A 907454-nucleotide genomic window follows, 5' to 3' on the forward strand; every position below is an offset into this window, starting at 1 on the left:
GGGCGCACGCCGCGGTGCCGCTTGTCACGCCTGTCGCATTACAGTGGCACGGACAACCCTGAAGGAGAGCCGTCCATGACCATCCAGTTGCAGCGCATCGAGGGCACCCCCATGGCCCAGCGCCTCACCATCCGCAGCCACGAATGGGCGGTGGACGGCACGGCCGCCGAAGGCGGCGACGACACCGGCCCCAACCCGCACGACCTGTACGACGCCGCGCTGGGCGGCTGCAAGGCGCTCACGCTGCTGTGGTACGCGCGGCGCAAGGGCTGGGACGTGCAGGACGTGCGCACCGTGGTGGAGCGTGATGCCTCACAGGAGCGCAGCGGTACCTATCGCCTGGCCACACGGCTGCAAGTGCAGGGCGACTTGAGCGATGCGCAGATCGCCGAGCTGCAGGCCGCGATCGGCAAATGCCCCGTGCACAAGCTCATGACCCAGGTGACCACCGAGATCACCACCGTGGTGGAGCGCGCATGAGCGCCGACGCCATTCCTGCGCAGGGCCCTCTGCGCCTGAGCGGGCACTTCAAGGACCTGGGCGGCGGCTTCACTGTGCGCCGCCTGCTGCCGGCGCTGCAGCGCCGGTCGGTGGGGCCCTTCGTGTTCTTCGACCACTTCGGCCCCGCGACGGTGGCGCCTGCATCCGCCTATGACGTACGGCCCCACCCGCACATCGGGCTGGCCACGGTCACCTACCTGTTCGAGGGCGCGATCCTGCACCGCGACAGTTTGGGTTCGCTGCAGCAGATCGAGCCCGGCGCCATCAACTGGATGACGGCGGGGCGCGGCATCGTGCATTCCGAGCGGCGCCCGCCCGCGCTGGCGCACAGCACTTATGTGAACCACGGCATCCAGCTCTGGGCGGCGCTGCCGCAGGCGCATGAGGAAGCGGCGGCGCATTTCGCCCATACCCCTGCGGACCAGATCCCGGCCTACCAGCATGGCGGCGCAGCGGTGCGGGTGCTGATTGGCGCGGCCTTCGGCTGCCAGTCGCCCGTGGCCACGTTTGCGCCCACGCTGCTGCTGGATGTGCGGCTGGAGCCGGGTTCTGCGCTGGACCTGCCCGCGCTCGCCGACGAGATGGCGCTCTACACCGTGAGCGAGGGGCTGTGGCTGGACGCCGAGGCGTTGCCCGCGCAGACGCTGGCGCTGCTGGAGCCCGGCCGCTCCACCAGCGTGCGCGCGGGTAAGGCGGGGGCGCGGTGCGTGGTGATCGGCGGCGCCGCCCTGGACGGCCCGCGCCACATCTGGTGGAACTTCGTTTCCAGCCGCAAGGAGCGCATCGTGCAGGCCGCCGATGACTGGGAGCGCGACGCCATGGGCCACATCCCGGGCGAGAGCGAACGCATTCCCCTGCCGCCGCGGAGGTTCCAGGTGTAAGTTGTTGAGAGAAAAATTGGCTGTAGCGCTTGTTGGGTAAGCGCTAGCAGCTATTTTTTCAGGAGCGATTTGCGCCCGGTCCTTCGGGGGATGGCGTGAGCATCGTGGACTCCACCTTGTTCGCCAACTGGGCCACGGCCAGCGCGGCCGGGCAGCCGGGCATCTGCAGCATCAGCAACTGGCGGCGCATCACGGCGTCGCGCACCGAGGTGTCGGCGGGAATGTCCCCTACGTGGATCAGCCGCATGGGGCGGCCGGTGTCGGTGGTCACGAAGCGGTCCAGCACCTGCTGCAATTGCCCGGTGATGGCGCGTCCGTCCCCCGGACGTGCGGCCTGGTTCACCACCATGCGCACGTGCTGGCGCTTTTGCTGGGTGGCCAGCACCTTGATGGCGGCGTAGGCGTCGGTGAGCGACGTGGGCTCGGGCGTCGCGACGATGAGTACCTCGTGCGCCAGCGAGACGGAAAACAGCACCACGTCGGAGATGCCCGCGCCGGTGTCCAGCAGCACCACGTCAAAGCGGGGTGCCAGCGTGTGGATGACGTTGAGGAATTCGTTGCGCACCTCGGGCGTGAGGCGCGAGTACTCGACCATGCCGGAGCCGGCCAGCAGGACCGAAAAGCCGCCGGGCGCCTTGATCACGGCGTCTTCCAATTGGGCCTTGCCGGTAAAGACGTCGTGGAGCGTGACCTTGGGGTGCAGGTTCAGCACCACGTCCAGGTTGGCCAGGCCCAGGTCGGCGTCCAGCACCAGCACGCGGTGCCCGCGGCGGGTGAGGGCGGCCGCCAGGTTGGCGGACACGAAGGTCTTGCCCACGCCGCCCTTGCCGCTGGTGATGGCGATGATGCGTGCGTTGGCAGGTGTGGTGGAGGGCACGGAAGCAGAAGCCGGCGCAGCGGCGCCGGCCGGTGGAGTCGTCGGGTTGGGGGACAGCGCGTCGTTCATCACTACTGGGCTTTCAATAGGCGCTGCCTGTGGATGGATCCAAAGGCGGGGGCAGCTCGCCCCATCCCGACGGAGTGTATAGCGGGCCGAACAGCAGACTCTTTTCTTCCGCAGTGACCGTGCTGTCGGGTTGTTCTTCGATGCTGATGCAGTTGCGGCCGCCGAGCTTGGCCTTGTACAGCTCGGCATCGGCCCGGTCGGCCCACAGGGCGGTGGTGCTGCGGATCCATTGCAGCGCGAAGGCGCCGCCGATGCTCACGGTGACGTTCAACGTGAGCGATGGCGAGATGCGCACGGGCGTGGCTTCGACCGCGCGGCGCACGCGTTCGGCGATCACCCGGCCAAAGCCGAACTGGCAGGCGGGCAGCACGATGGCGAATTCCTCGCCGCCGTAGCGGGCCACGGTGTCCATGGGGCGTACGCAGCTCTCCAGCGTACGCGCGACGGACTGCAGCACGATGTCGCCGGCCAGGTGGCCATGGCGGTCGTTGACCTGCTTGAAATGGTCGATGTCCAGCATCAGCAGCAGCGCGGCTTCGCCCGAGCGCGCGACCCGGTCGATCTCGCGCTCCAGCACCGCACGCACGTGGCGACGGTTGGCCAGCCCGGTGAGCGGGTCCTTCAGCGAGAGTTCGCACAGGCCGTCAATGAGGTTCTGCAGGTACAGCAGCGGCGTCTGGCCCTGCAGGGACACTTCGGAACCCAAGGACTGCGCCACCAGGGCATGGGCCGTGGCCAGACGCAGGTCGCGCAGAGAGACGGAAGCGGGGGACGCGGTGTTTGTCACAAACAGAAACAAATATCTATCGGCAGTGTAGCAGCTATAGCTTCGGTAGCGGCTGAGCTGGGCCACTTGTGGCGGACTGCGGGGCCGAGGCAGGGTTCCCGGCGTCGGGGGGCGCCAGCCTCTGCAGTGCCGCGATGGCCTCGGCGTCGGTGCGGTACAGCGCGAAGTTGGGTCCCGGCGCCAGCGCGCCTGCATTGTCCAGCGTGTGCTGTACCGGTAGCTTGATGCCGGTCACATGCAGCGTGCCGCCGTGGCTTTGCAGCAGCGTGCGCAGGCGGATGAAGGCCTCCACCCCCGTCACGTCGATGCGGTTGATGGGCAGCGCGAACAGGCACAGGTGGCGGATGGACGGGCGCTGGGCCAGCTCGTCGGTCACGCGGCGCTCCAGCGCATTGGCGGAGGCGAAGTCCAGCTCGGCATCCATGCGCAGGGCCAGCAGCTCTGGCGCCAGCGGGGGCAGCTGCCACAGGTGGCGGTCGCGCAGGCTGCCGTCGGGGTGCAGGCCCACCTCGATGATGCGCGGGTGCAGCCGCTGGTAGAGAAAGTGGCTCAGGTTCATCAGCAGGCCCACCAGCACGCCCCAGTACATGCGCGGTGCCGTGGCCAGCGTGAGGCCGAAGGTAACGAGGCCGATGGCCGTCTCCACGCGCGAGACGCGCCACAGGCGGAACATGCCGGCGGGCTTGATGAGGCTGGTGACCGCTGTCACCACCACGGCGGCCAGCACCGGCTGTGGTACGTGGTACAGGGCCGGCGTGAGCCACAGCAGCGTTGCCAGCACCAGCACCAGCGCGAACAGCGTCGCCCAGCCGCTCTTGGCGCCCGCATACAGGTTGATGGCGGAGCGCGAGAACGACGCGCTGGTGGCAAAGCTGCCGCACAGGCCCGAACTGATCTTGGCCATGCCATGGGCGATCAGGTCCTGGTTCTCGTTCCAGCGGGTGCCGCCCTGGTGGTGCTCCACCTTGGCGCTGGAGGCGGTCTCCAGGAAGCTGACCAGCGTGACGACCATCACCGGCATCACCAGCGCGCCCATCTCTTCCCACGAGAGCCATCCCGGCCAGTACAGCGTCGGCAGGCCGGAGGGCAAGTGGCCGATCACGGCGCCGTCGGCATCGGCATAGCCCATGGCCCAGCTGATGAGCGCCGCCAGCGCGATCACCACGATGGCGGCCGGGAAGCTGGAGCGCCAGCGCCGCGCCAGCACCAGGCAGCCCAGGCTGCCCAGGCCGAACGCCAGCGCGCGCAGATCGAAGTGGTGCAGCGACGGGCTGACCGCCAGTGCGCTCCAGCTGGTGCGAAGGCCCAACAGGTCGGGCAGTTGCGAGGCCAGGATCAGCAACGCCGCAGCCTGCGTGAAGCCGCCCAGCACCGGCGAGGTCACCAGGTTGAGCAGCCAGCCGAAACGCACCACGCCCAGCAGCAGCTGCAGCAGGCCCGACAGCAGGGCCATCCACACCGCCAGTGTGACCCAATGGGCACTGCCGGGCTCGGCCAGCCCGGTGATCGACGCGCCGATGAGCAGGCTGGTGAGCGCCGTGGGCCCGACGCCGAGGCGGGTGGATGAGCTCCACAGCACGGCCACCAGTGCCGGCACCAGCGATGCGTAGATCCCCGTCACCAGCGGCATGCCGGCCAGCGCGGCGTACGCCACGCCCTGCGGCACCAGCATCAGCCCGACGGTCATGCCGGCCCAGAACTCGCCCTGCAGCAGCGCGGATGTCGGGCGGGGCCAGGAGAGAAAGGGAAACCAGCGATGCAGCAAGGATGAGGACATCGGCCGATTGTCCAGGCTTGCGTCGGCACGTGCCTGAAAGCCGCTGTTGTCCTACTGCGGTTTCGGCCCTGTCCGACCGGCTCGGCAGCCAGTGCTTTCTACAGTGGACCCCGTACCCACTGGAAGGAGATATGCCATGACAACCCCTCTTTTTCGAGCGTCGCGCTGGACCACTTTCGCCGCTGCCGCTGCCCTGGCCGCCGGGCTGAGTGCTTGCAACAAGGCCGAGGAACCCACGGCCGGTCAACGCCTGGATTCCGCCATCAACAAGACCGAACAGGCGGCCCAGGATGCCAAGCAAAAAATGGAATCCGCGGCGCAGGAAGCCGGGCAGGCTTCACGCAACGCCACGGCCGACGCAGCCGCCCTAATGGACGATGCCGGCATCACCGCCAAGGTGAACGCGGGCCTGGCGCAAGACCCGGACCTCAGCGCCATCAAGATCGACGTGGACACCCGCGCGGGCGTCGTCACGCTCAATGGCCCCGTGAAAAGCGAGCAGGCCCGTGACCGTGCCAGCCAGATCGCGCAGGCCGTACCGGGCGTGACCTCGGTGGTCAACAACCTCACCATCTCCAGCGGCGGCTGAGCCTGGGCGGGGGACAGGCTCTACCATCGGCGCATGAAGCAGCCCTCCACACCCGACCTGTCCACCCGCCTCATTCACCACGAGTACACACCGCCGCAGGGTTTCCATGCCCCGCAGCCAGCGGTGCACAAGGCGTCCACCGTCATCTTCCCCAACGTCGCCGCGATGCGCGCGCGCGAGTGGAAGGACAAGAGCAGCTACACCTACGGGCTGCACGGCACGCCTACCACCTACCAGCTGGAAGAGCGCCTGGCCACGCTGGAAGGCGGGCTGCAGTGTCTGCTGGTGCCCAGCGGCCTGGCGGCCATTTCCACCGTATCGCTGGCGCTGCTGCGCCAGGGCGACGAGGTGCTGATCCCGGACAACGCCTATGGTCCCAACAAGGCACTGGCCGAGGTGGAGCTGCGCCACTACGGCATCCGCCACCGTATCTATGACCCCTTGGACCCGGCGGACCTCGCATCCAAGATCACCGACGCCACGCGGCTGGTGTGGCTGGAGGCGCCGGGCTCCGTCACGCTGGAGTTTCCCGACCTGGTGGAGCAGGTGCGCATCTGCCGCGCACGCGGCGTGGCCACGGTGCTGGACAACACCTGGGGCGCGGGCCTGGCTTTCGCACCCTTCGACCTGCTGGGCCGTGGCGCGGGTGCCGAGGGCGCGCTGGGCGTGGACGTATCCGTGCATGCGCTCACCAAATACCCCAGCGGCGGGGGCGATGTGCTGATGGGCAGCATCACCACCCGCGACGAGGGGCTGCACCTGCGCATCAAGCTCACGCATATGCGGCTCGGGCTGGGGGTGGGGGCGAACGACGTGGAAGCGGTCTTGCGGGCGCTGCCCAGCATGGCGCTGCGCTACCACGCGCACGATGCGGCCGCGCGCGACCTGGCGCAGTGGATGGGCTTGCAGCCCGCGGTGGCCCAGGTGCTGCACCCGGCGCTGCCCGGATCGCCCGGCCATGCGCAGTGGAAGGCGCTGTGCGGCGCAGCCAATGGCGGGCAGGGCGCTGCCGCGGGCCTGTTCAGCGTGGTCATTGACGCACGCCACAGCCAGGCGCAGGTGGATGCCTTTTGCGACGGCCTGCGCCTGTTCAAGCTGGGCTACAGCTGGGGCGGGCCGATGAGCCTGGTGGTGCCCTACGACCTGCCCAGCATGCGCACGGGCGCCACCGCGCATCTGCGGCCCGGCACCGTGGTGCGCTTCTCCGTGGGGCTGGAGGCCGTGGACGACCTGCGTGCCGACCTGGCGCAGGCGATGCACCAGGCCTTTGGAGCTGCCTGATGCGTTGGCGGCTGGCGCGGCGAGGGTGGTAGTTTCCTTGATGGTGGTCAGGCAGTCAGGTGGTTAAGGTGGCAGCAACGCCACTGCCGCAGCGATGCCGACCGCCATGTCTGATTCTTCCGCGCCAGTCACCTCCGCGCCGGTGTCCGCACCGGTGACTCTCAACCCCTTGCGCTGGCCGGACCCGCTGCATTGGCTCGTGCTGGGGGCGCGTGACATGATGGCCGCGCCCGGCGTGGCGCTGTTCTACGGTACGTGGTTCTGGGGCATGGCACTCCTGCTGGGCTGGGTGTTTCAGGCGCGGCCGGAATACACCATGTCGTTTGCCAGCGGCTGCCTGCTGGTGGGCCCCTTCCTGGCCATGGGGCTGTACGACACCAGCCGCCGGCGCGAACAGGGATTGGCGCCCGACCTGGGCGAATCGCTGACCTGTTGGGACCGCCACCTGGGCAGCATGGGCATGCTGGTACTCGTACTTGTGGTGCTGGAACTGCTGTGGGGCCGCGCGTCGCTCGTGGTGTTTGCCGTGTTCTTCAACACCGGCATGCCGTCCACCACGGGGGTGGTGCAGGCGGTGTTCAACCCGGGCAACTGGCAGTTCGTCGCCGTGTACCTGCTGGTGGGCAGTGTGTTCGCGGCCCTGGTGTTCTCCAGCATGGTGGTGTCCATTCCGATGATTCTGGACCGCGACACCGATGCGCTCACGGCCGGCATTGCGAGCATGCGGGTGGTGGTGGAAAACCCCGGCGTGATGCTGGTGTGGGGCCTGCTCATCACGGCGCTGGTGGCGTTGTCGCTGTTCGCCTGGGGCGCGGGCTTGCTGGTGGTGGGGCCGGTGCTGGGGCATGCCAGTTGGCATGCCTACCGCGCGGCGGTGGCGGCGCCCACTGCGCCCCTTGCGCCCGCGCAGGCGCCGCAGAGCGCCGGCTGATTCTCTGACGATGGTTTACAGCAACGCGCGCAGCGCGGGCCACACGTTGTCCAGCATGCGCGGGTGCGCCTGGGCCGTGGGGTGGATGCGGTCGGGCTGGAACAGCGCCGTGGGATCGGGCCCATCGGCCACGCCCTTGAGCAAGAAGGGCACGAGCGCCGCCTTGCGCTCCTGGGCCACGTTCTCGAAGACCTCGGCGAACTGCCGGGTGTAGTTGGCGCCGTAGTTGGGCGGCACCTGCACACCCACCAGCAGCACGCGCGCGCCCGCGGCCTGGGCCTGTTCGGTCATCCACGCCAGGTTGCCCTGGGTGCTGGCCAGCGGCAGGCCGCGCAAGGCGTCGTTGCCGCCGAGTTCGATCACCACATGCGTGGGCCGGTGCTGCTGGAGCAGTGCGGCCAGCCGCGCACGGCCGCCGGCGGTGGTGTCGCCACTCACGCTGGCGTTGACCACCGTGGCGGGGATCTTCTCCTGCGCTAGCCGCTTGTCCAGCAGCGCCACCCAGCCGGTGCCGCGCGGAAGGCCGTATTCGGCGCTGAGCGAGTCGCCCACCACCAGGATCACGGGGGCGCGGGTGGGTTTCTTGCCACCGGACTGCGCAAGGGCGGGCGCCGCGCCCCACAGGGCCAGTGCGCCCGCCACGATAAAGTCACGCCGAACCATATGCTTCACTGCCGAGAACCTTTCATGTCCGAAACCTCCGCCGCGGCCCCTGCCGCCTCCAACGAACGCATGCCGCCCGAATCCATCATCGCGGTGGAGCATGTGTCCAAGTCCGTCACGGACTCCACGGGTACGCTGGAGATTTTGCGGGATATCGATTTCCGCCTGGCGCCGCGGGAGACTGCGGCCATCGTGGGCGCCTCGGGATCGGGCAAGAGCACGCTGCTGTCCATCATCGCCGGGCTGGACACGCCCACGCGCGGCACGGTGCGCCTGGGCGGGCAGGACCTGTTCGCACTGGACGAGGACGACCGCGCCGCACTGCGCGCGCGGCAGGTGGGCTTCGTGTTCCAGAGCTTTCAGCTCATGGGTAACCTCACGGCGCTGGAGAACGTGATGCTGCCGCTCGAGTTGGCGGGCATTCGCGATGCACGCCGCCGCGCGACCGACATGCTGGAGCGCGTCGGCCTGGGCCAGCGCCTGACGCACTATCCCAAGGTGCTGTCGGGCGGCGAGCAGCAGCGCGTGGCGCTGGCACGCGCCTTCGTGGTGGAGCCCGCCGTGCTACTGGCCGACGAGCCCACGGGCAGCCTGGACTTCGCCACGGGAGAGACCATCATGGAACTGATGCTGGCCCTCAACCGCGAGCAGGGCACCACGCTGGTGCTGGTCACGCACGACCGCGGCATTGCCGCGCGCTGCGACCGGCGCATCACCATTGAGGCCGGACGGCTGGTCGATAACTCCTGAAAGAATAGCTGCCAGCGCTTGATGCTAGATGGTTTTCAATGAATTTCATCTTGAAATCCATGCGCAGCAAGCGCTGTCAGCTCTCGTATCGATAGCAAGCTGGTGGTGAATCAGACCTGCGCCTTGCGCTCCTGTGCCAGGCAGGCGGCGGCGGTGAAGATCACGTCGGTGGAGGAATTCAGCGCCGTCTCGGCCGAATCCTGCAGGATGCCAATGATGAAGCCGATGGCCACTACCTGCATCGCCACGTCGTTGCCGATACCGAACAGGCTGCACGCCAGCGGAATCAGGAGCAGCGAGCCGCCGGCCACGCCCGATGCGCCGCAGGCACACAGCGACGCAACCACGCACAGCAGCAGCGCGGTCGGCAGGTCTACCTGGATGCCCAGGGTGTTGGCCGCGGCGAGCGACAGCACGCTGATGGTGATGGCCGCGCCGGCCATGTTGATGGTGGCGCCCAGCGGAATGGCGATGCTGTAGGTGTCCTCGTTCAGGCGCAGGCGCTTGGCCAGGGCCAGGTTGATCGGGATGTTGGCGGCAGAGCTGCGCGTGAAGAACGCCGTCACGCCGCTCTCGCGCAGGCACATCAGCACCAGGGGATAGGGGTTGCGGCGGATCGCCACGTACACGATCAGTGGGTTGACCACCAGCGCCACGAACAGCATGCAGCCCAGCAGCACGGCCAGCAGTTGGGCATAACCCCACAGCGCCTGCGCGCCGGCTTCCGCAAAGGTGCTGGCCACCAGGCCCAGGATACCCAGAGGCGCTAGACGGATCACCAGCTGGATCACCTGCGTCACGGCCGCGGCGCCGTCCTGCAGCATGGCGCGCGTGCCCGCGCTGGCGTGGCGCAGCGCCAGGCCCAGCGCAATCGCCCAGGCCAGGATGCCGATGTAGTTGGCCTCCAGCAGCGCCTTGACCGGGTTTTCGACCACGCTCTTGAGCACGTTCATCAGCACCTCGGACACCGACCCCGGCCCCGCGGCGGCCTGTGCGGGCGCCTGCAGCGTGAGCGTGCTGGGAAACCACATGCTGGCCACCACACCCACGGTGGCCGCGGCCAGCGTGCCCACCGCGTACAGCACCAGCACTGGGCGGATGTGCGTCGTCTCGCCCGGTGTGTGGTTGCTGATGGCGGCCATCACCAGCACGAACACCAGCACCGGCGCCACCGCCTTCAAGGCCGAGATGAACAACGAGCCAAGTATGGCCAAATGGGGCGTTGCGGCCGGCCATACAGCCGCCAGCACAATGCCGATGACCACGGCGATGGCGATCTGGGTGACCAGGCTCGTGCGCTGCACCCAGCGCAACAGGGGAGAGAGAATCATGATCTGAACAGAAGGAGGGCCTGAGCCGCTGCGCAGGCCGCGCAGCGCGGCGCCTTGTGGCAGGCGCGGCCGCCACAGGGACGGCCATGAAGGCGGTCAGGCAAGCGGCGCCGCTTGTGGCAGCGGCCCGTTTGTCAAGGGAAGAAACGCGGATTTTAGCGGCTGCCCGGCGGTGGCCTGCGCCGCGCCACGGTGCCAGTGGGGTCGCTGGCGGGATAATCGCCACCCATGTCCTCCCCCAAAGTCCTCTTCGGCTTTCACGCCGTGGGCGTGCGCCTGAAGACCGCGCCGCAAAGCATCATCGAGATCTATTACGAGCCCACGCGCCGCGACGCGCGCATGCGCCAGTTCCTGGAGCGCGCACGCGAGGCGGGGGCGCGCCTGATCGAAGCCGACGGCCTGCGCCTGGCCAAGCTGGCCGGCAGCCATGGCCACCAGGGCGTGGCGGCGCGGGTCGAGGCCGTGGCGCAGGTGCGCACGCTGGACGAGCTGCTGGACGAGCTGGAGGCCCGTGGCGTGAAAAATCCGCTGCTGCTGGTGCTGGACGGCGTGACCGACCCGCACAACCTGGGCGCCTGCCTGCGCGTGGCCGATGGCGCGGGCGCGCATGCGGTGATCGCTCCCAAGGACCATGCGGTGGGCATCAACGCCACCGTGGCCAAGGTGGCCAGCGGCGCGGCCGAGACGGTGCCGTATTTCATGGTCACGAACCTGGCGCGCACGCTGAACGAGCTCAAGGAGCGCAACATCTGGGTCATCGGCACCAGTGGCGATGCCGACAAGACGCTGTACCAGGTGGACCTGAAAGGCCCGGTCGCCTTGGTGCTGGGCGCCGAGGGCCCGGGCATGCGCCAACTGACGCGCAAGACCTGCGACGAACTGGTGGGCATCCCCATGCAGGGCGCTGTCGAGAGCCTGAACGTGTCGGTGGCCAGCGCAGTGTGCCTGTACGAGGCGCTGCGCCAGCGCGCCTGAACGCGGAAGGCGCCCGGCCCCTAGCCGCGGCGCGCCGCCTCGATGGCGGCAATGTCGATCTTGCGCATCTGCATCATCGCGTCGAACGCGCGCTTGGCGGCGGCGCGGTCGGGGTCGGTCACCGCGCGGGTCAAGGCCACGGGCGTGATCTGCCAGGACAGGCCCCATCGGTCCTTGCACCAGCCGCAGTCGCTTTCCTGGCCGCCGTTGTTCACGATGGCATTCCAGTAGCGGTCGGTTTCTGCCTGGTCGGCGGTCGCCACCTGGAACGAGAAAGCCTCGCTGTGCTTGAAGGCCGGGCCGCCATTGAGCCCCAGGCAGGGGATGCCCAGCACCGTGAACTCGACCATCAGCACATCGCCCTCGTGGCCTGACGGAAAGTCCCCCGGCGCGCGGTGCAGCGCGCTCACGGATGAGTCGGGAAAGGTTTTCGCGTAGAACCGCGCGGCTTCCTCGGCAGTGCCGTCGAACCACAGGCAGACGGTGTTTTTGGCGGGTTGCGTCATGGAGTGCTCCTGCTGAGTCGGGACTGCTGGGCCTTTAACCCGGGATGTCGGGCTCCACCAGCGCGGCCAGCTGGGTGAGAGATTCCTGCCAGCCCAGGTAGCACATTTCCAGCGGAATGGCCTGCGGAATGCCGGCCTGGGTGATGCTCAGCTCGGTGCCGCAGCTCACGGGCGTGAGCCGGACGGTGACCTCCAGCGTGCCGGGCAGGTTCGGGTCGTCGAACCGGTCGGTGTAGCGGATGAGCTCCCCCGGCACCAGCTCCAGGTATTCGCCGCCGAAGGCGTGCGACTGGCCCGAGCCGAAGTTGTGGAACGACATGCGGAAGGTACCTCCCACGCGGGCGTCGAGTTCTTGCACCCTGCAGGTAAAGCCGTGGGGCGGCAGCCATTTGGCCATGGCGTCGCCCTCCAGGAAGGCGCGATACAGCTTGTGCGGCGTGGTGCGCAGCACCCGGTGCAAACGAACGGTGCGGTCGGACATATGGCCTCCTTGGGTGTGGGGCATCAGGCCTGTGCCGTCACGTTGACCATCCACGGCGTGCCGAAGCGGTCGCGCGCCATGCCGAAGCCTGGCGACCAGAAGGTCGCGGCAAATGGCATGACGGTCTCGCCGCCGGCGCTGAGCGCATCGAACAGGCGGCGCCCCTCGGCCGCGTCGGCGGCCTGGATCGACACCCACAGACCCTGCGGCAGTTGGTAGCCGCCACCACAGGCATTGGGGTCCTGCCCAGGAATGGCCGGCATGGCGTCCGATCCCATCAACGACTGGTCCTTGATCTGCAGCTGCACATGCATGATGCGGCTCTTGGCTGCCTCGGGCAGCGGGGGCATGTTTTCGGAGGGAGGTATCTCCCCAAAGGTGCTCTGGTGGACGATGGTGCCGCCGAACAGCTTGGCGTAGAAGGCAAATGCCTCGGCACAGTTGCCGTCGAAGTTGAGGTAGGGCGTGAACTGCATGGTGTCTCCTTGCGGGTGGTTTGAGTGGAGTAGAAGAGGGGAAGAGGTGCGCGCCGTTTACGCGTGTACCAGCACGCGAAAACCGCCGTAAATCACACGCTGGCCGTCGAAAGGCATGTCCTTGGGGCAGAGCGGGTCGTCCATGACGGCCTGCATGCCGGCATCGCGCACCGCGCGCGAGGGCCACACGACCCAGGAAAAGACCACGGTCTCGTCGTCCTTGCGCTGCACGGCCAGGGGCATGGAGGTGAGCTTGCCCTCGGGCACGTCGTCGCCCCAGCATTCCACGATCTCCAGGGCGCCGTGCTTCTTGAAGATCTGCGCGGCCTCGCTGGCGTGCTGGCGAAAGGTCTCCTTGTTGGCAGTGGGGACGGCAAGCACGAAGCCGTCGATGTAGCTGTCGGGTTCCATGGCGCACTCCTTTGTGGACAATGTACACTTGCAGTGTATCCGGGCCTTGCGGATAAATGTGGACGGTGTATCTGTAAAAACTCGTAAATGCCGAATGAAGACCTGAGCCCCGCGCGTGCCACGTACCGCCATGGGGATTTGAAGCGCGCGCTGCTGGACGCCGGTGTGGCGCTGGCGCGCGAAGGCGGCCCTGCCGCGGTAGTGCTGCGCGAAGCCACGCGCCGTGCCGGTGTCGTGCCCAATGCGGCGTACCGGCACTTTCAGAACCACCAGGCGCTGCTGGAAGCCGTGCGCGCGGTGGCGCTGTCGGAACTGGCGCGCGCGATCGAGGCCGAGATCCATGCCACGCGCTGGCTGCGCGATCCGCGCCAGCGTGCACGCGCCGCGTTCCGCGGCGTGGGCTTGGGCTATCTGCGCTTTGCGCGGCACGAGCCGGGCCTGTTCCGCACCGCTTTCGTGGCGCGGCCCTTTGATGTGGACGAGCGCGCGCCGGACGATGATGCGGCGCGCGGGGCCAGCGGCATGGATCCGTTCGAACTGCTGGGGCACACACTCGACGGCATGGTGCAGGCCGGTCTGCTGCCACCCGCACGCCGCCCGGGCGCCGAGTTCATGGCCTGGTCCGCCGTGCATGGCATGGCGATGCTGATGCTGGACGGCCCCTTGCGCGGCCTGGACGAGGCCGGCTGCCAGGCGCTGGCCGAGCGGCTGGTCGCCATGGTCGAGCAGGGCCTGTTGGCCGGGGCCGCGGCATGACGGACGATGCCGGAACCTCCGGCCCCTGCACCCCGCTGGACGAGGTGCGGGCGTGGGTGCGCGATGCGCGCCGCATCGCGGTGCTGACAGGCGCAGGCATCAGCGCCGAGTCGGGCGTCCCCACGTTCCGGGATGCGCAGACGGGCTATTGGGCGCAGTTCAACCCCATGGAGATGGCCAGCGAGACCGGCTTCAGGGCCCAGCCCGCGCGGGTGTGGGACTGGTACGCCCACCGCCGCGGCTTGCTCGCGGGCGTGCAGCCCAACGCGGGCCACCGGGCGCTGGCGGCGTTTGCGCAGCACGGGCGCGGGCGGCTGACGCTCATCACCCAGAACGTGGACGGCCTGCACCAGCGCGCCGGCAGCCCGGATGTGCTGTGCCTGCATGGTGACCTGACGGCCGACCGCTGGCTCGACCGTCCGCGTGCCTGCTGCGATCTGGCCCACGCCGCGCCCGGCCACCCGCCGCGCTGTCCCACCTGCGGCAACCTGGTGCGCCCTGGCGTGGTCTGGTTCGGCGAGGCCTTGCCGCTGCCGGTGCTGGCCGCGGCGCAACAGGCGGCGCAGTCCTGCGAGCTGATGCTGGTGGTGGGCACCGCGGGCGCCGTGTACCCGGCCGCAGGGCTGGCGCACCAGGCGCGCCATGCCGGTGCGCGCTTGGTGGTGGTCAACACCGCGGCCAGCGAACTGGACGGTATCGCCCACGCCGTGCTGCGCGGCCCGGCGGCGCGGCTGTTGCCATTGCTGCTGGACGGGCCGCCGATGGTTGGGGCGCCATAATCGGCAGGTCTTCAGGGCGGGGTGGAATTCCCCACCGGCGGTAGGCGGCGCATGGAGGTTTTCTTGCACCGCGAGCCCGCGAGCGCCCCGGTTGCCATCAGTGCAACCGGGGGTCAGCAGACCCGGTGCGGGGCGGCGCAGGCCACTCCCAGTCCGGGGCCGACGGTCATAGTCCGGATGAAAGAAGACGTGCCGCGACCGGGGCCCAGCGCCCTGGGCGCGGCCGTGTGCTTCGCGCGTGCCGGGCCCCGGGCCCATGGCGCGCGTGGGTGCTTCTTGCATGCCTTGAGGCGTTTCTTCATTTCAACCGAGGAGCGTTTCATGTCTTTTCCCGCCACTTTCTTGTCCGCCCCTGGCGATCTCCCACAGGAGGTCACGCTCGCGCCCCTGCCCGCGGTGATCGCCGCGATCGCGGCCGGCCGCCCGGTGCTGGTGCTCGATGACGCCGACCGCGAAAACGAGGCCGACCTGGTCTGCGCTGCCGCCAACATGACCGAGGCCACCATGGCACTCATGATCCGTGAGGGCAGCGGCATCGTTTGCCTGTGCCTGACGCCCGCGCATGCCAAGGCGCTGGGGCTGCGGCCCATGGTGGAGGTGAACCGCTCGGCGTTCTCCACCGCGTTCACCCAGTCCATCGAGGCCGCGCATGGCGTGAGTACCGGCGTGTCGGCGGCCGACCGCCTGCAGACCGTGCGATGCGCCCTGCGCATTCCGGCGCCGGGGTGCGCGCCCGAGGTCGTAAGCCCGGGCCACGTGTTCCCACTGGTGGCACGCGCGGGCGGGGTGCTGGAGCGTGACGGCCATACCGAGTCGGCCGTGGACCTGGCCGTGCTGGCCGGCCTGCCGCCTGCGGGCGTGCTGTGCGAGCTCATGAACCCCGACGGCAGCATGGCGCGCGGCGCACAGGTGGCCCGCTTTGCCCGTGCGCATGGCTTGCTGTGCACCACGGTGCGGGCGCTGGCGGACTACCGTCGCGCGCGCCAGCCCTGACACCGCGCTAGACCCAGCCGAACGCGCCCAACAACGCCCCCGCGCCCAGCAGCCATAGCAGGTGGATGCGCGTGCGCCACACCAGCAGGGTGGTGGCCGCGCTCAGCAGCCACAGTGGCCAGTCTTGCGCGGGCTCGCCATGGGCGCTGCCCAGCACCCAGGCCGTGGCCAGCAGCAGGCCGATCACCAGTGGTGCCATGCCTTGCTTGAAGGCGCGCACCGAGCGGCGCTCGCGGTTGCGGTGTGCCCAGCGCGTGGCGGCCCAGGTCAGCAGGCTGCTGGGCAGCAGCACCCCCAGCATGCAGACCGCCACGCCCAGCGCGCCGAAGGCCCAGGCCGCATGCGTGCCGGTGCCGGCCGCGTTCAGGCCCACGTTCCAGCCCAGCAGGGCGATGAACAGTACGTTGGGCCCGGGAGCCGACTGTGCGATGACGATGGAGGTGTTGAACTGCACCTCGGTCAGCCAACCCTGGCGCTCCACCAGGAAGCGGTGCATGTCCGGTGCGGTGGCGATGGCGCCGCCCACGGCCAGCAGCGACAGCGACAGGTAGTACAGGAACAGGTTCAGCCAGTCCAGCGGCTGCAGGTGCAAGGTCAGCGGTGCGGCCATGGCTGCGTCAGTGCCCCGCGGGAGCGAGCTTGCGCCAGGTGAGGGCGCAGGCCGCGCCGCCCACGACGGGCAGCACCCAGGCCAGCGGCAGGCGCAGCACGCTCATGGCGACGAAGGTGGCGGCCGCGATCGCGCCGCAGGCCCAGGGCCCCAGCGGGTGCTTGCGCAGCGATGCGGCCAGGCGGCAGCCCACGCCCGCCACCAGGCCTGCGGCCACGGCGCCCATGCCGCGCAGAGCGCCGGCCACCATGGGCTGGTCGGCAAAGCCGGCGTAGACCACGGCCAGCACCACCACCAGCAGCATGGGCAGCAACAGCATGCCCGCCACGGCCACCAGCGCGCCGCGCAGGCCGAAGTAGCGGTCGCCCACCATGATGGACAGGTTCACCACATTCGGGCCCGGCAGGATCTGCGCGGCGGCCCAGTCCTCGACGAACTGCTCGTTGCTCATCCAGCGGCGGCGTTCCACCAGCTCGCGCTGCACCACGGCCAGCACGCCGCCAAAGCCCTGCAGCGCCAGCCAGGTGAAGGCCCAGAACAGCTCACGCAGGCTGTGCGGGCGTGGGTGGTCGTCCTCGGCGGTTCTGGCGGGTGATTCGGGGATGTGGGGGTGCATGGCGGGGCGGCGAAGCTGCGCATCGTACGCGTGCCGCGCGGCGGCCGTGCCGGCCTCGCCATCGCCAAACGCGATGCGGCCATCAGTCGATGCGATGGATGAACGGGATGATGTGCATAAGATCGTCCCGATCAAACCCACGGAGACACCCATGAAACTCGTCCGCCACGGACACCCCGGCACGGAGCGCGCCGGCCTGATCGACGCCCAGGGCGTGCTGCGCGACCTGTCCATGCTGCTGCCGGACATCGGCCCCACGCAGCTGGCGCCGCGCACGTTGGCCGCGCTGGCCGCCATCGACGCCGCGCGCCTGCCCGCGGTGGAACCCGGCACACGCCTGGGCTGCCCCGTGGGCGGTGTCGGCAAGATCGTCTGCGTGGGCCTGAACTACGCCGACCATGCGGCCGAGGCCGGCCTTCCCGCGCCCGCCGAACCCGTGCTGTTCATGAAGGCGACCAGCGCGCTCAGCGGCCCCACGGACGCCGTGCGCATCCCGCCCGGCGCGCTCAAGACCGACTGGGAGGTGGAGCTGGGCATCGTCATCGGCACGCGCATGCAGCAGGTGGCCGAGGCCGATGCGCTGGCCCATGTGGCCGGCTACGTGCTGGCCAACGACGTGTCCGAGCGCAGCTACCAGATGGAGCGTGGCGGGCAGTGGGACAAGGGCAAAGGCTGCGACACCTTCGCGCCCGTGGGCCCCTGGCTGGTGACCACCGACGAGATTCCCGACCCGCACGCCATCGGGCTGTGGCTGGAGGTGAACGGCCAGCGCATGCAGGACGGCCACACGCGCAATTTCATCTTCGGCGTGCCCCGGGTGCTGGCCTACATCAGCCAGTTCATGACGCTGGAGCCGGGCGATCTGGTGCTCACCGGCACGCCCGCCGGCGTGGGCCTGGGACAGAAGCCCACGCCGCGTTTCTTGCGCGCGGGCGACGTGATGCGGCTGGGCGCGACGGGGCTGGGCGAGCAGCGGCTGGTCTGCACGGGCGGGTAGGGTGTAGCGTGGGAATTTCAAGCCAAATATGCCTGGAGCGCTTTCCCATCAAGCGCGAGCAGCTATCATTTTGATAAATCTCGCACGCACCGCACTTTCTTACCCATGCATCCGTACCTTCTGCTCGGCATCTCCATCGTGGCGGAGGTGGTGGCCACCTCGGCGCTCAAGTCCTCGCAGGGGCTCACGCGGCTGGGGCCCAGCGCGCTTGCGGTGCTGGGCTACTGCGTGGCGTTCTACCTCGTCTCCAAGGTGATGAACCACATGGCCACGGGCGTGGTGTACGCCGTGTGGTCGGGGCTGGGCATCGTGCTGATCTCGCTGGTCGGCTGGCTGCTCTATGGGCAGAAGCTGGACCTGCCGGCCGTCGTCGGCATGGCCATGATCGTGGGCGGCGTGCTGGTGATCCAGCTGCTCTCCAAGGCCACGGGGCATTGACCCGTGCGGCCTGTCAAGCTATCGAAGCCATAGCGCAAATGCGCGGCGGGGCAGGGTGCCGGTTCCTACAATGGCTCACACCTTGACGCTGGAGAACCCCATGACCGCCACGCCCGAACGCCCCGCCCTGGATGAAGCCACCCTGGCCTTTGCCGAGAAGGTGTTCGACGCCGCGCGCCAGGGCGACGCCGCGCGTCTGGCGCTGTGGCTGGACAACGGCCTGCCGCCCGACCTGCGCAATGCCCAGGGCGACAGCCTGCTGATGCTGGCCAGCTACCACGGCCATGCCGAGGCCGCGCGGCTGTTGCTGGCGCGCGGAGCCGACGCGGGGCTGGTGAACGGCCGCGGGCAGACGCCGTTGGCCGGCGCCGCCTTCAAGGGCGACGTGGACATGGTGCGCCTGCTGCTGGACGGTGGTGCGGCCGTGGACGGGCCTTCGCCGGATGGCCGTACGCCGCTGATGTTCGCCGCCCTGTTCAACCATCCGGCCGTGGTCGAACTGCTGCTGTCACGCGGCGCCAACCCGCGCGCGGCCGACCAGCAAGGCAACACCGCCCTGGGCTGCGCCCGCGCGATGAAAGCCGACGCGGCAGCCGCCCTGCTGCGCTCGGCAGGTGCCGAAAGTTTTGGGTGAAAAGACGAGCTGGCGCCGGTTGGATAAGCGGTTGAAGCTACTTTATTGATAGCAAAATAGTTGGCATATGCCCGGCAGCGGATGCCACCGCTGGGGCAATGCGCTTTGGCGCCCAAGCCGTTAACCACCCCACAACTGCAACACCACCTGCGTATACAGCGGGATGCCCAGCAGGATGTTGAGCGGAAACGTCACACCCAGCGACAGGCTGACGTACAGCGAAGGATCTGCCTCGGGTATCGCATAGCGCACCACGGCGGGCACGGCGATATACGACGCACTGGCGGCCAGCACCATCAGCAGCACGGCGTCGCCCGCGGGCACCTGGGCAAGCCACGCCAGGCCGACCGCCACGCTGGCATGCACCAGCGGACCCCACACTGCGTAGGCCAACAGCCAGGGCGACTGTTTGCGCACGGCGGGCAGATTGCGCGCGGCAGACAGGCCCATGTCCAACAGGAACAGGCAGAGCATGCCCTTGAACAGGTCACCCGAAAACGGCTGCATGGCGGCCTTGCCTGCCTCGCCCGTGACGAGGCCGATGAGCATGGCGCCCAGCAACAGCAGTTGGGTGCCATCGGTGAACGATTCGCGCAGGATCGTCCCCACCGACAAGGCCGGACCGGCCTTGCCCGCTGGGGCGGGGCCCGCGGCACCCACCCCGCCGGGGCAGGCCAGGGCGGCGCCTGAAGGAGAAACGGCCATCACGGGCGCAGCATGGGCTGCGGGCACCGCCTGGCGCTGGCGCAGCGCATTGGCCAGCATCACGGCCAGGAGGATGGCGGGCGACTCCATCAGCGCCATGGCCGCGGCCATGTAGCCGCCGTAGGAGATGGATTGCGATTCCAGGTACTGCGTGGCGGTCACGAATGTCACTGCGCTGACCGATCCGTACGTGGCCGCCACGGCCGCCGCGTTGAAGCCCGACAGCACCCGTCGCAGCAGCGCGTAACCCACCAGGGGCACCACCACGGCCAGCAGCACCGCCAGTCCTAGGCTGCTGGCCACGCTGGCCGTGAAGCCCGAGGCCGCCAGCGCAAAGCCGCCCTTCAGGCCCAGCGCCGTGAGCAGGTAAATCGACAAGAACTTCGAGATGGCCGCAGGCATCTCCAGGTTGGACCGCACCAGGCCCGCAAAAGCGCCCAGCGCAAAAAAAAAGACCGCAGGGTCCAGCAAACTTTGCATTCTTCAACTCCACATGGGTGATGGGAGGCGATGCTAGAGAGGGCAGGGGGCAAAGTAAAATCGATTCGAATGCGGTTATCTATAGATAAAAATCTATGAATATCACTTTTCGCCAACTGCGCCTGTTTCTTGCGCTGGCCGAGACCGGCAGCGTGAGCGCCGCCGCCAAGCTCATGCACGTGACCCAGCCCACGGCTTCGATGCAGTTGCGCGAGGTAGCGCAAGCGGTGGGCGTGCCGCTGTACGAGGTGGTGTCGCGCCGCGTGTACCTGACCGAGGCGGGCCAGGCCCTTGCCCGCACCGCCCGCGCCATCGCCAGCGAGTGGGATGCGTTTGAGCAGGGCATTTCGGGCGCCAAGGGCCTGACCAGCGGCCGGCTCAAGGTGGCGGTGGTGAGCACCGCCAAGTACTTCGTTCCCCGCCTGCTGGGCAGCTTTTGCAAGCTGCACCCACAGATCGACATTTCGCTGGAAGTGCTCAACCGCGACCATGTCATCACCCGTCTGCGTGCCAACCAGGACGACCTTTACGTGATGTCCATGCCGCCGGACGATTTGCCGCTGGAGGACCATGTGCTCATGCCCAACCCGCTGGTGGTCATCGCTCCCGCGGGGCACCGGCTGGCTGCCAAGAAACGGGTGGCCTTGCCGCAGCTGCAGAGCGAGCGGTTCATCCTGCGCGAGAAAGGCTCAGGCACACGAATGGCGACGGACGCCCATCTGCGCCAGTTGGGCTTTGCGCCCGCTGCGGTACTGGAGCTGGGCAGCAATGAGGCCATCAAGGAGTCGGTGCAAGGGCAACTGGGCGTTTCCATCGTTTCGCGGCACGCGCTGGGTCCGCACCTCGATGGCCTGGCCATTCTGAACGTGCAGGGTTTTCCCATCCAATCGCAGTGGCACCTGGTCTGGCCCAAGGGCAAGCGGCTGTCGCCCATTGCCGAAGTGTTTCGCGGGCATTTGATGGATGAGGCTGCTGGATGGATGCAGAGCCGCTGAGGGCTGCGGCGGCGCGCGGCTTATCCCTTGGCCAATGAAGGCGCGGTCGCCGCCGCCTCATGGCTGTGACTGACGATGGTGGCCAGACTCGGGGCAGGCACCGGTTTGCACGTCCATCTAGGCAGCACCCTGTGGCAAAGGCTGTCGGGCACCGAGCTGCTGCGGGGCGTGGCCCCACAGGCTTTTCACCGACGGGGGCGGCTGCCGCACCCGGCTGGACCGGGCCCGACTGTTATGGGTGCGTGAGTGCGACGCCACCCGCCAGCCGCGCCTGCACGGTGCGCTGCAGCGTGGAGGGGGCGTCAGCCAGCAGTGCGGGCCAGTCGGCCTGCGCGCGGCGTACCAGGTCCCGCAGCAGTGCCAGGTGGCGCGGTATGCGCAACAGGCCGGCGGTCTTGATGAGGGCCTGCAGTGCGTCCCAGTCCAGCGCGCGCATGCTGCGGTCGATGGCGCGATTCACCGCGTACTGGTGCTCGGTCGCTCCCTCGAAGAACGCAGCCACGCACACCGGGTCGTACAGCGGCGCCAGGCGCGGCGTGTGCCCGTCGGGGTAGACCAGTGCCCAGTTCTTCAGGTGAGCGTCGGTGTTGCCCATGAGGATGAACGCCACCATGCGCGCCAGGAACTCGCGGGTGTCTTGCACCGGCTGGTCGCTCAGGCGATCGACCACGCGCAGCATGGTGGCCCAGTCCTGCAACAGGCCCTTGCCGTACTTCTGGCGCGGCGCGTAGCCCAGGGCCTGGTTGAACTCCTCCATGTGCACGCGGGTGCCGTCGGCCAGATGGTCGAAGCGTTGCACGGCCAGGATGTCGTCTAACGGCACGGCCTCGGGCAGCTCGGCCTCGGCGCGGGTGATGATGCGCGCCTGGGCGCAATGCAGGCCCAGGCTACCGGCCAGCTGGTAGCAGGTGAACTCGTTGGCCACCAAGTCCGGGTGGGCGGTGGTGGGCAGCTTGAGGATCACGCTGCCGGCGGCGCCGCGGCGCTTGACGAGGTAGCGGCGCCCGTCCTGCACGGCACTGAACTTGGTGACTACACCGGGCAGCGAGGCGGCGTCTTCCACCGGGTATTCGACAAACCCGGGCTCCAGCACGTCCAGGCCCTGCGTGGTGTGCCAGTAGCGCACCACGTCGGGCACGCCCTCTTGGGCGGGCACGGGTTCGACCTCCAGCGCGCCCATCAGGTCGTGGCCGGCGGCGGCCAGCAGCTCGAATTCGTCGTCGGGCGCGCAGCCGCGTTCGCGCGCCAGGCGGTCGCGGTTGTGGCCCTCGGGCAGCAGGTTCTGGAAGTACGCCGGCCAACGCCCGTCGGTGCGCACCAAGCGGGCGTCACGCGCCGAGCGCAGGATCCGCTGCGTGTCCGCCTCGTTCGCGCTGCGGTAGCTCAGCGACAGGGTGGGGCGCTGCGGGTCGGCGATGTAGTCCTCATCGAAGGACACGCGCAGGATGTCGCCGTACTGGGACAGGTAGCCGATGCCGCGCCGCCCGCCCCCCTGCGCTGCAGGGCGGTGCAGGTACAGGCGCAGGTAGCGGATGGCGGTGCTCATCGTGCGTCTTGATCAGCGACCCAGGCTCTCCACCACCGAGGGGGGCGCATCCGCCCCCGAGGGCTGGCCCAGGAACTTGCCTCCCGACTGGATGAAGGCCTGCAGCGCGGGGCTCAACTCGGCCGGCACCGCGATCAGCTCCATGCCGAGCACGCGGGCCATCTCGGCCAGGGTGGAAAAGCGCGGGTCCACGTCCCCCGTCTCGGTGCGCTGCACGGCCATGCGCGACAGGCCGGCTTGCGCGGCCAGGTCGGCTTGTGTGATGCGCCGGGCTTTGCGCACTTCTGCCAATGTGGTGATCAACGAATGCGTCATGCCATCCTTTATACGCTTTTTTATTAAAAAGCGCTTTATAAGTTTCTTTTTTCAAGCGGGACACGGCAGCAGAGCCCCGCGCAACTCCGCAAAGCGCTGTGCCTGCAGCGCCAGCCATTCCTTGACCAGCAGCATCGGCGGGCTGGGATGCGCCGTGGTGACGAAAGAGTACGACGCCCGCGAGCGCACGCTGCACCCGAACAGCGGCACCAGCCGCCCGTGCTGTACGTCTTCCAGCACGAGGGCCGCGCGCCCCATGGCAATGCCTTGGCCCGCCAGGGCGGCGCTCAGCGCCAATTGCGACAGGTTGAACTGCTGCCCGGCGCCCCAGTCGGGCGGCGCTGTGTCCGTGCAGGCGCACCAGTGTTGCCATTCCTCGAATGGGTCGGCACCCTCCCAGGCACTGCTGTCGTGCAGCAGCCATTCACCGCGCAATTGCGAGGTTGACTGCAGGTCAGGATGGGCGGCCAGGAAGGCGGGGCTGGCCACGGGAATCAGCCACTCATCCAGGAACACGCTGGCGCGCAGGTCGGTGTAGCCGCCCAGGTCGAAGCGCACTGCCGCCTCGACCCCGTCGCGCACCATGCGGGTGCGGTCCAGCCGGTGGAACTCGCCAAACACGCGCAGGCCCACGTCCGGGTGCTCACGAAAGAACTCCCCCAGCCGCGGCGTGAGCCACTGCATGGCAAACGAGGGCGAGCAGCTCAGCGTGGCCACCGGCGTATCGCCGGTCACGCGCATCTGCGACAGGGCGTCCTCGATGGCGCCGAAGCTCTCGCGCAGCACCACGGCCAGCCACTTGCCCTCGGGCGTGGGCATGAGGGTGCGGGGCGTGCGCACGAAGAGGGGGCGCCCCAGCCAGGTTTCCAGCTGCTTGACCTGCTGGCTCACCGCGCCCTGGGTGATGCACAGCTCCGCCGCCGCGCGCGTGAAGCTGCCGTGGCGTGCGGCTGCTTCAAAGCAGCGCAGCCACGCGAGCAGGGAAGGAAAAAGCCGTGAATTCATTATTCAAACTAATGCACTCGTCAATATAAACGAGTTGTATCGGTGCCGGGGCATGCCAAGAATGCCGTCTATACCCACCTTCCACCGACCGTAGCCCATGCCCTCCGTTGTTTCCCCACAGGACCACTTGCAGGACGACGCCCCGGGCGCACAACTGCGCCGCGCCGAGCCCTGCCTATGGCTCAACCCGCACAGGCAGCCCATACCCGCCGCACGGCAGGCCGTGGCCGGTGATCACATTAGTCTGGATGATACGGAGAAGGCAGCGGCACGCTTCGCGCGCTTTGCGCCGCTGCTGGAGGGCGTGTTCCCCGAGTTGCAGGCGACGGGTGGCGTGATCGAGTCGTCCCTGTTACCCGCATCCAGCCTGCATGCCGCGGCGGGGCTCGTCGCGGGCCAGGGCGCGCTGTGGATCAAGGCGGACCACCGGTTGCCCGTGGCCGGGTCCATCAAGGCACGCGGAGGCATCCATGAAGTGCTGGAGCTGGCCGAGCGCCTGGCACTGCAGCACGGCCTGCTGACGCCGCGGTCCGGTGCCGACGACTACCGCGCCCTGGCAAACCCCGCTGCGCGCGCCGTGTTTGCGCGCTACACCGTGGCCGTCGGCTCCACGGGCAACCTGGGCCTGAGCATCGGCGTGGCGGCATCGGCGCTGGGCTTTCGTGCCGTGGTGCACATGTCGGTCGATGCCAAGGAATGGAAGAAGCAGCGTCTGCGCCAGCGCGGCGTGCAGGTGGTGGAGCACGCGGGTGACTACGAGGGCGCCGTGGCCGCGGGGCGTGCGCAGGCGGCGCAGGACCCGTTCAGCCATTTCGTGGACGACGAACGCTCGCTGTCGCTGCTGCTGGGTTACAGCGCCGCGGCGCTGCACCTGCGCCAGCAGTTGCAGGACGCGGGCATCGTCGTGGACGCGCAGCACCCCCTGTTCGTCTACCTGCCCTGCGGGGTGGGGGGGGCGCCGGCAGGCATCACCTTCGGCCTGCGGCAGGTGCTGGGGGCGCATGTGCACTGCTTCTTCGCGGAGCCCGTGCAGTCGCCGTGTTTCTTGGTGCAAATGATGGCCGGACAGGGCGCACACCCCTCGGTGTACGACTGGGGCCTTACCAACCGGACGGAAGCCGACGGCCTGGCCGTGCCACGCGCGTCCCTGCCCGCGGCCGAGCTGATGGAGCCGTTGCTGTCGGGCTGCTTCACCGTGCGCGACGACACCCTGTTTCGCCAACTGGTACAGGTGCTGGATGCCACGGGCGAGCGCATCGAGCCGTCCGCAGCGGCGGGCCTGAGCGGCCCCGGTTTCCTGACGGGCACCGAGACGGGCCGCACCTGGCTGCACGCGCAAGGGCTGTGGCCCCACCTGGCGCAGGCCACGCACCTGGTGTGGACCACCGGCGGGCTGTACGTGCCGCCCGAGGCCTACGCGCGCTTCGAGGAACGTGGCCGGGCCCTGGGTTGACGCGCCTTCGCCGAGTCCTGGCCCCGCGAAAGGATCTGTTTTTTGACTGGCTTGACTGGAGAGAACGCCATGAACCGCAAGACGATGTTGTCCATGCTGGCCTGCGCCCTGGGTGCCGCCGCTTTCGCCCCCGCGCATGCGCAGGAGGCGTTTCCCTCCCGGCCCATCACGCTGGTGATTCCGTTCCCCGCGGGTGGAGCCACCGACGTGCTGGGCCGCTTGATCGGCAAGAAGCTCGGCGACAAGCTGGGGCAAAGCGTGGTCATCGACAACCGCGCTGGCGCGGGCACGGTGATCGGCGCGAGCTACGTGGCCAAGGCCGCGCCGGACGGCTACACGCTGCTGCTGAGTTCGGGCACCACCTTTACGGTGAACCCGGCGGTGCGGCCCCGGCTGCCGTATGACCCCGTCAAGAGCTTCGAACCCATCGGCATCACCGGGCGCACGGGGCTGATCCTGCTGGCCAGCAAGAGCGTGCCGGTCAACGATGTGAAGCAATTCGTCAGCGCCGTGAAGGCCGCGCCCGACAAGTATTCCTACGGCTCCTTCGGCGCGGGCACGACCTCGCAGTTCGCGGGCGAGATGTTCTTTCATGCCGCGGGCCTGAAGATCCAGCACGTGCCCTACAAGGGTAGCGCGCCGGCCATGGTGGACCTGATCGGCGGGCAGATTCCGTTCACCGTGGACACGGTGTCGGCCGCGCTGCCCCAGCTCAAGGAGGGCAAGGTCAAGGCGATTGCCGTCACCACCGAGAAGCGCTCGACCCTGCTGCCCCAGGTACCCTCGCTGGCCGAGAGCGGTTACCCCGGCCTGAACATGGACACCTGGCTGGCCCTGGTGGCGCCCGCAGGCCTGCCTGCCGCGGTAAAGACGCGGCTGGAGAAGACGCTGGCCGAGGTCGTGGCCGACCCCGACACGCGCGAGCGCCTGCTCGCCCTGGGCTTTGAGCCCGCATTCGCCTCGTCGGCCGAGCTGGCTGCCCTGATCGAGCGGGAGCTGCCGCTGATGCGTGCCATCGCCCAGCGCGCGGGCATCACCGCCGACTGAGGCGCGGCTCATCCACAATGGCCCCTGGACCTTCTTCACGACCATGACTGCTGATCCCACGCTGGTGGAACTGTCCGCCAATGAACTGCGCCACCGCATCGGCACGGGCGAAATCTCGCCCGTCGAGCTGCTGCAAGCCTGCATCGACCGCATCGAGGCGGTGAACCCCTATGTGAACGCCGTCACCGCCACCTGCTACGACCGCGCCCGCGCCGAGGCGCATGCCGCCGAGCGGGCGGTGCGCGCCGGCGAGCCCCTCGGCCTGCTGCACGGGCTGCCCATGGGCGTGAAGGATCTGGAGGCCACCGCCGGCCTGCTGACCACCTACGGCTCGCCCATCTACCGCGAGAACATCCCTGCGCAGGACAACGTGCTGGTGGCGCGCCTGCGCGCGGCCGGCGCCATCGTCACGGGCAAGACCAATATTCCCGAGATGGGCGCGGGCGCCAATTCGCGCAACGTGGTCTGGGGCGCCACGGGTAACCCGTTCGATCCGCGCCTGAACGCGGGCGGCTCGTCCGGCGGGTCGGCCGCGGCGCTGGCCTGCGACATGTTGCCGGTGTGCACGGGCTCGGACACGGGCGGCTCGCTGCGCATCCCCGCGGCCAAGTGCGGCGTGGTGGGTTTTCGGCCGTCGCCCGGCGTGGTGCCCAGCTCGCGCAAGCTGTTGGGCTGGACGCCGATCTCCGTGGTCGGCCCCATGGGCCGCACGATGGCCGAGGCCTGCCTGCAGCTGGCCGCATCGGCCGGCCTGTCGGCGGGCGACCCGCTGACCTACCCCCTGGACCCCCACAGCTTCCTGCACCTGGAGCCGGCCGACCTGGGCGGCCTGCGCGTGGGCTACACCGAAGACTTCGGCGCCTGCGCGGTGGACGACGGCATCCGCGCGGTGTTCCGCGCCAAGATCGGCGCCATGCGCCACCTGTTCCGCTCTTGCGAGGAGATCCGGCTGGACCTGGGCGACGTGCACCGCTGCTTCGACGTGCTGCGGGCCGAGAGCTTCTTGGCCGGCATGCGCGAGGCCTACGAGCGCGACCCCGCCAGCCTGGGGCCCAACACGCGCGCCAACTACGAGATGGGTGCGGCCATGTCGCTGCTGGACAGCGCCTGGGCACAGGCCGAGCAGACGCGCATCCTGGCGCGCTTCCAGGAGGCGTTTGCCAACTTCGACGTGATCCTGGCACCCACCACGCCGGTCTCGCCCTTCCCGTGGACCGCGCTGTACGCGAGTCACATCAACGGTGAACCCCAGGCCAACTACTACCGCTGGCTGGCACTGACCTATGTGACCACGCTGACCACGCACCCCGCGTTCAGCGTGCCCTGCGGGCGCGACACGGCCGGCATGCCGTTCGGCCTGCAGGTGGTGGGGCGCTTTCGCGACGACCATCGCCTACTGTCCATCGGCCTGGGGCTGGAGCAAGCCTTTGCCCGCATCGATGGCCTGCAGCGCCCGCGGCCCGACCTGGCCCGGCTGGGGCCGGTGCAACCCGCGCTCACCTCCATCGTCACCCACGCGCCGGACCCCGATGACGCGCGCGGCGTGCCGCGGCTGGGCGCACGCGGTACCGAGGAGCAGGCGTCGGCGGTCTGACAGTGATTGGCGAGGGAACCCATGCAACCCTATGACTTTGTGATCATCGGCGCGGGCATTGCCGGCGCCTCCGCCGGTTGGGAACTGGCCGCGCACCGCCGCGTGCTGCTGCTGGAGCGCGAGGCCCAGCCCGGCTACCACACCACCGGCCGGTCGGCTGCGCTGTACTCGGCCACCTATGGCACGCCCAACATCTGCGCACTCACGCGGGCCAGCCGCGCGTTCTACGATGCGCCGCCGCCCGAATTCGGCAGCGCCCCCATCCTCACGCCGCGCGGCGTGGTGTACCTGGCGGGGCCCGACCAGCTCGACCTGCTGGAAGCCGCCTACGCCGAGGCGCTGCCGCGCAACCCGCAGGTGCGCCGCCTGACGCGCGAGGAGCTGCTGGAGCAGGCCCCGTGCCTGCGCCCCGAGGCCGTGGCCGCGGGCATGAGCGAGCCCGGCGCCGCCGACATCGACGTGCATGCGCTGCACCAGGGCTACCTGCGCGGCCTGCGCCAGCGTGGTGGCGAGATCCGCACCCATGCCGAGGTGACGGCCCTGCAGCGGGGCGAGGAGGGCTGGCACATCACCCTGGCCGATGGCGAGGTGCTGCACGCGCGCGCCGTGGTCAATGCCGCAGGCGCCTGGGCCGACGTGGTGGCAGCCCAGGCGGGCGTGCCGCCCATCGGGCTGGAGCCGCGGCGGCGCACGGCCTTCACCTTCCCCGTGCCGGCCGGCATGCAAGCGGCCCACTGGCCGGCTGTCATCGGCATTGCGGAGGACTACTATTTCAAGCCCGACGCGGGGCAGATGCTGGGCTCCCCCGCCAATGCCGACGCCGTGGCGCCGCACGACGTGGTGCCTGAGGAACTGGACGTGGCCATGGGCATCCACCGCATCGAGCAGGTGACGTGCTTTCAGATCCGCCGCCCCTCGCACACCTGGGCGGGGTTGCGCTCGTTCGTGGCCGATGGCGACCTGGTCATTGGCTGGGACAACCATGTGCCCGGCTTCTTCTGGCTGGCCGCGCAAGGCGGCTATGGCATCCAGAGCGCGGCGGGCGCGGCGCTGCTGACGCGGCAGTTGGCACTGGGCGAGCCGCTGGCCCCCGAGTTGGCGCGCGAGGGTGTGGACGTGGCGGGCCTGTCGCCTGCGCGGCTGCGCTGAGCAAGGCCAGGGCTGAAGCCGGCCTGAGCCGGCGAAAAAAAGCCAGCGCGCCGTGCGCGTCAGGCGTAGGTGTTGAGCTGCGTGCCCAGCGGGCCCTCGGTCGCCAGCGGCGGCTGGGGCAGGGCGGCGAGCAGGGTGGCGGCGGCCGTTTCCTGCGTGTCCAGGGCCTTCTTCAGCACGGTGACCTGGACGGCATCGGCCGTCTCGCGGCTGGCGAGGGCGCTGGCGGTGCTGACGATGGATTGGGTGAGGGCGACGTCCATGGCGATCTCCGGTGTACCTCTTGTTATCGGCCAGTTCACCGCGGATTCAAGGGTGCTTCTATAAACATAGCTGTTCGCGCTTGATGCGTAAGGATTTCAAGCTGTTTTGGTGCTGAAAATCCATCCTGGCAAGCGCAGCCAGCTATTGTTTTTGTATCAGTCCAGCGCGCTCGCGCCGTAGGCCTCGCAGGCGGCGAGGTCGGAATCGCTGGCCTTGGGCAGGCGCGAGGCCGCGTCGCGCAGCGCCGTGCGCAGGCCTTCCTCCAGCACCGGATGGTAGAAGGGCATGCGCAGCAGGTCGTGCACCGTCAGCCGCTGCTCGACGGCCAGCGCCAGCAGGTGGGCCATGTGTTCGCCCGCTGGCGCGCACAGCTCGGCGCCCAGCAGGCGGCCGCTGCCGTGTTCGGCGTACACGTTCAGGCGCCCGTGGTTGCACTGCGCCACGCGCGCGCGGCCCTGGCGCGCAAAGTCCACCGTGCCCCCCACCCATTGCCCCTCGGGCAGATCGGCATGGCGCTGCCCCACCACGGCGGCCTGAGGCTGGCTGAAGGTGATGGCCAGCGGCGTGCGCCGGGCGAAGCCGCGCGGCGTGGGCGCCAGGGCGTTCAACCCCGCAATGTGGCCCTCGTCCGCGGCCTCATGCAGCAGGGGGCGGTCGCCATCGGCATCGCCCGCGATGAAGACGGGCAGATCGCCCACCTGCAGGGTGCACGGATCGATGGGCGGGCGGCCCTTGTCGTCCAGCTCCACGCCCAGCGTGTCCAGCCCCAGGTGTTCCAGGTTGGGGCGCCGGCCCATGGCGGCCACCACCTGGTCCACCACCACGGTCGCGCTGCCGTTGGTGACCTGTATGCCGCCGGCCACCTCGCGCAACTCGGCCTTGTCGCCCACGTTGACGATGAATTCGTCCTTCAGCCGCGCCAGCAGCGCGTCGTTGATGGCGGGGTCGCTCAGGCCGGCCACGCTCTTGCCCGTCGCGAAGGCCATCACCTCCACCCCCAGCCGCGCGAGCGCCTGCGCGATTTCCACCCCCAGCGGCCCCAGCCCGATGACGGCCACGCGCGGGCCGAGCGTGGGCTGCTCGAACAGCGTGTCGGTGGTGAGGATGCGGTCGCCAAAAGCCAGCCAGTCCTCCGGCACGATGGGGCGCGAGCCCGTGGCGATGATGATGCGCCGCGCGGTGTGCACCTGGCCGTTCACTTCCACGCGCTGCGCGTCCAGCAGCCGGGCATGGCCGCTGATGGCGCGCTCGCCCGCGTCGGTGGCGGCCAGCGTGCCGGCCACGAAGTCATCGCGCAGCGCGCGCACGCGGCGCAGTACGGCGGGCAGGTCCACCCGCAGCGCATCCGCGCCCTCGATGCCGAAGGTGTGCAGAGCGCGCCGCGCATGGTAGGCGTTGGCGGCCTCGATGAGCATCTTGGACGGCATGCACCCCACGCGCGCGCAGGTGGTGCCCCAGGGGCCGTCGTTCACGATGCGCCAGTGGTCGGTGCGCTTGCGCACCTCGCGCAGCGCCGCCAGTCCGGCGGACCCGGCGCCCAGGATGATCACGTCCAGCGGCTGGCTCATGGAGGGGGCTCCTTGTCAATGCGGGCCGCCAGTGTCGCCGCGCGCGCCGGCGCGGCATGTAGGCGCGCAGGCATTGTTGGGCTTGCGTGGGCGCGGCCCGCCCCCGGTCTTCAGTCCGTGGATTCGCCCCAGGCCACGCGGCCCTGGCCTGCTTCGTTCACATGGTGGACGAAGGCCTCGGCCTCGGCCTCGGGCAGGCGCAGTTGCAGCGTGACCAGCGTCGCATGCTGCACCTGCAGCAGTTGCGCGCCAGCACCGTCGATCATGCGGCGCAGCAGTCCTTCCAGGGCGTAGGGCACGCTGCATTCCAGGGTGCGCATGCGCTGCAGCGGCACCTTGTCTGCCTGCAGCAGCGCCTGGGCCACGGTATCGGTATAGGCGCGCACCAGGCCACCCGCGCCCAGCTTCACCCCGCCGAAATAGCGCACCACGGTGGCCAGCACGCCCTCCAGGTCCTGGTGGCGCAGCACATCCAGCATGGGCCGCCCGGCGGTGCCGCTGGGCTCGCCGTTGTCTACCGCGGCGGACTGGCCGCCCGCCAGCAGCGCCCAGCACACATGGGCCGCGCCCGGGTGTTCGCGCCACAGCGCATCCACCACGGCCTGCGCGCTCGCGCGGTCGGCCATGGGCTGCACGCAGCCGATGAAGCGGCTTTTCTTGATGATGAGTTCGCTGTGAACGGGGGCGCTGAGGGTGTAGGGCATGGGGCGGCCGAGCTTACCCCATGGGCCGACGGCGACAAGGGCCATGCGGGGGCGGTTAGGCGCAAAGGGGGCATGGCTTCTAAAATGCCCGGCCCCCACCTGCAGGCCCGCCCATGAACGCCCCGATCGATGTCTCCTTCTTCCCGCGCAACGCCAAGCCGTTGACCAGCTACCGCCCGTATTGGGCCAAGCGCTTTGGCGTGGCGCCGTACCTGCCCATGAGCCGTGCCGAGATGGAGCAGCTGGGCTGGGACAGCTGCGACGTGGTGCTGGTGACGGGCGATGCCTACGTGGACCACCCGAGCTTCGGCATGGCGGTGATCGGGCGGGTGCTGGAGGCGCAGGGCTTTCGCGTGGGGATCATCGCGCAGCCGGACTGGCAGAGCGCCGACGCGTTCAAGGTGCTGGGCAAGCCCAACCTGTTCTGGGGCGTGACCGCGGGCAACATGGATTCGATGATCAACCGCTACACGGCGGACCGCAAGATCCGCAGCGACGACGCCTACACGCCCGGCGACGTGGGTGGCAAGCGGCCCGACCGCGCCGCCGTGGTCTACAGCCAGCGCTGCCGCGAGGCGTACAAGGACGTGCCCATCGTGCTGGGCGGCATCGAAGGCTCCCTGCGCCGCATTGCCCACTATGACTACTGGAGCGACAAGGTGCGCCGCTCCATCGTGGTGGACAGCAAGTGCGACATCCTGCTGTTCGGCAACGCCGAGCGTGCCCTGGTTGAAGTGGCCCACCGCATTGCGCGGCGCGACCCGGTGGAGACCATCACCGACGTGCGCGGCACGGCCTTCGTGCGGCGCGCGTCCGAGCCCGGATGGTTCGAGATCGACTCCACCGAGGTGGACGAGCCCGGCCGCGTGGATGAGCTGATCAACCCCTACATGACCACGAGCGAGCAGGCTGCGGCCCAGGGCCAGGCGTGTTCGCAGGAAGATGCTGCAAATTCAATAGCTGCCAGCGCTGACCCACAAAGCGCTGGAGGCCAAAAACCCTTGCAGACCGTGCAGATCGTGCCCAACCCGGCGCTGCCCTCCAAGGGGCGCAGCGGGCGGGCGCTGCCGCCGCGCGAGCGCACCGTGATCCGCCTGCCCAGCTACGAGCAGGTGAAGGCCGATCCGGTGCTCTACGCCCACGCCAACCGCGTGCTGCACCTGGAGACCAACCCCGGCAACGCCCGCGCGCTGGTGCAGGCGCATGGCGAGGGCGCGACGGCGCGCGACGTGTGGCTGAACCCGCCGCCCGTCCCGCTCACCACGGCCGAGATGGACTGGGTGTTCGGCCTGCCGTATGCGCGCAACCCGCACCCGCAGTACCTGGACGCGCAGGGCAGCTACGAGGGGCCGACCAAGATCCCGGCGTGGGAGATGATCCGCGCGTCGATCAACATCATGCGCGGCTGCTTTGGCGGCTGCACCTTCTGCTCCATCACCGAGCACGAGGGACGCATCATCCAGAGCCGCTCGGAGGATTCCATCATTGCCGAGGTGGAGGACATCCGGGACAAGGTCAAGGGCTTCACCGGCACCATCTCCGACCTGGGCGGCCCCACGGCCAACATGTACCGCCTGGGCTGCAAGAGCCCAGAGATCGAGGCCGCCTGCCGCAAGCCCAGCTGCGTGTTTCCCGGCATCTGCCAGAACCTGCACACGGACCATGCGCCGCTGGTCAACATCTACCGCCGTGCGCGCAAGCTGCCGGGCATCAAGAAGATCCTCATCGGCTCCGGCCTGCGCTACGACCTGGCGGTGAAGTCCCCCGAATACGTGAAGGAGCTGGTGCAGCACCACGTGGGCGGGTACCTCAAGATCGCGCCCGAGCACACCGAGGCGGGGCCGCTGTCCAAGATGATGAAGCCAGGCATCGGCAACTATGACCGCTTCAAGCAGATGTTCGAGCAGTACACCGAAGAGGCGGGCAAGAAACAGTTCCTGATCCCGTACTTCATCGCCGCCCACCCCGGCACCACCGACGAGGACATGCTGAACCTGGCCATCTGGCTCAAGAAGAACGGCTTTCGCGCCGACCAGGTGCAGGCCTTCTACCCCAGCCCCATGGCCAGCGCCACGGCCATGTACCACTCGGGCCGCAACCCGCTCACGCGCGTGCGACGGCAGATGCGCGACGTGGCCGAGGAACAGGTGGACGTGGTGCGTGGCGAAAAGCGCCGCCGCCTGCACAAGGCCTTCCTGCGCTACCACGACCCCAACAACTGGCCGCTGCTGCGCGAGGCGCTGAAAAGCATGGGCCGGGCCGACCTGATCGGCAACGGCAAGCACCACCTGATCCCCACCTTCCAGCCGCTGGTCGACGGCAGCTACCAGAGCGCCCGCAAGAAAAACAGCACCGGGCCCAAGGGTGGCGGGGCCGGCGTGGGCTACACCATCAACAAGGACGGCAAGGCCGTGGCGCTGCGCCGCCGCCCGCAGGAGCCGGAGGAGCCGCAGGGAGACGTGCGTTTTCGTAGCAGCGCGCCGCAGCCGGGCCGCATGCTCACGCAGAACACCGGCCTGCCGCCGCGTGCGGGCACCGGTACCCGCACTGGCAGCCGTGGCAATGCCGGTGGCAACGCTGCGGGCGCCGCGGGGCGCCGCCAGGGCGGGGCCGGCACCCCGGCGTCGGGCAAGGGTACGGGCCGGCGGCGCTGACGGGGCGGCACCCGGCCGTCAGCGCGCGGGACCGGCGGGGGCGGGCACCAGCTCCTCAATGACCAGGCGGCGGTAGTAGAACGCCGCCAGCGGGCCCAGCGGCTGCAGCAGGTCGCGCAGCGTCTCCGGAGCGTCGGAATCCGTGGCACGCAGCAACAGGCCGTGGGCGCCGTCGCTGGCCAGTTGCGCGATGCGGCGCACGATCACGCCCTCCGCACCGACCGAGGGCAGGGGTGCATCGGCATTGCCCAGCGTGCGCACCACATGTTCCAGGATCATCGGCGGCGTGGCGTGCGCCACGTCATCGCGACCCTGGGCCTGCAGCGCCCGGCCTGCGGAGCGCGCCGCCTCCTCGTTCGCAAACAGCGCGAACACATGGCCCGTGGGGTAGAAAGTCCCGGTCGCCGTGGTCATGCTCGGGTCGAGGGCGAAAGGCTTCATGGCGTCGTTCTCCAATGCGGCAAGAAACTGGACCCATTGGAGGTGCCGCAGCGTCGCCTGGCTGTCGGGCGATGGAAGGCCGCGCTGTCGGACGTGGCCGCAGGGCATGCCGCATATCCCGATAAAAACCGGCCCTGCCGCAATGCTGGTAAGCGCGAGCAGCTATAAAAAAGAAAGCGCTTCGCGCAGCGTCTGCGGCCGCAGCGTCCACACCGCCAGTGCGGCGCAGTTCACCGCCACCGTGCCCCAATACACCGCGCGGAAGTCCTGTTTGCGCGATTTGTGGCGCAGCCACTGCTGGGCCCACCATGCGGCAGGCCAGCCGCCCAGCAGGGCGAGCAGGTGCAGGTGGCTCTCCCGGGTGCGCCAGGCGCCGCGCTGGGCAGCGCTTTTGTCGAGGACATAGGCGAAAAAAGTCACCAGATTGAGTCCCGCTACGGCCACCAGCAGCCACAGTGGCAGGCGCTGTGCCCAGGCACCCCAGGCGAGCAGGGCCAGCCAGCCCAGCATCAGCAGCATGGCCAGGCGGGCGCCCGCAGGGGACGTGTTCTGCTGGCGCGCAGACCGGGGCCGCACCTGCGTGGTGCGCGGGTTTTTGTCGCCATCCCTGCGCCGCTCAGTGCCTTGCATGGCCAGTTCAGCGCAGGGTGTGCAGCGGAATGTCGCGCGACTGCGCCAGCGCGGTCAGTTCGTCACGGGTATGCCCCAGGAGGAAGCGGGCGATGGCTGCGTGGGTGGCCTGGTCGCGCATGTGCTCCATGTCGCCCCGGGCCGCGAGGCCTGCGGCCTCGCACAGGCGCGTGGCAAAGTGCGGCTCGAGAGCAGCCACGGCCACACGACCGTCGGCGCAAGGGTAGACGCGGTAGCCCGCGTGGGCACCGCCCACATCGCCCTGCGGTGTGGTCAGGCCCCAGTGCAGGGGCATCGCCAGCCACTGCGCGGCCTCGGCCAGTCCCACCTCGATGCAGACCCCCGTGCCCTGCTGCGCGCGTGCCAGCAGGGCCTGCAGAACGGCCTCGCTGGCCATGAGGGCACCAGCCATGTCGGCAAACAGCGTGGGGGGCACCTGCAGGCTGGCCAGCAGCCCGGCCTCGGCCTGGTAAGTGAGATCGTGGCCCGGTTCCTCGGCGCGCTCGCCCAGGGCGCCGACGATGCGCACCAGCGACAGGCGCGGGTAGCGCGCCTGCAGCGCCTCCCAGCCCAACCCGAGTTTGGTCAGCGCCGAGGGGCGAAAGGATGTGATCAGCACGTCGGTGTGCGCCAGTTCGGCATGCAGCGCGGCCTGGCCTTCGTCTGTCTTGAGGTGGGCATGCAGCACGCGCACGCCCTGGTGCAGTTCACCGTAGGCAGCCGGGCTGTAGATGCCCATGGGGTCGGCGCTGGGCTGGCCCGGGGCCGGGGGCGGTTCAAGCTTGGTGCACTGTGCACCCATTTGGGCGCAGCGCAACAGGGCCGCAGGGCCCGGCAGGTTGAGTGCCAGGCTGAGGACGCGGGTATGCGCAAGCGGTGCGTTCATGCTCAGAAGGACTCCCATTCATCGTCCTTGCCCGCGCTGGCGGGTGGCGCCTTGGGCGTGCTGGGCGGAAGTGCGGCCACCGCCTTGGCTTTGGCGGGGGCGGGCGCGCGTTTGGCTGCGGGTGCCGCCGTGCGCAGAGCGGGGCGGGGGGCTGGTGCGGGCATGGGCGCCGGGGCCTGTGCTGCGGGAGCCTGCGGGGCTGCCGGGCGCACGGGCGTGTTGCCGCCCTGCGCACCGAGCTTGAAGACGGCCACGGTGTTGACCAGATCGGCCGCCTGGCTGCGCAGGCTGCTGGCCGCGGCGGCCATTTCCTCGACCAGTGCTGCGTTCTGCTGCGTGACCTGATCCATCTGTGTCACGGCTTCGCCTACCTGCGTCACGCTGGCGCTCTGCTCGCTGCTGGCCGCGCTGATCTCGCCCACGATGTCGGTCACGCGGCGAATGGAGCCCACCACCTCCTGCATGGTGGTGCCCGCCTGATCCACCAGGGCGCTGCCGGCCTCGACACGGTTGACGCTGTCGGTGATGAGGCTCTTGATTTCCTTGGCCGCTTCGGCGCTGCGCCCGGCCAGGCTGCGCACCTCGCTGGCCACCACGGCAAAGCCCCGGCCCTGCTCGCCGGCCCGGGCGGCTTCCACGGCCGCATTGAGGGCCAGGATGTTGGTCTGGAAGGCGATGCCATCAATGACGCTGATGATGTCGGCAATCCGCTTGCTGCTGTCGTTGATGCCCTTCATGGTGTCCACCACCTGGGCCACGACCTGCCCACCCTGAACAGCCACGATGCTGGCACTTTGGGCCAACTGGTTGGCCGCACGCGCGTTGTCGGCGTTCTGGCGCACGGTGGAGCCCAGTTGCTCCATGCTGGCGGCGGTTTCTTCCAGTGCGCTGGCCTGGCTTTCGGTGCGGCCCGACAGGTCCTGATTGCCCTGGGCAATTTCGGCACTGGCCATCGCCACAGATTCGGAACCGCTGCGTACCCGCTGCACGACATGTGCCAGCGATTCCTGCATGGCAGCGAGCGAGCGCAAGAGCAGCGATATTTCGTCCTTGCCATGGACTGGGATGCTGCGGCTCAGGTCACCATGGGCAACGGCGTCGGCGGCTTCCACGGCTTCTTTCAGGGAGCGGGTGATGTTGCGCATCACGGCCAGCCCAAAAAGCACACCAAAGGCGATCCCGAGGACAATGGAGCCGATCGAGAGAGCGCGCAGCGTGTTGTAGCGGCTGGTGGCGGCATTGAACTCGGCTTTGGTTTCATTCAGCTGCAGATCGACCAGGGCCTGTATGCCTTCCCGCAGGGGGGCATAGCCCGGGCGCACCATGGTGTCGTTGAGGCTTTTGCCTTTGTCAAAATCACCCGCCTGCAACGCGGCGACTGCAGGTTTGAGGGCTTCATTCACAAATCTGGTGTGGTCGGCCTCGAACTTGTTGGCCAGCACCTTCTCGGCGGCAGTCATGCTGGTGGCAGCGTACGCTACCCAGATCTTGCTGGTTTCCGCCAGGCTTCGGTCGATTTCTGTAGCAGTGCGTGTGACTTCTTCGGGTGTGAAGTTGGCAAGGGCGCTGGTCAGCGCCAGACGGTTTTCCAGCAGGTTGGACTGGATTTGCGACAGCTGACCCAGGGGCACGGCACGGTCTTCGTACACGGTGCGCAGGCCTTCTTTGGTCTGGTCTGTGCCATAGAGGCCTATGCCTCCCACGATGAGCTGCAGGACGGACATCAGTCCGATGAGGAACACAAGGCGGGTCGAGATCTTGAAGTGATTCATGATGTGCAGTGGCGGGCGTCTATGGATTTGTTCAGATGCGCAGGGCGTCCGAATTATGCAAGGCTTTGTAACGAAGTGTGAGATCCGTGCGAGATGGCTTCGGATATGCCAAAAAAAAACCGCCCGGGAGGGCGGTTTTTTTGTGCACGTGATACTTACATCACCTTGGCAATGGCCTGGCAGACGTAGTCGATGTTCTTGCTGTTCAGCGCGGCCACGCACATGCGGCCGGTGTCGGTGCCGTACACGCCGAACTCATTGCGCAGGCGCACCATCTGGTCTTTGGACAGGCCGGAGTAGCTGAACATGCCGATCTGCGTGGTGATGAAGCCCATGTCCTGCTTCACACCGGCGGCCTTCAGGCCGTCCACCAGCTTCTGGCGCATTTCCTTGATGCGCACGCGCATTTCGCCCAGCTCCTTTTCCCACAGGGCGCGCAGCTCGGGGTTGTTCAGTACCGCCGCCACCACGGCGCCGCCGTGCGTGGGCGGGTTGCTGTAGTTGGTGCGGATCACGATCTTGAGCTGCGAGAGCACGCGCGCGGCCTCGTCCTTGTCGTTGGCCACCACGGACAGCGCGCCCACGCGCTCGCCGTACAGGCTGAAGCTCTTGGAGAACGAGGTGGACACGAAGATGTTCAGGCCGGCCGCGACGAACTTGCCGATCACGGCGCCGTCCTCGGCAATACCGTGGCCGAAGCCCTGGTAGGCCATGTCGAGGAAGGCCACCAGGCCCTTGGCCTTCACGGCGGCGATCACCTGCTCCCACTGCGCGGCGGTGATGTCGTAGCCCGTGGGGTTGTGGCAGCAGGCATGCAGCACCACGATGGTGCCGGGCGCGGCGGCGTTCAAGTCCGCCAGCATGCCGTCGAAGTCCACCTTGCGGTTGGCGGCGTCGTAGTAGCGGTAGCTGCCCACCTCGAAGCCGGCATTGGTGAAGATGGCGCGGTGGTTTTCCCAGCTCGGGTCGGAGATCAGCACCTTCGCGTTCGGGCTGATCTTCTTGAGGAAGTCTGCGCCGATCTTCAGGCCGCCCGTGCCGCCAATGGCCTGCACCGTGGCCACGCGGCCGGCCTTGACGACGTCGGACTCCGCGCCGAACACCAGGGCCTTGACCGCGTTGTCATAGGCGGCGATGCCGTCGATGGGCAGGTAGCCGCGCGCAGCGGGCTTGTCCATCATGGCCTTTTCGGCCGCCTGCACGCACTGCAGCAGGGGCAGCTTCCCGTTGTCGTCGAAGTACACGCCCACGCCCAGGTTGACCTTGGCTGGATTGGGGTCGGCGGCGTATTGTTCGTTGAGACCCAGGATCGGGTCGCGGGGAGCCATTTCGACGGCGGTGAACAGAGACATGAAAAGTCCTTGAGGGGATGGAAATCTGACGACGGGACCTCACCTACGGTAGGCTTTCGGTCCACTCTTGATTTTAACGGCCGCCCCCGCGCGCCGTTTACCTCCGCCATGCATGAAGTCACCTCTGAGCCGGCCGCTGGCGCGGCGGACGGGCAGTTCGTCCAGTTTCCAGGTTCGCCCTTTTCGTTGTACCAGCCATACCCGCCCGCCGGTGATCAGCCCGAGGCCATCGCCAAGCTGGTGGAGGGCGTGCAGGACGGCGAGGTGTTCCAGACCCTGCTGGGCGTGACGGGCTCGGGCAAGACCTTCACCATGGCGAACGTGATCGCCCGCCTGGGACGGCCGGCCATCATCTTTGCGCCCAACAAGACGCTGGCCGCACAGCTGTACAGCGAGTTCCGCGAGTTCTTCCCCAAGAACGCCGTGGAGTACTTCGTGAGCTACTACGACTACTACCAGCCCGAGGCCTACGTGCCTCAGCGCGACCTGTTCATCGAGAAGGACAGCGCCATCAACGAGCACATCGAGCAGATGCGCCTGTCGTGCACCAAAAGCTTGCTGGAGCGGCGCGATGTGGTCATCGTGGCCACGGTGTCGGCCATCTACGGCATTGGCGAGCCCGAGAGCTACCACCGCATGATCATGACGCTGCGCGTGGGTGACCAGCTGAGCCAGCGTGACGCGATCGCGCAGCTGATCCGCATGCAGTACCAGCGCAACGAGCAGGACTTCAGCCGGGGCAAGTTCCGCGTGCGTGGCGACACCATCGATGTGTTCCCTGCCGAGCATTCCGAGCTGGCGGTGCGCATCGAACTGTTCGACGACGAGGTGGAAAGCCTGCAGCTGTTCGACCCGCTCACGGGGCGTATCCAGCAAAAAATCCCGCGCTTCACGGTGTACCCCAGCAGCCATTACGTGACGCCGCGCGACAAGGTGCTGGCGGCCGTGGAGACCATCAAGCAGGAACTGGACGAGCGGCTCAAGTTCTTCGTGGCCGAGGGCAAGTTGGTGGAGGCGCAACGGCTGGAGCAGCGCACGCGCTTCGACCTGGAAATGCTCAGCGAAGTGGGGCACTGCAAGGGCATCGAGAACTACACGCGTCACCTGTCGGGTTCTGCGCCTGGCGAGCCGCCGAGCACGCTGACCGACTACCTCCCGTCCGATGCGCTGATGTTCCTGGATGAGAGCCACCAGATGATCGGGCAACTCAACGCCATGTACAACGGCGACCGCGCGCGCAAGACCACGCTGGTCGAGTACGGCTTTCGCCTGCCGTCGGCATTGGACAACCGGCCGCTCAAGTTCGAGGAATTCGAGAAGCGCATGCGGCAGGTGGTGTTTGTTTCGGCCACTCCGGCTGATTACGAGAAGGAGCACTCGGGCCAGGTGGTGGACCAGGTGGTGCGGCCCACCGGCTTGGTGGACCCGGAGGTGGAGGTGCGTCCCGCTACCCATCAGGTGGATGACGTGCTGCAGGAAATACGCATTTGCACGCAAAAGAATCAACGCGTACTCATTACGACGCTGACGAAGCGCATGGCGGAGCAACTGACCGATTACCTGAGCGACAACGGGGTCAAGGTGCGCTATCTGCACTCCGATATCGACACCGTGGAGCGCGTGGAAATCATTCGCGACCTGCGCCTGGGAGCCTTCGATGTCCTGGTGGGGATCAACCTGCTGCGTGAAGGGTTGGACATTCCTGAGGTCTCCCTGGTGGCCATCCTGGATGCCGACAAGGAGGGATTCCTGCGCGCCGAACGCAGCCTGATCCAGACCATTGGCCGGGCGGCGCGCAACCTGCACGGCAAGGCCATCCTGTATGCCGACCGAATCACCGACTCAATGCGCAAGGCGATCAGCGAAACGGAACGCCGCCGCGCCAAACAGATCGCATACAACGAGGCCCGGGGTATTACGCCGCGCAGCATCGTCAAGCAGGTGCGAGACCTGATTGACGGCGTTTATAGCGAGAAGGCCGGCCAGGAAGCCCAGCGACTCCGCGAAGATGCGGCGCGGCAGGCCGAATTGGAGGAGATGTCCGAAAAGGACATTGCCCGCGAAATCAAGCGGCTGGAAAAGCTCATGCTGGAACACGCCCGCAACCTGGAGTTTGAGCAGGCTGCTCGGGTGCGCGATCAATTGACCCGTCTCAAGGACCGGGTGTTTGGAGCGCATGGCGGCGATCAAATCCCTGCCGCATGACCAGGTTTTGCGACCCTGCAGGAGAAAACGCGACTGTTTAGTCTAGTTACCCGACAAAATTAATAGGGATTTGTGCTATACTTGTCTCAAACACTCAAGAAAGAGCCCCACAACAAACAAGGGCCTTGGAGGCTGCAGCCGTAGCGCTTCAGGGAAAGGGTGGAGACGGTGCCCGGTTGGCTATACGCATGCCGCGGCGTTTCTATAACGATCAAGCCTAGACAAGGAGCTTGCGATGCGTCTCACAACCAAAGGCCGTTTTGCGGTCACCGCCATGATCGATCTGGCCCTGCGCCAGAACAACGGGCCCGTCACCTTGGCGGCCATCAGCCAGCGCCAACAGATTTCGCTGTCCTATCTGGAGCAATTGTTCGGAAAGCTGCGCCGCCACGAACTGGTGGAATCCACGCGCGGCCCTGGCGGCGGTTATACGCTCGCCCGCAAGGCGGGCGATATTACCGTGGCAGACATCATTGTCTCCGTGGACGAGCCCATTGATGCCACGCAGTGCGGTGGCAAGGAAAACTGCCTGGGCGAGGCGGGCCGTTGCATGACGCACGAGCTGTGGGCCTCTCTGAACCAGCGCATGGTGGAATTCCTGGATTCCGTCACGTTGCAGAAACTGGTGGACGACCAGCTCGCCAAGGGCGTGCAAATCGAAGACAAGCCGGTCACGCGCCGCGCGATCTCCACCACGCCGGTGGTCAAACCGATCCGTGTGAACGCACCCAATTCGGTGTTTGCCCTCGGCAACGCGTTCGCCAAATCTTGAGCTGCAGGCTGACCTGCGCCGGCCACGGGCTGCGCGCGGGGCGGGTTCGCCACGTCGATCCTATTGCCTTTTGATGCCAGCCAGAACTTTTCACTGAGCCAGCCATGGACATGACTCCGCATTTCCCTATCTATCTTGACTACGGCGCCACGACCCCCGTGGACGGACGGGTCGTCGACGCGATGATTCCCTGGTTGCGCGAACACTTCGGCAACCCGGCGTCGCGCAGCCACGCCTGGGGCTGGGAGGCCGAAGAGGCCGTGGAGCAAGCCCGCGGCCATGTGGCCGATCTGATCGGCGCCGACCCGCGCGAGATCGTGTGGACCTCGGGCGCCACTGAATCCAATAACCTCGCCATCAAGGGCGCTGCCCATTTCTACCAAGGCAAGGGCAAGCATCTCATCACCGTGAAGACGGAGCACAAGGCCGTCCTTGACGTGATGCGTGAACTGGAGCGCCAAGGCTTCGAGGTGACCTACCTTGATGTGCAGGAGAACGGCCTGCTCGACATCGAGGAGTTCAAGGCCGCCATCCGCCCTGACACGATCCTGGCCAGTGTCATGTTCGTGAACAACGAAATCGGCGTGATCCAGGACATTCCCCAGCTGGGTGCGCTTTGCCGCGAGAAGGGCATCATTTTTCACGTGGATGCCGCGCAGGCCACCGGCAAGGTCGAAATCGACCTGACCCAATTGCCCGTGGATTTGATGAGCCTGGCTTCGCACAAGACTTACGGACCCAAGGGCATCGGAGCCCTCTACGTGCGCCGCAAGCCGCGCGTGCGCCTGGAAGCGCAGATGCATGGTGGCGGCCACGAGCGCGGCATGCGTTCGGGCACGTTGCCCACCCACCAGATTGTGGGCATGGGCGAGGCCTTCCGCCTGGCCAAGCTGGAAATGGCCCAGGATTTGGAAAAGGTCCAAGCGCTGCAAAAGCGTCTGCTGGACGGTCTGAAGGATGTGGAGCAGGTCTTTATCAACGGCGACCTGGAGCGGCGCGTACCCCACAACCTGAACATGAGCTTCAACTTCGTGGAAGGCGAATCCCTGATCATGGGCATCAAGGGACTGGCGGTGTCTTCCGGGTCGGCTTGCACTTCGGCGAGCCTGGAACCCAGCTATGTGCTGCGCGCCCTGGGCCGCAGCGATGAGCTGGCCCACAGCAGCCTGCGCATGACCATTGGCCGTTTCACGACGGAAGAAGAAATTGACTACGCGATCAGCACCATCCGGCACAACGTCGCCAAGCTGCGTGAGTTGAGCCCCCTCTGGGAGATGTACCAGGATGGGGTGGACCTGAGCACCATCCAATGGGCGGCTCACTGACCACACGCGGAACGACGGAATACAGGAGAAACACACCATGGCTTACTCGGACAAAGTGATTGACCATTACGAGAACCCCCGCAATGTGGGTTCCTTCGACAAGGGTGACGACTCGGTGGGCACCGGCATGGTCGGTGCGCCGGCTTGCGGCGACGTGATGAAGCTGCAGATCAAGGTGAACCCCGATACGGGCGTGATTGAGGATGCGCGCTTCAAGACCTACGGCTGCGGCTCCGCCATTGCGTCCTCGTCGCTGGTGACGGAATGGGTCAAGGGCAAGACGCTGGATGAGGCTGCCTCGCTCAAGAACAGCCAGATCGCCGAAGAGCTGGCGCTGCCGCCGGTGAAGATCCACTGCTCCATCCTGGCGGAAGACGCCATCAAGGCCGCCGTCAACGATTACAAGGCCAAGCACGGAGCGGCTGTCGAGGCCGCCTGAAGACCATGGCGATCACGCTGACCGAAGCTGCCGCGCGCCATGTGACGCGCTACCTCGCCCGGCGGGGAAAGGGCGTGGGCGTGCGCCTGGGTGTCAAGACCACCGGGTGCTCAGGCCTGGCTTACAAGCTTGAATATGTCGATGAGCAGGCACCCGAAGACGTTGTGTTTGAAAATCACGGCGTCAAGGTGCTGATCGATCCCAAGAGCCTTGCTTATATCGACGGGACCGAGTTGGATTTTGTGCGCGAGGGCCTCAATGAAGGCTTTCGCTTCAATAACCCGAATGAGCGCGACCGCTGTGGTTGTGGAGAGAGCTTCCGCGTGTGAGCACGCCGTAGGCCGCTTATTGCACAGGACCGCCATCGCCCGCCGCGCTGGCGGTTTTTTTTATTGCCATGAACCTCCAATCCGACGATTTCGAACTTTTTGGTGTGCCACGCCGCTTTGCGCAGGACCGCGACGCTCTGGACGCGCGGTGGAAGGACCTGCAGCGCGAAGCCCATCCCGACCGGTTTGCGGCGCAGGGCGCCGCCGCCCAGCGTGTGGCGATGCAATGGTCGGTGCGCATCAACGAGGCATACCAACGCCTGAAGGATCCTTTGAAGCGGGCGGCTTACCTTTGCGAACTGGGCGGCTCGCCCATCCGCGCCGAGGACAACACCGCCATGCCCGCGGCCTTCCTGATGCAGCAGATGGAGTGGCGCGAAGCCCTGGATGAGGCCCGCAGTGCTGCGGAGCTTGACGCGCTGGACGACACCACCCATATGGCGCGGCAAGTGGCGTTGGCCCGTTGTGCGGAACTGCTGGACCAGCAGCAGGACTATGCCGGCGCAGCCCGCGAGGTCAGAGCCCTCATGTTCATTGCGCGATTTGCGCACGACATCGATTTGCGCCGAGAGCAACTGGGACAATAGGCGCTTTATTCGGTCACTCCTGCCTGGGCGTGCGCTTGCGGGCCCCGGCTTTTCCACACTCATTTCATGGCGCTTCTGCAGATTTCTGAACCAGGGCAATCGCCCGATCCTCACCAGCGGCGCGTTGCCATCGGCATTGATCTGGGCACCACGCATTCGCTGGTGGCGGCGGTGCGCAACGGGGTCGCCGAGTGCTTGCCCGATGCGCAGGGCAGGGTGCTTTTGCCTTCCGTCGTTCGCTACCTGGGCGGGGGCGGGCGGCAGATCGGCTACGAGGCCGCTGCAGCGCAGATGCAGGACCCGGCCAACACGGTGTCATCCGTCAAGCGATTCATGGGCCGGGGCCTGGGCGACATCACGGGGCGCGAGAAGCTGCCTTACAACTTCATTGCAGCGACCGACAGTGGCGGAATGCTCTCGCTGTCCACCGCGGCAGGCGTGAAATCGCCGGTGGAAGTCAGTGCCGAGATCCTTGCCACGCTGCGCTACCGTGCCGAAGACAGTTTCGACAGTGACCTTTACGGCGCCGTGATCACGGTGCCCGCATATTTCGACGACGCGCAGCGCCAGGCGACCAAGGATGCCGCCCATCTCGCGGGCCTGAATCTGCTGCGCCTGATCAACGAGCCGACGGCCGCCGCGATTGCCTACGGGCTGGACAACGGAGCCGAAGGCGTCTATGCCGTGTACGACCTGGGCGGTGGCACGTTCGATATCTCCGTGTTGCGCCTGGCGCAAGGGGTGTTCGAAGTCATTGCCACCGGGGGGGACTCGGCCCTGGGCGGCGACGATTACGACGCGGCTCTGGCTGAGTGGGTGATGCAGCAGACAGGTGTTCGGGCGAGTACGCCCGAGGACAAGACGGCGGTGCGCTTGGCCGCGCGCGCCTGCAAGGAAGCGCTGACTGCTACTGATAATGTAGCTTTTACCGCAGATGTGGCGGGCGCTACAGTGCAATTTGATGTTAAGCGTGAAGATTTTGCTGCAGTGACAGCGGATCTCACCCAGCGCTCCCTGGCGGCGGTGCGCCGCACTCTGCGCGATGCGCAGATCGAGCGCGATGAGATCAAGGGCGTGGTGCTGGTCGGCGGCTCCACGCGCATGCCGGTCGTGCGCGCCGCAGTGGCCGAATTCTTCGGCCGTGAACCGCTGACCAACCTCAACCCGGACGAAGTGGTCGCCATCGGCGCGGCCATCCAGGCCAACCAACTGGCCGGCAACGATGCGGCCGGCGATCTGCTGCTGCTGGACGTGATTCCGCTGTCGCTGGGCATCGAAACCATGGGTGGGCTGGTCGAACGCATCATCGGCCGCAACGAGACCATTCCCACGGCCAAGGCGCAGGACTTCACCACCTACAAGGACGGCCAAACCGCTCTTGCCATTCACGTGGTGCAGGGCGAGCGCGACCTGGTGCAGGACTGCCGCAGCCTAGCGCGCTTTGAGCTGCGGGGCATTCCCCCCATGGCAGCGGGCGCGGCGCGCATCCGCGTCACGTTCACGGTCGATGCGGATGGTCTGCTCAGCGTGGCTGCGCGCGAGCAGGCCAGCGGTGTGGAGGCGCGTATTGACGTCAAGCCGTCCTACGGGCTCAGCGACGAGCAGATCGCGCGCATGCTGCAAGAGGGCTTTGCGACCGCGCAGCAGGACATGCAGACGCGCGCATTGGTTGAAGCCCGTGTGGATGCCGACCGCCTGCTGATCGCCACGCAGAGCGCACTGGACGTGGACGGCGATGTACTAGCGGCTGCGGAGCGCACGGCGATCGACGACCTGATGCATGCACTGCGCGCCACGCTGGAGACCAGCACCGACGCGGCGGCTGTCGAGGCCGCGGCGCAGGCCCTGGCCAAGGGCACCGAGGCGTTTGCTGCGCAGCGCATGAACCGCGGTATCCGCCAAGCCCTGGCAGGCAAGAACGTCAGCGCCCTCTGAGCGCACAAACCTCATCCATTGATTTAAACACCCATGCCCGTCATCAAGATCCTGCCTCATCACGAATACTGTCCCGAGGGCGCGGAAATCACCGCGCCGGCCGGCACCTCAATTTGTGAGGCATTGCTGGACAACGGCATCAAGATCGAGCACGCCTGCGATATGAGCTGCGCCTGCACGACCTGCCATGTGGTCGTGCGCAAAGGATTCGAATCGCTCAATGATGCGGAAGAGGAGGAGGAAGACCTGCTGGACCGCGCGTGGGGCCTGGAGCCGCAATCGCGCCTGTCGTGCCAGGCCATCCTGGCGCAGAGCGATGTGACGGTGGAGATTCCTAAGTACTCGATCAACCACGCCAAGGAGAACCACTGATGTCCCGGCAGATTGTTCTGGACACGGAGACCACCGGCCTGTCGGCGGAAGGGGGCGACCGCATCATCGAGCTGGGCTGCGTGGAACTCGTCAACCGCAAGCTCACCGGCAACAATCTGCATCTGTACCTGAACCCCGAGCGCGACAGCCATGAGGACGCGCTGAAGGTGCACGGCATCAGCAATGAATTCCTGCGCGACAAGCCCAAGTTTGCCGAGCGGGTGCAAGACATCCTGCAATACCTGCAGGGCGCGGAACTCATCATCCACAACGCGAGCTTCGACGTGGGCTTCCTGGACAAGGAGCTGGAACTGGTCGGCCTGGCGCCGCTGTCCGCGCATGTCGGGGGCGTGATCGACACCCTGGCCATGGCCAAGGAGATGTTCCCGGGCAAGCGCAACTCGCTGGACTCGCTGTGCGACCGGCTGGGCGTTGACAATTCCAGTCGTACGCTGCACGGCGCCTTGCTGGACGCGGAGTTGCTGGCGGATGTCTACATCAACATGACCCGCGGGCAGGATGCCCTGCTGATCATGGATGAGGCCACCGCCGGGGCAGGAGGCACCACCGTGGCCGCGGTAGATCTGAGCCGCATTGCACTGACGGTGCTGACCGCCAGTGCGCAGGAGCTTGCCGAGCATGAGGAAGTACTCGTGCAGATCGACAAGTCCAGCAGCGGTAAAACAATTTGGCGGACTTTGTCTGAGGCGTAAGAAAGCTATGCCATAATCGCGGGCTGTCGCAGCAACGACACGGGTGATTAGCTCAGCGGTAGAGCACTGCCTTCACACGGCAGGGGTCACATGTTCGATCCATGTATCACCCACCAGTTTTGTCAGGGCCTGTACTCGCAAAAATACAGTCCCTTTGGGTGATTAGCTCAGCGGTAGAGCACTGCCTTCACACGGCAGGGGTCACATGTTCGATCCATGTATCACCCACCAATCCGAACCCCTTGCAGCCCGTATGGCCGCAAGGGGTTTTTTCTTGGCGCTGAGGTCGTGAGGGACTGCCGGCGTCGATGACAATCCGGCAGTCGCGATTGATTTGGCCGCCGTCGATGATCACCTTCCATAACCCGCTGCAGCACACCCACGCTCCCGAGCACGAATTTTTCCGCGGCGAGCGTGTACCCTGTTTCGAGAACCCGACGCGCGCGGCCTATGTGGAAGCCGCTTTGACTGCGCGGGGTCATGTACTGCACCCCCCGGATGTGGATTGCACGGAGGTACTGGCAAAGATCCATGCGCCGCGCTACCTGGCTTTTCTGGCTTCGGCGTGGCAGCAGTGGCTGTCGCTGGGTGAAGAGCAGAACCGTGTGCAGCCGTTTCCGTCGGTATGGCCGGTACGCACATTGCGCTCGGATATAGAGCCCGACAATTTCATTGCCAAGCTGGGGCTGTACTCCATGGACAACGGCTCGCCGCTTGCAGCGGGCACCTGGACGGCAGCCAAGGCAGGCGCCGACGCGGCGGCCAGTGCCGCGGCGCGCCTGGCGGCTGGCGAGCGCGCCGCGTTCTGCAGCACACGCCCGCCGGGGCACCATGCAGGTCCCGATTTCATGGGCGGGTACTGCTTCTTGAACAACGCGGCCGTGGCGGCCCAATGGCTGCGCGACCACGGCGCGGCCCGTGTGGCCGTGTTGGACGTGGATTACCACCACGGCAATGGCACGCAGAGCATCTTCTATGACCGTGCGGACGTGCTCTTCGTCAGCATCCATGGCGATCCCCGCACCGAATACCCGTTTTATCTGGGACATGCCGATGAAACCGGCGCGGGCCTCGGTGCGGGCTGCAACCTGAACCTGCCTCTGCCGGCCGGCACCGATGCTGCCACTTGGTTTGCGGCCTTGGAGCAGGCCTGCGCGCGCATCGCCGCTTTTGGAGCGGATGCCCTGGTGGTCTCGCTGGGACTGGATACCCATGAGGGCGATCCGATCTCGCGCTTTCGGCTGGCGACGACGGATTTTCTGCGGCTGGGTGCGCGGCTGCGTGGTGTGGGACTGCCCACTGTGTTGGTGCTGGAAGGCGGCTACGCAGCGGCGGAGCTGGGAACGAATGCGGTGAATGTGCTCGAGGGTTTCGAGCAGGCATGACAACGGAGGCATGAGCGATGAGTGAGACGGTCGATTGCGTCGTGGTGGGCGCGGGGGTGGTGGGGCTGGCGGTGGCGCGCGCATTGGCGCTGCAAGGGCGCGAGGTCTGGCTGCTGGAGGCGGCCAATGCCATTGGCACCGAGACGAGTTCGCGCAACAGCGAGGTGATCCACGCCGGCATCTATTACCCGCAGGGTTCGCTCAAGGCGCGCTTGTGCGTACAAGGCAAGGCGATGCTGTACGACTACTGCAGCGAGCGCGGCGTGCCCCATAGTCGCTGCGGCAAGCTCATCGTGGCCACGTCGACCGAACAGCAGAACGCGCTGACGGGCATCAGAGCGCGCGCGCAGGCCAATGGCGTGGATGATCTGCAATGGCTCTCGCGGGAGGAAGCACGTGCGCTGGAGCCCGAACTGGAATGTGTGGCAGCGCTGCTCTCGCCCAGTACCGGCATCGTGGACAGCCATGCCCTCATGCTGGCGTTGCTGGGCGACCTGGAGAACGCGGGTGGTGTTCTGGCATTGAATTCGCCTCTGGCCAAGGCCCGTTGCACGCCACAAGCTATCCATTTGGAAGCAATGGATGGCACGTGCATCAGTGCGCGCACCGTGGTCAACGCGGCCGGTTTGCATGCGCCAGTCCTCGCGCGCCAGTTCGAGGGGTTGTCCGCGGTGCATGTACCGCAGGCGGCCTATGCCAAAGGCAACTATTTCACGTTGTCCGGCCGGGCACCCTTCAGCCATCTCATCTATCCCGTACCGGAGGCGGCGGGGCTGGGCGTGCACCTGACGCTCGACCTGGGGGGGCAGGCCAAGTTCGGCCCCGACGTGCAATGGGTGGAAGGCCCCGAGGACCTGGTGGTGGATGCGAGCCGCTCCGAGGCCTTTTACGCCGAGGTGCGCAAGTACTGGCCTGGCCTGCGCGACGGTGCACTGGCGGCGGGCTACGCCGGCATACGCCCGAAGATCCACGGCCCCCATGAGCCCGCGGCGGACTTCCTGATCCAGGGGCCGCGCGATCACGGAGTCTCGGGGCTGGTCAACCTGTTTGGCATCGAATCACCTGGGCTGACCAGCGCGTTGGCAATCGGTGCGCACGTGGCCGGTCTGCTGCACCAAGACGCCGTGTCATGATGCAACGCGGTCATTTTGTGATAGCGGCCATGCCCTGCGGCGCGAGCACTGGGCTAAGATGAGATACCCGCCTACATGGTTTGCCATGCACGGCGTATTACCATTGTTTCCTGCTATGAAAGGCTCGCGTATGACCACCGTATCCGAAACCATTTCCTCCACCCAGGCAGAACTCGAAAAGCTGGTAGGCGACCTGCGCGGTCTGCTGGCCAGCAAGGATCTGGACGGTATTCCCGAGATCAAGCAACTGCGCCAGCGTCTGGATGACGGCATCCATTCGGTGCGCGATTCCGCCGTGCGTGCCGCTCAGGAGGCAGCCCTGCAGGCCAAAGATGCCGCGCGCGCCGCCGACCGTTATGCCCACGATGAGCCCTGGCGCGTTGCCGGCGCTGCGCTGGCCGTAGGGGCGCTGGTGGGCTTCATGCTGGCCCGCCGCTGACCGGTAGCGCAATGGCAGGGCGAATCGTCAACGCTGCGGCGCGCTCCAGCGCCTGGGAGGGGCTTGCATGAACTGGTTGTCCCTGCTCGGCCTGGAAGGCTGGGTTGCACGCTGGCGGGCCGCCATCATCGAAGGCGTGATCGCGGCGGAAGACCGTATCGAACTCGCACGGCTCGAATGGGCCGACCAGAAGCGCCGCATGGCCCAGCTGGTGGTGCTGCTGGTTCTCTTTGGGTGCGTGGCCGTGATCGCCCTGCTGCTGTTGTCACTGGCTGTGCTGGTCCAGTTCTGGGATTCACCGCAGCGCGTGCTGGTGGCATGGTTGCTGGCAGGCGGCTGGTTGCTGGCCTGGGTGGCAGTGGCGGTGGTCCTGGTGTCCATCGGCCGACAGGCGGGTAATGCCTTTGCCCTTACGCGGCGGGAGTTGCAGCAGGACTGGCGCACCATCAAGGAGCAGTTATGAGCCCCTCTTCCCTGAACTCTGGGCAGCCGACGCGCGTGCCCACCCCGCAGCAGCAGAAGGTGCTGGACCGCATTCTGGTGCAGCGTGAGCGGCTGCGTGCTCGGCGCGCGGCCCTGCGCCAGGCGCGCGCCGTGGCCGCAGGCGCGGAAGTTCGGGTGGAACCCGATGCGCCGCTGGCGGCCCGGCTGGTGGCGTTTGCGCGCCTGCATCCCGTTGCGGTGGCAGCGGTGGTGGGCGCTGCGGTGCTGGCGGGGCCTCAACGGCTGGTGCGCTGGGCCACCCTGGTGATGCCGCTGGTCATGCGCATGCGGCGCGGCTAAGGCCTTGTTCCACAGTCTCTATCAGGCCGCATCGCGGCCTTTTTTCTTGGCCCGTTTTTAACGCAGATCGCGGATCGCCTTGGCCGCACGGCCCACGAGGGCAGGGCCTTCATAGATCAGGCCGGTGTAGATCTGCACGACATCGGCGCCTGCGCGGATTTTGCTCACAGCATCTTCGGCGCTCAGAATGCCGCCCACACCGATGATCGGGAAAGCCGGGCCCAGCGCGGCACGCAACTGGCGGATCACGGCGTTGCTGGCTTCCAGCACGGGTGCACCGCTCAGGCCTCCAGTCTCGCCGGCATGGCGCAGGCCCTGCACGGCGTCCCGGCGGATGGTGGTGTTGGTGGCAACCACGCCATCCATGCCGTGGCGCTGAAGTGTGGTGGCAATCACGGCCACTTGGGCCTCGTCCAAATCCGGCGCAATTTTCACGAAGATGGGCACGCGGCGGCCCTGGGCGGCGGCGAGCTGTTCGCGGCGCTCGGCAATGGCGCCCAGCAGGCCGTCAAGAGCCGCATCGCTCTGCAGAGCGCGCAGGTTCTGCGTGTTGGGCGAACTGATATTCACCGTAACGTAGTCGGCATGCGGGTACACGCCCTCCAGGCAGGTGAGGTAGTCGCGCATGGCGTCTTCGATGGGCGTGGTGGCGTTCTTGCCGATGTTCAGACCCAGCAGCAGTTTGCTCTGGCCGCGGCCCTGTGTGCGGACCTGCGAGCGCTGCACGTTGGCCACGAAGGCATCCAGCCCTTCATTGTTGAAGCCCAGGCGATTGATGAGCGCACGCGCCTCGGGCAGGCGGAACATGCGCGGCTTGGGGTTGCCGGGCTGCGCACGGGGCGTGACGGTGCCAACCTCCACGAAGCCGAAGCCCATGGCGGCCAGCGCGTCGATACAGCGGGCGTTCTTGTCGAGCCCCGCCGCGAGGCCCACGCGGTTGGGGAAACGCAGGCCTGCCAGTTCGATGGGGTCGCTCACGGTTTCGTTGCACCAGGCCCATTGCAGCGGCGTGCGCTGGCCGCGCGCCAGCATGTCCATGGTGAGTTCGTGGGCGGCTTCGGCGTCCATGCCGAAGAGAAAGGAGCGGGCGAGGGCGTAGGGCAGCAGAGACATGGGGATAATTCAATGATCTTTCCGGATTTTCCCCCATGACTGCACCCACATCCCTTTCCCAAGACGAACTCAAGACCCTGGTCGGCCAAGCTGCACTGCAATATGTGGTGCCGGGCGAACTGCTGGGCGTGGGGACCGGCTCTACCGTCAACAAGTTCATTGACGCGCTGGCATCTATCAAGGACACCATCCGCGGCGCGGTTTCCAGCTCCGAAGCCAGCACGGCGCGGCTGAAGGCGCTGGGCATCCCCGTGCTGGACGCCAACGACGTGCGCTCGCTGTCGGTGTACATCGATGGCGCCGACGAGATCGACGGCAACGGCTACATGGTCAAGGGCGGAGGGGCGGCCCTCACGCGCGAGAAGATCGTCGCCGCGCTGGCACGGCGCTTTGTGTGCATAGCGGACGAGTCCAAGCTGGTGAACGTGCTGGGCGCGTTCCCGCTGCCGGTGGAGGTCATTCCGATGGCCGCCGCGTACATCGCGCGGCGCTTCGAGTCGCTGGGGGGGCAGGCGACGCTGCGTCTCAAGGATGGCCAACCGCTCGTGACCGACAACGGCCAACACATACTGGATGTGCGCGGCCTCACCATCAGCGATCCGCTGGCGTTCGAGACCGAGGTGAATCAATGGCCGGGGGTGGTGACGGTGGGCGTGTTTGCGCTGCAGAAGGCCAACGTCTGCCTGCTGGGCACGGCACAGGGCGTGCGTACGCTGTCCCTGTAAGACGGTGGACGGCAGTGGCGCGGCAATGCCGCGCCGAGCATCCCCTCGCTTTTAGAAAATGATGCCGGCCGGATTGGAGGGAGACGGCCCCGTGGGCGCTGCCGGTGGCGCTGAGGGGCGTCGTGCGGGAGCAGCGGACGCCTTGTCCGCAGCCGGTGCTGCAGGCTGCGCAGGCACCGCAACGAGCGGGGCTGCCGCAGGACGGCGGTAGTTCGGCGGCAATTGCGACTGCTTGGGGTAGCCGGCGGCGTCCAGGTACTGCGTCCACTCGGTGTCGGAAAATCCCCGCAGCTGCTGTGCGCCAATGGTGCCGAAGGGCAGGCTGGATTCACCGCTCATGCGCTTGAGCGCGTCGATGTCCTCGTTGGTGCTGACGGTGCGCTCGGTGAAAGGAATGCCACGGTTGATGAGCAGATTGCGCGCGCTGTTGCAGGGCACGCAGTCGCTGCTGGTGTACAGCGTCACGGGAAAGCGCGTGGCCACCTGGCGCAGAGCGTAGGGCAGGGCCTCGACGCCGCTGCCGCCGCTGCGTGGTCCGGCGCCGACCGCTGTGCCCTCGGCGTTTGCGGCGGGAGCGCGGTCGGAGAAGGTCACCTTGCCATCCGGCCCGACGATGCGGTACACCTGCTGGGCCAGCGCGGCCGTGGACAGCAGGGCGGCCGTGGCGCAGGTGGTGGCCAACATGGCAGCGTTGCGAATGATGGACATGGGTTCCTCTCCTCTTGGTTTCTTAAAAATAATAGCTGGTCGCGCTTGCTGCAAGCCATTTTGAAGTAGAAAGCAGGCGCAAACGCCCGGCAGACAAGCGCGAACCGCTCACTTTTATGCTGCCATGCCCTGGTGGCGCAGCAGCGCGTCCAGTGTGGGTTCGCGGCCGCGGAAGGCCTTGAAGGAGTCCATGGCGGGGCGGCTGCCGCCCGCTTCCAGGATGGCCTGGCGGTAGCGCCGGCCGGTCTCCGCGCTGGGTTCCCCGCCCGCGCCGGCAGTTTCCTCGAACGCGGCATACGCGTCGGCGCTGAGTACTTCGGCCCATTTGTAGCTGTAATACCCCGCCGCGTAGCCGCCCGCGAAGATATGGCTGAACGTGTGGGCCGAGCGGCTGAAGGCGGGAGGTTTGAGCACGGCCACTTCGTCGCGCACGCGGTCCAGCAGCGCCAGCACGTCGCCTTGGGGGTCGTGCTCGGTGTGCAGCAGCATGTCGAACAACGCGAACTCGATCTGGCGCAGCGTGGCCATTCCGGCCTGGAAGTTCTTGGCCGCGATCATCTTGTCGTACAGCGGGCGCGGCAGCGGCTCGCCCGTGTCCACATGGGCGGTCATGTGGCGCAGCACTTCCCATTCCCAGCAGAAGTTCTCCATGAACTGGCTGGGCAGTTCCACGGCGTCCCATTCCACGCCGCTGATGCCTGACACGTCGCGCTCGTTCACCTGGGTGAGCATGTGGTGCAGGCCATGGCCGAATTCATGGAACAGGGTGATCACGTCGTCGTGCGTGAGCAGGGGTGGGCGCCCGTCCACCCCATCGGCGAAGTTGCACACCAGATGCGCCACCGGTGTCTGCAGCAGGCCCGTGTCCGGGCGCAGCCAGCGGGCGCGCGCATCGTCCATCCAGGCCCCGCCGCGCTTGCCCTGGCGGGCAGGCTGGTCCAGGTAGAACTGACCCACCAGCTCGCCGCCGCGCTCGATGCGGTAGAACTCCACGGCGCTGTTCCATACGGGCGCAACGTCGCGGCGGATGGCCACCTCGAACAGCGTCTCGACGATCTTGAACAGCCCGGCCAGCACCTTGGGCGCCGTGAAGTACTGCTTAACCTCCTGCTCACTGAAGGCGTAGCGCGCTTCCTTGAGTTTCTCGGAGATGTAGGGCCAGTCCCAAGACTGGGGGTTGGCCAGGCCCAAATGCTCAGCGGCAAAGGCGCGCAGGTCGGCTACGTCCTTCTCCGCAAAGGGCCGGGCGCGATGCGCCAGGTCCCGCAGGAAGTGGATGACTTGCTCGGGCGACTGCGCCATCTTGGACACCAGTGACACCTGGCCGAAATTGCCATAGCCCAGCAACTGCGCCTCTTCCTTGCGCAGCGCGAGGATCTCGCCCATCACGGCGGTGTTGTCGAAACGCGCGGCGTCGCCGCTGGCCTGGTCCGATGCGCGTGTGACGTAGGCGTGGTAGAGCTTCTCGCGCAGGGCACTGCTGGTGGCGAACTGCATCACCGGCAGGTAGCACGGCATCTTCAGCGTGAGCTTGTAACCGTCCTTGCCCTCGGCCTGGGCCGCGGCGCGGGCGGCGTTCTGCACGTCGGCCGGCACGCCGTCCAGCTCCTCGGCCGTGGCGTAGTAGGCGTAGGCGTCGGTGGCGTCCAGCGCGTTCTCGCTGAACTTTTGTTGCAACTCGGCCTGGCGTTCCTGGATGGCGGCAAAGCGCTCCTTGGCTGCGCCCTGCAGCTCGGCGCCCGACAGCACGAAGTTGCGGATCGCATTGCTGTGCGCCTGTCGCTGTTCCGGGTTGAGCGTGGCGGGGTCGATCGCCTTGTATTTGGCGTACAGGCGCTCGTCGGCGCCCAGACGGGTCCAGAACTCGGTGACCTTGGGCAGCGCCTCGTTGTAGGCGGCGCGCAGCTCGGGCGTGTCCGCCACGCTGTTGAGGTGGCTGACGGCGCCCCATGCGCGGCCCAGTTCCTCGGTGGCGACATCCAGTACCTGCGCAATCGCATCCCAGCGGGCCGGGAAGTCCGGCTGGGTGACGGTTTCCAGTGCGGCGTCTGCGCGTTGCAGCAGCACATCCACCGCAGGGGCTACGTCGGCGGGGGTGATGCGGTCGAAGGGAATGTGGCCCGAGAAGTCGAGGAGGGGATTGCTCATGCTGGCTTAGATGGCGTTGCCGTGAGTGGGTTCAAGCCGTTGGCGCAAACGCGCGCCCACCGGCACTCGGGTCAGGGGTGCCTCGCGTCAGAGGCGCTCAGCCGCTTCCAGGGTGTTCACCAGGAGCATGGTAATTGTCATCGGGCCCACGCCGCCGGGCACTGGCGTGATGTAGCCCGCCACCTGCTTGACGCCCTCGAAGTCCACGTCGCCGCAGAGCTTGCCTTCGTCATTGCGGTTCATGCCCACGTCGATCACCACGGCGCCGGGTTTGACCATGTCGGCCGTGAGCACGTTGCGCTTGCCCACGGCAGCCACCACCACATCGGCCTGGCGCGTCATGGCGGCAAGATCCGCCGTGCCGCTATGGCAGACCGTGACGGTGGCGTTGGCTGCCAGCAGCATCATGGCCATGGGTTTTCCCACGATGTTGGAGCGACCGATGACCACGGCGTGCTTGCCGCGCAGATCCTTCATACCGATGGATTCGAGCATCTTCATGCAGCCGTAAGGCGTGCAGGCCTTGAAGCCCACCTGGCCCACCATCAGTGCCCCGGCGCTGGCGACGTGAAAGCCGTCCACATCCTTGAGGGGCGAGATCGCTTCGATGACCTTGTGGTCGTCGATGTGCTTGGGCAGCGGCAGTTGCACCAGGATGCCGTGGATGCTGGGGTCGTTGTTCAGCGCCTGCACGCGCGCCAGCAGCTGTTCTTCGGTCATGCTGGCGTCGTACTTTTCCAGCACCGAGTGAAAGCCCACGTCCTCGCAAGCCTTGACCTTGTTGCGCACGTACACCTGGCTGGCAGGGTTGTCGCCCACCAGCACCACTGCGAGGCCAGGGGTGATGCCGCGGTCTTTCAGCGCGGCCGTGCGCGCGGCGACTTCAGTGCGCAGTTGGCGGGAGAGGGCGTTGCCGTCGATCAGTTGGGCTGTCATTGATGAATCCACGATACAAATGAAAAAGCTGCCTGGCGCTTGTCTGGTATGCGCAGGCAGCTATCAAAAACGGAGCAATTAGGCCTTGGCGCTACCTGGCCCCAGGGCAATCTTGAGCAGGTCGGCCACGGTGTTGGCGTTGAGCTTTTCCATGATGTTGGCGCGGTGCGCCTCCACCGTCTTGATGCTGATGCCCAGGTCGTCGGCGATCTGCTTGTTCAGGCGGCCGGCAACGATGCGCTCCAGCACCTGCGCCTCGCGGCTGGTGAGTTTGGACAGCAGCGCGTCGCGGCTGGCGGCCTGCTGGTAGTCGGCAAAGGCTTCGCGTGCATGGTCCAGCATGCGCTCAACCAGGCCCAGCAACTCTTCTTCGTTGAAGGGTTTCTGGATGAAGTCCAGCGCGCCCTTCTTCATGGTGTTCACGGCCATGGGCACGTCGCCGTGGCCGGTGATGAAGACGATGGGCAGGGGCGACTTGCGTTCGACCAGGCGGTCCTGCAGCTCCAGGCCCGTCATGCCGCCCATGCGGATGTCCACGATCAGGCAGGCGACTTCGCGCGGGTCATAGCGTGCGAGGAACGATTCCGCCGAATCAAAGCAGCGTACACGGTAGTCCTTGCCCTCCAGCAGCCACTGGAGCGAGTCGCGGACGGCTTCGTCGTCGTCGACGACATAGACGGTGCCTTTTTTCGGAATCAAACTCATGCAATAGTCCTTGGGGTTGACGTTGCTGCGGAATTGATAGTGGCATCCGCAGCAGTGGCGAGCGGAAGCCAGAAGGAGAACCGGCAGCCGGTGACCTCCGATCCATTGTAGAGGTTCTCCGCGTGCATCCGGCCCTGGTGCGACTCGACGATGCTGCGGCACAGGTTCAGGCCCATACCCATGCCTTCGCTCTTGGTGGAGAAGAATGCCTCGAACAGGTGCGCCAGCACTTCCGGGGCCAGGCCCTTGCCCGTGTCCTGCACCGAAAACTCGATCACCCCGCGGCCATCCACATGGCGCGGCACCACGCGCAGCTCCACGCTGCGCCCGGATGGGGGGCGGTGGGCCTGGGCGATGGACTCGGCGCCGTTCTTCATCAGGTTGATGAGCACCTGCTCGATCAGGATCGTGTCGGCCATCACCTGGGGCAGGCGGGCGGCGACGTAGTGCGTCAGGTGCACGTTGTGGCGCCGCAACTCGATGTCGGCCAGTTCCACCGCTTCGCTCACCATCTCGTGCACGTCGGCCAGCGTGCGGTTGGGTTCGCTTTTTTTCACGAAGGCGCGGATGCGCTGGATGATCTGGCCGGCGCGCTGCGCCTGGTGGGCGGTCTTTTGCAGCGCCGTGAGCAGTGCCTCCTCGCTGATCTGGCCGCCCTGGATGCGCGAGACCATGCCGCTGCAATAGTTGCTGATGGCGGTGAGCGGCTGGTTGAGTTCGTGGGCCACGCTGGAGGCCATCTCGCCCATGGTGATGAGGCGGCTGACCGACTGGGCGCGTTCGGCCTGGCGCGCGGCCTGCTCCTCGGCCTGGCGGCGCGGCGTGATGTCGGTGGCAATGACCATTTGCGCCAACCGGCCGTCCACCCAGTTCAGGTAGCGCGAGCGCACCTCCAGCCACTTGCCCAGATCGGGCAGGTAGATCTCGGCGTTCTCCGAACGGGCGCTGGTCAGCGAGTCGGTGGGCAGGCCCATCAGACCATCTTCGTCGTCCATGCCGCCGGAACTGTAGGAGGTGGGCAGCACGCCCGCCTGCGCCACCAGCTGCAGGTGGCCGCTGGTCTGCGAGCCGAACCATTGGCGGTACAGGCGGTTGGCAAACAGCAGCTCCTCGCTCCCCAGCGGCGCCACGGAGACGGAGGCGTCCAGCGCCTCCAGCACGATGGTGAAGCGCTCATGCGAGGCGGTGAGTTGCTCGCGCACGCGGTTGGGCTCGGTGATATCGGTCATCGAGGTCATCCAGCCTGTCTGGTGACCGCGTGCGTCGATCAGCGGTGAGACGTACAGGCGCGCATCGAACAGCGTGCCGCTCTTGCGCCGCACGCGTACCTGGAATCCACCGGGCACGGTCTTGCCCGAGAGTTCGTCGCGCAGATTGGCGTGCAGCGACTCATATTCGCCCTCGGGCCAGTAGCTGTAGGGCGGGGTCTGCCCGACCAGCTCGGCCTCGGTCCAGCCTGTCATCTGGCAGAACGCGGCGTTCACATATGTGATGCGGCCCTCCAGGTCCAGCGCGCGCATGCCGGTGAGGATGGAGTTCTCCATCGCCCGGCGGAAGTTGGTTTCTGCCACCAGTGCTTCCTGGGCCTGCAGCCGCCTGCGCGTGTGCCGCCAGGTGGCGATGAGCATCCATGCCGTCATCACGCTGAGCGTGCCCACTAGCCAGAACAGCCCGCTGCCCACCACGCCCAGCGACGTACGGTACGCCTGCGCCCGCATCACGAGGCCGTTGCCCACCGGGGAGACCGGGATCTCGTACTGGTTGGCCTTGGTGGTCCAGGGCAGCAGCGCATTGGTGCGCGGGGGCAGGGGCGTGCCCGCCAAGGTGCGGCCATTGCCGTCCAGCAACGTGACGGCGTAGCGCGCCAGCACCTCGGTGGGAGTGCCGTAGCGCAGCAGGCTGTCGATGGAGTATTCCGCCAGCACCACGCCGCCGAACTTGCCCTGGGGCGACAGGGGCACCTGCAGTTGCAGCAGGGGCGCGCTCTCGCCCTCGGTGGCCGTGGGTTGCGAATACAGCGGCTGTTGCAGGTCGCGGACGGCGTTGAAGAGGTTGGTGGTCTCGCCGGGCTTGAGCACCTCCCCGCCCACGCGCAGCTGGCTGCTGGTCACGGCGGGCGCGGCGTGGCTGGCGCGGATGCGCCGGCGCTCGTCAATCCAGGTGATGGCCTGCAGCTCGGGGTATTGGCTGATGAGCGGCTCGGCGCGGCTGCCGAAGTCCGCGCGCTCCACATCCTGGTTGGATAGATCGCGCGCGATGCGCATGATCTGCTCTTGCCGCTCCAGCAAGCGCAAACGCACGCGCTGCTGGGCGTATTCCACGTCGCGCCTGAGGGCTTCCTTCTCGCGTTCCACCTCTTCCGTGCGCAAATACCAGAACGAGGCCACGATGGCAGCGAGGAACATCAGCACCGATGCCACGGGCGCCAGCGCCGCGAACCGGTCCTGGCGCGTGGGCGAGAGGCTGCGCCACCAGGCACGCCACCAGCGCGCCGGGGTTTTAACGGCAGACACGGTGGAAGATGGCGCGACAGGAGACTCCATGGGCGCGGAGTTTAAAGGCTTCGCGGGGGTGATTTCATCTGAAGAAATAATGTGCAATTGCAGCAATTTTTCATATTAAGAGATGAAAAAGCATCATTTGAAATGATGAAAATTTGTGCGAAACTCGCGCCCGTATTACCGTTATTGCCACTGAATCAAGGAGACAGGTATGTCTGATCCGACCAAAGTCCTGACCGCTACCGACATCGACCAACAGGAAACCCGCGAATGGCTGGACGCGCTGTCGGCAGTGATCGACAAGGAGGGGCCGGAGCGTGCCCACTTCCTGCTGGAGCAATTGCTGGAGCAGGCGCGCCAGAGCAGTATTGACCTGCCGTTCTCCGCCAATACGGGATACGTGAACACCATCGAGCCGGACCAGGAGGCCCGCTGCCCCGGCAATATCGCCATCGAGAAGCGCCTGCGCGCCTACATGCGCTGGAACGCCATGGCCATGGTGGTGCGCGCCAACCGCCTGCATCCGCATGACGGCGGCGACCTGGGCGGCCACATCGGCTCCTTCGCTTCGCTGGCCTCCATGTGGGGCGCGGGCTTCAACCACTTCTGGCATGCCGAGAGCGAAGGCCACGGCGGCGACTGCATCTACTTCCAGGGCCACAGCGCGCCCGGCATCTATGCCCGCGCCTACCTCGAAGGCCGCATCACCGAAGACCAGCTGGAAAACTTCCGCCAGGAGACCGGCGGCAAGGGCTTGTCGAGCTACCCGCACCCCAAGCTGATGCCGGGCTTCTGGCAGTTCCCCACGGTGTCCATGGGCCTGGGGCCGATGATGGCCATCTACCAGGCGCGCTTTCTCAAGTATCTGGATGCGCGTGGCATCGCCGACACCAAGAACCGCAAGGTCTGGGTATTCCTGGGCGACGGCGAGATGGATGAGCCCGAGAGCAAGGGCGCGATCAGCCTGGCCGCGCGTGAAAACCTGGACAACCTGATCTTCGTTATCAACTGCAACCTGCAGCGCCTGGACGGCCCGGTGCGCGGCAACGGCAAGATCATCCAGGAACTGGAGGGTGCCTTCCGCGGTGCGGGCTGGCATGTCATCAAGCTGCTGTGGGGCAAGGGCTGGGACGAGCTGCTGGCACGCGACAAGAGCGGCAAGCTCAAGCAGCTGATGATGGAGACGCTGGACGGCGACTACCAGACCTACCGCGCCATGGACGGCGCGTATATCCGCAAGCATTTCTTCGGCAGGTACCCCGAGACGGCCAAGCTCGTGGAGCACATGAGCGACGACGAGATCTGGGAACTGCGCCGCGGCGGCCACGAGCCCGAGAAGGTGTATGCCGCCTTCCATGCGGCCAATGAACACCAGGGTCAGCCCACGGTGTTGCTGGTCAAGACCGTCAAGGGCTATGGCATGGGCAAGGCCGGTGAGGGCAAGAACACCGTGCACCAGACCAAGAAGCTGTCGGACGAGGACATCAAGTACATCCGCGACCGCTTCAACATCCCGATCCCCGACAGCGAGCTGGACAAGCTGCCCTACTACAAGCCGGCCGACGACACGCCGGAAATGAAGTACCTGCACGAGCGTCGCAAGGCCCTGGGCGGCTACCTGCCGCAGCGTCGCACGCACGCCGACGAGAGTTTCACCGTGCCGGCGCTGGAGACGTTCAAGGCCGTGCTGGAGCCCACCGCCGAGGGCCGCGAGATCTCCACCACCCAGGCCTACGTGCGCTTTCTCACGCAGCTGCTGCGCGACAAGGCCCTGGGTCCGCGCGTGGTGCCCATCCTGGTGGATGAGGCGCGTACCTTCGGCATGGAGGGGTTGTTCCGCCAGATTGGCATCTACAACCCCAAGGGCCAGCTCTACACCCCGGTCGACCGCGACCAGGTGATGTACTACAAGGAAGACAAGGCCGGTCAGATTCTTCAGGAGGGCATCAACGAGGCGGGCGGCATGTGCTCGTGGATCGCTGCGGCGACGTCGTATTCGACGAACAACCGCATCATGATCCCGTTCTACGTGTACTACTCGATGTTCGGCTTCCAGCGCTTTGGCGACTTCGCCTGGGCCGCGGGCGACATGCAGGCGCGCGGCTTCTTGCTGGGTGGCACCAGCGGTCGCACCACGCTCAACGGCGAAGGCCTGCAGCACCAGGACGGCCACAGCCACATCCTGGCCAACACCATTCCCAACTGCGTGAGCTACGACCCGACCTTCGCGCACGAGGTGGCGGTCATCATGCAGGACGGCCTGAAGCGCATGGTGGAGAAGCAGGAAAACGTCTACTACTACATCACGCTGCTCAACGAGAACTACGCCATGCCGGGCCTGCAGCCGGGCACGGAAGAGCAGATCATCAAGGGCATGTACCTGTGCAAGGCCGGCGCGGACGGCGACAAGCGCGTGCAGCTGCTGGGTTCGGGCTCGATCCTGCGCGAGTCGATCGAGGCGCAGAAGCTGCTCGCCGCCGACTGGGGCGTGCAGGCCGACGTGTGGAGCTGCACCAGCTTCAACGAGCTGACCCGCGAGGGCCAGGACGTGGCGCGCTGGAACCTGCTGCACCCGCTGGAGGCGCAGCGCACGTCCTTCGTGGCGCAGCAGCTGGGCAAGAGCACCGGCCCCGTGGTCGCCTCGACCGACTACATGAAGAACTACGCCGAGCAGATCCGCGCCTTCATTCCCGATGGGCGCTCCTACACCGTGCTGGGCACCGACGGCTTTGGCCGCAGCGACTTCCGCTACCGCCTGCGCGAGCACTTCGAGGTCAACCGCCACTACATCACCGTGGCCGCGCTGAGCGCACTGGCCGACGAGGGCAAGCTGCCCAAGGCGAAGGTGGCCGAGGCGATTGCCAAGTACGGCATCCAGACCGAGAAGATCAACCCCTTGCACGCCTGATGGCCCGGGAGACAAGACAATGGCATTGGTAAACATCCAGGTTCCCGACATCGGCGACTTCGACGAAGTCGGCGTGATCGAGCTGCTGGTCAAGGTGGGCGACACGGTGAAGGCGGAGCAGTCGCTGATCACCGTGGAGTCCGACAAGGCCTCGATGGAAATCCCGTCGAGCCACGCGGGTGTGGTCAAGGAACTCAAGGTCCAGTTGGGCGACAAGGTTAAGCAGGGCAGCGTGATCGCCGTGCTGGAGGCTGCGGGCGAAGCCGCTGCTTCTGATGAAAAACCGGCTCCAGCGCCCGCCGCACAAGCGCCGGCAGCTATCGAAACGCAAGCGCCGGTCGCGCCTGCTGCACTCGCCGCCCCTGCTGCGGGTGGTGGCGCGGTTGAGGTGCGTGTGCCCGACATCGGTGACTTCAAGGACGTCGCCGTGATCGAATTGCTGGTCCAGCCCGGCGATGCGGTCAAGGTGGAGCAGTCGCTGTTCACCGTGGAGTCCGACAAGGCCTCGATGGAGATCCCTTCGCCCGCCGCCGGCGTTCTCAAGGAGCTCAAGGTCAAGATCGGCGACAAGATCAACGTGGGCGACCTCGTGGCGGTGCTTGAAGGTGCCGCCCCTGCACCGGCGGTCGCTCCGGCGCAGGCTTCTACACCAGCGGCCGCTTCCGCTTCCGCTCCGGCCGCTGCCGCGCCCGTGGCGGCTCAGGCCTCCGCGCCCGCACCGGCTGCGGCAACGGCAACGGCGCCCGTGCCGGCCCACCAGCCCTCGACGCCCACGCCGGGCTTGCCGCACGCCAGCCCCTCGGTGCGCAAGTTCGCCCGCGAACTGGGTGTGCCGCTGGCGGAGGTCAAGGGCACGGGCATCAAGGGCCGCATCACGCAGGATGACGTGGCGGCCTTCACGCGCCAGGTGATGAGCGGTGCGCTGCAGACCCAGGCGCAGGGCAGCAAGGCGCCCGCTGCGGGTGGCTCTGGGGTGGGCCTGGACCTGCTGCCGTGGCCCAAGGTGGACTTCGCCAAGTTCGGCCCCATCGAGCGCAAGGAGCTGTCGCGCATCAAGAAGATCAGCGGCGCCAACCTGTCGCGCAACTGGGTGATGATTCCCCACGTCACCAATAACGACGAGGCCGACATCACCGAGCTGGAAGCCTTCCGCGTCTCCACCAACAAGGAGAACGAGAAGAGCGGCGTCAAGGTCACCATGCTGGCCTTCGTCATCAAGGCCGTGGTCGCGGCGCTGAAGAAGTTCCCCGAGTTCAACGCCAGCCTGGACGGCGACGCGCTGGTCTACAAGCAGTACTTCCACATCGGCTTTGCGGCCGACACGCCCAACGGCCTGGTGGTGCCTGTGCTGAAAGATGCCGACAAGAAGGGCATCCTGCAGATCAGCGCCGAGATGGCCGAGCTGGCCAAGAAGGCCCGCGACGGCAAGCTGGGTGCGGCCGACATGCAGGGCGGCAGCATGTCGATCAGCTCGCTGGGCGGCATTGGCGGCACGCATTTCACCCCCATCATCAATGCGCCCGAGGTGGCCATCCTCGGCCTGTCCAAGAGCCAGATGAAGCCCGTGTGGGACGGCCAGCAGTTCGTGCCGCGCCTCATGCTGCCGCTGAGCCTGTCGTACGACCACCGCGTGATCGACGGCGCCTCTGCCGCGCGCTTCAACGCCTACCTGGGCCAGGTGTTGGCGGACTACCGCCGCATCCTGCTGTAAGGACGGAGCACAACATATGGCAATCATCGACATCAAGGTGCCCGACATCGGCGACTTCGCCGAGGTGGGCGTGATCGAAGTGCTGGTGCAGCCGGGCGACACCATCCGGGCCGAGCAGAGCCTGGTCACCGTGGAGTCCGACAAGGCCTCCATGGAGATTCCCAGCAGCCACGCCGGCGTGGTCAAGGAGCTCAAGGTCAAGCTGGGCGACAAGGTGGCCGAGGGCTCCGTGCTGCTGACGCTGGAAGTGGCGCAGGGAGCGGCGGCGCCGGCTGCGGCCCCTGCCGCGGCGAGCACGCCCAGCGCACCGCCATCTGAGTCAAAACCGGCTCCAGCGCACGCTGCTCAAGCGCCAGCAGCTCCTAAAACCGAAGCGGCCAGCTTCGGCGGCAGTGCCGACGTGGAGTGCGATGTGCTGGTGCTGGGCGGCGGCCCCGGCGGTTACAGCGCCGCCTTCCGCGCGGCCGACCTGGGCCTGAACGTGGTGCTGGTCGAGCGCTACGCCACCCTGGGCGGCGTGTGCCTGAACGTGGGCTGCATTCCCTCCAAGGCGCTGCTGCACGTGGCCGCGGTGATGGACGAAGTGAGCCACCTGAAGAGCGCCGGCATCGACTTCGGCGCGCCGCAGGTCAACATCGACACCCTGCGCGGCCACAAGGAAAAGGTCATCGGCAAGCTGACCGGCGGGCTGGCGCAGATGGCCAAGATGCGCAAGGTGACCGTGCTGCGCGGCTACGGCCACTTCGTCGGCGCCAACCACCTGGAGGTGGAGGAAACCACCGGCACCAGCCAGGACAAGACCGGCGCCAAGAAGGTGGTGGCGTTCAAGCGCGCCATCATCGCCGCCGGCAGCCAGGCCGTGCGCCTGCCGTTCATGCCCGACGATCCGCGCGTGGTGGATTCCACCGGTGCGCTGGCGCTCAAGGACGTGCCCAAACGCATGCTGATCCTGGGCGGCGGCATCATCGGCCTGGAAATGGGCACGGTGTACAGCACGCTGGGCGCGCGCCTGGACGTGGTGGAGATGCTGGACGGCCTGATGCAGGGCGCTGACCGCGACCTGGTCAAGGTATGGCAGAAGATGAACCAGCACCGTTTCGACAACGTGATGCTGAATACCAAGACCGTGGCCGCCGAGGCCACGCCCGAAGGTATCAAGGTAAGCTTCGCGCCCGCCAAGGACGGCGTCACGGTGCCCGAGCCCCAGGTGTACGACCTGGTGCTGCAGGCCGTGGGCCGCACCCCCAACGGCAAGAAGATCGCCGCTGACAAGGCCGGTGTTGCCGTGACGGACCGCGGCTTCATCAACGTCGACATCCAGATGCGCACCAACGTGCCACACATCTTCGCCATCGGCGACATCGTGGGCCAGCCCATGCTGGCGCACAAGGCGGTGCACGAGGCGCACGTGGCGGCCGAGGTCATCGCCGGTGAACTGCAGGGCAACAAGGAACTGGCAAGCGCCGCCTTCAACGCCCGCGTGATCCCGAGCGTGGCCTATACCGACCCCGAAGTGGCCTGGGTGGGCCTGACCGAGGACCAGGCCAAGGCGCAGGGCATCAAGGTCAAGAAGGGCCTGTTCCCCTGGGCGGCCAGCGGCCGCGCCATCGCCAATGGGCGCGACGAAGGCTTTACCAAGCTGCTGTTCGACGACAGCCCCGAGGCGCACGGCCACGGCCGCATCCTGGGCGGCGGCATCGTCGGCACGCACGCCGGCGACATGATCGGCGAGATCGCCCTGGCCATCGAGATGGGCGCCGACGCGGTGGACATCGGCAAGACCATCCACCCGCACCCCACGCTGGGCGAGAGCATCGGCATGGCGGCGGAGATTGCCCACGGCAGTTGCACGGACGTGCCGCCGCAGCGCAGGTAAAGGCCGCGGCCGTAGCAAAAAAGGCAGCCTCTGGCTGCCTTTTTTATGCTTTTGATAGCGCCTGGCGCTTGCTGTGCAAGAGCTGGAGGCGTTTTTGAGTATGAGGTGCTGGGTTGGCGAGTGTGCGTGGCAGTTCAGGCCTGCACCAGTGCCACGCGGTAGCCCTGGCCCGTCTCGATCACCTGCAGCAGCCGGTCGATGTTGGGATGGCTGCCGGGATGCTGGCGGGCATCGGCGGTGTGTTCGGCGAACAGTTCCAGGCCTTCCTGCGCCGCGGCGACGGTGATGCCGCCGTGCTTGGCGGCCAGCGCGGCGTACACGGTCAGCGAGCCCGTCTTGCCCGGCTGGTTGGGAATGGTGGCCACCACATGGCCGGCGTCGTCCAGCAGTTGCAGGGCGGCCAGGTGGGCGATGGAGGGCAATTGGCGCAGGTTGTCAGCGAAGGTCATGCAAAAGCCTTGAACGGAGCGGATGAAACCGTGACGATAACGTAAAAACCATAGCTGTTAGCGCTGGCACAATCTGCGTTAGAGGGCATTTTGATGCCTATTTTTCTTTGCGCCCGACCCCACTCATGCAAGCCCTGCTCGACGCCATCGCCACCCTCACTCCGCCCGTTGAGGCCTGCCGCATCTTCCATGGGCGTGGCGGGCGGTTTCCCGGCAGCGAGCAGTGGACGCTGGATGCCTATCCACCCGTGCTGGTGCTCACCAGCTTCGCCCCGGTGACGGACGACGCACTCGCCACCATCGACGGCGCCCTGCGCGCACGCTGGCAGCAGGTGGCGCCAGGGCAGCCGCTGAACTGGGTGTTCCAGCACCGCGGCGAGGCGCTGCGCATCGAGGGCCGCAGCGATACGCGACTGATGGCGGGCGAGGTGCCCCAGCCGCATGTGGTCACCGAGGATGGCGCACGCCTGCGCGTCCAGGTGCTGCGCGGGCAGAACCACGGGTTGTTCCTGGACATGGCCGAAGGGCGTCGCTGGGTGCGCACGCATGTGGCGAACCACCGCGCACGCACCGGGCGCGGCGCTCGGGTGCTCAACCTGTTCGCCTATACCTGTGCGTTTTCGGTTGCCGCGCTGCAGGCGGGCGCGGCGGACGTGGTGAATGTGGACATGAGCCGGGGTGCCATAGCCACCGGGCAGCAGAACCACCAGCTCAACGGGTTGGGCGCCGGTGCCCGCTTTCTGGCGCATGACATCTTCAGCTCGTGGGGCAAGATCACGCGCAGCGGGCCGTACGACCTGGTGATCGTGGATCCGCCGTCCTACCAGAAGGGCAGCTTCGTCGCGACCAAGGACTATGCGCGGCTCATGCGGCGCCTGCCGGAACTGCTGATGCCGGGCGGCCACGCCCTGCTGTGCCTGAACGCGCCGGAGCTGGGGATGGAGTTTCTGTGCGAGCAGATGCGATCCCAGGCGCCTTCGCTGGCGTTCGTGGAACGCGTTCCCAACCCGGCGGTGTTCGCCGATGTGGACGAGGAGCGGTCGCTGAAGGTACTGGTTTTCCGGAATACGGCGGCGGTGGGTTGAAGGGGCTCCGCGCGCCACAATGCGGTGGACACCGCTTCCCACCCACCGGTTGAAACGCAGCACATGAACACCCCTCGCATCGGACTGATCGGCGTAGGCCTGATGGGCCACGGCATTGCCATGAATATCGCCCGCAAGGGCTATGCGCTGACGGTGCTGGAGCACCCTGGCAACCAGCCCCTGGATGCATTGCGCGCCCAGGGCGTGGCCAGCGCCGCGTCGGTGCATGAACTGATGCGACAGGTGCAGCTGCTCATCCTGTGCGTGACGGGATCGCCCCAGGTAGAGGCGGTGCTGCTGGGCGAGGAGGGCGCCCTGGCCGCCCTGCAGCCCGGCACCGTGGTGATCGACTGCTCCACGGCCATTCCTTCGTCCACAGAATCCGTCGCCCGCGCCGTGGCGGCGGCCGGCGGGCGGTTCCTGGATGCGCCGATGACCCGCACCCCCAAGGAGGCCGCCGAGGGCCGGCTGAACCTGCTGGTGGGCGGCGAGGCCGCACTGCTCGACGAAGTGCGCCCGGTGCTGCAGTGCTTTGCCGAGAACATCACGCATACCGGTGCCGTGGGCAGCGGCCACCGCATGAAGCTGCTGCACAACTATGTGTCGCTGGGCAGCGTGGCGCTGATCGCGGAGGCTGCCGCGTGCGCGCTGGCGGCCGACGTGGCCCCGCAGGTGTTCCTGGATGTTCTCGCCAAGGGCGGCGGCGGCGGCGTGGCGCTGGAGCGCCTGCGGCCCTACCTGCTGCAGCAGGACCCCTCCGGGCTGCGCTTCTTCATGTCCAACGCGCTCAAGGACATGGGCTACTACACCGCCATGGCGCACGACGGCGGCGCGGCCGATGGCATTGCCCAGGCCGTGCACGACACCTTTGCCACCGCCGTTGCCGAGGGTGGGCCGCAGGCGCTGGTGCCGGAGTTGGTAGCGCTGCTGCGCGCCAAGGGGGCGGGTTGATGAAGGTTGGGTTTCTGGCGGGATTCCCTTTCCCGCCTCCAGTCCTCCCGCCTCCAGCCTGTTGATACGTGGCGGGGACACCCGCGCGGCCCGCTAGTCTGCCGCGAGCACCTGCGTGATGAAGGTCCACTCCTGCGGCTGCAGCGGCGTGATCGACAACCGGTTGCCTCGCTGCAGTACGCGCATCGACGCTAATTCGGGATGGGCGCGCAGTTCCGCCAGGCCAATGAGCCGTGTCTTGCGCACGGCTTGCACGTCCCGCAGCAGCCACCGGGGTTTCTCAAGGGGTGACTTGGGGTCGTAGTAAGGGGATTCAGGGTCGAACTGTGTGGGATCGGGACGTACGCCCGAGGCTATGCGTGCAATGCCGGCGATACCGGGTGCAGGGCAGCTTGAGTGGTAGAAGAGCACGCCATCCCCCACCTGCATCTCGTCGCGCATGAAGTTGCGCGCCTGGTAATTGCGCACGCCGGTCCAGGGCACGGTGGCGCCCGGAGCGCCCAATGCATCGTCAATGGAGCATTCGTCGGGCTCCGATTTCATGAGCCAAAAGCGCGTAGTGGGTGTGGTCATGGCTGGAAGGAGACTCAGGACACCTGTGTGGCTTGCACACCGTCACCCCATGTGCAGGCACTGAAAACGCTGGCCCGGTGCGTAGCTACTTACCGCAATTACTAGAGCAGTGCCGGACAGGGTGCCGGCCCCGGTCTCAGTTGGCGGCCGGAGAGCGCGCCGAAATGGCCATGGCGGCGGCGTCTTCGTCCGTGGTCACGCGCCGTGCACCGTTGAAGCGCCGCTGCCAGTAGGAAGCGCCCATGTCTTCCACGCGCACCTGCGCACCGGAGCGCGGGGCATGGATGAACTTGCCGTCACCCACGTAGATGCCTACGTGGCTGAACGCGCGGCGCATGGTGTTGAAGAACACCAGGTCGCCGGGCTGCAGGTCTTTTTTGTCGATGACTTCGGTGGCGGCGGCCTGCTCGTTGGCGCGGCGTGGAAGCACCATGCCCTTGGCCTGTTCATAGATGGCGCGCACGAAGCCGCTGCAATCAAAACCCGTCTCGGCACTGCTGCCACCCCGGCGGTATGGCACGCCGATGAAGCCCATGGCGGTGGAAATCAGGGAGGAGGTGCGGTCTGCCACGTTGTGCTGAACGTCCTGCAACTGGACGAGCAGGCTGCGGTCAATGCTGACTGCAGGGGTGGCGGCTGCCCGCTCCACCTCGGGGGAGGGAGCGGCGTAGGCATTCGAGCAAAGCAGCAGCAGCAGGCACAACCGACGAAACATGGGGCGCGAGGGTACCACGGCATGACGGGAAATCTGCCGACAAGTGATAGTAAATAGTTGATTTACATAGATTTTCATGAACGTGCCCGCGGCGATAGGCAACGTCTTGCTGGGTTTTGCCCGGTGATGGGGTGAAGTGCCTCCGCATACCTGCCACTCACCATCTCGGGAAAGTGCTTCTACTTTGATAGCGGTTCATGTTTGGTGAACAGGGCCCAACATCGTTTTGACGGATATGACCAGCGCATTAGTCCGCAAACGGGCCCCAATGGCACACTTTGGCCTTCTTTTCTGAGCCCGACATGGGCGATTTCATGACGCGTGGACCTGTTTCCCCCACTTCGCGCCAGCCGCTGCTGTGGGTGGTCGCGCTGGGCTTCTTCATGCAGACGCTGGACGCCACCATCGTCAACACGGCCTTGCCGGCCATGGCGCGCGACCTGGGCGAGAGCCCGCTGCAGATGCACTCGGTGATCGTGGCGTATTCGCTGGCCATGGCGGTGCTGATTCCGGCGTCGGGCTGGCTGGCGGACCGTTTCGGCACGCGGCGGGTGTTCATGTTGGCGATCGCGTTGTTCGTGCTCGGCTCAGTGTTGTGCGCGCTGTCGTCCACGCTGCCGCTGCTGGTGGGCGCGCGCGTGGTCCAGGGGCTGGGCGGTGCGCTGCTGCTGCCCGTGGGGCGGCTGGCGGTGCTCCGGGCGTTTCCGCGCGACGAGTTCATCCGCGCCATGAGCTTCGTGGCGATTCCCGGGTTGGTGGGGCCGCTGATCGGGCCGACCCTGGGCGGCTGGATGGTGGAGTACGCCTCCTGGCATTGGATCTTCTGGGTCAATGTGCCCGTGGGGCTGGTGGGCTTGATGGCCGCGCGGCGCTTCATGGCGGCGGGAGAGGTGCTGGCCGTGCGTGGATTCGACGCCGTGGGTTATGGTCTGCTGGCCTTTGGCATGGCGGCCGTGTCGCTGGCGGTGGAGGGCATGGCCGGCGGTGGTGCGCGCAGCGCGTCGTCGCTGGTGATGATGATCTTTGGCCTGGCCAGTCTGGCGGCCTACTGGCTGCATGCGCTGCGCAGCGATGCGCCGCTGTTTGTGCCGGGGTTGTTCGCGGTGCGCACGCTGCGTGTGGGGCTGCTGGGCAACCTGTTTTCGCGGCTGGGCAGCTCGTGCATGCCCTTCATGATCCCGCTGGTGCTGCAGGTCAGCCTGGGCTACGCACCCATGCAGGCGGGCATGATGATGCTGCCCACGGTGCTGGGCAGCATGGCCGTGAAACCTGCGGTCACCTTCATGGTGCGGCGCTGGGGCTATCGCGAGGTGCTGGTGGTCAATACCTGCGCGCTGGCGTTGCTCATCGCCAGCTTCTGCCTGATCACGCCCGGCCAGCCCCCGTGGCTGCTGATAGTGCAGCTGGCGGCGTTTGGTGGCGTGAACTCCATGCAGTTCTCGGCCATGAACACGGTCACGCTCAAGGACCTGGACACGGGTCATGCCAGCAGCGGCAACAGCCTGCTGTCCATGGTGCAGATGCTGGCCATGGGCATGGGGGTGGCGGCTGCCGGGGCGGTGCTGGCGAGCTTCCAGGGCTACTTTGGCGCCGCAGATGCGCAGGACACGCTCCACGCGTTCCGCGCCACGTTTGCCTGCATGGGTGTGCTGACGCTGGCGGCCACGGCGCTGTTCCTGCAGTTGCCGCCGCACGAGCCGCAGCGCCCCCATCCCCTGGGCCCCGAGGAGCAGAGCTGAACCGGGACTCGTCGGTCTCTTGTGCTATTGTTATAAGAGCTGTTGGCGCTTGCCAGTATTGCCTCGGAGGCCTATTTCTATCCCGATTGCCATGATCGTGCGCGGCCGATCCTGTATCGCTCAGGCCTCGTCCGGGTCCTGTCCCATGAAGCCGCCGCTCTGGTGCGTCCACAGCCGCGCATAGACACCCCCTTGCGCCAGCAGCTGTGCGTGCGTGCCTTCCTCGACGATGCGGCCGGCGTCCAGCACGATGAGCCGGTCCATGGCGGCGATGGTGGACAGGCGGTGCGCGATGGCGATCACCGTCTTGCCCCGCATCAGTCCGTCCAGGCTCTGCTGGATGGCCGCTTCCACCTCGGAGTCCAGCGCACTGGTAGCCTCGTCCAGCAGCAGGATCGGGGCGTCCTTGAGCATCACGCGTGCGATCGCCACGCGCTGGCGCTGCCCGCCCGAAAGCTTGACGCCGCGCTCGCCCACCTGGGCGTCGTAGCCGCGGCGGCCCTGCAGGTCGGTCAGCTCGTCGATGAATTGCGCGGCCTCGGCGCGTTCGGCAGCCAGGCGCATGTCTTCCTCGGAGGCATCGGGGCGGCCGTACAGGATGTTGTCGCGCATTGATCGGTGCAGCAGCGAAGTGTCCTGCGTGACCATGCCGATCGCCTGGCGCAGGCTGTCCTGCGTGACGTGGGCGATGTCCTGCCCGTCCACCAGAATGCGTCCGCCCTGCACGTCATGAAAGCGCAGCAGCAGGTTGACCAGCGTGGACTTGCCCGCGCCGGAGCGGCCGATCAGCCCGATGCGCTCGCCTGGGCGGATGGTGAGGTTCAGCCCGTCGATCACTGCCGCGCCGTCGCGGTAGCCGAAGCGCACGTTCTCAAACTGCACCTCGCCACGCGTGACCTGCAGCGGGCGGGCATCGGGCGCATCCACCACCGTGCGGGGGCGGGTGAGGGTGTTGATGCCGTCTTGGATGGTGCCCACGCTCTCGAACAGCGTGGTCATCTCCCACATCACCCAGTGGGCGTGGCCCGAAACGCGCAGTGCCATCGCGGTCACCGCGGCCACCGCGCCGGCGCCTACCTCGCCCCGTGACCACAGCCATAGCGCCGTGCCGCAGGCACCGAGGATCATGCCCACCACCAGGGCGTGGTTCACGATCTCGAAGCGGCTGACCAGCCGCATCTGTGCGTAGCCCGTGGTCTTGAACGCGTCCATCGCCGCGCGGGCAAACTCGGCCTCGCGCCGCGTGTGCGAGAACAGCTTCACCGTGGCGATGTTGGTGTAAGCGTCCGTCACGCGGCCGGTCATGACGGAGCGCGCGTCGGCCTGGGCCTTGCTCACCTGGCCCAGGCGTGGCACGAAGTACCAGCACGCGGCCGCGTAGCACAGCGCCCACGCAAGAAAGGGCAGCAGCAGCCGCCATTCAAAGCCGCCCGCCAGTGCCAGGATGGTGACCAGGTAGACGCCCATGCCGATCACCACGTCGCAGGTGGTAAAGATCATGTCGCGCACGGCCAGCGCGGTCTGCATGATCTTGGTGGTGATGCGGCCCGCGAACTCGTCCGCATAGAACGCCATGCTTTGGCCCAGCATCAGCCGGTGGAAGTTCCAGCGCAGGCGCAGCGGGAAGTTGATGGCCAGCACCTGGTGGCGCACGGTGGTCTGCAGCGCCACTATGCCAATGCTGGCGACCAGCACCGCAGCCACCCCGGCGAGCAGCGTGCCGCGCTCGGCCCAGAAGCGCTCGGGCGCAGTGGCGGCGATCCAGTCCACCACCCGTCCCAGCACGGCAAACAGCAGCGCCTCGTAGATGGCCACCACGGCAGACAGGGCGGCCATGGCCCCGACATAGCCGCGCAGGCCGCGCGTGCTGGCCCACACGAAGGCGAGGAACCCGGCGGGCGGCACGGTCGGCTCGGCCGCAGGGTACGGGGGGACACGATTTTCGAACAACCGAAACAACACGATGGCGGGCACTCCTGATGCGGCCATGGTACGGGCCGGCGGCTGGCGACGCCGGCGTGGGGAATTGCGCAGGCGCCGCGGCCGCTCGGTCGCAGCAGACGTTGGCGGTGCCTGTTGCCCCCGCATCGGTAAATGCCGCTATGCTCTGCGGCGCGGCGGCGGCCTATCAGCCGTTGTCCTCCCTGTCCATCTGCCCGCATGCCGACATCCCACGCACAGCGCTCGTTCCCCTGGCATGGGCTCCCCGGAGCGGCCGTGGCGTTGGCCGGTTGCGCGGCAAGCTACGCGCTGTACCACCAGCAGCAGTCCTCCATGCAGGCCATCGCGCGGGTACGTTTCGAGCAGGAGGCCCGGCTGTTCGCCGAGACGCTGCAGCGGCGCATGGAGTCCCACGCGGATTTGCTGCAGGGCATGCGTGGCCTGCTGACGGTGAATCCGCAGCTGCGGCGCGCCGACTTCGAGCGCGTGGCGCGTGAGCTGGATCTGCGGCATTACCACCCCGGCGTGAAGAACATCAACTTTACGCGGTACGTGCCCGGCCCCCGGCGGGCGGCCTTCGAAGAGCAGGCGCGCTCCGACCCGCATCTGGACGACGACCTGCCGCGGGATTTCGCCATCCATCCGCAGGCCGTATTGCCGGACTATTTCGTGGTGGACTACCTCTGGCCGCAGGGGGGGCAACAGCAGCGTGCAAGGGTTGGAGATCCATTCCCAGCCAGCCAACCTCGAAGCCATGCGCCGTGCGCGCGACACCGGCGGGCTGGTCGCCTCCGCGCCGTTCGAGCTGCACCAGGAAACCGAGCACCGCACGGGCGTCATCATCCGCATGCCGGTGTTTGCCGAGCCGGCGGCCGGACAGGCGGGGCCGGCGCGCTTTCTGGGGGTGGTGGGCGTGAGCCTGCGCATCTACGACATCGTGCATGCCGTGCGCACCGCGGGCAACATGCAGGGCTTGGCGCTGCGCATGGCGGACGTGGGCCCCTTCAACAGCGAGGTGCCTGCTCCGCCGCAATCCCTCTTTGAATCGGAGACGCACGTCGGCACCTCTGCCATGGAATATGAGCAAAGCGTGCGCGTGGGCGGAAGGCGCTGGAGCCTGCAGTTCCAGCCCGTCGTTCCGTTCCTCTCGCCGCAGGAGTCGCGCCTGCCCTGGCTGCTGGGCTCTGGCGGTCTGTTGGTGACCGCACTGTTCACCGCGCTGGTATCGATGCTGGTGCTGCGGCGGTCGCAGGCACTGGACCATGCCAAGGAGACCGATACGGCCTTGCGCGAAAGCGAGGCGCGCCTGCGCGCCGTGTTCAACCAGGCCGCGGTGGGCATCGCCCAGACCGACTCGCGCACCGGCCGCCTGGTGCGCATGAACCAGAAGTTCTGCGACCTGCTGGGCTACAGCGCGCAGGAACTGCAGCAGATGCGCTTTCAGGACTTCAGCGAGCCCAGCGACCTGGCCGCGGACCTGGAGCAATTGCAGCGGATGCTGGCCGGTGAGCTGAGCGAATACCGCATGGAAAAGCGCTACCGCCGCAAGGACGGCAGCGAGGTGTGGGTGGACCTCATGGTCTCGCCGCTGCGCCTGGAAGGCCAGCCCGAGCACCATCTTGCGGTGGTGCAGGACATCAGCAAGCGCAAGCACATGGAGCAGGTGCTGCGCCAGAGCGAGGAGCACCTGCGTAACATCCTGAACCACATGCCCGTGGGCGTGAACCAGGTGCAGGACGGCAAGATCGTGTTCCGCAACGACCGTCATGTCCAGATCTGCGGCTACGACATACGCGAGGCGCCCGACGTGGACACCTGGTGGCGCCTGGTAATGCCCGACGCACGCCAACGCGAGCATGCGCGCGAGGCATGGCTCGCTGCGTGCACGGCGGCGCTGAAGAACCCCGACGGTGCCATCCGTACCGTGGAATGCGTGATCACCGCCAAGTCGGGCGTGCGCCGCGCGGTCGAGCTGTCCGGCATGATCCTGGGCGACTCGCACATCGTCACCATGGTGGACCAGAGCCAGCGCAAGGCGGCCGAGGAAGAGGTGCGCTACCTGGCCTACAACGATCCGCTCACCGGCCTGCCCAACCGCCGCCTGCTGCTGGACCGCCTGGAGCAGGCGCTGGCCATGAGCGCCCGCCACCAGCTGTGCGGCGCGGTGATGATGCTGGATCTGGACAACTTCAAGACCATCAACGAGACGCAAGGCCCCGACATGGGTGATCGCCTGCTGCGCGAGGTGGCCCGGCGGCTGCGCGACTGCGTGCCCGAGGACGAAACCCTGGCGCGCCACGGCGGCGACGAGTTCGTCGTGGTGCTCAAGGACCTGGGCGCCGACCCGCAGGAGGCCGCCAACCGCGCCGAGGAAATGGGCCAGACGATCCTGGCGGCCATTCGCGCGCCCTTCGACATCGACGGTCAGCAGCACCACACGGCGCTCAGCGTGGGCATCGCCATCTTCCGCGGGGTGCGCGAATCGGCGGACGAACTGCTCAAGCGCAGCGACCTTGCCATGTACGAGGCCAAGGCTGCCGGGCGCGATACGCTGCGCTTTTTCGATCCACAGATGCAGGCTGCGGTGTCCAAACGCGCGGCGCTGGAGGCGGACCTGCGCGCCGGACTGGATGCGGGACAGTTAGAACTGTTCTACCAGCCCAAGGTGGACCAGGGCCGCATCACGGGCGCCGAGGCGCTGGTACGCTGGCGCCACCCGGACAGGGGCTTCATCTCGCCAGCGGAGTTCATTCCCTTGGCGGAAGAACGCGGACTGATCCTGCGCGTGGGCGATTGGGTGATGCGCAGCGCCTGCGCACAGCTGGCGCAGTGGAGCGCGCACCCCGTGCTGGGTGAGCTCACCGTCGCGGTGAACGTGAGCCCGCGCCAGTTCCACGAGGGTAGCTTCGTGCCCCAGGTGCTGGAGGCGCTGGCCGCCTCGGGCGCCGACGCGCGCCGCCTGCGGCTGGAACTGACCGAGGGTATGCTGCTGCAGGACGTGGAGGACACCATCGCCAAGATGGTGCAGTTGCGTGGCTACGGCGTGGGCTTCTCGCTGGACGACTTCGGCACGGGCTACTCGTCGCTGGCCTACCTCAAGCGCCTGCCCCTGCACGAGCTGAAGATCGACAAGAGCTTCGTGCGCGACGTGCTCACCGACCCCAACGATGCCGTGATCGCACGCACGATCGTCGCCCTGGGCACCAGCCTGGGCCTGCGGGTGGTGGCCGAGGGCGTTGAGACCGAGGCGCAGCGCGCCTTTCTGGAGCGCAACGGCTGCCACGCCTGGCAGGGCTATCTGCTCAGCCCACCGCTGCAGGCTGCGGCGTTCGAGGCCTTGGTGCTGAAGCGGGCCGGCGTCTGATCGCTGCGGCCTTCTTTTCCATCACGCATTCACGCATGCTGCCCTTCAAGACCCTGGCCCTGTTCCTGCTCACTGCCGTGGCGGAGATCGTCGGTTGCTATCTGCCCTGGTTGTGGTTGCGCCAGGGGCGCAGCGCCTGGCTGCTGGTGCCGGCGGCCGCCAGCCTGGCGCTGTTTGCCTGGCTGCTCACGCTGCATCCGGCGGCCACAGGGCGTGTGTACGCGGCCTACGGCGGCGTGTATGTGGCCGTGGCGCTGGTCTGGCTGTGGACGGTGGACGGCGTGCGCCCCGGCCCATGGGACTGGCTGGGCGTGGCCGTCACGCTGTGCGGCATGGCCATCATTGCCTTCGCCCCGCGTGGGGGCTGAGCTGCCGTAGGATGCTCTCGTAAGAATAGCTGCTGGCGCTTGCTGGGTAAGCGCTAGAGGCCATTTTTGCTTGCAATCGAAGGATGCCCGGCTGGGCATGGGGCCGACACGAGCGCCACGGTATGATTCCGGTCTTTCCTGCACCTGCGAACCGCCCTGTCCAACGCCTGACCCGTGCGTCTTAACTCGATCAAACTCGCCGGCTTCAAGTCGTTTGCCGAGCCCACCAACTTCATGCTGCCGGGGCAACTCGTGGGCGTGGTGGGCCCCAACGGTTGCGGCAAGTCCAACATCATGGACGCCGTGCGCTGGGTGCTGGGCGAGAGCAAGGCCAGCGAGCTGCGCGGCGAGAGCATGCAGGACGTGATCTTCAACGGCACCACCAGCCGCAAGCCGGCCAGCCGTTCCAGCGTGGAGCTGACGTTCGACAACAGCGACCACCGCGCCGGCGGGCAGTGGAACCAGTTCACCGAGATTGCCGTCAAGCGCGTACTCACGCGCGACGGCACCAGCAGCTACTTCATCAACAACCAGCCGGTGCGTCGCCGCGACGTGCAGGACGTGTTCCTGGGCACGGGCCTGGGCCCGCGCGCCTACGCCATCATCGGCCAGGGCACGATCAGCCGCATCATCGAAAGTCGCCCTGAGGAACTGCGCCTGTTCCTTGAAGAAGCTGCGGGCGTGTCCAAGTACAAGGAGCGCCGGCGCGAAACCGAGAATCGCCTGTCCGACACGCGGGAGAACCTCACGCGCGTGGAAGACATCTTGCGGGAGCTGAACGCCAACCTCGAAAAGCTGGAAAAGCAGGCCGAGGTGGCCGCGCGCTACAACGCGCTGCAGCAGGACGTGACCCTCAAGCAGCACCAGCTGTGGTTCCTGAAGCGCGCCGAGGCGGAAAGCGAACAGGCCCGCGTGCGCACCGAGGGCCTGGCCGCCGTGAACGACCTGGAGTCGCGCATGGCCGACCTGCGCCATGTGGAGGCCGACCTGGAGACCATCCGCCAGGCGCACTACGAGGCGGGCGACAAGGTCAACCAGGCACAGGGGCGCCTCTATGAGGCCACGGCCGAGGTCGGCAAGCTGGAAGCCGAGATCCGCTACGTGGTCGAGGGCCGCCAGCGCGTGGAGCAGCGCCTGGTGCAACTGGCAGAGCAGATCGCCCAGTGGTCCGCGCGCAAGGAAGAGGCTGAAGCCGAAGTCGAAGGCATCGAAGGCGCCGGCATGAATGCCGAGGAGCAGGCCGAGATCCTGGCCGCACAGGTCGAGGAGCAGGCGACACGCCTGCCCGAGCTGGAAGACGCCCTGCGCCAGAGCCAGCAGCGCAGCGACGAGCAGCGCGCCGCCGTGGCGCAGGTGCAGCAGCAGATCCAGGTGCTGGCGGCCGAGCAGCGCAGCCTGGACGAGCAAAGCCGCCAGTTGGAGGCGCGCCTGGAGCGCCTGCGCACCGACCGCAATGCCCTGGCTGCGCCCGACGAGGCGCGCCTGGCCAACCTGCGCCAGCAGTTGCAGCAGGCCGAGGAAGGCGCCGAGATGGCCGAGGCGCGCCTGGCCGAGCTGCAGGACAGCGTGCCCCAGCTCGACGAGGACCGCCGTGCGCGCCAGCAGGTCGTGAACCAGGAAACGGCCCGGCAGGCCGACCTGTCCGCGCGGCTGGAAGCGCTCAAGGCCTTGCAGGAGAAGGTCAAGGTGGACGGCAAGCTCCAGCCCTGGCTGGCCAAGCACGGGTTGGAAGGGCTGCAGGGACTGTGGAGCCGCATCCACATCGAACCCGGCTGGGAGAACGCGCTGGAGGCCGCGCTGCGCGAGCGCCTGGCCGCGCTGCCCGTGGGCCGGCTGGACATGGTGCGCGGCTTCCTGGGCGCGGGCGGGCAGGACGCGCCTCCGGCGCGGCTGGCTTTCTACAGCGCGCCGTCTGCGCCCGCGCCCGAAACCCCCGCTGGTTCATCGCGCTTGTCGGATCTGCTGCGCGTGCACGACGCCGGGCTGCACGCCGTGCTCGTGGACTGGCTGCAGGGCTGCTACACCGCGCAGACGCTGGACGATGCGCTGAACCGCCGTGCGCAGTTGCAGCCGGGCGAGGCCATCTATGTGGCAGCCGGCCATGCCGTGGGCGCGCACAGCGTGAGTTTTTATGCGCAGGACTCCGAGCAGTCCGGCCTGCTGGCCCGGGCGCAGGAGATCGAACACCTGGAGAAGGAGCTGCGTGCCCAGGCATTGATTGCCGAGGAGGCGCGCACGGCGCTGGTGCGTGCCGAGAGCCTGTACGCCGACGCGGCGCAGCGCCTGGTGGCCGCGCGCCGCGAGGCCAGCGAGGCCCAAGGCCGCGCGCACGAGCTGCAGGTCGAGACCCTGCGCCTGTCCCAACTGGCCGAGCAGACCCGGGCGCGTAGCGAGCAGATTGGCGCCGACCTGTCCGAGGTCGAGGCGCAGTTGGGCGACCTGCAGGAGCGCCGCGTCACCGCGGAGGCGCGTTTTGAAGAACTGGACATGCAACTGGCCGACAGCCAGGAGCGCCATGCGCAGCTGGGCGACCGTGTGATCGAGGCCGAGCGCCGCCTGGCCGAATGCCGTGAACAGCAGCGCGCGCTGGAGCGCCAGGCGCAGGAGGCCCAGTTCTCCCAGCGCAGCCTGCAGGCCCGGCGTGCCGAGCTGGCGCGCACCATCGACACCGCGGCCACCCAGGCACGCGCGTTGCACGATGAGCGCCAGCGCGCGCAGGACGAGCTTTCGCGCCTGTCCGATGCCGCCGCCCAGGGCGGCCTGCAACAGGCGCTGGACCTGAAGATCGAGCGCGAAAAAGACCTGGCCGCCCAGCGCAGCCAGTACGACGACCTGACGGCGCGGCTGCGCGCCAGCGACGAACTGCGCATGCAGAACGAGCGCACGCTGGAGCCCCTGCGCGCACGCATCACGGAGTTCCAGCTCAAGGAGCAGGCGGCGCGCCTGGGCCTGGAGCAGTACAGCACGCTGCTGGCGGACGCGCAGGCCGACCTGGCGGCGGTGGAGCGCTCCATCCAGGACGGTGGCGTGCGCATGGCGGGGTTGCAGGGCGAGATCGACCGCCTGCACCGCGAGATCACGGCGCTGGGCGCGGTGAACCTGGCCGCGCTGGAGGAGCTGCAGCTCGCGCGCGAGCGCAAGGGCTTCCTGGACGCGCAGACCGAAGACCTGACGCTGGCCATGACCACGCTGGAGGACGCCATCCGCAAGATCGACGGCGAGACGCGCACCCTGCTGTCGGGCACCTTTGAGACCGTCAACGGGCACTTCGGCCGCATGTTCCCCGAACTGTTCGGCGGCGGCCAGGCCAAGCTCATCATGACGGGTGACGAGATCCTCGACTCCGGCGTGCAGGTCATGGCCCAGCCGCCGGGCAAGAAGAACCAGACCATCCACCTGCTGTCGGGCGGCGAGAAAGCACTCACCGCGATCGCGCTGGTGTTCGCCATCTTCCAGCTCAACCCCGCTCCGTTCTGCCTGCTGGACGAAGTGGACGCACCGCTGGATGATGCCAACACCGAGCGGTATGCCAAGCTGGTGTCCAGCATGTCCAAGGGAACGCAGTTCCTCTTCATCAGCCACAACAAGATCGCCATGGAGATGGCCGAGCAACTGATCGGTGTCACCATGCAGGAGCAGGGCGTGTCGCGCATCGTGGCCGTGGACATGGAGTCCGCGCTGTCCATGGCCGAGGCCTGACCCCGTATTCACCATGAGCAACTTCCAACTTGGTCTCATCATCGCCGGCGCGCTCGTGCTGATCGTCGTCGTCGCCTACAACGCCTGGACAACCCACCGCAACGCGCCCAAGCGCCCGCGGCCGGCCGAGGCCGATCCCGCGCAGGAGCCGGCGGCGCGCCATGAGCCCGCCTTTGATGGCGCGGTGCTTACCGGCGCGGTGCTCACCGGCGCGGGGCTTGCCGGGAGCGGCGCCGAAGGCGAGGCCGAGCCTGGCTTTGACGGTCATGCCGTGGATCTGCGTGATGCGCTGGACCTGCCCGTGCCCACGGCCGAGCGCCGCGGCGGGCTGGATCCGCTGATCGACGCCATCGCGCCCATCGTGGCCGAGCAGCAGGTTTCGGGCGATGCGGCCCTGGCCGCGCTGCCGCCCACGCGCCGCGCGGGCAGCAAGCCGTTCGCGGTGGAGGGCTTCAACGACGCCGCGCAGCAGTGGGAAACCCCCCAGCCCGGCCAGCGCTACCTGCAGTTCCAGGCGGGCGTGCAACTGGCCAACCGCCTGGGTGCGCTCAACGAGATCGAGTTCTCCGAATTCGTCATGAAGGCCCAGGGCTTCGCCGACGCGATCAATGCCGCGCCCGACTTTCCCGACATGCTGCACGAGGTGGCCCGCGCGCGCGAGCTGGACCAGTTCGCCAGCGAGCACGATGCGCAGCTCACCTTCGTGCTGCGGGCGCGCCACGCGGCCTGGAGTCCCGGCTACGTGCAGCAGAACGCCGCACGCCTGGGTCTCGTCGCCGGCGCCATTCCGGGCCGGCTGGTGCTGCCGGCGCAGGGTCCGGGCCTGCCGCCCGTGCTCACGCTGACCTACGACGCGCAGGCCGCCATGTCCGACGACCCCGAGCAGTCCGCCGTGCGCGACATCGTGCTGAGCCTGGACGTGGCCCAGGTCCACCGCTCGCAGCAGCCCTTTGCGCGCCTGCGCGAGGTGGCGGCCGCGCTCGGTGAGGCCATGGACGGCGTGCTGTGCGACCAGAACGGCACGCCGCTGCCTGCCATGACCATGGAGCCCATCGCCGCCGATCTTGAGCAGCTGTACGACAAGCTGGACAGCCGCGAACTCTCGGCCGGCTCCGCACTGGCGCGGCGCCTGTTCAGCTAGGAACCGGCATGATCGACCTGCGCGCCCATGATGTCCGGTGTTTCCTCCCGGCCCAGGACTTCGCGCTGTCCAAGGCGTTCTACGCGGCCCTGGGCTGCACCCTGGAATGGTCGGACGAAGACTTGGCCCTGTTCCACCTGGGCGGGGCGCGGTTCTATCTGCAGCGCTACTACGTGAAGGAATGGGCGGACAACTGCATGCTGCACATTTCCGTGCAAGACGCGGCCCAGTGTTTTGCAGACGTTTCGCAGCTCATCGGCACGGGCCGCTTTCCTGGGGCCCGCGTGTCCGCGCCGAAGCAGGAACCGTACGGCGCGTGCGTGACCTACGTCTGGGACCCGTCGGGCGTGCTGCTGCACCTCGCCCAATGGGACCGGGCCTGACCCTTTCCGGCATGACTGAACAATCCAGCCTTTTTCCCGCTCCCGCGCCCAAGGGGTCTGCGCTGGTAGCTACAAAAATCAAAGCGCTTCGCGAGCAGTTGAACCGCTGGGCGCACGAGTACTACGTCCAGGACACGCCGAGCGTGCCCGATGCCGAGTATGACCGCGCGTTCCAGCAGCTGCAGGCGCTGGAGGGCGCTTACCCCGACCTGGTGACGCCCGACTCGCCCACGCAGCGCGTGCTGGGCGCGGTGCTGGACGGGCTGACACCGGTGCGCCACCGCGTGCCCATGCTCAGCATCCGCACCGAAACCGACACCGAGGCCAGCGGCGCCCAAGCCTTCGACGCGCGCGTGCGCCGTGAACTGAAGCTGCCGCCCGATGCGCCGCCGGTGGAATACGTGGCCGAACCCAAGTTCGACGGCCTGGCGATGAGCCTGCGTTACGAGGGCGGGCGCCTGGTGCAGGCCGCCACGCGCGGTGACGGCGAGGTGGGCGAGGACGTGACGCACAACGTGCGCACCATCCGCCAGATCCCCCTGAGCCTGCCCGCCGGCGTGCCGCCGGTGCTGGAGGTGCGCGGGGAGGTCTACATGCGCCGCGCGGACTTCGACGCACTCAACGAGCGCCAGCGCGAGAAGGGCGACAAAACCTTCGTCAACCCGCGCAACGCCGCCGCCGGCGCGGTGCGCCAGTTGGACTCAGGCATCACCGCGCAGCGGCCGCTGTCCTTCTTCGCCTACGGCCTGGGCGAGGTCACGCCGGCCGCTGAGGGCGGGCCCGACTTCGGCACGCACTTCGGCATGCTGCAGCAGCTCAAGGAATGGGGCTTTCCGGTTGCAGCCCAGGTGCAGATTGCGCAAGGCGCTTCTGAACTCATAGCGTTCCATCAGCGTGTGGGGGCCGAACGGGACGCGCTGCCCTACGACATCGACGGCGTGGTCTACAAGGTCAACAGCCTGGCACTGCAGCGCCAGCTGGGCTTTGTGACGCGCGAGCCGCGCTGGGCCGTGGCCCACAAGTACCCGGCCCAGGAGATGGTCACGCGCGTGGAGGGCATCGACGTGCAGGTGGGCCGCACGGGCAAGCTGACGCCCGTGGCGCGACTCGCGCCGGTGTTCGTGGGCGGCGTCACGGTGACCAATGCCACGCTGCACAACCTGTTCGAGCTGCGCCGCAAGAAAGTGCGCGTGGGCGACCAGGTGATCGTGCGCCGCGCGGGCGACGTGATTCCCGAGGTGGTGGGCGTGGTGCCGGCGGGCGCAGGCCTGGCAGTGCTGGCGGGCTCCGACGCGCTGGTGGACGCCGCCAGCAGCGCGGACGGCACCGCACCCGCGCAGCCGCTGGCGGGGCCGCGCCAACCCTACGTGCCTAACTTCCGCATGCCGCGCCAGTGCCCCATCTGCGGCAGCGCCGTGGTGCGCGAGCCGGGCGAGGTCAACCACCGCTGCTCCGGCGGGCTGTTCTGCCCCGCGCAGCGCAAACAGGCGGTGCTGCACTTCGCACAGCGCCGCGCCATGGACATCGAGGGCCTGGGCGAGAAGCTGGTGGACCAGCTCGTGGATGGCCACGTGATCCGCACGCTGCCCGACCTGTACCGGCTCGGGCTGTCCAGCCTTACGCAGCTCGACCGCATGGCCGAGAAGTCCGCGCAGAACGTGCTGGATGCGCTCGACAAATCCAAGCGCACCACGCTGGCGCGCTTTCTCTTCGGCCTGGGCATCCGCCATGTGGGCGAGGCCACGGCCAAGGACCTGGCACGCCACTTCGGCCGGCTCGACGCCATCATGGATGCGGGCGTGGAGCAGTTGCTGCAGGTGAACGACGTGGGGCCCGTGGTGGCCGAGGCCATCCACACCTTCTTCGCGCAACCGCACAACCGCGAGGTGGTGGAGCAGCTGCGCGCCTGCGGCGTCACCTGGGACGAGAGCGAGCCCGCTGCCGCCGCCACGCTGCCCCTGGCGGGCATGACCGTGGTGCTGACCGGCACGCTGCCCACCCTGGGCCGCGACGCGGCCAAGGACCTGCTGGAGTCCGCCGGTGCCAAGGTGGCGGGCTCGGTCAGCAAGAAGACGCACTACGTGGTGGCCGGCGCCGACGCGGGCAGCAAGCTCGCCAAGGCGCAGGAACTGGGCATCCCCGTGCTGGACGAGGACGGGTTGCATGCGTTGCTGCGGGGCACACCGCCCAACGCAGGTGGGGCCTAGATGGCACTGACCCGCCGCGCCCCACGGCTGGGCCTTGCGCTGGGCAGCGGCTCGGCGCGCGGCTGGGCGCACATCGGCGTGCTGCAGGCGCTGCGGGAGGAGGGCGTGCGGCTGGACGTGATCTGCGGCTCCTCCATCGGCGCGCTGGTGGGCGCGGCCTACGCGGGGGGCGAACTGGAGCGCTTTGCCGACTGGGTGCAGGGCCTGGGCCTGCGCGATGTGTTCGGCTTCATGGACTTCAATCTGTCGGGCGGCATGCTCAAGGGCGAAAAGCTCATCGCCTTCTGGCGCCGCAACTTCGCCGATTTCGACATCGACGCGTCGCCGCTGCCCTTCGGCGCGGTGGCGACCGACCTGCACTCGGGTGCCGAAGTCTGGCTGCGCCACGGCTCCATCGCCGACGCGGTGCGCGCTTCCATCGCGCTACCGGGCCTGTTCACCCCCGTGAACCACACCGACGGGCGGCTGCTGGTGGATGGCGGACTCGTCAACCCCGTGCCCGCATCGCTGGCCCGTGCCATGGGTGCGGACATCGTCATCGCCGTGGACCTGAATTCCGACATCCTGCACCGCCACATGCATCCGCTGGCGGTGGTGCGCGAGCCGGATGCCTCCGTGCCCACGGATGCGGCGCCGGTCCCTGGGCCGGAGCCGGTGCCCGAACCGCTGGTCAGCGCCGACTGGATGCGCCGCCTGAAGTTCTGGGCGCCCGCCAGCGGCGAGGCGCCTCCCCCCAAGCCATCGGCGCTGGACGTGATCATGACCAGCGTGAACATCATGCAGATGCGCATCACCCGCAGCCGCATGGCGGGTGACCCGCCCGAGGTGGTGATCGCCCCGCGCCTGGCGCATTTGGGCCTGCTGGACTTTCACCGTGCCAGCGAAGCCATTGCCGAGGGCCGGCGCGCCGCCCATGCCAGCCTGCCGCAGTTGCGCCAGTTCATGGGCTGAGGTGGTGGCGCGGGCCACCGGGCGGTCAGTGGCATCCGTACAGCGGCCCAGCCTTGCGCGGGATTGGCGGTATAAAGCAGGCCCGGCCCGTCGCCAGGCGCCGCGGCTGGTGCGGCGACCGGCGCGGCGGCGCGTGTTCTGCCTGCCGCGCATGGCCGGGCACCCCTGTCTACGCATTGCTTCTGAATTCATAGCTGCTAGCGCTTGCTGATAAAGCGCTACAGGCCATTTTTGCCCATAAATTACATGGATCTTTCCACGACCCTGCGAGCCCGCTGGGCCCGCCTGCGGCCCGCGCTGGCGCAACTGTTGCACCGGCCCGAGCGCTGGCTGTCCGCGCATGGCCTGGTGTGGCTGCTGGCGGCGCTGGCGCTGGCCGGCGTGCTGTATGTGCTGGTGCTGATCCCGTTCACGCCGGGGATCAGCGACATCCGCAAGGCCAAGAGCGACCAGCCTGCGCAGCTGGTGTCTGCCGACGGGCGGCTGCTCGCCGAGTACCGGTGGGTGAACCGCGAATGGGTGCCGCTGGAGACCATCGCCAAGCCCGTGGTCGATGCGCTCATCGCCACCGAGGACCACCGTTTCTACGACCACTTCGGCCTGGACTGGCGGCGCACGCTGTCGGCCGTCGTGCGCACCGTGGGCGGTGACAAGCAGGGCGGCTCCACCATCACCCAGCAGCTTGCGCGCAATCTCTACCCCGAGGACATCGGCCGCGCGCCCACGCTCACGCGCAAGATCAAGGAGGCGATCACCGCGCTGAAGATCGAGTGGCTGTACTCCAAGGACGAGATCCTGGAGACCTACCTGAACACGGTGCCCTTCCTCTACAACGCCTACGGCATCGAGATGGCGGCGCGCACGTACTTCGACAAGTCGGCCGACAAGCTCAACGTGCTGGAGAGCGCCACGCTGATCGGCATGCTCAAGGGCACGGCCTACTACAACCCGGTGCTCAACCCCGAGCGCGCGCAGGCCCGGCGCAACACCGTGCTGGCGCAAATGGCCAAGCGGGGCAAGCTCTCGCAGGCGGAATACGAGCGGCTGATCAAGCGCCCGCTGCGCATCCGCTTCGAGCGGCAGGCCGAGGTGGCGGGACTTGCACCGCACCTGGCGCAGCAGCTGCGCCGCCAGCTCATCGACTGGGCCGACCGCAACGGCTACAGCCTGTATTCCGATGGGTTGGTGATCCGCACCACCATCGACGGGCGGCTGCAGGAGATGGCCAACCGGGCCGTGCAGCAGCAGGGCCGGGCGCTGCAGGGCGTGGCTGACGGTGCGTGGGCGCCGCGCAGCGCCTGGGGCCCCAAGAGCGCGCTGGTGCAACAGCTGGTGCGCGAGTCGCCCCAGTACGAAAAGGCGGTGGCCGGGGGGGCCGCACCCGAGGAGGCGCTGCGCGAGCTGCTGGACGACGGTAGCTTCCTGCGCACGCTGCGCCAGTCCAAGACCCGCGTGCAGGCCGGCTTCATGGCCATGGACCCGCGCAGCGGTGCGGTGCTGGCCTGGGTGGGCAGCCGCGATTACGCGACCGATCCGTTCGACCACGTGCAGGCCGCACGCCGACAGCCGGGCTCCACCTTCAAGCCCTTCGTGTACGGCGCGGCCTTTGCGATGGGACTGCAGCCGACCGACACGCTGCTGGACACCGCGGTGGAGATCCCCCTGGGTGGCAAGCGGGTCTGGCGCCCCACGGACGGCCGCACGCCGCCCAGCGAGGAGCCCATGACGCTGCGCGACGGGCTGGCGTACTCCAAGAACACCATCACCGCACAGCTCATGCAGAAGGTGGGGCCGGCGCGCGTGGTGCAACTGGCCCGCGCCATGGGCGTGCGCGAGTCCGAACTGGAGGCCGTGCCCGCGCTGGCGCTGGGCACGAGCTCGGTCACGCTCAAGGAGATGGTCGCCGCCTACGGCACCATCGCCAACGGCGGGCGTTACCTGGCACCCCGGGTCATCACGCGCATCGAGGACAAGCACGGCAAGCTGCTGGAGGAATTCAAACCTGCATCGCCCGAGCGCGCGCTGGACGTCACCGCCGCGCAGCAGCTGCGCGACGCGCTGCGCGGCGTGGTGGACAAAGGCACGGGCGCGGCCATCCGCAGCCGCTACGGCATCACGGCGGACGTGGCGGGCAAGACCGGCACCACGCAGGACAACACCGACGGCTGGTTCATCCTGATGCATCCGCAGCTTGTCGCGGGGGCCTGGGCGGGCTTCAACGACGGGCGCATCACCCTGCGCAGCGACTACTGGGGGCAGGGCGCGCACAGCGCGCTGCCCATGGTGGGGGACGTGTTCCGCCAGGCCCTGCGCGGCAAGGTCATCGACGCGCGCGAGCGCTTCGTGGATGAGGAGGAAAGCTCCTGGATCGGCTCGGCCGCAGGCACGCTGCGCAACTGGGTCTATGACCTGTTTGGTCGTCCCACGGGTGAGCAGGCCGGCCCGGCGGGCGCTCCGGCGCCGCAGCCCGAACTGCCGCAGACGCCGGCGCCGGCCGCCAGCGCCCCGCCGCCGGAAGAGCGCCCCGAGATCACGGATGCGCCCCTTGTGCCGCTGCAGGAGGTCACGCCCCGCCCCGCGCCGGCCGAGCCGCCGGTGTGGGTGACCGAGCCGGATGCACCGTTGCCGGTTCCGCCAGCCGCTGCTCCGGCGGCGCCCCCGGCGCCACCCGGTGCCGGCCCCACCGTGCCGCAGGTCGTTCCTGGCGTGGTGGTCGATCCCGTGCAGCGTGGCGTGGTCGTACCCCGGCCGCAGGACAACGCGCCGTTCTTCGTCGAAACCCGCTGACCACGGCCCCCTTGGCATGCAGACGCCGCGCCAACCCTCGCCAGCGCGCGTCCCCGCCGCCGTATGGGCGCTGGGCCTGGTGAGCATGCTGATGGACATCTCGTCCGAGATGATCCACAGCCTGTTGCCGATGTTCATGGTGGGCGCGCTGGGCATGTCGGCCTTCGCGGTGGGCCTCATCGAAGGTCTGGCAGAAGCCACGGCGCTGATCGTCAAGGTGTTCTCGGGCACGCTCAGCGACTATCTTGGCAGGCGCAAGGGGCTGGCGTTGCTGGGCTATGGGCTGGGGGCGGTCACCAAGCCGCTCTTTGCGCTGGCTTCGGGCGCCGGCTTGATCGTGACAGCGCGCCTGATCGATCGGGTGGGCAAAGGCATCCGCGGCGCACCGCGCGATGCGCTGGTGGCCGATGTGACCCCGCCGGAGATTCGCGGTGCCGCGTTCGGCCTGCGCCAGTCACTGGACACGGTGGGCGCCTTCGTCGGGCCGCTGCTGGCCGTGGGCCTAATGCTGCTGTGGGCCAACGACTTTCGCGCCGTGTTCTGGGTGGCGGTGGTGCCGGGCGTGCTGTCGGTGGCCGTGCTGGCCTGGGGCGTGCGCGAGCCTGCGTCCCAAGGGGGCGTGCGCCGCACCAACCCCATCCGGCGCGAGAACATCCGCCACCTGGGGCCCGCCTATTGGTGGGTGGTGGCCGTGGGTGCGGTGTTCACGCTGGCACGTTTCAGCGAAGCCTTCCTGGTGCTGCGCGCCCAGAACATCGGCATACCCATGGCACTCGTGCCCCTGGTGATGGTGGCCATGAACCTGGTGTATGCGGCGGCGGCCTATCCATTTGGCAAGCTGTCGGACCGCGTGAGCCACACGCGGCTGCTGGCCTGGGGCCTGGTGGTGCTGATCCTGTCGGACGTGCTGCTCGCAACGGCCCAGCACTGGACCCTGGTGATTGCCGGCGTGGCCGTATGGGGCATTCACATGGGCATGACGCAGGGCCTGCTGTCGGCCATGGTGGCGGATGCAACTCCGGCCGACCTGCGCGGCACGGCCTATGGCGTGTTCCACCTGGCCAGTGGTTTGGCCATGCTGGTGGCCAGCGCGGTGGCTGGGTTGCTCTGGGATGCCGTGGGGCCGGCAGCCACGTTCTGGGCCGGCGGTGCGTTTACGGCGCTGTGCCTTGCGGGTCTCGGTTGGCGCAGCGCAGGGGCTGGCCGGTTGCTCAGGTGATGTCGATGCAGTGCATGCCGAAGTGCCCCGCGCGACGGTCGGCAAAGAATTGCTCCAGCGTGTGCTTGACGGTGCGAAACGCGATCTCGTCCCAGGGGATCTCGTCCTCGGTGAACAGGCGTGCCTCGATGGTCTCGTGGCCGGGGTCGAAGCGGTCGCTGAGCAGCGTGGCCAGGTAAAAAAGGTGCACCTGACCCGCCTGCGGCACGTTCAGCAGCGAAAACAGCGGGCCCATCTGGATTTGCGCGCCCGCTTCCTCGTCGGTCTCGCGCGCGGCGCCCTCGACGGTGGTCTCGTCCAGTTCCATGAAGCCGGCCGGCAAGGTCCACTTGCCGCGGCGCGGCTCGATGTTGCGCTTGCACAGCAGCACGTGGTCGCCCAGTACCGGCACCGTTCCCACCACCATCAGCGGGTTTTCGTAGTGGATTACGTTGCAACTGGGGCAGACGGCGCGCTCGCGCGTGTCACCGTCGTCGGGCACGCGGTAGGCCACGGCCGTTCCGCAGGCGCGGCAATGCTTGATGGGGCGGCGGAAATTCATCGTTGTATGAATAAAAAACGGCTGCAGCGCTTATGGAGAAAGCGCTAGCAGCTATTTTTATGATAGTGAATCAGGCCACGGCCACGCGCAGCGTGCCCAGGCCGTCGATGCCGCCTTCCAGCACGTCGCCGCGCACCACCGCGCCCACCCCCTCGGGGGTGCCGGTGAAGATCAGGTCGCCGGGCTGCAGCTCCCACGCGGCGGACAGATGTTCGATGGTCTCGGCGATGTTCCAGATCAGCTGGCCCACGCTGCTGCGCTGGCGGTCCGTGCCGTTGACCTGCAGCCAGATGGCTGCCTGCTGCACGTCGCCCGCCTGCGCCGCGGGCGTGATCGGGCCGATGGGCGCGCTGGCCTCGAAGCCCTTGCCGATGCACCAGGGGCGGCCCTGCTTCTTCATCTCGCCCTGCAGGTCGCGACGCGTCATGTCCAGGCCCACGGCGTAACCCCAGATGTGCGACAGCGCGTCGGCCGCGGCGATGTGCTTGCCGCCCTTGCCGATGGCCACCACCAGCTCGATCTCGTGGTGCAAGTCCTTGGTCAGCGTGGGGTAGGGCATCTGGCCGGTCTCGCCCGGGTTCACGGGCAGCACGGCGTCGGCGGGCTTCATGAAGAAGAACGGCGGCTCGCGGCCGGTGAAGCCCATTTCCTTGGCATGCTCGGCATAGTTGCGGCCCACGCAGTAGATGCGGTGCACGGGAAAGCGCTGGGTTGAGCCCACGACGGGCACGCTGGCCTGCGGTGCGGGAGGGATCACATAGCTCATGGTTCTCTCGGTGGTAGCGGCGGTGTGAAGGGATGAAGCAGTGTGCCACGGCGCGGCGCCGCGCATGGGCGGGGGCCCGCATTACGCCCGGCGCCGGCTTGGCTTATGCTGCGGCCGCATGAAGCTCTACAACTACTTCCGCTCCTCGGCATCGTTTCGCGTGCGCATCGCGCTGGAAGTCAAGGGCCTGCCCTATGACTACCTGCCGGTCCACCTGGTCAAGGCAGAGCATTTGGCGCCCGGCTATGCCGACCGCGTGGGTGACACGCTGGTGCCGGCGTTGCAGACCGATGACGGCCACCTGCTCACGCAGTCGATGGCGATCATCGAATATCTGGACGAGACCCACCGCGAGCCTGCGCTGCTGCCGGGCGACGCGCTGGCACGCGCGCGCGTGCGGGCGCTGGCGCAGATGGTGGCCTGCGAGATCCACCCCCTGAACAACCTGCGCGTGCTCAAGTACCTCAAGCACCAGCTGCAGGTGGAAGACGCCGCCAAGGACGCCTGGTACCGCCACTGGGTGCGCAAGGGCCTGGAGGCGTTCGAGCGGCAGCTGGGGCTGCTGGACGGTGAACGCCAGGCCGCCGGGCTGGCGGCCTCGCGCCTGTGCTGGGGCGATGCGCCCACGCTGGCCGACTGCTGCCTGGTGCCGCAGATTTTCAACGGCCGGCGCTTCCATGTGGACATGGACGGCCTGCCGCGCACGATGGCCGCGTTCGACGCATGCATGGCGCTGCCGGCCTTCCAGCGCGCGCAGCCGTCTGCCTGCCCGGACCACGAGGCCTGAAGCCCGTGGCACAGACCGCTCCCTCCGCAGTTCCGCACGACTGGCTGGTTCCGGACTGGCCCGTGCCCGCCCGGGTACGTGCGCTGTGCACCACGCGCAACGGCGGCGTGAGCGCGCCGCCCTGGGACAGCTTCAACCTGGGCCGCTTCGTGGGCGACGACCCCGCCGCCGTGCAGGCCAACTGGGCTGCGCTGCAGGATGCGCTGGGCGCTGGCGGCTCCGCGGTACGGGCGTCATACCTGCGCCAGGTGCATGGCACGGCGGTGCAACCGCTGGACGCGCACACGCCCGATGGGCTGGACGCCGATGGCTGCACCACGCAGGCCGCAGGCGTGGCCTGCATCGTGATGGCGGCGGATTGCCTGCCGGTACTGTTCACCAACCGCGCGGGTACGCGCGTGGCCGCGGCGCATGCGGGCTGGCGCGGTCTGGCCGCAGGAGTGTTGGAATCGACTTTGGAGTGTTTCAGGCCCGCAGCGCAGGCAGGTCAAGCGCAAGCAGCTATTGAAAACGGAGCGACGGCGGATGCGGATGACGTAATGGCCTGGCTGGGGCCCTGCATCGGCCCCGAGGCCTTCGAGGTGGGCGCGGAGGTGCGCGAGGCCTTCTGTGTGCAGGATCCGCGGGCGGCCGCGTACTTTCGCCCGCATGCCAGCGATGGCAAGTGGCTGGCGGACCTGGCCGGGCTGGCACGCCACCGCCTGCGCGCCTGCGGTGTTACGGCGCTGTACGGCAACGACAGCACCAGCGCCTGGTGCACGGTGGCCAATCCGTTACGGTTCTTTTCGCACCGGCGGGACACCTCCCGGCTTGGCAGCAGCGGGCGCATGGCCGCCTGCATCTGGCTGGCCGCCTGAGGCGGCTTCCACCTCGGCCTGCTGCCGGGCGCGCAGCGCGCGCTTTCGCCCGGGCGTGCCCAGGATGTAGAGCACGATGGACATGGGCAGCAGCCCGTACAGCACGAAGGTGACGCTGGCGCCCAGCGCCGTGCCGTTGGCGGACGTGGCCTCGGCCAAGGCCATCAACACGGTGACATACAGCCATGCGATAACCACCAGGTACATGATCGATTCCGAAAGGGCAAAGCGGCGATTGTGGCCGGCTTGCCACGGCGGCGGAAACCCAAAGCCCTGCGAATGCGCTGCAGTTTTCTGCGGCACCGCCTGCTGGGCAACAATGACACATGGGGCCCGCGCCTGGGCCGCGATGGAGGCTGCATGAGCACGAATTTCGACGCCAGCTGGGCCGACAGCGCCCGGCAGTTTCAGCAGATGGTGGGCGAGGGCTGGAGTCAGATGCTGCAGGTCCTGCAGCCCAAGGAAATGGGCGCCGCGCTGTCCATGCCACCTGCCGGCCCGGTGAGCTTCGCGCCCGACAAGCTGGCTGCGGTGCAGCAGCGGTACCTGCAAGAGGTGCAGGCGCTGTGGAGCCACGCGCTGCATCACGACGATGCACCCCTCAGCAACGACCGCCGGTTCGCGGGCGAGAATTGGGCGCACAACCCGTTGTCGGCGTTCTCGGTCGCGGCCTACCAGTTGCAGGCGCACGCGCTCATGGGACTGGTCGACGCGGTGCAGGCCGACGACAAGACCCGCGCACGCATCCGCTTCAGCGTGGAGCAATGGCTGGCCGCCATGGCGCCCAGCAACTTCCTGGTGTTCAACGCGGATGCGCAGCAAAAGGCCCTGGAAACGCACGGCGAGAGCATCGCCAAGGGCGTGGCCAACCTGCTGCACGACTTGGGCCAGGGGCATATCTCGATGACCGACGAGAGCCGCTTCGAAGTGGGTCGCAACGTGGCCACCACCGAGGGTGCCGTGGTGTTCGAGAACGAGCTGTTCCAGCTGCTGGAATACAAGCCGCTCACCCCCAAGGTGTACGAGCGGCCCCTGCTCATGGTGCCTCCGTGCATCAACAAGTACTACATCCTGGACCTGCAGCCCGACAACTCGCTGATCCGCCATGCCGTGGCCCAGGGCCACCGCACCTTCGTGGTGAGCTGGCGCAACCCCGATGCGTCGCTGGCGCACAAGACCTGGGACGACTACATCGACGAGGCCGTGCTCACGGCCATCGCCACCGTGCAGCAGATCGCTGGCGCCAAGCAGATCAACGCCCTGGGCTTTTGCGTGGGCGGCACCATGCTGGCCACGGCGCTCGCGGTGCTGGCGGCGCGTGGCGAGGAGCCCGTGGCCAGTTGCACTTTCCTGACCACGCTGATCGATTTTGCCGACACCGGCATCCTCGATGTGTTCATCGACGAAGGCTTCGTGCGCATGCGCGAACTGCAGATGGGGCAGGGCGGGCTCATGAAGGGCCAGGACCTGGCATCCACCTTCAGCTTTCTGCGCCCGAACGACCTGGTGTGGAACTACGTGGTGGGCAACTATCTCAAGGGCGAGACGCCGCCGCCCTTCGACCTGCTGTACTGGAACAGCGACAGCACCAACCTGCCTGGGCCGTACTACGCCTGGTACCTGCGCAACTTCTACCTGGAGAACAACCTTATCCGGCCGGGGCGGCTCACCGTGTGCGGCGAGCCACTCGACCTGACCCAGGTCCAACTGCCTGTGTACATCTACGGCTCGCGCGAGGATCACATCGTGCCGATCGGCGCGGCCTACGCTTCCACGCAAGTATTGCCGGGGGACAAGCGTTTCGTGATGGGCGCGTCGGGCCATATCGCTGGGGTCATCAACCCGCCCGCCAAGAAAAAGCGCAGCCACTGGCTGCGCGAGGATGGGCAACTGCCCGCCACGCTGGATGCATGGCTGGCTGGGGCCACCGAATTGCCCGGCAGTTGGTGGGACGACTGGTGCGCATGGCTGCACGGCCACGCCGGTCGGCAGATCGCCGCACCCAAGGCCTATGGAAAGGCGCCGAAGTTCAAGGCCATCGAACCCGCGCCAGGGCGCTACGTGCAGCAAAAGGCCTGAGTCTGGCGCCGCACGCTCCCGGGGCGGCGTTGCGGCGTTGCGGCGCGCTGCGGGGTGACTACGCAATAGTCCTGACACCGGGCCGACAGACAATGGCTACTGGCCTGCGGCCGTGCAGCCGGCAGGTGCCACTCCCGAAAGGACTCACCATGGAAGACATCGTCATCGTTTCCGCCGTGCGCACGCCCGTGGGCAAGTTTGGCGGCGCACTGGCCAAGACCCCCGCGACCGATCTGGGCGCCATCGTCATCCGTGAGGCGCTGGCACGCGCCCGCGTCGCTCCCGATCAGGTGGGCGAGGTCATCATGGGCCAGGTGCTTGCGGCCGGCTGCGGCCAGAACCCGGCCCGCCAGGCCATGATGAAGGCGGGGCTGGCCCAGGAGACGCCCGCGCTCACCATCAACGCCGTGTGCGGCTCGGGTCTCAAGGCCGTGATGCTGGCCGCCCAGGCCGTGGCGACGGGCGACAGCGAGATCGTCGTGGCCGGCGGCCAGGAGAACATGAGCCTGGCACCGCACGTGCTCAATGGCTCGCGCGAAGGCCAGCGCATGGGCGACTGGAAGCTGGTCGACACCATGATCGTCGACGGCCTGTGGGACGTGTACAACCAGTACCACATGGGCATCACGGCCGAGAACGTGGCCAGGCAGCACGGCATCACGCGCGAGATGCAGGATGCGCTGGCGCTGGCCAGCCAGCAAAAGGCCGCAGCCGCCCAGGACGCAGGGCGCTTCACGGACGAGATCGTGCCGGTGACACTTGCGCAGAAGAAGGGCGACCCCGTCATATTCGCGGCAGACGAATATCTCAACCGCAAAACCAGTGCCGAAGCTTTGGGTGGCCTGCGCCCCGCTTTCGACAAGGCCGGCTCGGTCACGGCGGGCAATGCCTCGGGCATCAATGACGGTGCGGCCGCCGTGGTGGTGATGAGTGCCACCAAGGCTGCGGCCCTGGGCCTGCAACCGCTGGCCCGCATTGCGGCCTACGGCACCAGCGGACTGGACCCCGCCACCATGGGCATGGGCCCGGTGCCGGCATCCCGCAAGACATTGCAGCGCGCGGGCTGGAGCGTGGGCGATGTGGACCTGTTCGAACTCAACGAGGCCTTCGCTGCCCAAGCGTGCGCGGTGAACAAAGAACTCGGCATCGATCCCGCCAAGGTCAACGTGAATGGCGGCGCCATCGCCATCGGTCACCCCATCGGTGCCTCGGGCTGCCGCGTGTTGGTGACCCTGCTGCACGAAATGCAGCGCCGCGATGCCAGGAAGGGCCTGGCCGCGCTGTGCATTGGTGGAGGCATGGGCGTGTCCATGGCGCTGGAGCGTTGAAGGCGCGGCACCCTTTGGGACGGGTGCCCTGCATGCAAAAAGGCCGCACGGGGAAGCCCGTACGGCCTTTTTTGTCGGCGCAGGCGGCAACGGCTGGCTACGGAGTGCAAAAACGCGATGATGCCCGGTTTTTTGCGCCGCAACAATAATGCCGGGGCGCAGTGTTTTCCTCCTCGGTATTGTCGTAATTCTTGGGTAGAGTGGTCACTGATCTGATTCACTTTTGACACATCCAAGGAGCACACATGAGCCAGAAAGTTGCGTACGTCACCGGGGGTATGGGGGGCATCGGCACGGCCATCTGTCAGCGTCTGCACCGGGACGGGTTCAAGGTCATCGCCGGGTGCGGCCCCACGCGCGACTACAACAAGTGGCTGGGCGAGCAAAAGGCGCTGGGCTATACGTTTTACGCGTCGGTCGGGAACGTGGGCAACTGGGAGTCCACGGTGGAGGCCTTCACCCAGGCCAAGGCCGAGCATGGCAGTGTGGATGTGTTGGTGAACAACGCCGGCATCACACGCGACCGCATGTTCCTCAAGATGTCGCGCGAGGACTGGGACGCTGTCATCGAAACCAACCTCAACAGCATGTTCAACGTGACCAAGCAGGTCGTTGCAGACATGGTGGACAAGGGCTGGGGCCGCATCATCAACATCAGCAGCGTGAACGGCGAGAAAGGCCAGGCCGGCCAGACCAACTACTCGGCGGCGAAGGCGGGCATGCACGGTTTTTCGATGGCGCTGGCGCAGGAGCTGGCCACCAAGGGCGTGACGGTGAATACCGTGAGCCCCGGCTATATCGGCACCGACATGGTCAAGGCGATCCGCCCAGATGTGCTGGAAAAGATCGTCGCCACTGTGCCCGTGAAGCGCTTGGGCGAACCCAGCGAGATCGCGTCCATCATTTCGTGGCTGGCCTCCGAAGAGGGCGGCTATGCCACCGGGGCGGATTTCTCGGTCAACGGCGGCCTGCACATGGGCTGACCTAGCGGCAGCTGGAAAAGGCTGCCCTGAAATGCAAAAGGAACGTGGCAGCACGTTCCTTTTTTGTCTCCACCCTGAAGTGGGCGGTGTGAATCGGGGCCGGTAGCTCCCGGCGGGCCCTGGCAGTGGCTTGGAATTGCGCAGTGCGGCGATTCCTCCAACGAACGGCCTTCAGAACAGGCCGAGTGGACGCTTACAGGCGGGCCGGGGCGCGCTTGCGGTCACGTTCGTCTTCGGGCCAGGCAGAGAGGATTGCAGTCATGGTCATAGGGAAAACTCCTTAGATGTACCCACAACGCGGCCCCCTGGGAGGGCGTTGACAGTGCGCTGCAAAAAAATGCAACACCGGGATATCCCCAGAATTTACTCCTGAAAAAGGAGCTGTCTGCGCTTTATGCGTAAGGCTTGGAGGCTGTTTTTATACATATACCAAAAATACCTGTAGCCCCTCAGCGCGCCAGTTCCTCCAGCGCTGAGGAAACATCCAGCCACTTTTCCTCAAGGGCTGTCACCTCTTCGGTGCAGTCCTTGAGCCTCCGTCCGCATTCCGCGATCTCCGCGGGGGGCAACGGCTGCATGAGCCGTTCTTCCAACTGCGCTTTTTCCCGGTTCAGGGCTTCCAGGCGCTGGTCGATTTTTTCCAGCTCTCGCTTGAGGGGGCGGGTTTTCTCGGCCAGTTGCTGGCGGGCCTGGGCTTCCTGGCGGCGCTGTTCGCGGGCGTCGCGCAGGGGAGGGGCGGCAGTGGCGGTTGGGGACGCGGCCTCGGCAACGACCACCTGCTCGGCTGCGCGGGCCAGTTCGCGCAGGCGTTTGGACTCCTCAAGCAGGTAGCGCTGGTAATCGTCCACATCGCCGTCGAAAGGCGCCACGGCACCCCGGCCCACCAGCCAGAACTCATCGCACACGGCGCGCAGCAGCGCCCGGTCGTGGCTGACCAGCATCACCGTGCCCTCGAACTCGTTGAGCGCCATGGACAACGCCTCACGCGTGGCCAGGTCCAGGTGGTTGGTGGGCTCGTCCAGCAGCAGCAGGTTGGGACGCTGCCAGACGATCATGGCCAGCACCAGGCGAGCCTTCTCCCCGCCGCTCATGGTGCCCACGGCCTGGTGCACCATGTCGCCGCTGAAGTTGAAGCTGCCCAGGAAGTTGCGCAGGTCCTGCTCGCGGCTGGGTTCCTGGGCCTGGGCACCCAGTTCGCGCGCCAGGCGCACCATGTGCTCCAGCGGGTTATCGCCGGGGCGCAGCACGTCCAGCTCCTGCTGCGCGAAGTAGCCGATCGACAGGCCCTTGCCCTCGGTCAGGGTGCCGGAGAGCGGCGCCATGGTGCGGGCGATGGTCTTGACCAGCGTGGACTTGCCCTGGCCGTTGGCGCCCAAAATGCCGATGCGCTGGCCGGCCAGCACCGAGCGGTTCACGTGGCGCAGGATGGTGGTCTCGCTGCCATCCTCGGCGCGATAACCGAAGGACGCGTCGGTGATGGCCAGCATCGGGTTGGGCAGGTTGGCCGGCTCCTTGAACTCGAAGGTGAAGTCGGCCGAGGCCAGCACGGGGGCGATCTTCTCCATGCGCTCCAGCGCCTTCACGCGGCTTTGTGCCTGTTTGGCCTTGGTGGCCTTGGCCTTGAACCGATCGATGAATTTCTGCAGGTGCGCGATCTTGTCCTGCTGGCGCTCGTAGGCCGACTGCTGCAGTTCCAGCTGCTGGGCGCGCAGCTCCTCGAACTTGCTGTAGTTGCCGCCGTAGCGGGTCAGGCGCGCGTTATCGATGTGCAGCGTGACCTGGGTCACGGCGTCGAGGAATTCGCGGTCGTGGCTGATGACGACCAAGGTACCATTGTAGCGCTGTAGCCACGCTTCCAGCCATACCAGCGCGTCCAGGTCCAAGTGGTTGGTGGGCTCGTCCAGCAGCAGCAGGTCGCTGGGGCACATCAGCGCGCGCGCCAGTTGCAGGCGCATGCGCCAGCCGCCGGAGAAGCTGTTGACCGGGCGCTCCAGTTCCGCCACCTGAAAGCCCAGACCCAGGATGAGCGCCTGCGCGCGCGCGGTGGCGTCGTGCGCACCGGCGTCTGCCAGGTCGGAATGCGCCTGGGCGATGGCCATGCCATCACCCGCCTGCTCGGCCGTGTGCAGCGCCTGGCGCAGCTCCGACAAACGGGTGTCGCCCTCCAGTACGAAGGCGGTGGCAGACTCGTCCGTCTCTGGCATGTTCTGCGCCACCTGGGCCATGCGCCAGGCCGCGGGCAGGAAGAAGTCACCGCCGTCTTCGTGCAGCGAACCATTGAGCAGCGCAAACAGCGTGGACTTGCCAGCGCCGTTACGCCCGACCAGGCCGACATGCTCCCCGGGGTTGATGGTGACGGAGACGCCGTCGAGCAATACCTTGGCGCTGCGGCGCAGCGTGACGTTCTTCAGGGTGATCATGGGTCAAAACCAATGGACGGGGCGGGGGCCGGACGGGCCGGCGCCGTCACTTTGCGGAAGCGAGTGGGAGCAGGGCCTGGCGCGTGAGCAGCAGCACCTGGTCGCTGCCGGCGCTGGTCTCCAGCCAGAACACGGGCAGGTCGGGAAAGGCGGCCTCGAAGTGTTCGCGTTCGTTGCCGATCTCCAGCACCAGCACGGCGTCTTCGCTCATGCGCGCCGGGGCGTCGGCCAACAGCTGGCGAATGAAGTCCATGCCGTCGCTGCCGCCGCGCATATTGCCGGACAGGGCCAGCTCGGGCTCGGCCCGGTATTCGGGCGGCAGCTGGGCCATGCTGGCGGCGTTGACGTAGGGCGGGTTGCACAGGATCAGGTCCCAGGGGCCGGGCAGGGCGGCCAGGCCGTCGGACTCGACCAGCGTGATGCGCTCCTGCAGCCCGTGCCGGTCCACGTTGATGCGGGCTACGGCCAACGCGTCGGGCGAGAGGTCGGCGCCCGTCACCTGCACGTCGGGATACGCCATGGCGGCCAGCACGGCCAGGCTGCCGTTGCCGGTGCACAGGTCGAGCACGTGGCGCGTCTGGTCGCTGAGCCAGTCGTCGATGCTGCCGTCGGCCAGCAGTTCGGCAATGAAGCTGCGCGGCACGATGGCGCGCTCATCCACGTAGAACGGCACGCCCTGCAACCAGGCCTCGCGCGTGAGGTAGGCAGCCGGTTTGCGCGTGGCGATGCGTTCTTCAAAAAGCGTAGCTACCAGCGCTTGATGGGCGGGCGTTACAGGCCGATTTACCACTGAACCTTCAGCACCCTCGTCGAGCACGCTGTCCAGCGGCAGCCCCAGGCGCCACAGCACCAGCCAGGCGGCCTCGTCCTGTGCGTTGGCGGTGCCGTGGCCGAAGGCCACGCCGGCCTGTGTGAGGCGCGCGGCGCCGCTGGCGACCAGCGCACCGACGGTGTCACCGTGCACTTTCGCGGTCATGCGCCCGCCAGTGCGTTGAGGTGCTCGAGCGTGCGGCGGTAGATGTTCTTGAGCGGCTCGATGTCGACCAAGCGCACGTTCTCGTCGATCTTGTGGATGCTGGCGTTGGGCGGGCCCAGCTCGATCACCTGGGGGCAAATCTGTGCAATGAAGCGCCCGTCGCTGGTGCCGCCGGTGGTGGACAGCTCGGTTTCCAGGCCGGTCTCCGCGCGGATGGCTTGCTGCACCGCCTGCACCAGTTCGCCCGGCGTGGTCAGGAAGGGCTGGCCGCCCAGCGTCCAGGTCAGGTCGTATTCCAGTCCGTGGCGGTCCAGTACCGCATGCACGCGCTGCTGCAGCCCTTCGGCGGTCGATTCGGTGCTGAAGCGGAAGTTGAAGTCGATCACCACCTGGCCGGGGATCACGTTGGTCGCGCCGGTGCCGCCATGGATGTTGCTCATCTGCCAGCTGGTCGGCGGAAAGAAGGCGTTGCCCTCATCCCACACGGTGGCGGCGAGCTCGGTGAGCGCGGGCACGGCCTGGTGGATGGGGTTGCGCGCCAGCTGCGGGTAGGCGATGTGGCCCTGCACCCCCCGCACGGTGAGCCGCCCGGACAGCGTGCCGCGGCGGCCGTTCTTGATCATGTCGCCGGTCTGCTCGACCGAGGTAGGCTCGCCCACGATGCACCAGTCCAGCCGCTCCCCGCGCGCGCGCAACTGCTCAATGACCACCTTGGTGCCGTCCACCGAGGGGCCTTCCTCGTCGCTGGTCAGCAGCAGCGCGATGTCCAGGCGCGGGTCGGGCGTAGCGGCCAGGAATTCCTCGACCGCGACGACGAATGCGGCGATCGAGGCCTTCATGTCACTCGCGCCGCGGCCGTACAGGCGGCCGTCCCGGTGTGTGGGGGTGAACGGCGGGCTGCTCCACTGCTCCACGGGGCCCGTGGGCACCACGTCGGTGTGGCCGGCGAATACTATTGTTTTGGTAGCTGTTTGCGCTTGTCCAGAGAGCGCTGCAGTGCGTTTTGACCACAAATTGCTGACGCGGAAGTTCTCGGGCCCGCTGTCCAGTCGCTCGCAGGCAAAGCCCAAGGGAGCGAGGCGCCGGGCCAGCAGGTCCAGGCAGCCCGCGTCGTCGGGCGTGACGGAGGGGCGGGCGATGAGCTGTTCGGTCAGTAGCAGGGTGGGGGACATGGGTACAGGCGGCGCACTGCCGTGCAGCGGCCGCGAAACGGGCTCAGGCGGGCTTGACGTCCAGCACGATCTCGGTGAACGAGGGGGCATCGTCCTCGGACTGTTGGCCGGCATCGTTGACGGCGCGCGCCGACTTCGCGGCAGCCGAGAAGTCGTTTTGCAGGCGCCACATGAGGTTGGTGGGGGAATCGGCGTAGGCCAGGCCTTCCTTGCGGTCGATCTTGCCCTCCAGGATCAGGTGGGCCAGCGCTTCCTCGAAGGTCTGCGAGCCTTCGGCCATGGATTTTTCCATGGCCTCGCGGATCCCCGAGAAGTCGCCCTTTTCCACCAGCTCGGCCACCAGCTTGGTGTTGAGCATGACCTCCGCCGCGGGTACGCGGTCGCCGGTCGTGGTGCGTACCAGGCGCTGCGAGATGATGGCCTTGAGGGCGGACGCCAGGTCGCCCAGCATCGTGGGGCGCACCTCCACGGGGTAGAACGACAGGATGCGGTTGAGGGCGTGGTAGCTGTTGTTGCCGTGCAGCGTGGCCAGACACAGGTGGCCCGACTGGGCGTAGGCGATGGCGGCGGACATGGTCTCGCGGTCGCGGATTTCGCCGATCAGGATCACGTCGGGCGCCTGTCGTAGCGCGTTCTTGAGCGCGGTCTGCAGCGACTGGGTGTCGCTGCCGATCTCCCGCTGGTTGACGATGGACTTCTTGTTCTTGAACTGGTATTCGACCGGGTCCTCCACCGTGAGGATGTGGCCGGTCATGGACTCGTTGCGCGCGTCCAGCATCGCCGCCAGCGTCGTGCTCTTGCCCGAGCCCGTGGCGCCCACGAGCAGGATCAGGCCGCGCTTTTCCATGATCAGCTCGCTGAGCACCGGCGGCAGGTGCAGCGTGGACAACTGCGGGATGTTCTGCGTGATGAAGCGGATCACCACCGCATAGGTGCCGCGCTGGCGCATCGCGCTGACGCGAAAGCGCCCCACGCCGGTGAGCGGCACACCCATGTTGAGCTCACCGGTCTCTTCCAGCTCTTCGATGCGGTCGGGGGGGACGATCTCGGACAGCAGGTTCTTGGGCGCGTCGGGCGGCAGGATCTGGCTGTTGATCGGCACGCATTCGCCGTTGATCTTGATCAGCGCCGGTGCGTTGGCCGACAGGTAGACATCGGATGCCTTCTTGTCGGCCATCAGGCGCAGAATCCGCTCCATCGTGCTCATGCTGGTTCCCTCTCAGTGCTGGTTATGTATGCGTGCAGTGCCGGTGCGGCGTAGCTTCAGTCGCGCAGCAGGTCGTTCAGGCTGGTGGTGGAGCGGGTCTTGGCGTCCACCTTCTTGACGATGATGGCCGCGTACATGCTGTAGCGGCCGCCGTCCTTGGGCAGGTTGCCGCTGACCACCACGGAGCCTGCGGGCACGCGGCCGTAGGTGGTCTCGCCCGTGGTGCGGTCGTAGATCGGCGTGCTCTGACCGATGTACACGCCCATGCTGATGACCGAGTTCTCTTCGACGATCACGCCCTCGACGACTTCGGAGCGCGCGCCGATGAAGCAGTTGTCCTCGATGATGGTCGGGTTGGCCTGCAGGGGCTCGAGCACGCCGCCCAGCCCCACGCCGCCGGACAGGTGCACGTTCTTTCCGACCTGCGCGCACGAGCCCACGGTGGCCCAGGTGTCCACCATGGTGCCTTCGTCCACATAGGCGCCGATGTTCACGTAGCTGGGCATCAGGATCGCGCCCTTGGCGATGAAGCTGCCGCGGCGCGCCACGGCCGGCGGCACCACGCGCACGCCGGTGGCGGCCATCTCGTCGGCGGACAGGTGGGCGAACTTGGTGGGCACCTTGTCGAAGAAGCCCAGGTCGCCGGCCTTCATGAGCTCGTTGTCCTTCAGGCGGAACGACAGCAGCACGGCCTTCTTGATCCACTGGTGCACGGTCCACTGGCCCACGCCCTCGCGCGTGGCCACGCGCAGCCTGCCGTTGTTGAGTTCGGCGATCACATGCTCGACGGCATCCACCACTTCCTTGGGCGCGGCGGAGGGCGAGAGGCTGGCGCGGTTGTCCCAGGCGTTGTCGATCAGGGTCTGCAATTGTTGGGTCATGGATGGAATCACGTACGGGATTGGATGAATTGCACGATGCGCGAGGCCGCTTCGGCGCATTCCGCGGTCTCGGCCACAAGGGCCATGCGCAAGCGCTGGGCGCCGGGATTGGCGCCACCGGAATCGCGGGCGAGATAGCTGCCCGGCAATACCGTGACATTGTATTGAGCCAGCAGGGCCTGGGCGAACTCCGCATCGCTCATGCCCAGGGCGTCGGGCACCTTGGCCCAGAGGTAGAAACCCGCGTCGGGCAGGCGCACGTCCATCACCTCGGCGAGCATGGGCGTGACCTGGGCGAACTTCTGGCGGTAAAGGGCACGGTTTTCTTCCACGTGCACCTCATCGTTCCAGGCAGCCACGCTGGCGGCCTGCACGGCGGGACCCATGGCACTGCCGTGGTAGGTGCGGTACAGCAAAAACGCCTTGATGAGTGCCGCGTCGCCCGCCACGAAGCCGCTGCGCAGGCCCGGCACGTTGCTGCGCTTGGACAGGCTGGTGAAGGCGATCAGGTTGCGGTAGTCGCTGCGTCCGAGCTTGGCTGCAGCCTCCATGCCGCCCAATGGTGGCTCGTCGCGGAAGTAGATTTCGCTGTAGCACTCATCCGAGGCGATCACGAAACCGTAACGGTCGCTCAGCGCGAAGAGCTTCTCCCACTCGGGCAGGGGCATCACGGCGCCCGTGGGGTTGCCGGGCGAGCACACGAAGAGCAGTTGCGTGCGCTGCCATACCTCCTCGGGCACGCTGTCCCAGTCCACGGCAAAGTTGCGCGCTGGATCGCTCGGGGCGTAGTACGGCGTGGCGCCGGCCAGCAGCGTGGCGCCTTCATAGATTTGGTAGAACGGGTTGGGGCACACCACGGTGGCGCCTGCGCGGGTGGGGTCCACCACGGTTTGCGCGAATGCGAACAACGCCTCGCGCGAACCGTTCACCGGCAGCACCTGCGTGGCGGGGTCGACGGGAATACGGTAGCGCCGCTGCATCCAGCCGGCACAGGCTTCGCGCAGGCTGGGGTCACCGGCGGTGGAGGGGTAGCTGGCCAGGCCTGCCAGGTTGGCGGCCAGGGCCTCCTGGATGAACGGCGGCGTTGCATGGCGTGGCTCGCCGATGCCCAGGCTGATGGCGCGGTGAGCGGCCGAGGGTGTCACCCCCGCAAAAAGCTGTCGCAGCCGCTCGAACGGATAGGGCTGCAGTAGGGAGAGCAGGGGATTCATAGGGGGGCGATTATCAGGGATGCGGCCGGGCGCCACAGGGCGCGGCCCCGCCACCCGTTCCCAAAAACAACTACAGGGTTTGATCGCTCTACACAGCCGTCAAATTTGGTTACAAACGGCATCAATTCATCAGTGCGACGCGCCAGGGCGCACATTTCAGCCATCGAGGGGGACAAAAGCGATGACGGTTTCATTCATTCTGCGACCTGGCGTAGGGCTCATGCGGCGCCTGCGTTTCTCGGCCAAGCTGGCCCTGTTGGGAGGCGTGGCCGTGTTGGCACTGCTGGCCGTCGCGGGGGCGCAGGGGTGGGGGCCGCGCGCCACGTGGGGCGTGTGTGGCGTGGCGGTGCTGGCCACCGCCTATCTGGCCACGGCTTTCCAGTCCAGTGTGGCGGGCGACGTGCGGCGGCTGAGCGGCGTAATGGAGCGCGCGGCGCAGGGCGACCTGTGCAGCCGGGCCGAAGTGCGCGGCCGCGATGAACTGGCGCACATGGGCGAGCAACTCAACCGCATGGTGTACACGCTCTCGTCGATGGTGGCCGACATCCGCAGCAACGCGGCGCTGGTGGCGCACGCGGGTCAAAGCCTGGCGGCGGACAACCGCGAACTGGCCGACCGGACCGAACAACAGGCCGCCAGCCTAGAGCAGACCGCGGCCAGCGTGGAGGAGCTGTCTTCCGCCGTGAACAACAACGCGCAGGCGGCTAGCGTGGCCGATCAGCGCGCCGGCGAGGTGCGCCAAGCCGCTGAGGCGGGCACCCAGGCGATGGAGCGGGCGGTGGAGGCGGTGCAGGGCATCCAGAACGATGCCCGTCGCATGGGCGAGATCATCCAGGTGATCGACGGCATCGCCTTCCAAACCAACATCCTGGCGCTGAATGCCGCCGTGGAAGCGGCACGCGCGGGCGAGCAGGGCCGGGGTTTTGCGGTGGTGGCAGCCGAGGTGCGCACGCTGGCGGGCCGCTCGGCCGAGGCGGCGCGCGAGATCCGCGACCTTATTGGCACGTCCGTGCGGCAGGTGGAGGGCAGCGCGGGGCTGATCCGCACCGCCGGTGAGGGCATTGCGGCCATGGCGCAAGGCATCCGTGGCGTGGCCGGGCATGTGAGCGAAATCTCCCACTCGGTCAATGAACAGGGCACGGGTCTGCGCGAGATCAGCACCGCGGTGCAGCAACTGGACCAGATCACGCAGCGCAATGCCCAGATGGTGAGCGATGCCCTGCGCGAGGCGCAGGCGCTGGAGAGCCGGGCGTCCACCCTGTCCCGGGCGGTGCTGGCGTTTCGTCTGCAGCAGGGTACGGCCGAGGAGGCCGTGGCCCTGGTGCAGCGCGCCGCGGCCGTGCAGCGCGGCCTGCCGCGCGACGCCTTTCTGCGCACGTTGACCGACCCCGCACAGCCCTACCACGACCGCGACATGTACGTGTTTGCGCTCGATGCGGGCGGCACCTACCTGGCCTTTGGCGGCAATCCCGCCAAGGTGGGAACGCGGGTGCAGGACATTCCCGGTATTGCCGGGGATGCGCTGGTCAGCGCCATCGTGGCCCAGGCCGAACGCGCGCCGGGCTGGGTGGAATACGACATCACCAATCCGGCCACGGGCGCGGTGCAAACCAAGATGTCCTACGTGCAGCGCGCGGGAGATGTCTATCTGGGCTGCGGCGTCTACAAGTCGCTCGCGGCCTGATGCGGCAGGCCTGTCGCCGGTTCGCTCCGTATTGCCATAGCCCGCTGCGGTCGTGAGCGGTAGGGCTGCCGGCGCAGCGGCGTCAGCCCCGGTCGGCGCGCTGCGCGCGGGCGCGCGCCAGTGCCGCGGCAATGGCTGCGCGCTTGGGATCGGGCGCGTTGTCCGGCGCCGGAGGAACGGGTTCGGGGGCGGTGGCCTGCGCCTCCTCGCGCTGCAGCCGCTCTTGCCGCGCCTGGTAGCGCACGCGCGCCTGCTCGGCCTGCGGGGCGGACCATGCGGCCCAGCCAGTGGCCTGGCCGCTGGCATTTTCCATGCGGATGCAATCCACCGGGCACGCGGGCAGGCACAGTTCGCAGCCCGTGCAGTGCGGCGCGATCACGGTGTGCATGCGCTTGTTGATGCCCAGGATGGCATCCGTGGGGCAGGCCTTGAGGCACAGCGTGCAGCCGATGCACCAGTTCTCGTCGATCACCGCCACGGCGCGCGGGACCTCCGTTCCATGGGCCGCGCTCAGCGGCAGCTCGGGCCGGCCAGTGATGGCGGCCAGGCGTGCAACGCCCTGGGCCCCGCCGGGCGGGCACTGGTTGATCTCGGCCTCGCCCCGTGCGATGGCAAGGGCATAGGACTGGCAGTCAGGGTAGCCGCAGCGCGTGCACTGGGTCTGGGGCAGGGCCGCGTCAATGCGCTCAACGAGCGCCTGCTGCGCTGCGGGGGAGGTCATGGCCGGCGTCAGGCGGCGCTGCGTGCGCGGCGGGGGCGTGACGTGGGCTGGGCGGACTGGTTGGCACGGATGAAGTCGCGCACCTGCGGGTAGACCAGCTCGCGCCAGCGGCGGCCGCTGAAAATGCCGTAGTGGCCGGCGCCCTTCACCTCGAGGTGGTTGCGCCGGTCCGCGGCGATGCCGGTGCACAGATCCTGCGCCGCCTCGGTCTGGCCGGAGCCGGAGATGTCGTCGAGCTCGCCTTCGATGGTCAGCAGCGCGGTCTGGGTGATGTCCTGGGGGCGCACGCGCTCCACCGCTCCGTCCGGCGAGCGCACGTCCCAGGTGCCGTTGACCAGGCTGTAGTCCTGGAAGACGGTCTTGATGGTCTCCAGGTAATAGTCGGCATCCATGTCGAGCACGGCGTTGTATTCGTCGTAGAACTTGCGGTGGGCCTCGGCGCTGGCGTCATCGCCCTTGATGAGGTTCTTGAAGTAATCGTAGTGGCTGCTGGCGTGCCGGTCCGGGTTCATGGCCACGAAGCCCGTGTGCTGCAGAAAGCCCGGGTACACGCGGCGGCCGGCGCCGGGGAAGTTGCTGGGTACGCGGTAGATGACGTTGTTCTCGAACCACTCGAAGCTGCGTTGGGTGGCCAGGTTGTTCACCGCTGTGGGTGAGCGGCGCGCATCGATGGGGCCGCCCATCATGGTCATGGACAGTGGCGTGGTTTCGCCGCGGCTGGCCATCAGCGAGACGGCGGCCAGTACCGGCACGGTGGGCTGGCAGACGCTCATCACATGGCAGTTGCCGTATTGGCCCTGCAGGTAGCGGATGAACTCCTGCACGTAGTTCACATAGTCGTCCAGGTGGAACTCGCCCTCCTGCAGCGGCACCATGCGCGCGTTCTTCCAGTCGGTGATGTAGACCTTGTGGCTCTCCAGCATGGAGCGCACGGTGTCGCGCAGCAGCGTGGCGTAGTGGCCCGACAACGGCGCCACGATCAGCACCACGGGCTGGCCCTTGAGCTTGAGCAAGGTGGCCGGGTCGTCCGAAAACCGCTTGAAGCGGCGCAGTTCGCAAAAAGGCTTGTCGACGTCCACGCGCTCATGGATGGCCACGCTCATGCCATCCACGTCCACGGTGCTGATGCCGAACTCGGGTTTCTCGTAGTCCTTGCCCAGGCGGTACAACAGTTCATAGCCCGCCGAGATGCGATGGGCCAGTTGCGTCTCGCTGAACGGCGACAGCGGGTTGCTGTAGAACTTGGCGGCGGCCTGCGCCAGGTCGGCGAAGGGCTCCATGAGGGAGCGCTGGGTCTCGTAGAGGGTGTACAGCATGGGGCAGGACCAAGTTATGTTGCAGTGCAATATATCAGCAGTTGCATTTGCTTGCGTGTCGTGCAACTACGCATTCAGTGTCCCGCGCGCGACATTGGCGGGCGGGCTTGATGCAATGCTTTTGATAGCTGTCAGCGCTTGATGGACAAGCGCTGGAGGTCGATTTGACTTATATCAGGGTGGGATTTTCCTGCAACCACGCTTCGAAGGCTTCGCGCGAGCTGTTGCGCAGCGCGCGGCGAAACGCCTGCCGGTCGCCCAGGTACAGGCAGTGGCGGATCACGGTGAAGGGGTTGAAGCTGCCCTCGGGGTTCTGCGCCTCGTAGAACTGCTTGTAGCGCTTGACGGTGGCAATCGTTTCACGCATCAGCGTGTTGAAGCGGGCACGCGTGATGCCCGGTGACCATGCGCGCATGTCGTCCACGAACAGGTCCACCTTCTGCGCGTCGAACTCCACGTCTTTGAAGAAATGGCGGGCAATCTTCAGGAACGTGAAGGCGTTGAGCTCGCTGCCGGGCGCCGGCGTTCGGCTGGCTTCGGTCTCGGCCTCGGTGGTCTCGTCGGGTGCGTAGAGCAGTTCGGCATCGGTGGCATCGCGGATCTGGCGGAACTCGCGGTCCGCCAGTTCGAACAGGGCGGACAGCACGTTGATGCGGCGCTTGAGTTCGGCCGGAATCGACTTCTTGTACTTGATCTTGTGGTCCAGCACGCTCCACGCGTCCTGGATGATGGTGCGCACCTGCAGCTCGAACGGCTGCGCCGCGTAGGCGGCGTTCTCGGGCAGGGCGGCCTGCACGGCGTTGAGCCGCAGGTCCAGGTGCAGGCCCTTGTAGCCGAAAGAGGCCTCGGTGCCCTCCAGGGCGCTGACCTTGTCGGTCACGTCGATCACGTCGAAGTGCGACTGGACGATCTGCGCCACCTTCTCCAGCTCGTCCTCGTACAGGCAGACCACGCGCACGCCGATCAGGTCGGTGATGTAGGGGCGGATTTCATAGGGTGCCCCGCTTTCCTCCAGCGCCGCGCGGTACTTGCGCGAGAACTTGCGCAGGCATTCATCGCGGTCCTTCACGCGCCCTTCGATCTTGGCGATGTCGATGTGGCGCGCCTGCGACAGCAGCGACTGCAGCAGCGCCATGTAAAACGCGCAGGCGTGGTCCAGCGCCGGGCGCTCCTGCGCATAGAACGCGTGGAACGCGGACTCCTCAGGGGTGAGATGGGTCGTGGGTGAGGGGAGGGGCACGGCAGACGCAGGGGTCAAGGGACAGCCACGGATGGTAGGGCAGGAAAGGGCCTGCGGTGGCCCTCGGCGGGGTAGGACAAGGCCGCGTCCCACAGACGGGCCGCGCGGTGCGCGGCAATCTGGCGCTTCCCTATTGTGTTGCGGCGGTCGCTATGCGACGCTTGGAAACGCATGAATAAAGAGGTGGCTGCCCCGAGGGGGTTCGCACAGCACTGGGCCCCATGGCATCCGGGCATGATTGCAGCAGTGGTGCTTTCACTGCTGCTGCTCGCCGTCACCTATCTGGTCTGGCAGGGTGTGGAGCGCGCACGGGACGAGCGCCGGCTGCAGGCTTTCTCCTTGTCCGTGGACCGCGTGGTTTCCAACCTGTCGGACCGCATCGCCGCCTACGAAATGGTGTTGCGTGGCGTCAAGGGCTACTACGAAGGCTCCGACAGCATCGACCAGCAGGAATTCCAGGCCTATGTGGAGGCCTTGCACCTGCCGCAGACGCGCCCGGGCCTGCAGGGCGTGGCGCTGCTGTCACGCGTGGCGGAATCCACCGGGGCGCGCACGGGGCAGGCGTTGATCACGCACATCGCACCCCAAACGCCGGAAAACCAGCAGGAATTGGGACAGGATGCCATGCTGCAGCCGGCGCGGCGCGAGGCGCTGCTGCGCGCGCGCGACTCCGGGACGCTGGCGCTGTCGGGCCCGCTGGGCAGCCGCGAAGGGAATGCCGGCAGCTCCCTGGTCATGTACCTGCCGCTGTATGCCAGACACGCTGCCGTGGACACTCTGGCCCAGCGCCGCCAGAACATTGCAGGCTGGGTGGCCGCGCCATTTCGCATGGACGACGTGATCCAGGGCCTGGCGCGCGAGCTGGACAGCGACCTTGCGCTGGCCATCCATGACGGCCCCTCGGTGGCAGGTGGGGTGCTCGTGTTTGCGTCGCGCACGGACTATGCACCCCACGCGGTCAATGGCGGGCTGGAGGCCGTGCGCAGCTACGACGTAGGCGGCAGGCGCTGGACGCTGGTGCTGTACCCGCTGCCCTCATTCGAGCAGCGCTTCGAAGGATCCACACACCATCTGGTTGCCCTGCTGGGCGCCGCCTTCAGCCTGCTGGCGGGATGGTTCGTGGGGCAGCAGGTGAACGCGCGACAGCGGGCCATGGCGCTGGCCCGCGAGATGACGCGCGAGTTGCGCCGCACGCGCGATGAGCTGGAAGCCACGCTCAATGCCGTGCCCGACCTGCTGTTCGAGGTGGACGCACAGGGAGGCATCCACCACTACCGGTCCGCCCGCGCGGACCTGATCGGCACGCGCGCCCAGGCGTTGGTGGGGCGCACGCTGGGGGATGTGTTGCCGCCCGCTGCCGCCGCCGAATACATGGCTGCGCTGGACGAGGCGGCCGAGTACGGTTATTCCGAAGGGCGGCAGTACAGCCTGGACATCGGGGGCAGCCAGCATTGGTTCGAGCTGTCCGTGGCCTGCAAGCAGGGCGGTGCGCCGCAGACCGGGGGCGGCCCGGGCCAGCGCCACTTCATCGCGCTGTCGCGCGACGTCACGCGGCGCCACGAAGCCGAGGCCGCCATGTACCGGCTCGCGTATTTCGACGCGCTCACCGGCCTGCCCAACCGCCGCCTGCTGCTGCAGCGCCTGCAGGATGCTCTGCTCACCGCCCAGCAGCAGGGGGGCATGGGCGCGCTGTTCTACATCGACCTGGACAACTTCAAGGAGATCAACGACGCGCGGGGCCACGGTGTGGGCGACGGGCTGCTGGTGCAGGTCGCCGCGCGCCTGCAGGACGCGGCCGGGCCGCAGGAGACCGTGGCACGGCTGGGGAGCGACGAATTCGTCATGCTGGTGCCGCGGCTGGGCGACACCCCCTCCGTTGCGCGTGAGCAGGCCTGCCGGCGCGCTCAGCAGCTGCGCGAATGCCTGGATGCGCCCTATGACCTGGGTGGGGTGCACTATGGCAGCACCGGCAGCATCGGCGTGACGCTGTTTCCCAAGAACGGTGAGGGCGTGGAAGACCTGCTGCGCGAGGCCGACACGGCCATGTTCTGTGCCAAGGACCGGGGGCGCAACCAGGTGTGCTTCTTTGAGCAGGACATGCACGCCGCAGCGCAGGAGCGCCTGGCGCTGCTGCAGGACCTCAAGAGCGCGGTCGACAACGACGCGCTGCTGACCTATGCGCAGCCGCAGGTGGATGCCGCCGGCCAGCTCATCGGCGCGGAGCTGCTGCTGCGCTGGCCGCATCCGCAGCGCGGCTTCGTGCCGCCGGCGCAGTTCATCCCGGTGGCGGAACAGGCGGGGTTGATTGTGCGCATGGGTGCGCGTGTCATCCAGCAGGCCTGCGCCACGCTGGCCGAACTGCACCAGCAGGGCCGGGCGCTGTCGATCTCGGTCAATGTCAGCCCCCGCCAGTTCCGTCAGGCGGACTTCGTGGAGCAGGTGCGCGCGGCGCTGCACAGCACGGGCGCGCCCGCGGCGCTGCTCACGCTGGAGGTCACGGAAAGCTTGCTGGTGGAGAACTGGCAGGACACCGCCCGGCGCATGCACGAGCTGGTGGCGCTGGGCGTGCGCTTTTCCATCGATGACTTCGGCACCGGCTACTCCAGCCTGGCGTATCTGAAGCGCCTGCCGCTGTACGAGCTCAAGATCGACCGCAGCTTCGTGCAGGACGCGCCCTCCGATGCGAACGACGCGGCGATCGTGCAGGCCATTCTTTCCGTCGCACGCCACTTGCGCCTGCGCGTGGTGGCCGAGGGGGTGGAGACGCGGCAGCAGGCGGATTTCCTCATCGCTCACCACTGCCATGGCCTGCAGGGCTATCTGTTCGGGCTGCCGCAGCCGCTGCGGGACTGGCTGGCGGGCCTCAAAGGCTGAGCGGCTCCGTTGGCAGGGCGACTGCTTGCACGGCGCTTGCGCGCAGTGCATCGGGCGCGGTGGCGCCCGGCTTGGTGCGCGCCAGGGCCATCACTTCGCGCGCGGGCAGGTGTTTCAAGCGGTGGTCGCTCCACACCTGGCGCCAGCGTCGCGCGCCGGGCAGTCCGTTGCGCAGGCCCAGCATGTGGCGCGCCACCGCATACCAGTGCGTGCCGTGCGCGGTGGCTTCGCGCTCCATGTAGGCCACCATGTCTTCCTCGACCTGCTCGCGCGTGAGCGCGGCGGGCGCGGCGCCAAAGAACTGCTCGTCCCAGCGCGCCAGCCACCAGGGGTTGTGGTAGGCCTCGCGGCCCACCATCACGCCATCCACCCGGGCCAGCTCCTCCAGCACCGCGGCGTCGGTCTGAAAGCCCCCGTTGATGGCGATGGTCAGTTGCGGGAAGTCGGCTTTCAGCCGGGCCGCGACGTCGTAGCGCAGCGGGGGAATCTCGCGGTTCTCTTTGGGCGACAGGCCCTTCAGCCACGCATTGCGCGCATGCACGATGAACACGCGGCAGCCCGCGTCGGCCACCACGCCCACGAAGTCGCGCACGAAACCGTAGTCTTCGTTCTGGTCGATCCCGATGCGGTGCTTGACGGTGACCGGGACCTGAACCACGTCCACCATGGCTTTCACGCAGTCGGCGACCAGTTGCGGCTCGTTCATCAGGCAGGCGCCGAAAGCGCCGCGCTGCACACGCTCGCTGGGGCAGCCGCAGTTGAGGTTGATCTCGTCATAGCCCCACTGCTCGCCCAGACGGGCGCAGTGCGCGAGGTCGGCCGGCTCGCTGCCGCCCAACTGCAGCGCCACGGGGTGCTCGGCCGCGTCAAAGCGCAGATGGCGCTGCACGTCGCCGTGCACCAGCGCACCGGTGGTCACCATCTCGGTGTACAGCAGCGTGTGGCGCGACAGCAGGCGGTGCAGGTAGCGGCAGTGCCTGTCGGTCCAGTCCATCATCGGCGCAATGGACATACGCCACGGGCTAAGTGATTGATTTATAAGGGTATTTTCCAACTGTAAAACCTGATTTTTACCCCGTGTGCAAGATAAAGTGCACACGGTGTGCACACGAAGTGCCTAAAAAGTGCAGAATCTGAGCATTAACCAATGCACACGACTGCACACACATGGCCTCATTTTCTCAGTTACCGTCCGGCAAGTGGCGTGCTCAAATCCGCAGGGGCGGCATGTACCGCGCTGCCACCTTCGCCACGAAGCGCGAAGCGAAGGATTGGGCAATCGCAATCGAGGCTCAGGCAAACCATATCGCCGCTGGTGGATATGCGCCTGTACCCAAGGGTTCGACCCTGGGCGACCTGATCGACAAGTACAACGAGAGCAGCACCAAGCTACCCGGCAAGACCAAGGAAGCCACCTTGAACATGCTCAAGCGGGAATTGGGCAAGGTGAAGCTGTCCAGCCTTAACGCTGTGGTGCTGCGCGACTTCATCGACCGCCGCCAGGATGACGGGGCAGGGGGCGTGACCATCGCCGCAGACCTGTCTTATCTGTCTGCCGTGCTCAAGTGGGGAAGGCACGCTCGACAGCTTGATCTTCCCGAGCGCCTTGCATTGGAGGCCCGCGCCAGCCTCATGCACCGTGGCCTCAACACCCGCAGCCAGGAGCGTGACCGGGAGCCTACAGACGACGAGCTAGGGCGCATCTATGGCCATTGGGCTACCTTGAAGCGCCAGCAAATCCCCATGCAGACCCTGTGCCAGTTCGCATTGGCAACCGGGATGCGGCAAGGCGAAATCACGCGGCTGGAAATCGAGGATATCAACACCGAGGCCAAGACCGTGGTGATCCGCGACCGCAAAGACCCGCGCAACAAGAAAGGCAACGACCAGACGGTGCCGCTATTGCCGGATGCCTGGGCCATCGTGGAACCCATCATTGCCGAGCGCAAGACCGGGTTCCTGTTCCCCTATGACGCCCGCAGCGTATCGGCATCCTTCACCCGCGCCTGCACTGCGCTGGGCATCGAGGACTTGCACTTTCACGACCTGCGCCACCGCGCCGCCGCTCAGTTTTTCCGCATGGGCCTGGGCATCCCGCAAGTAGCGCTACTGACGGGGCATAAGACCTGGGCCATGTTGCGCCGGTACACGGCCATCAAGCCCGAGGACGTTCACGCGGCAATCAATAAACCGGCAAGCCCTGCACCGGACAAAGCAGGGCAACAAGGCGACAGCCAGGGCGGTTCGAGCGCCGAGGCCGTCTGACCACAACGAAAGAAGGACTTTCACCATGGCTAACAAGACTGTAGCAAACCCAAAAAGCACAACGCGGGAGGGCGGGCGCTGGGTGTACCGGCGCGGTTTTACGATCGGCAAGAATGGCCATGAGGCATCGCCGTATGACGACATGGCCGCCATGATTCCGCAACTCAACGCCCTCAACGCTGTCATTGCGGACGATGAATGGAAGTGGAACGAGGAAATTCGACTGCAATTGATGCACTTGGCAAGCCGCCTTGCTGAAGAAATCCACGAGCGTTTTGAAGAAGATTTTGCTCTGATGGCAAATAAGCAAATCGCTTAACCCGATTCGCCAGCCCTAGGCTGATCCCCGAAAACCCGTTTCCCCTGACGGGCTGGGCTGGCACCTTTTCAGGGAGCGCGAGGGAACGCTATGGATAACGAAGAGTTCGATTATGAAAAGCACGTCTGCGAGTTGTGCCAATATATTGACAAATCCATTGAATCAGCCGAGGTTGACGCTGCAGAAATATACCGATCCATTGATCGTTTCATTTCCAAAGGGTTGGAAATTGATGATGAAGAAGAGCATATAAGAGATATTATGAGCTATAACTTTTACTTGACAGATCAAGTAATCCATGAGCGCATTAATGTATTTTCCCTTATATCTCTAATTGAGTTGCTTGATAAAAATGACAAGATCGCCAAAGCGTTAAAAGGTCATGCAAAAAATCATAAGGCCCGTGCTTTTGTTGAAAGCGAGTGGGCAAAACATAGAGGCGAATACGGCAACAACAAATCAGCTTTTGCTCGCGACTATGTGAAGCGTGTTTTCAATGAGTTAGATGTGTCGGTGACTGAGAAGCAAATGCGCGAGGTGTGGCTCAAAGATACCCCGTCTGCTGGCAAACCGGACGGGATGCCAGCAGACGGGTAATGACGGAGTGCAGTAAAGAAAACACCATTCACCCATCAATCACTTATGGCCTACGCCAGAAAGGTAATGGGAAATGGAAGCAACACTGCAACCCGCCGCAGAGAATCAACTCGACCGCCTGCGCACACTGGCGGACAAACTCGACTGCCTCACAGAATCAGACATCATGCTGCTGGGCAAGCTGTCCCAGAGCACCGTGGAGGCTTGGCGCAAGCGCGGCACCGGCCCTGCATATATCCTGCTGGGGAATCGCTACCTGTACCCGCGCCAGGCGGTGCAGAAATATTTGGAGGGCATTACCCGCGAGCGCAACAGCGTAGCCGCAAAGGAGGCGCTGTAATGGGGTTCGACCGCCGCAATCTCCCCGACGCGGTGGGTTACTACGAGTCCGAGGGCTTGAAGCTGACCGGGCGCGGCAAATGGCGCACAACCGAGTGCAAATTCCATGGCGGTTCCGACTCCATGCGGATCAACACCGACAGCGGTGCATTTGCTTGCATGGCGGGCTGTGGCGCCCGTGGTGGCGATGTGCTGGCGTACCACATGGCACAGCACGGCCTGGAGTTCGTAGAGGCCGCCAAGGCCCTGGGCGCATGGATTGATGACGGACGCCCCGCCACCCAGCACAAGCCTACCCCACTATCACCGCGCCAGGCGCTGGAGGTGCTGGCAGTGGAAGCCAACCTTGTGGCCATCGCCGCCGCCAACGTGGCGCACGGTGTGGTGCTGTCTCAAGTGGACTTGTCCCGCGTGCTGACTGCATCGGGCCGCATCACTCGACTGGTGGAGGTGTTCGCATGAAGCGCAGCATTGCAGAGCACAACGCCATGGCATCGGTGCTGGACGACCGCGAGCGCGGGCCAATCTTTCCCGAACTGCCAGATTCGCCGGACATATCGGGCCTGGGGCCGCGCGACAAGGTGATCCTGACATGCGGCACCGACCTGACGCCCGAGCCATACCGCTGGCTGTGGCAATACTGGCTGGCCATGGGGAAGCTGCATATCCTCGCTGGCGCACCTGGGCAGGGCAAAACCACCATCGCGCTGGCAATGGCGGCAACCATCACCATCGGCGGACGCTGGCCAGATGGTTCTCGCTGCGCACCTGGCAACGTGCTGATCTGGAGCGGTGAAGATGACCCCGCCGATACGCTGGTGCCGCGCCTCATGGCGGCTGGTGCGGATCGTGCCCGGTGTTATTTCATCGAGGGCGCACGCCGGGACGGCGAAGTGGTGCCATTCGACCCGGCCCGCGACCTGGGGCAACTGCTGGAGGCCATCGAGAAAATCGGCGGCATCAGTCTGCTGGTGATTGATCCTGTGGTGAGCGCCGTCACTGGCGACAGCCACAAGAACACCGAGGTTCGACGCGCATTGCAACCCCTGGTTGATCTGGCTGCAAAGTGCGACTGCGCGGTGCTGGGCATCACCCACTTTGCCAAAGGTGGCCAGGGAACCGACCCGGCGCAGCGCGTGGTGGGCAGCGTGGCATTTACTGCTGTGGCCCGCGTGGTAATGGTGGCAGCGAAGGTGAAGGGCGACGAAGAAGGCCAGGACACGCGCATCCTAGCCCGCAGCAAAAGCAACATCGGCCCGGACGATGGCGGGTTTCAGTACCACCTTGAACAGTCCGAACCTATACCCGGCATTCATGCGTCACACATCGCATGGGGTAAGGCGGTGGAAGGCACGGCACGCGAGCTGCTGACAGACCCGGACGATGGGCCGCAGGACGACGCCAGCGACGCGGTGGAACTGCTGCGCTCCGAGCTGGATAGCGTGCTCTGGACAAGCTGCGACGAAGCTGCAAAGCCACTCAAGGCGGCTGGATTTTCCAAGAAGCAAATATGGGCCGCATCCAAAAAGGTGGGCGTCGAGCGCAAGAAGGACGGCATGAAAGGCGGCTGGATGTGGCGGCTGCGCAATGCCACCGAAGTGGCTTTTAGGATGGTTTCGCCCGAAGATTCCGCCGAAGATTCCGAAGGTTCCAGTTTTGGAAACGTGGAATCTTTGGAATCTTCGGGAGCCTTGGAATCTTCGGTGACGGAGGTTCTATGACGCCCGAAGCCATCCTGGCCGATCTCATCCAGAGCGGCATTGAACCCAGCGTAACGCCTGACAAAACCGGCATCGTGGTGCCCGCCGGTAAGCTGACGGAAGCGCAGCGCGCCGCCGTCCTGGGCCACAAGCCCGCGCTGATCGCGTGCATCTTGGAATCGGCCCGCGTCACAGCGCAGCTACTGGAAGCCGCCATGCGACGGTGCGACCAGTTCAACGACAGCGACAAGGCCCGCCAGGACATGCGCGAGCAGGTGCTGGAGACACCGCCGCACCTACGGCAAGACCTGCTAGACCACTTCATGGGCAGGCCGCCCACTCTCCACTGAAACCCAAGCCCGCCAAGTGCGGGTTTTTTCTTGACACGACGATTGATAACGGCTATATATCACGCCTAATTGATAGTTAATAGCTATCACAACCCGCCCGGCGATTGCATGGGCACCTTTTCAAGAAAGCCCACAAATGCAACTGCACCAAATCCGCGAAGCCCGCGCCGCCAAAGTCTCCGAAGCCCGTTCCCTGCTGGCCAGCACCCCCCAGCTCAACGCCGAAGGCCAGGCGAAGTTCGACAAGCTGAAAAGCGAAATCACCGCCCTGGAAGCCGACGAACAGCGCGCGCAGTTCATCGAGGACGCCGAGCGCCGTTCGCTGGGTGCCCCGGTGGACAAGGCCCGCAACGAGCTGGAAGGCCAGGTCAACGTGCTGGACGCCATCGCCGCTCAGATTGAAAACCGCAGCGTCACCGGCGCACTGGCCGAGTTCCAAGCCGAAGCAAAGCGCCAGGGCCTGACCGCCCGCAATGGCGGCATCCTGGTGCCCACGTCCATCTTTGAAAAGCGCACCACCATGACCACGCCCGGCGCGGCTGCCGTGGTGCCCGACGACTACCGTGCGGATCAATTCATTGGCCTGCTGCGCAACAGCCTGATCGTGCGCAGCCTGGGTGCCCGCGTGCTGTCCGGCCTGCGTGGCGATACCGTCCTGCCCAAAGCGACCGGCGCAGCCACCGCCTACTGGGTGAGCGAGGGCGACAGCCTGACCGAGAGCAACACCACGTACAGCTCCATCAAGCTGGAACCCAAGACCGTGGGCGCGCTGACGGCCTTCTCCCGCAACCTGGCGTTGCAGTCCAACCCCTCGATTGAAGCCCTGCTGCGCGACGACATCAGCGCCGTGGTGGGCTTGGCAGTGGACAAAGCTTTGCTGCATGGAACCGCCGTGGCAAAGCAGCCGGTGGGCATCCTGAACGTGAGCGGCATTCAGACGGCAAACCTTGCCACTCTGAGCTGGGCCACCGTTGTGGCGATGCTGGAAAAACTGGGCCTGGAGAACATCACTCCGAATGCCGTGCTGACCCATGCCAAGGCCGCGACGAAGCTGCAAACCACCCTGAAGGACGCAAGCGCCGGTAGCGTGTACTTGATGGACGGTGGCCGCGTGGCTGGCCTGCCCGCCTACGTCACCAACCAACTGGACGCCAAGAGCGGCACACCAGATAAGGGCCGCGTGATCGCTGGCGACTTCTCGCAAATCGTGATTGGTGAGTGGGGCGTGACCGAGATTCTGGCCAACCCCTACGCCACGGGCTACTACGAAAAGGGCGACGTTCAACTGCGGATCATGCACACCATGGATGCCGTGGTGCGCCATCCCAAGGCGTTCGTGGTGGCCGAAGACATGACCATCTAACCGAGGGTTGCGGCATGTTGGAACTACGCGGACACGGCACGCTCAAGGCGACCGGCAAGACACTGCACGGCATCGCCGCCGTGTTCAATTCCGAGGCGAACCTGGGCACATTCTCCGAAGTGATCCGCCCTGGCGCTTTCGCCAAATCGCTGGCGACGGGTTCCAACATCCGCGCCCTGTACCACCACGATGGCAGTGCGTTGCTGGGCACGACCCGAGGCGGCACGCTGCAACTGAGGGAAACGCCGCAGGGCCTTGCGTTTGAGCTGGCCTTGCCCGACACCACCCATGGGCGTGATCTGGCCATCCTGGTGGATCGTGGGGACGTTGCGGGGTGTTCCTTCGGGTTCCGCGTGCCCGAAGGTGGCGACCGCTGGGAAGAACGAGGTTCGACCCTTGTGCGTGAGCTGCTGAATGTGGAGCTGGTGGAAATCACGCTCACGTCAGACCCGGCATATCAGGACACGACTGTGGCCCTGCGCAACATGCCTATCACCCAATCATTTTGGGACATGAACGCCGCATGGCTGCAAACCACATGAGCATCATCACCCGCATCAAATCCGCCATCGGCCTGGAGGCGCGCAGCACAATCGGCGTGAATGGCTGGCCTGTGCCCATCAGTGCATCGGCTGTCACGCCTGCCACCGCTCAGGGTGTATCGGCAGTCTATGCCTGTGTGCAGGCCATCAGCGAGACAACAGCAAGCCTGCCGCTGATCCTGTTCAAGCGCAACGGCGACGACCGCGAACGAGCTACAGACCACCCGCTGTACCGCGTGCTGCACGACATGGCCAACCCCGAGCAAACCGCCCTGGAGTTCCGCGAGTACATGCAAGCGTGTGTGCTCCTCCGAGGCAACGCCTTCGCTCGGATCGTGCGTGGCTTGGATGGCCAGGTGCGGGAACTGTGGCCGCTGAACCCCGATAACGTGACGGTACAGCGCACCAGCTCCGGCCTGGTGTACGACTACACGAAGGACGGGGTTCTAACCCGCCTGCTGGCCCATGAGGTGCTGCACCTTCGCCACCGCCTGGGTGACGATGGCGTTATGGGCGTGTCGCCTATCGCCGCCGCCCGTGGTGTGGTGGAACTGGCCCAAGCCGAGAACGAGCACGGACGAAACACCTTCACCAATGGCGCAAAGATGCTGGGCGTGCTCAAGTTCCCCGGACGCTTGAAGCCCGAGCAGCGCCAGGCCATCGCCACATCGTGGGCCAGCCAGCACGCAGGTGGAGGTAACGCAGGCCGCACCGCGATTCTCGAAGAAGGCGTGGACTTCCAAGCCCTATCCATGACGCTGGAGGATGCCGAGTGGATCGCCGCCCGCCAGTTCTCCGTTGAAGAAGTGGCCCGCCTGTTCCGCGTGCCGCCCACGGTCATCGGTGATCTGAGGAATGGCAACTACTCCAACAGCGTGGAGATGGCACGGCAGTTCGTCACGCAGACACTGCGCCGCCACCTGGTGGCATGGGAACAGGCCATTGCTGCCAAGTGCCTGACGGACGCAGGCCGCCGCATGTACTTTGCCGAGCATCAGGTGGAGGGTTTGTTGCGTGGCGACAGTGCCAACCGTGCCGCGTTCTACAGCTCCGGCATCAGCGACGGATGGATGCTCAAGAGCGAAGCCCGCAAGCTGGAGAACCTGCCCGCCATCGAGGGCCTGGACGACAAAGAGACTTCCGCACCTGACGTGCCGAAGGGTGCAACTTCAAATGCCACCCCTGCGCCGCTGCCGTACCCCAGCAAGCAACAGGAGGCCGCCGCATGAAGATGCTAGACCCCTGGAAGGCCCGAGGCTTGAAGATGCTGGACACGGCCAACCCCAAGGGCTTGACGATGGCCCATGAGCTGCAACGCAAGCCGCTGACCTTGGCAGACATTCGCACCAAGCGCTACACCACCGCCAAGAATGGGCGGCTGCTGCCGCTCAACTCCGACGCCTGGGCAAAGCTGCGCCGCATGGTACTGGCCGAGCAGCCGCTGTGCCCCGAGTGCGAAGCGCGTGGACTGATCGAACCGGCGACACAAGTCCATCACATCAACGACAACGCCATGGACAACAGCCGCTCCAACCTCGTCGGCTTGTGTGCTCCGTGCCATAGCCGACACACCGCCCACGACATGGGCAAGCGCGTGAACCATGGATGCGATGTGAGCGGCTGGCCTGCCAACCCCTCAAGCCATTGGAACAAATCGACTGTGGAGGCCGCTACGGGCCTTGCCGGGGATGCTGAGAGCGTCAACCAGAAATCACCAGCAACCGAGGACGCCGAACCGACCTGTTCCCCTTCTTTTAACGCTGACTGCTTAAAAAATAGGCAACTATGAAGCTGACACCCAAGCGCAAACGCTCCGACAGCACCGCCGCAGCCATCGCCGCCACCCAAGCCGCAGCCCTGCCGCCCTTGGAGCCACCCGCGCATGTGCTGGTGCCACCCGAGGCCCGCCCGTTCTGGGATGCCATCGTGCAGGCCAGGCCCCGCGATACATGGAACCCGGTGGACATGGCATCGGCGGCAAACCTTGCCCGCGTGCAATGCGCCCTGGAGGCCGCGCCCGTAGGCTCAGACGACCACATCAAGCTGACCCGCCTTGCCCTTGCCCTCACTCGCGCCATTGCCGTCAACACGGTGGCCACGGTGGGCCGCTCTGCGGACATTGCCAAGGGTGCCGAGCTGGAACGCAGCGCCCGCCAGGACGATGGGGATGATCTGATCCCCCGCCTGCGCATGGTGACGGGGTGATTTTGGGCGATGCTATGAAAATCGAAGCAGCCAAAAATAGCGAAAACCTATCAGGCACACTTATTGCGGGTTGCATAATCCGTGCCATGATGTTTTGATAGTTTTTGCCAATCATGACCCGCGCCGCCCGCATCATCGAGTTCATCGAGCGTTACTGTGTGACGCCCGAGGGCGCAAGCGTGGGCCAGCCGTTGGTGCTGGCAGAGTTTCAGAAACAGTTCATCCGTGACGTGTACGACAACCCGCACGGCACGCGCCGCGCCCTGTTGTCGGTGAGCCGGAAAAATGGCAAGAGCGGCTGCATTGCAGCGCTACTGCTGGCCCACCTGGTAGGCCCCGAGGCCAAGCAAAACAGCCAAATCGTGTCGGGTGCCATGAGCCGCGACCAAGCCGCCCTGGTGTTCAACCTGGCCGCGAAGATGGTGCAACAGTCCCCGAAGCTGTCTAGCCTGGTGAAGATCATCCCCAGCGGAAAGCGCCTGATCGGCCTGCCGCTCAACGTGGAGTACAAGGCCCTTGCAGCGGACGGCAAGACGGCGCACGGCCTTTCCCCGGTGCTGGCCATCCTGGACGAAATCGGCCAAGTTCGTGGCCCGCAGTCCGACTTCATCGACGCCATCACCACGAGCCAGGGGGCGCACGAAGCGCCGCTGCTGATCGCCATCAGTACCGCCGCAGCCAACGATGCTGATCTGCTTTCCACATGGATCGACGACGCCCGCGCCAGCCAAGACCCGCGCATCGTCTGCCATGTGTACGAAGCGCCCGCAGGCTGTGATCTGCTGGACGTTGAAGCCTGGAAGGCCGCAAACCCAGCTCTAGGCACGTTCCGCAGCCTGGACGATCTCCGGGAGCAACTGACGCAGGCGCAGCGTATGCCGAGCATGGAGAACAGCGCCCGCAACCTGCTACTGAATCAGCGGGTTTCGACTGTCTCCCCGTTCATCAGCCCGGACGTGTGGAAGTCCAACTGCGGAAATCCCCGCAGTTTCGACGGCCCGGTGTTCGCTGGCCTGGACTTGTCGGCCCGTACCGACCTCACGGCGCTGGTGATCGTGGGCCAGGTGGATGGCGTGTGGCATGTGCAACCCCACTTCTGGACACCATCGCAGGGCCTGGAGGAACGCGCCCGCCGCGACCGTGCCCCCTATGACGTGTGGCACCGCCAGGGCTTTTTGCGGACGACTCCCGGCGCGACCGTGGACTATGAGCACGTTGCATCCGACATGCTGGAAATCTTCGCTGATCTGGACGTGCAGGCCATCGCATACGACCGCTGGCGCATCGACCTCATGCGCAAAGAGCTAGACCGCCTGGGCGCAGACCTGCCGCTGGTGGAGTGGGGCCAGGGCTTTAAAGACATGGCTCCAGCATTGGACGCCCTGGAGGCCGAGCTACTGAATGGACGCATCGCCCACGGTGGGCACGCCGTCTTAACCATGTGCGCCGCCAATGCCGTGGTCACCAAAGACCCAACGGGAGCCAGGAAGCTGGACAAGGCGAAGGCTACAGGACGCATAGACGGATTGCAGGCCCTGGCGATGGCCATGGGCGTGGCATCGAGGGCCACCGAGGCGCAGAGCGTGAGCTTCGACGCCTTCACTTTTGTTTAACAGCCCGTGCCGGTGCGGGGGCGAAAGCCGCAGACCGGACGCGCCTTAGTCGGTGAGTGGCGCGGCGAGAACGAACCCCGACAGCCAGCGGCACGACATAAGGTGCGCGGCTGGCAACCCGCCCCCCTGCCTGAGTGATTCTTGCGGGGGGGCACCCCTACAACTGAGGAACCGACATGGCCGCACTATTGACCCTGGACGAAGCGAAGCTGCACTGCCGCATCGACCACAACGACGAAGATTCTCTGCTGGGCGCGCTGATCGCCACCGCCACCACCGCCGTGGCCGACTACCTGAACGTCACCACCGTGGCCGAGCCTGTGCCCGCTCCGGTGAAGTCTGCCGCGCTGCTGCTGGTGGGCACGCTGTACGAACAGCGGGAAAGCCAGGGCGACCGGCAGTTCTACAAAAACCCGACTTTTGAGAACCTGCTCAACCCCTACCGGGTGCATTCATGAAGGCGGGGCAACTTGACCAACGGGTGACGGTTGAACGTTTCTCCCGCACCGAGGACGAGCTGGGCCAGCCCATCGAGTCCTGGGCCCCCCTGTTCACCTGCTGGGCCGCTGTGGAGCCGCTGACGGGCCGGGAGTACCTAGCCGCTCAAGCTGCCGTGTCCGAAGTGACGGCCAGAATCAGGATGCGGTTTCGCCCATGGATGACTGCGCAGGATCGCGTGATCCATAACGGCACCATCTACGGCATCGAGAGCCTGATCGACGTGCGCTCAGACCACCGAGAGCTGGTGCTGATGTGCAAGGCGGTGGGGTAGGGCAGGCGTGTGCAAACGCCTTTTCTATCGGCACCAAAAACAGACTGCCGTTACAGCTAAATATCACAATGTGAAAAGCTGATGCACACGGATTGCACACGATCACCCCGCAAACCCGCATGAATGTTGGTTAATCGCAACTATCCATCATCGGCGCAACGGACATGCGCCAGGGACTGTGGGCGATGGAGGAGGGCGTAGCGTGCACGGTGAAGGACGGGGCGGTCTGACGAGATAAAGGAGCGGGGCGGGGGCCGATATTGTCCCAGGTCCGGTTTTGCGCCGCGGTGGCAAGGGGTTTTGGGTATTTTTGGCCTCCAGCGCTTGTCCATCAAGCGCTGGCAGCTATTAATTCATGAGTGCAAGCGCGCCGCATCCCCAGGCCCTACACTTGCCGCCCGGCGCCGCGCCGGCACCTCGACCCTCTGCCCACCTTGCTGTCCTCGATCCTCGTTCCCCTGGTTCCCGTCATTCTGTGCATCGGCATCGGCTACTTCACCGCCCGCGTGGGCTGGGTGCGCGCCACGGCGGTGCCAGATCTGTCCAACATCGTGTTCCTGGTGCTCACGCCCGCGCTGCTGTTTCGCACCATGGGCCATGTGCGGCTCCAAGAGCTGGACTTTCAGCCCGTGCTGCTGTACTTCAGCGCGGCGGCGCTGCTGTTCGGGCTGACGCTGGCGTTCAGCCGGTTCTCCACGGCCGCGGCGGCGCGGGCGCTGGCGCACACCTTCAGCAATCTGGTGATGATCGGCGCGCCGCTCATGGGCCTGGTGTATGGGCCGCAGGGCCTGGTGACGCTGTTCACGCTGGTGTCCCTGCATTCGCTGGTGCTGCTGACGGCGGCCACCATGGTGTTCGAGCTGGCCGAGGCGCGCGAGCAGCAGCGCACCGGCAGCGCCGCGCCGCGCCCCATGGCGCACACCGTGTGGCAGGCCGTGCGCAACAGCATCGTGCACCCGGTGCCGCTGCCCATCCTGGCGGGCCTGCTGTTCGCGCAGACGGGCTGGAAGCTGCCCGAGATGCTGGACCGCCCGCTGCAGGTGCTGGCGGCGGCGCTGGGGCCCATGGCGCTGCTGCTGGTGGGTATTGCGCTGGCGCACACACGCATTGGCAACCACTGGCGCGGCGCGTTGCGGGTGGCGATGATCAAGAACCTGGCGCTGCCCGCCACGCTGGGGACGCTGGCGTGGGCGCTGGGGCTGTCAGGCCCGGCGATCGCGGTGATGTTCACCGCCGCGGCCATGCCGGTGGGCGCGAATGTGCTGTTGTTCACGCAGCGCTATGGCGTGATGCAGGAGGAGGTGTCCTCGGCCATCGCGCTGTCCACCGCGCTGGCGCTGATCACGCTGCCGGTGGTGCTGGTGTTGGCGCAGTTCTTCATGCATTGAACATGCGTTGAAGACGCGCGTGGAGCAGGGCGTCTTCCGGGCGCTTACGGCGCCAGCCGCTCGCGCTCCCACGCGCCGTCCTCCAGGCGGTAGCGCAACCGGTCGTGCAGGCGGCTCTTGCGGCCCTGCCAGAACTCCCACTGATCCGGCCGCAGGCGAAAGCCCCCCCAGTGCGGCGGGCGGGGCGGCTTGAGCAGGAACTGCGCGCCGTACTTGGCCGCGTTGGCCACCAGCACGCCGCGGCTGGGGATGACCTGGCTTTGCGGGCTGGCCCAGGCGCCGATGCGCGAGTCCAGCGGGCGGCTGTGGAAATAGGTGTCGCTTTCCTCGTCGCTCACCTTTTCCACGACGCCCTCGATGCGCACCACGCGCTCCAGCTCCACCCAGTGGAATTGCAGCGCGGCATAGGGGTTGCCGGCCAGCTGGCGGCCCTTGCGGCTGTCGTAGTTGGTGTACCAGACGATGCCGCGTGCGTCATAGCCCTTGATGAGCACCACCCGGGTGCTGGGACGCAGGTCGCTGCCCACGGTGGCCACGGTCATGGCGTTGGGCTCGGGCACCTGGGCAGCGATGGCTTCGCGCAGCCATTGGTCGAACTGCTGCAAGGGATCGGCGTGGGAGGCGTCCTCGCTGAGCTCGGCGCGCTCGTAGCTCTTGCGCAGGTCGGCGATGGAGGAGGAAAGAGGGCTGTGGCTCATGCGGGGATTGTGCCCGCAGGGCGCCCAGCCCTGCACGATCAGCGACCGGCGATCACCGCGCACGCCAGGCGCGCGCCCGCGTTGCCGGTGGGTTGGGTGACGTAATCGTCGGGGTTGGCATGCACGATCAGGCCGCGACCCACGATGTCGGTGGCGCCGGAGCCCACGCGAATGCTGCGCGACTCGAAGTTGAAGGTGGCCACGCCGCTGCCGTCCGCGCGCAGGCTGGGCAGGTCGCCGGTGTGGTGCGGTCCCTTGCCGTGCTGGCCATGCGGTGTGCCCGTGGGATTGAAGTGGCCGCCCGCGCTGTTGCCGTCCCCGCTGGAGCAGTCGCCTTTCTCATGAATGTGAAACCCGTGCTCCGCCCCCGGCTTGAGCCCGCTGACCGTGCCGCTGACGCGCACCGCATCACCGTTTTGCACGAAGCGCACCGTGCCCTGGGTGCTGTTGCCGCGCGTAGGCTCCAGCCGGGCGGTGGCCGAGGGCGCGCTGGACATGGATGCGCAGCCGACGAGTGCGACGGCAGCCGCCAGGGCAGCGGCCGTGGGGAGGTAGCGAAGGGACATGCGATTTCTCCAGGAGGGTTGAAAACCGCCAAACTAACGCGGTTCGCGCGCCAACGCAATCAGACGCGAGAGCGCTCGGTCGTGGATGCCCATGCGTTGCAGCTCGGCGTGCGTGGCCTCGGCGTAGTCGCGCGTGGTGCCGTAGATGCCGCTGGCCTGCGCGAAGATGCGGCGGTATTCCTCGTCCGCCAACACACCCGTGTGGCTGGGGCTCTTGCGCGACAGCGTGAACGCCAGCGCGCGCACCGCACCTTGGGGCGTGCGGCAGTTGAGCCAGCGCGGGTCGTATACGCCCAGGACCATCTCGCGCTGCCACAGGTTGACCATGACCTGGCGCGCGTGGCTGTGGTCCACGCGGAACACCATGCCGCGGCAACTGCCGCCCGACAGCATGCCTAACACCAGTCCCGGGCATTCGGGCGTGCCGCGATTCACGCGGCTCCACATCTTCAAAGCCCGGTGCCAGCCGTGCACCGTGGCCGCGCGCCGCTCGGCGTAGGCAAAGTCGGGCCGCCAGATCAGCGAGCCATAGCCAAAGATCCACAGGTCGTCCCGCCCGCCCCATTCATGCAGCGCGCGGTCGAGCATGGGGGCGGGGTCACGCAGGGGAGCGGCAAGCGGCGGCATGGCGAGACTCTACAATCGATGGGTTTTGTCCAACGCACCGATTATTCACGGGAGTTCTCAACATGTCCTTCAACAGCTCCGACGACGACAGCCAGCAACGCTTCGCACTCGGGTTCCTCTTTGCGCTGATCGCGCTGGTGGTCTCCACCGTCGTGGGCGTGGTGGTCTACAAGCGTGGCATTGCCCACGCCCCCAAGGCGCCGGCCGCCGCTGTGGTCCCTGCGGCTGAGGCAGCCGCGCCCGGCGTGGTGATCATGATCACCGAGGACGCCGCCAGCGTGGTGGTGGAGGGCGGTGTGGTGAAGTTCTTCTTCGCCACCGGCAAGGCCGAGCTGGCCCCGGGCGCCAACGAAGCGCTGGGCGACGTGGTCAAGGGCGTGGTGGACGGCGGTAAGACCGCCGTGGTGTCGGGCTTCCATGACGCCACGGGCGACGCGGCCGTGAACGCCGAGCTGGCCAAGCAGCGCGCGCTGGCCGTGCGCGACGCCCTGAAGGCCCTGGGTGTGGCCGAAGAGAAGGTGGAGCTGAAGAAGCCCGAAGCCACGCAGGGCAGCGGCAGCAATGCCGAGGCGCGCCGCGTGGAGGTGATTCTGGCTCCCTGAGCCTGGATGCGCCAAGCCTGCGAAAGCCCGGTAATGCCGGGCTTTTTTGTGTCTGGCGTGCTACATATTCAATAGCTGGTCGCGCTTGTTTGAAGAAGGATTCAGGTACTTTTTTGCCTTGAGTGCTTGATTTGCAAGCGCGAAAAGCTACCAAAGCTGTAGCGCACTGCGCTGTATCCTTGTTCACGTACTCTCGCGCACGATCAGCTCGTAGTCCAGCTGCACGCACTGCGGCTGCGCCAGCGTGCCGCGCATCAGGCCCAGCAGCATGTCGGCGCCGGCGCGGCCGACTTCGCTGCGCGGTGTGCGGATGGTGGTCAGCGGCGGCACCATCTGCGCGCTGCCGGCCAAGTCGTTGAATCCCGCGACGGCGATGCGCCCCGGCACGTCGATGCGCATGCGGTTAGCCGCCAGCAGCCCGCCCTGGGCAATGTCGTCGTTGCAAAAGAAAATGGCGTCCACGTCGGGCATGCGTTGCACCAGGTCCTCGAACAGCCGGGCGCCCAGGGCGATGGAAGAGCGCTCGGGGCTTAGCAACTCCAGGCGCGGGTCGTACAGGCCCGCTTCGCGCAGGGTGCGCCGGTACCCTTCAGCACGCTGCAGCACGCGCGGGTCCAGTTGCGCGGCGCAAAAGGCGATGCGCTTACGCCCGCGTTCCAGCAGGTGGCGCGTGATGGTGGCGCCCGCGTCCTGCTGCGAAAAGCCCACGCAGGCCACACCAGGCGCGGCGCTGGTCTCCATGAGGTGCACGCAGGGCACGCCGCTGTGCACGATGAGCTGGCGTGCGGCCTCGCTGCGATCGAACCCCGTCACCAGCAGGCCGGCGGGGCGGTGGGGCAGGTAGGTGCGCAGCAGCAACTCTTCCTCGGCGCTGTCGTAGTGGGTCACGCCGATGAGCGGCTGAAAGCCCTCGGGGAACAGCGTGCGGTGCACCGCCTCCAGCAAATCCACGAACAGCGCGTTGGACAGCAGCGGCACCAGCACCAGCACCTGCGTGCTGCGCTGCGACGCCAGCGCGCGCGCGGCCGGGTCGGGTACGTAGCCCAGCCGATCGGCCGCCTCGCGTACGCGTTCGGCCAACGCAGGGTCCACGGTGCGTTCGCCGCGCAGGGCACGCGACACGGTGATGGGACTCACGCCGGCGGCGCCTGCCACGTCGTTCAGGGTGATGCGGCCGCTGGAGCGGCGCGGTCGTCGGTTGGCGGTCAAGGGTTATTCCTAGGAATTCTGGCCAAAATTGTCCCTTAAGATAGCGCTATCTTTCATGGGGTTTTCGCGGGTTTGTGGGGAGGGAGTAGCTTCTCCCCATGCGATGCAGCGAAATTTCTCCATGAGAAGCCGCGGCGTGAAGCCGTGAACTTCGGGTGAACGGCTTGTGTCCTGGGATGCAGCCGTTTTTTTGAATCTTTAGAGATAGCGCTATCTTGACCTGTGACATCGATGCCATCGTGGTGATGGGCGTTTCCGGCTGCGGCAAGTCCAGCGTGGGCGAGGCCTGCGCAAAAGCGCTGGGCTGGGTGCTGCATGAAGGCGATGCCCACCATGCTCCCGAGAGCATTGCCAAAATGCGCGCCGGCGTGCCCTTGACCGATGCCGACCGCGCGGGCTGGCTGGACCGGCTGGCCGCATTGCTGGCGGCGCCCGCGGGCACGGCGGGCGTAGTGCTGACCTGCTCGGCGCTGCGCCGCAAATACCGCGATCGCCTGCGTGCGGGCAACCCGCGCGTGGGATTCGTGTTTCTGGCGCTGGACTATGAGCAGGCATTGCAGCGCGTGCAGACGCGCGCGGGGCATTTCTTTTCGCCCGCTCTGGTGGCCGATCAGTTCGCCACGCTGGAGTCGCCCGAGGGCGAGCCGCGCGTGTTGACGCTGGATGCCACACGCCCCGTGGACGAGCTGGCCCGGTCCGTCGTCCAATGGCTGCGCGGCAACGCAGCTGCTTCCCTTTCGTCGTCTTCCGGAGACAGTGCATGAGCGCTTCTTCCCCTTCCCCGCAGGAACGGCCGCGCAAGCCCCTGGTGCAGCGCCTGGCCGAGCATTTCATGGTGCTCGCACTGGCCGGCATGGTCGTGGCCGTGTTCGTCAACGTGGTATTGCGCTACGTGTTCTCCACGAGCATCGTCTCGTACGAGGAGATCTCGCGCCTGCTGTTCGTGTGGCTGGTGGCGGTGGGCACCATCGTCGCGGCCTTTGAGGGCAAGCACCTGGGCTTCGACATGCTCACTTCGCGCCTGAAGGGCCGCTCGCGCAAGCTGCTGTTCTGGGCCAGCCAGGCTCTGGTGGCGGGCGGCATGCTGCTGCTGCTCAAGGGTTCGTGGGAGCAGGTGATCGCCGGCATGGACAGCTACAGCACCGTGCTGGGTTATCCGCTGGCGCTGGGCGCCGCGGCGACGCTGGTACTGGCCGTGGGCCTGCTGGTGGGCGTGGTGGTGGATCTGCGCCGCGGCGAGCCGTTGCCGCATGGCAGCGACGCGGAAACGTCGGTGGAGTAGGGCGCACCATGATCGTTACCGCCATCTTTCTTCTGGTGCTCATCGGCGGCATGGTGATCGGCATGCCCATCGCCCACGCCCTGGTGCTGACGGGTGTCGCCCTGATGTGGCACCTGGACTTCTTCGATTCGCAGCTGCTGGCGCAAAACCTGCAGGCCGGCTTTGACAACTTTCCGCTGCTGGCCGTGCCGTTCTTCATCCTGGCGGGCGAGCTGATGAACGCGGGCGGCCTGTCGCGGCGCATCATCGACCTGGCGCGCGCCTTCGTGGGGCATATCCGCGGCGGGCTGGGCTTCGTGGTGATTGGCGCGGCCGTGCTGTTGGCGTCCATGAGCGGCTCGGCCATTGCCGACACGGCGGCGCTGGCCACCATCCTGCTGCCGATGATGCGCGAGCAGAAATACCCGATGAGCTACAGCGCGGGCCTGCTGGCGTCCGGCGGCATCATCGCGCCGATCATCCCGCCGTCCATGCCGTTCGTGATCTACGGGGTGACGACGAATACCTCGATCAGCAAGCTGTTCCTCTCGGGCGTGGCACCGGGCCTGATGATGGGCATCTTCCTGATTGGCGCCTGGGCCTGGATTGCGCGCCGCCACGACCTGCCCTCGATGGAGCGTGTGGCGTGGGGCCCGCGCATGAAGGCGCTGGCGAAGAGCTTCTGGGCCATGATGATGCCGGTCATCATCTTGGGCGGCCTGCGCGGCGGCATTTTCACGCCCACCGAGGCTGCCGTGGTGGCCGCCGTCTATGCGCTGCTGGTGTCCATGTTCGTGTACCGCGAACTGAACTGGTCGCAGCTGTACGACGTGTTCCTGGCCGCGGGCAAGACCACGGCGGTGGTCATGTTCCTGTGCGGCGCCGCCACCGTCACGGCCTACATGATCACGCTGGCGGACCTGCCCAACATGCTGGCCGACAGCTTCGCCGGCGTGATGGGCAACCCCGTGCTGTTCATGGCGCTGATGATGACCTTCCTGTTGGTGGTGGGCACGGCCATGGATCTCACGCCCACCATCCTGATCTTCGGCCCCGTCTGCGCGCCGCTGGCCGCCAAGGCGGGCATCGACCCTGTGTACTTCGGCTTCATGTTCATCTATGTGGGCTGCATCGGCCTGATCACGCCGCCCGTGGGCACGGTGCAGAACGTGGTGGCGGGCGTGGGCCGGCTGCGCATGGAGACCGTGATCCGCGGCACCACGCCGTTCCTGGCCGTGTATGTGCTGCTGGCGGTCCTGTTCACGCTGTTCCCGGCCCTCATCACCGCGCCGCTGCGCTGGATGCACTGAGCTTTTCATCCCTTTTCACCCTGACTGTCCAAAGGAGACTTCCCATGCGTATACGCTTTGCTCTTGCCGGCCTCGTGGCCGCACTCGTTGCCACCGGCGCTGCACAGGCGCAGGACTTCAAGCCGCGCATCGTGCGTTTCGGCTATGGCCTGGTGGACAACTCCAACCAGGGCCGCGCGGCCCGCATGTTTGCGCAAGAAGTGGAAAAGGCCACCGGCGGCAAGATGAAGGTGCGCGCCATTGGCAACGCCTCGCTGGGTTCCGACACGCAGATGCAGCAGGCGCTGATCGGTGGCGCGCAGGAGATGATGGTGGGCTCCACCGCCACGCTGGTGGGCCTGGTGCCGGAGATGGCTGTGTGGGACACGCCGTTCCTCTTCAGCAACGCCAAGGAAGCCGATGTGGTGCTGGACGGCCCCGTGGGCGACAAGATCAAGGCCAAGCTGGAAGCCAAGGGCATGGTGGGCCTGGTGTACTGGGAGAACGGTTTCCGTAACCTCACCAACAGCAAGCGCCCCGTCGCCAAGCTGGAAGACCTGAACGACATCAAGCTGCGCGTGATGCAGAACAACGTGTTCCTCGACAGCTTCAAGGCCCTGGGCGCCAACGCCGTGCCGCTGCCGTTCTCCGAGCTGTTCACCGCGTTGGAAACGCGCGCCGTGGACGGCCAGGAGAACCCCTACAACACCATCGTCTCCAGCAAGTTCTACGAGGTGCAGAAGTACCTCACGGTGACCAACCACGTGTACAGCCCCTGGATCGTCACGGTGAGCAAGAAATGGTGGGACGGCCTGTCCGCCGCCGAGAAGAAGGTGCTGCAGGACGCCGCCATCAAGAGCCGCGATTTCGAGCGCAAGGACACGCGCGAAGAGGCCGCCAAGGCCCTGGCCGACCTGAAGGGCAAGGGCATGCAGGTCAACGAGTTGTCGGCCGCCGAGGCCAACCGCATGCGCGAGAAGCTGGTCAGCGTGAACGCAGGCATCGCCAAGTCGGTGGGCCAGCAGACCTGGGACGAGGTGAACGCCGCCGTCCAGCAGGCGCGCAACGCCAAGTAAGCGCAGGGCGGGGCAGGCGGCGGCGCCTGCCCTCGGTTCCCTGCCCATGTGCCCTCGGCCTACACCTGTGTCGCCCACTGGCGCGTAGGATTCCGGGGGCAATGCTTGCCCGCAGTCGTTTTCTGCAACCTTCCCACAGCCGCCCTCGCGCCACCCAGCATGCCCCTGCACGACACCGTCCACACCGTCACCGAGCGCATCCGCCAGCGCAGCGCCCCTACGCGCGGCGCCTATCTGCAACAGCTTGAGTTCCACGCGCGCCGCGACCGCGGTGCAGACCGCCTGGGTTGCGCCAATGTGGCCCACGCCTTCGCCGGCATGCCTGCCAACGACAAGCTGCGTGTGGTGGTCCAGAAGGCACCCAACATCGGCATCGTCACGGCGTACAACGACATGCTGTCGGCCCATGCGCCGCTGCAGCATTACCCGGACCTGATCAAGGACGAGGTGCGCAAGCGCGGGGCTACGGCCCAGGTGGCCGGCGGCGTACCCGCCATGTGCGATGGCGTGACGCAGGGCACACCCGGCATGGAGTTGAGCCTGTTCAGCCGCGACGTGATCGCCATGGCCACGGCCGTGGCGCTGAGCCACGACGTGTTCGATGGCGCGCTCATGCTCGGTGTGTGCGACAAGATCGTGCCTGGTCTGCTGGTGGGGGCGCTGCAGTTCGGCCATCTGCCCACGGTGTTCGTGCCGGCGGGGCCCATGACGTCGGGCCTGTCCAACAGCGCCAAGGCCAAGGTGCGCGAACAGGCCGCGCAAGGTCTGGTGGGCCGCGGTGAACTGCTGGAGGCCGAGATGGCCGCTTACCACTCGCCGGGCACCTGCACCTTCTACGGCACGGCCAACAGCAACCAGATGATGCTGGAGGCCATGGGCCTGCATGTGCCGGGCACGGCCTTCGTGAACCCCGGCCAGACGCTGCGCCAGGAACTCACGCGCGAGGCCGCACGCACCGTGCTGGGTGACAAGGGGACTCCGTGCCCGCCCATCGGGCGCGTGGTAGACGAGCGCGCCATCGTCAACGCCATGGTGACGCTGCTGGCCACGGGAGGATCCACCAACCACCTGATCCACTGGGTGGCCGTGGCGCGCGCGGCGGGCCTCGTGATCGACTGGGACGACTTTTCCGCCCTGTCCGCCGTCGTGCCGTTGCTGGCGCGCGTGTACCCCAACGGCAGCGCGGACGTGAACCAATTCCAGGCCGCCGGCGGCCCCGGCTATGTGATCCGCGAGTTGCTCGATGCCGGGCTGATGCATGAGGACGTGCTCACCGTTCGCCCTGGAGGTATCCGCGAATACACGCGCGAGCCGCAGGGAACCGCCGATCAGCGACTGCACTGGGCCGACATCGGCGCCTCGCGTGACGACAGCGTGCTGCGCCCTGCGGCCGACCCTTTCAGCGCCACGGGCGGCCTCAAGCTGCTGTCGGGCAACCTGGGGCGCAGCGTGATCAAGGTCTCCGCCGTGCCGCCCGACCGGCATGTGGTGCAGGCGCCCGCACGCGTGTTTGCCTCGCAGGGCGAACTGCAGCAGGCCTTCCAGGCCGGCGAACTGGACCGGGACGTGGTCTGCGTGGTGCGCTGGCAGGGTCCCCAGGCCAATGGCATGCCAGAACTGCACAAGCTCACCCCGCCGCTGGCCGTGCTGCAGGGCAAGGGCTACAAGGTGGCGCTGGTCACCGACGGCCGCATGAGCGGCGCCTCGGGCAAGGTGCCTGCGGCCATCCACGCATCGCCCGAGGCGCATGCCGGCGGCCCGCTGGCGCTGGTGCGCGACGGTGACGTCATCCGACTGGATGCCGTGGCGGGCACGCTCGATGTGCTGGTCGATGCGGCCGAATGGCAGGCGCGCACGCCTGCCACCGTGCCGCCTGGCTTGCTGCAGGACAACGCACGCGGTTGGGGGCGCGAACTGTTCGCCGGCATGCGGCGCAATGCGCTCAGCGCGGAAGAGGGAGCCTGCACATGGCTGTGACGCAACACACCCTCACGGCGCTCGATGTGATGCGCGATGCGCCCGTGATCCCGGTCATCGTTCTGCACGACGTGCGGCATGCCGTGCCGATGGCGCGCGCGCTGGTCGCCGGTGGTATCCGCATGCTGGAGGTGACGTTGCGCACGCCGCAAGCCCTCGAATGCATGCGGGCCATCGCCGCGGAAGTGCCCGATGCCGTGGTCGGCGCAGGCACCGTACGCACCAGTGCTGATGCGGCTGCTGCCGCGCGCGCCGGGGCGCGGTTTGCCGTCAGTCCGGGTTTTACGCCCGCCGTAGGCCGCGCCTGCCGCGATGCGGGCTTGCCGCTGCTGCCGGGCGTGGCCACGGGCAGCGAGATCATGACGGCGCAGGAAGAGGGCTTGTCTGCGCTCAAGTTCTTCCCTGCGGTGCAGGCGGGCGGTACGGCCATGCTGAAAGCGTGGCAGGGGCCGTTTGGCGACGTGGCGTTCTGTCCGACGGGTGGAATCCAGCCCGGCAATGCGGCGGAGTTTCTGGCGCTCAAGAACGTGGCCTGCGTGGGCGGGTCGTGGCTGGTGCCCGCGGATGCGCTGGAGCAGGGCGACTGGTCCCGCATCACCCGTCTAGCGCGCGAAGCCAGCGCGTTGCAGCGGGTTTGATGAATACAAGTAAAAATGGGCTGCAGCGCTTTGTGGATAAGCGCTAACAGCTATTAAAGAAAGAGCAAACTAGCGCAGACCGGTGCCTGCGCCGGCATCGCTCTTGCGCTCGATCAATTCAATCTTGTAACCGTCAGGGTCGGTCACAAAGGCGATCACCGTGGTGCCGCCCTTGACCGGCCCGGCCTCGCGCGTCACGGTGCCGCCGGCGGCCTTGATCTTCTCGCAGGCGGCGTAGGCGTCGGGCACGCCCAGGGCAATGTGGCCGTAGGCTGTGCCCATCTCATAGCTTTCCACCCCCCAGTTGTACGTCAGCTCGATCTCGGCCTGGCCGGGGTTGCCGCCCTCGAAGCCCAGGAAGGCCAGAGAGTATTTGTATTCAGGGTTTTCGGAGGTGCGCAGCAACTGCATGCCCAGCACCTGGGTGTAGAAATCGATGGAGCGCTGGAGATTGCCAACGCGCAGCATGGTGTGCAGAAGTCTCATGGCATGGATTGTGCCGTCAACCCAAAGACCCTGCGGCCTGTTGCGCAGAGTGATGGGCTGGGCTAGACCGGCACGGTGTAGTTGAGCGTCATGCGGCCGCCGTCCACGGTGACGATCTCGCCGGTCACATAACTGGCGGCGTCGCTGGCGAGCCATGCCACCACATCAGCGACCTCCGAAGGCTCACCCAGGCGCTTCATCGGCGTGCGGCTCAGGATCTTGAGCCGGGCCTCGTCGCTCGTCAGCACGGCCTTCGCGGCGAGTTCCGTGGCGATGGTGCCGGGCGCCACCGCGTTCACGCGGATGCCACGGTCCGCCAGCGCCAGCGCCATCACGCGGGTGAGCTGATTGATGCCACCCTTGCTCACGTTGTAGCTGGCGATGTTCGGAATGGCCAAAACGCCGTTGACGGAACTCATGTTCACGATGCTGCCGCCGCCCGAGCGCACCATTTCGCGTGCCACAGCCTGGCCCATGAGAAAGGCACCCTTGAGGTTCACGCGCAGTACCGCGTCGAAGTCTTCCTCGGTCACCTCCAGAAAATCCGCAGCGCGGAAGATGCCCGCGTTGTTGACCAATACATCGATGCGCCCGTGCAGCGCCATGGTTTGACCTACCAGGGCATCCACTTCGGACTTGTTGCCCACATCGCAATGAATGTAGGCGGCTTGCGGCACCGCATCGGCAAGAGCACGTCCGCGGGCATCATCCATGTCTGCGATCACCACCTTGGCACCGTCGCGCGCCAGCCTGCGCACGCAGACCTCGCCAATGCCATGGGCGCCGCCCGTGACAATACACACGCGACCTTGGTGGCCGAAGGAGATAGTTGACGTGGTGAGTGTTTGGGACATGCCAGCCATCGTAGTCAATTGACAAGGGCCGGTCACTGAACGTTTACGCGGAGGGTGGGATCGTTCCCTGAGCTGGGTGCGGATGTCGGTGTTGTGGCGACGGATACTCAGCTGCCAGTTTGGTAGATACGATGTATATTATGTTAAATAATTGAATTGACTAATCCTGCCGCTTACTCGATGGCGTACCGAAAAACCGTACCCAGCTGTTGGCACCCTGATTCTTCAGGGCGCGCATCCTCTGTACAAAACAGCGCATGCAGATTAAGCACCGCAAGCAGTTTCTGTGGTGGTTTGGTTGGGCGTACCCTTCAACCCCAGTTTGGCCAGCAATTGGGTGTCGGCCTCTACATCCGGGTTGCCCGTCACGAGCAGCTTGTCGCCATAGAAGATGGAATTGGCACCCGCCAAGAAGCACAAAGCCTGCACCGCGTCGCCAAGCTGCTGGCGGCCGGCGGACAGGCGTACGCGAGCCTTGGGCATGGTGATGCGGGCCACCGCGATCACGCGCACGAAGTCCAGCGGGTCCACCGGCTCGCTGTCGGCCAACGGTGTTCCGGGAACGCGCACCAGGCTGTTGATGGGCACCGACTCCGGATACGGGTTTAGGTTGGCCAACTGCGCGATGAGACCCGCGCGGTGCACCGGCGCTTCGCCCATGCCAACGATGCCGCCGCAGCACACGTTGATGCCTGCGTCGCGCACATGGCGCAGCGTATCCAGCCGGTCCTGGTACTGGCGCGTGCTGACCACGTCGCTGTAGTACTCGGGGGCCGTGTCCAGGTTGTGGTTGTAGTAGTCCAGTCCGGCATCCTTCAGCGCCTGGGCCTGGTGCGACTGCAACATGCCCAGCGTGGCGCAGGTCTGCAAGCCTAGGTCTTTCACGGCGGTGATCAGCTCGCTCATCTTTTCGATGTCGCGGTCCTTCGGAGCTCGCCAGGCGGCGCCCATGCAAAAGCGCGTCGCGCCGGCGTCCTTGGCGGCTTGCGCTGCCTGGGTTACCTCCTGGACGTTCATGAGTTTTTCGGCCTTCACGCCGGTATCGAACTCCGCCGACTGGGGGCAGTAGCCGCAGTTTTCCGGACAGCCGCCTGTTTTCACGGACAGCAGCGTGGCCAATTCGATGTCGCCCTGGGGCCAATGTGTGCGGTGCGTGGCCTGCGCGCGCCAGAGCAGTTCCATGAATGGAAGATCGAGGAGCTCCTGTACCGCTTGAATGCTCCAGCCCTCCCCTCGCTGCGTCGCAACACTCTCGGCAACGCGAGGATGAAACTGCAGTGTCTGGGTTGTATGCGGGGCTGTCGTGGCTGAGGTCATCAAATTTCTCCGGTTCTGCGGTCGCCACTGCTGGGCGCTGCTCCTGATTGTGTAAAGGCTTGAGTGGTCTGTGAAGTCTTAGCGTTCAAAAATCAGGATGAAAAGAGATGCGCCTAAAAGTGGCCTATTTGCGTTATTTTTAATGCATCTTGAGAGCATATAGATGAAAAATGGGGAATGAAGATGGAGGAAGCAAGTCGTGTTGTTCATCTGCCATCAAATACCCCGTAAATTCCCCTAATTACCAGAAACACCCTGCTGTTTTTGCTGAAGATGCGGCATGACCATAAAAAAAGCCCTGGTCGCATGGACCAGGGCTCTCTTGTTTTTCAGCAGTCAGGTGCTTCGTCGAAGCTTGTCCTTTTCAACCCAACGCCGCGATCACCTCGGGCGGCGCCTGCACCAGTTCGATCAGGACACCCTCCCCGGCGATCGGGAACTCGTCATTGCTCTTGGGATGCAGGAAGGTGATGTCGTAGCCCGCCGCGCCTTTGCGGATGCCCCCGGGCGCAAAGCGCACACCCTGTGCGGTCAGCCATTCCACCGCCTTGGGCAGGTCATCGATCCACAGGCCGATGTGGTTCAGCGGCGTGGCGTGCACGGCAGGCTTTTTCTCGATGTCCAGGGGCTGCATGATGTCCACCTCCACCTTGAAGGCGCCCTGCCCCATGGCAAGGATGTCCTCGTCCACGTTCTCTCGCTCGCTCTGGAAGGTACCCGTCTGCGTGAGGCCGAGCATGTCCACCCACAAGGTCTTCATGCGCTGCTTGTCGGTGCCGCCGATGGCCACCTGCTGGATGCCCAGCACTTTGAAGGGGCGTGTCATCCATTTACTCCTTTATTGATAGCTGCTAGCGCTTGCAGGGCAAGCGTTAGATGCTGTTTTCATTGAAATTCCAGGATGACCTGATCCACCGCCAGCGATTCGCCCTTGCCCGCGACGATCTTGCCCACCACGCCGTCCTGCGCCGCGAAGAGGATGTTCTCCATCTTCATGGCCTCAATCACGGCCAGCTTCTCGCCGGCCTGCACCTTCTGGCCCGGCTGCACCGCGATGTCCACCAGCAGGCCCGGCATGGGCGACAGCAGGAACTTGGACAGGTCCGGTGGCGCCTTGAAGGGCATGAGCTGGTGCAACCTTGCGCCCAGCGGCGACAGCACCAGCGCGTCGATCTGCGTACCGTTGTGGCTGATGCGCAGCGCCAGCGGGTTCTTGGCCGTACCGCGCTCCACCTGCGCCGTGAAGCCCTTGCCGTTGCACTGGCCCTGCACGCGGATGTCGCCCAGGCCGGCCGTACTGCTGATGCGGTAGGTGGTGCTGCCGATGGTCACGGCGCTGGAGCGGCTCTCTGGCTCGTAGTCGGTGACCGTCACTTCATGGTGGATGTTGTTGCCCTGTGCGCCCAGCACCACCACGGTGAACTGCGCGCCCACCTGCACCTCATGACCCGTGAGCTGGCCGCTGATGCCCGATGCACGCGCGCGGTAGCGGCGGTTCATGTACGCCGCCAGCGCCACCAGGAACAGCGGATCGTCGTGCGGCACGTCTTCGGCGGCGAAGCCCTTGCCGTAGTGCTCGGCAATGAAGCCGGTGTTGAACTGGCCGGCCACGAATTTCGGGTGCGCCAGCAGCGCCGCCTGGAAAGGGATGTTGCTGCTGATGCCGCGGATCACGAAGCCGTTGAGCGCAGCGCGCATCTTCTCGATGGCGTCGTTGCGGTCCTGGCCGTGCACGATCAGCTTGGCGATCATCGAGTCGTAGTACATCGGGATCTCACCGCCTTCGAACACACCCGTGTCCACGCGCACGCCATACTTCTTGGCCGTGTCGCCCTGGAACATGGACTCTTCCGGCGCCTGGAAACGCACCAGCCGTCCGGTGGAGGGCAGGAAGTTGCGGAACGGGTCCTCGGCGTTGATGCGGCACTCGATGGCCCAGCCGTCGCGCTTCACGTCTTCCTGGCGGATGGCGAGCTTTTCGCCGGCGGCCACGCGGATCATGAGTTCCACCAGATCCAGGCCGGTGATGCACTCGGTCACCGGGTGCTCCACCTGCAGGCGGGTGTTCATCTCCAGGAAGTAGAAGTCCTGGTCCTTGCCGACCACGAACTCCACCGTGCCGGCGCTTTGGTAGCCCACGGCCTTGGCCAGGGCAACGGCCTGCTCGCCCATGGCCTTGCGGGTGGCGTCGCTGATGAAGGGGGATGGCGCCTCCTCGATCACCTTCTGATGGCGGCGCTGGATGGAGCACTCGCGCTCGTTCAGGTAGATCACGTTGCCGTGGGCGTCGCCCAGCACCTGGATCTCGATGTGGCGCGGCTCCTGCACGAACTTCTCGATGAAGATGCGGTCGTCGCCAAAACTGTTGCGCGCTTCGTTCTGGCAACTGGCAAAGCCTTCAAAGGCTTCCTTGTCATTGAACGCCACGCGCAGGCCCTTGCCGCCGCCACCGGCCGAGGCCTTGATCATCACCGGGTAGCCGATGCCCTTGGCGATCTCCACCGCGGCCTCGGGCCCGGCGATGGGGTCGTTGTATCCGGGGATGGTGTTCACGCCCGCCTGGTTGGCCAGCTTCTTGGACGCGATCTTGTCGCCCATGGCGGCGATCGCCGCATGCTTGGGGCCAATGAAGACGATGCCCTCCTCCTCCACCCGCTTGGCGAAGGCTTCGTTCTCGGACAGGAAGCCGTAGCCCGGATGCACCGCCTGCGCGCCGGTCTGCTTGCAGGCAGCAATGATCTTGTCGGCCAGCAGATACGACTCGCGGCTGGGCGCAGCGCCGATGTGCACGGCCTCGTCGGCCAGCTTGACATGGCGCGCGTCCTTGTCGGCGTCGGAGTAGACGGCCACGGTGGCAATGCCCATCTTGCGGGCGGTTGCGATGACGCGGCAGGCGATTTCGCCACGGTTGGCGATCAGGATTTTGGTGAACATTCTCACAACCCGTTTTCTTGAATGATTTGCTTCAGTTGCTGAAGGGCTTCAGGACTGAATCGAAGACTTTGACTCTTTTCCCAGGGAGAGCGCGCCCGGCAGAACCGTATGTGTCTAGCTGCAAGCACTTCCCATCGTCTGTGATGACTACGGTGTAAGTGCATTCAACTGTCGAGTGCTTTGCGACCGACTGCAGTGGCTGCGCTTTGATATTTGCGATCAGCGCCATGCCAACTCTCCTTTACAGCGGAATGTTCCCGTGCTTGCGCCACGGGTTATCAAGCTGCTTGTTCTTGAGCATGGCCAGGCTGCGGCAGATGCGCTTGCGTGTCTCATGCGGCAGGATCACGTCGTCGATGAAGCCGCGTGCGCCGGCGACGAACGGGTTGGCAAAGCGCGCCTTGTACTCAGCCTCGCGGGCGGCCAGCTTGGCGGGGTCGTTCTTGTCCTCGCGGAAGATGATTTCCACCGCGCCCTTGGCACCCATCACCGCAATCTCGGCGTTGGGCCAAGCCAGGTTCACGTCGCCGCGCAAGTGCTTGGAGGCCATCACGTCATACGCGCCGCCATAAGCCTTGCGTGTGATGACGGTGATCTTCGGCACGGTGCACTCGGCGTATGCGTAGAGCAGCTTGGCGCCGTGCTTGATGATGCCGCCGTACTCTTGAGAAGTGCCTGGCATGAAGCCGGGCACGTCCACAAACGTGACCACGGGGATGTTGAACGCATCGCAAAAGCGCACAAAGCGCGCGGCCTTGATGCTGGACTTGATGTCCAGGCAACCGGCCAGCACCAGCGGCTGGTTGGCCACGATGCCTACGGTCTGGCCTTCCATGCGGGCAAAGCCAATGATGATGTTCTTGGCGTACTCGGGCTGCAGCTCAAAGAAGTCCCCGTCGTCCACCGTCTTGAGGATCAGCTCCTTCATGTCGTAGGGCTTGTTGGGGTTCTCGGGCACCAGCGTGTCCAGGCTCATGTCCATGCGGTCGGCCGGGTCGTTGCTGGGGCGCACCGGGGCTTTTTCGCGGTTGTTGAGCGGCAGGTAGTTGTACAGGCGGCGCAGCATCATCAGCGCCTCCACGTCGTTCTCAAACGCCATGTCGGCCACACCACTCTTCGTGGTATGGGTGATGGCGCCGCCGAGCTCTTCGGCCGTGACTTCTTCGTGCGTCACGGTCTTGACCACTTCGGGGCCGGTCACGAACATGTACGAGCTGTCCTTGACCATGAAGATGAAGTCGGTCATGGCCGGGCTGTATACCGCTCCGCCCGCGCAGGGGCCCATGATCATGCTGATCTGCGGGATCACGCCGGACGCCAGCACATTCTTCTGGAACACGTCGGCATAGCCACCCAGGGAAGCCACACCCTCCTGGATGCGCGCGCCGCCCGAGTCGTTCAGGCCGATCACCGGCGCACCGACCTTCATGGCCTGGTCCATGACCTTGCAGATCTTCTCGGCGTGGGTCTCGGAGAGCGCGCCGCCGAACACCGTGAAGTCCTGGCTGAACACGAACACCAGGCGGCCGTTGATCATGCCGTAGCCGGTGACCACGCCGTCGCCGGGGATCTTGGTGTTCTCCATGCCGAAGTCCGTGCAGCGGTGCTCCACGAACATGTCCCATTCCTCGAAGGTGCCGTCGTCCAGCAGCAGCTCGATGCGCTCGCGCGCGGTGAGCTTGCCCTTCTTGTGCTGGGCGTCGATGCGCTTCTGGCCACCGCCCAGGCGGGCGAGTTCGCGCTTTTTCTCCAGTTGATCCAGGATGTCTTGCATGGTCGCTCTTTCAGTGAAGTGCTATTTAAATAGTAGCGTGCAGCGCTTGTCCAGATTGCGCTGCAAGCAGATTTCGTGCTGCAGTGGAGGCCGCTACGCGTCCCGCGGCCACGTCCTGCTGCAGGCGGGGCAGCAACTCGCGCACCTGCGGGTGCTGGCGGAAGGCCTGCTTCAAGCCCGCGTCGATGCGCTCCCACATCCACGCCAGGGATTGCCGCTCGCGCCGCGCGGCCAGGCGGCCGTTGGCCGTCTGCAGGCGGCGGAACTCCTGCACCGCGGCCCAGAAGCGATCCACCCCCTCGCCTTTCAGCGCGCTGAGCGTGATGACCTTCGGCGTCCACAGGGATTCGTCGTGGTGCGCATGCTCGGGGTTGCCGTGCATGGACAGCAGGCGCAGGCTGGAAGTGATCTGCGCCTGCGCGCGTGTGGCGGCGTGCGGGTCGATGTCGGCCTTGTTGATGACCACCAGGTCTGCCAGCTCCATCACACCCTTCTTGATGGCCTGCAGGTCGTCGCCCGCGTTGGGCAACTGCAGCACGCAGAACATGTCGGTCATGCCCTGCACGGCGATCTCGCTCTGGCCCACGCCCACGGTCTCGATGATGACCACGTCATAGCCCGCAGCCTCGCACACCAGCATGGCCTCGCGCGTTTTCTCGGCCACGCCGCCCAGCGTGCCGCTGGACGGGCTGGGGCGGATGTAGGCATCGGGGTGGACCGACAGGTGCTCCATGCGCGTCTTGTCACCGAGGATGGAGCCGCCCGAGACGGTGGATGACGGGTCGATGGCCAGCACCGCCACCTTGAGGCCTTGTGCGATCAGGTGCAGGCCCAAGGCTTCGATGAAGGTGCTCTTGCCCACGCCAGGCACGCCGCTGATGCCGAGGCGAAACGCCCGGCCCGTGTGCGGCAGCAGCGCGGTGAGCAGTTCGTCGCCCTGCGTGCGATCGTCGGCCCGCGTGGATTCCAGCAGCGTGATGGCCTTGGCCATGGCGCGGCGCCGCACGGCGGGCGCGCCGTGCAGGATGCCTTCTTGCAGCTGCTGGGGGGTCACTGCGCCTGCGCCTTCTTGATTTGCTCCAGCACGTCCTTGGCGCTGGCCGGGATCGGCGTGCCGGGGCCATAGACGCCCTTGACGCCTGCACCGTAGAGGAAGTCGTAGTCCTGCGCGGGCACCACGCCGCCCACGAAGACGATGATGTCGTCGGCGCCCTGCTTTTTCAGTTCTTCGATGATGGCGGGCACCAGCGTCTTGTGGCCCGCGGCCAGGGTGGAGACGCCCACGGCGTGCACGTCGTTCTCGATGGCCTGGCGCGCGCACTCCTCGGGGGTCTGGAACAGCGGGCCCATGTCGACATCGAACCCCAGGTCGGCAAAGGCTGTGGCCACCACCTTGGCGCCGCGGTCGTGGCCGTCTTGGCCGAGCTTGGCGATCATCACGCGCGGGCGGCGACCGAGCTGTTCGGCGGCCTGATCGATTTCACCCTTGAGCTTTTCCCAGCCTTCGGCCGAGTCGTAGGCAGCAGCGTACACACCGGTCACCTTTTGCGTATCGGCGCGGTGGCGCCCGAAGATTTTTTCCAACGCGTCGGACACCTCGCCCACCGTGGCGCGTGCGCGAATCGCCTGGATCGACAGATCCAGCAGGTTGCCTTGGCCGCTTTCTGCTGCAGAAGTAAGAGCAGCCAGCGCTTGTTGGACCTGGGTTTGATCGCGTTTTGCCTTGATGGCGTTGAGGCGCGCGATCTGGTTCTCGCGCACCTTGACGTTGTCCACCTCCAGGATGTCCACCGGGTCTTCCTTGGCAAGCTTGTACTTGTTCACGCCGACGATGACTTCCTTGCCCGAATCGATGCGCGCCTGCTTTTCCGCAGCCGCGGCCTCGATCTTGAGCTTGGCCCAGCCGGAGTCCACGGCGGCGGTCATGCCGCCCATCGCCTCGACCTCTTCGATGATCTTCCAGGCGGCGTCGGCCATGTCCTGGGTGAGTTTTTCCATCATGTAGGAGCCGGCCCAGGGGTCGATCACGTTGGTGATGTGGGTCTCTTCCTGGATGATGAGCTGCGTGTTGCGCGCGATGCGTGCGCTGAATTCGGTGGGCAGCGCGATGGCTTCGTCCAGCGCGTTGGTGTGCAGGCTTTGCGTGCCGCCGAACACGGCCGCCATGGCCTCGATGGTGGTGCGCACCACGTTGTTGTAGGGGTCCTGCTCGGTCAGCGACCACCCCGACGTCTGGCAGTGCGTGCGCAGCATCAGGCTTTTGGGGTTTTTGGCGTTGAAACCCTTCATGATGCGGCACCACAGCAGGCGCGCGGCGCGCATCTTGGCGATCTCCAGGTAGAAGTTCATGCCGATCGCCCAGAAGAACGACAGGCGCCCGGCGAAATCGTCCACGTCCATGCCCTTGGCGATGGCCGTCTTCACGTATTCCTTGCCGTCGGCCAAGGTGAAGGCCAGTTCCAGCGCCTGGTTGGCGCCGGCTTCCTGCATGTGGTAGCCCGAGATCGAGATCGAGTTGAACTTGGGCATGTTCTTGCTCGTGTACTCGATGATGTCGCCGATGATGCGCATCGACGGCTTGGGAGGATAGATGTAGGTGTTGCGGACCATGAACTCCTTGAGGATGTCGTTCTGGATGGTCCCGGCCAGCTTGTCCTGGCTCACGCCCTGCTCCTCGGCTGCCACCACGTAGCCGGCCAGCACGGGCAGCACGGCGCCGTTCATGGTCATGGAAACAGACACCTTGTCCAGCGGAATGCCGTCGAACAGGATCTTCATGTCCTCCACGCTGTCGATGGCGACGCCCGCCTTGCCCACGTCGCCCGTCACGCGCGGGTGGTCGCTGTCGTAGCCGCGGTGCGTGGCCAGGTCAAAGGCCACCGACACACCCTGCCCGCCCGCGGCCAGCGCTTTGCGGTAGAAGGCGTTGGATTCTTCGGCCGTGGAAAAGCCCGCGTACTGGCGGATGGTCCAGGGGCGCACGGCGTACATGGTGGCTTGCGGGCCGCGCAGGTAGGGCTCGAAGCCCGGCAGCGTGTTGGCGTAGGGCAGGTCCTGCGTGTCTTGCGCCGTGTACAGGGGCTTCACGCTGATGCCGTCGGGCGTCACCCAGTTCAGGGCATTCACGTCGCCGCCGGGCGCGGACTTGGCCGCGGCCTTGGCCCAGGCGGCAAGGTCGGCGGACTGGAAGATGGGATCAGGATGGCTGCTCATGGCGGGGGCGCTTTCGCAAAGATGGCAAAGAGATGTGGTTATGCGTGCTGCGTTTTCGCAATTTTGCGGAGTTTACCTGATCTGTAATTATTAATTCTTAGTTTTTTTCAGGTACAGTCCGCCCATGTCAGCCGTCACCCTCACTCCCCGCGCACTCTATGAACAAGTGGCGGAGCAACTGCGCCAGCGCATCTTCCGGCGCGAGCTGGAGCCTGGCAGCTGGATCGACGAGCTGAAGATTGCCGAGGAGCTCGGCATCAGCCGCACGCCTTTGCGCGAAGCACTCAAAGTGCTGGCGGCGGAAGGCCTGGTCACCATGAAGGTGCGCCGCGGCGCCTACGTGACCGAGATGTCCGACAAGGACCTGCACGATGTCTACCACCTGCTCAGCCTGCTGGAGAGCGACGCCGCAGGCGTGGTGGCCGCCCGTGCCACGCCGGAGCAACTGCGCGAACTGGAGCAGCTGCATGCCGACCTGGCCGCCGCCGTGCAGGACCGCGACCGCTTCTTCACCATCAATGAGCGCATCCACATGCGCCTGCTGGAGATGGCCGACAACCGCTGGCGCAGCCAGATGGTGGCCGACCTGCGCAAGGTCATGAAGCTCAACCGCCACAACTCGCTGCTCAAGCAGGGACGCATCGAGGATTCGGTGGCCGAGCACGAAACCATCCTGGCCGCGCTGCGCGCGCGCGACCCGCAGGCCACCGTGGCCGCCATGTCCGCGCATTTCGCGCATGGGCTGGAGGCAGCGGGCTGACCGGGCCCGCCCCTCATCCGCCGTTCTTTTTTCCGTCGCGCGAGCGACAAGTTTGCGAACGATCGTGCGAAAACGCGCGTGCCCGGCCTATGATTCCGCTTTTTGCTCGGCGGCTTGGCTCCGCAATGGTGCCCAGCCCTGCCGGCACGCACTGCACGTATTGCACGCATGAATTCCCCCACCCCCGACCTGCGCGGCGTGCAGACGCTGCCCGAACTGCTGGCGTTCCGCGCCGCCCTCACTCCCCACAGCGAGGCGTACCGCGCCTGCGACCCCGGCACCGGCCAGTGGATCAGCCTGACCTGGGCACAGACCCAGGAGCGCGTGCAGCAGTGCAGCCGCGCCATTGCCGCATCGGGCCTGCCACAGGGGGCGCGCATCGCCATCCTGCTGCCCAACGGGCTGGATGCCATGAGCATCGACCAGGCTGTGATGGCCACGGGCTGTGTGCCCGTGCCTCTGCATGCCATCGACAATCCGGGCAGCATTGCCTACATCCTGGCGGATGCCGAGGTGTCGCTGCTCGTCGTGGAAGAGCCCGAGCAATGGCGGCGCATCCGCGACGTGGGCATGCCGCTGCCGCACCTGATGGGCGTGGTGACGACCAACGCCAGCACCGGCCTGCCCACCGCCGCCGAGCAGGACGTACCGGTCGCACCGCTGGCTGCCTGGCTGCAGCATGCCGCGGCAGATACGCCGCTGCCCTCGCCGCCCGGCCCTGAGGATCTGGCGGCGATCGTCTACACCAGCGGCACCACCGGCAAGCCCAAGGGGGTGATGCTCAGCCATGCCAACGTGGTGGCCGACGTGAAGGCGGTGCTGGAGCGCATCGCCCCCACGCCACAGGATGTGTTCCTGTCCTTCCTGCCGCTGTCGCACACCTTCGAGCGCACGGGCGGCTACTACCTGCCCATGGCCTCGGGCAGTTGCGTGGTCTATGCGCGCTCGGTGGCGCAACTGGCGGAGGATTTGAAGAATGTGCGCCCCACGGTGCTGGTGTCGGTGCCGCGCATTTATGAACGCGTGCATGCCAAGCTCATCGAGACGCTGTCGCCCTCGCCCTTGAAGATGCAGCTGTTCCAGGCCGCGCAGGCCGTGGGCTGGAAGCGGTTTTGTGCCGCGCAGCGCCTGCCAGCACCCCAGGACGACGGCGCGGGCGGCTGGATGCGCGCCCTGCCCTGGCCGCTGTTGCGTGCCCTGGTGGCCAAGCCGCTGCTGGCGCAGTTCGGTGGCCGCGTGCGCGTGGCCGTGAGCGGGGGCGCGCCGCTGTCGCCCACCATCGCGCACTGCTTCCTGGGCCTGGGCCTGCAACTGGTGCAGGGTTACGGCATGACCGAAACCTCGCCCGTGGTCAGCGTGAACACGCTGGAGGACAACGACCCGTCCACCGTCGGCCGCGCCTTGCCGGGCGTGGAGGTGCGCATCGGCGAGAACCGCGAACTGCAGGTGCGCGGCCCCATCGTCATGAAGGGCTACTGGAAGCGCCCCGAGGATACGGCCCGCACCGTCTCCGCCGACGGCTGGCTGGGCACGGGCGACCAGGCCGAGATCGTCGACGGCCGCATCCGCATCCTGGGACGCATCAAGGAAATCATCGTCACCTCCACGGGCGAGAAGGTGCCGCCGGCCGACCTGGAGCTGGCCATCACCGCCGATGCGCTGTTCGAGCAGGCCTTTGTGGTGGGCGAGCAGCGCCCCTTCATCGCCTGCGTGGCCGTGGTGCATGCCGAAGAGTGGCGCCAACTGGCCGGGCAACTGGGACTGGACGCCAACGACCCTGCCAGCCTTGCGCACCCCAGCGCCCAACGGGCGGCACTGGCGCGCATCGAGAAGCTGGCGGCCGGCTTCCCGCGCTATGCGGTGCCGCGCGCCGTGCATCTGGTGCGCGAGCCATGGACGATCGAGAACGCGTTCATGACACCCACGCTCAAGCTCAAGCGCACCCACCTCATGGCGCACTACGCGGCCGCCATCGAGGCCATGTACCAAAAGCGCTGATCAGGCCCCCACCGCTTGCAATGACCGCGCAAGCGGGGCCTGGGCCGACCCGGCGTCCCCCTCGCTTCCCGGCACGCGGTAGACGCGCCCGAACCGATTGGCCAGGAAGTCCTCCAGCGCGATCTGCTCTTGCCCGATGAAACCGGCCTGCGGAAGCTGGCCCGCGATGACCAGGTCCAGCGCCGCGCAGATGCCCGCGGCCGTGGTGCGTTGGATGGCGCTGAGCATCTGCCCGTGCACCGATGCGCCCAGGATGTGGGCGGCATAGCTTTCCTGCACCAACCGGCCGCCTCGCTGGCCGCGCGCGCTGGCGAGGATCACGATCACGTCTTGCTGCGTGGTCGGGACGGCGCCGTCCAGCAACTCCTTGAGCAGGTCGCGCCGGTCGCGCAGGCGCAGCTCGTGCAGCAGCAGCTGCAGGATGGCATGGTGGCCGGGGTAGCGCACCGACTTGTAGTCGAGCTGCCGCACGCGCCCCTCCCAGGTCTGGGGCAACGTGCCCAGGCCGCCCGAGGTATTGAAGGCCTCGTATTCCACGCCGTCGATCAGCAGCGTTTCCAACCCGTCGAGGGCAGGCACGCTGGTGCGCCGGCCCTGCACGATGGCGTCGCACGGGTTGCAGTATTCGTTGATCAGGCCCTCGGTGCTCCAGGTCATGGCGTAACGCAGGGCGCCCTGCGGGTAGCGCGGCAGCGCCCCCACGCGCAGTTGCAGCGCTTCCACGCGGTCCAGGCGCTGCGCCAGGGCGTTGCCCGCCACGCCGATGAAGCCGGGCGCCAGCCCGCACTGCGGCATGAACGCGCTGCGCGCGCCTTCGGCCAGCGCCTGGATGGCACGGGTGCTGGCCACGTCCTCCGTCAGGTCGAAGTAGTGCACGCCATGGCGTGCACACAGCGTGGACACCGGCACGGCTTGGCGAAACGGCAGTGCGTTGAGTACCGCATGGTGCCCGGCAATGGCAGCCTCCAGCATGGCGTCGTCCGTCACCTGCAAGGTGGCGGCGCTGCTGGCCTGCAGGCGCTTCAGTGCGGCGGCGTCGCGGTCGGCCACGGTGAGCGTGTAGCTGCCCGCGTCCTCCAATAGCAGCGCAATGGCACGGCCGATATGGCCCGCGCCCAGGATCAGTACGCGGTGCGGGTGGGAAGCATTGACGGGATGCAGGCGGGTCATGGCAGTCTCCTTGCGTTGTCGTTCGGTAGAGCCATGCTAGGCCGGATCGTTGTCAGTGTGTAGCATCACAACTGTCGATAAAAGCATCAACGATCGTCATATCGACGGCATTGCACGACGTATCGGCAGCATTGGAGATGCCCGTGGAACTGGACGCACTGGACCAACAACTGCTCAGCCTGCTGCAGGCCAACGCGCGCGAGGGCACGGCCGAGCTGGCGCGCCGCCTGGGCCTGGCGCGCACCACGGTGGTGGCGCGCATCGCGCGCTTGGAGCGTGAAGGGGTGGTTGCTGGCTACGGCGTGCGCCTGGGCCAGCGGCTGGCAGGCAGCGCCGTGCGCGCCTGGTGCGCACTGCGCGTGTTGCCCAAGGCCGGGCCGGCGGTGCTGCAAATGCTGCAGGCCCTGCCCCAGGTGGAAGAGGTTTCGGCGGTGAGCGGGCCGTTCGACTACCTGGTGTTCCTGCGCTGCACCAGCCACGAGCAGCTCGACGGCCTGCTGGACCGCATCGGCCAGCTGGACGGCGTGCAGAACACGCAGACCAGCATCGTGCTCAGCCGCAAGATCGACCGCCGCAGCGTGGGCGGTTGATGCTCTATTAATGAGAGCTGCTAGCGCTTGATGGATAAGCGCTGAGGCCGTTTTCCTTCTGTCATCAGCCCAGCAGCCAACCTGCTGCGCCGCACAACGGCACCACCAGCCACGGTGGCACGCGCGCCCATACCAGCGCGGCAAAGGCCGCCAATGCCAACGCCAGGTCGGCTGGCGCATGGATGGCGCTGGTCCACACCGGGTGGTAGAGCGCCGCCAGCAGCAGGCCCACCACGGCGGCATTCACGCCCGCCAAGGCCGCCCGGGCACGTGCGTTGTGCCGCAGCCGCTCCCAGAACGGTAGCGCGCCCGCCACCAGCAGGAATGCTGGCACGAAGATCGCCACCAGGCATACGGCCGCGCCCAGCCAGCCGCCCGCGCCGTGGCCTGCCGCAGCGCCCAGAAAGGCCGCAAAGGTGAACAGCGGCCCCGGCACCGCCTGCGCCAATCCATAGCCCGCCAGGAAATCGTCGGCCGCCACCCAGCCGGTGGCCACCACCTCGGCCTGCAGCAGCGGCAGCACGACGTGGCCGCCCCCGAACACCAGGGCGCCGGCGCGGTAGAACGCATCGGCCAGCACCAGCCATCCTTGAGGCCAGGCGCGCGCAGCCAGCGGCAGCAGCACCAGCAGCGCTGCAAATGCGGCCAGCAGCAGCGCTCCGGTATGCGGTCGCACCCCGGCCGCCAGCCCGCCCTGCGATGGTGGAGCCGGCATGGCGCCCGCGCGCCCCCACAGCCCCAGGCCGGCCAGCGCCGCCACCAGCATGGCGCCCACCTGCCCCACCACGCCCGGCCACAGCAGCGCAAGCGCACAGGCCAGCACCATCAGCAGCAGCCGCGCCGGCCCGCGGCACAGGCTGCGCGCCATGCCCCACACGGCTTGCGCCACCACGGCCACGGCCGCCACCTTCAGGCCGTGCAGCACGCCCGCGGGCATGAAGCCCTGCCCCGCCACCAGGCCCAGGCCCAGCAGCGCCATCACCAGCGCGGAGGGCAGCGTGAAACCCAGCCAGGCCGCCAGTGCGCCGCCCCACCCCGCTTGGCGCAGGCCCAGCGCCAGGCCCACCTGGCTGCTGGCGGGGCCGGGCAGGAACTGGCACAGCGCTACCAGGTCGGCGTAGGCGTCTTCCGTCAGCCAACGGCGGCGCGCGACGAATTCCTCGCGGAAGTAGCCCAGATGGGCCACTGGCCCGCCGAACGACGTCAGGCCCAGGCGCAAGAAGATGAGGAACACCCGCCGGGCGCTGGCGTGGTGGCGGGTGGCGGCGAAAGGAGAAATGGGTGGCATGCAGCGGGCGCGAAACCTCGAGTATCGCTATTGCGCGTGGCGCGCGGATGACTGGCGCCGCGTGCCAGCAGCGGGGCGCGGCGCGTGCGCGCGCAAGCAGACCTCCTGATCCTTGCGGCCGCAGCCGCTGTGGGCATCAGATGGCGCAGGGCCCCATCCACACCCCGCTGCGCAGGCCGGCCGGCGGCTGCTGCGCCCAGACCTGGGCACACACCTCCCAGGCGGGCTCCTGTACGTTCAGGCCCGCGAAAATGCCGTAGCCTTCGCCCGCACGGATGTCCTCACCCGCGCTCAGGCTCTCGCCGGCCTTGATGGCTCCCTGTGTGTGGATGCACTCGCCCGCCTTGATGCCCCACCCGGCCTCCAGGTGCGTCAGGCCGCTGATGGCTCCGCCGACCACGATGCCCTGCCCCGCGCGCAGGCTGCCTTCGCCGCTCACATGCCCGCCCACGCGCAGGCTTTTGCCGCAGTCGATGCCGCCGTGCACCAGCAGGTCCTGCCCCACGAAGGCGCTGGCGCCCACGCTGAGCGCGCCGTGGCAGACCACGTCCCACGCTGCGCGCAGGTCGCCGCCGCAGTGCAGCGATTCCTGCACCTGCACGCCCCAGTCGGTGCGCAGATCGCCGCCGCAGTGCAGCCGCCCATCGCTGTGGATGTGCGCGCCGGCGCGGATGTCCTCGCCCGCCACGATGGCCCTGCCGGCGCGGATGCCGCCCCCTGAATGGAGGGAGCGGCCGACGTGGATCACGCCGTCCACCTCGATGCCGCCGCGCACCTGCACGGTGCCCGCGAACACCAGGGCCTCGGCCTCCAGGCTGTCCAGGTGCAGCACTGCGTTCGAGGGGCCGAACTGGCCCAGCAGCCACAGCGCGTCGTCCACGCGCCCGGCGGCCACCAGCTGGTCCAGCGCCTGCTGGTAGCCCACACCGTCCTCGACATGGCGCACGAACCAGCGAAAGCCGTTGGCGCAGGGGCTCTTGGCCCGGAGAAACTGCTTGGTGAATTCCATGCGACGCTCCAATCCTTGCAAGGCGCCCGTGCGGTGCTGCTGCGGGGACCTGGGGTGACCCGGCGGACGAAGGGCCCGCGCGAGCGGGCGTGGGAAGGCGTTGTCCACCGTTGCGCAGGGCGGGTGCCCGGCGATGGTGGTTCTGCGCGTTGGAAAGAGGATGGGTGCTTTATCGCCGGGCGGAGGAATGTGCGACCGGCTGGTATGGCCAGAGCACACGCGCCACGACGCCCACGCGGTTGCGCGCAAGGGTGCGGCGGACGGGTGTGCTCGGGAACATGGGCGCGCATGCTAGCAGTGCGCAGTCCGCGGGACAACCTTGTCGCACGGCGGCGCGCGGTCTTTTGCGCACCGCCGTGCGTGCTGCGCGGCGGATGTGCATGCGCATCCGCCGCGGGCCGGGGATGGTGGTGTCAGAACGACACGTGCACGCCCACCGTCACGTTGCGCCCTGCCAGCGGGGCCGCGTCCTTGATGAACGAGGTGTGGGCGTAGGCCAGGCGGTCCGTGAGGTTGCGCGCCTTCAGGTACACCTGCCATGGCGTGCCACTGCCCGTGCGGCCGTTGTAGGCCAGGCCCAGGTTCAGCATGCCGTAGCCAGGCGTGGCGGTCTCGAACGCGGCCACGCGGTTTTGCCGCGCCACCTGCACCCATTCCACCGCGCCGTCCCAGTCGCGCCAGTTGGCATCCAGGCGCAGGCCCACGCGTGCGGGGGCGATGCGCGGCAGCCGCTCGCCACCGTCCAGGCGGGCACGCACGCTGTCCCCGAACAGGGTGACCCCCAGGCGCTGCGTGATGCGCTGGCGCACCCGGCCCTCCATGCCGGTAAAGGTGGCGCCCGCCTGGCTGTACTGCAGCAGCTGCAGGCCGTCCAGTTCGTCGAGCGTGCGGCCGTAGATGTAGTTGCGGATGCGGTTGTGGAACACGCTCACGTCAAACGTGGTGTCCCCGCTGGTCTTGCGCAGGCTCAGGTCGATGTTGCGCGAGGTTTCCGCACGCAGACTGGCGTCGCCACGCTCGTAGGTGGACGTGGCCATGTGCAGGCCGCGTGCGTACAGCTCCTCGGCGGTGGGCGCACGGTGGGCGCGGGTGATGCTCGCACCCGCTGCGTAGCCAGGCGCAAAGCGCCACACCGCGCCCAGCGATGCGGAGGTGCCGTGGTGGCGCCGCTCCACACCGCTGTCCTGCGCTTCGGCGCTTTGGCGGTCGTGGCGCAGCGCGGTCTCGATGCGCCAGTCGCCATGCCAGTCGCCCAGGCGGTATTCCTCCAGCAGAAACACGCCCCATTGGCGCGTGAGGGTGGGTTGCACGTAGGCCTCTTCTCCCGCGGCACTGAACTTGCGCTGCCCGGTCTGCAGGCCCAGCACGCCGCGCCAGCCGACCACGGGCTCGTGCTGCAGCTCCACGCGCAGGTCGTGGGCCTTGTTCTTGAAGGTGGTGGCAACGGTGCCCTCCTCCACCTCGTCGTGTACGTAGTCGGTCACGCCCGCGCGCAGGCGCAGGGCGGAGAAGCCGGTGAACGGGTCGCGCAGCTCGCCGCGGATGTCCACGCGCTCGCTGCGCAGGTCCACCACAGGAACGGCTTCGTGACCGTGGTCGTGGTCATGCCCGTCGTCCTCGTGGTCGTGCTCGTCATGGCTGCCGCAGTGCAGGTGGTTGCCATGGGTGTGGCAGCCTTCGAAACTGTGGCTGTGGCCCGGCAGGCCGTATTTGGCGTTCTGGCGTGTGAAGGCCAGGCCCAGGTAGCCGCGGCTGCCAACCCAGGACAGCCCCACGCTGCCGGTACCCGTGCGGTTGAAGCTGCCGGGCACGCGTCGCCCCTCGGCCCAGCCGCTGCCCACGCGGTAGTCGTCGGCGTCCCGACCGGCGGCCTCCACGTGCACGGCCAGGTTGCCCGCGCCACCGGTCAGCGCGACAGCGCCGGCCTTTTCGCGTGCTGCGCTGCCGGCGCGCAGCTCGGCGCTGCCTTCGTAGCCCTTGTCAGGCACGGCCGTGGGCACCTTGCCGTCCAGCACGTTGACCACGCCACCCACGGCGCCGCCGCCGTAGACCAGTGCCGACGGCCCGCGCAGCACTTCGACCTGCGTGGCCAGCAGTGGCTCGGCCGCCACGGCGTGGTCGGGGCTGACGGTGGAGGCGTCGTGCAGTTCGGACCCGTCAGAGAGCACGCGCACGCGCGGGCCGTCCATGCCGCGGATCACGGGGCGGCTGGCGCCCGCGCCGAAATGGCTGCCGGTGATGCCGGGCTCGCCGTCCAGGGTTTCGCCCAGCGTGGCCTCGCGCTGGCGCACGAGGGCGTCGCCCTCCAGCACAGACACGGGCTGCGTCATTTCGGACACGCCCAGCTGCAAACCGCTGGAGGACACGGTGACCTCGGGCAGGCGGGCATCCGCCTGCGCCCACGCGGGTGCTGCGCTGGTCAGGCACAGCAGCGCGGCCCAGGCCAGCGGGTGCATTGCGCCCGGCATGCGGGCGAAAGGGGTGAAGGAGTTCATACAACGATTTCCGTTAAAAGGCGGCAGGCGCGCGCGAACGCTCGGGCCGCACGCGGCCGCGCTTGAAAATTTGATCCAAAACTGCCTCTAGCGCTTATGTATCAAGCGCGAGCAGCTATAAAAAGAGGAGTTTTTGCGACGCCGGCACGCAAAGGCGGCGGCGCGAGGCGGGGAGCCTCAGGCGCTCAGGGGCGGAGCGCGGGCATGGAAAGGCGCCGCCCTGCCCGCGCGCGGCACCGGCGCGGGGGACCTGACAGGGGGCAGCTGCGGCTGTGCCTGTGCCACTGCCGGGGCCTGGCCCAGCGCGGCGCCCACCAGCGTCTGCTCGTCCAGCACCTGGCAGTCCGCGGCGCCGTGCCCTGCAAACAGCGCATGCAGGGTGTCCAGGGCCTGTTGCCCGGCGCTTGCCGCATCCCGTGCATGCCCGTCGCCGTGCAAGGCATGCGCCAGCCCCTGCCCCGCGGGCAGGTGCAACACCTGGTGCATGCGCCCGAGTGCGGGCGCGAGCACCAGCGCCAGCAGCAGCCAGGTCAGGGCCAGGCGGCGGCGCAGTTGCGGCAAGAGCGCGGGTGTCAGGGACATGCGGGCTGGGTGAAAGGTGCAGTCGTCAGTGGGCGTGCTTCATGCCGCAGTACTTGCCGATCGCCAGGTTCTTGCAGGCGGCCTGCAATTCCTTGCGGCAGGTTTCTTCGCCCTTGCCGGATTCCAGGCACTTGGCAGCGGCCTCGTGCGCTGCTGCCATGGCGCGGTGGCGCTCGATGTCGACCTTGGTCTGCTGCGCGGTGTGCTCCTGCGCGTGCGCGAAGGCGGCGCAGGCCAGCAGCAGGGTGGCGAGCCAGGGTTTCATGGGTTGCTTCCTCCAAAGTAACACCGCGCCGCTGTTGCGGCGCGGGCCCGGGAGGATAGCGCAGGAACCCGCGGGGATTCACAAAAGGCTGCGCGGATGCGCCGCTGTGGGAAGGCGGAGGACCGCCGGCGGCGACCTGGGCCTCGCAGCGGTCAGGCGCCGGGTTTGAGGTGCCGTGCGAAGGTCTTGCGGAACTTCTCCACCTTTGGCCCCACGACGAAGGCGCAATAGCCCTGGTTGGGGTGGTTGCGGTAGTAGTCCTGGTGGTAGTCCTCCGCGGGCCAGTAGTTCACCAGGGGTGCCACCTCGGTCACCACGGGCGCGCCAAAGAGCTTGTCCTGCCCCATCTGGCGCAACAGCTCTTCGGCCACGTCCTGGTGCGCGGGGTCGGTGAAGTAGATGGCGCTGCGGTACTGCGTGCCCACGTCGTTGCCCTGGCGGTTGAGGGTGGTGGGGTCGTGCGTGGCGAAGAAGATCTCCAGAATCTCGCGCACGCCGATCTGCGCGGGGTCGAAGGTCACGCGCACCACCTCGGCGTGGCCGGTCGTGCCGCTGCACACCTGCTCGTAGGTGGGCTCGGCTACGTCGCCATTGGCATAGCCGCTTTGCACGTCGGTCACGCCGCGCACGCGGTCGAACACGGCTTCGGTGCACCAGAAGCACCCGCCGCCGAGGGTGATGGATTGCAGATCGGACATGGGATTGCGCCTCGTGAAGGGGATGAAAGCCTCATCATAGAAATGAAGCGAAGGCGCCGTCCCGCGTCTGCCCTTGCGTTGACGGGGGGAAGGCGGGTTGCTATATTACTAACCAGTCAGTCAGTAATTTATGGCCACCCTCCCCCCAGTCCCCGAATCGTCCGAACCGCCGCGCCGTGGCCGCCGCAAGGAAGCCCGGCCCGGTGAATTGCTGGACGCTGCCTTGGACCTGTTCGTGGAAAAAGGGTTTGCCGCCACCCGGGTGGACGAGGTCGCCGCGCGCGCGGGCGTGTCCAAGGGCACGCTGTTCCTCTACTTCCCCAGCAAGGAAGACCTTTTCAAGGCCGTGGTCCGCAAGAACATTGCGGGCCGCTTCCCTGAATGGGACCTGGAGATGGAAACCTTCGAGGGCACGAGCAGCGAACTGGTGCAGTACTGCTTTCAGACGTGGTGGGAGCGCGTGGGCTCCACCAAGGCATCGGGCCTGGGCAAGCTCATGCTGAGCGAGGCCAACAACTTCCCGGAGATCGCTGAGTTCTACCGCCGGGAGGTCGTGGAACCCGGCCACCGCCTGATCCGCCGCATCCTGCAGCGCGGCATGGACCGTGGCGAGTTCCGCCCGCTGGATCTGGACCATGCCGTCTACCTGGTGCTGGCGCCCTTGATGTTCCTGATGTTCTCGCAGCCTTCGCTGTCGCTGTGCATCCCGAACCCTGACACGTTCTCCGCGCAGGAGTACATCCGCCTGCAGGCCGAGAACGTCTTGCAGGGGCTGTGCGTGCGGCCGACCTAGAATCAGGGGTTTGTCTGAACCACAGTGACCCGCCTCCGGAGTACCCCATGAACATGCCTCTGAACACGTCCGCTGACATTTGCGATCCTACCGAGCAGGCCCGCTACAACATGGTCGAGCAGCAGATCCGCCCGTGGAACGTGCTGGACGAGGCGGTGCTGGAGTTGCTGTTCACCGTGCGCCGCGAGGAGTTCGTGCCTCCGGCCTACCAGGGGGCCGCCTTCATCGACACGCAGATCCCGCTGAACCCCTCGGTGGAAGAAGCCGAGCGCCTGGGCCAGGTGATGCTGGCGCCGCGCGTGGATGCGCGCATGTTCCAGGATCTGCAGGTGCAATCCTCCGACCGCGTGCTGGAGATCGGCGCGGGCTCGGGCTACATGGCCGCGCTGCTGGCCGCGCGCGCCGAGCGCGTGGTGTCGCTGGAGATCGTCCCGGAGCTGGCCGAGTTCGCCCGCGAGAACCTGCGCAGTGCCGGCGTGGACAACGCCGAGGTGCGCCAGTCCGACGGCGCGCTGGACCCCATCCCCGATGGTCCGTTCGATGTGATCGTGCTCAGCGGCTCGGTGGCCGAGATTCCCCAGCGCCTGCTGGGCCTGCTGCGCGACGGCGGCCGCCTGGGCGCCTTCGTGGGCCACATGCCGATGATGCGCGCCACGTTCGTGCGCCGCCAAGGTGACCGGTACGAGACCACTCAACCCTGGGATGTGGTGGTGCCGCGCCTGCGCCACTTCCCGGAGCCGACCCGCTTCAAGTTCTGACACCCCTTCAGCGTCCTTCAGGAACCTTTGCATGATCGACCACGTGCGCCCTGCCCAACTGGCCGACTGGCTGACCGCTAACGCCGGCAGCCGCCCGCTGGTGCTGGACGTGCGTGAGCCATGGGAGCTGCAGACCGCCAGCGTGACGCCCCAGGGGTTTGAGCTCGTGGCCATCCCCATGGGGGAGCTGGCCGCACGGCTGGATGAACTGGACCCCGCCCGCCCTGTGGCCTGCTTGTGCCACCACGGCATGCGCAGCCTGCGGGTGGCGGGCTTCCTGGCGCACCAGGGCTTCGACCAGGTGGCCAATATCACGGGCGGCATCGAGGCCTGGTCGCATGAGCGCGACCCGGCGGTGCCCCGGTATTGAGCCACCACGGACGTCGCCCGGCGTGCTGCAGCCTTCCCATTGATCACCGCAGACCTTCCTGAAGAACGTCATGACATCACTGCAACGGTTGCTCTCCGTTTCCCTGGCCGTGGGCGCCTGCGCGCTGGGCGCCCTGCCCGCGCAGGCGCAGAGCCTGTCCACGCTGGTGGAATGGGCGCGCAGCTATGACGCCCCGTGGCAGGCCGCGCAGGCACAGTTGCAGGCCGCCGACAGCCGTGCCGAGCAGGCGCGCGCAGGACTGTTGCCCAGCGCCGCGCTGAATGGGGGCGTGACCTACGCCCGCACCGACCTGACCCGTGGCCCCCTGCCCCCGCTGGACCTGCACGCCCCTACCCAGACCGTGGGCGTGGTGGCCTCGCAGCCGCTGTACCGGCCGGCCAACCGCATCGGCTTCGAGCAGGGGCAGCGCGGGATCGACATTGCCCGCGCGCAGCGTGACGGGGCCGAGCAGGACCTGCTGGTGCGCGTGAGCCAGGCGTATTTCGATGTGCTGGCCGCCCAGGACACCCTGACCTTCATGCAGGCCCAAAAGGCTGCCGTGGCCGAACAACTGGCCGCGGCCAAGCGCAATTTCGAGGTCGGCACCGCCACGGTGACCGACGAGCGCGAGGCCCACGCGCGGCACGACCTGGTGTCGGCCCAGGAGATCGCGGCCGAGAACGACCTGCACGTCAAGCGCCTGGCACTGGAGCAGACCGTGGGCCGCTCGGGCCTGACCCCGCTGCCCCTGGCCCAGCCGGTGCAACTGCCCGCGGTGCAGCCGGCCGATGTGAACAGCTGGGTGCACGTCGCGGAAGATCAGCAACCCCAGGTGCGCCAGGCGGCCATTGCGCTGGACGTGGCGCGTCTGGAGACCGCCAAGGCCGAGACTGGCCACCTGCCCACGGTGGATCTGCAGGCGGGCTACAGCGTGCAGCGCACGCCCAATGGAACCGTCACCATGCCGGGCGTGCACTCCCGGGCCAACGTCGCCAGCGTGGGGGTGGCGCTCAACCTGCCGCTGTTCGCGGGCTTCGCGGTGCAAAACCGGGTGAAGGAAACCCTGTCGCTGGAAGACAAGGCGCGCGCCGACTTGGACCATGCACGCCGCAGCGTGGCCCAGGCCACGCGCGCTGCGTTCTTCGGCGTGCAGTCGGGCCAGAGCCAGGTGCGGGCGCTGCAGGCGGCCGAGGCGTCCACCCAGAGCGCGCTGGAAGCCAACCAGCTGGGCTACGAGGTGGGCGTGCGCATCAACATCGACGTGCTCAACGCCCAGAGCCAGCTCTACCAGACCAAGCGCGACCTGGCCGTGGCGCGCTACAACGTGCTCATGGGCACGCTGCGACTCAAGCAGGCCGCCGGCACCTTGTCCATGGACGACGTGGTGGCGGTGGACAGCCTGCTGAGTCGCTAACACTCTGCGATACCCACCGCTATTGCTATATAAACAATAGCTGCTTGCGCTTGGTGGATAAGCGCTAGAGGTCTAAAAGACCATCATTCCCGGTCAAGGCCCGCCGCGTCACCCGTCCGGTTCACGGCATAACGCAGCTCCACCATGCCCGTCCCCAGGGGCTGTGCGTCAAGCAGGCGCAACGCGGTGCTGGGCAGCCGGCGCGGAAACAGCGGCTTGCCCCGTCCCAGCGTGACCGAGCCCACCTGCAGGATCAGCTCGTCCAGCAAGCCAGCGTCGTAGAACTGGCCGGCAAGGTCCCCGCCGCCTACTATCCAGAGGTTCTTCGTCCCCGCCGCCAAGCGCATGGCCGCGTGCACCGGCCGCACGTCGCCCTGCACGAAGCGGATGTCCGCCCCGTCGATGCCCGGCAGGCGGCGCGAGGAGAAAACCCAGGCGGGCTGCGTGTAGGGCCAGGCGGAGCCCGTTTCGGCGCGCACGGCGTCCGCGTTGCGCAGCATCCATTCGTAGGTGGATGACCCCATGGCCAGGGCACCCACCTGCGCGATGAAGGCGGGATAGCTGGATTCCTCCAGGCTGCCCAGGGTGAAAAGCCAATCCAGCGAGTCGTCTTCCGTGGCGAGGAAGCCGTCCAGGCTGGTGGCGGTGAAATACTGGGTTTTCATGGACGGTTTATAGCGCGTGGGCCGTCCCGCAAAGCTCTGCAGGGTCAGGGCAGCAACTCGACGCCCAGCGGCCGCACGGCGAGCGCGAACAGGCCGAAGCAGACCACGGTGATGGCTGCGCTGGCCAGCAGGGTCAGGCCGAACCCGATGCGCGGCAGCAGCCAGGGGAACGCCAGGAACATGGGCAGCGTGGGGACCACGTACCAGAACGTGTACCAAGCGTGGTTGGCGATCTTTTCCTGCGGCTGCTTTTCCACGTACAGCCAGACCAGCGCGAGGAACGTCACCAGCGGCAGCGCCGCCAGCAATGCGCCCAGCTTGTCGCTGCGCTTGGCTGCTTCGGACACGGCGACCACCACCGCCGCGGTGATCAGGTATTTGGTGACGAGCCAGCCCATCGGCTTTTACAGTTGGTGCACCACCAGGCGGAATTCTGGGTCGTCCTCGAAGGTGCGCACCTCGAAGCCCAGGCGCCGCATCAGCTTGAGCATGGTCGGGTTGTTGGCCAGCACCAGGCCCTGGATCTCGGCCAGGCCGCGATCGCGCGCCACGTCCATGATGCTGAGCATCAGGCGCGAGCCCAACCCTTTGCCGGCGAAGTCGTCGGCCACCAGCAACGCGAACTCGCAGCTCGTCTGGTCGGGGTTGGTCACGTAGCGCGACACGCCCACGATGCGCTCCTTGTAGCTCACCTCGCCCTCCTCGTCCACCACGCGCTCGCGGTGCACGGCCACCAGGGCCATCTCGCGGTCGTAGTCGATGAGGGTGAAACGCGCCAGCATGGAAGGCGGCAGCTCGGCCAACTGCGACACGAAGCGGAAGTAGCGGCTCTCGGGCGACAGTTCCTTGACCAGGCGCTGCACCATCTGCGCATCGTCCGGACGGATCGGGCGCACCAGGTACTCACCCCCGCCGCGCAGCGGCCACACCGCCTCATAGCGCGCCGGATACGGCAGGATGGAGAGGTGGCCGTAGTGCCCGTAGCCGGCCACCTCGCCGCGCGAGCCGCCCTGGGCCGTTTCATGGATGACGATGCGCGCGTCCACGGCCACGGCGCCCTGCTCGTCCACGATCAGGGGGTTGATGTCCATCTCGCGCAGCTGGGGCAGCGCGCAGACCATCTCGGACACGCGCAGCAGCACCTGCTCCAGCCCTTCCAGGTCCACGGCGGTGGCGCCGCGCCATTCGCCCAGCGTCTCGGCCACGCGCGAGCGGTCGATGAGCCGCCGCGCCAGGAATTGGTTGAGCGGCGGCAACTCCATCGCGCGATCGTTGATGAGCTCGATCATCGTGCCGCCGGCGCCAAAGGTGATCACCGGGCCGAAGGGCTCGTCGCTGACCAGGCCGATGCAGGTCTCGCGCCCGCGGCGCCCGCGTGCCATCTTCTGCACCGTTACGCCGTTGATGCGCGCGCCGGGCTGTACCCGCGCCACACGCTGCACCATGTCGGTGTAGGCATCGCGCGCGGCCGATCCGTTGTGCACATTCAGCGCCACGCCGCCCACGTCGGACTTGTGCGCGATGTCGGGCGAATCGATCTTGAGCGCCACGGGGAAGCCGAGCTGCGTGGCGATCATCATCGCCTCGTGGCTGCTGCGCGCCAGCAGCGTCTTGGTCACCGGGATGTGGAAGGCCGCCAGCAGCGTCTTGGACTCCATCTCGGTCAGCACGTTGCGCCGCTCGGCCAGCACGCTCTCGATCACCAGGCGCGCGCCCTCGATGTCGGGCTTGGACAGCGTCGTGAGCGGCGGCGGTGTCTGCTGCAAAAGCTGCTGGTTCTGGTAGAACGAGGCGATGTTGCCGAAGGCGCCCACCGCGGCCTCGGGCGTTCGGAAGGTGGGAATCTGCGCGGCCCGCAGGATGCGGCGCGCCGGCACCACCGAGGCGTCGCCCATCCAGCACGACAGCAAGGGCTTGGAGGCCAGGCGCTTGGCATCGGCCAGCACGGTGGCCACGGCTTCGGCGTCGGCGCCGGCCTTGGGCGAGAAGATGGCCAGCAGGCCATCGATCTGCTTGTCACGGAACGCCGCCTCCAGCGCCAGGCGATAGTGCTCCGGCCCCGCTTCTTCCGACAGATCGATCAGGTCGGCCAGCGAGGCCAGCGGCGGCAGCTTGGGCGCCAACGCAGCGCAGGTCTCGGGCGAAAAGCGGCCCAGGTCCAGGCCGATCTCGTTCTCCCAGTCGGCCGCCAGCACGCCGGGGCCGCCGCCGTTGGTGATGATCGCCAGGCGCTTGCCCACGGGGCGGTAGCGCGAGGCCAGGCACTTCGCGGCCGAAAACAGCTCCACGAACGAGCGCACGCGCACGGCGCCCGCGCGGCGCAGCGCGGCGTCGAACACGTCGTCGCTGCCCACGATGGCGGCGCTGTGCGTCTGCGCCGCCTCGTTGCCTGCAGGCTTGCGCCCCGCCTTGAGCACCACCACCGGCTTGGCATAGGCCGCCGATCGCAGGGCGCTCATGAAGCGGCGCGCATTCTGGATGCCCTCCATGTAGACCACGATGCTCTGCGTGCGCGCATCGTTGGCCAGGAAGTCCAGCGCCTCGCTCAGCCCCACGTCGGTGTGCGGGCCCAGCGAAATCACGCTGGAAAAGCCCACCGCGTTGTTGCTGGCCCAATCCAGGATGGACGAGGTGAGCGCGCCCGACTGGCACACCAGGGCCAGCGACCCCTCGCGCGCCAGCGGCCCCGCGGCGCTGGCATTCAATTGCAGCGACGGCCGCTGCATGCCCAGCGAATTGGGCCCCAGCAGGTGGATGCCCTCGCGACGCGCGATCTTGCGCAGCTGCTCCGCCAGTTGCGCATCCACGCCGTTGGACAGCACCAGTGCCGAGCGGCAGTTGATGCGCCCCGCTACCTCCAGCGCGGCGGGAAGGTCCTGCAGCGGCTGGGCGATGATGGCCAGGTCCGCACGCGTCTGCGCCAGGTCGGCCAGCGTGCCGCTGGTATGGATGTCCAGGTAGGTGAGCGTGCCCGTGAAGCGCTGGGCGGCCAGCGCCTCGCGCAGCACCTTGGCCTGGGGCGTGTGCGTGTCGGGCGCATCGGCGTTGCCGGCCAGCACGACGATGGAGCTGGGCGTGAACAGGGGTGTGAGGTAGTGCTTGTCCATCATGATGGAGCGATTCTCTGCCATCCCGGCGTTGCTTGGCGAGACAGGCAACGCCGGCGGCTTGCGCTGTGTCAGCGCCCTCGCAGTCGTGGTTGCAGTCGTGACCGCAGGAAACGCGGGCGGGCCGCTCAGTCGGGACGGTCGTCCACGGCCTCGCGCAGGCGCTGCAGGACGGCCAGGGCCGTGTCCAGGGCCGCGCCGCGGTGCTCCTCGGTGAATGCCACGCAGCGCTCGGACAGCGCCCTCCGCCGCTGCGGGTCCTGCGCCAGGGCGGCCGCGGCGGCCACGCCCTCGGCCATGTCGGCCACGCGCAGCGCGGCGCCAGCGTCGATGGCCAGGCGCGCGGCCTCGGCAAAGTTGAAGGTGTGCGGGCCCATGACCACGGGGCAGCCGCCTGCCGCGGCCTCGATGAGGTTCTGCCCGCCCAGCGGCGCAAAGCTGCCTCCCAGCAGCGCCACGTGGGCCAGGCCGTAATACAGCGCCATCTCGCCCAGCGAGTCGCCCAGCCACACATCGGCGCTGTCCGGCTGCGCGGTCCACTGGCTGCGCCGCGACACGCGCAGGCCGGCGGCCTCGCACAGGCGTTGCACCTCGTCAAAACGCTGGGGGTGGCGCGGGACCACCAACCACTGCACGGACTGATTTACTCCTGAATCAATAGCTGCTGGCGCTTGACTGGCGGGTGCTAGAGGCGTTTTTTGCCTCAAAACCTCCAGCCACATGGCCTCTTCGCCCTCGCGGCTGCTGGCCAGCAGCACCACCGGTCGGGCGCTGGCGGCGCGCCACGCGCGGCCCTGCGCCTGCAGGGTGGGTGACGGCACCACGTCGAACTTCAGGTTGCCGAAGACCCCCGCCACGTGCGCGCCCACGTCGCGCAGGCGGGCGGCGTCGTCCTCGGTCTGCGCCCACACGGCCGACAGGCCGGCGTACGCCGGGCGCGACAGCCAGCCCAGCCGGCGCGCGCCGGCGCGCGACTTTTCGTTGAGCCGCGCGTTGGCCAGCACCAGCGGGATGCGCCGCCGGCGGCAGGCCGCGACGAGGTTGGGCCAGATCTCCGTCTCCATGAGGATGCCGATGGACGGGCGGAACTGCCGCAGAAAGCGCCGCACGGCCCAGGGCGTGTCCCAGGGCTGCCACACCTGCACGTCGCCGGGCAGCAGCAGCTTTTCGCCCTCGGCCCGGCCCGTGGCCGTGCCGTGGGTGAGCAGCAGGCGCATGCCGGGCAGCAGCGGGCGCAGTTCCTTCAGCAGGATGGCCGCCGCGCGTGTCTCCCCCAGGGAGACGGCGTGGATCCAGATGAACTGCTCGTCGGCCTCGGTCCCCGATGACGGCGAGAGGCTGTCCATGGGCGGCGGGTAGTGGCCGAAGCGCTCGGGCACGGCCACGGCGTAGCCGGGCTCGGTGAGCGCGCGGCGGCGCAGCTTGCGCAGCAGCAGCGGCGTGGCCAGCCACACGGCCAGGCTGTAGAGCCACAGGATGAGCTGGTGCATGCCGCCCGCGCTGCCCTCAGTGCGCGGCGCCGCCCACCTGGGCGCCGGGCTTCACGCGTTCCAGCAGCGCCAGCATGGCGGCTTCGATGCGCTGCAGCGCGGCGTCGGTGTGGCCCTCGAAGCGCAGCACCAGCACCGGCGTGGTGTTGCTGGCGCGGATCAGGCCAAAGCCATCGGGCCAGTCCACGCGCAGGCCGTCGATGGTGCTGATGCGGGCCGGCGCCCCAAACGCGTCGGCTGCCAGCGCCTGCAACTCGGCCGTCAGGCGATGGGGCTCGCCCTCCTCGCAATGCACGTTGAGTTCGGGCGTGGAATGGCTTGTGGGCAGGGCGTTCAGCACGGCGCTGGGGTCGGCATGGCGGCTCAGGATTTCCAGCAGGCGGCAGCCTGCATACGTGCCGTCGTCAAAACCGAACCAGCGTTCCTTGATGAAGATGTGGCCGCTCATCTCGCCGCCCAGGGGCGCGTCCAGCTCTTTCATGCGTGCCTTGATGAGCGAATGGCCGGTCTTGTACATCTGCGGCTGGCCGCCCGCGGCCTCGATGGCGGGCGCCAGGCGCTGCGTGCACTTCACGTCGAACAGGATGGGGGCGCCCGGTACGCGCGAGAGCACATCCTGGGCGAACAGCATCATCTGCCGGTCGGGGAAGATGTTCTGGCCGTCCTTGGTCACGATGCCCAGGCGGTCGCCGTCGCCGTCGAAGGCCAGGCCCAGTTCGGCGTCGCTGGCCTTCAAGGCCTCGATCACGTCGCGCAGGTTGTCGGGCTTGCTGGGGTCGGGGTGGTGGTTGGGGAAGTTGCCGTCCACCTCCGAAAACAGCTCGATCACCTCGCAGCCCAGTGCACGGAAGATGCCGGGCGCCGACGCGCCGGCGATGCCGTTGCCGCTGTCCACCACGATCTTCATGGGCCGCGCGAGCTTCACGTCGCCCACGATGCGTTGCACGTAGGCGGGCAGCACGTCCTCATGGCGCACGTGGCCCCCTTCGCGCAGCTGCCAGCTCTGCTGCTCCATGGTGCGGCGTAGCTGCTGGATTTCCTCTCCGTAGATCGCGCGGCCGGCCAGCACCATCTTGAAGCCGTTGTAGTCCTTGGGGTTGTGGCTGCCCGTGACCTGGATGCCGCTGGCGCACAGCGTGCTGGCCGCGAAGTACAGCAGGGGCGTGGTGCTCATGCCGATGTCGATGACCTCGACGCCCGCGTCCACCAGGCCCTGGATCAGCGCGGCCGAGAGCGCGGGGCCCGACAGGCGCCCGTCGCGTCCCACAGCCACCGTACGCTCGCCTTGCGCGAGTGCGGCGGTGCCAAAGGCCCGGCCGAGGGCGCGGGCCACGTCGTCGTTGAGCGTGCTGGGAACGATGCCGCGGATGTCGTAGGCCTTGAAGATCGCGGGAGAAAGCTGCACAGGGGATTCCTTGGAGATAAGGGGCGGGACCGGCAGGTCCGCCGTCCAGGCAAGGCCGGCAGGAAGGCCGGCAGGAAGGCCGGAATTGTAGGCCCGGTCCAGGCGCGCCCCTGTCAGCCGGGGGCCTAACTGAGGCCGGCCAGGCGCATGTCCGAAAACGGCCAGTGGAACGGCTGCGCGTGCCTATCATGGCCCCATGCCCGACGCCCTCCATTCCCCTGCTCCACCCGCCAGCACAGCCTCTGCGGCCGACGACGACGAGGCCCGCTACCTGGCCCTGCGGGCCCGGGATGCGCGGTTTGACGGACGGTTCTTCACCGGCGTGACCTCCACCGGCATCTATTGCCGTCCCGTCTGTGCCGTACGCACGCCCCGGCGCGAAAACTGCCGTTTTTTTACGCTGGCGGCGCAGGCCGAGAGTGCCGGCTTTCGCCCCTGCCTGCGCTGCCGGCCCGAGCTGGCGCCGCAGGCGCTGGCCTGGTCGGTGCAGGACGCATCGGGCATCCTCGTGCGCCAGGCGCTGCGGATGCTGGATGCGCCGCAGTCCTGGGGCGCGTGCGAAGGCGGCGCCGTGGTGGCGCAGCTGGCCGCGCGCCTGGGCGTGAGCGACCGGCACCTGCGCCGCATCTTCGAGGCCGCGCTGGGCATCTCGCCGTTGCAGTACCTGCAGACGCGCCGGCTGCTGGCGGCCAAGCAGTTGCTGACCGATACCGATCTGCCCGTCACCCAGGTGGCGCTGGCCAGCGGCTTTGCCAGCGTGCGCCGCTTCAACGCGGCCTTCAATACCCACTACGGACTCAATCCCACCCAGTTGCGCCGGCAAGGCGCCGCATCCGATGGGGTACAGGCAGGCGCCCGTGCGGTGCGTCTGGGCCTGCGCCCGCCCTACGACACGGCCGCGCTGATGGGCTTTCTGGCGGCGCGGCAGATCCACGGCATGGAGAGCATCCGCACCGGGCCGGGGGTGCAGGTTCTGCGCAGAACGGTGCGGCTGGCAAGCGCGGGCACCGTTTTCACCGGCTGGCTGGAAGCCGGCTTCGATGACGGGCGCCCCCAGCTGTGGCTGCGCGTCAGCGACGGCCTGCAGCCCGTGCTGCCGCAGCTCATCGCGCGGGTGCGCGCATTGTTCGACCTGGACGCGGACCCGCAGGCCATCAACGCGGTGCTGTACCCCTCCTTCCCGGAGGGCGACGGCCTGCGTGTGCCGGGCGCGTTCGACGGCTTCGAGCTGGCGGTGCGCGCCGTGCTGGGCCAGCAGATCACGGTGGCCGCCGCGCGCACGCTGGCGCAGCGGCTGGTGGAACGCTTTGGCGAGCCCATCGCCACGCCATGGCCGGACCTGCATCGGCTGTTTCCCACACCGGCCGCTCTGGCCGCGGCGCAAGGGGACGCACTGGGCAGCCTGGGCATCGTGCGCCAGCGGCAGGCCGCCATCGTGGCGCTTGCGCAGGCCATGGACGCGGGAACGCTGCTGCTGGATGCCAGCGCCGACGTACCCGCCACGCTGGACGCGCTGCGTGCCCTGCCCGGTATTGGCGACTGGACGGCGCAGTACATCGCCATGCGCGCCCTGCGCTGGCCCGACGCCTTTCCGGCCGGGGACGTGGCGCTGCACAAGGCGCTGGGCGTGCAGGGCCAGCCGCAACCCGCGCGCGCCGCCACCGAAGCAGCCCGCGCCTGGCGCCCCTGGCGCAGCTATGGCGTGCTGCGCGCGTGGAGTGGTTTGGCTCTGGTGCTATCAGACCAATAGCTGCCGGCGCTGGTTGCGCCTGCGCAAAAGGCAAATTTCGCGTTTAATGAAGGATTCACCATGCAATACCCCCGCGACACCGTGCAAAGCCGCATCGCAACGGCCCTGGGCGACGTGCGCCTGGCCGCCAGCGCGAAAGGCCTGGTCGGGCTCTGGTTCGACGGCCAGCGCCACCAGCCCGCGCAACTGGATGCCGCACCCGCGTGGCCCACAGACGATGCGCATCCCGTGCTGCGCGCGGCGGCCCAGCAACTGCAGCAGTTTCTGCGGGGCGAACGCACGCGGTTCGATCTGCCGCTGGACCTGTCGGGCGGCACACCCTTCCAGCAGGCCGTGTGGCAGGCGTTGCTGGCCGTTCCGCACGGCGCCACCACCAGCTATGGCGCGCTGGCACGCCAGATCGGCCGGCCTACCGCGGTGCGTGCCGTGGGCGCGGCCGTGGGGCGCAACCCCCTCAGCGTCGTCGTGCCCTGCCACCGCGCCGTCGGCAGTGCGGGCGCCCTCACCGGCTACGCGGGGGGGCTGCCGCGCAAGAAGGCACTGCTGGCGCTGGAGTCGGGCCCGCAAGCCCGCGCTATTCCCTTCACCCCTCTATTGAATTTCGCATGACAGCACCACACACGAGCGCTGAGGCCCTCTCCCCCCACGCGCCCGCCTGGGTGGGCGAGTTCGTGTTGCTGTCCAGCTTGTGGGGGGCGTCGTTCCTCTTCATGCGCCTGGGCGCGGCCGAGTTCGGCCCGCTGCCCATGGCCGGGCTGCGCGTGCTGATGGCCGCCCTGTTCCTCTGGCCCTTCCTGCTGCACCGGGGCGAATGGCCCGCGCTGCGGCGCCACTGGCGGCCCGTCCTGTTCGCCGGGCTCATCAACTCGGCGATCCCGTTCGCGCTGTTCGCCTGGGCGGTGATGCACATCGCCACCGGGCTGACATCGATTCTCAATGCCACGGTGCCGCTGTTCGGCGCGCTGGTGGCCTGGCTGTGGCTGGGCGACCGCATCAGCCGGCTGCGCTGGGCGGGGCTGGCGCTGGGCTTCGTCGGCGTGGCGCTGCTGGCCTGGCGCGCACCGGCTGGCGTGGGCGCCAGCGGCAGTCAGGCGGGCTGGGCCATTGCGGCGTGCCTGCTGGCCTCCACCTGCTATGCGGTGGCCGCCAGTTACGCACGGCGCTACCTGGTGGGCATTCCGCCACTGGCCACGGCCACGGGCAGCCAGGTGGGCGCGGCGCTCGGGCTGGCCCTGCCCATGTGGTGGGCCTGGCCCGCGCAGACGCCGAGCCTGCGCGCCTGGGCGGCCATCGCCGCCATTGCCGTGCTGTGCACGGGCATTGCGTACATCCTCTACTTTCGCCTGATTGCGAATGCCGGCCCCAGCCGGGCGCTGGCCGTGACTTTCCTGGCGCCCGTGTTCGCAGTGTTCTACGGCGCGGTGTTTCTGGGCGAAGCGGTGACGCCGTGGATGCTGGGCTGCGGCGTGGTCATTGCGTGCGGCACGGCGCTCTCCACGGGGTTGGTGGGCGGCGCGGTGCGGCCGGGTACAAAGGCGCCCTGACGCGCCGCGGCAGGGTTTCACCCGACGCCTGCGGGTCCGCTGCGCGACGCGCGGCACGCACATGGACCGCCGGGCCGCCGGGCGCAATACACTCTGAAACATGTCGCTTTGCGCCTTTGCCGTATTCCCTGCCGTTGCACGCATCCCCGGGCCGCGGCCCGCGGGCGCTGCGCCATTGCGCCAGGATGGCGGGGACCGCGGGGGCGACCAGCGCGCGGATGCACAGGAGGGATATGCCCACTGAGGTGTTCCTCTCCGGCATCGTGCACCTGCTGCTGATCGCCGGGGCGACCGCGCTGCCGCAATCCGTCCTGCTGCAACCCTCGCGCGGCGTGCGCATCGCGCTGGGCCTGGTGGCCGGGGCTGCGTCGACGCTGGTGGCCCTGCAGGGCATGCCGCTAGACGCGCCAGGGGTGGCGTACATCCACCCGCCCATCATCGTTTCCGCCGCGTTCCTGTTCGGGCCGTTGTGCGGTGGCGTGGCTGCAGTGGCTGCGCTGGCCAGCGGCTGGCTGGACGCGCCGGCCCACTGGGGCGCCATGATCAGCCTGTCCGCGGCCTGTTGGCTGATGGGCTGCCTGGCGTGGCAGCTGGGGCGCGCGACACGCTTGACGGCGATATCGCTGGTGGTCGCGCTCACCGTGCTGGTGCCGCCCGCGCTGCTGCCCTGGACCGAGACGGCCAGCGCCCTTGCCGCGCAGGGGGGATCGGCCCCGTGGCAGGGCATTCCCTGGCGCTACGCCTTCGGCGTGGTGGCGCTGTGCGGCGCCGTCGAGCTGCTGCGTGCGCGGGCCCGGTCGCTGCAGACGCTGGGACAGCACGAGGACGAGCTGCTGCGCGTGCTCAAGGCCTCGGGCGGCGGGCGCTGGGAATGGGATCTGCGCAACAGCCGCTTTACCTACCACGGGCGCTTTTACCGGGCTTTTGGCCTGGCCAACAGCCCCGACGACGAGGACTTCACACCGCTGCGCGCCTTCGATGTGCGCGAGTCATGGCAACGCTGGAACGCCCGGCGCCACCCCGACGACCGCGAGCGCCTGGGCGCGTACCTGCAGCGCGTGCAGGACGGACAGGAAGAGAGCTTCCATGCCGAGTCGCGCATGCGCGATGACGAGGGTCACTGGCGCTGGGTGGTCTCGCGCGGGCACGCGGTGGAGCGCGACTCCGCCGGACGCGTGCTGCGCATGGCCGGCATTGACCTGGACATCACCGAGCACCACGAGATGCGCGACGCGCTGCGCGTGTCCGAAGCCAAATACACCACCGTCTACCAGACGCTGCCCGACGCCGCGGGCATCACCCGCCTGTCCGACGGGTGCTACCTGGACGTGAACCCTGCGTTCGAGCGGTTGCTGGGCAAGCCGCGCGACCAGATTTTGGGGCGTTCGTCCATGGAACTGGGCGTGTGGGGCGACACGCAGGAGCGCGCCCGCCTCACCGAGGCGCTGCGCAACCAGGGCGAGGTCCGCGGCCTGCCAATGACGGCGCTGCGCGACGGCGCCGAAGTGCCGGGCCTCATGTCGGGACGGGTGTCGCGCATTGAGGGCGAGGACTGCCTGGTCTTCGTGTTCCACGACATGACGCAGGAGCGCCGTGTGCGCGATGAATTGCTCGCCGCCAACCGCCTGCTGCGCCAGGCGGGCTGGATGGCGCGGCTGGGCGTGTGGGAGGAAGAGCCGGGCAAGGGCATCACCTATTGGTCCGACGTGTGCTTCGACATCCACGGGCTGGACCCGGGCACGCCGCTGCCGCGCGACTATGTGCAGCAGTTCGTCGCACCCGTCTGGCGGGAAGCCATGCACGCAGCCCTGCGCGACTGCCTGCGCAAGCGCACTGTGTGGAGCCAGGAAATCGAGATCGTGCGCGCCGATGGGCGCCTGGTCTGGGTGCGCGTGCGCGGGGAGCCCATCATCGAGGGCGACCGCGTGGTGCGCGTGCGCGGCATCCTGCAGGACATCGACGAGCCGCGCCGCGCGGCGCAGCGGCTGCGTTCTTCCGAAGAACGGCTGGCGCGCATCTTCCAGCTGCTGCCCTACCCGCTGGGGTTCTCGCGCCGCGAGGACGGCACCTACCTCGACGTGAATCCGGCGTGGGAGCAGGCCCTGGGCTACACCCGCCAGGAAGCCGTGGGGCGCACGGTGGTGGAACTGGGCATCTACTCCGCCCCCACCCGCGCGGCGCTGCTGGAGGCGGCGACGGCCGAAGGGCAGCTTGTGGGCTACGAGCTGGAACTGACCACGCGCGGCGGCGACAAGCGCACCGTGCTGCAGTCCATGAGCCCCATCGAAGTGAACGGTGAGGCCTGCTGGCTGTTCGGCCTGCACGACATCACCGAGCGCAAGCAGACCGAACAGCGCGTACGCGAACGCGAGGAACTGCTGTCGCTCACCATCGAGGCGGCGGCGCTGGGCCTGTGGGACTGGAACCTGCCCAGCGGCGAAGTCACGGGCGACGCGCGCTGGCGCGCCATGTACGGACTGGCGCCGGTGGAGACCGGGGCCAGCGCTGCCGTGCACTGGGCGTCGGGTATCACGCCGGAAGACATCGACGTGGTCACCCAGGAGCTGCAGCGCCACCTGCAGGAGCCGCACAAGCCGTTCGACGTGACCTGCGAGGTGCTTGCTCCCCAGGGCGACGGCCGCTGGATCCGCAGCGTGGGCAAGGTGGTGGCGTACGACGCCGCCGGGCAGCCCGCGCGCATGGTGGGCATGTCCATCGACGTGAGCAGCCAACGCGCGCAGGAGCGGCAACTGGAGCGCATGGCCCATTACGACGCACTCACCGGCCTGCCCAACCGGGTGATGCTGGAGCGGCGGCTGCGCGCAGGCATGGAGCACAGCCGTGCGCGCGGCCAGCAATTGGGCGTGGCCTACCTGGACCTGGACGGCTTCAAGCCCGTCAACGACCGCCTGGGCCACGCGGCGGGCGACCGGCTGCTGGTGGTGGTGGCCGAGCGGCTCAAGCGCGCCCTGCGCCTGACCGACTCGGTAGCGCGGCTGGGCGGGGACGAGTTCGTGATCCTGCTGTCGGGCTTGGCCCATGCCGAGGAATGCGAGCGGCGCCTGCATACGGTGATGGAGAGCGTCGCGGCCCCGTACACGCTGGACGGCGAGCGCGTGCTGGTCACCGCCAGCATCGGCTACACCCTCTACCCCGACGATGAGGCCGACGCCGACACCCTGTTGCGCCACGCCGACCAGGCCATGTATGCGGCCAAGCAGGCGGGGCGCAACCGCTTCCATGGCTTTGACGCCGCCGAGGAGCGCGCCCGGCAACTGCGGCGCGAGCAGTGCGGCGAACTGCTGCGCGCGCTGCAGCGTGGCGAACTGACACTGTTCCTGCAGCCCAAAGTGGACATGCGGCTGGGCACCGTGGTGGGGGCCGAGGCCCTGGCCCGCTGGCAGCACCCCGAGCGCGGCCTGCTGTCGCCCGTGCATTTCCTGCACCTCATCGAAGGGCACACCGAGCTGCAGATGCGTTTTGGCGAATGGGTGGTGGACACCGCGCTGCAGCAGATCGCCCGCCTGATGGCACAGGGTCTGGAACTGCCCGTCAGCATCAACATCACGCCCGAGCACCTGCACCGCCGGGGCTTTGCGGACTGGATGGCGTTGCGCCTGGCGCAGCACCCCGCGGTGCCGGCGCGGCTGCTGGCCATCGAGCTCACCGAAAGCGCCGCGCTCTACGACATCGACCACGTGGCGCGGGAGCTGACCAGACTGCGCGCGCTGGGCATGCAGATCTCGTTCGACGACTTCGGCACGGGCTACTCGTCGCTGGCGTACCTGCGCCGCCTGCCCATGGACCACCTCAAGCTGGACCGCAGCTTCGTCGCCGGCATGCTGGCCGATGCGGGCGACCGGGCCATTGTGCAGGGCGTGATCGGCCTGGCGCATTCCTTTGGCTGCGGCATCGTGGCCGAAGGGGTGGAAACGGAGGAGCAAGGCCTGGCAGTGCTGCAGATGGGCTGCCACCACGCGCAGGGCTACTGCATCGCCATGCCCATGCCCGTGGAGCAGTTCATGGACTGGGCGAAGGCCTGGCAGGCTCCCGCACCATGGCGCGCCACCGGCCAGGCCGCCGCGCCCGTACCACCGGCGGCGGCGATAGCCGCTTGATGGCGTATCGAATCAAGCAATAAAAAAGCTTCCAGCGCCCGTCCATCAAGCGCTAGAAGCTATCAAATCAGGAGCAAATTGCCGCGCGTCAGCCCAGCAGTTCCTTGATCTGCTGCAGTGCCACGGGGTCTTCCATGGTGGTCAGGTCACCCGTGTCGCGGCGCTCGGCCACGGCCTGCAGGGCGCGGCGCAGCAGCTTGCCGCTGCGGGTCTTGGGCAGCATCGTCACGAACAGCACGCGCGCCGGGCGGGCCACGGCGCCCAGTTGGGTATCGACCTGCTTCATCACCTCGCCTTCCAGCTTCAGGCGCGCGGCCTCGTCGGTGAGGCCCGAGGCATCGCGCGGCACCGCGAAGGCCATCGCGACCTGGCCTTTCAGCGCGTCGGCCACGCCCACCACGGCCACCTCGGCCACATTGGGGTGGCCGGCGATGCATTCCTCGATCTCGCGCGTGCCCAGGCGGTGGCCGGCCACGTTGATCACGTCGTCGGTGCGGCCCAGGATGAAGTAGTAGCCGTCGGCATCGCGGATACCCCAGTCGAACGTGCTGTAGACCAGCCGGCCGGGAATGCTCTTCCAGTAGGTGTTGACGAAGCGATCATCGTTGCGCCACACGGTCTGCAGGCAGCCAGGGGGCAGCGGCCCCTCGATGGCCACCACTCCCTTCTGGTTGGGCTGGGTCAGCTCCTCGCCCGTGGCCTCGTCGATCAGCTGGACGTGGTAGCCGTACACGGCCTTGCCCGGGCTGCCGAAGCGCGAGGTTTGCTTCTGCACGCCGTTGCACAGCGTGAGGATGGGCCAGCCGGTCTCGGTCTGCCAGTAGTTGTCGATGATGGGCACCTGCAGCGCGTCGCTGATCCACTGCGCCGTGGGCTCGTCCAGGGGCTCGCCCGCCAGCCACAGCGCCTTCAGGCTGCGGATGTCGTATTTCTTCAGGTAGGCCGGGTCTTGCTTCTTCAGCACGCGCACCGCCGTGGGGGCCGAGAACATGTGCGTGACCCGGTATTTCTCGACGATGCTCCACCAGATGCCCGCGTCGGGCCGCACCGGCAGGCCTTCGTACAGGATGGTGGTCATGCCGGCAATCAGCGGGCCGTAGATGATGTAGCTGTGGCCCACCACCCAGCCGATGTCGCTGGTGCAGAAATAGGTGTCGCCCGGCTGTGCCTCGAAGATGTGGCGCATGCTGGACGCCAGCGCCACGGTGTAGCCGCCCGTGTCGCGCTGCACGCCCTTGGGCTTGCCGGTGGTGCCGCTGGTGTACAGGGTGTAGCTGGGCTGCGTGGCGTCCACCCAGATGCACGGCACCTGCGCATCCATGTGCCGCGCGCGCAGTGCCGCCCAGTCGTGGTCGCGGCCCGCGCGCATGGCGGCGGGCGCGAGGCCCCGGTCCACCAGCAGCACGGCCGCGGGCTTGTGGGCCGACAGTTCGATGGCCTCGTCCAGCAGCGGCTTGTAGGGCACCACCTTGCCGCCGCGCGAGCCCGCATCGGCGCTCACGATCACCGTGGGCTCGGCGTCCTCGATGCGCGAAGCCAGCGACGACGACGCGAACCCACCGAACACCACCGAATGGATGGCCCCGATGCGTGCGCACGCCAGCATGGCGAACGCCGCCTCGGCAATCATGGGCATGTAGATCAGCACGCGGTCGCCCTGGCGCACGCCCAGCGTCTGCAGGCTGGCGGCCATGCGCTGCACTTCCTGGTGCAGCTCGGCGTAGGTGTAGGCGCGCTCGGTATTGGTTTCGGTGGAGATGGCCACCAGCGCGTTTTGCAGCGGGCGCTCCGCCAGGTGGCGGTCCACCGCGTTGTGGCACAGGTTGGTGGTGCCGCCCACGAACCACTTGGCGAACGGCGGATTGCTCCAGTCGCAGATCTGCTGCGGCGGCTGCTGCCAGTCGATCAGGCGAGCCTGCTCGGCCCAGAAGGCGTCGCGCTCGTCGATGGAGCGGCGGTAGAAGTCGGCATAGTCGGCGGCCATGGTGCTGTCTCCTTGGAATCCTCCGCGCCGACGTGGCGCGGGTCGGTGGTTATCCAAAATTCATAATTATTCATGCCGCACTTGCGGGAAGCTGACGCGGTCGCCGACGCGGTCCCAGACACGGTCCTTGACGCGGCGCTCGCCGCACCCTCTACGCCCAGCCCACCTTTGTGCTTCACTATTCATAGCTGTTAGCGCTTGGTGGGTGTGCCCGAGAGGCCTATTTGACCAAGGCCAGCATCTCCTTGAATGCCGGGTGCTCGCAGCTGCGCAGCCACTCGAAGGCCACCATCTCGGTGGTTACCAGCTCGGCGCCGGCGCCGGCCAGTCGGTCGAAGGCGGCGTCGCGGTTGCGCTCCGTGCGCGAGCTGCAGGCGTCCGTCACCACCCACACCTCGAATTCATCCTCCAGCAGATCGAGCGCCGTCTGCAGCAGGCAGACATGGGCCTCGCAGCCGGCCACCACGATGCTGGCGCGCTCCGGGGCCTGGGGCTCGCGGCCCTTTTGCAGGTGCTTGGGCAGGCTGCGCGCATTGCCGCCCTGGGGCTTGGCGGGCGGGCGCAACCACTCGCCCAGGCCCTCCTCGGTGGCGCTGAAGTGCATCTTGGACAAGGTGCGCTGGCACAGCGCGCGCAACGCGGCGTCGTTGGGTCCCAGGCGCGAAGGATTCTGTTCCGTGCCCCACACCGGCACGTCCATCAGCCTGGCAATCTGCGCCAGCCTGCGCGCGTTGGCCAGAATGGCTTCTGCCTCGAAGATGGCGGGCATCAGGCGTTCCTGGTAATCCACGAGAACGAGTTGGGATTCGGAGGCGTCAAGCAGCATGGCGGTCATCGTTGTTCAGTCGGGCGGTCATTGTCGCAGGCGCTACGGGTAGCAGCGGGGCAACGGCGCGCGAGCTCCTCGTGCGCCGCATGTCCCGATTCGGGCACAGGGGATGCCCCCTCGCAGCCGGTCCCGCACCGCGGCTCGCCCTCGCGCTGGCGTGTTCAACGTTGCCTCAGGCGCAGCAACTGCCCGTCCGGGCTGTCGGTGAGCAAGTACAACCAACCGTCCGGCCCCTGGCGCACGTCGCGGATGCGCGCGCCCAGGCCGTCCAGCAGGTACTCGTCGCGCACCACCTGCGCGCCCTGCAGCTCCAGCCGGTGCAGCCGTGCGAACCTGAGAGAACCCACGAACAGGCTCCCCTTCCAGGCCGCGCCGTACCGGTCGCTGGTGAGAAAGGCCATCCCCGACGGCGCGATCGACGGCACCCAGTAATGCAGCGGCTGCTCCATGCCGGCCTTGGCCGTGCCCTCGCCGATCTTGCCGCCGCCATAGTTTTCGCCATAGGTGATCACCGGCCAGCCGTAGTTGCGGCCTGCTTCGGGGCGGTTGATCTCGTCGCCCCCTTGCGCGCCGTGCTCATGGATCCACAGCCGGCCGTCTGGCCCCCAGGCCGCTCCCTGGGGGTTGCGGTGGCCCCAGCTCCAGATCTCCGGCAGCGCGCCCGCGCGGCCCGCCAGCGGGTTGCCGGGCGCCGCGCCGCCCGTGGGCGCTATGCGCACGACCTTGCCCAGGTGGTTGTCCAGGCGCTGGGCGTCCTCCTTGCGGCCGTAGCGCTCGCCCAGCGTGAGAAACAGATGGCCGTCCGGCGCCTGCACGATGCGGCAGCCAAAGTGCAACTGGCTCGCCACCTTGGGACGCTGGCTGAAGAGCACTTTCACGTCCTGCAGCGCCGCCGCGTCCGGCGCCAGCGTGGCGCTGGCCAGGGCCGTGCTGTTGCCGTCGCCCTTCGGTGCGGGTTCGGAATAGCAAAAGAAGATGCGCCGGTTGCGCGCGAAGTCCGCATCGGTGATCACATCCAGCAGGCCGCCCTGCCCGCCCGCTGCCACTTGTGGCAACCCGGCCAGCGGCGGCCCCAGGCGCCCGTCGGCCTCTACCACGCGCAGGCGGCCGGGCCGCTCGGTGACGAGGAAGCGCCCGCCCGGCAAGAAGGCCAGGCCCCACGGATGGCTCAGGCCCGAAGCCACTACCTCCGCCGACGCCTCACCGCGCGCGGGCACGGGGTGTACGGGTGCGACCTCCTGGGAAAGCGCCTCGCCGCCCGCCAGCATGGCGGCGGCGGTCAATGCTATGTTAATAATAGCTGCTAGCGCTCTTCCGGTATGGCTTGCAGGCACTTTTGACACAGAGTTCATGGGAAGGATTCCTGGGATCAACCGTGGGTGCTGTCATGGTGCTGCGCCAGCGGGCTCTGTATGCGGCACGCGAGGCTACGCGGAGGGCCATGGGGCCGCGTTGACACCATGGCATGTGCATTGTGCGCGGCCGGGCCGCACAGGCAAACCCATCCTTCAGCGAACCTGCACGCGGGCGCCCCGCGCAGCCGGCATGGCAAAGCGCCGGCTACTGTCCAGGCAAGAGCGGGGCCTTGGCCTACAGCCCGCTCGGCATGCTGCCTGACCACACCATGCACCGCCTGCCTAGCTGCGGGCGCCTCCAGCGCCCGCACGATGAGGCCACGCGATGCCCGCGTTGCCAACGAAAGGAAAAACCATGTCGATTTCCCTCCTGCTGCTCATCATCCTGGTGCTGATCCTGATCGGCGTGCTGCCGACCTGGGGGTACAGCCGTTCCTGGGGCTACGGTCCGGGCGGTGGTGTCGGGCTGGTGGTGGTGATCGTGCTCATCCTGCTGCTGATGGGGCGCATATAAAAAAAGGGGGGGCCTGCGCCCCGCTGTGGCGAGGCGCAGCAGTGCGTGCAGCCGTGTGTCGTCACGAGGTCTGGCCGCCGCCCGCGGCGCCGCTGGCGGCCGATTGGCTGCGCCGGTCAGGCTCTGAAGGACTGGAGATGTCGCGGATCGCCGTGCCGGACTGGCGCTCGTCCACGTTGGTGGCCACGTCGCCCAGCGACACGATACCCACCACCCGCTGGTCACGGTCCACCACGGGCAGCCGCCGCACCTGCATGGCGCGCATGGACGCGATGGCTTCGTCCACGGGCTGGTCTTCGTAGCAGTAGTACACCTCGCGGGACATGACCTCGTTCAGGCGCGAGTGGGTGCGCTCTTCGGCCAGGCCGCGCAGCACCATGTCGCGGTCCGTCACCATGCCCACCAGGCGCTCGCCATTGCACACCGGCAAGGCTCCCACATTCAACTCGCGCATGGCCTGCGCGGCGGTGGTCAGGGTGTCGTCGGGTGCCATGGTGCGGATCCCGCGGGTCATCACATCAGAAACGTTCTGCATAGCTCACTCCATTCATGAAAGACAAGGGTCAGGCGCGATCGCGCAAGACTTGGACACCCGCGGCCTCGGCGCAATGGTTGCAGCAGAAGATGCGCTCTCCCGCCTGCACGCCGTGGCCGATGATGGGCACCTCGCAGTGCCCGCACCGCGGCGCCAGGCGCGAAATAGCGCACTCAAAGCTGTCGAAGGTGTGCGGCTTGCCGTCCAGAATCACATCGAACGTGCGGTCGTAGGTATTGCCGCAGGTTTCGCACTGCTTGGCCATGGGAAGTCCTTTCTTGCAACGGGTTGGCCTTTAGTGTGGGAAACGCGCAGGCGCCGGGCTGTAGGACCAGCCGCCGTACCGGGGAAGGCGCGCCTGCGCAATGCGTGGCTGGGCGGTACTGCCGACCTGGGCGGGATGCGGCGCCCAAGCGATGAGGGTCCCGGCCCATTTCTGCCCTTGTCCTACAGCCGGGCATTTTTCCCAGGCGCAGAGTGGATCGATGCGGACCCTTCGAGGACGGCGCTCTACCGGGCAGCCCTTGCTCCTGCTGAATACACCGCGGCGGCGCCGTCCACCGCGGAGTCCGCGTGCCGGGGCGGGCCGTCCGCGCCCGCCGTCACACACCATGATCCCTGGATGAGGAGCCCCGTATGAGCAGTCCTCCCATCTTCGAACAACTGCAAGCCAAAGCCTCGCAATGGTGCTCGGAATATGGGCGTTACAAGGAGGAATGCCGCGTGTTCGCGGAGCACATGCGCGTGGAGTACATCGAATACCTGGGTGCGCGGTCGGCGGACATTGAGTTCCACGTTCTGAATGAAAACCTGGAGCGCATGAAGGACGAGGGAACCACCCTCTCGCCCCGCTTGCAGCCGGGGGACGATGGCTTCATCTACTTCGGTCTCACGATTGTCTTCAAGATGAACCACGGATGTCTGGATGAGCATGTGCGCATCGGCGTGCAGCGCGTGCGCAACCAATGGCGTGTGCGCTGGAACCAGACGGAGATGGCGTATGGAGACCCGCCGCACCTTGCCTTCTTCCAGAAGGTGACCGCGCTCATCGAAGCCAAGTTCTCCACACCCTTTCACAAGCAGCGGGGTGCGCTGGGGTTCATTCCCGTGGTCAGCAACGACCACCTGGCGCTGCTGCCGCCCGCAGAGCTGCGCATTGCAGCGGAGGCCGACGCGCCCACCGCAGAAAGTGGCGGCCAGCCCGCCAAGGGGTAAGCGCCACCACGGCCCCAGCGCAACCGATTCCGACCTCTCCGTCGGATTCTTCTTATCTGTGCATGCAAATGCAGCGGCCTAGAGTGAATTGGCAGCGATTCACTGTCGCCGCTTGTTCATTTCCCCCATCACGCAGGAGCTTACGCATGCCCAGCCCTACCTCCCAACATCCCGCCAGCCGAGATCAGCGCGCCGGCACCCCGCCCCAGGCCAGCAGTCAGGGCGGGCGGGGATTTGCCTGCATGGACCCCGAGCGCCAGCGCGAGACGGCCTCGCAAGGCGGGCGCGCGGCCCATGCCTCGGGCAATGCACACGAATTCACCTCCGCCGAGGCACGCGCAGCAGGCGCCAAGAGCCATGGGGGCACCCACGCTTCCCGCGGCGCCGGCCAGAGCAGCCCTCGCCGCAGCAGCGACCGCTGACGCGCACTGGCCAGCAGGGCCGGGCCCGCCATGGCGCGTGCCCGGCCCTGTGGTTTTCAGCCCGTCATTTCAGCCACTTTTTATGCAGGAGCCAACGCCATGGAAACCGCCGCCCGTCATTGCCACATCGCGCCGCTTTGCCCCGATCCCGAACTTCCCCTCTGGAAATCCCTGGGCTGAGCAGCAGTCCTCTCGCTTTCTGAACCCCCCACGGAGCCTTCTCATGAATACACCGGCCAGCCAGACGCCCTCCTCGCCCACCGCCGACGAGACCCAGCAACAGCAGCGGGACATACAGCAGCAGCAAGACCAAAAAGACGCCGCCAAGTCCTCAGGCGACACCCAGCAATCGCAGAAGGCGGCACCCGGCCCGGGCCGCGAGGAGCCCGCTCCACCCATGCCGGACCAGCATCTGCAAAAGCCCGGGCATGAACATGCCATGGAGCTCCAGCCCCGTTTCGACGCGCCCCACTACAAGGGCAGCGGCAAACTGCAGGGCATGGCGGCCCTGATCACGGGAGGCGACTCCGGCATTGGCCGCGCGGTCGCGCTGCTGTTTGCCCGCGAGGGTGCCGACGTCGCCATCGTCTACCTGAGCGCCGACCAGGACGCTCAGGAGACCGCCCGCCTGGTGCAGGCGGAGGGCCGTCAATGCTTGGTCATTCGGGGTGACGTGAAAGACGCGGCTTTTTGCCGCGACGCGGTGAAGCAGGCCGTGGCCCAGCTCGGCAAGCTGAACATCCTGGTGAACAACGCCGCATTCCAGGAACACGCCGAATCGCTGACGGACATCACCGAGGAACGGCTGGACGAAACCTTCCGCACGAATATCTACGGCTACTTCCACATGGCCACGGCCGCGCTGCCGCACTTGTCACGCGGCGACGCGATCATCAACACCGGCTCCGTCACCGGCCTGCGGGGCAGCAAGAAGCTGCTGGACTATTCGGCCACCAAGGGGGCCATCCATGCCTTCACCAAAGCCCTGGCACACAACCTGGCGGAAAAGGGCATCCGCGTGAATGCGGTGGCCCCGGGGCCGGTATGGACGCCGCTGAACCCGGCGGACCAATCGTCCAAGGACATCGTTCACTTCGGCGAGAAGACGCACCTGGGCCGGCCGGCACAGCCCGAGGAGATTTCTCCGGCCTACGTGTTCCTGGCAGCGCCGTGCTGCTCCAGCTACATCACCGGGATCGTGCTGCCCATTACCGGCAACGCGGGGGACGGCGCCTGATGCGTCTGATGCGCATGCGCTGTGTTTCCAGTCATCGCAGGGCACCTACCCGCCGATAGGACCGGTCCTACCGACTCGCGTGCACCGCAACCGAAGAATGAATCACGCACATCAGGTTTTGTGCGCCCTTCACACCACCACTTCAGGAGAAATCGATGCCCAACAACAACCCGCAAGGCCACAACCAGTACACGGAGAACTTGAACCAGCGCAAGAGCCAGAGCCGCCAGGGTGGCGCCACGGCCAGCGGCCATAACTCCACGCGATCGCAAGGCGATTCGAATGCGAAAAGCGGTTCATCCAACCGCAGTTCAAAGCAGCGCTGAGCGTTTTCAGCCCCCTCTTCCACCCCCTTTTTTTCAGGAGTACGCAATGGCATACCGAGACAACGACGAACGCAATTACCGCCAAGACCGCAGCCGTGACGATCACGACAATCGCATGGGCCGCGGCGGGCGCGAATCCCAGCAAGGCGGCGACTACCGCGGCGGGGACGACCGGGAGCGCTATGCCTCCTATGGCCAGGAAGGCAGCGGCTCCCAGCGCTCCCAGCGCGAGTGGGCCGGCGACTACCAGGGCATGCAACAGCAGCGCCCTTATGAGGAAAACTACCGCGACCGCTACGAGGCGGGTTATGACAGCGACTTCCGCGCAGGGTCGCGATCAGGCCAGGGCTACCACTACCAGGGCGGTGCCGGCTATGGCGGCGACTTTGGCGCAGGCGGGCAGCAGCAGGGCATGTACGGCGGCAACAACCCGATGCAGGGCTCGTACGGCCGCGGCTACCGCGGCGCTCAAGGCTATGGCGCCCAGGGGGGTATGGGCCAGAGCGGCTACGGGGGGTACGGTTCGCAGGGGTACGGCTCCCAAGGCCAGGGTTATGAAGGCCATCGCGACGCGGACTTTGGTTCGCAGTACTCCGGCACCGGCGGAGAGCAGCGCGGACGCTTTCAGAACGACCCCGACTACCACCAGTGGCGCCAGGACCAATTGCGCCAATTGGATGACGACTACGACTCCTGGCGCAAGGAGCGCTATGAGAAGTTTGCCGATGACTTCAACACCTGGCGCACCTCGCGCGGCGGCACCGGGCAAAAGAGCAGCGGCAGCAACAGCGCTACCTCATCCAACCAGGGCACGTCGGGCAAGAACAAGGAGCAAGGTTGATCCTCGCTGATCCCCTGGTCCGCAAGGCCTCCGCATGCGGGGGCCTTTTTCTGTATGCCGCAGCGTACCCTAGCCTGCCGCTGGTTTACCTGGGGCCAGCGATGCTCCCTCGCGCTGGCCCACGTCTTTCAGGAAGGCCCACACTGCCTGCATGCGCGCCAAGTGCTTGGCCTCGGCCGGCATGCTCATCCAGAAGGTGCGTGTGAACTCGGCCTCGTGGGGCAGCACGCGCGCAAGTACAGGGTCACGGTCGGCCAGGAACGCGGGCAGCACGGCCAGGCCCGCGCCAGCGCGCACGGCCTCGTACTGCGCGGTGATGCTGGTGCTGCGCAGCGCAAAACGCTCGGGCGGGTAGAGCTGGTCGATGAACTGCAGCTCTTTTGTGAACAGCAGATCGTCCACGTAGCTGATGAAGGCGTGGTGGCGCAGGTCTTCACGCTTGGCCACCAGCGGTCTGCGCGCCAGGTACTCGCGCTGCCCGTAGAGACGCAGGGTGTAGTCGGCGAGTTTGGTGACGATCACCGAGCCGCGCTTGGGCCGCTCTAACGAAATCACGATGTCCGCCTCGCGCCGGCTCAGGTGCAGCATGCGCGGCAGGGCCAGCAGGTCGATGGACAAGTGCGGGTGCTTCTGCGTGAGCCGCGCCAGATGCGGCGCCAGCACCACCGTGCCAAAACCCTCGGTGGCACCCACGCGCACCAGTCCGGAGGGGCCCGCGCCCGGGGAGTTGGCGGGCGATGCGCGCTCCACCCCCAGCACGGCGGCCTCCATGGCCTCGACGGCGGGCAGCAGGTGGCGGCCGGTTTCCGTCAGCCGGTGTCCCGCTGCCTCGCGCGCGAACAGCGGCGCACCCATCTGCTTTTCCAGCGCCTGGATGCGCCGCGCCACTGTCGTGTGTTCCACGCCCGTGCGGCGCGCGGCCCCTGCCAGCGTGCCGGTGCGCGCCAGCTCCAGGAAGTAGCGCAAATTGTCCCAGTCCATACGGCTCCTCTGCGGTGATGTGCAAATTTGCAAAGCCAAGGTGCGTGATTGTCTATTGCCTACGCAATTTCGCACAACTACGATGCAGCCCATGCCAAGTCGGCACTTGCCGTGCCCGCTCCATTGCAGACCACCCCAGGACCCCAGGAGACAACCATGGACGCATCCACCTCCCAGGCCGTGAAGGCCCCCACCGTCAAGCTGCTGATCGGCGGCCAATTCGTCGAGTCCAAGACCACCCAGTGGCGCGACGTGGTGAACCCCGCCACGCAGCAAGTGCTGGCGCGCGTGCCCTTCGCCACGCCCGACGAGATCAACGCCGCCGTGGCCTCCGCCAAGGAAGCCTTCAAGACCTGGAAGAAGACCCCCATCGGCACGCGCGCACGCATCTTCCTCAAGCTGCAGCAGCTCATTCGCGAGAACATGAAGGAACTGGCCGCCCTGCTGACGGCCGAGCAAGGCAAGACCTTGCCCGACGCCGAAGGCGACGTGTTCCGCGGCCTCGAAGTGGTGGAGCACGCGGCCAACATCGGCACGCTGCAGCTGGGCGAGCTGGCCAACAACGTGGCCAACGGCGTAGACACCTACACCCTCATGCAGCCGCTGGGCGTGTGCGCCGGCATCACGCCGTTCAACTTCCCCGCGATGATCCCGCTGTGGATGTTCCCCATGGCCATTGCCACGGGCAACACCTTCGTGCTCAAGCCCTCCGAGCAAGACCCCATGGTCACCATGCGCCTGTGCGAACTGGCGCTGGAGGCCGGCATCCCCGCCGGCGTGCTGAACGTGGTGCATGGCGGCGAAGACGCCGTGAACGCCATCTGCGACCACCCGGACATCAAGGCCATCAGCTTCGTGGGCTCCACCAAGGTGGGCACCCATGTGTACAACCGCGCCAGCCTCAACGGCAAGCGCGTGCAATGCATGATGGGTGCGAAGAACCACGCCATCGTCATGCCTGACGCCAACAAGGAGCAGACGCTGAACGCCCTGGCCGGCGCCGCCTTCGGTGCGGCCGGCCAGCGCTGCATGGCCCTGTCGGTCGCCGTGCTGGTGGGCGAGGCGCGCAACTGGATCCCCGATCTGGTCGAGAAGGCCAAGACGCTGAAGGTGTCCGCCGGCACCGAGCCCGGCACCGATGTGGGCCCGCTGGTGAGCTGCGCCGCGCTGTCGCGCGTCGAGGGCCTGATCGAGCGCGGCATTGCCGACGGTGCCACGCTGGAACTGGACGGCCGCAAGCCCCAGGTGGCGGGCTACGACAAGGGCAACTTCGTCGGCCCCACGATCTTCAGCGGCGTGAAGCCCGGCATGAGCGTGTACGACCAGGAAATCTTCGGCCCCGTGCTGTGCCTGGCCGGCGCCGAGGACATCGACGAGGCCATCGAGTTCATCAACGCCAACCCCAACGGCAACGGCACGGCCATCTTCACGCAGTCCGGCGCGGCCGCGCGCAAGTTCCAGGAAGACATCGACGTGGGCCAGGTGGGTATCAACGTGCCGATCCCCGTGCCCGTGCCGCTGTTCTCCTTCACAGGCAGCCGCGCTTCCAAGCTGGGCGACCTGGGCCCCTACGGCAAGCAGGTGGTGCTGTTCTACACGCAGACCAAGACCGTCACGGCGCGCTGGTTCGACGACTCGACCACCAGCCACGGCGTGAACACCACCATCAGCCTGAAGTAAGCGGCGCCGCGCGGGGCGCGCATGGTGAAATCACAGGCATGACCCGATGCGTGAGAACCCATGCCGCCCGCCTGCGCGTCCTGGCCGCTGCGTGCGCCCTGTTGGCTGCCACCCAGGCACAGGCGCAGGCCGGCGCTGCCTGCCGCCCCGGCGGCACGGTGGATGAGACCAACGCCTGCGCCGTGCAGCGCTACCAGGAGGCGGACACCGCCACTCAGATTCTGTATGGCGATGTGATGCGTGCCCTGTCCGCCCACGAGCGCCCTGCCCTGCGCCAGGACCACGCCGCCTGGCAGCGCACGCGCGCCGCGCAGTGCAAGCAGGCGCAGCGCGCGGCGGAGTCCCGCCCCGAATGGCCGCGGCTGTACCACGACTGCCTGACGGTCCATACCCAGGCGCGGAGCGATGCCCTGATGCACTGGCTGCACCATGGCGAGGCGCCGCAGCCCACGACGAACAAGCCATAAGACACATAAGAGAAGGAGACACCGCCATGGACTTTGAACTCAGCGAAGACCAGCGCGCTTTTGCCGACACCGCGCGCCAGTTCGCCCAGGCGGAGCTGGCGCCCCACGCCGCCGAGTGGGATGCGCAGGGCATCTTCCCCCGCGAGGCTATTTGCCGTGCGGGCGAGCTGGGTTTTTGCGGCCTGTACGCGCCCGAGAGCGCCGGTGGCCTGGCCCTGCCGCGCCTGGACGCCACGCTGGTGTTCGAGGAACTGGCGGCCGTGGACCCCAGCACCACCGCCTTCATCACCATCCACAACATGGCCACCTGGATGCTGGGCACCTGGGCCACGGATGTCGTGCGCGCCGAATGGGGCGAGGCACTCACCAGCGGGCAAAAGCTCGCCAGCTACTGCCTGACCGAACCCGGCGCGGGGTCCGACGCCGCCTCCATCAAGACGCGCGCGGAGCTGGTCGGTAACGAGTACGTCATCAACGGCAGCAAGGCCTTCATCAGCGGTGCGGGCAGCACCGACGTGCTGGTGCTCATGGCACGCACCGGCGACGCGCAATCCGGCGCCGGCGGCATCAGCGCCTTTGCCGTACCCGCGAACCTGCCCGGCATCCACTACGGCAAGAAGGAAGAAAAGATGGGCTGGAACAGCCAGCCCACCCGCCAGATCAGCTTTGACAACGTGCGCATCCCCGCCAACCACCTGCTGGGCCAGGAGGGCGAAGGCTTCAAGATCGCCATGAAGGGGCTGGACGGCGGGCGCATCAACATCGCCACCTGCTCGGTCGGCGCCGCGCAAGGCGCACTGCAGCACGCCCAGCGCTACATGCAAGACCGCAAGCAGTTCGGCAAGCCGATCGCCAGCTTCCAGGCGCTGCAATTCAAGCTGGCCGACATGGCCACCGAGCTGGTGGCTGCGCGCCAGATGGTGCGGCTGGCCGCCAGCAAACTCGACGCCGGCGCGCGCGATGCCTCCACCTACTGCGCCATGGCCAAGCGCTTTGCCACCGACGTGGGCTTCAACGTGGTGAACGAGGCGCTGCAACTGCACGGCGGCTACGGCTACATCCGCGAATACCCGCTGGAGCGCCTGCTGCGCGACGCGCGCGTGCACCAGATCCTGGAAGGCACCAACGAGATCATGCGCGTCATCATCGGCCGGCGCATGCTGGACGGCGACGCGCCGGAGGTGATCCGTTGAAATTCAAAAACCATAGCTGCTCACGCCGGATGGATAAGCGCTAGAGGCCTATTTGACTCCAAAACCACCATGCCTGCTCGCCCCCTGTCCGACGAAGCGCTGCACCTGATCGCCGCCGTGCGCGACGCGCTGGGCGAGCGGCTGAACGCGCAGGTGGAGGTAGAGGAGCGCACGCTCTTTGGCTGCCACGCCTTCATGGTGGACGGCAAGCTCTGCCTGGGCGTGAAGGGCGAAGAGCTGTTGGTGCGCCTGCCGCCGCAGCAGCACGACGCAACCGCCGAAACCCCCGGCGTGCGCGAACTGGACCCGCGCGGCGGCATGGCCGGCTACTTCTGGCTGGAGCCCGCTGCCTACGCCACGCGCGCCCAGTGGGAGCACTGGATCGACACCGCCCTCGCCTTCAACCCGCTTGCCAAGGCCTCGCCCCGGCGGGCGAAGGCGGCCACAAGCCGCAGCAAGGGCACGCGATCATGATTGAAGGCATTTTTGCCCTGTAACGCTTACCCATAAAGCGCTAGCAGCTATCAAAACCATAGTTCCCATCACACACCACAGGAGACAACCACCATGCAAATCGCATTCATCGGGCTGGGCAACATGGGCGCGCCCATGGCCATCAACCTGCACAAGGCCGGCCACAGCGTGAAGGCCTTCGATCTGAGCCAGGACGCCCTGGCCAAGATCAAGGCCGAGGGCCTGCAGGTCGCCGCCAGCGCGCAAGACGCCGTGCAGGGCGCCGAGGCCGTCGTCACCATGCTGCCCGCCAGCCAACACGTGGAAGGCCTGTTCCTGGGCAGTGGCAACCTGCTGGCCAGCATTGCCAAGGGCACGCTGGTGATCGACAGCTCCACCATCGCCGCCGCCACCAGCCAGAAGGTCGCCAAGGCCGCTGAAGCCCTGGGCATCGACTTCATCGACGCACCCGTATCGGGTGGCACGGGCGGCGCCATCGCCGGCACCCTCACCTTCATGGTCGGCGGCACCGACGCGCAACTACAGCGCGCACGCCCCCTGCTGGAAAAAATGGGCGCCAACATCTTCCACGCCGGCGCCGTGGGCGCGGGCCAGACGGCCAAGATCTGCAACAACATGCTGCTGGGCATCCTGATGGTGGGCACCAGCGAAGCCATCGCGCTGGGCGTCGCCAACGGCCTGGACCCCAAGGTGCTGAGCGAAATCATGCGCCGCAGCTCCGGCGGCAACTGGGCACTGGAAAAGTACAACCCCTTCCCCGGCGTGCACGAGAACGCCCCCGCCAGCAAGGGCTACGCGGGCGGCTTTGGCACCGACCTGATGTTGAAAGACTTGGGCCTGGCCCAGGAAAACGCCATCGCCACCAAGGCCAGCACCCCGCTGGGCGGCATGGCGCGCGCAATCTACGCGGCGCACAGCATTGCGGGGCACGGGGGGGAGGATTTCTCCAGCGTGATCAAGATGGTGCAGAAGAAGGGCTGAGCAGGCTTTCCGGCATGCCTTCTGCAAAAAGGCGCTGTGACTTGCGTTGCAGCGCCTTTTTTTATTCTGAGCAGAGTGCCTTTGCTATGGCCTCTTTCGACCCAAAGTAGTCCCTCAGATCAACGCTTTACAGCCGTCATGCAGGATAGTGTGAGGCGCAAGATATAGTGTTTTCAGCGCGTTCGTCCATGGGGCAAATCTCGGGCACCTATTGAACACTAGGGGTGCAGTATTTGGCGGCTGAATTTAGAACTGTTTTCATATACAACACACGGTACGAAGCTAGGCTGCAAGCCCGCTCCGGGGAATTTTTAATCGCCAGTTTAGGCGCCGAGCGTCAGACATGGCCTGCGTCGCGGCCGATAAAGGCTTTTTGTCAGACCTTAGAATAATTCATGGCCACTTCAGATATTAATTACAAAAACAAGGTTCTCACGTTACACAAATCAATCACTACCCCTCACTTTAATGAGCGGACAGTATTGGTGACGAGCACTTGGGACTATGTCGATCTTTGGCTTAAGCGGAATAAGAAAAATGATGCCAGATTCTTCTGGAATCAAGCTCGCAGCTTTTACGAGGCCACGCTCAGTCTCCCAAAAACTTCTGCACCACTCACCGCGTATTACTGCTTCCTTAACGCAACCAAGGCCCTGTTGTTAACAAATGGAAGCCAGTTTAGTGATCAACATGGGGTATCCGGCTTTACCGCAGCAGGCCCCACGGCATTGTCTAATGAGCGAATAAAAATAAAAAATGGCGGCGTATTGCCTGCATTGTGCCAGACGTTCGGCGAGCCGATTAATCCTCTTGATTTATACACACTCAAGGACGTTCTGTACAACTTGCCTTATATCCACAGGGCATTCAGCCTTACCTTCACTGATACTGAGCTCTTCATTCCTATCAATAACGCAAAGATTGTTCGATCTACTCAAACTCACGAGGCTTGGTTGGTTGCCGAACTTGTAGGTAAGTACGCGAACGCAAACACGATAAACAAACTGCCAGCTAGCTTTGAACGTGATGCAGGAAACCCCGAAAAGCACATCATTCGTAGTATTCACAGATTTGATTGGCGTCCGAGGGAGAAGGTTGAAAGTCTGAATCGGTACAAAGCCTTCCATGCCCGCATGCGCAAGGAGATCGTTTATATCCACGCAGGGAGCAATAGATGGTACCTTCGGCGAGGTGGCGCTATCGCAGGAGCGATTAATAGGAACTGCCTCGTCCTCACTTTTGCCGCCATGCATAGACTCTCTGAATTGTCACGCTACGCACCCGATCGATTGGCCAAGCACTTCGATTGCCAACATAACTGGCTCTTATCAGAGTTTATAGTTTCAGCGCCCAATCAGTTTATTGATTCAATCTCTTCGGAAATTACCGGCCATGAATTTTTTGCGCCAGAAAGACTTTAACTGCCAGCCTAGCTGAGTTTTGCAGGTGGGCGGCTATTTTTCACATGGCCGTCGGTGAATTTTTGCGATAAATAAAAAATACAAGATGGATCATGAAAGAGAAACCCGAACGCATAAGTAGCGAACAGCATCAGGCCAATGAGCGCTACTCCTTGGACAGGCTAAACCGCTTCATGAGTTTGATCCAAAAGCAAGATGATCAAGCAATGGTCTTGTCTCTTGCTACATTCTTGGAAGATACTCTTGGGCGATTGCTGCTCGCCTACTTTCGCTCATGCAAAGCAACAAAAGAGCTGATTGAGGGCTTCAATGCGCCATTAGGCACATTTGGTAGCCGAATTAAAGCTGTTTATGCCTTCGGCTTGGTAACCGACGATCAATATAAAGACATGGAAATCTTGCGCAAGATAAGAAATCACTTTGCGCACAACTGGGAGGGAGTCTCCTTTGAACGAAACGACATTCAAGCACTTGTTGGGCAACTTAGTTGCTATACAGTAGATCACAGGACAATTGAGGGTGGCCCAAGGGAAAAGCTATTAGGCACTCTCTCAACCTGCTGTATGGAGCTCCAGGTCTTCCTGGGCCGGCTAGTTGACGGCATGGTGGAAAAAGCCCCCGATGTAAGCCATCGGCTTAGTATCGTGCCGCCAACCGAACGAGGCTATCGACGGTTTGTCAGATAGCATATAAGCATGACCGGCCATATTATTTGCACCATGTTCTACGATGCGCCCCGGCCTGATTTGTCGCTCAAGCGGACCCGCATTTTGTGGGCGGGTCCCCTCATTCGTTGAGTGACCGTTTATTCTGGCTTTTACTGACTGCTCCTGGCCGTCACCGGTCCTTGGCCAAATCAACCCTCTTCATGTACACAGCATCAAGACATCTCACAAATGCCCGGCGTATCGGGTTACTTAAAAGCACCATTCAGGGCAGATATTCATCCACCAATCTCTGAACCGCATTGGCCTAAATTTCATCACGCCGCCGCTTCAGCGCCTCTCTGTCGCGCTGCGCCTCTTCCCAAGCTTTGAAGGCGGCTACGGCGTCGATGTATTGGGGCAACGGCAGGGCTGATTTCCTGCATTTCGGTATTTTTCCTGTTTTTCTTTTTATGCCGAAACTCTTTATAAAACGATCGGTTAGATAGAAATTCAAGCCATCGCCATCCACTCTTGCACGCAATGGTGGGCCAGCGCCGTCACCCAGCAGGGCTCCCCCGGTACGAAGGCAATCCCGTACCGCGGGCTGACCAGAAACCCGGCGCGGTCGAATGCCCGGTCATCGCTCGATTGCACAAACGCGGCCAGGTCACGGAACGGCACGGCCACGGTGCCCAGGTGCAGCGCTTCCGCGCGGGCAGTCACCTCTTCCAGGCGGCCACTGTCCTGAAAGCGGTAGACCACGTCGCCATAGTCCAGCGCGGTCAGGCCGACGTTGTTGCGCGACTCGCTGCGTGGCTGGCCGTGGGCGCTGATGATGTCGCCGCGCGTGGCGGTAAGGGGTACGCCATTCACGCTTTCGTAGGGTTGCAGGTGCATGGGCGATTCTGTGGCGGCGCGGCGGCGCGCGGCAACCGGGGGCGTGTATCGAACCGTGAGGCGCAACACGCGCGTATATTGCCCCGTGTTGCCGTTGGCGGGCCGTAAGCGCCCCGCAATGGTTCAGCATGAAAATGCCGCCCAGCGCCCGTCTGAAAAGCGCGGGCAGCTATCAAAATCGAAGTTCTTTCAACCACCCTCCTCCTTTGACTGCGATGACAGCCTCCACCGACTTCGCCCCCATGCCCGATGCCGCCGGCTTCTTTGGCCCCTACGGCGGGCAGCTTGTGCCGCCGCACCTGAAAGCCGCCATGGACGACATCGCCGCGGCCTATGCCGAGATCACGCAGCGCAAGGACTTCCAGGACGAGCTGGCACAGCTGTTTGCCGATTACGTGGGCCGGCCCAGCCCGATCTTTCATGCCAAGCGGCTGTCGGGCCTGCTGGGCGGCGCGCAGATCCACCTCAAGCGCGAGGACCTGAACCACACCGGCGCGCACAAGATCAACCACTGTCTGGGCGAGGCGCTGCTGGCCAAGTTCATGGGCAAGAAGAAGGTGATCGCCGAGACGGGCGCTGGCCAGCACGGCGTGGCGTTGGCCACGGCCTGTGCGCTGGTGGGCATTCCGTGCGAGATCCACATGGGCCAGGTGGACATCGAGAAGGAGCACCCCAACGTCACCAAGATGCGCATCCTGGGCTGCAAGCTGGTGGCAGTGACGCGCGGCGCGGCCACGCTGAAGGAGGCGGTGGACAGCGCCTTCGAGGAGTACCTGACCAACCCCAGCGACTACCTGTACGCCATCGGCTCGGTGGTGGGGCCGCACCCGTTTCCGATGATGGTGCGCGACTTCCAGAGCATCATCGGCCGCGAGGCGCGCGAGCAGTTCCAGGCCAGGCACGGCCGCCTGCCCGACTACGTGACCGCCTGCGTGGGCGGCGGGAGCAATGCCATGGGCATGTTCACCGCCTTCCTGGGCGATACCGACGTGAAGCTGGTGGGCGTGGAGCCCTCGGGCGAAGGCACCGACAAGCCCGGCCGGCACGCGGCCACGCTGAGCATGGGCCAGCCCGGTGAGATCCACGGCATGAAGTGCTATGTGCTGGAGGATGCGCCGGGCGTGCCCGCCGCCGTGCACAGCATTGCCTCGGGCCTGGACTACCCCGGCGTGGGCCCGCAGCACAGCTATCTGAAGGACATTGGCCGCGTGCAGTACGAAGCCGTGACCGACAAGGAATGTCTGGACGCGTTCATGCAGCTGTCGCGCGTGGAAGGGATCATCCCCGCGCTGGAGAGCGCCCATGCCGTGGCCTGGGCCATCCGCGTGGCGCCCACGCTGCCTCAGGACCAGCACATCCTGGTCAACCTGTCGGGCCGCGGCGACAAGGATGCGGATTACGTCGCCAAGGTGCTGGGGCTTTGACGGGCGGGCGCGGCGCGTGTTCTGCCATCATGCCGCCCTTGATTCACTGAACTGAGAGAACCTGACCATGGCACTGCCACCCAACAAGCAACGCAGCCGCCGCCTTCGCAAGAAGATGCGCGTGGCCGAGTTTCAGGAATTCGGCTTCGAGTACGAGCTGAAGGTCAAGCAGGAGCTGACGCCCGAGCAAGAGGAGGCGCTGATGGACCGCTTCGTGCGGGACCTGCTGGTGCCCCGCAATCTGGCGGCCGCCGGCTGGGTGCGCGAAGGCTTCGTGACGGCCTTCGTGCGCGGCTCCGCCACCGAGGACGACCGCCAAGCCACGCAGGCCTGGCTGGCTGCACAGCCCGAGGTGGCCGAGGCCACCGTGAGCGAGCTGAAGGACGCCTGGTACGTGCAAGACTGAGCCGCGCACCACAGGGTAGCCGCGCAGCGCGGGGCTGGCGTCAGCCAGTAGGTTTCAAGCCTTTTTAGCCTCTAGCCTTTGACCAACAAGCGCCAGCAGCTATCAAAACAGAAGCGAAACAGCCGCCAACCCCCACGGAGGTGGCGGCTGTTGCCGTTGATGCGGTGCGTTCGTGCGAACGGGGCGGTTGGCTCAGCCTTCCGTGATCCCTGCGGCCCTGATGACCTGGGCCTCACGGGTCGGCCCCTGCCCTGTGGCGGGCGGCCGCCACGGGGACGTTTGCACTCAGACAGCGCCGCGCGCCTCCACGTAAAGCGCGTAGATCGAATGGCTGCTGGCCATGAACAGGCGGTTGTTCTTGGCACCCCCAAAACACAGGTTGGCACAACGCTCAGGCAGCCGGATGTGGCCGATGGCTTTGCCTTCGGGGTTGAAGACCATCACGCCATCCAGGTCCGCCGGGTTGGCGCCCACGGCGCCGTTGCTGCCCCACCCGCACCAGAGGTTGCCGAACTCGTCGCACTTGATGCCGTCCAGGGCACCCGGGCCGCCCGCGTCGATGTGCAGACGCTTGCCGGACAGCCGCCCGCCCGGGCCCACGTCGTAGGCCCACACCACGCGATGCGGCTGGTGGCGGCCCTCGACGATGTAGAGCACCTTCTCATCGGGCGAAAAGCACAGGCCATTGGCACCCGCCAGGTCGCCCAGCACCTGGCTGACCTTTGCGCCGCCCGGGTCGATGCGGTAGACGCCGTGCGGCAGCTCTGGCGCGGCCTTTTCGCCCTCCCAATGACCGGCGATGCCGAACGGCGGGTCGGTGAACCAGACCGCGCCGTCCTTGCTGCAAATGATGTCGTTGGGTGAGTTGAAGCGCTTGCCGTTGTAGCCATCGGCCAGCACGGTGATGCTTCCGTCGTACTCGGTGCGCGTGATACGGCGCGTCAGGTGCTCGCAGGTCAGCAGCCGGCCCTGGCGGTCGCGTGCGAGGCCGTTGGAAAAGTTGGAGGGCTGGCGGAATACGCCCCACGCACCGGTGGCCTCATCCCAGCGCATGATGCGGTTGTTCGGAATGTCGGATACCAGCAGGTAGCGCCCGTCTCCGAACCACACGGGCCCTTCGGCCCAACGCATGCCGGTGGCGATCTGCTCCACGCTGCTGCTGTAGATGCGGTACTTGGCGAACTGCGGGTCCAGCACCTGCACCGATGGGTCGGGGTAACGCTGCTGGGGCTTGAATTCAAAACTCTGCGCCGTGGCAGCACCCGCGGCCGTGGCGGCCACCGCGCCGGCCAGGAAATGGCGCCGCGTGGCAGCGCCGGGCGCCGCATTCTTCTCGTGAGGCATTTCGGGATCTCCGTTGTGGGTTTTGCCGGGGGTGGGTCGAATAAGCAGGTCAAGTCACCGGCGCTGGGTTGAACAGCACGAGCTGGTTGGCCAGCTTCCAGTGCTCGGCCCAGGTCTTTTTGCGGCCGCTGGCCACGTCGAGCATGAGGTGGAACAACTCCCAGCCCACGTCTTCGATGGTGGCCTGCCCGTCTGCGATGCGGCCGGCGTTCACATCCATCAGGTCGTGCCAACGCCGGGCCAAATCGCTGCGCGTGGCTACCTTGATCACCGGCACCTGCGCAAGCCCATAAGGCGTGCCGCGCCCCGTGGTGAACACGTGCAGGTTCATGCCCGCCGCCAGTTGCAGCGTGCCGCAGATGAAGTCGCTGGCGGGGGTGGCCGCGTAGAGCAAACCTTTTTGCACCGCCTTTTCGCCCGGAGCCACTACGCCGGCGATGGGCGCGCTACCGCTCTTGACGATGGAGCCCATGGCCTTCTCGACGATGTTCGACAGCCCCCCTTTCTTGTTGCCCGGTGTGGTATTGGCACTGCGGTCCACGCGGCCGCGTGCCAGGTAGGCGTCGTACCAGGCCATCTGGTCGATCAGGGCCTGCGCCACCTCGGGCGTGGCCGCACGTGCGGTGAGCTGGTCGATGCCGTCACGCACCTCGGTCACCTCGCTGAACATCACCGTGGCGCCGGCGCGCACCAGCAAATCGGTGCAAAAGCCCACGGCCGGGTTGGCGGTCACGCCGCTGAAGGCATCGCTGCCGCCGCACTGCACGCCCACCACCAGTTCGCTGGCAGGCACCGTCTCGCGCCGACGTGCGTTCAGGCGCTTCAGGTGCTCGTCGGCCTGGCGCAGGATGGAGTCGACCATGGACATAAAGCCCACATGGGCTTCGTCCTGCAGACACACCACGTCCAGCGGTGCCTCCTGCAGGGTACGCTGGTCCACCAGAGCAATGGCGCCAGGCGGCATGAGGCGCTCGGGCTGCAGCTTCTCGCAGCCCAGGCTGACCACCATCACCTCGCCGCCGAAGTTCGGGTTGAGGCTGATGTTGCGCAGCGTGCGGATGGGTACCGCCGCGTCCGGCGCGTCGATGGCGACACCGCAGCCGTAGCCATGCTCCAGCGCCACCACGTCGTCCACGTTCGGGTACTTGGGCAGCAACTCGGCCTTGATGCGCTGCACGGCAAAGTCCGTCACCCCGGCCACGCACTGCACCGTCTGGGTGATTGCAAGGATGTTGCGCGTGCCCACGGAGCCATCGGCGTTGCGGTAGCCCTCGAAGGTGTAGCCCGCCAGCGGCTCCATCGGCGTCGGCTTGGCGGTGGCGATGGGCAGGCCGTCCAGCGCACGCGCATCGGGCATCTGCAACAGGCGCTCGTGCACCCAGCTGCCAGCCGCTATGAACTTGAGGGCATAGCCGATGACCACGTTGTAGCGGCGCACGGCACCGCCCTCGGGGATGTCTTCCAGCGCCACCTTGTGCGCCTGCGGCACCTTGTCCACCAGCACCTGGCCGCCGGGTAGCCGGGTGCCAGCAGGCAGGCCGCCATCGTTGGCCACGATGGCGACGTTGTCGGCCGGGTGCATGGCGATGCAAAGCGGGGCTTGTGTACTCATACCAATGTCTTTTCCAGTTTCCATGGCGCTACGGCCGCCCGCGGGCGACGAAGCTGACGCCTGCAACCAGGTTGCCGTGCAAGGGCTACCCGGCAACGGGGCGGCATCTCCGTTAGCGAAAGGCGTGCGGCCGCTCAGGGGTCATTCCGCCTTTATGCCTGCGGCCTTGATCACCTGCGCCCACTTGGCCACCTCGGCTTTCTGGAATGTGGCCAGTTCGGCGGGCGTCATGGTGGATGGCACCATGCCGAAGGCTTTGAGGCGCGCCTGGACTTCCGGGGTGGCGACGATCTTCATGATCTCGGCGTGCAGTCGGTCCACGATGGGCTTGGGTGTGCCGGCGGGCGCGAACACGGCCTGCCAGGAGCCCATGTCGAAGCCTTTTTCTCCGGCTTCGGCAATGGTGGGCACGTCGGGCAGCGACTCCACGCGTTTGGAGCTGGTCACGGCGATGGGGCGCAGCTTGCCCGACTGGATGTGCGGGCCTACGACCAGGGCGGTGTCGAACATCATGTCCACCTGGCCACCGATCACGTCCTGCACCGCCGGGCCGCTGCCCTTGTATGGCACATGCGTGAACTTCACGCCCGTCTGATAGGCCAGCAGCTCCAGCGCCATGTGGTTGGAGGTGCCGCTGCCGGGCGACGCCGAGGACAGGCCGCCCGCCGCGGCCTTGGCCTTGCTGGCGGCGAGCACTTCCGCAAGCGTCTTGTACGGGCTGGCGGCGGGCACCACCAGCACCAGCGGACCAGAGCCCAGCATGGCAATCGGTGTGAAGGACTTGACGGGGTCGTAGTCCAGCTTGGGGTACAGGCTCACATTGATGGCGTGCGAGCTGATGGTGCCGCCAAGGATGGTGTAGCCGTCGGCAGGCGCGCGCGCGGCGATGGCCGATCCCACGCTGCCGCCCGCGCCGCCCTTGTTGTCGATGACCACGGGCGTGCCCAGGGCCTGGCCCAGAGGCTGGGCTACCACGCGAGCCAGCGTGTCGGTATTACCGCCGGGTGGAAAGGGCACCAGGTAGGTGATGGCCTTGCCCGCGGGCCAATTGCCCTGCGCTGCTGCAGGCAAGGGAGTCAATGCGCTGCCCAGCAGCAAGGCGCTGGCGGCGGCGAGGGAGCTTTTGATCAAGGTGCGGCGTTGCATGGGGGATGTCTCCTGGTTGGATGGAAAGGACTCAGAAACGTGGCTGGCGGCCGGTGAAGCCGGGGTCGTACTTGCGCATCTGCCCGAGGTCGTCGCGGTTACGGATGCCGCAGTGCAGGTAGTTGTCGTGCAGGCGGGCCAGCGCCTCGCGATCCAGCGTGACGCCCAGGCCCGCCGTCGTAGGCACGCGCAGGCTGCCCTGCTCGAATTGCAGGCGGCCGCCTTCGACGACCTCCTCGTCCTGCCACGGGTAGTGCGTGTCGCAGGCATAGGTGAGCTGCGGCACGCTGGCACACAGGTGCGTCATGGCGACGAGGCTGATGCCCAGGTGGGAGTTGCTGTGCATGGACAGACCCAGGTCGAAGGTCTTGCACAGCGTGGCCAGCCGTTGCGTGGCACGCAGACCGCCCCAGTAGTGGTGGTCGCTGAGCACGATCTTCACGGGGCAGCCCAGGTCGACGTTGCGGCGGAATTCGGCAAAGTCGGTGACCACCATGTTGGTGGCCAGCGGCACATCGCCTTCGCGTTCCATCGCGCGCGCCACGGCAGCCATGCCCTCTAGGCCAGGGGCCGGGTCTTCGTAATACTCCAGCACGCCGCGCAGTTGCTGCACCACCTTCAGGCTGGTCTGTACCGTCCAGTTGGCGTTGGGGTCGATGCGCAACGGCATACCCGGAAAGGCCTGGGCCAGCGCGAGGATGCCGGCCGCCTCCTGGTCGGGCGGCAAGGCGCCGCCCTTGAGCTTGATGCTCTGGAAGCCGTACTGGGCGATCATGCGCCGCGCCTGGGCGACGAGTTGCGCGGGCGTGAGTGCCTCGCCCCAGGCATCCGGCGCATAGGGCTGGTCGATGTGTTCGGCGTATTTGTAGAACAGGTAGGCCGAGAAGGGAACGCAGTCGCGCGCCGCGCCGCCCAGCAGATCCACGACCGGGGCCTGCGCCAACTGGCCTTGCAGGTCCATCATCGCCACTTCAAACGCGCTGATGACCTTGGCCACGGTCTTGGATACATGCGTGCCCGGTGCCAGCGACACCTGCTGCCCCAGGAATTCCGAGGCCGTTTGTGCGGGCGGTGCGACCAGGGCCGCCACGCGCTGCTCCATGGCGTTGAGCGCCCAGGGGGACAGACCTACCAGGGCGGGCGCCGCCTTGGCCAAAGCGTCCAGCATGGGCTGGTCGCCATAGCTCTCGTTGATGCCCACCAGACCCGAGGCGGTCTCGATCTCGATGATGGAGCGCAGGGCCCATGGCTCGTGGATGCCGGCCGCATTGAGCAGCGGCGGATCGCGGAAGGCAATGGGCGTGATGCGGATGTGGCGGATCGCGTGGGAGGTGCTCATCTTCGTGCGTTGAGAGGGGCATCCGTGCCGGCATTTCAGGTCCCGGCTCGAATGAGAGATATGTTGTCTGATAACGTGCGACGAATTATGATCACATCCATGAACACGCCCTCCACGGGATTACCCGAATCCATCGCGTCCGCGGCCCAGCACGCCTCTTCACTGCGCGGCAGAGCGGGCCGCAGCGCAGGGCGCAGCCTGGCAAAGGTGCTGTTCGACGAGTTTGAAAGCAAGATTCGCCAAGGCCTGCTGCGCGAAGGCGACAAGCTGCCCACGGAATCGGAGCTGGTGCAGGGCTACGATGTGAGTCGCACGGTTGTGCGCGAGGCACTGTCCAAGCTGCAGGCCGCCGGCATGGTGGAGACCCGACACGGCATCGGCACCTTCGTACTGCCACCCCGCAGCGGCGGCATGTTCTTCCTGGACCCCTCCGAGTTGGCCGAGTCTGTGGACGTGCTGGCCGTGCTGGAGCTGCGCATCAGCCTGGAGACCGAGTCGGCTGGGCTGGCCGCGCAACGCCGTACTGAGGGGCAATTGCAGGCCATGCGTGCCGCACTGGATGACTTTGCGCAGAGCACGCAACTGGGCGAAGACACGGTAGCCCACGACTTTCGCTTTCACCTGCAGATTGCCCAGGCCACCGGTAACCGATATTTTGCGGACATCATGAACCACCTGGGCACCACGCTGATTCCGCGCACCCGCGTGGGCACCGCGCGCAGCTCCCCGCCGAATGACGGCTACCTGCAGCGCGTGAACCGAGAGCACGAAGAGATCTACATGGCGATTGCGCGCAAGGATGCGGAATCCGCCCGCGCGGCCATGCGCGTGCACCTGACCAACAGCCGCGAACGGCTACGCCAGGCTCAGGAAGCGGCCTCCGCAGCGTCCGCCCTGCCCGCCTGAGCCCCTTACAAGCCATCCAATGAAAAATTTGCGCTGAAACGTTTGTTGTTCTTTCGATGATGTTGTACGATGACATATAACTAACGCTCACAACCTCAGGAGACATCGCATGACTTTCACCCGCCGCCTTGCCCTCGCCTGCGCTGCGCTGGCCTGCACCACGACCATGGTTCACGCCGCAGACAACTGGCCCAGCCGTCCGCTCAAGATCGTCGTGCCCTACCCGCCGGGCGGCAGTTCGGACATCATTGCCCGCTCGATCAGCCAGCAGTTGTCCGAGTCGCTCAAGCAGCCGGTGATCGTCGAGAACAAGCCCGGTGCAAACGGCAATCTTGGCGCCGATATCGTGGCCAAGTCGTCGCCTGACGGCTACACGCTGCTGTTGTGCGATCTGGGCGCGCTGGCCATCAGCCCGTCGATCTATACCAAGCTGCCCTTCAATCCGTCCAAGGATCTGCGCGGCGCTGCCATGCTGGCGTATTCGCCCCACCTGTTGGTGGTGCACCCCTCCGTCAAGGCCAACAACCTGAAGGAACTGGTGGAGCTGTCCAAAACCAGCGACCTGAACTTCGCCGTCACGGCCACCGGCAGCGCACCGCACCTGGCGGGTGTGGAGTTGGCCCGCGCCACGGGCGCCAAGTGGGTCTACGTGCCCTACAAGGGCGGCGTGCAGTCGGTGCAGGACACGGTGGCCGGCCAGACGCAGGTGCTGATGAACGGCATGCTGGCCACCTATCCCCATGTGCAAAGCGGCAAGCTCAAGCTGCTGGGTGTGTCCAAGCGCGAGCGCATGCCGCTCATCGGCAGCTCTCCCACCATCGCCGAGCAGGGCGTGGCGGGCTTCGAAACCGGCTCGTGGCAAGGCGTGATGCTGCCCGCAGGAACACCGCCGGCCATCACCAAGCGCATTGGCGAGGCCCTGGTGGCCGCCATCCGTACGCCCGATGTGCGCTCACGCCTCACGGGCCAGGGCGCCGAAGTGGTGACCATGTCCCCGTCGGAAGTGGACAGCTTCTTTGCCAGCGAACGCGCCCGTTGGGCCAAGGTCGTGCAGCAAGAGAAGCTGCAGCTGGACTGACCGCGCCCAGATTTCCCCTCTTAAACCCCACGTCGCCAACCTGCCGCGCAGCGGCTTTGAAAGAAAGACTGAGATGACTCCCCAAGACCTGAAGAACGTGATGAGTTCCGGCCTGCTGTCGTTCCCCATCACCGACTTCCATGACAACGGCGACTTCAATGCCAAGGGCTATGCCGAGCGCCTGGAGTGGCTCGCTCCGTTCGGCGCCAGCGCGTTGTTTGCTGCGGGCGGCACGGGCGAGTACTTCTCGCTCACGGCCAGCGAATATCCGCAGATCATCCAGACCGCGGTAAACACCTGCCGCGGCAAGGTGCCCATCATTGCCGGTGCGGGCGGCCCCACGCGCTTTGCCATCGAATGCGCGCAGGCCGCCGAGAAGGCCGGCGCGCACGGCATCCTGCTCATGCCCCACTACATGACAGAAGCCAGCCAGGAAGGCCTGGCAGCCCACGTGGAAGCCGTGTGCAAGAGCGTGGACTTCGGCGTGATCATCTACAACCGCGGCATCACCCGCTACACGCCGGAAACCGTTGCCCGCCTGTGCGAGCGCAACCCGAACCTGGTCGGCTTCAAGGATGGCGTGGGCGACATCGAGGGCATGGCCTCCATGTTCCTGGCCATGGGCGACCGCCTGGCCTACCTGGGCGGCCTGCCCACGGCCGAGGTCTATGCCGCCGCCTACAAGGCACTGGGCACGCCGGTGTATTCGTCCGCCGTGTTCAACTTCATCCCGAAAACAGCCATGCGTTTCTACGAAGCGGTGAAGAACGACGACCAGGCCACGCAGCACCAGTTGCTCAAGGACTTCTTCATGCCTTACCTGAAGATCCGCAACCGCAGCGCCGGCTACGCGGTGAGCATCATCAAGGCCGGCGCCAAGATCGTCGGCCACCCCGCCGGCCCCGTGCGTGCGCCGCTGGCCGACTTGCAGGCTGAAGAGATCGAGATGCTGGCCGAACTGATCCGCAAGGTCGAGCCTGTCTGATGCCTTTTGGCCCCGCCCAGCGTTGGCGGGGCTGCTCATCCCGGCACATAAAGATCCAAGGAGCACCCCATGAAAAAAGTCCTCGTGGCCCTCGCGGCCAGCGTGGCCCTGTCTGCCGTGGCCGCCTGGCCGGAAAAGAGCGTGAACATCGTCGTACCGTTCCCGCCCGGCGGCTCCACCGACACCATTGCCCGCGCCATGGCCCAGCACATGGGCGAGAAACTGGGCCAGGCATTCGTGGTGGACAACCGCCCGGGCGCCACCGGCACCATTGGCGCCACGGCGGTCAAGCGCGCCGCGCCCGACGGCTACACGCTGCTCGTGGCCTCGCTCGGCCCCTACGTGATCGCGCCGCATCTGGTGAAGAACGTGCCCTATGACGCAGTCAAGGACTTCGACTATCTGTCTCTGCCCGTGCAAGCGCCCAATGTGCTCGTCGCCTCGCCCGCGCAGAAGGCACGTACGCTGGCCGAGGTGGTGGCTGCGCTCAAGGCGCAACCTGGCAAGATCAGCTTTGCCAGCTCTGGCAATGGCTCGTCGGACCACCTCTCGGCCGAGCTGTTCTGGCAGCAAAGCGGCACCACGGGCGTGCACGTGCCCTACAAGGGTGGCGCACCGGCCATCAACGATCTGCTGGGCGGACAGGTGGATTTCTCGTTCCAGAACGTGAACGCGGTGCTGCCGCACATCCGTGCCGGTAAGTTGACGGCCATCGCCGTCACGGGCGACAAGCGCTCCCCCGTTCTGCCCGACGTGCCCACGCTGGCCGAGGCCGGTGTGAAAGGGGCCGAGATCTATTCCTGGCAAGGAATGGCCGCGCCCAAGGGCTTGCCCGCGGATGTGAAGAAGAAGCTGGCCGACGCCGCCATCCAGGCCATCAATGAGCCGACGCTGAAGAAGCGCCTAACGGACCAGGGCATGGAGATCGTTGCCAACACCCCCGAGGAGTTCACGGCCTTCCAGGCGCGCGAATATGCGCGCTGGAAGACGCTCATCGAAGCCCGCAAAATCAGCATCGACTGATTGCCACGCCCTCTCGACGTCCGCGCCGCAGTTGCCGGTGCGGGCGCCCTCTTGCCTCTGCCGCCCCCATGACACATCGCCCTCCCCGCATCCTCCAGTACGGCCGCATGCCATTGCCCGCACTGGACCACGAACTGGCCGCCCAGTTCGACGTGACCGTGCTCAGCGAGCAGCCAGACCGGGCCGGCTTCCTGGCCGCGCACGGCGCAGATTTTGAATGCGTGGTGACTTCCGCCGCCATGGGGCTGCCGGGCGACGTGGTGCGCGCCCTGCCCCGCCTGCGGTTCGTCAGCAGCTTTGGCGTGGGCTTTGACGCACTGGACCAGGCTGCGCTGCTGGAGTGCGGCGCACGCGTGGGCTATACGCCCGGTGTGCTGGACGACTGCGTGGCCGACATGGCCTTCGCCCTGCTGCTGGACGCGGCGCGCAGCCTGTCCGCGGCCGACCGCTTCGTGCGCCGCGGTGACTGGAGCCGCCAGCGCTTTGGCGTGCACACGCGCGCCAGCGGCAAGCGCCTGGGCATCTTCGGCATGGGACGCATCGGCGCTGCCGTGGCGCGCCGCGCCGCGGGCTTTGACATGCAGGTGGCCTACCACAACCGCCGGCCGGTGGAGGGCTCGCCCCATCAGTACCTGCCGTCGCTGATGGAGCTGGCGCGTTGGGCGGACTTCCTCGTCATCACCGCTGCGGGCGGAGACAGCACGCGCCACCTGGTGAATGCCGAGGTGCTGGACGCGCTGGGCCCGCAGGGGTTCCTGGTCAACGTAGCGCGCGGCAGCGTGGTGGACGAGGCCGCGCTGGCCGCCGCCCTGCAGCAGCGGCGGATTGCCGGCGCCGGTCTGGACGTGTTCGAGGATGAGCCCCACCCGCTGCCAGCACTGCTCGCATTGGACAACGTCGTCCTGGCCCCCCACATCGCCAGCGGCACCCAGGAGACCTGCCGTGCCATGGCCGACCTGGTGCTGCAAAACCTGCACAGCTGCCTTGCCACGGGCGTGCCGGTGCAGGAAGTGCCCTGGTCGGCGGCTGCGGCCCGGCAGGCGCACTCCGCCTGACATCCGGGCCGTTTTATTTCCGTTTTTCTGTTCCCTGAACCATGTCACAGACTCCCACCATCACCGAGATCGAAGTCATCCCCGTCGCCGGGCGCGACGGCATGTTGATGAACCTCAGCGGCGCGCACGCGCCCTTCTTCACACGCAACGTGGTGCTGATTCATGACAGCGCGGGTCGCACGGGCGTGGGGGAAGTCCCCGGTGGCGAAGGCATCCGCCGGGCGCTGGAGGACAGTCGCGGCGTGCTCATCGGCCGATCCATTGGTGAGCGCCTGCAGTTGCTGCAGCAGGTGCAAAAGACCCTGGAAGGGCGTGACCCTGGTGGGCGCGGTCTGCAAACCTTCGACCTGCGCGTTGGCGTGCACGCCGTGACGGCCATCGAATCCGCACTGCTGGACCTGCAGGGCCAGCACCTGGGCGTGCCCGTGGCGGCGCTCCTGGGCGAAGGCCAGCAGCGCGAGCGCGTGGAGATGCTGGGCTATCTGTTCTTCGTGGGGCCGTCGCACAAGACCGGTAAGCCCTACGTGCAGGCGGGAGAGGACCGTTCAGGCACCGACGACTGGCACCAGGTACGCCACATGGAGGCCATGACGCCGGACGCCATCGTGCGCCAGGCCGAAGCCGCGCACGCGCGCTACGGGTTCAACGACTTCAAGCTCAAGGGCGGCGTGCTGGCCGGCGAGCAGGAGGTCGAGGCCGTCACCGCCCTGGCCAAGCGCTTCCCGCAAGCCCGCGTCACCCTGGACCCCAACGGCGGCTGGCTGCTCAAGGACGCCATCCGCCTGATGCGCGACATGCGCGGTGTGCTGGCCTATGCCGAAGACCCCTGCGGCGCCGAAGGGGGTTTCTCGGGCCGCGAGGTCATGGCCGAATTCCGCCGTGCCACCGGCCTGCCCACGGCCACCAACATGGTCGCCACCGACTGGCGCCAGATGGTGCACGCCCTGTCGCTGCAGTCCGTGGACATCCCACTGGCCGACCCGCATTTCTGGACCATGGCCGGCTCCGTGCGCGTGGGCCAGACCTGCCGCGACCGGGGCCTGACCTGGGGGTCGCACTCCAACAACCACTTCGACATCTCGCTGGCCATGTTCACCCACGTGGCGGCCGCCGTTCCGGGCAAGGTCACGGCCATCGACACGCACTGGATCTGGCAGGACGGGCAGTTCCTCACCCAGAACCCACTGCAGATCCGCGGCGGCTTCGTCGACGTGCCCAAGACCCCGGGCCTGGGAGTGACGGTGGACCGCGCCGCACTGCAGCGCGCGCATGCGCTGTACCAGGAGCATGGCCTGGGCGCGCGCGACGACGCCATCGGCATGCAAAGCCTGATTCCGGGCTGGCAGTTCGACCCCAAGCGGCCCTGCATGGTGCGCTGAATGCCGTCATGCGCCCCTGCCTAGAATGGCCGGACGCACCGCGCTGGGTCGCGCGGTATTCCGCCACGACAGGACAGGAGCGCCATGATGGAAGCACAGCACCTGCACCGCGGCCGCCTCATCGACCATATCCAGCTGGTGGTGCGCGACCTGCCCGCCAGCCTGCGGTTCTATGAGGCGGTGCTGGGCGCGCTGCAAATCCCCCTGGGAGGCCAGACCGACAGCTACTTCTGGGCCGACGAGCTGTTCGTATCCACGGCCAGCAGCCCCGCCGCCAATGGCCACCTCACGGGGCGGCACCACCTCGCCTTCCAGGCGAAAGACCGCGAGATGGTGGATGCCTTCCACCGCGCGGCGCTGGCGCATGGCGGGCGCGACAACGGCGCCCCGGGCGAGCGGTCCTACCACCCGGGCTACTACGCCGCCTTTGCGCTGGACCCGGACGGCAACAACATCGAGGCGGTATTCCATGGCGCACACCAGCGCAGCGCGTCCTCCGTCCTGATCACGTTCTGAGCACGCGGGCGGGCGACAATCGCGCTCCACGCGCGCCCTTGATTGCCTGCATGACCACATCGCTTCCCTGGCTGGAACCCGACGATCCTTTTCCACCCACCGACGGTGCCTGGGGCACGGACTCTCCCGCGCCCGGCCTGTTGGCCGCGGGCGGCACGCTGGGGGTGCCCCGCCTGGTGCAGGCCTATGCCCAGGGTGTCTTTCCGTGGTTCAGCACCGGCCAGCCCATCCTGTGGTGGAGCCCGGACCCGCGCATGGTGCTGCATGTGCAGGAATTCCGTCTGCACCGCTCGCTGCGCCGCGTGCTGCAGCGCTTTCGCGCCACGCCCGGTTGCGAGGTGCGCATCGACAGCGACTTTTCCGCCGTGATCCACGCCTGCGCCAACAAGCCGCGGGCCGGGCAGTCCGGCACCTGGATCGTGCCCTCCATGGTTGCCGCGTATGAGGCGCTGCATGCTGCTGGCCATGCCCATAGCGTGGAAACCTGGGTGAACGGGCAACTGGTGGGGGGGCTTTATTGCGTGGCGCTAGGACGGGCCGTGTTTGGCGAATCGATGTTCGCGCACGCGACCGATGCTTCCAAGATCGCCCTGGCGGCGCTGGTATGCCTGTGCCGGCGCGAGGGGGTCCGGTTGATCGACTGCCAGCAGAACACGGGCCATCTGGCCTCGCTGGGCGCCCGGGAGATGGAACGTTCGCAGTTTCTGAATCACGTGGCGCGAGCGCGGCAAGACCCTGCCTGCACCTGGAAATTCGAGCCCGTATACTGGACCGAGCTTTTGCCCAACCCCTCAGCGGCGTGACCCAACTCAACGATCTTCCGCTGCAAAGCCTGCAGTTCTACGCCACGGCACCCTACCCGTGCAGCTACCTACCCGAGCGGCAGGCGCGCTCGCAGGTGGCGACGCCCAGTCACCTGATTCAGAACGATGTGTATTCGGGCCTCGTGGCGCGGGGCTTTCGGCGCAGCGGCATGTTCACCTATCGCCCCTACTGCGACGGCTGCCAGGCCTGCACCCCGCTGCGCGTGGTGGTTGATCCATTCAAGCCCGACCGCAGCCAGCGCCGTGCCTGGAAGCGCCACGCCGGCCTGCAGGCGCGGGTGCTGCGCCTGTGCTACCTGCCCGAGCATTACCAGCTATACCTGCGCTACCAGAACGCACGCCATGCCGGGGGCGGCATGGACCAGGACAGCATCGACCAGTACACGCAGTTCCTGCTGCAAAGCCGGGTCAATTCGCGGCTGGTGGAGTTCCGTGAGACCGGGGCCGACGGCCAGCCGGGGACACTGAAGATGGTGTCCATCCTGGACGTGCTGGAGGACGGCCTCTCCGCCGTCTACACCTTTTACGAGCCCGAGCCGGGCGCAAGCTACGGCACCTACAACGTGCTGTGGCAGGTACAGCAGGCGCGCACGCTGGGCCTGCCGTATGTCTACCTGGGTTACTGGATCGAGCAGAGCCCGAAGATGAACTACAAGGCGCGCTTCATGCCGCATGAGCTGCGCATCGACGGCCGTTGGCAGCGTTCCAAAAGTTGATGGGCCTTGCAGGTCATATCGACCTCCAAGGCCCATCCATCAAGCGCAAGCAGCTTCTTTTTCGATAGCAATCAGCGCCCGAACCGTGCGCCGTCCACGCTCCATGCCCCGGCACCGAAGGCGGCGAATGCCAGCAAGCCGCCCGTCACGGCAACGTTCTTGAAGAACAACAGCTGCTGCATCATCTGCTGGTCCGCTGGCAGAGCCCAGTAGGCGTGGAAGAAGAAACTGGCCGCCAGCGTGAACACGGCCAGCGCCATCGCAGCGATGCGTGTTCCGAATCCGAAGAGCAGTGCCAGGCCGCCCAGTAGTTCAATCAACAGACCGACGGCAACGGCCACGGTGGGCATGGGCATGCCCACGGACGTGGCGTAGCCCACGGTGCCGGCAAAGCCGCTGATCTTGCCGAACCCCGCAGGGATGAACAACAGGGCGATGAGGATGCGGCCCAACAGGGCCAGAGGGTTTTGCAGGGTAGCAAACATGGCGGAACTCCTAGGGTTGAAGTGGATGGGCAGACTTCACGCGGCGAGATCAAAAACCAGAACTTCGGCATCGCTTCCCCCGGACAGGGTCACGCTGCTTTCGTTATCCAGCAGGGCCGCGTCGCCCCCGCTCAGATGCTGTCCGTTGACCTGCAGCGTACCGCGGATCAGGTGAACGTAGGCTTTGCGCCCTGCGGCAATGGGCAGCTCCGCCGCCTCAGCACCGTCGAACAGGCCCGCGTACAGCGTGGCGTCGGCATGGATCGTGACCGAGCCTTGCGCGCCGTCGGGCGAGGCCACGCGACGCAACTGGCCGCGCTTGTCGGCATCGGGAAAGCGCTTTTGCTCATAGCTCGGCGCGATGCCGCGCACATTAGGCTCGATCCAGATCTGCAGAAAGTGCGTCTGCTGGCCCTCGGCGTGGTTGAACTCGCTGTGCATCACGCCCGTGCCGGCGCTCATGCGCTGCACGTCGCCGGGCGGAATGCCCTTGACGTTGCCCATGCTGTCCTGGTGCGCCAGTTCGCCGGACAGCACGTAGCTGATGATCTCCATGTCGCGGTGGCCATGGGTGCCGAAGCCCGTGCCCGGCGCGATGCGGTCCTCGTTGATGACGCGCAGGTTGCCCCAGCCCATGTGGCGCGGGTCGTAGTAGCCCGCGAACGAGAAGCTGTGGTACGAATGGAGCCAGCCGTGGTCTGCGTGGCCGCGATCTTGCGATTTGCGAAGGGTCAGCATGGGGTCGCTCCTGGAAATGCGTTGCGTTGGAGAGAACTGTAGGTGGCGCAGCGCCCTTGCAGGGACAGCGGGCTTGAAGGCATCATTCAAACTCATTGAACGAATAGGCCGTCGATCATGCAAAACACCCGCGATGCCCTGACCCCCGAAAACTTGGCCGTGCTGCAGAGCATTGCGGAGACGGGCAGCTTTGCCGCGGCGGCACGCCAGCTCGGCGTGGTGCCCAGCGCACTGACCTACCGTGTGCGCCAGATCGAGGATGCGCTGGACGTGCTGCTGTTCGACCGCAGCGCCCGCCACGCACGGCCCACCGATGCCGGCATGGAGCTGCTGCGCGAAGGCAAGCGCTTGCTGGAGGACGTGGACGCCATCGCCAACCGCGTGCGCCGCGTGGCCACGGGCTGGGAGCCGCAGCTCACGCTGTCGGTGGACGGCGTCATCTCGCCCACCACCATGCTGGAGCTGGTGGAGGCGTTCTACGCCCTCGGACCACCCACGCGCGTGAAGTGGCGCGACGGCATCCTCAGCGGCACGGCCGAAGCGCTGACGTCGGGCCAAGCAGACCTGGCCATCGGCGTGGCCGTGGGTGCCTCCAACGTCGCCGGGCTGCAATCCGCCCCGCTGGGCGAGGTGCGCTTCATCTTCGTCGTGGCGCCCCATCACCCACTGGCCAAGGTGCCCGAGCCCATCAGCGACACCATGCTGCGCGAACACCGCGTGATCGCCGTGGCCGACTCGGCACGGCGCAGCAACGTGACCATGGGCATCCTCGCGGGGCAGGACGTCCTCACCGTGGACAACATGCGCGCCAAGATCCATGCACAGTTGCGCGGCCTGGGCGGGGGCTTTCTGCCCGAGCCCATGGTGCGTCCGTACCTCGAAGCCGGCCATCTGGTCGAGCGGCAGGTGGCGCGCCCCGCGCGCAACGTGCGTCTGAGCTACCAATGGGGTGGCCCCGGGCACGCTGCGCCGGGCCGCGCGCTGCAGTGGTGGCTGTCGCAACTGCAAAGTGACGCCACACGCCGTGCGTTGCTGGAAAACCACCACCAGTTCTGAATGCGTGGGCCGCGCGGCGCGTGTAGAGTCAACACTAGCGCTGCGCTAATTACCAGCACTGCACCAGCCCATTTCCGACGTCATCGAAGGCCTGCCATGACCCGCTTTTCCTCCCGCTCCAGCGATCGACTGAAACAAGGCCAGCAGGTCGCGCCCCTGGGCGCCGCGCGGCGCTTTGCCGTGGTGGGTGCCGGCATGGCCGGCGTGGCCTGCGCCCGCACACTGGCCCAGGCGGGCCACATGGTCACCGTCTTCGAGAAGGCGCCGCAGCCCGGCGGGCGCACGGCGGCGCTGGCGTCGCCGTTTGGCAGTTTTGATTCGGGCGCGCAGTACTTCACGGTACGCGACGCACGCTTTCAGCGGGCGCTGGACACTGTTTCCGGCCTGTGCCGCGCCTGGAGCGCCACCACCATCCGCGTGCTGGACGCCGCCGGGCGCGTCGCCACCGCCGCGCCACCGCCCGGTGAAGCGCACTGGGTGGCGGCCCCCGCCATGGATGCGCTGGTCCAGGCCTGGGCCGCACCGCTGGCGCGCGAAGGCCACCTGCACACGCGCACGGCCGTCACGCGCATCGAGCGCGACGCCATGCGGCCCACGGCCTGGCAGCTGCGCACCGAGACGCTCGATGGGGGATCGCAGGTGTATGCGGGTTTCGATGGCGTGGTACTGGCCCAGCCCGCACCGCTGTCGCGGGCGCTGCTGCAGCAGTCCGGCGTTTCCACGCCGTGGGACGATGCCCTGGCCGGCGTGGACATCGCGCCCTGCTGGACCTTGATGCTGGCCTTTGCGCAGGCCGTGCGCCCCGGGCTGACCACGCTTGGCCCGCAGTGGAACGCCGCACGCACTACGCACCACCGCATTGCCTGGCTGGCCCGTGAGTCCAGCAAGCCCGGCCGGACACAGATCGAGCGCTGGACGGTGCAGGCCAGTCCCGCCTGGTCGCTGGAGCACCTGAACGACGAGGCCCCCCGCGTGCAGGCCAAGCTCATCAAGGCGTTTGCCGAAGTCACCGGCATACGCGCCACGCCCACGCATGCCGAGATGCGGCGCTGGCGCCACGCGCAGACGCAAAAGCCCTTGGGCCAGAGCTTCCTGTGGGACGCCTCCCTGGGCCTGGGCGTTTGCGGCGATTGGTGCCTGGGGCACCGGCTGGAAGACGCTTTCGTCTCGGGCCTGGAGCTCGCGCTCACCGCTGCATGACAGCGGCCGCGGGCTACGTCGGCCGCTTTGCCCCCTCCCCGACCGGCCCGCTGCACGCGGGCTCGCTCGTCGCCGCCTTGGCCAGCTGGCTGGACGCGCGCGCGGCCCTTGGAGGACGCGGCGGGCGCTGGCTGGTGCGCATCGAAGACGTGGACCCGCCGCGCTGCGTGCCCGGCGCCGACGAGCGCATTCTGGCGCAGCTGGCCCGCTGCGGCCTGTTGCCCGACGAGCAGCCGCTGTACCAATCCACCCGCGGCCCCCGCTACCAGCAAGCGCTGGATGGGCTGCTCCACGCCGGCCTGGCCTACCCATGCGCATGCACGCGCCGCGACATCGAAGCCGCCTTGCAGGCGCAGGGCCTGGTGCATGAACGCCATGTGGAACGCCCCTACCCTGGCACCTGCCGCGACGGCCTGGGTGGACGCACGCCGCGCGCCTGGCGCTTCCATACCCAGCGGTATCAATCAAAAATGCCTCCAGCGCCCATCCAGCAAGCGCAAACAGCTATTTATTCAATAGCAAGTTCCGGCGTCTCTTGGACTGATCGGCGCCTGGGCCCGCAGTTTCAGGATGTGGCGCGGCAAGTGGGCGACTTCGTTCTGCGGCGTGCAGATGGCCTGTGGGCCTACCAGCTTGCGGTCGTGGTCGACGACGCCGACCAGGGCGTCACCCATGTGGTACGCGGCGAAGACCTGGCCGACAACACGCCGCGCCAGATCCTGCTGCAGTCCGCATTGGGCGTGCCCACGCCGCAGTACCTGCATACGCCCCTGGTACGTGCGGCGGATGGCGAGAAGCTCTCCAAACAACATGGCGCTCCCCCCATCGACGACAGCCAGCCGCTGCAGGCTTTGACAAATGCAGCCCAGGTACTGGGATTGCCGTCACCTACAGGCATAGCAGGCATCCCCGATGCGCTCGCATTCTGGGTCAAGGCATGGCCTGGAACCTACAATTCGCCGCTGTGACTCAAACGCTTTCTTCGCAAGACCCGCAGGCCCCCGCGGCCCCCCCCATGCCCGGTGCCGCTGGCAGCGCCCCGGCAGACGTCGCCCATCCCAAGGGCATCAAAAGCTATGTGCGCCGCGCCGGCCGCACCACCACCGGCCAGGCCAAGGCGCTGGAAGAGCTGGGCCCGCGCTACGTGCTGGACTATGCGCCCGCCCTGCTGGACGCCACTGCGGCCTTCGGCCGCAGCGCGCCGCTGGTGCTGGAGATCGGCTTCGGCATGGGCGAGGCCACGGCACACATCGCGCGCGTGCGCCCGCAAGACAACTTTCTGTGCTGCGAGGTGCATGAACCCGGCGTGGGCGCGCTGCTCAAGCGCATCGGCGAGCAGGACATCCACAACATCCGCATCCTGCAGCACGACGCTGTCGAGGTGCTGGAGCACATGCTGGCGCCCGGAGCGCTCGACGGCGTGCATATCTTCTTTCCCGACCCCTGGCACAAGAAGCGCCACAACAAGCGCCGCCTGATCCAGCCGCCGCTGGTGGCGCAGCTGGCGGCACGCTTGAAGCCGGGGGGCTACATCCACTGTGCGACCGACTGGCAGCCGTATGCGGAGCAGATGCTGGAGGTGTTGTCGGCCGAACCCTTGCTGTCCAACACCGCCGAGGGCTATGCTCCGCAGCCGGACTATCGCCCCCTGACCAAGTTCGAGAACCGCGGCATGCGGCTCGGCCATGGCGTGTGGGACCTGGTGTTCACGCGCCGCTGAGCGTCTATTCCCGTTTCCCGATGAAGCCCATCCTCCAGAACCTGGCCGAAATGACCGCCCACCGGGACCACTTGCGCCTGGAGGTCTCGGTGCTGTCCACGCTGCTCAAGCTGGGCCATATCGTGCAGGTGCGGGCGCTGGAGCTGTTCACGCAGGACGAAGTCCTGATGCTGCGCCCGCGCAGCTGGAGCCACGAAGGGCAGTTAGTCTCCAGTGAGTACGACGCTGCTTCAGATCCCCAGCGCATTCCGCTGGCGCAAGAGCCTGAACTGGCCCACTGCATCGCCACCCAGGGCGAGAGCGCCGCGCGTGCCTCCGAGCAGCGCCACACGCTCTGGCTGCCCATGTGGCTGGGCGGGCGCCCCACGGCGTGCCTGGAAATCACCCAGTCCCGCCGCTTCACGCGGCACCAGCGCGACGTGATCATGGGCGTGTTTCTGGTCTACCAAAACTACCAGAGCCTGCTGGATTACAGCGAGCGGGACGCGCTCACCGGGCTGCTGAACCGCAAGACCTTCGAGGAGCAGTTCTCACGACAGACCGGCGCACCCGCCAGCCCAGGCGAGGGCGAAGACACTGTGCGCCAATGGCTGGCGGTGATCGACATCGACCATTTCAAGTCGGTCAATGACCGCTTTGGACACCTCTATGGCGATGAGGTGCTGATCCTGGTGGCCAACCGCCTGCGCACCCTGTTCCAGAGCCAGGACAGCATCTTCCGCTTCGGCGGAGAGGAGTTCGTGGTGCTGCTGCGTTCCCTCACGCTGGCGCAGGCGCGCCAGGCGCTGGAGCGGTTGCGCGCGGCCGTGCAGACGCATGTGTTCCCGCAGATCGGACACATCACCGTGAGCATCGGCTTCGCGGCCACGCAACAGGGCTCGCCGGTGGAGATCCTGGGGCGCGCGGACCAGGCGCTCTACTATGCCAAGGAACATGGACGCAACCAGGTCTGCTTCTATGAAGATCTGGTCAACAGTGGCGCCTTGCAGATCAAGGTGGCGCACGACGAAGTGGAGCTGTTCTAGCCCATTTGCCGGCAGACGGTGCTGCGCCTGCCGTCTTTTGCCTAGCCCCGTGGGTCAGGTGTAACCGCGGCGCAGGCCACCACCGCCCACGCGGGTGCAACATGTCCGCAATTGCGCCCGGCCCCCGTCTGGGGGCCCAGGCCGCCGTCAGATGCGCTCGCCCACCCAGCCCTGCACGGCTGCCAGCGCCTGCGGCAGCGCCGCCGCGTTGGTGCCGCCGGCCATGGCCATGTCGGGTTTTCCGCCCCCTTTGCCACCCACTTGGGCCGCCACGAAGTTCACCAGATCCCCGGCCTTGACACGGCCGATGCTGTCGGCCGTCACGCCAGCCGCCAGCTGCACCTTGTCGCCATCGACGGCCGCCAGCACGATGGCCGCCGTCTTGAGCTTGTCCTTGAGCTTGTCCATGGTCTCGCGCAGGGTCTTGGCGTCCGCGCCTTCCAGCCGGGCCGCCAGCACCTTGATGCCCTTGACGTCCACGGCCTGGCCGGCCAGCTCGTCGCCCTGGCTGGAAGCCAGCTTGCCCTTGAGTGCAGCCAGTTCCTTCTCGAGCGTCTTGATCTGATCGAGCGCACCGCCAATGCGGGCGGTCAGCTCCGCGGGGGGCGCCTTCAGGGCGGCTGCAGCCTGGTCCACCGTGGACTCCAGCGACTGCAGGTAGGCCAGCGCGTTCTCGCCGGTCACCGCCTCGATGCGGCGCACGCCCGCGGCCACGCCGCCCTCAGCCACCACCTTGAACAGGCCGATGTCGCCCGTGCGGCGCACGTGCGTGCCGCCGCACAGCTCGCGGCTGGTGCCGATGTCCAGCACACGCACGGTCTCGCCGTACTTCTCGCCGAACAGCATCATGGCGCCCGTTTTCTGCGCGCTTTCGATGTCCATCAGGCGCGCGTTGGTGTCGGTATTGGCCAGCACCTCGGCATTCACCAGGCGTTCGATCTCGCGAATCTGCGCGGCCGTCAGCGGCGCGTTGTGCGCGAAGTCAAAGCGCGTGCGCTCGGCGTTCACCAGGCTGCCCTTTTGCTGCACATGGTCGCCCAGCACCTCGCGCAGCGCCTTGTGCATGAGGTGGGTGACCGAGTGGTTGCGCATGGTGGCCGCGCGCAGTTGCAGGTCCACCTGCGCCTGCACCGTGTCGCCCACATTCAGCGTGCCGGCTTCCAGGATGCCGTGGTGGCCGTAGACGTCGGCCTTGATTTTCTGCGTGTCGGCCACGGTGAAGCACGCCGAGCCAGCGCCGATGGTGCCTTGGTCGCCCACCTGGCCGCCGCTTTCGGCATAGAACGGCGTGCGGTCCAGCACCACCACGCCGCTCTGGCCCGCGTGCAGGGCTGCGGTGCTGGTGCCGTCCACGTACAGCGCGACGATCTTGGCACTTTCGGCCAGTTGCTCGTAACCCGTGAACTGGTTGGCCGCGCCGGTGTATTCCAGCGCGCGGTCCATCTTGAACTTGCCTGCGGCGCGGGCAGTGCTCTTCTGGTGTTCCATGGCGGTGGCAAAGCCCGCTTCGTCCACGTTGACGCCCCGTTCGCGGCACACGTCATTCGTCAGGTCCAGCGGGAAGCCATAGGTGTCGTGCAGCTTGAACGCCACGTCGCCCGGCAGCGTCTTGGCGCCGCCAGCCAAAGCGCTGTCCAGAATCTCCATGCCGTGCGCCAGGGTCTCGAAGAAGCGTTCCTCTTCCACCCGCAGCACATCCGTGATGCGCGCCTGTTGCTCGCGGATCTTGGGGTAGGCATCGCCCATCTGCTGCACCAGGTCTTGCACCAGCTTGTGGAAGAACGGCGTCTTGCGACCCAGCTTGTAGCCGTGGCGAATGGCGCGGCGCACGATGCGGCGCTGCACGTAGCCGCGGCCCTCGTTGCTGGGGATGACACCGTCGGCGACCAGGAAGGCGGTGGCGCGGATGTGGTCGGCGATGACCTTGAGCGACGGGTTGGTCAGGTCGCTTGTGCCTGTTTCGCGCGCCGCGGCCTTGATCAGCGCGTCGAACAAGTCGATCTCGTAGTTGCTGTGCACGTGCTGCAGGATGGCGGCCAGGCGCTCCAGGCCCATGCCGGTGTCCACGCAGGGTGCGGGCAGCGGCTTGACGTTGCCTTGCTCGTCCATGTCGAACTGCATGAACACGTTGTTCCAGATTTCGATGAAGCGGTCGCCGTCCTCATCCGGGCTGCCCGGGGGGCCGCCGGCAATGTGCTCGCCGTGGTCGTAGAAGATCTCCGAGCACGGGCCGCAGGGGCCGGTGTCGGCCATCATCCAGAAGTTGTCGCTCTTGTAGCGGCCGCCCTTGTTGTCACCGATGCGGATCACCCGCTCGGGCGGCAGGCCGATTTCTTTGGTCCAGATGTCGTAGGCCTCGTCGTCCTCGGCGTAGACCGTGGCCAGCAAGCGCTCGGGAGGCAGCTTGTAGACCTCGGTCAGCAGCTCCCAGGCCCACTTGAGCGACTCGCGCTTGAAGTAGTCGCCAAAGCTCCAGTTGCCCAGCATCTCGAAGAACGTGTGGTGGCGCGCGGTGTAGCCCACGTTCTCCAGGTCGTTGTGCTTGCCGCCGGCGCGCAGGCAGGTCTGCACCGATGTGGCGCGCACATAGGGGCGCTTGTCCGTACCCAGGAACACATCCTTGAACTGCACCATGCCCGAGTTGGTGAACATCAGCGTGGGGTCGTTGCCCGGCACCAGCGGACTGGACGCCACCACGGTATGCCCCTTGGCGGCGAAGAAGTCCAGGAAGGTCTTGCGAATGTCTGCAACGGAGAAAGTCGGTGTGCTCATGGTGTGTATGGGGTTCGTGGGCGGGTATGGCAGCGCAAGGCATCCCGTCGTGACCAACCTGCCATTATAGATTTCACCCTTGCGCACGCACGGCGCTATCCTGCCCCTTTGCCTTGCCCGCCGCGGCCTTCCAGGAGCCACCCCATGGACATGAAGACATCACCCCTTTCCCTGCTCAAGGATCCGAGCCTGCTCAAGACCGACGCCCTGCTGGGAGGCCAGTGGTTCGCAGGCGGCGCACGCTTTGCCGTGCACGACCCGGCCACGGGCCTGAAGTTGGCCGATGTGGCCAACCTGGGGGCCAAGGAAGCCGAGCTGGCCATCGCCGCCGCCAACGAAGCATGGCCCGCATGGAAGGCCAAGACCGCCAAGGAGCGCAGCACCATCCTGCGCCAGTGGTTTGACCTGCTCATGCAGCACCAGGACGACCTGGGCCGGCTCATGACGGCAGAACAAGGCAAGCCACTGCCCGAGGCCAAGGGCGAGGTGGCCTATGGCGCAAGCTTCGTCGAGTGGTTTGCCGAGGAGGCCAAGCGCGTGAACGGCGAGACCCTGCCGCAGTTCGACAACAACCGCCGCCTTTTGGTGCTCAAGCAGCCCATCGGCGTGTGCGCGGCGATCACACCGTGGAACTTCCCCTTGGCGATGATCACGCGCAAGGTGGCGCCGGCGCTCGCGGCGGGCTGTCCGGTGGTCATCAAGCCGGCCGAGCTCACCCCCCTCACCGCCCTCGCCGCGGCCGAGCTGGCGTTGCGCGCGGGCATTCCCGCAGGCGTGCTGAGCGTGCTGACGGCCGATGCGGAGAACTCCATCGCCATCGGCAAGGTGCTGTGCGCAAGCGACGTCGTGCGCCACCTGTCGTTCACCGGCTCGACGGAGGTCGGGCGCATCCTCATGGCCCAGTGCGCGCCCACGGTGAAGAAGCTGAGCCTGGAGCTGGGCGGCAATGCGCCGTTCATCGTGTTCGACGATGCCGACCTCGACTCCGCCGTGGAAGGCGCCTTTGCCAGCAAATACCGCAATGCCGGGCAGACCTGCGTGTGCACCAACCGCTTCTACGTGCAGGCGGGGGTGTACGACGCCTTCGTCGCCAAGTTTGCCGCTCGCGTAAAAACCGCGAAGGTCGGCAATGGCTTCGAGGACGGCGTGAACCAGGGCCCGCTGATCGAACCCGCCGCGGTGGACAAGGTACAGCGCCACCTGGACGACGCCATCGCCAAGGGCGCCAGCGTCGTGACGGGCGGAAAGCACCTGGCGGAACTGGGCGCGGGCCAGTTCTTTGAGCCCACGGTGCTGGCCAACGCCACCGCTGGAATGCTGTGCGCGCGCGAGGAAACCTTCGGCCCGCTGGCGCCGGTCTTCAGGTTCGAGACCGAGCAGGAAGCCATCGCTGCCGCCAACGCCACCGAGTTCGGCCTGGCCAGCTACTTCTATAGCCGCGACGTGGGCCGCATCTTCCGAGTGGGCGAGGCGCTGGAATATGGCATGGTGGGTGTGAACGTCGGCATTCTCGCGACCGAGCATGTGCCCTTCGGCGGCGTCAAGCAGTCGGGCCTGGGGCGCGAGGGCTCCCACTACGGCATGGACGACTATGTGGAGATCAAATACCTCTGCGTGGGCGATATCCAGAAGTAGAGAGCACTTTACTTCTTTTTTTATAGCTGCCAGCGCTTGCTCCTATTGCCCGATGGCCAGAAATTCCCACGAACCCATGTGCTGGCAGGACAGGCTGGACGTCGGCCGGCGCAGAACGCACGGTTGCCCGGAAAGCACGCGGCAGTGCGCTAGAATCCACCGACTTTGCGGGCGTCGTTCAATGGTAGGACCTGAGCTTCCCAAGCTCAAGACGTGGGTTCGATTCCCATCGCCCGCTCCACTTCAGCTTTCCATGGTGTTCCAAGGACGTCCATGGAGTGTTGCAAGTCATTGTCACGGTTCGGCTTTTCCAGAAAAGCCGTTCCAGTGACGTCCAGCGAAATCCACTGACGGCCGGCCCAAACTGGTACAAAAAGTGGCCCAAACAATGCGCGAACTTCCCCTGCCGCATTGTTGCTGGAGGAGCCGAGGTCCGATGGGAAACATGGCACTCAACTCGCTTTCATGGAGTTGGGATCATGCTTTCAGACCTCATGGCCCGGCAGGCCAAGTCCACCGGCAAGCCATACGCACTGGCCGACTTCGACGGCCTCTATCTCTACGTTTCCGCCATCGGCACCAAGGCTTGGCACTTCCGCTATTCGTGGTTTGGCAAGCGTGAGCGCATCACCCTAGGCAACTATCCGGCGCTTTCCCTGAAGGACGCCCGTGCACTTCGCGATGAAGCCCGCTCGCTGCTCGCCAAGGGCGTCAATCCCCACAGCGAACGCAAGCGCAAGCGGCACGCGATCGTCCTGGCCGGCGAGCACACCTTCATGGCCGTCTACGAGCAATGGCTGGCCCATCGCCGGCTCTCGCTGGAGGAAGGACGGCAGACCAGCCTGGAACAGATCGGGCGCGTCTTCAAGAAAGATGTGTTCCCCTCGCTACGGCACCTGACCATCTACGAAATCACCCGCGCGCACCTGCTGGACATCATCGGCAAGGTGGAGAAGCGCGGCTCGCTGTCCGTGGCCGAGAAGCTGAGGACCTGGTTCACCCAGTTGTTCACCTACGCCACGGTGGCGATTCCCAACATGGGCGATAACCCGTCCAGGGACCTGGAAGTGGTCGCGCTGCCGTTGCCGCCTGTCGAACACAACCCGTTCCTGCGCATGCACGAGCTGCCGGTTATGCTGCAGACACTGCGCAAGTACCGCGGGCGCCTGAACACGCAGTTGGGCATCCGGCTGCTGATGCTCACTGGTGTGCGCACCGGCGAGCTTCGCTTCGCCACGCCCGATCAGTTCGACCTCGACCGGGGCCTGTGGGTCATCCCGGTGGCCAGGCTCAAGCAGCGCGCGCTGCTGACCAAGAAGAAGCGCAAGCGTCTCATCGACATCCCGCCCTACATCGTGCCGCTGTCGGTGCAGGCGCAGGAGATCGTTCGCCACCTGTTGGACCAATGCAAGCCTGCCCAGGTCCATCTCATCCCAGGCGACTGGTGCCTGAAGAACCCGATCAGCGAGAACACGCTCAACGCCGCGCTCAAGCGCATGGGCTACGAGGACCAGCTCACGGGGCATGGCATCCGGGCGACGATCTCGACGGCGCTGAACGAACTCGGCTACCCGAAGAAATGGGTGGATGCCCAGCTATCGCATGCCGATCCAGACAAGATCAGCGCGACCTACAACCATGCCGAATACGTCGAGCAACGCCGCGTCATGATGCAGGACTGGGCTGATCGCCTGGACCTGTTCGAGCAGAACCAGGTCGAGGTTGCCAGCCGGCATCTGACCATCACGCTCCAGGGCCTGCCGACCATCGCCGGCCAGGCGGCCGTGCAGCCGCCGGTGGTCGACCTCACCGCGCCGCAGCTGATCGTGACCGCGCCGACGTCCAACCAATCCGAAGCGCCGGCATCGGTACAGCGGCTGTCGGCCGTGCGCATGCCCGAGTACGCGCGGCCGCGCCTGTCGGAGGTGCAGCGCGGACGCCTGCAGGTGCTGGAGACCTTCGAGGCGCCGCACAACCTCTCGGTGGCGGACTACGCCAAGCTCGCGGGCAAGTCGCGCCGCTGGATCACCTACGAGATCCAGGCCGGCAACCTGCTGTCGATCCACATGGGGCACCGCGGGCAGCGCGTGCCAGACTGGCAGCTCGATCCGCTCAAGCGCAGGCTGGTCCAGTCTGTCCTGAAGCAACTGCCACGGGGCGTCGACACCTGGGACATCTACCACGCACTCCTGCGCTCGTACGAGGCTCTCGGGACACGGCCGGCCATCGAAGCCGTCAACCCAACGAACCTGCACCTTGCCGCGCGGCTGGTGGCCGCACAGTGCATGCAGGCGAGCGAGCCAGTCGTGACGACAGAGTTCCCTGAGCAGGTCCGGCAAAGCGTGCAGCGGCTGGTGCGCGAAGCCGTCGCTGCCGATGCCGCCGAAGTGGCGCCCGGAGACTGATCAAGCCAGGGGCGCGCCGAAGTTCGGTCAGGCGCTTGCCTGGAGCGCGTGGAAGAACGGCTCCAGGCGGGCGCTGCCCGTATCTCGACGGCTCAGGAAGTACGTGGTGAGCGTCAGCGCGCCCTCTTGCAAGGGACGCTGGACAACGCCAAGGGAACGATGGCCCTCAATGCGGGTGGCGGGTGCCAAGCAGACACCGTAGCCGGCGGCCACCAAGGTCATCATCAACCCGAACGATGTGGCCGTCGTGACGGCCGAGGGGACGACGCCGGCTGCCGTCAGCAGTGAGTCGATTTGCCCACAGTAGCCGACACAGTCGCGCCCATCCAGGGCGATCCAATGGTGGTCGGCCGCCTGCTCCAGGGACACTGACGCAAAGGCCAGCAAGGGGTGATGGGCCGACACGGCCAATGCCAGCGCATCGCGCCAGACGGGTCGGACATCGATGCCTTCAGGGGCTGCGGGCGATTGGCAGAGGCCTGCCTCGAAAGCCCCCGCGAGCAGTCCTCGATGCTGATCCTCCAAGCGCTCTTCGTGAAGACGAATCGGGTCGTCCGGATAGCGCCGACGGTGTACCGCCATCGGTACCGACAACCTGGGATAGGCCAGGCAGTCCGACAGGGCAATGTTCAAAGGATCGGAAGCGATCATCGTGTCACCCGCACAACGCCGACACTGGAAAAAACCGCGTGCCATCGGTCAATGAGATAAGTTTAACGTGGTTTAAATTCGCGTGAAACGTGACGCTTCTGTTGATGCAGAAGCGATCAGTGCAACGCGGGAGACCTGCGGGAACAAGAACCTATGAAAGCGAGCCAGCGCGCGCTTTCGGCGTTGCCGTGCGCGAGGCACGGTCCGCGAAGGCGCTGGCGCAGGAGGTGCTGGCGGAACAGGCGGGTATCGCGCGATCGCACATGGGCAAGATCGAGCGCGGCGAGCACATGCCCACGCTAGTGTTGATCCTGCGGATCGCGAAGGGGCTGGGTTGCTCGGCCGCGGCACTGATGGCTGCGACCGAGGCGCAACTGTCCGAAAAACAGGAAGACGCTGTCTAGGTCGGCGTTGCGTCTCTCGCCTACAACGAGGTAGTACGCAGGCGCCGCATTGCCGTCAGTGATTACCTATCGATAGACGGGATGGCGACGGCACAGATCCGCCACCTGCTGTCTTACTCGATCCCGCACGGCCATTAATCCAACACCACCGGTTTCCAATGCATCCAGCACGTCGCACAACCAGCCGGCCAGTTGCTCGCACTCGGCCACGCCGAAGCCGCGCGTGGTCACGGCGGGCGTGCCGATGCGCACGCCAGAGGTCACAAACGGCGAACGCGGGTCGCCCGGCACGCTGTTCTTGTTGGTGGTGATCCAGGCATCGGCCAGCGCCGCGTCCGCATCCTTACCGGTGTAGGGCCTGGCGGACAGGTCGATCAGCATCAGGTGATTGTCGGTACCGCCCGAAACGATTTTGTGGCCGCGCTGCTGGATCACCGCGGCCATGGCGCGAGCGTTCGCCACCACCTGGCGCTGGTAGGCCTTGAATGCAGGTTGCAGCGCCTCCTTGAACGCCACCGCCTTGGCGGCGATAACATGCATCAGCGGCCCGCCCTGGACGCCGGGGAATACGGCGGAGTCGAGCTTTCTGTAAAGGCCCTCGTCCTGCCCTTTCGAGAGAATGATACCGCCACGCGGGCCGCGCAGGGTCTTATGGGTGGTGCTGGTGACCACGTGAGCGTGGGGCAACGGGTCAGGATACTCGCCTGCCGCCACCAGGCCGGCGACATGGGCCATGTCCACCCAGAAGATGGCACCCGCCCTGTCGGCGATGGCGCGCATGCGTGCCCAGTCCTTGTGCCGCGAATAGGCGGAGAAGCCGCCGATCAGCAGTTTCGGCCGTGCCTGCATCGCGATGCGCTCCATCTCGTCGTAGTCAATCAGCCCGGTTTGGGGGTCGAGTCCATAAGGCACGATCTTGTAATGGCGGCCGGAGAAGTTGGATGGGTTACCGTGGGTCAGGTGGCCACCCTGAGCCAAGTTCATGCCCATCACGGTATCGCCGGGATTGGCCAGCGCCAGAAACACGGCTGCGTTGGCCTGGGCGCCGGCATGGGGCTGGACGTTGGCCCAATCACAGTCGAATAGCACCTTGAGCCGCTCGATGGCTAAGCGTTCGGCCACGTCCACATGCTCGCAGCCGCTGTAGTAGCGCTTGCCTGGGTAACCCTCGGCGTACTTGTTGGTGAACACCGAATTCTGGATGGCCATCACCAAAGGGCTCGCGTAGTTCTCGGAGGCGATCAGTTCGACATGATCCTCCTGACGGCGCGCTTCGTGGTGGACTGCCAGGGCAAGTTCCGGGTCGAAATCGGCGAGGGCAACAGAAGTGTCATACATGGTGTGCGTCCTGGTCGGGCGGATAGCGGTTGGGGTTGGACGTCATACGGTGATGTCCATCGGCTGAGCCGGAACAGACCAAACCTCGCAATCAACCAGGTCCGATGAAAGCAGGCGCGCTACACGCACCACGATGTCGTCAATCTGACGCTCGTCGCAAACGAATGGTGGCAATAGCCTGATCACGGTGTCTCGGGTCACGGTGATGAGCAGGCGCTGCTCAGCCAGCGCGCGCCCAACTAGTTCCTTGCAGGGCCGGTCCAGTTCGATACCCACCATCAGTCCCAGGCCGCGAATGGCGAGGACGTGCGGGTGACCTGCCAGCGCCTTGCGCAGGCCCACCAGCAAGCGAGCGCCCAGCACCATGGCGCGCTCGGGCATCCTGTCACGGGCCATGATGTCGAGGACGGTGCAGGCCACCCGGCAAGCCAGCGGATTGCCGCCGAAGGTCGAGCCGTGCTGGCCCGGCGAGAACAGGTCTGCCGCAATACCGCGCGCCAGGCACGCGCCGATGGGAAAGCCATTGCCCAGCGCTTTCGCCAGGGTCACCACATCCGGTGAGATGCCCGCGTGCGCGTATCCGAACCACGCGCCGGTGCGCCCCATGCCGGCCTGGATCTCGTCGAGCATCAGCAACCAGTCCCTCTGGTCGCACAAAGCGCGCAGTTCGCGCAAGTATTCGGCACTGGCCACCCGAATGCCACCCTCGCCCTGTACAGATTCGATCAACACCGCCACGATGTCCGGGGATTGTTCTGCCGCCTGGCGTACCGCGCTGATATCACCGTAGGGAGCACGCAGAAAGCCAGGCAGCAACGGCCCGAAACCCTGCTGGTTGGCCGCGTTGTCCGTGGCGGCGAGCGTGGCCAGCGTGCGGCCATGGAAGGCGTTGCCCATGACTAGGATCTGCGGTCGTGCCACCTGCCTGCGATGGGCATGCAGCCTGGCCAGCTTGAGGGCGGTTTCGTTGGCTTCCGCACCCGAGTTGCAGAAGAAGGCGCTTTCCATCCCGGTCAGCGCACACAGGCGTTCCCCCAACTGCTCCTGCCAGTCGATGCGGAACACGTTGGAAGTGTGCAGCAGCGCCCCGGCCTGTTCGGCGATGACGGCCGCGATTTCCGGGTGGGCATGACCCAGGCTGGTAACCGCGACACCGGCAATGGCATCTAGGTACTCCACGCCCTGCTCGTCCCAGAGCCGCGCGCCGTTACCGCGCACGAATGAGACAGGTTGGCGGGCGTAGGCGCGCATCAGGTGAGGGGCGGTCGTCTGCATGGGAGATTCCTCGAATTCGGCACGGTTGGCGTAACCGTCAGTCCGTGTGTTGAAAGCCTCGGTCATCACTTCACCCTCTCGTTTGCAGGCGTAGGCGTAATGACCGATGTACGTACCCGCAGCAGCACCCGCCCGTTGAGCACAGCATGCGCCGCCAGCCCTAGCACCAACCCCCAGAACGCCCCGCCAATGCCCAGCAAGGTGATGTTGGCGGCGGCCGCCAGAAACGTGATCAGTGAGGCTTCCCGGGTCTTGGCATCGGACATGGCGGTGGCTAGGCTGCCGCCGATCGTCCCCAGCAGGGCCAGGCCCGCCAGCGTGGTGATGAAGGTCGCCGGGAAGGCCATGAAGACCGCGGCCAGCGTCACCCCGAACACGCCGATCAGAACGTAGAACACCCCAGCGGCCATCCCCGCGATCCAACGCTTGGACGGGTCTTCGTGTGCCTCCCGGCCCGTGCAGATGGCGGCGGTGATCGCCGCGATGTTGAAGGCGTGCGAACCGAACGGCGCCATCAGCAGCGAACCCAGGCCCGTGATGGTCACGATGGGGTTGGCGCTGGTCTTGAAGCCGTCATTGCGCAATACCAGCATGCCCGGCATGTACTGCCCGGTCAGGGTAATGAGGAACAGCGGCAACGCCACGCTCAACAAGGCGTTGAGCGAGAACGCGGGCATGGTGAACACCGGCGCGGCCAGTTTCAGGCTCAGTCCCGACAGATCGACGCGGCCCTGCGCCAGCAGGAATACCAATCCCAGCACCAGGATGCCCACCACCGCATAGCGCGCGGAAAAGCGCTTGAACACCAGATAGGCGGCGATCAGCAGTCCCGCCAGCAGCGGATCGACGCTCAAGCCGCCGAAGGCGCCAGTGCCGAATTGCAGCAGGATGACGGCCAGCAGCCCGGCAGCCACGCCTGGCGGTATCAAACGGATAACGCGCTCGAACCAACCCGACAGGCCCAGCAGCACAAAGGCGGCAGCCGAGATCAGGTATGCCCCGACGGCCTCGGCATAAGGTGTGGTTGCCAGTGCTGTGACCAGAAACGCCGCTGCCGGCGTGGACCAGGCGGTGATGAGCGGTTCGCGGGATACCCAGCTCAAAATGATGCCTGTCACGCCCACGCCAATGGAAATCGACCACACCCACGAGGCCGTCAGCTCCGGGTTCAGGCCCGCGACCTTGGCTGCCTGGAACACCAGGATGAAAGTGCCGCCATAGTTGACGATGACCGAAATCAGTCCGGCCATGACGGGATGGGTGAGATCGTTCCAACGAACGGGCGAAGCTGAAGGGTCCGACGGCATCATCTGAAGTGGGTTCCTGGCATGGGGACGAAAAGACCATGAGACGATAGACTTTTAATGGCATGATGTTCCCCACCAATTTTCAGATGAAGTACCTGCCAATTGTTCAGACATGCCCAACTTGAATCCGTCAAAGCCTGGCTCGGCGACCCCGCGCACGGCGCCTTGCCCCTGCATGCACGGGTACAGCGGGCCATTCGCCAGTTGATCCTGGATGGCGCGCTCGATGCAGGCCGCCCCCTGCCCGCGTCGCGCGCGTTGGCGAAGTCGCTGGGGGTGTCCCGCGACACGGTGGAGTCGGCCTATGGCCAGTTGCACGCCGAAGGTTTCATTGAGCGGCGGGTCGGCAGTGGCAGCTTCGTGTCCGAGCAGGCCCGGTGGCTGCCCGGGCGCGGCAGACCACGGCGCACGAGCGTGGATCGCAAGGCACCCCTGCGCCTGAGCCGGCGCGGCGATGCCATGCTCCAGGGCGGCGGCGTGCGCGACTTCCTGATGTCGCGCCCCTTCGCGCCCGGCGTGCCGGAGACGCGCAGCTTTCCGCTGCCAACCTGGGAGCGCTTGCAGCGGCAGGTGTTGAAGGAGTACGGCACCCTGGCGCTGCTGCACAGCCCACCGCAGGGCATGGAGCCGTTGCGACGCGCCATTGCCGCCTACGTCAACCTCGAACGAGGCGCGCAGGCCACACCCGAGCGCGTGCTGGTGCTGACCAGTTCCCAACAGGCCATGACCCTGTGCGCCACCGTGCTGCTCGATGCTGGCGAGCGCATCTTCATCGAAGACCCCGTGTACCACGGGGCGCGCAAGGCATTTGACGCCGCCGGGTTGGATTGCGTGCCCGTGCCGATGGATGACCAAGGCATGCAGATAGCGCACCTGCTGGCAAAGGCGCAGACCCCTTGCAATACCGCCCGGGCGGTGTTCCTGACGCCCTCGCACCAGTTCCCAACCGGGGCTACGCTGGCGTTGGACCGGCGCCTGGCCGTCATCGAATGGGCCCGCCAGCACCAGGCTTGGATCATCGAGGACGACTACGACAGCGAATTCCACTACGAAGGCAAGCCCACCGCATGCGTACAGGGGCTCGACCCCCACGGCCGCACGATCTACATCGGCACCTTCACCAAGTCGCTGTTCCCCGGCCTGCGCATCGGCTACATGGTGCTGCCGGAGGCTCTGGTGTCGCCCATGACCGTGGCCCGCACCCTGCTGGATGGGCACAGCGCACCGATCCCGCAGCTCACCCTGGCTCGCTTCATCGAGGGTGGGCATTTCGGAGCCCATGTGCGAACCATGCGGGCCGTCTATGCGGAACGCCGCGATGTGCTGGCGCAGCTGGTGCGCCAGCACCTGGCCGACTTCGTGGAGCCCAGGGTGCCCGCTGGCGGGATGCAGATGCCTTGCGTGTTCATCCGCGACATTCCCGAGCGCGAGGCGGTGGAATCGGCACGGCGGGTCGGCATCGACCTGCTGGGGCTGACCGCGCTGCATGCATCGCGCCGCCATGCATCGGGCAGGGATGGGGCTGGTTTCCTCATGGGATTTGCTGCCCATGCACCCCATGAACTGGAGATCGCTGTCAAGAAGCTGGCAAGCGTGCTGCGTGCGCTGTGTCGCCGATCACCATGAGGCGCGCTGGCGCCTTTCGTGCTGCTAGCTCCGCGTCAGGGACAGGTAGGGGTTGTCCGGCGGGACTTCCGCGAACAATGCCGAAGGCGCCGCCAACAGATAGCCGTGCAACCGCCGCGACTTGCGCGGCCCGGTGACTTCGCAGGTCCAGATGTTCAGGCCGCTGTCTTGTTTGCGGTGCAGCCCCAGCTTCTCGAAGCGCTTCTGCACCCATTGCCAGTCGTGCAGATTGTCCTGCCGGGCCAGCACTTGGATCTCCGGATGCTCCTGCACGTAGCGCTGGAAAACGCCGGGGCTGACCAGGTACGCCGTGCCATCGACGGTATGCACCAGTGCTTTCGCATCGTTGATGATGAGCTTGCGCGACTCGATGCCTTGCTTGAGCCAAGCGATGAAGTCTTTCCCGGACGGCGTGGCCTTCGCGGGAGCCGACATGGTGGCAGGACTGGTCGGCGCCAAATGGGTCACTGCCGTAGGTGCGGCGGTGGATGGTGATGGGGGTTCCGCGCTGGCGGACGATGTACTGGTGGTAACTGCGTCGGACGCATCGAGCACCGACAGCAGATCGGAGACCGGGTCCGCGATCCCGGCTAGGGAATCCGCCACCCCAGGGGGCGGTGAGGTGGCCGGGATGCCGGCGGAGGCCGGCGGCGCTGCCTCATCGCCAGGGAGGGCCTCTTCCGTCGTGACCGTGCCGGCGAACGGTGCGGGACGCTCGCCCGACTCCCAAATCAAGGCCGGCGACAGGCGCAGGAAGGTAAAGCTGTGGGACCAGCCGGTGCCGCTCGTGACTGTCGCCCGCCAGATCGCCTTCCCATCCGGGGCGGGCTGCACGATGCCATGGTCCTGGAGCACCGTGAAGACGGCGGTGTTGTTCGATGGAATGCCTTCGATGCCCTGCGACAGGAGGTGTGCGCGCAGCTTGTCGCTGACTGTCTTGCTGACGAGCCAGAGTGCCTCCGGGGTCAGCCACCCATCCGACGGGCCGCCAGGCTGGTTTAGCTTGAATTCCTCGCGCAGCAGGTAGCGCAGACCATCCAGCAGCTTGCGCTGCAACGCATGCTTCGGCGCCGCCATCGCCCTGGCCGGATCACCGCCGAGCGCCAGGGCCACCGATGCCTGGTCAGCCTTGACGACCAGCTCTCCCAGCGTACCGGCATGCTCGTACTGGCCCGCCAGCACGTACAACAGCGCCGACCACAGGTCCTGGTAGTCGCTCAGCCAGTCGAGGATGCCGGCATCGAGCACACGGGTGTAGAGCAGTCCCGTGGCGGCGCCATGCAGCCGGTACTCGCGATCCGTCCGGTAACGAAAGCGGTACGGCTGCCGCAGCGGCCCGTGCCAGGGGTGCCAGACCAGGCCATCGGCCTGCTCGACGTGCAGGTCGACCGCGATCTTGCCAATGTCGTGCAGCAACGCGGCGTAGGCGGTCCCGGCGGTCCAGGCCTCGGCTTGCGCGGCCTGGGCCTCGGGCGAGGCGCCGGCCGGAAGCAAGTGGGACTGCCTCAGCTTGAGCGCGTAGGCCACGATCTCCAGGCCGTGGTCCAGCATGCCGCCCGGCCATGCATGGTGATACGCCTCCGAGGCCGGGAACTGCTGGACCAGCTCGGCGTAGCGCTCCAGCGGCGCGAGGTACAGCGAGCGGAACTGCCGACGCGACAGCGAGGTGCGCTGCCAGATGTGTTCCAGCAGCCGCTGCCGGCGCGGCTCCGCCAGCAGCGCTGCGGCCGACTGCGGTGGCGTCAGCCCTTTGGCAGGCTCGGCAGGAGGTGGCGCGGCGGCGGTGGCCAGCGGCACCCGTTTGCGCTGGAACAGCGAAAGCATGGCGACATCCTGGTGATGGGCTGGCCGGAGGAGCCTTTTGGCCTTTTCGGGTAGGGCCTTTCCCCTTGAGGCCATTCCCTTGCTCCATCCCCAGCCCTTTGGCCTTCGACAAGCCCTTTGATATAGGGGCAGTCGGCTTCGTGTGCCGCAATCAATGCGGAGCCGGTGCGCTCCAGGATCGAGCGGAACAGGCACTGTGTTTTCACCAGATCAGTCCGTTTCAACCGGCGCTGAAAGCGCAGCAGGCCCTGAAACCCCTGCGCCCGAAGGCATGCTTGTCGAGAATGAAGTAAGGAAGTAAGATTTCCTTTGAAACTTATGGAGGCCTCCCATGCTTGCCAAGCTCACATCGAAAAATCAGATCACGCTGCCCAAGGCGGCCGTGTCCGGCGTGGATGCGGCGGAGTACTTCGACGTCACCGTCGAGGGCGGTCGGATCGTCCTGACCCCCGTGCGCGTCCAGAAGGCACAGGCTGTGCGCGAGAAGCTGGAGCAACTCGGGATCACCGAGCAGGACGTTGAGGATGCCGTGGCCTGGGCACGGCAGTGATGCGCAGGGTCGTCCTCGACACCAACATCGTGCTGTCGGCGCTGATCTTCAGTGCCGGACGCCTGGCCTGGATACGCCACGCCTGGCAGCACCAGCAGTTGCAGCCGCTGGTCTGCCGGGAGACGGCCAGTGAACTCCTGCGCGTCCTGGCCTATCCCAAGTTCAAGCTGTCGACCTCGGAACAGCAGGAGTTGCTGGCGGACTTTCTGCCCTACGCCGATGTGGTGGAACTGCCTGCGCCATGGCCAGACCTGCCGGTCTGCCGCGACAAGAAGGACCAGGTGTTCCTGGTGCTCGCGCATGTCGGCAAGGCGGATGCGTTGATCACGGGGGATGCGGACATTCTCGCCATGCGAGAGGACTTTCCTGGCCTGATCATGACCGCCGAAGCATTCGCGGCGCGGCAGGCATGAAGGAAACCGGCATCACCTTGCCCAACGACCGTGGAACGACCATGAGGTAGCCAACCATGAAGCACACCGCACGCATGACCACCGCAGCGCGACTCGGCCGCTGGCTGGGCGGTGTATGGGGCGGTTGCCTGCGCGCGGAGCGTCGGACACATCGGTGGCTGATGGCGCAGGGTCTGCCGGCAGGCGGTGCAAGGGTGCTGATCTGGATGGTCAAGCTGGCGATCCTCGGGGTGTTGCTGTACGTCGCGGTCTGGGCGGCGCTGTTGCTGGTCGCTCTCGTTGTGGCAGCCAGGATGGCGGAGCAAGCGCCGCAAGGCGAAGATGATTTCCTCGGAAGCAAGGCCGAAGAGCTGGATCATCGCGAAAGCCTGTTCTACCACCCAGCGTCGTACAACGACGATCCTGACCCGCGGTTTGGAGACGACTGACTCGTGATGACCCCTACTTTTTCTTGGCTGCACTGATCAGCATGCCCGAGCCTTTACTGCCTGCCTGTCCCGCATCGCGAGTGCCCGTACCCAGTCCTTGCAGAACATTGCCGGCCCTGACCCCTGCCCAGACCAATGCCGTCATCCAGAACGCCGGCAAGATCAAGAACATCGTCGCCATCACGAAGTTCAGCAGCATGTCTCCGAAGGTGTTGTTGAGGCCCACCAGCGGATCGAAGTTCGTGTGCGGCCGGTTCCAGCCCCATCCCCAGCCGTAGAGCGCATCGAGGATCGTCGAGTCGATCCAGCGGGCGAGTTGGAACCAGAAGTCGGTGAAGAACAGCGCGAACTGCACCACGCTCACCGTGACCACGGTCTTGAGGTCATAGGTGCCGATCAGCAGCACCAGCGGGATGCAGATGACCAGCGCCATCTTGAGCAGGGACAGCACCATCGGCAGCGCCTGCCGCACCACGTCCATCGCCGGGAAATAGCCCAGTGACCCGACGGTCAGCCCGACGTCACTGGCGGCGCGCGTGACGATGTTGGGCAGCGTCATGTCGATCTGGCCACCGTAGTCCGTGTAGACCGCCCCCTGGTTGAGCTTCTGCTGGCGAGGGCTTGCGACGGCGCGGATCACCGAATCGTTGACCTCGGACTGGCTCAGGAAGCCCGCCCAGCCGACCAGTCGCGTCAGCAGGCTGGGATCGACCTTGGCCAGCAGTCGTGCCCGCAGGCCGTGGTCGCCGTCGGACCACCACTGCCGGCAGGTCGGGTAGCCGCCCCCGCCGGGCACCTGGGCCAGGCCGGCGTCGCGCGTGGCGTCGAACGGCCAGGCATCGCGCGGAGTCCTGGAGCGGTAGCTGTCGTAGAAGCCGGCGGTGCCGACGAAGTAGCTGGAGCCGATCCAGGTGACGTCGTGCATCTGCTCCTCGCTCAGGCTGGGCCGGGTCATGAACAGCTTGGCGCGGGCGGGGCCGTAGCAGTCGCGGGTGAAGTCGCTGATCTCCTGGGCCAGCACCGGGTCGTCGATGCGGGTCGCGTCAATGTCCATGCGGATCTGCCGCAGGTCGGTGCCGCAAGGAATGGCCGCGACCGAAGCGCCGGTGATCGCGCGCGAGATCGCGTGCATGGCGAACCACCACACCGGCACCTTGGCCGACTGGTTGTTGATCGTGCTAAACGATTGCGACCAGCCCGTATCGGTCGGCTCTGGGACATTTACTTGGCATTGGGTCGAACGCGAACGGTCGTACTTGATGGTGTTGAAATCGACGTAGATGAAGGGAATGCCCGCGAACATGATCACCACGATGGCGACGAAGACGCGGTTCTCGATGCGAGCCGAGGACAGCACGCCCTTGTTGCCTTCGTCCGCGCCTTCCGCGCGGCCCTTCAACCATTCCTGGATGACGATCGCCAGGAACGGGACGGCGAACACGCCGCTGGCGACCAGCACCGACCAGATGCCGTTGTGGACCACCCAGGACACCAGCGTCAGGTAGTACTCCAGGTAGTCGGTGGTGTACAGCGTCATGGCGAACCTCGCGCTACCGTGCCTGCATCAGCAGGCTGGCTTCCAGCACGATCACGGCGACGATGGCCGCAACCTCCGCGCGCAGCAGCCGTTGCCCGGCAGCGCGCTCCGGTTCCCGCGCGCGCAGGCGACGTCGCATCCAGAGCCAACCCCAGGCGGTGGCGGCGTAGAGCAACAACCGCCAGGCCAGGAAGGCCCCGGATTGCGCCGCCATCCAGCGCTGCCAGCCCTCGATGCCGCCCGCGATGCGGATGCCGACCACATTGACGGCGGTCGCGGCGATCAGCAGCGACACCGCCCACACCAGCACCAGGATGGCACGCCGGCTGGACAGCCAGCGCAGGCACCGCCCCACGGTATTCATGGATGGCTTCCGCCAGACGGCGGCCGCTGCAGTTCATCGACCCGATTGCGCACCGGGTCACCCTCGTAGATGCCACGCGCACCGGCGGCGCGGGTGCTGTGGCGCTGGATGATCGCCATCGGCGAATTGCTGGCCAGTTCGCGGCGCAGCTCCAGCTCTGCCTTCAGGTTGTGAATCTCGCGATCGAGGATGTCGCTTTCGTGGGTGACGGCCTTCTGGGCCAGTTCGTTGGCGGCCACGTTGGGCTCCTTGCGCCCGGTCAGCAGCGTGCGTTGCAGCAGCAGCGCCTTCTCCAGCACGCTGGCCAGCGCAACCTCCGAGGCCAGGCGCCGAGCCAGGATGTCCTGGTCCGTCTCGTCGCGCAGCGCCTCGATCACGCCACGGGTGATGGGCAGCGACGCGCTACTCGCAGCCTGCAGGTTCTGCGCCGTGGTCGGACGGCTGCCGGCGACCAGCTCCTGCAGGGCCTGCAGCTTGTCCTCGTATTCCTCCTGAATCAGCGGGGTCAGGCCAACGCCCGGCGTGGTGACGGTCTTGGTGCATGCATCGCAGGTGCGCTGTTCCTGCTCGCCCAGCACGCGAATGGCCCAGGCTGCGGCGGCATCGGGCGAACTCCAGGTCTGGCATGCCAGGTTGCCGCTGCAACTGGCTTGCGGAATCGAACTGGCATCGCCGACGCCACGGCCATTGAGCAGGTTGTAGCCGGCGCGGGTCACGTCGCCGACCACACGCACCGGACGTTGGCCCGCGCCGCCAGCGTTGTCTCCGCCGACCCACGGCACGCCATTGTTGCCACGGTTCGCCTCGGCGTCGTCGATCGCTGAGACCGCATCGGTGCTCGCGACGGCCTGCTTCAGCGCCATGCCTTCGGCGAGCTGGTCCCAGCCGAGCTGCCCACCCGCCATGTCGGCCATGCGGTTGGCGATGGCACGGCAGGTCAGCTTGCTGCGATCGAAATCCAGCCTGGCTTGCAGCACTCCATTGGTCAACAGGTTGTACAGCCCTGGATCGGCGCGCTGGATGATCAAGGCGGGCAGCGACGCCACGGCAGCGGTGGCGTTCTGGATCACCGAGGACATGATGGCCTGGAAGCCATTGGTGATGCCGTTCAACTGGTTCTGCAGCGTGGTGGTGATGCTCATGTCGCCACAGATCAGGTTGCTGTTCCAGCCGACGCCAACGCCGATGGAGTGCATGTTGGCCGCACCGCTCATGGACACCGCGCGGCCGCCCCCAATGCTGTAGAGCACGTCGTCGCCTATCACGCTGCCTTGATGCTGGACGCCGTACTCGTTGACGCTGGTCTGCGCCCCGGCGTTGGAGTAGCACAACGCTGCGACAACGGCCAATGCGACGTACAGAAATCGACGGGCGCTCGGAAATGAAGTCGTCATGGCATCGGGTCTCACAGGAAATCGACGCTGCCGAGGAACACCTGGCCGCGGCGCTGGCAGCAGCTATAAGGACGCCACAATGCCCAGGCGTAGTCGCCTTGCCGGGCCTGCACCTTGGCATTGCCGTGGGGGAATACCGCGCAACTGCTGGACAGCGTGGGGGTCAGCTCCTGCCACTTGCCCGTGGCGGCATCGGTTTCCATCAGGGCGCCGGCCGGCCAGTAGCCATCGCGCGAACTGGCGAGCAGCGGTTGGTAGACGTGGATCTGGTTGCGGCGCGTCACGATGTCACCCGCGCGCTGGGCGACCACGGCTGCGGCCTTGTGGTCATCCACCTGGTGCAGGAAGCCGCCACGCGGATAGACGTTGCCCCAGAGATTCATGGCCGTGCGCGTGCCGATCTCGCGCCGGCCGGGAATCAGTGCTTCCGGATACAGCGCCTCGGGGATGTTGTAGCGCCATGCCAGCGTGTCGAGCGTGCTCAGCAGATAGGGCATGAAGGCGGTGCCGGCGCCCTCGCAGGTGTAGCCGGACGCGCTGGCGAACTGGCTGAACACATGGCCACCGGGATGGCCGATGACGTCGGCGTTCTTGAACTTCGCCAGGTTGTTCTCGTGATCCTCGTTGGTGGTGCCGTCGCCGCCGGCCTTCGCGGTCGGGTTCGGCAGGCTCATCGCCCGCACCTCGACCCAAGGGTTCTCGCCGGTGTTCGAGTAGCTCGACACCACGGCATCCGGGATGTAGTGGCGCACCTTGACCGAGGTGCGCACGGTGCATCCCGTCCAGGTGCAATAGAGCCAGTAGCAGATGCCGGTGACGCGGTACTCCAGGCAATCCGGCGACAGGGTGGAGGCCACGATGGTGGCGGTGTTCAGTGCAAAGGACGATGCGGAACACCCCAGCAGCAGCGCTGCGATGGCCAACCGCTGGCGCCGGGATGGTGCGAACGGACGCCTCGTCATGGCTGCGTCCTCCGGTATTGGTCGATGCGGGAAACCGCACGGGCCACGTCCGTCTCGCCATAGACCACGTATCGGCGATCCACCACGATGGCCGGAACCTTGGCGACGCCAAGGCTCCAGGCATCGGCAACGCCCTGGTAGGCGGTGCCGATCCTTCGCTGCAGGTCTGTACCGCCCAGCTTCAGGCGTTGCTGGACGATGGCGCTGGCGCGCTCAGGATCGGTGGGCAGGTTGTCGGCCAGCTCCGCTTCGAGCACCGCGGCCGCGTCCAGGATGAGGTGTCGGTCAGCCTGGCCAAGGACCGAGTGGTGGGAGTCGGTAACGACCCATACTTCCGCAGCAGCCGCTCGGGTGGCCAACGCCAGGATAGCAATGCCCGCAGCGAGCCATGCTGAGCGAGCACGGGCGGCTTGAGGAGCAGCGCGAGGGTCCATGAGACAACACCGTAGGGAAGCCAATCCGGTGACAGTCGAACCGAAACCAGGCCTCGACGCGACAAACAAAGCGGAGACCACCTTGCCCCGTTTTCACCATCCCTGTCCGCCCCGACTCGCTGATCGGACCTGCGCGCTTGCCAAAAGCTGACTGTGTGCAGTGGATGGGTATGGGCCAATCCGGTCTCGTGGCCAAGCTGTTCACACCGGACGCCGACGTGGCTTGACTGCTGACCGAGATTGATCTCGGCGATGACAATGACCACGCATTTGGTCTTTGCGATCTGGGCCTGGGACGCCGGAAATCGGCTGGGTCAGTCTGGGCGAACTGGCGACGGTGCTCGGCCGGCTGGGCCTGCCGATCGAACGCGACCCGTGGTTCCGTGCCGAGGAGCGATTGAGCGCCTGTGCGCGCGATGAGCGGCTGGCCGGGCGGATCGTTGTTTGACGCGGCCATTGGATCGTCGCAAGGCGTTCCTGTCCACTACGTTGAATCAGTGCAACGCCTTTTCGCCCGGGCGCAGCGTCAAGACGCGCACACCGCTCGCAGTGACGGCCACGGTATGCTCGAACTGAGCCGACAATTGCCCGTCACGCGTGACGACCGTCCACCCATCGACCTCTGTTCGGACGGCGGACCGCCCCTTGTTTACCATCGGCTCGATGGTAAACACCATCCCTTCCCGAAGCGCCAGACCCGTTCGCGGTTTACCCCAGTGCAGCACTTGCGGCTCCTCGTGCATTTCACGGCCGATGCCGTGGCCACAGTATTCCCTGACGATCGAATAGCCATTCCTGCGGGCATGCCGCTCGATGGCGTGGCCCACGTCGCCGAGCGTGGCGCCTGGGCGGACGGCCTGGATGCCTTTCCACATCGCTTCATAAGCCACTTGCACGAGCCGCTTCGCCTGGTGTGACACCTCGCCGACCAGATAGGTCTTGCTGGAATCGGCGATGTAGCCGTTCTTCTCCAGCGTGATGTCGAAATTGACGATGTCCCCGTCCTGCAGAATGTCCTTGGCGGAAGGAACGCCGTGGCAGACCACATGGTTGCGGGAGGCGTTGAGCGCGTAGGCGTACCCGTATTGCCCTTTGCTGGCCGGGCGCGCTTTGAGTTCATAGACGATGAAGTCATCGACTAGATCGTTGACCTGCATCGTGGACATGCCGATCAGGTTCAGCCGATCAAGATGGCTGAACACCTGCGCCAAAAGCTGGCCTGACTCGGCCATCAGCGCGATTTCTTCTGGGCGCTTGGTCATGCCGACCCCATCTTGATGGGTTGCGCCACAACGCCTGCGGCCCGCAGCTCACGGGTGACGATGTCGTTGAAGCTCAGTGTCGGGTTCATTTCGCACAGCATGCCGATCCTGATCCAGAAGGCCGCCTGCGCATTGATTGACCGGCACGATACCGCGCTGGCCTTGCGCAGTTGGTCATGCAGATCGTCGTCGATGTTCACGATACCCATGTGCTTTGATCTATATGAAACATATATGAATCATATAGTCTGGCTAGCCAATGGTGCAAGTGAGCTGATGACGTGACTAAAGACGGGGGCATTGATGTCTGGGCCTCCCCGGCCAAGGAAGATGACCGGTCGCGCTGTCGTGCTTTGCATCGAACCCCCTTCGGGGCTTCGCCCCTGTCGGGCTTCCATCGTTCCCTCGCTTCGCTCGGCTAGCACCTTCGGCCCCGCTTCCTGTTTCTGCCCTACGCTCCGCTTGCGTGCGGTTTGGCAGACAGGGCGGCCGTTGCCATGTCCAGCAGTTTTCTCCGACCTATCACCTGTCGACGACAGTAGCCCGCGCCCGTGTCGTCGCGTGCTCATCGACAACGGTGCACGTGAGTACGCATGCTGCAGGGCCGCGTTCGGATCAGCATCCAGGGCAACCGCCGCAAGTTGGTCTCGCCTTCAGCAGCGATGAATCGCTTCGAGAACGAAGTCGGCCCGCTCGGCCACACTGGCGCGCGGAAGCAACCTGACTTCGTAGCCGAGTGCCCGGTAGGTTGCATCCAGGTGGGCGTATTCCGCCTCAGCCTCGGGAAAACCGTGCCGCCGCGCCTCGTCTGCGCAATAGATGTCCGGCCAGGGCGGTGCGAGGAACACGAGCCGCCCATAAGGGCGGGATTCGCCCAGACTTTGCGCCAACGGTACCCCGTAGAGTCGTTGAAGCGCTGCAGCGGCGTCGATCAACCCTCGGTCGAAGAAGACCGGACCAGCGTCCCGTGCCGCGCCTTCGAGATCCATGGCGGCGACGCGCAGCGCCTCCCGCAGAAAGGCCGCCATGTCGGTCCATGGCAAGGCGTTGCCGCCCTGTCGAATCTGCTCATCGATGATCCTCCGCCCGGGTTCGGCGACGGTCGCATGACCACGCCGCCGCAGCTCCCCGAGCAAGGTCGACTTGCCGCCGCCGGAGCACCCCGAAATGACCACCTGAGATGGCATCGGCGTCATGTCAGGGTTTGCTTCGACCAGCAGACGGTTTGTCAATTCACTTGTCATCATTGGTTTTGCCGAAGAGACAGGCCCCACGCAACGGTGGCGCTAAGCATGCCAAAGGCGCAGACACCGGCCCATCCATGCGCAGTGAAGGCCCACCCGCCTGCAGCAGCGCCGAAGGCCCCGCCAAGCAGCATCGCGCCCATGAACACGGTGTTCAGCCGGCTGCGCGCACCCGCGTCCAACGCATAGACCATGGTCTGGTTCGCCACCTGGGCTGACTGCACGGTCACGTCGAGCAAGAAGATGCCGAGGACGAGTGCAGGGATCGATGAGCCACCCAGGTACAGCACGGCAAATGCCGTTGCGGTTCCCACCGCGCCTGCACGGACGACTGCGCCGTGTCCGCGCCGGTCGGCAAAACGGCCAGCCGCCGGTGCAGCCAACGCGCCGCACACGCCGACCAGCGCGAACAGGCCGGCGGATACCGCGCCGAGCTGCAGTGGCGGCCGCTCCAGCCAGAGCGCGAACGTTGCCCAGAAGCCGATCATGCTGGCAAACAGCAGGAACTGGACTGCCACAGCCTGGCGCAAGGAAGCGTGCTTGCGCACCAAATGCCACATCGACAGCAGCAATCGTCCATAGCCGAGATCGGAGGACGGCGGCACCACCGGCAGCGTCCATGCCAGCCGAAAGCCCAGTACCAGCATCAGTGCCGCAGAAAAACCGAAGACGGACCGCCAGCCCCAAAGCTCGGTCATCCAGCCGCTCACCACACGGGCCAGCAGGATGCCGATCAGGATGCCGCCCGTCACCACGCCGAGCACCTGCCCCTTTCGGTTGGAGGGCGCCAGGTGGATGGCCAAGGGAACCAGTTGTTGCGCCACGGTGGCGCACAAACCCACGGCGAGGCTCGCCAGTGCCAATTGAACGAAGCCGGAGGACGCGGCTGCCAGCACCAGGGAGAGCACCAGCGTCGCCAGCGTTCGCAGGATGAGCGACTTGCGCTCCAGGCGGTCACCCAGTGGTGCCAGGAACAGCACGCCCAGGGCATTGCCCGCCTGGGTGAGCACGGGCAGCCAGGTCACGGTCCCCGCAGAGAGCGCGAACTCCCGGCTCAATTCGCCGAGAAGCGGCTGGTTGTAGTAGCTGTTGGCCACGGATGCGCCCGCCGCCAGGGCAATGGTCCACAGCAGATGGGAGGGCAAGGCTGACGTGGCAGGCATCGGTGCGGCACGCGATGCATCGCCGGGGTGACCTGGGATATTGCTCATTCAAGGGGTCCGGCCGTATCAACTCTCGGCTTGCGGACAAGCTCTCACCAGTTCGGGCGATCCGTTCCCGGCGGCACTGACGGTCGCGCATAGCCGGCCGGTGTTCGCGCCATTTGCGCGCTGGGGCGCACGGCGCGCAGCAGGCCGAAGCCGGAGACTTCGTCGGCGAGCCAGGGGCTGAGGTCCGGCCTGCCGGCCCGCAGACCCTCTTCGATGCGCCCCAGCCCGCGCAGCCAGTGCCCGGTCTGCGCCAGCGACACCTGCACGTGCCAGCTTCCCCCTTCGCGCGACTGTCGCCACAGCGCGGCGGCGGCGCCGAAAGCCATCAGGAAGCCGCTGGCCTGGTCGAGGATCTGCATCGGCAGCGCGCGCGGCTTGCCGTCGCCCGCCGCCTCGCCCTCGGCGTGGTTGAAGCCCATTGCCGTCTGCACCAGCGAATCGAAACCGCGCCGGTCGGCCCAGGGCCCTTGCGTGCCGTAGGCGGTCAGCGACACGGCGACGATGCCGGGCCGGCGCGCGGCCAGGGCCTCGGGCGAGAAGCCGAGCGCGGCCAGGCCGCCGGGCCGGTACCCCTGCGAGAACACGTGGGCGTCTTCCAGGAGCTGCCACAGCGCTTCGCGCCCGGCCTCGCTGCGCAGGTCGATGTGCGCCGAGCGCTTGCCGCGGCTGGTTTCGGCAATAGCGGCGATGTTGGGCAGGTTCGGTGAGTTGACCAGCATCACGTCCGCGCCGAACGACGCCATCGCCCGCCCACCGACGGGGCCGGCCAGGATGCGCGTGAGGTCGAGCACGCGCAGGCCGGCGAGCGGCCGCTCATCGGCCGCCAGGGGCGGCAGTGCACGCGGTGGCGCATCGGCGATTCGGGTGATGGTCATCAGGGGTTGCGAGGCCACCGCCTGACCCTGGGGCGTGGCATCCCACTCGGCGAAGCTGCGCAACGCCGTGGCCACCAGCGCGTGGTCGGCCGCGGCCTGCTCGAAGTCCAGCGCCTTCCAACCCCGCAGGGCCTGCTCTGCGTCGGCGCGTGTGGCAGTTGCGGGGTCCAGGCCCAGCAGGCGCAGCGCGCCATCGCGGTGGTGCGGGAAGTTGGTGTGGACACGCACGTGGCCATCGGCGCAGCGGTACAGGCCGGCGAACGGGTCCCACAGCTCGGGCTCCTGGCCGTCGAGCGTGAACCAGCCGGTGCATTCGGCGGCGGCGTGGGCCATGTCCACGGTGACACGCTGGCGCGGAGCACCCCGCTCATGGCACAGTTCGCAGGCGGCGAGCGCAGCCGCGGCAATGCTGGTCTGCGCGGCGGTGCCGACGGCGAAGGACGAGGGAAACACCGGGTCGCTGCCCGTCAGCGCGATCCCGGCCAGCGCCTGCGGCGGCAGCCCGCCCAGCGACCAGAGCGCGGTCAGTGCATCAAGTGGATTCATCGAATGGACTCCTCACAGAAAGTTCGCCAACTGAATCGACACAGCGCCTCGTTGGTCGAGCCGGATTGGCAGATCCAGGCGGGTGGCAGGGTCGGTGCCACGTTGTCCGCAAACGCAGCAGAGCGCGGAAAGCAGCATCGCCCGCCATTGGCGATGCCGGGGAGCGCCGTGCTGGCACAGGCATGGGCGTCGCACGCCCGCTGCAAGCGATCCATCATGCACCCGCCTTCAGCCCGAAGTACGCAGAGAGCGCCAGGCCGGTCGCCACGATCGTCCAACGCAGCGCCAGCGGCGGAATCCAGCGCGCCAACCGCGCGCCGGCATAGCCTCCCAAGATCGCGCCCAGCAGGACCGCACTGCCTTGCGCCCAGGCGATGGACCCGGTGGCGACGAAGAGCATCACCGCGGCACTGGTCACAACGGTAGCCATCGCATTCTTGACGGCGTTGGCCTCCTGGACATCGCGCACACCCAGCAAGGTCAGGATCGCCATCAGCATGATGCCCAGGCCGGCGCCGAAGTAGCCGCCATAGAGTGCGGTCAGAAACTCCGCCCCCGCAGCCGCCAGGTGCGGCACCTGACCGCGAGCATGCCGCTCGATGGCCTGGCGCAGCCAGGGTCCCAGGGCGAACAGCACTGTCGCGACGAGGATCAGCCACGGCACCAGACGGCTGAACTGTGCATCTCCGGTGAACACCAACAGTGTGGCGCCCACCAGCGAACCGGCACCGACCACGGGCAGGCTGCGCCGCAACGCGGCGCGGTGGCGCCCGAGTTCGCTGCGATAGCCGAGCAGGCTGCTCGCATGCCCCGGCCAGATCGACACCGCGCTGGTGGCGTTGGCCACCACGGGTGGTACGCCGGCAGCCAGCAGCGCGGGAAAGGTGAAGAATGTGCCGCCGCCGGCCACCGCATTGCAGATGCCGCCGATCATGCCGGCACCGGCCAGCAGCAGGAAGGTTCCGATGTCCATGCCGCTCGCACCTCAGCTCGTCGGCCTGGACAGGGCCAGACGCAGGCCAAACCCCATCAGCGCCAGGCCGGTGAGCGCATCGAGCGAGCGCATCACCGTGGGCCGGCGCAGCCAGCGTGCCAGGGGCCGCGCGGCCAGCACCAGTGCGGCGAACCAGAGCAGTCCCATCGCGGCGTGGATGCCGGCCAACAGCACGCTGAACGCGACCACCGGCACATCGGCGGGAACGAACTGTGGCAGGAGGCTCACGTAGAACACCCCGACCTTGGGATTGAGCAGATTCGTCAGCAGACCGCGCAGGAACCAGCGCTCGCCACGCACGAGCGGCGGATCGTCTGCGGGCAGCGTCGGCCGGCTCTTGAGCGCGCCAGAGATCAGCTTCCAGCCGAGCCAGAGCAGATAGGCCGCGCCCGCGATCTGCAGCAGGGTGTAGGCGAGTCGGGAGACCGCGAGCACCGCGCCGAGCCCGAGGGCCGCGATCAGCCCCCAGATCAGCACGCCGGTCACGATGCCGCCGCCCGCCCTCATCGCCTTGCGCCCCCCTTCCACAGCGGCCGTGCGAAGTACCAGCGCCGTGTCCAGGCCGGGGGTCAAGGTGAGCAGCAGCGCCGTCAGCGTGAAGCCCAGGATCGCAGTCGATGCATCCATTGGGGGATCTCCGTCAGAGCACAGACAAGTCCAGTGACTCGCTGTACGTCGTCGATTCGATGGTCTTGACGATGGCCTGGCCGCAGATCACTGCGCCACGCGCCGCGTCGTAGGTCAGGCTCGGCGCGCCATACAGCTCCCAGCCGCTGTTCAGGGCCGCGGTGACGCGGTGGCAGAACGCCGCGTCGTCGATGCCGGTCAGGTAGCGGTACGCGCGCATGCTCATGCTCCCCGTCGATTCGATGCCGGCATCTGGACGCGCAGCCCCGCTCCGAATGCCTGCAGCAGATGCCAGCCGGTGTCCCAGTCGCCCACGCCGCTGGCGGCATTGATATGCCCGAGGGCGCCGACTTCCAAGCATCCCGCTGCCCAACCCATGGCCATGCGCCGGGCGTGCTCCGGCGAGCCATAAGGGTCGTCGCTGCTGGCGACCACCAGTGCGGGAAACGGCAGGGGTTCGGTCGGTGGCGGGCCGAACTCGCTCGCCTCGCCTGGAAACGCCGGTGCGCCGGGGTCAGGGACGGCAACCAGGAAGGCGCCCCGGACCTGGGCGATCCGATGCTGGATGTCTTCTCCGATTCCCGGCCGCGATGCCCAGTGCGCGACGAGCAGGCACGAAAGGCTGTGTGCGACCAAGACGACGGGCGCACCGCACTCGTCGATAGCCGCATCGAGTGCCTGCAGCCAGTCGGCCAGGTCCGGCCTGTCCCAGTCGGCAGGCTGGAATCGCCGGCCATGCTCCTGGCGCGACGCCCAGCGCGTCTGCCAATGCTCCGGCCCGGAATTGCCGATACCGGGAAGCATCAAGAGGCGAACGGTCTGAAGGTGGCTCATGGTGGCGTGCGCGGATATCCGGGGTGAGGTTGTCTGGCTGGAAACCTTAAGACCGATGCGTCGAATTGCCGAGTGAGAAGGTCTCAGCAAGCGTCGAGAAAAGCTCAATGGTCAGCTGGAATGGCCTTGGCTATCGTCGAAGTGCACTTCCTTCACAACCGACGAAGAAGCCCCCCGAGTTCGCCATGTCCGATATCCCGCTCCTGATTTCCTACATCCTGGCGGCCTGGCTGTCCATCCTTACGCCCGGCCCGGCCATCCTGCTGGCGATGCGCAATGGCGCTCGCCAGGGCGTGGTCGCGAGCCTGTGGTCGACGCTGGGCAACATGTTGGGGTTGCTCGTGGTTTCCGCGGCGGCCGCGTGGGGCGTCGGCCTGTTCCTGCTTGCATCCGCCCACGCGATGACCGCACTGCGGCTGGCCGGCGCCGCCTACCTGGCGTACCTCGGTCTTCGCCTGCTTGTGCAGGGCAGACACACACGGCCGCCGGACGCCGGTGCCCATGACGCAGGGCCGGTGCAGGCCTTCGCGCTGGCGAAGGAAGGATTCCTGGTGGCGACATCCAATCCGAAGTCGATCCTCTTCTTCACCGCCTTCTTCCCCCAGTTCATCCGGGCCGACCAGGCGCTCATCCCTCAGTTCATGGGCCTGACCGCGATCTTCGTGATCCTCAGCGGCGCCACCTTGACCGGCTATGCCGCCATTGCAAGCCGGGTGCGGGGAGCATTGGGCACTTCCGTCTGGCGCCAGCGCTGCACGCGCTTGGCGGGCATCGGCTTCCTCGGATTCGCCGCATGGATTCTTTTGTGGAGACCGTCGAGCGGCGCCAAGGCCCTGGCCGCGTGATTCATTCCCGGCCACGCGCACGCAACCGAGCACAGGCGGTGCGACCGAACCTGGAGAAGCGATGAACAAATCCTTCCTGCAAGTCGATGTGTTCACGAGCCAGCCGCTCAGGGGCAACCCGGCTGCCGTCGTGTTCGATGCCGACGACCTCGATGCGCGGACCATGCAGCGGATCGCGCGCGAGATGAACCTGTCCGAGACGGTCTTCGTGCTGGCCCCGGAATCGCCCGACACCGACTATCGGGTGCGCATCTTCACGCCCTCCAGCGAGCTGCCGTTCGCGGGGCACCCCACCATCGCCACTGCGAGCGCGGTGCGTGCGCACCGTGGCGATCTGGTCGATGCAAGTCTGCTGCGGCAGGCCTGCGGCATCGGCATCGTGCCTGTCGAAGTCGTTCCGACCGAGGGCTCGCCGATCTACTGGATGACCCAGGCCAGCCCGCAGTTCCGCAACACGGCCATCGGTCCTGGGGAAATGTCGGCCCTGCTGGGCTGCGATGCGAACATGCTGGCCGCGATGCCGGTAGAAGTCGTCTCCACCGGCATCCCGTGGCTGATCGCCGAGCTGCGCAGCGTCGCCGCCCTGGCGTCGCTGCGTCCCAACCTGCCTCGCATCGCCGAACGCTGCCGCGCATCGGGTGCCGTCGGCGTGACCGTCTTTGCCGAGCACGAGGCCGACGCGCCGGTACGCTTGCGCCTGCGCACGTTTGCGCCAGGCGAAGGCGTGGCCGAGGACCCCGTCTGCGGGTCTAGAAACGGGTGTGTCGCGGCATTCCTGGCAAGGCACCGGCACGCATCGGCTCTCCAGGGTGGCTACCTTGCGGAGCAAGGCATCGAGATGGGACGCGATGGCCTGATCCACGTCGAATGGACCCGAAACGGCGACGAATTGACGGTGCGCGTCGGTGGCCAGGCCGTGACCGTCGCCAGCGGCACCCTGCATCTGTAGACGCGGCGGCACGTTCAGCCGCTCGGTCGCCCATGGCTTGCCATGGCACCTGCGCGGCGTCCCCGACGAAGGTCTGCGCTGCGAGGAACGCGGTTGCCCAGGGCTAGATCGGATCGACGGCGGGACTGTCGTCGCGCGAGAGCATGGCGCGTTCGATGAAGTGCTGCAGCGGTTCCGAGGGCTCACTGTCCGGCCGCAACAAGTAGGTGGTCATGCATGCCGACGGGTCCGACAGGGGCCGCGCAATGACCTCGGGATGACGGCAGACCGAAATCTGCGCCGCCGTGGCGAAACCCAGTCCGTAGCCCGCGGCCACCAGCGTCAGCATCAATTCCAGTGTCGCGACCCGCTCTGCGATCCGGGGCTGGATGGCGGCCGTCCGGAGCAGCCGTTTGATCTGCCGGTACGCACCCTCGCAGGTTTCCGGGTGGCACTTGATCAGGGGATAGCGCAGCAGTTCATCCAGAGGGACCTGCCTGAAGGCCAGCAAAGGATGGCGCGTCGGAATGGCCACCAGGATGGGATCGGACCAGACCGCCTCGCACAGGATGCCCTCTCCAGCCTCGTCAGACTGCGCAAACCCGGCATCGAAAGTGTCGTCGCGCAACCCGCGCACTTGCGATGCGAGCGGCGTCTCGAACAGGCGGATTTCCACATCGGGCTCCTCCTCCCGGCACAGGGCCAGGAGTGCCGCGAGGCGTGTCTGCGCGATACCGTCCGACAGCGCGAGGCGCAGCATGCCGCGATAGCCCGTGGCGGCGGCCCGGACGTTGGTTCGTGCCTGTTCCAGCACCGCGAACACGCGGCGGGCATCTTCCAGCAGGACCTGGCCCGCCCAGGTGAGCTGGGTGCCGCGCCGATTGCGCTCGAACAGCGTGGCGCCGAGGTCAGACTCCAGCTCCCGGATGGTGCGCGACAGCGGAGACTGCTCGATATGGAGCCGCACCGCCGCACGCGTGAAGTGCAGTTCCTCGGCCACTGCCACGAAACAGCGCAGGTGTCGCAGCTCCATCGCGCCACCTACGCGTACATGAGGCCGGGAGCTTGATTCACGCGAGCGGCTCCTCGGGCGCCGTGCCAGACAGCAGCGCCGTGATCGGCAAGGGTTGGAACAAGAGCTCGCGGCCGAGGACCTTCAGGCCGCCAGGACCGCTTTCGAGCAATCGGCGCTCTTCGCGCGCGACGAACAGTTCGGTGCGATAGCCATCGCATTCGGGAAGTCGCTGTAGCAGGTCGCGGATCGCGTCGCCCGCCCAGGGCGTTTCGCTGTCGAACTGACCCAGCAGCCGGCTATGCCGGGAAATCACGAGGCGGTAGGCATTCATGGCCGGACGCTCCCGGCCATAGCGTGGATGGCCATTTCCTCCCAGCCCAGGCGCCGGGTGCGGGTCAGTTGCTCGGCGGTTTCGCCGCAGGCGCGCTCGACGGCCTGAGGCATCTCTATGCCAAGCAGGCAATGGCCGGTCAGGCGCGCGGCGAAGTAGTCGCCGGCCCCTTTCACCACGCAGGGCACGCGGGGATGCTCGAAGAGGCGCGATACCCCCTCTCGCGTCTCCAGCAGCGTCTGGACGACGGCGCTTTTAGGATCATCCTGGACACTGGTCACCACCACCCATTGGGTGGGGCCGCGCAACAGCGCACGGGCAGCCTCGCGGCAATCCGCCAGACCCTGCAGCGTTCTGCCGGTGACCTGTTCCAGCTCGAACCGATTGGGGACGAGGCCGTGGGCTTCTGGAATCAGCAGCGTGCGCCAGGCCTCGGCCATGCCAGCCGCCGCATACACGCCTTGGTCGTAGTCGCCAATGACCGGATCCAGGTGCAGGCGCAGTTGCGGGTGGCGCTCGCGCATCGTCGACCACCAGGATGCGAGGATCCGTGCCTGCGACGGCGCGCCGAGGAAGCCGACCTGCACAACGCGAGCGCACGCGGGGATGCCGCGCGCCTCCAGGTCATCCAACCAGCCAGCGAACCACGCGTCGGGCACCGCACCGCCATGGACCGAGGGATAGTGCGGGGTGTTGCTGAGCAGCGCGGTCGGCACCGCGGTCGTAAGCAGCCCGCAGGCTTCCAACGCGGGAATCGCCGCGTTGTTGCCGACCCGCCCGTAGACCACCTGGGACTGGATGCTGATGACATCGATGGGCACAGGTTGGGTCACCGTCATTCAGGACGCCCCCCCGTGTCCTGCTGCCGGTCCAGCCACGCGCCGATCGTGCGGTGGGCCGCAGCCTTCAGCGTTGCCCCATGCCGCTCGGCATCCGCGCGCAGCGTGCGCGGATCGACGCCGGCCTGGCCCAGCTCGCAGCAATGGCCGACCAGCCAGCGTTCGATTCGGCTGGCATCGGCTTCCAGGTGGAACTGCAGACCCAGCACCCGGTTGCCGACCGCGTAGGCCTGCTGCACGCAGCTTTCGGTGCTCGCCAGCAGTTCACTGCCCTCAGGCAGCTCGAAGCGGTCGCCGTGCCAATGCAGCACCGGCACGCCGGCCAGCGGTGCCAGCACCGAGCGGCGGCCCGCATCCGTCAGCGTCAGCGCGCCGAAGCCGATCTCCTTGAAGCCCATGGGGGCGACGGCGGCGCCGAGCAGGCGCGCGATCAATTGCGCGCCCAAACAAATGCCGAGCAGCGGCCGGCCGCTGGCCAAGCGCCGTTCGAGCAGACGCAGTTCGTCGGCAAGAAAGGGATAGGCCCGCTCGTCGAAGGCGCCGATCGGCCCACCCAGTGCAATGAGAAGATCGCTTGCCGCGGCCTCCTCACCGGCCAGGTCGTCCGTCGTGGGGTCGAGGTAGCGCACGTCGAATCCACGCTCGCGCAGCAGCGGTTCGAGCGTGCCGAGGTCTTCGAAATGGATGTGGCGCAGGGCCAGGGCGGTCTTCATGCGGTCTGCTCCGATGCGGTCGATGTCGCAGCCCGGTCGTCGTCGGGCCAGTAATGGCTGTCTGGCGTCGCGCGAGCGCCAAAGATGGCCTGGCCGACGCGCACGACGGTGGCGCCTTCCTCGATGGCCAGCTCGAAGTCGCCGGACATCCCCATCGACAGTTCGTCCATGCCGATGCCCGCCGGCGCCTCCTGGCGCAGCCGATCACGCAGTTCGCGCAACAGCACGAAGCAGGGACGGACCCGCGCCGGATCGGCCGACAGCAGCGCCAGTGTCATCAGGCCTCGCACGCGCAGGGTGGAGAAGCCCGGCAGCGCCCGGACGAAGCCGGCCACCTCGGAAGGCGGCAAGCCGAACTTGCTGGCCTCGCCCGAGGTGTTGACCTGCACGAACACATCCAGTGCGCGCCCTTCGGCTTGCAGGCGACGGTCCAGCGCCTCCGCCACACGCAGGCTGTCCAGGGCCTGGAACTCGCTGGCGAAGCGTGCCACGACCTTGGCCTTGTTGGTCTGCAGGTGGCCGATGACCGACCAGCGCAGGTCGGCGAGATCCACCATCGCTTCGGCCTTGCGCTGCGCCTCCTGCACCTTGTTCTCACCCAGGTCGCGGCAGCCGGCGGCGTAGGCCAGACGGATGCGCTCCTCCGGCACGGTCTTGCTGACCGGCAGCAGGCGCACATCGGACGGATCGCGTCCCGCGCGGGAGCAGGCATCGGCGATGCGCCGATGCACCGCCGCCAGATTGCGCCGAAAGTCCTCGACGCTGTGTGCGGTGGGCCAGGGATGCGTCTGCGCGTTCATGGACAAGGGGTTCTCCGTGCTGCTAACATTGTCATAGGACAAAATATACATTGTCACGGGACAAACGGGAATGGCAGAAAAGACCGCATCGGACATCTTTGAGCGCATTCGCCGCGAGGCACATGCGGGCCAGCTTGCCGCGGGCCAGACACTGCCGTCCGTGCGCGAGATGGCCGATCAACTGGGCGTCAACCGCAACACGGTCGCCGCCGCGTACCGGAAGCTGGTGGCCGCAGGCATTGCCGAGACGCTGGGGCGCAACGGAACGGTGATCCGGCCAGCGGCGCGTCTCGGTGAGCAGGAGGGCCTGCAGCCCGGCTCGGCGCTGGCGGATCTGGCCAGCGGCAATCCGGACCCGGCCTGGCTGCCCGATCCATTGCAGGCGCTGGCAGCCAGCGGCTACCGGCCCGCGCTGTATGGCCAGCCTGTACTCGACCCAGCACTCGAACGGCTGGCGCGGCAGTGGTTCGGAGCGGATCTCCGGGAGGGTGACGGTCTGGTGCTGGCGCATGGTGCGGTCGATGCGATCGAGCGTCTGTTGGCTGCTTACCTCGTCGCCGGCGACAAGGTGGCGGTGGAGGACCCGTGCTTCCTCGGCAGCCTCAACATCCTGCACAGCACGGGCCTGGCAGCGGTGCCCGTGGCCATGGATGCGAACGGCATGCGCCCGCAGGCGCTGGAAGCGGCGCTGGCCAATGGCGCCCAGGCGGTGCTGTGCACACCAAGGGCGCAAAACCCCACCGGCTGCGGCCTGAGCGAGCAGCGCGCCCGCGAACTGCGCCGCGTGCTCGCCCGCCATCCGCACGTGCTGGTGATCGAGGACGACCACTTCGCCTTGCTGGCCGAGACGCCGTACTTCTCTATCGCGCCCGCGGCCACCACGCGGCGGGCGCTGGTGCGCTCCGTGTCCAAGGGCTTCGGCCCGGACCTGCGGCTGGCCTTCATCGCTACCGATGCGGGGACCGCCGCAAGGCTCGGCATGCGACTGGCTCCCGGCACGACCTGGGTCAGCCACCTGCTGCAGGCGGCCGTGCGCGGCCTGCTCGGATCCGACGCGGCCACGGCGCGCCTGCATGCGGCCAAGACCGCCTACGCCATGCGTCGCAAGGCCCTGATCGATGCACTCGGCGCCGTGGGCATCGCCGCCAGGCAGCCCTGCGACGGGTTCAATGTGTGGATTCCGTTGCCGGAAGACCGTGACGTTCACCGCACCGCGCAAAGCCTCGCACGCTGCGGCTGGGCCGTGCGAACCGGCGATGCCTTCGCGATCGCGCCCGCGGCCCCCGCGCTGCGAGTCACGGTCTCGACGCTCGAACCCGGGGACGCGGCGCGCTTTGCCGCGCAACTGCGCGACTGTCTGGGGCGTGTATGAAGCCAGTCTGCATGGCATCGTGCCTGTCCTCTCGCGGGTCCGTCTGCGTACCGGTCCATGGCGCGCTACGGCGCCTGCAAGGCGGAGGCGACGCGAGCGGGCCACGGGCGCCGTTCCAACAAGCCGGTCTCCCGTTCCCGCAGCGTCCGGCCGACCTGGCTCGCCTCGGTCACGGACGCGCGAAAGTCCCGGATCAGTTGTCGCGTCACCGGCCCCACGGGCCATTCGGTGGTCGCCGCATCCTCGACCAGCGCCACCACCGGCTGCAGTTCGACCGAGGTGCCGGCGGTGAATACCTCGGAGGCGGCGCGCAGTTCGTCCAGCGTCACGGTCCGCTCCTCGACCCGCAGCCCGCGCTGGCGCGCCAGTCCCATCACGTGCCGCTTGGTGATGCCGTCGAGAAAGCAGGTCGGCAATGGGGTCACCAGCACCCCGTCATGGACCATCAACAGGTTGGTTGCCGTGGTCTCGGCGACCCGGCCTTCGCTGTCGAGCAGCAGTGCGTCGTCGCAGCCCGCCGCTGCGGCGGCATGGCGCGCAAGGGTACCGATCATGTACAGCCCCGAGCACTTGGCCGCGGTGGGTGCGGTGTCAGGGCGGGGACGCCGCCAACTCGCCAGCTGCAGCCGGATGCCTTCCTCGGCGCGGCCCTGGGACGCCGCCGTGGGCCAGTCCCAGGCCGCGATCGCCACGTGGATGCGGGCGCGCGGCGAAGCGATGGAAACACTCTCCGCGCCGCGCCAGGCCACCGGGCGGATGTAGGCGTCGTCGAGCTGGTTGGCCCACAGCACCGCCTCGATGGCCTGTGTCAGTTCGCCTTGCGACCACGGCAGGTGGTAGTCCAGCAGCGCGGCGGACTGCTGGAAGCGTTCCAGGTGGGGCGCATTGAGGAAGACATGACCGCCATAGGCGCGCATGCCCTCGAAGACGGCCCCGCCCATATGCAGCGCATGCGTGAGCACGTGCAGGCGCGCCTCGCGCCAGGGCAGCAGCTCGCCATCGAGCCAGATCAGGCCATCGCGATCGTCAAGGGAATTGAGCATGGTGCGCACCGCTGTACAGGTTGTCGATGGCGTAAGTGTGCGGCCGGTTCGCCGTCGGCACGAGTGAGCAAATCTCAGACGATGCTGAGTTTTGGTCCTCGTGTCGGCGAGCGTGGAGACGACGATTTCCGGTTTAATGAGTCCATGAACGACCAATGACTTCCAGGAGGGTGAATCCCCCATGCGCATCCCTGTCCCGTTGAATGCCTTGCGCGCCTTCGAGGCTGCGGCGCGCCATCTCTCGATCAAGGACGCGGCCCTGGAACTGGCGGTCACCCCCTCGGCGGTCAGCCACCAGTTGCGCACGCTGGAGGACATGCTCGGCGTCGAACTGCTGCGCCGCATCGGTACGCGGCTGGAATTGACCAGCGCCGGCCGCCGGCTGGCACCTAGCCTCAACGAGGGTTTCGCCCTGATCGCCGAGGGCGTGAGCAGCTTGCGCGAGGAGCGGCGCGACGGGCCCCTGCGCGTGAACATGCTGCCGACCTTCGCGACCAACTGGCTGTCGCCCCGCCTGAGCCTGTATCCGTTCGAGCGGCGCGGCTTCTCGCTGGACATCTCCACCACGCAGGACGACGTGGATCTGGCCGCCGGCGTGGCCGATGCCGGCATCTGGTATGGCGACGGCCAGTGGGCCGGCCTGCAGGCCGACCTGTTGTTCGAGGCCACCATCGATCTGTACGCGCGCCCGGGCTTTGCCACCGGCTCGCGCCGGGAACGCCTCAAGCAGGTCGCGCGCGCCAACCTGTTCGTTTCGCGGCATTGCCTCACTTGGCAGCGCTGGATGGACAGCCTGCCCGGCGGGCCGTTCGAGCCGGCTGTCGTGACCCGCGTGGATTCGGGCGGCCTGACGATGCAGGCGGCCGCCGATGGGGCTGGCGTGTCGATCGCCGTCTGCGAACTGGCCGAGAGTGCCGTCCGGCTCGGACGCCTGGCCTCGGTCTTCGACCACCCCGTGAGCGCGGGTGTCGGCTTTTGGCTCGTCTATCCCGAGGCGCTATCCGAGGATCGACGGCTGGACAACCTGCGCGGCTGGCTGCGCGAGCAATGTCAGTCGGAAAGCGGAACTCGGAACCCAGAAGCGCGGACAGCATAGACACGTATGAATACCGCATATCCGAAAGACCAGAAAGCACCGCCGGATGACGATGTGACGCTTCGACGGCTCGTTGCCCATGAAGCCGTTGCGCTTGCCTCCCTGCTGGCCGCCTATGGCGACGAGATGCGCCACGGGCAAGGCGCCGGGGCGAATGCACTGGCTCATGCCAATGCCTTGATCGCCGATCCGATCGCGGAAGTGCTGGGTGGCTTTCTCGGCGACGAACTCGTAGCCTTCGCAGTGTTCTTCGATCTGCCCGAGGCGATCTCCGGAGGGCGGTCGGGCCAGCTCGACGACCTGTACGTCCTGCCCGCCGCGCGCGGAAAACGACTCGCTCAGCGGCTCATCGCGGCCATCACCGATACCGGTCGATCACGCGCCTGGATCCATCTGCGCTGGCTGGTCCCCGAGGACAACCCCGATGCCATCCGGGCCTACGCGCGCTTCGCCGAACCCGCCGGCTGGAAGAGCTACGTGCTTTGGCTGGCCGGTAGCGAGCGGTGGTGAAGCCATGAATAACCTGCAGCAGGTCGATTGGTCGCGTCTTCCGCAGCCGGAGGATGATGGCGGCGCCCGCCACCTCGCGGGCATGCGCCTGCCCACGCTTGAACTGGCATCGACGGATGGTGGCCGTGTCGACCCTTCGCGCCTGCGCGGACGCACGGTGCTTTATCTCTTCCCGATGACGGGCCGGCCGGATATCGCACTGCCTCCAGGCTGGGACGAGATTCCAGGAGCACGGGGCTGCACCCCGCAATCCTGTGCCTTCAGGGATCATTTCGCCGAACTGAAGTCCTTGGGCGTCGCCCAATTGTTCGGCGTGTCGACGCAGGACACCGCGTACCAATGCGAGGCGGTGGCGCGCCTCCACCTGCCTTTCCCGTTGCTGTCCGACAACCGCCTTTCATTCGCAACCGCGCTCGGTCTGCCGGTCTTCGAGGTGCAAGGCCTGGCACTGCTCAAGCGACTGACCCTGATTGCGCGCGATGGCGTGATCGAGCATGTGTTCTATCCTGTGTTCCCGCCGGACCGGAATGCCGACGATGTCGTCGCATGGTTGAGGCAACGGCCAGCCACTTGACCTTGGCCAGTCAGCGACACGATCAGCGCTCATGGTCGTGCGAAGTTCTCGTCAGGTCCCGCTCACCCGCAGAAGGACCACTGCTCCAACCACACCCACAGCAGTTCCATCGACAGCCAGGCGCGGAACACCAGCACGCCCGCAGCCAGCAGCACAGCCAGCGGTGCCCAGCGCCTGAACCATTCGCGGTCTTGCCTCATGAAGTCGCCAACCGTGGATCGGCGCGAACGATGGTCCTGTCGTCGATCGGCCAGTGCAGAACCGTCGCCAGCAGGCCCAGCGCAATCGCCAGCAGCCAGATGCTCAGGTACGACCCAGTTGCCTCGAACATGCGGCCACCAAGCCAGACACCGAAGAATGATCCCAACTGGTGGCCGAAGAAGACGAAACCGAACAATGTGGTGATGTAGCGCACGCCGAAGATCTGAGACACCAGGCCATTGGTCAGCGGAACCGTCCCGAGCCAGAGGAACCCCATCACTGCAGCGAACAGGTAAACGCCCCATGTGCTGAGCGGCAGCAGGACGAACAGGGCCATCGCCACCGTGCGCGCCAGGTACAGGCCTGCAAGCAGGTACTTCCTGCGCAGCGTGCCACCCCAAAGCCCCAGCAGGTAGGTGCCGGCCACATTGGTCAGCGCAATGATCGCCAGCGCGGCGACGGCATCGGTAGCGGCCAGGCCCCGGTCCAGCAGGTAGGCTGGGAGGTGCGTGGCGATGAAGGCGAGTTGGAAGCCACAGGCCAGGAAGCCCAGGTTCAGCAGCCAGAAGCCGCGGTGGCGGAAGGCTTCACCGATCGCCGCCTTCATCGACAGCTCCGGTCCGACCACCGCGTTCGAGATGCTTGCGTCGCGCATCGGGAACGCCAGCGGCAGCAGCAACGCCATGACCACTGACAGAATCAGCAGCGCACCCGTCCAGGCCCAACCGCCGATCAAGGCCTGCGCAACCGGGACCATGGCGAACTGCCCGAGGCCACCGATGGCGCCGGCCAGCCCCAGTGCCCAACTGCGGCGCTCAGCCTGCACGAGGCGGCTGAGCGCGCCGTAGATCGCACCGAATGCCGTGCCCGACAGCGCGATGCCGACGCACACGCCAGCGCCCAGAACAAAGGCCACGTGGCTGTGCGCCTGAACCATGAAGAAAAGCCCCAGCGCATAGAACACGAGCCCGCCCGCGATGACCTTGGCCGAACCGTAGCGGTCGGCAATCATCCCGGTGAAGGGTTGGGCGAGACCCCAGGTCAGGTTCTGCACCGCCATCGCGAAACCGAACATTTCGCGCGACCAACCGCGATCCATCGTCACCGGCAGCAGAAACAAGCCTTGCACGTGCCGCACACCGAGGGCCAAACCCATGATCAGTCCGCCGGCCAGGATCGGAATCCAGAGCGATCGGCGCTCGTTTGCCGATGCTGTCGAGGGGGCGAGGTTCGTGTTCATGTCGTGGCTCCCGCTGCTTGCGGATCGTCCGCAGGTCGATGCTTCAGTGCGCCGAGTGGGTGGGTTGGTGGCTCGCCGGTACGCAACCAGTCCAGCGCCAGGGGCCACAGCGCCTCGCGGAAGCGCTCGTGGAAGAAGGCGAAATGGCCGATTTCGGCCTGCTCGATGGCCGCGGGAGCCAAGCGCAGGTGATGGCGCTCGCTGCCGGTGTAGTAATCCAGCAGGCGGTCCAGCGCCGGTACCGTGCCGAATGGATCGTCCTCGATGCCCAGCGCCAGGATCGGTGCGCGCACCTGGCCGAAGCGCCGTGCCAGCATTTCGGCTTCGGGCTCACCTTCCAGTGTCTCCCGGCCTCGGCGCACCGTGCCCTCGAAGCGGGGACCCATGCGTGCCCAGTCCAGTGCCACGCCCTTGGGCGTGTCCTCCATCCATCCCAGGCGCTTGGCTGGCACGTAGCCAAGCACCCGCGCCAGCAGCGGCATGGCCACGTGCCAGCGCAGGAACATGGCGCGGCGTGCGGCGGGCGCATAGTCGCGCCAGTAGGCGTACTGCGCCCCCATGGTGAAGATGCGCCGCACGCGGTGTGCGGACGCGGCCAGCCCGATCACGAAGCCCCCAGCGGAGTGGCCGACCACGTCGATCGGCTGGCCGGGGAATCGCCAGGCGAGGTACTGCAGCACACCCTCGAAATCGTGCTGCCCCCAGTCGATCCAGTCGGCCTGCAGCCGACGCAGCCCACGGTGTCGCGATTCGCCGATGCCGCGGTAGTCGTAGGTCACCACGTCCCATCCGTGGCTGTGGAGCCAGTCGGCAAAGCGCCCGTAGTACCGGCAGCGCACCGAGGTGGCAGCGTTGATGACCGCGACCGGATGCGGGCGTCGTGGATCGCAGGGGCGGCGCCAGGCGAATCCACCCAGTGCATAGCCGTCGGCGGCGCGAATGTCGATGGGCTCAGTCATTCACAGCGAGACCCTGGACCAGCAGCACCACGGCCTGCGCGCCGGCCATGCGATCCTGGGCAATGCGTTGGTACTCGTCCGATTCCGCCCAGTCATGGAAGGCGGCTTCGTCGGGAAAGGACATGAGCACGAGCTTCTGGTGCGGCCAGGTGCCTTCGATGGTGCGAGGCTGCTCGTCCGCGGCCAGCAGACGTCCCCGGTGGTGGCGGAACACCTCCATGAAGCGCGCCTGGTAGCGGTCGTAGGCGGTCCGGTCGTGGATGGTGAGTTGGGCAATGGCGAAAACGGTCATGACGCAGGCTCCGAGTCGCGATGGCGATCCGGTTCGGCGGCCGAGGTCGATTCGATGCGGTCGCCCTGCGTGCTGGGGCTGGAGAACACCAGAAAATTCACGTCCTCGTCGCCACCATTGGCAGCGATGTGGCGAGTGCCGGCCGGGACATGCACGCCTTGACGGGCTGCCAGCAGCACGTCCTGGTCGGACGTGCTCAGGCGCAGGTGGCCACTGAGCACGTAGAAGAACTGGTGCGCCCTGGCGTGCCAGTGGGGTGCTTCGGCGCCGCCTGCGGGCATCCATTCCTGCCGCACCTGCATGTGTTGCAGTTCCAGCAGTCGCCAGCCCAGGCAGACCCCACCCCAGTCATAGCGGTTGCCGTCGTCGGTCCGGACGGCGCGCAGCAGTGCCGTCATGGCGTGTCCTCCTCGGCGGGGACGCCGTGCAGAGCCTCGCCATGGACCTGCCGCCCGTTCTCGAAGCGCATGATCTCGCACATGCGCGTGCGCCCGCCGGAGGCCTGCGCCACGTAATGGACGACGACGGTCTGCGCCTCGACATCGCAGATGGCCGAGATGAGTTCGAACCGCAGGTCCGGCCTGTCGGCGAGCGCGGCCAGCCAGTAGCGGCGCAGCGCGTCCTTGCCTTGTACCCGCGTGCCACCGGTATAGGGCTGGGCCAGCGCGCTCACGAACAGTGCATCGTCGGCGTAGGCGGCCAGCACCGCCGGCACGTCGCGCCGGTTCCAGTCGTCGATCCAGGCCAGCGCATGGGCCCGGAGTTGATCATGAGAGAGTGTCGTCATGGCATCACATCCAGAAGAGAAGAACGGTCAGGGCGGCCAGGGTCGCCATCGCACGATTGACCACGCGAGCGACGGCGCGGTCGCGCAGCCAGGGCCGCAGGCCGGCGCCGAAGGCGGCCCAGACCAGCATGCAGGGCAGTCCGATGGCGGCGAACACCAGGCTGACCACCAGCAGGCGCAGTGCGTAGCCTTCGCCCGGCGGCAGGAAGGTGGACACCACCGTCACCGAGATCAGCCAGGCCTTCGGATTGACGAACTGGAAGGCCAACGCCTGCATGAAGCCGATGGGCCGGCCGGCTTCGGTCTCCTCCAGTTCGGCCGCGCGCCACAGGCGCGCGGCCAGCCAGAGCAGGTAGAGGCTGCCCACGACCTTCAATGCGACCTGCAGGCGAGGTTCGAGGGCAAACACCGCACCGAGGCCGGCGCCGGTGATCCCGAGCTGCACCATCACGCCCGCGGGGATGCCCAGCAGGTGCGGCCAGGTTCGGCCCAGGCCGAAGAGCAGGCCCGAGGACATCAGCATCACGTTGTTGGGACCGGGCGTGATCGACATGACGAAGGCGTAGACGATCAGCGCCACGAGGGCGGTATGTTCCATGGGAGTTCGCTGGGACGGGGAGTACCGGGGCGTTGAGGGAAAGACGAGGCCCGTCCGCGAATTGATTCTGGGCCGGGCATGGCGTCGGCTCCAGCGAGAAATTTTCAGTCCCACCTGAGATATTCGCGCTTGGCCGCAAGCGTCATCGCGCAGCAGACTTCGCAGGTACTGCCCGGCGCTGCCGAATCGATGACGGCCCGGCACTTCGGGCGGTTCCTCGCAGGAGAACCCATGTCTTCCGATTTCATTCGATGCGCGTCGCACCCAGACGGCTATGCCGAGTTGGTCATCGACCGGCCGGCAGCCCGCAACGCCCTGTGCCGCTCATTGACCGACGCGATGGCCGCGCACCTCGACAGGCTGGCGGCCGACGCCGCCGTGCGGGTGGTCCTGCTGCGCGCCGAAGGCGAACACTTCGCGGCCGGTGCCGATCTCAAGGAGATGCTCGGCATCAGCGCGGAGCAGGCGCGCGCCACTGACTTCGCCGGTTGCTGCGCGCCGCTGGGCACGTTCCCCAAGCCCGTGGTGGCGCTGGTGCAGGGCTTCGCGCTCGGCGGCGGCTGCGAACTGGTCGAGATGTGCGACATCGTGCTGGCGGCCGAGAACGCCGTGTTCGGCCACCCGGAGGTTCGCGTCGGCACCATGCCCGGCGCAGGCGGCACCCAGCGCCTGCCGCGCCTGCTCGGCATGGCCAAGGCGCTGGACCTGCTGCTGACCGGGCGCCGCATGGACGCCCGGGAGGCCGAACGCAGCGGGCTGGTCTCGCGCATCGTGCCCCCCGACCATCTGCTCGAAGAGGGCCGCCGGCTCGCCGCCGACATGGCGTCGCTGTCGGGCGAGGTGCTGGTCCTGATCAAGCAGGCCGCGCGTGCCAGCGCCAGCCTGCCCATGGATGAAGGACTACGCCGCGAGCGGGCCGCCTTCCACCACACCCTTTCGCTGCCCGACCACGAGGAAGGCATGCGTGCATTCCTGGAGAAGCGGCCACCTCGATTCAACCCCCCTCTCCACTGCAAAGGAACCTTAGAACGATGACCCAAGCCGCCCCATCCTTGCCGCTCGATCCCCAGGTCGAGCGAATCGTCCGCGACAGCTTCGCCCGCCAGGGCCTGATGCGCCACCTGGGCGCCGAACTGCACGAGGTTGCGCGCGGACGGGTCAGCATCCGGTTGCCGTTCCGCGAAACCCTCACCCAGCAGCATGGCTACTTCCATGCCGGGGGCACCAGCGCCATCGCCGACTCGGCCGGCGGCTACGCGGGCTTCACGTTGTTTCCACCGGACAGCTCCGTGCTGACCGTCGAGTTCAAGATCAACCTGCTCGCCCCCGCGCAGGGCGACTACCTCGAAGCGGTCGGCACGGTGGTGCGCTCCGGACGCACCCTGACCATCTGCCAACTCGAAGTTTTCGGCGTCACCGAACAGGGACGGGCCCAGGTGGCGCTCGGCCAGCAGACGCTGATCTGCCTGCAGGGCAAGCAGGATCGATGACGTTTCCGGTGTCCGCGCAAGGATGCGCCCGGCGGCCAGTACCGCCATTCATGAAGGAGAACCCATGACCTCAACCTCGACCCAAACCCTCGGGACCCTCGACACAACCCGCTGGCTGCGCGAACAGTCCACCGCTACCAAGGTGCTGGCGGTACTGTTCGGCACCCTGGTGCTCACCGCGTCGTCCCACGTCAGCGTGCCCATGGTGCCGGTGCCGATGACCATGCAGACGCTGGCCGTCACGCTGGTCGGCGCACTGTACGGCTGGCGCCTGGGTGGCCTGACGATCCTCGTCTGGCTGGCCCAGGGCGCGCTCGGGTTGCCGGTGTTTGCCGGTGGCACGGGAGGCCTGGCGCGCTTCCTGGGACCGACGGGTGGCTACCTGCTGGCTTTTCCCGTGGCCGGCGCGCTGACCGGCTGGCTGGCCGAACGCGGCTGGCATGGCGGGCGCGTCGTGTTGGCCTTCGCGGCGATGCTGATCGGCAACGCCCTGTGCCTGCTGCTCGGCGGCGCCTGGCTGGCCGCGATGGTTGGCGTGCAGAAAGCGATCGCCGTGGGCGTGGCCCCCTTCGTCCTCGGCGGCGTGCTCAAGTCGGTGCTTGGTGCAGCGCTGCTCAAGGCCATCGACAGCGGTACCCGCAAGGCGGCGCACCGATGACGCGCGTTCCGGGTCGGCCCGGTACATCACGATGAACGCCCTCGATGCGGAGCAGGCGCGGCGCTTTGCGCTGGCGTGGCTGCCCGCCTGGACCGGCAACGATCCCCAGCGGCTGGCTGCCTTCTATTCCGAGGATGCCTTCTATCTCGACCCTGCCGTACCCCAAGGGCTGCGGGGAAAGCCCGCGTTGCTGGGCTATTTCGAGCGCCTTTTGGCGCGCAATCCGGCGTGGGTCTGGACGCAGGTCGAGGGCATCCCCATGGAGGATGGCTTCCTCAACAAATGGCGCGCGGACATCCCGGTCGGCGGCGAGGTGTTGACCGTGGTCGGCGTGTGCCTGGTGCAACTGGACGGTCAGGAAAAGATTCGCCGCAACGAGGTCTATTTCGACCGCTCCGAGCTACTGGCAAGAATTGCCGCAGCTATCGAGCCGCAGAACAGCGAATGAACCGGCAGGGCGGGAAGTGTTGCCGCCTTGACGATCATGCTATCTCGCTCGACGCTCGGTCAGAGTGGCACCGCTTTTCGGTGATTCGGATGCCTTGGGTCCAACAGTTTCTTCCGACGCGACCAAGTCCAGAGCCGACAGCAGCGCATCGCCCTCGATCGGACCGTGCAGCAGCAGCGATTTCCCGGTCAGGCCGTCGTCAAGCCGCACGGTGGGCGTGGCGTTGATGCCGCTGCGCACGGCCTCGTCGGCCTGCGCGCGAACGATGGCTGCGGGGCGATCGCTGTCCAGGCAGGCCTGCCTGGCGGTCGTCAGGCCTGGCCAGGTCAGGTCAGCCGGCAGCCCCTGGCCATCGCCGCCGGTATTTTGGTAGAGCCATGCGATGGCACCAAAGAAGGCCTCGTGGCCTTGTGCTTCGCCTGCGCACTCGGCCACGCGAGCCAGCCTACTCGCCTCGGGATCGTGCATCGCCAGTGGCAGGTGATGCCATCGCAGGCTGGTCTCGGGATGGGCATCGATCCAGGCCATCAGGGTCGGGTAGTAGGCCTTGCAGAACGGACACTCCAGGTCGGCGTACAGCGTCAGCGTGAAGCGCGCATCGGCTGGGCCGTGACGCCAGGGTGGGCCGGCCGGATGCGCCTGCGCGACCTCAGGCCCCGTGCGTGGTGCCGGCGCACCGGGCGTGCGGTACAGGAGCCAGCCCAGCAGGCCGGCCACAAGGATGCCGGCAACCACCCAGGGCAGCCGTGGCAGGCGCCCGGCGCGCTTGCGAATGGCCTGGGACCGGCTCGGCAAGGTGGTTCGCTTCGAGGACATGACGCGCTCCGGTCATTTCGGCAGGAACAGCGGCGGCGATGCGATGCCACGCGCCTGGTCGATCTTTTCGGCCACCTTGAAGGCGGCATCCAGTTCGCCGATGCCGTACTGGCGCATGAGCTGGTAGCGTTCGGCCTTCTCTTCCGGTTCGGTCTGCGCAAGGGCCAGATAGAGGCTGGGCGGCACGGCGCGGAACAGCACTTCCATCGACTTAGACAGGATGACGCCCTCGCTGAACTTGCCAGCCTCCTTGCGCGCGGACAGCATCAGCGCCTTCTGTGCGGGTGAAAGTTCGCGGAACCGGGCGATCTTCTCCACCTCGTCGGGCGGCATCGACAGGCAGATCCACCACTCGATCATGTTGAGCATGGGCTCGGCGGCCTTGGGCAGGTCGTCGATGTTCTGCGTCGCCAGCCAGTACCACGCACCGAGCTTGCGCCACATCTTGGTGATCTTGACCACGTAGGGCGCGAGCAGCGGGTTCTTGGTGATGATGTGGCCTTCGTCGGTGACGTTGATGATCGGCCGGCCCAGGAACTGGTCGCGCTCGGCGATGTTGTTCACCGTGTTGATCAGCGAGATGTAGGCAATGGAGAGCTGCGCGTTGTAGCCCTCGCGCGCGAAGGTGGCCAGATCCACGATGGTGATGTCCGCCTCGGGCCAGGGCGTGCCAGGACGGTCGAACATCTCGCCGTCTGCGCCCTGGCAGAGCATGTCCATCGCATCGGCCATCTCCAGCAGCCGCGCGCGCCGGGCATCCGGCAGGTTGGCGTCGCGGGCGCGTTCGCGCAGCGCGTCGCGCACGTCGCGGGTCAGCACCGTGCGCGCCTGTGCCACGCAGCGCTGAGCGGCGTCCAGGATGCACTGGCGAATCAGGCTGCGGTCGGCGCGCGTCATGCGCGCTTCCTCCTTGTCCTCGCCGCCGGTGATCATCAGCCGGGCGGTGATTTCGAGTTCGCCGAGCACGTCGCGCTGGTCATCCCCGTCGTCGGCCGGATGGGTGTCGCCGTCCTCGTCCAGAGCGTCGGCATCCAGCGTCTGCACCTGGCCCGGTGTATCGACCAGACGCCAGGCATCGGCGAATGGCGCCAGGCTCACGCCCGCGCCGGGTGCCAGCTTTACGCGATGCACGCTCAGGCCCAGCCGAGCGGCGAAGTCACCGAACAGGCCAAAGCTGTTGCCGGCCTCGACGATGAACAACCTGGGCCGGTAGATCGCCGTGACCTGGTTGAGGATGTTGTTCAGCGTGGCGCTCTTGCCGGAGCCGGTCGGGCCGAAGAGGAACAGGTGGGCATTCATCTGCCGGTCGAGCCGGTTCAGTGGATCGAAGGTGATCGTGCCGCCGCCCCGGTTGAAGAAGGTGATGCCCGGGTGGCCGGTGCCCTGGCTGCGCCCCCACACCGGCGCCAGGTTGGCCGCGTGCTGCGCGAACATCAGTTGCGTGTACCACTGCCGCTTGTCCGCCGCCGGGTCGAACAGGCAGGGCAGCCAGCGCAGGTAGGTGTTGAGCGGCGCCACCTCGTCCTCTTCGCGCACCGGCTGCAAGCCCGCATTGAGCATGACATTGACCAGTTGCAGGCCGCGGGCGTCGAGCTGCGCCATGTCGCGGCCGCGCAGGTAGAACGCCAGCGTGCCCCGGTACAGCTTGTGCGCGCTGCCGATGAGGCCGCGGGCCTGCTGCACGTCCTGGCGCGCCTGCTCGCTGGCGAGCGTCTCGCCGACCGCCTTGCGGGCCAGGTGGTTGAGGTGCGCCTCCAGCACATCCTGCGGCGTGGCGACCAGGGTCAGGCACATCACCGTGTCCTCGGGCATCTGGTCGAACAGCGCGTTCATCGCATCGCCGCCCTTGCGCGTCTCGCCGGTCACGTGTCCGGTCGCGGGCGGCGAGCGCAGGCGGTCCATGACGATGACCCGGTGCGGCATGCCGTCGAAGAACCACAGGCCGCTAGCGACATCCGAGCGCGGCTGGCTGAAGAACAGGCGTTGCGCGAAGTCGCCGCTGGCCAGCTCGATCTCGCCCTCTTCCCGTTCCTCCGGGTAGCGGGCGAGCGCGTAGAAGCGTTCCCGGTCTTCGGCCGTGCTGCCCAGCGCGCCGGGATTCGGGTTGAACCAGCGCAACAGCCAGTCGTGAATGTCCCCCGCGCCAAGGCGCCGGGCCTTGACGCCGGCATTCGCCAGGCCACCGACCAGGCGGTCGCAAATCGTCGCCAGGGCCTGCTCGGGCGATTGCCCCCGCCGGGCCGATGCTGCGTCCGGGGCGCGCTGATAAACCACCATGCGCACGCGCCGGGTCTGGCCGCGCCACGGCAGGCGTGTGACCGTGGTGTCCTCGAACAGGCCGCCCGGCTTCGCGATCGCGCGCAGGTGGTGCCCGAAGAAGCGCAGATAGAACTCGCTGAACGCGCTGCCCTGCGCGCGTGGATGCAGGTACGCCCTCAGCGTCCGCAGGTAGTGCTCCCAATCGGCTTCGTCCTGCGCGTAGAGCTGCACCACCCACGGGTTCTCGTCCAGTTCGTCGAAGGAGTCCTGCAGCGCATTCTCCAGGGCATCGCGGGCCTGCCACAGCCAGGCGGTCTCGCGCCCTTCGGTACCGATCGGCTGCAACTCGAAGAACGCCGCCACCGATTGGCCATCTTCGAGCAGCATGCTCTTCGTGGCCGGCAGGTACTCGACCCAGGGCAGCAGGTCGGCGAAGGACGGCGCCACGTCGTAGAGTGCCGCGTGGTCGGCCTGCGTCGCGGGTCGCCGATGCTGCTGCCCAGGGGCGGCGCCAGGTGCCTCGATGCCGTGCGCGGCAAGGCGGGCGACATGCTGCGTCCAGGCGTCCGGCTCGATGTGGGCCTGGACTGGCATGGGGGCCGGACGACGCGGCCACGGCAGTCGCCAGCCCATCAGTAGTCCTCCAGCCGTTCGCCCGGCATCGCGTACTGTACGCGCTGGTAGAGCGGGAAGACGGTGCTGTAGCCGGGCACCGGTACCGGGTCGGTGCCGGCCAGGTGCGGAAAGACATACATCACCAGATCGGGGTTTGGCAGTCGATGGAACTGTCGCTGGATCTCGTTCGCTGCCGTGCGGGTGTAGGCCGCGTTCCGGGCGGGCGCCGCGAGGGTGTCAGCGTCGGCCAGCGGGCGGCGCAGGTCCTGGCGTGCGTCGAGCAGCAGGCGGCCGGCCTGGCCGCCGCTATGGCCGCCAGTCTCGTGCCGCCAGATGTCCAGCATGGTGTGCTCGCCCCGGGGCAGCAGCTTTTCCGAGCTGGTGGCACAACCTGCGAGAACGGCGGCGGCGAGCAGGACAAGGGGGCGGTCAATCCAGGTCCGACGCATGTGCTTCTCCCATGAGGTGATTCACCCGGCGCCCCTTGGCGTCGTGGTCGATGGCGATCGGCTGCTCCAGGTGCACGGCCACCCTGGCGCCGGGCTGCACGTAGACCGCAGCGAAGGCCTGGCCGTAGAGCTTGTTGACCCAGTCGGCCATGTCGCGCACGCCACCGGCCAGGATGCGGCCCATGGCCTCGTTGCCCGAAATGCCGACCGTGCCCAGCGAACCGCTGTTGTTGGCGACCACGGCCACGCTGCCGTTGTCGGACTTGATGAGCGAGGCGGCGCCCGCGCCGGCCGCGGTGATCAACGCCTGCGATCCCAGGTACTGCTGGGCATTGCTGCGCCGCTCGCCCGAGACGCACGGGATGCCGTAGGGATCGCTGATCCAGCCCAGGCCATCCAGCAGGCTGGTGCTGTTCTGGCTTCGACTGCGCTTGCCGTCGTCCTCCGGCACCGTGCGGATGGTGCCGTCGCTGAACACGAAGGTGATGGAACGGACCTGCCCACGCACGCACGAGAGCGTCCAGTCGCCCGAGGCCGTGCCGCTGACCACCGCACCGGCCACGTCGGGAATCTCGATGCCGTTGGCCGCCAGGTTGTCGGCCCCGATCAGCACCTTGAAGGGAAACGGGTCGTTGACGGTGCCGTCGATGGGAATGCGACCGATCAGCGCGGTCATGGCGACCGAGCCCATCAGCGTGGCATTGGCGGGCACCGTATAGACCGCCTGGGCGGTGCCGCCAACGGCTTGCGCAGTCCTGTCGCTGACGGCCTCCGCCGCAGCCGACAGCTCCGGCGAGGCCGGGCCGAAGCTGGAGGGAAAGGCGGGCAAGCGCAGGCTGCTCGAACCGCCCTTCGGATCGGGCTGGGCGTCAGCCGGTTCGATCCAGCGCATGCCGCCATCCGTGAGCGGTCCGCCGTCATGCCCGTCCAGTCCAAGGCCGATCGGCAGGTCGGCGGCACCGCCCTTGCCGGACAACCCGTCCAGGCGGCGCTGCAATTCCTGCATCAGCCCTTGCGTCTGCTGCCGGTCGCTGGCGGCCTGGGTGCGCTCCTGTTCCAGGCGGCGGCGTTCGCTGTCGAGGGCGTTCTGGATGCGCTGGTCGATCGCGCCCTCGCGGGTACGCAGGCGCTCGTTCTCGGCCTTGTGCTGGCGGTTGTCGCTCAGCGCGGTCTGCAACTCTGTGCGGAGCTGCTTGACCTGCGCGACCAGGGTGGCGACGGTATCGCGCGGGGTGTCGCCCGCGATGCCGAGCGCCTTCATTTCCTCGGGAGTGAGCTGCCCGGGGACATCCGGCTGGCCAGGTGCGGCGCCGCTGCCTGAGAACAACCTGGCACCGACGAACACCAGCAACAATGCCATCGGAATCAGCAGCCACTTCAACAGGGGATTACTCCTCATCGGACGTCCTCCCCGCAGCGGCGGCCGGCGGCAGGTTCGTGCCGGCATCGATGGGGCTGAGCACCGGCATCAGCGACTCGGCCAGGCCACGGCCGCGCGTGACCAGGTAGACCACCGTGGTGTCGGTCGAAGCGCCCGCTGGCCCCAGGTCGGGATGCTGGAAGGTCGCGGCCACGAAGTCGCCTTGCAGCGCCCTTGGATCGAGATCGATCCGGTGAGGCGAGGTGTTGGTCAGGCGCACGGCGGTGACCCACTGGTCTTCGAGTCGCCAGGCCGCCAGCGCCCGCGCCTTGAGCGGCAGCGTCGGCAGCAGTGTGTCCAGCGCGAGCGGGCGCCGCAGCGGCACGCGTCCGATGCCGGCCACGGGCTCGACGGTGCGCAGCGGTGCGTAAAGGTTCTGCGCCGCGTAGCGCGTCAGGACAACGGTTATCGGCGTTTGCCGACGCTTCGCGGTATGCGCTGCCTGGGCTGAACCGGCGGCTGTGTCTTCGCTGGCTTCCTCGGCGGCGTCCTGCAGGACGATGCGTACAGGCTCCAGCGGCTGCTCGCCTTCCCGGGCGTCCGTGGCTGCGATGTCGACCAGCACGATGGCGCCGGATTCCACGTCCTGCAGTTGCAGCCGCGTCGGCGCGATGGCCTCGCTGGCGCGCAGGTAGATGGCTCCACCCGCGCTCTGCACGCGCAGCCGCTCGCCCAGGCTCGGGGGCAGGCCGACACGCACGTTGCGGTCGATGAAGACCACGCGCTCCTGGCCGACGACCAGCGGGACGGCCAGCGGGAGCCGCTGCCAGCGCAGGATCTCGATGGCATGGCTGTCCGGCACCAGGCCGAATCCAAGGGCCAGGCTCGCCACGATGGTGAAGACGTTGTGTTTCAAGGGTTGCCTCCCTGCGACAGGCCGCCGCCGGGCCTGCCGGACGGAGGCACTGCCGGCGACGGTGCCTCGATGCGCTGCGGCGCTCCGTCATAGCAGTCCAGCGCAAGGCCGAAGGGGTTGTGCTGGGGATCGACGTCCAGCCGCACCACTTTCAGCGGATAGCGCACCAGGGCCCGCTTGACCTGCTCGGCGCCGTAGTACTCGTCCGCGCTGACATCGAGCGTGACGATCCAGTCGCGGCTGGAAACCGTCTTTACCCGCATCGTGGGGTTGTCGCCAAAGCCGCGCCCCGGAATCTCGTAGATGCCGCGCACCCGCTGGCGCAGTTCGCCACTGCTGCGCCGGTACTCGTAGTCCTGTCGCAGGAAGGCCTGGCAGGCCGGTGTGAAATAGGCCGACAGCGCGTGGAGGTTGCGCGGGTAGTCCTGTTCGCCATCCGTCGGCCAGCGTTGTACCTGCTGCCAGACGTAGAAGGCGAACGCATAGACATTCTCGGGCGGCACATCCCACCAGGCGCGGGTGCTGCCCGAGCGCAGATCGGGGGGCACGTGGATCGTCAGTTGCCTCGGCGCACTCCACCAGCCGAAACCGAGCAGCAGCGCCACCACGAACAACGCACCGGCGCCCAGGCGCAGCGTGCGCACATGGGCCTGCAGGTGATGGACTTCGTTCCTGAAACGGCTCATGAGGCGGCTGCTCCGCGTGAGCGCCGGGTGGTCCAGTACCCCGACCGCGTGATGAGACGGTGCCCACCGAGCCAGGACGCTGCCAGCGGATGGCGCAGCGCCAGGCGCCACTGCAGTTGCCGGTACATCCAGGTGTCCGGGCGGCCGCGCTTCTGCCGGCGCAGGAAGCCGCCACCACCGAACACGCCAGCCGCCACGCCAGCCACGATCAGGGTCGGCACCATGGCGACGCTGTGCGTGGCCCAGGCCAGCGGCACGCCGGCGATGACCCCCGCCACCGCGGAGAGGCCGGCGCAGATCCAGAGCTCGTCGGCGGTCAGGCCCCTCACCACCACGGGCTGGCGGTTCAGCCTGTGCGGCAGGAAGGTCACCAACCCGTCACGCGCGATATCGTTCAAGGCAGCCATTGCCACTCAGAGCACGCCGGTGGCCTTGGTCAGCAGCCAGATGCCGACCACCAGCAGGATCGCACCCACGGCGACCGTCAGGCCGAACTGGCCCCAGGTGGCGCGGCCGGTATGGATTTCCGAGTAGCGCGTATAGGCGTGGTAGCACACGCCGACGAACATCGAGGCGACCACGAGGAGCGCGACCAGCAGCACGATGTCGTAGCCGTAGTTCTGCAGCGTCTGCATGATGCCGCTGCCCTGGCCGCGCGACGGGTCCTCGATGGTCGGCAGGCCCTGCGCCCGGGCCGCCAGCGGCAGGCCCGGCAGCATCAGTGGCGCGAGGATGGTGGTGGCAACGCGATGGGGAATCGGATGGGTCTTCATGGTGGTCAGGCCTTTCGTGGTGGTCAGGACAGGAGGAAATAGGTCAGCACCAGGTACATCGCGACGAAGCGCACGACGACACCCAGGAACTGGCGCTGGGACAGGCGCTGCTCGGCCCAGCCGGTGTAGGCGGTACGCATGGCCCACACGCCCCACAGGAGCAGGACGGCGAACACCAGACCGAGCACCACCGTGGCCACGGCGGCGGGGGCGAAGCCGCCATTGGCCTGGAAGGCGCTGACCTGGGCGGCGTTCATTGGGGTGCCTCCTGGTCGGAGGGCGGGCTGGACTGGCGGTAGTCGCCGGACAGCTCGACCGGATCACGCGGCTGGGCGCGCGGCGGCGTCAGGTAGTCCTGGATGCCCGCCCGAACGCGCTGGAGGTCCTCGCGCAGGCGGGCATGGTCGAAGTGGTAGCGGGCGCGTTCCTGCGGAGCGATATGGGCGGCGTGCTCGGTCAGGCGATCGATCAGGTCGAGCTGGCGAACCAAGGCCGCAAGTTGCTCGCGTTCGATGGCTGCAGTGGATGCAATGGCCGGCTGCAATGAAGAGGTTGCGAGCAGAAGCAGCACTATCCAGCAATGCTGTCGACAAGCGCGGGGGCTGGTTGGGGGCATCGTGCCTTCCTCGGTGAGGGAATGGCAGGATGCTGGGACACAGGGGTGCCCCGGGCAGCCAGGAATGGGATTTAGGTCGTCACCGGATTCCTACCGGGCAATGTCGATGCTGCTTGGAAGTCATGTCGCGGACTCTGCGGAATCACGAATTAAGACTGCGATCCGTTCGCTCGTGGCAATAGTTTTTGCTGTTGACGACAACTCGCATTCCCAGACGACGAAGACTCGCCAGCCCAAGGCACGAAGCTCATCCACGGCCCGGATGTCACGGGCAACATTGTGTTGGAACTTCTCCAGCCAGAATGGGGTATTGCTCTTGGGAACGGTGGCTATCTTGCATCCCGGATGACGGTGCCAGAAGCAGCCATGGACAAAGACCACGACCTTGTAGCGAGGAAGAACAATATCTGGCTTTCCTGGTAGCTTTTTTTCGTGCAGCCTGTAGCGGAAGCCCATCCGATGCAGGGCCTTGCGCAGTGCAAGCTCCGGCTGGGTGTCCCTTCCCCGGATCCGCGACATGCGCTCGGAGCGATCGGATGGGGAAAGGAAGTCGACCATGCTGGTTCAGCTCAAGGTTTCTTGTCCAATTCGTAGAAAGGCAACCCACGAATCACTTCCCCGGATGAGTCGAACGACTTGTAGAGGCAATGATGGTTTGGCAATGTCTTCACGCGTTCGGAAAGGTCTCCTAGGTCCGAGGTGAATCCCAGCGAGCCTAGCTCGGCTGGCGTGACATTGGGGACCTTGTGTATGAACCATGTCAGCAATGGCTCCTTGTAGTCGGTAGTACTTGCCTTGAAGTGCCGAAGGTATTGGGATGCCAGGATAACCCCGGCCCCGAATTCTCGGCCTTGCAGCAATAGTTTGCGCAATACGTCGAATTCGTAGCGCATGATGTTGTCGGCTTCATCGACCAATAGGTATGAGTCAATCACCCGAAGCTGTGGATCGCTTCCCTGGAAGGGACGCTTTGGTGTCTTGAGCATGTTCTCGTAGAACATGTTCAGCATGATGGCCACGAGCATGTTCTTGCTCCTGTCGTCTTGCCCCATTGCATCCAGGGAAATAACGACTATGCCATCGAGGAAAGCATCGAAGGTCTTTGTCTTGGCAGGGTCCTTCTCGAATACCTCCATGTCCACGAGGTCGTCGATGATCGCCATCGGCGAATCCGACTTGCCATTCAATAGCGCCCGGTACTCGGAATGAATGTCGTAAATCGTTGGCTGGCGACCCTCTATCGAACATGTCTCGTAGGCATTGCGGACAGCGCCCTTGAGCTTGTCTCGCTGCACGGGCCCAATGCCGGAATAGACCTTGTCGAGGACATCGGCGAAGAAGCGGAACCGATCCAGCCAAGGTGCCATGGATTCGCCGATGGAGGAGGTGTCGAATAGGTTGAGTGGCAAGCGTGATGGCTTTACGACACGGGCACCAGTTGCATTGACGAATTCCGGGCTGCTGTAGTCTCGCTTGTAGTCGAATATCAGGAACCGTGGCTTGATTCCTCGATTTTCTGCGCTTGAGGTTGCTATCTGGAATATCAGGGATTTCAGTAGCTGCGTCTTCCCTGTGCCGAGGTCTCCAACGACGCCGATGTTGAGCTGGTTGAGTCTCGTGTCCGATATGTTCAACGATAGTTGGCGAGGTTCGAAGCCATCGATGGTCCTGCCGACTGAAAGCAAGATGCCGCTGCCTTGTTCTTCAGACGGCGGCATCGATGTATCCGGGGAGGCGGACGCATCGACAGCCCTGTCGCCCTTGGTTTCCTCAGTGGAGGCACCTGCAGGGCTTGACGTTGTGATGGTGTCTGGCTCGGCAGGTGCACTGTCGTCACCATCGCTTGACCCCGGGTTCGTGGGGCCGGGCGAGACGCTCGTCGTGGAAGTGGTGATGGCAGTGTCCAGCGATGGCATCAGCCGCCAGTCACCAACCTTGGACCGAACTGCCTCGTAGAGCTCCTGGGGGTCGCCTCCAACGATTTTTCCTGCATCCTTGGGGGAAATTGAAATGCTTTCGCTGAAGCCATCTCCGTCGTGGTCGTGTGCATCGCTGAGTGGCGTCCCGTCGACGACCAGCAATCGTCCCGATTCATCTATCGTGATCGATGAATCAGGAGCGAGTATCTCTGCAGCAATGCGCTCGTGGTAGCCGGACCAGCGTTCCGTTTGGGTGGAAACAAGTTCATGCTGGCTATATACGCGCAGGCCGAACCCTATCATCGAAAGCAACAGGTGCTGGTAGGCAAGCTTCCAGGCTGTGGATTTCGCAGACTGGTCGACCATGGCCTTGAGCAACTTAGTCAAGGCACGTGCCTGGGCAAGTGCTTCCTTCGCTTCTCCTGGGGCAAATCCGCTACCTTGGTTCCTGAACTTCACTTCGATTGGCGTGAGGTGCAGGCGAACCCCGACTTCGGTTGCACGAATCCCGATGACAAGCAGGTCGGGGCGAGACAAGGATGTCTCCTTCTTATCCCGTCCCAGTGACCGGGACAGGTCTGCCAGGTAGCTCCGAAATGGGTCGACGGGAATGATCAAGGCCATGGATAAGTCATCCTGCGTACCCGACAGCACGGGCAGCAAGCTGTCCTTGTTTCCTTCGGTGCGGAACTGGTCTTGCAGGAGACGGACGGCCACGAACAATCCCAGGTCGCCAGTGGCGCCCGTGTCGTCGCCAGAAAGTCCTCGTACCGTTGGTATTCCTCGCCTGGCAACCTCGAGCAAGATCTGCTCTACCTGCGAATGGTCGAGTCCCTCGCACCCCGGCAATGGACACAGTACCCGTCCCAGTGCATCACGGTCAGCATCCCTGACCTGCGATAGGAGGTAGTAGCCACTGGTATCCCCAGCCCTGTGGGAATAGGAAGGCAGGTCATAGTCCCAAAGGTACGTACCCTTGATCCAGCCACCAAGGAAGCAGGCGGGGTCGATGGCGGAGGATGAAACGGCGACAAAGCTAGCGCATTGATCTTCCAGCATGCTGGAGACGGCATGTACATTTGGGGAAAACTGCAGTCCGATGGTCTTGTCTTGTCCTCCCTCTAGAAGGTTGATGCAACTAGCAATCTTGTTGCAGAACACGTCTCCGGTAGGTGGTATGGGCAGTGACTGCCTAGATTCACTCAGGAACGAGCCATGCAGTTGCCTCCTGATCCTGTGGCGCACGAGTCCGCCGAGTCCTAGCGGAGATCGCATGCCGACAGGCCGTGACTCTGGTTGTGCAGAATCAAGCTGGGCAATGATGCCGAGGTCTGGCCTTGTTCCAGGAGGTTGTCGCTCGAACCAGCGGACACGGTTCCCCGTGTCTTCCGACAGGTTCGCGATCATGGCCTGGTCCGGGCGCGAACTTTCCGGCCTGGTATCGAAGACCTCGATCATTCTGGGGCCTACGCCCCGTTGCAAGCCCTTCTCCTCGCCACGCCCGAATCGCCAGGAACACCATGTTGCAAGGCCCTCGTTGCAGGCGTCCGTCGCTCCGCCTCCGCTGGAGACGACAAGGCCGATGATAGGCTTGGCGGCGAGAAGGTCGGAGACATCCTCTAGCGAACGAGCAACCTGGGCAGGGCTGAATCCACTCGAAATACCGCCTACGATTAACCCTAGCGAATCGTCGAATGGAGCTTTCCTTGATTTGCCTGAAATCTGGTCCAGGCGCTTGCCATTCCATAGGACCGACCAATAGTCGGAGTTGCATTCGACGGAAAGGAATGCAACTCGGTCTATGCCGGTGGGCCCTCCCGGAGACTGTAGTGGCATTTCCAGGATGTCGGGTATGCAGTCTGGGTCCAGTATGCTGGCAGCAGGGCAAGGTCGGGGTTCGTCACCTTCCACCGCCTCGTACAGTATTTTCTGTGCGAGGCAATGCCATGCGAGTCGCAACGGGTGCAATGGGGAAAGAATGATTGCATCTGGAATCCTTGCCAGCGTGCGTCCATCTGCCTCCCTTGGGCATACGGCGATAAGGTCCACCCAGCAGGCAACATCGCGATCGGCCGTAATCCAGGCCATGTACGCATCTAGGTAGGCTTCGACTTGTTCCAGGAAACTAGGGTCGCGCAACAGCCATTTCCCAAGGGGGGATGACTCGACCAGTCCCATGCCGTCGTTTGTTTCCCTTATTCGCTTGGCAATTTCTTCACGAGCGTCGACGAATCCCTTTGGGGGAATAAACAATCCTGCCGGAGGCCGTGGGTCGTGCAGGAAGCGTGCTTGCGAAAGAATCGGGCCAACCTGGGAGTCCCAGTCTGGAGAGGCCCACTTGCTGGCATAGTCGTCGGATATGACTACGGGAATGAATGACTTGGCGACTGACATCTCGTCAAGCATCCATGACTGCATGGCAGATAGTCGAGCATGACGATCCAACTGCACTACTGCCTTCGTATCGAACTTCTCGACCGGGCGTCTATTGAGCTTGATGAGTCGCTCGAATTCGCTCCTGCAGCCTTCTTCCTTGGCTTCCTCGCAGGTGATGAACACCCTGCATATTTCATCCGTGTTGCTGCCATCCTTCTGGAAGGAAATCTCCAGCTGATACTTCTCTTCGGCGTCGATCTCGACTTGATATATCCCTTGCTTGGCCTCGTGAAGGGTGAGTTCTTCGGGAGCATCGGCCATCGATTCAGTTGCGTCGTCCGGAATTCCTTCGGCCTTTGTCACCTGGGCGCCAGGAGTGACGAAGATCAGGAGTTCATATCGGCCGGAGCCGGGCAAGGAGAGTGCGGATTCCCAGTCTGCCCCGGCATTCCCCTTGCGAGGTTTCTTGGGCGGGGTGAACTTGGTAGCCATCCGGGACACGACTAGGATGCCGGGTAGCCAGCTTGCCAGGGAAACTACCTTGGCTGTCGCAGGTTTCCTTCCGCTGGCTGCCACCTTGTAGCTGATAGGTGATCTTTGGCCGCTTGCGGGTGGTTTGTCGGAATGTTGGATAGCGCCATCGACTGGGATTTGGATGCCAGTCCTGCCATGGGAACCCCCGGTCAGGAAAACGTCGACTGGAGTGCCAGTGGCATCTTGTCCGGTCGATATCGATAGTTCCACGCCTGCTTGTACGATAGACGGTGTTCCACGCACTGCGTGGAAAATGGCATTGGAGCAATCGATGGAAAGGTCTCCGCTGGTTTCATCAGGCTCATCAGCAAGGAGTTCCGACCAACACTGGCATGTCAATGTGGTCCACCATGACTCGGGCTTTTCAAGTTCGAGGCCATCCGAAGGCAAGTAGAACGCAGGCATCGAGCGCTCGAATGCCGTAGACACCTGGCAAGTGTGTTCTACGTGGGAAAGGAAGCCAGAAAGGGCTTCCCTTGTCGCATCAGTAGCCTGGTCGGCGAGTCTCCTTACCCCTGTCCTGAAGCCATCCGCCATCTCGTCGGCAATCTTGTCCTGTATGCGCATTTGGAGTTTTGCGGATACGCTTCCATCTTGCATCGGTGGAAAGCCGCAAGCGAGTGCGAGGGCCGACCCAGGCGGTAGTTCCTTGGTGTCCTTGTTGATCGAGTAGATTCGGGATAGCAAGCGCCATGCAGCAATCCGTAGCCCCTCGCTGGGGTCCACTTCGTCGACAGCCATTGCCGCCCGCTTGACCATTGCCCTTGAATCATCGAGGGAATCGCTGCCTATCCCTGCATCACCGAGGCCCTTGTCGACCAGATCCTGGACAAAGCCGTCATCCCACCACTCCTCGAACGTCGCATGACCGGTATTGCTTGATGCGCTGATGCCGAATTCGTCGGTCGTGGATGCAACTGACCTACTGCTATGTTGCCCCGGTGGGAGCAAGGCGACGAAACTGGCCGAGTTTGGATCATTCCGGATATGCAGGAGATGGTTCTCGTCGCATTCCCCGGAGTCTCCTATCCCAGGGTTTGCCTGCACCGCCGGGAGAACCAGCAATACAGGTATTTTCTTGGCCGCGCCATGCGCGTCGATTTCGATCCGTATGCCACCATCGACGGCCAGTGCACCGAACACCTGTTCCAGGATTTCCAGTGGGGGGCCGTGGAAAATAAACCTGGATTCAAGCTTGTCGCCCGATTGTCCAGTCACGGCTCCCTGGACCTTTTCCTGGACAAGTTTCGCCAGGATTTCTACGAGTCTATTCATTCTTTCTTGTCCAAGGACTGGTTGCTTGAGGGGAACGGTGGTAGCAAGAGCATTCCGCTTTCTGCATCCGGGCTATCGAGTACGAGTCCGAGCATCCGGAGTTGCTGGCCTAGGTCATTCCTTGCGATGTCATGCCTATCAATGACGACACCATAGGCCGCTAGATGCTGTTCGAGGCGATGGATCGATCGAGGTCCTCCCATGCCTGCCAGTGAGCAATGGACCAAGGCAAGAATCGATACAGGGCCAAGCGCAACTATCCATGGGCTCGATGGGCTGCTTCCCCTTTTCTTGAGTACGTAGCCTTGGTCATACCCCCTAAGCAATTGGGATGCTGTCTGCCGCTGCCCCAATGCATGCCTGGAAAACTCCAGGATGTTCGCGCCGATTCCCTTCTTGCAGTTCAATGCACGTGCTTCCCTTTCGCGCAGGTCGGAGAACGTCATGCGCACGCCCATGGCATCGAGGGCACCACGGTTTTCCCGGACATGGGTGCATAGCTGGGCTATGCCAGCGCTAGAAGACAGGCTTCCATGGAAGGGAAGGCCTGCTTCCTCCAACGACCATAGGAGCGTATTAATGCCGAGACGCGCCGTCAGGTAGGCAGACGCCTTGTCCTTGAGGCCGTGGAGGGCCTTCCCGCCATACGTCATGTACTGTGGATTCTTGGGGAATACGAGATCACGTACATCTTCCGTTCCAGACGGGCCGTTGCCGTCGACAGCCTCTAGGAGGCAACGCCAGATGCGCGACTGGACATCGCATAACCATGTGACATGCGACACTGCAGAAAGCCTCAGGATGGCTTCGAGTAGGCTTGTCCATTGCCTGCGGGTCATCGAGGGCTTCGCCTTCATGATCGCACGTAGGTCACTGGCAAATTGCCGCGCAGGCATGAAAGGCACGCCTTCGAAATCGTCGATGGAGAAGTTCGCAACGTCTTGCGGATCCACCTTCGCCAGTTCCCATTTCGGGGAGGCGCCCCAGGAGGATGTTTCCTGCTCCAGCCAACGGGCGAAGACATCATCGTCTTCGCCGACTTCGAGTGCAGAGAAAAGCTCCTTCCAAAGGGAAAGTGCAGTGTCGTGGTCCCTGGATCCCAGCCATGCCATGCGCCGCACAAGGCTACCTGCAGGCCAGGAATTGCTGCTTAGTCGCGCCGAGCCGGAGAAAACCGACAATGAAGGAACGAGTGGCGTAACTTGGAGGAACCGCTTGGAGGATTGGTTCGGTAGCTTGGGGCTTTCCAGTACTCCGTGCAGGACGCCACTCCATGCGTCGGCGTCAAGTATGGCTCCATCAGGAATGGCTTGTTGCTTGTCATGGAGCTTGCGAAGCTTGCCTTCAAGGTCGCGCCCAGCCTTTGGTACGCCTCCTTCGCTAATGGAGTCGAATCCAATGGTGCGATAGAGGGAGGCCACCAGTACTTCCGAGCTGGCATATTCCGGTGCTGGACTGATGGCTAGTGCCGACTCCTTGTAGGTCTGGTGGGACTTCTGCCACGGGGATTGCTTGAATTCGGCTAGCGTCATGGCTGCTTCCCTCCAACGGTTGCCACGAAGCCATTCCACGACTGGCCGACTTCTATCCCATCGGATCCAATCCTGATGATTGACTCTTCCAGGACATCTGGATCCCGGACAATCGTCCCTGCCAGCCTCGCCCTAGTGGTATCCAGAAGGGCAACGACTGTCCTGGGCAAGGAAGCGATGGATATCCCCCGCTCCAGTTCCTTTACGGCCTTGAACAAGTCATACGTCAATGCGATCGGCTGGAGCGATTGCCCGCTTCCTACCTGAAGGAAGCAGATCGGAGACCGTGGGCGCCCTTCGGATGCAAGCTGCAGGGCCTTTACCGGCCTTGTCTGGACGAGTAGGGTTGCCTGGCGTTGCTGGGGAGGAAGTGGCTGCCCAAATGTCGTTGTGAGGGAAACCTCGAATCTCTGGTTACGGTTCAAGAGGTCCTTGACTTGCTTGGCTACCTCGAAGAGCTGTTTCCCCTGAACGTCTTCCACGACGTGCTGGAATGCTTCAAGGGTTTGTGCGTCGGCGACCACTGCTGTTCGCGTGCATAAGCTGCGCCGAACCAACCGACATGCAAAATCACGGACGATGTTCTGGATGCGACCAGCCGCTGCGGGATTCCGGCGGCGCGTGGCTGGCAAAGACAAGGTCTCGTCTAGTTTGGCCAGGCGTTGGAGCAGGTCGACCTCGATTTTCGAGAGCGCCTGATACTTGCGAACAAATTCGATTCCCCCGGCAACGGAACGACTGAATCTTGCATCGAGTTCTGCGAGGACGATATTGCTTCTCCCGCTGACGGCCACCTCGGTTTCCGGGCTTGCCATTGCAGGATCCAGCAAGTCAGACAAGCTCGACAGCAGGGAAGCAATGGTCGCTGGAAGATACGAGTCCTTGCGCCCAGCAAGGAAATACTGGAGGCCAAGCAAGGTCAGGATGGGTCCGCGGGTATCCGTTGTTGCCTTCTCCGGCCCTAGTCCTAGGTCCTTGATGCCTTGCCTGAGGACATTGGCGGCCAACGGATCCCAATGATGGAAAAGTGCATGTTGGTAGCCTGCGGTCGCTAGCTGGAAAATAGCGACAAGTTGCTGGCGACGAGGCTTCTTGGCCGATTGTCCCGATTGGTCTTGTTCCCAAAGGGATGCAGCCCAGCTGCAAGGGTCGCTTGGCTTTCCTTCGTCCACCGCAAGGTTGCCGGCCAGCAGGTAGGAAACAAGGGAGAACAAGTCCCGGAAGCTCCATCTCTTGCCGCTGGCAAGCTCGTACCATCGAAGCATCTTCAACAATGAGGTTCGTGCATCCTCCCGGGCTAGCAAGGCTTGGCTGCGACAAAAGGGGCAGCGGTCGCCTGCAATGCAGGTGCCTTGCGCGGGCCAATACCTCGAATCGACAGCATGCCGGAGGAGGACCTCGGCTGGTGCAGGAATATCGCTATCGGGCTTGGCAAGTAGCGATTCGGCATCCATCGGCCACACCGCGATATCTGGATATTCCGAAAGTGGCCAGCAGGAAGGCGCATCGGCGGAGAGGCTGACGGATCGAGTGATCCGCTCAAGCAATGCACGGGCATCGCCAAGGTCGTGATCGATGGCGTGGATCAGTGCATCATCGAGCACGCCTCGATTGACGCAACATAGGTAGTAGCATGCATTCTGGTCGGCCAATAGGGAACGCAGCTCATCAATCAACAGCTCAGGTGCGGAGCGTCCTTCATGGCCTGCCGTTGCCGAGGCATCTTGCACGATGGACAAGTCAAGCCTCCTTGGCACGGCGGCAAGGGCGCCAGCATCAACATGTATATCCCTTGGCACAGGTTGCCCAAGAGGTGGGTGGAACTGCTCCGAGAGCTTGCGTCGTAGGCTGCCATTGGCTGCCAGGCCTTTATCTAGGCAATCTATGGTGAACTCGATGGCTTCGGTCTTGCCATTGCCTGGCCCTCCGACCAAGAGCAATATCCTGGGCGTACCCTTGGCTCCCGACGCAACTAGGCTGGCCCAGGCCTCAAGCCGGGAAATCAAGCTGGTCCTCAGCAATTCCTTGCCAGGACGCCCGCTACTAGGATCGAACAGTCGCTTGACGCCGCCCGAATGATGCCCGGCCCATTCAAGCAGCCCTCCAGGGAACCGCCGGGGCTGCTCCGTTTCGTTTTCCATGATCGCCATCTCCCCCATAGACATCGATATTCCCTAGGTCACTGCCATCATGCTGGTGTGACGATTGGCATTTCCTGTAGGCTATTTTTGCGCAGTGCTATCTCATCGAGTTCGTCCAGTATGGATGCCGCAGTGAGGCCAAGTGCTTCGGCCAGCAGGGGTGGGACTGCATTGCCTACCTGGGTGTATCGAGGACACTCCTTGGTACGCATTTCCCCTCCTGTCGTGTACTTGCCGCGGAACTGGAACCAGTCCGGAAAGCTCTGAAGGCGGGCGCTCTCGCGTACGGTAAGTATCCTTGGCTCGCAATAGTGCAGGACATCATCCGGCAAAGTCGTGATCGTCGGTGCGGGATCGTTCGCCGACATTGGGTAGATGCGGTGTTTCTTCAGGCCGAATCGAGCCCTGCTTTCCTCGTTCATCCTGACCCCCTGGGTGCACTCCTTGATGATTAGCCGGAACCGGTCGCGCACGTCATCGCGGTGCCGGGCCAGTCTCATGCTATCCATGGAGTCCGTGCGGCAATGCTTGTGCATGGCTTTCTGGTACGAGGTGTGCGGACCGTAGTACGCGGTCTCCTCGAAACCTGGTCGCGAATATGGATCTAGGCATGGCTGCGTATAATTTTGGCTGACGAGAAGGTCCGAGATGGCATCTTCGGCAGTAATGAGCTTCTTCTTTGGGAGAGCATGCCGCTCGCGGACTTCGGCCCTCTTCGATTCGAGAACCTCGAAAGCGTGAATTACCCCTCCATCAAGTTGGGCGGCCAAGTCCTCCTTGATTCCGATGACGATAAGCCGGGAGCGCTTCTGGGGAACGCCAAAATCCGAAGCGTCCACGATCTTCCCATGGGCGACGTATCCAATTTCGGACAAGCGTTTCTTCAGTTTTTGGTAGAAGGATTCCTGCGATTGTGCGCGGGTTCCATCTTCGCTTGGAGGCCCCAGATGGGCGACCTTCATGCCGGGCACGTTCTCCAGCACCAGTATCGTCGGTCGTACGGCATCGACAACCGATACATACTTCTCGAACAACTGGTTGCGTGGATCTTCCTCGCGCCTACGCCCCGCAAAGCTAAATCCTTGGCAAGGAGGCCCCCCTGCGAGGACTTGTACAGTACCGCGCATCTCGACAAGGTTTGGCTGGTGCTTATCGAGAAGGTCATCGATACCCCAGGCTTTCTTTTCCAGCCAGGATGGCCAGGTAAATTTCTTTACGGGAACATCCCGTTCGCCAAGGAAATTTCCTGAGAACGTATCGAATGCCATCGGATCTTTCTCGACGGCGAACACTCCTTGCAACCCAGCCATGGACAAGCCCAGTGACAGGCCGCCGCATCCAGAGAAGAGGTCCACGAACTTATAAGCACTCATCCTGGGATGTTTTCCTGTATGCCAGCACTCCGTGGTGCTGTGCGAACGAATAATTGATGGCCAATGAATTTTCTCCCTGGGGCGGAGCAAGACTTTTGCTCGCATGCCGGCCACCCTGTCCTTCGAGGGGACAGCGCGTACATGTGCCAGCCTGGGGTGCCATGAAGCCTAACCATTGCCGACTTCCTCCCCGATTGCCCTGGCCAGCCATGAAGGAAAGCATGCTCGTGCTGCTACCAAGGCATCCCACTCTCCGCCTGGGAGTTTGCGGCGCAAGACCGGCAAAGCCTTGCGAGCCATGTCGGGACCAAGCCAATCCAAGGCGCGTATTGCATCGCCGGCCGGTCGGTTCCCCAATGCCAACACCCATCCGGGAGCATGCTTGACTAGGATTTCTAGCCGGCCGAGCCGAATTTCACGAGTTCGTCCCGATGTCACGTAGGCTTCCCGAACAGGCACCTGTCGCGAGAGTCCTAGGTTATTTGCAGCGATCGCTCCATGAGGAGCAACGAACTCGCCATTCTGGGAGGCTAGCGACTGGATTACCTTCGAGACAGCCGGTGGGCGTTCACCAAAAGAGCCAGTGACCGGGGCGACATAGGAGCCTCGGCCGATCCTGAGAAGCTTGCCTTCCCTGGCTAGGCGGGACAGTGCCTGGTCAATGGCAGATCGGCTTCCAAGGTGAAGGAAGACCTTGGGCGAGACAATTCCTCCCTCTGGCAAGGATCGAGCATGTAGCAGAATTTCCTCGGGAAGGGTTTTCATTGGCACTCATGATCTAGTCATGAAAGAATCATAGTCCTTTTTCTGACATCGGACCAGGAGTAACCCTGCCCTGGCCGACCTTCGGTGGAGAAGCCCGAAGCGTTGGATAAGTCACAGGTACTTCTTAAAGCTCGCCGCCACGATGTTCACCGCCAGTCCAAGCAGAAACGCTGCAGGCAGCAGAATCATCAAGGGATGCAAGGACACCGGCAACGCCAGGTAGGTCACCCACGGCAACACCGCCAGCGGCATCAAGGCCGCCTTTGCCCGGTGGTAGACGAAGCCCGATTCCCGCCCCGCGCCGAACTTGCGGATGTCGCGGCGAACCAGTCCATCGACCAGGCCGACGAAGGCCGCGAGCAGGAACAGCGGTAGCGTGAGCACCAAGACCAGCAGGCGGACGATGAACGTCAGGACGGTGAAGCCGGCGGCAATCAGATAGCGCTCGGTCCAGACATAGACCTGGGCGAGGTAATAGCGGAAGTCTCGGTGCGCGCCTCGGCTGGGTGCGCTGGCCTGCGCCGAGGCGTCGCGCGTCCAGTCCAGCAAGCCCGTCTTCACGAAGACCCACTCGTAGGTGCCCTCCACCAGCCAGCGCGCGGTGCGTCTCGGCTCCTGCACGATGGTGCTCCGGGTGAAATGGGTGGAGAGCTGGTTCAGTTCGTAGTCGAGCATGCGCTGCGCGTGGCGCCAGCCCTGGTCTGGCCAGAACAGGTGCATGCCGACGCATTCGATGACGATGGACAGCAGCAGCGAGGCGACCAGCACGCCGAACAGGCGCCATGGCAGCGTGACCACGCTGGCGACCAGGCCGCGTTGGCGTGCCTGCTGTCGCTCGGCGGACGCGGCGGGCTCTTTCACGATGGCGCCTCTTCATCCGGCGTGCCTTCTTGCACGTCCTCGGCCAGATCCGCTGGCAACGCGTCGTGGTCGTGCAGCCGGGGCAGCCTGTTGCGCTCCCACCATTCGCCCGCCTCGGCGTAGTGCTGGCGCATGTAGCTGGCCAGTTGCTGCAAGTCCCGGGGCATGGCTTCGTCCGGATCGGGCGCCGGCAACGGCATGCGGATCTTCCACAGGTTGCCGCCTTCGATGAGGGCGAAGCACTGCCCCTTGGGCAGGCCGACCACGTGCGCGGGCTCGATGAGCGGCACGCTCGACGTGCTGATGCGGTCCTGCGCGTTGCTGGTGAAGTCGGTCGGGCCGTGGATGTCGGAACTGTCGGTGGCGCCGCTGACAAGCGTGGTGGTGTAGACCTCCACCTTCGGCAGTTGCCGTGTCAGCAGTTCGGCGGTGGTGGTCTCGCGCACCCGCAGCATGAACAGGTTGTTGAAGTTGCCGATGACCTGGCCGGCCTTGGCGCGATTGCCGATGCGCGCCTCGATGTCCGAGAGCGTCTGCGTATAGGCTGTGACCTGCATGCCCGCACCGCCGCCCTTGTTGATGAGCGGGATGAACTCATCGCCCATCAGTTCGTTGAACTCGTCCGCATGAACATTGATGGCGACCTTGGCATTGGCCGATGCCCCCGGCAGGCCGTCGTCGATGCCGTGCTTGTAGATGTGCCCCGCCACCGACACTAGGTCGCTGAACATGCTGTTGCCGACGGCCGCCGCCACTTCGGCGTCTGACAGCGCATCCAGCCCCACATAGACCACGGCCCGCTTCCTGATGATCTGCATCCAGTCGAAGATCGGGCGCGGATCGGACAGGTCGGAATAGTTCGGCGCGAGCAGTTGCGCGATCTTGCCGGTGGTGAGCTTCTCCAGCAGCGGCAACAGCGAAGCGACGATCTTGTCGAAGTAGGTGCGGTCGTAGCGCACCGCAGAGCGCAGGCCGTCGAGCACCGCGTCGTAGGTTCGCGTCTGCGACAGGTACTGCTCCAGTGCCACCACCCGCTTCTCTCGCCCGACCATGTGGCGCGGGATGGTCTTGTCGTTGAGGCGTCCTTCGAGCTGGACGATCACCTCCCAGGCCTTGGGCTCGGTTCGGGCGAAGAAGTGCTGGGCGTACTCGATGAACAGCGCGTCGATGTTGACGACGTGCCGCTGGATCAGCAGGTAGTCTGGTCGCTGCCCCAGCTCCACCAGGGCACGCGCGATGATGTTGACGAAGCGCCAGGCGAACTCGCGGAACGCGGCGCTGTTGCCTTCGCCGGAAAGCTGCCCCGCAATGCGGGTGGCGACTTCCGAGATGCGCCCGAACCGGCCCACGGCGTTGTAGCGTGCCGAGATGTCGGGCCAGCCCAGGTGGAACACGTACATCTCGCCCTCGCGTCCGGCGCGCCTGGCCTCGACATACATGCGCTTGAGCAGGTCGGCATCGCCCTTGGGATCGAAGACGATCACCACCTCGTGCTCGCCATGGACCTTGCGGCGGATGTCCTGGGTGATGAACAGTTCGGCCAGGCGCGTCTTGCCCACGCGCGTGGTACCGAGCACCAGGGTGTGGCCCACACGCTCGCCCAGCGGCAGGGTGACGTCGGTCTCGTGCGGCTCGATGCCATGCAGGCGCGGCATGCCACCCACGGGCGGCAACGGCCGGACGGGGTTGAGCGGGCTGTCCCAGGCCAGTGCCCGCGCCAGCCTAGGCAGCGGCGGCGGTGCGAACTCCAGCCGCTCCTCCAGGCGGCGCGCCAGGCGGTAGAACGTCGTCGGTTCGGCGTAGCGCCGGAACTCGGGCTTGTAGGTCTGCGTCAGCCGATGGGTGTGTCGTTGCTCCCAGCGGAAGCCACGCCCAACGAACAGGCGGTACTGGCTCACTGGCACGTCGCGGCTCGTCATCACGTAGCGTGGCAGACGGCGAATATGACGGCGGTAGCGCAGGATGGCCCAGGCGTCGCGCAGGCGAATCGCACCGAAGGCCAGGAAGGCCAGCGCGCTGCCGAGGCCGAGTACCGGATTCAACGCGAGCGACCACGGTGCCACCACGCACACCACCGCGGCGCCTGCGCATACGGCAACGGTGTATAGCTCCACCGCTGGCCGCAGCAGGACTTCGACGGCGTGCGGCTGGGCCATCGGGCAGTTCTCACTGTTCGATGCCGGTGGCGGTTACCAGCACCGGGTAGTGGCGCAGCCCCAGGCGCCCGGCCAGTTCGTCCCCGGACGCCGGCGCCAGCATCAGCCCGGGCGCCAGGGCACGCAGTGCCGCAAGTGCCTGCGGTGACTCGACCTGGACCACCAACCCCACGGCCCCGAGCTCGCGCAGCGCCGGGGCACGCTGGCGCAGCCAGGCATGGGAGCGCTGGTCATCACCAACCAGGAACATCGGCGTGAGCCCCGGCGCCTGGATCGCCCGGGGAGCCACATCGCCAGGGGCCAAATGGGCCGAACGCACCGGCAGCATGGCCGCCTCGCCAGAAGGCCCTTCGGGCAGGCGTGGCATCTCGATCCTGGGTGATGGCCGGTTTCCGGTGCGCGGTTGCAGGTCCAAGGCCTGGTAGTAAGGCAGCGCGGAGGCACCGCCGCGATCCTCGACGACGATCAAGGGCGGCGATTGTGCGAAGGCGGCTGGCACGGACACGAGCGGCAGCAAGCCGATCAGCCACGGCACAGCCGGACGGAAGATTCGAGGCTTCATGGCAGGGTTCTCCGGTTATCCGAGCCCCGCGCTGGCTCGCCCAGTACGCGGGCCAGGTGGCGGCCAACACTCTGGCGGTAGCGCGCAGCGGGTGCGCCACCAGCGGGACGGTGGTAGCGGCCGATCGTGATCAGCCAGTCCTGGCCAGGCGCGTGCTGCTCGCGCAGGATCTGCGCGGCCAGCGCCAGGTTCCGATAGGGATCGAGCAGTTCGCAGGGGTGGTCGTAGCGGTGACGCTGGTAGCCCAGGTTGATCTGGCCCAGGCCGGCGTCGATGCGGGTGCGCGGCACGTCGCGCAATGCCAGGTGCAAACCGGCGCAGGCCTCGGTACGGGTGGCGAACCGATGCGATGCCCCGGCCACGTTGAGCGTCCAGGGCCAGGGCACGAGGCGGCCGTGGTACCGGGTGCCACTCTCCTGCAAGGCCACCGCGTACAACACCGCCGCCGGAATGCCCGCACGCTGTGCCGCGAACTGGTAGGCCGGCGGCGGAACCTCCCCGGCTTTCGCCTGGCCGAGTGCCCAGCAAGCCAGCAGCAGGAGCGCGAGACGCCCGAGGCCTACTGTCGCTGCCATTGGCCGCCGACCTGGCGCACGACGGCGGGCAGTTCGCCCTGCAGGCCGAGGGACAGCCAGCGGCCACCGTCGTGGTTGAGGGTGATGTGCCGGGCGCGTACCTTCGCCGGGTCGATACGGGCCCGGCGTGCCCATTCACGGATGCGCGCGTCGTCGGCGCGACTGCCGACGACATAGACATCGAACTCGACGCCCGACGCCTGCAGCCGCTGCACGGCCTGGTCGCAGGCGGTACAGCCGTCCTTCACGAAGATGGCGGTTCGGTCGGTGCCTGATGCGATGGCGGTGCCCGCGCCGGTCGGCTTGGCACCGGGCAGGTTGACCCTCGCCATGCCCGGCGCGATCCGTTGCCAGGCGGCGTCGTAGGCACGCTGGTAGGCCAGCGTCTTCTCGGCCCGCCGGGCTTCGGCCCGAACCTGCAATTCCGCGTAGCGGCGGCGCTCCTCGTCGGAACGTGCTTCTATGCCGAGGGCCGTGAGCGGGTCGAGGCTGGGCGAGTAGACGCCCAGCGGCCCTTGCATCAACTCGCGATAGCGCGTCCATTCGTCCGTGCGCAGCCCCCAGTCCTGCGCCCGCTGTTCGTCGCTGCGAGCGATGGCCGCAGGCGCTTCACGGCTCGGCGCCGTCCTGGCCGCGGTGGTTGCACCGGTGGGCTGGGCAAGTGCCACCTGCATGGCGGAGGCGGCCAGCAACACGGCCATCAATGGCGGGATCAAGTGGCGCGGGACCATCGGCGTGGACCTCTCTATCGGGGCGGGATGGGCAGCCGGCGGATCTCGTCTCCCTGCCGGAAGACGGCGCCGTCGCGCTCGATCCCGTCCAGTCGCCAGCCACCCTCCGACTCTCCGGCGTGCAGCAGGCGGACATCGGCCAGCCCGGTGCCACCGACAGGCATCACCGACACGAAATGCTCTCCCGCACGCAGTTCCACTCCGATCAGGCGGAATGACGGCTCAACAGGCTTGGGTTGGGCCGCCAAGGGTTGGGATGGCCGCGGTGCGGGCGGCTTGGGCTGGCGCGAGACCGGGCGGGTTTCCAGTCGCGTGACACGGGTTTCCAATGCGTGCAGCGCATCGGTGGCGGCGTGATGGGCCTGCGCCTGCTCGATTGCCGCCAGCCGTTGGTCCAATGCCGCGGTGTCCTGCTCGTAGCGCGCCTGCGGCAAGGCGGCGGGCTGAGTGTGGCGTTGTTCGATCCGATGCGAGAGGCCATCCACTCGGGTTTCGAGCAGGGACACCTGCGCGGTGGGCGCGAAGGCTTGGGTCTGTTCCGCCAGCCCGGACAAGGCCATGTGATCCACCAGCACCACAGCGCTGACGAGCAACAACCAGGTTGCGGCCGCGACCCGCAGCAGCGTCGTGCGCTGGCCCGTCGCTGAGTCCCGGATGGTCATGGCGAAACCTCCCGGATCAGCGGAGGGGTCTCCTGCGAACGGTTGCTTTCCGGTGGCTTGGGCTCGTGCGGCGTACGAGCCTCCCTGAGGCTGCGGATGAAGCACACCTTCCGCTCACCGTCATCGACCTGCAGATCCCAGGCGGGGCCGGCCAGGGTCAAGAGCGCATCGCGCAGCAGGACCGGGCCGAGCCGGTAGTGAGCCGCCGGCAGCGGCAAGGCCAGCAGGTCGGCGGACTGCTCGTCGCACAGCCGGTAGCCGGAGCGCAGGACCAGGTGCCGGAGCGCATCCCCGACGGTGGCGCCCAGCGTGCCGGGGATATCCACATCCACCACCTGCAGCAACAGGTCGTGCTGGGCCGCCGTCGGCGCGAGTTCGACCAGGGTATAGCGGCCATACCGCGTCACCGGCACGACCTCCGCCACGGCTTCGGACGCGATGTCGATGGCTTCGGATGCGGGCGTCGGTGGCACGGCGTTCGTCGTCGCGCAGCCGCTGGCCATGGCGGCCAGGAGCAAGCCGGGCAAACGGATCAGGTGGCTGCGTCCGGCGATACGGAAGGGCTGGCGGGATGGGCGCATGGATCGGTGTCCTGAAACAACGAGCCATCACCATCGCCACGCCAGCCCTTTGTCACAGCAAACAAAGCGAATCCGTCGGCTCCCGATTTGCCGAAAGCAATGCCGGCAACCACGCGGTTGCCAGGATGCATGTCGGGATCATGCCGCGGCGAATGGTCGTGCCGGGGCGATCTCGCCGCCTAACGCCGCGTCCGATCGTTGATCACGATATAGAAGACAGCCGGCTCGCCGCCTTCATTGCGGAACTCATGCACGCAATCCGAAGGAAAGAACAACGTATCTCCTGCGCTGCAACACGGTGTTCAAGCGCTTTAGAGACTGGCTCAAGGCCGACGTATTTCAACGCCTGTTCGATGCAGTGAGCGAGCAGCCAGACATGGAATATGCGATGGTGGATGCCACGATTGTGAAAGTGCACCGGCACGGCCAGGGGGCAAAAGGGGGACTTCGGGCCAAGCCATAGGCCATTCGCGCGCAGGCATGAGCACGAAGATCCTGGCGCTGACGGATGCGTTGGGCAATCTGGTGAAGTTCGTCTTGATGCCAGGGCAGCGCCATGACACCAAAGGGGTCAAAGAGCTGATCGCTGATGTGCGCTTTGAAGCCTTGCTCGCCGACAAGGCCTTCGATGTGAACTGGCTGATCCAGGAGTTGGACAAGCGCGGGGCGCAGGTGGTGATCTCACAGATGCCGCGAAGGAGAGCGCCACTGGAGATTGACCGGGAGATCTACAAATGGCGTCACTTGATCGAGAACTTCTTTGGCAAGCTCAAGGAGTTCAAGCGCATCGCCATGCGTAGCGACAAGACGGATACCAGCTTCGCAGCGATGATCTATCTCGCGGCTGGGGTTATCAACTCTCGGTGATTCTCAACAGCCCCTAGTCAAACGTATCCTCGAGCAGGAGCGGCTCGTGGCAGCCGAGCGCGACCCCCAAGGCTGCATCCTGATGAATATGCACAAGGCCAAGGGAAAGGAGTTCGATGGGGTCGTTCTCGTGGAAGGCGCTTTCAAGTCGAGCTTCTTCGATGAGAGGAATGAGCAGCCGCCGTTTGAACGTAGCCGCCGGCTGCTGCGGGTCGGCCTGACGCGGGCTAGGACGCTAGTGACGATCGTGCGACCGCAGAATGCCCGGCCGCTGGTCGATTGAGCGGATCGGTGGCCAGTCTGACGAACAAGGCGACCGATGACGCGACCGTCCTCGTCATCAAGCTGAACGGGAACAGCCGTGGGGATCCTGCTTGGCTGGTCAGGATTGCGGCGCACCACTATCAGATGCAGAGGGCTTCGCACCCAACGTCACCGCCTCAATGCGATACGGCAGAATGCCCACGCGCCGCGCTTCGATCTTGAAGGTCACCCGTTCGTTCTCGTCGGCGTCCTCCCATTCGTCGCGCACGGTGCGGCCCTCGACCAGCACCCGCATACCTTTCTGGTACAGCGTCTTCCAGTGCTCGGCGTCGCGGTGCCACAGCTCCACGGGCGCCCAGAAGCCGCCGCGATCTTCGTACTCGCCGTCCTTCTTCGGGATCGGGTTGTCGAAGTAGACGTTCAGGCGAAGCAGCCGGCGCGGCTCGTCGTTGCCGTTCGGAAATTCGCGGTAGTCCGGCGCAGAACCGATGTTGCCCTCGCCGACGAAGTGCGTGCTCATGGTGACTCCTTGGTGGTGGGTGGAACGGACGCGGTATGCCCGTGGACGCGCCGCAGGTAAGCCGCTTCGGCCTGCGCGGCCTTGTTGGCGCATTCCAGGGCTTGGCGAGCGATGCTGTGGGTCAGGCTGATCTGCATGTTCAGCACGATGCGCTGCAGTTCGATCGCGTACAGCTCGTCGATCAGCGAGGCCGGCGTCGCGGGGTTGGCCAGCAGGGCCTCCCACAACGCCACGCCCATGGAGGAACGGTCGAGGTTGCGCCAGCGCAGGAAGGTCGTCCCTGCACCAGTGGCCTGCTGGGCCAGTTGCACGTCGAGCAGGCTGAAGGGGTAGGCGCGCGCCTGGGGCAGCACGCGCCGCTGCGCCAGGCCAATCACGTCGTCGCGCAGCGCTGCGCACTGGTTGGCCCAGGTCTCCAGACTCCCCTTACCCTTAAAAGGCTGTAAAAGGCCTTTTAGGTAGCCTGCGTGTTCCAGCCGCTGGAAGTCCGCCTGTTCCAGCGCCACGAAGCGCGTGGAGTGGCTGATAGGGGGCGATGCTGTCATGCGCCAGCACCCTCATCGCCCGCAGCACCATCGGCTGCGCCACCCGTGGGAGCGTGCGCATCGGGCACGATGGCAGGCGCAGCAGGCGGCGTGCTGGGCTTGGTTGTCCGCCGCGCGATCGGTGGCGCAAAGCGCGAACGGCGCGTGCCTTCGAGCACATCCAGCGGCAGCTCGCCGAATTTCTCCAACGCCGCCCGCGCCGCCGCGTTCTTCGCCGCGAAGTCGTCGCGCGTCGTGCCCGAGTAGCGGTACTGCTGGGCCAGCGAGAACAGGCTGCGCAGCGCGTGCGCACCATCATTGAGCCAGCGCTCCAAGGTGCTGCGGTCGATCAGCGCCGTGTGGTGCGCCAGGATGAGTTTGCGTGCCAGGTCGTCGTAGTCGGCCAGCAGATACACCGCCATGAAGCCGAGCTGGGCGTTCACGAACAGCGGCAGCTTCACCGGCTGCACGTTCATGTTCTCGCCCAGCGACAGCGCCGCTGGCACGTCGGCCAAGGCCTGATCCACCTGTTCGCGCAGGGTCTGCAGACGGGTCTTGGTGTCGGCGAGCTTGTCCTCGATCCGCAACATCCACCAGTCCGAGTACGGGTCGTCCTGCTCGGCGCCGCGCTTCATTTTGTTCATGGCGCCGATGAAGCCGTTGAGACCGATTATGCCTGGGCGCCCCTCGGTCGGCGCGCGGCCGTGCCAGATGCGCGAAGCGTGGTGCGTGTGCAGCGTCAGCGACATCGCGCTGCGCAGCGATCCGAGATTCAGTTGCAGGGGTTCTGTGCGTTCGTTGGCCATGGGAGCGACTCGCGGTGAAGGGGCGAGTCGCCAGCATCGGCATCGGCCGGAAGGCCGTCAGTCAACAAACCGCAGCCCATGCGCGCCCGGTTTGTTCCGCACGGAAGGCTGTGTGTGCCGGCTATCCCCTGGGGATAGGTCTTGAGCCACCAATGCTTGATGTCGGGGCTTGAACCATGACAATGACCGGGGGCGCATCGCACCTGGGGTTGCTGCGCAGAAGAACGAGGGGAAAACATGCAGGATGGGAAAGCCGTTCAGTTGCTGTTGAACGAGGAAGAGCACGGGCACGGCCACGTGGTCGAGAAGCTGCTGAAGCGGGCGGAACGCCTGGAATGCCTGGTGGCCTTCGCGAAGACCTCGGCCCTCGGCGACTTGTTGAAGCCCTTGCGCAAGGCGCTGGAAAGCGGATTGAAGGCCAGGTTTGCGATAGGTCTGGACTTCTACCTGACCGAACCCGAAGCACTCCGACAGCTCTTTGCGCTCGCCGAGAAGCACGCGCTCGTCCTGTACCTCAGCAACGCCAGCGACACCTTCCACCCGAAGATCTACGCCTTCCAGAATGGCAAGCAATGCTCGGTGATCGTCGGCTCGGCCAACCTCACCCACGGAGGCTTCTACGGAAACTACGAGGCATCGGCCCTCATCGACGACGCGAGCGGCGCGCTGATGGCATCTGTCACGCGACACCTCGATGCGCTGGTCGCGGACAGGATTCTCGTGCCAGCGACCAAGCCACGGATTGATGCCTACGAGCGGGAATACACCATCCACGACACTTGCCGGAAGGTGGCCAAGAAGCGTGCGCAGAAGGCGAGCCGAACCGAGGGGCCGGACTTCACGATCCTGGCCGACCTCCTGGAGCTGATGAAAAGCGACGATTCAGCGCATGGATTCACTGCGCAGAAGAACGGCCGCAAAGGGAACCTGCGCCAGGCAAGGCGCAGGCTGGCAGAGCTGGCGGCCCTGAGCAGCAATGTCAGGCGGGACTTTCCGAGTAAGTACGACGCGCTGATCGGCCTGTTCCATTCCGGCGGGCTGCACCGCGGCAAGAGCCGGATCGCCAACCACCCAGGGCAGTTCATGGCCGCAGTGGCGGACATCCTTGACCGGCGCAACCTCTCGCCTGCCGAAGCGTTTACCGTTCTACATCGACATTTCGGCGCCATCACCGGAGCAGGCATCAACCTGCTGACTGAGATTCTGCACGCGCTGGACAACAAGCGGTTCGCCGTGATGAACCAGAACGCGGTGTCGGGACTGGCGCTCGCCGGTATCCGGGACTACCCACTGCATCCAACCAAGCAGAACGTCAGTGCGGAAAGCTACGCAAGGTACTGCGGGCATGCCGATACGGTCAGACGATCGTTGGGCCTGGACGACTTCACGGAGCTGGATGCACTGTTCAACTACGCCTATTGGCGGGAAACGGAAGAAGACGAAGCCGCGACCTGACCGGATCACCCCACGGAAGGCGACCTGTTCCGTCTATCCCCTGGGGATAGCTCAGGGATCGCGCAAGGCTGAACGCAGCCGTGCGAGGTAGGCGCGCGCCACCTCGGGGTCGGCTGGGCGGGAGGCCGAAGGCGACGACGATGACGCGGGCCCCGCAGCTCGCGGCGCGAGCGGCGCTGCTGCGTCGGTGCCCGCCCACGCCTTGAACTCTCCGCGGATCGCTTTCTGGATGATGCCGAACAGGTAGCCGGCCGGGTTGCGCACCGCGCTGTTGTGGCAGCGTGCCGCCCACTCGTCGAGAACGGCCTGCCGCTGCGCTTCGTCCACCTGCTGCAGCGCCACCAGCGCGCCGGCCTGCTGTTCGTCCTTCAAGCGCAGGAAACGCTCCGGCAGCCGCAGGTTCTGCAAGGCCCTCGCGCGCGGTACTGTACGTACTTCATTTATACGATCATTACGTACTGTACGGTCCTCCTTCGGAATCCGAAGAGAGCCGTCCGGCGCGGGTTTCGGCCCTGCTTCGGATTCCGAAGACGGGCGTGCGCCATTCCGAAGCAGGGCTTCCTGGCCTTCTTCGGATTCGTGGTCCGCACCCTCCTGTGGATAACCTGGCGTCGTCCAGCCATGCCGTGCCATGCGCTGCGCGAGCACCTGCAGGCGGGTCGGCAGCGTGCGCCCGCTGAGCAGCGGGTCTTCGGCGATCTCCCGCAGCGTGTTCATGCCCACGACCTGCACCGCCTTCGCCGCGTGCGTGAGCGCTTGGCTCACCAGGCCCAGATAGTCGGGGTCGAGCTGCATCGCCTCGAAGGGCGACAGCGGTTCGTCGTGCAGCACGTAGAGGTTCCCCTGGATGCGGCCGGTCTTGGGATCGCGCCGCCGCCGCACCAGGCTGAGCCAGCGCGTCAGCCGCAGCAGCGTCAAGGCGCGCGCCACGGTCTCGTGCGAGGCTTGCGCCGCACAGGGCATGGACGCCAGATATGGGCGGAGCTGGTCGTAGGTGGGAAAGGCGGTCACGCCGTCGTCGTTGAGCTGCAGGCGGAACACCTGCCAGGCGTTGCGTTCCAGCGGGGTCAGGCGCCGGTCGAGGAACAGTCGGCGCGGCACGCTCTCATGGCGGTTGCCGCTGTAGAGAAAGCCGTCCTGGCTCGGCGCCGTGCCCTGCGCCGGTTCCTTCGGCTCAAGGTGCCGCAGCGCCTCGTCGAACAACGCCGACAGCGCAACCGGGCCTTCGCGCCGTGGTGCGCCACCCGTGGTCATGGCCTACACCAGCCCCTGGTCGATCCAGTTGCGTATCGCCGCCCACACCACCGACATCGGCAGGCTCAGCGCCTCGGCCAGATCCATGGTCAGCGCCAGCATCGCCATGTCGTCGGACAGGGCGATATGGCGCTCGGTGACGCCGGCCTTCCAGCGCTCCCACAAGGCCACGTCCTGCGCCTCGTCGAGCACCGGATGCCGGCCCTTGCGCTTGGGCAGCCCAAGGATGTCGCGGCGCAGCGCCACTTCCTGATGCGTGAGGCCGTAGAACTTGCTGACCATCTCCGTGCTCGCTCCCAGGCGCAGCATGCGGTCCACCGTGGCGATCTCCCGCTCCACGTCGTGCATCTGGCTCAGCAGCCGCTTCAACACATCCCGGTTCACCGACACCGAACACCACGATACCGTGGCATTCACCAGCATGCTCACGAGTTCGGGGTGCTTCAGCGCATCCAGCTCTTCCTCGCCGAAGCCCATGGCCTTGCAGCGGCGCAACTGGCCGTTGCGCAAGTCATGCAGGGCCTGAGCGATCACGGCTTGGTTGAGTGGGTGCGGTGCCGACATGCGGAAGCCTCCTGCGCTCAGGAATCCTGGCTCGCTACGCCGGCTTCCAGATCCAGCAGCCGGCGCGCCAGGCGCAGCAGACGGAACAGCTTCACCAGCGCAGCATCGCTCAGGCGTGTAGCCGAGCCGCCATGGCCATGCAGCAGCGCAGCCAGCTCGTCGGCCAGCCGCGCGCGGTCCACTCCGTTCGCGGAGGGCGGCGCCGCACTCAGCACATGCAGCAGGGTCAGCACCGCCCGCGCGAACGCCGGCAGCGCCTTCGCCTGGCCCACAACCGGCGCCGCGCAGACGAAGCCGATGCCGCCGACGCTGGCCTCGATGTGGTCGGCGACCGCCGCTTCCTCGCCGATTTCGCGCGCGAACTGCGCGATGTGCACACGCAGGCGATCCGGCACGTCCAAGCTCGGCTCGATGTACCAGACGTCCGAGATGGGATAGAGCCCGCCCGCCTGCACGGGGATCGCACGCAGCGCATCGGCCTCGAAGTCGGGCAGCTTGTCGCCGAGCTGGTCGGCGACCATCCGCTGGATGGACTGCAGGCGCTCGGTGGTCGGTGCCGGTGTCACGATGTGCCCTTGCAGGCGCTCGTCGCGTTGTCCGTGCTGGTCCTGCGGCGCTTCGGGCGATGCAGGCGGTGGCGCTGCTGACGCCGCAGGCGAGACCGGCGTGGTGTCGCGCGGACCGGACGACACGGGTGGCTGCTGAGGCGCGGAGACCGGTGCGGAAGGAGCAGCAGGCACGACAGGCGCCGGTTCGCTGGTCAGCGCACGCTGGCGGCTTTCGCTGTCGTCGATCTCCAGCGCCAGCGTGTCGTAGTCCGCCTCCAGCAGCTCGGCCATCTGGCCCACCAGTTCGTCCTGCACCCGCTGTGGCGAGAAGTCGTCCGGTTGTGTGTCGAACTGCGTCAGCACGTCCTGAAACAAGGTGGCGAAGTCCACGGCCACGGTGCGGCCCAGCGCACGCCGCTCCCAGGTGCGCTCGCACGCCTTGCGCAGCACCGCGAGCCGGTCCACCTGATGCCGGCCCAGTCCGCCGTACAACAGCGTCGGGATCGCCGGCAGCAGGTAGCGCACCGCATCGTTCATGCGGCTGATGTGCGACTGCGGCACCGGATAACCGTCGGCAGTCAGCCGCCGCGCGAGTTCGCTCTGCGACAGTGCCTGGCCGCTTTCCTGCTCGTAGAACTCGCGCGCCTTCTCGATGCCCAACGCCCGCTCGATGAAGGTCAGCCCGCCACGCAGCTCGTTCTCGGCCAGATGCCCGGTCAGCGCCACGATTTCGCCGCGCGCCGGCCACGGGCGGAACAGGCACGCGATGCGGAAGAAGCGTTCTTCCTTGATTTCGCTCCACAATTCGCGCAGGATCGCCAGCCGCGTATTGCCACCGTTCCTGATGATGTAGTGCGCCTCGCCCGGCCGGCGGGTGATCGCGGGCGGTGCGTCCAGCCCGCGCTCGCGGATCGAGGCCTTGATTTCCTCGTAGGCCGGGTTGCGCGTCACGCGTGGGTCATGTTCATAGGGACGCAACTCGTCCAGCGTCACCACCATCGGCGTATCGGCGATGGGGTCGGTCAGGGCAGCGGCCGAAGGACCGCTGCGTTCGAAGCCGGTGGCCAGCAGCTTGGCGGCCATGTCCTGCGGCGTCGACTCAGCCATCGCTGCTCTCCCGAGATGCCACCGGTGCCTGTCGATCGGCGCGGCGAAGCTGCGCGCGAGCGTTGCGGCTGGCGCGGTGATCGCTCGCGGTCGAACTGGTGTAGATCGCGGCGCAGCCGGGCTTGGTGAACATCAGGTGCCCGCCGCGCGTGCGTTTCACGTGCCAACCTTCGCCCAGCGCGAACTCGATCAGCGCGCGCAGCCGCGCATGGCCGCGGGCCAGTTCATGCGCGTTCGCCATGACTGGCTCCCCCTGCGCGGCCTCTGCCGGTAACGCACGCGAAGCGCTCCCGCCATGCCGGGAACAGCTCGCCAGCTAGCGCACGCATCGTCTCCAACGCCGCAGGCGCAGTACGGCCCACTGGTTGCCGGTACTCGACGCGATGCACTGGCAGCCCCCGTGTTGCGGCACGTGGGTAGGCTTCGATGGCCGGGACGTCGGTGTTCAGGACCTGTATGCCAGCGTGCGCCTGGAACACCTGGCGCAGGGCCTGCTGGATCAGTCGGGCGTTCGACGAAACCGGATGCACACGGTTGATGAGCAAGCGCAGCGGTGGCGGCTCGATGCCGAGGTGCCGATACGGAGCTATGTCCTCGATCAGTTGCAGCGTGCCGCGCCTCAGCTCACGCGCCGCCAGGATTTCCGGTGTCACCGGCGACAGCGCCAGGCTGGAGGCCAGTACCGCCATCTCCAGCAGCACACTGCGCGCTCCCTGGGTATCGATCAGCAGCAGGTCGTAGTGCGGCGCCAGCGCGGGGAGCAGGTGACGCAGGCGCAGCCGGCCGTCGGGTGCGTGCAGCAGCAGTGTGTTCAGTTCGCCGCGGTGGTCGTTCGAGACCACCAGGTCGAGACCCGCCACAGCGGTCTGCGAAGCCAATTGCTCGATACGCTGCTCGTTGAAGGCCAGCATCTCGTAGATACCGGCAGGCGCATGCGTGCCGAGCGTGAAGTAGCTCGACAAGGTGGGCTGTACGTCCAGGTCCAGCAGCAGCACGCGCAGCCCTGCATCGGCGATGAAGCCGCCCAGGTTCGCCGCGGTGGTCGTCTTGCCGACGCCACCCTTGGTCGAAATGATGGATACCACCTGCATGGCGCGACTCCTCGTGGAAGGGATTCCGGGGGGCGCGCGGGCTCACGCCCGCTCCCTGAGTCGATCGGTGATCCACTGATCGATCTCCACCGAATCCCAGCCGATGGCGCGTACCCCGAGGCGCAGGGGCTTGGGAAACTTGCCCTCCTTGATCAGGTTGTAGATGTGGGCGCGCTTGAAGCCGGTCTTGGCCTCGACTTCCGCGCGGCGCAGGATGCGGTGTTCGTTCGGCGTCGCGGTGGCGATGGTCTGGGCAGTCACGAGGGACACTCCTTGGCGCTGTGTAGCGGCGGTGATGGACGTGCCCCGTATTCAATAGCGCGGTTCCCGCGCAGTCACCGCAAGTGCAGACACGCCGTCTGCACTTGCAGTCAGCGGTCCTGGGTGGCGAGATGACGCTTGGCTGCCGAAAACTTCGCCCACAGCGTTCGCTCGCTGATCCCGGATTTGTCGCCGTAATGGGCAACCAACGCACTGATGACCGATTCCAGCGTCTCGAAGGACGAATAGGGAACGCCATTGGGCGACTTGCCCAGCAGCAGGGTCAGAAGACCGCCAACGATGTTCAGGTAGGTGGACTCACTGCGGGCGCCCGGCACCCCGGAACGCTTCTCGCGCTCCGTGCGCGCCTGGTGCTCCTGGCTGAGCGTCTGGAACTGGGCATAGAGCGCATCCCAGGCTTGCACCCTGTCGGCAAGCTGGAGCTTCAATGCCTCGCGATCCATGACCAGTGCCTGCACAGCATCGACACTGACGGCCGGATGCAGGTGACGCTCGAAGGCATCGAACAGGAAGGCCGGTCGCTGGTCGGGATAGAAGCGGATCATCCAGGCCTTCAGATCGACATGTCGGATCGTGAGGCCGGGGTCATCGAGCAAGGCGGGGTCGTTGCTCGTGATGCCATCCTTGCCGTAGGGAAGGTCGAGATGCAACAGTGCGTCGTAGATCCGTTCCGCGTTCAGGCGAAGCTGTGGCCAGCGCGCCAGCGCAGCGTGCTCCGGCAGCCGGTTCATCCCTTCGGCAATATCAAGGATACGGCGCTCGAAGCGTGACAGTCCCGCCCACTGGATGGCCGCCTCGATCGGACGATAGAAGACCTTGGCTTGGGCGCCGGAAGAAGATGACTTTCTCATGGGCTACTCCCTGGTGAACGGGTTCAGGACATCGGCTTTTCTCGTGGTCTGGTCGACGCCATCCACACCTTCGCGGCGCGGAGCGGTGGCGACTTGGCTTGTGGAAAGGTTGTAGTGACGGCGAATGGCTGCAATGCTCACCCCAGCAACCAGTCGATGTGGCACCTTGTCCACCAACACCGAGCCTCTGCGTGGCGGTATGCTTCAAGATGTTTCTCGCCCGAGGCGGGGAGGCTTGGTGGTGAGGTTTTGCTACAGATGCCATCGCGGCGAAAGACGCATTCGGTCTACGTGCTTTCAAGTCTGGGCATCACCCGCATGTCAGACGCCGAGGGTCTTTCAGCAGACGCGGTTCGGGTGGCACCAGGCGTGGCGACGCCGTCTCGACGGGCAACGATGAGGCTTCGAGCCAGACGGCACGGGTCTTCGTTCAGATCAAGAAAGAATGACAGGCGAATGCCATCGATTTACCGACAAGTTTCAGAACATCAACAGTTCTATTGCGGGCAACCGAAATGACAGAAAAGCCGATCACGGTCTTCCAGCATCTTCACCTCAGGGGCAAGACAGCAACCGCAATGCGCAGTGGCATCCTCGCGCAGGTGGGTGGCTCTTGGCGTCACGACGCTGAGCGGGAAGAAGACCTCAAGCAACACATGGGCGACGACGATGTGATCGTGCTTGTACGATCTGCATTCGACGACGTCGATGAATCGGCTCTGGTGCTGTGGCAAGAGCCTGATGGCTACAAGGTTTCCAATATTGTGCCGCGAAACGTCGGTGAGCTTGGTATTGACAAGTACAACGCGATTCTTCGCGACTTCGTCGCCCAAGTCGCGGAACCGGCGTCCCGGGCCGGCGGTTTCGGCGTCGAACTGACCTCTCCCAACCAGACTCTTGATGATTGGCTGGATGCCGAACCGGCAGCAGCCCTGCGGCGCTTTTCGCGGCTCGCCAATAAGTCCACAGGTGCGGCCCATCCCATGGACAAGGAGCGCTGGTACGCGTTCCTGATTGCCGCGCACCGTGCATCGAAACGACTGGATAGTGACCAATTGGCACGGTGGCTTGTCGAGGTGGAGGCCTGGTCCGCAGGGCGGGCGCAGGACTTGGCCATCGACTATGAATTCGCACTCGGACTGCTTGAACAGTATGACCAGTCGCATACATGAGCCTGAATACTCCAGTCATTGACGACTTGGTTGCTTTAAACGCGCCAGTGTTGTGCGTGGATACATGCACCGTCCTTGACGTCATCCGTGACATCACGCGCGAAACAGCGGTAGCACACGATGCCAGCGCCGGGCTTGCCTTGCTTGCGGCAGCCGAGGCCGGCTCCGATCTGATTGTTCTGATGGCAGAACAGGTGACCATCGAGCTTGCTGCTCATGTCGCTGGCGTCGAGGTAGAGGCTCGAAACGCTTTGGCAAGGTTCCGGGCACAAGCTCAACGTATCCATGAAGTGGCCTTGGCCTACGGTGCCCAGGGAATGTTGCCGCTGGACCACCTTGAGGGACACGTCGCGCGGGCCAGGACAGTGCTGAACAGGTGGCGGGACGTTGCCAGCGTGGTGCCGCACAACGATGGGGTCGCCAGCCGTGCGTTCAAGCGAGTCAACGAACCTCGTGCTCCCGCCCGACTGGGTAAAGAATCAATGAAGGATTGCGTGATCGTCGAAGCCTATATCGAGGCGGCTGGCCAGCTTCGCTCCGCAGGGCTGGTGGCGCCGATCGTGTTCGCCTCGTCGAATACGAAGGAGTATTTCGCGCCGAACACCCGACGTCTTCAAGATGAAATCGCTGCCGATCTAGAGGACGTTGGTGTGGAGTACGCCCCAAACTTCGGCGCAGCGAAGCACAGTCTCGGCCTATAGGCGCATCTGGACATGAGCCTGGTGGCTGTGCATGGACGTTGCTGGGCGATGGCAGACGATCCCGGGTTGCCGGGCAGGTGGGGCTGGTACATAATCTGGCCTAATTCCGTAGCGCCAACGGAAGAAACTCGTTATCAATCAACGGGTTGAGTGCGGCGTGATGTTCCCATCGCCCGCTCCATTGCAACAATTCATGTTGCGTCATATCCAGCCAAAACCACCGGAAAATCAACAGGTTAGGCTGATTTAAGCCGTCACAAGCAGTCATAGGCAATCTTTACAGCGCACGGACTGCGGGGGAACAATCTGGGGGAACGAGGCAAATTCATTGCCTTTGCTCTGAATCTGTTCCCCCATGCTGACAGAAATCGCTTGTAAATCAACCACTTGCCCTCCTGATAAGCCGCGCGCCCGCTTTGCCGATGCTGGTGGCCTGTACCTGGAAGTCACCCCAACGGTTCCAAGCGCTGGTTTTGGAAGTACCGTTCCGTCGGCAAGGAAAAGCGCCTTGCGCTTGGCAACTATCCCGAAGTCACGCTGAAGCAGGCCCGCTTCGCACGCGATGACGCCCGCAAGCTGCTTTCCACAGGCGCAGACCCTGTGCAGCAACGCAAGGTGGCCAAGGCGACAGCCCGCGTCAGTAGCGCAAACACCTATGAAGCGATTGCCCGCGAGCTGCACGGCCTGAAGGAACGTGAGTGGAGCGCCGCCTATGCTGGCAAGTGGCTGCGCATGTCCGAAGCGAACCTGTTCCCCTACATCGGCCCCCTGCCCCTGGACAGCATCACGCCCCCGCTGATCTTGGACACCCTGCGCCGCGTGGAGAAGCAGGGAAAACGGGAAACCGCCCATTCGCTGCGCCAGTACGCGGGCCAGACATTCCGCTACGCCATCGCCACGGGCCGCGCCACCGCAGACCCTACCGCCCCTCTCAAAGACGCTCTGCAAGCCGTGCTGGTGCGCCACATGGCCGCAGTGCTGACGCCAAAACAGGCGGGCCAGCTACTGCGCGACATGGAGATTTACAACGGCAGTCCTGTCACCCGTGAAGCCCTCCTGCTTTCCGCCCTGACATTCCAGCGCCCCGGCGAAATCAGGCAAATGGAATGGGCCGAGCTGGACTTCGACAATGCCCTGTGGACGATCCCCGCCGTCAAGATGAAGCGCACCAAGCAAGCCAAGATGAGCGGACGCCCGCACTATGTGCCGCTGTCCCCGCAAGCCGTGAAAAGTCTTCAGCGCCTGAAACCACTCACTGGCCATCACAAGTATGTCTTCCCTTCCCTGCTGGGTGAAGGCCGGCGCATGAGCGAAAACACGGTAAACACCGCGCTCCGCAGAATGGGCTATGACAACGAAACGATGACCGCCCACGGCTTCCGTGCAATGGCGCGCACGCTGATCGTGGAGAACCTGAACGTGGCGCCCGATGTGATCGAGGCGCAATTGGCCCACGGCAAAAGCGGCCCCCTGGGCATGGCCTACGACCGCGCGGAGTTCATGACCCAACGCCGAAAGATGATGAACGAGTGGGCGGACTATCTCGACAAGCTGCGCCAGGGCGCGGACGTAGTTCCCCTGCGGGCCTGAGATACCGGCAAGCCCTGCGCCGGACTATGCAGGGCAAAAAGGCGGCGACCGGGAAGCCTGAGAACAACCTGGCCGCCTGACCATCATCAAAAGGATCTTTGAAAATGGCTACTGGGACTGTAAATCACATTGACCGCGAAATGGCTGTATCGGAAGCAGTGGCCTTGGGTGACTTGGTGGATTGGGTAACCAAAGCCAAGGACTTGATTGATGAAATCCTCATGTGCGCGCAGCCAGCAGCGTCTGCGCCGGCGTCTTCACCGGCACGAAGCGCATGTGCGGGCGGGTTGCCCATCGGCCGAACCGTTCTTGCGTCCCTTGCCGGCCATGCGGTAGGGCGTGACGAAGTGGCCTGCGATCAGCCGCGCATCCAGCCCATAGCCGCGCAGCTTGCGTGCCCAGTGATGCGCACCGCCGCAGGCCTCCAGGGCCACCAGGCAGCCGGGAGGCAGCTGCGCGCACCAGGCCGCAAACTTGTCAGCGGCCAGCGCCTTGGCAACCACCACGCGCGCATCCACCGCATGCACCTAGATAACCCGCTTAGCCAGATCCACCCCGACTCGCGCAATCTCGTTCATGGACTTCCCCTTCACATGGCTACAGATTGACGACTTGGGGAGCACCATCGCGGCGGCAGCCAACATTTGTTTCCTCGCTGCTTACGATTGATTCACATCGATCGGCCAGCAGATCGCTGGATGTTGGCTCTTGACTTTCTGCATGTTAGGTGCAACATCCAGCAAAGTCTTGCAAGAACTTCCTCGAGCGAGGCCGCGTGACGACGGAACTAGTGGGGGTGGTATGACAGCGCGCCAGCAGGCGATCTTCACACTCGACGAGTTGGCTGCCTACTTGAAAGTCGGCAAGCGGACGCTTTACCGGCTCGCCTCGCACGGGGAGATTCCGGCCTTCAAGGTCGGCGGGACGTGGCGGTTTCGTCAAAGTGAAATCGATCGATGGATCAATGATCAGATCCAAGCAGGCAGAAAGAAGGAGGTAGATGAACAGCCGAAGTCAGCGAAACATCCCGTGTCGTCTGGGCGCGCTGTCCGTCGCCGCGGGCAAACGGATTGAGTGAGTCTTCAATTGATTTCTGGAGGTATGACATGGATATTGATTTCAAGAAATTGGCTCCCTGGAACTGGTTCAAAAAGGAGCAGGAAGAACAACAGAGCACCGCCTCACTGCCGGTGCAGCGCAATGACCTGCCGGCGGCAGGCGGGCCGGTCAGCCCCATCCTGCAATTGCATCGCGAAATCGATCGCCTGTTCGATGATGCGTTCCGGGGCTTCGGTTTCCCGGCGCTGGCCTTGCCGCGCTGGCCGGCGGACTGGCCGGGCATGCTGAAGCCGGCGCTGGACATCCAGGAAACAGACAAGCAGTACAAGATTTCTTTGGAGGTTCCCGGCGTCGAGGAAAAGGACATTCAGATCACGCTCGATAACGATGTGTTGCTGGTGCGCGGTGAAAAGCGCCAGGAGCAGGAAACCAAAGACGGTGGTTTCCACCGGGTGGAGCGCTCCTACGGCAGCTTTCAGCGCGCTCTGAACCTGCCGGCCGATGCCAACCAGGACACGATCAAGGCCGCTTTCAAGAACGGCGTGCTCACGATCACGATGGAAAAGCGCGAGGCCAGTGCGCCCAAGCAGGGCCGCTCGATCCCGATCAACGGCTGACGCTGGTCGGCTCGCTTTTCTCAAAACCACAAAAGGATGAGGCGCCGTGATCGGCGGCGTCTCATCAAATCAATTTTTACAGGAGCATGAGCATGGCCAGAAAACAATGCCAGGTCTGCGGCCAGCCCGCCACGGTGCGGGTGGAAGCCAATCTCAATGGTCGTCACAGCACCATGCTGTTGTGTGACGATCACTATCGCCAACTGGTGCGCCAGCAAAAGCGCACCGTCTCGCCGCTGGAAGCCTTGTTTGGCTCGCGCAGCGGCTTGTTCGAAGACTTCCTCGGCAGCGACTTCTTCCGCATCGGTGACGATTCGCCGTCCATGGCGGCCGATACCGACGAGGTGGTCGATGCCTCGTTCGGCGAACCCGCCCCGGCTGCTACGGGTACAACGCGCCGGCGCGGCAGTGGGCTCGCCAGCCGTATCAGCGAACAGTCGGAAGCCCTGCTGCAGGAGGCCGCCAAACACGCTGCCGAATTTGGCCGCTCCGAGGTGGATACCGAACATCTGCTGCTGGCGCTATCCGACAGCGACGTGGTCAAGACCATCCTGGGGCAGTTCAAGATCAAGGTCGATGACCTCAAGCGGCAGATCGAATCCGAAGCCAAGCGTGGCGACAAGCCGTTCGAGGGCGAGATCGGCGTGTCGCCACGTGTCAAGGATGCGCTCAGCCGTGCCTTCGTGGCCTCCAACGAGTTGAGTCATTCCTATGTGGGGCCAGAGCACTTTCTGATCGGCCTGGCCGAAGAAGGCGAAGGCTTGGCAGCCAACCTGCTGCGCCGCTACGGGCTCACGCCGCAGGCGCTGCGCCAGCAGGTGAGCAAGGTGGTCGGCAAGGGGGCCGAGGACGGCCGTGCCGAGACGCCGACCAACACGCCGGAACTCGACAAGTATTCGCGCGACCTCACCAAGATGGCGCGCGAGGGCAAGCTCGATCCGGTCATCGGCCGCGCGCAGGAGATCGAGACGACCATCGAGGTGCTGGCCCGGCGCAAGAAGAACAACCCGGTGCTGATCGGCGAGCCCGGCGTCGGCAAGACCGCCATCGTCGAAGGGCTGGCGCAGCGCATGGTCGCCGGCGAAGTGCCCGAGACGCTGCGCGACAAGCGCCTGGTGGAACTCAACATCAATGCCATGGTGGCCGGCGCCAAGTACCGCGGCGAGTTCGAGGAGCGCGTGCAGAAGGTGCTCAAGGAAGTGACCGAGCACCAGGGTGAGCTGATTCTCTTCATCGACGAGGTGCACACCATCGTCGGTGCCGGCCAGGGTGGCGGCGAAGGCGGGCTGGACGTGGCCAACGTGTTCAAGCCGATGATGGCGCGCGGCGAACTGAACCTGATCGGCGCCACCACGCTCAACGAGTATCAGAAGTACATCGAGAAGGATGCCGCGCTGGAGCGTCGCTTCCAGCCGGTGATGGTGCCCGAGCCGACGGTAGCGCAGACCATGATGATCCTGCGCGGCCTGCGCGACACCTTCGAGGCGCACCACAAGGTCAGCATCACCGAGGATGCGATCATCGCCGCCGCCGAGTTGTCCGACCGTTACATCACCGCGCGCTTTTTGCCCGACAAGGCCATCGACCTGCTCGACCAGGCTGCCGCACGCGTGAAGCTGTCGGCCACGGCCCGCCCGGTGGCGGTGCAAGAGCTGGAGTCCGAACTGCACCAGCTGCGGCGTGAGCAGGACTATATGGCCTCGCGCAAGCAGTACGACAAGGCCGCCGAGCTGGGCAAGCACATCGAGGCCAAGGAGACTGAACTCAAGAAGCTTGTCGAGGAATGGGAACGCGAGCGCGCCTCGGGCAGCGCCGAAGTCAAGGCCGAGCATGTCGCGCAGATCGTCTCGCGCCTGACCGGCATTCCGGTCAACGAGCTGACGGTGGAAGAACGCGAGAAGCTGCTGCATCTGGAGCAGCGGCTGCACGAGCGCCTGGTGGGCCAGGACGAAGCGGTGCGCGCGGTGGCCGATGCCGTGCGGTTGTCGCGCGCGGGCCTGCGCGAAGGCAGCAAGCCGGTGGCGACTTTTCTGTTCCTCGGGCCGACCGGCGTGGGCAAGACCGAGCTCGCCAAGGCGCTGGCCGAGTCCATCTATGGCGATGAAGGTGCGCTGCTGCGCATCGACATGTCCGAGTACGGGGAACGCCATACCGTGGCACGCCTGGTGGGCGCGCCTCCGGGTTATGTGGGCTATGACGAGGGCGGCCAGCTCACCGAGAAGGTGCGTCGCAAGCCCTACAGCGTGTTGCTGCTGGACGAGATCGAGAAGGCTCACCCCGACGTCTACAACATCCTGCTGCAGGTGTTCGACGACGGGCGGCTCACCGACGGCAAGGGCCGGGTGGTGGATTTCACCAATACCATCATCATCGCCACCTCGAACTTGGGCTCGGACATCATCCAGCGTCGGCTGAAGGCCCGCAGCGCCGCCGGCGAGGAATACGAGAAGACCAAGGCCGAGGTGATGGACGTGCTGCGCGGACACTTCCGCCCCGAGTTCCTCAACCGCATCGACGAAATCATCGTCTTCCACGCGCTGGGCAAGGAAGAGATCCGCCATATCGTCGGCCTGCAGCTCGATCGTGTGGCCCGCAACGCCGCCAGCCAAGGCGTGACGCTGACCTTCGATCAGACCTTGATCGATCACTTCGCGGAGGAAGGCTACAAGCCCGAGTTCGGCGCGCGTGAGCTCAAGCGGCTGATCCGCAGCGAGCTGGAGACGGCACTGGCGCGCGAGATGCTGGGTGGCGGTATCGGCAAGGCCGATCACGCCAGCGCCCGCTGGGACGACAAGGCCGAACGGGTGGTCTTCGAGCGCCAGGAGCCACCCGCGAAGCCGGCCGAGCCTGAGAAGCCCGATGCCGCGAAAGCGGCCGAGACGCCGCCTAGCGACGAGAGCAAGCCTGCGCGCAAGAAGAAGTCAGCGGGCGGCGAATCTTGAGCGATGGGAGGCTGTCGTGTCCGACCCCAACGGGCTGACATGGGCAGCCACCCTCGTGTCGCTGGCGGTCGCTATCCCCACAGCGGGGCACGCGGTCATCTACAAGCGTGACCCTCGATCGGCCACGCTGTGGGTACTGCTGATCGCCTTGTTGCCGCTGGGCGGTTCGCTGCTTTATGGGCTGTTCGGCATCAACCGTTACCAGCGGCGGGCGCGGCGGCTCTTCACGGGGGCAGATCCTGCTGTTCGGCAGGACCTCTCGCCCACGATGCCCGAGGCTGTATCGCCGCCGCTTGCCGGTCTGGCCCACCTGGTGGGACGCGCCACCGGCCAGTCGCTGACCGGCGGCAACCGCATCGAGCCGCTTGTCGATGGCGAGCAGGCCTACCCGGCCATGCTCGCCGCCATCGAATCGGCGCGGTACAGCGTCGCCTTGGCCTCGTACATCTTCGACAGCCAAGGCATCGGGGCGCAGTTCGTCGATGCGCTGCGCCGGGCTCATGAGCGCGGCGTCCAAGTGCGGGTGCTGATCGACGACGTGTATGCCCGCTGGACGCCCCGCAGCGCCTACCGCGCCTTGCAGCGCGCCGGCGTTCCGGCGGCGACGTTCAACCCGACGTTGATTCCCGCGCGCCTGCATGCCGCGCATCTGCGCAATCACCGCAAGCTGCTGGTGATCGATGGCAAGACGGGTTTCACCGGCGGCATGAACATCTTCAGCCCGTATTGGCGGCCCGATGCGCCGGGCCGGGCCTGTCACGATTTGCACTTTCGTCTGCGCGGGCCGCTGATTGCGCATCTGATGCGGTGCTTCACCGATGATTGGTGCGATACCACGGGCGAGCGGCTCAACGAGGGTTTCTGGGGCGAACCGCCCGCGACGGCTGATGAGCAAGGAACCTCTTGGGCGCGCGGCATCGAGGCCGGTCCCGATGAGGCCCTGGACCGGATGCGCTGGACCTTCATGGGCGCTTTGAGCGCCGCGAAGCATTCGGTGCGCATCTGGACACCTTACTTCGTCCCCGATCAGCCGATGATCGCGGCGCTAAGCACGGCCGCGTTGCGCGGCGTGCGTGTCGACGTGCTGACGCCTGCGAACGGTGACCATCCCTCGGTGCAATGGGCTGCGCGCGCCCACTACTGGCAGGTGCTGGAGCACGGTGTACGCATCTTCGAACGGCCTGGCCCGTTCGACCACAGCAAGCTGATGTTGATAGACGGCCAGTGGTGCTGCCTGGGTTCGGCCAATTGGGATGCGCGCAGCCTGCGCCTCAACTTCGAGTTCAATGTGGAGGTGTACGACACCGCGCTGTCTACGCGGCTGGAATCCCTTTTTGATGCCGCCCGTGATGCATCGAACGAGATATCGGCCATGGAGTCGCGCGCCCGCCCGCTGGCCATCCGCTTGCGCGACGGGGTGGCCCGTCTGTTCACCCCCATTCTCTAGCGGCACGACTTGCGAGGAACATTGCCCATGGAAAAGAAAGATCAATGGAACATTGGCTACTGGATCGTCGCCGGCCTGTTGCTGCTGACGCTGCAGAACTACTGGCAGGCGGCCAAGACCGTCGAGCCCGTGCCCTACAGCGAATTCGAGAAGGCGCTGGCCGAGGGGCGCGTCGCCGAAGTGCTGGTGTCGGACCGCACGGTCACCGGGCGCATGAAATCGCCGGACAGCCGGGGCAAGACCACCATCGTGGCCACTCGCGTCGAACCCGACCTGGCCGAGCGGCTGTCCAAGTACGACGTGCCTTACGCGCGGGTGGTGGAAAGCACCTGGCTACGTGATGTGCTCTCCTGGATTCTGCCGGCGGTGGCCTTCTTCGGCGTCTGGTTCTTCCTGTTCCGCCGCTTCGCCGAGAAGCAGGGCATGGGTGGCTTCCTGAGCATCGGCAAGAGCCGTGCCAAGGTATTCATGGAGAAGAACACTGGCGTGACCTTTGCCGATGTCGCTGGCGTCGATGAAGCCAAGGCGGAGTTGGTTGAGATCGTCGATTTCCTCAAGAATCCGCAGGAGTATGGACGGCTCGGGGCGCGCATTCCCAAGGGCGTGTTGCTGGTCGGCCCACCGGGCACCGGCAAGACATTGCTGGCCAAGGCTGTTGCCGGCGAGGCGGCGGTGCCCTTCTTCTCCATCTCCGGATCAGAGTTTGTCGAGATGTTCGTCGGCGTGGGTGCGGCCCGTGTGCGCGACCTGTTCGAGCAGGCCCGCGGGCAGGCGCCGGCCATCATCTTCATCGACGAACTCGATGCACTGGGCCGCGCACGCGGTGTCGGAGGACCGATCGGTGGACACGACGAGCGTGAGCAGACGCTGAACCAGTTGCTCACCGAAATGGATGGCTTCGACAGCTCGGTCGGGCTGATCATCCTTGCAGCCACCAACCGGCCGGAGATCCTCGATCAGGCCTTGCTTCGCGCCGGTCGCTTCGACCGTCAGGTGCTGGTGGACCGTCCCGACAAGAAGGGACGGCTGGACATCCTGAAGGTGCACGTCAAGAAGGTTACCCTGGCCAGTGATGTCGATCTCGAACAAGTCGCGGCGTTGACGACCGGCTTTTCTGGTGCCGACCTAGCCAACCTGGTTAACGAAGCGGCGCTGGCTGCCACCCGGCGCAAAGCCCGTGCGGTCGAGCTGCGGGACTTCACTGCAGCGATCGAGCGCATCGTCGCCGGCTTGGAGAAGCGCAACCGTGTCCTCAACCCGAAGGAGCGCGAGACGGTGGCCTATCACGAGATGGGCCATGCCTTGGTGGCGCTGGCGCTACCAGGCACAGACCCGGTACACAAGATATCGATCATTCCGCGCGGCATCGGCGCACTGGGCTACACGCTGCAACGCCCCACCGAGGACCGGTTCCTGATGACGCGCGCCGATCTGGAGCACAAGATCGCCGTACTGTTGGGCGGGCGCGCCGCAGAGAAGTTGGTGTTTGGCGAACTGTCGACCGGTGCCGCAGACGATCTGGCGCGAGCCACCGACATCGCGCGCGACATGATCACCCGCTTTGGCATGGACGAGGGGCTCGGCTACATCGCGTTTGAGGCGCAGCGGCCGCGTTTTCTCGACGTCCCCGAGCTGGCCCACGGCGGCTGCCGGGTGGCCGAATCGACCCAGGCGCGCATCGATCAGGCCATCCGCGACATCGTGATGGGCGTGTTCGAGCGCGCCTACCGGATCCTCGACACCAACCGCGCGGTGCTGGAGCGTTGTGCGCGCGAACTGCTGGCGCGGGAAACACTCGACGAGAACGACATCCTTCAATTGACCCAAGGACTTGTTCTTGATGGAAACGAAAAGTAGTAGGCGCTATTCAGAGTGAGCCGGCGGCTCTGTTCGGTGCGTCATCCAATTCGCCGGCATTGTTCAAGGAGAACCGATATGTCTGCATTGACTCCGTGGGACCCCTTCCGGAACTGGATGAATTGCAAAACCGCCTGGCGACGATGTTGGGACGGACACCCCAGCGACAGGGCGCCCGTACCGGCAACGAAGCCATGACCACGGCGGACTGGGCACCAATGGTGGACATCAGCGAGGATGAGAACGCATTCCTCCTCAAGCTGGATCTGCCGGAGGTCCCCAAGGATGCCGTGCGCGTCAGCGCGGAAAACGGCGTGCTCACCATCAGCGGCGAGAGCAAACTGGAAAAAGAGGAGCAGGGCAAGAAGTTCCACCGCATCGAACGTGCGTATGGCCGCTTTGTGCGCAGCTTTGTCTTGCCTGACAAAGTTGATCCGACCAAAGTGACGGCTTCGCGCGCTGGAAGTGCGGCTTGTCAAGGCCGAGCAAGCCAAACCGAAACAGATTGAAATCTCAGTCAACTAACTTTAATTAGGAGCCCAAGATCATGAATATCAAACAGCCCCAATCAACCTTCTCCGCACTAGCCCTGGCGGTCGTCGTCGGACTGAGCGGACCGGCTCAGGCCCAATCGGCGGCAGGTTCTAGCCCAGGTGCTGCAGCACCCTCTGCCGCATCCAAGGCGGCGCAGCCACAGGTAGATGACAAGGCCGCCCGGGAAGCCGAAAAAAAGCGTGCTGAGCTCACTCAGGACGCCATCACGGCGCTCACCAAGACCCAGGAGGCTTTGACACTCCTTGATGCAAAGAAGACCAAGGAGGCGCTCGCTGCGCTGGAACTGGCCAGCGGAAAGCTGGAACTGGTATTGGCACGCGACGCCAAACTTGCTTTGGCGCCGGTCGATGTACGCGTCATCACCCACGATATCCACGCCAACGTGGAATCGGTGAAGAAGGCGGTCAAGTTGTCTCGGGAGTTGTTGGGTGATGGCGAGCTGCAAAAGGCCCGGCCCATCGTCGCCAATCTGGCCAGCGAAATCGTGATCGAAACCGACAACCTGCCGATGGCAACGTACCCGGCAGCGATCAAGTCGGCCGCACGGCTCATCGACAGCGGCAAGATCGACGACGCCAAGGCGGAACTCGCCCGAGCACTGAACACGCTGGTGGTGACCTCGGTCGCCTTTCCTCTGCCCGTGCTACGGGCTGAAGCCGCGATGGCAAAAGCTGAAAAGCTGGCCGAGACCGACAAGCGCGATGCCAAGCAGAACGAGGAGCTCAGCACCTTGCTGTCGTCCGTGCGCACGGAGATCGAGATGGCGCAGGTCCTGGGTTATGGCAAGAAGGCGGATTTCAAACCCATCTTCGATCAGGTGAAGTCCATTGAGCAAAAGTCGGCTGGTGGCAAAAGCGGCAAGGGATGGTTCGACGAGTTGAAGACGCGCCTCCAAAAGCTGTTTTGAGGTGATGAAGGGGCCGACTGTTCGGTCGGTCAGTCTCGCGATGTTCGCAGTCAGCCCCAATAGATTCGCCTATTTTCACTAACTCATACGAGGCATATCACCATGAATGAGCAAACATCGAATCCCAATGCGACGAACAAAGAAATAAACGAACAGGCCGCGGTAAGCAGCCTTCCTGTCAGTCCAGAGGCCAAGCCTGAAGTCGTCACGGAGGTACAGCCTGAGGTTCAGAAGGAAACGGACTCGCAGGCGGCAGACAAACGTAAACAAGTCCTCGATGAGGCCGTCTCGGCCTTGTCGCTGACCAAATCAGCGCTGGCCGCACTTGACGGCAAGGACGCTGCACGCGCATTGGCAACGCTGGCCGAAGTGACGGGAAAGCTGGAGCTGATCGTTGCGCGCGAACCCACGCTCGCCCTGGCCCCCGTTGATGTGCGCACCATCGTGCACGACTTGTTCGCCAACACGGAAACCATTGAGGCGATGACCGACGAGGCGCTGGATGCCCTCAAACATGGCGAGGTGCAACAGGCACGTCACGTGCTGGCTTTGCTGGCCAGTGAAATCGTGATCGCGGTCACCAACATCCCTCTGGCCTCCTATCCCGCAGCCGTGAAGTCAGTCGTGCCGCTGATCGATCAGGGCAAGATCGAAGAAGCCAAAGCCGCGCTGCAGGCAGCGCTCAGCACGCTGGTCGAGACGCGCAGCGTGCATCCGCTGCCCGCCCTGCGCGCCAGGCTGCTCCTGCAGCGCGCCGAGACCTTGGTAGAAGATGGTCAGCGGAGCGAAGCGTCCAATGAGCGCCTGGAGACATTATTGAACGAAGCGCGGCAGCAGTTGGAAATGGCAGAACTGCTGGGCTATGGAAAGAAGAAGGACTTTGAGCCCCTGTATGCTGAACTCAAGAAAGTCAAGCAAAAGACGGCTGGGGGAGGCGGCGGAAAAGGCTGGCTCGATGAAATCAAGGCAAAGCTGTCCAAGTTGTTCTGAAACCGCTGGATAGGGCGTAAGAGGGGCGCGTCGCGCCCCTCTCTTGGCTCAGGAATGTTTGCTTTTTCACCCCATTAGATCTTTAGGAGATATAGCATGAATATAGACACCATCACCGATTCCAGTGCGGATGAGCCCACCAAAACACTGTGTTCATTGACCGAAAATTGGTGGATTTTTGCGTTGCGCGGCGTCTTGGCATTGATTTTCGCAGCCCTTGCGTTCTGGATGCCACAATCGGCTCTGTTGGCCATGACCTTAGTGTTCGGCGCATTTTCCTTGGTCAATGGCGCTTTCAACTTGGTTGCAGCGGTGCGCCATATCCAGAAAAAAGAGCGCTGGGGCTGGCTGCTGTTCAGCGGCATTGTCGGCATACTTACCGGCGTCGTCGTCCTGGTTGCTCCTTGGGTCGCCACGATGGTCATGGCTTCTTTTTTATGGGCTAGCGTGGGGTTCTGGGCGATTTTCACCGGTGTGCTGGAGATATCCGCCGCCGTTCGGCTGCGTCAAGAAATCAAGGGTGAAATCTGGCTTGCCTTAAGTGGACTGCTCTCGATTGTCCTTGGCGCTATCGTCTTGTGGATATTTTTTTCCCGTCCGGTCGAGTCATTCCTGGCCGCAGGCTGGCTGTTGGGCTTCTATGCGGCAGTCTATGGTGTCACGCTTTTGCTCTTGAGTTGGCGTCTTCGCAAAACGCGCCAGGGATAAGAGCGGGTCAAACTAAATTCTATGGATATGAGCATTTTCGGTTCGTGCCTCCATAGAAATGACATCAAAGGAGTCATGCATGCAGATTCAATATAGCTATCGAGCTATCGACAAAGAGTTTCATGAACCATGGCAGAGAGCTTTGGGAAATGTGATCGAGCGCGACCTCAAGCCATTGCTCGACAAACACACTAAAGATTCAGTTCGACTTCAAATCGTCCTTGATCGCGACAAGACCAAGCGGCAATTTCTGGCCAGTGGCTATATGCACCTGCCCGGCAAAAAGATTGTCAGCGTTACTGCGTCACATGACGAGCTGACGCCCCTCGCGCAGACACTCGTACAGTCGATGTTCCGTCAGGCCAAGAAGCATTTTGACCGGCTGCATGCTCAGGACCAAATCAAGCGCAAAGCACGACGCGAGCGCTTGCGCGAGCTCAAGGTGCGAATTGCCGCAAAACCCGCGTCAGCCGCCCATGAGGCCAAAGTGACCCGAATGCCTCTACTGTCGAAACTTGAGGCTGTCGCAAGGCGTGAGCTGGCTTATCTGCGTGCCGTCGGCGATTTACCGCGCGATTATCCGACGCTGCGCGACGTGGTGGATGAAGCGATTGTCCAAGCTGAGGTGGAATGGCAATCCGTGCCGGAAGAAAAAGCGGCTTACTTCGGTCTTCTGAAGCATCTGTTCGCCGTCCTGGATCACGAAGTGGCAAACAGCCGGCAATTTGGCGAATTCGTTTCTCTGGACGCGCCGGTCGAAGCGGATGCCCAGGACGTCGCCGAGGCCATGGTGGAAGAGGAAGTCTTCGAATTTTATCAGCCCGATGACACACTCAGGCTGGCCGATATCATCGCTGACAGTCAGCATCCCGATGCCGCAACGATCGCGGAACAGGAGGAGCTAGTTGATCGGTCGAGCGAGTTCGCTTTTGCATTCGACCTGCTGAAGGACATGCCGCGTTTGTGGCGGCGCATTTTTCTGCTTATCCGTGTGGACGGGCTGGATGCCAGCAGCGTCTCTGAAATCCTGCTGATTCCTAGTAAGGAAGATACTGTCCAAAGGTGGCTCATGCAGGCCGAAGCGTTCATCGCTGCTCATTTGGAAGAGGCCGGAGTAAGCAAAGACGGGAACGATTGGCTCCAAGGCGTTGATTGGTCGGCATTGTCTGTGACCCGAAGCGCGGCAGCCTCACTGTGGTCCAAGGAGGCGAACCATGAAGAATGATCTTCACCTCGTCTGTCCGCATTGCCAGTCCATCAACCGCGTACCGACTGCGAAGCTATCGGAACATCCCAACTGCGGCCGCTGCCAGCAGCCCTTGTTCACGGGCGAACCCATCGAGTTGACCACGGCGACGTTCTCGCGCCACGTGGAGCGCAGCGACCTGCCACTGTTGGTCGATTTCTGGGCACCTTGGTGCGGGCCGTGCAAGATGATGGCCCCGCAGTTCCAGCAAGCGGCGCGCCAGCTCGAACCCAGGGTCAGGCTGGCCAAGGTCAATACCGAGGCAGAACCCCACCTGGCCGCGCAGTTCGGCATCCGCAGCATTCCGACGCTCGCCCTGTTCCAGGGTGGGCGGGAGATCGGGCGTCAGGCCGGCGCCTTGGGCGCGCAGGACATCGTGCGCTGGGCATCTGCACAGGTGGGGCGTTGACCGATGCAGGACTTGCTCGGCGCCACCCTGATCCTGCTGGCGGCATGCAGCCTCGCGGCGGTGGCGACGGCGGCGTTCAGGGTACCCGCCTTGCTGGGTTACCTCGCCGTCGGCGCCTTGCTGGGCCCGTCGGTCAGCGGTGTAGTCGCGCCGGGAGAAGCGCTTGATTTTCTGTCCGAGCTGGGCGTGGCCCTGCTGCTGTTCATGGTTGGGCTGGAGTTCTTCCTCGGGCACTTCTGGCTTTCCCGTAAAACCGTATTGGCGGCCGGCAGCTTGCAGATGATCGCTGTCGCCAAGCCACTGACCTGTTGATGTGGCTGGGACAGCCAGTTCAGAGCGCAGAGCGCTGCGTTGCTCAGCACTGCGGCGGCCATGTCGTCCACAGCGCTGGTCAGCCGACAGCTGGCCGACCAAGGCGAGCTCACCACCCGCCACGGCCGCAGCGCCATCGCCGTGCTGGTCTTTCAGGACCTGGCCAGCGTACCCCTGCTGGCCCTGCTGGCGATCTGGGCGCGCGGCGAGTCGCCGAAGATCGAGAGCGTGCTGCTCGAAGTGTTGGGCGTGCTGATGTTGTTCGCGGCAGCGGCCTTCGCCTCCCGTCGTCTGTTACATGGCCTGCTGGGCTGGGTGGCGCGGCAGGGCCACGAAGAATCCTTCGTGCTGGTTTCCTTGTGCGTGGTGGTGGTTGCCGCCGCTGCTGCACACGCGGTCGGCGTATCCGCGCCGCCCTGGGTGCGTTTTTGGCCGGCATGGTGCTGGGCGAGAGCGACGTCCGGCACCACATGGAAAACCACCTCAAACCGTTTCGCGATGTGTTGTCGGGGGTGTTCTTCGTGACTGTCGGCCTGCAGCTGGACGGAGCACAGATTCTTTCGGCACCGCTGGCGGTGCTGGCGTGGCTGGCAGTGCTGGTACCGGTCAAGATCGGGCTCAACACCCTGGCCTTGCGGGCGACGCGCCTGTCCGCCCTCGATGCCTGGCGCACGGGCATAGCGTTGGGGCATGGCGGCGAGTTCGCCCTGCTGTTGTTGGGCATGGTCTTGCAGCAGCATCTGATTCCCGCGACCGTCGTACAACCCATGCTGGTCGCGCTGGTGCTCAGCATGGCCTTGGCACCGCTGCTGATCCGCCATCACGATGTACTTGCCCGGTTCTTGAGCCGCACCGGCGGCGTCATTCAGCCACCCCAGGCTGAAGAAGTCGAGATCGCCGCGCAGACGGCGCGATATCGAGACCATGTCATCGTTTGCGGCGCGGGCGAGCTTGGCCTGACAGTCAGCGAGATTCTTCGCCACGCCGGCGTGGCGCATCTGCTGCTGGAGGCGGACGCGCAGAAGGTCGAGGCCGCGCGTGCCGCCGGCGTGCCGGTGTTCCATGGCGATGCGAGTCGGCCCGATACCCTGCTGGCTGCCGGGTTGGCGCAAGCGCGTCTGGTGGTGCTCACGTTCGCCCATGCCCAGCAAGTGCTGCGCATCGCCCAGGCGATTGCCGAGCGCCGTCCGGCGCTGACCTTGTGGGTGTCATGCAGAAGTACGACCGCGGCCGATGCATTTCGCGCCATGCCCAACGTGCGTGTGTACCAGCAATCCTTTGCCGCAGGCCTTGGGCTGGCGGAACAAGTGATGTCGTCGCTTGGCATGTCGGCCGAGCTCGTCGAACGAAACATCAGTGCGATGCACCGCCGTCTCGACAGCGGCAATGTCGCAGGGAGTCCATCTGCATGAAGTCAACAGGCCGCAATCCATTTCAGGTCTTCCGTGACCAATGGGCCATCATGAGTTTATACGAGCGCTTCGAGCAGGTCGTCGCCCTCGTTCTGTCGGCGGTAATTGCCGTCATCATCGTGGTGTCGCTGTTCCAGCTCATCGCCATCGTCTTCACGCTGCTGGTCCTCGATGCCTTCAATCCCCTGGATCACAAGGTATTCCAGAGTGTGTTCGGCATGATCATGACGCTCTTGATCGCGATGGAGTTCAAGCATTCCATCGTGCGCGTGGCGCTGCGTCGGGACAGCATCATCCAGGTCAAGACCGTGATCCTCATCGGCCTGATCGCGCTGGCGCGCAAGTTCGTGATCCTCGACCCCGAGGCGAGCCCCGCAAAGATAGCCGCGCTGGCAGGCGCCACGCTGGCTCTGGGTGCGACCTACTGGCTGCTGCGCAAGCGCGACGACCGCGCCGCCGAGACATCTGAGCATGATCCGTCATCATCCCAATGACCCGCGCGCGGCGTTGTTGCAACACCGCTGGCTCAACCGCCTGCAGACCGGGCTGTTGATCCTGACCCTGGTCGAGATCGCAGCCGCCGCAGGAAGCCTGCTGTTCGGGGAAAGCGGCCTGTGGCTCGCGCTGTTTGCCGTTGCAGGCACGCTGCTGCTGGAACCGGCAGCCGCATCCGCCTTGACCTTGCGCCTATATCGCGCCCGGGCGCTGCACCCGCACGAAGCCCCGGAAATTTGGCCCCTGTTGCACGAGCTGTCCGCCCGTGCCGGTTTGCCCGCAACGCCGGTGCCGCACTACGTGCCCAGTGCCGTCGTCAACGCCTTCGCCACCGGATCGAAGCAGGAGGCATCGATCGCCCTCACCGATGGCCTGCTGCGCCGCCTGAGCCCACGCGAGCTGGCGGGTGTGCTCGCGCACGAGATCGCGCACATCGCCAATGAGGATCTGCGCGTCATGGGGCTGGCGGATTCCGTCAGTCGCCTCACGAGCCTGCTGGCCCTTATGGGACAGATCGCGATCCTGCTGAGCCTGCCCGCGCTGCTGGTTGACGCGGCGGATGTCTATTGGCCTGGTTTATTGTTATTGGCCGCATCGCCCCAGCTGGCCCTGTTCGCACAGCTCGGCTTGTCTCGCGTGCGTGAGTTCGACGCTGACCGCCTCGCTGCGGAACTGACGGGCGACCCGCAGGGGCTGGCGTCCGCGCTGCCGAAAATCGAGCGGGTCAGCCGCTCATGGCGTGCCTGGTTGTGGCCGGGACGGGGCAATCCCGAACCCTCCTGGTTGCGCACGCATCCGGCAACGCAAGAGCGCATCTCACGTCTGCTGACGTTGGCGCCTGGGCCAGCATCAGCGTTGCCACCCCACGCGCCCCATTTCTTGCCGGAATCCGCTTTGACGCCGCGCCCACCGCGCTGGCGCCCGAGCGGACTGTGGCGCTGATTGCCTATCAACAGGAGACTTCTCATGGCCTACCCCGACCCGTACGCGCGCCCGCCACAGGACCACTTTATCCGTCGCTGTCTCTTCATCACCGCCTGCATTGCCGCGCTCATGCTGCTGTGGCAGTTATTGCCCGCCATCGAGGCCTGGTTCAGTCCGCGGGAGGCGGCAGAACGCACTGTGACGGCGCGCGGCGACCTGGCGGCGGATGAGAAAGCCACCATCGAATTGTTCGAGAAATCGCGCGCCTCGGTGGTCTACATTACCACCGCGCAATTGGTACGCGATGTCTGGACGCGCAACGTGTTCTCCGTGCCGCGCGGTACAGGCTCGGGTTTCATCTGGGACGACGCCGGCCACGTCGTCACCAACTTCCACGTCATCCAGGGAGCGTCCGAAGCCACAGTCAAACTGGCCGACGGCCGCGACTACCAGGCCGCACTGGTGGGGGCAAGCCCAGCGCACGACATCGCTGTACTCAAGATTGGCGTCGGTTTCAAGCGCCCGCCGGCCGTGCCGGTCGGCACCAGTGCCGACCTCAAGGTGGGTCAGAAGGTGTTCGCTATCGGCAACCCCTTCGGCCTGGACTGGACGCTCACCACTGGTGTCGTCTCCGCGCTCGACCGCTCGTTACCCGGAGAAGCGGGCGGCCCGGCCATCGATCACCTGATCCAGACCGACGCCGCCATCAACCCTGGCAACTCCGGTGGGCCGCTGCTCGATTCGGCAGGAAGGCTCATCGGCATCAACACGGCGATCTATAGCCCCTCCGGCGCCTCGGCCGGGATTGGTTTCGCCGTACCGGTGGACACCGTCATGCGCGTAGTGCCGCAACTCATCAAGACCGGTAAGTACATCCGTCCGGCGCTGGGCATTGAGGTGGACGAACAGCTCAATCAGCGCCTGCTGGCGCTGACTGGAAGCAAGGGCGTGTTCGTGCTGCGTGTTACCCCTGGTTCGGCAGCGCACAAGGCCGGCCTCGCGGGTGTCGAAGTCACGCCGCAAGGCATCGTGCCCGGCGACCGCATCATCGGTGTTGATGGCAAGGCGACGGACGATGTGGCTAAGCTGCTCGCGCAGCTAGACGACAGGAAGGTCGGCGATGTGGTGGTCTTATCAGTGGAACGGTCTGGCAAAACGCGCGAAGTGCGTGTGGAGCTGCAACCCGGGAATTGATTGAACTGAACCTGTGGATCAGGCGGTAGTGCAGCGTCGCGGCGATTGAGGTTCTCAGGTCTTCGGCCAGGTAGCGTTCCGCCTCAACCTCCGTAATTTTCGGATGCGATCTGCCTATCCGAATAGGCAAGCATGCAACGCCGGAACCTCTTGCCAATCATCGAAGGAGAAAGCGAGGCGCAATCCGCATGAGGTGGACGCAGGCCAGGAACGAGGCAAACAGGAGGCCGCATTGGAACTCAGACTACTGCGCTATTTCGTTGCGGTCGCGGAAGAACTGCATTTCGCGCGAGCGGCCGAGCGCCTTGGCGTAGAACAATCGCCTGTGTCGCGCGCAATGCGCAATCTCGAAGCCACGCTCGGCGTGCAGTTGTTCGACCGCAGCGCGCACCAGACGCGACTGACCTGGGCCGGTCAAGTGTTCCTCGGTGAGTGCCGGCGTGTGCTGGCCACCGTTGAGCAGGCGGTGAGTGCCGCAAAGGCGGCGGCGCAGGGCTATCAGGGTTATCTGCGCATCGCCGGCGCAGCCCCACATTGCCGCCTTGCTGGCGCGCAGCCGCGAGGAAGAGCCCGAACTGGAGATTCGCGTCTTCGAGCTGCCTTTCGCGCAGCAGCTCAAGGGCCTGCACAACGATCTGCTGGACATCGGCTTTGCGCTGTCGGACGCGGTGAGCGAAGGCCTTGTCGCCGAGCCCGTGTGGACCGATCCTCTGTCGGTGATCGTGCCCGTGCGCCACCCCTTGTTGGCGCACGCGGAAGTGCCATTGGATGAAGCCTTGAAGTTTCCGTTGGTACTGTGCCATCCGGACGCGGGATCGGGCTGCCACCACCAGATCCAGGCGGTGCTTCAAGGTGCGTCCAAGCCGCTCAAGCTGGTAGATCAGGTGACGAGCCTAGGCGTGATGCTGACTCTGTTCGGTGCCGGTTATGGCCTAGGTTTCGCCATTGCATCGCAGGTGCAGACCCTGAACCGCCCCGACATAACCGTTCGCCCCTTGGCCGGCACGCCGCCCATGCTGTCCACCTACCTGCTGCGCCGCAGCGCCGAACCCTCTGAGCCCATGAAGCGGTTTCTGCAGCGCGCCCGCGAGGAGTTCCTGCCAAAGGGAGATGAACCGGCCTCGTGACGCTGAGCGCTCGGGTACATTGGCTATTGCTGGCTGTCCATGGCTCGCACTGGACTTGCTCGGAACGCGCGTTGACCAAGCGTGGTTTTTCAGTCTATTATTATGTCCATCTCGGTTCGCCGAGTGCGGAAAACTCTTTATCAATCAACGAGTTAGGGGCACGATGATGTTCCCATCGCCCGCTCCAGCATTCCGGCAAGGCGTGCTGCAACGCGGCCTTCCGGCTGCTCTCCCCTCCCCCACTTTTCCACACACTAATCCGTCAGCGGGCGCAGTTTCAGCCGACTGTCAAACCGCCGCGCCTCTCCGCTGAGGGGATCGGTAAAGGCAAGCGTGCGCGCCAGCAGTTGCAGCGGGTTGGAATAGTCCCCTTCCGGCGGGTCGTTCACCTCCGGGTAGAACGCATCGCCGCGCAGCGGCAGGCCCAGCGCGGCCATGTGCACGCGCAACTGGTGGCGCTTTCCGGTGATGGGCTCCAGACGGTAGCGCGCCCAGGGTGACGCAACCTCCAACACGTCGATGTGCGTGCGCGCGTTGGGCGTGCCGGGCACCTCGTGCATGCGGAAAAAATGGCCGCTTTCCTCCAGCCGGCTTTCATGGATGCACGGCAGCGGCAGGTCGGAACGCCACGGTGCAACGGCCTCATAGACCTTGTGCACCCGTCTGTCGCGAAAGAGGGCCTGGTAGGTGCCGCGCGTTGCCCGCTGCACGGAAAACAGCACCAGGCCCGCCGTGTCGCGGTCGATGCGGTGCACGGGGGACAACTCGCTCAGGCCCAGCCGGCGCTTCAAGCGCACCAGCAGGGTTTGCTGAAGATAGCGGCCCGCGGGCACCACGGGCAGAAAGTGGGGTTTGTCGGCCACAAGGATGTGCGCATCCTGGTAGAGCACGGTTTCGTGGAACGGCAGCTCGTGCTCGGGCGGCAGTTCGCGGTAGTAGTAGTAGCGTACGCCCGGCGTGAACGGGCTGCACTCCGTGGCGGCCGTGCCGAACTCGTCCACCACTTCGTTCGCGCGCAGGCGGCGCAGCCAGTCCTCGCGCGACACGGCGGGCAGGCGCTGCGCGAGGAAGTCCACCAGAAGCCCCTGCCCCGCCGAGGGCAGAACCACACAACTGGGGTTGACGCCGTCGCGCATGGGCAGGACCCGGGGATCGTGGCTGTTGTGCATGGGGCCGCGATTGTAGGGGCCCCAGGCTCCCGCTCCATGCACCAATACTATTTTTTTGATAGCTACCAGCGCTTGATGGTAAAGCGCTAGATGCTATTTTGTCTTGGGTTACAAACCGAGATCACGAAGCGCGATCCACGCCGTCCAACGCCTCGTCGATGGCTTGCTTGATCCGTGCGAGTGTGTGCAGGTCTCCCTCCGATCCTTCCACGGGTGCCCAGCGTATGGCGTCCATATGGGCTATCGCGTGTTGCGAGATGGCCGCCACGCTGACCTGGACCGGCGTGCCGGCAGCGACGTGCGTGGCCTCAGGAATAGGAATGCGGATCAGGAAGCCGCGATAACCCTCTTCCAGGACCTGGGGCAGCGCAGGCGTTGCATCCATCGCGGGGGCTCCGGTGTCATGCGACCGCGGGCTTGCTCTCGCCCGATGCGATGGCCGCCAGGCCGCGCACCGCGGCATCGCGCGAGGTCCAGTGGTCATGCGGCAGGGGCAGCGTGCGTCCATCCACCTGGGCATGGGCGTAAAAGTAGCGGCGGCCATCCGGCGCCAGGCACAGCATGCCGGAATAGGTCACGCTGTCGGCCACGCCGAAGATCGTTTCCTGGGTGAGTGCGTCGGTCGTTTGCATGAGGAGCGCCTCGGTGTAAGTGAATGCAATGGCGCCATTCTTGAAGCAACAGCTGTGGTTCAACGTAGGCCAAAGGCGCATGCACGCCCCGGCGCCGTCCTATGGGTGGGCTGTAGGACAAGCCCGGCAATCGCCGTACGCACGGCCCAGCGCGAGGATGTTCGCACTAGCATGGCTTCAAACACCACTCCGCGCCCTGAGGCAAGGCACACCCGTTTGGCCAGCTTGCGGCGCCTTTGCCATGCCCCCTGAGAACACGCCCCCCGCCGCCTCCCTCCCCCCCCCGTTCCACGCGCCAGCGCGTACTGCGCTGGACGCTGGGCACGATAGGCGCAGTGGTGGCGGCGCTGGTCCTGTTCATCGTGGTGCTGGTGAACTGGGACTGGAACCGCGCCAAGCCCTGGGTGAACGACAAGGTGAGCGAGGCCACGGGGCGCACCTTCTCCATTGATGGCGATCTGTCGGCTGAGTGGCACTGGCCCCAACCACTGGAAGAAGGCTGGCGCCGTTGGGTACCCGGTGTGACCGTGCGTGCCCAGCAGCTCTCCCTGAGCAATCCGGAGGGCTTTGAGGTGCCGGAAGCACCGGGCAAAGGCACGGACCAACTGCCCGCCCTTCCCCCGCGCCCCGAGCCAGCCGCACCCGCAGGTGATGCCGACGCGCCCACGGCGGCAGCAGCGCCTGCGTCTGCGGGTTCGGCGGCGTCCGACGCCGCGCGCGCCGTCGCGCTGAAGGAGGGGGATACCCAAGCGAATGCTCCGGCACGCCCACCCACGGGCATGGGCACCATCGCCAGCGCCAGCGCCACATTGCGCCTGCTACCGCTGCTGTCCCGCACGCTGCTGCTGGACACGGTCGTGCTGACGTCACCCGACATCGTGCTTGCGCGCCGGCAGGACGGGCGCAACAACTGGACTTTCACGCGCTCCCGTGCCCCACAGAGTACGGCTGAGGACAATCCTTGGGATCTGCGCGTGAACCAGCTCGTCGTGCGTGGCGGCTGGCTGGGCTATGCCGACGGCCTGAAGGATTTGGCGCTGCGTGCCCGCATCGACACCCTGCCCACTGGTGCACCGCAGGCCGAAGGCAAGTACGGCATGAAGATCGCGCTGCAGGGCACCTACCGCAAGGCGCGCATCACCGGAGAAGGACTGGCAGGACCGGTGCTGTCGCTGCGCCAGGAGGCGGCGCGCTATCCGCTGCGCTTTTCCGCACGCTCGGGCAGCGTGCAGACACGGGTGGAAGGCGTGCTCAACAATCCCGCCGCGCTTTCGGGCATGGATCTGCAGGTGTTCGTGAAGGCGCCCAGCATGGCGGACCTGTATGAACTGACCGGCCTGGTGCTGCCCAACACGCCGCCGTTCCAGGTCGAGGGGCGCCTGCTCGGCAACCTGGCACCGGCCAAAGCGGTGTGGGAATACCGCGACTTCAACGGCACCGTGGGCAGCAGCGACCTGCACGGCAGCCTGACCTACACAGGCGGCGAGCCCCGTCCCAAGCTGCAGGGCCATATGACGTCCAAGCAACTGCGCCTGGCGGATCTGGGCCCGGTCCTGGGCGCGCCCAGCGGCGTGCGCGCACAGGAGAAAGGCACCTCGCGCCGCCCCGGCAAGGTGCTGCCCGATGCCCGCTTCGCCACCGACCGCTGGGGCGCCATGGATCTGGACCTGGCATTTGCCGGGCAGAAGGTGGTGCGCCCCGACAGCCTGCCGCTGGACAACCTGAGCGTGCGCGCGGTGCTGGAAGACCGCCAGCTGCGCCTGACACCGCTGCGCTTTGGCGTGGCCCACGGCCGCATCGACTCCAACGTGCTGCTGGACAGCCGCACCGATCCGCTGCAGGTGCAGTTGCAGGGCTCGGTCCAGGGCCTGCAGCTGTCGGCCCTCTTTCCCAAGGTGGAGCGCATGCAAAAGAGCCTGGGGCGGCTGGACGGCGCTCTAGCGCTGACCGGCCAGGGGCAGTCGGTGGCGCGCATGCTGGCCACCAGCGGGGGCGAAGTGCGGCTGTACATCCGCGACGGCACGCTGAGCAAGGAATTGCTGGATCTGGCGGCGCTCAACCTGGGCAGTGTCATCGTCTCCAAGCTGTTCGGCGACGACAAGGAGGTCAAGCTGCGCTGCGCCGTGGCCAACCTGGACGTACAAGGTGGCGTGGCCACCACGCGCACCGTCAAGCTCAACACCGAGGAGGCCATCGTCGAAGCCAAGGGCACGGTGGACCTCGGCGACGAACTGCTCAACCTGCGCATCACGCCCGATTCGCTGAAGTGGAAATTCTTCTCACTGCGCACGCCGTTGTATGTGCGCGGCACCTTCGCAGATCCGCAGGTGGGGGTAGAACCCGGGCCGCTGCTGCTGCGCGCGGGGGCGGCGGTGGCTGCCGCCCTCACGGCGCCCGCGGCGCTGGCGCTGCTGCCGATTACCGTACCCGCCGCCGAGGACGACGCGCAATGCGCTGCACTTTTGGCCAAGGCCGGCGCGGCACCGGCATCTGCGCCGGCCAAGCCCGCCTCGCGCGCTCAACGTTAAAGCAGCCCACAAGGCTCGCCAATACAGCGCCAACAGCTATTGTTTTAATAGTTTCTGGATGCGCGGCCTGGGGACACGCACTGGTCGTGCTCACTGCACGGCCGGAACCGTGAGTTGCACACACAGACCGCGGCCTTCCTGCGGCAACAGCTCCAGCCAGCCCGCAACCGCCGCCGCACGCGAGCGCATGCTGTCAATGCCGCGTCCCAGACTGTGGCACGCGGGCTCGCCGCTCGGCAGCCCTGCGCCGTTGTCCGCCACCTGCAACTGCCACGCCCTGCCCTGCAGCGTTTGCACGGAGTGCAGGCGGATCACGAGCGCCGTGGCGTCCGCATGCTGCAGCACATTGCTCACGGCTTCCTGGACGATGGCGGCTATCTCCCGCGCCACCTTGCCTTCTGGCAGGGCCAGTTCATCGTGTGGCGCAATCTCCCAGTGCAGAGCGATGCCGCGCCGGTCCAGCGCAGGCTGGATGCGGTGGCGCAGCCGCGCGAGCCGGTCCGCCAGGGAATCGTCCTCGCCGTCCATCGAATCCACCAACAGGCGCAGGTCGAGCAGGCACAACTCCAGCGACTGCATCAGCGTCCCGTGTTCGGGATCCCGCTCGTCCACCAGGGCGATGGCGTTGACAAGTTGGGATCCCACCTGGTCGTGCAGGTTGCGTGCAATGCGCTCGCGCTCGCGCTTCACATCAGGGCTGGGCCGGATGCTACGCCGTGGGCGCCACTGCAGTGCGCGCGGCAACTGCACGATCAGCAAGATGCCCAGCACTACCAGGGCCCCCAGGCCCAGCAGCTTCCAGCGCAACTGCGCCTGCAGACTCAGTTGCTCCGCAGAGACCAGCAGCAGGGTATCAACGGACATGGCAAGCAACCAGATAGCAACGCAGGCGATTGCAAAGGCCGGCGGACGGGTGCGAAACATGGAAATCTCCCTCATCCCTGCGGCAGGTGCGACGGACGTTTGTGCGCCCAGGCGGCTCTTCTTTCAGAACAGCCCGCGCAGTGACGCGAAGCGCACGGCCTGCGCCCGCGTGCGCACCTGCAGCTTGCGGTAGATGTTCTTGATGTGCGTGTTCACGGTCAGGCTGCTGATGAACAGCCGGTTGCCGATCTCGGCGCTGGTGTAACCGCTGGCCACCATGCGCAGCACTTCTTTCTCGCGCTGGGACAGGCGCTCGGTTTCCTGCTCCACGCGCCGCTGGGCGTGAGGGGCCGCGGCGCCGCTCGGGTCAAACCGCTGCAGCAGGCGACGCGCAAGGTTGGGGGTGATGGAAGCACCGCCGTTGGCCACCTGCAGTACCGCCTGGGGATAGCTGCCGAACCATGAGTTCTTGACGAGATAGCCCGTGGCACCCAGTTCAAAGGCGTGCAGCACCTGCTCATCGTTCTGCATGATGGAGATGACGATGGCCTCGGCCGTGGGGCGCACCGACTTCATGTAGTCGATCAGCATGAAGCCCTCGCCATCGCCGAGGTTCAGGTCCACGAGCATCACATCGAACTCATGCTGCTTGATGGCCTTGCGGCCCTCGCGCACGCTGGTGGCCTGCGCCACCAGCAGCGTACGCTGGTCGCTCATCAGCTCTTGCGCGATGACGCGCCGCATGTGCGCATCGTCATCCACCAGCAAAACGCGCACAGGCTTTTCTAGCTGCCCCGCCAGAAAGTCCGGCCAGATGGAGGGCGGATTCTGGTGCATGGCGAATTGGCCTGGGGTGACAGACGTCCCCCGCGGAGCGGCCATTGCACCAGGAGGATCGTTGACGGGCAGCATAAAGAAGTCTCCAGACGGGGGCGCCTGTTGGGGGCCCCTCAGCGTTTGCACACCGTAACCACGGAAAGATCATCCCAACGCCTTGGGTGCTTTCCTCACAGGAAAACAAATTACACCGAAACATCCGGAGATATTCGTAATTTCTTCGTGAGTTACCTGACTCACATTTTGAAACTAACGCAGATAAGGGATAAACCTCGCTCAAACACATTAATGGGAAATTTTCCCTGCCAAAGAATATGCAGGGCGTGCCAGCCGTTTTTTGCAGTCCCGCCCGGTCCGGCCTTCACTGGCAATAAACACATCCCATCCGCAGAGATTCGGTTGTTACCGAATGACACTACCTGAGAAACACCCCTGCGCCGGTCCTTTTCAGCGCCTCTCTTGGCCCTCTTTCCTCTCTGACGCATGCATTTGCAGTGCTGTCAGAGCGCCCCCTTCTTCGGCTACCCGCGATGGGAGATGGATGCCGGAGGCCCCCCTGCGGAAACTGGAGCCAGACAAAAAGACGGGCGGCCTCCGGCATTCCTCCTCGGGTCGGGCGCGGTCTTTCTTCTTGTCGATGCAGCCGTGACACCGGTCATAACCCAAGCCACCGGAGGGCGCGGTCTTTTTGACACGTTATAGGAGAGACAGTCATGAAAGTTCTTGCATTTTTTGCGTTGAGTGCCGTCGCGACTGCTGCCATGGCAGTGCAACCGCCCAGCACCATCACCCTGAATGGGCCGTCCGTGCAAATGACCAACTCGGTCGGCACCGCCATCTCCAATACGTCCGGCGCACACAACGAGGCATTGCAAAACATTGCCTCCAACGCCGGCCCCGTGCAGGTATTTGCTGGGGGCTCGTCTACACAGACCGCCAATTTGGGCCTGGGTGCCGTGACCAACGAAGCCAAGGGTGACGACGCCCTTGCCCGCCAGAACCTCGCCAGCAACAACGGCAAGGTGGAAATCCGCGCTGCTTCCAGCCAGACGGTGAACAGCCTGGGTGCCGTGCTGAGCAACCTGGCTGACGGCAGCGATGCACATGCCACCCAGAACGTCGCCTCCAACTACGGGCATGTGGTGGTAGCGGCAGCTTCCACCCAGACGGCCAATTTCATCGGTGGCAGCGCAGTCAACCAGGCCAAGGGCTCGCACTCGTTCGCGGTGCAGAACATCTCCTCCAATGACGCTTGCGCCGAGGATCCCTGCCCCGGCGGCAACTGCTATCGCCCCAACTGGTGAGTCCGCGAGCGCCGGGCCTACTGAAGGCCTGGCGCTTTTTGTGCAGGTTGCTTGAGGAGATTCGCCATGCTCAGTCGCGCAACACGCTTCCTGGCGCCCGCCACGGCAGCCCTGGCCCTCTGCGCCGCGGCACCCGCCTGGGCCGCGCCGGGAGAAGACCCGGTGGTGCTGGATAAGAAGGTCAATGTGCAGATGCAGCCGTTGCCTTCTGCGCCGCGCTCCGGCTACATCAACCACGACACCGGCCTGCCCGCCTGGCAGCAGGCGCGCCTGACTCGTTACGTGGCCAAGGCGTTCTCTGGCGATACCACGGGCATCGTGACCGAAAAGGACGTCGTCAACGCGGTGAACACGCAAGGCTCCAAGGTCGTGTGCTCGCAATCCGTGGGCAGCAACTTCGGCACCGCGGCCTCGGGTGGCACCGGCAAGCCCGGCGCCGACCAGGTGGTGGTGCTGCGAGGGGATCTGGTCAATATCTGCTGGTGACGGCCACCAGCGTGCGGGCGCGGCCGGGCATGCGCCGCGCGCCTGCTCGGCCGCGCCAGAGGGTTGGATAACGCGAAGACGAGAGGGCTTTGCCATGAACACCGCAACCACACTTCCCCGCGGTCCTGGCCGCAACGGCGCCCCACGCCGTGGCGCTGCCTGGCTGATGCTGGCGGGCGCTCTACTGCTCAGCGCCTGCACAACGCCGCTAGACCCCCGCAAGGACGCATCGCTGCAGCAGGCGGCTTATACGACGGACCGCCCCGTCGTGCGCCCGACGCGCTCGGTCTCCAGCTTCTCGGATTCGCTGATGTGCATGGACCACATGCTGCGCGCCGCGCAGGTGCCCACCACGCTCATCACCAGCAAGCAGGTCATCGACTATTCCAGCCGCGTGCCCGTTGCTGCCAAGGACATGATCATCACCTCTCTGTCGCAGATGTCGCGGCTGTCCAACGCCTTCCGCTACGTGGACTATGAGGTGGACATCGTGCGCCAGGATACGGTGCAGAACCTCACCACCATCTTGCTCAACAACAACCTCATGCAACTGCAGCGCCCCGCGCTGTACGTGTCGGGTGCCATTGCGTTCGTGGACCAGAACGTGGCCACCAACCGCTTCGACGCCGGCACCTCCGCCAGCCGCCTGGACACAGGCTACAGCCGCAACCGCTCGGCCACCGTGATCGGGCTGGAGATGCACCTGGGGGACTTTCGCACGCGCACGCTGATTCCCGGACTGGACTCAGCCAATGAGGTGGTCATCGGCAGCGGCAGCCAGGGCCTGGACGTGGCCGGGCGCATCGGCAGCTACGGCGTCAACTTCAACGTGGGGCGCGACTACGCGCTGGGCGCCGGCGGCGCCATGCGCACGCTGATTGACCTGGCCACCATCGAGCTGGTGGGCAAGTGGGCGCGCGTGCCCTACTGGCAGTGCCTGACGCTGGAACAAACGCATCCCGACTTTCAGCGCCAGATGCGCGACTGGTTCGACGAAAGCGGCGGCGTAGGCCAGGCCACGCTGGTGCAAAACTCGCTGATCGCCCAGGGCTACCTGCAGGCGGGCACCGACCTGCTCGCGCTGGACTCGCCCGCGCTGCGCACCGCGCTCACGCAGTTCCAGATCGACAGCCTGCTGGTGCCCACCGGCGTGCTGGACTTCTCCACCTACGAGCGCGCGATGCGCCACTTCGTGACGTTGGCACCCGATGGCTCCCTGCAACGGGTGGGCTGGGGCCCGTCGGGCCCCACCGGCAGCATGGCCGAGAACAAAGGGGATTCCACGCCCGTGCGCACCTCGGGCCTCGTGCTCACCTCCACCACGCCCCCGCCACGGCGCATCGACATGCAGATCGAGAATGCGCTGCCTCCGGGCATGGAACCCACTTTCGAAGTCGGCGAGCAGGTGTTCGTGTCGGCCACCGTGTCGCGCACCTCACACATGTACTGCTACTTTGCCGACCCCTCGGGCAACGTCATGCGACTCACGCCCAACCAGGTCACGCCGCATTCGCTGGTGGCGGCGAACCAGGCGCTGCGACTGCCCGACTGGCTGGTGCCCAACCCGGCCTTCATCATGGACGCGAGCCGCCCTGGCACCGAGCGCGTGGCCTGCTTTGCCGCCGAAACCGACGTGCTGCCCCGGCTGCCCGCGCCACTGCAAGGCGCAGGGCTGGTCAACATTCCCGGCTACCGCACCATCGAGGACATCGACAAGGCCTTCCAGCAGGGCGTGGGCACCAGTGGCTACGTGAAGTCCGAGGTGTACTGGAAGACCCAGCCCAAGAAAACCCAGCCCGCGGCGGCCGCACCTGCCGCCCCGCAGCCCGCGAAGCGCTGAGGGCGCGGCCCGCCCCACCTCGCCATGACGCCCCTGCTCCGCCCTTTCGCGCCCCGGGCCGGTGCCGCCCTGCCGCCCGGGGGCAGACGACTGGCCCTGCCGGCCGTGCTGCTCCTGGCATGCACGCTGCTGGCTCCGGCCCAAGCGCGCATCGAAGCGCTGCCGCAGCCCGCCATCCAGCCCAGCCAGGGCGGCGGCGACTTCACGCCGCCGGCGGTGCAGCCCGCGGCCCCGCTGATCGAGCCATCCGGCTCCTCCAGCGTGCCGCGCATCCAGCCCTCCGGCCAACCCCAGGCCGAACCGTTGCGCCTGCCCCAACCCGAGGACGAGGCCACCCTGGCGCAGTTGCGCCGGTTGCGCGCCACGGCCCTGGCGCCAGCGCGCAAGGGCAGCGCAGCGGAAAAGGCCGCCGCGCGCAGCGCCTGGGTCCTGGGCCTGCTGTACCTGCACGGCGAGCGCGTGCCCCTGGACCGCACGCAGGCGCGGTACTGGTTCGAGCGCGCCCGCGCGCTGGGTGAGCCCTACGCCAGCGCCGGCCTGGCCTGGTGCGAGATCGATGGCTGCGTGGGCCCGCCGCAACCTGCGGCCGCGCGCCCGTGGATCGCCCAGTTGCGTGCGGTGGACGCGCCGCTGGCGCTGCTGCTGGAATGGTGGGCGCAGGAGCGCCTGGCCCCGCTGCCGCCTCCCGCCGCCGCACCGCGCGCGCCGGATGCCCCCCCACAGGAGAACGGACACGCAGCCCTGCTGCAGCGCGCCGCCCAGGCCGGCAGTGCCCAGGCGCTCAACGAACTGGGCCTGCGCCAGATCGCCGCGGCGCGCTTGCCCGATGCGCTGGCACAGTTCCGTGCGGCGGCGCCGCGCTCGCCCGCGGCAGCCTCCAATGCCCGGCTGCTGGCCAGCCGCATGGAGCAGACCATCAGCGCACAGCCCGCCCCGCACACGGCCGACGAATGGCTGGCGCAGGCGCGCCGCTACCACCGCGGCGACGGCGTGCCGTCCAATTACACCGAAGCCATCCGCCTGTACCAGATCGCCGCCGCCAGCGGCAGCCGCCCCGCCAAGCGCATGCTGGAGCTGATCTACTCGCGCCCCGCGCCCGACGGCACGATCGATGTGGCCTGGATGCGCCAGCTCTCCACCATGGAGCTGTCGCCCGAGGGTTCGGTGCTCACCCTGCAGCCGCCGCCCACACCGCAGCTGTTCGTGCGCGACCCCACGCCGCTGTACGCGCTGATTCCACAGGAATGGCGCTCGGGCCGGCCCGTGGGGCCACGCTGACTATCGTTTTGATAGCTGTCAGCGCTTGTCACATAAGCGCCAGAGCCTTATTTCTCTTGAAACTCAATGGAAGTCGCGGCTGCCGTCCAGCGCCTGCGCCAGGCGGCCCAGCAGCGGCGTGAGGTCCTTGAACCGCTCGCCCACCAGGTGGCGCACGGCCGTGTCCGCGCCCGGTGCGCGGGCACACTGCCACACGCCCTCCACCGCCAGCAGGCGCGAGCGCAGCAGCGCGCTGCGCCAGCGCTCCAGCCGCGCGGGCCACACGATCACATTGACCGAGCCGGTCTCGTCCTCCAGCGTGACGAACATCGTGCCGTTGGCCGAGCCCGGCCGCTGGCGCACGGTGACGATGCCGCAGGCACGCACGCGCCGCCCATGGGGCGCCGATTGCAACTGCTGCGCCGTGGCCAGCCGCCAGCGCTGCAGCTTCTCGCGCAGCAGCGCCAGGGGGTGGCGCCGCAGCGTCAGGCCCGTGGCGGCGTAGTCCCACAAGATGTCTTCGCCCTCTGGTGCGGCGGGCAACTGCGGGGCGGCCTCATGCACGGGCGCGTCCTGTAGCAGCGGCGGAGCACGCAGCTGGGCCGCGGCGTCCCACATCTGCTGGCGCCGGTGGCCCGCCAGCGCGCGCAGCGCATCAGCCGCGGCCAGGGCCTGCAGATCCTGCCGGTCCAGCCGCGCGCGCAGGGCCAGGTCTTCGCTGTTGACAAAGGGGCCGCTGCCGCGCGCCTGCACCAGCCGCTCGGCGGCCGCCGCGCCCAGCCCCGCCACCAGCCGCAGGCCCAGGCGCACGGCCGGCTGCGCCAAGGACACGCCGGCAACGGGTGCCAGGGGCTCCTCCAGCGTGCAGTCCACGTCGCTCGTCGCCACGTCGATGGGCAGCACGCGCACGCCATGGCGGCGCGCGTCCTGCACCAGTTGCGCCGGTGTGTAAAAGCCCAGCGGCTGCGCATTGAGCAGCGCGGCCAGGAAGCACGCGGGCTCGTGCCGCTTGAGCCAGCTGCTGGCGTAGGCCAGCAGCGCAAAGCTGTAGGCATGGCTTTCGGGAAAGCCGTATTCGCCAAAGCCCAGAATCTGCTGGAACAGCCGGTCGGCAAATTCCGGCGGGTAGCCGTTCGCCAACAGACCGTCCTTGAAGGGCTTCTCGAAGCGGTGCACCTCGCCCTTGCGCCGCCAGGCGGCCATGGAGCGGCGCAGCTCGTCGGCCTGGCCCGCGCTGAAGCCCGCGCCGTCGATGGCGATCTGCATCACCTGTTCCTGGAAGATGGGCACGCCCAGCGTGCGCCGCAGGGCGTTGCCGAGCTCCGGGTATTCAATGGGGAACGGCTCCTCGCGCTTCGTGCGCTGCCTGCGCTGCCACTGGCGCCGGCGCTCGCGCGCCTGCAGGTAGGGGTGCACCATGCCGCCCTGGATGGGCCCGGGCCGCACGATCGCCACCTGCACCACCAGGTCGTAGAACTCGCGCGGCTGCAGGCGCGGCAGCATGCTCATCTGCGCGCGGCTCTCGATCTGGAACACGCCCACGGTGTCAGCGCGGCAGACCATGTCGTAGGTGGCCGGGTCCTCGGGCGGGATGTCGGCCAGGTCCCATGATTCGCCCCGCAGCGCGGCACGCATTTCCAGGCAGCGGCGCAGCGCGCTGAGCATGCCCAGCGCCAGCACGTCCACCTTCAAGAGGCCCATGGCGTCCAGATCGTCCTTGTCCCACTGGATGATGGAGCGCCCGTCCATGGCGGCCGGCTCCACGGGCACCAGGCGTGTGAGCTTGCCCTCGGTGAGCACGAAGCCGCCCACGTGCTGGCTCAGGTGGCGCGGAAAGCCGCGCAACTGGCGCGCCAGCTGCAGCCACAGCGCGGCCGTGTGCGCGCCCAGCGGCTCGCCCAGGCGCTCGGCCAGCGCCAGCAGGTGCTCCGTGGCCAGCACGTCGTCGAACCAGTGGTGTTCCTTGGCAAACGCATCCACCAGCGCCGGCGCCACACCCAGGGCCTTGCCCACGTCGCGCAGGGCGCTGCGCGTGCGGTAGCTGATGACCACCGCGGTGATCGCGGAGCGATCGCGCCCGTACTTGTCGTAGATGTACTGGATGACGGTCTCGCGCCGGTCGTGCTCGAAGTCCACGTCGATGTCGGGCGGCTCGCTGCGTTCGCGGCTGATGAAGCGCTCGAACAGCAGGCGCGTCTTCTGCGGGTCCACCGCCGTGATGCCCAGGCAATAACACACCGCCGAGTTGGCCGCCGAGCCCCGCCCCTGGCACAGGATGTCCTGGCTGCGCGCATAGCGCACGATGTCGTGCACCGTGAGGAAGTACATCTCGTACCCACACTCGGCGATCAGCGCCAACTCCTTTTCGACCTGCGTCGCCACCGCTTCTGGCACGCCATCGGGGTAACGGACACGCGCGCCCTCCCAGGTGAGACAGGCCAGCGTCTGGCTTGCCGTCATGCCCGGCTGCACGGTTTCCAGCGGATAGCGGTACTTGATCTCGTTCAGGCTGAAGGTGCAGCGCGCCGCCACCTGCAGCGTGGCCGCCAGCAGCGCGGGCGGGTACAGGCCCGCCAGCCGGCTGCGCGGGCGCAGGCGCTTTTCGGCATGCGGCTGCAGCGCGAAGCCGCACGCGGCCACGCTGCGGCCCAGGCGCACGGCGGTCAGTACGTCCTGCAGCGGCTTGGCCGCGCGCGAGTGCATGTGCACGTCACCCGCGGCCACCAACGGCAGGCCCAGCTGCGCGCCGGCCTGCGTGAGCGTGCGCAGCCACAGACCGTCGTCCGGCGCGGTGTGCAGCTCTACCGCCAGCCAGCAGTTAGAGCCAAATAGGCCTCTAACGCTTTCTAGACAAGCGCTGACAGCTATTAAATCAGAAGCATCCACAAACGCCTCACGACGGAGCGCCAGCAGCACCTCGCAGCCCTGCAGCAGCGCCCAGGGCGACTGGGCATCCACGCGGTAGCCGCCCTTGCCGGCACGCTGGCGCGCGGCGGTGATGAACTCGCACAGGTCGCCCCAACCCTGCACGTCGCGCGCCAGCGCCACGATGCGCACGTCGCCCCAGCAGAACTCGCTGCCCACGATGAGCGGCAGTCCCAGCGCCTGCGCCGCGCCATGGGCGCGCACCACGCCGGCGACGGAGCATTCGTCGGTCAGCGCCAGGGCGCTGTAGCCCAGTTTGTGCGCGCGCTGCACCAGTTCCTGCGGGTGCGAGGCGCCGCGCTGAAAACTGAAGTTGCTCAGCGCGTGCAGCTCTGCGTAGGCGGGCAGCATCATCCGTACACCCCCTGCAAGAACCAGCCGCCCGTCGCCCGGTCGCGGAAGATCCAGACGGTGCCCGCCGCCGGGTTGTGGGCAACGAAATAGTCGCGCCGCACCAGGGCCGAGCCACCGTCCTGCGCGCCATTGTGTGCATTGCCGTGCACATCGCTCTCGTCGTCGTTCAGGTCCGCTGCGGCCTCCCACCAGCCGGTTTCCACGCGCTGCGGCCCGTCCAGCAAGCGCAGCGGCTGGCCGTGCAGGCAAGGCCGGCTGCCGCGCAGGGCCAGCGGCCGCGCAGGCCGCACGAGCCAGGGCGGAAGCAAGGGCGCGAGGGTGCAGTCCTGTGCGGGCGCCGGCGGCGCGGCGCGGGCCGCCAAGGCCGGTTGCCACTGTTGCATGCATTCGGGACGGTGGTCTGCCTGGGACCGCGGCACCCGCAGGCTGTCCGCGCCCAGGCGGGCCGAGAGGCGCTCGACGAACTGGTGCCAGGGCTCGCCCTGCCCCGCCCCCGCGTCGCCTGGCTGGGGCGGCAGCAGGTCCGCGCTGGCCTGTGGCATGGGCGCGGTTTGCAGGCTGCGCAGCGCCAGCCGGCTCACGGGCGCGGCCAGGCGCTGGTGCGCCAGGCGCTCGGCCAGCAGGCGGCGCAGGTGCGCCATGCCCTGCAGCGGCTCGGCCGTGCGCAGCGTGAGGCTCTGCCAGGGGGGCAGGTCCACGCCGTCGATGCGGCGCAGGTCATGGCGCCAGGCCAGCTCCAGCGCCTGCACGCCCTGGTGGCGCGCGCGCAGCCAGCCCTGCAGCGCATCCAGCAGACGCTGGCCGGCCCACAGCAGCGCGGGGGCCGATTCGGCCAGCGCGGGCAGTTCCAGCTCCAGCGCGAACTGCTCGGGCAGCGTGATCCAGTCCAGGCCATGCGGTGCGTCGCCCCAGGCACGGTCCAGCGCCGCCAGGGGTTCGGCGCCGAAGCGCCGCGCCACCCCGGCGCGCGGCAGCGCACGCACGGCGCCCCAGGTGCGGCAGCCCAGCTGCTGCAGCGCCTGGGCATGCGGGCGCAGCGCCGAGAGGGTGGCAACCGGCAGATCGTGCGGCAGCCGCCGCGGCACGGGCCGGCCCTGGCGCTGCAGGCGCAGCAGGGCCAGGGCTTGCAGCGCCGTGGGCGCACTGGCCCAGAGAGGTCCGCCCTCCAGGGTTTCGGGCCCGGGGGGCGCGTGGTCACGCAGCAGGCTTTGCAGAGCGGCGCGCCCGCCCCACAGGCGTTCGGTACCGCTCACCTCCAGCAGCAGCGCTTCGTCCACAAGGGCCACGCGCGGCGTGAAGCGCAGCGCCCACCAGCCCTGCGCGGCAGGCGGCAGGCCCATAACGGGCCCGGTGGCGGGCCCGGTCGTGGCCTCAATGGGTGGCAAGTGCCAGGCAAGCCAATGCATCCTCCACCTCCTGCGGTGTGCGGCCCCCCATGCCCCAGGCGGCCGCCTGCACCTGGCGGCGCCATTGGGCCTGTGCCTGCAGCGCCGCGGCCAGTACCGGCGTGCGTGCGGGCAGCGCCACGGGCTGCGCCAGCGGCGGGCCGCGCCGCTTGACAACATGGACGTGCAGCTCCTCGCCCTGCGGTTGCAGCCACAGGCGCAGCGGCGCGGGCGATGCCTGCGCGCGCGAGCGCTCGGGGCGCATCACCCACAGCAGTTGGCGGTGCTGCGCGGCCGCCAGCTGCAGCCGCCGCAGCACGGCGGCAGGCACCTGCGGCAGCCAGGCCAGCACGGCGCGCACGTCGCGGCAACGCAGCGCCTGCTCGCAAGCCCATGCCGCGGCCATGTCCGCACGCGGGCTGGGCGGGTGAATGCAGCACAGCCGGTCGGCGGTAAGCCCCAGGGGTTGCAGCGCCGGCAGGAAGGGCTCCAGCGGCGGCGTGACCAGTACCGCGTGTCCTGGGCCTTGCGCCAGGTGCGCGGCCAGGGCCGGCATCACCAGGGTCCACTCGGGATGGGCCTGGGGAGGCAGCAGCAACTCGCTCATGCACCCCAACGGCCACCCCCCACCGGGCAGTTGCGCATCCAGCGGCGCATGGCCCGTGGCCACCGCCGGCTGCGGCGCTTGCGCCCAGGCATCGCCCTGCCAGACGCCGGGCAGTGCGTTCAGGGAAGAGGAAAGAAAAGCCGCCATGCAAACCGCCGATAAATACTGTTCAAATATAAGGGGTATCTATTTAGCTCCAGCAGCCCCATTGATACTGTGATTTCATCCAGCAATGGTATCCGATTGGCTCTCCCCGGTGTTCTTGCTCACGACATCCCCATACGTCACTGGCGGCGTAACCACCGCTTGCTGCAGCAAGCGGTAAAACAGCATCCCGCGTGAGCTGGATGTGCGCCGGTTGAAACGGAACACGAATTCATCGAGATAGGCGTCCAGGTGGTCTGGCTGTACAGAGCCATGATGTGTTCCCAGCACCCAGCGCTGTACCAGTGAGGCGACCCGGTGCACTCCCGCCATGGAGACATGGGCAGGTACGCCTGAGCCGAGCATGACGGTGCGCTGGTGGGTGTAACCCAGTTCTCCCAGAGCGCGGTATGCCGCCGAACCATCCGTGCGTACCTGGGCTCCAGGCTCGACCACCTCCTGCACAAAGGGGATTACGTGGGTGGCGGCGTCTCGGTCAATGCGGCGTAACCGGATGCGCCCAAACCCCTTGGGCTCCACGATCTCCACCGCCATGACCATCAACACTTTGGTGGTGCTGCTCTTGCGCCCTGCAGGGGTGGCGGGATTCTTGCGATCCGTGATGGACAGGTACGTTTCATCCACCTCCACAAGCCCCTTGAGCTTGTCCCGGCCCGGGCGGACCATGGCACGTCGAAACCGGTGCAGCATGGTCCAGGCGGTCTGGTAGCTCCCCAAACCCAATACGCGCTGCAGCCCCAGGGCGCTCACGCCTTGTTTCTGATTGGTCAGGTACCAAGCTGCAGCCAGCCAGACACGCAGCGGTGTGCGCGTCTTGTCAAAGATGGTTCCAGATGTCACTGTGCCTTGGTACTGGCATGAGCGGCACATCAGGCGGGTGCGGCTGGCGCGGTACACATCGCCAGCGTTGCCGCAACGCGGGCAGACGAAGCCTTGGGGCCACCGAAGCTTCTCCAGGAACGCCTGGCAAGCCTCTTCGGTGGCAAACCAGTCAAGAAATTCGTTCCAGGTGCGGGGGTAGTCCCCTCCAGGAGTTGGCGTTAGCATCTGGGTTTCCATCCAGCTATTCTCACGTCACTGGAGCTAAATAGATACCCCTTTCAAATATACAGTAATCATCGGCGATTGGCGGCTCCAACCCGGCCGGCGTCAGGGCCTAGCGTCTGATCCGGGCGGTGCGTCAGGGAGCGAATCTCAGCGCTGCGCCAAGCGCACCGCGCAGGCATCGCGCCACTGCACGACCGCACGGTCGCCCGCCTCCGTGCTGTGCTCCAGCGTGAGCCAGCGGCTGTGGGTGGCGTCCACGATGCCCTGCAGCTGCCACAGGGCTTCCCGCCCCAGCAGGGCCAGTTCGGCCAGGCCTTGTTCATCGCCCTGCAGGTACTGCAGGGCCTCGGCCTGCTGCTGGGGATGGGAGCCGGCCTCGAACAGGGTTTTTTGCAGCGCGGAAAGCCGCTGCGCCACGAAGGCGCAGGCCTCCGATTCCGCAGCCTCTGGCGACAGCCCGGCGCGGCGGGTGTCCCAGTCGCCGAAGGCCGTGGACAGCTGCTCAATGAGCCGCTCCACATCTGCCGGCGTGACCTGCACATCGGTCTGCACGGCGCGGATCTGCAGCACGGGCAGCAGACAGGCGATGAGCGCTGCGGGGAACTTGCGGTGGTTCAGGCGCAGCGTGAGCGACAGGCGCTGGGCCGCGGCCTCGTTGGCGTATTTCTCGAAGAAGGCGGCCACCACCTCGGCCACCATCAGGATCTGCCCCATGAGCGAGATCTGGTCCCCCTGCAGGCCGCGCGGATAACCGCTGCCATCCATGCATTCATGGTGTTCCAGCACGGCCCGCTCCACCACGCGCGGGAACATGTTCTGCCCCCGGATGATCAACATGGCCGTGATGGGGTGCGCCATGAGCTGCTGGCGCCCGACGGCCGTCATCTTGTTGGCCGGGTCGTGCCAGACGGGGTCCATGTGCAGCACGCCGATGTCGTGCAGCAGCGCCGCCGTCGCCAGAGGCACGCATTCGCGGTCGCTCCAGCCGCTCTTGATGCCCAGGTACACGGCCGCCAGCATCATGCGCACGCTGTGCTCGAACAGCACCGGATGCTGCTCGCGCATGACGGTGAGCTTGAAGGCCAGGGACGGCGGCAGCAGCATGGCGCGCACGGGCGCGAGCAGCTTCTCGGCGGTCATGCCCTCCAGCGTGTGCACCAGCAGATAGGCCAGCGTGTCGTGCTCGCACTGCGACGCGGCCAATTGCACGATGGACTGCACGTTGACCATGTCGTCCATGGCCAGATGCTCGTCGATGCTGCCGCGCAGCTTGTGCTTGACCAAGCGGTCGTAGAGCCGGCTGTCCACGCGCGCGCCCTTGTCCACCAGCTTGATGCCCCGATCGTTGTAGAGCGCTTCCTGCGTGACCACGGTGCGGCGATCGGCCATGTCGGTGATGGCACGCAGGTAATGGCTGTCTCCGTCGGCAAAAGCTGCGGGGCTGAGGTCGGGTGCGTTCATGCGCAGACGAAATGTTAAAAAATGTCACGCGCACTATACGGCGCTTTGCCTTGCGCAAAAAGACAAAAAAGCCGGGTGATCCCACCCGGCCCGTAGTTTTGGCCCCGCGCCCCCGCCGTGCATGCGCATGCGGCCTGGCGGGTGCCTGCCCTCAGCGCAGCAGCGGCACGCCGGTCTTGGACTGGATGTCCTCGAAGCTCACGCCCGGCGCCAGTTCCACCAGCTTCAGGCCTTCGGGGGTGACGTCCATCACGCCCAGGTCGGTGATGATGCGGTCCACCACGCCCACGCCCGTCAGCGGCAGCGTGCAGGCCGGCAGGATCTTCAGGTCGGTGGTGCCGTCCTTCTTGCGCGCCACATGCTCCATGAGCACGATCACGCGCTTGACACCGGCCACCAGGTCCATGGCGCCGCCCATGCCCTTGACCATCTTGCCGGGGATCATCCAGTTGGCCAGGTCGCCCTTTTCGCTGACCTGCATGGCGCCCAGGATGGACAGGTTGATCTTGCCGCCGCGGATCATCGCGAACGACTGGTCCGAACTGAAGATGGACGAACCGGGGATGGTGGTGACGGTCTGCTTGCCGGCGTTGATGAGGTCGGCATCCACCTTGTCCTCGGTGGGAAAGGCACCGATGCCCAGCATGCCGTTCTCCGACTGCAGCCACACCTCTTTGTCGCCGGTGAAATTGGCCACCAGCGTGGGAATGCCTATCCCTAAGTTGACGTAGAAGCCGTCTTCGAGTTCTTGCGCGGCGCGGGCCGCCATCTGGTCTTGGGTCCACGGCATGGTTCAGGCTCCTGCTTTCTCGGTGATGGTGCGCTTCTCGATGCGCTTCTCGGGGTTCGGGTTGTGCACGATGCGGTGCACGTAGATGCCGGGCAGGTGGATCTGGTCGGGGTCCAGCGCGCCGGTCTCCACCACCTCCTCCACCTCGACGATGCACAGCTTGCCGGCCATGGCGGCGGCCGGGTTGAAGTTGCGCGCCGTCAGGCGGAACTGCAGATTGCCCGACTTGTCGGCCCGTTGCGCCTTGACCAGCGAGACCTGCGGCACCAGCGAGCGCTCCATCACGTAGGTCTCGCCGTCGAACTCGCGCAGCTCCTTGCCCTCGGCCACGATGGTGCCCACGCCGGTTTTGGTGAAGAAGGCCGGGATGCCCGCGCCGCCGGCGCGCAGCTTCTCGGCCAGCGTGCCCTGCGGGGTGAACTCCAGCTCCAGCTCGCCCGCGAGGTACTGGCGCTCGAATTCCTTGTTCTCGCCCACGTAGGAGCTGATCATCTTCTTGATCTGGCGCGTCTCCAGCAGCTTGCCCAGGCCGAAGCCGTCAACGCCCGCGTTGTTGGAAATCACCGTGAGGTCCTTCACGCCGCTGGCCTGCAGCGCATCGATCAAGGCCTCTGGAATGCCGCACAGGCCGAAACCGCCAACGGCCATCAGCTGGCCATCGGCCACGACGCCCTTGAGCGCTTCGGCCGCCGAGGGGTAAAGCTTGTTCACTACAGTCTCCTGGTTTGCTGGGTGGATACGCTACGATACTACGTAGTTTTCTAAGTAGTTTTCCCTAAAGACTTGCACCACTATGAATGTTGCCGACTACCGCTTGGCCTTCGAGATGGCACCCGTGGGCCTGGTGATTTCGCGCAACCGCACCATGGTGGATTGCAACCGCCATGTGTGCGAGATGTTCGGCGCCTCGCGCGAACTGCTCATCGGCCAGTCGTTCCAGATCCTCTACCCCAGCCCGGACGAATATGAGCGGCTGGGCGCACGCATGGCGCCTATCCTGAACGCACGCGGCCACTATGCCGACAACCGCATCATGAAGCGCGCCAACGGCGAAACCTTCTGGTGCCACGTGTCCGGTCGCGCGCTGGATCGCAACGATCCGCACGCCTCGGGCATCTGGAGCTTCGAGGACCTGAGCGCGCAGCGCCCCGTGCGCGCCGAGCTGACGGCGCGCGAACGCGAGGTGGCCGCGCGGCTGCTGGACGGCATGACCTCCAAGGAGATCGGCCGCGCGCTGGACATCAGCCACCGCACGGTGGAGATCTACCGCGCGCGGCTCATGCGCAAGTACGGCGCGTCCACGGCCGCGGACCTGGTGCAGAAGCTGCTGGCGGGATAAGTCATCAAAAAAGTGAGCTGTTGGCGCTTGCTAATCAAGCAGTTCAAGGCGTTTATTGCCTGAAATCCAATCGCAGCAAGCGCTGCCAGCTATGGTTTTTGAAGCCGCCGTCGCGCCGGTCAGTGCAGTTTGAGCCGCCCCGACACGCGTTGCTGCAGCAGCCGCGCCAGCGCCAGCACCGCCGTCTTGCCCAGGCCCAGGATGGCGCGGTGGTGCATCAGGTGCAGCGACATGTACATCCACTTGGCGATCAGCCCTTCCACGAAGAAGTTGCGCCCCGCCAGGCCGCCCATCAGGTTGCCCACGCCCTTGTTCTCGCCCAGCGACACGAGTGAGCCGAAGTCGCGGTAGACGAAGGGCTGCGTCACCTCGCGCTCGCGCAGCAGCGCCAGCAGCACGCGCGCCAGGTAGTCGGCCTGCTGGTGCGCGGCCTGCGCGCGTGCCGGCACCATGCGCCCGCCCTCCCACACGCAGGCCGCGCAGTCGCCCAGGGCCAGCACGTCAGGGGCCGAGGTGCGCAGCCGCTCGTCCACCACGAACTGGTTGAGCCGGTTCACTTCCAGGCCCAGCGCGGCGTTGGCGTCCGCGGCCTTGATGCCCGCGGCCCAGACCATCATCTCGGCCGCGATCTCTCCGGCCGAGGTGACCAGCACGCCCGGGCGCAGCTCCAGCACACGTGTGCCCGTCATCACCCGCACCTGCTTGCGGCGCAGGGCCACGGCGGCCTGGGCAGAGATGCGCTCGGGCAGGCCGCCCAGAATGCGGTCGCCCGCCTCCACCAGCGTCACGTCCAGCCGAAAACGCTGGCTGCTGCCCAGGCTCTCCAGCAGTTCGGCATGGGCTTCCAGCAGCTCGGCAGACAGCTCCACCCCCGTGGCGCCCGCGCCCACGATGGCGATGGACAGGGCGCGCTTGTCCGTGAACGATGCCCGCGCGCAGGCGCTCAGCCAGTCGGCATGAAAGCGCTGCGCATCGCGCACGTTTTCCAGCAGATAGGCGTGTTCGATGCCCGGCGTGCCAAAGGCGTTGGAGCCGCTGCCCAGCGCCAGCACCAAACGCGTGAAGCTCAGCGTGCGCGCGGGCACCACCTCCTCGCCATGTGCATTGCGCTGAGGGGCCAGGGCGACGGTCTTGCGCGCGGCGTCCAGCCCGGCCAGTTCGCCCATGGTGAAGCTGAAATGGTTGCGCCGCGCGAGCACGGGGTACGACAGACCCTCCTGATGAGCGTCCAGCGTCCCGGCCGCGACTTCGTGCAGCGTGGGCTTCCAGATGTGGAACGCAAAGCGGTCCACCAGCAGCACCCGCTCACGCCCTTGGCGCGGCCCCAGCGCGCGGCCCAGGCGCGCAGCCAGTTCCAGGCCGCCGGCCCCACCCCCCACGATCACGATGTCGTAATGCATGTCAAACCTTCTTCCAGGTTACCGCTCTACAGTGTAGGCAAGCCTGCGTCTATTGCCGCGTTGCGGAAATTCAATGGGTTTGGGCTTGCCGTTTAAATAGATAGAAACAATAATTCTACAAAACAAATAGTTCACATCTATTTAATCCGCAGCAGTCCAGAAAGGAGCTCTCCCATGACCCATCGCCTCACTACCGCCGCCGGCGCACCCGTGGCCAATAACCAGGATTCGCTGACCGCGGGCCCGCGCGGCCCCATGCTCCTGCAAGACCTGTGGCACCTGGAAAAGCTCGCCCACTTCCACCGCGAGGTGATCCCCGAGCGGCGCATGCACGCCAAGGGCTCGGGCGCCTTCGGCACTTTCACGGTGACCGGCGACATCACCCGCTACACCCGCGCCAAGGTGTTCTCGGCGATCGGCAAGCAGACCGAGTTGTTCGCGCGCTTTTCCACCGTGGCCGGCGAGCGCGGCGCAGCCGACGCCGAGCGTGACATCCGCGGCTTCGCCGTGAAGATGTACACCGAGGAAGGCAACTGGGATCTGGTGGGCAACAACACGCCGGTCTTCTTCTTCCGCGACCCTCTCAAGTTCCCCGACCTGAACAAGGCCGTCAAGCGCGACCCTTACACCAACATGCGCAGCGCCGAGAGCAACTGGGACTTCTGGACCGGCCTGCCCGAGGCGCTGCACCAGATCACCATCGTGATGAGCGACCGCGGCATTCCGCGCGGCTACCGCCACATGCACGGCTTCGGCTCGCACACCTACAGCCTCATCAACCACGCGGGCGAGCGCCATTACGTGAAGTTCCACTGGGTCTGCCAACAGGGCATCGAGAACCTGTCCGACCAGGAGGCCGCCGCCGTGGTCGCCCATGACCGCGAAAGCAGCCAGCGCGACCTGCTGCAAGCCATCGACCGTGGCGACTTCCCGAAGTGGAAGCTGTGCGTGCAGATCATGACCGAGGAAGAGGCGCAGACCTACCGCTTCCACCCCTTCGACCTGACCAAGGTGTGGAGCAAGAAGGACTTCCCGCTGATCGAGGTCGGCGTGATGGAGCTCAACCGTAACCCCGACAACTACTACGCCGACGTGGAGCAGGCCTCGTTCGCGCCCAGCAACCTGGTGCCCGGCATCGGCCCTTCGCCCGACCGCATGCTGCAGTCGCGCCTGTTCTCGTATGCCGACGCCGCGCGCTACCGCCTGGGTGTGAACCACCACCAGATCCCGGTGAACGCCGCGCGCTGCCCGGTCAACATTTACCACCGCGACGGTGCCATGCGCGTGGACGGCAACGCCGGCCGCACCATTGCGTACGAACCCAACACCAAGGGTGCGTGGCAGGAGCAGCCCGAGTTCGCCGAACCGGTAGAAAAGCTCTACGGCGACGCCAGCCGCTGGAACTACCGCGAGGACGACGATGACTACTTCACCCAGCCCGGCGACCTGTTCCGCCTGATGACGCCGGAGAAGCAGCGCCTGCTGTGCGAGAACACCGCGCGCAACATCAACGGCGTGTCGCAGCACATCATTGACCGCCACATCGCGCACTGCACCCAGGCCGACCCGGCCTACGGCGCCGGCGTGAAGGCTGCCCTGGAAGCCGTGCGCGCCGGCACGCTGTAATAAGCACCGCCGCCGCCCTGCCCAGGCCCGCACCCGGGCCAAGCATCAAGATACCGCCCAGCCCTTACCTGACAAGCGCTGGGCGCTTCTGTTTTTGACAACCCCGATGCCCTCCTGCACCCACCTGCCCCGCCGGCCCGTATGCCCCCGCTGCCAGCGCCCCGCCGCAGCCTGCATCTGCGCCGCCGTGCGGCCCGTGGCGCACCAAGTGCAAGTACTGATCCTCATGCACCCGCTGGAGCAGCACCAAGCCAAGGGCACGGCACGGCTGCTGCACCTGTGCCTGACGGGCAGCCGCATCGTGGTGGGCGAAACGTTCGGCGACGCTGCCTTGGCGCAGGAAATCAACGCCCCCTGGGTTGATGGCGACCGGCAGGCACCGCGCCGCGCAGTGCTGTTGTACCCGCCCACGCCGCCCGACCCGCAGCACCCCATGCTGCCCGCACCGCCGCTGTCGACCGACTGGCTGGCAGCGCCCGAACGGCTGCGCCTGGTGGTGCTGGACGGTACCTGGCGCAAGAGCCGCAGGATGCTGTGGGCCAACCCTGCGTTGCAGGCCCTGCCGCGCCTGGCCCTGCAGCAGGTACCGCCCACGCGTTACGCCGTGCGCAAGGCGCACGCGCCCCACCAGCTCAGCACGCTGGAGGCCGCGCAGTGCGCACTGCAGCAACTGGAACCCGCCAACCCGCACATCGCCGCACTGGGTCAGGCCATGGACGCATTGATGGCGCTGCTGTGCTCGCGCGAAGGTGCAGCACGCTCGGCTATGCTCGGACCAGACCTTTCATAAAAAATCGGAGACACCCATGGCCGAGCGCTATCCCTTCCCCGACCTGAACACATTGCCCGAGGACATCCGCGCCCGCATCCTGGAGGTGCAGGAAAAGGCCGGGTTCATCCCCAACGTGTTCCTGGCGTTCGCCCGCCGCCCGGCCGAATGGCGCGCGTTCTTCGCCTACCACGATGCGCTGATGCTGAAGGAAGAAGGCAGCCTCACCAAGGGCGAGCGCGAGATGATCGTCACCACCACCAGCGCCGCCAACCAGTGCCTGTACTGCGTGGTGGCACACGGGGCCATCCTGCGCATCTACGAGAAGAAGCCGCTGGTGGCCGACCAGGTAGCGGTGAACCACCGCAAGGCCGACATTCCGCCGCGCCAGAAGGCCATGCTCGACTTCGCCATGAAGGTCTGCCAGCGCGCGCACGAGATCGAGGACGCCGACTTCGAGGCGCTGTACCCCCACGGCTTTGACGATGAGGACATCTGGGACATCGCCGCCATCACCGCGTTCTTCGGCCTGTCCAACCGCATGGCCAGCTTTGCCGGCATGCAGCCCAATCCCGAGTTCTACCTGATGGGCCGCCTGCCGCGCGAGAAGAAGGCCTGAGCGCCAAGACGCTCTTAAAACAATAGCTGCTCGCGCTTTATAGATAAGCGCTGGCTGCTGTTTTTATTTGGATGCCAATACGGCGCTCCGGCAGCCGCTGAAGGCATCCAGCGGGCGCTGGTAGGAAGGCGACTGCACGTCCAGCAGGCCCAGCACGGTGTGGTAGAGGTTGTCGTGCGTCAACGGCGCATCGCCGCTGGCGCGCAGGCAGTCGGCCGCCAACCCGTTACGGCGCAGGAAGGAGGTGTCCATCCACGCCACCATGGGCACGTGCTTTTGCATGTCGGGCGCCACGCCGTAGGGCATGCCGTGCAGGAACAACCCGTACTCGCCCAGCGACTCGCCATGGTCGCTCAGGTACAGCAGAGCCGTGTCGTACTTGGCGCTCTGGCCACGCAGCCAGTCGATGGTCTTGCCCAGGAAGGCGTCCGTTGCGGCGATGGAGTTGTCGTAGGCGTTCACCAGTTCGCCGTGGGTGCAGTCGGCCAGCACTTCCGTGCGGCATTCGGGCATGAAGCGCTTGCCTGCATCGGCCGAGCGCTTGTAGTAGGCCGGCCCATGGCTGCCCATCTGGTGCAGCACCAGCAGCACGCCGCGCTCGCGCTGCGCCGCAGGCAAGGCGGCCAGGCGCGCATCCAGGTTGTGCAGCATGGCCTCGTCGCGGCATTCGCCGCCATCGCACAACTGCTTGCGCGCCTCGGCATCCAGGCCTTCGGCGGCCGATGCGTGCGGCACGCGGTCGCACACGCCCTTGCAGCCGGACTGGTTGTCCAGCCACAGCACGCCCATACCCGCGGCCTGCGCCACGTCCAGCAGGTTCTCGTAGTCGTTGTCACGCGACTCGAATGCACTCTTGCCCAGTGGCGAGAACATGCAAGGCAGCGACGCCAGCGTGCTGGTGCCGCACGAGCGCACCTCGCGCCAGCTCATCACGTTGCGTTTGGTCAGTTCCGGCGTGGTGTCGCGGCCATAGCCGTTGATGCCGAAATGGTCCGCGCGCGCCGTCTCGCCCACCACCAGCACGAACAGCGTGGGCCGCGCCCCGGCCGCATGGCTGGCGCCCAGCGCGGCGCCCTGGGTCATCGGCACCAGCGTGCGGCTGCGCGCGAACACCGGCCGCAAGGCCGACACGGAGGTCGAGTAGAGGCTGGCCAAGGGGTTCATCAGGTAGCGCAGGTGCGGGTGGTTGCGCATCAGCGGCGCCAGGTCCCGCGACATGGCCGCCACCGTGCCGGCGGCCAGGCCCAGCGCCAGCACCAGCAGCGCCAGGTTGCGGCCCACCTGGCGCAGCGGCCGCATGGCGGGAATACGCACACGCAGCAACCACCAGGAGGGAAGCGCTGCGACGGCCAGCACCGCAACCAGCATGCGCAGGCTCAGCAATTCGGCCACCTCGCGTGCATCCGTCTGCAGCACGTTGGCGGCCATGCTGGGGTCCATGACCACGCTGTAGGTCAGCATGTAGTACTGCGACAGCGCGGCCACCATGACCACCAGCCACCACAGCAGCTTCATGCCGCGCGTCCAGGCGGTGAATGCCAGGATGGCCACCGTGCCGCACGCCGTCAGCACGGCCAAGGCAGCCGCTGAACGCAGGTACAGGCTGGGCGCGCCGCCAATGCGCGTGATTTGCAGCCACAGCGGCCAGTTGGCCGCCAGTACCAGGTACAGCGACAGGCGCACCACCACCTGCTGCGCCGACAGCGGGGTGGTCATCCAGCCATCCAGCCGGCGCAACGCACCACGCAAGAGGCCTTCGTCGGGGGGGCTGGCAGATGACACAAGCGGCACGGAGGCCGAGGAGGCAGAGGCAATGGAGGCGCGCGAAGACATGCCGCCATCGTGGAACCTGCCACTGAAGCCAAGCTGAAGACGCCGCTCAGGCTTCGTTCAGCTTTGTATCTGCCGCTACTCCCAGGCGCACGTGCAGCTGCGCCAGACTTTCCCACGCAAGGCCCACGGTCCAGCAGGTCCAGGCGGACCACAGAGTGTGGCTCATGAAATGCGCGCCGCGCATCTGCTGCGCCCAGCCCAGTGCCAGCCCGGCCATCAGAGCGCCTGGCAGCCAGAGGCGCGCCACGTTCGGCGCCGCGCGGCGCAGCACGAACCAGCCCGCTACAAAGCCAAACGCGGCCGAGGCATGCCCTGCAGGGAAGCAGTGCCCCGGCCCCAGGTCGCGCACGCCCCACACCCAGTGCGAGACGTACTGCGCCACCCCGCCGAACTCGGCCAGATCCCAGGGACAGCTGGTGGTGTTCAGGCGCTTGAACACCGAAACCGCCAGCATCCCCCCGATGACGGACAGCACCAGTTGCGCGCGCTGCGCCGGCGCCATGACGCGCAGGAATCCCCAGGGCCGCCACACCCCCACCGCCAGTGCGGCCAGCAGCGCACCGCTGGCATAGCGCGGACCCTCATGCGTCAGCAGGCCAAAGGTGTGGTGGTCACGCCAGGCAAAGCCCTGCGCCCCGCCAAACAGGCGGGCCAATGGCAAGTCCAGGCCCGAAGCGTCCCACAAGACGAGCAACAGGAAAAGCAACAACGTCACCGCATACAGGCGGCGCAAATTCCAGAAGGGCATGGCAAGGGAGGGCGGCACAACACCGCCATGGGCAGAAAACGGCACCCCGCCAGGCTACGCCCGCGGCCTGAATGCACCATGAATACCAGACCGCCCGCAGCGCCCTACACTTTCGGCCTCACCCACCTTAGAGAAATCTGCATGCGCGTGCTGCTGGTAGAAGACGACGAAGCCCTGTCCGAGGCCGTGTGCGGCTATCTGCGCGCCAAGGCCTTCGTGGTCGATGCCGTTCCCAGCCTGGCGCAGGCCGGCACCGCCCTGCGCGCGGCCCAGTACGCCGCGGTACTGCTGGACCTGCACCTGGCCGACGGGGATGGCCTGAGCCTGCTGCCGCAGATCCGTGCCCTCAAGGACCGGCCCATCGTCATCGTGCTGACGGCGCGCGACCAGGTCAGCGACCGCATCGCCGGCCTGGACGCGGGAGCGGACGACTACCTCGTCAAGCCCTACGACCCCGGTGAACTGCTGGCCCGCCTGCGCGCGGTGGAACGCCGCCGCAACGCCGCCTATGTACCGGTATTGGCGCTGGGCGACCTGCAGATCGACCTGTCGCGCGAGCAGGTGCGCCGCGCCGGGGTGCCGATCGCGCTCACGCAGAAGGAATGGGCGCTGCTGCGCGTGATGGCAACCCGCCCCGAGCGCATCCACACGCGCGAAAGCCTGCAGGACGCGCTGTATGGCTTTGACGACGAGGCCGACAGCAACACGCTGGAGGTGTTCATCAGCCGGCTGCGGCGCAAGCTGGGGCGCGAACACATCGAGACCTTGCGCGGGTTGGGCTACCGCCTCGTGCACCGTCCTGACGAAGGCGCAACGGCATGAGGGCGCACCTGCGCGGGCCATTGCGCACGCAGACCCTTGCGGGGCGACTGACGCGCAGCCTGATCCTCTGGGTGGGCGGCGTGTGGCTGCTGTGCGTGCTGGGCGTGGTGTGGTACACGGACCGCGAGATCAGTTACAACTTCGACAACGAATTGGTCGAGGTCTCACACCGTTTCTTCGATATTGCCCTGGACCACCTGGACCACCTGGACCACCTGGACGCGGCTGGCCCGCGCGACGCGGCCGAGGGGCCGCTGGTCCTGCCCTCTCCGGGATCGTTTGCCGATGCCGACCTGCTCTACCAGATCGTCGCGCCCGACACGCGCGTGCTGGCGCGGTCGGCCGAGGCCCAGCCCGAGCAGTTCGACGTACCGCTGGCGCCGGGCTTCGCGAACACGCACGGATGGCGTGTCTACACCCTGTCGCACCCCACTCGCCCCCTCTTCATGCAGGTGGCCGACCCGCTGCACGAGCGGCGCGAGGCGGTGAACCGCACCCTGGTCGGCCTGGGCATCGTCATGGTGGCCATGCTGCCCCTGCTGGCGCTGCTGCTGCGGCGCATCGCGCGGCGTGAATTGCAGGTGCTGGACGCTCTCACGCACGAGATCAGCCTGCGCGACGGGCAGCAGCTCACCCCGATCGCCCTGCCCGGCCTGCCGCGCGAACTGCGCAGCGTGGAAGACCATGTGAACCGGTTGCTGGACCGCCTGTCCCGCGCGTTGGACGTGGAGCGCGCCCTGGCCGCCAACGCCGCGCACGAACTGCGCACGCCGCTCACCGCGGCCCGCCTGCGGTTACAGACTGCGCTGGAACATGGCCTGCACCATGACGATGTGCAGGCCGCCATCGCCGCGCTGCAAACGCTGAGCCGCCGCACCGAGAAGCTGCTGCAGCTGTCGCGCGCCGAGTCCAGTGCTCCCTATACCCGGGAGCCCGTGGACCTGGCCCAACTGGCCACCACGGTGGCGCAGGAGTTTTGGCAGGATGATCGCGCCGCCGACCGGCTGGACCTGGTGACCGCCTACGAAGGGCCTGCGCCCGTGGCGCGGGGCGACTTCGACGCCCTGGCCATTGCCCTGCGCAACCTGCTGGAGAACGCACTGAGCTATGCCGGTGACAGCGCGGTGGAACTCATCGTGGGCCCCGGCTGCGCCATCGCCGTGCGCGACCACGGCCCGGGTGTGAGCAGCGACCGCCTGCAGACCCTGCAGCAGCGCCATGTGCGCCAGAGCGCGGACCGCACGGGGTATGGGCTGGGTCTGTCCATCGTCGCGACCATTGCGGCCAAGCACGATGCCCAGCTACAACTCACGTCACCCCTGGCTGGCGAGGCTGGCGGGTTCGAGGCGCGGCTGTTGCTGACGCCCAGGTAAGCCAGCCGTTGCCCATACGCCAGCGCCAGGCCCCGGGGGCCCGGCGGGGTGTGCGGTGGTATCCAGGATCAGGCCTGCGGTGCCGGCAACGCGACTGCCGAGGAATCAACGCGGAAGACCCCTACGGCCTGGGCCACTTGCGCCGCCTGGCCCTGCAGCGATTGCGTCGCAGCGGTGGCCTCTTCGACGAGCGCGGCGTTCTGCTGCGTCGCCTGGTCCATGTGCGCCACCGCGATATTCACCTGCTCGATGCCCGAGCTCTGTTCACGGCTTGCCGCGCTGATTTCGCCCACCAGCGCGCTCACCTGGTCAACGCTGCGAATGATGTCCTGGATGGATGTGCCGGCCTTCGCCACGAGTTGGTTACCCGCCTCGACGGTATCGACCGAACGTCCGATCAAGTCCTTGATCTCCTTCGCCGCTTCGGACGAGCGGCCGGCCAATGAGCGCACCTCGGAGGCCACCACGGCAAACCCCCGCCCCTGCTCGCCGGCCCGTGCCGCTTCGACCGCCGCGTTGAGCGCAAGGATGTTGGTCTGGAAGGCAATGGAGTCGATCACGCCAATGATGTCCACGATCTTGCGCGACGAAGCGTCGATGGCGCGCATGGTCTGCATCACATCGTCCATCACCTGGCCGCCCTGCTGGGCCTGCTCTGCCGCCGTGCGCGCCAGTTGGTTGGCTTGATGGGCGTTGTCGGCGTTCTGACGCACCGTCGACGTCAGCTCTTCCAGGGAAGCTGCCGTTTCCTCCAGCGAACTGGCTTGCTGTTCCGTGCGCCGGGACAGGTCCAGGTTGCCTGCGGCAATCTCTGCCGACGCGCCCGCGATACTGTCGGCGCCCTGGCGCACTTCGCCCACGATGGTACGCAAACGGTCGGTCATGGCTTGCAGCGCTTGCAACAGCTGGGCACCTTCGTCCCGGCCGCTGGAGTGCACGGCATGCGTGAGGTCTCCTGCGGCGACCACCTGCGTTGCTTGAACAGCGCGGGCCAACGGCGCAGTGATGCTGTGGGTAAGGATCCAGGCCACACCGATGCCCGCCACCAGGACCACCAGCCCGATGCCGCCCATCAGCCAGGAGCTTGCGGTAGCGCTGCTGTCGATGTCTTGCCCGGTGCGATCGATACTGGCCCGCTGGAAGTCGCGCAGCGCCGCCAGGCTTTCCAGATAGCCACGGGAGGCAGGAACGAACTGGCGCTCGAACAAGGTGGTCACCTGCTCTGCCTGCCCGCCCTTCTTGGCGGCGATGATGGCGTCACGGGCCTGGATGTATGCCTGACGGTGTCCGCTGAGAGTGTCAAAGAGGGCTTGCTCTTCGCTGCCGGAAATGAGCTTGACGAACTGGGCCTGCCGTTCGTTGGTTTCCTTGCTCGACGCGGCGTTCTCTGCGGCGAACAACTCCGTCAGCGAGTCGTCGCTGCTGCGCGCGACAGCAGTGGCACGTTGGATGCTGGCGCGAATCACTCCGTACCAGTCGGTCACCAGCCGTTCCTTCTGGAGCGGCACAGAAAGGATTTGCCGCGTGCTCCCGGCCACTCCCTGCAACTGCCACACCCCCACTGTGAGCATGAGCATCGCAAACAGGATGAGCAGGCCAAACCCAGCCGTCAGGCGGGTGCCGATACGAAAGTTTTCCATATATCCCTCGGAACGTGAACGGCTGACTTACCGTCCGTGAAGCAAGCACGAGAAGGAAAGGAAAAACCGCCAAATGTAAATAAGTGTGACTTCATTCGGAAATGGCTCGGAACAAGCATCTCCCGCAGAATGCCCCTGCTCGAGCTAAGAGTTTACCCTCATATCCCATCCAACTTCCGCCAGGTTTCCACACCACAGCGCTGGCCGTCGCGGTGCCAGACTCGGGTTTTGCCGTGGCCTTCACTTTCACATAACGAAAGCGCTGCCAAATTACGGAATGCGGGATTCGAAAAAGTGGGCATTGCTTGCCGTTTTTCAGTTCGCTCCCCCTTAAAGCGAAGGTACGCGAACGCCCCGTTTGCGCTTGTGCACTGCACAAAATGAAGTGTCTGGACGGCATCGCGAGAAGTGAACGACCGTGCGATTCCTGTGCGACGGCCTGAATACAATCGGTCACCACACAGGGCCATCGCTCCCCAGGCCGGCACCCTGCCTTTTTCCACTATCGAAGCAGAAGAGACACCCATGACGAACGACGAAATTCTGAGCACCTACGGTCCCCGGGAAGCCATGGAATATGACGTGGTGATCGTCGGCGGCGGCCCCGGCGGGCTTGCCACCGCCATCCGCCTGAAGCAACTGGCGGCCGAGAAGGGCCAGGACGTTTCTGTCGTCGTGCTCGAAAAAGGCTCCGAGCCGGGCGCGCACATCCTGTCCGGCGCCATCATGGACCCGAAGGCATTGACCGAACTGATCCCCGACTGGAAGGCCAAGGGCGCGCCGCTGAACCAGCCCGTGACCGACGACGCCATGGTGTTCCTGGGCGAGAAGTCCTCCCTGCGCACGCCCAATTTCCTGCTGCCTCAGTGCTTTCAGAACCACGGCAATTACATCGTCAGCCTGGGCAACGTGGTGCGCTGGCTGGCCGAACAGGCGGAAGGACTGGGCGTGGAGATTTTCCCCGGCTTTGCCGCCGCTGAAGTGCTCTACAACGAAGACGGCTCCGTCAAGGGCGTGGCCACCGGCAACATGGGGGTGGGCAAGGACGGCAAGCCCACGAGCGAATTCCAGCTGGGCATGGAATTGCATGCCAAGTACACCATCTTTGCCGAGGGTGCGCGTGGTCACCTGGGCAAGCAGATCATCGCCCGCTACAAGCTGGATGCGGAGAGCGACCCCCAGACCTACGGCATCGGCATCAAGGAGTTGTGGGAGATCGACCCCCAGCGCCACCAGCCCGGCTTCGTGCTGCACACCGCCGGCTGGCCCATGGACAACAGCACCTACGGTGGCGCCTTCCTCTACCACCTGGAGGACAACAAGGTCACGCTGGGCTTCATCACCGGCCTGGACTACAGCAACCCCTACCTGAGCCCGTTCGAGGAATTCCAGCGCTGGAAGACCCACCCCAACATCCGCTGGTACCTGGAGGGCGACGAGGCCAAGGGCATCAAGCCCGCCAAGCGCCTGGGCTACGGCGCACGCGCCATCACGGCCGGCGGCCTGATGAGCCTGCCCAAGTTCGTCTTCCCAGGCGGCGCGCTGGTGGGCTGCGAGGCGGGCTTCCTGAACGTGAGTCGCATCAAGGGCAGCCATGCCGCCATCAAGACCGGCATGCTGGCCGCCGAGGCGGCATATGACGCCATTCAAAGCGGCCGCCAGCACGATGAGCTCTCGGCCTATCCCAAGGCCTTCGAGGGCAGCTGGCTCTACACCGAACTGAACAAGGCACGTAACTTCAAGACCTGGTTCAAGAAGGGCCTGGTCACGGCCACGGTGATGAACGGCATCGAGCAGTTCGTGCTCAAGGGCCACATTCCATGGACGCTGCACCGCGACAAGCCCGACCACGCTTACCTGAAGCCCGCGGCCGAGTGCAAGCCCATCGTGTATCCCAAGCCGGACGGCAAGCTGACCTTCGACCGCCTGTCCAGCGTGTTCATCAGCAACACCAACCACGCCGAGGACCAGCCCGCGCATCTGACGCTCAAGGACGCCAGCGTGCCGGTGAATGTGAACCTGGCCAAGTACGCCGGCCCCGAGGCACGCTACTGCCCGGCCGGCGTGTATGAGTTCGTGCCGGACGAAGCCAAGGGCGGCAGCGCACAACGCCTGCAGATCAACGCCCAGAACTGCGTGCACTGCAAGACCTGCGACATCAAGGACCCGACGCAGAACATCGTCTGGGTCACGCCGGAAGGCGGCGGCGGTCCGAACTATTCGGGCATGTAACCAAGGGGCTGCTGCGCAATGCTATATTTTTAATAGCTGTTAGCGCTGGACCGAAAAGCCGTAGAGGCACTTTTGATCCCAAAGTGCCGCAGCGCCCGTTCCGTCCACGGACGGCAGGCAAACGGTAGACTCCCCACAAGGCCGCGCGTGGTTCCTGCGCCGGCCTGGTACTACAAACACAGGAAAACACCGCACGTTCAATTGGAGAGTGAACCGTTATGAAGAGTTTGTCTTGGGCGCCCCTGGGCGCTATCGCCCTGGCCGCAGCCGCCCTCGCGCCCGTGGCGCATGCGCAGCAAAAGTCCGTTGCCGTGACCGCCATCGTGGAGCACCCCGCCCTGGACTCGATCCGCGACGGCGTGAAGGCCCAGTTGCAGGCCGCCGGCTTTGAAGAGGGCAAGAACCTCAAGTGGCAATACCAGAGCGCCCAGGGCAACACGGGCACCGCCGCGCAGATCGCGCGCAAGTTCGTGGGTGACAAGCCTGACGCCATCGTCGCCATCGCCACGCCCTCTGCCCAGGCCGTAGTGGCTGCCACCAAGACCGTGCCTGTGGTGTTCTCTGCCGTGACGGATCCCGTGGCCGCCAAGCTGGTGAAGAACTGGGAGCCCTCCAAGACCAACGTGACCGGCGTATCCGACATGCTGGCGCTGGACAAGCAGATGGACCTGGTCAAGCAGGTCGTGCCCGGCGCCAAGCGCGTGGGCATGGTCTACAACCCGGGCGAGGCCAACTCCGTCGTCGTGGTCAACGAGCTCAAGCAACTGTTGCCCAAGATGGGCATGACGCTGGTGGAGGCTTCTGCCCCGCGCTCGGTGGACGTGAGCAGCGCCGCGCGCAGCCTGGTGGGCAAGGTGGACGTGATCTACACCAACACGGACAACAACGTCGTCTCGGCCTACGAGTCGCTGGTGAAGGTCGGCCAGGAGGCCAAGGTACCGCTGGTGGCATCCGACACCGACAGCGTCAAGCGCGGCGCCATCGCCGCCCTGGGCATCAACTACCGTGACCTGGGCGAACAGACCGGCCGCATGGTGGTGCGCCTGCTCAAGGGCGAAAAGCCCGGCGACATCAAGCCCGAAGTCAGCACGAAGATGGAACTGTTCGTGAACCCCGGCGCCGCCGAGAAGCAGGGCGTGAAGCTCTCCGACGCGCTGGTGAAATCCGCCACGCAAGTGGTCCAATAAACCTTCGCGCCAAGGCCGGGCCGCCGCGGCAGCCCGGGCCACTGGCACCCCACGCAGGAGCCATGGCGCCATGGCTCCTGCTTTGTTTTCTATCCGCCACTGTCCATGTCACTCTTTTCCCTGCTGGGTGCCGTCGAGATCGGCCTGATCTTCAGCCTGGTCGCGCTGGGCGTCTTCATCTCGTTCCGGCTGCTGCGCTTTCCCGACCTGACGGTGGACGGCAGCTTCCCGCTGGGCGGCGCGGTCTGCGCCATCCTCATTTCCACCGGCCATAACCCCTACGTGGCCACGGTGGCCGCCACCGCGGCAGGGGCTGTTGCCGGTCTGGTCACGGGCTGGCTGAACGTGCGCCTGAAGATCATGGACCTGCTGGCGTCCATTCTGATGATGATCGCGCTGTACTCCATCAACCTGCGCATCATGGGCGGCCCCAACGTACCGCTGATCAACGACGAGACGCTGTTCACCTTGCTCCAGCCGCCGGGCCTGGACGACTATTGGTCGCGCCCGATGATCCTGCTGGTGATCGTGATCGCGGCCAAGCTGTTCATGGACTGGTTCTTCGCCACCGAGCGCGGCCTGGCCATCCGAGCCACCGGCTCCAACGCGCGCATGGCCCGCGCACAAGGCATCAACACCGGCGCCATGGTGCTGCTGGGCATGGCCGTATCCAACGCGCTGGTGGCACTGGCGGGCGCGCTGTTCGCGCAGACGCAGGGCGGCTCGGACATTTCCATGGGCATCGGCACCATCGTCATCGGCCTGGCCGCCGTGATCGTGGGCGAGAGCATCCTGCCCTCGCGCCGCCTGGTGCTGGCCACGCTGGCCGTGATCATCGGCGCCATCGTGTACCGCTTCTTCATCGCGCTGGCGCTCAACAGCGACTTCATCGGCCTGAAGGCGCAGGACCTCAACCTGGTGACTGCCGTGCTGGTCACCATCGCCCTCGTGATTCCGCAGCTCAAGCGCAAGCTGGCCGCACGCGGCCGCTGAAAGGAAGGCTCTCTCCATGCTGAGCGCACAAGACCTCTTCATCACCTTCAACCCCGGCACGCCCATCGAAACGCGCGCGCTGCGCGGCATGTCGCTGGACATCCCGGCGGGTCAGTTCGTCACCGTTATCGGCTCCAACGGGGCAGGCAAATCCACCTTCCTGAATGCCATCTCGGGCGACCTGTCGGTGGACACCGGCCACATCGCCATCGACAACCAAGACGTGACGCGCCAGCCCGTGTGGGAGCGCGCCCGCCGCGTGGCGCGCGTGTTCCAGGACCCCATGGCCGGCACCTGCGAAGACCTCACCATCGAGGAGAACATGGCCCTGGCCCAGCAGCGCGGCACGCGTCGTGGCCTGCGCGGCGCCGTCAAGCAGTCTGAACGCGCCATGTTCCGCGAACGCCTGGCCACGCTGGGCCTGGGCCTGGAGAACCGCCTCACCGACCGCATCGGTTTGCTGTCGGGCGGCCAGCGCCAGGCCGTGAGCCTGCTCATGGCGGCATTGCAGCCCTCGCGCATCCTGCTGCTGGACGAGCACACCGCCGCGCTGGACCCACGCACGGCCGATTTCGTGCTGCAGCTCACGGCCCGCATCGTGGCCGAGAACCAGCTCACCACCATGATGGTCACGCACAGCATGCGCCAGGCGCTGGACGTAGGCCAGCGCACCGTCATGCTGCACCAGGGCCAGGTGGTGCTGGACGTCTCGGGCGACGAACGCGCGCGTATGGACGTGCCCGACCTGCTGCAGATGTTCGAGAAGGTGCGCGGCGAGAAGCTGGCCGACGACGCGCTGCTGCTCGGCTGAGCTCCATCACGCTCAGAAAAAGATAGCTGCTCGCGCCAATTTCATGGACGCGAGCAGTTTTTTTCTTTCATACACCCAAAGGCAGGTCTGCCTTCTTCAGCGTGCGCAGCACGAAGCTCGACTGGCTGTGGCGTATGCCCTTGATCTTGTAGAGCTTCTCGCGCAGCAGGCGCTCATAGTCGCGCGTGTCCTTGACCACCACGCGCAGCAGGTAGTCGTACTCGCCCGACACCAGATGCGCCTCCACCACCTCGGGAATGCTGGCCAGCACCTCGCCGAACTTCTCCAGCGTGTTGTCGGAATGGCTGTCCAGCGTGACCATGACCAGCACCGTGTCGCCCAGCCCTAGCGCCAGCGGGTTCAGGCGCACGGTATAGCCTTCGATCACGCCGGCCTCCTCCATCTTCTTGATGCGGCCCCAGCACGGCGAGGGGCTCAGGCCGACGGCGGCGCCAATCTCTTGCAGGCTGGCGCGTGCATTGCCTTGCAGGACGGAGAGAATTTTTCTGTCTAGGCGATCCATGTGCTGCATTATTCGTGAAACCTAGATACCACAGAAAATTTTTCTTCAATGTAGGTTTTTATAGAGAAATTCAGCAAATTCATCCACAACCCGCGGCGCATACTTCTTTTCCATCAAGGCGCTCTTACCGGGGCGCACGACATTGACGAGACCCCGCCCGGTTACCGCTGGGCGGGGACTTGGCAAGACGGGCCAAGGCGGCCTTCTCAAGTCCCCGCGCAAACCCCTATGACCTGCGTCATGTTGCATTGCCATAATTTTTCGGCAGCACCCGCAGATTCACAGGAGACAACATGCAGCTGACCAAACTTGCGCTGGGCCTGGGCTTGGCACTGGGCATGGCCGCAACGGCCTTGGCACAAACCACAATGCGCATCAGCATCTCGACGGCGCAGAACTCCCACCAGGGCGTCGCCATCGACACGTTTGCCAAGGAGGTCGAAAAGCGCACCGGCGGGCGCTACAAGGTGCAGACCTTCTACAACGGCGCGCTGGGCGGCGAGCGCGAATCCATCGAAGCGGTGCAGTTGGGCACGCAGGAGTTGGCCTTCAGCTCCACCGGTCCCGTGCCCAACTTCGTGCCCGAGACCAAGATCCTGGACGTGCCCTTCCTGTTCCGTGACAAGGCCCACGCCCGCGCCGTGCTCGACGGCCCGATCGGCCAGGACCTGCTGACCAAGTTCGATGCCAAGGGCTTCAAGGCGCTGGCCTGGGCGGAGAATGGCTTTCGCCACATGACCAACAGCAAGCGCGACGTGAAGACGCCCGAGGACTTGAAGGGCCTGAAGATGCGCACCATGGAGAACCCGGTGCACATCGCCGCGTACAAGGGTTTCGGCATCATCACCACGCCCATGGCCTTCCCCGAGGTGTTCACAGCCCTGCAGCAGGGCACGGTGGACGGCCAGGAAAACCCCCTGCCCGTCATCATCTCGGCCAAGTTCGACCAGGTACAAAAACACCTCTCGCTGACGGGTCACGTGTACTCGCCCTGCATCTTCGTGATGAACAAGGCGGTGTTCGACAAGCTCTCACCCGCGGACAAGCAGGCCTTCATCGACGCCGCCAAGGAGGGCACCAAGGCCAACCGCGCTCGCGTGGACGAGGACGACGCCAAGGGCGTGGCCGACCTGCGCGCCAAGGGCATGACGGTGATCGACGATCTGGACAAGTCCAAGTTTGTCGCCGCGCTCGCGCCCGTGAACGCGCAGTTCGAGAAAGAGTTCGGCAAGGCCAACCTCGACAAGATCCGCAACTACAAGTGACGCTCACTTTTCAGTAGCTGCTACCGCCCGTGGATCATGTGCCACGGGCGTTTTTATTCATATTTTCGTGAGTGCGCATGAAAACCTTCTTCCTCTCCTGCGAGCGCTGGAGCACCGCCGTCGCCATGTGGGGCGCCTGCGCCATGCTGGCGCTGGCCTCGGCGCTCGGCATGTTCCAGATCCTGATGCGTTTCGTTTTCGAAGAGCCGGCCGAGTGGACCGAGGTGCTGATCCGCTTCAGCCTGATCTGGATGGTGTTTCTGGCGATTCCCATGGCATTCCGGCAGGGCGCCATGGTCAGCGTCGACGTGCTCTACCGCTGGAGCCCGCGCCCGCTGCGCCGCGTGCTGGACTGGGTGGTGTGCCTGGCAGCGCTGGCGCTCATCGCCGTGATCATCTGGTGGGGGTGGGACTACGCGCGCCGCGGCGGCGTGCAGTCGATGGCAGGGCTGGAGTCGGTTTCGATGTTCTGGGCCTATCTGGCCATGCCCGTGGGTGGGCTGTTCAGCATCCTCGGCATCGTGGGCAATCTGATCGACCCGCAGCGCCATGAACTGGAGACTGCCCAATGAGCGCCGCGCAGAGCCGCCTCAAGCAAGCGAGCGGCCCCCTCGGGGGGCGGCGGGTACATGAAATGACGCGCGTTGGGGCCCTATGACCACGGTCATGATCTCCACCATGGTGCTGTGCTTCGCGCTCACCATCTCCGTGGCCGTCTCCATCGGGCTGGCCTCCATCCTGGGCATCCAGGTGGCGAACGCCAACATGCTGATCTCCGTGAAGGAGATGTTCGCCTCCATCAACAAGTTTCCGCTCGCAGCCATTCCGTTCTTCATCCTGGCGGGCAACCTCATGGAGACCGGCGGCATCTCGCGACGGCTCGTGGAGTTTGCCAAGAGCATCGTGGGCGGCGTGCAGGGCGGCCTGCCCATGACCTGCGTGCTCACCTGCATGATCTTCGCGGCCGTCTCAGGGTCATCGGTGGCGACCACGTTCGCCATCGGCGCCATCCTGATTCCTGCGCTCATCAAGCATGGCTACCCCACCAGCTACGCGGCCGCGCTGCAGGCCACCAGTGCCGAGCTGGGTGTGATCATCCCTCCATCCATCCCCATGATCCTGTACGGTGTGGCGGCCGAGGTGTCGATTGGTGAGCTGTTCATTGCCGGCTTCGGCCCCGGCATCCTCATCAGCGGTGCGCTGATGCTGTTCGTCTGGGTGTATTGCAAGTACAAGGGCTGGGGCAAGCATGACGGCGACGGGCGCATGCCCTTCGGCCGCGCGCTGCTGCAGGCGGGCTGGGCACTGCTGATGCCAGTCATCATCCTGGGCGGCATCTACGGCGGCGTGTTCACGCCCACCGAGGCCTCTGCCGTGGCCGTGTTCTACGCGCTGGTGGTGGGCATGCTGATCTACCGCGAGATCCGCGTCGCGGACCTGTTCGCCATCCTGCGCAAGTCGGCCATCTCGTCGGCGGTGATCATGTTCATCATTGCCAATGCGGGCCTGTTTGCCTTCCTCATCACGCGCGCTGGCGTGCCGGACGCCATCGGCCGCTGGCTGCAGGAGGTGCTGCAGTCGCCCGCGCTGTTCCTGCTGGGCGTGAATGCCGCGCTGTTCGTGATCGGCATGTTCATCGAGACCAGCGCCGCCATCATCGTGCTGGCGCCGATCCTGGCGCCGGTGGCCCAGCACTTCGGCGTGGACCCGGTGCACTTCGGGCTGATCATGGTGGTGAACCTGGCGCTCGGCATGATCACGCCGCCCTTTGGCGTGAACCTGTTCGCGGCATGCACGGTGGCGCGCATCTCCCTGGATCGCATCGTCGCCCACCTGTTGCCGTTCGTGGGCGTGGTCCTGCTGTGCCTCCTGGTCATCACCTACGTGCCATCGCTTTCACTGGCCCTGCGTGATCTCGTGTACGCAAAATAGATAGAATCCGTCCCGTCAGGAGAGAGTCCGCGCCCCCCAGGGCCGGGCCGCCGAAGGCGCAGGCAGCAGCCGAACGCTCAGGCAAAAGGACTGGCGACACGCCCGCAGGGATGCGGGTGTTTCCCTTGCTGGAGAGAGGCCGCAGCAGCATGCGGCCCACCGAAGGAGCAAGCCCCGCGACATGCCATGCAGGCGGGGTGAATCTCTCAGGTAAAGCGGACAGCGGGGCAAATCGGCGATCGAGAGATCGCTCCACCATTTGCCTTCGCCCATTGCCATGTCCGCCATGTCCGACCTGCTCACCACTCCCCTCAACGCCCTGCACATCGAACTGGGCGCCCGCATGGTGCCCTTCGCCGGCTACTCCATGCCCGTGCAATACCCCATGGGCCTGATGGCCGAGCACCACCACACGCGCACGGCGGCCGGCCTGTTTGACGTGTCGCACATGGGGCAGCTCAAGCTGGTCGGCCCTGACGCCGCAGCAGCATTCGAGACGCTGATGCCCGTGGACGTGGTCGACCTGCCCGTGGGCAAGCAGCGCTACGGCCTGCTCCTCAATGACGAGGGCGGCATCATCGACGACCTCATGTTCTTCCGCATGGCTCAGGGCGAACTCTTCGTGATCGTCAACGGCGCCTGCAAGGTGGGCGACATTGCCCACATCCAGGAGCGCATCGGCCAACGCTGCCAGGTGATTCCCATGCCCGACCAGGCCCTGCTCGCGCTGCAGGGCCCACAGGCGGCTGCGGTGCTCGCGCGTCTGGCACCAGGCGTGGACAAACTGGTGTTCATGACCGGCGGGCATTTCGACATCGCCGGGGCGCAGTGCTTCGTGACGCGCAGCGGCTACACCGGAGAGGACGGCTTCGAGATCTCGGTGCCCGCCACGCAGGCCGAGGCCCTGGCGCGCACGCTGCTGGCCCAGCCCGAGGTCAAGCCCATCGGCCTGGGCGCACGCAATTCGCTGCGCCTGGAAGCCGGCTTGTGCCTATATGGCAACGACATCGACACCACCACCACCCCACCCGAAGCCGGCCTGAACTGGGCCATCCAGAAGGTGCGCCGTACAGGCGGCGCGCGCGCTGGCGGTTTTCCCGGTGCCGACAAGATGCTGGCCCAGATCGACAGCCCGGCCACCCTCACGCGCAAGCGCGTGGGCCTGGTGGCGCTGGAGCGCGTGCCCGTGCGTGAGCACACCGAGTTGCAAAACGAGTCGGGCGAGCGCATCGGCGAAGTCACCAGCGGCCTGCTGGCCCCCACTGCCGACAAGCCCATCGCCCTGGCCTACGTAATGCCCGCCCATGCCGCCCCCGGCACCCGTGTGAACGCCATGGTGCGCGGCAAGGCCGTGCCCATGGAAGTGGCTGCCACGCCCTTTGTTCCCACACGCTACTACCGCGGCTGAATTCACCACGGCGAACTGCCACCGCGCCCAGGTCAGCCCGGCTACAGTGCGGGCTGACCACTCTCAAACCTTTTCCTTCCACCTCTTCTTCCCGGAGCCCCTCATGAGCATCCAGTTTTCCAAAGACCATGAATGGATCAACGCAGCCGACCCGGCCGCGGCCGTCGTCGGCATCACCGTCCACGCGCAGGATGCGTTGGGCGATGTGGTGTTCGTGGACCTGCCCGCGGTGGGCACCACCTTTGCCCAGGGCGACGTGGCCGGTGTGGTCGAGTCCGTCAAGGCCGCTGCCGATGTCTACATGCCCGTGTCCGGCGAAATCGTCGAGGTCAACGAGGCCTTGCGCGCCGACCCGTCCCTGGCCAACTCCGACCCGCTGGGCGCCGGCTGGTTCTTCAAGGTCAAGCTCAGCGACGCCGGCCAGCTCGCCGGCCTGATGGACGAAACGGCCTATACCGCCTTCGCCCAGAACGCCTGATGCACCCGCGGCGCCGTGCACACGGCGCCGCCGCACCGCCCCATCGCTCTTGAGACTGGTCCCTCGCCATGCAGATGCCCTCCCCCCTGCCCCTGGCGGCGCTTGAAAACGCCGCTGAATTCCTGCCCCGCCACATTGGCATCGACGCCGCCGACGAAGCACACATGCTGTCGGTGATCGGCGAGGCCTCGCGCCGAGCGCTCATTGATTCCATCGTGCCGCGCTCCATTGCGCGCCAGCGCCCCATGGACCTGCCCGCGCCGGCCACCGAGGCCGCAGCGCTGGCTGAACTCCAGGCCATTGCGTCGAAGAACCGCATCCTCAAGAGCTTCATCGGCCAGGGCTACTACGGCACGCACACGCCGGGCGTCATCCTGCGCAACGTACTGGAAAACCCTGCCTGGTACACGGCCTACACGCCCTACCAGGCCGAGATCTCCCAGGGCCGCATGGAGGCGCTGCTCAACTTCCAGACCATGGTGTGCGACCTCACGGCCATGCCCATCGCCAACGCCTCCATGCTCGACGAGGCCACCGCTGCCGCCGAGGCCATGACGCTGGCCAAGCGCTCGGTCAAGTCCAAGAGCGACGTCTTCATCGTGGCAGGCGATGCGCACCCGCAGACCATCGAAGTCATCCAGACCCGCGCCGCCCCCATCGGCATCACCGTGGTGGTGGCCAATTCCCAGGAGGAATGGCAGGCGGCCCTGGCCGGCGACTTCTTCGCCGCCCTCATCCAGTACCCTGCCAGCAGCGGCTGGGTGCAGGACTGGCAGGCCGACGTGGACGCCATCCACGCCAAGCAGGCCGCCGCCATCTTCGCTACCGACCTGCTGGCGCTCACGCTGCTCAAGGCCCCCGGCGAGTGGGACGCCGACATCGTGGTGGGCTCCACCCAGCGCTTTGGCATGCCCATGGGCGCCGGCGGACCGCACGCCGCCTTCATGGCCTGCCGCGACGAATTCAAGCGCAGTCTGCCCGGCCGCCTGGTGGGCGTGAGCGTGGACGTGCACGGCAAGCCTGCCTACCGCCTGGCGCTGCAAACGCGGGAGCAGCACATCCGCCGCGAAAAGGCCACGAGCAACATCTGCACGGCCCAGGTGCTGCCGGCCGTGATCGCCAGCATGTACGCCGTGTACCACGGCCCCGAGGGCCTCACGCGCATCGCCCGCCGCGTGGCGCGCTTCACCGCCATCCTGAGCCGCGGCCTGGCGCAGCTGGGGTTCACCAGCCGCCACCATGGCTCGGCCTTCGACACACTCAGCCTGCACACCAAGGATGCTACGGATTCAATAGCTGCTCGCGCAGTCCAGATGGGCGCAAACCTGCGAAAAGCCTGGAATGAATACCTGTGCATCTCGCTGGACGAGACCACCACCCGCGCCGATATCGAGCTGCTGTGGAAGATCTTTGCGCGGGACGGCCAGCAACTGCCCACTATCGAGGCGATGGACGCGGCCGGCGCACCGGCGCTGTTCCCGGATGCTCTGGCGCGCACCAGCCGCTTCATGGCGCACCCGGTGTTCAACACCCACCATTCCGAAACCGGCATGCTGCGCTACATCCGCCAGCTGTCCGACAAGGACCTGGCGCTGGACCGCACCATGATCCCGCTGGGCTCGTGCACCATGAAGCTCAACGCCACCAGCGAGATGATCCCCATCACCTGGCCCGAGTTCGCCCAAGTGCACCCGTTCGCCCCGGCCGACCAGCTCGAAGGCTACCGCCTGCTCGACGAGCAACTGCGCGCCTGGCTGTGCCAGGCCACGGGCTACGCCGGCATCAGCCTGCAGCCCAACGCAGGCAGCCAGGGCGAATACGCCGGCCTGCTGGCCATCAAGGCCTACCACGCGGCGCAGGGGCACGCCCACCGCAACATCTGCCTGATCCCCAGTAGCGCGCACGGCACCAACCCCGCCAGCGCCCAAATGGTGGGCATGCAGGTCGTGGTGACCAAGTGCGACGAGAACGGCAACGTGGACATGGCGGACCTGCAAGCCCAATGCGAGAAGCACAGTGCCAACCTCGCCTGCGTGATGATCACCTACCCCAGCACGCATGGCGTGTTCGAGACCCAGGTGAAGGCCTTGTGCGAGCTGGTGCACAGCCACGGCGGGCGCGTGTATGTGGACGGCGCCAACATGAACGCCCTGGTCGGCGTGGCCGCGCCGGGCGAGTTCGGCGGCGACGTGAGCCACCTGAACCTGCACAAGACCTTCTGCATCCCCCACGGCGGCGGCGGCCCCGGCGTGGGCCCGGTGTGCGTGGTGGAGGACCTCGTGCCCTACCTGCCCGGCCATGCCACGGGCGGCATTGCTTCCAAAACAGGAGCTGTCAGCGCAGCTCCCTTGGGCAATGCAGCCGTTTTACCCATCAGCTGGATGTACATCCGCATGATGGGCGCCGACGGTCTGCAGGCCGCGACCGAGACAGCGATCTTGAGCGCCAACTACATCAGCGCGCGCCTGAAGGACCACTATCCCACGCTGTACGCTTCCGCCAACGGCCATGTGGCGCACGAGTGCATCCTGGACCTGCGCCAGTTGAAGGACACCAGCGGCGTGATGGCCGAGGACGTGGCCAAACGCCTGATCGACTACGGCTTTCACGCACCCACGCTGTCGTTCCCTGTGCCCAACACGCTGATGGTGGAGCCCACCGAGAGCGAGACGCTGTTCGAGCTGGACCGCTTCATCGACGCGATGATCGCCATCCGGCGCGAGATCCGCCAGATCGAGGCCGGCACCTGGCCGCAGGACGACAACCCCCTCAAGAACGCGCCCCACACGGCCGAGTGCCTGCTGGTAGCCGACTGGCAGCACCCCTACCCGCGCGATGCGGCAGCCTATCCCGTTGCCGCCCTGCGCCAGAACAAGTACTGGAGCCCCGTGGGCCGTGTGGACAACGTCTACGGCGACCGCAACCTGTTCTGCAGCTGTGTTCCGGTGAGCGAACTGGGCTGACGGCCTGCTCCGCTCAGGCATTCACAACGGCCCTACCATCGGGCCTTTGTTGCTTCTGAACGTTTGACCCATGCGCCCCCCTCTCGCACTGCTTGCATCGCTTGCCCTCGCCTCCGCAGCCCAGGCGCAGGCCCCTGCCGTCACCACCGGCAGCGGCCTGGTCTATGAGTCGCTCAAGGACGGCAGCGGTGGATCACCCAAGGCCACCGACACCGTCAAGGTGCACTACCGCGGCACCTTCCCCGACGGCAAGGAGTTCGACAGCTCATACAAGCGCGGCGAGCCGACCGAGTTCCCGTTGAACCGCGTCATCCCCTGCTGGACCGAAGGCGTACAGCGCATGAAGCCGGGCGGTAAGGCCAAGCTCACCTGCCCGCCGGCGATTGCGTATGGCGCGCGCGGCGCGGGCGGCGTGATTCCGCCCAACGCCACGCTGAATTTCGAGATCGAGCTGCTGTCGGTGCGCCGCTGAACGAGGCAGCGGCACCGGCCTGTGGGGCACTAGGCAGACGCGTACACTGGCAGGCCTGCGGATTGCCCGATTCCCATGAGCCGCCCCGACCTGTCCCTGCTATTTCCCGCCGCGGAGCCTGCCTCGTCACCCCCTGAGCAGCCGGAGCGCCGCGGCCCTCAACGGGCCAGCGGCGACGTGGCCGAGCTGATTGCGCAGCTGCGCGCCTCACAGGCCGAGCTGGAGGCGCAAAACCAGGTGCTGCGCTACAGCCAGGCCGCGGCCGAAAGCGCTTCCGAGCGATTCGAGGCCCTGTTTTCCAGCGTGCCGCTGTCGCTCATGGTGGTGGACGAGCATGACATGGTGGTCCAGGCCAACTCCATGGCACAGCGCTCGTTCCAACCGCGCGAGACGGACCGCCCCCTGACGGCACTGATGCCCTTCGTGAGCGACAGCCACGCGCCGCGTGTACGCGAGGCTTTCGACCAGGCGCGGGCCATGGGCACGGCAGAGGCCACGGAGGTTGTGTTCCACATCAGCGAGGGCCGCCACATCACTGGCGACTTGCACATCGCGCGCATCGAGTCGCGCTCCGAGCAGGACGCGCCGCTCACGCAGTTTCTGTGCGCCGTGATCGACCAAGGGCCGCTGCTGGCCGAACGCCAGGCCCTACAGCGCAGCGCACAGGAGCTGCAGGAGCGCAACGTGCAACTGCACACCAGCGAGCGCCGGCTGGAAGCGGTGATCAACTCCGCGCTCGACGCGATCATCTGCGTGGACCAGCACGAGCGCATCACCGTGTTCAACCCTACTGCAGCGATGCTGTTCCAGTGCGCCACCAGCGACGCGCTGGGCAGCCCGTTGAGCCGTTTTCTGCCCGAGGCCCAGCAGGTGCTGGCGTTCGCGCAACTGACCACGCAGGCGGCGCTGGGGGAGATGACGGCGCTCACGGCATCGGGCCGCGAGCTGGCGGTGGAGATCAGCGTGTCGTTCGAGCGCCATGCGGAAGGCGAGACCACCACCGTGTTTGCCCGCGACCTTACGGCCCGCAAGCGCGAAGAAGCCCGCCGCAACGCGCTGGAGGGACAACTGCGCGAGTCGCACAAGATGCAGGCCGTCGGCACCATGGCCGGCGGCATCGCGCACGACTTCAACAACATCCTGCATGCGATCCTGGGCAACGTGGAGCTGGCCAAAGCCGATTGCCCGCCCGGCACGCCGATGTACGAAAGCCTGCTGGAAATCGACAAGGCCGGCCGGCGCGCCCGCGACCTGGTGCGCCAGATCCTCACCTTCAGCCGCAACGAGCCGCCCAAGCGTGCCGCCGTCACCCTGGCAGAGGTGGTGCACGACACCGAACGGCTGCTGAGGGTCACGCTGCCGCCCGAGATCGAGCTGACCGTGCATGTCCCCCCCGACCTGCCCCCCGTATTGGCGGATGCCACGCAGGTGGAGCAAGCGGTGCTGAACCTGTGCACCAACGCCGTGCACGCCATCGGCAGCCGCCGTGGCCGCATTCGCGTGGATGCTGCGCTGATCCAGCCCGACCAGCGCATGCGCGAGAGCCTGGGCCTGAGTGCGGGCGACTACGTGGCCGTGCGCGTGCATGACAACGGCCCGGGCATGGACGCCGCCACCCAGTCGCGCATCTTCGAACCCTTCTTCACCACCAAGCCCGTGGGCCAGGGCACCGGCCTGGGACTGGCGGTGGTGCACGGCGTGATGCGCACCCACGGTGGTGGCGTGGACGTGCACAGCGCACCCGGCGAGGGCAGCCGCTTCACGCTGTACTTTCCCGTGGCGTCGTACACCATGGTGGCCGCCCTGCCGGAGGTTCCCGCGCCGGTCGCGCCCGCCAGCCCGCCCGCGGTGGCGCCGGCAACAGACCGTCTGCTGCACGTGATGTACGTGGACGACGACGAGGCGCTGGTCTTTCTGGTGCAGCGCCTGCTGCGCCGCCGCGGCTACGAGGTCAGCGGTTTCACCGACCCGCACCAAGCCACAGACGCCCTGCAGGCCCACCCCGAGCGCTACGACCTGCTGGTGACGGACTACAACATGCCGGGCTACTCGGGCCTGGATCTCGTGCGCGCGGCCCGCACCATCCGCAGCGACCTGCCAGTGGCCCTGGCCTCCGGCTATGTGACGGCGGAAATCGAACAGGCCGCGCTGGCCGAAGGCGCACGCGCGCTGATCCACAAGCCCAATGACGTGGAAGAGCTGTGCGCGACCGTGGACCGGCTGGCCCATGGCGGTTGAGTTGACAGCACCGCAGGCCGTACAGACGGCGGGGGCGCATGCACCTTTGCAGGGTATGCCGGCCGGCCCATCAGAGGGCGTCCGCAGCGTGCACGTGGACGACACGCTGCTGGTGCTGGAGAAACCCTCGGGATTGCTGTGCGTGCCCGGACGGGGCCCCGACAAGCAGGATGCCTTGAGTACGCGTGCCCAGGCGCTGTGGCCCGACGCGCTCATCGTGCACCGGCTGGACCAGCCCACGTCGGGACTGGTGCTCATGGCGCGGGGCGCCGCGATGCAGCGGGCCCTCAGCCACAGCTTCGCCCAGCGGCTGGTGCACAAGCGCTACCGCGCCGTGGTGGCGGGCCGCATGCCGCCGCCCGACCCTGCGCACGCGGACGGCTGGGGCGAGATCGCGCTGCCCATCGCGGCGGACTGGGAACGCCGTCCGCTGCGCGTGGTGGATGCCACGCACGGCCAGCCCAGCCTCACGCGCTGGCGCGTGCTGGCGCACGACGCCGCCGGCGACACCACCTCCGTGGAGCTGGAACCCGTCACCGGTCGCACGCACCAGCTGCGCGTGCACCTGGCGGCACTGGGCCACCCCATCCTTGGCGACCAGCTCTATGCCGATGCGTCCGTACAAGCCCGCGCACCGCGCCTGTTGCTGCACGCCTGCGTGCTGGAGTTCGCGCACCCGCTGCAGGGTGGCTGGTGCGCGTTTGCCTCGGCACCGCCGTTTTGATCGCCGCGTGCGTGGCCGTTACCATGCCCGCATGACGCAACACCTCTACATCCTCACCGGCGGCTCGCGCGGCATGGGCCTGGCCATGGCACACCAGTTGCTGAAACCCGGCAACACGCTGATCAGCCTGGCGCGCAGCACCTCTGCGCCGTTGTCCACGGCCGTGCCGCAGGGCGCGACGCTGGAGCAATGGAGCGTGGACCTGGCCCAGCCTGCGCAGGCCGCTCAACGCCTGCGCGAATGGCTGGCCACGCAGCCTGCCAGCCGGTACGCGAGCGCCACGCTGATCAACAACGCCGGCGTGATCCCGCGCATCGCGCCGCTGTCGGCATGCACCAGCCCGCAGGACATGGCCGAGCTGTCCAACGCGCTGCGCGTGGGTCTGGAGGCGCCGATGCTGCTGACGGCCGCCTTCCTGGGCGCGACCGAAGGCTGGGCTGCACCGCCCCACTCCGTGGTGCGCAAGGTACTGAACATCTCTTCGGGGCTGGGGCGTCGCGCCATGGCGTCCCAGTCGGGCTACTGCGCGGCCAAGGCCGGCATGGACCATTTCACGCGGTGCCTGGCGCTGGACGAAGCCGCCAAGCCCCACGGCGCCAAGGTATGCTCGCTGGCTCCCGGTGTGATCGACACCGACATGCAGATCCAACTGCGCGGCGCCAACCCGGCCGACTTTCCGGATGTGCAGAACTTCGCCGCCCTCAAGACGGGCGGCATGCTCACCTCGCCAGACGCCGCGGCTGCCCGCGTGCTCGCCTGGCTGCAGCGTACAGACTTCGGCGCCAACCCCGTGGCCGACGTGCGCGAGGCCTGATGCCGTGCCCCGGCGCAGTGCAACCATTACTATGCATTTTGTAGCTGCTAGCGCTTATCCAATAAGCGCTAGAGCCTGATTTCATTTAAAACCATTACAGGAGAAAACCATGTCCCGTGACGTCGTCGTAGTCAGTGCCGTGCGCACCGCCATTGGCACCTTTGGCGGTAGCCTGAAGGACGTTCCGCCCACCGAGCTGGGCGCGCTTGTGGTGCGCGCGTCGCTGGCTCGCGCGCAAGTGGACGGCAAGGACGTCGGCCATGTGGTGTTTGGCCACGTGGTGAACACCGAGCCCAAGGACATGTACCTCTCGCGCGTGGCGGCCATCCAGGGCGGCTGCGCCGAGGGCACGCCCGCGTTCAACGTGAACCGCCTGTGCGGCTCGGGCTTGCAGGCCATCGTGTCGGCCGCACAGACCATCCAGCTGGGCGATGCCGACGTGGCCATCGGCGGCGGCGCGGAGGTGATGAGCCGCGCACCCTACGCGAGCCTTGCAAGCCGCTGGGGCGCGCGCATGGGCGACTTCAAGATGATCGACATGATGATCGGCGCCCTGCACGACCCCTTCCACAACATCCACATGGGCGTGACGGCCGAGAACATCGCCGCCAAGTGGGGCATCACGCGCGAAGACCAGGACCGCCTGGCCGTGGAGAGTCACAACCGTGCCGAGCGTGCCACGGCAGCGGGCTACTTCAAGGACCAGATCGTCCCGGTCACCCTCAAGAGCAAGAAGGGCGAGGTGCAATACGCCACCGACGAGCACTTCCGCGCCGGCGCAACGCTGGACGACATGGCCAAGCTCAAGCCCGTGTTTGCGAAAGACAACGGCACGGTGACGGCGGGCAATGCCTCGGGCATCAACGATGCGGCTGCCGCTGTGGTGCTGATGGATGCCAAGGCAGCGCAGGCCCGCGGCGCAAAGCCTTTGGCGCGCTTGGTGGCCTACGCCCATGCGGGCGTGGACCCGAAGTACATGGGCATCGGCCCTGTGCCCGCGACGCAGTTGGCGCTCAAGAAGGCAGGCCTCACGGTCAACGACCTGGACGTGATCGAGGCCAACGAGGCCTTTGCCGCGCAGGCCTGCGCCGTCACGCGCGACCTGGGCCTGGACCCGGCCAAGGTCAACCCCAACGGGTCGGGCATTTCGCTGGGCCATCCCATCGGCGCCACCGGTGCGCTGATCACCGTGAAGGCACTGCACGAACTGCAGCGCATCCAGGGCCGGTACGCGCTGGTGACCATGTGCATCGGCGGTGGGCAAGGCATCGCGGCCATTTTCGAGCGCCTCTGACACGCCCCGCCATCGCCGATGGCGATGGCATGCGCGCGCTTCGGCACGGTGCGGCCCACGATGGCTGGGCCATCATCCAGGCGGGCGCGCGCCAGATGCGCCATGTTCCATACCAGGTTCTCCAGGAGACTTTTTCCCCATGCTTCGTCGACATATCCTTTCTCTTGCCACCCTCGCCTGTGCCTTGGGCGCTATGCCTGCCCATGCCCAGACCAGTGCACCCGCTGCCGGCGCCTATCCCGCCAAGCCCATCCGTTTGATCGTGCCCTTCCCGCCCGGCGGCGGCACCGACATCCTGGCCCGCCTGGTCGCCGCCAAGCTGACGGAAGCCAACAAATGGACCGTGGTGGCCGACAACAAGCCGGGAGCTGGCGGCACCATCGGTATTACCGAGGCGGTGAAGGCCGCTCCCACAGGCTATGACATCGTCATGGGCCAGAAGGACAATCTGGTCATCGGCCCCTGGCTGTACAAGAACCTGCCGTGGGACCCCACCAAGGACCTGACGGCCGTGGCCCACGTGGCGTACACGCCCGTGGTCATCGCCACGAGTGTCAACTCCAAGTACAAATCTTTGGCCGACGTGGTGGCGGCCGCCAAGGCCGCGCCGGGCACCGTCACTTATGGCTCGCCCGGCAACGGCACCTCCATTCACCTGGCGGGCGACCTGTTCGAGAAAGCTGCCGGCATCAAGCTGAGCCACGTGCCCTACAAAGGCTCCAACCCGGCGCTCATGGATGCCTTGGCGGGCAATGTGGAACTGCTGGTTTCGTCGCTGCCTTCGGCGATGGGTCAGATCAAGGCGGGCAAGCTGCGCCCGTTGGCGGTCACCTCGGCCAAGCGCAGTTCGTCGCTGCCCGACGTGCCCACGGTGGCCGAGTCCGGCTTCAAGGGCTTTGACGTGAGCACCTGGTACGGCGTGCTGGCGCCGGCAGGCACGCCGCCAGCCGTGGTGAACACGCTCAACGCAGAAGTCAACAAACTGCTCGCCACCGCGGACATGAAGGCAGCCATCCAAGCGCAAGGTGCAGAGCCGCAGGCCATGTCGCCGGAACAGTTCTCAACCCTGCTCAAAAACGAATACGGGCAGTGGAAGGGTATCGTGGAAGCCTCGGGTGCACGGATTGAGTAACCCGTGCTCGCGGCGTCCCGTTCCGTGACCGGGGCGCGAAAAGACAACGGCTCGCGTTGCGAGCCGTTTTCATGTGTGGCGACGTACGCCCCGGGTCAATCCCGCACGACCAGCACCGGCACGTGGGCCACGCCCAGCACGCGCTGTGTGACGCTGCCCAACACCAATTTTTCCAGCCCGCGGCGACCGTGCGATCCCATCACGATGAGGTCCGCGCCCGTGCTCTCGACGGCGCGCTGGATGCCGTCGTGGATCGCATGCCCCTCGCCTACCATGGTGTTGACGCTGGCGACCCCTGCCTGGGTGACAGCGGCCTTGGCGGCGTCCAGGGCCGTGTTTGCCTCGGCCGTCGCGGCACTGAGGTATTGGGCCTGGCCGTAGGCGAAATCGGCGCCCACCCCCGTGAAGGGATAAGGGTCGATCACGTACAGCGCCGTCACGGCGCTGCCGAAGGTCTTGGCCAGCGCTGCCGCCTTGGCCACGGCCTTCATGGACGTGTCCGAGCCATCGACGGGAATCAGAATGTGCTTGAACATGGAACCTCCTTTTGGTTAGGGTGGCAGGCCTGGAAGGCCCGCAACAACAACGAGTGTGATGCGTACGCGGCCTCCAAGGCTTGATTCGCATCAATTATTGGGACGCATCCCCTTGAAAGCCACCGCCCCGGCAGGTAACCACCAGGGTATCGCGCCAGCCGCCATCTTCGGTAGGCTGGATGGGTGTGGTTTCATGGATCATGCGCGCATCGTCCAGCAGCATGACGGACCAGGGCTCGCTCAAGGTAAACCGCTGTCCATTCGGGCCCGTGGCTTCGAAGATGCGGGTCTCTCCACCCTTGATGCCCTGGCGGCTTACCAGGAACACCGCCACCAGGTCCACGCCGTCGCGGTGCGCGCCTTCGGGTGTCGGACGGCCGATGCCGCCCTCGGTGTCAATGCGGAACTGATGTGCTTCGATGTAGCAGGGTTGAGACGGTTGCCCGCACATCGCTTGCGAGAGGCCAGCAGCCGCCTGCATGAGTTGCCGCCACACCGGTCGAGCCACCATTTCGTCACGCATGGGCGCAAACCAGCGCTGCAGCCCTCCGTGCAGCGCGTTGTACTCCACCGGCTGCCAGTGCGCGCGGTGCGGTGCCTGGTTCACGGCGGGTCCCTCGACAATGAAGCAGGAGTGGCGCCGCCTGCGGTACCGGCCTCCGTCCTTGAGGTAGTCATCCGGGGGCAGATCCGACCAGTCGGCCGCCAGGGCCTGCAAATCGTTCAAGGCACATCCCACCCATGTCGCTGTGTCCCGGGGTTGCAGCACCGCATAACCCCGGTCACGCAACTGCGCGACGACCTGTGAGGGCGGTGTATAGGGAGGGGAGAACGTCACATGTGCCATAGGCACACAAGCTTAAGGCAACACCGCCGAGCACACGCAGTGTTGGCTCAAAACTTCGGGTGGGAAATGCCTCCCTCGAAAAGCCTGGACCCTCATCGTGCTGCGGTCATCAGATGCCAGGCTTCAGGCCTGCCTCAGCGATCACCGCGCCCGTGGCCTCGGCCGTTGCCGTTGCCTTTTCCATTCCCACGGCCGCGATGGTCATCATCCCGGTCGCGGCCGTTCCAGTGGCCTCGGCCATCGTCAAACGAACGGCCATCGAACCGGTCGCGGTCATCGCGGAATTTGCCGGGCCGGCGCGGGGGTTCCTTCACGAAATACACGGGTTGACCGCAAGCAGAGTAGCGCGCGCAGTGCTTGGACCAGTTCTTGGCATGGCCCGGCGGCACATACATATAGATGGGCGAACGGGGAACATACACCGCGGGAGGTGCGATCACCACCGGCTGCGGGTACAGCAGCGCAGGCGCGCTGTTGCCGATATCCACGCGGCCGTAGACGCCGGGAGCGATTTGCCCGCCCACCGTGGCGTTGATGTAGGTCTGGGCTGCCACGCCACCGGCGGAGGCTGCCACGGCCAAGGCCATAGCCAAACCGCGGGCCAGTTGGAGGGTTGAGGAGAGGGAGTGAGGCTCGCGGTTTTTCATGGTGATTGCTGATGCCGAAAACAAACTGGTGGAATGCACGGCCATTTGTAACTGCACAAATGGGAAAAAGGCGCAGATACTCTCTGAAAAATGTAAGCAATAGCGTATTCGCCACGGTAATGCGCCTGGTGCTTATCGGTGGAACTACGCTGCACAGGTTTTCTTATCAGCGACAATGATCCATTGAGACCGGCAATGCGCTCCGTTGGAACCATTGCAGAGAAACAAAGCTGCGCCACTGTGTGCGCAGTAAGTGGACAAGATGAACATCGTAATACTCGACGATTACCAGGACGCCGTGCGCAAGCTGCATTGCGCGGCACGGTTGGACCCCTACTCCGCAAAGGTCTACACGAACACCGTCAAGGGGTTGGGGCAGCTATCGGTGCGCTTGCGGGACGCAGATATCATCGTGCTGATCCGCGATCGCACGCAGATCACGCGCCAACTGGTGGACAAGCTGCCGCGCCTGAAGCTGATTGCCCAGACCGGCCGCGTGGGCGCGCACATTGACCTTGCTGCCTGCACCGAGCGGGGAATCGCCGTCGCTGAAGGCGTGAGTTCCCCCGTTGCGCCAGCGGAACTCACATGGGCTCTCATCATGGCCGCCATGCGCCGTCTTCCCCAGTACATCGCCAACCTCAAGCACGGCGCATGGCAACAGTCGGGCCTGCGTGCCGCATCCATGCCGCCTAACTTCGGGTTGGGCAATGTCCTGCGTGGCAAGACGCTGGGCATCTGGGGCTACGGCAGGATCGGGCAGATCGTGGCAGGTTATGGGCGCGCTTTTGGGATGAACGTGCGCGTGTGGGGGCGGGAAGCCTCACGGGTCCAGGCACTGAGCGACGGCCTGCAGGTAGCGGCCACACGGGCAGAGTTTTTCTCCCAATGCGATGTGGTTTCACTGCATGTGCGTTTGACCGAGGAAACGCAGGGCATGATCACGCTAGAGGACCTGTCGTGCATGCGGCCGACGTCCCTTCTCGTCAATACGTCACGTGCCGAGCTCATCGAGCCCGACGCCCTGATCGCCGCATTGAACAGAGGCCGCCCGGGCATGGCTGCTGTGGATGTATTTGAAAGCGAGCCCATTTTGCAAGGCCACGCACTGTTGCGGCTTGAGAACTGTATTTGTACACCGCACATCGGCTACGTCGAACAAGACAGTTACGAGCTCTATTTCGGAGCCGCCTTTGACAATGTGGTGAACTACATCAAAGGCACGCCCTCGAATATCGTCAACCCCGGCGCGCTGCAGGTCCGACGCTGAACGGTTGCTGATATCAAGAGAAAGGGCTCCCCAAGGAGCCCTTTTTTACGAGATCCGCACTCAAGGCGAGGCGGAACAGGTCGATCAGTTCAACGGCGTCTTCTTGCCTTCCTTGTAGGTGTACAGCGTAATGGCCGGGTTCTTCATTTCGCCATTGGGTTCAAACGCAATGTTCGCGGTCACGCCCTTGTAGTTGGACTTGAGCAACTCGGGGATATACACCTTCGGGTCCCAGGAGCCGGCGCGCTTCATAGCGTCCACCAGCAGCATGGTCGCGTCATAGGTGTACGGGCTGTAGACCTGGAACTGGTTGGGGTACTTGGCGTCGTATTTGGCCTTCCAGGCCGTGCCGCCAGGCATCTTGGCCAGGGATGCGCCACCCTCTGCGCAAATCACGTTAGCCAGCGTCTTGGCGCCTGCCGCCAGCTTGGCAATTTCCGTGGTGCATACGCCATCCCCACCGAAATACTTGGTGTTGGCCAAACCCAGTTGCTCCATCTGGCGCAACATGGGACCCGCCTGAGGATCCATGCCGCCGAAGAAGATCGCATCGGGGTTCTTGGCCTTGATGGCCGTCAAAATAGCCATGAAGTCCGTCGCCTTGTCCGTGGTGAACTGCTCGTCCACAACCTTCATGCCTTTCTCGGCTGCCACGCGCTTAAACACGTTGGCAACGCCCTGGCCATAAGCGGTGCGGTCATCCACGATGGCCACGGTCTTCAGCTTCAGGGTTTCCGCCGCGTAAGCTGCCAGTCCAGCACCCAGAGCGTTGTCGTTCGCAATGATGCGGAAGGTGGTTTTGTAGCCGGGGCGCGTCAGGTTGGGGTTGGTTGCGGCGCCAGTGACGTGGGGGATCCCGCAGTCGTTGTAGACCTTGGAAGCAGGAATCGTGGTGCCCGAGTTCAGGTGCCCGACCACCCCCGCGACCTTCGCATCGCACAACTTCTGTGCGGCCGCCGTGCCTTGCTTGGGATCAGCGGCATCGTCCTCCGCCACCAATTCCAGCTTCACCTTCTTGCCACCGATCGTGACGCCCTGGGCGTTCAGCTCTTCAATGGCCATGCGAGCGCCGTTTTCGTTGTCCTTGCCGTAGTGCGCCTGGGCGCCGGAGACCGGTGCCACGTGACCAATCTTCACCACCTCTTGAGCAGCGGCCACACCGGCAACCGCTGCGATCGCAGCAGCCACGGTCATTTTCAACTTCAGTTGCATATGGATCTCCAATTAAGAAAAGCGCTGGAAATATTGTTGTGAACCAACGCGGAGAAACATATCGCAATTTATGTTCCACATCACTAGGGAACACAAGAAGGTTCTGCGAAACGACACAGGGAAATACCCTGACGCAGCATCAATGGCCGCTGCGCTCGCCTGCCAGTTCCTCGGCCACGGCTTCATAGACGGCCTGCCGCACTACCGATTCCACTTCCTCTCGCAGACGAGGCACCATGGACCGTGTCTGCTCCTGTACCACCACTGCGATCGCCTCGCGCAAACGTTGGTCCAGCACGACGTCCACGCGCTGCATCACGCGATGCACCACGTACTCCTCAAACCCGTAGGGCAGCGCTGCAGGCAGCGGCGCAACCGGCGCGGGAGCTGCGAGGGGCGGTGTTGAATGCGGAGCCCCTGGCAAAGGCACAGAGAGCGACGCAGCGGTGGTCGCAGGTCGTGTCACCGGAGGCGACGGACGCGCCGAGCTCCCTTCGGCTTCGGGCATCTGCACCACGTCGGTGAGCGTGGGCACGAATCTGGGAGGTTTCTTGGTGGGTGTTGTCATCCCGCGCTTTCCTTGAGTACCAGATCGTGGCGAACGATGTCATACCCCAGCGCGGCATAGCCGCGCCAGCGCTCCCGCGCGCGCTTCCGATCATCCTCATCCACCTGGCTGACCACCTCCACGACCCGAGCGTACTGCGCAAATCCCTCGGGCAAGACATTTCCCAGGTTGACCAACACGTCCCGATTCGGACTGGTACGAGGGTCTTGCACCAACACGGTGGGAGAGGCACGCAGAATTTCCTCGTCGGCGTCTCCCAGGCAATGGCCGACGAAATCCGAAGGCGCCAACGCCCAGAGCTGGCGATCCAGCCGCAGCAAGGTGTCTGCATCACCCGTGACCGTCACCCGCGCATCCTGCCGGGTGGCTTTTCGCACCAGGCGACAGACATACGCCAGTTTGTCGGGTGCATTGAAGTGGAATGCCACCTGTGTCATGCGGGCACCTTCAACGACATGGCCCTCAAGCCACCGACTTGCGGCTGCGCGTCTTTTGCTTGGGTTTCACGGTACTCACTGTCGCCCGCTCCAGCAGATAGTGCACCAGCAGTCCCACAGGGCGGCCGGTGGCGCCCTTGGCGGCGCCGCCCTTCCAAGCCGTCCCTGCAATGTCCAGGTGCGCCCACGGCGTGTCCCCGACGAAGCGCTGCAGGAACTTCGCGGCGGTGATCGAACCACCGGCCCGGCCTGCCACATTGGCCATGTCGGCAAAATTGCTCTTGAGCCCTTCTGCGTACTCGTCATCCAAGGGCATACGCCAGCAGGGGTCGAGCGCGGCATCGCCTGCCGATAGGAGTTGTGCCGCCAACATGTCATCGGAGGCAAACAGTCCGCTGCGCAGGCCACCAAGCGCCACCACACAAGCGCCTGTCAATGTGGCAATGTCCACCACGGCGGCTGGCTTGAAGCGTGCCGCGTAGGTCAGCGCGTCGCACAGGACCAAACGCCCTTCTGCGTCTGTGTTGAGGATTTCGATGGTCTGGCCGCTCATGCTCGTCACGACATCGCCGGGCTTGACCGCTTTACCATCGGGCATGTTTTCGCACGCAGGAATGAGGCCCACCACGTTGATCGCCGGCCGGAGTTCCGCCAGCGCCCGGAACACGCCCAGGACGCTCGCCGCCCCGCCCATGTCGAACTTCATCTCGTCCATCTCCGCCGCGGGCTTCAGCGAGATCCCCCCGGTGTCGAACGTGATGCCCTTGCCCACCAGCACCACGGGAGCCTGCGTGCGGGCCGCGCCGTTGTAGCGCAATTCCACCAGGCGAAGCGGCTGGTCGGACCCTTGAGCCACCGCCAGAAACGCCCCCATGCCCAGCTTGGCCACCTCGGTAGGGCCCAGCACCTGGCACTGGACGCCGGGGTATTTCGCAAGCGTCTTGGCGGCATTGGCCACCAGCGTGGGGGTCGCATGGTTGGCAGGGCGATTGGCCCACTCGCGCGCAAACTCTACACCGGCCGCCACGGCCGTGGCCGTGGCGAACTCCGGCTGCACCGCACCCGCATCGGGCACGCCCAGGGTGACACGCAGCAAGGCACGCGGCTCAGCCTTGGTTTTGGTGGCCGTATAGACATAGCTCCCATCGGCCACCGCACGCACCGCAGCGCCGATGGCGCCCCGCTGGGCCGAGGTTCCAAACACCAGCGCCATGCGCTTGACCGACGGCAACTTGAACGAGGGGGATAAGGCTTGCATGGCCTGGCGCACCGCATGTGCATCGGCCGCACCGCACCCCAGCAGCACAACCCGGCGCGCCGCAACACCGGCGGGGGCGTAGCACTGCAGGAGCTTGCCCGGCTTCACCTCCAGATCGCCTTGCTTGAGCGCATGCTCAACCATGGTCGACAGCACGTCGCTGCCCGGCAGGAAGCCTTCAGGCACCAACACCACCAGCAGGTCGCATTTGTGCGCAGCAGCGGCAGCCAGCGAAAGCGTCTTCAGTTCGAAGTTCATAATCAGCGTTTTCCTTCGAGCCAATGTTATTCGATTCATCCATTCGCAAGGAGCTGGCCCGCACCTTCGGCGCGACCCTGGTGGTTCTGGTCACCGTCGTGATGACCATGATGCTGATCCGTACGCTGGGCCAGGCATCCCGGGGCAGCGTGAACCCTTCCGACGTGATGCTGGTCATGGGTTTCACGGTGCTGGGACAACTGCCCACCATCCTCAGCCTGAGCCTGTTCGTCACGGTGGTGGGGGCGCTGTCGCGCATGTACCGCGACAGCGAGATGGTCATCTGGTTTTCGGCAGGGCGCGGACTGATGAGCCTGCTGGCACCGCTGTTCCGGTTTTCTTGGCCCGTCATGCTGACCATCGCCGCGCTGTCGCTCGTGGTCTGGCCCTGGGCCAACCGGCAGATCCAGGAGCTCAAGACGCAATACGAGCAGCGCAGCGACGTGGACCGTATCGCGCCCGGGGAATTCCAGGAATCCTCCAATGGCTCACGCGTGTTCTTCATTGACAAGGACGCACCGGATGCCAACTCGGCCAGCAACGTTTTCATTGCCACCAACGAACCCAACCGCGAAACCGTCACCTCCGCGCAAAGCGCGCGCCTGGAGATCCGCAATGGCGAACGCATGGCGGTGTTGAGCAACGGGCAGCGGCTGGAGACGCTGCGGGACAAGCCGGGCCTGCGCGTCAGTGAATTTGCCGAGTACGGCACGCTTGTGGGTGGCGGATCGCAGAACGACCCCGAGGCGGCCTCCATCAAGACCCGCGACACCTGGGAGCTGGTCAGCGACCCGCAGCCGCGCCACCAGGCGGAACTGGGCTGGCGCATCGGCATGGCGCTGGCCGCGTTGAACTTCGTCGTCCTGGGCCTGGCGGTGGCCGTCGTCAACCCGCGGGCGGGGCGCAGCACCAGCCTGGTGTTCGCACTGTTCGCCTTTGTCGTGTACTACAACCTCATGACCGTTGGACAGACATGGATCGGCGTGGGCAGGCTGGGCTTGCTACCGTTCATGCTGATGCTGCACGGCGGTACCCTGGCCCTGGGCCTGCTGCTGCTGGCCGCGCGCCACAACCACTGGTCGCTGCGCAGCCTCCTGGGCCGGAGGACGGCATGAAAACCATCCGCCGCTTCATCTACCGCGAAGTCGTCGTGGGTGTGGCCTTCGTCACCCTCGCCTTCCTCGCGCTGTTCTTCTTCTTCGACATGGTGGACGAGCTACGCTGGGTGGGCCGCGCGGGCGCCAATGGCTACCAGCTCTCGCACGCGCTGCTGTTCGTGGCGCTGAGCCTGCCGCAGCACCTCTACGAACTGCTGCCCATCACCGTGCTGATCGGCACCATCTTCGTGATGGCACGGCTGGCGCAGAGTTCGGAGTTCACCATCATGCGCACCAGTGGGCTGGGTCCCTGGCGGGCGCTGAGCACGCTGCTGATGCTCGGCTGCGCGTTCGTCATGGTCACAGTCATCGTCGGGGACTACATTGCCCCGGCGAGCGAAAAAGCGGCCTCCCTCGTGAAAGCCCGCCGGCTGGGCCAGATCAGCACTGGCGCCACGGGCGCATGGCTGAAGGAGCGCCAGGGCGACCATTCGATCGCTGTGAATGTGCGCGCCGTGGACCCCAATGGCGCCATGCGCGGCGTGCGGGTGTTCGAGTTCGATGCGCGCGGACGCGTCGCCGCCACCATCCAGGCGGAACAGGCCACCTTCGACGACGCCCGCGATGCGTGGAATCTGCAGCAGGTCCAGCGCACCCTTTTCGAGGCCGAGGCCGATGGCGGCATGCGCGTGTCGCGCCTGCAAGAGCCCACCTTGCGTTGGCCCACGCGCATCAGCCCCGACATGGTGGCCGCGTCGCTGCTCAAGCCGGACAAGATGGCGACGATCGAACTGTTCCGCTTCGTACGCCACCTGGAGGCCAACGGCCAGTCGGCACAGCGCTACGAGATCGAGTTCTGGCGCAAGGTCTTCTACCCCTTGAGCTGCCTGGTGATGGTAGTGCTCTCCCTGCCCTTCGCCTACCTGCATTTCCGCTCGGGGGGCATTGCGGGCTATGTGTTCGGCGGGGTGATGGCGGGCATCAGCTTCTTCCTGCTGAACAATGTGTTCGGCTTCGCGGGCAATCTGCAGAACTGGTCGCCCTGGCTGACCGCGGCCGCGCCGGGCCTGATCTATTCCGTGCTTTCACTGGCAGCGTTTGGATGGCTGGTATTGAGGCGCTAGACCCACCGCAGTAGACCCATGACGAACCCTAGTACCAACGGCATCGTGCTGTTCGCACACGGCTCCCGCGACCCCCTGTGGCGCCTGCCCATGGAGGCGGTGCTCGCGCGCATGCGCGCCGAGCAGCCCGCGCTGGAAGTGCGCTGCGCCTACCTGGAGCTGTGCGCGCCCGACCTGCCTTCAACGGTTGCCGCGATGGCGGCGCAGGGCATCACCCAGGTGGGCATCGTGCCCATGTTTCTCGGCACCGGGCGGCATGCGCGCGAAGATCTCCCCCGCATGGTCGAGGAGCTGTCCCAGGCGTTTCCACAGATGCGCCTGCACCTCAGCCCTCCCATCGGCGAGGACGAACGCATGACGGCCCTGATGGCGCGCATTGCCGCCGAAGTATTGGTGCCGTAACGATATCTGCACCTTTCGCGCCCGCCGTTAGATTGATGCAGCATAATGATGCGACTTCTTAGCCGCATTTCAATATGAATCTGCACCAGTTTCGCTTCGTTCAAGAGGCGGCGCGCCGCAACCTCAACCTCACCGAGGCCGCCAAGGCACTGCACACCTCGCAGCCGGGGGTATCCAAGGCGATCATTGAGCTGGAGGACGAGTTGGGCGTGGACATCTTCGCGCGCCACGGCAAGCGGCTCAAGCGCGTGACCGAGCCCGGCCAGCACGTGCTCAAGAGCATCGAACTCATCATGCGCGAGGTGGGCAACCTCAAACGCATCGGCGAGCAGTACAGCGCCCAGGACAGCGGCACCCTCGCCATTGCCACCACCCACACCCAGGCGCGTTATGTGCTGCCCGTACCGGTGGCCAAGCTACGCGAGGCGTATCCCAAGGTCAACATCAGCCTGCACCAGGCCACGCCGCACGAGGTGGCGCGCATGGTGATCGACGAAGTGGCCGAGATCGGCATGGCCACGGAGTCGCTGGCGGAGTATCCCGACCTCGTCACCCTGCCCTGCTACGAGTGGCAGCACGTCCTGGTGCTGCCCCCCAGCCATCCGCTGGCGCAAAAGGAGCGCGTGGGGCTGGAGGACATCGCGCACGAGTCGCTCATCACCTACCACCCCTCATTCACCGGGCGCGGCAAGATCGACCAGGCCTTCGCCACCCGCAAGCTGCAGCCGCGCATCGTGCTGGAGGCCATCGACTCCGACGTGATCAAGACCTACGTGCGCCTGGGGCTGGGCATCGGCATCGTGGCGGAGATGGCCATGCGCGACGACCCGCTGGGCGACCTCGTCGTGCGCCCCGTCGGCCATCTGTTCGGTCAGAGCGTGGCGCGCGTGGCTTTCAAGCGCGGCGCCTACCTGCGCAACTTCGTCTACAAGTTCGCGGAGCTGCTGAGCGACCGCCTGAGCCGCGACCTGATTGCCCGCGCCATGACCGGGCACGTCAACGACTATGAGTTGTGATGCGCCCTGAGCCGCTTTGAGGCTTCCCGCATGGGGACGACGCCAGCGGCCTGGGCAAGCCCGCCCCAAGACCCGTGTTCGCAAGGCATGCGGCCGTCGGAACGCCACGCGTTGCGCCAGTTTTGAATGAGTGACACCCAATGACCACGCCCCACTTTCCCAGCCGCCTGCCCAACGTGGGCACCACCATCTTCACCGTGATGTCCGCGCTGGCGGCCGAACACCAGGCCGTGAACCTCGGCCAGGGCTTTCCTGACTTCCACTGCGACCCGCAACTGATCGACGCCGTCACGCGCGCCATGCAGGCCGGCCATAACCAGTACCCGCCCATGGCCGGCGTGCCCGCGCTGCGGCAGGCCGTTGCTTCAAAAATTGAAGCACTTCACAGTCGCCAGTATTGCCCCAACGCCGAAATCACCATCACGGCCGGGGCGACCCAAGCCATTCTCACCGCCATCCTCGCCTGCGTGCAGCCGGGCGACGAGGTGATCGTGCTGGAGCCCTGCTACGACAGCTACGTGCCCAACATCGCGCTGGCCGGCGGCGTCGTGGTCCGGGTGCCGCTCACGCCGGGCAGCTTCCGCCCTGACTTTGCCAAGATCGCGGCGGCCATCACGCCGCGCACGCGCCTCTTGATCATCAACACGCCACACAACCCCAGCGCCACCGTGTGGACGGCCGACGACATGCGCACGCTGGAGGAACTGCTGGCCCCCACGGACGTGCTCCTGATCAGCGACGAGGTGTACGAGCACATGGTCTTCGACGGCGCCGAGCACCAGAGCGCCGCGCGCTTCGCGGGCCTCGCGGAACGCGCCTTCATCGTCTCCAGCTTCGGCAAGACCTTCCACGTCACGGGTTGGAAGGTGGGCACGGTGGCTGCCCCCGCCGCCATGACGGCGGAGTTCCGCAAGGTGCACCAGTTCAATGTGTTCACCGTGAACACACCCATGCAGTACGGCCTCGCGGACTATTTGCAGAACCCCGCGCCTTACCTGCAGCTGCCGGCCTTCTACCAGGCCAAGCGCGACCTGTTCCGCCAGGGGCTGGAGGGCTCGCGACTCAAGCTGCTGCCCAGCACCGGCAGCTACTTCCAGTGCGTGGACATCTCGGCCGTGAGCGACCTGAACGAAGCGGACTTCTGCCAGTGGCTCACGCGCGAGATCGGCGTGGCCGCCATTCCCCTGTCGGCTTTCTATGGCGACGGCTTCGACCAGCGCGTGGTGCGCTTTTGCTTCGCCAAGAAGGACGAAACGCTGCGTGCGGCCATCGAACGCCTGCGCACGCTTTAAGCCAAAACAGGCCCCCGCGCTTATCCAGCAAGCGCTAGCAGCTCATCATTCAATAGCACCCAGGAGCGTTGCCTTTTGGCGGACGCAATCGACGGCGAGCGGCGTAGCGCATGGCGCGGGCCTGCACCTGTGACACTCCGTGCGGCACAGAGGTGCCGCGGAAAGTCGCGCCACTGCGCCGCGCAGCCGAGCAAGCCGTGGGGCAGTACGGCGGATGCCACCATTGCCCGCCCGCCACCGCCGGGAGACCTGAGGCGCACGAGAGGGACCCGCATTCACCTCGACCTTTCCGCCGTCGACCGGCACGGGCGATAGCCGCGGCGCACCCTGGTTCACGACGTTGGTATGTTTTTGATAGCTTTCAGCGCCCGTCCCACAAGCGCCAGAGGCCAATTCGATCTCAACTCACAACAGCACGATGTCGTACTGTTCTATTCTTGCAATTTAATTCATTTAATTTCAATAACTTGCGAAAGTTTTTACTCCAAAAAATCAGCACCCATAAGGAACGTCACCTTTGAACGAGACTCCTCAAATCTCAGCCCGACACTGTGGCCAGATTAACCAGAATGCCCATTTGGGCAGTTGGCATCTCGATCTTGGCTCGCAACTCCTCACTTGCTCCGATGAAGCCTGCCGCGTGCTCGGCCTGGATGTTGGTGCGCCAATAGCCTTCGAGCGATTCCTGCAGTGCATTCACCCTGAAGACCGCCCCCTCTTCGATAGGGCATGGGATGCTGCCATGTGCGGAAAGTCCCTTGATCTGCGGTATCGCATCGTCAGCGGAGGGCAGGTTCGCTGGATACACCTGCGGGCAACATTCAAGGGCGACGCCTCTGGTCGGCCCAGAGCGGCAGACGGGACGGTAGAGGACATCACCGATCTCAAGAGGGTCGAGCAGGCGCTGAACTCTATGCGCCGACAGCGAGAAGAGTTAGCCAGCCACGTTCCCGGTATGCTTTACCAATACCGTCTTCGTCCGGACGGCAGCTCGCACTTCCCTTATGCCAGCGCGAGGATACAGGAAATATACGGGGTTGCACCGGAGGATGTTGTTGAAGATGCCACTCCTGCGTTCGCTGCGCTCCATCCTGAAGACCGCGACCGTGTGCATGAAACCATACAGGCGTCGGGGCAGTCACTCGCGCTTTGGCATGACGAGTACCGAGTGCAGTTTCCAGACGGTCGGGTGATCTGGGTCGAAGGCGAGGCGTCGCCTGAAGCCATGCCTGATGGGAGCATCCTCTGGCACGGCTATATCCATGATGTCACCTCACGCAGAAGATCCGCGGAAGAGCTTCGCCTTGCGGCTAAAGTTTTTGAGCACGCAGGAGAGGGCATCCTCGTTACGGACGCTCAAGGCCACATTGTCAACGTCAATCGGGCGTTTTCCGTGATCACTGGTTATGCGCGGGAGGAAGTAATGGGTCAGACACCTCGTCTGCTCGAGTCCGATCGCTATGACGATGAGTTCTATCAGACCGTTTGGCAGGCTCTGCGTGAGCACGACTATTGGCACGGAGAGCTCTGGTGCCGACGCAAGAACGGCAGTCAGTTTGCCGCGCTGCTGACGATCAGTGCAGTCCCGGATATGCGGGGCAATATCGAGCATTACGCAGCCATGTTTTCTGACATCACGGCGCTGAAGGAGAACCAGCAACAGCTTGAACGCGTTGCTCATTACGACCTGCTCACCGGCTTGCCCAATCGACTATTGCTTGGAGACCGCCTTAAGCAGGCCATTCGTCAGACACGTCGGCGTGGCATGCACCTGGCGGTTGTCTTCATCGATCTGGATGGATTCAAGAAGGTCAACGACCAGCACGGCCACGCAGTCGGCGACAAATTGCTTTCCGTCCTGTCCAGGCGTATGACGCAGGTGTTGCGCGAAGGCGATACCTTGGCCCGTCTTGGTGGTGATGAGTTTGTCGCTATTCTGGTCGACCTGCCGGATATTTCCGTCAGCATACCGATTCTCGATCGCCTGATCGAGGTGGCTGCACAGCCCGTACCGATTGGTGACGCACTGTGCGAGGTGAGCGCGAGTATCGGTGTGAGCTACTACCCGCAAGGCGAAGATATCGACGCCGACCAACTGCTGCGGCAGGCAGATCAGGCTATGTATCGTGCCAAGCAAGCCGGCAAGAATCGATATCACGTTTTCGATACGGAGAAGGATCGTACGCTGCGCACCCGTCACGACGGATTTGACAGCATAGAGAATGCACTTGCCAATGGGCAGTTTCTGCTTTATTTCCAACCTAAGGTCAACATGCGCACCGGTGAGGTGCTGGGCGCCGAAGCCTTGATCCGCTGGCAACATCCGACGCGTGGCTTGTTATCTCCTGCCTCCTTCATACCCATCATTGAGAACCATCCGCTCGGGATTGACGTGGGGAAATGGACCATCGAGGCTGCGCTGACCCAGATCGAAGTTTGGCGCAAGGCCGACCTTCATGTCCCGATCAGCGTGAATATCGGTGCGCGGCACTTGCTGCAACCGGACTTCATCATGCATCTACGGGGTATGTTGTCACGACATCCCGGCGCCCAGCCGCAAGACCTTGAACTGGAAATCCTCGAAACCAGCGCCGTGGAGGACTTCGTTCAAGTGTCTCAGTTGATGGCGCTGTGCGAGAGGATGGGATTGCGTTTTGCCCTCGACGATTTCGGCAGCGGCTATTCATCGCTGACCTATCTGAAGCGCCTGCCCGCGCACCTGCTCAAGATCGACCAAGGTTTTATACGCGACATGCTCGAGGATCCGGACGATATCGCCATCCTGGATGCGCTACTGGCACTGGCAAGGTCGTTTGGCAGGAACTGCATCGCGGAGGGAGTCGAATCCATTCAGCATGGTGAAATGCTGCTGCGTATGGGATGCGAGTGGGGCCAGGGTTATGCCATCGGGCATCCGATGCCGGCGCATGAATTCGAGCAATGGCTACACACCTGGCAGGTACCCTTATCCTGGAAGGGATTCAAACCTGACAGTCGCTCCTCGCTGCCCGTGCCGTTCACATACGTCGACCACCGGGTCTGGATTTCCCAGATGATCGACTATCTGTCAGGTAAGACCCAAGTGCCGCCTCAACCCGAAGCACTCCAATACTGGCGGGATCAAAGTGGCCGCCCTACGTTCTTCGGCAAGGATCCTGATGATCAGGTCGATGTCCTGCATCAGAGCATCCAGCAGTTAGCGCACACCCTGAGTGAAATGAAAAATGCCGGCCGTGTCGAGGCATTGAGGGCTGGCATCGACAAGTTGCAACATTTGCAGGCGGATCTGCTGGGATTGCTGCCGCCAGACCAGAAGCCGGATTGATGCCATGCATGGGTCAAAGGGTTGACGTGCAAGAGGCTGATCCACCCATCGGCGGCGCCACGGGCGCGCAGGACATTATGCGCTGGGTGGCTTCGCAATTGCCTCGGCAATCCAGGTGTAATCGAGTCGTCTTCTCGGACTCCCCGTTCCATTTACGTTTCATTGAAAGAGAGAGCAACGCTTATGCATAAAGAATCTGGCCACACGGCCCTTGACGAGATGCGCTCCCAGTGGCGGTTGATGACGGTTTACGAGCGCTTCGAGCAGGTTGTTGCCATCACGCTGTCGGGCGTCATGTCGATGGTGATTGTGATTTCGCTGATTCAGTTGATTCGGCTCGTCTTCACGCTGCTCGTCATGGATGCACTGAATCCACTGGATCATAAGGTTTTTCAGCTGGTATTCGGTGCTACCATGACGCTGCTGATCGCGATGGAATTCAAGCATTCAATCGTCAAAGTGGCGCTGCGTAAGGAAAGCGTCATCCAGGTCAAGACCGTCATTCTGATCGCGATCCTGGCACTGGCCCGCAAGTTCATCATCCTTGACCCCGACGTTGATCCTGCCAAAGTGGCCGCCCTGGCGGGGACGATACTGGCCTTGGGTCTGACCTATTGGCTCATGCGTGAACGCGACGACCGGAAGAGCGAGTGATTGACCATGGCTCTTTATAGTCTAGACGGTCGACACGATGCCAGGTCGAGGCACCGCTGGCTCAATCGCTTTCAAACCGTGTTGCTGGTTTTGACCCTGGTGGGGGATCGCGGCTGCAGTTGGCAGTCTGCTGTTGGGCGAGCATGGCCTTTGGCTGGCACTGGCAACATGCGCATTGACCCTGCTGATCGAACCTGTCGTCGCCTCCGCGATGACCTTGCGCCTGCATGGCGTCCGTCCCTTGCGCAGCAATGAAGCCCCCGTAATCTGGTCGTTGCTGCGAGCGCTTACAATGCGCGCCGGGTTGCCGAACACGCCGGTTCCGTACTATGTGCCCAGCGGCATCGTCAATGTCAATGTCAATGCCTTTGCCACCGGCTCCAGGCGCCTTGCCTCCATTGCCCTCATGGATGGTCTGCCCGGCTGGGGAAATCCCGAGCCGTCTTGGTTGCGCACGCATACGGCGGCAGAGGATCGTATCGCGCGCCTGATGGAGTTGGCGCCTCAGCCATCGCAGACCCTGCCGTTCCAAACGGATTATCTCGTGCCAAGGTCGTTCGCCCCGATGTGCCCACCACGCCGGGGCCTGAGCGGCCTTTGGCGCTAAATCACTCGAAAGGAGCCTCCGTCATGTCTTCCCCCGGTCCTTACCCACAACGCCCAGCTCCGGATCATTTCGTCCGGCGGTGGCTCGTCATCACTGCGTGCGTTGCAGCACTCATGCTGTTCTGGCAGTTCCTGCCCGCCATCGAAGCCTGGTTCAGCCCGCGCCAAGCCGCTGAGCGCACCGTCACGCCGCGTGGCGATCTGGCCGCTGACGAACAGGCCACCATCGAGCTGTTCGAGAAATCCCGGGCATCGGTGGTCTACATCACGACGTCCCAACTGGTACGAGATGTCTGGACGCGCAACGTCTTTTCTGTGCCGCGCGGCACGGGTTCGGGTTTTATCTGGGATGACGCCGGTCATGTCGTTACCAACTTTCATGTAATTCAGGGGGCGTCGGAGGCCACTGTCAAACTGGCCGACGGCCGCGATTACCAAGCCGCGCTGGTCGGAGTGAGTCCGGCCCACGATATCGCGGTGCTCAAAATCGGCGTCGGTTTCCAGCGCCCGCCCGCCGTTCCGGTCGGCACCAGCGCAGACCTCAAGGTGGGACAAAAGGTATTCGCCATCGGCAACCCCTTCGGCCTGGATTGGACACTCACCACCGGCATCGTGTCCGCGCTCGATCGATCGCTGCCCGGGGAATCTGGCGGAGTGACCATCGAACACCTGATTCAAACCGATGCCGCCATCAACCCCGGCAACTCGGGTGGGCCGTTGCTCGATTCGGCCGGCCGCCTGATCGGCATCAACACAGCGATCTACAGCCCTTCCGGTGCATCGGCGGGGATCGGCTTCGCCGTGCCGGTGGACACGGTCATGCGTGTGGTGCCACAACTCATCAAGACCGGCAAATACATCCGTCCGGCGCTTGGGATCGAGGTAGACGAGCAGCTCAACCGCCGATTGCAGGCGCTGACCGGCACCCAAGGCGTGTTTGTGCTCCGCGTCGCCCCTGGCTCAGCGGCGCAAAAGGCGGGGCTGAGCGGTATCACCGTTGGCCCCGAAGGTATCGTGCCGGGAGACCGCATCACAGGCATAGACGGCGCTCCCGTCGACGATGTCGCCAAGCTGCTCGCACGGCTTGACGACCAAAAGGTGGGGGATGTGGTTGTCTTGTCAGTTGAGCGGGCCGGTAAGCCAAGGGAGGTGCGCGTGGAGTTGCAACCTGGCGCCTGATCTGAAGTTGAGAACTTCTGGGGATCGGTAAAAAATAACGATGGATGCATCAAGTATTCGAGCCGCAGAAACTTGATGCCCTACACTTTGGTTGCCAAGGCTTTTTGCTTTTGGGCTCGGACCTCTTCTTGCGCTAGTCCTTATATCGGCAGCAGCTAGCAGCTCAGTTCTCGACGCACAGCGGAAGTGAACGCATTGATCCGCCGAACCATGAAGCGCGGGATGCTCAGTGAGCATCAATCACAGGATCGGTTCACCCGCGCTCCAGAGCAGAAAACTGGCTACTCAGCCACGTGTGAAGCTGAGAAACCGCAGGGCTGATCTGCTTGCGATGCGGACACACCAGATTCAACGGTGACGCTTCGCCAGGATAATCCGGCAGCAGCACAAGCAGACGCTCTGCGGCGACATCTGCACTGACATCCAGCCAGGATTTGTAGGCGATACCTTCACCCTCCAATGACCAGCGCCGCACGACATCGGCGTCATCGCTGAACAACGGTCCCGAAACCTGCACGGTTTGCCCGCCCAGGTTCCACTTGTCGTAGACCCGGCCATTTTGCAGATAGAGCAGGCAGGCATGCTTGCTCAAGTCATCCGGTGTTTGGGGAGAACCGCAGCGTTGCACATACTCCGGCGAGGCAACCAGCACCCGCTGGTTCCAAGGTGCAAGCGGCAGTGCCACGTAGTTGGCGTCTTCATTCGGACCGTAGCGAATCGCCACGTCCACCGGGTCGCGAAACAGATTGGCCATCTGGTCCGACAGGAAAAAACGCAACGTCAATTCAGGATGCTGACGGCGGAACTGCGTCAGCCACGGCAGCAGTATGTTGCGCCCCAGATCGGACGGCGCTGTCACTTGCAGCACGCCCCGCAGCGTGGCGTTCTCACCCCGCAGGTTTTCCTTGCCTTGCTGCAGGGTCTCTAGCACTGAGTGGGCGGTGGGCAGATATTGCTCGCCCTCGGCAGTCAATCGCAGGCTGCGCGTCGTACGGGCGAATAGGCGCACGTCCAGTTCGCGCTCCAGACGTTTGATGGCGGCAGCGACCTGACCAGGCAGCAGATCAGCCTCAAGCGCCGCTGCGGTGAAACTGCCCAGCGCGGCGCTGCGGATGAATAAACCAAGATCATCGATGCGGATCATTTTCACTCCTGAAGTGAAAGTGTTGACGCATTCTGCTTGTTTTTCTTTGCCCATGGGAAGTCGAAAATTGCCGCAAGTGAATGCATCAACCCTTCGACAGCGAGTTTCCATGAAAGCCATCAGCTTTACCCAGCACGCGTTACCCATCGACAATCCACAAGCATTGATCGACATCAGTCTCCCGCGGCCCACGCCTGGCCCTCGGGATCTGCTGGTCGAAGTTCGCGCGGTATCAGTGAATCCGGTGGATACCAAGGTGCGTGCCGGAACTATCACAAAAGAACCGATAATCCTCGGCTGGGACGCCACAGGCATTGTCCGCGAGGTCGGCGCTGAAGTGACGCTGTTTCAGCCGGGCGATGAAGTGTTCTATGCCGGCTCGATTGCCCGCCCCGGCAGCTACAGCGAATTCCATTTGGTCGATGAGCGGATCGTTGGGCACAAGCCTCATTCATTGAGTGCCGCCGATGCGGCAGCATTGCCATTGACCTCGATCACGGCCTGGGAATTGTTGTTTGACCGGCTCGGTGTCGTCGAGGGTACGGGGGAGGGCAAGTGCCTGTTGATCACTGGAGCGGCTGGCGGCGTCGGTTCGATGCTGGTGCAACTGGCCCGAAAGTTGACCCGCCTTACCGTCATTGGTACCGCCTCACGCCAGGAAACCGCTGATTGGGTGCGGCAGTTGGGCGCGCATCACGTGATCGATCACAGCCAGCCACTGCTCGCACAGTTGCAAGCGCTCGGTGTGCCGGAGACCGACTATGTCGCCAGCCTAACCCACACCGAACAACACTTTGCACAACTGATCGACGTGCTCAAGCCACAGGGGCGTCTGGGTGTGATAGACGATCCCGAAACCCTCGATGTGATGCCGCTCAAGCGCAAGTCGCTGTCATTGCATTGGGAGCTGATGTTCACCCGCTCGCTGTACGAAACCCCGGACATGATTAATCAGCATCACCTGCTCAATCGGGTCAGCGCTCTGATTGACCAAGGTGTTCTGCAAACTACCGTGGGCGAGCACTTTGGTGCGATCAATGCGGCAAACATGCGTCGTGCCCATGCGCTGATCGAGAGCGGCAAGGCCCGGGGCAAGATCGTTCTCGAAGGTTTCTGATTTCACTCATCAGACGGGCTCGCCTGCGGGCCCGTTGAACCGCCTGCGGCATCACTTGCCGTTTTTTATGTGGGAGAGTTGACGATGAATACGTCCAGTAACGTGTTGGTATCAATTGCCGTACTCAAGGCCAAGGCAGGCAAAGAACAGGCATTGAAAGAAGAATTGCTGGCACTGATAGCGCCGACCCGCGCAGAGCCGGGCAATCTCGATTATGTGTTGTTCGAGCAGCGTGACGAGCAGGGCACTTTCTATATGCGCGAGGCTTTCAGGGATCAGGCGGCGCTGGATGCGCATTTTTCGATGCCTTACTTTCAGCGCTTTGCCGCCACGGCAGATGATCTGCTGCAAGAGCCGTTGCAACTGATATTCCTTGAACAGGTATCGGCCTGATCATTCAGCCTGTTTAGCCGCACCACCTCGGCCGGGTGTGGACGCGGCCGGCGGATCAATTTGCTCCAGGACGCTCCTTTACTCCGAATTGCGCAACGATGTGAGTGCCCAGCTCCTCAATGACGTCCGCCGCAGGGCGCTTACCGTACTTGAGATTGAGGATAACGTGGTCCACCCCGATTTCCTCAAGCGACTCCAGCAAAACCCGGAGGTGGTCGCGCCCGAGCCTGAACCCCAAATGAATCGGAGTGGGTGGCGTGGACGGGTTCTCACTGAGGTCGATGTAAAGCGACTGAGTGAAGGGCTTATAGACGGAACCACATTGCTTCATGACCTCCATCCGCCAATCTTCCACAATCAGTCGCTGTATATTCGGCGCGCGTGGATAGTTGATCCATCCGGCGCTTTCGCGCGCTATCCAATCCAGTGACTGGCGGCTATGTCCGGTCACGAGCATCGGAATCACTTGGGTTGTGGGTTTGGGAATGAGGTCTGCGCCGCGCAGCTCACCACCGCTCCAGCGGATGGGTTCGAAGCTGGTGCTGTAGGCTCGGCGAATCACCTCGTAGTGCTCTCGAAAGACTTCTCCGCGTCTTTCGGGATCGACGTCAAAGGCTGAAAACTCCACTGGGCGATCGCCGGAGGCTACGCCCAGAATCAAGCGACCTGCGCTCAACTGATCGACGCTGGCTGACGCCTTGGCTGTGTGCAGAGGATGGTGTAAAGGGATGGCAATGGATGCGCTGCCAAGCGCTATCTCTGACGTATGAGCCGCCATATAGCCCATGTATACCCAGGGATCGAAGGCTTGGCCGACATCGCCGAAATTAGGGTCCCGAAGAGGCACGTCGCGAAACCAGAGCGCGGAGAAGCCCAGCTCCTCTGCTCGTTTGGCCAATGCGACCTGGTTGAGCATGCTCGGAATGTCCCCACCGAAGGCCTCCAAAGGGAAGAACAATCCCAGGCTCAAATGACCCGGAGTGAAGGTTCGGCTGAACCCTCGATGCTGCTGATAAGGAATCGTGCTCGGCAGATACATTTTAATCTTCCTCAATGGGAGAAACCGATCAGACAGTAACTACGATCTTGCCGATCTGCTGATTGGCCTCAAGGAAACGGTGGGCTTCCTGGATGTCGCTAAGGGCAAATGTCTTGGCGATGATCGGGCGCAGTGCACCAGACTTCAGTCCTTGGAGAATAAAAGCCTTGGCACGCTCCAGGGCTTCTGGGTCGGCCACGATTTCTGCATAGATATAGCCCTTCAGGGTCAGGCTTTTGCCCAGCACGGTAAACAGCGGGAAAGGCGTTGGCTCTGGGCTGAGTGCACCGTACACCAACAAAATACCTCCACGGGCCATGCTTTGCGTTAGGGGCTCGAAGGAGGGGCCGCCAACTGGGTCGAATACAACACGAGCACCTTGCCCGGCAGTGATGGCCATCACTCGCTCTGCGATGTCCTCTTCGTCGCTCACGATTACATGCGCCGCACCGGCATCCAGCAGGGCCTGTTTTTTCGCACGCGTTCGTGTGATCGCAATCGAGGTGGCGCCGACCATGCGAGCCATTTGGAAGGCTGCCAGGCCGACACTGCTTGATGCTGCGGTGATAATCACAAAGTCACCTTGCTTCAACGCTGCCTGCTCGATTAGCGCCCCCCAGGCGGTGACGTACTGCATCCAGGACGCAGCAGCCTCTTCGAAGGACAGGCCCTCAGGGTTCTTTACCACCAGATGAGCCGGTACATTGGCCAGTTCGCCGTAGGTACCCCAGCGGGCGATATCCAATGGAGGGATTAGAGCGACGGCATCGCCAACCTTTGTCTCGGTTACGTCGCTACCGACTGCGACCACGATGCCAGCGGCCTCATAGCCCAAGCGGCTCGGGAACTCGGCCTCCTGTAGATACGCATGGTTGCGAAACATCACTTCGGCACGGTTCAAGCCAATAGCTTTGACGCCAATCTGCACCTCGTTTGCTGCCGGCGCCGGTACGTCCAGATCTTCCAGCTTCAGAACGCTGGCGTCACCGTATTCATGAATTCTGACAATGCGTGCCATTACGGATACCTCGCTTTTGAATGGGTTTTGATTTACGCGACCTGCAGTGTCGGATAGTCTGTATAGCCCTTGGCGCCACCTGCGTAGAACGTGTTGGAGTCAGGCGCGTTCAGCGGTGCCTTGGCCCTGATGCGTGCGGGCAGGTCCGGGTTAGCCAGGAAGGCGGTGCCAAAGGCCACAGCGTCAAGCTTACCTTCGGCAATAGCTGCCTCTGCCTCATCAGCGCTGTAACCCATATTGCCCACCAACACACCCTTGTACTTTTCACGCGCTACGGGCATGACATCGGCCTTCTGCACGCCGAAGAAATCGGCGCGCATCACGTGCAGGTAAGCCAGCTTGAAGGCATTGAGCCTATCGGCCAGGAAGCCGATGAGGGCCAGCGGGTCGCTGTCCTTCATGCTGTTGAAGCTGTTGAGTGGCGACAGGCGCAGACCCACACGTTCGGAACCGATGGCCTGGGTCACAGCGGTGAGTACCTCGAACAGCAAACGTGCACGGTTTTCCAGCGATCCGCCATAGGCATCGGTGCGCTGGTTGGGCGTGTCGCGCAGAAACTGGTCAATCAGGTAGCCGTTGGCGCCGTGTACTTCCACACCATCAAAGCCGGCGGCAATGGCGTTGCGTGCGCCTTGAGCAAACGCAGCCACGATGCCGGGAATCTCTTCGATGGTCAGGGGGTGGGGCACCGCGTGCGGCACCTTGCCTTGGGGCGTGTGAATCTCACCCTCAATAGCGGTGGCAACGCTGGAGACAATGGGGGCGCCATCGGCAGCGCCAGGGTAGGCTGCGCGGCCAGCGTGCCAGATCTGCATGAAGATGCGTCCGCCCTTGGCGTGCACCGCGTCGGTCACCTGCCTCCAGGCTGCAATCTGCGCGTCGTTGTAGATGCCAGGCTCATTGACGAAGGCCGATGTACCGGGCGCCACCATGGTGCATTCGGAAATCAGCAGGCCGGCGGTGGCTCGCTGGCTGTAGTACTCGGCCATCAGCGCGTTGGGCATGTGGCCAGCGTCGGCACGGGCGCGGGTCAGTGGTGCCAGAAAGATGCGGTTGGGCAGGGTGAGAGAACCTACTTGAAGTGGATTGAATAACATGTGGATGAAACCCCAGATTAGTGAACAGAAAACAGTGGTAAAGCTAACAGTATTCCCAATACTCTGACCTTTGAAAGGTCACTGAAGACTGCTTTGGCACGGCTGGTGCTTTTGCACCCAACGCACGATGTAGTAGACGCAAGTGGGTAAGCCTTTGCTTCCGACAGTTTCGCGGCTGTCTCCAGCCGTACATGCACCAAACGCCTTTGGTCATCCACCGCGTCGCAACTCCCTGACACCCCGGCCCAGCTTGCGGCGCAACAGGGCCCGCAGGGTCACCCCATCCGAGTACCCGACCTGTGCGGCGACCTGGTCGACGCTGGCGTTCCCGGTGCGCAAGAGATGGACGGCATGCTCCACGCGCAGGTCCTGGAAATACGACAGCGGTGTCTTTCCCAAAACGCTTTGCAGCCGCCGCGCCAAGGTGCGCTCGCTTGTGCCCGCGGCGCTGGCCGCCTCGGCCAGCGAGAACCCCTGCGCGAGCCGACGTCTAGCCCAGCACTCGAAGCGCTCCACCATCGGGTCGGCATGCGCAAGGTGGTCGGGAATCACGAACTCGGCTTGCGAACTGCGTGTCTCGACCAGCAGATAGCGTGCCACCAGGGCCGCCAGCGCCGGACTGCGCCCTCGGATGATGCGCAAGGCCAAGTCGACGTGGGCCAAAGCGGCACCCGCGGTGGTGAAGCGTGTCGAGTTCACGATCATGCGTGACTCGTCCAGCGTGACGTTCGGATAGCGCTGCCGAAACATCGGCCCCAGCCACCATGACGTCGTCGCACGATGCCCATCAAGCAGGCCACACTCTGCAAGCAAGAAACTACCGGAGCAAGCGGCACCAAGGTGCGCGCCAGCGGTGGACCACTGCTGTAGCGCCGCGACCGCGTCGGGCACATCGGGGCGTGTGAGTCGAGCCGAGAGCGTGTCAGGCATCTTGTCGCCAAACGCTGGCACGAGCACGACGTCTGGTTTCGGCACACCATGCGCAGTGACCACGGGGACCGTCAAGCCTTGCGCAGTTCGGATGCGACGCCGCACGCCCACCAGCGTGAGCTCTATGTGCGCGGGAGCCTGTGGCAGCGAGCCCGCCATCGCATTGGCTAAGCCCACTGTGTCAGTGAGTGCCGCAAGCCCCAGATCAAACACGCCATCACAAACAAGGAGGTGGAGTTTCATGGCAACAATGATATCAATGTCGTCATTATTGCCTATAGAGATGTCTGTCATGAAGACTTAGACTGCAGTCTCGTTGATCCCTTCACCCACTTTTCCATTTACCCAAAGGAATACAGCATGACCAAGCTCGCCCTGTTTGTTCGCCTCGAAGCCAAACCCGGCCAGGAGGCTGCGCTTGCCGACTTCCTGGCCAGCGCACTGCCGCTCGCCAACGCCGAGTCCGGCACCACGGCCTGGTTTGCATTGAAGTTTGGCCCTTCGACGTTTGGTGTGTTCGATGCCTTTGCCGATGAGGCAGGTCGCCAGGCACATCTGAACGGCCAGATCGCCGCGGCCTTGATGGCCAACGCCGCGACCTTGCTCAGTTCTCCGCCTAATATCGAGAAGGTCGAACTGCTTGCAGCCAAACTGCCTGCATGACAACTCGGCCTTGACCCAATCAGGTCACGCTGCAGGATGGGGGTCACACAGCCCTACGTGCGATCCCAACCTCCTTGCTGTCATTCTTGCAGTCTATGGATTTTCCGGCGAGAAAAGGGCAGATTCAAACCTGCCCACCCACACCCTTGAACTTCTCCACAAACGCAGCGATCTTGTGAAACACCGTCTGCTTCTTGGTGAGGTACTGCGGGTTCAGAGGGCTCATCTTGGGCAGCACAGCATTCAGTTCAGTGCCGCTGTCTGAGGCGAGCCGCTCGGTGGGCAGCGCGGCCGCCAGCGACAGGCGCGCGAACTCGTTGCCCCAGTTGCCGCCCAGGTCCAGCGCCATCATCAGCGCCCAGGCCACGCTGTCCTCGGGCGCCCAGGCCACGCCCTGCGCACCGCCGGGCCGCGCACCCAGCAGCAAAAACTCCGGCGGCAGCGCCTGGGTCCGCGCCGCGTGGAAGGACTGGATGCCCCGGCTGTAGGCCTGCAGCGCCTCGCGCGCGAACGCGGGCAGCGCGGCGTACTGGCGGCGCGCCGCACCCATGATGTCCAGCGTGCGCATGAGCTTGTCGGTGTCCAGCGTGGCGGGGCCGAGGATCTCGGACAGCTCGCCGTGCATCAGCCGGCGGTTGAACTCCAGTTGCCAGGTGCGCTCCTGCGCATGCACGTAGCCCATGGCAAACCACGCGTCCCAGGGGGTCTGCGCCTCGATGTGCGTCACGTCGGCTTCGTCGCGGCGCACCGCCACGGCGTGCTGCAGCCCGGCGGCGCGCAGCGCCCCGTCCAGTTGCGGGAAGCTGCGCAGCGCATACACCGCGGCCACGCTGCCGGCCAGCAGCAGCGCTGCCACCAGCGCCACCACGGCGCCCACGCCGATGCGTTGCAATCTGCCCATGCCGCCTCCCCGCCGTCGCGGCGTTTCAAGCCAGAACCTACCATCGCGCCCACCCTTCAAGCGCCGGCAGCTCTTAAATCAATAGCATATCAGTGGGCATGGCCCCAGTAGATGAGCGCGTCGCGCCCTTCGACCGACAGCGACACCTCCGTGCCTACGGGCAGCAGCACCTTGGTGGGCACATGGCCGAACGGCAGGTTGGTGAGCACGGGCGCCTTGATCTGCATGCGCAGCCAGTCCACCACGCTCTGCAGCTTGAAGCCCTTGTCGTGCGGCGTGAGCTTGTATTCATTGAACTGGCCCAGCACCACGGCCTTTTGCTGGGCCAGCACGCCGGCGTGCAGCAGCTGGGTGAGCAGGCGTTCGACGCGGTAAGGGTGCTCGCCCACGTCCTCCAGGAACAGCACGCCGCCCTTGACCTGCGGGAAATACGGCGTGCCCACCAGCGAGCACAGCACGGCCAGGTTGCCGCCCCACAGGGTGGCCTTCTTCACGTAGATGTCGCGCACGGCGGGCTGGCCGTCGGCGCGGGGTTTCTCGGCGTTCATGCGCCAGCCGCTGCCCTCGCCGTGGCCGGTGAGCAGATCGTCCAGGCAGGCCAGCATGATGTCGTCGGGCTCGTCCGGCACGCCCAGGTCTCCCACCAGCGCCGGGCCGGCCCAGGTGGTGGCGCCGGTCTTGGCCAGCAGCGCGGACTGGAAGGCCGTGAAGTCGCTCACGCCCACGAACTGGGTTCCGCGCTCCACCGCCTTGGCCACGGCCTTGTACTGGATGCCCGGCAGGATGCGCGTGAGGCCGTAGCCGCCGCGGCTGATCAGCGCCACGTCGGCGCCGCTGGCGGCCGCGCGGTGGATGGCGGCCAGGCGCGTGGCATCGTCGCCGGCAAACCGCGTGTGGGACGCGAGCGCGTCCGGGTCCACCTCCACCTCGTGGCCCATGGCCTGCAGGCGGGCAATGCCGCGCTTGAACGCGGCCTTGTCGCGCACCGCGCCGGAAGGGGAGTAGATGTAGATGTGCCGGGGGCCGTGAGGGTGATCGCAGTGATCGTGGCCGCAGTCGTGGGGGTGGTTAGGCATAGCGGGTGAAGTATTCCATAGCGCGCAGCGCCGAGGCGGCGCTGGCGTCCGGCACGGTGAGGAGCGGCGCGGCATCGGCATCGGCAAAACGGGCGAAGGCGCGCGGCCCGGCGCGATGGCCGGCATCGGGGAACGGCGCGGCATCGCAGGGCGCGCCCCCCCGCACATGCAGCACGCGCACCAGGGGCGCCGACGCCGCATCGGGCAGCAGCGGCGCACCGGGCTGCGCCACCTGCACCACGCCGCGCAGGGCCAGGCGCTGCACCAGCTCGGCCAGCACCTGTCGATGCCAGTCGAGGCGGTGGGCGGCTTCTTTCTTGGGTTTGTCGCTGCGGCCGAAGCCGATCAGGTCCGGCGCCACCACGCGGTGGCCGGCCTGCACGAAGGCCGCCAGCATGGGCTGCCAGCCATGGCTCCAGCCAGGGCTGGCATGCAGCAGCAGCCAGGTGCGGGCGGCGTCGCGCGGGCCTTCGTCCAGGTAGTGCAGGCGCAGGCCGGCCAACGCGGGCAGATCGCTCACGTAATGCGGCGCGGGGCCGTCCAGATGGGCGAACGCGGCGTCGGGCGTGCGCAGCGCGTCCTGGCGCAGCGGGTGGGCGGCCAGTTGCTGCGCCCGCTGGGCGCGGCGGCGGTCGCGGAAGAAGTCGCTCAGCAGTGCACCGCATTCATCGGCCAGAACGCCGCCTTGCACCGCGGTCTGGTGGTTGAGACGCGGCTCGGCGAACAGGTTGACCACCGAGCCCGCCGCGCCGGTCTTGGCATCCGCCGCGCCGTAGACCACGCGCGGCAGGCGCGCGTGCAGCATGGCGCCGCTGCACATGGCGCACGGCTCCAGCGTGACGTAGAGCGTGCAGCCGTCGAGCCGGTAGTTGGAGAGCTGCGCCGCGCCGGCGCGCAGCGCGGCCATCTCGGCATGCGCCGTGGGGTCGTGCCCGGCGATGGGGGCATTGCGCCCGGTGGCGATCACCTGCCCATCGCGCACCAGCACGGCGCCCACGGGCACCTCGCCCGCCTGCTGAGCGGCGCGCGCCTGGGCGATGGCCTCGCGCATCCAGTGGGCGTCGTCGGATTCGCTCATCTTTCAATAGCTGCTCGCGCTTGATGGGTAAGCGCTAGAGGCCATTTTGGCCATCAATCTTCGGGCAGGGTGCGTGGCTGCTGCATCAGTGCGTCCATCTGTTGCTTCACCTGCTGCTGCACCTGCTGGCTTTGCGCGCGCACCGTGGAGGCAGCGCCCTCCGCCGGCGCCGGCAGCCCCTGCACGGCGGGCGGCACGGCGACGCGCGTGGCGCCCATCTGCTTCTTGACCAGCACGGCCACGAGGGCCAAGGCCAGCAGCAGCCCGATCAGTCCGAATCCTGTACGCACCGCCTGCCCTCCGCGCCGTGGTGGGCGCTTAGCCGAACACGTTGATGAAGACCTGGATGGCCACGGCATTGACCAGGTCGATGAAGAACGCGCCCACCATGGGCACGATCAGGAAAGCCTTGTGCGACGCGCCGTACTGGTTGGTAATGGCCTGCATGTTGGCCACCGCCGTGGGCGTGGCGCCCATGCCGAAGCCGCAATGCCCCGCACAGAGCACGGCCGCATCGTAGTTGCTTCCCATCAGGCGGAAGGTGACGAAGCCCGCGTAGGCCGCCATGACCAGCGTCTGCGCGCCCAGGATGATGACCAGCGGACCCGCCAGCCCTGCCAGCTCCCACAGCTTGAGTGACAGCAGCGCGATCGCCAGGTAGACGGACAGCCCGGTGTTGCCGAACACGTCGATGGCGCGATCGAACACCTCGAAGTTGAAGACGTAGTCCAGCACGTTGCGGATCAGCACGCCCCCGCCCAGCGCCCACACGAAGGTGGGCAGTTGCAGCGCCGTGCCCTTCGTCAACTGGCTCATGAACTCGGCAAAGGCCAGGCAGCCGGCAAACAGGGCCATGGTTTCGATGGCCGCGTCCGCCGTGATCAGGCGTGTCTTGTGCGGGAACTCGAAGTTGGGCGTGCCCGCCTCCAGCGCGCCGGCATCGCCCGTGCTCTGCGGGTGCTTCAGCCCGTGGCGCTGGATCAGCCATTTGGCCAGCGGCCCGCCGATCAGCCCGCCGATGACCAGGCCGAAGGTGGCACAGGCAATGCCCAAGGTGATGGCGCCAGGGATGCCGTGGTCGTTTTCCAGCACCGAGCCCCAGGCCCCGGCCGTGCCGTGCCCGCCCACCAGAGTGATGGAGCCCGCGATCAGGCCGATCAGCGGGTCCAGCCCCAGCGCGGTGGCCAGCGCCACACCCACGCTGTTCTGCACGCCGATGAACACCACCACGACCAGCAGGAAGACGATCAGCCCCATGCCGCCCTCGCGCAGCTTGAGGAAGTTGGCGCTCAGCCCGATGGAGGAGAAGAACACCAGCATGAAGGCGGTCTGCAGGCCGGTGTCGAACGACGCACGCACATCGAACGCGGCGTTCAGCCCCCAGGAGATGAGCGCCGCCACCAGGCCGCCCGCCACGGGTTCCGGAATGTTGAATTCGCGCAGCCAGCGGATGCGCTGCACGAGGAACTTGCCCACCAGTAGCACGATGGCCGCGAAGATCAGGGTGTAGTAGGTGCTGAACTGTATATCCATGTGATCTCAAAGGAAGAACCACGCCGGCGGACGCAACCCAGCCGTGCCGCTGGCGGTGGAAGCGGCAGGCGCACAAACCACACGCGCGCTAAGCGCCCTGTCCATGAACCATCCGGGAAAACCCGCAATTTTGCCAGACGCGTACCTGCCGCCGGGTACCCCCGCCCCGGCACGGCCGGGCGCAGACCGGGATAATTCACGCCCTATGTCCCTCCTGCCCCACCAGCTCGAACTGCTCTCCCCCGCGCGCGACGCCGATATCGGCATCGAGGCCGTGAACCACGGCGCCGACGCCGTCTACATCGGCGGCCCCGCCTTTGGCGCGCGGGCCACGGCGGGCAACGACATCCGCGACCTGGAGCGGCTCATTCAGCACGCGCACCGTTTCAACAGCCGCATCTTCATCACGCTGAATACCATCCTGCGCGACGACGAGCTGGAGGGTGCCCGCCAGATGGCCTGGCAGGTGTACGAGGCCGGCGCCGACGCGCTCATCATCCAGGACATGGGCCTGCTGGAGCTGGACCTGCCGCCGATTCAGCTGCACGCCAGCACGCAGACCGATATCCGCACGCCCGAGAAGGCGCGCTTTCTGCAGGACGCAGGCCTGTCGCAGATCGTGATTGCGCGCGAGCTGGATCTGCAGCAGATCCAGGCCATTCGCGAAGCCACCGACCCCAGCCGCACCACCATTGAATTCTTCGTGCACGGCGCGCTGTGCGTGGCCTATTCGGGGCAGTGCTTCATCAGCCATGCCCACACCGGGCGCAGCGCCAACCGGGGCGACTGCAACCAGGCCTGCCGCCTGCCCTACGAGGTGCTGGACGGCGCCGGCCGCATCATCGCGCACGAGAAGCACGTGCTGTCGATGAAGGACAACAACCAGAGCGACAACCTGCGCGCGCTGATCGACGCTGGCGTGCGCAGCTTCAAGATCGAGGGCCGCTACAAGGACATGGGTTACGTGAAGAACATCACCGCCCACTACCGCAAGCTGCTGGACGAAATCATCGAGGAGCGCGAGTTCACGGGCGAGCCGCTGGCGCGCTCGTCCAGCGGCCGCACCACCTTCACGTTCGAGCCCGATCCCGACCAGAACTTCAACCGCGAGTTCACCGACTACTTCGTCAACGGCCGCAAGGAGGACATCGGCGCCTTCGACACCCCGAAGACGCCGGGCCGCGCCATCGCCTGGGTGACGCAGATCGGCGACAACTGGTTCGAGCTGGAGGTGAGCGACAAAGCCACCGCACTGCACAACGGCGACGGCCTGTGCTACTACGACCTGCAAAAGGAACTGGTGGGCGTGCACATCAACCGCGCCGAATGCGTGGCGCCCAAGAAGGGCATCTGGCGCGTGTTCCCCAAGAACGAGATCACCGAGTTCAAGGACCTGCGCAAGGGCTTGGAGATCAACCGCAACCGCGACATGGACTGGGTGCGCACGCTGGAGAAGAAATCAAGCGACCGTCGCATCGGCCTGTGGGCCCATCTGGCCGAGACCGCCGACGGCTTTGCGCTCACGCTCACCGACGAAGACGGCTTCGTGGGCAGTGCGTCGGTCATCCAGCCCCACCAGCCAGCCACCGATGCGGTCAAGGCCGAGGCCACGCTGCGCGATCAGCTCGGGCGCTTTGGCGCCACCCGCTTCGCCGTGCACGCCATTGCGCTGCAGCTCTCGCAGCCGTGGTTCGTGCCCGCATCGGCACTGAACCAGTTGCGCCGTGACGCCGTGGTCGCGCTGGAGGACGCGCGCACCGCCGGCTTCGTGCGCCTGCCGCGCGCCGTGCCGGTGCAGCCACCCGTGCCCTTCCCCGAAGACACGCTGACCTACCTGGCCAATGTGTTCAACCACAAGGCGCACGACTTCTACGTGAAGCATGGCGTGAAGGTGATCGACGCCGCGTACGAATCGAAAGAGGAAGAAGGTGAAGTCAGCCTGATGATCACCAAGCACTGCGTGCGCTTCTCCATGAGCCTGTGCCCCAAGCAGGCCAAGGGTGTGATCGGCGTGAAGGGCACCATCAAGGCCGAGCCGCTGCAGCTCATCAACGGCAAGGAAAAGCTCACCCTGCGCTTTGACTGCAAGCCCTGCGAGATGCACGTGGTGGGCAAGATGAAGAAGTCGGTGATGAACCAGCACCTCAAGGACATGCAGGCCCAGCCCCTGCAGTTCTACCGCACGCGACCGGCGCCCACCTCCGCCTGATCCTGGCCTGCTGCCCAAAACATGGGCATCGCGTGCCAGGCCATGACTGGCGCGGCTTCGCGCAGTTGCCCACGGGGTTTTCCACAGCACAGCCCACAGGCTGCGGGGATAACGCAACGCCCGCCCGGCGCCGCGCGGGCGCATATCGACATTGCCAATGCATCGTTGGCCTGTGGAGGGGGGGCCGCCATAATCGCGCGGCTATCTCCGCCCCAGGGCGCCCAGGGCTCGCACTAGGAAGCGCCCCAGGACGCCGGGCCCCGCCCTCCCCTTCACCCGCAAAGGAAGCACATGCGCATCGAGACATTGGCCGTCCACGCCGGCTATTCGCCCGACCCCACCACCAAGTCCGTGGCCGTGCCCATCTACCAGACGGTGGCCTACGCCTTCGACAACGCCCAGCACGGCGCGGACCTGTTCGACCTGAAGGTGCCCGGCAACATCTACACGCGCATCATGAACCCCACCACCGACGTGCTGGAAAAGCGCGTCGCGGCGCTGGAGGGCGGCATTGCCGCCGTGGCCGTGGCCTCGGGCATGGCGGCCATCACCTACGCCATCCAGGCCATCGCCGAGGCGGGCGACAACATCGTCAGCGCCAGCACGCTCTATGGCGGCACCTACAACCTGTTTGCCCACACCTTTCCCCAGCAGGGCATCGAGGTGCGTTTTGCCGACGCACGCGATCCCGCCAGCTTCGGCCAGCTGATCGACGCGCGCACCAAGGCCATCTTTGTCGAATCCATCGGCAACCCGCTGGGCAACGTGACCGACATCCGCGCCCTCGCCGACGTGGCCCACGCCCATGGTGTGCCGCTGATCGTGGACAACACCGTGCCCAGCCCCTACCTGCTGCGCCCCATCGAGCACGGCGCCGACATCGTGGTGCACGCCCTGACCAAATACCTGGCCGGCCACGGCAACAGCATGGGTGGCGCCATCGTGGACAGCGGCAAGTTCCCCTGGGCTGAGCACAAGGCACGCTTCAAGCGCCTGAACGAGCCCGACGTGAGCTACCACGGCGTGGTCTACACCGAGGCCCTGGGCCCGGCCGCCTATATCGGCCGCGTACGCGTGGTGCCGCTGCGCAACACGGGCGCTGCCATCTCGCCGCACAACGCCTTCCTGATCCTGCAGGGCATCGAGACGCTGGCGCTGCGCATGGACCGCATTTGCGAGAACACGCAGAAGATCGCCGAGGCGCTGCAGGGCCACCCCAAGGTGGAGTGGGTGCGCTACGCCGGTCTGCCGGACCACCCGGACCATGCCCTGGTGCAGCGCCAGATGAAGGGCCGCGCCTCGGGCATCCTGTCGTTCAGCCTGAAGGCCAGCGGCGACCCGCGCGCCGCCGGTGCGCGCTTCCTGGACGCGCTGCAGCTGTTCACTCGCCTGGTGAACATCGGCGACGCCAAGTCGCTGGCCACGCACCCGGCCTCCACCACGCACCGCCAGCTCAATCCCGAAGAACTGACCCAGGCGGGCGTGACCGAGGGCATGGTGCGCCTGTCCATCGGCATCGAGCATATCGACGACCTGCTGGCCGACCTGCACCAGGCGCTGGACGCGGTTTAAGCGATTTTCGGCTCTAGCGCTTTCCTGGCAAGCGCTAGTAGCTCCTGATTTAGGAGCATACCCACTGCTCAGCGGGCATCGCGTGCCAGCCGCAGGCCCGTGAACTGCCAGCGCGCCGTGGCGGGAAAGAAGTTGCGGTAGCTGGCACGCACATGGCCGGGCGGCGTGGCGCAGGAGCCGCCGCGCAGGACGTACTGGTTCACCATGAACTTGCCGTTGTACTCGCCCACGGCGCCGGGCGCGGGCGCGAAGCCGGGGTACGGGGCGTAGCTGGACTGCGTCCATTCCCAGACCTCGCCGCCCATCGGTGGGGGGGTGTCGCCGCCGCCCGCCGGCGCCGCGGGGCGGGGATGCAGCCGTCCGCCGTCGTCCAAGACATCGGCATCACCGGGATGGTCCACGCAGCCCGCGGGCCCGGCACAGGCCGCCGCGGCGGCCACCTCCCACTCGGCTTCCGTGGGCAGGCGCGCGCCGGCCCAGCGGGCAAAGGCATCGGCCTCGTAGTAGGACAGGTGCACCACCGGTTGCGCAGAATGCAGCGGGCGCTCGCCTGATAGCGTGAATTCGCTCCAGCCGCCTGGCCCGCCACCTTGGCCGCACTCCCCGTCACCGCACCAGTAGATGGGGTGCTCCAGCCCTTGCGCACGCCGCCAGTCCCAGCCCTCGGCCAACCAGTGGGCCGGCTCGCGGTAGCCGCCGGCCTGCACGAAAGCCAGGTACTGCGCGTTGGTCACCGGTCGGGTGGCGATCTCGAAGGGTTGCAGGAAGACGGTGTGGCGCGGCGTCTCGTTGTCGAAGGCGAAGCCCTCGCCATCGTGGCCGATCTGCGCCAGGCCGCCCTCCAGGCGCCGCCACGCGGTGTCTTGCGCCGCAATGGCGTCCGCCACCACGGCCGCGGCTGTGCCCTGGTAGGCCGGCCACAGCGGGTTGCACCAGAGCAGGTGCTTGACGTCGGTGAGGATCAGCTCCTGGTGCTGCTGCTCATGCTGCAGGCCCAGTTCCACCAGCGCCAGCACGTCACCCGGCACCTCGGGCTGCGACAGGAGCTGCTGCATGCGCGCATCCACGTCGGCGCGGTAGGCCCGCACGGTGGCCAGGTCGGGCCGCGTGATCAACCCACGCTGCGGGCGCGGGTGCTGCCGCCCCACGCCGTGGTAATACGAGTTGAACAGCACGCGGAACGCCGGATCGAATGCTCGGAAGCCGCTCTCGTGCGCCTCCAGGACGAAGGTCTCGAAGAACCAGCTCGTGTGCGCCAGGTGCCATTTGACGGGGCTGGCGTCGGGCATGGACTGGGCGCAGCAGTCCTCGGCCGAGAGGGGCCGCGCCAGCGCCTCGGTGGCCGCGCGCACCGCGGCGTAGCGCCGCGCCATCGCGGGTTGCGACTGCTGCGGCGACGACGGCAGCGTGAGAGTCGAGGGTGGCAAGCGCATGTGGTATCCCCTGGCGGCATCACGCCTGGGCATGCACCATGGCGAACCAGCCGCGATCGTCCGTCCAGGCCTGCGTGCGCGTGAAACCCGCTTCGTGCAGCAACGCGGTGAAATCCGGCAGCGGGTACTTGTAGCTGTTCTCGGTATGGATGCGCTCGCCCGCCGCAAAGTCGCGCCCGCCGCCCGGCCAGCGCACGCGCTGCGGCCCCGCGGCCTCCAGGTGCATCTCGATGCGCGAGGCATGGGGGTTGAAGAAGGCGCGGTGGCGCCACTGCGCGGGCACGAAGTCGCTGCCGACCAGGCGGTTCACGTGGGCCAGCGCGTTGCGGTTGAAGGCCGCGGTCACGCCGGCGGCGTCGTCGTACGCGGCCTCCAGCACGGCCACGTCCTTGGGCAGGTCGAACCCGATCAGCAGGCCGCCATCGTCCAGCGCCAGTTCGCGCATGTGCCGCAGCAGGGCCAGTGCCTGGGGCGGGTCGAAGTTGCCGATGGACGAGCCAGGGTAGAAGACGAGGCGGCGCGCACCGGGAACGTCCGGCGGCAGGTGCACACCCCGGGTGATGTCCGCGCCCACGGCGCGGGCATGCAGGCCCGGCAGTGCCACGCGCAGGCGCGCGATGGCATCCCGCAGGTAGTCGGCGGAGATGTCCACGCCCACGAAGTGCGTGGCCCGCACCAGCGCGCAGAGGTCGCGCGCCTTGTCGCAATTGCCCGCCCCGGGCTCGATCACCACACGCGCCGGGCCTACGGCCTGGGCAATGGCGTGCCCGTGGCGCCGCAGCAAGGCACGCTCGGTACGCGTGGGGTAGTACTCGGGCAGTCGGGTGATGGCCTCGAAGAGTTCCGAGCCCCGCTGGTCGTAGAAATACTTGGGTGAGAGCGCCGCCTGCGGCTGCAACAGGCCGGCCAGGATCTCGCCGCGTTCGTCGGCCGAGGCCACATCCGCGGGCGGCTGCGGCGGTGCCAGGCCGAGGTGGTGAAGGACGCCGTCAAGCCGAGCAAGGGGAGAAACTGCAGACATAGCGCTGCAGCGTAGGCCAGGGGCCAAATCGCCCGCGCAATCCAACGACACCTCTTCAGGTAGGACGTACGCGCGATCTGCAGGGCAATCCAGAGTGCACCTCTTGTGCCGGATTGCCCGCTGTGGTTGGCTTTTTCGCCGCCCTGCCAATAAAGGATCAAATCGGGCGGAAGCGCTTGCCCATCAAGCGCAAATAGCTCCTTCAATGAGAGCATCGATTTACCGTCCGCCGAGGATAAAAAAAAGGGCCGGCGCATACGCCGGCCCACCCCACCATGAAGAACGGAACTTGCGTGCTTAGAAGCGGTAGCCCACGCCCACGCCGAACAGCACCGGGTCGACCTTGAAAGTGCCCACGCCGCGCACGTCGGTGTCGATGTACACCTTCTTCACGTCCACGTTCAGGGACCAGTTCTTGTCCAGCGCATAGTCGAAGCCCACTTGCAGGGCACCGCCCCAGCTGTTGCGCTTCACGTCCAGGCCCGCGGGCAGCTTCACGCTGGAAAAGCGCGTGTAGTTGACACCAGCGCCGACGTACGGCTTGAACGCGCCGAAGTTCGTGAAGTGGTACTGCAGCAGCAGCGAGGGCGGCAGGTGCTTGAGCGAGCCGATCTTGTCGCCGTTCAGACGCACGTCGTGCTTTTGCGGGTAGGTCAGGACCAGTTCGGCAGCGAGGTTGGGCGTGAAGAAGTACGAGACGTCGACTTCAGGAATCCACTTGTCGTTGATGCTCACGCCCGCGTCGCCGGCAGCACCGTTGTTGGCGCTGTCCAGATGCACCGCGCGTGCACGCACCAGCCAGGAACCTTCCGCAACCTGCTGCGCGAAGGCAGCGCCGGAGGTCATCGCACACAGAACGGCCAGGGCCAGAAGATTCTTTTTCATGTTGACTCGATACGTTGGGTTGACCGGGGACGACCCCCGTGCACGTATTAAGCCCACGAGTAATATGGTCAATATTGCCGCAGATCAAACCCAGAATCTGTGTGTCTATTCGTATGTGTCTATTCCGTCACAAACGGCGGCATATGGCCTCACTCAATGCGTGCCATTGGCAGCCGCCTTGCCGCGCAGCCGTCCCACCAGCGTCCACCCCGCCAGCACCACGGCGCCCGCCACCAAGCCCACCACGGCATTGAGCAGGTTGGTCACCAGCACTGACCACAGTCCGCCCAGCGGCCAACCCTGCACCGCCGCGCCCACGCCCTCGACGGCATGGTGCAGCGCCGGCACGCCATGCACCAGGATGCCCCCGCCGACGAGGAACATGGCTGCTGTGCCGACCACCGACAGCGTCTTCATGAGCCAGGGTGCGGCCGCGACGATGCCGCGGCCCAGGGCCTGTGCCGCGTTGCTGGCCTGGCGGCTGAGCCACAGGCCCAGGTCATCCAGCTTCACGATGCCCGCCACGAGGCCATAGACCCCCACCGTCATCAGGACGGCAATGCCCGCCAGTACCGCCACTTGCTGCGCAAAAGGCGCGCCCGCGACGGCGCCCAGGGTGATGGCGATGATTTCAGCAGAGAGGATGAAGTCGGTACGCACGGCCGCCTTGATCTTGTCCTTCTCCACCCGCGCCAGGTCCACGTTGGGATTGGCGTTGGCCTGCGCATGGATCGCGTGTTGCACGGCGTCTTCCTCGGGCGTGTGCAAAAGCTTGTGCGCGAGCTTTTCGCAGCCTTCGAAGCACAGGAAGGCCCCGCCCACCATGAGCAGCGGCGTCACGGCCCACGGCGCGAACGCGCTGATGAGCAGCGCCGCCGGCACGAGGATGGCCTTGTTCACCAGGGATCCGCGGGCCACGCCCCACACGACGGGGATCTCGCGCTCTGCCCGCACGCCGGTGACCTGCTGGGCATTGAGCGCCAGGTCGTCGCCCAGCACCCCTGCGGTCTTTTGCGCCGCCACCTTGGTCATGACGGACACGTCGTCGGCCATGGCGGCGCTTTTCTTGGCAGCCACCTTGGTCATGAGGGCCACGTCGTCCAGGATGGTGGCGATGTCGTCAAGCAGGGTCAGAAGGCTGGCGCCGGCCATGGGTGAGTTCCTTTCAAGAAGCCGCCATTCTGAATGAAAACACCCCTAACGCATGTGGGACAAGCGCTGACAGCTATTGTTTTTGTAATAGGCGGGCAGGCGTACCATGGCGGCATGCCCTCTCGCACTGCGTCCTCGCGCCCCGTGCGCACCGCCGCCGCGCTGGCCGCGCTGGTGCTGTCCGCCTGCGCCGGCCCGTCGGCGCGCCTGGGCGTGGGTGTGCCGGTGGGGCCGTTCAGCGTGGGCGTCGGCGTGGGTTCGGGCGGCGTATCAGCCGGGGTGGGCACCGGCGTGGGGCCGATGGGCGTCGGAGTGGGAGTGCACCCAAGCGGCCAGGTGACTGGCGGCGTGGGCGTGGGTGCCTCGGTTCCCATGGGCGGCGCACACGTCGGAGCCGGCGTGGGCTCATCCACCGTGCTGCACGATCCGTACCGGCCGCCGCAGCCACCCGCGCCGGTGGAGCCGTCTTCCGGCGGCCCGACCCTGCAGTGGCGCGATGCGCACGGGCGCATCGTGCCCGAGTGCCAGGCGCGCGGCGGCTGCTAGCCGCGCGCCGCGGCGCCGATCACCCCACCCACTTGCGTGCGTTGCGCCACACGCGCATCCAGGGGCTGAACGCGTCCTTGCCCCCCGTGGCGGCCAGATCGGTCCAGCTCATCTGGATGTTGCGGAATACACGCTCGGGGTGCGGCATCATGGCCGTGAAGCGTCCGTCCGCCGTCGTCACGGCCGTGAGCCCGCCGGCGCTGCCATTGGGGTTGAACGGGTAGCGCTCGGTCGGCTGGCCATGGTTGTCCACGAAGCGCATGGCACGCACCACCTTGGCGGCATTGCCACGGTACTGGAAGTTGGCATACCCCTCGCCGTGCGCGACGGCGATCGGCAGGCGGCTGCCGGCCATGCCCTGAAGGAAGATGCTGGGCGATTCCAGCACTTCGACCATCGACAGGCGCGCCTCGAAGCGGTGGCTCTGGTTGGTGGTGAAGCGCGGCCAGTCCTGCGCGCCAGGGATGATGTCGGCCAGTTCGGCAAACATCTGGCAGCCGTTGCACACGCCCAGGGCGAAGGTATCGCCACGCGCGAAGAACTGCTGGAACTGGGCCGACAGGCGCTCGTTGAACGTGATGGAGCGCGCCCAGCCGATGCCCGCGCCCAGCGTGTCGCCGTAGCTGAAGCCGCCGCAGGCCACCACGCCAGCAAACTGCGCCAGGTCGGCACGGCCGGTCTGCAGGTCGGTCATGTGTACGTCGAACGCCTCGAAGCCCGCCTCGGTGAAGGTGTAGGCCATTTCCACGTGCGAGTTCACGCCCTGCTCGCGCAGCACCGCCACACGCGGGCGCGCGCCTGTGGCAATGTACGGCGCAGCCACGTTGTCCAATGGGTCGAACGTGAGCTGCACGTGCATGCCGGGGTCTGCGGGATCGCCGGCCGCGGCGTGCTCGCTGTCAGCGCAGGCGGGGTTGTCGCGCTGCTGGCAGATCTTCCAGCTCACCGCGTCCCACACCTGGTGCAGGTCCGGCAGGCTGGCGCTGAACACGACCTTGGCATCGCGCCACACCTGCAACTCGCCCTTGCCCGCATCGATGGGCGAGGACAGCGGGCGCGTCTTGCCCACGAAGTGGCTGCAAGTGGACAGGCCGTGCGCGCGCAGCGTCTGCATGACCTCGTTGCGCTCGCTGGTCCTCACCTGCAGCACCACGCCCAGTTCCTCGTTGAACAGCGCGCGCAGCGTGCGCTCCTCGCGCCGGCCGCTGATCTGGGCGCCCCAGTTCTTGCCCTCGCCGCTGTCCATGCGGCCGTCGGTGATGCCGTCGCCCTCGGTGATGAGCATGTCCACGTTCAGCGCCACGCCCACCTGACCGGCAAAGGCCATCTCGGCCACGGTAGCCAGCAGGCCGCCGTCGCCCCGGTCGTGGTAGGCCAGGATCGCTCCTTTAGCGCGCAGCGCGTTCACGGCGTCCACCAGGGCGATCAGGTCCTTGGCGTCGTCCAGGTCGGGCGTCTCGTCGCCGGTCTGGTTCAGCACCTGCCCGAGGATGGAGCCGCCCATGCGCATCTTGCCGCGGCCCAGGTCGATCAGCACGAGGGTCGTGTCCTCTTCCTTGGCGTCGAGCTGCGGCGTGAGCGTGCCGCGCACGTCGGCCAGCGTGGCGAACGCGGTGATGATGAGGCTGACGGGCGAGGTGACCTTCTTGGTCTCGCCGCCCTCGCTCCACTGGGTACGCATGGACAGGCTGTCCTTGCCCACGGGGATGGAGATGCCCAGCTGCGGGCACAGCTCCATGCCCACGGCCTTCACGGTCTCGTACAGCGCGGCGTCTTCTCCGGGCTCGCCGCAGGCCGCCATCCAGTTGGCCGACAGCTTCACGCGCGGCAGTTCGATGGGTGCCGCCAACAGGTTGGTGATGCTTTCCGCCACCGCCATGCGGCCCGACGCGGGCGCATTGAGCGCCGCCAGCGGCGTGCGTTCGCCCATGGCCATGGCCTCGCCGGCAAAGCCACGGAAGTCGGCCAGCGTCACGGCCGCGTCGGCCACGGGCACCTGCCAGGGGCCCACCATCTGGTCGCGGTGGGTCAGGCCGCCCACGGCGCGGTCACCGATGGTGATGAGAAAGCGCTTGGAGGCCACCGTGGGGTGGGCCAGCACCTCGATCACGGCCTTCTCCAGCGGCAGGCCGTCCACGTTCAGCGGCGCGAAGCTGCGCTGCACGCTGGTCACGTCGCGGTGCATCTTGGGCGGCTTGCCCAGCAGCACGTCCATGGGCATGTCCACAGGATATTTCTGGTCGCCGGACGTGACCGCCGTGTCTTCCAGCACCAGTTGGCGCTCCTCGGTGGCCGTGCCGATGACGGCAAACGGGCAGCGCTCGCGCTCGCAGAAGGCCGTGAACTGCGCCAGCGACTCGGGCGCGATGGCCAGCACATAGCGCTCCTGGCTCTCGTTGGACCAGATTTCCTTGGGCGCCAGGCCGGACTCCTCCAGCGGCACGGCGCGCAGGTCGAAGCGCGCGCCGCGGCCCGCGTCATTCGTCAGCTCGGGGAAGGCGTTCGACAGGCCGCCCGCGCCCACGTCATGGATGGCCAGGATGGGGTTGTCCGCCCCCTGCGCCCAGCAGTGGTTGATGACCTCCTGCGCGCGGCGCTCGATCTCGGGGTTGCCGCGCTGCACGGAGTCGAAGTCCAGCTCCGCCGCGTTGGTGCCCGTGGCCATGGAGCTGGCGGCGCCGCCGCCCATGCCGATGCGCATGCCGGGGCCGCCCAGCTGGATCAGCAGCGTGCCGGCGGGGAACAGGATTTTTTGGGTGAGCCGCGCGTCGATCGTGCCCAGGCCGCCCGCGATCATGATGGGCTTGTGGTAGCCGCGGATGATGGCGCCCTCGCCCGTTCCGACCACCTGCTCGTATTCGCGGAAGTAGCCCGTCAGGTTGGGCCGGCCGAACTCGTTGTTGAACGCGGCGCCGCCCAGCGGCCCCTCGGTCATGATCTGCAGTGGGCTGGCGATGTGCTCGGGCTTGCCCACCTCGCTGCCCCAGAGCTTGGACACGGTGAAGCCCGTGAGGCCCGCCTTGGGCTTGGAGCCGCGGCCGGTAGCGCCCTCGTCGCGGATCTCGCCCCCCGCACCGGTGGCGGCACCGGGGAACGGCGAGATGGCCGTGGGGTGGTTGTGCGTTTCCACCTTCATCAGCACATGGTGGGTTGCACTACGCTTTTGATAGCTTGGAGCGCTTGCCTGTTGGGCGAAAGACTCGAATTTGGCGATGAATTGCTCGACCTCGCTGCCTTCCATGATGGAGGCGTTGTCGGCATAGGCCACCACGGTATGCTGGGGCGACACGGCTTCGGTGTTGCGGATCATGCCGAACAGGCTCTTGTCCTGCGCCACGCCGTCGATGGTGAACTGCGCGTTGAAGATCTTGTGGCGGCAGTGCTCGCTGTTGGCCTGGGCGAACATCATCAGCTCCACGTCGGTGGGGTTGCGCGCCAGGCCTGTGAAGGCATTGACCAGATAGTCGATCTCGTCGTCGGCCAGGGCCAGGCCCCAGGCCTTGTTCGCAGCCTCCAGCGCCGCACGCCCGCCCTGCAGCACGTCCACGAAGGCCATGGGCTCGGCCTGCAGCTCGGTGAACAGGCGCTGCGCCTCGTCCAGCGTGGTGACCACCGATTCCGTCATGCGGTCGTGCAAGAGCGCCGCAACCTGCTGCAGCTGCTCGGTGCTCAACTCGGGCTTGCCACCCAGCAGGCCGCCCTTGAGGCTGATGCGGTATTCGGTGATGCGCTCGATGCGGCGCACCGCCAGGCCGCAGTTGTGGGCGATGTCCGTGGCCTTGGACGCCCAGGGCGACACCGTGCCCAGGCGCGGAGTGACATACAGCACCATGCCGTCCCGCGGGCCGGCGTATGGGTCGCCGTAGGTCAGCAGCGCGGCCAGGCGCTCGCGCGCGGCGGCATCGGGTGCGGCGTCGCCGGCCACCAGGTGCACGAAGCGCGCCGCAATGCCGTCGATCTTGGGATGAATGGCCGCCAGGGCGGGTTGCAGTTGCTGGGCGCGGAAGGTGCTGAGGGCATTGCCGCCCTCCAGCGGGGTGATGTGCAAGGTCACGGTAGCGGCCTGTGTGGTGGCAGAAAGAGGCGTTTCGCCCGCTGGTTGAGGCAGCCGCTGAATGGGGCCGCCGCGCCGGCAGCGCGTGTTGGTGGGAGCCCGCTATTTTAGCCCGCGGCACCCGCCCTTGCCCGCCCCTCGCCCACAGGGGGCAAAGGCCGATGGGATAATTTGCGCCATGAGCATCACCATCAAAGACGCGCAGGGCATCGCCGGCATGCGCGAGGCCTGCCGCCTGGCGTCCGAAGTGCTGGACTACATTGCCCCACACATCAAGCCCGGCATCACCACCGCAGAGATCGACCGCCTGGGCGCGGAATGCATGGCCGCCCAGGGCACCGTGTCCGCCACCATCGGCTACCAGCCTCCGGGCTACCCGCCCTACCCCGGCCACTTGTGCACCTCGGTCAACCATGTGGTCTGCCACGGCATTCCCAACGACAAGCCGCTCAAGAAGGGCGACATCGTCAATGTGGACGTCACCGTGATCACCAAGGACGGTTGGTATGGAGACAACAGCCGCATGTACCTCATCGGCGAATGCTCCATTGCCGCCAAGCGGCTGTCGCAGCTCACGTTCGAATCCATGTGGCTGGGCATCCAGCAGGTCAAGCCGGGCGCGCGCCTGGGCGACATCGGCCACGCCATCCAGAAGTTCGCCGAGGGCCACGGCCTGTCGGTGGTGCGCGAGTTTTGCGGCCACGGCATCGGCCAGAAATTCCATGAGGACCCGCAGGTGCTGCACTATGGCCGCCCCGGCACGGGCGAGGAGCTGGTGCCCGGCATGACCTTCACCATCGAGCCCATGCTCAACCTGGGCAAGCGCGACATCAAGGAGTTGGGCAAGGACGGCTGGACCATCATCACCAAAGACCACAGCCTGTCGGCGCAGTGGGAACACACCGTGCTCGTGACCGAGACCGGCTACGACGTGCTGACCCTCTCCGCCGGCTCCCCCGCGCTGCCGGCCTTCGTCACCGCCACCACGACCTGAGCCAGGCCGCCGCGCCCAGAGCGCCGCAAGGCATGCACGGTTCTTGCTAAACGTCCTCCATGCCTTCCATCCCCCCCTGCCCCCCCGCCACTGCACCGGATCTCGCGCAGCTGCATGCGCTGCGCGACGCCTACCGCCAGGACAAGGCCGCCCTGCTGGCGACCCTGCGCGCGCCCGGAGCGTCCACGCGCGGCGTGCGCAGCCTGCTGCATCGCCTCTCGTCGCTGACCGACGGCCTGCTGTGCCGGCTGTGGGACCGCGCGCAGTTGCCTGAAGGCATGGCGCTGGTCGCCGTGGGGGGCTACGGACGCGCACAGCTGTTCCCTTATTCCGACGTGGACGTGCTGCTGCTACTGCCGGACGGCATGAGCGTGGCCGCGGGCCATGCAGGTGCGGCGCCCTGCACGCCGATCGAGACCTTCATCGGCAGCTGCTGGGACGCGGGGCTGGAGGTTGGGTCCAGCGTGCGCAGCGTGGCCGAATGCCTGAGCGAGGCCGCCGCCGATGTGACGGTGCAGACATCGCTGCTGGAAGCGCGCCTGCTGTGCGGCAACGCCGCGCTGTTCGATGCGTTCCGCCAGCGCTACGACGCGCAGATGGACCCGCGCGCCTTTCTGGTCGCCAAGACGCTGGAGATGCGCCAGCGCCATACGAAGTACGAAAACACCCCCTACGCGCTGGAGCCCAACTGCAAGGAGTCGCCCGGCGGCCTGCGCGACCTGCAGCTCATCCAGTGGGTGGCGCGCGCCGCGGGCCTGGGGCGCAATTGGCGAGAACTGGCGGCCAGCGGCCTGGCCACACCGTTCGAGGTGCAGCAGATCGAGCGCAACGAGGCGCTGCTGTTCCTGATCCGCGCACGCCTGCATGCGCTGGCCGGCCGGCGCGAAGACCGCCTGGTGTTCGATCTGCAGACCGCCGTGGCCGAGACCTTCGGCTACCGCTCCACCGCACCGGACGGCCAGCGCCTGGCGATGCGTGCCAGCGAGACGCTGATGCGCCGCTACTACTGGGCCGCCAAGGCCGTGTCGCAGCTGTGCCAGATCCTGCTGCTGGGCATCGAGGAGCGACTGAACCCCTCCACGCATGAACTGCGTCCGATCAACCCGCGCTTCTTCGAGAAGGCCGGCATGATCGAAGTGGCCAGCGACGACCTGTACGAAAGAGAACCCCACGCCGTCCTGGAAACCTTCCTGCTCTACGAGACCACTGTAGGGCTCAAGGATTTGTCGGCACGCACGCTGCGAGCGCTCTACAACGCGCGTGGCGTGATGGACAGTGAATTCCGGCGCGACCCCGCGAACCGCGCGCTATTCATGCAGATCCTGCAGCAGCCCGCAGGCATCACGCACGCCATGCGGCTCATGAACCAGACCTCCGTGCTGGGCCGCTACCTGTGGCCCTTCCGGCGCATCGTGGGGCAGATGCAGCACGACCTGTTCCATGTCTACACGGTGGACCAGCACATCCTGATGGTGCTGCGCAACGTGCGGCGCTTTTTCATGGCCGAACACGCGCATGAATACCCGTCGTGTTCACAGCTCGCCGCAGGCTGGGACAAACCGTGGATTCTCTACATCGCTGCGCTGTTCCACGACATCGGCAAGGGGCGCGGCGGCGACCATTCACAGATCGGCGCGCAGGAAGTGCGGCGCTTTTGCCGCCAGCACGCGGCGCACGGCATCACGCGCGAGGACGCGCGGCTCATTGAATTCCTCGTGGCCGAACACCTCACCATGAGCCAGGTGGCGCAAAAGCAGGATCTGTCCGACCCCGACGTGATCGCCGCCTTTGCGCGCCGCGTGGGCAACGAGCGCTACCTCACCGCCCTGTACCTGCTCACCGTGGCCGACATCCGCGGCACCAGCCCCAAGGTGTGGAACGCCTGGAAGGGCAAGCTGCTGGAAGACCTGTACCACGCGACGCTGCGTACCCTGGGCGGGCGCGCACCCGACGCCGCCGCCGAGATCGAGGCGCGCAAACGCGAGGCGCTGGTGCTGCTGGCATTGGCCTCCCAGCCCCACGAGGCGCACAAGAAGCTGTGGGATACGCTGGACGTGAGCTATTTCATGCGCCACGAGGCGGCGGACACCGCCTGGCACACCCGCCACCTCTCGCGCCACGTGGGCGCCGGCAAGCCGGTGGTGCGCGCACGCCAGTCGCTGGCGGGCGAAGGCCTGCAGGTGCTGGTGTATGCGCCGGACCAAAGCGACCTGTTCATGCGCATCTGCGGCTACTTCGACCGTGCGGGCTTTTCCATCCTGGATGCGCGTGTGCACACTGCCAACAACGGCCATGCGCTGGACACCTTCCAGGTCGTTGCCTCCAGCCAGCCAGGCGCCTACCGCGAGCTCATTCACATGGTCGAGAACGACCTGCTGCGCGCCATCGAAGACCCGCGGCCGCTGCCCGAGCCTACGCGCAAGCGCGTGTCGCGTCGCGTCAAGAGCTTCCCCATCGCGCCGCGCGTCACGCTGCGCCCTGACGAAAAGGCCCAGCGCTGGCTCATCAGCATTTCCGCCAGCGACCGTGCCGGCCTGCTGTACCTGGTGGCGCGCGTGCTCTCGCGCCACGGCCTCAGCGTGCAGTTGGCCAAGGTGAGCACGCTGGGCGAACGGGTGGAGGACGTGTTCCTGGTGCAGGGCCCAGAGATGCAGAACAACGCGCGACAGATCCAGATCGAGACCGAGCTACTGCAGGCGCTGGCCGATCAATGACTATGATTTCGATAGCTGCTTGCGCTTGCCACAAGGGCGCTACAGCCTGATTGAGCGCTCAATCGTCTTCTACCGCACCAATCTCCGGAAACAACACCTCCGTGTAACCGAACTGCGTGAAATCGCGCACGCGCATTGGGTAGAGCTTGCCGATCAGGTGGTCGCACTCGTGCTGCACTACCCGCGCGTGGAAACCTTCCGCCACACGGTCGATGGGCGCGCCCAGCAGATCGACGCCGCGGTAGTGGATGCGCGCAAAGCGCGGCACCTTGCCGCGCAGGCCCGGCACGGACAGGCAGCCCTCCCAGTCGTCCTCCTCGTCGGCGCCCAGCGGCGTGATCACGGGATTGATGAGCACCGTGGGCGGCACGATGGGGCGGTCGGGGTAGCGCGGGTTGCGCTCGCCGGAGCCGAAGATCACCACCTGCCAATCCTCCCCGATCTGCGGTGCTGCCAGGCCCGCGCCGTTCACGGCCTGCATCGTCTCGCGCATGTCGTTCACCAGTTGGTGCAGCGCGGGCGTATCGAATGCGGTAACGGGTTGGGCCACCCGCAACAGTCGCGGGTCGCCCATCTTCAGGATGGTGCGGATGGTCATGGTGGGTCTGCGGGCTGCAGCCGCCAAGCGCAGGGCATGGCGAAAGGCATGGCGGCGTCCCTGCCTTGGAGCATAACGCCCGGCAACACCTGCACAATGGCAGGCATGTCCCCGCCGCCCGAGCCACTGCCGCCCGTCCCTGAGCAAGCGCCCCTGCCCGCGCTGGCGCGCTGGCTCTTGCTGGTGTTTGCCGCACTCTGCCTGGCGCTGGGGGTGATCGGCATCGTCGTGCCGGGCCTGCCCAGCACGGTGTTCATCCTCATGGCAGGCTGGGCGGCCGCGCGCAGTTCGCCGCGCCTGTACCGCTGGCTGTGGTTCCACCCGCTGTTCGGCTCCATGCTGCGCAACTGGGCCAACGGCGGGCGCGTGAGCCGCCATGCGAAGTGGAGCGCCACCTTCCTGATGGCCCTGTGCGCGCTGGTGCTGTGGGTGGTGCATATCCCACGCTGGGCGACCATCAGCGCGGTGGTCAGCATGTCCTGCGTACTGGTGTGGCTGTGGCTTCGCCCTGAGCCGCAGCGCTGACATCGCCCTTCGCATCCCTTGCACAGCACAGCGTCAAGGCGGCACTTTTTTATGTATATAATCTAAGTCTTGTTCCTCGATAGCTCAGTCGGTAGAGCGACGGACTGTTAATCCGCAGGTCCCTGGTTCGAGCCCAGGTCGAGGAGCCAAAATCCAAGCCTTGCAATTGCACAAGGCCTGCCAAAAACAAACACCGATCATTCCTCAATAGCTCAGTCGGTAGAGCGCCGGACTGTTAATCCGTAGGTCCCTGGTTCGAGCCCAGGTTGAGGAGCCATTCAAGGCCATTCCAGCATCTGTTGGGATGGCCTTTTTGCTGGGCGCTGACCTTGCGCTAGGGCAAAAAAACCCGCCGACCAGCGGCGGGCCCAGTCACGCACCCGTGGTTGGCGGGGCGCTTACATGTGGTCGATCATCACCTGCCCGAAGCCCGAGCAGCTCACCTGCGTGGCCCCGTCCATGAGGCGCGCAAAGTCATAGGTCACCTTCTTGCTCTGGATGGCCTTCTCCATGGAACTGATGATCAGGTCGGCCGCCTCGGTCCAGCCCATGTGGCGCAACATCATCTCGGCCGAGAGGATCTCGGAGCCCGGGTTGACATAGTCCTTTCCCGCGTACTTGGGGGCCGTGCCATGGGTGGCCTCGAACATCGCCACGCTGTCGGACAGGTTGGCACCCGGGGCGATGCCGATGCCGCCCACCTGCGCCGCCAATGCATCGGAGATGTAGTCGCCATTCAGGTTCAGCGTGGCGATCACGCTGTACTCGGCCGGGCGCAGCAGGATCTGCTGCAGGAAGGCGTCGGCAATGCTGTCTTTGATGGTGATGTCCTTGCCGGTGCGGGGATTCTTGATGCGCATCCACGGGCCGCCGTCGATCAGCTGCGCGCCAAATTCCTGGACTGCCAGTTCATAGCCCCAGTCACGAAAGCCCCCTTCGGTGAACTTCATGATGTTGCCCTTGTGCACCAGGGTCACGCTGGGCCGGTCATTGTCGATGGCGTACTGGATGGCTTTGCGCACCAGGCGCTGCGTGCCCTCGCGCGACACCGGCTTGACCCCGATGCCCGATGTCTCAGGAAAGCGGATCTTCTTGACGCCGAACTCCTCCTGCAAGAACTTGATGAGCTTCTTGGCCTTGTCCGACTCGGCCTCGAACTCGATGCCGGCATAGATGTCCTCGGAGTTCTCGCGGAAGATGACCATGTTGATCTTCTCGGGCTCACGCACCGGCGAAGGCACGCCCTTGAAGTAGCGCACCGGGCGCAGGCAGACGTACAGGTCCAGCTCCTGGCGCAGCGCCACGTTCAGCGAACGGATGCCGCCGCCCACGGGCGTGGTGAGCGGCCCCTTGATGGAAACCACGTAGTCGCGCACGGCATGCAGCGTCTCTTCGGGCAGCCACACGTCGGGGCCATAGACCTTGGTGGACTTCTCGCCGGCATACACCTCCATCCAGTGGATCTTGCGCTGCCCGCCATAAGACTTTGCCACAGCCGCATCCACTACCTTGAGCATCACGGGCGTGATGTCCATGCCAGTGCCATCGCCCTCGATGAACGGGATGATGGGCTGGTGGGGCACGTTCAGCGACATGTCGGCGTTGACGGTGATCTTCTGGCCCTGGGGCGGAATCTGGATGTGCTGGTAGCTGGTCATGAAGAAGGTCTCCTGTAGGTGCGTGCGCAAGGCGGCGGGCTGCTCGCGCAGGAACGGCGCCCAAAGATTCTAGGGCAAGGCTGCAGGGTGGCCCGCCCCGCAGCGCATGTCGGCCCGGCATGATGACCCGCGAAGGGTCGCTGTCAACGCGCGCTCCGGGAAGCCGTTGAGACAGGGCGTGCAACAGGCTCCGCGGCCGACGCACGCATCCGTGCCATGCGGCCTGGCCGCCTGGCGTATACCGGTATACCGACCCTTCCAAGGAATTGGCACATATGAAAAAACTCCTCGCTATCCTGGCCGGCGGTCTGCTCGCAACGGGGGCCTTCGCGCAAGCGACCCCTGCCACGCCAGCAGTTCCCGCCACCCCGGCCGTTGTGGCCGCCCCCGACACGGCCGCTCCTGCGGCCGCCGCACCGGCTCCGGCCGCCGCCACCAAACCCGCCAAGCTGCGCAACCACCACGCCAAGGCGCCCGCCAAGCACAAGAGCGCCAAGGTCGCCAAGAAGACCGCCAAGCGAAGCAAGACGGCCGCCTGATCGCCGCGGCCACTGCTGAACAGCCCGCTTCGGCGGGCTTTTTGTTGCCTGCTACGCTCAGGGTTCCGCATTGCCCCTGCCAACCCATGTCTTCCATGCCCATGTTTTCGCTCACCGCACCTGCCATGCCCATCGCGCGCTTGCTGCGCAGCTTTCTGTCTCCCCTGCTGGCATACGGCGTGGCCTTAGGCCTGTGCGCAGCCGCAGCGGCGCAGGGTGTTCCGCAAATGAACCTGCCGCGCGTGGAGTTGCAGGCCGGCATGCACCGCATCGACGCCCAGGTCGCCACCGCGCCGCAGGAGCGCCAAGTCGGCCTGATGCACCGCCGCGACATGCCCATGCACGAGGGCATGCTGTTCGTCTTCGAGCAGCCGGCCACGCAATGCTTCTGGATGCGCAATACGCCGCTGCCGCTCACCGCGGCCTTCGTGGCCGACGACGGCACCATCGTGAACCTGGTGGACATGCAGCCGCTGTCCGAAGAATCGCACTGCTCCAAGCGGCCGGTGCGCTTCGTGCTGGAGATGAACCAGGGCTGGTTCGCCAAGCGCGGGCTGAAGGCGGGCAGCAGGCTCAGCGGAAGACCGTTCACGCAGCGGTAGCGCGCTATTTATTCAGGAGCTGGCAGCGCTTTTCCCGCAAGGATTTCATGAGATATTTACCTTAAAACCATTGCGTATCAAGCGCGAAGAGCTTCATTTTTCATAGCATCCCTGTCCGCGATTGCGAGGGTCCACCCCACCCAAAGGCCGTGCAAAAAGAAACCGGCCTCCCCTTGCGGGAAGGCCGGTGACGGCCAGGATGACACCCGGCCGGTGCTCCGTCAGGCGAGCGCTGCGATGGCCGCGTTGAACGTGGCGCTGGGGCGCATCACGGCGTCCAGCTTGGACAGATCGGGCAGGTAGTAGCCACCGATGTCGGCGGGCTTGCCCTGCACCACGCGCAGTTCCTCGACGATCTTGGCCTCGTTATCGGCCAGGGTCTTGGCCAACGGAGCGAACTTGGCGGCCAGCGCGGCGTCCTCGGACTGCGCGGCCAGGGCCTGGGCCCAGTACAGCGACAAATAGAACTGGCTGCCGCGGTTGTCGATCTCGCCCACCTTGCGCGAGGGCGACTTGTTCTCGTCCAGCAGCTTGCCGGTAGCCTGGTCCAGCGTCTTGGCCAGCAGCTTGGCGCGGGGGTTGTTTTCCTTCAGGCCCAGGTCTTCCAGCGACACGGCCAGCGCCAGGAATTCCCCCAGCGAGTCCCAGCGCAGGTAGTTCTCTTCGAGCAGCTGCTGCACGTGCTTGGGAGCGGAGCCGCCCGCGCCCGTCTCGTACATGCCGCCGCCGGCCATCAGGGGCACGATGGACAGCATCTTGGCGGAAGTGCCCAGTTCCATGATCGGGAACAGGTCGGTCAGGTAGTCGCGCAGGATGTTGCCGGTCACCGAGATGGTGTCTAGGCCGCGCGCCACGCGCTCCAGCGTGAAGCGCATCGCTCGCACCTGGCTCATGATCTGGATGTTGAGGCCGGTAGTGTCGTGGTCCTTCAGGTACTTCTCGACCTTCTTGATCAGCTCGTTCTCGTGCGGGCGATAGGGGTCCAGCCAGAACACGGCGGGCATGCCGGAGTTGCGCGCGCGGGTCACGGCCAGCTTCACCCAGTCGCGGATCGCAGCGTCCTTGACCTGGCACATACGCCAGATGTCGCCGGTTTCCACGTTCTGCGACAGCAGCACTTCACCCGTGGCGATGTCCACGATGTTGGCCACGCCGTCTTCGGCGATCTCGAAGGTCTTGTCGTGGGAGCCGTATTCCTCGGCCTTCTGCGCCATCAGGCCCACGTTGGGCACGGTGCCCATGGTGCGCGGGTCGAAGTTGCCGTGCCACTTGCAGAAGTTGATCATCTCCTGGTAGATACGGGCGAAGGTCGACTCGGGCATCACGGCCTTGCAGTCGTAAGGCTTGCCGTCGGCGCCCCACATCTTGCCGCCCTGGCGGATCATGGCGGGCATGGAGGCGTCCACGATGATGTCGTTGGGCGAGTGGAAGTTGGTGATGCCCTTGGCGGAGTCCACCATGGCCAGCGCCGGACGGTGCTCCTGGCAGGCGTGCAGGTCGCGGATGATCTCTTCACGCTTGGAGGCCGGCAGCGTCTCGATCTTCTCGTACAACGTGGCCATGCCGTTGTTGACGTTGATGCCCAGCTCGTCAAACAGCGCGCCGTGCTTCTCGAAGGCTTCCTTGTAGTAGATCTTCACGCAGTGACCGAACACGATCGGGTGCGAGACCTTCATCATCGTGGCCTTCACGTGCAGCGAGAACAGGATGCCGGCTTCCTTGCAGTCGGCCAGTTCCTTCTCGTAGAAGGCGCACAGGGCCTTCTTGCTCATGAACATGGAGTCGATGATCTCGCCGTCCTTGAGCGCGACCTTTTCCTTCAGCACCACGGTCTTGCCGGACTTCGTCTCCAGCACCATCTTTACATCGCGGGCCTTGTCCAGGGTCAGGGACTTTTCGCCATGATAGAAGTCGCCCTCGTGCATGTGGGACACATGCGTCTGCGACCACTGCTTCCACTCGCCCATGGAGTGCGGGTGCTTCTTGGCGTAGTTCTTCACCGCGGCAGGCGCGCGGCGGTCGGAGTTGCCCTCGCGCAGCACCGGGTTCACGGACGAGCCCAGGCATTTGCCATAGCGGGCCTTGATGGCCTTTTCCTCGTCGGTGGTGGGGTTCTCGGGGTAGTCGGGCAGGTTGTAGCCCTTGCCTTGCAGTTCCTTGATGGCGGCGATCAACTGCGCCACGGACGCGCTGATGTTGGGCAGCTTGATGATGTTGACGTCGGGCTCGAGCGTCTTCTTGCCCAGTTCAGCCAGCGTATTGGGTACGCGCTGCTCGGGCGTCAGGAAGTCAGGGAACTCACCCAGGACGCGCGCCGCCAGGGAGATGTCGCTCTCGGCCACTTCGATACCGGCCACCGACGCGAAGCTGCGCACGATGGGCAGGAAGGAGGCCGTGGCCAGGCGGGGAGCCTCGTCGGTCAGGGTATAGATGATGGTGGGTTTCTGGGTGCTCATCTCGTCTCTCAGGTAAACAAAACAGAGGTCTTGCGCCGCCGGTCCGCGGCCTCGCGCGCAGTCATCCGATGTGACAGTCCGGATTGTGCGCGAGTCGTTGCGCGGAAATCGTGTAATTTGCAATCGAATATCGCATTGCAAAAAATTGACAGGGGAACTGGCACTTTTTTTTGCAAGTCTTCTACAAGACTGTCGTCCCGCTGCCAAATTACCCAGGGAGGCCGTACCCAATGAGGCCGCCGCCCGGGCCGTCAAGCCAGACGAAAAAACGGCCCGCAGATTCCTCTGCGGGCCGTTTGTCTTTGGGTCGCTCAACGCCGCAGGGCGCGGCGTGCGCTTTCGGCTCAGGCGAAGTTGGCTTCGGCGAACTTCCAGTTCACCAGCTTGTCCAGGAAGGTCTCGACGAACTTGGGACGCAGGTTGCGGTAGTCGATGTAATAGGCGTGTTCCCACACGTCCACCGTCAGCAGCGCCTTGTCGGCCGTGGTCAGCGGCGTGCCGGCGGCGCCGGTGTTCACGATGTCCACCGTACCGTCGGCCTTCTTGACCAGCCAGGTCCAGCCGGAGCCGAAGTTGCCCACGGCGCTCTTCACGAACGCTTCCTTGAACGCGGCGTAGCTGCCCCACTTGGCATGGATCGCCTGGGCCAGGGCGCCGCTGGGCTCGCCACCGCCGTTGGGGGCCATGCAGTTCCAGAAGAAGGTGTGGTTCCAGATCTGCGCGGCGTTGTTGTAGATACCGCCGGACGACTTCTTGACGATCTCCTCCAGCGTCATGTTCTCGAACTCGGTGCCCTTTTGCAGGTTGTTCAGATTCACCACGTAGGCGTTGTGGTGCTTGCCGTGGTGGTATTCCAGCGTTTCCTGGCTGTAGTGCGGGGCCAGGGCATCAATCGCGTAGGGCAGCGGAGGCAGGGTATGTTCCATGGTCAAGTCCTTCGTGGGTTGGGATGGGGGAGATCGCGGCCACCAGGGCGCGGCGAAGCAACGGGCATTGTAGGAAAGTAATAGCACTCGCCGCTGTAGGCGGGCGGCGACTCCTGCCCTCTGGTACGGGATTGACCGGCGCCGCGTTCACAGCAAGCGGCGCTGCGATACTGTCAGGTCCAGTTCGCCCTCGGCCAACTGGGCATGCACGGCGTCGCCCAGGCGCACCTGGGCGGGGCGCGTCACGGGTTGCCCCTGCGCATCGGTCAGCAAGGCATAGCCGCGCTGCAGCACCAGGCGCGGATCCAGCAGTTGCAGCCGCAGCGCCGCGCGCTCCAGGCGCTCTCTGCGCTGCACCAGGCTGCGCTGCACGATTTGAGGAAAATGACTCTGCAGCGCTTGCCCCGCATGCGCAAGCCGCTGCGTTTTCAATAGCAAACCGTGGCGCAGGCGCTGTTCGAGACCGCTCAGCCGCAGTTGCTGCCGCCCCACGAAACCCGAGGGCCGGCCCAGCCGCTGGGCCGCCTGGTCCAGCCGTTGGTGCCGCAGGTCCACCTGGCGCTGTACGCCGTCGGCCAGCCGTTGCGCCAGCAGGTCGAGTGCCCCCAGCCACACGGCGCGCGGCTGTGCCACCAACTCGGCGGCGGCCGTGGGCGTGGGCGCGCGCAGGTCGGCGCAGAAGTCGGCGATGGTGAAGTCGGTCTCATGCCCCACACCGCTGACCAGCGGCACCGGGCTCTGCACGATGGCGCGGGCCACGCGCTCGTCATTGAACGCCCACAGGTCTTCGATGGAGCCACCGCCGCGCACCAGCAGGATCACATCGATGGCTGGCGGCGCCCCGGCATTCATAGCCAAATCACCGCCCAGCGCCCGCCCCTCCTGCGCAAGCAGATACATTTTTGATAGCGCTTCGGCAATCGATGCGGGCGCCTGCGCCCCCTGCACGAGGGCCGGCACCAGCACCACGGGAATGTGCGGCACGCGCCGGCGCAGTGCCGTCACCACGTCATGCAGTGCCGCAGCGCCCGGCGACGTGACCACGCCAATGCCGCGCGGCATGGCCGGCAGCGCGCGCTTGCGCGCCGCGTCGAACAGGCCCTCGGCCTCCAGTTGCGCCTTGAGGCGCATGAACTGCTCGAACAGCGCCCCCTGCCCCGCGCGCTGCAGGCTGTCGACGATGAGCTGCAGGTCGCCGCGTGCCTCGTACACGCCCAGCCGGCCGCGCACTTCGACCAGTTCGCCGTCGCGCGGGGTGAAATCCAGCACGCCTGCCGCACGGCGGAACATGGCGCAGCGGATCTGACCATTTCCATCCTTCAGCGTGAAGTAGCAGTGCCCGCTGGACGCGCGCGAGAAGCCCGTGATCTCCCCGCGCACCGCGACAGGATTGAACCGCGCCTCCAGCGCATCAGCAATGGCGCGGCATAACGCGCCAACCTCCCAGATTCGCGGCGCCACGCCTGTATCTGCACGCTCAAACACAGGCCGCTCCACGCTTGTACGCGCACCGGGCCGGTGCACTAGTCCACAGATCCGGGCATCCGGCGCCACGGCGGAAGGCCATGCGCCAACCCGCCCCCATACCACAAGAGTACGTGCAACCCATTGATTTCAAAGGTTTTTTTGATGCGCAGTTTTTCATCAAACTAAGCAAACCACGTAACGGCGCCGCTTCGCGACGGGTATGCACGTGGTTTCCCACAAAGTTATCCACAGAAAATGTGAGTCTCCCGGGCGACTCTACGTGCCCCGGCCCTGTGCTCCGAACAGGGGTGGCGTAAAGCAGACGATGCGCCCAAAGGCCGGGTTGGAAGGTGCGCCATAATCCCCGCTGCTTTTTACGTGAGCGGAGTGAGAATTGCTGTCGATCATACAAGCCGCGGGCTGGCCGATCTGGCCCCTGATTGCCTGTTCCATCCTGGCGCTGGCGCTGGTTTTTGAGCGCTTCGTCGCACTGAAGACCGCCCGTGTGGCCCCCCCGAAGCTGCTGGACGAGGCCATCTCGGTCTCCTCCAAGTCCATTCCCTCGCCCGACGTGGTGAACCAGCTGGCGCAGAACTCGGCCCTGGGCGAAGTGCTGGCCAGCGGCCTGCGCACGCTCAACAGCAACCCCCAGAGCACCGAGGCCGACGTGCGCGCCGCCATGGAGGGTGCCGGCCGCGCCGTCGCCCACCGGCTGGAGAAGTACCTCAACGCCCTGGCCACCATCGCCTCGGCCGCACCGCTGCTGGGCCTGCTGGGCACGGTGATCGGCATGATCGAGATCTTCGGCTCCCAGGCCGGCACGGGCGCCGTGGGCGCGACGGGTGGCGGCAACCCTGCGCAACTGGCGCACGGCATCTCCATTGCGCTGTACAACACCGCCTTCGGCCTGATCGTGGCCATACCGGCGCTGATCTTCTGGCGCTACTTCCGCAGCCGCGTGGACGCCTACCTGTTGACGCTGGAACTGGCGTCCGAGCAATTCGTGCGGCACATCAACCGCCTGCGCAAGTGAGCGGCGCCAGCGCACAGAGGCACGTTTCGCCATGAACTTTCGCCCCCGCCAAAAGGAAGAACCGGAGATCAACCTGATCCCCTTCATCGACGTGCTGTTGGTGATCCTCATCTTCCTGATGCTGACCACCACCTACAGCAAGTTCACCGAGCTGCAGCTCACCCTGCCCGTAGCGGACGCTCAGCAGTTGCGCGACCACCCCAAGGAAGTCATCGTGGCCGTGGCCGCCGACGGACGCTACGCCATCAACAAGACCACGCTGGAGGGCCGGCAGGTCGACCAGGTGGCGCGGGCGCTGGCCGATGCCGCCACTGCGGGGCCGAACAGCGTGGTCATCATCAGCGCCGACGCATCGGCCCCCCACCAGTCCGTGGTCACGGTGATGGAGGCCGCGCGCCGCGTGGGCCTGTCGCAGATCACCTTTGCCACCCAGTCGTCGGCCACGGCCGGCAAGTAAGCCTGCGCCGATGGCCGCGCCCGGCCGCCCGTCCCCCCTGGCCGAGCGGCTGCGCGGCGCCTGGCAGCACCGTGGCGCGCTGGCCCTGGCGCTGTGGCCGCTGTCGCTGCTGTACGGCGTGCTCACGGCGCTGCGCCGCGCGCTCTATCGCACGGGTCTGCTGCGCAGCGAGCGACTGCCCGTGCCCGTCATCGTGGTCGGCAACGTGATCGCTGGCGGCGCCGGCAAAACGCCCGTGACCCTGGCCGTGGTGCGCCACCTGCAGGCCCGCGGCTGGCGGCCGGGCGTCATCTCGCGGGGATACGGCCGCGCCACCTCAGACTGCCACGAAGTGCTGCCCGCCAGCAGCGCGGCCGAGGTGGGCGACGAGCCGCTGCTCATCGCCCGCGCCAGCGGCGCCCCGGTCTTCGTGGCGCGCAGGCGTGCCCAGGCAGGGCGCGCGCTGCTGGCCGCCCACCCCGCCACCAACATCCTGGTTTGCGACGACGGCCTGCAGCACCTGGCCCTGGCGCGCGACCTGGAAGTCTGCGTCTTCAACGACGAAGGCGCCGGCAACGGCTGGCTGCTGCCCGCCGGCCCGCTGCGCGAGCCCTGGCCGCGCGCGGTGGACCTGGTGCTCCACGCCGGCTCCCCGCCCGGTGGGGTCGCGCCGCAATTCGCGCTGTCACGTGAACTCGCCGCCCATGCCGTGAATGCCAGCGGGCAGCACCTGCCGCTGGAGCAATTGCAGGGCGAACCGTTGCACGCACTCGCGGCGATCGCCCGGCCGCACGACTTTTTTGCGATGCTGCACGCCAGGGGCCTTCAGCCCGGGAGCAAGGAAGCACTGCCCGATCACTATGATTTTTCTAGCTGGCAGCGCCCGCCGGATAAGCGCTTACGGCTGATTTGTACCGAAAAAGACGCCGTCAAGCTCTGGCCCGCGCACCCGGACGCGCTGGCCGTGCCGCTGGCCCTGCGGATCCCGCCGGCCTTCTTCGACACGCTCGACGCCCGCCTGGCGTCGCTATCATCGTCCGGCCATTGAGGAACACCATGGATCCCAAACTGCTTGAACTGCTGGTCTGCCCCGTCACCAAGGGCCCGCTGACCTACGACCGCGAACGCCAGGAACTCATCTCGCGCAGCGCGCGGCTGGCCTATCCCGTGCGCGACGGCATTCCCGTGCTGCTGGAAAACGAGGCCCGCCCCTTGAGCGACGAGGAGCTGGAACAGTGAGTCGCGCCGCACCGTTCACGGTGCTGATACCGGCGCGCCTGGCCTCCACCCGCCTGCCCAACAAGCCCCTGGCCGATATCGCCGGGCTGCCCATGGTGGTGCATGTGGCCCGCCGCGCCAGCCAGAGCGGCGCCCTGCGCTGCGTGGTCGCGGCGGACGACGCGCGCATCGTCCAGGCCTGCCAGGCGCATGGGGTGCAGGCTCTGCTGACGCGCGCCGACCACGCCAGCGGCAGCGATCGCCTGGCCGAGGCCTGCGAGCTGCTGGGCCTGGCGGGCGAAGACATTGTGGTGAACGTACAGGGTGACGAGCCCCTCATCGACCCACGGCTGATCGACGCCGTGGCCGCACTGCTGCATGCGCGCGGCGATGCCAGCATGGGCACCGCCGCGCACGCCATCGACAGCGCGGAGGACTTTGCGAACCCCAACGTGGTGAAGGTGGTGCTGGACGCGCAGGGCCTCGCGCACTACTTCAGCCGCGCCCCCATCCCCCACGCACGCGACCACGCGCCGGGCAGCCTCTGGTGGCAGCCGGGCCAACCGGGGGTGCCCGTGGGTTTCGCACCGCTACGGCACATCGGCATCTACAGCTACCGGGCAGGCTTTCTGCGCCGGTTTCCACAGCTACCAGCGGCGCCGACCGAGCAACTGGAAGCGCTGGAGCAGCTGCGCGCCCTCTGGCACGGCCACCGCATCGCCGTGCACGTGACCGGCAGCGCACCCGGTGCGGGCGTGGACACGCCAGCCGACCTGGAGCGCGTGCGCACCCTCCTGGGCGGCTAGCGCGGTCGTCAGCTTGGCGCATGGCCCGCGTGCTATCCTTGTTCGCAACAAGAGCACCTGTCCCGCGCTGGCGCGCCGACGGCAAGCGTGCCCGCTGATTTCAAAACACTAGAGGACATCCATGAGACTGATTCTGCTCGGCGCTCCCGGCGCCGGAAAGGGTACGCAGGCCGCGTTCATCTGCCAGAAATTCGGCATCCCCCAGATCTCCACCGGCGACATGCTGCGCGCCGCCGTCAAGGCCGGCACGCCCCTGGGCCTGCAAGCCAAGGCCGTCATGGATGCGGGCCAGCTCGTCAGCGACGACCTGATCATCAACCTGGTGAAGGAGCGCATCGCCGAGCCCGACTGCGCCCAGGGTTTCCTGTTCGACGGATTCCCACGCACCATCCCCCAGGCAGACGCCATGAAGGCCGCGGGCGTGAAGCTCGACTATGTGCTGGAGATCGACGTGCCGTTCGACGCCATCATCGAGCGCATGAGCGGCCGCCGCTCCCACCCGGCTTCGGGCCGCACCTACCACGTGAAGTTCAACCCGCCCAAGGTCGAAGGCAAGGACGACGTGACGGGCGAGCCCCTGGTGCAGCGCGAGGACGACAAGGAAGAAACCGTCAAGAAGCGCCTGCAGGTCTACAGCGACCAGACCCGCCCGCTGGTGGACTATTACTCCAGCTGGGCCAAGTCCGATCCCGCCAACGCGCCTAAGTACCGAGCCATTCAAGGCACCGGCAGCGTGGAGGAAATCACCCAGCGCGCCCTGACGGCACTGTCAAGCTGACGAACCCGCCGCCGGCCCCCGCCAACGCCCCGCAATGCGGGGCGTTGTGCTGTGTGCCCAGGCAAGCGCCTCGGCCCATGACGGTGCTTATGAATTAGCGGACTGCATCAGCTCCAGCAGCAGGCTGACCCGTGCCTTCACAGGGCTCAGCCCATCCGCATCGCGCCAGGGCGTGCCCGTCAGGTCCATCATCCGCCCCTGCGGGCAGCGCGAAGCCACGCGCACCTGCACCCCGGCCGCCACGGCACGCGCGAGCGCGGCCTCCAGCGCATGGTGCAGCGTGCCATTGCCGGTGGCGGCCACCACGAGGCCGTGCACGCCCTTCTCCACCAGCCAGTCCACCAACGCGCCATCCGCGCCGGCGTGGCTGAGGACGATTTCCACGCGTGGCCAGGCGGCATCTGGCAGGATCGGCACCAGCGCGCCATGCGCGGGCTGTTCCACCTGCGGCGCAAGGCCGCGGGCCCAGCGCACGCGCCCCGCTTCCATCCAGCCCAGAGGCCCAGCATCGCCGGAGTCGAACGCGTCCAGCCGCAGCGGGTGCACCTTGCTCACCTCGCGTGCCCCGTGCACCACGCCAGCGGCCGCCATCAGAACCCCCCGCGCCGAGGGATCGGCCGCCAGTGTGACGGCATCCAGCAGGTTCTGCGGCCCGTCCGGCGCGAGCGCCGTGGCCGGACGCATGGCACAGGTCAGTACCACTGGCTTGGCGGTGGTATCGAGCAGGTTGTGCAGCAGCCAGGCGGTTTCCTCCAGCGTATCCGTGCCGTGGGTGATGACGACGCCGGCCACGGCCGGGTCGGCCAGGTGTGCGGCGCAACGACCGGCCAGCCGCGTCCACACGTCAAAGCCCATGTCCTTGCTGTCCAGCTGCACCACCTGTTCAGCCACCAGCGCGCCGCCCGCGGCCTGCACCAGCCCGGGCACCGCGGCCAGCAATTGCTCCACGCCGATCTGCCCGGCCGTGTAGCCCACGTTCGCGCCTTGCACCGCGGAAGAGCCCGCAATCGTGCCGCCGGTGCCCATAACGACGATTTTTCTTGCAGCTGCCACTTGCATCCCTCCAAAAACTGTTCAAAAATACAGATACTGGATTAAAAAACAGTAACCCACTCAACCACCGACCGCATTGGATCGCACCATGCTCGACAGTCCCAAGCTCACCGCCCGCCAGCAGCAGATCCTGGACCTGATCCAGACCGCCATCGCGCGCACCGGCGCCCCGCCCACCCGCGCCGAGATCGCGGCAGAGCTGGGTTTCAAGTCCGCCAACGCGGCCGAGGAGCACCTGCAGGCGCTGGCCCGCAAGGGCGTGATCGAACTGGTCAGCGGCACCTCGCGCGGCATCCGGCTGCGCGGCGAAACCGTGCGCAACATCAATGCGGCGCGCGGCGCCCAGTTCAACCTGCCGATACCCGGCCTGTCGCAGCTCACGCTGCCGCTGGTGGGCCGCGTGGCGGCAGGCTCGCCCATTCTCGCCCAGGAGCATGTGGACCAGACCTATACGGTGGAAGGCAGCCTGTTTGCGCACAAGCCCGACTACCTGCTCAAGGTGCGCGGCATGTCCATGCGCGACGCGGGCATCATGGACGGCGACCTGCTCGCCGTACAGGCAACGCGCGAGGCGCGCAACGGGCAAATCATCGTGGCGCGCCTGGGCGATGACGTCACGGTCAAGCGCCTGCGCCGCACAGGCAGCGCCATCGAGCTGCTGCCCGAGAACCCCGACTACCCGGTGATCCGCGTCGAGCCGGGCGAACCTTTCGAGATCGAAGGGCTGGCCGTGGGCCTGATACGCAACACCATGCTCATGTAGTCCGTTGAATGCAGCGCCGCCGCAGGTGGCGGGCGTCTGGCAGGCGGTAGCCCGGGCATGCCCCGTGGCTGCGGCATGCCAACCCTGCGGATGCGCGCTTGACGTCCTTGGCAATCCTGCCTGTGTTCCACCTTCATGCCCTGGCATGCCGGAGTCTTCACATGGGATTTGCCCTCTTTGCCTTTGCCTCCCTTTCCCGCCCCTTGCGCCGCCTGCGCCGATGGGGACTGGCCGCACGCCATATGTCGCGCGGCGCTGCACCCTCTGCCTGCACCACGCACGGACGCGCCGATGCACTCCAGCGAGCGACGCCCAACGCCGGCCCTCCCGATAGCCCCGCCGTGGCGGGCATGGCGCAAGAAAATCCGGCCCGCCACCGCGCCTTTGCCATGCCTGCCGCGGATGCGGCCATGCAGCACACAGGTCTGCGGCCTGCGATCTCCACCCGTTCGCTCCCCCTGCGCGTGATCCTGCGCCATGACACCGACGACGCGTGCAAGCTCGTGATTTCCGGCCGCATGGCCGATGTGTGCGCGGAACTGGAGCGCCTGGCCCTGCGCTGACCGCGGGGCACTGCTGCGACCACTTCTGACACTTTTCGAAGGCGTCACGGCCGCAGCGCGTTCATCGCAGGCCCGTTTCTACAATGCACGGCACTTGCAACTGCCCGCCCCCAAGCACGCCATGACCCACGAGTCCCGCCTGGACCGCTTGCTGCGGCAACTGCTGTGGGGCCGGCGCACGGCCGCGCTGGCAACGCTGCAAACCCTGCCCGGCGCGGAAACGGTTCCATTCACAACGCCGGCGGTGTCGTTCGTTCCGTATGCCATCGACTCCACGGCCCAGGTGCTGGTATTGCATGTCAGCGCCCTCGCCGCCCATACCCGTAACCTGCGGCAATCGCCCGCGGTTTCTCTCCTGATCACGGCGCCCGAGGACGCGGCCCAGCCCGTGCATGCGCTGGAGCGCGTTGCCATCCAAGGACAAGCCGTACTGCTTGCGCCCGAGGCAGCCGCCAGCGCGCGCGCCGCCTACCTGCGGCACTTCCCTGAGGCAGCGCCCATGACGGCGCTGGGCGACTTCCAGTTCGTGCAGATCATCCCTTCGGCGGGCCGCCACGTGGCAGGGTTTGGCGCGGCGCGGGATTTATCTGCCGAGGAGCTGAAGGCGCTGCTCATGTCTTGACGCTGGGGCGATCGGCGCCGCCAGCAGTTGGATGGCAAGGGCCGTTCCGCCCAGGCGAGCGCTGGCGGCCGCAAGCCCGGTGCCTGGGAAGGCCACACGGGTCGCTGCCAGGGCCGGTTTGGTGACGGGTTGGCGGACGCTCGCCGTGCGCGCCAAAGCATGAACGGCCCCGCCCACGGCGGCTGGTGGCAGCACATCTGCCCCGACGGCCTGTCCCCGCGCGAGAGCCGCTCTCAAGACACCAGTTGCGACCAGACCTTGTCCAGCCGCTTGCCGCTGACCGGATACGGCGTGCGCAACTCCTGCGCGAAGAAGCTCACGCGCAGTTCCTCCAGCATCCAGCGGTACTCCTGCATGCGGGCATCCACCTGGCCCTTGCGCTCGGCCACCATGCGCCAATAGCGCTGCTCCAGCGGCTGCAGTTCCTTGAGCTTGGCGGCATCGCGTGCCGGGTCGGCGCGGTACTTGTCCAGGCGCGTGGCGATGGCCTTGAGGTAGCGCGCGTAGTGCTGCAGCTGCGCCCAGGGCGCGGCGGCGATGAACTGCTTGGGCATCAGGCGCTGCAGCTGCTGTGACGCGTCGGCCGTGGCCTCGGGAGCGTTCTTGGTGTCCTTGATCTTGCGCTGCGTGGCGGCGTATTCGATGAGAATGGCCGCCGCCATGCGCGCCACCTCGTTGGCGATCAGCGTGAGGCGCCCGCGCCCGTCCTGCACGCGCTGCTTGAACTGTGCCTCGTTGCTGGGCAGCGGCTCTTGCAGGAAGGCGCGGTCGATGGCCACGTCGATGATTTGTGCGCGCAGCTCCTCCTGCGTGCCCAGCGGCATGAAGGCCACGGCCATCTTCTGCAGATCGGGGATGTTCTTTTCCAGGTACTTGAGCGCGTCCTTGATCTGCAGCGCAAACAGCCGGCGCAGGCCCACGCGGTGGCGCGCGGCGGCGACTTCGGGTTCGTCGAACACCTCGATGCCCACCGCATCGCCGTGGTCGATGAGCGCGGGGAAACCGATCAGCGTCTGGCTGCCCTTGGCGATTTCCATCAGCTCGGGCAGTTCGCCAAAGCTCCAATCCTCGTAGCGGGCATCGGCCTTGCGTGCCGCGGGCGCGCCGACGGGTGGTTCTTTTTTGATAGCTGCTGGCGCCCGGTTTTCCTTGGTTTCAGATGGTTTTCCACCGGAATCTGGCTTCTGGTGAGCGCCACCAGCTATCTTTAATGAAGCAAGCGCCTGGAACGCCCCACGAGCCTTGCTCCCCCACTCCGCCTTGAGCGCGCCCAGGTTGCGTCCCTGGCCGAGCTGGCGGCCGTGCTCATCCGTCACGCGAAAGTTCATGAACAGGTGCGGGCTGAGCATGTCCAGCTTGAAGTCCGCGCGCTTCACGTCGAGCGAGGTTTCATCGCGCACTTGCTTGAGCAGCGTGTCGATCAAGCTGCCCTGGGCCCAACGCTCTTCCTCGGTGAACAGCGACGCCAGCCGCGCAGCACTTTCCGGCAGCGGCACGAAACGGCTGCGCGGGCGCTGCGGCAGGCTCTTGAGCAGCGCCTGAATCTTGTCCTTGAGCATGCCGGGCACCAGCCATTCCGCACGCTCCTCGCTCACCTGGTTCAGCACGAACAGCGGCACCGTGACGGTGACCCCATCGCGCGCGTCACCGGGGCTGTGCAGGTAGCTGGCCGTGCAGTCCACGCCGCCCAGCTTCACCGTCTTGGGAAAGTTGTCGGTGGTGATGCCCGCGGCCTCATGGCGCATCAGCTCGTCGCGCTTGAGAAGCAGCAGGCCGGCGCTCTCCTTGCCGGCACTGCGGAACCACTTGTCGAACGTGGCGCCGCTGTACACGTCTTTGGGAATCTGCTGGTCGTAGAAGGCGAAGATCAGCTCGTCGTCCACCAGCACGTCCTGGCGGCGGCTCTTGTGCTCCAGCTCCTGCACCTTGCGCACCAGCTTGAGGTTGGCGCCCAGGAACGGCCAATGCGTCTCCCACTCGCCCTCGACCAGCGCCTGGCGAATGAACAGGTTGCGCGCCTCGTACGGATCCACGCGGCCATAGCTCACGCGGCGGCCGTTGTAGACCACCAGGCCGTAGAGCGTGGCGCGCTCGAGCGCGACCACGTCGGCCTGTTTCTTGGACCAATGCGGGTCCAGCAGCTGCTTCTTGAGCAGATGGCCGCCCACCTCTTCCAGCCATTGCGGTTCGATCGCCGCGATACCGCGGCCGTACAGGCGCGAGGTCTCGACCTGCTCGGCTGCGACGATCCAGCGGCCGGGCTTCTTGGACAGGTGCGCGCCCGGGTGCGGGTGGAACTTGATGCCGTGCGCGCCCAGGTAGGCCTCGCTCTCCTCGGCCTTGTAACCAATGTTGCCCAGCAGGCCCGACAGCATGGACAGGTGCACGGCCTCGTAGCCCGCGGGCTCGGTGTTCACCTGCCACTGGTGCTCCCGCACCACGGTGAGCAGCTGCGAATGGATGTCGCGCCACTCGCGCACGCGGCGGATGTTGATGTAGTTCTGGCGCAGCAACTGCTCCCACTGCCGGTTGCTGAGCTTGTGGGTGGCCTCCTCCGCATCGGCGGGGTGGAACTGCGCCAGGCGCTCCTCGCCTGCGGCCTCCGCTTGCGCGCCGCTGCTGCGCTGTGCGACGGGCAGGAAGGCCGTGTTGCGCGCTTGGGCCGCGGGGGCGGTCTGGGCCGCCATCTCCTTGCGCGTCTTGGCGACGATCTTGCCGCCGCGCGCATCCTGCAGCCACTTCCACAGGCGCAGGTAGCCGGTGAACTCGCTTTTCTCGTCGTCGAACTTGGCATGCTGCTGGTCGGCCTGCTGCTGCGCCTCCAGCGGCCGGTCGCGCACGTCCTGCACGCTGAGGGCCGAGGCAATGACCAGCACCTCGGCCACGGCGCCGCGGGTGCGGGCCTCCAGAATCATGCGGCCCACGCGCGGGTCCAAGGGCAGGCGCGACAGTTCGCGGCCCATGGGCAGCAAATTGCCGCGCTCGTCCACGGCGCCCAACTCCTGCAGCAGTTGATAGCCGTCGGCGATCGCACGGCCCGAGGGCGCCTCGAGGAAGGGGAAGTTCACCACGTCGCCCAGGCCCAGCGACTTCATGCGCAGGATGACGCCCGCCAGGGACGAGCGCAGGATTTCGGGGTCGGTGAAGCGGTCGCGCTGGTGGAAGTCCGCCTCGTCGTACAGGCGGATGCAGATGCCGTTGGCCAAGCGGCCGCAGCGCCCGGCGCGCTGGTTGGCCGCCGCCTGGCTGATGGGCTCCACCAGCAACTGCTCCACCTTGCTACGGAAGGAATAGCGCTTCACGCGCGCCGTACCTGCGTCAATGACGTAACGGATGCCCGGCACAGTGAGCGAAGTCTCGGCCACGTTGGTGGCCAGCACGATGCGCCGGCCGGTGTGGCCGTCGAAGATGCGGTCCTGCTCGGCCTGCGACAGGCGCGAGAACAGGGGGAGTACCTCGGCGTTCCTCAGCACCGGCGAGTGCTGCAGGTGCTTGCGCAGGTGGTCCGCCGCCTCGCGGATCTCGCGCTCGCCGGGCAGGAAGACGAGGATGTCTCCGCCCTTGCCGCCCGCCCACAACTCGTCCACGCCGTCGGCAATGGCATCGTTGAGGTCGAAGTCCTTCTTTTCTTCAAAGGGCTTGTAGCGCATCTCCACGGGATAGGTGCGCCCGGACACCATGATGACCGGCGCCGGACCGGCCTTGCCCTCGAAGTGCTTGGCGAAGCGCTCCGCGTCGATGGTGGCCGAGGTCACGACCACCTTCAAATCGGGCCGCTGCGGCAGGATCTGCTTGAGGTAGCCCAGCAGGAAGTCGATGTTCAGGCTGCGCTCGTGCGCCTCGTCGATGATGAGCATGTCGTAGGCCTTGAGCAGCGGATCGGTCTGCGTCTCGGCGAGCAGGATGCCGTCGGTCATCAGCTTGACCGAAGCGCCCTTTTGCAGCGTGTCCTGAAAGCGCACCTTGTAACCCACCACCTCGCCCAAGGGGGTGTTCAGCTCCTCGGCAATGCGCTTGGCCACGCTGCTGGCGGCAATGCGCCGCGGCTGGGTGTGGCCGATCAGGCGCCCGCGCGTGCCCTCGGGGGCGTTGCACTTGCCGCGTCCCAGGGCCAGCGCTATTTTTGGCAGCTGCGTGGTCTTGCCCGAGCCCGTCTCGCCGCAGACGATGATGACCTGGTGCTCGGCCATGGCCGCCATGATCTCGTCGCGGCGGCTGGAGACGGGGAGTTGCTCGGGAAAGGTGATCGTGAGGGGCATAGGGGCGGGAATTATCCCAGCCCCCAGGCACCCGTGCCGCACCAGGGTCAGGCGGGGAACATGGCCTCCATCTCTCGGCGCACCCGATAGGCGTGGGTGGTGGTGTCCATCTCGACATCGTCCCAGGACAATGCCTGGCCTTTTGCCACCGGGCGCACCACGCGCGCGCTGTGCGCCAGGCCCAGCGGCAGGCCCTTGATCTGCCGCGAGGTCGCAGCCGGCAGCAGCTTGCCCCAGACGGTGTAGCCGCCCTCGCCATCCAGCAGGTCGCCCGGGCGCAGGTCACGCTTGGCCGTGGCCACCACATCGGCGTTCCAGCCCTGGGGCACGCCGGTGGGCTCGCCGCGCAGCGCCACGCTGGCCACCGACATGCCCACCTCCAGCCCGATGAGGTGCCAGCGCTTGTACAGCGTGAAGTAGCGGCCCGTGGGGTCGGTGTGGGCGTTGTATTCCTCGAAACAGTGGCGGATGTAGTCAGTCTCGCCTTCCACCGTGACCCACACGCCCATGCGGATGTCGTAGGGGATCCGGCGGCCGTCCTTCTCCAGCGACGAGATCACTTCCACCATGCCTTTTTTCTCTAGCACTCCGCCCTCGCCCACCGGGCGCGTGACGTAGGGAATGTCCTCCACACTGGCGGGCGGGTACTGCAGGCCGTTGCTCGGCACGGCCAGGCCCGTGGCGTTGGAGACGGCCGTGCTCTCAATGCTGGGCTTGGACCCGTCCAGGAAGCTGTTGAACATCTTGGGGTTCAGGCCGCCACGCTGCGCCTGCTCGGGCGTCAGGCCGTAGTAGCCCCACACCGTCTCGGGCGTGGATTCGCAGAAATGCGGCAGCCACTTGTGCCCGCGCCCGGCCGCCACCACCGGAAAGCCGCAGGTGCGGGCCCAGTCCACCAGCTCGCAGATCATGGCGGGCTGGTCGCCATAGGCCAGCGAATAGACCACGCCCGCGGCCTGGGCCTTGCGCGCCAGCAGCGGGCCGCAGAAAGCGTCGGCCTCCACGGTCACGTTCACCACATGCTTGCCGTGGGCGAAGGCGTCGAGAATGTGGTCCACCGCCGCCAGCGGGTTGCCCGTGCATTCGACGATCAGCTCGATCTGCGGGTGGCGCACCAGGGCCTGCCAGTCCTCGGTGATCCAGGTCGTGCCCTGCTCCAGCGCCTGCTGGGCAGACGCGGCCTCCGACTGCTCGGGCGCCCATCCCACGCGCGCCAGGCTGGCGCGGGCGTTGGCCGGCGACAGATCGGCAATGCCCACCAGGTGCACGCCCGGCATGCGCGGCACCTGCGCCAGGTACATGGCGCCGAACTTGCCCGCGCCGATCAGCCCAATGCGGATGGGACGCCCTTGCCGGGCACGCTGCAGCAGTTTCTGGTGAAGGTTCATGGGTATGGCAAACGATAGAAGTGCGCCGCTGCGGCGCGAAACCCCGGCGCCTGCTGGCGCGCGGGCCGGTGGGAATCCCACAGCCACCGTAGCGCAGGGTACGCCCCACGTCTCTTGGGATACGCCCTAGGGCCGGGACACCGCCCAGTACCCCACCGCCTGCAAGGCATTGAAAAGGACCGTTATCCTGCGCACGTTCTCGGCCGGCGGGGCGCACCCTTTTGTCGCCGCGCCGCCCCCCACGCCGGCCCCATACGTCGGTGCCGCTTTCTTCTTTGCATCCCCGGCTTTCCATGGTGTCTCTTGCTGCGTTGGTGATTCCGCTGCTGGCGGTCTGGCTCTGGGGGCCCGTGCGCGGCATGTCGCGCCGGGCGCGCCTGGTGGCCATTGCGCTGACCGCCCTGCTGGGCGTGACACCGGCCCTGCTGCTCAAGCTCTTGCAGGCCGGCGCCATGGATTACGCCACGCTGGCCTATCTGCAGGTGCCCGGCGGCTGGGTGTTGGGCACGCTGGTGCTGATCATTGCTTTTCTTCTGGCGCGTGATGCCGCATGGCTCGCGGCGCGGGCCGCCGCGCTCATGGGCGGGGGCGACACATGGCACCTGCGACTGCGCAGCAGGCGGTTGACCGGCACCGCCGTGGCGCTGGCGCTGGGCGCGGCGGGCTTTGGCACGGCGCAGGGCCTGCAGCCGCCCACGGTGCGTGAACAGTTGGTACACCTGCCGCAATTGCCCGAGGCCCTGGATGGCCTGCGTGTGGCCGTGCTGGCGGATATTCACGCGAGCCCCATCAACCATACCGCCTACGTGCAGAGCGTGGTGGAGCGCACCCACGCGGCGCGGCCCGACCTGATCGTGCTGCCCGGTGACCTGGTGGATGGCGACGTAGGCAGCAGCGCCGCCTTCGTAGCTCCACTGGCGCAACTGCGCGCACCGCACGGCGTATGGGCCGCGCCCGGCAACCATGAGTACTACGGCGGCTACGACGCCTGGATGGCGGAATTTCGCCGCCTGGGCCTGGGCGTCTTGGCCAACCAGACCCAGGTGCTGCAGGTGAATGGCGCGCGTCTGGCACTGTCCGGCGTGGGCGACCCGGTCTACGGCCGCACCTCTCACCACAATGCCGACCCGCGCGTGCCCGAGGGCGTGCCCCCCGATGTACCCGCGGTGGCCCGGCAGGCGCGCGCGGCGCAGGCCGACTTCCACCTGCTGCTGGCGCACCAGCCCAAGCTCGCGCGCGACAACGCCGCGCACGGCGTGGACCTGCAGGTCTCGGGCCACACGCACGGCGGGCTGATCAGCGGCATGGACCGCTGGCTGGTCGCTCCGTTCAACAACGGTTTCGTGCGCGGGCAATACGACGTGGACGGCATGCGCCTGTTCGTGAGCGCGGGCGCGGGCCTGTGGGCCGGCTTCGCAGTGCGGCTGGGCGTGCAGCCCCATATCGACCTGTTGGTGCTGCGCCGTGGCACAGCGTCGTAAGACCGCGCGACGGCCCGGCGCCGTCAAATAAGTCGGCACGAGGGTACTGCCTGGGCTGCGAGGGGACGCACCTCGCACGCAAAGCCCCGCCATCACCATCGCGACCGTTATGCAACGCAGCAGGCCGCAGAAAAGGTGGGGCTCACGACACGCGAGGGAACGTGTTCCGCATTGCCTCAGCGCAGCACGGTGAAGTAGCGCTCCAGCGCCTCGCGCTCGGTGCGCGTGCGGTTGACGGGTGCGCCCGCGTCTTCCCAGCCCAGCGCCATGCCGCAGACGACCACCTCGCTGGCCGGCAGGCCCAGCGCGTCGCGCACGATCTGCGGGTAGCTCGCCAGCGCACCAATGGCACAGCTGGCCAGCCCCTGGGACTGCGCGGCCAGCATCAGTCCGTGCAGACACATGCCCAGGTCCATGAAGCCACCTGCGCCGAAACCGCGGTCGATGGTGACGATCAGCGCCACGGGTGCATCGAAGAAGCGGTAGTTGCGCTCGAACTGCGCGGCCCGACCCGCGCCGTCGCCGCGCGCCACACCCAGCGCCCCGTACAGCGCCTGCGCGGCTGCCACCTGGCGTTTGCGCAATGCCAGCGGCATGGGGCGGGGGAAATAGCCATAGTCCTCGGCCTCAGGCACCTGGTCGCGCCACGCCTGGCACAGCGCGGCACTCAGGCGTTCGCGCACCGCGCCCTCCACGGCCCAGAAGCGACCCGGCTGCAGATTGGCCCCGCTGGGCGCCAGCCGCGCCGCAGCCAGCAACCGCTCCAGCAGCGCGAGGGGCACGGGCCGCGGCAGGAAGGCGCGCACGGAATGGCGCGCCTGCGCCAGCGTCTCGAAGGCGTCCTGCGCCACAGGCATCGTCAGGGGTTCGGTCATTCTCACTCCGGCATTTCCACCCAGGTGGCCGCACCCAGGCCACCCGCACCCGCAATGCACGCCATGCCGCGCAGCGTGCGGTCGGTGCGGTCGGCACCCTGCCGCTGCGCCATCTGCGCCAGCACGCGCACTAGCGCAATGGCGCCCGATGCACCGATGGGGTGCCCGCGCGCCAGGCCGCCCCCGCCCCGGTTGATGGCACCGAGCGGCAAGCCCAGCGCATTGCAGAACGCCAGGCCCTGCGCCGCAAAGGCGTCGTGCAGTTCCAGCGCCTCCAGCGCCGCCCAATCCCAGCCACAGCGTTGCTGCGCGGCGCGTGCCACGTCGACGGCGCAGAGCATGGGCGACTCGGGCGCGCCACCCACGCTGGCGCTGCCGCGCCACTGCGCACGCGGCCGCACGCCCCAGCGCGCGCAAGCCGAGGGCGTGGCCAACAGCAGCAGGGCCGCGCCGTCCGCCTTGGGCGACACGGCGACGGTGCTGAGGCTGCAATCCTGGCCGTCCACCGATTGACCGCTGGCCACCGCAGGCATGCGCGCCACACGCGCGGCGCTCAACAGGCGCGGGTAGGCGTCGTGCGCCAACCCCCGCAACGGCACGATTTCATGGGCCATGGCAGCGCGCGCCGCCACGCTGCGCGCATGGCTGGCCATGGCGTACGCATCCTGCGCGTGGCGCGTGAGCCCGAGGCGCCGCGCGCCGTCCAGCGCGGCCAGCAGCATGTCGGGGTCGCGCGCGGGCCAGGGCGTGAAGGGTGGCCGGTCATAGGGCACCGGTGCCTCCTCCGCCTGCAGAGGCCGGTGCATGCGCAGGGGTGCGCGGCTCCACGCCTCGGCCCCGCCGGCAACCACGACATCGGCCTGGCCCAGCGCCAGCAGACCGCAGGCATGGGTGACGGCATCCAGCCCCGCGCAGCACTGGCTGTCCAGCGTCACGGCGGGAATGCCCTCGGGGAGGCCGGCCGCCAGCGCCAGCATGCGGGCGGGGTTGCCCCCGGCGCCCAGGGCGTTGCCCAGCACCACGGCATCGACGGCCTCGGGCGGCAACCCGGCATCCGCCAGCATGCGCGCCACCAGCGGCGCCGCCAGATCGTGCGGCTGGCAGGCCGCGAGCACCCCGCCGACCGGCGCCACCGGCGTGCGCGCCCAGGCCAATATGGGAATAGCGTTCACCGCCAGCGCTCCAGCGAGGGCGACGGCGCCTGCAGCGCGCGGGCGATGGCTGCGTGGTCGGTCTTGCCGCTGGGCGTCTGCGGCCAGTCGCCCACCCACACCCACCAGTGGCGCGGCGCCTTGTAAGGCTCCAACACCGCGCGGCACCAGGCCGCCAGCTCCAGCGCGCCGGGTGGCGGCGCGTCGCCCTGCCACTGCAGCACCGCCTGCACACGCAGGCCGCGCAGGCCGTCGGCCACACCCTGCAGGCTGGCCTGCGCCACCTGTGGGTGGGCCAGCAGGCGCGCCTCCACTTCCTCGGGGAACAGGTTCTTGCCTTGGGTGACGAGCATGCGGTTCTCGCGCCCGCACAGGTGCAGCAAACCGCTGTCGTCCACGTAACCCATGTCGCGCACCGAGAGCCAGTCGCCCTCGCGCAGGGCGGCGGTGCCGTCCGCGGCGTTCACGTAATCCATGAACAGCATGGGACTGCGCACCCAGATCAGCCCCGGCACGCCCTGCGGCAGCGCGCCGCTGCGGGGATCGGGGCCGATGTGCAGGTCCACGTTGCTGAACGGCCGGCCCACGGCCTGGGCCGGTGCGCCCGGCTCTGCATCCATCCAGGCGACGTAGCTGGCCTCGGATGCACCGTAGAACTCCACGATGCGTGCGCGCGGGAACAACCGGCGCAGCGCGGGTGTGCGCTCGCGCAGCCAGCGCGCGCCGCTGATCAGCACCAGCTCCACCCCTTCGATAGGTGCCAGCTGCCGCCGCTCGGCCCACTGCAGCATCAGCACAAGCTGGCTGGGCACCGCCACCAGCAAGGGCGCGCAGCCCGCGCGCAGGGTGTCCAGCGCGCGCGGCGCGGAAAAGCGCTCCTGCAGCACCGCGCCAGCGCCCGTCCACAGGCCCAGCAGCGCGCCGAACAGGAACAGCGAATGCGACATGCGGCCCGGCGCCAGCACGCGCGTGGCCGCCGCGACACCAAAGTCCTGCAGGCTGACGCGAAAGCTCTCCACCCAGGAGCGGTGGTGGCGCATGAAGCCCTTGGGCAGGCCCGTGCTGCCCGAGGTGAAGCCCACGTAGAACGGCGACTGCGGCGTGGCCGCTGCCGGGGCTCCGGAGCCCAGAGGCAGCCGCCCGGCAACCGCCCGGGCCACACCCGCCGGCCACTGGGGATCGCCCATCGCCGCGCAGCGCCCGCTGGCGATCACGCCCAGAAATTCCACCACCCCCTCCAGCGTGCCGGCATCACCGGGCAGCAGCACGGTGGCCGGCGCGCCTTGCGCATCCCAGTAGCGCGCCCGCGTCTGCACACGGTCGTGCAGCGTCGCGAAGTCCCACTGGGTGGTTTCATTGGCCAGCGCCAGGCAGTGCGGCTGGGTGCGGGCCCAGTGCGCCAGGGGGCCATGTACCCACTCGAACAGATCGGGCAGCGCATCGCCCGTCAGCAGTTGCGGCAGGGGCGCCAGCGCCTGCCGCTTGCAAGGGTGGGTGTTCAACGTTCGCGCCCACCAAACGGCCAGTCTGGCTGCGCCTTGGCCACGGTATGCACCACCACCGCGCAGAGCGCGCACTTGACCAGGTCACCGGGCACGAAGACCAGGTCCGCCAGAAAGGCCTTGTCCAGCGGCATCTGCGCCAGCAGCACGAGGCCGGCAATGCCCATGGCATGCAGGAAGACCAGCCCGCCAAGCACGGAAGCGATGAACGCGCTCGTGGCCGTGCGCAGCGGCGTGCCCTGCGGCAGTGTGCGCATCAGCGCGCCCGTCACTCCCGCCGCCAGCGCGTAGCCCACCAGATAGCCGGCCGACGGCGCCATGAACACCCCCAGGCCGCCCCGCCCGCCCGACAGCAGCGGCAGGCCGGCCGCCACGGCCGCCAGGAACAGCAGCATGGACTGAAAGCCCCGGCGCGCGCCCAGCAGGCAGCCGGCCAGCATCACGCCCAGCGACTGCAGCGTGATCGGCACGCCCAGCGGTAGGTCGATCTTGGGAATGAGCCCCATCACGGCCATGAGCGCGGCGAACAGCGCCACCAGCGCCATGGAGTGGGAGGCTTTGCGGGATATGGCAGCAGTCATACAACTCCTTGGGTCGACAAGAAAAAACAGGAATAGTCAGCCGCCCAAACGGGCGTAGAGGGCATCAGCCACACGCTGCGCCCCCTGCAGCATCTGCACGGTGAGCGGCGCGATCAGCCGCAGGCCGCCGGCGCGGCCGGTGCGCAGGCGGTGGGCTTCGTCCAGCTTCTTCCACTGCACGAAGAAATGTTCGGTGAACCGCAGCATCAGCGCCAGTTGCAGCGACACGCGCTCCGGCCGCAGGCCGAGGTGCGCCAGGGGCCGCAGCAGCGCATCCAGCACCTGCAGCAAGTCCGTGGGACGCGTGCTCACGGTGAGCGCCACCCCCAGTGTGGAGGCGCAGGCCAGGCGCAGCGCGCTCACCGCCGCCACCTCGGGCCGGCCCATCCACAGGTGAAAGCCCGCCACCAACGCCGCAGCGATAAGCACCGACACGATGAGCCGGCGCGCCACGCGCGTGGCCGGCCCCAGACTCCACCACAACAGTGCGCACGCCACGCCCGCCGCCGCCAACGCCCCCGGCGCCGACAGCACGAACAGCAACGTGCCCAGCACCGCCATGCCGGCCAGCTTGCACCCCGCGGGCCAGCGGTGCAGCCAGGTGAGGTGTTCGCTGTAGAGGCTACCCATGGCGGTGCATCCTTCGCTCAGGCCGCGGCGCGCATACGGGCATGTGGCATGCCCGCCGCGGCGCGGGCCCGCGCCACCTGTTGGGCAACGGCGGCTTCATACGCCGCGCACACATCGTGGCCGCGGCCGTCCGCCTGCACCCGGCCTTCATGCAGCCAGACCAAGCGCGGGTAGTCGCGCACATGCTCCAGCACATGGGTGGACACCACCACCTGCCGCCCGCAGGCGGCAATGTCATCGGCCAGCCGTGCCTGCCCCGGCAGGTCCAGGCTGGCGAAGGGTTCGTCCAGCAACAGCGTTCGCGGCCCGGCGAGCAGCAATGCAAGCCAACAAACGTGCTGGCGCTGGCCCTGGCTCAACGCCCCGACCGCGCGCGCGGCCCAGTCGGCAAGGCCCCGTTCGGCCAGGAAGGCGCGGGCGCGCGCCAGCGCATCACGCCGAGACAGGCCCTGCGGTTGCAGGCCCAGGGCGAGCTCCTCTTCCACCGTGGGAAAGATGATTTGATCGTCGGGGTTCTGGAACATCATGCCCACGCGCTGGGCCCGCAATTGCCCTTGCGGCAGTGCCTGCAAGTCCTGCCCGTGCGACAGCACCTGGCCTTCGTCGGGCACCTCCAGCGCGCACAACAGCCGCAGCAGGCTGGTCTTGCCTGCGCCGTTGTGGCCGATCAGTCCAATGCGCGGCTCGGCCAGCATGAGATCAAGCCCGTCAAAGACCTGCGTGACACCGCGGCGCAGGCGCACCTGCCGCACTTGCAGCACTGGAGCGTCAGGGGGGTGAGAGGAACAGGAGGGGAGCATGCCAAAAAAGCCAAGCAAATTCGCCGCGGATTCTACGCCCCTTAAAAATCCTTTTCTTTCAGCAAAAAGCATCTATTGCCAATCAATTTCCGCCAATAAGCAGGCAAATCACATCCGCAACCTTCAGCAAAAGAGCACAAAAATCCGGCCCTTTCAACGCAGTTATCTTCAACTGGGCTCATTTGCGACAACCCACCCTCTTCATGCCACCATCTGCATCCTTTATAGCGTCATCTACCGCGAAAAATGATGCATTGTCTATCCCGGAACCGTACATCCAGCGAAGACAATAGGTGTCCTGTTCGCCGCCTCCCGCCCATGAAGACCTCTTCCACCGCTCTTGAACGCCGCAATCTTGGCCTGCTGGTCGCCGCCCAGTCATTGGGTGGCGCCTCGCCCCCCATCATCATTTCGCTCGGGGGCTTGGTGGGCCAGATGCTGTCGAGCACGCCTACCGCCAGCACGCTGCCCGTGAGCCTGTACCAGCTGGGCCTGGCCCTCTCTACCCTGCCCGCGGCATGGCTCATGCACCGCACGGGCCGCCGCACGGCCTATCTGCTGGGCGCGGTGCTGGGCGTGCTGTCGGGCTTGATCGCGGCCTGGGGCATCAGCCAGTCGGACTTCCTGCTGTTCTGCCTGGGCACGACGCTGGCGGGCTTCTACGGCGCCTGCGTGCAGAGCTACCGCTTCGCCGCGATCGACGCGGTGGGCGACACCACCACGCGGCACGCCAGCGCCATATCGCGGGTCATGGTGGGCGGGCTGATCGCGGCCATCATTGGCCCGCAGGTGGTGATCTGGACGCGCGACAGCCTGCCCGCCACGCCGTTCGCCGGCAGTTTCTACAGCCAGGCCGCGCTTGCGCTGCTGGCGTTGCCCCTGCTGCTGGCCCTGCGCCTGCCGCCCGCGCCGCCGCGTGCCGAGTCGCATGGCGCGCGGCCGCTGTCGCAGATCGCGCGCACGCCGCAGTTCATCGTGGCGGCGATCGCGGGCGTGGTGAGCTATGGGCTGATGGCCTTTCTGATGACGGCCGCTCCCATGGCCATGGTGGGCTGCGGCCACAGCGTGGGCGAAGCCGCCCTGGGCATCCAGTGGCATGTGCTCGCCATGTTCGCACCCAGCTTCTTCACCGGCCGTCTGATCGCCCGTTGGGGCAAGCGCGCCGTAACGGACCTGGGGCTGGTGCTGATTGCCGCGTCGGGCCTGCTGGCGCTGATGGGACTGGCGCTCACCCATTTCTGGGGCGCTCTGGTGCTGCTGGGCGTGGGCTGGAACTTCGGCTTCATCGGCGCCACGGCCCTGCTGGCCGACTGCCACCGCCCGTCCGAGCGTGCCAAGGTGCAGACGCTGAACGACTTCCTGGTCTTCGGCACCGTGGCCGTGGCGTCCTTCGGCTCGGGCCAGTTGCTGCACAGCGTCGGCTGGGGCGGCATCAACGCCGGCATGCTGCCCATGGTGGCGGTGGTGCTGGCGCTGCTGGGCTGGCAGAGCCTGCGCCAGCGCCGCGGGGCCGCTACCCAAGGCTGATTACTCCTTTTTTTATAGCTGCCAGCGCTTTATCAGTAAGCGCTACAGCACAAAAAATGCCTTGACGCTACGCCCCGTGCGCTACAACGGCAGCCAGCGCCGCCACGCTGCCACGCGCCTGGGCGGCGGCACGTCGCGCGCACCCCGGCTGCGCAGCAGTGCGGCCAGCTCACCGCGGCCATGGCGCAGCGCAGCCTGCAGCGGCGTGAGCCCGTCGAACTCCGACAGCAGGTGCGGGTCCGCCCCGTGCTCCAGCAGGTAGCGCGCCACCGCATCGTGGCCCTGCACCAGGCTGGCGACGAGCGGCGTGCACAGCACCTCGGGGTGCTGGTAGTTGGGATCCACGCCCGCGCTGATGTGATAGCGCACCCGGGCCAGATCCCCCGTGGAGGCGGCGGCGTACAGGTCTTTCCAGTCTCCGGCGGACATGGGCGCTCCTTTCATCGGGTTCTCATACGGCACTGCCGCGCAATATAGACGCCGCAGTACGCGTGGCACACCGGGGGGCCCCCCATGGCAACCGCCCGCCATCGCGATGGACTGGTCCATACTCCCGGAGAGCGGTACCAGCCCGGCGCCGCCTTCTTCAGGAGCATGCGTGCAATCGGCGTGTGAGCAGTGGTTTGACGAGGCGTACTACCAGCGCTACTACTTCGACAAGAAAACCAGCGTGGTGGACCCCGGCCATGCGCAGCGGCTGGGCAGCTTCGTCTGCAGCTATCTGCACTACCTGCGCGTGCCCGTGGCACGGGTGCTGGACGTGGGCTGCGGCATCGGCCTGTGGCGGGACATGGTGCAGCACCACCTGCCCGGCGCGCTCTACCAGGGCGTGGAATACAGCCCCTACCTGTGCGAGCGTTTTGGGTGGGAGCGCGGCTCGGTGGTGGACTACACGGCGCGCGAGCCTTTCGACTTCGTCATCTGCCAGGGCGTGCTGCCTTACCTGGGCACGCAGGACCTGGCGCGGGCGCTGGACAACCTGGGGCGCCTGTGCCGCGGCGCGCTGTACCTGGAGGCCGTCACGCGCGAGGACTACGAGCGCGACATCATCGACGAAGACCTGACCGACCCGCGCCTGTACCGCCACCGCGCGTCGCTGTACCGCCGCGGCCTCGCGCGGCACTTCATCGACATGGGCGGCGGCCTGTGGCTCAGCCGCCAGGCGCAGGTGCCGCTGTTCGCCCTGGAGGCCCCGGGACAGTAGCGCTCATTGATTGATAGCTGCCCGCGCTTGACCGGTGGGCGTCAGACGCAAAAAAGGCCGTGAATCCTCACGGCCTTTTTTGTCACCTATTGCATGCGTTTAGTCCGCCGTAGCACCCGATGCCTTGACCGCAGCACCCCACTTCTGAATGTCGGCGGCGATCAGCTTGGCAAAGTCGGCCGTGCTCAGGCCATAGGCCTCGGCGCCCAGGTCGGAGATTTTCTGCTTCACATTCTCCTGGGCCAGGATCTCACGCACATATTTGTTCATGCGCTCGGCCAGGTCCTGGGGCAGGCCCTTGGAGCCGATCATGCCGTACCAGGGCTCGGCCTCGAAGCCGGGAAAGCCCTGCTCCGCCAGCGGCTTCACGCCCGGGAACTTGGGCGAGGCGGTCTTGCTGGTGATGGCCAGCGCCTTGATCTTGCCGGCCTCGATCTGCGGCTTGAGCGGCACGGGGTTGTCGATGGCGTACTGCACTTCGTTGGACATCACGGCCAGCACCAGCGGCGCGGAGCCCTTGTAGGGCACGTGCATGGTCTTGGCCTTGGCCTGCATGTGGAACATCTCCACGATCATGTGCTGGGGCGAGCCCGCGCCGGCCGAGCCGAAGTTGATCTTGTCGGCCTTGATGAGCTTGAGCAGCTCGTCCACCGAGTTGATGCCCGAGTTGGCGCCCGTGACCAGCAGGAACGGCGCCTTGGCCAGCGGGGTGATGGGCGTGAGGTCCTTCACCGGGTCGTAGGGCACGTTCTTGTACAGCGTGGGCGAAATCACCACCGGGCTGCTGGAGCCCACCAGGAAGGTGCCGCCGTCGGGCTTGGCGCGGCTCACGTAGGCGGTGGCGATGTTGCCGTTGGCACCGGCCTTGCTTTCCACGATCACGCTGGCAGTGATGCGCTTTTCCAGCTCGTTGGCGATGATGCGCGCCAGCATGTCGCTGGTGCCGCCGGGTGCGTAGGGCTGCACCAGCGTGATGGTCTTGACCGGCCAGGCATCCTTGGCCAGCGCCATCGTGGGTGCGCCTGCGGCCAGGGCCAGGACTGCGCCAGCGGCAAGAACGGTTCTGCGGAACATAAGCTCTCCTTCAGTGAGGGCCCTTGTGGGGCCGGTGTACGAGGCCCGCGAAGGGCCGCTTGCAGAAAAGAAAAAGCGTCCGCTGGGGCGAACGCATCATCAGGGTTAACCCTTTGATGGTAACCGGAAAGACAATTTCACCGTCTCCGCCATGGGCCCCGCGTGCCCGCGGTCACGCCACGGTTGCTTGCAGCGGAACTTCGCACCCGCACGAAAGTCATCACCCTGAATTGGTAGCGACATTTGGTAACCCGCCTCCTGTGGACGGCCCCTAGAATCCGACGGCCGGGCGCAGATCCGGCGCGGCACGCAGCGCGTGCCCACGACCGCAGGACCGCTTTCTCGGCCTGCCTTACCGACACAGGAGCGAAGGGTGCCGCGCCGTCCCGAGGGACGGCTGGCAGTGTCGACCACTCCCAGCCAGCGCAATGCGGCCAGGCACGGCCTGGGCAGCGCATTGGACTGGCGACAAGCCCATTCCGGGTCGGGATGTGATTGGTGATGAACACGGCGGGCGCCAGGCCTGCCCAGCAATGGAGGTGCCGCGTTTTGGCAGACAAAATGGACAACCCCCGGGTGAACCCCCTCAGCCATGACGGCCGCGCGCCGAGCCTGGCCTACAACAGCGCACTGGACGGACTGCGCGGCGTGGCGATCCTGCTGGTGATCCTGTCGCACGCCCATGCGCCACTGTTCGACGGCGCGTTCTACGGGGTGGACCTGTTCTTCGTGCTCAGCGGTTTCCTGATCACCTCGTTGCTGCTGCAGGAACTGCAAAGCAACGGCCGGCTGGACTACTGGCGTTTTTACCGCCGCCGCTTCTTCCGCCTGATGCCGGCGCTGGCGCTGTTCCTGGGGGCGTACTGCGTGTTCGCGCCGCTGCTGTGGCCGGACCTCACGGACGTGTATTCCGACGCGCTGGTGTCCCTGTTGTACCTGGCCGACTACGGCATCGCCTTCTTCGACAGCCCCGACACGCTGCTGCACATGTGGTCGCTGTCGGTGGAAGAGCACTTCTATCTGGTCTGGCCACCGCTCCTGGTGGTGTTGGCGCGTTTTACGCCGCGCGGCGCGCTGTGGCGCCCGGTGCTGGGACTGCTGGTGCTGGCGTGGGCCTGGCGCGTGCTGTGGGTGGCGCAGGGCCAGCAGTTCTACGAGATTTTCTTCCGCTTCGACACCCGCGCCACGGGCCTGCTGGCCGGCAGCCTGCTGGCTACGCTGCTGCACGAGCAACCCGCCTGGTTCCAGGCGCTGCGCCAGCGGCTGCACCATTTCATGTGGGTGGTGCTGGCCGTGCCGCTGCTGATGGCCCAGTCCTGGGACGACATGAACGCCATGCTCTGGGGCATGACGGTGGTGGAATGCGCCGCCCTGGTGGTACTACTGGCGGTGCAGCAGCACCGCGGCGCGCTGCACCAGATGCTGAGTGCACCGGCCCTGATGCTGGTGGGCAAGCTGTCGTACGGCATCTACCTGTGGCACTACCCCGTGGTGCGCTACCTGCGCGCCGACCTGCCGTGGCCGGCCGTGGTGGTGCTGGGCTTCCTGATCTCGGCGGCACTGGCGGCGCTGTCGTACTACACCGTGGAACGCTGGGCCATGCGCTGGCGCGATGCCCGCCCCGCCCAGCGCAAGCCGGCCCCCGTGCGGACGGCGCGGCCGGCTGCCGCACGTGGTTCGCTGGCGCTGTCGGCGCGCGGCGGACGCTGATGGCCGGGTTGGCAGCTATTATTTAAATAGCTGCCCACGCTTTCCCCACGGTGGATTTCAGAAGAAAACACTTCAGAAACCATCACAATCAAGCGCTGGCAGCTATTATTTAAGGAGCATTCCTCCTCCCTCCCCGCGCTGCCCGCGGCACGGCGCGCAGCCCGCTACACTGCGGCCTGCGCGTGCTGGCGCCCCTGCCCTGGTACAGGCGCACGGGAGCCGCGAGCGCTTTTCGTCTCCGCCCCTCTTTTCACCGCTCCACCGCCAACCCTTTGACGCACCGCCCATGTCCACGGTCTTCAACTTCACCTTCGTTCCCTGGTTCAGGTCCGTGGCGCCGTACATCCACAAGTTCCGGCACCAGACCTTCGTGGTGGGCCTGACGGGTGAGGCCATCGCCGCGGGCAAGCTGCAGAGCATCGTGCAGGACCTGGCGATGATCCAGGCCATGGGCGTGAAGATCGTGTTGGTGCATGGCTTTCGCCCGCAGGTCAACGAACAGCTGCACGCCAAGGGGCACGCCCCGCGCTACTCGCACGGCATGCGCGTGACCGATTCCGTGGCGCTGGACTGCGCCCAGGAGGCCGCGGGCCAGCTGCGCTATGAGATCGAGGCCGCCTTCAGCCAGGGCCTGCCCAACACGCCCATGGCGGGCTCGCGCGTGCGCGTGATCTCGGGCAACTTCCTGACGGCACGACCCGTGGGCATCGTCGATGGCGTAGATTTCCAGCACTCCGGCCTGGTGCGCAAGGTGGACGTCGAGGGCATTCGCCGCACGCTGGAGTCCGATGCCATGGTGCTCATCTCGCCCTTCGGCTTCTCGCCCACGGGCGAGGCTTTCAACCTGGCCATGGAGGAAGTCGCCACACGCGTGGCCACCGAGCTCAAGGCAGACAAGCTGCTGTTCCTGACCGAAGTGCCGGGCATCCGCATCCAGCCGCTGGAACCCGAAGCCGAGGACAACCCCATCGACACCGAACTTCCCCTGGCCGCAGCGCGCCAGCTGCTGGCCCAGTTGCCGCCCGCGCAGCAGCCGACCGACGTGGGCTTTTACCTGCAGCATTGCGTGACGGCCTGCGAGCACGGCGTGGAGCGCAGCCACATCCTGCCGTTCGCGGTGGACGGCGCGCTGCTGCTGGAGATCTACGTGCACGACGGCATCGGCACCATGGTCATCGACGAAAAGCTGGAAGAGCTGCGCGAAGCCACCATCGACGATGTGGGCGGCATCATCCAGCTCATCGAGCCGTTCGAGCGCGACGGCACGCTGGTCAAGCGCGACCGCACCGAGATCGAGCGCGACATCGCCGCCTACACCGTGATCGAGCACGACGGCGTGATCTTCGGCTGCGCCGCGCTCTACCCCTACCCGGAGGCCGGCACGGCCGAGATGGCCGCCGTCACCGTGTCCCCGCAAAGCCAGGGCACCGGCGACGGCGAGAAGCTGCTCAAGCGCATCGAGCAGCGCGCGCGCATGCTGGGCCTGTCCAGCATCTTTGTGCTGACCACGCGCACCATGCACTGGTTCATCAAGCGGGGCTTTTCGCCCGTGGACCCAGACTGGCTGCCCGACGCACGCAAGCGCAAGTACAACTGGGACCGCAAGAGCCAGGTGCTGGTCAAGAAGCTCTGAGCCAAGCTGTGGCGAGCCGCCCTACCTGCGCGATGGCCACGTCGCGCTGCGCGGGCGCGACCGGGCACTCGGCCAGGTAGCAGGCCACCACGGCCGGCGCGCCCTGCCCCGGCGCTGGCCGCACCACGCCCACGTCGTTGGCCGTGCCCTCGGCGGTGCCGGTCTTTTCCCCGACCCGCCAGCCGGGCGGCATGCCGGCGCGCAAGCGCTTGTCGCCCGTAAGGTTGCCCAGCAGCCAAGCCTGCAGTTGCGCGCGCGATGGCGGCGCCAGCGCCTCGCCCATTACCAGCATTTGCACGGTGCACAGCATGGTCAGCGGCGTGGTCGTGTCGCGCACTTCGCCGGGCGGCACGTCGTTCAGCGCGGGTTCTGTGCGGTCCAGGCGCGTGTGTGTGTCGCCCAGCCCCCGAAGCCACGCCGTCAGGCCCGCCCTGCCGGCGCAGCAGCAGGTTGGCCGCGGTGTTGTCGCTCAGCACCATGGTGGCTTCGCACAGCTCGGCCACCGTCATGCCCTCCCGGTCTGCATGCGGCTCGGTCCGCGGCGAATATTCCACCAGGTCGCCTCGGCCGAAACCCACGCGCGCGTCCAGGCTCTTGCGCTCCGCGTCCGGCAGTACTGGCTATTCCGTCTCAAGTCGCGCCCGCCCACAGCGGCGCTGCAGGCGTTCCGCGCCTGGCTGCTGCGCGAGACAACACCGGGCGGCTGACGCGGCCCCGCCGCACACAGGGCCTATGGCGCGGCTAAAAACAATGCCATGGACGTTGGACGGGGCCGTCGATTCCGGCTGGCTGCCTGATGCCACACCGTGCCGGAGCTCGCATTCAGGGAGAACTCAAGCGCTGAAGCTCAAGTTTTGTATTCGACGAGGATCTCACGGTAATGCGTGGTGCCGGCATTCTTGGCGCTGTGCTTGGCAGGGATCTTGACGCCCTTGCAAATCTCAGACATCACCTCGATAAACCCGTCCTCCACCTTCAGTGAATAGACCGCCCCGGTAGGGACCTCCAGAGTCCCCAGATCGTTTCCATGCTCATCGAACACCTGCAGATCCGTCCCCTGGATGGAATACCACACGTATGAATGCTCATGCGTATGGATCGGGGTCTGCTCACCTGGCTTCAACTCGAAGTTCCACACGATCACCTTGTCGTTTTCGAAAAGTTTCTCACTACCAACACCGGCCATGTTTGTCTCCTTGGATTGGGGTTGAAAAGCTTGACGCGCTAAATAAGCTGCGGCCAGAAGGTGTGTCTATTAGCATTCACCAATCTGACTATACAAGTGTAGACAGTTACCCAAAAACAGACAACGTGATGAAGTTCTGGTTTTCACGGATGCATAGAAAAGTCACGCGGGTTCCTGGTACCGCTGTTGTTCGTCTTAGGCCCCTCGGCTCGCACAGCCATAGTGTCCCGACTACCTGGCCATGGATGCGGGCAACGGCTTCGCCCAGCCAGCCTGGCAGGCGGCCTACCCGGCGCTGATGGCCAAGGCACGCGCCAACGGCATCGCACTGCTGGCCGTCCGCAATTCGCGCCACTTCGCCGCCCTGTGGCCCGACGTGGAGCCCCTGGCGCGCGACGGCTTGGTGGCGCTGGCTCTGGTCAACAGCATGGCCTGCGTGGTGCCCAGCGGCGGCACCCAGGCGCTGTTCGGTACCAACCCCACTGCCTTTGCCGCGCCGCGCGCCGGGCACGACCCGCTGGTGTTCGACCTGGCGACCAGCGCCATCGCCCCTGGCGAAGTCAGATCGCTGCGCGCCATGCCATCGCCGAGCGCTGCGAAACCCTGGCGCGCCCTGGGAGGAGCGGGCCAGACCCGCCAGCCGGGTGAGCGCCGCTACCGCCAGCGCGAACGCTTGCTGCAGGAGGGCGTGGCGCTGCCGGTCGGCACCTGGGCCGAACCGCAGCGTTTGGCAGGTCGGCGGCTTGAAGGGAAACGCCTACAGCGCTTTCCCATCAATCGCTGACAGCTATTTTTTGGTAGCGCGATCAGGCAGCCGGCCAGGCCTGCAGCGCGGCGCGCACCGCCGACGCCGTGGCGGATGACACCTCGCACATCGGCAGGCGCAGCCCGCCGCCGCACAGGCCGCGCAACTGCGCCGCGTACTTGGCCGGGCCGGGGCTGCTTTCCATGAACAGCGCGCGCGTGAGCGGCAGCAGGCGCGCGAACAGCGCACGCGCCTCGTGCAGCCGGCCGGCGTCCATGTGGGCGCACAGCGCGGCCACCTCGGCCGGCAGGACGTTGGCCAGCACCGAGATCACGCCCTGCCCGCCCAGCGCCAGGTAGGGCAGGCAGGTGAAGTCGTCGCCGCTGTACTGCGCGAAGCCCGGCGGCACGGCCTGGGCCACGTCGGCCGCGCGGGCCATGTCGCCCGTCGCATCCTTGATGCCCACGATGCGCGGGTGCCGCGCCAGCGCGGCCACGGTGCCCACCTGCAGATCGATGACGGTGCGACCGGGCACGTTGTAGAGCACCAGCGGCAGCGCGGCGGCGTCGGCCTGGGCGGTGAAGTGCGCCACCAGCCCCTGCTGCGTGGGCTTGTTGTAGTAGGGCACGACGCTGAGCAGCGAATCCGCGCCGCACTCCTGGGCAAAGCGCGCCAGCGCCACCGCCTCGGCCGTCGAATTGGCGCCCACGCCGGCCATGACGTGGGTGCGGCCCGCTGCGTGCTGCACGGCGGCGGCCAGCAGCTCGCGGTGCTCGGTGTGCGACAGCGTGGCGCATTCGCCCGTGGTGCCGGCGATGACGATGCCCGCCGTACCGGCGGCGACATGCCAGTCGATCAGGCGGCGCAGCGCCGGCAGGTCGATGCGCAGGTCTTCGGTGAAGGGCGTGAGCAGTGCCACCAGGCTGCCTCGAGGCAGGGCCGGGCGCGCGCCGGCGGCGGGCGGTGTGGGCATGGGGGTTCCGGTTGATGCTATGAAAACAGGAGCTGCCAGCGCTTTAGCTGAAATTCTTTCATCATGAAAACCATGCGAAACCTTTGCAGATCAAGCGCCAGCAGCTATGAAGTTTGATGCTCAGGCGTTGCTGCGCAGGCGCTGCAGCAGCAGCTCCAGCTCGGCCTCGTAGGCGGTGCGCGCGGCCTCCTTCACGTGGCCGTAGCCGCGCACCTTCATGGGCGCCTGGGCGATCTGCACGGCCAGTTCGTGCTGGTCGGGCCGCGCCTCCTGCAGCAGGCGCTGCACTAGGGATTCGAAGGCGTCCACCATGGCGCGCTCGTGGCGGCGCTCCTCGGTGCGGCCGAAGGGGTCGAGCGCCGTGCCGCGCAGGAATTTCAGGCGCGCCAGCACGCCGAAGGCGGGCAGCATCCAGGCGCCGAACTCGCGCTTCTTCTGGCCCAGCAAGGGCGGCGCGAGGTTGAAGGACAGGCGCGGCGCGCCCTCGAACTGCGCGGCGATCTGCGCGCGGAATGCGGGCGCGGCGTACAGGCGCGCCACCTCGTACTCGTCCTTGTAGGCCATGAGCTTGAAAAAGCTCTGCGACACGGCGCTCGTCAGCTGCTCCTGGCCGGGCCAGACACGCGCTTCGTGCGTGCGCACCGCATCCACCAGCGCCTTGAAGCGCGCGGCGTAGGCGGCGTTCTGGTAGCCGGTGAGGAAATCCACGCGCCGCTGCACGGCCTCGTCCAGGGTGGCCGCCTGCTGGCGCGGCGCCGCGCCGGCGCTGGCCGCCACGCCCTGCGGATCGACCGCATGACGGCGGCCCCAGCGGAAGGCGGCGATGTTCATCTTCACGGCCGCGCCGTTGAGCTCGATGGCGCGCTCGATGGCCTGGGCGCTCACCGGCACCAGGCCGCGCTGGTAGGCGGCGCCCAGCATGAACAGGTTGGTGGCGATGGCGTCGCCGCACAGGGCCAGCGCCAGGCGGCCCGCGTCCACCTGCTCCACGTTGCCCTCGCCCAGGGCGCGCACGATGGTCTTGACCAGCGGGTTGCCGGGGAACTGCAGGTCCGGGTTCTGCGTGAAGGCGCCCGGCATGACCTCTTGCGTGTTCACGATGGCGCGGGTGGCGCCCTTGCGCGTCATGGTCAGGGTGTTGCTGGCCGCGGCCACCACCAGGTCGCAGCCGATCAGCGCATCGGCCCCGCCGGGGGCCACGCGCACGGCGGCAATCGCCTGCGGCGTGGCGCCGAAGCGCATGTGCGTCCACACCGAGCCGCCCTTTTGCGCCAGGCCCGCCATGTCCAGCACGCCCACGCCCTTGCCCTCCAGGTGCGCGGCCATGCCCAGCAGCGCTCCGATGGTGACCACGCCCGTGCCGCCCACGCCGGTGATGATGAGGCTGTACACGCCCTGCGCCAGGTCGGGCAGCTGGGGATCGGGCAGCGGCGCGTCCAGCACCTCCTTGCCCGCGGCCACGCCCTTCTTCAGTTGGCCGCCGCGCACGGTGACGAAGCTGGGGCAAAAGCCCTTGAGGCAGGAGAAATCCTTGTTGCAAGCCGACTGGTCGATGGCGCGCTTGCGGCCGAACTCCGTCTCCACCGGCACCACGGCCACGCAGTTGGACTTGGCGCCGCAGTCGCCGCAGCCCTCGCACACGGCCTCGTTGATGACCAGGCGCATGTCGGGGTCGGGAAACTCGCCGCGCTTGCGCCGGCGGCGCTTCTCGGCGGCGCAGGTCTGGTCGTAGACCAGCACGCTGGTACCGGCCACCTCGCGCAGCTGGCGCTGCACCTCGTCCAGCTCGTCGCGGTGGTGGATGGTGACGCCCGGCGCCCAGCCGGTCACGCCGTCGTACTTGCCGGGCTCGTCCGTGACCACGGCGATGCGCGCCACGCCTTCCGCATGCACCTGCTGGGTGATGCGCACGGGGTCCAGCGGGCCGTCGTGACGCTGGCCGCCGGTCATGGCCACGGCGTCGTTGTAGAGCACCTTGAAGGTGATGTTCGTCTTGGCCGCAACGGCAGCGCGGATGGCCAGCATGCCGGAGTGGAAGTAGGTGCCGTCGCCCATGTTCTGGAACATGTGCGCGCGCTTGGAAAACGGCGCCTCGCCCACCCAGGCCATGCCCTCGGCACCCATCTGGGTGTAGCCCAGCGTGCCGCGGTCCATGCTCTGCGCCATCCACGAGCAGCCGATGCCGGCGTAACCGCGGCTGCCTTCGGGGATGCGCGTGGAGGTGTTGTGCGGGCAGCCGGCACAGAAGTAAAAACTGCGCGCCATGACGTCCACCGCGCCCAGCACGGGCTTGCGCCGCGCCAGAGCGTGGGTCACGTCCAGCAGCGCCGGGTCGATCTCGGCCAGGCGGTGGCCCAGCACCTGGGCGATCATGGCGGCGTCCAGCGCCATCTCCACGCGCAGCAGCTTGGCGCCGCGCTCGTCCTTCTTGCCGATGACCTGCGGGGCGCCCTCCTGGCCGTAGAGGATGTCCTTGAGCTGCGCCTCCAGCAGCGAGCGCTTTTCCTCGATGACGATGACCTTGTCCAGGCCCAGCGCGAACTCGGCGATGCCGCGGGGCTCCAGCGGCCAGACCATGCCGACCTTGTAGACCACCAGACCCAGCGCCTGTGCGCGCGCCTCGTCGATACCCAGATCGGCAAGGGCCTGGCGCAGGTCCAGCCAGCTCTTGCCCGAGGTGACGATGCCGATGCGCGCGCCCTCGCGCCGCCCGAACGCCACGCGGTCGATGCGGTTGGCCTGCGCGAAGGCCTGCACCGCCGCCAGCTTGTGGTTGACCAGACGGAATTCCTGCGCGTGCGGGGTGTCGGGCAGGCGGATGTTCAGACCGTCCGCCGGCGCGTCCGGCAGCTCGGGCAGCGTAAAGGCCGGGCCGGCCTCGTCCACCTCCACCGAGCCCGAGGCATCGGCCGTGTCCTTGATGCACTTCATGCCCACCCAGCAGCCCGAGTAGCGCGACAGCGCCCAGCCGTAAAGGCCGTACTCGATCAGCTCCGGCACGCCCGCGGGCGAGAGGATGGGCATCTGCGCGTCCACCAGCGCGAACTCGCTCTGGTGGCAGGTGGTGGACGATTCGCAGGTGTGGTCGTCGCCCATCAGCACCAGCACGCCGCCGTTCCTCGAGCTGCCCGCCAGGTTGCCGTGGCGGAAGGCGTCGCCCGAGCGGTCCACGCCCGGCCCCTTGCCGTACCAGATGGAGAACACGCCGTCGAAGCGCCCTTCCCCGCCAATCTCGGCCATCTGGCTGCCCCAGACGGCCGTGGCGGCCAGATCCTCGTTCACGCCGGGCACGAACACCACGTCATGCGCCTGCAGGTGTTTGCGCGCCTTGACCAGCTGATCATCGAAGGTGCCCAGGGGCGAGCCCCGGTAGCCGGTGATATAGCCGGCGGTGTTGAGGCCTGCCGCGCGGTCGCGGCGCTTTTGCATCATGGGCAGGCGCACCAGGGCCTGCACGCCGGTCAGATAGACCGTGCCCTGCGTGGCGGTGTACTTGTCTTCCAGGCCCACGGCCCGCAGGCTGCTGCCGACGCTCAGATCGCTCATCCCGAATATCTCCTTGCCTGTAATAGGTTGGCCAGCCCGGCCCGCGCGGCTTCAAGGTCACTGCCCCGCACCGGAACCAGTCTTTACACAAAGTGTAGACACTTATGAAGACATAAGTCAATAAAATAGCGTCTCCTATGTGGAACACGTTCTGCCGCCGGCAATGCAAGGCCTAGAATGAGTTTCACCCAACCTTTTTTTATGTCCCGGCGCAGCGCTTGCGGCGGGCCTACTGCTTCATTAGCACCCATGGCCGTCAAGAAGAAAACCAGCAAAGAAGGCACGCACGTGCCCCAGACACGCGACGCCAGCAGCGTGGAGCGCCTGTACCTGGAGCTGCGCGAGCGCGCCATGAACTACGACTTCCGCCCCGGCGCGCGCATCAACGAGCAGGCGCTGGGCCGCGAGTTCGACATCAGCCGCCCGCCGCTGCGCGAGGCGCTGAACCGCCTGGTGGCCGAGGGCTTCCTCGACTTCGTGATGAACAAGGGTTTCTTTCGCAAGGCCATCAGCGTGGAGGAGCTGTACAACCTCTACCAGGTGCGCATCGCGCTGGAGCGCCGCGCCCTCTTCCTGGCCGTGCACAACGCCACCGACGCCGAGATTGACAGCCTGCGCAGCTATTGGGAGGGCGTGATGGCCGAGGCCTCGGGCATGTCCATCGGTGACCTGCTGCTGGCCGACGAGGAGTTCCACCGCCGCCTCACGGCCCTGTCGCACAACCGCGAGCTGAGCCAGTTCCTGGAGCAGGTCACCCGCCGCATCCACGTGGCCCGCCACATCGACCTGGAGCAGTCGGACTGGAACACGCGCGCCTTCAACGCCCACGCCCAGCTACTGGACCTGCTGCAGGCCCGCAAGCTGGAGCCAGCACTGCTGGCACTGACCGAGCACATTGACCTCAGCCTCAAGCGCGCCGTGCAGATCACCAAGGAAATGGTGGCCAAGTTCTTCCTGCACGATCAGGCCTGGACCTCCCGCCCCGCGGCGGCCGCCCCTGAGCTATCAGCAGACCTTCCCACCCATAAAGAGAAAAAGGCCCCTCCGCGTAAAGCGGCCCCCAGAACCGCGAAAGGCACGACGCCTTGAACGGCGGCGCTGCCACCCGGTACTGCTGGGCATAATCGCGGCCATGAACTGGCCACGCCTCCCGCTCACACTGCGCACCTGGGTGCTGGGCTGGTTCCTGGCGTCGCTGGGCGTGGCCGTCGCCTCGCCGCTGGTGCATCCACAGTCCCTGCAGCTGGTGTGCTCGGCCTCGGGCGCGGTGATGCTGATGGTCCAGGCGGACGACGACAGTGTGGGCGCCCTGGGCGCGTCCGGTATGGACTGCCCCTTGTGCGCGCCCGCAGGCGCACCGCCCGCCCCCGAAACCGCGTTGGTCGAGCCGCCTCCACCTTTGGCCCATGCGCTGCAACCCATCGAGGCGGCGCGCATTGCCGCGGCCACCGCCGCGCCGCTGCCGGCGCGCGGCCCTCCCTCGACTCTCTGACCCTGCCGGGCCGCAAGGAGCCTGCTGGCTCCCCAAGCGGCCCTTGCCACGCCCACGCACTGGGTGTGCCTTGCCGCACGAGACAGCACCACCCCCCGCACACCACTGGGGCGGCGCGCTGCACTCGTCGGCCGTTCTTCCGCAGAGACCGAGAGAGTTTTCACGCATGTTCCGTATCGACATACGCCAGAGCGCCGGCGCGTTCACCTTGGCCGCGCTGGCCGGTGCCGCCTCCGCCCAATCCGCCGACCCGCTGACGCCCACCCTGCCCACCGTGGAGGTAAGCGACGCCACCCAGGCCCCCCGGCCTGCTGCCGCTGGACACGCCGGTGGAGACCGGCAGCCGCCTGGGCCTGACCCCGCGCGAGACGCCCGCCAGCGTCACCGTGGTGGACCACAGCACCATCGAAGCGCGCGGCGCCCAGAACACGCAAGAGGCCTTGCGCGCCATCGCCGGCGTGACGGCACATGATGCGCCGGGCAACATCGGCGTGAGCTACCGGGGCTTCAGCAGCGGCTCCATCGCCCAGCTGTTCAACGGCATCAACGTGCAGTACTCGATCGCCGCGCGGCCCGTGGACAGCTGGATCTACGACCGCGTGGAGGCCATCGGCGGGCCGTCGAGCTTCCTGTTCGGCTCCGGTGCGGTCGGCGGGTCGATCAACTACCTCACCAAGACACCCGAGCGCTCGGACTTTGCCGAAGGGCAGGTGCGCGTGGGAGCCTACGGCCTCAAGGAGGTCTCACTGGGACTGAACCGGCGCCTGGGCGTCAGCGATGACACGCCCGCGCGCCACCATGCGCGCCTGGACTTCAACCACCGCGATGCCGGCAGCTGGGTGCGCGGCACCGAAACGCGCGCCACCCAGCTGGCGGCTTCGCTGCTGTCCGATCTGGGCGGCGGCGCGACACATCTGCTGGCCTACGAATGGCAGCATGAGCATGTGGACCGCCCCTACTGGGGCACGCCGCTGCGCACGCCTGCGGTGGGCCGGCTGGGTGTGGACCCTGGCACGCGCTTTCAGAACTACAACAGCACGGACGGCCTGTACGCCCAGCGCGTGCAGTGGCTGCGCTCGGTCACCCAATGGCAGGCCACGCCCACGCTGCAGCTCACCAACACGCTGTACGCCTACGACGCGCTGCGCGACTACCGCAACGTGGAAACCTACCGCTTCAATGCCGCCAACACGCAGGTGGCGCGCAGTGGCGTCCTCCTGCAACGCCACGACCACCAGGCGGTCGGCGAACGCCTGGAGGGCCGCCAACAGGGCACGCTGCTGGGCCGGCGCAGCGACTGGGCCTTCGGCCTGGACGTGAACGTGAACCGGCAAACGCGCTTTCCCAACAGCCTGTCCGGCACGGTGAACACCACCGATCCGTATGACCCGGTGGTGGAGCGCTTCTTCGACATTCCCGGCATGGCCCCGGGCTTCCACGCCGATCGCACCAACAAGGCGACCACCGCCGCCGTGTACCTGGAGAACCGCAAGGCCCTCGTGCCCACGCTGCACCTGGTGACGGCGCTGCGGCACGAGCGCATCTCGCTGGACCTGACCAACCGCCGCGCCGTGACGGCCGCCCTGCCCGCCACGTTCAGCCGCAGCTACCAGCCGACGACGGGGCGCATGGGCCTGGTGTGGGACATCGTGCCCGGTGCCAACCTCTACGCCCAGTACGCGACGGCGGCCGACCCGCCGTCGGGCGTCCTGTCCACCGCCTCGTTCGCGGACGTGATCAACAACAGCCGCCTCACAAGCGGCCGCCAGGCCGAGGTGGGCGGCAAGCTCGACTTCTGGGACGGCAAGGGCACTGCCACGCTGGCGCTCTACACGATCACACGCAGCAACATCGCCACGCAGGACCCCGACCGTCCCGGCGTGACCGTGCTCGTGGGCGAGCAGTCGGCGCGCGGCGCCGAGATCGCCGTGGGCCTGCGCCCGTCGCCGCGCTGGCAGGTGCAGGCCAACCTCACGCATGTGGATGCGCAGTACGAGCAGTTCGTGCAGGGCGGCGTGTCGCTGGCGGGCAAGACCCCCACGAACACCCCGGCGACGGTGGCCAACCTCTGGCTGGCGTACGCGCTCACGCCCACGCTGCAGGCCAGCGCGGGCGTGCGCCACGTGGGCAAGGTATATGCCGACGCCGCCAACACCCAATGGTGGCCTTCCTACACGCTGCTGGACCTGGGCCTGGCGTGGAAGCTGAACCCCACGACCACCCTCTCGGGCCGCGTGCGCAATGCCACCGACCGCGTATATGCGGCCAACGTAGGCAGCCAGGCCTACCTCGGCGCGCCGCGCACGCTGGACGTAGCGCTGCACGTGGCTTTCTGAAGCACGGGGTACGCAAGCCATGTCGCACCTCAAACGCTGGATGTTCCTCGCCCACCGCTGGCTGGGTGTGGCGCTGTGCGCCTTCTTCGCCATGTGGTTCGTCTCCGGCGTGGTGATGATGTACGTGGGCTATCCCAAGCTCACGCCCGCCGAGCGGCTGATGCACCTGCCGCCGCTGCGCGGCGCCGCCGTGGCGCTGGAGCCCGACCAGGCCCTGGCCGCCGCCGGGCTGCAGGGCCCGCTGCGCGACCTGCGGCTGGCCGTGGCCAGCGGTGAGCGGGCGGTGTACCTGGCCACGCCCCAGCCGTCCAAGGCCGCCCCGCCCGGCGACGCACGCCCGCGCGGCGCCCCGGTGGTGATCGACGCCCGCACCGGCGCCGTGCTCACGGCCGTTGACGCGCCACGGGCATTGGCCAGCGCTGCAGCCTACGCGCAGGGTCCGGCCCATGCCGTTCACGAAGGCACGCTGCAGGAAGACGCCTTCACCCACTCCCGCGCGCTGGACATGCACCGGCCCCTGCACCGCGTGCGCCTGGGCGATGCACACGACACGGTGCTCTACATCTCCGGCACGACCGGCGAGGTGGTGCGCGATGCCGCACGCACCGAGCGCCAATGGAACTACGCGGGCGCGTGGCTGCACTGGCTGTACCCGCTGCGCGGCGGCCTGGTGGACCGCTACTGGGCGGACATCGTCAATGCGCTGTCGCTGCTGGGTATCGCCGCAGTGGTCACAGGCGGCGTGATCGGCATCCTTCGCTGGCGCTTCGCGGGCACCTACCGCAGCGGCCGGCGTACGCCGTTCCCGTCCGCATGGGCGCGCTGGCACCACGTGGCGGGCCTGCTGTTCATGGTCGTCACGCTCGCCTGGATCTTCAGCGGCCTGATGTCCATGAACCCCTGGCGCATCTTCGACAGCGACGCACCCGCTCTGCGCACCAACGCCATGCACGGCGGGCCCCTGCAGCTGCCGCACGCAGGCGCACCCGTGGCCGCCCTGCTGCAGGCTGCGCCCACCGACACGCGCGAACTGCGCTGGACGCGCACCGCCGGCCATACGCTGGTGCAGGCGTTGCCCGCCTCTGGCCCGCCCACGGTGCTGGACGCGCATACCGCCCTGCCCCACGCATGGCAGCCGGGAGAGCTGGAAGCCGCCGCCGCCCGGCTGGTCGATGCGCCACTGCTGCGCACCGACACCCTGCGCGCGTACGACGCCTACTACTACACGCGGGATGCCCACACCATGACCGGCGGCACCGACAAACCGCTGCCCGTGCTGCGTTTGGTGTTCGGCGACCCGCACGCCAGCTGGGTGCACCTGGACCCACACACGGGCGCCGTGCTGGGTCGGCTGGACCGGCACCGCCGCACCTCGCGCTGGCTGTTCGGCCTGCTGCACAGCTGGGACTGGCTGCCGCTGCTGCAGCGCCGGCCGTTGTGGGACGTGCTGCTGGTGGCGCTGAGTGTGGGCGGCACGGTGATCAGCCTGAGCGGCATCGTGCTGGGCTGGCGGCGCGTACGGCGCAAGCTGGGCTGGCGCACACCTGCCGCACCCCAGGCCCCGATGCGGTGATGGGCAGCGCTGCATACTCGGGCGCATGTCCGCCACGTCTGCCCTGCCCGTTCTGTATTCGTTTCGCCGCTGCCCCTATGCCATCCGCGCGCGCATGGCGCTGGCGGTGAGCGGCCAGCGCTGCGAACTGCGCGAAGTGGTGCTGCGCGACAAGCCGGCGGCGCTGCTGGCCGTATCGCCCCAGGCCACGGTGCCCGTGCTGGTGCTGCCGGGGCAAGTGCTGGAGCACAGCCTGGACATCATGCGATGGGCCTTGGCGGCCCATGACCCGCACGGCTGGCTCAACCCCGGCCGGGGCGAGCTGGACGCCATGCTGGAGCTCATCGCGCAGTGCGATGGTCCGTTCAAGCGGGCGCTGGACCGTTGCAAGTACCCCAACCGCTACCCCGACGCCAGCCCGGTGGACGAACGGGCCGCCGCCCATGCCTGGCTGCGGGTGCTGGAACAGCGCCTGGCCTTGGAGCCGGGCGGGCACCTCTTCGGCCCGCGCGCCGCCTTGGCCGACATGGCCATCGCGCCCTTCGTGCGCCAGTTCGCCGGCATCGACGACGCGCAGTGGCAGGCCGCACCCTGGCCGCACCTGCGCGCATGGCTGGTGCGCTGGCAGCGGTCGCCGCTGTTGCTGGGCGTCATGCACAAGTACGAGGCCTGGAAGCCCGGCGCGCCGCCCGTGGTCTTCCCACCCACAACCGCGTGAGATGGGTTGGAGACGGGGTGAAGACGAGGTGAAGCGCCGCGGGGCGCCCGAAGGCGCCCCGCGAGAGGTCAAAAAAGACGCGTAGTTATGCCCGGGCCAGCGTGTCCGGCGCGCCGCGCCCGCCGCGCACCAACAGCACCAGCAGCAGCACGGCAAACACCAAGAACCAGACAAACGACCAGTTGGCGATGGAGCCGCCGAGGAACGTCCAGTCCACTGCCGTGCAGTCGCCCGAGCCGCGGAAGATCATGGGAATGGCGCGGCTGATGGGATAGTTCTCGATCATTCCGTAGAAGTCGCGCCCGCAGGTGGCGATCTCGGGCGGATACCACTGCAGCCAGCTCTGGCGCGCCGCCACGAAGGCGCCGAATCCAGCCGCTACCAGGGCCAGCACGCTCCATGTCATCCACCAGCCTTTTTGGCCTCTAGCGCTTGCCAGTCCTGCGAAGACCGCTACACCTATGAGAGCATAGCGCTGCACGATGCACATCGGGCAAGGCTCCAGTCCCACCACATGCTGCAGGTACATGCCAAAGGCCAGCATGGCCACGCAGGCGGCACTGATCAGCGCCAGGATGCGGCGCGGGGCGGTATCAATCCAGTTCAACAACACTTTTTGTTTTCCTTGCAGGGAGCGGCCTCCACATCCGCTCCCTTGGCAGGCAGCGGCGCTCAGATGCCGGCGGCTTCGTCCAGAAACACCTTGGCGCGCCGCGGTGTCACCACCAGCGTCTCGCCCTCACGCAGCCCCATCTCGTGGAATTGCTGCGCCGGAATCTGCGCTTCGATCAACGCGTCCGAGGGCGCATTGTCCGCCGATTGGGTATCGCCCTCGGGGATTAGTTCCAGCCGCGCGATCGGCCCCACCACGATGGCGCGCGCCAACTGCACCACGATGCCGCGCGGGCGCCCGTGCGCGTCCAGCGCCTGGCCGGGGGAATAGCGCTCCACGTCCAGGTCGTGCGGGCGCACGTAGGCGAACGCGCGCGCATCGTCGGCGTGCTGGGCCTCGGGGCTTTCCAGCTGCATGCCGTCGTCCAGGTACACCCGGCCGTCGTTGGCGCGGCCCTTGAACAGGTTCACGTCGCCCAAAAAGCCATAGACGAAGGGGCTGGCAGGGTTGTCCCACACCTGCTGGGGCGTGCCCTGCTGCTCGATGCGTCCCTGGTTGATGACGACCACGCGGTCGGCCACTTCCAGCGCCTCCTCCTGGTCGTGCGTGACGAAGATGCTGGTCACGTGCAGTTCGTCGTGCAGGCGGCGCAGCCAACGGCGCAGCTCCTTGCGCACCTTGGCGTCCAGCGCGCCGAAGGGCTCGTCCAGCAGCAGCACCTTGGGCTCCACGGCCAGCGCGCGCGCCAGGGCGATACGCTGGCGCTGCCCGCCCGAAAGCTGGGAGGGATAGCGGTCGGCGATCCAGTCCAGCTGCACGAGCTTGAGCAGGCTCATCACCTTCTCCTTGATCTGCGCTTCGGACGGCCGCTCCTTGCGCGGCTTCATGCGCAGGCCAAAGGCCACGTTGTCGAACACCGTCATGTGCCGAAACAGCGCGTAGTGCTGGAACACGAAGCCTACGCCGCGCTCGCGCACGTGCACGTCGGTCGTGTCCTCGCCGCTGAAGTGGATGCTGCCCACGTCGGGGGTCTCCAGCCCCGCGATGATGCGCAAGAGCGTGGTCTTGCCGCAGCCCGAGGGGCCCAGGAGCGCGATGAGTTCGCCCGACTGGATGTCCAGGCTGACGTCGCGCAGCGCCTGGAAGTCGCCGAACTGCTTGCTGACGTTGCGGATTTCAATGCTCATGTGTTCATCCTTCAGCGCGGCGCGCCGGGCGCGGGCGCAGGCCGCTCGGGCGGCAGCGCGGCCGCGGCCTTCATTTCCTGTTCGCTCTTCCACTCGGCCACCGACTTGATGACCAGCGTGACCAATGCCAGCAGCGCCAGCAGCGAGGCGGCTGCGAACGCGGCCACCGATTGGTATTCGTTGTAGAGGATCTCCACGTGCAGCGGGATGGTGTTGGTCTGGCCGCGGATGTGGCCCGACACCACCGACACCGCGCCGAACTCGCCCATCGCCCGGGCATTGCACAGGATCACGCCGTACAGCAGGCCCCACTTGATGTTGGGCAGCGTCACGTGCCAGAAGGTCTGCCAGCCGCTCGCGCCCAGCACCACCGCCGCCTGCTCCTCGTCGTTGCCCTGCGCCTGCATCAGCGGGATCAGTTCACGCGCGATGAACGGAAAGGTGACGAACACGGTGGCCAGCACGATGCCCGGCACGGCGAAGATGATCTTGATGTCGTGCGCCGCCAGCCAGGGTCCCAGCCAGCCGTTGGCGCCGAACACCAGCACGTACATCAGGCCCGCCACCACGGGCGAGATGGAGAACGGCAGGTCGATCAGCGTGGTCAAGAAGGCCTTGCCCTTGAACTCGTACTTGGCGATGCACCACGCCGCGGCGATGCCGAACACCAGATTCAGCGGCACGGCGATCACGGCCGTGAGCAGCGTGAGCTGGATGGCGGACCAGGCGTCGGGCTCGCGCAGGCCTTCCAGGTAGGCATCCACGCCCTTGCGCAGCGCCTCGGTGAACACGGCGGCCAGCGGCAACACCAGGAACAGCAGCAGGAACACCATGGCAAGGCCAATCAGCGTCCACTGGATCCAGCGCGCCTCGGTCGTTCCGGCCTGCGCGCGCCGCACGGTACGGGTGTTCGCGGCGCTCATGCGGGTGCTCCTGCGTGGCGGCGCTGCCAGGCCTGCAAGGCGTTGATGACCAGCAGAAGGACGAAAGAGATCACCAGCATCACCACCGCCACGGCAGTGGCGCCTGCGTAGTCGTACTGCTCCAGCTTGCCGATGATGATCAGCGGCGTGATTTCAGACACCATGGGCATGTTGCCGGCGATGAAGATGACGGAGCCGTACTCGCCCACGGCACGCGCGAACGCCATGGCAAAGCCGGTGAGCAGCGCGGGCATGATGGCCGGCAGGATCACGTGGCGAAAGATCTGCCAACGCGTGGCGCCCAGGCTGGTGGCCGCTTCTTCCAACTCCTTCTCGCTGTCTTCCAGCACCGGTTGCACCGTGCGCACCACGAACGGCAGGCCGATGAAAATCAGCGCAATCACAATGCCGTTGGGGTTGAATGCGAGCTGGATGCCCAGCGGCTCCAGGTACTGCCCCACCCAGCCATTGCCCGCGAGCAGTGCGGTGAGCGAAATACCGGCGACCGCCGTAGGCAGCGCGAACGGCAGGTCCACCAGCGCATCCACGATCTTCTTGCCCGGGAACTTGTAGCGCACCAGCACCCAGGCGATGAGCAGGCCGAACACCAAGTTCACGCAGGCGGCGATGAACGAGGCACCGAACGTGAGGCGGTACGACGCCAGCACGCGCGGCGACGCCACCGCTTCCCAGAACTGCGGCCAGGTCATGGTGAACGTCTTGAGCAGCAGCGCCAGCAGCGGGATCAGCACGATGATGCTCAGGTAAAACAGCGTGTAGCCCAGCGTGAGGCCAAAGCCGGGCAATACCCTCTTGGCTCGCCTGGGGGCGCTTTTCTTGCCACTCATATGGAGTTATCCGTTATTCGCCGCCGGTCAAAAGCCGGTGCGGCCCACGCCCGCAGGCACCGCGCTTGCATGCGCGGGCACCGCCACCCTACCCGGGCAGTCAGGCCGGGGTGAAGGCGCCAGGCGGCTCAGGGGCGTGTTCACTGCTTACTTGCCAGGCGTGTAGAGCTTGTCGAACTGACCGCCGTCGTTGAAGTGCACCTTCTGCGCCTCGGTCAGCGAGCCAAAGTACTTGGCCACCGTGAACTGCTGGATGGGCTTGAACAGGCCGGCATGCTTCTTGAGCACCGCCTCGGAGCGCGGGCGGATCGCGTGCTTGGCGGCGATCTCCTGCGCTTCATCCGAGTACAGGTAGTCGAGGTAGGCCTTGGCCAGCTCGCCCGTGCCCTTCTTGGCGACCGTGCGCTCCACGATGGCCACGGGGTTCTCGGCCGTCACGCTCACCGAGGGATAGACCGCGTCCACCTTGCCCTTGCCGAACTCACGCTCCACCGACACCACCTCCGACTCGAACGTGATCAGCACGTCCCCAATGTTGCGCTGCAGGAAGGTGGCCGTGGCATCACGCCCACCCTTGGCCAGCACGGGCACGTTCTTGTAGAGCTTGCCCACGAACTCGGCCGCCTGCGCGTCGCTGCCGCCCTTCTCGCGCACCGAGCCCCAGGCGCCCAGGTAGGCGTAACGGCCGTTGCCACCGGTCTTGGGGTTCACCACCACCACCTTCACATCGGGGCGGATCAGGTCGTTCCAGTCCTTGATGTTCTTGGGATTGCCGTGGCGCACCAGGAACAGCATGGTGGAGGTGGTGGGCGATGCGTCATGCGGGAATTTCTTGGCCCAGTCCTTGGCCACCACGCCGTTGTCCGCGAGGAACTGCACGTCGGTGGTGGTGTTGAAGGTGACCACGTCGGCGGCCAGGCCATCGTTCACGGCGCGCGCCTGGGCGCTGGAGCCGCCATGGGCCTGGTCTACCTTGATGTCCACGCCCTTGGTTTTCTTGTAGTGGGCGATGAAGGCCTGGTTGTAGTCCTTGTAGAACTCGCGCGCCACGTCATAGGAGACGTTCAGCAGCGCATTGGCCTGGGCCGAGGCCAGCCCGCTGGCCGCCAGGGCCAGCGTGGCGAGAAGGGTCTTGAGCTTGGTTGCCGGGGTCATGGGAGCGCCTCCACGTTGCAGGAAATCATGCATTGTGGAGAGCGCAGGTTAAAACTCAAAAGAATATATTTTTGTAAATTTATCCACAGATGAGCATATGCAATGCCATCTGGCACACAGGCTCCCGGCACCGCCATGGAAAGTCAAATGGGTCTCTAGCCCTTATGCGATAAGCGCTACCAGCTATCAAAAGCAAAGCGCCCTTACATCGCCCCCCACTGGGGATCAAGCCGCACCGCCCATGCATCCCGCGCTCTTGCGTACACCACGCGCCGCCGCATCAGCGGGGCAGTGCCGCGCCGGCCGTGGCCGTGTCGCCCCGCTCACAGACCGCGGCGGAATGGCCGGGCACGGTTTCACCCAGAAAGTCCAGGAAGCTGCGCACCGCCGGCGACAAGCCGCGCCGCGACGCAAACACCGCATGCACCACGCTGCGCGGCTGCGTCCACTGGGGCAGCAGGTGCACCAGCCGGCCCTCCTGCAATTCGGACATGCACATGTAGTCCGGCATCCAGCACAGGCCCGTGCCCGCCAACGCGGCGAATTTGAGCGTCAGAAGGTCGTCGGCCACGTAGCGCGGCGTGAAGTGCACGGTTTCCTCGCGCCCCTCGGGGCCGATCAGGCGCAGGCTGGCGCGCCCGTCGGCCGCGGACATGGCCAGCGTGTCCAGCAGCGCCAGGTCGCGCAGCGAGGTGGGCGTGCCCTGGCGCCGCAGTTGCTCGGGGCTGGCCACCAGCAGCAGGCGCACCTCGTCCAGGCGCTTGACCACCATGCTGCCGCTGTCCTCCAGCGTGGGGCGCACGCGCAGCGCCACGTCCACGCCCTCTTCCACCACGTTCACCACGCGGTTGGTGACCTGCATCTCCAGGCGCACCTGGGGATGGCGCTGCAGGAACTGCGGCATCAGCTCGGCCACCACCGTCTGCGCCAGCGTCACCGGGCAGGTCACGCGCACGGTGCCGCGCGGTTCGGTCTGTACCTGGTCCACCGTGTCCTGCGCTGCCTGGGCCGAATCGCGCATGGCCTGGCAATGGCGCAGGTAGGCCTCGCCCACCTCGGTGAGCGACAGCGTGCGCGTGGTGCGCTGCAGCAGGCGCACGCCCAGGCGCGCTTCCAGCTCGGCCACGCGGCGCGACAGGCGCGACTTCGGGATCCCCAGCGCCCGGCCCGCCGCGGCAAAGCCGCCGCGCTCGGCCACCTCGGCGAAATAAAGCATGTCGTTCAGATCCTGCATCGCGCGCCTTTCGTTCCAAATTCAGAACAATCTATCGCATCACCGCCTGCTTATCAAACATTCGGTCCAAAACGACAATCTATCCATCGCCCCATTGCGGGTTTGTCCCTATCCCCAGGAGATTTCCATGCAACTGCTGCACATCGATTCCGCCATCACCGGTGAACAGTCCGTCTCGCGCCAGCTCACGGCGCAGATCGTCGAGGCCTGGAAGGCCAGCCATCCCGCCACCCAGGTGAGCTACCTGGACCTGGTGGCCGACGCGCCTGCGCACTTCACGATGGATGCGATGGCACCGCGCACCGGCCAGACCGACGGCCTGAGCGAGGCGCAGCAGCGCGAGAACGCCGTGTCCGAGCGGCTGGTGAGCCAATTCCTGGCGGCCGACGTGGTGGTGATCGGCGCACCGTTCTACAACTTCGCCATCCCCACGCAGCTCAAGGCCTGGATCGACCGCATCGCCCAACCCGGCCGCACCTTCCAGTACACCGCCAACGGCCCCGAGGGCCTGGCCAAGGGCAAGACGGTGATCGTGGCGTCGAGCCGCGGCGGCGTGTATTCCACCAGCGAAGGCGGCCGCGCCATGGAGCACCAGGAAAGCTACCTGCAGACCGTGCTGGGCTTCTTCGGTGTGACCGACGTGCGCTTCGTGCGCGCCGAGGGTGTGGCCATGGGTGGCGATGCCAAGGCCCAGGCCCTGGCCGCCGCCGCCCAGGCGATCGAGGCCCACGTAAAGGCCCATGCCGCCAACCAGGACCGCGTCAGCCAGGCCGCCTGACCAGCCCCGGCGCCCCGCCAAACAAAACCCGCCTCCGGCCATGCCGGGGCGGGTTTTTTCATATCAAAATGGGCTCTAGCCCTTGATAGTCAAGCGCAAACAGCTATCTAATCGATAGCAACTGTCAGCCGTTGTGGCGCTTGACCCAGGCGATGTACCGGTCCATCCAGCGCTGCAAGAAGTCCTTGCTGCCCTCGCCGATGGTGCCGTCTTCGTTGAACAGGCCGTCCTTGGCATGGATGAATGCCTCGGGCTGGCCCAGTGTGGGCATGTCCAGGTAGGCCAGCACATTGCGCAGATGCTGCTGCGCCATCGCCGTGCCCATGGCGCCGATGGACACCCCGATCACACCCGCGGGCTTGCCCGCCCAGGCGCTCTGGCCATAGGGGCGCGATGCGTTGTCGAGGGCGTTCTTGAGCACGCCGGGGATGGAGCGGTTGTATTCCGCCGTGACGAACAGCACGCCCTGCGACCCGGCGATCTCCTTCTTGAGCCGTTGCACGGACTCGGCCTGCTGGCCGTCGTCGTCCTGGTTGTACAGCGGCAGGTCGTCGATGCGCACCTGGTGGAATTCGCAGTCCGCGGGCGCCATGCGCGCCAGCGCATGGGCCAGCTTGCGGTTGAACGAATCCTTGCGAAGGCTGCCGACGACGACGGCAATGCGGTAGTGGCTCATACGGACCCTTTCTGGCAGAGGTAGGCGCCGCGCAGCGCCATCGCGATGGCGGGCGGCCGGACCATCTTACGGGCCGCCGTGGAACGCTGCTGTCAGACAAGCGGCGGTCACGGCACCGGGGCCGGGGCCGGTCGAGGCCCCCCGCCGCGCGCCATCACCAGCCTGCCAGCACCGAGCCCTTGAACTGCGTCTCGATGAAGCGGCGGATCTCCTCGCTCTGGTAGGCCTTGACCAGTTGCGCCACCCAGGGCTTGTTCTTGTCGGCCTCACGCACCACGAGCAGGTTGACGTAGGGGCCGTCCGGGCTTTCCTGCGCGATGGAATCGGTCTTGGGGTTCAGGCCGGCGGAGATGGCGAAGTTGGTGTTGATGGCCGAGGCGTCCAGGTCGTCCAGCGAGCGCGGCAGCTGCGCGGCGTCCAGCTCCACGAACTTCAGCTTCTTCGGGTTGCCCACCACGTCCAGCGGCGTGGCCTTCAGGCCTGCGCCGTCCTTGAGCTTGATGAGGCCCTGCGCCTGCAGCAGCAGCAGCACGCGGCCGCCGTTGGTGGGGTCGTTGGGAATGCCGAAGCGCGCGCCTTCCTTCAGGTCAGCCAGCTTCTTGACCTTCTTGGAATACAGGCCGATGGGGAAGTTGACGGTGTTGGCCGCCACGGCGAACTTGTAGCCACGGTCCTTGATCTGCGCATCCAGGTAGGGCTTGTGCTGGTAGCTGTTGGCGTCCAGGTCGCCGGCGGCCAGAGCCGCGTTGGGCTGCACATAGTCGCTGAACTCCACCACCTGGATCTTCAGGCCCTGCTGTTCGGCCACTTTTTTGACCTGCTCGAAGATCTGCGCGTGCGGGCCCGCTGTCACGCCGATCTTCAGCGGCTTGTCCTGCGCCAGGGCGTGGCCCGAGAGGCCGGCGGCCATTGCCAGGGCCAGGGTCGATTGGAGCAGGGAGCGCTTGGAAATCACGGGAAACCTTTCATACCGTTACAGGGAGAGCCGGCATCGTAGCCCCTGCGGCGCGCCCTCCGAACGAATACTTTTCCATATCCAAAGAACCCGCACACATGAAGAGCACCCGGGCGGCAGAGCACCTGAGGGGGTGAAAGGCCGCGCATCCTCCACCGCCCCGGGAAGGCCGCGGCGGCGCCCCGTCAGCCCTTGAGCGCCACGTTGTTGAGCTTGTCCAGCCGCGCGGGCCAGCCGCCCTCCTCGGCCGACTGCAGCAGGATGCGCGTCCAGGCGATCCAGGCGTCCCACTGCACGCGCTTGTCCCAGGCATTGCCCCAGGCGCTGAAGGCCTGCAGCGCCCCGCGTGAGGCGCACGCCGCGTCCTGCGCGCGGCCGGCCGACAGGTACAGCTGTGCCAGCACCATCTGCGGCTCGCCCACCCAGGGGTTCAGGCGCACGGCCTGCTCCAGCGTGGCCGTGGCGCCGTCCAGGTCCACCAGCGGTTGCGCCAACTGGATCACCGACCAATACAGGGCCGTGGCGGCCGCCTCGTCCTGCGCCGTCAGGCCCTGGCTGCAGTGGTCGAACACGGGCGGCAGCGGCAACTGCCCGCGCAGCCCGGGGTGCTGCAACGCCAGGCCCAGCGCCGCGATCTGGCTGACCATGCGGGCCGTGGGGCGCATGGGTCCGGGCCACAGCGACGCGGCCCAGTGCACGGCCTGTGGGCGCGAAGGATCGACGGCGGGAAAGCGCGAGTAGATGTCGTCCTGCCAGCTGAACCACTGCTCGATCGTGTCGGCCATGCTGACGATGGTGAAAGCCGCCACCTCGTAGGGTGCGAGGTGCACGGTCTGGCGCGGCGCGGGGCCGTTCTTCTCCACGACCAGCGAGCCGTCGGCCTGCAGCTCGCCGGCCAGCACCTTTTGCACGAACTGCGCGCGGCTCATGGTGCAGAACAGGTACACCAGGTGCTCGGCGCTCTCGCCCACCAGCGCCTGCAGGCGGCCGCGCTCGCTGGCCGCGTCGAACTTCACCAGGTCGACGAAGGCATTGCCGTACACGCTGTGCAGCAGCCCGAGCAGACGCACGTCCCGGGGCTGGCCCCACAGCGCCAGCGACCGGGCCACGCCCACCAGGTGATGGCGGAAGGTTCCGGCCTTGTGCCAGTCCTGCCCCACGCCGCGCGCCAGCACCATGGGCAGCACGGGAGCCAGATCGGCATCGTGGGCCAGCCATTCATCGTCCAGCAGGGACTGGGCGCGCTGGAACAGCGCGTCATCCGGTGGCGCAAAGGCGGGCAGTGCGGACATGGCGGGGTCTCCTTCGTGGTAGTGGCTTTGCCATCGAGTATCGGCCAAGCCGCCCGCACACGCAGGTCTTCTGTCAAAACAGCCCGCGGCGCCCGCTGCACAAGCGCCAAAAGCTATCAAATCAGGAGCGTGCACATCCCGTGTGCGCCCCCCTGTCCTGCATCAGCGGTGCGACAGGCGGCGCACGGCCCAGTCACCCAGGCTCTGGATGGCTTGCACGAAGAAGATCAGGATGACCACCACGGCCAGCATGATGTCGGGCAGGAAGCGCTGGTAGCCGTAGCGGATGCCCAGGTCGCCCAGCCCGCCGCCGCCGATGGCCCCGGCCATGGCCGAGTAGCCCGTGAGGCTCACGAAGCTGATAGTCAGGCCCGCCACGATGCCCGGCAGCGCCTCGGGCAGCAGCACCTTCCACACGATCTGGCCGGTGGTGGCGCCCATGGACTGCGCGGCCTCCACCAGGCCGTTGTCCACCTCGCGCAGCGCCGTCTCCACCAGCCGCGCCACGAACGGCGCCGCGGCGATGGTCAGCGGCACCACGGCCGCCCAGGTGCCGATGGACGAGCCGGTGATGAAGCGCGTGAACGGGATGATGGCCACCAGCAGGATGATGAACGGCGTGGAGCGCACGGCATTCACGATCCAGCCCACGATCTTGTTGGCCGGGCCGTTCTCCAGCACGCCGCCCGCATCCGTGAGGCGCAGGAACACACCCAGCGGAATGCCCACCAGGCCGCCGACGATGCCGGACACGCCGACCATGATGATCGTTTCCCACAGCGAGGTGACGAACAACTCCAGCATCATTTCAGAAAAGTTCTCGAACATCGCCCGCCCCTCAGCCTGTCACTTCCACGGTGCGCACCACCACGCCGTTGGCACGCAGATAGTCGATGGCCGCGCCGATGCGCGCCATGTTGCCGCTGGCGTACACCGCCAGCGAACCGAAGGTCTGGTCCTGGATCTCGTCGATCTGGCCATGCAGGATGGACAGGTCCAGTTCCAGCTCGCGGATCAGGTGCGACAGGATCGCCTCGTAGGCATGCTCGCCCGCATACGACAGGCGCAACAGCTGGCCGCTCGCGCCCGGCTCCAGCCGCGCGGCCAGGCTGCGCACGCGCGCCAGCACCCCGGCGGGCAGCTCCTGGGGCACGATCTCGTCGATCAGGCTCTTGGTGATGTCCTGCTGCGGGCGGGTGAACACGTCGACCACCGGGCCCATCTCCACGATGCGGCCCGCGTCGATCACGGCCACACGGTCGGCAATCTGCTTGATGACCTGCATCTGGTGCGTGATCAGCACCACCGTCACGCCCATTTCGCGGTTCACCTGGCGCAGCAGGTCCAGGATGGAACGGGTTGTCTCGGGGTCCAGCGCGCTGGTGGCCTCGTCGGACAGCAGCACCTTCGGGTTGCTGGCCAGCGCGCGCGCAATGCCCACGCGCTGCTTCTGCCCGCCCGAGATCTGCGCCGGGTAGCGGTCGGCCAGGTGCGCCAGGCCCACCAGGTCCAGCAGCGGGTCGATGCGCTTCTTGATCTCGGCCCGCGGCATGCCCGCCAGCTCCAGCGGCAGCGCGGCGTTGTCGAACACCGTGCGCGACGACAGCAGGTTGAAGTGCTGGAACACCATGCCGATCTCGCGGCGCGCGGCGCGCAGGTCGGCGTCGGACAGTTGTGTCATGTCGCGCCCCGCCACCATCACCTGTCCCGACGTGGGGCGGTTGAGCAGGTTGATGACGCGGACCAGCGAACTCTTGCCGGCGCCCGAACGGCCGATGATGCCGAACACCTCGCCCGGCGTGACATGCAGGTCGATGCCGCGCAGGGCTTCGACGGGGCCCTGCGGGCCCGGGTAGATCTGGGTGATACCCCGAAGGTCAATCATGAAATGCAATGCAAAGCGCGCGCAGGCTGCCCCCTCAGGGATGGCCAGCCGCGGCGGGTGAAGATCAAAACAGCGGGTGAATGTAATTGTTCGTTATGAAAAAACCAACGAACAAAAAGTAGGCACATAAGACGGCCCCGTTATGAGGCGTGCTTCAGCGAGCCGGGCGCTGCCCCGGTCGGGCGGCAGTGCCACGCAGTAGCGGAGCACAGGGGCGATTTTAGGTGACGGGGCAAATCCCCGGCCGGCGTGCGCCTGCGCCTGGGGAAGGAGCACGCGCAACTGCAGCCGTCCTGCCAGGGCGAATGGCAACCGGTGCCAGCCCGCCCAGCGATGCGCAAGACTCGCCTACCACCGACAGCACAGGCGTATGGCGCGCCACCTATCCACGGCTGCGTGGCGCGTGGGGTCTAGCACCTGCGGCCTGCATGGGGGCCCTCGCCCACCGTACCATTCACCATTCACCGTTCCCGACACGCCCCGCTGCCGGCTCCCCGTCGCCGCCGCTCCCCACCGCGCGGGCTTTCTCCCTCCACCTATGCAAGAACGCTCCTGGTCTCCCGTTGTTTGGATTGGCTATGCCATGTGCGTCGGCGTCATGGGCACGGCGCTGGCCAGCCCGCTGTACCCGCTCTACCAGCAGGCCTGGGGCCTCAAGCCCAGCGACATCACGCATCTCTTCGTGGTGTACATGTTCGGCGCGCTCACCAGCCTGCTGTTTCTGGGGCGGCTCACGCAGCGCCACGGCTTCCTGGCCATCCTGCGCACGGGCCTCGCGCTGATGACCGCGGGCGTGGTCCTGTCAGCCCTGGCGTGGAATGTGCCCGTCTTCATGCTGGCGCGGCTCATGATCGGGCTGGCGTCGGGAATGATCACCACCTCGGCCTCCATCGGCATGGTGCAGGCCCGCCCCGGGCGTGATCCACGGCGCACGGCCGCACTGACCACCGTGGCGATGACGCTGGGTTTCGGCCTGGGGCCGCTTGTGGGCGGCTTGATGGCCCAGTGGGTGCCCCACCCGCTCGTCACTGCCTACGTGCCCACGGCGGCCATGGGCCTGCTGGCGGTGTATGCGCTGCACCAACTGCGCGGGCTGCCCACAGGGGGAACGCGGGACGACGCCCTGCCGCCCGGCACCTGGCGCGGCGTGATCGCACAGTGGATGCCGCGGCTCACGCCGCCGCCGCGCCTGCGCCGGCGCCAGTTCTGGCTGGCGAGCATGGGCGCCTTCAGTGCCTTCGGCATGTTCAGCCTGTACTCATCGCTGGCGCCCAGCTTCATGCAGGAGATCGTGCCCTGGCATGGGCCGGCCGTGAGCGGACTGTCGATCGCGATGATCCTGTTCCTGTCGTCCGCGTTCCAGTTCATGGTGCGCAACTGGCGCACCAAGCGCGTGGCCCTGGCCAGCGGCTGCGCGCTGGTGCTGTGCAACCTGCTGCTCATGGCGACCACGCTCACCGGCGCCACGCTGGTGTTTGGCGCGGCGGTGATCGCCACGGCCTTCGGCCATGGGCTGGCCAATGTGGCGGGCATGGGCGTGGTGGCCAAGCTCACCACGCCCGAAGAGCGCGGCGGCCTGCTGTCGTCCTACCTGATCGTGGGATACCTGGGCACCATCGTGCCCATCCTGGGCATGGGTTGGCTGTCGGACCATTTGGGCTTGAACCGCGGCTTGCTGGTGTTCTGCGGCGCCATGGCCCTGCTGAGCGCCGTGGTCACCGCGCTAGGCATGCGCACCGCGGAGATCCCCGTGCCGCAGCAGCACCTTTAACCGCTGGAGTCAGCGCCAGCCGATCAGCAGGATGGCGATGTTGACCAGCAGTCCCGCGCCCCACACCAGGCTGCGCGCCGTGGGCATGTCGCCCACGTACATGGTGATGTAGCACACGCGCAGCATCACGAACAGGAAGGCCAGCAGGTCCAGCATCATCTGCGGCGCGCCCAGCTGGTGCGCGATGATGACCGCGCCGATGAAGAACGGCAGCGCCTCGAAGCTGTTGGCCTGCGCCGCATTGGCACGGGCGCGCCAGCCGGTCTGGCGCGCCAGCCACGCACGCGGGTCGTGGTTGTCGCTGCCGCGAAAGCCCCCCCGCTTGGCCAGCAGCGCGCAAGCCATGGGCAGCAGCGCCGCAATCAGCACGCACCAGTAGGCCACGGTGAAGCGGGCCACATGCATTGTTGTGTTCATTTTTGCAGTGTTTTTGACCTCCAGCGCTTATCCAACAAGCGCTAGCAGCTATTGTTTTTGATATTCAGCGCCGATCCGCCAGCGCATGAGCGATGGTGCCCAGGTCCACGTATTCCAGCTCGCTACCCACGGGCACGCCCCGCGCCAGGCGCGTGACGTGCACGCCGCGGCGCTTGAGCGCCTCGCCGATCGCGTGGGCCGTGGCCTCTCCCTCGGCCGTGAAGCTGGTGGCCAGGATCACCTCCTGCACCACGCCGTCGCTGGCGCGCTCCAGCAGGTTGTGCACACCGATGTCGCGCGGCCCCACCCCATCCAGCGGCGACAGCCGCCCCATGAGCACGAAGTACAGCCCCTTGAACGCCGCGGTGCGCTCCATCGCGGCCTGGTCGGCGGGCGTCTCCACCACGCACAGGCGGGAGGCGTCGCGCGCCGGGTCCAGGCAGGTCTCGCACACCGCGCCCTCGGTGAAGGTGTGGCAGCGTTCGCAATGGCGTACCTGCGTTGCCGCCTGCGCCAGCGCCTGCGACAGCATCTGCGCGCCGGCGCGGTCATGCTGCAGCAGATGGAACGCCATGCGCTGCGCCGACTTCACGCCCACACCGGGCAGGCGCCGCAGGGCCTGGATCAGTGCGTCAAGGGAGCTGGTGTCGGACATGAAGAATGGAATTCGGAGTGCAAACGCCGCCCCCAAGGGCGTAGCGAGCGCCTGCCAGGCGAGGCGGACGGAGCACGGCAACCGGAACGTACTTGCCTAGTACGTGAGGATTGCGAGCACCGCCCCACGACGCATGGCCGGCGCGCAGTAGCCTGCCCTCAGAAGGGGAATTTCATGCCGCCGGGAAGGCCTGGCATGCCGGCCGTGATCTTGGCCATCTTCTCCGCCGAGGTTTCCTCGGCCTTGCGCACCGCGGCGTTGAAAGCGGCGGCCACCAAGTCTTCCAGCATGTCCTTGTCGTCGGCCAGCAGGCTGGGGTCGATGGTCACGCGCTTGACGTCGTGCTTGCAGGTCATCAGCACCTTCACCAGGCCGGCGCCGGATTCGCCCTCGACCTCGATGTTGGCCAGGTCGTCCTGGGCCTTCTTCAGGTTGTCCTGCATGGCCTGGGCCTGCTTCATGAGGCCGGCGAGCTGTCCCTTGTTGAACATGGATGGTTTCCTTTGCGTTTCAAAAATGGTTATGCAGGCTTGATGCTGCCCGGCACGATTTTCGCCCCGAAATCGCGCATCAGTTGCTGCACGTAGGGGTCGTTGTGGACGATCTCCTCGGCCACGCGCTGGCGTTCGGCCGCGGCGTGCGCGTTGCGGCGCGCGGGGCTGTCGATCACCACACCCACCTCCACGCTGATCTGGCGCGCATGGCCCGCGGCCTCCAGCGCCGCGCGCAGGCGCTCGCGCGCCGTGGGCTGGTTGAGCGACTCCCGCTCCACGCGCAGCAGCCAATGGTCCGGGTCACGCGCCACCAGTTGCGACTGCAGCGCCAGTTCGCGCACCAGGGCGGTGATGGCCTCCTGGGCAATGAGCTGCTGCACGGTGGCATGCCAGACATCGCCCTCCTCCGTGCGCACCAGCCGCGCGGGTGCCGGGGCTGCCGATGGCAGGGGCTGCAGGCGCGCGCCGGGTTCCGGCGCGGTACGCACGGGGATTGCTACCGTTTCAGGAGCTGCTTGCGCTGTATGGGCGGGCGCTGGAGGTGTTTTTTGCCTTAGATCCTCAGGGGAGCGTACGGGCAGACGCACAGGCGCTGCGGCCCGTACGGGCGCCTGGGCCATATCGCCGGCTTCCCACGGGGGCGATTCGCGGTCGCCCGCGTCCAACGCGTCCTGCACGGCCTGGTTCACATCGTCCGGCGTGGCTTGCGCCCGCGTGGGTGCTGCCGATGCGGCGGGCCGGGCGGGCGCGGCAGTCGCGCAGTCCATCGCGGGCGCCTCGACCGGAGCCGGGTGCACCGACACCGGCGGTGCGGGAGCCCGGTCCGCGGCGGCCGGCACAGCCTGCGGTGCCTGGACTACCGGCGTATCGGCCGGCGCATGGGCCGACGGCGCTGCGGCTTCAGGCCGCGTCAGAGTTTTTTTTTCAGCCGAGGCAGCCGCGCCGCCTTCCGAAGCCGCCGGCTTGAACGCCAACAGGCGCAGCAGCACCATGGTCAGCGCGGCATATTCGTCGGGCGCCAGACCCAGATCGGCGCGGCCGTGCAGGCAGATGCTGTACAGCAGCTGCGTCTCGTCGGCCGGCAGGGCGGCAGACAGGCGCGCAACCTCTGCCGCCTCAGGGTCGCTGGCGTCCGCGGCCGCAGCCATCTGCGGAACGGCCTGCAGCACGGCCATGCGCTGCAGCACGGCGCTCATGTCCTCCAGCGTGGAGGCGGCGGACAGGCCGTTGATGCGCAGGGTGTCCGCCGTCTCGACCACCGTGCGGCCATCGCCCTGCGCCAGCGCGTCGATCAGACGGAACACATGGCTGCGGTCCACGCTGCCCAGCATCTGGCGCACAGCGGCTTCCTGCAATTGGCCGCTGCCGAAGGCAATCGCCTGGTCGGTCAGGCTGAGCGCGTCGCGCATGGAACCGCGCGCGGCGCGGGCCAGCAGCCGCAGGGCCTGCGGCTCGGCGGGCACGTTCTCGGCGGCGAGCACGCGGGTGAGGTGCTCCAGCACCGTCTCGGGCGCCATGGGCCGCAGGTTGAACTGCAGGCAGCGCGAGAGCACCGTGACCGGCACCTTCTGTGGATCGGTGGTGGCCAGCACGAACTTGAGGTATTCCGGCGGCTCCTCCAGCGTCTTGAGCATGGCGTTGAACGCCGTGTTCGTGAGCATGTGCACTTCGTCGATCATGAAGACCTTGAAGCGCCCCTGCACCGGCTTGTAGACGGCCTGCTCCAGCAGCCCCTGCACCTCGTCCACGCCGCGGTTGGAGGCGGCATCCAGCTCGGTGTAGTCAGGAAACCGGCCGCTGTCGATGTCGGTACAGGCCGGGCACACGCCGCAGGGCGTGGCAGTGATGCCGCCTTGGCCGTCCGGCCCCTGGCAATTGAGCGACTTGGCCAGGATGCGCGAGACCGTGGTTTTGCCCACGCCGCGCGTGCCGGTGAACAGGTAGGCGTGGTGCAGCCGCTGCTGCGTGAGCGCGTTGGAGAGCGCCTGCACCACGTGCTCCTGCCCCACCATCTCAGAGAAGGTCTTGGGACGGTATTTGCGGGCGAGCACAAGATAGGACATGGGGCGTGATTCTATGTGCGGGCCAGACACGCAGCGCGCCAAGGCTTCTAGCTGGCCCGGGCCTACGCAGGCCACCGCGCCGACCGAGGGTGATCTGTTCTCTGCCAGGTTTCATACTCCCCGGGAACGACTGCATACTGCCAGTCGCACCGTACCGCCATGTTGCCCGCCCTGCTTCCATCCCTTGCAGCCCGCAGGCGGCTATCGCGACAAGGGTCGCCGACCCGGTCGGCTGGGGTGCGTCTCGCCTGCTGGCTACTGTGTCTGTGCCTGCAGCCGCCGGCGCAGGCCCAGGATGGTTCTAAAGACATCTCCGCAGTCGATCCACCGACGCAGCACCAGGCATTACCTGCGGCCCTGGATCTGCGTGCGCGGGACTACCCCGAGCCAGACGGTTACTCGCTGCCCAGCACGCCCGAGTTTGGCGCCATCGGCGTGCAGCTGCAGGGCGACTCACGTTTGCTGCTGCGCGTCCGGCGCGGTGGCCCCATGCTGTACTACCGGGCAAAGTTCTGACAGGCCACGGGCAGAGCGTGGTTCGTCGTACAATCACAGGCGACGGGCCTCCCCGCATGGTGAAGCGGCCAACCGGGTCAGGTGGGGAACCAAGCAGCCCTAACTGTGGAGCCAGTGCCGGGGGTAAGGCTCGTCACCTTCTTCTTTCCTTTCCCATTCTTTTTTTTTGCGTCGCCTGAGCGCTTTGCGCTTCATCGGGCGGTTGCGGCGTTCCCGCACATGAACGCGATGCGTCAGCTCCGTCCTACAGTGGAACAAGCACGGCGATCGCGACAAGCACGTGCCCGCGGTCCATACTGCGCCCCAGGAGTTCTCGCCACCGATCCACTTTCTTGCTGTCCCGTGCCGCCATGCTGTCTGCCATGTCCGCGCTGCTTGCAAGTCATCTGCTCCGGCCGCTGCCACGGCCGGCCATGGATTGGGGCGTTGTGTGCCTGCTGTGCCTGTGCGCGGCATTTCCCGCCCGGGGCGATGAGAGCCTGCCAGACGGTGCTGCGGCCGCATTGCGACAGGCTCAGGATGAGCCTTCTTCCGCCGCCTTCACGCAGGACACCGCCACCTACCCCGACCTGACCGGCAGCGATCTTCCGCGCGCAGCATTCGGCAACAGCGTTCAGTACACGGACATCACCCGTTGGCTCACGCCGCTGCAAGCCTCACGCCTGGGGCTGACGCTGGGCGTGGTGGTTCCGTCGGACGGCGCGGCCCGCGCGGGATCCGTCAGCCCGGCCTACCCGCCAGGCACCCCGCTGGCCTACGACCTGGGTCTGCGCTGGCGATCACAGTTGCAGCCGCGCGTACGGCTGGACCTGCAGGCCTGGGCCCGCACCCACCCGCACACGGGCCTGCACGACGCCATGGGCATGATCTGGGGTCGCGACCAGGGCAGCAACTTCGGCACCCGTCTGGAGGTGCAATGGTCCGCATCGCGCACGCGCGGTCTGGTCCCCGAGCTGGGCGCCATCGGCGTGCAGTTGCAAGGCGATGCGCGGCTGGTGCTGCGCGCCCGCCGCGGCGGGCCCATGGTGTATTACCGCGCGAAGTTTTGACCGCGCGCTCAGCAACGCTCTGGGTTGACGCCGACCTTCCCGCAATGACCGCAGAGCATGGCCCAAGGCGGCGCCCCTGCTGTGCTACGCCTGCGTTGCCAGCCAGTGCGCGGCACCCGCTCCTGCCGCACGCCCGGTGGCATAGCACGCAGTCAACAGATACCCCCCGGTGGGCGCCTCCCAGTCCAGCATCTCGCCCGCGCAGAAAACCCCGGGCATGGTGCGCAGCATGAGGCGCGTATCCAGCGCTTCGAAGGCCACGCCGCCGGCCGTGCTGATGGCCTCATCCAATGGGCGTGCTGCCACCACGGTGATGGGCAAGGCCTTGATGGCATGGGCCAGCGCCACCGGGTCGGACATACCGTCCTTGCCCAGTTGTTCGTAGAGGACGGCGGTTTTGATGCCGTCCAGGCCCAGCCGGCTCTTGAGGTGGGTGGAAAGGCTGCGCGAGCCGCGCGGGTGGCGCACCTCGGCCAGCACGCGCTCGGGCGTGTGGTCGGGCAGCAGGTCCAGGTGGAAGGTGGCGTGACCGTGTGCCACGATCTCGTCGCGCAGCAGGCTGGAGACCGCATAGACCAGGCTGCCTTCCACGCCCGTGGCCGTGGCCACGAATTCCCCGCGCCGCTCAAAGCGCCGGCCCTGGCTGTCGGTGAAGGACAGCACCACCGACTTGAAGGGCTGGCCCGCGAAGCGCTCGACGAAATGCGGCGTCCAGCCGACGGGGGGCGCGCCCCGGCCGATGAGCTCCAGAAAGAACTCTCGTCGCGTCTCGCCCACGGGCGCATCCACGCGCGGTACGTCGAAACCGCAGTTGGACGGCGCCAGCGGCGCCACAGGCACGCCGCGCTGCGCCAGCAGCGGCGCCCAGGTACCGTCCGAGCCCAGACGGCCCCAGCTGCCGCCGCCCAGGGCCAGCACGACGGCGCGCGCCCTTACCCGCACCTCTCCCGCCGGCGCGGCAAAGCGCAGCACAGGCGGCGTGATGCCATTCAATGCGTCGGCCCAGCCCATCCAGCGATGGCGCATGTGCAGTTGCACCCCCTGCCCGCGCAAGCGCTGCAGCCAGGCACGCAGAAGCGGCGCGGCTTTCATGTCCTTGGGGAACACCCGGCCCGAAGTACCGACGAAGGTCTGCGTGCCCAAGGCATCAGCCCACGCGCGCAAGTCCTCGGGGCCAAAGTCTCGCAACCAGGGCGTCAGCGCCTGCTGGCGATCGCCATAGCGCGCCATGAAGGCCGCCAGCGGTTCGGAATGCGTGAGGTTCAGCCCGCCCCTGCCCGCCAGCAGGAACTTGCGTCCCACCGAAGGCATGGCGTCGAACACCTGCACGCTCAGGCCCGCCGCTGCGGCGGTCTCGGCGGCCATCAGGCCAGCCGGCCCCGCGCCAATCACGGCGATCTCGCAAGATCGCAGATCCGTATCCATCATGGTGTTGCTTTCATCAACCCACACGCCGCAGCAGGCGCACGTGCATGGGCCGCACGAAGTGCGCTCCCTCCATCGAGCAATGCGGCGCGAAGGCCGCCGCCACGCGCTCGCGCAAGCGCGCGTCGATGCGGTGGTCGGCAAAGGTGGGGTTCATCATCCGCCGCTCAAACTGAGCGAAGTCCTCGAAATGCACAGGCATGTCGAATCGCCGTTGCGCCACCTGCTCCCAGGTGCTGCGGACGGCCAGGGCGCGATCCAGCGCCGCCTGCGCAGCCGCGCGCACGATGCCTTCGTCGTTGTACAGGCGCACGATCTCGTTGAGCGCGCCTTCGTAGACCGGCTCCGAAACGTACAGATGCCCGCCGGGACGCAGCACGCGCGCCACTTCGGTCAGCGCCTGGTCCATCGCATCCAGCGGCACGTGGTGCAGGGACTTGAGCATCAGCGCCAGGTCGAACTGCGCGTCATCGCCTGCAATGGCCTGCGCACCACCTACCGCAAAGCGCATGCGCGGCGGCGTGTCCTGCAGGTTGATTGCGTGCTGCCGGAGGTCCACTTCCAGCCCCAGATACCGCATGTCCCGCCAACGCTGCAGCATCTGCCGCGCCATGCGCGCACCGCCGCATCCGAGTTCGATGACGCGCGTGCCGGGGGTTGGCAGCAACTCGACCAGGACATCCAGTTCATCAGGGACGAGGGTGTGGTTCATGGGTCATCGATCAATCGGCAGAATCAACCGATGGTACCTACCCCTGCGCACGACGCGGGGTATTCCCGTACGCCGGCCACAGGCCCGGCGCCTGCCCACCCGGTCAGAACAGCACGCCCTGCCCTGGCGCGTCCACGACCACCAGCCTCCCATCGCCCGTCAAGAAAGCCGCGCCCACCCGCTCGCCCGGAAACTGCGCTCCCACCGCTTCGCGGTACAGGCGCAGCTGGGCCATCAGCTGCGGCTGGCGCTCGGGCGCGGTGGCACTTTTGTAGTCAAGCACCCACCAGCGCGCACCCTCGCGCGGCTGGCGCAGCCGCACCAGGCGGTCCAGACGCAGACCCTGGCCCTGGTAGACCAGCGGCGCTTCGTTGAGGGCCTGCTCCACGTGATCGGGGTTCCACGCCCAGGCACCCTCGCCCTGCAGAATGCTCCGCGCCATCGCTGCGGCCTGTGCGGCAGCCTCCGTCGTGATATCGAAATCGCGCGCCAGCTGCGCCAGCCGCCGCGCGGGCCACACGCCGCCCGCCCGCAGGGCGCCGACCACGCCCGCCTGCTCCAGCAACTGGTGCATGGCCTCGCCCTGGCGCGACTGCGGGGTGGAGGCGGGAGCACCCGCCGCAGCGGCTTGTGCCCCCGGCGCAGCCCCCGCATACGGCGGAAGCTGCGGCAACGCGACGGCGGCATCGTCAGCCACATCGCCCAATGGCGCGGCGGGCGGCACTGGCGCGTCCTGCAGGGACTCGGCCAGCCGGTTCCACCAACTGCCGGGCGCGGCCGTGCTGGACTGCACCGCCGACAAGGCCAGGCAATGCTTGGCGCGTGTCATGGCCACATAGAGGGTGTTGAGCTCCTCGCGCTGGCGCTCCGCCAGTTCCGCCGCCAGCAGGTCCACCGCACTGGGCGGCGGGTTGGATTCGCTGGCCAGAAAGACAAAGCGCAGCGGAGCGGCCTGCTCGCCCGGCCAGTCGACCAGCGCGCCCATGGTCTCGGCCTTCTGCGCGCGCGCATCGGTGTCCAGCAGCAGCACGCTGTGCGCCTCCAGCCCTTTGGCGCCGTGGATGGTGAGCAGGCGCACGGCCTGCGCCTCCACGCGGCCGGGTGCGCGCATGCCCGGGCGCTTCATGGCGCGCACGAAGGCATAGGCCGTGAGGTAGCGTCCCCCGCCCTGCTGCAGCGCCGCGGCCAGCAAAGCGCGCAGGTTGGCCAGCACGCCCGCACGCTGCGAGGCGGGAGCCGCGGCGGCAAAGCGCGCGGGCACGTCGCCGTGTTCGTAGATGGCATGCAGCGCATCGTGGGGGGGGCGTGTTTCCACCCATCGCTTGTATTGAGCCAAAACAGGCGCCAGCGCTTGCAGGTCGGGCGGAAGCAGCTCACTTTTTTGAAGTACGTCGAACCAGCTGCACGGGGATCCTTCTGCGGCCGTCTGGCGTACCCGCAGCGCAATCTGCACCAGCGCGTCATCCGTCAGGCCGAACAGCGACGAGCGCAGCGCACGCGCCAGCGAAAGGTCATGCCCCGGTGAGACCAGGGCATCCAGCAGCGCGACGATGTCCTGCACCTCGGGCGCCTCGCCCAGCTCGGCCTTCTCGGGCTGCACGCAGGGCACGTGCAGCGCGCGCAGGGCCTCCTGCAGGGAGGCCAGCCGGTCGCGCTTGCGCGCGAGCACCATGATCTCCTGCGGCTGCACGCCCGCGGCGATCTGCGCCGCCACCCATTGCGCAGCCTGCGCGCATTCGCGCATGCGCAGGGTTTCCTCGGCTTCATGGCGCGGCTGGGTCAGAGTGTCGCGCCACTCGGGGGCAGTGGCCGCGGCGGCATCACCCCCGTCAGGCGCCGTGATCGGGGGCAGGCGCAGCAGTTGCCCCGGGTCGCGCGATTCGGTGGTGTGGTCGCGAAAGCCCGCGTACTCACCCTGCGCCTGCGCCGCCTGCATGGCCTGGTTCACCGCTGCGATCACGCCGATGGCGTTGCGCCGCGTGTGGTCGCAGGCCAGCAAGTCGCCCCCCAGCCCCTCGCGTACGAAGGCCTGGGCGGCCTTGAAGACCTGCGGCTCGGCGCGGCGAAAGCGGTAGATGCTCTGCTTGGGGTCACCCACGATGAACACGCTGGGCGGCTGCTGGCCGCCGCCCGCGCCCGCGTAACCGGCCAGCCAGGCATGCAGCGCCTGCCACTGCAGCGGGTTGGTGTCCTGGAACTCATCCACCAGCAGGTGGCGCACGCGCGCGTCCAGCCGCTCCTGCACCCAGCCCGAGAGGATGGGGTCGGACAGCATGACCAGCGCCGTGCGCTCCACGTCGTTCATGTCCACCCAGCCGCGCTCGCGCTTGAGCTGGGCGAACTGCGCGATGAGCGCACGCGCCAGCCGCGCCATGCGCTGCTGGTGCAGCCAGGCCTCGTGCTGGCGGCGCGCGGCGCACAGGCGCTGAAGTTCGCCCTCGGCCTCCTGCGCGGCGGCGAACTTCTCCAGATTCTTGGACAGGCGATCCTCGCTGGCCACGAAGAAGGCCTTGCGCAGCGTGTCCAGACGCTGGCCCAGGTCGTCGCACAGCCAGGCGTCGATCACCGCGTTGGCGGCCTTCTGCGGCGTCTTGTTCGCCTGCGCCCCCAGCACCTGGGCCCAGGCATGCCAGCGCTGGCGCGCTGCGTCGCTGGCCAGCGCATCGGCCGGATGGTGCAAGCCGGCAAGGTCCGCGAACTGCGTGCCGAAATGCGGGATCGATGCGTCCACCACGCCCGCCTCGTCGGCCAGCGCGAACTCCACGCGCTTGGCCAGCGCGCCTTCGAGCGCCTTGTGCGTCTGCGAGCGGCCGTGATGTGCCACGCAGGCTTCGTAATCCGCGCGCAGCGCGGCGTCCTGCGCCACGGCGGCGAGGTAGGGGCGCCAGACCTCGCGCACTGCCTCGGCGTCATCCTCCAGCAAGTCGTAATGGGCGGGCAGGCCCTGCTGCTCCAGCACCGCCAGCGGCGCCGTGCCCAGCAGCGCCGCAAACCAGCTGTGAAAGGTGCGTATCTGCACGGGGCGGCCCGCGTCCAGCGTCTGACGGTATAGTTTTTGTAGCTGCTCGCGCTTTTCCAGAGCGCGCTGCGGCCCGATTCCTCTTGCAATCAGCTCCTTTTCCAGATCGGGCAGCGGCTTGGCCGCAAACTCCTGCAGCCATTCCTGCAGGCGCTGGCGCATTTCGCCGGCGGCCTTCTTGGTGAAGGTGATGGCCAGGATCTCGTGCGGCGCACAGCCGTCCAGCAGCGCGCGCAGCATGCGCGAGACCAGCATCCAGGTCTTGCCGGCGCCGGCGCAGGCCTCCACGGCCACGCTGCGCTGCGGGTCGCAGGCAATGGCGTAGAAGGCCTCCCGCGTGACCGGTTGGCCGTTGTGTTCGTAGGCGGCTTGCGCGGCAGCTTCACTCATTCCAGAAATCCTTGCGGCACAGACCGCGCGCGGCGCACCATTCGCACACGCTGCCCTCGCCCAACGCGGGCAGCGGCGCGCCGGCTGCAATGCGCTGCATGTCGTGCGTGATGCCGCCCAGCAGCAAGTCGCGCAGGTGCACCACGTCGTCCTGCTCGTGCAGCCGGGTTTCGCCGCGCTCACCCACATTCACGTACGCGGCCCGCAGGGTGTCGTCCTGCAGCAATGCGGCATAGAAGGCGAGCTGCGTGTCCTCGGCCCCGGCCTTGATGCGCCCGCGCGTGAGGGCGTCGCTCTCGGTCTTGTAGTCGATCACCAGCGCCAGGGGTTCGCCGCCGCCCTGCGGACGCACGGCGTCCACACGGTCCAGTGTGCCAACCAGTTCCAGCGCGCCCAGCGGCTGGCGCGCGCGCAGCTCGGCCTGGCGAAAGCAGGCGCCAGCGGCTTCGTGCTTGCCCAGCCATTCCAGATAGCCGGCGCGCAGCGCGGGCCAGCCCGAGGCGTAGGGCAGGAAGTCGCCCTCCTGCAGCCCCAGCTCGCGCGTGGCGCGCGCAGCCGCCTCGTCCATGAGCGCCGTGCGCGCCGCGGCGTCGCCCGTGGGCGCGTCCTGCAACGCCTCATGGAAGTGCTGCAGCACGGCATGCAGCCAGGTGCCGAAGTCACGTTTGTCCAGCCCGGCGTCCAGTTCGTCGTCTTCCTGCAGCTGCAGTTGGCGCAGCGCGAAGAAGCGGTAAGGACAGTGGCGCAGGTCGGAATATGCCGAGGACGATAGCCGCTGCACCGGCAGCTGCGCGCCCACCGGCAGCGGACGCGCCGTGGGTGCCACGGGCACGCTGCGCGTCACCCGGGGATCGGCACCGTCCGTGCCGGGTCCGTCCAGCCGAAGCGCCTGGACCAGCGGGCTCGGCAGGAGGGGTTCGCCCCCCTCGTCACCCACGCGCCACAGGAGGTCGACACGCGCAATACGCAGGGCCTGCCGCCAGGCGGCGCGCTGCGCGGCGGCCAACAGGTCGCGCGTAGGCAGCCCCAGTCCCTCGCGCTGCGCCTGCGTCCAGGGGCCGGGCGGTTCAGGCGCGGCCTGCAGGCGTTTCTCATCGCAGCCGGGCAGCACCAGCGCAGCGAACGGGCGCGCCAGCAGCTGCGGCAGGGGCAGAACCACCACGGGTGCATCGTCCACATAGGCCGGTCGATAGCGCGCGCATTCCAGCACCTCTCCCACCCAGCGCGTGAAGTCCGCCAGCGCCATGCGCGCACCGGCCCCGTCCATGTCCTGCAGATCGTCCTGCAGGCCCTCGGGCAGGCGCAGCTCGGCCAGCACGCGCGCACCGGCCTCGTCCTGCTGCAGCCCGTCCCACAGGCCGCAGTCCTGCAGCAGCACGCGCAGCGACTGCAACCACTGGGCCAGCGGCCGCGCGGCCCGCAGCTGCGCGCGCCAGACCTGTACCTGGTCCGCCAACGCGGCCTCGGCCGGGCGCCGCTCAGCCAACGCCTGCAGTTGCGTCGCCGCGCCGCTCCAATGCCGGGCGCCCGCACGGCGCAGCCAGTGCTCCAGCGCGCGCAGTGCGGCCCCATCCACCGCGGGCGACTGCTTGAGCCAGTCGAGCACGGCATCGGCGGTGGCGTCCCAGGCACAGGCCTGCAACACCGCCATCAGCCGCGCCGCAGCGTGGGTGGTGGAGAGCAGCCAGCCGTTTTCGTCGTGCACAGCCACGCCTGCGCCGCCGAGCAAGGCGCTGATGCGGCGGGTGAGCGCGCGGTCGTTGGCCACCAGTGCCACGGGCGCCTGTCCCTGCGCCAGGTGCTGCAGCACACAGGCGGCGGCACGCTGGGCCTCGTCCTCGGCATCGGGCACGGCATGCAAGGTTGGCACGCCGGCCTTCCTGCCGTCCATCACCTGCGGCAGGTCCACGACAAGGCCCGCCTCCCCCCAGTGCCGTGCCAGCGTGCGGGCCAGGGGGTCGGGTTGGAAGCCCTGCACCACCACCAGCAGCGGCACGGCCGCACGCACGCCAGACTCGAACAGCACATCCCCCACGTGGCGCGAGGCCAGCACCCATTCCAGGGCGATGCGCGCTGCGGCGGCCTCCAGCCGGAGCGCGCCACCGTCGCCCGCCGCCGGCAGCAGGGCGCGCGCCGCCTCGCCCCAGTCCGGGCGCCGGTCAGGAGCCACGGCCGCTGCCACCACCGCCAACTGCGCGGCCATCTCCAGCAGCGGACCGCTGAGGACTTCGCGGTGCGCGGCAAGACCGGCGCGGTCGAGCAATGCACGTGCGGTGACCGCATCGCGCGCCATATCGCCCGCGTACTCGCTGCCCTCCGCCAGAGGCGCGCCCAGCTGGGAAGCCCAGTTACGCGTGGTCTCGAAGCGCGGCGCGAAACCCTGCGGGTAGGCGCGCTGCCATTGCCGGCGTGCCTCGCCCATGAGCTGGGCGTACGGCACCAGCACCACGGTGGCCGCCAGGTGCGCGCCGCGCTGCGCTGCCGCTGAGCGCACCTGCTCGAAAACCGCGCGCCACCCCGCGCTGCACGCCGCGGCGTGATCGTCTTTTGCTATGGGTGTCATAGCGTTACAAGCACCGGCCATATGAGGATGCGGGGATTCGGTTTCTGTCACAATGACTGGACTTTATACGTACCGGCATCGCCCACTGCTCACACAAGGAACCAAGGAACGCGCCATGGCCAGCGAACTCATCAAACATCTCTCCGACGCCAGCTTTGAAGCCGACGTGCTGAAAGCCGGCACTCCGGTGCTGGTGGACTACTGGGCCGAGTGGTGCGGCCCCTGCAAGATGATCGCCCCCATCCTGGACGAGGTGGCTGGCGCCTACCAGGGCAAGCTCACCATCGCCAAGATGAACGTGGACGAGAACCGCGAGATTCCCGCCAAGTTCGGCATCCGCGGCATTCCCACGCTGATGCTGTTCAAGAACGGTGAACTCGCCGCCACCAAGGTAGGCGCCATGAGCAAGGCCCAGCTCACCGCCTTCATCGACCAGCAATTGGCCTGATTCCCTTCTTGCCGGCCGCCCTCCGCGGCCGGCAGTCTTCCGAGGTGCGCAGCACCCGGGCAACCTGCGAATAGCGCAGAACTTTTCCTGTCATAATTCGCGCTGATCGCCTCGCCGCACGTGCACCCAGCGGCCGGCTCCGGATCACAGGCTCGCCAAGTCCGCCATCACCCATGGCCCGCACGAAACGCAGCCCTTCCCCTCACACAGACATTTCCACTCCGTCCAGGAGTCACTCCATGCACCTTAACGAACTCAAGGCACTGCACGTGTCTGAAGTCCTCAAGCAGGCCGAAGACCTGGAAATCGAAAACGGCGGCCGCATGCGCAAGCAGGAGCTGATGTTCGCCATCATCAAGAAGCGTGCAAAAGCCGGCGAGCAGATTTTTGCCGACGGCGTGCTTGAGATCCTGCCCGACGGCTTCGGCTTCCTGCGCAGCCCCGACACCAGCTACACCGCGAGCACCGACGACATCTATATCAGTCCGAGCCAGGTGCGCCGCTTCAACCTGCACACCGGCGACATGATCGAAGGCGAGGTGCGCACGCCCAAGGATGGCGAGCGTTACTTCGCGCTGACCAAGCTTGACTCCGTCAACGGCGGCCCGCCGGAGCAGAACAAGCACAAGGTGATGTTCGAGAACCTCACGCCGCTGTTCCCCAAGGAGCAGATGCGGCTGGAGCGCGAGATCAAGAGCGAGGAGAACATCACCGGCCGCATCATCGACATCATCGCCCCCATCGGCCGCGGCCAGCGCGCGCTGATCGTCGCGCCTCCGAAGAGCGGCAAGACGGTGATGATGCAGCACATCGCCCATGCCATCACGGCCAACAACCCCGATGTGCACCTGATGGTGCTGCTGGTGGACGAGCGCCCCGAGGAAGTGACCGAGATGCAGCGCTCGGTCAAGGGCGAAATCATTGCATCGACCTTCGACGAGCCCGCCGCACGCCACGTGCATGTGGCCGAGATGGTGATCGAGCGCGCCAAGCGCCTCGTGGAACTGAAAAAGGACGTGGTGATCCTGTTGGATTCCATCACCCGCCTGGCCCGCGCCTACAACAACGTGGTGCCCTCCAGCGGGAAGGTGCTCTCCGGCGGCGTGGACTCCAACGCCCTGCAACGCCCCAAGCGCTTCTTCGGCGCGGCGCGCAAGGTCGAGGAAGGTGGCTCGCTGACCATCATTGCCACGGCGCTGGTCGATACCGGCAGCCGCATGGACGAAGTGATCTTTGAAGAATTCAAGGGCACGGGCAACTGCGAAATCCACCTGAGCCGCCGCCTCTACGAAAAGCGCGTTTTCCCGGCCATCGAGCTCAACAAGAGCGGCACACGCCGCGAGGAACTGCTACTGGCACCCGAGATCCTGCAGAAGACGCGCATCCTGCGCCAGTTCATGTACAACATGGACGAGATCGAGTCCATGGAACTCATGATCAAGAAGATGAAGGAAACAAAGAACAACGTGGAGTTCTTCGAGGCCATGCGCCGCGGCGGCTGACCTGCTCCACCGCTTTTGCCCAGCCCCGCCTTCGTGCGGGGCTTTTTCATGGCCGCCCATTGCCCCTCGCTGCGTGCAGGCGTGACTCCCCGCCCACCGCTCACTTGATTCGCCTCAAGACACGGCGCGACGCGCCGGCCCATACTGGCTGTCATCTCATTTCGATAGCATGGTGGCCCGCAATGGGGCGCCCAAAGGACCGGGCGCTGCGAACGAAATTGCGGATTACCATCGCCGGCCTGCGTATGCCCTTCGCCCTCCCCGCCCTCGTGTCGCTCCTTGACAGCCCAGCGCTGCGCACGGGCCTGCTCGGGATCTGCGTCACAGTCGCCGGATGCATGGCAGGGGTGCGAACGGACGTACCCTCCCCTGCGCTGCTGCCCGCCGCATGGCCCGTGCCACCCGTCGCCTTCGATGACGGCACCGTCAGCGTTGACGACCAGGCCGAGTGGGGGATGTTCTACCGCGACCCCACACTGCAAGGCCTGGTGCGCCAGGCGCTCGAAAACAACCGCGACCTGCGCCTGGCAATGCTGCGCGTGGACGAGGCGCGCGCCGCCCTGGGCCTACAGTCCGCCGATCGCTGGCCGACCCTGGCCGTGGGCAGCAGCCACACCCGCGCCCGCGTGCCGGGGGACCTGAACGTGGCCGGCCGCGCCGTCACCACCGGCGAGCACCGCGTGGGCCTTGCCATCAGCAACTGGGAGCTGGATCTGTGGGGCCGCGTGCGCAGCCTGGAGGCGGCAGCGCAGCAGGCCTACTTCGCCTCCGCCGAAGGCAGCCGCGCCGCCCAGGCCGCACTGGTGAACCAGGTGGCACGCAACTACCTCGCATGGCGCGAAACGCAGGAACGCATCGCGCTGACAGAAGACACCATCGCCACGCGCCGCGAGAGCCTGCGCATCTTCGGGCGCCGCCACGCGGCCGGCGCCATCTCGCGCCTGGCGCTGACGCAGGTGGAATCTCTGCTGTACCAGGCCGAATCCATCGGCACCCAGCTCGCGCAGCAGCAGGCACTGCAGGCCCATGCGCTGGCGCAGCTCGTGGGCGTACCGTGGGATGCGCTGGCCCTGGCGCCGCCCCAGGCTGCCGTCGCCCTTCCCACCGTGCCCGCGGGATTGCCTTCCGACCTGCTGCTGCGCCGCCCCGACATTGCCGCCGCCGAGCACACCCTGCACGCCGCCAACGCCCGCGTACAAGCCGCGCGCGCAGCGTTCTTTCCGCGCATCGCCCTGACCACGAGTGCGGGCACCGCCAGCGCGCACCTGGACGGCCTGTTCGACAGCGGCAGCCGCGCCTGGACGTTCGCTCCCAGCGTCTCTCTGCCGCTCTTCGACGGCGGGCGCCTGCAGTCCAACCTGGATCTGAGCGCCGCACGCCAGAACATCGCCGTGGCCGACTACGAAAAGACCGTGCAGACGGCCTTCCGCGAAGTGTCAGACGCGTTGGCCACGCGCGCCACGGCCGCGCGCCAGATCACGCTGCAGCAGGCCCAGCGCGACGCCTTGCATGAACGCGCACGTTTGGCGCAACTGCGCTACGACCACGGTGCCACGCCCTACTTCGAAGTGCTGGATGCCCAGCGCGACCTGCTGGCCGCCGAGCAGCAACTCGTGCAGGCACGCTATGCGCTGCAGGCAGCACACATCGCCGTCTATGCCGCGCTGGGCGGCGGCGCGCCCGCGCGCTGACAACCCAACGGGACCCTCGCATGACCATTCCCAAGAAAATCCTCATCGCCGCAGCCGCAATCGCTGCCATCGCCGCACTGGGCGGCTACGCCTGGCTGCAGTGGAAGGAAACGCAGCAGAACGCCGGCCTTGTGGGCGGCAACGGGCGCATCGAGGCCACCGAGGTGGACGTGGCCACCAAGTACGCCGGCCGCGTGGCCGAGATCCTGGTGCAGGAAGGCGACTTCGTGCAGGCCGGCCAGACACTGGCGCGCATGCAGGTGGACAGCCTGCTGGCCCAGCAGCGCGAGGCCGAGGCCAGCCGCGACCGCGCCCTGCAGGCCGTGGCCTCCGCGCGCGCCCAGGTGGCACTGCGCGAGAGCGAGCACACGGCCGCCCAGGCCCTGATCGCCCAGCGCGAGGCCGACCTGGACGCCGCTCAGCGCCGCGCGGCACGGTCGGAGACGCTGGCGCGCGAGGGCGCATCCTCCGAGCAGGAACTGGACGATGACCGGGCCCGCGTGCGCAGCGCACAGGCCGCGCTGAAGGCCACGCAGGCACAGGCGCAGGCCGCGGGCGCGGCCATCGTTGCCGCGCGCACCCAGGTGGCCGGCGCCGAATCGGCGGTAAAAGCCGCCGATGCGACCGTGCAGCGCATCAACGCCGACCTGGCCGACAGCGAACTCGCCGCGCCGCGCGATGGACGCGTGCAGCTGCGCCTGGCCCAGCCCGGCGAGGTGCTGGGCGGCGGCGGCAAGCTGCTGAACCTGGTGGACCTGACCGACGTGTACATGAGCTTCTTCCTGCCCGAGACCGTGGCCGGCCGCGTAGCGCTGGGAACCGAGGTGCGCATCGTGCTCGACGCCGCACCGCAGTATGTGATCCCGGCCAAGGTGTCGTTCGTCGCCAGCACGGCGCAGTTCACGCCCAAGACCGTGGAGACGGCCAGCGAGCGGCAAAAGCTCATGTTCCGCGTGCGCGCGCGCATCGCCCCCGAGCTGCTGCGCAAGCACATCACGCAGGTGAAGACCGGCCTGCCCGGCCAGGCCTGGATCAAGCTGGACGAGGGCCGCGACTGGCCGGCGCACCTGCACAACGTCGTGGCCCCCTGACGGACCGTGACGCCCGGCTGCTCCATGCCCCAGCACCTTGAGACCGCCACCCCCGTGGCCCGGCTGCGGGACGTGCAACTGCGCTACGGCGCGGCCCAGGCCCTGCGCGGCATCACGCTGGACATACCGACCGGCCGCATGGTGGGCCTGATCGGGCCGGACGGCGTGGGCAAGTCCAGCCTGCTGGCGTTGATGGCCGGCGCGCGCGCACTGCAGCAGGGCAGCGTGCAGGTGCTGGGCGGCGACATGGCGCGCAAGGCGCACCGCGACGCGATCTGCCCGCGCATCGCCTACATGCCGCAGGGCCTGGGCAAGAACCTCTACCCCACGCTGTCGGTCGAGGAGAACCTGCAGTTCTTCGCGCGCCTGTTCGGCCACGGCGCGGCCGAACGGCGCAGGCGCATTGACGACCTCACGCGCAGCACAGGCCTGTACCCCTTCCTCGCGCGGCCCGCGGGCAAGCTCTCGGGCGGCATGAAGCAAAAGCTGGGGCTGTGCTGCGCGCTGATCCATGACCCTGACCTGCTGATCCTGGACGAGCCCACCACCGGCGTGGACCCCCTTGCACGCGCGCAGTTCTGGGAGCTGATCGCCCGCATCCGCACCGAGCGCGCGCACATGAGCGTGATCGTCGCCACCGCCTACATGGACGAGGCGCAGCGCTTCGACTGGCTGGTGGCCATGGACGATGGCGCCGTTCTTGCCACGGGCACACCGCAAGAGCTGCTGCAGCGTGCTGGCGTCGACACCCTGGAGGAAGCCTTCATCGCCCTGCTGCCCGAAGCCAGGAAGCGCGGCCACAGCCCGGTGGTGATTCCACCGCTGCCGACCAACGGCGAGGACGACATTGCCATCGAGGCGCAGGGCCTGACCATGCGCTTTGGCGACTTCGTGGCCGTGGACCAGGTGAGCTTTCGCATCCGACGCGGCGAGATCTTCGGCTTTCTGGGCTCCAACGGCTGCGGCAAGTCCACCACCATGAAGATGCTCACCGGACTGCTGCCTGCGTCCGAGGGCCGTGCGTGGCTGTTCGGGCAGGCGGTGGACCCGCACGACATGGCCACGCGCCGGCGCGTGGGCTACATGTCGCAGGCGTTCTCGTTGTATGGCGAGCTGACGGTGGAGCAGAACCTGGTGCTGCACGCGCGCCTGTTCCATGTGCCGGAAGAGCAGGTGACAGCGCGCGTGGACGAGATGCTGCAGCGCTTTGCCCTGCAGGACGAGCGTGCCACCCTGCCCGCCAACCTGCCGCTGGGCATGCGCCAGCGCCTGTCGCTGGCCGTGGCCATGGTGCACCGGCCCGAGTTGCTGATCCTGGACGAGCCCACCTCCGGCGTGGACCCGGTGGCGCGCGACGCCTTCTGGCGCCTGCTGGTCGAACTGTCGCGCCGCGACCGTGTGACGATCTTCATCTCCACCCACTTCATGAACGAGGCCGAGCGCTGCGACCGCATGTCCATGATGCACGCGGGCCGGGTGCTGGACAGCGACACGCCGGCCGCGCTGATGGCCCGGCGCGGCGCCCAGACGCTGGAGCAGGCGTTCATCGGCTACCTGCTGGAGGCCGCTGGCGAGCCCGCTGCCGATGACAACGCTACAAAAAAAGGAGCTTTCAGCGCTCAATCGACGGTCGTATCAAAGGCAAAAGAGTTTGAAACACCCGCAGATCAAGCGGCAGCAGCTCCTGAAATAGAAGCACCCCGGCACCGCGCCTTCAGCCTGCAGCGCATGCTGAGCTACATGTGGCGCGAGTCGCTGGAGCTGCGCCGCGACCCGGTGCGCGCGACGCTGGCGCTGGCGGGCTCGCTGATCCTGATGTTCGTGATCGGCTACGGCATCAACATGGATGTGGAGAACCTGCGCTACGCCGTGCTCGACCGCGACCAGACCACGCTGAGCCAGAGCTATGCCAACGCGCTCTCGGGATCGCGCTATTTCATCGAGCAACCGCCGCTGTCGGACCATGCCGAGCTGGACCGGCGCATGCGCAGCGGCGAGCTGTCGCTGGCCATCGAGATCCCCAGCGGCTTTGCCCGCGACGTGCTGCGCGGCAAGAACGTGGAGATCGGCGCCTGGGTGGACGGCGCCATGCCCATGCGCGCGGAGACCGTGCGCGGCTATGTGCAAGGCATGCACCAGCATTGGCTGGCCGCGCAACTGCACGAGCGCACGGGGCAGCGCCTGGCCAGCAGCGTGACCGTGCAATCGCGCTACCGCTACAACCCCGACGTGCGCAGCCTGCCCGCCATGGTGCCGGCGGTGATTCCACTCTTGATGCTCATGCTGCCGGCGATGCTCACGGCGCTGGCCGTGGTGCGCGAGAAGGAGATGGGCTCCATCCTCAACCTGTACGTGACGCCCGTCACACGCACCGAATTCCTGCTGGGCAAGCAACTGCCCTACGTGTTGCTGGCCATGCTGAACTTCCTGCTCATGTGCCTGCTGGCGGTGACCGTGTTCGGCGTGCCCATCACCGGCAGCTTTGCCACGCTGGCGCTGGCAGCGCTGGTGTTCTCGGTCACCTCCACCGGCATGGGCCTGCTGGCCAGCAGCGTCACGCGCAGCCAGATCGCAGCCATGTTCTTCGCACTCATCGGCACGCTGATACCGGCGGTGCAGTTCTCGGGCCTGATCGATCCCGTCTCGTCGCTGGAGGGCAGCGGCCGCCTCATCGGCTCGGTCTACCCGGCCACGTACATGTTCATGATCAGCCGCGGCGTCTTCAGCAAGGGACTGGGCCTGGCCGACCTGCAGGGCGCGCTGCTGCCGCTGCTGGCGTCGGTGCCCGTGGTCATGCTGGGCGCGATTGCGCTGCTGAAGAAGCAGGAGCGCTGACCAATGCCCGGCTCCTCCTCATCCGTGCGCCTGCACCTGCTCAACATCTACCGCCTGGGCGTGAAGGAGTTGTGGAGCCTGCTGCGCGACCCCACCATGCTGGTGCTGATCGTGTACGTGTTCACGCTGTCGGTGTACGCCGCCGCCACAGCCATGCCCGAAATCCTGCACAAGGCGCCGATTGCGATCGTGGACGAGGACCAGTCGCAACTGTCGCAGCGCATCGTTTCGGCCTTTTACCCGCCGCAGTTCAACACGCCGGCGCTCATCACCGCGCGCGAGATGGATGCGGGCATGGACGCGGGGCACTACACCTTCGTGCTCAACATCCCGCCCGACTTCCAGCGCGACGTGCTCGCGGGCCGGGCAGCGGAAGTACAGCTGAACGTGGACGCCACGCGCATGAGCCAGGCCTTCAGCGGCAATGCCTACGTGCAGCAGATCGTACTGAGCGAGGTCAGCGAGTTCGTGCAACGCTACCGCGGCACCGCAGCCCCACCCGTAGATCTGGCGCTGCGCATGCGCTTCAACCCCGCGCTGGACAAGGCATGGTTCGGCAGCCTGATGGAGATCATCAACAGCGTGACCATGCTGTCCATCATCCTCACGGGCGCGGCGCTGATCCGCGAGCGCGAGCACGGCACCATCGAGCACCTGCTGGTCATGCCCGTCACGCCCACCGAGATCATGCTGGCCAAGGTCTGGTCCATGGCGCTGGTGGTGCTGCTGGCGGCCACGACGTCGCTGGTCCTGGTGGTGCAGGGGCTGCTGCGCGTGCCCATTGGCGGCTCACTGGGGCTCTTCCTGGCCGGGGCGGCGCTGCACCTGTTCGCCACCACCTCCATGGGCATCTTCATGGCCACGGTGGCGCGCAGCATGCCGCAGTTCGGGCTGCTCATGGTGCTCACGCTCATCCCGCTGGAGATGCTGTCGGGCGGCACCACGCCGCGCGAGAGCATGCCTGCGCTGGTGCAGGACCTGATGCTGGCGGCCCCCACCACGCACTTCGTGGAGCTGGGCCAGGCCATCTTGTACCGCGGCGCAGGCATGGACGTGGTGTGGCCGCAGTTCCTGGCATTGGCGGGCATCGGCTCGGTCCTGTTCGCCCTGTCGCTGGCGCGCTTTCGCCGCACCATCAGCAGCATGGCCTAGCACCGCTGAATCAGCTTGTGCGATAATTGCGGGCTTTTTTGCGGAAAGTACACTGGAATAGGCTGGTGCGGCTCCCGCTGACTTGAGGAAGAAGATCATGAAAGAAGGCATCCACCCCAATTACCGCGAAGTGCTGTTCGTTGACCTGTCCAACGGCTTCAAGTTCGTGACCCGTTCCTGCGTGAACACGAAGGAAACCGAAACCTTCGAAGGCAAGGAATACCCCCTGTACAAGCTGGACACGTCCTCCGAATCGCACCCCTTCTACACCGGCACGCAAAAGTCGGTGGACAACATGGGCGGCCGCGTGGAGCGTTTCCGCAACCGCTTCGGCAAGACCGCAGCGAAGTAAGCAGCAAGGCCTGCCCCGTGCAGGCCCGTGCAGGCAGGTGGCGAACCCATTCGCCGCACCTGCACACACTAGGCAGCCCGGCTTCTCCGCGCTGCCTTTTTTATTGCGCACTCCGCTATCCTCGGCCCAACGCCATTTCCCCCCGTCCGCGTGATACACCCGACCCCCGCCATCGTTGCCCAGAGCGCCGTGCGCCCGCTGCCGCGTTGGGCCCTGCTGCTGCTGTGCCTCGCCTATGCCGTTCCCGGCTTCGTGGGGCGCGACCCGTGGCGCAATGCGGACATCGCCTCGTTCGGCTACATGCGCGAACTGGCCCTCGGGCGCACCTCCTGGATGGACCCGCTGCTGGTGGGCGTGCCGCCGGATGGCGACGGACTGCTGCCCTACTGGCTGGGCGCGTGGGCCATCCAGGCGCTGGACGGCTGGCTGCCGGCGGAGCTTGCCGCGCGCCTGCCGTTCGTCGCTCTGCTGCTGCTGACCCTGGCGGCCACCTGGTACAGCGTGTACTACCTGGCGCGCAGCCCCGGCGCACAGCCCGTGGCCTTTGCCTTCGGCGGCGAGGCGCAGCCCGCAGACTATGCCCGCGCCATGGCCGACGCCGGCCTGCTGGCCTTCATCGCCTGCCTGGGACTGGCCCAGCTGTCGCATGAAACCACGAGCTACCTCACCCAGCTGTGCTGCACCGCGCTGCTGTTTTACGCTGGCTCCGCAATGCCTTGGCGCACGGCGTGGCCCACCTTCACCGCCATTGCCGGCCTGCTGGGGCTGGTGCTCAGCGGCGCCCCCACGCTCGCAGTGCTGCTGGGCCTGGGCTGTGCCTGGCTGGTGGCCTGCACGCGCGGCGCGACACTGCGAAGCCGCGCAGTGGCAGGGGGCGTGCTGCTGGCCGCCACAGTGGCCGCTGCCGCGCTGGCGCTGCAGTTGGACCTATGGCGCTGGCGCATCGTGCGCTTCGAAGATCTGAAACAGTGGCAAAGCCTGGTGCGCCTGTTCATCTGGTTCAGCTGGCCCGCCTGGCCCCTCACGCTGTGGACGCTGTGGCGCTGGCGGCAGCAGATCCTCAGCCGCGAATGGCACCGGCACCTGTTGCTGCCGCTGTGGTTTGCCCTCGTGGCCGTGACAGCCACACTGACCACCCAGCCGGCCGACCGCGCACTGCTGCTGGGCCTGCCCGCCCTGGCGGCGCTGGCCGCCTTTGCGCTGCCGACGCTGCGGCGCAGCATCGCAGCGCTGATCGACTGGTTCACCCTGCTGTTCTTCAGCGCCTCGGCCATCGGTATCTGGGTGGTGTGGCTGGCGGTGCAGACGGGGGTGCCGGCCAAGCCCGCGGCCAACGTGGCCAAGCTGGCGCCCGGCTACGTGCCGTCGTTCTCGCTGTTGGCCTTCGGCGTGGCGCTGGCCGCCACGGCTGCGTGGTGCCTGCTGGTGGTCTGGCGCGCGGCACGCAACCGCCCCGCCATCTGGCGCAGCCTGGTGTTGCCCGCGGGTGGCGCCACGCTGGGCTGGCTGCTCATGATGACCTTGTGGCTGCCGCTGCTGAACTATGGCCGCAGCTTCGCACCCCAGGTGGCGGGTGTTGCCGCAGCCATCACCGACCGCGACAGCTGCGTGGTCGGCTACGGGCTGAACCGTGCGCAGTTGGCCGCGCTGCTGCACCATGGGCAACTGCACATGGTGCCCACCGAACAGCTGGCGCAGTGCGACTGGGTCATCGCAGACGCCTCCGCCGCACCGCTGGTGAGCGCGTTGCTGCCCCCGGCGCAGTGGCAGGAGATGGCGAGCGTCAGCCGCCCCACGGACCGCGGCGACCGCATGCTGGTGCTGCGCCGCACGGCCCGCAAGCGCTGATGTCCGAGCTGTCCACCATTACACGGCACGCACTCACCGTGCTGGCCGGGCAGCTTGCGGTGATGGCCTTCGGGGTCACCGACACCATCGTTGCCGGACGCCATTCGCAGGAGTCCCTGGCCGCCCTCTCCATCGGCTCAGCCGTGTTCGTGAGCGTGTACGTGGCGCTCATGGGTGTGTTGCAGGCCTTGCTGCCCATCTGGGCCGAGCAGCGCGGCGCGAACGCACAGGCCGGCATGGGCGCCAGCGTGCGCCAGTCGCTGTACCTGTGGGCGGGTGCCGCGGTGCTGGGCATGGCCGTGCTGCTGTCGCCAGGCCCGCTCCTGCAATGGACCGAGGTGCCGCCGGCGCTGCGCGGCGAGGTGCAGGCCTACCTGGCCATCCTCGCGTTCGGCCTGCCGCCTGCATTGCTGTTTCGCATCTACAGCACCCTCAACCAGGCTTTGGGGCACCCGCAGCTCGTCACCTGGCTGCAGGTCGGCTCGCTGGCGGTCAAAGTGCCGCTCTCGGTCTGGTTCACCTTCGGCGGTGCCGGTCTGGCGCCGCAGGGTGCTGCAGGCTGCGCGTGGGCCACGCTGGCCGTGAACTACGGCCTGATGCTGCTGGGCTGGTGGATGCTGCGTCGCCACACGATGTACGGCCCGCTGCGGCTGTGGCGCCCGTTGGAGCGGCCCGACCCCGCGCAGATCGCGCGCTTTCTGCGGCTGGGCCTGCCAGCGGGCTTGTCCATCCTGGTGGAGGTGACCTCCTTCACGCTGATGGCGCTGTTCATCGCACGCCAGGGGGCGTTGGCCTCGGCTGCGCACCAGATCGCTTCCAACCTCGCCGCCGTGCTCTACATGGTGCCTTTGTCGCTGGCCATTGCCGCAAGCGCCCGCGTGAGCTTCTGGCGTGGCGCGGGGAACGAGCACCAGGCCGCTGCCGTCGCCTTGAAGGGTTTTTGGCTTGCAGCGCTTATGGGATTTGCGCTAGCAGCTATGTTATTAATAGCAAAAGGCACGATCACGGCCTTGTACTCCACCAGCGCGGAAGTCGTCGCCATGGCAGGCGCGCTGGCAGTATGGGTGGCCGCCTACCATGTGGCGGATGCCCTGCAGACGCTGTGCATCTTCGTGCTGCGCAGCTACCGCATCACGCTGGCGCCATTGGCGGTCTATTGCGTGCTGCTGTGGGGCGTGGGACTGTATGGAGGCTACGTGTTGGCCTACCGCGGCCTGGCGGGTTGGGGTCCGATGCATTCCCCTTCGCCTTTTTGGGCCGCCAGCGCTGCCGCTCTAGGCGCGACGGCGTTGATTTTCACGGCCCTGCTGCTGGGCGTGCTCAGGCTGCAGACACGCCGGGCGGCTCCGCCGCTACCGCAGGAACCCCACCGCTGAGGCCGCGCGGCGGCGTACGCAGGCGCGACGGCGGAAACACCACCGTGAACGTCGAGCCCTGCCCCACCACGCTGGCCACCTGCAGCGCTGCGCCATGGCGCTGCACCACATGCTTCACGATGGCCAGTCCGAGGCCCGTGCCGCCCGTGTCGCGCGAGCGGCTGCGGTCCACGCGGTAAAAGCGCTCGGTGATGCGCGACAGGTGTTCCGGCTCAATGCCAGGCCCTGAGTCGCGCACCACGAAACGGGCACTGCCATCAGGCTCCACGTCCCACGCCACGGTGATGCTGCCCCCGGGTGGCGTGTAGCGCACGGCGTTGTTGACCAGGTTGGCCAGGGCGCTTTGCAGCTCGGCCGCATTGCCGGCCACCTGCCCGGCCGCCTGCGCTGCTTCGGCCGTGGGGAACGTGATCTGGTGAAGCTTGCCGGGCTGGTTCTGCGTCAGCAGGGCCGAGAGCGCGCGCCCCTCGTCCTCGCAGCGGCGCAGCAGCGTCGAGACCGCGACCCATTCGTGCATGCTGGGCGGAGGGCTTCCCTCCAGGCGCGACAGCGTCAACAGGTCTTGCACCAGGTTCTGCATGCGCACGGCCTGCTGCGACATCATGCGCAGGTAGCGCGCACGCTCCTCGTTGCTGAGCTGCAGGGTCTGCAGGGTTTCGACAAAGCCCATCAGCACGGTGAGCGGGGTGCGGATCTCATGCGACACGTTGGCGACGAAGTCGCGCCGCATGGCCTCGGCCTGCTCCAGCGCCGTCACGTCGCGTGACAGCAGCAGCTTGCGGCCATCGCCATACGGGTGCAGGTGCACCGATACGCGCACCGGCCGCGAGGGCGTGCTGGCGCGTCCGGGCAGCACCACGTCGCGCGTGTAGTCCTTGGACGCGTAGTAGGTACTGAAGTCCGGGTCCCGCACGAGGTTGCCGATGGATTGCTGCGCATCACGCTCCGCATCCAGGCCAAAGTGTTCCTCGGCCATCTGGTTGCACCATTCGATATGGCCTTCGGCATCCAGCAGCATCACGCCATTGGGCGATGCCTGCAGCGCCTGGAGGATTTCCTGCAGGCGCGCATCGCCAGCCTGCGCCTTCAACTGGCCCTGGCGCACCAGGCGCCTCGCGCGGTCTGCTGCCTCCCCCCACAGGCCGCTCAGGCGTGGCGTTTGCGTGGGGTCTCCTTGGCGCAACCAGTTCAGCACGCGCGCGCCGCGCCACAGATCCCAGGCAAACCACAACCATGCGGCGAAACAGGCGCCGATGCCAGCACCCCAGGGGCCCGCCTGCCACCAGCCCAGCGCACCGCCGATCAGTTGGCACAGCAGAAAGAAAAAGAAGCGCAGGAGCATGGCCGCAGGGCTCAGGTCAACAACAAAAAAGCGCCCGCATCATCTCCGGGCGCCTGAAAAAACACGGGGGCGTCGGGCACCCGCCATCACGCCCGCATGAGTGCCTGCGGCTGTGCGGTAAGCCGGTAGCCCGCTCCGCGCACGGTCTCCACCATGGCGCCGCCCACACCCAATGCTTCGCGAAGGCGCTTCACGTGCACGTCCACCGTGCGCTCCTCGATGAAGACGTGGTCCCCCCAAATCTTGTCGAGCAGTTGCGCGCGGCTGTGCACGCGCTCCGGGTGCTTCATCAGGTAGTGCAGCAGCTTGAACTCTGTCGGCCCGACCTTGAGCTGCTGGCCCTGGTAGCTGACGCGATGCGTGGCCGCATCCAGCACCAGCTCACCAATAGAGACGCTGTCGCTGACCTGCTCGGGCGCACGCCGGCGCAGCACGGCGCGGATGCGCGCCAGCAGTTCCTGCGTGGAAAACGGCTTGGTGATGTAGTCGTCGGCGCCGGCATCCAGCCCGGCCACCTTGTCGGGCTCGTCGCCACGCGCCGTCAGCATGAGGATCGGGATCTGCTTGGTGCGGCTGTCGGCACGCCACTTGCGTGCCAGTTGCAGGCCACTTTGGCCCGGCAGCATCCAGTCCAGCAAGATGACATCGGGCAGCACCGCGTCCAGCTCGCGCTGCGCCGACTCGCCGTCTTCCGCCCAGATGGGCTGAAAGCCGTTGTGGCGCAGGTTCACGGCCACCAATTCTGCGATGGGGGACTCGTCCTCGACGATGAGTACCCGGGGAAGCTTCTTCATCGGTTCACCGCCTTTCTCAGGCCACGGCCGACTCGATCTCGTCCAGCGCCGTGTGGCGCACGTCCTTGCCCTTGACGAGATAGATGATCAGCTCGGCCACGTTCTTGGAATGGTCGCCGATGCGCTCGATGGCCTTGGCCAGGAACAGCAGGTCCAGGCTGGCGGAGATGGTGCGCGGGTCTTCCATCATGTAGGTGATGAGCTTGCGCACGAAACCGTCGAACTCCCGGTCGATGAGATCGTCTTCCTTCAGGATGGCAACAGCGGCCTTGGTGTCCAGGCGGGCAAACGCATCCAGCGCCTTGCGCAGGAGCCCCGAAGCCAGGTCGGCCGCCACACGCAGGTCGCTGGACGGTAGCGAACGGGCGGCCCCGCTTTCGATGATGGACTTGACCATGCGCGCCATGCGCGTGGCCTCGTCACCCATGCGCTCCAGATTGGCGATGGCCTTGGAGAAGGCCATCAGCAGGCGCAGGTCGCGTGCGGTGGGCTGGCGGCGCGCGATGACGGAAGCCAGCTCATGGTCGATCTCGACCTCCATGGCGTTCACGCGGCGCTCCAACTGCTCCACCTGTTCCACGGCTTCCAGGTTGAAGTGGGAAAGCGCATAGATGGCCTGGCGAATCTGCGACTCCACCAAGCCGCCCAGCTCCATGACGCGGGAGGAAATGTTGTTCAGTTCGCTGTCGAACTGTGAAGAAAGATGTTTGTCTGCCATGTCTCGTACCTCCATCAGCCGAAGCGGCCCGTGATGTAGTCCTCTGTCTCCTTGCGCTGCGGCTTGAAGAACATCTGCTCTGTGTCCCCGAACTCCACCAGGTCGCCCAAATACATATAGGCGGTGTAGTCACTGCAGCGCGCCGCCTGCTGCATGTTGTGCGTGACGATGACCACGGTGTAGTCGTCTTTCAGTTCAGCGATCAATTCCTCGATCTTGGCGGTCGAGATGGGGTCCAGCGCCGAGCAGGGCTCGTCGAGCAACAACACTTCCGGCTTGATGGCGATGCCGCGTGCGATGCACAGGCGCTGCTGCTGGCCGCCGGACAGGCCCGCGCCGCTCTGGTCCAGCTTGTCCTTGACCTCATTCCACAAGGCCGCCTTGCGCAGCGCCCATTCCACGCGGTCGTCCATGTCGCTCGCGCTCAGGCTCTCGAAAAGCTTCACGCCAAAGGCGATGTTGTCGTAGATCGACATGGGAAACGGCGTGGGCTTCTGGAACACCATGCCCACCTTGGCGCGGATCAGCGCCACGTCCTGCTTGCTGGTGAGCAGGTTCTCGCCGTCGAGGATGATCTGCCCCTCGGCGCGCTGCTCGGGATACAACTCGAACATGCGGTTGAAGGTGCGCAGCAGCGTGGATTTGCCGCAGCCCGACGGCCCGATGAAGGCGGTGACCTTCTTCTCGGGAATGTCGAGGTTGATGCTCTTGAGGGCATGGAACTTCCCGTAATAGAAGTTCAGGTCACGGACCGTGATCTTGGATTGCACGGGCGCGGAGGTCTTGGTGGAGGGCATGAATGTCTTCCGGAGGCAATAGTTACTTTTGGCGCGTGACCACGCGGGCCAGGATGTTCAGGCCCAGCACCGCGAGGGTGATGAGGAACACGCCAGCCCAGGCGAGCTGCTGCCAGTTCTCATAGGGGCTCATGGCGAACTTGAAGATGGTCACCGGCAAGCTGGCCATGGGCTTGGACAGGTCGCCATTCCAGAACTGGTTGTTCAGTGCAGTGAACAGCAGGGGCGCCGTCTCGCCTGCGATGCGTGCCACCGCCAGCAATATGCCGGTGATCACGCCAGCGCGGGCCGCGCGCAGCGTCACCATGGTGATGACCTTCCATTTGGGCGTACCCAGGGCGTAGGCCGCCTCGCGCAGACTGGCCGGAACGAGGATCAGCATGTTTTCGGTGGTGCGGATCACCACGGGGATGACGATGAGCGCCAAGGCCATGATCCCGGCGTAGGCCGAGAAGCTCTTGAACTGGGCGACCACCACGGCATAAACAAACAAGCCGATCACGATGCTGGGTGCGGACAGGAGGATGTCATTCACAAAGCGCGTCGTGGATGCCAGCCAGCCGCGTGCGTCGTATTCCGCAAGGTAGACGCCCGCCATGATGCCGATGGGCGTGCCCACGAACGTCGCCAGCAGCACCATGACGAAGGAACCGAAGATCGCGTTCGCGATACCACCGGCTTCGTTGGGCGGGGGCGTCATCTGCGTGAACAGCGCCACGCTCAGCCCGCCCACGCCCAGCCGGATGGTTTCCCACAGGATCCAGACCAGCCAGAACACGCCAAACGCCATGGCCAGAAGCGACAGCGTCAATGCGATCTGGTTCAGGCGCTTGCGCGACGCATAGCGCGCCTGGCGCACCTGGGCCAGCTCGGCCGCGGAGATGAGTTTTTGCGACGTGCTCATGCGCGGGCCCCTTCGTTTTTCTTGAGGCGCGCCAGCAGCAGCTTGGACAAGGCCAGCACCACGAAAGTGATGAAGAAGAGCACCAGTCCCAGATAGATCAACGACGCCTGGTGCAGGCCCTCGCCGGCTTCGGCAAATTCGTTGGCCAGCGCGGAGGTGATGCTGTTGGCCGCCTCGAACACGGACAGTGAATTCAGCTGGTTCATATTGCCGATCACGAAGGTGACGGCCATGGTCTCGCCCAGCGCACGGCCCAGCCCTAGCATGATGCCGCCCAGGACACCGGACTTGGTATAGGGCAGCACCACCTTCCACACCACCTCCCAGGTGGTGGAACCCAGGCCGTAGGCGGACTCCTTGAGCAGCGCGGGAGTGACCTCAAACACATCGCGCATGACCGACGCGATGAAGGGGATGATCATGATGGCCAGGATGATGCCGGCCGACAGAATGCCGATACCCACGGGCGGCCCCGACACCAGCGCGCCAAGGTAAGGCACGCCGTGGAACAGCGACTGCAGCGGCTGCTGCACATAAGTGGCAAGAATGGGGCCGAACACCATCAGGCCCCACATGCCGTAGACGATCGAAGGCACAGCCGCCAGCAGTTCGATGGCCGTTCCCAGCGGACGCTTGAGCCACGCAGGGGAAAGCTCCGTCAGAAACAGCGCAATGCCGAAACTGACGGGCACGGCGATCAACAGCGCGATGATGGAGGTCGTCAGGGTGCCATAGACCATCACCAGGCCGCCGTACTCGTTCTGCACGGGATCCCAGACGCTGCTCGTCAGGAAGCCCAGGCCGTACTGCTGGATCGATGGCCAGGCACCGTGCACGAGCGACGCCATGATGCCCAGCAAAAGCGCCAGGGTCAGCACGGCTGCGCCGCGCGCCAACCAGCCGAAGATGCGATCGGCAATCACGCCGGAAAACAGGGTGGTACGGGGCGGGGGGGAACCCCTGGATGCGCCAACAGCCGCATCAAGCGGCGGGGCCTCGTGGACGGGCATGGTACTGGACACGTCTGATTGCCTTGTAAAACAGGGGAACCGGTGGCCCACCCGGGAGGGCGGACCACCGTCTCAGCTTACTTCAGGGCGATGGATTTGCCCGAAGTGTCCTTGATCTCGCCCCACGACTTCATGATCACTGCCTTCACATTTTCCGGCATGGGCACATAGTCCAGATCGGATGCGGTCTTGTCGCCCGACTTGTATGCCCACTCGAAGAACTTCAGTGCCGTAGCAGCCTGCACCGGCTTGTCCTGCGACTTCTGCATCAGGATGAAGGTGGCGGAGGTGAGCGGCCATGCATCCTTGCCGGGCTGGTTCGTCAGGATCTGGTAGAAGCTCTTGGTCCACTCCGCACCCGCGGCGGCGGCCTTGAAGGTGGCCTCATCAGGCGACACGAAGTTGCCAGCGCTGTTCTGCATCTGCGCGAACGTCAGCTTGTTTTGCTTCACGTAGGCGTACTCCACGTAGCCGATGGAGTTGGGCAGGCGTCCCACGAACGCGGCCACGCCTTCGTTGCCCTTGCCGCCCGCGCCGGTGGGCCAGTTCACGGCAGTGCCTTCGCCCACCTTGGCCTTCCACTCGGCGTTCACCTTGCTCAGGTAGTTGGTGAAACCGAAGGTGGTGCCGGAGCCATCGGCACGGCGCACCGGGGCGATGGCGGCATCAGGCAGGTTCAGGCCCGGGTTCAAGGCCTTGATGGCTTCGTCGTTCCACTTGGTGATCTTGCCCAGATAGATGTCGCCGAGCAGTTGGCCGTTGAGCTTGAGTTGGCCGGGCTGAATACCCTTGATGTTCACCACGGGAACGATACCGCCGATCACGGTAGGGAACTGCACGAGCCCCTTCTTGGCCAGTTCTTCGTCTTTCAGGGGCGCATCGGAAGCGCCGAAATCAACCGTCTTGGCCTCGATCTGACGCAGACCGGCGCCCGAGCCGACGGACTGGTAGTTGATCTTGACGCCCGTGGCCTTGTTGTAGTCGGCCGCCCACTTGGAATACAGGGGTGCAGGGAAGCTGGCGCCAGCGCCCGTTGCTTCCTGCTGTGCCCAGGCGCCAGAAAACGCGCCCATTGCCACAACACCAGACACCAGAACGCGAATCGCGGAGAGTTTCATGGAAGAGACCTCTTGGTTGAAAAAACTCAATGCCGCGACTCTAGAAGCCGTTTGTGACATCACCGTGACATTCATTCTTGACCGTCATACACCGTCCGCAGCGCTGCCCCACTTCCTTGTCACGGAACTGTCGCACGGGGAACGTACGCTCCCGCCACCGACAACAGTCGGTAACAAACACACCTCTACGGGAGAACCACATGTTCCGTCGCCTGACTCTTCAAACCACCCTGGCCCTCGCGATCGTCGCGACCCTGGGCGCCTGCTCTACCCCCGCGTCTGCCCCTAACACGGTGGGCGGCGTGGTTGCCAAGGCCAAGAACCTCAGCACCTTCAACCAATTGGTCGCCGACGCAGGCATGGCAGCCACGCTGAACGGCTCCGGCCCCTACACGGTTTTCGCCCCCAGCGATGCAGCCTTCCAGGCGCTTCCTGCGAAGACGCGCGACGCCCTCAAGAACGACAAGGAACAGCTGAAGGCCGTGCTGAGCTACCACATCGTGCCGGCACACGTCACCGCAAGCGCCAAGGCCGGCAAGCTGAAGACCCTGCAGGGCTCGGACATTGCTCTGGCACGCGCCGCAGACTTTGTGACCGTGGAGGACGCCCTGGTGGAACAGGCCGACCTGAAGGCGGGCAACGGTGTCGTGCACGTGATTGATCGCGTGCTGGTGCCTCCCCGCAAGAAGTAAGCCGTTCCACGCCAACCTGTCCTTCCAGACCATGCATCCTCCCCTTTCTTGCAGCCTGCGATTGCAGCGGCGCGCCCTGTTGAAGGCGGCGGGCGCTGCCTGCGCCATCGGCGCAGCGGCATATGCGCCCGTGGCGCGGGCGCAGGAGCCACGCGCTCTCGCAGTCACACAGATCGTGGATCTGTCGCCACAGAACCAGGACGTCAGCCGTGACTTCCTGATCGGGTCCCGGGCTGCATGGACGGACCTGAACGCTCGTGGCGGCGGCATTCGCGGCCGCTCCGTCCAGCATGTGGTGGTGGAGACCGACGGGTCGGCTGCCGCAGTTCGCACGGCGTGGAAGGCGGCATACGACAACGCCGCGTGTGTGGCATTGTCCGGGTGCGTGGGGGACAGCACGGCGGCCGCCATCGCCACCCTTCAGACGGGCGAGGCCGCACTGGCCCACCTGGCACCGTGGCTCCTGCGGCAATGGAAGGACGACAGCGACACCGTCTTTCCCATCTTTCCCAATTACCGGGCCCAGATGACCCATGCCATTCGCTCTCTCGCGGTCATGGGAGTGCAACAGGCGGGTGCGGTCTACGCCAATGCGACACTCCAGCAGCAGTTGCAGGGTCTGGTCACCGAAGTGGGCAAGGCCATGGGGTTGCGCATCCAGCCCCTCTCGCCCCAGGAGCAACGCGGAATTCCCCCCGCCATCGTGCTGTTCATCGGGGGCACTCCGGAGCTTCACGAATATGTAAGACACCTGACCCTGCCCCAGGGCCGGCAATGCTATGTAGTGGCCCTTGCCGATGCGAATCTGCAGGTGCTGGCGCAGTTGGGTGGCATTCCGCGCGGCATTTCCGTCATCGCCACGCAACCGGTTCCCTTGGTGTCGCACGGCATGTCCATCGTGCGCAACTACCGCGAGGTCATGGCCAAGCTCTACGACGAGCCCCCCTCGCCCCAGGGGCTGGCGGGCTTCATCGCCGCACGGTATACCGCAGAGGTGCTGCAGTCGGTGACCGGGCCGGTCACACGCGCCAGCGTTCTCGCCGCGTTGCGTAAACGCGTAGAAATCCAGGTCGGCGGCTACCTGGTGGCCTACGAAGACAGACGCCTGGCCAATACCCACGTCACACAAAGCATGCTCACGGCCGACGGACGCATCGTGGGCTGAGACGTGGCCGCCCTGCAGTCGTTTTCTCCCCGGCGCCGATGCTATGCTGCACCGCTGGAAAACCTGCGCACAGCGTGCATCCCCATGCAAGATGGAATACTGCTGGCAGCCGTGGATCTGGGCTCCAATAGCTTTCGCCTGGAAATCGGCCGCCTCGAACACGGGCAGATCCGCCGTGTCGAATACCTGAAAGAAACCGTTCGCCAGGGCGGCGGCCTCGATGAGGACCGCAACCTCACGCAGGACGCCATGCAGCGTGGCTGGGATTGCCTTGCCCGGTTTGCAGAGCGGCTTGCGGGTTTTCCAGCCGCTCATGTCCGTGCGGTGGCGACGCAAACCTTGCGCGAGGCACGCAACCGGGAAGAATTCATTACCCGAGGAAGCCGGATTCTGGGCTTTCCCATCGACGTCGTATCCGGGCCTGAAGAGGCGCGGCTCATCTACCAGGGCGTGGCAAGACTGCTGCCGCAATCCGACGAAAAGCGCCTGGTCGTGGACATCGGCGGTCGCTCGACGGAATTGATTCTGGGGCAGCAGTTCACGCCAGGTACCGTGGCGTCCTACCGCGTGGGCAGCGTGGCTTGGTCTGCCCGCTACTTCGCTGACGGTTCCTTCACGCGCCACGCTTTCGAAGCCGCTGAGATCGCCGCCAAGGCCGTGCTGGACGAGGCGATGGACAGTTACCGGCGCCAGACGTGGGATGTGGCCTATGGCTCATCAGGCACCGTCGGGGCCGTTGGCTCCATCCTTGCTGCCGCCGGCGGTGAGGAGGGTGTGATCCGCCGGGAGGGCCTCGACTGGCTGCAGGACCAGTTGATGCGTGCGCGCCATGTAGACCGCCTGCGACTGGACGGCCTCAAGGACGACCGCAAGGCGGTGATTGGAGGGGGCGTCAGCATCGTGCGTGCGATCTTTGATCTGCTGGATATCGAACGCATGACCGTGGCGCAAGGCGCCCTGCGCCAAGGTGCCCTCTACGATCTTCTGGACCGCGACCAGCCCGAAACGGATTTGCGCTCAGCTACCGTGCGCTCGCTCATGCACCGTTTTACGGTGGACCACGCCCATGCCGAGCGCGTTGCCGAACTGGCCTGCCGCCTGTTCCGCGAGGCTTCCCCGCAAGGCAGCGAACGTGCCGCCCGCAAGCTCGGCTGGGCCGCCTGCCTGCACGAGATCGGGTGCCGCATTTCACACAGCGACTACCACCATCACGGCGCCTACATCCTGGACCATACGGATGCAGCCGGCTTTGCCTTGCCCGAACTGCACCATCTGGGGCTCCTGGTGCTGGGCCACCGGGGGAAGGTACGCAAGCTGGAAGCCGCGAATCTCGCCGATCCGGTCTTTGCCTTGCAGCTCATGTGCCTGCGCGCGGCAGTGGCCCTGTGCCACGCGCGGCGCCCTCCAGACGTAGAAGGTATCCATCTGCAGGTGGAAGGCCGCCGCTGTACCGTGCAGTCGCGCACCGGCTGGGCAGCGGCCTATCCGCAGTCTGCACACCTGCTGCGGGAAGAATCCGATGCATGGCAAAAAACGCCATGGGAATTCGTGACCGAGCTTTCTTGATCTGATGGCGCCGCAACATAAAACGATATAAACTGTTTATATCGTTTTTCAGTCAGGCAAGGCATATGGCACGAACTCCCGCTACCGACACAGCGGCCCCGGCCGCGCAGGCCCCTGCTCCAGCTCCGGCAAAAGATCTGGCAACAGAAGCGCCAGCGGCTTCGCCGAAGAGGTCGCCGGCAAAGCCTTCCAAGGCACACGTAAAAGCGCCCCTCAAGGCGGCCACCAAGGCAGCGCCATCTGTGGCCGACAAAGAAAAAGACATGAAGGCCAAGAAGCCCAAGCTGGTGCGCGATAGCTTCACCATCCCGAAGGACGAGTACGCCGTCATCGAAACGCTGAAGGAACGCACGGCCCGCTTGTCGACGCCTGCCAAGAAGAGCGAGTTACTGCGGGCCGGCCTCAAGGTATTGTCGCAACTGGACGATGCCACCCTGCAAAAGGCAATGCAGTCCATACCCGCAATCAAGACCGGGCGCCCTAAGTCGGACAAGAAATAGTCTGCTTTGCAAGGCAGGTTGGAAGATCGCCTGCCCTGCCCTGTCCTGCGCTCCAGCTACAGGAATTCGGGCGATTGCACCGCAAGCAGGATGGTCTCGCTGGCATCCTGTCGTTGCCGATGGCGCAGCCACCACACAGCTCCCTTGCGGATGGAACATTCATCGGCACGCAATCCCAGGAGCCGCGCCACCGTTTGCCCCAGCATTGGCTGATGGCCCACTACCAGCACTGCCCCCCGCGAACGCGGCCACTGGGCCAGTTCCAGTAGCTCATCGGGTTGTCCGCCCGGCAACAGTTCTGCACGCAGCTTGTATTTGCGGCCCAGTGCTTTTGCGGTCTGCTCAGTGCGCCGTGCGGGGCTGGCAAGCACGCGCAATCCGTCGGGCAGTTGGCGATCGAGCCACACCGCCATGCGCGCCGCCTGTTTTTCGCCACGCTGCGTCAGCGGCCGGTCCAGGTCGTCTTCGTTCTCACCGGCATTTTCCGCCTCGGCATGGCGCCAAAGTATGAGATCCGTCATGCGCTTTCTTTCCGGGGCACGGGCGCAGCTACGGGGGCGTAGCGCGCCATCAGGGCATTTTGGGCTCCCGCGCCATCCAGCACATGCGGCGCGCGGGAATAACTGCCATCGCTCTCCAGGCTCCACGCATCACGGTTGTCGTGCAGGTAGGCCACAAGGCATTCGTCAATGATGCGCTGGCGCAGCTTCTTGTCCGTCACCGGCCACGCCAGTTCCACGCGGCGCAGCATGTTGCGGTTCATCCAATCGGCGCTGGACAGGTAAAGGTCTTCCCGCGTACCGCTGCGGAAGTAAAACACGCGCGTGTGCTCCAGGAAGCGACCGATGACGGAACGCACCCGGATGTTCTCCGTGGCGCCCGCCACCTGTGCGGGGAGGATGCATGCGCCGCGCACGATGAGGTCAACGCTTGCGCCACGCTGGCCCGCGCGGATGAGCGCCTGCACCAATGCCTCATCGGTCAGCGCGTTCATCTTGGCGACGATGCGGCCGCCCTCGCCGCGCTCAGCCGCCAGCCCTGCCTGCTCAATTTGCTCCAACAGGAACGAGTGCAGGTCGAAGGGCGCCATGACCAACTGCTTCAGCGGTGGCAGCCGGTTCTGATTGGCCAGATGGTCAAAGACGAGATCCATGTCCGCCGTCAGGTCCGCATCCGCCGTCAGATAGCTTAGATCGGTATAGAGCCGGGCCGTGCGTGGGTTGTAATTGCCAGTGGACAGGTGCCCGTAGCGCCGCAGGCGCCCTCCTTCGCGGCGCGTCACCAAGAGCATCTTGGCATGGGTCTTCAAGCCCACGACGCCATACACCACCTGCGCGCCGATGGACTCCAGCGCTTCGGCCCAGTTGATGTTGGCCTCCTCGTCAAAGCGTGCCTTCAGTTCCACGACTGCCGTCACTTCCTTGCCGCGACGCACCGCCTCACGCAGGAGCTCCATGAGTTCCGAATCCGAGCCCGTGCGATAGATGGTCTGCTTGATGGCCAGCACCTGCGGATCGTTGACCGCTTCGCGCAGGAATGCCAGCACTCCGTCAAAACTCTCGAAAGGCTGGTGGATGAGCAGGTCTCTGCGGCGCAGCTCCGCCATGATGGAGCTGGAGCGCGGCAATTGCACTGGCCATGCCGGGCGCCACGGAGGGAACAGCAAGGCTGGCACATTAATCAGTTCCACCATCTGCACCAACCGCACCAGGTTGACAGGGCCATGCACCCGGTACAGCGCCGCGGCAGGCAGAGCGAACTGGGATTGCAGGAATTCGGCCAGGAATCGCGAGCAACCGGAAGACACCTCCAGGCGCACCGCTTGACCGAAGTGCCGCTGCTGCAGTCCCTGCCGCAGGGCGGTGCGCAGGTTGCGCACGTCTTCCTCATCCACAGCGAGGTCCGAGTGACGGGTGACGCGGAACTGCGAAAATTCGTACACCTCGCGGCCCGGAAACAGGTCCACCAGGTGCGTGCGGATGATGCTGGAGAGGCTGACGAACTGCATGCCCGTGGGCGCCACATGTGCGGGCAGGCGCATGATGCGCGGCAATACGCGCGGCACCTTGACAATGGCGATCTCGTTTTCACGCCCGAAGGCATCGCTGCCGCGCAGGCGCACGATGAAGTTCAGGGATTTGTTCGCCACTTGGGGAAATGGGTGCGCCGGATCCAACCCCACCGGAATGAGCAGCGGGCGCACATCGCGCTGGAAATACTCACGCACCCACCGCCGCTGCGCCGCCGTGCGCTCGCCATGCGAGACCATGCGTATGCCCTGCGCGGCAAACGCGGGAATCAGCGAATGGTTGTACAGGGCGTATTGCCGCTCGACCAGATCGTGGGCTTTGCGTGCCAGCGCCTCAAACGAATGCAGGCTGTAGCCTTGCTTGGCTTCACCACTGTCCGCCGCGGCAAGATGGGCAGCGGCACGTACTTCGAAGAACTCGTCAAGGTTGGAAGAAACGATGCACAGGTAGCGCAGCCGCTCCAGCAGCGGCACGTCTTCCCGCATAGCCCAGTCCAGCACCCGTTCATTGAAAGCAAGAATGCTGTGGTCACGGTCCAGCAACGGCACGCCACCCACGGGAACCGGCAGAGCGGCGGCGGCCCCCTTCTTTTCCACGCCGGTATCCGGTTCCTCGTCGATCTGGCGAGAGACAGCGGACGGAGTCACGGAAGAGGACATGGGAGCACATAGAAGAAGAAGTGACTGCCAGTATTCGCCATGCCAATGACAAATTCATGACATTGACTTGTTTCTGTCATGCGTTGCTCGGGATACCTTTCCGAAGGCGTACTCGTCAATGTCCCAGGAAGTGCTTCCGGTAGCGAGGGGGCAGATCCACCAGGCGCATCAGCATGGGCAGGTCGGCCGTGTTGAAATCCGGGTCCCAGGCAGGCGCTCCCAGAATCTTGGCACCCAGGCGCAAATAGCCCTTGATCAACGCTGGCGGCTCCACATCCATGCTGCTGTCCAGGTGCTCGACAGGCAGCGGCAAGCGGGGCAAGACATGGTATTCGATGGGCGCGAGATGCGTCTGGCGCAATTGGTGCCAGATGCTGGCGGCCACGTCGCCCGTGACAATGCCGCCGTGCAGCATCGGGATGCTGGCGCAGCCGATCATCGTGTCCAGCCGGTTGCGGGCCATGAAGTCCGCCAGTGCGCCCCACAGCGCAAGAATGACGCCGCCATGGCGATGGTCGGGGTGAACGCAACTGCGGCCCAGTTCCACCATGCGCTCACGCAGGCCGCGCAGGCGCGTCAGGTCGAACTCGGTATCGCTATACGTGCTGCCCACGCGCTGGGCCTGCGCAGGCGTCAAGACCCGGTAGGTGCCGATCACTTGCCGCGACTGCGTGTCGCGCACCAGTAGATGCTCACAGTAGTCGTCAAAGAGGTCCACATCATGGCCGGGCAGCGCGGTCTGCAGACGTGCGCCCATTTCCGAAGCGAAGACATCGAATCTCAACCGCTGCGCTTCACGGACTTCATCGAGATGCCGCGCCCAGGCCACCTCCACACCGCCGTGCGACGCTGCACCGTGGCCCACACCTTCCGTGCTGCGTGGGCGGTGAAGTGACCCCCTGGGAAGGGTCACGGGGCTCAAGGGCATGGTGGGGTTCGGCAAGTCGCTCATTGGCACTCCTGATGTCGCAAGGACCACGCGTGCCTGCCCGAAGATGCCGGAGCACCGCATTCCTTGGACATGACTGTGCATACGGCCCGTGACGGCGCGGTGTCGCCTTCGTGGCGACTTTGTGTCATGGGACTAACCCTGCCAAAAAGAGATGGCCGAAAACGCCCCGCCGCTAATACAATTTGCTACAAATCAGGATTTCCAACGTCACCATCTTCGGACTGCTGGTCCATGTCGCACCCGTCCACCGCCCTGGCGCAGGACCCAGGGCAGGTTTCTCCCGGGGCGATGCAGCGCGTCCTGCGGGAACAGCAGACCTTGCTGGACAGCGCGGGTGTCGGGATCGTGTTCATTCGCAACCGCGCTTTGGTGCGGTGCAACCAGCGCTGCGCCGAGATCTTCGGCCTACCCTCGCCCGAAGACGCGATTGGCCGAAGCAGCGAAGCCCTGCACCCAAGCCGGGGAGCGTTCCGCGAACTCGGCCGCGCCGCTTATCCGACCCTCGCGCGCGGTCAGGCGTATCGCACGGAGCGCCAGCTGAAACGCTGCGACGGCCAACTGTTCTGGGCGCACCTCACCGGGCGATTGATCAACCCCCGGGACAGCCGCGAAGGGTCCATCTGGATCATCGACGACATCGACGAGCAAAAGCGCGCTCAGGCGCAGTTGCAGGCGGCCTTGTGGGAAAAGCAGGTGCTGTTCGACAGTGCCATGGTGGGCATCGTCTTCCTGCAAGAGCGGCGCATGACACGGTGCAACCGCCATTTCGAGCAGATCCTGGGGTACGGCCCGGGCGAACTGGCAGGGTCCTCGTCGCGGCGGTGGTATTTGAGCGACGAAGACTGGCACGAGGCCGGGGTGCGCTGCTATGCGCCGCTGGTGCAGGGACAGGCCTTCGAAGGCCAGATGGTCTTGCGCACCCGCGATGGGCGCGCCATTGAATGTGAGGTACGCAGCAAGGCCGTCGATCCGTCGAATGTCGCGCAGGGCTCCATCTGGATCGTGATGGATGTGAGCGAGCGATTGCGCATTCAGAGGCAGCTCGCGGGCATGCATGGCGAACTGGAGCAGCAAGTGCGCGACCGCACGCGCGAGTTGCAGGAGACAGTGGGCAACCTGCACCGCGAGATCCAGGACCGTCAACGCGACCAGGAACGTATCTACTGGATGGCGCACTACGACGCGCTCACCGAACTGCCCAACCGCGTCCTTCTGGCCGAGCGCGGTCAGGACGCGATCCGCCAGGCGCAAGAGTCCGGTGCGCCCCTGGCCGTGATGTTCCTGGACTTGGACAACTTCAAGCACGTGAACGACTCGCTGGGCCATCGCATCGGCGATGCACTGTTGGTGGAAATCGCACAGCGCCTGCGCACCACGGTGCGGCAAAGGGACACCGTGGCGCGTCTAGGGGGTGACGAGTTCGTGCTCCTGCTACCCGGCGCCAACGCGCAAGGCGCCGCCCGGGTTGCGGCCAAGATGCAGGAAGCAGCCCTGCAGCCGGTGCACATCCAGCACCATGAATTGTCGCTGGCCCTGTCCATGGGGATTGCGCTCTTTCCTGAGCATGGGAGCGATTTCGAGACCCTGATCCAGTCGGCCGATACCGCGATGTACCGCGCCAAGGCGGACGGACGCAACAGCTTCCGGTTCTTCACGCCCACGATGCAGGCGCAGTCGGCCCGAGCGCTGCAGTTGACCAACGCGCTGCGGCGGGCTCTGGAGCGCAACCAGTTGTCGCTGCATTACCAACCCCAGGTGTCCATCGCGTCGGGCCGAGTCTGCGGCGTGGAGGCGCTGCTGCGCTGGCATCACCCAGAGCTGGGTGCGGTATCGCCGGCAGAATTCATTCCGGTGGCAGAAGACACTGGGCAAATCCTGCCCATTGGCGAGTGGGTGCTGCGCACGGCGCTGGCGCAGTTGCGCACCTGGCATAACCAGGGACTTCCGGCCCTGACGATGGCAGTGAATCTGTCCGCCGTGCAGTTCCGCCAGCCGCAGTTGCTGGAGCTGGTGGACCGGCTTCTCGCCGAGTACGGAGTGCAGCCCCACCTGCTGGAGCTGGAGCTGACCGAGAACGTGGCCGTCGCGGACCCCCACGCCGCGATCGCGACGATGGACCAGCTCCACGCCAAAGGCGTGCGCCTGTCGATGGATGACTTTGGTACCGGCTATTCGTCGCTGAGCCATCTCAAGCGATTCCAGATCTACCGGCTGAAGATCGACCAGTCCTTCGTGCGCGACCTGGACCATGACGGCAACGACCGCGCCATCGTCAGCGCCATCATCCGCATGGCGCAGGCGCTGGGCATGCGCACCACGGCCGAGGGGGTAGAAACCGCCCATCAGCTGACGTTCCTGCGCGAACAGGGCTGTGATGAAGCCCAGGGTTTCTATTTCAGCCGGCCCCTGGGGGCCCCGCATCTGCAGCAGTATCTGCTGCAGCGCCCTGCCTGATTGAACACTCAAAAGTGCCTGTAGCGCCCGTCTATCAAGCGCAAGCAGCTACACTAACAATAGCAAATCAGCCCGCACGCGCCGCGTCTGCCATGCGTTGTGCGCAGCGGTTCGCCTGCTCGGCCTCACGTGCCTCCACCATCACGCGCAACAGTGGCTCCGTGCCGCTGGCGCGTACCAGCACGCGGCCATGGGCGCCCAATTCGGCCTCTGCGTCGCGGATGGCATCCGCGAGCACAGGGTTGGTTTTCCAGTCCTGTCCCGGGTTCAAGCGTACGTTGAGCAACACCTGAGGAAACAACGGCACGTCCGCGAGCAGCTGTGCCAGCGTTTTGCCGCTGCGCACGCACGCCTGCAACACCTGCAACGCGCTGATCAGGCCATCGCCCGTGGTGTGCCGGTCCAGCGCGAGCAGGTGGCCCGAGCCCTCCCCGCCCAACAGCCAATGCTGGCGCTGGAGTTCTTCCAGCACATAGCGGTCCCCCACCTTGGCGCGCATGAATTTCACGCCGCGCCGCTGCAGGGCCTCTTCCACGGCCATGTTGGTCATCAAGGTGCCGACCACGCCGGGCACATGCTCGTCGCGCGCCAGCCGGGCGGCGACCATCACGTAGAGCAGTTCGTCACCGTTGAAAAGCCGCCCCGCCGCATCCACCATTTGCACGCGGTCCGCGTCGCCGTCCAGCGCAATGCCGTAGTCAGCATGGTTGGCACGCACGGCCCGCACCAGCGCGTCCGGATGCGTGGCGCCCACCTGATGGTTGATGTTGAGTCCATCGGGCGCGCACCCGATCGCCAGGACCTCGGCCCCCAGTTCATGGAACACCTTGGGCGCGATGTGATAAGCCGCGCCATGTGCGGCATCCACGACGATCTTCAGGCCCCGCAGCGTGAGGTCGTTGGCAAAAGTGCTCTTGCAGAATTCGATGTAACGGCCGGCGGCGTCATCCAGCCGTCGCGTCTTGCCCAGCGATGCGGAATCGGCCCACACGGGCGGTTGCTCCAGGGCGGCTTCCACCTCTTCTTCCCATGCGTCGGGCAGCTTGGTGCCTTGCGCACTGAAGAACTTGATGCCGTTGTCGGGGTATGGATTGTGGCTGGCGCTGATGACCACGCCCAGGCTCGCACGCTGGGCACGCGTGAGGTAGGCCACGCCCGGCGTGGGCAGCGGCCCCAGCAGCACGACATCCACACCCGCCGAGTTGAAGCCCGATTCCAGCGCGCTTTCCAGCATGTAGCCGGAGATGCGCGTGTCCTTGCCGATGAGCACCGTGGGACGCTCCTGCGTGCGGCGCAGCACACGCCCTACCGCATGTGCCAAGCGCAGCGCGAAGTCGGGGGTGATGGGCGACTGCCCCACCGTGCCGCGGATGCCATCGGTGCCGAAATACTTGCGGGTCATGAAATTCCTTGATTACTGGGAAATGGCGGCGCCGGTGTCCTGCTGCCGCATCGCGCTCCACACCGCCAGCGCCGCCACGGTGTCGCGTACGTCATGCACACGCACCACCCGCGCACCGCGCTCCACGGCAAGCACGGCCGCGGCAACGCTTGGTGCCATGCGTTCGTGCACAGGCAGGCCAGTGACGGAACCGATGGACGATTTGCGCGACCAGCCGGCCAGCAACGGGTAGCCCAAGGCCAGGAGCTCGGGCTGGCGGGCCAGCAGGGCGAAATTTTGCTCGACTGTCTTGCCGAACCCAATGCCATAGTCGAGTACGATGCGGGCCTTTTCCACGCCCAGCGCTTGCAGTTCCTGCGCTGAGCGCTCCAAAAAATAGAGCACTGACGGCACCACATCTTCCTCCATGGGCGTGGCCTGCATGGTCTGCGGGTCCCGGTGCATATGCATCAGGCACACGCCGCAGCGCGGATGGGCGGCGACGATCCCGGCCGCCCCTGGCTGGCGCAACGCCCAGATGTCGTTGACGATGTCCGCCCCCAGGTCCAGCACCGCCTGCATGACCTGGGGCTTGTAGGTGTCGACCGAGACTGGCACCCCCAGGCGCACCGCCTCCACCACCAGCGGCACGACGCGCGCCAGCTCTTGCTCCAGCGGCACCGCCGGGCTACCCGGGCGCGTGGATTCACCGCCGATGTCCAGGATATCCGCGCCATCCTTGATCAGCTGCTCGCAGTGCCGCAACGCTCCCCGCGTATCAACATGCCGGCCGCCGTCTGAGAAGGAATCTGGGGTGACGTTGACGATCCCCATGACCTGGGGACGCGTGAGGTCCACGTCGAAACGTGTGGTTTGCCAGCGCATGCGTGAGTGAGTGAGAGCCGTGAAATACAGAAAACGGGGCGCGAGGCCCCGTTCTTCATGCCAAACCGCTGTCAGGCGGCGGAGGGCGCCGGGTCCGGCTTGACGGCCGGAGTGCCGCCGCTGGAACCATCACCACCCGAAGGAGGGGTGCGCGGCGTCCAGTCCTTGGGCGGGCGAGGCGCCCGGCCGGCCATGATGTCGTCCAGCTGTTCGGCATCGATGGTTTCCCACTCCAGCATGGCCTTCGCCATGGCGTGCATCTTGTCCTGGTTCTCTTCGATCAGGCGGCGTGCCAATCCGTACTGCTCGTCGATGATGCGACGCACCTCAGCATCCACCTTCTGCATGGTTTCTTCGGAGATATTGGTGGTCTTGGTCACCGAACGGCCCAGGAACACTTCGCCTTCGTTCTCCGCGTACACCATGGGCCCCAGGGCCTCGCTCATGCCGTAGCGCATCACCATGTCGCGCGCGATGGACGTGGCGCGTTCGAAGTCATTGCTGGCGCCCGTGGTCATCTGGTTCATGAACACTTCTTCGGCAATGCGCCCGCCGAACAGCATGGCGATCTGGTTCAGCATGTACTCCTTGTCGTAGGAGTAGCGGTCCTTCTCGGGCAGGCTCATGGTCACGCCCAGCGCGCGGCCGCGCGGAATGATGGTGACCTTGTGCACCGGGTCGCACTTCGGCAACAACTTGCCGATCAGCGCATGGCCTGCTTCGTGGTAGGCCGTGTTGCGGCGCTCTTCCTCGGGCATGACCATGGTCTTGCGCTCAGGGCCCATGATGATCTTGTCCTTGGCCTTCTCGAAGTCCTGCATCTCCACGGTGCGCGCATTGCGCCGTGCAGCCATCAACGCTGCTTCGTTGCACAGGTTGGCCAAGTCTGCGCCGGACATGCCGGGCGTTCCGCGCGCAATGATGGCGGGGTTCACGTCCTGCCCTACCGGAATCTTGCGCATGTGCACACCCAGGATCTGCTCACGCCCACGAATATCAGGCAGCGTCACATAGACCTGGCGGTCGAAACGGCCGGGGCGCAGCAAGGCAGCGTCCAGGATGTCGGGACGGTTGGTCGCAGCCACGACGATCACGCCCAGGTTCGTCTCGAAGCCGTCCATCTCGACGAGCATCTGGTTCAGTGTCTGCTCGCGCTCGTCATTGCCACCGCCCAGGCCAGCGCCACGCTGGCGGCCCACGGCGTCGATTTCATCGATGAAGATGATGCAGGGGGCGTTCTTCTTGGCGTTCTCGAACATGTCGCGCACACGCGCCGCACCCACGCCGACGAACATTTCCACGAAGTCGGAGCCCGAGATGCTGAAGAACGGCACCTTGGCTTCGCCAGCAATGGACTTGGCCAGCAGCGTCTTGCCGGTGCCCGGAGGGCCGACCAGCAACAGGCCACGCGGGATGCGGCCACCGAGCTTCTGGAATTTCTGCGGGTCCTTCAGGAAGTCGACCACTTCCTTCACCTCTTCCTTGGCCTCGTCGCAGCCCGCCACGTCCGCGAAGGTGACGGTGTTGTTGTTCTCGTCCAGCATGCGCGCCTTCGACTTTCCGAAGCTGAAGGCACCACCCTTGCCGCCGCCCTGCATCTGGCGCATGAAGTACACCCACACGCCGATCAGCAGCAGCATGGGGCCCCAGCTGACCAGCAGGGTCATGAGCAGCGAGCCTTCTTCGCGCGGCTTGACGTCGAACTTGACGTTGTTGTTGATCAGGTCGCCCACGAGGCCGCGGTCGAGGTAGGTGGCCGTGGTGCGGATGCGGCGGTCATCATTGGTGACCGCCACGATCTCGGTGCCGCCCTGCCCTTCCTGGATGGTCGCGCTCTTGATGCGGTTGCTGCGCACCTCTTCCAGGAATTCCGAATAGCCGATGGTTCCGGCGCCCGCGCCCGCACGGGTGTCAAATTGTTTGAACACCGTAAAGAGCACCATGGCAATGACCAGCCAGACGGCGACTTTTGAAAACCACTGATTGTTCAAGCGGAACTCCAGATTCAGAAGTGGGAGGCCGGCCACGACACTGTCATGGAAACGTCCTAACGCAATTGGGGTTCATTTTAGGCGTTTCAACCCGCCAGCACCGCCCATTAACCCCGGCACAGGCCATGGTCAAGGCGCTGCGGTCAACCTTGACGCTTGAGCCCCATGCCCACCAGAAAGGTCTCCGATGATTTGTCGCGCGAGGCCTTGGGCTTCATCGGCTTGACCACGCGAAAGGTGTCCTTGAAGAGTTGCACCAGCTGGGAGTAACCGCTGCCGTGGAACAGCTTCACAACCAGTGCCCCCTCAGGCTTCAGATGGTGCACGGCAAAGTCCACCGCCAGCTCGATCAGGTGCGCGATACGCACGGCATCCACCGACTCCACGCCCGACAGATTGGGCGCCATATCCGACACCACCACATCCACGGGCCGCCCTTGCACGGCCTCCTGCAAGCCTGCCAGCACCTCTTCCTCCCGAAAATCCCCCTGTAAAAAGGTGACGCCTTCAATCGGCTCCATCGGCAGGATGTCCAGCGCGATGATGACGCCGTTGAGTTGCCCCACGGCAGCCCCGTCGGGCGACAGCCGCCGGCGCACATACTGGCTCCAGGCCCCCGGAGACGACCCAAGATCCACCACCACATGGCCGGGCTTGATCAGCCCGAGCTGTTCGTCGATCTCTTTGAGCTTGTAGGCGGCGCGTGCGCGGTAGCCCTCCTTCTGGGCGAGCTTGACGTAGGTGTCGTTGACATGGTCGTGAAGCCATGCCTTGTTCACCTTCTTGCTTTTGGTCTGGGCTTTCATGGATAGATCGGTGCGCCGCCCCGGATCGGGGGACAGCAGTATGCCGGCCATTGCCGGAGCGTTGAGATAATACGGGTATGCCTCAAATTCAACTGACTCCCGCCGAGCGCCGGGAACACCGCGCCAATGCCCACCATCTGGACCCCGTGGTCCTGATCGGTGGCGACGGACTTACGGCCGCCGTTCAAAAGGAGATCGATGCCGCACTCAAGGCCCATGGACTCATCAAGGTGCGCGTCTTCAACGACGACCGCGCCGCACGCGAGGAGATGTATCAGCAACTGGCCGATGCGCTGAACGCCGCACCCATCCAGCATATCGGCAAGCTGCTGGTGCTGTGGCGGCCCATTCCTGCGAAAGAGAAAGCCATCGACGAAGACCGCATGCCCGGTCCCCGCGATGTGAAGGTACTCAAGTTCAGCAAGCGCGGCGGCCAGCGCCCCGAGGTCAAGCAACTGCGTGTGCTGGGTAACCAGCGTCTGACGCCTGGCGGGCAGATCAAGCGCGCCAAGCCCAAGCAGAAGTCGGTGAAAAAACGCCAGGCCGATTGACCCTAGATCCTATGAACGCACCGCAGCCGCAGCAGCACCAGCGCCACATCCTTTGCATGAAGTGGGGCGCGAAATATGGCCCCGAGTACGTCAACCGGCTTTACGCCATGGTGCGCCGCCACCTGAGTGGCGAGTTCAACTTCGTCTGCCTCACCGACGACGATGCGGGCATACGCCCCGAGGTGCAGTGCCTGCCCATCCCGCCGCTGAATCTGCAACTGGCGCCCGGCCAGCGGGACGGCGCCTGGAAGAAGCTCACGACCTTCGAGGCCGACCTGCACGGCCTGCGCGGCACAGCGCTGTTCCTCGACCTCGACGTGGTGATCGTGGGCGGGCTGGATCCCTTCTTCGAGCAGCCGGGTGAATTTCTCATCATCCACGACTACCCCCGTTTCTGGCGCTTTGGCCAGCGGATCACGGGCAACTCCTCGGTCTACCGCTTTGAACTGGGCGCGCATGCCGATGTGCTGGCGTACTTCCGCACGCACATGGACGAGGTGCAGGCCAGCTATCGCAACGAGCAGGCCTTTCTGTCACGCTTCCTGCATGCCCAGGGCAAGCTGTCGTACTGGCCTGAAGGCTGGTGCCCGAGCTTCAAGTACGACGGCATTCCCGTGTGGCCGAGCAACTACTGGCGCGAGCCCTTCGTGCCCGAAGGCGCACGCATCATGATCTTCCACGGCGAATGCAATCCGCCGGATGCGCTGGAGGGACGGCGCAACAAGCGCTTTCACCACATCCAGCCCGCACGCTGGGTGGCGCGCCACTGGCACGAATGACGAGGTCGCCCCGCCACGAAGCGGGGCGGAGAGGAACCGTCAGCGCCAAGGCGCCGGTTAGGCCGTCGGAACGCCGTGCAACGGCCGGCCCGTCAATCGCGTGAGGATCGCCAAGGGGCTCGCTTCCCGGTCATACGCATGCGACGCGGGCAGGTGCAATGTCTGCTCCAGCATGTATTGGCCGGACATGACCGCATGCGTGGCTTGGTCCGAAAAGCACCCCCATACCGAACCCGCAGGAAACGGCACCGTTTCCTGCGGACTGGTGCGCTGGTACTCCAGGTCGCCCTTCATGCCGTCGTGCAGTTGCAGCATCAGGTGGTCGTACTCGCTGCGAAAGGACTTGGTCACACGCAGCGCCTGCAGCACCTTGGCCTGCCACGCCGAATACGGCTTGGCGCGTGGCAGGAACTTACGCGCCATGGCTTCGAAGGGCTCACCCACGCGCCACACACGGGGCGCCCCGTCGGGGTTGACGTTGGCAAACACGCGCAGGATGCGTTCGCCATAGTTGGGGCGCGAGGGAAACGCATCCACGTGCAGCCGCCGGTCGTCGGCCCGCCAGGATTGCTGGCGGCTTTCCACCTGCATCGGCCGGTAGCTGGTGGGGGCCAGTCGCAGCGCAGAGGTGTAATGCGGCAGCAGTGCCTCGATCAAGCCCAGCGCCTGCGCCCGAAAGCGCGTGATCATGGCCGTCAACTGCGCCTGGGTGGCGGCGTCGCCCACCGCGCCCTTCAGGCTGCCGTCAACATTCAGGCTGATGTTGCGCGCACCAGGGTCGCGGATGTCGGGCCGCAGCAGGGCGCGCTCGTCAGGCTGCACCTCGAAGGCGAGGTTGGGAAAGAACAGCACCTTGCCGCCCTCCAGCGCAGCGCGCCAGGCGTCGGTCCCCGGTACCGACCAATCACGGGATTCGATGCGTACGACCTGGGATTCCATGCTCGCTCACCCTCCTTGCCTGGCAGTTTTCCACAACGTGATGCCCGCGCAGAGCCATTGCACCAGATACATGGCACTGCCCACGCTGTGCCACAGCCGCAGGTTCTGGCGCGCCACGATGCGCGGCGCCACGCCATATTGCACCAGCAAGGCCAGCAGCAGGCCGAGGATCACAAAAACCATAGCTGCTCGCGCCCACTGCTCCTCGGTTTCCGCGTGTTTTCTTTTGGAAAGCACCAACAGACAAGCGCAACACGCTATCGAAATATAAGTCTGCGCCTCGAACAAACGGGCTGCCATCTGCCCCGCCATACTCGGCGTGGGCAGGTAGACGAACAGCATCGGCACGGCCACGAAGCCCATGGCCGTGAGGCTACCCCACCACAGGGCCGCAGCCAGCACGGGCAGGCGTTCGCGCATGGCGTGCACCCTCAGATGTAGCTGACGGCCACCACTTCGTAGCGCCGCACGCCCCCAGGCGCCTGCACCTCGGCCGTGTCGCCCTCTTCCTTGCCGATGAGCGCGCGCGCGATCGGGCTGGAAACATTGATCAGGCCGTGCTTCAAGTCGGCTTCGTCCTCGCCCACGATCTGGTACTTCACGGCGTCGCCCGTGTCCTCGTCCTCCAGCTCCACCGTGGCGCCGAAGACCACGCGACCGCCAGCGTCCAGCGCCGAGGGGTCGATGATCTGGGCCGCCGACAGCTTGCCTTCGATCTCCATGATGCGGCCTTCGATGAAGCCCTGGCGGTCCTTGGCGGCTTCGTACTCGGCGTTTTCGCTCAGATCGCCCTGCGCGCGCGCCTCCGCAATGGCGCTGATCACGGCAGGCCGCTCGACGGTCTTGAGGCGGTGCAGTTCCTCCTTGAGTTTCTCTGCGCCGCGCTTGGTGATGGGAATGGTGGCCATGGGTCCGTCTCCAGATTCCAGATGCAAAAAGCAAACCGCCGCGCGTTGCCGCGCGGCGGTCTCACAAATCAAGGGCGATTATGCCGCGTTTGCCGCGGCGGTCATCCCCTAAAACCCGGTGCCGCGCTCAGGCTGCAGCCGCCAGGCGGGCGTGCAGTTCCTGCACCGAATACACGTCCAGATTGTCGAGGTGCTTCATGCCTTCCACGGCTGCCTCGGCGCCGAAGATGGTCGTGAAGGTGGTCACGCGTGCCAGCAGCGAGCTGGTGCGGATCGCGCGCGAATCGGCAATCGCGTTGCGGCGCTCCTCCACTGTGTTGATGACCATGGCGATCTCGTCGTTCTTGATCATGTCCACGATGTGCGGGCGGCCTTCGGTCACTTTGTTGACCACCTGCACCGGCACGCCGGCGGCCTCGATGGCCGCGGCCGTTCCCTTGGTGGCCAGCAGCTCGAAGCCCATGGCCTCCAGGTCGCGGGCGATCGCCACCGCGCGCTGCTTGTCGGCGTTCTTCACGGTGAGGAACACCTTGCCCGAGCGCGGCAGGCGCGTACCCGCACCCAGTTGGCTCTTGACGAAGGCCTCGCCAAAGGTCTTGCCCACGCCCATGACTTCGCCGGTGGACTTCATCTCGGGGCCCAGAATGGTGTCCACGCCCGGGAACTTGACGAAGGGGAACACGGCCTCCTTCACGCTGAAGTACGGCGGCGTGACTTCCTTGGTGATGCCCTGGCTGGCCAGGGTCTGGCCGGCCATGCAGCGCGCCGCCACCTTGGCCAACTGGATGCCCGTGGCCTTGCTGACGAACGGCACCGTGCGCGAAGCGCGCGGGTTCACTTCCAGCACGTAGATCACATCACCGTCGTCAGTTTCCTGAATTGCGAACTGCACGTTCATCAGGCCCACCACATTCAGGCCATGGGCCATGGCCGCGGTCTGGCGCTTGATCTCGTCCACCGTCTCGGCCTTCAGGTAGTACGGCGGCAGCGAACAGGCGGAGTCGCCCGAGTGCACGCCAGCCTGTTCGATGTGCTCCATCACGCCGCCGATGAACACGGCACCGGAGGCATCGCGCACACAATCCACATCGCACTCAATGGCATTGGAGAGGAAGCGATCCAGCAGCACGGGCGAATCGTTGCTTACCTTGACGGCTTCGCGCATGTAGCGTTCCAGGTCGCGCTGCTCATGCACGATCTCCATGGCACGGCCGCCCAGCACGTAGCTGGGGCGCACCACCAGCGGGTAGCCCAGGGCAGCGGCCTTCTCCAGCGCCTCGGGTTCGGTACGCGCAGTGGCATTGGGCGGCTGGCGCAGGCCCAGGTCGCCCAGCAGCTTCTGAAAACGCTCGCGGTCCTCGGCGGCGTCGATCATGTCGGGGGTGGTGCCAATGATCGGCACGCCAGCGGCCTCCAGGCCTAGCGCCAGCTTCAGTGGCGTCTGGCCGCCGTACTGCACGATCACGCCCTCGGGCTTTTCCTTGTCCACGATCTCCAGCACGTCTTCCAGCGTCAGCGGTTCGAAGTACAGGCGATCCGACGTGTCATAGTCGGTCGAGACAGTCTCGGGGTTGCAGTTGACCATGATGGTCTCGTACCCGTCCTCGCGCATGGCGAGGGCGGCATGCACGCAGCAGTAGTCGAACTCGATGCCCTGGCCGATGCGGTTGGGGCCGCCACCCAGCACCATGATCTTCTTCTGGTTGGTGGGCTCGGCTTCGCATTCGTCCTCATAGGTCGAATACATGTAGGCGGTATTGGTGGCGAATTCGGCGGCGCAGGTATCCACGCGCTTGTACACCGGGCGCACATTCAGCGCATGGCGCGCTTCGCGCACAGCCTTCTCGTTGGTTTTGAGCAGCTTGGCCAGGCGGCGGTCGGAGAAGCCCTTCTTCTTGAGCGCGCGCAACGTGTCCGCATCCAGCGAGGCCAGCGCGCCATCGCCCTTCTCGGCCGTGAGTTGATCCAGGTCGAGTTCGATCTTCACGATCTCCTCGATCTGCACGAGGAACCACTTGTCGATTTTGGTGAGGTCATGCACCTCGTCCACCGACAGGCCCATGGCGAACGCGTCACCCACGTACCAGATACGCTCAGGTCCCGGCTCGCCCAGTTCCTTCTCGAGCAACTCGCGGTCCTGGGTCTTCTCATTCATGCCATCCACGCCCACCTCCAGGCCGCGCAACGCCTTCTGGAAGGACTCCTGGAAAGTGCGGCCCATGGCCATCACCTCGCCTACGGACTTCATCTGCGTGGTCAGGCGGCTGTCGGCCGCTGGGAATTTCTCGAACGCAAAACGCGGGATCTTGGTGACGACGTAGTCGATGGAGGGCTCGAACGACGCAGGTGTGGCGCCGCCGGTGATCTCGTTCTTCAGTTCATCGAGCGTATAGCCCACGGCCAGCTTGGCAGCGACCTTGGCGATCGGGAAGCCCGTGGCCTTGGAGGCCAGCGCCGACGAGCGCGACACGCGTGGGTTCATCTCGATCACGATCATGCGGCCGTCCTTCGGGTTCACCGAGAACTGCACGTTGGAGCCGCCCGTGTCGACACCGATCTCGCGCAGCACTGCCAGGCTGGCGTTGCGCATGATCTGGTATTCCTTGTCGGTCAGCGTCTGCGCGGGTGCCACGGTGATCGAGTCGCCCGTGTGCACGCCCATTGGGTCCAGGTTCTCGATCGAGCACACGATGATGCAGTTGTCCGCCTTGTCGCGCACGACCTCCATCTCGTACTCCTTCCAGCCGAGCAGCGACTCTTCGATCAGCAGCTCGTTGGTGGGCGAGGCTTCCAGGCCGCGCTTGCAGATGGTTTCGAACTCTTCCGGGTTGTAGGCGATCCCGCCGCCCGTGCCGCCCAGCGTGAAGCTGGGTCGGATGACGGTGGGGAAGCCCACGTTCTTCTGCACGGCCCAGGCCTCGTCCATGCTGTGGGCAATGCCGGAGCGCGCCGACCCAAGGCCGATGCGGGTCATCGCATCCTTGAACTTCAGGCGGTCTTCGGCCTTGTCGATGGCCTCGGGCGTCGCGCCGATCAGTTCGACCTTGTACTTGTGCAGCACGCCGTTGCGCCACAGGTCCAGCGCGCAGTTCAGCGCGGTCTGGCCGCCCATGGTGGGCAGGATGGCGTCGGGGCGCTCCTTGGCGATGATCTTCTCGACCGTCTGCCAGGTGATGGGCTCGATGTAGGTGACGTCGGCCGTGGCCGGGTCGGTCATGATCGTCGCGGGGTTGCTGTTGATCAGGATGACCTTATAGCCCTCCTCGCGCAGCGCCTTGCAGGCCTGCACGCCCGAGTAGTCGAACTCGCAGGCCTGGCCGATGATGATCGGGCCGGCGCCGATGATGAGGATGCTTTTGATGTCTGTGCGTTTTGGCATGGTATGTCTATCAATCGGTCGCTGGGGCGGAGGCTGGGGCGGCAGACACCGCTGCGGGGCGCCGCGTATTCAGCCTGTCCAGCAGCGCCTGGGCCCGCTCGGCGGGGAGGTTCTTTTGCATCAGCTGCAGCAGGCCGTCGCCCTGAACCAGGGGTCGCAACACTTCGGCTTCTGCCTCGTAGAACGTCACGTCCCACTCCTGCATGGCCTCTGCGAAGGTCGCATCGTCCCAGGTCTTGCCCTTGGCGATCAGCGTGACCAGGGGCATGGCCTTGTTCTCGACGAAAGACTTCTTGTAGGGCTTTTGCTGCCAGCGTTCGGTGAACCACTCGCGGTGCATTGGAGGCAATGTCAGCACGCGCTTGTGAATGGCTTTCTCAAGCGCTGCAGCCGGGAAGCTGAAGAGTTTCATGGCGCCGGTTTCCTTTTGGGCTTACTGGGCCTTGGCGGCCTGCATCAGAGTGGTGAAGCGGTCGAACAGGTAGGCAATGTCGTGCGGACCGGGTGACGCCTCGGGGTGCCCCTGGAAGCAGAAGGCCGGCTTGTCCTTGTGTTCCAGGCCCTGCAGCGTGCCGTCGAACAGGCTGATGTGCGTGGCGCGCAAGGTGGCCGGCAGCGATGCCATGTCCACCGCGAAACCGTGGTTCTGGCTGGTGATGCTTACCCGGCCGCTGTCCAAGTCCTTCACAGGGTGGTTTGCGCCATGGTGGCTGTTGTCCATCTTGAAAGTCCTGGCGCCACTGGCCAGCGCCATGATCTGGTGGCCCAGGCAGATGCCGAAGGTAGGTACGCCGCTGTCGATGATCTGCTTGACTGCCGTGATCGCGTAGTCGCAGGCCGCCGGGTCGCCCGGGCCGTTGGACAGGAACACGCCATCGGGATTCATGGCCAGCACCTCTGCCGCCGGGGTCTGCGCGGGCACCACGGTGAGCCTGCAGCCGCGTTCGGCCAGCATGCGCAGGATGTTCAGCTTCACGCCATAGTCATAGGCCACGACGTGAAAGCGCGGGGCCGTCTGCGTGCCGTAGCCTTCGCCCAGCTTCCACTCAGTCTGGTCCCAGGCGTACGCGGCACGCGTGGTCACGACCTTGGCCAGATCCAGCCCGTTCATGTTGGGCGCCGCCTTCGCCGCGGCCACGGCTTCGTCGATGCGCGCCTGGGTCACGGCCTCGCCAGCCGCCAAGCCGACGATGGCGCCATTTTGCGCGCCCTGGGTGCGCAGCAGGCGGGTCAGTTTACGGGTGTCGATGTTGGCGATGGCCACCGTCTTGGCACGCACGAGGTACTCGGGCAGCGTCTCGGTCATGCGGAAGTTGCTGGCCAGCAGCGGCAGGTCCTTGATGATGAGGCCTGCGGCGTGGACTTTTTCAGCCTCGATATCCTCTGCGTTGACGCCGTAGTTGCCGATGTGCGGATACGTCAGGGTGACGATCTGCTGGCAGTAGCTGGGGTCCGTGAGAATTTCCTGGTAGCCGGTGATGGCGGTATTGAAGACCACTTCGCCGACCGTGGTGCCGGCGGCACCGATCGAGTTACCGATAAAGACCGTGCCGTCTGCGAGCGCCAGGATGGCGGGCGGGAAGGTTCCCTTGAGAGACAAAAGCACTGGGTTCTCCGATGGTTTACGGGTCGCCCGGGAGCCGCAGGAACGGCGATGTTCCTGAAGGCTACTGCTTGTTGAAAATTGCTTTGGATGCGGCCGGGCGACTTGTTTGCGGGAAAGCCTCTCATTGTAGCGCGAGAGACGCATGCCCACTGCGCACAGGACATTGGTCCCGCCAAGGATCCAAACGGGCCAAAGAAGAAAGGGACCACCGTTAAAACGGTGGTCCCTTTGGCATAAATGGTCGGCGTGGCGGGATTCGAACTCGCGACCCCTTGCACCCCATGCAAGTGCGCTACCAGGCTGCGCTACACGCCGACAAGACTTGAATTCTATACCGAAAAATCAGGCCGTAAGAAGAAGTGCGCGAATTTCTTCCAATTCTTTTCGCAGGGTCGCCGTGTTCAAAGGAACCGCCTGCGCGACGCTCATCCCCTCGTTCGCACCCTGTGCGGGTACAGCCGCTTCCAAGCCGTCCGCATGCGGCGCACCACCATCGCGCAGCGCCTTGTCCGCATGGGCCAGCTCCTGCAGCCGGTTGCGCGCACCGCTGATGGTGAAGCCTTGGTCATACAGCAGGTCGCGAATGCGGCGGATCATCAGCACCTCATGGTGCTGGTAATAGCGCCGGTTGCCGCGCCGCTTCATGGGACGCAACTGCGTGAATTCCTGTTCCCAGTAGCGCAGGACATGGGGTTTGACGCCACAGAGCTCCGCCACTTCACCAATCGTGAAATAGCGCTTGGCCGGAATGGGTGGCAGCAAGGTGCTCATGGGAATGGCGCAAAAAACGGGCAGGACTGTGGAGCGTACTGCAGCCCCTTACCGGCGGCCAGGATCTCTGGGCCAAAAACACCGGTTCGGGTCAACTACTTCAAGCTTTGTCCTGCCCCTGGATCTGTTCCTTGAGTTTGGTGCTGGCATGAAAGGTCACCACGCGTCGCGCCTTGATGGGGATGGCTTCCCCAGTGCGCGGGTTACGCCCCGGGCGCGGCGCCTTGGTGCGGATCTGGAAATTGCCAAACCCTGACAGCTTCACGTCCTGGCCGTCGACCAGGCTTTGCACGATCAGGTCGAAGAAGGCGTCCACCATGTCCTTGGACTCGCGCTTGTTCAGGCCGATGTGCTCGAACAGCAGATCCGCCAGCTGCGCTTTGGTCAGCGCAGGCGATTCCAGGCTTTCCACGGCGAACTCCACCGGTCCTGGCTCCATCCCCCGAGTCATCGCAACCTCGCTCCTGTGTGGGTACCCAGCGCCTGCAGCACCGATTGCACTGCGGCTTCGATCTCAGCGTCCGTCAACGCGGCGGCGTCGCTGCCCAGCGTCAGGCGAATGGCCAGGCTCTTCTCGCCCTGCGCCAGAGCACCCGCCGGCACGGCCTCGCCCGCACGCTGCGGCTGGGGCCGGAAGACATCGAATAGCACCGCGGAGCGCAGCAGATCGCCCGCCAGTGCACCGCCAATGGCGCGCATCACCTCATCGTGCGAGACCCGCTCGGCCACAACCACGGCAATGTCCCGCTCCACCAACTGGCGCTTGGCCACGGGGCGAAAGCCCGGCACCTTGCGCTGCAGCACGGCGTCCAGCTCCAGTTCAAACATCATCGGCGCAGCCGGCAGGTCCCAGGACTGGCGCCATTGCGGATGCAATTCGCCCACAAAGCCGATGGGCTGGCCCTCCAGCAGCACGCGCGCGCAGCGGCCCGGGTGCAGTGCCGGATGCGCTGCTGGCTCGAACGTGGGGCGCAGCGGCGCGAGCAGCGCTTCCACATCACCCTTGGCATCGTAGAAGTCCACCGCCTTGTCCTTGCGGCCCCACTGCAGCGCATCGGCCGCACCATAGGCCAGGCCCGCGACCCGCATCGGCTGCGCGAAGCCTTCCACCGTGCGGTCGGTGTTCTGCACGCTCGCATCACGCAGGAACACCCGCCCCAGCTCGAACACGCGCACGCGGCCGGCCTTGCGGTCCAAGTTGAACTTGAGCACCTGCAGCAAAGAGCCCAGCAGCGACGAGCGCATGACGCTCAGATGGCTGGCGATGGGGTTGAGCAGCTTGATCGGCGCGGCGTTGCCGGCCAGTTCCTTTTCCCAATGCTCTTCGACAAAGCTGAAGTTGATGGTCTCCTGGTAGCCCAATGCCGCCAGTTCACGGCGCACCGCGAAGCTGCTGCGGCGCGATTCTGCGCACAGCTTGGGCGTGATCGGCGCCAGCGGCGGGGTGGTGGGCAGGTTGTTGTAGCCCACCACGCGCGCCACTTCCTCGATCAGGTCTTCCTCCAGGCGCAGGTCGAAGCGGAACGACGGTGGCGTGACCGTCACGGCACCCTCTTCCTCCTGCAGCGGCAGGCCCAGGCGCCTCAGCGCATCCACGCACTGCGCCTGCGTGAGCGGCATGCCGATCACCTTGGCCGCACGCGCGATGCGCATGCGCACCGGTGTTTGCACGGGCATGTTGACGCGCTGATCATCAATGGGAGCGCATGCCGTCTCTGGCGTACCGCAAATGTCGACGATCAGCTGCGTGATGCGCTCGATGTGCTCCACGGTCAGCTCGGGATCCACGCCGCGCTCGAAGCGATGGCCGGCGTCGGTGGAGAAGTTGTAGCGGCGCGAGCGGCCGGCTACGGCCTCTGGCCACCAGAAGGCCGCCTCGACGTAGATGTTGCGCGTGTCATCCGACACAGCCGTGGCGTCACCACCCATGATGCCGGCGAGCGACTCCACCTCGCGCTCGTCGGCGATCACGCCCACCTTCTCATCGACAGTGACGGTATTGCCATTGAGCAGCTTGAGTTGTTCGCCGGCCTTGCCCCAGCGCACTTCCAGGCCGCCATGGATCTTGTCCAGATCGAAGATGTGCGACGGGCGGCCGAACTCGAACATCACGTAGTTGGAGATGTCCACCAGCGGCGAGACACTGCGCTGGCCGCAGCGCGCCAGGCGGTCCACCATCCACTGCGGTGTGGCGGCCTGGGTATTGACGTTGCGCACGACGCGGCCGGAGAAGCGCCCGCACAGGTCAGGCGCGCTCACGCGCACGGGCAAGCGGTCATCGATCGCGGTGGCCATGGAGGGAAACTGCGGCGCCTTCAGCGGCGCGCCCGTCAGCGCGGACACCTCGCGCGCGATGCCGTAGACACTCAGGCAATGCGCCAGGTTGGGTGTGAGCTTGAGCGTGAACAGCGTGTCGTCCAGGTTCAGGTACTGGCGGATGTCCTGGCCCAGCGGCGCGTCGGCCGGTAGTTCCAGCAGGCCGCCATGGTCCTCCGACAGTTTCAGCTCGCGCGCCGAGCACAGCATGCCAAAGCTCTCCACACCGCGCAGCTTGCCCACCTTGATGAGGAACGGCTTGCCATCCTCGCCGGGCGGCAGCTCCGCACCCACCATGGCGCACGGCACCTTGATGCCCACGCGGGCATTGGGCGCGCCACAGACGATGGTCAGCGGCTCGCCCTGCCCCACATCCACCTGGCACACGCGCAGGCGGTCGGCATTGGGGTGCTGCTGGGCATCCTTGATCTCGCCGACGACGATCTTCGTGAACGGCGGCGCCACGGGCTGCAGCTCTTCGACCTCCAGCCCTGCCATCGTCAGGGTATCGGCCAGTTCTTGGGTGGTGAGCGGAGGGTTGCAGAACTCGCGCAACCAGGATTCGGGGAATTGCATAGTCAGACTTCTTTGGCGTGCTCTTGAAAAGAGAGCTGCTAGCGCTTGCTACCTATTGTTTTCCACATGAAAACATATTGAAGAGTAAGCTTAACAAGCGCTGGCAGCTCACTTTTTTGCATTACTGGAACTGCGACAGGAAACGGATGTCGCCGTCGAAGAACAGGCGCAGGTCGTTCACGCCGTAGCGCAGCATGGTCAGTCGGTCCGGCCCCATGCCGAAGGCAAAGCCGATGAAGCGCTCGGGGTCCAGCCCCATGTTGCGCACCACGTTGGGGTGCACCTGGCCGGAGCCCGCCACCTCCAGCCACTTGCCGGCCAACGGGCCCGACTGGAACTGGATATCGATCTCGGCGCTGGGCTCGGTGAAAGGGAAGAAGCTGGGGCGAAAGCGCAGCACCAGGTCGTCGCTTTCAAAGAAGGTCTTGCAGAAGTCCGTGAACACGACCTTCAGGTCCTTGAAGCTCACGTTCTCGCCGATCCACAGGCCTTCACATTGGTGGAACATGGGCGAGTGCGTGGCGTCGGAGTCCACGCGGTAGGTGCGGCCCGGAGCGATCACGCGGATCTCGGGCATGGCCTGGCCGGCGTCGATCAGGCCACGGTGTTTCTTCACATGCTGCACGGCGTAGCGCACCTGCATCGGGCTGGTGTGCGTGCGCAGCAGGTTGGGGGCTTCGGGTGTGCCGCCTTCCACGTAGAAGGTGTCGTGCATGGACCGGGCGGGGTGGTCCTCGGGCGTGTTCAGCGCCGTGAAGTTGAACCAGTCGGTCTCGATCTCGGGGCCGTCCGCCACCTCGAAGCCCATCGAACCGAAGATCCGCTCGATGCGCTCCAGCGTCAACGACACGGGATGCAGGCCGCCGCGGCCGCGCTGGCGGCCCGGCAGCGTCACATCCAGCGCCTCGGCCTTGAGCTGTGCCTGCAGCTCGGCGTCCGCCAGCTCCTGGCGGCGTGCGGCGAGGGCTGCCTCCACGGCCTGCTTGGCCACGTTGATGGCGGCGCCGCGGGTTTTCTTCTCCTCGGGCGAGAGCTGCGCCATGCCCTTCATGAGCTCGGTCAGGCGGCCTGACTTGCCCAGGAACTGCGCCTTGGCGTTCTCCAGTTCGGCAGGGGTTGCGGAACGCGCGAACGACTCGCGCGCGCTCGTCACCAAGGAATCCAACTCGTTCATATCGACTCTTGAAAAAGAAACAAGGGCTAGTGCCTTTTCAAGCCCTAGCCCTTGTTGTTTGCGCGCTAGTAGCTATAGAATTTATAGCTACCAATCGTGAACTCAAGCAGCCAGCTTGGCCTTGACTTGCTCCACGATGCTGCCAAAGGCAGCCTTGTCATGCACCGCGAGGTCGGCCAGCATCTTGCGGTCGATCTCGATGGATGCCTTCTTCAGGCCGTTGGCGAACTGGCTGTAGGTCAGGCCCAGTTCACGGGCAGCGGCGTTGATACGGGCGATCCACAACTGGCGGAACACGCGCTTCTTGGTGCGGCGGTCACGGTAGGCATATTGCCCCGCCTTCATCACCGCCTGCTTGGCGATGCGGAAGACGTTACCGCGGCGACCACGGAAGCCCTTGGCAAGGGCGAGGACCTTCTTGTGACGGGCGCGGGCCGTTACACCACGTTTGACGCGAGGCATGTGTTTTCTCCTTGTTCGTCAGTTGATTACAGGCCAGCGGAGGGCAGCATCTTTGCGATGGAACCCATATCGCCTTCGTGCACGTTCACAATGCCACGCAGGTGGCGCTTGTTCTTCGTGGTCTTCTTGGTCAGGATGTGGCGCTTGAAAGCTTGGCCACGCTTGACCGTACCGCCTGGACGAACGCGAAAACGCTTCTTCGCGCTGCTCTTGGTCTTCATCTTGGGCATGTGAATGCTCCTGTTGGTTGTGCTCGTGAGGCGTTTGCACACCGCTGTGCAACCTTGTTGGCCCCGAGCCACTTTTTCAAACGACGCGCCTTGCGGCTCGCCGTGCGGCGGCACTTGCATGCCGCCTATCGGCCGGCACCCTTTCTTAGGGGGCGCCCGCCAAATCTCCTTGCTTACGCAGCGTTGTCGCCAGCGGCGGGAGCGCTTTCGGCGGCAGATTTAACTGCCGGCTTCTTGCGGGCCGGCGCGATCATCATGATCATTTGGCGACCTTCCAGCTTGGGAAACTGCTCCACCAAAATGGTGTCGCCCAGGTCATCCCTCAAGCGGTTGAGCAATGCCAGGCCCAGCTCCTGGTGCGTGATCTCGCGGCCACGGAAGCGCAGCGTGATCTTGCACTTATCGCCCTCCGCCAGAAACCGGCGGATGTTGCGCAGCTTGATGTTGTAGTCGCCATCGTCCGTACCAGGGCGGAACTTGACTTCCTTGATCTCGATGACCGTCTGCTTGGCCTTCGCCTCGGCCGCCTTCTTCTGCTCCTGATACTTGAACTTGCCATAGTCCATCAGGCGGCAGACCGGGGGATTAGCCGTGGCTGCAATTTCAACCAAGTCCACATCCAGCTCGCCCGCCATGCGCAGGGCCTCTTGCAGGCTGACGATGCCCAGGGGCTCGTTGTCCGGACCGGACAGGCGCACTTCAGGCGCCATGATTTCACGGTTCAGTCGATGCTTGCGCTCCTCGCGCTGGCGACGGTCACGAAATTCGGTAGCGATGGCTCTCACCTTCAATTAAAAAGCTACGAAAAGCGTAGCAGCTTACGCACCAGGGATGCGCTTCAAGCAATGATTCAGACTTTGGAGGCAATGTCCTGCGCGATCAGATCGACGAATGCGTCGAGGGACATCACGCCGAGGTCTTTGTTACCCCGGGCACGCACTGCCACAGCCCCTGCAGCCTTTTCCTTGTCGCCGGCGACGAGGATGTAGGGCAGCTTTTGCAGCGAATGCTCCCGTATTTTATACGTAATCTTCTCGTTACGCAGATCAGTCACCACCCTAAGGCCTTGATTCGGCAACGCTTTTTGCAGCTTTGCGGCGATTTCACGACAGTAATCGGACTGTGCATCGGTGATATTGAGCACCGCCACCTGTACGGGCGCAAGCCAAACGGGCAAGGCCCCGGCGTGTTCTTCGATCAGGATGCCGATGAAGCGCTCCAGGCTGCCCACGATGGCGCGGTGCAGCATCACCGGCCGATGGCGCCCGCCATCCTCGCCCACGTACTCTGCATCCAGCCGCTCGGGCATCGAGAAGTCCACCTGCATGGTGCCGCACTGCCACTGCCGTCCGATCGCGTCCTTGAGCGTGTACTCGATCTTCGGGCCATAGAAGGCGCCATCGCCGGGAGCGATCTCGAATTCGCAACCCGACGCGCGCAGGCTTTCCATCAGCGCATGCTCGGCCTTGTCCCAGCTCTCGTCGGAACCGATGCGTGCTTCGGGGCGCGTGGCCACCTTGTAGATGATGTTGTGGAAGCCGAAGTCCTTGTAGACCTTTTGCAGCAACGCTGTGTAAGCTGTGCATTCGGCCAGGATGTGGTCTTCCGTGCAGAAGATGTGACCATCGTCCTGCGTGAAACCGCGCACGCGCATGATGCCGTGCAGGCCACCCGTGGGCTCGTTGCGGTGGCACTGGCCGAACTCGCCGTAGCGCAGCGGCAGGTCGCGGTAGCTCTTGATGCCCTGCTTGAAGATCAGGATATGGCCCGGGCAGTTCATCGGCTTGAGAGCGTAGTCGCGCTTCTCACTCTCAGTGGTGAACATGTTGTCGCGGTACTTGTCCCAGTGTCCCGTTTTTTCCCACAGCGTCTTGTCCAGGATCTGCGGGCCCTTGACCTCCTGGTAGCCGTTGTCGCGGTATACGCGGCGCATGTACTGCTCCACCTCCTGCCACAGCGTCCAGCCCTTGGGGTGCCAGAACACGGTACCAGGCGAATGTTCGTCGATGTGGAACAGGTCAAGCTCACGGCCCAGCTTGCGATGGTCGCGCTTCTCGGCCTCTTCCAGCATGTGCAGGTACTCCTGCAGTTCTTCCTTCGTGGCCCATGCCGTGCCATAGATGCGCTGGAGCATCTCGTTGCGGTGGTCGCCGCGCCAATAGGCGCCCGCCACCTTCATGAGTTTGAAGAACTTGAGCTTGCCGGTGCTGGGTACGTGGGGGCCACGGCACAGGTCTTCAAAGCCGCCCTCGCGGTACAGGCTCACGTCCTCATTCGTCGGGATGCTGGCAATGATCTCGGCCTTGTAGTGTTCGCCCAGGCCCTTGAAGTACGCCACCGCCTCGTCCCGAGGCAATACACGGCGCACCACTGGTTCATCCTTCGCAGCCAGTTCCGCCATGCGCTTTTCAATGGCGGCCAAGTCTTCCGGCGTAAACGGACGCTTGTACGAGAAGTCGTAGTAGAAGCCGTTTTCGATCACCGGCCCGATGGTCACCTGCGCATCGGGAAACAGTTCCTTGACCGCATAGGCCAGCAGGTGGGCCGTGGAGTGGCGGATCACCTCCAGGCCGTCGGCATCCTTGGCCGTCACGATGGACAGCGGGCTGTCTTGCGTGATCTGGTAACTGGTATCCACCACCTTGTCCCCGATCTTGCCGGCGAGCGCCGCTTTGGCCAGGCCCGAACCGATGGAGGCAGCCACCTCCGCCACAGTCACGGGACCAGCAAACTCTCGCTGGGAACCGTCGGGAAGCGTAATGTGAATCATGGAAATCCTTATCGAGTCTTTTTCGGTAGGTGAGCTGCGCTTGACTGGGGTTCAGAAAGCAAAAAGCGCGGTACAGGTCCGCGCTTTTATGGGGGCGAGAGAAATCTCGTGCAGGCGCGAACGGCCAGCCTCAGCGGCTGGAACAGATCTCCGTCGTAGTTCGCGGTGTCATAACCAGATTGCCTTTCTCGCCCTTGTTGGTGAACAGATGTGGCATTTTACCCTCCAGCAATAGAAAAGCCCGAGGCGGGCCCCCGGGCTTCTCGCATCAACCAAGAAGATCAGTGGAACTGCTCTTCTTCGGTGGAGCCGGTCAGCGCCTTCACGCTCGAAGAACCACCCTGGATCACGGTGGTCACGTCGTCGAAATAGCCTGCGCCCACCTCCTGCTGGTGCGACACGAAGGTGTAGCCCTGCTCACGTGCGGCGAACTCGGGCTCCTGCACCATGTTCACGTAGTGCTTCATGCCTTCGCCGCGGGCATAAGCATGGGCGAACTGGAACGTGTTGTACCAGTTGATGTGGATGCCGGCCAGCGTGATGAACTGGTACTTGTAGCCGAGTGCCGACAGCTCGTCCTGGAACTTGGCGATGGTCTTCTCGTCCAGGTTCTTCTTCCAGTTGAAGGACGGCGAGCAGTTGTACGACAGCAGCTTGCCGGGGCACTTCGCATGCACGGCCTGGGCGAACTCGCGGGCAAAACCAAGGTCGGGCGTGCCGGTCTCGCACCACACCAGGTCGGCGTAGGGGGCGTAGGCCACACCGCGGCTGATGGCTTGCTCCAGACCATTCTTCACGCGATAGAAGCCTTCCTGCGTACGCTCGCCCGTCAAGAACGGCTTGTCGTTGGCGTCGTGGTCGCTGGTGATCAGGTTGGCGGCCTCGGCATCGGTGCGGGCCAGCACGATGGTGGGCACGCCCATCACGTCGGCAGCGAAGCGGGCAGCGATCAGCTTTTCGATGGCTTCCTGTGTAGGCACGAGGACCTTGCCGCCCATGTGCCCGCACTTCTTCACGGCAGCCAGTTGGTCTTCGAAGTGCACGCCGGCCGCGCCAGCGGCAATCATGTTCTTCATCAGTTCGAAGGCGTTCAGCACGCCGCCGAAGCCGGCTTCGGCGTCGGCCACGATGGGCAGGAAGTAGTCGATGAATTCCTTGTCGCCGGGATTGATACCGCGGCCCCACTGGATCTCGTCGGCACGCTTGAAGGTGTTGTTGATGCGGCGCACCATCGTGGGCACCGAGTCATAGGCATACAGCGACTGGTCGGGGTACATGGTCTCGCTGGTGTTGCCGTCAGCGGCCACCTGCCAGCCCGACAGGTACACGGCTTCCAGGCCCGCCTTGGCTTGCTGCATGGCTTGGCCGGCGGTGATGGCACCGAAGGCATTCACATAGCCCTTCTTGGCGCCGCCATTGATCTTGTCCCACAGCTTCTCTGCGCCACGCTTGGCCAGCGTGTATTCGGGCTGGAGGCTGCCACGCAGACGCACCACGTCAGCTGCTGTGTAGCCGCGCTTCACGCTCTTCCAGCGGGGATTCTGGGCCCAGTCCTTTTCCAGGGCTGCGATTTGCTGCTCACGGCTCAGTTGTGCGTTCAGGGAATCTGGCATGTTGCTCTCCAAGAGATGAAGGAATGGGCGGGTACCGCTCCCGGGACCCTTGGACACAACTTTAAGTCTTCTATAAGACCACATCAATCTCTTATGTCTTATATAAGAGATAAATTTAAGCCATAAAAATCAATGGCTTATGCTCTATATATCTCTATATGAAAATTCATTTCTCGTATCGAGAAATTTTTCCGCAACGCAACAAACAAAATTTTCGCAATGAGAAATTAGACTTTCTCCATGCGAAATAGCAGGTCTGGTGAGTTCCTTTCCATGGGCTGCCCCGCGCTCATGCATGATGGAGCCTCCGTTCGGAATCTTCATCAGATGCCAAACCGCCCCACCGCATACCTTTGCCTGGCGCTCAGCATGATGCTGGTGGGTGCCTACGTGGCGCTCTCCAAGCCGCTGGCCGCGGCGTTCCCCGTGCTTTTGCTGGCGTGGTTGCGTTTCGGTATCGGCGCAATGGCCATGCTCGGATGGTTGAAGAAGCCGCACCAGGAGCCACCTCTGACGCGGCAGACCCAAGGCCTGCTTTTTCTGCAGTCGCTGCTGGGCAACTTTCTGTTCACCGTTTGCATGATCTACGGCGTGAGCCTCACCAGCGCGACCTCTGCCGGGGTGATCATGGCGACCATCCCCGCATGCGTGGCGGTCATGAGCTGGCTGTTCCTGCGTGAACATGTGGCGACCCGCACCTGGGTGGCGGTGGCCTGCGCAGTGGCGGGCATTGTGCTGTTTGCGCTATCCAAACCAGAGCACTCCGCACACGCCAGCAATGCCCTACAGCCCGAAAATGCCCAAAACTTGCAATGGCTGGGCTATGCCCTGCTGCTGGCCGCATCGCTGTGCGAGGCCGCCTATTCCGTCATCGGCAAGAAGCTCACCGGCGCGCTGGGGCCACGGCGCATCACGGCGCTGATCAACCTGTGGGGCTTCATGCTCTCGATGCCTTTCGGGCTGTATTTCGCCCTGTACTTCGACTTCACGGCCGTACGCTGGCCCACTTGGTTGCTGCTGGTGTTCTACGCCATGGCAGCATGCATGTGGAGCGTGTGGCTGTGGATGACCGGCCTGAAGACCGTCCCCGCCGCGCAGAGCGGCGTATTCACCGTGCTGCTGCCGGTGAGCGCGGCGCTGGTGGGCGTGCTGGCGCTGGGCGAGCGCTTCACGACCATGCAGTTCATGGCCTTTGGCATCGCACTGGCCAGCGTCGTACTGGCCACGATGCCCGCACGGCTGCCGTGGCGCACCGGCCGCGACATGCGCGCCTGACCGGCGACGTTACAGCGCGTGGTCGCTGATCACGATGCCGTCGGCATCCGCATACAGCCAGTCGCCCGGCCGCACCCACACGCCCTGTACCTGCACCGCCACGTCAGAAAGCCCTTCGCCCCGCTTTTCGGTGGGCAACGGCATGAGTGCGAGTGCGCGGATACCCACGCGCTCGGCATTCAGTTCTGCCACGTCGCGCACGCAGCCATTCACGACGATACCGGCCCAGCCATTGCGCGCCGCGCTGGCTGCCAGATTGCCCCCCACCAGCGCGCGACGCAGCGAAGCTCCACCGTCCACCACCAACACGCGCCCGTTGCCCGGCGAATCCACGGCCGCCTTGACCAGCGTGTTGTCCTCGAAGCATTTCACCGTGCTCACGGGGCCGCTGAAACAGGGTAGCGCTCCGTAGCTCTGGAACACGGGCGGCAGCACGCGGAACGCGCCACTGTCGTCACCCTTGTGGGCGTCGCAGAGATCGCAGGTGCTGATGGCCGGGGTCGGGTGTGCGGACATGGAAGGGAAGCCTTTCTGTGCATAAAAGGGGATGGTGCGCCGCAGCAAGCTGCGGTGGCGCATTCTCGCGCGTGCCGGCGGTTGGCCGCCAGAGCAACAAATCGAGGCAAAAAAGAGGCAGCTCGCCTTGGAAACCGGTTTTTTTCCCAGTAGCATCACCGCTGCCAGTGGAGCTGCGGCGTTCGCTGGTGACATATTTCATTTCCAACAAGGAACAACCCAACATGGCAACTGCAAAGACCGCGTCCGCAGCACCCGCAAAGAAGCGCACCCCCAACGCCGCTTTCATGAAGCCCCTGACCCCCAGCCCCGCTCTGGCGGCCGTGGTCGGCGCCACCCCGCTGCCGCGCACGGAGATCATCAGCAAGCTGTGGGTGTACATCAAGGCGCACAACCTGCAGGACGCCTCCAACAAGCGCATGATCAACGCGGATGCCAAGCTCAAGGAAGTGTTCGGCAAGCCCCAGGTCTCGATGTTCGAAATGGCCGGGCTGATTGGCAAGCACGTCAAGTAATCTGCCCTGCCAGGCTCTCTGCGAGAGCCGGGCGAACAAAAACCGGCATGCGCATGCCGGTTTTTTTTCGCCTGCAAGGCACTCGGCAATGGTTTCTTACACGGCAGTGGGGTCAAGGACTGCAAATGCGATGAATTCGCATTTATAATCAGTTCATCGTCCATAGCCAGCCACGACTGCCTGCACCATGATCGTCTGTGTTTGCCACCGCGTTTCCGACCGGGAGATTGCACGCCATGCGCGCGCAGGTATGAGCTTCGATGAGATTCAGTTCGAGTTGGGCGTCGCCACCCAGTGCGGCCGCTGCGAAGACTGTGCCCGCGATGTCGTGGCGCAGTGCTGCGCATCGCAGCCGGTGGCCGCCCTGTACAAGGACACCGATCCCACAGCCGTCCAGCTTGCCACCCTCATCCCGGAAGGCAAGGCATGCAACTGTTCTACGCACTCGCAGGAAGTCTGATCATCGTCATATGCTCGGTCTGGTGGATCCTGCATAAATAGACCGCCTATTCAAGGCTTTTTGGCCTTTCGACCAAGCTGGACAAGCGCCAGCAGCTATCATTTTTATGTCCTCTGACCGATACGGCTCCCCCGGGGGCTTGAGCCGCAATGCCGTGATCGCAGGCTCCGTGGTGGTGCTGCACGTGGCCGGCCTTTGGGCCCTGCAATCGGGTCTGGTGCGCAAGACGGCGGAGATCATCATCCCTGCTGAGGTGTTGAGCGAATTCATCGCGCCGCCCGCGCCTCCGGCCCCACCGGCCCCCCCCGCTCCGCCGCCGCCCAAACCAGCCCCGGCGCCGCCCAAACCCGTGGCGCCCAAGCCGCGCCCCGCTCCCATGCCCGTGGCGGTCCCCGACCCGACACCCGCCCCCGCCGCGCCCAGGGGCGTCGTAGAGCCTCAGCCCCCGGCCCCACCGGTTGCGGCCGCCGCGCCCGTCACCGCACCGGCGGCCCCCGCGGCTCCACCGGCGCCGGCCGCACCCAGCATCGAGTTGCCCTCCAGCGACGCGAGCTACCTGAACAACCCCAAGCCCGTCTACCCCGCCGTGAGCAAGCGGCTGGGAGAACAAGGCAAAGTGATGCTGCGCGTGCTCATCGGCACCGACGGACTGCCGCAGAAAGTGGAGGTCAAGCAGTCCAGCGGTTTCGAGCGCCTGGACCGCCAGGCCATCGACGCCGTCATGCGCTGGCGCTTCGTACCCGGCAAGCGCAACGGCGTGCCAGAAGCCATGTGGAATCTGGTCCCGATCAATTTCGTTCTCCAACAATAAGTCTCGCAGGAGTTTTCATGGAATCGCATTTCGGCATTGCCAATGTCTGGGTACAGGGCGACTTCGTCACCCGCGCCGTCGCTGTGCTGCTCATCGGCATGTCGCTGGCATCGTGGATCGTCATCATCATCAAGGCGCTGGACATCCTGAAGTTCAAGAAACACGCCCGCCAGGCACGCGACTTCTGGCACAGCGAAGACTTCGCCGCCGGCCTGACCAAGCTGGGCTCCGACCCGAGCAACCCCTTCCGCCACCTCGCCTTGGAAGGCCGCGAAGCCACGCAGCACCACCGCAACACGCAGGCCCATCTGCATGACAGCCTGGACGTGAGCGACTGGGTCACGCGCTGCCTGCGCAACTGCATCGACGAGTTCACGGCGCGCGTGCAGTCGGGCCTGGCCATCCTGGCCTCCGTGGGCTCCACGGCGCCATTCATCGGCCTCTTCGGCACCGTGTGGGGTATCTACCATGCGTTGGTGGCCATCGGCGCCTCGGGCCAGTCGACCATCGACAAGGTGGCCGGCCCGATCGGCGAGGCGCTGATCATGACCGCGCTGGGCCTGGCCGTGGCCATTCCCGCCGTGCTGGGCTACAACGCCCTGGTGCGGGGCAACAAATCCATCCTGCACAGCCTCAACAGCTTTGCGCACGATCTGCACGCCTACTTCGTCACCGGCGCGCGCGTTTCGGTACACGGCGAGGCAGCCAAGGTGCTGCCCATCAAGAAAGGCTGATGCGCCATGGCTTTCGGAACCCAGGACGATGCCGACGAGGTGATGAACGAAATCAACATGACGCCGCTGGTGGACGTCATGCTGGTGCTGCTCATCATCTTCATCATCACCGTGCCGGTGATGAAGCACGCGGTGCCGGTGGACCTGCCGCGTGCATCCAACGAACGCGAAATCATCAAGCCCGAAACCATCCGCCTGTCGGTGACGGCCGACGGCAAGTACCACTGGAACGAGACCACGATCGGCGACGACGAGCTGGAGCCGCGCCTGCGGGCCGAGGCCCGCAAGGACCCGCAGCCGGACCTGCACATCCGCGGCGACAAGGACGTGCGCTACGAGCGCGTGGCGCAGGCGATGTCGGCGGCGCAACGCGCGGGCGTGCGCAAGATCGGCTTCGTGACCGACCCGACGCCCTGACGCACCACGGTCGCGCCGGCGCGCCGGCCTTCACAGCTGCCGCCCCACGGGCGGCGCAGCACCGTCGCCAGCGCCACCTGCGGGGGCTGCCTCTTGCATCTGGATACGAATCGACAGGCAATTTTCAGCCCCGGATGCTTGATCTTTAATTGAGAATGGTTATCATTTGATCACCGTAACGCACCGAGACTTCACCATGCATGCCAGCCTGACCGTACCGTCCGCACTGACCGCACCCCGCATGTTCGCAGTGCCGGCCGATTCCAGCCCGGCGTCCCACGCCGAAGGCCGCGCGGTCGACAGCAGCACCCTGCTGCGCGGCCAGAAGGCCGTGGCCATCGTGCACAACGGCGCCGTCTACCGGCTGCAGGCCACCAAACTCGGCAAGCTGATCCTGACCAAATAAGTTTCATCGTGGGGCGACTCCAGGACCTCGGTCCGAAGGGTCGTATTGGCCAGCCAACGGGCATGCCCGCGTAGCCAGGCTTTTTTTCCCTGCACACCCATGCAAAAAACCGGCCCACGCGCCGGTTTTTCTGTTGGAACCCAATATGTTTTTGGTCCCTAGCGCCCTTCCACCAAGCGCTAGCAGCTATCAAAACAATAGCAATCCAGTCCCGATGAGTGCTTACAGCCCGATCGCCGCAATCCCCGCGCGCGCAATCTGCGCGTCCTCATGGGACTTCACGCCGCTCACGCCCACGGCGCCCAGGCACTGGCCGTTCTTCATGATGGGTACGCCGCCTTCCAGCATGCCCTGCAGCGCAGGCGCGCTCAGGAAGGCCGTGCGGCCGCCGTTGATCACGTCTTCATAGCCCTTGCTCTCGCGGCGGCCCAAGGCGGCCGTGTGGGCCTTGGCCGGCGCGATGTGCGCGGACACCGCTGCGGCCCCGTCCAGGCGCTGCAGCCACAGCAGATGTCCGCCGTCGTCCACGATGGCGATGGTCACGGCCCACTGGTTCTTCAGGGCCTCGGCCTCGGCGGCGGCGGCGATCAGCTTGACGTCGGAGAGTTCAAGTTCGGGTTTGGTCTTCATGAGGCAGTCCTGCAGGAGGTGGGTGGATGCGCCCGGCCAGCCGGCAGGGCGCGCAACGGGAAAACGAAAAGCATAGTGCCAGCGGGCCCGCCCAATGCCCCGCCGCAGGGCAAAAGAATGCAACCCATAAAGTACGGGATGGTGCGCGGGTATTGCATTCGGCGCCAAAAGCCACCACATAGAATCATTCGGGTCTGCGCTGTGCAGGCCAATCAGGAGAGAAACCAGATGAACCCAGAAATCACCAGTGTCGGCTCCGCGGGCTATGGCATCTCGCAGGAGCAGCGCCACCGCGTGCTGCGCAACACGTACTGGCTGCTGGCGCTCAGCCTGCTGCCCACCGTGCTGGGCGCCTGGATCGGCGTGGCCACGGGCATCACGCAGTCGCTGCGCGGCGGCCTGGGGCTGATCGTGTTCCTCGGCGGCGCCTTCGGCTTCATGTTCGCCATCGAGAAAACCAAGCGCTCGGCCGCGGGCGTGCCGGTACTGCTGGCCTTCACCTTCTTCATGGGCCTGATGCTGTCGCGCCTGATCGGCATGGTGCTGGGCTTCAAGAACGGCAGCGACCTCGTCATGACGGCCTTCGCCGGCACGGCGGGCGTGTTCTTCGTCATGGCCAGCCTGGCCAGCGTCATCAAGCGCGACCTGTCGGGCATGGGCAAGTGGCTGTTCGTGGGCGCGCTGGTGCTCATGGTGGGCGCCATCATCAACGTGTTCGTGGGCTCGTCGGCCGGCATGATGGCCATCTCGGTGGCAGCGATCGGCATCTTCAGTGCCTACATGCTGTACGACCTGAAGCAGATCCTGGACGGCGGCGAGACCAACTACATCAGCGCCACACTGGCGCTGTACCTGGACATCTTCAACGTGTTCCAGAGCCTGCTGGCCCTGCTGGGCATCATGGGCGGCGAGCGCGACTGAACGGCCTTCCCACCGCACAAGCGTCGCAAGGCCCCGATTTCCGGGGCCTTTTTCACGTCCGCCCTTGGCTGACAGCCTCAACTTGACGGCACGCCTGCCGATAACCCCTGTACATGCTGCCTCGCCACCACCCCCTCCTTGCCGCCGGCGCTCGCGCCGCCCTGATCGCTGCCGCGCTGCTGCCGCTGGCGGGTTGTGAGATTCCCGGCATGGGGCCGGACCCGCGCGTGGCCCAGCGTGAGGCCGAGGCCAAGGCCATCGGTGGCGCCTGCCGGCATGCGCTGCGCGGGCTGGAGGACTGCTTCACGCTGAACCCCAAGGCCCCCAAGGCCCAGGTGTTCGCGGGCTGGAAGGACATGGATCTGTACATGCGCGAGAACAAGATCGAGGGCACGGCCTCGGTACTCACGCAGTTGGAGAAAAAGCCCGCCAGTCGCCGCGCAAGTGACGAAGAGGTGGACCTGCAGACCGAGGACCGCACCTCCCGCAACCGCAGCTGATGCTATTCAAACGATAGCTGCTGACGCTTGCCAGGCAAGCGCTCCTGGCCAAAAACGTCTTGAGCCACCGCGGGCGTCAGCCCCGCTCGAACACTGCCATGCTCTCCACATGGGCCGTGTGCGGAAACATGTTGACCACCCCCGCCGCCACACAGCGGTAGCCCGCCTGGTGCACCAGCAGGCCCGCGTCCCGCGCCAGCGTGGCCGGGTTGCAGCTCACGTAGACGATGCGCCGGGGGGGCTGCCAGCCTTCATGCCCAGCGGGCAGCGGCGGCGCGTCCTCGGCACCGATGCGCGCCTGGTGGATGTCCGCCAGCGCCTTGGACAATGCGAACGCCCCCTCGCGCGGCGGGTCCACCAGCCATTTGTCGGAGGCGCCATCGCCAATGAGCATCTCAGGCGTCATCTCGAACAGGTTGCGCGCTACAAAGCTGGTAGCTGCCAGCGCAGATCCATCCTGCCTTTTGGCCTGATTTGACTGGTAATTCTCGCGCGAACGCGCCACCAGCGCCTCACTGCCCTCGATGCCCAGCACCTCGCGCGCCTGGGTGGCGATGGGCAGCGTGAAGTTGCCCAGGCCGCAGAACCAGTCGATCACGCGCTCGTCCTTGCGCGCGTCCAGCAGGCGCAGCGCGCGCGTGACCAGCACGCGGTTGATGTGCGGGTTGACCTGCGTGAAGTCGGTGGGTTTGAAGGGCATGGTGATGCCGAAGTCGGGCAGCCCATAGGCAAGCGGCTCACCGCCCTCGTCCAGCAGGTGCACCGTGTCCGGCCCCTTGGGCTGCAGCCACCATTGCACGCCATGCGCGGCGGCAAAGGCGCGCAACTTGTCTTTGTCCTCCGGGGACAGCGGCTCCAGGTGGCGCAGCACCAGCGCCGTGACCGTATCGCCGCAGGCCAGCTCGATCTGCGGGCAGGTGTCGCGTGCGGCCATGCTGCCGATCAGGGCGCGCAGCGGCATCAGCATGGCGTCCACATGCGGCGGCAGGATCTTGCAGGTCTCCATGTCGGCGATGTAGCGGCTCTTGCGCTCGTGAAAGCCCACGAGCACCTTGTCCTTCTTGGGCACGTAGCGCACGGACAGGCGCGCCCGGTAGCGGTAGCCCCAGGCAGGGCCTTCAATGGGGCGCAGGATGGTCTCGGCCTTCACTTTCCCCAGGTGCCAGAGGTTGTCTTCCAGCACGCGCTGTTTCACGGCCACCTGGGCCGCCACGTGCAGATGCTGCATCTTGCAGCCGCCGCAGGCGCCCGCGTGCAGGCCGAAGTGCGGACAGCCGGGCTGTACGCGCTGGCTGGACTGGCGGTGGACTTCCGTGAGGCTGGCCTGCTCCCAGTTGTTCTTCTTGCGGTGGGTGTTGGCGCTGACCAGCTCGGTGGGCAGTGCGCCGTCGATGAACACCACCTTGCCATCGGGCTTGCGCGCGACGCCTTGGGCGTCCATGTCCATGGCGGTGACTTCAAGCCAGCCGGGGGGAAGAACCGTGGAGGTGGGCGGTGGTGGGCTGAATTCTGTGGGGTCGCTCATGCCTCGATTGTCTCAGGCCGGCCCACCCCTGCCGCCGCGCGGGCGGCTTTCAGCTGCGGCTGGCGCGCGGCGCACGGGGCGCGGTGGGGGCGCCTGCAGCGGCATCCTTGCGGACCGCAGCCACATTGGAAGGCAGGCGGTTGACTTCCACCTCGCAGCCATAGTTGTCCAAGGAAAACACCAGCGTGCCGCCGGGCGCGACCTGGGGCAGGGTTTCGTGCAGGTTGCGCGACAGGTCCACAGGGGGGGTCTGCGAGCGGTAGATGACCTGCTGGTCTGCGCCATAGATCACGTAGCAAGTAGCCCACGCGCCCGGTGCAAACAGTCCGGCAATTATGGCGGCGGCCGAGGCCGTGGCAAAGCGAATGGCTCGCATGAGGGTTCCCTTCCTTCTTGTGCTGTGAATGCGGCGCATTATTGCGGAGTTTGCGCCCGCCCCGGTAAGCGGCTGTTCCCGGCCCCGTGTCGACGGTTTCATGGAACTTTTGCTGCGGCCCTGCGTTGAAAGAGGCAATGCGCCCCCTGAGCCACCTTGAAGAGAGCGACTGCATCGCCCGCGCCCAGCGCGGCGAGGTCGCGGCGTTCTCCGAACTGGTGGCCCGCTACGAGGACCGCATCTACCGTTTTTTGTTCCGCATGACGCGCTCGCAGGAGGATGCGCGCGAACTCGCCCAGGAGACTTTCTTGAACGCCTACCAGGCACTGCCCCGCTGGCAGCCGGACGCACAACTGTCCACCTGGCTGTTTCGCATCGCGCGCAACCAGGCGTTGGACCTGTTGCGCCGCGCGCAGCGTGTCGCGTTCGTGGAACTGGACGAGACCCTGTCCGAGCAGATGCCGGCGGACACCCCCACGCCCGAGGCTGCACTGCAGGCCCGCCAGCGCATCGAAGCGCTGGAAGGCGCGCTGCAGCGGCTCTCGGTGGAGCACCGCGAGATCCTGCTGCTGCGCGACATCGAAGACATGGCCTACGAGGACATCGCCGAGGTGCTGGGCATCAGCCTGGGCACCGTCAAATCCCGCATTGCCCGCGCACGCGCCGGGCTGCTGCAACTCATGCCACGCTGAACGCAAGGAGCCGCCATGAACTGCCCTCGCACCGAAGACCTTTCCGCTTTGATCGACCATGCGCTGCCCGCGCATGCGCAGGTCGCGCTGCAGCAGCACCTGCACGCCTGCCCCCTGTGCAGCCAGCACCTTGCCGCATTGCAGACGCAGCGCCAGCAATTGCTGGCCCTGCCCTCGCCCGCGCTGGGTTTCGACCTGGCGGCGCAACTGCAGGACCGCCTGGCGCAGGACCTGGCGCAACGACCCACCCGGTCCCGGCGCACCGGCTGGAACCTGCTGGGCTGGATGCCCACGGGCCTCGCCGCGGGGGCCGCGCTGGTGTCCGGTGTCTGGCTGGGGGGGTTGCTGCTGGGCACGGGCGCGGCCCTTCCGGCTGCCAGCCCTGCCATGGCGCGCGTGTTCGACCCTGTGCCGCCAGGCGGGCTGTGCGCCGCCGCCGAAATCTGCCGTTTGCCGAGAACCCTGCCATGAAAAACCCTGCCTGGATTCGCACCCTGCTGGCGATCTCGCTGGCGCTCAACCTGGGCGTGGTTGCCGCACTGGTGCTGCGCCCTGCGCCGGACACGGTCGAGGGCGGCGCGCCTCCCGTGGTCCACCTGCCCGAGTATCTGAAGCTCACTCCCGAACAGCGCGCGCGCTGGGAAGGCATGGAAACCCCCTTCCTCCATGACCTGTCGTCCAACTGGAGTGACATACGCCGCCACCGCGAAGCCCTGGTGCGCCACATCTTTGCTGATGCACCAGAGCGCACCGCCATTGACGCCGAGCAGGCCGCCATCGCCCGCCTGCAGGCCGCGCAGCAACAGCGCGTGATTGACCAACTCTTGGCCGAGCGCGCCATGCTGGACGACGCCCAGCGCACGCGGCTCCTGCAATTGCTGCTGACCCGCTATGCAGAAGAAGCCACCGAGGAGGAAATGCTGCACCGCAAGTGAACGCCGAGATGAGAGAAGGAAAAAGGTATAAATGAGATGGAACATTGAGGCACCCCCTTCGTTGAAGTAGGCAAGGCAGCCAGACATTCCCTTGAGCGGCTGCCTTGATGGTTCAACTTTTCAACGGAGCATTCTCATGAACACCTTCACCGCACTGCTGCTGTCCGCCGCCCTGGCAACCCCGCTGGCCGTTTACGCCGCCGACGCACACAACCATGGCGGCAGTGCCGAAACCCACCAACTGCAGCTCAACGCCGGCAAGAAGTGGGAAACCGACGCGCCGCTGCGCAAGGCCATGACGGCCGTGCGCGGATCGGTCACGCAGATCCTGCCCACCGCTCACGCGGGCAAGGCCACGCCGGCCGATTACGACGCCTTCGCCAACTCCGTCAACCAGCAGGTCGCCTACATGGTGGAGAACTGCAAGCTGCCGCCCGCCGCCGATGCACAGCTGCACATCATCGTGGCCGACCTGATGGCCGGTGCCGAGGCCGCGCAAGGCAAGCACGGCGAGGACAAGCGCGCCGAGGGCGTGGTCAAGGTGGCCCAGGCCTCCAATGCCTACGGCAAGTACTTCAGCCACAGCGGCTGGAAGGCCATCCCGCTGTCCCACTAAGGGGCAGACCGCAAGTACAGGAGGGGCGGCTGCACACCCCGGTGCATGCCAGCCCCCTTCCAAGCATTCATCTGCTGTGAGCGCCCCTTTGCGCCCCCCTGCGCAAGGGCGGGATATGCACGCTCCGGCAAACCAACACAGGATATTGAACATGACGGGTCGCCGACCTCCTCTTTTCTCCGTGATCGCAAGCGTGGCTGCCGTCGCAGCACTCGGTCTGCCAACGATGGCATCTGCCGGCTACTGGCACTCTGCCAACAACGAAGCGGGCGTGGTCGTTCACCCCGCGCACTTCAAGAGTGATCGGACCCGTGAGCAAGTCAGGGCAGAAACCGAGACCGCAGTGCGACAGGACCGCCTGTCCTATGGGGAAAGCAGCTTTCCGGAACCGGCACCCTCAACGGCTTCGACCAGGACCCGCCAGCAGGTGATCGATGCGATGCGCAACGAAACTTCGGCACAACACAGGGAACGCCAATCGCTGTACCCGGCGGGCTGATGGAAAACACAACGCCCGCACGACGCGGGCGTTGCGTCTTCCGTACCGAAGGGCTTCAACCCAGGTACAGGTGGTTGGAGTGCTTGACCTCTTCCATCACCGCGTAGGTGCGCGTCTCGCGCACGCCGGGCAACTGCCACAACACGGCGCCGGCGAACTGGCGGTAGGCATTCATATCGGCGCAGCGCGTCTTGAGCAGGTAGTCGAAACCGCCGGCCACCATGTGGCATTCCATGACCTCGGGATGCACCTGCACCGCGGCCTTGAACTGGTCGAACACGTTGGGCGTGGTGCGGTCCAGCAGCACCTCCACGAACACCAGCATGCCCGCGCCCAGCTTGAGGGGATTGAGCCGCGCCTCATACCCCAGGATGTAGCCTTCGCGCGTGAGCCGCTGCACCCGCGCGAGCACGGCAGTGGGCGACAGCGCCACGGTCTCTGCCAGCTTGAGGTTGGAGATGCGCCCATCGTCTTGCAGGATCTTCAATATCCTGCGATCGATGCGATCCAGATCAGTGGGAAATTGGCCGGTCATTGAGCAAAAATTCGGTGGTGCTTGCCGATTTTAGTGATTCATTCGCCATTCACCCAAGGATGATGCGACCCCATGACAAACGCCGCCCCCCACGCCGCCCACTTTTCCCCTCGCCCCCGCGACACCGACCCGCTGCGCCTGGCGGTCACCCAGGCTTGCCGCCCGCCGGAGCCTGAGGCACTGGCGCCGCTGCTGGCGCAGGCGCGCCTGCCCGCTGCCATGGCGCAGGACATCCAGGCGCGTGCCCTGCGCCTGGCGCAAGGGCTGCGCCAGCGCGAACATGCCAGCGGGCGGTCCGGCCTGGTACAGGGGCTGCTGCAGCAGTTCGCGCTGTCCTCGCAAGAAGGCGTGGCGCTGATGTGCCTGGCAGAAGCGCTGCTGCGCATTCCCGACGCGGCCACGCGCGACGCGCTGATCCGCGACAAGATCGGTACGGGCGACTGGGCCGCGCACCTGGGCAAGAGCCCGTCGCTGTTCGTCAATGCGGCCACCTGGGGCCTGCTGCTCACCGGACGGCTGGTGACCACGCACAGCGAAGGGGGCTTGAAGGATGCGCTGCGCCGCATCACCGCACGCGGGGGAGAGCCGCTGATCCGCAAGGGCGTGGACGTCGCCATGCGCATGATGGGCGAGCAGTTCGTCACCGGCGAGACCATCGAACAGGCGCTGGGCAAGGCGCGCACCCTGGAGGCACGGGGCTTTCGCTATTCCTACGACATGCTGGGCGAGGCCGCGCTCACGGGGCACGACGCCGACCGCTACATGCAGTCCTATGTGGATGCCATCCACGCCATCGGCCGCGCCAGCGCGGGCCGCGGCGTGTACGAAGGGCCCGGCATTTCCATCAAGCTCAGCGCGCTGCACCCGCGCTACGCCCGCGCGCAGTGGCAGCGCGTGATGGACGAGCTGTACCCGCGCGTGCTGCAACTGGCGGAACTGGCGCGCGGCTACGACATCGGCCTGAACATCGACGCCGAAGAGGCCGACCGGCTGGAACTGTCGCTGGACCTGCTGGAGCGCCTTTGCCATGCGCCGTCCCTCGCTGGCTTCAAGGGCATCGGCTTCGTGATCCAGGCCTACCAAAAGCGCTGCCCGCGCGTGATCGACTACTGCATCGATCTGGCGCGCCGCAGCGGCCACCGCCTGATGATCCGGCTGGTCAAGGGCGCGTACTGGGACAGCGAGATCAAGCGCGCCCAGGTCGATGGCCTGGCGGACTACCCCGTGTACACGCGCAAGGCGCACACCGATATTTCCTACATCGCCTGCGCACGCAAGCTGCTGGGCGCACCGGACGCGGTGTACCCCCAGTTCGCCACGCACAACGCGCAGACGCTGGCCACCATCTATGAGCTGGCGGGCCCCGCGGACTATCGCCCCGGCCAGTACGAGTTCCAGTGCCTGCACGGCATGGGCGAGCCGCTGTACGAGCAGGTGGTGCCCGAGCGCCCCTGCCGCATCTACGCCCCGGTGGGTACGCATGAAACGCTGCTGGCGTACCTGGTGCGCCGCCTGCTGGAAAACGGCGCCAACACCTCGTTCGTGAACCGCGTGGCCGACGCCACGCTGCCGCTGGAGGCGCTGATCGACAACCCCGTGGACACGGTGGATGCCGAGGCCCGCGCCGAAGGCGGCGCCGGCCTGCCGCACCCGCGCATCGCGCTGCCCCCGCAGCTCTACGGCCCGACGCGTGCCAATTCGCAGGGCCTGGACCTGGCGGCCGAGCCCACGCTGCAGTGCGTGGCCGACGCGCTGGCCGCCAGCGCCGCCACGCCGCTGGAAGCCACACCCCTCATCGCCGCCGGCGCTCCCACCGGCCCGCGCGCCCCGGTGCGCAACCCTGCCGATGCCACCGATGTGGTCGGGCAGGTGCAAGAAGCCACCACCGCCGATGTGGACGCCGCGCTGCAGGCTGCCGCCGCGGCGCAGCCCGCCTGGGCTGCCACGCCACCCGCAGAACGTGCACGGCTGCTGCGCGCCGCGGCCGACGGGCTGGAACGAGATATACCCGCCCTGCTGGCCCTGCTGATGCGCGAAGCCGGCAAGACCTGCGCCAACGCCGTGGCCGAGGTGCGCGAGGCGGTGGACTTCCTGCGCTACTACGCGGCGCAGGTGGATGGGCACTTCGACAACGCCACCCACCCACCGCTGGGGCCGGTCACCTGCATCAGCCCCTGGAACTTCCCGCTGGCCATCTTCATGGGCCAAGTGGCCGCCGCACTGGCCGCGGGCAACGTGGTGCTGGCCAAGCCGGCAGAGCAGACGCCCCTCATTGCCTGCCAGGCCGTGCGCCTGCTGCACCAGGCCGGCGTGCCTGCCGCCGCCGTGCAGTTGCTGCCCGGCCGCGGCGAGACGGTGGGCGCGGCGCTGGTGGGCGACGCGCGGGTGATGGGCGTGATGTTCACCGGCTCCACCGAGGTGGCGCGGCTGCTGCAGCGCAGCCTGGCCGCACGGCTGGACGCCAGCGGCCGGCCCATTCCGCTGATCGCAGAGACCGGTGGACAGAACGCATTGATCGTGGACTCCTCCGCCCTGCTGGAGCAGGTGGTCGCGGACGTGCTCACTTCGGCCTTCGACAGCGCGGGCCAGCGCTGCTCCGCCCTGCGCGTGCTGTGCGTGCAGCGCGACTGCGCGGACCGCCTGCTGCAGATGCTGCGCGGCGCCATGCTGGAACTGCGCATGGGCAACCCCACGCAACTGGCGGTGGACGTAGGCCCGGTGATCGACGAGGAGGCGCGCGCCACGATCGCGCGCCACATCGAGCGCCTGCGCGCCAGCGGCCGGCCGGTGTTCCAAAGCCATGCCGGTGGGCAGGGCACGGCGCATGGCACCTTCGTGCCGCCCACGCTGATCGAGCTGAACAGCATCACCGAGCTGGAGCGCGAGGTCTTCGGCCCCGTGCTGCACGTGGTGCGCTACGAGCGCGGCGAGCTGGACGCGCTGCTCGCGCAGATCAGCGCCACGGGCTACGGCCTCACCCAGGGCCTGCACACCCGCATCGACGAAACCGTGGCCCAGGTGCTGGCCCACAGCACGGCCGGCAACGTCTATGTGAACCGCAACATGGTGGGCGCCGTGGTTGGCGTGCAGCCTTTCGGCGGCGAGGGCCTGTCGGGCACGGGCCCCAAGGCAGGCGGCCCGCTGTATCTGCTGCGCCTGCTGTCGCGCCACCCGGCCAACGCCACGCACGGCGCGCTGGCGGCGACGGCCGTGCAGGTGCCCGACGCCAGCGCACAGCCCGCGCTGCTCGCCCCGCTGTCGGCGCTGGAGCACTGGGCCCAGGCGCAAGGCAACGCAGCGCTGGCACAGGCCTGCGCGGCCCAGGCGCAGGCCAGTTGCGCGGGCCTGGCCTGCACCCTGCCCGGCCCCACCGGCGAGCGCAACACCTATCGGCTGCTGCCGCGCGAACGCGTGCTGTGCCTGGCCGACACGGACGAGGCGCTGCTGCTGCAGTTGAGCGCGGTGCTGGCCGCGGGCGCGCTTGCGCTCTGGCCGCAGGACGCGCAGGCCCTGTGCGCCACACTGCCGAGCGAGGTGCAGGCGCGCATCGCCCTGGTGTCCGACTGGCGCGGCGATGGCCTGGGCTACGACGCCGTGCTGCACAGCGGCAGCCCAGAAACGCGCCGCGTGGAATGCCAGCGCGTGGCCCTGCGCCCCGGCCCCATCGTGGGCGTGACGGCGGTGGACGGCCCCGCCGATGCGCTGCAGGCGCCCCTGCGCCTGTTGCTGGAGCGCGCGGTCAGCATCAACACCACGGCGGCAGGCGGCAATGCCAGCCTGATGACCATGGCGTGATGCCAGGGTAAATTGGCCTCTAGCGCTTATCCATCAAGCGCCAACAGCTATATAAACGATAGCAATCAATCCGCCAGCGGCCATTCGCCCAACACCTCGTAAGGGCCGGGCGAGCCGCGCAGGTTGTGCAACAGCACGAAGCGGCGCACCGTCCATTCCAGCGGCGGCACGGGTTGCTCGGGCGCGGCCTGGCGGCTGTAGCACAGCGTCATGTGCGGGGTGATGTGCGGCGCATGGGGCACGCCGTCCAGCCCCCGCACCTGCGACCACAGCGCCGTGTGCAGCGCCTCGTACAACGCGATGAAGCCCTGCTGCCCGTCGGCGGGGCCGCAGAGCACGCAGGGCCGCTTGGCCTGCGGCGCGCGGCGAAAGCTCAACACCCGATCGAACCGCAGCGAGAACGCCCTCGCCCGCACCTGCTGCGCCGCGTCGCGCGCCCACTGCAGATGCCGGGGCGACAGCGCATGCTCCCACCCCAGCGACAGCAGCGTGGCGTGCAGGCGCTGCGCGCGCACCTGCGCCTGCAGGTCGTGCCGCGCAATCAGCGTCTGCGCCAGATCGGCCGCAGCCTGCGCCGCCCCGGGCTCGGGCAGCACGGCAAAGAAAAGATGGTGGTTGGGGCGTGGCGCATCGGGCTCCACGCCGGCGAGCGGCAGTTGGTGAGCGTCCATGCGCCCCACTGTAGCGCCGCCCCTGGCCCTTGTGGGTAACAGGCACTCCGCCGGCGCGGGCAATAACCGATTCTTTTAATCGGAATGGTGGCGATCGGGGCATATCGCCTCACCGCCCATTCATCGGCAATTTTCGGATTTTGGTACCCAGGATGGCATTCGTATCCCCAAGCCCAGAAGGCTGACTTCCCGCGGGGCCCGGAACCCGCACGTATGGCCGTTTGCGGCCGCTCCACATTCCATACGCAATTGCTCGGGATTATTTAATATTTCATTAATTTTCAATTAATAAACTAAAAAAGTTTAACCAAAATAATCCAAGAAGAATATCAACAAAGTCATTTGACGTTAATCAAACGGATAATCTGGATGCGGGGAGAATAATGCATCTACGCAGTAAATATTCAAAGTATTTATGTCAAAAAGTACCCCCTCCCCCACCGCCTGCGCCGCGCCGCAACCCGGCAAGCGCACCTTCCTGCAAGAACTCGTCGGCCTGGCCACCGCCTTTGGCCTGGCCGGCGCCAGCCAGGCCGCCACACCCTTCAAGACCGCTGCATAACTGGTAGCACTCCTGATGCGCGTCCTTGGCCGATGCGCTCCAATCGCCCCAGGAGGTGATGACCGATGGACAGCTTCTTTCTGATGGGCGCGCGCCCGCTGGTCGAGTTCAGCCCGAGCATGAAGCTGCACGAGTTGCTTGACTGGAGCGCCATTGCTGGGCAGTTGACGGGCCTGTACCAGCGCGAGATCAGCGGCGCCGGTGGTCCCCAGCCTTATTCGTCGCTGGGCATGTTCAAGCTCATGCTGCTGGGTCAGTGGCACGGTCTGTCCGATACCCAACTGGAGCAGGCCCTGCGCGTGCGCCTGGACTTCATGGTCTTCACTGGTTTCGAACCCTCGGCCGGTGAGTTGCCCGATGCCAGCACCATTTGCCGCTTCCGCAACCGCCTGGTCAAGGCCGAACTCGAGCAGAAACTGCTGGCGCTCATCAACAGCCAGTTGGAGCAACGAGGCCTGAAGGTGCAAGGCGCGCGCGGGGCCATCATTGATGCCACCATCATCCCCAGCGCTGCACGCCCGAGGCAGCACGTCGAAGGTGAAGGCGAGCAAGCCAGACTCGTTGACAGCGCCGACAGTGAAGCGCGCTGGGTCAAGAAAGGCAAACACGCCTTCTTCGGCTACCGGGGCCACACGGCAGTCGACAGCGAAGACGGCTACGTCGAGCATGTGCAGGTGCACCCAGCCAACGAAGCCGAGATCAACAAGTTGCCTGAGATCGTCGAGGCACTCTCGCCTGGGATAGAGGCCGTGCTGGCCGACAAGGGTTATGCGAGCAAGGCCAACCGGCAGTGGCTCGCCGAGCGTGGCATCGGTGATCTGATCCAGCACAAGGGCAGCGCGGGCAAGCCGGTGCATGCGCTACTCAAGCAATTCAACAAGCAGATCGGCTCCATCCGCTTCAAGGTTGAGCAGGCCTTCGGCACGATGAAGCGCAGGTTCCACTTGGGCAGGGCGCGCTACTTCGGCACAGCGAAGGTACAGGCGCAGATGTGCTGGGCGGCATTGGGGATGAATCTGCTGAAGGCCCATCGCAAGCTCAAAGCGATGGAGCTTGCTGGGGCAGGTGCGCCCTGAAAGGCGAAACGGGGCGCTGAAACGCCCCCAAGCACAGAAATCCGGGGCAACAAACGCTCGAAAACATCCAAGATGGCGCCGTAGACCAGCATCACGCCTCCATCCGAGCGGTTATGCAATGGTCTTCCTTCGCGCCGGGCCAGCCGCCGCGCCGCCCCGGCATGGAGGGCAAGCGCTTCGGCATGCTGGTGGATCTGCGCAAGTGCATCGGCTGCCAAGCCTGCACGGTGAGCTGCTCGGTGGAGAACCAGCCGCCCATCGGCCAGTTCCGCACCACGGTGCTGCAGTACGAGATCAACAAGGATGACGGCAGCGCGCCCGCCATGGTCAGCCTGCCGCGCCTGTGCAACCACTGCGACGAGCCGCCCTGCGTGCCGGTGTGCCCGGTGCAGGCCACCTTCCAGCGCACCGACGGCATCGTGCTGGTGGACAACGAGCGCTGCGTGGGCTGCGGCTACTGCGTGCAGGCCTGCCCGTACGACGCGCGCTTCATCAACCACGAGACGCAGACCGCCGACAAGTGCACCTTCTGCGAGCACCGCCTGGAGGCCGGCCTGCTGCCGGCCTGCGTGGAGAGCTGCGTGGGCGGCGCGCGCGTGATCGGCGACCTGAACGACCAGGGCAGCGAGATCAACCGCCGCATGGCTGAGCACAAGGAAGACCTCAAGGTGCTCAAGCCCGGCATGAACACCGCGCCGCGCGTGTACTACATCGGCCTGCCCGATGAGTTCGTCAACGGCGTGGACGGCCAGGCCAGCGTGCGCCTGCTGTCCGACCACTGAACCCCAAGGAGCGCTCCATGCAAATCATCGAACTCCTGACCCCGCACTACGAGGCGGCCTGGCTGCCCTGGGCCGTGCAGTACTTCTTCCTGGTCGGCGTGGCCACCGGCGCCGCCATCCTGGCCGCGCTGTGCGCCTGGGGCAAAGACGGCGGCACGCTGCAGCGCCTGCTGCCCGCGGCCGTGCTGACGCTGGCCGTCAGCAGCATTGCCGCGCCCGTGTCGCTGCTGGCCGACCTGCACCAGCCTGCGCGCTTCTGGCACGTCTATGCGCACTTCACGCCCTGGTCGTGGATGTCGGTCGGCGCGCTGCTGCTGCCGGTGTTCGTCACGCTCAGCGTGGCGATGTGCGCCGCCTGGTGGCTGGGCAAGACCGGCTGGATGCGCCTGCTGGCGCCGCTGCTCGTGCTCTCGGCGCTCACCATTTCGGTCTATACCGGCGCCGAGATGATGGTGGTGCGCTCGCGCCCGCTGTGGAACACGCTGTGGGTGCCCGTCAACCTGGCGCTGACAGGCTGGCTGGCCACCGTGGGCGCGGCCTTCGTGCTGGAGCGCTTCCTGCCCGCCGCGCTGCGCCCTGGCGCTGAAGCGCTGCAAACGCTGCGCGGCATGGGCCTGGCGCTGGCCGGCGCGCTGCTGGTGGTGGCGCTGGCCTGGGCCGCGAGCGGCTTGGGCGGCGACAGCCCCTCGTTCAACGCCGCACTGCGCCTGTGGAACGACTTCCCCGTGTGGCGCCTGACGATGATCGGCTCGGCCATCGGTGGCGCCGCCGTGCTGGGGGCGCTGCTGCGCGGGCGCCACCGCCTGCATGCCAAGGGCTACACGCTGGTGCTGGGCCTGGGTCTGGCGGCCGCCGCCTGGGCTTTCCGCTGGGCGCTGTTCATGGGCGTGCAGGGCGTGCCGAAGTTCGGCGCGGGCCTGTACCTGTACCACATGCCCCTGGGCGGCGACGGGCTGCTGGGCATGGTGGGTGTGGCAGGCCTGTGCGTGGCACTGGTCGGGCTGGCCAGCTGGGCGCTGGAGCTGTTCCCGGCACGCAACGCCCCCGCAACCACTGCCGCCTAAGATTGATAACCAAATCGGCCTCTAACGCAATAAAAGCAAGCGCTGGCAGCTATCAAAATCAAAGTGATATCCGCTGGCGCTGCACCTGAAAGCGCAGACCATGACTGACAAGAACAAGCACCCCACCCCTGAACCACAGGACAACCCCGACACCCAGCGCCGACGCCTGCTGCTGCGCGGCGGCGCCGTGGCCGGCGGCCTGGCGGCCTTTGCCGCCGGCTATGGCGAGACCGTGGCCAAGGGCGCCAAGGGCCTGGTGACCGGCACGTCCGGCACCGCCACGAAGAGCGCCACGCGCGGCAACTCGCTCACGCCCGAGTTCCGTATCGACCCCGTGACCGGCCAGCTCACCACCCAGCCGGGCCAGGTGGTCAGCCCCAGCAGCTGCCTGGGCTGCTGGACGCAGTGCGGCATCCGCGTGCGCGTGGACACGGCCAGCAACAAAATCATCCGCGTGGCAGGCAACCCCTACCACCCGCTGGCCACCACGCACCACGCGCCCATGGAAACGCCGGTGCGCGAGGTGTACGCCCTGCTGGGCGGCGACAACGGCCTGGAAGGCCGCGCCACCAGCTGCGCGCGCGGCTCGGCCATGCTGGAGCACCAGACCGCCGCCCACCGCGTGCTTACCCCGCTCAAGCGCGTGGGCCCGCGCGGCTCGGGCCAGTGGAAGAGCATCTCGCTGGAACAGCTGGTCAAGGAAATCTGCGAGGGTGGCGACCTGTTCGGCGAAGGCCACGTGGACGGCCTGGCCGCCATCCGCGACGTGCAAACGCTGATCGACCCCGAGAACCCCGAGTACGGCCCCAAGGCCAACCAGCTGCTGGTGACCGACGCCTCCAACGAAGGCCGCACGCCGCTGATCAACCGCTTTGCGCGCCAGTCCTTCGGCACGGTGAACGTGGCCAACCACGGCGCCTACTGCAGCCAGACCTACCGCGTGGGCACGGCTGCTGCACTGGGCAACATCCCCGGCATGCCGCACGGCAAGCCGGACTGGAAGAACTCGCGCTTCGGCCTGTTCCTGGGTACGGCGCCGGCGCAGTCGGGCAACCCCTTCCAGCGCATGGGGCGCGAGCTGGCCGAGGCCCGCTCGCGCGAAGACGACGCCTACCGCTACGTGGTGGTGTCGCCCGTGCTGCCCATGTCGTCCAGCCACGCGGCGGGCGACAACAACCGCTGGCTGCCCATCAAGCCCGCCACCGACCTGGCGCTGGCCATGGCGCTGATCCGCTGGATCATCGACAACGAGCGCTACGACGCCAAGTACCTCACCCAGCCCGGCCCGGCCGCCATGGCCGCCGCCGGCGAGGCGAGCTGGAGCAACGCCACCCACCTGCTCATCAACGACCCCAAGCACCCGCGCTACGGCCAGTTCCTGCGCGGCGCCGACCTGGGGCTGCCCATGCCCGAGCCGGTGGACGAGAAGACCCCGGCCGAAGACGTGTACGTGGTGCAGGTGGCCGATGGCAACGGCGGCTTCAAGCTGGTGCCCCACACCATGGCCCAGCCGGCCGAGCTGGTGGTGGAGCGCGAATTCACGCCCCTGAAGGCCGCAGGCGCCACCGAGGAGCCCGCACCGATCGCCGTGTGCACATCGTTCGTCAAGCTGCGCGAGGAAGCGCGCCGCAAGACGCTGCAGGAGTATTCCGACCTGTGCGGCGTGCCGGTGAAGGACATCGAGGACCTGGCGCGCGAATTCACCAGCCACGGCAAGCAGGCCGTGGCCAACTCGCACGGCGGCACCATGAGCGGCGCGGGGTTCTACACCGCCTACGCCATCGCCATGCTCAATAACCTGATCGGCAACCTGAACGTCAAGGGCGGCTGGGTGCTGGACGCCGGCCCGTTCGGCCCCTTCGGCCCCGGCCCGCGCTACAACTTCGCGCAGTTCGAGGGCGCGGTCAAGGCCACGGGCGTGGCGCTGTCGCGCACGCGCTTTCCGTACGAGAAGACCAGCGAGTTCAAGCGCAAGAAAGAAGCCGGCCAGAACCCCTACCCCGCCAAGGCACCGTGGTACCCGGCGCCCGGGGGCCTGAGTAGCGAAATGCTGGCCGCCGGCCTGCTGGGCTACCCCTACCCGGTGAAGGCGTGGATCAACCACATGAGCAACCCGGTGTATGCCATCTGCGGCTTTGAGAACACGCTGGTCAGTGCCCTCAAGGACCCGAAGAAGCTGCCGCTGTTCGTGTCGGTGGACCCCTTCATCAACGAGACCTCGGCCCTGGCCGACTACATCGTGCCCGACACCGTCACGTACGAAAGCTGGGGCATCGGCGCCCCCTGGGCCGACGTGATCGCCAAGAGCAGCACCGTGCGCTGGCCCACCGTGGAGCCCGCCACCGCCAAGACGGCCGACGGCAAGCCGGTGAGCTTCGAGAGCTTCGTCTTCGCCGTGGCCAAGCAGCTGCAGCTGCCCGGCTTTGGCAAGGGCGCGATGAGCACCAAGGACGGCGAGCCGCTGGACCTGGAAAGCGCCGAAGACTTCTACCTGCGCGGCATGTGCAACATCGCCTACCAGGCCGGCAAGCCCGTGCCCGAAGCCAGCGACGACGACATCGCCCTCACCGGCGTCACCCGCTGGATGCCCGAGGTGGAAAAGCGCCTCAAGCCCGAGGAAGTGCGCCGCGTGGCCATGGTGATGAGCCGTGGCGGGCGCTTCGACAAGATCGAAGACGCCTGGAAGGGCGAGCAGATCAAGGCCGCCTACAAGTTCCCGGTGCAGCTGTGGCACGAAGGACTGGCCAAGATGCGCCACTCCATGACCGGCGAGCGCTACGTGGGCTGCCCCACCTGGTTCCCCACCCGCTTTGCCGACGGCAGCAGCATGCGCGAGCGCTTCACCGAGCAGGACTGGCCGCTGACCATGAGCAGCTACAAGTCCAACCTGATGAGCAGCATGTCGATCGCCGCCAGCCGTCTGCGCCAGGTGCACCCGCACAACCCCATCAGCCTGAACAAGGACGATGCGGCCAAGCTGGGTATCGCCAACGGCGACCGCATCGAGGTCAGCACCCCCGGCGCCAAGCTGCAGGGCGTGGCCCTGGTGCGCAGCGGCATCGCCCAGGGCGCCCTGGCCATCGAATACGGCTACGGCCACACGCAGCTGGGCGCGGTGGCGCACACCGTGGACGGCAAGCCCATGGCCCACAACCCGCAGCACGGCAACGGCGTGAACCTGAACGCGCTGGGCTTTGCCGACCCCACCCGGCCCGCCAAGGACAACGTGTGGATCGACTGGGTGTCGGGGGCCGTGGTGCGGCAGGGGTTGCCGGTGAAGGTGCGGAAGGTGTAATGCCTGCCGGGTACTGAGCACTGAGCGCTTGCGGGCGCAGGTGCTGCAGAAGCAAAAAGCCCATCGCAACTGCGATGGGCTTTTTTCTTGTCGGCGGCTTTCGACTCGAAGTTGCCTTCAATGTTGATGCTTTAAAGCGGTCGGTCGATGCGCGGACTATACTTTTTTTGACAATCAGTGCGATCCACCTGAGTGATTAAGAGTGAATCAAGCATAAAAGGAACCATGAAATGACATTTTCAGCCATCTAAGTTTATTGCAGTCCTTGCTTCTGGAGGCTGCTGGTTCTACATGCAGCGGGTGACCTGATCATCACCAGTGCAAGCGGGTAGCGATGTCGCCATGGTCGGTAGCGTCTTACTTTGAGTATTGAGAATTAAGAAACGTCTGGTTAGACAGTCTGCGCAATAAACAACACGGCAATGGAGAGTAGTTTGGCAGGACATTTCATGCACCCACGTGAACTTGAGCTTGACGGTAGTTTGAAAGATGAACATGGCAACACAGTTGATGTGCACTGCCGACTTTCGTTTCCTGTAGCTAGTCACGAACGAGTAGGTGTTGAGCTTTCGATTCCTCACACTGCAATGCCTACGCCCTCGCTGACGAATGCGTGTACGTTTGAAGGAGCGACGCAAGGCCCTCCCGGCCCCATTACTGTTCGCATGAGGGGGCTGTATTGGCAACAATACACACAGACAAGAGCAAATTTGACAGAGTTCGGCCGTTCCACGATCAAATTGCAGCACATTGAATGGCTAGATGTCAGTCGGTCTCGGAATATCTACCACATTCAAAAAGACGAAGTCGTCACTATCCATATGACTACTCCAAAGTTGACGCAGGAAATGCGTCAACTTGGCTGGGGGAAGCTAGCTGACGCACATCCAATTTTTAGCATTCGGACAGGATTGGGAATCTTCACTTTTTATCGTTATTGGAATCCAATTTTCGATCATCAAAACGACACGTTTAGTGGAGTGGCTGGTACTTTTGCGACCTTATCATCAGATGAACCTCCAACAGAATTGGAAGGCATCACAAATCAGATCAATCGGGTGCGCCTTTGCCTATCACTTTTGTCGAGGCAGAGCGTGCAGTTTCGCTCCATCCACGGGTGTGTGGATGGGATGTCGATTTTCTCCCGCAGATATCCCTTGGACGATAAAAATCCGCCGCACATGGGAATGGAGCCCCTTGACTATGCAGTACGGATTTCAAATGTGGAGTCAGTAATGGAACAAGCCGTGGGGGCCGCCCTCCAGATGGCCGAGGAAGATTGGAACACGTTGAGTTTTTTTATTACAGCGTTAGCTCCCGCAATCAACATGAGCACGGCCGATAGATTCATGGCGCTTATGCATGGATTTGAAGCAATTCGCGTAGAAACCACTCCACTTGATGAGACAGAGGCTCAGGAGAAGTCCGAGTTAATTGCCGCCTTAGAAAACGCAATTAATAATGCTTCGACTCGGGTCGCTGAACGACTCAAGGGCTTTAAGAAGTCAGTTAATAATGACAAGCCAAGAAACTTCAAAGCCAGAATGCGGCAGCACTTTAAAACATCTTCGGTGTTGATCGCAGACCTTTGGCCGATGGTTGGAGCCAGTGGCGCCACGGGACTGATTGATATAAGGGACCGGTTAGCCCACATGGGTTGGAGATCTATCGATTCACAATCGCTGTCAGTGGCAACTTGGCATCTGAGCCTCCACGCCGAGAGGTACTGCTTTGACAGGCTTGGGGTACCTCTCTCAAAAACCACAATATGTCCGGAGCAATTGCGAAGAGAGGAATGGTATTCAAGGGCTACCTGGCAGAAAGCAAGATCCAAGGCGCTTGCACGCAACTAAGCGCCATGTATCCGAACATCAGCGATCTTCCGATCGTGCTCAACATCACGCTGAACGTCTGTTTTCACTTGCCCCCACCGGCTGCTCCTGGCCGCAAGCTGCTCCCACAGCCTTTGAAGCGCAGTCTTTGCTCAGCGCCTCCTGCGCATTTCACTGAAAAATCAGCCTTCCGTTCAAGCCGGTTCGGGGAATAAAACCCTTCAAATTTACAAGCCAAATTGGCCGTTACGGCGCTTTAGATAAGCGCCGGCAGCTACTATATTCATAGCATTCAGCGCCTTTCGGTATCACGGGCCGCGTGCTGCCCGACATCCGAACCAAGCCCCTCACCCCGCCTGCCACCACCGTGGCAACAACGCGCGCACCTCTGCACGCTGAAACCGGTCGTCCATCAGCACCACCACGCCCTGGTCATGTTCGGTGCGGATCACGCGGCCGGCGGCCTGCACCACCTTGCGCAGGCCGGGGTACAGGTAGGTGCAGGCATAGCCTTGGCCAGGGCCCATCACCTCGTCCAGCGCACATTGCATGGCGTCGTTCACCGCGTTCACCTGCGGCAGGCCCAGCGTGGCGATGAAGGCGCCGATGAGGCGGGTGCCCGGCAGGTCCACGCCTTCGGCAAAGGCGCCGCCCAGCACGGCCAGGCCCACGCCTTGGCCGCCTTCGGTGAAGCGGGCGAGGAAGGCGGCGCGGCTGGCGTCGTCCATCTCGCGCGTTTGCTGCCATTGGGGCACCTGTGGGTGGCGCTGGGCCAGGGTGGCGGCCACGCGCTGCAGATAGTCGAAGCTGCTGGCAAAGCACAGGTAGTTGCCGGGCTGGTGCGCGTACTGCGCGGCCACCAGGTCGGCGATGGGGGCGAGCGAGGCCTCGCGGTCGCGCCAGCGGGTGGAAATGTGCGGGGCCACGCGCACCTGCAGCTGGTGGGCGGCAAAGGGGGCGGCCACGTCCAGCCAGGCGGTGTCGGGCGGCAGGCCCAGCAGGTCGCGATAGAACTGCGGCGGGCTGAGCGTGCCCGAGAACAGCACCGTGGCCTGCGCCGCCGCGTGGCGCGCGGCCAAGTGCGGTGCGGGAATTACGTTGCGGATGCACAGCGTGGTGGCGGGTGTGCGGGCCCGGCCGCTGCGGCTGCGGGGCGGCGTGGCGGAGCGCTGCAGATCGAACAGCGCATGCGGGCCGAACTGCTCGGCCAGGGCCTGGAAGTGCAGCAGCGACCAATAGAACACCAGCACCGCGTCGCCCGGCGGCAGGGGTTGGTCCGCCTGGGCCTCTGCCATGGCGCCCACGGCGCGCTGCACCGCGCCCAGCAGCGCGGGCGGCACGGTGGCGTGGGCCTGGTAGCTGGGCGTGGCGGCGAGGGGGTGCGCGGGTGCGGTGGCGCCGGCGCGCGATGCGCCGGGTGCGCCTGGCGTGCCAGCGTCTTCTGCGGCCTGGCCCACGGTCTTGTTCAGCGCGTTCCACTGGCGGTGCAGCGCGTCGAGCGCCTTCTTCACGGGGCCGGTGGCGGCCTGGCGTGCGGCGGCCAGCTCGAAGGGCGAGAGCGGCGCGGTGTACATGCTGCGCGCGCGCTCCAGCAGGTTGTGGGCCTCGTCCACCAGCACGGCCACGCGCCAGCCCTGCTGCTGCGTGAGGGCGTAGAGCATGGCGGCGCTGTCGTAGTAGTAGTGGTAGTCGGCCACCACCACGTCGGCCCAGCGCACCAGCTCTTGCGACAGGTAGTAGGGGCAGATGCCGTGCTGCAGCGCCACGCCGCGCACGGCGGGCGCATCCCACGGCGCGGGCTGCTGCACGGCGGCAGCGCGGGCGGCGGGCAGCCGGTCAAAGAAGCCGCGCGCCAGCGGGCAGGCATCGCCATGGCAGGCGCTGCCGGGGTGTTCGCAGGTCTTGTCGCGCGCGTGCAGGTCCAGCACGCGCAGCGGCGTGCCGGGCGTGCGCGGGGCCAATGCGCCCTGCAACTGGGCCAGCGCATGCAGCGCCAGGCCGTGGCCCGTGCCCTTGGCGGTGAGGAAAAACAGCTTGTCCAGGCCGCTGGGTGCGCGGGGCGCGCTCTCTTTTTTGATGACTTCCGTGTCCCCGTTGGCCACCGCATCGGCGGCGGCGCCGGATGCGGCAGCGGCAGCGGCCGGGGCCGGCCCGCCCTGCCCTGGCGTGGTCATGGCCTGGTGCGCCATAGCCGGGGGCGCCATAGCCGGGGGCGCCATAGCCTTGAGCAGCGGGAACAGCGTGCCCAGGGTCTTGCCGATGCCGGTGGGCGCCTGGGCCAGCAGGCAACGCCCGGCGGGGGCGCTGGCGCCCTCTGCGTTGGGGTGTGCAGTGCGGTACACGGCCACGGCCAGCTCGCGCTGCCCGGCGCGGAATGCGGGCAGCGGAAAGCGCAGCCGCACCAGGGCGGCGTTGCGCTGCTGGCGGTGCGCGGCCTCGCTGTGCGCCCAGGCCAGGTAGCGCTGGCACTGCGTGGCAAAGAACGCCTGCAGCGCGGCGGCGGTGTGTTCCTGCACCAGTACGGTCTCGGCATGGGTGGTGGCGTGCACGTAGACCAGCGCAAGCTTGAGCCCTGCCAGCCCGTGCGCCTGGCACAGCAGGTGGCCGTACACCTGGGCCTGGGCCCAGTGCAGCGCGCGGTGGTGGGGGCGCACGCTGTCGAGCGTGCCGCGGTAGGTCTTGATTTCTTCGAGCTGCCCCAGCGCCGCGTTCCAGCCATCGGCACGGCCGCGCACCGTCAAGTGGTCGTACGTGCCGCTCAGCGGCACCTCGGCCTCGTAGCCTGCGCCGCGGCGCTGCTGCACCGCGCGGTGGCCCTCCATGCCTTCGAGCGCGCTGGGGGCGGGGGTGAAGCGTAGGTCCAGGTCACCCGTGCGGGCCGTGAACTCGCACAGCGCGCGCACGGCCACCACGTGGGGGCGCGGGGCGGCCGTCATGCCGGGCCGCACCACTGCACGTGGCACACCTGCACCGGAATGCCATGGTCCACGCAATACGCCAGCCAGCGGATCTGGTTGTCCTGCAGCTTGTCGCCGGGGGCCTTCACCTCCACCAGCGCATAGCGCTCGGCCCCGGGCGGGCGGCCGGGCCAAAAGCGCACCAGGTCGGGCAGGCCGGTGCGGTTGGCCTGCACGTCGCACAGCAGCCGGGCGAACAGCCGCTCCAGGTGCGCGGGCGGAATGCAGTCCAGCGCCAGCGCCAGCAGTTCGGCGCTCAACGCGCCCCAGGCCACGAAGGGCGACTGGGTGCCGTGCTTCTCTTCAAAGCGCTGCAGGATGGTGGCGCGGTAGCGGCCGTCGTGCAGTTCGGCCAGGCAGGCGTTGAACAAGGCCTGGCGGCGCGCCACGAAGTCGGGCGCGGCCAGGTCGGCCGGGCCGCTCTGGAAGGGGTGGAAGAACGCGCCCGGCAGCGGCGCAAAGATGGCCGGCCAGCACAGCAGGCCGAACAGCGCGTTGACGAGCGTGTTCTCCACATAAAACACCGGCGCCTCGGCGCAGTGCCAGTGCGCGCGCAGCGCGTGCTCCACCGAGTGGGGTGGCGTGGGCGCGGGCAGTTCCACGTCCATGCGCAGCGCAGCCACGGCCGGGGCCAGTGCCGGCCGGCGCGGCCCGCCGCCCTGCCCCAGACTGCGGCGCAGGCGCGGCAGCATGCGCGCCACGCGCTGGTGTTCTTCTTCACTTTCAGGAGCAGCCAGCGCTTGATGGGCAAGGGCTAGAGCCTGATCGGAGCATTGCATGCGCTCCAGCACGCGGATCTGGCGGTGGCGCGCACCGGGGGCGCGGCTGGCGGCGTAGGCCTGCGCGGCCAGCGGCCAGTCGCGCGCGCGCTCGCAGGCCTGCCCCACGCGCAGCAGGACCCGCGCGCGGCGCTGCTCCAGCCACGGCGTAGCGCTGTGCGCGGCGGCCAGTGCCTGCAGCAGCGCAGCGGCGTCGAAGCCCTCCGCGTCCAGCGCCTGGCGGCAGGCGCTGAGGGCAAGGTAGGTGTCCACATCGGCCTGATGCTGGAAGGCGCGCGAGGCAGCGTCCAGCGGCACGGCCTCGTAGCGGAACACGCCCAGGTCGGCCAGCACGAACTCCGCCCAGCTCTGGTGCAGGTTGCCGAAGAACATGAGCCGCAGCCGCTCGCAGCGCGCGCCCACCGTCACGTGCCAAACGGGCTCGTCGGCATGCGGGTGCCAGGCGGCGTAGGGCTGCCGCAGGTCAGCGCGGTCGGCCAGGGCCTGCAGCATCTCGGCCTTGCGCATGGTGGGGTGCAGCGCAGTGCCCTGCAAAATCTGTAGCAGCTCGCGCTTGGTGTGCAAGGCGAACAGCTCCGATAGACCCAGGGGCGCATCAGCGCACAGCCAGCCCCGCGACAGCAACGGCGCGGCGGCGTCTCGCGTGTCGGGAATCTCGTCATAGGCCAGCTTGCTCGCGCGAAACCACGGCCCGCGCCGCATCACCATGCGCACCAGCAGGGCCTGTGCGGCCTGGGGCAGTTGCCGAAAGTCGGTGAGGAACTGCAGGTCGTCCCCACCGAGCAGGTCGCCATAGCGCGTGTGCAGCCAGTCCAGCGCACGCTGGAAGTTGTGCAGGTAGTAAAAGCGGTGCGGTGCAGGCGCAGGGCCGGGCTGCGGCATACAGAAGACTGTGCGTTTATACAGTCAATGATACCGGCGCAGCGGGTGCGCCGTTAATGTGGGGATAACGCGCCGTTCCTAGAATGCGGGCTTTTGCCAAGCGGGCCGCATGCACATCCTGATCGTCGAAGACAACGCGCTGGTGGCCAGCGGCATCCAGGCCGGGCTGGAGCTGCACGGCTTCACCAGCGACACCGCGGGCAGCGTGGCGCAGGCGCAGGCCCACATGGCCAGCCGCCAGTTCGATGCCTGCGTGCTGGACTTAGGGCTGCCCGATGGCGACGGCATCAGCCTGCTGCGCCAGTGGCGCGCCAAGGGGTTGGCGCTGCCGGTGCTGATCCTTACCGCGCGCAGCACCATCGAGGACAAGGTGGCCGGCTTTCAGACCGGCACCGACGACTACCTGACCAAACCCTTCGACCTGCAGGAGCTGGTGCTGCGCCTGCGCGCCCTGCTGCGCCGCGCGGGCGGGCGCACCAGCGACCTGCTGGCGCTGGGCGACTGCCAGGTCAACATGGCCACCGGCGAAGTCACGCGCAACGGCGTGGCGATAGACATCTCGCGTCGCGAATGGGCGCTGCTGCAGGCCCTGCTGCAGGCGCATGGGCGCGTGCTGAGCGCGGCGCAGCTGCATGACAGCCTGTACGGTCTGGACCAGGACGTGGGCAGCAACACCGTGAACGTGCACGTGCACCATCTGCGCAAGAAGCTCGGCGCCGATGTGATCGACACCGTGCGCGGCCTGGGCTTTCGGCTGGGCGCGCGCTACTGCGGCGGTGCGGCATGACGGCACGACCGGTGCAAAGCCTGCGGGTTCGGCTGGTGCTGGGCCTGAGCCTGACCATTTGCCTGGTCTGGAGCGGCGTGGCGATCTGGCAGTTCACCAACATGCAGCGCGAGCTGCGCACGCTGCTGGACGACCGCCTCATCGCATCGGCCCGGATGGTGGTGGGCATCGTGCAGCAGTTCCAGCAGGCCGAGCTGGCGGCAGCGCCGCGCGCCAGCAACGATGCGCTGCTGTCGGTCATTGGCCGCGATGGCGTGGCCTGCGAGGTGAGCCTGGTGCGCAGCGAAGTGGACATCCTGCCCATCGCGCGCACCAACAACATCCCGGACATGGCCTCTGCGGGCAACGCGGGCTTTGGCCAGATCACCAAGGGCGGCAAGCAGTGGCGCACCTATGTGCTGGAGGACAAGGGCGTGCGCGTGGCCACCGCCGACCGACTGGATGTGCGCGACCAATTGGTGCAGACCTTCGTGCGCACGCTGGTGCTGCCCTTCGTGCTGGCGCTTGCCGTCATCCTGCTGCTGACCTGGTGGATGGGCACGCGCAGCCTGCGCCCGCTGCAGCGCCTGCGCGAGGAGCTGGTGCAGCGCCCGCCCCACGACCCCACGCCCGTGCAGTCGGGCCGCGACGTCAAGGAACTGGCCCCGCTGGTGGACAGCCTGAATCAGTTGCTGGCGCGCATGGACGCCAGCATGGAACACGAGCGCCGCTGGACCGCCGACGCGGCGCATGAGCTGCGCACGCCGCTCACCGCCATCAAGACCCATGTGCAGGTGGCGCAGCTGACACTTGCCGCGGGCAACAACAACGCCAGCCCCGACAAGGCCGCCAACGCACTGCGCCAAGCGGGCGAAGGCATCGACCACATGCACGCCACGCTGGAGCAACTGCTGCAGCTTGCACGCGTGGAAAGCGCCAGCGCGGGAGAGGCGCGCGCCACCGTGGGCACCGGCATCGCGCAGGCCTTTCGCCTGGCCTGCAGCCAGTCCCTGCAGCGTGCCGAGAACGAGGGCATTCAGTTGCCCTCCCCACCGCTGGACGCGGCAGAAATACCCGCCGACCCGGCAGCCTGGCAGGCAATACAGCTACCGCTGCCCCCCGCGCTGCTGGCCTGCGCCATCACCAACCTGATCGACAACGCGCTGCGCCATCACCAGGGCCCCGCCCCTGTGAGCGCCACGCTACGCTGGCAAGCCGATGCTGCCGGCCCGGGCACGGTGGAAGTCTGTGTGCGCGACGAAGGCCCCGGCCTGACCCCTGCGGAGTGCGAGCAAGCGCTGCGGCGTTTCTGGCGCAAGTCCAGCACCTCGCCCGGCAGCGGCCTGGGCCTGACGATCGTGCGCCGCATCGCCGAAAGCGCCCATGGCACGCTGACGCTGGAACCGGCCGAGCCCGGCCTGCGGGCGCGGCTGTGCCTTCCGGCGCTGGCGGTGACCTCTTCGGCAGCAAGGGACTGACGCCGCCGTGGACCGCGTGCTGCACCTGGGCCCACTGGTCCTGCCGTGGATGTTGCTGGTGCTCCTGGGCGCCTGGCAGTTGGGCACGATGGTGCATGAGCGACTGGCCGCACGGCGTGGCCTGACGGGCGGCCCGCATGGCTGGCGGCTGCCCCTGGTCGCACTGATCGCGGCGCGGCTGGGCTTTGTGCTGCGCTATGCGGATCTGTATGCCAGCGCGCCGGTGGCTGTGCTCGACATCCGCGACGGCGGGTGGTCGCCCTGGGCGGGCCTGGGCGCCGCGCTGCTTTATGTCGCGCTGCTGTGGCTGCGCCGCAGCCCATGGCGGCAAAGCGCCACGGCCGGGCTGGCCACATTCGCCGGCGTAGGGCTGCTGGGTTGGGGCGTGCTGCAGGCTACAGCACCGCGCGAGCAGGCCGCCCTGCCCTCATGGCAAGGCGTAGCGCTGGATGCGCGCACGGTCGCCCTGCCAGAGCTGAAGGGGCAGCCCGTGGTGGTGAACCTGTGGGCCAGTTGGTGCCCGCCCTGCCGGCGCGAGATGCCCGTCATGCTGCAGGCGCGCGAGGCCCAGTCGCCCCAGTCACAGGTGCGTTTTCTGTGGGTGAACCAGGGGGAGCCTCCCGAGACAGTCGCCCGGTTTGCTGCGCAGCAGCGCCTGCCGGCCGCCGATGTGCTGCTGGACTCAGCGGGCCAGCTGGGTAGCGCGCTGGGCCACAAAGCCCTGCCCACCACCCTGTTCTATGACCGCCAGGGCCGTCTGGCCGCGGTGCGCGTGGGCGAGCTGTCGGCTGCCACGCTGGCCCAACACCTCGCGCTCATCAGCGGCCACTCCGCCCCTTAGCAACGCGGCCGCTGGCGCAAAGAGGTGCGCCGCCGACGTCACGACATGCCCTGCGGCGCGCCAGCCCCTTTCAGGAACGCATTGATGGGCAGCTGGATATAGGTACGCCCGTCGTCCTGCGCGGGCGGCAGCTTGCCGGCGCGCACATTGACCTGCACTGAAGGCAGGATGAGCGTGGGCATGGCCAGTGTGGCGTCCCGCGCGGTGCGCATCTGCACGAACGCGGCCTCGGTCACGCCCTCGTGCACATGGATGTTGCCGCTGCGTTGCTCTGCCACGGTGCTGACCCAGGCAGGTGCGCGGTTCTCGGGCGGATAGTCGTGGCACATGTGCAGTCGGGTGTGCGCGGGCAGCGCCAGCAGGCGCTGGATGGAGCGGTACAGCGTGGCGGCGTCACCGCCCGGGAAGTCCGCGCGGGCCGTACCCACGTCGGGCATGAACAGCGTGTCGCCCACGAACACGTCGTCACCCACGCGGTAGGCCATGTCGGCAGGCGTGTGGCCCGGCACATGCAGCGCCGTCAGCTCCAGCCCGCCGACATGGAAGGTCTCGCCGTCCTCGAACAGGTGGTCGAACTGGCTGCCGTCGGGCAGGAAGCTGCGCTCGAAATGGAACACGCTGCGAAAGAGCTGCTGCACCGCGCGGATGTGCGCGCCGATGGCGACCTTGCCGCCGAGGTGGTGGCGTATGTGCTGCGCGCCCGAGAGATGGTCGGCGTGTGCGTGGGTTTCCAGGATCCACTGCACCTGCCAGCCCTGGCGGCGCACGTATTCAATGATGCGATCCGATGAGGCGCTGGTCAGCGTGCCGGACTTCGGCTCGAAATCCAGCACGGGGTCGATCACGGCCGCTTGGCCGGCGTCGGTGTCTGCGAGCACATAGCTCACGGTGCCCGTCACGGGGTCGAAGAAGGGCTCGATATGCATGGAGGCGTGGGGCATGAAGGTCCTTTCGCAATGAAGACGGAAGTGCCGAAGCAGCACCACCAACCAACAACAGTTTATTTTTTGATATATTATATGAAAACATATTGTTTTGCACCTCCATCATGATTGACGACGCCACGACCCTGGACCTGCCCGCCATGCGCGCCCATGCGGGCGAAGCCGTGACCATGCTCAAGCTGCTGGGCAACGAAGACCGGCTCATGCTGCTGTGCCAGCTGACCGAAGGCGAGCGCACCGTGGGTGAGCTGGAGCAGCTCACCGGCATCGGCCAGCCCACGCTGTCGCAGCAGTTGGGCGTATTGCGCCGCGACGGGCTGGTGCAAACCCGCCGTGAAGGCAAATTCATCTGGTACCAACTGGCGGACGACCGCGCACTGCAGCTGATGCAGGCCATCCATCGCCTTTTCTGCAAGCAAGGAGCTTGATCCCATGACCATCCTCTGGAATTCGTTCACCCCCTGGTCATCGCTGGCCGGCGGCATGCTGATCGGCCTGGCCGCGGCGCTGCTGATCGTGCTGCTGGGGCGCATCGCCGGCATCAGCGGCATCGTGGGCGCGCTGCTGCAGCGCAGCAGCTGGGCCAGCGTTGCCAACTGGGGCTGGCGTGCGGCCTTCGTGATCGGCATGGTGGCGGCGCCATTGGTCTGGCAGCTCATCGCCCCCCTGCCCCCCATGGAGATGCCCAGCAACCCGCTGGTCATCGTGCTGGCCGGCCTGCTGGTCGGCTTTGGCACCCGGCTGGGGTCGGGCTGTACCAGTGGGCACGGCGTGTGCGGACTCTCGCGCCTGTCGCTGCGCTCCCTGGCCGCCACCCTGACCTTCATCGGTGCCGGCGCCGCCACGGTGTTCGTGGTGCGTCACGTGCTGGCCTGACCCCATCTCAAGGAGAAACACCATGGCTTCTGCTATCGCATCACTGCTCGCCGGCCTGATCTTCGGACTGGGCCTGATCCTGTCGGGCATGGGCAATCCCGCAAAAGTACAGAACTTCCTGGACTTCTTCGGCGCCTGGGACCCTTCGCTCGCCTTCGTCATGGGGGGCGCCATTCTTGTGGGCCTGGTGGCGTTCACCTGGGCCCGCAAGCGCAAGACCTCGCTGCTGGGAGACCCCATGCAGCTGCCCTCCTCCACCGCGGTGGACAGACGCCTGCTGACCGGCGCGGCGCTGTTCGGCATTGGCTGGGGCCTGGCGGGGTTCTGCCCCGGCCCGGCCGTGATGAACCTAGGGACGCTGCGCGGCGAGGTCTGGCTGTTCGTGGCCGCCATGCTGGCGGGGATGCAGCTGCAACACTTCTGGGATCGCCGCACGCGCTCCTGAAAAAATAGCTGGCAGCGCTTGTCATTGGCTGAATTCATTGCAATAACGCGTTGAAAACCAATACCAGCAAGCGCTATAAGCTCCTTAATTCATAGCGATGCACATGGACTCCCTGCTGTTTCTCCTCACCGCCGCACTGCCGTTGCTGTACCTTGTGCGGCACTGGGCGTGGGCACCTTCCGCCACACGCGCCCATACACGGTTGCGGCAGGAATGGTTTAGCGCCATTGCGCAGCACAAGGGCACCGAAGTGCTGGGGGTCCAGACGCTACGCAACTCGCTCATGTCCTGCACCATGACGGCGACCACCGCCACCCTGGCCTTCATGGGCGGGCTCACGCTCACCCAGGGCCACTGGCCGTCGCAGTGGTGGCACCACGGTTTTCCACCGTTGGGCACCGTCCAGGGGTTGGCCTTCTGGAACGCGTTCGCCGTGCTGGTGCTGTTGGCACTGGCATTTCTGACCTCGATGCTGGCGGCGCGCAACTACCACCACGCCGGCTTCGTGGCGGGCATGCCCGTGGAGTCTGCGGCGCGCCGGTCATGGCAGACCCTGGGCGAGCGCAGTCTGATGCGCGCGGGCCTGTACTACAGCCAGTCGCTGCGCCTCATGATCTGGGCGGTGCCGCTGGCGCTGTTCTACATCCACAGCCTGCTGGGCGCCGCCACTGCGGTGGCGCTGTTCCTGTCGATGTGGGGCTGGCTGGACGTGGACCGCTGATGCCCTATTTGCCGCCGCCCAGGCGGTCCATCAAGCCGCCGCGAGAGCTGTCGGGGTTGGCCACCTGGCCGCTGGCAGACTCCACGGCAGTGACAAAGTAGCTCATCGCCTCGACGGCCTTGCTGCGCTCCTCACCGCTGTTGAGCGTCTCATCCACGCTGCGCCCATCGGCGGTGTGAACCCGCACCCAGCTACGCGGCGTATAGGCGATCTGGTCCACCAGCCGCAAGGGCACATCGAACGCCGTGGCGGGGTAGCCCAGCGCAGCGGCCTCGGCGCGCGAACGCGACCGCACGCGCACCGCCTGCCCGCCCCCCAAATGGAAGTCCGCGCCCGTGACCTCCGCCGCCTGATGGGGCAGGCCCACGGTGAGCACCGCCTGCGCCGGCTTCGCCGCGCTCCACGCCGCCGCCAGCACGGGGCACTGGGGCCGGGAGCACGCGGCACTCGCGGGCGCCACCGTCACGGTCTTTTTCCCTTCGGATTCGCCTTGCTGAATCTGCGGCACCAGCGTTTGCTGGCTGGCACAGCCCGCCAACACCAACGCTCCGAACGCACCCGCCCGCCAGAATTTCATGGATTCACTCCCACATAGAAAACCGCATGGTGCCATGCCCGCGGGCGAGATGCGGCAACCCTCGGGATCCTTCATGGGCCCGCTCGCGGAATAAGGCATCCGCGCCGACCGGCTCCGGCGTCGCCATTGCACGCTCTGCGCCAACGCGACGGCACGCGATGCGGCGCGCGGCTTTCACCGAGGCGCGCAGGAGGCGATCCGCCACCACACTGCCGGGCATTACCGCCCCGGCAGGTCCGCTGACGGATTGCACCGCAGCCACCATGGCCGGGCTTACCACCAGTGCCCACCCTGCTAGGTCAGGGCCTGGATCGTTTGCTGGCCCGCGCATCACCTGGCAGGCAACGCACTGAGGCCCGCCACCCCGCTTCGCGCATGGCCGCAAGCCGGCCGGCCAAGGAGTTGCGGGTCACGATGTGGGGGACGTCGCCTCCCTCATGGCTTTGGCGAGCCCATGGTTGCCGCGGGACTCCAGTCCTTGAATCGCGCCCTCGCGGTCTTGCTCGCCGTGGTGCTGGTTCAGCTTGCGCTTTCCTTCCAGTCGCCCGAGACGGATCTCAATGCCCACGATATGCCGCAGTTGCTCATCCAGATAGTCTGTGGGCGCATCGCCCATCTTCCACGGCTGTGCCTGCCCCGCCTCATGCTGGCGCGTTAGCAAGGCGACCACTCTGCGAACGAATTTCACATCGTCGCGGACATGAATCGTTCCGTGGGCATGGACAACCTCGTAGTTCCAGGTAGGCACGCGCCGATGCGTCTCCTGTTTACCGGGATACCAGTTGGGAGAGATATAACCTTCGACGCCGCGGAAGACGACAAGCACTTGATCGCCGTCGCGTACCTCGCGCCAGATGGGATTGCCACGCGCCACATGCGCCAGCAGCATGTCGCCATCCAGAAAAAATGGAAGGTGGTTGGCCTCCAAACTGGCGGGAGTGTGTGTCACCAGCATGCCCAGCGCGTTCTCGCGGACGATGCGGTGAAGCTCCCCAATCCGGGACTCGGCGAATTGTGCAGGTAGGTACATAAAGCGCGTGGTGGAAAAAGTTGCCGGAAGCCTTTCAAGCCAGGCGCCCGTTTGGCGCCTATCCAAACCCGCTGCGCAAAGGATGGACAGGCCCCCTAAGGCTAGCAGCCTCATCGTCAGCCCTAAGGACTCTCTGCACGAATCCCTGTACGATGTGGCTGAGCGAGCCTGAAGCTCAGACAATAAGCGCATGAAGCAAAGCAGCCTGGGCCTGAGCAACACCACCAAACGCACCCGCAAGCGCGAATTTCTCGATGCCATGGAGCTGGTGGTGCCTTGGGCTGAGCTGGTCTCGCTGATAGAGCCCTACGCACCCGAGAGTGGGCGCCGGGGCCAGCAGCCATTTGCAGTGAGCACGCTGCTGCGCATCCACTTCATGCAGCAGTGGTTCAAACTCAGTGACCCCGCCATGGAAGAAGCCTTGCACGACGTGCCAGCCTTTCGGGACTTTGCAGGCCTGTCCCACTGGGACGCACAGATCCCCAGTGAATCGAGCATCCTGCGCTTTCGTCACATGCTGGAGCGCCACAAGCTGGCCGATCAGATCCTGGCCACCGTGAATGCGCTACTGCAAGCCAAGGGGTTGCAACTCAAGGCAGGCACCGTAGTGGATGCCACGCTGATTGCTGCGCCCAGTTCAACCAAAAACCAAAGTCACGAGCGTGACCCCGAGATGCATCAAAGCAAGAAGGGCAATCAGTGGTACTTCGGTATGAAGGCCCACATTGGGGTGGATGCAGACTCAGGCCTGGTGCATACGGTGCGAGGCACCAGCGGCTGAATCGCCCCGGGTTTTCTAGACACCTCTGAGCCTCAAACCTGAGGCCCAATAGGAGGTGCCATGAGCAAGCAGAGATACCCCGAAGAATTCAAGATCGAAGCGGTCAAGCAGATCACCGAACGAGGCCACAAGGTGGCCGACGTGTCGGCCAGGCTTGGCGTCAGCCAGCACAGTCTGTATCAATGGATCAAAGTCAAGCAGATGTCGCCTGACCAGCGCCAAGCGCAGTGCTCGCAAGCCGACGAGATGCGCCGCCTGAAGGCCGAGCTCAAGCGTGTGACCGAGGAGCGCGACATCTTAAAAAAGGCCGCCTTGGATTCAACCCGTCGCTGCAACACCTTTGGTACAAGGATGCAGCGAGGTAAAAATTCATGGCGAGATTGGGACGTCCCGGACTGTCGGATGCGCAGAGGCGCGAGTTGTGGGAGCGCTGGAAGGCAGGGGATTCCATCAGCGACATCGGTCGTGCGTTGTTCAAGTACCCTGGGTCTGTGCATGGGGTTCTCGCGCTAGGCGGAGGCATCTATAGACCAGCGCGGAAACGGGCAGCCTCGGCGTTGACAGCAGATGATCGTGAGCAGGTCTCTCGCGGCTTGGCGGCGGGGCACTCTTGCAGGCAGATCGCCGCGGAACTTGGTCGTTCGCCTTCAACGATCAGCCGAGAGGTACATCGCAATGGTGGTGCCGCGCGATATCGTGCGGCTGTGGCCGATGAGCGAGCCTGGGAGCAAGCACGCCGCACCAAACCTTGTGCGTTGGCACTGAATCCTGAGCTGACCAGCCTTGTGGCCCAGAAGTTGGCACTTCAGTGGTCTCCACAGCAAATCGCTGGATGGCTGCGACGAGAACACCCGGATACTGCCTGCATGCAGGTGTCGCACGAGACGATCTATCGCAGTCTCTTCGTACAGGCGCGCGGCGTGCTGAAGAAGGAGCTGATGGCGCATCTTCGTACTCGTCGCTCAATGCGGCGAGCGCGAGCAGGCCTGGGCAAGGAGTCTCCTCGTGGGCAGATCACTGACGCCGTATCCATCCACAGCCGTCCCGCGCAGATCGAAGACCGGGCGGTTCCTGGTCATTGGGAAGGTGACTTGGTCACGGGAGCAAAGAATAGCCACATTGCGACGCTGGTGGAGCGTCATTCACGTTTCGCGCTACTGGTCCAGGTCGATGGCAAGGACACGGCCAGCGTGGTGCAGGCTTTGACGCGTGAAGTCAAGCGACTCCCAGGAGGCTTGATGAAATCATTGACCTGGGATCGGGGCATGGAGCTGGCCCTGCACCGAACGTTCTCCATGGCCACTGAAGTCGATGTGTTCTTCTGCGATCCACGAAGCCCGTGGCAGCGAGGAACGAACGAGAACACCAATGGGTTGGTGCGTCAGTACCTTCCCAAGGGTGCGGACCTATCGGTCTACAGCCAGGAAGACCTGGACGCGATCTCCATGCGTTTGAACATGAGGCCTCGAAAAACGCTGGACTATGAAACTCCTGCCAGTAGACTTCAGCGAGCCGTTGCAGCGACGGGTTGAATCCAAGGCAGCGTACTTTGCCAAGCAGTCCGGGTGAAGTACGCATTTATCGAGCGGCATGAACACGAGCACAGCGTGCGCCGCATGTGCAAGATCATGACGGTGCACCCCAGCGGCTACTACGCCTGGAAGGCCGATCCGGTGAGCCCACGCGCCCAGGACGATCAACGGGTGCTGGGCCTGCTCAAGCACGCGTGGTTGGAGAGCGGCGGCGTGTACGGCTACCGCAAGCTCACCCTGGACATGCGCGATCTAGGCGAGTCCTGCGGCAAGCACCGCGTGGCCCGATTGCTCAAACTCGAAGGACTGCGCTCGCAGACCGGCTACCGCCGTCGCCCTGGCATGCGTGGTGGCAAGCCCGCGGTCGTCGCGCCCAACCACCTGCAGCGCCAGTTCTCCGTGGCGCAGCCCAATCAATCCTGGGTGACCGACATCACCTACATCCGCACCCATGAGGGCTGGCTGTACCTGGCCGTGGTGGTCGATCTGTTCTCGCGTCAGGTGGTCGGCTGGTCAATGGGTAGCCGCATCGATACCGGGCTGGCGCTCGATGCGCTGGTGATGGCCTTGTGGCGTCGTCGACCCGAGCAGCCAGTCACAGTGCATTCGGATCAAGGCAGTCAATTCACTGGGCATGACTGGCAGGACTTCCTACGCGACCACAAGCTGATCTGCAGCATGAGCCGTCGCGGCAACTGCCACGACAACGCCGTGACCGAGGGTGTGCAGAATTTTGTGTAAACGGACAATCCACCGCCGGCGTAAGCCGGCCTGTCCGTAAGCACAATGAACACCAAGAAACACGACGTACCCGAAGAACTGCTGTCTGGCCTGCTGGCCAGCTACAAGAAGCCCGAAGACCTCATCGGCGAGAACGGCCTGCTCAAGCAGTTGACCAAGCTGCTGGTGGAGCGAGCCCTAGACGCCGAACTGACCGAGCATCTGGGCCACGAACGCAACGAAGCGGTAGCCAACACCACTGGCAACACCCGCAATGGCAAGAGCAAGAAGACCCTCAAGGGCGATTTCGGCGAGTTGCCCATCGAGGTGCCACGTGACCGCCATGGCAGCTTCGAGCCCCAGCTCATCCCCAAGCACCAGACCCGCTGGGCCGGCTTCGACGACAAAATCATCTCGCTGTACGCCCGCGGCATGACGGTGCGCGAGATACAGGCCCACCTGGAGGAGATGTACGGCACCGAGGTCTCGCCCAGCCTGATTTCCTCGGTGACCGACGCCGTGGCCGATGAGGTCAAGACCTGGCAAGCCCGCCCGCTCGATGCAATCTACCCCATCGTCTATCTGGACTGCATCCATGTGAAGGTGCGCGAGGGCGCGGTGCGGGTCAAGGCGGTGTACCTGGCCATCGGCATCACCATGACGGGCGACAAGGAGGTGCTGGGCCTGTGGCTGGCCCAGACCGAGGGCGCCAAGTTCTGGCTGCAGGTGGTCACCGAGTTGCGCAACCGGGGCGTGCAGGACATCTTCATCGCCTGCGTCGATGGGCTCAAGGGCTTCCCTGACGCCATCGAGGCAGTCTTCCCCAAGGCGGTGGTGCAACTGTGCATCGTTCACATGGTGCGTCACAGCCTGAACTACGTCTCATGGAAGCGCCGCAAGGAAGTGGCGGCCGACCTGCGCCGTATCTACACGGCCGCCACCGCCGAGGAGGCCGAACTGATGCTCGCAGAGTTCGAGGCCCGATGGGATGCCGAGTACCTGCCCATCGGCCAGTCCTGGCGCAGGAACTGGAGCCGCTTGACCCCGTTCTTTGACTACCCGCCGGAAATCCGCAAGGTCATCTACACCACCAATGCCATCGAGTCGGTGAACATGAGCCTGAGGAAGCTGACCAAGAACCGGGGCTCGTTCCCCAGCGACGAGGCGCTGACCAAGCTGTTCTACCTGGCGCTGCGCAACATCAGCCAGAAGTGGACCATGCCCATCCGGGATTGGAAGGCCGCGCTGACCCGCTTTACCATTCAGTTCGGAGACCGCATCTCCGTCAATTGAAGTCCGACCCGTTTACACAAAAATTCGGACACGCCCCCGTGACCGAGAGCTTCTTCCAGTTGCTCAAGCGCGAACGCATCCGCCGCCAGATCTATCCGACCCGCGATGACGCGAGAGCCGATGTCTTCAACTACATCGAGATGTTCTACAACCCTAAGCGCCGCCATGGCACTGCCGGAGATACTTCGCCGGTAGAGTTCGAGAGACGCCATTCCCAACGGCTCAAAAGTGTCTAGGGAATCCGGGGCGATTCAGACATGAGGAATTTCGTCGGACAGTGACCGGCAAAGCTCCTGTGTGTTGATGCTCAAGCTCCGAACAGCCTCTGGAAGCGCCATCCATTGCGCATATGCCTCTCTGTATGCAGGGTTACGTCGAAGAAATTCCCAAGCCCATTGCCGGGATGACTTCGGACCCACTTGCTCTTTGTCTGCTTGCACCGTACTCATCTTTCCCTCCCCAGTTGAAAGTCCATGGACGTAATCAGGTGGTCTGGATCGTGACAAAACAGGGCCCAGATGCAAGCCCTCCGTGTCACAGCTATGTCACAGTTGGGGGGAAATTTCAACACTATTCGGCATCAATCTGGGATGCTAAAATTGATTCGTCTCGAGTGAAGACAGCACTGAGCATCAATCGGCAATACTCCGCGCCAGAGTTCGTAATGAGAAGGTCGCGTGTTCGATTCATGTCTCCGGCACCACAATCAAAGCCCCTGATTCGCAAGAGTCAGGGGCTTTTGCTTTGGCGGAATGCATGGGAAGTCCGCCGCTCTCGGGAGCTTTGAACCATCCGTTGCGGCTTCTCTGCCATTCACCCTCCGCAGCGCAAAGCCGACTTAAAGACCCCTTCGACCTCTAGCGAGCATCCAGCAAGCGCTGACCGCTATATTTTTTGCATCGCCGACAATCCAGAGTTCCTGAATCCGGACCCTGCCATGCTCCTTGCGACGCACTTCGCACTGTTGGCCCTCCGACGCTGGGCCTGGCTACTGGCCGTAGCTGCTTGTGTAGTAGCAGCAAACGCGCAGCCGGCTGCTGCCCTGGAGTCGCCCTCCTCCGCGGACCCGGCAGCGCCCTCGCCCACGCTGGCGCAGCATTACCACCCGGGCGTGGTGGTCGCGGACTATTGGGTGAGCGAAAAATACGACGGTGTGCGCGCCCTCTGGACCGGTCAGCAACTGATCAGCCGGCAGGGCCTGCCCATCCGGGCGCCAGCGTGGTTCACCGCCGGCTGGCCGCCGGTACCGATGGATGGCGAACTGTGGGCCGGCCGCGGCCAGTTTGCCGCCGCGCAGGCGACCGTGGCGCAGGCCACGCCCGACGATGCCCGGTGGCGCGCGCTGCGATACATGGTGTTCGACCTGCCGCGAGCGCCGGGCGGTTTCGGCGAGCGCCTGCCCCTGCTGCGCCGCACCGTGGCCCATCTGGGCCAGCCGTGGGTCCAGCCTGCCGCGCAATGGAGGGTGTCCAGCCACACGGAACTGATGGGGCAGCTGCACCGGCTGGAGAAGGCCGGCGCCGAGGGACTGATGCTGCGCCGAGACGACGCGCCCTACCGTGGCGGGCGCAGCGACGATCTGCTCAAGCTCAAGACCTTCGAGGACGCGGAAGCCGTGGTGGTAGGGCACGTGCCCGGACGCGGCAAATACGCGGGCAAGACCGGCGCGCTGCTGGTGGCGCTGCCCGACGGCCGGCGCCTGCGCTTGGGCAGCGGCCTGCCGGATGCGGTGCGGCGCAATCCACCGCCGGTGGGCACCGTGGTGACCTACCGCTTCAACGGCACCCACGCAAGCGGCTTGCCGCGGTTTGCGCGCTTCTGGCGAGTGCGCGCCGACGCGCCCTCTGCGGCCAACGCAGCCGCTGCCGGCGGGCAGGCCAATCTGGAGCCCGCCCCAGCAAGAAACAGAGGCAAATGAGGTCCTAGCGCATACCCAGCAAGCGCTGGCAGCTATCAAAACAAAAGCAAAAGTGGCGGTCGCCCGCCCCTTTTCAGCCCGCCCCTCCTGCGAGAGGCGCTGCCGGCACTTCAGATGGTGCGGCCAAACGGGCCGTCGCTGCCCACCTGCACCAGCGACTCAGGGTCGTTGGCGCGGGGCTTGCGGCTGCCGCCCGTGCCCTGCGTCACGCAGTCGGCGTAATAACGCACGTTGCCGTTGTCGTCCTCGATCTCCACCAGGCCGTGGATGTCGGTCTCAAACCCCGGGCAGAGCTTGGAGAACTCGCGCGAGAACTTGAGGTAGTCCACGATCTTCTTGTTGAACACCTCGCCGGGAATCAGCAGCGGAATGCCCGGCGGGTACGGCGTGATCAGGCTGGTGGTGATGCGGCCTTCCAGCTGGTCGATCTCCACGCGCTCGGTCTTGCGCTGCGCGATGTGGGCATAGGCGTCGCTGGGCTTCATGGCCGGCGTGAGGTCCGAGAGGTACATCTCGGTCGTCAGGCGGGCGATGTCGTACTTGGCGTACAGCTGGTGCACATGCTGGCAGAGATCCTTCAGGCCCATGCGCTCGTAGCGCTTGTGCTGCTGGCAGAACTCGGGAAGGATGCGCCACATGGGCTGGTTCTTCTCGTAGTCGTCCTTGAACTGCTGCAGCGCGGCCAGCAGCGTATTCCAGCGGCCCTTGGTGATGCCGATGGTGAACATGATGAAGAACGAGTACAGGCCCGTCTTCTCCACCACCACGCCGTGCTCGGACAGGTATTTGGTGACGATGCTGGCCGGAATGCCGGTCTTGTCGAACTTGCCGTCCAGGTTCAGGCCGGGCGTGACGATGGTGGACTTGATCGGGTCCAGCATGTTGAAGCCGTCGGCCAGCGCGCCGAAGCCATGCCACTTGCTCGGGCCGTTCTTCTTGCCCTTGGCGTCGCCGCGGATGATCCAGTCGTCTGCACGGCCGACACCCTCGTCGGCGAGCTTGTCGGGGCCCCAGACCTTGAACCACCAGTCGTCCTTGCCGAACTCGTCCTCCACCTTGCGCATGGCGCGGCGAAAGTCCAGGGCTTCGACCAGGCTTTCCTCCACCAGGGCGGTGCCGCCGGGCGGCTCCATCATGGCCGCAGCCACGTCGCAGCTGGCGATGATGCTGTACTGCGGGCTGGTCGAGGTGTGCATCAGGTACGCCTCGTTGAACAGGTGACGGTCCAGCTTGGTCGTTTGACTGTCCTGCACCAGCACATGGCTGGCCTGGCTGATGCCGGCCAGCAGCTTGTGGATGGACTGCGTGGCGTACACCACCGACTGCTTGGGCCGCGCGCGTTTTTTTCCCATGGCGTGGTAACTGCCGTAGAACGGGTGGAAGGCCGCGTGGGGCAGCCAGGCCTCGTCGAAGTGCAGGTTCTCGACGTAGCCGTCGAGCATGCCCTTGATGGTCTCGGTGTTGTAGAGCACACCGTCGTAGGTCGACTGCGTGAGGGTCAGCACGCGCGGCTTGACCTTCTTGGCGTCCACGCCCTTGAGCAGCGGGTTGGCCTTGATCTTCGCCTGGATGGTCGCGGGCTCGAATTCGCTTTGCGGAATGGGCCCGATGATGCCGAAGTGGTTGCGCGTGGGTTTCAGGAACACGGGGATCGCCCCGGTCATGATGATGCTGTGCAGGATGGACTTGTGGCAGTTGCGGTCCACCACCACCACGTCGCCCGGTGCCACGGTGTGGTGCCACACCATCTTGTTGGAGGTGGACGTGCCGTTGGTCACGAAGAAGCAGTGGTCGGCGTTGAAGATGCGCGCGGCGTTGCGCTCGCTCTCGCCGATGGCGCCGTTGTGGTCCAGCAGCTGGCCCAGTTCTTCCACGGCATTGCAGACGTCCGCGCGCAGCATGTTCTCACCATAGAACTGGTGGTACATCTGGCCCACGGGGCTCTTGAGGAACGCCACGCCGCCCGAGTGGCCCGGGCAGTGCCAGCTGTAGGAGCCGTCTTCCGCGTAATCCAGCAGCGCCTTGAAGAATGGCGGCTGCACGCCCTCCAGGTAGCTCTTGGCCTCGCGGATGATGTGCTTGGCCACGAACTCGGGCGTGTCCTCGAACATGTGGATGAAGCCGTGCAGCTCGCGCAGGATGTCGTTGGGCAGGTGGCGCGCGGTCTTGGTCTCGCCGTGCACGTAGATCGGCACGTCGGCGTTCTTGCGGCGTACCTCTTCGATGAAGGCGCGCAGGCTGTGCACGATGGGATCCTGGCCCGTGCCCAGCGTGAATTCCTCGTCGTCGATCGACAGGATGAACGCGCTGGCGCGGCTTTGCTGCTGGGCGAACTGCGACAGGTCGCCGTAGCTGGTCACGCCCAGGACCTCGAACCCTTCCGCCTCGATGGCCTGCGCCAGCGCCCGGATCCCCAGGCCGGAGGTGTTCTCTGAACGATAGTCCTCGTCGATGATGACGATGGGAAAGCGAAATTTCATGCGCTGCCTCCGATGACCGGGCCAAAAAAACGAAAGAGGCGCGCAGTGTAAGGAATATGCGTGCTATCCCTATGAACACCGCAGCATTTCGCCCAGAATCCATCGACCTGGAAACAACACCGCGCCGCCCGCCGGCGCGCACCCGACAGAGAGGGAAGGAGAAAACACATGAATCTGGACGCATCCACGCTCTGGTGGCTCATGGCCGGGGTGGCCGTGGTGGCCGAGCTGCTCACCGGCACCTTTTACCTGCTGATGCTGGCCGTGGGCCTGGCGGCCGGCGCACTCGCGGCCCACGCGGGCCTGGGCAACACGGCGCAGATCCTGGTGAGCGCACTGGTCGGGGCCGGCACCGTGCTGGGGGCCTACGTCAAGCGCCGCAGCCGGCCGGGCGAGCCATCCGCGCGGGCCGACCGCAGCGTGAACCTGGACGTGGGCGAGACGGTGTTCATCGACGCTTGGCAGCCCGACGGCACGGCCGTCGTGAAGTACCGCGGCGCGAGCTGGACCGCCATCCACCGCCCGGGCATCACGCCCGCCACTGGCCCGCACCGCGTGGCCGAACTGGTGGGCAACCGCCTGCTGGTGGATCCGCTGTAGTCATCCAGAACCGGGAGCGGCCTCGCTACCATCCGCCATGCCCTTCACCGCCGCACGCGGCACAGAAAGAAAAACCTCATGGAAATCGCCATCATCCTCTTCGTCATCGCGGTGATCTTCATCGCGCGCGCCGTCAAGATCGTGCCGCAGCAGCATGCCTGGGTGAAGGAGCGCCTGGGCAAGTACGCCGGCACGCTCACGCCGGGGCCGAAGTTCATCATCCCCTTCGTCGACCGCATCGCCTACAAGCACAGCCTGAAGGAAATCCCCCTGGACGTGCCCAGCCAGGTCTGCATCACCAAGGACAACACCCAACTGCAGGTGGACGGCATCCTGTACTTCCAGGTGACCGACCCCATGCGCGCCAGCTACGGTTCGTCCAACTACATCACCGCCATCTCGCAGCTGGCCCAGACCACGCTGCGCAGCGTGATCGGCAAGCTGGAGCTGGACAAAACGTTCGAAGAGCGCGACATGATCAACGCCCAGGTGGTGCAGGCCATCGACGAAGCGGCGCTGAACTGGGGCGTGAAGGTGCTGCGCTACGAGATCAAGGACCTGACGCCGCCCGCCGAGATCCTGCGCGCCATGCAGGCCCAGATCACCGCCGAGCGTGAAAAGCGCGCATTGATTGCCGCTTCGGAAGGCCGCCGCCAGGAACAGATCAACATCGCCACCGGCGAGCGTGAGGCCTTCATCGCCCGCTCCGAAGGTGAAAAGCAAGCCGCCATCAACAACGCCCAGGGCGAGGCCGCCGCCATCACCGCCGTGGCCGACGCCACCGCCCAGGCCATCGAGCGCATTGCCGCCGCCATCCGCCAGCCGGGCGGCGAGCAGGCCGTGCAGCTCAAGGTCGCCGAAAAGGCCGTGGAGGCGTATGGCAAGGTGGCCGCGGACGCCACCACCACGCTCATCGTGCCGAGCAACATGACCGAGGTATCCGCACTCGTCAGCTCGGCCATGAAGATGATCCAGACGCAGCAGCGCAGCTGACCCAACGCTTTCGCTCTTTTTCTTATAGCTACAAGCGCTCACCCCACAAGCGCTGGAGCCACTTTTTGCTTAGAACTTCGCATGAATTCCCCCGTAGCCCCCTTCTTCACGGCCCGCGTGGGCGACGACGGCACCCAGTGCGATGCCTGGCCCGAGCAGCCGCTGCTGCTGTCGCTGGAGCAAGGCGGTATCGACTGGCCCAGCTCCTGCCGCAACGGCACCTGCCGCACCTGCATCGGCGTGCTGGCGGAGGGCGAGGTGCGCTACGCCATCGACTGGCCGGGCCTGACGGCAGAAGAAAAGGCCGAGGGCTGCGTGCTGCCCTGCGTGGCCTATCCCGTGAGCGACGTGAAGCTGGAGGCCCCCGCCATCTGAGCCCCTGTGCCGCGCTCCGCGCACCGGTACGGTTGAGGCAGCGCAACCTGCGGCCCGCTTGCCCCCACCTGCGGCAGACTTACCGCGGCGGCGCGCGGACAACGGCCCGGCGGCGCGACTAGAATTGGCCGCTTCGGGACCGCGCGTCCCTCCTCCGTGCGGCAGGGGCCGCATCGCCGTTCTTTGGGGGCACGCCCGTTGCCCGCCCGCCGGGGAACGCACACCGCCCCGGCCCGCATGGCCCATCCGAAAGCCCTGCATGACCACCCCCCTCACGCCCGCGCCCATCTCGCCCGTCCAGGACATCGTGGCCGAGTTGCGCGCCGGCCGCATCGTGATCCTCGTCGATGAAGAAGACCGCGAGAACGAAGGCGACCTCGTGATCGCCGCGGACCATGTCACGCCCGAGGCCATCAACTTCATGGCGCGCTTCGGCCGCGGCCTGATCTGCCTGACCCTCACGCGCGAACGCTGCGAGCGCCTGCGCCTGCCGCCCATGGTGGCGCGCAACGGCACCAAGATGGGCACCGCCTTCACCGTCTCCATCGAGGCGGCCGAGGGCGTGACCACCGGCATCAGCGCCGCCGACCGCGCGCGCACCGTGCAGGCCGCCGTGGCCGCCAACGCCCAGGCTGCCGACCTGGTGCAGCCCGGCCACATCTTCCCGCTGCAGGCGGTGGATGGCGGCGTGCTCATGCGCGCCGGCCACACCGAGGCCGGCTGCGACCTGGCCGCCATGGCCGGCTGCAGCCCCTCCGCCGTGATCTGCGAGGTGATGAAGGACGACGGCACCATGGCCCGCCTGCCGGACCTGCAGCTGTTCGCGGCCGAGCACGGCATCAAGATCGGCACGATCGCCGACCTGATCGAATACCGCAGCCGCACCGAGTCGCTGGTGCACAAGGTGGCTTCGCGCCAGATCACCACGGCGTTCGGCGAGTTCACCATGCACGCCTTCCGCGACGAGCCGAGCCAGGCCGTGCACCTGGCCCTGGTCAAGGGCCAGTGGGACGCCGCAGAGAGCGTGCCCGTGCGCGTGCACGAGCCCTTGTCGGTGCTGGACCTGCTGGAAGTGGGCCGCGGCATGCACTCGTGGAGCCTGGACGCCAGCCTGCAATACATCCACCACCATGGCCAGGGCGTGGCGGTGCTGCTGAACTGCGGCGAGAGTGCCGAGCAGCTGCTGGAGCAGTTCGAAGGCACGGCCCGCGCCTCCCATGCGCCCGAGCGCGGTCGCATGGACCTGCGCACCTACGGCGTGGGCGCGCAGATCCTGCGCGAAGTGGGCGTGGCCAAGATGCAGCTCATGGGCCAGCCGCGCCGCATGCCCAGCATGGTGGGCTACGGACTCGAAATCACCGGCTACATCCCCAAGGAATAAGACATGTTTGGCGCAGACAAAGGAACCGCGGACAAGCTCGATGGCAAGAAGCTGCACATCGGCATCGTGCAGGCCCGCTTCAACGAGAGCATCACCAACACCCTCGCCGCGGCCTGCCGTGCAGAGCTGCTGCGCCTGGGCGTGCAGGAAAAGCACATCCGCCACGTGCTGGTGCCCGGCGCGCTGGAAGTGCCCGTGGCGCTGCAGGCCCTGGCCGAGCGCGACGAGTACGACGCGCTGATCGCGCTGGGCTGCATCATCCGCGGCGAGACCTACCACTTCGAGCTGGTGGCCAACGAATCCGGCGCGGGCGTGACCCGCCTGGCCCTGGACTACCAGGTACCGATCGCCAACGCCATCATCACCACCGAAAACCTGGAACAGGCCCTCGCCCGCCAGACCGAAAAGGGCGTGGACGCGGCCCGCGTGGCCGTGGAAATGGCCAACTTGCTGGAGGAGCTGTCGTGACCGATTCCGCCAACCCCACGCCATCCGCGCGGCCGCCGCGCCAGCCGCGCACCGGCACCACCGGCACCGGCGCGCGCAAGGCCGGCTCCAAGTCGGGCCGTAGCCGCGCGCGCGAATTCGCCCTGCAGGCGCTCTACCAGCACCTGGTAGGAGGCAACGATGCCACAGCCATCGACGTGTTCACGCGCGACCTGTCGGGCTTTCACAAGGCCGACGCGGCGCACTACGACGCGCTCCTGCACGGCTGCATCACCACCGCCCAGTACATGGACGAGCTGATCGCGCCCCAGCTGGACCGCAAGATGAGCGAGATCTCGCCCATCGAGCATGCGGTGATGTGGATCGGCGTATACGAATTCCAACATTGCCAGGACGTGCCCTGGCGCGTGGTCATCAACGAGTGCATCGAGCTGGCCAAGGAGTTCGGCGGCACCGACGGCCACAAGTACGTCAACGGCGTGCTCAACGGCCTGGCGCCGCAATTGCGCGCCGCCGAGGTCGCGGCCGACAAGGCCGCCGCCCGCGGCTGAAGGCCCCGCCCTCTTGCGCCGCTTCGCATTGTTCGTTCCCTCAGCGCACCCGCCGCTGGCCTCAGCCGGCGGGTGCCTGCATGCTGCACCGTCATGAAGTTTTCCACCCGCGCCGAGCGCATCGAACCCTTTTACGTGATGGAAGTGGCCAAGGCCGCCCAGGCCCTGGCGCGCGAGGTCGCCGGCACCCGCGAGCCGATGATCTTCCTGAACATCGGCGAGCCCGACTTCACCGCGCCCCCGCTGGTGGTGGAGGCGGCCGACCGCGCGGTGCGCAGCGGCGTCACGCAGTACACCAACGCCCTGGGCCTGGAGGCGCTGCGCGAGCGCATCAGCGGCTGGTATGCCGAGCGCTTTGGCGTGGATGTGCCGGCGCGGCGCATCGTGGTCACGGCCGGCGCATCGGCCGCGCTGCAGCTGGCCTGCCTGGCGCTGATCGACGCGGGCGACGAGGTCCTGATGCCCGACCCCAGCTACCCCTGCAACCGCCACTTCGTGAGCGCGGCGGAAGGCAAAGCGGTGCTGATCCCCACCACGGCCGAGGAGCGCTTCCAGCTCAGCGCCGCCAAGGTCGAGGCGGCCTGGGGTACCAAGACACGTGGCGTGCTGCTGGCATCGCCCTCCAACCCCACGGGCACCTCGATTGCGCCAGACGAACTGCGCCGCATCCACGATGTGGTGCGCGGCAAGGGTGGGCTCACGATCATCGACGAGATCTACCTCGGCCTGTCCTATGACGACGCCTTCGGCCAGACGGCGCTGGCGCTGGGCGAGGACATCATCAGCATCAACAGCTTCAGCAAGTACTTCAACATGACCGGCTGGCGCCTGGGCTGGATGGTGGTGCCCGAGGCCATGGTGCCCGTGGTGGAGCGTCTGGCGCAGAACCTGTTCATCTGCGCCAGCACGGTGTCGCAGCATGCGGCGCTGGCCTGCTTCGAGCCGGACAGCATCGCCGAGTACGAACGCCGCCGCGCAGAGTTCAAGGCGCGGCGAGACTACTTCATCCCCGCACTCGATGCACTGGGCCTCACGGTGCCGGTGCAGCCCGATGGCGCCTTCTACGCCTGGGCCGACTGCACGCAGGCTGCCGAGCGCCTGGGCGTCGCCGGCAGCTGGGACTTCGCCTACGAGCTGATGCGCCGTGCCCACCTGGCCATCACGCCGGGGCGCGACTTCGGCACGGTCGACACCCAACGCTTCGTGCGCTTTTCCACGGCCAACTCCATGGCGCAGTTGCAGGAAGCGGTGGCGCGCCTGCAGCGCCTGATCGGCTGACCCCTCCAGGCGTGCCAGCATGGCTTTCGAGTGGCCCGTTCGCATTTACTGGGAAGACACCGATGCCGGCGGCATCGTGTTCTATGCCAACTATCTCAAGTTCTTCGAGCGCGCGCGCACCGAGTGGCTGCGCTCGCGGGACCTGGGCCAGCAACGATTGCGGGAACTCACGGGCGGCATGTTTGTCGTAACCGACGCACGCCTGCGCTACCTGCGCCCCGCCCGCCTGGACGATGAACTGATTGTTACCGCCAGCCTGCGCGAAGGGGGCCGCGCTTCGCTCACAATCGAGCAGCAGGCGCTCTTGAAACCAGAGCAGATGATCCCCGACTCTCCCCCCGCACTGCTGTGCGAAGGCACCATCCGCATTGGCTGGGTGGATGCCGCCACCATGCGCCCTGCACGCATTCCGGGGTCCCTTTTGGAACGACTCTCCTCATCATGAATTCCCAAGACATGTCCATCTTGAGCCTGGTGCTCAATGCCAGCTGGGTGGTGCAGCTGGTGATGCTGCTGCTGCTCGCGGTTTCCGTGGCCAGCTGGGCCGCCATCTTCCGCAAGCTGTTCGCACTCAAGCGCGTGAAGGCCCTGAACGAAGACTTCGAGCGCGACTTCTGGTCGGGCACCAGCCTGAATGACCTGTACGCCAGCGCCACGCACAACGCCAAGAGCGCGGGCCCGATGGAGCGCATCTTCGCCAGCGGCATGCGCGAATACCAAAAGCTGCGGGAACGCCGCATCAGCGACCCCGGCACACTGCTGGACGGCGCGCGCCGCGCCATGCGCGCGAGCTTCCAGCGCGAGATGGACGTGATCGAGTCCAGCCTCTCGTTCCTCGGCTCGGTGGCCTCGGTGTCGCCCTATGTGGGCCTGTTCGGCACCGTGTGGGGGATCATGCACGCCTTTACCGGTTTCGCCGGCATGGAGCAGGTAACGCTCGCCACGGTGGCGCCCGGCATCGCCGAAGCGCTGGTGGCCACCGCCATCGGCCTGTTCGCCGCCATTCCCGCCGTGATTGCGTACAACCGCTTCGCACGCGACATCGACCGCGTGGCGACGCACCAGGAGACCTTCATCGAGGAGTTCTCCAACATCCTGCAGCGCAACCTGGGCGCACACCCCGCGTCCCCCTCGGGGCATTGAGATGAAGGACATCCCCCTGAGCCGCTGCGCGGCTTCCCCCTTCTCTCGCAGCGCTACGCACTGCGGGAAAGGGGATCGATTGCTCAGCGCGGCGGGACGGCCCTTGCGCGGCGTCTGCTGGCATCGGACACGTCCGTTTTATCCACAGCGCGCACTGCTCAGCGCAATGGAGAACTGAAATGCCTGCCATGGCCTCACGCAGCGGCACCCGCCGCCGCTCCATGAACGAAATCAACATGGTGCCGTTCATCGACGTGATGCTGGTGCTGCTCATCATCTTCATGGTGACCGCGCCCATGCTCACGCCCAGTTCGGTGAACGTGCCTTCCGTGGGCAAAGGCGCCAAGGTGCCCAAGACGCGCGCGGACGTCATCGTCGACAAGGACGGCAGCATCCGCTTCAAGGCCGACGGCAACGAACGCACCGTGCCGCTGCAAAACCTGGGCGCCACCGCCAAGAACTGGCTCAAGGACCAGCCAGAGGACACACCCGTGCTCATCAGCGCCGACAAGAACGTGTCGTACGACGCGGTGATGAAGGCCATGTCTGCGCTGCAACAGGCGGGCGTGGCACGCGTCGCCCTGGCCGTGAAGAGCGGCGGCTGACGAGAACTTTCACACGATCTAATGCACGCCACGAACGACCGCGACCAGTTTGCCCCGCCCCGCCCGCCCGGACGCATGCGGGCCATCGCCCTGGCGGTACTCGCCCATGCCGCGCTGATCGGCGCGCTGACCTGGGGCGTGAACTGGAAGAGCAGTTCCGACCAACCGGCGGTGGAGGCCGAACTCTGGTCTGCCGTCCCCCAGCAAGCGGCGCCGCGCGCCGTGGAGGCGCCGCCACCCCCTGCTCCGTCCCCTACCCCCGCACCTGAGCCCGCGCCCGCACCGCCGCCTCCACCGCCACCACCGCGTCCGGAGCAAGCCGACACGCGCGAGGCCGACATCGCCCTGCAGCAGCAGAAGAAGCGCCTGGAAGAAGAAAAGAAAAAGCGCGAACAGCAACTAGAGCGCGAGAAGCGCGAACAGCAACTAGAGCGCGAGAAGCGCGAACGCGAGCGCAAGGAAGAAGAGCGCCGCGAGCGGCTGGAGCAGGAAAAGAAGGAACGCCTGCTGGCGCAGCAAAAGGCCGAGCGCGAGAAAGCCGAGCGCGAAAAGGCCGAGAAGGAGAAGGCCGCCAAGGCCGAGCAGGACAAACAGAAGAAGCTGGCCGAGGACAAGCGCCGCAAGGCCGAGGAAGCCCGTGAAGCCAAAGAGGCCGAAGCGCGCCGCCAGGAGAACCTGCGCCGCATGCAGGGGCTGGCAGGCGCCACGGGCGGCGAGACCGCCACGGGCACCGCGCAGCGCAGCTCCGGCCCCTCGGGCAGCTACGGTGGCAAGGTGGCCGCCAAGGTACGCCCCAACATCGTCTATCCCGACACCATCTCGGGCAACCCGCGCGCCGAGGTCGAGGTGCGCGCCGCGCCAGACGGCACCATCGTCGGCGCGCGCATCACCCAGTCCAGCGGCAACAAGGCGTGGGACGACGCGGTGATTCGTGCACTGCACCGCACGGAAACCCTGCCGCGCGACGTGGACGGCCGCGTGCCGTCGTCCCTGGTGATCGGCTTCCGCCCGCGCGACTGAAGCAAAAAAGAGAGCTACCTGCGCTTGCCCCTCAAGGGTTTCACATTAAAAACACTGTGAACCCTAGTTGCAGCAAGCGCCGGCAGCTATCATTTTCGAGAACAGCCGACAGCCAGTCGAACTCAGCTGCGCTGCTCGATGAGGCGATTGATACGCAACGCGCCGAGTGTGCAGACCACGCCCGACAGCAGATACAGCGTCACCGCCCCCAGCCCGAAACGTGCCGACAGCCCCAAGGCCACCAACGGCGCGAAGGCCGCGCCGATCAGCCAGGCCAGGTCGGACGACAGTGCCGCCCCGGTGTAGCGGTGCTGGGTGGAGAAGTTGGCCGTCACGGTGCCCGATGCCTGGCCGTACGACAGGCCCAGCAGCACGAAGCCCAGCAGCAGGAACACCGTGCCGCCCACCGCGCCACCGTCCAGCAGCCAGGGCGTGGCCAGGCTGAACAGGCCAATCAGCACGGCCATGGAGCCCAGCAGGTTGCGCCGGCCCATGCGGTCGGCCAACCGCCCCGACACCACCACCGCGCCGATGGCCAGGAATGCGCCGGCGATCTGCACGCACAGCACCTCGGCCATGGAGCGGTCGGAGAACAGGGCGAACCACGACAGCGGGAACACCGTCACCACGTGAAAGAGTGCGAAGCTGGCCAGTGCCGCAAAGGCGCCCAGCACCACATTGCTCCCCTCTTCGCGCATCACGCGGGCCACGCCCACGGGCTCCAGTTCCTTCTCTTGCAGCAATTCGGCATAGGACTGCCCCACCACCAGGCGCAGCCGCGCAAACAGCGCCACCACGTTGATCGCAAAGGCCACGCAGAACGGGTAGCGCCAGCCCCAGGCCAGGAATTCTTCGCTGGAGAGGCTGCCGTACAGGTAGGCAAACAACCCGGCGGCCAATGCAAACCCCACGGGCGCGCCCAGTTGCCCCACCATGGAATACCAGCCCCGGCGCTCCGGCGGTGCGGCCATCGCCAGCAGCGACGGCAGCCCGTCCCAGGAGCCGCCCAGCGCCAGCCCCTGGCCGAAGCGCAGCACCGCCAGCGCCCCAGCGGCTGCCAGCCCCGCCACCTGGTAGCTGGGCAGGAAAGCCATGCTCACCGTACAGCCGCCCAGCAGGAACAGCGCCAGCGTCAGCTTGGTGCCGCGCCCCCAGCGCCGCTGCACGGCCATGGAGATGGCGGTGCCCAGCGGCCGGGCGATGAAGGCGATGGCAAAGATGGCAAAGGCCATGAGCGTGCCGTCCAGCCGCGACATGAAGGGGAACAACAGCGACGGGAAGACCAGCACGCAGGCGATCCCGAATACGAAGAAGTCGAAATACTCCGACGCGCGCCCTATGATCACGCCCACGGCGATCTCGCCCGGGGTGACGTCTTCGTCGGTGTGCGCGCGCGACAGCGATGCCGCGCTCTCGGGGCCGTAAACGGGGTATGCGACGGAACCGCTACTCATGACCGTACTCCTTGGCTTTGCAGACACAGCTCCGTTCTACACGCAAGCCCCGCGGTCAACAAGTACGCTTACACTGACGTCCCGCGCGGGAAAACCCTCACGCCCAGTCGGCCATCCGCGCCGCCATGGTCGCGCCTGCAGGCCGCATCCGGCCTGCCATCACGCCATAAGTTTGACCCTGGACAAAATGTCCAATCGACAAATGCGCTAGGCGTATTACATTCGTCTCCGTCCAGTAATTCGCGTTTACACCTAGCGCCGCGCCCGCCCGCGCGACGCAAGGCCGTGCACGCTTTTTGACACGCCTAGCAATGCTCCAACTGAAGAAACTCCGCGGGCCCACCTGGCTCGCCGCGGCTTTGGCCGCAGCCAGCCTGGCTGGTTGCAGCAAGGCCGTTGTATTGAACCCGGCGGGTGATATCGCTGCCCAGCAGGGCAACCTGGTGGTGACTGCCACGGTGCTGATGCTGATCGTCATCGTGCCGGTGATCCTGCTGACGCTGCTGTTCGCCTGGAAGTACCGCCAGGGCAACACCGACGCCGAGTACGACCCCGACTGGCACCACTCCACCTCGCTGGAGCTGGTGATCTGGAGCGTGCCGCTGATGATCATCATTGCCCTGGGCGCGCTGACCTGGATCGCTACCCACAAGCTGGACCCCTACCGCCCCCTGGACCGCATCGACGCCCAGCGCGCGCTGGCCGCCGACGTCAAACCGCTGGAAGTGCAGGTCGTGGCCATGGACTGGAAGTGGCTGTTCTTCTACCCCGAGCAGGGCATTGCCACGGTGAACGAGCTGGCCGCGCCAGTGGACCGCCCGATCCTGTTCAAGCTCACCGCCACATCCACCATGAACGCGTTCTATGTGCCGGACCTGGCCGGCATGATCTACGCCATGCCTGGCATGCAGACCGAGCTGAACGCCATCATCAACAAGCCCGGCGTGTTCCATGGCCTTGCCTCGCACTACAGCGGCCCCGGCTTCTCCGGCATGACCTTCAAGTTCCACGGCCTGAGCGATGCCGAGTTCGCCCAGTGGGTGGACAAGGCCAAGACCGAAGGCAAGCCCCTGGACAAGACCACCTACCTGCAACTGGCCAAGCCCAGCCAGCGCGACCCCGTGCAGCGCTTTTCCACCGTGGAAACGGGCTTGTACGGCAAGGTGCTCAACCGCTGCGTGGAAGACGGGCAGATGTGCATGCACGACATGATGGCCATCGACGCGCTCGGCGGCGAAGCCTTCGTCAAAGCCAATGGTCTGACGCTGCCGCAGGACGTATGCACCGCAGGCAACGCGCCACAGATCCTGGCCGCGCTGCAGCCCGCAGCCGCCCTCCCCGAGGCCACCACCCAACAGTGAATTTGACGGACCCGACGCGGGCGCCAAGCCGGCGCCGGGCCCATTAGCCAAGAGATTCGATATGTTGTCTGAACAAACTACCCCAGCCCACTGGCTGTTGGGCCGCATCACCTGGGACTCGATCCCGATGGCGCACGAGCCCATCGTGCTGTGGACCTTCATCGCGGTGGTCCTGGGTGGCATCGTGATGCTGGCCGGCCTCACCAAGTTCCGCCTGTGGGGCCCGCTGTGGCGCGACTGGATCTGCTCCATCGACCACAAGAAGATCGGCATCATGTACATGATCCTTGGCCTGGTCATGTTCCTGCGCGGCTTCGCCGACGCGGTGATGATGCGCCTGCAGCAGGCCATGGCCGTGGGCGAGAGCATGGGCTACCTGCCGCCGCACCACTACGACCAGATCTTCACGGCCCACGGTGTGATCATGATCTTCTTCGTGGCCATGCCCTTCGTCACGGGCCTGATGAACTACCTCGTGCCGCTGCAGATCGGCGCGCGCGACGTGTCGTTTCCCTTCCTGAACAACTTCAGCTTCTGGATGACCACCGGCGGCGCCGTGCTGGTGATGATCTCGCTGTTCCTGGGCGAGTTCTCCACCTCCGGCTGGCTGGCGCTGTCCAACCTCGGGGCGCAGGACCCTGGCGTGGGTCTGGACTATTACATCTGGGGCCTGCAGATTGCGGGCGTGGGCACCACCTTGTCGGGCATCAACCTGATCGTCACCATCATCAAGATGCGCGCGCCGGGCATGAACCTGATGAAGATGCCCGTGTTCACCTGGACCGCGCTGTGCACCAACGCGCTGATCGTCGCCTCGTTCCCCGTGCTGACGGCCGCGCTGGTGCTGATGTCGCTGGACCGCTATATCGGCACCAACTTCTTCACGAACGACCTGGGGGGCAACTCCATGCTGTACGTGAACCTGATCTGGATCTGGGGCCACCCCGAGGTCTACATCCTGGTGCTGCCGGCCTTCGGCGTGTTCTCCGAGGTCGTCGCCACGTTCTCGCGCAAGCGCCTGTTCGGCTACACCTCCATGGTGTACGCCACGGTGTGTATCACCATCCTGTCGTACCTGGTGTGGCTGCACCACTTCTTCACCATGGGCTCGGGCGCCACGGTGAACACTTTCTTCGGCATCACGACGATGATCATCTCGATCCCGACGGGCGCCAAGATCTTCAACTGGCTGTTCACCATGTACAAGGGCCGCATCCGCTTCAGCGTGCCCATGCTGTGGACGGTGGGCTTCATGTGCACCTTCGCCATCGGCGGCATGACTGGCGTGCTGCTGGCCGTGCCCCCGGCCGACTTCGTGCTGCACAACAGCCTGTTCCTGGTCGCGCACTTTCACAACGTGATCATCGGCGGCGTGGTGTTCGCCGTGTTCGCTGCCATCAACTTCTGGTTCCCCAAGGCCTTCGGTTTCCGCCTGATCGAGTCCTGGGGCAAGGCATCGTTCTGGTTCTGGCTGACTGGCTTCTGGGTCACGTTCACGCCGCTGTACATCCTGGGCCTGATGGGCATCACGCGCCGCGTCAACCATGTGGAAGACGCCTCGCTGCACATCTGGTTCATCATCTCCGCGGTGGGCGTATGCCTGATCGCGGCGGGCATCGCCTGCTTCTTCATCCAGCTGTTCGTGAGCTACCTCAAGCGCGACCAGTTGCGCGACGTGACCGGCGACCCCTGGGACGGCCGCACGCTAGAGTGGGCCACCTCCTCGCCCCCGCCGCAGTACAACTTCGCCTTCACGCCCGTGGCGCACGAGATCGACGCCTGGTGGGACATGAAGAAGCACGGCTACAAGCGCCCGCTGACCGGCTTCCAGCCGATCCACATGCCCGCCAACACTGGCGCCGGCGTGGTGATCGCCGCGCTGTCCACCGTGTTCGGTTTCGCCATGATCTGGCACATGTGGCCGCTGGCGATCGCCTCGTTCGCCGCGACCGTGCTGGCCTCGATCATCCACACCTTCAACTACAAGCGTGACTACTACATTCCGGCAGCCGAAGTGGCCGCCACGGAAGACGCACGCACCAAGCAGCTTGCCGCAGCCCATGTCTAATACGCACACCCTCCAAGCGGGCGGCACCGCCGCCCTGGCACCGCGCGAATACCACCTCGCGCATGAGCCCCACCCCGAGAACGGCACGTCCCTGGGCTTCTGGCTCTACCTGATGAGCGACTGTCTCATCTTCGCAGCGCTGTTCGCCACGTACGGCGTGCTGGGCCGCAGCTACGCTGCGGGCCCCACGGGCGCCGAGCTGTTCGACCTGAAGCTGGTGGCCATCAACACGGCCTTCCTGCTGACGTCGTCCATCACCTTCGGCTTTGCCATGCTGCAAAAGCAGGCGGGCAACGCGCGCGGCACGCTGGCTTGGCTGGCCGTCACCGGCCTGCTGGGCCTGGCCTTCCTGGGCGTGGAGCTGTATGAGTTCGCACACCTGATCCACCAGGGCGCGACACCCCAGCGCAGCGCGTTCCTGTCGGCCTTCTTCACGCTGGTGGGCACGCACGGACTGCACGTGACCTTCGGCCTGATCTGGCTGGTGACATTGATGATTCAGATCAGCAAGCACGGCCTGATCCATGAAAACAAGCGCCGCCTGAACTGCCTGTCCATGTTTTGGCACTTCCTGGACGTGGTCTGGATCGGCGTCTTCACCTTTGTGTACCTGATGGGGGTGCTGTAAATGAGCGCACACGAAATTCACGCCGGCCACGACGACCATGGCCACGACCATGACGACCTGCACGTCACCAAGGGGGACTACGTCAAGGGCTTCATCCTCGCCGTGATCCTCACCGTGATCCCATTCTGGTTGGTCATGGCCGACGTGATCCAGAGCCGCACCACCGCCGTGCTGGTGCTGGGCATCTTCGCCATGGTCCAGGTGGTGGTGCACATGGTGTACTTCCTGCACATGAACGGCAAGATCCAGGGCGGCTGGACGATGCTGTCCACCATCTTCACCATCGTGTTCCTGGCAGTGACCATCATCGGCACGTTGTGGGTCATGTTCCACATGAACGCCAACATGATGCCCGCGCACGCCAACCCCATGGCCGCACAGCACCAGGGCAGCGAGGCACACCAGCCGAAGGCGCCTTGACCGCTCCGACCATGCACGCCCCGGAGCCGCAGCGCACCCGCGCGCACTCCAACCTGACGATGGCGGTGCTCGCTCTGGCGGGCATCGCCTTGTTCGTTGTGTTCTGTGCCCTCGGCTGGTGGCAGGTGGAGCGGCGCACCTGGAAGCTGGCCCTGATGGAACGCGTAGAGCAGCGTCTGCATGCCGCGCCCGTGCCGCTGCCCGCGCGCGCGCAGTGGCCTGGCGTGGATGCGGCTGGCTTTGAATACCAGCCTGTGCAGGCTGAGGGTCGCTGGCTGGCCAGCAAAACCGTATTGACCCAGGCCACCACGGCGCTCGGCGCGGGTTTCTGGGTCATGACCCCGCTGCAGCTGGACGGCGGCGGCCAGGTGCTCGTCAACCGCGGCTTCATCCCCCAGGCGCAGCGCGCCCAGTGGGCCGCTGGCGGCCCCGGCATGCAGGAAGGCGAAACCGTACAGCTGCAGGGCCTGTTGCGCATGAGCGAGCCCGGAGGCGGCTTCCTGCGCCGCAACGACCCCGGGGCGCAGCGCTGGCATTCGCGCGACGTGGCGGCCATCGCCCAGGCGCAGGGCCTGGACGCCGCGGCCCCGTTTTTCATCGACGCGGGCATTCCCGACGCGAACGCCCCAGCGCCCATGGATGCCGAGACTTCCACCACCGCCGGTCCCTGGCCCCGCCCGGGACTGACGGTGGTTCGCTTCCACAACAGCCACCTGGTGTATGCCATCACCTGGTTTGGGCTGGCCGCCATGGTGGCGGCAGCGGCTGCGTATGTGGCACGCTACGAGCTTCGCCTGCGTGCCACCTTGCGCTCCCGATGACCGCATCCGCAAACTCCGCCCCCTCCTCCCCGCCCGCCCTGAAGGCGCGCTCGGCCGATGCCGCGGCCGGGCTGAAAAACCTGCACCAGCTCATCCAGTTGCGCTGGATCGCCGTGGTGGGCCAGGTGTTCACCATCGAGGTGGCGCACTACGTGCTGCAGCTTCCCCTGCCCCTGCGCGAGATGCTCATGGTCGTGGGCTGCCTAGTGCTCTACAACGCGGTGAGCTTCGTGCGCTGGCGCACCGGCCGCGGCGTGCGCAATGTGGAGCTGTTTCTGGCGCTGTTGGTGGACGTAGCCGTGCTCACCGTGCAGCTGTATCTGAGCGGGGGCATCCGCAACCCATTCGTCTTCTTGTACCTGCTGCAGGTGGCGCTGGGCGCGGCGCTGCTGCGCAGCGCCTACATCTGGACCATGGTGCTCGTCACCGCAGCCTGCTTTGCGCTGCTGGCGCATTACAGCGTGCCATTGCAACTGGCGCCCGACTTCGCGCGCGGGCTGGGCAGCCCCTACGTGCTGGGCCTGCTGGTGTGCTTCATGCTCAACGCGGCGCTGGTGGTGATCTTCATCAGCCGCATCGGCCAGAACCTGCGCCAGCGGGACGCGCGTCTGGCCGCCATACGTCAACGCGCCGCCGAGGAAGAGCACGTGGTGCGCATGGGGCTGCTGGCTTCAGGCGCGGCCCATGAGCTGGGCACGCCGCTGGCCACCATGGCGGTGATCCTGGGGGACTGGAAGCGTGACACTGCATTGGCCGCCAACCCCGCGCTGCAGGAAGACGTGGCCGAGATGCAGGCACAGGTGCAGCGCTGTAAGACCATCGTCAGCGGCATCCTGATGTCCGCCGGCGAGACGCGCGGCGAGGCATCGGCGCAGACCACCGTGTGTCAATTCCTGGACTCACTCGCCAGCGAGTGGCAGGCCACGCGCTCGGTTGACGAGTTCACCTATGACAACCGCTTCGGCCAGGACACCCCTATGGTGTCCGATGTCACGCTGCAGCAAATGGTTTTCAATGTGTTGGACAATGCCCGCGACGCATCGCCCCACCGGGTCGGCCTGGTGGCCGAGCGTGATCAAGACCTGCTGCGCATTACCGTCACCGATGATGGCCCCGGCTTCGCGCCGGCCATGCTGTCGCAGTTCGGCAAGCCCTACCAGTCCAGCAAGGGCCGCCCCGGCGGCGGGCTGGGCCTGTTCCTGGCAATGAACGTGGCGCGCACCCTGGGGGGCACCGTGCAGGCACGCAACCTTCCGGGCGGCGGCGCCCGGGTCACGATCACGCTGCCGCTGGCCGCGATTGCGTTGCAGGAGACACCCACGCACCATGGACGCTGAACGCTTGCTGCTCATCGTGGAAGACGACGAGGCCTTCGCGCGCACGCTGGCCCGTTCGTTCGAGCGGCGCGGCTACCGCGTGCTGCACGCCGACAGCCTGGCACAGGCCGAAGCACTGCTGGCCGGGCACACGCCCGACTATGCCGTCGTGGACCTCAAGCTCAAGGGCGAGGCCACGGGCCTGGCCTGCGTGCGGGCGCTGCACGCGGCCAACCCGGACATGCTCATCGTCGTGCTCACGGGCTACGCCAGCATTGCCACCGCCGTCGAGGCCGTAAAGCTGGGTGCCTGCCACTACCTGGCCAAGCCATCGAACACCGACGATATCGAGGCCGCCTTCGGCCTTACCGAAGGCAATGCCGACGTCGAACTGACCAACCGCGCCAGCTCCATCAAGACGCTGGAGTGGGAACGCATCCACGAAGTGCTGGCCGAGACGGGCTTCAACATCTCCGAAGCCGCACGGCGGCTAGGAATGCACCGCCGCACGCTCACGCGCAAGCTGGACAAGCGGCGGGTTTAGCGCCTTGGGCGCGCATGGGCTGTCATCGGCCTGAGCCTGCCTTTACGAAGGGCGGCTGATGGGGAGGCTGTCGCCGTATACATTCAGGATGCTTGAAGCGCGTTGTTTGAGATGGAAGACCTGCCCATGATCCTCGTCGGCCAATATGACAGCCCCGTCACGCGCCGTGTCGCCATCGCGCTGCATCACTACGGCATCCCCTTCACCCGCGATACGCGATCCATCTTTGGCGATGCGGCAGCAATCGGGAGGATCAGCCCGCTGACCCGCATCCCGGCCCTCGTCCTCGACGATGGCGAAGTGCTGATCGACAGCGCATCCATCCTGGATCATCTCGATGAGCAGGCAGGCGACGCGGCGCTGATCCCCCGCTCCGGCACCAAACGCCGGCGCGTTCTCCAGATGACGGCACTGGCGCAAGGCACCCTCGAAAAGGTCGCGGCTGTGGTGTACGAGAGGCACTTTCACCCCCCGAACACCGCAGCGCCGTCTGGCTGGATCGCTGCCTTGGCCAGGCACGCGCTGGTCTCGACGAACTGACCAAACGCCTTGCCACACCGTATGCCTGCGGGGCGGCACTCACCCATGCCGATGCGATGATCACCACGCTGATCTGGTACATGCAGGACCGGATGGATGAAGTGCTGTCACCGTCCGCCCACGCCGCGCTGATCTCACTGGCCGAACACTGTGAAGCGCTGCCCGCCTTCCGTGCCGCCGCCCCGAGCGATCTCGAGGCGATGCCACGAAGCTAGGGCCTGTTGGCACGGAATGTGAACAGGCCCTCGTCTTGGATATACCTGTTCATGGCATCCAAGGGAAGGCCGGGCGCACGCGGCGTTGAGCCACGGTTCGTGGCGTCGGATTCGCGTCCGGCACAAGCCGCTGGGGGCCAAACTCCGCCACCGGCGAGCAGTCCGCTCTCGCCCCAGCCTCTCGACCCTACGTCACACACCCCTCCTAATCCTCCCAACTGCCCCCCCGACAACGCAAAGCAACCGCCCCAAAGACCCCAACCCGGTCATTACCCACGCGCCCCACCCTCACCCCGCACATCAGCGAAAATTGCAGGCTATGACCCTCAAAGCCCCCGAACTGCTGCTGCCCGCCGGCTCGCTCGACAAGATGCGTGCGGCGTACGACTTCGGCGCCGACGCCATCTACGCCGGCCAGCCGCGCTACAGCCTGCGTGCGCGCAACAACGAGTTCCGCCTGGAGCAGATCGCCCAGGGCATCCAGGAGGCGCACGCGCGGGGCAAGAAGTTCTTCGTCACCAGCAACCTGATCGCGCACAACGACAAGGTGCGCACCTACCTGCGCGACATCGAGCCCGTCATCGAGTGCAAGCCCGACGCCTTCATCATGGCCGACCCCGGCCTGATCATGATGGTCAAGGAAAAGTGGCCCGAGACCGAGATCCATCTCTCGGTGCAGGCCAACACCACCAACTACGCCACGGTGAAGTTCTGGCAGAAGGCGGGCGTGTCGCGCATCATCCTCTCGCGCGAACTGAGCCTGGACGAGATCGAGAAGATCCGCCAGGAATGCCCTGACATGGAGATCGAGGTCTTCGTGCACGGCGCGCTGTGCATTGCCTACTCGGGCCGCTGCCTGCTCAGCGGCTACTTCAACCGGCGCGACCCCAACCAGGGCACCTGCACCAACGCCTGCCGCTGGGAATACAAGACCCACGACGCGGCGGTGGACCCCAACACCGGCGAAGCGCTGGCCACGTCCATGGAGCAGGGTTTCAACTTCGAACAGGCGCGCGAGGAAGCCGACAGCCAGTTCACCAGCACCTGCGGCAGCGGCCAGCGCCACCCCAAGGCCGACCAGGTCTACCTGATCGAGGAGATCGGCCGCCCCGGCGAACTGATGCCCATCATGGAGGATGAGCACGGCACCTACATCATGAACTCCAAGGACCTGCGCGCCGTGGAGCATGTGGAGCGCCTGGTGAAGATCGGCGTGGATTCGCTCAAGATCGAGGGCCGCACCAAGAGCCTGTACTACGTGGCGCGTACCGCCCAGGTGTACCGCCGCGCGATCGACGACGCGGTGGCGGGCCGCCCGTTCAACCCGCACCTGATCACCGAGCTGGAAGGCCTGGCCAACCGCGGCTACACCGGCGGCCTGCTGGAGCGCCGCCCGGCCAACGACTACCAGAACTACGAGACCGGCAACAGCGTGCTGCAGCGCGCCCACTTTGTCGGCCAGGTGCGCGGCTACGCCGACGGCATGGCCGAGGTCGAGACCATGAACCGCTTCGCCGTGGGCGACACGCTGGAGGTGATCCACCCCAGCGGCAACCGCACGGTGCAGCTCACGCAGATGTTCAAACTGGACGGCGAAAGCGTGCAGGTGGCGCCGGGCAATCCGCTGCGTGTGCGCATTCCGATCGACGGCCCGGTGGAAGGCGCGCTCATCGCGCGATTGCTGCAGCCTTCCTGAAACCATAGCTGGCAGCGCCCGTCCACAGGGCGTTTCAGGTAGATTTGATACCGAAATGCCCAGCCATCAAGCGCGAGCAGCTCCTCTTTTTGCAAAGGCCCCGGCGGGGCCTTTGCCCATTTCTTGCCCCGCCCCATACCAAGAACCCATGAATCCTGAAGACATCGTCGTCCTGCCCGAACTCAAGGCCTACATCGACCCGCTCACGCCCGAAGAGCACGACGCGCTGGAGCGCAGCATCCTCGCAGAGGGCTGCCGCGACGCGCTGGTGCTGTGGGGCAACATCCTCGTGGACGGCCACAACCGCTTCGGCATCTGCCACAAGCACGGCCTGCCCTTCCAGACGGTGCAGAACACCCGCTTTCAGAACATGGAGGACGTGCACCTGTGGATGATCGACCAGCACCTGGGGCGGCGCAGCGTGTCGGAGTTCCAGCGCGGCGTGCTGGCACTGCGCAAGCGCGAGATCATTGCCGAGCGCCGCGCCGCGGCCGCTGCCGCCGTGGTGGCAGCCAAGGCCGAGGCCGCCCAAGCGCCTGAACAAGCGCCGTGGGAGGGTGACACCGACCCGGTCGTCGCCCAGGCGCTGGCCAGCGTGCCCAAGGTGCCCGAAGACGCGCTGGACACGCGCGAGGCCCTGGCCCGCGCCGCCCGCCTGACGGCAGCCCAGGTCAAGGCCATCGAGACCATCCACCAGAACGCAGCGCCGGAAGTGGTGGCCGCCGTCAAGTCGGGCGAACTGTCCTTGAACGCCGCAGCCGTGGTGGCCACCCTGCCGGTGGAGGAGCAAAAGAGCGCCGCGGCCGGCGGCGCACAGGAACTCAAGCAGGCCGCCAAGCGCGTGCGCGACAGCAAGAAAAAACCAAAGGCCGATGCCGCCGCAACGGAGGCCGACGGCACCGCCGGGCCGGAATCGACGGCCGCCCCCGACGCCGCAAAGCTGCAGCAGCGCGTGGCGGAACTGGAGGCAGAAAACGAACGCCTGCGCCAACAGGTCAAGGCCCTGCAAGACCTGCTGGCCGAGCAGGGCTGAGCGCCCGTCAGGAGACTGCCGCGCGCACGCCCTGCACCGCCACGCGTGCGCGGCGCAGCGCCGGCCAGCACGGCCACCGCCTGCACGGCCACATAGGCCTGGCCCCAGCCGCCGGTCACCCACGTCGTACCCCACAGCACCACTGCGCTGGCCAGCACCCACAGGAAATTGCCCGCCACCAGCAGCGCCAGCGCGCCGCCGGCTGCCTCGCGCCGCAGGGCCAGCGACCCGGCCAGCAGCACGAAAGGCAGCAGCAGCCAGCCGCTGGCCAACAGCAACCGGGGCGACATGCCCAGCCATTCAGCCAGCGGCGCTGCCGCCGCCAGGTGCAGCGCCGCCATGCCGGCGCCTGCGGCGGCATCGGCCCAGAGCACGCGGCGCAGGCCGCCGGGGGACGTGAAAGCATCGATGAAGGCCATGGTGTGATCTCCTGAGGGGTTGAACATGGCCTGCATCGTCGGCACGCGGCGGCTGCGCGTCCATGACCTGACAGGTCATGCCCACGCCGCGCGGCCGACCCTACCATGCAGGCCATGCACCACGCTCCCGCCCTATCGACACCCGCGCCTTTTGGAGAACGGCTGCGCCACTGGCGCCAGCGCCGGCGCTTGAGCCAACTGGACCTGGCACACGCGGCCGAGGTGTCTACGCGCCACCTGAGCTGCGTGGAAACGGGCCGCGCCAGCCCCAGCCGCGACATGGTGCTGCGCGCCTGGCCCATCGCCTGGACGTGCCCCTGCGCGAGCGCAACGCGCTGCTGGTGGCCGCGGGCTATGCCCCGATGTACCGCGAACGCCCGCTCGATGCGCCCGAGATGGCCAACGCGCGCGCGCGGCGGTGCAGCGCATCCTGGACTGCCACGAACCCTGGCCGGCGCTGGCGATGGACCGGCACTGGAACCTGCTCATGGCCAACCGCATCGTGCCCCTGCTGCTGTCCGGCGTGGACGCCGAGCTGCTGCAGCCGCCCGTGAATGTGCTGCGCCTCAGCCTGCACCCGGGGGGCCTGGCACCGCGCATCGCCAACCTGGAGCAATGGCGCGCGCACCTGCTGGAGCGGTTGCGCCAGCAGATCCACGAGAGCAGCGACCCGGTGCTGGCCGCCCTGCTGCAGGAACTGCAGGCCTACCCTTTGCCGCCTGCCAGCCCGCCGCTGCCGGGCGAGCACCTGGGCGTGCTCATGCCGTTCGAGTTCCGCACGCCGGCCGGCACGCTCCAGCTGGTGAGCACCACCACGGTGTTCGGCTCGCCCGTCGATGTGACGCTGCAGGAGCTGGCGCTGGAAACGTTCTTCCCCGCCGACGACGCCAGCGCCGCTGCGCTGCGCGCGCTGGCCGCGGCCTGAACGGCACCGTCTCCCGGGTCGTGACCACGGTCTCGGCGTGCGACATCCCCCGACGCGCGGCACACGCGGCGCGAGCATTTAAGTGAAAATGGCCGCTAACGCAGCACCAGCAAGCGCCAGCAGCTATTAATTAATGAGCAAAAGAAAACCCCCGCCAGGCATGCGCCCTGCGGGGGTTGACGGGAGGGGCCGCGCCGCGGCCCGGGCCTCAGCCGGCGATCAGGCCGTCACGCCCTTGGCGACCTCTGCATATTCCTCGATCTGGTCGAAGTTCATGTAGCGGTACACGCTGGCCTTATCGGCATCGATCACGCCCATTTCCTGGAGGTATTCCTCCTTCGTGGGCAGCTTGCCCAGGCGCGAGGCGATGGCGGCCAGCTCGGCCGAGCCCAGGAACACGTTGGTGTTCTTGCCCAGGCGGTTGGGGAAGTTGCGGGTGGAGGTAGAGATCACCGTCGCACCTTCACGCACTTGGGCCTGGTTGCCCATGCACAGCGAGCAGCCGGGCATTTCGGTACGCGCACCAGCCGTGCCGAAGGCGGCGTAGTGGCCTTCCTTGATCAGCTCGCTCTGGTCCATCTTGGTGGGCGGTGCCACCCACAGCTTGACGGGAATGTCGCGCTGGCCGCCCAGCAGCTTGGCTGCGGCGCGGAAGTGACCGATGTTGGTCATGCACGAGCCGATGAAGGCTTCGTCGATCTTGGTGCCAGCCACTTCGGACAGGAACTTGGCATCGTCCGGGTCGTTCGGGCAGCAAACGATCGGCTCCTTGATGTCGGCCAGATCGATCTCGATCACGGCGGCGTACTCGGCGTCCTTGTCGGCTTCGAGCAGATTCGGGTTGGCCAGCCAGGCTTCGACCTTCTCGATGCGGCGCTGCAGCGTCTTCGCGTCCTGGTAGCCATCGGCGATCATGTTCTTCATGAGCACGACGTTGGAGCGCAGGTACTCAGCGATCGGCTCGGGGTTGAGCTTGATCGTGCAGCCGGCGGCGGAACGCTCGGCCGAGGCGTCGGACAGCTCGAAGGCTTGCTCCACCTTCAGGTCCGGCAGGCCCTCGATTTCGAGGATCTTGCCCGAGAAGATGTTCTTCTTGCCGGCCTTGGCCACGGTCAGCAGGCCCGCCTTGATGGCGTACAGCGGGATCGCGTGCACCAGGTCGCGCAGCGTCACGCCGGGCTGCATCTCACCCTTGAAGCGCACCAGCACCGACTCGGGCATGTCCAGCGGCATCACGCCGGTGGCAGCGCCGAAAGCCACGAGGCCGGAGCCTGCGGGGAAGGAGATGCCGATGGGGAAGCGGGTGTGCGAGTCACCGCCGGTGCCCACTGTGTCGGGCAGCAGCAGGCGGTTGAGCCAGCTGTGGATCACGCCGTCGCCGGGGCGCAGGGACACGCCGCCGCGGCTGCTGATGAAGGCTGGTAGTTCGCGGTGGGTCTTCACGTCCACCGGCTTCGGGTACGCAGCGGTGTGGCAGAAGGACTGCATCACGAGGTCGGCCGAGAAGCCCAGGCAGGCCAGATCCTTCAGCTCATCGCGCGTCATCGGGCCGGTGGTGTCCTGCGAACCCACGGTGGTCATCTTCGGCTCGCAATACGTGCCGGGACGGATACCCTGGCCTTCGGGCAGGCCGCAGGCACGGCCGACCATCTTCTGCGCCAGCGTGAAGCCGGCCTTGGATTCAGCCGGCGCCTTGGGCAGGCGGAACACGGTCGATGCGGGCAAGCCCAGGGCCTCGCGCGCCTTGGCGGTGAGCGACCGGCCAATGATCAGGTTGATACGGCCACCGGCGCGCACTTCGTCCAGCAGCACGTCGCTCTTGAGCGCGAACTCAGCCACGGTTTCGCCGTTCTTGACGATCTTGCCGTCGTAGGGCAGCACGTCGATCACGTCGCCCATTTCGAGCTTGGACACATCGACTTCGATGGGCAGAGCGCCGGAATCTTCCTGCGTGTTGAAGAAGATGGGGGCGATCTTGCCACCCAGCGTCACGCCGCCGAAACGCTTGTTCGGCACGAAGGGGATGTCCTGGCCGGTGGCCCAGATCACCGAGTTGGTAGCGGACTTGCGCGAAGAACCGGTGCCCACCACGTCACCGACGTAGGCAACCAAGTGGCCCTTCTTCTTCAGGTCTTCGATGAACTGCATCGGGCCGCGCTTGCCGTCTTCCTCGGGCTTGAACGCCGCGTCAGGACGGGTGTTCTTGAGCATCGCCAGATAGTGCAGCGGGATGTCTGGACGGCTCCAGGCATCGGGTGCGGGCGACAGGTCGTCGGTGTTGGTTTCGCCGGGCACCTTGAACACGGTGACGGTGATTTTCTTCTCGACCTCGGGGCGGCTGGTGAACCACTCGGCATTGGCCCAGCTCTGCATGACCTCCTGGGCCTTGGCGTTGCCGGCCTTGGCCTTGGCGGCCACGTCGTTGAAGAAGTCGAACATCAGCAGCGTCTTCTTCAGCGCTTCGGCAGCCACGGAAGCGACTTCGGCGTCGTCCAGCAGCTCGATCAGAGGGTGCACGTTGTAGCCACCCACCATGGTGCCCAACAGCTCGGTGGCCTTGGCCTTGGAAATCAGGCCGACCGTGATGTCGCCATGGGCGACGGCCGCGAGGAAGGACGCCTTGACCTTGGCTGCGTCGTCCACCCCCGGCGGCACGCGGTGGGTCAGCAGGTCCACCAGGAAAGCCTCCTCGCCAGCGGGCGGGTTCTTGATCAGCTCGATCAGTTCGGCCGTCTGCTTGGCATCGAGCGGCAGCGGCGGGATGCCCAATGCAGCGCGCTCGGCCACATGGTCGCGGTAGGCTTTCAACATGTATTCTTTCTCCGGGATAGTCTAGGTTTTCAAAGTGGGGCGACAACCGGCCGGCCACACTGGCGCACACGGCAGGCGTGCACTGCGTGGCCCCGCCGGCAGGCGGCTCTAGGTTTACTTGGCGGCCGGGTTGTCCAGCAGGCTTTGCGGCGGGTTCTTCTTGATGGCCTCGGCCACCACCACCTGCTGCGGGCTCATGCATTCGTCAGCCATGCGCTGGCCCTGCTTCTGGTTCATGAGCATGGATTTGTTGGCGATCTGCACCCACACGGCACCCGCGCGCTGGTCTTCCAGGCGCACCGCGCCGGTGGTGGTGGCTACCGGGGCCATGTGGTACTTGAAGCCCTTGCCTTCCACATGGAAGCGCCCGGGCGACTGCGTATCGGCCTCGATGCTCACGAACGCGCCCAGTTCGCACGCCATGCGGCCCGTGTACACGCGCTCGGCGATCTGCAGTTCTTCGGGAGTGAGCGCCGCCTCGGCCGCAGCCAGGCCCGACGCCACCTGCACGGCACCGCTGTGCAGGCGCGTGCGGCTGCTGGTGGGCGATGCCTTGGCGACGGTGTCGCTCCTCTTCTCGGCCTTGGGCTTGGTCGCCTTGGCGGAGGTGCTCTTCGCCGCAGGCTTGGCGCTGCTCTTCTTGGCCTCGGCGGGGGCGGCGGGCTTGGTCGCCGTCTGCGCCGTGGTGAGGGCGGGCGCCAACAGTATCAATGCGGAAGCGATGAGGGTCTTCATGGTGACTCCTGCGGGGAAAGAATGAATGGAAGGCAGATGGGGCGACAAGAATACCCGTATCAGGTGAACGTGGTCTCAGCCTTGGCAAACCAGCCCTGCGCCTCGGCGGGCAGCATGCGGCCGGTCTGGTGTGCACGCTCGAGCACCTGCCAGAAATAGCGGTAGCTTGCGCGGTCGTGCAGTACGCCCTCCTCGCTGATGGGAGCCCAGTCAGCCTGGATGGCGGCAGAAATGATGCGGCTGGCCCGCGCGATTTCCGCACCTTCCGGTGCGAAAGCCGCCAGGATGGGCCGGATCTGCGCGGGGTGGATGCTCCACATGCGCGTGTAGCCGAACTGGCGCGCGGCCCTGCCGGCCGCGGCCTGCATGGCGTCGGGATCGCTGAATTCAGTAACCACGCAGTGCGATGGCACCTTGCCATTGGCATGGCAGGCGGCGGAGATCTCCAGCTTGGCACGCACGACGAGCGGATGCTCGAACTGCCCGGTGGACGTCATGCCCGAGGCGGGAATCGCACCGCCATGGGCGGAAACGAAGTCCATCAGGCCGAAGCTCAGGCTCTGGATGCGCGGGTGCGCGGCGATCTCGAAGGCCCGGTGCACGGCAGCGGGAGACTCGATAAGGGCGTGCAGCGGCAGATGGCTGGCGCCTGCGGCCTCCAGCGCTCGCTCGGCTGCGAGCACGTCGTCCACGGTTTCCACCTTGGGCAGCATGATGTGGCACAGGTGTTGCCCCGCCTCACCGGCGATGATGGCCATGTCCTGCGCGAAGGCGGGGTGGTCGACCGTGTGCACACGTGCCGCCACGCGCGCGCCGGCCCCGGCTTCGCGCGCCAGGCGTGCCACCAGCATGGCGTGCTCGCGCTCTTGCCCCACGGGCGCGCCGTCCTCGCAGTCGAGCGTCACGTCAAACACGCAATGGCCAAACTCGGCAAGCAGCTCCTGCTGCAGTTGCAGGCTCTTGCGCATGCGCACTTCCACGCCGCTGTAGTGGTCGCATACGGGGATCGCATGGGCGCCCGCCTGAGCGCCCAGCAGGACTTCAGCGGGATGGGCAGCGGACGAGGTCATGGGGCACGCTGGGCAACGATGAACAAACGGGGAAACGCAAACAGCCGATGGCCATCCGCGCGCTCGGTATAGGCCTCGCCAATGCGCTGCGTGTAGGCTTGCAGATACGCATCCCGCAACACGGCGGGGAGCGGATCAAGGAAGGGTTTCAGGCCTGTGGACTCCAGCCACTCAACGATAGCCTGGACCGAAGGCATGACATGGCGGTACGCGGTGTGCCAGATATCGACCCGGCAGGCCATGGGCGCGAGAAGGTCGTAATAAGCCTCCACCGACAACAGCGCCGCGCGCTGGTCCGCGGCATGCGCCAGCTGATCACGCCACGCAGACTGGCTCGCCAGCTCGCGCATGAGCTGGTGCGACGGCTGGTCCAGGTTGTCGGGCATCTGCACCGCCAGGACACCGCCGGGTGCCAGGCAGCGCATCAACCGGGCGAACAGCCCGGCATGCCCTGCCACCCACTGCAGGGAGGCGTTGGCAAAAATCAAATCGGGCGCCACGGTGGGCGCCCAGTCGGCAATGTCGGCCTGCACGAAGGGCACACCGGGCAAACGCTTGCGCGCACTGGCCAGCATCGCTTCGGAGTTGTCCAGGCCGATGAGTTGCGACTGCGGGAACCGCTCCAGCAGCAATTGCGTGGAATTGCCATTCCCGCAGCCCAAGTCCACGATGTGGCGGGGTGCGGGATGGGAGACCCGCGCCAGCAACTCGACAGCCGGGCGTGTGTGCTCGCTCTCGAAGCGCTGGTAGAGCGCGGGATCCCAGTCGTGCATGGAGATGCGCGATTACAGCAGGTGCTTGACGCCGTCCTGCTCACCTTGCAGCTCGGCCAGAGTCTTGTCGATGCACTCTTGCGAGAAAGCGTCGATGGGCAAGCCTTCGACGATCTTGTACTCGCCGTTCTCGGTGGTGACCGGGAAGCCGAACACGATACCGGCGGGAATGCCGTATTCGCCGTTGGAGGGCACACCCATCGTCACCCACTCGCCCTTGGAGCCCAGGGCCCAATCGCGCATGTGGTCAATGGCGGCGTTGGCGGCAGACGCAGCCGAGGACAGGCCACGAGCGGCGATGATGGCTGCGCCGCGCTTGCCGACGGTGGGCAGGAACACATCCTTGTACCAGGCAGGGTCGTTGATGGCGTCCTTCACGGACTTGCCGTCCACCGTGGCGAAACGGTAGTCGGCGTACATCGTGGGCGAATGGTTGCCCCACACCGTCAGCTTCTTGATGTCGCCCACCTTGAAGCCACCCTTGGCCGCCAGTTGGGAAGCTGCACGGTTGTGATCCAGGCGCAGCATGGCCGTGAAGTTCTTGGCCGGCAGGTCGGGGGCCGACTTCATGGCGATGTAGGCGTTGGTATTGGCGGGGTTGCCCACCACCAGCACCTTCACGTTGCGCGAGGCCACGGCGTTCAGGGCCTTGCCCTGGGCCGTGAAGATCTGGGCATTGGCAGCCAGCAGGTCGGCACGCTCCATGCCGGGGCCGCGCGGACGGGCGCCGACCAGCAGGGCGTAGTCGGTATCCTTGAAGGCGGTCATGGGGTCCGAGTGGGCTTCGATGCCGGCCAACAGCGGGAACGCGCAGTCCTCCAATTCCATGATCACGCCCTTGAGCGCGTTCTGGGCCTTCTCGTCGGGAATTTCCAGCAGTTGCAGGATGACGGGCTGGTCCTTGCCCAGCATTTCGCCGGAAGCGATGCGGAACAGCAGCGCGTAACCGATTTGGCCTGCAGCGCCGGTCACGGCGACACGAACGGGTTTCTTGCTCATGCGAAAACTCCAGAAAGAGGTGTGAGGGAGGTGGTGTTGGTGCAAGGTCGCACCAGCGCCAGTCATCAGCAGCCCGTGCCCCGCAGAACAGCCCAGGAGTTTACCGCCGATTACTGCGCAGGGTCAATTTGTCTTATGTCTTATATAAGATATGATCGCCCTCAATTCAGCGGCATGCTCCGCCCCCGGCACAGCCCACCATGTCCTCCTCGCCCCCTCCGACCACAGAAGGCACACCCCCAGGCGCGGGTGCGGGGGCATCGACTCCCGCATTCAGCCCCCTGTACCAGCAGATCAAGGGGCTCATCCTGCACAGCCTGCAGCATGGTGAATGGAAGCCCGGTGAAGCCATCCCCAGCGAAATGGAACTGGCTGCGCGCTTTCGCGTGAGCCAGGGCACGGTGCGCAAGGCCATCGACGAGCTGGCAGCCGAAAACCTCGTGATGCGCCGCCAGGGCAAAGGCACCTTCGTAGCCACCCACGCAGAGCGGCAGGTGCAGTACCGCTTCCTGAAATTGCGGCCTGACACGGGAGACGCACGCGTGGAAGGCCCGGCGCAGCGCACCATCCTGGAGTGCCGGCGCATGCGCGCCAGTGCGGAGATCGCACGCACGCTGGCGCTGCGGACCGGAGATGTGGTGGTGCAGGTCAAGCGCATCCTGTCGTTTGTGGGCGTACCCACCATCCTGGAGGACATCTGGCTGCCAGGGCAGGCCTTCAAGGGCCTGACTGCGGAGCAGATGGCCCACTACCAGGGACCCACCTACGCCATGTTCGAGCTGGATTTTGGCGTGCGGATGGTGCGCGCCGAAGAAAAGATCCGCGCCGTGTTTCCCGATGAAACGCAGGCTCAATGGCTGAACATCCCCGTCGCCACACCACTGCTCAGCGTGGAGCGCCTCGCTTACACCTATAACGATGTTCCCATGGAGTTACGGCGCGGGCTGTACCGGACTGACACACATCACTATCACAATGAACTGAGCTGATCCACTGCCAGACCACGAATGCAACCAGGGAAAATACGCAGTCTCCGCAAGCTTCCCGTAAAGCATTGCAATAGAATTTTGGGTTGTTTGCATCCGCGCAATTACAACGCAGTTACATCCACGAAAGCACACACGCCATGACAGAACTTGCCAAGCAACGGCCTGAATACCGCAACATCCACGCGTTTCGCGACCTGCCCAGTTACCGGTGGCCGCTGGCCGCGCTGGTTTCTGGCATGCACCGCATCAGCGGCATGATCATGTTCCTGCTGCTGCCTCTGGTGATCTGGATGTTCGATACCTCGGTGTCGTCGGAAATCTCCTTCGGCAAGTTCACCTCTGCCTTCTCGGCGGGCCTGGGCTTCGCGCCTGGCTGGCTCATCAAGCTGCTGACCCTGGGCCTGATCTGGGGCTATCTGCACCACTTCATCGCCGGCCTGCGCCACCTGCTGATGGACATGAACCATGCCGCCGTCACGAAGGAATTTGGCAAGAGCTCTGCTGCCGTCACGCTGGCCGCAAGCTTCGGCCTGACCGCGATTCTGGGCGCCAAGCTCTTCGGCCTGTACTGATCGGCGCACCTGCGCAGATCACTTTCTCACATAAAAAGGAACTTCCATGTCCGTGAATTACGGCTCCAAGCGCACCGTCGTGGGTGCCCACTATGGCGTGCGCGACTGGCTGGTGCAGCGCGCCACCGCCGTCTTGATGGCTTTGTTCACCCTGGTGCTGCTGGCCTGCGTCATCTTCAGCAAGGGCCCCATCGGCTACGACCTGTGGGCCGGCATCTTCTCCAGCCAGTGGATGAAGGTTCTGACCCTGTCCGTCATCGTGGCGCTGGCCTGGCACGCCTGGGTGGGCGTGCGCAACGTGTGGATGGACTACATCAAGCCGGCAGGCCTGCGTCTGACGCTGCAGGTCTTCACCATCGTCTGGCTGGTGGCCTGCACCGGCTGGGGCATCCAGGTTCTGTGGCGTCTCTGATTCCCGCGACTGAAAGAAAACAATGAGCTACACCAAAGCCAACATCACCAAGCGCAAGTTCGACGTGGTCATCGTCGGTGCCGGCGGCTCGGGCATGCGCGCCTCGCTGGAACTGTCCCGCGCAGGCCTGAACGTGGCCTGCCTGTCCAAGGTCTTCCCCACCCGCTCGCACACCGTGGCAGCGCAAGGCGGCGTGTCCGCATCGCTGGGCAACATGAGCGAAGACAACTGGCACTACCATTTCTACGACACCATCAAGGGCGGCGACTGGCTGTCCGACCAGGACGCCGTCGAGTTCATGTGCCGCGAAGCACCCAAGGTGGTGATCGAGCTCGAGCATTTCGGCATGCCGTTCGACCGCAACCCCGACGGCACCATCTACCAGCGCCCCTTTGGCGGCCACACGGCCAACTACGGTGAGAAGCCCGTGCAGCGCGCCTGCGCCGCGGCCGACCGTACCGGCCACGCCATGCTGCACACGCTGTACCAGAAGAACGTCGAATCCAAGACCAACTTCTTCGTGGAATGGATGGCGCTGGACCTGATCCGCGACGCTGAGGGCGACGTGGTCGGCGTAACCGCGCTGGAACTGGAAACCGGCGACCTGTACGAACTGCACGCCAAGGCCGTGCTGCTGGCCACAGGCGGCGCTGGCCGCATCTTTGCGGCATCGACCAACGCCTTCATCAACACCGGCGACGGCCTGGGCATGGCCGCACGCGCGGGCATCCCGCTGCAGGACCTGGAGTTCTGGCAGTTCCACCCCACCGGCGTGGCCGGCGCGGGCGTGCTGCTGACCGAAGGCTGCCGCGGCGAAGGCGCCATCCTGCTGAACAGCAATGGTGAGCGTTTCATGGAGCGTTACGCGCCCACCTTGAAGGACCTGGCACCGCGCGACTTCGTGTCCCGCTCGATGGACCAGGAGATCAAGGAAGGCCGTGGCTGCGGTCCCAACAAGGACTACATCCTGATGAAGCTCGACCACCTGGGCGCTGACACCATCCGCAAGCGCCTGCCGTCTGTGGAAGAGATCGGCCACAACTTCGCCAACGTGGACATCACCAAGGAACCGATCCCCGTCGTGCCCACCATCCACTACCAGATGGGCGGCATTCCGACCAATATCCACGGCCAGGTGGTCACCTGGGACGGCGAGAAGAACAACGTGGTCAATGGCCTGTACGCCGTCGGCGAATGCGCCGCGGTGTCGGTGCACGGCGCCAACCGCCTGGGCACGAACTCGCTGCTCGACCTGCTGGTGTTCGGCAAGTCGGCCGGCAAGCACATCGTGCAATTCGTTGGGGGCTACGGCGAGCACAAGGCCGTGCCGGCCGATGGCAGCGACCGCACCCTGGCGCGCCTGAACCAGTTGGAAGAATCCAAGGACGGCGTCTACGCCCAGGACCTGGCCAACGACATCCGCCAGACCATGCAGCAGCACGCCGGCGTGTTCCGCACGCAAAAGGGCATGGACGAAGGCGTGGTCAAGATCAACGCCATCCGCGAGCGCGTGGGCACCGTGACCCTGAAGGACAAGTCCAAGGTCTGGAACACCGCACGCATGGAAGCGCTGGAAGTGGACAACCTGATCGAGGTCGCCCAGGCCACGATGACCTCGGCCGCGGCCCGCCAGGAGTGCCGTGGCGCACACACCGTGGACGACTACGAGCACCCTGCCGACCATCCCGACTTCCCGTTGGGCCGCAATGACAAGGAGTGGCTCAAGCACACGCTGTGGCACAGCGCCAGCAACAGCCTGAGCTACAAGCCCGTGAACATGAAGCCCCTGACGGTGGACAGCATTCCTCCGAAGGTCCGCACGTTCTAAGACAGCCGCTGCCCACGAGAGAAACAACCCATGAAACGCACTTTCAAGATCTACCGCTACGACCCGGACAAGGACGCCAAGCCCTACATGCAGACCGTGGAGGTCGAGCTCGACGGCCACGAACGCATGCTGCTGGATGCATTGCTCAAGCTCAAGGCACAGGATCCCACGCTGTCGTTCCGCCGCTCCTGCCGCGAAGGCGTGTGCGGCTCCGACGCCATGAACATCAACGGCAAGAACGGCCTGGCCTGCCTGACGAACATGAAGACCCTCTCGGGTGACATCGTCTTGAAGCCCCTGCCCGGCCTGCCGGTGATCCGCGACCTGATCGTGGACATGACGCAGTTCTTCAAGCAGTACCACTCGATCAAGCCCTACCTGCAAAGCGACATCTACGCGTCGCCCACCAAGGAGCGCCTTCAGTCGCCCGAAGAGCGTGAAGAGCTCAACGGCCTGTACGAGTGCATTCTGTGCGCCAGCTGCTCCACGAGCTGCCCCTCGTTCTGGTGGAACCCCGACAAGTTCGTGGGTCCCGCCGGCCTGCTGCAGGCCTACCGCTTCATCGCGGACAGCCGCGACACGGCCACGGGCGAGCGCCTGGACAACCTGGAAGACCCCTACCGCCTGTTCCGCTGCCATACCATCATGAACTGCGTGGACGTGTGCCCCAAGCACCTGAACCCCACGCGCGCGATTGGCAAGATCAAGGAATTGATGGCACGCCGTGCCATCTGAGAACCATGGCTGACGAAGCGCTGCTGGACGAACGCGAAGTGGCCATCCTGCGGTGGCGCTGCCGCCGCGGGCTGGTGGAGAACGACCTGTTTCTCGAGCGGTTCTTCGCAACCCACGGCTCCTGCCTGACGATCCGTCAGGCGCGAGGACTCACGCTACTGATGGACTTGTCGGACAACGACCTGCTGGACCTGCTGCTGCGCCGCAAGGAGCCCACGGGCGAAGTCGCTAAGGACGAAGTCAAGGAAGTGCTGGAGCAGTTGCGCAACCGCGCTTAAGCCCCAGCCCCGTGCAAGGCAAACAACAGAAGGAAACTGGAAATGAAACTGGCAGACAACAAAGCGACGCTATCGTTCAGCAACGGCAGCCCGAGCGTGGAACTCCCCGTGTACCAAGGCAGCATCGGCCCGGACGTGGTCGACATCCGCAAGCTGTACGCGCAAACGGGCATGTTCACCTATGACCCCGGTTTCCTTTCCACGGCCTCCTGCCAGTCGTCCATCACCTACATCGACGGCGACAAGGGCGAGCTGCTGTACCGCGGCTACCCCATCGAGCAGCTCGCCACCCAGTGCGACTACCTCGAAACCTGCTACCTGCTGCTGAATGGCGAGCTGCCCAACGCCACGCAGAAGGCCACGTTCAACGACCGCGTGACCAAGCACACGATGGTCAACGAGCAGATGCAGTTCTTCCTGCGCGGTTTCCGCCGCGACGCACACCCCATGGCCGTGCTGACCGGCCTGGTGGGCGCGCTGTCGGCCTTCTACCACGACAGCACGGACATCAATAATCCCGAGCACCGCGAGATCTCCGCCATTCGCCTGATCGCCAAGATGCCCACGCTGGTGGCCATGGCGTACAAGTACGGCAAGGGCGAGCCCTACATGTACCCCCGCAACGACCTCTCTTACGCAGGCAACTTCCTGCGCATGATGTTCGGCACGCCCTGCGAGGACTACAAGGTCAACCCCGTGATCGAACGCGCGATGGACCGCATCTTCATCCTGCACGCCGACCACGAGCAGAACGCCTCCACCTCCACGGTGCGCCTGTGCGGCTCCTCGGGCACCAACCCGTTCGCCGCCATCGCTGCCGGCGTGGCATGCCTGTGGGGCCCTGCCCACGGCGGCGCCAACGAGGCCTGCCTGAACATGCTGGAAGAAATCCAGGCCATGGGCGGCGTGTCCAAGGTGGGCGAGTTCATGGAGAAGGTCAAGGACAAGTCCTCCGGCGTGAAGCTGATGGGCTTTGGCCACCGCGTGTACAAGAACTACGACCCCCGCGCCAAGCTGATGCAGGAAACCTGCAACGAAGTGCTGGCCGAACTGGGCCTGGAAAAGGACCCGCTGTTCGCCCTGGCCAAGCAGCTGGAGAAGATCGCGCTGGAGGACGACTACTTCGTGCAGCGCAAGCTCTACCCGAACGTGGACTTCTACTCCGGCATCGTGCAGCGCGCGATCGGCATCCCGGTCAACCTGTTCACCGGCATCTTCGCGCTGGCCCGTACGGTGGGCTGGATCGCCCAGCTCAACGAGATGATCGGCGACCCCGAGTACAAGATCGGCCGCCCCCGCCAGCTGTTCGTGGGCGCCGAGCGCCGCGACGTTCCAGCCCTCAACAAGCGCTGATCAAGCAGCGCCGCCTGCCGCGAAGGCAGGCGTGCCCCGCCCTCAGCCCGCACGCACCTGTTGCCTGCGGGCTTTTTTGCGTCCGGGCCTTTTTGCTGCGCACAAGGGAACCGTGCTGCAGCCCGCGGTCAACCGCTACGCCGCCAATGCCCGCGCGACACGCCGATCGGGCGCATCCACCTATACCCCCTCCCAGTAATAGGTATTTAATACCCGCCAGCGCTTTATCCTAAAGCGCCATCGATTTATACTTCCCCCTAGTACAAGACACATAGCAACACGTCCCGGCACAACGCCCGCCCATCCAACCGCCATGCCCCATACCGCCGAAGACAAGCAACGCGCCATCACACGCCTGCGCCGCATCCGCGGCCAGGCCGAGGCGCTGGAGCGCGCCGTCCAGGCGGGCAGCGACTGCGCGCCCATCCTGCAGCAACTGGCCGCCCTGCGCGGCGCCGTGCATGGGCTGATGGCCGACATGCTGGACAGCCATGTGCGCGAAACCCTGGCGCAAGAGCCCGCCCCCTCGCCCGAGGCCGTGGACGAGACGCTGGCCCTGCTGCGCTCGTACCTGAAGTAACGTTCCCCCACCCTTTCACCACAAGGAGCCCTCCCATGAAATCCCGTGCCGCCGTCGCCTTCAAAGCTGGTGAACCCCTGCAGATCGTCGAACTCGACGTGGCCCCGCCCCGCAAGGGCGAAGTACTGGTCAAGATCACCCACACCGGCGTATGCCACACCGATGCCTTCACGCTCAGCGGCGACGACCCCGAGGGCATCTTCCCCGCCGTGCTGGGCCATGAGGGCGCGGGCGTCGTGGTGGAGGTGGGCGAAGGCGTCACCAGCGTCAAGCCGGGCGACCATGTGATTCCGCTGTACACCGCCGAATGCGGCGAATGCCTGTTCTGCAAGAGCGGCAAGACCAACCTGTGCGTGGCCGTGCGCGCCACGCAGGGCAAGGGCGTAATGCCCGACGGCACCACGCGCTTCTCGTACAACGGCCAGCCCGTGTACCACTACATGGGCTGTTCCACGTTCAGCGAATACACCGTGGTGGCCGAGGTGTCGCTGGCCAAGGTTCACCCCGATGCCAACCCCGAGCAGGTCTGCCTGCTGGGCTGCGGCGTGACCACCGGGCTGGGCGCGGTCAAGAACACCGCCAAGGTGCAGCCGGGCGACAGCGTGGCCGTGTTCGGCCTGGGCGGCATCGGCCTGGCGGTGATCCAGGGCGCCCGACTGGCCGGCGCGGGCCGCATCATCGCCATCGACACCAACCCGAGCAAGTTCGACCTGGCACGCACCTTCGGAGCCACCGACTGCGTGAACCCCAAGGACTTCGACAAGCCCATCCAACAGGTGATCGTGGAGATGACTGGCTGGGGTGTGGACCACAGCTTCGAGTGCATTGGCAACGTCAACGTGATGCGTGCGGCGCTGGAATGCGCACACCGCGGCTGGGGTCAGAGCGTGATCATCGGCGTGGCCGGTGCGGGACAAGAGATCTCCACCCGTCCCTTCCAGCTCGTCACGGGCCGCAAGTGGCTGGGTACGGCCTTCGGCGGCGTCAAGGGCCGCAGCGAACTGCCCGGCATGGTGGAGGACGCCATGGCCGGCAAGATCGAGCTCGCCCCGTTCGTCACCCACACCATGGGCCTCACGGACATCAATCAGGCGTTCGACCTGATGCACGAGGGCAAGTCGATCCGCTCGGTGGTGAACTACGCTGCATAAAAACAGGAGCGCTTGGCGCTTGATGCGCAAGGGATTCCAGTACTTTTATTACTGAATCCCGCCCATACCAAGCGCCAGCAGCTACTTAAAAAGGAGCAACACGCCCATGTCCGACACCCTGGAACAACTCTCGGCCCACGCCTGCTTTGGCGGCGAGCAACGCTTTTACCGCCATGCTTCGCACGCAGTGGGTCTGCCGATGCGCTTCGCCGTCTACCTGCCGCCCCGTGCGCTGGCAGCCGAGAGTGCGGATAGAAAGGTCCCAGCGCTGCTCTACCTCGCGGGCCTGACCTGCACCGAGGAGACCTTCCCCACCAAGGCCGGCGCCCAGCGCCTGGCGGCAGAGTTGGGCCTGGCCCTCATCACCCCCGACACCAGCCCGCGCGGCGCGGGCGTGGCGGGCGAGGCCGACGCCTGGGACTTCGGCGTGGGCGCGGGCTTCTATTTGGACGCCACGCAAGCCCCCTGGTCCACGCACTGGCGCATGGAAAGCTACCTGCTGGAAGAACTGCTGCCGCTTGTCACCAACGCCCTGCCCATCGACGGTGCCCGGCTGGGCCTGTTTGGCCACAGCATGGGCGGCCATGGCGCGCTGACGCTGGCACTGCGCCACCCGGGCCGGTTCAAGAGCCTGTCGGCCTTCGCACCCATCTGCGCCCCCACGCGCTGCCCCTGGGGCGAGAAGGCGTTCACCGGCTACCTGGGCCCGGACCGCTCCTCCTGGGGACAGCACGACGCCACCGTGCTCATGGAGAACCAGCCCCTCGCGCCCTACCCCGGCGGCATCCTCATCGACCAGGGGCTGGACGACAAATTCCTGGCCGATCAATTGCACCCGCACCTGTTCGAGGCGGCCTGCAGCGCCATCGGCCAGCCGCTCACGCTGCGCCGCCACGCGGGCTATGACCACGGCTACTACTTCATCCAGAGCTTCATCGACGACCACCTGCGCCACCACGCGCAGCAGTTGGGCGCGCCTGAGGCAGTGTGAACGAACCGCCCGGCTCTCTCGTTCAGCCCAACCTGTCCGCGCGCCGTTGCGGATGCCCGCTACAGCCCGCACGAGGGGTGCGCCTTGCGCCGCGACTGGCCGCGTTTCTGCCGCCCTTTCGCGGTGGCCCGGGCCGCCCGAGGTCATGCACCGTCTGACACCCGACGCCCGCCAAACCGCTCACACCGGGCGGGGCGCACCCACCGCGTAAGCGCGCAGGTCACGCCCGCCGATGCCCAGCGCCGGCCACAGAGCGCGCCACTGCGCAATGTGGGCACTGGCGAAGTGGCGGTCCAGGTCGTCCTGGCTGCGCCACAGCTCATGCACGTGGATCAGCCCGGCGTCCAGCACATCCTGCGCATACGCATATTCGATGCAGCCCGGTTCGGCCCGTGAGGCCTGCACCATCGCCCGCATGGCCGGCAGCGCGGCGGCCAGCCCGTCCGCCGGCAGGCGAATGGTTCCTACGATCAACAGCATTCGGCACCCCTCCCCACAGCAAAGCGCCCATGCTAGCCGCGGCGCGCACCGCGCTCAGAACAGCACGCCCTGCCCGCGCGCCAGCGCCGGGCGGTACTGCGACAGGTCCAGTTCCGTGCGCTGGCGGTTCAGGCCCAGGCGCGCACAGGTCTTCTCGAAGCGCTGGCGCAGCAGGTCGGCCCACAGGCCCGAGCCCTTCATGCGCGTGGCGTGGCTGCTGTCGTAGCTTTTGCCCGCGATACGCGCGGTTGCGTCGATGCCGTGCAGATCCTGAATGCGCGCCAGCACGCGCTCGGCACGCTGCGGGTAGTGCAGTTGCAGCCACTCGCGCATCAGGGCATTGAGTTCCCACGGCAGGCGGATCACCGTGTAGAAGGCCGAGGTGGCGCCCGCGTCGCGCGCGGCGGCCAGCACCTGCTCCATATCCTCCGTGATGAAAGGAATCTGCGGCGCCACGCTCACGCCGACGGGTACGCCGGCTTCGGCCAGCGCGCGGATGGTGCGCAGCCGCCGGTGCGGCGCGGCCGCGCGCGGCTCCAGCACGCGGGCCAGGCGCGCATCCAGCGTGGTGATGGTCACGTAGGCCGCCGCCAGCCGGCTGTGCGCCAGCGGAGCCAGCAGGTCCAGGTCACGTTCCACGCCGCTGCTCTTGGTGATCAGCGAGAACGGGTGTCGCGCATCCCGCATCACCTCGATCAGCGCGCGCGTGAGGCGCAGCTCACGCTCCACCGGCTGGTAGCAGTCGGTGGCGGAGCCGATGTTGACCACCGAAGGCCGATGGCTGACGCGCGCCAGCTCGCCCCGCAGCACCTCGGCGATATTGCGCTTGGCGATGATGCGGGTCTCGAAGTCCAGCCCCGGCGACAGGTTGAGGTAGCTGTGCGTGGGCCGTGCGTAGCAGTACACACAGCCATGCTCGCAGCCGCGGTAAGGGTTCACCGACTGCTCGAAGAAAATGTCGGGCGAATCGTTGCCGCACAGCGCGCTGCGCGCGTCTTCCCAGATCACCTGCGTGTGCGGCGCGGCGGGCCCGGCACCTTCGTCGCCTGACACATCCCCCACGGGCCCGCCCCAGCCGTCGTCAAACGCCTCGCGCGCATCGCGCATGAAACGGTGGGCCATACGCGTGGCCGTACCCCGCCCCTTGAGCGGCTGCACGGGCGCCCATACGACAGGAGCCAGTGAGGGCGGGGGATCGTCTTCGGAATGCATTGAATGACTGTATAAATAAACAGTTATTCTGGCAATATCCAAAGGCCTACGCCATTTGCCGGAGGGCTGCAAGCGCAGCGCAATTCGCACTGCGCGCGTGTGAGATCGCTTGGCAAACGCGGCACCAGGCCGCACAATCCACCACTTCCGCACCAAATTGGTGCTTTTTTTGAGAACATGCCTCGGCCCGGACAACCCCGTTGCCCGGGCTTTTGTCCGTTTGAGCGCGGCTGCCCGGCAGACGCGCTTTCACTATCGTTTACAAGGGAATCACACCATGCAGCGCAAGCCCCACATCATCCTGTCGTCCCTGGACCTGGAGCGCATCGAAGCCCTGCTGGAAAAACAAACCGCGCCCTTTCCTGGCCGCGAGGCACTGGAGGCCGAGCTGGACCGCGCCGACGTGTTCGATCCCAAGGACATGCCCCCCAACGTGGTGACCATGAATTCCACCGTGCGCTTCACACTGCTGGAAACCGGCAAGACGAACACGCTGACGCTGGTCTACCCGAAGGAGATGGACGGCTCGGGCGACAAGGTGTCGGTGTTCGCACCCGTCGGCATCGCACTGCTGGGCCTGGGCGTGGGCGACGAATTCCAGATGCCCAGCCCCACCGGCCAGGTCACCGTGCGCGTGGACGCCATTGATTTCCAACCCGAGAACGCGGGTGAACTTCATCGCTGAGCGCGATCGCACCACCCAAGACCCGAGGCAGCCATGACTGGCTGCCTTTTTTTCGTCAGCGCAGGCCTGCCATGAGCGCGGTGGTCAGCAGGCCGGTTCCCACGAGCCCGGCCTGCCAGCGCAGCGCAGATTGCCATGTGGGAACGTGGCGCTCCACACGCTCGTACAGCAGGTGGCCCGCGGCGATCGACAGCACGAAAGCGATGCCCATGCCCGCCATCGCGGCGGCTACTGACTGCGGCCAGAAGTAGCTTTCCACCGCGTTGACGAGCACGCACACCGCAAAGTGCACGAGGAATACCGAATACGAGATCTGCCCCAGCCGGCTGAGCGGTGCCCAGCCTTGCCAGCGCTGCATGGCCGGGCTGCGCATGGCCATCACCAGCAGCAGCGCAGTCACGCCGGCCAGCGCAATGCGGGGGCGCCACTCCAGTACCAACGCAGCCACCACCAGCGCCGCGATCAGCAGCGCCCAGCTCCAGGCTCCCAGCGCGCGGGGCGACTGCACGGCCCAGTAGGCCAGCATGCCAAGGCCATAGGCACCGAAGAAATACACCGCCCAGACGTCCCAATCGGCGTCGCGGTTGAAGTACAGCAGCGAGGCGGCGACGCCCGTCGCCACGAGTGCCTGCGCGCCGCTCAGGGCCCAGGGCCAGTAGCGGGACACACCACGCGCGCGCAGCGCCACCGCCACGCGTGATACGCCAGCCAGGATCAGTGTGGTGAGCGCGAACAGCTGAAAGTCGATGGCCACGTACCACACGCCGGCCGACAGCGACTCCTCGTCCAGCACGCTTTGCAGCAGCAACGCATGCGCAAGCAACTGGCCCAGGTCCGGCACGTCGGACACCGAGGCGTGGTCGAACCACGGTTGCACGGCCGCCTGCACGACGATGGCGATCACCAGCGCCACCGCGTAGGGCACCACCAGGCGCACGAAGCGCCGTGCGATGCGCTGGGCTGGGTCGGTAAAGCGCGCCTGCCCCTGCGGCGCCAGACTGGCCGCTGCCAGGAAGCCCCCCAGCACCAGAAACACCTGCACCGCCATGCGCGCGTATTCGTAGAGCCAGTCGATCAACCCCGGCACCGCTTGGCGCGCCACGTCGGACATGGGCCCGTAGAACGCCAGGTGGTGCCAGACGATGGCGGCGCAGGCCAGGCCTTTGGTGCAGTCGATCAACGCACTGCGGGAGGCATGAGACGGGGTGTGCTGGGACATTCAAAACAGGAACCCCGTGCCGGCAACAAGCCTGCGACGGGGGTTCACGGTAATCGGGCAAGCCCAAGATTTTGCGCCTTTTGCGCTGATGCTGCTGACCGCTACACAGCGCACGCGCATCAACAAAAACGGCGCCCCTGGGGCGCCGTTGGGCCAACGGGGCTACGTGGCAGCCCCGCGCGGGCATCAGCCCAGGGCCAGGCGCTCGCGCGCTTGCTGGTATTCGCGGCGCAGGCGCGCGACGAGTTCAGCCGTCGAAGTGACCTCGGTGATGCTGCCGATGCCCTGGCCGCAGCCCCAGATGTCCTTCCAAGCCTTCTTGGCGTCGCCACCGAAGTTCATCTTGCTCGGATCGGACTCCGGTAGGTTGTCGGGGTCCAGGCCTGCCGCGCGGATTGACGGCGCCAGGTAGTTGCCGTGCACACCCGTGAACAGATTGCTGTAGACGATGTCGTCGGAGTTGCCCTCGACGATGGCCTGCTTGTACGCATCGATGGCGCGCGCCTCGTGCGTGGCGATGAAGGCCGAGCCGATATAGGCGAAGTCCGCGCCCATGGCCTGCGCGGCCAGGATGGCGCCGCCCGAGGCGATGGAGCCCGACAGCGCGAGCGGACCGTCAAACCATTGGCGGATTTCCTGGATCAGCGCAAACGGGCTCTTCACCCCTGCGTGCCCCCCCGCGCCCGCCGCCACGGCGATGAGGCCGTCGGCCCCCTTCTCGATGGCCTTGTGCGCGAACTTGTTGTTGATGATGTCGTGCAGCACAATGCCGCCCCAGCTGTGCACGGCCTGGTTCACGTCCTCGCGCGCGCCCAGGCTGGTGATGACGATCGGCACCTTGTACTTGGCGCAGACCTGCATGTCGTGCTCCAGCCGGTCGTTGCTCTTGTGCACGATCTGGTTGATGGCGAACGGAGCGGAGGGCGACTCGGGATGCGCCTTGTCCCACGCCGCCAGCGTCTCGGTGATCTCGGCGAGCCAGTCGTCGAGTTGCTCCGCCGGCCGTGCGTTGAGCGCAGGCATGGAGCCCACGATGCCGGCCTTGCACTGCTCGATCACGAGCTGGGGGTTGCTGATGATGAACAGCGGCGAGCCGATGACGGGCAGCGAGAGTTTCTGCAACGCTGGGGGCAGTTTGGACATGCGGACGGTCTCCATAATAAAAATGGGCTGTAGCGCTTTACCCGCAAGCGCTAGCAGCTATCAAAACAGAAGCAATTTTCAGAATGCTTCCAGCGGCAGAGCCGTGACGCTGGCCGCGCCGTGCACGATTGCGTCGCGCTGGCCCGGCGCCTTGGTCAGCAGGTGGTCGGCATAGAAGCGCGCCGTGGCGATCTTGGCCTGCATGAAGGCCACGTCCTGTCCCTTGGCGGACAGCTCCTGCGCCACCAGCAACGCGCGCGCCAGTTGCCAGCCCGCCACCAGATTGCCGGCCAGCATCAGGTAGGGCACGCTGCCCGCATACACGTCGTTGGGGTGGGCCTTGGCGCCACCGGCGATGAAATCCACCACCTCCAGGAACGCCTGGCGTGCGGCAGCCAGGCGCTGGGCCACCGCTTGAGCGTCGGCCGTGCCGCTGGCGCGCAGCTCGCCCTCGGTGGCCTCGATCTGCGCGGCGATCGCCTTGGCCGTCTGGCCGCCGTCGCGCGCCGTCTTGCGGCCCACCAGGTCGTTGGCCTGGATGGCGGTCGTGCCTTCGTAGATGGTGAGGATCTTCGCGTCGCGGTAGTACTGCGCAGCGCCCGTTTCCTCGATGAAGCCCATGCCGCCGTGCACCTGCACGCCCAGGCTGGCCACTTCCAGGCTCATTTCGGTGCTGTAGCCCTTGACCAGTGGCACCATGAATTCATAGAACACCGCGTTCTGCTTGCGCACCTCGGCATCGGGATGATGGTGCGCGGCGTCGTAGGCCGCAGCGGCCGTGGTGGCCATGGCGCGGCAACCCTCGGTGTACGCACGCATGGTCATCAGCATGCGGCGCACGTCGGGGTGGTGGATGATGGCGGCGCTGCCGGCCACGCTGCCGTCGACCGGGCGGCTTTGCACGCGGTCGCGCGCATACTGCACGGCCTTCTGGTACGCGCGCTCGGCCACCGCGATGCCCTGCACGCCGACGGCGTAGCGCGCGGCGTTCATCATGATGAACATGTATTCCAGGCCGCGGTTTTCCTCTCCCACGAGGTAGCCGATGGCGCCGCCGTTATCACCGTACTGCAGCACGGCCGTGGGCGACGCCTTGATGCCCATCTTGTGTTCGATGGACACGCAATGCACGTCGTTGCGCGCGCCCAGGCTGCCATCCTGGTTCACGAGGAACTTGGGCACCACGAACAGGCTGATGCCCTTCACGCCCTCGGGTGCACCCGCCACGCGCGCCAGCACCAGGTGCACGATGTTCTCCGCCATGTCGTGCTCGCCATAGGTGATGAAGATCTTGGTGCCGAAGACCTTGTACGTACCGTCGGGCTGGGGGTCGGCCTTGGTGCGCACCAGCGCCAGGTCGGAGCCTGCCTGCGGCTCGGTCAGGTTCATGGTGCCGGTCCACTCGCCCGTGACCAGCTTTTCCAGGTAGGTGGCCTTGAGTTCGTCGCTGCCGGCCGTGAGCAGCGCCTCGATGGCACCATCGGTCAGCAGCGGGCACAGCGCAAAGCTCAGGTTGGCGCTGTTGAGCATTTCCACGCAGGCCGCGCCGATGGTCTTGGGCAGGCCCTGGCCGCCGAAGTCGGCAGGGTGCTGCAAGCCCTGCCAGCCGCCCTCGGCGAACTGGCTGAAGGCCTCCTTGAAGCCCGGCGTGGTGGTCACGGCACCATCCTTGAACCAGGAGGGTTTCTCGTCGCCAACCACATTAAGCGGAGCCACCACGCCCTCGTTGAACTTCGCGCACTCTTCCAGCACGGCAGCGGCCGTGTCCAGACCAGCGTCCTCGAAACCGGGAATCTGCGCGACCTGGTCGATGCGTGCCAAGTGCTCGATGGCGAACAGCATGTCCTTGACGGGGGCGGTGTAACTCATGGGTGTCTCCAACTCAAAACGGTACGAATGTGATCAAAAAAAAGGCATCGCAAGCGATGCCTTTTTGCCGGCGCAGCGGCTTACAGGGCCTTCACCAGTTCCGGCACGGCCTGGAACAGATCGGCCTCCAGCCCATAGTCGGCCACCGCAAAGATCGGCGCCTCCGGGTCCTTGTTGATCGCCACGATCACCTTGCTGTCCTTCATCCCCGCCAGGTGCTGGATGGCCCCCGAGATCCCCGCCGCGATGTACAGCTGCGGCGCAACGATCTTGCCCGTTTGCCCCACCTGCAAATCGTTCGGGGCGTAGCCCGCGTCCACCGCTGCGCGGCTGGCGCCAATGGCCGCGCCCAGCTTGTCCGCCAGCGGGGTCATGACTTCGTTGAACTTCTCGCTGCTGCCCAGCGCCCGGCCGCCCGAGACGATGATCTTGGCGGCGGTGAGCTCGGGGCGGTCGCTCTTGGTGACTTCGCGTCCTGCAAAGCTGCTCTTGCCGGCGTCGGCCACGGCGGCGGTGGTTTCCACCGCGGCGCTGCCACCCGTGGCGGGCGCCGCGTCAAAGCCGGTGCCGCGCACGGTGATGACCTTGACGCTGTCCGCGCTTTGCACGGTGGCGATGGCGTTGCCCGCGTAGATGGGGCGCTCGAAGGTGTCGGCGGAGATCACTTTGGTGATGTCGCTGATCTGCGCCACGTCCAGCTTGGCGGCCACGCGCGGGGCGACGTTCTTGCCGCTGGCGGTGGCCGGGAACAGGATGTGGCTGTAGTTGCCGGCAATCTGCAGCACCTGGGCGGCCAGGTTCTCGGCCAGGCCGTCCTTCAGGCTGGCGCCGTCGGCGTGCAGGACTTTGGCGACGCCGGCGATTTGGGAGGCGGCCTGGGCGGCGGCCTGCGCGCCTTCACCGGCTACGAGCACGTGCACGTCGCCCCCGCAGGCGAGTGCGGCGGTGACGGTGTTCAGGGTGGCGGCCTTGAGGCTGGCGTTGTCGTGTTCTGCAATGACGAGTACGGTCATGTTGTTTCTCCTGTCCTGCCTTTAGATGACCTTGGCTTCGTTCTTGAGCTTGTCCACCAGCGTGGCGACGTCGGGCACTTTCACGCCGGCGCCGCGCTTCGGGGGTTCGGCCACCTTGAGGGTCTTGAGGCGCGGGGCCACGTCTACGCCGAGGTCTTCGGGTTTGACGGTGTCCAGCGGCTTTTTCTTGGCCTTCATGATGTTGGGCAGCGTGACGTAGCGCGGCTCGTTCAGGCGCAGGTCGGTGGTGATGACGGCCGGGGTGGTCAGTTGCAGGGTTTCCAGGCCGCCGTCGACTTCGCGTGTGACGCTGACCTTGTCGCCGGCCACTTCGACCTTGCTAGCAAAGGTGGCCTGGGGCAGGTCGGCCAGGGCCGCCAGCATCTGGCCGGTCTGGTTGGCGTCGTCGTCGATGGCTTGCTTGCCCAGGATGATCAGGCCCGGTTGCTCTTTGTCCACCAGGGCCTTGAGCAGCTTGGCCACGGCCAGGGGTTGCAGCTCGGCATCGGTTTCCACCAGGATGCCGCGGTCGGCGCCAATGGCCATCGCCGTGCGCAGCGTTTCCTGGCATTGCGCCACGCCGCAGCTCACCGCGATCACTTCCGTGGCCACGCCTTTTTCTTTGAGCCGCACCGCCTCTTCCACGGCGATTTCGTCAAAGGGGTTCATGCTCATCTTCACGTTCGCGATGTCTACGCCCGTGCCGTCCGACTTCACCCGGACCTTCACGTTGTAGTCCACCACGCGCTTGACGGGGACCAAAACCTTCATTGCTGCGGCTCCTTCAATAGTTGATTGCTTGACGTTTACGTAAACCGGTCCATTCTATTGCGCACTGCAGCATCTCCGTCATGGGAACATGGTGCACACGGCAAAAACGAACGATCGTGCTTTTTGACAATTATGCCAGTGCATTCATGGCAGGTCGAGGCCTACACCGGTGGCAATGCCGCCGGCGCGACTCCGTCTTGCCCCGGCGTCGAAGCCACGACATGCACCACGCGCTGCGGCTGTGCGATCTCGATACCCGCTGTGCGCAAGCCTTCCAGCACCGCGAGGTTGACGGCAGACCGCACGCTGGCAGTGCCGGCAGCCGGATCATTGATCCAGTAATTGAGGTTGAACACCAACCCGTCGGGCATGAAATCGAGCAAAAAGGCTACGGGCGCCGGGTCGCCCAGCACGCGCGCTTGCGCACTCGCCGCAGCACACAGGATCTGCTGCACCTTCGCGGCATCACTGCCGTAGGCGACGGTGATATTGGTCGTGAGGTTGAATTTGCGGTCGGACGCGGTCAGGTTTTCCACGCGCTGGGTGATCAGGCTTTCGTTGGGCACGATGGACTCGCGCCCGTTGCCCGCGCGGATCAACGTGTAGCGCGTCTTGATGTCCGTGATGCGGCCCTCGAAACCATCCACGCGCACGTTGTCCCCGATGCGCAGCGAGCGTTCCAGCAGAATCACGAAGCCGCTGACGTAATTGGCCGCCAGCTTCTGCAGGCCAAAGCCCAGGCCCACGCCCAGCGCACCGCCCAGAACCGACAGCGCGGTGAGGTCCACCCCCACAGCGGCCAGCGCCAGCAGCAACCCCACGAACAGCAGCAGCGCCCGCGTGGCATTCACCGCCACCTTGCGCATGGACAGGTCGGCCACCGCATGGTCGAGCACGCGCCGCTCGAAAGTCGACGCCGCCCACAGCGCAGCCACCAGCACCAGGACCGCGGACAGACCGCCTTGCAGCAGCGCCAGCAGGCTGACGCTGGACTTGCCGAACGCGATGCGGATGTCGTCCAGTTCCTGCAGCACGCGCGGCAGCAGCCCGGCGATCCACAAGGCGGCCACGCCCCAGGCCAGCCAGGAGAGCACGCGCTCCATCAGGCGCATCAGGCCTGAACGCGGAAACGCCATGGCCAGCACGCGTGCCACGAAGCGGATCAGCACCAGCGACGTGAACACCGGCACCGCCAGGCGCAGCAGGAAAACCGCCTGGTAATGCTCCACCACCACGCGCGCCGCATACACCAGTGCCAGCACCACCGCAGGAAACATCAACCCGTCCACGATGCGGCGGCCGAACCAGACCGACTCCGGCGGCTGTCCTCGACCGGCCCGCCGGCTCAGCACATAAGCAAGCGCCACGCTACCGGCCAGCACCGCCAGTTCCAGCCACAGGCTGGACAGCCGGAAGTCGGCCGCCAGCCGTTCCCACCATTCCATCAGCGCGGCGCTCCTCGGCTCAGGCCTTATCAGCAGCCGGCTTCCAGGCCGGCTGACGCTTCTCTGCAAAGGCGCGCGCACCTTCCTGCGCGGCGTCGTCCATCATGTTGGTGGCCATGGTCTGGCCCGCCAGTTGGTACGCCGCGTCCAGGCCCAGTTCGCGTTGCTGGTACACCAGCGCCTTGCCCATGGCCACGGCTACGCGGGGTTTCTGCAGAATGGACTGCACCAGCGACTCCACCTCGGCGTCCAGCGACTCGGGCGCCACCACGCGGTTGACCAGCCCCTGGTCCAACGCGGTGCGTGCGTCGATGAAGTCCCCGGTGAGCAGCATCTCCATGGCCCGCTTGGCCGGCACGTTGCGCACCAATGGCACGCTGGGCGTGGCGCAGAACAGGCCATAGTGGATGCCGCTGGTCGCAAAGGTCGCGTTTTCGCTGGCAACGGCCAGGTCGCACTGCGCCACCAACTGACAGCCCGCCGCCGTGGCCATGCCGTGCACACGCGCAATCACCGGTACGGGCAGCTTGTGGATGCTCAGCATCATGCGGCTGCACTGGGCGAACAGGCGCTGGTACCACGCCAAGTCCGGGTTGGCCGCCATATCCTTAAGGTTGTGGCCCGCACAGAAGGCCTTGCCAGCCGCGGCGAGCACCACCACGCGCACGCTGTCGTCGCGCGCAACATCGTCCAGTGCCTGCTGCAGTGCTGCCAGCATCTCGTGGCCGAGGGCGTTGAAGCGCGGCGCGTCATCCAGCGTGAGGGTGACCACGCCGCGATCGTCGCGCTGCACACGCAGTGGGCCGCCACCGGCCGCCGTGGAGGGGGAGGAAGTCATGGCGAAGTCTCCTGAGTACGAATACCGCGCGGCGCGCGCGGGGAAGAATCAAAGGTCTGCCAACACGCGCACATGGGCTTCCACGCTGCGCGCCAGCGGCCCCATCATGTAGCCGCCCTCAAGGCACGACACGATGCGGCCGCGGGCAAAGCGCCGGGCCACATCCTTGACGCGCATGGTGATCCAGGCGTAGTCCTGCTCGTTGAGGCTGAGCTGGCCCATGTCGTCCTCGCGGTGCGCATCAAAGCCCGCACTCACGAAGATCATCTCGGGCTTGAACGATTCCAGCCGCGGCATCCAAACCATGTCCACGATGTCGCGCACCTCCATGCCCTTGGTGTAGGCGGGGACGGGCACGTTGAGCATGTTGGACGCCGGCTCCTGGTCCCCGCAGTACGGGTAGAACGGATGCTGGAAGATGCTCACCATGAGCGCGCGCGGGTCGCCGGCCAGGATGTCCTCCGTGCCGTTGCCGTGGTGCACATCGAAGTCCACCACCGCCACGCGCTTGAGGTTGTAGCGCTGCAGCGCGTACTTGGCGGCGATGGCCACGTTGTTGAAGAAGCAAAAGCCCATGGCCTTGGTGCGCGTGGCGTGGTGGCCAGGCGGGCGCACGCTGCAAAAGGCGTTCTCGATCTCTCCGGCCATCACCGCGTCGGTGGCGGCCAGTGCGGCGCCCGCGGCGCGCAGCGCGGCCGTCCAGGTGTGGCGGTTCATCGAGGTGTCCGTGTCCACCTGCACATAGGGCGGGCCGCCCGCGGCCTCTTCCTCGATCAGACGGTCGGACAGGCCGCGCAGCGCAGCCATGTGCATGCGGTCGTGGGCCAGCTCGATGTCTGCCAGGGAGGCCAGCGGTACCTCACAATGCTGCAAGGCATCGGCCACGCCGGTCACCAGCAGCCGATCCTCGATGGCGTCCAGCCGCGCCGGGCATTCGGGGTGTCCTGGGCCCATCTCGTGCTTCCAGCAGTCACGGTGGGTGTAATAGCCCGTCTTGCTCACAGTCATTCCCCGGTGTCTCAATCGTTTTCGGATAACGTCACGCCATGCATGCACAGCAGAAGATCAAGTCGCTTTTGGATCAGCTTAACACGGTGATCGTGGGCAAAACCGCGCAGGTACAGGACTGCGTGGCCTGCCTGCTGGCCGGCGGGCACCTGCTCATCGAGGACGTACCGGGCGTTGGCAAGACCACGCTGGCCCATGCGCTGGCACGCACCTTCGGCCTGCAGTTCGCGCGTGTGCAGTTCACGGCCGACCTGATGCCCAGCGACCTCACCGGCGTGTCGGTGTACGAGCGTGGCAAGGAGGCCTTCGTGTTCCACCCCGGGCCGGTGTTCGCCCAGGTGCTGCTGGCCGACGAGATCAACCGCGCCAGCCCCAAGACGCAGAGCGCGCTGCTGGAGGCCATGGAGGAAAAGCAGGTGTCGGTGGAAGGCGAGACGCGCGCCCTGCCCCACCCGTTCTTCGTGATCGCCACGCAGAACCCGCACGACCAGCTGGGCACCTTCGCATTGCCCGAGAGCCAGCTCGACCGCTTCCTCATGCGCATCTCGCTGGGCTATCCCGACCGTGGCGCCGAGCGCCTGCTGCTGGCCGGCAGCGACCGCCGCGACATGCTGGACGGCCTGCTGCCGCTGCTGTCGCTGGACGATCTGGCCGCGCTGCAGCACCAGGTGCTGGCCGTGCACACGGCCGAGCCACTGCTCAACTATGTGCAGGATCTCATCGCCGCCACGCGCTCGGGCCGCTGGTTCCTCCAGGGCCTGTCGCCGCGCGCGGGCATCGCGCTGATGCGGGCGGCCAAGGCCCAGGCGCTCATCGAGGGGCGCGACTACGTGGCGCCGGACGATGTGCAGGCCATCCTGCCGCAGACCATTGCCCACCGCCTGGTGCCGGTGGGCGACGCCGGCCGCGGCGCCGTGGAGCAGGTGCGCGCCATGGTCGAGTCCGTCCCCCTGCCCTGACGCCATGCCCGCAGCATTCGAGCAGGCCGCACCGCCCGGTGCCGCGGCCCCGCGGCAGATGCCCTGGCGTGCCGTGGCCGCGCGCTGGCAGCGCTGGTGGCTGGCGCGCCTGCGGCGCACCGACACGCTCACGCTCACGCAGGGCAACATCTACATCCTGCCTACAGGCGCGGGATGGATGCTGGCCCTCACGCTGCTGGTGCTGCTGGTGGCGTCCATCAACTTCCAACTCAACCTGGGCTACCTGCTCACCTTTCTGCTCGCCGGCAGCGTGGTGGTGGGCGTGCACCTGTGCCACGCCACACTGCGCGGACTCACGCTGCACCTGGTGCCGCCGCAGCCGCAGTTCCTCGGTGCCGGCGCGCTGCTGCAGGTACAGCTGCACAACCCGCGGCGCGCCACGCGCCACGGCATCGCGTTGGCGGTGCGCGGCGGCCAGGCCGCGGAATGGGCCTGGACCGACGTGCCCGCCGAAGGCTCCGCCACCGTGCGGGTGGCGTTCCAGCCCGCGCGGCGCGGGCTGCAGGACGAGCCCGTGCTGATGGCGGAAACCCGCTACCCGCTGGGCACGTTCCGCGTGTGGACGCTGTGGCAGCCCGCCGCGCAGCTGCTGGTCTACCCGCGCCCGGAGGTGGGCGCCCCTGCGCTGCCCGCCGGCGAGCCGCGCTCGGGCAGCGGCGGCCAGGCACCGGCGCGCGGCATCGGGGAATTCGATGGTGTGCGCGCGTACCGGCGGGGTGACCCACTCAAGCTGGTGGTCTGGAAGAAGGCCGCCAAGTCGTTTGCCACCGGCACCGACGACCTGGTGAGCCGCGACACCCAGCAGGCGCAGCACCACGAACTCTGGCTGGACGGCGCTGCCACCGGCCTGCAGGACCCGGAGGCCCGCGTCTCGCGCCTCACGGCCTGGGTACTGCAGGCCGACCGGCTGGGCGTGGAATACGGCCTGCGCCTGCCCGGCCAGCAGATTGCACCGGACAGCGGCGCCGCACACCGCCACCGCTGCCTGGAGGCACTGGCGCTGTGCTGATTCTGTGTTTGACATGAAAAAAGCGCCTAGCCCACTACCAACAAGCGCGACCAGCTATTCATTCAATAGCAGACCCCATCGACGCGCGGGAGCCTCGACGTGAATCTGGCCCAGCGGCTTTCGCACCTGCCGCGCGAAGCGCGCGACACCCTGTTCCTGCTGGCGGTGGTGGCCTGTTGCGTGGCGCCGCTGGCCGCGTACCTGCCGCTGTGGACCAGCGCGCTGACCGCAGCGCTGCTGGCCTGGCGCGGCTGGCTGGCCGTGGGCGCGCGTGCCCTGCCGGGGCGCTGGGTGATTGGCGCACTGCTTGCGGCGGCCGTGGCACTCACGCTGCTGTCGCACCGCACCATCGTCGGGCGCGACGCGGGCGTGACGCTGATCGTGGTGCTGCTGGCGCTCAAGACCCTGGAGCTGCGCGCGCGGCGCGATGCCATGGTGGTGTTCTTCCTCGGCTTCTTTACGCTGCTGGCCAACTTCTTCTTCTCGCAGTCGCTGCCCACGGCCGCCGCCCTGCTGGTGGCGCTGCTCGGGCTGCTCACCGCGCTGGTCAACGCCCACATGCCGGTGGGGCGGCCGCCGCTGGCGGCCTCCATGCGCACCGCCGCGCGCATGGCGCTGCTGGGCGCGCCCATCATGGTGGCGCTGTTCCTGCTGTTTCCGCGCATGGCACCGCTGTGGGGCGTGCCGGACGATGCGCGCTCGGGGCGCAGCGGCCTGTCGGGGGAGATGTCCATCGGCAGCATGGCGTCGCTGGTGCTGGACGACAGCGTGGCGCTGCGCGTGCGCTTTGACACGCCGGGCGGAGCCCCGCCGCCGCAAAGCAGCCTGTACTTTCGCGGCCCGGTGCTCACGGCCTTCAATGGGCGTGACTGGTATGCGCTGTCGCAGCCCGAGGCGCGCGGCATCACCTGGGCCTACCCCACGCCGGCCAACCTGCAAATGCAGGGTGAGTCCGTGCGCTACGAGGTCACGCTGGAGCCCAGCCGCCGCCCCTGGCTGCTGACGCTGGACGCCGTGCAGGAGCGGCCCGAACTCCCACAGGGCACTGGCGCGATGATGTCGCCCGAACTGCTGTGGTCCGCCAGCCGGCCCATCTCCAGCGTGCTGCGCTACCGCGCCGAAAGCCACCTGCGCTTCACCCACGGCCCCACGCGGCGCACCTCCCTGCTGAACGGCTACGTGGAACTGCCCGCGGAGATGAACCCCCGCACCCTGGCCCTGGCCGAACAGATGCAGGCCGACCCCGCGATCGCGGCGCGCGTGGCCGCCAGCGGGGCACAGGCCTACATCGACGCCGCGCTGGCACGGCTGCGCACGGGCGGCTACACCTACACGCTGGAGCCCGGCGTGTACGGGGAGCACACGGCCGACGAGTTCTGGTTCGACCGCAAGGAAGGCTTTTGCGAGCACATCGCCTCGGCCTTCGTGGTGCTGATGCGCGCGCTGGACGTGCCATCGCGCATCGTCACCGGTTACCAGGGTGGTCAGATGAACGACATCGACGGCTACTGGACTGTGCGCCAGAGCGACGCACACGCCTGGGCCGAGGTCTGGCTGGAGGGCCGCGGCTGGGTGCGCGTGGACCCCACGGGGGCCGTGTCGCCGGGGCGCATCGGCCAGTTCCAGCGATTGCAGGCGCCACGCGGCGTGTTGGGCACCGCGATGGATGCCGTCGTCAACCCTTCGCTGGTACGCCGTCTGCGGTCGGTGTGGGAGGCCGTGAACAACGGCTGGAACCAATGGGTGCTGAACTACACCCAGGGGCGCCAGCTCGATTTGCTCAAGTCGCTGGGCATGCAGTCGCCCAGTTGGCAGGACCTGGTGCGCCTGCTGGGCCTGCTGGCCGCGCTGGCCGCCGCCGCGGGCGCAGGCTGGGCCCTGTGGGAGCGCAGCCGCCAGGACCCCTGGCAGAGCCTGCTGCTGCAGGCCCGCCAGCGACTGGCACGCGCCGGCCTGCCGCTGCCACCCCACCTGCCGCCACGCACCATGGCCGCGCGTGCGCGCGCCGAACTGGGCGCCCCCGCCGAAGCCGCCGCGCAGTGGCTGCTGCGCGTGGAGCAGGCCCGCTACGCCCCCGAACCCCGCGCCCTGCTGGCCGACCTGCAGCGCGAATTGCGCCGCCTGCCCTGGCCCACCGCGCAGAATCCACGCCCCTCTGCCCCATGATCCGCTCCCTTGCAATAACTACATTTTTCATAGCTGTCAGCGCTTTCCCCATAAGCGCCTTAGCCCAAAATCATTCTAAAAAAACAGCCGCCAAGACGGCGGCCACCTACCACTATGCGCAACGTGCGCAGGCCATGCAGTTCGCCGACGATCTGGCAGAGCGGCGCGGGCTGGACCGCGAATGGGTGCGCCAGGCGATCGGGCAAGCGCGGCTGCTGCCCCAGGTGCCGCGCCTGGTGCTGCCGCCCACGCGGGGTACGCCCAAGAACTGGGCGGCCTACCGTGCGCGCTTCGTGGAGCCCACGCGCATCCGCGCGGGCCTGCGCTTCTGGCAGGACAACGCCGATGCGCTGGCGCGCGCTGAAACGCAATACGGCGTGCCCGCCGAGATCATCGTGGGCATCATCGGCGTGGAGACACTCTACGGCCAGCACATGGGCAACCTGCGGGTGATCGACGCGCTGGCCACGCTGGCCTTCGACTTTCCCGACGCACACCCGCGCGCGGCCGAGCGGCGCGCGTTCTTCCAGCGCGAGCTGGAGCAGTTTCTGACCCTCATGGACCGCACGGGCATCGACCCGCACACCCCGCGCGGCAGCTACGCGGGCGCCATGGGTCTGGGGCAGTTCATGCCGTCGAGCTGGTCGCGCTACGCGGTGGATTTCGACGGCGACGGCCGCATCGACCTGTGGCGCAGCGCGCAGGACGCCATCGGCTCCGTGGCCAACTACTTCGTGGGCCACGGCTGGCAGAGCGGCATGCCCACGCACTACGCAGTGGCGTTCGACGCGGCCACGCTGCAGTTGGACGCGCTGCTGGCGCCGGACATCCTGCCCACTTTCAGCGTCGCCAGCATGGCGGCCCAAGGGGCGCACGTGCAGAGCGAAGGCGCGCAGCACACGGGTCCATTAGCGCTGGTGGAACTGCAGAATGGCGCTGAGGCGCCCAGCTACGTGGCCGGCACCGAGAACTTCTATGCGATCACGCGCTACAACTGGTCGAGCTACTACGCCATGGCGGTGATTGAGCTGGGCCGTGAAATCGCAACGGCGCGTGCCACGCCACGGTAGCGGCGCACCCGTCTCATGCGGGCGTCCCTCGGGCATGCGCCTGGCAAGTCTGCACGAAGGCTGCCAGCGTGGGCGATTGCCTATGCCCCGCGCGCTGGAGCAGCGAAAAATGGCGCCACATGCGCGGCAGCAGGGTAGACAGCAGCACCAGTTCGCCGGCATCAAGCAGCGGCTGCACCAACACGCGCGACAGGCAGCTGATGCCCAGCCCTTGGGCCACGCAGCGCGCGATCGCCTCAGAACTGCCTAGCGTAGCGGCTGAGGGCAGCTGGTGCAGACGCGGCAGCAAAGCGTGCTCCACCATCTCGCGCGTACCTGACCCCTGCTCGCGCAGCAGCCAGCGCGCACTGCGTAATGCGGCCGCGCCCAGCGGCCGGGCTTGAGCTGCCTTCACCAACGGGTCGTGTGGTGCGGAGACGATGACCAGCTCGTCACGCTGCCAAGGCTGGACCTGCAGCCCCGGCCAGTGGCTGGCGCCCTCGATCAGCCCCAGGTCGGCCTCCAGCGCCTGCACGGCGTGTGCCACCTCGCGCGTGTTGCCGATCTGCAGGTCCACGCTCACCTGTGGGTGGCTGCGCGCAAAGGCGGCCAGTACGCGGGGCAGCGCATAGCTGCCGATGGTGGTGCTGGCCGCCACGCGCAGGCGTACCGGCAGGACCGCACTCTGCGCGCCAAAGGCCTGCTCGATGGTGTGCGCCTGCGCCAACAGCTCCAGCGCCTGCGGCAGCAGTGCACGTCCCGCATCGTTGAGCACCAGGCTGCGGCCCGCGCGCTCAAACAGCGGCGCGCCCAGGCAATGCTCCAGCTGCTGCAGCGCCGCGCTGGTGGCCGACTGCGACAGCGCCACCACGTGTGCCGCAGCCACCGTGGAGCCGCTTTGCGCCACGGCGCTGAATATCTCGAGCTGGCGCAAGGTGATATGCAGCATAAGACGAACCAGTTTTCCAGGTAGATTTTACAAAAAGTATTTGTTATACAAATATAACTAATATTTCTAAAGTGGGCGCCTGCCGTAAGGACCTTTTACCAGCGGCCGCTGTCATGCCCCTTGCTCCGCTTACCCTCGCCTCCTTCACTACCGAGCCAGTCCGCTGGCTGCCAGGGCTGCTGCTGAGCGGCGCCATCGCGGCGGGCGCGCTGCACCTGGCCGGTCAACCGTTTTTTGTAGGGCATGGCCTGAGTACCCTGACGCTCGCGATCGTGTTCGGGCTGCTGCTAGGCAACACCCTATACCCACGCCTGGCACAGACCTGTGCGCCCGGCGTGGGCTTGGCCAAACAGCAGCTGCTGCGCACAGGCATCGTGTTGTACGGCCTGCGTCTGACCTTCCAGGACATCGCCCACATGGGCTGGGGTGGCGTTGCCGTCGACGCCCTGGCGCTGGCCAGCACCTTTGGGCTGGCCTGCTGGCTGGGCCAGCGGGTGCTGGGGCTGGACCGGCGCACCACGCTGCTCATCGGTGCAGGCAGCTCCATTTGCGGTGCGGCGGCGGTGCTGGCCACAGCCCCCGTGGCCAGGGGACGCCCCCAGGATGTTGCCGTGGCTGTGGCCACCGTTGTGGTGTTCGGCACGGTGGGCATGTTCCTGTATCCCGCGCTCTACCGGTGGAACGCCGCCGGGGGCTGGATCGGCATGGATGCGCAGCAGTACGGCCTGTATGTGGGCGCCACAGTACATGAGGTGGCTCAGGTGGTGGCCGCCGGCACAGCCATCAGCTCCCATGCCGCCAGCACCGCCGTTATCGCGAAGATGGTGCGCGTGATGATGCTGGCGCCCTTCCTGCTCATCCTGTCATTCCTCCTGTTGCGTGCTCAACAGGCTTCGGACGCGAGCCGGGGGGAGACAGGCAGCCCGGGCGCCATCACCATCCCGTGGTTTGCGCTGGGCTTCGTAGCCATGGCAGGCGTGAACTCGCTGGACATGCTGCCTCCGGCATTGGTACAGGCCGGTGTGCGACTCGACGACCTGCTGCTGGCCGTGGCCATGGCGGCCCTGGGGCTCACCACGCATGTGCATGCCGTGCGCGCCGCGGGCCTCAAGCCACTGCTGCTGGCCGCTGCACTGTTTGCCTGGCTGCTGGTTGCGGGGTTGCTGCTGAGCCGTTATCTACCCGCGTGGCTGTGATCAAAGCCGCTGCATCTGGCAGGTGCTGGGCATTTGCGCCTTGTCCGCCGCGATCTGCCGTACCACGCGAAAGCCGTAGCCTGAACCCTCCACATCGAACTTCACACCCGGCGCGCCCTGGCGGTCCATGACGCCTATGACCAGCGATTGTTGGAACTGATGGTCTTGCGCGCGCATGGCGCCTGCCTGGCCGTACAGGCGCACACTGGCATGCTCCAGCGCGCGCGCCACGGCCAACGGATCGTCACTGCCCGCCTGCTGCAGGGCCTGCGCAAGCGCTTCGACCATGAGCTGCATGCGCATGTGCACATAGTCGTCCTGCGGGCTGGGAAAGCGCTCGCGGAAGGCACGGTAGAAGGTCTCGCTGCCCTGCGTGGGCAGATTGGGCAGCCAGTCGGCCACGGCCACCACCTTTCCCACGCCCGCATCGCCCAGGGCCGCGGGCGCGCCGAGCGCGTTGCCGTAGAAGGTATAGAACATGCCGTCGTAGCCCACCTCCCGCGCAGCCTTGACCAGCAGCGTGAGGTCATTGCCCCAATTGCCCGTGATGACGGCTTGCGCGCCGCTGGCCTTGATCTTCACGGCGTAGGGCGCGAAGTCCTTCACGCGGCCCACGGCGTGCAGCTCGTCGCCGACGATGGCGACATCGGGCCGTTGCGCGGCCAGCTGGCGCCGGGCTTCGCGCAGCACGGCCTGGCCGAAGCTGTAGTCCTGCCCGATGAGGTAGGCGCGCTGCAGGGCCTTGTCCTCGCGGATCACCTCCATGAGCGCTGCCATGCGCATGTCGGCATGCGCGTCGAAGCGAAAGTGCCAGAAGCTGCACTTCTCGTTCGTGAGGGCGGGGTCCACGGCCGAGTAGTTCAGGAACACCACACGCTTGCCGGGCTCGCGCTGGTTGTGCTTGTTGATCGCGTCGATGAGCGCAGCGGCCGTGGCCGATGAGTTGCCCTGCATGACGAAACGCGCGCCGCCGTCAATGGCGGCGCGCAGCGCGGACAGCGCCTCTTCGTTGGTGCCCTTGCTGTCGTAGCGCACCAGCATCAGCGGCCGCGCCCCGCCCGCCGCAGGGGGCAGTGCCACGCCGCCGCGCGCGTTCACACGTTCCATGGCCCAGGCGATGTTGCGGAACACCGCCTCGCCGGTATTGGCAAAGCTGCCGGACAGGCTCTCGATCAGCGCCACGCGGATCGGCGCGCCCTGGGGCGGCGCCGCCGCACCGGCCAGCGGCGCCGCAACGCCCAGCAGGGAGGACAGAGCCAACGCACAGGCGCGCAGAACATGGCGGCGGGGCAGGATCATCATGGCAACGGGCACAAGCAGGAAAAGATGGCAGCGCAGCGGCGCGCTGGCTCACGAAGAATGGAATTCACTGGGCCATGAGCTGCTGGATGCCCGGCGGCGCAGCGCCGTCGGATGCGCCGGCCGGCTGCGATTCTGGCGCTGGCTGAGGCGCTTGCGCGGACGCCTGCGTGCGCGGCTGCTCCCCGGCGGGAACCATGGGCGCCGGGGTGCTGGACTCTGCAGCCGGGCTGGCGGTGGCGGCTGCAGCAGCAGCGGCAGGCGGCTGCGCCGCAACGGTCGCGGCGACCGCAGCGTGCGGGACGGCTTCGCGCTCGTGCAGGGCTGGCTTGGCCGCCACCGTCGGCGCGGCCGGCACCACGGGCGCCGCGCGCACGAACTGCTCGAAGAGCTGGAAAAACCGCTCGTAGAACTGCGGATCGGCGATGGTCTCGCTGCCCACCTTCACCAGCGTGTCGTCGATCGCCGTGACGGGCAGCGACACCGAGCCGATGCCACCGACGCCAAGCGACGCCGAGTTGTTGATCTTCTTGATCACGTAGCGGTCCTGCAGCGCGCTGGCAAAGGCCGACGTACGCTCGTCGCCCTGCCCTTCGGATGCGCAGACCACGCGCATCTCCACGACGTAGTGCACGTCGGTGTGGGGCTGGTAGTACTTGCGGCCCGCCACCGTGTCGCTGGAGGCCACGTGCACCATGTAGCCCTGGCTCAGCAGCGCCCGCCGGGCCGCCTCGCAGGTGCTGGCCTGCGGCGCCGCCATGTGGCGCGTGTGCATGCCGGCGGTATCGAAGTCGTTGGGCGAGAACTGCAGGTTGCGGTCCAGGCCGGGCATGGTGTCGGGAATGTGGGCACAGCCAGCCAGCAGGGCGCAGGCCACCAGGCCCAGCCGGCAGCCCGGGGAAGCGAAGGGGGAAAGGCGTGGGAATCGAGACACGGGCATCAGCTAGAAAAATCCGCAGCAGGGCCGCATTGTGAAGCCTGAGCGATGTCCCTCCCGCGCGCGCTCGTTGTAACCCATTGCAAGGCGACGTTCCATCCGCGCGGCGGGGCACTCTTGAAAAACACCGCACGCAAACACATGTGCGGTCCATGCGGCCGACCCGTGCCGCGTCTGACCCAGGAGCCTCCGACATGATTTTCGCCCCCGTGATCCGCCACGCCACCTATGTCGCACCGCGCGTGGGAGACGCCGCCCTGCAACGCTTCCTGCACCACACACTCACTGCCCCCGCAGCCGCGCCGCACGATGCACGCGCCACAGGCGTGAACGTGCAGCAGGACGACAAGGCCATCACCGTGCAGCTGGACGTGCCAGGCCTGTCGCGCGAGCAACTCGCGGTCACGATCGAAGGCAACCAAGTGCGCGTCGCCAGCGCCGAAGGTGCGCCCCGGCGCGTGCAGCGTGCATGGGAGTTGGCGCAGGACATCGACCCGCAGGCCAGCACGGCGCGACTGGAACATGGCGTGCTCACCCTGGTGCTGGCCAAGAAGCCGCCGCAGAGCAGCGCCGTTCGACTGGCCATCGACTGACAAGACGCAGAGCGTCGCCTGATTCCAGGGCGGCCGGGCGGCCGCCCATTTGCTATGTTTTATCTAGCTACTGCCGCTTGCCGGATGGGCGCTACCGCCCATTTTTAACCTGATCCTCTTCCAGGGCACACCACAGCGAGACTCCGACTAAACCGTCCGCGTTCGACGCATGTGGGGCCTTGTCCCGGCTTGTCCAGTCCGGCGCCTGTCCGCATCGAACGCCGCGGCCGGGTGCTGCCCCATCGCAGCGCCTCACTCATGGCGCAGCGCCTCAATGGGGTCCAGCCGCGCGGCGCGGCGGGCCGGGAAGTAGCCGAACAGCACCCCGATGCCCGCCGAGAACACGAACGACAGCAGGTTCACGCCCGCGTGGAACACGTAGGGGATGCCCATCACCTGCGCCAGCGCAATCGACGCGCCCGTGGCCAGCACGATGCCGATGAGGCCGCCCAAAGCAGCCAGCACCACGGCCTCGATGAGGAACTGCATCAGCACCTCGCGCTCCAGCGCGCCGATGGCCAGGCGCAGGCCGATCTCGCGCGTGCGCTCGGTCACGCTCACCAGCATGATGTTCATGATGCCAATGCCGCCCACCAGCAGGCTCACGGCCGCCACCGCGCCCAGCAGCGTGGTCATCACGCGCGTGGTGCCCGAGAAGGTGTCGGCCAGTTGCTTGGTGTCCAGCACGTTGAAGTTGTCATCGTCGGTGTCGGCCAGCTTGCGGCGTTCGCGCAGCAACTCGGTCAGGCTGGCCTTCACGCGCTCGGGGTCGCTGCCATCCTTCATGGACACCAGCAGCGTCGGCACGCGCGTGGAGCCCGTCACGCGGCGCTGCAGCGTCTTGAGCGGCAGCAGCACCAGATCGTCCTGGTCGTTGCCGAAGGCGCCCTGCCCCTTGGAGGCCAGCACGCCCACCACCTCGCACGAAAACTGGCGCACGCGCACGCGCTCACCCAGCGCATCGCCGCCGGCGAACAGCTCCCGCCGCACCGTCTGGCCGATCAGGCACACGGCAGCGCCCACGCGCAGCTCGTCGGTGGTGAATTCGCGCCCGCTTTCCAGCGTCCAGTTGCCGGTCTGCAGCCAGGCATTGGTGCTGCCCATGACGCTGGTGGCCCAGTTACGCCCGTTGGCCACCACGGTGGCGCTGGTGCGCGCCTCGGGCGCCACGGCCAGAATGCCGCCGATCTGCTGCGCGATGGCCTCGGCATCCACATCCTTGAACGAGGGTGCGCCGCCACTGCCGCCGGGGCCCAGCCGCTGGCCAGGACGCACTTGCAGCAGGTTGGTGCCCAGGCTGGAGATCTGCGCCTGCACCGCCAGCGTGGCACCGTTGCCCAGCGTGACCATGGTGATCACCGCGCTCACGCCGATCACGATGCCCAGCACGGTGAGAAAGGACCGCATCAGGTTGCGCCGTATCGAGCGCAGCGCCTGCAGCAGAGAGTTGAGCAGCATCATGGCGCCACCTCCCCCGTGCCTGCACTTGCAGGCGCTTCCCGGGGCACCTGCGCATGCGGGTGCGGATTGCGCTCGTCGCTTTCGATGCGCCCGTCCACGAAGCGCACGATGCGCCGCGCGTACTGCGCCATGTCGGGCTCGTGCGTGACCATGAGTACGGTGATGCCCTGCTCGGTGTTCAGGCGCCACAGCAGTTCCATGATCTCGCGGCTGCGCTGCGTGTCCAGGTTGCCGGTGGGCTCGTCGGCCAGCAGCACCGTAGGCTCGGTGACGATGGCGCGCGCAATCGCCACGCGCTGCTGTTGGCCGCCGGACAGCTCGGCCGGTGTGTGGTGCTCCCAGCCCTTGAGGCCCACGGCGTCCAGGGCGCGGGCCGCAGCCGCATGGCGCGCGGCCGTGCTCTCGCCGCGGTACAGCAGCGGCAGCTCCACGTTCTCCTGCGCCGAGGTACGCGCCAGCAGGTTGAAGCCCTGGAACACGAAGCCCAGGAAGCGCCGCCGCAGCCGCGCACGGTCGTCGCGCGACAGCGAGTGCACCGGCAGCCCGCGAAACAGGTAGGTACCCGCGGTGGGCCGGTCCAGGCAGCCCAGCACGTTCATGGCCGTGGATTTGCCCGAGCCGCTGGGGCCCATGATGGCCACGAAGTCGCCGCTGTCGATGTCCAGGTCCACGCCCTTGAGCGCCTGGAAAGCCAGCGCACCCTCGCCGTACACCTTGGTGATGCCGCGCAGGCGGATCAGCGGCTGCGCATCGGCGGGCGCCATCATGGCTTCGCCCCGCTCGCAAGCTGGTCGGTGATGACCTGCATGCCCGGCTGCAGCTCGTCGCTCTCCACCTCGGTGACGCGGCCGTCGCTGATGCCGGTCTTCACGCGCACGGGCTTGGGCGCGCCGTCCTGCAGCACCCACACCTGGCGCTGGGAGCCGTCGCCGCGGCTGCCGTCCGCGCCCGCGCTGCGCCGCTGGCCCGAGGGGCGTGGCATGCGCGGCATCAGCTGGGACATGATGCCGCCGCCGCCGCCGCCGCCCGCGCTTGCGCCAGAGCTGCCCTGTGCACCGGGCCGGCCTGCCTGCGGGGCTTCCCCCGCCGCGCCCGCGGGCTTGAAGCGCAGGGCCGTGTTGGGCACGGTAAGCACGTCATTGCGCTCGGTGGAAGTGATGGTGGCCGCGGCCGTCATGCCGGGGCGCAGGCTCAGATCGCCGTTGTCCACCTCCAGGTAGGTGATGTAGGTGACCACGTTGTCGGTCTTGGTGGAGCCGAAGGCCACGCGCGTGGTGCGCGCCGGGTAGCGCCGCGAGGGGTAGGCGCTCACGGTGAAGGTGGCCTTCTGGCCCGGGCGCACCGAGCCCACGTCGGCCTCGTCCACGTTGACCTCCAGGCGCAGCTTGGTCAGGTCCTCTGCCAGGGTGAGCAGCGTCACCGCCTGCAGCGACGCGGCCACGGCATTGCCCGGCTCCACCGCGCGCGAGAGCACCACCCCGTCGATCGGCGATCGGATGGAGGCCTTGGTGACGTTGGTCTCGTCGGTGGCCAGCGCCGCGCGCGCATCTTGCACGCTGGCGCGCGCAGCGGCCTCGTCGGCCTGGGCGCGCTCGTAGGCGGCGCGGCCGGTGTCCAGCTCGGCCGCCGAAGGCACCTTGCCGCCGGACAGGCGGGCCACCTCCTCCAGGCGCGACAGGCTGGCGCGCGCCTCCTGCATGGTGGCCTGCGCCTGTGCCAGGCGCGCCTGCGCCGACGCGACCGAAGCGCGCGAGCGCAGCACCTGCGAGTCGAGCTTGGTGGTGTCCAGCTCCACCAGCACCTGGCCCTTCTTGACCTGGTCGTTCACGTCCACCAGCACGCGGCGCACGGTGCCCGAGAGTTCGCTGCCAATGTTCACCGACCGCGTGGGCTGCAGCGTGCCGTTGGCCGCCACGGTGAGCGTGATCGGCCCCCGCTGCACCTCCTGCGTGACATAGCGCGGCGCCGCCTGGGCGCGCTGGCGGTCCTGCCAGTACCACCAGCCGCCGGCAGCGGCGGCCAGCACCAGCACGGCCAGCCACAGGGTGATGCTCTGCCACCAGCGCCGGCGCAGGCCGTCGCCCAGCAGGGCCTGCAGGCTCTGCGGGGCCGCCGCGGCGGCATGGGAAGCGGGGGCGCTGGAAGAGCTTGGGGATTCTTGGTCGGTCATGGTTCTTGCCTGGGAAGGCGCCGCTTGGGCGGCAGCGCCGGGTCATTCAGCAGGTTTTTTTGGGGGGGCCGCTCAGGGCGCGGGCCAGCCGCCTCCCAGCGCCTTGTACAGGCGCACATGGTCGGTACTCAAGCTGGCGGCCGTGCTGGCCACGCTGTCCTGCGCGGACAGCAGCGTGCGTTGGGTGTCCAGCACGGTCTGGAAGTCCACCAGCCCGCTCGCATACTGGTTCTGCGCCAGCAGCGCCGCGTTGCCCGCAGCCTCGGCCGCGGCGGACAGGCGCTGCAGACGGTCACGGTCGCCCTGCAGCGCGACGAGCGCATCTTCCACATCCTTGAGCGCGCCGAGCACCGATTCCTCGTAGCCCACCTGCGCCTGCTGCAGCGCAGCCTCCTGCGCGCGCACCTGGGCACGCAGCGCCCCGCCATCAAACACCGGCAGCGACACGCTGGACAGCAGCGACGCCACCGTGGCGCCCCCACCCGTGAGCGCGCTCAGCGTGAGGGCGCGCAGGCCCAGCGTTCCGCTGATGCGCAGGCTGGGCATGCGCTGCGCCTCGGCCTGGGCGACGCGCTCCCAGGCGGCGCGCACGCGCTGCTCGGCCTGGCGCACGTCGGGGCGCTGGCGCAGCGTGTCTGCGGGGAAGGCCAGCGCCAGGTCCACCGGCGGTTGGGGCACGGGCGCGTGCGCGGCCAGGGCCTCGTCCAGCGCCGCGGGCGGCTGGCCGGTGAGCACCGCCAGCGCATGCCGCGCCTGCGCGATGCCCGCCTGCAGCGTGGGCACCTGGGCGGCGGTCTGCTCCACGGCGGCGCGGGCCTGCTCGGCTGCCAGCGAACTGGCCAGCCCCGCCTGCACACGCCATTGGACGATCTGCGCGGTTTCGCTCTGCGCCGCCAGGTTCTGCTGGGCAATCTGCAGGCGCTGCTGCTGGCTGCGCAGGCTGATGTAGTTCACCGCCACCTCGGCGGCCAATGCCACCTGGGCGGCAGCCACGCCTTCCTCGGCGGCCAGCAGGTCGGCCTCGCTGGCGCGCACGCCGCTGGACAGGCGGCCAAACAGGTCGGGCTCCCAGCTCGCGTCCAGTCCCGCCTGGAAAGTGTTGCCGGTGCTGCCATTGCTGCGGCTGCGCTGGGCGGAGCCCGATGCGTTCACGGAAGGCAGCAGGCCGGCGGCCTGCACGTCGCGCTGGGCACGCGCCTGCTCCACGGCGGCGCGTGCGCTGCGCATGCTGGTGTGCGACTGCAGCGCGCGTTCCACCAGGCCGGTGAGCTGCGCATCGCCCAGTTGCCGCCACCACTGGGCCAGGTCTTGCGGGGTCGCGGCCGCGCCGCCCTGCACCGCCCCCTGGCCGGCCCAGGCGGCGGGAGTGGCCACCGCCCCCTCCAGCGCGGGAGGCGGCCGCGTGGCGCAACCGGCCAGCACCAGGGCGGCCAGCAAGGCCAGTGGCGCCGAAGCGCGCGGGCGACGGCGGGAGCGAGAAGGAAGCGCTGCGGCAAACATGAGGGCAATTGTTACAGCGCTCCTTGTCAGCGCCACCAGCGGCAGATGAACTTTTGTAAAGAAAACCGGAGAACCCGTGGCGTGGCACGCTGCTACCCTTGCGTGCCAAATGCCCGGGTGGCCTCGCCGCCGCGGCCGCCCCTCGCAAAGGAGTTCCCATGCCCCCTCTTCCCCTGCTGATCAACGGCGCGCCCCGGCCCGCCTCGGGCGGCGCCACGTTCGAGCGCCGCAACCCGCTGGATGGCCGCATTGCCACCACGGCCGCTGCGGCCACCCCCGAAGACGCCGTGGCCGCCGTGCAGGCGGCCGCCCGGGCCTTTCCCGCGTGGGCCGCGCTGGGCCCCGCCGCGCGGCGCGACCTGCTGCAGCGCGCCGCGCAGGCCCTCACGGCGCGCGCCGATGCCTTCGCCGCCACCATGGCGGCCGAGACCGGCGCCTCTGCCGCCTGGGCCGGCTTCAACGTGCACCTGGCCGCCAACCTGCTGCAGGAGGCCGCCGCCCTCACCACGCAGATCGCCGGCGAGGTGATCCCGTCCGACATGCCGGGCAGCCTGGCCATGGGCGTGCGCCAGCCCGCCGGCGTGGTGCTGGGCATGGCGCCGTGGAATGCGCCGGTCATCCTGGGGGTGCGCGCCATTGCCACGCCGCTGGCGTGCGGCAACACGGTGGTGTTCAAGGGTTCGGAAACCTGCCCGGCCACCCATCGCCTCATTGCCGAGGCGCTGCACGACGCCGGCCTGCCCGCGGGCGTGGTGAACTTCATCACCCATGCGCCCGGCGATGCGGCCGAGGTGGTGGAGGCCATGGTGGCCCACCCAGCCGTGCGCCGCGTGAACTTCACGGGCTCCACCAAGGTGGGGCGGCTGGTCGCGCAAACCTGCGCGCGCCACCTCAAGCCCGTGGTGCTGGAGCTGGGCGGCAAGGCCCCCTTGGTGGTGCTGGACGATGCCGACGTGGATGCCGCCGTGAACGCCGCCGTGTTTGGCGCGTTCGCCAATTCGGGGCAGATCTGCATGTCCACGGAGCGCCTGGTGGTGGACGAGGCTGTAGCCGATGCGTTCGTGCACCAACTGGCCGAACGCGCCCGTGCCCTGCCGCTGGGCGACCCGCGCCAGGGCCCCGTGGTGCTGGGGCCGGTGGTGGACATGGCCACCGTGCAGCGCTGCAACGCGCTGATCGACGACGCGCTGGGCCAGGGCGCGACGCTGGTGTGCGGCGGCAAAAGCGACACCCCGCTGATGCCCGCCACGCTGCTGGACCGGGTGACGCCCGCCATGCGCATCTACCACGAGGAGACCTTTGCCCCGGTCAAGGCGATCGTGCGGGTGCGCGGCGTGGAGCAAGCCATCGCCACCGCGAACGACACCACCTACGGCCTGTCGGCCGCCGTGTTCGGGCGCGACGTGGCGCGCGCCTGGAACGTGGCCGCACACATCGAGTCCGGCATCTGCCATGTGAACGGCCCCACGGTGCACGACGAGCCGCAGATGCCCTTTGGCGGCGTGAAGCAGTCGGGCTGGGGGCGCTTTGGCGGCATGGCGGGCGTGCGCGAGTTCACGGAACTGCGCTGGATCACGGTGCAGACCGCCCCACGCCACTACCCGTTCTAGGGTCTGTTGAGAATCAATCTGAGAGGCGTGAATGGATGTGATGCAATAGGAGCATGAGCATTCGATGGGTACTGACAGACGAGCAATGGGCCAAGATGGAGCCGCACTGCCTTGGCAAGCCAAGTGATCCGGGGCGCAGCGGCACCGACAACCGCCGCTTCGTTGAGGCAGTGCTGTGGATTGCCCGCACAGGCAGCCCTTGGCGAGACCTGCCGCCAGAGTTTGGCAAGTGGAACACGGTGTTCAAGCGCTTTAGAGACTGGCTCAAGGCCGACGTATTTCAACGCCTGTTCGATGCAGTGAGCGAGCAGCCAGACATGGAATATGCGATGGTGGATGCCACGATTGTGAAAGTGCACCGGCACGGCCAGGGGGCAAAAGGGGGACTTCGGGCCAAGCCATAGGCCATTCGCGCGCAGGCATGAGCACGAAGATCCTGGCGCTGACGGATGCGTTGGGCAATCTGGTGAAGTTCGTCTTGATGCCAGGGCAGCGCCATGACACCAAAGGGGTCAAAGAGCTGATCGCTGATGTGCGCTTTGAAGCCTTGCTCGCCGACAAGGCCTTCGATGTGAACTGGCTGATCCAGGAGTTGGACAAGCGCGGGGCGCAGGTGGTGATCTCACAGATGCCGCGAAGGAGAGCGCCACTGGAGATTGACCGGGAGATCTACAAATGGCGTCACTTGATCGAGAACTTCTTTGGCAAGCTCAAGGAGTTCAAGCGCATCGCCATGCGTAGCGACAAGACGGATACCAGCTTCGCAGCGATGATCTATCTCGCGGCTGGGGTTATCAACTCTCGGTGATTCTCAACAGCCCCTAGCCCGCTATCAAAAATGTGAGCTACCAGCGCTTGATGGACAAGCGCTGGAGCCTATTTTGACCAATATCTTCAGGCCGCGAGCGTGATGGCGTCCAGCGGCCAGCGCGGCTTCACGTCGAAGGCGTAATCGCGGTTGGGCTGCTGCTGCCCGGCCTGCAGGCGCATGGCCGCGGCCATGGCGATCATGGCGCCGTTGTCGGTACACAGGTGCAACTCGGGGTAGTGCACACGCACCTTGGCTCGCGCGCAGGCCGCGTTGAGTTGCGCGCGCAGATGCCGGTTGGCGCCCACGCCGCCGGCCACCACCACGCGCTGGAGCCCTGTCTGCTGGAGGGCGGCCAGCGTCTTCTTGACCAGCACCTCCACGATGGCGGCCTCGGTACTGGCGGCCAGGTCGGCCTTGCGCGCGGGCAGTTCGTCGCCCAGCTTCTTGGCCTGGGTGAGCACGGCGGTCTTGAGGCCCGCGAACGAGAAGTCCAGGTCGCCGCTGTGCAGCAGCGGGCGCGGCAGTTTGAACGCGGTGGCGCTGCCCTGCTCGGCCAGGCGCGACAGCGCCGGCCCGCCGGGGTAGCCCAGGCCCATGAGCTTGGCCGACTTGTCGAAGGCCTCGCCCGCCGCGTCGTCGATGGTCTCGCCCAGGATCTCGTAGCGCCCCACGCCCTCCACGCGCATGAGCTGCGTGTGCCCGCCCGACACCAGCAGCGCGACGAACGGAAACTCCGGCGGGTCGCTGCTCAGGAACGGCGACAGCAGATGGCCTTCGAGGTGGTGCACGCCCAGCACGGGCTTGTCCAGCGCAGCGCCCAGCGCGCAGGCCACGCCCGCGCCCACCAGCAGCGCACCCGCCAGGCCCGGCCCGCGCGTGAAGGCCACCACGTCCACATCCTCCAGGCGCTCGCCCGATTCGCGCAGCACCTCGCGGGTCAGCGGCAGCACGCGGCGGATGTGGTCGCGGCTGGCCAGCTCGGGCACCACGCCGCCATAGGCCTGGTGCATGTCGATCTGGCTGTGCAGCGCATGCGCCAGCAACACGGGCACGGCGCCGCCCTCGCCGGCGCGCACCAGGGCCACGCCGGTTTCGTCACAGGAAGATTCGATACCGAGGATCAGCTGACTCATGCCCGCGAGTGTAGTGGCCGTCCCCCGCGCCCGCCGGGCCGGGGGCAATCGCACGCCCGCGCATACCGACCGGCGGCTACCAGCGGTCGGAGCGCATGCGCAGCTCCCACTGGCCCTTGCGCAGCTCGTACACGCCCACGGCGCCGTAGCGCAGCTCGCCCTGACCGTCCCAGGCCATGGTGCCGGTGACGGGGGCGTAGCCGTTGATGCCGCGCAGCGCGCGCGTGATGTCGGCGGGCACGGCGGAGCCGGCCTTCTTGATCGCCTCGCTGACCACGTACACGGCGTCGTAGGTGTAGTGGCCGCCATAGGCCGGGGGCTTCTGGAAGGCGGCGATGTACTTCTCCAGGAACTGGCGGCCGGTGGTGAATTCGGCCACGTCCAGCACCGGCGAGGTGGCGTAGATCCCGTCGATCACGCCCATGCCCTTGGCCATGTCGGCCGTCTTCACCAGGTCGCCGCCCAGCAGCGCCACACGGCTGTGGCCCAGCTTCTGCAGTTCCTGCAGCAGCGCCAGCGCCTGGAAGTCGTTGAGCATGCAGACGATGACGCGCACCTGCGCCTCCTTGAGCCGGGCCGCCAGTTCGGCAAAGGCCACGGTCTTGTCGTCGAAGCTCTGGCGCACGGCGATGTGCTTCTTGGCCGCCAGCAACTGCGCGGCCGCGCCCTCGGCCAGTCCCTTGCCGTAGGGCGAGCCGTCGTCGACCACCGCGTAGGCATCGGCGTTGAGCTGCGCGGCCGCGAACGCGCCGATGGCGCGCGCCTGCAGGTTGTCGTTGGCGACGATGCGGAAGGTGGTGGCCAGCCCCAGCTGCGTGATGCGCGGGTTGGTGGAGATGATGAGCTGCGGCACCTCCTTGGCGGCATAGATGGGCGCGGTCTCCAGGCTCACGCCCGAGTTCAGGTGCCCGATGACGGCCACCACGCCCGATTCCAGCAGTTGCTGCGCAGCCGCCTTGCCCGAAGCGGCGTCCGCGCGGTCGTCCTGCGCCACCACCTCCAGCGTCACGCGCTTGCCGTCCACGTTCAGGCCGGATCGGTTGATCTCGTCCACCGCCAGCTTCACGCCATTGAGCAGGTCCTGCCCCAGACCCGCCAAGGGGCCGGACAAGGGCTGCGCCACACCGATCTTGATGGTGTCCGGCACCTTGCTGCATCCCGTGATCCACCCGCCCACTCCCAACGCCGCCAGCCCCAGGCTGGCGGAAAAACCGCGTCGTTTGATTCCCTGCTGCACAGTCGACTCCTCTCTCATTCATGTGGATATGTGACAGGATGTTCGCGAAAGGATGCCGCCCGCGCCAGGGGAATTGCCCGCGGCCCCAACCGGTGCGTTTCGGCAATCTTCCACAACGCATCGGGGCGGGTGTGGCGTATTTCTTGCTAGCGCCTGCGGCATGACTGAACAACTGCGGATCGTGGTGGTGGCGCCGGACCTGGCGGCCGACGGCGACGCGCATGCGGCGCTGCAGGCCGAGCGTTCGCGCGCGCTGCGCATCGGGCTGCTGGAGAACGGCTTCAACCTCGTGGCCACGCTGCCGGGCGACATGTTCCTGGGCGAGCGCCTGGCCCAGTTGCAGCCCGACCTGGTGATCGTGGACGCCGAAAGCGAGGCGCGCGACGCGCTGGAGCATGTGGTGATGGCCACGCGCGAGGCGCCCCGCCCCATCGTCATGTTCACCAACGACGAGGACACGCGCCACGTGAAGGACGCGCTGGCCGCGGGCGTGACGGCCTACATCGTCGCGGGCCTGGCACCGCAGCGCATCCGCCCCATCCTGGAGGTGGCGCTGGCCCGCTTTGCCCACGAACAGGCGCTGCGCACCGAACTGGCGCAGGCACGCACCGCCCTGCACGAGCGCAAGACCATCGACCGCGCCAAGGGCCTGCTGATGCAGCGCCAGGGCCTGACCGAGCAGCAGGCCTACGAGCGGCTTCGCCGCGCCGCCATGGACCGCGGCCTGCGCCTGGCCGAGGTGGCGCAGCGCATGCTGGACGCGGCCGATTTGCTGGGTTGATGCGCCGGTTTGTGCATTGCACAAATGCGGTGCATCCGATGCCGCGCCACACGGCGATGAAGCATTCAAACAAAAAAGGCCTGAAACGCCCGACCATCAAGCGCAGACAGCTATCAAAATAAAAGCAACCCAAAAGATGGCACACCGCTTGCAACAGGCCCGGTGACCACCGCTGGTCACGCACCAGGCCCTTCCAACGGCGGAAGGGCCGGGCTCCCAGGACAAAGGCGTCCCCACCCGCTCGGGCAGCGCACATGCGCCGGCCGCGCGGCGTGAGGACGCCTTTTTCCGTTGCTGCACTGCTTTTTTTGACGACCCCAAAGGACTCTTGCATGACCGATCTGCTCCACACCCGAATCCCCCGACGCACCGTGCTGCAGGCGGCCACCGTGGGCGCCGTGGGCGTGAGCCCCGCGCTGCGTGCCCTGGTGCACGCCCAGGGCTCGGACGCCCCCGAGAAGAAAGAGGTGCGCATCGGCTTCATCCCCCTCACCGACTGCGCCAGCGTGGTCATGGCATCGGTGCTGGGCATCGACCAGAAGTACGGCGTGAAGATCATCCCCACCAAGGAGGCCAGCTGGGCCGGCGTGCGCGACAAGCTGGTCAACGGCGAGCTGGACTTCGCCCATGTGCTCTACGGCCTGGTCTACGGCGTGCATCTGGGCGTGGGCGGTCCCAAGAAGGACATGGCCGTGCTGATGACGCTCAACCACAACGGCCAGGCCATCACGCTGTCGCGCAAGCTGGCCGACAAGGGGGCCGTCAACGGCGCAAGCCTGGCCCAGCTGATGGCCAAGGAACGGCGCGAGTACACCTTTGCGCAGACCTTCCCCACCGGCACGCATGCGATGTGGCTGTACTACTGGCTGGCCGCGCACGGCATCCACCCCCTGAAGGACGCCAAGGTCATCACCGTGCCGCCCCCGCAGATGGTGGCCAACATGCGCGTGGGCAACATGGACGGCTTCTGCGTGGGCGAGCCCTGGAACCACCGCGCCATCATGGACGGCATCGGCATCACGGCCACCACCACGCAGGCGATCTGGAAGGACCACCCCGAAAAGGTGCTGGGCACCACCGCCGACTTCGTGCAGAAGTACCCCAACACCGCGCGCGCCGTGACGGCCGCCATCCTGGAGGCCAGCCGCTGGATCGACGAAAGCCTGGCCCACAAGAACCAGATGGCCGAGACCATCGCCGGCAAGGCCTACGTGAACACCAGCGTGGACGCCATCAACCAGCGCATCCTGGGGCGCTACCAGGACGGCCTGGGCAAGACCTGGGACGACCCCGACCACATGAAGTTCTATGGCGGCGGCGCGGTGAACTTCCCCTACCTGTCCGACGGCATGTGGTTCCTGACCCAGCACAAGCGCTGGGGCCTGCTCAAGGACCACCCGGACTACCTGGGCGTGGCCAAGGCCATCAACCGTACCGACGTGTACCGCCAAGCCGCCACGGCCGCGAAGGCCCCCCTGCCCGCGAGCGACATGCGCAGCCACAAGCTGGTGGATGGCGTGGTCTGGGACGGCAAGGACCCCGCGAAGTACGCCGACGGTTTCAAGCTCAAGGCCTGACGCCCCGATCGCCCCACCCCCACCAGGAGAAACCATGGTCAGTGCCGTCTTTCACAGCCCGCTGGAGCCGCAAGCGCCGGCCGGCGCGTCCGATGCTTCCAAACCGATAGCTGTTAGCGCCCATCCCACAAGCGCTGCAGGCCCAAAAGCCTCAGGGCCTGCCAGCCCACCCCCGCGCAGCGACGCGCGCCAGCGCTGGAACGCCCTCTGGCTGGCCGTGCTGCCGCCGCTGTGCGGCGTGGGCCTGCTGCTGGGCCTGTGGGCCGTGGTCTCGGCCACCACGGGCCAGAGCATTCCTGGCCCGCTGCAGACCTGGGCGCAGGCGGTGGAGATCTTCAGCGACCCGTTCTACCGCAACGGCCCCAACGACCAGGGCGTGGGCTGGAACGTGCTGGCCAGCCTGCAGCGCGTGGCCGTGGGCTTCGGCCTGGCCGCGCTGGTGGGCATACCGGCGGGCTTCGTGATCGGGCGCTTCGCGTTCCTCTCGCGCATGTGCAACCCGGTCATCAGCCTGCTGCGGCCCGTCTCGCCGCTGGCGTGGCTGCCCATCGGCCTTCTGGTGTTCAAGGGTGCCAACCCGGCCGCCATCTGGACGATCTTCATCTGCTCCATCTGGCCCATGGTGATCAACACCGCCGTGGGTGTGCAACGCGTGCCGCAGGACTACATGAACGTGGCGCGCGTGCTCAACCTGAGCGAATGGAAGATCGCCACCACCATCCTGTTCCCGGCGGTGCTGCCCTACATGCTGACCGGCGTGCGCCTGGCCGTGGGCACGGCCTGGCTGGTGATCGTGGCGGCCGAGATGCTCACCGGCGGCGTGGGCATCGGCTTCTGGGTGTGGGACGAGTGGAACAACCTGAACGTCACCAACATCCTGGTGGCCATCTTCGTCATCGGCGGCGTGGGCCTGCTGCTGGAATGGGCGCTGGTCCGGCTGGCCACGGCCTTCACGTTCGAGGAGGTGCAATCATGAGCGACGCAAAATTCCTGCAGATCCAGGGGGTCGAGCAGACCTTCCGCACCACCAAGGGCGTGTTTCCCGCGCTGCGCGGCATCGACCTGGCCATCGCCCGGGGCGAATTCGTGGCACTGATCGGCCACTCGGGCTGCGGCAAAAGCACGCTGCTGAACCTGATCGCGGGCCTGACCACGCCCACCGCCGGCGCGCTGATCTGCGCCGGGCGCGAGATCAAGGGCCCCGGCCCCGAGCGCGCGGTGGTGTTCCAGAACCACTCGCTGCTGCCCTGGCTGACCTGCGAAGGCAACGTGCACCTGGCCGTGGAACGCGTGTTCGGCGCGCGCGAGTCCAAGGCCCGGCTGAAGGAGCGCACCCACGCCGCGCTGGAACTGGTGGGCCTGGCCCATGCCGCGCACAAGCGCCCCGGCGAGATATCGGGCGGCATGAAGCAGCGCGTGGGCATCGCACGCGCGCTGTCGATGGAGCCCCAGGTGCTGCTGATGGACGAGCCCTTCGGCGCGCTGGACGCGCTCACGCGCGCACGGCTGCAGGACGAGCTGCTGGAGATCGTGGCGCGCACGCGCAGCACCGTGGTCATGGTCACGCACGACGTGGACGAGGCGGTGCTGCTGTCCGACCGCATCGTGATGCTCACCAACGGCCCCGCCGCCACCATTGGCGAGGTGCTGGACGTGGGGATTGCACGCCCGCGCAACCGGGTGGCGCTGGCGGAGGATGCGCGGTACCTGCAGTGCCGCAAGGCGGTGATCGACTTTCTCTACACGCGGCAGGGGCACGTGGAGAGAGCGGCTTGAGGTTTTTTGGGCTCTAGCGCTTGCTGGGTAAGCGCTGGCAGCTATTCTTTTTGATTGTTTGCCCCCTGGGTTGAGTGTCGCTGGCCGGGGCGAGTCCCGGCCAGCGACGAAAACTCACACCTCAGGGCTTCACAGAGCCCGCTCCCGCTCAGCACAGGCCCGCCCGGAACACCGTCACCGCACCCCCGTGATGTAAAGCTCCATCTGCTCGATGATGAACTGCTGCTCCGAGATCACGCTCTTGACCAGGTCGCCGATGGACACCAGCCCCACCACGCGCCCGCCCTCCACCACAGGAAGGTGCCGCAGCCGGTTTTCCGTCATCAGCGCCATGCACTGCTCGGCGCTCTGCGTGGGCCGCACGAAGCGCACCGCGCGCGTCATCACCTCGCTCACCGGGGTGTCGCCCGACGAGCGGCCCAACAGCACCATCTTGCGGGCGTAGTCGCGCTCGGTGAAGATGCCCGCGATCTGATCGCCTTCCATCACCAGCAGCGCGCCGATGCCCTTGTCGGCCATGCGCCGCAGCGCCGTGAGCACGGTGTCCGAAGGTTCGACGGCATGGACCTGCCCATCGGCTTTGGTTCTGAGGATTTCTGCAACAGTCGTCATGGCTGCCTCCCTGGCTGTGGATGGAACGAAACCGAACACGCGCCCACAGTGTCCGCCGAACCAGGGCGGGCGCGCAACCGGGTTCAAAATTTGTTGCAACCAGGTGGTCGCAGCGCCCACGGGCCGGGCGCATGCAGCTATGCTTTTGGAAGCTGGCAATGCGGCCTGAGCCGCTGCGCTCAGCGCCGCCCACCCAGCAGGCTGCCGCCGATCTTGAACAGGTCGCCCAGGCCCACCTGGCCGTCGCCGTCCTGGTCCAGCAGGCTGCCCAGCAGATCGCCGCCGGGCGCGCCCGTGCGCTGCACCTGGGCGCGCTCCTGGCCCAGCACCTGCCCCAGGCCACCCGCGTCCAGTCCGTCGCTGCGCACCCGTTGCGCCAGGAACGCCATGACGATGGGCGCCAGCATCTGCAGCAGTTGGCCGGCGTTCGCCCCCAGTCCGCTGGCCTGGCCCAGGCCGGCTTCGGCCCTCTCGCGGCCGCCGCCGAAGATGTGGCCCAAGATGGCACCTGCGTCGCCGCCCTGCCCGGCGCCGCCGGTCATGCCGCCGCCCAGCACCGACCCCAGCAGCCCGCCCAGGTCCAGGCCGCCGATGCCCTGGGCCGTGGCGTCCATGTGGTCGCGCTGCAGCGCCCCCAGCAGCGACTGCGCACCCTGCGGCCCCTCGGCGTTGCGCCCCAGGGCACCCAGCAGCAGCGGCAGGGCCATCTCCACGGCGCTTTGCGTCTGGGCGGTGTCGGTGCCCAGGCGCTGGGCCATCTGCTGCAGCGGCGCCCCCTGCAGGTGCTGCAAAAGCTGCTGGGTCAGCAGCGGGGTCGATGCGGAAGTGGAAGTGTTCATGGCAGGCAACTCCTTCAGGCGGTGGTGCGCGGCCACGGCAGCCGCGTCAGGCTTACATGGTAGGCGCTGCACGGCTTCGGTGCATGTCGGTAGCTATCATTTACATAGCTTTAGACGCCGAACACCCAAGCCTCAAGCGCCGATTTAACGCCAGCAGCTGACCCCCACATCCTGCCGGTGGGGGCTCTGCGGCGCGCGACGCCCTTTGACAATGCCTTGTAAAGAAGCATGAAGAATCGCTGCTACCACGGCAGCCTTGCCGTCAATGTGCGAAAGTGCAACGCGTGCCTGCAGAGCGGAGCGCCCTGCGACGCCCTTCCAGGCCCCGCTTTCCTGCTCTGCGCCACCCTTTCCAGACCTTGCGCCTTCGCCCCATGATCCACGCGACGACACCCGCGCCCATTGAGCGCCCCGCCCGCGCCCCTCGTCTTTCCGCTTCACCCGCTTTTTCCCCCTCGTGCACCACTGCGGCCCGTCACGGCGCGTTCGCGCAGCGGCTGGCTGGCCTGGCCCTGGCGCTGGGCCTGGCGGCCTGTGGCGGCAAGGACGCGCCAGCCACCGAGCCACAAGGCCCCGCCGCCGTGGGCGTGGTCACCCTGCAAACGCGCGCGCAGCAACTGGACGCCACCTTGCCCGGCCGCACCCGCGCCTACCTGACCGCCGAGGTGCGCCCCCAGGTCTCGGGCATCGTGCAGCAGCGCCTGTTCACCGAGGGTGCGCTGGTGCGCAAGGGCCAGCCGCTGTACCAGATCGACGACCGCCCGCTGCGCGCCACCGAGGCCAGCGCCGAGGCCACTCTGGCCCGCGCCGAGGCCACGGCGCGCACGCAGGAGGCCAATGCGCGCCGCAATGCCGAACTGGTCAAGATCGACGCCATCAGCCGCCAGGCCCATGACGAGAGCCAGGCCGCGGCCGCGCAAGCCCGCGCCGATGTCGGCGTGGCCCGCGCCAACCTGGAGACGGCGCGCATCAACCTGCGCTACAGCCGCATCGAGGCGCCCATCGCCGGACGCATCAGCCTGTCCAGCGTCACCCCTGGCGCGCTGGTGACGGCCAACCAGGCCAATGCGCTCACCACCATCGTGCAGATGGACCCGATGTACGTGGACTTCACCCAGTCCAGCACCGAGCTGGTGCAGCTCAAGCGCGACTGGGAGGCCGGCCGCTACCAGAAGGTGGACGGCAACCAGATGCGCGTGCGCATCCGGCTGGACGACGGCAGCGACTACCCGCACGAAGGCCGGCTGCAGTTTGCGGGCGTGATCGTCAACGACACCACGGGCACGGTGACGCTGCGCGCCGTGGTGCCCAACCCCGACGGCGTGCTCATGCCCGGCATGTACGTGCAGGCGCTGCTGCCCACGGGCCTGGCCAGCGACGCGCTGCTGATCCCGCAGCAGTCCGTGCACCGCGACCTGACGGGCCGCGCCAGCGTACTGGTGGTCAACGCCGACAACGTGGTCGAGAAGCGCCCCGTGGAACTGGCGCGCGCCTTGGGCAACCGCTGGCTGGTGGACAGCGGCCTGCAACCCGGCGAGCGCCTGGTGGTGGATGGCTTTCAACGCATCAAGCCCGGCGACAAGGTGGCGCCCCAGGTGGTGGACCTGAACACCAAGAAGGGCCCGGCCGCCGCGGCGCCAGCACCCGCCGCCAGCGCCCCCCCCGCGGCGGGCCAGAGCGTGGACATCACCGCCCGCCCCGGCGCATCCCGCTGAGCACGAGGTCAGGCGCACATGGCCCAGTTCTTCATCAACCGCCCCATCTTCGCGTGGGTGCTGTCCATCATCATCATGCTGGCGGGCGGCCTGGCGATCTTCACGCTGCCGCTGGAGCAGTACCCCGATATCGCGCCGCCGCGCGTGACCATCTCCGCGCAGTACACGGGCGCCTCGGCCGAGACCGTGGAAAACTCGGTCACGCAGATCATCGAGCAGCAGCTCAAGGGCATCGACAACATGATCTACATGGGCTCGACGTCGGATGCGTCGGGCCGCTCGGCCACCACCCTCACGTTTGCGCCGGGCACCAACATCGACGTGGCCCAGGTGCAGGTGCAGAACAAGCTTCAGTCGGCCATGAACCGCCTGCCCGATGCCGTGAAGAGCCGGGGCGTGTTCGTCAACAAGGGCGGCCAGGACTACCTGGTCACCTACAGCTTCTTCTCGGGCGACCCGAACATGAGCGCGGTGGACATCGGGGACTACCTGAACTCCAACCTCGTGGACGTGATCGGCCGCCTGGACGGCGTGGGCGACATCCGCGTGTTCGGCACCTTCTACGCCATGCGCCTGTGGATGGACCCGGCCAAGATGGAGAAATTCCAGCTCATGCCGTCGGACCTGATCAGCGCCCTCAATGCGCAGAACGCACAGGTCTCGGCGGGCCAGCTCGGCGCGCTGCCCGCCGTGCCCGACCAGCAGCTCAACGCCACCATCACCGCGCGCACCAAGCTGCAGACGGTGCAGGAGTTCGAGGACATCGTGCTCAAGACCGCCACCGACGGTTCGGTGGTCACGGTGAAGGACGTCGCGCGCGTGGAACTGGGCCCCGACAACCTGTCGGTCAAGGCCAAGCTCAACGGCCGCCCGGGCGCGGGCATGGGCATCGTGCTGGCCGACGGCGCCAACGCCATGGCGGTGTCGGACGCCGTGGCCGCCAAGCTGGCGGAGCTCGAGCCCTACTTCCCCAACCAGATCGACTATTTCGTCAGCTCCGACTCCACGCCCTTCGTGCGCGCCTCGATCCGCGAAGTGGCCACCGCGCTGGGCGAGGCCATGGTGCTGGTGGTGATCGTGATGTTCATCTTCCTGCAAAACTTCCGCGCCACGCTGATCCCTGCGATCGCCGTGCCAGTGGTGCTGCTGGGCACCTTCGGCGTGCTGGCCGCGGCGGGTTACTCGATCAACACGCTGACCATGTTCGCGCTGGTGCTGGCCATCGGCCTGCTGGTGGACGACGCCATCGTGGTGGTGGAGAACGTCGAGCGCGTGATGCACGAGTCGGGCCTCTCGCCCAAAGAGGCCACGCGCCACTCGATGCGCGAGATCACGCCCGCGCTGGTGGGCATCGGCCTCACGCTGTCGGCGGTGTTCGTGCCGATGGCGTTCTTCGGCGGCTCCACGGGGGTGATCTACCGGCAGTTCTCCATCACCATCGTGGCGGCGATGGCGCTGTCGGTGCTGGTGGCGCTCACGCTCACGCCGGCGCTGTGCGCCAGCATCCTCAAGCCGTCCGCCCACCTGGGCAAGGACCCGCAGGTGCGCCGCGGCCTGCTGGGGCTGAACGACCGCTTCTTCCTCTGGTTCAACCGCCACTTCGAGACCAACACGCTGCGCTACCAGCGCGGCGTGCGCTGGATGCTGCACCGCGCCAAGCGCATGCTGCTGATCTTTGCCGCCATCTGCCTGGCCGTGTGGTGGATCATCGGCCGCGTGCCGACGGCCTTCCTGCCCGATGAAGACCAGGGCTACATCCTGGCCAACGTCAACCTGCCCGCTGGAGCCACCGACGCGCGACTGCAGGACGTGCTGGACCAGGTGAATCTGTACTTCAAGGACGTGCCCGAGGTCATCAGCTTCAACCAGGTCTCGGGCCTGAACGGCGACCAGAGCTCGGCGCGCGCATTCATCCGCCTCAAGCCCTGGGACCAGCGGCCGCTGGCCAGCCAGTCCGCGGCGGCCATCGCCCACCGCGCCACCCAGGATCTGGCCAAGATCCGCGACGCGCGCATCTTCGTGTCGCAGCCGCCGGCCGTGCGCGGCCTGGGCTCCAACGCGGGCTTCAACTTCATGCTCAAGGACATCAACGGCCTGGGGCACGAGGCGCTGCTGGCCGCCAAGGACCGGTTCCTGGCCGAGGCGCGCAAGCACCCCGAGCTGACCAACCTGCGCACCACCAACCTGGACGACGCCACCGAGCTGCGCCTGGACATCGACGACCGCAAGGCCGCCGCGCTGGGCCTGAGCTACGACGCCATCAACAGCGTGCTCTCCAGCGGCATGGGCGGCACCTACGTGAACGACTTTCTGAACAACGGCCGCGTCAAGCGCGTCTACATCCAGGGCGACGCGCCGCACCGCATGCTGCCGCAGGACATCGGCAAGTGGACCGTGCGCAACAAGAACGGCGAGATGGTGCCGTTCGGCGCCTTCTCCAAGGCCCACTGGGCTTATGGCTCGCCGCAGCTCATGCGCTACAACGGCGCGCCCGCCTATGAGATGGTGGGCAGCGCCGCGCCGGGCGTCAGCTCGGGCGTGGCCATGAAGATCGTGGAGGACATCCTGAAGGGCCTGCCGCCCGGCATTGCGTACGAATGGACGGGCGCCTCGCTGCAGGAGCGCCAGTCGGGCGCGCAGGCGCCGCTGCTGTACGCCATCTCGATCCTGTTCGTGTTCCTGTGCCTGGCCGCGCTGTACGAGAGCTGGACCGTGCCCCTGTCGGTGATGCTGGCCGTGCCGCTGGGCGTGCTGGGCGCGCTGCTGGCGACCTGGACGCGGGGTCTGGCCAACGACGTGTACTTTCAGGTCGGCCTGATCACCACGGTGGGCCTGGCCTCCAAGAATGCCATCCTGATCGTCGAGTTTGCCGTGCAGTTGCAGGAACAGGGCCGCAAGCTGCTGGATGCCACGCTGGAAGCCGTGCGCATGCGCCTGCGCCCCATCCTCATGACCTCGCTGGCCTTTGGCTTCGGCGTGGTGCCGCTGGCCCTGGGCACGGGCGCCGGCGCAGGCGGGCGCAATGCCATCGGCACGGCCGTGCTGGGCGGCACCGTGGCCTCCACGGTGCTGGGCATCTTCATGGTGCCGGTGTTTTTCCTGCTGATCCGCAGTTGGTTCAAGAGCCGCTCGCGCCAGGAAGACGCGGCCCAGCCTGCCCCCATCCACCCGGAGAGTGCCGCATGACGCGCCCCCATCCCTTCACGCCTGTGACCGCCGCCCTGGCCTGCGCCCTGCTGGCCGGCTGCAACCTGGCGCCACGCTACGAAGCGCCGCCGCTGCCCGTGCCGGACACGGTGGCATCGCCCCTGCCCCAGCCACCGACCGCCGGCGCCGTGGCGCTGCCGGACGGAGGTCCCATGGCCTGGCAAGACTTCGTGCAGGACGCCCGCCTGCGCACGGTGGTGGAACAGGCCCTGGCGAACAACCGCGACCTGCGCGTGGCGGTACTGGCCATCGACAAGGCCCGCGCGCAGTACGGCGTGGTGCAGGCCGACCGCTTTCCCACGGTGAACGCGGCCGGCGCGGGCAACCGCAGCCGCACCGCTGACGACCTGACCGCCGCGGGCCGCTCCAACACCACCAGCCAGTACAGCGCCACACTGGGCTTCAGCAGCTACGAGATCGACTTCTTCGGCCGCGTGCGCAACCTGAACGATGCCGCGCTGCAGGAGTTCCTGCGCGTGGCGGAGAACCGCCGCAGCGTGCAGCTCAGCCTGGTGGCCGAGGTGATCGGCGCCTGGCTCACGCTGGACGCCGACGCGCGCCGCCTGCAACTGGCACGCGAGACCCTGCGCACGCGCCAGCAGGCCCTGGAGCTCACGCAGCGCAGCCATGAACTGGGCGCCAGCTCGGGCCTGGTGCTGGCGCAGGCCCAGTCGGCGGCCGACACCGCACGCGTGGATGCGGCCGCCTTCGTCTCGCAGCTGGCGCGCAGCCGCAACGCCCTGGCCCTGCTGGTGGGATCGCCCGTGCCCCCAGCGTTGTTGCCCGCCAGCGTGGCCACCGTGGAAACGGCCATCGCGGGCCCGGCCACGACTGCAACCCAGCCCTCTCCCGGCACCGGTACTGCGAACAGTCCTGCCCCCCGGTCCCCCGTCCCCGCGCTGGCCGATCCCGAGGCGCCCGCAACGGCGCTGCTGGCCGTGCCTGCAGACGTTCCGTCCAGCGTGCTGCTGCGCCGCCCCGACGTGCGCGCGGCCGAGCATGCACTGCAGGGCGCCACGGCCAATATCGGCGCGGCCCGCGCGGCGTTCTTTCCGTCGATCACGCTCACGGCCTCGGTGGGCACGGCCAGCAATGCGCTGTCGGGCCTGTTCGAGGGCGGCAACGGCACCTGGGCGTTCGCGCCGCAGATCCGCCTGCCGATCTTCGACGCCGGCCGCAATCAGGCCAACCTGCGCGTGGCCGAGGTGACGCGCGACACCGCCGTGGCCCAGTACGAGAAGGCCATCCAGACCGCCTTCCGCGAAGTGTCCGACGCGCTGGCCGAGCGCGCCACGCTCACCGAGCGCCTGCAGGCGCAAGGCTCGCTGGTGCAGGCCACACAGCGCACGCTGCAGCTGTCGGACGCACGCTTTCGCCTCGGTGCGGACAACTACCTCGCCGTGCTGGACGCGCAGCGCACGCTGTATGCCGCACAGCAGGCGCAGATCACGCTGCAATTGGCCGAGCAGGTCAACCGCGTGACGCTCTACAAGGTGCTGGGCGGCGCCTGGACGGACCCAACACCACCGCCGGCAGGCGGCTCCTGATTCCATCGCTGGCAGCGCTTGAGGGGCAAGCGCTGGACGCTGTTCTTGTTCAATTGCGGTGCATCGGGCGCGCACGCAGGGGCCGTGCCACCGGCACAACATCCCCTACGAGGTCCGGGCGCAATCAGGACGCCAGCGCTCGCACCATCGCGCCGCCACTTGCACCACGGCGGTGCGCAGCCCGCCACGCCCGCCCAAGCGCGCGATTGCTCCTGAAACCATAGCTGCTCGCACTTGTCCATCAAGCGATAGCGGACTATTCATCCCAACCCATGAGCGCACACCTCTCACCCCGCCGCACCCTGGCACGCCCATTGCATTGAAGCCAGCGCGGCCACGGTAGGCCGCAGCGCGAGCCCTCTCCAACGGCGGAGGCAGGGCTCGCGGGACGAAGGCGTCCCCACCCGCAACCAGGCCCCTGCCCGGTGCGGCGTGCGGACGCCTTTTTTGTTGATGTGGCTGCGCGGGGCATTCCCGCCGGGGAGACGATGGTGAAGCAATCCAGGCTGGTGATGGTGGGCAATGGCATGGCAGGCGTGCGCGCGCTGGAAGAGCTGCTCAAGATCGCGCCCGACCTCTACGACATCACGGTGTTCGGCGCCGAGCCGCACCCCAACTACAACCGCATCCTGCTGTCGCCCGTGCTGGCGGGCGAGCAGACGCTGGAGGAGATCGTCCTCAACGACTGGTCCTGGTATGCGGACCACCACATCACGCTGCACGCGGGGTGCACCGTGACCCACGTGGACCGCACGCGGCGCACCGTGCATGGCGTGGCGCAGGACGGCCGCACCGTCGAGGCCCCCTACGACCGGCTGATCCTCGCCACGGGCTCCAACCCGTTCATGCTGCCCATTCCGGGCCGTGAGCTGCCCGGCGTGCTGGCCTACCGCGACATCGCGGACACGCAGGCCATGATCGACGCTGCCGCTAGCTACCGGCACGCCGTGGTGATCGGCGGCGGCCTGCTGGGCCTGGAGGCGGCCAACGGCCTCATGAAGCGCGGCATGCAGGTCACCGTGGTGCATGCGGGCGAGTGGCTCATGGAGCGCCAGCTTGACGACGTGGCGGGCAAGCTGCTGCAGCAGTCGCTGGCCGAGCGCGGCATGCAGTTCCTGATGCAGGCGCAGACGCAGGAACTGGTGGCCGGCGGCGACGGCCGCGTGGCTGCGGTGCGCTTCAAGGACGGCAGCGAGGTGCCCGCCCAGCTCGTGGTGATGGCCGTGGGCATCCGCCCCAACACGGCCCTGGCCGAGCAGATGCACCTGCACGTCAACCGCGGCATCGTCGTCAGCGACACGCTGCAGACCGTGACCGACCCACGCATCTACGCCGTGGGCGAATGCGCGGCGCACCGCGGCATCGCCTACGGGCTGGTGGCGCCGCTGTTCGAGCAGGGCAAGGTGCTGGCCAACCACCTGGCGGAATGGGGCATCGGGCGCTACCAGGGCTCGCTCACCTCCACCAAGCTCAAGGTCACGGGCATCGACCTGTTTTCCGCCGGCGACTTCCAGGGCGGCGAGGGCACGGAGGAGATCGTGCTCAGCGACCCGCATGCCGAGGGCGGGGGTGTATACAAGAAGCTGGTGCTCAAGGACGACCGGCTCGTGGGCGCCTGCCTCTATGGCGACACGGTGGACGGCAGCTGGTACTTCAAGCTGCTGCGTGACGGCCGCAGCGTGGCCGACATCCGCGACCGGCTCATGTTCGGCGAATCGCACCTGGGCGACGCGGGCCATCAGGGCCAGAACAAGGCCGCCGCCATGGCCGACAGCGACGAGGTCTGCGGCTGCAACGGCGTGACCAAGGGCCAGATCTGCAAGGCCATCAAGGACAAGGGCCTGTTCACGCTGGACGAGGTGCGCAAGCACACCAAGGCCAGCGCCAGCTGCGGCTCGTGCACCGGGCTGGTGGAGCAGATCCTCATGGCCACTGCGGGCGGCGACTATTCCGCCACGCCCAAGACCAAGCCCGTGTGCGCCTGCACCGACCACGGCCACCAGGCCGTGCGCGAAGCCATCCGCACACACCGGCTGTTGACCGTGGACGGCGTGTTTCGCTTCCTGGAGTGGAAGACGCCCAACGGCTGCGCCACCTGCCGCCCGGCCGTGAACTACTACCTCATCAGCACTTGGCCCAAGGAGGCGCGGGACGACCCGCAAAGCCGCTTCATCAACGAGCGCAGCCACGCCAACATTCAGAAAGATGGCACCTACAGTGTGGTGCCGCGCATGTGGGGCGGCGAGACCAGTGCCGCCGAACTGCGCCGCATCGCCGACGTGGTGGACAAGTACCAGATCCCCACGGTGAAGGTCACGGGCGGCCAGCGCATCGACCTGCTGGGCGTGAAGAAGGAAGACCTGGTCAACGTCTGGCGCGACATCGGCATGCCCTGCGGCCACGCCTACGCCAAGGCGCTGCGCACCGTGAAGACCTGCGTGGGCAGCGAGTGGTGCCGCATGGGCACGCAGGACAGCACGCAGCTCGGCAAGGACCTGGAGCACGCCTTCGTGGGCATGTACGCGCCGCACAAGGTCAAGTTCGCCGTCAGCGGCTGCCCGCGCAACTGCGCCGAGAGCGGCATCAAGGATGTGGGGATCATCGGCGTGGACTCGGGCTGGGAGATGTACGTGGCCGGCAACGGAGGCATCAAGACCGAGGTGGCGCAGTTCTTCACCAAGCTCAAGACCGCCGAGGAGGTGCTGGAGTACACGGGCGCCTTCATGCAGCTGTACCGCCTGGAGGGCTGGTACCTGGAGCGCACGGTGCACTTCGTCGCCCGCGTGGGATTGGACTACGTCAAGCGCCGCGTACTCCAAGATGCCCCCGGCCGCCAGGCGCTGTGGCGCGAGCTGCAGGACGCGCTGGCGGGCGAGCCCGACCCGTGGTTCGAGTTCGAGCCGGCGGCGGTGGACCGGCGCCAGTTCATCCCGATCACGCCGATCCCCGCATGAACGTTGGCATGAGTTTCAGTCAAAAGTGCCTGTCACGCCCTGCCAGCAAGCGCCAACCGCTCCTAAAGGAATAGCTATGACCACCTGGACCCCGATCTGCTCCCTGGACGACATCCCCGTGCTCGGCGCGCGCCGCGTGGCCCGCCCGCACGGCATGGACGTGGCCGTCTTCCGCAACGACGCCGGCGGCGTGTTCGCCCTGCTCGACCGCTGCCCTCACAAGGGCGGCCCCTTGAGCCAGGGCATCGTCTTCGGCAACAGCGTGGCCTGCCCGCTGCACAACTGGACCATCGGCCTGTGCGACGGCCAGGCCGCCGCCCCCGACGAAGGCTGCACGCCGCGCTTTCAGGTCAAGGTGGAAGCCGGCACCGTCTACCTGGACGCCCAGGAACTGGCCCACCACGCCCTGGACCTGCAACGCCCCGTGGCTGGCCCCGCGCAGCGCTGCAAGGCCTCTGCATAGCCCGCACCAGACCGAGCGCAGCGATGGCTCTTGCGGCTGTCCGGTTTGCGGGTTCCCTTCAGGATGCGCCGAGGAGCGCAGCGGCCAGCGGATCAGGGCTCGCGATTGTTTGAGCGCCAAAGGCGCGAGTTCGAGCGAGACCCCGCTGGACGCGAGCACCGCAGGTTGCCCGCAGCGAAGCGGAGGGACGCAGCCTGTAGGGTCGTCTTTCTTTGGCCTACCTTTCTTTGACGAAGCAAAGAAAGGTAGGTGCGCCGCCGGGCGCACATCCCGGCCAGCGACATCAAAAAAATATAGCTACCCGCGCCCGCCTATCAAGCCTTAAAGCCCCAAAACCCCAAGAAACCACGCCATGAAAGAAACCCCCTCCACCTGCCCCTACTGCGGCGTAGGCTGCGGCGTGATCATCCAGTCCGACGGCGACACCATCACCGGCGTGCGCGGCGACCCCCACCACCCCGCCAACTTCGGCCGCCTGTGCACCAAGGGAAGCACCCTGCACCTCACCGCCAGCCGGCCCATCACACTGCAGACCCGGCTGCTGCAACCCCAGCTGCGCCCGCAGCGCGGCCAGGCAGCGCACCCCATCGACTGGGACGCGGCTCTCGACACCGCGGCGCAGCGCTTCGCCGCCACCATCGACCGCCACGGCCCCGACGCGGTGGGCTTCTACCTGAGTGGCCAGTTGCTCACCGAGGACTACTACGTCTTCAACAAGCTGGCCAAGGGCCTGATCGGCACCAACAACATCGACACCAACTCGCGCCTGTGCATGAGCAGCGCCGTGGCCGGCTACAAGGCCACGCTGGGCGCCGACGCGCCGCCCGCCTGCTACGACGACCTGGCCCACGCGCAGTGCCTGTTCATCGCCGGCAGCAACACGGCCTGGGCGCACCCCATCGTGTTTCGCCGCATCGAGGACGCGCGCGCCGCCAACCCGGCCATGAAGATCATCGTGGCCGATCCGCGCCGCACCGACACCGCGGCCATGGCCGATCTGTTCCTGCCCCTGCTGCCGGGCAGCGACGTGATGCTGTTCAACGCCATGCTGCACGTGATGCTGCGCGAGGGCTGGGTGGACCAGGGCTACATCGCGCGGCACACCAGCGGCTTCGCCGATCTGCAGGCCGTGGTGCAGGACTGCACGCCAGAGCGCGCTGCCGCCGTCTGCGGCCTGCCGCCGCAGGACATTGCCACCGCAGCGCGCTGGTTCGCAGGCGTGGAGGGCATGGCGGGGGGTGGGCCGCGCCGGCCCACGCTGAGCCTGTACTGCCAGGGTCTCAACCAGAGCACCAGCGGCACGGCCAAGAACGCCGCGCTGATCCACCTGCACCTGGCCTGCGGGCAGATCGGCCAACCGGGCGCAGGCCCCTTCAGCCTGACGGGCCAGCCCAACGCCATGGGCGGACGCGAGGTGGGGGGCCTGGCCAACCTGCTGCCCGCGCACCGCGACATGGCCAACCCCGACCACCGCGCCGAAGTGGCCCGGCTGTGGGGCGTGGGGTCGGTGCCCGCGCGGCCCGGCAAGACGGCGGTGGAGATGTTCCAGGCCGCGGCCGACGGCGAGATCAAGGCGCTGTGGATCGCCTGCACCAACCCCGCGCAGAGCCTGCCCGACCAGACCACCGTGCGCCGCGCCCTGCAGCGCGCCGAGTTTGTGGTGGTGCAGGAGGCCTTTGCCACCACCGCCACCGCGCAGTACGCCGACCTGCTGCTGCCTGCCACCACCTGGGGCGAGAAGACCGGCACCGTCACCAACAGCGAGCGCTGCATCAGCCGCGTGCGCGCGGCAGTGGCCGCACCCGGCTGCGCGCGGCACGACTGGCAGATCGCGCTCGCGCTGGCGCAGCGGCTGGAGAGGCACCTGCGCCCCGGCCAGCCCACGCTGTTCCCCTACGCCGGGGACACGGCGCAGGCCTGTGCCGAAGCCATTTGGAACGAGCACCGCGAGACCACGCGCGGGCGCGACCTGGACATCACCGGCCTGACCTGGGCCGCGCTGGAGGCCGACGGGCCGCAGCAGTGGCCCTACCCGAGCGGCGCCCGCGCGGGCCGCGCGCGCCTGTATGCGGACGGCGTCTTTCCCACACCCGACGGGCGTGCACGCTTCGTCCCCACGGCCTGGCAGCCCCTGGCTGAGCCGCCCAGCGCGCGCTACCCGTTCAGCCTGACCACGGGACGCCTGCGCGACCAGTGGCACGGCATGAGCCGCACCGGCACGCTGGGGCGGCTGTTCGGCCACGCGTCCGAGCCCGCGCTGCAGATGCACCCGCAGGACCTGCAGCGCCTGCAGCTGGCCGCTGGCGACCTGGCGCATGTGACCAGCGCGCGCGGCTCCATCATCGCGCCCGTGCAGGCCGACGACACACTGGCACCCGGGCAGGCCTTCATGGCCATGCACTGGGGCGGCGAATACCTGGGCGGGCGCTCCAGCACGGGCCGGCCGCTGGCGGGCGTGAACGCGCTCACCACGCCGGCCTTCTGCCCTGGCTCCAAACAGCCGGAGCTCAAGCACGCGGCGGTGAAGGTGCTCAAGGCCGAGCTGCCCTGGACGCTGCTGGCCATGGCCTGGCTGCCCGAGGGCGAAGCCCTGGCCGCGCGCGAGGCCCTGGCCGCGCTGATGCCAGAGCTACCCTTCGCCCACTGCGTGCCCTTCAGCGCCGCCGCGCCGACGGCAGGTCCCGCGCGCACGGGCGTTCTGCTGCGCGGCGCCGCGCACGAGGCGCCGCCACCAGCCCTGCTCGCGCGCATCGAGCACCTGCTGCACCTGGACGGGCCTGGCACGCTGCGCTACGCCGACCGCCGCCGCGCCCAGCACCGCGCCGCGCGCCTGCAGCGCCAGGCCGACGGCCGCACCACTTTGGACGCACTGCTGCTGGCCGGCAATGGCAGCGCTGGCGGCTGGCTGCGCACCCTGCTGCAGGAAGAACTGCCCGTGCAGACCTATGGCCGGTTGCTGCTGCTGCCCACCCAACAGCCGCCCGTGGCCGTGGCCGCACGCGGCAAGCGGGTGTGCGTCTGCCTGAACGTGACCGATACCGACATCACCGAGCGCCTGGGCCAGTGCCAGGGCAGCCCGGCCGAGCGCTTGGCGCAGTTGCAGGGCGCGCTGCGCTGCGGCACGCAATGCGGCTCCTGCGTGCCCGAGCTCAAGCGCATGGTGCAGGCGGCGGTCGCGGGCATAGGCACCACTGCGGTGCAGGCAGCGTGACGCGGCACGCAATCCGCCGCACGCATATAACAGGCGGTTATCAGACATGCCGCAGAATGGACACCACTCGTCCCACCCGCCAGCCAATACCCCATGGGCATCAGCCACTACATCAAGGAAATCGGCCGCGGCGCACGCGGCGCCAAGGCGCTGGACCGCGCGCAAGCCGCCGACCTGTTCGGGCAAGTGCTCGACGGCCGGGTGACCGATCTGGAGATCGGCGCCTTCTGCGTGGCCATGCGCATCAAGGGCGAGACCGCCGAGGAAATGTGCGGCCTGCTGGACGCGGTGCATGCGCGCATGGCCGCCATACCGGCCTGTGCGAACGGGCAGCCGCTCATCGTGCTGCCCAGCTACAACGGCGCGCGCAAGCTGCCCGTGCTCACGCCGCTGCTGGCGCTGCTGCTGGCGCGCGAAGGCTTGCCCGTGCTGTTGCACGGCATGCGCACCGAGGCGCGCCGCGTTCTGGCATCAGATGTGCTTGAAGCGCTGGATATACCTGCGCTAACAGCTCCTCGATCCATAGCACCCGGCAGCGTGGCGCACATCGGCACCGCGGTGCTGCTGCCCGGGCTGGCGCGCCTGCTGGCGGTGCGCGAGGTGATCGGCCTGCGCACACCGGGGCACAGCGTGGCCAAGCTGATGAACCCCTGCGCCGGCCCGGCGCTGGTGGTGAGCAGCTTCACCCACCCCGAATATTTCGACATCCTGAGCGGCACCTTTGCCACGCTGGGCGCGCACGCGTTGCTGTCGCGCGGGCTGGAGGGCGAGGTGGCGGCCGACCCGCGCCGCACGCCGCGCTACGACGCCTTCATTGGCGGCACGCACCAACTGCTGCAAGACCAGCAGCCCGGCACGGCCGCCGAAGTGCCGGGCCTGCCGACCGAGATCGACGTGGCCACCACCGCCGCCTATACCCGGCGCGTGCTGGCGGGCGACGCGCCCGTGCCCCCTGCCCTGCGCCAGCAGGTGGAACATATCTTGCACTTGAGCCGTCAAATCACTGCACAGGCCTCGTCATGACCACACCTTCTCTTCCAGCCCATGCAGGCAGCTGCACCCTGGTGGGCGCCGGCCCCGGCGACCCCGAGCTGCTCACCCTCAAGGCGGTGAAGGCCATCCAGGCCGCCACCGTGCTGCTGGTGGACGACCTGGTGAGCGACGCCATCGTCGCCCTGGCCCGCCCCGGCGCCCGCGTCGTGCATGTGGGCAAGCGCGGCGGCTGCAAGAGCACGCCCCAGGCGTTCATCGAAAGGCTCATGCTCACCGCCGTGCAGGAGGGCGAGACCGTGGTGCGCCTGAAGGGCGGCGATCCGTTCATCTTTGGGCGGGGAGGCGAAGAGGTGGAGCACCTGCGCGCGGCGGGCGTGCCGGTGCAGGTGGTCAATGGCATCACCGCCGGCCTGGCGGGCATGACGCAGCTGGGCGCGCCGCTCACCCACCGCGAACATGCGCACGGCGTGGTCTTCATCACGGGCCACAACAAGCCTGGGAAACAAGGCACCGACTGGCGCCAGCTGGCCGCCACCGCGCGCGATGCACGCCTGACCCTGGTGATCTACATGGGCGTGACCGGCTGCGCCCACATCCAGGAGGAACTGCTTACCGGCCTGCCTGCGCACACGCCGGCGGTGGTGATCCAGCATGTGAGCCTGCCGCAGCAGCGCCACGCGGTGACCACGCTGGGCCAGTTGCAGTCCACCATCACCCGCGAGGGGCTGGCCAGCCCCTCGGTGATCGTGATCGGCGACGTGGTGCGCGGCATCCAGGCCGTGGCGCACGGCGAAGATGCAGCCCCGGTAGCAGGCACGCGCAGCCGGGCGGTGTGACGGCTCAGCCGGCGGCGCTGGCCTGCGCCGCCTGGCGGATCTGCGCGAAGCGCTCGGCCTGTTCCTTGCGCAGGGCCTTGCGCAGCAGCGCGGCCTCCCAGCGGCGGCGCTCGTCGTAGCTGGTGGGGGCCAGCGGCGGCACGGGGGTGGGTTTGCCCGCATCGTCCACTGCCACCATCGAGAAGAAACAGCTGTTCACATGCCGCACCACCTGGGTGCGGATGTTCTCGGCCACCACCTTGATGCCGATCTCCATGGACGACGTGCCAGTATGGTTGACGCTGGCCAGGAAGGTCACCAGTTCGCCCACGTGGATGGGCTGCAGGAACATCACCTGGTCCACGCTCAGCGTGACCACGTAGCTGCCCGAATAGCGGCTGGCGCAGGCATAGGCCACCTGGTCCAGCAGCTTGAGGATGGCGCCGCCGTGGACGTTGCCGGAGAAGTTGGCCATGTCGGGCGACATGAGCACGGTCATGCTGAGTTGGTGCGCGGGAAGGTGCATGGCGGTATTAGAGCGTGTTTACGCCGACCGTGCGGGGCCGGAGCACGTGCCTTCACCCGCCACGCCCCGTGTCACACCCGCGTCACGGTTTCTTGGTTTCCCCCAGTGGGCGCTTGCGCCGGCGTTCCTAGCATGGCCCCTGCGCTGCCCATGGCGGTGCAGCGCCAGCCCAATACAAAAAGCAGGGAGCTCCCATGACCACGCCGTTCATCGTCCACCCTTGTGCGCCGCGCAGGCGGCTGCTGCAGTCGCTGTGCGCGAGTGCCTGTGCGCTCACGTGGCCGGCGCTGGCCCAGCAGCGCTCGGCAGACGCCAAGGCAGCCATCCTCATCGGGCGCTCCTCGGCACTGTCGGGCCCCATGGCGCCGTTCCTCACGCCGGTGCACGAGGGGCAGGAGGCCGCCCTGGCGGACTTCAACGAGGCCGGCGGCGTCGCAGGGCGCAAGGTGCAGCTCGTGTCCCTGGACGACAAGTTCGACGCCGCGCTCGCCCTGGACAACGCCCGCAGACTCGTGCAGGACAGCGGCGTGATCGCGCTGTTCGGCCAGGCCGGCACCTCGCAGGTGCTGGCGCTGCTGCCCTACCTGGCGCAGGCGCGCACGCCGCTGGTGGCCGTCTACACCGGCAGCCCCGCAGTGCACGGCGCGCGCAGCCCCTACCTGTTCACCACCAGCGCCAGCTACGCGGACGAGCTGGTGAAGATCGTGCGCAACCTCGTGGCCATTCAGACCACGCGCATCGACGTCGCCTACGAGAACAATGACTTCGGCAAGCTCGCCCTGCCCCTGGTCGAGAAGGCCATCACGGCCGAGGGCGGCACCTTCGTGGGCGCCCATGCCATGCACAGCAGCGGCCAGGACGCCGAGGCCGCCGCCAAGGCCCTGGCGGCCCTGCGGCCGCAAGCCGTGGTAATGATTGCCGCGGGCCCGCCCGTGGTGGCCTACGTGCGCGCCAACAAGGCGCACCTCGGCGTGCCGGTGTACACGCTGTCGCTGGGCGCGGGTGCGCAGGTCATCCGCGCACTGGGCAGTGACGCACGCGGGCTGGCCGTGGCGCGGACCACGCCGCCGCCTACGCGGCTGACCACTGCCGTGGCGCGCGAGTTCCAGGCGTCCATGAAGCGCCACGGCCACCCCGTGGACTACGACCGCTTCAGGGGCTACCTGGACGCGCGCATCCTCATTGAAGGCCTGCGCGCCGCGGGCCCTTCGGTGACGGGCGCATCGCTGGCCGCGACCCTGGAAGGACTGCACAAGGTGGACCTGGGCGGCTACACCTACCAGTACAGTGCGCAGAACCGCAATGGCTCCAGCTACGTGGACATTGCCGTGATTGGGCCCGACGGCAACTACATGCACTGAACTGCCTGCACTGCACGGCCTTGGAGCCCGTACGCGACAATCGGCGGCTTTGCCCGCCAGGTTGCTGCCCGTGTCCACACCCTTCTTTGATGCCGTCATCATCGGCGCCGGCGCCGCCGGCCTGTTCTGCGCCGCCCAGGCGGGCCAGCGCGGGCTCAAGGTGCTGCTCGTCGACCATGCCGACAAAGTGGCAGAAAAGGTCCGCATCTCGGGCGGTGGGCGCTGTAACTTCACCAACCGCGACCTGGACGTGCGCGCGCCGCACAAGCACTTCGTGGGGCAGAACGCGCAGTTCTGCCGCTCCGCGCTGTCGCGCTACACGCCGGCGGACTTCATCGCGCTGGTGGAGCGCCACGGCATCGCCTACCACGAGAAGCACAAGGGCCAGCTGTTTGCCGACCGCTCGGCCGAGGACATCATCGCCATGCTGCTGGCCGAATGCGCCCAGGGGCGCGTGGAGCGCTGGCAGCCCTGCGGGGTCAAGAATGTAGTCTTTTTGGCCGATGAGGCAGGCGGTACAAGCGCTGGCAGCTATCAAATCGATACCGATCGCGGCCCGGTGCAAGCGCGCAGCCTGGTGGTGGCGACGGGCGGGCTGTCCATCCCCAAGATCGGTGCCACGGACTTCGGCTACCGGCTGGCGCAGCAGTTCGGACTGCCGCTGGTGGCGCAGCGCCCCGGCCTGGTGCCGCTGACCTTCGACGGCCAGGCCTGGGCACCCTACGCGCAGCTTGCCGGGCTGGCGCTGCCGGTGGAGATCAGCACCGGCGCCAAGAAGGAACGCATGGCCTTCGTGGAAGACCTGCTGTTCACGCACCGTGGGCTGTCGGGCCCGGCCGTGCTGCAGATCTCCAGCTACTGGCAGCCGGGCACGCCGCTGGCCATCAACCTCGCACCGGGCGTGGACCTGCCGGCCGCGCTGGCCCAGGCCAAGGTGCGCTCGCGCAAGCTGATCGCCAACGAACTGGCCGCGCTCGTGCCCAGCCGTCTGGCCGACGCCTGGGCCAGCCAGAGCGCGGACTGGCAGCGCCCCATCAACGAAGCCGCGGACAAGGCCCTGGCGCGGTTGGCCGAGCGGCTGGCGCGCTGGGAGCTCACCCCCACGGGCACCGAAGGCTACAAGAAGGCCGAGGTGACGCTGGGAGGCGTGGATACGCGCGCCCTGTCGCAACAGACCATGGAATGCAAGACCCAGCCGGGCCTGTACTTTATCGGCGAGGTGGTAGACATCACCGGCTGGCTGGGCGGCTACAACTTCCAATGGGCCTGGGCCAGCGCCCACGCCTGCGCCCAGGCCCTGCCGCTCCACTGAACGCCCTCCGTCTCAACGGGCCGTCTGTGCTCGAAGTTGTGGCCGATTTTTAATATTCATGTAAAATGAATCTTAAGAAAACCGCCCTGCCAAAGGCCTGCCATGTCCCTGCCCCCGCTCGTCTCCGCCTCCCGCCCGGCCCAGCCCGCCGCTCCGCTGCACGGCTGGCCATTGCTACGACTGGGGTTTCGGCCCTTCTACCTGGGCACGGCCCTGCTGGCCTGTCTGGCGGTGCCGCTGTGGATAGCGATCTTTCTGGGCCGCATCCAGGTACCGTTGCCGATGTCACCTTTGCTGTGGCATGCGCACGAGATGCTGTTCGGCTTCGCCGCGGGCGTGGTGGCGGGCTTTCTGCTCACCGCCGTCAAGGCCTGGACCGGCCTGGAGACGGCCCGTGGTCCGCTGCTGGGCGCGCTGGCCCTGCTGTGGCTGGCCGCGCGGCTGGCTTCGCTGGTGGCGCCCTACGCCGTCTATGCCACGCTGGACATGCTGCTGCTGCCGGCCGTGGCCGCCGTGCTGCTGCGCGTGCTGATCAAGGCCGGCAACAAGCGCAACATTCCGCTGATCTGCCTGCTGCTGCTGATGGCTGCGGCCAACCTGGTGTTCCATCTTTCGGTGCTGGGCATCGTGGCGGTGCCGGCCGTGAGCGCGCTGTATGCCGAGCTGGCGCTGATCCTCATGGTGGTGAGCGTGATCACCGGCCGCGTGGTGCCCATGTTCACGCGCAACGTGACGCCCGGCCTGGTCATCAACATGCCGCGCAAGTTCGAGCTGTCGCTGCTGGCCGTCACGGCCGTGGCGCTGGCGCTGTGGGTGTTCGCAGCGCCCGCGCCGGTGGTGCTGGTGGCCAGCCTCGCGGCGGGTGTGATGCATGCGGTGCGGCTGTGGAAGTGGCATCCGCAGGTCACGTTCAAGCGCCCCATCCTCTGGATCCTGCACGCTTCGTACGCATGGCTGCCCTTGGGCTTCGTGCTGCTGGCGCTGGCGCAACTGGGCTGGGTCGTGCCGTCGCTGGCCGTGCATGCCTTTGCCGTGGGCGTGATCGGCGGGCTGATCATCGGCATGGTCACGCGCACCGCGCGCGGCCATACGGGCCGGCCGCTGCAGCCCTCGCGCGGCGAGGTGGTGGCCTATGCCCTGGTGATGCTGGCCGCCGTGCTGCGCGTGCTGGTGCCCGCCGTGCAACCCGCCTGGTACGCCTATGCGCTGGAAGGCGCCGCCTGCCTGTGGGCCATCGCTTTCGCGATCTACCTCGTGATCTACACACCCTGGCTGATGCGCACCCGTCTGGACGGCAAGGACGGCTGATGCCGGCCCATGCCTCACAACTGCAAGCTCCCTCCCCCCTTTTTTCTACACACACCCGAAAGGTTGAACCATGAGCAACACCGTTTCCGTGATCGACGTACGCACCATCGCTCCTTATGAGCGCCATGCGCAAATCTTTGGCCGCCTGGACGCGCTGGGCGCGGGCGAGTCGCTGCAGATCGTGAACGACCACGACCCCGTGCCGCTGCGCATGCAACTGGAAGGCCGTGCACCCGGCCAGTTCCAGTGGGCATACCTGGAGGCAGGCCCCCGCCAGTGGCAGATCGAAATCACCAAGCTGGCATCCAAGACCCAGGCCGCCGCAGAGGCTGAAGACTCCTGCTGCTCGGGCGGTGCTTGCTGCGGCTGATCGGCAAAGCCACTCAACCAAAGCAAAAGGGGCAGGTATCACCTGCCCCTTTTTGATCGTCCCTGCTTCACAGCCCCAGCGCCAGCTGCGCCTCCTCGCTCATCATGGAGCGATCCCAGGGCGGGTCAAACACCAGATTCACCGTGATCTCGCCCACGCGCGGCAGGGCCAGCAGCTTGTCGCACACCTCGTCGGCAATCGCTTCGCCCATGCCGCAGCCGGGGGCGGTGAGCGTCATGTCCACCAGCGCGCGCACCTTGTGGGCATCGTCGGGCAAGGGCTCGAAAGCCAGCCGGTACACCAGGCCCAGGTCCACGATGTTCACCGGAATCTCCGGGTCGTAGCAGGTGCGCAGCGTCTCCCACACCAGCGGCTCCAGTTCCTCGATGGGCAGGTCAGCGGGCGCGGTAATAGCCTCGGGTGGCGTCTTGCCGATGGCGTCGGCATCTACACCCTTCAGCCGCATGAGCTGGCCTTCGACCAGCAGCGTGAAGGACGAACCCAGCGCCTGCGTGATCTGCGCCAGTTGCCCGGCCTCCAGTTCGATCGGCTCGCCGCTGGGAATCGCCTCCACGGTCACGTTGCGGCGCACCAGCACATCCTCGCGATGGCGGCGGTAGGTCATGCGGGCTCCTCCTCAGTACTTACGCTCTGGCCGTTGCCGTTGCCGTTGTCGGCAATCGCATGCATCAGCGCATGCCAGCCCAGCAGGGCGCACTTGATGCGGCTGGGGTACTGGCGCACGCCGGCCAGGCTGACCAGCTTGCCCAGCGGGGCATCCTCAGGGGCTTCTTCCCCCGTCAGCACCGCACGAAAGTGCTGCTGCAGCGCCTGCGCGGCGGCAACCTCCTTGCCCTTCACGGCCTCGGTCATCATCGAGGTGGAGGCCATGCAGATCGCGCAGCCCTGGCCGGTGAAGCGGATGTCCTGCACGCGCCCTTCCTGCAGCTGCAGTTCCACGGCAATGCGGTCGCCACACGACGGGTTCGTGCCCTGCGCCTGGTGCGTAGGCTGCGGCAAATGGCCGAAGTTGCGCGGTGCGCGCTTGTGCTCCAACACCACTTCCTGGTACAGCTCGTTCTCGGCGTTGCCGGTGAATCCAGTCATCGCATGACCTCCAGGGCCTGGGCCACGCCGGCGATCAAGCGCTCGACCTCCTCATGGCTGTTGTACAGCGCGAACGATGCGCGCGTGGTCGGCCCCAGCCCCAGGTGCTCCTGCAGCGGCTGTGCGCAGTGGTGGCCCGTGCGCACGGCGATGCCGCGCTCGTCCAGCAGCGTGCCGATGTCGTGCGGGTGCACGTCGCGTGCCACAAACGACACCAGCGACGCCTGCGTGGCATGCGGGGCAAGCACCGTCACACCCTCCAGTGCCGACAAGCCCGCCAGCGCCTGCGCGCGCAGGGTCTGCACGTGCAGGTCAATGGCCTCTCGGCCAATACCATCGATGAAGCGCGCCGCCGCCGCCAGGCCCACGGCCCCGGCCACGTTGGGCGTGCCGCCTTCCAGCCGCGCAGGCAGAGCCGCATAGCCCGCAGCGGTGTAGCTCACCCACTCCACCATGTCGCCCCCCAGGCGCAGCGGGTACAACCTCTCCAGCGCCTCGCGCCGGCCGGCCAGTGCGCCGGTGCCCATGGGCCCGTACATCTTATGGCCGGAGAAAGCCATGAAGTCCGCCTCCAACTCCGCCAGAGCGGGTATGGCATGGCCCACCGCCTGCGCGGCATCCAGCACCGTGAGGGCGCCGGCCGCGCGTGCCATGGCCAGCAGTGCCTCATACGGAGGACGCTCGCCCGTGGCATTGGCGCACGCCGTGAGTGCCAGCACGCGGGTGTTGGGTGTGAGCAATGGCGTCAGATCGGCCTCATGCACGCGCCCCTGCGCGTCGGGTTTGAGAACGACCAGTTCCGCCCCGCTCATGCGCGCGGCCTGCTGCCAGGGCACCAGGTTGGCATGGTGCTCCAGCCCGCTCACGATGATGCGGTCGCCGGGGCGCAGCCAGGCCTTGCCCGGCCCCGCTGCCCATAACCCTTGGGCGACGAGGTTCAGCGCCTCGGTCGTGCCGCTGGTGAAGACCAGTTCATGCTGCGTGCCCGCGCCGATGAAGCGCTTGAGCGTGGCACGCGCCTCTTCAAAAGCGTCGGTGGCGCGCTGGCTCAGCGTGTGCACGCCGCGGTGAATGTTGGCGCGGTCATGGCGTTCGAAGCGCTGCATGGCTTCCTGCACCGCCAGTGGCATCTGCGTGGTGGCGGCGTTGTCCAGATAGGCCAGCGGCTGCCCGTGGATGCGCTGCGCCAGCACCGGAAACTGCGCGCGCAGTGCCTGCACCGGCAGGCCGCCGGTGTGCAACAAAGGATGTGGTTTACCCATGGTGTGCCTCCTCGGCTGTGGGCTTCAGGCGGGCGATCGCACCGGCCAGCCAGCCGCTCTGCAGCCACTGCGCCAGCATGCCGTCCCCCTCGGCCCCCAGGCATCGATCAAGCAACGCTTGGGCCATGCCTTCTATGATGAGCGCGCGCGCAGCCGCGTCATCCAACCCGCGCTGGCGGGCGTAGAACAGCGCATCCTCGGGCAACGCGCCCCAGGTAGCGCCGTGCGCGGCCTGCACGTTGTCGTGCAGGATCTCCAGGTGCGGGCGCAGGATCAAACGTGGCTGGCCCGCCAGCGGCACGCCGGCCAGGCGCTGGCGCACATCGGCCCCGTCACTGCCGGGCGCGATGCGCGTATAGGCATTCGCCACCGCGTGGGCGCGGCCCTGGGCCAGGGCCAGGGTCTCGACCTGGCTCACGGCCTGTGCAGCTTGCAGGTCGGTGTACGTCTGCTGGTCCAGCTTGCCGTCCGCCAACAGCAGCAACGCGGCCTGCCGCGCGCTGGCGCCCGCGCCCTGCAGCGTGATGTGGCTGCGTTGCAGGTGGTAGCTGGCGCCCGTGGCAACCAGCGCCTGGGCATAAGCGGCACCTGACGCCACATGGACCTGCAGGTGGTGCGCCACGCGGTCGTCGGCCAACGGCGCAGCGACGCGCAGGTGCTGCAGCTGTGCCCCCTGCGCCAGACGGATGTGGGCGTGCAGGTTTTGCGCCACGGCCGACAGACCGTCTGCGGCAGGCCGCTCGTGGGTTTCGATCAGAACGCACTGCACGCCGGCTTCCACGTCCAGCACCAGCAAGGGCGCCTCGGCCGCGGCGCCGGGCTGGTGGTGCAGCTCCAGGCGCACGGGCTCGCGCTCACGGCCCGGCGTGGCGGCCACGCGCAGGCGCAGGCCCCGGCGGCACAGGGCACGGTGCGCCCAGGCGAAGGGGGCAGCAGCCCCATCCCCACTGCCGGACTCTGGCGACGGCAGCCCTGCCATCAACTCGGCGCGCTGCGCCGGATCCAGGGCGTCCAGCCAACGCGCCTGGACGCTGGTGGCCGCCTGTGCATGGGGCAGGCGCAGCGTCCAGCCTGCACCCGCGGGCAACGAGGCCTCATCGACGACCTCGGCCTGCGTTCCCAGCCAGTCCTGCAGCGCGGGCGGGGGCAAGTGGTGAAAGGCTTCGCTGCGCCGGGCAATCCAGCCCTGCGTCTGCAGGCGCTTGCGCGCGGCGTGCATGTCGGCTTGTGCGCTGTTCATGGTGTCATGCCTCCGCTGTGGCCGGTTGGCGCGCAAAGCCCGTGCGGGCGATGCGCCGCGCCAGCTCCACGTCGCCCGTCTCGGCGATGCGGCCCTGGTCCAGGCGCAGCACGGTGTCGGGCTGCAGCTGCTCGATCAGGTGCAGGTAGTGCGATACGACGATGAAGGCCGTGCCCTGTTCGCGCAGTTTCTGCACCAACGCGACCACGGCGCGCACGCCGTCCACGTCCATGCCCGAGTCGATCTCGTCCAGCAGCGCCAGGCGCGGTTGCAGCAGGGCCAGCTGCAGCAGTTCATTGCGCTTGCGCTCGCCGCCGGAAAAACCTTCGTTCACCGGGCGGCCCAGCATGGCCTGGGGCAGCCCCAGTTCCTGGGCGGCCTGCTTGGCGCTGGCCAGGAAGTCGAACGCGTCCAGCGGCTGCTGGCCGCGCGCCTCGTGCACGGCATTCAGCGCGGTGCGGATGAACAGGTTGTTCTTCACGCCGGGCACATCGGGCGGCGACTGGAAGGACACGAACAGCCCCGCGCGGGCGCGCTCATGCGCCGGCAGCTGCAGCAGGTCCTGCCCGTCCAGCAGCGCCTGGCCGTCCTGCACCTGGTAACTCGGGTGGCCGGCCAGCGCCATGCCCAGCGTGCTCTTGCCGCTGCCGTTGGCGCCCATCAGCACGACGAGCGCGCCGGCGGGCACGTCCAGCGAGACCGATTGCAGCACGGTGCGCTCGCCAACGCGCACACGCAGGTCGCGCACTTGCAGCAAAGGAGTGGTGGAGGTCATGTGGGTTTCCTATTAATTTGATAGCTATTCGCGCTGGATGGATAAGGGCTGGATGCCGTTTTTATTCAAATCTTGTGATCTCAGCCCACCGCGCCTTCCAGCGACACGGCAAGCAGCGCCTTGGCTTCCAGCGCGAATTCCATGGGCAACTCTTCCAGCACCGCCTGGCAAAAGCCGCCGACGATGAGGGCCGTGGCCTCCTGCGGGTCGATGCCGCGCTGCTGGCAATAGAACAGGCGCTCCTCCGAAATGCGCGTGGTGGTGGCCTCGTGCTCCAGCACGGCATCGCTGCGCGCGGTGTCCACGTAAGGGAAGGTGTGGGCGCCGCAGTCGGGCCCGATGAGCAGCGAGTCGCACTGCGTGTGGTTGCGCGCGCCGGCGGCGCCGGGGTTCACGCGCACCAGGCCGCGGTAGCTGTTGTGCGCGTGGCCTGCGCTGATGCCCTTGGAGACGATGCGGCTGGTGGTGTTCTTGCCCAGGTGGATCATCTTGGTGCCGGTGTCCGCCTGCTGGAAGTGGTTGGACACGGCGATGGAGTGGAACTCGCCGTTCGATTCGTCGCCGCGCAGCACCACGCTGGGGTACTTCCAGGTGATGGCCGAGCCGGTCTCGATCTGCGTCCAGGCGATGCGCGAGCGCCTGCCGGCCGCCAGGCCGCGCTTGGTCACGAAGTTGTAGATGCCACCCACGCCGTTCTCGTCGCCGGGGTACCAGTTCTGCACCGTGGAGTATTTGATGAACGCGTCGTCGTGCGCGATCAACTCCACCACTGCGGCGTGCAACTGGTTCTCGTCGCGCTGCGGGGCGGTGCAGCCCTCCAGATAGCTGACCGAACTACCCTCCTCGGCAATGATCAGCGTGCGCTCGAACTGCCCCGTGTTCTGCGCGTTGATGCGGAAGTAGGACGACAGCTCCATGGGGCACTTCACGCCCTTGGGGATGTAGACAAAGGAGCCATCGGAAAACACCGCCGAGTTCAGCGCGGCGTAGAAGTTGTCGCCCTGCGGCACCACAGTACCCAGGTATTTCTCGACCAGCTCCGGGTGGTTCTGCACCGCATGCGAGAACGAGCAGAAGATCACGCCCACCTCGGCCAACTGCTCGCGGAAGGTGGTGCCCACCGAGACCGAGTCGAACACCGCGTCCACCGCCACGCCCGCCAGGCGGGCGCGCTCGTGCAGCGGCACGTTGAGCTTCTCGTAGGTCTCCAGCAGCTTGGGGTCCACCTCGTCCAGGCTCTTGGGTGCGTTTTTGAGCGACTTGGGTGCCGAGTAGTAGCTCAGCGCCTGAAAATCGATGGGCTCGATCTTCAGGTGCGCCCAGTCGGGCAGCTCCATCGCACGCCAGCGCTCGAAGGCCGCCAGCCGCCAGTCCAGCAAAAACTGCGGCTCGCGCTTCTTGCGCGAGATGGCGCGGATGGTGTCCTCGTCCAGGCCCGGCGGCAGGGAATCGGACTCGACGTCGGTGACGAAACCGTGCTGGTACGGGCGCTGCAGCGCCTGCTCCAGCGCGGGCGCCTGCGGCGCCTCGCGACCGGCGACGGGCGCATCGAGGATGGCGGGTTGTGAGGACATGACCGTGGGGCGGAGTTTTAATATTCATATGTTATGAATCTTTTAAAAATCCGCCAAACCCGCATGCGGTCCCTGCACCCGCATCAGGGGTTTACCGGCTCGCCGCTTCTTGGGCCAGCGGCTTGACGTCAGGCCAGCGCATCACCCCACTCAGCCGGTCACCTCGCCCCAACGCACCACGCCCAGCCAGTTGCGCAGCGCCACCACGCCGGGCGGCGTGATCTCCAGCGCGCGCGATGCCTGCGCGCGCCGCAGCCAGCCGCGCTCCAGGCAATGCACGCACAGCAGCGCCCCCAGGCGCCCGGCCATGTGGGGGCGGCGCTCACTCCAGTCCAGACAGGGCCGGCATGGTGGGCGCCGCGCGGCGCCTGCGGCCAGTGCGTCCTGCGCGGCCAGGCCCAGCGGTGCCAGCACAGCCTGCGCCCGGCCGGTCACCCGCCCACCCGCATCGTCATCGAAGACGATGGCGCCCTCCTCCAACAGGTGCGCGGCGATGGCCACGCCCAGGCGGCCGGCAATATGGTCATAGCAGGTACGCGCCTGGCGCAGCGCCGCGTCGCGCGGGCCCACGACCACGGGCGACGTAGTCGCCTGCCGCACGGCCAGCTGCATCAGTCCTTCCAGTAAATGCGCCACCTCTGGCGAAGCCAGGCGGTGGTACCGATGGCGCCCCTGGCGTTCCAGCACCAGCAGCCCGGCCTCCACCAACAGGCCCAGGTGGCGGCTGGCCGTGGCGGCAGACACGCGCCCAGCCTCGGCCAATTCACGTGCCGTAAGGGCGCGCCCATCCATCAGCGCGACCAGCATGGCGGTGCGTGCCGGCTCGCCCACCAGGGCCGCGACATGCGCAATCTGGTTGGTGTTCATGCGCGCAGTGTGCCGCAGCCAGCCCGGCGCACGCTTCGTTCCGGGACGAAACATCGGCCGTGCGACGGCCGGCACCATGGACGCATCCACCCACCACAGGAGCACGCCATGCCCATCACCTGTTTCATCCGCTACGAAATCGACCCCTTTCAGCGCGAGGCCTTTCGCGCCTATGCCGAAGCCTGGGGGCGCATCATCCCGCGCTGCGGCGGCCACCTGCTGGGCTACTTTCTGCCCAGCGAGGGCACCAATTACGAGGCCTGGGGCCTGATCGCCTTCGCCAGCCTGGCCGACTACGAGGCCTACCGCGCCCGGCTCAAGGCCGACCCCGAGGGCCGCGCCAACTTCGAGATGGCGCAGCGCCAGCGCTTCATCCTGCGCGAGGAACGCAGCTTCACCGAGGCGGTGGCGGGCACCCTCGCGCGCCCCGCATCGCCCACCACCACGCAGGCCCAGCCATGATCGCCGTCATCTTTGAAGTGCAGCCGAGCAGCGACGGCCGCCAGGCCTACCTGGACCTGGCGGCGGACCTGCGCGCCGCGCTGCAGGCCATCGACGGCTTCATTTCCGTGGAGCGCTTCGAGAGCCTGTCCACGCCCGGCAAGCTGCTGTCGCTAAGCTTCTGGCGCGACGAAGAGGCCGTAGCCCGCTGGCGCGCGTTGCCGCAGCACCGCCAGGCCCAGGCGACGGGCCGCGCAGGCGTGTTTGCCGACTACCGGCTGCGCGTGGCCACCGTGCAGCGCGACTACGGCCTACATGCGCGAGGAGAGACACCCGCCGACTCGCGCGCCTGCCATGCGCCGCGGCCTGTGCCCAACCCCGCGCCGGGCAGCCGCTTGCCCGGCAGCGCAGAGCCGTTATAATGCTCGGCTCTGCTGGCATGACCCCGTCGGCCGGATACTAGTTACAGACGGGGAAAACCGCCGTATATGGCTTTTGGGCCCGATCTTCCCGAAAACCCGCTAGCGGCACCTATTGGAAAACATTAGCTAATGACGACCATTCGTGTAAAAGAAAACGAACCCTTTGACGTGGCCCTGCGCCGCTTCAAGCGCACCATCGAAAAGCTGGGCCTGCTGACCGACCTGCGCGCCCGTGAGTTCTACGAAAAGCCCACCGCCGAGCGCAAGCGCAAGAAGGCTGCCGCCGTGAAGCGCCACTACAAGCGCGTGCGCAGCATGCAGCTGCCCAAGAAGCTGTACTAAGCACAGCCCGGCGTTGACACCAGACGCCACAAAACCCGCGCTAGGGACGCCAAGCGCGGGTTTTTTGTTTTCTACACCGTTTGACTGGAGAAACACCATGAGCCTCAAGGACCAGATCACCGAAGACATGAAAACCGCCATGCGCGCCAAGGACAGCGAGCGCCTGGGCACCATCCGCCTGCTGCAGGCCGCCATGAAGCAAAAGGAAGTGGACGAGCGCATCACGCTGGATGACGCGGCCATCGTGGCCATCGTGGACAAGCTGATCAAGCAGCGCAAGGACAGCATCACCGCCTTCGAGGGCGCGGGCCGCCAGGACCTGGCCGACAAGGAAAAGGCCGAAATGGCCGTGCTGCAGGCCTACCTGCCCGAACGCATGTCGGCCGACGAAGTGGCTACCGCAGTGAAGTCCATCGTGGCCGAAGTCGGCGCAGAACTGGGCAAGACGGTGGGCCCCGGCGACATGGGCAAGGTGATGGGCGTGGTCAAGACCCGCCTGGCCGGCAAGGCCGACATGGGCCAGGTGTCGGCCGCCGTGAAGGCCGCGCTGAGCAGTTAATTGCCACTATGCTATTCATAGCTGCTCGCGCTTGATGTGTCTCGATCACAGACCCATTTGGCATTGAGTTCATTCGCTGGCAAGCGCTGGTAGCTATCGTTTTTGCTGCGCCGCACACGCCCCGCTCAACAGCCGCTCGGACACCCACAGACCTGGCTGCTGGCAGACCGCTGGGCTGCGCGGGGCGCGGCCCCCGTACTGGGCGTCCCCCCGCCATTCCGTGCGCAGCGGCAAACGTCCTGCCAACGTCACGAAAGACGCAGACACGGGCGCGCACATTGAACGGACACTCTCCTCGGTGAACAATGGCGGGCTTACATCGTTTGAAAAGCCACCCATGCAGCAGCAACGCACCCACAAGATCGCCGTGATCGCCGGAGACGGCATCGGCAAGGAAGTCATGCCCGAAGGCCTGCGCGCCGTGCAGGCCGCCGCCCGGCGCTTCGGTCTGAACCTGGAACTGCACACCTTCGACTGGGCGCATTGCGAGTATTACGCCCGGCACGGCCAGATGATGCCCGACGACTGGAAGTCGCAGCTGTCGGGCATGGACGCCATCTTCTTCGGCGCCGTAGGCTGGCCGGCGACCGTACCCGATCACATCTCGCTGTGGGGTTCGCTGCTGAAGTTCCGCCGCGAGTTCGACCAGTACATCAACCTGCGCCCCGTGCGCCTGTTCGAGGGCGTGCCCTGCCCCCTGGCCGGCCGCAAGCCCGGCGATATCGACTACCTCGTGGTGCGCGAGAACACCGAGGGCGAATACACGTCGCTGGGCGGCATCATGTACGAGGGAACGGACCGCGAGATCGTGATCCAGGAGTCGGTCTACTCGCGCCACGGCGCCAACCGCCTGCTGAAGTTCGCCTTCGACCTGGCGCAAAGCCGCCCGCGCAAGCACGTGACGCTGGCCACCAAAAGCAACGGCATCGCCATCAGCATGCCCTGGTGGGACCAGCGCGCCGACGATGTCGCCAAGGGCTACCCCGAAGTCACGCTGGACAAGCAGCACATCGACATCCTCACCGCGCGCTTCGTGCTGCAGCCGGGGCGCTTCGACGTGGTGGCCGCTACCAATCTGTTTGGCGACATCCTCTCCGACCTCGGGCCGGCCACCACCGGCACCATCGGCCTGGCACCGTCGGCCAACCTGAACCCCGAGCGCACCTTCCCCAGCCTGTTCGAGCCCGTGCACGGCTCGGCGCCCGACATCTATGGCCAGAACATCGCCAATCCGATCGCCATGATCTGGTCCGGTGCGCTGATGCTGGACTTCCTGACCCACGGCCAAGGCGCGGGGCGGCAGGCCCACGATGCCATCGTTGCGGCCATCGAAGAGATCATCAAAAGCGGCCCGCGCACGCCAGACCTGGGCGGTGCGGCAAGCACCACGCAGGTGGGCGAGGCCATCGCCGCGCGCATCGCGCACGGGTAACCCCCGCCCGCAGGGCGCAGCATGTTTCCGTCAACGGACTTACGCTATTGATTAAATAGCATGCAGCGCTTGTCCATCAAGCGCTGCAGCCCATTTCAGCAACATATTGCGCACGCGCCCGCTGCGCGCAATGGCCGCGTTCCCGCCGCGGTCCGTGCGGCCGGGTTAGCATAGCCCCCCACACTATATTTTCGAGTCATTCCATGTCCCACACCCGCGGGCAAAAAGACAAGCTGATCGCACGCGTGCGGCGCATCAAGGGCCAGATGGAGGGCATCGAGCGCGCCCTGGAGGGTGACGCCGCGTGCGCAGAAGTGCTGCGGCAGCTCGCTTCGGCACGCGGCGCCATGAATGGTCTGACCACCGAAGTCATGCTGGGCCACCTGCAGGCTCATGTGGTGGACGCCGGCACCGATGCCGAGCGCCGCACCGGCGGCGAAGAAATGATGGACATCCTGCGCTCGTACCTGAAATGACTTCCTCCACCCTGCACACCGCGGGCGCGGCGCCCGCACCCTTCCCCGCCGACCATCACCACGTCTTCCTGGGCACGGAGCACCAGCGCAACGAGCGGCGCGTGTGGCTCGTGATCGCGCTGACGGCCAGCATGATGGTCGCCGAGATGCTGGCGGGCAAGCTGTACGGTTCGATGGCCCTGGTGGCCGACGGCTGGCACATGTCCACGCACGCCGGTGCCATGCTGATCACTGCGCTGGCCTATGGGTATGCACGCCGCCATGCGGCCAACCCACGCTTCTCGTTCGGCACCGGCAAGATGGGCGACCTGGCCGGCTTCGCCAGCGCCGTGGTGCTGGCCATCGTGGCGCTGCTCATCGCGTGGGAGAGCTTCCTGCGGCTGACCGACCCCGTGCCCATCCGCTTCGAGCAGGCGATCGCCGTGGCGGTGATCGGCCTGGTGGTGAACCTGGTGTCCGCCCGGCTGCTGCATGGCGGACAGGGGCACCACCACCATGGCCACGATCGCGGGCACGACCATCACCACGCCGACCACGACCACGATCACGGCCGCCATGGCCACGACAACAACCTGCGCGCGGCGTACCTGCATGTGCTGGCCGACGCGCTGACCTCCGTGCTGGCCATCGCGGCGCTGCTCGTGGGGCGCAGCTACGGCTGGCTCTGGGCCGACCCGGCCATGGGCGTGGTGGGCGCGCTGGTGATCGCCCGCTGGTCCTGGGGGTTGATCCGTGACGCCGGCAGCGTGCTGCTGGATGCGCCGGCCGAAGGGCCGCAGGTCCGCCAGGAGATCGAGGACATCCTCGCCGCCACGGGCGACACGCTGAAAGACCTGCACGTCTGGCAGGTCGGCCCGGGCCATTTTGCTGCCATCGTTTCCGTCGCCTCGGCCACGCCGCAGCCCGCGCAGCACTACAAGGCCCTGCTGCTGCCGGTGCACGAGCTGTCGCACGTCACCGTGGAAGTACAGGCGCTTTGAGCACACATGCCATGAGTCACCCTCCCTTGCCGTTCTCCCAGGCCTGCGAAAACAACCAGGCGCCCATCTTCGCCGTGCTGCAGCAGGCCTTTGCCGACCGGCGGCATGTGCTGGAGATCGGCTCGGGCACAGGCCAGCACAGCGTGTATTTCGCGCCGCGCCTGCCCCACTTGGTGTGGCAGACCAGCGACCTGGCGGACAACCACGCGGGCATACGCGCCTGGCATGCGCAGCACCCGGCCCCCAACCTGCGCCCGCCGCTGCTGCTGGACCTGGCGCACAGCGATTGGCCGCAGGGCGAGCCTGACAGCGGGCCGTTCGACGCGGTATTCAGCAGCAACACCGCGCACATCGTGGCCTGGCCGCTGGTGCAGCGGCTGTTCGCGCTGGCCGGTGCCCACCTGCCTGGCGGCGGCGTGCTGGCGCTGTACGGCCCCTTCAACTACGGCGGCACCTACACCAGTGACAGCAACCGCGCCTTTGATGCCTGGCTGCGCCAGCGCGACCCGCACAGCGGCATCCGCCACTTCGAGGACATCGTGGCACTGGCGGCACAGCACGGCCTCGCGCTCGCGCACGACCACGCCATGCCCGCGAACAACCGGCTGCTGGTGTTCCACCACACCACCGCCCCGGCGGAGCCTGCCGTAGAGTGACGCCAACACACCCTCGCCGTCTGCCATGAACCCATCCGAGCCGCTGCACCACGGCGCCTGCCTCTGCCAGGGCGTGCGCTTCACGATCCGCGGGCCGCTGTCCCCGATCCAGATCTGCCACTGCGCGCAGTGCCGCCGCGCGCAGGGCAGCGCGTTTGCCGCCAACCTGCCGGTGGACGTGGATCGGCTGCAGTTCCAGGCCGGCCAGGACCTGCTGCGGCGCTTCGAGTCCTCCCCCGGCAAGCGGCGCGTGTTCTGCGGCATCTGCGGTTCGCCTGTATTCAGCGAACGTGACAGCCTGCCCGGCGTGGTGCGCATCCGCGCAGGCCTGCTGGACGAGCCCGTGGCCACGGCGCCGGCATTCCACATGCATGTGGCCTCGCGCTGCAGCTGGTGGCCCCTCCAGGACGACCTACCCCAGCACCCGCAGGGGTACGTACTGCCCGGCGCGGCCTAGGGCCTGTTCACACTATTTTTGCCAGATGCGTTGCGATCAAAAAGGGCCAGGCGCAAGGCGCCAAACGAAGCTGGGGTGCTACCCCAGCGAGGCTTGGCAACGCCGCGAATGGCCCTTTTTGATCGCAACCCGGAGGGAACGGAGTGAAAACCGCGCCATTCGTCGTTGCCCTCCTAGCCAAGGCCCCGGCCTTGGCGTCGTCACGCGCCTAGATTGGCGCGGTTTTCACGCCATTCGCACTGGCAAAAATAGTGTGAACAGGCCCTAGAGCGCACCCCTGCAGCCCGGCCACCGCACGGGCATACTGGAGGCCCGTGCGCCGCCGCCCCTCCTGGCGGTGCCCTTTCCCCGATTTCTTGCCACGCCTTCCATGACATCGCCCCTTGCCGCCCGTCCCATTGGTGTGTTCGACAGCGGCATTGGCGGCCTGAGCGTGCTGCAGGCGCTGCGCCACGAACTGCCGCACGAGCATTTCGTCTACCTGGCCGACAGCGGCAACGCTCCCTACGGCGACGCCAAGGGCGACGCCTTCGTGCAGCAGCGCACGCTGGCCATCGCCCGCTGGCTGCGCGAACACCACGACATCAAGGCGCTGGTGGTGGCCTGCAACACGGCCACCGCCGCCGCGGTGGAACAACTGCGCGCCGCCTTGCCCGACCTGCCCGCCATCGGGGTGGAGCCGGCGCTCAAGCCCGCCGCCGCCAGCAGCCAGACGCACCACGTGGGCGTGCTGGCCACGCGCGGCACGGTGGGCAGCGCGCGCTTTCAGCGCCTGCGCGATGGGCATTCGGCCGGCACGCGCTTTTCGGTGCAGCCTTGCGACGGCCTGGCGCGCGCCATCGAGCAAAGCACCGAGGAGCCGCTGCCCGCCGCCGCATCCATGGCAAAAATAGAAGCGCTTTGCGCCCAGTACACGGGCGCGCTGGGCACTTTTGGCTTGAAGACGGGCGAGATCGACACGCTGGTGCTGGGCTGCACCCACTACGTGTTCGCCAAGGACATGCTGCGCGCCCTGGTGGGGCCGGATGTGCAGATCATCGACACAGGTGCGCCCGTGGCGCGCCAGACCCGGCGCATCCTCGACCAAGCCCACGCCCTCGCACCCGAGCACGCGGCGGATGGCGCGCCCGCCGCGCCGGGGCATATCCAGCTCTACACCACCGGCCAGTTGGCCGCGCTGCAGTCGGCAGCCGAACGCTGGCTACAGTTGCCCGCGCTGTACTGCGCGGCGCTGCAGATCGACTGAGATTTAAGCCAAAACGGGCCGTAGCGCTTACCTATCAAGCGCTGGCAGCTATTTTTTCAATAGTATTTCACCACAGCAGCTCACCACCCGCGTCCAGGTGCGTGAGGTACAGGCGCAGGTCGAACTCGAACTGGTGGTACTGCGGCTCCATGTGGGTGCACAGCTGGTAGAAGGCCTTGCCATGGTCCTTCTCGCGCAGGTGGGCCAGCTCGTGCACGACGATCATGCGCAGGAACTCGTCGGGCGTCTGCTTGAACAGCGCGGCCACGCGGATCTCATGCCGCGCCGCCAGCCGCCCGCCCTGCACCCGCGTGCGGTGGGTGTGCAGCCCCAGCGCATGGCGCACCACGTGGATCTTGCTGTCGAACAGCACCTTGTTCACCGTGCCCGCGTTGCGCAGGTGGCGCGCCTTGAATTCCTGGGCGTAGTCGTACAGCGCCTTGTCGCTGCGCACCGCGTGGCCCTCGGGGTACTTGCGCTGCAGCAGCGCGCCCAGCTGGCCCTGCGCCAGCAGCGCATGGGCCTGGGCCTGCAGCGCGGGCGCGTAGGCCCGCAGGTAGGGCAGATCGAGAGGGGCTGTCATCAGGGCGCCGGGCAGCGGCACCGGGCGTGCCGCCGCATTCCAAAGGGCGCCCAGTGTAGGGCGGATTTATTCCGCCTCGATCTTGGAGCTCTTGATCACGCCCGCCCAGTTGGCGAAGTCGCTCTTCACGCGCTCGCCCAGCTGCTGCGGGCCCTGGTAGTCGGCCGCGGCACCCTGTTCCTGCGCCTTCTTGCGGAAGGCCGGGTCTTCCACCACCTTCTTCATGTCGGCGGCCAGCTTGTCGATGACCGGCTTGGGCACGCCTGCGGGCGCAAACAGCGCGAACCACGAGGTGGCGTTCACGCCCGGGTAGCCGGCCTCGGCCGTGGTGGGGGCGTCGGGCAGGCTGGCCAGGCGCTCCTTACCCGTGACGGCCAGCACGCGCAGCTTGCCGGACTGGATGTGGGGCATGAACGGCGGAGCGGTGCCGAAGGTCAAGTCCACCTGGCCGCCCAGCAGGTCCTGCAGCGCGGGGCCCGTGCCCTTGTAGGGCACGTGCACCATCTTGATGCCGCCCTGCTGCTCCAGCATGGCGCCGGTCACGTGCTGCAGCGAGCCGTTGCCCGACGAGGCGTAGTTGAGCTTGCCGGGGTTGGCCTTGGCGTAGGCCACCAGCTCGGCCAGGGTCTTCACCGGCAGGCCGTCGCGCACCACGATGATCTGCGGCGCCGAGATCACGTTGGCGATGGGCTGGAAGTCCTTCTGATCCCACTGCGGTGCCTTGGTGAGATGGGGCGAGATCACGTGGTAGCCCGAGTACTGCATGAGCAGCGTGTAGCCATCGGGCTCGGCGCGCTTGACGATGTTGGCCGCGATGGCGCCGTTGCCGCCACCCTTGTTGTCCACCACCACCGACTGGCCCAGCACCGGCGCCAGCGCCTGCGCGGCCATGCGGGCCGAGATGTCGGTGGTGCCGCCGGCGGCGGCCGGCACGACGAAGGTCACCGTGCGCGATGGGTAACCACCCTGCGCCCAGGCCGTGGACAGCGCCAGGGGTGCCAAAGCGGCCAGCGCCAGTGCGCCGAAATGTTTGCGTGTGATGCGCGTGGTCATCATGGGTTGTGTCTCCTTGTTGAAAGTTGTGCGAAATCGGGATGGAAGAATCAGTCCACGGTGGCGCCGGTGTCCTTGACCACGCGCGCCCACTTGGGCAGGTCGGACTGCACCAGCGCACCCAGCTGGGCAGACGTGCCCTTGAACGGCTCGCAGCCCACGACGGCGAGCTTGTCCACCACATCCTTGTGGTCCAGCGCGCGTGCCACTTCGGCCTGCAGCCGCTCGACGATGGGCGCGGGCGTGCCCGCCGGGGCGAACATGGCGTACCACGGTGCCTGGGCGAAGCCCCTGAGCGTCTCGCCGATGGTGGGCACGTCGGGCAGCGCGGCGACGCGCTTTTCGTTCACCACGCCCAACACCTTGAGCTTGCCCGCCTTGATGAAGGCGATCGACGAGGGCAGGCTCTGCACCGACAGCGGCACCTGCCCGCCCGCCACGTCGGTGGCGGCTGCCGCCGAGCCCTTGTAGGGAATGTGCTGCAGCTGGATGCCCGCGGCCTTTTGCAGCAGCTCACCGATCAGGTGGTTGAGCGTGCCGTTGCCAGCCGAGGCGATGGCGTACTTGCCGGGGCTGGCCTTGGCCAGCCGGATCAGATCCGCCACGTTGTTGCCCGGGAACGAAGGATGCGCCACCAGCACATAGCCGGCGGTGGCGACGGGCGCCACGGGCTCGAAATCCTTGACGGCGTCGAACCCCGGGTTCTTGTAGAGCGCCGGGCCGATCACGTGCGCGCTGTCGGCCGTGACCAGCAGCGTGTAGCCATCGTGCTTGGAGCGCGCCAGGGCCGCCGTGGCCAGCGTGCCGCCCGCGCCGGGGCGGTTGTCCACCACCACGCTCTGGCCCATCTGCTCGCTCAGGCGCTGCGCCAGCACGCGCGCAATCGCGTCGTTGGCGCCGCCCGCGGCCTGCGGCACCACCAGGGTGATGGGCTTGGAGGGGTACCTGTCCTGCGCGGCGGCGCCCAGGGGCGCGGTGCACAGCAGTGCGCCCACAGCGGCCCCAAAGGCCAGCGCGGCCCTGCGGCCGTGGAATGCAGTGGTCAAAGGCATGGGTTGTCTCCTGTCGTTATGGATGTGCGGTGAAAGCTACCGCGCCAGCGCGCGCTCGCGGATTGCGTCGAAGCCCGCAGGCACCGGATGCAGGTCCAGCCGGCACCCCGCCTTCACGATCTGGCTGGGCACCTCGTGGCCGATCAGCGCGGGCAGGCGGGCCGCAGTGGCAATCAGCGCCGGCAGATCAATGCCCGTGTCGTAACCCATGAGCTGCAGCGCATGCACCACTTCTTCGGTGCATACATTGCCCGTGGCACCCGGCGCATAGGGACAGCCACCCAGGCCGCCCAGCGATGCGTCAAAGCGCTGCGCCCCCGCATCGATGGCCGCCAGCACATTCGCCAGGCCCATGCCGCGCGTGTTGTGAAAGTGCAGCGTGAAGGCCATGCCCGGCCAGCGCGCGCGCGCAGCGGCCACCACCTGCCCCACCTGCGTGGGAAAGGCCATGCCCGTGGTGTCGCACAGCGTGATGCCCGCAACGCCCAGGTCGGCGAAGCGCTGCACATGCTCCCACACGGCGTCCAGCGCCACGTCGCCCTCCATGGGGCAACCGAACACGCACGACAGCGACACGTTCACCGGCACCTGCGCCGCCTGCGCCATGGTGATCACCTGTGCCAGTGCCGCGAACGACTGCGCGCGCGTCATGCGCAGGTTGGCGAGGTTGTGCGTCTCGCTGACGGACATGACCAGGTTCAGCTCGTCGGTGCGCGACTCGATGGCGCGCTCCGCGCCGCGCGCGTTGGGCACGAGCGCGGTGTAGGTCACGCCGGGGCGGCGCTCGATCTCGCGCATCACCACCTCGGCGTCGCGCAGCGCGGGGATGGCCGTGGGCGAGGTGAACGAGGTCACCTCGATCTTGGACAGGCCCGCGTGGGACAGTGCATTCACGAGCGCGATCTTGTCCTCGGTCGGCACGAACTGCGCCTCCATCTGCAGGCCGTCGCGCAGGCCCACGTCACACAGCTCGATGCGCCTCCCGGCGCCGTTCCACACGCTGGTCGTCATTGGATCACTCCCTTGCTGCGCAGCAGCGCGATCTGCTCGGCCGTCAGCCCCGCCTCGGCCAGCACGGCATCGGTGTCGTCCCCCAGGCGCGGCGCGCTGGTGCGGATGGTGCCCGGCGTGGCCGAGAGCTTGGGCACGATGCCCGGCACCTGCAGCTCGTAGCCGTCGCGCGTGCGCTGCGTGAGCAACATGTCTCGCGCCTGGTAGTGCGGGTCCTCGGCGATGTCCTTGGCGGTATAGACCTTGCCCGCGGGCACGCGTGCGGCAGCCAGCAACTCCATGACTTGCGCCACGGTGCGCTCGGCGGTCCAGCGGCCAATGGCGGCGTCGATCTCGGCCACGCGCGCCACGCGGCCGGCGTTGTCGGCCAGTTGCGGGTCATCGGCCAGATCCTGGCGGCCGATGGTGGCCATCAGGCGCTTGAAGATGCTGTCGCCATTGCCGGCCACCAGCACCCAGCCGTCCTGGCAGGGGTAGGCGTTGCTCGGCGCAATGCCCGGCAGCGCGCTGCCCGCGGCCTCGCGCACGGCGCCAAAGGCGCTGTACTCGGGGATCAGGCTTTCCATGCAGTTGAACACCGCCTCGTGCAGGGCCACGTCGATCACCTGGCCCGCGCCGCCGTTCACCTTGCGGTGGTACAGCGCCATCATCACGCCGATGGCGCCGTGCAGCGCGGCCAGCGTGTCGCCGATCGACACGCCCACGCGCACCGGCACGCGGCCGGGCTCGGCCGTGAGGTGGCGCAGGCCGCCCATGGCCTCGCCGATCACGCCGAAGCCCGGCAGGTCGCGATAGGGGCCGGTCTGCCCGTAGCCCGAGATGCGCAGGATAACCAGGCCCGGGTTGAGGGCGTGCAGCGCCTCGGGCGACAGGCCCCAGCCCTCCAGCGTGCCGGGACGGAAGTTCTCGATGAGCACGTCGGCTTCGGCAATCAGGCGGCGCGCAATGTCCTGCGCCTCGGCCTGGCGCAGGTCCAGCGCCACCGACTTCTTGTTGCGCGACTGCACCTGCCACCACACGGAGGTTCCCTCCTTGATGAGGCGCCAGTTGCGCAGGGGGTCGCCCGCGCCCACGGCCTCGATCTTCACCACATCGGCGCCGAACTCGCCCAATGTCTTGCCGCAGAACGGCCCGGCGATGAGCTGGCCCATTTCGATCACGCGCACGCCGGCCAGTGCCGCGGGCGTGGGGGCAGCGGTGTTGTACTTGGGGGTCATATGTCTCCTGCAATCCAGGCGCCATCATGCGGCGCCCCGGCCGGGCCGCAAAACGCTCAAGCGCGAAGCTGCCATCGCAAACCGGCATGGCCCGCCGCCGCCGCAGTACCATCGCCGCCCATGAAGCTCGACCCGGTCTCCCTGCGCCTGTTCGTCGCGGTGATGGAGGAAAACGCCATCGCCCGCGCCGCCGCACGCGAACACATCGCACCCTCCGCCGCCAGCCGCCGCCTGGCCGAGCTGGAGGACGCGCTGCGCGTGGAGCTGTTCACGCGCAGCAACCGCGGCACCGAGCCCACGGCTGCGGCCTACGCCCTGCTGCACCTGGCGCGCGGCGTGCTCAACGACCTGGACGGCATCGCCACGCAGATGCAGGACTTTCGCGCCGGCGTGCGCGGCCACGTGCGCGTGGTGGCCAACATCTCGGCCATCACGCAGTTCCTGCCGGGCGAACTGCAGCGCTTCATGGCCGCGCATCCGCAGGTCGATGTGCGGCTGCAGGAGCAGATCAGCACCGCCGTAGCGCAATCGGTGGCCGAGAACGCAGCCGACGTGGGCATCCTCAACCACGGCAGTTATGGCGAGCGCGTGACCCTGCTGCCCTACCGCGAAGATGAACTGGTGCTCATCGTGCCCGCAGGCCATGCGCTGGCACGCCGCCGCAGCGTGCGCCTGAGCGATGCCCTGGCCTGCGACTTCGTGGGCATGCATCCGGGCAGCGCCATCAACAACCTGCTCACACGCGCCTCGGCCGAGCAGGAGATGCCGCTCAAGCTGCGCATCCAGGTCACGAGCTATGACGCCCTGTGCCTGATGGTGTCCGCCGGCCTGGGCGTGGCCGTGCTGCCGCGCGGCAGCGCCCAGATCTACCGCGGCACGCTGGCCCTGCGCGCCATCACGCTGGATGAGCCCTGGGCACGGCGGCGGCTGTCGCTGTGCGTGCGCTCGGAGGAGTCGCTGTCCAGCGTCGCACGCTTGCTGGTGGACCACCTGCGTGCCGGCGCCCAGGAGGCGCCATGACGAAGGCCACGGCCCACCTGCGCTGGGACATCTTTTGCCAGGTGATCGACAACTTTGGCGACATCGGCGTGTGCTGGCGCCTGGCGGCCGATCTGGGCAGCCGCGGCCACCGCGTGCGCCTGTGGGTGGATGACGCCAGCGCTCTGGCCTGGATGGCGCCGCAGGGCGCACCTGGCGTACAGGTGCTGCCCTGGCCCACGCAGGCGCCCGCAGACGGGCCTGGCGACGTGGTGGTGGAGGCCTTCGGCTGCGAGATTGCTCCGCAATTCATAGCTGCCATCGCTCACCACACAAACGCTACAGGCCCAAAACCCTTATGGATCAACCTGGAGTACCTGTCGGCCGAGGCCTATGTGGAACGCTGCCACCGGCTGCCGTCTCCGCTCATGAGCGGCCCGGGGGCAGGCCTGACACGCTGGTTCTACTACCCCGGCTTCACCGAGCGCACGGGCGGCCTGCTGCGTGAGCCAGACCTGCTGGCGCGCCAGGCCGCATTCGACCGCTCCGCCTGGCGCGCCGGCCACGGCATCGGGACAGACGAAGTCGCCATCTCGCTGTTCTGCTACGAGCCACCCGCCCTGCCCCAGCTGCTGGCGCAATGGCAGCCGCGCAGCGACGTGCGGCTGCTGGTCACGCCCGGACGTGCCACGGCGGCCGTGCGCCAATGGCAGCAGCAGTTTGAGAGTCAAAAAAGCCTCAAAGGCTCATACAGCAAGCGCGAGCAGCTATCAATTTCATATCTGCCACCGTGCCCTCAGCCGGCCTTTGACGAAATGCTCTGGGCCTGCGACCTGAACTTCGTGCGCGGCGAGGACTCACTGGTGCGCGCCCTGTGGGCGGGCCAGCCGTTCGTGTGGCAGATCTATCCGCAGCACGACGATGCGCACCACGCCAAGCTACTGGCCTTCCTGGACTGGCTGCATGCACCAGCGTCGCTGCGGCGCTGGTCGGCCCTCTGGAACGGTCTGGAGACCCGCAGCGAGTTGCCGCCGCTGGACGCGGCCACCCTGGGCGAATGGCGCGCATGTATACAGTCCGCGCGTGCGCGGCTGCTGGCACAGCAGGATTTATTGACCTTACTACTAGGGTTTGTGGCGGAGAAAAGCTAGAATCCCTGGTTTTGCGCCATTCGAAGGCGGCACTCGCGTGCCCAGCCGGCGCCCCCGCCGCGGAACATGCGCCGGGGTGGAAGGCGGCCCAGTTCACGCAAACGCCTGGGCCACGCCCGCCCGCCCCGACTTGTGGAGCGGTCAACCTTTCCTTCCCAAGCAAGCCATGAAAATCGCTCAAGAAATCCGCGCCGGCAACGTGATCATGCAGGGCAAAGACCCCATGATCGTGCTGAAGACCGAATACGCCCGCGGCGGCCGCGGCGCCGCTACCGTGCGCATGAAGCTGAAGGCGCTCCTGTCCAACATGGGCACCGAAGTCGTCTTCAAGGCCGACGACAAGATCGACAACGTGATCCTGGACAAGAAGGAGTGCACCTACTCCTACTTCGCCGACCCGATGTACGTGTGGATGGACGCCGAGTACAACCAGTACGAAGTGGAAGCCTCCAACATGGGCGATGCCATCAGCTACCTCGAAGACGGCATGGCCGCCGAAGTGGTGTTCTACGACGGCAAGGCCATCTCCGTGGAACTGCCCACCAGCGTGGAGCGCGAGATCACCTGGACCGAACCCGCCGTGAAGGGCGATACGTCCGGCAAGGTGCTCAAGCCCGCGAAGATCGCCACCGGCTTCGAAGTGGCCGTGCCGCTGTTCGTGGACCAGGGCGACAAGATCGAGATCGACACGCGCACGGGCGAATACCGCAAGCGCGTCTAAGAACACCTTGCGTCCGGCTGCGGACGCCGTTCATGCAAGGGGAGCGTGTCATGCACGCTCCTCTTTTTTATTGAGGACTGGGTGGGTCCGGCAGGGGCCACGCCCAGCGCCGCATTCACGCGAACAACGCCCTCTCCAGCCTGGTGTACTTGGCGTCTCCCACGGCCTCGCGGATCTTGGGAGCCAGCGCCGCCAGATCCTCATACCCCGCAGCCCCCTCGACCGCCAGATTCAGGCGGAAGCCCTTCAGCCCAAGGCTGGCGGTAAGTTCGGTGGCGATCGGGTAGGCGGCCTGATAGCGCTCGCGCTGCGTGCGCCCCGTGCCGTCGACCTGCACCTCGGCGCCGTCCGCCGGCGCTGCGGCCGCGGCTGCCGGCGCTCCCGGTCCGCTCTCCAGCAACCCCTGGTCGATCATGAGCTGCACGTCCTCGCGCGAGATGCCCATGGCCGCCGTGGCCGTCAGCACCTGGTCCAGGGTGCGCTTGCCGTCGAACAGGATGAAGGCTGAGCGCTGGCGCGGCGACAGCGCACCCTGGCGATCCTTCAGCGCCTGTTGCCCAGCCGGTGTCTTCACGAGAATCATGCCCACCTCTTCGCTTGGTACGTGATGGAAAAGCGGCATGGAACGCCGCACGGGATCAGCGTGGCACGAATGTGACCATTTGTGAATGAGGTCAAACCGCAGGTCGCCCGTGGGCGCGCAGCCGCGGGGCGCGGCGCGCTACAGCCCGTCCGCGGGAGCCGGCCGCACGCGGCCCGGCCGCGTGGCCAGGCTGACGCTCCACGCCACAGCCAGGCCCACCGGCACGCCGAAGACCCCAGCGGAAATCGGATGGATGCCGAACCACAGGCCATCGACGAGCAGCGCGGAAGGCACCCATTGGCGCACGCTGTCCACCTGCGCCAACAGGTAATACACGGTGACGGACAGGCCGGCGAGCATGCCGGCTACCGCGCCCTGGCGCGTAGTACCGCGCCAGAAGATGCCCAGCACCATCGCGGGCACGAAGGCCGATGCGGCGATGGAAAACGACGCCGACACCATGGGCAGGATTTCCGACGGCTTGAGCGCCGCCACGAACGCCGCGGACAGCGCCACGGAGAGCAGCGTGAACTTGGTCAGGATCACCCGCTGCTCGGGCGACGCCTTGCGACGCGTTTCCTGGTGGTACAGGTCGCGCACCAGCGCGTTGCTGATGGTGAGCAGCAGGCCATCGGCAGTGGACAGCGCAGCGGCCAGCCCGCCCGCGGCCACCAGGCCGGAGATCACGTAGGGGAGCCCGCCGATCTCGGGCGTGGCCAGCATGATGAGGTCGGCCCCGAAGCGGATTTCGCCGAACTGCACGATGCCGTCGCCGTTCACGTCCTCCACGGACAGCAGCGAGGCGTCCACACGCGCCCATTGCGCCATCCAGTTGGGCAGTTGGTCGAAGCTGCTGCCCACGAGGTTGTTCATGACCTCGAACTTCACCAGCACGGCGAGCGCCGGCGCGCTCAAGTACAGCAGTGCGATGAAGAACAGCGACCACGCCACCGACGCGCGCGCACCCGCCACCGAGGGCACCGTGTAGTAGCGCGTCAGCAGGTGCGGCAGGCCGGCCGTTCCCACCATCAGGCAGAACATCAGCGCCAGGAAGTTGCGGCGCGCATCGTCGAAGACCTGGCGCTCCTGCGGGGTGCCCTGCGGATCGCCCGCAAACGCCTGGCTGTGGCGCGGCAGGCCGCCCATGGCGCGGGCACGCTCATAGTTGTCGCGCATCTCGCGCGTCCAGCGATCGCGCGCGGCAGCCTCGTCGCGCGGCATGGAGGCCAAATCCCGGCTGGCGGCCACGATCAGCCCCACGTCGGCGTTCTGGGCGCGCAGGCGCTGGATGCGCTCGCGCGCCGCTTCGCGCTCCCGCGCGAGTGCGGCGGGCACGTCGGCCAGCCGCGCCTTGTAATCCTCGGCGCGCTGCAGGTAGGCCGCGACCACGTCTTGCTCGACCTCGGAGGCCAGCAGCCCGCCCTCCAGCGTGGTGATCTTGCCGATCTGCGCTCCCGCCACCACCGGTGCAACGGGGTTGCCGAGCTGCTTGTACGCCAGCCACGACACCGGGATCAGGAACGCCAGCAGGATGACGATGTACTGCGCCACCTGCGTCCAGGTGATGGCGCGCATCCCTCCCAGGAACGAGCACAGCAGCACGCCGCCCAGGCCGAGCATGATGCCGATCTCGAACTGCACCCCGGTCAGGCGCGAGGCGATCAGCCCCACGCCGTAGATCTGCGCCACCACGTAGGTGAAAGAGCACAGCACGGCCGACAGGGCCGCGATGATGCGTGGCCAGCGCCCGCCAAAACGCACCTGGAAGAAGTCCGGAACGGTGTAGAGGTTCATCGCCCGCAGGTGCGGCGCGATGAGCATGGCCACGAGCACGAAGCCGCCCGTCCAGCCCAACAGATAGGCCAGCCCGCCCGGCTGCTCCGGCGTGCCCGAAAAGCCCTGCAGATACAGCGCGCCCGACAGGCTGATGAACGAGGCCGCGCTCATCCAGTCCGCGGCGGCGGCCATGCCGTTGTAGAACGGCGGAATGCGGCGGCCCGCCACGTAGTATTCGTCCGCATCCGTGGTGCGGCCGTACACGCCGATGGCGGCGTAGGCCATCACGGTAAGAAACAGGAAGATGGGGCCAATCCACTGGCGCGACAGCCCGCGCTGCTCGGCCCAGGCCATCAGGGCCACGAACCCCAGCAGCCCCGCGATGTACAGCGCCACGATGCGGTTCAGGCGCGCCATGTAGCTGCGCCCCTCGCCGCCGCGTTCAATCATGGGATGGGGCTGTGGCAGCGTCGCGCTGCGCCGCCATGTCCTGCCGTTCGAAGTAGCTCATGGCGGCACAGTAAACGCAGACGATGCCAATGAACATCAGGACTGCCCCCTGGGAGGCAATCCAGTAGCTCAACGGCCATGGACCCACCAGGAATTGCAGGTCGCGCGCGAAGTAGCCGGTGCCGAACGACACCAGCACCCACACGAGCAGCAGGCCCGCCTTCAGCCACAGGTGGCGTGCATCGTGCAGGTCGGGGGCAAAAGGCGTCCCCTCGATCTCTTCCTGCGTGAGCGACCGGCGGTGGGGCATGGCCTGCGGCTGCGGCTGCGGCGCGTCAGCGCGCCAGTTGCTGCCAGGTATCGATCACGCTGTCAGGGTTCAGCGAAATCGACGTGATGCCCTCGCGCGCCAGCCACTGGGCAAAGTCGGGGTGGTCGCTGGGGCCCTGACCGCAGATACCGATGTACTTGCCCTGCGCGCGGCACGCCTTGATGGCCAGGTGGATCAGCGCTTCCACGGCCGGGTCGCGCTCGTCGAAGTCGGCGGCCAGCAGTTCCAGGCCCGAGTCGCGGTCCAGGCCCAGGGTGAGCTGGGTCAGGTCGTTGGAGCCGATGGAGAAGCCGTCGAAGTACTCCAGGAAGCGCTCGGCCAATATCGCGTTGCTCGGGATCTCGCACATCATGATGAGCTTGAGCTCGTTCTCGCCGCGCTGCAGACCGTGCTGTGCCAACAGCTTGGTGACGCGCTCGGCCTGGCCCAGCGTACGCACGAAGGGCACCATGACCTGCACGTTGGTCAGGCCCATGTCGTTGCGCACGCGCTTGATGGCCTCGCACTCCATGGCGAAGGCCTCGCCGAAGTCCTGGCTCACGTAGCGCGCTGCGCCACGGAAGCCCAGCATGGGGTTCTCTTCCTCGGGCTCGTAGCGGCTGCCGCCGATGAGCTTGCGGTACTCGTTGGACTTGAAATCCGACAGGCGCACGATGACGGGTTTGGGCCAGAAAGCGGCGGCGATGGTCGCCACGCCCTCGGCCACCTTGTCCACGTAGAACGCGCGCGGGCTGGCATGGCCGCGCGCCACGCTCTCCACGGCTTTCTTCAGGTCGGCATCCACGGCGGGGTAGTCCAGGATGGCCTTCGGGTGCACGCCAATGTTGTTGTTGATGATGAACTCCAGGCGCGCCAAGCCCACGCCTTCGTTGGGCAACTGGGCGAAGTCGAAGGCCAGCTGCGGATTGCCCACGTTCATCATGATCTTGGTGGAGATGGGCGGCATCTCGCCGCGCTGCACCTCGGTCACCTCGGTCTCGAGCAGGCCGTCGTAGATACGGCCGGTGTCGCCCTCAGCGCAGCTCACGGTGACCAGCGTGCCGTCCTTGAGCACGTCGGTGGCGTGGCCGCAGCCCACCACGGCCGGAATGCCCAGCTCGCGCGCAATGATGGCCGCGTGACAGGTGCGCCCGCCCCGGTTGGTCACGATGGCGCTGGCGCGCTTCATCACCGGCTCCCAGTTGGGGTCGGTCATGTCGGTGACCAGCACGTCGCCGGGCTGCACCTTGTCCATCTCGGCGATATCGTTGACCAGTCGCACCGGGCCGGTGCCGATCTTCTGGCCGATGGCGCGGCCTTCGGCCAGCACCGGGCCGTGGCCCTTGAGCTTGAAGCGCTGCTCGGCCTGGCCCTTGGCCTGGCTCTTCACCGTCTCAGGGCGCGCCTGGAGGATGTAGAGCTGGCCGTCCGTGCCGTCCTTGCCCCACTCGATGTCCATGGGGCGGCCGTAGTGCTGCTCGATCACCAGCGCGTAGTGGGCCAACTGCTCGATCTCGGCGTCGGTCAGCGAGTAGCGATTGCGCAGCTCGGTTGCCACCTCGGTGGTCTTCACCAGCTTGCCGCTGGCGGCCTTTTCCTGCGCCGTGGAAAACACCATCTGGATCAGCTTGGAGCCCAGGTTGCGGCGGATCACGGCCTGCTTGCCGGCCTGGAGCATGGGCTTGTGCACGTAGAACTCGTCGGGGTTCACGGCGCCCTGCACCACGGTTTCGCCCAGGCCGTAGCTGGAAGTGATGAACACCACGTCCTCGAAGCCGCTTTCCGTGTCGATGGTGAACATCACCCCGGCCGCGCCCAGGTCGGAGCGCACCATGCGCTGCACGCCCGCCGACAGGGCCACCACGTCATGGGCAAAACCCTTGTGCACGCGGTAGGAGATGGCGCGGTCGTTGTACAGCGACGCGAACACTTCCTTCATCTTGTGCAGCACGGCTTCGATGCCCACCACGTTCAGGAAGGTCTCCTGCTGACCGGCAAAGGAGGCATCGGGCAAGTCCTCGGCCGTGGCGGAGGAGCGCACGGCGAAGCTGGCCTGGTCGTTACCCGCCGACAGCGCGGCAAATGCCTCGCGCACGGCCTTTTCCAGGTCGGCGGGGAACGGCTGGTTTTCCACCCAACCGCGGATCTCGGCGCCGGCCTCGGCCAGCGCGCGCACGTCGTCCACGTCCAGCGCGGCCAGGCGCTGGCTGATGCGGTCGTGCAGGCCTTCGTACTTGAGGAACTCGCGGAACGCATGCGCGGTGGTGGCGAAGCCCGTGGGCACGCGCACCCCCTGGGGCAGTTGGGAGATCATCTCGCCGAGGGAGGCGTTCTTGCCGCCAACGACCTCGACGTCGCTCATTCTCAGGTTCTCAAACGGTACGACCAGGGCGGTCGCCTCGAAACGTGCAGACATGGGAAAGCTCCAGAGTTTAAAAACCGGTCTGCGCCCACCGTCGCGTCAAGGGAAGGCGGGCAGTCGTCGCTCATGCAGCGGCCACGGCTTTGCTGTTGTGGTTGTGGGCCGGCGCGGTGCATGGGGAGAAATTGGGAATAATGGGCGCCATTGTAGGCGGGCTGCCCACCGCAGCGCACGCGCCATCGCATCACCACGCTCTCCTTCCCGCTCTTCCTTTCCCATGCTTGCCACGCACACGCGCACCGTGTTCTATATCTCCGACGGCACCGGCATCACGGCCGAGACCTTCGGCAATGCCATCCTGGCGCAGTTCGACATCCGCCCGCGCCACGTGCGCCTGCCCTTCATCGATACCGAGGACAAGGCGCACCAGGTGGTGCGCCAGATCAACCACACGGCCGAGCTGGAGGGCAAGAAGCCCATCGTGTTCACCACGCTGGTGAACATGAGCGTGCTCAAGATCATCGAGGACGGCTGCAGGGGCATGCTGCTGGACATGTTCGGCACCTTCATCCGCCCGCTGGAGTCCGAGCTGGGCGTGAAGTCACACCACCGCGTGGGGCGTTTCTCGGACATCAGCGTGTCCAAGGAATACAGCGACCGCATCGAAGCCATCAACTTCAGCCTGGACCACGACGACGGCCAGAGCCACCGCGACCTCTCGGGTGCGGACGTGATCCTGATCGGCGTGTCGCGCAGCGGCAAGACGCCCACGAGCCTGTACCTGGCCATGCAGTGCGGCCTGAAAGTGGCCAACTATCCACTGATCCCCGAGGACTTCGAGCGCCGCCAACTGCCGCCCGCGCTGGTGCCGCACCGCAAGAAGATCTTCGGCCTGACGATCGACCCGCAACGGCTGTCGCAGATCCGCAATGAGCGGCGCCCCGGCTCCCGGTACGCCGACCTGGTGAACTGCCGCAACGAGGTGGCCGAGGCCGAGGCGATGATGCGCCGCTCGGGCATCCGCTGGCTGTCCACCACCACCAAGAGCATCGAGGAGATCGCGACCACCATCCTGCAGGAGGTGCGGCCGGAACGGCTGCAGTACTGACCGCCCCTGCATCAAAACAAAAGCGCCCCGAAAGGCGCTTTTTTTTTGATAGCTATCAGCGCTTGACCGGTAAGCGCCAGAGGCCAATTTGGCTTAGATATCAGTGGCGAATCAGGTGGTCGAAGGCCGACAAGGCCGCCGTCGCGCCCGCCCCTGCGGCGATGATGATCTGCTTGTACGGCACGTTGGTGCAGTCTCCCGCGGCGAACACGCCCGGCACGTTGGTGTGGCCCCGGGCGTCGATGATGATCTCGCCAAAGCGCGTCAGGTCCACCGTGCCCTTGAGCCAGTCGGTGTTGGGCAACAGACCGATCTGCACGAAGATGCCCTCGACCGCCACGGTCTTGGCCTCGTCCGTCGTGCGGTCCTTGTAGGTCAGGCCGGTGACCTTGCTGCCGTCGCCATTCACTTCCGTGGTCTGGGCGTTCAGGATGACCGTCACGTTGGGCAGGCTGCGCAGCTTTTTCTGCAGCACGCCATCGGCCTTCAACTCGCTGGCGAACTCCAGCACCGTCACGCTCTTGACGATGCCGGCCAGGTCGATCGCGGCCTCCACGCCCGAGTTGCCGCCGCCGATGACCGCCACGTCCTTGCCCTTGAACAGCGGGCCGTCGCAGTGCGGGCAGTACGTCACGCCCTTGGTGCGGTACTGCTCCTCGCCCGGCACGTTCATGTTGCGCCAGCGCGCGCCGGTCGACAGGATCACGGTCTTGCTCTTGAGCGTTGCGCCGTTCTCGAGTTCGATTTCCACCAGGCCGCCTTCGGTTGCGGCGGGCTTGAGGGCCTTGGCGCGCTGCAGGTTCATCACCTCGACGTCGTAGTCATTGACGTGCTGCTCCAGCGCGATGGCGAACTTCGGGCCCTCGGTCTTGCTGACCGAGATGTAGTTCTCGATGTCCACCGTATCCAGCACCTGGCCGCCGAAACGCTCGGCCACCACGCCGGTACGAATGCCCTTGCGCGCCGCATACACGGCGGCCGCGGCACCGGCGGGACCACCGCCGACCACCAGCACGTCGAACGGCTCCATGGCATTGAGCTTGGCCGCCACGCGGGCATGGGCGCCGCTGTCGATCTTGGCGACGATCTCCGCCAGCTCCATGCGGCCCTGGCCGAAATTCTTGCCGTTCAGGAACACCGTGGGCACGCCCATGATTTGGCGTTCCTTGATCTCGTCCTGGAACACGGCGCCGTCGATGGCCGTGTGCGTGATGCGCGGGTTGAGCACGCTCATCAGGTTCAGGGCCTGCACCACGTCCGGGCAGTTGTGGCAGGACAGGGAGTAGTAGGTCTCGAAATGGAAATCGCCGTCCAGGTTCTTCACCTGCTCCAGCAGGTCCGCCGATTCCTTGGAGGGATGGCCGCCCACCTGCAGCAGCGCCAGCACCAGCGAGGTGAACTCATGGCCCAGGGGGACGCCCGCGAAACGCACGCCGGTGTCCACGCCGGGGTTGGTAATCAGGAAGGACGGCTTGCGCACGGGCGCGTCGTTCTTCTCGACCACGGTGATCTTGTCGGAGAGAGAGCGGATCTCCTGGAGCAGTTCCCGCAGCTCTTGGGAAGTGGCGCCATCATCCAGCGTGGCGACCAGCTCCACCGGGCGCTGCAGGCGCTCCAGATAGGCTTTCAATTGGGCTTGGAGGTTGGCGTCGAGCATAGGGTTACTCCTAATCAATCTAGTTATGGGCAAAAAAACCCGGGCGCCTGGCACCCGGGCGTCTTGGTCAGCCGCCGCGGCGGCTGAACGCGGCTGGTGCCAGCTTAGATCTTGCCGACCAGGTCCAGCGAAGGAGCCAGCGTCTTGGCGCCCTCTTCCCACTTGGCGGGGCACACTTCACCGGGGTGGCTGGCCACGTACTGGGCAGCCTTGACCTTGCGCAGCAGATCGGCGGCGTTGCGGCCGATGCCTTCGGCGGTGATTTCCATCGCTTGGATCACGCCCTGGGGGTCCACGATGAACGTGGCGCGGTCTGCCAGGCCCTGGCCTTCGCGCAGGCAGTCGAAGTTCTGGCTGATTTGCCAGGTGGGATCGCCCAGCATGGTGTACTTGATCTTGCGGATCGTGTCGGAGGCGTCATGCCATGCCTTGTGCACGAAGTGCGTGTCGGTGGACACGGAGTACACCTCAACACCCAGCTTCTGCAGCTCGTCGTAGTGGTCGGCCACGTCGCCCAGCTCGGTGGGGCACACGAAGGTGAAGTCGGCCGGGTAGAAGAAGAACACGGCCCACTTGCCCAGGACGTCCTTCTCGGTCACTTCGATAAACTTGCCGTTCTTGAAGGCTTGCGCCTTGAAAGGCTTGATAGTGGTGTTAAGCACGGACATTGCTGTTTCCTCTTACTTAGGTTGATGGGCTAGAACAAGACTGAAGTTTAGGCCGGATCGAATGATAAATCCAATAAATTGAACACATCAATTGAATTGATATTGACTATCAGCTCATTCCATTCGAGAACACGACTCAGCATCACACGCAGGCAAAGCCTGCATGCAGGGGCATTGTCTTGCCCCCTGGTGCCAGGGTCATGACAATGCCCCTTTCTGACTGAAAGGAGAAGCCCCATGAAAGGCGACGCGCAAGTCATCGCACACCTGCAGGCCCAGCTGAAGAATGAGCTCACGGCCATCAACCAGTACTTCCTGCACTACCGCATGCTCAAGCACTGGGGCTTCGACAAGCTGGCCAAGAAGGAATACGACGAGTCCATCGGCGAGATGAAGCACGCCGACCGGCTGATGGACCGCATCTTCATGCTGGACGGCCTGCCCAACCTGCAGGACCTGGCCAAGTTGCAGGTGGGCGAAGACGTACCCGAGATCCTGGAATGCGATTTGCGCGCCGAGCGCGGAGCGCAGGCCACCATCAAGGAAGGTATTGCCTACTGCGAGTCCGTACGCGACTATGTCTCGCGCGAACTGCTGGAAGACATCCTAGAAGACACCGAAGAGCACATCGATTTTCTGGAAACCCAGATCGAACTGGTCGCCAAGGTCGGGCTGCAGAACTACCTGCAGTCCCAGATGGGCGACGCCGACTGAGCCAGGCGCCAGGCGCCTGACACGGTGCCTTCCACCCTGCGCACGACCGCGCGCACTCCATCCAACGGGCTGCGGCCCGTTTTTTCATGCCTGTATCGGCGAAACCACCACCGCAAACACGCGCCACACGCCGACGCCGCTGTAAGGCAAATTCCTACAAAGGCTGCTCATCCGCCAGACGCCACGCAGCGCCGAACCCCGACTTAATTTCTTTTTGCCCCGGTTTCACAATCCATTTCATCGGATCACGCAACACATGCAACGTTATGCAACGCAGTGATCCCTCTTGGAAAGGATTGCCCCATGACCTCCGAACAACTGCTCGCCGAAATCCGCGAAGCCAACCTCACTTACCTGATGCTGGCGCAGACCCTGATCCGCCAGGACAAGGCCGAAGCCGTTTTCCGTCTGGGGCTGAACGAAGAAGCGGCCGACATTCTGGCATCGCTGTCCGCCGCACAGGTGCTCAAGCTGGCCTCACGCAACACGCTGCTGTGCAGTTTCCGCGTGGACGACGAACTGGTGTGGAGCCTGCTGACCAGCCACAACACGCCGCGCAAAGCCGCCAGCGAAGCCACCAACACGCTGCACGCCAACATCCTGATGGCCAGCCGCGTCTCCGAAGTGCTCTGAAGTCCCACGCCAGCGTTCCCCTCTTCTTCCGAAAGCCCGCCATGTCCGCACCCGCCAAGAGCGTTCTCAACGAATCCAAGCAAATCGAACGCGCCGCCATGCTGATCGAGATGGGGGCCCGCATGCAGGTGCTGGAGTCCGAGACCACGCTGTCGTACGAGCGCCTGATCCGCCTGTACAAGGAGATTGCGGGCAAGTCGCCGTCCAAGGGACAGCTGCCCTTCTCCACGGACTGGTTCCTCACCTGGCAGGAGAACATCCACAGCTCGCTGTTCCTGAACATCTACGAATACCTGTCCAAGGGCGTGAGCCTGGACGCGGTGGAGCTGCTCACCAAGGCCTATCGCCTCTACAACGAGCAGGTGGCCGCAGCGCAGATCGACCCGCTGCTGTCCTTCACGCGCGCCTGGCGGCTGGTGAAGTTCGTGGATGCCGGCATGCTCACGCGCACCAAGTGCTCGCAGTGCGGCGGCCAGTTCGTCACCGAGCCGTACGAGAACCGCCACTACACCTGCGGCCTGTGCAACCCGCCCGCACGTGCCGGCAAGAGCAAGAGCGCTGGCGCACTCACGCTGCACTAATTCAAGTCAAAATGGCTTCTAGCGCTTATCCATCAAGCGCTAACAGCTATTAAATAAATAGCATAATGGCGCGGCAATGGGCTACCGGCCCGCCAGCAGACCGCGCACGTTGGCATCCATGGGCAGTGCATAGTCGTGCGCCGCCAGCACCGCGTTGCCCGCGCCCACCAGCTTCAGGCTCACGTAAACCGCCTGCGGCGCCACCGCGTAGGTGCCCACCAGCACGGCCTGCGCCGCCTGGGCGTGCGCCACCTCCTGTGCGTGCCGCGACAGCAGCAGCTCGCCCTGTCCGGGACGCATCGCCAGGGTCTCGCGCATGCGCAGCTCGGTCACGCGCAAGCCGCGCTGGGCCAGCCGGCCCGCCAGTTGCTCGGCCACCAAGCGCCCCAGGCGCGAAGATTCATCCAACCGGTCCAACTGCACCACCGTTCCCACCAGCACAGGGGTGCCGGGGTCCAGCGGCACTTGCAGCAACAGCGCATCCGCGGCGCCGTGGTTGCTGGCCATCAGGTCCACGGGGTCGCTGCTGGCCGCAGCGCCGTAGTAGTAGCGTGCGCAGCCCGGCAGGGCCAATGCGCTGGCGATCAGCACCGCTGCCAGCAGCACGCGCCGTATTCCAATGCGTTGCGTCATGCGGTCTCCCTCCTTCATGGCACGACCCGCCAGGTCGTGAGGGGCCCCGGCGCCGCAGCGGGGCGCTGGTACAGCGGTGCGTCCGGCTGCGCGATCGTGTACACGTCAGATGTGCGCACCAGCACCCGGCCCTCGCTTTCCAGCGACGTGACGACCAGCACCTCGGTGCGCATCGGCACACTCGCGTCCGCATGCGTTGCATTGCGCCGCACGTACACACCTTCGGCCAGGCGCTGCAACGGCGCCGCGGACGCCGCACCCGCGTGGTGCTGCACCAGCTGGGTGCTGGCCCGCAACCGCAGGGCTGCGGGTTCGGTGGTCACGGCGATGCCCCGCTCCACCAAATGCGTGACCAACAACTCGCGAAAGCCGCGCTGAAAGTCGGAGGCCTGGGGGGCCATCTCCACATGGATCGGGTGCTGCCCCGCGGGCCATCCACGCAGCCGGTCGGCCACATGCGCCGCCACGTCGGCAGCCAGCACGTCCCATTGGCGGACTGCGTTCACCGCCTGTTGCTCCGTGGGCGCGTGCGCCCCCTCCGGCGTCGCGCCGTGCGGCGCCGTTGGCAGGGGCGCGCAGCCGGCCGCCAGCCCGGCCAGGACGCAGAAGGCCAAAACCCGGTTTCTCATGATCGAAGAATATGTATTGCGTGACGACCGGCCATGCTAGCCGGTGCGCCTGCGCCCCAAGGGTGGAACAAGACGGGCTTTGCGGGCTAGATCAGCCTCAGGCCGCCGCGCCCTGCCCGGCGAGCGAGCGCACCGCGGCCCGCAGCGGCGCCACCTGCCGGCACACCAGCGCCAACTGGGCCTGCACGAGCGATAGGCCGTCGCCGGAGGCATCGGCCGCCTGCTCCAGCGCCAGCGCCAACTCCTCGGCAGCGCCATCCTCCTGCGCCAGCGCATGCCGCCCGCGCAGCGCCTGGGCCATCTGCTCGATCTGGTCCGCGGCCTCACGGGCGGCGCGCTCTGCCAACGAATCGGCCGCCACGTCGGCCGGCAGACCGCGGTGCGCACCCAGGGCCGACAGATAGCTCAACAGCGTGTGCGAGAGCACCAGCAACTGCAGGCCCACGCGCGCGTGGCGGCGCACCCAGCGCGGCTCCAGCAGCATGTGCGACAGGGCGGCGGACAGGGCCGCATCGGCGTTGTGCGCCACGCGGCGCGCCAGGCGGTAGTCCAGGTCGTCGTCCTTGCCCGTGGCGTACTGCGACATGATCTCGCGCAGGTACAGCGCATGGGCCTCCAGCGCCTCGGCCGCCACGGCACCCAGGCGCTTGCCCTGCCAGTCAGGCAATACCAGAAACATGGCGGCCGCCGCGATGAGACTGCCGATCACCGTGTCCAGCAGGCGCGGCAGGATGAGCGTGTAGCCTTCGCCCGTGGTCTGGTTGAAGCACAGCAGCACCATCAGCGTGATGGCCGCCGTGGCCAGCAGGTAGCGCTGGGTGCGCGTAAGGAAGAACAGCACCCCCGCCGCCACGGCCAAGAGCGCCTGCAGGGTCGGATTGGGGAACAGCTCCAGCAACGCCCAGCCCGCCACCAGCCCCAGCGCGGTGCCCAGCACGCGCCGCGCCACGCGGGACACGGTGGCCCCATAGGTCGGCTGGCAGACGAACAGCGTGGTCAGCAGGATCCAGTAGCCATGCCGCGGGTCCGTGAGCTGCATGGCGGCATACCCCGCGGCCAACGCCAGCGTGAGGCGCACCGCATGCCGAAACAGCACCGAGCGCGCATGCAGCTGCGCACGCACGCGGCCCCACGCATCGGCCAGCGAGCGCGGCGTGCGGTCGAACAATGCGATGTCCCCCAGCACCGCGTTTTGCATGGGCAGCGTGGCAGTGGTGAGTTGCGCGTCCAGCGTGCTGAGGTTGCGCGCCAGCGCGCGCAGCGAGCGCAGCGGACGCTGCCAGGCGCTCTGGCCCTGGCGCTCCAGGTAAGTGATGGAATCATGCAGGTCTGCCAGTGCCTGCGCATGCCCCGCATCGCGTACCAGCGGGCGGCGCCGGCGCAGTGCTTCACCCAGTTGCGTGCAGGCCATGCCCTGCAGCGTGAGGACGCGCTGGCAGCGGTACAGCACATCGCTGTGAAAGAGCACGTCCGCCCATTCGTTGTAGTCGTAGTGCGAGGAGCTCGCGCGCTCGTGAATATCCTGGGCGATGAAATACAGGTTGAGCAGTTGCAGCAGCCGGCCCTGGGGCGGATGCGCGTCCATGCGGCTGAACAGGCTTTCCTTGGCGCTGTTGAGCGCCGCCACCACGCGCGCATTGGTCTGTGCCAGCGCCAGCCGCCTTTGCTGCACATCCACGCCGCGCACGGGCTCGAAGACGCTGGCCTTGAGCCGCAGGTAGGCGCCCAGCTCCTCGTACAGCGCAGCCATGCCATGCCGCAGGGGCAACAACGGCGTGAGCACACACCACGCCAACGACAACAGTCCGTACCACCCCGCGCCCGCCAGCAGCAGCGCAGGCATGCGCCACCAGGGCTGCGTGTCGCCCGCACCCTGGGGCACGCTGAGGGCCGCATACAGCGCCAGGATCACCGTGGCCGAAGCGATCGCGCGGTAGCGCCCGCCGACCGCGCCCAGCAATGTGAAGACGAAGCTGCACACCAGCAGCACCACCAGGAACCACAGCGGCTGGTCCACGAGCGCCGCCACCGGGAAGGCCACCAGTGCGAAGCACGCCAGTGTGACCAGCAGCGCCTTCAGGCGGCCGCGCCAGCTGTCATCCGTCTCTGCCAGCGCAGACGCGAGCACGCCCAGGAACAGCGGCACCACCAGGTCCACCTGGTGCGTGCCCCAGCTCCAGGCCATGGCGCCGCCCAGCGCGAGCAGCACGCGCAGGCCGTAGGCCCAGGCGACCTGCGCGCCCAGGCGTTGCAGCCACTGCGCCGTGATGCCGTCTACCACGCCCGTACCTCAGCCCGTGTTGCGCAGCCCCGCGGCAATACCGTTGATGGAGATGTGAATGCCGGTCTGCACGCGCTCGTCACCCTGGCCCGCGCGCCAGCGGCGCACCAGCTCCACCTGCAGGTGGTGCAGCGGGTCGATGTAGGGGAAGCGGTGCCGTATGGAGCGCGCCAGCGCCGTGTTGGCCGCCAGGCGCTGCTTTTCTCCCGTGATGCGCGTGAGCGCGTCGGCCGTGCGCTGCCATTCGGCCTCGATCACACCGAACACCTTTTTGCGCAGGCGCACATCGGCTACCAGCTCGCTGTAGCGCGAGGCCAGCGCCAGGTCGCTCTTGGCCAGCACCATGTCCATGTTGGACAGCAGCGTGCGAAAAAACGGCCACTGCCGGTACATCTTCTGCAACAGCGCCAGCTGGGCCTTGGGATCCTTGCCCGGCGCGTGCGTGAAGGCATCCACCGCAGCGCCGAAGCCAAACCAGCCCGGCAGCGTGAGGCGGCACTGGCCCCAGCTGAAGCCCCAGGGAATGGCGCGCAGATCCTCGATCTGCTGGCTGGCCTTGCGGCTGGCCGGGCGCGAGCCGATGTTGAGCTCGGCAATCTCGCGGATCGGCGTGGAATTGAAGAAGTAATCGGTGAAGCCCGGTGTCTCGTACACCAGCGCGCGGTAAGCCTCCATGCTGGCCTGCGAGAGCTGCTCGGCCGCTTCCAGGAACGCCTTGGTGGCGGACTTGGTGGGTTGCAGCAGCGTGGCTTCCAGCGTGGCGGCCACCAGGGTCTCCAGATTGCGCCGGCCGATCTCGGGGTTGGCGTACTTGGAGGCGATCACCTCGCCCTGTTCGGTCAGGCGGATCTGCCCGCGCACGGTGCCGGGCGGCTGCGCCAGGATGGCCTGGTAGCTGGGCCCGCCGCCACGCCCCACCGTGCCGCCACGGCCGTGGAACATGCGCAGCTGGATGGGCGCGCCCGCCTGGGCGGCGTTCATCTCGTCGAACAGCGCCACCAGCGCGATCTCGGCGCGGTACAGCTCCCAGTTGCTGGTGAAAATGCCGCCGTCCTTGTTGCTGTCGCTGTAGCCGAGCATGATGTCCTGCTCGGCCCCGCTGGCGCGCACCAACTGCGCGATGCCAGGGATCGCGTAGAACTCGCGCATGATGGGCGCGGCATTGCGCAGGTCCTCGATCGTCTCGAACAGCGGCACCACGATCAGGTCCGCCCTGGCGCCCGTGTCCAGCGTGCCTTGCAGCAGGCCCACCTCCTTTTGCAGCAGCAGCACCTCCAGCAGGTCGCTCACCGTCTCGGTGTGGCTGATGATGTAGTGGCGGATGGCGTCGTCGCCATAGCGCTCGCGCATCTGGCGCGCGGTCTCGAAGATGGCGACCTCGCCCGTCGTGTGCTCGGAATACGGCGCCCCCACCACGCGCAGGGGCCGTGCGTCACACAGCAGGCGCAGCAGCAGCGCGCGGCGCGCGGGCTCGGGCAGGGCCTCGTAGTCGGACTCCACCCGGGCGGTGGCCAGCAGTTCGGCCACCACGCGCTCGTGCTGGTCGGAGCTTTGGCGCAGATCCACCGTGGCCAGGTGAAAACCGAACACTTCCACTGCGCGCATCAGCGGGCGCAGGCGTTCGCCCACCAGGGCCGCACCGCGGTGCGAGCGCAGCGAAGCCTCGATCACGCGCAGATCGGCCAGGAAGTCGCCCGCGCTGGCGTACGCATTCTGTGGGGCTACGGCATGGCGTGCAGCCTCGCCGCCCGTCAAATCCCTGAGCGTGGCGGCCAGGCGCGCGTACACGCCCGTGAGTGCGCGGCGGTAGGGTTCGTCGCGGCGGTGCTCGCTGGTGTCAGGCGAGCGTGCGGCGAGCTGCAGCATCTCGGCCGAGACCTGCACCAGGTTGCTGGAGAGCGACAGCTCGCGCCCCAGGTGATGCACCTCGGTCAGGTAGTGGCGCAGCGCCACCTCGGCCTGGCGGCGCAGGGCCAGGACCAGCGTGTCGGCGCTCACGTTGGGGTTGCCGTCGCGGTCGCCACCGATCCACTGGCCCATGCGCAGGAAGCTCGCCACGGGCTGGTTGCCGCCCAGCTCGCGCTCCAGTTCGGCATAGATCTTGGGGATCTCGTGCAGGAAGGTGTATTCGTAGTACGAAAGGGCGTTCTCGATCTCGTCGGCCACGGTGAGCTTGGAGTAGCGCAGCAGCCGCGTCTGCCACAGCTGGGCCACGCGCGCGCGCAGCTGCGCCTCGTTGGTGGCCAGCTCGCGCGGGGTGAGCGTGTCCTTCGCGCTGTTGTAGAGCTGGGCGCGCGCCTGGATATCGTCGCGCTGTGTGAGCAGCAGGGCGATCTCGCGCTCCGCGTCCAGGATGCTCTTGCGCTGCACCTCGGTCGGGTGGGCCGTGAGCACCGGCGCCACATAGCTGGTGGCCAGCGTCTGCGCCACGGTGCGCGGCGCGATGCCGGCCCAGCGCAGGCGCGCCAGCGCCACCTCGATGCTGCCCTCCTGCGCGCTGCCCGCGCGCTCGTGCACGGCGCGGCGGCGGATGTGGTGGCGGTCCTCGGCCAGGTTGGCCAGGTGGCTGAAGTACGTGAAGGCGCGGATCACGCTCACCGTCTGGTCGCCCGTCAGGCCCTTGAGCAGCTTCTTCAGCGCCTTGTCGGCCTCGTGGTCCGCGTCGCGCCGGAAGGCCACTGACAGCTTGCGGACCTGCTCCACCAGGTCATAGGCGGCCACGCCCTCCTGCTCGCGGATCACGTCGCCCAGGATACGCCCCAGCAGGCGGATGTCCTGGATCAGCGGCAGGTCCTTGTCGGTCTTGCGGGCGGGCGCCGGCGCCGCGGCGGCGTCGGTCTTGCGGGCGGGGGCGGTCATGCGCAAAGGTCTCCTGGCGCGCCGATGGGATGGTTGATGGAATGGCGCGGCTGTTGCAGCGCAGCATGCTAGCATTCCCCGCTGCCCCGCCGCCGTGCCTGCGGGGGCCGAGACAGACGCCGCAATGACCACTCCCTCCCCCTCGCTTCCTTCCATCGTGATCGCCACGCGCGAAAGCCAACTCGCGCTCTGGCAGGCCGAGCATGTGCAGTCCTTGCTGCGCGCGCGCGGCCACGCCGTGGCGCTGCTGGGCATGACCACGCGCGGCGACCAGATCCTGGACCGCACGCTGTCCAAGGTGGGCGGCAAGGGCCTGTTCGTGAAGGAGCTGGAAGTGGCGCTTGAGGAAGGCCGCGCCGACATCGCAGTGCATTCGCTCAAGGACGTTCCCATGGAGCTGCCCCAGGGCTTCGCCCTGGCCTGTGTGATGGAGCGCGAGGACCCGCGCGACGCCTTCGTGTCGCCCGGCTACGCATCGCTGGACGAGCTGCCCCACGGTGCGGTGGTGGGCACGTCCAGCCTGCGCCGCCAGGTGCTGCTGCAAGCGCTGCGCCCCGACCTGCAGATCGAGCCGCTGCGCGGCAACGTGCAGACGCGCTTGCGCAAGCTGGACGAGGGCCAGTACGCGGCCATCGTGCTCGCGGCCGCAGGCCTGAAGCGCCTGGGCCTGCACGAGCGCATCCGCGCCGTGTTCACGCCCGAGCAGATGCTGCCCGCCGCCGGCCAGGGCGCGTTGGGCATCGAGATCCGCGGCGACCGCCACGACCTGCGCGAGGCGCTGGCGCCGCTGGCCCATGAGCGCACCTGGCTCACGGTGACGGCCGAGCGTGCCGTGAGCCGCGCCATGGGGGGGAGCTGCTCCATGCCGCTGGCCGCGCATGGCCAGTGGGACGGCGACACGCTCTCGCTGCGCGCCACCTGGGGCGACGTCGCGGCCCGGGTGCCGCTGGTACGCGCCGAGGGCGTGGCCCCCGTGCATACGCTGGAGCAGGCCGACGCGCTGGGACTGGCCGTCGCCGCACAGCTGCGCACTGCGGGCGCGGTGGGAGCGCTCTGACCTTGCCCGTGCAGCCGCCCCGGGCCATCGTCACGCGCCCCGCGCGCGAGGCCACGCAGTGGGCCGCCGATCTGCAGGCGCGCGGCATCGCCGCGCTGGCGCTGCCACTCATCGCCATCGGCCCGGTGACCAACCCGGCTCTGCGCGAGGAACTGCAACAGGCCCGCGCATGCGTGGACCGCTACTGCGCGGTGATGTTCGTGAGCGGCAACGCGGCGCAGTATTTCTTTGAATCAAATATGCCTCTAGCGCTTTCTGGACAAGCGTTAGCAGCTACCAAAACGAGAGTATGGGCTCCCGGCCCCGGTACCGTGGCGGCACTCGTGCAGGCCGGGGTTGCGACCGAGCGCATTGACGCTCCCGGCGCCGACGCCGCGCAGTTTGACTCCGAGGCCCTGTGGCAGGTGGTCGCGCCGCAGATCGGCCCGGGCGACCGCGTGCTCATCGTGCGTGGAGCCAACGCCCCCACGGCCGAAGGCGGCAACGGGCGCGAATGGCTGGCCCGGCAGATTGCCGCTGCGGGTGGCGCGGTGGACTTCGTCGCCGCGTACGAGCGCGGCGCACCCTGCCTCGACGCCCAGCAACTGGTGCTGGCGCAAGCAGCTGCCAGCGACGGCTCGGTCTGGCTGCTGAGCAGTTCCGAGGCCATCGCCAACCTGCGTGCTGTGTTGCCCGCGCAACACTGGGGCATGGCCCGCGCCCTGACCACCCACCCGCGTATCGCGCAGGCCGCACGTGCGGCCGGCTTTGGCAGCGTGCACGAATGCCGTCCGGCGTTCGATGAAGTGGCAGCCTCGATAGAATCGCTTTATGAGCAATGAGTCCTCATCCGGGCTGCCCGCACCGGCGCCCGCCGCTCCCCGGCCCGCCGCGCCCCACGGCGGCCGCGCGACCCTGTTCGCGCTGAGCGCCATCGCCATTGCCGCGCTGGCCAGTTCGGTGATGCTGTGGCAGCGGCTGTCGTCCATCCAGGAGCAGTTGGCACGCCAGTCGGCCGACTCCGGCGCCCAGGCCATCGAGGCGCGCACCATGGCCCAGCAAGCGCAGGAGCTGGCGCGCGAGACCTCCACGCGCCTGGCCGTGGCAGAAGCCCGCGTGAGCGAAGTCGCGCTGCAGCGCAGCCAGCTGGAAGAGCTCATGCAAAGCCTCTCGCGCACGCGCGACGAGAACCTGGTGGTGGACGTGGAAGCCGCCATCCGCCTGGCGCAGCAGCAGGCCCAACTCACGGGCAGCCTGCAGCCCCTGGTGGCCGCGCTCAAGAGCGCGAGCCAGCGCGTGGAGCGCGCATCGCAGCCGCGCCTGGCGCCCGTGCTGCGCGCCATGGGCCATGACCTGGAGCGCCTGGAGCGCGCCAACGTCATCGACACTGCGGGTCTGCTCGGCCGCCTGGACGACCTGGTGCTCCAGGTGGACGAGCTGCCCCTGCTGGGCAGCGTGGCCCAGGCAGCCAGCATGCGCCGCCCGGCGGGCGAGGCGACGGCGCCCGCCCCCGCCGCGAGCACCGCCAGCCAGCCGCGCTGGCAAGCCACGCTGCACCGCACCTGGGAAGGCGTGCGCGACGAGGTGCGCGGCCTGGTGCGCGTGAGCCGCATCGACCATCCCGACGCCATCCTGCTCGCCCCCGACCAGGCCTTCTTCCTGCGCGAGAACCTCAAGCTCAAGCTGCTCAATGCACGGCTGGGCCTGCTGGCGCGTCGCATGGATTCGGCGCGCGCCGACCTGGCCGGCGCCTACAGCGCGCTGGGCAAGTACTTCGATCCTGCCTCGCGCCGCACGCAGAACGCCATCGAGGCCCTGCAGCAGCTGCAGGCGCACATGAAGACCGTCGAAATGCCCGCGCTGGAGGACACCTTCGCCGCGCTGGCCACGGCCGCGGCCGGCCGTTGACCCGCCCCTAGGACACTCTGCCCATGCGCGCAGCACTCTGGTTCCTGGCCCTGTTCGGTGTGGCCGTTGCCGTCGCCCTGTTTGCGGGCAACAACCAGGGCACGGTCACGTTGTTCTGGCCGCCCTACCGCATCGACCTGTCCCTCAACATGGTGCTGATGCTGCTGTTCGGCGGCTTCACGCTGCTGTACGCGGCGCTGCGTGCCCTGGCGGCGCTGCTGGAGCTACCCATGCAGGCGCGCCGCTGGCGCCTGCTGCAAAAGGAGCGTGCCATGCACGGTGCGCTGCTGGATGCGCTGTCGCAGATGCTGGGAGGGCGCTTCCTGCGCGCCCGCAAATCCGCGGAATCCGCGATCGCGCAGGAGCGCGCCCTCGAAGACGCCAAGGAAGCCCTGCCCCATGGCCGTCGGCTGCGCACGCTGGCCCACATGGTGGCCGCGGAAAGCTCGCATGCGCTGCAGGACCGTGCCACGCGGGAAGCACACTTGCAGCAGGCGCTGGACAACATTCCCGATCGTGCGGTCGCCATCGAGCAGGAATTGCGCGAGGGCGCGCAGCTGCGCGCTGCACGCTGGTCGCTGGACGAGCGCGACGCCACCACCGCGCTGGAGCGCCTTTCCGTCCTGCCGGCCGGCACGGCGCGCCGCACGCTGGCACTGCGCGCCAAACTCAAGGCATCGCGCCTGTCGCACCAGACCGAGCAGGCGCTGGAAACCGCCCGTCTGCTGGGCAAGCACCACGCTTTTTCGCCGGCCGCCGCCGAGAGCATCGTGCGCGGCCTGGCAATGGAACTGATCAACGGCGCCTACGACCCGGCCCAGTTGCAGCGCATCTGGCTGGGGCTGGAGCCCCATGAGCGCGCCATGCCCGAGATTGCCGTGCATGCGGCGCAGCGCCTGGGCCAGTTGGGCGGCGATGCGATGCAGGTGCGCGCATGGCTTCTGCCGGTGTGGGAACGCATGACGGACCCCGCTCAGCCCCCGCTGCCCGATGCCCAGGTGCTCAAGCTGGTGCGCGCGCTTGAGGGCAGCCTGCAGGCGCTGGATGCCAACTGGCTGGCGCGCATCGAGTCCGCCCAGCAGGCGGCTCCGCGCAACGCGCGTCTGCAATACCTGTCGGCCAAGGCCTGCCTGCAGCGCAACCTGTGGGGCAAGGCCCAGCAACTCTTCACCCAGGCCGCTCAGCAGCTTCCCGATGCGTCGCTGCGCGCCAGCGCTTGGCGCCATCTTGCCGAGCTGGCCGAGCAGCGCGGCGACGCAGAGGCCGCCGCGGATGCCTGGAAGAAAGCCGCCCAGGCGAACGCCTGAGCACCACTCCCTCTTTCCCGTTTGAGGCCACCGGCCGCCTTTGCCGCGGCGGCTGCGCCATGCCTGCTGGACAGCGGTTTTTCAGATTCACTTAACGCAAATTAATTACGAATAGTAGAATTTCAGGCACTTCTTCATACCAGCATGCGCCCTGGCGCCCTATCCCGGAGACAACGCCATGACTGCTCCCCACGACACCCTCCCGCCCCCCGCCGCCATCCAGCAGCTGCACCACTACGCCTACAAGGCGCGCGACGCGGAGGAGACGCGCCATTTCTACGAGGACATCCTGGGCCTGCCGCTGTACCACATCATCCAGAGCGACTACGTGCCCAGCACGGGCGAGTACTGCCCCTACACCCACTTCTTCTTCCGGCTGCAGGACGGCTCGTTCATCGCGTTCTTCGACCTGGGCGACGACGTGAAGCCCGAGCCCTCGCCCAACACCCCCCCGTGGGTCAACCACATCGCCTTCCGCGTGAACACCGTGCAAGAGCTGGAGGACACCAAAACCCGTCTGCAGGCACACGGCGTGCAAGTGCTGGGGGTGACCGACCACCACATCTTCAAGAGCATCTACTTCTTCGACCCCAACGGCATCCGGCTGGAGCTGTCGGCCCAACTGGCCGACACCGCGCAGATGCAGCGCGAAAGCACCACCGCCCACGCCCGGCTGGCCGAGTGGACGGCGCGCAAGGAGCAATGGCGCAAGGAACGCGCCGGCGGCCATGCCAGCGCGCCGCTCAAACCCCAGACCAACGACCGCCCCGAATTCGTGCCCACCACAGGGTCTGAGTAAAAAGCGCCTCCAGCGCTTATCCAGCAAGCGCAAGCAGCTATCAGTATGGAAGCATGGCGGTAACCGAATAAAATGCCCCCATCCTCCGAACCACTGCCCAGGCGGCATCCCACGGGATGCCGTTTTTCATTGCCATGAGCGACACGATCGAACAACCCGGCCTGAACAGCCTCTCCAAGTCCTTTGAGCCCGCCGCCCTGGAGGCCCACTGGGGCCCCGAATGGGAAAAGCGCGGCTACGGCGTGGCAGGCTACCGCGGCACGGGCGCGGCGCAGGCCGGGCAGCCGGCGTTCGCCATCCAGCTGCCTCCGCCCAACGTGACGGGCACGCTGCACATGGGCCATGCGTTCAACCAGACCATCATGGACAGCCTGACGCGCTACCACCGCATGTTGGGGCACAACACCGTCTGGGTGCCGGGCACCGACCACGCGGGCATTGCCACACAAATCGTCGTCGAGCGCCAGCTGCAAGAGCAAGGCGTGAGCCGCCATGACCTGGGCCGCCCCGACTTCGTGAAGAAGGTGTGGGAGTGGAAGGAAAAGAGCGGCAACACCATCACCACCCAGATGCGCCGCCTGGGCGACAGCGTGGACTGGAGCCGCGAGTACTTCACCATGGACGACAAGCTCTCCAAGGTGGTGACCGACACCTTCGTGAAGCTGTACCAGCAGGGCCTGATCTACCGCGGCAAGCGCTTGGTGAACTGGGACCCCAAGCTGCAGTCCGCCGTGTCGGACCTGGAAGTGGAGAACGAGGAAAAAGACGGCTCGCTGTGGCACATCGCCTACCCCCTGGCCGATGGCTCGGGCCAGCTGGTGGTGGCCACCACGCGGCCCGAGACCATGCTGGGCGACGTGGCGGTGATGGTGCACCCCGAGGATGAGCGCTACGCGCACCTGATCGGCAAGATGGTCAAGCTGCCGCTGTGCGACCGCGAGATCCCGGTGATTGCCGACGCCTATGTGGACAAGGAGTTCGGCACCGGCGTGGTCAAGGTCACGCCCGCGCACGACAACAACGACTACCAGGTGGGCCAGCGCCACAAGCTGCCCATGATTTGCGTGCTCACCCTGCAGGCCACGGTGAACGAGAACGCCCCCGCCAAGTACCAGGGCATGGACCGCTTCGTGGCGCGCAAGGCCATCGTGGCCGACCTGGAGGCCCAGGGCCTGCTGGTCGAGACCAAGAAGCACAAGCTGATGGTGCCCATTTGCACCCGCACCGGCCAGGTGATCGAGCCCATGCTGACCGACCAGTGGTTCGTGGCCATGAACAAGGTGGCCCAAGAAGGCACGGGCGACGCCACCGGCAAGAGCATCGCGCAAAAGGCCATCGACGCCGTGGCCAGCGGCCAGGTGCAGTTCGTGCCCGAGAACTGGGTCAACACCTACAACCAGTGGATGAACAACATCCAGGACTGGTGCATCAGCCGCCAGCTGTGGTGGGGCCACCAGATCCCCGCCTGGTACGACGAGGACGGCAATGTGTACGTGGCCCGCAACGAGCAAGAGGCCCAGGCCCAGGCCCCCGGCAAGACGCTGACCCGCGATGCGGACGTGCTCGACACCTGGTACTCCAGCGCCCTGGTGCCCTTCAGCACCATGGGCTGGCCAAACCAGACCGATGGTGCCACCGACGACTACAACCTGTACCTGCCCAGCAGCGTGCTGGTCACGGGCTACGACATCATCTTCTTCTGGGTCGCCCGGATGATCATGATGACCACGCACTTCACCGGGCGCGTGCCGTTCAAGCATGTCTACATCCACGGCCTGGTGCTGGACGCACAGGGCAAGAAGATGAGCAAGTCCGAGGGCAACGTGCTCGACCCGGTGGACCTGATCGACGGCATTGCGCTGGAGCCGCTGCTGGACAAACGCACCCAGGGCCTGCGCCGCCCCGAGACCGCGCCCAAAGTGCGCCAGAACACACAAAAGGAATTCCCCGAGGGCATTCCCGCCTATGGCGCCGACGCGCTGCGCTTCACCTTCGCCGCGCTGGCGTCGCTGGGCCGCAGCATCAACTTCGACAGCAAGCGCTGCGAGGGCTACCGCAACTTCTGCAACAAGCTGTGGAACGCCAGCCGCTTCGTGCTGATGAACTGCGAGGGCTACGACTGCGGCATGGACACCGCGCAGGGCTGCACTGAAAGCTACCTGCGCTTCAGCCAGGCCGACCGCTGGATCGTCTCGCAGCTGCAACAGGTCGAGGCCGAAGTGGCCAAGGGCTTCGCCGAGTTCCGCTTGGACAACGTGGCCAACACCCTCTACGACTTCGTCTGGAACGAGTTCTGCGACTGGTACCTGGAAATCGCCAAAGTGCAGATCCAGACTGGCAACGAGGCGCAGCAGCGCGCCACGCGCCGCACGCTGATCCGCGTGCTGGAGGCCATCCTGCGCCTGGCGCACCCCGTCATCCCCTTTGTCACCGAAGCGCTGTGGCAGGTAGTGGCCCCGCTGGCGGGCCTGAAGGGCGACTCCATTGCCATCGCCGCCTATCCGCAGTCCCAGCCCGAGAAAATCGACGAGGGCTCCATCGCCTACGTGGCGCGCATCAAGCAAGTGGTGGACGCCTGCCGCACGCTGCGCGGCGAGATGGGCGTGTCGCCCGCACAGCGCCTGCCGCTGCTGGTGGCGGGCGACGCGGACTTCATGCGCGACATCGCCCCGGTGCTGCAGAACCTGGCCAAGCTCAGCGAGGTGAAGGTGTTCGACGACGAGGCCGCCTGGGCCCAGGCCGCGCAAAGCGCGCCCGTGGCCGTGGTGGGCGACGCCCGCCTGGCGCTGTTCGTGGAGATCGACATCGCTGCTGAAAAGGCCCGCCTGTCCAAGGAGGCCGCGCGCCTGTCCGGCGAGATCGCCAAGGCCAACGGCAAACTGGGCAACGAGGCTTTCGTGGCCAAGGCCCCGCCGGCCGTGATCGAGCAGGAAAAGAAGCGCGTGGCCGACTTCGGGGCCACGCTGGCGCGCATCCAGGAGCAGCTCGCGCGCCTGGGCTAAGATCAGCCCGATCACCGGACAAGGGCGCTGCAGGCGCCCTTGTTTTTACCCGGCACCCTTTTTCGTGAGGCACCCGACTTGAACGCACCCACCCGTGTCCGCAAGGCCGTCTTTCCCGTCGCGGGGCTTGGCACCCGCTTCCTGCCCGCCACCAAGGCATCGCCCAAGGAGATGCTGCCGGTGGTGGACAAGCCCCTGATCCAGTACGCCGTCGAGGAGGCCTACGAGGCCGGCATCCGCGACATGGTGTTCGTCACCGGCCGCAGCAAGCGCGCGATCGAGGACCATTTCGATACCGCGTACGAGCTGGAGAACGAGCTGGAGAACGCCGGCAAGCGCGAGATGCTCGCGCTGGTGCGCAGCATCTCGCCCGACGACATGAACTGCCTGTTTGTGCGCCAGCCACGCTCGCTGGGCCTGGGCCATGCCGTGCTGTGCGCCGAGCCCCTGGTGGGCAACGAGCCCTTTGCCGTCATCCTGGCCGACGACCTGATGACCGGCGAGCCCGGCGGCCCCGGCGTGATGGCGCAGATGACGGCCGCTTTCGCCAAGCAGGGGCGCTCGCTGCTGGCCGTGCAGGAAGTCCCGCTGGAGCACACCAAGCGCTACGGCATCGTCAAGGGCGAGAGCGCCGGCGGCGCGCTGATCCGCGTCGACGAGATCGTGGAGAAGCCCGCACCCGAAAAGGCACCGTCGCGCATGGGCGTGGCCGGCCGCTATGTGCTCACGCCGCGCATCTTCGAAGAGATCCGCAACCAGCCGCAGGGCGTGGGCGGCGAGATCCAGCTCACCGATGCGATCGCGCGCCTGATGCAGCACGAGACGGTGTATGCCTACCAGTACGCCGGCAAACGGTACGACTGCGGCAGCAAGGAAGGCTTTCTGGAGGCCACGGTCGAACTGGCACTGCAGCACCCGCAGGTGGGCCCACAGTTCCGCGAATACCTCCAATCGCTGGCGCTGTAACGCACCGCCGGGACGGTGCCCCTGCCCGCCGCCCGGGCATGGGATTCCTGTTTTGATAGCTACCAGCGCTTACCCAACAAGCGCTGGACGGCTATTTAGCCATTAATCACTCAGCGACGGCGCAGCACGTGGATGAATTCTTCGCCCACGGTCTGTTGTTCGACCAGCTCGTTGCCGGTCTGCCGGGCAAACGCCTGGAAGTCGCGCAGCGAGCCGCTGTCGGTCGCCACCACCTTGAGCAGCTGGCCGCTCGCCATGTCGGCCAAGGCCTTCTTGGCCTTGAGGATGGGCAGGGGGCAGTTCAGGCCCCGGGTGTCGATTTCCTTGTGGATGTCCATTTTTCTCAGTCCTTCGGCGCGTCCAGTCCGCGGCGGCGCTCTGCATTTTCCTCGGCGGTGAAGAACACCGGCTCGTGGCCGCGCGAGCGCAGCCAGTCGGCCAGCGCATAGCCTGTGCCCGCGGGCCAGCACTTGAGCTGGTCTGGCTCATAAAAGCGGTGCTCCAGCAGCTCCGGCGACAGGCGCACCTCGCCTTCGGCCCGTACATGGTAGGCGATGATGACCTGGTTCATGCGCATGAACTCATACACGCCCACCAGCTGCACACTGCGCGCGTCCAGGTTGGTTTCTTCCTTGACTTCGCGGGCAATGCCGTCCTCGGGTGTCTCGCCGGCCTCCATGAAACCCGTGATCAGTGCGAACATCTTGGGTGGCCACAGTGCATTGCGCGCCAGCAGCACGCGGCCGTCCACCTCCACGATGGCCGCCAGCACGGGCGTCGGGTTGTTCCAGTGCGTCCAGCCGCAGGCGGGGCAGCGCAGGCGTTCCTTCTCGCCGCTGTCCTCAATGACCACAATGGGTGCCAGCGCCGTGGCGCAGTGGGTGCAATAGCGGGTTTCGTACGACATGGCGATGCTCCTCCAGCATGCGCCATGGCAGTCACAGCGCTCCGTAATTAATAGCTGCTCGCGCTTGACTACCGGGCGCCAGCGGCCCTATTGATGCCCACTGTGATCTTCACGTTCACGCCGGGAAGACGCCGGTGGAGAGGTAGCGGTCGCCCCGGTCGCACACCACGAAAACGATGGTGGCGTTTTCCTCGCGTTGCGCGATCTGCTGCGCCACCCAGCAGGCGCCGGCTGCGGAGATGCCGGCAAAGATGCCCTCTTCGCGCGCCAGGCGCCGTGCCATGTCCTCGGCATCGTCCTGGCTCACCAGCACCAATTCGTCCACCAACTGGGGCTCGTAGATCTTGGGCAGGTATTCCTCGGGCCACTTGCGAATGCCCGGGATACGCGAGCCTTCCTGCGGCTGCGCACCCACGATGCGCACCGCGGGGTTCTTCTCGCGCAGGAAGCGCGCGACGCCCGTGATGGTGCCCGTGGTGCCCATGGCGCTCACGAAATGGGTGATGCGCCCCTCGGTCTGCTCCCACAGTTCGGGGCCGGTGGTCTCGTAGTGGATGCGGGGGTTGTCCGGGTTGGCAAACTGGTCCAGCACCACGCCCTTACCCTGCGCCACCATCTGGTCGGCCAGATCCCGCGCGTATTCCATCCCCCCGCTCTTGGGCGTGAGAACCAGCTCCGCGCCGAAGGCCTTCATGGTCTGCGCGCGCTCCACGGACAGATCCTCCGGCATGATCAACACCATGCGGTAACCCTTGATGGCCGCAGCCATCGCCAGGGCAATGCCGGTGTTGCCCGACGTCGCCTCGATCAGCGTATCGCCGGTTTTGATCTCGCCGCGCTCTTCGGCCCGGCGGATCATCGACAGTGCCGGCCTATCCTTCACCGAACCCGCCGGGTTATTGCCTTCCAGCTTGCCCAGAATGACATTGCCGCGTGCCGCGTTGTCCTGTGCACCGATGCGCTGCAGTGCGACCAGCGGCGTGTGTCCGATCGCGTCTTCAATGGTGGGGTAGGTCTTCATACCGCGTTACTGTGCCATAATTTGCGACTTCGCTTTAGCGCCTGCCCGGGTGGTGAAATTGGTAGACGCAGGGGACTCAAAATCCCCCGCCGCAAGGCGTGCCGGTTCGATTCCGGCCCCGGGCACCACATACAAGGCCGCACAGTTCCCAGAACGTGCGGCCTTTCTTTTTTCCTCCGAAACCCTCGATAGCGTCGTGCGTAAAGGTGCGGTGGACTGTGCAGCAATCCGGGGCCCTAAGGCGCATGCTGGTCGGTATCGGGCACATCCACAAGAATTAAGTTTGCTTTTTTCATTTCGGTGAGTAATAATCTACCAACGCGCTACCCACTGCTTGCTTCGATAGCGCCCGCCTGACAGCATCCTGGCTGATGCGCCTTCCGCCGCACTTCTTGCAAAAAGTGTCGGCCGTCACTCTCCAAAGCAGCAAGCTCATCGCAGACCTTCAACCTCTTTCAGGGTCTGCCCCGCCTTTCCTGCGCCGACGCGGGGCAGGTCTTTTTCCCCTCTGTTCTTTCCTGGATGGTCGCCTTCGCGATTACATCCTGTCTGTTTGCAATGCTTGAAAAACAAAACGCCGAGCGGGTGGGCAACTACGTTGTCACGCCGCTGACCAAAACCACCAATGTCGGTGTTACTGCTTCGGTTTCCATACGCCGGGGAATGTACGACCGCATCTTCCGCTTTCTCCCAAGCTTCCCCTGCGATGCACAAGCAGTCCAGTACGCCTTAGCGCAAGGGCGCCGCATGGTGCTACACAACCAACTGGGCTGATCTTGCTATTGACGGAGGTACCCGTGGCTAAAGAAGAGTTGATTGAAATGCAGGGCAAGGTCGATGAAGTTCTGCCTGACGCCCGTTACCGCGTCACGCTTGACAACGGGCATCAGCTCATCGCGTATACCGGGGGCAAGATGCGTAAGTTCCGCATCCGCATTCTGGCCGGTGACCTGGTGACCCTGGAGATGTCTCCGTACGACCTCAACAAGGGGCGAGTGACTTTTCGGCATATCGAGAACCGCACGCGCACCACCCCTCCAGCGCGCCGGCGCCATTGATTTTGGTTCCCCCACTCATTTCCTCTGGGATGCGCTTACAAGCCGTCCCTTCATTTCCCGAAAGAAAGACACTGACATGAACAACCGACTGTACGTGGGCAACTTGGCCTATTCCGTGCGTGATGAATCGCTGCACCAGCAGTTTTCCCAATTTGGTTCCGTCACCTCCGCCAAGGTGATGATGGAGCGCGATACAGGCCGATCCAAGGGCTTCGGCTTTGTAGAAATGGGCAGCGATTCCGAGGCACAGGATGCCATTAACGGTCTGAACGGCCGTTCTGTCGATGGACGTGCACTGACGGTCAACGTCGCGCGTCCCATGGAAGCTCGCCCAAGTTTTGGCGGCGGCGCAGACCGTGGTGGCTACCGCGGTGGCCGCTACTGATAGGGCCTTGCCGCGGCAATTGCCTTAGAGTGCTCCGGACCATCCGGGTGAGTCCGTGTTTTGGACGCTGACCACCTCCCGCAGAGCCCTCCGCCGCGTCTTATGCCGTTGACGAGATGGTCGCCCCATCTCCTTCTTGGCCTCGCACACCCCGATGACGAAAGTCGTCGGGGTGTTCGTCTTTGTGGTGGGGAGCATTGTGGCTTCATGGACGTTCATCGGCATGAACCTCTCCCCTTTTCCACCTTAACGGTCGCTAGGGGGTGAACAGCGATGAGGATGCGGCAGGGGTGCCGCGCCAGCCTTGCGCAGCCAGCGCATCAGAGCCCCCAAAACAGGCAGTTTTTCATACAGCTCTTCAGCCGGGTCCCAGTAATCGCGGTGCCGCGTCACGCGGCCTTGGGCATCAAAATGCACCAGGGTCGCGCCGTGGATGCACTGAGGCACCTGTGCCCGCCAGCGCTTCAGGCGGAAGTGAAACTCCCACTGCAAAAAGGCCCGGTCGTCCTGCACCAGCCGCTGGGTGACGATAAAGCGCGGCTGCTCCAGGTTCTCGAACATGTGGGCAAAGATGGCACGGATGGCGGGCACTCCGCGCACGTCGTTGAAGGGGTCCTTGAACCGCGCATCAGGCGCGTAGTAGTCCCCCAGGAGGGACAGCTGTGCGGGAGTCAGCTGTTCGTAGAGCTGGGCCAGACGGGCGGCGCAAGCGTGGGTGTCTATAGGTGGGTGCATACGTCACAGCCCGGTCATACGGTGGACCAGCGGAAAGTACCAGCGGTACGACAGCACGCGCAGCAGCTTGAGCCACAGCGTGAAGCGGCGTGGAAAATGCAGTTCAAACGCGCCCCTCCCCCAGCCGCGCAACATGGCCTGGGCCGCCTGCTCCGGCGTGAGCAGCGCGGGCATGGTGAAGTCGTTCTGGCGCGTCAGGGGCGTATCGACAAAGCCGGGGTTCACCACACTCACGCCCACGCCCTGCGGGCGCAGATCAAGGAACAGCGTCTCGGCCAGGTTGATGAGGGCCGCCTTGGTCGGTCCGTAGGCCAGGCTCTGCGGCAGGCCGCGCCAGCCGGCTACGCTGGCGACCAGGCTCAGATGAGGCGCACGCCCGGCCTGGGCCGAAGCCAACAGGCCTGGCACCACGGCAGCGAGCACATGCAGTGCGCCCGTCAGGTTGACCTGCTGGTGGCGCAGCAGCTCGGGCAGCGCCAGCGTGTCGGCACGCATGGGGGTGTAGTGGCCGGCGCAGTAGCACACCAGGTCCAGTGGTGACTCGGTCTGCAGGCGCGCGGCAACGTCCAGGACCGCCTGGGCATCGGTCACATCCAGCACCACTGCTTGGCTGCCAGGGTGTTCGTGCGCAAACGCCGCCAGCAGCGCCTGCTGGCGTGCCGACACGATCACCTGCGCGCCCTGGGCGTGCAATTGCGCTGCGACGGCCCGGCCAATACCGCTGGAGGCGCCCACCAGCCACACGCGCTTGCCGCGCCAGTCAGTGATCGCGGGGTTCAAAGGCACAGTGCGGCTCCTTATGTCTTGGTGAACGACAGCAGTACATCGCCCAGGGTGACGCCGAACTTGTGCATCGTGGCCCGATTGAGCATCACCCGGTCATCGACCAGGAACATCCAGTCGTCGAACTGCACTTCATACTCTTTGCCGTCCACCGGCAGGCGCAGCGTGTAGTTCCAGCGGAAGGCATTGCCCGCGGTCTGGCCCTGGGCCTCACCCACCACATCGTCAGCGGTCCCGGTGTAGCGCCCATCGGCATGCTTGGTCAGGCGCCAGATGCGGCGCTGGGTGCTGCCGTCCGAATAGGTGAAAGCCTCTTCCAGCACGCCTTGATGGCCCTCCCAGTGGCAGTCCATCACCACGGTAAAGCGGCGCACCACCTCGCCGCCTCGCTGCTGAAAAATTCCGTAGGCCAGGATGCGGCCGTTGAAGTAGCGGTCCAGCTCCAGCTGGGGGCGCTCCTGGGCATAGTCGGTCACCTGGGGGCTGGCACAGCCGGTCAACACGGCAGTGCCCGCGAGCAGGGCCAGCAAGGCGTGGCGGCGGGTGTTCATGGGGTAACTCCTTGGTAATGCAACGGCGGGGAGGGGCGGATCAGCAGGCGGTACAGCAAACCTGCCGCCAGAAGCTTGAGGGCGCAAGGCAGCAGCGCGTAAGCCCAAGCGAGGCGCTGTAGCGCGTGGGCGTCCTGGATGCCGGGGCTGTAGCCGAGCCACTGCAGCAACGGCAGCGCCGCGCCCGCGGCCAGGGCCAGATTCAGTTTGGTGGCCAGGTTCCACCACCCCAGGTACGCCCCTTCGCTGCGCCCCTGAGCCCCCTGGCGTTCCACCAAGCGCGCCAGCAAAGCCCCGGGCAAGGCCAGATCCGCCCCCAAGGCGATACCGGACAACGCACAGATCCACGCAAAGGCCGCAATCTGCCCTCTGCCCAGAAGCGTCGTCCAGCCAAAACAGGCCACCGCCAGCAGCATGCCGCCCAGCCATGCGCGCTCCAGCCCCCAGCGGCGCACCGCGCGCAGCCACCCTGGCATGGACAGCGCCCCGCTGACAAAGTACAGCACCAGAAACAAGGCAATCTGCGCCTGTGTGGCCTGCAGCCGGTCCTGGGCAAAAAACAGCATCAACGCCGCCGGAACTGCGCTGGCAATGCCGTTGCACAAAAACACCGCCAACAAGCGGCGAAAGGCTGGCTGGCGCAAGGGTTGTCAGACCGTGGCCCAGGCAAAAGCGGCAGACAAATCCCGTTGCGCAGGTGCTGCAGGGCGCGGCGCCCACCACAGGGCCAGCCACCCGGCCAGCAAGCTCAGCGCGAACACCACCAGCATGGGCCCGGCGCCCCAGGCCACCGACAACGCACTGGCCGTGACCACGCCGATCAGCCCCGGACCTTCGCGCCAGGCCACGACATGGCTGCGCTGCAGCGCGTCGCCGCCCAGACGCACGCCCCAGGCCTGGTGCGCAATCACCAACTGGCTGTGCGCCAGGCAGGTCACCAACAACCCTGTGCGCAGACAATGGGCGTAATGTAGTGGACAAAACAAGTTTTGTCCTAGACAATTTCACCAATCCCCACAGTTTGTCCATGACTTTCAATACCCTCCTGAGGCCTGTACGCCGCATAAAGGTTGGCGCATGAGCACGCCAGACCATCCCGAGAGCGCAGGTTTGCCCATCGCCGCAGTGGAGCGCGAAACCGGCGTAGCCAAGGACACCTTGCGCGTATGGGAAAAACGCTATGGCTTCCCGCAACCCTTGCGCGACGGAGCGGGGGACCGCCTGTATCCGAGCGAGCAGGTGCAACGGCTGAAACTGATTCGCCGCCTGCTCGACACAGGGGCCAGGCCCGGCAAGGTGGTGGGCTTGGACAGTGCAGAACTGTTGTCCTTGCTGAACCAGAGACCTTCATCCCCCAGTTCATCTTTGTCCAAGACAAATCTTCAGGCGTTCCCCTCACCTGCGACCCTGGCTCCGCTTCTTGACGCCATCGGAGCGCACGATCCGCAAGCCCTGCGGCATGCCCTGAGTCACGCGCAGCTGAGCATGGGGCTCGCTCCGTTCGTCACCGACCTGGTGGCTCCCCTGACCACGGCCGTGGGCGAGGCCTGGGTGCAAGGGCGCTTCGAGGTCTTCGAGGAACACCTCTTCACCGAGGTCATCACCGGGGTTCTGCGCAACGCGATTGCTTCCCTGGCGCCGCTGCCCATACCGCAAGGTCCCAAGGTCCTGCTCACCACGCTGCCCCAGGAATTGCACAGCTTGGGGTTGCTCATGGTTGAAGCACTGCTGGCACTGGAAGGCTCTACCTGCGTTTCGCTGGGTACGCAGACACCCGTGGGCGACGTGGCCCAAGCCGCCGTGGCCCATCGGGCGGATGTGGTGGCTTTGAGCTTCAGCAATGTGCATAACGGGACAGTCGTTCACGCCAGCCTGCGTGAGTTGCGGGCCCAGTTGTCTCCCACCACCGCGTTGTGGGTCGGCGGCTCGTGCACGGCTCTGTACCAAAAGCCCCTCGAAGGGATCACTCTCGTCCAGCACCTGACGGGGCTTCAACCCTTGGTGGCGCAATGGCGCCACACACACTGATCCACCACTCGGTCAAGGACATCACATGTACCTGGTCTCGGCTTTTCTGTTTTCTGTGCGGCGCGCACTCATCCCGTCCTGCCGCGCAGGCCTATGGGCGCTATGGATGGCGGGCGTCGCCGTAATGGCCGGCTGTGCAAACACCAGCCCCCCGCCGGGCGTAAAAGCGGTCACGCCATTCGATCTACAGCGCTATCAGGGGCGCTGGCATGAGCTGGCCCGGCTCGACCACTCATTCGAGCGCGGCATGACGGATGTGTCCGCCACCTACACCCCCCAGGCGGATGGCAGCGTGCGCGTGGTCAACCGCGGCTTTGCCGCCGCATCGGGCCAATGGCGCGAAGCCGTTGGCAAGGCGCTGTTCACGGGTGCCCCCACCACCGGATCGCTCAAGGTGTCCTTCTTCGGCCCGTTCTACGGCGGCTACCACGTCGCGGCGCTTGACCCTGACTACCGCTGGGCGCTGGTGTTGGGGCCTGATACCAGCTACTGCTGGATTCTGGCGCGCGACAAACAACTGGACGCTGCGCAGCGCGATGCCATCGTGGCTCGCGCCCAGGCGCTGGGGGTGGATACGCACGCCCTGATCTGGGTCACGCACAAGCGCCAGGATCCTGCGCACCCGCCCCATTGACTGCATGTACCAGCGAGCAGCGGGAAAAGAAGCCTACGTGGGATCGAAAACGCGCTCAGTGGCGTGCGGCTTTCTTTGACCCACGTTCGTAGCCGGTCAGTCGTGCGGCAATGCGCGTGCCCGCATCGTCTACTGCGCCGCGGGCGCGCCCCCGGCAGGTGCGCCCATGCCTTCGCGACCCGGGGTGGTAGGCGTGTCGCCACGCTGGGGCGCTGAGGGCTGGGGGGCATCCACCGACGGCGCGGCCATTCCGGCGGACCCTTGGGTGGCTGCGGGAGCCCCTTCGCCAGGCGCGCTCAAGCGATCCTTTGGAGCGCGCAAGTTGAATACGACAACGGCTGAATGGGGTACTTCGCCTGAGGCGGGTTTGGGTGGCATGTCACGCTCCGGTAGTTGCGGTCCACCATAAGCGCCTGGCGGGGCCTACCTTGTAAGACAGCCACCCGCGCAAGTGCGCGTACCGCCCGTACGTACCGCCATTCAGCCCAGGCGCGGAGGCGTGTCAGCGGGCTCCGGGGGCGGTACGGGCACATCCGGCTCCACGGGGGGATCGGCCGGTTGGCGGTGAGCGAGAGCGGTGCGGTGAATCATGTCAGCCATCTCCGGGTCGGTGGCATACCGCGCCAGAGGCAGCGGCAGGACGATGTGCCTGCCGCCCGCGCCTCGGCAATCGAGTACGCGGGGCCCCGTGAGGACTGGCCAGCACGGGACGCTGCCAAAGGGCAAAGCTTACGGGTGTCAGCCACATGCCGCCGGGCGGCGATAAGAGGACGCCACCCTTGCCATGCATGCGGCCACAGCGTTCGGCCCAGACCTGGGACCAGGGCTCCCGCAATGGGAGCCGAGAAGCCCGGCCCGCGCCGCCTGGACATGGCAGCGAAGCTGCGATGCGCACCCGTCGGGTGTTTGCTGCGGTGGCCGTAAGGTACCTTCGCCCGCGCGGGGCGCCGTGTAGGACGGAGGCGAATCCGCCCCGCCGCAGTGCCCCGGCTCAGTTGTCCTGGCGCTTGATGAGCTGGCGGCCCAGGTCGGTGATGTGGAACTCGCCCCCGGGCGTCTTGCCGATATAGGCCCAATCCAGCAGGCGCCCGGACAGGTGGTGCTTGAGCGCGTCGGGCACGCTGATGGCCTGGCCCATTTCGAGCTGCTTCAGCGTGGCGATCTCATCCACGGTAGGTTCAAACGTGGGTGCGTGGTACAGGGGCTGGGCGGTAGCCATGGCAAGTCCTCCTGGTGCAGTGGTGCGGCGACCGTTGCGTTGCACCGGAGGGTGCTTCGCCGGGCGACCGCTGCATACCAGCGGTATTGCGGATGGCCGTTGCGCGCAACCGGCGGAGCCCCCGACCTCCCGCAAAGAGGCGGCATCACCCGAGCGCCAGCGCGGGGCGGTGGGTATCGGGGATGATCATGGTTTTTGCGCCTGCCCGCCTTCAATGCTCTACGCCCTGACCGCCCTCTTCATCCTCCAGTTGCTGGGAGAACTTCTGGTCCAGCTCCTGGGCCTGCCCCTGCCTGGCGCTCTCGCAGGCATGTTGCTGCTGCTGGCGGCGCTGCTGGCATACGGGCGCGTCCCGCAGGCGCTGGAGAGCACCGCGGGCAGCCTGCTGCAGAACATGATGCTGCTGTTCATCCCGGCGATCGCCGGGGTCATGCTGCACTTTGACCGCATCGCGCGCGAATGGCTGCCGTTCCTCGTGGCCGGCATCGTGGGGGCGGCCATCACGCTGGTGGTGACGGCCTGGACGCTGCGCTGGCTGCTGCGCGACAGCGCCGACGCACGCCCGCGCGAGCAGGAGCAGGCCCCGTGAGCGCGTCTCTCCCCGGGCTGGCCGCATGGCTCACGGCGTCGCCCCTGCCCTGGCTGGCGCTGACGCTGGCGGCCTACACGCTGACGCTGGCGCTGTATCGGCGCAGCGGCGCACACCCGCTACTGATCCCACCACTGACGGCGACGGCGCTCGTCGTGGCGGTGCTGCTGCTCACGGGCACGCCCTACGCCACCTACCGCGAGGGCACGCAACTGCTGAGCTTTCTCATCGGCCCCGCCACGGTGGCGTTGGCCGTGCCGCTGTTCGCGCAGCGCGAGCGCATTCGCCAGCTCTGGCGCCCGATCAGCGTGGCGCTGCTCGTGGGCTGCACGGTGGCGATCGTCTCCGCCCTGCTGCTGGCCTGGGCGCTGGGCGCATCGTATGAGACGCTGATGGCGCTCGCACCCAAATCCGCCACCATGCCGATCGCGCTGCCCGTGGCGGAGCGCATCGGCGGCGCGCCATCGCTGGCAGCGGTGGCCGTGGCCATCACGGGCATTGCGGGGGCGGTGCTGGCGGGGCCGCTGCTGCGCCTGCTGCGCGTGCACGACCCGGCCGTGCGCGGCTTTGCCATCGGCCTCACGGCCCATGCCATCGGCACGGCGCGCGAACTGCAGGTGCATCCCACGGCCGGTGCCTTCGCCGCGCTGGCGATGGGCCTGAACGGTGTGGCCACTGCCGTGCTGGTGCCGGTATGCGTCGCGTTGATGGGTGGACGCTGATCGACAGATGCTGAAGAGCGGCTACGCCAGCGGCCCGGCCACCGCCATGTCCTGCAGCCAGCCAGCGAACGCGGCCAGCACCGGCGGCTGGGGCTGCGCGGGGCTCACGAGGTAGTAACCACGCTCGCCACGCAACGGACGCGGGCAGGCCACCACCAGCTCGCCCCGGGCGATCTCGGCCTCGATCAGCATGGGCGGCATCAGCGCAATCCCCAGGCCGTGGGCCGCCGCGGCGGCCGTCATGGAGAACAGTTCATAGCGCGGCCCTTCCAGCGCGCGCGGCGCATCCAACACGCCCATGGCATCGAACCACTGTCGCCAGCCATAGGGCCGGGTGCTTTGCTGCAGTAGCGGCAGCCGCGCCAGCGCCTGTGGCGGCAGGCCCTGGTGTGCACGGCCCGTGCCGCGCGGCATGCCCAGTTGCTGCGCCGCCGTCTCCAGCAGGCGCGGGCTGGACACGGGCACCACGTCCTCCTGCATCAGCAGCTGCGCCTGCACGCCGGGCCAGTTGGCGACCTGCTCGGGCGTGCCCGCGTACAGCGCCGCGTCGAAGGCCGTATCGGTGAACAGGAAGGGCCGGGTCTGCGTCTCGATGTGCACCACGATCTCGGGGTGGCGCGCGGCCAGCAGAGGCAGGCGCGGGATCAGCCAGCGCGTGGCAAAGGTGGCCACGGCCGCAAGCGAAATGGCGCCGCCATGCCCCTGGTGGGCCATGACGTCGAGCGTGTCGCGCTCCAGCCCCTGCAGCCAGCGCGCTACCTGTTGCCCGTAATGCCGCCCTGCGGGGGTGAGCACCACCCCGTGGCGCGTGCGGCGAAAGAGTTGCACGCCCAGTTGCTCCTCCAGCGCCAGGATTTGGCGCGACACCGCGCTTTGCGTCAGCGCCAGCTCCTGCGCGGCCCGGGTATAGCTCTCGTGACGCGCAGCGGCTTCGAAGCAGGCCAGCGCCTGGGTGGATGGCAGGTGTCGTCGCATCGCAGCATCTTAGCCAGATATTCTTAAATCAAATATCTGGATGCAAATAACTCGCTTGCCGTCACTTACTCAGACGCCATACGATCACCTTCGTTAACCAAGCAATGCACCTTGTGCATGCTTGGGTCCCCGCCACCCACCCCGCATTCCAGCACTGGAGACACCATGCCCCGCACCGCCTTCCAATGGGACGACCCCTTCCAACTCGACCAGCAGCTCACCGAGGACGAGCGCGCCGTCCGTGACGCCGCGCGCGCCTACTGCCAGGACAAGCTGGCGCCCCGCGTGCTGGACATGTTCCGCCACGAGAAGACCGACGTGACCATCTTCCGCGAGATGGGCGAGCTGGGCCTGCTGGGCCCCACCATCCCCACCGAATACGGCGGCGCCGGCCTGAACTACGTGAGCTATGGCTTGGTGGCGCGCGAGATCGAGCGCGTGGACTCGGGCTACCGCTCCATGGCGTCGGTGCAGTCGTCGCTGGTGATGGTGCCGATCAACGAGTTCGGTTCCGAGGCGCAGAAGCAGAAATACCTGCCCAAGCTGGCCTCCGGCGAGTTCATCGGCTGCTTCGGCCTGACCGAGCCCGACCACGGCTCCGACCCCGGCAGCATGGCCACGCGCGCCTACAAGGTGGACGGCGGCTACCGCCTCAAGGGCAACAAGATGTGGATCACCAACAGCCCCGTGGCCGACGTGTTCGTCGTCTGGGCCAAGGAAGTGGAGGCATCCGGCACCGTGGGCCAGATCCGCGGCTTCATCCTGGACAAGGGCATGAAGGGCCTGTCCGCCCCCGCCATCCACGGCAAGGTGGGCCTGCGCGCCTCCATCACCGGCGAGATCGTGATGGACGACGTGTTCGTGCCCGAGGAGAACGCCTTCCCCGAAGTGCGCGGGTTGAAGGGCCCGTTCACCTGCCTGAACAGCGCACGCTTCGGCATCGCCTGGGGCGCCATGGGCGCGGCCGAGTTCTGCTGGCACACCGCGCGCCAGTACACGCTGGACCGCAAGCAGTTCGGCCGCCCGCTGGCCGCCAACCAGCTCGTGCAGAAAAAGCTGGCCGACATGCAGACCGAGATCACCCTGGGCCTGCAGGCCGCGCTGCGCGTGGGCCGCATGAAGGACGAGCACCAGAACGTGGTGGAGATCACCTCGCTGATCAAGCGCAACAACTGCGGCAAGGCTCTGGACATCGCCCGCCTGGCGCGCGACATGATGGGCGGCAACGGCATCAGCGACGAGTTTGGCGTGGCACGCCACCTGGTGAACCTGGAGGTGGTCAACACCTACGAGGGCACGCACGACGTGCACGCGCTCATCCTGGGCCGCGCGCAGACGGGCATCGCCGCGTTCGCCAACTGACCCGGCGCGGCGCGCGGGCCGCATCAAAGGCCCGTCACGCGCGCTCTCAAAATAGGAGCTTCTCGCGCTTACCCTGCAATCAGTTCAATGGTTTTTATCCTTGAATTGGCGGCACAACAAGCGCGAGCAGCTACGTTTTCAATAGCGATTTCATGAGTGCTTCCACCCCCCGCGGCGCCTTGGACGGTATCAAGGTACTGGATCTTTCGCGCGTGCTTGCCGGTCCCTGGTGCACCCAGATGCTGGCCGATCTGGGCGCCGACGTGGTCAAGGTCGAGCGCCCCCAGGCCGGTGACGACACGCGCCACTGGGGCCCGCCCTTCCTGAAGGACGACGCTGGCCGCGACACGCGCGAGGCCAGCTACGTCACCGCCTGCAACCGCAACAAGCGCAGCATCACCGTGGACATGGCCCATCCCGAGGGCCAGGCGCTGCTGCGCCGCATGGCCGCCGAGGCCGACGTGGTGGTCGAGAATTTCAAGGTGGGGGGCCTCGCGCAATACGGGCTGGACTACGCCAGCCTGAAGGCGCTGAACCCGCGCCTGGTCTACTGCTCCATCACCGGCTTCGGCCAGGACGGGCCGTATGCCGAACGCGCCGGCTACGACCTGATGGTGCAGGCCATGTGCGGCCTGATGAGCATCACCGGCCATGCCGACGGGCAGCCCGGTGGCGGGCCTCTGAAGGTCGGCGTGGCCGTGGTGGACGTGTTCACCGGCCTGTACGCCAGCAACGCCATCCTGGCCGCGCTGAACGCGCGCGACAACGCCCGCAACGGCACCGGCGAAGGGCAGCACATCGACATGGCTTTGCTCGACGTGGGCATGGCCGTGCTGGCCAACCAGGCGGCGGGTTACCTGGCCACCGGGCAGGCGCCCGGACGCGCCGGCAACATCCACCCCAGCCTGGCGCCCTACCAGGACTTTCGCAGCCGCGACGGCAACGTGCTGCTGGCCATCGGCAACGACGGACAGTTCGCGCGCTTTTGCCAGGCGTGCGGCCACCCCGAATGGGCACAGGACGCACGCTTTGCCACCAATACCGCACGCGTGCAGCACCGCGCTGCGCTGCTGGCGCTGATGGAGCCCGTCCTGCAGACCCGCAGCACCGCCGAGTGGATCGCCCTGCTGGAGGACAAGGCCGTGCCCTGCGGCCCCATCAACACCATCGCCCAGGCCTTCGACGACCCACAGGTGCGCGCGCGCGGCATCCGCAGGGAGCTGCCCCGCGACGCCGGCGACGGCATCGCCCACGTGGCCACGGTAGCCAACCCCATGCGGCTGTCGGGCACGCCCGTCAGCTACCATCGCGCGCCACCCGCGCTCGGCCAGCACACCGACGAGGTGCTGCGCGAGCTGGGCCTGGATGCTTCGGCCATCGCAGCGCTCAAAGCGGGGGGTGCCATCTGACCCTTTTCCCGCACCGGCCCCGCCGGTGCTTCCTTCCCGCCATCACTGGCACGCCATTGCTTCACCACATCGATAACAGGAGATAAAAGCATGATTCGTCGCAGCGCACTCACCCTGGGCCTGTTGGCCCTGCTCGGCACGGCCGCCCAGGCCCAGTCCGGCTACCCCAACAAGCCCATCCGCCTGCTGGTGCCCTTCGCCGCGGGCGGCACCACCGACCTGATCGCCCGCGTGGTGGCCGAGCCCCTGGGCCGCGAGCTGGGCCAGCCCGTGGTGGTGGAGAACAAGGGCGGCGGCGGCGGCGCCATCGGTGCGGCCGAAACCGCGCGCGCCACGCCGGACGGCTACAACCTGGGCGTGGCCACCGTGTCCACCACGGCCACCAACCCGGCCATCAACCCCAAGATCCCCTACAACGTGTTCACCGACTTCACCCCGGTCGTGAACATCGCCGCCACGCCCAACGTGATTGCGGCCAACCCGCAGTTCGCCGGCAATGAATACAAGAGCTTCCTGGCCGAAGTCAAGAAGACTCCAGGCAAGTACTCGTTCGGCTCGCCCGGCACCGGCAGCATCGGCCACCTGATGATGGAAATGTTCATGCTGGAGACCGGCACCCAGCTGGTGCACGTGCCCTACCGCGGCTCGGGCCCGGCACTGAACGACGCCGTCGCCGGCCAGATCCCGCTGATCTTCGACAACCTGCCGTCCGCCCTGCCCTTCATCAAGGACAAGCGCCTGACCGCCCTGGTGGTGGCCGCCCCGCAGCGCCTGGCCGTGCTGCCCGACGTGCCCACACTGGCCGAAGTGGGCCTGCCCAACGTGAACCGCATGGCCTATTACGGCATCATCGGACCGAAGGGCCTGCCCAAGGACATCGTGGACAAGGTCAACGCCGCAGTGCACAAGGTGCTGAAGGACCCTGCGGTGCGCAAGCGCATCGAGGACACGGGCTCGCTGATCGTGGCCGACACGCCGGCGAAGTTCGCCCAGGAAATCAAGGCCGAATACACGGCTTACAAAAACGTGGTGGACAAGCAGAAGCTCACCATGGACTGAGCGCGCACCGCCTCCACCCTCACCAGCCCCGCCACCCGCGGGGCTTTTTCGTTTGCGCCATGGGTGCAACGGCAGGCCTTCCTGACATGCCCAAGCATTACAGGGCAATTACCTATTGAAACAAAATACAAGAAAGAGTCAACGCGCGCCAGGTGGCACTGGCCAGCACCGAGATCGCCCAGGGCAACAACGACCTGTCGGCCCGCACCGAGCAGCAGGCCGGCGCGCTGGAGGAAACGTCCGCCTCCATGGAGGAACTGAGTTCCACCGTGCGCCAGAACGCCGACAACGCGCGCCAGGCCAACCAGCTGGCCGCCAACGCCTCGCAGGTCGCCAGCCAGGGCGGCGAAGTGGTGACCCAGGTCGTCACCACCATGCAGGGCATCAACGAAAGCAGCCACCGCATCGCGGACATCATCGGCGTCATCGACGGCATCGCCTTCCAGACCAACATCCTGGCGCTGAACGCCGCGGTGGAGGCCGCACGCGCCGGCGAGCAGGGCCGCGGATTCGCCGTGGTGGCCGGCGAGGTGCGCGCGCTGGCCCAGCGCTCGGCCGCCGCGGCCAAGGAGATCAAGCAACTGATCCACACCAGCGTGGAGCGGGCGGAGCAAGGGTCCGCACTGGTCGGCCAAGCCGGCGCCACCATGACGGAGGTGGTGACGGCCATCCAGCGGGTGAGCGGCATCGTGGCCGAGATCAGCACCGCCAGCCAGGAGCAAAGCGCCGGGGTGCACCAGGTGAGCGATGCCGTGGCGCAGATGGACCAGGCCACGCAGCAGAACGCCGCACTGGTGGAGGAAAGCGCAGCCGCCGCCGACAGCCTGAAGCTGCAGGCCGAGCAACTGGTGCAGTCCGTGGCCCTGTTCCGCCTGCGCGCCGACGGCTCCGTGCCCGCAGCGCAACAGCACGGGTAGGCAGCGTCGGCGCCCTTGCGCCAGGCGGAATCAGCGCGCGCCGCGCGGCCGCCAGGCCCTGCGCTGGCGGCGAAACACCCGGTCACAATGGTGAAGAGGCGGCAAAGCCTGACAAAGCCGGTCCGGTAGGGTCAACCAAAATGGCCCGACGCGCGTATGACACACAAGAGGTGGCAGCGAGACCACCGCTTTTACCATCACAGCGCCGGCCCGGACCGCCCGGCGTGCTTACCCGGGAGACCTCTCCATGCCTCGTTCGCGTTGGACTTCTGTGCGCATCCTCACCGCCGGCGTGCTCGCCTCGCTGGCTGTCGGCTGCGCCGCTGTGCCGGGTGACCCCTACTACGATGGGGGCGGCTACTATCCCGCGCCATCGTCCATGACGGTGTACGAGCAGCCCGGCGTGATCTATACCGCCCCGCCGTTAGGCTGGCGCGACTACCCCCCGCCGCCTTCCGGCTGGCGTGAAGACGCCTGGCGCGAGCGCCAGTGGCGGGAAGCGCGTGAGCGCCAATGGCGCGAGGCCCAGGAGCGCGAACGCCGTGAGGCGGACCGTCGTCGCGAAGCCGACCGCCGCCGCGATGCGGACCGCCGTGAAGCCGACCGGCGCGAAGCGGAACGCCGCCGCGACGCCGAACGTTGGGAGGCCGAACGCCGCCGCGACTGGGACCAGCGCCGTAAGGAAGACCAGCTGCTGCGCCACCCCAACCCCGACGTGGTACGCGAACGGCAGCTGCAGTTCGAACGTGACCGCCGCGCGGAGCGCGAAGCCGAGCGGGAGCGACGCAACCAGGCATTCCAGCCCCAGCCCGGCGACCGCCCCAACCCGCGCCCCGACTGGCGCTGAAGGCCGCCCATGACCCGAGCCCTGCCTGGCTCCCTTGGCACCGTCAGTGCCGCGCTGGCGCTGACGCTGGTTACCTGTCTGCCCCTGCCGTCAATGGCCCAGGTGGTGCGCTGCACCGACCCGGCCACGGGCAAGGTGACTTACACCGATGGCGACTGCGGCCGCGGCCAGTCCGCACGCGAAGTCGAAGCCCGCAAGACCCCCCAGGAAATCCAGCAGGAGCGCGAGCAAGCCGCCGAAGCCCTGGAGCGCAAGCAGGAGCGACAGCAATGGGAGCGCCAGCAACAGCGCGACGCCGAGCCCGCGACGCGCGCAGCGCGCCCTCGCGCCACCCCGGCCGATCCATCGCAATCCGTAGACTGCCAGCGCGCACGGCGCAACCTGCAGGAGGTTCTCTCCACCATGGGCCGCGGCATGTACGACGAGCAGGCGCGGCTGGATGCGGCGCAGCGCCAGGCTGACCTCGCCTGCCTGAGTCCGGCGGACTATGCACGCGCGGAGAGCGCGCGCTCCAGCCGCACCGTCTATCCCTCGCCCTACTACGCCCCGCCGGTGGTGGTGGTGCCACCACGGCCCGCGCCGCCGCCGCGGCGCGAAATCACGCACTGCAACGTGTTTCGCTGCTACGACAAGCAGGGCAACACCTACCCCCGCTAAGGGTGCGGTGCCTGCAGCCCTTCGCGCACGGTGGGATAGCGCAAGCGCAGGCGCAGTTCGCGCGCCATGCGCTTAGTGGTCAACCGCCGTGATTCGCCCATGAAACTCAGCAGCGACAGCGGTAGCTGCTCCTGCGCGGTACTGCGCTGCACGCGCGGCGGACGCGGCAAGCCATAGAGGTCGGCCGCGAAGTCGAAGTAGTCTCCCATCTTGAGCTGGCTGTCGTCTGCCACGTTGTAGATGCGTTGCGCACGAGCGCGCCACAGCGCCAGCATGCAGGCCCGCGCCAGGTCATCCGCATGGATGTGGTTGGTATAGACGTCGTCAGGCTCGGCCAGCACGGGCGTGCCGCGGCGCAGGCGCGCTTCGGGCGTGCCGCCCTCACGGTCAGGGGCGTAGATGCCGGGCACGCGCAGAATGCTCACGGGCACGCCCGCACGACCCAGGTGACGCATGGCGCGCTCGGCATTCACGCGGCGCTGCGCGCGCGGCGTGGCGGGCGCCACGGGCCGCGACTCGGGCACCCAGTCCCCCGCGCAGTCGCCATACACGCCACTGGTGGAGGCATACACCAGGGATTGCGGCAGCGTGCGCCGGCGCAGCGCACGCGCCAGCGCCGTGCTGCGGGGGTCCAGCCACCAGCGCGGACCAACCTCGCGCTCGCCAGGTGGCGGCGCCAGATGCAGCACCCGCGTGGCCACGCCCGCCAGGCGCGCCAGCGTGGCCGCATCGTCCAGATTGCCCAGCAGCGGCGTAACGCCCGCCCCACGCAGCTGCGGCACGCGCGTGGGCGAGGACGTGAGCGCAAGCACGCGCGGGCGGCCACTCCCGCCCTGGGGTCCGTTCAGGCTGCGCACCACGCGCAACCCCACGTCGCCGCAGCCAATGATGAGCACGCGCTGGCGGCGAAAGCGCGCCGGCAGGGCGCCGAGAGGGTTTTGGATTGAGGGCAAAATCTGTCGGTTTGCTTGAAGACAACTCCAAGGATACCCACTGTCATGACCAGCGCAGAGACCGCATTCCAGATCACCGTGCAGCCCAGTGGCCGTGCCTTCGAGGCGCAGGCTGGCGAAACCATCCTGTCCGCGGCCATCCGCGGCGGCGTGGGCATGCCCTACGGTTGCAAGGACGGTGCCTGCGGCTCGTGCAAGTGCAAGAAGCTCAGCGGCTCGGTAGTGCACGGTGAGCACCAACAGAAGGCGCTGAGCACCGAGGAGGAAGAAGCCGGCTTCGTGCTCACCTGCTGTGCCCAGCCGCTGACCGACGTGGTGCTGGAATCGCGCCAGGTGACCGACGAGAGCGCCTATCCCATCAAGAAGCTGCCGGTGCGCGTGGCGGCGCTCACGCGCGCATCGCACGATGTGATGCAGGTGCGCCTGCAACTGCCCGCGGCCGACACCTTCCGCTACCACGCGGGCCAGTACATCGAATTCATCCTGCGTGACGGCGCGCGCCGCGCGTACTCCATGGCCAACGCACCCCACACGCAGGAAGGCGCGCCAGGCGTGGAGCTGCACATCCGCCACATGCCCGGCGGACGCTTCACCGACCATGTGTTCAACGCCATGAAGGAGAAGGAAATCCTGCGCGTGGAGGGCCCTTTCGGCAGCTTCTTCCTGCGCGAGGATTCCGACAAGCCCATGGTGTTTCTGGCTTCGGGCACGGGCTTTGCGCCCATCAAGGCGCTGATCGAACACATGCAGCACAAGGGCATCACGCGCCCGGCCACGCTCTACTGGGGCGGGCGCCGCCCGGCGGACCTGTACATGGACGGCTGGATCCGCGAGCGCCTGGCCGCGCTGCCAAACCTGCGCTACGTGCCCGTGGTCTCCGACGCCCTGCCCGAGGACGGCTGGGCTGGCCGCACGGGCTTCGTGCACCAGGCGGTCATGGAGGACATTGCCGACCTCTCGGGCTATCAGGTCTATGCCTGCGGCGCGCCCATCGTGGTGGACTCGGCCCGCGCCGCCTACAGCGCGGAGCGAGGCCTGCCACCCGACGAGTTCTACGCCGACGCATTCACGTCCGAGGCCGACAAGCACGGCGGCTGACGGGCGCTTCCCCGCGGCGCACCGCGCACGACCCTGCGCCACGCAACGGGCGCTGTGCCCAGCCAGCAGGTGTCGTGGAACGGGATCTGCCAGACCACGGGAGCCGTGCTCCATCCGCGCCGCACGGCACTCCGAAGGCGGCGACAGGGCCGCGGTAAGCGCCGCCGCTCAGGGAGCGTGCTTCGCTCAAGCGATCATGTCGCGGCACAGGCTGGCGCAGCGCTTGCAGGCTTCCGCGCAGTCCTGGCAATGGTCCGCCGCGTGGCTCATGCATTCCTGTGCGCAGCTTTCGCAGATGCGCGCGCACAGCTCGCAGACATAGTTCACGTGCGGACTCTCGCGGGCCATGGTGGCAGCGGCCAGGCGGCAGATGTCGGCGCAGTCCATGTCCAGCGCGATGCACTTGGCCATGTGGCGCGGTTCGGGCTCGCGCAGGCACGCCGCGGCGCAGAAATCGCAGGTGGCAGCGCATGCGTTGCAGGCCGCGATGCAGTGGGAGTAGCGTGATTCGTCCAGGATGGTGGGGGCGTCCAGCATGTCAGTCCTTTCATGGGTGGGGGCAGGCAAGGCCCGGGCCCATCGTAGAAAGATGCGCCGCGCCTTTTCGTAGGACAGGGCAGCATTGCGGCGCCACGGAAGCGTCTTCCATTTTTTGCACAATGGAGGCCTATGAACCGCAGACACCTTCTTCTTTCGGCCGCTGCCATTGGCGTGGCACTCGCAGCCCCCCTGAGCCACGCGCAGGACGCGCCGATCCGCCTGGTCGTGCCCTACGCGCCTGGCGGCCCGCTGGACGTGACGGCGCGTGCGCTGGCCGAGCGCGTGCGCGACACGCTCGGCGTGGTGGTCGTCGACAACAAGGCGGGTGCGGGCGGCAACATCGGCGCCGATCTGATCGCCAAGTCCGCGCCCGACGGGCACACCATCGGCATCGCCGCCACGGCCACGCACGCCGTGAACCCCTGGCTGTACAACCGCATGCCCTACGACGCAGCCAAGGACTTCGCCGGCATCACGCAGATGGTGCGCGTGCCCAACGTGCTGGTGGTCAACGCCGCGCGGGCCGAGCAGCTCAAGATCAACACCCTGCAGGACCTGATCGCCTACGCCAAGGCCAACCCCGCCAAGCTCAACTACGGCAGCGGCGGCAACGGCAGCGCCGGCCACCTGGCGGGCGAGATGTTCAAGCAGAAGGCCGGCATCTTCGCGCTGCACATCCCCTACCGCGGCGCCAGCCCCGCGCAGCTGGCCCTGCTGGCCGGCGAGGTGGACTTCAACATCGACAACCTGGCCGCCGCCGCGCCCAACATCAAGTCGGGCAAGCTCAAGGCCCTGGCCGTCACCTCGCTGGAAGCCAGCCCCATGCTGCCCGGCGTGCCGCCGCTGTCGCAGACCTTCAAGGGCTTTGCCATCGACACCTGGTGGGGTCTGGTGGCACCGGCCGGCACGCCCAAGCCCGTGATCGCCAAGCTCAACAAGGCCTTCACAGAGGCACTCAAGGCACCGGAAACCAAGACGCGCTTTTCCGCGCTGATGGCCGAGCCCGTGGCCACCACGCCTGAGCAGTTCGACGCCTTCATGGCCGCCGAGCGCGCCAAGTACCAACAGGTGGTGAAGGCCTCCGGCGCCAAGGTGGACTGACCGGAACGCGGCATTCCGGGTGCCACCGGAGTGCCGCGGGCGGCGCACGGCGCGACTGTCCGGGCGTGTCGTCGTCAGCCTGGGGCCACGCCGCCCCAACGGCGCCCCCCTGTTGCGCTGCCGCACCCGCCGCCACGGCGGTTACGCCTCGCAACCGGCGGCGCGCTCACATCAAAAATAAGAGCGCCTCACGCTTGGCATATGGCGGTTTGCAGGTGGTTTCACCTTAAAACGTCCGCACGACCAGCGCAAGCAGCTATTAATTCAGGAGTTTGCGCCCAGCCATTCGGTGGCTTCGGCCAGGCGCTCGATGCGCTGGCCGCTGGCCAGGGCGCGCTGGGCGGCTGTGCCACACGTCTGGGCCAGGCCGGGCGCCAGTTCCGCCAGGGGGCGGAGCACGAAGGCCCGCTCGCCCATGCGCGGGTGGGGCAGCGTGAGTTCGGCGCCGTCCAGGCGCTCCTCCCCGTACAACAGCAGATCCAGGTCCAGCGTGCGTGGCGCGTTGCGGTAGGGGCGCTCGCGCCCCGCGGCCTGCTCGATGGCCTGCAGGGCATGCAGCAGCGCCAGTGGCGCCAAGGTGGTCTGCAACTGCGCCACGGCATTGAGATAGTCGGGCCCGCCGGCATCCACCGGCGCGCTGCGGTACAGCGACGAGACCTGCCGCACCTGGGTGCCGGGCAACGCGCCCATCGCCCGCACCGCGTCGCGCAGCGCGCCGCGCGCATCCCCCAGATTGGCGCCCAGGCCCACCCAGGCGCTGGCCGCCACGGAAGGCGGGGTCACGCCTCGCCCGCGGGCGCGCCACCCTCGGATGCACCGCTGCCCGTGGGCTTGCGGCGACGGCGGCGGCGCTTCTTGGGCGCAGCAGCGTCCTCTGCCGCTGGCTCGGCCAGGGAATCACCGGCATCGCTGGCCCTGCGCGGGGGCTCGGCGTCGTCCGTGGCGACTGGCGCGGCCTTGGGTACGCGCCGTACCGTGGGTTGGGCCTTGCGCTGGCGCGCGCGCTGCTCCTCGCGCGCCTGCTCGATCATGTCCTCACGGCGCGCATCGTCGGCCAGCGAGAACTCCTGCCACCACTCGGCCAGCGCCTCCTCCACCTCGCCCACGTCCGCGCGCAGGCGCAGGAAGTCGAAGCCCGCGCGAAAACGCAGGTGCGCCACCATGCCGAAGGGCGTGCTGCCCGAGCGTTTCTCGAAGCGCGGCTGCATGACCCAGATCTCGCGCATGTCCGCCGCCAGCTTGCCGCGGCCGGAGACATCGCCGATGCGCTTGTCGAACACATCGTCGATCGCATCCTGCAGCGCCGGGAAGGGCTGCTGGCGCCCCAGGCGCTGCTCCCAGCCGGCCTTCACGTCCTGCCACAGCACACAGGCCAGCAGGAAGCTGGGCGCAACGGGCTTGCCCTCGCCCACGCGGCGGTCGGTGTCGGCCAGCGCAGCCTGCACAAACGGGTGGCTGGAACGGTCCACCACCACGTCCAGCAGCGGGTAGATGCCCGTGGCCAGCCCCAGGGACTTGAGCTGCGCGATCGAGGCCAGCGCGTGGCCGGTCTGCAGCAGCTTCAGCATCTCGTCGAACAGGCGGCTTTGCGGCACCTCCCGCAGCAGCGGCTCGCACTCCACCAGGGGCTTGGCGGTCTTGGGCTCCAGGGCAAAGCCCAGCGGGCTGAGCTTGGCCGCAAAGCGCACGGCGCGGATGATGCGCACGGGGTCCTCGCGGTAGCGCGTGGCCGGGTCGCCGATCATGCGCAGCACGCGTTTCTTGGCGTCCTCGATGCCCTTGTGGAAGTCCACCACGACCTCGGTCTCTGGGTCGTAGTACATGGCGTTGACGGTGAAGTCGCGCCGCGTGGCGTCCTCGTCCTGCGGGCCCCAGACGTTGTCGCGCAGCACGCGGCCGCTGGCGTCCACGGCATGGTGCATGCCGGCCAGCTGGGCCTTGCTGGTCTTTTCGTTGCCCCCCACCTGCTCGGCTGCCGCGTTGTCCATGTAGGCGCGGAAAGTGGAGACCTCGATCACCTCATGCTCGCGCCCGCGGCCGTGCACCACGTGCACGATGCGAAAGCGCTTACCGATGATGAAAGCACGCCGGAACAGGCCCTTGACCTGCTCGGGCGTGGCGTTGGTGGCCACGTCGAAGTCCTTGGGCTTGAGGCCCAGCAGCAGGTCGCGCACCGCGCCGCCGACGATGTAGGCCTCGTAGCCCGCCTGCTTGAGTGTGCGCACCACGTCGCTGGCGCGGCGGTCCACCAGTTCGGGGTTGATGCCGTGCACCGCGGCGGGCACTTCCGCACGCTTGCCAAAGCGGCCGCGTGTGCCACGGCCCGCGCCGGCGGCGCCCTTGCCCAGCAGTTTGTCGATGAAGGTCTTGATCATGGGTGTGGGGGAAACAGGTCCAGAATGCGCCAGCCGCGCTGGGAAGCCAGTGCGCGCAGGCGTGGATCGGGGTTGGTGGCGACGGGATGATCCACCTTTTCCAGCAGCGGCACATCGTTCATGGAGTCACTGTAGAACGTGCTGTCCACGTCCGTCCAGCGCAAGCCGCGCTCGGCCAGCCACTGCTCCATGCGCTGCACCTTGCCCTCGCGCATGGAGGGCACGCCGCGAATGCCGCCGGTGATCCAGCCGTCGTCGCCGCGCTCCAGCTCCACGGCGACCAGCTGATCCACGCCCAACGCCAGGGCGATGGGGCGGGTGACGAACTCGTTGGTGGCGGTGATGATGAGCACCTCGTCGCCCGCGTCGCGGTGGCGCTGCACCAGCGCGCGCGCTTCCTCGCGCAGCGCGGGCTGGATCACCTCGCGCATGAACTGAGCGTGCGCCAGGGCCGCCGCCTCGGCGCCGCGCTGGCGAATGGCGTCGGTCGCGAAGCGCACGTAGTCGTGCACGTCCAGCCGCCCGGCGACGTAGTCGTCGTAGAACGCCTTGTTGCGCCGGCCGAACTCTTCGCGGTCGGCCCAGCCGATGCGGATGGTGAATTCGCCCCACTCGTAGTCGGAATCCAGGGGCAGCAGGGTGTGGTCCAGGTCGAACAGGGCCAGTCGGCGGCGTTGTACCTGCGTGTCAAAGGTCATGCGTTGATTGCAATGGGTGGATGAAAGCGCCCTGCACCGATGGCCGCGCGCTACTCGGTCTCCAGCATGGTCTTGAGCAGCGGGACGGTGACGGCGCGCTGCGTGCGCAGCGCAAAGCTGTCGAGCCGGTCCAGCAGCTGCATGAGGCTGCCCAGGTCGCGCGAAAAGCGGCCCAGCATGTAGTTCATGACCTCATCGGCCAGGAAGATGCCGCGCGCATCGGCCTGCTGGCGCAGCACGGCGCGACGCTCCTGCTCGTCCAGCAGCTGGAGCTGGAACACGTGGCCCCAGCCCAGCCGTGTGCGCAGGTCGTCGCGCAGCGGCAGGTCGGCCGGCGGCAGGTCGCCCGCGGCCAGTACCCAGCGGGGCGCTCCTTCGGTGGGGTTGATGGCGTTGACAAACCAGTTGAAAGCCGCCGCCTGCTGCGCCGTGGTGTACAGGTGCACTTCGTCGAGCAGCACCGCGCTCCAGCGCTCGTCGAAGGCCGAGGGCAGCGCGACGGAGGCGTCGAGCCAGCCCACGCTGGCGCCCTGCCCGCGCAGCGCCTCGTACGTGGCCCGCAGCAGGTGCGACTTGCCGGTGCCCGTTTCGCCCCACAGGTAGGTAGGCACGGGCGAGCGCGGCGCGGCGCCACCGGCCACCGCCAGCCGCAGGTGCTGCAGTGCCTGCGCGTTGGGGCCGGCATGGAAGTTGTCGAGCGTGGGGCCGGTCACCAGGCCAATGTCCAGGGCCAGCTGCTTCATGGCGAGCGCCACCCGCGCAAGTGCGGCGCGCCCCGGCCTCCGCGCGCAATGCGGAGCGTGGCCGGGCCGTAACGGGATGGAGTGGATGGCATGGGAGGCAAGGTAGGGGACGCGCCGCGGTTCACCGCCGCGAAACCACGGAGGCACCCGGGAAGCGGGTGGCACGCAGGGCGTGCAACCCGCGATTTTAGTGCGTCGATGGCCCAGACGACCCGAGCCCGGGCCGCGTGCGGCGCAGCCCGCCGCGCGGGGGCATTCGCGGCCCGCCCGGGCGGACCCTTAAAATCCCCGCTTTCCGGCCCGCCGACCGCGGCCCTCAGCACTGACGCACATCCCATGAGTTCCTCTGCCCCCTCCACTCCCATCTCCTACAAAGACGCCGGCGTTGACATCGACGCAGGCGACGCGCTGGTCGAGCGCATCAAGCCGCTGGCCAAGAAGACCCTGCGCGAGGGGGTGATGGCGGGCATCGGCGGCTTTGGCGCGCTGTTCGAGGTGCCCAAGCGCTACCAGGAGCCGGTGCTGGTCTCGGGCACCGACGGCGTGGGCACCAAGCTCAAGCTGGCGTTCGAGTGGAACATGCACGACACCGTGGGCATCGACCTGGTGGCCATGAGCGTCAACGACGTGCTGGTACAGGGCGCCGAGCCTCTGTTCTTCCTGGACTACTTCGCCTGCGGCAAGCTGGACGTGGACACCGCCGCCGCAGTGGTGGGGGGTATCGCCCGTGGCTGTGAGCTGAGCGGCTGCGCACTGATCGGCGGCGAGACGGCCGAGATGCCCGGCATGTACCCCGACGGTGAATACGACCTGGCCGGCTTTGCCGTGGGCGCGGTCGAGAAGTCGAAGATCCTCACCGGCCAGACGGTGAAACCCGGCGACGTGGTGCTGGGCCTGGCCTCCAGCGGCGTGCATTCCAACGGTTTTTCGCTGGTGCGCAAGTGCATCGAGCGCGCCGCGGCCGCCGGCACGCTGCCCGACACGCTGGACGGCAAGCCCTTCAAGGCCGCCGTCATGGAGCCCACGCGCCTGTACGTGAAGAACGTGCTGGCCGCGCTGGCACAGCATCCGATCAAGGCCCTGGCCCACATCACCGGTGGTGGCCTGCTGGAGAACATTCCGCGGGTACTGCCCGAAGGCACGGCCGCCCACCTGAAGGCCGGCAGCTGGCCGCAGACGGAGCTGTTCGCCTGGCTGCAAAAGACCGCCGGCATCGACGACATCGAGATGAACCGCACGTTCAACAACGGCATCGGGATGGTGGTGGTCGTGCCGGCGGAGGCCGCCGATGCCACGGCCGCCACGCTGCGCGCGCTGGGCGAGGCGGTGTACGCCATCGGTGCCATTGCCGAGCGTGGCGACGGCGCCGCCGTCGTCGTGGGCTGATCCAGCGCGATTGGCACGATGCCTTCGGGTCAGCCGCCGCAAGGCTCCGCCGCCACGCCTGCCGCCCTGAGGCCGCCATTCGCGCCCGCCACGCGGGGCGTGGTGATCGCCAGCTACGTGCTGATGGGCGCCGCGCTGCTGCTCGTGATGCTGCGCGGGCTGCTGCCCGGGCTTCTGTGCGTGTGCCTGGGTTTTCTGCTCACGCGTTGGCTCGCGCCACGCCTGGCGTGGTTCCCGTCGCGCACGGCGAACAGCATGGCAACCCGCGGCCAGACGGCAGCCGCCACGCTGGTCATGCTGTCTCCCTTGCTGCTGCTGGCGCTGGCGCTGTCGCATTCGCGCACCTATATCGTCGACGCCCCCCAGCAATACCGCGAACTGCTGGACTTCCTGGCCCGCACCGTGCTGGAACTGCGGCTGAAGCTGCCCACCGACATCGCGGCCCAGTTGCCCGAAGGCGCCGCCGAAATCCAGCGCACCATCGCCGCCTATCTGGCCGCCAAGGCCGGCGCCCTGGCCATGGCGGGGCGCGCCTGGCTCACGGGCCTGCTGTATGCCTATGTGGGCCTGCTGATCGGGGCACTGGCCGCCGTGCGCAGCGTGGGCGCTTCACGCGGCCCCTTGGCACAAGAGCTGGTGCTGCGCATCGCGCGTATGGGAGAGGCCTTCCGTCAGATCGTCGCGGCGCAGTTCTGGATTGCCGCCTTCAACACGCTGCTCACCGCACTGTTCCTGTTGCTGGTGCTGCCCCTGTGGGACTTGGACCTGCCCTACACCCCCGCGCTGATCACCCTGACCTTCGTGGCCGGCCTGGTGCCCATCGTGGGCAACCTGCTGTGCAACGCGGTCATCACGCTGGTGGGACTGTCGGTATCGCCCGTTGCGGCCGTGGCCTGCCTGGCCTTCCTGATCCTGATCCACAAGGCCGAGTACGTGATCAACGCCAAGGTCGTCGGGCGGCGCACCCACATGGGCGTGTGGGAGCTGCTGTCGGTGATGTTCGTGGCCGAAGCCGTCTTCGGCCCTGCGGGGCTGGTGGCGGCACCGCTGTTCTACGCCTACCTGAAGAAAGAGCTGGAAGCCGCGCGGCTGGTATAACCGCCGCGCCGCAAAAACCATAGCTGCTAGCGCTTATCCAGCAAGCGCTGCAGGGCTTTTTCACCCTCAAACCCTCTTCCCGCGTCCGGCGCGGCGCCTGGCCCCCATCGCGCGCCCCGCACCCGGGATGACACTCGCCAGCGCCTGCGATGTTGGGCTATTCTGGCGGCTGGCGCGCAGTGCGCCAGACACATCGTCATCACAGCCATAAGGGAGACTTTGCATGACCATTCTCGTCGCCTACGTTCCACGCCCCGAAGGCCGGGCCGCGCTGGACAAGGGCATCGAAATCGCCACCCGCCGCAATGAACGCCTGGTCGTCGTCAACGCCGGCCCCGGCGGGCGCCAGGAAGACCCCAGCATCGTCAACGGCTACGAGGCCGAACGTGTGGAGGAGCGCCTGGCCACGCTGCCGATCGAGGCCGAGTTCAAGCAGTTCGTGCGCGGCAAGAGCACCATCGAGGAGATCGAGGAAATGGTCGCGACGCTGCAGGTATCCGTGCTGGTGATCGGCCTGCGCAAACGCTCGCCCGTCGGCAAGCTGCTGCTGGGCAGCATGGCGCAGGAGATTTTGCTCAACGTCGATTGCCCGGTATTGGCCGTCAAGGCCGCTTAAAGGCACGTCCGAGCGCCCCAGGGCGCTCGGCTCCCCCGGCCTCCGCTTGCCTTGGCGTGGACTGGACACCCGCCCAGTCGTCAATCGTCAGTACCGCTCGGGCACGATCATGCTGCCGGGTGTGGGCTGGCGCAGGTAGTCCGGGTGGCGCACGCGGTCGGGCAGCACCACCTCGGTATGCGGCACATCGGCATACGGCAGCTGCTCCAGCAAGTGGGCGATGCAGTTGAGGCGCGCTTTCTTCTTGTCCACGGCCTGCACCACCCACCATGGGGCCTCGGGGATGTGGGTGCGCTCCAGCATCGCCTCCTTGGCCTTGGTGTATTCCTCCCAGCGCACGCGGCTCTCCAGGTCCATGGGGCTCAGTTTCCACTGCTTGAGCGGGTCGTGGATGCGCCCCAGGAACCGCAGGTGCTGCTCCTCGTCGGAGATCGAGAACCAGTACTTGATGAGCCGGATGCCTGAGCGCACGAGCATCTTCTCGAACTCCGGCACGCTGCGGAAGAACTCCTCGTACTCCTCCTCCGTGCAAAAGCCCATCACTTTCTCGACGCCCGCGCGGTTGTACCAACTGCGGTCAAAGAGCACGATCTCGCCTGCCGCGGGCAGGTGCGCCACATAGCGCTGGAAGTACCACTGCGTGCGCTCGCGGTCATTGGGCGCAGGTAGCGCCGCCACGCGCACCACGCGCGGGTTCAACCGCTGCGTAATGCGCTTGATCACCCCGCCCTTGCCGGCGGCATCGCGCCCCTCGAAGATCACCACCACCTTCTGCCTTGAGTGCTGCACCCAGTCCTGCAGCTTGACCAGCTCGCCCTGCAGGCGGAACAGCTCCCGGAAATACTGCTGGCGTGCCAGCCGGTCCACGGGCGCCTGCAGGCCGTGCTCATCGAAGGCGCGGTCCTCGATCTCCAGCTCCAACTCCTCGTCATAGCCGTCGGCCAGATCGTCGGCGATGCGTTCCATGAGTTCGTGGGAATTGATCTCGGATATATGCGGCATGACTGGTACCTTCTCGGCAGGCAGAAGATGGTGACAACTCTTCGTGTCCAGCACATGACATGGTGCGCTTTTGCCATGTTTTTGTCACATGGCACGCTTGGCCTGGATCAGAAACGGCGCAGTTCTTTCACGCGCTGTGCGATCGCAGGGGCATCTTCGGCACCCGCAGCGTGGGCCAGATAGGTCTCCAGGTTCTCCAGCGCTTGCAGGGATGCGCCGCTCTCCGCATACGCCAGGCCGCGGTCGCGCCACTCGCTCCAGGCATCGGGCAGCAACACGATGAGCCGGTCCTGCACCGCCACCAGGCGACTCCAGTCCTGGCGCGCGCGGTGGATTTCCTTCAGATTGCGCAGCATGCGCGCAAGAATGTCCCGCTCCGTGGCGGCCTGCAGATACAGGCCCAGCGGAGCTTCGTCCTCCAGCGGTCCGTGTCCGCGGCGAAAAGGTTCCAGCCGCTCGCCCAGCGCTTCGCGCGAGAGGGAAAGCCCCGTCATCGGGTCCATCACGACCTGGCCCGTGGGCATGAGCACCTTGACCAGGAAATGCCCGGGAAAGGCCACCCCGTGCGCACGCAGGCCCACGCCCTGCGCCAGCTCCAGCCACAGCACCGCCAGCGAGATGGGAATGCCGCGCCGCTTCTCCAGCACGACGTGCAAATAGCTGTTACCCGGCGCGTAGTAGTCGTTGAGATTGCCCGCAAAGCCCAGTTCGCCAAAGAAGAACTGGTTGAGCAGATTGAGCCGCAGCAGCGGTTCGGCATCCTGCGCAATGCGCCGCTGCAGCCGCGCCTGCAGGCGGTCCATCTCGTCCAGGAACTGCTGCACATCCAGGCGCGGATACTCGTCCTGCGCGATGCAGGCCGCCGACTCCAGCAACGCGATGGCGCCGCCCTGCGGCACCTGGACCAGCGACGCGAAATACTCCAGCGGCGTGGGAACGGAATAGCTCAACGCCATGCGCCCTCTCCCTTCAGCGGCGCAACAGCTGGCGCAGCTTGAGCCCGCAGGCCCACAGCGCGCCAAAGTACAGCGCGGCCGATGCGGCGAGCAGCAGCGCCAGCAGTCCCGCACGCTGCAAGCTGTGCGCCCGCAGCGCCAGCCAGTCGAAGTGGTGGGAGGCCCAGAGCAGGAACACGGCCAGCAGCGCACTGGCGGCAATCACCTGCAGCGCAAACCGGCCCCAGCCTTCGCGCGGGCGAAAGCTTCCCCGCCGCAGCAGCCCCGTGAGCAGCCACAGGGCGTTGATGAGCGCACCCAGGCCAATCGACAGCGCCAGCCCCGCGTGCGCCAGCAGGGGCACCAGCGCGGCATTCATGATCTGCGTGGCCACCAGCACCACGATGGCGATGCGCACGGGCGTGCGGATATCCTGGCTGGCGTAGTAACCCGGCGCCAGCACCTTGATGGCTACCAGGCCCAGCAACCCCGCTCCATAGCCTGCCAGCGCCACGGAGATCTGCCGCACGTCGCCGTCGTTCAGCGCACCATGGTGGAACAGCGTGGCCACCAGCGGCGTTGCGAAGGTCAGCAGTCCCACGGCGCAGGGTACGGCCAGCAGCACCACGATGCGCAGCCCCCAGTCCAACATGGCCGAGTAGCGTTCACCATCTCCCGCAGCCTTGGCGGCCGACAACTGCGGCGTGAGCACCACGCCCAGCGCCACGCCCAGCAGGGCCGTGGGAAATTCCATGAGGCGGTCGGCATAAAACAGCCATGTCACGCTGCCCGGCGTGAGATAGGACGCGATCTGCGTGTTGATCATCAGCGAGATCTGCGCCACCCCCACGCCCAGCAACGCCGGCGCCATCAGGGTAAGAATGCGGCGCACGCCTGGGTCCTGCCAGGCACTGCGTACCCTGCCCCAGGTCATGCCGATGCGGGGCAGCAGCCCCAGGCGGCGCAATGCGGGCAGTTGCACCGCCAGTTGCAGCACCCCGCCGCCCATCACCCCGCCCACCATGGCGTAGATGGGCTCTATGCCCCGCGCCGCCAGCTGTGGCGCGCCCAGCCAAGCGGCCGCGATCATGCACAGGTTCAGCAGCACGGGTGTGGCGGCCGGCACGCCAAAGCGCTTCCAGGTGTTGAGCACGCCCGCCGAAAGGGCCACCAGCGACATGAATCCAATGTAGGGGAACATCCAGCGCGTCATGAACACGGCGGCGTCGAACCCCTCCGGACTCTGGCGCAACCCGCTGGCCAGCGCCCACACGAGCAGCGGCGCTCCTACCACCCCCAGCACGCAGGTCAGCAGCAGCGCCCAGAACAGCGCCGTGGCCACGGCGTTCACAAGTGCATGGGTGTCCTCATCGCCATGCTGCGCCTTGTGCGCGGCCAGGACGGGCACGAAGGCCTGGCTGAACGCCCCTTCGGCGAACAAGCGGCGAAACAGGTTGGGAATGCGAAAAGCGACGTTGAAAGCGTCTGTCAGAACGTTGGCGCCGAACATCGAGGCCATGAGCAGATCACGCACCAGGCCCGTCACGCGGGAGGCCAGGGTCAACAGCGATACGGTGGAAGCGGCTTTGAACAGGGACACCGGCGCAAGTGTATGCGTTTGGCGTCGCGCCACGCCCGAAATGGCGGCTGCGCTATAATGGCCGGCTTTGCTGACAACATCCTCAGACACAAGGAACACATACCATGGCATCTGGAAAGCCAAAGAAAAAGAACCCCCGCCTGGCATCGGGCCGCAAGCGCGCCCGCCAAGGCCTCAAGCTGAACGCAGCCAACACCTCGCTGCGCTCCAAGTACCGCACCGCCGTCAAGAACGTCGAGAAGGCTGTTCTGGCCGGTGACAAGACCAAGGCAACCGAGTTGTTCGCCAAGGCCCAGTCCGTGCTGGACACCATCGCCGACAAGGGCATCTTCCACAAGAACAAGGCAGCTCGCGACAAGAGCCGCCTGTCCGCCAAGGTGAAAGCCTTGGCTCTGGCAGCCGCCTAAATTCACCGCCTGCCCCGCGCAGGCCAACAGCCCGGGTGGCTCGCCACCCGCCGTTTGTAACGGGTGCGCTGTCAGCAAAGCAGAGAAACCGCCTCCGGGCGGTTTTTTTGTGCCCGGCGCTGCTCGGCACAGCACCCCGGGGGCACACACGCCCACCCAAAAGAAAAGGCCTGTGTTGTCAGGCCTTGGGATCGGGGAGCAGGCAGGCTTCGACGACCTGCAAGTTGTTGTCTCTGGCAAAGTTGAGCACGAAGTCCCACGCCATGGGCTCGTGCGCCTGCAGGTCGCGGTGGACCACCACGCACTTCACTCCGTTCATGCTGGTAGGAATGCACCAGGGGGAGTAGTTCAGGTGGCTGCCAGGCACGGCACCGCCGGGGCGGAACTGGCTCATGACCCCCGCCAGGCGCTCGGCCCAGTCGCTGGGCCGAAAGGTCCTCCCTTCGAGGGTAATGCCTTGGATGAAGACTTCTTTGGAGGAGGGAGCAACCATCGGGTTCGGGTCGTGTAAGGGGCGCCGACCTTGTGCGTCGGCGTGGCACGGATTCTAACTCTTATATAAGAGCTACCCTCCAATGCCCCAGCACCGCCTGCCAGCATTGAATGCAAGCGCAGCGCATGACTGTGATGCGCAATCTTCAATGGTGCGCGCGGGGGCAGCCCCTAGAATCGCATTTCCCTTTTTGGGGCTGTTCCCCGTTTCCCTCTCTTGTCAGGAGATGTCCGCATGACCGCATTTGTCGAGGCTGCCTCGCCCCACGTGATGAACACCTATGGCCGCGTACCCATCGCGCTGGAGCGAGGCCAGGGCGTGCGTGTGTGGGACGTGAACGGCAAGCAGTACCTCGACGGACTGGGCGGCATCGCCGTGAATACGCTGGGCCACAACCATCCCAAGCTGGTGCCGGCGCTGCAGGACCAGATCGCCAAGCTGATCCACACCTCCAACTACTACCATGTGCCGGGACAGGAAAAGCTGGCCCAGCTGCTGACCGAGCGCGCGCACATGACCAACGTATTCTTCTGCAGCACCGGCCTGGAGGCCAACGAGGCTGCCATCAAGATCGCGCGCAAGTACGGCGTGGACAAGGGCATCGAAAAACCCGTGATCGTGGTCTACGACCATGCCTTCCACGGGCGCTCCATCGCCACCATGACCGCCACCGGCAACCCCAAGGTGCGCAACGGCTTCGGCCCGCTGCTGGAGGGCTTCCTGCGCGTGGCGCCGAATGACATCGAGGCGCTGCAGGAGGCCACCGAAGGCAACCCCAACATCGTCGCCGTGATGATGGAGCCCATCCAGGGCGAAGGCGGCCTGCATCCCATGCGCGCCGACTACCTGCAGCAGGTGCGCGCGCTGTGCGACGCCAACGGCTGGCTGCTGATGCTTGACGAGGTGCAGGCCGGCATGGGCCGCACCGGCAAGTGGTTTGCCCACCAGTGGGCCGGCATTGTCCCGGACGTGATGACGCTGGCCAAGGGCCTGGGCTCGGGCGTGCCCGTGGGTGCGGTGCTGGCGCACGGCGCCGCCGCGCAGGTGCTCAAGCCGGGCAACCACGGCTCCACCTTCGGCGGCAACCCGCTCGCTATGCGCGCGGGTGTGGAAACCATCCGCATCATGGAAGAAGACGGCCTGCTGCAAAACGCCGCGGACGTGGGCGCCCACCTGAAGGCCGAGTTGCAGCGCGCACTGGGTGAGACCGCTGGCGTGAACGAAGTCCGCGGCCAGGGCCTGATCATTGGCATGGAGTTGGACCGCCCCTGCGGCGTGCTGATCGATCGCGCGGCCGAGGCCGGCCTGCTGCTGTCGGTGACCGCCGAGCGCGTGATCCGCCTGGTGCCCGCGCTCACCCTCACGCGCGCAGAGGCCGACGAGATCGTCGCCCTGCTCACACCCCTGGTGCAGACCTTCCTGTCTGAATGAAGAAGATCGACCGCGTATGAAGCACTACCTGCAATTCACCGACTTCACCGCCGACGAATACAACTACCTGTTCTCGCGCGCCGCCATCATCAAGGGCAAGTTCAAGAGCTACGAGAAGTACCACCCGCTAGCCGACCGCACCCTGGCCATGATCTTCGAGAAGGCCAGCACCCGCACGCGTGTGAGCTTCGAGGCCGGCATGTACCAGCTGGGCGGCAGCGTGGTGCACCTGACCACGGGCGACAGCCAGTTGGGCCGCGCCGAGCCCATCGAGGACAGCGCGCGCGTGATCAGCCGAATGACCGACCTGGTGATGATCCGCACCTTCGGCCACGACAAGATCGAGCGCTTCGCAGAATACTCGCGCGTGCCCGTCATCAACGGCCTGACCAACGAGTTCCATCCTTGCCAGATCATGGCGGACCTGTTCACCTACATCGAGCACCGCGGCTCGATCGCGGGCAAGGTCGTCGCCTGGGTGGGCGACGGCAACAACATGGCCAACACCTGGCTGCAGGCGGCCGATCTGCTGGGCTTCACCGTGCACGTGAGCACCCCCGGCGGCTACGAGGTGGACGAGAAGCTCGCCTTCGGCGGCAAGCCCCACCGCGCGGGCTGCTACAAGGTCTTTGCCGATCCCATGGATGCCTGCCGCGGCGCCGACCTGGTGACCACCGACGTGTGGACCAGCATGGGCTACGAGGCCGAGAACGAAGCGCGCCGCAAGGCCTTTGCCGACTGGTGCGTGGACGCCGAGATGATGGCCGTGGCCAAGCCCGACGCGCTGTTCATGCACTGCCTGCCCGCGCACCGCGGCGAGGAGGTGATGGCCGACGTGATCGACGGCCCCCAGTCCGTCGTCTGGGACGAGGCGGAAAACAGGATGCACGTGCAGAAGGCACTCATGGAGTACCTGCTGCTCGGCCGCGTCTAAACCCATCCCGCATCCCACCCATGGCCCCGGCGCAACTCCACCCCACGCGCCCGGGCCATCCACCCTGCCCCGCCCGCCAGCGCCCGCTGGCGCCTGAACTGCACGCGGCCGCCCGGCGCATGGCGGCACGCGTGCATGCGCTGCAGGTGCGCATTCATACCTTCTACCTGAAGTTCCTCCAGGGCCACACCTAGCGGCCCGGTTCTGCGCGGCAGGCGCCCCAGCGCATGCCCGCCCTCCCATCGCTCCCCCTGATCGCCCGCGATCCCCGGTGCCAGCCGCGCGTCGCACCTGGGATGGGGCCCGTTGCCGATGCACCAGAACCCGAGGAACCTGCATGTCCGTCCCCGTCCACCCCTGCCTGCACTGCGGTGCATGCTGCCAGAACTACCGCGTGGAGTTCTCCGTCTATGAACTGCAGTCCATGGGCGGGCGCGTGCCCGACGCCCTGGCCCATGAGGCCGGAGGCAACCGCTACCGCATGAACGGCACCGAGCGCCACCCCGTGCGCTGCGTGGCACTGGCCGACCTGGGCAACGGCTGCATCGGCTGCGGCATCTACGACCAGCGTCCCCAGCCGTGCCGCGACTTTCCGTTCGCCTCCTACGGTTGCCACGACACGCGCGCCAAGCTGGGCCTGCCGCCGTTGACGGATGGCGACACGCAGGAGTGGCCGCAGGCCGCTTGAAGTGGTTCTTCAAAAAGAAGAGCTGCTGGCGCTTTCCAGGCAATGATTTCAGATAGTTTTGATACTGAAACCTTTGCCTGACAAGCGCCAGCAGCTATGCTTTTAGGCCCGCGACCGGGCTGTCCCGGCTTCAGGGCTTGCGTGCCGGCGCGCAGCGGTCTCCGGCGCAGGCATTGCAGCCCCCGCAACTGCTGCCGGTCTTGGCCATGGGCGCCAGTGCCGGATGCACGCGCGCGGCGCGGGCGCGCCAGCGCTGTGGCAGCCAGCGCCACAGCAGCGCCAGGGCGGCCACGGCCACGATCACGGCGGTGAGAATGTCTTGCCACATGGTTCTGCTCCTTGGTGACGGTTTTCAACCACCGCCCAGCGCCAAGGCCACGCGGTAGGTGATGAAGCTGGCCGCATAGGCCAGTGCGAAGAGATAGCCCGTCATGACGAGCGGCCAGCGCCAGCCGTTGGTCTCGCGGCGCACGGCGGCGATGGTGGAGACGCACTGCGGCGCGAAGATGAACCACACCAGCAGCGACAGCGCCGTGGCCAGCGACCATTGCGCCGCCAGCATGGGTGCGAGCTGCGCGGCCGTGTCGTCGGCCGAAGCGGCAATCGCGTACACCGTGCCCAGAGCACTCACCGCCACCTCGCGCGCGGCCATGCCGGGCACCAGGGCGATGCTGATCTGCCAGTTGAAGCCGATGGGCGCAAAGATCACCTCCAGCGCCGCGCCGATGCGCCCGGCGAAGCTGTATTCGATGGCCGGCCCCGTGGCGTCGGCCGGCGGCGCGGGGTACGACGACAGGAACCACAGCAGGATGGTGACCAGCAGGATGATGCCGCCCACGCGGCGCAGGAAGATGCCCGCGCGCTCCCACAGCCCCAGCGCCAGGTTGCGCACGCTGGGCCAGCGATAGGCGGGCAGCTCCATCAGCAGCGGCGTGGCGCCGTCGCCGCGCCGCGCGAGCCGCGCAACGGCCGCCACGGCCATGGCGCTCACGATGCCGCCCAGGTACAGCGCGAACAGCACCAGCCCCTGCAGGTTGAACAGCCCCGCCACCGTGCGATCAGGAATGAAGGCCGCGATGAGCAGCGCGTACACCGGCAGGCGGGCCGAACAGGTCATCAGCGGCGCGATGAGGATGGTGACGAGCCGGTCGCGCCAGTCCGGAATGGAGCGCGTGGCCATGATGCCCGGCACCGCGCAAGCGAAGCTGGACAGCAGCGGGATGAACGAGCGTCCCGACAGGCCGACGGTGCCCATTACCCGGTCCAGCAGGAAGGCCGCGCGCGGCAGGTAGCCGGATTCCTCCAGCGCCAGGATGAAGAAGAACAGGATCAGGATCTGCGGCAGGAACACCAGCACCCCGCCTGCGCCGGCGATCACGCCGTCGGCCAGCAGGCTGCGCAGCGGCCCCTCGGCCATGTGGGCGTTCAGCCATTCGGCCACGGCGGCCGTGGCGCCTTCGATCCAGCCCATGGGCACCTCTGCCCAGCTGAACACGGCCTGGAACATCAGGAACAGCGTCACCGCCAGCAGCAGCGTGCCCCACAGCGGGTGCAGCACCACGGCGTCGATGCGGTCGTCGCGCTGCAGGCGCAGCGCGGGCTCGCGCACGGCCAGCCCCATGATGCGGCGCACTTCCTGGTGCAATTGCTGCACGCGCTGCGGGCGGTCTTCCTCCAGCGCATTGACGGGCGGTGGCGCCTGCGTGCCCACGGCGGCGCCGCGGGCGGCCTGCGGGGTGGCCGTGTCCAGCCACTGCAGCAGCTCGCGCGCCCCGTCGGCGCGCACGCCCACGGTGGTCACCACGGGCAGGCCCAGTTCGCGCGCCAGGACTTCGCGGTCGATCTGGATGCCCTGCTGCTGTGCCATATCACTCATGTTCAGCACCAGCACCATGGGCAGGCCCAGGTCGCGCGCCTCCAACACCAGGCGCAGGTTCAGGCGCAGGTGCGTGGCATCGGTCACGCAGACCAGCAGCTCGGGCATGGCCTCTCCTGGGCGGCGGCCGGTGACCACATCGCGGGTGACGGCCTCGTCCAGGCTCTGCGCGTGCAGGCTGTAGGCGCCGGGCAGGTCCAACACGCGCACGCGCCGGCCGCTGGCGGTGGTGAACAGGCCTTCCTTGCGCTCCACGGTGACGCCCGCGTAGTTGGCCACCTTCTGGCGTGCGCCGGTCAGCACATTGAACAGCGCCGTCTTGCCGCAGTTGGGGTTGCCCAGCAGCGCGATGTGCAGGGGAGATGCCGCCGTGCTCATGCCGCGGCCTCCAGCGCATCCACGCGCACCTGCACCAGGGCCGCCTCATGGCGGCGCAGGGCAAAAGTGGCCTGGCCCACGCGAACGGCCAGGGGGTCGGCCGCGGGAAAGCCCCGGGCAATCACGCGCACGGGCTCGCCGGGCAGGAAACCGATCTCCATCAGGCGCAGCACCATGGCCTGCGACCGGCCATCCTGCGCTGGCAGCAGCCCGGCAACCGTGGCCGGCACGCCATGCGGCAAGGTATCCAGCCCCCGCGGCTGCGCGGCGTCATTCCCCGTGTGAAGCATGTTGTATTGCAGTCAATGAATAAAAGTAATTCTCATTCTAATGGAACTGCACGCTGCTGGATTGATGCACATCAGGACCTGTGGCGCGTCACAATGGCACCCCCTGCGACGTACGCCATGACCACTCTTCACCCCTGCCTGACCTGTGGCGCCTGCTGCGCCAGCTTTCGCGTGGACTTCTCGGTACATGAGACGGAGGAGCTGGGCGGCTGCGTTCCCGATGGGCTGGTGGTGCCGGTCACGGACCACACTGCACGCATGCGGGGCACGGACCATGCGCAGCCGCGCTGCTCGGCCCTCACGGGCCAGGTGGGCCTGCGCGCGGCCTGCGGCATCTACGAGTGGCGCCCCTCGCCCTGCCGCGAATTCGAAGCCGGCAGCGCTGCCTGCAACCGCGCCCGCCAGCGCCACCATCTGCCGGCACTGGACGGGCTGGTGCTCTGAACGCCGCAGGACCCGCTTTCACACGGGCAACCCGCCGATGCGCCCCTTGAACTCCTGCAGCGAAAAATAGGTCTGTACCTGGCGCACGCCGGGCAGGCGGTGCAGGCGCCGCTGCAGCAGCTCGGAATACGCGTCCAGGTCGGTCGTCACGACCACCAGCAGGAAGTCCGCGGGGCCCGAGATGCCGTGGAACAGCACCACCTCGGGAATGGCGCACACCGCCTCCTCGAACGCCACGGACAGCGCCTCCGTCTGGTGGTCGATGCCCACCATCACGAAAGCCATCACACCCAGCCCCACCGCACGCCGGTCCAGCTGCGCGTGGTAGCCGCGCACTACCCCGGCGTCCTCCAGCCGCTTCACGCGCCGCCAGCAGGGCGACTGCGACAGGTGCGCCATTTCGGCCAGTTCGCCGGAGGTCAGGCGGGCGTTGTCCTGCAGCGCGCGCAGCAGCTGGCGGTCGGTACGGTCGATCTCGGCTTGCATGATTTAACCCAAAAATGTCTCTGTGAGAATGGATTATCCAAATGAGTCACCCATCAGGGATAAACCATTTACCCACCCCTCCGCCGCGCATAGCATGCGCGGCATGACCGCCACCTCCACGCCATCGCCCGCGCTGTGGGACATCTCTGCCCCCGTGCATGCGGGTAGCCCGGTGTTCCCGGGCGATACACCCTACCAGCAGCAGTGGAGCGCCACACTGGGCCCCGGCTGCCCGGTGAACGTGAGTGCACTCACGCTCTCGCCCCACGTGGGCACGCACGCTGACGCGCCCCTGCACTACGCAGCGGACGGCGCAGCCATCGGCGCCCTGCCGCTGGAAGCCTTCATCGGCCCCTGCCGCGTGGTGCATGCGCTGGACTGTGGGCCGCTCATCGAATGGCCCCACATTGCCCATGCAATGACGGGCACTTTGCCGCCGCGGGTGCTGGTGCGCACCTACGCCCGCATGCCCGTGGACCGCTGGGACGCGGGCCTCACGGCCTACGCGCCCGACACCATCGAGCGCCTGGCCGACGCCGGCGTAGTGCTCGTGGGCATCGACACCGCCAGCATCGACCCCGCCGGCAGCAAGCCGCTGCTCAGCCACCAGGTGATCCGCCGGCGTGGCCTGCGCGTGCTGGAGAACCTGGTGCTGGACGATGTGCCCGAGGGCGACTACGAACTCATCGCACTGCCGCTCAAGCTCACCACGGCCGACGCATCGCCCGTGCGCGCCGTGCTGCGTGCGCTGCCGCCGCGCGCATGACTATTAAGCCGTTTTAGCCTCTAACGCTCATGCAGCAAGCGCTAACAGCTACTTTATTAATAGCACAAACCACATGACTACCTTGCAAGAGTGCCGCACACGCGATGCGCAGGACCCGCTGCGCAGCCTGCGCGACCATTTCAGCCTGCCCGAGGACGTGATCTACCTGGACGGCAATTCTCTGGGCGCCCTGCCCCGCGCCACGCCGGCGCGCGTGGCCCATGTAGTGCAGCAGGAATGGGGACAGGACCTCATCACCTCGTGGAACAAGGCTGGCTGGGTCAGCATGCCGCAGCGCCTGGGCAACCAGTTCGCCCCCTGGATCGGTGCAGGGCCGGACCAGGTGGTGTTCACCGACACCGCCTCGGTCAACCTGTACAAGGTGCTGTCGGCTGCCGCGCGCGTGGCCCGCGCGGACCATCCCGGTCGCACCCAGCTCGTCAGCGAGCGCAGCAACTTCCCCACCGACCTGTACATCGCCCAGTCCGTGTGCCAGGAGTACGGACTGGAGTTGGTGCTGGTGGAGCCCGAGGAAATCGCCACGCGGCTGACGCCCCAGGTCGCCGTCCTGCTGCTCACCCACGTGAACTACCGCACCGGCGCCATGCACGACATGGCAGCCGTGACCGCGCAGGCGCACGCCCACGGCATTCTGTGCGTCTGGGACCTGTGCCACAGCGCGGGCGCCGTGCCCGTGCACCTGCTGGACGCGAATGCCGACTATGCGGTGGGCTGCAGCTACAAGTACCTGAATGGCGGCCCTGGCGCGCCCGCCTTCGTGTGGGTGCACCCGCGCCTGGCGGACCGCCCGGATGCGACATTTGCGCAGCCGCTGTCGGGCTGGTTCGGCCATGCCGCGCCCTTCGCCTTCACGCCCGACTACCAGCCCGCACCGGGTATCGCACGCTACCTCTGCGGCACGCAGCCCATCGTGAGCCTGTCGGCCCTGCAGTGCGGGCTGGACATCTTTACCGCCGCCGAGCCTCTGGGCGGCATGGCGGCGCTGCGCGCCAAGTCGCTCGCACTGACCGACCTGTTCATCGCGCTGGTCGAGGAGCACTGCGCCGGCCACGGCCTGGGACTGGCGACGCCGCGCGATCATGCGGCGCGCGGCTCGCAGGTGTGCCTGACACGCGGCGAGGGCCTGGGCGTTCAGGGCGTCGGCAGCGGGGCCTACGCCATCGTGCAGGCCCTGATCGCGCGCGGCGTGGTCGGCGACTTCCGCAAGGGTGACGGCGGCAAGCACCTGGACATCCTGCGCTTTGGCTTCACGCCGCTGTATGTCGGCTTTGAAGACGTGTGGAATGCCGTGCAGCACCTGCGCCAGGTGCTGGAATCCGGCGAATGGCGCAAGCCCGAGTTCAACCACCTCAACGCCGTGACCTGACCATGACCTGCCCCCACCACCCCAGCGCATCCTCCGGCGCCACCGAAGCCATCGTGCGCCAGGAGGGCGCACAGCTCGACTTCAGCCACAGCATGAGCTATGGCGACTACCTGCAGTTGGACAGCGTGCTGGGCGCGCAAAAGCCCCTGTCGCCCGCGCACGACGAGATGCTGTTCATCGTGCAGCACCAGACCAGCGAGCTGTGGATGAAGCTCATGCTGCATGAGCTGCACGCGGCCATCGCCCATATCGCGCGTGACGAGTTGCCGCCCGCTTTCAAGATGCTGGCGCGCGTGTCCAAGATCCTCGAGCAGCTGGTGCACGCCTGGGACGTGCTGGCCACCATGACGCCGCCCGAGTACACCGCCATGCGCCCGTACCTGGGCCAGTCCAGCGGTTTCCAGAGCTACCAGTACCGGTGCATCGAGTTCGCCATGGGCAACAAGAACCCTGCCATGCTGCAGCCCCATGCCCACCACCCCGATCGCTTGGCCCAGGTGCAGGCGGCGTACGAGGCGCCCTCGCTCTACGACGAAGCACTGCGCCTGCTGGCGCGCCGCGGCCTGCCCGTGCCGGCCAGCCATACCGAACGCGACTGGCGCCAGCCCTACGAGGCCAGCGAAGCCGTGGAACAGGCCTGGTTGACCGTGTACCGCGATCCACAAAGGTATTGGGACCTGTACCAGCTGGGCGAGGAGCTCACCGACCTGGAAGATGCCTTCCGCCTCTGGCGCTTTCGCCACGTGACCACGGTGGAACGCGTGATCGGCTTCAAGCGTGGCACCGGCGGCACCGGCGGCGTGAGCTACCTGCGCAAGATGCTGGACGTGGTGCTGTTCCCCGAGATCTGGCGGCTGCGCACCGCGCTGTGAACTGCCGCCTCCCCGCCGCTCCATGAACAAAGGCCCCGCATGGCGGGGCCTTTGCACGGAGGGTCGTCCCGGCCGGTGCGCATGGCACCGGCGCGCCGTTGCGCGCCGTTACTTGGCGCTGGCGGAGACGGTGGTCGTCCGGTAGTCCGGGTGGCCCGTGATCTCGGACTCCGAGAACGGCATGCGCACCCACTGCTTGGCGCTGTAGGCCTTGGTGTAGTCGCCAAAATGCGGCGACGCCGGATCGTCGGACAGCGAGAACGTCAGGAAGGTGTGGGCCTGCACGCCGCTGGAGGGGAAGCTCACCACCTGCATGTATGAGTTGCCATGCGGCTGCCCGTCCATGCTGTAGCCGCCCGCCGTGATGTCGTTCTCGGAACAGGTGATGGTGAAGTAGCCCACGCCGCCACAGCCGCCGTACAGGGGAAATTTGGCACCGCCCTTCGTGGCAAACAGCACTTCGCCGCGCGGTGCATCCAGCGCGAACCCGCTCTGCCCCACGCGGCTGATGGCCGTGGCCATGGCCTGGCGCAGCGCGGTCACGGCCGCCACGTTGATACCGCGCGGGGTATTCAGCGGGTCGGCCGCGTCAAAGGGCACCGAGTACAGCCCCGTGGTGGGCACGCGGGTCCAGAACTCGTCCCACAGATGGGAGCCCCGGGACTCCTTGTTCCCGCGGTTGTCCCACGCACGCAGCGTGGCGCAGGCCTGCGTGGCGTCCACCGTGGCACCGTTCACCATCCATTGCGAGGGCGTGCAGATCAGCGTCAGGATCTCGTCCTTGAACCGCTCGGCCGAGAACACGCGGCTGTTCAGCACCATGTCGCGCACGATGGCGGCGCTGGCCTTGTTGCCGGTGTAGCCGTCGGTGCCGGCCAGCCGCTCCAGGGCCATGGTGTGGCCCAGGCGCGTGCGCAACGTCAACGCCGCCGTGCCCGCGGGACCGAAGATGGCCGGGTATCCCGTGAGCGGGGCATTCGCGTTGGACAGCCAGTAGCTGTCGTTCATGTTGCCCACATAGTCCTCGCGCAACAGGCTGGGCATGCGCGACGGGCCGATGGCGCCCTTTTGCTTGGAGTTCGCATCGGTCTGCCAGTCGCAGGCGCTGCGCGAGCCGTCGAAGAACGGCACGTTGGGCAGCGCCGCACCCACGGCCGCGCCGAACGGCGTGGTGCACGCGGCCACCTGCTCGGGCGACACGTTGGGCACCGCGCCGATGTCCGCGTACCAGACCCGCGCGCTGCCACGCCCCACGGCCACCGTGTTGACCCATGGAATCGCGGACTCTTCCTTCTGGATGGCCATGAACTCTTCCAGCGAACGCGCCTGGTTCCAGCGCATCCAGTTGCGGAAGGTGCGGAAGTTCTCGCCGTTGATGTCACGGATGGCGAAGGCCGTGCTCTGGCTCCAGGCCAGAGCGGGGTTGAGCCCCGCCAGGTTGACCAACGGCCCGTACTCGGAGGTGTACAGCGTGCGCGTCACATCGTTCAGCGTGCCGTCGGCATTGCGGCTGGCCACGGTGATGCTGCGCGGCGCCATCTTGACCGGCTGGCCGTCACGCAGGTAGGTGGTGGGGTCGCCCGACTGCAGCTGCAGCTGGAAGAAGCCGAAGCGCCGCGCCGTGGAGACCGTGTGGCTCCAGGCCACGTTGTCGTTGAAGCCGATCAGCACCAGCGGCACGCCCAGGAATCCGACGCCGCTGACGTTCACCTGATTGTCGATCGTGACCTGGGCCTGGTAGAACCGGTCCGGCCCCTTCCAGTACCAGTGGGGGTTGCCGAACATCACGCCGCTGGACTCGCCCGTGGCCGCCGGCGCAAAGCCATACATGTTGCTGCCGATGCCCGCGTCACCGCCCACCTGCAGGGCGGGAGGTGTGGTCAGGCGCTGGTCCAGGGACGGGGCGGTCTGCGCGTCTTGCGCCGCGCCGGCCTTGGCTGCGGCAGGGGCGACGGCATTGGCGATGGCCTCCACGAAATTGCTGTACCCCCCCGCCAGGTTGGCAGCGTACATGCGGCGCCAGACGTCCTCCTGCGTGATGGGCTGCACCCATGCCTCGCTGCGGCAGGCCGCGTGGGCCGTCCCTTTCTTGGCAACGTCCACGTACTGGTTGTAGCCGGCCACGAAGCCCTCGACCATCTGCCGCAGATTCTCGGGCTGCGCCGCGGCCATCTTCTGCACCACGTCGGCGGAGATCACATGGCGGTGGAAGAAGTCCGAGTCGATGTTGCGCGGGCGCCCGATGGTGCTGTTGTAGACCAGCTGTGCGCTGCCGCCAAAGTAGCGCGAGCGCTCGCCCCGGTAGGTCAGGAAGGCATCCGCCAGCGTGCACAGGTTGTCCTGCGCCTGGACATACCCCATACCGAAGCCACCGCCGGCCCAGTTGGAGGCCTTGATGTGCGGCACGCCCATCGCGGTGCGGCGGATCTCCGCCTGGTACGCCAGCGGCGCGTCGTCCGCTTCGTCGTTGCCCCCGCAGCCGGCCAGCAGGGCCAGGACCGCCGTCGCCAACAGCGCGCGTGGCGCCGCAGCACGAGTCACTCTCTCTTGCATGCGTTGTCTCCTTTGTTGTGGTGCACCCCTGCCGGTCCCCCGGCCCGGGCCAACGCAGGATAGACGCAACGCAGCGGAATGCCTAGCACCCGGCTGCGCGCGAGCGACACGCCCTGCGGTACCTCAGTCGTTCTCCGTGAACTGCTCGAAGCACTCCTTGAGCCGGTGGTGCCATGCGCGCTTGTCGGCTTCGGCGGCAAAGCTGGCCTCGAAGCTGTTCCAGGCCAACTGGTAGGCATGGCGCGCCGTGAGCGCCGGCACCGCCGCGAAGAGCTGCGTGAAGTTGTCGTTGACGTAACCGCCGAAGTACGCGGGATCGTCGGAGTTCACGGTCACCGCCAGCCCCGCCTCCAGCAGCTGCAGCAGGTTGTGATCGGCCAGGCGCGGGAACACGCACAGCTTCAGGTTGGACAAGGGGCACACGGTGAGCGGTATGCGCTCATCGGCCAGTCGGCGCATCAGCGCCGGGTCGTGAACGGCCTGCACGCCGTGGTCGATGCGCTCGGCCTGCAGCACGTCCAGCGCGCTCCAGATATAGGCCGGCGGACCCTCTTCACCCGCATGGGCCACCACGTGCAGGCCCAGGGCGCGGCAGCGCTCGAACACGCGGGCGAACTTCTCGGGCGGGTGGCCTCGCTCGCTACTGTCCAGCCCCACGCCGACGATGCGGTCCAGCAGCGGCAGGGCCTGCTCCAGCGTGGCGAGGGCGTCCTCCTCGCTCAGGTGCCGCAGAAAGCACAGGATGAGCGACGCAGACAGGCCGTGGCTGCTGCGCGCGTCCGCGCAGGCACGGTGCAGACCGTTGATCACGGTCTCGATGTGCACGCCCCGCGCGGTGTGCGTCTGCGGGTCGAAGAAGATTTCCGCATGCGCTACGTTATCCATAGCTGCTCGCGCAAGATAGGCGCGGGCCATATCGTAAAAATCCTGCTCATGCAGCAGCACGCTGGCGCCTGCGTAATAGATGTCCAGGAAGCTCTGCAGATCGGTGAAGGCGTAGGCACGGCGCAGTTCTTCCACGCTGGCGTAGGGCAGCGGCACACCGTTGCGTTGTGCCAGCGCGAAGATCATCTCGGGCTCGAGCGAGCCCTCGATGTGGATGTGCAGTTCGGCCTTGGGCATGGCCCTCAGCAGGCCGGGCAGGCGTTCGGCGGGAATGGGCGGGACCTTGAACATCGGCAGGCTCCAAAAAATGAGGCCGCAACCTACGGGACATCGCGGCGGTAGGCCGATGATGCCTTGTCGGCGCCCATGTGCAACACCTCCCGGCCCGCAACGGCGGGCATGGCCATACAGACAAAAAAGCCACCCCGAAGGGTGGCTCGTTGTACCGGGCGGACGATCTCCGCAAAGAAAGCCGCCTGGTGCGGCAATGGCCGCTTACTTCTTGTCGCCGCCGGGCACCTGGCCCTCCACGCCCTGGACGTAGAAGCTGATGCTGGTGAGGAACTTGTCATCAGCCACTGCGCCCTGGTCGAGGACGGTCTTGCCCGCGTTGTCCACGATGGGGCCCTTCCAGATCACGAAGCTGCCATCCTTCAGGCCGTTCTTGGCCGCATCGACCTTGGCCTTGGCCTCGGCGGGCACGTCCTCGGCGATGGAGACGAGGTCGATCGCGCCTTCCTTCACACCCCACCAGTGCTGGCCGGTGGTCCAGGTGCCTTCCAGCACGTCCTTCGTGGCCTTGATGTAGTACGGAGCCCAGTTGATGATGGCCGACGCCAGGTGGGCCTTGGGGCCGTACGCCGTCATGTCGCTGTCCCAGCCGAAGGCGCGCTTGCCCTTTTCCTGGGCGGTCTTGAGCACGGCGGGCGAGTCGGTGTTCTGGAACAGCACGTCGGCGCCGCCATTGATCAGCGAAGTGGCGGCTTCGGTCTCCTTCGGCGGGCTGAACCACTCGTTGACCCAGACCACCTTGGTCTTGATCTGCGGGTTCACGCTCTGCGCGCCCAGCGTGAAGCTGTTGATGTTGCGGATCACCTCGGGAATCGGCACCGAGCCCACCACGCCCAGCGTATTGGTCTTGGTCATGGCGCCCGCGATGATGCCCGCGAGGTACGCGCCCTCGTAGGTGCGGCTGTCGTAGATGCGCGTGTTGTCGCTGGTCTTGTAGCCGGTGGCGTGCTCGAACTTCACGTCCTTGAACTCGGCGCCCAGCTTCTGGATCACGTCCATGTAGCCGAACGTGGTGCCGAAGATCAGCTTGTTGCCCTGCGTGACCATGTCGCGCAGCACGCGCTCGGCGTCTGGGCCTTCGGGCACGCTTTCGACGTACGAGGTCTGGATCTTATCGCCGAACTCGGCCTCCAGCTTCTTGCGCGCCTGGTCATGCGCGTAGGACCAGCCGCCATCGCCCACAGGCCCCACGTAGGCGAAGGCGATCTTCAGCGGGCCAGCCGCAGCCGCTGGTGCCGCAGCCGGCGCGGGGGCCGCCGGAGCCGGCTCCTCCTTCTTGCCGCAGGCCACCAAAGCGGTGGCGGCGACGGCCGTCAGTGCAGCCATCTGGAACAGGGAACGTTTGCGCAGATCAGTCATGGTTTTTCTTTCGTCGGAATGTGAAAGCGGACCCAGGTTTCAAAGCAAAAGGCGCGCCCATCTTGAGGGGCGCGCCCGTGTTTGTCACTTGCCGTCGGTGCCGGGCACCTTGCCCTCCACGCCGGCCACGTAGAAATTGATGCCGGAGAGGAACTTCAGGTCGCCCACCGTGCCGGCGGCCAGCACTTCCTTGCCAGCGTTGTCCTTGATGGGACCGGTCCAGACGGCAAAGCTGCCGTCCTGCATGCCTGCCTTGGCCTTGGCCACGCGGTCCTTGATCTCCTGCGGCACGTCGTCAGCAATCTTCAAGAGGTCGATCGCCCCCTCCTTCACACCCCACCAGTGCGCGCCGCCCTGCCACTTGCCGGCCAGCGTGTCCTCGACCACCTTGGTGTAGTAGGGCGTCCAGTCGATCACGGCCGAGCCCAGGTGCGCCTTGGGCGCATAGGCGCTCATGTCGCCGTCCTTGCCGAAGGCGCGCGCGCCGCGCTCCTCCGCCGCCTTGAGCACTGCCGGCGAGTTGGTGTTCTGGTACATCACGTCCACGCCGCCGTTGAGCAGCGATGCGGCGGCCTCGGCCTCCTTGGGCGGGCTGAACCATTCATTGACCCACACCACCTTGGCCTTGATCGACGGGTCCACGCTCTGCGCGCCCAGCACGAAGCTGTTGATGTTGCGCACCACTTCGGGGATCGGCACCGAGGCCACCACCCCCACGGTCTTGGTCTTGCTCATGCCGCCCGCCACGATGCCCGCGAGGTACGCGCCTTCGAAGGTCTTGGTGTCGTAGGTGGCGACGTTGTCGGCCTGTTTGTAGCCAGTGGCGTGCTCGAACTTCACGTCCTTCAGGTCGGCCGCAACTTTCTGCACGAACTCCTGGTAGCCGAAGCTCGTGGCAAAGATCAGCTTGTTGCCCTGGCCTGCCATGTCGCGCATCACGCGCTCGGCGTCGGCGCTCTCGGGCACGCTCTCGACGAACGAGGTCTCGATGCGATCGCCGAACTTCTCCTGGATCGCCTTGCGGCCCAGCTCATGCTGGTAGGTCCAGCCGCCATCGCCGATGGGGCTCACGTACATGAAACCGATCTTCAGCTTGTCGGCCGCGGGTGCGGCGGCCGGTGCCGGTGCGACGGCAGGCGCCTCTTCCTTCTTGCCGCAGGCCGCCAGCGTGGCGAGGGCCACAGCCGACAGGGCCACAGCCTTTAAAAGGGATCGTTTGTTCAGTACGTTCATTGCGATGGGTTTTATGGATGGAAAACGGGGTCAGCTGCCCGGATGGAACGGCTTTCCGAGCGCGGCCGGCATGTTCGCACGAATCCAGGCCGGGTTGCGCGAAATGAGGACCAGCACCACGATGGTCGCCACGTAGGGCAGCATGGACAGCAACTGGCTGGCCACCTGCACGCCCGTGGCCTGCAGGTGGAACTGCAGCATGGTCACGCCGCCGAACAGGTAGGCGCCCAGCAGCACGCGCGCGGGCCGCCAGGTGGCGAAAGTGGTCAGCGCCAGCGCGATCCAGCCGCGCCCGGCCACCATGCCCTCCACCCACAGCGGCGTGTACACGGTGGAGATGTAGGCGCCCGCCAGCCCGCACAGCGCACCGCCCGCCGCCACGGCTCCCAGGCGAATGCCGCGCACGGGGTAGCCCAGCGCGTGGGCGGATTCGGGCGACTCGCCGACCGAGCGCAGCACCAGGCCGGCGCGCGTGCGGTAGAGGAACCACACCATGAGCGCGACCAGCACCACGGTCAGATAGACCAGCGGGTGCAACCTGAACAGCGCCTGGCCCACCACGGGCAGATCGCCCAACACCGGCCAGGCGAACTTGGGCGTGTCCGGCAGCTTGGCCTGCACATAGCCGATGCCCACGAAGGCCGAGAAGCCCACGCCAAACAGGCTCAGGGCCAGGCCGGTGGCGTACTGGTTGGTGTTGAACCAGATCACCAGCACGCCGAACAGCGCCGCCAGCACCGCGCCGGCCGCCATGCCCGCGAGCAGCCCCAGCGTGAAGCTGCCCGTGTGCACCACGGTGGCAAACGCGGCAATGGCCGCGCACAGCATCATGCCCTCGGCCCCCAGGTTGACGATGCCGGCCTTCTCGTTGATCAGCAGGCCCAGCGCGGCGATGGCCAGCACCGTGCCGGCGCTCAGCGTGCTGCCCAGCAGCAATGCGTACGATTCCATCACGCGCGCCCTCCCCTGGCACCCACCCACCGCACGCGGTAGGCAATCAAGGAGTCACACGCCAGCAGCGTGAACAGCAGCAGGCCCTGGAACACGCCCGTGAGGGACTTCGGCAACCCCATGCGCGACTGCGCCAGTTCGCCGCCGATGTAGAACATGCTCATCAGCAGCGCCGACAGCACCATGCCCACCGGATGCAGCCGCCCTACGAAGGCCACGATGATGGCCGCAAAACCATAGCCCGCCGGTACATACGGCGTGAGCTGGCCGATGGGTCCGGCCACTTCCAGCGCCCCCGCCAGGCCCGCCAGGCCGCCGGAGATCAGCAGCGCCGTCCACAGCGCGCGCCGCGACGAAAAGCCCGCGTAGCGCGCCGCCGCCGGCGCCAGCCCGCCTACCTGCAGCGCGAAGCCCGCGCGCATGCGGAACAGAAACACCCACAGCAGCGCCGCACCCAGCAGCGCCAGCGGCAGCCCGATGGTCACGCGCGAGCCCGTGAACAGCTTGGGCATCTGCGTGACGGGCTCGAACATCTTGGTCTGCGGGAAGTTGAAGCCCATCGGGTCCTTCCAGGGGCCGTACACCAGATAGCCCAGCACCAGCGTCGCCACGTACACCAGCATCAGGCTGACCAGGATCTCATTGGCATTGAAGCGGTCGCGCAGCAGCGCCGTGATGCCCGCCCACGCCATGCCCCCCAGCACTCCAGCAACCAGGATGGCAGGCACGATCCACGGACCGGTGGCCTTGTCGGCCAGCAGTGCCACGCCGCCCGCAGCCACGGCGCCGATCACGAACTGCCCCTCCGCGCCAATGTTCCAGACATTGGAGCGAAAACACACCGCCAGCCCCAGCGCGATGAGCAGCAACGGGGTGGCTTTCACAGCCAATTCGCCCAACGCATAGGGCGACTTGATCGGCTCCCAGAAGAACACCTGCAGCCCGCGCACCGGGTCCTTGCCCAGGGCCGCAAACAGCAGCACGCCGATCAGCACCGTGATCGCCAGCGCAAGCAGCGGCGAGCCAAAAACGAACAGGCGCGACGCCTCGGGGCGCGCCTCAAGCTTGAGCATGGCCGGCCTCCTCGGGTGCGCTGGTCGCGCGCAGGTGCGCCTGCACCTCGGCGTGCCACAGGCCGCTCATCCATTCGCCGATGCGCTCCACCGTCGCCTCGGCGCGTGGCACGGACGGCGACAGATGCCCCTTGGCCAGCACGTGCAGCCGGTCACAGATTTCGAACAATTCGTCCAACTCCTCGCTGAGCACCAGCACGGCACAGCCCTGGTCGCGCAGCTTCAATATCTCGCCGCGGATCTGCGCGGCAGCGCCCACGTCCACGCCCCAGGTGGGCTGCGAGACGATGAGCAGACGCGGGCCGGCGTCGATCTCGCGCCCCACGATGAATTTCTGCAGGTTGCCGCCCGACAGCGACTTGGCCGCCGCATTCGGCCCGCCCGCCTTGACCTGAAAGCGCGCGATGATGGCGCGCGCCTGCGCCTGCAGTTGCCCCATGCGCAGCCAGCCGAAAGCGCCCACCGCATCGGTGCGGGTCAGCAGCAGGTTGTGCGCCAGCCCCATGCTGGGCACGGCGCCGCGGCCCAGGCGCTCTTCGGGCACGAAGTGCAGGCCCAGCGCGCGGCGCTGGCGCGGGTTCATGCGGCCGACGGGCACCAGCCCCTGCGGCCCCGCCACCTGCACCATGGCGGGCGCGGCGCGCTGGTCCTCGCCCGACAGGGCGTAGAGCAACTCTTTCTGCCCATTGCCCGAGATGCCGGCAATGCCCACCACCTCGCCCGCGCGCACCTCCAGGTCGATGTCGATGAGCGGCACGCCGAAGGGGTCGGCCGCCGGCAGGCTCAAGGAACTGGCGCGCAGCACCACCCCGCCCGTGGTCACCTCACGGTGCGCCAGGGCCGGCGGCTCGGCGCCGATCATCATGCGCGACAGCGACGCGTTGGACTCCTGCGAAGGGTCGCACACGCCCGTGACCACCCCGCCGCGCATCACCGTGCAGGCCGTGCACAGCGCGCGGATTTCGTGCAGCTTGTGGCTGATGTAGAGAATGCTGCATCCCTCGCCGGCCAGTTGCTTGAGTACCACGAAGAGCTTGTCCACCGCCTGCGGCGTGAGCACCGAGGTGGGCTCGTCCAAGATCAGCAGCTTGGGCTGCGTGAGCAGCGCGCGGATGATCTCCACGCGCTGCATCTCGCCCACGGAGAGCGTGTGCACGGGCCGCAGCGGGTCGATACCCAGGCCGTACTCGGAGGCCGTGGCACGGATGCGGCGCTCCACCTCGGCCAGCGGCACGCTCTTGTCCTGGCCCAACCAGACGTTCTCGGCCACGGTCAGGGTGTCGAACAGGCTGAAATGCTGGAACACCATGGCAATGCCCAGCTGGCGCGCCTCCTGCGGATTGCGCACTTGCACGGGGCGGCCGTCGAACAGCATCTGGCCCTCGTCGGGCTTCACGGCGCCGTAGATGATCTTCATCAGCGTGGACTTGCCGGCGCCGTTCTCGCCCAGCACCGCATGCACCTCGCCGGGCTGCACCGTGAGCGATACGCCATCGTTGGCCACCACGGCCGGGTATCGCTTGGTGATGCCCGTCAGCTGCAGCCGCGGCGCGCCGTTGGCGGGGGCAGAAGGGGGTGAGGGATTCATCCTGCGATTGTCTCCTAGTTTTTTGGACGGCTGCCTGGAATCAAAACAGCATGCGGCGCCGACCCACCGGGCGCCAGCAGCTACTTTTTTTATAGCAAACCGTCGGCCACCAACCACGCCGGCGGGGTTATGTGTACCGCCCTATGGTCAAGCCGGCGCCTGCGACATACCCTTGGGCACATGACAATGCCCCGCCCCATACGCTTCGTCCGCCGCGGCCGGACCGTGCAGTTGCACGGCATCGCGCCCGACCGCACCCTGCTGGAGATTCTGCGCGAGGCCCTGGGCGCCACCGGCACCAAGGAGGGCTGCGGCGAAGGCGACTGCGGCGCCTGCACCGTGGTGCTGGGCGAGGCGCGCCAGGGCCGCATGCACTACCAGGCCGTCAACAGCTGCATCCGCCTGGCCCATTCCATCGACGGCATGGCGCTGTGGACGGTGGAGGACCTGGCGCACGACCCGCTGATCCGGCCCGCGTCCGCCCCAAAGGGCAGCGCACTGCATCCCGTGCAGGAGGCGCTGGTCCAATGCCACGGCTCGCAATGCGGGTTTTGCACGCCGGGTTTTGCCATGAGCCTGTTCGGCCTGTACCAGAACGAGGTCTGCCAGAACCGAGGCATCACGCGCGCGCAGGCGGCCGAGGCGCTGTCGGGCAACCTGTGCCGCTGCACGGGCTACCGCCCCATCCTGGATGCCGCGCAGCAGATGCAGCAACTGCCGCGCGTGCAGGTGGATGAAACCGCATTGCTACAACAATTGGAGCTACTCGCGCTTACCCCGCAAGCGCTAGAGGCCGATTTCTCTTATATCTCGCCCGCCACGCTCCCTGATCTGCTGGCCGCGCGCGCCGCCCACCCCGACGCGCAACTGGTGGCCGGCGCCACCGACCTGGGCCTGTGGATCACCAAGCAGCACCGCCGCTTCCCGCGCCTGTTGGACGTGACGCGCGCCGCGGAATTGACCGGCGTGGCCGAGCACGTCGGCCAGCTCACGCTGGGCGCGGCCGTATCGCTCACCGATGCCTTCTCTGCGCTGCAGGCCCGCTGGCCGCAACTGCACCGCTTTGCCGCGCGCTTTGCGGGCCTGCCGGTGCGCAACAGCGGCACGCTGGGAGGCAACGTGGCCAACGGCTCGCCCATTGGGGACTCGATGCCGCTGCTGATCGCGCTGGGGGCGCAGGTGGAGCTGGCCAGCACGCGCGGCAGCCGGCGCATGCCCCTGGAGGATTTCTACACCGGCTACCGGCAGAACCAGTTGGCGGCAGACGAGCTGCTCACCTTCATCCACCTACCTCTGCCCACGCCGGACCAGCGGCGGGCGGACCAGCGGCTGGCGGCGTACAAGGTCTCCAAACGCTTCGACGACGACATCTCTGCCGTGTGCCTGGCCATCCAGCTGCGCATCGAAGGGCAGACCATCACCCAGGCGCGCATCGGCGCGGGCGGCGTGGCCGCCACCCCGGCACGCGCCCGCCAGACCGAGGCTGCGCTGACCGGCCAGCCCTGGACCGCCGCAACGGCCGAGCGCGCCGCCGCCGTGCTGCAGGCGGAGTTCAACCCCATCAGCGACATGCGCGCCAGCGGCGCCTATCGCCGTGAAGTGCTAGGCGCGCTGGTGCGCCGCTTTTGGCGCGAGACCCGCGGCGGTGCGGAGACCCCAGCGCTGGAACGCCTGCAACCTTTGACGCTGGAGGCCACACCATGAAGCGCGATGACGACCACGCTCCCACTGCGCGCACGCTCGCTGGCCGCGCGGCCGCTGGCAACCCACCGGCCATGACCCAGCCCGCCATGGGCCAGCCCGCCATGGGCCAGCCCCACGCGCACGAGAGCGCACGCGCACAGGTGGCGGGCAGCGCCCACTACATCGACGACCTGCCCGAGGTAAAGGGCACGCTCTACGCCGCCCCCATCCTCAGCACCGTGGCGCACGGGCGGCTGGAAAGCGTGGACACGCAAGCCGCGCTGCAGCTCGCGGGCGTGCACGGCGTGGTGCTGGCACAGGACATTCCGGGCGATCCGGTACTGGCGGCGTTCGCCCATGATGAGCCGGTGTTCGCGCAGGCTACGGTGCAACACATCGGCCAGGTGATCGGCCTGGTGGTGGCCGAGTCGGTCATGCAGGCGCGGCGCGCGGCGCGGCAGGTGAAGCTGAGCATCACCGCCCTGCCCGCCATCCTCACCGTACAGGACGCCTTGGCCGCCGAGAGCTATGTTCTACCGCCCGTGCACGTGCGCCGGGGCGACGCGGCCCAGGCGCTGGCGCAGGCGCCGCACCGCCTGCAGGGGCGTCTGGAAGTCGGCGGGCAGGAGCATTTCTATCTGGAGGGTCAGATCGCCTATGCCCTGCCGCAGGAACAGGGGCAGTGGCTGATCCACTCCAGCACCCAGCACCCCGGCGAGGTGCAGCACTGGGTGGCGCATGCGCTGGGCATCGACAGCCACGCGGTGCGCGTGGAGTGCCGGCGCATGGGCGGCGGCTTTGGCGGCAAGGAAACGCAGGCCGGCCACCTGGCCGTGTGGGCGGCGCTGGCGGCGCACAAGTTCGGCCGGCCAGTCAAGCTGCGCCTGGACCGCGACGACGACTTCATGGTCACCGGCAAGCGCCACCCCTTCGCCTACGAATGGGATGTGGGCTTTGACGACGCCGGGCGCATCACCGGCCTCAAACTGATGATGGCCGCCAACTGCGGCTTCAGCGCCGATCTGTCGGGCCCCGTAGCCGACCGCGCGGTGTTCCACTGCGACAACGCGTACTTCCTGGAGCATGTGGAGATCGCCTCGTACCGCTGCAAGACGCACACCCAGAGCCATACCGCGTTCCGCGGCTTTGGCGGGCCGCAGGGGGTGATCGCCATCGAGACCATCCTGGGCGACATCGCCCGCGCCCTGAGCCGGGACGCGCTGGACGTGCGCCTGGCCAACCTCTACGGGCTGCACGAACGCAACGTGACCCACTACCAGATGACCGTGGAGGACAACATCCTGCACGATTTGCTACCGAAATTGGAGCAGTCCGCGCTTTACAGGCAACGGCAGGAGGCCGTTTCGGCATGGAATGCCGCGAACCCCGTGCTCAAGCGCGGCTTGGGCCTGACGCCGGTGAAGTTCGGCATCAGCTTCACGGCCACGCTGTTCAACCAGGCCGGGGCGCTGGTGCATGTGTACACCGACGGCAGCGTGCAGGTGAACCACGGTGGCACCGAGATGGGCCAGGGCCTGCACACCAAGGTGGCGCAGATCGTGGCCGATGAGCTGGGCGTGCCCCTCTCCCGCGTGCTGGTCACCGCCAGCGACACCGCCAAGGTGCCCAACGCCAGCGCCACCGCCGCCAGCAGCGGCACCGACCTGAACGGCCGCGCCGCGCAATTCGCGGCGCGCCATGTGCGCGACAACCTGGCGGCGTTCGTCTGCGGGCTGGACGGCTGCGGCGCGGGCGCCATCCGCTTCGCGGGTGGGCAGGTCATATCTCCCAAGCGCACGCGGCGCTGGGAGGACGTGGTGAAGGAGGCCTACGCCAACCGCATCCAGCTGTGGAGCGACGGCTTTTACCGCACGCCCAAGATCCACTACGACAAGACCACGCTCACCGGCCGGCCCTTCTACTACTTCGCCTATGGCGCCGCCTGCACCGAGGTGGCCATCGACACCCACACCGGCGAGAGCCGCGTGCTGGCCGTGGACATCCTGCACGACGTGGGCCACAGCATCAACCCGGCCATCGACCTCGGCCAGATCGAGGGCGGTTTCGTGCAGGGCATGGGGTGGCTTACCACCGAGCAACTGGTGTGGAACGACGAAGGACGCCTGGCCACGCACGCCCCCAGCACCTACAAGATCCCCGCCACGGGCGACGTGCCCGAGCACCTGCGCGTGCAGCTGTGGCACCAGCCCAACCGCGAGGACAACGTGGGCGGCAGCAAGGCCGTGGGCGAGCCCCCGTTCATGCTGGCCATCAGCGTGTACGAAGCACTGCGCAATGCAATCGCTGCGGCCCGGAGGGACGGCGCCGATGCGCGCGCACCCGTGCAACTGAGCGCGCCCGCCACGGCAGAGAACGTGCTGCGCGCGATCGGGCGGCTGGAGTAACCCGCCGCCGTGTGCGGCCATGCCAGCCGAGCCCTTCAGGCCGGTACCTGCACGCTGCCTACGGCGATGCGGTTGCGCCCGGCGCGCTTGGCCTGGTAGCAGGCCATGTCGGCGGCATAGAGCAGCGCCGCCACACCGTGCGCACCGGGCGCCAGCGGGACCAGCCCCACGCTCAGGCCCAGTGTGAAGCTGCGCCCGCCATATGCGGGCTCCCACGCCTGCACGGCGGCGCGCAACTGCTCGGCCACGGCCTGCCCGCGCGCCAAGGAGCTGCCCGGCAGCACGATGGCGAACTCGTCGCCGCCCACGCGCGCAGCCCAGCCGTTGTGCCGCACTTCCGATTCGAGCAGACGTGCCAGATGGCGCAGTACGTCATCGCCCGCATCATGGCCGGCAACGTCGTTGACCACGGTGAAGTGGTCCAGGTCCATGAACAGCAGCACCCCGCCGTCTTCCTCCGGCACACCCCGCGGGCCCCGCGCAGCACGCGCGTCCAGCAGCATCTGCAGGCGCAACTCAAACTCCGCGCGGTTGAGCAGTTGGGTCAAGGGGTCGTGGGCGCGCTCCCAGGACTGCTGCTGGCGCGCTGCACGCTCCGCAGTGAAGTCTTCCAGCGACCACACCAGGCCGCTAGCCGGCACGCCGGGCTCCACCAGTTGCCCCTGCGCCCGCACCCACAGCGTGCTGCTGTCCTTGCGCAGCAGCGGCAGTTCGCCATCGAAGCTGCCGTGGGCCGCAAACCGCGCACGCACCTGCTGGGCCACATCCGCTGCGCCGGGCGGTGAGGCCAGCAGATCCGTCAGCCGGCGCCCCTGGAGCTGCGCCGGCGCATAGCCCAGCATGCGGCCGGCCTGCTGGCTCACGACCTCCACCTGCTCGTCGCGGCTGACGACGATGCCCAGCGGCACGTGCGCCAGCACCGCACGCAACTGGCGCGCCGACGCCTCCGACCCACGCTGTTGCAGCCGCCGGTGTTCCAGCAGCCGGGTGCAGACGCGCACCACATCGTCCACCTCGCCAGGGCTGTGCGGCCATGGGCCGTCATGCCCGGCGGACCCGCCCGCCGGCGCACCAGCGGCCTCCGCGTCCATCAGCGCTCGGGCACGCTGGCGCAGCAGGATCAGCGGGCGCGCGATCCACAGCATGGCGCCCAGCGCCAGCAGGGCCACCAGCGCCGTGGCCGCGGCCGCGAGCGCCCAGGCCCGGCGCTGGACGCCCTGCATTGGCGCCAGCACGGCCTGCGAAGCGCTCACCCGGGCCACCACCCATTGCGGCATGGGCACGCTGGCCAAGCTCACCACGTGGTCCGCCTGCACGGTGGTTTGCGCGCGGCCGGCCAGCGGCGCATCGTCCGCGCGGCGCCAGCGTGCATAGGCCTCGCCCAGGCCGGGCTCATCGGCCACCTGGCCCAGCACGCGCTCCATATTGGGGTGCGCCAGGATCACCCCGTCGCGCGTGAACACCACCAGCTGCGAGTCGCTGCGCGCAGGCAGCGCCAGGGAATGCGGCAGCAGTCCCTGCGATTGCAGCCGCAGCACGCCTGCCACGGCCCCGATGACGCGCCCCTCCCCCCGCAGCAGCGGCATGGTGAACATCACGCGCGCCTCGGCCGGCGTGGCGCCGATGAGGCCCGACACCAGCGGCTTGCCGTCCAGCAGCGTGCGCACGAGGTAATCGCGCTCGCCCGGGTCCAGACCCGAGGCCTTTTCCAGTTTGCCATAGCGCAGGTTGATGGCGAGGTTGCCGTCCTTGCGCGCAACCTGGATGGCGTCGAAGAAGCGCACGGCCGGCAGGCCCTGCTGCAGCAGCCACTCCAGCGATGCGGGGGACTCCAACAGCTCGGGGGTGATGCCCTCGGCCACGGTGGCAAGCACCTTCTGGCTCTGCTCGATTTTGCTGGCCAGCAACCGCGCCACCAGTTCCACCTCGTCGTTCTGCTGGCTGACCAGGCGCTGCATGACCTCCTGGCCCGCGGCGCGCGACAGCACCCACACGGTGAGCATTGCGGAGAGCACGATGGCCAGCGCCGCCACCGCGAGCAGCTTGCCCACCAGCGGACCGGGCAGCCATGCGAAGCCTTCAGGCTCCCGCTCGGGCGCCACGTCTTCCCACGCGGCAACATGCTCGGGCGGTGTCATGGGCGCTCCGCGTTCGAAGCGCCCGAAACGAGAGGATCGAGGAAGGCGCGAACCATGGTCGTAGGGGGGCTGCAGCCTCACCAGAGGCCCGAACCAATATACGCAGGCACCCCCAGCTCCAGACTGGGTGGAACCCTGGGACGGCGCGGGAAAAACCCTGACGCCTCAGGCCTTCAGGTAGAGAGTGGTAACAACTGGATGCAAAAGGGCCGCCGCAGCGGCCCCATCGGGCGGAGTGCCCAGCGTGTGCTCAGGCGCCGGCCACCATCTGCAGCGCGCGGGGCTGCGGCAGGCTCAGCACGTTGCCCGTGCCAGCGATCAGGCCGTGCTCGCGCAGATGGCGCAGCACACGCGAGAGCGTCTCGGGCGCAATGCCCAACTGCGCTGCAATCAGGCGCTTGCGCTGGTGCAGCGTGACGCGCAAGCCGCCGTCTTCACTGTTTTGCGCATGGCGCAGCAGCCACTGGGCGCAGCGGGCTTCGGCGTCCTGGGCCAGGCGGCTCACGGCCAGTTCCGTCTGTTGGCAGTAACCGGTGGCCATGTCGCGCAGCAGCGCCTGTGCGCCCACGGGCAACTCATCAAAGGTGCGCTTGAAGTCCTCCAGCGGTAGCCGGCGCAACTGCACGCGGGTGTCCGCCACCATGTCCACGGCGCAGGGCTGCTCCAGCAGCGCGGTGGCGGCGTCGAGCCAGAACGGCCCTTCGACCACACCAAGCTGGTGGCGCATCACGCCGTCCTCGCGCACGCCCAGCAGCACGCGGCCACTGTCAAGGTAGAGCACGGACGCAGGTTGTTGGTGGCGCTCACGCAGCACCTCGCCCGCGGTGGCCACCTCGATCTGTGCGGACTGGTCGGAGGACGGTAGGGGGAACATGACCGCCACTGTGCCGGCGCACCGCCCGTCCTGCTTTGAGCGAAATCAAAAGTGGACGTGCAACCGCCGGCGTGCCGGGCCGCCTCACGCGCCGTTCCGGCAGGTCCGGGCGCAACAACTTGCGTTCGCAGTGTTGCAAAAACACGGAAAAGGCTGGCGGCATGATGTTTGCTTGACCACAATCGCTGCCTGACACGAAACCGTCATAACAACCCCTGCGCCAGCCGCGCATCCCCGCCCTACAGAGGAGAACCCATGTACCGCCATTTGATCGCCCTTGCCGCCGCCACGCTGTGCGCGGCCACGGCGCACGCCCAGACCTCCGTCACGCTTTCGGGTCTGACCGACGTCTACGTCGGCTCCATGAAGATGGCCGGCGACGCCGACCGCCGCTCGGTGGTCAACAGCGGCGGCATGACCACCTCGTGGTTCGGCTTCACCGGCTCCGAAGACCTGGGCGGCGGCTTGAAGGCCAACTTCCAGCTCACCTCGTTCATCCAGGTGGATGCCGGCACCCAGGGCCGCTTTCCGGGCGATACGTTTTTCTCGCGCGACGCCAACGTGAGCCTGTCGGGCAGTTTTGGCTCCGTGCTGCTGGGCCGCTGGATGGCACCCAACTTCCTGCCGTCCGTGGTGGGCAACCCGCTGGGCGACTCGTTCACGTTCTCGCCGCTGATCCTGCACAAGAACGTGCCGCTGTTCAACGCCTCCGGCTGGCAGGCCACCACCCCGTCCGACACAGGCTGGAGCAACCAGATCGCCTACAGCACGCCCGACATCGGCGGCTTCAAGGCCAACTTGCAGTACCAGTTCGGCGAACTGCCGGGCGATAACGGCAAGAAGAACGTCGGCGCTAATTTCTTCTACTTCGGCGGCCCGCTGACGCTGACTGGCTACTACGAGCGCGACCAGATCAGCAACCCCGGCCAGGGCACCTACCTGGGCACGACCAAGAAGGACTGGATGCTGGCCGCAGCCTACGATTTCAACGTCGTGAAGCCGTACCTGAGCTACGGCCAGACCAAGGCCGACAACAGCCCCGGCAAGGCCAAGACGATGCAGGTCGGCGCATCGGCTCCGCTGGGCGGCGGCAGCCTGTTGGCTTCCTGGGTCAAGACCGAGCTGACGGACTCGGACCTGGACCGCAAGACCTTCACGCTGGGCTATGACTACAACCTGTCCAAGCGCACGGACGTGTACGCGATGTACATGAACGACAAGATCACCAACCAGTCCACGGGCAACAGCTTCGGCGTGGGTATCCGCCACCGGTTCTGACGAAGCAGGCCCTGTCGGCCACTGCACGGCACGCGGCGCCATGCGCCGCGTGCTTTTTTTCGCCTGCAAATACCAATGAAAAGTAGCCCTGATGCTTACGGACAAAGCGCCAGCAGCTATCAATTCAATACCAGCCATCGCCCTTGCCAGGCGCATGCGCGTCACGGGCCTGTCACCCGGAAGGCCTACGCTCCCCTTTTAACAGTTACCAATTGCTACCGATGCCTGATGCTCCGCGGCTGTCTCTGCGCGCACTGCTGCCTTCGCTGTCACCCAGGGTGCGGCGGGGCGAAGGGCCGCTGGCGCGGCTGCTGCGCGCGGGTGGGCTGCACTGCGTATTCCAGCCCCTGGCCGACCTGCGCGAGGGGAACATCTATTCACACGAGGCCCTGATCCGCGGCCCGGAAAACTCGCCGCTGCATTCGCCCGACGCCTTGCTGGGCCAGGCACGCGCCGAAGACCTGCTGCACGACTTCGAACTGCTGTGCGTCGCGCAGGCACTCACCCAATGGGGCCAGCAGGCCACGCCGGGCCGGCTGTTCGTGAACATCAGCGCCGACGCGCTGGTCTGGGGCGTCGGGCTGTGCGGCGCGGAGCCTCTGGCCCACGTGGTGCGCCGGCTGGGCGCGTCGCCGCACATGGTGGTGCTGGAGATCACCGAGCACGAGCGCGTGCACGACCTGGTGCCGCTGCGCGACGCACTGCGCCAGGTGCACGCCAGTGGCATGCGCCTGGCGCTGGACGACTTCGGCGACGGCCATTCCAGCCTGCGCCTGTGGTCGGAGGTGCGCCCCGACTTCGTGAAGATCGACAAGTACTTCACGCGCGACATCGGCCAGCACCCCGAGAAGCTGCAGATGCTGCAGGCGATCCGCGGCATTGCCGAAGTGTTCGGCACCACGCTGGTGGCCGAAGGCATCGAGACCAGCGACGAGCTGCGCGCGCTGCGCGACCTCGATATTTCCTACGGCCAGGGCTACCTGCTGGGCCGGCCCGCGCGTACCGCTCGCCTGGCGATCGAGCCGCCCGCGCTGGCCGTGCTGCGGGACCGCCGCGTGGCCGTGCTGCCGCACGGCGGCCAGCCCATGCGCCCGGGCATCCTGCGCAACCTGCTCATGGCGCAGGCGCCCACCGTCACGCCCTGCACCAGCAACGACGCGGTGGCCGAGCTGTTTCGCACGCATGGCGATCTGCACGCCATTGCGGTGCTGGAGGGCGAACGCCCCGTGGCGCTCATCAACCGCCAGGAGTTCATGAACCACTACGCCACGCTGTACTTTCGCGAGGTGCACGGCCGCAAGCCCTGCATGGCGTTCGCCAGTACGTCGCCGCGCGTGGTGGAGATGGACTGCGACGTGGAGCATCTGGTGGGCATCCTCACCTCGCAGGACCAGCGCTACCTCAACGACGGCTTCATCGTCACCGACAACGGGCGCTACGCGGGCCTGGGCACCGGCGAGCAACTGGTGCGCGGCGTGACCGAAGCGCGCATCGAGGCCGCGCGCCACGCCAACCCCCTCACCTTCCTGCCCGGCAACATCCCCATCAGCCTGCACATGCAGCGCCTGCTGGACAACCGCGCGGCCTTCGTCGCCTGCTACGCCGACCTGAACCACTTCAAGCCCTTCAACGACCACTACGGCTATTGGCGCGGCGACCAGATGATCCGCCTGGTGGCGCGGCTGGCGCTGACGCACTGCGACCCGCGGGCCGACTTCGTGGGCCATGTGGGCGGTGACGACTTCATGCTGCTGTTCCAGAGCAGCGACTGGCTGGCGCGCTGCCAGCGCATCGTGGACTCGTTCGCGCGCGAGGCCATCGCCCTGTTCGATGAATCCGCGCGCCAGGAAGGCGGCATCTGGGCCGAGGACCGGCATGGCGTGAACCGTTTTTTTCGCTGCACCACGCTGTCGATCGGCGCGGTGCGCGTGCCGCCGGGCAGCATGGAGCATGCCGAAGAGGTGGCCAACCTCGCGGCGCTGGCCAAGCGCGATGCCAAGCAGTCGCACGCGGGCATCGCCTGGCGCGACGCCGGCCCAGGCGGGCTGGTCTGCCTGCAATCGCCCTTGACGACCATCGATGCGGCGCGCGCCGCGCCGCGGGCCCGGGCCGGCGCGCACTAGGTCCTTACACTCCAGCGCGACAGGGTCGCCGCATCCCCATCCGCGGCCAACCTGGATATTCCAACCTACAGGAGAGACCGCCCGTGCCCATGTTCGTTGACACCTCGCCGCCCGGCCAATGCATCTTCTGCCGGCTGGTGGCCGGCGAAATCCCCAGTGCCAAGGTCTATGAGGACGCGCTCACGATCGCCTTCATGGACATCGGCCAGGTCACGCCGGGCCATGTCCTCGTCGCGACCAAACGGCATGCAGCCACCTTGCTCGACACGACCCCCGAAGAGGCCGCGGCGCTGATGCAGACCGCGCGCCGCGTCGCGCTGGCGGTGCGCACCGCCTTCGACCCGCCCGGGCTCACGCTGCTGCAGGCCAATGGCGCGCTGGGCGGGCAGACCGTGGCGCATGTGCACCTGCACGTGGTGCCGCGCCATGAGGACGACGGCATCACCTTCACCTGGCCACGCCAGGAGCCGCCAGCCGCCGTGCTGGCCGGTTATGCCGAGCGCCTGCGCGCGGCGCTGTAGTCCGCGGTCAGATCGGCGAGACCACGCCGCGGCCCGCAAAGTGGCCCTCGGCGTTGGCCAGGAAGCGGTCCACGCTGGCCTGCACGGCCTCGGGCGACCAGCCGGCCACGTGCGGGGTGAGCAGCACGTTGTCCAGGCCCACCAGCTCCTGCGGCGGCGCGGGCTCGCTCTCGTACACATCCAGCCCCGCGCCGGCAATGCGGCGCTCGCGCAGCGCAGCCGCCAGGGCCTGCGTGTCCACCACGCTGCCGCGCGCGATGTTCACCAGGTAGCCCTGCGGGCCCAGCGCCTGCAGCACCTCGGCATTGACGCGGTGGCGCGTGGACGCCCCGCCCGGCGTGGCGCACACCAGCACGTCGCACCAGGCGGCCAGCTCCTGCAGGCTGGGGAAGTAGCGGTGCGGCACCTCCGCGCGCGGGCTGCGGTTGTGGTAGCCGATCTCCATGTCAAAGCCTGCGGCGCGGCGCGCGATCTTGTGGCCGATGGTGCCCAGCCCGAAGATGCCCAGCCGCTTGCGCGAGACATTGGGCGGCAGGCCGATCGCGTCGCGCCACACGCCGGCGCGGCACTGCCGGTCCAGGGTGCGCATGCCGCGCACGATGGCAATCAGCAGCCCGAACGCATGGTCGGCCACGCAGTCGTCGTTGGTGCCCGCGCCGTTGGCCAGCGCAATGCCGCGCGCGCGGGCGGCGTCCAGCGCCACGTTCTCGTAGCCCGCGCCGAGGGCACACACCAGCTCCAGCGCGGGCATGGCGGCGATCTCCTGCGCCGTGAGACCGACGGCGCCGATGGTCAGCACCGCCCTGAAGCGCGCGCCCTGCTGTGCGATGGCCTGGGCGCGCGTGTCGGGCGTGGGGGCATAGCAGACGTCAAAACGCTGGCCGATCTGGTCCAGGTGCTGCGGCGTCATGCCGTTGAGGATAAGCAAGGGAATGCGGGTGGTGGAGGTCACGGCGTTGCTCGAAGCTGAATGCGCGCAGTGGACTATGTTTTTCATAGCTGCTCGCGCTTGTCCATAGGGCGGTACAGGCCATTTTCATCCAAATGCGTTGGACCTGCCCTGCGCCCCGCTCCAAGCCCCGGCGGGGGTGCGGGGCCTTGGGTCTGCCGCGCCATCGACTCTGCTACCCTCGCGCGCATCATGTCCGTCCCGTCCGCCGCCATCGGCCCGCAGCAGGCGCCTGCGGTACCCGTGCCTGTGCCTCCCGGCCTGGCCATCCTGGTGCTGGCCCTGCTGCTGAGCATCCAGCCCGTCACCACCGATCTGTACCTGCCCGCCCTGCCCGCGCTCACGCGCAGCCTGAACGCACCCGTGGCCGCAGGCCAACTCACGCTGTCCGCGCTGCTGCTGGCCTTTGGCTGCTCGCAACTGGCATGGGGGCCACTGTCCGACCGATTCGGCCGCCGGCCGGTGCTGCTCACCGGGCTGGCGCTGTACACGCTGGCGGCGGTGGGTGCGGCGCTGGCGCCGTCCATGGCGGTGCTCATTGCCTGGCGCACGGCCCAGGGCGTGGCCATGGGTGCCGTGGTGATGTGCGCGCGCGCCATCGTGCGCGACCTGTACACGCCGCTGGCGGGCGCACGCGCCATGTCCAAGGCGCTGACCGGCTTGGGGCTCGTGGCCTGCCTGTGCGCGCCGCTGGGCGGGCTGCTGACCGAATGGTTCAACTGGCGCGCGGCACTGCTGGCGCTCACCGGCTACGCCATGGGCACGTTGGCGCTGGTGGCGCTGCGCATGCCCGAGACGCTGCACCAGCGCAACCCGCACGCCCTGCGCCCCGCCATGCTGGCAGGCACCGCGGCGCAGGTATTGCGCACGCCCGCGTTCTGGGCGTTCTCGCTGCTCACCACGGCCAGCTATGGCGGGCTGTTCACCTTCCTGGCTGCTTCGTCCTTTGTCTATCTCGACGTGCTGGGCATTTCGCGCACGCAGTACGGGCTGGCGCTGCTGTCCACGGCCGTGGCGTACCTGCTGGGCACGCTGCTGTGTCGGCGGCTGCTGGCGCGCCAGGGCCTCAAGCGCACGGTCGCCATCGCCGGCGCGCTGTCGGCCAGCGGCGGCCTGCTGATGTTGCTCGCCGCCGCGCTGGGCTGGCATAGCGTGGCCGCGCTGCTGCCGCCGTTCTACCTCTACATGGTGGGCCACGGCATCCACCAGCCCTGTGGGCAGTCGGGCGCGGTGGGACCGTTCCCGCAGGCGGCGGGCATGGCCTCGGCACTCAATGGTTTCATGATGATGCTGGCGGGCTTCGCCATCGGCCAGTGGCTGGGCGGGGCGCTGGACGGCAGCGTGTGGCCGCTGGTGCAAGGCGTGGCCCTGTGGTCGCTGCTGCTGGCGGCCATTGCCTGGACGCTGGTGCAGCGCCATGCCCCGCAGGAGGTTGCCCATGCCCGCTGACCTCATTCCCGCGCTCGCACTGGCTGGGCCCACGGCCTCGGGCAAGACGGCAGCGGCGTTTGCCATTGCCGACGCGCTCGCGCCCCGCCTGCCGGTGGAGATCATCAGCGTGGACTCGGCCCTGGTGTACCGCGGCATGGACATCGGCACCGCCAAGCCCACGCCCGCCGAGCAGGCGCGCGTGCCGCACCACCTGATCGACATCCGCGACCCGCTGCAGGCCTACAGCGCGGCCGAGTTCGTGCAGGACGCCACGCGCCTGATCGGCGAGATCCGCGCGCGCGGCGCGCTACCGCTGCTGGTGGGCGGCACCATGCTGTACTTCAAGGCGCTGTTTGACGGCATCGACGACATGCCGCCCGCCGACGCCGCCGTGCGCGCGCGCCTGGAGGCCCAGGCCGCCGCCATCGGCTGGAGCGGCATGCATGCCGAACTGGCGCGCGTGGACCCGCCAACCGCCGCGCGCCTGGCACCCGGCGACAGCCAGCGCATCCAGCGCGCACTGGAGGTGTGGCATGTCTCGGGCCGGCCGCTGTCGAGCTTTCACACGACCAAAACCGTAGCAGCCAGCGACCGCCCGATGAGCGCTGCAAGCCTTTTTTCCTTGGAACCACACGACCGCGCTTGGCTGCATGGGCGCATTGCCGAGCGCTTTCACGCCATGCTGGCCGCCGGCTTTCTGGACGAAGTCCTGCGCCTGCGTGCGCGCGGCGACCTGCACGCCGAGCTGCCCAGCATGCGCTGCGTGGGCTACCGCCAGGCGTGGGAGTCACTGGACGGCCTCTACCCGATGAGCAGCCTGCCGGAGCGCGGCATCGCCGCCACGCGCCAGTTGGCCAAGCGCCAGATCACCTGGCTGCGCAGCATGCCCCAGCGCCATTCGATCGCCTGCGACGCGACCGACGCCACTGCGCAACTGGTGCAGGCCGTGCGCGCGCGCGTGTGGGGTGGCGGCGCATGAGCGCCCAACCCACGTCCCTGCTGCAGGTGCGCGGCCTTGCCAAGCGCTACGGCGGGCAGGCGGTGTTCGAGGGCGTGGATCTGCAGGTGCAGCGCGGGGAGTTCGTCGCCATCGTTGGCGACTCGGGCGTGGGCAAGTCCACGCTGCTCAACTGCCTGGCGGGGCTGGACCATTGGGATGCCGGTCAGGTGCTGCACGAGGGCGTGGATCTGGGGCAGTTGGACGACACGCAGCGCGCCCTGTGGCGCCGCGCCCATGTGGGCTTCGTGTTCCAGGCCTTCCATGTGTTGCCGCATCTGGACGTGGCGCAGAACGTGGGCCTGCCGCTGATGTTGCTCAACCGCCCAGATGCGCAGCGCGTGCAGCACATGCTGGCCGCCGTGGGCCTGGAAGGCCTGGGCGAGCGGCTGCCGCAGCAACTCAGCGGGGGGCAGCTGCAGCGCGTGGCCATTGCCCGCGCGCTGGTGCACCGCCCCGCTCTGCTGCTGGCCGATGAGCCGACGGGCAACCTGGACCCCACCACGGCGGCGCTGGTCATGGATCTGCTCATCGCCCAGACCCGCGAGCACGGCGCCGCATTGGTGCTGGTGACCCATTCGCAGGCCGCCGCGGCGCGGGCGGACCGGGCGCTGCGCCTCACGGCACAGGGCATCCGCCCGGCAGGAACTGCTTAGTCGATCGTCAGGCGCTGCGTCTTGTTGCCCTGCTTCTTGGGCAAGGTGAGCGTGAGCACGCCGTTGTCGTATTTGGCCTTGGCCTGGGTCGCATCCACATCCACAGGCAATTGGAAGCTGCGAGCCACGGCACCATAGTAGCGCTCGCTGCGCAGCACCTTTTCGCCCTCCTTCTTCTCGTCATGCTGGCGCACTTCGGCACGCAGGCTGACCACGTTGCCGTCGATGGAGACATTGATGTCTTCCTTGGGTACGCCCGGCACTTCCGCCTGCACGGTGTAGGCGGCGTCATCCTCCTTCACATCGATCTTGATCTGCGACGGCGTGGGCAGCCCATCGCCGTGCAACGGGCGGACATAGAAGCCCGGCGCAAAGTCCTTGAAGAAATCGTCAAACAAGCTGCCACGGGTGACCAGTGAATTCATGATGAAACTCCTTCTTTCGAGAACAAGGTGAAGCGGCCCGCACGGGCCATCCGTCCGGCGAGGTCGGCCCCGCCGTCTTCAGGCCATATAGGCGCTGTCGCGCCGCGGTTCAAGAACCCCCGCACGTTTGAATTTGATGCAGCGCAACTCCATGCGCCGCGGGCCGCACAATCGCGGCATGCTGACCGCCCTGCTGCGCACCTTCTCCTGGCGTGCGCTGCGCCACCACCCCTGGCGCAGCGCAGCCGCCGTGGCCGCCGTCATGCTGGGCGTGGCGCTGGGGTTCGCAGTGCATGTGATCAATGCGTCGGCGCTGGACGAATTCGCCCAGGCCGTGCGCGCGGTCAACGGCCAGCCCGACCTGGAACTTCGCGCCACACGCGGCGCGCTGCCCGAATCGCTCTATGGCGAGGTTGCCCGCCAGCCGCAGGTGCGCCTGGCCAGCCCGTGGCTGGAAGTGCCGGTACGGGCGTCCGCGACCCGCGGCCAGACACCCGTGGCGCTGCGCGTGCTGGGCGCCGATGCGCTGCTGCTGCCCGCCATGGCGCCGGCCCTGGCGCCGCGTGCCTACGACGGCGCCGACCGCCTGGCCATGCTGGCGCCCGCCAGCGTGTTCCTCAACCCTGCGGCGCAACAGGCGCTGGGCCTGGGCGCCATCGACGCGCACACCCCGGCCATCACACTGCAGGCAGGCCTGGCGGCGCACCCCGTGCGCGTGGCGGGCACGGTGGCCGCGGGCGGCGCGCCCCTGGCGGTGATGGACATCGGCGCCGCGCAGGATCTGTTCGGCCGCGCGGGGCAACTCACCCGCATCGACCTGCGACTGCAGCCCGGCAGCACGCCCGCCAGCGTGCAGCAGGCGCTGGCCGCCCTGCCCGGCTGGCCGGCGGGCGTGCAGTTCGCCGCGCCGCAGGACGATGTACAGCGGGTGGACAGCCTCTCGCGCGCGTACCGCGTCAACCTCACGGTGCTGGCGCTGGTGGCGCTGTTCACCGGAGGCTTCCTGGTGTATTCGGTGCTGGCGCTCAGCGTGGCGCAGCGCGCGCCGCAGTTCGCGCTGCTGGCCGTGCTGGGCACCACGCCGCGCGAGCGCCTGGCGCTGGTGCTGCTGGAATCCTGCGCGCTGGGCCTCATCGGCAGCGTGGCCGGCATCGCCCTGGGCACGGCGCTGGCGGCGCTGGCGCTCACCCTGCTGGGTGGCGACCTGGGCGGCGGCTACTTCACCGGTGCACAGCCTGCGCTGCAGTGGAGTACACCAGCGGCGCTCCTCTACGGCCTGCTGGGCGTAGCGGCCGCGCTGATCGGCGGCTGGTGGCCCGCGCGCCATGCGCAGCAGTTGCCGCCGGCGCAGACCCTCAGGGGCCTGGGTGCGCAGGCCGGGCGCGGCGCGCGCGCCTGGATCGGTCTTGTTTTGATAGCTGCTAGCGCTTTACTGGCAATGCTTCCACCCATTTTTGGCATACCGCTGGCGGCCTACGTGGCGGTGGGCCTGCTGCTGATCGGCGGCATTGCCCTGCTGCCCTGGCTGGTGCAGGCGCTGCTGGCGCGGCTACAGCCGCTGGCGGCGGGCCATGCCCTGGCCCTGCTGGCGCTGGAGCGCGCCCGCCGCATGCGCGCCAGCGCCGCCGTGGCCGTGGGCGGCGTGGTGGCGGCGCTGAGCCTGGCCGTGGCGCTGACGGTGATGGTGGGCAGCTTTCGCGGCTCGGTCAGCCAGTGGCTGGACAGCGTGCTGCCCGCGCCGCTGTACCTGCGCGCGGCCGGCGGCGCCAGCGGCGACGAGGCCGCGGTATTCCCTCCGGATTTCGTCCATGCCGTGGCGCGCCTGCCCGCCGTGGCGCGCGTGCAGGCGCTGCGCACCAGCAGTCTGCAACTGGCACCCGACCGCGCCCCCGTCGCGCTGCTGGCCCGGCCGCTGGAGGGCGATCCGGCCCGCGCTCTGCCACTGGTGGACCCTGCGCGCCCCGTGCCGCCTGGGCGCGTCGGCGTGTATGTGAGCGAGGCGGTGGTGGACCTGTACGGCGCCCACCCAGGCGCGGACTGGCCGCGGCTTTCAGAGGTTTTCAGGCCTCCAGCGCAGTCTGGAAAAGCGCCGGCAGCTATATTTTTCGTAGCTGGTGTGTGGCGCGACCATGTGCGCCAGCACGGCGCTATCGCGCTGGACCTGCAGGACTTCGCGCGCCTGACGGGTGACGCGCGCGCCAGCGACCTGGCGCTGTGGCCCATGCCGGGCAGCGAGGCCGGCGCGCTGCGCAGCGAGGTGCTGGAGCAGGCCCGCGAGAGTCTGGGCGCCTCGGCGGCGGATGCACTGGAATTCACCTCGGCCGACGCGATCCGTGCACGGTCGCTCGCGATCTTCGACCGCAGCTTCGCCGTCACCTACTGGCTGCAGGCGGTGGCCATCGGCATCGGGCTGTTCGGCGTGGCGGCCAGCTTCAGCGCGCAGGTGCTGGCGCGGCGCAAGGAGTTCGGGCTGCTGGCCCACCTGGGGCTCACGAGGCGGCAGATCCTGGCGGTGGTCGCCGGCGAGGGCGCGGCCTGGACGGCCGTGGGCGCGGTGGCCGGCACGCTGCTGGGCCTGGCCGTGGCGGCGGTGCTGGTGCATGTGGTGAACCCGCAGAGCTTTCACTGGACCATGGACCTGGCCGTTCCCTGGCCGCGCCTGGGCGCGTTGGCCCTGGCCGTGGTGGCGGTAGGCACGCTGACCGCCTGGCTGGCAGGCCGCCTGGCCGCGGGGCGGGACGCGGTGATGGCGGTCAAGGAAGACTGGTAGTCGCCGACAATGCGGGCCATGTTGTCCCCCTCCTCTCTTTCCGCCCCGGCGGCCGGCAGCGGCTGGCTGCACGAGGCCATCGCCCGCATCGAGGCCGACTACCAGCGCAGCGCCGACACCCACCTGATCCCGCTGCCGCTGCCCGCGTTCGCCAGCGCCGGCATCGACCTGTATTTGAAGGACGAATCCACCCATCCCACGGGCAGCCTCAAGCACCGGTTGGCGCGCTCGCTGTTCCTGTATGCGCTATGCAATGGCTGGGTGCGCGAGGGTTCCACCATCGTGGAGGCATCGAGCGGCTCCACCGCCGTGAGCGAGGCCTATTTCGCGCGGTTGCTGGGCCTGCCCTTCGTGGCGGTGATGCCGCGCAGCACCTCGGCCGAGAAGATCGCGCTGATCGAGTTCTACGGCGGACGCTGCCACTTCGTGGAGCGTGCGGGCGACGTATACGACGCTGCGCGCGCCATCGCCGCCGACACGGGCGGCCACTACATGGACCAGTTCACCTACGCCGAGCGCGCCACCGACTGGCGCGGCAACAACAACATCGCCGAGAGCATGTTCACCCAGATGCAGCGCGAGCGCCACCCGGTGCCGCGCTGGATCGTGGTGGGCGCAGGCACGGGCGGCACCAGCGCAACCATCGGCCGCTACGTGCGCTACCAGCGCCATGCCACGCAGGTGTGCGTGGCCGACCCGGCGGGCTCGGTGTTCAGCGCCTACCACCGCACGGGCGACGCCACGCTCACCGCACCGGGCTCGCGCATCGAAGGCATTGGCCGCCCACGCGTGGAGCCGAGCTTCATCCGCACGCTGGTGGACCGCATGGAGGAAGTGGCCGACGACGACTCCGTCGCCGCCATGCGCGTGCTGTCCACCCTGCTGGGGCGGCGCGTCGGCCCGTCCACGGGCACCAACTTCGTCGCCATGCTGCGGCTGGCGCAGGAGATGCGCACGCAGGGGCAGCGGGGGTCGATCCTCTCGCTGCTGTGCGACGCGGGCGAGCGCTACCTGCCCACCTACCACGACGACGCCTGGGTGCAGCGCTGCCTGGGCGACTGCGCGGCCGCGCACGCGCGGCTGCAGGCGCTGCTGGCCTGATGATCGGGCGCCGCGCGCTGCTGGCATTCGCGGCCCAGGGCGCGCTGGGCAGTGCTGCCTGCGGCTGGGCTGCTCCCGCCTGGGCCCTGGCGCCGCGCACGCTGGCCTTCCCGCGCGACCACGGCAGCCACCCCGATCTGCGCACCGAGTGGTGGTACATCACCGGCCATGCGCAGGCCGACGAGCGACTGTGGGGCTTTCAGATCACCTTTTTTCGCACGCGCGTGGAGGCCACGCAGGGCATGCAGTCGGCCTTCGCCGCGCGCCAGCTCGTGTTTGCGCACGCGGCGTTGACCGACGTGCAAGGCCGTCGCCAATTGCACGACCAGCGCATTGCCCGCGCGGGCTTCGGCATTGCCGAGGCGCTGGAGGGCGACACGCAGGTGCGCCTGCGCGACTGGTCGCTCACGCGCCATGCCAGCAGCGCGCCGGGCGGCAGCCGCTACGAGGTGCGCGCGCAGGCAGAAGGATTTGCGCTGGAACTGGACTGCGCCAGCACCCAGCCCGTGCTGCTGCAGGGCCAGGCCGGCCTGTCGCGCAAGGGGCCCGACGCGGCGCAGGCCAGCTACTACTACAGCCAGCCCCAGCTGGCGGTGACGGGCGCCATCACCCTCGCGGGCCGGCGCATGCCGGTGCAACCGCTGGCCGCCCCCGCCAACCGCGCCTGGATGGACCATGAGTGGAGCGAGGCGCTGATGCACCCCGAGGCCGTGGGCTGGGACTGGATCGGGATGAACCTGCACGACGGCGCCGCACTCACCGCGTTCCGCCTGCGGCGCGCCGACGGCAGCACGCTCTGGACCGGGGGTTCCTGGCGGCCCGCAGGAGCGGACGCCGCGCAGGTGTTCGCGTCCGAGGCCGTGGTGTTCTCCCCGCTGCGCCACTGGCACAGCCCGGCCAGCGGCGCGCGCTACCCGGTGCAGTGGCGCGTGGACACGCCCGCGGGCGGCTTCATCGTGCGTGCGCTGCTGGACGCGCAGGAGCTGGACAGCCGCGGCTCCACCGGCGCGATCTACTGGGAGGGGCTGTGCACGCTGCATGCAGCGCGGGCGCGGGGCGATGCGGCCGAACCGGCCGGCCCCGAGGTGGGGCGCGGCTATCTGGAAATGACGGGCTATGCGCAGCGCCTGCGGCTGGGCTGACGGCGCGGCCCGTCGCTATGCATGTGATAGCTGCCAGCGCTTTGCTTCTGGGTATTTCCACCCGTTTTGTATCTAAAACCTAGACACAACAAGCGTCGCCAGCTATCAAAAACAAAGCGGCCATGCAGGGCGGTTGCCGCGCATGGCCGAGGGTGCCGCCGACCTGGGGCTTGGCCCAGCCGGCATGCGGTGACGAGGGCGTCAGTGGCTGCCGCTGCCCCCTGTGCGGCGGCGCTCCAGCCAGGCGATGATCTCTCCCATGATGCCGCGACGGAAGGCCAGCACGCAGACCACGAAGATCAGGCCCGTGACGATGGTCACCGACTCGCCCAGGGTGTTGAACCAGTCGATGCTCGTGAGCTGCGCAAGCAGCGTGCCCAGCTCGCCGATCTTGTTCTCCAGCAGCACCACCACGGCCGAGCCCACCAGCGGGCCGCTCAGCGTGCCCAGGCCCCCCACCAGCGTCATCAGAACCACGTGGCCGGAGGCGCTCCAGTGCACGTCGGACAGCGTGGCGAAGCCCAACACCAGGGTCTTGAGCGCGCCGGCCAGGCCCGCAATGGCGGCCGAGATCACGAAGGCCAGCAGCTTGAAGCGGTTGGTGTCGTAGCCCAGCGAGATGGCGCGCGGCTCGTTTTCCTTGATGCCCTTGAGCACCTGCCCGAACGGCGAGTGGATGGTGCGCACGATCAGCAGGAAGGCCACCACCACCACGATCAGGCACACGTAGTACATGGTCAGGTCGCTGGACAGGTCGAGCACGCCGAACAGCTTGCCGCGCGGCACGCCCTGCAGGCCGTCCTCGCCGCCCGTGAAGGGCGCCTGCAGCGCCGCGAAGAACAGCATCTGCGCCAGCGCCAGCGTGATCATGGTGGCGTAGATGCCCTGGCGGCGAATGGCGAAGAAGCCCATCACCAACCCCAGCAGCGCGCCGGCCAGCAGGCCGGCCAGCAGGCCGAGCTCGGGCGTGGCGCCCCACACCTTCACGGCATGGCCCGTCACGTAGGCCGCGCCGCCCAGGAAGGCCGCGTGGCCGAAGGACAGCAGGCCCGTGTAGCCCAGCAGCAGGTTGAAGGCCGAGGCGAACAGCGCGAAGCACATTAGCTTCATCACGAACACCGGGTAGGCGCCAAGGAAGGGCGCGACGATCAGGCCGAGCAGCAGCAGGCCGTAGCCAATGGGAGCGAATTTATTGACGTTCATGTGGTTCACCCCGTTGGCTTACTTCTCTTTGCCGAACAGGCCGGCGGGGCGGATGAGCAGGACGATGGCCATGATGACGAACACGACGGTGGACGAGGCTTCGGGGTAGAACACCTTGGTGAAGCCCTCGATCACGCCCAGGCCCAGGCCGGTGAGGATGGAGCCCATGATGGAGCCCATGCCGCCGATCACCACCACCGCGAACACGACGATGATGAGGTTCTGGCCCATCAGCGGCGTGACCTGGTACACGGGCGCCGCCAGCACGCCGGCAAAGGCCGCGAGCGCCGCGCCGAAGGCGTAGGTCAGCGTCACCATGACGGGCACGTTGACGCCGAAGGCTTCCACCAGACGGGGGTTCTCGGTGCCGGCGCGCAGGTAGGCGCCCAGCTTGGTCTTCTCGATCACGTACCAGGTGGCGATGCACACCACGATGGAGGCCACCACCACCCAGGCGCGGTAGTTGGGCAGGATCATGAAGCCGAGGTTGGTCGCGCCCTCCAGCAGCTCGGGCGTGTCGTAGCCCAGGCCGGAGACGCCGTAGATCGAGCGGAACACGCCCTCGATCATCAGCGTGAGGCCCAGCGTGAGCAGCAGGCCGTACAGATGGTCGAGCTTGTAGATCCAGCGCAGCAGGAGCCGCTCGATCACCACGCCGATCACCCCTACGATCAGCGGAGCACAGATCAGCATCACCCAGTAGTTGACGCCGAAATAGTTCATGGCCATCCAGGTGATCAGCGCCCCCAGCATGAACAGCGCACCGTGCGCGAAGTTGATCACGTTGAGCAGGCCGAAGATGACGGCCAGCCCCAAACTGAGGATCGCGTAGAACGAGCCATTGACCAGCCCCAGGAGGAGCTGACTCAGCATGGCCGGCAATGAAACACCAAAAATTTCCATGGGAACTGAACGCTGATGTAGGGGGGGTCGGATCAGGAGAGCAGCGCGATCACTTCCAGAGGGCGCACTTGCTCTCGGCCTTGGTGGTGAACACCTGTTCACCCGGCAGTTTCTTGATGAGCTTGTAGTAGTCCCAGGTGCCCTTGGACTCGGACGGCGACTTCACCTGCATGAGGTACATGTCGTGCACGTAGCGGCCGTCGGCACGCAGGTAGCCGGAACCGAAGAAGTCGTTCATCTTCATGGCGCGCCAGGCCTCCATCACCTTGTCGGCGTCGGTGGTCTTGGCGGCCTCGACGGCCTTCAGGTAGTTCATCGTGGCCGAGTAGTCGGCAGCCTGGATCTCGGTGGGGCGGCGCTTGGTCTTGGCCATGAACTTGTCGGCGAACTTGCGCGTCTCGTCGTTCAGGTCCCAGTACCAGCTGGTGGTGAACTGCAGGCCTTCGGTGTTGCGCAGGCCCAGGCTGTGCACGTCGCTGAAGAAGATCAGCAGGCCGGCCAGCTTCATGCTGTTGCCGATGCCGAATTCCTTGGCCGCCTTGATCGAGTTGATGGTGTCGCCGCCGGCATTGGCCAGGCCCAGGATCTGCGCCTTGGAGTTCTGCGCCTGCAGCAGGAAGGACGAGAAGTCGGACGCATTCAGCGGGTGGCGCACCGCGCCCACCACCGTGCCGCCCTTGTCCTTCACGACCTTGGAGGTGTCGGCTTCCAGCGCATGGCCGAAGGCATAGTCCGCCGTCAGAAAGAACCAGCTCTTGCCGCCGCCATCGACGATGGCACCGCCCGTGCCCTTGGCCAGGGCCACGGTGTCGTAGGCGTAGTGCACGGTATAGGGCGTGCACTGGTCGTTGGTCAGCGCAGAGGACGCCGCGCCGTTGTTGATCATCACGCGCTTTTTCTCTTCGGCGATCTTGGCCAGCGCCAGCGCAGTGCCGGAGTTGGTGCCGCTGAAGATCATGGTCAGGCCCTGCGTGTCGATCCACTCGCGCGCCTTGCTGGCGGCGATGTCGGCCTTGTTCTGGTGGTCGGCCGTCAGCAGCTCAATGGGCTTGCCCAGCACCTTGCCGCCAAAGTCGTCGATGGCCATCTGGATGGCCACGCCACCGTTCTTGCCTTCCACGTCTGCGTAGAGGCTGGACATGTCGGTGATGAAACCGATCTTGACCTTGTCCTGCGCGTGCGCGGTCGACGCCATGAGCCCTGCGGCCCCGAGCACGAACGCCAATGTCGTGAGCTTCGCTTTCATGTGGTGTCTCCTTTGTCTTTCATGCTTTGGTTTGCAACGTCGACGCGCGCGGTCCCGGGCAGTGCCCGGGACCGTGGCTCAACTCACTTCCACAGGGCGCACTTGCTCTCGGCCTTGGTGGTGAACACCTGGTCGCCGGGCAGCTTGGCCACGACCTTGTAGTAGTCCCAGGGTTCCTTGGATTCGGAGGGCGACTTCACCTGCATGAGGTACATGTCGTGCACGAAGCGGCCGTCGGCGCGGATCGTGCCCTTGGCGTAGAAGTCGTCGATCGGCGTGGACTTGAGCTTCTCCATGACCTTGTCGGCATCGGTAGTGCCGGCGGCTTGCACGGCCTTCAGGTAGTTCATGGTGGCGGAGTAGTCGGCCGCGTGGATGTCCGTGGGCATGCGCTTGGTCTTGGCGAAGAACTTCTTGCCGAACTCGCGCGTCTTGTCGTTCAGGTTCCAGTCCCAGCTGGTGGTCAGCAGCAGGCCTTCGGTGTTGCGCAGGCCCAGGCTGTGGATGTCGGTCAGGAACACCAGCAGGCCGGCCAGCTTCATGTTCTTGTTGATGCCGAATTCCTTGGCCGCCTTGATGGCGTTGATGGTGTCGCCGCCGGCGTTGGCCAGGCCCAGGATCTGCGCCTTGGAGTTTTGTGCCTGCAGCAGGAAGGAGGAGAAGTCAGACGCGTTCAGCGGGTGCTTCACGTTGCCCACCACGCGGCCGCCGTTTTCCTTGACCACCTTGGCGGTGTCGTTCTCCAGCGCCTGGCCGAAGGCGTAATCGGCCGTCAGGAAGAACCAGTCCTTGCCGCCCTGCTTCACCACGGCGCCGCCCGTGCCCTTGGCCAGGGCCACGGTGTCGTAGGCGTAGTGCACGGTGTAGGGCGTGCACTGGTCGTTGGTCAGCGCGGAAGAGCCGGCGCCGCTGTTGAAGTACACGCGCTTCTTCTCTTCAGCCACCTTGGCCATGGCCAGGGCGGTGCCGGAGTTGGTGCCACCGAACAGCATCGTCAGGTTCTGCGTGTCGATCCACTCACGTGCCTTGCTGGCAGCGATGTCGGCCTTGTTCTGGTGGTCGGCGGAGAGCAGTTCGATGGGTTTGCCCAGCACCTTGCCGCCGAAGTCGTCGATGGCCATCTGGATGGCCAGAGCACCGTTTTTGCCTTCCACGTCGGCGTAGAGGCTGGACATGTCGGTGATGAAGCCGATCTTCACCTTGTCCTGCGCATGGGCCTGCATGGCGGATACCGCCAGGCCGGCGGCCCCCATCACTGCGACCAGTGTCTTGAGTGTCTTTTGCATTGTTGTCTCCTTGGTGGGTGCGAAACGAATGGGAAAGGGGTCGGTCAGACGCCCAGCAACTGGTTGAGCACGGGCATCTTGGCCTCCAGCTCGTCGGCGCCAAACTGCAGGGCGATCTGGCCGTGCTCCATGACGTAGAAGCGGTCGGCCAGCGGCGCGGCGAAGCGGAAGTTCTGCTCCACCATCACCACCGTGTAGCCCTTCTCGCGCAGCGTGGTGATCATGCGTGCCAGCGCCTGCACGATCACGGGCGCCAGGCCTTCGGAAATTTCGTCCAGCAGCAGCAGCTTGGCGCCGGTGCGCAGGATGCGGGCCACGGCCAGCATCTGCTGCTCACCGCCCGACAGGCGCGTGCCCTGGCTGTTCTTGCGCTCGGCCAGGTTGGGGAACATGGCGTAGATCTCGTCGATCGACATGCCCTGCGAGCCCGTCTTGAGCACGGGCGGCAGCATCAGGTTCTCCTCGCACGACAGGCTGGAGAAGATGCCGCGCTCTTCGGGGCAGTAGCCCAGGCCCAGGTGCGCGATGCGGTGCGTGGGCAGGTGGATGGTCTCCACGCCGTGGATCTTCACCGAGCCCTTGCGTGCGCCGGTCAGGCCCATGATGGCGCGCATGGTGGAGGTGCGGCCCGCGCCGTTGCGTCCCAGCAGCGTGACCACTTCGCCAGGCTGCACGACCATGTCCACGCCGTGCAGCACGTGAGACTCGCCGTACCAGGCTTCGAGATTGCGGATTTCCAGTGCGGGGGTGCCGGCCATGTCAGTGCGCCCCCTGCAGTTGGCCGTCGGTCGTGCCCATGTACGCTTCCATGACTTGCGGATTCTTTGAGACTTCTTCGTAGGGCCCTTCGGCCAGGACGGCGCCGCGCTGCAGCACCGTGATGCGGTCGGCGATGGTCGAGATGACCTTCATGTTGTGCTCCACCATGAGGATGGTGCGGCCCGCGGAAACCTTCTTGATGAGCTGCGTGACGCGGTCCACGTCCTCGTGGCCCATGCCCTGCGTGGGCTCGTCCAGCAGCATCAGTTCGGGCTCCATGGCCAGCGTGGTGGCGATCTCCAGCGCACGCTTGCGGCCATAGGGCAGGTTCACCGTGACCTCGTCGGCCAGCTCCTGCAGGCCGACCTCGGTCAGCAGTTGCACCGCACGGTCGTTGAGCTGGCTGAGGCTGCGCTCGCTGCGCCAGAAGTGATAGCTCGTGCCCAGCTTGCGCTGCAGGCCCAGGCGCACGTTCTCCATCAGCGTGAGGTGAGGGAACACCGCCGAGATCTGGAACGAGCGAATCACGCCGCGCCGCGCGATCTGCGCCGGATGCTCACGCGTGATGTCGTGGCCGTTGAAATGGATGGTGCCCGACGTGGGCTCCAGGAACTTGGTCAGCAGGTTGAAGCAGGTGGTCTTGCCTGCGCCGTTGGGGCCGATCAATGCGTGGATGGACCCGCGGCGCACGCTCAGATTCACATCGCTGACCGCGGTGAAGCCCTTGAATTCCTTGGTGAGGCGGGATGTTTGCAGTATGACGTCGCTCATTGTCATCAGGCACGTGCCGCGCGGGGTGCGCGACACAGACCGTCTCCATGTTTATGTTGCACCGCATCCTAAAGTGCCACCCCCTGCGCCATAACTGGGAGAAATGCCTATGTATAAACGCCTACGTAGGAACGCTTCATGCCCCCGGCCAACACGGGGCCTTGCGGGTCATTCATGCGCTTTCGGCGGCGATCACGATGGCCGACTCCTCGGCCACCATGACGACACGCGAGCGCACGCGCAGCCCCGATCCCGCGGCAGCGAATCCCACCATCTGCATGCCCGCCTCCAACTGCGCCGCGACCTCGTCCCCCAACTCGCCGCGCGACACGCGCGCGGCCCGCGCGGCCCAGTGATTGGCGGCACCCGGCGCAGGCGCGCGTGCCGCAGCCAGCACCCGCACGGCCGTGGCCTTGCACAGCGCCTGCACGGGCACGCCCGGGCGCAGGCCCAGCAGCTCGGCGCTCTCGCGCGTGATGCGCGAAAACACCTGCAGCTGCGCCGCGTCGCCCGCCCCACGCAGATGCACGCGCACGATCTGCCCACACGACTGCATGCCTTGCACGATGCAGGGCCATTGGTTGCGCATGCTGGTGCGCACCGCCAGCCGCGCGGCGACCGCCTGTGCGCCGCCGCCCTCGCCCACCCCAGCCAGCACCGTGGCACGCACCTGCCGCATCGCATCGGCCGCCTCCAGCAACTGCCGCCCCGCGGGCGTGAGGCGCGCGCCGCCGCCGCCCACGCCGCCCACCACGCGCTCCACCAACGGTGCGCCGGCCAGGTTGGTCAGCGTATCCAGCGCCTGCCACGCGGCCTTGTAGCTGACGCCCACGGCACGCGCCGCCTGGGAGATGGAGCCGCCCTGCCCGATCTGGCGCAGGATGTCGATGCGCTTGTCGGCCATGCCGTGGCCGAGGGCGTCGAGGAACGATACGGAATGCTGCATGGGCGCGATCATGCCGCCTTGCGCGCACGGGCGCCAAGGCGCTTGGGGCGCACGCGGCATGCTGCAAACGGCAAACGGCAAACGGCATGCACGGGTGGGTAGCTATACTTCTCGCTATTCACAAATGGAATAACGAGGTCCTCTCATGTCCGGTTTCCCTGTCCGCTCCATCCTGTGGTCCGCTCTGGCTGCCGCTGCCCTGCTGCCGACAGCGCAGGCGGGTGAGGTGTCGGTGGCCGTGGCCGCCAACTTCACCGCGCCCATGCAACGGATCGCCGCGCAGTTCGAGCAGGACACGGGCCACAAGGCCGTGCTGTCTTTTGGCGCCACGGGCAAGTTCTACGCGCAGATCGCCAACGGCGCGCCGTTCGGGGTGCTGCTGGCGGCCGACGACGCCACGCCGCAGAAGATCGCCCGCGAGGGCCTGGGTAACGGCGCCACGCGCTTCACCTACGCCATCGGCCGGCTGGTGCTGTGGAGCAAGCAGCCCGGCTATGTGGATGCCGAAGGCCAGGTGCTGCGCACCGGCGACTGGAAGCACATCGCCATCGCCAACCCCAAGCTGGCGCCCTACGGCCTGGCCGCGATGCAGACGCTGGACAAGCTGGGCCTTGCGGCGCAGGTGCAGCCACGCGTGGTCACGGGCGAGAACATCGGCCAGACCTACCAGTTCGCCGCATCGGGCAACGCGCCACTGGGCTTCGTGGCGCTCTCGCAGGTGATGGAGAACGGCCAGTTGCGCGAAGGCTCGGCCTGGGTCGTGCCCGCCACCATGCACGCACCGATCCGCCAGGACGCCATCGTGCTCCAGCGGGGCGAGGGCAACCCCGCGGCCGACGCGCTCATGCAGTACCTGCGCGGCGAGAAAGCGCGCGCCGTCATCCGTGCCTACGGCTATGATTTTTGAAGCGCCTTGCGCATGATGGCGGGGCGTTTCCCAGCCAATCCGACTGAAAAACCAGATAAATCAAGCGCCAACAGCTCTTGTTTTAATAGCATTGAACACACCCCTGATCGGCCCTGACGACTGGGCCGCCATCTGGCTCACGCTGCAGCTGGCCAGCGTCACCACCGTGCTGCTGCTGGTGCTGTGCACGCCGCTGGCCTGGTGGCTGGCCCACACGCGCTCGCGCTGGCGCGGCCCCGTGGGGGCCGTGGTGGCGCTGCCGCTGGTACTGCCGCCCACGGTGATCGGCTTCTATCTGCTGGTGAGCATGGGGCCAGGCGGCGCCATCGGGCAGCTGACCGAGGCGCTGGGCCTGGGACGGCTGCCGTTCACCTTCCCGGGGCTGGTCGTCGGCTCCCTCGTGTATTCGCTGCCGTTCGCCGTGCAGCCGCTGCAGCGCGCCTTCGAAGCGCTGGGCCGCCGGCCGCTGGAGGTGGCGGCCACGCTGGGCGCCAGCCCGCTGGACCGGTTCTTCAGTGTCGCCCTGCCCTTGGCGCGCCCCGGTTTCGTGACGGCCGCCATCCTGAGCTTTGCGCACACGGTGGGCGAATTCGGCGTGGTGCTCATGCTGGGCGGCAACATCCCCGGGGTGACGCGCGTGGTGTCGGTGCAGATCTACGACCATGTGGAAGCCCTGGAGTACGCCCAGGCGCACTGGCTCGCCGGCGGCATGGTGGCGTTCTCGTTCATCGTGCTCATGCTGCTGCACTGGCTGCAGCCCCGGGGGGGGCGATGACGGGCGCAATGAACGGCATTCACGCCCGGCTGTCTTTGGCGCGGCCGGACTTCACGCTGGACGTGCAGCTGGCGCTGCCGGGCCATGGCGTGACGGCGCTGTTCGGCCCCTCGGGCTGCGGCAAGACCACCTGCCTGCGCGCGCTGGCGGGGCTGGAGCGCGCGCGCGGCAGCGTGCAGGTCAACGGCGAAGTCTGGCAGGACGACGCCACCGGCCAGTGGCGCCCCACGCACCAGCGCGCGCTGGGCTATGTGTTCCAGGAGGCCAGCCTGTTCGCGCACCTGGACGTGCGCCGCAACATGGAATACGGCCTGCGCCGCCAGCCGCCCGCACGCCGCCGCGTGTCGCTGGAGCAGGCGGTGGAACTGCTGGGCCTGGGCGCCCTGCTGCCCCGCATGCCCCACACCCTCTCGGGCGGTGAGCGCCAGCGCGTGGCGATTGCGCGGGCTCTCGCCACCAGCCCGCGCGTGCTGCTGATGGACGAGCCCCTGGCTGCACTGGACGCCGCGCGCAAGGCCGAGGTCATGCCCTACCTGGAGCGCCTGCAGCGCAGCCTGGACATTCCCGTGCTCTACGTGAGCCACTCGAGCGACGAGGTGGCCCGGCTGGCCTCCCACCTGGTGCTGCTGCGGGCCGGCCGCGTCACGGCCCAGGGCCCCACGGCCGAGCTGATGGCGCGGCTGGACCTGCCCCTGGCGCACGGCGACGCCGCCGCCGCGCTGGTGCAGGGCCGCGTGCTGGCGCACGATGCGCACGACCAGTTGCTGACCGTGGCCATCGACAGCGGGCAGATTCAGTTGGCCAGCGGCCGCCCGCGCGCCGTGGGCGAGAGCGTGCGTCTGCGCGTGCTGGCGCGCGACGTGAGCCTGGCGCGCACACGCGCGGCGGACAGCAGCATCCTGAACCTGCTGCCCGCGCGCATCACGCAGTTGGCCGAGGACGGCCCCGGCCAGGTGCTGGTGGCGCTGGACGTGGCGGGCACCACGCTGCTGGCGCGCATCACGCTGCGCTCTTGCCGCACGCTGGCGCTGGCCGTGGGCGATGAGGTGTTTGCGCAGGTCAAGGGCGTGGCGCTGGTGGACTGAGGCGATCACTCCTGCGGACGCACGGCGCTACACGTCATCTGGGCCAAAAATGCCGCGACACGCAGGTGCGCCCACCCATCGCCAAGTTCAACGCCCGCGATGGTGAAGCCGTGCCGCGCGCCGCTCAGGGCGCGGCAAATCCCAGGCGCCGCAGCACGCGCTGCGCGGGCTCGGCCATCAGGGTCTGGGCAAAGTCCAGCGCGGCCTGGGGCGCACCGCGACGCACCGTAAGCCCATAAGCTGCAGCCACCTGCAGCTCTGGCGGCACCTGCACCACCTGCAGCGCCGGCACTTCGCGCTGGGCAGAAACGGCGTTGGTGCAGTAGGTCAGAAACACGTCCGCCCGCCCCTCGGCCATGACCCAGGCATAGGTGCCGCGACCGGGTGGCGCCTTGGGCGAGGTGGGCCCGCCGGTCAGTTGCAGCGCCTTGGCCTCCAGCCGCGCAAAGGCGCCGGGGCGTACCTGCTCTGCCCGGCGAAACAGCTCCCAGGCATAGTCGCCCGACGGGTCCGCCTGGGGTGTGGAAGTGCCCAGCCGCATGTCGGCGCGCAGCAGCGTGTCCAGCAGGTTGGCCGTGGTCACCGGCACGCCGGGCGCAGCCAGTGCACACAGGGCATTGCGGGTGAACACCTGCGGCGCGCCCCAATCGCCCGCGCGCGCCAGGCGCTGCGGGTGCTCGGTATCGGCGGAGGCGAATACCATGGCCGGCTCGCCGGACTCGATGCGCTCGCGCAGCAGGCCGGACGCTCCGAAGGTCAATGCCACCTTCTGGCCCGTGCGCACCTCGTGCTCACGCGCAATCTCGGTGAAGGCCTCGCGCAGGCTGCCGGCGGCATAGACGGTCACGTTCGTGGCCGCGCCCATGCCCGCGGACGGCGTGCGTGCACCCATTGCCGTGCCGCCAGGCTGGGCACAACCGCTCAACACGGCAGCCATTGCGGCCACGCCGGCCACGCAGAGCAAGGAACGGCGGTCCATGGCATGGCCTTACGGGTTGGCGTTGGGGAAGAACAGCTGCTCGCCGTTGATCTTGTAGCCGGCGATGGCGCTCTGGCCCGCGGGCGAGACCACCCAGTCCACGAACTTCTGCGCCTCAGCCTGCTTCACATGCGGGTGCTTGGCGGGGTTCACCACCATCACGCCATACTGGTTGAACAGGCGCTTGTCGCCTTCCACCAGCACCGCGAGGTTGTCGCGGTTCTTGAAGTTGAGCCAGGTGCCGCGGTCCGTCAGCGCGTACGCACCGCTGGAGGCCGCGATGTTCAGCGCCGGGCCCATGCCGCACCCGCATTCCTTGTAGCCGCTGCCCTTCACGCCCTCGGTGGCGATCTTCCAGTAGCGCAGCTCGGCTGCATGGGTGCCGCTCTTGTCACCGCGCGAGATGAACTCCGCGTTGGCCGCGGCGATCTTCTTGAGTGCGGCGGCGATGTCGTTGCCCTTGGTGCCGGCAGCATCCGCCTTGCCACCCACGAGGATGAAGTCGTTGTACATGACCGGGTAGCGCTTCACGCCCCAGCCGTCGGCCACGAACTTCTCCTCGGCCACCTGGTCGTGCACGAACAGCACGTCGGCGTCGCCGCGGCGCGCCATGTCCAGCGCCTGGCCGGTGCCCACCGCCACCACCTTCACGTCGATACCGGTGGCCTGCTTGAAGGCCGGCAGCAGGTGGGTGAACAGGCCCGACTGCTCGGTCGAGGTGGTCGACGCCATCGTGATGGCCTGTGCCGCAGCGCTGCCATAAGCTACCAAAGCAATAGCTGCTACCGCAGTCTGGGTAAGCGCCAGGGGCCAAAAACGCTTGTAACTCTTCATGCCATTTCTCCTTTGACGAACAGACGGGCGGCCTCGGGCAGGGGGCCGTTGAAAAAATCGTGCACGGGCAGGTCCGCCAGCACGCGCCCGTGCTCCAGGTAGAGCACACGGCTGGCCAGGCGCTTGACCTGTCCCAGGTTGTGGCTGCTGAACAGCATGGTCACCGGCTGATCGGGGCCAGCGCTGCCGTGGCTGGCGGCAAAGTCGGCCATCAGCGATTCGATCTCGCGCTTGGCATGCGGGTCCAGGCTGGCGGTGGGCTCGTCCAGCAGCAGCACGTCGGGCCGCAGGGCCCAGGCGCGCGCAAACGCCAGCCGCTGCTGCTGCCCGCCGGACAAGGTGCGCGCGTTCTGCCGCGCGATGTCCTGCAGCCCCACGCGGTGCAGCGCCACGGCGGCCTGGGCGCAGGCCTCCTGCCAGCGCACCCGGCGCAGCCACAATCCCAGCGCCACGTTGTTCAGAGCGCTGGTGCGCAACACGAAAGGCCGCTGGAACACCATGGCCACGCGCGGCGCGCCGTCGCGGCGCAGCTGTCCCGCGCTGGGGCGCACCAGGCCGTGCAATGCGCGCAGCAGCGTGCTCTTGCCACTGCCGTTGGCACCCACCAGAGCCACGCGCTCGCCGGGCATCACACGCAGATTGATGCCGGCCAGCGCCTGCACCGCGCCGTAGCGCACGGACAGCTCGCGCAGCGCAAACAACGGCGGCTCGATGGTGCAAACGTCGCCCGGGCTCTCCTCCCCGGGGAAGACGGGTGACGGCAGCGCGCTCATGCCCCCACCCCGGCCAGGCCGCCCACGGCGGCACCATCCACGCGTTCACGCCAGCGGCGCAGCAGCGCAATGCCCACGTTGAGCAACAACACGACGCCCAGCAGCACGAGGCCCAGCGCCAGCGCCAGCGGCAGATCGCCCTTGCTGGTCTCCAGCGCGATGGCGGTGGTCATGACGCGCGTGAAGCCGTCGATGTTGCCGCCCACGATCATCACCGCGCCCACCTCCGAGATGGCGCGGCCGAATGCGGCGATCAGCACCGTGAGCAGCGCATAGCGCTCGTCCCAGGACACCAACAGGGCACGCAACAGGGTGCCGGCGCCCAGCGAGCGCAACTGCTCGCCATGCAGGCGGTCCACGTCCTCGACCACCTGGCGCGTAAGCGCGGTGACCACGGGCAACACCAGCAGCGCCTGCGCCAGCACCATCGCCTTGAAGGAAAACAGCCAGCCCAGGCTGCCCAGCGGGCCGGTGCGCGACAGCAGCAGGTACACGCCCAGGCCCACCACCACCGAGGGCACGGCCAGCAGGGTATTGAGCACCGCGAGCACCGCGTCGCGCCCGGCAAAGCGCGCCACGCCCAGCCATGCCCCCAGCACCACGCCCGCGCCGCAGGCGAGCAGGCAGGCCGTGGCACTCACGGCGAGCGAACGCACGACGATGGTCCACAAGGCGGCATCGGCGGAGGTGATGAGGTGCAGCGCCGTGGCGACGCTCTGGGTCATTGTGGACATGGGTTGGGCTATCGTATGCAGCAATCCAATACCCGGCGATATGAAAACTTGTGCATAGGATCCAACTCCACTACACGCTCGACCGCGACGCGGACGGCGCGCTGATCCGCAATCCCCTGCTCGACATGCTGCAGGCCGTGGCGCAGCAGGGCTCCATCTCGGGCGCGGCGCGCGCGCTGGACCTGTCGTACCGCCACGTGTGGGGCGCACTCAAGCGCTGGGAAGAACAACTGGGCAGCGAGCTCATCGTCTGGGGCAAGGGCCAGTCCGCCCAGCTCAGCGAATTCGGCACCAAGCTGCTGTGGGCCGAGCGCCAGGCGCAGGCACGGCTGGCGCCGCAGATCGAGGCGCTGCGCGCCGATCTGGAGCGCGCGTTCGCCGTGGCGTTCGACGAACATGCCCACGTGCTCACGCTGTATGCCAGCCACGACGATGCGCTGTCCGTGCTGCGTGCGTTCGCCACCGCGCCCGCCCACGCGGGCCAGGGCGGCGCGCTGCATCTGGACATCCGCTTCACCGGCAGCGTGGACGCGATCCGCGCACTCAACGAAGGGCGGTGCACCATCGCCGGCTTTCACACGCTGGAAGAGCCGGGCATGGATACCCTGGCCGCGCAGACCTACCGCCCGCTGCTGCAGCCGGGGTTGCACAAGGTGATCGGCTTCGCGCGCCGCGCGCAGGGCCTGATCGTGGCGCGCGGCAACCCGCTGGGCCTGACCTCGCTGGCGGACGTGGCGCGCACGGGCGCGCGCTTCGTCAACCGCCCGCTGGGCACGGGCACGCGGGTGCTGCTGACCGACCTGCTCGCGCAGGCGGGCCTGGAACCCGCAGAGATCGAGGGCTACGACCGCGATGAGCCCTCGCACGCCGCGCTGGCGCAGGCCATCGCCGCCGGCAGTGCCGACGTGGGCATGGGCATCGAGCTGGCGGCGCGTGCGCGCGGGCTGGACTTCGTGCCGCTGGTGTACGAGCGCTACCACCTGGCCTGCCTGAAGTCCTCACTGGAGCAGCCGGCCACGCGCGCGCTGCGCGAACTGCTGCAGACCCCTGCCTGGCAACGGCGCATGGCTGCCATGCCCGGCTATGCGCCCATGCACTGCGGCGAAGTGCTGGCCATGAGCCGCGTGCTGCCGTGGTGGAACTTCACGCGCCGCAGGGCCGCGGCGCGTTGACGCCATGAGGCGGGGACCGCAGTCCCCGGCCCGGCATCACTTGTAGAGCAGTTGCGGCAGCCACAGACCGATCTGCGGCCACACATACAGCAGCACGATCGCCAGCACCTGGATGCCCATGAACGGCAGCATGCCCAGGAAGATCTGGTTGAGCGTCACATGCGGCGGCGCCACGCCCTTCAGGTAGAACGCCGACATGGCCACGGGCGGCGACAGGAAGGCGGTCTGCAGGTTCAGCGCCACCAGCAGGCCGAAGAACAGCGGGTCCACGCCGAAGTGGCTCAGCAGCGGAATGAAGATGGGCATGAAGATCACGATGATCTCCGTCCACTCCAGCGGCCAGCCCAGCAGGAAGATCACCACCTGCGACAGCACCATGAACTCGATCTTGCTCAGGTTCATGGAGAGCACCCACTGCTCGATGAGCTCCTGCCCCCCCAGCAGCGCGAAGGCCGCGGAGAAGATGGCCGAGCCCACGAACAGCCAGCACACCATGGCCGAGGTCTTGGCCGTGAGGTACACCGACTCGCGCACCACATCCATGCTCAGACGCTTGTAGGCCGCGGCCAGCACGAAGCCGCCGAACGCCCCCATGGCCGCCGCCTCGGTCGGCGTCGCCAGACCGAACACGATGGAGCCCAGCACGGCCATGATCAGTGTCAGCAGCGGGAAGAACGAGCCCAGCAGCATCTTGAAGATTTCCAGCCGCGCGAAGCTCAGGAACAGATAGAAGAGCGCGGTGGCCGCACCCAGCACGCCAAACATGACCCACCACCAGGTGGGCGCGGGTTGCGTGGCGGCCTGGGGCGTGGCACCTGCGGTGGAGCCGGGTGGCTCCCCCACTGCAGATTGGGCAGATTGGGCGGATGGGGCGGACTGCGCGGGCTCGGCGCCGGGGGGCTCGGCCAGCGCACCACTGTCCGCGCCCGGAGGCTCCTGCAGGCCCGTGGATTCCTGCGGCGGTTCTTGCAGACCGCCCTCCACCGGCGGCTCCTGCAAGCCAAACTCCGACGCCACCCGGGACGAGTTGTCGTTGAAGCCGATGGGTTGGATGCCGTACGCCTCCTCCACCGACACCGCGGTGACCGCACGCCAGCTGCTGGTGGCCAGCAGTACGAACAGCAGCCCCGGCATCACCACCAGTGCCAGTTGCCGCAGCACATAGGCCGTGGGTACCTGCGCATTGCGCTTGCCCTTGAGGGCATCCAGCAAGCGCGCGGGGGCGTATTGCCGCGTCTCGGCGGGCAGCGCGGCGGTCATGGCCGGCAGCACCACCTGCCGCTCCTCGGCCGACAGCGGCGGCGCCCAGGCCGGCTTGAGCTTGGCCATCAGGATCACGTACATCACATACAGGCCCGCCAGCATGATGCCGGGGAAGAAGGCGCCCGCGTACAGCTGCACCACCGATACTCCCGCCGTGGCGCCATACAGGATCAGCAGCACCGACGGCGGAATCAGGATGCCCAGGCAGCCACCCGCCGTGATCGCGCCGGCCGACATGGGCGTGCTGTAGCCCGCGCGCAGCATGGCCGGCAGCGCCAGCAGGCCCATCAGCGTGACCACCGCGCCCACGATGCCCGTGGCGGTGGCAAAGATGGCGCAGGTGATCAGCGTGGCCACGGCCAGCGAACCCGGCACGCGCGCCATGGCCAGATGCAGGCTCTTGAAAAGCTTTTCGATCAGGTTGGCCCGCTCGACCAGGTAGCCCATGAACACGAACAACGGGATGGCGATGAGCACGTCGTTGGCCATGCTCTTGTAAGCCGCCTGCACCATCAGGTCCAGCGTGCGCGTGATGTCGCGGTCGTACGCCAGCCAGGTGAAGATCATGCCCATGCCCATGAGCGTGAACGCGGTGGGAAAACCCAGCATGATGGCCACCACCACCAGCGACAGCATCAGCAAGCCCAGGTGGCCGCGCGTGATCGTCTCCACGCCCAGCAGCATCCCGACGGCGCCGGCCACCACCAGCGCCATGATGGCAAAGCCGAACCACAGTTCCTTGCGCATCTTCATGGCTTGCCCCCCTGTGCGGCGGATGCGGGAGCCGGCACCTGCAGGTCGCTGTCGTTCACGTGCACCATCTCCTTGAGCTTCTCGACGTCCACCTCTTCCACGTCCTCGCCGCGCCGGGGCCACGCGCCCTGGCGCAGGCAGATCACGCAGCGCGCGATCTCCGCCAGCCCCTGTAGCAGCAGCACGGCGCCCGCCAGGGGAATCACGAACTTGAAGGGGTACAGCGGCAGCGGCGTGGCGGAGAACGTCTGCTCGCGGATGGCCAGCGATTCCTGCGCATAGGTCCAGCCGGCCCAGGTCATGGCCAGCACGCCCGGCAGGAAGAACAGGATGTAGAGCAGCAGGTCCAGCCCGGCCTGCACGCGCGGGCTGAAGAATCCGTACAGCACGTCGCCGCGCACGTGGCCGTTCTTGGCCAGGGTGTAGGCGCCGGCCAGCATGAACATGGTGCCGTACAGCATGATCTGTGCGTCCAGCACCCAGGCATGGGGGTTGTTCAGCGCATAGCGCGAGAAGACCTCCCAGCAGATCAGGGCCGTCAGGCCCACGACGGCCCAGGCCGCCGCCTTGCCGATGAAGGTGGACACGGCATCGATGCCGAGTAAGAGTTTTTGCATGGCTGGAAGAGAACGCTGCGGCCCCGCGGGGCAATGAACGGATACACGCTGGCCCGGGCGGCACCGCCTGCGCGCGCCCCCGGCCCTCGTCAGAATGAAAGGCAGGCCCGCCGGGCCTGCCGCGGCATCAGCTCTTGCGCTGCGCGAAGTAGTGGTTCCAGGCCATCTTGAAGTCGACGTCGGTGTCGTTCTTCCAGCGGCCGCTCCTCTGCGCAAAGGTGCGCATGGAGTCCATCACCTTCTTGAACATGGCGTTCTCTTCGGCTTTCTTGGCCGTGACCTTGTCCCAGGCGGCCAACTGCGCGCGCAGGATGGCGTCCGGCGTCTTGTAGAACTTCACCCCCTGCTTGGATTGCATCTCGGCGTAGTCCTTGGCGTAGCGGTCGGCGGCCTTCCAGCTCATGTCGGCGCTGGCGGCCTGCACGGCGTAGTCGATGACCGCCTTCAGCTCCGACGACAGCGCGTCGTACTTGCTCTTGTTGAACAGCACTTCGAACTGCTCGCTGGACTGGTGGAAGCTGTGCAGCATGCAGTTCTTGGCCACGTCGGGAAAGCCCAGCACGCGGTCGCTGGAGGCGTTGTTGAACTCGGCTGCATCCAGCAGGCCGCGGTCCAGCGCGGGCACGATCTCGCCGCCGGGCAGCGGGTTCACGGCCACGCCCATCTCGGTGAACACGTCCACCGCCAGCCCCACGGTGCGGAACTTCAGGCCCTTGAGGTCTTCCACGCGTGCCACCGGCTTCTTGAACCAGCCCAGCGGCTGCGTGGGCATGGGGCCGTAGAGCTTGGAGACCACGTCCAGGTTCAGGCTCTTGTAGATCTCGTCGAGCAGCTCCTTACCGCCGCCGTAGTAATGCCACGCGAGCACGCCGTTGGCATCCAGGCCAAAGGCCGGGCCCGAGCCCCACAGCGCCACGGCTTGGTTCTTGCCGTACCAGTAGGCCACCACGCCGTGGCCACCGTCCAGCGTGCCCTTGGCCACGGCATCCAGCAACTGGAAGGCCGGCACCACGGCACCCGCGGGCAACACCTCGATCTTCAGGCGGCTGCCCGCCATGTCGTTGATCTTCTTGGCCAGGTCTCCCGCGAACTCGTGAAAGATATCCTTGGCGGGCCAGGTGCTCTGGAATCGGAACACCGTGGTCTGGGCCGTGCTGATCATGGGCACGGACATGGCTCCCGCGGCAACCGCAGCACCCTTGAGTAGGTTTCGGCGGCCTGGGGTCTTGGTCTGCTCTGTCATCTACTTCACTCCTTGATTGGGATGCCTGGACAATCCAGACCCGCATCTTTGGCGGGTTGCAAACGCACGCCAAAGAGGGTTTACGCGAAGCATCGCGCACCCCACCACGGCGTTCCGCCGCTTTTTGCGCAGTGCACACCTGCGCAGCTCCAGCGCACCGCACCTGTGCAATGCCGTGCATATCTGGCGCAGGACGCTACGAATTGCGAAGCATGGTGGTGGGGTATGGCCCTGCAATTACTGCGGCGCAGCACGCAGGACCCACTCGGCATTTAGCGGCATGCGCACCACACGCGCCCCAGCGGGGCGGATCATGCGAAGATTGAAGCAAAAACACCGTTAACCCCATAGTGGGAGAGCGCGAGAAGCTATGCTTTTGGAAGCAAAGCGCCCCTGCACACCACTTACGCGCCCCACACAGGAGACCTCTGCATGCCCCTTTCTCACACCGCCAGCGGCGACGTCCAGCACGTGCCTTTCGATGACCTGCGCGGCACGCTCGCGCGCATCTTCGAGCGGCACGGCACCAGCGCCGAAGTGGCCACCGTGCTGGCTCACAACTGCGCCAGCGCCGAACGCGACGGCGCGCACAGCCATGGCGTGTTCCGCATCCCTGGCTACCTGTCGACATTGGCCAGCGGCTGGGTGGACGGCCGCGCCGTGCCGCGTATGGAGGATGTGGCGCCCGGTTACCTGGCGGTGGATGCCGGCAATGGCTTTGCCCAACCCGCCTACCGGGCCGCCTATTCGGCGCTGGTGGCCAAGGCGCGCGCGAACGGCGTGGCGCTGCTGGCAATCCGCAACTCGCACCACTTTGCGGCGCTGTGGCCCGACGTGGAGCCGCTGGCTGACGACGGGTTGGTGGCGCTGGCACTCGTCAACAGCATGGCCTGCGTGGTGCCCAGCGGCGGCACCACGGCGCTCTTCGGCACCAACCCCATCGCCTTCGCCGCGCCCCGCGCGGGCCATGAGCCGCTGGTGTTCGACCTGGCCACCAGCGCCATCGCCCACGGCGACGTGCAGATCGCCGCGCGCGAGGGCCGCCTGCTGCCCGACGGCCACGGCGTGGACCGCCACGGCCAGCCCACGAACGACCCGCGCGCCATCCTGGACGGCGGCGCGCTGCTGCCCTTCGGCGGCGTGCACAGCGGCTACAAGGGCTCGGCCCTGTCGATGATGGTGGAGCTGCTCGCGGCCGCGCTCACGGGCGGCAACTTCTCGTTCGAGTTCGATTGGAGCGGCCACCCCGGCGCACAGACGCCCTGGACGGGCGAGCTGATCATCGTCATCGACCCGGCCAAGAGCGTGGGCCGCAGCTTTGCGCAGCGTTGCGAAGACCTGGTGCAGGCCATGGCGGCCGCGGGCCAGACGCGCCAGCCCGGCGGGCGCCGCTACCGCCAGCGCGCACGGTCGCTGAAGGACGGCGTACCGCTGCCTGCCACCACCTGGGCCGAGCTGCAGCGCCTCGCCGACGGGCCGATTTAGAAAATTGAGTCAAATGGGCCTGCAGCGCCCAGTCAACGTGCGCCGACAGCTATCAAAACAATAGCATTCAGGGTTCACTCCGGGAACCGCGCGTCTACTCGCCGCGCGCCCGCTCGCCGCGCGCCCGCTTCTCGCGCCGCAGCGCGAACTGCAGACACCCCTGCCCCACCAGCGCCGCGCCCAGCAGCACGCAGGACGAGGCCAGCGCCGGGTTGGAGCCCCAGCCCACCAGCAGGGTGAACAGCGCGCCCAGCGCCATCTGCGCAAAACCGTACAACCCGGCAGCCGCGCCGACGTGGCGCGCATCCACCGTCAGCACCTTGGACAGCGCCGCCGGGCTGGCCATGCCGGCACCCAGCACGAACAGCAGCATCAGCCCCACGGTGGCTTCCAGCGTCAGGTGGCCCCGCAGCTCCAGCGCCAGAAAGACCAGCGCGCAGGCCACGCTCACCGCGTTGCCCCACACCAGCAGCCGGCCCAGCCGCATGCTCAGTGCCAGGCGCCGCGTGAGCGCATTGCCGATCGCCATGCCCACCATCACCACGCCCAGGGCAATGCCCACGTCGCGCAGCGGGTGCCCCAACTGCTCGGTGATGATGAACGGCGCCGCCGCGATGAAGGCATACACCGCCGTGGTCGCGCAACCACCGCCCACCGCATAGGCCAGGAAGGTGGGCGAGCGCAAGAGCGCGGCGTAGGCGCGTGCCAGCCGGCCCGGGCTCACACGGCCCGTGGGCGTACCCGTTTCGGGCACCTTGCGCCAGGAAAGCAGCAGCGTCGCCACACCGGCCAAGGCCAGTGCCACGAACACCGCCCGCCAGCCGCCCAGCGCCACCAGGCCCGAACCCGCCAGCGGCGCCATGCCGGGGCCGACCATCATCATCAAGTTGAGCAGTGCCAGGGTGCGCACGGCCTCCACCGGGCCATTGGTGTCGCGCACCATGGCGCGCCCCAGCGCCAGCCCGGCGCAGCCGCCCAGCGCCTGGATGAACCGCGCAGCGATCAGGGCCGGTGCGGTCGGCGCCAGCATGGCGGCGATGCTGCCCGCCGCGTACAGCGCCAGCCCGCCCAGCAGCAGGGGACGCCGTCCCAACGCATCGGACAAGGGGCCGTAGACCAGCTGCCCGAGCGCCAGCCCGACGATGTAGATGCTGATCGTGGCTTGCACCGCCGCGGGCCCCACGCCGAGCGCGCGCGCCGCGTCCGGCAACGCGGGCACGAACATGTGCATGGCCAGGGTGCCGCTCAGGGTGATGAGCACCAGCAGCCACAGCGGGGGTGCGCCGGCAGAAGGCGAAGGGGACGCGCGCATCGCGGAAGGTTAGCAGCCAGGCCGTGGCTCTGGCTGCCGCCGCCGGCCCTCGGCGGACGTCAGACGTCGATGGCCGCGGCCGATCCCGCCTGCTTGCGCAGCTCGAACTTCTGGATCTTGCCGGTGCTGGTCTTGGGCAACTCGCCGAACACCACGGCACGCGGCACCTTGAAGCCCGCCAGGTGCTTCTTGCAGTGCGCCACGATGTCCTCGGGCGTGGCCTGCGCGCCCGCCTTCAGCTCCACGAAGGCGCAGGGCGTCTCTCCCCACTTGGGGTCGGGCTTGGCGACCACGGCGGCGGCCAGCACGTCGGGGTGGCGGTAGAGCACGTCCTCCACCTCGATGGAGGAGATGTTCTCGCCGCCCGAGATGATGATGTCCTTGCTGCGGTCCTTGATCTTGATGTAGCCGTCGGGGTACTGCACCGCCAGGTCACCACTGTGGAACCAGCCGCCACGGAAGGCCTCCTCGGTGGCCTTGGGGTTCTTCAGGTAGCCCTTCATGGCAATGTTGCCGCGGAACATGATCTCGCCCATGGTCTCGCCGTCGTGCGGCACGGGCTCCATGGTGTCTGGGTTGAGCACCATGGCCGCGCGTTGCAGGTGGTAGCGCACGCCCTGGCGGGCATTGAGGCGCGCACGCTCGCCGATGTCCAGCGCGTCCCAGGCCGCGTGCTTGGCGCAGACGGTGGCCGGGCCATACACCTCCGTGAGGCCGTACACATGGGTCAGGTCGAACCCCATCTGCTCCATGCCCTCGATCATCGAGGCCGGCGGCGCTGCCCCGGCCACCATGGCCTTCACGCCCGCGGGAACGCCCTCCTTCATCGCCGCAGGCGCGTTGACCAGCAGGCCATGCACGATGGGCGCGCCGCAGTAGTGTGTGACGCCGTGGTTGCGGATGGCGTCGAAGATGGCCTGCGCCTCGACCCGGCGCAGGCACACATTGATGCCCGCGCGCGCCGCCACCGTCCAGGGAAAGCACCAGCCGTTGCAGTGGAACATGGGCAGCGTCCAGAGGTAGACGGCATGCTTGGGCATGTCCCACTCCAGCACGTTGCTGACGGCATTGGTGTGCGCGCCGCGGTGGTGGTAGACCACGCCCTTGGGGTTGCCCGTGGTGCCCGAGGTGTAGTTGAGTGCGATGGCGTCCCACTCGTCGCCGGGCAGTTCCCACGCGAACTGCGCGTCACCCTGCGCCAGGAAGTCCTCGTACGTCAGCGTGCCCAGGCGCTGCGCGGCCGGGCCGTACACGGCGTCTTCCACGTCGATGAGCAGCAGCGGCGCCTGCGACTGGCGCAGCGCCAGCGCCTTGGCCATCACGGGGGCGAATTCGGGGTCCACGATCACCGCCTTGGCCTCGCCGTGGTCCAGCATGAAGGCGATGGTCTCCGGGTCCAGCCGGGTATTCAGCGCATTGAGCACCGCACCCGCCATGGGCACGCCGAAGTGCGCCTCCACCATCGGCGGGGTGTTGGGCAGCATCACGGCCACGGTGTCGTTCTTGCCGATGCCCGCGCGGCGCAGGCTGCTGGCCAGGCGGCGGCAGCGCGCGTAGGTCTGCCCCCAGGTCTGGCGCAGCTCGCCATGCACGATGGCCAGGCGGTCGGGGTAGACCTCGGCCGTGCGTTCGATGAAGGACAGGGGCGACAGCGGCGCATGGTTGGCTTCGGTGCGCGGCAGATTCTGGTCGTACATGCTGGTCACGTGCGGGGCTCCTTTGTTTCTTGTTCAGGCCGGGAATGCAAGACCCGTTCATTAGAGCAAAGCCAGCTGACGGCGGGCTGATGGAAAATACCCCGGTGTCCATCCCCCAGTCGTTCATCCAGGAGTTGCTTGCGCGCGTTGACGTCGTCGATGTGGTCGGCCGCTATGTGCAGCTCAAGAAGAGCGGCGCCAACTTCATGGGCCTGTGCCCCTTCCACGGGGAAAAATCGCCCTCATTCAGCGTCAGCCCGTCCAAGCAGTTCTTCCACTGCTTTGGCTGTGGCAAGAACGGCAATGCGATCGGGTTTCTCATGGACCATGCGGGCATGGGCTTTCGCGAGGCCGTGCAGGACCTGGCCCAGCAGATCGGTATGCAGGTGCCCGACGACGAGAACACCTCGCCCCAGGACCGCGAACGCGCCGCCGCCCAGCGCCAGAAGCAGGCCACGCTGACCGACGTGCTGGAGAAGGCCGGCGACGCCTGGCGACGCCACCTGCGCGAGTCGCCGCGCGCCGTCCAGTATTTCAAGGGCCGGGGCGTGTCAGGCCAGGTGGCCAAGCGCTACGGCCTGGGCTACGCGCCGGAGGGCTGGCGGGGCCTGGCCAGCGTGTTCCCCGAGTACGACAGCCCGCTGCTGGAGGAAAGCGGCCTGGTGATCGTGAACGAGGAAGACGGCAAGCGCTACGACCGCTTCCGCGACCGCGTGATGTTCCCCATCCGCAACGTCAAGGGCGAGTGCATCGGCTTTGGCGGGCGCGTGCTGGGCGACGACAAGCCCAAGTACCTCAACTCCCCCGAAACCCCGGTGTTCCACAAGGGCCGCGAGCTCTACGGGCTGTACGAGGCGCGCAACGCCATCCGCGAACACGGCTACGCCCTGGTCACCGAAGGCTACATGGACGTGGTGGCGCTGGCGCAACTGGGCTTTCCCAATGCCGTGGCCACGCTGGGCACGGCATGTACGCCCGAGCATGTGCACAAGCTGTTTCGCTTCACCGACACGGTGGTGTTCAGCTTCGACGGCGACGCCGCCGGGCGGCGCGCGGCGCGCAAGGCGCTGGACGGCGCCCTGCCTTACGCCAGCGACACGCGCAGCGTGAAGTTCCTCTTCCTGCCGGCCGAGCACGACCCCGACAGCTTCGTGCGCGCCTATGGACCGGAGGCGTTCGCGCGCCATGTGGGCGACGCCGTGCCGCTGTCGCGCTTCCTGCTGGAGGCTGCGCGCGAGGGCTGCGACCTGGGAACGGCCGAGGGCCGCGCCCACATGCTGAGCAACGCGCGCCCGCTGTGGGCAGCGCTACCCGACGGCGCGCTCAAGCGCCAGTTGCTGACCGAGCTGGGTGAACTGGGCCAGTTGCCCGCGCCGGATCTGGCCCAGCTCTGGGCGCAGGACAGCCCGCGCCCCGGCTCCGCCGCGCACCCGCCCGCGCACGACGGCGCCCCCTTCGGCGACGAGCCGCCCTGGGGGCAGGAACCGCCGGGCATGGAATACGGCAGCCCCGCCGGTGGCGAGCCCGCACGCCGCTGGCGCAAGGGCGGCGAATGGAAGGGCGGGCGCTGGCGCCGCGAAGAGCAGCGCCCCCCACAGCCGCCGCTGCCGCGCCGCCCCCTCACGGGGCGCGCCGACCATGCCGCGCGCCTGCTGCTGTCGCACATGGAATTCCTCGAAGAGCTGTCGCACGAAGATCACACCCTGCTGTGCGACCAGCCCGCGCCGCACGGCGCGCTGTTCGTCTGGCTGGAAGGGCAATTGCACGAGCACGGCCCCCAGTCCTGGGCGGTGCTGCGCGAGGCCTTGGCAGGCCATGACTGCCAGGCCCTGGCCGAGCGGGTGATGACCGGCTCCCACGCCCAGACCGAGGGGGACGAGACCGAGTTGCGCGCCGAACTGCGTGGACTGCTCAACCGCATGCTCATCGAAGCCATCAAGCTGCAGCAGAACGCCCTGATCGCCGCGGCCTCGCAGGACCCGGCGGCCATCGAGCGCTACCGGCAATTGCAGGAGCGCCGCCGCGCGCTGGAAGAGGGGCTTACAAAAATGACCTCGGGGGCTTGACAAAGCCCCTTGAATTTTGCTGCGCCGGTATAATGTACGGTTTGTCGGCAAGAGCGACAGCAGCACCTCCGGACCAGGCGACCGTGACAAACGCGCACAACCGCCCTCCCCCACCGCAAGGACTGCACACCAAATGTTCGCCCAGACATCTTGCCCCTGAGGGTTTTCCCCTCAAACCGCGAAGGCCCTTGCCGTCGCCGTGCCTGCCCGCGCCGGGTTCCTTGGCGCTTGTGTTTTCTTTGTGTGTCCGTTTTTGACCTTGAGGTTGTCCATGCCCGTTCAAAAGTCCGCGAAGTCGCCCAAGTCTGCCTCTGGCACCCCCGCGAAGGCCGCTTCCAAAGCCGCAACCACTGTGAAAGCCGCCGCCAAGGCGCCCGCGAAAGCCGCCCCTGTCAAGGCCGCTGCCGCCGCGCCCAAGGCTGCGCCGAAAGTCAAGACTGTGTCCACGCCGAAAACTGCTGCCGAGCTGAAAAAAGCCGCTGATGAACTATTGAAGAAGAAGCCCGCGCGCGCCAAGGCGGCTGCTGCCGAGCCCGAAGTTGCCGAAGAGGCGCCCAAGAAGAAGCCCGGCCGCCCTGCCAAGGCCGCCGGCACCACCGCTGCCGCCAAGGCCCCTGCCAAGCGCGGCCGCAAGCCCAAGGCCAAGGAAGAAGGCCTGGAGGACGACGCCGACCTGTCCGACATCGAGTCCGACCTCGAAGGCGAGCCCGAAGCCGAGGTGGTTGAGGCCGCCGAAGCCGCCCCGGTCGAGAAGGCCAAGCCCCTGCGCATGAAGATCAGCAAGGCCAAGGAACGCGCCTTGATGAAGGAGTTCGGCCTGGACGAGACCGTGCTGTCCGAAGAGGACATGGCCAAGCGGCGCTCGCAGCTCAAGAAGCTGATCACGCTGGGCAAGACGCGCGGCTACCTCACGCAGGTGGAAATCTCCGACCACCTGCCCGACAAGCTGGTGGACGCCGAAACCATGGAAGTCGTGGTCGCCATGCTGGGCGACATGGGCGTGGCCGTGTACGAGCAAACGCCCGACGCGGAAACCCTGTTCCAGAACAACGTGACCCCCACGGCCACCACCGTGGAGGAGGCCGAGGAAGAAGCCGAGGCCGCCCTGTCCACCGTGGACTCGGAATTCGGCCGCACCACCGACCCCGTGCGCATGTACATGCGCGAGATGGGTACGGTGGAACTGCTCACGCGCGAAGGCGAGATCGAGATCGCCAAGCGCATCGAGGGCGGCCTGATGGACATGATGGAGGCCATCAGCGCCTCGCCTGCCACCATCGCCGAGATCCTCAACATGGGTGAGGAAATCCGCGAGGGCAAGGTCGTCATCTCCACCGTGGTGGACGGCTTCTCCAATCCCAACGAGGCCGACGACTACGTGGCCGAGGAAGACTTCGACGAGTTCGACGAGGAAGACGATGACGACGGCAAGGGCGGCTCCAAGGCGCTGACCAAGAAGCTGGAAGAGCTCAAGAACGAGGCCCTGCGCCGCTTCGACACGCTGCGCGCGCTGTTCGAGAAGATGCACAAGATCTACGACAAGGACGGCTATGGCGGTCCCGCGTACATGAAGGTGCAGCACGAGATCTCGGCAGAGCTGATGACCATCCGTTTCACGGCCAAGACCATCGAGAAGCTGTGCGACATGGTACGCGCCCAGGTGGACGACGTGCGCAAGAAGGAGCGCGAGCTGCGCCGCATCATCGTGGACAAGTGCGGTATGCCCCAGGAGACCTTCATCAAGGAATTCCCGGCCAACCTGCTGAACCTGCAGTGGGTCGAGAAGCAGGCCGCCGCCGGCAAGCCCTGGAGCGCCGTGATGCAGCGCAACATCCCGCCGATCCAGGAACTGCAGCAAAAGCTGATGGACCTGCAGGCGCGCGTGGTGGTGCCGCTGTCCGAGCTCAAGGAGATCAACAAGCGCATGAACGCGGGTGAAGCCAGCTCGCGCGACGCCAAGAAGGAGATGATCGAGGCCAACCTGCGCCTGGTGATCTCGATCGCCAAGAAGTACACCAACCGCGGCCTGCAGTTCCTGGATCTGATCCAGGAGGGCAACATCGGCCTGATGAAGGCGGTGGACAAGTTCGAATACCGCCGCGGCTACAAGTTCTCGACCTACGCCACGTGGTGGATCCGCCAGGCGATCACACGATCCATCGCGGATCAAGCTCGAACCATCCGCATTCCGGTGCACATGATCGAGACCATCAACAAGATGAACCGCATCAGCCGCCAGCACCTGCAGGAGTTCGGCTTCGAGCCCGATGCGTCCATCCTGGCCGCGAAGATGGAGATCCCCGAGGACAAGATCCGCAAGATCATGAAGATCGCCAAGGAGCCGATCTCGATGGAAACCCCCATCGGCGACGACGACGACAGCCACCTGGGCGACTTCATCGAGGACAGCAACAACACCGCACCCGTGGACGCCGCCATGCAGGCCGGCCTGCGCGACGTGGTGAAGGACATCCTCGACGGCCTGACCCCGCGCGAAGCCAAGGTGCTGCGCATGCGCTTCGGCATCGAAATGTCCACCGACCACACGCTGGAAGAAGTGGGCAAGCAGTTCGACGTGACGCGCGAGCGCATCCGCCAGATCGAGGCCAAGGCGCTGCGCAAGCTCAAGCACCCGAGCCGCTCGGACAAGCTGCGCAGCTTCATCGACTCGCTGTAAGCCACGCATCTTCCGCGCACACCTCGCGCTGCCAACGCCCCCGCCGCTCGGCCGGGGCGTTTTTTATTGCGCGTCAAGGTTTCAAGCCAAATCGGCTTTTCACGCTTATGCAGCAAGCGCCAGTAGCTATACTTTAGATAGCAAAACATGGAACGCCCGATCGGTGGACAATGGCCGTCCCGTCCTTCCTGAAAGCTCCCCGCCATGCCTCTGAACACCCCTTCGCACACCGGCCGCCTGCGCTTCGCCGTGATGGGCGCAGGCGCGGTAGGCTCCTACTTTGGCGCCCTGCTGGCGCGTGCGGGCCACGCGGTCACGCTCATCGGCCGCCCGGACCACGTGCAGGCGATCCAGGCCCACGGCCTGCGACTGCAAACCGCCACGCAGGACACCCATGTGCCACTGGAGGCCAGTACCGATGCCAGCGCCGTGCGTGGCGCCGACGTGGTGCTGCTGTGCGTGAAGTCCACCGACACCGAAGAAGCGGCACGCCAGATGCAGCCCTACCTGGCACCGGGCGCGCTGGTGCTCACGCTGCAAAACGGCGTGGACAACGACGAGCGCGCCCGCGCCGTGCTGGGCGCGGCGCACCCCGTGGCGGCCGCCGTGGTGTATGTGGCCACAGCCATGGCCGGGCCTGGGCACGTGCGTCACTTCGGGCGGGGTGAGCTGGTGATCGGCCCGTCGCCCGCCAGCGCGCGCGTGGCGCGGGAGCTGTGCGACGCGGGCATCCCCGCCGAGGTGTCGGACAACGTGCGCAGCGCCCTGTGGGCCAAGCTGGTCATCAACTGCGCCTACAACGCGCTGTCGGCCATCGTGCAGCAGCCCTACGGCTGGGTGGTGCAGCAGGACGGCGCGACCGATGTGATCGCCGACGTCGTGGCCGAATGCCTGGCCGTGGCGCAGGCGGACGGGGTGCACCTTCCCGCAGACATCCACGCGGCCGTGCGCAGCATCGCGCAGAGCATGGCGGGCCAACGGTCCTCCACCGCGCAGGACCTGGCACGGGGCCGCCCCACCGAGATCGGCCACCTGAATGGCTACGTGGTGCAGCGCGGCGCCGCGCTGGGTGTCGCCACGCCGGTCAACCGCGCGCTGCTGGTGCTGGTACGCATGGCCGAGGCCAGTGGCGTGCATGGCCCCCAGGACCATCAAAAAACATAGCTGCCAGCGCTTGATAGGCAAGCGCTAGAGGCCAAAAACACCCTGAATCGCCACAACGCAGACGCGCCGCACCGCGGGCTGGGCGCCGCCTCGGGACCGGCCTACACTCGCTGCGCGTGCACCCTTCCCCTTTTCCGCCGCCGGGCGTCCGGCGGCCCACACCCATGCACTGGCTTGAACACAAGATCCCTCCGCCGCTCGTCGCCGCCCTTGCCGGCGTGGCGATGTGGTTCACCGCGCAGGCCAGCGGCGGCGTGACGGACAGCGCGCCGCGCACCGCGGCGGCCGTCCTGCTCGCGCTGGTGGGCCTGGCGTTCGACGTGGCCGGCCTGCACGCGTTTCGGCGCGCGCGCACCACCGTCAACCCGCTGCGGCCGGGCGGTGCTTCGGCGCTGGTGGTGGGCGGCGTGTACCGCGTCACGCGCAACCCGATGTACGTGGGCCTCGCCCTCCTGCTGCTCGCATGGACGGTGTACCTGGGTGCGCCGCTGGCGCTGCTGGGCGTGGCGGCGTTCGTGGCCTACATCACACGCTTTCAGATCATTCCGGAAGAGCGGGTGCTGGCGCAGAAGTTCGGGCCGGAGTTTGGCGCCTATCGATCCAGGGTGCGCAGGTGGCTGTAGCGCTTATCCAGCAAGCGCTGACAGCTCCTTGAACGATAGCGAAGTTAGTCCATCTTCACGCTGGCGCTCTTCACCACCTGCCCCATGCGCGCCAGTTCGCTGCGAAAGAACGCGGCCGAAACATCGGGCGGCGTGAGCTTGATCTCATAACCCTGCGCCACCAGCGCGTCGCGCGCCTCGGGCATGGCCAGCGCGGCCTTGAAGCCGTGGAACAGCCGCGCCACGTCCGCCGGGGGCACGCCGGCAGGCGCCACGGCGGCGATCCAGCCCTCCAGTTCATAGCGCGGCAGGCCCTGTTCGGCGAGGGTGGGCACGCCGGGCAGCGAGGGGACGCGGGCGGCCGTGGTCACGCCCAGCGCGCGCAGGCTGCCGGACTTGATGTGCGCGGCCGCCGGCGCCACGGCCACCACGCCCAGCTGCACCTGCCCGCCCAGGATGTCACTCATCAGCGGACCCATGCCGCGGTAGGGGATGTGCTTGATGTCCAGCTGCGCCTGGTCCACGAACATGGCCGCGCCCAGGTGCAGGATGGTGCCGTTGCCCGACGAGCCGTAGTTGAGCACCCCGGGCTTGGCCTTGGCGAGCGCGATGAGTTCGCGCGCGTTCCGGGCCTGCACCGAGGGATGGGCGACGAGCACGAAGGGCGTGGCGCCGATCACGGTGATGGGCGTGATGTCCTCGATGGCATCGAACGGCGCCGATGGGTACACATGCGGGTTCACCACGTGGTTGTTGGACACCACGCCGATCACCGAGCCGTCCTTGGGCGCGCGCACGAGCTGCGTGGTGCCCGTGATGCCGCCCGCGCCGGGCAGGTTCTCGATCACCACCGGCTGGCCCAGCGCCTTGGACAGGCTGGCCTGAATGGCGCGGATGGCACCGTCCGCGCCCGAGCCGGCCGACAGCGGAAGGATCACGCGCAGCGGCCGGTCGGCCGCACCGGGGCCCTGCGCATGCGCCAGCGCGGGCGCACAGAGGGCAGCACTCCAGGCCAGCGCCTGGCGGCGCGTGAGGCGGCGGGGTGCGGGGAGTGCATCGAGGGGCATGGGTGTCTCCGGTGGTTTTTATAGGGGTCTCAGAAAGCGCGGACTCAGGGATTGGCGGGCCACGCATGCACAAGGTCGTGGCCCGGTTGCTCCCCTCAGGCCACGGCTGCGCACGCGCGCAGCGCGGCCACCTGGTCGGCCGTGTAGCCCAGGCCTGCCAGCAGATCCTGCGTGTGCTGGCCGAGCCGCGGCGGGTCCAGGCGCACGCCCATGCGCTGGCCGTCCAGGCGCAGCGGCATGAGCGTGGTGCGCGCGGTGCCGCCCGCGCGCTCCCCGTCGGGCAGGGTGATCTCGGCCAGGCCGCCCGTGGCGTTGAGGTGCGGGTCGTCAAACAATTGCTCGGGCCGCAGGATGGGTGCGAACGGCAGGCCATGGCGCTCGAAGACCGCCGCCAGTGCATCGGCCGTGTGCGCTGCCAGGCGCTGGCGCAGCTCGGGCAGCAGCGTGGGCCGCGCGCGCACGCGGTCGTTGTTGGTGGCATAGCGCGGGTCGGCCTTGAGGTCGGCATAGCCCATGGCGTCGCAGAAGGTCTGCCACTGCGCGTCGCTCACCGCGGCCAGGAAGATCTGGCCGCCGTCCTTGACGCTGAACACGTCGTACACCGCCCAGGACGAGATGCGGTCGGGCATGGGCGCGGCGGGCTGGCCGGTGACGGCGTACTGCATCATGTGCTGGCCGACCAGGAACACGTTGTTCTCGAACAGCGCCGAATCCACTTCCTGGCCGCGACCGGTCTGCTGGCGCTGCATGAGCGCCGCCATGGCGCCGATGGCGCCGAACATGCCGCCCATGATGTCGTTCACGCTGCTGCCGGCGCGCAGCGGGTCGCCCGGGCGGCCGGTCATGTAGGCCAGCCCCCCCATCATCTGCACCACCTCGTCCAGCGCCGTGCGGTGCTCGTAAGGGCCGGGCAGGAAACCCGTGTGGTTCACATACACCAGGCGCTCGTTCAGGCGCGACAGGGCCGCGTAGTCCAGGCCGTACTTGGCCATCACGCCGGGCTTGAAGTTCTGCGCCACCACGTCGGCCGACGAGGCCAGGCGGATGGCCACCTCCAGCCCCGCGGGACTGCGCAGGTCGATGGCGATGCTCTTCTTGTTGCGGTTGAACATGGGAAAGAAGCCCGCACCCGCGCCCAGCAGGTGGCGTGTGCGGTCGCCATCCACGGGCTCGACCTTGATGACCTCGGCGCCCAGGTCGGCCAGCACCATGCCGCAGGTGGGGCCCATGACCATGTGGGTGAACTCCACCACGCGCAGGCCCTCCAGGGGCAGCCGGGACGAAGAGGAAGCGTTGGAATTCATGGTGTCCCAAAGAAGAAGCTAAAAACAGGCGCGCCCGCTCAGGCAGGCTGCGCCAGGGTGGAAACAGAAGCGCCCGTGTGGCGCGGCAGACCGGCCTGCCACAGCGTGCCATGCAGCGTCTCGCCCGCGAGCCAGCCCTGCACGCGCTGGCGCAGCGCGAGCAGCGCGGCCACGTCGAGTCCCGTGGACAGCCCCATGCGCTCCAGCATGAAGGCCAGGTCTTCGGTGGTCACGTTGCCGCTGGCGCCGGGCGCATGCGGGCAGCCGCCAATGCCGGCCAGGCAGGCGTCGAAGCGGGTGATGCCCGCCTGCCAGGCGGCGTAGCAGTTGGCCAGCCCCATGCCGCGCGTGTCGTGGAAATGCGCGGCGGCCAGGCGGTCGCCCACCAGCGTGCGCGCTTTCTCGAATAGGCGCTGCACGCCGGCCGGATCGGCATAGCCCACGGTGTCGGCCAGGCTCACGCGGTCGGCGCCCGCATCCAGCAGCGCCTGCAGCAGGCGCAGCACCTCGTCCTCGGCCACGTCGCCCTGGAGCGTGCAGCCGAAGGCCGTGCCCACGCCGCCCTCGATGCGCGACGCGCTGCCCGCCGCATCGCGGGTGGCGCGGATGCGGGCCACCTCCGCCACCACCTCGTCGGGCGTCTTGCGCAGGTTGGCCAGGCTGTGCGCATGGCTGGCCGACAGCGGCACGATCATCCAGTGCGCACCCGCGTCGATGGCGCGCTCGGCCCCCTTGAGGTTGGGCACCAGCACCGAGGCCACCAACCCCGGCAGCGTGAGCGCATGCGCGAGCACCTCGGCGGTGTCGGCCAGTTGCGGCAGCAGGCGCGCGGGCACGAAGGAGCCGACCTCGATCTCGCGCTGGCCTGCGGCGTAGGCGGCGTCCAGCCACGCGATCTTGTGTGCTGTCGGCAGCGTGGTGGCGATGCTCTGCAGGCCATCGCGCAGGCCCACCTCGCGCACGGTGGCGTGGCCGGGACACGGGTCGCAGAGGGTGGGTAGCGAAGCCATGGAATTGCCTGGAGGGTTGATGTGCATTAGTGCCGTTGTGGATTTTAAAAATTCCAGCACACTACGAAACCTCAATTTAGGAACCCAAAGCGTTCCCAAGCGGAAATTCTCATGCGTCTGCCCGACCTGCTCTCGCTCAAGCTGTTCGTCGCCGTGTGCGAGCACCGCAACATTGCGCGTGCCGCGCAGCAGGAGGCCATCGTGGGCTCGGCCGTCAGCAAACGGCTGGCGCAACTGGAAGACACCGTGGGCGCGCGCCTGCTGGTGCGCCGCCGGCATGGCGTGGCGCCCACCCCGGCGGGTGAGGCGCTGCTGGAGCATGCGCGCGAGATGCTGGCCAGCGTGGGGCGCATCGAGCGGGACATGGCCGCGTTCAACACCGGCATCCGCGGACAGGTGCGCATGCTGGTCACCGCCTCGGTCATGGCCGAGTCGCTGGCCGACGACGTAGCAGCGTTCCTGCAGGACCCCGCGCACCGCGACATCCAGGTGAGCATGGAGGAGCGCGTGAGCCCCGAGGTGGTGCGCGGCATCCGCGAGGGCAGCGCCACCGTGGGCATCTGCTGGGACGCGGCGGACCTGCAGGGGCTGCAGACCCGCAGCTACCGCCACGACCATCTGGCCATCGTCGCCCACCCCGATCACCCCGTGGCCCAGTCGGCGCGCGTGCGCTTTGCCGACGTGCTGGGGCATGAGTTCGTCAGCATGCCGGCGCTGAGCGCCGTACAGGTGCTGCTGGCGCGCGCCGCGGCCGTGGAGGGCAAGATGCTGGCACACCGCGTGCAGGTGTCCAACTTCGACGCTGCGCTGCGCGTGGTGCGCGCCAACCTGGCCATCAGCGTGATCCCACGCGAAGTGGCCGAGCCGTTTGCCGCCGCAACCGGCGTGCGCGTGATTCCGCTGGCCGACGGCTGGGCACGGCGGCGCTTTGCCATCTGCTTTCGCAGCGAGGATGGCCTGTCACCCGCCGCCCGGCTGCTGGTGGAGCACCTCGTGCGCAGGGCCCCGGAGTGAGCCGCATGGCTACCCCATTTTTCAGGGTTTGCACATGTCAGCCGGACGCAACGAGCTACTAAACTTGTAGCAGGTACATTTCCAGGCTATATTGCTATCGTTTTTTGCAACCACCGCCGCTCCGCCCCTGCGCGGCGCGGCACCCCACCACCCTATGCGCAAGGAGAAGCGTTCATGAGCTCCAAGGAAAACGCCGCCGTCAACCAGCTGTTCGAGAAACTCGAATGCCGTTATGCGCTGCGCGTGCTGTGGGCCCTGCGCGACGGCCATCCGCAGACGTTCCGCCTGCTGCAAGACAGCGTAGGCGGCATCACGCCCAACACGCTCAACACCCGCATCAAGGAACTGCGCGAGTGCGGGCTGCTGGACCACGGCAGCGACGGCTACACCGTCACCCCCGTGGGCCAGGATCTGCTCAAGCGCCTGTCCGATGTGCAGGCTTTTGCCACCCGCTGGTCCGCCGCGCGCGTGAAGAAGTAAAGCGCCCCGCAAGCCCTTAGGCCCCCACCAGCCCGCCGTGTGCGGGTTTTGGTCTTTTTGGCCCCTAGCGCTTATTGGATAAGCGCTAACAGCTATCTTTTTTGAATCAAATCAAGGAACCGTTCACCATGGCATTCACCACCACCGCCTCCGGCCTGCAGTATGAAGACACCGTCGTCGGCACCGGCGCGCAGGCCACGCGCGGCCAGTCGGTGCGCGTGCACTACACCGGCTGGCTCTACAACGACGGCCAGCAAGGCGCCAAGTTCGATTCCAGCCGCGACCGCAACGACCCGTTCGAGTTTCCCCTGGGCGCGGGCATGGTCATCAAGGGCTGGGACGAGGGCGTGCAAGGCATGCAGATCGGCGGCCAGCGCACACTGATCATCCCGGCAGCCCTGGGCTACGGCGCACGCGGCGCCGGCGGCGTGATCCCGCCCAACGCCACGCTGAAGTTCGACGTGGAGCTGCTGGCCGTCGGCGTCTGACGGAACTCCGCGCCCCGCTGGCGGGGCGCCCGGAAAAAAAAGGGAACGTGGTTCGCACGTTCCCTTTTTTGTGGGCGCTGTATGGCCGCCGTTGATTACACCGGCACGCCCACCAGGTCATGCCCCTGCGTTCCCACGATGCGCGCCTTCACGAAGTCGCCCACCTTGTAGGTCTTGCTGAATTTCTCGGGCGGCAGCAGGTGCACCACGCCGTCGATCTCGGGCGCATCGGCGTAGCTGCGGCCCACGCCGCCCTTCTTGCCCAGGCCCACGGCCTGGTCCACCAGCACCTGCATGGTCTGGCCCACGCGGCGCTGCAGCTTGGCGGTGGAGACTTCCTCCGCCACCGCCATGAAGCGCGCACGGCGCTCCTCGCGCAGTTCCATGGGCAGCATGCCCGGCAGCTCGTTGGCGGCGGCGCCCTCCACGTCGCTGTAGGCAAAGCAGCCCGCACGGTCGATCTGCGCCTCGCGCACGAAGTCCAGCAGGTGCTGGAACTCTTCTTCCGTCTCGCCGGGGAAGCCCGCGATGAAGGTGCTGCGGATCACGATCTCCGGGCAGGCCTCGCGCCAGCGCAGGATGCGCTCCAGATTCTTCTCGCCGCTGGCGGGGCGCTTCATGCGCTTGAGCACGTCGGGGTGGCTGTGCTGGAAGGGCACATCCAGGTACGGCAGCACCAAGCCCTGCGCCATCAGCGGAATGATGTCGTCCACGCTCGGGTAGGGGTAGACATAGTGCAGGCGCACCCACGCGCCGTAGGTGGCGGCCATCTCGCCCAGCGTCTGCACCAGCTCCAGCGTGCGCGTCTTAACGGGCTTGCCGTCCCAGAAGCCCGTGCGGTACTTCACGTCCACGCCATAGGCCGATGTGTCCTGGCTGATGACCAGCAGTTCCTTCACCCCACCCTCGAACAGCGCCTTGGCTTCCTTGAGCACATCGCCCACCGGGCGGGACACCAGGTCGCCGCGCATCGAGGGGATGATGCAGAAGGTGCAGCGGTGGTTGCAGCCCTCGCTGATCTTCAGGTAGGCATAGTGGCGCGGCGTGAGCTTGATGCCCGCCTCGCCGAAGCTGCCCGGCACCAGGTCAAGGAAGGGGTCGTGCGGCTTGGGGCAGTGGGTATGCACGACCTCCATCACTTCCTGCGCCGCATGCGGCCCGGTCACGGCCAGCACGCTGGGGTGTACCTCTTTCACGAGGTTGCCGCCCGTCTCGCCGGCGCGCGCGCCCAGGCAGCCGGTAACGATCACCTTGCCGTTCTCGGCCAAGGCCTCGCCAATGGTGTCCAGGCTTTCCTTCACGGCTTCATCGATGAAGCCGCAGGTGTTGACGATGACGAGGTCTGCGCCCTCGAAGGTCTTGGAGGTTTCGTAGCCCTCGGCGCTGAGTTGCGTGAGGAGGAGTTCGGAGTCGGTGAGGTTCTTGGGGCAGCCGAGGCTGACGAACCCGATCTTGGGGGTCTTGGCGGGGGAGAGTGCTTGGCTCATCCCCGCATTTTCCCAGTTCTGCCGGGCTCAGCGCTTTTTGAGGCCAAACGCGCCCAGCATCTGCTCGGTCTGCTTCTGCATCTGGTCCTGCATCTGCAGGAACATGTTCTGCGACTGCTCCACGTAGTTGCCCATCAGCCCCTTCATCATGGGCGACTGCAGATTCATGAATTGCGTCCACATCTCGGGCGTGAGGCCTTGCGACTGCTCGGCCAGCTTGGCCTGGATCTCGGTGAACATCTGCACGTTCTTTTCCAGGTACGCACCCATGAAGCCCTGCATGGCGTGGCCGTAGAAGCGGATGATGTTGGCCAGCGCCGCCTCGCTGAACATCGGCGCGCCGCCTGCCTCCTCCTCCAGGATGATCTGCAGCAGGATGCTGCGCGTGAGGTCTTCGCTGGTCTTGGCGTCGCGCACCACGACGGATTCGCCCTGCATCACCAGCTGCTTGACCTCGGCCAGCGTGACATACGTGGAGGTGGACGTGTCGTACAGCCGGCGGTTGGGGTACTTCTTGATCACGCGCTGGGCGGTTTTTGGGTCAGGTGCTGGGTTCTTGTCTGGCACAGGCGGCTCCTCGGGTACATGGCCCGTCATGGCTTGTATTGCAGTGCAGCAGATTCTAGGCAGGCCGCACCCGCGCAGCGCGCAGGAATACCCTGATGGCTTGCACGACCGCCTGCTCCAGGCTGAATGCGGGGGATCCGGAAACAAAAAAGCCGCTCTGTCGAGCGGCGTTTTGTACAGAATTTCTCTCTTTGCATGCTGAAGTCTGGGTGGCTTCAGCAGAGAGAAATGGTAGGCGCGATTGGACTCGAACCAACGACCCCCACCATGTCAAGGTGGTGCTCTAACCAGCTGAGCTACGCGCCTGTGTTTGTTCGAGAAGCGGGAGTATAGCAGCAAAAAATGCCGCCTCGGCCCTGGCGGCCGTCATCGCCGGCGCGCCGACCGCACCCCCTGCACCGCGGCCACGATACCCAGCACCTTGTTGAGCCGCCCCGCATCGGACACTTCCACGGTGAAGGTCATCCATGCCGTTCCCTTGACGGACTGTGTTTGCACGCCGATGACGTTGGTCTTCTCGCGCGCGAACACTTCCGAGATGTCGCGCAGCAGGCCCTGGCGGTCCGAGGCTTCCACCGCCACGTCCACGGGGTAGACGGCGGCTTCTCCAGCGACGCGCTGCGACTTTCCCCACTCCACGTCGATCACGCGCTCCGCATTGCGCGCCGCCATCTCGCGGAAGTTGCTGCAGTCGGCGCGGTGCACGCTCACGCCCTTGCCGCGCGTGACGAAACCGCGGATCTCATCGGGCGGCGCGGGCTTGCAGCACTTGGCCAACTGCGTCATGAGGGAATCCACGCCCACCACCAGCACGCCGCCCTTGGGCGCGCCGTCGGGTGTGCGCGCCTTCTTGAGCAGCACGTCAGGCTCGTCGACCGCCGGCTCGGGTGGCCGCAACAAGGTCTCGATGCTGCGCAGCGAGAATTCGTCCTTGCCCACCACTTCGAACAAGGCCTCGGCCGACTTGAAGCCCAGCTGCACCGCCAGGTCGTCAAGCTTGAGGGCCGTCTTGCCCTCGCGCTGCAGCAGCTTTTCCACCAGCTCGCGGCCGCGCGCCACCGTGGCATGGGTGGCCTGTGCGTTGAACCACGCGCGCACCTTGGCCTTCGCGCGGTTGCTGGTGAGGTAGCCCAGTTCCGGGTTGAGCCAGTCGCGCGAGGGGCGCCCTTCCTTCACGGTGGTGATCTCCACCGTCTGGCCGTTTTGCAGCGGCGTGTTCAGCGGCACCATGTTGCCGTCGACACGCGCGCCCCGGCAGCGGTGGCCGACGCTGGTGTGCACGGCATAGGCGAAGTCCACGGGAGTGGCGCCTTGGGGCAGTTCCACCACGGCCGCGTCCGGGGTCAGCACATAGATGCGGTCTTCGAACAACCCGCTGCGGCTGGCGGAGCCCACCAGGTCGCGCTCCCACGCCAGCAGCTGGCGCAGTACGGCGATCTTGGCGTCGTACTCGCTGCTGGCAGACACGCCGGCGTAGCCCTTGGTGCCCGCCTCCTTGTAGGCCCAGTGCGCGGCCACGCCATGCTCGGCATGGTCGTGCATGGCCTGGGTGCGGATCTGGATCTCGATGGCCTTGCCCGCCTCGTCGCGCACCACGGTGTGCAGCGACTGGTAGCCGTTGGGCTTGGGGCGGGCGATGTAGTCGTCGAACTCCGCCTCGATGGGCTTGAACTGGCTGTGCACCCAGCTCAAAGCGGCATAGCAGTCCTTGACGCTGGGCACCACCACACGCAGCGCACGGATGTCGAACACCTGGTCGAAGTTTAGCGACTTGCCGCGCATCTTCTTGACGATGCTGTAGATGTGCTTGGGCCGGCCCTGCACGCTGGCGCTGATGCTGCGCGCACGCAACTCGGACTCCAGCCGGCTGCGCACCTGCTCCATGTACAGCTCGCGCTCCACGCGCTTCTCGTCGAGCAGGCGGGCCACCTCCTTATAGGTCTCGGGCTCCAGGAAGCGGAAGGCCAGATCTTCCAGCTCCCACTTCATCTGCCAGATGCCCAGGCGGTTGGCCAGCGGCGCGAACACCTGCAGCGCCTCGCGCGCGATGGCCGGCGATACCGGGCGCTTGGCTGCAGCATAAAAGCGCAGCGTCTGCAGGCGGGACGCCAGGCGCAGCATCACCACGCGCAGGTCGCGCGAGAAGGCCAGCAGCATCTTGCGCACGTTCTCGGTCTGCGTGGCCGCATCGTCCATCTGCTGGCCCGTCACCTGCGCCTCGCGCGCCTGCAGTTGCACGCGCATGAGCTTGGTGGTCTCCAGCGCCAGCGCGGCGAAATTGCTACCGAAGGCCTTGGTGATCACTTCCTCGGGCTTGTTCAGGTGCGAGCAGGCATACACCAGATAGACCGCCGCCTGCATGGTTTCCGAGCCGCCCAGGTGCTTGAGGATGGCGGACACCGCATCGGCATGGACGAGGGTGTTCTCTCCGGTTTCCAACGTTTCGCCGATCAAGAGCGGCTCGGCAAAGGCGCGGGCGCGCACCAGGGCGTCGGCATGCTCCGGTCCCGCCTGCGCGGTGGCTGCGATGAGCTGCGGCACCGCCTCGGGTCGGGGCCCGGCGGCCGCGCCCTGCCCCATGGGCAGATGGCCGATGGAACTGCTCTTCATGCTGTCAACTCCTCCTGCCGCTCCAGCAGGAACTGCGCGACCACGGCCACCTGGTCCGGCTGCACCAGCGTCGGCGCATGGCCCACGCCGGCGAACTCCACCAGCCGCGCACGCGGGCCGCGCGCGGTCATCTCGCGCGCCGTGGCGCTGGACAGCAGGTCCGACTCCGCACCGCGCAGCAGCAGCACCTGGGCCGGGATCTGGTCGTACAGCTGCCATAGCTGCTGCTCACCCGCCAGCGCGGCCTCGGGCGTGAGGGCGCGAAAGGGCACGGCGATCGCCGGGTCGTAGTGCAGGGCCAAGCCCCCTTGGGGCGTCTCGCGCACCATGGCGCGAGACAGTTCCAGCCACTGCGCAGGCGTGTGCGGCCCGAAGCTGCGCGACACCGCCCACAGCGCGTCGGCCGCCTGCTGCAGCGTCGCGAAATGCGCGGGCTGGCCCAGGTACTGGCCGATGCGCGCGAGCGCTTGCCACTCCACCCGCGGTCCCACATCGTTGAGCACCAGGCGCCGCACGGGTACCGGCAACACTCCCGGCTGGCCGCACAGGCCCGTGCCGATGAGCCCGCCCATGCTCGTGCCCACCCAATCCAGGGTGGCGATGGGGCCCTGGCTATGCAGCTGGACCAGCAAGGCCCGCATGTCGGCCGCGTACACCGGCAATTGGTATTGCATCGGATCGGCCAGCCAATGGCTGCGTCCGCGCCCCACGACATCGGGGCAGACCACGCGCGCATGGCGGGCCAGCGCGCGTGCCAGGGTGTCGAAGTCCCGCCCCTGGCGTGCCAGCCCGTGGACGCAGATGATCACATGGGGATGGGCCGCGTCGCCCGTCTCGTTCCACTCCCAGTAGGCCATGCGATGGCCTTGTTCCGGGTGGCCGGCGGCCGCGGGGCCGGGGCACGGTACGTATTTCAGCGTAGGTTGAATCATGGAAACGGTACCGTCATGCAGCGCTCGATAATGCCTGCGCTGCATCCTAATTCATTCGGAGAGACTCTCATGCTGAACGGCAAAACCGCCCTCGTCACCGGCTCCACCAGCGGCATCGGACTGGGCATCGCCAAGGCGCTCGCGCGCCAGGGGGCGAACATCGTGCTCAACGGCTTTGGCGACGTGGACGGTCCGCGCGCCGAGGTGCTGGCCGTCGGCGAGGCCGCAGGCGCCCGCGTGGCCTACCACGGCGCGGACATGAGCCGCCCCGCGGAGATCGAGGACATGCTCAAGTACGCCGCATCCCAGTTCGGCCGCGTGGACATCCTGGTCAACAACGCCGGCATCCAGCACGTGGCCAGCGTGCAGGACTTCCCGGTGGAGAAGTGGGACGCCATCATCGCCATCAACTTGACCAGCGCCTTCCACACCACGCGCCTGGCGCTGCCCGGCATGCTGGCCAATGACTGGGGCCGCATCATCAATGTGGCGTCGGTGCACGGCCTGGTGGGCTCGGCGCAGAAGTCGGCCTACGTGGCGGCCAAGCACGGAATCGTGGGCCTGACCAAGGTGACGGCGCTGGAGACCGCCCCGACGGGCGTGACCTGCAACGCGATCTGCCCCGGCTGGGTGCTCACGCCGCTGGTGCAAAAGCAGGTGGACGCCAAGGCCGCCGCGCTGGGCATCTCCAACGAAGAAGCAAAGAAAGTGCTGCTGGGCGAAAAGGAGCCCTCCATGCAGTTCACCACACCCGAAGAGCTGGGTGAACTGGCCGTGTTCTTCTGCTCGGCCGCCGCCAACAACGTGCGCGGCGTGGCATGGAATATGGACGGCGGCTGGGTGGCGCAGTAAGACCGCTATCAATAAGATAGCTGGCAACGCCCGATTGGCGGGCGCTGCAGGCCAAAATGGCTGATAGCGGCCGCTGGGGTCACTTGAGCTGTACCGAGCCAGCCACCGTCACCACCACCTGGGCCTTGCCGGCCTCCACAGGCACGGGAGCGTCGGACGCATAGGATGCCGCCTTGGCCTCCATGGCCATCATGCGCGGGCGCGGGCCGGGCGACATCTCATTGCTGTTCACCGCCACCTCGCGCAGCGTGTAGCCGCCAAAACCAAAGCCCCGCGCCAGTTCGGAGGCGCGTGCCTTGAAGGCCTCGATGGCCTGCGCCTGGGCCTCGGTCTCCACCTTGGCCCGCGCCTCGCGCGACAGGTCGAATGCGATCTGGCTGATGGACATGCTCTGGATCTTGCCCGCCGTGGCCGTGATGCGCGGGAAGTCACGCCCTTCCAGCACCAGCTCGGCGCGGCCCTGCCAGCCGGTGATCTTGCCGTCCTTGCCATAGCGCGGGTACATGCCGAAGGCCCCCGTGCGCAAGTCCATCTGCTGCGGCTGGGCGGCGCGGCGGGCTTCGGCCAGCGCGGCGTCCAGCGCCTGTTTGAGTTGCGTTTGCACGCCTGCGGCGTCCGCGGCTTCCTTGGTGGCGGCCAGCGTCAGCACCAGCAAGTCCTGCTGCACCTGCACCGTGCCCGATGCGGAGAGCTGCAGCACGTTCTGCGGCGGCGCCGAAGGATTCTGAGCGTAAGCGGCCACAGCGCCCGCCATCAGTGCGCAAGCAGCTATTGTTTTTATAGTTCTTTGCATGGTGTTCCTTTTCTTGGGTTGACGTTGTACGGGCATGTGCAGCATGCCCCAGGACCGACGCTAACCGCGTCAGCGCAGCGCTGGCATGAATGCCCGGTAATGTCGTTGCGAGGTGTCGCAAAACCTGTAACAGTTGGTCAGACCCCGGGGTAAAACCGGACTTTCCGTTCGCAAGCTGGTCAGAATCGGCTCTGTTACAAATTGGACTGGGAAAGAAAGCATGGCTTCAACAACCAACCGTACCGACAAAGTTCTCGTGGTGGATGACGATGCGCGCATCCGCGACCTGCTGCGCCGCTACCTCACCCAGGAAGGCTTTGAAGTTATGGTCGCGGAAGACGGCAAGGCCCTCAACCGCATCCTGCTGCGCGAGACCGTGGACCTGATCGTGCTGGACCTGATGATGCCGGGGGAAGACGGCCTGTCGATCTGCCGGCGCCTGCGCGCGGCCAATGACCGCACGCCCATCATCATGCTCACCGCAAAGGGCGAGGACGTGGACCGCATCGTGGGCCTGGAAGTGGGCGCCGACGACTACCTGGGCAAGCCCTTCAACCCGCGCGAACTGCTGGCCCGCATCCACGCCGTGCTGCGCCGCCGCCCGCCGCAGGAGGCCCCGGGCGCACCGTCGGGCGACAACGAAGTGGTGACCTTCGGCCCCTTCACCTTCGACCTGGGCACGCGCGCGCTGCAAAAGAACGGCGAGGAACTGCCGCTGACCACGGGCGAATTCGCCATGCTGAAAGCCCTGGTGCGCCACCCGCGCCAGCCGCTGTCGCGCGAAAAGCTCGCGCTGCTGGCGCGCGGGCGCGAGTTCGAGCCGTTCGACCGCAGCCTGGACGTGCAGATCTCGCGCCTGCGCAAGCTGGTCGAGGTGGACGCCGCCGCGCCGCGCTACATCCAGACCGTTTGGGGTGTGGGCTACGTGTTCGTGCCGGACGGCACGAACTGACCAGGGCATCCCTGCGAAAGGAACGGCGGCCCCACTCCACCGGCACGCCGTGCCCTGCATGACCGCTTGCACGCCACCTTGACATGAACGCCACCCACGACGCGCCTTCCGATGCCACCAGCCCCGCGCCGCTGGAAACGTCCGCCAGCCGGCGGGCCCAGCGTGCACGCGTGGGGCTGAACCTCTTCTGGCGCACCTTCTTCCTGCTGGCGGTGCTGCTGATCGGCAGCATCATGGCGTGGCTGCAGACGCTGCGCGCGCTGGAGTTCGAGCCCCGCGCCCTGCAGACGGCGCAGCAGATTGCATCGCTGGTCAACCTGAGCCGCGCGGCGCTCATCCACTCCGACGCCATCGCGCGCGTGTCGCTGCTCAAGACCATGGCCGACCAGGAGGGCGTGCGCATCCTGCCGCGCGAGCCGGGTGACAAGTTCGAGTTGCTCTCGCCCTCCCCGCTCGGCTCGCGCCTGACCGAAGAACTCACCCAGCGCCTGGGGCCCGGCACCATCGTGGCCGCCAGCGTGAATGGCGAGAAGGGGCTGTGGGTGGGCTTCACCATCAATGGCGACCCCAACTGGATGCTGATGGACCGTTCGCGCCTGAGTGCCGCTGGCGGCAAGACCTGGATGATCTGGTTGATCACCGCAGGCGCGCTGTCGCTGGCGGGTGCCGCCGTCATCGCGCGGCTGATCAACCGTCCGCTCAAGCAGCTCAGCGACGCGGCCAACCGCGTGCGCGACGGCGACTTTGCCAACAGCCGCCTGGACGAAGAGGCCGTGACCAGCGAGATCCGCGAGGTCAACATCGGCTTCAACCGCATGGCGCAAAAGCTCGCCAAGCTGGAGCAGGACCGCGCAGTGATGCTGGCCGGCATCTCGCACGACCTGCGCACGCCGCTGGCGCGGTTGCGCCTGGAAACCGAGATGAGCGTCACCGACGACGTGGCGCGCGAGCACATGGTGGCCGACATCGTGCAGCTGGACGCCACCATCGACAAGTTCCTGGACTATGCGCGGCCCGACACCACGGTGGCCCTGAGCCCCGTCAACCTGCATGGCGTGGTGTCGTCCTGCGTGTACGCGGTGCAGGACCACCGCGAGTTGCAGATCTCGATGAACGTGCCCGAGGACCTGATCGTGATGGCCGACGAGGTGGAGCTGGCGCGCGTGATCTCCAACCTGCTGGAGAACGCCCGTCGCTACGGCAAGAACCGCGAAACCGGCATCACCACCGTGGACATCGCCGCCAAGGCGCGCGAGAAGTGGGTGCTGATGAAGCTGCGCGACCACGGGCCCGGCGCACCACCCGAGCAACTGGCTAACCTCACCAAACCGTTCTTTCGCGGCGACTCCGCGCGCACGGCCGCGGCCGGCGCGGGCCTGGGCCTGTCGATCGTGGACAAGACCGTGCAGCGCATGGGGGGCATCTTCGCGCTGGCCAACTCGGGCTCGGGCGGGCTGGTGGCCCACATCCAGTTGCAGCGCGCGATGAACTTGCGGCAGGGCCAGGACCCCCAGCAGCGCCTGCAGCGCCCGCAGATCAAGCGCCACCTGCCACCGCGCAGCGGTGTGCCGTCATCCCAGCAAAATTGATAGCAGCCAGCGCTTGCTGCGTGGCTGATTTACAGCGTTTCCTGCCGGAAACCGGCACTCTTCCAGCGCAAGCAGCTATTTTTTGAATAGCAACACGGCGGCGCGCGCCTCGATGGACAGACCCTGCCCCACGGGGCCCAGGCGCTCGGCGGTCTTGGCCTTCACGTTCACTTGGTCCAGCACCAGGCCCAGCGCGCCGGCGATGCGCTCGCGCATGGCGGGGATGTGCGCCGCCAGGCGCGGCGCCTGCGCGACCACGGTGCTGTCGATGTTGCCGATGGCGTAGCCCGTGTCGCCCACGCGGCGCGCCGCCTCCTCCAGCAGCGCCACCGAGTCCGCGCCCTTGAAGCGCGCGTCGGTGTCGGGGAAGTGGCTGCCGATGTCGCCCAGCGCCGCAGCGCCCAGCAGCGCATCGGTGATGGCATGCAGTAGCACATCGGCATCGGAATGGCCCAGCAAGCCCATGGTGTGCGGGATCTCCACCCCGCCGATGACCAGGCGCCGCCCGGGCACCAGCGCATGCACGTCCCACCCTTCGCCGATTCTGAAATTCATGCCCATTGCGTTCGCCGCCCTCATGCCTTGGAAGAAAAGAAAGTCTTGACCGGGTCGCTCGCCGCGGCGCCGCGTTCGCCGCCAAAGCGCTCCAGCGTGGCGCCGTGCATGCGCTGGGCCAGCACGGCCTCGGCCAGCGCGAAGTCCTCGGGGTAGGTCACCTTGAAGTTCTGCGCGCCGCCAGGCACCAGGCGCGGGCGCAGGCCCATGGCCTCCATGGCACTGGCCTCGTCGGTGGCGGTGGCGCCCACCCGCTCCAGCGCATGGCGCAGCGCACCGATGCGGAACATCTGCGGCGTCTGCGCCAGCCATTTGTCGCTGCGGTCCACGGTGGCGGCCACGCGCACGCCGCCGGGGCCGTCGCTCGCCACCTTGAGCGTGTCCGCCAGCTTGTGCGCCAGCAGGCCGCCCACGCTGTCGTGCTGGCAGGCGTCGATGAGCGCGTCGATCTGCTGCGCCGTCACCAGGCAGCGCGCCGCATCGTGCACCAGCGCCCAGTCCTCATCCTGCGCGCCGCGCGATTGCAGGGCCTTCAGGCCGCCCAGCACCGTGTCGGCGCGCGTGGGCCCGCCGCAGGGCACGGCAAAGAAGGCCGGGTGGGGGTGACCGTCGAAGAAGGTGTCCCCCGCGGCCACGGCCACCAGCGTGCCCGCCAGGCGCGCCACGCCCGCAAAGGCCGCCAGCGTGTGCAACACCATCGGATGGCCGGCCACCGTGTGGTACTGCTTGGGCAGCACGGGGGGGCCGTCCTGCCCGCCCCTGCGCACGGCGCGCGTGCCGGTGCCGGCGCAGGGCACCAGCCCCCAGAAGCGCCCGGCCACAGGGCGAGCAGGGGTGGTGGGCGGCAGCAGGTCGGTCATGGGCGGGCATTCTAAAATCCCCGGTCGTCGTCTTGAGCCTCCTGGCGCACACTGCTCCGTGTCCTGCGCCCAATCCCACACCATGGGGCGACGCCACCTGCATGCAGCTGCCCAAACTCTCCCCCGGAAAACGATTCACCCTGCCCCGCCCCGCGGGCAGCGCCGACGCCTTGCTGCTGGCCCGCCTGGGCGAGCGTGAAAAGGCCGCAGGCCGCACCACCGCCATCGTCACCGCCGATGCAACCGACGCCCAGCGCCTCATTGACGAGATGGCCTTCTTCGCGCCCGAGTTGCGCTGCGCGCTGTTTCCCGACTGGGAAACGCTGCCCTACGACAGCTTCTCGCCGCACCAGGACCTGATCAGCGAGCGGCTGGCCACGCTCTGGCGCATCCAGCAGCGCGACAAGGACACGGGCGCCGACGTGGTGCTGGTGCCGGCCACCACGGCGCTGTACCGGCTGGCGCCGCCCTCGTTCCTGGCGGGCTACACCTTCCATTTCAAGGTCAAGCAGAAGCTCGACGAGGCCAAGCTGCGCGCCCAGCTCACGCTCGCGGGCTACCAGCATGTGTCCCAGGTGGTGGGCCATGGCGAATACGCGGTGCGCGGCGGGTTGATCGACCTGTTCCCGATGGGTTCGGCCGTGCCGTACCGGGTGGACCTGTTCGACGACGAGATCGACTCCATCCGCACGTTCGACCCCGACAGCCAGCGCAGCCTCTACCCGGTGCCCGAGGTGCGCCTGCTGCCCGGGCGCGAGTTCCCCATGGACGACGCGGCGCGCGCCAAGTTCCGCCAGCGCTGGCGCGAGCTGCTGGAGGGCGATCCCACGCGCAGCCGCATCTACAAGGACATGGGCAACGGCGTGGCCACGGCCGGCATCGAGTACTACCTGCCGCTGTTCTTCGATGAGACGGCCACCGTGTTCGACTACCTGGGCAACGAAGCCACCGTGGTGCTGCACGGCGACCTGGAGACAGCCTTCCAGCGCTTCTGGCAGGACACGCGCGACCGCTACCGCCTGATCCAGGGCGACCCGGACCACCCCACCCTGCCGCCGGAGGCGCTGTTCCTGGGCGCCGAGCAGTTCTACGCCCAGGCCAACCAGCACGCCCAGTTGTCGCTGCGCCCCGGTGTGGAAGACGTGGCGGACAACGCGCAGTTCCAGAAGCTGCCCGACCTGTCCGTGGTGCGCGGCGCCGAGGACCCGCTGGCGCGGCTGCAGGCGCACATCCGCGCCACCGGGCAGACCGGCCAGCGCGTGCTGCTGCTGGCTGAAAGCGACGGCCGGCGCGAGAGCCTGCTGGATTTCCTGCGAGCCTCGGGGTTGAACCCGCCGGCTTTCGATTCGCTGGCCGAATTTCAGGGGACGCCCGAAGAGCGCGTCGGCATCGCCACGGCGGCGCTGGCCTCGGGCTTCGCGTGGATGGAAGAAGGCCTGGACCTGGTCACCGAGACTGAACTGTTCGCCGCCGGCTCCACCACGCGCCGGCGCAAGAAGCAGGAGCAGGCCAGCGACGTCGAAGCGCTGATCAAGGACCTGTCCGAGCTGAAGGTGGGCGACCCCGTGGTGCACAACCAGCACGGCATCGGGCGCTACCGCGGCCTCATCCACATGGATGTGGGCAACAAGAACCCCGACGGCAGCCCCGCGCTGCAGGAGTTCCTGCACCTGGAATACGCCGACAAGGCCGTGCTCTACGTGCCTGTGAGTCAGCTACAACTCATCGGCCGCTACACGGGCGTGTCTGCCGACGAGGCCCCGCTGCACAAGCTGGGCAGCGGCCAGTGGGAAAAGGCCAAGCGCAAGGCCGCCGAGCAGGTGCGCGACGCCGCGGCCGAGCTGCTCAACATCTACGCCCGCCGCGCCGCGCGGGAGGGGCATGCCTTCCGCTACTCGCCCAACGACTACGAGCAGTTCGCCAACGACTTCGGCTTCGAGGAGACCGCGGACCAGAAGGCCGCGATCCACGCCGTGGTGCAGGACATGATCAGCCCGCGCCCCATGGACCGGCTGGTCTGCGGCGACGTCGGCTTTGGCAAGACCGAGGTCGCACTGCGCGCCTGCTTCGTGGCCGTGGCCGGGGGCAAGCAGGTGGCGTTCCTGGCGCCCACCACGCTGCTGGCCGAGCAGCACTACCGCACGCTGAGCGACCGCTTCAGCAAGTGGCCCGTGAAGGTGGCCGAGGTCTCGCGCTTTCGCTCGGGCAAGGAGATCACCGCCGCCGTCAAGGGCATTGCCGACGGCACGGTGGACATCGTCGTGGGCACGCACAAGCTGCTCAGCGAATCGACCCAGTTCAAGAACCTGGGCCTGCTCATCATCGACGAAGAACACCGCTTCGGCGTGCGCCACAAGGAGGCGATGAAGCAGTTCCGCGCCGAGGTGGATGTGCTCACGCTCACCGCCACGCCGATCCCGCGCACCATGGGCATGGCGCTGGAGGGGCTGCGGGACCTGTCCGTGATCGCCACCGCGCCGCAGCGGCGCCTGGCCATCAAGACCTTTGTGCGCAACGAAGGCACGGGCGTGATCCGCGAGGCCGTGCTGCGCGAGCTCAAGCGCGGCGGCCAGTGCTACTTCCTGCACAACGAGGTCGAGACCATCGAGAACCGGCGCCAGAAGCTCGAAGAGATATTGCCCGAGGCGCGCATCGCCGTGGCCCACGGCCAGATGCCCGAGCGCGAGCTGGAGCGCGTGATGCGCGACTTCGTGGCCCAGCGCTACAACATCCTGCTGTGCTCGACCATCATCGAGACCGGCATCGACGTGCCCACGGCCAACACCATCATCATCAGCCGCGCCGACAAGTTCGGCCTGGCGCAGCTGCACCAGTTGCGCGGGCGCGTGGGGCGCAGCCACCACCAGGCCTACGCCTACCTGATGGTGCCCGACATTGACGGCCTGACCAAGCAGGCGCAGCAGCGCCTGGACGCCATCCAGCAGATGGAGGAGCTGGGCAGCGGCTTCTACCTGGCCATGCACGACCTGGAGATCCGCGGCGCGGGCGAGGTGCTGGGCGAGAGCCAGAGCGGCAACATGATGGAGATCGGCTTCCAGCTCTACAACGAGATGCTGGCCGAGGCCGTGAAGCAGCTCAAGGCCGGCAAGGAGCCCGACCTGCTCGCCCCCATGCAGGCCGCCACCGACATCAACCTCCACGCCCCGGCCCTGCTGCCCGACGACTATTGCGGCGATGTGCATCTGCGCCTGTCGTTCTACAAGAAGCTGGCCACGGCCAAGACCGGCGACCAGATCGATGGCCTGCTCGAAGAGATCGTGGACCGCTTCGGCAAGCTGCCGCCGCAGGCACAGACGCTCATCGACGTGCACCGTCTGCGCGTGCTGTCCACGCCCTACGGCGTCGTGAAGGTGGATGCCGCCCCCGGCGTGATCACCATCACCTTCAAGCCGCAGCCCCCGGTGGACCCGATGGCCATCATCCACCTGATCCAGAAAAACAAGCACATCAAGCTGGCGGGCAATGAGAAGCTGCGCATCGAGCGCGAGCTGCCCGACCCCGCCGCGCGCGCCCAGATGGTGCGCGACGTGCTGCGCAGCCTGGGCCAGCCGCTGGCCGAGGCGCAGGCCGCCGTCCCCGCCTAGGCAGATCCATGGCACTGGAAGCCGCCCTCGCCCTGCTGGCACTGGCCTTCGCGCTGGCCGCGCGGCCCTGGCGGCTGCTGGGCAGCCGCAAACCGTTGGCGCACGAGGCCCATGGCGCACCTGCCACGCTGTGGACGCCGCTGCTCGCCACGCTCGTGCTGCTGCCCTGGGCCTGGGCCCTGCCTACGCTGCACCGCATGCCGCTGCAGCTGCAGTGGTCAGGCGCCTGCCTGGTGCTGCTCATGCTGGGCTGGCCGCTGGCGGTTCCGGCCCTGCTGGCCGTCGGCACGATCGCCGCGCTGGTCTCGCCCAGCCTGGGCTGGGGCGACGCGCTGGGCCTGGCCGTGTGGCAGGGCATCGTCCCCGCCACGCTCGCGCTGCTCGTGGGCGTGCTGCTGCGGCGCCTGGCGGGCGCGCGTGCGCTCACCGGCGTGCGCATCTTCGTCTATGTGCTGGGCCGGGGCTTCCTGGGCACGGCGCTGTGCGTGTTCGTGGCAGGCTCGCTGTCGCAATGGGCGGGCCATGTGCTGCCGGGCGTGGGCGAGCAGTTGTCGCTGGTGGCGCGCTGGCTCATGGCCTGGGGCGATGGCATGGTCACGGGCATGCTGTGCGCGGTGTTCGTGGCCTTCAAGCCCGGGTGGCTGGCCACCTGGTCCGACCAGCTGTACCTGCCCAAGCCCTGAACGACAATCCCTCTTTTTCGCATCCGCTCTACTCCGCTTCCATGTCCCAGACTCCTTTTGAATTTGCCCCCGGTCTCGTCGTGCAGGGCATCACGCCGCCGCTGCGGCTGGCCGACTACAAGCTCATCGCCTTCGACATGGACTCCACGCTCATCAGCATCGAATGCGTGGACGAGATCGCCGACGCCGCCGGCCGCAAGGCCGAGGTGGCTGCCATCACCGAGGCCGCCATGCAGGGCCTGATCGCCGACTACAAGGAAAGCCTGCGCCAGCGCGTGGCGCTGCTCAAGGGCGTGGGCACGGACCACCTGGAGCGCGTGTTCACCGAGCGCTTGCGCTTCAACCCTGGTGCGGCCGAACTCATCGCCGCCGCCAAGGCCGCGGGGCTGGCCACGCTGCTCGTTTCGGGTGGGTTCACTTTCTTCTCCGACCGCGTGAAGGCGCACCTGGGGATCGACTTCGCACGCTCCAACGTGCTGGAGATCGAGAACGGCCTACTCACCGGTCGCATGGTGGACCAACCCTGGGGCGACATCTGCGATGGCGCGGAAAAACGCCGCACCCTGCTGGAGGTCGCCTCGCTCATGGGCATCGACGCGCGCCAGACCATTGCGGTGGGCGACGGCGCCAACGACCTGCCCATGATGGGCGCGGCCGGGCTGTCCGTGGCCTACCACGCCAAGCCCGCCGTGCGCGCACAGGCCCGCGTGGCCATCAACCAGGGTGGACTGGACCGGCTGCTGGAAGTGCTGCGCTGAGTCTCATACGGCAACCCATTGAAGCTCTCATATTCATAGCTGTTAGCGCTTTTTAAATAAGCGCTTGAATGGTTTTTTGGCAAAATTTCATAGGATAAAGAACCCATTCCATATATGAATATAAAAATAAAAACGACTTGCGGCTGAGTCGTCCCGCTTACACTTCACACCCTGGTCATCGCCCTCTTGCACAGGGCGGTGCTCTCAAGTCACCGCTACAAGGAAACCGTTCTCCATGCTGAAGAAAACCCTGTCTGCCATTGCCCTGGCCGCTGCCGCGCTGGGTGCACAAGCCGCCGACGTGCTCAAGGTAGCCGCCACGGCCGTGCCGCACGCGGAGATCCTGAACTTCGTGAAGCCCCAGCTCAAGGCCCAGGGCCTGGACCTGCAGGTCAAGGAATTCAGCGATTACGTGCAGCCCAACGCCGCCGTCGAGGACAAGCAGCTGGACGCCAACTTCTTCCAGCACCAGCCCTACCTGGACAGCTACAACAAGGACCGCAAGAGCAGCCTGGTGGCCGTGCCCAACGGCAAGATCCACGTGGAGCCCTTCGGCGCCTACTCCAACAAGATCAAGAACGTGAAGGACTTGAAGGACGGCGCCACCGTGGCCATCCCCAACGATCCGTCCAACGGCGGCCGCGCGCTGATCCTGCTGGCCAAGCAGGGCCTGATCGAGCTGAAGGATCCCAAGAGCCTCACGCCCACCCCGCTGGACGTGGTGAAGAACCCCAAGAAGCTCAAGTTCAAGGAGCTCGAAGCCCCGCTGCTGCCGCGTGCGCTGGCCGATGTGGACCTGGCCCTGATCAACACCAACTACGCGATCGAAGCCAAGCTCAACCCCACCAAGGATGCGCTGTTCATCGAAGGCGCCGACTCTCCCTACACCAACATCGTGGCGGCCCGTGCCGACCGCGCCAACGACCCCAACATCGCCAAGCTGATCAAGGCGCTGCGCACGCCCGAGGTGAAGAAGTTCATCCAGGACAAGTACAAGGGCGCCGTGGTCCCCGCGTTCTGACCGCGCAGCGGCAACGCTGTACGAAGAAAAGCGCTGCCGCGGCAGCGCTTTTTTCATGGGTGCGGGCACGACGTCAGGCACCCTGCCACACCCACCAGGCCAGCACGAACATCATCGCGCCCGTCAGCGTGTCCAGCACGCGCCAGGCGCGCGGGTTGGCAAACACGCCCTGCAGGCGCCGCCCGGCGAAGGCCAGCACCACGAACCAGGTCAGGCTGGCCGACGCCGCCCCCAGCACGAACACCCACTTGAGCCACCCATCCTGGCGCGCACCGATGGAGCCGATCAGCACCACCGTGTCCAGGTACACATGCGGGTTGAGCAGCGTAATGACGGCCAGGCCGCTGAGCACGCCCAGCACCCCGCGCGCCACGCGTTCGCCACCCGAGGCGTTCAGCCCCGCATCCGGTGCAAAGAAAGCGCGATGCCAGGCAAACAAGCCGTAGGCCAGCAGGAACAGCGCACCGCCCAGTTGCAGCGCATGCGCCAGCGTGGGCGAACGGCCCAGCACCTGCGCCATACCGGCCACGCCCAGCGCCACCAGCAGCGCGTCGCTGGCCACGCACCACGCCACGCAGGCGCGCACGTGTTGACCCTGCACGGCCTGGCGCAGCACGTACAGGTTCTGTGCCCCGATGGAGACGATGAGCGACAGGCACACGGTGAAGCCCGTGAGCCAGGAGGAAGCGGCGGCGTGTTGAGTGAACATGCGCCCGATGGTAGGCCGCGCATTCATTTAAGTACACTTCAAACTTCTAACCGATATTAAGTAAACTGAATGCTGGACTACGCTGGACTGGAAGCCTTGGCCGCCGTGGTGCGCGAAGGCAGCTTCGAGCGGGCGGCGCGCCGCCTGCACGTAACGCCATCGGCCGTGTCGCAGCGCATCAAGCAGTTGGAGGAGCGCGTGGGACAGGTGCTGGTGCAGCGCGGCAGCCCCTGCACCGGCACCGACGCCGGACGCCGGCTGTGCCTGCACCTGGAACAGGTGGCGCTGCTGGAAAACCAGTTGCGCCGTACCAACCCCGACCTGCTGCCCGACATGCCCGCGCCGGCACCAACGCTCAAGCTGGCCGTCAACGCGGATTCGCTGTCCACCTGGTTCATGGACGCCATGGCCGCCTTCACCGCGGGCGGCAACGAACTGCTGGACCTGCGCATCGACGACCAGGAGCACACGGGCGAGCGGCTGCGCCAGGGCGAGGTGATCGCCGCCGTCACCGCCACGGGCACGGCCATCGCCGGTTGCAACACCTGGCCGCTGGGCACCATGCGCTATGTGGCCGCCGCCAGCCCCGGGTTCATTGCGCGGCACTTTGCCGACGGTGTGACGGCCGCCACGCTGGCGCGCGCGCCGATCATGACCTTCGACCGCAAGGACCGGCTGCAAGACCAATGGATGCAGGCGCACGGCCTCACGTCGCGCACGCATGCGCCCAGGCACTTCCTGCCGTCCAACTTTGGCTACGTGCGCGCCTGCGAGGTGGGCATGGGGTGGGGCATGCACCCGCTGACGCTGATCGGCCAGCAACTGGCCGAGGGCCGTCTGGTGCAGTTGCTGCCGAACACCGCCATGGACGTGCCGCTGTACTGGGCCCACCCGCGCACGGCGCAGGTGGCGCTGGAGCGCCTCACCCAGTGTGTGATGGCGGCGGCGCGCCAGTGGCTGGAGCCGCCGCTGGCGGCCTGAATCATCAAAAAGTAGAGCGCTTCGCGCTTGCAGGTAAAGCGCTGGAGCCCGTTTTTACGCCAATGTCTCGGGGCGGGTGATGGGCAACCCTGGCACCCAGCGCATGGACTGCACCAGCGCCGCCCCGCCCTGCCGCTGCGCAGCGATGGACGGGGTGACCAGATCGGCCACAGTGAAGCTGTCCAGCACTGCAAGGTAGGCCCGCGTGGCGTCGGACAGCACGGCTTGCAGACGGCAGTGGCTGCTCATGCGGCATTGGTTCAACTCGGCATTGAAACACTCGACCATGTCGAAGTCGGTCTCCGTCATGCGCACGATCTGGCCCAGGTTGATCTCGCTGGCCGGCTTCATCAAGCGCATGCCGCCGCCACGCCCGCGCGTGGTGTCCAGCAGCCCCTGGGCCGCGAGTTGCTGCACGATCTTCGTGAGATGGCTGCGCGAGATGCCGTGCGCCTCGGCCACCTCGCTGATGGTCACGGGCTGCTCGCGCTCCTGGCAGGCGGCGCAGTACATGAGCACGCGCAGCGTGTAGTCGGTCCACTGGGTCAGTCGCATGGTTGCACCAAGGGTTCACACAAAGATTCACTCTATGTGGATTTTAATGAATAAAATATTCATCACAAGTGAACCTTTAGGGAAGCCCCATGAATACCGCCACCTCTCCCTCCCTCGACCCTCGTCAGGCCATCGGCCAGATTGCCGTTGAACTGCCTGGCGCGACCGCCGTGTTCCGCCGCCTGAAGCTGGACTTCTGCTGCGGCGGCCAAGTGCCGCTGGAGCAGGCGGCCGCGGACAAGGGCCTGGACCTGCAGGCCGTGGTGGATGAGCTTTCCGCCCTGCAACGCCCCAACGAGCTGCCCGACGCGGGCACACCCACGGAACTGATCGACCACATCGTCGCGCGCTACCACGAGGTGCACCGCGCCCAGTTGCCCGAGCTGGTGCGCATGGCGCGCCGCGTGGAAGCCGTGCACCGCGACAACCCCAACACCCCGCACGGCCTGGCCGACGCGCTGGAAGAGATGCAGCAGGAGCTGCTGACCCACATGCACAAGGAGGAAGCCATCCTGTTCCCCATGCTGCGCAGCGGCGGCAACGCCTTCGTGACCCAGCCCATCGGCATGATGCGCAGCGAGCACGTGGACCACGGCGAGGCACTGGAGCAGATCGCGCGCCTGACCAACGACATCACCCCGCCCATGGGCGCCTGCAACACCTGGCGCGCGCTGTATGCGGGCCTCGCGCAGCTCAGCGACGACCTGGTGAACCACATCCACCTGGAGAACAACGTGCTGTTCCCGCAGTTCGAGGCCGGAGCCTCGCAAGGCTGCGGCAGCGGCTCGGCATGTTCGTGCAGCGGCGGCTGATGCCCGTCAGCGGCGCGCGCCAACGGGCGTGAGCCGGTAGGCGGGGACGGGGCCCGCATGGCGGCGCTCCGCGCCCTTGCGTAAAAAGCGTGAAAGCGGCCCGCGACTGCCGCTCACCGCCCTGGCGCAGCGCGCAGCGGGGCCAGCAGATCGCGCAAGCCGTTATGGTCCAGCTCGTACATCAGCGCGAGAAGCTGGCCGATCTCGCCGCGCGGAAACCCCTCGCGGGCGAACCAATGCAGGTAGTTGGCGGGCAGATCGGCAATCACCGTGCCACGGTGTTTGCCAAACGGCATCTCGCGCGTCAGCAGCAACTGCAGGCGCCGCGCATCGCAGCCCGGCACCGCAGGGCCCGCCCCTTCCATCACATTCCCAGTCCGCCGTAGCGGAACGCGATGCCCGTGAGCACGAAGCCCACCGACAGCAGCGTGACGGCCGCCACGTGCCACGCCATCAGCGGCAGCGTGCGTGCGCTCAGCGTGGGAATGACGCGCAACCGCGCATGGGCGGCCACCAACAGCGTGGCGGCCAGCAGCGCGAGCTTGAGCGATACGGCGCGTTCCAGTGGCGCATCAGGGCTGAACCACCGCCCCCAGTCGGGCACGAGTTGCAAGGCCATCCACAGCCCGGTGGCGACCTGGATGAGCAGCGCGGGCATGCCCACGTGTTCGTAGCCCTGCTCGAAGTCCAGCAGCGCCTGGGGCGACCGCTGGCGCAGCGCGCGCGGCAGCACGGTGAATGCCAGCACCAGATGGCCGCCGGTCCAGACGGTGGCGGCCAGCAGGTGCAATGCAAAGACGTAGGGATACATGGCGCCGGTCCTCGGGCGTCAGGCGCGGCGCGCCTGCAGCGGATAGGCCGGGTCGGTAAAGCCCGGCGTCGACGGATGGCCGGGGGCCACCAGGCTGTCGACGAGCGCCTCGTCCTCGGGCGTGACTCCATAGTCGAGCGCCGGCAGGTAGTCCTGCCACTGCGCCAGCGTGCGCGGCCCGGCGATGACGGAGCTGACGCCGCGGTGCGCCAGCACCCAGGCCGTGGCGAACTGAGCAAGCGTGATGCCCCGGGCCTCGGCATGCAGCTTGAGCTGCTGGGCGATCTGGAGCGACTCCTCGCGGAACTCGGTCTCGCCCATGCGGCGGTCGCCGCGCCCGGCACGTGTGCCTTGCTGGGGTGCCTGGCCTGGCAGGTACTTGCCGGTCAACACACCGCGCGCCACAGGGCTGTAGGGCGTCACGCCCAGCCCGTAATGCTGGCAGGCCGGCAGGATCTCCACCTCGGGCATGCGGTTGAGCAGGTTGTAGTACGGCTGGCACACCACGGGGCCGGGCATGCCGATGCGGCGCGCACCGTGCACCAGCTCGGCAATACGCCAGCCGCGGAAATTGGACACGCCCCAGTAGCGGATCTTGCCCGCGCGCAGCAGCGCATCGATGGCGAACAGCGGCTCCTCCAGGTCCATGCCCTCGTAGTCGCGGTGCAGGTAGAGGATGTCCACATGGTCCGTCTGCAGCCGCGTCAGGCTGGCTTCCACCTCGCGCAGCATCCAGGCGCGCGAGTAGCGGCCCTCGTTGGGCCGCTCGGACATCTTGTTGCCCAGCTTGGTGGCCAACACCCAGTCGTGGCGCTGGCCCTGCAGCAGCGTGCCCAGCATGCGCTCGGACGCGCCCTGGGTGTACACGTCGGCCGTATCCATGTAGTTCACGCCATGCGCACGCGCGTGGGCCACGATGGAAGCGGCCTCGGCCTTATCCGTCTGGTCGCCGAACATCATCGTGCCCAGGCACAGCGTGGACACCTGGAGCTGGCTCTTGCCAAGAAAGCGGTATTGCATGGGGCAGCCTTCGCTATTGAAATAAGAGCTGCTAGCGCTTTATGGACGGGCGCTAGCGGCCAATTTGACGTAAACCTCAGTAATGCGGCGGCAGTTCGTCGCGCAGGCTGCGCACGGTGGCGCCGCCCCCCTCGGGCACCTGCTGGCGCAACTGCGCCACGGTGCGCGCCAGCTCGTCGATCTGTTGCTGCTGGCGGTAGATGGTCAGGTTGAGCTGGTCCAGCAGGTCTTCGGTGAAGGCGGCCTTGACCTCCAGCGCTTCCACCCGCTCCTGCGTGCGTGCGTCCACCATCGCCATCAACCCTTGAGCGCCTGCCCGAGGCGCGCCACGCCTTCGCGGATCTTGGCCACATCGGCCGTGGCGAACGACAGGCGCAGCGTGGCCGCATCGGGGTTCTGGCTGAAGAACGGCGTGCCGGGCACGAAGGCCACGCCCTTGTCGATCGCGCGCTTGGCCAATGCGCCGGCATCACGCTCCTGCCCGCGCGCCCCTGTCAGGCGCACCCACAAGAAAAGGCCGCCGCGCGGCTGCACGAACTCCACCGCGTCGCCCAGTTCCGCACGCAGCGCATCGCCCATGGCCTGCGCGCGCTCGGCATACACGGCGCGCACATGGGCCAGCGTCGCGGGCATGGCGCCGCTCTTGAGGTACTGCGCGGCCGTGGCCTGGGCAAAGGTGCTGGTATGCGCATCGCTGAACTGCTTGCACATCACGGCGCGCGCCAGCAGCTCGGGCGGTGCGATCAGCCAGCCCACGCGCAGGCCGGGGGACAGCACCTTGCTCAGGCTGCCGCAGTGCGCCAGCCACTCCCGACTGCCCGGCACCTGGGCCGAGAGCGCCAGCAGGCTGGCCGGCGGCGCCTCGCCGAAGTACAGGTCGCCATAGGGGTCGTCCTCCACCACCAGTACCTGATGCCGCGCGGCCAGCTCCAGCACGCGCTTGCGGCGCTCCAGGCTCAAGGTGGCGCCGCTGGGGTTGCCAAAGGTAGGAATCAGGTAGACCAGCTTGGGGCGGTGCTCGACGATCAGCCGCTCCAGCGCATCGGGCTGCACGCCCTCGCCGTCCACGGGCGCGCTGATCACCTCGGCGCCATAGAGGCGAAAGCACTGGATGGTCGCGAGGAAGGTGGGGCCCTCGACGATCACCTTGTCACCGGGGTCGATCATGGTCTTGCCGAGCAGGTCCAGCGCCTGCTGGCTGCCCGTGGTGACGATGAGCTGCTCGGGCGCCAGCCCCGCCACGCCCTTGCCTTGCATGAAGGTGGCCAGTTGCTCGCGCAGCGGCTGGTAGCCCTCGGTGGCGCCGTACTGCAGCGCGGCGCCGGGCTCCTCGGCCAGCACGCGCTCGCTGGCGGCGCGGATGCCGGCCACGTCGAACATGGCGCTGTCCGGGAAGCCGCCCGCAAAACTGATGATGCCGGGCTTGCCCAGCAGCTTGAACAGTTCGCGGATGGCGGAGGTTTCAACGTTATTCAGGCGGTCGGCAAAGGCAAGCGGCATGGACGGCAATCGGGTCGATGGGTGAAAGACGGTAGCCCCCATTGTCGCCAATTGCCGCGCAGCTTTCCTGCGGCGCGCCCCACAGCCGGCGACAATCGCCGCCCATGAAGCCCCAGGACATCGAGCCCTTCTTCGCGGCGCTGCAGGCCGCCAACCCGCAGCCCAACACCGAGCTGGAATACACCAACGTATTCGAGCTGCTGGCCGCCGTGCTGCTGTCGGCGCAGGCCACCGACGTGGGTGTGAACAAGGCCACGCGCCGGCTGTTTCCCGTCGCCAATACGCCGCAGGCCGTTCTGGAGCTGGGCCTGGACGGCCTGGAGGGTTACATCAAGACCATCGGCCTGTACCGCACCAAGGCGAAGAACCTGATGCAGACCTGCCGCATCCTGGTGGAGCAGCACGGCGGCCAGGTGCCGCGCACGCGCGAGGCGCTGGAAGCCCTGCCCGGCGTGGGCCGCAAGACCGCCAACGTGGTGCTGAACGTGGCGTTCGGCCAGCCCACCATGGCGGTGGACACACACATCTTCCGCGTGGGCAACCGCACCGGCCTGGCGCCCGGCAAGAACCCGTTGGCCGTGGAGATGCAGCTGCTGCAGCGCGTGCCACCGCAGTATCTGGTGGACGCCCACCACTGGTTGATTCTGCTGGGCCGCTACGTGTGCCAGGCACGCAAACCGCGCTGCTGGGAATGCGTGGTCGCACCCTGGTGCGACTACGAGCCGAAGACGCCGGCGCCTTTCAACGCGGGTTGATCATCTTTGCGGCGGTGCTGCCGCGGCAGCCGCCGGCATCAGCGCACGCCCTGCGCCACCAGCTCAGCCACCAGCGGCTCTCCCAGGTAGTGCGGGCCGTCGAAGGCCAGCACCTCCCACCCCTTGTAGGCATCGATCTGCGGCAGGAACTCCGTCGCCGTGGCGCTGCGGAACCCGCCTTCTGGCGCGGGGCGAAAAGCCTCGGCAATCATCTGCACGCGCGCCTGACCCAGACGGTAGGTCAGCACCTGCAAGTACTTCAGCGCAACCTCCGGACTGCGCGCATGCACGCCCACGCCGTCCTGGAAGAACACCCCTACGTCGCCCGGCAGCCAGCGCTCGATCCAGTCCGCCAGCGCGTGCGGGCCGAGGTTGGCGCTGTCATAGGCGCTGATCCACAGCGGGCGTGGCAACTGCGCCAGGCCCTGGGACCACTCTGGCCCCGGCAGCCAGGTGGGATCCACCTCCAGGGGGAAATACCAGCCACCCAGCTTCAGCGGGAGCCGCTGCACGATGGGCACCAGGGCGTGCGCCTGCTCCACCAGCAGCGCCACCGAGGCACGTGCCTGCGCCTCGCCATGCATGGCCGCCAGGCCCACGATCACCTCCTGGGCCCAGGGCTCGGCGGCGATGCGCTCCCAGTCGGGTAGCTCAGCCGCGATCGGAGGCAGGCCGGTGCCCGGCACAAAAGCCTGTGAATCCACCGCCGTCCATTGCACCAACAGGCGGCGAATGCCCAGTTGCGCCCAGTTGCCCTGGGGGCGCAGCGTGCGCAGGCTGGGCTGCCACACCATGCCGCCAAGGTGGCGCAATGGCGCGCCGGACGACGGCGGCCAAGACACCGCGCACGGCAGCATGGCCACCATGGCCGCGCGCCGTGTCAGGGTCAGGGCTTGCGTTGGCGGCTGGGTGAGGTCCACGTGTAGCCCATGGCCGTCAGGCCATCCACGATTTCCTTCAGGTGCGTATAACCGCGCCCGTCATACTTCTGCGCCTGGGACTCAACCGCCAGGAAGGGGTGGAAGAAGAACGAGGCAAAGCCGTCACGCACGACCTTCTGGTAGCGCGCGTTTTCCAGCACCTCCTTGGATGTCAGCTCCTCATCCGCCCCGAACTCGAAATACTGCAGGTTGCCCAGGTTCTCCGGCAGCACGCGCAGGCCATAGCGGTCGCGCTCGATGACGAAGGGGAAGAACTGGTCCACCATGTAGTCCCCGGCCTTGAGGTCGGGCTGGTCGGACGTGTAGTACGTGTGCCGCTGGTAGCCCATCTCGTAGATCTGCGCGACGGCCTGCAGGGTGGACGGCGAGCCCACGTAGTGCGGCGTCTCCCACGCCACAGGCATATAGCCCAGGTCCAGCATCTGGCGCAGGCCGTTGTTGATGCGGTTCTTCGCCCAGTCCACGGAATCACCGGGCAGCGGGCGGTCGTTGACGGTGTCCCAGAACTCGTAGTCGATGCCCGTGGCACCCGATGCGTTGTTGATCATGCCCTCGGTCTGGTGCGTGGTGCCGTGCTGCAGGATCTCGCCGCCACGCGCCAGCGCGTAGTCCAGCGCCAGCCGCAGGTTGAGGGCGTTCGCCATGGGAATGTCGGTGGGCACGCCCGCGCTTTGGGCGCCCAGCGGGTCCTTGTAGTGCGGTACCACCCCCACCGAGAAAGGCACCTTGCGCTCAAACGCCAGGTCCACCACCCGCTTGAAGGCGACCGGGTTCACCTTCGCATCCGCATCCTCGAAACGCATCATCGCCTGGTGGTTCTCGGCATGGTCGATGCCCAGCATGTCGTGCAGCAAGTCCGAGAAGATCACGTACCGGTCGCGCGGCCCCGTGTAATCGAAGGGCGTATCGGCCACGAACCAGAAGTTGCCCGACTGCAGCACATAGGGCCCCTGCTCGTTCGATGCCGGGTTGATGATGTCCGCATGCACGAGCGCCTTGGCGCCGTCGGTCACCTGGGTCATGAACATGTCCCACGCGGCGGCAGGCTCCCCGTTGATCGTCTTGACTGCCTTCTGGAACAACAGGCCCGGGTGCTTGCGGTAGTAGACATCGCTGAAAAAGCTCGGCTCCACGCCGGCCGGTGCGTTGTCCTTCGTGCGCGGCCCCACGGGCTGAAAGCCGCGCTGGCTCACGAATGCCGCGTCCTGCTCATCCGCCAGTTGCTGCAGGTTGCGACCCAGCCAGATCACGCGCTGGCTGGCCGCGGCCACGTCCTGCAGGAACGCTGCGGGAATGCTGTCGCTTTCGGCCCAGCCGATGTAGAACGTGGCCTGGTAGCCCGCCAGGCTTTGCGCCGCGTATTGCTCCACGGGGCGCATGACCACCGACGCATCGAAATGTCCCAGCAGGTTCTGCAGCATGATCGCGTAGCCCACGCCCATCTTGGCGAAGGGGCTGCCAGGCGGCTGGTCGTAGAGCACCAGCACGCGCGGCCCGGCCGGCTGCGCGCGCACGGGCGCCGGCATCGAGGCGATGGGGTCGCGCCGGACGGGGTCGTTGGTGCCAAACGGCGAGAGCGGCACGCTCGGCGCGCTGTAAAACGGATCACTTCCGCCACCACACGCGTGCAGCGCGAGGGCGCCCAGTACCACAAGGGTGTATCGCAACAGTCGGTTCATGGTCTCCTCCCGCGGCAGCCAAGGTTGAACAAAACGAATAGCAGCTCGCGCTCTTCCATCAAAGGTTTCATGCATAAAACACCTTGAAACCGTTTTGGATCAAGCGCTCCTAGCTATATTTATTGAAGCAAAATAAAAACTATCGGTCGCTGACGTCAGAAGACCAGCGCAGCGCGCAGGAACACGCCCTTGCCCCGCTCGTCCCCCGCAAGGCGCGCGCGGTACTGCAGCGACAGGTCCAGGTACGAACGCGGCGCGTTGTAGCGGTCCTCGCGGAACCAGCGGCGCAGCGCAATGCCCACGCCCGCGCCCGCAGCGCCGTTGTAGCCCGCGGCCGTGCGTGCGGAGTTGTAGTCCACACCCACCACCGCGTGCGGGAACAGCACCAGGCGCGAGTCCGCATCCCCCATGCGGAAGCTGCGCCCGGCCTGCGCCTCGAAGGTCACGTAGTCCTGCTTGCGCTGCAGGAACCGCCCCGCCTCCGCATAGACGTTGAACGTGAACCAGTCCGGAACGTCCACGCGCAGGTCGGTGCCCACGCCGTAGGAATAACCGGCGCGCAGCAGCCAGTCGCTGAAGGACAACGAGCCGATGCGGATGCGCCGCTCGGCGGACAACACGAGGCTGTGGTCGCGCAAAGGCTTGGCGCGCACGCCCAGCGCACCTTGCGTGGTGTCGCTGCCGCTCGTGCCGCCGTGGCGGCTGTAGACCGTCTGCACCACGCCGCCATAGATTTCCCAGAAGCTGCCGTCGCGATAGCCCTGCGGGCGCCAATAGGCCTCCCCCACCAGTTGGGCGGCATCCCGGTACAGCCCGGGCACGGGCGAGATGGAGCCGGGAGACATGCCCCGGTAACCCAGCAACGCATTGATGCCCCAGGTGCGGGTGCGGTCCGCCAGCTCGCGCCGGGTGGCGAACTGCTGGCGGGGCGTCTGCTCCAGCCGTCCCGCTTCCACCGCATCGATGGTCTGCTGCAGGTAGTAGATGGCGCGGTCGTTCTCGGCCAGGCGGCTCGCGGTGTAGGCGCCGTCGGGCAACGCGGCGGCCGGCAGCGCGTCGTTGGCGTGCGCGCGGTCGAACACGGCCAGCGCGGTGCGGTCGTCGCCCACCCGGGCAGCGAGGTAGGCCAGATCGGGGTCTGCGCTGCCCGCGAAATCCGGCCCCGCCATCGCGTGTGCGAACTGCTGCACGGCCTCGTCGCGTCGGCCTTCCTGCAGCAGCAGGTTGATTTCACTCGACAGGGACAGGCCTCCTGCCTGCAAGGCCGCGCGCGCATCGGCAGAGGCCTGCTCGCGCCGCCCCAGGTCGTGGTACACCCGGCTGCGTAGGGCTAGCATCTCCGCCCCGTCGGCGCGCGACTGCAGGGTGTCGTCAGCCTCGCGCAGAGCCTGCTCCACCTGGCCCGCGGCCACCAAGGCCTGCAGCCGCAACAGGCGGTACGGCAAATGCGCAGGCTGCAGCCGTGCGGCTTCCTCGGCCTTGGCCGCGGCCAGTCCATAGTCGCGCTCGGTATAGGCGCGGAACGCCTCCTGCGCCACGGCACGCGCAGGGTCCGGCGCGTCCTGCCCGGGCCACACTTCGCAGCCGGGCGCCTGGGCGCTGCCAAAGCAATTGACAACCGGCAAGCGCAGGGAGAACGTCTGCACGGATGCGGCCGAGATCGGCCGGCGCGTGGCGGCCCGTATCTCGGCCTCTCGCCCCGACACATCCACGGCGCCGCCTTGCGCCAGCGGCTGCAGCAGGGCTTTAGCGCGTTCGGGCTGGCGCTCCGCGAGCGCCGCATCGGCGGCGATCACCCGGTAGTTCTGCTGCTCGTGCGGCGCAAGATCCGGCCTGCCGATCACACCGTCGAAAACCCGCGCCGCATCGTCCGTCTGCCCCTGCGCCTGTAACGCCGCGCCACGCAGGACCTGCAGTGCCGCGCCATCGCCCTGGGCCAGGCCCTGCTCGGCCACCTGCTGCGCCTGCGCATGGCGGCCCGCGGCCAACAGCAGGCCTACCCACTGCAGGCGATACGCCGGCACACCCGGGGCTTGTTCCGCTGCCGCCTGCGCATGGGCAAGGGCATCGCTGGCGCGGCCCTGCCGCTGCGCTTGCGATGCGGCTTCGAACTGCGCATAGGCGTGGCGCTGCCGCGCGGTGTCGCCCAACGCCTGCCATTGCGTATCGCCTTGCGGGGCGAAAGTCAGTTCCGCTTCCCGTGCCTTGGCCTGTGCCTCCTCGTACAACCCGTTCTCGATCAGCAGGTAGGTCAGCAGGCGCTGGTAGTCAGCATTGGCAGGGGCGGCCTGCGCGGCCTCGCGCGCCCACGCCAGGGCGGCGGGCAACTCTGCACGCTCCACCGCTTCGTAGGCACGGCTGGCAGCGGCATAGCCCGGGGCGCCGTCGGCCCGCCGAGGCCGTGGCACCTGCGCCATGCGTCGCTGCGCACGCACCGCAGGCGCAGGCTTGGCAAGCTGATCGGGCGGCGCCGCAATAGCCGGAGCCGCCGCAGGCGTGCCGTGTTCCGACGCAGGTTCGGGCGCGGTCGCGGAAGGCGCAGCAGCGAGCACTGGCGCGGCGGGTGCTGCCTCGGGCTGCGCGACGACCGCGGCGCTTTCCTGCACGGGTGCGGGTGGGGGCTGCAATTCGCGCAGTGCCTGGGCAATGCGCTCATCGCCCGGATGGCGTGACCTCTGGGCCCGCAGCAACGCCGCAGCACGCGCGGGCTGGCCAAAACGCTGATACGCCTGGGCCAGGTTCAGCGCAATCGCGGTGTTCTCTGGAGCGAGCCGGTGGGCATGTTCCAGCTCGGCAATCGCGCGCGTGCCGTCGCCGCGGGCCATCGCATCGAAGGCCTTGTCGATGTGGGGATAGACCTGGAACCGCTTCAGCGGACTGATGTCGGGGCCCAGGTCCAGGGTCTGCGCCGGGGCACCCGTGGAAGCCAGCATGACGGCGAGGGCAAGAATGCGGGGGGCGAAATTCATGATGACGGCCTTCTCAAGCAATGGCCCGGACGGTGGGCTGCGCATTGGCGCGGCACAGCAGTTGCTCCATGGTGACCTGCAGCTGCTGCTGCAGCTGCAACGCCTCCTGCACGGCCGACTCCGTCAGAACGCCATGCTCCACGAGGAAGGCGCCCAGGCTGGCATCGGACTTCTCCTTTTGCAGCAGCAGGGCACCCAGCACCGCCTGGTCAATCTTGCCCACGGCCAGAAGCACGTCGCCCAGCAGCAACTGGCGCGAGAGATAGCGGGGCCAGATGCCCCGCGCCTCTTCGGCGGTAACGCGCTGCTGCTGCACGGCCTGCGCCAGCAGGTCGCGTGCGGGTTCTGTGCCGTGGTGTGCATACAGGCGCCGCAGTTCCACGGTGACCTCGCCCTTGGGCACGATGACGTAGCGCACGGTACGTCCCAGCTTGCGCTCGATGGCAGCCAGCGACACCGGGTCGATCGCCGCCTCGCTGGCCACCACCAGGACCCGCCCCTGCTGGCGCAGCGGCACGACGCTATAGCGCAGCGCCACGGCCGCAGGCACCAGTGCCGCCAGGTCGCTGTCCACGGCCTGCCCTCCCAGGGTTTCCCATGGCACGCCGGCCTGCTCGGCAACCGCCGCAGCCAGTTGCTGGGGCGTGATGACGTCACGGTGCACCAGCGCTGCGCCCAGACGCAGTCCGCGCACGGGATGCTCCAGCGCATCAAGCAGTTGCGCCTCGGTCAGGGCGCCTTGGTGGACCAGGATCTGCCCCAGTGCGCGATGCTGACGCGGCCCTTCGCCCAAGAGGGGAAATTCGTGGTCCGTCTTGACCCAGGCCATGCGCCGCAGGTCCTTGGCGCGCCATGCCTGGGCCAGCGCCCGCCAGGCGGCAAGGAAGTTGATGAAGTTGCCCCACAGCAGCCGAGGCACCGACAGCAATCCCTGCACCACGCCGTAGTAGCTGGTGACGAAAAACACGCGCTGCACGATGCGGTTGAACATGAGCACCAGGTTGGCCAAGAGCAGCGCATAGAACCACCAGTCGCCTTCGAAGACCGAGAGGAACCGGTAGGCATCCGGCACCAGGCGCTGGTAGAGCCAGATGCCGATCAGCTGCATGGCCAGCAGCGTGGCCGTGAAGCTGGCGAAATTGGTGATGATTCCCTTGCGGTCGCGCCAGAGGAAGTAGTTCAGCATGGCACTGTGCGTCCAGCGCAGCGTACGAAAACCCTGGATGACGATGCCCGTGATCCAGCGGGACTTCTGCCGGACGGCGGCGGCCACGGTGTCAGGGAAGAATTCGCGCACGGAGATGACGCTGGCCTCGCGTTCGCTGCGCAGGGGCACGCGCTCCGGCGAGGGCGCGCGACCAATGTGATCGTCCTCCTCGACGGGAAAGCGCACGAACACCTCCTGCATGCCCAGCTGCTTGAGGCGAAAGCCGATGTCGTAGTCCTCAGTCAGGCTCTGCGTGTCAAAGGCAATGCCGTCGCCCTGTTGCAGCAGGGCCATGATGGCGCGACGGCTAAAGCACGTCCCCACGCCCGCGCTTGGCACCTGGCCCACCAGGGCCTCGCGCACCACGATGTCCTTGCCGTGCAGCTCCGCAAACTCGTCAAGGTAGTGCCCGCCGGTGAAATCGTTCCAGGGCCGCTCCAGCGGGTACACGGGCAGCTGGATGAGGTCCTTGCGGTTGACCAGGTAGTTGAACAGCCGCAGCTCCAGCTTGGAGAGCACGTCCTCGGCATCGTGCAGGATGAAGCCTGCAAAGCGCACGCCAGAACGCTTTTCAAACTGCAGGATGGCGTCCACCACATTGTTCAGGCAATCGGCCTTGCTGGTCGGTCCGGGACGCGCGCAGACCACCGTGTGCACGTTGGGAAAGCGTGCACGCACCTGCTCCACGTCGGCATGCGTTTGCGGGTCGTTGGGATAAGTGCCGATGAAGATGTGGTAGTTCTCGTAGTCCAGCGTGGTGGCGGCCAGTTGCGCCATCTGGCCAATCACGCCATGCTCCTGCCAGGCGGGCACCATGATGGCCAGCGGCTTCTCCTCGGCGTCGTAGAGCGTCTTGTAGTTCAGCGGCGCGTGGCGTGCGTACACCGTGAAGGCGCGCCAGACGCGGCGGACCCAGTAGGCGATATCGATGAACAGGTCATCCAGGCTGCTGATGAAGATGACGACAGCCACCCCGATCGCCACCATCTTGAGCAGGTAGAGATAGGCGGTAAAAACATCTATCCAGGACATGGTGCGGCTCCTCTAGACACTCAGGGCCGCAACCGCGGGCGCAGCCGCATGTGCGGGCGCGGGCGCGGGCGCCAGCATCTGCTCCAGCCGTGCCACGATGCGCTGGGACGCCTGGCCATCCCCAAAGGGGTTGGCTGCGGCCTGCATGCGGCCGTAAGCCTCTCCGTCGTCCATCAGATGGCGCACGGAGCGCACGATCAACTGGCGGTCGGCCCCGACCAACGCGGCGCAGCCCGCATCGATGACCTCCGGCCGCTCGGTTTCTTCACGCAGTACCAGCAGCGGCACCTTGAAGGTCGGCGCCTCTTCCTGCAGACCACCCGAGTCCGTGAGCAGCAGCCAGGCATCGGCGATCGCCTGCTGCATGGCCAGGTAGTCCAGCGGCGCCGTCAGGCGCACATTGGGCAGCGCGCCCAGGTGCCGGTGCACGGGGTCGCGTACCACGGGATTGAGGTGCACCGGGAACAGCACGGTCATCCACGGGAACTCGCGGGCGATGTCGGCAATGGCCGCACACACGTTGTCGATGTCAGGCCCCCAGTTCTCGCGCCGGTGCATGGTGACGAGGATATGGCCGCGACCTTGCACACGACGGCGGATGTGATGGCGCTCGCACACCCACAATTGCGCGTCCACCACCGTATTGCCGGCCACCAGGATGTCGCGCGAGGCGATCCCCTCACGCTCCAGCGCCTGCGCTGCACGCAAAGTGGGCGCGAAGTGCAGGCGGCTGATGCGGCTGATCATCTGCCGCAGTCCTTCCTCGGGGAACGGGCGGCGCAGGTTGTAGGTGCGCAGCCCAGCCTCGACATGCAACACCGGCAGGCCATGGGAGAAACCCGCCAGCGCTCCCTGGAACGCGCTTTCGGTGTCGCCCTGCACGATGACGGCGCTCCAGGGCTGCTGCCCCATCACGCCTTCCAGTTGGCGGCGGCACCCGAGGCTGAAATCCAGGAGCGTGCTTCCCTGGCGCTCGAGCACATGGTCGGGCCGGATATCGAAGCAGTCCAGCATCTGCACGGCCATGTCGCTGTGCTGGCCGGTGTGCAGCCACACGGGGCGAACACTTTGCGCGCCTCGCAGGGCGTGATATACCGGTGCCAGCTTGATGATCTCGGGGCGCGTGCCGGAAATGATCAGGACGGGAGCGGGCTGTTCATCGATGCAAGTCATAAGGTGCCTCTCTTCCCTTCAACCTATCGATCAGCAGCCCCCGGGGGGCACTGCCGCGTCGCCGCTGGCGACACGCGCCGTGATCTTCACGCACCCTTACCAGAGTTTCAATAGGTCACTTTGGTGGAGAAGATTCTTACCGCATTTTCATCAATTGGCAAATTCGATCGATAGCATTTAACTATTTACCCAGTGCGTGATAGGACGGCGTCTGGTTGCACAGCCCCTTCGAATTCCTCATGCGCCCGTCCTGAAGATGGCAAGTGCCGGCAAGACACTTAGCGCATCGCTCCGTCCACCCCGGCCGCTTGAAAACTTGCCATCTCGCGCAGCACGCGGCATGCCGACTCCAGCAACGGCCAAGCCAGAGCGGCACCTGAGCCTTCTCCCAAGCGCAGCCCCAGGTCCAGCAGCGGCTGCGCCTGCAAAGCCTGCAGCATGTGGCCATGGCCCCGTTCGCCGGAGCGATGGGCAAACACACAGCGCTGCAGCACGGCAGGCGCCAGGCGGACGGCCACCAGCACAGCCGCGCAGGTGATAAAGCCGTCGACCACGATCACACGACGCTCGGCGGCGGCCTGCAGCACGGCGCCGGTGAGCGTGGCGACTTCAAAACCACCCAGGGCGGCCAGGGCCTCCAAGGGCTGCGTAGCACCGGCGTTGGCCGCCAGCGCCTGCTCCAGCACGGCCTGCTTGCGCGCGATGCCTGCCGCATCCAGTCCCGTACCGGCACCCGTGCACTCGGCCAGCGGCACGCCTGCCAGACGCGCCAACAACAGCGACGCCACGGACGTGTTGCCGATGCCCATCTCGCCCAGCAGCAGCGCGTTGCCGGGCATGGCGCGCACGATATCCATGCCGTTGCGCAGCGCCTGGGCGCACTGCGCCTCGGTCATCGCAGGGCCGACGCTCGCGTCCTGCGTGCCCGCCGCCACACGGCAGTGCACCAGACGGGGCGCACCGGGGACGGCGTCGCGTGCGGGTACTTCGCGCGCCACGCCACAGTCGGCCACGGTGAGCTGAAGGCCGTGCTGGCGCGCCAGCACGCTCACGGCTGCGCCGCCTGCCAGAAAGTTCTCGACCATCTGCCAGGTCACGTCGCTCGGGTAGGCCGATACGCCCTTGGCCGCCAGGCCATGGTCGCCCGCGCACACCAGCATCTGCGGCGCCTGCAGCATGGGTGATTCGGTACCTTGGATCTGGCCCAGACGGAGGGCGAGTTGCTCCAGGCGCCCCAACGCACCCAGTGGCTTGGTCTTGTTGTCCAGCTTGTGCTGCAGGGCCTGCGTCAGCGGCAGATCGGTGAGGTCAGCAACGAAAGGCAGGTCGGTGATCATGGCGTGTTTCGATTGTCAAAAAAGGTCCAGCGCAACCCCGACTCACGGGGCGCACATCCAGAAGTGGCCGTATTGCGGGGCGGGCCCCATGCGTTGTGGCTGGCTTATGCCGGTGCGGTCTGGCGACTGCACTGCGCCGCAGCCTGGTCGCACCGCAGATGCGCGATGAGCGGCTGCTGGTCGTCGCGCTGCCCCCATTGCTCGAAGTACACCAGGTCTTCCACGGGCAGGCGCGGAAGCCAGCCAGCGGTTTCCAGTTCGGGCTTGGCATGGAAGTGGCTGACATAGCCGACACACAGGTAGGCGATGGGGGTGATACCCTTGGGAATACCCAGCGCCTGCTGCAGGTCGGCCTGGTGAAAGATGCTCACCCATCCCACCCCAAGCCCTTCGGCGCGCGCGGCGAGCCACAGGTTTTGCACGGCACAGACGCTGCTGTACAGGTCCATGGTTTTCATGTGGGTACGCCCTACCACCACCGGACCGGTGCGCTCGCGGTCGCACGTGATGCAGAGGCCGATGGGCGACTCCAGAATGCCCTCGAGCTTGAGACGCTGGTACACCGCGCGCTTGTCGCCCTCGAACATACCGGCCGCTTCGGCATGGGCCTTGGCGAAGGCATCATGCACCCGGCGCTTGGTGTCCTGCGATCGCACCACCAGGAAGTTCCATGGCTGCATGAAGCCTACGGAAGGCGCATAGTGCGCCGCGGTCAGGATGCGGCTGAGCACCTCGTCCGGTACCGGGGTGGGCAGAAACTGCCCCCGCACATCACGGCGTGAAAAGATGGTGTGGTAAATGGCGTCGCGGGCCTCTTGCGTAAAGGCGTGAACGCTTTGCGTGGCTTGCGCCTGCGCGGTATTCATGGCAGTCCCCTGTGCGTGAATAGGTCGCACGCTGCCTGGCCTTGCAGCGCGATGAACGTTCAGGCCGGTCTTCTGGCTTGGATTCATCTGACCCGCCGCGCCTTCCCGGCCTTGGCAGCCAGTGGCATTGAGCGGGGGTCATCTTCCTTACAGCGTTGGGCACGCGGCGGACTCCAACCGCCTTCCCGATTCTCCCTTTGCCTTGCGGCAGCGGGCACCTGAGGACGGGGATGATAACAACCGCAGTTCAACCGCAGTTATCGTCCTTTACTGCACAGCGAGGGCATCCAACGCCCCGGGCTCGAAGTGCCGTGCGATGCCGGCGGCCAGCCCCTCAAACACCGCATCCATTGTCGGAGCGTCGGCACCGAACAGCGCCCGCAGCACGGTTGCGTCCTCGAACAGGCCGTGAAGGTACAGGCCCAGCACATTGCCCCCGGGGTTCTGCCACGCCAACCCGGGAATGAGTTCGCGCGCCACATCGCCGCTGGCTGCCATGGCCGGGTGCTGAGCAGTCTGGCCGTGGTGGATTTCATAGCCTTGCACAGCCACGCCGGCGAGATGCCGCCAGGCGCCTTGTACGGCGCCGAAGCACTGGCGCGTGGGCCGCACGGTTTTGGTGGCCTCGAAGCTCGTCACCAACGGCAGCAGGCCCAGGCCGGGGCCATTGCCGTCCACCCCCACGGTGTCGATCAACGCCTCGCCGAGCATCTGCAGTCCACCGCAGACTCCGAGCACACGGCCACCGCGTGCCGCATGCGCGGCAATCGCCGCGTCCAACCCCTGTGCGCGCAGCCAGGCCAGGTCAGCCGCCGTGGCCTTGCTGCCGGGCAGGACGATCCAGTCGGCGCCCTCCACATCCGCGGGGCTGCGCGCCCAGGACAGACGCACACCCGGCACATTTTTGAGCGGCTGGAATTCGTCCAGATTGCTGATGCGCGGATACGCCACCACGGCGATGCGCGTATGCACGGCACCCGCGGCGGTGGAGCGCATGTCGAACACGCCGTCCTCCTCGGGCAGGCCGTGGTTCCACTGCATCGGAATGGTGGCGACGACGGGCACGCCGGTCTTGTCCTGCAGCATTTGCGGCGCGGGCGCCAGCAGTGCCTCGTCGCCCCGGAACTTGTTGAGCACGAAGCCTGCGATGAGCGCGCGTTCTTCCTCGGGCAGCAACGCCCATGTGCCAAACAGGTGGGCAAAGGCGCCGCCGCGGTCGATATCCGTCACCAGCAGGCAGCGCGCCTCAGCATGGCGCGCCACGCGCATGTTGACCACGTCGCTGGCGTGCAGATTGATCTCTGCAGGCGAGCCCGCGCCTTCGATGACCACCACGTCGTTCTCGGCCCGCAGTGCGTCCAGCGCCGCCGCGATCTGCGGCCACACACGCTGGCTGCGGCCGCGCCATGGCAGTTGCGAAAGCTCATCGCTCACCTGACCCAGCAGCACCACCTGGCTCTTCGTGTCCGCTTCGGGCTTGAGCAGCAGCGGGTTCATGCGCACGTCGGGCACGGCCCGCGCTGCCAGCGCTTGGAAATACTGGGCACTGCCAATCTCGCCGAACTGCTCGCCCGGTGCAGCCACCACGCGCGCGTTGTTGCTCATGTTCTGCGCCTTGAAAGGCGCCACCTTCAGGCCCTGGTTGCTGTAGTAGCGGCACAGCGCGGTGGCCAGCCAGCTCTTGCCCGCGCCGCTGGTGGTGCCCAGCACCATGACGCAGCGCGCCGGCCCGGGTCGGGTCTTGTTCATTGCGATTCCTTGTAGAGGCGCCACGATACCTCCAACGCCCGCTGCGACTGCGGTGGCAGCACGCCCAGGCGCACATGCCCGGGCAGGCCAAACGAGGTGCAGTCGCGCAGCTTGACGCCACGCGAGCGCAGCCATTGCAGGAAGGTCCCCACATCTTGCACCGGCGGACATGCCGTGAAGAAGTTGGCGAGACTGCCCGGCGCAACGGCCCAGCCCTGGGCCGCGCACAGCGCCAGTTGCGCGGCCTTCCATTCGCGCAGGGTCGCCAGCGATTGCGCGAGCCATGCCTGCGTATCCGGCCGGACCCAGGCCGCCAACAGGGCAACACCGTCGGCACCGACCGGCCAGGAGGCCGCCAGCGCCCGCACAGCGGCGACACTGCCATCGGCGACCGCGGCACTCGGCGCAATGGCATAGGCCGCGCGCACGCCGGTCAGGCCCAGCGCCTTGTTGGGCGTCCACATCTGCCAGGCGGCATCAGGCGCTACGGTGGCGGCTCCTTCCAGGCGCAGGGGTGCATAGGCGCAGTCCAGTATGCGCAACACGCCGACAGGGGCCGGGGCGCACCACGCCGCCAGTGCAGCATCGGTCGTTCCCAACGGGCTGGCGGGCTCGCACGCCCAGTGCAGCGCCGGCTCAGAAGAAGGTGTGTGGCGGCAGTCCAGCTCCCACACCTGGGCCGCGCAGGTGTAGTCGCCGTAGCCATGCGCGGGCACAACGACCTGGCGCACGCCGCTGCGTGCCGCGTGCGCGGTGATGCGATGAATGAACTCGCTGGCGCTGGCGGCGAGCACCACGCGCTGCACCGCCACGCCGTGGAACGTGGCGATCTGCGCGCGCAGCGCGGTGTAGGCCGGGTCGGGGTAGTGGGTGAAGTCACTCTGCCGGAGCGCCGCGATGGCCTGCGGACAAGGACCGCAGGCGTTGGCGTTGGTGGAGAAGTCATGCAGCGGCACGCCCAGCGCATCCGGGCCGCCGTGCTGTGGCGCATGGTCAGACATGGGTGTGCACTATAGCTATCAATAACAGAGCTGTTACCGCAAGCACCACAAGCGCTAGCAGTGTTTTTGATACCAAATGCACCGCACGCTGCGTGTCCGCGGCCTGGGGCGCACGCCCGGGGGCGTTCAACACGTACACACCTGGTTTGGAAAGGCGCACCCCCAACGCCAGCGCCATCGCCCCCATGGGCCACCCGCCGTTGGGCGACGGCGTGAGACGCGACTGCGCGCGCAGATCAGTCAAGCGGGCGCCGTTGCCACGCGACACACCCCACAACAGCACCGCCGTGATGCGCGCGGGCAGCCAGGACAGCACATCGTCCGCACGCGCCGCCCACTTGCCCGCCCATTGCCAGTAGCGCCCACCGCGCATGCCGGGGTATCCCCACATAGCGTCGGCCGTATTGGCAAAGCGGTAAAGCGCCGCACCGGGCAGGCCCAGCAGCACGAACCAGAACAGCGGCGCAATCACGGAGTCGCTGAGATTCTCGGCCAGGGATTCAATGGCGCTCTCGCGCACGGCCGCCGCATCGAGCCCTTGCACATCACGGCTGACCAGCCAGGACAGTCGCTCGCGCCCCGCATCCAGCGACTGCGCCAGCGCATCTTCCACCGCCAGCACTTCCCCGCGCAGCATGCGCCAGGCCAGCAAAGGTTTCAGCAGCAATCCCACTACGAGCGCTGCACCCCAGACGGGAAGCAACGTGATGGCGACCCACTGCAAAGCGCCGGATACTATTAAAACGATAGCTGCCAGCGCACACCAGACAAGCGCTGCAGCGCAAAAAGACCGCATATCCCGGCCTGTGGCCTGCAGCGGCGCGATGCGCATCCCTGCCCACCCCAGCGCCCGCCCCATCCACACGACGGGGTGAAAGGCAGCAGGGGGCTCGCCCCAGCGGCCGTCAATGGCCAGCGCCAGCAGCAGGGCGCAAGCCAGGAGGAAAGGATCCAAAGTCCAGAGCGGCATGGGGCGAGCCTACCGTGAATACAGATGCTCACCGATTAGTGTCCCTGCTTACCGTTCGTCTGGGTCGTCGCTCCACCCATCCATCCAAATGATGCCTAGTAAGCGTGTCATTCATAGCATGTTGAGCATGCGACCCTTGCACTCCCCTCGCTCCTCACGGCCCGCTCAGCCCTATCACCCAAGACACTCCGCTCGGGGTTTCACAGCCATCGAGTTGTTGGTCACCGTGGCTATTCTGGGCGTACTGGCCGCGCTGGCTGGTCCCAGCTTTACACCGCTCATTGAGCGCTGGCGCGTACGCCAAGCAGCGGAGGAATTGCAATCCACCTTGTATTACGCACGCTCCGAGGCCCTCAAACGAGGCGGGCGCGTCGCCATACAAAAGCTGGCCAACACCTCTGGTGGCTGTCAAAACGCTGGAACGACCCAGGACTGGGGTTGCGGTTGGATCATCTTTGAAGACCTGGACAGCAATGGCACTTGGAAAAGCTCCACCCCGCAAGAGCCGAAGTTACGGGAGATGCAGTTGGAAGGTAATGTCAACGTCACACGGCATCCCGGTGGCAACTCTATCAAGATCGACCGTTACGGCATGGCAAACGGCAATAACACCTTGCGCTTTGTCCTCTCACCTGCGGCAACCGGGGTGAGTTCCCCTGCCGTCACCACCTTATGCCTGAACGCAGGCGGACGGATCCGCATCCTGTCTGGCGAAGTCAACTGCAACTGACCATGACACACAACGCTGCCATCTCCCCATTCGCCCATCAACGCGGCATCACCCTGATCGAATCGCTGGTCGCGATCGTGGTCATGGCTCTGGGAATTCTGGGCATCCTGGGAGTGCAAATGCGCACGCTCGCCGACACCCAAGGAGGCGTGCGGCGTGCGCAAGCCATTCGGCTGATTGAGGATCTGGGCGAACGCCTGCAGAACAATCCCGACGCGCTAGGCAACCTGAGCAAGTACACAGAAAAGCCCACGAGCAGCGACGACTGCGCAAGCGGGGCCTGCGCACCCGACCGGCTGGCCACCTATGACATCAAACAATGGCATTCCAGCGTGGGCGAAACACTGCCCAACGGCAAGGCCATTACGTTCATCCCCAAAGGCGGTCCGCGTCAACTGGGCGTTTTAATTGCCTGGAACGAAAACCGCTACAACCAAAACGGCCAGAGTTTCTCAGACGCCGACACAACGGCAATAAGAAACCGCATCTTAGGCGCCTCCGATGCCACCACCACCAGCCCGACACTGGCCACGGATGCTGATGACAACCCAGTGCGGTGCGTTGACCCAGATGACCCCAATAACGCGGACAAAACCAAAGGGCTCATCTGTCACCTGCAGTACATCCAGCCCACCCAGCGCTGCACACCATGGGGTGTAGGTGGCGGCACCCTGTACTGCCCCAATTGAGCGTGCTTATATGAAATACGATTTCGCCCCCTCGAAGACCGTGCTATCTAACGCGCATAGAAGACGCATCCGTCTTGCTATTAGCCAGCAAGGCGTGACATTGCTCGAACTACTGGTGGGTATAGCCATCGGCCTACTGGTTGTGGCCGTCGCATTGGGCGCACTGATGGTATCGCGCGGTATCACGGGAACGGTATCAGAGGCGACGTCCCTACAGCAACAAGCTGCTTATGCTTTCCGCGTGATAGGCCAACAGATCCGACAGGCCGGCAGCATGGAGTTGAATCTCAATCCCAGCATCGCCCTCTCCCCCGCGTCGGGAGCCAATCCCGCGATGAGTCCCGTCGCCTTCGACGCGCCCGATCCCACTGGAGTGCGGCCTCCATTCGTACGCGCGTCCAGTACGTTGACGGGAACAGCCACGCCCCTCAGCTTTACGGTGGGCTACCAGAACTACACCGAAGCTACCGTAGCGGCGTCCGACACGTCGCTGCTGCGCGATTGTCTGGGACAAAACCCCGCGCTCGGTGCCAGCGGCAGCTTGGGGGACACCCCTGTTCTCACAAGCCAATTTGAGCGCGACACCACCAAAAACGAACTTGTATGCAGTGGCGCTGGCGGTGGCGGCAAGCAGACCATTATGGGCAATGTCACGGACATGCAAGTTCGCTACGTGGAGCAGGCTCCAGGAACAACCACTCTGAAGTATCTACCTGCAAATCCGCTCCCGAGCAGTTGGACCAACATCTATGCGATAGAGGTATGCCTTGAACTGACCGGCAACGAACCCGTCTCCACGCCAGACGCTACATACAAGAATTGCAGCGGCGCCGACACAGCCTACGGCAACCGACTCAAGATGATTTTCCGTACTGTCTACCAAATTCGAAGCCAAGGGCAGGTCTAGGAAAGCTGTCGCCATGCAAACCATTTCTACCCTTCCCTCGCGCTTAAGCCTGCGCGGCCAGCGTCAGCGCCAGCGCGGTATAGCCTTGTATGTCGTCATCGTATTGGTTCTGCTGTCCATGTTGCTGGCACTTTGGGCCGCACGCAGTGCGTTGTTCAACGAAATTGTCGTGGGCAATGACGCCGATTACCGCCGTGCGTTCGAGGCTGCACAGGCCATGCTGCAAGATGCGGAATTCGATATTCGAGGTGTTACCCCTGATGGGGGAGCATGCATTCCGACACGGGGCAACTCCGATCTTTGCCGCCCTGCCTTACAACCAGGGGACCCCAGCGCTACGCCACCAGTTCCAGATACACCCGCCGCTGAAGTCTATTTCGACATTGAAACCAAAGACCTCGAAAACCTGCTATCCACGATCGAAATAAAGCAGCCAACGATCAAGTGCTACAAGGGCATTTGCCAGAAACGTGCCGGTGCGCAAGATTTTTGGAACGACAGCACCACTTTGAACGCCATGCTTGCCGACGGCGTGGGGGCACGATATGGCCAATTTACAGGAGCCAGCGCTGAAGCCACCGCCAACCCTATCCTTGCCGATAGGAATGCCGGCAAAGGAGCTTGGTATTGGGTAGAAATCATGCCCTACGTCGATCCAAATATTTCCCTGATTGCAGGCATGCCTCCCGGCTCCAACGTGGAACGTTTTGCCCCATCCCGCAAGAAATTATTCGTCTATCGAATTACTGCTTTTGCCCGAGGCAATAAAGCCGGCAGCGAAGTCGTATTGCAATCTACCCTATCGCTTCAGGTTGCAGAGTAATAAGCGAATATTATCCACATATTTACCCATAATTACGCTGGAGTCTCGCGATGCGAATTAATCAACACCCACAACGAAAAGCCCTCGTCATCCTGATGGCAGCAATATGGGCTCCGACACTATCCGCAGCCCCCCTGAACCTGGTTTCATACCCCGCAGGCACGGCATATAAAGCACCGATTCCAAACGTCATCCTGTCGGTGGACACATCGGGGAGCATGAATTTTTGTGACGTGGATGGCAGTGTTATAGGAAATTCGAACGGAAGTTACTACACAGGTTGCTATACCAGCTCGCAGGATCTCCGCCGTATAAAATGGGTAAAAGACGGGTTAAAAAATACCCTGGTCAATAATTCCAAATATGATGGCCAATTTCGCCTAGCCTGGCAATCATTCGCATGCAACAATATTCCGTCCAGCAATGGCAATTGCGATGGAAAAAATGCTATTGCAAAATTCACCGGCACCCACAGGAGCAATTTTGGAACATGGGTGGACGCGCTAACAGCAACTGGAAGCACCCCCTCTCCCGTATTGTTATGGAATGCAGGGAAGTATTTACAAACAACCGGGGTTAATAACCCATGGAATGCTGTTCCCGGAACGGCAGACCCCGCCCCGCTATCCTGCCGGCGGTCTTACCACATTTTCTTGACAGATGGCGGCTGGAACTACAAGTTCGATAATTCCATGCTTGACGGAACATCTTTCAAGAATGACATGTTGCTGGGAACCATAAGCAACTCGACGAGCAAGAATCCGCCGCCGCTCAGCAATCCAGCAGACGTGCCTGTCCGCAATTACGATGGTAAATCCATAACTGCATTACCAACGCCAGCCCCCGCCAGTGCTACATACGCAGGCTCTCCGTATGGCATTAAAGCATATTCTGTCACCCCACCTGCCGACACCACGCAGGATCAGACCAAAATTTATCGTGATGGTTACGGAACTAGAATAGTCACCACTCGCTCTGGCAGCGAAAAATACACGTACACGTATTACGCATACCCCACCCTGGCAGATATTTCATTTTACTTCTGGGCAACAGATCTTCAACTCGACATCAAAAATGAAGTTATACCAAAAATTCGAAAAACAGGGAGTGAAACTTTCACCAGCGGTAATTTAACGAACACATATCAGGAATATTGGAACCCCCGGAACGACACTGCAGAGTGGCAACACTTAACGCAGTACACCATCGGCTACGGGAAAAGTGCAAGCAATCTACCCCAAGCCACCACAACCTCGCCCCAATGGGTCGGAGGTACTTTTGACGGGATGTATGGGGCTGGATTCTCTGATTTAGCGACAGGTAAGACCACTTGGGATGACGTTACTTCATCTACCGCAGATGGCAACTACGATAACCTGCGTCCGCAAGAGATGTGGCATATGGCTATTAATAGTCGTGGCAAATTCTATCCGGTCTCCGGCGGCGATCTCACCAGTGTTTTTGCTGATATTTTCGATGACATCATCGTGGATACGACAGCACCCATCAGTGGATTTACCTCTGCGTCTGGTTCAGTAAGTCGCGTGGGTACGCAGTCGTATCAAACGAGCTACACGGCCGCAGACGAGGCAAACTCTAATGATAATCGTTGGTATGGATACGTAACCTCCAGTTCCATTTCCACCTCCGGCGCCTCTGTTCCCAATGCGGAGTGGGGCACCCACTCGGGTACCAACAAGCATATTACAACCGCCGACAAGCTTGATGCCATTTCCCCGTCTAATCTCAATAATCGTCTGATATTAACCTACGACAAGTACAGCGCCACCCCCGGGGGAGTTTCCTTCAAATGGTCCAACCTGGCTGACTCCACAACTGGGCCATCACAGCGTATGTGGCTCAACAAGGGTACCGTAGGTACAGGAACAACCACGCAGATTGCCACGGCCATTGCCGGGGACGGCAAGGGTGAAAGCCGACTTAACTTCATCCGTGGCGACCGTACCAAAGAAGCTCGGCAAAGCGGCGGAGAGTTTCGTAATCGGAAAAGCCGTCAGGGCGACATTGTCAATTCGTCAATCTGGTATGTAGGCGCTCCTGCCAATGGATATGCGACTTCCAGTTATAAAGCCTTTGCAAACACCCAGCGAGGTCGCTTGCCCATGGTATATGTGGGCGGCAACGATGGAATGTTGCATGGCTTTTCCGCCAAAGATGGAACCGAAAAAATCGCTTATGTACCCCATGGTGTTGTGCAGAACCTGGCTGCATTAGCAGATCCGACTTACGCTCATAGGTATTACGTAGACGGCTCTCCTTTTACGGGTGATGTTGATTTAGGCTCAACCACTGCAGATTGGCGCACCTATCTTGTCGGTACCTTAGGTGCTGGCGGTCGGGGCTACTTTGTGCTCGACGTGACCCGATCGGGTCCAGACTCCGCCTATACAGGTACTGCCGCGCCGGCAACCAATTTCACGGAAGCCAATGCCGCAGACCTGGTAGTGATGGACAAGACAGCCGCCCCATCCACGGATGCGTTGCCACCCAGCAAACCTGCAGACTCGAATGCCGACCCTGACATTGGTCATATTTTTGGCAGTCCTGTGGTTGCCGAAAGCAATCAGCAACGTGCATTGCAGATCACCCGAACCAATAATGGTCGGTGGGCACTTATTACTGGCAATGGTTATAACAGTATCAATGAGCGTCCCGTATTGCTCGTTCAATACCTGGATGGAGACAAGTCTCTTAAGAAAATCATCGCGGCTGATAAAGATTCCACCCCTACCGTGCACGCAGATGAGGCAGTGGGCAATGGGCTATCCACGCCCCAATTCCTGGATGTAAATGGGGACGGAACACCAGATTTCGTTTATGCCGGCGATCTGCGTGGCAACATGTGGAAATTTGACATTTCGAGCGGATCGGCTAACGACTGGCACGTCGCGTTCAGTGGCAACCCTCTTTTCAGAGCTACTTACACAAATTCAACTGGAAGTTCTAGCCGGCAACCCATTACGGCACCCCCTGTACTGCGGCCGAACCGCTCCATTGGTGGCCTGATGGTGGCATTTGGAACCGGCCAAAACCTGACCGAACCCGATCGCACAGACACTTCCACACAAACGGTGTATTCCATACTGGACAACACTCGCTATGAAGTTGAAAGCACGGGCACAAACAAGGGTAAGGTCAAAGTGAAAACGTCCGATCCCACACCGAGCACGGTAGGGGGGCGCAGCGACTTGCAAGCAGAATCCGTCACGAATGGCACCGGCAGCGGCACTGCAGGCACAGGTGTCAGCGCAGGTAGGTCGTTCTGGAAACTCTCCAATACAGAAGTCATTTACTCTTGCGAAGGTGTGAGCGGCAGTTGCACAGCCAAGAAAGGCTGGTACATGGATCTGCCCGTAGCTGGCGAGCGGGTGACCTCCGGCTTCGATTTTTACGACGGCAGTAACATACTGGAAATCATCAGTGAGAAGCCCGCGTCTGGCAGCGCCACTGCCAGCGGCGAGGAAGTTTGTGCGCCGCAGCCTCAGGCCGCTCAACCCTTTCGCACGCTCATTAATATTGCAACCGGCTCGCCGGCTAAACCACCCATCATGGATGTGAATGGAGATGGAGCCTATACCCCCGCAAATGATGGAGGCTATGCACGCATGACAGCCTCGAGCAAGGAACTACGGTTCGCTACCAGAGACAAACAGATCCGGCAGGGTAATGATGGCAAAGTAGATAAACTCGCCAAGTTACCTGAGCTGACGCTGCGACCCGGCTGGCGACAACTGAAGTGATGGAAAGATACGATATGGCAAATGGTTCTAGGCACCCTTTCAACAGGCGTTTGGCTCAAGGTTTTACGCTCATTGAATTAATGATTGTGGTGGCTGTGGTAGGAATCCTTTCGGCTATTGCCTACCCCAGCTATACAGAATATGTACGACGTGGTCATCGCGCTGATGCGCGCGCAGGGCTATTACAGGTACAACAATGGCTGGAACGGGCAGCCACTGCCACCGGGACCTACCCCACCAGCCTGCCAAGCGCCCTCACGTGGACCGCCGATAACACCAAGCGCTACAACATTGCCTTTCAAGCAGGCAATACCACCGCAGCCTATGTATTGACGGCGACACCCAAAGGCGCACAGACAGGGGACAAATGCGGCACCTATACCCTCAGCAATACCGGCGTGCGAGGAGCCGCCGGTAAGAAGTCCGGAGAGAGCGGCTACGACCCTGACTGCTGGGGCAAATAAATTCAGCCCGGGGCGCTACCATCACGGCGCCATGACTGAGATTTCTCCCTCCATGAACCAAGCGCTTGGGCTCGCCGCCCAGGCGCTTTTTCTTTCCAATCCCAACCCCCGCGTGGGATGCGTCATCACCGACGTTAACGGCAACATGCTGGGCCAGGGCTTTACCCAGCGCGCAGGGGCACCCCATGCCGAGGTGATGGCCTTGCGTGACGCAGCCGCGCGGGGATGCGACGTGCGCGGCGCCACCGCATACGTCACGCTGGAGCCGTGCGCACACCAGGGGCGCACCGGCCCCTGTTGCGATGCGCTCATTCAGGCCGGGATTGCACGCGTAGTGGCATCCATCGCCGACCCCAATCCGCTGGTGGCGGGTCAAGGGTTCGCGCGGCTGAGGGCTGCGGGAGTGCAGGTGGAGGTGGGCCCCGGCGGTACGCAATCGCGCGAACTGAATATCGGCTTCTTCAGCCGCATGGTGCGCGGCATCCCCTGGGTGCGCATGAAGGCCGCGGCCTCGCTGGATGGCGTGACCGCATTGGCCAATGGCACCAGCCAATGGATCACGTCCCCGGCGGCCCGTGCCGACGGGCATGCCTGGCGTGCCCGCGCCTGCGCCGTGTTGACAGGCATCGGCACCGTGTTGGCGGACGATCCGCGCCTGGATGTGCGGGAGATCGCCACCCCACGCCAGCCGCATCTGGTGATTGTCGACAGCCTGCTGCAGACGCCTGCGAATGCCCGGCTGTTCGACGTTGCCGACCGGCGTGTACTGATCTACACCGCCCGGCCAGATGCCGGTGGCGCCGCAGCGCTGCGGGCACGTGGCGCCACGATCACCGAACTGCCCAATGACCAGGGCAAGGTGGATCTGCCCGCCCTGTTGCGCGACCTGGCCCGCGAAGGCGTGAATGAACTGCACCTGGAGGCCGGTCACAAGCTCAACGGCTCCTTCCTGCGGGAAGGGCTCGTGGATGAGCTGCTGCTCTATCTGGCCCCGCTCATGCTGGGCCAGGGAGCCCAGGGCCTGTCCAACTGGGGGCCGTTGCAGACGCTGGCCGATGGGATTCCGATGCAATTCCAAACCGTGCAGCAGGTGGGGCCCGATCTACGGGTGGTGGCCCGCATCGCGGGGCGCGCGGACTTCTGAATCCCGTCCTGCGCGTTCCAGGCGATGCGCCACACGCCCTCGTGCTTGCATGCCGTTGTCCGACAGTCGCGCTGCCGAGTTTCGCGCTATACCCCTGTCGTCACCTCACTTTATTGCGTTCGATGTCCTTCATAGACCTGCTCCGCCACCTTCGCCATCGCACCTGGTCGCGCTGGCCGATCATGGCTTTGCTGGTCCTGTCCTTCGGCGGTTGCGGTGGGTTGCCCAAGGATGTGGACCGGCCCGTATCCACGGCGTTGGACACGGCGGGCGAGCCTACGGAGTTAGCCACCATGGTGCAACAGCTGCGCCAGAAGGCAGGCGCCCGCCATGCGTCAGGATTCTCCCTCTTGAGCGGCCCGCAGGAGGCCTATGGCAGCCGGCTCGCGCTGGTGCAGTCGGCCCAAAAGACGTTGGACCTGCAGTACTACGCCATCCATGCCGATGCCAGCTCCGCGCACCTGCTGCGCAGCGTGGTGGGCGCGGCGCGGCGTGGCGTACGCGTGCGCATCCTGCTCGATGACTTTCACAGCACGGGGCGCAACGCGCTGGTCATGCGCATGGCGTTCGAGCCGAACATCGAAATGCGCATGTTCAACCCGGTGGCGGGCCCCCGCGCATCGTTCCTGGGCCGGATGTGGGGCGCGGTCAGCGATTTTTCGCGTGTGCAGCAGCGCATGCACAACAAGCTGTTCCTGGCCGACAACATGATGGGCGTAACCGGAGGGCGCAACCTGGGCGACGCGTACTTCGGCAAGGCAGAGGCCGAGAATTTTGTTGACCTGGACGTGCTGGCCGTCGGCCCCATCGTGGCCGACATGTCGCGCAGTTTTGACAGCTACTGGAACAACCCGCGCGCCTATCCCGTGCAGTCGCTCGTCAGCCGAGAAGAGCTGGACCGTTTGCGTGCGCAGGTGCGCAGCAGTGGCGAGAAGGCAGGCGCGGAAGCCGGCTCGCCCGGCTCCACCACCCCTGCAGACAGCCCCAGCGCCTCATCGCCCCAGTGGGACACGCAGCCCATGGACCTGCGCACCGTCGATTTCATATGGGCGCCCGCCGCCATGCTGGTGGACGAGCCGACCAAGATTCCGCTGGAGGGTGACGAACCGCCACCATCGGCCGCGATACGCGCGGGCACAACGCCGGGCGCCCATCCGGAAGCCAGCGACACGCCCCAGGCACCGCCGGCGCCCGCAGCGCCCGTGTCCAGCGGGGACACGGTGGTGGACGGGCTGCTCACCCTCATGGACCGTACAAGGCGCGAGCTGCTCATCATCTCACCCTACTTCGTTCCAGGCGACGACATGAAGCGCGCCTTTGCACGTGCGCGCCAGCGCGGCGTGCGTGTGCGGTTGCTCACCAATTCGCTAGCGTCCAATGACGCGCCCATTGCCCACGTGGGCTATGCCCGCCACCGCGAAGACCTGTTGGCCATGGGTGTGGAGCTGTACGAACTGCGCAGCGAGCAGGCCGGCCTGCGCTCGGCCTTTGGCAGTTCGGGCGCCAGCGCGGCGGGGGCTTCGCGCTCCATGCTGCATTCGAAGGTCATGGTCGTGGACGGCCGCATGGTGGTGGTCGGCTCCATGAACCTGGATCTGCGCTCCCAGCTGCACAACACCGAGATCGCCCTGCTGATTCGCAGCCGCGCCCTGGCCGCCGAAGCTGCGCAGCAGATCGACACCGCCATGCGCGAGGGGGCGTGGCACCTGCAACGCAGCGCCGACGGTGACCTGGTCTGGCGCGCGCCGCAGGGCAGCGGCCTGGAGGATACGCACACCGACCCCGACAGCAGCCTGGCCTTGCGGCTGTTGCTCAAGCTGCTGGGGCCGCTGGCGCCCGACCACCTGCTGTGACAGATGCCCCAGCGCAGACGCGCGCCACCCACGCGGTAATGGCCTGCTGGTCGGTCATCACGCGCACCTCGTCGAACGCGGCCTGCGCCGGTGGGTAACGGCGGCGCAGCAGGTTCAGCCACTGCTTGAGCCGGCCGGCGCGCTGGCGCGGCTCCAGGTCGTCGCACACCAGATGCCAGAAGCGCGCCATGTGCGGCAGCAGGTCTTCCCAGGGTAGGCCCTGTGCAGGCGCACCGCGGTCGTGCGCGCGGATAGACAGTGCCAGGCCCGGGTCTGCCACGATGCCGCGGCCCAGCATAAGAGCGTCGCAGCCCGACACGCTGCGGCACCGCAGTGCGTCCTGCACGGTCCAGATCTCGCCGTTGGCCACCACCGGAATGCCCACCGCCTCGCGAATCGCGGGGATCTGCTCCCAGTACGCGGGCGGGCGGTAGCCGTCGGCCTTCGTGCGCGCATGCACCACCAGCTCGCAGGCGCCGCCGCGTGCCATGGCCTGCGCGCATTCACGCGCCAGGCCTGCATCGTCGTAGCCCAGGCGCATCTTGGCGGACACCGGTACATGCGCGGGCACGGCGCGGCGCACCGCCTCCACCACCGCCGCGATGCGCTCGGGCTCGCGCAACAGGGCCGCGCCACCCCCATGGCGGTTCACCGTCTTGGCGGGGCAACCAAAGTTCAGGTCAATGCCTTCCGGACCCAGCTCTGCCAGCCGGGCCGCGTTCTCGGCCATGCTGACCGGGTCCGATCCCAGCAGCTGCGCCCGCACGGGCACCCCTGCCAGCGTGCGGCCGCCGTGGTTCAGCTCGGGTATGTAACGCAGGAACACCTTGTCCGGCAGCAGGCTGCCGGTGACGCGGATGAACTCGGACACACAGCGGTCCACCCCGCCCACCCGTGTGAGCACGTCGCGCAGCACGAAGTCGAGCAGCCCTTCCATGGGGGCGAGCAGCAGTGGTGCGGGCGTGCTCATCAGCAGTTTATGGGTCAAACAAGCCTCTAGCGCTTACTGTTCAAGCGCTGTAAGCTATAAAAACAGGAGCGTCATATCGCCCGAGCGCATGCGATTCAGGACTGTTGCGTCGGACTCGCCAAACCCAGGCGCCACAGCGACGTGACCTCGGCCGCGCGCGCGCCGGCCAGTGCATCGCCACCGGCGGTGGCCTTGGCGTGGCTCGGGCGGATGTCGTGGCGGCCCAGCACCCGCAACCCCGCGGTGCCAATCCAGCCCAGCAGTGCGTCGCGGGTGCGCAGGCGCAAATGCTCCGCCAGATCCGACAGGATGAGCCATCCCTCGCCGTGCGGCGCCAGGTGCGCAGGCAGCCCCGTCAGAAAACCACGCAGCATGCGACTGTCTTCGTCATACACCGCGCGCTCGATGGGCGCGCTGGCCTTGGCCGGCAACCAGGGCGGGTTGCAGACGATGAGTGGCGCCCGCCCGAAGGTGGTCGCGGGCGGGAACAGATCGGTCTGCAGCAGCTGCACGCGGTCCTCCAGGCCCAGCCGCGTCAGGTTGTCCCGCGCGCAGGCCAGGGCACGCGGGTCCAACTCGGTCGCCACCACGCGGGCCACGCCACGCCGTGCTAGCACGGCGGCCAGCACGCCGGTGCCGGTGCCGATCTCGAAAGCGAGCGCATCCGCACCCGGCGGCAGCGGGGCCTGGGCGACCAGGTCCACATACTCGCCCCGCACGGGCGAAAACACGCCGTAATGCGGGTAAATGCGTGCGCCCAGAGCGGGCACATCCACGCCCTTGCGGCGCCATTCGTGCGCCCCCACGGCGCCCAGCAACTCGCGCAGCGAGACAATGGTGGACTCCTGCAGCGCCGGGCCCCAGGCCTCGGCGCAGGCCGCGCGCCAGTCGGGCGCGCGGCGCAGGGCGATGCGCCAGTCGGGCTGCAGCTCGATCAGCAGCAGCCCCAGCAGGCGGGCGCGCTGTGCCTGCACCTGGCGATGCAAATGAAAGGCGTGCGGGAACTCCGCCGCGGGCACGGCGCTGTTCCGACCGCCTTTGCCGCTCTTGCGCGGACGTTCGATACGGCGCTTGAGCGCGTCCAGCAGATGGCGCGCGTTCTGAAAGTCGCCGCGCCACAGCAGGCCCGTGCCTTCGCATACCAGGCGATAGGCGGCGTCGGCAGCCAGCGTGTCGTCAGCCAACACCACCCGGCGCGGCGCGCTGGCGCCGCTTTCGGAGCGCCACGGCGCGCTGCGGTCCTCGCCGTGTTCGCTCCAGTGGATCATGGCGGGGCTCAGTTGATCGGGCGCTTGAGGCGCACTTCCTCGATCTTCACGCCGCCGACCACGGCGGTCTTGGCGGTCGTCATCTCGCGCTTGAAGCCGGCAAGTTCATGAAAGCGCAGGGCACGCTCATTGCGCAGCGGCACCCAGGCCGTCACGGTGGTGCAGCCCTCTTCGTGCAGGCCGTCGCGCGCGGCGTCCCACAGGGCCACGCCCACACCCTTGTTCCAATGCGAGGGGGCCGCGTAGATGGCCCAGATTTCACCGGTGGTGTTGCGCGTCTTTTCATCACGCGAGCGGTCGAAGCCGACGAAACCAACGATCTTGTCGCCGTCCACGGCCACCTGGACCTGGGGCTCGCAATACTCGATCGCCTCGCGCCAGTAGGCTTGGCGCTTCTCGACGGACGACATGGACTTCAACTGATCGTCAGGCAGCAGCCCTCGGTAAGCTTCCAACGCGGCGGAGGTATGAACCTGGGCAATGGCTTTGGCATCGCGAAGGGTGGCGGGACGAACCTGGATACTGGACATGGGAAAACGAAAGCAGGTGAAAAGCGAAAAACCCAGCATTTTCGCGCAAATGCCGCTTCGCCTCTCATGCCCCGCAGTTTCCACCTTGCCAACCCCGCCATTGCACGCAAACGCGGCCATCTGTGGCATAGCGCACATGCCACGGCCACGCCGCGCTACATCAGGCGGCGCAGCAGCGCCATTACCTGGTCGAAACGCGCGCCATAGGGCGGGTATAGCAGGTGTCCCAGCGACCAGCGCGACTGCGCCAGCACCGACTTCTGGTGGCAAAAGCGCAGAAAGCCGGCCTCGCCATGGTAGGCGCCCCAGCCGCTGTCACCCACGCCGCCAAAAGGCAGCGCGTCGTGCGCGATGTGCATCAGCGTGTCGTTCACCGAGACGCCGCCACTCACGGTGCGCCGCAGCACATCGTCGCGCACCGCCTCGCTGCGCCCGAACCAATACAGCGCCAACGGACGCGGGTGGGCGTTGATGTGGGCAATGGCATCGTCCAGGCGCTCGTAGCTGAGCACGGGCAGCACGGGCCCGAAGATCTCTTCCTGCATGAGCTGCATGTTCGGGCTGGCACCGAACACCAGCGTTGGCGCCATCTGCCGCCCCACCCCGTCGCCGATACCCGGAGGCGGTGGCGGGGGTGCGCCCGGCACGGGTTGCAGCACGTGTACCTCCGCCCCGTGCGTCTGGGCCTGCTGCAGCATGGTGCGCAGCCGCGCGAGGTGGCGCGTGCTGATGATGGAGGCGTAGTCCGGGTTGCCCTCGAAGTACGGAAACAGCCGCGCCACCGCCACGCGGAACGCTTCGGCAAAGGCCGCCTCGTTGCCACGCGGCAGCAGCACGTAGTCGGGTGCGATGCAGGTCTGGCCCGCGTTGAGCAGCTTGCCGTGGGCGATCTTGAGCGCGGCCTCCTGCATGTCGCAGTCCGCATCGATGATGCACGGCGACTTGCCGCCCAGCTCCAGCGTGGTCGGCGTGAGATTGGCGGCCGCAGCCTGCGCAACCTTGCGGCCCACGGCCGTCGACCCGGTGAACACCAAGTGGTCGAAGGGCAGCGAGGCAATCAACGCCGCCGTGGCCGCATCACCCTGCACCACGCAGAACTCCTCGGGCGCGAAGAACTGCGCCACCAGCGCTGCAATTTGCGCCGAAGTGTGGGGCGTGAGCTCGCTGGGCTTGAGCATCACCCGGTTGCCCGCGGCCAGCGCACCAATGGCCGGCCCCAGCGCCAGCTGCACCGGGTAGTTCCACGGCGAGATGATGCCCACCACGCCCAGCGGCTGGCGCTCGATCCAGCCGCGTGCGGGCTGTAGGAACAGCGGCGTGCGCACCTTGGTGCGCCGACTCCAGCGCGCCAGATGCCTGAGCGTGTGCCCCAGTTCCGCGCGCAGCACGAAAAGGTCGGCCACCTCCGTCAGGCGCTGTGAGCGCATGCCAAAGTCCGCCTGCACCGCCGCTGCCAGCACCGGCCCATGTTCGTCCAGCATCTTGGACAGCCGCAGCAAGCGCTCTCGACGCACCATCAAGGGCACATCGGGGTGGGCGCGGCTGGCTTGGCGCTGGAGGTCGAACAGGTGGCGGATGTCATCAGGGCTCATGCCGTGCATGATAGGGCTCGCCACCCCACCGCCAGACCGAGCCGCGCGTGACATTGTGTTGCCGCCCTGCCCCCGTAAGATGCGCCCCTGCCCTCCCGCTTGAAAGGAACACGAGATGAACGGTCATTGTCTTTGCGGCGCAGTCCACTTCACGTCCCCCGCGGCCAAGGAAATCGGCGCCTGCCATTGCGGCTTCTGCCGCCGCTGGGGTGGCGGGCCGCTGCTGGCCGTGCATTGCGGGCCGGAGGTGGAGTTCACGGGTGAGGAGCATATCGGCGTGTATGCGTCCTCTGATTGGGCACAGCGGGCCTTCTGCACGCGCTGCGGAACACACCTGTACTACAAGCTGCTGGCGACGGGCGAATATTTCATTCCCGCCGGGGCCTTCGAGACGCAGGACTTCGAACTGGCCAGCCAGATCTACATCGACAAGAAGCCCGCGTACGCCTTCGCGAACCAGACGCCGACGCTCACCGAGCAACAGGTGATCGCGCAATACGGGCCGCCCAACGGCTGAATGCGCGGGGCAAAGAGTGTTATAGCCTTTTAAGCCTCCAGCGCTTATCCAGCAAGCGCAAGCATCTCATTTTTCAATAGCAATCAATGCACTTCGCGCGGCACGACGTCGGTGACGTCCGTGCTGCGCTGCGGGGCATGCGCCGTCGGGCCGGGCGCCGTCCAGCGCGCCGTGCTGCGGTACACGGTGCTCCACCCCTCGCGCGGGTTCATGCGCATGGCCCAGGGCATGACCGGGCGGCCCGTGAGGCGCGCCCACACGGCGCGTGCGCCCCACACGAGTGCCAGAACGGCGGCCGCGGCCATCAGACTGAGGAAAAAAAGCGCACCCATGGCGACGACCACGAGCCGCAACGTCCACCGGATCGCGCCGGCCACAATTTCGTTCAAACCATGCCCCTTTTTGGCAGATGAGAGCGCGGGAAAGGCCCGCGCCCTCGTTCAATGGTAGACCTCACCCCGCGGGGCGGGCTTCGCCGAAGTGGAATACCCCTGGGTCTGTCACAGGATCGACATCCACCGGAATCACGCTCTTGGGCGGGTAGCGGCCCTCCAGCAGCAGCTTGGACAGCGGGTTCTCGATGCGCTGCTGGATGGCCCGCTTGAGCGGACGCGCCCCGAACACCGGGTCGAACCCCACCTTGGCCAGTTCGCCCATCGCGGCCGGCGACACCTGCAGGGTCAGGTCCATTTTGGCCAGCCGCGCCTCCAGCAGACGCAACTGAATGCGTGCAATCGCTTCGATGTGCTTGGCATCCAGCCCGTGGAACACCACCGTCTCGTCGATGCGGTTGAGGAATTCGGGACGGAAATGGCCCTTGAGTTCCCCCCACACGGCTTCCTTGATGTCCTCAGCATCCTGGCCCACCATGGCCTGGATCAGGTGCGAGCCAATGTTGCTGGTCATCACGATCACCGTGTTCTTGAAATCCACGGTGCGCCCCTGGCCATCGGTCAGGCGTCCGTCGTCCAGCACCTGGAGCAGCACGTTGAACACGTCGGGGTGGGCCTTTTCCACCTCATCCAGCAGCAGCACGCTGTAGGGCTTGCGGCGCACGGCCTCGGTCAGGTAGCCGCCCTCTTCATAGCCCACATAGCCGGGAGGCGCACCAATCAAGCGCGCGACGCTATGCTTTTCCATGAACTCGCTCATGTCGATGCGCACCAGATGCTCTTCACTGTCGAAGAGGAACCCGGCCAGCGCCTTGCACAGCTCGGTCTTGCCCACGCCCGTGGGCCCCAGGAACAGGAAGCTGCCCAGCGGCCGGTTGGGGTCCGACAGGCCCGAGCGCGAGCGGCGGATGGCATTGGCCACGGCGGAGATCGCCTCGTCCTGGCCCACCACGCGCTCGTGCAGCTTCTCCTCCATGTGCAGCAGCTTGTCCTTCTCGCCCTGCATCATCTTGGCCACGGGAATGCCGGTGGCGCGGCTGACCACCTCGGCGATTTCCTCGGCACCCACCTGGGTGCGCAGCAGCTTGTGCTTGGTGCCCGTGCCGCCGGCCTCGCTGTCCTGCGCTTCCTTCAGGCGCTTTTCCAGTTCTGGCAGCGTGCCGTACTGCAGCTCGGCGACCTTGTTGAAGTCGCCCTTGCGCTTCAGGTCGTCGATCTGTGTGCGGATGGCATCGATGTCCTTGCGGATCTGCTCAGAGCCCTGCGCGCTGGCCTTCTCGGCTTTCCAGACCTCTTCCAGATCGGCGTACTCGCGCTCCACATTGCCCAACTCTTCCTCGATGAGCTGCAGGCGTTTTTGCGAGGCCTCATCGGTCTCTTTCTTCATCGCCTCGCGCTCGATCTTGAGCTGGATCATGCGGCGCTCGAGCTTATCCATCGACTCGGGCTTGGAGTCGATCTCGATCTTGATCTTGGCCGCGGCCTCGTCGATCAGGTCGATGGCCTTGTCAGGCAAAAAACGGTCGGTGATGTAGCGGTGCGACAGCTCGGCCGCGGCGACGATGGCCGGGTCGGTGATGTCCACGCCGTGGTGCGCCTCGTAGCGCACCTGCAGGCCGCGCAGGATGGCGATGGTGTCTTCCACGCTGGGCTCGTCCACCAGCACCTTCTGAAAGCGCCGCTCCAGCGCCGCGTCCTTCTCGATGTACTTACGGTACTCGTCCAGCGTGGTCGCGCCGATGCAGTGCAGCTCGCCGCGCGCCAGTGCGGGTTTCAGCATGTTGCCCGCGTCCATGGCGCCTTCGGCCTTGCCGGCGCCGACCATGGTGTGGATCTCGTCGATGAAGAGGATGATGCGGCCTTCCTCGTGCGCCACTTCCTTCAGCACGGACTTCAGGCGTTCCTCGAACTCGCCGCGGTACTTGGCACCCGCCAGCAGGCCGGCCATGTCCAGCACCAGCACGCGCTTGTTCTTCAGCGTCTCGGGCACCTCGCCCTCGACGATGCGCTGGGCCAGCCCCTCGACGATGGCGGTCTTGCCCACGCCGGGCTCGCCGATCAGCACGGGGTTGTTCTTGCTGCGCCGCTGCAGCACCTGGATGACGCGGCGGATCTCGTCGTCGCGGCCGATCACCGGGTCCAGCTTGCCCTGGCGGGCGCGCTCGGTCAGGTCCAGCGTGTATTTCTTCAGCGCCTCGCGCTGGCCCTCGGCTTCGGCGCTGTCCACCTTCTGGCCGCCGCGCACGGCATCGATGGCCGCCTCCAGGCTCTTGCGGGTCACGCCGTTGTCCTTGGCCAGCTGCGCGGCCTCGCCCTTGCTGTCGACCAGCGCCAGCAAAAACAACTCACTGGCGATGAACTGGTCGCCGCGCTTGATGGCCTCCTTCTCGGTGGCCTGCAGCACACGGCCCAGCTCGGGGCTGCCCTGCACCTGGTCCTGGCCCTGCACCTGGGGCAGGCGCTTGACGGCGGCCTCGGCCGCGGCCAGCAGGCCCGGCACATTGGCGCCGGCACGCTGCAGCAGCGCGCGCGGGCCTTCATCCTGGCGCAGCATGGCCACCAGCATGTGCACGGGCTCTATGTAGGCGTTGTCATGTCCCAGGGCCAGCGACTGTGCATCAGACAGCGCTTCTTGGAACTTCGTGGTGAATTTATCGAGACGCATGTGAAACCTCCAACTTGTCACTAGCTAGGGCTCCGGGGCCTCGATTTCAAGCCGCCGGACGATAAAAGTCAGCCCACCTGGGGCGGCGCGGCGATGCCCCAGCGCGCCAGCGCCGCATCGTCGCTCACGCGCGCATCCACCCAGCGCGCACCCTCCGGCGTCTGCTCCTTCTTCCAGAACGGCGCCTGGGTCTTGAGGTAGTCCATGACGAACTCGCAGGCCTGAAAGCTCTCGCCACGGTGCGCCGAGGTCACGGCCACCATCACGATCTGGTCCATGGGCGCGAGCAGCCCCACGCGGTGGATCACGCGCACGCCATAGAGGTTAAAACGTGCAAACGCCGCATCCACCATGGCCTCGATGGATTTCTCGGTCATGCCCGGGTAGTGCTCCAGCTCCATGGAGGCCACGCTGTCCCCTTCGTTGCGGTCGCGCACCGTGCCCACGAAGCAGCACACCGCCCCCACGCGCGCGTCCCGCGCACGCAGCGCCGCCAGCTCGGTGGAAACGTCGAAGTCATGGGTCTGGATGGAAACGCGGTGCATGGCAGTGGTCAGCGGCAGAATTGCGGAATTGACGGCACTTTAACGCCCACCCCACACTTGCACACCATGGCCCTGCAGACCATCACCACCGACGACTACCTGCTCTACCCCTCGCCGCGCAATGCGCACCGTGTGGTGTTTGAGTTCCAGACTTTCGTGCCCCACCCCTATGCCTTGGTCGATCTGCCCAGCTTCGACCTGGCGGGCCGCTACAGCCTGTTCTCCGCCCACCGCAAGGCTGACGCGAAGATGGGCCAGCTCGTGACCTTCGAGCTGGAAGGCGACCAGCAGCGCTTTGAGCGCCTGTTCGTGCCTGATTGAAGGTACTTGACGACAATAGTGGGGTATACCCGGATTTTTGACTTGTCTCAAAGGGACTCCCGCCGGGCTGCGCTGCAATGGCTCCATCACATAACGACGGAGGAAAAACGCCATGCAACTGCTCAAGCAACTCTTCACCACCGAGGTGGGTCTGTTCAGCGCCATAGGCATCGGTTTCATGCTGTGCATGGGGGGCTTCTTCGTCTGGCTGTTCACGCGCAACGATGCGCCCCCGGCACAGCAGAAGCGCTGATCCACTCCATACCCGCGCAGGTGCTGTCTCCACCAGGAGCGGCGCCTTTGTTTTTGCGCCGTGCCAGACAATAGGCGGATGCACGACGACAACCAGATCCTGGTCCCGCCCTCCTTCATCGCGCTGTACAGCGACACACGCGCACGCCTGCAGGCGCCTGCCGCCGAGGTGCGGGCGCGCTACGAGTGGTGCGAGGACCTGGCCTGCCACTTGGTGGAACAGGCGCAGCAGCTGTACCACGGCGGTGCGCGGTCAGAAGAAGGAGTGCTGCTGGGCATCCACGCCGGCCTGGCCGGTCCGGACGCGGGCGTGACCCCGGCCGAGGCGCGCTGGATCACGCTGCGCCTGGCCGAGTTGCTGGGGTGGCGCAGCCCCGAGCTGCCCGCCCTGGCGGTGCAGCAGCCTTGAACGCCGTCAGCCGCCCGTGACGGGCGGAAAGAACGCCGCCTCGGCGCCTGCCGCCAGCGGCGTGGCGTCATGCGCCATGGTCTGGTCGAGGGCCACGCGCACGGCGCGCCCGCGCGAGAGGCAGGTGGCCCAGGGCTCGCCACGGGCGATGAGTTCATCGCGCAAGGCGCCCAGCGTGGTGGCGCCGGTCTGCACCGTCTCCTGCCCCGTGCCCACGGCCTCGCGGATGGAGGCGAAGTAGCGCACCGTGATCGTGAAGGGCGTGGTCATGATAGCAACTCCGCAAATGGCAGGAAGCGCACGGTGTCGCCGCGCGCAATGGTCTGGCCGGCGGGGTTGTCCACCACGCCGTCCGCCCAGGCGGCCGAGGTAAGCACGCCCGAGCTTTGGTTGGGAAACAGTTCCAGCGTGCCATCGGCGCCCTGGCGCACGCGCAGGAATTCACGGCGTTTATCGGCCCGGGGCCAGTTGAATCCAGCCGTAGCAGCTATCGCTTTAGGAGCAACATCACGCACGCCCTGCAGGCGCAACAGGAAGGGGCGCACCAGCAGGCCGAAGGTGACGAAGCTGGACACGGGGTTACCCGGCAGGCCCATGAAGTGTGCACTGCCGCCCGCGTGGGGAATCTGGCCGTAGGCGAAGGGCTTGCCCGGCTTCATGGCGATCTGCCAGAGATGCAGCGTGCCCAAGCGCTCCACCGCCGGCTTGATGTGGTCTTCCTCGCCCACGCTCACGCCGCCGCTGGTCAGGATCAGGTCATGTCCCTGAGCAGCCTCGCGCAGCGCGGCCACGGTGGCCTCGCGCCGGTCGGGCACGATGCCCAGGTCGCTCACCTCGCAGCCCAGGCGCAGCAGCATGGCGCGCAGGAAGAAACGGTTGCTGTTGTAGATGGCGCCGGGCTTCATCTGCGCGGGCGGCACATCACCCGGCATGACGAGTTCGTCGCCCGTGGAAAAAAGCGCCACGCGGGGCCGGCGCGCCACCTGCAGGGTGCCCAAGCCGATACTGGCAGCCAGGCCCAGCTCTGCGGGAGTGAGGCGCGTGCCAGCGGCCAGCACCTCAGCACCCCGGGTGATGTCCTCGCCCGCGCGCCGAATCCACTGACCCTGGGCCGGTACGGCATTCACGCGCACGCGATCCCCGTCGAGCGCCTCGCAGTCTTCCTGCATCACGATGGCATCGGCCCCCTCGGGCACCGGCGCGCCCGTGAAGATGCGCGCCGCCGTCCCCGCCGCCAGCGGCACGCCGAAGGCGCCCGCGGGAATACGCTGCGCCACCGGCAACTCCACCCCCGCTGCCGGCACGTCGGCGCAGCGCACGGCGTAGCCGTCCATCGAGCTGTTGTCGGTGGGCGGCACCTGCAGCGGCGAGGTGGCGGCCTGCGCGAGCACGCGACCGTCGGCGTCGAAGGTGTTGACGGTGTCGGTGCCTGCCAGCGGGGCGGCCTGCGCCAGCAGTTCGGCCAGGGCTTCGTCCAGTGGCTTGAGGGGTGCACGCGCTTGGGGTTTCATTCGCAGGCCTCCGCCCGGTCGGGCACATAGTCAAAACGCGCGCCCTGTGCCAGCAGCCATTGCACCACGGCGTGAGGGTCGTCCAGGTTGAGCACCGGCAGCGCGGTGGCCACCGGCGGCAGCGGCGCGTCGGTGGCCACGGCGACGATGCAGGGATCGTGCGGATAGAGTGCGGGCCGTTCGCGGTAATCGGGTGATGCGGCGCGCCAGATCTCGATCTTGGGCAGGTCGCTTTCCTTGAAGCCTTCCACCAGCACCCAGTCCACGCGCGGATCCAGCTCCGCCAGCAGTTCGTGCACGCTGGGCGTGTGCTCCTGCTCGAATTCGCGCATCAGCGCCATGCGCCGGTCGGAGGCCACGGCCACTTCGTAGGCGCCGGCCTCGCGGTGGCGCCAGGTGTCCTTGCCCACATGGTCGATGTCGAACTTATGGTGCGCATGCTTGACCACCGACACGCGCAGGCCATGCAGGCGCAGTTCGGGAATCAGCTGCTCCACCAGCGTGGTCTTGCCGCTGCCTGAATAGCCGGCAAAGCCAACCACCTTCATTCCGACACTCCTTCAGTTTCACTCATCTATTAATAGCTACCAGCGCTTGATGGATAAGCGCCAGAGGCCGATTTGATCCCTAATCGCAATGGGCTGCGATATAGGCCTTGACCTGCTCGGCATCGGCCGCCAGCACCTGCAGGCGCTTGGGCAATTGCTCGATGCCCTCGAACCTGGCCGGGCGCTCGGGTGCGCGGCCCAGGGCTTCCTGGATGGTCTCGGCGAACTTGATGGGCAGGGCCGTCTCCAGCACGATCACGGGCACGGCGGGGTCGCCACGGTGCTCGCGCGCCACCTTCACGCCGTCGGCGGTGTGGGTATCGATGATCTGGCCGAAGCGCTCGTACGTGTCGCGGATGGTGGCCAGGCGGTCGGCGTGCGTGCTCTTGCCGCTCTCGAAGCCGTACTTGGCGCGTGCGTCTCGGAACACGGGGTCGCTCCCCAGGTCGAAGAAGCCCTGTTTGGCCACGCCCTCGGCGAACAGCTCGCGCGTGCGCTCCGCATTGCGCCCCAGCAGGTCGAACACGAAACGCTCGAAGTTGCTGGCCTTGCTGATGTCCATGCTGGGGCTGCTGGTCTCGTGCGTGTCGGCCGCGCCGCGCACGCGGTAGGCGCCGGTGCGGAAGAACTCGTCGAGCACGTCGTTCTCGTTGGTGGCAACGATCAGGCGGTCGATCGGCAGGCCCATCTGGCGCGCCACATGGCCGGCGCAGATGTTGCCGAAGTTGCCGCTGGGCACGGTGAAGCTGACCTTCTGGCCGTTCGTCTCCGTCGCCTGGATGTAGCCCGCGAAGTAGTACACCACCTGCGCCAGCAGGCGCGCCCAGTTGATCGAGTTGACGGTGCCGATCTTGTATTGGGCCTTGAACGCGTGGTCGTTGCTCACCGCCTTGACGATGTCCTGGCAGTCGTCGAATACGCCTTCGATGGCCAGGTTGTGGATGTTCGCGTCCTGCAGGCTGAACATCTGCGCTTGCTGGAACGGGCTCATGCGACCGTGCGGGCTGGTCATGAACACGCGCACGCCCTGCTTGCCGCGCATGGCGTACTCGGCCGCGCTGCCGGTGTCGCCGCTGGTGGCGCCCAGGATGTTGAGCTGCTCGCCACGGCGGGCCAGCTCGTACTCGAACAGGTTGCCCAGCAGTTGCATGGCCATGTCCTTGAAGGCCAGCGTGGGGCCGTTGGACAGGGCCTCGATCCACAGGCCGTCTTCCAGGTGGCGCAGCGGCACGATCTCGCCCGTACCGAACACTTCGGCGGTGTACGTCTTCTCGCACAGGCGCTTCAGGTCCGCGGGCGGGATGTCGTCGATGTACAGCGACAGGATGCGGAAGGCCAGTTCGGCATAGCCTTGCGTGTGATAGGCGGTACGCAGCGCGGTCAGCTCGGCGTCGCTGATCTGCGGGTAGCGCTCGGGCAGGTACAGGCCGCCGTCGGGCGCCAGGCCTTCGAGCAGGATGTCGCAGAAATGCTTGCGGTCCGCGTGGCCGCGGGTGGACAGGTACAGCATGGCGTGCAGCCCCTCTTAGTTGTTGAGCTCTTCCTTGCGGATGCGCGTGATGCTGGCCAGCACCGTGGGCAGGCCCTGGATCTGGGCGAGCGCGGCGTCCATGTCGCCCTCGCGCGTGTCGTGCGTGAGGATGATCAGGTCGGTCTGCGTGCTGCCTTCGCCGCCCACCTCGTCGGCCTCGCGCTGCAGCACGGCGTCGATGCTGATGCCCGCGCCGGCAAGGATGCCGGTGATCTTGGCCAGCACGCCGGCCTCGTCGGCCACGCGGATGCGCAGGTAGTAGCTGGTGACCACGTCGGCCATGGGCAGCACGGGCAGCTCCTGCCCCGCCTCGCGCAGCGTGTGGCTCTGGAAGGCCAGCGGCGGCACGCGGTGCGCGGGGTCGGCCTCGATCAGGCGAGTGATGTCCACCAGGTCGGCGATCACGGCGCTGGCGGTGGGCTCGCTGCCCGCGCCCTTGCCGTAGTACAACGTGGTGCCCACGGCGTCCCCGTGCACCACCACGGCGTTCATCGCGCCTTCGACATTGGCGATCAGGCGCTTGGCCGGTACCAGCGCGGGGTGCACGCGCAGCTCCACGCCATCGGGCGTGCGCTTGGTCGCGTCGCCCTGGCGGCGCTTGGCGATCCCCAGCAGCTTGATGCGGTAGCCCAGTTGCTCGGCATAGCGGATATCGACGGCGGACAACTTGGTGATGCCCTCCACGTAGGCCTTGTCGAACTGCACCGGAATGCCGAAGGCGATGGCGCTCATGATGGTGGCCTTGTGCGCGGCGTCCACGCCCTCGATGTCGAAGGTGGGGTCGGCCTCGGCGTAGCCCAACGCTTGCGCTTCCTTGAGCACCACGTCGAAGTCCAGGCCCTTGTCGCGCATCTCGGACAGGATGAAGTTGGTGGTGCCGTTGATGATGCCGGCCACCCACTGGATCTGGTTGGCCGCCAGGCCTTCGCGCAGCGCCTTGATGATCGGGATGCCGCCGGCCACCGCCGCCTCGTAGGCGACCACCACACCCTTCTCGGCCGCGGCCTTGAAGATCTCCGTGCCATGCACGGCCAGCAGGGCCTTGTTGGCCGTCACGACATGCTTGCCGGCGGCGATCGCCTCCAGCACCAGCTGCTTGGCGATGCCGTAGCCGCCGATCAGCTCGACCACGATGTCGATCTCAGGGTTGGCGATCACTTCGCGTGCGTCGCCCACCACGCGGGCGTTCTCGCCCACGATGGAGCGTGCGCGGGCGGTGTCCAGGTCGGCCACACAAGCAATCTCGATGCCGCGGCCGGCGCGGCGGCGGATTTCTTCCTGGTTGCGCGACAGGACGTTGAACACGCCGCTGCCCACGGTGCCAATGCCCAGCAGGCCCACTTGGATCGGTTTCATATCAGGGTTACCCGTCAAAAAAGGCTCCAGCGCCCTATTGACGGGCGCCAGCAGCTATCAAAAATGAAGTTCACGCCGCCTTGGCGTGGCGCTGCCGGTAGGCGGCCAGGAAGCCCGCCAGCCGGCCGATGGCCTCGCGCAGGTCGTCTTCGTGCGGCAGGAACACGATGCGAAAGTGCTGGTTGTCGGGGTAATTGAAGCCCGAGCCCTGCACCAGCATGACCCGCGTGGCGCGCAGCACTTCCATAAAGAACTGGCGGTCGTCCGCGATGGGGTACATCTCGGGGTCCAGGCGGGGGAACATGTACAGCGCCGCCTGCGGCTTGACGCAGGTGACGCCGGGGATGGCGGTGATCAGCTCGTAGGCCAGGTCACGCTGGCGGCACAGGCGCCCGCCGGGTTTGACCAGGTCGTTGATGCTCTGGTAGCCGCCCAGCGCGGTCTGGATGGCCCACTGGCCCGGCACGTTGGAGCCGAGCTTGATGTTGGCCAGCATGTTGATGCCCTCGATGTAGTCGCGCGCGGCCGTCTTGTCGCCCGAGATCACCATCCACCCGGCGCGGTACCCGCAGGAGCGGTAGGCCTTGGAGAGCGAGTTGAAGGTGAGCGTGACCACGTCGGTCGACAGGCTGGCCATGGCCGTGTGCTTGACACCGTCATACAGCACCTTGTCGTACACCTCGTCGGCAAACAGCACCAGGTTGTGCTCGCGCGCGATCTGCACGATGCCCTTGAGCAGTTCGTCCGAGTACAGCGCGCCCGTGGGGTTGTTGGGGTTGATGACCACGATGCCGCGCGTGCGCGGGGTGATCTTGGCGCGGATGTCCGTCAGGCTGGGCATCCAGCCGTTGTCTTCATCGCACAGGTAGTGCACAGGCCGACCGCCCGACAGGCTGGCCGCCGCCGTCCACAGCGGATAGTCGGGTGCGGGCACCAGCAGCTCGTCGCCGTCGTCGAGCAGCGCGTTGGTGGCCATGGTGATCAGGTCGCTCGCGCCGTTGCCCAGGTAAATATCGTCCAGCGTCACGCCGGCCACGCCCTGCTGCTGGCTGTAGTGCATCACGGCCTTGCGCGCCGCAAAGATGCCCTTGCTGTCCGAGTAGCCCGCCGAGTTGGGCAGGTTGCGGATCATGTCCTGCTGGATCTCCTCGGGCGCGTCAAAGCCGAACGGCGCCAGGTTGCCGATGTTCAGCTTGATGATCTTCTGGCCCTCGTCCTCCATCTGCTTGGCCGCGTCCACGATGGGGCCCCGGACATCGTAGAGAACATTGTTGAGCTTGGCGGATTTGCG

Annotated in this window: 831 protein-coding genes, 8 tRNA genes, 1 other RNA gene, 21 pseudogenes and 4 riboswitches (1 of these 865 only partly in view); of the genes and pseudogenes, 448 read left to right on the forward strand and 413 right to left on the reverse strand. The window is 66.7% G+C overall.

Annotated elements, in window-relative coordinates; translation table 11 throughout:
* Positions 1-75 precede the first annotated feature (75 nt).
* Both PCQ86_RS10410 and PCQ86_RS10415 read left to right on the forward strand, forming a co-directional pair.
* Positions 76-480 (forward strand): OsmC family protein, encoded by a 405-nt coding sequence (locus PCQ86_RS10410; RefSeq protein WP_041836002.1) that lies wholly within the window; start codon positions 76-78, stop codon positions 478-480.
* Positions 477-1382, forward strand: a complete 906-nt coding sequence (locus PCQ86_RS10415) for a pirin family protein (protein ID WP_270173659.1) — start codon at positions 477-479, stop codon at positions 1380-1382. The genes PCQ86_RS10410 and PCQ86_RS10415 overlap by 4 nt, the downstream gene beginning before the upstream one ends.
* Positions 1383-1440: 58 nt before the next feature.
* Here PCQ86_RS10415 and PCQ86_RS10420 read toward each other — a convergent pair whose 3' ends face one another.
* Genes PCQ86_RS10420 through PCQ86_RS10430 form a run of 3 tightly spaced genes read right to left on the reverse strand, consistent with a single transcriptional unit; the run spans position 1441 to position 4892 of the window.
* Positions 1441-2328 (reverse strand): MinD/ParA family protein, encoded by an 888-nt coding sequence (locus tag PCQ86_RS10420; RefSeq protein WP_015913156.1) that lies wholly within the window; start codon positions 2326-2328, stop codon positions 1441-1443.
* A gap of 13 nt (positions 2329-2341) precedes the next feature.
* Entirely contained in the window at positions 2342-3115 is a 774-nt protein-coding gene (locus PCQ86_RS10425) for a GGDEF domain-containing protein (RefSeq protein ID WP_270173660.1), read from the reverse strand.
* A 34-nt stretch (positions 3116-3149) separates the two neighbouring features.
* Positions 3150-4892: a SulP family inorganic anion transporter gene (locus PCQ86_RS10430; protein ID WP_135147870.1), complete on the reverse strand. Its 1743-nt coding sequence runs from the start codon at positions 4890-4892 to the stop codon at positions 3150-3152.
* Positions 4893-5028: 136 nt separating this feature from the next.
* Between PCQ86_RS10430 and PCQ86_RS10435 the strand changes: the two genes are divergently transcribed.
* The 3 genes from PCQ86_RS10435 to PCQ86_RS10445 all read left to right on the forward strand — a co-directional run bounded on the left by PCQ86_RS10435 (position 5029) and on the right by PCQ86_RS10445 (position 7693).
* Positions 5029-5481, forward strand: a complete 453-nt coding sequence (locus PCQ86_RS10435; protein ID WP_135147869.1) for a BON domain-containing protein — start codon at positions 5029-5031, stop codon at positions 5479-5481.
* 33 nt (positions 5482-5514) lie between these two features.
* Complete coding sequence (locus tag PCQ86_RS10440) at positions 5515-6762, forward strand: PLP-dependent transferase (RefSeq protein ID WP_172206757.1); 1248 nt, start codon at positions 5515-5517, stop codon at positions 6760-6762.
* A 94-nt stretch (positions 6763-6856) separates the two neighbouring features.
* The gene (locus tag PCQ86_RS10445) at positions 6857-7693 is read left to right on the forward strand and encodes a DUF2189 domain-containing protein (RefSeq protein ID WP_442874402.1); all 837 of its coding nucleotides are present in this window, start codon (positions 6857-6859) and stop codon (positions 7691-7693) included.
* Between the two features lie 15 nt (positions 7694-7708).
* On the opposite strand, the gene PCQ86_RS10450 is transcribed toward PCQ86_RS10445, so the two are convergent.
* Positions 7709-8356: an arylesterase gene (locus tag PCQ86_RS10450; RefSeq protein ID WP_011805479.1), complete on the reverse strand. Its 648-nt coding sequence runs from the start codon at positions 8354-8356 to the stop codon at positions 7709-7711.
* 24 nt (positions 8357-8380) lie between these two features.
* On the opposite strand from PCQ86_RS10450, the gene PCQ86_RS10455 reads away from it, so the two are divergent.
* The gene (locus PCQ86_RS10455; RefSeq protein ID WP_270173662.1) at positions 8381-9106 is read left to right on the forward strand and encodes an ABC transporter ATP-binding protein; all 726 of its coding nucleotides are present in this window, start codon (positions 8381-8383) and stop codon (positions 9104-9106) included.
* Positions 9107-9216: 110 nt separating this feature from the next.
* Here the strand turns inward: PCQ86_RS10455 and sstT are convergent, their stop codons facing one another.
* On the reverse strand, positions 9217-10437 hold the full coding sequence (sstT, locus tag PCQ86_RS10460) for a serine/threonine transporter SstT (protein WP_270173663.1): 1221 nt from the start codon (positions 10435-10437) through the stop codon (positions 9217-9219).
* Between the two features lie 228 nt (positions 10438-10665).
* On the opposite strand from sstT, the gene rlmB reads away from it, so the two are divergent.
* Positions 10666-11412, forward strand: coding sequence for a 23S rRNA (guanosine(2251)-2'-O)-methyltransferase RlmB (gene rlmB / locus PCQ86_RS10465; RefSeq protein WP_015913162.1), 747 nt, complete (start codon positions 10666-10668; stop codon positions 11410-11412).
* 20 nt (positions 11413-11432) lie between these two features.
* On the opposite strand, the gene PCQ86_RS10470 is transcribed toward rlmB, so the two are convergent.
* The 4 genes from PCQ86_RS10470 to PCQ86_RS10485 are packed head-to-tail and all read right to left on the reverse strand — an operon-like array spanning position 11433 to position 13286.
* Positions 11433-11918 carry a VOC family protein gene (locus PCQ86_RS10470; RefSeq protein ID WP_123676343.1) on the reverse strand — a complete coding sequence of 162 codons (486 nt, stop codon included), beginning with the start codon at positions 11916-11918 and terminating at the stop codon, positions 11433-11435.
* 34 nt (positions 11919-11952) lie between these two features.
* Positions 11953-12399, reverse strand: a complete 447-nt coding sequence (locus PCQ86_RS10475) for an SRPBCC family protein (RefSeq protein WP_196995497.1) — start codon at positions 12397-12399, stop codon at positions 11953-11955.
* A 23-nt stretch (positions 12400-12422) separates the two neighbouring features.
* On the reverse strand, positions 12423-12875 hold the full coding sequence (locus tag PCQ86_RS10480) for a VOC family protein (RefSeq protein WP_011805473.1): 453 nt from the start codon (positions 12873-12875) through the stop codon (positions 12423-12425).
* A 57-nt stretch (positions 12876-12932) separates the two neighbouring features.
* Positions 12933-13286: a DUF1428 domain-containing protein gene (locus PCQ86_RS10485; protein ID WP_011805472.1), complete on the reverse strand. Its 354-nt coding sequence runs from the start codon at positions 13284-13286 to the stop codon at positions 12933-12935.
* A gap of 87 nt (positions 13287-13373) precedes the next feature.
* On the opposite strand from PCQ86_RS10485, the gene PCQ86_RS10490 reads away from it, so the two are divergent.
* From PCQ86_RS10490 to ribB, 3 genes are all read left to right on the forward strand, one after another.
* Positions 13374-14042, forward strand: coding sequence for a TetR/AcrR family transcriptional regulator (locus tag PCQ86_RS10490; protein WP_270173664.1), 669 nt, complete (start codon positions 13374-13376; stop codon positions 14040-14042).
* On the forward strand, positions 14039-14821 hold the full coding sequence (locus PCQ86_RS10495; protein ID WP_270173665.1) for an SIR2 family NAD-dependent protein deacylase: 783 nt from the start codon (positions 14039-14041) through the stop codon (positions 14819-14821). Before PCQ86_RS10490 ends, PCQ86_RS10495 begins: the two co-directional genes overlap by 4 nt.
* A gap of 3 nt (positions 14822-14824) precedes the next feature.
* Positions 14825-15014: riboswitch (FMN riboswitch) on the forward strand.
* A gap of 128 nt (positions 15015-15142) precedes the next feature.
* Positions 15143-15814 carry a 3,4-dihydroxy-2-butanone-4-phosphate synthase gene (gene ribB / locus PCQ86_RS10500; protein ID WP_011805469.1) on the forward strand — a complete coding sequence of 224 codons (672 nt, stop codon included), beginning with the start codon at positions 15143-15145 and terminating at the stop codon, positions 15812-15814.
* A gap of 7 nt (positions 15815-15821) precedes the next feature.
* On the opposite strand, the gene PCQ86_RS10505 is transcribed toward ribB, so the two are convergent.
* Positions 15822-16424 (reverse strand): chromate transporter, encoded by a 603-nt coding sequence (locus tag PCQ86_RS10505; RefSeq protein WP_015913169.1) that lies wholly within the window; start codon positions 16422-16424, stop codon positions 15822-15824.
* Positions 16425-16431: 7 nt separating this feature from the next.
* A complete protein-coding gene (locus tag PCQ86_RS10510) occupies positions 16432-17040 on the reverse strand; it encodes a chromate transporter (RefSeq protein WP_103738715.1) in 609 nt (202 codons plus the stop codon).
* A gap of 151 nt (positions 17041-17191) precedes the next feature.
* Between PCQ86_RS10510 and PCQ86_RS10515 the strand changes: the two genes are divergently transcribed.
* The 3 genes from PCQ86_RS10515 (at position 17192) to PCQ86_RS10525 (ending at position 19109) form a co-directional block, all read left to right on the forward strand.
* On the forward strand, positions 17192-18037 hold the full coding sequence (locus PCQ86_RS10515; RefSeq protein ID WP_270173666.1) for a fumarylacetoacetate hydrolase family protein: 846 nt from the start codon (positions 17192-17194) through the stop codon (positions 18035-18037).
* Positions 18038-18142: 105 nt separating this feature from the next.
* Positions 18143-18475: an SMR family transporter gene (locus tag PCQ86_RS10520; protein ID WP_047350324.1), complete on the forward strand. Its 333-nt coding sequence runs from the start codon at positions 18143-18145 to the stop codon at positions 18473-18475.
* Between the two features lie 70 nt (positions 18476-18545).
* A complete protein-coding gene (locus tag PCQ86_RS10525) occupies positions 18546-19109 on the forward strand; it encodes an ankyrin repeat domain-containing protein (RefSeq protein WP_442874404.1) in 564 nt (187 codons plus the stop codon).
* A gap of 120 nt (positions 19110-19229) precedes the next feature.
* Here PCQ86_RS10525 and PCQ86_RS10530 read toward each other — a convergent pair whose 3' ends face one another.
* The gene (locus PCQ86_RS10530) at positions 19230-20294 is read right to left on the reverse strand and encodes a sodium-dependent bicarbonate transport family permease (RefSeq protein WP_270173668.1); all 1065 of its coding nucleotides are present in this window, start codon (positions 20292-20294) and stop codon (positions 19230-19232) included.
* A 95-nt stretch (positions 20295-20389) separates the two neighbouring features.
* Between PCQ86_RS10530 and PCQ86_RS10535 the strand changes: the two genes are divergently transcribed.
* Entirely contained in the window at positions 20390-21289 is a 900-nt protein-coding gene (locus tag PCQ86_RS10535; protein ID WP_270173669.1) for a LysR family transcriptional regulator, read from the forward strand.
* A gap of 232 nt (positions 21290-21521) precedes the next feature.
* Here PCQ86_RS10535 and PCQ86_RS10540 read toward each other — a convergent pair whose 3' ends face one another.
* The 3 genes from PCQ86_RS10540 to PCQ86_RS10550 are packed head-to-tail and all read right to left on the reverse strand — an operon-like array spanning position 21522 to position 24155.
* Positions 21522-22835 carry a type II toxin-antitoxin system HipA family toxin gene (locus PCQ86_RS10540; protein WP_270173670.1) on the reverse strand — a complete coding sequence of 438 codons (1314 nt, stop codon included), beginning with the start codon at positions 22833-22835 and terminating at the stop codon, positions 21522-21524.
* 12 nt (positions 22836-22847) lie between these two features.
* Positions 22848-23162 (reverse strand): helix-turn-helix transcriptional regulator, encoded by a 315-nt coding sequence (locus tag PCQ86_RS10545; RefSeq protein WP_333489991.1) that lies wholly within the window; start codon positions 23160-23162, stop codon positions 22848-22850.
* A gap of 39 nt (positions 23163-23201) precedes the next feature.
* Positions 23202-24155: a LysR family transcriptional regulator gene (locus PCQ86_RS10550; RefSeq protein WP_270173671.1), complete on the reverse strand. Its 954-nt coding sequence runs from the start codon at positions 24153-24155 to the stop codon at positions 23202-23204.
* A 97-nt stretch (positions 24156-24252) separates the two neighbouring features.
* Between PCQ86_RS10550 and PCQ86_RS10555 the strand changes: the two genes are divergently transcribed.
* The 4 genes from PCQ86_RS10555 to PCQ86_RS10570 all read left to right on the forward strand — a co-directional run bounded on the left by PCQ86_RS10555 (position 24253) and on the right by PCQ86_RS10570 (position 29398).
* On the forward strand, positions 24253-25608 hold the full coding sequence (locus PCQ86_RS10555; protein ID WP_270173672.1) for a D-serine ammonia-lyase: 1356 nt from the start codon (positions 24253-24255) through the stop codon (positions 25606-25608).
* 69 nt (positions 25609-25677) lie between these two features.
* Entirely contained in the window at positions 25678-26655 is a 978-nt protein-coding gene (locus PCQ86_RS10560; protein ID WP_270173673.1) for a Bug family tripartite tricarboxylate transporter substrate binding protein, read from the forward strand.
* A 43-nt stretch (positions 26656-26698) separates the two neighbouring features.
* Complete coding sequence (locus tag PCQ86_RS10565; RefSeq protein WP_270173674.1) at positions 26699-28249, forward strand: amidase; 1551 nt, start codon at positions 26699-26701, stop codon at positions 28247-28249.
* Positions 28250-28270: 21 nt separating this feature from the next.
* The gene (locus PCQ86_RS10570) at positions 28271-29398 is read left to right on the forward strand and encodes an NAD(P)/FAD-dependent oxidoreductase (RefSeq protein ID WP_015913181.1); all 1128 of its coding nucleotides are present in this window, start codon (positions 28271-28273) and stop codon (positions 29396-29398) included.
* A 59-nt stretch (positions 29399-29457) separates the two neighbouring features.
* Here PCQ86_RS10570 and PCQ86_RS10575 read toward each other — a convergent pair whose 3' ends face one another.
* The 3 genes from PCQ86_RS10575 to PCQ86_RS10585 form a co-directional block, all read right to left on the reverse strand.
* A complete protein-coding gene (locus PCQ86_RS10575) occupies positions 29458-29661 on the reverse strand; it encodes a YjfB family protein (RefSeq protein ID WP_047350331.1) in 204 nt (67 codons plus the stop codon).
* 156 nt (positions 29662-29817) lie between these two features.
* The gene (locus tag PCQ86_RS10580) at positions 29818-31230 is read right to left on the reverse strand and encodes a dihydrolipoyl dehydrogenase (protein WP_270173675.1); all 1413 of its coding nucleotides are present in this window, start codon (positions 31228-31230) and stop codon (positions 29818-29820) included.
* Between the two features lie 110 nt (positions 31231-31340).
* Positions 31341-31934 (reverse strand): IMPACT family protein, encoded by a 594-nt coding sequence (locus PCQ86_RS10585; RefSeq protein ID WP_270173676.1) that lies wholly within the window; start codon positions 31932-31934, stop codon positions 31341-31343.
* A gap of 113 nt (positions 31935-32047) precedes the next feature.
* Between PCQ86_RS10585 and PCQ86_RS10590 the strand changes: the two genes are divergently transcribed.
* The gene (locus PCQ86_RS10590; protein WP_270173677.1) at positions 32048-34588 is read left to right on the forward strand and encodes a YgiQ family radical SAM protein; all 2541 of its coding nucleotides are present in this window, start codon (positions 32048-32050) and stop codon (positions 34586-34588) included.
* 18 nt (positions 34589-34606) lie between these two features.
* Here PCQ86_RS10590 and PCQ86_RS10595 read toward each other — a convergent pair whose 3' ends face one another.
* From PCQ86_RS10595 to PCQ86_RS10615, 5 genes are all read right to left on the reverse strand, one after another.
* Entirely contained in the window at positions 34607-35029 is a 423-nt protein-coding gene (locus tag PCQ86_RS10595; protein ID WP_270173678.1) for a hypothetical protein, read from the reverse strand.
* Between the two features lie 162 nt (positions 35030-35191).
* On the reverse strand, positions 35192-35659 hold the full coding sequence (locus PCQ86_RS10600; RefSeq protein ID WP_270173679.1) for a DUF1294 domain-containing protein: 468 nt from the start codon (positions 35657-35659) through the stop codon (positions 35192-35194).
* A 7-nt stretch (positions 35660-35666) separates the two neighbouring features.
* Positions 35667-36545, reverse strand: a complete 879-nt coding sequence (locus tag PCQ86_RS10605; protein ID WP_270173680.1) for a CoA transferase — start codon at positions 36543-36545, stop codon at positions 35667-35669.
* 2 nt (positions 36546-36547) lie between these two features.
* Complete coding sequence (locus tag PCQ86_RS10610) at positions 36548-38317, reverse strand: methyl-accepting chemotaxis protein (RefSeq protein WP_270173681.1); 1770 nt, start codon at positions 38315-38317, stop codon at positions 36548-36550.
* Between the two features lie 155 nt (positions 38318-38472).
* Complete coding sequence (locus PCQ86_RS10615) at positions 38473-39669, reverse strand: amino acid aminotransferase (protein ID WP_011805379.1); 1197 nt, start codon at positions 39667-39669, stop codon at positions 38473-38475.
* 108 nt (positions 39670-39777) lie between these two features.
* On the opposite strand from PCQ86_RS10615, the gene uvrB reads away from it, so the two are divergent.
* The 16 genes from uvrB to PCQ86_RS10695 all read left to right on the forward strand — a co-directional run bounded on the left by uvrB (position 39778) and on the right by PCQ86_RS10695 (position 52086).
* Positions 39778-41874 (forward strand): excinuclease ABC subunit UvrB, encoded by a 2097-nt coding sequence (gene uvrB, locus PCQ86_RS10620; RefSeq protein ID WP_270173682.1) that lies wholly within the window; start codon positions 39778-39780, stop codon positions 41872-41874.
* 235 nt (positions 41875-42109) lie between these two features.
* Positions 42110-42646 carry a Fe-S cluster assembly transcriptional regulator IscR gene (gene iscR / locus PCQ86_RS10625; protein ID WP_011805376.1) on the forward strand — a complete coding sequence of 179 codons (537 nt, stop codon included), beginning with the start codon at positions 42110-42112 and terminating at the stop codon, positions 42644-42646.
* Positions 42647-42750: 104 nt separating this feature from the next.
* The gene (locus PCQ86_RS10630) at positions 42751-43971 is read left to right on the forward strand and encodes an IscS subfamily cysteine desulfurase (RefSeq protein WP_220638908.1); all 1221 of its coding nucleotides are present in this window, start codon (positions 42751-42753) and stop codon (positions 43969-43971) included.
* Between the two features lie 37 nt (positions 43972-44008).
* Entirely contained in the window at positions 44009-44410 is a 402-nt protein-coding gene (iscU, locus tag PCQ86_RS10635) for a Fe-S cluster assembly scaffold IscU (protein ID WP_011805374.1), read from the forward strand.
* A gap of 5 nt (positions 44411-44415) precedes the next feature.
* Positions 44416-44739, forward strand: coding sequence for an iron-sulfur cluster assembly protein IscA (gene iscA, locus PCQ86_RS10640; RefSeq protein WP_011805373.1), 324 nt, complete (start codon positions 44416-44418; stop codon positions 44737-44739).
* A gap of 68 nt (positions 44740-44807) precedes the next feature.
* Positions 44808-45326 carry a Fe-S protein assembly co-chaperone HscB gene (hscB, locus tag PCQ86_RS10645; protein WP_011805372.1) on the forward strand — a complete coding sequence of 173 codons (519 nt, stop codon included), beginning with the start codon at positions 44808-44810 and terminating at the stop codon, positions 45324-45326.
* A 66-nt stretch (positions 45327-45392) separates the two neighbouring features.
* The gene (gene hscA, locus PCQ86_RS10650) at positions 45393-47261 is read left to right on the forward strand and encodes a Fe-S protein assembly chaperone HscA (protein WP_270173683.1); all 1869 of its coding nucleotides are present in this window, start codon (positions 45393-45395) and stop codon (positions 47259-47261) included.
* Between the two features lie 33 nt (positions 47262-47294).
* Positions 47295-47633 (forward strand): ISC system 2Fe-2S type ferredoxin, encoded by a 339-nt coding sequence (fdx, locus tag PCQ86_RS10655; RefSeq protein WP_011805370.1) that lies wholly within the window; start codon positions 47295-47297, stop codon positions 47631-47633.
* A complete protein-coding gene (dnaQ, locus tag PCQ86_RS10660; RefSeq protein WP_011805369.1) occupies positions 47633-48346 on the forward strand; it encodes a DNA polymerase III subunit epsilon in 714 nt (237 codons plus the stop codon). The genes fdx and dnaQ overlap by 1 nt, the downstream gene beginning before the upstream one ends.
* A 41-nt stretch (positions 48347-48387) precedes the next feature.
* Positions 48388-48462 (forward strand) — tRNA-Val (locus tag PCQ86_RS10665).
* Positions 48463-48502: 40 nt separating this feature from the next.
* Positions 48503-48577, forward strand: a tRNA-Val gene (locus tag PCQ86_RS10670).
* A 116-nt stretch (positions 48578-48693) separates the two neighbouring features.
* Positions 48694-49731, forward strand: a complete 1038-nt coding sequence (locus PCQ86_RS10675; RefSeq protein ID WP_270173684.1) for a histone deacetylase family protein — start codon at positions 48694-48696, stop codon at positions 49729-49731.
* 17 nt (positions 49732-49748) lie between these two features.
* Positions 49749-50864 carry an NAD(P)/FAD-dependent oxidoreductase gene (locus tag PCQ86_RS10680; RefSeq protein WP_011805367.1) on the forward strand — a complete coding sequence of 372 codons (1116 nt, stop codon included), beginning with the start codon at positions 49749-49751 and terminating at the stop codon, positions 50862-50864.
* Positions 50865-50994: 130 nt separating this feature from the next.
* Positions 50995-51303: a DUF883 domain-containing protein gene (locus PCQ86_RS10685; protein ID WP_015913196.1), complete on the forward strand. Its 309-nt coding sequence runs from the start codon at positions 50995-50997 to the stop codon at positions 51301-51303.
* Positions 51304-51370: 67 nt separating this feature from the next.
* Positions 51371-51766 carry a phage holin family protein gene (locus PCQ86_RS10690; protein ID WP_011805365.1) on the forward strand — a complete coding sequence of 132 codons (396 nt, stop codon included), beginning with the start codon at positions 51371-51373 and terminating at the stop codon, positions 51764-51766.
* Positions 51763-52086 carry a hypothetical protein gene (locus PCQ86_RS10695; RefSeq protein ID WP_011805364.1) on the forward strand — a complete coding sequence of 108 codons (324 nt, stop codon included), beginning with the start codon at positions 51763-51765 and terminating at the stop codon, positions 52084-52086. Before PCQ86_RS10690 ends, PCQ86_RS10695 begins: the two co-directional genes overlap by 4 nt.
* Before the next feature lie 57 nt (positions 52087-52143).
* On the opposite strand, the gene PCQ86_RS10700 is transcribed toward PCQ86_RS10695, so the two are convergent.
* Complete coding sequence (locus PCQ86_RS10700; RefSeq protein WP_270173685.1) at positions 52144-53199, reverse strand: quinone-dependent dihydroorotate dehydrogenase; 1056 nt, start codon at positions 53197-53199, stop codon at positions 52144-52146.
* A gap of 35 nt (positions 53200-53234) precedes the next feature.
* On the opposite strand from PCQ86_RS10700, the gene rpiA reads away from it, so the two are divergent.
* Positions 53235-53924 (forward strand): ribose-5-phosphate isomerase RpiA, encoded by a 690-nt coding sequence (gene rpiA / locus PCQ86_RS10705; RefSeq protein WP_047350345.1) that lies wholly within the window; start codon positions 53235-53237, stop codon positions 53922-53924.
* A 51-nt stretch (positions 53925-53975) separates the two neighbouring features.
* On the opposite strand, the gene PCQ86_RS10710 is transcribed toward rpiA, so the two are convergent.
* The 5 genes from PCQ86_RS10710 to PCQ86_RS10730 all read right to left on the reverse strand — a co-directional run bounded on the left by PCQ86_RS10710 (position 53976) and on the right by PCQ86_RS10730 (position 60964).
* Positions 53976-54632, reverse strand: a complete 657-nt coding sequence (locus PCQ86_RS10710) for a glutaredoxin family protein (protein WP_270173686.1) — start codon at positions 54630-54632, stop codon at positions 53976-53978.
* Positions 54633-54746: 114 nt separating this feature from the next.
* Entirely contained in the window at positions 54747-56780 is a 2034-nt protein-coding gene (locus PCQ86_RS10715; RefSeq protein ID WP_270173687.1) for a M3 family metallopeptidase, read from the reverse strand.
* An 87-nt stretch (positions 56781-56867) separates the two neighbouring features.
* On the reverse strand, positions 56868-57716 hold the full coding sequence (folD, locus tag PCQ86_RS10720) for a bifunctional methylenetetrahydrofolate dehydrogenase/methenyltetrahydrofolate cyclohydrolase FolD (protein WP_011805359.1): 849 nt from the start codon (positions 57714-57716) through the stop codon (positions 56868-56870).
* A gap of 78 nt (positions 57717-57794) precedes the next feature.
* Positions 57795-58421, reverse strand: coding sequence for a response regulator transcription factor (locus tag PCQ86_RS10725; RefSeq protein WP_011805358.1), 627 nt, complete (start codon positions 58419-58421; stop codon positions 57795-57797).
* Entirely contained in the window at positions 58418-60964 is a 2547-nt protein-coding gene (locus PCQ86_RS10730; protein ID WP_015913204.1) for a PAS domain S-box protein, read from the reverse strand. The genes PCQ86_RS10725 and PCQ86_RS10730 overlap by 4 nt, the downstream gene beginning before the upstream one ends.
* A gap of 169 nt (positions 60965-61133) precedes the next feature.
* Between PCQ86_RS10730 and aceE the strand changes: the two genes are divergently transcribed.
* Genes aceE through lpdA form a run of 3 tightly spaced genes read left to right on the forward strand, consistent with a single transcriptional unit; the run spans position 61134 to position 67417 of the window.
* Positions 61134-63830, forward strand: a complete 2697-nt coding sequence (gene aceE, locus PCQ86_RS10735) for a pyruvate dehydrogenase (acetyl-transferring), homodimeric type (RefSeq protein ID WP_270173688.1) — start codon at positions 61134-61136, stop codon at positions 63828-63830.
* Between the two features lie 19 nt (positions 63831-63849).
* On the forward strand, positions 63850-65541 hold the full coding sequence (aceF, locus tag PCQ86_RS10740) for a dihydrolipoyllysine-residue acetyltransferase (RefSeq protein WP_270173689.1): 1692 nt from the start codon (positions 63850-63852) through the stop codon (positions 65539-65541).
* Between the two features lie 16 nt (positions 65542-65557).
* Positions 65558-67417, forward strand: coding sequence for a dihydrolipoyl dehydrogenase (gene lpdA, locus PCQ86_RS10745; RefSeq protein WP_270173690.1), 1860 nt, complete (start codon positions 65558-65560; stop codon positions 67415-67417).
* A 134-nt stretch (positions 67418-67551) separates the two neighbouring features.
* Here lpdA and PCQ86_RS10750 read toward each other — a convergent pair whose 3' ends face one another.
* Positions 67552-67866, reverse strand: a complete 315-nt coding sequence (locus PCQ86_RS10750) for a DUF2322 family protein (RefSeq protein ID WP_270173691.1) — start codon at positions 67864-67866, stop codon at positions 67552-67554.
* A 125-nt stretch (positions 67867-67991) separates the two neighbouring features.
* On the opposite strand from PCQ86_RS10750, the gene PCQ86_RS10755 reads away from it, so the two are divergent.
* Complete coding sequence (locus PCQ86_RS10755) at positions 67992-68951, forward strand: class I SAM-dependent methyltransferase (RefSeq protein WP_270173692.1); 960 nt, start codon at positions 67992-67994, stop codon at positions 68949-68951.
* 63 nt (positions 68952-69014) lie between these two features.
* Positions 69015-69902 carry an NAD(P)-dependent oxidoreductase gene (locus tag PCQ86_RS10760; RefSeq protein WP_270173693.1) on the forward strand — a complete coding sequence of 296 codons (888 nt, stop codon included), beginning with the start codon at positions 69015-69017 and terminating at the stop codon, positions 69900-69902.
* Between the two features lie 93 nt (positions 69903-69995).
* Here the strand turns inward: PCQ86_RS10760 and PCQ86_RS10765 are convergent, their stop codons facing one another.
* Both PCQ86_RS10765 and PCQ86_RS10770 read right to left on the reverse strand, forming a co-directional pair.
* Positions 69996-70475, reverse strand: a complete 480-nt coding sequence (locus PCQ86_RS10765) for an EVE domain-containing protein (RefSeq protein ID WP_015913211.1) — start codon at positions 70473-70475, stop codon at positions 69996-69998.
* Positions 70476-70611: 136 nt separating this feature from the next.
* Entirely contained in the window at positions 70612-71190 is a 579-nt protein-coding gene (locus PCQ86_RS10770) for a C40 family peptidase (protein ID WP_270173694.1), read from the reverse strand.
* 302 nt (positions 71191-71492) lie between these two features.
* On the opposite strand from PCQ86_RS10770, the gene mdtD reads away from it, so the two are divergent.
* The gene (mdtD, locus tag PCQ86_RS10775; RefSeq protein ID WP_270173695.1) at positions 71493-72929 is read left to right on the forward strand and encodes a multidrug transporter subunit MdtD; all 1437 of its coding nucleotides are present in this window, start codon (positions 71493-71495) and stop codon (positions 72927-72929) included.
* A 120-nt stretch (positions 72930-73049) separates the two neighbouring features.
* Here the strand turns inward: mdtD and PCQ86_RS10780 are convergent, their stop codons facing one another.
* Positions 73050-74918 (reverse strand): ABC transporter ATP-binding protein, encoded by a 1869-nt coding sequence (locus PCQ86_RS10780; RefSeq protein WP_270173696.1) that lies wholly within the window; start codon positions 74916-74918, stop codon positions 73050-73052.
* A 171-nt stretch (positions 74919-75089) separates the two neighbouring features.
* Between PCQ86_RS10780 and PCQ86_RS10785 the strand changes: the two are divergent.
* The 9 genes and pseudogenes from PCQ86_RS10785 (at position 75090) to PCQ86_RS10825 (ending at position 90989) form a co-directional block, all read left to right on the forward strand.
* Positions 75090-78234: pseudogene (locus PCQ86_RS10785) on the forward strand (bifunctional diguanylate cyclase/phosphodiesterase).
* A gap of 35 nt (positions 78235-78269) precedes the next feature.
* Positions 78270-78602 (forward strand): YnfA family protein, encoded by a 333-nt coding sequence (locus PCQ86_RS10790; RefSeq protein ID WP_011805330.1) that lies wholly within the window; start codon positions 78270-78272, stop codon positions 78600-78602.
* Between the two features lie 174 nt (positions 78603-78776).
* Positions 78777-82301, forward strand: coding sequence for a chromosome segregation protein SMC (gene smc / locus PCQ86_RS10795; protein ID WP_270173697.1), 3525 nt, complete (start codon positions 78777-78779; stop codon positions 82299-82301).
* 13 nt (positions 82302-82314) lie between these two features.
* Positions 82315-83442, forward strand: a complete 1128-nt coding sequence (locus PCQ86_RS10800; RefSeq protein WP_270173698.1) for a cell division protein FtsZ — start codon at positions 82315-82317, stop codon at positions 83440-83442.
* 8 nt (positions 83443-83450) lie between these two features.
* Positions 83451-83825 carry a hypothetical protein gene (locus PCQ86_RS10805; protein ID WP_088886865.1) on the forward strand — a complete coding sequence of 125 codons (375 nt, stop codon included), beginning with the start codon at positions 83451-83453 and terminating at the stop codon, positions 83823-83825.
* A gap of 11 nt (positions 83826-83836) precedes the next feature.
* A complete protein-coding gene (gene ligA, locus PCQ86_RS10810) occupies positions 83837-86032 on the forward strand; it encodes an NAD-dependent DNA ligase LigA (protein ID WP_270173699.1) in 2196 nt (731 codons plus the stop codon).
* Positions 86033-86983 carry a patatin-like phospholipase family protein gene (locus PCQ86_RS10815; RefSeq protein ID WP_270173700.1) on the forward strand — a complete coding sequence of 317 codons (951 nt, stop codon included), beginning with the start codon at positions 86033-86035 and terminating at the stop codon, positions 86981-86983.
* Positions 86984-87229: 246 nt separating this feature from the next.
* Entirely contained in the window at positions 87230-89770 is a 2541-nt protein-coding gene (locus PCQ86_RS10820; protein WP_270173701.1) for a penicillin-binding protein 1A, read from the forward strand.
* A gap of 16 nt (positions 89771-89786) precedes the next feature.
* Complete coding sequence (locus PCQ86_RS10825) at positions 89787-90989, forward strand: MFS transporter (RefSeq protein ID WP_270173702.1); 1203 nt, start codon at positions 89787-89789, stop codon at positions 90987-90989.
* Here the strand turns inward: PCQ86_RS10825 and PCQ86_RS10830 are convergent.
* Together PCQ86_RS10830 and PCQ86_RS10835 are read right to left on the reverse strand one after the other, a co-directional pair.
* Positions 90982-91530 carry an NUDIX hydrolase gene (locus PCQ86_RS10830; RefSeq protein ID WP_011805322.1) on the reverse strand — a complete coding sequence of 183 codons (549 nt, stop codon included), beginning with the start codon at positions 91528-91530 and terminating at the stop codon, positions 90982-90984. The genes PCQ86_RS10825 and PCQ86_RS10830 overlap by 8 nt on opposite strands.
* 70 nt (positions 91531-91600) lie before the next feature.
* Positions 91601-92296, reverse strand: a complete 696-nt coding sequence (locus tag PCQ86_RS10835; protein ID WP_015913224.1) for a fumarylacetoacetate hydrolase family protein — start codon at positions 92294-92296, stop codon at positions 91601-91603.
* Between the two features lie 118 nt (positions 92297-92414).
* On the opposite strand from PCQ86_RS10835, the gene maiA reads away from it, so the two are divergent.
* Positions 92415-93083, forward strand: coding sequence for a maleylacetoacetate isomerase (gene maiA, locus PCQ86_RS10840; RefSeq protein WP_270173703.1), 669 nt, complete (start codon positions 92415-92417; stop codon positions 93081-93083).
* 5 nt (positions 93084-93088) lie between these two features.
* Entirely contained in the window at positions 93089-93940 is an 852-nt protein-coding gene (gene pgeF, locus PCQ86_RS10845) for a peptidoglycan editing factor PgeF (protein ID WP_270173704.1), read from the forward strand.
* Here pgeF and PCQ86_RS10850 read toward each other — a convergent pair.
* A complete protein-coding gene (locus PCQ86_RS10850; protein WP_011805318.1) occupies positions 93857-94147 on the reverse strand; it encodes a hypothetical protein in 291 nt (96 codons plus the stop codon). The two genes, pgeF and PCQ86_RS10850, sit on opposite strands and share 84 nt — an antisense overlap.
* A 153-nt stretch (positions 94148-94300) precedes the next feature.
* Between PCQ86_RS10850 and PCQ86_RS10855 the strand changes: the two genes are divergently transcribed.
* The 3 genes from PCQ86_RS10855 to phbB all read left to right on the forward strand — a co-directional run bounded on the left by PCQ86_RS10855 (position 94301) and on the right by phbB (position 98330).
* Complete coding sequence (locus PCQ86_RS10855) at positions 94301-96019, forward strand: PHA/PHB synthase family protein (RefSeq protein WP_270173705.1); 1719 nt, start codon at positions 94301-94303, stop codon at positions 96017-96019.
* Between the two features lie 149 nt (positions 96020-96168).
* The gene (locus tag PCQ86_RS10860) at positions 96169-97347 is read left to right on the forward strand and encodes an acetyl-CoA C-acetyltransferase (protein ID WP_270173706.1); all 1179 of its coding nucleotides are present in this window, start codon (positions 96169-96171) and stop codon (positions 97345-97347) included.
* Between the two features lie 245 nt (positions 97348-97592).
* Positions 97593-98330: an acetoacetyl-CoA reductase gene (gene phbB, locus PCQ86_RS10865; RefSeq protein WP_015913416.1), complete on the forward strand. Its 738-nt coding sequence runs from the start codon at positions 97593-97595 to the stop codon at positions 98328-98330.
* A gap of 449 nt (positions 98331-98779) precedes the next feature.
* On the opposite strand, the gene PCQ86_RS10870 is transcribed toward phbB, so the two are convergent.
* From PCQ86_RS10870 to dapC, 6 genes are read right to left on the reverse strand one after another with little or no spacing between them, the layout of a single operon-like run.
* The gene (locus tag PCQ86_RS10870) at positions 98780-100750 is read right to left on the reverse strand and encodes an ABC-F family ATP-binding cassette domain-containing protein (protein WP_270173707.1); all 1971 of its coding nucleotides are present in this window, start codon (positions 100748-100750) and stop codon (positions 98780-98782) included.
* Between the two features lie 46 nt (positions 100751-100796).
* Entirely contained in the window at positions 100797-101726 is a 930-nt protein-coding gene (gene prmB / locus PCQ86_RS10875) for a 50S ribosomal protein L3 N(5)-glutamine methyltransferase (RefSeq protein ID WP_270173708.1), read from the reverse strand.
* A complete protein-coding gene (gene dapE / locus PCQ86_RS10880) occupies positions 101723-102898 on the reverse strand; it encodes a succinyl-diaminopimelate desuccinylase (RefSeq protein WP_270173709.1) in 1176 nt (391 codons plus the stop codon). Before dapE ends, prmB begins: the two co-directional genes overlap by 4 nt.
* A 43-nt stretch (positions 102899-102941) precedes the next feature.
* Positions 102942-104105, reverse strand: a complete 1164-nt coding sequence (locus PCQ86_RS10885; RefSeq protein ID WP_088886622.1) for a PilT/PilU family type 4a pilus ATPase — start codon at positions 104103-104105, stop codon at positions 102942-102944.
* 56 nt (positions 104106-104161) lie between these two features.
* Positions 104162-104986, reverse strand: coding sequence for a 2,3,4,5-tetrahydropyridine-2,6-dicarboxylate N-succinyltransferase (gene dapD / locus PCQ86_RS10890; RefSeq protein WP_015913412.1), 825 nt, complete (start codon positions 104984-104986; stop codon positions 104162-104164).
* Positions 104987-104994: 8 nt separating this feature from the next.
* Complete coding sequence (gene dapC / locus PCQ86_RS10895; protein WP_172206811.1) at positions 104995-106197, reverse strand: succinyldiaminopimelate transaminase; 1203 nt, start codon at positions 106195-106197, stop codon at positions 104995-104997.
* A 220-nt stretch (positions 106198-106417) separates the two neighbouring features.
* Between dapC and PCQ86_RS10900 the strand changes: the two genes are divergently transcribed.
* Complete coding sequence (locus tag PCQ86_RS10900) at positions 106418-107881, forward strand: methyl-accepting chemotaxis protein (protein WP_270173710.1); 1464 nt, start codon at positions 106418-106420, stop codon at positions 107879-107881.
* 82 nt (positions 107882-107963) lie between these two features.
* Here PCQ86_RS10900 and PCQ86_RS10905 read toward each other — a convergent pair whose 3' ends face one another.
* The 3 genes from PCQ86_RS10905 to PCQ86_RS10915 all read right to left on the reverse strand — a co-directional run bounded on the left by PCQ86_RS10905 (position 107964) and on the right by PCQ86_RS10915 (position 111158).
* The gene (locus tag PCQ86_RS10905) at positions 107964-108602 is read right to left on the reverse strand and encodes an RnfABCDGE type electron transport complex subunit B (protein ID WP_047351479.1); all 639 of its coding nucleotides are present in this window, start codon (positions 108600-108602) and stop codon (positions 107964-107966) included.
* Between the two features lie 8 nt (positions 108603-108610).
* Positions 108611-109918 (reverse strand): polyhydroxyalkanoate depolymerase, encoded by a 1308-nt coding sequence (locus PCQ86_RS10910; RefSeq protein WP_270173711.1) that lies wholly within the window; start codon positions 109916-109918, stop codon positions 108611-108613.
* A 169-nt stretch (positions 109919-110087) separates the two neighbouring features.
* Positions 110088-111158, reverse strand: coding sequence for a GTP pyrophosphokinase (locus PCQ86_RS10915; protein ID WP_172206814.1), 1071 nt, complete (start codon positions 111156-111158; stop codon positions 110088-110090).
* 234 nt (positions 111159-111392) lie between these two features.
* On the opposite strand from PCQ86_RS10915, the gene PCQ86_RS10920 reads away from it, so the two are divergent.
* Positions 111393-114032: a bifunctional diguanylate cyclase/phosphodiesterase gene (locus PCQ86_RS10920; protein WP_270173712.1), complete on the forward strand. Its 2640-nt coding sequence runs from the start codon at positions 111393-111395 to the stop codon at positions 114030-114032.
* On the opposite strand, the gene dusA is transcribed toward PCQ86_RS10920, so the two are convergent.
* Positions 114022-115071 (reverse strand): tRNA dihydrouridine(20/20a) synthase DusA, encoded by a 1050-nt coding sequence (gene dusA / locus PCQ86_RS10925; RefSeq protein WP_270175437.1) that lies wholly within the window; start codon positions 115069-115071, stop codon positions 114022-114024. The two genes, PCQ86_RS10920 and dusA, sit on opposite strands and share 11 nt — an antisense overlap.
* Before the next feature lie 128 nt (positions 115072-115199).
* On the opposite strand from dusA, the gene PCQ86_RS10930 reads away from it, so the two are divergent.
* The 16 genes from PCQ86_RS10930 to PCQ86_RS11005 all read left to right on the forward strand — a co-directional run bounded on the left by PCQ86_RS10930 (position 115200) and on the right by PCQ86_RS11005 (position 127485).
* Positions 115200-116297 carry a tyrosine-type recombinase/integrase gene (locus PCQ86_RS10930; RefSeq protein WP_270173713.1) on the forward strand — a complete coding sequence of 366 codons (1098 nt, stop codon included), beginning with the start codon at positions 115200-115202 and terminating at the stop codon, positions 116295-116297.
* 25 nt (positions 116298-116322) lie between these two features.
* Positions 116323-116616, forward strand: coding sequence for a hypothetical protein (locus tag PCQ86_RS10935; protein ID WP_270173714.1), 294 nt, complete (start codon positions 116323-116325; stop codon positions 116614-116616).
* A gap of 90 nt (positions 116617-116706) precedes the next feature.
* Complete coding sequence (locus tag PCQ86_RS10940; RefSeq protein WP_270173715.1) at positions 116707-117213, forward strand: hypothetical protein; 507 nt, start codon at positions 116707-116709, stop codon at positions 117211-117213.
* A gap of 73 nt (positions 117214-117286) precedes the next feature.
* Positions 117287-117553 carry a helix-turn-helix transcriptional regulator gene (locus PCQ86_RS10945; RefSeq protein ID WP_270173716.1) on the forward strand — a complete coding sequence of 89 codons (267 nt, stop codon included), beginning with the start codon at positions 117287-117289 and terminating at the stop codon, positions 117551-117553.
* Positions 117553-118014: a CHC2 zinc finger domain-containing protein gene (locus tag PCQ86_RS10950; protein WP_015014153.1), complete on the forward strand. Its 462-nt coding sequence runs from the start codon at positions 117553-117555 to the stop codon at positions 118012-118014. The genes PCQ86_RS10945 and PCQ86_RS10950 overlap by 1 nt, the downstream gene beginning before the upstream one ends.
* Positions 118011-119273, forward strand: coding sequence for an AAA family ATPase (locus PCQ86_RS10955; RefSeq protein WP_270173717.1), 1263 nt, complete (start codon positions 118011-118013; stop codon positions 119271-119273). The genes PCQ86_RS10950 and PCQ86_RS10955 overlap by 4 nt, the downstream gene beginning before the upstream one ends.
* Positions 119270-119602: a hypothetical protein gene (locus PCQ86_RS10960; RefSeq protein WP_270173718.1), complete on the forward strand. Its 333-nt coding sequence runs from the start codon at positions 119270-119272 to the stop codon at positions 119600-119602. Before PCQ86_RS10955 ends, PCQ86_RS10960 begins: the two co-directional genes overlap by 4 nt.
* A gap of 136 nt (positions 119603-119738) precedes the next feature.
* Positions 119739-120965, forward strand: a complete 1227-nt coding sequence (locus PCQ86_RS10965; RefSeq protein ID WP_270173719.1) for a phage major capsid protein — start codon at positions 119739-119741, stop codon at positions 120963-120965.
* A 14-nt stretch (positions 120966-120979) separates the two neighbouring features.
* Positions 120980-121507 (forward strand): HK97 family phage prohead protease, encoded by a 528-nt coding sequence (locus PCQ86_RS10970; protein WP_270173720.1) that lies wholly within the window; start codon positions 120980-120982, stop codon positions 121505-121507.
* Positions 121504-122736 (forward strand): phage portal protein, encoded by a 1233-nt coding sequence (locus PCQ86_RS10975; protein ID WP_270173721.1) that lies wholly within the window; start codon positions 121504-121506, stop codon positions 122734-122736. Before PCQ86_RS10970 ends, PCQ86_RS10975 begins: the two co-directional genes overlap by 4 nt.
* A gap of 35 nt (positions 122737-122771) precedes the next feature.
* Positions 122772-123296, forward strand: a complete 525-nt coding sequence (locus PCQ86_RS10980; RefSeq protein WP_270175438.1) for an HNH endonuclease signature motif containing protein — start codon at positions 122772-122774, stop codon at positions 123294-123296.
* A complete protein-coding gene (locus tag PCQ86_RS10985; RefSeq protein ID WP_270173722.1) occupies positions 123293-123712 on the forward strand; it encodes a terminase in 420 nt (139 codons plus the stop codon). The genes PCQ86_RS10980 and PCQ86_RS10985 overlap by 4 nt, the downstream gene beginning before the upstream one ends.
* A gap of 113 nt (positions 123713-123825) precedes the next feature.
* Positions 123826-125325, forward strand: coding sequence for a terminase large subunit (locus PCQ86_RS10990; protein WP_270173723.1), 1500 nt, complete (start codon positions 123826-123828; stop codon positions 125323-125325).
* Between the two features lie 176 nt (positions 125326-125501).
* Complete coding sequence (locus tag PCQ86_RS10995; protein WP_270173724.1) at positions 125502-125783, forward strand: head-tail connector protein; 282 nt, start codon at positions 125502-125504, stop codon at positions 125781-125783.
* Between the two features lie 23 nt (positions 125784-125806).
* On the forward strand, positions 125807-126097 hold the full coding sequence (locus PCQ86_RS11000) for a phage head closure protein (protein ID WP_270173725.1): 291 nt from the start codon (positions 125807-125809) through the stop codon (positions 126095-126097).
* Between the two features lie 434 nt (positions 126098-126531).
* A complete protein-coding gene (locus PCQ86_RS11005; protein ID WP_270173726.1) occupies positions 126532-127485 on the forward strand; it encodes an AEC family transporter in 954 nt (317 codons plus the stop codon).
* Positions 127486-127529: 44 nt separating this feature from the next.
* Here PCQ86_RS11005 and pdxH read toward each other — a convergent pair whose 3' ends face one another.
* The 3 genes from pdxH to PCQ86_RS11020 are packed head-to-tail and all read right to left on the reverse strand — an operon-like array spanning position 127530 to position 129376.
* Complete coding sequence (pdxH, locus tag PCQ86_RS11010; protein WP_270173727.1) at positions 127530-128183, reverse strand: pyridoxamine 5'-phosphate oxidase; 654 nt, start codon at positions 128181-128183, stop codon at positions 127530-127532.
* A gap of 38 nt (positions 128184-128221) precedes the next feature.
* Entirely contained in the window at positions 128222-128749 is a 528-nt protein-coding gene (locus PCQ86_RS11015) for a superoxide dismutase family protein (protein WP_270173728.1), read from the reverse strand.
* 33 nt (positions 128750-128782) lie between these two features.
* Positions 128783-129376 (reverse strand): gamma-glutamylcyclotransferase, encoded by a 594-nt coding sequence (locus PCQ86_RS11020; protein ID WP_270173729.1) that lies wholly within the window; start codon positions 129374-129376, stop codon positions 128783-128785.
* 62 nt (positions 129377-129438) lie between these two features.
* Between PCQ86_RS11020 and PCQ86_RS11025 the strand changes: the two genes are divergently transcribed.
* Positions 129439-129978: an OmpA family protein gene (locus PCQ86_RS11025; RefSeq protein ID WP_103737687.1), complete on the forward strand. Its 540-nt coding sequence runs from the start codon at positions 129439-129441 to the stop codon at positions 129976-129978.
* A gap of 183 nt (positions 129979-130161) precedes the next feature.
* On the opposite strand, the gene PCQ86_RS11030 is transcribed toward PCQ86_RS11025, so the two are convergent.
* Positions 130162-131187, reverse strand: a complete 1026-nt coding sequence (locus PCQ86_RS11030) for a LacI family DNA-binding transcriptional regulator (protein WP_011805297.1) — start codon at positions 131185-131187, stop codon at positions 130162-130164.
* 245 nt (positions 131188-131432) lie between these two features.
* On the opposite strand from PCQ86_RS11030, the gene PCQ86_RS11035 reads away from it, so the two are divergent.
* The 6 genes from PCQ86_RS11035 to eda all read left to right on the forward strand — a co-directional run bounded on the left by PCQ86_RS11035 (position 131433) and on the right by eda (position 137428).
* Positions 131433-131951, forward strand: a complete 519-nt coding sequence (locus PCQ86_RS11035; protein ID WP_135149243.1) for a gluconokinase — start codon at positions 131433-131435, stop codon at positions 131949-131951.
* Positions 131948-132469, forward strand: a complete 522-nt coding sequence (locus tag PCQ86_RS11040) for a TRAP transporter small permease (RefSeq protein ID WP_123676600.1) — start codon at positions 131948-131950, stop codon at positions 132467-132469. The genes PCQ86_RS11035 and PCQ86_RS11040 overlap by 4 nt, the downstream gene beginning before the upstream one ends.
* Before the next feature lie 8 nt (positions 132470-132477).
* The gene (locus PCQ86_RS11045) at positions 132478-133758 is read left to right on the forward strand and encodes a TRAP transporter large permease (RefSeq protein WP_088886635.1); all 1281 of its coding nucleotides are present in this window, start codon (positions 132478-132480) and stop codon (positions 133756-133758) included.
* 44 nt (positions 133759-133802) lie between these two features.
* A complete protein-coding gene (locus PCQ86_RS11050; protein ID WP_047351486.1) occupies positions 133803-134813 on the forward strand; it encodes a TRAP transporter substrate-binding protein in 1011 nt (336 codons plus the stop codon).
* Between the two features lie 159 nt (positions 134814-134972).
* Positions 134973-136790, forward strand: coding sequence for a phosphogluconate dehydratase (gene edd, locus PCQ86_RS11055; RefSeq protein ID WP_270173730.1), 1818 nt, complete (start codon positions 134973-134975; stop codon positions 136788-136790).
* Positions 136781-137428, forward strand: coding sequence for a bifunctional 4-hydroxy-2-oxoglutarate aldolase/2-dehydro-3-deoxy-phosphogluconate aldolase (eda, locus tag PCQ86_RS11060; RefSeq protein WP_270173731.1), 648 nt, complete (start codon positions 136781-136783; stop codon positions 137426-137428). Before edd ends, eda begins: the two co-directional genes overlap by 10 nt.
* Before the next feature lie 69 nt (positions 137429-137497).
* Here eda and gloA read toward each other — a convergent pair whose 3' ends face one another.
* From gloA to scpA, 8 genes are all read right to left on the reverse strand, one after another.
* Complete coding sequence (gene gloA / locus PCQ86_RS11065) at positions 137498-137914, reverse strand: lactoylglutathione lyase (RefSeq protein ID WP_011805290.1); 417 nt, start codon at positions 137912-137914, stop codon at positions 137498-137500.
* 62 nt (positions 137915-137976) lie between these two features.
* Entirely contained in the window at positions 137977-138768 is a 792-nt protein-coding gene (locus tag PCQ86_RS11070; protein WP_270173732.1) for an SDR family NAD(P)-dependent oxidoreductase, read from the reverse strand.
* A 264-nt stretch (positions 138769-139032) separates the two neighbouring features.
* Positions 139033-140085, reverse strand: a complete 1053-nt coding sequence (bioB, locus tag PCQ86_RS11075; RefSeq protein WP_270173733.1) for a biotin synthase BioB — start codon at positions 140083-140085, stop codon at positions 139033-139035.
* A gap of 364 nt (positions 140086-140449) precedes the next feature.
* Positions 140450-140911, reverse strand: a complete 462-nt coding sequence (locus PCQ86_RS11080) for a VOC family protein (protein ID WP_015913377.1) — start codon at positions 140909-140911, stop codon at positions 140450-140452.
* Positions 140912-140970: 59 nt separating this feature from the next.
* Positions 140971-143019, reverse strand: a complete 2049-nt coding sequence (locus tag PCQ86_RS11085; protein WP_270173734.1) for an acetyl-CoA carboxylase biotin carboxylase subunit — start codon at positions 143017-143019, stop codon at positions 140971-140973.
* A gap of 241 nt (positions 143020-143260) precedes the next feature.
* Complete coding sequence (locus tag PCQ86_RS11090; protein WP_270173735.1) at positions 143261-144793, reverse strand: acyl-CoA carboxylase subunit beta; 1533 nt, start codon at positions 144791-144793, stop codon at positions 143261-143263.
* Positions 144794-144818: 25 nt separating this feature from the next.
* On the reverse strand, positions 144819-145847 hold the full coding sequence (gene meaB / locus PCQ86_RS11095; protein ID WP_270173736.1) for a methylmalonyl Co-A mutase-associated GTPase MeaB: 1029 nt from the start codon (positions 145845-145847) through the stop codon (positions 144819-144821).
* The gene (scpA, locus tag PCQ86_RS11100) at positions 145844-148006 is read right to left on the reverse strand and encodes a methylmalonyl-CoA mutase (RefSeq protein ID WP_270173737.1); all 2163 of its coding nucleotides are present in this window, start codon (positions 148004-148006) and stop codon (positions 145844-145846) included. The genes meaB and scpA overlap by 4 nt, the downstream gene beginning before the upstream one ends.
* A gap of 124 nt (positions 148007-148130) precedes the next feature.
* On the opposite strand from scpA, the gene PCQ86_RS11105 reads away from it, so the two are divergent.
* Entirely contained in the window at positions 148131-148766 is a 636-nt protein-coding gene (locus tag PCQ86_RS11105) for a GntR family transcriptional regulator (RefSeq protein ID WP_270173738.1), read from the forward strand.
* Between the two features lie 168 nt (positions 148767-148934).
* Positions 148935-150764, forward strand: a complete 1830-nt coding sequence (locus tag PCQ86_RS11110; RefSeq protein WP_270173739.1) for an AMP-dependent synthetase/ligase — start codon at positions 148935-148937, stop codon at positions 150762-150764.
* Here the strand turns inward: PCQ86_RS11110 and PCQ86_RS11115 are convergent, their stop codons facing one another.
* Positions 150765-151934: a saccharopine dehydrogenase NADP-binding domain-containing protein gene (locus PCQ86_RS11115; RefSeq protein WP_270173740.1), complete on the reverse strand. Its 1170-nt coding sequence runs from the start codon at positions 151932-151934 to the stop codon at positions 150765-150767.
* A gap of 137 nt (positions 151935-152071) precedes the next feature.
* Between PCQ86_RS11115 and PCQ86_RS11120 the strand changes: the two genes are divergently transcribed.
* The gene (locus PCQ86_RS11120) at positions 152072-152524 is read left to right on the forward strand and encodes an Lrp/AsnC family transcriptional regulator (protein WP_047351494.1); all 453 of its coding nucleotides are present in this window, start codon (positions 152072-152074) and stop codon (positions 152522-152524) included.
* A gap of 64 nt (positions 152525-152588) precedes the next feature.
* Here the strand turns inward: PCQ86_RS11120 and chrA are convergent, their stop codons facing one another.
* From chrA to msrA, 6 genes are all read right to left on the reverse strand, one after another.
* Positions 152589-153812 carry a chromate efflux transporter gene (gene chrA / locus PCQ86_RS11125; RefSeq protein ID WP_270173741.1) on the reverse strand — a complete coding sequence of 408 codons (1224 nt, stop codon included), beginning with the start codon at positions 153810-153812 and terminating at the stop codon, positions 152589-152591.
* 136 nt (positions 153813-153948) lie between these two features.
* Complete coding sequence (locus tag PCQ86_RS11130; protein WP_270173742.1) at positions 153949-154821, reverse strand: hypothetical protein; 873 nt, start codon at positions 154819-154821, stop codon at positions 153949-153951.
* Positions 154822-155234: 413 nt separating this feature from the next.
* Positions 155235-157316 carry a TonB-dependent receptor domain-containing protein gene (locus tag PCQ86_RS11135; RefSeq protein ID WP_270173743.1) on the reverse strand — a complete coding sequence of 694 codons (2082 nt, stop codon included), beginning with the start codon at positions 157314-157316 and terminating at the stop codon, positions 155235-155237.
* A 177-nt stretch (positions 157317-157493) separates the two neighbouring features.
* On the reverse strand, positions 157494-157898 hold the full coding sequence (locus PCQ86_RS11140) for a hypothetical protein (protein ID WP_270173744.1): 405 nt from the start codon (positions 157896-157898) through the stop codon (positions 157494-157496).
* A gap of 25 nt (positions 157899-157923) precedes the next feature.
* Positions 157924-158163, reverse strand: a complete 240-nt coding sequence (locus tag PCQ86_RS11145) for a hypothetical protein (RefSeq protein ID WP_011805274.1) — start codon at positions 158161-158163, stop codon at positions 157924-157926.
* Positions 158164-158315: 152 nt separating this feature from the next.
* On the reverse strand, positions 158316-158861 hold the full coding sequence (gene msrA, locus PCQ86_RS11150; RefSeq protein ID WP_011805273.1) for a peptide-methionine (S)-S-oxide reductase MsrA: 546 nt from the start codon (positions 158859-158861) through the stop codon (positions 158316-158318).
* 130 nt (positions 158862-158991) lie between these two features.
* On the opposite strand from msrA, the gene PCQ86_RS11155 reads away from it, so the two are divergent.
* The 4 genes from PCQ86_RS11155 to PCQ86_RS11170 all read left to right on the forward strand — a co-directional run bounded on the left by PCQ86_RS11155 (position 158992) and on the right by PCQ86_RS11170 (position 162196).
* Complete coding sequence (locus PCQ86_RS11155; RefSeq protein ID WP_270173745.1) at positions 158992-159654, forward strand: TetR/AcrR family transcriptional regulator; 663 nt, start codon at positions 158992-158994, stop codon at positions 159652-159654.
* 47 nt (positions 159655-159701) lie between these two features.
* Positions 159702-160412, forward strand: a complete 711-nt coding sequence (locus tag PCQ86_RS11160; RefSeq protein ID WP_047351500.1) for a protein-L-isoaspartate O-methyltransferase family protein — start codon at positions 159702-159704, stop codon at positions 160410-160412.
* Positions 160413-160443: 31 nt separating this feature from the next.
* On the forward strand, positions 160444-160782 hold the full coding sequence (locus PCQ86_RS11165) for a rhodanese-like domain-containing protein (protein ID WP_011805270.1): 339 nt from the start codon (positions 160444-160446) through the stop codon (positions 160780-160782).
* A gap of 70 nt (positions 160783-160852) precedes the next feature.
* Positions 160853-162196 (forward strand): TolC family outer membrane protein, encoded by a 1344-nt coding sequence (locus PCQ86_RS11170; RefSeq protein WP_270173746.1) that lies wholly within the window; start codon positions 160853-160855, stop codon positions 162194-162196.
* Between the two features lie 83 nt (positions 162197-162279).
* Here PCQ86_RS11170 and PCQ86_RS11175 read toward each other — a convergent pair whose 3' ends face one another.
* The 5 genes from PCQ86_RS11175 to PCQ86_RS11195 form a co-directional block, all read right to left on the reverse strand.
* The gene (locus tag PCQ86_RS11175; RefSeq protein ID WP_270173747.1) at positions 162280-162861 is read right to left on the reverse strand and encodes a dihydrofolate reductase family protein; all 582 of its coding nucleotides are present in this window, start codon (positions 162859-162861) and stop codon (positions 162280-162282) included.
* Between the two features lie 44 nt (positions 162862-162905).
* Positions 162906-163259, reverse strand: coding sequence for a DUF3147 family protein (locus tag PCQ86_RS11180; protein ID WP_011805267.1), 354 nt, complete (start codon positions 163257-163259; stop codon positions 162906-162908).
* Positions 163260-163265: 6 nt separating this feature from the next.
* Entirely contained in the window at positions 163266-165971 is a 2706-nt protein-coding gene (locus tag PCQ86_RS11185; RefSeq protein WP_270175439.1) for a bifunctional acetate--CoA ligase family protein/GNAT family N-acetyltransferase, read from the reverse strand.
* A 125-nt stretch (positions 165972-166096) separates the two neighbouring features.
* Positions 166097-167458, reverse strand: coding sequence for a 3-deoxy-D-manno-octulosonic acid transferase (locus tag PCQ86_RS11190; protein ID WP_270173748.1), 1362 nt, complete (start codon positions 167456-167458; stop codon positions 166097-166099).
* A 16-nt stretch (positions 167459-167474) separates the two neighbouring features.
* Positions 167475-168863, reverse strand: a complete 1389-nt coding sequence (locus tag PCQ86_RS11195; RefSeq protein WP_270173749.1) for a phosphomannomutase/phosphoglucomutase — start codon at positions 168861-168863, stop codon at positions 167475-167477.
* A gap of 196 nt (positions 168864-169059) precedes the next feature.
* On the opposite strand from PCQ86_RS11195, the gene PCQ86_RS11200 reads away from it, so the two are divergent.
* The 4 genes from PCQ86_RS11200 to PCQ86_RS11215 all read left to right on the forward strand — a co-directional run bounded on the left by PCQ86_RS11200 (position 169060) and on the right by PCQ86_RS11215 (position 176275).
* Positions 169060-170613, forward strand: coding sequence for a DNA-3-methyladenine glycosylase 2 family protein (locus PCQ86_RS11200; RefSeq protein ID WP_270173750.1), 1554 nt, complete (start codon positions 169060-169062; stop codon positions 170611-170613).
* Positions 170614-170673: 60 nt separating this feature from the next.
* Positions 170674-171222 carry a methylated-DNA--[protein]-cysteine S-methyltransferase gene (locus tag PCQ86_RS11205; protein WP_047349567.1) on the forward strand — a complete coding sequence of 183 codons (549 nt, stop codon included), beginning with the start codon at positions 170674-170676 and terminating at the stop codon, positions 171220-171222.
* Positions 171219-172157, forward strand: coding sequence for a DMT family transporter (locus PCQ86_RS11210; RefSeq protein WP_220637422.1), 939 nt, complete (start codon positions 171219-171221; stop codon positions 172155-172157). The genes PCQ86_RS11205 and PCQ86_RS11210 overlap by 4 nt, the downstream gene beginning before the upstream one ends.
* Before the next feature lie 233 nt (positions 172158-172390).
* Positions 172391-176275 (forward strand): sensor domain-containing protein, encoded by a 3885-nt coding sequence (locus PCQ86_RS11215; RefSeq protein ID WP_270173751.1) that lies wholly within the window; start codon positions 172391-172393, stop codon positions 176273-176275.
* 88 nt (positions 176276-176363) lie between these two features.
* On the opposite strand, the gene PCQ86_RS11220 is transcribed toward PCQ86_RS11215, so the two are convergent.
* The 3 genes from PCQ86_RS11220 to PCQ86_RS11230 all read right to left on the reverse strand — a co-directional run bounded on the left by PCQ86_RS11220 (position 176364) and on the right by PCQ86_RS11230 (position 180440).
* The gene (locus PCQ86_RS11220) at positions 176364-178259 is read right to left on the reverse strand and encodes a propionate--CoA ligase (RefSeq protein ID WP_270173752.1); all 1896 of its coding nucleotides are present in this window, start codon (positions 178257-178259) and stop codon (positions 176364-176366) included.
* 220 nt (positions 178260-178479) lie between these two features.
* Complete coding sequence (locus PCQ86_RS11225; protein ID WP_270173753.1) at positions 178480-179085, reverse strand: isochorismatase family protein; 606 nt, start codon at positions 179083-179085, stop codon at positions 178480-178482.
* A gap of 164 nt (positions 179086-179249) precedes the next feature.
* Positions 179250-180440, reverse strand: a complete 1191-nt coding sequence (locus PCQ86_RS11230; RefSeq protein ID WP_442874408.1) for a PQQ-dependent sugar dehydrogenase — start codon at positions 180438-180440, stop codon at positions 179250-179252.
* 358 nt (positions 180441-180798) lie between these two features.
* On the opposite strand from PCQ86_RS11230, the gene PCQ86_RS11235 reads away from it, so the two are divergent.
* Complete coding sequence (locus PCQ86_RS11235) at positions 180799-180957, forward strand: DUF3309 family protein (protein ID WP_011805256.1); 159 nt, start codon at positions 180799-180801, stop codon at positions 180955-180957.
* A 61-nt stretch (positions 180958-181018) separates the two neighbouring features.
* On the opposite strand, the gene PCQ86_RS11240 is transcribed toward PCQ86_RS11235, so the two are convergent.
* Positions 181019-181492: a CBS domain-containing protein gene (locus tag PCQ86_RS11240; protein WP_270173754.1), complete on the reverse strand. Its 474-nt coding sequence runs from the start codon at positions 181490-181492 to the stop codon at positions 181019-181021.
* A gap of 28 nt (positions 181493-181520) precedes the next feature.
* Positions 181521-181757 (reverse strand): hypothetical protein, encoded by a 237-nt coding sequence (locus PCQ86_RS11245; RefSeq protein WP_270173755.1) that lies wholly within the window; start codon positions 181755-181757, stop codon positions 181521-181523.
* A 371-nt stretch (positions 181758-182128) separates the two neighbouring features.
* Here PCQ86_RS11245 and PCQ86_RS11250 point away from each other — a divergent pair, with 371 nt between their 5' ends.
* The 5 genes from PCQ86_RS11250 (at position 182129) to PCQ86_RS11270 (ending at position 185533) form a co-directional block, all read left to right on the forward strand.
* On the forward strand, positions 182129-182707 hold the full coding sequence (locus PCQ86_RS11250; RefSeq protein WP_015913346.1) for a hypothetical protein: 579 nt from the start codon (positions 182129-182131) through the stop codon (positions 182705-182707).
* Positions 182708-182853: 146 nt separating this feature from the next.
* Entirely contained in the window at positions 182854-183129 is a 276-nt protein-coding gene (locus tag PCQ86_RS11255) for a KGG domain-containing protein (protein WP_270173756.1), read from the forward strand.
* Positions 183130-183352: 223 nt separating this feature from the next.
* The gene (locus tag PCQ86_RS11260; protein WP_270173757.1) at positions 183353-184366 is read left to right on the forward strand and encodes an SDR family oxidoreductase; all 1014 of its coding nucleotides are present in this window, start codon (positions 183353-183355) and stop codon (positions 184364-184366) included.
* Between the two features lie 155 nt (positions 184367-184521).
* Positions 184522-184692 (forward strand): hypothetical protein, encoded by a 171-nt coding sequence (locus PCQ86_RS11265; protein ID WP_270173758.1) that lies wholly within the window; start codon positions 184522-184524, stop codon positions 184690-184692.
* A gap of 46 nt (positions 184693-184738) precedes the next feature.
* On the forward strand, positions 184739-185533 hold the full coding sequence (locus PCQ86_RS11270) for a hypothetical protein (protein ID WP_270173759.1): 795 nt from the start codon (positions 184739-184741) through the stop codon (positions 185531-185533).
* A gap of 69 nt (positions 185534-185602) precedes the next feature.
* On the opposite strand, the gene PCQ86_RS11275 is transcribed toward PCQ86_RS11270, so the two are convergent.
* Positions 185603-186514: a LysR family transcriptional regulator gene (locus PCQ86_RS11275; protein ID WP_270173760.1), complete on the reverse strand. Its 912-nt coding sequence runs from the start codon at positions 186512-186514 to the stop codon at positions 185603-185605.
* A 156-nt stretch (positions 186515-186670) separates the two neighbouring features.
* Between PCQ86_RS11275 and PCQ86_RS11280 the strand changes: the two genes are divergently transcribed.
* From PCQ86_RS11280 to PCQ86_RS11310, 7 genes and pseudogenes are all read left to right on the forward strand, one after another.
* Positions 186671-188194, forward strand: coding sequence for a CoA-acylating methylmalonate-semialdehyde dehydrogenase (locus PCQ86_RS11280; protein ID WP_270173761.1), 1524 nt, complete (start codon positions 186671-186673; stop codon positions 188192-188194).
* A gap of 38 nt (positions 188195-188232) precedes the next feature.
* Positions 188233-188661, forward strand: a complete 429-nt coding sequence (locus PCQ86_RS11285; RefSeq protein WP_270173762.1) for a lysozyme inhibitor LprI family protein — start codon at positions 188233-188235, stop codon at positions 188659-188661.
* 26 nt (positions 188662-188687) lie between these two features.
* Positions 188688-189854 carry an acyl-CoA dehydrogenase family protein gene (locus tag PCQ86_RS11290; protein WP_270173763.1) on the forward strand — a complete coding sequence of 389 codons (1167 nt, stop codon included), beginning with the start codon at positions 188688-188690 and terminating at the stop codon, positions 189852-189854.
* A gap of 69 nt (positions 189855-189923) precedes the next feature.
* A complete protein-coding gene (locus tag PCQ86_RS11295) occupies positions 189924-190328 on the forward strand; it encodes a TfoX/Sxy family protein (protein ID WP_015913337.1) in 405 nt (134 codons plus the stop codon).
* 72 nt (positions 190329-190400) lie between these two features.
* Positions 190401-191309: pseudogene (gene mmsB / locus PCQ86_RS11300) on the forward strand (3-hydroxyisobutyrate dehydrogenase); the annotation flags it as partial.
* A 395-nt stretch (positions 191310-191704) separates the two neighbouring features.
* On the forward strand, positions 191705-192730 hold the full coding sequence (locus tag PCQ86_RS11305; protein WP_270173765.1) for a YaaC family protein: 1026 nt from the start codon (positions 191705-191707) through the stop codon (positions 192728-192730).
* Positions 192731-192822: 92 nt separating this feature from the next.
* Positions 192823-193416, forward strand: coding sequence for an MltR family transcriptional regulator (locus PCQ86_RS11310; RefSeq protein ID WP_270173766.1), 594 nt, complete (start codon positions 192823-192825; stop codon positions 193414-193416).
* A 286-nt stretch (positions 193417-193702) separates the two neighbouring features.
* Here the strand turns inward: PCQ86_RS11310 and PCQ86_RS11315 are convergent, their stop codons facing one another.
* The gene (locus PCQ86_RS11315; protein ID WP_270173767.1) at positions 193703-193891 is read right to left on the reverse strand and encodes a hypothetical protein; all 189 of its coding nucleotides are present in this window, start codon (positions 193889-193891) and stop codon (positions 193703-193705) included.
* The gene (locus tag PCQ86_RS11320; protein ID WP_270173768.1) at positions 193888-194274 is read right to left on the reverse strand and encodes a hypothetical protein; all 387 of its coding nucleotides are present in this window, start codon (positions 194272-194274) and stop codon (positions 193888-193890) included. Before PCQ86_RS11320 ends, PCQ86_RS11315 begins: the two co-directional genes overlap by 4 nt.
* 215 nt (positions 194275-194489) lie before the next feature.
* On the opposite strand from PCQ86_RS11320, the gene trpB reads away from it, so the two are divergent.
* Both trpB and PCQ86_RS11330 read left to right on the forward strand, forming a co-directional pair.
* Positions 194490-195698: a tryptophan synthase subunit beta gene (gene trpB, locus PCQ86_RS11325; protein WP_270173769.1), complete on the forward strand. Its 1209-nt coding sequence runs from the start codon at positions 194490-194492 to the stop codon at positions 195696-195698.
* Between the two features lie 67 nt (positions 195699-195765).
* Positions 195766-196104: a YggL family protein gene (locus tag PCQ86_RS11330; RefSeq protein ID WP_011805244.1), complete on the forward strand. Its 339-nt coding sequence runs from the start codon at positions 195766-195768 to the stop codon at positions 196102-196104.
* A gap of 285 nt (positions 196105-196389) precedes the next feature.
* Here PCQ86_RS11330 and PCQ86_RS11335 read toward each other — a convergent pair whose 3' ends face one another.
* From PCQ86_RS11335 to PCQ86_RS11350, 4 genes are all read right to left on the reverse strand, one after another.
* Complete coding sequence (locus PCQ86_RS11335; RefSeq protein ID WP_270173770.1) at positions 196390-197448, reverse strand: SMP-30/gluconolactonase/LRE family protein; 1059 nt, start codon at positions 197446-197448, stop codon at positions 196390-196392.
* A gap of 49 nt (positions 197449-197497) precedes the next feature.
* Positions 197498-199060 carry a galactarate dehydratase gene (garD, locus tag PCQ86_RS11340; protein ID WP_252100673.1) on the reverse strand — a complete coding sequence of 521 codons (1563 nt, stop codon included), beginning with the start codon at positions 199058-199060 and terminating at the stop codon, positions 197498-197500.
* A gap of 141 nt (positions 199061-199201) precedes the next feature.
* Positions 199202-200206 (reverse strand): Bug family tripartite tricarboxylate transporter substrate binding protein, encoded by a 1005-nt coding sequence (locus tag PCQ86_RS11345; protein WP_270173771.1) that lies wholly within the window; start codon positions 200204-200206, stop codon positions 199202-199204.
* A gap of 31 nt (positions 200207-200237) precedes the next feature.
* Positions 200238-201545 carry a glucarate dehydratase family protein gene (locus PCQ86_RS11350; protein ID WP_270173772.1) on the reverse strand — a complete coding sequence of 436 codons (1308 nt, stop codon included), beginning with the start codon at positions 201543-201545 and terminating at the stop codon, positions 200238-200240.
* 99 nt (positions 201546-201644) lie between these two features.
* Between PCQ86_RS11350 and PCQ86_RS11355 the strand changes: the two genes are divergently transcribed.
* The 9 genes from PCQ86_RS11355 (at position 201645) to PCQ86_RS11395 (ending at position 210027) form a co-directional block, all read left to right on the forward strand.
* A complete protein-coding gene (locus tag PCQ86_RS11355; protein ID WP_270173773.1) occupies positions 201645-202451 on the forward strand; it encodes a FadR/GntR family transcriptional regulator in 807 nt (268 codons plus the stop codon).
* Positions 202452-202560: 109 nt separating this feature from the next.
* Positions 202561-203529, forward strand: coding sequence for a Bug family tripartite tricarboxylate transporter substrate binding protein (locus PCQ86_RS11360; protein ID WP_270173774.1), 969 nt, complete (start codon positions 202561-202563; stop codon positions 203527-203529).
* A 73-nt stretch (positions 203530-203602) separates the two neighbouring features.
* Positions 203603-204514 carry a 5-dehydro-4-deoxyglucarate dehydratase gene (gene kdgD / locus PCQ86_RS11365; protein WP_270173775.1) on the forward strand — a complete coding sequence of 304 codons (912 nt, stop codon included), beginning with the start codon at positions 203603-203605 and terminating at the stop codon, positions 204512-204514.
* A 69-nt stretch (positions 204515-204583) separates the two neighbouring features.
* Positions 204584-205537 (forward strand): Bug family tripartite tricarboxylate transporter substrate binding protein, encoded by a 954-nt coding sequence (locus PCQ86_RS11370; RefSeq protein WP_011805236.1) that lies wholly within the window; start codon positions 204584-204586, stop codon positions 205535-205537.
* Between the two features lie 68 nt (positions 205538-205605).
* On the forward strand, positions 205606-206592 hold the full coding sequence (locus PCQ86_RS11375; RefSeq protein WP_270173776.1) for a 2-hydroxyacid dehydrogenase: 987 nt from the start codon (positions 205606-205608) through the stop codon (positions 206590-206592).
* 41 nt (positions 206593-206633) lie between these two features.
* Positions 206634-207971, forward strand: a complete 1338-nt coding sequence (locus PCQ86_RS11380) for an enolase C-terminal domain-like protein (RefSeq protein ID WP_270173777.1) — start codon at positions 206634-206636, stop codon at positions 207969-207971.
* Between the two features lie 87 nt (positions 207972-208058).
* Positions 208059-208487 carry a VOC family protein gene (locus tag PCQ86_RS11385; protein ID WP_270175441.1) on the forward strand — a complete coding sequence of 143 codons (429 nt, stop codon included), beginning with the start codon at positions 208059-208061 and terminating at the stop codon, positions 208485-208487.
* A gap of 50 nt (positions 208488-208537) precedes the next feature.
* The gene (aat, locus tag PCQ86_RS11390) at positions 208538-209290 is read left to right on the forward strand and encodes a leucyl/phenylalanyl-tRNA--protein transferase (RefSeq protein ID WP_041835987.1); all 753 of its coding nucleotides are present in this window, start codon (positions 208538-208540) and stop codon (positions 209288-209290) included.
* Positions 209287-210027, forward strand: a complete 741-nt coding sequence (locus PCQ86_RS11395; RefSeq protein ID WP_011805231.1) for an arginyltransferase — start codon at positions 209287-209289, stop codon at positions 210025-210027. Before aat ends, PCQ86_RS11395 begins: the two co-directional genes overlap by 4 nt.
* Positions 210028-210098: 71 nt before the next feature.
* Here the strand turns inward: PCQ86_RS11395 and PCQ86_RS11400 are convergent, their stop codons facing one another.
* Both PCQ86_RS11400 and PCQ86_RS11405 read right to left on the reverse strand, forming a co-directional pair.
* Entirely contained in the window at positions 210099-210512 is a 414-nt protein-coding gene (locus tag PCQ86_RS11400) for a DoxX family protein (RefSeq protein ID WP_270173778.1), read from the reverse strand.
* 36 nt (positions 210513-210548) lie between these two features.
* Positions 210549-211250, reverse strand: a complete 702-nt coding sequence (locus tag PCQ86_RS11405; RefSeq protein WP_088886791.1) for a pirin family protein — start codon at positions 211248-211250, stop codon at positions 210549-210551.
* 117 nt (positions 211251-211367) lie between these two features.
* On the opposite strand from PCQ86_RS11405, the gene PCQ86_RS11410 reads away from it, so the two are divergent.
* The 5 genes from PCQ86_RS11410 to PCQ86_RS11430 all read left to right on the forward strand — a co-directional run bounded on the left by PCQ86_RS11410 (position 211368) and on the right by PCQ86_RS11430 (position 216251).
* On the forward strand, positions 211368-212306 hold the full coding sequence (locus tag PCQ86_RS11410) for a LysR family transcriptional regulator (RefSeq protein ID WP_270173779.1): 939 nt from the start codon (positions 211368-211370) through the stop codon (positions 212304-212306).
* Positions 212307-212402: 96 nt separating this feature from the next.
* On the forward strand, positions 212403-213506 hold the full coding sequence (locus PCQ86_RS11415; RefSeq protein ID WP_270173780.1) for an NAD(P)/FAD-dependent oxidoreductase: 1104 nt from the start codon (positions 212403-212405) through the stop codon (positions 213504-213506).
* Positions 213503-214474 (forward strand): tRNA glutamyl-Q(34) synthetase GluQRS, encoded by a 972-nt coding sequence (gene gluQRS / locus PCQ86_RS11420; protein WP_270173781.1) that lies wholly within the window; start codon positions 213503-213505, stop codon positions 214472-214474. The genes PCQ86_RS11415 and gluQRS overlap by 4 nt, the downstream gene beginning before the upstream one ends.
* Complete coding sequence (trmB, locus tag PCQ86_RS11425; protein WP_196995573.1) at positions 214444-215226, forward strand: tRNA (guanosine(46)-N7)-methyltransferase TrmB; 783 nt, start codon at positions 214444-214446, stop codon at positions 215224-215226. Before gluQRS ends, trmB begins: the two co-directional genes overlap by 31 nt.
* A 20-nt stretch (positions 215227-215246) precedes the next feature.
* A complete protein-coding gene (locus tag PCQ86_RS11430; protein WP_047349549.1) occupies positions 215247-216251 on the forward strand; it encodes a GGDEF domain-containing protein in 1005 nt (334 codons plus the stop codon).
* Between the two features lie 147 nt (positions 216252-216398).
* Here PCQ86_RS11430 and alaS read toward each other — a convergent pair whose 3' ends face one another.
* Positions 216399-219023 (reverse strand): alanine--tRNA ligase, encoded by a 2625-nt coding sequence (alaS, locus tag PCQ86_RS11435; RefSeq protein WP_047349548.1) that lies wholly within the window; start codon positions 219021-219023, stop codon positions 216399-216401.
* Between the two features lie 144 nt (positions 219024-219167).
* Here alaS and PCQ86_RS11440 point away from each other — a divergent pair, with 144 nt between their 5' ends.
* The 3 genes from PCQ86_RS11440 (at position 219168) to PCQ86_RS11450 (ending at position 223063) form a co-directional block, all read left to right on the forward strand.
* Positions 219168-220658, forward strand: a complete 1491-nt coding sequence (locus PCQ86_RS11440; RefSeq protein ID WP_047349547.1) for an NAD-dependent succinate-semialdehyde dehydrogenase — start codon at positions 219168-219170, stop codon at positions 220656-220658.
* A 167-nt stretch (positions 220659-220825) separates the two neighbouring features.
* A tRNA-Gly gene (locus PCQ86_RS11445) sits at positions 220826-220899 on the forward strand.
* 238 nt (positions 220900-221137) lie between these two features.
* Entirely contained in the window at positions 221138-223063 is a 1926-nt protein-coding gene (locus PCQ86_RS11450) for a tyrosine-type recombinase/integrase (protein WP_270173782.1), read from the forward strand.
* A gap of 27 nt (positions 223064-223090) precedes the next feature.
* Here the strand turns inward: PCQ86_RS11450 and PCQ86_RS11455 are convergent, their stop codons facing one another.
* Positions 223091-223714: a LysR family substrate-binding domain-containing protein gene (locus tag PCQ86_RS11455; protein ID WP_270173783.1), complete on the reverse strand. Its 624-nt coding sequence runs from the start codon at positions 223712-223714 to the stop codon at positions 223091-223093.
* A 104-nt stretch (positions 223715-223818) separates the two neighbouring features.
* Between PCQ86_RS11455 and PCQ86_RS11460 the strand changes: the two genes are divergently transcribed.
* Entirely contained in the window at positions 223819-224118 is a 300-nt protein-coding gene (locus tag PCQ86_RS11460; protein ID WP_024889555.1) for a helix-turn-helix domain-containing protein, read from the forward strand.
* A 66-nt stretch (positions 224119-224184) separates the two neighbouring features.
* Here the strand turns inward: PCQ86_RS11460 and glyA are convergent, their stop codons facing one another.
* The 3 genes from glyA to PCQ86_RS11475 form a co-directional block, all read right to left on the reverse strand.
* Complete coding sequence (glyA, locus tag PCQ86_RS11465; protein ID WP_150084247.1) at positions 224185-225456, reverse strand: serine hydroxymethyltransferase; 1272 nt, start codon at positions 225454-225456, stop codon at positions 224185-224187.
* A gap of 42 nt (positions 225457-225498) precedes the next feature.
* On the reverse strand, positions 225499-226731 hold the full coding sequence (locus PCQ86_RS11470; RefSeq protein WP_039748486.1) for an aspartate aminotransferase family protein: 1233 nt from the start codon (positions 226729-226731) through the stop codon (positions 225499-225501).
* Positions 226732-226796: 65 nt separating this feature from the next.
* Positions 226797-228038 carry a benzoate/H(+) symporter BenE family transporter gene (locus tag PCQ86_RS11475; RefSeq protein WP_270175442.1) on the reverse strand — a complete coding sequence of 414 codons (1242 nt, stop codon included), beginning with the start codon at positions 228036-228038 and terminating at the stop codon, positions 226797-226799.
* Between the two features lie 102 nt (positions 228039-228140).
* Here PCQ86_RS11475 and pdxR point away from each other — a divergent pair, with 102 nt between their 5' ends.
* Positions 228141-229664 (forward strand): MocR-like pyridoxine biosynthesis transcription factor PdxR, encoded by a 1524-nt coding sequence (gene pdxR, locus PCQ86_RS11480; RefSeq protein WP_209210424.1) that lies wholly within the window; start codon positions 228141-228143, stop codon positions 229662-229664.
* Between the two features lie 24 nt (positions 229665-229688).
* On the opposite strand, the gene mobH is transcribed toward pdxR, so the two are convergent.
* The gene (mobH, locus tag PCQ86_RS11485) at positions 229689-231488 is read right to left on the reverse strand and encodes a MobH family relaxase (RefSeq protein WP_270173784.1); all 1800 of its coding nucleotides are present in this window, start codon (positions 231486-231488) and stop codon (positions 229689-229691) included.
* 331 nt (positions 231489-231819) lie between these two features.
* On the opposite strand from mobH, the gene PCQ86_RS11490 reads away from it, so the two are divergent.
* Genes PCQ86_RS11490 through PCQ86_RS11500 form a run of 3 tightly spaced genes read left to right on the forward strand, consistent with a single transcriptional unit; the run spans position 231820 to position 232879 of the window.
* A complete protein-coding gene (locus tag PCQ86_RS11490; RefSeq protein WP_021205410.1) occupies positions 231820-232038 on the forward strand; it encodes an AbrB/MazE/SpoVT family DNA-binding domain-containing protein in 219 nt (72 codons plus the stop codon).
* Positions 232038-232451 carry a putative toxin-antitoxin system toxin component, PIN family gene (locus PCQ86_RS11495; protein ID WP_020649368.1) on the forward strand — a complete coding sequence of 138 codons (414 nt, stop codon included), beginning with the start codon at positions 232038-232040 and terminating at the stop codon, positions 232449-232451. Before PCQ86_RS11490 ends, PCQ86_RS11495 begins: the two co-directional genes overlap by 1 nt.
* A 56-nt stretch (positions 232452-232507) precedes the next feature.
* Complete coding sequence (locus PCQ86_RS11500; RefSeq protein ID WP_238955030.1) at positions 232508-232879, forward strand: DUF3742 family protein; 372 nt, start codon at positions 232508-232510, stop codon at positions 232877-232879.
* 13 nt (positions 232880-232892) lie between these two features.
* On the opposite strand, the gene PCQ86_RS11505 is transcribed toward PCQ86_RS11500, so the two are convergent.
* The 5 genes from PCQ86_RS11505 to PCQ86_RS11525 are packed head-to-tail and all read right to left on the reverse strand — an operon-like array spanning position 232893 to position 237570.
* The gene (locus PCQ86_RS11505) at positions 232893-234416 is read right to left on the reverse strand and encodes a conjugal transfer protein TraG N-terminal domain-containing protein (RefSeq protein WP_270173785.1); all 1524 of its coding nucleotides are present in this window, start codon (positions 234414-234416) and stop codon (positions 232893-232895) included.
* Positions 234417-234429: 13 nt separating this feature from the next.
* Positions 234430-234780 carry a hypothetical protein gene (locus tag PCQ86_RS11510; RefSeq protein WP_009618109.1) on the reverse strand — a complete coding sequence of 117 codons (351 nt, stop codon included), beginning with the start codon at positions 234778-234780 and terminating at the stop codon, positions 234430-234432.
* Entirely contained in the window at positions 234777-236174 is a 1398-nt protein-coding gene (locus PCQ86_RS11515; RefSeq protein WP_270173786.1) for an integrating conjugative element protein, read from the reverse strand. Before PCQ86_RS11515 ends, PCQ86_RS11510 begins: the two co-directional genes overlap by 4 nt.
* An 11-nt stretch (positions 236175-236185) precedes the next feature.
* Positions 236186-237136 (reverse strand): TIGR03756 family integrating conjugative element protein, encoded by a 951-nt coding sequence (locus tag PCQ86_RS11520; RefSeq protein WP_031635008.1) that lies wholly within the window; start codon positions 237134-237136, stop codon positions 236186-236188.
* Complete coding sequence (locus PCQ86_RS11525) at positions 237133-237570, reverse strand: TIGR03757 family integrating conjugative element protein (protein WP_150084256.1); 438 nt, start codon at positions 237568-237570, stop codon at positions 237133-237135. The genes PCQ86_RS11520 and PCQ86_RS11525 overlap by 4 nt, the downstream gene beginning before the upstream one ends.
* 188 nt (positions 237571-237758) lie before the next feature.
* Here PCQ86_RS11525 and PCQ86_RS11530 point away from each other — a divergent pair.
* Positions 237759-238018: pseudogene (locus PCQ86_RS11530) on the forward strand (DUF2958 domain-containing protein); the annotation flags it as partial.
* 46 nt (positions 238019-238064) lie between these two features.
* Here the strand turns inward: PCQ86_RS11530 and map (PCQ86_RS11535) are convergent.
* The 9 genes from map (PCQ86_RS11535) to PCQ86_RS11575 form a co-directional block, all read right to left on the reverse strand.
* Entirely contained in the window at positions 238065-238832 is a 768-nt protein-coding gene (gene map / locus PCQ86_RS11535) for a type I methionyl aminopeptidase (RefSeq protein WP_020649374.1), read from the reverse strand.
* On the reverse strand, positions 238829-239041 hold the full coding sequence (locus PCQ86_RS11540) for a ParD-like family protein (protein ID WP_020649375.1): 213 nt from the start codon (positions 239039-239041) through the stop codon (positions 238829-238831). The genes map (PCQ86_RS11535) and PCQ86_RS11540 overlap by 4 nt, the downstream gene beginning before the upstream one ends.
* A 444-nt stretch (positions 239042-239485) precedes the next feature.
* A complete protein-coding gene (locus tag PCQ86_RS11545; RefSeq protein ID WP_333489906.1) occupies positions 239486-240064 on the reverse strand; it encodes an AAA family ATPase in 579 nt (192 codons plus the stop codon).
* Positions 240065-240075: 11 nt separating this feature from the next.
* Positions 240076-241287: an MFS transporter gene (locus PCQ86_RS11550; RefSeq protein WP_080666499.1), complete on the reverse strand. Its 1212-nt coding sequence runs from the start codon at positions 241285-241287 to the stop codon at positions 240076-240078.
* Between the two features lie 44 nt (positions 241288-241331).
* Positions 241332-242708, reverse strand: coding sequence for a CoA transferase (locus PCQ86_RS11555; protein WP_270173787.1), 1377 nt, complete (start codon positions 242706-242708; stop codon positions 241332-241334).
* A gap of 214 nt (positions 242709-242922) precedes the next feature.
* Positions 242923-243681 (reverse strand): sulfite exporter TauE/SafE family protein, encoded by a 759-nt coding sequence (locus PCQ86_RS11560; protein WP_029578107.1) that lies wholly within the window; start codon positions 243679-243681, stop codon positions 242923-242925.
* A 12-nt stretch (positions 243682-243693) separates the two neighbouring features.
* Positions 243694-244329 (reverse strand): LysE family translocator, encoded by a 636-nt coding sequence (locus PCQ86_RS11565; RefSeq protein WP_270173788.1) that lies wholly within the window; start codon positions 244327-244329, stop codon positions 243694-243696.
* A gap of 13 nt (positions 244330-244342) precedes the next feature.
* Positions 244343-244555: a DUF1737 domain-containing protein gene (locus PCQ86_RS11570; RefSeq protein ID WP_221886791.1), complete on the reverse strand. Its 213-nt coding sequence runs from the start codon at positions 244553-244555 to the stop codon at positions 244343-244345.
* A complete protein-coding gene (locus tag PCQ86_RS11575) occupies positions 244552-245163 on the reverse strand; it encodes an RBBP9/YdeN family alpha/beta hydrolase (RefSeq protein ID WP_134552537.1) in 612 nt (203 codons plus the stop codon). The genes PCQ86_RS11570 and PCQ86_RS11575 overlap by 4 nt, the downstream gene beginning before the upstream one ends.
* A 185-nt stretch (positions 245164-245348) precedes the next feature.
* Here PCQ86_RS11575 and PCQ86_RS11580 point away from each other — a divergent pair, with 185 nt between their 5' ends.
* Both PCQ86_RS11580 and PCQ86_RS11585 read left to right on the forward strand, forming a co-directional pair.
* Positions 245349-246008: a LysE family translocator gene (locus PCQ86_RS11580; protein WP_270173789.1), complete on the forward strand. Its 660-nt coding sequence runs from the start codon at positions 245349-245351 to the stop codon at positions 246006-246008.
* A gap of 61 nt (positions 246009-246069) precedes the next feature.
* Positions 246070-246957, forward strand: coding sequence for a PhzF family phenazine biosynthesis protein (locus PCQ86_RS11585; RefSeq protein ID WP_270173790.1), 888 nt, complete (start codon positions 246070-246072; stop codon positions 246955-246957).
* A gap of 103 nt (positions 246958-247060) precedes the next feature.
* Here the strand turns inward: PCQ86_RS11585 and PCQ86_RS11590 are convergent, their stop codons facing one another.
* From PCQ86_RS11590 to PCQ86_RS11610, 5 genes are read right to left on the reverse strand one after another with little or no spacing between them, the layout of a single operon-like run.
* Positions 247061-247969, reverse strand: a complete 909-nt coding sequence (locus PCQ86_RS11590; RefSeq protein ID WP_029578113.1) for a LysR family transcriptional regulator — start codon at positions 247967-247969, stop codon at positions 247061-247063.
* A gap of 37 nt (positions 247970-248006) precedes the next feature.
* Entirely contained in the window at positions 248007-248282 is a 276-nt protein-coding gene (locus PCQ86_RS11595) for a hypothetical protein (protein ID WP_024889575.1), read from the reverse strand.
* Positions 248279-249121, reverse strand: coding sequence for a PfkB family carbohydrate kinase (locus tag PCQ86_RS11600; RefSeq protein ID WP_270173791.1), 843 nt, complete (start codon positions 249119-249121; stop codon positions 248279-248281). Before PCQ86_RS11600 ends, PCQ86_RS11595 begins: the two co-directional genes overlap by 4 nt.
* Positions 249118-249834 carry a glutamine amidotransferase gene (locus PCQ86_RS11605; RefSeq protein WP_270173792.1) on the reverse strand — a complete coding sequence of 239 codons (717 nt, stop codon included), beginning with the start codon at positions 249832-249834 and terminating at the stop codon, positions 249118-249120. Before PCQ86_RS11605 ends, PCQ86_RS11600 begins: the two co-directional genes overlap by 4 nt.
* Positions 249831-250634, reverse strand: coding sequence for a YggS family pyridoxal phosphate-dependent enzyme (locus PCQ86_RS11610; RefSeq protein WP_021205431.1), 804 nt, complete (start codon positions 250632-250634; stop codon positions 249831-249833). Before PCQ86_RS11610 ends, PCQ86_RS11605 begins: the two co-directional genes overlap by 4 nt.
* Positions 250635-250704: 70 nt before the next feature.
* On the opposite strand from PCQ86_RS11610, the gene ptsJ reads away from it, so the two are divergent.
* Positions 250705-252006 carry a MocR-like B6 salvage transcription factor PtsJ gene (gene ptsJ, locus PCQ86_RS11615; protein ID WP_270173793.1) on the forward strand — a complete coding sequence of 434 codons (1302 nt, stop codon included), beginning with the start codon at positions 250705-250707 and terminating at the stop codon, positions 252004-252006.
* A gap of 65 nt (positions 252007-252071) precedes the next feature.
* Here ptsJ and ilvE read toward each other — a convergent pair whose 3' ends face one another.
* Complete coding sequence (gene ilvE / locus PCQ86_RS11620; protein ID WP_009463302.1) at positions 252072-253049, reverse strand: branched-chain-amino-acid transaminase; 978 nt, start codon at positions 253047-253049, stop codon at positions 252072-252074.
* Positions 253050-253230: 181 nt separating this feature from the next.
* Here ilvE and PCQ86_RS11625 point away from each other — a divergent pair, with 181 nt between their 5' ends.
* Genes PCQ86_RS11625 through PCQ86_RS11635 form a run of 3 tightly spaced genes read left to right on the forward strand, consistent with a single transcriptional unit; the run spans position 253231 to position 255229 of the window.
* Entirely contained in the window at positions 253231-254145 is a 915-nt protein-coding gene (locus tag PCQ86_RS11625; RefSeq protein ID WP_029578117.1) for a LysR substrate-binding domain-containing protein, read from the forward strand.
* Positions 254146-254151: 6 nt separating this feature from the next.
* On the forward strand, positions 254152-254655 hold the full coding sequence (locus PCQ86_RS11630; protein WP_270173794.1) for a GNAT family N-acetyltransferase: 504 nt from the start codon (positions 254152-254154) through the stop codon (positions 254653-254655).
* 4 nt (positions 254656-254659) lie between these two features.
* Positions 254660-255229 (forward strand): peroxiredoxin, encoded by a 570-nt coding sequence (locus tag PCQ86_RS11635; protein ID WP_020649397.1) that lies wholly within the window; start codon positions 254660-254662, stop codon positions 255227-255229.
* Positions 255230-255291: 62 nt separating this feature from the next.
* Here PCQ86_RS11635 and PCQ86_RS11640 read toward each other — a convergent pair whose 3' ends face one another.
* Genes PCQ86_RS11640 through PCQ86_RS11670 form a run of 7 tightly spaced genes read right to left on the reverse strand, consistent with a single transcriptional unit; the run spans position 255292 to position 259306 of the window.
* A complete protein-coding gene (locus tag PCQ86_RS11640; protein WP_176392680.1) occupies positions 255292-255429 on the reverse strand; it encodes a hypothetical protein in 138 nt (45 codons plus the stop codon).
* Entirely contained in the window at positions 255426-256670 is a 1245-nt protein-coding gene (locus tag PCQ86_RS11645; protein WP_270173795.1) for an MFS transporter, read from the reverse strand. The genes PCQ86_RS11640 and PCQ86_RS11645 overlap by 4 nt, the downstream gene beginning before the upstream one ends.
* Positions 256667-257629 (reverse strand): alpha/beta hydrolase family protein, encoded by a 963-nt coding sequence (locus tag PCQ86_RS11650; RefSeq protein ID WP_088928741.1) that lies wholly within the window; start codon positions 257627-257629, stop codon positions 256667-256669. The genes PCQ86_RS11645 and PCQ86_RS11650 overlap by 4 nt, the downstream gene beginning before the upstream one ends.
* A complete protein-coding gene (locus PCQ86_RS11655) occupies positions 257622-257921 on the reverse strand; it encodes a DUF1330 domain-containing protein (RefSeq protein ID WP_024889585.1) in 300 nt (99 codons plus the stop codon). The genes PCQ86_RS11650 and PCQ86_RS11655 overlap by 8 nt, the downstream gene beginning before the upstream one ends.
* Entirely contained in the window at positions 257918-258319 is a 402-nt protein-coding gene (locus tag PCQ86_RS11660) for a cupin domain-containing protein (RefSeq protein ID WP_088928742.1), read from the reverse strand. Before PCQ86_RS11660 ends, PCQ86_RS11655 begins: the two co-directional genes overlap by 4 nt.
* Entirely contained in the window at positions 258316-258708 is a 393-nt protein-coding gene (locus PCQ86_RS11665; RefSeq protein WP_270173796.1) for a nuclear transport factor 2 family protein, read from the reverse strand. Before PCQ86_RS11665 ends, PCQ86_RS11660 begins: the two co-directional genes overlap by 4 nt.
* Before the next feature lie 4 nt (positions 258709-258712).
* Positions 258713-259306, reverse strand: a complete 594-nt coding sequence (locus PCQ86_RS11670) for a LysE family translocator (RefSeq protein ID WP_020649404.1) — start codon at positions 259304-259306, stop codon at positions 258713-258715.
* A 231-nt stretch (positions 259307-259537) separates the two neighbouring features.
* Here PCQ86_RS11670 and PCQ86_RS11675 point away from each other — a divergent pair, with 231 nt between their 5' ends.
* The 4 genes from PCQ86_RS11675 (at position 259538) to PCQ86_RS11690 (ending at position 261902) form a co-directional block, all read left to right on the forward strand.
* Complete coding sequence (locus PCQ86_RS11675; protein WP_029578124.1) at positions 259538-260341, forward strand: enoyl-CoA hydratase/isomerase family protein; 804 nt, start codon at positions 259538-259540, stop codon at positions 260339-260341.
* On the forward strand, positions 260338-260796 hold the full coding sequence (locus tag PCQ86_RS11680) for a PaaI family thioesterase (RefSeq protein ID WP_270173797.1): 459 nt from the start codon (positions 260338-260340) through the stop codon (positions 260794-260796). Before PCQ86_RS11675 ends, PCQ86_RS11680 begins: the two co-directional genes overlap by 4 nt.
* A gap of 64 nt (positions 260797-260860) precedes the next feature.
* Positions 260861-261454, forward strand: a complete 594-nt coding sequence (locus PCQ86_RS11685) for a biotin transporter BioY (protein ID WP_270173798.1) — start codon at positions 260861-260863, stop codon at positions 261452-261454.
* Positions 261455-261485: 31 nt separating this feature from the next.
* The gene (locus PCQ86_RS11690) at positions 261486-261902 is read left to right on the forward strand and encodes a YybH family protein (protein ID WP_270173799.1); all 417 of its coding nucleotides are present in this window, start codon (positions 261486-261488) and stop codon (positions 261900-261902) included.
* A gap of 39 nt (positions 261903-261941) precedes the next feature.
* Here the strand turns inward: PCQ86_RS11690 and PCQ86_RS11695 are convergent, their stop codons facing one another.
* The 23 genes from PCQ86_RS11695 to pilL2 all read right to left on the reverse strand — a co-directional run bounded on the left by PCQ86_RS11695 (position 261942) and on the right by pilL2 (position 288435).
* Positions 261942-262718 (reverse strand): DsbA family protein, encoded by a 777-nt coding sequence (locus tag PCQ86_RS11695; protein ID WP_270173800.1) that lies wholly within the window; start codon positions 262716-262718, stop codon positions 261942-261944.
* A 12-nt stretch (positions 262719-262730) separates the two neighbouring features.
* Complete coding sequence (locus tag PCQ86_RS11700) at positions 262731-265610, reverse strand: conjugative transfer ATPase (protein ID WP_270173801.1); 2880 nt, start codon at positions 265608-265610, stop codon at positions 262731-262733.
* Positions 265610-266041 carry a TIGR03751 family conjugal transfer lipoprotein gene (locus PCQ86_RS11705; RefSeq protein WP_270173802.1) on the reverse strand — a complete coding sequence of 144 codons (432 nt, stop codon included), beginning with the start codon at positions 266039-266041 and terminating at the stop codon, positions 265610-265612. The genes PCQ86_RS11700 and PCQ86_RS11705 overlap by 1 nt, the downstream gene beginning before the upstream one ends.
* A complete protein-coding gene (locus PCQ86_RS11710; protein WP_270173803.1) occupies positions 266022-267440 on the reverse strand; it encodes a TIGR03752 family integrating conjugative element protein in 1419 nt (472 codons plus the stop codon). The genes PCQ86_RS11705 and PCQ86_RS11710 overlap by 20 nt, the downstream gene beginning before the upstream one ends.
* On the reverse strand, positions 267430-268317 hold the full coding sequence (locus tag PCQ86_RS11715; RefSeq protein WP_270173804.1) for a TIGR03749 family integrating conjugative element protein: 888 nt from the start codon (positions 268315-268317) through the stop codon (positions 267430-267432). The genes PCQ86_RS11710 and PCQ86_RS11715 overlap by 11 nt, the downstream gene beginning before the upstream one ends.
* Entirely contained in the window at positions 268314-269003 is a 690-nt protein-coding gene (locus PCQ86_RS11720; RefSeq protein ID WP_034036943.1) for a PFL_4703 family integrating conjugative element protein, read from the reverse strand. The genes PCQ86_RS11715 and PCQ86_RS11720 overlap by 4 nt, the downstream gene beginning before the upstream one ends.
* Positions 269000-269410 carry a TIGR03750 family conjugal transfer protein gene (locus tag PCQ86_RS11725; protein WP_270173805.1) on the reverse strand — a complete coding sequence of 137 codons (411 nt, stop codon included), beginning with the start codon at positions 269408-269410 and terminating at the stop codon, positions 269000-269002. Before PCQ86_RS11725 ends, PCQ86_RS11720 begins: the two co-directional genes overlap by 4 nt.
* 6 nt (positions 269411-269416) lie before the next feature.
* Positions 269417-269722 carry a TIGR03745 family integrating conjugative element membrane protein gene (locus PCQ86_RS11730; RefSeq protein ID WP_442874559.1) on the reverse strand — a complete coding sequence of 102 codons (306 nt, stop codon included), beginning with the start codon at positions 269720-269722 and terminating at the stop codon, positions 269417-269419.
* Between the two features lie 77 nt (positions 269723-269799).
* The gene (locus tag PCQ86_RS11735) at positions 269800-270033 is read right to left on the reverse strand and encodes a TIGR03758 family integrating conjugative element protein (RefSeq protein WP_009463356.1); all 234 of its coding nucleotides are present in this window, start codon (positions 270031-270033) and stop codon (positions 269800-269802) included.
* On the reverse strand, positions 270030-270392 hold the full coding sequence (locus tag PCQ86_RS11740; protein ID WP_270173806.1) for an integrative conjugative element protein, RAQPRD family: 363 nt from the start codon (positions 270390-270392) through the stop codon (positions 270030-270032). Before PCQ86_RS11740 ends, PCQ86_RS11735 begins: the two co-directional genes overlap by 4 nt.
* Positions 270393-270512: 120 nt before the next feature.
* Positions 270513-270950: a very short patch repair endonuclease gene (locus PCQ86_RS11745; protein ID WP_020649421.1), complete on the reverse strand. Its 438-nt coding sequence runs from the start codon at positions 270948-270950 to the stop codon at positions 270513-270515.
* 11 nt (positions 270951-270961) lie between these two features.
* Entirely contained in the window at positions 270962-276496 is a 5535-nt protein-coding gene (locus tag PCQ86_RS11750) for an ATP-binding protein (protein WP_270173807.1), read from the reverse strand.
* A complete protein-coding gene (locus PCQ86_RS11755; RefSeq protein ID WP_081093917.1) occupies positions 276493-278028 on the reverse strand; it encodes a hypothetical protein in 1536 nt (511 codons plus the stop codon). Before PCQ86_RS11755 ends, PCQ86_RS11750 begins: the two co-directional genes overlap by 4 nt.
* Positions 278025-280169 carry a hypothetical protein gene (locus PCQ86_RS11760; protein WP_270173808.1) on the reverse strand — a complete coding sequence of 715 codons (2145 nt, stop codon included), beginning with the start codon at positions 280167-280169 and terminating at the stop codon, positions 278025-278027. Before PCQ86_RS11760 ends, PCQ86_RS11755 begins: the two co-directional genes overlap by 4 nt.
* Positions 280170-280216: 47 nt before the next feature.
* The gene (locus PCQ86_RS11765; RefSeq protein WP_270173809.1) at positions 280217-281542 is read right to left on the reverse strand and encodes a DNA cytosine methyltransferase; all 1326 of its coding nucleotides are present in this window, start codon (positions 281540-281542) and stop codon (positions 280217-280219) included.
* A 168-nt stretch (positions 281543-281710) separates the two neighbouring features.
* Positions 281711-282307, reverse strand: coding sequence for a DUF6088 family protein (locus tag PCQ86_RS11770; RefSeq protein WP_081093916.1), 597 nt, complete (start codon positions 282305-282307; stop codon positions 281711-281713).
* Positions 282308-282418: 111 nt separating this feature from the next.
* A complete protein-coding gene (locus PCQ86_RS11775; RefSeq protein WP_270173810.1) occupies positions 282419-283168 on the reverse strand; it encodes a TIGR03747 family integrating conjugative element membrane protein in 750 nt (249 codons plus the stop codon).
* Positions 283165-285324, reverse strand: coding sequence for a type IV conjugative transfer system coupling protein TraD (gene traD / locus PCQ86_RS11780; RefSeq protein ID WP_270173811.1), 2160 nt, complete (start codon positions 285322-285324; stop codon positions 283165-283167). The genes PCQ86_RS11775 and traD overlap by 4 nt, the downstream gene beginning before the upstream one ends.
* A gap of 10 nt (positions 285325-285334) precedes the next feature.
* Positions 285335-285886: an integrating conjugative element protein gene (locus PCQ86_RS11785; RefSeq protein WP_134553235.1), complete on the reverse strand. Its 552-nt coding sequence runs from the start codon at positions 285884-285886 to the stop codon at positions 285335-285337.
* Positions 285883-286461 carry a transglycosylase SLT domain-containing protein gene (locus PCQ86_RS11790; protein WP_270173812.1) on the reverse strand — a complete coding sequence of 193 codons (579 nt, stop codon included), beginning with the start codon at positions 286459-286461 and terminating at the stop codon, positions 285883-285885. The genes PCQ86_RS11785 and PCQ86_RS11790 overlap by 4 nt, the downstream gene beginning before the upstream one ends.
* Positions 286446-287192 carry a TIGR03759 family integrating conjugative element protein gene (locus tag PCQ86_RS11795; RefSeq protein ID WP_027350515.1) on the reverse strand — a complete coding sequence of 249 codons (747 nt, stop codon included), beginning with the start codon at positions 287190-287192 and terminating at the stop codon, positions 286446-286448. Before PCQ86_RS11795 ends, PCQ86_RS11790 begins: the two co-directional genes overlap by 16 nt.
* A 14-nt stretch (positions 287193-287206) precedes the next feature.
* Entirely contained in the window at positions 287207-287854 is a 648-nt protein-coding gene (locus PCQ86_RS11800) for a hypothetical protein (protein WP_027350514.1), read from the reverse strand.
* Entirely contained in the window at positions 287851-288435 is a 585-nt protein-coding gene (pilL2, locus tag PCQ86_RS11805; protein WP_009618186.1) for a PFGI-1 class ICE element type IV pilus protein PilL2, read from the reverse strand. The genes PCQ86_RS11800 and pilL2 overlap by 4 nt, the downstream gene beginning before the upstream one ends.
* Here pilL2 and PCQ86_RS11810 point away from each other — a divergent pair.
* Genes PCQ86_RS11810 through PCQ86_RS11820 form a run of 3 tightly spaced genes read left to right on the forward strand, consistent with a single transcriptional unit; the run spans position 288426 to position 289585 of the window.
* A complete protein-coding gene (locus PCQ86_RS11810) occupies positions 288426-288797 on the forward strand; it encodes a hypothetical protein (protein WP_270173813.1) in 372 nt (123 codons plus the stop codon). The genes pilL2 and PCQ86_RS11810 overlap by 10 nt on opposite strands.
* Positions 288798-288816: 19 nt before the next feature.
* Positions 288817-289302, forward strand: coding sequence for an IS5 family transposase (locus PCQ86_RS11815; protein WP_270175444.1), 486 nt, complete (start codon positions 288817-288819; stop codon positions 289300-289302).
* A 25-nt stretch (positions 289303-289327) separates the two neighbouring features.
* Entirely contained in the window at positions 289328-289585 is a 258-nt protein-coding gene (locus PCQ86_RS11820) for an ATP-binding domain-containing protein (protein WP_270175445.1), read from the forward strand.
* A gap of 99 nt (positions 289586-289684) precedes the next feature.
* On the opposite strand, the gene PCQ86_RS11825 is transcribed toward PCQ86_RS11820, so the two are convergent.
* From PCQ86_RS11825 to PCQ86_RS11835, 3 genes are read right to left on the reverse strand one after another with little or no spacing between them, the layout of a single operon-like run.
* A complete protein-coding gene (locus tag PCQ86_RS11825) occupies positions 289685-290086 on the reverse strand; it encodes a single-stranded DNA-binding protein (protein WP_032963659.1) in 402 nt (133 codons plus the stop codon).
* Positions 290083-290631: a DUF3158 family protein gene (locus PCQ86_RS11830; protein ID WP_034365971.1), complete on the reverse strand. Its 549-nt coding sequence runs from the start codon at positions 290629-290631 to the stop codon at positions 290083-290085. Before PCQ86_RS11830 ends, PCQ86_RS11825 begins: the two co-directional genes overlap by 4 nt.
* Positions 290628-291416 carry a PFL_4669 family integrating conjugative element protein gene (locus PCQ86_RS11835; RefSeq protein WP_032963671.1) on the reverse strand — a complete coding sequence of 263 codons (789 nt, stop codon included), beginning with the start codon at positions 291414-291416 and terminating at the stop codon, positions 290628-290630. Before PCQ86_RS11835 ends, PCQ86_RS11830 begins: the two co-directional genes overlap by 4 nt.
* Positions 291417-291653: 237 nt before the next feature.
* On the opposite strand from PCQ86_RS11835, the gene PCQ86_RS11840 reads away from it, so the two are divergent.
* Positions 291654-292871 carry a phospholipase D family protein gene (locus PCQ86_RS11840; protein WP_238954996.1) on the forward strand — a complete coding sequence of 406 codons (1218 nt, stop codon included), beginning with the start codon at positions 291654-291656 and terminating at the stop codon, positions 292869-292871.
* Between the two features lie 51 nt (positions 292872-292922).
* On the opposite strand, the gene PCQ86_RS11845 is transcribed toward PCQ86_RS11840, so the two are convergent.
* The 7 genes from PCQ86_RS11845 to PCQ86_RS11875 all read right to left on the reverse strand — a co-directional run bounded on the left by PCQ86_RS11845 (position 292923) and on the right by PCQ86_RS11875 (position 298568).
* On the reverse strand, positions 292923-294125 hold the full coding sequence (locus PCQ86_RS11845) for an STY4528 family pathogenicity island replication protein (RefSeq protein ID WP_270173814.1): 1203 nt from the start codon (positions 294123-294125) through the stop codon (positions 292923-292925).
* A 3-nt stretch (positions 294126-294128) separates the two neighbouring features.
* A complete protein-coding gene (locus PCQ86_RS11850) occupies positions 294129-294689 on the reverse strand; it encodes a DUF2857 domain-containing protein (RefSeq protein ID WP_270173815.1) in 561 nt (186 codons plus the stop codon).
* A 17-nt stretch (positions 294690-294706) separates the two neighbouring features.
* On the reverse strand, positions 294707-296344 hold the full coding sequence (locus PCQ86_RS11855) for a ParB family protein (RefSeq protein WP_270173816.1): 1638 nt from the start codon (positions 296342-296344) through the stop codon (positions 294707-294709).
* Positions 296337-296585, reverse strand: a complete 249-nt coding sequence (locus PCQ86_RS11860) for a type II toxin-antitoxin system HicA family toxin (protein WP_142096545.1) — start codon at positions 296583-296585, stop codon at positions 296337-296339. Before PCQ86_RS11860 ends, PCQ86_RS11855 begins: the two co-directional genes overlap by 8 nt.
* Entirely contained in the window at positions 296569-297435 is an 867-nt protein-coding gene (locus PCQ86_RS11865; RefSeq protein ID WP_043223302.1) for a ParA family protein, read from the reverse strand. Before PCQ86_RS11865 ends, PCQ86_RS11860 begins: the two co-directional genes overlap by 17 nt.
* A 42-nt stretch (positions 297436-297477) precedes the next feature.
* Entirely contained in the window at positions 297478-297696 is a 219-nt protein-coding gene (locus PCQ86_RS11870; protein WP_009461157.1) for an AlpA family transcriptional regulator, read from the reverse strand.
* A 110-nt stretch (positions 297697-297806) separates the two neighbouring features.
* The gene (locus PCQ86_RS11875) at positions 297807-298568 is read right to left on the reverse strand and encodes a hypothetical protein (RefSeq protein ID WP_270173817.1); all 762 of its coding nucleotides are present in this window, start codon (positions 298566-298568) and stop codon (positions 297807-297809) included.
* 515 nt (positions 298569-299083) lie between these two features.
* Between PCQ86_RS11875 and PCQ86_RS11880 the strand changes: the two genes are divergently transcribed.
* From PCQ86_RS11880 to PCQ86_RS11890, 4 genes and pseudogenes are all read left to right on the forward strand, one after another.
* Complete coding sequence (locus tag PCQ86_RS11880) at positions 299084-299740, forward strand: hypothetical protein (RefSeq protein WP_029578164.1); 657 nt, start codon at positions 299084-299086, stop codon at positions 299738-299740.
* Entirely contained in the window at positions 299737-300441 is a 705-nt protein-coding gene (locus PCQ86_RS11885) for a hypothetical protein (protein WP_270173818.1), read from the forward strand. Before PCQ86_RS11880 ends, PCQ86_RS11885 begins: the two co-directional genes overlap by 4 nt.
* Before the next feature lie 510 nt (positions 300442-300951).
* Positions 300952-300996 (forward strand): annotated as a pseudogene (locus PCQ86_RS19785) (hypothetical protein); the annotation flags it as partial.
* A gap of 45 nt (positions 300997-301041) precedes the next feature.
* Positions 301042-302031, forward strand: a complete 990-nt coding sequence (locus tag PCQ86_RS11890) for a tyrosine-type recombinase/integrase (RefSeq protein ID WP_333489908.1) — start codon at positions 301042-301044, stop codon at positions 302029-302031.
* 243 nt (positions 302032-302274) lie between these two features.
* Here PCQ86_RS11890 and PCQ86_RS11895 read toward each other — a convergent pair.
* A pseudogene (locus PCQ86_RS11895) lies at positions 302275-302558 on the reverse strand (IS110 family transposase); the annotation flags it as partial.
* A 274-nt stretch (positions 302559-302832) separates the two neighbouring features.
* On the opposite strand from PCQ86_RS11895, the gene PCQ86_RS11900 reads away from it, so the two are divergent.
* The 17 genes and pseudogenes from PCQ86_RS11900 (at position 302833) to PCQ86_RS11975 (ending at position 320232) form a co-directional block, all read left to right on the forward strand.
* Positions 302833-303105 carry a helix-turn-helix domain-containing protein gene (locus tag PCQ86_RS11900; protein ID WP_103738930.1) on the forward strand — a complete coding sequence of 91 codons (273 nt, stop codon included), beginning with the start codon at positions 302833-302835 and terminating at the stop codon, positions 303103-303105.
* 32 nt (positions 303106-303137) lie between these two features.
* Positions 303138-303707, forward strand: a complete 570-nt coding sequence (locus tag PCQ86_RS11905) for an Hsp20/alpha crystallin family protein (RefSeq protein ID WP_270173819.1) — start codon at positions 303138-303140, stop codon at positions 303705-303707.
* Between the two features lie 92 nt (positions 303708-303799).
* Complete coding sequence (clpK, locus tag PCQ86_RS11910) at positions 303800-306649, forward strand: heat shock survival AAA family ATPase ClpK (protein WP_270173820.1); 2850 nt, start codon at positions 303800-303802, stop codon at positions 306647-306649.
* Between the two features lie 16 nt (positions 306650-306665).
* Positions 306666-308096 (forward strand): cardiolipin synthase, encoded by a 1431-nt coding sequence (gene cls / locus PCQ86_RS11915; RefSeq protein ID WP_270173821.1) that lies wholly within the window; start codon positions 306666-306668, stop codon positions 308094-308096.
* Between the two features lie 27 nt (positions 308097-308123).
* On the forward strand, positions 308124-309953 hold the full coding sequence (gene ftsH, locus PCQ86_RS11920) for an ATP-dependent zinc metalloprotease FtsH (protein WP_270173822.1): 1830 nt from the start codon (positions 308124-308126) through the stop codon (positions 309951-309953).
* A 78-nt stretch (positions 309954-310031) separates the two neighbouring features.
* Positions 310032-310478 (forward strand): annotated as a pseudogene (locus PCQ86_RS11925) (Hsp20/alpha crystallin family protein).
* Between the two features lie 22 nt (positions 310479-310500).
* Positions 310501-311415, forward strand: coding sequence for a heat resistance protein YfdX1 (gene yfdX1 / locus PCQ86_RS11930; RefSeq protein ID WP_270173823.1), 915 nt, complete (start codon positions 310501-310503; stop codon positions 311413-311415).
* Positions 311416-311517: 102 nt separating this feature from the next.
* Positions 311518-312405, forward strand: coding sequence for a heat resistance protein YfdX2 (gene yfdX2, locus PCQ86_RS11935; RefSeq protein ID WP_270173824.1), 888 nt, complete (start codon positions 311518-311520; stop codon positions 312403-312405).
* A gap of 96 nt (positions 312406-312501) precedes the next feature.
* Positions 312502-313113 carry a heat resistance membrane protein HdeD-GI gene (gene hdeD-GI, locus PCQ86_RS11940; protein WP_270173825.1) on the forward strand — a complete coding sequence of 204 codons (612 nt, stop codon included), beginning with the start codon at positions 312502-312504 and terminating at the stop codon, positions 313111-313113.
* A 79-nt stretch (positions 313114-313192) separates the two neighbouring features.
* The gene (locus PCQ86_RS11945; protein WP_270173826.1) at positions 313193-314338 is read left to right on the forward strand and encodes a hypothetical protein; all 1146 of its coding nucleotides are present in this window, start codon (positions 313193-313195) and stop codon (positions 314336-314338) included.
* Entirely contained in the window at positions 314328-314768 is a 441-nt protein-coding gene (trx-GI, locus tag PCQ86_RS11950) for a heat resistance system thioredoxin Trx-GI (protein WP_012761376.1), read from the forward strand. Before PCQ86_RS11945 ends, trx-GI begins: the two co-directional genes overlap by 11 nt.
* Positions 314769-314771: 3 nt before the next feature.
* Positions 314772-315605: pseudogene (locus tag PCQ86_RS19865) on the forward strand (cation:proton antiporter).
* The gene (locus tag PCQ86_RS19870; protein WP_442874411.1) at positions 315518-316492 is read left to right on the forward strand and encodes an NAD-binding protein; all 975 of its coding nucleotides are present in this window, start codon (positions 315518-315520) and stop codon (positions 316490-316492) included. The pseudogene PCQ86_RS19865 and the gene PCQ86_RS19870 overlap by 88 nt, the downstream one beginning before the upstream one ends.
* Positions 316489-316986: a heat resistance protein PsiE-GI gene (gene psiE-GI / locus PCQ86_RS11960; RefSeq protein ID WP_270173827.1), complete on the forward strand. Its 498-nt coding sequence runs from the start codon at positions 316489-316491 to the stop codon at positions 316984-316986. Before PCQ86_RS19870 ends, psiE-GI begins: the two co-directional genes overlap by 4 nt.
* Complete coding sequence (locus tag PCQ86_RS11965; RefSeq protein ID WP_270173828.1) at positions 316964-317929, forward strand: zinc metalloprotease HtpX; 966 nt, start codon at positions 316964-316966, stop codon at positions 317927-317929. The genes psiE-GI and PCQ86_RS11965 overlap by 23 nt, the downstream gene beginning before the upstream one ends.
* Before the next feature lie 24 nt (positions 317930-317953).
* The gene (locus tag PCQ86_RS11970; protein WP_270173829.1) at positions 317954-319105 is read left to right on the forward strand and encodes a S1C family serine protease; all 1152 of its coding nucleotides are present in this window, start codon (positions 317954-317956) and stop codon (positions 319103-319105) included.
* A 232-nt stretch (positions 319106-319337) separates the two neighbouring features.
* Positions 319338-320232: pseudogene (locus PCQ86_RS11975) on the forward strand (LysR family transcriptional regulator).
* Between the two features lie 254 nt (positions 320233-320486).
* Here PCQ86_RS11975 and PCQ86_RS11980 read toward each other — a convergent pair.
* The 3 genes from PCQ86_RS11980 to PCQ86_RS11990 form a co-directional block, all read right to left on the reverse strand.
* Positions 320487-321401 (reverse strand): pseudouridine synthase, encoded by a 915-nt coding sequence (locus tag PCQ86_RS11980; RefSeq protein ID WP_270173830.1) that lies wholly within the window; start codon positions 321399-321401, stop codon positions 320487-320489.
* Between the two features lie 121 nt (positions 321402-321522).
* A complete protein-coding gene (locus PCQ86_RS11985; RefSeq protein WP_270173831.1) occupies positions 321523-321786 on the reverse strand; it encodes a hypothetical protein in 264 nt (87 codons plus the stop codon).
* Between the two features lie 16 nt (positions 321787-321802).
* Entirely contained in the window at positions 321803-322033 is a 231-nt protein-coding gene (locus PCQ86_RS11990) for a hypothetical protein (protein ID WP_041839010.1), read from the reverse strand.
* 338 nt (positions 322034-322371) lie between these two features.
* On the opposite strand from PCQ86_RS11990, the gene PCQ86_RS11995 reads away from it, so the two are divergent.
* The gene (locus PCQ86_RS11995) at positions 322372-324561 is read left to right on the forward strand and encodes an AsmA family protein (protein ID WP_270173832.1); all 2190 of its coding nucleotides are present in this window, start codon (positions 322372-322374) and stop codon (positions 324559-324561) included.
* A 90-nt stretch (positions 324562-324651) separates the two neighbouring features.
* Here PCQ86_RS11995 and PCQ86_RS12000 read toward each other — a convergent pair whose 3' ends face one another.
* Together PCQ86_RS12000 and PCQ86_RS12005 are read right to left on the reverse strand one after the other, a co-directional pair.
* The gene (locus PCQ86_RS12000) at positions 324652-325425 is read right to left on the reverse strand and encodes a sensor histidine kinase (protein WP_270173833.1); all 774 of its coding nucleotides are present in this window, start codon (positions 325423-325425) and stop codon (positions 324652-324654) included.
* A gap of 123 nt (positions 325426-325548) precedes the next feature.
* Entirely contained in the window at positions 325549-326262 is a 714-nt protein-coding gene (locus PCQ86_RS12005; RefSeq protein ID WP_162844542.1) for a response regulator transcription factor, read from the reverse strand.
* 761 nt (positions 326263-327023) lie between these two features.
* On the opposite strand from PCQ86_RS12005, the gene PCQ86_RS12010 reads away from it, so the two are divergent.
* The 4 genes from PCQ86_RS12010 (at position 327024) to PCQ86_RS12025 (ending at position 331170) form a co-directional block, all read left to right on the forward strand.
* Positions 327024-327566: a hypothetical protein gene (locus PCQ86_RS12010; protein ID WP_270173834.1), complete on the forward strand. Its 543-nt coding sequence runs from the start codon at positions 327024-327026 to the stop codon at positions 327564-327566.
* 66 nt (positions 327567-327632) lie between these two features.
* On the forward strand, positions 327633-328052 hold the full coding sequence (locus PCQ86_RS12015) for a hypothetical protein (protein WP_011805218.1): 420 nt from the start codon (positions 327633-327635) through the stop codon (positions 328050-328052).
* A gap of 94 nt (positions 328053-328146) precedes the next feature.
* Positions 328147-329892 carry a DUF4384 domain-containing protein gene (locus PCQ86_RS12020; protein WP_103738925.1) on the forward strand — a complete coding sequence of 582 codons (1746 nt, stop codon included), beginning with the start codon at positions 328147-328149 and terminating at the stop codon, positions 329890-329892.
* A gap of 24 nt (positions 329893-329916) precedes the next feature.
* Positions 329917-331170, forward strand: coding sequence for a hypothetical protein (locus PCQ86_RS12025; RefSeq protein WP_270173835.1), 1254 nt, complete (start codon positions 329917-329919; stop codon positions 331168-331170).
* 63 nt (positions 331171-331233) lie between these two features.
* On the opposite strand, the gene PCQ86_RS12030 is transcribed toward PCQ86_RS12025, so the two are convergent.
* From PCQ86_RS12030 to PCQ86_RS12060, 7 genes are all read right to left on the reverse strand, one after another.
* Positions 331234-334428 carry an error-prone DNA polymerase gene (locus PCQ86_RS12030; protein ID WP_270173836.1) on the reverse strand — a complete coding sequence of 1065 codons (3195 nt, stop codon included), beginning with the start codon at positions 334426-334428 and terminating at the stop codon, positions 331234-331236.
* Entirely contained in the window at positions 334425-335834 is a 1410-nt protein-coding gene (locus PCQ86_RS12035) for a Y-family DNA polymerase (RefSeq protein WP_270173837.1), read from the reverse strand. Before PCQ86_RS12035 ends, PCQ86_RS12030 begins: the two co-directional genes overlap by 4 nt.
* The gene (gene imuA, locus PCQ86_RS12040; protein WP_270173838.1) at positions 335800-336567 is read right to left on the reverse strand and encodes a translesion DNA synthesis-associated protein ImuA; all 768 of its coding nucleotides are present in this window, start codon (positions 336565-336567) and stop codon (positions 335800-335802) included. The genes PCQ86_RS12035 and imuA overlap by 35 nt, the downstream gene beginning before the upstream one ends.
* 75 nt (positions 336568-336642) lie before the next feature.
* On the reverse strand, positions 336643-337644 hold the full coding sequence (locus PCQ86_RS12045) for an IS1595-like element ISCsp2 family transposase (protein WP_011805635.1): 1002 nt from the start codon (positions 337642-337644) through the stop codon (positions 336643-336645).
* Positions 337645-337779: 135 nt separating this feature from the next.
* The gene (locus PCQ86_RS12050) at positions 337780-339093 is read right to left on the reverse strand and encodes an HD-GYP domain-containing protein (RefSeq protein WP_270173839.1); all 1314 of its coding nucleotides are present in this window, start codon (positions 339091-339093) and stop codon (positions 337780-337782) included.
* 151 nt (positions 339094-339244) lie between these two features.
* A complete protein-coding gene (locus PCQ86_RS12055) occupies positions 339245-339883 on the reverse strand; it encodes a 3-oxoacid CoA-transferase subunit B (protein WP_011805210.1) in 639 nt (212 codons plus the stop codon).
* A gap of 3 nt (positions 339884-339886) precedes the next feature.
* The gene (locus PCQ86_RS12060) at positions 339887-340594 is read right to left on the reverse strand and encodes a CoA transferase subunit A (protein WP_011805209.1); all 708 of its coding nucleotides are present in this window, start codon (positions 340592-340594) and stop codon (positions 339887-339889) included.
* A gap of 82 nt (positions 340595-340676) precedes the next feature.
* On the opposite strand from PCQ86_RS12060, the gene PCQ86_RS12065 reads away from it, so the two are divergent.
* Positions 340677-341222 carry a PAS and helix-turn-helix domain-containing protein gene (locus PCQ86_RS12065; protein ID WP_088886809.1) on the forward strand — a complete coding sequence of 182 codons (546 nt, stop codon included), beginning with the start codon at positions 340677-340679 and terminating at the stop codon, positions 341220-341222.
* 119 nt (positions 341223-341341) lie between these two features.
* Here PCQ86_RS12065 and PCQ86_RS12070 read toward each other — a convergent pair whose 3' ends face one another.
* Entirely contained in the window at positions 341342-342622 is a 1281-nt protein-coding gene (locus tag PCQ86_RS12070) for an NAD(P)/FAD-dependent oxidoreductase (protein ID WP_047350640.1), read from the reverse strand.
* A 174-nt stretch (positions 342623-342796) separates the two neighbouring features.
* Here PCQ86_RS12070 and PCQ86_RS12075 point away from each other — a divergent pair, with 174 nt between their 5' ends.
* The 3 genes from PCQ86_RS12075 (at position 342797) to PCQ86_RS12085 (ending at position 345636) form a co-directional block, all read left to right on the forward strand.
* Positions 342797-344248: a catalase gene (locus tag PCQ86_RS12075; protein WP_270173840.1), complete on the forward strand. Its 1452-nt coding sequence runs from the start codon at positions 342797-342799 to the stop codon at positions 344246-344248.
* Positions 344249-344354: 106 nt separating this feature from the next.
* Positions 344355-345038 (forward strand): tRNA-uridine aminocarboxypropyltransferase, encoded by a 684-nt coding sequence (locus PCQ86_RS12080; RefSeq protein ID WP_196995330.1) that lies wholly within the window; start codon positions 344355-344357, stop codon positions 345036-345038.
* 16 nt (positions 345039-345054) lie between these two features.
* Positions 345055-345636 (forward strand): peroxidase-related enzyme, encoded by a 582-nt coding sequence (locus tag PCQ86_RS12085; protein WP_015913292.1) that lies wholly within the window; start codon positions 345055-345057, stop codon positions 345634-345636.
* A gap of 63 nt (positions 345637-345699) precedes the next feature.
* Here PCQ86_RS12085 and PCQ86_RS12090 read toward each other — a convergent pair whose 3' ends face one another.
* Together PCQ86_RS12090 and PCQ86_RS12095 are read right to left on the reverse strand one after the other, a co-directional pair.
* The gene (locus PCQ86_RS12090) at positions 345700-347352 is read right to left on the reverse strand and encodes a phosphoethanolamine transferase (RefSeq protein ID WP_270175446.1); all 1653 of its coding nucleotides are present in this window, start codon (positions 347350-347352) and stop codon (positions 345700-345702) included.
* Between the two features lie 163 nt (positions 347353-347515).
* On the reverse strand, positions 347516-348217 hold the full coding sequence (locus tag PCQ86_RS12095) for a phosphatase PAP2 family protein (RefSeq protein ID WP_270173841.1): 702 nt from the start codon (positions 348215-348217) through the stop codon (positions 347516-347518).
* A gap of 141 nt (positions 348218-348358) precedes the next feature.
* On the opposite strand from PCQ86_RS12095, the gene PCQ86_RS12100 reads away from it, so the two are divergent.
* Together PCQ86_RS12100 and PCQ86_RS12105 are read left to right on the forward strand one after the other, a co-directional pair.
* Positions 348359-349039, forward strand: coding sequence for a response regulator (locus tag PCQ86_RS12100; RefSeq protein WP_135149063.1), 681 nt, complete (start codon positions 348359-348361; stop codon positions 349037-349039).
* Positions 349036-350412: a sensor histidine kinase gene (locus PCQ86_RS12105; RefSeq protein ID WP_270173842.1), complete on the forward strand. Its 1377-nt coding sequence runs from the start codon at positions 349036-349038 to the stop codon at positions 350410-350412. Before PCQ86_RS12100 ends, PCQ86_RS12105 begins: the two co-directional genes overlap by 4 nt.
* A 68-nt stretch (positions 350413-350480) precedes the next feature.
* Here PCQ86_RS12105 and PCQ86_RS12110 read toward each other — a convergent pair whose 3' ends face one another.
* Positions 350481-352052 carry a methyl-accepting chemotaxis protein gene (locus tag PCQ86_RS12110; RefSeq protein ID WP_270173843.1) on the reverse strand — a complete coding sequence of 524 codons (1572 nt, stop codon included), beginning with the start codon at positions 352050-352052 and terminating at the stop codon, positions 350481-350483.
* Between the two features lie 525 nt (positions 352053-352577).
* On the opposite strand from PCQ86_RS12110, the gene PCQ86_RS12115 reads away from it, so the two are divergent.
* From PCQ86_RS12115 to PCQ86_RS12130, 4 genes are all read left to right on the forward strand, one after another.
* Positions 352578-354284: an electron transfer flavoprotein-ubiquinone oxidoreductase gene (locus PCQ86_RS12115; protein ID WP_270173844.1), complete on the forward strand. Its 1707-nt coding sequence runs from the start codon at positions 352578-352580 to the stop codon at positions 354282-354284.
* A gap of 218 nt (positions 354285-354502) precedes the next feature.
* A complete protein-coding gene (locus PCQ86_RS12120) occupies positions 354503-355471 on the forward strand; it encodes an ABC transporter substrate-binding protein (RefSeq protein ID WP_270173845.1) in 969 nt (322 codons plus the stop codon).
* A gap of 105 nt (positions 355472-355576) precedes the next feature.
* Positions 355577-356464 carry an ABC transporter permease gene (locus PCQ86_RS12125; RefSeq protein WP_015913285.1) on the forward strand — a complete coding sequence of 296 codons (888 nt, stop codon included), beginning with the start codon at positions 355577-355579 and terminating at the stop codon, positions 356462-356464.
* Positions 356465-356480: 16 nt separating this feature from the next.
* Positions 356481-357275, forward strand: coding sequence for an ABC transporter ATP-binding protein (locus tag PCQ86_RS12130; RefSeq protein WP_270173846.1), 795 nt, complete (start codon positions 356481-356483; stop codon positions 357273-357275).
* A 67-nt stretch (positions 357276-357342) separates the two neighbouring features.
* Here PCQ86_RS12130 and PCQ86_RS12135 read toward each other — a convergent pair whose 3' ends face one another.
* Positions 357343-357798 (reverse strand): Lrp/AsnC family transcriptional regulator, encoded by a 456-nt coding sequence (locus tag PCQ86_RS12135; protein WP_103738988.1) that lies wholly within the window; start codon positions 357796-357798, stop codon positions 357343-357345.
* Positions 357799-358091: 293 nt separating this feature from the next.
* Between PCQ86_RS12135 and PCQ86_RS12140 the strand changes: the two genes are divergently transcribed.
* From PCQ86_RS12140 to PCQ86_RS12195, 12 genes are all read left to right on the forward strand, one after another.
* Positions 358092-359063: a TRAP transporter substrate-binding protein gene (locus PCQ86_RS12140; RefSeq protein ID WP_088886820.1), complete on the forward strand. Its 972-nt coding sequence runs from the start codon at positions 358092-358094 to the stop codon at positions 359061-359063.
* A 77-nt stretch (positions 359064-359140) separates the two neighbouring features.
* Complete coding sequence (locus tag PCQ86_RS12145) at positions 359141-359635, forward strand: TRAP transporter small permease (RefSeq protein ID WP_015913282.1); 495 nt, start codon at positions 359141-359143, stop codon at positions 359633-359635.
* An 82-nt stretch (positions 359636-359717) separates the two neighbouring features.
* Positions 359718-360995, forward strand: a complete 1278-nt coding sequence (locus PCQ86_RS12150; protein WP_011805188.1) for a TRAP transporter large permease — start codon at positions 359718-359720, stop codon at positions 360993-360995.
* 6 nt (positions 360996-361001) lie between these two features.
* Positions 361002-361094: riboswitch (glycine riboswitch) on the forward strand.
* Positions 361095-361113: 19 nt separating this feature from the next.
* Positions 361114-361228: riboswitch (glycine riboswitch) on the forward strand.
* A gap of 44 nt (positions 361229-361272) precedes the next feature.
* Positions 361273-362403 carry a glycine cleavage system aminomethyltransferase GcvT gene (gcvT, locus tag PCQ86_RS12155; protein ID WP_270173847.1) on the forward strand — a complete coding sequence of 377 codons (1131 nt, stop codon included), beginning with the start codon at positions 361273-361275 and terminating at the stop codon, positions 362401-362403.
* A gap of 103 nt (positions 362404-362506) precedes the next feature.
* Positions 362507-362881 (forward strand): glycine cleavage system protein GcvH, encoded by a 375-nt coding sequence (gene gcvH, locus PCQ86_RS12160; RefSeq protein ID WP_011805186.1) that lies wholly within the window; start codon positions 362507-362509, stop codon positions 362879-362881.
* A 68-nt stretch (positions 362882-362949) separates the two neighbouring features.
* The gene (gcvP, locus tag PCQ86_RS12165; protein ID WP_270173848.1) at positions 362950-365844 is read left to right on the forward strand and encodes an aminomethyl-transferring glycine dehydrogenase; all 2895 of its coding nucleotides are present in this window, start codon (positions 362950-362952) and stop codon (positions 365842-365844) included.
* 70 nt (positions 365845-365914) lie between these two features.
* Positions 365915-366316, forward strand: a complete 402-nt coding sequence (locus tag PCQ86_RS12170; RefSeq protein WP_270173849.1) for an FKBP-type peptidyl-prolyl cis-trans isomerase — start codon at positions 365915-365917, stop codon at positions 366314-366316.
* A 75-nt stretch (positions 366317-366391) separates the two neighbouring features.
* Positions 366392-368554 carry a PAS domain-containing hybrid sensor histidine kinase/response regulator gene (locus PCQ86_RS12175; RefSeq protein ID WP_270173850.1) on the forward strand — a complete coding sequence of 721 codons (2163 nt, stop codon included), beginning with the start codon at positions 366392-366394 and terminating at the stop codon, positions 368552-368554.
* A 55-nt stretch (positions 368555-368609) separates the two neighbouring features.
* A complete protein-coding gene (locus PCQ86_RS12180) occupies positions 368610-369278 on the forward strand; it encodes an RluA family pseudouridine synthase (RefSeq protein ID WP_172209259.1) in 669 nt (222 codons plus the stop codon).
* Between the two features lie 31 nt (positions 369279-369309).
* On the forward strand, positions 369310-370092 hold the full coding sequence (locus tag PCQ86_RS12185; protein WP_270173851.1) for an SDR family NAD(P)-dependent oxidoreductase: 783 nt from the start codon (positions 369310-369312) through the stop codon (positions 370090-370092).
* Between the two features lie 109 nt (positions 370093-370201).
* The gene (bktB, locus tag PCQ86_RS12190) at positions 370202-371386 is read left to right on the forward strand and encodes a beta-ketothiolase BktB (protein WP_011805180.1); all 1185 of its coding nucleotides are present in this window, start codon (positions 370202-370204) and stop codon (positions 371384-371386) included.
* A 139-nt stretch (positions 371387-371525) separates the two neighbouring features.
* Positions 371526-372518, forward strand: coding sequence for a Bug family tripartite tricarboxylate transporter substrate binding protein (locus PCQ86_RS12195; RefSeq protein WP_011805179.1), 993 nt, complete (start codon positions 371526-371528; stop codon positions 372516-372518).
* A 95-nt stretch (positions 372519-372613) separates the two neighbouring features.
* Here PCQ86_RS12195 and PCQ86_RS12200 read toward each other — a convergent pair whose 3' ends face one another.
* The 3 genes from PCQ86_RS12200 to PCQ86_RS12210 all read right to left on the reverse strand — a co-directional run bounded on the left by PCQ86_RS12200 (position 372614) and on the right by PCQ86_RS12210 (position 374548).
* Positions 372614-373054 carry a universal stress protein gene (locus PCQ86_RS12200; RefSeq protein ID WP_270173852.1) on the reverse strand — a complete coding sequence of 147 codons (441 nt, stop codon included), beginning with the start codon at positions 373052-373054 and terminating at the stop codon, positions 372614-372616.
* Positions 373055-373148: 94 nt separating this feature from the next.
* Positions 373149-373901 carry a 2OG-Fe dioxygenase family protein gene (locus PCQ86_RS12205; protein WP_270173853.1) on the reverse strand — a complete coding sequence of 251 codons (753 nt, stop codon included), beginning with the start codon at positions 373899-373901 and terminating at the stop codon, positions 373149-373151.
* A 134-nt stretch (positions 373902-374035) separates the two neighbouring features.
* A complete protein-coding gene (locus PCQ86_RS12210) occupies positions 374036-374548 on the reverse strand; it encodes a hypothetical protein (protein ID WP_049756523.1) in 513 nt (170 codons plus the stop codon).
* 262 nt (positions 374549-374810) lie between these two features.
* Between PCQ86_RS12210 and PCQ86_RS12215 the strand changes: the two genes are divergently transcribed.
* Entirely contained in the window at positions 374811-375818 is a 1008-nt protein-coding gene (locus PCQ86_RS12215) for a D-2-hydroxyacid dehydrogenase family protein (protein ID WP_196995312.1), read from the forward strand.
* Between the two features lie 84 nt (positions 375819-375902).
* Here the strand turns inward: PCQ86_RS12215 and PCQ86_RS12220 are convergent, their stop codons facing one another.
* From PCQ86_RS12220 to PCQ86_RS12235, 4 genes are all read right to left on the reverse strand, one after another.
* Positions 375903-377030 carry a branched-chain amino acid ABC transporter substrate-binding protein gene (locus PCQ86_RS12220; protein WP_015913269.1) on the reverse strand — a complete coding sequence of 376 codons (1128 nt, stop codon included), beginning with the start codon at positions 377028-377030 and terminating at the stop codon, positions 375903-375905.
* Between the two features lie 139 nt (positions 377031-377169).
* Positions 377170-377598, reverse strand: a complete 429-nt coding sequence (locus PCQ86_RS12225) for a hypothetical protein (RefSeq protein WP_270173854.1) — start codon at positions 377596-377598, stop codon at positions 377170-377172.
* Complete coding sequence (locus tag PCQ86_RS12230; protein WP_011805172.1) at positions 377595-378035, reverse strand: DNA polymerase III subunit chi; 441 nt, start codon at positions 378033-378035, stop codon at positions 377595-377597. The genes PCQ86_RS12225 and PCQ86_RS12230 overlap by 4 nt, the downstream gene beginning before the upstream one ends.
* Positions 378036-378060: 25 nt before the next feature.
* The gene (locus PCQ86_RS12235; RefSeq protein WP_270173855.1) at positions 378061-379551 is read right to left on the reverse strand and encodes a leucyl aminopeptidase; all 1491 of its coding nucleotides are present in this window, start codon (positions 379549-379551) and stop codon (positions 378061-378063) included.
* Between the two features lie 23 nt (positions 379552-379574).
* Here PCQ86_RS12235 and lptF point away from each other — a divergent pair, with 23 nt between their 5' ends.
* The 9 genes and pseudogenes from lptF (at position 379575) to PCQ86_RS12280 (ending at position 390246) form a co-directional block, all read left to right on the forward strand.
* On the forward strand, positions 379575-380666 hold the full coding sequence (lptF, locus tag PCQ86_RS12240) for an LPS export ABC transporter permease LptF (protein WP_220637461.1): 1092 nt from the start codon (positions 379575-379577) through the stop codon (positions 380664-380666).
* On the forward strand, positions 380663-381772 hold the full coding sequence (gene lptG / locus PCQ86_RS12245; protein WP_047350657.1) for an LPS export ABC transporter permease LptG: 1110 nt from the start codon (positions 380663-380665) through the stop codon (positions 381770-381772). The genes lptF and lptG overlap by 4 nt, the downstream gene beginning before the upstream one ends.
* Before the next feature lie 18 nt (positions 381773-381790).
* Positions 381791-382174, forward strand: a complete 384-nt coding sequence (locus tag PCQ86_RS12250) for a sirohydrochlorin chelatase (RefSeq protein ID WP_011805168.1) — start codon at positions 381791-381793, stop codon at positions 382172-382174.
* Between the two features lie 74 nt (positions 382175-382248).
* Positions 382249-383190, forward strand: a complete 942-nt coding sequence (locus PCQ86_RS12255) for a CysB family HTH-type transcriptional regulator (RefSeq protein WP_047351197.1) — start codon at positions 382249-382251, stop codon at positions 383188-383190.
* A gap of 140 nt (positions 383191-383330) precedes the next feature.
* Positions 383331-384482, forward strand: a complete 1152-nt coding sequence (locus tag PCQ86_RS12260; RefSeq protein WP_270173856.1) for a pyridoxal phosphate-dependent aminotransferase — start codon at positions 383331-383333, stop codon at positions 384480-384482.
* A 517-nt stretch (positions 384483-384999) separates the two neighbouring features.
* A complete protein-coding gene (locus PCQ86_RS12265) occupies positions 385000-387807 on the forward strand; it encodes a sensor domain-containing protein (RefSeq protein WP_270173857.1) in 2808 nt (935 codons plus the stop codon).
* A gap of 183 nt (positions 387808-387990) precedes the next feature.
* A complete protein-coding gene (locus tag PCQ86_RS12270; protein ID WP_220637465.1) occupies positions 387991-388461 on the forward strand; it encodes a phosphate-starvation-inducible PsiE family protein in 471 nt (156 codons plus the stop codon).
* 6 nt (positions 388462-388467) lie between these two features.
* Positions 388468-388879: pseudogene (locus PCQ86_RS12275) on the forward strand (Zn-dependent protease); the annotation flags it as partial.
* Positions 388880-389091: 212 nt separating this feature from the next.
* Positions 389092-390246 carry a S1C family serine protease gene (locus PCQ86_RS12280; protein WP_270173858.1) on the forward strand — a complete coding sequence of 385 codons (1155 nt, stop codon included), beginning with the start codon at positions 389092-389094 and terminating at the stop codon, positions 390244-390246.
* A 253-nt stretch (positions 390247-390499) separates the two neighbouring features.
* Here the strand turns inward: PCQ86_RS12280 and PCQ86_RS12285 are convergent, their stop codons facing one another.
* Positions 390500-391390, reverse strand: a complete 891-nt coding sequence (locus PCQ86_RS12285; RefSeq protein ID WP_046462165.1) for a LysR family transcriptional regulator — start codon at positions 391388-391390, stop codon at positions 390500-390502.
* A 109-nt stretch (positions 391391-391499) separates the two neighbouring features.
* Between PCQ86_RS12285 and PCQ86_RS12290 the strand changes: the two genes are divergently transcribed.
* The gene (locus PCQ86_RS12290; RefSeq protein WP_046462164.1) at positions 391500-392507 is read left to right on the forward strand and encodes a zinc-binding alcohol dehydrogenase family protein; all 1008 of its coding nucleotides are present in this window, start codon (positions 391500-391502) and stop codon (positions 392505-392507) included.
* Between the two features lie 84 nt (positions 392508-392591).
* Positions 392592-392900: a putative quinol monooxygenase gene (locus PCQ86_RS12295; RefSeq protein ID WP_270173859.1), complete on the forward strand. Its 309-nt coding sequence runs from the start codon at positions 392592-392594 to the stop codon at positions 392898-392900.
* A 55-nt stretch (positions 392901-392955) separates the two neighbouring features.
* On the opposite strand, the gene PCQ86_RS12300 is transcribed toward PCQ86_RS12295, so the two are convergent.
* From PCQ86_RS12300 to PCQ86_RS12315, 4 genes are all read right to left on the reverse strand, one after another.
* A complete protein-coding gene (locus tag PCQ86_RS12300) occupies positions 392956-393939 on the reverse strand; it encodes an LLM class oxidoreductase (protein ID WP_270173860.1) in 984 nt (327 codons plus the stop codon).
* 28 nt (positions 393940-393967) lie between these two features.
* Positions 393968-394957, reverse strand: a complete 990-nt coding sequence (locus tag PCQ86_RS12305) for a zinc-dependent alcohol dehydrogenase family protein (RefSeq protein WP_046462161.1) — start codon at positions 394955-394957, stop codon at positions 393968-393970.
* A gap of 32 nt (positions 394958-394989) precedes the next feature.
* Entirely contained in the window at positions 394990-396054 is a 1065-nt protein-coding gene (locus tag PCQ86_RS12310; RefSeq protein WP_270173861.1) for an alkene reductase, read from the reverse strand.
* A 210-nt stretch (positions 396055-396264) separates the two neighbouring features.
* Entirely contained in the window at positions 396265-397278 is a 1014-nt protein-coding gene (locus PCQ86_RS12315) for a GlxA family transcriptional regulator (protein ID WP_270173862.1), read from the reverse strand.
* A 66-nt stretch (positions 397279-397344) separates the two neighbouring features.
* Here PCQ86_RS12315 and PCQ86_RS12320 point away from each other — a divergent pair, with 66 nt between their 5' ends.
* Positions 397345-397647: a putative quinol monooxygenase gene (locus PCQ86_RS12320; protein ID WP_007182542.1), complete on the forward strand. Its 303-nt coding sequence runs from the start codon at positions 397345-397347 to the stop codon at positions 397645-397647.
* Positions 397648-397915: 268 nt separating this feature from the next.
* Here the strand turns inward: PCQ86_RS12320 and PCQ86_RS12325 are convergent.
* From PCQ86_RS12325 to gltS, 5 genes and pseudogenes are all read right to left on the reverse strand, one after another.
* A pseudogene (locus PCQ86_RS12325) lies at positions 397916-398548 on the reverse strand (penicillin acylase family protein); the annotation flags it as partial.
* Between the two features lie 89 nt (positions 398549-398637).
* On the reverse strand, positions 398638-399624 hold the full coding sequence (locus tag PCQ86_RS12330) for an LD-carboxypeptidase (RefSeq protein ID WP_270173863.1): 987 nt from the start codon (positions 399622-399624) through the stop codon (positions 398638-398640).
* The gene (tadA, locus tag PCQ86_RS12335; RefSeq protein ID WP_270173864.1) at positions 399617-400702 is read right to left on the reverse strand and encodes a tRNA adenosine(34) deaminase TadA; all 1086 of its coding nucleotides are present in this window, start codon (positions 400700-400702) and stop codon (positions 399617-399619) included. Before tadA ends, PCQ86_RS12330 begins: the two co-directional genes overlap by 8 nt.
* A gap of 53 nt (positions 400703-400755) precedes the next feature.
* Positions 400756-400992 (reverse strand): hypothetical protein, encoded by a 237-nt coding sequence (locus PCQ86_RS12340; protein ID WP_015913150.1) that lies wholly within the window; start codon positions 400990-400992, stop codon positions 400756-400758.
* A 28-nt stretch (positions 400993-401020) separates the two neighbouring features.
* Positions 401021-402235 (reverse strand): sodium/glutamate symporter, encoded by a 1215-nt coding sequence (gene gltS, locus PCQ86_RS12345; RefSeq protein ID WP_270173865.1) that lies wholly within the window; start codon positions 402233-402235, stop codon positions 401021-401023.
* A 205-nt stretch (positions 402236-402440) separates the two neighbouring features.
* On the opposite strand from gltS, the gene PCQ86_RS12350 reads away from it, so the two are divergent.
* Together PCQ86_RS12350 and PCQ86_RS12355 are read left to right on the forward strand one after the other, a co-directional pair.
* The gene (locus PCQ86_RS12350) at positions 402441-404444 is read left to right on the forward strand and encodes a peptidase U32 family protein (protein ID WP_220638888.1); all 2004 of its coding nucleotides are present in this window, start codon (positions 402441-402443) and stop codon (positions 404442-404444) included.
* Between the two features lie 291 nt (positions 404445-404735).
* A complete protein-coding gene (locus PCQ86_RS12355) occupies positions 404736-406016 on the forward strand; it encodes an O-acetylhomoserine aminocarboxypropyltransferase/cysteine synthase family protein (protein WP_270173866.1) in 1281 nt (426 codons plus the stop codon).
* Positions 406017-406084: 68 nt separating this feature from the next.
* Here PCQ86_RS12355 and egtB read toward each other — a convergent pair whose 3' ends face one another.
* From egtB to PCQ86_RS12375, 4 genes are all read right to left on the reverse strand, one after another.
* Entirely contained in the window at positions 406085-407449 is a 1365-nt protein-coding gene (egtB, locus tag PCQ86_RS12360; RefSeq protein WP_442874413.1) for an ergothioneine biosynthesis protein EgtB, read from the reverse strand.
* Positions 407450-407468: 19 nt separating this feature from the next.
* On the reverse strand, positions 407469-408470 hold the full coding sequence (gene egtD / locus PCQ86_RS12365; protein WP_270173867.1) for an L-histidine N(alpha)-methyltransferase: 1002 nt from the start codon (positions 408468-408470) through the stop codon (positions 407469-407471).
* A 297-nt stretch (positions 408471-408767) separates the two neighbouring features.
* Complete coding sequence (locus PCQ86_RS12370) at positions 408768-409355, reverse strand: OmpW/AlkL family protein (protein ID WP_011805496.1); 588 nt, start codon at positions 409353-409355, stop codon at positions 408768-408770.
* Between the two features lie 153 nt (positions 409356-409508).
* On the reverse strand, positions 409509-410507 hold the full coding sequence (locus PCQ86_RS12375) for a DUF808 domain-containing protein (RefSeq protein WP_011805497.1): 999 nt from the start codon (positions 410505-410507) through the stop codon (positions 409509-409511).
* A gap of 114 nt (positions 410508-410621) precedes the next feature.
* Here PCQ86_RS12375 and PCQ86_RS12380 point away from each other — a divergent pair, with 114 nt between their 5' ends.
* Positions 410622-411053 carry a hypothetical protein gene (locus tag PCQ86_RS12380; RefSeq protein ID WP_270173868.1) on the forward strand — a complete coding sequence of 144 codons (432 nt, stop codon included), beginning with the start codon at positions 410622-410624 and terminating at the stop codon, positions 411051-411053.
* 19 nt (positions 411054-411072) lie between these two features.
* Here PCQ86_RS12380 and purL read toward each other — a convergent pair whose 3' ends face one another.
* A complete protein-coding gene (purL, locus tag PCQ86_RS12385; RefSeq protein ID WP_270173869.1) occupies positions 411073-415107 on the reverse strand; it encodes a phosphoribosylformylglycinamidine synthase in 4035 nt (1344 codons plus the stop codon).
* Positions 415108-415285: 178 nt separating this feature from the next.
* Between purL and map (PCQ86_RS12390) the strand changes: the two genes are divergently transcribed.
* Complete coding sequence (map, locus tag PCQ86_RS12390; protein WP_011805500.1) at positions 415286-416101, forward strand: type I methionyl aminopeptidase; 816 nt, start codon at positions 415286-415288, stop codon at positions 416099-416101.
* Positions 416102-416160: 59 nt separating this feature from the next.
* Positions 416161-418815 carry a [protein-PII] uridylyltransferase gene (locus PCQ86_RS12395; protein WP_270173870.1) on the forward strand — a complete coding sequence of 885 codons (2655 nt, stop codon included), beginning with the start codon at positions 416161-416163 and terminating at the stop codon, positions 418813-418815.
* A gap of 58 nt (positions 418816-418873) precedes the next feature.
* Here PCQ86_RS12395 and def read toward each other — a convergent pair whose 3' ends face one another.
* The gene (def, locus tag PCQ86_RS12400) at positions 418874-419413 is read right to left on the reverse strand and encodes a peptide deformylase (RefSeq protein WP_011805502.1); all 540 of its coding nucleotides are present in this window, start codon (positions 419411-419413) and stop codon (positions 418874-418876) included.
* A 105-nt stretch (positions 419414-419518) separates the two neighbouring features.
* Between def and PCQ86_RS12405 the strand changes: the two genes are divergently transcribed.
* The 3 genes from PCQ86_RS12405 to PCQ86_RS12415 all read left to right on the forward strand — a co-directional run bounded on the left by PCQ86_RS12405 (position 419519) and on the right by PCQ86_RS12415 (position 420215).
* Positions 419519-419938 carry a YbaN family protein gene (locus PCQ86_RS12405; RefSeq protein WP_270173871.1) on the forward strand — a complete coding sequence of 140 codons (420 nt, stop codon included), beginning with the start codon at positions 419519-419521 and terminating at the stop codon, positions 419936-419938.
* Positions 419939-420011: 73 nt separating this feature from the next.
* A tRNA-Asn gene (locus tag PCQ86_RS12410) sits at positions 420012-420087 on the forward strand.
* Between the two features lie 52 nt (positions 420088-420139).
* A tRNA-Asn gene (locus PCQ86_RS12415) sits at positions 420140-420215 on the forward strand.
* Between the two features lie 121 nt (positions 420216-420336).
* Here the strand turns inward: PCQ86_RS12415 and icd are convergent.
* Positions 420337-421596, reverse strand: a complete 1260-nt coding sequence (icd, locus tag PCQ86_RS12420) for an NADP-dependent isocitrate dehydrogenase (protein WP_220638879.1) — start codon at positions 421594-421596, stop codon at positions 420337-420339.
* Between the two features lie 275 nt (positions 421597-421871).
* Between icd and PCQ86_RS12425 the strand changes: the two genes are divergently transcribed.
* Positions 421872-422135 carry a hypothetical protein gene (locus PCQ86_RS12425; protein WP_015913128.1) on the forward strand — a complete coding sequence of 88 codons (264 nt, stop codon included), beginning with the start codon at positions 421872-421874 and terminating at the stop codon, positions 422133-422135.
* Positions 422136-422221: 86 nt separating this feature from the next.
* Entirely contained in the window at positions 422222-422737 is a 516-nt protein-coding gene (locus tag PCQ86_RS12430) for a DUF192 domain-containing protein (RefSeq protein WP_442874414.1), read from the forward strand.
* A 221-nt stretch (positions 422738-422958) separates the two neighbouring features.
* On the opposite strand, the gene PCQ86_RS12435 is transcribed toward PCQ86_RS12430, so the two are convergent.
* The 3 genes from PCQ86_RS12435 to xseA form a co-directional block, all read right to left on the reverse strand.
* Positions 422959-425193 (reverse strand): NADP-dependent isocitrate dehydrogenase, encoded by a 2235-nt coding sequence (locus PCQ86_RS12435; RefSeq protein WP_172206740.1) that lies wholly within the window; start codon positions 425191-425193, stop codon positions 422959-422961.
* 344 nt (positions 425194-425537) lie between these two features.
* Complete coding sequence (locus PCQ86_RS12440) at positions 425538-426119, reverse strand: superoxide dismutase (protein ID WP_135147742.1); 582 nt, start codon at positions 426117-426119, stop codon at positions 425538-425540.
* Positions 426120-426266: 147 nt separating this feature from the next.
* Positions 426267-427604, reverse strand: a complete 1338-nt coding sequence (gene xseA, locus PCQ86_RS12445; RefSeq protein WP_270173872.1) for an exodeoxyribonuclease VII large subunit — start codon at positions 427602-427604, stop codon at positions 426267-426269.
* Between the two features lie 376 nt (positions 427605-427980).
* On the opposite strand from xseA, the gene PCQ86_RS12450 reads away from it, so the two are divergent.
* The 6 genes from PCQ86_RS12450 to adk all read left to right on the forward strand — a co-directional run bounded on the left by PCQ86_RS12450 (position 427981) and on the right by adk (position 431857).
* Positions 427981-428619, forward strand: coding sequence for a MotA/TolQ/ExbB proton channel family protein (locus PCQ86_RS12450; RefSeq protein WP_011805510.1), 639 nt, complete (start codon positions 427981-427983; stop codon positions 428617-428619).
* Between the two features lie 31 nt (positions 428620-428650).
* Positions 428651-429076, forward strand: a complete 426-nt coding sequence (locus tag PCQ86_RS12455; RefSeq protein ID WP_011805511.1) for an ExbD/TolR family protein — start codon at positions 428651-428653, stop codon at positions 429074-429076.
* Between the two features lie 10 nt (positions 429077-429086).
* Positions 429087-430103, forward strand: coding sequence for a tetraacyldisaccharide 4'-kinase (lpxK, locus tag PCQ86_RS12460; RefSeq protein WP_270173873.1), 1017 nt, complete (start codon positions 429087-429089; stop codon positions 430101-430103).
* A gap of 8 nt (positions 430104-430111) precedes the next feature.
* On the forward strand, positions 430112-430294 hold the full coding sequence (locus PCQ86_RS12465) for a Trm112 family protein (protein ID WP_011805513.1): 183 nt from the start codon (positions 430112-430114) through the stop codon (positions 430292-430294).
* Positions 430291-431079, forward strand: coding sequence for a 3-deoxy-manno-octulosonate cytidylyltransferase (kdsB, locus tag PCQ86_RS12470; RefSeq protein ID WP_270173874.1), 789 nt, complete (start codon positions 430291-430293; stop codon positions 431077-431079). Before PCQ86_RS12465 ends, kdsB begins: the two co-directional genes overlap by 4 nt.
* 121 nt (positions 431080-431200) lie before the next feature.
* Positions 431201-431857, forward strand: coding sequence for an adenylate kinase (gene adk / locus PCQ86_RS12475; RefSeq protein WP_270173875.1), 657 nt, complete (start codon positions 431201-431203; stop codon positions 431855-431857).
* Positions 431858-431944: 87 nt separating this feature from the next.
* Here the strand turns inward: adk and PCQ86_RS12480 are convergent, their stop codons facing one another.
* Positions 431945-432916, reverse strand: coding sequence for an asparaginase (locus tag PCQ86_RS12480; RefSeq protein WP_270173876.1), 972 nt, complete (start codon positions 432914-432916; stop codon positions 431945-431947).
* Between the two features lie 82 nt (positions 432917-432998).
* Between PCQ86_RS12480 and lexA the strand changes: the two genes are divergently transcribed.
* The 3 genes from lexA to PCQ86_RS12495 all read left to right on the forward strand — a co-directional run bounded on the left by lexA (position 432999) and on the right by PCQ86_RS12495 (position 434858).
* Complete coding sequence (lexA, locus tag PCQ86_RS12485) at positions 432999-433673, forward strand: transcriptional repressor LexA (RefSeq protein WP_011805517.1); 675 nt, start codon at positions 432999-433001, stop codon at positions 433671-433673.
* 161 nt (positions 433674-433834) lie between these two features.
* Positions 433835-434236 (forward strand): hypothetical protein, encoded by a 402-nt coding sequence (locus PCQ86_RS12490; RefSeq protein WP_011805518.1) that lies wholly within the window; start codon positions 433835-433837, stop codon positions 434234-434236.
* Between the two features lie 121 nt (positions 434237-434357).
* The gene (locus PCQ86_RS12495; RefSeq protein WP_270173877.1) at positions 434358-434858 is read left to right on the forward strand and encodes a pyridoxamine 5'-phosphate oxidase family protein; all 501 of its coding nucleotides are present in this window, start codon (positions 434358-434360) and stop codon (positions 434856-434858) included.
* Between the two features lie 233 nt (positions 434859-435091).
* Here PCQ86_RS12495 and hrpA read toward each other — a convergent pair whose 3' ends face one another.
* The gene (gene hrpA / locus PCQ86_RS12500) at positions 435092-439117 is read right to left on the reverse strand and encodes an ATP-dependent RNA helicase HrpA (protein WP_270173878.1); all 4026 of its coding nucleotides are present in this window, start codon (positions 439115-439117) and stop codon (positions 435092-435094) included.
* Between the two features lie 47 nt (positions 439118-439164).
* A complete protein-coding gene (locus tag PCQ86_RS12505; RefSeq protein ID WP_270173879.1) occupies positions 439165-440505 on the reverse strand; it encodes an NAD(P)H-dependent oxidoreductase in 1341 nt (446 codons plus the stop codon).
* 293 nt (positions 440506-440798) lie between these two features.
* Between PCQ86_RS12505 and PCQ86_RS12510 the strand changes: the two genes are divergently transcribed.
* Positions 440799-441986 (forward strand): metallophosphoesterase, encoded by a 1188-nt coding sequence (locus PCQ86_RS12510; RefSeq protein WP_270173880.1) that lies wholly within the window; start codon positions 440799-440801, stop codon positions 441984-441986.
* 176 nt (positions 441987-442162) lie between these two features.
* Here the strand turns inward: PCQ86_RS12510 and PCQ86_RS12515 are convergent, their stop codons facing one another.
* Genes PCQ86_RS12515 through PCQ86_RS12540 form a run of 6 tightly spaced genes read right to left on the reverse strand, consistent with a single transcriptional unit; the run spans position 442163 to position 447525 of the window.
* Positions 442163-442861: a nitroreductase gene (locus PCQ86_RS12515; RefSeq protein ID WP_270173881.1), complete on the reverse strand. Its 699-nt coding sequence runs from the start codon at positions 442859-442861 to the stop codon at positions 442163-442165.
* Between the two features lie 2 nt (positions 442862-442863).
* On the reverse strand, positions 442864-444033 hold the full coding sequence (locus tag PCQ86_RS12520) for a thiolase family protein (protein WP_270173882.1): 1170 nt from the start codon (positions 444031-444033) through the stop codon (positions 442864-442866).
* A complete protein-coding gene (locus PCQ86_RS12525) occupies positions 444030-445514 on the reverse strand; it encodes an AMP-binding protein (RefSeq protein WP_270173883.1) in 1485 nt (494 codons plus the stop codon). Before PCQ86_RS12525 ends, PCQ86_RS12520 begins: the two co-directional genes overlap by 4 nt.
* On the reverse strand, positions 445511-446095 hold the full coding sequence (locus tag PCQ86_RS12530) for a biotin transporter BioY (RefSeq protein WP_270173884.1): 585 nt from the start codon (positions 446093-446095) through the stop codon (positions 445511-445513). The genes PCQ86_RS12525 and PCQ86_RS12530 overlap by 4 nt, the downstream gene beginning before the upstream one ends.
* Before the next feature lie 36 nt (positions 446096-446131).
* Positions 446132-446725 (reverse strand): energy-coupling factor transporter transmembrane component T family protein, encoded by a 594-nt coding sequence (locus PCQ86_RS12535; RefSeq protein ID WP_103738753.1) that lies wholly within the window; start codon positions 446723-446725, stop codon positions 446132-446134.
* Positions 446726-446742: 17 nt separating this feature from the next.
* Complete coding sequence (locus PCQ86_RS12540; protein WP_270173885.1) at positions 446743-447525, reverse strand: energy-coupling factor ABC transporter ATP-binding protein; 783 nt, start codon at positions 447523-447525, stop codon at positions 446743-446745.
* On the opposite strand from PCQ86_RS12540, the gene PCQ86_RS12545 reads away from it, so the two are divergent.
* The gene (locus PCQ86_RS12545; RefSeq protein WP_270173886.1) at positions 447524-447775 is read left to right on the forward strand and encodes a hypothetical protein; all 252 of its coding nucleotides are present in this window, start codon (positions 447524-447526) and stop codon (positions 447773-447775) included. The two genes, PCQ86_RS12540 and PCQ86_RS12545, sit on opposite strands and share 2 nt — an antisense overlap.
* Positions 447776-447843: 68 nt before the next feature.
* Entirely contained in the window at positions 447844-449052 is a 1209-nt protein-coding gene (locus PCQ86_RS12550) for an MFS transporter (RefSeq protein WP_270173887.1), read from the forward strand.
* Between the two features lie 81 nt (positions 449053-449133).
* On the opposite strand, the gene PCQ86_RS12555 is transcribed toward PCQ86_RS12550, so the two are convergent.
* On the reverse strand, positions 449134-449481 hold the full coding sequence (locus PCQ86_RS12555) for an ankyrin repeat domain-containing protein (protein ID WP_103738341.1): 348 nt from the start codon (positions 449479-449481) through the stop codon (positions 449134-449136).
* 169 nt (positions 449482-449650) lie between these two features.
* Here PCQ86_RS12555 and PCQ86_RS12560 point away from each other — a divergent pair, with 169 nt between their 5' ends.
* The gene (locus PCQ86_RS12560; RefSeq protein ID WP_172206726.1) at positions 449651-450256 is read left to right on the forward strand and encodes a class I SAM-dependent methyltransferase; all 606 of its coding nucleotides are present in this window, start codon (positions 449651-449653) and stop codon (positions 450254-450256) included.
* 99 nt (positions 450257-450355) lie between these two features.
* Here PCQ86_RS12560 and PCQ86_RS12565 read toward each other — a convergent pair whose 3' ends face one another.
* Positions 450356-451330 carry a Bug family tripartite tricarboxylate transporter substrate binding protein gene (locus PCQ86_RS12565; RefSeq protein ID WP_103738335.1) on the reverse strand — a complete coding sequence of 325 codons (975 nt, stop codon included), beginning with the start codon at positions 451328-451330 and terminating at the stop codon, positions 450356-450358.
* Between the two features lie 561 nt (positions 451331-451891).
* On the opposite strand from PCQ86_RS12565, the gene PCQ86_RS12570 reads away from it, so the two are divergent.
* Complete coding sequence (locus PCQ86_RS12570) at positions 451892-453040, forward strand: acyltransferase family protein (RefSeq protein ID WP_103738334.1); 1149 nt, start codon at positions 451892-451894, stop codon at positions 453038-453040.
* A gap of 286 nt (positions 453041-453326) precedes the next feature.
* A complete protein-coding gene (argA, locus tag PCQ86_RS12575; protein WP_270173888.1) occupies positions 453327-454673 on the forward strand; it encodes an amino-acid N-acetyltransferase in 1347 nt (448 codons plus the stop codon).
* Here the strand turns inward: argA and bla are convergent.
* Positions 454660-455281 (reverse strand): annotated as a pseudogene (gene bla / locus PCQ86_RS19790) (class A beta-lactamase); the annotation flags it as partial. The gene argA and the pseudogene bla sit on opposite strands and share 14 nt — an antisense overlap.
* Positions 455282-455520: 239 nt before the next feature.
* Entirely contained in the window at positions 455521-455859 is a 339-nt protein-coding gene (locus PCQ86_RS12590; protein ID WP_103738332.1) for a hypothetical protein, read from the reverse strand.
* A gap of 241 nt (positions 455860-456100) precedes the next feature.
* Here PCQ86_RS12590 and PCQ86_RS12595 point away from each other — a divergent pair, with 241 nt between their 5' ends.
* A complete protein-coding gene (locus PCQ86_RS12595; protein ID WP_270173889.1) occupies positions 456101-456643 on the forward strand; it encodes an Ldh family oxidoreductase in 543 nt (180 codons plus the stop codon).
* A 22-nt stretch (positions 456644-456665) separates the two neighbouring features.
* On the opposite strand, the gene dapA is transcribed toward PCQ86_RS12595, so the two are convergent.
* Together dapA and PCQ86_RS12605 are read right to left on the reverse strand one after the other, a co-directional pair.
* Positions 456666-457577, reverse strand: a complete 912-nt coding sequence (dapA, locus tag PCQ86_RS12600) for a 4-hydroxy-tetrahydrodipicolinate synthase (protein WP_270173890.1) — start codon at positions 457575-457577, stop codon at positions 456666-456668.
* A gap of 120 nt (positions 457578-457697) precedes the next feature.
* Positions 457698-461123 carry an indolepyruvate ferredoxin oxidoreductase family protein gene (locus PCQ86_RS12605; protein WP_270173891.1) on the reverse strand — a complete coding sequence of 1142 codons (3426 nt, stop codon included), beginning with the start codon at positions 461121-461123 and terminating at the stop codon, positions 457698-457700.
* 249 nt (positions 461124-461372) lie between these two features.
* Between PCQ86_RS12605 and PCQ86_RS12610 the strand changes: the two genes are divergently transcribed.
* From PCQ86_RS12610 to PCQ86_RS12630, 5 genes and pseudogenes are all read left to right on the forward strand, one after another.
* Complete coding sequence (locus PCQ86_RS12610; RefSeq protein WP_270173892.1) at positions 461373-462212, forward strand: GntR family transcriptional regulator; 840 nt, start codon at positions 461373-461375, stop codon at positions 462210-462212.
* A gap of 43 nt (positions 462213-462255) precedes the next feature.
* Positions 462256-462615, forward strand: coding sequence for a DUF2946 family protein (locus tag PCQ86_RS12615; RefSeq protein ID WP_270173893.1), 360 nt, complete (start codon positions 462256-462258; stop codon positions 462613-462615).
* Positions 462616-462781: 166 nt separating this feature from the next.
* Positions 462782-464951, forward strand: a pseudogene (locus PCQ86_RS12620) (TonB-dependent receptor).
* Positions 464952-464970: 19 nt separating this feature from the next.
* Positions 464971-466524: a PepSY-associated TM helix domain-containing protein gene (locus PCQ86_RS12625; RefSeq protein WP_270173894.1), complete on the forward strand. Its 1554-nt coding sequence runs from the start codon at positions 464971-464973 to the stop codon at positions 466522-466524.
* A 25-nt stretch (positions 466525-466549) separates the two neighbouring features.
* The gene (locus PCQ86_RS12630) at positions 466550-467221 is read left to right on the forward strand and encodes a glutathione S-transferase (protein ID WP_270173895.1); all 672 of its coding nucleotides are present in this window, start codon (positions 466550-466552) and stop codon (positions 467219-467221) included.
* An 85-nt stretch (positions 467222-467306) separates the two neighbouring features.
* On the opposite strand, the gene PCQ86_RS12635 is transcribed toward PCQ86_RS12630, so the two are convergent.
* From PCQ86_RS12635 to PCQ86_RS12660, 6 genes are all read right to left on the reverse strand, one after another.
* Positions 467307-467834 carry a disulfide bond formation protein B gene (locus PCQ86_RS12635; protein WP_172206722.1) on the reverse strand — a complete coding sequence of 176 codons (528 nt, stop codon included), beginning with the start codon at positions 467832-467834 and terminating at the stop codon, positions 467307-467309.
* A gap of 59 nt (positions 467835-467893) precedes the next feature.
* Complete coding sequence (locus PCQ86_RS12640) at positions 467894-469021, reverse strand: sulfate/molybdate ABC transporter ATP-binding protein (protein ID WP_011805541.1); 1128 nt, start codon at positions 469019-469021, stop codon at positions 467894-467896.
* An 11-nt stretch (positions 469022-469032) separates the two neighbouring features.
* Complete coding sequence (gene cysW, locus PCQ86_RS12645) at positions 469033-469944, reverse strand: sulfate ABC transporter permease subunit CysW (RefSeq protein ID WP_270173896.1); 912 nt, start codon at positions 469942-469944, stop codon at positions 469033-469035.
* A complete protein-coding gene (gene cysT / locus PCQ86_RS12650; RefSeq protein ID WP_011805543.1) occupies positions 469941-470792 on the reverse strand; it encodes a sulfate ABC transporter permease subunit CysT in 852 nt (283 codons plus the stop codon). Before cysT ends, cysW begins: the two co-directional genes overlap by 4 nt.
* 147 nt (positions 470793-470939) lie before the next feature.
* Complete coding sequence (locus tag PCQ86_RS12655; protein ID WP_270173897.1) at positions 470940-471947, reverse strand: sulfate ABC transporter substrate-binding protein; 1008 nt, start codon at positions 471945-471947, stop codon at positions 470940-470942.
* Between the two features lie 280 nt (positions 471948-472227).
* The gene (locus tag PCQ86_RS12660) at positions 472228-473181 is read right to left on the reverse strand and encodes a LysR family transcriptional regulator (protein WP_015913095.1); all 954 of its coding nucleotides are present in this window, start codon (positions 473179-473181) and stop codon (positions 472228-472230) included.
* A gap of 127 nt (positions 473182-473308) precedes the next feature.
* Between PCQ86_RS12660 and PCQ86_RS12665 the strand changes: the two genes are divergently transcribed.
* Positions 473309-473959, forward strand: coding sequence for an FMN-dependent NADH-azoreductase (locus PCQ86_RS12665; RefSeq protein ID WP_270173898.1), 651 nt, complete (start codon positions 473309-473311; stop codon positions 473957-473959).
* Between the two features lie 124 nt (positions 473960-474083).
* Here PCQ86_RS12665 and PCQ86_RS12670 read toward each other — a convergent pair whose 3' ends face one another.
* From PCQ86_RS12670 to PCQ86_RS12690, 5 genes are all read right to left on the reverse strand, one after another.
* On the reverse strand, positions 474084-474635 hold the full coding sequence (locus tag PCQ86_RS12670) for an NADPH-dependent FMN reductase (RefSeq protein ID WP_011805547.1): 552 nt from the start codon (positions 474633-474635) through the stop codon (positions 474084-474086).
* 154 nt (positions 474636-474789) lie between these two features.
* Positions 474790-475590, reverse strand: a complete 801-nt coding sequence (locus PCQ86_RS12675; RefSeq protein ID WP_011805548.1) for a MetQ/NlpA family ABC transporter substrate-binding protein — start codon at positions 475588-475590, stop codon at positions 474790-474792.
* Positions 475591-475775: 185 nt separating this feature from the next.
* Positions 475776-476882 (reverse strand): DUF6817 domain-containing protein, encoded by a 1107-nt coding sequence (locus tag PCQ86_RS12680; protein ID WP_196995648.1) that lies wholly within the window; start codon positions 476880-476882, stop codon positions 475776-475778.
* A 162-nt stretch (positions 476883-477044) separates the two neighbouring features.
* A complete protein-coding gene (locus PCQ86_RS12685) occupies positions 477045-477710 on the reverse strand; it encodes a methionine ABC transporter permease (protein WP_011805550.1) in 666 nt (221 codons plus the stop codon).
* Between the two features lie 10 nt (positions 477711-477720).
* Positions 477721-478767 carry a methionine ABC transporter ATP-binding protein gene (locus PCQ86_RS12690; protein WP_270173899.1) on the reverse strand — a complete coding sequence of 349 codons (1047 nt, stop codon included), beginning with the start codon at positions 478765-478767 and terminating at the stop codon, positions 477721-477723.
* Between the two features lie 583 nt (positions 478768-479350).
* Here PCQ86_RS12690 and PCQ86_RS12695 point away from each other — a divergent pair.
* Positions 479351-480538: an MFS transporter gene (locus PCQ86_RS12695; RefSeq protein WP_015913092.1), complete on the forward strand. Its 1188-nt coding sequence runs from the start codon at positions 479351-479353 to the stop codon at positions 480536-480538.
* A 9-nt stretch (positions 480539-480547) separates the two neighbouring features.
* Here the strand turns inward: PCQ86_RS12695 and PCQ86_RS12700 are convergent, their stop codons facing one another.
* The 4 genes from PCQ86_RS12700 to dnaX all read right to left on the reverse strand — a co-directional run bounded on the left by PCQ86_RS12700 (position 480548) and on the right by dnaX (position 484167).
* The gene (locus PCQ86_RS12700) at positions 480548-480955 is read right to left on the reverse strand and encodes an MAPEG family protein (protein ID WP_041838824.1); all 408 of its coding nucleotides are present in this window, start codon (positions 480953-480955) and stop codon (positions 480548-480550) included.
* A gap of 64 nt (positions 480956-481019) precedes the next feature.
* Positions 481020-481610 (reverse strand): recombination mediator RecR, encoded by a 591-nt coding sequence (gene recR / locus PCQ86_RS12705; RefSeq protein ID WP_270173900.1) that lies wholly within the window; start codon positions 481608-481610, stop codon positions 481020-481022.
* 158 nt (positions 481611-481768) lie between these two features.
* On the reverse strand, positions 481769-482101 hold the full coding sequence (locus tag PCQ86_RS12710; protein ID WP_011805555.1) for a YbaB/EbfC family nucleoid-associated protein: 333 nt from the start codon (positions 482099-482101) through the stop codon (positions 481769-481771).
* A gap of 29 nt (positions 482102-482130) precedes the next feature.
* Complete coding sequence (gene dnaX / locus PCQ86_RS12715; protein ID WP_270173901.1) at positions 482131-484167, reverse strand: DNA polymerase III subunit gamma/tau; 2037 nt, start codon at positions 484165-484167, stop codon at positions 482131-482133.
* Between the two features lie 237 nt (positions 484168-484404).
* On the opposite strand from dnaX, the gene PCQ86_RS12720 reads away from it, so the two are divergent.
* The 3 genes from PCQ86_RS12720 to PCQ86_RS12730 all read left to right on the forward strand — a co-directional run bounded on the left by PCQ86_RS12720 (position 484405) and on the right by PCQ86_RS12730 (position 485732).
* The gene (locus PCQ86_RS12720) at positions 484405-484683 is read left to right on the forward strand and encodes a hypothetical protein (RefSeq protein WP_270173902.1); all 279 of its coding nucleotides are present in this window, start codon (positions 484405-484407) and stop codon (positions 484681-484683) included.
* Positions 484684-484724: 41 nt separating this feature from the next.
* Positions 484725-484821, forward strand: an RNA gene (gene ffs, locus PCQ86_RS12725) — signal recognition particle sRNA small type.
* 275 nt (positions 484822-485096) lie between these two features.
* Entirely contained in the window at positions 485097-485732 is a 636-nt protein-coding gene (locus PCQ86_RS12730) for a hypothetical protein (protein ID WP_270173903.1), read from the forward strand.
* 84 nt (positions 485733-485816) lie between these two features.
* On the opposite strand, the gene PCQ86_RS12735 is transcribed toward PCQ86_RS12730, so the two are convergent.
* The 4 genes from PCQ86_RS12735 to PCQ86_RS12750 form a co-directional block, all read right to left on the reverse strand.
* Entirely contained in the window at positions 485817-487160 is a 1344-nt protein-coding gene (locus PCQ86_RS12735) for a TIGR03862 family flavoprotein (RefSeq protein WP_270173904.1), read from the reverse strand.
* Between the two features lie 13 nt (positions 487161-487173).
* Positions 487174-487869 carry a class I SAM-dependent methyltransferase gene (locus PCQ86_RS12740; RefSeq protein ID WP_270173905.1) on the reverse strand — a complete coding sequence of 232 codons (696 nt, stop codon included), beginning with the start codon at positions 487867-487869 and terminating at the stop codon, positions 487174-487176.
* A 103-nt stretch (positions 487870-487972) separates the two neighbouring features.
* Positions 487973-491278 (reverse strand): UvrD-helicase domain-containing protein, encoded by a 3306-nt coding sequence (locus tag PCQ86_RS12745; protein ID WP_270173906.1) that lies wholly within the window; start codon positions 491276-491278, stop codon positions 487973-487975.
* Positions 491271-493841, reverse strand: coding sequence for a PD-(D/E)XK nuclease family protein (locus PCQ86_RS12750; protein ID WP_270173907.1), 2571 nt, complete (start codon positions 493839-493841; stop codon positions 491271-491273). The genes PCQ86_RS12745 and PCQ86_RS12750 overlap by 8 nt, the downstream gene beginning before the upstream one ends.
* Before the next feature lie 115 nt (positions 493842-493956).
* Here PCQ86_RS12750 and trxA point away from each other — a divergent pair, with 115 nt between their 5' ends.
* The 9 genes from trxA to PCQ86_RS12795 all read left to right on the forward strand — a co-directional run bounded on the left by trxA (position 493957) and on the right by PCQ86_RS12795 (position 506136).
* On the forward strand, positions 493957-494289 hold the full coding sequence (gene trxA / locus PCQ86_RS12755) for a thioredoxin TrxA (RefSeq protein ID WP_011805563.1): 333 nt from the start codon (positions 493957-493959) through the stop codon (positions 494287-494289).
* Between the two features lie 239 nt (positions 494290-494528).
* A complete protein-coding gene (rho, locus tag PCQ86_RS12760; RefSeq protein WP_103738315.1) occupies positions 494529-495791 on the forward strand; it encodes a transcription termination factor Rho in 1263 nt (420 codons plus the stop codon).
* 245 nt (positions 495792-496036) lie between these two features.
* Positions 496037-497482 carry an efflux transporter outer membrane subunit gene (locus PCQ86_RS12765; protein ID WP_270173908.1) on the forward strand — a complete coding sequence of 482 codons (1446 nt, stop codon included), beginning with the start codon at positions 496037-496039 and terminating at the stop codon, positions 497480-497482.
* 20 nt (positions 497483-497502) lie between these two features.
* Positions 497503-498573: an HlyD family secretion protein gene (locus PCQ86_RS12770; protein ID WP_011805566.1), complete on the forward strand. Its 1071-nt coding sequence runs from the start codon at positions 497503-497505 to the stop codon at positions 498571-498573.
* A gap of 24 nt (positions 498574-498597) precedes the next feature.
* Positions 498598-501408, forward strand: a complete 2811-nt coding sequence (gene rbbA, locus PCQ86_RS12775) for a ribosome-associated ATPase/putative transporter RbbA (protein WP_270173909.1) — start codon at positions 498598-498600, stop codon at positions 501406-501408.
* Between the two features lie 3 nt (positions 501409-501411).
* Entirely contained in the window at positions 501412-502560 is a 1149-nt protein-coding gene (locus tag PCQ86_RS12780; protein ID WP_011805568.1) for an ABC transporter permease, read from the forward strand.
* A gap of 97 nt (positions 502561-502657) precedes the next feature.
* Positions 502658-502912, forward strand: a complete 255-nt coding sequence (locus PCQ86_RS12785; protein ID WP_011805569.1) for a type B 50S ribosomal protein L31 — start codon at positions 502658-502660, stop codon at positions 502910-502912.
* A 150-nt stretch (positions 502913-503062) separates the two neighbouring features.
* Positions 503063-504760 (forward strand): hypothetical protein, encoded by a 1698-nt coding sequence (locus tag PCQ86_RS12790; RefSeq protein WP_270173910.1) that lies wholly within the window; start codon positions 503063-503065, stop codon positions 504758-504760.
* Positions 504760-506136: an MATE family efflux transporter gene (locus tag PCQ86_RS12795; protein WP_270173911.1), complete on the forward strand. Its 1377-nt coding sequence runs from the start codon at positions 504760-504762 to the stop codon at positions 506134-506136. Before PCQ86_RS12790 ends, PCQ86_RS12795 begins: the two co-directional genes overlap by 1 nt.
* On the opposite strand, the gene phoR is transcribed toward PCQ86_RS12795, so the two are convergent.
* The 7 genes from phoR to pstS form a co-directional block, all read right to left on the reverse strand.
* A complete protein-coding gene (phoR, locus tag PCQ86_RS12800; protein WP_270173912.1) occupies positions 506081-507478 on the reverse strand; it encodes a phosphate regulon sensor histidine kinase PhoR in 1398 nt (465 codons plus the stop codon). The genes PCQ86_RS12795 and phoR overlap by 56 nt on opposite strands.
* Positions 507479-507564: 86 nt before the next feature.
* A complete protein-coding gene (gene phoB, locus PCQ86_RS12805) occupies positions 507565-508272 on the reverse strand; it encodes a phosphate regulon transcriptional regulator PhoB (RefSeq protein ID WP_103737599.1) in 708 nt (235 codons plus the stop codon).
* A gap of 16 nt (positions 508273-508288) precedes the next feature.
* Positions 508289-508990: a phosphate signaling complex protein PhoU gene (gene phoU / locus PCQ86_RS12810; protein ID WP_011805574.1), complete on the reverse strand. Its 702-nt coding sequence runs from the start codon at positions 508988-508990 to the stop codon at positions 508289-508291.
* Between the two features lie 14 nt (positions 508991-509004).
* Positions 509005-509787 (reverse strand): phosphate ABC transporter ATP-binding protein PstB, encoded by a 783-nt coding sequence (pstB, locus tag PCQ86_RS12815; protein ID WP_011805575.1) that lies wholly within the window; start codon positions 509785-509787, stop codon positions 509005-509007.
* Positions 509788-509809: 22 nt separating this feature from the next.
* The gene (gene pstA, locus PCQ86_RS12820) at positions 509810-510691 is read right to left on the reverse strand and encodes a phosphate ABC transporter permease PstA (protein ID WP_011805576.1); all 882 of its coding nucleotides are present in this window, start codon (positions 510689-510691) and stop codon (positions 509810-509812) included.
* A complete protein-coding gene (pstC, locus tag PCQ86_RS12825) occupies positions 510688-511701 on the reverse strand; it encodes a phosphate ABC transporter permease subunit PstC (protein WP_011805577.1) in 1014 nt (337 codons plus the stop codon). Before pstC ends, pstA begins: the two co-directional genes overlap by 4 nt.
* Positions 511702-511778: 77 nt before the next feature.
* On the reverse strand, positions 511779-512819 hold the full coding sequence (gene pstS, locus PCQ86_RS12830; protein ID WP_220638843.1) for a phosphate ABC transporter substrate-binding protein PstS: 1041 nt from the start codon (positions 512817-512819) through the stop codon (positions 511779-511781).
* A gap of 200 nt (positions 512820-513019) precedes the next feature.
* Between pstS and PCQ86_RS12835 the strand changes: the two genes are divergently transcribed.
* From PCQ86_RS12835 to PCQ86_RS12850, 4 genes are all read left to right on the forward strand, one after another.
* A complete protein-coding gene (locus tag PCQ86_RS12835; protein ID WP_270173913.1) occupies positions 513020-513511 on the forward strand; it encodes a fasciclin domain-containing protein in 492 nt (163 codons plus the stop codon).
* Between the two features lie 31 nt (positions 513512-513542).
* Complete coding sequence (locus PCQ86_RS12840) at positions 513543-514676, forward strand: ABC transporter substrate-binding protein (RefSeq protein WP_011805580.1); 1134 nt, start codon at positions 513543-513545, stop codon at positions 514674-514676.
* A gap of 84 nt (positions 514677-514760) precedes the next feature.
* Complete coding sequence (locus tag PCQ86_RS12845; RefSeq protein ID WP_011805581.1) at positions 514761-516242, forward strand: Ppx/GppA phosphatase family protein; 1482 nt, start codon at positions 514761-514763, stop codon at positions 516240-516242.
* Positions 516243-516307: 65 nt separating this feature from the next.
* A complete protein-coding gene (locus tag PCQ86_RS12850) occupies positions 516308-516742 on the forward strand; it encodes a hypothetical protein (RefSeq protein ID WP_041838820.1) in 435 nt (144 codons plus the stop codon).
* A 56-nt stretch (positions 516743-516798) separates the two neighbouring features.
* Here PCQ86_RS12850 and PCQ86_RS12855 read toward each other — a convergent pair whose 3' ends face one another.
* The 3 genes from PCQ86_RS12855 to PCQ86_RS12865 form a co-directional block, all read right to left on the reverse strand.
* A complete protein-coding gene (locus PCQ86_RS12855; RefSeq protein ID WP_011805583.1) occupies positions 516799-517263 on the reverse strand; it encodes a SixA phosphatase family protein in 465 nt (154 codons plus the stop codon).
* On the reverse strand, positions 517260-519431 hold the full coding sequence (gene ppk1 / locus PCQ86_RS12860) for a polyphosphate kinase 1 (protein ID WP_196995659.1): 2172 nt from the start codon (positions 519429-519431) through the stop codon (positions 517260-517262). The genes PCQ86_RS12855 and ppk1 overlap by 4 nt, the downstream gene beginning before the upstream one ends.
* A gap of 115 nt (positions 519432-519546) precedes the next feature.
* A complete protein-coding gene (locus tag PCQ86_RS12865) occupies positions 519547-520383 on the reverse strand; it encodes a GNAT family N-acetyltransferase (protein ID WP_172206702.1) in 837 nt (278 codons plus the stop codon).
* 231 nt (positions 520384-520614) lie between these two features.
* Between PCQ86_RS12865 and PCQ86_RS12870 the strand changes: the two genes are divergently transcribed.
* Positions 520615-522837 carry an EAL domain-containing protein gene (locus PCQ86_RS12870; protein WP_270173914.1) on the forward strand — a complete coding sequence of 741 codons (2223 nt, stop codon included), beginning with the start codon at positions 520615-520617 and terminating at the stop codon, positions 522835-522837.
* 67 nt (positions 522838-522904) lie between these two features.
* Here the strand turns inward: PCQ86_RS12870 and glmM are convergent, their stop codons facing one another.
* The 4 genes from glmM to PCQ86_RS12890 all read right to left on the reverse strand — a co-directional run bounded on the left by glmM (position 522905) and on the right by PCQ86_RS12890 (position 527900).
* The gene (glmM, locus tag PCQ86_RS12875) at positions 522905-524239 is read right to left on the reverse strand and encodes a phosphoglucosamine mutase (RefSeq protein WP_123676411.1); all 1335 of its coding nucleotides are present in this window, start codon (positions 524237-524239) and stop codon (positions 522905-522907) included.
* Between the two features lie 12 nt (positions 524240-524251).
* Entirely contained in the window at positions 524252-525103 is an 852-nt protein-coding gene (gene folP, locus PCQ86_RS12880) for a dihydropteroate synthase (protein ID WP_270173915.1), read from the reverse strand.
* 71 nt (positions 525104-525174) lie between these two features.
* Positions 525175-527094, reverse strand: a complete 1920-nt coding sequence (ftsH, locus tag PCQ86_RS12885) for an ATP-dependent zinc metalloprotease FtsH (protein ID WP_011805589.1) — start codon at positions 527092-527094, stop codon at positions 525175-525177.
* A gap of 143 nt (positions 527095-527237) precedes the next feature.
* Positions 527238-527900, reverse strand: coding sequence for an RlmE family RNA methyltransferase (locus PCQ86_RS12890; RefSeq protein WP_172206700.1), 663 nt, complete (start codon positions 527898-527900; stop codon positions 527238-527240).
* Positions 527901-527977: 77 nt separating this feature from the next.
* Between PCQ86_RS12890 and PCQ86_RS12895 the strand changes: the two genes are divergently transcribed.
* Complete coding sequence (locus PCQ86_RS12895; RefSeq protein WP_011805591.1) at positions 527978-528451, forward strand: YhbY family RNA-binding protein; 474 nt, start codon at positions 527978-527980, stop codon at positions 528449-528451.
* Between the two features lie 11 nt (positions 528452-528462).
* The gene (locus PCQ86_RS12900; protein ID WP_270173916.1) at positions 528463-529230 is read left to right on the forward strand and encodes a glycosyltransferase; all 768 of its coding nucleotides are present in this window, start codon (positions 528463-528465) and stop codon (positions 529228-529230) included.
* A gap of 57 nt (positions 529231-529287) precedes the next feature.
* Here the strand turns inward: PCQ86_RS12900 and PCQ86_RS12905 are convergent, their stop codons facing one another.
* The 16 genes from PCQ86_RS12905 to aceA all read right to left on the reverse strand — a co-directional run bounded on the left by PCQ86_RS12905 (position 529288) and on the right by aceA (position 545974).
* Positions 529288-530169, reverse strand: coding sequence for a Kdo hydroxylase family protein (locus PCQ86_RS12905; RefSeq protein WP_270173917.1), 882 nt, complete (start codon positions 530167-530169; stop codon positions 529288-529290).
* 6 nt (positions 530170-530175) lie between these two features.
* Complete coding sequence (locus tag PCQ86_RS12910) at positions 530176-530589, reverse strand: DUF4149 domain-containing protein (protein WP_220638839.1); 414 nt, start codon at positions 530587-530589, stop codon at positions 530176-530178.
* Positions 530590-530600: 11 nt separating this feature from the next.
* Positions 530601-531077: a transcription elongation factor GreA gene (greA, locus tag PCQ86_RS12915; RefSeq protein WP_011805595.1), complete on the reverse strand. Its 477-nt coding sequence runs from the start codon at positions 531075-531077 to the stop codon at positions 530601-530603.
* 127 nt (positions 531078-531204) lie between these two features.
* Positions 531205-534456, reverse strand: coding sequence for a carbamoyl-phosphate synthase large subunit (carB, locus tag PCQ86_RS12920; protein WP_270173918.1), 3252 nt, complete (start codon positions 534454-534456; stop codon positions 531205-531207).
* A 10-nt stretch (positions 534457-534466) separates the two neighbouring features.
* Positions 534467-534868, reverse strand: a complete 402-nt coding sequence (locus PCQ86_RS12925; RefSeq protein WP_011805597.1) for a hypothetical protein — start codon at positions 534866-534868, stop codon at positions 534467-534469.
* Positions 534869-534889: 21 nt separating this feature from the next.
* Positions 534890-536062: a glutamine-hydrolyzing carbamoyl-phosphate synthase small subunit gene (gene carA, locus PCQ86_RS12930; RefSeq protein ID WP_011805598.1), complete on the reverse strand. Its 1173-nt coding sequence runs from the start codon at positions 536060-536062 to the stop codon at positions 534890-534892.
* Positions 536063-536300: 238 nt separating this feature from the next.
* Positions 536301-536377, reverse strand: a tRNA-Pro gene (locus PCQ86_RS12935).
* Positions 536378-536404: 27 nt separating this feature from the next.
* Positions 536405-536833 carry a MerR family transcriptional regulator gene (locus tag PCQ86_RS12940; protein ID WP_103737590.1) on the reverse strand — a complete coding sequence of 143 codons (429 nt, stop codon included), beginning with the start codon at positions 536831-536833 and terminating at the stop codon, positions 536405-536407.
* A gap of 100 nt (positions 536834-536933) precedes the next feature.
* Positions 536934-537284, reverse strand: a complete 351-nt coding sequence (locus PCQ86_RS12945) for an integration host factor subunit alpha (RefSeq protein ID WP_103737589.1) — start codon at positions 537282-537284, stop codon at positions 536934-536936.
* Entirely contained in the window at positions 537281-539725 is a 2445-nt protein-coding gene (pheT, locus tag PCQ86_RS12950) for a phenylalanine--tRNA ligase subunit beta (protein WP_270173919.1), read from the reverse strand. Before pheT ends, PCQ86_RS12945 begins: the two co-directional genes overlap by 4 nt.
* Positions 539726-539846: 121 nt before the next feature.
* Positions 539847-540899: a phenylalanine--tRNA ligase subunit alpha gene (pheS, locus tag PCQ86_RS12955; RefSeq protein WP_011805602.1), complete on the reverse strand. Its 1053-nt coding sequence runs from the start codon at positions 540897-540899 to the stop codon at positions 539847-539849.
* Positions 540900-541001: 102 nt separating this feature from the next.
* Positions 541002-541361 carry a 50S ribosomal protein L20 gene (rplT, locus tag PCQ86_RS12960; protein ID WP_005795139.1) on the reverse strand — a complete coding sequence of 120 codons (360 nt, stop codon included), beginning with the start codon at positions 541359-541361 and terminating at the stop codon, positions 541002-541004.
* Between the two features lie 26 nt (positions 541362-541387).
* Positions 541388-541591, reverse strand: coding sequence for a 50S ribosomal protein L35 (gene rpmI, locus PCQ86_RS12965; RefSeq protein WP_011805603.1), 204 nt, complete (start codon positions 541589-541591; stop codon positions 541388-541390).
* Positions 541592-541764: 173 nt separating this feature from the next.
* A complete protein-coding gene (gene infC, locus PCQ86_RS12970) occupies positions 541765-542376 on the reverse strand; it encodes a translation initiation factor IF-3 (RefSeq protein WP_270173920.1) in 612 nt (203 codons plus the stop codon).
* Positions 542377-542441: 65 nt separating this feature from the next.
* A complete protein-coding gene (gene thrS / locus PCQ86_RS12975; RefSeq protein ID WP_270173921.1) occupies positions 542442-544361 on the reverse strand; it encodes a threonine--tRNA ligase in 1920 nt (639 codons plus the stop codon).
* Between the two features lie 281 nt (positions 544362-544642).
* The gene (gene aceA / locus PCQ86_RS12980; RefSeq protein ID WP_103737648.1) at positions 544643-545974 is read right to left on the reverse strand and encodes an isocitrate lyase; all 1332 of its coding nucleotides are present in this window, start codon (positions 545972-545974) and stop codon (positions 544643-544645) included.
* Positions 545975-546301: 327 nt separating this feature from the next.
* Between aceA and PCQ86_RS12985 the strand changes: the two genes are divergently transcribed.
* On the forward strand, positions 546302-547249 hold the full coding sequence (locus tag PCQ86_RS12985) for a DMT family transporter (RefSeq protein WP_270173922.1): 948 nt from the start codon (positions 546302-546304) through the stop codon (positions 547247-547249).
* Positions 547250-547258: 9 nt separating this feature from the next.
* Here PCQ86_RS12985 and rraA read toward each other — a convergent pair whose 3' ends face one another.
* Positions 547259-547765, reverse strand: coding sequence for a ribonuclease E activity regulator RraA (gene rraA / locus PCQ86_RS12990; RefSeq protein WP_270173923.1), 507 nt, complete (start codon positions 547763-547765; stop codon positions 547259-547261).
* Positions 547766-547989: 224 nt separating this feature from the next.
* Here rraA and PCQ86_RS12995 point away from each other — a divergent pair, with 224 nt between their 5' ends.
* The 6 genes from PCQ86_RS12995 to hemP all read left to right on the forward strand — a co-directional run bounded on the left by PCQ86_RS12995 (position 547990) and on the right by hemP (position 551108).
* Positions 547990-548280, forward strand: coding sequence for an SWIB/MDM2 domain-containing protein (locus PCQ86_RS12995; protein WP_011805609.1), 291 nt, complete (start codon positions 547990-547992; stop codon positions 548278-548280).
* Positions 548281-548467: 187 nt separating this feature from the next.
* Positions 548468-548740, forward strand: coding sequence for a (2Fe-2S)-binding protein (locus tag PCQ86_RS13000; protein ID WP_015913041.1), 273 nt, complete (start codon positions 548468-548470; stop codon positions 548738-548740).
* A gap of 106 nt (positions 548741-548846) precedes the next feature.
* Positions 548847-549551, forward strand: coding sequence for an energy transducer TonB (locus PCQ86_RS13005; RefSeq protein WP_270173924.1), 705 nt, complete (start codon positions 548847-548849; stop codon positions 549549-549551).
* A 17-nt stretch (positions 549552-549568) separates the two neighbouring features.
* Positions 549569-550285 carry a MotA/TolQ/ExbB proton channel family protein gene (locus PCQ86_RS13010; RefSeq protein WP_011805612.1) on the forward strand — a complete coding sequence of 239 codons (717 nt, stop codon included), beginning with the start codon at positions 549569-549571 and terminating at the stop codon, positions 550283-550285.
* Positions 550286-550291: 6 nt separating this feature from the next.
* Positions 550292-550702, forward strand: a complete 411-nt coding sequence (locus PCQ86_RS13015; protein ID WP_270173925.1) for an ExbD/TolR family protein — start codon at positions 550292-550294, stop codon at positions 550700-550702.
* Positions 550703-550898: 196 nt separating this feature from the next.
* A complete protein-coding gene (hemP, locus tag PCQ86_RS13020; RefSeq protein ID WP_270173926.1) occupies positions 550899-551108 on the forward strand; it encodes a hemin uptake protein HemP in 210 nt (69 codons plus the stop codon).
* 222 nt (positions 551109-551330) lie between these two features.
* Here hemP and PCQ86_RS13025 read toward each other — a convergent pair whose 3' ends face one another.
* Complete coding sequence (locus PCQ86_RS13025; protein WP_011805615.1) at positions 551331-551738, reverse strand: GlcG/HbpS family heme-binding protein; 408 nt, start codon at positions 551736-551738, stop codon at positions 551331-551333.
* A gap of 228 nt (positions 551739-551966) precedes the next feature.
* Here PCQ86_RS13025 and PCQ86_RS13030 point away from each other — a divergent pair, with 228 nt between their 5' ends.
* Both PCQ86_RS13030 and PCQ86_RS13035 read left to right on the forward strand, forming a co-directional pair.
* Complete coding sequence (locus tag PCQ86_RS13030; protein ID WP_172206691.1) at positions 551967-552659, forward strand: Bax inhibitor-1/YccA family protein; 693 nt, start codon at positions 551967-551969, stop codon at positions 552657-552659.
* 113 nt (positions 552660-552772) lie between these two features.
* Positions 552773-553159, forward strand: a complete 387-nt coding sequence (locus PCQ86_RS13035; protein WP_270173927.1) for a hypothetical protein — start codon at positions 552773-552775, stop codon at positions 553157-553159.
* 76 nt (positions 553160-553235) lie between these two features.
* Here the strand turns inward: PCQ86_RS13035 and rlmD are convergent, their stop codons facing one another.
* Positions 553236-554684 carry a 23S rRNA (uracil(1939)-C(5))-methyltransferase RlmD gene (gene rlmD / locus PCQ86_RS13040; protein ID WP_270173928.1) on the reverse strand — a complete coding sequence of 483 codons (1449 nt, stop codon included), beginning with the start codon at positions 554682-554684 and terminating at the stop codon, positions 553236-553238.
* Between the two features lie 49 nt (positions 554685-554733).
* A complete protein-coding gene (locus tag PCQ86_RS13045) occupies positions 554734-555060 on the reverse strand; it encodes a hypothetical protein (protein WP_270173929.1) in 327 nt (108 codons plus the stop codon).
* 137 nt (positions 555061-555197) lie between these two features.
* Here PCQ86_RS13045 and PCQ86_RS13050 point away from each other — a divergent pair, with 137 nt between their 5' ends.
* The 5 genes from PCQ86_RS13050 (at position 555198) to PCQ86_RS13070 (ending at position 557802) form a co-directional block, all read left to right on the forward strand.
* Positions 555198-555752 carry a sigma-70 family RNA polymerase sigma factor gene (locus PCQ86_RS13050; protein ID WP_270173930.1) on the forward strand — a complete coding sequence of 185 codons (555 nt, stop codon included), beginning with the start codon at positions 555198-555200 and terminating at the stop codon, positions 555750-555752.
* 15 nt (positions 555753-555767) lie between these two features.
* Positions 555768-556223 carry an anti-sigma factor family protein gene (locus PCQ86_RS13055; RefSeq protein WP_270173931.1) on the forward strand — a complete coding sequence of 152 codons (456 nt, stop codon included), beginning with the start codon at positions 555768-555770 and terminating at the stop codon, positions 556221-556223.
* Positions 556220-556687: a Spy/CpxP family protein refolding chaperone gene (locus tag PCQ86_RS13060; protein ID WP_270173932.1), complete on the forward strand. Its 468-nt coding sequence runs from the start codon at positions 556220-556222 to the stop codon at positions 556685-556687. Before PCQ86_RS13055 ends, PCQ86_RS13060 begins: the two co-directional genes overlap by 4 nt.
* Positions 556688-556823: 136 nt before the next feature.
* The gene (locus PCQ86_RS13065) at positions 556824-557303 is read left to right on the forward strand and encodes a hypothetical protein (protein ID WP_270173933.1); all 480 of its coding nucleotides are present in this window, start codon (positions 556824-556826) and stop codon (positions 557301-557303) included.
* Between the two features lie 151 nt (positions 557304-557454).
* Complete coding sequence (locus PCQ86_RS13070) at positions 557455-557802, forward strand: DUF4148 domain-containing protein (protein WP_270173934.1); 348 nt, start codon at positions 557455-557457, stop codon at positions 557800-557802.
* Positions 557803-557857: 55 nt separating this feature from the next.
* Here the strand turns inward: PCQ86_RS13070 and PCQ86_RS13075 are convergent, their stop codons facing one another.
* Positions 557858-558337 carry an Lrp/AsnC ligand binding domain-containing protein gene (locus PCQ86_RS13075; protein WP_011805624.1) on the reverse strand — a complete coding sequence of 160 codons (480 nt, stop codon included), beginning with the start codon at positions 558335-558337 and terminating at the stop codon, positions 557858-557860.
* Between the two features lie 72 nt (positions 558338-558409).
* Between PCQ86_RS13075 and putA the strand changes: the two genes are divergently transcribed.
* Complete coding sequence (gene putA, locus PCQ86_RS13080; protein ID WP_270173935.1) at positions 558410-562132, forward strand: trifunctional transcriptional regulator/proline dehydrogenase/L-glutamate gamma-semialdehyde dehydrogenase; 3723 nt, start codon at positions 558410-558412, stop codon at positions 562130-562132.
* Between the two features lie 65 nt (positions 562133-562197).
* Here the strand turns inward: putA and PCQ86_RS13085 are convergent, their stop codons facing one another.
* Positions 562198-562803 (reverse strand): 2'-5' RNA ligase family protein, encoded by a 606-nt coding sequence (locus PCQ86_RS13085; RefSeq protein ID WP_270173936.1) that lies wholly within the window; start codon positions 562801-562803, stop codon positions 562198-562200.
* A 415-nt stretch (positions 562804-563218) separates the two neighbouring features.
* On the opposite strand from PCQ86_RS13085, the gene PCQ86_RS13090 reads away from it, so the two are divergent.
* From PCQ86_RS13090 to PCQ86_RS13115, 6 genes and pseudogenes are all read left to right on the forward strand, one after another.
* A complete protein-coding gene (locus tag PCQ86_RS13090; RefSeq protein WP_270173937.1) occupies positions 563219-563365 on the forward strand; it encodes a hypothetical protein in 147 nt (48 codons plus the stop codon).
* Positions 563366-563430: 65 nt separating this feature from the next.
* Entirely contained in the window at positions 563431-564441 is a 1011-nt protein-coding gene (locus PCQ86_RS13095; protein ID WP_015914568.1) for an IS5 family transposase, read from the forward strand.
* 116 nt (positions 564442-564557) lie between these two features.
* Positions 564558-565223: pseudogene (gene dsrO / locus PCQ86_RS13100) on the forward strand (sulfate reduction electron transfer complex DsrMKJOP subunit DsrO); the annotation flags it as partial.
* Positions 565224-565240: 17 nt separating this feature from the next.
* Positions 565241-566287 carry an NrfD/PsrC family molybdoenzyme membrane anchor subunit gene (gene nrfD / locus PCQ86_RS13105; RefSeq protein WP_270173939.1) on the forward strand — a complete coding sequence of 349 codons (1047 nt, stop codon included), beginning with the start codon at positions 565241-565243 and terminating at the stop codon, positions 566285-566287.
* A 100-nt stretch (positions 566288-566387) separates the two neighbouring features.
* Complete coding sequence (locus PCQ86_RS13110) at positions 566388-569582, forward strand: tetrathionate reductase subunit A (protein WP_270173940.1); 3195 nt, start codon at positions 566388-566390, stop codon at positions 569580-569582.
* Between the two features lie 449 nt (positions 569583-570031).
* Positions 570032-571435 carry a hypothetical protein gene (locus PCQ86_RS13115; RefSeq protein ID WP_270173941.1) on the forward strand — a complete coding sequence of 468 codons (1404 nt, stop codon included), beginning with the start codon at positions 570032-570034 and terminating at the stop codon, positions 571433-571435.
* A 326-nt stretch (positions 571436-571761) separates the two neighbouring features.
* On the opposite strand, the gene PCQ86_RS13120 is transcribed toward PCQ86_RS13115, so the two are convergent.
* Complete coding sequence (locus PCQ86_RS13120; RefSeq protein ID WP_270173942.1) at positions 571762-574350, reverse strand: ATP-dependent DNA helicase; 2589 nt, start codon at positions 574348-574350, stop codon at positions 571762-571764.
* Positions 574347-576032: a VRR-NUC domain-containing protein gene (locus PCQ86_RS13125; protein ID WP_270173943.1), complete on the reverse strand. Its 1686-nt coding sequence runs from the start codon at positions 576030-576032 to the stop codon at positions 574347-574349. The genes PCQ86_RS13120 and PCQ86_RS13125 overlap by 4 nt, the downstream gene beginning before the upstream one ends.
* A 109-nt stretch (positions 576033-576141) precedes the next feature.
* Here PCQ86_RS13125 and PCQ86_RS13130 point away from each other — a divergent pair, with 109 nt between their 5' ends.
* The 3 genes from PCQ86_RS13130 to PCQ86_RS13140 are packed head-to-tail and all read left to right on the forward strand — an operon-like array spanning position 576142 to position 579117.
* Entirely contained in the window at positions 576142-576819 is a 678-nt protein-coding gene (locus PCQ86_RS13130) for a response regulator (protein ID WP_270173944.1), read from the forward strand.
* Positions 576816-578276 (forward strand): ATP-binding protein, encoded by a 1461-nt coding sequence (locus tag PCQ86_RS13135; protein WP_270173945.1) that lies wholly within the window; start codon positions 576816-576818, stop codon positions 578274-578276. Before PCQ86_RS13130 ends, PCQ86_RS13135 begins: the two co-directional genes overlap by 4 nt.
* 7 nt (positions 578277-578283) lie before the next feature.
* Positions 578284-579117 (forward strand): TlpA disulfide reductase family protein, encoded by an 834-nt coding sequence (locus tag PCQ86_RS13140; RefSeq protein ID WP_270173946.1) that lies wholly within the window; start codon positions 578284-578286, stop codon positions 579115-579117.
* A gap of 38 nt (positions 579118-579155) precedes the next feature.
* Here the strand turns inward: PCQ86_RS13140 and PCQ86_RS13145 are convergent, their stop codons facing one another.
* A complete protein-coding gene (locus PCQ86_RS13145) occupies positions 579156-580058 on the reverse strand; it encodes an MBL fold metallo-hydrolase (RefSeq protein WP_011805639.1) in 903 nt (300 codons plus the stop codon).
* A gap of 107 nt (positions 580059-580165) precedes the next feature.
* On the opposite strand from PCQ86_RS13145, the gene PCQ86_RS13150 reads away from it, so the two are divergent.
* The 4 genes from PCQ86_RS13150 (at position 580166) to PCQ86_RS13165 (ending at position 582103) form a co-directional block, all read left to right on the forward strand.
* The gene (locus PCQ86_RS13150) at positions 580166-580489 is read left to right on the forward strand and encodes an ArsR/SmtB family transcription factor (protein ID WP_047349308.1); all 324 of its coding nucleotides are present in this window, start codon (positions 580166-580168) and stop codon (positions 580487-580489) included.
* A 4-nt stretch (positions 580490-580493) separates the two neighbouring features.
* The gene (locus tag PCQ86_RS13155) at positions 580494-580937 is read left to right on the forward strand and encodes a YeeE/YedE family protein (protein ID WP_011805641.1); all 444 of its coding nucleotides are present in this window, start codon (positions 580494-580496) and stop codon (positions 580935-580937) included.
* A gap of 22 nt (positions 580938-580959) precedes the next feature.
* Complete coding sequence (locus PCQ86_RS13160) at positions 580960-581382, forward strand: YeeE/YedE family protein (RefSeq protein ID WP_270173947.1); 423 nt, start codon at positions 580960-580962, stop codon at positions 581380-581382.
* Positions 581383-581485: 103 nt separating this feature from the next.
* Positions 581486-582103 (forward strand): DUF599 family protein, encoded by a 618-nt coding sequence (locus PCQ86_RS13165; protein WP_270173948.1) that lies wholly within the window; start codon positions 581486-581488, stop codon positions 582101-582103.
* A gap of 4 nt (positions 582104-582107) precedes the next feature.
* Here PCQ86_RS13165 and PCQ86_RS13170 read toward each other — a convergent pair whose 3' ends face one another.
* Both PCQ86_RS13170 and PCQ86_RS13175 read right to left on the reverse strand, forming a co-directional pair.
* Positions 582108-582680 carry a hypothetical protein gene (locus tag PCQ86_RS13170; protein WP_015913012.1) on the reverse strand — a complete coding sequence of 191 codons (573 nt, stop codon included), beginning with the start codon at positions 582678-582680 and terminating at the stop codon, positions 582108-582110.
* Between the two features lie 409 nt (positions 582681-583089).
* Positions 583090-583710, reverse strand: a complete 621-nt coding sequence (locus PCQ86_RS13175; protein WP_252102544.1) for an FMN-binding negative transcriptional regulator — start codon at positions 583708-583710, stop codon at positions 583090-583092.
* 190 nt (positions 583711-583900) lie between these two features.
* Here PCQ86_RS13175 and PCQ86_RS13180 point away from each other — a divergent pair.
* The 6 genes and pseudogenes from PCQ86_RS13180 to PCQ86_RS13205 form a co-directional block, all read left to right on the forward strand.
* Positions 583901-584488 (forward strand): annotated as a pseudogene (locus tag PCQ86_RS13180) (IS5 family transposase); the annotation flags it as partial.
* A gap of 63 nt (positions 584489-584551) precedes the next feature.
* Positions 584552-584797, forward strand: a pseudogene (locus PCQ86_RS13185) (transposase); the annotation flags it as partial.
* Positions 584798-584862: 65 nt separating this feature from the next.
* Complete coding sequence (locus PCQ86_RS13190; RefSeq protein WP_011804657.1) at positions 584863-586023, forward strand: IS30 family transposase; 1161 nt, start codon at positions 584863-584865, stop codon at positions 586021-586023.
* A 12-nt stretch (positions 586024-586035) separates the two neighbouring features.
* A pseudogene (locus tag PCQ86_RS13195) lies at positions 586036-586743 on the forward strand (IS3 family transposase); the annotation flags it as partial.
* A 66-nt stretch (positions 586744-586809) separates the two neighbouring features.
* Complete coding sequence (locus PCQ86_RS13200) at positions 586810-588036, forward strand: IS256 family transposase (protein ID WP_270173949.1); 1227 nt, start codon at positions 586810-586812, stop codon at positions 588034-588036.
* A gap of 38 nt (positions 588037-588074) precedes the next feature.
* Positions 588075-588272 (forward strand): annotated as a pseudogene (locus PCQ86_RS13205) (IS3 family transposase); the annotation flags it as partial.
* A gap of 15 nt (positions 588273-588287) precedes the next feature.
* On the opposite strand, the gene PCQ86_RS19875 reads toward PCQ86_RS13205, so the two are convergent.
* A complete protein-coding gene (locus PCQ86_RS19875; RefSeq protein WP_442874417.1) occupies positions 588288-588485 on the reverse strand; it encodes a transcriptional regulator domain-containing protein in 198 nt (65 codons plus the stop codon).
* A 488-nt stretch (positions 588486-588973) separates the two neighbouring features.
* Here PCQ86_RS19875 and PCQ86_RS13210 point away from each other — a divergent pair, with 488 nt between their 5' ends.
* Positions 588974-589954 (forward strand): DNA ligase, encoded by a 981-nt coding sequence (locus PCQ86_RS13210; protein ID WP_270173950.1) that lies wholly within the window; start codon positions 588974-588976, stop codon positions 589952-589954.
* A 110-nt stretch (positions 589955-590064) separates the two neighbouring features.
* Here the strand turns inward: PCQ86_RS13210 and PCQ86_RS13215 are convergent, their stop codons facing one another.
* Positions 590065-592434, reverse strand: coding sequence for an arginine/lysine/ornithine decarboxylase (locus PCQ86_RS13215; protein WP_270173951.1), 2370 nt, complete (start codon positions 592432-592434; stop codon positions 590065-590067).
* 168 nt (positions 592435-592602) lie between these two features.
* On the opposite strand from PCQ86_RS13215, the gene PCQ86_RS13220 reads away from it, so the two are divergent.
* The 11 genes from PCQ86_RS13220 (at position 592603) to tolA (ending at position 600827) form a co-directional block, all read left to right on the forward strand.
* Positions 592603-593034, forward strand: a complete 432-nt coding sequence (locus PCQ86_RS13220; protein ID WP_011805919.1) for an NfeD family protein — start codon at positions 592603-592605, stop codon at positions 593032-593034.
* A gap of 78 nt (positions 593035-593112) precedes the next feature.
* Positions 593113-594027, forward strand: coding sequence for an SPFH domain-containing protein (locus PCQ86_RS13225; protein ID WP_011805920.1), 915 nt, complete (start codon positions 593113-593115; stop codon positions 594025-594027).
* Between the two features lie 81 nt (positions 594028-594108).
* Positions 594109-594402: a 2Fe-2S iron-sulfur cluster-binding protein gene (locus PCQ86_RS13230; RefSeq protein ID WP_011805921.1), complete on the forward strand. Its 294-nt coding sequence runs from the start codon at positions 594109-594111 to the stop codon at positions 594400-594402.
* A 259-nt stretch (positions 594403-594661) separates the two neighbouring features.
* Positions 594662-595783 (forward strand): bifunctional 3,4-dihydroxy-2-butanone-4-phosphate synthase/GTP cyclohydrolase II, encoded by a 1122-nt coding sequence (gene ribBA, locus PCQ86_RS13235; RefSeq protein WP_270173952.1) that lies wholly within the window; start codon positions 594662-594664, stop codon positions 595781-595783.
* A 3-nt stretch (positions 595784-595786) separates the two neighbouring features.
* Entirely contained in the window at positions 595787-596251 is a 465-nt protein-coding gene (gene ribH, locus PCQ86_RS13240; protein ID WP_172207267.1) for a 6,7-dimethyl-8-ribityllumazine synthase, read from the forward strand.
* A complete protein-coding gene (gene nusB, locus PCQ86_RS13245) occupies positions 596248-596781 on the forward strand; it encodes a transcription antitermination factor NusB (RefSeq protein ID WP_270173953.1) in 534 nt (177 codons plus the stop codon). Before ribH ends, nusB begins: the two co-directional genes overlap by 4 nt.
* Positions 596782-596874: 93 nt before the next feature.
* Complete coding sequence (locus PCQ86_RS13250) at positions 596875-598059, forward strand: pyridoxal phosphate-dependent aminotransferase (RefSeq protein WP_270173954.1); 1185 nt, start codon at positions 596875-596877, stop codon at positions 598057-598059.
* A gap of 19 nt (positions 598060-598078) precedes the next feature.
* Positions 598079-598504 (forward strand): YbgC/FadM family acyl-CoA thioesterase, encoded by a 426-nt coding sequence (locus PCQ86_RS13255; RefSeq protein WP_011805926.1) that lies wholly within the window; start codon positions 598079-598081, stop codon positions 598502-598504.
* The gene (gene tolQ, locus PCQ86_RS13260; RefSeq protein WP_011805927.1) at positions 598501-599202 is read left to right on the forward strand and encodes a protein TolQ; all 702 of its coding nucleotides are present in this window, start codon (positions 598501-598503) and stop codon (positions 599200-599202) included. The genes PCQ86_RS13255 and tolQ overlap by 4 nt, the downstream gene beginning before the upstream one ends.
* A gap of 179 nt (positions 599203-599381) precedes the next feature.
* Entirely contained in the window at positions 599382-599807 is a 426-nt protein-coding gene (locus PCQ86_RS13265) for an ExbD/TolR family protein (protein WP_011805928.1), read from the forward strand.
* 21 nt (positions 599808-599828) lie between these two features.
* On the forward strand, positions 599829-600827 hold the full coding sequence (gene tolA, locus PCQ86_RS13270; RefSeq protein WP_270173955.1) for a cell envelope integrity protein TolA: 999 nt from the start codon (positions 599829-599831) through the stop codon (positions 600825-600827).
* Between the two features lie 122 nt (positions 600828-600949).
* On the opposite strand, the gene PCQ86_RS13275 is transcribed toward tolA, so the two are convergent.
* Positions 600950-602281 carry an MFS transporter gene (locus tag PCQ86_RS13275; RefSeq protein WP_270173956.1) on the reverse strand — a complete coding sequence of 444 codons (1332 nt, stop codon included), beginning with the start codon at positions 602279-602281 and terminating at the stop codon, positions 600950-600952.
* Between the two features lie 311 nt (positions 602282-602592).
* Between PCQ86_RS13275 and cyoA the strand changes: the two genes are divergently transcribed.
* The 13 genes and pseudogenes from cyoA (at position 602593) to PCQ86_RS13345 (ending at position 614267) form a co-directional block, all read left to right on the forward strand.
* On the forward strand, positions 602593-603642 hold the full coding sequence (cyoA, locus tag PCQ86_RS13280) for a ubiquinol oxidase subunit II (protein ID WP_011805931.1): 1050 nt from the start codon (positions 602593-602595) through the stop codon (positions 603640-603642).
* A 61-nt stretch (positions 603643-603703) separates the two neighbouring features.
* On the forward strand, positions 603704-605710 hold the full coding sequence (cyoB, locus tag PCQ86_RS13285) for a cytochrome o ubiquinol oxidase subunit I (protein WP_270173957.1): 2007 nt from the start codon (positions 603704-603706) through the stop codon (positions 605708-605710).
* Positions 605703-606338: a cytochrome o ubiquinol oxidase subunit III gene (cyoC, locus tag PCQ86_RS13290; RefSeq protein ID WP_220637615.1), complete on the forward strand. Its 636-nt coding sequence runs from the start codon at positions 605703-605705 to the stop codon at positions 606336-606338. Before cyoB ends, cyoC begins: the two co-directional genes overlap by 8 nt.
* Complete coding sequence (cyoD, locus tag PCQ86_RS13295) at positions 606339-606758, forward strand: cytochrome o ubiquinol oxidase subunit IV (RefSeq protein ID WP_103738440.1); 420 nt, start codon at positions 606339-606341, stop codon at positions 606756-606758.
* 11 nt (positions 606759-606769) lie between these two features.
* Positions 606770-607579 (forward strand): SURF1 family protein, encoded by an 810-nt coding sequence (locus PCQ86_RS13300; protein ID WP_011805935.1) that lies wholly within the window; start codon positions 606770-606772, stop codon positions 607577-607579.
* The gene (locus PCQ86_RS13305) at positions 607576-608916 is read left to right on the forward strand and encodes an ATP-binding protein (RefSeq protein WP_270173958.1); all 1341 of its coding nucleotides are present in this window, start codon (positions 607576-607578) and stop codon (positions 608914-608916) included. Before PCQ86_RS13300 ends, PCQ86_RS13305 begins: the two co-directional genes overlap by 4 nt.
* Positions 608906-609439 carry a response regulator transcription factor gene (locus PCQ86_RS13310; RefSeq protein WP_011805937.1) on the forward strand — a complete coding sequence of 178 codons (534 nt, stop codon included), beginning with the start codon at positions 608906-608908 and terminating at the stop codon, positions 609437-609439. Before PCQ86_RS13305 ends, PCQ86_RS13310 begins: the two co-directional genes overlap by 11 nt.
* A gap of 126 nt (positions 609440-609565) precedes the next feature.
* Positions 609566-609979: a glutathione S-transferase family protein gene (locus PCQ86_RS13315; protein ID WP_270173959.1), complete on the forward strand. Its 414-nt coding sequence runs from the start codon at positions 609566-609568 to the stop codon at positions 609977-609979.
* A complete protein-coding gene (locus PCQ86_RS13325) occupies positions 609976-610194 on the forward strand; it encodes a hypothetical protein (protein WP_333489992.1) in 219 nt (72 codons plus the stop codon). Before PCQ86_RS13315 ends, PCQ86_RS13325 begins: the two co-directional genes overlap by 4 nt.
* Positions 610195-610513: 319 nt before the next feature.
* Positions 610514-611890, forward strand: coding sequence for a prephenate-dependent tRNA uridine(34) hydroxylase TrhP (gene trhP / locus PCQ86_RS13330; protein ID WP_011805939.1), 1377 nt, complete (start codon positions 610514-610516; stop codon positions 611888-611890).
* Positions 611891-612038: 148 nt separating this feature from the next.
* Complete coding sequence (locus PCQ86_RS13335; protein WP_270173960.1) at positions 612039-612923, forward strand: plasmid replication/partition related protein; 885 nt, start codon at positions 612039-612041, stop codon at positions 612921-612923.
* Positions 612924-613091: 168 nt separating this feature from the next.
* Positions 613092-613349 (forward strand): hypothetical protein, encoded by a 258-nt coding sequence (locus tag PCQ86_RS13340; protein WP_270173961.1) that lies wholly within the window; start codon positions 613092-613094, stop codon positions 613347-613349.
* Between the two features lie 98 nt (positions 613350-613447).
* Positions 613448-614267, forward strand: a pseudogene (locus PCQ86_RS13345) (MmyB family transcriptional regulator).
* Between the two features lie 219 nt (positions 614268-614486).
* On the opposite strand, the gene acnB reads toward PCQ86_RS13345, so the two are convergent.
* The 5 genes from acnB to PCQ86_RS13370 form a co-directional block, all read right to left on the reverse strand.
* A complete protein-coding gene (gene acnB / locus PCQ86_RS13350; protein ID WP_011805943.1) occupies positions 614487-617078 on the reverse strand; it encodes a bifunctional aconitate hydratase 2/2-methylisocitrate dehydratase in 2592 nt (863 codons plus the stop codon).
* A gap of 114 nt (positions 617079-617192) precedes the next feature.
* Positions 617193-617813 (reverse strand): hypothetical protein, encoded by a 621-nt coding sequence (locus tag PCQ86_RS13355; RefSeq protein ID WP_270173962.1) that lies wholly within the window; start codon positions 617811-617813, stop codon positions 617193-617195.
* 59 nt (positions 617814-617872) lie between these two features.
* On the reverse strand, positions 617873-618883 hold the full coding sequence (locus PCQ86_RS13360; protein ID WP_011805945.1) for an HpcH/HpaI aldolase/citrate lyase family protein: 1011 nt from the start codon (positions 618881-618883) through the stop codon (positions 617873-617875).
* Positions 618880-619656 carry a trans-aconitate 2-methyltransferase gene (gene tam / locus PCQ86_RS13365; RefSeq protein ID WP_196995367.1) on the reverse strand — a complete coding sequence of 259 codons (777 nt, stop codon included), beginning with the start codon at positions 619654-619656 and terminating at the stop codon, positions 618880-618882. Before tam ends, PCQ86_RS13360 begins: the two co-directional genes overlap by 4 nt.
* Positions 619657-619668: 12 nt before the next feature.
* Positions 619669-620655, reverse strand: a complete 987-nt coding sequence (locus PCQ86_RS13370; protein WP_041836045.1) for a malate dehydrogenase — start codon at positions 620653-620655, stop codon at positions 619669-619671.
* A gap of 200 nt (positions 620656-620855) precedes the next feature.
* On the opposite strand from PCQ86_RS13370, the gene PCQ86_RS13375 reads away from it, so the two are divergent.
* The 10 genes from PCQ86_RS13375 (at position 620856) to fghA (ending at position 629544) form a co-directional block, all read left to right on the forward strand.
* The gene (locus tag PCQ86_RS13375) at positions 620856-621644 is read left to right on the forward strand and encodes a GntR family transcriptional regulator (RefSeq protein ID WP_270173963.1); all 789 of its coding nucleotides are present in this window, start codon (positions 620856-620858) and stop codon (positions 621642-621644) included.
* A 137-nt stretch (positions 621645-621781) separates the two neighbouring features.
* Positions 621782-622216 carry a succinate dehydrogenase, cytochrome b556 subunit gene (gene sdhC / locus PCQ86_RS13380; RefSeq protein WP_270173964.1) on the forward strand — a complete coding sequence of 145 codons (435 nt, stop codon included), beginning with the start codon at positions 621782-621784 and terminating at the stop codon, positions 622214-622216.
* 46 nt (positions 622217-622262) lie between these two features.
* Entirely contained in the window at positions 622263-622628 is a 366-nt protein-coding gene (sdhD, locus tag PCQ86_RS13385; RefSeq protein ID WP_015913703.1) for a succinate dehydrogenase, hydrophobic membrane anchor protein, read from the forward strand.
* A gap of 22 nt (positions 622629-622650) precedes the next feature.
* A complete protein-coding gene (gene sdhA, locus PCQ86_RS13390; RefSeq protein WP_011805951.1) occupies positions 622651-624456 on the forward strand; it encodes a succinate dehydrogenase flavoprotein subunit in 1806 nt (601 codons plus the stop codon).
* 30 nt (positions 624457-624486) lie between these two features.
* Complete coding sequence (locus tag PCQ86_RS13395) at positions 624487-625191, forward strand: succinate dehydrogenase iron-sulfur subunit (RefSeq protein WP_011805952.1); 705 nt, start codon at positions 624487-624489, stop codon at positions 625189-625191.
* A gap of 5 nt (positions 625192-625196) precedes the next feature.
* Positions 625197-625469, forward strand: coding sequence for a succinate dehydrogenase assembly factor 2 (locus PCQ86_RS13400; RefSeq protein WP_047350435.1), 273 nt, complete (start codon positions 625197-625199; stop codon positions 625467-625469).
* Between the two features lie 42 nt (positions 625470-625511).
* Entirely contained in the window at positions 625512-626822 is a 1311-nt protein-coding gene (locus PCQ86_RS13405) for a citrate synthase (RefSeq protein ID WP_220637624.1), read from the forward strand.
* 313 nt (positions 626823-627135) lie between these two features.
* On the forward strand, positions 627136-627402 hold the full coding sequence (locus PCQ86_RS13410; protein ID WP_015913705.1) for a metal/formaldehyde-sensitive transcriptional repressor: 267 nt from the start codon (positions 627136-627138) through the stop codon (positions 627400-627402).
* A gap of 35 nt (positions 627403-627437) precedes the next feature.
* Positions 627438-628553 carry an S-(hydroxymethyl)glutathione dehydrogenase/class III alcohol dehydrogenase gene (locus PCQ86_RS13415; RefSeq protein ID WP_011805956.1) on the forward strand — a complete coding sequence of 372 codons (1116 nt, stop codon included), beginning with the start codon at positions 627438-627440 and terminating at the stop codon, positions 628551-628553.
* A 106-nt stretch (positions 628554-628659) separates the two neighbouring features.
* Positions 628660-629544 (forward strand): S-formylglutathione hydrolase, encoded by an 885-nt coding sequence (fghA, locus tag PCQ86_RS13420; protein ID WP_270173965.1) that lies wholly within the window; start codon positions 628660-628662, stop codon positions 629542-629544.
* A 180-nt stretch (positions 629545-629724) separates the two neighbouring features.
* Here fghA and PCQ86_RS13425 read toward each other — a convergent pair whose 3' ends face one another.
* Both PCQ86_RS13425 and PCQ86_RS13430 read right to left on the reverse strand, forming a co-directional pair.
* Positions 629725-630024, reverse strand: a complete 300-nt coding sequence (locus PCQ86_RS13425; protein WP_011805958.1) for a putative quinol monooxygenase — start codon at positions 630022-630024, stop codon at positions 629725-629727.
* 54 nt (positions 630025-630078) lie between these two features.
* Positions 630079-631236 carry a PA0069 family radical SAM protein gene (locus tag PCQ86_RS13430; RefSeq protein ID WP_270173966.1) on the reverse strand — a complete coding sequence of 386 codons (1158 nt, stop codon included), beginning with the start codon at positions 631234-631236 and terminating at the stop codon, positions 630079-630081.
* 277 nt (positions 631237-631513) lie between these two features.
* Between PCQ86_RS13430 and rnk the strand changes: the two genes are divergently transcribed.
* On the forward strand, positions 631514-631921 hold the full coding sequence (rnk, locus tag PCQ86_RS13435) for a nucleoside diphosphate kinase regulator (RefSeq protein WP_015913710.1): 408 nt from the start codon (positions 631514-631516) through the stop codon (positions 631919-631921).
* A gap of 55 nt (positions 631922-631976) precedes the next feature.
* Here the strand turns inward: rnk and PCQ86_RS13440 are convergent, their stop codons facing one another.
* The 8 genes from PCQ86_RS13440 to PCQ86_RS13475 form a co-directional block, all read right to left on the reverse strand.
* On the reverse strand, positions 631977-633140 hold the full coding sequence (locus tag PCQ86_RS13440; protein ID WP_270173967.1) for an acyltransferase family protein: 1164 nt from the start codon (positions 633138-633140) through the stop codon (positions 631977-631979).
* A gap of 186 nt (positions 633141-633326) precedes the next feature.
* The gene (locus tag PCQ86_RS13445; protein WP_270173968.1) at positions 633327-634283 is read right to left on the reverse strand and encodes an NAD(P)H-dependent flavin oxidoreductase; all 957 of its coding nucleotides are present in this window, start codon (positions 634281-634283) and stop codon (positions 633327-633329) included.
* Positions 634284-634361: 78 nt separating this feature from the next.
* A complete protein-coding gene (locus PCQ86_RS13450) occupies positions 634362-636152 on the reverse strand; it encodes an acyl-CoA dehydrogenase (protein ID WP_011805964.1) in 1791 nt (596 codons plus the stop codon).
* 80 nt (positions 636153-636232) lie between these two features.
* Complete coding sequence (locus PCQ86_RS13455) at positions 636233-637165, reverse strand: electron transfer flavoprotein subunit alpha/FixB family protein (protein WP_015913713.1); 933 nt, start codon at positions 637163-637165, stop codon at positions 636233-636235.
* Between the two features lie 21 nt (positions 637166-637186).
* Entirely contained in the window at positions 637187-637936 is a 750-nt protein-coding gene (locus PCQ86_RS13460) for an electron transfer flavoprotein subunit beta/FixA family protein (protein WP_088886426.1), read from the reverse strand.
* A 161-nt stretch (positions 637937-638097) separates the two neighbouring features.
* Positions 638098-639381: a mechanosensitive ion channel family protein gene (locus PCQ86_RS13465; RefSeq protein WP_103738004.1), complete on the reverse strand. Its 1284-nt coding sequence runs from the start codon at positions 639379-639381 to the stop codon at positions 638098-638100.
* Positions 639382-639400: 19 nt separating this feature from the next.
* The gene (locus PCQ86_RS13470) at positions 639401-640219 is read right to left on the reverse strand and encodes an enoyl-CoA hydratase (RefSeq protein WP_047350479.1); all 819 of its coding nucleotides are present in this window, start codon (positions 640217-640219) and stop codon (positions 639401-639403) included.
* 48 nt (positions 640220-640267) lie between these two features.
* On the reverse strand, positions 640268-641227 hold the full coding sequence (locus tag PCQ86_RS13475; protein ID WP_015913716.1) for a histone deacetylase family protein: 960 nt from the start codon (positions 641225-641227) through the stop codon (positions 640268-640270).
* Positions 641228-641265: 38 nt separating this feature from the next.
* Here PCQ86_RS13475 and PCQ86_RS13480 point away from each other — a divergent pair, with 38 nt between their 5' ends.
* The 4 genes from PCQ86_RS13480 (at position 641266) to mltB (ending at position 646452) form a co-directional block, all read left to right on the forward strand.
* Positions 641266-642186, forward strand: a complete 921-nt coding sequence (locus PCQ86_RS13480) for an AAA family ATPase (RefSeq protein WP_011805970.1) — start codon at positions 641266-641268, stop codon at positions 642184-642186.
* A 4-nt stretch (positions 642187-642190) separates the two neighbouring features.
* Entirely contained in the window at positions 642191-643216 is a 1026-nt protein-coding gene (locus PCQ86_RS13485) for a DUF58 domain-containing protein (RefSeq protein WP_270173969.1), read from the forward strand.
* A 99-nt stretch (positions 643217-643315) separates the two neighbouring features.
* Entirely contained in the window at positions 643316-645382 is a 2067-nt protein-coding gene (locus PCQ86_RS13490) for a transglutaminase family protein (protein WP_270173970.1), read from the forward strand.
* Positions 645379-646452 (forward strand): lytic murein transglycosylase B, encoded by a 1074-nt coding sequence (gene mltB, locus PCQ86_RS13495; RefSeq protein WP_270173971.1) that lies wholly within the window; start codon positions 645379-645381, stop codon positions 646450-646452. Before PCQ86_RS13490 ends, mltB begins: the two co-directional genes overlap by 4 nt.
* A 13-nt stretch (positions 646453-646465) precedes the next feature.
* On the opposite strand, the gene PCQ86_RS13500 is transcribed toward mltB, so the two are convergent.
* A complete protein-coding gene (locus tag PCQ86_RS13500) occupies positions 646466-647380 on the reverse strand; it encodes a LysR family transcriptional regulator (RefSeq protein ID WP_011805974.1) in 915 nt (304 codons plus the stop codon).
* A 113-nt stretch (positions 647381-647493) separates the two neighbouring features.
* Here PCQ86_RS13500 and PCQ86_RS13505 point away from each other — a divergent pair, with 113 nt between their 5' ends.
* Positions 647494-648576 (forward strand): YeiH family protein, encoded by a 1083-nt coding sequence (locus tag PCQ86_RS13505; RefSeq protein WP_011805975.1) that lies wholly within the window; start codon positions 647494-647496, stop codon positions 648574-648576.
* Here the strand turns inward: PCQ86_RS13505 and PCQ86_RS13510 are convergent, their stop codons facing one another.
* Together PCQ86_RS13510 and PCQ86_RS13515 are read right to left on the reverse strand one after the other, a co-directional pair.
* Positions 648577-649878, reverse strand: coding sequence for a branched-chain amino acid ABC transporter substrate-binding protein (locus tag PCQ86_RS13510; protein ID WP_015913719.1), 1302 nt, complete (start codon positions 649876-649878; stop codon positions 648577-648579).
* Between the two features lie 64 nt (positions 649879-649942).
* Positions 649943-650815, reverse strand: coding sequence for a DUF2242 domain-containing protein (locus tag PCQ86_RS13515; protein WP_015913720.1), 873 nt, complete (start codon positions 650813-650815; stop codon positions 649943-649945).
* A 191-nt stretch (positions 650816-651006) separates the two neighbouring features.
* Here PCQ86_RS13515 and PCQ86_RS13520 point away from each other — a divergent pair, with 191 nt between their 5' ends.
* Positions 651007-651405 carry an Hsp20/alpha crystallin family protein gene (locus PCQ86_RS13520; RefSeq protein WP_172207315.1) on the forward strand — a complete coding sequence of 133 codons (399 nt, stop codon included), beginning with the start codon at positions 651007-651009 and terminating at the stop codon, positions 651403-651405.
* A 252-nt stretch (positions 651406-651657) separates the two neighbouring features.
* On the opposite strand, the gene PCQ86_RS13525 is transcribed toward PCQ86_RS13520, so the two are convergent.
* From PCQ86_RS13525 to PCQ86_RS13540, 4 genes are all read right to left on the reverse strand, one after another.
* A complete protein-coding gene (locus PCQ86_RS13525; protein ID WP_187148620.1) occupies positions 651658-652863 on the reverse strand; it encodes an ABC transporter permease in 1206 nt (401 codons plus the stop codon).
* Positions 652863-653633 carry an ABC transporter ATP-binding protein gene (locus tag PCQ86_RS13530; RefSeq protein ID WP_011805980.1) on the reverse strand — a complete coding sequence of 257 codons (771 nt, stop codon included), beginning with the start codon at positions 653631-653633 and terminating at the stop codon, positions 652863-652865. The genes PCQ86_RS13525 and PCQ86_RS13530 overlap by 1 nt, the downstream gene beginning before the upstream one ends.
* Entirely contained in the window at positions 653630-655036 is a 1407-nt protein-coding gene (locus PCQ86_RS13535) for an efflux RND transporter periplasmic adaptor subunit (RefSeq protein ID WP_270173973.1), read from the reverse strand. Before PCQ86_RS13535 ends, PCQ86_RS13530 begins: the two co-directional genes overlap by 4 nt.
* A gap of 72 nt (positions 655037-655108) precedes the next feature.
* Positions 655109-656536, reverse strand: coding sequence for an efflux transporter outer membrane subunit (locus tag PCQ86_RS13540; protein WP_270173974.1), 1428 nt, complete (start codon positions 656534-656536; stop codon positions 655109-655111).
* Between the two features lie 158 nt (positions 656537-656694).
* Here PCQ86_RS13540 and PCQ86_RS13545 point away from each other — a divergent pair, with 158 nt between their 5' ends.
* Positions 656695-658146, forward strand: a complete 1452-nt coding sequence (locus PCQ86_RS13545; RefSeq protein ID WP_270173975.1) for an aldehyde dehydrogenase — start codon at positions 656695-656697, stop codon at positions 658144-658146.
* A gap of 95 nt (positions 658147-658241) precedes the next feature.
* A pseudogene (locus PCQ86_RS13550) lies at positions 658242-658954 on the forward strand (IS5 family transposase).
* 86 nt (positions 658955-659040) lie between these two features.
* Here PCQ86_RS13550 and tsaD read toward each other — a convergent pair.
* Both tsaD and PCQ86_RS13560 read right to left on the reverse strand, forming a co-directional pair.
* Complete coding sequence (gene tsaD, locus PCQ86_RS13555; protein WP_270173976.1) at positions 659041-660090, reverse strand: tRNA (adenosine(37)-N6)-threonylcarbamoyltransferase complex transferase subunit TsaD; 1050 nt, start codon at positions 660088-660090, stop codon at positions 659041-659043.
* Positions 660091-660166: 76 nt separating this feature from the next.
* Positions 660167-661345, reverse strand: coding sequence for a branched-chain amino acid ABC transporter substrate-binding protein (locus tag PCQ86_RS13560; RefSeq protein ID WP_442874421.1), 1179 nt, complete (start codon positions 661343-661345; stop codon positions 660167-660169).
* Positions 661346-661487: 142 nt separating this feature from the next.
* Between PCQ86_RS13560 and PCQ86_RS13565 the strand changes: the two genes are divergently transcribed.
* The 4 genes from PCQ86_RS13565 to PCQ86_RS13580 all read left to right on the forward strand — a co-directional run bounded on the left by PCQ86_RS13565 (position 661488) and on the right by PCQ86_RS13580 (position 665461).
* Entirely contained in the window at positions 661488-662108 is a 621-nt protein-coding gene (locus tag PCQ86_RS13565; protein ID WP_011805986.1) for an ANTAR domain-containing response regulator, read from the forward strand.
* A 332-nt stretch (positions 662109-662440) separates the two neighbouring features.
* Positions 662441-663685 carry a CmpA/NrtA family ABC transporter substrate-binding protein gene (locus PCQ86_RS13570; protein WP_123676054.1) on the forward strand — a complete coding sequence of 415 codons (1245 nt, stop codon included), beginning with the start codon at positions 662441-662443 and terminating at the stop codon, positions 663683-663685.
* Between the two features lie 34 nt (positions 663686-663719).
* Positions 663720-664661 (forward strand): nitrate ABC transporter permease, encoded by a 942-nt coding sequence (gene ntrB / locus PCQ86_RS13575; RefSeq protein ID WP_123676053.1) that lies wholly within the window; start codon positions 663720-663722, stop codon positions 664659-664661.
* Entirely contained in the window at positions 664658-665461 is an 804-nt protein-coding gene (locus PCQ86_RS13580) for an ABC transporter ATP-binding protein (RefSeq protein WP_270173978.1), read from the forward strand. The genes ntrB and PCQ86_RS13580 overlap by 4 nt, the downstream gene beginning before the upstream one ends.
* A 174-nt stretch (positions 665462-665635) precedes the next feature.
* Here PCQ86_RS13580 and PCQ86_RS13585 read toward each other — a convergent pair whose 3' ends face one another.
* Positions 665636-666073, reverse strand: a complete 438-nt coding sequence (locus PCQ86_RS13585) for a CBS domain-containing protein (protein ID WP_270173979.1) — start codon at positions 666071-666073, stop codon at positions 665636-665638.
* Between the two features lie 179 nt (positions 666074-666252).
* Complete coding sequence (locus PCQ86_RS13590) at positions 666253-666912, reverse strand: DUF937 domain-containing protein (protein ID WP_270173980.1); 660 nt, start codon at positions 666910-666912, stop codon at positions 666253-666255.
* 374 nt (positions 666913-667286) lie between these two features.
* Here PCQ86_RS13590 and PCQ86_RS13595 point away from each other — a divergent pair, with 374 nt between their 5' ends.
* The 8 genes from PCQ86_RS13595 (at position 667287) to cobA (ending at position 681838) form a co-directional block, all read left to right on the forward strand.
* Positions 667287-668627, forward strand: coding sequence for an efflux RND transporter periplasmic adaptor subunit (locus PCQ86_RS13595; protein ID WP_270173981.1), 1341 nt, complete (start codon positions 667287-667289; stop codon positions 668625-668627).
* Between the two features lie 18 nt (positions 668628-668645).
* The gene (locus tag PCQ86_RS13600; RefSeq protein WP_270173982.1) at positions 668646-671813 is read left to right on the forward strand and encodes an efflux RND transporter permease subunit; all 3168 of its coding nucleotides are present in this window, start codon (positions 668646-668648) and stop codon (positions 671811-671813) included.
* Positions 671810-673381: an efflux transporter outer membrane subunit gene (locus PCQ86_RS13605; protein ID WP_270173983.1), complete on the forward strand. Its 1572-nt coding sequence runs from the start codon at positions 671810-671812 to the stop codon at positions 673379-673381. Before PCQ86_RS13600 ends, PCQ86_RS13605 begins: the two co-directional genes overlap by 4 nt.
* A gap of 488 nt (positions 673382-673869) precedes the next feature.
* Positions 673870-676335 (forward strand): nitrite reductase large subunit NirB, encoded by a 2466-nt coding sequence (gene nirB / locus PCQ86_RS13610; RefSeq protein WP_270173984.1) that lies wholly within the window; start codon positions 673870-673872, stop codon positions 676333-676335.
* 76 nt (positions 676336-676411) lie between these two features.
* Positions 676412-676798 carry a nitrite reductase small subunit NirD gene (nirD, locus tag PCQ86_RS13615; RefSeq protein WP_270173985.1) on the forward strand — a complete coding sequence of 129 codons (387 nt, stop codon included), beginning with the start codon at positions 676412-676414 and terminating at the stop codon, positions 676796-676798.
* 352 nt (positions 676799-677150) lie between these two features.
* Entirely contained in the window at positions 677151-680009 is a 2859-nt protein-coding gene (locus PCQ86_RS13620; RefSeq protein ID WP_270173986.1) for a nitrate reductase, read from the forward strand.
* Between the two features lie 93 nt (positions 680010-680102).
* Entirely contained in the window at positions 680103-681032 is a 930-nt protein-coding gene (ybiB, locus tag PCQ86_RS13625; protein WP_270173987.1) for a DNA-binding protein YbiB, read from the forward strand.
* A complete protein-coding gene (cobA, locus tag PCQ86_RS13630; RefSeq protein WP_270173988.1) occupies positions 681029-681838 on the forward strand; it encodes a uroporphyrinogen-III C-methyltransferase in 810 nt (269 codons plus the stop codon). Before ybiB ends, cobA begins: the two co-directional genes overlap by 4 nt.
* Before the next feature lie 4 nt (positions 681839-681842).
* Here cobA and PCQ86_RS13635 read toward each other — a convergent pair whose 3' ends face one another.
* Entirely contained in the window at positions 681843-682343 is a 501-nt protein-coding gene (locus PCQ86_RS13635; RefSeq protein ID WP_011806000.1) for an acyl-CoA thioesterase, read from the reverse strand.
* A gap of 194 nt (positions 682344-682537) precedes the next feature.
* Here PCQ86_RS13635 and PCQ86_RS13640 point away from each other — a divergent pair, with 194 nt between their 5' ends.
* The 4 genes from PCQ86_RS13640 (at position 682538) to PCQ86_RS13655 (ending at position 686694) form a co-directional block, all read left to right on the forward strand.
* Positions 682538-683704 carry an ABC transporter substrate-binding protein gene (locus PCQ86_RS13640; protein ID WP_270173989.1) on the forward strand — a complete coding sequence of 389 codons (1167 nt, stop codon included), beginning with the start codon at positions 682538-682540 and terminating at the stop codon, positions 683702-683704.
* A 70-nt stretch (positions 683705-683774) separates the two neighbouring features.
* Positions 683775-685016, forward strand: a complete 1242-nt coding sequence (locus PCQ86_RS13645; protein WP_270173990.1) for an NAD(P)/FAD-dependent oxidoreductase — start codon at positions 683775-683777, stop codon at positions 685014-685016.
* A gap of 102 nt (positions 685017-685118) precedes the next feature.
* Positions 685119-686324, forward strand: a complete 1206-nt coding sequence (locus PCQ86_RS13650; protein ID WP_270173991.1) for an NnrS family protein — start codon at positions 685119-685121, stop codon at positions 686322-686324.
* A 70-nt stretch (positions 686325-686394) separates the two neighbouring features.
* The gene (locus PCQ86_RS13655) at positions 686395-686694 is read left to right on the forward strand and encodes a DUF2249 domain-containing protein (protein WP_011806004.1); all 300 of its coding nucleotides are present in this window, start codon (positions 686395-686397) and stop codon (positions 686692-686694) included.
* Positions 686695-686761: 67 nt separating this feature from the next.
* Here the strand turns inward: PCQ86_RS13655 and sufT are convergent, their stop codons facing one another.
* The 7 genes from sufT to PCQ86_RS13690 form a co-directional block, all read right to left on the reverse strand.
* Entirely contained in the window at positions 686762-687319 is a 558-nt protein-coding gene (sufT, locus tag PCQ86_RS13660) for a putative Fe-S cluster assembly protein SufT (protein ID WP_270173992.1), read from the reverse strand.
* The gene (gene sufU, locus PCQ86_RS13665; protein WP_172207386.1) at positions 687316-687801 is read right to left on the reverse strand and encodes a Fe-S cluster assembly sulfur transfer protein SufU; all 486 of its coding nucleotides are present in this window, start codon (positions 687799-687801) and stop codon (positions 687316-687318) included. Before sufU ends, sufT begins: the two co-directional genes overlap by 4 nt.
* Positions 687798-689063 carry an aminotransferase class V-fold PLP-dependent enzyme gene (locus PCQ86_RS13670; protein WP_270173993.1) on the reverse strand — a complete coding sequence of 422 codons (1266 nt, stop codon included), beginning with the start codon at positions 689061-689063 and terminating at the stop codon, positions 687798-687800. The genes sufU and PCQ86_RS13670 overlap by 4 nt, the downstream gene beginning before the upstream one ends.
* Entirely contained in the window at positions 689056-690303 is a 1248-nt protein-coding gene (locus PCQ86_RS13675; RefSeq protein ID WP_270173994.1) for a SufD family Fe-S cluster assembly protein, read from the reverse strand. The genes PCQ86_RS13670 and PCQ86_RS13675 overlap by 8 nt, the downstream gene beginning before the upstream one ends.
* Before the next feature lie 4 nt (positions 690304-690307).
* Positions 690308-691078 carry a Fe-S cluster assembly ATPase SufC gene (gene sufC / locus PCQ86_RS13680; protein WP_103738027.1) on the reverse strand — a complete coding sequence of 257 codons (771 nt, stop codon included), beginning with the start codon at positions 691076-691078 and terminating at the stop codon, positions 690308-690310.
* An 80-nt stretch (positions 691079-691158) separates the two neighbouring features.
* Positions 691159-692652, reverse strand: coding sequence for a Fe-S cluster assembly protein SufB (sufB, locus tag PCQ86_RS13685; RefSeq protein ID WP_270173995.1), 1494 nt, complete (start codon positions 692650-692652; stop codon positions 691159-691161).
* 150 nt (positions 692653-692802) lie between these two features.
* Positions 692803-693519, reverse strand: a complete 717-nt coding sequence (locus PCQ86_RS13690) for an ArsR/SmtB family transcription factor (RefSeq protein ID WP_270173996.1) — start codon at positions 693517-693519, stop codon at positions 692803-692805.
* Between the two features lie 108 nt (positions 693520-693627).
* Here PCQ86_RS13690 and PCQ86_RS13695 point away from each other — a divergent pair, with 108 nt between their 5' ends.
* The 10 genes from PCQ86_RS13695 to murI all read left to right on the forward strand — a co-directional run bounded on the left by PCQ86_RS13695 (position 693628) and on the right by murI (position 700530).
* Complete coding sequence (locus PCQ86_RS13695; protein WP_011806012.1) at positions 693628-693981, forward strand: NIPSNAP family protein; 354 nt, start codon at positions 693628-693630, stop codon at positions 693979-693981.
* A complete protein-coding gene (locus tag PCQ86_RS13700) occupies positions 693978-694382 on the forward strand; it encodes an antibiotic biosynthesis monooxygenase family protein (protein ID WP_047350509.1) in 405 nt (134 codons plus the stop codon). The genes PCQ86_RS13695 and PCQ86_RS13700 overlap by 4 nt, the downstream gene beginning before the upstream one ends.
* A gap of 129 nt (positions 694383-694511) precedes the next feature.
* Positions 694512-694724 (forward strand): 30S ribosomal protein S21, encoded by a 213-nt coding sequence (rpsU, locus tag PCQ86_RS13705; protein WP_007833691.1) that lies wholly within the window; start codon positions 694512-694514, stop codon positions 694722-694724.
* A 97-nt stretch (positions 694725-694821) separates the two neighbouring features.
* Positions 694822-695283, forward strand: a complete 462-nt coding sequence (locus PCQ86_RS13710; RefSeq protein WP_011806014.1) for a GatB/YqeY domain-containing protein — start codon at positions 694822-694824, stop codon at positions 695281-695283.
* A gap of 337 nt (positions 695284-695620) precedes the next feature.
* The gene (locus PCQ86_RS13715; protein WP_270173997.1) at positions 695621-696715 is read left to right on the forward strand and encodes a tartrate dehydrogenase; all 1095 of its coding nucleotides are present in this window, start codon (positions 695621-695623) and stop codon (positions 696713-696715) included.
* A gap of 203 nt (positions 696716-696918) precedes the next feature.
* On the forward strand, positions 696919-697191 hold the full coding sequence (locus tag PCQ86_RS13720; protein WP_047350512.1) for a metal/formaldehyde-sensitive transcriptional repressor: 273 nt from the start codon (positions 696919-696921) through the stop codon (positions 697189-697191).
* A complete protein-coding gene (dmeF, locus tag PCQ86_RS13725; protein ID WP_270173998.1) occupies positions 697188-698171 on the forward strand; it encodes a CDF family Co(II)/Ni(II) efflux transporter DmeF in 984 nt (327 codons plus the stop codon). Before PCQ86_RS13720 ends, dmeF begins: the two co-directional genes overlap by 4 nt.
* Before the next feature lie 11 nt (positions 698172-698182).
* Positions 698183-698827, forward strand: a complete 645-nt coding sequence (locus PCQ86_RS13730) for a DUF938 domain-containing protein (protein WP_270173999.1) — start codon at positions 698183-698185, stop codon at positions 698825-698827.
* 25 nt (positions 698828-698852) lie between these two features.
* Positions 698853-699284, forward strand: a complete 432-nt coding sequence (locus PCQ86_RS13735; RefSeq protein ID WP_270174000.1) for a GFA family protein — start codon at positions 698853-698855, stop codon at positions 699282-699284.
* A 370-nt stretch (positions 699285-699654) separates the two neighbouring features.
* Positions 699655-700530, forward strand: a complete 876-nt coding sequence (gene murI, locus PCQ86_RS13740) for a glutamate racemase (RefSeq protein ID WP_270174001.1) — start codon at positions 699655-699657, stop codon at positions 700528-700530.
* 67 nt (positions 700531-700597) lie between these two features.
* On the opposite strand, the gene PCQ86_RS13745 is transcribed toward murI, so the two are convergent.
* From PCQ86_RS13745 to PCQ86_RS13765, 5 genes are all read right to left on the reverse strand, one after another.
* Complete coding sequence (locus PCQ86_RS13745) at positions 700598-701113, reverse strand: M48 metallopeptidase family protein (protein WP_047350544.1); 516 nt, start codon at positions 701111-701113, stop codon at positions 700598-700600.
* Between the two features lie 66 nt (positions 701114-701179).
* Positions 701180-702166, reverse strand: coding sequence for a Bug family tripartite tricarboxylate transporter substrate binding protein (locus tag PCQ86_RS13750; RefSeq protein ID WP_041836343.1), 987 nt, complete (start codon positions 702164-702166; stop codon positions 701180-701182).
* Between the two features lie 50 nt (positions 702167-702216).
* Positions 702217-703218, reverse strand: coding sequence for a Bug family tripartite tricarboxylate transporter substrate binding protein (locus tag PCQ86_RS13755; RefSeq protein WP_270174002.1), 1002 nt, complete (start codon positions 703216-703218; stop codon positions 702217-702219).
* Positions 703219-703254: 36 nt separating this feature from the next.
* The gene (locus PCQ86_RS13760) at positions 703255-704229 is read right to left on the reverse strand and encodes a hydroxymethylglutaryl-CoA lyase (RefSeq protein ID WP_088886386.1); all 975 of its coding nucleotides are present in this window, start codon (positions 704227-704229) and stop codon (positions 703255-703257) included.
* Positions 704226-705446, reverse strand: coding sequence for a CaiB/BaiF CoA transferase family protein (locus PCQ86_RS13765; protein ID WP_088886385.1), 1221 nt, complete (start codon positions 705444-705446; stop codon positions 704226-704228). Before PCQ86_RS13765 ends, PCQ86_RS13760 begins: the two co-directional genes overlap by 4 nt.
* A gap of 120 nt (positions 705447-705566) precedes the next feature.
* Here PCQ86_RS13765 and PCQ86_RS13770 point away from each other — a divergent pair, with 120 nt between their 5' ends.
* The 3 genes from PCQ86_RS13770 (at position 705567) to efp (ending at position 708296) form a co-directional block, all read left to right on the forward strand.
* Positions 705567-706466, forward strand: coding sequence for a LysR family transcriptional regulator (locus PCQ86_RS13770; protein WP_270174003.1), 900 nt, complete (start codon positions 705567-705569; stop codon positions 706464-706466).
* A complete protein-coding gene (gene earP / locus PCQ86_RS13775; RefSeq protein WP_270174004.1) occupies positions 706463-707575 on the forward strand; it encodes an elongation factor P maturation arginine rhamnosyltransferase EarP in 1113 nt (370 codons plus the stop codon). Before PCQ86_RS13770 ends, earP begins: the two co-directional genes overlap by 4 nt.
* Positions 707576-707741: 166 nt before the next feature.
* The gene (efp, locus tag PCQ86_RS13780; protein ID WP_011806028.1) at positions 707742-708296 is read left to right on the forward strand and encodes an elongation factor P; all 555 of its coding nucleotides are present in this window, start codon (positions 707742-707744) and stop codon (positions 708294-708296) included.
* A 115-nt stretch (positions 708297-708411) separates the two neighbouring features.
* Here efp and PCQ86_RS13785 read toward each other — a convergent pair whose 3' ends face one another.
* From PCQ86_RS13785 to ppsA, 4 genes are all read right to left on the reverse strand, one after another.
* Positions 708412-708879: a hypothetical protein gene (locus PCQ86_RS13785; protein ID WP_135149581.1), complete on the reverse strand. Its 468-nt coding sequence runs from the start codon at positions 708877-708879 to the stop codon at positions 708412-708414.
* 138 nt (positions 708880-709017) lie between these two features.
* Positions 709018-711105, reverse strand: a complete 2088-nt coding sequence (locus PCQ86_RS13790) for a VC_2705 family sodium/solute symporter (RefSeq protein WP_270174005.1) — start codon at positions 711103-711105, stop codon at positions 709018-709020.
* Entirely contained in the window at positions 711098-711415 is a 318-nt protein-coding gene (locus PCQ86_RS13795) for a DUF4212 domain-containing protein (protein WP_270174006.1), read from the reverse strand. Before PCQ86_RS13795 ends, PCQ86_RS13790 begins: the two co-directional genes overlap by 8 nt.
* Before the next feature lie 25 nt (positions 711416-711440).
* On the reverse strand, positions 711441-713831 hold the full coding sequence (ppsA, locus tag PCQ86_RS13800; protein ID WP_011806032.1) for a phosphoenolpyruvate synthase: 2391 nt from the start codon (positions 713829-713831) through the stop codon (positions 711441-711443).
* Positions 713832-714054: 223 nt separating this feature from the next.
* Between ppsA and ppsR the strand changes: the two genes are divergently transcribed.
* On the forward strand, positions 714055-714885 hold the full coding sequence (ppsR, locus tag PCQ86_RS13805; RefSeq protein WP_011806033.1) for a posphoenolpyruvate synthetase regulatory kinase/phosphorylase PpsR: 831 nt from the start codon (positions 714055-714057) through the stop codon (positions 714883-714885).
* Positions 714886-714985: 100 nt separating this feature from the next.
* On the opposite strand, the gene ahpF is transcribed toward ppsR, so the two are convergent.
* Entirely contained in the window at positions 714986-716542 is a 1557-nt protein-coding gene (gene ahpF, locus PCQ86_RS13810; RefSeq protein ID WP_047350524.1) for an alkyl hydroperoxide reductase subunit F, read from the reverse strand.
* A gap of 104 nt (positions 716543-716646) precedes the next feature.
* A complete protein-coding gene (gene ahpC / locus PCQ86_RS13815) occupies positions 716647-717210 on the reverse strand; it encodes an alkyl hydroperoxide reductase subunit C (RefSeq protein ID WP_047350525.1) in 564 nt (187 codons plus the stop codon).
* A gap of 237 nt (positions 717211-717447) precedes the next feature.
* Here ahpC and bfr point away from each other — a divergent pair, with 237 nt between their 5' ends.
* The 3 genes from bfr (at position 717448) to flhC (ending at position 719138) form a co-directional block, all read left to right on the forward strand.
* Positions 717448-717924: a bacterioferritin gene (gene bfr, locus PCQ86_RS13820; protein WP_011806036.1), complete on the forward strand. Its 477-nt coding sequence runs from the start codon at positions 717448-717450 to the stop codon at positions 717922-717924.
* A gap of 303 nt (positions 717925-718227) precedes the next feature.
* Positions 718228-718557, forward strand: a complete 330-nt coding sequence (gene flhD, locus PCQ86_RS13825) for a flagellar transcriptional regulator FlhD (protein ID WP_011806037.1) — start codon at positions 718228-718230, stop codon at positions 718555-718557.
* A 41-nt stretch (positions 718558-718598) separates the two neighbouring features.
* Positions 718599-719138 (forward strand): flagellar transcriptional regulator FlhC, encoded by a 540-nt coding sequence (gene flhC, locus PCQ86_RS13830; protein ID WP_270174007.1) that lies wholly within the window; start codon positions 718599-718601, stop codon positions 719136-719138.
* Between the two features lie 81 nt (positions 719139-719219).
* Here the strand turns inward: flhC and PCQ86_RS13835 are convergent, their stop codons facing one another.
* The 4 genes from PCQ86_RS13835 to ppc form a co-directional block, all read right to left on the reverse strand.
* A complete protein-coding gene (locus PCQ86_RS13835; RefSeq protein ID WP_270174008.1) occupies positions 719220-719771 on the reverse strand; it encodes a FlgO family outer membrane protein in 552 nt (183 codons plus the stop codon).
* Positions 719772-719785: 14 nt separating this feature from the next.
* The gene (locus PCQ86_RS13840; RefSeq protein WP_270174009.1) at positions 719786-720385 is read right to left on the reverse strand and encodes a hypothetical protein; all 600 of its coding nucleotides are present in this window, start codon (positions 720383-720385) and stop codon (positions 719786-719788) included.
* Positions 720386-720497: 112 nt separating this feature from the next.
* Positions 720498-722681: a YccS family putative transporter gene (yccS, locus tag PCQ86_RS13845; RefSeq protein WP_270174010.1), complete on the reverse strand. Its 2184-nt coding sequence runs from the start codon at positions 722679-722681 to the stop codon at positions 720498-720500.
* A 9-nt stretch (positions 722682-722690) separates the two neighbouring features.
* Positions 722691-725540 (reverse strand): phosphoenolpyruvate carboxylase, encoded by a 2850-nt coding sequence (gene ppc / locus PCQ86_RS13850; RefSeq protein WP_270174011.1) that lies wholly within the window; start codon positions 725538-725540, stop codon positions 722691-722693.
* A 124-nt stretch (positions 725541-725664) separates the two neighbouring features.
* Between ppc and hemC the strand changes: the two genes are divergently transcribed.
* From hemC to galU, 7 genes are all read left to right on the forward strand, one after another.
* Entirely contained in the window at positions 725665-726597 is a 933-nt protein-coding gene (gene hemC, locus PCQ86_RS13855) for a hydroxymethylbilane synthase (protein WP_270174012.1), read from the forward strand.
* A gap of 2 nt (positions 726598-726599) precedes the next feature.
* On the forward strand, positions 726600-727418 hold the full coding sequence (locus tag PCQ86_RS13860; RefSeq protein WP_270174013.1) for a uroporphyrinogen-III synthase: 819 nt from the start codon (positions 726600-726602) through the stop codon (positions 727416-727418).
* Positions 727408-728484, forward strand: coding sequence for a uroporphyrinogen-III C-methyltransferase (locus tag PCQ86_RS13865; RefSeq protein WP_270174014.1), 1077 nt, complete (start codon positions 727408-727410; stop codon positions 728482-728484). The genes PCQ86_RS13860 and PCQ86_RS13865 overlap by 11 nt, the downstream gene beginning before the upstream one ends.
* A gap of 23 nt (positions 728485-728507) precedes the next feature.
* Entirely contained in the window at positions 728508-729791 is a 1284-nt protein-coding gene (locus PCQ86_RS13870) for a heme biosynthesis HemY N-terminal domain-containing protein (RefSeq protein WP_047350532.1), read from the forward strand.
* A 178-nt stretch (positions 729792-729969) separates the two neighbouring features.
* Positions 729970-730590, forward strand: coding sequence for a VOC family protein (locus PCQ86_RS13875; protein WP_011806047.1), 621 nt, complete (start codon positions 729970-729972; stop codon positions 730588-730590).
* A 134-nt stretch (positions 730591-730724) separates the two neighbouring features.
* Complete coding sequence (locus tag PCQ86_RS13880) at positions 730725-733592, forward strand: valine--tRNA ligase (RefSeq protein ID WP_041839046.1); 2868 nt, start codon at positions 730725-730727, stop codon at positions 733590-733592.
* 78 nt (positions 733593-733670) lie between these two features.
* On the forward strand, positions 733671-734558 hold the full coding sequence (galU, locus tag PCQ86_RS13885; RefSeq protein WP_270174015.1) for a UTP--glucose-1-phosphate uridylyltransferase GalU: 888 nt from the start codon (positions 733671-733673) through the stop codon (positions 734556-734558).
* A 110-nt stretch (positions 734559-734668) separates the two neighbouring features.
* On the opposite strand, the gene PCQ86_RS13890 is transcribed toward galU, so the two are convergent.
* The 3 genes from PCQ86_RS13890 to cysM all read right to left on the reverse strand — a co-directional run bounded on the left by PCQ86_RS13890 (position 734669) and on the right by cysM (position 736486).
* Positions 734669-734896, reverse strand: a complete 228-nt coding sequence (locus PCQ86_RS13890) for a sulfurtransferase TusA family protein (RefSeq protein WP_011806050.1) — start codon at positions 734894-734896, stop codon at positions 734669-734671.
* A gap of 5 nt (positions 734897-734901) precedes the next feature.
* Positions 734902-735465 (reverse strand): NUDIX hydrolase, encoded by a 564-nt coding sequence (locus PCQ86_RS13895; RefSeq protein WP_011806051.1) that lies wholly within the window; start codon positions 735463-735465, stop codon positions 734902-734904.
* A 115-nt stretch (positions 735466-735580) separates the two neighbouring features.
* Positions 735581-736486 carry a cysteine synthase CysM gene (gene cysM / locus PCQ86_RS13900; protein WP_011806052.1) on the reverse strand — a complete coding sequence of 302 codons (906 nt, stop codon included), beginning with the start codon at positions 736484-736486 and terminating at the stop codon, positions 735581-735583.
* Between the two features lie 43 nt (positions 736487-736529).
* On the opposite strand from cysM, the gene PCQ86_RS13905 reads away from it, so the two are divergent.
* The 4 genes from PCQ86_RS13905 to PCQ86_RS13920 all read left to right on the forward strand — a co-directional run bounded on the left by PCQ86_RS13905 (position 736530) and on the right by PCQ86_RS13920 (position 737929).
* Positions 736530-736614 (forward strand) — tRNA-Leu (locus PCQ86_RS13905).
* 430 nt (positions 736615-737044) lie between these two features.
* Positions 737045-737260 (forward strand): hypothetical protein, encoded by a 216-nt coding sequence (locus tag PCQ86_RS13910; RefSeq protein ID WP_041839047.1) that lies wholly within the window; start codon positions 737045-737047, stop codon positions 737258-737260.
* A 23-nt stretch (positions 737261-737283) separates the two neighbouring features.
* Entirely contained in the window at positions 737284-737544 is a 261-nt protein-coding gene (gene infA, locus PCQ86_RS13915) for a translation initiation factor IF-1 (RefSeq protein ID WP_011806104.1), read from the forward strand.
* Between the two features lie 76 nt (positions 737545-737620).
* On the forward strand, positions 737621-737929 hold the full coding sequence (locus PCQ86_RS13920) for an RNA recognition motif domain-containing protein (RefSeq protein WP_011806105.1): 309 nt from the start codon (positions 737621-737623) through the stop codon (positions 737927-737929).
* Between the two features lie 246 nt (positions 737930-738175).
* On the opposite strand, the gene PCQ86_RS13925 is transcribed toward PCQ86_RS13920, so the two are convergent.
* From PCQ86_RS13925 to PCQ86_RS13940, 4 genes and pseudogenes are all read right to left on the reverse strand, one after another.
* Positions 738176-738664 carry a nuclear transport factor 2 family protein gene (locus PCQ86_RS13925; RefSeq protein WP_270174016.1) on the reverse strand — a complete coding sequence of 163 codons (489 nt, stop codon included), beginning with the start codon at positions 738662-738664 and terminating at the stop codon, positions 738176-738178.
* Between the two features lie 3 nt (positions 738665-738667).
* Positions 738668-739450: an SDR family NAD(P)-dependent oxidoreductase gene (locus PCQ86_RS13930; RefSeq protein ID WP_270174017.1), complete on the reverse strand. Its 783-nt coding sequence runs from the start codon at positions 739448-739450 to the stop codon at positions 738668-738670.
* Between the two features lie 11 nt (positions 739451-739461).
* Positions 739462-739998, reverse strand: a complete 537-nt coding sequence (locus PCQ86_RS13935; RefSeq protein WP_270174018.1) for a DUF3833 domain-containing protein — start codon at positions 739996-739998, stop codon at positions 739462-739464.
* Positions 739995-740948: pseudogene (locus PCQ86_RS13940) on the reverse strand (MFS transporter); the annotation flags it as partial. The pseudogene PCQ86_RS13940 and the gene PCQ86_RS13935, both read right to left, overlap by 4 nt.
* A 127-nt stretch (positions 740949-741075) precedes the next feature.
* Here PCQ86_RS13940 and PCQ86_RS13945 point away from each other — a divergent pair.
* Together PCQ86_RS13945 and PCQ86_RS13950 are read left to right on the forward strand one after the other, a co-directional pair.
* Positions 741076-742026 carry a MerR family transcriptional regulator gene (locus PCQ86_RS13945; protein WP_270174019.1) on the forward strand — a complete coding sequence of 317 codons (951 nt, stop codon included), beginning with the start codon at positions 741076-741078 and terminating at the stop codon, positions 742024-742026.
* Positions 742027-742051: 25 nt separating this feature from the next.
* Positions 742052-742660: a lipocalin family protein gene (locus tag PCQ86_RS13950; protein WP_270174020.1), complete on the forward strand. Its 609-nt coding sequence runs from the start codon at positions 742052-742054 to the stop codon at positions 742658-742660.
* 991 nt (positions 742661-743651) lie between these two features.
* Here the strand turns inward: PCQ86_RS13950 and PCQ86_RS13955 are convergent.
* A complete protein-coding gene (locus PCQ86_RS13955; RefSeq protein WP_270174021.1) occupies positions 743652-743879 on the reverse strand; it encodes a hypothetical protein in 228 nt (75 codons plus the stop codon).
* Between the two features lie 214 nt (positions 743880-744093).
* Here PCQ86_RS13955 and PCQ86_RS13960 point away from each other — a divergent pair, with 214 nt between their 5' ends.
* Both PCQ86_RS13960 and PCQ86_RS13965 read left to right on the forward strand, forming a co-directional pair.
* Complete coding sequence (locus PCQ86_RS13960) at positions 744094-744468, forward strand: CidA/LrgA family protein (RefSeq protein ID WP_011806119.1); 375 nt, start codon at positions 744094-744096, stop codon at positions 744466-744468.
* A complete protein-coding gene (locus PCQ86_RS13965) occupies positions 744465-745190 on the forward strand; it encodes an LrgB family protein (protein WP_123676006.1) in 726 nt (241 codons plus the stop codon). The genes PCQ86_RS13960 and PCQ86_RS13965 overlap by 4 nt, the downstream gene beginning before the upstream one ends.
* Before the next feature lie 21 nt (positions 745191-745211).
* Here PCQ86_RS13965 and PCQ86_RS13970 read toward each other — a convergent pair whose 3' ends face one another.
* Entirely contained in the window at positions 745212-746165 is a 954-nt protein-coding gene (locus tag PCQ86_RS13970; protein WP_103738823.1) for a LysR substrate-binding domain-containing protein, read from the reverse strand.
* Positions 746166-746330: 165 nt separating this feature from the next.
* Between PCQ86_RS13970 and PCQ86_RS13975 the strand changes: the two genes are divergently transcribed.
* The 6 genes and pseudogenes from PCQ86_RS13975 to PCQ86_RS14000 all read left to right on the forward strand — a co-directional run bounded on the left by PCQ86_RS13975 (position 746331) and on the right by PCQ86_RS14000 (position 752416).
* Positions 746331-747527, forward strand: coding sequence for an acyl-CoA dehydrogenase (locus tag PCQ86_RS13975; protein ID WP_103738822.1), 1197 nt, complete (start codon positions 746331-746333; stop codon positions 747525-747527).
* 152 nt (positions 747528-747679) lie between these two features.
* Positions 747680-748936, forward strand: a complete 1257-nt coding sequence (locus PCQ86_RS13980) for a CaiB/BaiF CoA transferase family protein (protein ID WP_270174022.1) — start codon at positions 747680-747682, stop codon at positions 748934-748936.
* 90 nt (positions 748937-749026) lie between these two features.
* Complete coding sequence (locus PCQ86_RS13985) at positions 749027-749995, forward strand: tripartite tricarboxylate transporter substrate binding protein BugE (RefSeq protein ID WP_270174023.1); 969 nt, start codon at positions 749027-749029, stop codon at positions 749993-749995.
* A gap of 134 nt (positions 749996-750129) precedes the next feature.
* Positions 750130-750912, forward strand: a pseudogene (locus PCQ86_RS13990) (methyl-accepting chemotaxis protein); the annotation flags it as partial.
* A gap of 247 nt (positions 750913-751159) precedes the next feature.
* Entirely contained in the window at positions 751160-751759 is a 600-nt protein-coding gene (locus PCQ86_RS13995) for a hypothetical protein (protein ID WP_270174024.1), read from the forward strand.
* A 9-nt stretch (positions 751760-751768) separates the two neighbouring features.
* The gene (locus PCQ86_RS14000; RefSeq protein WP_011806126.1) at positions 751769-752416 is read left to right on the forward strand and encodes a DUF4124 domain-containing protein; all 648 of its coding nucleotides are present in this window, start codon (positions 751769-751771) and stop codon (positions 752414-752416) included.
* Here PCQ86_RS14000 and PCQ86_RS14005 read toward each other — a convergent pair.
* Positions 752413-753369 carry an SDR family oxidoreductase gene (locus PCQ86_RS14005; RefSeq protein WP_047350728.1) on the reverse strand — a complete coding sequence of 319 codons (957 nt, stop codon included), beginning with the start codon at positions 753367-753369 and terminating at the stop codon, positions 752413-752415. The two genes, PCQ86_RS14000 and PCQ86_RS14005, sit on opposite strands and share 4 nt — an antisense overlap.
* 45 nt (positions 753370-753414) lie before the next feature.
* Between PCQ86_RS14005 and PCQ86_RS14010 the strand changes: the two genes are divergently transcribed.
* On the forward strand, positions 753415-754467 hold the full coding sequence (locus tag PCQ86_RS14010) for a CDP-6-deoxy-delta-3,4-glucoseen reductase (RefSeq protein WP_011806128.1): 1053 nt from the start codon (positions 753415-753417) through the stop codon (positions 754465-754467).
* Positions 754468-754653: 186 nt separating this feature from the next.
* Here the strand turns inward: PCQ86_RS14010 and PCQ86_RS14015 are convergent, their stop codons facing one another.
* Complete coding sequence (locus PCQ86_RS14015; protein ID WP_270174025.1) at positions 754654-755004, reverse strand: four-helix bundle copper-binding protein; 351 nt, start codon at positions 755002-755004, stop codon at positions 754654-754656.
* 132 nt (positions 755005-755136) lie between these two features.
* Between PCQ86_RS14015 and PCQ86_RS14020 the strand changes: the two genes are divergently transcribed.
* On the forward strand, positions 755137-756108 hold the full coding sequence (locus PCQ86_RS14020; RefSeq protein WP_015913806.1) for a Bug family tripartite tricarboxylate transporter substrate binding protein: 972 nt from the start codon (positions 755137-755139) through the stop codon (positions 756106-756108).
* A 264-nt stretch (positions 756109-756372) separates the two neighbouring features.
* Here PCQ86_RS14020 and folK read toward each other — a convergent pair whose 3' ends face one another.
* Genes folK through hda form a run of 4 tightly spaced genes read right to left on the reverse strand, consistent with a single transcriptional unit; the run spans position 756373 to position 759924 of the window.
* Positions 756373-756891, reverse strand: a complete 519-nt coding sequence (folK, locus tag PCQ86_RS14025; RefSeq protein WP_103738816.1) for a 2-amino-4-hydroxy-6-hydroxymethyldihydropteridine diphosphokinase — start codon at positions 756889-756891, stop codon at positions 756373-756375.
* Entirely contained in the window at positions 756888-758483 is a 1596-nt protein-coding gene (pcnB, locus tag PCQ86_RS14030) for a polynucleotide adenylyltransferase PcnB (RefSeq protein ID WP_103738815.1), read from the reverse strand. Before pcnB ends, folK begins: the two co-directional genes overlap by 4 nt.
* Complete coding sequence (locus tag PCQ86_RS14035) at positions 758480-759181, reverse strand: HAD family hydrolase (protein WP_011806133.1); 702 nt, start codon at positions 759179-759181, stop codon at positions 758480-758482. Before PCQ86_RS14035 ends, pcnB begins: the two co-directional genes overlap by 4 nt.
* A gap of 50 nt (positions 759182-759231) precedes the next feature.
* Entirely contained in the window at positions 759232-759924 is a 693-nt protein-coding gene (gene hda, locus PCQ86_RS14040) for a DnaA regulatory inactivator Hda (protein WP_011806134.1), read from the reverse strand.
* 336 nt (positions 759925-760260) lie between these two features.
* On the opposite strand from hda, the gene purM reads away from it, so the two are divergent.
* The 3 genes from purM to PCQ86_RS14055 all read left to right on the forward strand — a co-directional run bounded on the left by purM (position 760261) and on the right by PCQ86_RS14055 (position 763024).
* Positions 760261-761310 carry a phosphoribosylformylglycinamidine cyclo-ligase gene (gene purM, locus PCQ86_RS14045; protein ID WP_103738814.1) on the forward strand — a complete coding sequence of 350 codons (1050 nt, stop codon included), beginning with the start codon at positions 760261-760263 and terminating at the stop codon, positions 761308-761310.
* A gap of 18 nt (positions 761311-761328) precedes the next feature.
* Entirely contained in the window at positions 761329-762408 is a 1080-nt protein-coding gene (locus tag PCQ86_RS14050) for an AI-2E family transporter (protein WP_011806136.1), read from the forward strand.
* A 223-nt stretch (positions 762409-762631) separates the two neighbouring features.
* Positions 762632-763024: a universal stress protein gene (locus PCQ86_RS14055; RefSeq protein ID WP_123676001.1), complete on the forward strand. Its 393-nt coding sequence runs from the start codon at positions 762632-762634 to the stop codon at positions 763022-763024.
* Between the two features lie 87 nt (positions 763025-763111).
* On the opposite strand, the gene ppk2 is transcribed toward PCQ86_RS14055, so the two are convergent.
* The 3 genes from ppk2 to murJ all read right to left on the reverse strand — a co-directional run bounded on the left by ppk2 (position 763112) and on the right by murJ (position 766561).
* Positions 763112-764026 (reverse strand): polyphosphate kinase 2, encoded by a 915-nt coding sequence (gene ppk2, locus PCQ86_RS14060; protein WP_011806138.1) that lies wholly within the window; start codon positions 764024-764026, stop codon positions 763112-763114.
* Positions 764027-764133: 107 nt separating this feature from the next.
* Positions 764134-764982: a SirB1 family protein gene (locus PCQ86_RS14065; RefSeq protein ID WP_047350733.1), complete on the reverse strand. Its 849-nt coding sequence runs from the start codon at positions 764980-764982 to the stop codon at positions 764134-764136.
* Positions 764983-764995: 13 nt separating this feature from the next.
* A complete protein-coding gene (murJ, locus tag PCQ86_RS14070; protein ID WP_047350742.1) occupies positions 764996-766561 on the reverse strand; it encodes a murein biosynthesis integral membrane protein MurJ in 1566 nt (521 codons plus the stop codon).
* A gap of 104 nt (positions 766562-766665) precedes the next feature.
* Here murJ and rpsT point away from each other — a divergent pair, with 104 nt between their 5' ends.
* Positions 766666-766968 (forward strand): 30S ribosomal protein S20, encoded by a 303-nt coding sequence (gene rpsT / locus PCQ86_RS14075; RefSeq protein WP_011806141.1) that lies wholly within the window; start codon positions 766666-766668, stop codon positions 766966-766968.
* A 178-nt stretch (positions 766969-767146) separates the two neighbouring features.
* On the opposite strand, the gene PCQ86_RS14080 is transcribed toward rpsT, so the two are convergent.
* A complete protein-coding gene (locus PCQ86_RS14080) occupies positions 767147-767461 on the reverse strand; it encodes a DUF3579 domain-containing protein (RefSeq protein WP_011806142.1) in 315 nt (104 codons plus the stop codon).
* A gap of 234 nt (positions 767462-767695) precedes the next feature.
* On the opposite strand from PCQ86_RS14080, the gene PCQ86_RS14085 reads away from it, so the two are divergent.
* The 4 genes from PCQ86_RS14085 to PCQ86_RS14100 all read left to right on the forward strand — a co-directional run bounded on the left by PCQ86_RS14085 (position 767696) and on the right by PCQ86_RS14100 (position 770514).
* On the forward strand, positions 767696-768892 hold the full coding sequence (locus tag PCQ86_RS14085; RefSeq protein WP_270174026.1) for an aspartate aminotransferase family protein: 1197 nt from the start codon (positions 767696-767698) through the stop codon (positions 768890-768892).
* A 16-nt stretch (positions 768893-768908) separates the two neighbouring features.
* Positions 768909-769826 carry an ornithine carbamoyltransferase gene (gene argF, locus PCQ86_RS14090; RefSeq protein WP_011806144.1) on the forward strand — a complete coding sequence of 306 codons (918 nt, stop codon included), beginning with the start codon at positions 768909-768911 and terminating at the stop codon, positions 769824-769826.
* Between the two features lie 20 nt (positions 769827-769846).
* Complete coding sequence (locus tag PCQ86_RS14095) at positions 769847-770020, forward strand: hypothetical protein (RefSeq protein ID WP_220637720.1); 174 nt, start codon at positions 769847-769849, stop codon at positions 770018-770020.
* Positions 770021-770163: 143 nt separating this feature from the next.
* Entirely contained in the window at positions 770164-770514 is a 351-nt protein-coding gene (locus PCQ86_RS14100) for a YkgJ family cysteine cluster protein (RefSeq protein WP_252102316.1), read from the forward strand.
* A 130-nt stretch (positions 770515-770644) separates the two neighbouring features.
* On the opposite strand, the gene PCQ86_RS14105 is transcribed toward PCQ86_RS14100, so the two are convergent.
* From PCQ86_RS14105 to PCQ86_RS14115, 3 genes are read right to left on the reverse strand one after another with little or no spacing between them, the layout of a single operon-like run.
* On the reverse strand, positions 770645-770842 hold the full coding sequence (locus tag PCQ86_RS14105) for a hypothetical protein (protein WP_011806146.1): 198 nt from the start codon (positions 770840-770842) through the stop codon (positions 770645-770647).
* Between the two features lie 24 nt (positions 770843-770866).
* Entirely contained in the window at positions 770867-772768 is a 1902-nt protein-coding gene (gene feoB, locus PCQ86_RS14110; protein WP_196995269.1) for a ferrous iron transporter B, read from the reverse strand.
* Complete coding sequence (locus PCQ86_RS14115; RefSeq protein ID WP_015913817.1) at positions 772765-773058, reverse strand: FeoA family protein; 294 nt, start codon at positions 773056-773058, stop codon at positions 772765-772767. Before PCQ86_RS14115 ends, feoB begins: the two co-directional genes overlap by 4 nt.
* A 117-nt stretch (positions 773059-773175) precedes the next feature.
* Here PCQ86_RS14115 and PCQ86_RS14120 point away from each other — a divergent pair, with 117 nt between their 5' ends.
* Positions 773176-773502, forward strand: a complete 327-nt coding sequence (locus tag PCQ86_RS14120; RefSeq protein WP_123675997.1) for a YkgJ family cysteine cluster protein — start codon at positions 773176-773178, stop codon at positions 773500-773502.
* Positions 773503-773520: 18 nt separating this feature from the next.
* Here PCQ86_RS14120 and PCQ86_RS14125 read toward each other — a convergent pair whose 3' ends face one another.
* A complete protein-coding gene (locus PCQ86_RS14125) occupies positions 773521-773988 on the reverse strand; it encodes an Lrp/AsnC family transcriptional regulator (protein WP_015913819.1) in 468 nt (155 codons plus the stop codon).
* Between the two features lie 94 nt (positions 773989-774082).
* On the opposite strand from PCQ86_RS14125, the gene kynB reads away from it, so the two are divergent.
* The 3 genes from kynB (at position 774083) to kynA (ending at position 777013) form a co-directional block, all read left to right on the forward strand.
* On the forward strand, positions 774083-774754 hold the full coding sequence (kynB, locus tag PCQ86_RS14130; RefSeq protein WP_442874424.1) for an arylformamidase: 672 nt from the start codon (positions 774083-774085) through the stop codon (positions 774752-774754).
* A gap of 73 nt (positions 774755-774827) precedes the next feature.
* A complete protein-coding gene (gene kynU / locus PCQ86_RS14135) occupies positions 774828-776141 on the forward strand; it encodes a kynureninase (RefSeq protein WP_270174028.1) in 1314 nt (437 codons plus the stop codon).
* A gap of 2 nt (positions 776142-776143) precedes the next feature.
* Entirely contained in the window at positions 776144-777013 is an 870-nt protein-coding gene (gene kynA, locus PCQ86_RS14140) for a tryptophan 2,3-dioxygenase (protein ID WP_270174029.1), read from the forward strand.
* 108 nt (positions 777014-777121) lie between these two features.
* On the opposite strand, the gene PCQ86_RS14145 is transcribed toward kynA, so the two are convergent.
* The 7 genes from PCQ86_RS14145 to PCQ86_RS14175 form a co-directional block, all read right to left on the reverse strand.
* Positions 777122-779566, reverse strand: a complete 2445-nt coding sequence (locus PCQ86_RS14145) for a penicillin acylase family protein (RefSeq protein WP_270174030.1) — start codon at positions 779564-779566, stop codon at positions 777122-777124.
* 123 nt (positions 779567-779689) lie between these two features.
* Positions 779690-780742, reverse strand: coding sequence for an adenosine deaminase (locus PCQ86_RS14150; protein WP_015913824.1), 1053 nt, complete (start codon positions 780740-780742; stop codon positions 779690-779692).
* A gap of 204 nt (positions 780743-780946) precedes the next feature.
* Positions 780947-782101, reverse strand: coding sequence for a BMP family ABC transporter substrate-binding protein (locus tag PCQ86_RS14155; protein WP_270174031.1), 1155 nt, complete (start codon positions 782099-782101; stop codon positions 780947-780949).
* Between the two features lie 84 nt (positions 782102-782185).
* Positions 782186-783334 carry a BMP family ABC transporter substrate-binding protein gene (locus PCQ86_RS14160; RefSeq protein WP_270174032.1) on the reverse strand — a complete coding sequence of 383 codons (1149 nt, stop codon included), beginning with the start codon at positions 783332-783334 and terminating at the stop codon, positions 782186-782188.
* Between the two features lie 30 nt (positions 783335-783364).
* Entirely contained in the window at positions 783365-784285 is a 921-nt protein-coding gene (locus tag PCQ86_RS14165; protein ID WP_015913827.1) for an ABC transporter permease, read from the reverse strand.
* The gene (locus PCQ86_RS14170) at positions 784285-785358 is read right to left on the reverse strand and encodes an ABC transporter permease (RefSeq protein ID WP_270174033.1); all 1074 of its coding nucleotides are present in this window, start codon (positions 785356-785358) and stop codon (positions 784285-784287) included. Before PCQ86_RS14170 ends, PCQ86_RS14165 begins: the two co-directional genes overlap by 1 nt.
* Positions 785345-786946, reverse strand: coding sequence for an ABC transporter ATP-binding protein (locus PCQ86_RS14175; RefSeq protein ID WP_270174034.1), 1602 nt, complete (start codon positions 786944-786946; stop codon positions 785345-785347). Before PCQ86_RS14175 ends, PCQ86_RS14170 begins: the two co-directional genes overlap by 14 nt.
* A gap of 180 nt (positions 786947-787126) precedes the next feature.
* Here PCQ86_RS14175 and xdhA point away from each other — a divergent pair, with 180 nt between their 5' ends.
* Complete coding sequence (gene xdhA, locus PCQ86_RS14180; RefSeq protein WP_270174035.1) at positions 787127-788650, forward strand: xanthine dehydrogenase small subunit; 1524 nt, start codon at positions 787127-787129, stop codon at positions 788648-788650.
* Positions 788647-791034: a xanthine dehydrogenase molybdopterin binding subunit gene (gene xdhB, locus PCQ86_RS14185; RefSeq protein WP_442874425.1), complete on the forward strand. Its 2388-nt coding sequence runs from the start codon at positions 788647-788649 to the stop codon at positions 791032-791034. Before xdhA ends, xdhB begins: the two co-directional genes overlap by 4 nt.
* A 35-nt stretch (positions 791035-791069) precedes the next feature.
* On the opposite strand, the gene PCQ86_RS14190 is transcribed toward xdhB, so the two are convergent.
* Positions 791070-793172, reverse strand: a complete 2103-nt coding sequence (locus tag PCQ86_RS14190) for a sensor domain-containing diguanylate cyclase (protein ID WP_270174036.1) — start codon at positions 793170-793172, stop codon at positions 791070-791072.
* Between the two features lie 250 nt (positions 793173-793422).
* Positions 793423-794046, reverse strand: coding sequence for a Crp/Fnr family transcriptional regulator (locus PCQ86_RS14195; RefSeq protein WP_047351073.1), 624 nt, complete (start codon positions 794044-794046; stop codon positions 793423-793425).
* A 255-nt stretch (positions 794047-794301) separates the two neighbouring features.
* Between PCQ86_RS14195 and PCQ86_RS14200 the strand changes: the two genes are divergently transcribed.
* The 3 genes from PCQ86_RS14200 to PCQ86_RS14210 all read left to right on the forward strand — a co-directional run bounded on the left by PCQ86_RS14200 (position 794302) and on the right by PCQ86_RS14210 (position 797968).
* Entirely contained in the window at positions 794302-795324 is a 1023-nt protein-coding gene (locus PCQ86_RS14200; RefSeq protein ID WP_270174037.1) for a porin, read from the forward strand.
* Positions 795325-795545: 221 nt separating this feature from the next.
* Positions 795546-797447: a phosphodiesterase gene (locus PCQ86_RS14205; protein ID WP_270174038.1), complete on the forward strand. Its 1902-nt coding sequence runs from the start codon at positions 795546-795548 to the stop codon at positions 797445-797447.
* A gap of 83 nt (positions 797448-797530) precedes the next feature.
* Positions 797531-797968, forward strand: coding sequence for an HIT family protein (locus tag PCQ86_RS14210; protein WP_015913835.1), 438 nt, complete (start codon positions 797531-797533; stop codon positions 797966-797968).
* A 7-nt stretch (positions 797969-797975) separates the two neighbouring features.
* Here the strand turns inward: PCQ86_RS14210 and PCQ86_RS14215 are convergent, their stop codons facing one another.
* Complete coding sequence (locus tag PCQ86_RS14215; protein WP_270174039.1) at positions 797976-798965, reverse strand: 2-hydroxyacid dehydrogenase; 990 nt, start codon at positions 798963-798965, stop codon at positions 797976-797978.
* Positions 798966-799109: 144 nt separating this feature from the next.
* Here PCQ86_RS14215 and PCQ86_RS14220 point away from each other — a divergent pair, with 144 nt between their 5' ends.
* From PCQ86_RS14220 to PCQ86_RS14230, 3 genes are read left to right on the forward strand one after another with little or no spacing between them, the layout of a single operon-like run.
* The gene (locus PCQ86_RS14220) at positions 799110-800366 is read left to right on the forward strand and encodes a multidrug effflux MFS transporter (RefSeq protein WP_172207733.1); all 1257 of its coding nucleotides are present in this window, start codon (positions 799110-799112) and stop codon (positions 800364-800366) included.
* On the forward strand, positions 800356-801327 hold the full coding sequence (gene miaA / locus PCQ86_RS14225; protein ID WP_270174040.1) for a tRNA (adenosine(37)-N6)-dimethylallyltransferase MiaA: 972 nt from the start codon (positions 800356-800358) through the stop codon (positions 801325-801327). Before PCQ86_RS14220 ends, miaA begins: the two co-directional genes overlap by 11 nt.
* A complete protein-coding gene (locus PCQ86_RS14230; RefSeq protein ID WP_270174041.1) occupies positions 801324-802001 on the forward strand; it encodes an ABC transporter ATP-binding protein in 678 nt (225 codons plus the stop codon). The genes miaA and PCQ86_RS14230 overlap by 4 nt, the downstream gene beginning before the upstream one ends.
* Here PCQ86_RS14230 and PCQ86_RS14235 read toward each other — a convergent pair.
* A complete protein-coding gene (locus PCQ86_RS14235; protein ID WP_011806237.1) occupies positions 801998-802426 on the reverse strand; it encodes an Hsp20/alpha crystallin family protein in 429 nt (142 codons plus the stop codon). The two genes, PCQ86_RS14230 and PCQ86_RS14235, sit on opposite strands and share 4 nt — an antisense overlap.
* A gap of 136 nt (positions 802427-802562) precedes the next feature.
* Between PCQ86_RS14235 and PCQ86_RS14240 the strand changes: the two genes are divergently transcribed.
* The 3 genes from PCQ86_RS14240 to PCQ86_RS14250 are packed head-to-tail and all read left to right on the forward strand — an operon-like array spanning position 802563 to position 807439.
* Positions 802563-805196 carry an ABC transporter permease gene (locus PCQ86_RS14240; RefSeq protein WP_270174042.1) on the forward strand — a complete coding sequence of 878 codons (2634 nt, stop codon included), beginning with the start codon at positions 802563-802565 and terminating at the stop codon, positions 805194-805196.
* Positions 805197-805205: 9 nt separating this feature from the next.
* Entirely contained in the window at positions 805206-806297 is a 1092-nt protein-coding gene (locus tag PCQ86_RS14245; RefSeq protein WP_270174043.1) for a PLP-dependent cysteine synthase family protein, read from the forward strand.
* Complete coding sequence (locus PCQ86_RS14250; RefSeq protein ID WP_270174044.1) at positions 806297-807439, forward strand: lipocalin-like domain-containing protein; 1143 nt, start codon at positions 806297-806299, stop codon at positions 807437-807439. Before PCQ86_RS14245 ends, PCQ86_RS14250 begins: the two co-directional genes overlap by 1 nt.
* Before the next feature lie 201 nt (positions 807440-807640).
* On the opposite strand, the gene PCQ86_RS14255 is transcribed toward PCQ86_RS14250, so the two are convergent.
* From PCQ86_RS14255 to PCQ86_RS14285, 7 genes are all read right to left on the reverse strand, one after another.
* Positions 807641-808642 carry a branched-chain amino acid ABC transporter permease gene (locus PCQ86_RS14255; RefSeq protein WP_270174045.1) on the reverse strand — a complete coding sequence of 334 codons (1002 nt, stop codon included), beginning with the start codon at positions 808640-808642 and terminating at the stop codon, positions 807641-807643.
* 18 nt (positions 808643-808660) lie between these two features.
* Positions 808661-809545: a branched-chain amino acid ABC transporter permease gene (locus tag PCQ86_RS14260; protein ID WP_088886333.1), complete on the reverse strand. Its 885-nt coding sequence runs from the start codon at positions 809543-809545 to the stop codon at positions 808661-808663.
* Between the two features lie 49 nt (positions 809546-809594).
* Positions 809595-810791, reverse strand: coding sequence for an ABC transporter substrate-binding protein (locus PCQ86_RS14265; protein ID WP_123675978.1), 1197 nt, complete (start codon positions 810789-810791; stop codon positions 809595-809597).
* Between the two features lie 83 nt (positions 810792-810874).
* Positions 810875-812077: an ABC transporter substrate-binding protein gene (locus tag PCQ86_RS14270; protein ID WP_015913847.1), complete on the reverse strand. Its 1203-nt coding sequence runs from the start codon at positions 812075-812077 to the stop codon at positions 810875-810877.
* A 44-nt stretch (positions 812078-812121) separates the two neighbouring features.
* Positions 812122-812835: an ABC transporter ATP-binding protein gene (locus PCQ86_RS14275; RefSeq protein ID WP_088886331.1), complete on the reverse strand. Its 714-nt coding sequence runs from the start codon at positions 812833-812835 to the stop codon at positions 812122-812124.
* Position 812836: 1 nt separating this feature from the next.
* Positions 812837-813607: an ABC transporter ATP-binding protein gene (locus tag PCQ86_RS14280; RefSeq protein WP_088888483.1), complete on the reverse strand. Its 771-nt coding sequence runs from the start codon at positions 813605-813607 to the stop codon at positions 812837-812839.
* A gap of 172 nt (positions 813608-813779) precedes the next feature.
* Positions 813780-814565 carry a TOBE domain-containing protein gene (locus PCQ86_RS14285; protein ID WP_047349516.1) on the reverse strand — a complete coding sequence of 262 codons (786 nt, stop codon included), beginning with the start codon at positions 814563-814565 and terminating at the stop codon, positions 813780-813782.
* Positions 814566-814698: 133 nt separating this feature from the next.
* On the opposite strand from PCQ86_RS14285, the gene modA reads away from it, so the two are divergent.
* From modA to modC, 3 genes are all read left to right on the forward strand, one after another.
* Positions 814699-815460 (forward strand): molybdate ABC transporter substrate-binding protein, encoded by a 762-nt coding sequence (modA, locus tag PCQ86_RS14290; protein WP_270174046.1) that lies wholly within the window; start codon positions 814699-814701, stop codon positions 815458-815460.
* A gap of 91 nt (positions 815461-815551) precedes the next feature.
* The gene (modB, locus tag PCQ86_RS14295; RefSeq protein WP_047349501.1) at positions 815552-816235 is read left to right on the forward strand and encodes a molybdate ABC transporter permease subunit; all 684 of its coding nucleotides are present in this window, start codon (positions 815552-815554) and stop codon (positions 816233-816235) included.
* 8 nt (positions 816236-816243) lie between these two features.
* Positions 816244-817320, forward strand: coding sequence for a molybdenum ABC transporter ATP-binding protein (gene modC / locus PCQ86_RS14300; protein WP_442874426.1), 1077 nt, complete (start codon positions 816244-816246; stop codon positions 817318-817320).
* A gap of 124 nt (positions 817321-817444) precedes the next feature.
* On the opposite strand, the gene PCQ86_RS14305 is transcribed toward modC, so the two are convergent.
* From PCQ86_RS14305 to PCQ86_RS14320, 4 genes are read right to left on the reverse strand one after another with little or no spacing between them, the layout of a single operon-like run.
* On the reverse strand, positions 817445-818299 hold the full coding sequence (locus PCQ86_RS14305; protein WP_270174048.1) for a molybdate ABC transporter substrate-binding protein: 855 nt from the start codon (positions 818297-818299) through the stop codon (positions 817445-817447).
* Positions 818300-818308: 9 nt separating this feature from the next.
* Complete coding sequence (locus PCQ86_RS14310) at positions 818309-819133, reverse strand: substrate-binding domain-containing protein (protein WP_088886327.1); 825 nt, start codon at positions 819131-819133, stop codon at positions 818309-818311.
* Positions 819130-819906 (reverse strand): ABC transporter ATP-binding protein, encoded by a 777-nt coding sequence (locus tag PCQ86_RS14315; protein WP_270174049.1) that lies wholly within the window; start codon positions 819904-819906, stop codon positions 819130-819132. Before PCQ86_RS14315 ends, PCQ86_RS14310 begins: the two co-directional genes overlap by 4 nt.
* A complete protein-coding gene (locus PCQ86_RS14320) occupies positions 819903-820640 on the reverse strand; it encodes an ABC transporter permease (protein WP_103739104.1) in 738 nt (245 codons plus the stop codon). Before PCQ86_RS14320 ends, PCQ86_RS14315 begins: the two co-directional genes overlap by 4 nt.
* Positions 820641-820690: 50 nt before the next feature.
* On the opposite strand from PCQ86_RS14320, the gene PCQ86_RS14325 reads away from it, so the two are divergent.
* Positions 820691-821812, forward strand: coding sequence for a substrate-binding domain-containing protein (locus tag PCQ86_RS14325; protein WP_270174050.1), 1122 nt, complete (start codon positions 820691-820693; stop codon positions 821810-821812).
* A gap of 36 nt (positions 821813-821848) precedes the next feature.
* On the opposite strand, the gene PCQ86_RS14330 is transcribed toward PCQ86_RS14325, so the two are convergent.
* The 3 genes from PCQ86_RS14330 to PCQ86_RS14340 form a co-directional block, all read right to left on the reverse strand.
* Positions 821849-823828 (reverse strand): TRAP transporter large permease subunit, encoded by a 1980-nt coding sequence (locus PCQ86_RS14330; protein WP_270174051.1) that lies wholly within the window; start codon positions 823826-823828, stop codon positions 821849-821851.
* Positions 823825-824445 (reverse strand): TRAP transporter small permease subunit, encoded by a 621-nt coding sequence (locus tag PCQ86_RS14335; RefSeq protein WP_011806256.1) that lies wholly within the window; start codon positions 824443-824445, stop codon positions 823825-823827. The genes PCQ86_RS14330 and PCQ86_RS14335 overlap by 4 nt, the downstream gene beginning before the upstream one ends.
* Positions 824446-824572: 127 nt before the next feature.
* Positions 824573-825688 (reverse strand): TRAP transporter substrate-binding protein, encoded by a 1116-nt coding sequence (locus tag PCQ86_RS14340; protein ID WP_011806257.1) that lies wholly within the window; start codon positions 825686-825688, stop codon positions 824573-824575.
* A 432-nt stretch (positions 825689-826120) separates the two neighbouring features.
* On the opposite strand from PCQ86_RS14340, the gene PCQ86_RS14345 reads away from it, so the two are divergent.
* Entirely contained in the window at positions 826121-827173 is a 1053-nt protein-coding gene (locus tag PCQ86_RS14345; protein WP_270174052.1) for an Ldh family oxidoreductase, read from the forward strand.
* Positions 827174-827267: 94 nt separating this feature from the next.
* On the opposite strand, the gene PCQ86_RS14350 is transcribed toward PCQ86_RS14345, so the two are convergent.
* Both PCQ86_RS14350 and PCQ86_RS14355 read right to left on the reverse strand, forming a co-directional pair.
* Positions 827268-828485 (reverse strand): multidrug effflux MFS transporter, encoded by a 1218-nt coding sequence (locus tag PCQ86_RS14350; RefSeq protein ID WP_270174053.1) that lies wholly within the window; start codon positions 828483-828485, stop codon positions 827268-827270.
* 59 nt (positions 828486-828544) lie between these two features.
* A complete protein-coding gene (locus PCQ86_RS14355; protein ID WP_270174054.1) occupies positions 828545-830191 on the reverse strand; it encodes an acyl-CoA synthetase in 1647 nt (548 codons plus the stop codon).
* 80 nt (positions 830192-830271) lie between these two features.
* Here PCQ86_RS14355 and dnaG point away from each other — a divergent pair, with 80 nt between their 5' ends.
* From dnaG to PCQ86_RS14375, 4 genes are all read left to right on the forward strand, one after another.
* The gene (dnaG, locus tag PCQ86_RS14360) at positions 830272-832248 is read left to right on the forward strand and encodes a DNA primase (protein WP_270174055.1); all 1977 of its coding nucleotides are present in this window, start codon (positions 830272-830274) and stop codon (positions 832246-832248) included.
* 271 nt (positions 832249-832519) lie between these two features.
* Complete coding sequence (rpoD, locus tag PCQ86_RS14365) at positions 832520-834925, forward strand: RNA polymerase sigma factor RpoD (RefSeq protein ID WP_270174056.1); 2406 nt, start codon at positions 832520-832522, stop codon at positions 834923-834925.
* A gap of 204 nt (positions 834926-835129) precedes the next feature.
* On the forward strand, positions 835130-836089 hold the full coding sequence (locus PCQ86_RS14370) for a ketopantoate reductase family protein (protein ID WP_270174057.1): 960 nt from the start codon (positions 835130-835132) through the stop codon (positions 836087-836089).
* 164 nt (positions 836090-836253) lie between these two features.
* Positions 836254-836712, forward strand: a complete 459-nt coding sequence (locus PCQ86_RS14375; protein WP_011806264.1) for a methyltransferase family protein — start codon at positions 836254-836256, stop codon at positions 836710-836712.
* Between the two features lie 44 nt (positions 836713-836756).
* Here PCQ86_RS14375 and PCQ86_RS14380 read toward each other — a convergent pair whose 3' ends face one another.
* From PCQ86_RS14380 to PCQ86_RS14390, 3 genes are all read right to left on the reverse strand, one after another.
* Positions 836757-837758, reverse strand: a complete 1002-nt coding sequence (locus PCQ86_RS14380; protein ID WP_270174058.1) for a Bug family tripartite tricarboxylate transporter substrate binding protein — start codon at positions 837756-837758, stop codon at positions 836757-836759.
* Between the two features lie 95 nt (positions 837759-837853).
* On the reverse strand, positions 837854-839062 hold the full coding sequence (locus PCQ86_RS14385; RefSeq protein ID WP_270174059.1) for a CaiB/BaiF CoA transferase family protein: 1209 nt from the start codon (positions 839060-839062) through the stop codon (positions 837854-837856).
* 38 nt (positions 839063-839100) lie between these two features.
* Entirely contained in the window at positions 839101-840072 is a 972-nt protein-coding gene (locus PCQ86_RS14390) for a hydroxymethylglutaryl-CoA lyase (RefSeq protein WP_270174060.1), read from the reverse strand.
* Positions 840073-840183: 111 nt separating this feature from the next.
* Here PCQ86_RS14390 and PCQ86_RS14395 point away from each other — a divergent pair, with 111 nt between their 5' ends.
* From PCQ86_RS14395 to PCQ86_RS14405, 3 genes are all read left to right on the forward strand, one after another.
* Positions 840184-841086 carry a LysR family transcriptional regulator gene (locus tag PCQ86_RS14395; RefSeq protein ID WP_011806268.1) on the forward strand — a complete coding sequence of 301 codons (903 nt, stop codon included), beginning with the start codon at positions 840184-840186 and terminating at the stop codon, positions 841084-841086.
* Between the two features lie 174 nt (positions 841087-841260).
* On the forward strand, positions 841261-841566 hold the full coding sequence (locus tag PCQ86_RS14400) for a winged helix-turn-helix transcriptional regulator (protein WP_011806269.1): 306 nt from the start codon (positions 841261-841263) through the stop codon (positions 841564-841566).
* A gap of 128 nt (positions 841567-841694) precedes the next feature.
* Complete coding sequence (locus PCQ86_RS14405) at positions 841695-842054, forward strand: FKBP-type peptidyl-prolyl cis-trans isomerase (protein WP_011806270.1); 360 nt, start codon at positions 841695-841697, stop codon at positions 842052-842054.
* Positions 842055-842149: 95 nt separating this feature from the next.
* On the opposite strand, the gene rimO is transcribed toward PCQ86_RS14405, so the two are convergent.
* The 5 genes from rimO to PCQ86_RS14430 all read right to left on the reverse strand — a co-directional run bounded on the left by rimO (position 842150) and on the right by PCQ86_RS14430 (position 847650).
* Positions 842150-843541: a 30S ribosomal protein S12 methylthiotransferase RimO gene (rimO, locus tag PCQ86_RS14410; protein ID WP_015913872.1), complete on the reverse strand. Its 1392-nt coding sequence runs from the start codon at positions 843539-843541 to the stop codon at positions 842150-842152.
* A 27-nt stretch (positions 843542-843568) separates the two neighbouring features.
* Positions 843569-844138, reverse strand: coding sequence for a polyhydroxyalkanoate synthesis repressor PhaR (gene phaR / locus PCQ86_RS14415; RefSeq protein WP_011806272.1), 570 nt, complete (start codon positions 844136-844138; stop codon positions 843569-843571).
* 199 nt (positions 844139-844337) lie between these two features.
* Positions 844338-844414, reverse strand: a tRNA-Val gene (locus PCQ86_RS14420).
* A gap of 60 nt (positions 844415-844474) precedes the next feature.
* Complete coding sequence (locus tag PCQ86_RS14425; protein WP_270175451.1) at positions 844475-846688, reverse strand: RelA/SpoT family protein; 2214 nt, start codon at positions 846686-846688, stop codon at positions 844475-844477.
* A gap of 26 nt (positions 846689-846714) precedes the next feature.
* Complete coding sequence (locus PCQ86_RS14430) at positions 846715-847650, reverse strand: alpha/beta fold hydrolase (protein ID WP_015913874.1); 936 nt, start codon at positions 847648-847650, stop codon at positions 846715-846717.
* A gap of 69 nt (positions 847651-847719) precedes the next feature.
* Here PCQ86_RS14430 and PCQ86_RS14435 point away from each other — a divergent pair, with 69 nt between their 5' ends.
* Positions 847720-848502, forward strand: coding sequence for a 3-hydroxybutyrate dehydrogenase (locus tag PCQ86_RS14435; RefSeq protein WP_270174061.1), 783 nt, complete (start codon positions 847720-847722; stop codon positions 848500-848502).
* Positions 848503-848581: 79 nt separating this feature from the next.
* Here PCQ86_RS14435 and PCQ86_RS14440 read toward each other — a convergent pair whose 3' ends face one another.
* Positions 848582-849295, reverse strand: coding sequence for an SIMPL domain-containing protein (locus PCQ86_RS14440; RefSeq protein WP_270174062.1), 714 nt, complete (start codon positions 849293-849295; stop codon positions 848582-848584).
* Between the two features lie 220 nt (positions 849296-849515).
* On the opposite strand from PCQ86_RS14440, the gene ompR reads away from it, so the two are divergent.
* Positions 849516-850247 carry an osmolarity response regulator transcription factor OmpR gene (gene ompR, locus PCQ86_RS14445; protein WP_011806277.1) on the forward strand — a complete coding sequence of 244 codons (732 nt, stop codon included), beginning with the start codon at positions 849516-849518 and terminating at the stop codon, positions 850245-850247.
* A gap of 83 nt (positions 850248-850330) precedes the next feature.
* Entirely contained in the window at positions 850331-851836 is a 1506-nt protein-coding gene (locus PCQ86_RS14450) for an ATP-binding protein (protein WP_103737493.1), read from the forward strand.
* A 75-nt stretch (positions 851837-851911) separates the two neighbouring features.
* On the opposite strand, the gene ispF is transcribed toward PCQ86_RS14450, so the two are convergent.
* On the reverse strand, positions 851912-852391 hold the full coding sequence (gene ispF, locus PCQ86_RS14455) for a 2-C-methyl-D-erythritol 2,4-cyclodiphosphate synthase (RefSeq protein WP_041836380.1): 480 nt from the start codon (positions 852389-852391) through the stop codon (positions 851912-851914).
* Between the two features lie 20 nt (positions 852392-852411).
* Positions 852412-853251 carry a 2-C-methyl-D-erythritol 4-phosphate cytidylyltransferase gene (gene ispD, locus PCQ86_RS14460; protein WP_047349483.1) on the reverse strand — a complete coding sequence of 280 codons (840 nt, stop codon included), beginning with the start codon at positions 853249-853251 and terminating at the stop codon, positions 852412-852414.
* Positions 853252-853352: 101 nt separating this feature from the next.
* On the opposite strand from ispD, the gene mfd reads away from it, so the two are divergent.
* The 4 genes from mfd (at position 853353) to PCQ86_RS14480 (ending at position 859318) form a co-directional block, all read left to right on the forward strand.
* Complete coding sequence (mfd, locus tag PCQ86_RS14465) at positions 853353-856856, forward strand: transcription-repair coupling factor (RefSeq protein ID WP_270174063.1); 3504 nt, start codon at positions 853353-853355, stop codon at positions 856854-856856.
* A gap of 8 nt (positions 856857-856864) precedes the next feature.
* Positions 856865-857539 carry a hypothetical protein gene (locus PCQ86_RS14470; protein WP_047349481.1) on the forward strand — a complete coding sequence of 225 codons (675 nt, stop codon included), beginning with the start codon at positions 856865-856867 and terminating at the stop codon, positions 857537-857539.
* Positions 857540-857580: 41 nt separating this feature from the next.
* Positions 857581-858297 carry a phosphoserine phosphatase SerB gene (gene serB / locus PCQ86_RS14475; RefSeq protein WP_011806283.1) on the forward strand — a complete coding sequence of 239 codons (717 nt, stop codon included), beginning with the start codon at positions 857581-857583 and terminating at the stop codon, positions 858295-858297.
* 235 nt (positions 858298-858532) lie between these two features.
* Complete coding sequence (locus PCQ86_RS14480) at positions 858533-859318, forward strand: MetQ/NlpA family ABC transporter substrate-binding protein (protein WP_011806284.1); 786 nt, start codon at positions 858533-858535, stop codon at positions 859316-859318.
* A 73-nt stretch (positions 859319-859391) separates the two neighbouring features.
* On the opposite strand, the gene PCQ86_RS14485 is transcribed toward PCQ86_RS14480, so the two are convergent.
* A complete protein-coding gene (locus PCQ86_RS14485; protein ID WP_015913881.1) occupies positions 859392-860027 on the reverse strand; it encodes a LysE/ArgO family amino acid transporter in 636 nt (211 codons plus the stop codon).
* 69 nt (positions 860028-860096) lie between these two features.
* On the opposite strand from PCQ86_RS14485, the gene PCQ86_RS14490 reads away from it, so the two are divergent.
* Positions 860097-861008 carry an HTH-type transcriptional regulator ArgP gene (locus PCQ86_RS14490; RefSeq protein WP_047349479.1) on the forward strand — a complete coding sequence of 304 codons (912 nt, stop codon included), beginning with the start codon at positions 860097-860099 and terminating at the stop codon, positions 861006-861008.
* A gap of 54 nt (positions 861009-861062) precedes the next feature.
* Here the strand turns inward: PCQ86_RS14490 and PCQ86_RS14495 are convergent, their stop codons facing one another.
* On the reverse strand, positions 861063-861563 hold the full coding sequence (locus PCQ86_RS14495) for an RrF2 family transcriptional regulator (RefSeq protein ID WP_011806287.1): 501 nt from the start codon (positions 861561-861563) through the stop codon (positions 861063-861065).
* Positions 861564-861652: 89 nt separating this feature from the next.
* Here PCQ86_RS14495 and ytfE point away from each other — a divergent pair, with 89 nt between their 5' ends.
* Positions 861653-862375, forward strand: a complete 723-nt coding sequence (gene ytfE / locus PCQ86_RS14500; protein WP_015913884.1) for an iron-sulfur cluster repair protein YtfE — start codon at positions 861653-861655, stop codon at positions 862373-862375.
* Between the two features lie 113 nt (positions 862376-862488).
* Here the strand turns inward: ytfE and PCQ86_RS14505 are convergent, their stop codons facing one another.
* The 5 genes from PCQ86_RS14505 to PCQ86_RS14525 all read right to left on the reverse strand — a co-directional run bounded on the left by PCQ86_RS14505 (position 862489) and on the right by PCQ86_RS14525 (position 865706).
* Positions 862489-862740: a DUF3820 family protein gene (locus PCQ86_RS14505; RefSeq protein WP_015913885.1), complete on the reverse strand. Its 252-nt coding sequence runs from the start codon at positions 862738-862740 to the stop codon at positions 862489-862491.
* Complete coding sequence (locus PCQ86_RS14510) at positions 862740-863186, reverse strand: CopD family protein (RefSeq protein WP_220637762.1); 447 nt, start codon at positions 863184-863186, stop codon at positions 862740-862742. Before PCQ86_RS14510 ends, PCQ86_RS14505 begins: the two co-directional genes overlap by 1 nt.
* Positions 863187-863204: 18 nt before the next feature.
* Positions 863205-864206: an aldo/keto reductase gene (locus PCQ86_RS14515; protein WP_270174064.1), complete on the reverse strand. Its 1002-nt coding sequence runs from the start codon at positions 864204-864206 to the stop codon at positions 863205-863207.
* Between the two features lie 76 nt (positions 864207-864282).
* On the reverse strand, positions 864283-864498 hold the full coding sequence (locus PCQ86_RS14520; RefSeq protein ID WP_011806292.1) for a SlyX family protein: 216 nt from the start codon (positions 864496-864498) through the stop codon (positions 864283-864285).
* A gap of 5 nt (positions 864499-864503) precedes the next feature.
* Positions 864504-865706: an aminotransferase-like domain-containing protein gene (locus PCQ86_RS14525; protein ID WP_270174065.1), complete on the reverse strand. Its 1203-nt coding sequence runs from the start codon at positions 865704-865706 to the stop codon at positions 864504-864506.
* Between the two features lie 104 nt (positions 865707-865810).
* Here PCQ86_RS14525 and nth point away from each other — a divergent pair, with 104 nt between their 5' ends.
* Positions 865811-866461: an endonuclease III gene (gene nth, locus PCQ86_RS14530; protein WP_015913889.1), complete on the forward strand. Its 651-nt coding sequence runs from the start codon at positions 865811-865813 to the stop codon at positions 866459-866461.
* A gap of 38 nt (positions 866462-866499) precedes the next feature.
* Here nth and PCQ86_RS14535 read toward each other — a convergent pair whose 3' ends face one another.
* The 10 genes from PCQ86_RS14535 to cbiB form a co-directional block, all read right to left on the reverse strand.
* Positions 866500-867381, reverse strand: a complete 882-nt coding sequence (locus PCQ86_RS14535; RefSeq protein ID WP_442874427.1) for a hypothetical protein — start codon at positions 867379-867381, stop codon at positions 866500-866502.
* Positions 867348-869081 (reverse strand): polysaccharide deacetylase family protein, encoded by a 1734-nt coding sequence (locus tag PCQ86_RS14540; RefSeq protein WP_270174066.1) that lies wholly within the window; start codon positions 869079-869081, stop codon positions 867348-867350. The genes PCQ86_RS14535 and PCQ86_RS14540 overlap by 34 nt, the downstream gene beginning before the upstream one ends.
* Positions 869082-869236: 155 nt before the next feature.
* On the reverse strand, positions 869237-872050 hold the full coding sequence (locus PCQ86_RS14545; RefSeq protein ID WP_270174067.1) for a bacteriophage N4 adsorption protein A: 2814 nt from the start codon (positions 872048-872050) through the stop codon (positions 869237-869239).
* A 13-nt stretch (positions 872051-872063) separates the two neighbouring features.
* The gene (nfrB, locus tag PCQ86_RS14550; RefSeq protein WP_270174068.1) at positions 872064-874289 is read right to left on the reverse strand and encodes a cyclic di-3',5'-guanylate-activated glycosyltransferase NfrB; all 2226 of its coding nucleotides are present in this window, start codon (positions 874287-874289) and stop codon (positions 872064-872066) included.
* A 12-nt stretch (positions 874290-874301) separates the two neighbouring features.
* The gene (wecB, locus tag PCQ86_RS14555) at positions 874302-875462 is read right to left on the reverse strand and encodes a non-hydrolyzing UDP-N-acetylglucosamine 2-epimerase (RefSeq protein ID WP_270174069.1); all 1161 of its coding nucleotides are present in this window, start codon (positions 875460-875462) and stop codon (positions 874302-874304) included.
* A gap of 278 nt (positions 875463-875740) precedes the next feature.
* The gene (cobT, locus tag PCQ86_RS14560) at positions 875741-876799 is read right to left on the reverse strand and encodes a nicotinate-nucleotide--dimethylbenzimidazole phosphoribosyltransferase (RefSeq protein WP_270174070.1); all 1059 of its coding nucleotides are present in this window, start codon (positions 876797-876799) and stop codon (positions 875741-875743) included.
* Between the two features lie 104 nt (positions 876800-876903).
* Positions 876904-877665 carry a 5,6-dimethylbenzimidazole synthase gene (gene bluB / locus PCQ86_RS14565; protein WP_123675944.1) on the reverse strand — a complete coding sequence of 254 codons (762 nt, stop codon included), beginning with the start codon at positions 877663-877665 and terminating at the stop codon, positions 876904-876906.
* A 45-nt stretch (positions 877666-877710) separates the two neighbouring features.
* Positions 877711-877902: riboswitch (cobalamin riboswitch) on the reverse strand.
* A gap of 30 nt (positions 877903-877932) precedes the next feature.
* On the reverse strand, positions 877933-879414 hold the full coding sequence (locus tag PCQ86_RS14570; protein ID WP_270174071.1) for a cobyric acid synthase: 1482 nt from the start codon (positions 879412-879414) through the stop codon (positions 877933-877935).
* Complete coding sequence (locus tag PCQ86_RS14575) at positions 879411-880415, reverse strand: aminotransferase class I/II-fold pyridoxal phosphate-dependent enzyme (protein ID WP_270174072.1); 1005 nt, start codon at positions 880413-880415, stop codon at positions 879411-879413. The genes PCQ86_RS14570 and PCQ86_RS14575 overlap by 4 nt, the downstream gene beginning before the upstream one ends.
* Complete coding sequence (gene cbiB, locus PCQ86_RS14580; protein ID WP_270174073.1) at positions 880408-881385, reverse strand: adenosylcobinamide-phosphate synthase CbiB; 978 nt, start codon at positions 881383-881385, stop codon at positions 880408-880410. The genes PCQ86_RS14575 and cbiB overlap by 8 nt, the downstream gene beginning before the upstream one ends.
* Positions 881386-881512: 127 nt before the next feature.
* On the opposite strand from cbiB, the gene PCQ86_RS14585 reads away from it, so the two are divergent.
* The 8 genes from PCQ86_RS14585 (at position 881513) to PCQ86_RS14620 (ending at position 891756) form a co-directional block, all read left to right on the forward strand.
* Positions 881513-882115, forward strand: coding sequence for a GspH/FimT family pseudopilin (locus tag PCQ86_RS14585; RefSeq protein ID WP_252100948.1), 603 nt, complete (start codon positions 881513-881515; stop codon positions 882113-882115).
* A gap of 2 nt (positions 882116-882117) precedes the next feature.
* Entirely contained in the window at positions 882118-882804 is a 687-nt protein-coding gene (pilV, locus tag PCQ86_RS14590; RefSeq protein ID WP_088886297.1) for a type IV pilus modification protein PilV, read from the forward strand.
* Between the two features lie 10 nt (positions 882805-882814).
* The gene (locus PCQ86_RS14595; protein WP_148665117.1) at positions 882815-883711 is read left to right on the forward strand and encodes a PilW family protein; all 897 of its coding nucleotides are present in this window, start codon (positions 882815-882817) and stop codon (positions 883709-883711) included.
* Positions 883712-883724: 13 nt separating this feature from the next.
* A complete protein-coding gene (locus tag PCQ86_RS14600) occupies positions 883725-884534 on the forward strand; it encodes a pilus assembly PilX family protein (RefSeq protein ID WP_088886296.1) in 810 nt (269 codons plus the stop codon).
* 50 nt (positions 884535-884584) lie between these two features.
* Entirely contained in the window at positions 884585-888295 is a 3711-nt protein-coding gene (locus tag PCQ86_RS14605) for a pilus assembly protein (protein WP_270174074.1), read from the forward strand.
* Positions 888295-888759: a type IV pilin protein gene (locus tag PCQ86_RS14610; RefSeq protein WP_270174075.1), complete on the forward strand. Its 465-nt coding sequence runs from the start codon at positions 888295-888297 to the stop codon at positions 888757-888759. Before PCQ86_RS14605 ends, PCQ86_RS14610 begins: the two co-directional genes overlap by 1 nt.
* Positions 888760-888811: 52 nt before the next feature.
* Positions 888812-889903 carry a bifunctional diaminohydroxyphosphoribosylaminopyrimidine deaminase/5-amino-6-(5-phosphoribosylamino)uracil reductase RibD gene (gene ribD, locus PCQ86_RS14615; RefSeq protein ID WP_442874428.1) on the forward strand — a complete coding sequence of 364 codons (1092 nt, stop codon included), beginning with the start codon at positions 888812-888814 and terminating at the stop codon, positions 889901-889903.
* Between the two features lie 122 nt (positions 889904-890025).
* Positions 890026-891756 (forward strand): phospholipase D-like domain-containing protein, encoded by a 1731-nt coding sequence (locus PCQ86_RS14620; protein WP_442874429.1) that lies wholly within the window; start codon positions 890026-890028, stop codon positions 891754-891756.
* Here PCQ86_RS14620 and PCQ86_RS14625 read toward each other — a convergent pair.
* The 4 genes from PCQ86_RS14625 to PCQ86_RS14640 form a co-directional block, all read right to left on the reverse strand.
* The gene (locus PCQ86_RS14625) at positions 891716-892726 is read right to left on the reverse strand and encodes a tRNA dihydrouridine synthase (RefSeq protein WP_270174078.1); all 1011 of its coding nucleotides are present in this window, start codon (positions 892724-892726) and stop codon (positions 891716-891718) included. The two genes, PCQ86_RS14620 and PCQ86_RS14625, sit on opposite strands and share 41 nt — an antisense overlap.
* A 95-nt stretch (positions 892727-892821) precedes the next feature.
* On the reverse strand, positions 892822-893994 hold the full coding sequence (locus PCQ86_RS14630; RefSeq protein WP_270174079.1) for a class I SAM-dependent methyltransferase: 1173 nt from the start codon (positions 893992-893994) through the stop codon (positions 892822-892824).
* 8 nt (positions 893995-894002) lie between these two features.
* On the reverse strand, positions 894003-894524 hold the full coding sequence (locus PCQ86_RS14635; RefSeq protein WP_015913914.1) for a GNAT family N-acetyltransferase: 522 nt from the start codon (positions 894522-894524) through the stop codon (positions 894003-894005).
* A gap of 155 nt (positions 894525-894679) precedes the next feature.
* A complete protein-coding gene (locus tag PCQ86_RS14640; RefSeq protein ID WP_270174080.1) occupies positions 894680-896116 on the reverse strand; it encodes a coniferyl aldehyde dehydrogenase in 1437 nt (478 codons plus the stop codon).
* A 115-nt stretch (positions 896117-896231) separates the two neighbouring features.
* Here PCQ86_RS14640 and PCQ86_RS14645 point away from each other — a divergent pair, with 115 nt between their 5' ends.
* Positions 896232-896633 (forward strand): GFA family protein, encoded by a 402-nt coding sequence (locus PCQ86_RS14645; protein ID WP_270174081.1) that lies wholly within the window; start codon positions 896232-896234, stop codon positions 896631-896633.
* 83 nt (positions 896634-896716) lie between these two features.
* Here the strand turns inward: PCQ86_RS14645 and PCQ86_RS14650 are convergent, their stop codons facing one another.
* From PCQ86_RS14650 to moaE, 3 genes are all read right to left on the reverse strand, one after another.
* The gene (locus PCQ86_RS14650) at positions 896717-897022 is read right to left on the reverse strand and encodes a hypothetical protein (RefSeq protein ID WP_270174082.1); all 306 of its coding nucleotides are present in this window, start codon (positions 897020-897022) and stop codon (positions 896717-896719) included.
* A 64-nt stretch (positions 897023-897086) separates the two neighbouring features.
* A complete protein-coding gene (clpB, locus tag PCQ86_RS14655; protein WP_011806319.1) occupies positions 897087-899690 on the reverse strand; it encodes an ATP-dependent chaperone ClpB in 2604 nt (867 codons plus the stop codon).
* 68 nt (positions 899691-899758) lie between these two features.
* Positions 899759-900235, reverse strand: a complete 477-nt coding sequence (moaE, locus tag PCQ86_RS14660) for a molybdopterin synthase catalytic subunit MoaE (protein WP_135148588.1) — start codon at positions 900233-900235, stop codon at positions 899759-899761.
* Between the two features lie 66 nt (positions 900236-900301).
* Here moaE and PCQ86_RS14665 point away from each other — a divergent pair, with 66 nt between their 5' ends.
* From PCQ86_RS14665 to PCQ86_RS14675, 3 genes are all read left to right on the forward strand, one after another.
* On the forward strand, positions 900302-900556 hold the full coding sequence (locus PCQ86_RS14665; RefSeq protein WP_047349459.1) for a hypothetical protein: 255 nt from the start codon (positions 900302-900304) through the stop codon (positions 900554-900556).
* A 112-nt stretch (positions 900557-900668) separates the two neighbouring features.
* Positions 900669-900809: a DUF3149 domain-containing protein gene (locus PCQ86_RS14670; protein ID WP_015913920.1), complete on the forward strand. Its 141-nt coding sequence runs from the start codon at positions 900669-900671 to the stop codon at positions 900807-900809.
* A gap of 78 nt (positions 900810-900887) precedes the next feature.
* Positions 900888-901217: a hypothetical protein gene (locus PCQ86_RS14675; RefSeq protein ID WP_011806322.1), complete on the forward strand. Its 330-nt coding sequence runs from the start codon at positions 900888-900890 to the stop codon at positions 901215-901217.
* A gap of 6 nt (positions 901218-901223) precedes the next feature.
* Here PCQ86_RS14675 and moaD read toward each other — a convergent pair whose 3' ends face one another.
* The 6 genes from moaD to PCQ86_RS14705 form a co-directional block, all read right to left on the reverse strand.
* Positions 901224-901487: a molybdopterin converting factor subunit 1 gene (moaD, locus tag PCQ86_RS14680; RefSeq protein WP_047349457.1), complete on the reverse strand. Its 264-nt coding sequence runs from the start codon at positions 901485-901487 to the stop codon at positions 901224-901226.
* On the reverse strand, positions 901484-902728 hold the full coding sequence (locus tag PCQ86_RS14685) for a molybdopterin molybdotransferase MoeA (protein WP_270174083.1): 1245 nt from the start codon (positions 902726-902728) through the stop codon (positions 901484-901486). The genes moaD and PCQ86_RS14685 overlap by 4 nt, the downstream gene beginning before the upstream one ends.
* Positions 902725-903276 (reverse strand): molybdopterin-guanine dinucleotide biosynthesis protein B, encoded by a 552-nt coding sequence (mobB, locus tag PCQ86_RS14690; RefSeq protein WP_103737464.1) that lies wholly within the window; start codon positions 903274-903276, stop codon positions 902725-902727. Before mobB ends, PCQ86_RS14685 begins: the two co-directional genes overlap by 4 nt.
* A 79-nt stretch (positions 903277-903355) precedes the next feature.
* Positions 903356-904786: a threonine synthase gene (gene thrC / locus PCQ86_RS14695; RefSeq protein ID WP_270174084.1), complete on the reverse strand. Its 1431-nt coding sequence runs from the start codon at positions 904784-904786 to the stop codon at positions 903356-903358.
* Between the two features lie 15 nt (positions 904787-904801).
* The gene (locus tag PCQ86_RS14700) at positions 904802-906163 is read right to left on the reverse strand and encodes a homoserine dehydrogenase (RefSeq protein ID WP_123675925.1); all 1362 of its coding nucleotides are present in this window, start codon (positions 906161-906163) and stop codon (positions 904802-904804) included.
* A 70-nt stretch (positions 906164-906233) separates the two neighbouring features.
* Positions 906234-907454, reverse strand: the 3' portion of a protein-coding gene (locus PCQ86_RS14705; protein ID WP_011806328.1) for a pyridoxal phosphate-dependent aminotransferase. The gene runs 12 nt beyond the window's last position; 1221 of the gene's 1233 nt are visible here — the last part of the coding sequence; its start codon lies beyond the right edge, outside the window — the gene reads right to left on this strand; the stop codon is at positions 906234-906236.

Source organism: Diaphorobacter sp. ED-3 (genome assembly GCF_027625375.1).
Classification (GTDB): Bacteria; Pseudomonadota; Gammaproteobacteria; order Burkholderiales; family Burkholderiaceae_C; genus Diaphorobacter; species Diaphorobacter nitroreducens.

Coding starts and splice junctions, on each gene's coding strand:
- PCQ86_RS10410 (WP_041836002.1), top strand. CDS start 76: ATGACCATCCAGTTGCAGCGCATCGAGGGCACCCCCATGGCCCAGCGC.
- PCQ86_RS10415 (WP_270173659.1), top strand. CDS start 477: ATGAGCGCCGACGCCATTCCTGCGCAGGGCCCTCTGCGCCTGAGCGGG.
- PCQ86_RS10420 (WP_015913156.1), bottom strand. CDS start 2,328: ATGAACGACGCGCTGTCCCCCAACCCGACGACTCCACCGGCCGGCGCC.
- PCQ86_RS10430 (WP_135147870.1), bottom strand. CDS start 4,892: ATGTCCTCATCCTTGCTGCATCGCTGGTTTCCCTTTCTCTCCTGGCCC.
- PCQ86_RS10435 (WP_135147869.1), top strand. CDS start 5,029: ATGACAACCCCTCTTTTTCGAGCGTCGCGCTGGACCACTTTCGCCGCT.
- PCQ86_RS10440 (WP_172206757.1), top strand. CDS start 5,515: ATGAAGCAGCCCTCCACACCCGACCTGTCCACCCGCCTCATTCACCAC.
- PCQ86_RS10445 (WP_442874402.1), top strand. CDS start 6,857: ATGCCGACCGCCATGTCTGATTCTTCCGCGCCAGTCACCTCCGCGCCG.
- PCQ86_RS10450 (WP_011805479.1), bottom strand. CDS start 8,356: ATGGTTCGGCGTGACTTTATCGTGGCGGGCGCACTGGCCCTGTGGGGC.
- PCQ86_RS10455 (WP_270173662.1), top strand. CDS start 8,381: ATGTCCGAAACCTCCGCCGCGGCCCCTGCCGCCTCCAACGAACGCATG.
- sstT (WP_270173663.1), bottom strand. CDS start 10,437: ATGATTCTCTCTCCCCTGTTGCGCTGGGTGCAGCGCACGAGCCTGGTC.
- rlmB (WP_015913162.1), top strand. CDS start 10,666: ATGTCCTCCCCCAAAGTCCTCTTCGGCTTTCACGCCGTGGGCGTGCGC.
- PCQ86_RS10470 (WP_123676343.1), bottom strand. CDS start 11,918: ATGACGCAACCCGCCAAAAACACCGTCTGCCTGTGGTTCGACGGCACT.
- PCQ86_RS10475 (WP_196995497.1), bottom strand. CDS start 12,399: ATGTCCGACCGCACCGTTCGTTTGCACCGGGTGCTGCGCACCACGCCG.
- PCQ86_RS10480 (WP_011805473.1), bottom strand. CDS start 12,875: ATGCAGTTCACGCCCTACCTCAACTTCGACGGCAACTGTGCCGAGGCA.
- PCQ86_RS10485 (WP_011805472.1), bottom strand. CDS start 13,286: ATGGAACCCGACAGCTACATCGACGGCTTCGTGCTTGCCGTCCCCACT.
- PCQ86_RS10490 (WP_270173664.1), top strand. CDS start 13,374: ATGCCGAATGAAGACCTGAGCCCCGCGCGTGCCACGTACCGCCATGGG.
- PCQ86_RS10495 (WP_270173665.1), top strand. CDS start 14,039: ATGACGGACGATGCCGGAACCTCCGGCCCCTGCACCCCGCTGGACGAG.
- ribB (WP_011805469.1), top strand. CDS start 15,143: ATGTCTTTTCCCGCCACTTTCTTGTCCGCCCCTGGCGATCTCCCACAG.
- PCQ86_RS10505 (WP_015913169.1), bottom strand. CDS start 16,424: ATGGCCGCACCGCTGACCTTGCACCTGCAGCCGCTGGACTGGCTGAAC.
- PCQ86_RS10510 (WP_103738715.1), bottom strand. CDS start 17,040: ATGCACCCCCACATCCCCGAATCACCCGCCAGAACCGCCGAGGACGAC.
- PCQ86_RS10515 (WP_270173666.1), top strand. CDS start 17,192: ATGAAACTCGTCCGCCACGGACACCCCGGCACGGAGCGCGCCGGCCTG.
- PCQ86_RS10520 (WP_047350324.1), top strand. CDS start 18,143: ATGCATCCGTACCTTCTGCTCGGCATCTCCATCGTGGCGGAGGTGGTG.
- PCQ86_RS10525 (WP_442874404.1), top strand. CDS start 18,546: ATGGCTCACACCTTGACGCTGGAGAACCCCATGACCGCCACGCCCGAA.
- PCQ86_RS10530 (WP_270173668.1), bottom strand. CDS start 20,294: ATGCAAAGTTTGCTGGACCCTGCGGTCTTTTTTTTTGCGCTGGGCGCT.
- PCQ86_RS10535 (WP_270173669.1), top strand. CDS start 20,390: ATGAATATCACTTTTCGCCAACTGCGCCTGTTTCTTGCGCTGGCCGAG.
- PCQ86_RS10540 (WP_270173670.1), bottom strand. CDS start 22,835: ATGAGCACCGCCATCCGCTACCTGCGCCTGTACCTGCACCGCCCTGCA.
- PCQ86_RS10550 (WP_270173671.1), bottom strand. CDS start 24,155: ATGAATTCACGGCTTTTTCCTTCCCTGCTCGCGTGGCTGCGCTGCTTT.
- PCQ86_RS10555 (WP_270173672.1), top strand. CDS start 24,253: ATGCCCTCCGTTGTTTCCCCACAGGACCACTTGCAGGACGACGCCCCG.
- PCQ86_RS10560 (WP_270173673.1), top strand. CDS start 25,678: ATGAACCGCAAGACGATGTTGTCCATGCTGGCCTGCGCCCTGGGTGCC.
- PCQ86_RS10565 (WP_270173674.1), top strand. CDS start 26,699: ATGACTGCTGATCCCACGCTGGTGGAACTGTCCGCCAATGAACTGCGC.
- PCQ86_RS10570 (WP_015913181.1), top strand. CDS start 28,271: ATGCAACCCTATGACTTTGTGATCATCGGCGCGGGCATTGCCGGCGCC.
- PCQ86_RS10575 (WP_047350331.1), bottom strand. CDS start 29,661: ATGGACGTCGCCCTCACCCAATCCATCGTCAGCACCGCCAGCGCCCTC.
- PCQ86_RS10580 (WP_270173675.1), bottom strand. CDS start 31,230: ATGAGCCAGCCGCTGGACGTGATCATCCTGGGCGCCGGGTCCGCCGGA.
- PCQ86_RS10585 (WP_270173676.1), bottom strand. CDS start 31,934: ATGCCCTACACCCTCAGCGCCCCCGTTCACAGCGAACTCATCATCAAG.
- PCQ86_RS10590 (WP_270173677.1), top strand. CDS start 32,048: ATGAACGCCCCGATCGATGTCTCCTTCTTCCCGCGCAACGCCAAGCCG.
- PCQ86_RS10595 (WP_270173678.1), bottom strand. CDS start 35,029: ATGAAGCCTTTCGCCCTCGACCCGAGCATGACCACGGCGACCGGGACT.
- PCQ86_RS10600 (WP_270173679.1), bottom strand. CDS start 35,659: ATGCAAGGCACTGAGCGGCGCAGGGATGGCGACAAAAACCCGCGCACC.
- PCQ86_RS10605 (WP_270173680.1), bottom strand. CDS start 36,545: ATGAACGCACCGCTTGCGCATACCCGCGTCCTCAGCCTGGCACTCAAC.
- PCQ86_RS10610 (WP_270173681.1), bottom strand. CDS start 38,317: ATGAATCACTTCAAGATCTCGACCCGCCTTGTGTTCCTCATCGGACTG.
- PCQ86_RS10615 (WP_011805379.1), bottom strand. CDS start 39,669: ATGTCTCTGTTCACCGCCGTCGAAATGGCTCCCCGCGACCCGATCCTG.
- uvrB (WP_270173682.1), top strand. CDS start 39,778: ATGCATGAAGTCACCTCTGAGCCGGCCGCTGGCGCGGCGGACGGGCAG.
- iscR (WP_011805376.1), top strand. CDS start 42,110: ATGCGTCTCACAACCAAAGGCCGTTTTGCGGTCACCGCCATGATCGAT.
- PCQ86_RS10630 (WP_220638908.1), top strand. CDS start 42,751: ATGGACATGACTCCGCATTTCCCTATCTATCTTGACTACGGCGCCACG.
- iscU (WP_011805374.1), top strand. CDS start 44,009: ATGGCTTACTCGGACAAAGTGATTGACCATTACGAGAACCCCCGCAAT.
- iscA (WP_011805373.1), top strand. CDS start 44,416: ATGGCGATCACGCTGACCGAAGCTGCCGCGCGCCATGTGACGCGCTAC.
- hscB (WP_011805372.1), top strand. CDS start 44,808: ATGAACCTCCAATCCGACGATTTCGAACTTTTTGGTGTGCCACGCCGC.
- hscA (WP_270173683.1), top strand. CDS start 45,393: ATGGCGCTTCTGCAGATTTCTGAACCAGGGCAATCGCCCGATCCTCAC.
- fdx (WP_011805370.1), top strand. CDS start 47,295: ATGCCCGTCATCAAGATCCTGCCTCATCACGAATACTGTCCCGAGGGC.
- dnaQ (WP_011805369.1), top strand. CDS start 47,633: ATGTCCCGGCAGATTGTTCTGGACACGGAGACCACCGGCCTGTCGGCG.
- PCQ86_RS10675 (WP_270173684.1), top strand. CDS start 48,694: ATGATCACCTTCCATAACCCGCTGCAGCACACCCACGCTCCCGAGCAC.
- PCQ86_RS10680 (WP_011805367.1), top strand. CDS start 49,749: ATGAGTGAGACGGTCGATTGCGTCGTGGTGGGCGCGGGGGTGGTGGGG.
- PCQ86_RS10685 (WP_015913196.1), top strand. CDS start 50,995: ATGACCACCGTATCCGAAACCATTTCCTCCACCCAGGCAGAACTCGAA.
- PCQ86_RS10690 (WP_011805365.1), top strand. CDS start 51,371: ATGAACTGGTTGTCCCTGCTCGGCCTGGAAGGCTGGGTTGCACGCTGG.
- PCQ86_RS10695 (WP_011805364.1), top strand. CDS start 51,763: ATGAGCCCCTCTTCCCTGAACTCTGGGCAGCCGACGCGCGTGCCCACC.
- PCQ86_RS10700 (WP_270173685.1), bottom strand. CDS start 53,199: ATGTCTCTGCTGCCCTACGCCCTCGCCCGCTCCTTTCTCTTCGGCATG.
- rpiA (WP_047350345.1), top strand. CDS start 53,235: ATGACTGCACCCACATCCCTTTCCCAAGACGAACTCAAGACCCTGGTC.
- PCQ86_RS10710 (WP_270173686.1), bottom strand. CDS start 54,632: ATGTCCATCATTCGCAACGCTGCCATGTTGGCCACCACCTGCGCCACG.
- PCQ86_RS10715 (WP_270173687.1), bottom strand. CDS start 56,780: ATGAGCAATCCCCTCCTCGACTTCTCGGGCCACATTCCCTTCGACCGC.
- folD (WP_011805359.1), bottom strand. CDS start 57,716: ATGACAGCCCAACTGATCGACGGCAACGCCCTCTCCCGCCAACTGCGC.
- PCQ86_RS10725 (WP_011805358.1), bottom strand. CDS start 58,421: ATGAGTTTGATTCCGAAAAAAGGCACCGTCTATGTCGTCGACGACGAC.
- PCQ86_RS10730 (WP_015913204.1), bottom strand. CDS start 60,964: ATGGAGTCTCCTGTCGCGCCATCTTCCACCGTGTCTGCCGTTAAAACC.
- aceE (WP_270173688.1), top strand. CDS start 61,134: ATGTCTGATCCGACCAAAGTCCTGACCGCTACCGACATCGACCAACAG.
- aceF (WP_270173689.1), top strand. CDS start 63,850: ATGGCATTGGTAAACATCCAGGTTCCCGACATCGGCGACTTCGACGAA.
- lpdA (WP_270173690.1), top strand. CDS start 65,558: ATGGCAATCATCGACATCAAGGTGCCCGACATCGGCGACTTCGCCGAG.
- PCQ86_RS10750 (WP_270173691.1), bottom strand. CDS start 67,866: ATGACCTTCGCTGACAACCTGCGCCAATTGCCCTCCATCGCCCACCTG.
- PCQ86_RS10755 (WP_270173692.1), top strand. CDS start 67,992: ATGCAAGCCCTGCTCGACGCCATCGCCACCCTCACTCCGCCCGTTGAG.
- PCQ86_RS10760 (WP_270173693.1), top strand. CDS start 69,015: ATGAACACCCCTCGCATCGGACTGATCGGCGTAGGCCTGATGGGCCAC.
- PCQ86_RS10765 (WP_015913211.1), bottom strand. CDS start 70,475: ATGACCACACCCACTACGCGCTTTTGGCTCATGAAATCGGAGCCCGAC.
- PCQ86_RS10770 (WP_270173694.1), bottom strand. CDS start 71,190: ATGTTTCGTCGGTTGTGCCTGCTGCTGCTGCTTTGCTCGAATGCCTAC.
- mdtD (WP_270173695.1), top strand. CDS start 71,493: ATGGGCGATTTCATGACGCGTGGACCTGTTTCCCCCACTTCGCGCCAG.
- PCQ86_RS10780 (WP_270173696.1), bottom strand. CDS start 74,918: ATGGCCGCATCAGGAGTGCCCGCCATCGTGTTGTTTCGGTTGTTCGAA.
- PCQ86_RS10790 (WP_011805330.1), top strand. CDS start 78,270: ATGCTGCCCTTCAAGACCCTGGCCCTGTTCCTGCTCACTGCCGTGGCG.
- PCQ86_RS10800 (WP_270173698.1), top strand. CDS start 82,315: ATGAGCAACTTCCAACTTGGTCTCATCATCGCCGGCGCGCTCGTGCTG.
- PCQ86_RS10805 (WP_088886865.1), top strand. CDS start 83,451: ATGATCGACCTGCGCGCCCATGATGTCCGGTGTTTCCTCCCGGCCCAG.
- ligA (WP_270173699.1), top strand. CDS start 83,837: ATGACTGAACAATCCAGCCTTTTTCCCGCTCCCGCGCCCAAGGGGTCT.
- PCQ86_RS10815 (WP_270173700.1), top strand. CDS start 86,033: ATGGCACTGACCCGCCGCGCCCCACGGCTGGGCCTTGCGCTGGGCAGC.
- PCQ86_RS10820 (WP_270173701.1), top strand. CDS start 87,230: ATGGATCTTTCCACGACCCTGCGAGCCCGCTGGGCCCGCCTGCGGCCC.
- PCQ86_RS10825 (WP_270173702.1), top strand. CDS start 89,787: ATGCAGACGCCGCGCCAACCCTCGCCAGCGCGCGTCCCCGCCGCCGTA.
- PCQ86_RS10830 (WP_011805322.1), bottom strand. CDS start 91,530: ATGAATTTCCGCCGCCCCATCAAGCATTGCCGCGCCTGCGGAACGGCC.
- PCQ86_RS10835 (WP_015913224.1), bottom strand. CDS start 92,296: ATGAGCTATGTGATCCCTCCCGCACCGCAGGCCAGCGTGCCCGTCGTG.
- maiA (WP_270173703.1), top strand. CDS start 92,415: ATGAAGCTCTACAACTACTTCCGCTCCTCGGCATCGTTTCGCGTGCGC.
- PCQ86_RS10850 (WP_011805318.1), bottom strand. CDS start 94,147: ATGTACCTGGTGGTTATCGCATGGCTGTATGTCACCGTGTTGATGGCC.
- PCQ86_RS10855 (WP_270173705.1), top strand. CDS start 94,301: ATGAGCACGAATTTCGACGCCAGCTGGGCCGACAGCGCCCGGCAGTTT.
- PCQ86_RS10860 (WP_270173706.1), top strand. CDS start 96,169: ATGGAAGACATCGTCATCGTTTCCGCCGTGCGCACGCCCGTGGGCAAG.
- phbB (WP_015913416.1), top strand. CDS start 97,593: ATGAGCCAGAAAGTTGCGTACGTCACCGGGGGTATGGGGGGCATCGGC.
- PCQ86_RS10870 (WP_270173707.1), bottom strand. CDS start 100,750: ATGATCACCCTGAAGAACGTCACGCTGCGCCGCAGCGCCAAGGTATTG.
- prmB (WP_270173708.1), bottom strand. CDS start 101,726: ATGACCGCGAAAGTGCACGGTGACACCGTCGGTGCGCTGGTCGCCAGC.
- dapE (WP_270173709.1), bottom strand. CDS start 102,898: ATGTCCCCCACCCTGCTACTGACCGAACAGCTCATCGCCCGCCCCTCC.
- PCQ86_RS10885 (WP_088886622.1), bottom strand. CDS start 104,105: ATGAGCACGATGGAGCGGATTCTGCGCCTGATGGCCGACAAGAAGGCA.
- dapD (WP_015913412.1), bottom strand. CDS start 104,986: ATGACCCAACAATTGCAGACCCTGATCGACAACGCCTGGGACAACCGC.
- dapC (WP_172206811.1), bottom strand. CDS start 106,197: ATGAATCCCCTGCTCTCCCTACTGCAGCCCTATCCGTTCGAGCGGCTG.
- PCQ86_RS10900 (WP_270173710.1), top strand. CDS start 106,418: ATGCGGCGCCTGCGTTTCTCGGCCAAGCTGGCCCTGTTGGGAGGCGTG.
- PCQ86_RS10905 (WP_047351479.1), bottom strand. CDS start 108,602: ATGACCTCCCCCGCAGCGCAGCAGGCGCTCGTTGAGCGCATTGACGCG.
- PCQ86_RS10910 (WP_270173711.1), bottom strand. CDS start 109,918: ATGCTGTACACCCTCTACGAGACCCAGCGCTCCCTCATGGAGCCCTTC.
- PCQ86_RS10920 (WP_270173712.1), top strand. CDS start 111,393: ATGATTGCAGCAGTGGTGCTTTCACTGCTGCTGCTCGCCGTCACCTAT.
- PCQ86_RS10930 (WP_270173713.1), top strand. CDS start 115,200: ATGGCCTCATTTTCTCAGTTACCGTCCGGCAAGTGGCGTGCTCAAATC.
- PCQ86_RS10935 (WP_270173714.1), top strand. CDS start 116,323: ATGGCTAACAAGACTGTAGCAAACCCAAAAAGCACAACGCGGGAGGGC.
- PCQ86_RS10940 (WP_270173715.1), top strand. CDS start 116,707: ATGGATAACGAAGAGTTCGATTATGAAAAGCACGTCTGCGAGTTGTGC.
- PCQ86_RS10945 (WP_270173716.1), top strand. CDS start 117,287: ATGGAAGCAACACTGCAACCCGCCGCAGAGAATCAACTCGACCGCCTG.
- PCQ86_RS10950 (WP_015014153.1), top strand. CDS start 117,553: ATGGGGTTCGACCGCCGCAATCTCCCCGACGCGGTGGGTTACTACGAG.
- PCQ86_RS10955 (WP_270173717.1), top strand. CDS start 118,011: ATGAAGCGCAGCATTGCAGAGCACAACGCCATGGCATCGGTGCTGGAC.
- PCQ86_RS10960 (WP_270173718.1), top strand. CDS start 119,270: ATGACGCCCGAAGCCATCCTGGCCGATCTCATCCAGAGCGGCATTGAA.
- PCQ86_RS10965 (WP_270173719.1), top strand. CDS start 119,739: ATGCAACTGCACCAAATCCGCGAAGCCCGCGCCGCCAAAGTCTCCGAA.
- PCQ86_RS10970 (WP_270173720.1), top strand. CDS start 120,980: ATGTTGGAACTACGCGGACACGGCACGCTCAAGGCGACCGGCAAGACA.
- PCQ86_RS10975 (WP_270173721.1), top strand. CDS start 121,504: ATGAGCATCATCACCCGCATCAAATCCGCCATCGGCCTGGAGGCGCGC.
- PCQ86_RS10980 (WP_270175438.1), top strand. CDS start 122,772: ATGCTGGACACGGCCAACCCCAAGGGCTTGACGATGGCCCATGAGCTG.
- PCQ86_RS10985 (WP_270173722.1), top strand. CDS start 123,293: ATGAAGCTGACACCCAAGCGCAAACGCTCCGACAGCACCGCCGCAGCC.
- PCQ86_RS10990 (WP_270173723.1), top strand. CDS start 123,826: ATGACCCGCGCCGCCCGCATCATCGAGTTCATCGAGCGTTACTGTGTG.
- PCQ86_RS10995 (WP_270173724.1), top strand. CDS start 125,502: ATGGCCGCACTATTGACCCTGGACGAAGCGAAGCTGCACTGCCGCATC.
- pdxH (WP_270173727.1), bottom strand. CDS start 128,183: ATGAGCCACAGCCCTCTTTCCTCCTCCATCGCCGACCTGCGCAAGAGC.
- PCQ86_RS11015 (WP_270173728.1), bottom strand. CDS start 128,749: ATGTCCCTTCGCTACCTCCCCACGGCCGCTGCCCTGGCGGCTGCCGTC.
- PCQ86_RS11020 (WP_270173729.1), bottom strand. CDS start 129,376: ATGCCGCCGCTTGCCGCTCCCCTGCGTGACCCCGCCCCCATGCTCGAC.
- PCQ86_RS11025 (WP_103737687.1), top strand. CDS start 129,439: ATGTCCTTCAACAGCTCCGACGACGACAGCCAGCAACGCTTCGCACTC.
- PCQ86_RS11035 (WP_135149243.1), top strand. CDS start 131,433: ATGGGCGTTTCCGGCTGCGGCAAGTCCAGCGTGGGCGAGGCCTGCGCA.
- PCQ86_RS11040 (WP_123676600.1), top strand. CDS start 131,948: ATGAGCGCTTCTTCCCCTTCCCCGCAGGAACGGCCGCGCAAGCCCCTG.
- PCQ86_RS11045 (WP_088886635.1), top strand. CDS start 132,478: ATGATCGTTACCGCCATCTTTCTTCTGGTGCTCATCGGCGGCATGGTG.
- PCQ86_RS11050 (WP_047351486.1), top strand. CDS start 133,803: ATGCGTATACGCTTTGCTCTTGCCGGCCTCGTGGCCGCACTCGTTGCC.
- edd (WP_270173730.1), top strand. CDS start 134,973: ATGCCCCTGCACGACACCGTCCACACCGTCACCGAGCGCATCCGCCAG.
- eda (WP_270173731.1), top strand. CDS start 136,781: ATGGCTGTGACGCAACACACCCTCACGGCGCTCGATGTGATGCGCGAT.
- gloA (WP_011805290.1), bottom strand. CDS start 137,914: ATGAGACTTCTGCACACCATGCTGCGCGTTGGCAATCTCCAGCGCTCC.
- PCQ86_RS11070 (WP_270173732.1), bottom strand. CDS start 138,768: ATGTCCCAAACACTCACCACGTCAACTATCTCCTTCGGCCACCAAGGT.
- bioB (WP_270173733.1), bottom strand. CDS start 140,085: ATGACCTCAGCCACGACAGCCCCGCATACAACCCAGACACTGCAGTTT.
- PCQ86_RS11080 (WP_015913377.1), bottom strand. CDS start 140,911: ATGACACGCCCCTTCAAAGTGCTGGGCATCCAGCAGGTGGCCATCGGC.
- PCQ86_RS11085 (WP_270173734.1), bottom strand. CDS start 143,019: ATGTTCACCAAAATCCTGATCGCCAACCGTGGCGAAATCGCCTGCCGC.
- PCQ86_RS11090 (WP_270173735.1), bottom strand. CDS start 144,793: ATGCAAGACATCCTGGATCAACTGGAGAAAAAGCGCGAACTCGCCCGC.
- scpA (WP_270173737.1), bottom strand. CDS start 148,006: ATGAGCAGCCATCCTGATCCCATCTTCCAGTCCGCCGACCTTGCCGCC.
- PCQ86_RS11105 (WP_270173738.1), top strand. CDS start 148,131: ATGTCAGCCGTCACCCTCACTCCCCGCGCACTCTATGAACAAGTGGCG.
- PCQ86_RS11110 (WP_270173739.1), top strand. CDS start 148,935: ATGAATTCCCCCACCCCCGACCTGCGCGGCGTGCAGACGCTGCCCGAA.
- PCQ86_RS11115 (WP_270173740.1), bottom strand. CDS start 151,934: ATGACCCGCCTGCATCCCGTCAATGCTTCCCACCCGCACCGCGTACTG.
- PCQ86_RS11120 (WP_047351494.1), top strand. CDS start 152,072: ATGCCCGTGGAACTGGACGCACTGGACCAACAACTGCTCAGCCTGCTG.
- chrA (WP_270173741.1), bottom strand. CDS start 153,812: ATGCCACCCATTTCTCCTTTCGCCGCCACCCGCCACCACGCCAGCGCC.
- PCQ86_RS11130 (WP_270173742.1), bottom strand. CDS start 154,821: ATGGAATTCACCAAGCAGTTTCTCCGGGCCAAGAGCCCCTGCGCCAAC.
- PCQ86_RS11135 (WP_270173743.1), bottom strand. CDS start 157,316: ATGAACTCCTTCACCCCTTTCGCCCGCATGCCGGGCGCAATGCACCCG.
- PCQ86_RS11140 (WP_270173744.1), bottom strand. CDS start 157,898: ATGTCCCTGACACCCGCGCTCTTGCCGCAACTGCGCCGCCGCCTGGCC.
- PCQ86_RS11145 (WP_011805274.1), bottom strand. CDS start 158,163: ATGAAACCCTGGCTCGCCACCCTGCTGCTGGCCTGCGCCGCCTTCGCG.
- msrA (WP_011805273.1), bottom strand. CDS start 158,861: ATGTCCGATCTGCAATCCATCACCCTCGGCGGCGGGTGCTTCTGGTGC.
- PCQ86_RS11155 (WP_270173745.1), top strand. CDS start 158,992: ATGGCCACCCTCCCCCCAGTCCCCGAATCGTCCGAACCGCCGCGCCGT.
- PCQ86_RS11160 (WP_047351500.1), top strand. CDS start 159,702: ATGAACATGCCTCTGAACACGTCCGCTGACATTTGCGATCCTACCGAG.
- PCQ86_RS11165 (WP_011805270.1), top strand. CDS start 160,444: ATGATCGACCACGTGCGCCCTGCCCAACTGGCCGACTGGCTGACCGCT.
- PCQ86_RS11170 (WP_270173746.1), top strand. CDS start 160,853: ATGACATCACTGCAACGGTTGCTCTCCGTTTCCCTGGCCGTGGGCGCC.
- PCQ86_RS11175 (WP_270173747.1), bottom strand. CDS start 162,861: ATGAAAACCCAGTATTTCACCGCCACCAGCCTGGACGGCTTCCTCGCC.
- PCQ86_RS11180 (WP_011805267.1), bottom strand. CDS start 163,259: ATGGGCTGGCTCGTCACCAAATACCTGATCACCGCGGCGGTGGTGGTC.
- PCQ86_RS11185 (WP_270175439.1), bottom strand. CDS start 165,971: ATGATGGACAAGCACTACCTCACACCCCTGTTCACGCCCAGCTCCATC.
- PCQ86_RS11190 (WP_270173748.1), bottom strand. CDS start 167,458: ATGCACCAGCTCATCCTGTGGCTCTACAGCCTGGCCGTGTGGCTGGCC.
- PCQ86_RS11200 (WP_270173750.1), top strand. CDS start 169,060: ATGCCCGACGCCCTCCATTCCCCTGCTCCACCCGCCAGCACAGCCTCT.
- PCQ86_RS11205 (WP_047349567.1), top strand. CDS start 170,674: ATGCAATACCCCCGCGACACCGTGCAAAGCCGCATCGCAACGGCCCTG.
- PCQ86_RS11210 (WP_220637422.1), top strand. CDS start 171,219: ATGACAGCACCACACACGAGCGCTGAGGCCCTCTCCCCCCACGCGCCC.
- PCQ86_RS11215 (WP_270173751.1), top strand. CDS start 172,391: ATGCCCACTGAGGTGTTCCTCTCCGGCATCGTGCACCTGCTGCTGATC.
- PCQ86_RS11220 (WP_270173752.1), bottom strand. CDS start 178,259: ATGGCCGCCGACTATGCCGACTTCTACCGCCGCTCCATCGACGAGCGC.
- PCQ86_RS11225 (WP_270173753.1), bottom strand. CDS start 179,085: ATGCTGCTTGACGCCTCCGAATCCCAACTCGTTCTCGTGGATTACCAG.
- PCQ86_RS11230 (WP_442874408.1), bottom strand. CDS start 180,440: ATGAACTCTGTGTCAAAAGTGCCTGCAAGCCATACCGGAAGAGCGCTA.
- PCQ86_RS11235 (WP_011805256.1), top strand. CDS start 180,799: ATGTCGATTTCCCTCCTGCTGCTCATCATCCTGGTGCTGATCCTGATC.
- PCQ86_RS11240 (WP_270173754.1), bottom strand. CDS start 181,492: ATGCAGAACGTTTCTGATGTGATGACCCGCGGGATCCGCACCATGGCA.
- PCQ86_RS11245 (WP_270173755.1), bottom strand. CDS start 181,757: ATGGCCAAGCAGTGCGAAACCTGCGGCAATACCTACGACCGCACGTTC.
- PCQ86_RS11250 (WP_015913346.1), top strand. CDS start 182,129: ATGAGCAGTCCTCCCATCTTCGAACAACTGCAAGCCAAAGCCTCGCAA.
- PCQ86_RS11255 (WP_270173756.1), top strand. CDS start 182,854: ATGCCCAGCCCTACCTCCCAACATCCCGCCAGCCGAGATCAGCGCGCC.
- PCQ86_RS11260 (WP_270173757.1), top strand. CDS start 183,353: ATGAATACACCGGCCAGCCAGACGCCCTCCTCGCCCACCGCCGACGAG.
- PCQ86_RS11265 (WP_270173758.1), top strand. CDS start 184,522: ATGCCCAACAACAACCCGCAAGGCCACAACCAGTACACGGAGAACTTG.
- PCQ86_RS11270 (WP_270173759.1), top strand. CDS start 184,739: ATGGCATACCGAGACAACGACGAACGCAATTACCGCCAAGACCGCAGC.
- PCQ86_RS11275 (WP_270173760.1), bottom strand. CDS start 186,514: ATGGACTGGGACAATTTGCGCTACTTCCTGGAGCTGGCGCGCACCGGC.
- PCQ86_RS11280 (WP_270173761.1), top strand. CDS start 186,671: ATGGACGCATCCACCTCCCAGGCCGTGAAGGCCCCCACCGTCAAGCTG.
- PCQ86_RS11285 (WP_270173762.1), top strand. CDS start 188,233: ATGACCCGATGCGTGAGAACCCATGCCGCCCGCCTGCGCGTCCTGGCC.
- PCQ86_RS11290 (WP_270173763.1), top strand. CDS start 188,688: ATGGACTTTGAACTCAGCGAAGACCAGCGCGCTTTTGCCGACACCGCG.
- PCQ86_RS11295 (WP_015913337.1), top strand. CDS start 189,924: ATGCCTGCTCGCCCCCTGTCCGACGAAGCGCTGCACCTGATCGCCGCC.
- PCQ86_RS11305 (WP_270173765.1), top strand. CDS start 191,705: ATGGCCACTTCAGATATTAATTACAAAAACAAGGTTCTCACGTTACAC.
- PCQ86_RS11310 (WP_270173766.1), top strand. CDS start 192,823: ATGAAAGAGAAACCCGAACGCATAAGTAGCGAACAGCATCAGGCCAAT.
- PCQ86_RS11320 (WP_270173768.1), bottom strand. CDS start 194,274: ATGCACCTGCAACCCTACGAAAGCGTGAATGGCGTACCCCTTACCGCC.
- trpB (WP_270173769.1), top strand. CDS start 194,490: ATGACAGCCTCCACCGACTTCGCCCCCATGCCCGATGCCGCCGGCTTC.
- PCQ86_RS11330 (WP_011805244.1), top strand. CDS start 195,766: ATGGCACTGCCACCCAACAAGCAACGCAGCCGCCGCCTTCGCAAGAAG.
- PCQ86_RS11335 (WP_270173770.1), bottom strand. CDS start 197,448: ATGCCTCACGAGAAGAATGCGGCGCCCGGCGCTGCCACGCGGCGCCAT.
- garD (WP_252100673.1), bottom strand. CDS start 199,060: ATGAGTACACAAGCCCCGCTTTGCATCGCCATGCACCCGGCCGACAAC.
- PCQ86_RS11345 (WP_270173771.1), bottom strand. CDS start 200,206: ATGCAACGCCGCACCTTGATCAAAAGCTCCCTCGCCGCCGCCAGCGCC.
- PCQ86_RS11350 (WP_270173772.1), bottom strand. CDS start 201,545: ATGAGCACCTCCCACGCGATCCGCCACATCCGCATCACGCCCATTGCC.
- PCQ86_RS11355 (WP_270173773.1), top strand. CDS start 201,645: ATGAACACGCCCTCCACGGGATTACCCGAATCCATCGCGTCCGCGGCC.
- PCQ86_RS11360 (WP_270173774.1), top strand. CDS start 202,561: ATGACTTTCACCCGCCGCCTTGCCCTCGCCTGCGCTGCGCTGGCCTGC.
- kdgD (WP_270173775.1), top strand. CDS start 203,603: ATGACTCCCCAAGACCTGAAGAACGTGATGAGTTCCGGCCTGCTGTCG.
- PCQ86_RS11370 (WP_011805236.1), top strand. CDS start 204,584: ATGAAAAAAGTCCTCGTGGCCCTCGCGGCCAGCGTGGCCCTGTCTGCC.
- PCQ86_RS11375 (WP_270173776.1), top strand. CDS start 205,606: ATGACACATCGCCCTCCCCGCATCCTCCAGTACGGCCGCATGCCATTG.
- PCQ86_RS11380 (WP_270173777.1), top strand. CDS start 206,634: ATGTCACAGACTCCCACCATCACCGAGATCGAAGTCATCCCCGTCGCC.
- PCQ86_RS11385 (WP_270175441.1), top strand. CDS start 208,059: ATGGAAGCACAGCACCTGCACCGCGGCCGCCTCATCGACCATATCCAG.
- aat (WP_041835987.1), top strand. CDS start 208,538: ATGACCACATCGCTTCCCTGGCTGGAACCCGACGATCCTTTTCCACCC.
- PCQ86_RS11400 (WP_270173778.1), bottom strand. CDS start 210,512: ATGTTTGCTACCCTGCAAAACCCTCTGGCCCTGTTGGGCCGCATCCTC.
- PCQ86_RS11405 (WP_088886791.1), bottom strand. CDS start 211,250: ATGCTGACCCTTCGCAAATCGCAAGATCGCGGCCACGCAGACCACGGC.
- PCQ86_RS11410 (WP_270173779.1), top strand. CDS start 211,368: ATGCAAAACACCCGCGATGCCCTGACCCCCGAAAACTTGGCCGTGCTG.
- PCQ86_RS11415 (WP_270173780.1), top strand. CDS start 212,403: ATGACCCGCTTTTCCTCCCGCTCCAGCGATCGACTGAAACAAGGCCAG.
- gluQRS (WP_270173781.1), top strand. CDS start 213,503: ATGACAGCGGCCGCGGGCTACGTCGGCCGCTTTGCCCCCTCCCCGACC.
- trmB (WP_196995573.1), top strand. CDS start 214,444: ATGGCCTGGAACCTACAATTCGCCGCTGTGACTCAAACGCTTTCTTCG.
- PCQ86_RS11430 (WP_047349549.1), top strand. CDS start 215,247: ATGAAGCCCATCCTCCAGAACCTGGCCGAAATGACCGCCCACCGGGAC.
- alaS (WP_047349548.1), bottom strand. CDS start 219,023: ATGAGCACACCGACTTTCTCCGTTGCAGACATTCGCAAGACCTTCCTG.
- PCQ86_RS11440 (WP_047349547.1), top strand. CDS start 219,168: ATGGACATGAAGACATCACCCCTTTCCCTGCTCAAGGATCCGAGCCTG.
- PCQ86_RS11450 (WP_270173782.1), top strand. CDS start 221,138: ATGCTTTCAGACCTCATGGCCCGGCAGGCCAAGTCCACCGGCAAGCCA.
- PCQ86_RS11455 (WP_270173783.1), bottom strand. CDS start 223,714: ATGATCGCTTCCGATCCTTTGAACATTGCCCTGTCGGACTGCCTGGCC.
- PCQ86_RS11460 (WP_024889555.1), top strand. CDS start 223,819: ATGCAGAAGCGATCAGTGCAACGCGGGAGACCTGCGGGAACAAGAACC.
- glyA (WP_150084247.1), bottom strand. CDS start 225,456: ATGTATGACACTTCTGTTGCCCTCGCCGATTTCGACCCGGAACTTGCC.
- PCQ86_RS11470 (WP_039748486.1), bottom strand. CDS start 226,731: ATGCAGACGACCGCCCCTCACCTGATGCGCGCCTACGCCCGCCAACCT.
- PCQ86_RS11475 (WP_270175442.1), bottom strand. CDS start 228,038: ATGCCGTCGGACCCTTCAGCTTCGCCCGTTCGTTGGAACGATCTCACC.
- mobH (WP_270173784.1), bottom strand. CDS start 231,488: ATGCTTTCGCTGTTCCAGCGCAAACGGGTGCCGCTGGCCACCGCCGCC.
- PCQ86_RS11490 (WP_021205410.1), top strand. CDS start 231,820: ATGCTTGCCAAGCTCACATCGAAAAATCAGATCACGCTGCCCAAGGCG.
- PCQ86_RS11495 (WP_020649368.1), top strand. CDS start 232,038: ATGCGCAGGGTCGTCCTCGACACCAACATCGTGCTGTCGGCGCTGATC.
- PCQ86_RS11500 (WP_238955030.1), top strand. CDS start 232,508: ATGAAGCACACCGCACGCATGACCACCGCAGCGCGACTCGGCCGCTGG.
- PCQ86_RS11505 (WP_270173785.1), bottom strand. CDS start 234,416: ATGACGCTGTACACCACCGACTACCTGGAGTACTACCTGACGCTGGTG.
- PCQ86_RS11510 (WP_009618109.1), bottom strand. CDS start 234,780: ATGAATACCGTGGGGCGGTGCCTGCGCTGGCTGTCCAGCCGGCGTGCC.
- PCQ86_RS11515 (WP_270173786.1), bottom strand. CDS start 236,174: ATGACGACTTCATTTCCGAGCGCCCGTCGATTTCTGTACGTCGCATTG.
- PCQ86_RS11520 (WP_031635008.1), bottom strand. CDS start 237,136: ATGACGAGGCGTCCGTTCGCACCATCCCGGCGCCAGCGGTTGGCCATC.
- PCQ86_RS11525 (WP_150084256.1), bottom strand. CDS start 237,570: ATGGACCCTCGCGCTGCTCCTCAAGCCGCCCGTGCTCGCTCAGCATGG.
- map (WP_020649374.1), bottom strand. CDS start 238,832: ATGACCAAGCGCCCAGAAGAAATCGCGCTGATGGCCGAGTCAGGCCAG.
- PCQ86_RS11540 (WP_020649375.1), bottom strand. CDS start 239,041: ATGGGTATCGTGAACATCGACGACGATCTGCATGACCAACTGCGCAAG.
- PCQ86_RS11550 (WP_080666499.1), bottom strand. CDS start 241,287: ATGAGCAATATCCCAGGTCACCCCGGCGATGCATCGCGTGCCGCACCG.
- PCQ86_RS11555 (WP_270173787.1), bottom strand. CDS start 242,708: ATGAATCCACTTGATGCACTGACCGCGCTCTGGTCGCTGGGCGGGCTG.
- PCQ86_RS11560 (WP_029578107.1), bottom strand. CDS start 243,681: ATGGACATCGGAACCTTCCTGCTGCTGGCCGGTGCCGGCATGATCGGC.
- PCQ86_RS11565 (WP_270173788.1), bottom strand. CDS start 244,329: ATGGATGCATCGACTGCGATCCTGGGCTTCACGCTGACGGCGCTGCTG.
- PCQ86_RS11570 (WP_221886791.1), bottom strand. CDS start 244,555: ATGAGCATGCGCGCGTACCGCTACCTGACCGGCATCGACGACGCGGCG.
- PCQ86_RS11575 (WP_134552537.1), bottom strand. CDS start 245,163: ATGAGCCACCTTCAGACCGTTCGCCTCTTGATGCTTCCCGGTATCGGC.
- PCQ86_RS11580 (WP_270173789.1), top strand. CDS start 245,349: ATGTCCGATATCCCGCTCCTGATTTCCTACATCCTGGCGGCCTGGCTG.
- PCQ86_RS11585 (WP_270173790.1), top strand. CDS start 246,070: ATGAACAAATCCTTCCTGCAAGTCGATGTGTTCACGAGCCAGCCGCTC.
- PCQ86_RS11590 (WP_029578113.1), bottom strand. CDS start 247,969: ATGGAGCTGCGACACCTGCGCTGTTTCGTGGCAGTGGCCGAGGAACTG.
- PCQ86_RS11595 (WP_024889575.1), bottom strand. CDS start 248,282: ATGAATGCCTACCGCCTCGTGATTTCCCGGCATAGCCGGCTGCTGGGT.
- PCQ86_RS11600 (WP_270173791.1), bottom strand. CDS start 249,121: ATGACGGTGACCCAACCTGTGCCCATCGATGTCATCAGCATCCAGTCC.
- PCQ86_RS11605 (WP_270173792.1), bottom strand. CDS start 249,834: ATGAAGACCGCCCTGGCCCTGCGCCACATCCATTTCGAAGACCTCGGC.
- PCQ86_RS11610 (WP_021205431.1), bottom strand. CDS start 250,634: ATGAACGCGCAGACGCATCCCTGGCCCACCGCACACAGCGTCGAGGAC.
- ptsJ (WP_270173793.1), top strand. CDS start 250,705: ATGGCAGAAAAGACCGCATCGGACATCTTTGAGCGCATTCGCCGCGAG.
- ilvE (WP_009463302.1), bottom strand. CDS start 253,049: ATGCTCAATTCCCTTGACGATCGCGATGGCCTGATCTGGCTCGATGGC.
- PCQ86_RS11625 (WP_029578117.1), top strand. CDS start 253,231: ATGCGCATCCCTGTCCCGTTGAATGCCTTGCGCGCCTTCGAGGCTGCG.
- PCQ86_RS11630 (WP_270173794.1), top strand. CDS start 254,152: ATGAATACCGCATATCCGAAAGACCAGAAAGCACCGCCGGATGACGAT.
- PCQ86_RS11635 (WP_020649397.1), top strand. CDS start 254,660: ATGAATAACCTGCAGCAGGTCGATTGGTCGCGTCTTCCGCAGCCGGAG.
- PCQ86_RS11640 (WP_176392680.1), bottom strand. CDS start 255,429: ATGAGGCAAGACCGCGAATGGTTCAGGCGCTGGGCACCGCTGGCTGTG.
- PCQ86_RS11645 (WP_270173795.1), bottom strand. CDS start 256,670: ATGAACACGAACCTCGCCCCCTCGACAGCATCGGCAAACGAGCGCCGA.
- PCQ86_RS11650 (WP_088928741.1), bottom strand. CDS start 257,629: ATGACTGAGCCCATCGACATTCGCGCCGCCGACGGCTATGCACTGGGT.
- PCQ86_RS11655 (WP_024889585.1), bottom strand. CDS start 257,921: ATGACCGTTTTCGCCATTGCCCAACTCACCATCCACGACCGGACCGCC.
- PCQ86_RS11660 (WP_088928742.1), bottom strand. CDS start 258,319: ATGACGGCACTGCTGCGCGCCGTCCGGACCGACGACGGCAACCGCTAT.
- PCQ86_RS11665 (WP_270173796.1), bottom strand. CDS start 258,708: ATGACGACACTCTCTCATGATCAACTCCGGGCCCATGCGCTGGCCTGG.
- PCQ86_RS11670 (WP_020649404.1), bottom strand. CDS start 259,306: ATGGAACATACCGCCCTCGTGGCGCTGATCGTCTACGCCTTCGTCATG.
- PCQ86_RS11675 (WP_029578124.1), top strand. CDS start 259,538: ATGTCTTCCGATTTCATTCGATGCGCGTCGCACCCAGACGGCTATGCC.
- PCQ86_RS11680 (WP_270173797.1), top strand. CDS start 260,338: ATGACCCAAGCCGCCCCATCCTTGCCGCTCGATCCCCAGGTCGAGCGA.
- PCQ86_RS11685 (WP_270173798.1), top strand. CDS start 260,861: ATGACCTCAACCTCGACCCAAACCCTCGGGACCCTCGACACAACCCGC.
- PCQ86_RS11690 (WP_270173799.1), top strand. CDS start 261,486: ATGAACGCCCTCGATGCGGAGCAGGCGCGGCGCTTTGCGCTGGCGTGG.
- PCQ86_RS11695 (WP_270173800.1), bottom strand. CDS start 262,718: ATGTCCTCGAAGCGAACCACCTTGCCGAGCCGGTCCCAGGCCATTCGC.
- PCQ86_RS11700 (WP_270173801.1), bottom strand. CDS start 265,610: ATGGGCTGGCGACTGCCGTGGCCGCGTCGTCCGGCCCCCATGCCAGTC.
- PCQ86_RS11705 (WP_270173802.1), bottom strand. CDS start 266,041: ATGCGTCGGACCTGGATTGACCGCCCCCTTGTCCTGCTCGCCGCCGCC.
- PCQ86_RS11710 (WP_270173803.1), bottom strand. CDS start 267,440: ATGAGGAGTAATCCCCTGTTGAAGTGGCTGCTGATTCCGATGGCATTG.
- PCQ86_RS11720 (WP_034036943.1), bottom strand. CDS start 269,003: ATGAGCCGTTTCAGGAACGAAGTCCATCACCTGCAGGCCCATGTGCGC.
- PCQ86_RS11725 (WP_270173805.1), bottom strand. CDS start 269,410: ATGGCTGCCTTGAACGATATCGCGCGTGACGGGTTGGTGACCTTCCTG.
- PCQ86_RS11730 (WP_442874559.1), bottom strand. CDS start 269,722: ATGCTGCCGGGCCTGCCGCTGGCGGCCCGGGCGCAGGGCCTGCCGACC.
- PCQ86_RS11735 (WP_009463356.1), bottom strand. CDS start 270,033: ATGAACGCCGCCCAGGTCAGCGCCTTCCAGGCCAATGGCGGCTTCGCC.
- PCQ86_RS11740 (WP_270173806.1), bottom strand. CDS start 270,392: ATGCCCCCAACCAGCCCCCGCGCTTGTCGACAGCATTGCTGGATAGTG.
- PCQ86_RS11745 (WP_020649421.1), bottom strand. CDS start 270,950: ATGGTCGACTTCCTTTCCCCATCCGATCGCTCCGAGCGCATGTCGCGG.
- PCQ86_RS11750 (WP_270173807.1), bottom strand. CDS start 276,496: ATGAATAGACTCGTAGAAATCCTGGCGAAACTTGTCCAGGAAAAGGTC.
- PCQ86_RS11755 (WP_081093917.1), bottom strand. CDS start 278,028: ATGACGCTAGCCGAATTCAAGCAATCCCCGTGGCAGAAGTCCCACCAG.
- PCQ86_RS11760 (WP_270173808.1), bottom strand. CDS start 280,169: ATGGAAAACGAAACGGAGCAGCCCCGGCGGTTCCCTGGAGGGCTGCTT.
- PCQ86_RS11765 (WP_270173809.1), bottom strand. CDS start 281,542: ATGAGTGCTTATAAGTTCGTGGACCTCTTCTCTGGATGCGGCGGCCTG.
- PCQ86_RS11770 (WP_081093916.1), bottom strand. CDS start 282,307: ATGAAAACCCTTCCCGAGGAAATTCTGCTACATGCTCGATCCTTGCCA.
- traD (WP_270173811.1), bottom strand. CDS start 285,324: ATGGCCCAGCCGCACGCCGTCGAAGTCCTGCTGCGGCCAGCGGTGGAG.
- PCQ86_RS11785 (WP_134553235.1), bottom strand. CDS start 285,886: ATGAAGCCTCGAATCTTCCGTCCGGCTGTGCCGTGGCTGATCGGCTTG.
- PCQ86_RS11790 (WP_270173812.1), bottom strand. CDS start 286,461: ATGGCAGCGACAGTAGGCCTCGGGCGTCTCGCGCTCCTGCTGCTGGCT.
- PCQ86_RS11795 (WP_027350515.1), bottom strand. CDS start 287,192: ATGGTCCCGCGCCACTTGATCCCGCCATTGATGGCCGTGTTGCTGGCC.
- PCQ86_RS11800 (WP_027350514.1), bottom strand. CDS start 287,854: ATGACCATCCGGGACTCAGCGACGGGCCAGCGCACGACGCTGCTGCGG.
- PCQ86_RS11810 (WP_270173813.1), top strand. CDS start 288,426: ATGGGCGCATGGATCGGTGTCCTGAAACAACGAGCCATCACCATCGCC.
- pilL2 (WP_009618186.1), bottom strand. CDS start 288,435: ATGCGCCCATCCCGCCAGCCCTTCCGTATCGCCGGACGCAGCCACCTG.
- PCQ86_RS11825 (WP_032963659.1), bottom strand. CDS start 290,086: ATGAGCACGCACTTCGTCGGCGAGGGCAACATCGGTTCTGCGCCGGAC.
- PCQ86_RS11830 (WP_034365971.1), bottom strand. CDS start 290,631: ATGACAGCATCGCCCCCTATCAGCCACTCCACGCGCTTCGTGGCGCTG.
- PCQ86_RS11835 (WP_032963671.1), bottom strand. CDS start 291,416: ATGGCCAACGAACGCACAGAACCCCTGCAACTGAATCTCGGATCGCTG.
- PCQ86_RS11840 (WP_238954996.1), top strand. CDS start 291,654: ATGCAGGATGGGAAAGCCGTTCAGTTGCTGTTGAACGAGGAAGAGCAC.
- PCQ86_RS11845 (WP_270173814.1), bottom strand. CDS start 294,125: ATGACCACGGGTGGCGCACCACGGCGCGAAGGCCCGGTTGCGCTGTCG.
- PCQ86_RS11850 (WP_270173815.1), bottom strand. CDS start 294,689: ATGTCGGCACCGCACCCACTCAACCAAGCCGTGATCGCTCAGGCCCTG.
- PCQ86_RS11855 (WP_270173816.1), bottom strand. CDS start 296,344: ATGGCTGAGTCGACGCCGCAGGACATGGCCGCCAAGCTGCTGGCCACC.
- PCQ86_RS11860 (WP_142096545.1), bottom strand. CDS start 296,585: ATGGCGAACGCGCATGAACTGGCCCGCGGCCATGCGCGGCTGCGCGCG.
- PCQ86_RS11865 (WP_043223302.1), bottom strand. CDS start 297,435: ATGCAGGTGGTATCCATCATTTCGACCAAGGGTGGCGTCGGCAAGACG.
- PCQ86_RS11875 (WP_270173817.1), bottom strand. CDS start 298,568: ATGAGAAAGTCATCTTCTTCCGGCGCCCAAGCCAAGGTCTTCTATCGT.
- PCQ86_RS11880 (WP_029578164.1), top strand. CDS start 299,084: ATGACAGAAAAGCCGATCACGGTCTTCCAGCATCTTCACCTCAGGGGC.
- PCQ86_RS11885 (WP_270173818.1), top strand. CDS start 299,737: ATGAGCCTGAATACTCCAGTCATTGACGACTTGGTTGCTTTAAACGCG.
- PCQ86_RS11900 (WP_103738930.1), top strand. CDS start 302,833: ATGACAGCGCGCCAGCAGGCGATCTTCACACTCGACGAGTTGGCTGCC.
- PCQ86_RS11905 (WP_270173819.1), top strand. CDS start 303,138: ATGGATATTGATTTCAAGAAATTGGCTCCCTGGAACTGGTTCAAAAAG.
- clpK (WP_270173820.1), top strand. CDS start 303,800: ATGGCCAGAAAACAATGCCAGGTCTGCGGCCAGCCCGCCACGGTGCGG.
- ftsH (WP_270173822.1), top strand. CDS start 308,124: ATGGAAAAGAAAGATCAATGGAACATTGGCTACTGGATCGTCGCCGGC.
- yfdX1 (WP_270173823.1), top strand. CDS start 310,501: ATGAATATCAAACAGCCCCAATCAACCTTCTCCGCACTAGCCCTGGCG.
- yfdX2 (WP_270173824.1), top strand. CDS start 311,518: ATGAATGAGCAAACATCGAATCCCAATGCGACGAACAAAGAAATAAAC.
- hdeD-GI (WP_270173825.1), top strand. CDS start 312,502: ATGAATATAGACACCATCACCGATTCCAGTGCGGATGAGCCCACCAAA.
- PCQ86_RS11945 (WP_270173826.1), top strand. CDS start 313,193: ATGCAGATTCAATATAGCTATCGAGCTATCGACAAAGAGTTTCATGAA.
- trx-GI (WP_012761376.1), top strand. CDS start 314,328: ATGAAGAATGATCTTCACCTCGTCTGTCCGCATTGCCAGTCCATCAAC.
- PCQ86_RS19870 (WP_442874411.1), top strand. CDS start 315,518: ATGGTGCTGGGCGAGAGCGACGTCCGGCACCACATGGAAAACCACCTC.
- psiE-GI (WP_270173827.1), top strand. CDS start 316,489: ATGAAGTCAACAGGCCGCAATCCATTTCAGGTCTTCCGTGACCAATGG.
- PCQ86_RS11965 (WP_270173828.1), top strand. CDS start 316,964: ATGATCCGTCATCATCCCAATGACCCGCGCGCGGCGTTGTTGCAACAC.
- PCQ86_RS11970 (WP_270173829.1), top strand. CDS start 317,954: ATGGCCTACCCCGACCCGTACGCGCGCCCGCCACAGGACCACTTTATC.
- PCQ86_RS11980 (WP_270173830.1), bottom strand. CDS start 321,401: ATGCACAACAGCCACGATCCCCGGGTCCTGCCCATGCGCGACGGCGTC.
- PCQ86_RS11985 (WP_270173831.1), bottom strand. CDS start 321,786: ATGGATGCAACGCCTGCGCTGCCCCAGGTCCTGGAAGAGGGTTATCGC.
- PCQ86_RS11990 (WP_041839010.1), bottom strand. CDS start 322,033: ATGCAAACGACCGACGCACTCACCCAGGAAACGATCTTCGGCGTGGCC.
- PCQ86_RS12000 (WP_270173833.1), bottom strand. CDS start 325,425: ATGTCCGTTGATACCCTGCTGCTGGTCTCTGCGGAGCAACTGAGTCTG.
- PCQ86_RS12005 (WP_162844542.1), bottom strand. CDS start 326,262: ATGCACCAGAATCCGCCCTCCATCTGGCCGGACTTTCTGGCGGGGCAG.
- PCQ86_RS12010 (WP_270173834.1), top strand. CDS start 327,024: ATGGCAGTGCAACCGCCCAGCACCATCACCCTGAATGGGCCGTCCGTG.
- PCQ86_RS12015 (WP_011805218.1), top strand. CDS start 327,633: ATGCTCAGTCGCGCAACACGCTTCCTGGCGCCCGCCACGGCAGCCCTG.
- PCQ86_RS12020 (WP_103738925.1), top strand. CDS start 328,147: ATGAACACCGCAACCACACTTCCCCGCGGTCCTGGCCGCAACGGCGCC.
- PCQ86_RS12025 (WP_270173835.1), top strand. CDS start 329,917: ATGACGCCCCTGCTCCGCCCTTTCGCGCCCCGGGCCGGTGCCGCCCTG.
- PCQ86_RS12030 (WP_270173836.1), bottom strand. CDS start 334,428: ATGATGCTGCCCGCCTACGCAGAGCTGCACGCGCTGAGCAACTTCAGT.
- PCQ86_RS12035 (WP_270173837.1), bottom strand. CDS start 335,834: ATGCATTGGCTTGCCTGGCACTTGCCACCCATTGAGGCCACGACCGGG.
- imuA (WP_270173838.1), bottom strand. CDS start 336,567: ATGGCGGCTTTTCTTTCCTCTTCCCTGAACGCACTGCCCGGCGTCTGG.
- PCQ86_RS12045 (WP_011805635.1), bottom strand. CDS start 337,644: ATGGAAACCCAGATGCTAACGCCAACTCCTGGAGGGGACTACCCCCGC.
- PCQ86_RS12050 (WP_270173839.1), bottom strand. CDS start 339,093: ATGAACGCACCCGACCTCAGCCCCGCAGCTTTTGCCGACGGAGACAGC.
- PCQ86_RS12055 (WP_011805210.1), bottom strand. CDS start 339,883: ATGCCGTGGACCCAAGACCAGATGGCGGCCCGCGCCGCGCAAGAACTC.
- PCQ86_RS12065 (WP_088886809.1), top strand. CDS start 340,677: ATGAATGTTGCCGACTACCGCTTGGCCTTCGAGATGGCACCCGTGGGC.
- PCQ86_RS12070 (WP_047350640.1), bottom strand. CDS start 342,622: ATGCATTACGACATCGTGATCGTGGGGGGTGGGGCCGGCGGCCTGGAA.
- PCQ86_RS12075 (WP_270173840.1), top strand. CDS start 342,797: ATGACCCATCGCCTCACTACCGCCGCCGGCGCACCCGTGGCCAATAAC.
- PCQ86_RS12080 (WP_196995330.1), top strand. CDS start 344,355: ATGCCCTCCTGCACCCACCTGCCCCGCCGGCCCGTATGCCCCCGCTGC.
- PCQ86_RS12085 (WP_015913292.1), top strand. CDS start 345,055: ATGGCCGAGCGCTATCCCTTCCCCGACCTGAACACATTGCCCGAGGAC.
- PCQ86_RS12090 (WP_270175446.1), bottom strand. CDS start 347,352: ATGACCACCCCGCTGTCGGCGCAGCAGGTGGTGGTGCGCCTGTCGCTG.
- PCQ86_RS12095 (WP_270173841.1), bottom strand. CDS start 348,217: ATGCCCTTCTGGAATTTGCGCCGCCTGTATGCGGTGACGTTGTTGCTT.
- PCQ86_RS12100 (WP_135149063.1), top strand. CDS start 348,359: ATGCGCGTGCTGCTGGTAGAAGACGACGAAGCCCTGTCCGAGGCCGTG.
- PCQ86_RS12105 (WP_270173842.1), top strand. CDS start 349,036: ATGAGGGCGCACCTGCGCGGGCCATTGCGCACGCAGACCCTTGCGGGG.
- PCQ86_RS12110 (WP_270173843.1), bottom strand. CDS start 352,052: ATGGAAAACTTTCGTATCGGCACCCGCCTGACGGCTGGGTTTGGCCTG.
- PCQ86_RS12115 (WP_270173844.1), top strand. CDS start 352,578: ATGACGAACGACGAAATTCTGAGCACCTACGGTCCCCGGGAAGCCATG.
- PCQ86_RS12120 (WP_270173845.1), top strand. CDS start 354,503: ATGAAGAGTTTGTCTTGGGCGCCCCTGGGCGCTATCGCCCTGGCCGCA.
- PCQ86_RS12125 (WP_015913285.1), top strand. CDS start 355,577: ATGTCACTCTTTTCCCTGCTGGGTGCCGTCGAGATCGGCCTGATCTTC.
- PCQ86_RS12130 (WP_270173846.1), top strand. CDS start 356,481: ATGCTGAGCGCACAAGACCTCTTCATCACCTTCAACCCCGGCACGCCC.
- PCQ86_RS12135 (WP_103738988.1), bottom strand. CDS start 357,798: ATGGATCGCCTAGACAGAAAAATTCTCTCCGTCCTGCAAGGCAATGCA.
- PCQ86_RS12140 (WP_088886820.1), top strand. CDS start 358,092: ATGCAGCTGACCAAACTTGCGCTGGGCCTGGGCTTGGCACTGGGCATG.
- PCQ86_RS12145 (WP_015913282.1), top strand. CDS start 359,141: ATGAAAACCTTCTTCCTCTCCTGCGAGCGCTGGAGCACCGCCGTCGCC.
- PCQ86_RS12150 (WP_011805188.1), top strand. CDS start 359,718: ATGACCACGGTCATGATCTCCACCATGGTGCTGTGCTTCGCGCTCACC.
- gcvT (WP_270173847.1), top strand. CDS start 361,273: ATGTCCGCCATGTCCGACCTGCTCACCACTCCCCTCAACGCCCTGCAC.
- gcvH (WP_011805186.1), top strand. CDS start 362,507: ATGAGCATCCAGTTTTCCAAAGACCATGAATGGATCAACGCAGCCGAC.
- gcvP (WP_270173848.1), top strand. CDS start 362,950: ATGCAGATGCCCTCCCCCCTGCCCCTGGCGGCGCTTGAAAACGCCGCT.
- PCQ86_RS12170 (WP_270173849.1), top strand. CDS start 365,915: ATGCGCCCCCCTCTCGCACTGCTTGCATCGCTTGCCCTCGCCTCCGCA.
- PCQ86_RS12175 (WP_270173850.1), top strand. CDS start 366,392: ATGAGCCGCCCCGACCTGTCCCTGCTATTTCCCGCCGCGGAGCCTGCC.
- PCQ86_RS12180 (WP_172209259.1), top strand. CDS start 368,610: ATGCCGGCCGGCCCATCAGAGGGCGTCCGCAGCGTGCACGTGGACGAC.
- PCQ86_RS12185 (WP_270173851.1), top strand. CDS start 369,310: ATGACGCAACACCTCTACATCCTCACCGGCGGCTCGCGCGGCATGGGC.
- bktB (WP_011805180.1), top strand. CDS start 370,202: ATGTCCCGTGACGTCGTCGTAGTCAGTGCCGTGCGCACCGCCATTGGC.
- PCQ86_RS12195 (WP_011805179.1), top strand. CDS start 371,526: ATGCTTCGTCGACATATCCTTTCTCTTGCCACCCTCGCCTGTGCCTTG.
- PCQ86_RS12200 (WP_270173852.1), bottom strand. CDS start 373,054: ATGTTCAAGCACATTCTGATTCCCGTCGATGGCTCGGACACGTCCATG.
- PCQ86_RS12205 (WP_270173853.1), bottom strand. CDS start 373,901: ATGGCACATGTGACGTTCTCCCCTCCCTATACACCGCCCTCACAGGTC.
- PCQ86_RS12210 (WP_049756523.1), bottom strand. CDS start 374,548: ATGAAAAACCGCGAGCCTCACTCCCTCTCCTCAACCCTCCAACTGGCC.
- PCQ86_RS12215 (WP_196995312.1), top strand. CDS start 374,811: ATGAACATCGTAATACTCGACGATTACCAGGACGCCGTGCGCAAGCTG.
- PCQ86_RS12220 (WP_015913269.1), bottom strand. CDS start 377,030: ATGCAACTGAAGTTGAAAATGACCGTGGCTGCTGCGATCGCAGCGGTT.
- PCQ86_RS12225 (WP_270173854.1), bottom strand. CDS start 377,598: ATGACAACACCCACCAAGAAACCTCCCAGATTCGTGCCCACGCTCACC.
- PCQ86_RS12230 (WP_011805172.1), bottom strand. CDS start 378,035: ATGACACAGGTGGCATTCCACTTCAATGCACCCGACAAACTGGCGTAT.
- PCQ86_RS12235 (WP_270173855.1), bottom strand. CDS start 379,551: ATGAACTTCGAACTGAAGACGCTTTCGCTGGCTGCCGCTGCTGCGCAC.
- lptF (WP_220637461.1), top strand. CDS start 379,575: ATGTTATTCGATTCATCCATTCGCAAGGAGCTGGCCCGCACCTTCGGC.
- lptG (WP_047350657.1), top strand. CDS start 380,663: ATGAAAACCATCCGCCGCTTCATCTACCGCGAAGTCGTCGTGGGTGTG.
- PCQ86_RS12250 (WP_011805168.1), top strand. CDS start 381,791: ATGACGAACCCTAGTACCAACGGCATCGTGCTGTTCGCACACGGCTCC.
- PCQ86_RS12255 (WP_047351197.1), top strand. CDS start 382,249: ATGAATCTGCACCAGTTTCGCTTCGTTCAAGAGGCGGCGCGCCGCAAC.
- PCQ86_RS12260 (WP_270173856.1), top strand. CDS start 383,331: ATGACCACGCCCCACTTTCCCAGCCGCCTGCCCAACGTGGGCACCACC.
- PCQ86_RS12270 (WP_220637465.1), top strand. CDS start 387,991: ATGCATAAAGAATCTGGCCACACGGCCCTTGACGAGATGCGCTCCCAG.
- PCQ86_RS12280 (WP_270173858.1), top strand. CDS start 389,092: ATGTCTTCCCCCGGTCCTTACCCACAACGCCCAGCTCCGGATCATTTC.
- PCQ86_RS12285 (WP_046462165.1), bottom strand. CDS start 391,390: ATGATCCGCATCGATGATCTTGGTTTATTCATCCGCAGCGCCGCGCTG.
- PCQ86_RS12290 (WP_046462164.1), top strand. CDS start 391,500: ATGAAAGCCATCAGCTTTACCCAGCACGCGTTACCCATCGACAATCCA.
- PCQ86_RS12295 (WP_270173859.1), top strand. CDS start 392,592: ATGAATACGTCCAGTAACGTGTTGGTATCAATTGCCGTACTCAAGGCC.
- PCQ86_RS12300 (WP_270173860.1), bottom strand. CDS start 393,939: ATGTATCTGCCGAGCACGATTCCTTATCAGCAGCATCGAGGGTTCAGC.
- PCQ86_RS12305 (WP_046462161.1), bottom strand. CDS start 394,957: ATGGCACGCATTGTCAGAATTCATGAATACGGTGACGCCAGCGTTCTG.
- PCQ86_RS12310 (WP_270173861.1), bottom strand. CDS start 396,054: ATGTTATTCAATCCACTTCAAGTAGGTTCTCTCACCCTGCCCAACCGC.
- PCQ86_RS12315 (WP_270173862.1), bottom strand. CDS start 397,278: ATGACAGACATCTCTATAGGCAATAATGACGACATTGATATCATTGTT.
- PCQ86_RS12320 (WP_007182542.1), top strand. CDS start 397,345: ATGACCAAGCTCGCCCTGTTTGTTCGCCTCGAAGCCAAACCCGGCCAG.
- PCQ86_RS12330 (WP_270173863.1), bottom strand. CDS start 399,624: ATGCCTAACCACCCCCACGACTGCGGCCACGATCACTGCGATCACCCT.
- tadA (WP_270173864.1), bottom strand. CDS start 400,702: ATGAGCGAATCCGACGACGCCCACTGGATGCGCGAGGCCATCGCCCAG.
- gltS (WP_270173865.1), bottom strand. CDS start 402,235: ATGGATATACAGTTCAGCACCTACTACACCCTGATCTTCGCGGCCATC.
- PCQ86_RS12350 (WP_220638888.1), top strand. CDS start 402,441: ATGTCCCTCCTGCCCCACCAGCTCGAACTGCTCTCCCCCGCGCGCGAC.
- PCQ86_RS12355 (WP_270173866.1), top strand. CDS start 404,736: ATGCGCATCGAGACATTGGCCGTCCACGCCGGCTATTCGCCCGACCCC.
- egtB (WP_442874413.1), bottom strand. CDS start 407,449: ATGCGCTTGCCACCCTCGACTCTCACGCTGCCGTCGTCGCCGCAGCAG.
- egtD (WP_270173867.1), bottom strand. CDS start 408,470: ATGTCTGCAGTTTCTCCCCTTGCTCGGCTTGACGGCGTCCTTCACCAC.
- PCQ86_RS12370 (WP_011805496.1), bottom strand. CDS start 409,355: ATGAAAAAGAATCTTCTGGCCCTGGCCGTTCTGTGTGCGATGACCTCC.
- PCQ86_RS12375 (WP_011805497.1), bottom strand. CDS start 410,507: ATGGCCGGCGCCAGCCTTCTGACCCTGCTTGACGACATCGCCACCATC.
- PCQ86_RS12380 (WP_270173868.1), top strand. CDS start 410,622: ATGCCCTCTCGCACTGCGTCCTCGCGCCCCGTGCGCACCGCCGCCGCG.
- map (WP_011805500.1), top strand. CDS start 415,286: ATGAGCATCACCATCAAAGACGCGCAGGGCATCGCCGGCATGCGCGAG.
- PCQ86_RS12395 (WP_270173870.1), top strand. CDS start 416,161: ATGCCTTCCATCCCCCCCTGCCCCCCCGCCACTGCACCGGATCTCGCG.
- def (WP_011805502.1), bottom strand. CDS start 419,413: ATGACCATCCGCACCATCCTGAAGATGGGCGACCCGCGACTGTTGCGG.
- PCQ86_RS12405 (WP_270173871.1), top strand. CDS start 419,519: ATGTCCCCGCCGCCCGAGCCACTGCCGCCCGTCCCTGAGCAAGCGCCC.
- icd (WP_220638879.1), bottom strand. CDS start 421,596: ATGACCAGCTACCAGCACATCCAGATTCCGCCCCAGGGCCAGAAGATC.
- PCQ86_RS12425 (WP_015913128.1), top strand. CDS start 421,872: ATGAAAAAACTCCTCGCTATCCTGGCCGGCGGTCTGCTCGCAACGGGG.
- PCQ86_RS12430 (WP_442874414.1), top strand. CDS start 422,222: ATGTCTTCCATGCCCATGTTTTCGCTCACCGCACCTGCCATGCCCATC.
- PCQ86_RS12435 (WP_172206740.1), bottom strand. CDS start 425,193: ATGAGCACCCAGAAACCCACCATCATCTATACCCTGACCGACGAGGCT.
- PCQ86_RS12440 (WP_135147742.1), bottom strand. CDS start 426,119: ATGGAACATACCCTGCCTCCGCTGCCCTACGCGATTGATGCCCTGGCC.
- PCQ86_RS12455 (WP_011805511.1), top strand. CDS start 428,651: ATGAACTTTCGCCCCCGCCAAAAGGAAGAACCGGAGATCAACCTGATC.
- lpxK (WP_270173873.1), top strand. CDS start 429,087: ATGGCCGCGCCCGGCCGCCCGTCCCCCCTGGCCGAGCGGCTGCGCGGC.
- PCQ86_RS12465 (WP_011805513.1), top strand. CDS start 430,112: ATGGATCCCAAACTGCTTGAACTGCTGGTCTGCCCCGTCACCAAGGGC.
- adk (WP_270173875.1), top strand. CDS start 431,201: ATGAGACTGATTCTGCTCGGCGCTCCCGGCGCCGGAAAGGGTACGCAG.
- PCQ86_RS12480 (WP_270173876.1), bottom strand. CDS start 432,916: ATGCAAGTGGCAGCTGCAAGAAAAATCGTCGTTATGGGCACCGGCGGC.
- lexA (WP_011805517.1), top strand. CDS start 432,999: ATGCTCGACAGTCCCAAGCTCACCGCCCGCCAGCAGCAGATCCTGGAC.
- PCQ86_RS12490 (WP_011805518.1), top strand. CDS start 433,835: ATGGGATTTGCCCTCTTTGCCTTTGCCTCCCTTTCCCGCCCCTTGCGC.
- PCQ86_RS12495 (WP_270173877.1), top strand. CDS start 434,358: ATGACCCACGAGTCCCGCCTGGACCGCTTGCTGCGGCAACTGCTGTGG.
- hrpA (WP_270173878.1), bottom strand. CDS start 439,117: ATGCCCCTCACGATCACCTTTCCCGAGCAACTCCCCGTCTCCAGCCGC.
- PCQ86_RS12505 (WP_270173879.1), bottom strand. CDS start 440,505: ATGAACCTTCACCAGAAACTGCTGCAGCGTGCCCGGCAAGGGCGTCCC.
- PCQ86_RS12510 (WP_270173880.1), top strand. CDS start 440,799: ATGGTGTCTCTTGCTGCGTTGGTGATTCCGCTGCTGGCGGTCTGGCTC.
- PCQ86_RS12515 (WP_270173881.1), bottom strand. CDS start 442,861: ATGACCGAACCCCTGACGATGCCTGTGGCGCAGGACGCCTTCGAGACG.
- PCQ86_RS12530 (WP_270173884.1), bottom strand. CDS start 446,095: ATGACTGCTGCCATATCCCGCAAAGCCTCCCACTCCATGGCGCTGGTG.
- PCQ86_RS12535 (WP_103738753.1), bottom strand. CDS start 446,725: ATGGGTAGCCTCTACAGCGAACACCTCACCTGGCTGCACCGCTGGCCC.
- PCQ86_RS12545 (WP_270173886.1), top strand. CDS start 447,524: ATGCCAAAAAAGCCAAGCAAATTCGCCGCGGATTCTACGCCCCTTAAA.
- PCQ86_RS12540 (WP_270173885.1), bottom strand. CDS start 447,525: ATGCTCCCCTCCTGTTCCTCTCACCCCCCTGACGCTCCAGTGCTGCAA.
- PCQ86_RS12550 (WP_270173887.1), top strand. CDS start 447,844: ATGAAGACCTCTTCCACCGCTCTTGAACGCCGCAATCTTGGCCTGCTG.
- PCQ86_RS12555 (WP_103738341.1), bottom strand. CDS start 449,481: ATGTCCGCCGGAGACTGGAAAGACCTGTACGCCGCCGCCTCCACGGGG.
- PCQ86_RS12565 (WP_103738335.1), bottom strand. CDS start 451,330: ATGTTCCGCAGAACCGTTCTTGCCGCTGGCGCAGTCCTGGCCCTGGCC.
- PCQ86_RS12570 (WP_103738334.1), top strand. CDS start 451,892: ATGGACAACCCCCGGGTGAACCCCCTCAGCCATGACGGCCGCGCGCCG.
- argA (WP_270173888.1), top strand. CDS start 453,327: ATGTCCACGGTCTTCAACTTCACCTTCGTTCCCTGGTTCAGGTCCGTG.
- PCQ86_RS12590 (WP_103738332.1), bottom strand. CDS start 455,859: ATGGCCGGTGTTGGTAGTGAGAAACTTTTCGAAAACGACAAGGTGATC.
- PCQ86_RS12595 (WP_270173889.1), top strand. CDS start 456,101: ATGGATGCGGGCAACGGCTTCGCCCAGCCAGCCTGGCAGGCGGCCTAC.
- dapA (WP_270173890.1), bottom strand. CDS start 457,577: ATGCCCACACCGCCCGCCGCCGGCGCGCGCCCGGCCCTGCCTCGAGGC.
- PCQ86_RS12605 (WP_270173891.1), bottom strand. CDS start 461,123: ATGAGCGATCTGAGCGTCGGCAGCAGCCTGCGGGCCGTGGGCCTGGAA.
- PCQ86_RS12610 (WP_270173892.1), top strand. CDS start 461,373: ATGGCCGTCAAGAAGAAAACCAGCAAAGAAGGCACGCACGTGCCCCAG.
- PCQ86_RS12615 (WP_270173893.1), top strand. CDS start 462,256: ATGAACTGGCCACGCCTCCCGCTCACACTGCGCACCTGGGTGCTGGGC.
- PCQ86_RS12625 (WP_270173894.1), top strand. CDS start 464,971: ATGTCGCACCTCAAACGCTGGATGTTCCTCGCCCACCGCTGGCTGGGT.
- PCQ86_RS12630 (WP_270173895.1), top strand. CDS start 466,550: ATGTCCGCCACGTCTGCCCTGCCCGTTCTGTATTCGTTTCGCCGCTGC.
- PCQ86_RS12640 (WP_011805541.1), bottom strand. CDS start 469,021: ATGAGCATTGAAATCCGCAACGTCAGCAAGCAGTTCGGCGACTTCCAG.
- cysW (WP_270173896.1), bottom strand. CDS start 469,944: ATGAGCGCCGCGAACACCCGTACCGTGCGGCGCGCGCAGGCCGGAACG.
- cysT (WP_011805543.1), bottom strand. CDS start 470,792: ATGAGTGGCAAGAAAAGCGCCCCCAGGCGAGCCAAGAGGGTATTGCCC.
- PCQ86_RS12655 (WP_270173897.1), bottom strand. CDS start 471,947: ATGACCCCGGCAACCAAGCTCAAGACCCTTCTCGCCACGCTGGCCCTG.
- PCQ86_RS12660 (WP_015913095.1), bottom strand. CDS start 473,181: ATGCAGGATCTGAACGACATGCTTTATTTCGCCGAGGTGGCCGAGCGC.
- PCQ86_RS12665 (WP_270173898.1), top strand. CDS start 473,309: ATGCAACTGCTGCACATCGATTCCGCCATCACCGGTGAACAGTCCGTC.
- PCQ86_RS12670 (WP_011805547.1), bottom strand. CDS start 474,635: ATGAGCCACTACCGCATTGCCGTCGTCGTCGGCAGCCTTCGCAAGGAT.
- PCQ86_RS12680 (WP_196995648.1), bottom strand. CDS start 476,882: ATGTCCGCACTGCCCGCCTTTGCGCCACCGGATGACGCGCTGTTCCAG.
- PCQ86_RS12685 (WP_011805550.1), bottom strand. CDS start 477,710: ATGTTCGAGAACTTTTCTGAAATGATGCTGGAGTTGTTCGTCACCTCG.
- PCQ86_RS12690 (WP_270173899.1), bottom strand. CDS start 478,767: ATGATTGACCTTCGGGGTATCACCCAGATCTACCCGGGCCCGCAGGGC.
- PCQ86_RS12695 (WP_015913092.1), top strand. CDS start 479,351: ATGTGCGTCGGCGTCATGGGCACGGCGCTGGCCAGCCCGCTGTACCCG.
- PCQ86_RS12700 (WP_041838824.1), bottom strand. CDS start 480,955: ATGAACACAACAATGCATGTGGCCCGCTTCACCGTGGCCTACTGGTGC.
- recR (WP_270173900.1), bottom strand. CDS start 481,610: ATGTCCGACACCAGCTCCCTTGACGCACTGATCCAGGCCCTGCGGCGC.
- PCQ86_RS12710 (WP_011805555.1), bottom strand. CDS start 482,101: ATGTTCAACAAGGGACAGCTCGCCGGCCTCATGAAGCAGGCCCAGGCC.
- dnaX (WP_270173901.1), bottom strand. CDS start 484,167: ATGTCCTATCTTGTGCTCGCCCGCAAATACCGTCCCAAGACCTTCTCT.
- PCQ86_RS12730 (WP_270173903.1), top strand. CDS start 485,097: ATGGATTGGGGCGTTGTGTGCCTGCTGTGCCTGTGCGCGGCATTTCCC.
- PCQ86_RS12735 (WP_270173904.1), bottom strand. CDS start 487,160: ATGATGGATACGGATCTGCGATCTTGCGAGATCGCCGTGATTGGCGCG.
- PCQ86_RS12740 (WP_270173905.1), bottom strand. CDS start 487,869: ATGAACCACACCCTCGTCCCTGATGAACTGGATGTCCTGGTCGAGTTG.
- PCQ86_RS12745 (WP_270173906.1), bottom strand. CDS start 491,278: ATGAGTGAAGCTGCCGCGCAAGCCGCCTACGAACACAACGGCCAACCG.
- PCQ86_RS12750 (WP_270173907.1), bottom strand. CDS start 493,841: ATGACACCCATAGCAAAAGACGATCACGCCGCGGCGTGCAGCGCGGGG.
- trxA (WP_011805563.1), top strand. CDS start 493,957: ATGGCCAGCGAACTCATCAAACATCTCTCCGACGCCAGCTTTGAAGCC.
- rho (WP_103738315.1), top strand. CDS start 494,529: ATGCACCTTAACGAACTCAAGGCACTGCACGTGTCTGAAGTCCTCAAG.
- PCQ86_RS12765 (WP_270173908.1), top strand. CDS start 496,037: ATGCCCTTCGCCCTCCCCGCCCTCGTGTCGCTCCTTGACAGCCCAGCG.
- PCQ86_RS12770 (WP_011805566.1), top strand. CDS start 497,503: ATGACCATTCCCAAGAAAATCCTCATCGCCGCAGCCGCAATCGCTGCC.
- rbbA (WP_270173909.1), top strand. CDS start 498,598: ATGCCCCAGCACCTTGAGACCGCCACCCCCGTGGCCCGGCTGCGGGAC.
- PCQ86_RS12780 (WP_011805568.1), top strand. CDS start 501,412: ATGCCCGGCTCCTCCTCATCCGTGCGCCTGCACCTGCTCAACATCTAC.
- PCQ86_RS12785 (WP_011805569.1), top strand. CDS start 502,658: ATGAAAGAAGGCATCCACCCCAATTACCGCGAAGTGCTGTTCGTTGAC.
- PCQ86_RS12795 (WP_270173911.1), top strand. CDS start 504,760: ATGTCCGAGCTGTCCACCATTACACGGCACGCACTCACCGTGCTGGCC.
- phoR (WP_270173912.1), bottom strand. CDS start 507,478: ATGCTCCTGCGCTTCTTTTTCTTTCTGCTGTGCCAACTGATCGGCGGT.
- phoB (WP_103737599.1), bottom strand. CDS start 508,272: ATGAAGAAGCTTCCCCGGGTACTCATCGTCGAGGACGAGTCCCCCATC.
- phoU (WP_011805574.1), bottom strand. CDS start 508,990: ATGGCAGACAAACATCTTTCTTCACAGTTCGACAGCGAACTGAACAAC.
- pstB (WP_011805575.1), bottom strand. CDS start 509,787: ATGCCCTCCACCAAGACCTCCGCGCCCGTGCAATCCAAGATCACGGTC.
- pstA (WP_011805576.1), bottom strand. CDS start 510,691: ATGAGCACGTCGCAAAAACTCATCTCCGCGGCCGAGCTGGCCCAGGTG.
- pstC (WP_011805577.1), bottom strand. CDS start 511,701: ATGCCCGTCCACGAGGCCCCGCCGCTTGATGCGGCTGTTGGCGCATCC.
- pstS (WP_220638843.1), bottom strand. CDS start 512,819: ATGAAACTCTCCGCGATTCGCGTTCTGGTGTCTGGTGTTGTGGCAATG.
- PCQ86_RS12835 (WP_270173913.1), top strand. CDS start 513,020: ATGTTCCGTCGCCTGACTCTTCAAACCACCCTGGCCCTCGCGATCGTC.
- PCQ86_RS12840 (WP_011805580.1), top strand. CDS start 513,543: ATGCATCCTCCCCTTTCTTGCAGCCTGCGATTGCAGCGGCGCGCCCTG.
- PCQ86_RS12845 (WP_011805581.1), top strand. CDS start 514,761: ATGCAAGATGGAATACTGCTGGCAGCCGTGGATCTGGGCTCCAATAGC.
- PCQ86_RS12850 (WP_041838820.1), top strand. CDS start 516,308: ATGGCACGAACTCCCGCTACCGACACAGCGGCCCCGGCCGCGCAGGCC.
- PCQ86_RS12855 (WP_011805583.1), bottom strand. CDS start 517,263: ATGACGGATCTCATACTTTGGCGCCATGCCGAGGCGGAAAATGCCGGT.
- ppk1 (WP_196995659.1), bottom strand. CDS start 519,431: ATGTCCTCTTCCGTGACTCCGTCCGCTGTCTCTCGCCAGATCGACGAG.
- PCQ86_RS12865 (WP_172206702.1), bottom strand. CDS start 520,383: ATGAGCGACTTGCCGAACCCCACCATGCCCTTGAGCCCCGTGACCCTT.
- PCQ86_RS12870 (WP_270173914.1), top strand. CDS start 520,615: ATGTCGCACCCGTCCACCGCCCTGGCGCAGGACCCAGGGCAGGTTTCT.
- glmM (WP_123676411.1), bottom strand. CDS start 524,239: ATGACCCGCAAGTATTTCGGCACCGATGGCATCCGCGGCACGGTGGGG.
- folP (WP_270173915.1), bottom strand. CDS start 525,103: ATGCGCTGGCAAACCACACGTTTCGACGTGGACCTCACGCGTCCCCAG.
- PCQ86_RS12890 (WP_172206700.1), bottom strand. CDS start 527,900: ATGAAAGCCCAGACCAAAAGCAAGAAGGTGAACAAGGCATGGCTTCAC.
- PCQ86_RS12895 (WP_011805591.1), top strand. CDS start 527,978: ATGCCTCAAATTCAACTGACTCCCGCCGAGCGCCGGGAACACCGCGCC.
- PCQ86_RS12900 (WP_270173916.1), top strand. CDS start 528,463: ATGAACGCACCGCAGCCGCAGCAGCACCAGCGCCACATCCTTTGCATG.
- PCQ86_RS12905 (WP_270173917.1), bottom strand. CDS start 530,169: ATGGAATCCCAGGTCGTACGCATCGAATCCCGTGATTGGTCGGTACCG.
- PCQ86_RS12910 (WP_220638839.1), bottom strand. CDS start 530,589: ATGCGCGAACGCCTGCCCGTGCTGGCTGCGGCCCTGTGGTGGGGTAGC.
- greA (WP_011805595.1), bottom strand. CDS start 531,077: ATGGCCACCATTCCCATCACCAAGCGCGGCGCAGAGAAACTCAAGGAG.
- carB (WP_270173918.1), bottom strand. CDS start 534,456: ATGCCAAAACGCACAGACATCAAAAGCATCCTCATCATCGGCGCCGGC.
- PCQ86_RS12925 (WP_011805597.1), bottom strand. CDS start 534,868: ATGAAACTCTTCAGCTTCCCGGCTGCAGCGCTTGAGAAAGCCATTCAC.
- PCQ86_RS12940 (WP_103737590.1), bottom strand. CDS start 536,833: ATGAGCACCTTGCTGCCACCCATTCCGGCCAAGCGCTATTTCACGATT.
- PCQ86_RS12945 (WP_103737589.1), bottom strand. CDS start 537,284: ATGACTCGGGGGATGGAGCCAGGACCGGTGGAGTTCGCCGTGGAAAGC.
- pheT (WP_270173919.1), bottom strand. CDS start 539,725: ATGCAATTCCCCGAATCCTGGTTGCGCGAGTTCTGCAACCCTCCGCTC.
- pheS (WP_011805602.1), bottom strand. CDS start 540,899: ATGAACGAGTTGGATTCCTTGGTGACGAGCGCGCGCGAGTCGTTCGCG.
- rplT (WP_005795139.1), bottom strand. CDS start 541,361: ATGCCTCGCGTCAAACGTGGTGTAACGGCCCGCGCCCGTCACAAGAAG.
- rpmI (WP_011805603.1), bottom strand. CDS start 541,591: ATGCCCAAGATGAAGACCAAGAGCAGCGCGAAGAAGCGTTTTCGCGTT.
- thrS (WP_270173921.1), bottom strand. CDS start 544,361: ATGATTCACATTACGCTTCCCGACGGTTCCCAGCGAGAGTTTGCTGGT.
- aceA (WP_103737648.1), bottom strand. CDS start 545,974: ATGCCAGATTCCCTGAACGCACAACTGAGCCGTGAGCAGCAAATCGCA.
- PCQ86_RS12985 (WP_270173922.1), top strand. CDS start 546,302: ATGCCAAACCGCCCCACCGCATACCTTTGCCTGGCGCTCAGCATGATG.
- rraA (WP_270173923.1), bottom strand. CDS start 547,765: ATGTCCGCACACCCGACCCCGGCCATCAGCACCTGCGATCTCTGCGAC.
- PCQ86_RS12995 (WP_011805609.1), top strand. CDS start 547,990: ATGGCAACTGCAAAGACCGCGTCCGCAGCACCCGCAAAGAAGCGCACC.
- PCQ86_RS13000 (WP_015913041.1), top strand. CDS start 548,468: ATGATCGTCTGTGTTTGCCACCGCGTTTCCGACCGGGAGATTGCACGC.
- PCQ86_RS13005 (WP_270173924.1), top strand. CDS start 548,847: ATGTCCTCTGACCGATACGGCTCCCCCGGGGGCTTGAGCCGCAATGCC.
- PCQ86_RS13010 (WP_011805612.1), top strand. CDS start 549,569: ATGGAATCGCATTTCGGCATTGCCAATGTCTGGGTACAGGGCGACTTC.
- PCQ86_RS13015 (WP_270173925.1), top strand. CDS start 550,292: ATGGCTTTCGGAACCCAGGACGATGCCGACGAGGTGATGAACGAAATC.
- hemP (WP_270173926.1), top strand. CDS start 550,899: ATGCATGCCAGCCTGACCGTACCGTCCGCACTGACCGCACCCCGCATG.
- PCQ86_RS13025 (WP_011805615.1), bottom strand. CDS start 551,738: ATGAAGACCAAACCCGAACTTGAACTCTCCGACGTCAAGCTGATCGCC.
- PCQ86_RS13030 (WP_172206691.1), top strand. CDS start 551,967: ATGAACCCAGAAATCACCAGTGTCGGCTCCGCGGGCTATGGCATCTCG.
- PCQ86_RS13035 (WP_270173927.1), top strand. CDS start 552,773: ATGCTGCCTCGCCACCACCCCCTCCTTGCCGCCGGCGCTCGCGCCGCC.
- rlmD (WP_270173928.1), bottom strand. CDS start 554,684: ATGAGCGACCCCACAGAATTCAGCCCACCACCGCCCACCTCCACGGTT.
- PCQ86_RS13045 (WP_270173929.1), bottom strand. CDS start 555,060: ATGCGAGCCATTCGCTTTGCCACGGCCTCGGCCGCCGCCATAATTGCC.
- PCQ86_RS13050 (WP_270173930.1), top strand. CDS start 555,198: ATGCGCCCCCTGAGCCACCTTGAAGAGAGCGACTGCATCGCCCGCGCC.
- PCQ86_RS13055 (WP_270173931.1), top strand. CDS start 555,768: ATGAACTGCCCTCGCACCGAAGACCTTTCCGCTTTGATCGACCATGCG.
- PCQ86_RS13060 (WP_270173932.1), top strand. CDS start 556,220: ATGAAAAACCCTGCCTGGATTCGCACCCTGCTGGCGATCTCGCTGGCG.
- PCQ86_RS13065 (WP_270173933.1), top strand. CDS start 556,824: ATGAACACCTTCACCGCACTGCTGCTGTCCGCCGCCCTGGCAACCCCG.
- PCQ86_RS13070 (WP_270173934.1), top strand. CDS start 557,455: ATGACGGGTCGCCGACCTCCTCTTTTCTCCGTGATCGCAAGCGTGGCT.
- PCQ86_RS13075 (WP_011805624.1), bottom strand. CDS start 558,337: ATGACCGGCCAATTTCCCACTGATCTGGATCGCATCGATCGCAGGATA.
- putA (WP_270173935.1), top strand. CDS start 558,410: ATGACAAACGCCGCCCCCCACGCCGCCCACTTTTCCCCTCGCCCCCGC.
- PCQ86_RS13085 (WP_270173936.1), bottom strand. CDS start 562,803: ATGGACGCTCACCAACTGCCGCTCGCCGGCGTGGAGCCCGATGCGCCA.
- PCQ86_RS13090 (WP_270173937.1), top strand. CDS start 563,219: ATGTCAAAAAGTACCCCCTCCCCCACCGCCTGCGCCGCGCCGCAACCC.
- PCQ86_RS13095 (WP_015914568.1), top strand. CDS start 563,431: ATGGACAGCTTCTTTCTGATGGGCGCGCGCCCGCTGGTCGAGTTCAGC.
- nrfD (WP_270173939.1), top strand. CDS start 565,241: ATGCAAATCATCGAACTCCTGACCCCGCACTACGAGGCGGCCTGGCTG.
- PCQ86_RS13110 (WP_270173940.1), top strand. CDS start 566,388: ATGACTGACAAGAACAAGCACCCCACCCCTGAACCACAGGACAACCCC.
- PCQ86_RS13115 (WP_270173941.1), top strand. CDS start 570,032: ATGCACCCACGTGAACTTGAGCTTGACGGTAGTTTGAAAGATGAACAT.
- PCQ86_RS13120 (WP_270173942.1), bottom strand. CDS start 574,350: ATGACGGCCGCCCCGCGCCCCCACGTGGTGGCCGTGCGCGCGCTGTGC.
- PCQ86_RS13125 (WP_270173943.1), bottom strand. CDS start 576,032: ATGCCGCAGCCCGGCCCTGCGCCTGCACCGCACCGCTTTTACTACCTG.
- PCQ86_RS13130 (WP_270173944.1), top strand. CDS start 576,142: ATGCACATCCTGATCGTCGAAGACAACGCGCTGGTGGCCAGCGGCATC.
- PCQ86_RS13135 (WP_270173945.1), top strand. CDS start 576,816: ATGACGGCACGACCGGTGCAAAGCCTGCGGGTTCGGCTGGTGCTGGGC.
- PCQ86_RS13145 (WP_011805639.1), bottom strand. CDS start 580,058: ATGCCCCACGCCTCCATGCATATCGAGCCCTTCTTCGACCCCGTGACG.
- PCQ86_RS13150 (WP_047349308.1), top strand. CDS start 580,166: ATGATTGACGACGCCACGACCCTGGACCTGCCCGCCATGCGCGCCCAT.
- PCQ86_RS13155 (WP_011805641.1), top strand. CDS start 580,494: ATGACCATCCTCTGGAATTCGTTCACCCCCTGGTCATCGCTGGCCGGC.
- PCQ86_RS13160 (WP_270173947.1), top strand. CDS start 580,960: ATGGCTTCTGCTATCGCATCACTGCTCGCCGGCCTGATCTTCGGACTG.
- PCQ86_RS13165 (WP_270173948.1), top strand. CDS start 581,486: ATGGACTCCCTGCTGTTTCTCCTCACCGCCGCACTGCCGTTGCTGTAC.
- PCQ86_RS13170 (WP_015913012.1), bottom strand. CDS start 582,680: ATGAAATTCTGGCGGGCGGGTGCGTTCGGAGCGTTGGTGTTGGCGGGC.
- PCQ86_RS13175 (WP_252102544.1), bottom strand. CDS start 583,710: ATGTACCTACCTGCACAATTCGCCGAGTCCCGGATTGGGGAGCTTCAC.
- PCQ86_RS13190 (WP_011804657.1), top strand. CDS start 584,863: ATGGCGAGATTGGGACGTCCCGGACTGTCGGATGCGCAGAGGCGCGAG.
- PCQ86_RS13200 (WP_270173949.1), top strand. CDS start 586,810: ATGAACACCAAGAAACACGACGTACCCGAAGAACTGCTGTCTGGCCTG.
- PCQ86_RS19875 (WP_442874417.1), bottom strand. CDS start 588,485: ATGAGTACGGTGCAAGCAGACAAAGAGCAAGTGGGTCCGAAGTCATCC.
- PCQ86_RS13210 (WP_270173950.1), top strand. CDS start 588,974: ATGCTCCTTGCGACGCACTTCGCACTGTTGGCCCTCCGACGCTGGGCC.
- PCQ86_RS13215 (WP_270173951.1), bottom strand. CDS start 592,434: ATGAAATTTCGCTTTCCCATCGTCATCATCGACGAGGACTATCGTTCA.
- PCQ86_RS13220 (WP_011805919.1), top strand. CDS start 592,603: ATGAATCTGGACGCATCCACGCTCTGGTGGCTCATGGCCGGGGTGGCC.
- PCQ86_RS13225 (WP_011805920.1), top strand. CDS start 593,113: ATGGAAATCGCCATCATCCTCTTCGTCATCGCGGTGATCTTCATCGCG.
- PCQ86_RS13230 (WP_011805921.1), top strand. CDS start 594,109: ATGAATTCCCCCGTAGCCCCCTTCTTCACGGCCCGCGTGGGCGACGAC.
- ribBA (WP_270173952.1), top strand. CDS start 594,662: ATGACCACCCCCCTCACGCCCGCGCCCATCTCGCCCGTCCAGGACATC.
- ribH (WP_172207267.1), top strand. CDS start 595,787: ATGTTTGGCGCAGACAAAGGAACCGCGGACAAGCTCGATGGCAAGAAG.
- PCQ86_RS13250 (WP_270173954.1), top strand. CDS start 596,875: ATGAAGTTTTCCACCCGCGCCGAGCGCATCGAACCCTTTTACGTGATG.
- PCQ86_RS13255 (WP_011805926.1), top strand. CDS start 598,079: ATGGCTTTCGAGTGGCCCGTTCGCATTTACTGGGAAGACACCGATGCC.
- tolQ (WP_011805927.1), top strand. CDS start 598,501: ATGAATTCCCAAGACATGTCCATCTTGAGCCTGGTGCTCAATGCCAGC.
- PCQ86_RS13265 (WP_011805928.1), top strand. CDS start 599,382: ATGCCTGCCATGGCCTCACGCAGCGGCACCCGCCGCCGCTCCATGAAC.
- tolA (WP_270173955.1), top strand. CDS start 599,829: ATGCACGCCACGAACGACCGCGACCAGTTTGCCCCGCCCCGCCCGCCC.
- PCQ86_RS13275 (WP_270173956.1), bottom strand. CDS start 602,281: ATGAGTAGCGGTTCCGTCGCATACCCCGTTTACGGCCCCGAGAGCGCG.
- cyoA (WP_011805931.1), top strand. CDS start 602,593: ATGCTCCAACTGAAGAAACTCCGCGGGCCCACCTGGCTCGCCGCGGCT.
- cyoB (WP_270173957.1), top strand. CDS start 603,704: ATGTTGTCTGAACAAACTACCCCAGCCCACTGGCTGTTGGGCCGCATC.
- cyoC (WP_220637615.1), top strand. CDS start 605,703: ATGTCTAATACGCACACCCTCCAAGCGGGCGGCACCGCCGCCCTGGCA.
- cyoD (WP_103738440.1), top strand. CDS start 606,339: ATGAGCGCACACGAAATTCACGCCGGCCACGACGACCATGGCCACGAC.
- PCQ86_RS13300 (WP_011805935.1), top strand. CDS start 606,770: ATGCACGCCCCGGAGCCGCAGCGCACCCGCGCGCACTCCAACCTGACG.
- PCQ86_RS13305 (WP_270173958.1), top strand. CDS start 607,576: ATGACCGCATCCGCAAACTCCGCCCCCTCCTCCCCGCCCGCCCTGAAG.
- PCQ86_RS13310 (WP_011805937.1), top strand. CDS start 608,906: ATGGACGCTGAACGCTTGCTGCTCATCGTGGAAGACGACGAGGCCTTC.
- PCQ86_RS13315 (WP_270173959.1), top strand. CDS start 609,566: ATGATCCTCGTCGGCCAATATGACAGCCCCGTCACGCGCCGTGTCGCC.
- trhP (WP_011805939.1), top strand. CDS start 610,514: ATGACCCTCAAAGCCCCCGAACTGCTGCTGCCCGCCGGCTCGCTCGAC.
- PCQ86_RS13335 (WP_270173960.1), top strand. CDS start 612,039: ATGAATCCTGAAGACATCGTCGTCCTGCCCGAACTCAAGGCCTACATC.
- acnB (WP_011805943.1), bottom strand. CDS start 617,078: ATGTTGAAAGCCTACCGCGACCATGTGGCCGAGCGCGCTGCATTGGGC.
- PCQ86_RS13355 (WP_270173962.1), bottom strand. CDS start 617,813: ATGAAGACCCTCATCGCTTCCGCATTGATACTGTTGGCGCCCGCCCTC.
- PCQ86_RS13360 (WP_011805945.1), bottom strand. CDS start 618,883: ATGACCTCGTCCGCTGCCCATCCCGCTGAAGTCCTGCTGGGCGCTCAG.
- tam (WP_196995367.1), bottom strand. CDS start 619,656: ATGCACGACTGGGATCCCGCGCTCTACCAGCGCTTCGAGAGCGAGCAC.
- PCQ86_RS13370 (WP_041836045.1), bottom strand. CDS start 620,655: ATGAGCAAGAAACCCGTTCGTGTCGCCGTGACCGGCGCTGCAGGCCAA.
- PCQ86_RS13375 (WP_270173963.1), top strand. CDS start 620,856: ATGTCCTCCTCGCCCCCTCCGACCACAGAAGGCACACCCCCAGGCGCG.
- sdhC (WP_270173964.1), top strand. CDS start 621,782: ATGACAGAACTTGCCAAGCAACGGCCTGAATACCGCAACATCCACGCG.
- sdhD (WP_015913703.1), top strand. CDS start 622,263: ATGTCCGTGAATTACGGCTCCAAGCGCACCGTCGTGGGTGCCCACTAT.
- sdhA (WP_011805951.1), top strand. CDS start 622,651: ATGAGCTACACCAAAGCCAACATCACCAAGCGCAAGTTCGACGTGGTC.
- PCQ86_RS13395 (WP_011805952.1), top strand. CDS start 624,487: ATGAAACGCACTTTCAAGATCTACCGCTACGACCCGGACAAGGACGCC.
- PCQ86_RS13400 (WP_047350435.1), top strand. CDS start 625,197: ATGGCTGACGAAGCGCTGCTGGACGAACGCGAAGTGGCCATCCTGCGG.
- PCQ86_RS13405 (WP_220637624.1), top strand. CDS start 625,512: ATGAAACTGGCAGACAACAAAGCGACGCTATCGTTCAGCAACGGCAGC.
- PCQ86_RS13410 (WP_015913705.1), top strand. CDS start 627,136: ATGCCCCATACCGCCGAAGACAAGCAACGCGCCATCACACGCCTGCGC.
- PCQ86_RS13415 (WP_011805956.1), top strand. CDS start 627,438: ATGAAATCCCGTGCCGCCGTCGCCTTCAAAGCTGGTGAACCCCTGCAG.
- fghA (WP_270173965.1), top strand. CDS start 628,660: ATGTCCGACACCCTGGAACAACTCTCGGCCCACGCCTGCTTTGGCGGC.
- PCQ86_RS13425 (WP_011805958.1), bottom strand. CDS start 630,024: ATGCTGTTGATCGTAGGAACCATTCGCCTGCCGGCGGACGGGCTGGCC.
- PCQ86_RS13430 (WP_270173966.1), bottom strand. CDS start 631,236: ATGCATTCCGAAGACGATCCCCCGCCCTCACTGGCTCCTGTCGTATGG.
- rnk (WP_015913710.1), top strand. CDS start 631,514: ATGCAGCGCAAGCCCCACATCATCCTGTCGTCCCTGGACCTGGAGCGC.
- PCQ86_RS13440 (WP_270173967.1), bottom strand. CDS start 633,140: ATGTCCCAGCACACCCCGTCTCATGCCTCCCGCAGTGCGTTGATCGAC.
- PCQ86_RS13445 (WP_270173968.1), bottom strand. CDS start 634,283: ATGTCCAAACTGCCCCCAGCGTTGCAGAAACTCTCGCTGCCCGTCATC.
- PCQ86_RS13450 (WP_011805964.1), bottom strand. CDS start 636,152: ATGAGTTACACCGCCCCCGTCAAGGACATGCTGTTCGCCATCGAGCAC.
- PCQ86_RS13455 (WP_015913713.1), bottom strand. CDS start 637,165: ATGACCGTACTCGTCATTGCAGAACACGACAACGCCAGCCTCAAGGCC.
- PCQ86_RS13460 (WP_088886426.1), bottom strand. CDS start 637,936: ATGAAGGTTTTGGTCCCCGTCAAGCGCGTGGTGGACTACAACGTGAAG.
- PCQ86_RS13465 (WP_103738004.1), bottom strand. CDS start 639,381: ATGGAATGGTGGGAACGGCTGGCGGCCGACTTCCGGCTGTCCAGCCTG.
- PCQ86_RS13470 (WP_047350479.1), bottom strand. CDS start 640,219: ATGACTTCCTCCCCCTCCACGGCGGCCGGTGGCGGCCCACTGCGTGTG.
- PCQ86_RS13475 (WP_015913716.1), bottom strand. CDS start 641,227: ATGACTGTGAGCAAGACGGGCTATTACACCCACCGTGACTGCTGGAAG.
- PCQ86_RS13480 (WP_011805970.1), top strand. CDS start 641,266: ATGCATGCACAGCAGAAGATCAAGTCGCTTTTGGATCAGCTTAACACG.
- PCQ86_RS13485 (WP_270173969.1), top strand. CDS start 642,191: ATGCCCGCAGCATTCGAGCAGGCCGCACCGCCCGGTGCCGCGGCCCCG.
- mltB (WP_270173971.1), top strand. CDS start 645,379: ATGATCCGCTCCCTTGCAATAACTACATTTTTCATAGCTGTCAGCGCT.
- PCQ86_RS13500 (WP_011805974.1), bottom strand. CDS start 647,380: ATGCTGCATATCACCTTGCGCCAGCTCGAGATATTCAGCGCCGTGGCG.
- PCQ86_RS13505 (WP_011805975.1), top strand. CDS start 647,494: ATGCCCCTTGCTCCGCTTACCCTCGCCTCCTTCACTACCGAGCCAGTC.
- PCQ86_RS13510 (WP_015913719.1), bottom strand. CDS start 649,878: ATGATGATCCTGCCCCGCCGCCATGTTCTGCGCGCCTGTGCGTTGGCT.
- PCQ86_RS13515 (WP_015913720.1), bottom strand. CDS start 650,815: ATGCCCGTGTCTCGATTCCCACGCCTTTCCCCCTTCGCTTCCCCGGGC.
- PCQ86_RS13520 (WP_172207315.1), top strand. CDS start 651,007: ATGATTTTCGCCCCCGTGATCCGCCACGCCACCTATGTCGCACCGCGC.
- PCQ86_RS13525 (WP_187148620.1), bottom strand. CDS start 652,863: ATGCTGCTCAACTCTCTGCTGCAGGCGCTGCGCTCGATACGGCGCAAC.
- PCQ86_RS13530 (WP_011805980.1), bottom strand. CDS start 653,633: ATGATGGCGCCCGCCGATGCGCAGCCGCTGATCCGCCTGCGCGGCATC.
- PCQ86_RS13535 (WP_270173973.1), bottom strand. CDS start 655,036: ATGACCGACCAAGAATCCCCAAGCTCTTCCAGCGCCCCCGCTTCCCAT.
- PCQ86_RS13540 (WP_270173974.1), bottom strand. CDS start 656,536: ATGTTTGCCGCAGCGCTTCCTTCTCGCTCCCGCCGTCGCCCGCGCGCT.
- PCQ86_RS13545 (WP_270173975.1), top strand. CDS start 656,695: ATGCCCCCTCTTCCCCTGCTGATCAACGGCGCGCCCCGGCCCGCCTCG.
- tsaD (WP_270173976.1), bottom strand. CDS start 660,090: ATGAGTCAGCTGATCCTCGGTATCGAATCTTCCTGTGACGAAACCGGC.
- PCQ86_RS13560 (WP_442874421.1), bottom strand. CDS start 661,345: ATGAGAGAGGAGTCGACTGTGCAGCAGGGAATCAAACGACGCGGTTTT.
- PCQ86_RS13565 (WP_011805986.1), top strand. CDS start 661,488: ATGACTGAACAACTGCGGATCGTGGTGGTGGCGCCGGACCTGGCGGCC.
- PCQ86_RS13570 (WP_123676054.1), top strand. CDS start 662,441: ATGACCGATCTGCTCCACACCCGAATCCCCCGACGCACCGTGCTGCAG.
- ntrB (WP_123676053.1), top strand. CDS start 663,720: ATGGTCAGTGCCGTCTTTCACAGCCCGCTGGAGCCGCAAGCGCCGGCC.
- PCQ86_RS13580 (WP_270173978.1), top strand. CDS start 664,658: ATGAGCGACGCAAAATTCCTGCAGATCCAGGGGGTCGAGCAGACCTTC.
- PCQ86_RS13585 (WP_270173979.1), bottom strand. CDS start 666,073: ATGACGACTGTTGCAGAAATCCTCAGAACCAAAGCCGATGGGCAGGTC.
- PCQ86_RS13590 (WP_270173980.1), bottom strand. CDS start 666,912: ATGAACACTTCCACTTCCGCATCGACCCCGCTGCTGACCCAGCAGCTT.
- PCQ86_RS13595 (WP_270173981.1), top strand. CDS start 667,287: ATGATCCACGCGACGACACCCGCGCCCATTGAGCGCCCCGCCCGCGCC.
- PCQ86_RS13600 (WP_270173982.1), top strand. CDS start 668,646: ATGGCCCAGTTCTTCATCAACCGCCCCATCTTCGCGTGGGTGCTGTCC.
- PCQ86_RS13605 (WP_270173983.1), top strand. CDS start 671,810: ATGACGCGCCCCCATCCCTTCACGCCTGTGACCGCCGCCCTGGCCTGC.
- nirB (WP_270173984.1), top strand. CDS start 673,870: ATGGTGAAGCAATCCAGGCTGGTGATGGTGGGCAATGGCATGGCAGGC.
- nirD (WP_270173985.1), top strand. CDS start 676,412: ATGACCACCTGGACCCCGATCTGCTCCCTGGACGACATCCCCGTGCTC.
- PCQ86_RS13620 (WP_270173986.1), top strand. CDS start 677,151: ATGAAAGAAACCCCCTCCACCTGCCCCTACTGCGGCGTAGGCTGCGGC.
- ybiB (WP_270173987.1), top strand. CDS start 680,103: ATGGGCATCAGCCACTACATCAAGGAAATCGGCCGCGGCGCACGCGGC.
- cobA (WP_270173988.1), top strand. CDS start 681,029: ATGACCACACCTTCTCTTCCAGCCCATGCAGGCAGCTGCACCCTGGTG.
- PCQ86_RS13635 (WP_011806000.1), bottom strand. CDS start 682,343: ATGCACCTTCCCGCGCACCAACTCAGCATGACCGTGCTCATGTCGCCC.
- PCQ86_RS13640 (WP_270173989.1), top strand. CDS start 682,538: ATGACCACGCCGTTCATCGTCCACCCTTGTGCGCCGCGCAGGCGGCTG.
- PCQ86_RS13650 (WP_270173991.1), top strand. CDS start 685,119: ATGTCCCTGCCCCCGCTCGTCTCCGCCTCCCGCCCGGCCCAGCCCGCC.
- PCQ86_RS13655 (WP_011806004.1), top strand. CDS start 686,395: ATGAGCAACACCGTTTCCGTGATCGACGTACGCACCATCGCTCCTTAT.
- sufT (WP_270173992.1), bottom strand. CDS start 687,319: ATGACCTACCGCCGCCATCGCGAGGATGTGCTGGTGCGCCGCAACGTG.
- sufU (WP_172207386.1), bottom strand. CDS start 687,801: ATGACTGGATTCACCGGCAACGCCGAGAACGAGCTGTACCAGGAAGTG.
- PCQ86_RS13670 (WP_270173993.1), bottom strand. CDS start 689,063: ATGGGTAAACCACATCCTTTGTTGCACACCGGCGGCCTGCCGGTGCAG.
- PCQ86_RS13675 (WP_270173994.1), bottom strand. CDS start 690,303: ATGAACAGCGCACAAGCCGACATGCACGCCGCGCGCAAGCGCCTGCAG.
- sufC (WP_103738027.1), bottom strand. CDS start 691,078: ATGACCTCCACCACTCCTTTGCTGCAAGTGCGCGACCTGCGTGTGCGC.
- sufB (WP_270173995.1), bottom strand. CDS start 692,652: ATGTCCTCACAACCCGCCATCCTCGATGCGCCCGTCGCCGGTCGCGAG.
- PCQ86_RS13690 (WP_270173996.1), bottom strand. CDS start 693,519: ATGAACACCAACCAGATTGCGCATGTCGCGGCCCTGGTGGGCGAGCCG.
- PCQ86_RS13695 (WP_011806012.1), top strand. CDS start 693,628: ATGCCCATCACCTGTTTCATCCGCTACGAAATCGACCCCTTTCAGCGC.
- PCQ86_RS13700 (WP_047350509.1), top strand. CDS start 693,978: ATGATCGCCGTCATCTTTGAAGTGCAGCCGAGCAGCGACGGCCGCCAG.
- rpsU (WP_007833691.1), top strand. CDS start 694,512: ATGACGACCATTCGTGTAAAAGAAAACGAACCCTTTGACGTGGCCCTG.
- PCQ86_RS13710 (WP_011806014.1), top strand. CDS start 694,822: ATGAGCCTCAAGGACCAGATCACCGAAGACATGAAAACCGCCATGCGC.
- PCQ86_RS13715 (WP_270173997.1), top strand. CDS start 695,621: ATGCAGCAGCAACGCACCCACAAGATCGCCGTGATCGCCGGAGACGGC.
- PCQ86_RS13720 (WP_047350512.1), top strand. CDS start 696,919: ATGTCCCACACCCGCGGGCAAAAAGACAAGCTGATCGCACGCGTGCGG.
- dmeF (WP_270173998.1), top strand. CDS start 697,188: ATGACTTCCTCCACCCTGCACACCGCGGGCGCGGCGCCCGCACCCTTC.
- PCQ86_RS13730 (WP_270173999.1), top strand. CDS start 698,183: ATGAGTCACCCTCCCTTGCCGTTCTCCCAGGCCTGCGAAAACAACCAG.
- PCQ86_RS13735 (WP_270174000.1), top strand. CDS start 698,853: ATGAACCCATCCGAGCCGCTGCACCACGGCGCCTGCCTCTGCCAGGGC.
- murI (WP_270174001.1), top strand. CDS start 699,655: ATGACATCGCCCCTTGCCGCCCGTCCCATTGGTGTGTTCGACAGCGGC.
- PCQ86_RS13745 (WP_047350544.1), bottom strand. CDS start 701,113: ATGACAGCCCCTCTCGATCTGCCCTACCTGCGGGCCTACGCGCCCGCG.
- PCQ86_RS13750 (WP_041836343.1), bottom strand. CDS start 702,166: ATGACCACGCGCATCACACGCAAACATTTCGGCGCACTGGCGCTGGCC.
- PCQ86_RS13755 (WP_270174002.1), bottom strand. CDS start 703,218: ATGCCTTTGACCACTGCATTCCACGGCCGCAGGGCCGCGCTGGCCTTT.
- PCQ86_RS13760 (WP_088886386.1), bottom strand. CDS start 704,229: ATGACGACCAGCGTGTGGAACGGCGCCGGGAGGCGCATCGAGCTGTGT.
- PCQ86_RS13765 (WP_088886385.1), bottom strand. CDS start 705,446: ATGACCCCCAAGTACAACACCGCTGCCCCCACGCCCGCGGCACTGGCC.
- PCQ86_RS13770 (WP_270174003.1), top strand. CDS start 705,567: ATGAAGCTCGACCCGGTCTCCCTGCGCCTGTTCGTCGCGGTGATGGAG.
- earP (WP_270174004.1), top strand. CDS start 706,463: ATGACGAAGGCCACGGCCCACCTGCGCTGGGACATCTTTTGCCAGGTG.
- efp (WP_011806028.1), top strand. CDS start 707,742: ATGAAAATCGCTCAAGAAATCCGCGCCGGCAACGTGATCATGCAGGGC.
- PCQ86_RS13785 (WP_135149581.1), bottom strand. CDS start 708,879: ATGATTCTCGTGAAGACACCGGCTGGGCAACAGGCGCTGAAGGATCGC.
- PCQ86_RS13790 (WP_270174005.1), bottom strand. CDS start 711,105: ATGATTGAACGCGGCGGCGAGGGGCGCAGCTACATGGCGCGCCTGAAC.
- PCQ86_RS13795 (WP_270174006.1), bottom strand. CDS start 711,415: ATGCCCCACCGCCGGTCGCTCACGCAGGAAGAGATCGAGGGGACGCCT.
- ppsA (WP_011806032.1), bottom strand. CDS start 713,831: ATGTCTGCACGTTTCGAGGCGACCGCCCTGGTCGTACCGTTTGAGAAC.
- ppsR (WP_011806033.1), top strand. CDS start 714,055: ATGCTTGCCACGCACACGCGCACCGTGTTCTATATCTCCGACGGCACC.
- ahpF (WP_047350524.1), bottom strand. CDS start 716,542: ATGCTCGACGCCAACCTCCAAGCCCAATTGAAAGCCTATCTGGAGCGC.
- ahpC (WP_047350525.1), bottom strand. CDS start 717,210: ATGTCCGTGCTTAACACCACTATCAAGCCTTTCAAGGCGCAAGCCTTC.
- bfr (WP_011806036.1), top strand. CDS start 717,448: ATGAAAGGCGACGCGCAAGTCATCGCACACCTGCAGGCCCAGCTGAAG.
- flhD (WP_011806037.1), top strand. CDS start 718,228: ATGACCTCCGAACAACTGCTCGCCGAAATCCGCGAAGCCAACCTCACT.
- flhC (WP_270174007.1), top strand. CDS start 718,599: ATGTCCGCACCCGCCAAGAGCGTTCTCAACGAATCCAAGCAAATCGAA.
- PCQ86_RS13835 (WP_270174008.1), bottom strand. CDS start 719,771: ATGACGCAACGCATTGGAATACGGCGCGTGCTGCTGGCAGCGGTGCTG.
- ppc (WP_270174011.1), bottom strand. CDS start 725,540: ATGACCGCCCCCGCCCGCAAGACCGACGCCGCCGCGGCGCCGGCGCCC.
- hemC (WP_270174012.1), top strand. CDS start 725,665: ATGACCACTCCCTCCCCCTCGCTTCCTTCCATCGTGATCGCCACGCGC.
- PCQ86_RS13865 (WP_270174014.1), top strand. CDS start 727,408: ATGAGCAATGAGTCCTCATCCGGGCTGCCCGCACCGGCGCCCGCCGCT.
- PCQ86_RS13870 (WP_047350532.1), top strand. CDS start 728,508: ATGCGCGCAGCACTCTGGTTCCTGGCCCTGTTCGGTGTGGCCGTTGCC.
- PCQ86_RS13875 (WP_011806047.1), top strand. CDS start 729,970: ATGACTGCTCCCCACGACACCCTCCCGCCCCCCGCCGCCATCCAGCAG.
- PCQ86_RS13880 (WP_041839046.1), top strand. CDS start 730,725: ATGAGCGACACGATCGAACAACCCGGCCTGAACAGCCTCTCCAAGTCC.
- PCQ86_RS13890 (WP_011806050.1), bottom strand. CDS start 734,896: ATGGACATCCACAAGGAAATCGACACCCGGGGCCTGAACTGCCCCCTG.
- PCQ86_RS13895 (WP_011806051.1), bottom strand. CDS start 735,465: ATGTCGTACGAAACCCGCTATTGCACCCACTGCGCCACGGCGCTGGCA.
- cysM (WP_011806052.1), bottom strand. CDS start 736,486: ATGAAGACCTACCCCACCATTGAAGACGCGATCGGACACACGCCGCTG.
- PCQ86_RS13910 (WP_041839047.1), top strand. CDS start 737,045: ATGCTTGAAAAACAAAACGCCGAGCGGGTGGGCAACTACGTTGTCACG.
- PCQ86_RS13920 (WP_011806105.1), top strand. CDS start 737,621: ATGAACAACCGACTGTACGTGGGCAACTTGGCCTATTCCGTGCGTGAT.
- PCQ86_RS13925 (WP_270174016.1), bottom strand. CDS start 738,664: ATGCACCCACCTATAGACACCCACGCTTGCGCCGCCCGTCTGGCCCAG.
- PCQ86_RS13935 (WP_270174018.1), bottom strand. CDS start 739,998: ATGAACACCCGCCGCCACGCCTTGCTGGCCCTGCTCGCGGGCACTGCC.
- PCQ86_RS13945 (WP_270174019.1), top strand. CDS start 741,076: ATGAGCACGCCAGACCATCCCGAGAGCGCAGGTTTGCCCATCGCCGCA.
- PCQ86_RS13950 (WP_270174020.1), top strand. CDS start 742,052: ATGTACCTGGTCTCGGCTTTTCTGTTTTCTGTGCGGCGCGCACTCATC.
- PCQ86_RS13955 (WP_270174021.1), bottom strand. CDS start 743,879: ATGGCTACCGCCCAGCCCCTGTACCACGCACCCACGTTTGAACCTACC.
- PCQ86_RS13960 (WP_011806119.1), top strand. CDS start 744,094: ATGCTCTACGCCCTGACCGCCCTCTTCATCCTCCAGTTGCTGGGAGAA.
- PCQ86_RS13970 (WP_103738823.1), bottom strand. CDS start 746,165: ATGCGACGACACCTGCCATCCACCCAGGCGCTGGCCTGCTTCGAAGCC.
- PCQ86_RS13975 (WP_103738822.1), top strand. CDS start 746,331: ATGCCCCGCACCGCCTTCCAATGGGACGACCCCTTCCAACTCGACCAG.
- PCQ86_RS13980 (WP_270174022.1), top strand. CDS start 747,680: ATGAGTGCTTCCACCCCCCGCGGCGCCTTGGACGGTATCAAGGTACTG.
- PCQ86_RS13985 (WP_270174023.1), top strand. CDS start 749,027: ATGATTCGTCGCAGCGCACTCACCCTGGGCCTGTTGGCCCTGCTCGGC.
- PCQ86_RS13995 (WP_270174024.1), top strand. CDS start 751,160: ATGCCTCGTTCGCGTTGGACTTCTGTGCGCATCCTCACCGCCGGCGTG.
- PCQ86_RS14000 (WP_011806126.1), top strand. CDS start 751,769: ATGACCCGAGCCCTGCCTGGCTCCCTTGGCACCGTCAGTGCCGCGCTG.
- PCQ86_RS14010 (WP_011806128.1), top strand. CDS start 753,415: ATGACCAGCGCAGAGACCGCATTCCAGATCACCGTGCAGCCCAGTGGC.
- PCQ86_RS14015 (WP_270174025.1), bottom strand. CDS start 755,004: ATGCTGGACGCCCCCACCATCCTGGACGAATCACGCTACTCCCACTGC.
- PCQ86_RS14020 (WP_015913806.1), top strand. CDS start 755,137: ATGAACCGCAGACACCTTCTTCTTTCGGCCGCTGCCATTGGCGTGGCA.
- pcnB (WP_103738815.1), bottom strand. CDS start 758,483: ATGATCAAGACCTTCATCGACAAACTGCTGGGCAAGGGCGCCGCCGGC.
- PCQ86_RS14035 (WP_011806133.1), bottom strand. CDS start 759,181: ATGACCTTTGACACGCAGGTACAACGCCGCCGACTGGCCCTGTTCGAC.
- hda (WP_011806134.1), bottom strand. CDS start 759,924: ATGAAGCAGCTGGCCCTGGACATTGGCCTGGTGACCGGCCCCACGCTC.
- purM (WP_103738814.1), top strand. CDS start 760,261: ATGAGTTCCTCTGCCCCCTCCACTCCCATCTCCTACAAAGACGCCGGC.
- PCQ86_RS14050 (WP_011806136.1), top strand. CDS start 761,329: ATGCCTTCGGGTCAGCCGCCGCAAGGCTCCGCCGCCACGCCTGCCGCC.
- PCQ86_RS14055 (WP_123676001.1), top strand. CDS start 762,632: ATGACCATTCTCGTCGCCTACGTTCCACGCCCCGAAGGCCGGGCCGCG.
- ppk2 (WP_011806138.1), bottom strand. CDS start 764,026: ATGCCGCATATATCCGAGATCAATTCCCACGAACTCATGGAACGCATC.
- PCQ86_RS14065 (WP_047350733.1), bottom strand. CDS start 764,982: ATGGCGTTGAGCTATTCCGTTCCCACGCCGCTGGAGTATTTCGCGTCG.
- rpsT (WP_011806141.1), top strand. CDS start 766,666: ATGGCATCTGGAAAGCCAAAGAAAAAGAACCCCCGCCTGGCATCGGGC.
- PCQ86_RS14080 (WP_011806142.1), bottom strand. CDS start 767,461: ATGGTTGCTCCCTCCTCCAAAGAAGTCTTCATCCAAGGCATTACCCTC.
- PCQ86_RS14085 (WP_270174026.1), top strand. CDS start 767,696: ATGACCGCATTTGTCGAGGCTGCCTCGCCCCACGTGATGAACACCTAT.
- argF (WP_011806144.1), top strand. CDS start 768,909: ATGAAGCACTACCTGCAATTCACCGACTTCACCGCCGACGAATACAAC.
- PCQ86_RS14095 (WP_220637720.1), top strand. CDS start 769,847: ATGGCCCCGGCGCAACTCCACCCCACGCGCCCGGGCCATCCACCCTGC.
- PCQ86_RS14100 (WP_252102316.1), top strand. CDS start 770,164: ATGTCCGTCCCCGTCCACCCCTGCCTGCACTGCGGTGCATGCTGCCAG.
- PCQ86_RS14105 (WP_011806146.1), bottom strand. CDS start 770,842: ATGTGGCAAGACATTCTCACCGCCGTGATCGTGGCCGTGGCCGCCCTG.
- feoB (WP_196995269.1), bottom strand. CDS start 772,768: ATGAGCACGGCGGCATCTCCCCTGCACATCGCGCTGCTGGGCAACCCC.
- PCQ86_RS14115 (WP_015913817.1), bottom strand. CDS start 773,058: ATGCTTCACACGGGGAATGACGCCGCGCAGCCGCGGGGGCTGGATACC.
- PCQ86_RS14120 (WP_123675997.1), top strand. CDS start 773,176: ATGACCACTCTTCACCCCTGCCTGACCTGTGGCGCCTGCTGCGCCAGC.
- PCQ86_RS14125 (WP_015913819.1), bottom strand. CDS start 773,988: ATGCAAGCCGAGATCGACCGTACCGACCGCCAGCTGCTGCGCGCGCTG.
- kynB (WP_442874424.1), top strand. CDS start 774,083: ATGCGCGGCATGACCGCCACCTCCACGCCATCGCCCGCGCTGTGGGAC.
- kynU (WP_270174028.1), top strand. CDS start 774,828: ATGACTACCTTGCAAGAGTGCCGCACACGCGATGCGCAGGACCCGCTG.
- kynA (WP_270174029.1), top strand. CDS start 776,144: ATGACCTGCCCCCACCACCCCAGCGCATCCTCCGGCGCCACCGAAGCC.
- PCQ86_RS14145 (WP_270174030.1), bottom strand. CDS start 779,566: ATGCAAGAGAGAGTGACTCGTGCTGCGGCGCCACGCGCGCTGTTGGCG.
- PCQ86_RS14150 (WP_015913824.1), bottom strand. CDS start 780,742: ATGTTCAAGGTCCCGCCCATTCCCGCCGAACGCCTGCCCGGCCTGCTG.
- PCQ86_RS14155 (WP_270174031.1), bottom strand. CDS start 782,101: ATGACTGATCTGCGCAAACGTTCCCTGTTCCAGATGGCTGCACTGACG.
- PCQ86_RS14160 (WP_270174032.1), bottom strand. CDS start 783,334: ATGAACGTACTGAACAAACGATCCCTTTTAAAGGCTGTGGCCCTGTCG.
- PCQ86_RS14165 (WP_015913827.1), bottom strand. CDS start 784,285: ATGGAATCGTACGCATTGCTGCTGGGCAGCACGCTGAGCGCCGGCACG.
- PCQ86_RS14170 (WP_270174033.1), bottom strand. CDS start 785,358: ATGCTCAAGCTTGAGGCGCGCCCCGAGGCGTCGCGCCTGTTCGTTTTT.
- PCQ86_RS14175 (WP_270174034.1), bottom strand. CDS start 786,946: ATGAATCCCTCACCCCCTTCTGCCCCCGCCAACGGCGCGCCGCGGCTG.
- xdhA (WP_270174035.1), top strand. CDS start 787,127: ATGACAATGCCCCGCCCCATACGCTTCGTCCGCCGCGGCCGGACCGTG.
- xdhB (WP_442874425.1), top strand. CDS start 788,647: ATGAAGCGCGATGACGACCACGCTCCCACTGCGCGCACGCTCGCTGGC.
- PCQ86_RS14190 (WP_270174036.1), bottom strand. CDS start 793,172: ATGACACCGCCCGAGCATGTTGCCGCGTGGGAAGACGTGGCGCCCGAG.
- PCQ86_RS14195 (WP_047351073.1), bottom strand. CDS start 794,046: ATGTTCCCCCTACCGTCCTCCGACCAGTCCGCACAGATCGAGGTGGCC.
- PCQ86_RS14200 (WP_270174037.1), top strand. CDS start 794,302: ATGTACCGCCATTTGATCGCCCTTGCCGCCGCCACGCTGTGCGCGGCC.
- PCQ86_RS14205 (WP_270174038.1), top strand. CDS start 795,546: ATGCCTGATGCTCCGCGGCTGTCTCTGCGCGCACTGCTGCCTTCGCTG.
- PCQ86_RS14215 (WP_270174039.1), bottom strand. CDS start 798,965: ATGAAAAACATAGTCCACTGCGCGCATTCAGCTTCGAGCAACGCCGTG.
- PCQ86_RS14220 (WP_172207733.1), top strand. CDS start 799,110: ATGTCCGTCCCGTCCGCCGCCATCGGCCCGCAGCAGGCGCCTGCGGTA.
- miaA (WP_270174040.1), top strand. CDS start 800,356: ATGCCCGCTGACCTCATTCCCGCGCTCGCACTGGCTGGGCCCACGGCC.
- PCQ86_RS14230 (WP_270174041.1), top strand. CDS start 801,324: ATGAGCGCCCAACCCACGTCCCTGCTGCAGGTGCGCGGCCTTGCCAAG.
- PCQ86_RS14235 (WP_011806237.1), bottom strand. CDS start 802,426: ATGAATTCACTGGTCACCCGTGGCAGCTTGTTTGACGATTTCTTCAAG.
- PCQ86_RS14240 (WP_270174042.1), top strand. CDS start 802,563: ATGCAGCGCAACTCCATGCGCCGCGGGCCGCACAATCGCGGCATGCTG.
- PCQ86_RS14245 (WP_270174043.1), top strand. CDS start 805,206: ATGCGGGCCATGTTGTCCCCCTCCTCTCTTTCCGCCCCGGCGGCCGGC.
- PCQ86_RS14250 (WP_270174044.1), top strand. CDS start 806,297: ATGATCGGGCGCCGCGCGCTGCTGGCATTCGCGGCCCAGGGCGCGCTG.
- PCQ86_RS14255 (WP_270174045.1), bottom strand. CDS start 808,642: ATGAACGTCAATAAATTCGCTCCCATTGGCTACGGCCTGCTGCTGCTC.
- PCQ86_RS14260 (WP_088886333.1), bottom strand. CDS start 809,545: ATGGAAATTTTTGGTGTTTCATTGCCGGCCATGCTGAGTCAGCTCCTC.
- PCQ86_RS14265 (WP_123675978.1), bottom strand. CDS start 810,791: ATGAAAGCGAAGCTCACGACATTGGCGTTCGTGCTCGGGGCCGCAGGG.
- PCQ86_RS14270 (WP_015913847.1), bottom strand. CDS start 812,077: ATGCAAAAGACACTCAAGACACTGGTCGCAGTGATGGGGGCCGCCGGC.
- PCQ86_RS14275 (WP_088886331.1), bottom strand. CDS start 812,835: ATGGCCGGCACCCCCGCACTGGAAATCCGCAATCTCGAAGCCTGGTAC.
- PCQ86_RS14280 (WP_088888483.1), bottom strand. CDS start 813,607: ATGAGCGACGTCATACTGCAAACATCCCGCCTCACCAAGGAATTCAAG.
- PCQ86_RS14285 (WP_047349516.1), bottom strand. CDS start 814,565: ATGATCGCGCCCATGCAGCATTCCGTATCGTTCCTCGACGCCCTCGGC.
- modA (WP_270174046.1), top strand. CDS start 814,699: ATGTCCGGTTTCCCTGTCCGCTCCATCCTGTGGTCCGCTCTGGCTGCC.
- modC (WP_442874426.1), top strand. CDS start 816,244: ATGAACGGCATTCACGCCCGGCTGTCTTTGGCGCGGCCGGACTTCACG.
- PCQ86_RS14305 (WP_270174048.1), bottom strand. CDS start 818,299: ATGGACCGCCGTTCCTTGCTCTGCGTGGCCGGCGTGGCCGCAATGGCT.
- PCQ86_RS14310 (WP_088886327.1), bottom strand. CDS start 819,133: ATGAAGAGTTACAAGCGTTTTTGGCCCCTGGCGCTTACCCAGACTGCG.
- PCQ86_RS14315 (WP_270174049.1), bottom strand. CDS start 819,906: ATGAGCGCGCTGCCGTCACCCGTCTTCCCCGGGGAGGAGAGCCCGGGC.
- PCQ86_RS14320 (WP_103739104.1), bottom strand. CDS start 820,640: ATGTCCACAATGACCCAGAGCGTCGCCACGGCGCTGCACCTCATCACC.
- PCQ86_RS14330 (WP_270174051.1), bottom strand. CDS start 823,828: ATGAAGATGCGCAAGGAACTGTGGTTCGGCTTTGCCATCATGGCGCTG.
- PCQ86_RS14335 (WP_011806256.1), bottom strand. CDS start 824,445: ATGCAAAAACTCTTACTCGGCATCGATGCCGTGTCCACCTTCATCGGC.
- PCQ86_RS14340 (WP_011806257.1), bottom strand. CDS start 825,688: ATGACAGAGCAGACCAAGACCCCAGGCCGCCGAAACCTACTCAAGGGT.
- PCQ86_RS14345 (WP_270174052.1), top strand. CDS start 826,121: ATGCCCCTTTCTCACACCGCCAGCGGCGACGTCCAGCACGTGCCTTTC.
- PCQ86_RS14350 (WP_270174053.1), bottom strand. CDS start 828,485: ATGCGCGCGTCCCCTTCGCCTTCTGCCGGCGCACCCCCGCTGTGGCTG.
- dnaG (WP_270174055.1), top strand. CDS start 830,272: ATGGAAAATACCCCGGTGTCCATCCCCCAGTCGTTCATCCAGGAGTTG.
- rpoD (WP_270174056.1), top strand. CDS start 832,520: ATGCCCGTTCAAAAGTCCGCGAAGTCGCCCAAGTCTGCCTCTGGCACC.
- PCQ86_RS14370 (WP_270174057.1), top strand. CDS start 835,130: ATGCCTCTGAACACCCCTTCGCACACCGGCCGCCTGCGCTTCGCCGTG.
- PCQ86_RS14375 (WP_011806264.1), top strand. CDS start 836,254: ATGCACTGGCTTGAACACAAGATCCCTCCGCCGCTCGTCGCCGCCCTT.
- PCQ86_RS14380 (WP_270174058.1), bottom strand. CDS start 837,758: ATGCCCCTCGATGCACTCCCCGCACCCCGCCGCCTCACGCGCCGCCAG.
- PCQ86_RS14385 (WP_270174059.1), bottom strand. CDS start 839,062: ATGAATTCCAACGCTTCCTCTTCGTCCCGGCTGCCCCTGGAGGGCCTG.
- PCQ86_RS14390 (WP_270174060.1), bottom strand. CDS start 840,072: ATGGCTTCGCTACCCACCCTCTGCGACCCGTGTCCCGGCCACGCCACC.
- PCQ86_RS14395 (WP_011806268.1), top strand. CDS start 840,184: ATGCGTCTGCCCGACCTGCTCTCGCTCAAGCTGTTCGTCGCCGTGTGC.
- PCQ86_RS14400 (WP_011806269.1), top strand. CDS start 841,261: ATGAGCTCCAAGGAAAACGCCGCCGTCAACCAGCTGTTCGAGAAACTC.
- PCQ86_RS14405 (WP_011806270.1), top strand. CDS start 841,695: ATGGCATTCACCACCACCGCCTCCGGCCTGCAGTATGAAGACACCGTC.
- rimO (WP_015913872.1), bottom strand. CDS start 843,541: ATGAGCCAAGCACTCTCCCCCGCCAAGACCCCCAAGATCGGGTTCGTC.
- phaR (WP_011806272.1), bottom strand. CDS start 844,138: ATGACGGGCCATGTACCCGAGGAGCCGCCTGTGCCAGACAAGAACCCA.
- PCQ86_RS14425 (WP_270175451.1), bottom strand. CDS start 846,688: ATGGGGCAGGGCGCGGCCGCCGGGCCCCGACCCGAGGCGGTGCCGCAG.
- PCQ86_RS14430 (WP_015913874.1), bottom strand. CDS start 847,650: ATGATTCAACCTACGCTGAAATACGTACCGTGCCCCGGCCCCGCGGCC.
- PCQ86_RS14435 (WP_270174061.1), top strand. CDS start 847,720: ATGCTGAACGGCAAAACCGCCCTCGTCACCGGCTCCACCAGCGGCATC.
- PCQ86_RS14440 (WP_270174062.1), bottom strand. CDS start 849,295: ATGCAAAGAACTATAAAAACAATAGCTGCTTGCGCACTGATGGCGGGC.
- ompR (WP_011806277.1), top strand. CDS start 849,516: ATGGCTTCAACAACCAACCGTACCGACAAAGTTCTCGTGGTGGATGAC.
- PCQ86_RS14450 (WP_103737493.1), top strand. CDS start 850,331: ATGAACGCCACCCACGACGCGCCTTCCGATGCCACCAGCCCCGCGCCG.
- ispF (WP_041836380.1), bottom strand. CDS start 852,391: ATGAATTTCAGAATCGGCGAAGGGTGGGACGTGCATGCGCTGGTGCCC.
- ispD (WP_047349483.1), bottom strand. CDS start 853,251: ATGACCGACCTGCTGCCGCCCACCACCCCTGCTCGCCCTGTGGCCGGG.
- mfd (WP_270174063.1), top strand. CDS start 853,353: ATGCAGCTGCCCAAACTCTCCCCCGGAAAACGATTCACCCTGCCCCGC.
- PCQ86_RS14470 (WP_047349481.1), top strand. CDS start 856,865: ATGGCACTGGAAGCCGCCCTCGCCCTGCTGGCACTGGCCTTCGCGCTG.
- serB (WP_011806283.1), top strand. CDS start 857,581: ATGTCCCAGACTCCTTTTGAATTTGCCCCCGGTCTCGTCGTGCAGGGC.
- PCQ86_RS14480 (WP_011806284.1), top strand. CDS start 858,533: ATGCTGAAGAAAACCCTGTCTGCCATTGCCCTGGCCGCTGCCGCGCTG.
- PCQ86_RS14485 (WP_015913881.1), bottom strand. CDS start 860,027: ATGTTCACTCAACACGCCGCCGCTTCCTCCTGGCTCACGGGCTTCACC.
- PCQ86_RS14490 (WP_047349479.1), top strand. CDS start 860,097: ATGCTGGACTACGCTGGACTGGAAGCCTTGGCCGCCGTGGTGCGCGAA.
- PCQ86_RS14495 (WP_011806287.1), bottom strand. CDS start 861,563: ATGCGACTGACCCAGTGGACCGACTACACGCTGCGCGTGCTCATGTAC.
- ytfE (WP_015913884.1), top strand. CDS start 861,653: ATGAATACCGCCACCTCTCCCTCCCTCGACCCTCGTCAGGCCATCGGC.
- PCQ86_RS14505 (WP_015913885.1), bottom strand. CDS start 862,740: ATGGAAGGGGCGGGCCCTGCGGTGCCGGGCTGCGATGCGCGGCGCCTG.
- PCQ86_RS14510 (WP_220637762.1), bottom strand. CDS start 863,186: ATGTATCCCTACGTCTTTGCATTGCACCTGCTGGCCGCCACCGTCTGG.
- PCQ86_RS14515 (WP_270174064.1), bottom strand. CDS start 864,206: ATGCAATACCGCTTTCTTGGCAAGAGCCAGCTCCAGGTGTCCACGCTG.
- PCQ86_RS14520 (WP_011806292.1), bottom strand. CDS start 864,498: ATGGTGGACGCACGCACGCAGGAGCGGGTGGAAGCGCTGGAGGTCAAG.
- PCQ86_RS14525 (WP_270174065.1), bottom strand. CDS start 865,706: ATGCCGCTTGCCTTTGCCGACCGCCTGAATAACGTTGAAACCTCCGCC.
- nth (WP_015913889.1), top strand. CDS start 865,811: ATGAAGCCCCAGGACATCGAGCCCTTCTTCGCGGCGCTGCAGGCCGCC.
- PCQ86_RS14540 (WP_270174066.1), bottom strand. CDS start 869,081: ATGAACCGACTGTTGCGATACACCCTTGTGGTACTGGGCGCCCTCGCG.
- PCQ86_RS14545 (WP_270174067.1), bottom strand. CDS start 872,050: ATGAATTTCGCCCCCCGCATTCTTGCCCTCGCCGTCATGCTGGCTTCC.
- nfrB (WP_270174068.1), bottom strand. CDS start 874,289: ATGTCCTGGATAGATGTTTTTACCGCCTATCTCTACCTGCTCAAGATG.
- wecB (WP_270174069.1), bottom strand. CDS start 875,462: ATGACTTGCATCGATGAACAGCCCGCTCCCGTCCTGATCATTTCCGGC.
- cobT (WP_270174070.1), bottom strand. CDS start 876,799: ATGATCACCGACCTGCCTTTCGTTGCTGACCTCACCGATCTGCCGCTG.
- bluB (WP_123675944.1), bottom strand. CDS start 877,665: ATGAATACCGCGCAGGCGCAAGCCACGCAAAGCGTTCACGCCTTTACG.
- PCQ86_RS14570 (WP_270174071.1), bottom strand. CDS start 879,414: ATGAACAAGACCCGACCCGGGCCGGCGCGCTGCGTCATGGTGCTGGGC.
- PCQ86_RS14575 (WP_270174072.1), bottom strand. CDS start 880,415: ATGTCTGACCATGCGCCACAGCACGGCGGCCCGGATGCGCTGGGCGTG.
- cbiB (WP_270174073.1), bottom strand. CDS start 881,385: ATGCCGCTCTGGACTTTGGATCCTTTCCTCCTGGCTTGCGCCCTGCTG.
- PCQ86_RS14585 (WP_252100948.1), top strand. CDS start 881,513: ATGCGACCCTTGCACTCCCCTCGCTCCTCACGGCCCGCTCAGCCCTAT.
- pilV (WP_088886297.1), top strand. CDS start 882,118: ATGACACACAACGCTGCCATCTCCCCATTCGCCCATCAACGCGGCATC.
- PCQ86_RS14595 (WP_148665117.1), top strand. CDS start 882,815: ATGAAATACGATTTCGCCCCCTCGAAGACCGTGCTATCTAACGCGCAT.
- PCQ86_RS14600 (WP_088886296.1), top strand. CDS start 883,725: ATGCAAACCATTTCTACCCTTCCCTCGCGCTTAAGCCTGCGCGGCCAG.
- PCQ86_RS14605 (WP_270174074.1), top strand. CDS start 884,585: ATGCGAATTAATCAACACCCACAACGAAAAGCCCTCGTCATCCTGATG.
- PCQ86_RS14610 (WP_270174075.1), top strand. CDS start 888,295: ATGGAAAGATACGATATGGCAAATGGTTCTAGGCACCCTTTCAACAGG.
- ribD (WP_442874428.1), top strand. CDS start 888,812: ATGAACCAAGCGCTTGGGCTCGCCGCCCAGGCGCTTTTTCTTTCCAAT.
- PCQ86_RS14620 (WP_442874429.1), top strand. CDS start 890,026: ATGTCCTTCATAGACCTGCTCCGCCACCTTCGCCATCGCACCTGGTCG.
- PCQ86_RS14625 (WP_270174078.1), bottom strand. CDS start 892,726: ATGAGCACGCCCGCACCACTGCTGCTCGCCCCCATGGAAGGGCTGCTC.
- PCQ86_RS14630 (WP_270174079.1), bottom strand. CDS start 893,994: ATGATCCACTGGAGCGAACACGGCGAGGACCGCAGCGCGCCGTGGCGC.
- PCQ86_RS14635 (WP_015913914.1), bottom strand. CDS start 894,524: ATGTCCAGTATCCAGGTTCGTCCCGCCACCCTTCGCGATGCCAAAGCC.
- PCQ86_RS14640 (WP_270174080.1), bottom strand. CDS start 896,116: ATGAGCCCTGATGACATCCGCCACCTGTTCGACCTCCAGCGCCAAGCC.
- PCQ86_RS14645 (WP_270174081.1), top strand. CDS start 896,232: ATGAACGGTCATTGTCTTTGCGGCGCAGTCCACTTCACGTCCCCCGCG.
- clpB (WP_011806319.1), bottom strand. CDS start 899,690: ATGCGTCTCGATAAATTCACCACGAAGTTCCAAGAAGCGCTGTCTGAT.
- moaE (WP_135148588.1), bottom strand. CDS start 900,235: ATGCACCGCGTTTCCATCCAGACCCATGACTTCGACGTTTCCACCGAG.
- PCQ86_RS14665 (WP_047349459.1), top strand. CDS start 900,302: ATGGCCCTGCAGACCATCACCACCGACGACTACCTGCTCTACCCCTCG.
- PCQ86_RS14670 (WP_015913920.1), top strand. CDS start 900,669: ATGCAACTGCTCAAGCAACTCTTCACCACCGAGGTGGGTCTGTTCAGC.
- PCQ86_RS14675 (WP_011806322.1), top strand. CDS start 900,888: ATGCACGACGACAACCAGATCCTGGTCCCGCCCTCCTTCATCGCGCTG.
- moaD (WP_047349457.1), bottom strand. CDS start 901,487: ATGACCACGCCCTTCACGATCACGGTGCGCTACTTCGCCTCCATCCGC.
- PCQ86_RS14685 (WP_270174083.1), bottom strand. CDS start 902,728: ATGAAACCCCAAGCGCGTGCACCCCTCAAGCCACTGGACGAAGCCCTG.
- mobB (WP_103737464.1), bottom strand. CDS start 903,276: ATGAAGGTGGTTGGCTTTGCCGGCTATTCAGGCAGCGGCAAGACCACG.
- thrC (WP_270174084.1), bottom strand. CDS start 904,786: ATGCTGTACCTGTCCACCCGCGGCCACGCGGACCGCAAGCATTTCTGC.
- PCQ86_RS14700 (WP_123675925.1), bottom strand. CDS start 906,163: ATGAAACCGATCCAAGTGGGCCTGCTGGGCATTGGCACCGTGGGCAGC.